A 922746-nucleotide genomic window follows, 5' to 3' on the forward strand; every position below is an offset into this window, starting at 1 on the left:
GTGATGTCGATCAAAGATAAGTCCGGCAGAAAATTTGGCGTAACGGGCATGGATGTGTCATTAAAAGGCCTCACTACGATGATCCAAAATATAAAAATGGGTGAATCGGGGTTTTTAATGCTGATTGAAGATTCGGGAAAAGTGTTGGTTGACGCAAAGCACCCAGAAAACAACTTTAAAGAACTAAGCGACGTGAAAAATGGGCTCTTTAAAGAGTTAAGTAACATGACGCAGGGTGATACCACTGTCGAGATTGATGGTGATGTTTATCTGGCAAATGTGTATACCTCACCAAAATTAAATTGGAAATTTATTGGGTTACTTAAAAAGTCAGAGGTAATGGCAAAAGCGAATACACTCACGCTCGTTATCATCGTGGTGAGTTTAATTCTTATTGGCGTTTTCTCGGCGTTATCCGTTTATATTTCTAAATTAATATCACGTCCCATTGTTGAGGTAACGCAAGGTCTTGAGGATATTTCGCAAGGGGAAGGAGATTTAACAAAACGTTTAAAAATTCGCACGCAAGACGAAACAGGAAAGTTGGCGCATAGTTTTAATCAATTCTTAAATTCGATATCCGCTCTTGTAAAAGAAATAAATGCTTCTTCAGCAAATGTTAGCAATGCATCTGAAGTGAGTTCTCGTTTAGTAACCTCAATGAATTCATCATTAACGTCGCAACAAATGGCACTTGAACAAGCTGCAACCGCTATTAATGAAATGGCAGCTACGGCTAATGAAGTGGCATCGAGCTGTGCGTCAGCAGCGGATTCGGCAAACGCAACTAAGCAATCTGCGATAGAAGGGCAATCATTGATAAATAAAACCGTATCGAGTGTTACAGGGTTATCTGAAACGATTTCGAATACGGAACAAAATATTCGTGCTTTAGATAGTGAGAGTGAGAGTATTACCACAATTTTAGATGTGATCCGCGGCATTGCAGAGCAAACCAACTTACTTGCTTTAAACGCTGCAATTGAAGCAGCCCGAGCCGGTGAACAAGGCCGTGGCTTTTCGGTTGTTGCTGATGAAGTTCGGGCACTTTCACAAAGGACTTCGGAATCGACAGAAGAAATTGCGCAACAACTTGGTAAGCTAAGAAACATGACCCAGTCAATCTCTAAAGAAATGACGCAAAGTCTAGAGATATCATCTCAAACAGTTGATTATTCTCAACAAGCTCAAGCTAGTTTTGATTCGATTACCCATTCTGTTGATATGATAAGTGATATGAATTCTCAAATTGCCACCGCTGCTGAAGAACAACAACATGTAGCAGAAGAGATAAACCGCAATGTTGTGGATATTAAATCAGGCGCGGATGAAATCTCGGACTTAGCAACTGACGCTGATGACAATGCAAATAGCTTATCAAGGCTTTCAGCTGCACTTACCGAGCTAGTGAGAAAATTTAAAACGTAAACTTAACTTTGTGATTGTTGTTTATATTGTACGGGCGTTTTGCCCGTATACTTTTTAAAGGCGGTGTAAAACGCTGATTTAGAATTAAAACCCGCATCCATTGCAATATCGAGTACCGTTTTATTGCTGTTTGTAAGTTCATTCTTGGCGTGCTTTACACGGTAGCCATTTACATAATCAAAAAAGTTAACGTTTAAACGCTCGTTCAATGTTTGAGAAATATAGTTAGGTGAGGTATTGATACTTTTTGCAAGTAACGGCAAGGACAAGGCGGCATTTAAATAGAGCTGCTTTTGCTGCATTGCATTTTCCAATTTGTCTGCAATGTGCTTTAAATTGTCTTCAGTTAATGCCGAAGTTTTATATTTATTCTGCTTCTTTGACAACGCACTAGGTTCATCATCTTTAATAATTTCATCAAATATTTCTTCAAACCCTGGTTTTTGGCGAAGCGACCAAGTCGCTAAAAAGATTACTGCGATCAGTAATAGTAAGCTTGAAAAGGGCGTATACATATCACTTGGGAAGAGTAAATTATTGAGTGTTAGATTGACGGCAAATAACCCCCAAGGAATACCCACTAAAAGTGCCAGCGCTGTAAGCCAACCCATTTCTTTTTGTTCTGTTGTGGCAAAAATGTCTTTTAAATGGGCGCGGTAACGGTTTAAACGAACAATGGTTTTAACCACATAAAATGCCGATTGTACAACCCAGCTTATCACCAATAAAAAGGTGATAATTAACCCCGTATACACACTATATCGTAAGAAGGGGGATACACTTTCAAGCACCACATCATCACCGTCAACCAAAAGTCCGTGTTGAACTCCGCTAGGTAAAACTAATGTAAAAAGTGAAATAAATAGTCCGACTAAAGGCAATGCAAAATGCCATCTTTCGTGTTTGGTTAACGTCCATTTCGATTCTGCTGTAAGGCTTTTAATATAAAACCAAAAGCTTGGGGCAATCGTTAATAACGCGGGCAATGATACGATAAGTTGAGTTTTACGCCACTCTGGTGCGAGCAATTTTAAGCTGGGTTGGCATATCACAATTGCAATGGCAATAAAGCAGCAAGCAAGGGAAGCATAGCCGAAATTTTGCCCTTTCTTAGCAATAAGTAAACTTGCGTTAAAGCCTAATAAGGTCATTGTGGCAATATTAATTGCAAATAAATAGATCTCAGTCGCTTGCAATTTAAATCCTTTTATTTCTTTTTAAACAATGAGTTATTTATTTTCAGTGTTTCTTTTTGGTTCTGCTCAATAGATTAGAACGACATTGCTTTATGCATTTTACATAATCAATTCTAACTTAACTAGCGTATGGCGTAAGGAATAAAAAATGACATACCAAAATGCAATGATTACAGAACAAAATAATTTTAATACGCCTTTTAATTGGACCGGCGTTGGCTTTTTACTCTTTATGATAGGTATTCCTGCAATACCTGCAGTATTTATTGTTGCTTTAGTTGTCATGGGAAGTGGTGTTGAGTCACCACTCAGTGGAATGGTTAATGCGCGCTATTTTGATATGCCGCTAGTGATTATTTGTCATGGCATTTCAGGGATTGTGTTTTTTTTAACAATGCCATTTCAGTTTTCTCCACAGTTAAGGCAAACAAAACCGGGTTATCACAAAGTTAATGGCTACTTTGCTTTTGTTTCTGCATGTGTGATGGCGGCGTCTGGTGTGTGGATGCATCATGTTTTTTCGCCTAATGAATTTGGCGCACGCTATGTCAGTTTGGTGATAGTTGCGATAACGATTTGTATGACGTTTGTTGTTGCTGTGCTTTATGCAATTAAAAAGGATTTTAAACAGCATCAACGCTGGATTTACTTTGCAGCAGCTGCCAGTTTAGCGGTTGTTAGCCCATTATTTTTAGAAATTATTGCGATGCTAATAGGCAATGTAGGAGCTGAACTTATGTATGACTATGGGCGTTTAATCGGCTTGGCTTTGAATTTTCAAATTGCATATTGGTTATTTAAAAAGAACCATAGCTAGCGATTAATTTGTGTACCTTGAGGTATTTCATTTAAGCGAAATGAAGATGTTTAGAGATGAGCACTAATGCGGGAAGAAACATCAACTAAAGCACTTTAGAAAAAAGCCAGTAACACGGTTACTGGCTTTTAAGGCTGAAACTCATAGAACTGATTTTATTACAGCTAGTTTACTACGCTTATATTATTGCACTTATTTTTACTGAGCTTCTTTTTACTGAACGAGGCTAATGATCAGATTAAATGCTGATTCTTTATCGTGAGCGGTCTCGGCATGTAAAATAAGTTGCTCACCTAAAATGAGAGTTTGCTGCTGTACTTGCAGTCGTGCGGTTTCATCTTCAATACCATCTACGTCTGATACATGGGCAAGACCAATGGTGCGGCGCACAAGTTCAGTACCGGCAAAACCAAGTGCGTCTTTAATGATTTGGTTGACAAAATATTCTGCATAGCGTGGTGCCTGAAGCGATAAATCACGGGTATGCTGATTAGCAAGTGAAAGCCAGGTTGCTGTAAATTCGTTGATTACTTGCTGAATCGTCGTCAGTAAGTAGGTTTGCATTTGGCGACGCTTTGGAATTTCACTAATACGGGCATTTTGCGCACAATAATTAAGTAAAAAGTTACCAATAAACGAGCCTAAATCAAAACCAATTGGGCCAAAAAAACCAAATTCTGGATCGATCACCTTAGTCGACTGCGCATCAACAAAAATGCTGCCTGAATGCACATCGCCGTGTAATAAACTCTGCGTCGACGATAAAAATAGTTGCTTTAATTTAGCTACTTTAATGTGCAGTTCGGTGTTTTGCTGCAGCTTCTCTACTTCACTTTTAAGTGGTGTTGGGTAGTTATTGCGATCAGATGTGCGGTACGGATCATCAAAGAATAAGTCTTCAGTAATGGCGCACAGCTCAGGGTTTGTGAACTCACACACCAAGGCTTTCTTTTCTGCAGGTTTTAAGTAAAAGTCTGAGTAAAAGAAGCTAGTGGTTGCCAAGTAGTGTGCAATTTGGCTGCCTAAGTTTGGAAAGGTTGTTGCCTGGTTTAGTTCGCCACGCAAAATTGCCATATGGCCTAAATCTTCCAAAATAGTTAAGGCTAGCTCGGAATTTTTGTGCAGCACTTTTGCTGTGAATGATTCGCACACTGCACCATGCTTTTCAAGTACAGCAGCTTCAATACGCGCTCTATCAAGGGTTAACGGCCACGACTCACCAACACAACGGGCATAGGGCAATGCCTGCTTTAAAATAACGCAGTTACCATTTTCATCTGCAATGCGAAAGACTAAATTGAGGTTGCCATCACCAAACTCATTACAGGTTAATTGAGCATTAGGGGCAAAAAATTCGTTTAACTGTGCAACATAGTTAAGTGCACGCTCATTATCAAAAGCAATATAGTCAGCCATGGTGTTCGCTATTCAAAAATACAGACAATTACGGAATTCTATACTGATGAATGTTTAGATGTCTATACTTCTTTGTGTCTTGGTGTAAAATGAACGCGTTAATAATTTGGAGTTTCTCAGCATGCAAAATTTGCTCGCACGCAGTCTAAAATACCATGGCGGACAGATATTCGTTTTAGATCAGTATCTTTTACCACACCAAGAACATTGGCATGTGTGTAACAGTGTGGTTGAGATGCAAGAATTGATTTTAACGTTAAAAGTGCGAGGTGCACCGTTAATTGGTTTAGCTGCAACCCTGCTAGTAGCCCATTTGGCAGAGCAAGGCCTATCGCAAAGCAAACTTGCTGAAGCCATTAATGACTTAGAGGCAACGCGTCCAACTGCGGTTAATTTAATGCATTGCATGAAGCAAATGCGCCAAGCATTAGCTGAAGACAATTTTGTTGACGCATTAGTAGCAACTGCCGAGCAGCTATTTAATGAAGATATTGCGCTGTGTGAATCAATGGCAAGCCTTGGTGCAGCGCTTGTAAAACCAGGCGATAATATTTTAACTCACTGCAATACGGGCGCATTAGCAACAGCAGGGGTGGGTACTGCACTGGGAGTAATTCACCACGCCCATCAAAAACACGGTGATATTCATGTTTGGGTGGATGAAACACGCCCGTTACTGCAAGGCGGTCGTTTAACAGCATTTGAGCTTGAAAGTTGGCAAATTCCTTACACCCTAATTTGCGACAATATGGCCGCAAGTTTGATGGCTGCGGGTAAAGTCGATAAGATTTTTGTGGGTGCCGATCGCATTGCAGCTAATGGTGATTTTGCCAATAAAGTCGGCACCTATAATTTAGCTGTGCTGGCACATTTTCATAATGTTGAATTTTATGTGGTTGCGCCAATTACAACCCTCGATATTGACTGTGAAAGCGGTCAACATATCCCGATTGAAGAGCGTGCTGAATCTGAAGTAAAAGGTGTCAGTGGTAGCTTTGGTGAGTGCCAATGGGCACCAAACAATGCCAAGGTATTTAACCCTGCCTTTGATGTAACGCCAGCACACCTAGTAACGGGTTGGGTACTTGATACCGGCGTTTACAATTTACAGCAAGTAAAAGATGGCGCGTTAAAACAGCTCTAATAAGCCTTATTAAATATAAGAAGAGCACCATTCAGTGCTCTAATCCAAGATTGGAAACTCATTGGCAATTTTGCTTTCGGTACTTTGTGCTACCCAACCTGCTTCGTTATTGAAAAAACGAATTGCGGTAAATTCAGGATCGCTGCCCATGTCAAACCAATGTTTAGTGTTAGCCGGTACTGAAATTAAATCACCTTGTTGGCAAAGCACTTGATACACTTTGTCGTCTAAATGCAGGCAGAATAAGCCTTGGCCTTTTACAAAAAAGCGTACTTCGTCTTCGCTATGCGTATGCTCAAATAAAAACTTCTGTCTTAATTCAGCCGCCGCTGGATTACTTTTAGCGAGTGAAATAACATCCACCGTTTGGTAGCCGCCGTCCTGTTGCACACGTTTAATATCGGCGTCATAGGCGTTTAAAATATCATCTGAACTGTGGCTTGCGTCAATTTCAAATGCTGCTTGCCAGTTCTCAAATACCACACCTACTTGATTAAGTTGTTGCTGAATTTCAGTAAAGTTTTCGCTCTGTAGCAGCGCGTGGGCTGCATCGTCGTGACGGTAAATAGTGAGTTTGCTCATACAAATAATGCTTCATCAAATTGGTTAAAATCGTCAATTGCTTGGTGTTGGTCGCTTTTTTCTTGGTTATCACGCCATAACTGCAAGGTGTGCATGCCCGCACTTTTAGCGGCATCAAGCTCTTCAACGATGTCGCTTAAAAACAACACCTCAGAGCCTGAAAAGCCAATCTTTTCAAGAATATTGGTATATGAACTTGCGTCTTTTTTACCGCCAACATGGGTATCAAAATAATCGCTGAACAGCGGGCGAATATCACCATAGTCAGAATGTTCAAACAACAAATGTTGTGCTTTTACCGAGCCAGACGAATAAACAAAAAGGCTTATGCCCGCGTCTTTTTGCTGGTTTAAAAAGTCATAGGCATCTGGGTAAATATGGCCTGTGAAATCACCTTGTTGATAACCCGTTTGCCAGATTAGTCCTTGCAGTTGTTTAAGTGGGGTAATCTTTTGATCCGTTGCAATCCAATGTTGCAATGCATCTATGACTTCAGTAAGGCTGGCGTCTGGCTTGGCAATTTCCGCTTTTACTGCATCAATTTGTGCGCTTACCGTGACATCACTTTGGTTTTCTTCAACAAATGCAGCAATATGTTTTGCCGCATAGGGAAATAAAATATCTTTTACAAATGAAATGCGGGTAATTGTGCCTTCAATGTCGGTAATGATGGCTTTAATCATAGTGATGACTCCAACTTAATGCGCTCAAGCTCGCATGCGAATAAAAACTCTAACCCTTCAATGTGGCGACGCGTTTCAGCCACACTGTTGCCCATCGCATATAAACCATGACCGCGAATAAGCACACCGTGGATCACAGGCTCTTGTTCGTGGCGTTTAGCAACGTGCTCTGCCAAGCGGGCAATATCTTGGTCATTATCAAAAATGGCAATAGTAAGCGTACTTTCGTGACTGCTGATGCCGCGTAATGATTTTTGCATTTCATAGCCGTGAATTGCCAAGGTATCACCTTTTATAAAACGCGATAACACAGTGGCGGCAACAGAGTGAGTATGTAATACACATTCAGTGCTTGGCTGAAGTTGGTACAATTTTAAATGAAGTGCCGTTTCGGCAGATGGCTTTCCTTGGCCTTTACAAATAGCACCTTGCTGGTTGAGCTCTAAAAAGTGTTCAGGGGCTAGGTATCCTTTATCATGGCCACTAGCGGTCACAACAAATCCCGTGTCTGTTTTAATTGAAAAATTACCACCCGTTGCTGGTACCCAGCCTTTATCGCTGACCCAACGACCCGCTTCAATCAATGCACTTTTTGCGGCATCATTATACATAATAGGTTACTCGAAAATAAAAATTCAAAACATTTAGACGGCTATACATCCGTTTTCGGCAATGATAGCATCGCTTTTGTTAAAGCACCATCAAGATTAGAGGTATCGTGTGCAAAGTAAATTACCAAATTTAGGCGTCAGTATTTTTTCGCAAATGACCGCATTGGCAAATGAACACCAAGCGCTTAATTTATCGCAAGGTTTTCCAGAGTTTGATACGCCTGAAGCGCTTAAAAACAAACTGAACCTTTACAGTGCACAAGGGTTTAACCAATATTCGCCATCCAGTGGTGTACCCGCATTACAACAACAAATTGCTGATTTGGTATTGCGAAAGTACGCTTTAACTATTTCACCAGAGGCATCGGTAACCGTTACATCAGGTGCAACAGAAGCGCTTTATGTCGCAATTCAGGCACTCGTAAGCCCAGATGATGAAGTGATTGTGTTTGATCCTGCCTATGATTCTTATCAGCCAGCGATTGAACTTGCCGGTGGTAAAGCGGTTCATATCGCGTTAACGGCGCCAAATTACCAAATAGATTGGCAGCAGGTAGCTAACGCAATTACAAATAAAACCAAAGCGATTATTATTAATTCGCCACATAACCCAAGTACTAAAACGCTAAAACAAACAGACATTAATGCTTTAAAGCTACTGCTTGAAGAGCATGATTTGTACCTCATCAGTGATGAAGTGTACGAGCATATTTGCTTTGATGGTGCCACACATTTAAGCGCGCTTGGTGATGACGCACTGTTTGCCCGCAGTTTTGTGGTATCGAGTTTTGGTAAAACCTTCCACTGCACGGGGTGGAAAATGGGTTACTGTGTTGCCCCTGAAAAGCTGATGGTGGAGTTTCGTAAAATTCACCAGTATGTGACATTTTCTAGCTTTACCCCCGCGCAACTGGCATTAGCCGATATGCTTAAAGAGCAGCCAAACCACGTTGACGAATTAAGCACGTTTTATCAGCACAAGCGCGATGTGTTAAGTAATGCATTAGCAAATAGCCGTTTTACACTGTTACCAAGTGAAGGTACCTATTTTTTACTGCTTGATTATTCCACCATCTCAGAATTAGATGATGTGGCATTTTGCGAGTATTTAGTAAAAGAAGTGGGTGTTGCTGCTATTCCTCTTAGCGTGTTTTATGAAAATGCCCCTGGCGATCGTGTGATTCGATTGTGCTTTGCTAAGGAAGACGCCACCCTAATCGCCGCTGCGGAGAAGTTATGTCAGCTATAAATAACAGCTTGAAAGTCGCGTTAGTGCAAAGTGATATTGCATGGCTTGACGTTAATAAAAATTTAAACAACTTGAGCGAACAACTGAGTAATCAAGGTTCGGTTGATTTAATTTTACTGCCCGAAACATTTGCTACAGGCTTTGCCATTAATTTAGATGTGGCTGAACCAAAGCAAGGGCCAATTTTAGATTGGATGTTGGTACAAGCAAAACGCTTAAATGTGGTGGTGGCAGGTTCAGTGTTAGTGAGCCACCAAGGTAAAAAAGCGAACCGCTTTTACTGGTGTTGGCCAACTGGCACGGTGGAATTTTACGATAAACGCCATCTGTTTTGTTTAGGTAACGAAGGCGATTTTGTAAATGCGGGTGTTGAGCGAAAAATCATTACAATAAATGGTTTTAGGCTGTTGCCTCAGGTCTGTTATGACTTACGATTTCCTGTATTTCAACGAAGTCGTAACGACTATGATGTGATGGTCAATGTGGCAAATTGGCCTGCGGCACGTCGTCGCATTTGGGATACCTTATTGCAGGCGAGGGCAATTGAAAATCAATGTTATGTACTTGCTGCAAATCGGGTGGGTGATGATGGCAACGGTGTTGCACATAATGGCGGTACGGCTGCTTATGATTTTACGGGTGAAACGCTCGTTGCCGCTGAAGATAACCAAGCGCAAGTAATCACAGTTGAACTGACTAAATCGGCGTTAAACGTGTTCAAAGAAAAGTTCCCAGCCCATCTAGATGCGGACCAATTTACTCTTGCTAATATTCAATAGGTGAATATTAGCTGGTAACAACTCGCTAGGTAATGTGTGGTTTATTAAACCTAAAAGCTGTTTTAAGCGTAATAACTTTATACCTCTAAACAGCTTAGGTGATAAATGAAATCGTCTCTTGCAACGGGTTTGTTGCTTATAGCAGCAAACGCAAATGCCAACATCAATCTAAACCAACTAGAATGGATGGTTATTAATGACTCGGTAATGGGAGGCGTTTCCAATAGCCGAGTTATTGTTGGTGATAATAACTTAACCTTTACGGGTGATGTATCACTTGCCAACAATGGCGGTTTTGCATCATTTAGAGCGCCCATATCATTTGAAAATACAGGCACAGATACACTTAGTTTTAAGGTGGTGGGTGATGGCAAACAATACCAACTGCGCTTGCGAGTGGATGGTTACCTAGATGGTCCTGCATTTGTGTATCACTTTAATACTGAGGCAGGTAAAGAACATACCTTTAATTTATCTGAGCAAGACTTTGTTTTGATGTTTCGCGGCAGGCAGTTTGCGTCGGACTACCAACTTCGTTTTGATGATGTGCGATCTATCGGTTTTATGATTAGCAATAAACAAGCTGGCGACTTTACGCTTTTCTTACAGCAAATAACTTTATCACAAAAAATATAAATAGTTGTGCGGTTAATTTCTGGTTAAGTTTTCATCTTTTACACTACACACAACTTAAACAAATTGTTACTCCCTTAGATTTGTCAAAGTTAGTTTTCCCGAGTAGTTGTTTTATTGTTTTAAAACACATTTTAGCCCACACGCCTCTGTGGGCTTTTTTTTGGCTAAAAAAAGGCGCTTAATGCGCCTTTGTTTGATTGTAGCTTCACTCGTTATTTAATATCAAAACGATCAAGTTGCATTACTTTAGTCCAGGCTTTAACAAAGTCGTTTACAAAACGTTCTTTTGAATTATCAAAAGCATATACTTCAGCAACAGCACGTAATTCAGATGAAGAACCGAAGATAAGATCAACTGGTGTCGCTGTGTATTTAACAGTGCCCGTTTTACGATCTTTACCTTGATACACATCGCCTGCTTTTTGCCACTTCGTAGACATATCAAGTAAGTTGACAAAAAAGTCATTGCTTAATGTGTCTTTTTTATCTGTAAATACACCATTACTTGAACCGTCAGTATTGGTATTCAGTACACGCATCCCGCCGACTAACACTGTCATTTCAGGCACCGTTAGAGCAAGCTGGTCTGCTTTATCTACCAAGGCATCAGTTGGTGATTTGTAATAACCATTTTCATAGTAGTTTCTAAAACCATCAGCACTTGGTTTGAGTAACGAGAATGAATTTACATCAGTTTGTGCTTGGGTCGCATCACCTCGTCCAGCAACAAATGGTACGCTTACTTTCACCCCTGCATTTTTAGCTGCTTTTTCAATTGCCGCCGCGCCACCAAGCACTATCATATCAGCAAGAGATATTTTGCTACGCCCAAAGGTACGATCATTAAACTCATCTTTTATTTCAGTAAGTTTGGCAATGACTTTTGCAGTTTTCGCTGGGTTATTTACTGCCCATTCTTTTTGTGGCGCCAGTGCGATACGTGCACCATTTGCACCGCCGCGCATATCCGAATCACGATAGCTTGATGCTGACGCCCATGCTGTTGCTACGAGTTCAGATACTGACAGGCCTGAATCTAAAATTTGTGCTTTTAGCTTTTTAACCTCTTTGTCACTGACTAGTTTGTAGTCTGGTTTGTCGATAGGATCTTGCCAAATGTGTGCTTGTTTCGGATATTCGTTACCTAAGTAATTATCAAGTGGCCCCATATCTCGGTGAGTTAATTTAAACCACGCTTTGGCAAATGCAAGACGGTATTCTTCAGGATCTGCTAGGAAACGCTCAGCAATTTTTCGGTATTCTGGGTCAAACTTTAATGCCAAATCTGCCGTCGTCATTACAGGTGGGTTAAACTTCCCCTTAACGTGCGCATCAGGTACTGATTTATGTAACGATTCATCGGTAGGTACCCAAATAATCGCACCTGCGGGGCTGCGTGATTGTTTCCACTCAAAGTTTAGTAAGTTTGATAAGTAAAGTGATGTCCACTTTGTCGGTGCTTGTGTCCATGCACCTTCTAATCCACTGGTGACAGTATCCTCAGAATGGCCTTTCCCGCATTTATTTTTCCAGCCGAAGCCTTGCTCTTCAATGGCCTCTGCACCTGGCTCTTTGCCAACACATTTACTTGCTTTGTGTGCACCATGCATCTTACCGAATGTATGACCACCGGCAATAAGTGCCAGCGTTTCTTCGTCATTCATTGCCATGCGGCCAAAAGATTCACGGATATTTTTAGCTGAACCTAGTGGATCGGGCACACCGCCAGGACCTTCAGGGTTTACATAAATAAGCCCCATATGTACTGCCGCAAGCGGACGTTTTAGTTTGCCATCGCTATCGCGACGATCGCTTGCTAACATTTCTACTTCTGGTCCCCAATAAACCATATCAGGTTCCCAGTCATCATCACGGCCCGCAGCAAAGCCATAAGTTTTGAAGCCCATATTTTCTAGGGCAACGTTACCCGCAAGTACGATTAAGTCACCCCAAGAAATAAGCTCGCCATATTTCTGCTTAACTGGCCAAAGTAAGCGACGGGCTTTATCTAAGTTTCCATTGTCTGGCCAGCTATTTAGTGGGTCAAAACGTTGCTGACCACCACCTGCGCCACCTCGACCATCAAGGGTGCGGTAAGTCCCGGCGGCATGCCACGTCATACGAATAAAAAATGGGCCATAGTTACCCCAATCAGCAGGCCACCATTCTTTTGAGTCAGTAAGTACAAAATCAATGTCTTTTTTTAGCGCTTCCATATCAAGCTGTGTAAACGCTTTTTTATAATTAAAGTCTTCACCTAATGGATTTGAGCGTGCATCGTGGTCGCGAAGTGGCGATAAATCGAGTTGATTTGGCCACCAAAATAGGTTTGATTTTGCTTGGTTTGGCATCACAGTGCCCATACCCGTTGCGCCTTTTGGTTTGCTCATTGTGTCTTTAGCAAATGCAGATGTTGCACTTAAAGACAGTGCTACAACAGCGGCAATAGAAGTGTATTTTAATATCTGAACGGATTTCATTTATGAATTCCCCTTATGATTTATGGGTGTATTTTCGCGGTTAAGTATAGAAGGGAATTTCAATAACTAAATTTGATAATAACTAAGTTGATATTCGTTTTTTTAGATTATTACTTGGCGGGATATGGTCAACATATTTGGCGCAAAAACACTAATCAAAAAAACATATGATCACTATCTGTATTTTTGAACATTAATATAAAGTATTGATCTATATTGCTTTAATTATTATTAAGACGTGTTCTTTTGACATTGCCCAAATTGGTGATGTGGTGATTTCATATAAATTGATTATTATTTAAAAAACGTTCGATTTATAAGAATTATAATGATTTCATTAAAACAGCTTCACTATGCCTTAGCCGTTGAGAAAACGCTCCACTTTAAAAAAGCAGCAGATAACTGCCATGTTTCTCAATCAACCTTAAGCACAGCGGTGCATGAGCTTGAGAAACAGTTGGGCGTTACAATATTTGAACGCAACAACAAACATGTATTTATTACAGACGAAGGGCAGCTAATTCTTGAAAAAGCCAAGCGAATTAAACTCGAAGTAGACGAATTAACACAGTTAGCAAAATCTAATAAAGAACCACTAGCAAGCCCTATGACAATTGGTGTTATCCCAACAATTGGCCCTTTCTTGTTGCCAAAAGTATTGCCAAAAGTGCGCACTGAATACAGCGACTTCAAACTTAAAATTGTGGAAGATCAGTCTCATGTTTTAGTTGAGAAATTGCGCGAAGGGGAGCTTGATGCTGCAATTTTAGCGCTGCCATATGATATAGATGGCTTAATGGCATTTAACTTCTGGCAAGAAGATTTTTATTGGGTGAGTCACAAAGACGAATGTGCACTTAATTTAAGTGAAATTACCACCAATGAGTTTGATCTTGCAAAGTTAATGCTTTTAAAAGAAGGGCATTGTTTAAAAGAGCATGCGCTCGCTGCGTGTAAGTTGGAGAACACGAATCATGAAAATCAATTGGATTCGGCCAGTTTGCATACTTTGATTCAAATGGTTGCCGGTAAACTAGGCACAACACTCGTCCCACAAATGGCACTTGATCAACTCGTGAAAAACGAAGGTGAACTTACAGCAGTGCATTTAAATGAACCTGGTCCGCATCGCAGTATAGCGCTGATTGTAAGACCAAATTATGTAAGAACTAACGATATTGTCTTACTACAAAAGCTGTTTAAAGCTGAGCTAAATGAAAAATGTATTTCAACTTAAGACACAATCTTTAAAAGTTATTTTTAGAATAATGCAGCTGTCTAGCCTACAGTTATTAACTTGTAATCACTTTATGTTCAGTTTTAATTCCATACGATAAGTTTTAGGTAAATGTTTAATCACAAATAATTTTTCCAGCAAAGGAAGAGGAGATGAGCAATGTCATCAAATAAATGCCCATTTGCATCAGGAAGTATTACCCAATCAGGTAAATCAAATACTGATTGGTGGCCAAACACCCTTAATCTCGATATTTTGCATCAACATGACCGCAAAACCAATCCACTTGGCAGTGACTTTAATTATCGAGAAGCACTGAAACAACTTGATTTCGCGCAGCTAAAGTCAGATCTGATAGCGCTTATGACGGATAGCCAGCCATGGTGGCCTGCTGATTGGGGGCATTATGGCGGTTTAATGATCCGCATGACATGGCACGCCGCGGGCAGTTACCGTGTAGCCGATGGTCGCGGTGGTGCAGGTACTGGTAATTTACGTTTTTCTCCGCTTAATTCATGGCCTGATAATACCAACCTAGATAAAGCGCGCCGTTTACTTTGGCCGATTAAGAAGAAATACGGTAACAAGCTAAGCTGGGCAGACTTAATTGCCTATGCAGGTACAATTGCTTATGAGTCGATGGGGTTAAAAACTTATGGCTTTGCGTTTGGTCGTGAAGACATTTGGCATCCAGAAAAAGATACTTACTGGGGTGCTGAGAAAGAATGGCTGGCTCCATCAGAAAATGACAATAGTCGTTATTCCGGTGAGCGCGACCTAGAAAATCCACTAGCCGCAGTTATGATGGGCTTAATTTATGTTAATCCAGAAGGGGTGGATGGTAAGCCAGATCCGCAAAAAACTGCCCATGATGTGCGTGAAACCTTCGCCCGTATGGCAATGAACGATGAAGAAACCGTGGCACTTACTGCAGGTGGCCACACAGTAGGTAAATGTCATGGTAATGGTGATGCAGCGAAACTTGGCCCTGAACCAGAAGCAGCTGATATTAACGAGCAAGGGCTTGGTTGGAATCATCAAGAAGGTAACGGCTTAGGTGCAAATGCAGTTACTAGTGGCCTTGAAGGGGCGTGGACAACCAATCCTACTCAGTGGGATAACGGCTACTTTGAGTTGCTTCTCAACCATGAGTGGGAACTTAAAAGGAGCCCTGCAGGTGCATGGCAATGGGAGCCTGTCGCTATAAAAGAGGAGGATAAGCCACTCGCGGTTGATGGCAACGGCAAACGTAATAACCCGATTATGACCGATGCTGATATGGCGATGAAGGTTGACCCAGAATATCGCAAAATTTCAGAGCGATTCTATAACGACCCTGCTTATTTTTCTGAGGTGTTTGCACGTGCATGGTTTAAATTAACGCACCGTGATATGGGACCAAAAGCGTGTTATATCGGCCCTGATGTACCAAAAGAAGATTTAACATGGCAAGATCCTATTCCAGCTGGCAATACGGCGTATGATGAGCAAGCGGTTAAAGCTGCAATTGCTGCAAGTGGGTTATCGATTGCTGAAATGGTAACAACAGCGTGGGACAGCGCGCGTACTTTCCGTCATTCTGATAAGCGGGGCGGTGCCAATGGTGCACATATTCGCTTGGCGCCAGCAAATAATTGGCAAGGCAATGAGCCTGAAAAGCTTGCGAAGATGCTAAGTGTGTATCAAGCAATATCAGATGAGCATAATCTAAGCGTTGCTGATGTGATTGTGCTTGCGGGTAATGTTGCAATTGAGCAAGCGGCAACTGCAGCAGGGTTTACAGCAAACATAGCCTTTAACAAAGGACGTGGTGATGCATCGCAAGATAGTACTGATGTTGAATCATTTTCTGTACTTGAACCTGTACATGACGGTTTTAGAAATTGGCAGCAGCAAACATTTGCAGCGAGCCCTGAAGAGTTATTGCTAGAACGTGCCCAATTATTAGGGTTAACTGCGCCAGAAATGACCGTGTTAATAGGCGGTTTACGTGTACTAGGCTGTAATTATGGTGACTCTAAAGCAGGTGTTTTCACCGACCGCATTGGGCAACTTACTACGGACTTTTTTGTCAATCTCACAGACATGCGTTATGAGTGGCTGCCAACAGGCGATAATCAATACGTACTGCGTGATAGAGCATCGAAAGAGGATGCTTGGCAAGCTACGCGCGTAGATTTAGTGTTTGGCTCAAATTCAATTTTGCGTGCTTATGCAGAAGTGTATGCGCAAGATGATAATGGTCAGAAGTTTGTTGATGATTTTGTTTCGGCATGGAGCAAAGTGATGAATGCGGATCGCTATGATTTAGCAAGCTAGTATTTCGCCCAATAAAAAAGCCTTTCTATTTAATCGATAGAAAGGCTATTTTAATTGTTTTCTGAATATATAAATTAACTTGTTTGTTTTTGCCATAGGCATATTTCCTTAAGTTTTGTTTAATTCATCTTACTTAAATAATAAGTAACTACCACCTACGGCTACACCTGTTACAATTGCAGCTGTCATACCTGCGGTTACTAAACCAACTACCACAAAAGCTGTTAATGCAGCGGTCATTACAATATCAAATACGTTGTTCATTTTTTATCTCCGATTAGTTTTAAAATTATTTAGTTAACATGTATGTGCCGCCAATTGCTGCACCTGCCATAATAGCCGTTGTCATACCAGCAGTTACAAGGCCTGCTACTACAAATGTTGTTAAACCAGCTGCCATTAAAATCTCGATTGCGTTTGATGTATTCATTGTTCAATTTCCTATTTAAGTTTTAGTAAAGCGTGTTGCTTGAGTTAAATAATAGGCAATTGATATGAGGATTCTTGAGCTTTGTGATGTTTGGCTAATTACGGTGATATTTGGTTTTATTGCGGGATGAAATAATGTTTTATTCAGTGAATGAGCAAGGAAGTTTTTACATGCGCAAGTATTTAAGCAGTTTCCAAAGCCTATGCTGTATGGATTTTAATACGTGTTACTTCACTGCTTTATTTATTAGGTGTTAAGTCATTACAGAATTAACAAATATTGCAGTTAGCATAAACCCCACGCCTACGGCGAAACCAATTAATAATGCTTTTAAAATGGTCGACTTTTTATTTGTTTTTAGTGGCTGATTACTCATTGTGATTTATTTCTCTATTTTGACCATTTAGTTTCGTAAAAAAGGTGGAGACATAAAGTGACTGGTTATTTCGTATCTGTGCCATTTTTGTGCTCATCACGCTCAACAATTTGAGAAAGCTTCTTTTGTTCCCATTTATCACCAAATGGTTCAAATACATAAAATGCGAAACCCGCAATCATGACAGCAAATGACAAAAAAACGGCTACTAAAGAACCAAAATTTTCCCCGTTATTATAGTTAGGTAACATGAAAAATATGAATACGACAGTTAGAAAAGTGCAAAAACCATAGAAATACTTAATCAATTTAACTTTTTCTTTCGCGTTTTTTAATTGCTCATCAGTTACATTTTCTTGTGCAGTTTTTTGGCTTGCTTTTGCCGGCTGAGTCTCTTTATTAATTAACTCTAAAAGCTCAGATACAGTGATTTCGAAAACAGCTGCCAATGACTTTAAGGTTTCGCTCCCTACTTTGTTGCCTCTTTCAACTCTTTGGATCGTTCGAACGTTTAAGCCGCTAAATTGTGCTAATTGTTCTTGTGACCAGTTTCTTTTGAGCCTGAGAGATTTCATAGGCGATCCCTGTTTATAAAAATTGGTTACATACTATACCAAATTGGTGCTGACAGTAATGACATTTACCCGACAGTTACCTGACACGGGTTCAATAGGCGCAATATAATAGTGTGATAGATGGGATTTTGAGAGGTAATCGTTTAAGAAAAAGGGGTATGTCTAATGTTTATTTTTAACAAAAAACCTTTCTATTTAGCTGGATAGAAAGGTTATTTAATTTGCTTTTTGAATTTATAAATTAGCTTGTTTGTTTTTGCCATAGGCATATTTCCTTAAGTTTTGTTTAATTCATCTTACTTAAATAATAAGTAACTACCACCTACAGCAACACCTGTTACAATTGCAGCTGTCATACCTGCGGTTACTAAACCAACTACCACAAAAGCTGTTAATGCAGCGGTCATTACAATATCAAATACGTTGCTCATTTTTTATCTCCGATGCGAATTACGATTATTTAGTTAACATGTATGTGCCGCCAATTGCTGCACCTGCCATAATTGCCGTTGTCATACCAGCAGTTACAAGGCCTGCTACTACAAATGTTGTTAAACCAGCTGCCATTAAAATGTCGATTGCATTTGATGTATTCATTGTTCAATTTCCTATTTAAGTGTGAGTAAATCATCTTGCTTGAGTTAAATAATAGGCAATTGAAATGGGGTTTCCTGTGCTTTGTGGTGTTTGGCGAAACGCGGTGATATTTGGTTTTATTTGGTGATGAATGTTTTTGGAGTTATAAAATGATTACCTTGATTTAAGAGACTTACTCGTTTGAATAAGGTGTTTCATTTAAATCAATAATTGGCAAATTTTAGTTTCAAGTTGAGGTTATAAAGACTTATTTCTTGATTAGCTAACAAAAAGAAAATATTGAACTTTTTTTGTTTGCCTAGTTCCTAGTATGAAAACATGCAAAAGGATAAAACCATGAAAAAAACAATAATGACAATGGCAGTTGCACTGGTGTTAGGTGGTTGCACCGCTACGATAAAAGAATCCCGTTTTATTCAACAAGATGACAAAGTTGAATTCTATACTCAGTCTTTCATCACTGATTTAGATAAACGCACACCTAACCATCAAGTGATTCAAATCAGCATGCAAGCTGATAATGAAGCACTTACACTCAATGGCTTACACCTTGATCACCCCAGTACAAGCAATACCATTTTATATATTCCAGGCAATGGCATGAGTGTCGAGAAAGCAGCTAAAAAAGCACTGATAGAATTGGCTGAATATGGCAGTGATATTGTGATATTTGACCGTCGAGGTTTAGGTGCGAGTGACGGTAAAGCAACGATTGCTAACCTAATAAGTGATGCTAATTTAAGCTTTGATTATGCTAAAAACACACTAAAAGCCGAAAAAGTAATTGTTCATGGTTATTCGTTAGGCAGTTTTGTTGCTGCACAAGTTGCGAAGAATAAGACAATAGATGGTTTGGTGATGCAAGGTTCGGCCACTAATGTCGATGATTGGATTGATGAAGCAATGCCTTGGTATTCAAAAGTATTTGTAAACGTAGACGTTGATGATGCGTTTTATAAGGTTGATAATCGTCAAGTTGTTAGTGAGGACTATAGCGGCCCACTACTTGTCATAGGGGGTGGAAAAGACAAACAAACCCCAGCTGTATTATCGCAAAAGCTTTTTGATGCGAGCAATAGTGAAATTAAACAGTTAGTGATTGCTGAAGAAGCAAATCATGGCCAAATGTTTGATAATAATAAGGTTAAAATGGCCTATAGTGGTTTTATCTCTGCGCTTTAAATCGCTTTTGTATGTCAGAGTTATGTGACTCTGGCATGCTCGCTTTTAATAGAATTCCATCAGTTCATGAACAATACCTGAGGGATCTTTGAAAGCAGAATAACGCCCCCACTTATTTTCATTAGGGGTGGTATGCACAAATTCCACGCCTTGATGTTTAAGCTTTTCAATATCAGAATCTAAATTTTGCACATTAAATATCAATGTTGAATTTGCATTGACCCCATGATCATACTCAACAGCATGATATCCGCCTTCAAACATCAAAATGATATGGTCACCAAACTTAAATTTGATTGCAGTCTCAAGCTCTCGGATATTTCAAGACCAAGTATGTTTTCGTAAAAGTTTTTTGAAATTTTTAGGTCGTTAACGACTAATAATGTTGCCAACTTCACCATTTATAGCGCTCTATTTTTTTAATTGTGTGGTTAGGTTACAGCTTAATAAATTAAGTGAACTTTATATGAACATCTTGATGTTAATTTATTGTTCTGTCGTTTGAAAACAAAAAAGCCTTTCTATTTAATTGGATAGAAAGGCTATTTAGTTTGCTTTTTGAATTTATAAATTAGCTTGTTTGTTTTTGCCATAGGCATATTTCCTAATAGTGCGAATTTATTTAAAAAGTAAGTAACTACCACCTACGGCTACACCTGTTACAATTGCAGCTGTCATACCTGCGGTTACTAAACCAACTACCACAAAAGCTGTTAATGCAGCGGTCATTACAATATCAAATACGTTGCTCATTTTTTATCTCCGATGCGAATTACGATTATTTAGTTAACATGTATGTGCCGCCAATTGCTGCACCCGCCATAATTGCCGTTGTCATACCAGCAGTTACAAGGCCTGCTACTACAAATGTTGTTAAACTAGCTGCCATTAAAATCTCAATTGCGTTTGATGTATTCATTTTCAATTTCCTATTTAATACCAATTCACTTAAGTAGCTGATCATCCTAGCGGACTAAATATCATGCTAACTGCGTTAAAATTTATCAATGTAGAACAACTACATAAGAAAAATTCCGCCTTGTTACCATTTCATTTATCCAGCGCTATCACTGCTCACATACTTAACAGAATTGGTATAAGTTTGAGTAAAGCGTGTTGCTTGAGTTAAATAATAGGCAATTGAGGATAGTATTCTTTTGCTTTGTGATGTTTGGTCAATCTCGGTGATATTTGGTTTTATGGAGTGATGAATGAATTGTGTTATTGACGAAAGGGTGATTTTCAGGTTGTATAAACAAAAAGCCGATGCAGGTGCATCGGCTTTTTAAGCGTTGATTCTGCGGCTTTACTCTTCCACTAGGACTTGTTTACCATCGCTATTTACAACCAGCAAGTAAGACTCGCCAAAGTCACCGGTGCACAAATCAATTGCGCGGCCATTAATGGTTAAATCAAGGGCGCAATTATCGAGAGTTAAAAAGTCAGATACTTTACCGCGCTCAGTGGTCATCACTTGGCTGCCTTTTAATGTCACTGGATACACGCCGTTTGCGAAAATACGCACGTTGAAAGTATTGGCGTTATCGCGCTCTTTTTTCTCAAGCAGGGAAAGGTGTTTCTCCACACCATTTTGCCAAGCAATTACCCAATACTCATCATCGTCACTTAAGTTGGTGTGCATTTTAACTTCATTACTATTACTCATAGCGCCGCGCATACCAATATTAACTTGATTCATTACTGCTGGGTAATCATAGTCGTATTCACTGGAGTAGCCATTCACTTGTATATTACCTGCCACTCGATTTTTACTATCAAATAACCCACTTGAGCCTGTGGTTAAGCTGCGCTTTTGTAAGTGAAAATCAAGGCTATAATCCATGGCATTTACAAATGAAAACTCAGCTTCATGGGTTAATGCATTATCTAAATCATCCGTTATAGAATCACTGCAGCCAACTGTCGCTAAGCTCAATACACTTGCAACAAATACTGCCTTCCCTGCTTTTTTATTCATAATTTGCCTAATCTCAATCTAGCCCAAAAAAACTAGTGCGATAATAACATAGTACTAGTTTAAAAAGCGTGAAGATGGCAATAAACTCGCTACTCTTGTGTAAGAAAGTATTTAAGTTTATTACAGTTCCTTACGTTTATTGGCTAGGCGAAAAGATGCCCTCAATAGAGGGCATAGCATACTTATAGTCAGTCCTTGTTATGCAAAATGCGATAAAGTGCTGGCAAAACAAAAAGTGTTAGCAAGGTGGATGAAATAACCCCGCCAATAACCACAGTCGCAAGCGGTCTTTGCACTTCTGAGCCAATGCCGGTATTTAGTGCCATTGGAATAAAGCCAAGTGAGGCAACAAGGGCGGTGGTAAGTACTGGGCGCAATCGCGTTAGTGCCCCGGTAATAATGGCGTCATTTAAGCCAAGCTTATTTGCTCTTAACTCACGAATAAACGACACCATTACTAAGCCATTTAAAATCGCAATACCAGAGAGGGCAATAAAGCCAACAGCAGCCGAAATTGAAAACGGAATATCACGCAGGAATAGCGCGAAAATACCGCCCGTAAGTGCCAATGGCACACCGCTGAAGATAATCATTGAATCTTTAAATGAGCCAAGGGCGATTAACAACAACGCCACAATAATCGCTAAAGTTAACGGTACAACTAAGGTTAAACGCTTGGTTGCTGATTGCAGTTTTTGGTAAGTACCGCCGTATTCTATCCAGTAACCTGCTGGAATATCTGCATTTTGTTCAATCGCCATTTGCACATCTTTTACAAATCCACCTAAATCGCGGCCACGCACATTGGCTGTTACCACAATGCGGCGTTTGCCATTTTCACGGTTAACCTGATTTGCTGAGTTTACCTTTTCAATGCTTGCTACTTCTGATAGCGGCACATAATCGCCATTGGCTAAGGTAATGGGTAGGTGTTTAAGATTATCGATATCACGGCGTTTATCATCGGGTAAACGCACAACTATATCAAAACGGCGATCGCCTTGATAAAACTTACCAACATCCACGCCACCCATGCTAATGGCAATTTGCTGTTGTAAATCGGCCTTGGTTAAAGCATAACGCGCTAACATCTGATCAATTGGATTGATGGTTAAAATGGGCAAGCCTTTAATTTTTTCAACTTGCACATCGCGAATCCCAGCAACGTTTTCAATTGCACTTTCAATGCGCTTACCAACAATTGCAAGGGTATCAAAATCATCGCCAAAAACCTTAATCGCAAGCTCTGAACGCACACCCGAGAGCAGTTCGTTAAAGCGCATTTGAATCGGTTGCAAAAACTCATAACGATTACCTGGAATGGTTTCAACTAGTTGCTCAAGCTCAGCTACCAGTTGGGTTTTTGGCTTGGCTGGGTTTGGCCATTCAGCACGCGGTTTTAGCATAATAAACACATCCGCAACGCTTGGTGGCATAGGATCGGTGGCCACATCAGGAGTACCAATCTTTGAAAATACACTTAATACTTCGGCTTTTTCAGCAATTTTTTGCTCTAGTAGTTCTTGCATTTTAATCGACTGAGTAAGTGAAGTGCCCGGTATGCGCATGGCATGCATGGCAATATCACCTTCATCTAAATTAGGCACAAATTCACTGCCGAGTTTGGTACTCATAACGCCAGCAAATGCCATTAGCGCAATGGCTACAGCAACAACTAACCAGCGCATTTTTAACACAAAGGTTAAGATTGGCTGATAAAGCGCAGTGCTTGCTTTCATTACGATATTTTCTTTTTCTTGTACCGGCTTTTTAAATAACAGAGCAATGCAAGCAGGTACAAACGTAATTGATAAAACCATGGCACTCACTAGTGCAATTACCACTGTCATTGCCATCGGATGGAACATTTTGCCTTCCACGCCGGTTAGGGCAAAAATCGGTAAATACACTGCGGTAATAATAAACACACCAAACAGGGCAGGGCGGATCACTTCACGGGTGGCATCAAATACCAAGGCCAAACGCTCGTTTAATGGCAAGGGCTGCGCTTTGTTTTGACTATTATGAGCTTGGCTTAAGCGGCGCATACAGTTTTCTACGATAATAATTGCGCCATCAACCAGTAGGCCAAAATCGAGCGCGCCTAAACTCATTAAGTTAGCGCTTACTTTAGTTTGTACCATACCTGTAATGGTCATTAACATGGCAAATGGGATCACCATCGCGGTGATAAGCGCCGCTCTAAAATTACCGAGTAATAAAAACAAAATCACAATGACCAGCAGTGCGCCTTCAAGCAAATTGGTTTTAACGGTATCGAGGGTCTTATTCACCAGTTTTGTGCGATCGTACGCAGGGTTAATCACCACCCCTTGCGGTAAACTTTTACTTATTTCTGTTAAGCGTTCGCCTACCTCTTTTGCCACTTTTTGACTGTTTTCACCAATTAACATAAAGACGGTACTGAGCACCACTTCATGGCCATTTTGTGTTGCAGCACCTGAGCGTAGCTCTTTACCTTCAATCACATCGGCAACATCTTTAATGTGGATCACCGCACCTTGCAAATTAGTGACGGGTACATTTTCAAGCTGGGCTAAATCGCTTAATTGTCCAGGAATACGCACTAGCCACTGCGAACCATCACGTTCAATAAAACCCGCCCCTCGGTTTTGGTTATGGCTGCCAATAGCTTCAATTACATCTTGTTGTGATATGCCAAATGCCAACAGTTTTTCAGGTTTTATGGCGATTTGAATTTCGCGCTCAAAGCCGCCAATGGGGTTTACTTCAACAACGCCCTCTACTTGTACAAGTTGTGGGCGAATGATCCAGTCGTGCACGGTGCGTAAATCGGTTGCGGTGATTGGGCTGCCATCGGGGTTAGTGGCACCTGGCAATGCATCAACCGTAAACATAAATATTTCCCCCAGCCCTGTTGAAATCGGGCCAAGCTCTGGCTCTACGCCAAAAGGCAATTCTGATTTTGCCGAAACCAAACGCTCATTTACTAATTGGCGGGCAAAATAGATATCGGTGTCATCACTGAATATGGCAACCACTTGTGATAAACCATAGCGTGAAATAGAACGTGTGTAACTTAAGTTGGGCACGCCTGCCAGTGCGGTTTCAAGCACGTAAGTAACACGTTGCTCTACTTCCAGCGGGGTATAACCGGGCACTTCGGTATTGATAACGACCTGCACATTGGTAATGTCGGGCACGGCATCGATGGGCAATTTGGTAAACTGCCAAGCCCCCAATGCTGCAACTAAGATTACCATTGCAAGTACTAACTTACTTCGCTCAATCGCGAATTTTAAAATGGACTCTAGCATAAGTAACTACTCACTTTTAGTGGTCGTGCGACGCGCCTGACTTTTCAATGTCAGCTTTTAAGATATAACTGTTGTCGGTGGCGTATTCGCTGCCAACATCAATGCCACTTAACACTTCAACCCACTCACCACTGCTGCGGCCAAGGGTTAACATACGAACCTCAAATTGGTCGCCAAATTTGGCAAATACCACATTAAAATCACGAAACGCATGCAGTGCTTTTTTCTCAATTGCCATCGGTACTGTAAAGCTTTCAAGAGTGATGTCGGCGCTAACAAATTGGCCTACTTGCAGTTGGTTATTGGGGTTGGGAATGAAGACGCGATAGGTTTTTGCTTGATTGCCAGCAACTGAAAATAGGCTGTCTTTAATGGTGGTATTTATTGGCGTATTTAAGCCATTTACATTAACGCTTACTGCTGCGCCTTGGCTGATTTTTGCTGCGTCGTTTGGAAAAACCTGTAGCTCTGCAACAAGCTCAGTCATATCGGTAATTTCTATTAAACTGCGCCCAGCCGTTTGCTCACCAAGTCCCACATTTTGTTTAGTTACAATGCCATTTATTGGGGAAATGACACGGTAGCTTTGTAAGCTGTCGTTACTTTGAATGGTCATTATGTGCTGACCTTTTTTCACCTGCATACCCAAAAGCGCAGTGAGTTTGGTAATTTCACCATCAAAACGCGCACTTATTTGGCGTTTAGCCCCTGCTGGCAGGGCGAGTTTGCCATAAACCGGCAAAGTTTTTGTCAGGGTTTTTGCTTGCACGGTATTGGTGTTAATGCCCAGTTGTTTCGCAATGGGGGCGGCAATTTGCGTTCGTCCTTCAAAATTATCAAAATGCCACTCATAGACTTCACCTTGATACGTGGCGCTTATTTTAACGCTAAATGAGTGAGGTTCGTTAATCGGTGATGTGCCTTTTAAAAAGGTGCCATCTGGTTTAAATGAAATGGTGTCTTTTTTGCCACCTAATCGGCTAAGGATAACGGTAACGTCCACATCAGTGGGCGCTACCGTTTTTTCGTGATCTTTAATAAACACGCGGTATTCGGGTGCTGTTCCTTGTTCAAAGAGTTGCAGTTCCAAAGAGAAGTCACCTGTTTTGAAAAGTCGTCCACCGTTTGGTCCTGTAACTGCATCGCTGTGCTCGCTATCATCTTGCCTGTGGTCGTGGTCGCTTCCGGCAAGCGCATCAAAATTTGGCAAAGTGAGAAATAGGCTCACTAAAAATGCATTTATTAAATTTGATAATTTCATCGCAATCTCACTTAGTTGTTAGGCTAGCGCCAGTTAAGCGCTCAAGTTCAACATTGAGTCGTTGAATATTGGCGTAGGCTTGTATCAGTTCCAATTGGGCTTGTATTAGCTCTTGTTTTACTGCGAACCAATCGGTGTATCGGTAGCGTCCTTGTTGATAGGCAAGCTCGGCTTGTTTACTTGCGGTCTCGAGGGCGGGAAGTGATTCTTTCACAAGTGCATTGGCAATATGGGTATTGTGGGTTAGCTTGTGGTTAAGCAGTAACGCTTGGGTTTGGGCGCGCGCAAGCCAGGCTTTTGCCTCGGCTGCTTGCTGCTGTTTACTGGCGTTAAGCGATGCAATTTTCCCTTCGCTACGAGATGCACCCCCTAACGGAATTGAAACGCCAGCACTTAGTGAAACGTCATTAAGCGCTTGGTCGCGCGTAATGCCCGTATTGATTTGCCAAGCGGGTATGCTCTCAGCTTTTGATAGTGCAATTTCTGATGAGATTACACGCTGTTTTGATGCAAAGAGTGAAAAACGCGGCGTGTTTTTTAATTGTGCTTTGGCATCTTCCAGAGAAAGGGCATTGGGTAATTGGGTTAAATCGCCAGTGACATCAAACTCAGTAGTGCCTTGCCACTGGGCTGCCAACTGTGATTTTGTTGCTTCAATTTCAAAGTAAAGATCTTCAACGACTAATGTTTGCTTTGCTAAATCGGCCTTTGCGCGGTATTTATCAATACTGTTTACGCGGCCTGCTTCTACCCGTTTGGTAATCTCAAAAAGGGCTTTTTGGGCTTGTTTTTCCGCCAGAGTTGCCAGTTTTAATTGGGCTTGCTGCTCTAATAAGGTAATAAACAAATTGGCAGTTTCGGCTGCTAAATCGAGCGCTTTTGCTTCTTTTTCAACAGCATAAATCAGCCCTTGTTGTTTGGCGAGATTCACTCGTGCATCCACTTGCTCACCATCGAGCAACCACGCAATACTCAACCTTGTTTGGCTATTGGAAAAGCCCTGATAATCGCCAGTGCCAAGCGCGTCTTCAACACTTACATCAAGGGTAACAGGGCTTGCAACCCCAGCCTGTTGAATAAGCCCGTGATTTGCTTGTTGCAAATAAATTAGCGGCGTTAAATCAGGATGGTTTTGTATGGTCTTACTGATGGCGGTTTTTAAGCTCACGACTTCGCTTGCGCTAGCGCCCTGTGGTGCGAGTAATAGACTTGCAACGACAAGGTTTAACCCTATCAATAACCGACTGTTAATCGGTTTTCTTGTTGTGACAAATTTTATAAGCATACGCTCACTCCTAAAATTTAGGCTTTATACCGATTGTTAATCGGTTTTTTGAATTTGCAGAAATACCTTTAAAGTCCATGATATTAGTGACTCGTGAAGGTTTCGATAAAGTGGTGGATGCTATCGACTGAGGTCAAGCATAGGAAAAATGCGGCAATTGCGAGCAGCATCATAAGCAAGTGATTAACTGGTTTTAGCGATAATTGCCCAAGTAAGAAGTACACACGTTGCTCTAGCACATCTGCGCCAAAATTAGCCACCATATCAGTGTTTTTAAGGGTAATGCCAGTGGCATTTAGTCTTGCTACTTTTACAAGGGTGCCCGCAATATCAAGCGATGAAGTAGTGTTTGAAATCACGGCGTTGTCTGCATCTTGCTCCATTGCCAAGGTCATATGCAGGACTAAACGCTGTTTAATGTTAGGTATAAAAAACGCCGCGAGCAGAGCAAATAACCACTTTTTAAATGGGTCACGCTTATTTGCATGGGCAAGTTCGTGTTGCATAACTATATGGTATTCAGTCTCGCTAATTTGCTCGCGCATGCCTTTAGTAACAAAGCACTTAGGGCTAATAAAACCTGCAGTAAATGCTGCGGCATCATTTGAATCGATTTCGAACGAGTTGTTATCAAGCTTACGAGAAAGCGCCATTAAGCTTTTAATTTCGTGCTGATGGGCACGCAGCTTTAGCAACCTTGAGCTTATTACATATGCTAAAAAACCAAGTGCGCACGCGGTCACTGCGCCGTGCCAACTGAGCCATGAAAAGCTATCGATATGATGCCAATGACTAATACTTGAGGCACTTTCAAACGGTGACAAGCCATTGGCTGCGTAAACAAAATAGGCGGCGGTCGAAAAGGCGCTAAACCAAGGTAAGGTCGCTAAAAACCACAAGGTGATTTTGCGAGATTTAACCTGTAACTTTAGAAATCGCGTACTTAATAAAGTGACAAACGCAGACACCGCAATGTTATGTAGCACAAAGCACACAACGGCAATGGCTAATAAATTTAACAATAAAGTGAGGGGTTCTGCGCTCATAACTTAGCCTTGTTGCTTAAGTTTTAATTTTTGCTGTTCGATCAGCGATTCTAATTTGTCCAGTTGTTCTACGTTGAACTCTGATGACATCGAACTAAATGCGGCAATTAGGCTGCTACCATCGTCTTCTCCAACAAAATCTGTGGTGACTGATTTTATTAGTTGGCCTATTAACTCGTGGCGCTCAACGCGAGCTTTATAATGAAATGCATGCCCCTCTTTATGACGCGATAACAAACCTTTTTTGTAGAGGCGTTCAAGGGTGCTTTGGTAGGTGTTTAAACTGCCACCACGGGTATTTTCAAAGTGAGCAAAAACGGTTTTTACGTCAGAGCAACCGTGTTGCCAAAGGTAGTGTAAAAGCAACTTTTCTAAATCGCCGAGTTTCATTGTGATCACCTTAAACTAAAAACCGATTAACGATCGGTATAATAGATTTAGTAAAACCGATTTGCAATAGGTTTTTTGCTTTAGGTTGTGATTAGAGAATTAAAAAAGCCTAATAGACGATCTATTAGGCTTTTTTAACAAGGGGTTTATTTGCCCTAAAATTAGGTTTTATCGCACTTATTTTTGTGTGAGTGGCTTAATATAACTGAGCCCTAAGGTATAAAAATAGTAGAACCAGGCTAAAATTCCGGCCATTTTTGCGCTGTCTTCAATGGCATAGCTGTGGTACTTATCTGGTAAGATCATGTCGTAACCTACAGAAAGTGCGAAAAAGAAAAATGCACAGCCAAGTATTAGAAAACGGGTGGTAAAAATAAATTTAAAGTAGCAAGTCAAATAAATCAGAATCGATAAGCCGTACAACATCATAACCATGGCTTCGGATACACCAAGGGATGGAAATACATCTTCGTGCAGTAAAAAGGCATCGTCTAACCCAAGCATTAAACTGATACAAGCTGATGAGATAAAAAAGGTTTTAAGTTTTATCTTTGCTGTGGCGCCACTTAATGCATTGGCAAGAAAAAAACACAGTGCTGCACTTGCAAACCATACAAACAAGCCAAGCTGTGAGTAAAAGCCGTTATAAAAAGGTGCATTGGCAATTGAGTTTGGATCTCGTACAAACTGACTAAGAGGAATACCTGTGAGCGACTTTGCCATAACTACAAAGCCCATTAAGATCACAGTGATAAAGCCAATAATTACGATAGCAGGTAAACTTTGTTTTACCTCCTTGATTAAAAGTGAAATGAACATTAACCGTCCTTTGAATTATTTTTATTAAATCGGGTAGTTGAAAATTTTAATTATTTTGCTCAGTACTATGTGTCCAATCAGTCCAACCAATCGCCTTACCGGGTTTGGCTGGAGTCGGGGCTGGAAATTGCGTACCGTATTCATAATTAATGATATGCGGTTGCCAAGTATCGTCTCCTTCAGCAGGAAAATTGGCTTGTTCGTGAAGCCATGTAAAAGCGCGAAGCAAGGCATTATCAGACCATGCAAAGCTATTGTAACCTGCACGTTTTAGCATGACTGCTTGAGCAAGCGCACCTTGCAGACCTTCGTAAACATAGTTTTCTTTTTCGGGTGGCCAAGCGAAATTGCCGCCACGGCGCTGCTCGTCAGGAAGTACTCCATCAATACTATGACCACGTTTTTTAGAGCCTTTAGGGTTGATGCCTACCGGTTTTTTAGGATTAGCTTGCCACCACTTTGTATCACGGTATTTAAAGTCACTGTAACTGTTTCTATCGCCAAGCCAGCCTTTAAACACAGCTGCAGATGCCGTTAATTCTTCGTGATCTTTGAAATAAATAGCAAGCGCAATTCGACTGGCGCCTGCATGAGTTCCCCAATTATTGGGTCTGTCTTCATGGGTCGATTTTAAGGTGCGGCCACTTAATTCTTTATTCAGAGCTTGGCTTAGCCAAGCATCAAAAAGGCTTTTCTTATCATCAGGTAAGCCGACAAGTTGTGCCGCGATAATATAACTAGAAAGCTCTCTGCCAAACGCTAATGTTGTGCCTGCTTGTTCAGTACCAATTGCCTGCATGCATGCATCGATCACTTGTTCACGATACTTCTCATCTTGCAGGCGAACATAGACTAATGCTTTTGCTAACACATAAACATTCGTCATATCATCTTGATTTGATAAGTTTGGCGATGAAAGAGGTTTATCCGCATTATTTTTAATATTTTGCCACGCTTTACCACTGACGGGGAGCTTGGCAATTTCATCTGGAGAAAGCCAAATATAATCTGGCATCGATACTGCTTTCGATGGGGAAATAAAAAGCATGCAAGACAACACTAATGCTGCCTGAATGATGTGTTTAATTAAGGTACGCATAATGGATTTTTAAAAGCAGTTTCCGGTTTATTGAGTTTAACGCAAAACTGTTTATTGGTTATGTTTTTTTATAGCGAAATCGATCAATCAATTTTTTAATAAATGGCAAACGTTGCTTTAACAATAGTGCGATGACACGTTTGTAATTTTTAGTGCTAATAATGGCAAAAAAATCTTTAATAGAAAGTTGTTTTCCTGAAATATGAAACCGTAAAAACTGAAATGCTTTTTGCTGCTTTGACGACATAAGATGTTGGTGCTTAGCGAAAAAAATATCGAGTGCATCTAAGCGCTTTTGCGAAGAGCTGCTAATGCGATTTAATTCGTGTGCAGTATTTAGTTGGTAAGTCGGCTCTGAAAGCTTTAATCCATCACCAAATTGCTGACATAACCTTAACCATATATCATAGTCTTGAAAAGCAGGTAAATTCTCATCAAATCCTCCGATTGATTTTAATCGTTCGGTTAAAGTGAGTACTTGGTTGCCCGCTTTATTGTAATAAAGCATATCGTCTAAAGTAATTATGCCAGTATCTAACGTGCGTTTAATTGTCCTGTTTCCCTGATTTTCAAGGACAGGGCTTGTTATAAAAGCATAATTCGAATCAAAATTTTCCACTAACTGTGCTATATGATTTGGCAAAAATTTATCATCATCATCAAGCCCTGTAATAAGTTCGCCCCTAGCAGCTTTGATGGCTAAGTTTCTTGAAGCACACGCGCCTTTTGCTGTTTCATTGGTAATGACTTTGATGCCATGTTCTTTTTCATAGCGGCGCAGTACGTCATCTGTATTATCTTTGCTACCGTCGTTTACCACGATGAGTTCAATCGGTTGATAGCTTTGCGCAAGAACTGAATTAATTGCAGTTTCAAGCATTTCAGCCCGATTATGGGTTGGCATATAAACAGTCACTAACATTAATTTTCGCCTTTTTCGCGCTTTAACTTTTTTAATAGCTTTGTGGGAAGTGCAATGTGCTTAGATTTGGCTGCGCGATACAGTAAGGGCAAATACATCATCAAGAAAATTAACCCTGATAGTAATTGAGATAATAAAATAGGCCAATTGAGCGCAGTGAGTTCCATTGAAATCAGGTAACTAATAAGTAACACAGAAAATGGTAACAAACAGCTCAAGGCTTCTTTGACAAATTGTGAAAACGGCAGCTGGTATCTGCTGTAAACAAACCAGCTCAATAATAAGAATAAGGCGACAAATGAGAGGGATGCAGCAAGGGCTACTGAGGTTAAGCTGTTACCCGTATTGAGTGTTATGACAAGCATCAGCACTGCAATTAATACAGCAATAAAAGCAACTAAGGAAGCTTTCGCTTGCCATTGATTAAATACAATAATGCCACGTACTGGGTAACTTAGGGTTAAGAAAAAAGCACCAATTAGTAACCATTGCGCGGGTAAAATTGATTCATTAAATGCAGGTAAAAACCATGTGATAAACACAGGTAAGGCATAACACATCACAGCAATAACAAGTGGCATAAGGTAAGCATTCAAACGAATACCTTTTATCATATACTGTTCTAAAATCGCCTCTTTGGCCGCTTGTTTATTTTCTGCCATCAGTAACTGTTCGGTTACTTCCCGCGAAGACCCCGGAATATTGATCATCACGCCAACTAAAATGCCTGCAATGGCATAAATGCCCAGCGCCTTTGCACCTAAAAATGATGCAACGAGCACTTTATCAATATTGCGCAGTGTTAGGTTAACCAAATCGAGCGCCATAATCGGACTGCCAGTTTTTACTAATGACTTGGCAAGTGGCATATTGGCAGCACTTGGCGTGCTTATTGGGGTTTTTCTCAGTAAGAAACACAGCGCAATAAAGCAGGATAAGCCCAGAGCTAAAAGCGCACCATATAAACCCCAAAACCAAATAAAACTGAGGCCAAAAACAAAGTTTAAGGTATAGCGAATAACGGTTGTTTGACTGACTAACGTAAAGTTATGGTAACCCTTCGCTTCTGCACCATAATGTTCATACAGGGCATTGAGAAAAATAATAATGGCCATCGCATAGAGGCCATATTCCATTTCAGACACGAGTGGTGTGGTTAATGCGTAGCCTGTCATTATGGCTGCAATTACAGTGGTCGCAATTAAAGTAACTACCAGAGTAGTATGTGTATAACGTTTAAGTGAATTGTTATTTTTTTCAGCTAACTCAGCGATTTTAAAGCGCATTGCGGAGCGTGTACCAAGGTGCGCAAAATTGGCATAAAACGGAATTACGTTTAGCAAACTCCAAATACCAAAAAGCTCAGGGCCAAGTAATCCTGGGCGAAAAAATGCAGTGGCAAGCCCAAGCATATGGCGATAAAAATTGCTCGATGTGAATTGAACAATGTTTTTTAACGCCGATTTTTGATGGGCTGTTGGCACCTGATTTTGACTCATTTTATTGTGGCTTTACTAATCTTAAGCCTGAATAAAAAGCACGTGAGCCGGGTTCATCATAATGCCTACGAGAGCACTGACCTAATTGAGAACCCTTATTCCATGCACCGCCGCGTTGTGCGCGATAAACATGGCCGTTCATAAAATGATAGCTATCATCCCCTGCATAAACAGGCTGGTGGCGACGATGTTTGCTGTAACCATCTTTTGTAAATGCATCGAGTGTCCATTCCCACACGCCATCATTCATATTGTTTAAGCCAAGATCTGATTGGTTTTCATCCTTTTGCTGAGAAGGGAAGTATTTGATTTTTTCACCTTGGTTACGACATGCGTATTCCCACTCAGCTTCAGTCGGTAAGCGATAAATTTGACCCGCATTGCGGTTTAATTTACACATAAATAGTTGTGCATCTTTCCACGAAACTTGGTTTACAGCTGACGTTGCACACGTTTCGCCCTGGCAAGGTTGTTTGGACGGATTATAACCCAGGGTATCTTGCCATAGTTGCTGGCTTACTTCGTTTTGTGCAATCCAATACCCACTCAAACAGACCTTATGAAGCGGCTGTTCGCTGCTAGAACATTGCTTGTTCCAAGGTCCACACCCCATTTCATAACAGGCACTACCAACCCACGTAAATTGGGTATTCGTGACCTCATCAAGCCATGATTTAATTTGCTCGTTTTCATTCGGAAACGGTTTTTGGGGCTGCCAGTCATGGGTTGTAAATGTATTAAGATACTGGCCGCTTTTACTGTCCCAAAAGTGCACATTATTACGTTCATCACTGGTCATGATAACGCCATCGTTATTAACGAATGCCACGCTTTTAAGATTGTACTGCGAATTGCTAATATTGAGTAAGCTGCGTTTAGTTCGAAGCTCCCACAATGTAATATCCCCATTTTGATAAATGGCGATCAGTTTTTGTCCATCACTTGAAATATCAAAGTGGTTTATTCTGCGACCTTCAGGGTCATTAAATAATGACTTTTGACCAGTCGATGTTTGCCAGTAATGGATACCGCTTCGGTTACTGGCGCTGATCAGGTAATCATTTTTTTCATCAAAACTTAAATGCGTCACAGTATCGTTATGAATAGGAAAATGCGCCTCCATTTTCTGCGTCACTAGATTCCATAAGGTGATGTTGCCATCGACATCCGCAGATGCGGCATATTTACTGTCGGATGAAAGTGTTACTGCAGAAATGGCAGCTTGATGCTTTCTGAATGTTTTGATTTCTTGGCGTTTAACTAAATCCCACAGGCGAACTTCACCATCTAAACTACCTGAAATTGCCACTTCTGCACTGTCAGAAAAGGCTGCTGCGGTAATCGCAGATAAATGGCCTGTAAAAGACTCAAGTTCACTGGCAGTTGCAACATCCCATAAAGTAAGGCGTTGCGATGTACCACCAGATAATGCGAGCAGTTTATTATTCGAAATTGCAGACGTATAAATTTTGCCTTCCTTCGCTGCCAAAATATTTTGTGGGCATGCCGCTTGCGTATCCCAAATAACGAGTTCACTCCCATTATTCAGTAATAAGGAGTCACCATTTCCTGCTAATGCAACTTTGCTGTGTTTTTCAAAAAACGCGATTGTCGAAGGTTCAATGCTTATTTCTACTCGACGATTTAGGGCTTTGCCTTGCACCGTTGTGTTATCTGCAACCGGGTTCGCTTTACCCTTAGACTGCACTGCACGTATGCGAATTTCATTTTTTAAATGGGGTTGAAGAAATGCTTTCACTGCCAATGCACGTCTTTCGCCCAACTTTAAGTTGTACTCTTTCGAAGCGCGACTATCAGTATGACCGACTAAATCTAATTGGAATTGATACGCTTCAATTTGCTGCAGTTGTGTGATTAGTCGTGTTAATAGTTGCTGATATTCTGGCGTAATTTTGGCTGAATCGGTATCGAAGTATACATTGACTGTAAACGCATCATTTTGCTCAATTAAGCTCGCTACTTTTTGTTGGATATCAACATTAGAAGGCATTGAATAGGCATCATTTGCTGATATTTCATGACAAAAAAGCACGGATGTCATAAGTAAAGCGGGTGAAAGCACCTTGCCAATAGCGCGGTTAAGCTGGCTGCCATTTTTTATTGTGTTAGTCATTTTTGACTGGCTCCCATTTGATGACACGTTTGTTGCGCACAAAATCTAACATTCCTAACAGTACACCGATATTGCCCAGCACAAAATAATGTATTGCATTAAATAGCTTTGTTAGTTTGTTTGGTAGTTTAGTTACAAAAGGTGCGAATAATGCCACGAGATAAAATCCACACTGTAAAATCATACTGATTTTAAAAAGTAAATGAACGGGTATTAACATTAAGTTTGATGCAAACAGTAACAGCAGCGAGACCGGTAGCAAGCGGCGCATTACTTTGTTAATGAACAATCCTGATGCAAAAAAGCCTGACTTAAATGGATTCAATAATGCGGGAAACATGGCGATGCCCGTTAAACTGCGACAGGTGATCCGTCTACGGCGACTGATTTCATGTTTACTATTGCGTGAAGGTGTTTTAATAAATGCTTTTGCTTGGCCTTCAAAAACAAATTGTTTACCTTGGTTAATAACAGCGAGTGCGCTGTAAAGATCGTCAGTGACACCCTCTGCAATTGGGCTATGATGTTCACGTCTTATCGCATAAAGTTTGCCATCGTTTGATGTTAAAAAGCCTAATTTGCTCTCTTGAACCTTTATCCAGCTATCGAGTTTGATGTATTTCTTTTGCGCATCTTTAAGTGCGCCTGTGTCACTTGCAATAGCGCGTTGACCACACACGCCACTGACGTTAGGTTGAGAAAAGTGTTTGGTGAGTTGTGCTATTGCATCGGGCACTAAAATCGCATCGAGATCAGAAAATACTAAAATATCGGCTTGGGTATGCTCTGCTGCTCTGTTTAAAGCTTTTGCTTTACCAATATGTTGCTCATCATAAAGCACGGTCATAGCGTCGAACTTATGGGTGTTTAACAGATCAAGTGTATTATCCGTTGAACCATCAGAGAAAAAGATAAAGTTAATTTTGTCTTTTGCATACGCTAATGCCCGACAGTTATTAATTTTATCTTCGACCAAGCGTTCGCCATTTCGCGCTGCAATTAACATGGTAACCGTTGGCTCTGATGCCGTGCCTTGGTTTTGCACATTTATTTGTCTTGGCGGTGCTTTTTTAAAAAAAAGTAAGCATGGATAAACGGCAAAGACACACAGTAAAGGAAGCAATGCCAGTGCACCAATCAGCAATGCAGCAATAAAAAGGTTATCCATGTTGTTTTTTCTCTACTAGGTCAATTGTGCTGTAACGTAATGCAAGCTGTGAAAGTGCTAAACCGACGAGCATAAACTTGTGATGCGTTTCACTAAAGATAAGCAAGTAAAATAAGGTGGCAAATAAAAAGAGCCGTAATCCAGCAATAAAGTCAGCCTCCTCTATCATGCCTGCTTTTAAATATCGTTGCTTGGCGATGGTAAATGCGCGAAGTGCAGTAAATAGCAACATTAAGAACGTAATTAGTCCTATGATCCCTGTACCTACAAGAATTTCGAGGTAACTATTGTGAGCATAACGGCCAAGCACTTTTCCGCTTTCTTTATCAATTTTTGCGTATTGTGTTTGCGCATAAATTTGATAAAAACTATCTAGCCCATGGCCGAATAGTGGTCGCTCTAAAAACGCATCGGATGCAACTTCTAAATAACTTGCTCGCCTAACAAGCGATGAATCTTCCCAAGAGGTTAGTGATGTTTGTCGTTGCCAGAAAGAGTCTGGCATAACAACGACAAAGGTGGTTAAGCTGATGCTAATCCCAAGTAGAATAAAGCCTATGTATTTAACACGAAAGAAATGGCGAAACTCAAATACAATTAATGCCGATATCACCACAAAAACCAAGAAACCACCTCGGGAAAAAGTGAGGCCAATCCCTAGCACGGCATTAATCAGTAACGCGGCATAAGCTAATTTGGAGATTGCTCGTTTGGCATATAAAAAACCATGCACGATGATTGGCATGCTGGCAATGATCATCAATGATAGGTTGTTAGGATCAATTGTTGCGCCAACATTACGGGTTAAGTTCCCGCCCATATGATCTTCGGTAAATAAACTCAAACCAAATAGGTAGTCTAAGTTGCCTAAAAATGTACTCACAGCGACACTTAAAATGATTAATTTAGGCAGTGTTTTGCGAAAGCCATGCTTGGGCACTAAGGCAAGTACCAATAAAATGTATAACAGGGATGCAATCCAGAGTTTAAAGTCTTTAATCGATGCCGCTAAGTAAGGAGACAACCAGGTTGAAACAATGGCTACTAAGAAAAATAAAGTAAGCCACATAGATACTGGGTTTCTTAAGTCATTAAAGGACTTTTTATGGATGATGCGATCGGCGATAAAAATTAAAAATGTCCCACCTGCCACAATCCATGCAAGGTTTATCTCGACGCCACCAACCATAATCTTACGAAATGCCCCAAATGGGATCATAAAGACTAAAATATACACGCCAATTTGCGGTTGCTTTGACATAATTAAACTGGCGACAACGAGAATACTGGGTACCGCAGCTAACACAAAGTATTTAGTGGTTAACAGTAACACCGTAAGCACTATAAGTGCTGATATTATGAGCAGGCGCGCAAGCCCGATGTTAGCCAGTTGTCTGCTCATATAGTCAGGAAATACTCTTATATAAAAAGTATTTATGTAGTTTTAATTGATTCAATGGGCTGAGCTTGCGCATTGAGATCACATACAAAAACTTGTCAGGATATTCACTGCTGGCATCGCGCTTAATCTTTAATTTAGCTTCACAATGAACAGATTTATGTCTCGCTTTCGACTGAAACATAGGTTTGTATTGGGTAATTAATTCAATTGCTGCAATGTCGTTTGTTATTTCATGCGGCAGCGCAATGTATACATCATCTTCATTAATGTTAATTACCTCACCTTGTAGATCACTGAGGTGTATATTTAGGCTATCAGCATTTCCTTGGTCTGTGTGCTTGTACCAAAGATTAACTTTGGTTCTGTGGCAATTAACTCTGTCTAATACCCGTCTTTCAACAGGGCTTTTGTAAAGCGGTGATAAGTGTTTAACAACTTTTACAGCGACTTTTGGCAATTTGCGAATCAATTTGAAAAGCAAAACGCTCAAGGCATAAGACAATAAGACAATATCAGACTTAACCTCGTGGCTGCGTTTTAAGTAGAAATTATCAATTAATGCACGGGTTTTTTTAGATGCGCTGTGTGGTGTAAACAGCTGAGAGTAACCAATTAACCCTGGCTTTACGGCAAAGCGTTTATCATACCATGGGATTTGTTTACACATTTCATCGTAAACAGTCTGTCGCTCAGGGCGCGGGCCGATAATGTCCATATCGCCTTTAAGTACATTAAATAATTGCGGCAATTCATCTAGGCGAGTTTCACGTAAAAATTTACCTATTGGTGTTTCTAGTTTGAGTGTACTTGTCGATACTAACTCCGCACCGATAATGGCCTCTGCATTTTCTGTTAACGTTCTAAACTTATACATGGTAAAGGTTTTTTTATTTCTACCGAGTCGTTCTCCAGCATAAAATGCAGGGCCGCCATCTTGTAATCTGATGATGATAGGAATAATAAAAAACACAGGAAGGCTCACCAAAAGCAATACTAGCGCTGCTAATTTATTAAATAAGGTGTTAGCAAGTCCTTGCTTGGCAACATATCCACTATCAAAGTGAAAGGGGTGATCTTGTTTCATAAACTGCATACTACCTATTGCTATTTATTTGATGTGCGTTTTAGCTTTTTGGGTAAATTAATGAAAAACCTTATAATGCGTGTTGTGTAAGACGGTTTTGTGGTGACTTCCTTATTACTTAATGCACTAATGGTTGGTAACCCTAAATAACGTTCCGAATCACTGGCACGCTTTATAGAGTCATCAAAATACTCGTTAATAAACGCAACGGTTAATGCAACTAACACTGCAATTACTAAGCCAAAGGGAATGAGTAATCGTTTATTAGGGAATGTTGCACTACTGCTTGCCCAAGCTGGGGTCAGAACGATAATTTGCGTATTTAAACTGGCGCTTTGAATTCGCTCAAACATTAACGATTCTTCTTTTAAGCGATAATAGTTTTCATAGGTTTTTTCTAATAAACGCTTTTCTCGTTCTAACTTTTCAAGTTGCATCTGGTATTGCGCAAGCGCACCATTTCTAACATCAATTTCATCAACCTTGCTTTGTAAGAATCGAATGCTGTCTCTTACTGCCATTAACTCGTTTTCTTGGTGTTCCATTAATGCACGTACTTCGCGCACTAGGGTACGGTATGATTTATCAAGTTCCGCTTTCATGCTTTTAGCACGTTCACTAGAGGCGACGAAATTCCGGCTAATTTTGGTGTATTCTTCAAGCTTGAGATGAACAATATTAGCCATATCACGGATTGCTTGGTTTTCAATATTTGAAAAAAATTGGTAGGTTTTCTTTTCGTGTCCCGGCAGACGGTTGGCATTAAATTGTGCAACCTGATCAACCATATCTAGCTGCTTTCGCAAATATTTTAGTTCAGATGTTAATGCAAGGCGGCTTTTTTCAAGGATCCCTAACTGTAACTGGTAATCTTTTTTAACTGCTAGGTTACTTTCTATTTCTTTCGAGGATTCTGGCGCTTTTATTTTTGTAATCACCATCGCTATTTCAGATGACTTTACATCAATTAAGCTTTGATAAGCCGCTACCGTTTGATCATAGAAATCTTTTGTTTGCTCAGGCTTGTATACGGCATTTCGATAACTTAAATATTGATTTACCAATTCTTTTAAGATTGCCTCACCTTCACTTGGCGAACCCCATATAATGCCTAGCTCAAGCACTTGAGATGAACGTACCACAGTAACAGATAATGCAGATGCTAATTTGCTACTTGTTTTAATCAGTTTTTCTTCGGCGGCTTCGTCTTTCGCTTCATTACCATTTGTCGATAATGGAATATCAAAGACTTGATCATTTTTAGCCAGTGCTAAAATAGTGCGTTTTAATACTTCAACTGAGGCGATGATTTCGGCTTCGGAATTCAAATCTTCACGTGTTATTTCTTGTCTTTTTTCCTGTAACTGTTGAACAATTTCAGGGTTACGTTCAACACGTTTGCCTTTTACGAGCAGAGTTGACTGCGCGGTATACTTTTTGGGTGCAAGCAAGGCCACAGCCAATACAGCGATAAATATCAATGCAATCGTATCAATAATCAAACGCTTATTGGCAAAGACAATAAAGAGTATTTCTCTTAAAAAGTTTTCAGAGTTTTGAGATTCAGTATTCACTCGTAGCTGCCTTTATTAGTCTTCATCGATTGGCGCTCTGCGTAGCTGCCAAGAGAAGTTTAATCCCCAGCCTCTAAACATTAAGACGTCTGCCACTTGCTGTGACAAATACGCGGCATCGGAAAGTGGCGTTGATGGTATATAAACAATATCGTCAGGCATTAGGAAAAATAGACTGCCATTGCCTGCCATTGAAAAAGTTTGTTCCGCATTGACGCGCGTAGCAATCATTTGCTTACCCTTACGCCTGATAACATAAACTTCATCAAGCTGAGCATCACGATTGTGTCCTTTAGCAAGAGCAATCGCTTGGATAACAGAGGTTGGTTTAGTAATGTCATAAGCACCAGGGCTTTCGACTTCACCCATAATATAAATCTTTGAGCCAGCGTGTTTTTCTAAAAACAGGTCAACATGTAAACTGGTGCTGATATTTTGATATTGTTTATTAATGGTGTTTTTAATTTCAGGAATCGACTTTGCTGCTACAAATACGTCCCCAACCATTGGGAAGGTTACATAACCATCCGGGCGGATTGTCACCAAACGACTTAAACCACGTGCAGAGGTGTGTAGATCTTCTTTCATTTCGCGAATTTGCGATAAGTACTCAGGCACACTGACATAAAGAGAAGGGGAGTTTAGTACACCGCGATAGGCTTGTTTTAGTTCTTCTGCAACTTCAGAGGCGGTTTTACCATATACTTTAATAGTACCAATATAAGGCATTGCTATGGTGCCATCAGGTAAGACTTTTTGTGTTTGATCGAGCTCAGCTATGTCTGGAAACTTAACCGATACGGTATCACCTAAAGAGATGCGATAAACAAGTTCTGGCTGCCAAGTTTGTATTTGGAAAAGTACGTCTAAAACATCGCCAGGGGAGAGTTTATATTCGGCTAAGTGTTCAAAATCAGGCGGGCTAAAGGAAAAGCTACTTGATTCAATTGTTGCTTCTTCACCGAGTTTTAGGCCGGTTTTTTCTGAGCTACTGCAACCACTTAAAATAAGTGCAGTGAGCAATAAGGGGAGCATATATGGTTTAACAAAATACATCTATTTATTACTCTTAACCGTAGAAAAATTGCGGAATATAAAATTGCCTGCGATTGAGAATAGTACCGAGCAATTTTCCATTAGAACTGGTGAGCTTGTCTGCGGCTGTTTTAACCACTTGCCATTTGGTCGACTCACACTCAACAACCAATAGGGTTGCATCAAAGATACTGCAAATCATGCTGACCTCGGAAGTACCAAGCACATAAGTTGAATCAACAATAATGTAATCGTAATCAGCTTTTAATTCAGCGATTAGTTTCTCTAGTTTTTGATCTTTGATGATTTGAGAGATGTGTCCTTTAGGGATACCAAGTGGCATGATTTCTAGGTTTTCATTGTCAGTAGAATGACATGCTTGGCTGATTTCTGCGTTGCCATTCAGGCATTCAGACAAGCCCGGCTGAATTGGTAAAGAGAACACATCGTGTAATTTTGGTGATTGTATATTGCTGTCAATCAACAGCACTTTGTAATTATTTTCGAGTGCAAATTTACGCGCTAAACTAATCGCACTCATGGTTTTTCCTTCACCAGATTTGCTGCTGGTCACTAATATAGATTGCACTCGCTCACCATCAGACGCTTCCATCAAGTTACTTTCTAAAAGTTTGAGCTCATTTTTAAATGAATCGGCAAGCGCGATGTAGTTGGATGACATTGTTTTGACCAGCTTATTATTTGATTTTCATACAATCAGTAACAAATGTTACTAAAATAGCAGATTACCGTAAAGCAATTCGTGATATGTTGTAATAGATACCCAATTAATTCATTAGTATTAGTTTTTTGATGGATTATTGTTCAATTATAAACGCATTTGTGACCATGCTACGCCTTGGCTAGCGGGCATGGTAGTATTAGCAATTAACTTTATTTGTTTTCCGGATACTACTCACTATCAGGCGAATTTTATGTTTTTACTTCGGAGTCCTCGCACATGAAAGTGGCTTACCTGATGTCACGTTACCCAAAAATTACCGAAACCTTTATTCTGAATGAAGTCTTGGCGCTTGCTGATACAGGTGTTGAAGTATCGCTCTTTCCTCTGCAAAGAGAAAAAGCCAGCGTGGTGCATCCCAGTGCATTGGCGTTAATGCACAAAGTAACTTTTACGCCTTTTATGTCATTTAGAATTGCGCTCGCGATGCTAAAAGTGCTTTTTACGCAGCCAATCGAGTTTGTTAAAACTTTATTTAATGTCATCCGATTTAATTTTGCATGCCCAAACTTTTTGCTCGGTGCAATCGCTTTTTTCCCTAAGGCGGTTTATTTTTCAACGCTGTTTAAACAACAAGGCATTACGCATATTCATGCGCATTTTGCCAATCATCCGGCCATGGTCGCTTACGTCATTAAGCAACTTTCAGGCATTGGCTATTCGTTTACCGCGCACGGGTCAGATATTCATAAGCGCCAACATATGTTGTCAGAAAAATTTAACGCAGCTAAGTTTGCGGTGATGATCTCTCAGTATAATGAACGATTTTTTTATACACACACTGGCCTTTTACATAATGACAAGCTTCAGATCGTAAGATGTGGTGTTGATACGCAATTATTTACCCCAAAAATACACACTAATAATGATATTACGCAGATTTTATGTGTTGCTTCGTTACGCGAAGTTAAAGGGCATTGTTATTTGATTGAGGCCTGTGCACAGTTAAAAAGTCAAGAGATCCCTTTTCATCTAACGTTGATCGGTGATGGCCCTATGCGCGGCGCACTTGAAGCACAAATTAATCAATTAAACCTGGAAAACGAAGTCACTTTATTAGGTGCACAGCCGCAGCAGAAAATTCTTGAAAGCCTTGCTATCAGCGATGTCTTTACCTTGACAAGCTTTCAAACGGCATCAGGTAACCGAGAAGGGATACCCGTGGTGATTATGGAAGCAATGGCGTGCGGTTTGCCTGTGGTTGCTTCTGATGTAAGTGGCATTCCTGAATTAGTGAATAACGGTAAAACAGGCCTACTGTGTGAGACGCAAAATCCCAAGAGCATCGCCGATAAACTCTCAATCTTATGCAGTGATAGTGAAACACGTCGCACCATGGGTATGGCTGGACGTACTTTTGTCGAACAAGAATTTGATTTAGTGAAAAATGCCTATAAGCTTGCCAAACTTTTCAAACGCTATGCAAAAAATGACTAATCTATATTTTTGTGAATCAGTGATTGATTATAGTTAGTGGATTTATTCAATCCCGACACAGGCCGTGTAGCGTTTTGCGATTTTTACGACCGTGTCTTTTGATTCAACAACTTCATTGTCATTTTTAAAAATACGTTGTTCACACATATTACGCATATTTGAGAAGGTTCTTAAACATTCACGGGGACTTTTGCCGCCGGATAGTTGAAATGATTCATCATTGCAAAATTCTAAGGCAAGCACATTTGAAGCAAGCTTTATTTCGCTTATTTTAACATCGGTTCGTTCTGCTTTTTGTAGCAAATCTTGGTAATTAGTGATGGGCTTTGTGGTGTATTTGGTGTGGTAAAGATAAATGCCACTGAGCACAATGCAGAGCAGTGCAATAAACCTCATAATCATTCCTTTGATATTGATTCTATTATGTTAATTATTTGTTGACGGTGGATTCTACCCTAGCTTTGATCGAAAAATAAACAGTTTTTTTAGCGAATAATAATTAAATAGAAGCTCGCATTGAGAAAAAGGCACTATAAGTTTGGTTGCGGTGCTGATTACAAGGTGATGTGTATCTCTCACGCCACCTTATAATCGCATTGTATTTAATAATTATTTAATGAGGGTCCAGTGCAACTTCGGCATCTTGTTGCGCCTTTTCTAACTTTTCAGCAGCAAAATAATTAAATAGCCAAAGGGCAAGGGCTGTAATAAAGGCTATTGCAGCACATAACAACCAAAAACTCCCAGGCTCATTGGCTTCCACAGCCCACTTGTTATAGCCCCAACCAGAGAGCTTACCTGCAAACAAAAAGCCAATAGCAGAGGCTGTGTAAAGATAGCCTTGATACATTGCTGCTTTATCTTTTGGCATCACTGAGGCCACGTACTCCTGCTGTTTTGGTGAAGCCATCATTTCACCTAGAGAGAAAATCAGCAAAGCGGCAACCGCGAGCGAGCCACTGACAATAGCCCCAGCATTGTTGTTAGCAAGTAGCAGATAACTGCTGGCGATCATCAATGCGCCGGCAATAATGACATAGAAGGTTTTAAAGCGTGCACTTAAAGCTGAAACCAGCACTTGCAATAGTACAATAGAACCAAAGTTAACTGCGGCAATATACTCAGGCTTAAACTGACGATAATCGTTTGCCCATTGTGCCGCTAATGCTGAAATTTCTTCTTGGCTTAAATTATTTAATGACGTTAGGTGCTGTGTTAATACGTCGCTGGGAATGCGTACATTATAATTAGTGAGTTCAAGGTAGGCTTTGTGAAAACTGGCTGATTGGTTGTAATCAAATTGTGTCGCAAGTGCTGTTATGGCTTGTGAAAGCTGCGGCACATTGACATATGAAGCCGCTTCACCAAAGCTGGGATGAAGTAAGTACGCCAGTTGCACTAAATCTGAGCTATCAACATAATCGCGGATAAATAATGGCAAGGTAATAAAAATTTGCATATATACCAACCAGAAACCGCTCAAAATCAAAATAAGTAGCAGAAAGGGTTTATTGCCCATCGCTATTTTACTGGAGTACCACGCTTTCCCAGATTTTGGGGCTAATACATGCCAAATTAAATTAATTACTAACCAGATGCCAATAAAGCTGTAAGCGAATTGCTCTGTAATTAATTTTGTACCGGGTAACATAAACGCAATGAGTATTGGAAAAACAAGTAGCGCAAAACGACCATTGCCCAGTACTTCACGCATTTCTATCAGAATATCTTTAAGTGGTTTGGCGGGCGTGTTTTTACGGATTTCTTCTGTTGGGTCTTTATAAAAGAGGGTGACAGGAATAAAGTTAATGGCAATCCACACTGCGGCCATAATAAACACCATATCCCAGCTTGTATCACGCATAATACCTGCGATCACCGGGCCTAAAAATCCACCCACATTCACCATCATATAAAATACGCCAAAGCCTAAACTGCGATTGCTGTCATTGGTCGCGTGCGAAACGGTGCCGGTGATCAATGGTTTGAAAATACCAGCGCCAATTGCAACACCCATAAAGGCTAAGAAAAATGTACTGTAACTATTGACTTGACCAAGCAAGTAGTAACAAGGCGTCATCATGGCAAATGCGACAAGCAGCATTTTTTTGTAACCATAGCGATCACCTAATGCGCCTGTAAGAGCAGGCAAAAGATAAATACAAAAGGGGACTAGACCTTGTAAAAACCCCCGCTGCTCATCACTGAACCCCATACCACCTTGCAACACTGGGCTAGTCATATACAGTGACGATACGGTAAAAAAGCCATACCAAGCTAATCGTTCAAATATTTCCATGATATTGGCAACATAAAAGCTGCTGCCAAATGGACTTCGCAAACGCGTTTGAGTTGTCATATTTATGCTTCTTTTTATTTTGAATATTGTATGCAATATATCAAAGGTAGCAGTTTTAGCAACAATGACGCGATTATCCGCATGTAAATCTGGGTATTGAGTTTATTTTATTTCTACCCAAATGACGTTAAATGATTAATAAGTAGAATTATATTTCTCAAAAGTGAGCGATTTTTTTTAAAAATCTGTATAACAGAAGCATTGTCCATAAACTGAGTAATTTAAAATGAACTACAAAAACACATTACTTCCACTGTCAATTATTGCAGCAAGTATGCTTTCTTTTTCTACAGCGGCAAATGCGTCAGCAGGTATCGACAACAGTCATCGAAGTGAAGCAAACCAAGCGCGAGACGAGTTTCGTAAACCTTATCAAACGTTGGCCTTCTTTGGCGTAAAACCCACTGATAAAGTTGTTGAAATAATGCCAGGCGGCGGTTGGTATACTGAAGTACTTGCGCCAATGCTTGCCGATCAAGGTCAGCTTGTTGCTGCTCATTACCCAACTACAACAAGCTCTAAATACCGTAAGCGCTCACGTGAAAACTTTGAGAAGAAGTTGAACGATAATAAAAAGGTGTATGGCAATGTGGTCATTGCAGACTTTGACCCGAATGCAGCGGTTGATAGTAAAACCAAAGATGCGGATGTTGTATTAACATTCAGAGGGTTACACGGCCTACAAAATGGCAATCAACTTGCTGCAGCGTTTAGTCAATTTAACCAAATGCTTAAAAAAGGCGGTAAATTAGGTGTTGTACAGCACCAAGCACCAGCAGGGTTTGATCCTGTGGCGACTGCGAAAAAGGGGTATTTACCTAAATCGCATGTGGTTGCTGTTGCCAAAGCGGCAGGTTTTGATTTAGAAGCCGAAGCGTATTTTCACAACAATGCAAAAGATCGCATTATCATTGAAAACGTAGAAGCAGGTGTATGGGCTTTACCTCCTTCTTTAAACGCTAAAGATGATAAAGAGAAGTTTCAAGCGGTGGGTGAATCGAACCGTATGACGTTATTATTTAAAAAGCGTTAATCATGACCCTAAGAGGGCAAGTTAGTCTGGCCCTCTTTTAGAAAATTGCTATAGTTAATATGAAAGTGATTTTTATTTATTTGGCACGGAGTGGTTTATGGAAGAAGCATGCCCACTAACCTTGTTTTCTCGTCGACGCTATCTTTCGTCCCGTGATGTTTACCAAAGCTTTTTAGAAACAATACTTCAGTTATCAGGCAGTCAAATTGGTTATTTACATCTGGTTAATCAGGATGAAATTGCACTTACTGTGTGGTCACAAAAAGTCTTTGAAATGTGCTCAACTGTGCACGCCAATCATTATAAATTATCAGAAGCCGGTATTTGGGCTGACAGTATCAGGCAATTAAAACCTGTTATTCATAATAACTATCAAGATATCGACGAATCACAAAAAAACGGCTTACCAGCAGGGCACTTCCCGGTCATCTCACATGTTAGCTTTCCTATTTTAAAAAAGGCTCAAGTAATTGCCGTGTTAGGTATTGGGAACAGTGATTTGCCATATGAGCAGAGCTTTGTTGAAGAAATTAACGAGAAGATAAATCGCAATTGGCATCTGGTTGAAGAAAAAATCGCATCTACTGAGCAAATAGAAAGTCAGTTACTAGCACGCTATGAATCTATGCCCAAGCAGGAAGTGCTGTTAAAAATGCTTAGCGCGCTTTCTAATGCATTTGAACTACGAGACGAATACACCAGCGAGCATCAACGTAATGTTTCGATAATTGCATCGAAAATAGCACGTACAATGGAACTCCCTGAACGTATTATTGAAGCGGTGACAATTGGTGGCTTGGTGCATGATATTGGAAAAATAGTGGTGCCATCTGAAATTTTAAATAAAGCACGCAAGCTAATGCCTGCGGAAATGGAATTGATAAAATTACACCCTAAAATGGGCGCGGATATTTTCCGCGATATCGATTTGCCTTTTCATTTAACAGAAATGATTGAACAACATCATGAAAGGTTGGATGGTTCTGGTTATCCAAATGGGTTGAAAGGTGAAGATATTTCCCTTGAGGCACGAATAATCGCGGTAGCAGATACATTTGATGCCATGGCATCTGACAGGCCTTATCGCTATTCACCAGGAAGAGAGGCCGCAGTGGCTGAATTAAAGGCGAACCGTAATATTAAATATGACGTGTACGTTGTTGACGCATTTCTTGAACTGTTGGAAACCGATCCCGATTTACAGCCGGGCTTAATGCACGCGTAAGGCTACTAGATAAGACCTTAGTCTAATCTTTCCAGCATATACTAGCCCTAGTAATAGGGCTTAAATCTTTATAGTATCGAATAAAAATAATAATGGGGAATGAACGTGGCGGATCCAATTAAAAGAATCGTTATTGTAGGTGGTGGCACGACAGGATGGATGGCGGCGGCGAGTTTATCGCGTTATGTTCAAGATAAGGATATGACGCTGACGCTAATAGAGTCACCAGATATCAATACGGTAGGGGTGGGCGAAGCAACCATTCCAAATTTTGTCGATTTTAACCGTAATTTAGGCATTAACGATGCTGAATTAATTAAAGCCACACAAGCGACCTTTAAACTTGGGATTGAGTTTGAAGAGTGGTCGCAAAAAGGCGAGCGTTTTTTTCACCCTTTTGCAGCTTATGGCGCACCCATCGAAAATTTGGATTTTCATCAGTATATCAACAAGCTAAATGCAGAAGGCAAACAGCTGGATATTGAAGATTACAGTTTCCCAATTCAGCTTGCCAAAAAAGGTGGATTTGCACAGCCAAACCCCAATCAAAACAATCCGCTGGCGCAATATTCCTATGCTTATCATATTGATGCTGTGTTATACGCCAAGTTTTTAACAGAGTTTTCAGTAAAACGCGGTGTGGACCATATTTTAGCGAATGTCAGTGAGGTTAAACTCAATGCTGAAAATGGCTTTATCCAAGCGCTCACCCTTGATAATGGTAAACACATTGAGGGTGATTTATTTATTGATTGCTCAGGTTTTAAAGGTGTATTAATTGAAGGGGCGATGGGTATTGGCCTTGATGATTTGAGTCATTTGCTACCTTGTGACAGCGCTGTCGCTGTGCAAACGGAGTTGGTGGGTGAACCCACGCCTTATACCCGCGCAATTGCCAAAGAAGCCGGTTGGCAATGGTGTATTCCGCTGCAGCACCGTATGGGTAATGGCTATATTTATTCAAGCAAATTTACATCTGATGAAGAGGCGAAACAAAGCCTGCTAAATAGTGTAAAAGGGCGCACAATTACGGATGTAAAAACCTTTAAGTTTCCACTTGGCAGGCGCAAAGTGAGCTGGCATAAAAACTGTTTTGCCCTTGGTTTAGCTGCTGGCTTTCTAGAGCCGTTGGAGTCTTTAGGGATTTCGTTAATTCAAACCGCGCTTGCTAAACTGATGACTTTCTTTCCTGATATGTCGTTTAATCAAGCAGATATTGACGAGGTAAATCGCCTGCATAATGATGAGTTAGACCGCATTGTTGACTTTTTATTAGTGCACTACAAACTAACACAACGCACCGACACCGCTTTTTGGCGCTATTGCCAAGAAATGCCCATTCCAAAAACACTAGAACATAAAATTGCCATGTATAAAAATCGTGGTCATGTGGTAATGTACGACAATGAATCATTTCAACAAGCCAGCTGGCTTTCAATGTTTTATGGCTTTAATGTTAGCCCATCTCGTTACGATGTACGTTTAGATCACTTTAATTCAAGCGCGATTGCTGAAAGTTTGGCGAAAATGAAAGCGCAAATTACGATGGCAGCGAATAATTGTTTGAGTCATCAGGCATTTATTGATAAACATTGTAAAGCAAATAATGATGTCAAAAATTAATCATGTTAGTACCGTTTACAAAAGACCATATTGAACAACTTACAAGCTGGTTTCCAGATGAAGCCAGTCTTGTTAAGTGGTCAGGTCCTGGGTTTCGTTACCCTTTTACAGAAGACACTTTCTTTCAAGATTTAAACACAGAGAAGCTACCTTCATTTTGCTTGTTTTGCGAACAAGGTAAGTTTGCTGCTTTTGGGCAATTTTACAATCGCCTTGAGCGCATTCACCTTGCGCGCTTGGTAGTGAATCCAGAACTTCGTGGTAAAGGTATCGCAGAGCGTTTAATTTATAGTTTAATCCAAAAGGGTATAGCCCAGTTTAAGTTAAACAGTGCTTCGCTGTTTGTTTTGTCAGATAATTTACCTGCAATAACGGCCTATCAAAAAGCTGGGTTTGAAATTGCAAATTACCCCACTGAAATCCCCTTAGAAAATTGTCGCTATATGATTAAAGCGTTATAAGCTAACGGTGCTTGTACTGTGTTTTACAATAACCTCTTGAGATATCTGGATTTCGCAGTTTCAAATGCTTAGTGTTTCGACCAGTTACGCGCGCTCGCCATAGTCGAAAGCTTGCTGGTTTTAACGTCTGCCTCATTAAACGAATTACGTTTTTTTCAGATAGGCCATACAGAGTTTCAATGGCTTCAAAAGGGGTTCTATCTTCCCATGCCATTTCGATAATTCGAGATTGTTCAGATTCGGTCATGTGTTTTGATATCAATTTAGAAAGATAGTTGTTACGCGTTAACAGCGGGTATTGATCAGTGAAACATATAAATAAGCTGTTGGTATGTGTTTGTGTACTTTGCTTACACGTAAAATTTTAGCGCTTTAATTTATCCTTTTGAGCAAACCTGCTACCCTTCGCACATTCATGATTGAGAGCTAAAAATATGATTAAAGATAACGACATGATTAACACACTCGACGAACTCGAGGCGTTTTTACTATTAGTTGAAAATGGTGGTTTGGGTCTTAAAAATGTTGAAGGTGTTGCACTGGCAACTAATAACAGTAATGGTCGTCCATTTGTTGCAGTATTAGATGATAAACATCAATTACTGCTTGGGCGCTGGGTGTCAGATGAAGTATATGAAAATGGTAAGGATATGGTGCGTTACGGTGTAAAGAAAACCCATTAGTGTGTTATCGATTGCATTGTAAAAACCAAGTTTCGACTTGGTTTTTTTACTCTTTCTCCATGGTTGGCTCGTAAAGAGAAAACCCGTGTTTACCACAATGCTTGGTATGAAACATAGCTACATCTGCTTGTCTTAGTAATTCAGAGGCGCTGCAAATACCCTTGTCGCTTTGAGAGATACCGATACTGACAGAGACATTGTTTTGTTGTTCAGCTGCAATGGGCAACTCAGCCAAAGATTGATTTATATTGTTAGCAATCTGTGCCAATTTAGAATTGGTAATTTGGTCATGCATAATAATGACAAACTCATCTCCGCCAATTCGACACACAGCATCTTGCCCACGCACGGAGTTTTTGATTGAAGAAGCGACCGCTTTTAGAATAGAATCTCCCGCAGAGTGCCCGTATTTGTCGTTAATTTTCTTAAAGTTATCAATATCAATAAAAAGAATACTGAGCGTGGTGTTAAGCCTGTCACACTCTTTTAGCTTTTGATTCAAAAAGTCAAAAGCAAACGTACGGTTATAAAGTCCTGTTAGGTGATCATGATTAGCCTGAAAGCGAATCTCAATTTCTTTATTTTTACGCTCGGTAATATCACGGACTAATAAAATAAAGCGTTCGTGTGTGCTGCGACATGCCCGTGCCTCAAACCATTTTTCACACTCATTAACGGGTAAAAGGTATTCTACGCTGGTGATACCTTCTTTATGCTTAGCTGCGTCTAACGCACTTTTTATCAGTTTTGCCGTTTCTTTGGGTAACACACTGCACATGGATTGCCCTAGAAACTGATTGGGGGGTAGGTAGAGATCGCTTGTATTGCCAGCGCGATATTCTTTAATGATATTATTGGCATCAAGGACAAAAATGAGATCGGGAATGACGCTAAAAATCTCATCAACAGTGATGCTTTTGTAATGCTCTGTATTCACTTAGCATGCTCAAAAAACGTCTATAACTTAAGTTAAGCATAAATTATCTAATTGTTTAGTAACAAAACAAAAAAAGCCAAACAAATGTTTGGCTTTTAGCATTCAGATCAAATTTATTCTGTGACGTCAGATTGAGTCTGCCAAGACCACGGACTTAGCTCAAAAATCTTATCTGAATCGGTGTTTCCATTTTCGCATACGCTATCATGGCCGATAATTCTCACTGGTAGCTTCTCGGCATAGGATGTTTTCACGATATCATATTGATAGTTTGCAACAGGTGACGACAAATCAAGATGCCACGTCAGGGTCTTGCCATCGATAACACAGCTTTCAAATGTTGAATTTTCACTCATTACATCTAAACGAAGGTATAACGATGTATCACCATTATCGCCTGAGCGCATCACTAGTTCACTCACTGTTCCATATACGTCATTTGCAGCGCTAACAGAAGCGGATAATAACGATAGTGAAACAAGTACTAAATTTTTAACTCTCATTTTTATTCCTTTGATGAGATTGTTAAATCATACACTCTAAAATACATTATCTATGTGTTTTAGGTACAAACCTGATCATTATTGTCTAAATAATCAATGAAGTAAAATGGTACAACCAGTTAATTGATACAAAAGATTTCAGATACGTTAAGGGCGTTTAATAGCCACTGACGCAAGTGCTTTTGAAAGTACTTAATTTGTGGCACCATTTGCTTTAACTAATTTATTGCCAGAAGCGTGCTATGAATCTTAATTTTTCTGACTTTTCTCCGACGCAAATTTACCATTTAATGACGCAAACAATTATTCCTCGCCCAATTGCTTGGGTAATGACCGACTCTGGTGAGGGCAATTATAATTTAGCACCATTTTCTTATTTTACGGCGGTTTCAAGTAACCCGCCATTGATGATGTTTTCGGTTGGCAAAAAGCCTTCTGGCGACATCAAAGATACCGTAAAAAATATTATTGAGACGCGTCAATGTGTGATTCATATTGCGTCAGTAGATGATGCTAACTTAGTAACCCAAACTGCTGCGACACTTGCTCACGGTGAATCAGAAGTGGCGATTAATGATATAAAGCTGTGTGATTTTGATGGCTTTTCAATGCCACGTGTTGCAGGTTGTAACATTGCATATGGTTGTGAACTATATGAAATTAAAGAAATGGGTGACGTGCCGCAAACATTGGTATTTGTCGAGATTAAAACCCTATTCATTGGCGATGATGTCGTGACTTTAGATGCCAAAAAACGGATTAAAGTTGACGCTGACAAGGTCAACCCACTTGCACGATTAGGTGGTGGAGAGTATTCGGGCATCACACGTGCGTTTGGTATCGAGCGCCCGCAATAAAAAACGCACAGTGAGCAGCTAATTGCTCACTGTGATGCAAGGTTTAACTGATTAAGTTTTTGCTTAAGTTCAGTATTTTCTTTTTGCAGGTTGCGCATATTCAGCACCAACTTGAGTACGTTTTTTAGCTCAAAATTATCCCAAGGCTTGGTTAGAATTATTGCTGCAATTTCATCACTAATTGCCCGTTGGCAGAGTTCCATATCCGAATAACCAGACAGTAAAACACGACCGATAGTGTCATCGAACGCTTTTACTTGCGACAACAGCTCTACCCCATCAATAACTGGCATTCGAATATCAGAGAGCACTAAATCAATGTTATGTAGTTTTACAAGTTCAAGTGCATTTTCAGGCTCACTGCATTTAGTAATGGTATAGTCTTTTCGCAATAATCGTGCGATTGCGTTAGTAACTTCTGGTTCGTCGTCAACCAGTAAAATATGGACCATTTCTAACTCCTTTTTTATTAATAATAAACTACTTAACTAAACTTGGCATAATGCATTTACCCGCATAATGGCAAGTCGTTTCAAATCAGAGCACAAATGTTTTAGATGACGCTTATGGGGATACTCTTTAAATGCTTTAAATGAAAATGAAATTGCAGTGGTTAAATCATCATTCTCACGGTGCATTTCTCCATAGGATTCAAGCAAGCGCGCATTCGCTTTACGACGTGTGGTCGCTTCAACATTACCCAGTGTGCAAATGCGCTCTGTGATTTCTGCCATGGCATCAATGCGGTTTTGTTTGTTTGCTGTAATGGAGTTCGGGCGCATTAAATAATCCATTGTGATGTCTTCACAAAAACCAATATCACTGATCAGCGCAATACGCAGCCAGCAATCCCAATCGCTAGCACTGCGAAGGCTTGGATCAAAACCGCCTGCGCGTTCAATGATCTCTTTGTTAACCATTACACAGGACGTGCCAATCACGTTGGCAATCAATAGTAAATCCAGTGCATTTTCCAGTTGCTTATAATCAGGGTTATTTGCATCGCGGTGAGTTTTAAATTCTGGCCAATATGAAAAGCAATCAATTATTTCTTGATATTGCGTGTCGACATGTTGGTAGTTGGTAAAAGTCAGGCCACAATTTGGGTTTGCGAGCATATAATCTAACTGTTTGCGAAGCTTGTTCGGGTACCAGTAATCATCTGCATCTAGAAAAGCAATAAACTTACCGTTAGCTTTTTTAATGGCACGATTTCGCGCAGCGATAACGCCCATATTAGCTTGTGAAATAACGCGAACTTGATTGTACTTTTTCTCTGCTTGCTGTAACCATTCAAGCGACCCATCCGTTGAACCATCGTCGATTACAATCAATTCAAAGCGCACATCTTGCTGTTGTAGCACACTATCAACGGCCTTTGGTAAATACTCCAAACAGTTGTAATTGGGCATAACAATTGAAACTTCTTTACACATAGTAAATTCCTCCAGGTTGTGAAGGAACTACGCAAACAGTGTGCCGACAGCAAATGCCGTAAATCACAGCAAAAAAGCAAAATTGCTTTGCAAATTGCAAATTTGCAATTGCAATTCGATAAAAACTCTCCCATTTGGTGATGATTTTTGTCGGCATAAACTTTGCGATAGTGAAGTATCGACCTTGTTAGGAGAGCACCATGAAACACATTGCTATTTATGTCCCGCAGTTCCCGGTACCATCCGAAACGTTTGTGATCACTGAAATAGAGGCGCTGAGAGCGGCTGGTCATAAAGTAAGTGTGTTAACCATGGAGCTACTTAAACACACAAACGAATATGACTTCGATATTTTTGAGCTTAAACGAGAACGTGTTCTTTCCACTCTAAAAGGGCTATTACATGTTCGATTGAAAGGCGTTTTTAATGCTTATAAAGCGGCATCAAGTCAAAAATCGATTCGAAACTTATCGCTACTTTATTTTGGTTTACAGATAAATGCTTTAATTAAGCAGCAGGGCATATCTCATATTCACTGCCATTTTATGCACAGCAGCTTGGCTTATGGTATTGTTGCAGCTAAGTATGCAGAAATCGGTGTTTCAAGTGTTGGGCACGGTCACGATGTATATGTTAACGCCAATGATCTCAATGCTAAATTAGCTTTTTGTGATTTCAATATTGCAGTTTGCCAAGATATGTTCAATCTGCTGAAAAACCTAAAGACCCATGCAATCCATTTAATTCATTGTGGCGTTGATGTAACTAAATTCACCCATCATGACGCACCAAACAACCCGCAGCTAAAACTACTGTTTGTCGGTCGGCTGGTCGATAAAAAGGGCATTGAATTTGCCCTTCAAGCCCTCGCAGACATTACATCAAAACAAAGGCCGCACTTTGATATTGTTGGCAGTGGGCCTAAACGTGATGCATTAGAGCGAATGGTTAGTGAGCTTGGTTTATCCACCTGTGTTCGTTTTTTAGGCCAGCGCAGTTCATCTGAGATTATCCAATTATCAAAACAATACGATGCGTTTATTGCGCCTTTCTGTATTGCTGAAAATGGCGATAAAGATACCGGTCCTGTGGTGTTAAAAGAAGCGATGGCAATGGGTTTACCGACCATCACTACAAATATTATGGGCTGCACTGAAATAGTTGATGAAAGCTGCGGTTATACAGTAGCAAGTAAAGACAGCTCGGCATTAAAGCAGGCCATTTTGTCTTTTTGTCAGTTGTCGGATAAAGAACGCAGCAACATGCGTGTAGCAGCAAGGCGTCGTGTTCAAGCGCATTTTAATGCACAAGCACAAGGTTTGAAGCTTTCTCATTTAATTGAGCAGGTGGCTTATGAAAATTAATGCTCCGGTTATTCATTATGCGTTGGCAATTGCTGTGTTAAAAGGCATTAGTTTGCTGATGTTGCCGATTGTTACGCGGTTTTTATCTCCTGAAAGTTATGGCGAGCTTAACTTCCTGGTCAGTATTGGCGCTATGTTAAGTATTTTCTTGGGTTTTGGTATGGCTGAAATGATGTTTCAATTTACAGCCAAAATAGATTCATCAGAATTGGATGCATTTATTGCTCGCTGTATTAAGTTTATCTTTTTGGTCAGTGGTGTATTTGTAGTGATTGCGCTAGTAGGGGTTGAGTTCTGGCTTAGTATACTTCCGCTACCGATTGACCCGAGTCACTTTATAATCTTAATGCTTAATTTGGCAATGAGTACGATTCAAGCGATTTATCTGACGCGATACCGCGTACTTCAACAATCAAAACACTATATGGCGGTAGCACTGTGTCAGGGCATAGCGCAAGCCACTCTAACATATACACTTTTAGTTATGGGGTTAGGTATTTTAGGTGTTTTAATCAGCGGCTGCGTTACGTCTTTTTGCATCACGTTAAGTTTGGTGATTTATCATCGGAATTTATTATCTACAAAGGGCGCTTTTCTAGCGCGTAAACATATTCGATATGGTGCTTATATTGCACTCTCAGCGCTCTTTCTCTATGGCTTAGGTGGCGCTGAGAACTGGTTTATTGCCAGTTCGTTAGGGCAGTCTCAGTTAGCTTATTACTTTATTGCAACGCAGTTTGTTTTAGCCCTTTCACTGGCATTTGAGCCGTTTCGTTTATGGTGGTATCCAGTGCGCTTTAAGCGGTTTTTTAATAACTCAGAACACGCTGCAAATGGTGCCATTTTGGGTTGCTTTATTATCACACTAATGGCACTGCTAATGATGATATTTGCACCCACTATTATCTCGTTACTTTTACCGCAAAGCTATCATGCTAGTTCTGAATATATTGCAATTCTCAGTATTATCTTGGTGATTAAAACATATTCCGAATTGCTTAATTTGGGCTGTTATCTCGATAAAAAAACATACTACGTGCCAATTATTAATGGTATATGCGCTGTGGTGGCACTGGGAAGTATGGCGTTTGCAATTCCTAAGTGGGGCATTAATGGTGTGTTCACCAGCCTTTTAACAGCACACGTTTTACGGTTAGTAGCTTTTTATTTGGTTAGCCAGCATATCGCGCCTTTGAATTATCAATTAAAACTAGTAATCACTGCCTTTAGCTTATTGCTATTGAAATACTTAGGTGAAGATACTGTGTGGATGAATACCGTGTTATTGCTGGTGGCACTGTTATGCTGCGCTCAGCTGATAATGAGTTACAAATCAGTCCTACTAGGAGACAAACATGCATACTCTTAGTCAACAACACAATGCCTCTACGTCACCATTTAAACTGGCAATAATGGGGTTGTTAGTCAGTATTACAGTTATTGCACTATTCCAAATAGCCGGTCCAGCAGCACCGTTTGCGTTATTATTGCTGCCTTTTGCGTTGTTTTTCACAATCCGTTATAGCGTTATTTTTGTCATTCTGTTTATTCTGTTTAGCTACTTTAGAATTCATGAGGCATTTCCCGTTTTAATGCCGTTAAAGATCCCTAAATTACTCGCTCTAGCTTCTTTATTTGGCATTGTTTGGCATCTTGTTTTAAGTAAAAAGTTGTCGCCTTTTTGGCATCCTGCTCACACAGTATTTATCAGTTTTTTCCTGTGGCTCACTATATGCGTGTTGATGGCGACCAATCGAGGTATGGCTATTGAATATTGGAGTTCCACGCTGAGTAAAGTATTGATTATGGTGTTTGTTATTAGTTGGTGGGTAAATAGTCCACGTGCTTTTGGTATTGCCAGGTTTGGTATTATGTTTAGCGGTGCGCTGATTGCATTTGTGGCGGTTTCCAATAAATTAAATGGTATTGGCCTAGTTGAAGGCACACGGGTGACTATTTCGCGCCACCTCCAGTCGCAAATAGGCGATCCCAATGATCTTTCTTTGGTATTGCTGTTTCCAGTGTCATTTCTTTGCGCAGAACTGTTCAATAAAGAAAGTACTAAGCTCTACCGCATTGGCGCATTTTTAGTCCTTTGCTTAGTGGTGTATGGCATTATTGCGACCCAAAGTCGAGGTGGGCTGTTAGGTGTAATGGCAATTGTGGCCTACTTTCTAGCGCGTACGATTAAAAACCCAGTGGTGTTACTGTCAATTCTTGCTGTTGGGCTTGGCGTGTTGCTTGTCGCTGCTGGGATCAGTGATAGGCAAAGTGGTGGTGCTGCAGAAAGTGGTATTGATGAGTCTGCAATGGGGCGCATTTATGCGTGGCAAGCCGCAATCAATATGGCTCTGTCTAACCCCTTAACAGGCGTTGGGGTAAATAATTTTTATGTTAACTACTTTTTTTACAGCCCTCATTGGGATGGCAAAAACCATGCAGTGCATAGTACGTGGTTTCAGGTGCTCGGTGAGACTGGTTTTGTCGGAATTTCGCTTTTTGCAACGCTAATCGCAACGATTTATCGCACTTTAAAACGCAGTGGTTCATTAGTTAAGTACTGCACAGAGCCTAATCTGTTAGTCAATGTACAGGCCTTAAAGGCTGGATTAATAGGCTTTGTGGTGTCTGGTACTTTCTTAACGCAAGCATTTACATGGCCTATCTATATTGTTTTATCACTTAGCATTGCATTGGAACAAATGCTGCAAATGATCAGTAAGTCTAATGCGGAGGTGACTCATGATAGCTGATGTTAAAAATTGGGTAAAAAGCAGTGATACGGGTTTTGGCAAGCTATGCCGTAATAGTTTTTATGCATGCAAACACATTGAAATGCCTGTGCTGCCGGTTCTGTATAATGTTCTGTTTGTCACTCATAACAGTATCAAAAACGTGTGGCACAAAGCATTACAGTTTTTCTACTTTACGCCCATGTTTAAGAGCCAAGTAACAGGTACTAAAAAGCGTTTAACCTTGCAATGCGGTATGCCCCAGATTTTGGGCGCATTAGAGATAAGCATTGGTAATGACGTCAGGATGTCAGGCATCGCAACGTTTTGTGCTCGATATAACCCTCAGTCTAAAGCGCAACTAGTTATTGGCAATAACGTGGACATAGGCTGGCAAAATGCCTTCTCTGTGGGTACTAAAATTGAACTACATAATGACGTGCGCTTGGCTGGAAAAGTGTTTTTAGCCGGCTTTCCTGGACATCCCCTCAATTGTGCAGAACGTGCTAAAGGAAAACCGGATCTCCCTGAACAGGCGGGTGATATTATTATTAAACAAGGTGCTTGGATTGGAACAGGTGTCACTGTATTAGCTGGTGTGACCATAGGCCAAGGTGCCATTGTAGCTGCAAATGCCGTTGTTACTAAAGATGTCCCTGACTTTAGTTTAGTAGCAGGGAACCCTGCAAAAATAATCAAACAAGTTAGCTAGGAGGCACTATGAGATTTGTCGTGTTCGCTGAGGACTGGGGACGTCACCCCAGCAGCACCCAGCATATTTTTAAAGTGATTGCCGAGCAATATGATGTCACGTGGTTTAACTCAGTTGGTATGCGAAAGCCTAAGTTTAATCTTACGGATATTAAACGGGTGTTTGGTAAGCTAAAACTGATGTTGTCAAAACCTTCGCCGGTTTCAATGGATAAAATACCTGTGGATGCACGGAATCCATTTGTTCTTCCTTGGCATGATAGGCAGTGGGTAAGGGCTTTTAATAAACAACAAATTGCAAAGCAGATTGATTTAACCTCTGCCGAACCCATTGTTTATTGGATCAGTGTGCCAACGGCAATTAATATGATTCAATTACGCCCTCAAGATAGTTTAATTTACTATTGCGGTGACGACTTTTCTAATTTAGCTGGGGTAGACGCTGATTTGATCCAAGAAAGTGAGCGTCGTTTGATTCATCAAGCTCACAATATCTTTGTTGTGAGTAAAGTACTGCTCGATAAAATGCCCAAACATAAAACGCAAATGCTCGAACATGGCGTTGATTATACGCTTTTTAGCGAATTGAAAAAGCGTAATAAGCAGCTTAATCAATTGGATAATATTATCGGATTTTATGGTTCGCTTTCAGAATGGTTGGATGTTGAACTCTTGATTAAACTCGCTAAAGCGCGGCCACAATATAATTTGGTATTAATTGGCAAAGCGGATATCGATATTAGTGCGCTAGTGGCCTTACCTAATGTGACTTATATCGCGCAAATGGCGCATCATCAACTCGCCAGCTTTTCCCAGCATTGGCAAGTTTCGCTCTTACCCTTTTTAGATAATGGCCAAATAAGAGCGTGCAATCCACTGAAGCTAAAAGAGTATTTGGCTGCTGGTAAACCAATTGTATCAAGCTATTTTCCTGCGGTAGAGCGTTACAAAGATACCGTGCTGATTGCTCGTGATGAAGTTGGGTTTATCGCAAGAGTTGATCAAGCCATGGTGATTTCGAAAAACCCATTTTTAGATTGGCGCACTTATTCTCGACAATTAGTGGAAAAACATAGCTGGCAACAAAAAGCAGCGTTTGTGATGGAACAATTAAATTAAAGCGTTGCAAATTGCAACGCTTTTTACTTCTTGAAAATAATTTTACTTTAAATTCAATGCATTAATTCTGGTTCTTAAATTGCACACCCTATGATACTGACTTAACGAAGAGGTGTGAAAAATGCGTACCAGTATTCTAAGTTTACTCTTTCTGTCCTCATGGGCAACTGCAGCTCCGTTCGATACATGTCCTTCAAAAGCGTTTTTAGTGCAAGGTGAGACCGCCACCATTTTTGGTGTTAACTTGGTTTCAGGTTCATATAACCGCTTTGCTGATAATGTAGGCACAAACAAAAAGGTTAATGGTTTTGGCTTTAGTGTGCATGATCGTTATTTGTATGGATGGGATTATAGCCGTCGTGATATTGCCCGGATTGGCAAGGACTATGTATTAGAGCCTTTAGTGACATCTGGGTTTCCTAATATTGATTTCTATGTTGGCGATGTATCGGTACTTCAAAATGCCTATTATGCGTATCGTAAAGGTGCCGACTACGGTTTGTATCGGGTTTCTCTTGACCCTGATAGCAATGACTATCTTGCTGCTACTCGAATCGTGAATGGCTCTAGCTTAAACCTTAATATTTTTGATTTAGCGTTTCACCCAGATCAAAACCTTGCTTACAGTGTTGATAGGAATGGCAACCTTAGAAGCATTGATGTTGAAACAGGAAGCAGTGCTAATTTAGGTTTTACTGGAGTGACTGGTACGTTTGGCGCGGTGTATTTTGATGTTGAAGGCTTTTTATACATTAGCCGCAATAGTGATGGCCATATCTTTCGTGTAGATGTAAATAATCCCTCACTCACTACGTTATTTGCTTATGGTCCAAGTTCGGGTAATAACGATGGTGCACGCTGTGCCACAGCCCCTATTGTCGATGAAAGCGAACCACCGACACTCGATTATGGTGATGCACCAGATAGTTACGCAACTTCGTTAAGTGCCAACGGTGCGCGTCATGGTAAAGGCAGTTTGTATTTTGGCTCAAGTGTTAGTGCTGAATACACACCTAAAACAGTGGATGATGATGACGGTGTGAATTTTCTAACCAGCCTAGAAACAGGGCTGGATACATTACTCTCTTTTTCGCTTTCGGCACCAGGTTATGTCAATGCATGGGTCGATTGGAATGGGAATGGCCAATTTGATGACAATGAGCAAATTATTTCACAGTTTCTAGCGAGTGCAGGTGAAAATCGTATGCTTATAGAGGTACCAATTGATGCATCTGAAGGCAGCACGTGGGCACGTTTTCGTGTATCTAACACCGCTTCGATTTCAGCCATAGGTGGTGTCGACAGTGGTGAAGTTGAAGATATAAATGTCTCTATTGTTGCAAGTGGTGTTGCCGAAACAGCCACTGCATGGCAAACAGCTGCGTTTGAAGATTTGTGGCCACAACAAGGTGATTATGATTTTAATGACGTAGTTGTTAAATACCGCATTTTCAAAAGCCAAGTAGGTAACCAAGTTGTGCGCTTTAAAGTGCAAGGTGAGTTATTGGCTGTAGGCGCAAGTTATCACAATGCATTTGCTGTGCGTTTTGGCAGCATTCGAAGAAATGACGTTAATGAAGCCTTAGTACGTTTAACTATCAACGGAGAACAGGTAAATAAAAACGCCCTTGAATCAGGGCGCAGTGAAGCCATTTTAGTTGCCCTTGATGATACAAAGGTGATTGCGAATGCACGCGCAGGTTGCAAATATTTCAGAACAGAGCCCGGTTGCTTAGATCAAGCACCAGTACCATTTACTGTCACCTTACCTTTAATTAATAGCATTAATGATAGTGTGTCATTATTCGATGAGATAAGTCCTTTCATCTTCGCTGTGAATGGTTTTGATCATGGACCTTTTGTTGATATCAATAATGCAAGAGGTTGGGAAGTGCACTTAAAAAACCATTCACCTACCGAGGCGTTTAATTCAGCTTATTTTGATCAAGGCGATGATATGTCGGGCACAAATGGTAATTTTCAAACTCTCAACGGGCTGCCATGGGCGTTAATTATAGGTACCAGTTGGGATCACCCAACCGAAAGCACCGATATGCTATTAGCGTACCCAGAGTTTAAGAGCTTTGCGGAGAGTGCAGGCAGTACTAATACTACTTGGTTTAACAACGCGATAAGCGGTTACTCAGTTCAGAATTAGGAGAGCGTTATGAAACAGTTAATTTGTTTAGTGTCAGTATCTTTAATTACAGCATGTGGTGGTGGAGGTGGCTCAGAGCAACCCGTTTCTAAAGCGCCAGCTGTTGTCGAGACACCGCCAGCAGACACTCAAGAGCAAGGCGTAGCAGCTCTGAATGTGCCAACTCAGTTTGATTTTAAAACAGATTTCACAGTGACGGTAAATGTCGCTGCCAATCTAGTCAATGAACGGGCGTTTATCAATATTTGTGAGGCAGATGCCGCATTAACGAATGCCGATACATGCTTTGTTAGGTCACCGCTCACAGATAATGGTTTAGAAATGTCGTTTACGTTGCCGCACCAAGGGCAAAAGGTAAAAGCAAGTATTTGGTTCTATGACACTAGTAGGGCCCCTTTAAACTATGAGTGGCAATTTAATAGCAGCCAGTCTGAGCAAGTGTGGCGTATTAATTAAAACCACGTTAAAGATTCATTTTTCTCACCCCAACACAGCGCCGCAAGGCGCTTTTTTTATGTTTTGCAATAGTTGGCTTCAAACTTGCGATATTAGTATGAAAGCCGTGAAAAAAAGATGTTTTTCACATTTTGAAACGACAAAACGCTAAATTGCGTTGCAATTTGCAAATTAGGATGAGAAATGGTTTTTACGATTGCGCAAATTAAAAAGTTAGCCTATCTCGCTTTATACACTATGTATGAGCGCTGGTTGCTTATTGCGTTACCGATGATCATTGTGCCGATTGCAGTAATTGGTATTTCATTAACCAGTGAGAAGCAATACACCAATCACGCGACAATCTTGATTGAAGAATCAGCGTTACTCAATCCATTTTTAGATGAACTTGAGTTTTCATTTGAACTTTCCGCTCGTATGGATGCATTACGTACATTAGTACTTAGTCGCAAAAATCTGACTGAAGTAGTAAAAGAAGTTGGCTTAGTTAAAAACTTAAACGACAAACTTGAAGTCGAAAAAATGCAACAGAAATTAGCCAGTGCCATTTCTATTTCATTAGTAGGTGATGAATTAGTTCGCATCCATTTTAAATGGACAAAACGCGAAGAAATGAAGCCGGTACTTGAAGCATTAGTTGAAAAATTCATTGAACGTTTATTAGCGCCCACCAAAGCATCTCTCGATACATCAGAGACCTTTCTAAAAAATCAATTAGAAGAAATGCGTGTGCAACTGGAAACGGCTGAAGACAAGTTTGCGCGATTTAAACGCGATAATCGAGAGTCGTTACCAGAACTGATGAATTTAAACCAGGATACGCTTGCCCGTTTAGAACAAGAAAAGCAGCAAAAGACTGTTGAGTTAAGTGGTGCAAAAGCCCGTCTTGCGACACTTAAAAAACAATTATCAAAAGCAAACCCTGTAATGGGAAGACTCATTGACAGCATCATGCGCATTGAAGCAGAGATAGCTTTATTACGCACCCGTTACACGGATAAACACAGTAAAGTACAAGCGAAATTAAGAGAGCTTGAAACGTTAAAAATCCGCAAGCAAGAAATCGATGAACAGTCACAACCTTTTGAAGAAGCAGATTTAGATTCGCTTTGGCAAATTGCTAACAGCATGCCACTTGGCTCAAACGAAAAAGACAGTGCATTACTCGTGGCTCAACTTATTACATTCGAAGAAGCTGAGAATCGAGTGGCGCAACTGAATGACGAGCTCGAAATGCTGAATAATCAATTGCAAGTGGTGACGACACACTTATCTAGTTCAAGTGAAATTGATAAGTCATTACGTCAACTACAACGTGACTACCAAGTAAAACAAACACTTTATTCAGAGATGTTAGAGCGCTATGAAATGTCAAAAGTGACAGGTCAGTTAGTGCGCTATGAAGGCCCAGATAAAGTGAAAACCATTGAACGTGCATACAGCCCAACAGCACCAATTAATCAGCCGCTTGTAGTGAGCATTTTACTTGGCATTGTGCTTGGTTTATTTAGCGCAATTGCACTGACATTTGTTGTCATGATCACAGACTTACGTATACGCGATGAAGCGACTATTGAAGCAATAGCCGGACAACGTGTATTAACCAGATTACCAATTTTGAATGATGAGACACGTCATCATCTCGATTCATCGGAGGTGTTATGAATAATATTATGCAACTGATCCAACATCCTTATATTGGGGGATTGGAAAAAATGGCATTTGGTTTATGCAGCAGTCAAATAACAAACGCGAAGATGTTTTTAGTGGCATTAGAAGGGACTAAAAAGGGTGCAATTAAAAGCTGGCCTGATCTTGCTGAGCTTGATCACTTTTATTGCTTAAATAAAACGGGCGGCATCAGTTGGCGAACAGTTAAAAAGCTTGTTGCTTTAATTGACCGTTATCAAATTAAAGTGATTCATAGCCATCATATTGGCCCTATGGTTTACGCAAGCCTAGCAAAGATGCTTCGTCCGAAGCTTAAACATATCCATACACTTCACGATGCTTGGTACTTAACTGACTTTAAATATCGTATGTTTACCAAGGTAATCGATAGCTTTACCCCGATTACAGTCGTGGCAGATGCTAAAGCGGTCGCTGAGGTCGCTAAATCTCAAGCGAGCGTTGTAGCAGAGCACATTGTACATAATGGCATCGATACCGATTATTTCACCCCATCATCGCGCTATTTAGCAAGGCTGAAACTCAGCTTACCTAATAACCGAATTTTAGTTGGTTGCGCTGCACGAGTCGAACAGGGAAAAGGGCACAAAGCCATGTTACGTGCTTTAAAAAGCCTACCTTACAAAGTGCATATGGTGTTTGCAGGTAGCGGTAGCTCGTTAAAAGAAATGCAAACTTATGCAGCAAAATTGGGTGTTTCCGAGCGAGTACACTGGTTAGGTTGTGTTAATGCTATGCCCACTTTTTACTCGGCGATTGATGTATTTTGTTTGTACTCAGAACGAGAAGGTTTGCCTTTATCTATTCTTGAAGCCATGGCTTGTAATCGCCCTGTGGTTGCCAGTGATGTTGGTGGTATTAGCGAAGTGGTCAATGAAAAATACGGCTGTGTACTACCAATTACAGAAGAGCAACTACTAGCACCGAGTATTATTAGTGCGCTTAGGCTCAATTATGGTATGGACATTCGCCATTACGCTCTAAAGCAAGCCACCTTAAAAGTTATGGCTGAACGTTACAACGAAATTTACCAACATGTTTTGGTGTGAGGAGAACATTATGCTTTGGTTTATTACTATTTCAATTATTACTGTGTTTGCTTATCACCACTTCATCTACCCTTTTTTGCTTCAGCTTGTGGCAAAAAAACAACCGGAAAAAGTGGCTTCTCAACGTAAGCTAAGCCACCGGGAAACACCGTCAATTGGGGTGTTTATCGCAGCGTACAATGAAGCCGATTTTATTGAAGAAAAAATGCATAATTTAGCCTCGCAATTGTACCCGAATGACAAAATGGGCATTCACATTGTTGGTGATGGCTGTACTGATAACACCGCAAGTATTGTTAAAAAAGTGAGTGCACACTTGCATGAGCAGTTCATCTATTGCACGTTTGATGAACTTGACGTCAATGCAGGAAAAGTAAATGCGCTTAACCACTTAATTAATCACTATCGCGACGAGTACGACATTATCGTTTTCACCGATGTCAGTGCTCTGCTGAGTGTTGATTGCTTGGAGCAAGTAGCCATGTCGATGCAACACCCAGAAGTAATCGCTGTATCAGGTAATTATCAGCCGAACCCTGATGCGCACCAGAGTTTAGATAAATATTGGCAGTATCAAAATGCAATTCGTTATTTAGAAGGGCAGCTTGGTGCGGTGAACGGTTTTGCTGGTGCTATGTTTGCAATGCGTGCTGAAGCTGTAAAGCCACTTGCATCTGAGACTATTAATGACGATTTCGTACAAATCGTTTCTGCACTTGGTAAATCGAAATGCGCAAGTTTTAATGACGCAATCTCAATTATTGAGTGTGAACCTGATGATCAACAGCAAGACTTTAAACGCAGAGTGCGTATTGGTGCTGGCAATTGGCAACAATTGAGCGCCATATTCAGTGCCTTAAAAGGCTTTAGCAAAGCGCAGTGGTTTAGTTTTGTTTCCAATAAAGTATTGCGCGGTGTTATGCCTATATTGTTGCTTGTTTGTGCGTGTGCATTGATTTTACTTGCTTCATCAGGTGATTTTGTTGCTCAAGGTTTGTTAGCAGGTGCATTTATGGTTCACCTTGTGGGTATTACAAAAGCGATGTTCAAGTGGCGCGTAAATTTGGGATTGATCGATTCAATAAACTACCTTGTGGCCAGTTATGTTGCGGCATTAATTGGTATTTTAACCTTATCTCGTTTTAACAGACCTTGGCGTCGAGTTTCAAAAACCAAGTCTCGTTTTTCAATGATTGCAGTATGTAAGCGCACGCTTGATATTTTAGGCTCTGTGGTTGGTTTAGTGCTATTTAGCCCAATCATGCTGTTAGCTGCTATCGCGATTAAACTCGATTCAAAAGGTGCCGTGATATACAAACAGCTGCGTGTTGGTCGCATCACTGAAAATAAATCAGAACTTATCTATGTGTATAAATTACGTACTATGTGTATGGACGCTGAAAAAGCAACGGGCGCAGTATGGGCGCAAGGCAACGATCCACGTATTACGCGTGTAGGTCGTTTTCTAAGAAAAACACGTATCGATGAGTTACCACAGTTTTGGAACGTATTGCTTGGTGATATGGCATTAATTGGTCCTCGCCCAGAACGTCCAAGCTTCTATAGTAAGTTAGAAAACGAAATTCCTTTTTTCATTCAGCGTACCTATGGCATTAAGCCGGGTATCTCGGGCCTTGCTCAAGTAATGAATGGTTATGATGAGAGCGTTGAAGATGTGCGCAACAAAATTGCATGGGATTACTCTTATGCGTTATCGATGACTCGTTTTTCTACCTGGCTAACAACGGAATTAGACATTGTATTTAAAACAATCAAAGTCGTTATCCTTGGCAAAGGGCAGTAGCATTGCAAAATGCAACAAGCGTTATAAAGTTTGTTGCATTTTGCTAATCATAAATATTTCACTCTTCTAAGTTATTGAATTTTAATGTAACTAAATTTGGCATTGAAATTGGTTGTTTATAGTCATAGTCGCTAATGAGGATTTGATTATGAACAACCTTCTACCAATTAAAGAGCAAAACAACACATTGATTGTTGAGCTACCACATGATTTTTCTGGTTTAAATGTAGATAAGTACCGCGATCATTTTGAATGTTTTGCAGCAACGCAACATGATTCAGTCGTACTTGATTTTGGCAATACAGAATTCATTGATTCGTCAGGCATTGGTGCCATGGTGTTCTTGTTTAAACGCATAGAGCAACGCGGTGTTTCAATGACCCTGCTCGATGTGGCTGGCCAACCTGAAAAGCTAATGAAGCTGCTTCGTGTTGACGCCACAATCCCCTTTGTTAATTCGTCACCTGTTGCTTAACGAGAAGGAAGTGCCGCTATGGATAAGTTATTGCCCCTTGCATGTGTTGTTGGTCTGTGTACCGGCTGCTCAACTTGGCCTGAAGAAGGCCGTGGTGGTTGGGCTGAGATTTATCATCCTGATGCACCTAGTACCACAAATGGGTTTGAAAATGCTGCGCCATTTCAAGTGATGAACGAGTTTGAACATTTATCTCTTAAACTTGATTGGCTTAAAAGTCGCGGCATTAAGCACTGTATGCCGGGTCAACTTTATCAAGCGGAGTTAATGCTAACGCGCATTAATAGAACACTGTCAGCGCAAATGTATGCTGAAGCGCAACTAGACTTGCGCACCTTTTATCATCAATTACATCAGTTAGAAAATCATTTTGAACGGGTAATTAGCACAACACATTGCGGCACGGATACCCAGACGGACGATAGCAAGCTGATTGGTAAACTTGAAACCTTACTTAACAGTGATAATCAGTTTGCATTTGATAGCTTCGAGCTAACACCAAAATACCGTGTAAACCTAGCGCAAAGTGCAGAGCTATTAAAAATGTCACCTGGTACGCAGGTGTTACTTGTTGGTCACACAGATATAAACGGTGACAAAATCAGTAACTTTGAACTTGCTTATAAGCGTGCTGAGAGTGTGAAGAGTTGGTTAACTTTATACGGTGTCAACCCAGAGCAAGTGAATACTTTGGCACAAGGGGCACAAGTACCTTTCTCAAACGAACCTGAAAGCGTGCAAAAGCAACACTCTGATCGCCGTGTTAACGCATATATTTTATCTAGCTCATCTGCAGCCAGTGAACTGACTAAAGTGAAACCACTTACCGAGTGGACGCGCGCTTTAGAAGATAAGGAGTAAATAGTATGAAACAGCTAATTTACCTTACATTATTTCTATTTTTCAACATTGCTACTGCGAACGACAATGATGATGAAGCCATCATTGAAGTAGGGAATAAGGTTTTCTTTAATGTGCCAGGTGAAGTTGATTTTGAGAAAGCATTCGAAGTAGATGACAAAGGCTTTGTTGATTTACCTGAGATTGGCAAACTAAAGCTTGCAGGCAAAACGCCGAAACGTGCAGAAGCGGAAGTTAAAATGAAATTGGCCGGTGTGTACAAAGCATTGGGTAAATTTTACTTAGAAGTTCGCTCTAGAGACTTATTAGTAACGGTGCTTGGTTATGTTAATAATCCATCTCAAGTAAGCGTGCCTGCTAATGGCAATATTCAAATGGTGATTGCAAAGGCTGAAGGGATAAAGCCAGGTGCGCAGCTCAATAAATTGCAAATCCGTCGTGGTGATACAACAACAACATTTGACTACAAAGCTTACCTTGATAGTGGTGATACAAACTTGCTACCGCCACTACGTTCGGGTGACACCGTATTTGTACCTGTGTCTCCTTTGCTTGGTAATGTACAAATCGATTTTGATGCACAAACTTTAGCAAGTGCAGGTGATGCGGACGGGCAGGGACAAGCGGTTACGTTATTTGGTGAATTACATAGCCCGGGCAGTTTTTCATATAAGCCAGATATGACGATTATTGATGCCCTAATGCGCGCTGAAGGGGTAACGCGTTACGCAGATGTGACTAAAATTCGCGTTATTCAAAATAACCAACCCACCATCTTTGATTTAAAGCAGTATCTTGATTCAGGTGACACAGGTTTATTGCCTAAGATTAACGCAGGTACCACCATTTTTGTACCAATTATGGTTGATGATGTGAACACCACGGCTCGAACTGTTTACATCATGGGTGAGGTACAAAAACCAGGTGCTTATGAGGCGAGTAATGGCTTTGGATTCCTTGATATTCTTGCAAATGCGGGTGGTCCTACACGTTTTGCGGAAACACGCCAAATCAAAATTTTAACCCCTGAGGGCAATAACATTCTATTTGACTTATTGGCCTACAGTGAAGGGTATAGCACGGTAGGTATTCCTACCATTGCTGCGGGTGATGTTATTTTTGTGCCTGAAAAAACGGATATTAACGAAAAAAGCTGGCTTAAAGTAGCACCCACTCGTGCGGTGAAAATTATGGGGGCGATTCATCACCCAGGTCGTTATGAGTGGAGCGATGAAATGGACTTTACAGATCTATTTGCTCACGCTGGAGGCCCAACAAAAGGTGCGAACGTCAATGACATTAAGATCATTCGTCAAGGTCAGTTGCTTCAACGCTTTAGTTTAGATGAATACGCAAACAGTGAAGATAACAACTACTCTCTACCTAACATCATCGCTGGTGATACCATTATTGTTGAGGAGTTACCGCATGATCCGAAAGACAATAAATCACAATGGGTACGTCAAGATGCAAAAAGCTCTATTTATGTACTCGGTCAAGTGGGAGCACCTGGACGTTATGCGTTTGATAAATCACTTCACTTTTTAGACATTATTTCTGCTGCGGATGGTCCAACGGATGATGCTGACTTGCGTAATATTCGCATTACACACCGTAATGGCACTCAATCGCGCGTTAGCAAGCTAAACTTGGCATTGTATTTTGAAACAGGTGATGAAACCTTGTTCCCCCGTGTATTACCTGGCGATACTATTTTTGTTCCAGAAAAAAGCAAAGACTGGTTACGTCAGCCAAAAGATCAAGTAGTTCGTATTATGGGAGCGATAAAGCAACCTGGTCGCTACAGCTTTGATGACTCGATGACGTTACTCGATGTATTAGCAGAAGCTGGTGGTCCAACATCGGAAGCCTTGATCAGCAAGATTGTTGTAATCAATCACGGCTGTTGTAAGGAGCAGTCGCGTCGCTTTGATTTAGAAAAATTTATTAAACAGCCTAATTCAGCCAATATTCCACTATTACGTGCCGGTGATACTGTTTACATTCCGGATCAAGGCCAAGACTTTACGCAACGTGCAAAGAGTTCGCTGCTTGATATTTTAACTGTTGTAGCATTGGCGGTGAGTTTATGAAAATTATTCCAAAAAACTATCAAGAACTTGAAGTGATCTTTGAGGCAATAAACAGCGAAAACTCACGGTGTATAGCATTTGCCTCACCAAATGGTTACTCGGGAGCTACGTCACTAGCCATTAGCGTTGCTAAACGGTTAAGTGGTCGGAATGAACGGGTGTTAGTGATTGATTTAAATACGTGTAATCCAATCACTAGCGATGAGTTAACGAGTATACCAAATGCATTAGCAACTTGGTCTTTTGGAGATATTAGTTGTCAGCTTAATGCTCAAATGGTAGAGGATTTCTACTTTTTGAGTATTACTCAGCTAAAAGATTTGGCGTTAGTGCGAGAAAAGGATGTCTTTGGCATGGCAATTTTAATGTTAAAACAAGAGTTTGATTATATTTTGTTTGATATGTCGCCAATTTGTAAGCGTAATCATGCTAATTTTCCTCTGCATTTACTGTTTTCAGTTACTGATTTATTACTACTTGATATTGCCATCGGCAAGACGACGCAAGAAACACTGGATACGGTTGTCAGTGAATTAAAGCAAGCACATTGTAAACGCTACGAAATTGTCGTGAGTCAAATGTATATGCCGCCTCTTGGGGAGAGAATAATCGACAGTATTAACCAACGATTTGCTAAATTACCTAAACTAAAACATCGTTTAATTAAATTGGTAAATAAACAACAGTGGTTGTTTCATGGAGTGTGACTATGAATGTTTTGTTTTACCGTCGTTTTAATCTGATTTGGTCAACCTTACATTCGGTCAGAGAAATTTTATTGACCTTGCTTGCTCGACTCGATGTCGAAAGTGATGAAATTGATAATACTGGGCTAGTTGTTACTGAATATCTGACAAACTTAATCCGCCACAGTGAGGGAGAAGATGAAGCGGTTACATTGGTTATTGGGCGCACTTTAAATAACATCACTATCGAATTAGTGGATCCGACAAGTTATTTCCACCCGACCTTATCACAACAAAATAACACTGATTTAAGTGATGGCGAGTTGCGAGAGGGCGGTATGGGATTGGCCTTGATTGCCCATTACTTTCCGGATTTTAAATACTTTTCAAACGCAGGTAAAAATCATTTTAGCTTTACCTTGGCACTCAAAAAAATTAAAAACCGTATTGTGATCATTGATGATGACAAGGCCAGTTTGCAACTTATTAATGCATATTTAACAAGCGATTACGAATGTCATGCGTTTGATGATGAACATCAGGCGTACCAATACCTTATAGGTCATAATGTTGATTTACTCGTGATTGATATGAATTTAAACGTCATGCTAGCGGATGAGTTTTTATCCAATATCAAACAACTCGAGCACCTTAATAGCATTGGTATTATCGTGATTTCCGGTGATGGTAGCCGTGAAACAATGTTGAAAGCGCATTTGTGTGGTGTTGATGACTATTTAGTCAAACCCGTCAGTAAACAGCAACTTGAATTAGTGTGCGAACGCGTTAAAAGTCGCTGCGATACACGAACATTGCAGCGTAAAGTAAGTGCACAGGAAACACAAATTGCCACTTATGCTTGTGATGAATTGTTGCTTTCAGCATATGGGAATATTGCCTCAGGCGGCGGTGGAGATGTGATTTTGCATCATGCTATGGAAAAAAACACCTTTGTCTTTTTTGCCGATGTAATGGGACATGGCGAGAAGGCGCAACGTGTCGCGCTAGAACTGAGAGGGTTTGTGAAAGGCTTACTGACTTCGCCTTACAATGATTTTACTGCTTTTGTGAACACATTGGCTCGCACCTTAGTGAAACAGGCATTTATGCAACAAACGTTAGTAACCTTTATTGCCTTAGAAATTACTCAGCGCGAAATTAGCTTTATTAATGCAGGCCACCCAATTCCTCTTTGCATGTCCAGCCAACAAGATGCGATTCAAGTTGGTTCAGTACAGCCTTTATTGGGGTTATCATCAAACTATCAATACCACAAAGAACACATCATACTAGATGAGGGAGATAGTTTAGTGATGGCGACCGATGGTTTATTTGAAAATCATGAAAATTGCAATGCATTAACCGAGTTGATAAAAGTAATTAATGCATCCAAAACAACATTAAACTGTGATTCGAGCGCACTTTGGTCTAAATGTTTGCCAAGATTGTCAAAAGAGATTGACGATTCCTCTCTCCTGGTACTTAATTAGGTTAAGGAAAATTATTAAATGTGATCAGGAGGTTGCCTATGCCGAATAAGATCTTAATTGTTGAAGATACCGAGTCACTCGCTCTTTTATATCAGTCTTACCTTATCCCTACAGGCATGCAAACAGAAATTGCCTATACAGGGCAAGAAGCGCTTGATTACCTAGCAAACAACAAACCTGATCTGATCATGCTCGATGTGATGTTACCCGACATGAGCGGGATGGACATCCTTGCACAATTACCAGCCAATGATCGCCCGCGGGTTGTAGTTTTAACAGCACATGCCAGTAAAGAATTAGCTGTTGATGCGATTCGCTATGGTGCCGCAGACTTTATTGAAAAACCTGTAGATGCTGAACGCTTTCGTATTACCGTCAACAATGCATTAAAGCTTAATTCACTCAGTGAAACGGTTGAGAAATATCAATCGCGCTATGAGAATGGTCGCTTTTGTGAGTTGATTGGCAGTTCAGCCCCGATGCAATCGGTCTATCAAATTATTAGTAATGCTGCGAATAGTAAGGCGACCGTATTTATTACCGGTGAGAGCGGAACAGGTAAAGAGCTGTGTGCCCGTGCCATTCATCAATGCAGTGAGCGAAATAAAAAACCGTTTATCGCGATTAATTGTGCTGCCATTCCAAAAGACCTGATTGAAAGTGAAATTTTTGGTCATGTTAAAGGGGCGTTTACAGGGGCTACTAATAACCGCGAAGGTGCTGCGGGTATGGCAAATGGCGGTACCTTGTTTCTAGATGAATTATGCGAAATGGATTTGAACTTACAAAGTAAGTTACTGCGCTTTATTCAAACTGGGTGTTTTCAAAAAGTAGGCAGTGAACAACAGCAACAAGTTGACGTTCGGTTTGTTTGTGCAACGAATCGCGATCCTTGGTTAGAAGTTCAAGCGGGGCGCTTTAGAGAAGATTTATATTACCGTTTGTATGTTATCCCTGTGCAGTTACCGCCGCTTCGTCAGCGTGGTCAAGATGTAATTCAAATTGCTGAGGCGCTATTCTCTCGCATTGCAAGTGAAGAAGGACAAAAATTTGAAGGGCTAAGTGATGATGCTAAGCACCACTTAATGGCATACAGCTGGCCAGGTAATGTGCGTCAATTAGAGAATATGATTCGCAATACGGTGGTGCTTAACAATACCGCATGGATTGAAAAACGCATGTTTCCACCGTTTCCGCAAACTAATACGGCACATGAAGGAACAGTGGCCGCTCAAGTAAGTGCGCCGGCAACACTTTCGACCCCAAGCATAGAAACCACCAATCTATTACGTAGCAGTGATATTGAACCACTATGGATAGTTGAAAAACGTTATATTGAAAAGGCCATTGCTGCCTGTAATGACAATGTGCCAAAAGCCGCAGCGTTATTAGATATCAGCCCGTCGACCATTTATCGCAAAATGAAAACATGGGAGCAAATGGCTGAGCAAGCATATTAACTAAAATACAGCTTACTCAGTTGTGCATATTGTGTTTTACCAGAATAAAATCGGTGTAGCTGGCTGGTGGCATTTTTCACTAAATAATTCCGCTCTTGTTGGCTCATAAAAAGGACGGTTTTTATTTTAGTGACTAATGCTTGGTGTGTTTGATTGTCAGTGATAAGCCCGGTTTGATTGTTACTGATTACTTTTTCAATCGCACCCACTGCATTGGCGATACACAACACTTTATTATCCATTGCTTCAAGTAATACCATGGGTAATCCTTCTTCCCGAGAGCAAATAACCAAGATATCAATATTTTTCCATAGGGTTGAATCTGTTTGGTGGCCATGAAAAATGGTATTTGCTGACGCTGACTTTTTGAGTTCAGAGGCCATCGGGCCATCGCCATAAACATGAAACGCGAGTCTATCTTGATGCTGAAATTGAGTTGCTAGTTTAATAAACCTGTCTGGCGCTTTTTCATAAGATAAACGCCCCACAAAAGCGACATTAAGTTGTTTTTCCGGTGGTTTTTTTAGTGGATTATTGGGCACAATAAAGTTTGCAATAAATTGGCTGTTTTTTACTCTTTCGCTGAGTTGCTCAGCAACAACTAAATTTCTTGATAGCCTGCTTGTAATCTGATCAAGCCAATTGTACACACGCACCCTGCCAGCGCCTTTTTCGCCAGCATGGTATGTGGAAACACAGGTATGGCCTGTAACTTTGCAGGTCAGTCTGCCAATAATGCCCGCTTTGTAGCCATGGGTATGTACTACACAATCTGCATTTTTTTTGAGATAGTGGAAAAGATCCTGTGCTCTGCCGCTTAAACATTGATAAGCACATTGATTTTCTGTCAGTAAATCATAGAGCTGCTGATTACGGTGATCTTGATAGAAAAGCACAGAAACAGGGACATTTTGCGATTTCATTAGTTTCACTAACTCAACAATGTGTGATTCAATGCCACCAAATAGGCTAGAATCTAAAAACAGTACAAGATTTCGCATAATTTATCTCCTCGACAAGGAACGCTATGTTTAATCAAACAACCTTAGAACAACTGGAAGCTGATGTTGGCAAAGAGGTGCTTGCCCAACTCTTTGACGTTTTTAAAAAAGAAGCAACCAAGCTTACAGAGCAACTGATGGCGTGTACCACGCTTGACGAAGAATGCATCCGTCTTAGTCATAGCCTTAAAAGTTGCGCCCGATCGTATGGTGCTGATCAATTGGCGGCGCTTGCCCAAACGTTAGAGTCACTAGCCAAAGAAAATGATTCCAGCTTTTTTAACGAACGCGCGTTATTAGTTGAAATCCACCAAGCTACCATGGCCGCTTTACCAAAACGCTAATGCACCTTGGCGCTCATGGTGGTTGTTTGCTCACTGGTATTAGGTAACCATTGCTCAATAATATGTTTTAGTTGCGATTTATTATGTGTATCGGTTGATTGCTCTTTTTCGATGGCACGTAAGTCCATTGCCTCAAATGCATCGGGTGTCAGGCATACATCAAAAAACTTGTAGCCTAGAATATCCATCGCTTTTGCAAGTTGCTCGTTTGATGCGAGCTGATCAACAACACTGTGTTCAGGGGCTAAATTTTCGATAAAAATACGACAACCCGCTGTGCGACATAATGCATCACGAATGTCGTTAAGTAATAAGGGTGGCATTACACTGGTGAGTAAGCTTCCTGGACCAAGCAAAATTAAATCAGCCTTGTAGATCGCTTCAACTGCTTGCTGATTCGCAATCACTTGTTTAGATAGACTCAGGTCTGCTGGGAAAGTCGAAAGTGCATCCACATTACATTCTCCAAAAATGGTGTCACCTGACGCAGTGGTAGCAATTAAATCTACCGGCGTAGTTGTCATCGGTAAGACAGCGTGTTTAACCCCTAACATGGCACAAAATACGTTGACCGCGTCATTGGCGTTTTGAGTTAGCTGACACAAAGCACTTAATAAAATGTTACCAAAACTATGGCCTTTAAGATCGTTGTTTGATTCAAAGCGCTGTTCGCTCAAAACAGACAGCACATTATCTTGATTTGCCAATGCACTCACGCAACGTCTGATATCGCCGAGTGCGATTTGGCTTTGATCTTGACGTAAGCGGCCAGTACTGCCACCGTTATCAGTGGTAGTGACAATCGCCGTGAGTGAACAGGGCATAGTTTTTAATGCACTTAATACTTGAGAAAGGCCGTGCCCTCCACCGATACAGACTATATTCATAACTTGCCCTCAGCTGGTTTGATACAGTTAATGATTCAATTACTGTACCAAGATAAAAGTGGCTAAAAGGGGGGGGATCACGGATTTAATTTGCATTTTGCAATGCACCTTGCAGGTAGTTTCGCTAAACTTAATTAAAACTTCGTTAAATGTTATTAAAGAGGTGTCATGGAAAGACTAAATGCTTCAGCCATGTTGCAGCTAGTAGAAGATCTGATTAGTAGTAAAAATGCATCAGAACTGCTGGTTAAATTGCAAATAGGGTTAAAGCCTATTGCGATATTTTCGGATATGCTCATTTTAACCCAAGATCAGCAGCAGCTTTGTGCGCTTGCAACGACATATGAGCCTTTATCTGGAGTGTGTCTACTGCAACATGACGCGCTGACCAAACGAGTATTTGATAGCAATGTTTTGGTTGTTAATACACACCAATTACCCCAGGAATGGCAATTACCACAATCGGCTGAGAAAGTGGCACTCGTTGCTAATAACTTTGCTGAGCGTAGAGGCATATACATTTTATTTTTAGCTGATAAGGCAATTGATTCAGCACTGCTTAAAAATAATTTAATCACGTCAATTAGTGTGTTTCGTCAGGCATTTATTCAACTTGATCAACAGCATCAGGCATCACAAATGTTGCTGGATCGCACTTACGCATTAACGCAAAGTCAGCAACGCTTTCAAGCGTATGCCGAGCTCGCTTCCGATTGGTTTTGGGAGACAGATGAAAGCATGTGCTTTACCTATTTCTCTTTTACTGAGCAAAGCAGGCCGAGTAATTTCGCCCACTTTTTACATAAAAGCCCGCTTAACATCCGCAGTGATAATGAAAGCGTACAGTTTAAAAAGTGGGAACACTTTTTACACCTTGTAAGACAGCATCATGATATCTTGGACTTCGAATTCGAAGCAATTGATAACCAAGGTCATACAGTCTGGATTTCAATTAGTGGAAAAGCCAAATATAACGCAGATAGAAGCTTTGCTGGTTACTTAGGTATTGCGAAAGACATTAGTTTTGCTAAACAACGCGAAGCAGACCTTAAATTAGCAAAAGAAAAAGCAGAAAGTGCAAACACCGCAAAATCACATTTTCTCGCTGTGATGTCACATGAAATACGCACGCCAATGAATGCTATTTTAGGTATTTTAGAACTATTAGAAGATACCAAGCCAAACGAGAAACAGCGTGAGCTAATCGATTTTATGCGCGGTAGCGCGCAACTTTTACAAGGTGTGATCAGCGATACTTTAGATTTTGCAAAAATAGAATCGGGCACATTAGCGCTAGAAAACAGCACTATTAACTTACACAAATTGATCAAAAATTTAGTTCAGCAGTTTGAAACTCAGGCGCTCAAAAAAGGCATACATTTTAATGCTATTTTAGGAAATGGTGTACCCGAGCAAATCAACACAGATGGCGTCCGTTTATCCCAAGTTTTGCTTAATTTACTGGGTAATGCGTTTAAATTCACCTTAGAAGGCGAGGTAAATCTCACGGTAAACCGCAGTGATACCGAGTTATTAATCTCGGTAAAAGATACGGGTATCGGCATAGAGCAGGCGCAAATCGACACCTTGTTTGAACCCTTTTCACAACTTCATGATAAACAAATTGGTCGACAGCAAGGTGTTGGCCTTGGCCTGAGTATTACAAAACGTTTGTTGGAGTTAATGAAAGGGAAGATAGAATGCCACAGTGAAATTGGTGTGGGAACTGAGTTTTCTGTGTGTATTCCACTGGAAATTGAAGTAACAACATCAGATAAAGCTGGCGTAGGGGCAAGTACACCAAATACATCAAGTTACCGGATCTTAGTTGCAGAAGATAACCCTGCAAATCAATTTATTATTAAAGCTATTCTAGAAAAGCGGAATCATATTGTTGAGTTAGCTGATAATGGCGAAAAAGCCGTTCAAGCAGTAAAAGAATCGCATTTTGATTTAGTGCTGATGGATATGGTGATGCCGGTGATGGATGGCGTCAATGCCGCGCGTACCATTCGCAACGAACTTGGGGAAATGGCCCCACCGATTATTGCGTTAACGGCAAATGCAGGTCTTGGTGATAAAACTAAATGTTTAAATGCAGGTATGTTGGATGTGCTAACTAAACCACTTAATAGTGCGTTGTTAGACGAAAAAATAAAAGAATTATTTACCACTTAAATATCAATCAACTCTGTTGGTTTTCGTGTGAGCGCAAACTAACAGAGTTGACTGTGAATAACCCATTAGTTGTATCCTAGGATGCAGTCATAATCTTCACGAATACTCGGTTCTGCATACTCATCTTTGATTTGCTGCAGCATACGCTCTTGTTGTTTGAAACTAAAAATTACTTTACGACGGTAATCGATAGAACGATTAAATAGTTCTAAATCAATAAATGGTCTCATTGCTTGAAGCTTTTGATCGATTGAAAATTGTTGTTTGGCATTGTTCATAACACTTCTCCGGTATGTTCTTAAATCTCACTTTTACTAAAGCAAATTATAAACCAGCTGTAATCCTATGAATTATTGAGAAATTTATTTTATAGTGTGACACTTTCTGAAAAATGCATCGCATTATGCAAAAACATTTAGGCAAATTGAGTGTGTTACTTATAATGTGACATGTGCTAGTAGGGAAACATTTGAAAAGCGAGCAGCGCACTGTTAGTGTAGTAAAAGTACATAAAATCAACTGGCTAGAAGTCATACTTCTAAAAGTCACTAAATTATTTGCGTATGCTCTGTAATCTAAGGAATAGATATGAATAGACCTCTCATTTCGTTTATAAGTCTCACTTTTGCGCTTTTCACCACGATCACTTCAACTTTTCTACATGCTTCAGAAAGCACAGCCAGCAACCAGGAGAAAGCGAATTTAGAGAAGTCGCTTTACTGTATGGAGATCCTTGAAAATCGTCCAGATATGGCATCAAAAGAGCGGCTTTCTATACTGCGAAATGAATGCTTTTCAGAGCATTACATTCAACATTCACCTCATATTGAAGATGGACGAGACGCAGTTTTAGCTGTGTTTGCTAAGCGATATAAAAAATACCCAAACTTATCAATGTCAGTTAAGCGTACGGCCGCTGAAGGCGATTTAGTGTGGATGCACTTGCATGTTAAACGTACACCTGACTCTTTGGGCGCAGCTGTAATTCATATTTTCCGTATGGAAGATGGAAAATGGGCGGAACACTGGGGAGTTGGTCAACGGGTACCAAAAGAGTCAAAAAATAAAAATACCATGTTTTAAGCAAAGGTTGCTAAAGCGAAACCGAGAGTTGAAAAACTTATTACCCACTTAAAACATGTTTTCGTTGGTAAAGCATGGGTTATTCAAGGAAGAGAATCATGAGTTATAAATTATTGAGTATGTTAGCGTCGGGCGTCGCCTCGGTGTTGGCGATTTTGCTTATTACTTACCCAAATATCTTATTTTTACTGTTTAGCATAGAACCAGAAAATGGTGCATTTTTTATCGGTCGCCGAGCTGCCATGCTATTTTTAGGAATTGCGATATTAACTTGGGCTACCCGCCATATTGCACATTCAGAGGCTCGCCAAGCGATCTGTTTAAGTATGTGTACTTCAATGTTGGGATTGGCGCTGCTAGGCACTTTTGAGTATCTTCGAGGCGTTGCAGGAATCGGCATTTTACTGGCGGTTTTGACTGAAGTTATTTTTGCAATATTGTATTTTAGAATTTGGTTTCATCACAAAGCTGACTTTTTACCCATTAGCATAAAAAATACCTAAGCAAGGGAGGGCGTCCGCTTGCGTCTTCTCTTAAAGAATGAAAACTAATGAATCTCATGAAAGGAACTGGAATGAATAGCGAACTACAAGGAAAAGTATTAACACGTGGCGAATCAGGTTTAATTGCTGGCGTATGCAGCGGCTTGGCTGATTATTATACGTTAAGAAAAAATGGGTTACGCCTTGCGTTTATCTTCACCAGTCTTTTGTTGGTATTTCCAATCATAATCTATATTGTGCTTTGGATGATTTTACCTAAATACCCGTCAACACAAGCCATGGCGAGGCAGCTAAGACGAGAAGCATTGGCAAAAAAATTATAAGTTGTCTAACTTAGCGTTGATTAGATTGACTCATAAAATGCAATTTTAAATTCAGTGCCCACACCCACTTTGCTGTTCACTTTCACTTTAGCATTGTGCTGTTGCAAAATACTGTAAGAGATAGCCAACCCTAAGCCTGTGCCCTCTCCCGGTGCTTTGGTAGTGAAAAATGGTGTGAAGATATCGGCCAAATGAGAAGGGTCTATTCCGTGCCCTTCATCTTTCACTTTTACAATCACTTTATTGCGATCTTTTTCACTGCTTATCGTGAGGGTGCCACCATCGGGCATCGCGTGTTTCGCATTAACAAATAAATTAATAAACACTTGCTGTAATTTACCCGCGTTACCCAGAATACTTGCATCAGGTATAAGGTTTTTCACAACTTGGTGATGGTATTTAAATTCGTTACTGACAACATTTAACGATTTGTCGATTACTTCATTGAGATCAATGCTATCGAGCTCATCATTGTCCATGCGAGAAAACGTACTTAAATCAGAAACAATGTCTTTTACTCTGACTAACCCCTGTACCGAAGAGGTGAGAATTTCTTCGCTGTCTTGCAATAAAAAATCGCCATCGAGTGTTTGCCATTCATTATGCATCGCATTTACTTTTTCTTGATCGTTTAGCTGATCGTTTTTTAAGGGCGATAAGATACTTGAAAAATCGGTAAAATAATCTCGCATTGTATCAAGGTTGCTCAATACAAAACCGACGGGGTTGTTGATTTCATGTGCAACACCTGCAGCTAATTGACCAAGTGATGCGAGTTTTTCTTGTTGTAAGAGTTGCTGTTGCGTTTGCTCTAACATGCTATTGGTGGTTTCAAGCTCTTTTAACCGATCTTGCAACGATTCTTCGGCGCGTTTGCGCTCAATAGCAACCGAAAGCATGCTCCGAGATGACTCTAAGGTTTGCAGCTTTACAATATTGATATCATCTTGTGATTCGTACAATAAAATGGCAATGCCAATGCTTTTACCAGAAGTAAGTTCAAGATTGTATAAAGGGACAATAACAGAGTAGCTAAAGTATGGATTTGAAGATTTACTGATTTCGGCAAGTTCGAAAATTTGAGACTCATTTTCAGTAGAGACTTGCTGATACAATTTACTGCGAATTAGTTGACTTAATACCACCTTATAGCGTTCTGGCAGCTTTTCAGATTGCTGTTTAGAAGCTTGGCAGTAGTATTGAAATTGGTGAAACGAGAGATCAGCATGAAGTTCGACAAATATATTATGGGCATTACTCATAAAGGTATTTGTACGTTCTAAATAATTAGCAACTATTTTTTGTAAACTAGGCTGACGCCATGTCTCTGCCAGTAAGCCGGTTAAAAATTCCAGCTGGCCTTGCTGAGTTGCAACTTCTTGCTGTGTTTGATGAACCGATTCTTCCTGCTGATACAACTCGCGCGAGTAGTCCTCGAGTTGTTTTTCCGCTTCCTTTCGTGCAAGACGCTCGCGCTGTAAAATACGTTCAAGCGCCGCGACTTTCTCCAAGGCTTCTTTATTGTCCATTAAACGTTACTTCTATTTCGCAGCAATCGGCCCCTTGATGCATGCAGCATTTTTGCGAGAGCGAAACTGTTTCCTTAAAATGTTCAGCTGCCCCCAGAATAAGCCCCTCTGACAAAAAGCACAACTTTCTTGGTGAGCGATAAATCATAACTAATTGTTCATCAATATGGTCGTCATAGTTGAACTCAGGCAGTTGAGCATCTTTATAGAGCTTTTTTACTTCCACATGGATCAGCTCGTCAACCATCATCAAAAACGCCCGCAGTGACGGGGCATCTTGTGCTTCTTGTGGCGCTTGCGGCATTAATAATGGAAATAAAAAAACACCAAATGCGCGAACAAGGTCAGGTATAGGCACTGCTAATTTTTCTGATAAATAGCCAACAATCGCAAACAGCTCACTGTCGTCATATTGCTTGGTTGATGTGTAAATGCCATGAGAGGGTAACGTGGTATTAGTGAGTGCGTCATCCCATACTTGGTAGCCATGCCCTTGCTCAACAAACTCTTGCAAAGCGTTGAAGATCGCTCCTTTCATAATATCTCCGTTTTTCACAAAATCAGGTTGATCTATTTAAAAAATAGTGTCACTTTTTAGTTAAGGCAATGTTTTTATAGTAAATAGCGGATATCGCTTTGTTTGGACATAATCATGACTGATAAGCTTAAAATGATGGTCGTAGATGACGAAGTCGAAGTATTAAATGCGCTTAAAAGGCTATTTAGAAAAGACTTTGAGGTTGTTGCGTTTAGCGAGCCTGAAGCGGCGGCTGCAGCGCTGTCTGAAACAAGCTTTGCGGTTATCGTGTCTGATATGAAAATGCCAAAAATGAGTGGGGCAGAATTATTATCGATAGCCCATGAAACATGCCCTGATACGCCAAGAATTCTGCTTACTGGCTATTCTGATATTGACTCAACTGCGATGGCCATTAACCAGGGCAAAATTAATAATTATATTAATAAGCCATGGAATAATGACGATCTTAAAAATATTGTGTTGCAAGCTGCAGAGCAATTTCAATTAAAGCAATCAGTTCAACGATTAGAAAATGAACTTAAGCTAAAAAATGATTTACTGCGTAAACAAAACCAAGATCTTGAGAGTAAAGTACAAGAACGCACCCAATCGCTGTCGAATCTGAATGAAAAATTAAAATCAGCGAATGATCGCCAACGCAGCTTGTTTTACGATGTCATTGAGATGATAAATTTAATCATTGAAGACACCACTGGCGGCGGTGATGGGCACGTTAAGCGGGTCGCTGGCCATTGCCGCATGCTCGCACTTGAAATGGGCCTTGAAAAAAACCAAGTGACACAAGTGTATCTTGCGGGGCTTATGCATGAAATCGGTAAGGTATCGCTTAGTGACAATTTAGCTAAAAGCATTGAAAACGAACTCACTCGCGCTGAATTAAATGAAAAGCAGTCACATGCTGTTAAAGGCGCTGAAATTTTACAAACCGTGCCGCATTTAAAAGCCATTGGTGTGGCTGTTAAACATCAATATGAACGCTTTGATGGTAGCGGGCTGCCTGATCACCTAATTGGTACCAATATCCCATTGGCTTCACGCATTTTAACTGTGGTTAATGAGTTCGATAAATTGGTACTGGGTCGCATTAGTTCACAAAAGCTTTCGCAATCGCAAGCAATCGATTATTTAAAGAAAGAAAGTAAAACGTTTTTTGACCCCGAGATTGTTGATGCATATGTCACACTTCTTAACAGTGAAATCTCACTCGATCAGCATAATATCGACCTGTGTATTGGGGTCGATAAGCTTGAGCCTGGTATGCACTTAAGTCAAGATTTACTTAATAAACAAGGTGGAGTAGTGCTGACCCAAGGAACCGAAATTACGCCTACAGTCATAGCTAAACTAAAAGCTTATGAAAAAGAGTGGCGCTATATTTTTAATATTTTTGTGCATTAATCCCACAACTCTAGAATCTTGTTTCGAAATATTTTCATTTCTCAACGCTTTCAAAAGCACTTTATCCTGCTTATTTGTTGACCTATCTCTTTAGCTACATTTAAATTTCTTATGGTTAACATTTGGCTAACGCGGTGTGTCAAAATGTGACCAAAAACACACTTGCTTACCTAAAAAGCCCATTTTGCAGCCCATCTTATTTCTTTGAGCGTTAAACTATTTCTCACTTTCTTGCGACTAATTTCTAACTATAGTCAAGCACGTTGTTTGCGAAAAAATAAAATAGGGAACGCAATGAACATTACAACTCGGGCTTTAAAAAATCCGGCGGGGGTGGCGATATTTGTTACCTTGTGCTTGGTACTTGGAATAGTGAGTTTTACCAAACTGCCTATTCAACTCTTTCCAGATATTGAACGACCACAAATTACTATTTTTACAAGTTGGCGCCAAGCATCGCCAGCGGAAATGGAATCTGAAATCCTTGAGCCACAAGAAGATGTATTACAAGGCTTACCAGGGCTCACCAGTTTAAGAACATTTGCCAATTCAGGTTCATCGTTTGTGAATTTAACTTTCACACTCGATACCGATATGGATAAAACCCTGATAGAAGTCATCAGTCGCATGAATCGTGTGCCACCTTTGCCACGTGATGTTAACCCGCCGGTGATAAGCCTAGGTGGGTTTAATGGTGGAGCACCTGCTCTGACATACTTCTTTTTACAAGCTTTACCGGGCAATGAAAAACCAATTGGTGAGTACGCAACGTTTTTTGATGACACCATTCGCCCACGTTTAGAAAGTATTCCAGGCGTAGCACGTGTTCAGTTACAAACCGGTAATTCACGCGAGCAACTACAGATTGAATTTGACGCTTATCGCGCAGCAGAACTTGGCATTAACTTAACGCGAGTCAGCAACTTAATTGGGTCGGCAAATGATGCATCGGGTGGTTATGCTGATATAGGTCGCCGTCGCTATACGTTGCGTTTTGCAGGTCGCTTTGACCCTACTCAGCTAGGTAACTTGGTACTGGAATGGCGTGATGGAAAACCGATTAAACTCAGTGATATTGCAGAAATTAAAGTCACGCGCGACGCCGACAATGGCAGTGCTGTGCAAAATGGTAACCCTGCAATGTCGGTGCGCATTGACCGTGAAAGTGGCGCCAATGTATTAGCAACGCTTGAACGTGTAAAAGCCGAAGTTGATAAGATCCGCAGCCAAGTGCTGGAACCGCAACAATTAACGATGCACCAATCGTTTGACGCATCTGTTTTTATTTATCGTGCGATTAACCTAGTATCGAGCAACTTAGTGTTGGGCATTTTACTTGCCGTTGGCGTGCTTTGGTGGTTCTTACGACAGCGTCGTGCCACTTTAATCGTGGCAATGGCAATTCCAATTTCCATTATGACGACCTTTATTGTACTCAATATTACTGGTCGCTCACTTAACGTTATCTCATTGGCGGGTTTAGCCTTTGCCACAGGCATGGTGCTAGATGCGGCAATTGTAGTGCTTGAGAATATTGTCAGGCTGAAAACTCAAGGCTTGCGCGCTGATAAAGCCGCTGCGAAAGGCACTCAGTTAGTCTCAGGTGCATTAATGGCCTCAACGGCAACTACCATAGCGATTTTTATTCCGGTTATTTTCTTACGCGATGTGGCGGGTCAGTTCTTTGCTGACTTAGCGCTGACCATCGCGATTGCTGTATTTATTTCACTGTTAGTGGCACTCACTATATTACCTGTGGCTGCAAAAATGTGGCTTAAGCAAGCCGTTGAAGAAGATAGGCTTGATGGTCTTTGGCAAAATATCACAGCTAAAATTATGCAGTTGACTAATTCAAGCAAAAAACGTGTAGCAGTGATTGTTACTCTGATGGCGGCACCAGTAGCGTTAACTGTATGGTTATTGCCGCCACTTGATTATTTACCGCCAGTAAAACGCGATGCAGTGGACGCGTTTGTGAGACTTCCAACTGGCTCGAATCAAGAGTTTGTGGAGCGCGAATACATCAAACCTTTAGTCGAACGCCTGCAACCTTATATGGACGGTACCAAACAACCTGCACTTAAAAATTACTATATTTTATCTTTCCCAGGTAATGCCAACCTTGGTGTGCGCGCGAAGGATCAATCACAAGTGAAAGAGCTCGAGCGAGTGATGCGTGAAGAGATCTTAGTTGATCTGCCAGATACACGCGTATTTTCACAGCAAGGCAACTTATTTGGAGGGTTGGGTTCAGGTCGTAGCATTCAAATCCATTTGCAAAGCCGCGATACTCGTGCCATGGCTGATGTAGCCGACAAAGCACGCGATATTTTGCAAGCTCGCTTTGAGGGCAGCAATATCAACATCAACCCAGGGACCCAAGACGCGGAGCCCGAATTACGCCTGTTGCCTAACGACCGACGAATGATGGAAGTGGGCTTTAATCGTCGTGATTTAGCGCAAATTACACGCGCCATGGGCACAGGCCTTTATGTTGGTGAATATTTCGATGGTAATAAACGCCTTGATATGATTTTTAAAGCGGAAGGTTGGCAGAACCCTGAAGAGCTCTCATCAATGCCAATCACAACACCAAGTGGCACGGTTGTTCAACTTGGTGAGTTAGTGGATGTGACACGCACTGTTGGCCCTTCACGCATTCAACGTATTGATCGTCGTCGCACAATTACCGTCAATGTGAATCCTCCGGAAGGAATGTCATTACAACAAGCGATGGCAATTATTGAAAGTGAAATCGAGCCACAAATTAAAGCGCTAATGCCAGCAGATGGTTCAATTAACTATGGTGGCAGCGCTGATAGCTTAAAACAGTCAATTCAAACCATGGGACAGAACTTTTTGCTAGCTCTGGGGTTACTTTTTATTCTGATGGCCGGTCTCTTTAAATCGCTAAAAGATAGCTTGATGGTAACGCTAGCAATTCCACTTGCAACAGTGGGTGGCGTAGTGGCATTACAATTAATGAACCTGATTCAGTTCCAGCCGCTTGATTTGTTAACCATGATTGGTTTCATCATTTTACTTGGTCTCGTTGTTAATAATGCGATTTTGCTGGTCGATCAGACCCGTCAAGGTGAACGCGAAGGCTTAAGCCGTGAAGAGGCCGTTGAGCAAGCGCTTAAGCTACGTTTACGTCCCATCTTTATGAGCACCTTAACCAGTATTTTCGGCATGCTACCGCTGCTTATTATGCCGGGAGAGGGTAGCGTGATTTACCGTGGCCTTGCAGCTGTTATTGTCGGCGGCATGGTGTTCTCAACATTATTTACTTTGGTCTTGCTGCCTGCACTATTAAAACAGTTTTCAACGCGCACAAGTGTTAAACCAACCCCTGTTACTTCTACTCAAACGCAACTGGAAGGGAATTAGTTATGAGATACATTATTTCAACCATTTTATGTAGCTTACTGGCATTTTTAAGCTGTTTTGTAAGTGCCAATGAGCGTCCCGATCCGCTTGTTGCACTCGGTGAAGTCGAGCAGGCAGAAATTGCTGAACAAATGTGGGTGCCAGGTACCGTAGTGAGCCGTTTTGATTCGCGTCTGACTACTGAAGTGTCAGGTGTGGTAAAGCAAATTGCTGAAGTTGGTGAACGCTTCAAAAAAGGCGACACGATTTTGCTTTTGGATGACGCTTTTTTACAGTTAGAAAAGCAGCAAGCCAGTGCCAGTATCAAAAGTTTTAATACGCGCGTGAACTTACTGGAACGTCAGTTAACGCGCATTGAGAAGCTTGGCAAAAATGCCTCTGTTGATGCTTTAGAAGCAAAAGAAGCAGAGCTTATGATGGCAAGACAAGAACTTGAACAAGCAAAAATCACCTTCCAACGCATTGCATTACAGTTAGCAAAAACTCAGCTCGTTGCACCGTTTGATGGCACCATTGTGGAACGTTATAAACAGGTTGGTGAGTTTAGCCAAACTAATGCACCAGCGGTGCGATTAGTTAGCCTTGATGATTTGGAAGTGCGTGCAAATGCGCCACTTACGCATACGCAATTTAACCAAGTAGGGGATGAGGTTTATATCGCTAACAAAGCAGGACGCTTTAGCTCAACAGTGCGTGCACTGGTCCCTGTTGGTGATGAATTAAGCCGTACCATGGAAGTACGTGTTTCGCTTAACGATCGCGCGTTACCGATTGGCAGTGCAGTGCGAGTGAGTCTTGCCAGTAGTGCCAAACACAACGCATTAACTGTGCATCGTGATGCACTTATTTTACGTCAGGATAAAGTGTACGTTAATGTGGTACAGGATGATTTAACGGTAAAACAAGTTACTGTGACCCCAGGTAGTGGCTTTAATGAACTGATTGAAGTGAAAGGGGCGTTATCGTTAGGTGAAAAAGTTGCTATTCGTGGCAGTGAAATGCTGCGTGATGGTGCCAAAGTACGTGTTAAGTCGAAAGAAGATTTAGTTGCATTGCGCTAAACAAAAAAAGCGAGCCTAACTGGCTCGCTTTTACCTAATCAAAATTGATGGGTTAGTATTTACCTCACCATAATCGTCAATGGTGGCGACAGAATCCTCTAATGTCAGCACCGCTAACTTACCGTTTCCTAAGTTTCGAACAAATGCTAAGTCATACCCATAGTTGTGTAAATCATAAATGGCTATTCTTTGTTCATCCGTTAACATATCCATATGTTCATTAAATTTAGGATTGTTTACTCTACGGTCAATCATATTTACTGCTCAAAAATTAACCCTGACTTTTAAATATAGTTCGTATTTATTGCTGGGTAAATTTTAGCCAACAAATAATTGCATATAGGCGTTTGCTGTTTTTACACAAATTGATTAAAGTTTGCCTCTTTTCTTGGCACGAAGATGTGATGTTTTCTTCTCTTTTTCCGTTAGTTGCTTTAGTTTTTCTAGGCTATCTAGCCATTCGCAAAGGTGGTGTAAGCCAAAGTACCATTGCCGAACTAAGTAAGGTGACGTTTAGTTGGTTGTTTCCGCTCTTTTTATTTATCAATATCGCCGAAGCTGATTTATCCGGTTTGCTTTCGTATTCGGTCTTTTTAGCATTTTATGGTGCTGTACTTTTCACATTTTTAATGACTTGTTGGCTCTCACCAAGCTTATTAAAAACGCACAAAGAGAGTGGTGCTGTGTTTGCTCTTGGCAGCACTTATTCCAATACCATTATTGTCGGTTTGCCAATTTTGATAAGTGTGTTGTCGCCAAGCGTTACTGCGCAGGTCTTTTTAATAATCAGTTTTCACAGCGCGATGCTTTTTGCTGCTACCAGCATTTTCGCAAGTGTGGGTAGCAATAATACATTTGACTTTAAATCTTTTCTGGTTGGGCTTTTGAAAAACCCTCTGCTGATTGGTATTTACAGTGGATTAATCATAAATTTTATGGGCATAGCCTTTGCTGAATTTATCAGTAATACATTGCACTTAATCACAAAGCCTGCGTTGACATTGGCATTGTTTATTCTTGGTGCCAACCTTTACCAATATCGCTTATCAGGTAGTTATGGGCACATCATCTCTGCCAGCGTCATTAAATTGCTGTTATTACCATTAATAACATTGCTTTTAGCACACGGGGTCTTTCGCTTGAATAGCGATATTGTGATGATACTCGTTGTTTTAACGGCATGCCCAACAGGTGTGAATGCTTATATTGTTGCCTGCCAACAAAACCAAGGGCAAAGTGTGGTTGCAGGCAGTGTTGTAATGAGTACTTTATTGAGTGCTTTGACCATTCCAGCTTGGTTACTCTTATTAGAATATGGTGTGTTTTTGTAACACATCCTAAACTACCCAAATTTATAATCGGTTGCAGTGGCACTGCTTCTTTTTAAATATCTGTCTTTCGTTCAAACCTGAACATCAGTATCGCCATTCTTAGCATATGCTTTATTTGCCCCATTCATGTTACAACTTTTAGACAACACCCATTGCTCTTGTAGCCTTAGGCAAAAGTCAGCTGATTAGAATTGAAAATATCTTATGACGGCGATCATGCTTCATTGCCGACGACTTGATTAAGGCGGTTTTAATTTAGATGAGGTATTTATGGAGAATTAAACAGCACCATTACCCATGGAATTGATTAGTGTTCTAACTAATGTTATATTTGTTCGAGTACTAACTAATTTTCAAGAGACTTTCACCAGTTAGAGAAGCTGAATACTCTAATGTTAAATATTTATGAACTATTCCCTTCAATATTTTAATTATCATATTGCTATCAATTCTAAAGATGTATGCCATGTTTTACATTGACTAAATTAACCATTAGACAATTAAATTTTTTACACAAATTAACTGCAAGGATTATTAAAGATGACAGCGACGCAATTTGACAGTGAAATGAATCTTACTGGAAATAACATCCGATTTGGCAAACTCAATGACCGAGTTTACATCACTGATGCAACCATTGAGTTGCCAAACGCGTTTCATAAAGAAGTTGAAGACTTTGCTAAAAAAGGCGGCTACAGCAAAATTATTGCAAAAGTTAAAGATGCGCAAGTGCTGCCTTTTTTACAACGTGGCTACCAAATTGAGGCAACGGTACCAGGCTATTTTGGTCTGCAAGATGCAATCTTTATATCTCGCTTTTTTGATGAATCGCGCGCTGAGTGTGATCATAGTGATCTGAGTGATGGCATTATCAATGAAGTTCAAAATGCAGATTTGTGGCAACCTTCTTCATTCTCTCAACCAGTGCTGTTTCGCAAGTGTAACCAAGCAGACGTTCGCGCCCTTTCCAAACTTTATCAATTGGCTTTTTCAAGCTATGGTTCACCAATCGGTGACGAAAACTATATCTCTCGAAGCATTGACAGTGGTGTGGATTATTTTTGTGTTGAATACATGGATGCCATTGTTGCCTGTGTTCGTATCGAGTATGAGAAGGATGCGCCAAACGCAAGACTTTACGATACTGTGGTGTTAAGTCAATTTCGCAATGAAGGGATTGCATCTGCGCTAATTTTTGAAGCGAGCAAATACCTCAAAAGTAATGATGTTGAGTTTATTTATTCGGTTTGTAGAGCATCTTCATTTGCCATCAACAAAGTATTTGCGCGTCTTGACTTTGAGTATGGTGGTCGCTTGATAAACAACAATCTTGTGAATAACAAACTTGTTTCAATGAATGTGTGGTCGCAAAAACTGTAATATCAGATTACCTTGAGGGAGAGGCGACAGATGAAAACAGTTTTTAAAGAACAGTTAGATAATTTAACGCATCAGCAAAACTCACGGTTTTTTACTAGTCAAATAAGCCAACTACTAACAGAACGCGCTAATGCACTCGATAATATTCTGATAGAAATGTGGTGCTCGCATGGCTTAGATAAAAGCAACTGTTCATTAAATGCTGTGGGCGGTTATGGCCGTGCATCGTTACATCCATTCTCAGACATTGATATTGCGATTATTCTACCTTGCAATGACGAGCAAATTCCTGAGACGGCACTGCGCGCATTTATTGCGGGGTTGTGGGATCTCGGACTCGACATCGGCCACTCTGTTAGAACCTTATCACAAGCAAAACACTATGCCGTTGACGATATTACGATAGCGACAAACTTACTTGATATTCGCTGTTTATATGGTAATTGTCAGCACAGTGAACAACTGCGTGCGTTTTTGTATGATAACGAAGTCATATCTGATAAAGCATTTTTCGATGCAAAATTACTTGAACAAAAAACGCGCCACAAAAAAGCCTTAAATACAGCGCTTTATTTAGAACCAAATATAAAAACAAACCCAGGTGGGTTGCGCGATTTTCAGACGATCGTTTGGGTAGCGCGAAAACATCTTAAATTGTCGAATAATGAGTTACTTGTGGAAGGTGAATTACTGCAAGAGGATGAACAATTTGAGTTGATAGAATGTCATGACTTTCTCTGCCGTATTCGTTGGGCACTGCATTGCGTAGCAAAGCGGCCGCAAGAGGTTTTGTTATTTGAGTATCAGGCACAAGTTGCTGAGTTTTTAAAGTTTGGTCGGGGTGATAGTGCCCAACAGGCGATTGAACGTATGATGAGACAATTGTTTCGTGCAATGACGCGCTTACAAGAGCTTAATCAAATCTTATGTGACAATGTACACCGTTGTATTACACATAACAGAGAGAAGAACACGTTAAAAATCAATGAGCAATTTTCATTGGTTGATGGCTTTTTAGAAACAAGTTCATCCAGTGTTTTTATTGATAAATCACAGGTTATCAGTTTATTTAAACTGCTTGCTGAGCATCCAGATGCTCACGGTATTTCGTCAAACACATTACAATTATTGAGAAAAGTAAGGCACCGCTTACTTGGCGAGTTACAGGATTATCAGAGCTGTCGTGAACTATTTATTTCTCTATTTGAGCGACCTAAAACATTAAAAAAAGTATTAGGATTAATGCATCGCTATGGTGTGCTTGAAATGTATGCAACACAATGGGCACAAAGCGAAGGGCGCATGCAGTTTGATATCCATAATGCCTACACCGTAGATGAACATGTTTACAAAACGGTGTCATACATTTCTGATTTTGCGAATCAAAATGACAACCATGAAAGTTACCACCTTGCATATGGTCGGGTGCAAAACAAATTAGCACTATGTATGGCGGCGTTCTGCCACCACTTAGCGGGTTCTCAGGAAAGTGAAAGCCACGCCACAAGTGCCATGCTTGCAAAAGAGTTTGCACGCTTTCACAGTCTGAAAAAGGCATCGGTAGATCTGATAGTGTGGCTAATTGAGAACCAAGATCTATTGATAAATACTAGTCGAACGCTCGACGTATATGACCCTCGTACAATACAGTCATTGAATAAAAAGGTGGGTTCATTAGAGCGTTTAAATGCGCTATACACGCTTACAGTGGCAGATATTATGGCCACTAATGAAGAAGCGTGGAGTGATTGGCAAGCCGCCATGTTAGAGCAATTGTACATAGCATCTCGAGAAGCATTTAAAACCGACGGTAAAAGCATTTTTGAGCAGCGAACTGTGATCCGCGAGAATAAAGCCGAGGCGCAAACACGTTTAGCGAATAGCACTATCTCTGAAGATGAAGTGATGGCATTTTGGGCCACCTTACCCAATAGCTTTTTTACGTTTACCAGTGCCAAAGAACTATCAGAAATAACTGAAAAAGTAGTCTCTACGCACCAATTTCCATTAGTGTTTTTAACCCAAAGTGAACAAATAGGGTGTTCAACTTTAGTGGTTTACACCCCTAATCGGGCAAAACTGTTTGTCGATATTTTTAACACATTAACGCGTGCAAAAGTAAATGTTAAAGATGCTGAATTGCTTGAAACAAAAGATGGCAATGTGCTCGAAATATTCCGTGTACTTGATGTTAATGACGAACAACTGTGCGAACGTTATCGTATTGAGCGCGTTATTCGTCAAATAGAGCAAGTGATCACAAAAGGCTATAAAGAGTGTAAATTGCCTGTAGCGAAGAAGATTAAAAGCTTCGAATCAGAGCCTGTTGTGGAATTTATTCCAACACCAAAACGTGATCGTACCTTGCTTAAAGTGACCACCTTAAATAACCCGACCTATGTCGACAAAATTTGCTCTGTATTTCGCAATCATACGTTGTCGATCCACTCAGCAAAAGTGACCACTTTGGGTGAGAGTTTAGAAAGTGTATTTTTACTTTCAGACAGTAATAATGAAAGCTTGAAAGAAGCGATGCAAAGCAAAGTGTTAGATGCCTTTGGCTATAATCTATCCTAAGATTTTTTTTCCTCGTTTACACTTACACTCATAGGATCAATTTCAAGCATAGGTGCAGCATCTAAATCATTTGCATCCATCATGCTAGCAATACGTTGCATTGAAGAAAGTAATAAGCTCTGTTCCCATTGCTCTAGGCCACAAAAATTTTGAATAAAGTGCTCTTGCAATGGTTGTGGCGCATCAATTAACGAGGCTTTTCCTTTTTCTGTAAGAAATAAACTAACTCGACGTTTGTCTTCTTTGCTGCGCACGCGCTCGATTAAATCGCGCGATTCTAAACGATCTAAAATATTAGTGACGGTAGCCGCACTTAAATTAATTTCTTTGGCAACGGCACCCGCTGTAACGCCTTTAACACGGGCAATTTCTTGCATTATTAATAATTGTGGACCGGTTAAACCCGAAGATTTATTGAGCTGTTTTGAATGTAAATCGATGGCTCGAATGACTTTACGGATAGAGACGAGCAGTTCTTCGTATTTTTCCATTATTAGATCTTAATGAGAGAATATAATCGTTAATTTTCCGAAATAATAACAAAATCTGAGACGCAAAACATTTTAATATTTTGCTCTGCTAACAGTTTTGATTGGAATAGAGCGAAAAGTGGGTATTCATATGATTTTTAGCGCGAATATGACTAACCTGATGGTATAGATATGCCAACTTGTAGGCTTTAGAATGACAAAGAAAAGTTTTAACTTTGAAGATATTGTTCAAATATGTGTGGGGGCATTTGCACTTGCCGTACCAATATCTTTTTCTGAAGAAGCATGGCAACTAGCTGAAACGTTACCACTTACCAATTTATTATTACTACTGTGCTTATCGCTTACTTTTTTAACGCTTTATACCTACCAAAGTGTCTTTCAACGAAATATCAATACGCGTCGTTTTTTGTTTATAACTCGTATAGTCGTTGCCTACTTAATCACATTTTTCATTGTCAGCTTAGTACTATTAAGTATTGATAAACTGCCCTTTGTCAGCGACCCTCTTATAGCCTTAAAGCGAGTTGTGGTGATATCCATGCCTGCGTCTATGGGAGCCATTATTGTTGATGGATTTGACAAAGAATAATCACGCCTGCCAATGAGTGACTTTTAGCGGTGGCCAAGCCCGCTATCAAATTGTTTTTTAACGAGTGTCTGCCATACTCAAGTGTACTTTCATTGTAATTTAAAAGGATGTCACTTGAGCACAATGACTGAGCAGTTTTTGCGTGGTGATTATATGCCCCATGGCCACTGTTATCTTTGGCAACCGCATATTCTATGGACCCATGTTGTTTCCGATTTGCTGATCGCGACGGCTTATTTTTCAATACCTTTTGCGATTATCCTCTTTATGCGAAAACGCCGCGATATTGGCTATCACAAGGTGTTTTTACTGTTTTCGTTGTTTATCTTGTTTTGCGGAATTACCCATTTGTTTGGTATTTGGACAATTTGGCAAGGTGTATATGGTTATCATGGCATTGCAAAAGCTTTAACAGCGGGGATATCAATGGCAACCGCGTTTTATCTTTATAAATTATTGCCTGAACTGTTAAAAGTACCGACCATTTCTCAGTACGAAGGGATTAAGTCAGAGTATGGCAATACTAAACGACAAAATAAAATCCTGACACATTTATTACAAGATCATACCCAAACAAAATGGATGTTAGATGCATTACCGCTAAGTTTTATCTTGGCAAATGAACAGGGCGAAATTGTCTTTACAAACGAACATTTTAAAACTGAGTTTGGTAGTACATGGGATAAGTTAGAGGCACTTCTCACAACCAACAGTCAAGATTTTGAAAAGCTTATACAGACAAACTCGAGCACCCTAGTGTTAAATCAAACATTGAGTTTTATTGGCCATATCACAACTGAGAAAGAAACTAAGAGTGTTGAAGTCAGCTTAACAAAGAAAGAATTTGAAGGTGAGGTTCACCTGTTTGTTACATTAAAAGATTTAAAAGAAGTGGCTTTGTTAAAACAACAACTTGTTGAGTCTAACGCGCGTTTTGAAAGGGCCATAGGTGCCACTAATGATGGTATTTGGGATTGGAATATCGTCACCGGTGAACAAGTATGGTCGCCAAAGTTTTTTGAGCTTATTGGCTTGTCCCATAGTGAAGAAGCAAAGTATGAAACTTGGTTTAACCATATTCATCCAACGCATCAGGAAAAAGTACAACAAGCAGTTGATTTGCATCTTAAAACAGGTACCCATTATGAAGTGGAATACCTCGGTAAAAATAGCCAAGGCGAGTATGGTTGGTTTTTAACACGCGGCAATTCTATATGTGATGAAAACGGTGAACCGATCATGATGTCTGGTTCATTACGTTATATTGATGAGCAAAAGAAATCACAAAATTTATTATTAGAGCGCACTCGATTTTTAGAAGCCTTGTATATGGGGACGAATCACGGCATTTGGGTAGTGGAATACGTTGACGATGACTTTATTTTTACAACCTATAATAATACGGCGCTCAAATGGACAGGAATTACACAGCAACAAATCATTAATAAACGACTCTCCGAGTTATCCTTTTTTAGTGATGAAATAAAACAGCATGTTTTTTCACGTTATTTAACCTGTATCACACAAGATAAGCCACTAGAATACGTTGAATACATTCCATTTGCGGGAGACGCTAAATGGTTTAAAACCTCTCTGTATCCAGTAAAAGGCGATAATGATACGCACTTTTTAATAGGCAGCGCAGTTGATATTACGACCGAGAAAGAAACGCAGCAGCAACTTGCAAAAAATCATAACTTCCTCGAAAGCTTATTAGATAGCTCTGTCTGCGGGTTTTATATTTTCAATTTAGAAACACAGCAAAACGAGCGTATTAACCGAACCTATACAGAATTACTGGGGTATGAGCTAGAAGATTTTGCAAATGATGTTGATCTACTCGAAAAATTCCATCCCGATGATCGGGATAATGTCATTGAGCATATGCAGGTTGTGATGGCGTCCTCAGACAATAGTAAACATTACTTAGAGTATCGGTTTCGGCATAAAAATGGTCATTGGGTGTGGTGTTATTCGGTTGATTCAGTGTTAGAGCGAGATGAAAGTGGCAATCCAAAACGCATGCTGGGTACATTTGTTGATGTTAGTGATAAAAACGAACTATTAAATAAATTAAAATCATCGAATGATTATTTAGAGCAATTTGCGTTTATCGCATCACATGACTTACAAGAACCATTACGAAAAATCTCAGCTTTTAGCGAGTCTTTGTACCATCGACTTCATGGACAATTTGACACGGATCCTGATAGTGAATTTGAGTTAGAACGTCTACAACTTGCAGCTAAACGTTTAAGTAAAATGATTGAAGACTTGCTTAAACTTTCACGTATTAATAGTGATGCATTAAACCTTGATACCGTGGAATTTGGACAAATTTTAGCGCCAGTAATTGACGGCCTAGAGTTAGCGATAGAAAAGGTTAAAGCATCCGTACATTGCGAAAATGAAGAGCAAATTATTACTGTTGATGTTGGACTTTTTTCACAGGTGTTACAGAACCTTATTGGAAATGCAATTAAATTTGCCAAACCCAACACTGCCCCAAAGATACACATTCTTGTTGATCAGCGCGAGATATCAATCGTCATTAAAATAATTGATAATGGTATTGGCCTTGATCAAAGCCATGCGAAACGTATTTTTGAACCATTTAAACGTTTACACACGCGAGAAAAATATGAGGGCAGTGGTATTGGTTTAGCCATAGTTGCGCAAATATTGAAAGTCCATAACGCTCACATTTATTGTGAAAGTGTTGAAAATGAAGGAGCAACCTTTACTATCGAATTACCGAAGGAGCAATAGCTGTGTTGAATTTAATTTTAATTGATGATGACCCTGATGAAGCCTACATCTTGAAAAAAGCATTAAAGCAGGTCGATAAAGACAAAGAATTTACTCACTTTGATGATGGCAATCAGTTTATTGCTTCATTGAATCAGTATCTGGGCTCAAAGAGTTTAATTTTATTAGACTTAAATATGCCTCAAAGTGCAGGCTTTGATGTACTTCAAAAGATCAAAATGAATAAGCAAGCTGCTAATTTACCTGTGGTAATTTATTCTAACTCAAATAGCCCACATGATATCGAAATGTCATACCAAAAAGGGGCGAACTCATACGTGCGAAAGCCACAAGGATTTAATGAAATGGTTGATTTTCTAACTGCACTGTTAGATTACTGGCAAAGGATCAATAAAACATGAGTGAGCAAAAGATGTTTAAATCAAATCACTTGATCTATTTACTCGAAGATGACAGTGATGATGCTTATTTGATACGAAATGCATTAAAGAATGACAAGATAATGAGTCATTCTATTATGACTTTTGATTCCTTAGAAAAATTAGTAAAAGCACTGAGTAACTTTAAACCAGACCTGATTATAATGGATTTAAACGTTACTGACAGTGATGGCTTTAATACCATGTTGACAGTTAAGCATAGTGCCCAATCGGTGCCGATTGTCGTGGTGACAGGTATGGCTGATGAAGCGATGGGAGATAGACTCATTCAACTCGGGGCGCAAGATTATGTGCCAAAATCAGAACTTACCTCATCACTTTTGCAGCGCGTTATTCGGTTTTCAAAAGAACGTCATCATCTGTTGCAAATTTTAGAAAACTCAGCGAATAGAGATGCACTCACCATGCTTTACAGCCGAAAAGCATTGGATTCTAAACTGGATGAGTTAGTAAAGCATGCTGAACGATACGGTGAAAAGTTTGCTGTATTATTTATTGATTTAGATAACTTTAAACCAATCAATGATCAGTTTGGTCATGATGCGGGCGATCAATTATTGCAGCATGTTGCTAATCGCCTGACTTTATTTAGCCGCTCTACCGACTTCGTTGCGCGTTTTGGTGGTGATGAATTTGTAACCTTATTACCGCATGTTAAAACTAGAGACGACGCAGAACAAGCCAGTAAACAACAGCTTAATGCCATTTGTGATGACTTTTATGTGACTGACAGCGATGGTCAAGCTCAACAAGTGCATTTATCAGCAAGTATCGGTTACGCGCTTTATGGGGAAGACGGCGAATGTGGCGTTGAATTGATAAAGGCTGCGGATGCTGCTATGTATCAAAACAAACAAAACCGCTAATACTCCTGTGGTAATTAAAATAACCGCCAAGGTGATGCTCTAGCTTTAAAGCGTCAGTCTTGGCGGTTAGCTGTAAAATTTCAACAAGTACAGTTAATTTGATTAATCGTAAAAATCGAAGTGGTTATTCGCTAGTTGCCTATTGAGCTTCGCTTCATCTTTTAACAATTCAATTCGTTGCCAAGGCGATAAACGTTTTTTGTTTTGCATTGGCGCCGGTTTTCCTGATGTATAGGAAATTTGATATTTCACTTCCAGCTCATCATCATAATCGAAATCAGCTTCGTCAATATCCATCTTTAAACACCTTTTAAACTCATTACTTGGTATTTTTAATACAACAATTAAGGTTATAAACAAACGGCTTTTCAGCCCCTCTTTGGCGACGACTAAAAGCCATTGCTTGCGGTCATCGCGAATAGAAATTTTTGCCACAGTTTTACTGCGTAAAGTGTGGCTGCTTCTTCACTGTTTAACTCGGCTACAAACATTGCTTCTTCTGCGTTTTCAGGAGAAAGTAAGCCATTTTGCAGTGCGAATAAGGTGTCACCATAGGTAATTAATACCTCCGATTCGTTACTGGTAAAGTAGCCGCTTCTTGCTATGCCTAGTGGGAAAATATTATTCGCATTAAAAGGTGATTTACCTCTTCGAATTGCCGTTTCCACTAGTCTTCACCTGATTCTACATATGCTATTAATGCTCTGTAGTTAGCGAATGGTGTGAACCCATCACCTTCTAATTCTGTGTTAACACAGTTGAGTAAGTTTGTTTCGTGCTCACTATCATTATCAATTAGAATACCCTGACAATACTCTAAATAATTAAGCACTATCGACGGAGGCGCTTTTGCAGCTTCTTCGGCTTTAACAATCGTAGGACTTGTCATCACAAGTAAACCAAATACGATTATTTTAATAAGTTTCATGTCCAGTCCTCTGGGTTAGTTTCTGCGCTAAATTTAGGGCCTGATTGAGCAAATGAAAAGCAAATAATTATTGTCGATATAACAAAAAATCTTTAGATTAATAGGGCGTATAAAACTAGGTAAAATCATGGATATTAAGGTTTTTAAAACGTTCATCGCAGTGGCTGAAAATAAACATTTTGGTAAAGCCGCTGAGCAGCTATACATAACGCAGGCAGCCGTGAGCGCACGTATTAAGCAACTCGAAGAGTATTACAATACGCCAATGTTTATCCGCGATAAAAACAATCTAACGTTAACCCCCGCAGGATCGGCATTATTGCCCTTCGCGCATTTAGTAATTGAGCAAATTGACCAATCAAAAACAGTTGTGGGCAGTGCCAGTAAGCAAAAAGAGCTTTTTAATATTGCTGCCACACCGAACGTTTGGGATGCCTTTTTAAGTGGTCACATGAGTGAGATGAACGCCAGACTCAACTCAGTTGTGGTCGGTACCGAAATATCTGTGCGCGAAGCGATTCAACGTAAATTAGATGATAAAAGCTTGAGCATTGCCTTTTTAACGGATCCTATAAAAGACAGTGATTTTACTAATACCTTAATTGGTCATTTTGATATTACCTTGGTTGGCACTGAAGCTGAATTCAGAGATGATGTGAGCAATTACATTTTTGTTGATTGGGGAATCACATTTGCGAAGGAACATACCTCGCAACATAAAGTGCAAGCAATGCACCGAACTTCCACCGCGGTAATCGCGTTTGACCTTATGCTGGCTCACAGTGGGTTTGCATACTTGCCGACCCACTTAGTACAAGGGCACATTGATGAAGGACGACTTTATAATATTGCCAGTTCGATGCAACTGACACGCCCGGTGTATTTAACCCATAAAAAATCAGCGCCGCAGGCGGCGCTGATAGAAGAGATCATAACGTTACTAAGTGTGAAATAATCAATTAGTTGGCATATCAAAGAAATTTCCAGCGTCGAAATAAAACCAATGCAAAGACACCAATACCTGTGAGGATCCCACAAAACAGATAAAAGGCATTAGGATTCTCTACCCCTGGCATGCCGCCAATGTTAATGCCAAATAGACCGGTTAAAAAACCAAGCGGTAAGAAAATCCCCGCAATGATTGATAATAAATAGGTATTGCGATTCATAATCTCACTGTGTAATTGTGAAATGCGATTATTTATGACATCAATTTGCGCAATATAGAAATCAATAGTGTCTACAATGCGTGATAAGGTGTCCAACTGATTCGCCAAATCAACCTCATACTCATGAAAAGTCGTCACTTTGTTTTTACACAATGATGCTAATGCATACACTTGAGGCTTTAAAAAGCGATTTAGACGCAGTAATTTACGATTTTGTACGCTAATTTCGGCAATTTCATTTGAGTTAAAAGAATCATTGTCTTGGGAATCAATAAATTGCTCTATTGGCTCGATAACTGATTCAATTTTGCTGTTGAGCTGATTCAGTATTTCCAACACGAGGTACTCAAGTGTTTCAGGGCCTTTACCCGTTTGCATTTGTGTCGAAACTGCTTCTATTGCGCGCAGCCGTTGTAAGCTACAAGTCACAACGCGCTCTGGTGTATATAACAGACGAACTGTGAGCATATCATCCGGTTCTTTACCTGGGTTAAGGTTGACACCGCGTAGTATTAAAAAGAAGCGATGCTTATCAATTTGTTGAAAACGTGGTCGGGTATCAGTTGCGAGTAATGATTCGATAATTGATTCATCTAAACCAAGTTCTTTAAGCCATTGCTCAAACTCATTAGAGGATCTATCACAGTGTACCCAGTAATTTTGGTTTTGTAATTGCTCGCCAGTTTCGACTTTGGAAGGTGCTGAATTTGCGTTGATCTGCCAACCTTCAATAATAAAATTTTGCTTCATAGTCTGATAACCTTTCTAAAAATTGGCTTGTAAGACGCGCTTACTATTGCCCATAGTGATAGCCATTTTTAATCATCGCCAATGTTACTGAGTCACACATGCTCTACTAAATTAAATTGGCTCAGTGTGTAATGTACATCCTGTTATTACGCCACCGAGCCATTAAAACCTAGGAATTTGACTGCTGATTTACAATGTTCAGCGTGCCATCAAGGTGAATATCACGCTGTGGAAAAGCGATAGTGATATCCGCTGCTTTAAAGGCTTCATCTAATTCAAAGCGTATATTACTTGCTACTAATCGTAAGCCGCCCTCAACCTGCGAATTAATCCAAAAATACACCTCAAATAGCAGAGAGTTGTCGCCAAAATCTTGGAAAAAAACCAGTGGTGCTCTGCCATCTTCATTGAGGGTTTCTGGCTGCGCATTGGCCACTGCTAACATGATTTCTTTGACCTTTTTACAATCGGTACCATAGGCCACTCCAACAGCAACAGTACCGCGCACCAATTTGTCTCTAAGCGTCCAGTTAGTCACCGTATTTTCAAGTAATTTACTGTTTGGAATAAGCATGTGAACACCGTCAACGCGACGAATTCGCGTTGAACGTGTATTGATCTCTTCAACCACACCTTTTACGCCTTCAACTTCGAGAAAGTCGCCTATACGAATAGGCTTTTCGCCCATTAAAATCCAGCCACTGATAAAGTTGTTAATAATATTTTGTGCACCGAAACCGAAACCAATCGCGATAGCACCGGATAAAAATGCAAAGGCGGTAATTGGCACGTTGACCATCGACAACGTCGTCATAAAGATGATAGCTAACGCGATAACATATAAAATTCGCTGTACTAAATGAACAATATTCGGATCTTTGTTCTTTTTAGTTAAACGTTTGCCAATTAATTTAATTAAAAAGTGCGAAAACCACACACTGGCAATTATCCAAAGTGGTACAGCTAATACTTCAATTAATGTGATAACACGTTCATTAAATTTAAATAGTGGGTAATTCAACCAATATTTAAGTTGTTCAAACATTCACGTTTCCTCTGTTATTCGTTTTTTTTTGAGAATATGGCTGCAAAAATGCGTTGTTTCTACTCACAATTTTCAGCCATTGACAGCAAAGGGGTTTTACTTATATTTCGACTTTAAAGTTCCGTTTGCGACGCAACAAAGCCATTTGCCGGATCGATATAAAAATGATCGCCCATTGCTTGTCGTCCTAACAACATAAGATACGTCATATCTGATCGATCTGTTAAAGTGATTTCGATATGCCACTTGTGATTTCCCAAAATAGCGGGTGTTTTAATGACATAACGTTGTTCACTCATACCATTTGATGATTTCACTTTACGAATGTCATGCAAAATAGCCGTACAGCGCACCGTTTTTTCGACATTGTGTATCTCTGGGTGAATGTCAAACGAAACCGCAGGCTTTTTATCAAGCTTTGTGCGCTGAATATTATCCACGTGTAATGATGATGTTTGTGCACCTGTATCAACACGAACCGTCATTTGCGTAATGCCCAAATCGGGTAGGTCAATGTTTTCTACATGACCGATTATGATTCTCTCACTCATAGCAATCCCTCACTGCTTTCAATATGGTTTACCAACTCTTCTTCGACACTACCAATATGTTCTGCAATTTCCTCATCGTCTTCTTTAAAGTAGGCAATGTGGTACATGGCCTCGCCTTCTTGAACTAAAGGAATGTTTTGTTTTCCGATGATCACACCACTTTTATTGGCAAGTACTTCGGTCAGTATCTCACCATATGGACTGCCTATTTCGGCAAGCACTTGGCCTTTTTTAACTTGATCGCCCAAATTAAATAAGTGAGTGACAATACCACTACTGGTGGCCCGTACCCAGCCACTGTTATTTGCAACAAACTGCGTCACGGTTTTCTTACGCGCTCTGCCTTTTGGTGTCATTTTTAAATGACGTAATACATTTACAATACCCTTGATGCCAGCTCGAATCGAAAACTCATCAAAGCGTAGGGCTTCACCAGCCTCATAAAGCAGTACTTTTGTGCCATTATCTACCGCGGCATCGCGCAGAGAGCCGTCGATAATTTCCGAATTTAAGATGACTGGTGCGCCAAATGCATTTGCAAGTGCAAGCGTTTCTTCATCTGCCAACTGTGCGCGGATCTGTGGTAGATTCGAACGGTGAATGGCACCAGTATGTAAATCAATTCCGTAGTCGCAATGGCTTACGATTTCTTTCAAGAAAATATTCGCTACACGTGCTGCTAATGAACCTTTTGCAGAGCCCGGAAAGCTGCGGTTTAAATCGCGTCTATCTGGCATGTAACGGCTTTGGTTTATTACTCCATACACATTCACCATTGGCACTGCGATTAATGTACCTGCGGAAATTTTAAATCCTTTTAGGTTCATCAAACGTCTGATGATTTCAATGCCATTGAGCTCGTCACCATGAACCGCAGCACTGATAAACATGGTTGGGCCCGGTTTTTTACCGCGAATAATATGCACTGGTAAATGCACTTCGGCATCGGTATAGAGTTTTGCCACTGGCAAATCGATTTTTTTCGTTTCGCCAGGCAAAATGGTGTGTTCACCAATAATCAATTTGTCCATCGTTATACGCTAACCTTTTAATTAACCTTGACCTTTGGTCTTATTCGTAGCTGACTTTGATGTTTTTTCAATAAACTCAATCAGTTTACCTGCAACATCAAGCCCTGTAGCACTTTCAATACCTTCAAGGCCGGGTGATGAATTTACTTCCATTACCATTGGACCATTATGTGAGCGAAGTAAATCGACACCACAGAAATTAAGGCCCATTACTTTTGCTGCGTTAACAGCTGTTGCGCGCTCTTCTTTTGTGAGTTTTACAAGTTCAGCACTGCCACCACGATGCAGGTTTGAACGAAACTCGCCCTCTGCACCTTGGCGCTTCATTGCAGCCACAACTTTGCCACCAACAACCAAGCAACGAATGTCTGCACCACCGGCTTCTTTGATGTATTCTTGCACCAAGATGTTTGCTTTTAAGCCCATAAATGCTTCGATGATGCTTTCAGCAGCTTTCGCTGTATCAGCTAATACCACCCCAATACCCTGCGTACCTTCTAGTAATTTAATCACTAATGGCGCACCACCAACATTTTTGATTAAGTCTTTAATGTTGTCTGGTTTACTCGCAAATCCAGTGCGCGGTAAGCCAATACCTTTACGCGATAAAAGTTGTAATGAACGAAGCTTATCGCGAGAACGGCTGATTGCCACTGACTCGTTTACATTAAAGGTGCCCATCATTTCAAACTGTCTTGCAACTGCGGTTCCGTAAAAGGTAACTGATGCACCAATACGTGGAATAATCGCATCGTATTTAGGTAATTCTTTACCATGGTAGCGCACAGCAGGTCGACTGCTGGTGATGTCCATGTAGCAGTGAAGTGTGTCAATAACATCTACTTCATGACCACGTGCAATGCCAGCCTCTTTAAGGCGGCGTGTTGAATATAAGTTTTCGTTTCTAGATAAAATAGCAATTTTCACAATTTGGCTCCCAATCGGTTCTTTATTGCCCATCCATAATTTATGTTTGCAAAGTTAGTTGATAATTTTTAAAAATAAAAACAAAATAAAATATGTTGTTTAATAGAAAAAATTTATCAAACAGGCGCTTTTTGTATGAAAATCGATCTTTTAACCACGTTTTTAGAAGTAAGTCGTACATTACATGTACGGGTTGCAGCGGATAATTTATACCTAACACAAGCTGCCATTAGTAGCCGAATCAAATTGTTGGAAGAAGAGCTTGGCGTCCAACTATTTGACCGTACACAAAAAAGGTTAAAACTTACAGCAGAAGGGCATCGCTTGGTGAAACACGCCAATGAAATGATCTTAATGTGGCAAAAACTTAAGCAAGATGTTGGTGTTGCCCAATCAAATTCATCGCAATTATCGGTGGGTTCAATGATTTCAATTTGGGATATTATCCTCCAAGATTGGCTGCAGAAAATTCACCGAAATCTTGATGATGTGCACTTGTTTACGCATACATTCTCGCCGTTAGAGCTTCGAAAACAAGTAATTAGTCGTTTGATAGACATTGCTTTTTTATTTGAACCACCGTTTGTCGAAGACATTGTTAATGAAAAAGTTGCGACTGTGCCATTACAGCTAGTCTCGACTGAAAAAGGCATTAAACAAGACGAGGTAGATAATATGGTGATGGTTGAATACGGTGAATCGGTTAATAGCCAGATCCTGCGAGATTACAGTGAAACAAATGCGATTCGCCATCATATGAATCAACCTAAAATAGCGATGAATTTTATTCTCGAAGCGGGTGGCTGTGCTTATTTGCCTAAGCAGATATGTTTTGAACCAATGCGCAAAGGCAAGCTGTATCGCGTTGAAGGGGCACCAGAATATAGTCGTGATATTTACGCTATTTATCTCGATAAAAGTAGTAAAAGGCAATTAATAGAAGATGCCTTGTTTCTATTTCCATACATGCGGAAGTAATCGAATTAATAAAAAATATTATTCGATATTGATTTTTTGATAATTTAAATTTATTAACGTAGTTTTTTTGTGTGTTTAATGCGCAATTAAATTTAAATAAGCGCTTCATCAATGTGCTTTTTAATATGCGGATCTCATTATTTTATTCAATAATTAATGAAACTAAGCGTTACTTTAAGCATCATGAATATACAAAAAATTCGTCACATTGGGATCTTTACCGATTCAGACAATGTGACAGCTTGGCTCTCGTGTTCACTTAAATTGACAACGCTATTAGTTGACACTGTATCCATCATTAAAAAAGCGGATCAAGCAGTTTACCTTGCCAAAGAAATTGAAGGAACGAGCTTTGTGATTGTGTAAAGGTGTTTTTATTTATTGCTCTCGTCTAAAGTTACATAGCAAAGATATTTAAAATCAATCACAAATAAATCGAGAGTTTCTGCTATTGGCCGATACGTTTGTGTTCAGTGTAGAGCACTATGATGACAGTTTATTGCTAAATACCGTATTAGTAAGAGGTGTTCTAGCATTACCTATTTATATAAACAGAGGTGTTTAATGTTCTTTAATTGGGTGAACAAAAGTGAGCTTGAAAAATTACAACAAGAAAACCAAAGCTTACAACAAGAAAATTTTAAATTACGCCAAGCCCTTGAGCAAACAGAACAAGAGAAAATAAGTATTTCAGGCGACATTGATAAACTCTCAGCAAGAGAGCAACATCAAGAATCAATGTGTAAATTAACCCTGCAATCGGGTGAGCTGCTCAGTCAAATTAGAGAAAGTTTAGCGGCGTCTTCTACGGAACTCATTGCCCACAGAGATGACTTTAAAGCGTCACAACAATTATTTGATCAAATAAAAGATATGCTTGAGTCAACGATTAGTGCCACTTCTATTATTTCTAATGATTCCCAACAAGCGTCTACCTCTGTCAATGAGCTCAATGAAGTAACCAAAGGTATTAATGAGTTTGTTAACATTATCAAAGGAATATCCGATCAAACTAATTTGCTCGCACTCAACGCAGCTATTGAAGCTGCTCGTGCAGGTGAGCAGGGCCGTGGCTTTGCGGTTGTGGCAGACGAAGTAAGAACACTAGCGCAACGCTCTGCAGAGGCATCTAACGAAATTTCAGTATTAATTGAACAAGTTAATAATCAGATGAAAGACGTGGTTACTAGCATTAGCGGTGTAGGTGAGAAAAGTATAAAAATAAACGACAGTACAGCGAGTATTGATAAAACCGCAAATCGAATCGTTGAATTTTCTCAAAATATGTACACAGTGATTACTAACTCTACTTCAGACGCCTTCTTACAAACCGTTAAAATGGACCATGTTGTGTGGAAAATGGATGTGTACCGGGTGATGTTAGGATTATCCAACAAGTCTCCCGAGGATTTTGCTGATCATACAATGTGTCGATTAGGTAAGTGGTATTATGAGGGTGAAGGAAACAACAAATACACAAGTTTTTCCGCTTTCAAAAAGCTTGAAAAACCACATGCTGAAGTTCATAGAAATGGTTTAGCCGCTTTAAATGCAAATCTTGAAGGCGATAAACAAACTGCTGCACATCATCTTGCACTTATGGAAGCAGCAAGCTTTGAAGTTGTGGAACAATTATCCCAGTTATCACACCAAATAGCCGGTGAAGTCAGCTTATCTAAAAACCATACCGAGTTATTTTAAATGTAATAGCGGATTAAGTTACTTTCTATCTATTAGAGGGTAACTTTTTATTTTTCATTTTTTAGAAAATCAAAATACCAAAACTCTCTCACCTCCTTACTTTTAGTGAATGCAATTGCATGAAATTAATTCACATTCGCATTAATTTAATTCGCTTGTACCTTTTTCAATAGATTCTATACTCATTTGGCTTATATTTTGCGTTAAAAGGATATATGGCGAATATTTAGTGTCAATTCGTGAGATTTGCATCATAAAAGTGCATAAATAGTTTTTTCTGCACTGTCACGAAGCGTAAATATTCCTATGTTTAGATAATCACAGTTATGCGCTAGGCAGTTTGAAGCGTGTTAGTTAAATGGAAAGGAAAGGCACAATGTTAACTAAACGATTTTTTAAGACCAAGCAAGAAGCAGAAGTAACATTTGAATTCGCAGCTGAAGCAGATACGCAAGTATCATTGGCGGGTGAGTTTAACGATTGGCAGCCAGTGTCAATGAAGTACGTTAAAAAGGATCAGGTTTTTCGTACTAAACTGCGCTTACCAATTGAGCAAGATTTTCAATTCAAATACTTAGTTAACGAGCAAGAATGGCAAAATGACCATGCTGCAGATCACTATTTACTAAACGAGTTTGGTACTGATAACTCAGTTGTTTCTACAGCGCGAGTTTAATTTGAGTGAATGCAGTAGAACAGCTCTGCTACCTACAAGGGGTAGCACTCGATTATGTTGATTATTACGGACAGCAAACACGTATCAGTGATGATGTAAGGCAACACATACTCAAAGCGTGTGGTCATGATGTTACTAATCAGCAAGCGATTCGCGAAACAAACTTTCGCCTTGATGCATTGCCTTGGAAAACACTCGTTAATGAGTTTCAAGTAACGTCAACTGAACATGCCTTGCTAAAGGTGCGTGCGCAGAGTTACGAGCCAAACAAACACCTTGAAATTGTTATTTTACAAGGTGGTAATGCGTTTTGCCGTTTGGCAGTCGATCTCTCAGAGAGCATTGAAGTAGGTAACTATGTTATTGATGATGTGCGTTACTCAGAGTATCAGATTGACTTACCGGCACTTGAAGCAAACTACTATCAAGTTGAAGTTGTTTTCACTTCACAAATTTCAAAAGCTCAAAGATCAAATGCGACATTAGCTGTGGCACCACCCAGTTGTTTTTCATTAAATGAAAGTCAAAGACCGTGGGGAATTTCGTGTCAGCTTTATACTTTGCGAGATAAGCGTGAAAGTGGTTTTGGTGATTTTTCATCTTTAAAAGAATTGGTTCAGCGAAGCAGTGAGAAAGGGGCGGATTACATTTTGTTAAACCCCTTGCATAAGCTGTTTGCAAAAGAACCTGAAAGAGCGAGTCCATATAGTCCAAACGACCGTAACCAAATCAACCCGCTTTATATCAGCCCACGTCTGTGTATTGATTACAGCTTGCCTAATGGTGAATACCGCAGTGAGCAGCCATTTATTGACTACAGTGAGGCTACGCAACACAAGTATCAATGCTTTAAGGTAATGTACCTTAATTTTTGTGAGCTTGAGTTAGCCAAAAACACCGACAGGGCTGTTGATTTTGAGCAGTTTGTTGAGTGCCATGCTGACTGGCAAATTTCACAGTATGAGTACTATTTACAGTGGGTTGCTAAGGAGCAATTAGGTTATTGCCAGCGCTACGCAAAATCAAAAGGTATGAAAATAGGGTTAATCCTTGATTTAGCGGTGGGCTGCACCCGTGATGGTGAAGAATATGCTCGCAATCGCTCGCTGTTTGTGCAGCACGCCAACATTGGTGCACCACCCGATCCTTGGGCGCGTGATGGTCAAGATTGGGGTTTAGCGGTGCAAGATCCTGTTAAGTTAAAAGCCTCTCACTACTCACATTTTATTGCCTTAATTCGTGCAAATATGATTGCGGGTGGTTTGCGCATTGATCATGTTATGGGACTACTGCGCTTGTGGTGGTGTATTAGTGTAAATAACAATCCCGAAGGGTGTTATGTCTATTACCCCTTTCAGGAACTGTTGGCTATTTTGTGCCTAGAAAGCCATCTCAATCAATGCTTAGTAATTGGCGAAGATTTGGGGGTTGTACCTGATCAAATTAAACATGATTTAGATGCAGCACACGTCTATGGCAATGATATTTTCTATTTTGAAAAAAACGCTGAAGGACAGTTTTTATCACCCAAAGAGCATCGAAAACATGCCCTTTTGATGGTTGCCAACCACGATGTCGCGCCATTTTATGCATGGTGGCAAAAGCTTGATATAGACACTCGAGCTAAATACCAACTTTACTCAAATGATGCGCAATATGGTTTCGATTTAACGCAACGCGAACATGACAAGCACGCACTGATTAACTGGTTAAAAGAAGCAAATGAAATGCCTGTTAAAAATGATGCAGAGAGTATTTATCGTGCAGTTGTACTCACACTTGCAACCACAAAGGCACAATTTTTATGCCTTCAACTGGATGACTTAAGTGGTGAAACCCTTGCCGTTAATATCCCAGGAACCGACCAAGAATACCCCAACTGGCGACGTCGCTTATCTTGCTCTTTAGCGCACATTTTTGGCCCACTCAGTAGTGAAGAGCAAGCAATCAATGTTGAAAACAGACGTTTTTGGCAGCTATTAAATGCTAGGAGAGATCATGTCAGTAGCTAATTTAGTTTCACTTAGCCAGCTAAATGAAGAACAACAATCCTTAGAAAAAGCGCATTCATTACAACGTGCAGATTTTATTAATGCGTTTAGCTTTTTGGGTAAGCACGTTATTAACCAAGAATTATCGATTGTACGTTGCTTTATACCAGGTGCGAAGAAGGTGTCAGTGTGCGCCAATAAGCAGTTGTTGAAAATGGAGCAACTGCAGCAGACAGGCCTTTTTCAACTGGTCGTTAGTAACAACAAGGTACCAGAGCCAATTCAGCTGGATATTGATTTCGGTGACTGCCAGGTGCAGCGTTTTTTACCCTATAGCTTTGCATCTACCCTCGATGATGATGCTATGTATTTATTTAATCAGGGAACACTTGCCCATGGTTATCGCCATTTTGGCGCGCATGTGATTACTCATCAAGGCATTAAAGGTACCCGTTTTACAGTATGGGCGCCTAATGCGAAGTCTGTTTCAGTAATTGGTGATTTTAATCATTGGGATGCGAGCTGTTACCCAATGCGTTTTCACCCAGCTTCAGGCGTATGGGAAATTTTTATTGCAGAAGATTTGTCGGGCAAACACTACAAATACTCGCTTTTAACCGAGCATAATCAGCGTATTGAAAAAGCAGATCCATTTGCCATGCAAATGCAATTACCGCCTCATACCGCTTCTCAAGTTGCAAGCTTGCCACAAAATCATCAGCCAATAGCACTTATCAATCAATTTAACCAAGCGATCAGCATTTATGAAGTGCACTTAGGGTCTTGGCGTCGCAATGTTGAACAGGGCAATGGATATTTAAATTATACCGAGTTAGCAGAACAGTTAATTCCATACGTGTTAGATCTTGGTTTTACTCATATTCAGTTAATGCCAATTAGCGAATTTCCATTTGATGGCTCTTGGGGATATCAACCTGTGGGCTTATTTGCTCCAACCAGTCGCTTTGGTGATATTAATGCGTTTTCCGAGTTTATTGGCAAAATAAAAGCGGCAGGCATAGGTGTATTAATTGACTGGGTACCGGGACATTTCCCAAATGATCCCCATGGCTTGGCAATGTTTGATGGTACTCACTTATATGAACACGCCGACAAGCGTCAGGGGTATCATCCTGATTGGAATACACATATTTATAATTATGATCGCGCTGAAGTACGCAGCTTTTTGCTGTCAAATGCAACCTATTGGTTAAATGAATTTGGTATTGATGGGCTCCGCGTTGATGCTGTGGCGTCTATGCTTTATCTCGATTACAGCCGTAAAGAGGGCGAGTGGGTACCTAATTGTTTTGGTGGTCGCGAAAATCTCGGGGCGATTAGTTTGCTTCAGCAGATCAATGCCACTGTGTATGGTGAGAATCCAAATATTGTCACCATTGCCGAAGAGTCAACTGCCTGGCCGGGTGTCACCAAACCAACAGACCAATCAGGGCTTGGCTTCGGTTTTAAATGGAATATGGGCTGGATGAACGATAGCCTGGAGTATATTAAAAAAGACCCACTTTATCGTCGTCATCACCACAACGAAATGACCTTTTCGTTAGTATATGCCTTTAGTGAAAATTACATATTACCGCTGTCCCATGACGAAGTCGTTCATGGCAAGGGATCCCTAATTAATAAAATGCCTGGAGATGATTGGCAAAAATTTGCAAATCTACGCGCATTTTATGGCTTTATGTGGGCACATCCAGGCAAAAAGCTGTTGTTTATGGGGGGGGAGTTTGCGCAATACCATGAGTGGGATCACGATTTTAGCTTGGATTGGCATTTACTTGATGAAGCAAAGCATCAAGGTGTTTACACCCTTATTAAATCATTGAATAGCCTCTACAAAGCCTATCCTGCATTTTATGAAATGGATAATAGCGGTGAAGGCTTTCGTTGGATTGATGGTGGCAATGCTGAGCAAAGCGTATTTAGCTTTGTGCGACAAAGTGGCGAACAGTCAAAGGTCATTGCAATATGTAATTTTACCCCTGAAGTACGCACACAGTTTAAATTGGGCGTGCCCAACGCGAAACGCTACAAATTAGTGCTCAATACAGACGATATTCAATTTGGCGGTAGCGGTGTGCCGGTTGAAACAGACATTGCTGTGCTAAATGAAGCAAATCATGGCTTTGAAAACAGCATTTCGCTCACTTTGGCACCATTAGCTACCTATTATTTGGTGGAGAAATAGCCGTGTCAGCGCGCTTTGCTATTCGCCCTGGCAGTACCTCGCCACTTGGTTCAACACCGAGTGAAAATGGTACTAATTTCGCTATTTTTTCAGAGCGTGCCAGTAAAGTTGAATTGTGTCTATTTGATCAAAGTGGTCACAATGAAATTGCGCGCATCCCACTTTATCGCGATGAACAAGGTATTTGGCATATTTTTATACGTGGCGTGGGGCAAGGGCAGCTTTATGGTTATCGGGTTTATGGCAACTACAACCCAAAAAAAGGGGAATACTTTAACCCCAATAAGCTGCTGTTAGATCCGTATGCCAAATCACTGTTTGGCGAGTTTAATTGGGGTAATTCCCACAAATCAGACGACGCTTTTAGACAGCTTGATTCAGCAAGTGATATGCCTAAATGTAAAGTGGTGTCATTACCACACTATGAAGGTATCAAACCCAATATTCCATGGCATAAAACGGTGATTTATGAATGCCATGTTAAAGGCGCTACTCAATTATATAGGTCAATTCCTGAAGAGTTACGGGGTACTTACTTGGGCTTGGCACATCCTAACTTTATTTGGCATTTAAAAAGTTTAGGGGTGACGGCCATTGAGCTATTACCTGTCCATAGCTTTATTAGTGAAGCTTTTTTGCCAGAGCGAGAGCTCAGTAATTATTGGGGATATAACACACTTAACTTCTTCACGCCGCATTTAGCCTATACCCACACTAAGCAAGAACAAGAATTTCAGCAAATGGTGTCAGTGCTTCATGAAGCTGGCATTGAAGTGATTATCGATGTGGTGTTTAACCACACAGCAGAAGGTAATGAACAAGGGCCAACTTTGTCACTACGCGGTATTGATAATCAAGCTTACTACCGCTTGCAGCAAGATAACTTTGCTTATTATGTTAATGATACGGGCTGTGGCAATACCTTGAATATTTCACACCCGAAAAGCTTACAACTGGTAATGGATAGCCTGCGACATTGGGTGCAAGTGTATGGCGTTGATGGCTTTCGCTTTGATTTAGCAAGTATTTTAGGGCGCGATCAAGATGGCTTTAAGAAGCATCACACCTTTTTTCAGACCCTTGCCCAAGATCCAATATTAAAAGGCATTAAATTGATTGCTGAGCCTTGGGACCTTGCCATCGATGGTTATCAACTTGGTAATTACGTAGCGCCTTGGCGCGAGTGGAATGACCAATACCGTGATACTGTGCGCAGCTTCTGGCGGGGTGATATGAGTATGTTGCCTGGCTTTGCTCGCTTTTTTCATGGTTCCAGCCACTTATTTGAGAAAAAAGGACGTTCGGTCACATCAAGCATCAATTTTATCACCGCCCATGATGGTTTCACGCTAGCTGATTTAGTCAGTTACAACAACAAACACAACTTAGCTAACAAAGAAGATAATCGTGACGGGCATGATCACAACCGTTCTTATAATTGGGGTGCGGAAGGGGTTACCGATGATAGCGATATTGCTGCATTGCGTATGCGCGCACAAAAGAATTTCCTACTCACATTGTGTTTATCAAGTGGTGTGCCTATGTTGTCCGCAGGCAGTGAGGTGTCACATTCACAAGGTGGCAACAATAATGCCTATTGCCAAGATAATGAAATTAGCTGGATCAATTGGCAAATTGATAAAAATACGGATATTCAACAACATGCGCTTTATCAGTTCATTAGTCGCGCCTTAAAGTTGCGCAGCGAGTTCTCGTTATACCGGCAAAATCATTTTATTCACGATGATGATCCGCGCTTTAGTGTGACATGGTTAAACGAGCATGGTGCCCTCATGCAAGATAGCGATTGGCATAATGCAGAGGGTCATTGCCTTGGCTATTTAATGGAAGATATCCAAGATGATAAGGCACTTTTACTGTTATTTAATGCGTCCAGCAAAAATGTGATGTTTCAACTGCCTTCGCAAGAAGCGCATCACTGCTGGCGAATTCGCCTTTATACCTTTTCAAATGAGCGCGATGACGAATGCTTAGCTCCGGGCCAAACCCTGCTGCTAAATAGTCACAGTGCTTGGGTTCTTTCCAGCCATATCAAAATGCCTGCTAGCAAGCAGGAAAGTGAAGATGCTTCCCAAACGTTCAATTTAACTAAGCAAGGAGTTTAGTGTGAACAAAAAAACTAATTTAGCGAAAAAGAAAACCCCGATTTCAGCCAGTGTGATTGAAAACTCTGACTTGAGTGAAGACTTATATCGCCACTTTTACTACACATTAGGACGTGACCAAGTCAATAAATCACAACGTTATTTATACCAAGCATTAGCGCTGACTATTCGCGATAGGCTGGTCGCAAAATGCCGCGCGACAAATCAACATCGTGAGACTACGCCGCACAAACAGGTGGCGTATTTATCGCTTGAGTTTTTAATGGGCCGGGCACTTAACAATGCAATATTGAACTTAGATTTAGCACCTCAAGTCACCCAAGCGTTAACGCATTATGGCAGTGAATTAGAGCAAGTTGCCGCTGCTGAACATGATGCAGGGCTTGGCAATGGCGGTTTAGGCCGTTTGGCTGCGTGTTTTTTAGATAGCTGTGCGACGTTAAAATTACCCGTGGTAGGTTATGGGTTGCGCTACGAATATGGCATGTTCAATCAATCGCTCGAACAAGGACGTCAAATAGAGCAGCCCGATCACTGGCTACATGAAGGCCACCCGTGGGAAATCGCCGCACCTGAACAAAGTCAGCGGGTTAAGTTCTTCGGCCATGTGGAAGTGTATAAAGACAAAAATGGCCGTGAACATCGTGTTTGGGTAAATACGCAAGATGTACTTGCTGTACCTTACGATGTGCCTATTCCTGGCTACCGTAATGACGTTGTAAATCGCCTACGCCTTTGGAAAAGCGAAGCAACTGAAGAGTTTGATTTAAGTGAATTTAATGCCGGAAGTTATCCTGAAGCTGTGGCGAAAAAGAACCAGGCTGAACAAATCACCATGGTGCTTTACCCGAACGATGCCAGCGAAAATGGTAAAGAGCTGCGTTTACGTCAGCAATACTTTTTATCAAGCGCAACACTGCAAGATATTATTGCAAAATGGGTTAAACAATACGGTGAAGACTTTCATAACTTCCCGAAATTTCATGTTTTTCAATTAAACGATACACACCCGAGTATTGCCGTTGCTGAGTTGATGCGCATCTTACTTGATGATTATCAGCTAGATTGGGATAAAGCCTGGCAAATTACCTCAAGTACCATGGCGTACACCAATCATACCTTGCTGCCTGAAGCGCTAGAAAAATGGCCTGTTAGGCTATTTGAACGTTTATTACCGCGCTTGTTAGAGATCATTTATGAAATTAATGCCCGTTTTTTACAGCAAGTAGCAACCTGTTGGCCGGGCGATACGCAAAAGCAGCGTGATATGTCACTGATTGAAGAAGGCCCAGAACCTAAAGTGCGCATGGCGTATTTAGCGATTGTTGGTTCTTACTCGGTGAACGGGGTGGCGGCGCTGCATACTGAATTATTAACAAATGGCCTATTTAAAGATTTTTATGCCCTTTGGCCAGAGCGTTTTAACAACAAAACCAATGGTGTGACGCCAAGACGCTGGCTGTCGCACTGCAACCCTAAATTAGCGAATCTCATTAACCAACAGATTGGTGATGAGTGGGTAAGTGACTTCAGTAAGGTGAATGCGTTACGCGCAAAATTTGATAATAAGTCTCTGCATAAACAATGGCAGCAAGTAAAGCTTGATAACAAACAAGCGCTGGTGGATTTAGTGAAGCGTGAAACCGGCGTTGAGTTTGATGCGACTATGCTGTTCGATGTGCAAGTAAAGCGCATTCATGAATATAAACGTCAGTTGCTTAATATTTTGCATGTTATTCATTTATATGAGCGTATTCGAGAAGGGGAACTTGAAGGCTTTACACCACGCTGTGTGCTATTTGGTGGCAAAGCAGCGCCGGGCTATTTTATGGCGAAACTCACTATTCGTTTAATCAATCATGTGGCAGACGCCATTAACAATGACCCTGTCGCGAAACCCTATTTACGGGTTGCTTTTTTACCTAACTACAATGTAACCGCCATGGAAACCATTTGCCCTGCGACCGATCTTTCTGAGCAAATCTCGACCACAGGCAAAGAAGCGTCAGGCACCGGTAATATGAAGTTTATGATGAATGGCGCACTGACTATTGGCACATTGGATGGCGCAAATATTGAAATTTCAGAAGCTGTTGGGCTTGATAACTTTTTCTTGTTTGGTGCTAAAGCAGAACAGCTTACGCAAATTCGTGAGCATTATAATCCAAATGAGATTATTGCTAATTCTCCCAATCTCTCAAGGGTTATGGGGTTATTAGAAAGTGGGCATTTTAACTTATTTGACCCAGACTTATTCCAGCCGCTGATTAATTCTATTCGTGATAATCATGATCAATGGTTAACCGCATATGACTTTGACAGCTATGTGAAAGCACAAGAAGACGCAGCAGCACTTTACCAAGATCAAAGCGCTTGGACTCAAAAAAGCATTTTAAATACGGCCGCATCAGGTATGTTTTCGAGCGACCGCACCATTAGCCAATACAACAATGATATTTGGCAAGTACAGGCAATCGAATTCAACAAGGCACAAGGAGAACGCAATGCCTAATTCCGCAAATCGTTATATTAGTAACCTTACCCGCGATACGTATGCACTTATATTGGCAGGTGGTCGAGGTTCACGTTTAAAAGAACTAACCGATTGGCGTGCCAAGCCTGCGGTGTATTTTGGTGGTAAATTTCGCATCATCGATTTTCCCCTGTCAAACTGCATTAACTCGGGCGTGCGTAAAGTGGGTATTGCGACACAATATAAGTCGCACAGCTTAATTCGCCACGTTAATCGTGCATGGGGTCACTTCAAAAAGGAACTCGGTGATTCAGTGGAGATTTTACCGGCATCACAGCGTTACAGTGACGATTGGTATTGCGGCACTGCCGATGCGGTTTATCAAAATATGGATATTATTCGTCATGACTTACCAAAATATGTGATGATTTTATCAGGCGATCATGTTTATCGTATGGATTATGGTGAGTTGATTGCTAAGCACGTAGAAACGGGCGCAGATATGACAGTATGTTGTTTAGAAGTGCCAGTGGAAGAAGCGGCAGGCGCGTTTGGTGTGATGGCTGTAAACAACGAAAAACGTGTTCAACGATTTGAAGAAAAACCAGCAAACCCTGCGCCATTACCAAATGATCCTACTAAATGTTTAGCGTCGATGGGTAATTACGTATTTAATACTGAGTTTTTGTTTGAACAATTGAAAAAAGACGCGCAAAACAGCTGTTCTGGCCGCGATTTTGGTCACGACATTATCCCATCTATCATTGAAGAGCATAATGTGTATGCGTATCCATTTAGAGATACCCGCCAAGGAGGCACACCGTACTGGCGTGATGTTGGTACGCTAGATTCGTTCTGGGAAGCCAATATGGAGTTAGTGTCACCAACACCTTCACTTGATTTATATGATAGAAATTGGCCAATTTGGACTTACCAAGAACAGTTACCGCCGGCTAAATTTATTTTTGATGACGAAACACGTCGCGGCATGGCAGTGGATTCAACGGTGTCAGGCGGTTGTATTATTTCGGGCTCAACAATCCGTAAATCGCTACTTTTCTCAAATGTGCATGTACATTCGTATTGTACGGTGGAAGAAGCAGTTATTTTACCGGGCGTGGTAATTAACCGAAATTGTGTGATTAAAAAAGCCATTATCGATCGCAGTTGTGTGGTACCAGAAGGGCTAAGCATTGGTGTTGACCACAAACAAGATGAAGCCAATGGCTTTAGAATCTCAAGTGGCGGTGTGGTTCTTGTTACCCGTGACATGATTGCTGCACTAACAAAAAAGTCGCAACAAGTGGATGCTAAAAACACCGAATCACAAAGCCAAGTAGCGATTGCATAAGAGGACACTATGCGAATTTTGATGTTAGCGGCTGAAAATGATTGTATTTCAGGCGCGAAAGTAGGCGGTGTTGCCGATGTAATTCGCGATGTGCCAAAGGCACTTGCAGAACATAATGTTAATGTAGACGTTGTGATCCCCGATTATGGCTATTACCACAGCCATTATCAGGGGGAGTGTGTTGCTGAAGTGAGTTTTTCATTTGCTCACCAGCAGCATAGTGCTTACTTATATAAGCTACATGCTATTTCAAGCGAAAAAGTAGCACAGTATGTAGTGGTTCATCCGCTATTTCAGCAAGCGGGGGAAAGCCGTGTTTATTGTCATGATGAAGATAATCGCCCTTTTGCCAAAGATGCCACTAAGTTTGCGCTCTTTTGTAATGTGATTGCCGAATGTATCCTACAAGGTCATCTCTCGGCTGATATTTTTCATTTGCATGATTGGCATGCTGCCACTTTATCGGTGCTATTAAAATTTGATTCACGCTACCGTGATTTTGCTAATACTAAGCTGGTATACACAGTTCATAATCTTGCGCTACAAGGTACACGACCTTTTAATGGCGATGATTCAAGTTTAGAAGCGTGGTTTCCAAGTCTTAGTTATGACGGCCAACAATTATGCGACCCGCGCTATCCGTTTTGTTATAACCCAATGCGCGCAGCGATTAGTTTGGTTGATAAAGTTCATTTTGTATCAGACAGTTATGCTGAAGAGGTTCTCTATGCCAGCGACCATCAAAATGGCATTTATGGTGGCGAAGGGCTGGAACAGGTACTTGCAGGAAATAGTGACAAATTGGTTGGTATTTTGAACGGGTGTGAATATAGCAATGAGCCAGAGCCTAAAGTCACGCTCGATTGCTTTTTACGCAGCAGTAAATCTTGCCTTAGAAACTGGATGAGTCGTTTTGAGCAATTAAAAACAGTGCATTACCTCGCTAATGAACAGATTACACTTTGGCAAGACAGCCCACAGTTCAAAGGCCCCATTGTGTCGAGTATTGGCCGATTAACCGAGCAAAAAGTACGCTTATTGCTTGAACGTGTTGACGGTGAACTCGTATTAAGCACACTGCTTTTAGCCTTAGAGCAAAAAGGTGGCCGCTTTATCATGCTAGGCAGTGGCGACAGCCACTACGAATTTCAATTAATGCAACTTATGGCAAAACATGGAAATTTCTTGTTTCTCAATGGCTATGGCCAAAGTTTGTCAGACGATCTTTATCTTTTAGGGGATATGTTTTTAATGCCGAGCTCGTTTGAACCTTGTGGCATTAGCCAAATGCTCGCACTAAAAGCAGGCCAACCTTGTATTGTACATGGTGTAGGCGGTTTAAAAGATACAGTTAAGCATAATGAAAATGGGTTTGTATTTGAGGGGGATACTATTAGTGAACAAGTAGTCTCATTGCAAAATGTGTTTAATGATGCGCTTAATTGTTATATGAACGAAAGTAGCCATTGGCAAACTATGATCAATACCGCAAAAGCCAGCCGCTTTAGTTGGCAAAGCAGTATCGAGCAGTATTTATCTAAGCTTTACAACTACTAATGTTATAAATAACAGTTAGTTGCATTGTTTAATTTAAATATAAATGATAGGGTGGCTAATAGGATTTAGTCACCCATTTTTATGTGTGTCTTTCTATTTTAAATAGTAATTAAACGGATTTATTTATGAAGTCAAAAATAGGGTTTCTTGCCCTTTTCCCACTATTTGTAAACGCACAACCAAGTTTAGATAATTTACCAATATCAACCCCATCAGATTTTCTGAAATTAATCAAAGAAGATGGTTTTGGTAACATTGCACTTAATGATGTGCTCTCACATATCAAAAATAAAAAACCTTTTAGACTGAAAAAGCGCTATGGGAAATGTACAGTGGAATCTGATGCAGGGTATGAACCCGAATATGGCGGTTTTGGCGTATCTTGCAGTGATGAAGGAGAATCATTCGATATCACTGAGCAAGCAGTTAAAAACGCATTTGCAGGCTTTAAAAATTTAAAGGTAGGCAAGTTTGGCGAATCTACTTCATTTGACTGGCAAAACTCAAAGTTCAAATGTACGGTATTTGTCGATGACAAACACCGTTTATTTGAATATATGTGTAATTACAGCAAGGATTTGTAGATATGAGACAGTATCAAATCGAGATTTTATTGCTCTTCGTTTCATTAATAGCGTTTAATGCTAACGCAAAAATTTATAAATGGACTGATGAAAAAGGCAACGTACATTTTTCTGATAAACCTACTCATCAAGATGCACAGACAATCACTGTAAACTCTGGACATGGAATAAAATCAAATGCTAAACACTATGACTTTTCAACGAGTAGTTCGTCTAGTTCAGTAAACTGCAATAAAGCCAGTAAAAATGCTCTATCCATATTGAAAAAAATGTCAAAAAAAGGCAGCGAATCGTATGCCAAACTCGCTCACCCCAGTGCGCTGCCTACTTTTATTGCTAAATGTAACAGCGAGTTATCAACGTCAAATCGAAAACGTTGGGAATGTGCTCAAAATGCACGTGGCGTACTTGAGTTAATTGGTACGTGCAAGTTAATGGAAGACTAATCTTTAAAGCTGTTTTCCTTAAAAACAATACAGAAGGGTTAAATATGCGAAAGCAGCTACTTTATATATCCGTTACAACATTATTATTGCTTTCATTGAGTTTAACGGCAAAGCAAATAGCCTTTACCTTTGATGATGCGCCGAGGCAAGCTAACGGCTATTTTGATGGGCCAACCCGCGCGAAAACCCTGATTAAAGAATTACAGGATCACGGTATAAAACAAGCGGCATTTTTCGCAACCACTAGCCATTTAAATGAAGAAGGCAAAACGCGCTTAAAGGCGTACGCCAATGCTGGTCACATTATTGCTAACCACACGCATACACACCCCGATATCAATAAAACGACTTTAGTTGCCTATTTAGAAGAAATTACAACGGCTCATAACCAGATTAAAGATTACCCAAACTTTAAACCTTGGTTTCGCTTCCCCTATTTGCGAGAAGGCGATACTCAACAAAAGCGTGATGGGGTACGCGCTTATTTAGCCAAAAATGGTTATCACAATGCATATATCACACTCAATAATTACGACTGGTACATTGAAAACTTATTACAAGATGCGCTTAAAAGTGGCAAAGAAATCGACTTTGAAAAGCTAAAAGAGTTTTACATTGATGTAATTATACAAGGTGCGCAATACTACGATGAATTAGCAGTAAAATATTTAGGCCACTCGCCAAAACACGTTATTTTATTACATGAAATGGATATTACCGCCATGTTTGTTGGCGACTTAGCCGATGCTTTTCGCCAAAAAGGATGGCAAGTCATTTCGCCAGAAAAAGCCTACCAAGACCCAATTGCCAGTTATCAAACAGAGCGTGTGATGAAATATAACCCAGGACGCATTGGCGAAATCGCAAAAGATAAAGGCCAAACAAAAAGGCTTTGGCACAACACATTAGATGAAACGTATTTAAAAGCGCGCTTTGACAAGGAAGTAGTGAAAAAGTGAGGGAGTAAAAATACGCAATAAATAGTATTTAAAGTGAGAGCCTTGTTAAATGGGTATAATTTTTTAGTAAAAATCTTTGGTTTATTAATACTGTCAACTAGTGATGAGTTAAAATCCGAGCCGCAAAAAAAAATTAAACTTTTAAAATTATTTTTGCATCAAAGCAATGATGTACAGGCAAAAAACCTGCTATGACTAGTTCTGGTTACTATTAATTTTTGAAAATGATATAGAACCCTTTTTAAAGTCGAGCACTGCGTGAGCAGTTTGGCCCCACCAATCACATTCTTTAAAACAATACCCTTCAACTTTAATCGCCTTAGACGAATGCTTGCTGATGCCATTGAGTGGAAAATACCCTTTAGAGGATTCAAGACCTGAATAAAGCAAATGCCATTTTCCACCGAGCTTTACAAAACTATAAGCAAAGTTTTCATACACAGGCTGGTTTTTTGTTTGTACTTGCACAAAGGTAAAAAGCTCAGTTGAAATGCGTGAAACCGAAAACCATGTTTGCATCTCGTTAAGCAATTTCTCAAAGGCCTTTGTGGATGTTAATTTGAGCGGCACAAGTGTCAGGTTAAACTCATTTGCCGTACTAGCATCAAAATTTTGATTTAAATACTCATCAAATTTGGGCAAGTAAGCATTAATCGTTTCTTTTTGCTTTTCAATGAGTTCAAAGTGACCCAAGTCACTTTCGCAGAATGTGGCAGAATCTGACGTTATACTTTTATCAAAAGTTGAAATTGCATTGGGTTGGCAAGTAAATGCATAACTTGGGCTTATAGTGTTAGTTTGCTCATAATAACTATCTGGAGCGGCTATAATTGGGTAAGTTTTAAATCCAGACGCTGAAGAAATAACAAGCTCCGAGAAAGGCAAGCCGACACCATCATTAACAGCCGTGATTTCAAATGCTAAATAAGGTTGGTTTTTAAGTTTTACAATGCGACTTACATGTAAGCCATTACCGTGGTTGTAATAGCGATGATTCCCATAAGTCATTTCGATTTCTGCATCACCCTCTAAATCATTAATTACTGAAAACTGATAAACATGTTTACCATCAAGTGTACTAGCTGAAAAACTGGTGCGGCCAAACTCTTTAAATTTTCTATCTAAGACGGGATCAATGACGTTGATATCAATGCGATAATTATTTTGGTCATTCGCTAATGCACCTGTAGCCGATAAAGCCAATAGCAAAAAATAAAGTAAGATGAATATTCGCATTATGAGATGAGCCTTTATCTGCTTTAATTACATCTTAGAATACGGATATTAAATGTATAGTGTCTAGTTTAGTAAACACTAATAAATTAGCTTGTAAATCTAAGTGGGGTTATCCGTAATAATGTATATAAATCGATCATAAAATCATCATAGAGGTAAATATGAAGACAATGGCATCGTTGACTACAGCGTTAACGTTAATTTTGTCGAGTGTTAATTTAGCTGCCAAGCCGTTGATTCTAAAAAAGCGTGATGCAGCAGGTGCTATATACAGTCAAATTGACTTGTTTTTGCATAAGCAATGTCAACGTGATGTTGCTTCGCAATTTGCATCACACTATAACGGCATTAAAAGTGGATTAAACAGCAGTAACACAAAGAGTGCTGAAGACTATGAGGCTCGAGCAAAAAGAGTACAGGTCATTATAGATTATACTGATAATCACAATTGTACTGTGGATATGCCTTTGCTTCCTACAGGTAATGCTAGTGTAATTTCCGAACCCGGACGTAACATTAAAACCTATGTACTGATGATATATCCTTATTTTTCAATGTAATAAAAATAAGAGACTGCAATATGAAAAAGTGCCTAATTTTATTTGTAATATGTTTGCTTCCGATCATATCACTTGCAAATACACCCGCTAACGCTTTAGAAAATCACCTTAATAAATTAAATACAGCGTGTTTAGCAAAAGTTAAACAATCAGCTAGTAAAAAAGGTGAAGTAATTGATAAGTGCATTACTCAGCTAGATGAACTGCTAGCGACAAAAGTTGCCAAAAACGATATTGTTAATGTGCAAAAAATTTATATGCTTGAATACATTATGCAAGACTATAAAAACGATGCAACCTGTCTTCAATTTCAAAGTTCATTGCACGGTATACATGAGCATTTCACCCTTGAACATCTTGATGCACTGTCAGACCATGCACTTAAATGGTATGACTTACTGTGTGATGAAAATCGCTGGAAGGATGAGTAGAACACTTTGAATGCACTTAAGATATAAAGTTTATTACTTTGCAGACTAAAGCTTTTCGTCTAAAATTTTCGCAATACTCCAAGTCCACTGTAGCGAAATTAGCGATGTATTAATTTTATAATAGCTTGGAGGAATCTATAAAATACAGGAAAGTTTGAAATGAAAAAAACCTTGTTATTATTTTGCATGATGAGCAGTTATGCACAAGCTAATAATTGTCTGAGTGTGATAACCAACTCTAAATTAGTAAATGAAAGGCAAGAAAGTAGAGAGACAATTAGGTCGTTTAAAAATAATTTTTGCCAAGAATATCGAAGAAATGAGTCGAACAATAATACTAGGGCCCTAAACGCGAGTTACAAGCTGTTTTCAGGTTCGATTAATCGCGGCAACTCTTCAACAGATGAGCTCTTTCAGAGGTATTGTAGATCGGAAAGTAGCCAACTCGATGATGAAAGATTGTTCAAAGAACATATTCAAACGATTGCCCCAGCTGCTTACACTGCTTATGAAAGTTGTCTGAGGTTCCAGCAAAATGATCCCGTTGATTTTTCACTTTTTAGAAATATGCCAACAGAATTTGGTATCCAAATTGATTATCAGCCAACAAATATAGGCTCAAAGGCTCAATTTGAAGTAATGCCCTCAAATGGAGTCAACTGTAATTCCGGAACAAACGAACAAGAGGTAACAAATTTCGAATTAACATACACCAACCGTTCGGTTGTTATTAGTTGTTCAAGAAGTGATTCAAATCAACAATCTGAAGTAGGCATTGTCAGAAGAGATCAAAGTGCGTCTATCAATTTAACTTGGCCGAGATACGTTAATGATGGCAATGGCGATTATGTACCGGTACCTGAGTTAGTTAATTTAAATAAAAAAGTTGCTGCCCTCGAAACACAAATCCAAGAGATGAATATTCAGGGTGAAGTAACAGCATTTAAAACTACTACTTGCCCAACGGGATGGGAACTTTTTGAAGAAGCTTATGGTCGCGTTATACGTGGCATTGATCCAACAGGCCAGATTGACGTAGATCGTGCAAACTTAGAGCTAAATGAAAAAGTAGCTTCGCTGCAAGAAGATGCACTACAACAACATGAACATAATACTGGTTCATATGATGCAGGTGGCGGTAATAAGGGTGCATTTCGACGTATGTATAACTATGGTCCTCCAAAACCTACTGAAGGGATTGCTGAGGGGGCAAGGGTATCTAAAACAGAAACACGAATGAAAAATGTAGCTCTTTTATATTGTGTTAAACAATAGGTTTCATTGCGTATTATAGTTAGCACAATATAGCGTAGTAGTACTTAATACGAGAGGCTTTTATTTTTGATAACAAAATTAAAAGCCTCTTTTTGATTTTAGATACGTATTTTATATTTGAAAGTTATTTAGGCTGATGTAGCGATGCTCAATAAGTACACAGTTCCTATAACTAATTTTATAGAGTAAAGTTATTATGAAAAGTTTACCTTTCATCTTACTTATGTTCTTCTCACCCGAAGTATTTGCTTCAGAATTAAAAAAAGGTCAACGCTGGCCTCAGTCAAGCGAGATTAAATCTTCAGGTGAAGCACGGCAAACATTGTCAGGTAGCAGCTTGCGAGATTGTATGAATAAAAGTGCAAATAATTTACCAGTTTTTAAGTTTGAAGAAGGAAATTTTACGGATGTGCAAGCTTCAGAGAAATTATGTGCGGCTATAATGGATTTAAATAAGTTGGTAATGAAAGAGTGGCCTGGTAAAACACTTCGGGTCACAGAAGCTTATGATCAAGATGGTGAACATGCTAAGTTTAGCTTGCATAATGAAGGGCGTGCAGCTGATATGACAGTCAGTGACAGAGACTTAAAAAAGCTTGGGCGCCTTGGGTTCTTGGCCACAAAAGCAGGGTTTTCATGGGTATATTATGAACATAACCATATACATGCTTCAGTAAAACGTTAATGTTTGTTCACTAAATACAAAATATTTATTTTAAACCTCACGAATCTCAGTTTTTGACCGGATTACTCTAATAATTACATTAAAAACTGAGGTTTCGATTATGAAAAAATTTATTCTTTTAGCACTTTTATTCTCACCTTTTGTTTCATCGCACCACTTTCAACACTTACCGGTACCACAATACCAAACCTATACTTGGCATCAGGGGCAAGCACCCGTTTTAATGGGGCATGTTAATATGTGGTATTGCAGCTTAAGTAGTGTAAGCGGCAAGTTTGAAGGGGGCGGTGAGCAGGTGAGTGTCACAATAAATCAAAATGGCTTTTGGCAACTCAGTGGCCGCTCACAGCAAGTGTCAGTTGAAGCACAAGCAATTTGTATTAGAAGGTTTTAAAAATGCACCAGCAATTTGTAAGCAAGGTGACATATTTATTGGCGGTTAGTTTGTTTTGCTTTAATTCAGCAACAGCAAACGCTAACCAAGGTATGCCGGTTATTTGTACCGCTAACACACAATTAACCTTAGAAGCTGTATCAGAACGCTACCTAATCGTACCTGAGCAACAGATTTGTACGTTAAAATTACAGAATTCTCACGCACTTACCCCAAGTAAATTAGAGCTTAGACAAGGGGCGCAGCTTGCCGTTAAAGCAACTGTAAATAGGCACTCGCGCACTGTGGTGAGCCTTGTAACTGATTCAGTCTATTTTGGCAAAGATGCTGCTATTCGTTTAGCTGGCGCTGACGGGGCCAATGGCGTTGATGGTAAGGACTATAGCCATACGCAGGCCAACTACTGTACAGACGGCATCGCTGGTGGGGATGGTAGCAATGGTTCAGACGGAAAAAATGGCTTAAGTGTGTATTTAAACATTAAACTACACGAAAAAAGTGAGATGCCAACCATTACAACTTATGGTGGGCTTGCTGGCAAGGGGGGGCTCGGCGGTTTAGGGCAACGTGGTGGTGGTAAAGCTAACGATGAAGTGATTTTAAAAGCAGCACATTCAATGCAAAAATTATTAGGCAGCTTGGGTCATAAAAAAAGCGTGATTGACCCAAGCAAACTCGCATGTAAATCAAACAACCGTGAAGGACGAAAGGGAATTAAAGGAAACGATGGAAAGCCAGGAAAGCAGGGGCGTTCAGGCAGTGTTTGGGGGCAAATTCAATTATCGAAAACCAGCAAACAAGCTAAGCTGAACCATACTCGGTTTATCAAGTCACAAACCAATTATCATGGTGATGCTGGGCTTTTTTTCATAGTTCACCCTAATAGGGCGGGGGAAAATCCGTCTTATCAAGTAACCAGTTATATTGATTTGGAGATTTATCAGTGATCCACGGGTTAATTTATCAAAGCCCGTGTACTAGTCGGGTTGAGCCGATCATAGTGATGAAAACAGCAGTGCCATTAAAAAATGAGCACAATCAGCACTTAGTTTGCGAGTTTATTGGCCAGGCGAATGAAGAACAAAAGGCTGCTTTAGCAAACGTTGTTGGCTTGCTAAATAAAGAACTCGTTCGTTTTTTCAAACCTACTTCGCCTATTATGTTGCGCTTAAAATGGCACACATTACAAGCGAGTGAGATTAGTGGTCAGAGCGCACAGTTAACACTAGCGCTGGCGATTGTACAATATTTGATTCGTGAATCTTTACTAATTGGTAGCTTTGTCTCATTTGATGAGCAGATTAGTTTAGTTGCATGTACAGGCGAGCTGGATAGTTACGGTAACGTTAAAAAAGTGGATAGCATTATCGGGAAGCTTGAAGCGGCGCTTAACTATAAAAGTGAACGCAAATTATGTCTGTTTATTCCTAAAGAGCAGTTGAAGCTAGTAAATGAAAGCCTTGATACTAAGCTACAAAGGGAAGGTGTCAGCATTACTGGGGTAAGTAGTTTAACGGATTTATTAGATAAAGCGTTTGCACTTAATTCAAAACGCAATAAGCTGCGGGCATGGTTTAATCAAACGATTAACAGACGGGTTGTAAAAGGGTTAGCCTTATGTGGCTTTGTTTTTATAACTTATTTTATTTACGTTTTTATTGCCAATTTACAATACCAAATAAAAGTAGAGCAAGCACAAAAAGCATTGGCTAGTAATGATTTTCGTACTTTGAAAACACATTTAAATTGCTTTGAAAAAAGTTGTATACAAGCTTTGCAGTTACCGCAGGATTTCAAAACAAAATTAAGTGAAGCAGTACCGCAAGCTTTAAGTAATGATAATAGTACTGCAAACTTTTCAGGGGCGAGTCAGGCATATATTTATTTTAACGGTGATGCAATTTCAGTGAATAACGAAATAGCTTATTTAAGTGATAACAACGAAACTCGCCCGTTACTCAATATACCTTTGCCGTGGTCAGACAGAATAATAAAAGGCTCATTATGTGCAAAGCAAAATGCCGATATGAAGTATGCGCAATTGCGATATCTCACCCATGGCGGCTTTATGGTCGAAGTGAGCCCGTTATCGAGCTTAGTGAGTGATAGGCACCCTCTAATTGAGCATATGGCACCTGAAGATAATGCATTTGAGTTTACACGCTACACCAGCGCAAAGTCACATGACTGTCAATCTTGGCTTTTAACAAGCGAAAATGACAGTGGTGAAGTAAAGCTCTCTCTCTATAATGCTAATCAGCCTTCAACTCAGTATCACTATATTGATAATGTATACGGCAACCAGTTAAACGTGCTGGTCTCATCCGTTAATAAGGTTAAACCTTTAAAAATAAGTGCAGGAAACCGTGAACGGATGGCCATTTTCAATAATCAAATTATGTGTCTTATTGATGCTGCTAAAGGCTCTAATATTGTTAAGTTAAATCAGTATGAAATTGAGCAATATGTAAGCTGCTCTGAAAGTAAATACTTTATTGCAAAACTAAACCAACATTTTCATCAGTTTGGTTCGTTAAAGGCGGGTCAATTTAGAGGGAGCATAGCGATTACCATGCAAACTGATTCGCAAAAGGTGTTTTATCCGTTAATTAACTTGACTGGAGGTGAATATGAAAATTGAAATTACAGGTGAACACCTTGAAAAGCTACTGGTTAAACCTCGGACACACCACAACGTATTGAGTGATGAAATCATTGAGATTGCACGGAAAAAAAAATTAAAAACCAAACTATCAAAAGTGGAGTTAGATACTGTTTTTGAAACACCTGCAAATTTTGAGTTTGTATTTCAGCAGTCGCTCACTGTTTCAGCATTAACTCGTAAAGCCGCAGATACCGGTAGTCAGGCGGACTGCCTGATTGTATCTGATGCACATTGTATTATTTACTTAGAGCCAATGGGCGAAGGGGGTAACCGCTTGTTGCTCACGTTTATGCCGATTGATGATTACTTCTTTGGTAAAACAGTTTACGTTTATTATATTGTTAAACCAACATCTCACTCGGCGGAACTAGCAGAGCCTTTAAGTGGCGTGTTGCTTCAATTTGAAGTGAATAGTATGGAGCAAATATGCGAAGAAGTTGAGTTTGTATCTTTTCCTAACTCAATTGCTGAGGGTAACTTTTCTAATATTTTAAACTTCTTTGACTTTGAAGTGCTGTCGAATAATCAGGGTTAACATGAAAACAATTGTTCATTATTTTTCAAAGTTGATGGCGTATCAATTTATCTTACCTCAAGAACGCGCTAACAAGATTAACAACCCTGCTTTTATGAAATCGTTGGTTTTTAAAGAAAAGGTAACGCAAGCAACTAAGCTGTTTGAAAATCAAGTAATAAAAACAGAAAATGAACATGCGCTCAGAGATGAGTTTATTGCAGGTTATGAAACCGCTGCAATGTTTCAATGCAAACAACACGCGCGATTTTCAGAGCTTATTGCTGGTTTTGACAGTTCCAAAACGGGCAAGGCTTTTGTTTATGAAAAACCTCAATGGCAAACAGCGTATGAACATTTAATGAGTGTATATTATTCACTAAACTCAAATGAAAACTTAAAAGTCACAAAACTCAGTGAATACTTAAAAGATGGTCTCGCACCAGAAATTGTTAAATGTATTGAGTTGTTAGTTTATTCATATTGGCAAACAAACCGCTATGGCGTGGTTGATAAAGGTATTGATTTACAGCTGATAGCAAGCAACACATTATTTTATTGTGTGACCTCTTTTTCTCCGCTTAAGCATGATGACCTCTTAACATTTATACGCTGGAAATTTAAAAATAATGTTTTGAGTACGCTTGACGCATATAAAGATACCCTTTCAATTGAACAAAGCAATGAACAGCATCAAGCACTAAAACTTGAAAATAGACTGTTAGAAACCGAAGATTTATATGATGTATGTTCTGGCTTTGTTTCGTTTATTGTTAATGAAAATGGCCTTAAGCTGGATACTGTGTGTGGGGTCGAACAAAAAGATGAGCACAAAGTTCATTTTTATCGCGAAGATGCGCGCTCACTTGTGCATTTAGCTGTTGCCAACTTGATTGCGAAGCTTGAAAATAAAGACAACAAGCTTGCTGAAGAAAAAATAGAGATATTAAAACAGATGCTTTATGGCGACAATTTTGCCAACCGTGAAATCATGGGGGCAACGTCGTTTTCTGAAAACCAAACAAGGCAACGAAGGGAAAAAGTTATGGCTGAACTAAAAGAAGAGGTGCAGTCAATTTTAACTGATTATCCAGAAGATTTTCTCTTATAGTTTTATTTAAAGCACTCTATTTTTAGCCACTTTCCCTCCCAGTCACATTGTTTTACTGCGAGGGGCAATACGTTAGTGTTTAACGATTGCTGCATTCGCGCTTGGCGATACGTTGGCAGTTGTCTTTTGCTGAGCAAAGCTCAACTTTTCCGTTATTATCTTTATTGTGTATCGCAATCTCTTCGTCAATTGTTTCGCCTCCTCCAGAGGTTGCTACGTCATTACCATCATCTAACCAAGTGACAATTCCACCATCTTTACATTGCGCAAAAAAGATTATCTCATTATCAATGGTTGTTAGTTTTTTAACTAAGTATGTGTCTTCGGCAAATAGATTAAAACTGAAGAAAAATGTCGCAAATATTAAAAAGTTGAATTTCATAGAGTGCTCCCGTCGTAATAAGCAAAGATTCGTATTATTAATGTGAATTTAACAATTAAAAAATTATTTAAAAAATAAAAATCAGTTTTTTCTTATAAAAACCACGAATATTAAATTAAGCAGAGATTTTAGAGGTAGCACTTCTAATCAAGAGACTAATATGAACTCTGCACCTCCAAAAAAAATAACACATGTTAAAGATTGGTATTCAGTTATATATTGTGAAAAGGGGAAGTTTCAGCAGTCGTTACTGTTAATTGCCAAACGCTATTTCTCTAATGCGATAGAGGCTGAAATTGCCTGCGACCAAGTAATGAATAGTATTGAGCGTGATAACTTCGCAAAGTTACATACTTACAATCCAAAGTCATGCCCACTAAAGTTTATTTATAGGGTATTTAATAATGCATTATTAGATGTATTTAGAGCAAAGTATGGCCGCTACAATATACCGAAAGCTTTAAAAACGCAGCCTGAATTACACCAACGCATTCATAATGCACTATTCTTCAAAGATACTCGCCGAACTCAGCTGATAGAAGAGTTAATGCTAGAAGGTGTACAACAGTCAGTAATTGAACAAGCTATCAAAGATGTTACCCGCTTACATTTTAACGCTACCTATAATAAAAAGAAGCCTCTTAAGTTGTATCGTGCTGATATGAGTTATAGTGAAGAATTGAGTACCACAGCAAATACTTGCTCTATAAATCATGAAGCTACAGATGAAATACATATGTGGCTACAAACTAACAATATAGATTCGCTTTGTGAAATAAAGCACTTACTAACTGAAATAGACAAAACGGTTTTAGTATATGTCTTGCAGGGTAAATCGGTTTCTGGAGTCGCTCGTAAGCTTGGTGTTTCAAGGTCTAAAGTTGAAACCGCTTTGAAAAATACACTTAGGTTGATGTCTACTTACTTTAAAAAGTTAGAGATAGATTATTCTGAGCTTGATATTGCATTATCTTTTATTACAAGTGTTGAAACTTTATTAGCTCTTGATGCTTTTTCTGGCAATGTGCCATTTAAAAAAGCTGCTTAATATAGAAAGAGGTGATGTCGAATGGTTTATAGTTACCTAGTTAATTTTCTAAATGCATATTCCATTAAAAAGAAAATCGTTCAAATTAATAAAAGAAATTTAGAGTTTGTGGGTCATCAGCCACAGTATCGTAAAAAGGTAAATGCAATATGCTATGAAGCCATTGAAGAGATAACGTTTATTCGTTTGGCCCAGCCGAAGATAGATTACATAAATGAACTCTATGAAACATACCAATATTTATATGATAACTACGTGATGTATGACCCAGAGGGTATTGGTAAAGGGACTTGGAAGGATATCTTATTAATGTTAGAAAAGTATTATTTATAGTTTGCTGTAACTTCTTAAACTTATACCACCTTTGGCCTCGTTAATATTGAGGCCATCTGTTTAAATTATATAAACGCTTTTATTTAATCATCTTTTCGTTGCCTTAAGTATGCAGGGATACTGAAAAGATCGTCTGGGTGTATTTTATCATTTTGTTTGTCCTCTTCATGCTCATCGGTTTCGTAGGTTTGCTCAACGTTAACATTAAAGGATTGGCATTGGTTTATACCTGTTGCAATGACCAGTATTTCAAATGGCGTTGACAAGTTTTCAATCATACTGACGCCACAAATAACAAGTGCCGTTGCAGGTAATTTTTCTCTGACCTGCGAAATAACTTTGTTATACGAGCCAATGCTAATTTCTTGCGAACAACTAATTTGAATGATGGCACCTGAGCTGTTGGTTAGATCAACAGCTTCAACCAATGGGTTATTAATAGCTGTATTCACTGCATTTGTAAGTTCATCTTCCGTATCGGCTTTACCAACCCCTAAGATTGCATCGCCTTGATTATTCATAACATTTGCAAAGTCTTTAAGATCCACATTGATAAGACCATGGTTTGATAACATATCGAGCAATGAGCGAATAAGAGATTGCAGTATTTGATTACTGTGCCTAAAGGCATCAAAAAGTCCGATATCCTCCCCTAAAACTTTGATAAGTTTGTCGTTAGGTAAGTTGATTACTGCGTTAGCTTTACTTTTTAGTGATTCAAGACCTTCCATTGCAATCTTATTTCTTAAAGGCCCTTCTGATTCGAACGGGCTTGTAGCAATAAAAATGCATGGTTTATCAAGCTCCTTATTGATAATTTCAGCTATTACAGGGCTAGCGCCAGTACCTGTTCCACCACCAAGACCTGTTGCACATATAATAATGTCAAAAGGCTCAAGCATATTGGTAATATCGCTCATACTTTCTTCGGCTGCCTTTTTACCGATTTCAGGATCGGCCCCAGCACCAAAACCCTGCGTTAAGGTCGAACCCATAAGTAATTTTTCGTGACTTGCACCATGCTCAAGTACCACTTTATCTGTGTTCATTGTAAATAATGTGACTGAACTAGATTCAATTGCTGGATATATACTATCGATAGTATTGCACCCACAGCCACCAATACCGATTACTGCAACTTTAATAATCACTTCAGGTTCTATTAATTCAAACATAATCACTCTTTAATAATAAATATTGTGAGAATGCGGTGTTTAAAAATCCGCTACATATAACTAAACGGATAAAAGGTGGGAATTTAACGTTTTGATTTCACAATATTACATTTACGAATATTTTCAGTTTTTAATATATTATTTAATGCTTCTGCTGTTCGCTTTGTTGAAATTACAGGCAAAACCACTTGATACCAATCATTGCTTATACGAATTTTGCTTTTAATAGTTTTGAGATCAATGTATTTGCTTTTGTATTTTGTAAGTTCGATACGGTTGATTTTTGTTCTTAAATTTTCAGCCGCTTTAAGGGAACGAAATGAAGCACAGCGCATTGTGAATATCCCAGCTTTTTTAGGTTCTTGCACAGCTACTTCAATTGAGTATTGCTCAAGCTGCTCACTAATGTTCATTGAGTTTATTGCATGCTCTTTGGCTAATTCAGATGAAACTGATGGCTTAGCTTTACTTTTTTTCGGCTGCTCTGCTGGTTTAAGCTGCCCTGAAAAGCTGTATAGAAAGACTAAAATAATAATTGATGCCACAACTATAGCGCTCTCAATTATTTTTATATTGGTCTTTCTTGTCTCAATTTGTTTAGCGGCCGGTTGTATTTTTACAAAGTCTCTAGTCATTTTTTAATCCATATTTTTTTGCTTACTAAACATGACGGATTAATTTAGGTATTTGGCACAAGTGATGATTAATTAAGAGTCTATTTTATCTATTGAGCGCTATTTACATGAAAAATCTTTATAAGGTTACAAGAATGTGTTTGTCTTAAAGGTCTCTCCAATGATATTCGCCTACAGGCAAAATTAAACTTGTGTTTAATTACTCTGGAGACATTGACTGAATATCAGAACTTTGTCTTTGACTAGTTCGATTTCATTACTCTGATTTATTTTACATCTTGGTGGAAAATTTTGCCTAGAATAATGGCAGGCTGGCCTTTTTTAAATCAATTATTTTTTCTATAGCTTGCCGGTTTGATTAACTGCTTTCATTAGACGGTTTTGCTAGCAATTTTGCACAAAAAATTTAAAAAACATTATTAGATGAACTAAGCATATTCATCATGCATCGACAGCTCACAAAGTGATGAATTTTTGATAATTATTTAATTCAAAAGTTAGAATCTGGCTAAAAGCTTTTTTATGTAAAGCAGGAAGAATCGATAGAGCAACTTTTGTGCTAGTTCGAAATAAACATTGGGTAAAATGAGAAGTCCATGAACACTATAAAACAAGAAAATAAACCCCTTGATAAGTCCAAAGATTTTATAGAGTTGGCAAGTTTTACGCTTGCGTTTTTAATACTACTGCTTGCAGATTCATGGCATTCAAATAGTTATTGGTTTAGAACTTGGAATATTTTTATAGGTCCTATATTTCTTATAGCGAATATTCGTATTTTAAAGACTAATTCATCAATCAGTATATGGACTTTGAGTATATGTTATTTGTACTTTATTTACTTTACTGCATTTTATTGTGGTTTGTTTTCTGAGGTATCTTTTTTATTTGCTGCATTAGCTGTTATATCTGCTTATAAACGATTACCCCTACTGAAATATAAATACTATCTACTGTTTTTGATGCCGGCAATCTTGCTTGTTTTTTATTTCTCATGGCAAACCTCTACACGATTATTTGCTTGTCCATACGGGTTAGCTCCAAGCTATTTTTGGCTTACTTGGGTTTGGGATGATTACCAGCTTTTAGTAATTCTTTTACTTATCAAAATATTACTAACTTTATATGTAGTACCTAAAGTAGAAAGTAAATAAACATGGCGTTTTGATTTGAAACTCTAGCTATTTTACTGAGGGTAAATTGTACCAAAATACGAATCGGTTAGCGTTGCTCGGCTCTAATCAAACCGAACTAAACAGCAGAATTTTTGCAAGAAGCTTAAGCATTAGTAACTGAGCAAGGTTACAGCATACAAGAGCAGCCGCATATTTAGGTAACACAGACAGATTACTATATTACTCGAAAGCTAAGCACTTAATAGAAAAGTGGTAGCACTAATAATGTAAAGCGTGGCAATACACCCAAAGTCAGTGCCGATGAAAAAGCAAAAGATATCGCACGTTGTAACCGTTACAAAGAAAGATACGAGCGTTATAAACGCGAAGGGATTTTAGGTTACAACGTTGCGACCGGACAAAAACGCATGATGACAAAGTCAGAAGAGAAATTTTGGCTAAAAAGCACAAAGGAAAACATGGAAATAATGTGTTCGGGTATTTAATAACCCCCGGGAATAGCTACCTTTCATTGTTATAGCCTAATAATGCATAACTAAAAAACCACCTACATTTAGCGTATTAATGCAGGTGGTTATTTTGTATTGGTGGCATGCTGTTGTGTTAGTTTGCAATAAAACACGGTGATTCTGTATCACCACATTTCTTTGTGTTTGCGTTTGTTTACACGCTTATTGCCAGTAAAATCCACTTCATTAAAAAAGCCGATAAAAGTAAATAGCCCCACCCACATTACCCATAAGTAACTCGGTGCAGTCACTAGGTTAATTAGCGTAAGGCCAATTAATAGAGGTAAATGTCTTAAGCTGTATTCAATAAAATGTTTGATTAGGTTATTCATGGTGTCTCTCCTTGATTAGTTGTTATAAATATAGTGGCAGAGAACACGCCCCATAACAGCTAGCAATTGTCATCAATTTACTATGACAATTGTCATAAGTTGACCGTGATTAACAGCCGGAGAGTTGGAATAATTAAGATAAACCGAGAGTAATTGGGCTTTAGCCTTGCCTTAAACGGCAAAGAAAAAAGCCCATAGGTGCAAGTTAAAGTCGCTCTATACGAAAGGTATCCATATTGGGTGTGCAATCCCATTTTGCATTACGTTCATTTGATAGCTTTCGGGCATCCCATTCTAAACCACAAGTTTGTCCACTTGCTTGAGTAACAATTTTTGTTTGGTTGCTGTCTTCAACCAGCCACAAGGTGATTAAATCGCCCGATGAATTTTCATCAAATTTCGCATTGCGCTCGTTCGACGATTTAGACGAATCCCACTCCAAAGCCCCTTTTCCGCCTTGTGCTACAAGGTAACCACTTACTATTAATTTGCTTTCATCGTGTGTTACGTCGGTAACCGTCAAAGCCATCGGATCTGCATTGCCGCTGCAATCCCACTTTGCGTTGCGCTCATTAAAAAAGCGATTATTGTCCCATTCCAGCCCACAGGTTTCACCGTTTACTGTGGTGGTAATTACTACAGGGTAGCTTTGGCCAATATCTAAATGTGAGTGTTTGGTTAAATAGCGGTTTTGCACATTATTAAGCAGCGAATTAAGCTCAGCGCCTTGCCCTTTATTATAAATAGTGCGTACTTCGTCTAATGTGAGTGCACGGCGCCACACTGCAAAATCGTCAAGGTCCGCTTTTAGGTTATAGGTGTAACTGCCTGTGCCGTCTTGGCCAATATTCCAATTAAGTTCTGAGTTGATATCGCCGACATTGCTGATATCACCTGCGATGATATTGAGTTCGCCTGTTGGACTACCAGCATACATGGTGGCCACACCTTTTCGGTCAAATGTGGCAACCAATAGCCACCAACCGTTAAAGGTGTAATCAATTGGATCGATGTCTTGTCTATCCGCACTGGATGACGCGATATTAATGCCAAAATCATCGCCATTGCCTTCGTTTGCCAATAACAAAGTACCGCGGTTTGCACCACTTGCCCAATTTTTATTGCCGACAATTACAGGATCACCTGATTGATCGCCACTTACTCTAAACCAGGTCATTAAGGTGAAATTTGTGTCTTTACCAAAGTCTAATTCGCTCGGTTTACCTAATGTCAAGTATTCTTGGTCGTCATTGAGTTTCATATATTGACCAAACTTACCGCCAGCCTTAAGACTCGGTGTGCCACCTGCTACCTGAGCATGCAGTTGATTACCTGAAACGTCTTGATAGTTGCCATCAAATGGCAAATAGGTCGTGAGGTCTTGCTGTATCCCTTTGTCATTTGCAGGGCGAATATTTTGCCCCTGGACAATGCCATCCATGTTTGCTGGTACTGCTAACCCATGGTGGGCTAAGGTTGTGGGTGCGGCATCGTAATTGTGAGGAATGCCCGCTAAATAACCTTGTTGCACGGTTTTAGAACTTACTAAAAATGGGATAGTGTAGTTATCTGCTGCATGAATACCATGAGATGAACCTCTGCCACCATGATCCGACGTTAATACGATTTGCCAATCTTCATTAGCAAAGTTAGGTCGGTTTTTAATGGCAGTGAGCACACGGCCAATTTGGCTATCAACGTCTTTAATTTCATTTACATAGCCATCATCAGATGCGGTAAAACAACAGGCATGGCCTGCACCGTCTACATCATCTAAAAATAAAAAGAGGGCATCAACATCACTCCCTTGTGGCCAATTCGATGCGCTGAATGTACCACTTATAATGTCGACCGCATTTTGCGTATTGGTTGCATCATCTGCATCAATTTTGATATCGGCAGAGTTAGTGATTTGCATATCCGTACCCCAAGTAACGAGATAGGCGGTGTTGAGTGACGGGTTTGATTGTTCTAGCAGCGTTAAATAATGCGGGTAAGTGGCATAATTACCACCGCCAACATTACTGTTATTGGTTACGCCACTTTTTGTCGCAGTAACACCCGTCATAATGCCAACATGGTTTGGGCCACTGTTTGGTGCGGCATCTGTCATGGTTTGGGCATAATGTGCAAACGCTGTTTTGTAACCGTTTGCCCATGTGCCATTAATTACTTTATCAAGATTGGGCGTGTGCGCATTTTCAATACCATCACCGCGTAAGCCGTCTACTGCAATCAGTAATGAATGGGTACTGGCAAGCGTTGGGGTTGCCAGCCCCAAGGCAGTTAAACATAGCGATGTTTTTAGTATCTGTTTGAGTGTTTGGCACACCGATTGTGTGTTTGTTTTCATTGATTTTCCTGTTAGCTTATTAATAGTTGTTTTGGTCTAGACCAATAAAATATTAAAACTAACATGTGACTGTTCAGTGATTTGTCTGTGACAACGGCATAACGTTTTGGTTAAAAATAAATCAAAATGTCATCATGTCGTTGTGTTGCTTTGTTGCTAAATTTTATGCACGGCGATGATTGCATGAAGGGTTGAGAGGGTCTTTTGAACTACGAAAAAGCGCAAAAATATGCGTATTAAAGCGTCAAATTAAACCAAAAATTACGCAAGATACTAGATAGCTAATTCGATTACTGAAAAACAACAACGAATATTATTTAACTTTTACGATATTTTTATGAAATAAATGCTAAAATTGCTTTTTGTGTATTAATCGTTTGGTAAAACAACAGTTAACTGTTTGATTTATCAAGATTACATATTAATTCAATTTTGCTAAATGCAATTGTAGATAAATGCTTAACCGCTTTTGCTGCACAAAATTGAAACAAAACGATTATAAATTACCGATGAACATGTCGTGCTAACTCTAGCAACTTCTCGGTATGAGCAAAAAGGCGCTACTTAATGACAACATCTCACTCTTTCTTGCGTTTTAGCAAGTTAAATTCAATCACTTTATCTTTGCTTGCAGTTTCAAGCTTTGCCACTGTGGCAAAGGAAGCCAATGAAACGCAAACGGCTAAAAAAGACATCGAAGCGATTACCGTAACTGCAACTAAGCGTTCACAGGTTATTTATGAAGTACCGATCGCAATGAGTGCATTTAGCGGTGACAAACTTGCTGAACAAGGTATTTCTGAAATCACAGATGTGGGTAAGTTTGTACCTAATTTAAGTATTACCGGTTTTTCAGCAGGTCATAACTCGTCAGCTAACCCGTTTATTCGTGGTATTGGTTTACAAGATCACCTGATCACAACAGATCCAGGTGTAAGTGTATACGTTGATGGCGTTTACTTGGGTCGCCAAGTGGGTCAAAACTGGAATTTAGCTAATATTGAACGTATCGAAGTACTTCGTGGCCCGCAAGGTACACTTTATGGTCGTAACTCAATCGGTGGTGCAATTAACATCATAACCAAACAAGCTAGTAGCGAGTCTGTGACTAAGCTTTCTGCTGAAGTTGGTACGCGTGAACGCGTTAAAGGTGATGTGTTTATTAACCGTGGTCTAACAGAGAACTTGGCATTTAACTTTAACGCTGGCTATAACCAACGCGGTGGTTTAGGTGAATTCATTAACTTGCCAGAGGCTAAATACGATGTCGGTGAAAACCGTGAATTCCACGGCCGTGTATCGGTTAAATATGATGCGACGGAAGATTTAAGCTTTATTGTTACTGCTGATGCAAATGATGCAGAGGGTGGCCTGCGTCCTTACACTACTTTAATTGATGAAATGCCAAATGGTGCTTACTACACAGGTATGCGTTTTGGTAGTCCAACACCAACAGGACCATTACGTAACTCTGACGTTGCTGCAGACCCATACGACAATGCTACGGGTTCAATTGAAGTAACCGAAGTAACCAATAAAGCCAGCGGTGTATCACTTACAACAAATTACAATATTTCAAATGAGCTTGGCGCAAAGTTTATTGTTAGTAATCGCTCATCTGAATATAAAGCAGGCCTTGATGATGACAGCACAATTTATGCGCTTGATCATTATCCAGAGCGTGGTGAAGCGGATCAAACCTCAGTTGAATTACAATTAAATGGTTATTTAGGACAGTTTGATTTTGTTTCTGGCTTATATTGGTTTGAAGAAGAGGGCAGTAACCGACAAGGTGACGATTCTAGTTTTAACGGTGGCGCAAACTTACTCGAATTAGACCAAACGACAACGAGTAAAGCGGTATTTGTAAATGTTGGTTACGACATGACAGATGATTTACGTGTGTCAGGTGGTTTACGTTATACCCAAGATGAGAAAGAAGCGATGGCAAACGTGGGAATTGGCCCAACGTATGCAAAAGACGATTGGAGTCAGTTGAGCTACGATTTATCAGCTAACTATACCCTTGAAAATGGCTTAAATGTTTACGGTAGTATTCAAAGTGGTTACCAAGGGGGTCAATTCCCTGCGCGTCCATATTGTCTATTTGGCGATCCAAATTGCTTTGTTGCAACCGATAATATTACCGCGGTTAACTACGAGGTCGGTTTAAAAGGCCAAGTAACTAGCGACTTTAGCATGAGCATTGCGCTATTTAATACAAACTACGACGATTTACCATATCAAGTGAGTACCACATCTGAAGGTGGTTTTGATACGCGTAACTTAGTGGTGTCACAAACGTCACGTGGTATTGAGTGGGAAGGTACGGCATACATTACCGATAACTTTAGTATTCATTCGAGCCTAGGTTATATGGATGTAGACGTTGATGAGCAAGCAGGTGTGAAACCGGTTGCGCCATTGACTCCTGACTTAACAGCATCTATTAGCCCTAACTATGAGTTTGCTCTCTCTGATGGTTCGTTAATCAATACGCGTATTGATTATTCATACCGCAGTGATATGTATGGTGAACCGAGCTCAGATCCAAATCGTCTGACAAAAGTAGAGTCGCGTGGTCTGGTTAACTTTACTGTTGGATACTCGCCAGCGAATGCTAACTGGCGTGTGGACTTATACGGTCGCAATATTTTTGATGAGCGTTATGATGACGCACGTTTAAATACTGGTGATTACGTATTGGTAATTAAGAGTAACGACGCAAGTGAGTTTGGTGTGCGTTATTCAATGACCTTCTAACGGAACAGTTATTTTACTAATAAAAAGGCGCTTATGCGCCTTTTTTGTTTTTTAACTACCTACAGGTTAAACCCAGTAAGGCAATCAGAAAATTGGCTGAAGTTTGTCGTGCAGCTTTTCTATCGTTACATGTGAAATCACCGAAAATAAAAGCAAATTTTAAGTGTGAGACGGTGGCATAAAGTGCCACTTAGTTTGTTTACATTTTATTTACATTGAGTGGCGTATAAAATAATACTGATTAACTTAATAAAATTGCCAAAGCAATCACGCTAACCATTTATCATTGTGTTATTTGATAAATAAAAGGCATGTTTAGGTTAGCACTCAAACCCTTTACTAAGACATTTTAGTGACTAAAACATATTGTTTTAAATGTAGTTTTTTTATCATTCTTTTTTATTATTTTAATTTTTCAGTTACAAATATTTACAATGCATAAACTATTTTTAAATAACTGCCATTTAGATTTTAATAGCTAATTTTTGTATTTAGTAACCTTAATTAAGTATAAATCATACCCAAAACAACAACCTTTTATCGGTACAAATGTTAATAAGATGAAAATGAAAAATTGAACTGTGTATTTTTTGAGCTAGGTTTTTAGCAGTTATTAAAACCAAGCAACAAGGAAACGTCATGTTTAAATATTCAAAAACAATGTTACTAATAGCGTCTGTATGTTCAGCTAATTTTGCTTATGCAGACAGTGAAAAATTAATCCAAGTAAACGCCAGCAAACAAATCCCCAATAAATATATCGTGGTGTTTAAAACTGTTCCAACGAGTTTCGCGAATGTTGGTATAGCAGAACAAACAAGTCAAAATGTAGATAAAGTTCTCGGCAAATATGGGATAAAGGCTAATAAAGTTTTTGGTAACACGTTAAACGGTGCTCAGTATACGCTGTCAAAAGGTCAGCTAAAACAACTATTAAAAGAAGATTTGGTGCAATTTATTGAGCCTGAGCAAATTATTTCTATTGATCCACAAGTAGCGACTAACGCTAATCAATCTAATGCTATTTGGGGTTTAGACCGCATTGATCAACGCGATTTACCGCTTGATAGTAACTACCAGTATAATTTTGATGGCTCAGGTGTAACCGCTTATGTAATCGATACGGGTGTTCGTAATACGCATAACGAATTTGGCAATCGTGCTACAAGTGGTTGGGACTTTGTTGATAATGATTCGGATGCGTCTGACTGTAATGGTCATGGTACGCACGTAGCTGGCACAATTGGTGGCCAACAATACGGTGTTGCAAAAAACGTCAATATTGTTGGGGTTCGCGTGCTAGGGTGTAATGGCTCGGGCAGCACATCAGGTGTTATTGATGGCATTAATTGGGTGAAAAATAATGCCAGTGGCCCATCTGTAGCTAATATGAGTTTAGGTGGTGGTGCATCCACCGCAATTGACCAAGCAGTTGAGGCGGCGGTTGCTTCGGGTGTTAGTTTTGTTGTTGCAGCGGGTAACGATAACAGTAACGCGTGTAACTATTCACCGGCACGTGCTACAACGGCAATCACGGTGGGATCAACAACATCAAGTGATAGCCGTTCAAGCTTCTCTAACTATGGTACCTGTTTAGATATTTATGCGCCTGGTTCAAGCATAAAATCAGCTTGGTATAACTCTGATTCTTCAGAAAATACTATCAGTGGTACATCAATGGCAGCACCGCATGTTGCCGGTGTAGTTGCTCTTTATCTTGATGAAAATAGCAGCTTAACACCAGCTCAAATCGACAGTAAATTATCGGCGGGTGCGAGCAAAAATAAGGTATCTGATGCTAAATCGGGTTCACCTAACGAGTTATTGTTTGCGCTTGAAGGCACGGTTGATCCTGAGCCGCCAACAGTGACTGAGTTAATTAAAGATCAAGCTGTTTCAGCATCAGGTGCTGCAAGCAGTGAAACTAACTACTTTGTTGATGTGCCTGCTGGACAGTCAAGTTTATCAATCTCGCTTTCAGGTGGCCAAGGGGATGCGGACCTTTATGTAAAACAAGGCTCGGCGCCAACCACAGGTAGTTATGATTGTCGTCCTTATAAAAATGGCAATAATGAAAGCTGTGAATTTAATACACCGGCTGCAGGTAAGTACTATGTCATGTTGCAGGGATACTCTGCGTATTCAGGTGCAAGCTTAGTGGCTACCTATAGTGCAGACTCTGGCTGCACGGATTGTTTGGATAACGGCGTGCCGCAAACTGATTTATCGGGCGCGGCAAATAGCCAAGTATTCTTCAAAATAGATGTTCCTGCGAATCAAACACTTACAGTGAGCACCGCTAATGGTAGTGGTGATGTGGATCTGTATGTTAAAAAAGGTTCACAACCAACAACATCTGATTATGAGTGTCGTCCTTATCGTTGGGGCAACAATGAATCTTGTAGTTTAAGCAGTGGTGCAACCGGTGGTACGTATCACATTTTATTAAATGCGTATTCTGCTTACTCAGGTGTAACGCTAACAGCGAGTTATTAAACGCGCATTTTTCCATTCCAGCCAGCTTAATAGCTGGCTTTTTTAATGAATTAACGACTGTAATGGGATCCTCAGCTGCATTAATAAACAAAGATCAGCAAGGCTTTGTTGTTTGATAAAATGCGCCTTAATTTAAGAAGTGCTCATAACCTTTAAACCTATTTGAAAAAAGCTTCGTCTAATAAAGCGACATTAATAACAATAATAATGGAATAAGATGATTATTAAGCGCTTAATTTTAGTATTGCTCTGTGTGTTTGCTTTTTTGGTTAACAATGTGTCGGCCACTGAACACATGCAAAACTTGCAAAATATGTTAACGCCAGCGCAGATGAAAGAAGATATAACTGCATGGCAAGACTTTGTGAATAACACTCACCCTGATTTAAGTATTCGCATTAAAAACCCTGCGGCATTTGACAAGTCTCTCACCGCATTTAAGCAGTCAATTACAAAACCAATGTCAGTGAATGAGTTTTTGTCAAAATTTGCGTTGTTGAATAGCCAATTTAATGATGCACATATGTTGGTTTTTACCCGCAGCCAAAAAGGCCTTGCAAAAGAAGTGATTAATAATGGTGGGCTATTTCCTTTTGAAGTTACGGTTAAAAACGGCAAAGTGTACCTTGCAAGTTTACTTGGAGGGCAACACAGCCCGTTTGCAAAAGCGGAGGTGATTAGCATTAATGAAAAGCCAATTAAGGATATATACACCGATCTTATAGCGCGTATGTACGGGGATACGGTTAAGCACCGCGAACGTTTATTATCTGATAAATTTGCACTGTTTTATTGGCTGTTTGTCAGTAAAGGAGAGCAATTTAAGCTAACGCTTCAAAATGGCAGCATCTCTCAAACGGTTGAAATGCCAGCATCTAAAACATTACCTAAATCGTTTAATGGCAAATCATTTGAGCAAACTTTTAAGTTTGAAGTGTTAGATCAACAACAAGCGCTTTTAATCATTGATGCCTTTTGGTGGCGAGATAAACCGCGTTTTTATCAGTTTACGGAGAACGTTTTTAAACAACTGAAAGAAAAGCAAATTGAGCATCTGATTATTGATATTCGCAATAACGGTGGTGGCGATGACGATATGTGGAAACAAGGCATTGTTAAGTACATTGCAAATAAACCATACCAACATACCAGCAAATATACGAAAAAAATCATTGCTAAATATATGGATGAAGGTGAGACAGAAGGTGATGTTGTCACCAAGGTATTTGATCGTTTTGAGCAGCCTGTAAACGATGAGCCGTTAAAGTTTAGCGGTAAAGTCTCGGTTGTAGTGGGAAGTTATACCTATTCATCGGCTATTTTATTTGCAAACACAATGCAGGATTTTGGTTTTGCTGAAATTGTAGGTGAAGCGTCTGCAGGATATTCATGGCAAACTGGGGGCATTCAATTTTTGACACTGCCAAACTCACAATTAAAAGCCGTAACGCCTCGTTTTTATTTAGTAAGACCAAATGGCAAACAACAAGGATTACCAGTAATTCCTAATAAAGCGTTTCAAGATGATGTGCTAAAGCCACAGCAGTTAATTAACACAATAATGAATGAATTTAACGCGCCAGCTAACTAAATAAAAAAGCCTTTCCGTTGGTGTTTTGGAAAGGCTTATTTTAATAATGTTTTATTCAGGTAAAACTGTTTAAACGTTTGCTTCATAGGCATATCCTAAGGGTTATTTTGTTAGCATATAAAAGCCGCTAATAGCTGCGCCAGTTAGAATTGCACTTGTCATTCCGGCAGTAATTAAACCTGCAATTACAAAGGTGCTAAGTGATGCGACCATTAAAATATCGACTGTGTTTGCATTGTTCATTTGCACATTCTCGCGCGTTAAATCAGTTATTTTGTTAATAAATAAGCGCTGCCAATAGCTGCACCAGTTACGATTGCGGTTGTCATACCTGCGCTTACTAAACCTGCAACGACAAATGTTGTTAAACCAGCAGCCATTAAAATTTCGATTGCGTTTGACGTGTTCATAATCTCTTTCCTATTCAGTGTAATGTGAGTAAAGCGTGTTGCTTGCGTTAAAGAATAGGGGAAGTATGAATCGATTCCTGCCCTTTATGATGTTTGGTCAAATAAGGTGATGTTTGGATAATAATAGGGATAAAACTATTGGCTTAACGGAGATAGTTGTTAAGCCTAATTAATTAATAAGTTGGGAATAAAGAAGGCCAGTATCACTGGCCTTTTTAATCACCGAATCTAATCTCTTAATAGGTGTAAAAAGTGAAGGTGTTTTTCATATTGGTCGATTATATCGTTAATAACAGCTTGCTCTGTCCAGCCCATAATGTCGTAATCTTGTCCGCCCTCGGCTAAATGCACTTCAGCCCGGTAATACGTATTACTTTGTTCATCATTGCTAAAATCGGGTTGGCAATGTTGTTTTTTCTGAACTCTGTAGCAAAAATCGTGTTCATCACCATGTTTTACTGAGAGCGTTAACCCATGCTCGCCTTTTGCGATACTTGCTTCGATATCACTCACATCAAGTTGTTCTTGGATCTTTTTAAACGCAGTTAACACGGTTGATTTTATGAACCTATCGACATTGTCTTTGCCAGGAGTAGAGAGAATATTATCAAGACGCGCTTGCCAATTGTCGTTTTCATTTTGAATCTGTGAAGATGTTGAACTTAATGACAAGCTTACTTGTTTAGCAGACTCAATTCGCAATGCTTTTGCTAGGCCATAACATGCAGCTAGCAGCACAAAGCTAAACGGTAAGGCACTGGCAATGGTCATTGTTTGCAGTGCTTCTAGCCCACCCACCATGGTAAGCGCAGCAGCCAGACTGCCAACACATATCGCCCAAAATAGCCTTTGCCAAACGGGTGTGTTACTACTGCCATTTGAGCTAAGCATATCAATAACCATGGCGCCTGAATCGCATGATGTTACGAAGAAGATCACAATCATAACAATAGACAATGACGTAAGTGCTGTTGACCATGGCAATGATTCAATAAACACAAATAAGCCGACAGCCGCATTGCTATTAACCATTTCCGCAAGACGAGAAAATCCGACTTCAGTTATTTGGTATAGCGCAGAGTTACCAAAAATAGTCATCCAAAGCAGGGTAAACGCGGTTGGTACAAGTAACACACCGATGATAAATTCTCTGATTGTGCGACCCTTAGAAATTTTCGCAATAAAAAGGCCGACAAATGGTGCCCAAGCTAACCACCAACCCCAATAAAAGATTGTCCAACCGCCAATCCAACTCTTTTTTTCATAGGCAAAGAGGTTGAACGTATTCGATACAATATCTGATAAATAACTCCCAATATTTTGAATGTACGCTTGTAGCAAAAAGATAGTTGGCCCAACAATGAAAATCAGTAACATCAGCAAAATTGCCAGGCCCATATTAAGTTCAGATAAGAATTTAATGCCTTTATCTAAACCTGTTGCCACAGAAATAGAAGCAAGCAATGTGATACCGAGCATAATCAATAATTGATTGGACTCATTCACTTCGATACTGAATAAGTAATTTAAGCCGGCATTGACCTGAGATGCACCTAACCCTAAAGATGTTGCCACACCAAAAACAGTGCCGACAACAGCAAAAATATCAACTAAATGACCTGGCCAACCATAGATGCGATCACCAATAATTGGATGCAGTGCTGAGCGCAATGTCAGTGGTAAACCATGGCGGTAGCTAAAATAAGCTAAGATTAACGCTACAATGGCATAAATAGCCCAAGCATGAAGACCCCAGTGGAAGAAGGTCACCTTCATGGCTTCTTTTATTGCCGCAAGGGAGTTTACTTCAGCTGTTGGTGGTGCCAAGTAATGCATCACAGGTTCAGCAACGCCAAAAAACATCAACCCAATCCCCATACCTGCTGCAAATAACATTGATAACCAAGTGGCCATTGAGTAATCGGGCGTTGAGTGATCCGGGCCAAGTTTTATTGCGCCAAACTTAGACACACCCAAATAAATTACAAATCCTAAAATGATTGCGACTGTTAAAACATAAAACCAACTGCCATTGGCTGTAATTTTAGCCTGAATAAAATTAAAGCTATTTGATGCGATTTCGGGTGCAATAAACGCAAAGAGCAGTAATGTGAAGATACTAATTATTGCAGGTATAAAGACGGGCTTATTAATTTTATCATATGATAAATTCATAATAATTATTTCAACTCAAATTATGTTTTCGGGGGCATAAATTCAATTTGTTTGAATTTAATGAATATTATGATGGTTCTAGATTTATTTTAGTTGAAATTTAGTTTGATTTAAAACTGTTTGAGATCAAATTAAAAAGCGTTGCAGTATTATCTTTAAACGTTTGTTTGGCTTATGACACAAAAAAGCCTTTCCGTTGGTGTTTTGGAAAGGCTTATTTTAATAATGTTTTATTGTGGTAAAACTGTGTAAACGTTTGCTTCATAGGCATATCCTAAGGGTTATTTTGTTAGCATATAAATGCCGCCAATAGCTGCGCCAGTAAGAATTGCACTTGTCATTCCGGCAGTAATTAAACCTGCAATTACAAAGGTGCTAAGTGATGCGACTATAAAAATATCGACTGTGTTTGCATTGTTCATTTGCACATTCTCGCGAGTTAAATCAGTTATTTTGTTAATAAATAAGCGCTGCCAATAGCTGCACCAGTTACGATTGCGGTTGTCATACCTGCGCTAACTAAACCTGCAACGACAAATGTTGTTAAACCAGCAGCCATTAAAATTTCGATTGCGTTTGACGTGTTCATAATCTCTTTCCTATTCAGTGTAATGTGAGTAAAGCGTGTTGCTTGCGTTAAAGAATAGGGGAAGTTTGAAGCGATTCCTGCCCTTTATGATGTTTGGTCAAATAAGGTGATGTTTGGAAAATATCGGTGATGAAGCGTTTTGAACAGTTCGATGACATAAACTAATCAGAACGCATCAATACATACTTAAAATATTACTGTGTTCTGATCCGATAATTCATAGATTCTTACAATATTGATAGGGCATTTAAGGTCAAAAGCCATTAAAGTTCAGCACAATTTTAAAGCCCTGTTAAAACTTTTTAACACCTTAATTTTTAAAAACAACTGTTTTAATTAAGAAAATCTGGAAGAACAATGTTTAACAATAATAATAAGTGTGTACTTTCTTCACTGTTGTCAGTGATGGTCTTTTCTGCCCTGTTTGCCCCATTTTTGGTGAGCGCAAAACAACCACTTAATCAATATATTCAAGATGTAATGGCTGAACGCCATATTCCAGGGTTGCAACTGGCTGTAGTAAAAGATAATAAAATAGTTAAGCTAGCAAGTTTTGGTTTTGCTGACTTACAGCATCAAGTCCCCGTAACCGACAAAACACTATTCCCAATCAACTCAATGACAAAAGGCTTTACAGGTGTTGCAATTGTGCAACTGTCAGAGCGTGGTTTATTAGAGTTAAATGATCCCATTGGTAAACATCTACCTGAATTGCCCAAGGCATGGCATCCGCTGACCATTAAACAGTTAATGGCACACACCAGTGGTTTGCCCGAAATCTTAGCCTCAAATAGTACGCTGTCACTGCTTGTACCCAATAACATCGAGGCGTCTTGGCAGGCAGTGCAAAAACGCCCATTTTTATTTAATACTAATGACTACTTTAAATACAACCAAACAGGTTATGTACTGCTTGGCAAATTGATTGATAAATATGCGCCAGAAGGCTTTCCAACATTTATTACAGAGCATCAGCTTACGCCAGTTGATATGACTCAAACGGCAGAAGCAGGCTTTGATAACCTAGAGTTGATGGTGCCTCATCAAGCCAGACAATACATTTACCTTGGGGATGGCACTTACAAGAATTTTTATGGCGAGTTTGATTACTTATTAAGAACAGCAGCTGGCATGAGTTCAACGGCTATGGAGCTGGCAAACTACATGATCGCGTTACAAAGTGGCAAGTTAGTGAAAAACTTAGATACACTTTGGCAACCGCAAACGCTTAATAACGGCCGTACCGAGGGTTTTAATAATAAAGAAAATGGTTATGCAATGGGTTGGCAAGTTGGGCAGCGTAAGTATCACCCAACTGTTAGCGCAAGTGGTGGTAATGCTACAACCATCATTTCATACCCAAAAGATAATGTGTCAATCGTTGTGCTCACTAACTTGCTAGGCGCTTTGCCGATTAGTTTTGTGGACGATATTGCTGCTTTTTATATTCCTGATTTTAACCAAACAGAAAAATTAAAAGCGTATAAGCCAATGGAATATCTCAATGAATTAGCAAAACTAAATAGTTTTAAGGGTTTTCAAAATACCTTTGTGAAAGCAGAGCAAGATACCGGCATTATATTCGACTTAGATATAGTGGCTGAATGGGGCTTTTCTTTATTACAGGCACAAAAAATTGAGTACGCTCTCGAAGTGTTTACCTTTTTAGTATCGCAGAACAAACAAAAATCATGTTTCAATTATGGTTTAGCCAAAGCGCACGACAGTCTGGGTAATTATTCGCAAGCACTCGTGAGCTATCAGGCTGTATTGGCGATTAATCCGAATGCCCAATTAACCAAAAAGCGCATTGCAGAGCTAGAGAAGCAAATGCAGTAATATAAAAATTTAGCTAATTTGGCGAAGGGTGTTTTGCATCCTTGTTAGAACGCAAAAATGCCACGATAAAGCGCCTAAACAGAGTGTTAAGCCGCATTAAATTGTCACTGAGCGCAAATATATAGGCGTTTATGTGTTGATACACGTATGATTAACACGTATTAAATAAGGGGTATTCAATGCGACGTTTAATCTTATTATTTGTCACCACGGTACTTTTAAGTGGCTGTAGTAATTCAAATTGGCGAACAGCCAGTCGCGAACCTGCGGGTATTGCGCCAAATCCTATGCTGGTTAATGAGGCTGTAATTGAATTTTATGGCGCAGACGCCTTTAGTTGGCGTGGCTGGTTTGCGGTGCATACTTGGCTTGCGATAAAACCGGAAAACGCTAACGAATACACTGTGTATGAAGTGGTAGGGTGGCGCGTGAAACGTGGTTTACCTGCATTGACAAAGTACACCACAACAACGCCAGACCGTTACTGGTATGGCGCTAAACCTGAAAAGTTTCTTTCGATAACTGGCGATAAAGCAGCCAAATTAATTCCAGATATTATTGCTGCGGCCGAACGTTATCCTTGGGCCAATGAATATACCTTATTGCCAGGACCCAATAGTAATACGTTTCCTGCTTGGATTGGTTTGCAGGTGAAAGAACTTGAACTTGAAATGCCATTTAGCGCAATTGGCAGTGGCTATGCTGACTCAGATACAGACAATGAGTTAACTGTTGAAAAGAATTAAAAAGTTTGATGGCTTTTAAAAAAGGTTAGCTTTACTTGCTAACCTTTTTTGATTGTTGATTACACGCGCCTTAGGTTATTGACTAAAGTGTTTTATTAGCAGCACTCAGCTTTTGCTCTAAGCGTGTTAACTGCTCGGTAAGTGCAGCTTGAGTGATTTCTAATTGCGCAATAGTACCCCCAATTTCAACTTGTTTTGCATCGCGGCCTTGAGATTGCGCCTTTAATTCATCCAGTTTTGAATTCAGTGTTGCCAGTTTTGTTTTAAGGGTATTTGCTGCTTGTTGTTGTTCTTCTAAGAAAGAAAGCTTTAAAGTGAGCTCTGACTGAGCTTGCGATAGTGCACTAATTTTGTTTGTTGCATCACTCACTGCTTTCGTTTGTTTTGTTTGATTGCTAGCGGTTAGTTCTGAGAGCTTTTTAATTTCAGATTGATTTCGACGCCATGCTGATGCCCACAATTTATCCATTTGTGTCCAAAGCTCATCAGTGCGTTTACTTAATGACGATAGCTTAGCTTTAATCGCACCTGCTGATTCGCCCATTTCTTCACCCGTTGCGGAAAGCGCACTTTCTAGTTCGGCAATACGTTGTTCAGATGCGACTAATTGCGCCTGAGTTTTAAGGTTTTGTTGATGTAAAAAATAACCGCCAGCAGATAATGCCAAAATTGCTGCAAAGCCTAACCATGTCGTTAGGTTGTTTTGCTTTACAGGAGCAGCTTGTTGCAATGAGCTCTGCTCACTTGAAGGTGGTGTACTGTTTGATTGAGAAGAGGACTGTTTAGTATTTTCAACCTGGTTTAAATCGGGCACTTTGCTAAATAATTCAGGTTCAATTCGTTTGTTCACAGTACTTTCCTATTTCTTATTTTGTTACAACGTAAAGCAGCTTACTGTAAAACGTAACAAGATGGAATCAACAATAGGTAAAGTGCCTTAAACAAGTGCTTTTGCGACGTGTTTATCCGTTATTTTTATCAAGAGGTATGAACAAGGTTTGTTATGTTAAAACACGTTTCAGGGGTTACGTGGATTAACTAAGCCAATCTTACTGGCTACACTTCAAAGTATTGAACACCTTGATAACCTGCATTTGTAATATGTACTTCAAGGGGGGCGCCATTTAAAACCTGTTTTTGTAGATCTTTAGCGAATACTTCTAGTTCACGCATTAATTGAGGTGCGACATCACCGCCTTGGTAAACTGGGAACTTGACGAGCCATTTGCCAGTCTCTGTTTGCTTGAGTAAAAATAATTCCCCTGTTTGACCTTGGTAACTGTTTTTATCTAACAGAAATTGATGGATTGTCTGAGCCATTTCGTCATTAACGCTTGTAGTATCATAGACAAACTTAGCGTCACCATGCTGAATGTAATCAAAGTCATTGTTTAACACGATCGTTGTTATCACAAGTGTGATAGTGATCGCTGCAATCATTAAGCCTTTAAGCATTTTTATCTCACATTTATAAAATCAGAAGACATTGTAATAAAAAGCCAACATAAAATGTATTTTTAAGATGAATAGCCGCGCTGGATAAATAAACACTCAAAGCCCCTAACTTGCCAGCATATTATTTGTTAGTTGGCATTATCATTGTAAATCGGTACAGTGTAGTCGATTGTATTCATTAAAAAATGCTGAGAATAATCTGTGCTCAGCACTAATGTTAAGGATGACTTTATGAAACAGCTTCTTTTTACCCTGCCACTATTTTGTTCATTTTCTCTCTTAGCGGGTGACTATGATGCGCAAAAAGCGCACTGTGTCAGTGCAGCATCGATTGTAAAAAACCAAGATTACGATGCGTTTAAACAACTTGTGCCGCTTAAAATTCGGGGCGAAGAGCAGGCTATAAAACGCTTGGTGGACAAACAAAATAAGAAATACACTAAGTCACGTTATGCTGGTATTAGTAATTTCGCCATTAAAGATTATGAGCTAGTGGCAGATCCAAAAAGCCATAAAGTAATGGCTATTAGAAGCAACGTTGAAAAATGGCAAGCAAGCCAAGTTTTAAAAGTAAACTACACATTCGACACTCGAATTGTTAGAACCGATAAAGAGCAATCGGTGGGCGGTTATTGTTTGTTTGCCTTAGTTGATAATGCTTGGTATATGACTAATTTGCTTAAATAAACGATTTTTTTTAAAGGGGAGTGGATTAATAATGACTAGTAAACACTCCCATGATACTCACTGATAGTCACTCATGCTTTTGCTAAAGTTGTGATAATAGTTAATGCTAGTGCGCTCAATTTAACGTAAAATAGCGTCATTCTTTGAGTTTATAAGCGCACAGACTGCGGGCTTATAAATCCACTTCTTTTACTCAGCATGCTTATTGCACACTTGAGTATTTCTTATTTGAAGGCAACCATGAAAAAAACATTCGAATTAACGCATCCTAAAATCAAAATCGCAAGGCGAGTTGATGCGGTAAAGCATGAAGTTAAAAAATACATCAAGCGTGAGCGCAATAAAAAATTACCACAAGGTGCTGATTACTGGGACTTTGATTGTAAATTTGGTAACACGGAAGCAGAAGCCGAAGTCGTACATTTATCACAAATCAATAAGATGATTGATAAAACCCAGCTTGAAAACTTAACCTCATTTTACATTGAAATTCTAGCCAAGCCTGCAGTTCGCCAAGCTAAACCATCGCATGATGATTATGACTTTGAAGATGATTTTGATGACGAGTTGGAAGACGAATAGTCAGACTATTATTAAATAGTGTTAGTCATTGAAAAATAAGAACCGAAGCAACCAGCTTCGGTTTTTTATTGTGTTTTCTCACAGAAAAACAACCTGTTTAGGCTTAACGACGTTTTCGCTTATTTGATTTTTTCTTGTTAGACGAATCTGGCATTGGCTCAAAATTGCCATATTCATCGTCGTCAAACTGATGTTTACTCGCTTTTTTATTGCCCTTTTTGCTCTTAGTGGGTGAGTTATCTTTTGCGCCGCCCCACATTTGTTCTGCTCGTTGCCTGCTTGGCACAAAGCCTGCGACAACGTCACGTGAAAATGTGCGATTAATTAATCGCTCTATGGCGTTTAATTGCTTTACTTCATCGTCACTAAAAAGCGAAATAGCGTGCCCTTTTTTACCCGCGCGACCGGTGCGACCAATGCGGTGCACATAATCTTCAGCCACATAGGGTAGATCAAAATTGATAACACAAGGTAACTGATTAATATCAATACCACGCGCAGCAATATCTGTCGCTACAAGCACATTTATAGTCTCATTTTTAAACTCAGCAAGGGCGATTGTGCGGGCATGCTGTGTGCGATTTGCATGGATAGAATCCGCTGAAATCCCCGCGTTTTTTAAACTGTTAACTAACGCTTCGGCTCCTTGCTTTGTGCGACTAAATACCAGTACTTGAGGCCATTTTTTCTTTTTCAATAAGTGAATGAGTACATCAGTTTTTTGATGTTTATCAACGTGATATAAAGTTTGTTTGATGTTGTCTACCGTACTGTTTGCTGCTTCTACTTCAATCAGTACTGGGTTTATCAACATGGTTTCTGCAAGTGCTTTTATTTGGTTTGTAAAAGTGGCAGAAAACATCAAGGTTTGGCGTTTTGTCGGCAATAAGGCTGAGATTTTTTTGATGTCATCAATAAAGCCTAAGTCCAGCATGCGATCCGCTTCATCGAGTACTAATAGGGTTAGCTGCTCAAAATGCACAGCGCCTTGCTGATATAAATCCATTAATCGCCCTGGCGTTGCAATAAGCACGTCTACACCATTTTCAAGTGCTGTAATTTGTGGCTCTATTCTTACTCCGCCGAACACAGCCAGCGAGCTTACATTTAAGTGCGCTGCATAAGTGTTAATGCTGGTGGCAACTTGAGCTGCTAGTTCGCGTGTTGGCGTGATAATAAGCGCGCGAATATGCTTTGCTTGGGTTACCTGTTGATCGGCTAAGAGCTGTAACACAGGAAGGGAAAAACCGGCGGTTTTTCCCGTACCTGTTTGGGCAATGGCCATCACATCTTTGTGCGCTAAAATAGCAGGTATGGCTTCACGTTGAATGGCTGAGGGGTCTTTATAACCTTGCTCGGTTATAGCCGTTAATAATGCGTTAGTTAAACCTAAATTATTGAAGCTCATGCAAGCTGTTCCTGATAAATAGTGAAAATTAGCTTGCTTAAACAGTGGATGTTGGGGAAATGCTAATTTTGAATGAATTTAGTTTTGCATTGTTAATTTTAACACTTTTAGTTAGAAAGTCGGCGTTTTTATTGCTGCAATTTCCCTTGTTTTATCAATATACAATTATGGGTTTAGTGCATTTCAGCAAACCCATATTATTACTTTTGTCTAACACGCCTCTATTGCTAAGCGTTTTCATTAATTGAAAATTAAGTACCTCATTTTTTACGGCCTGTTTCCAATTCAGTACATTTTGAAGCAATTATTTTAAGTTGGCTCTTGAGTCTAAATTTTGTTCAGGTAACAATCACAAACGGATAATTTAAAAGGAATAATTATAATGAAAAAGCATTTTCAATTCGCCGCAGTCGCGTGCGCGCTTGGCCTTGCATTAGCTGGCTGTTCACAAACAACACAGTCTGATAAGCCAACTGAAGTGGTGCAACAAGCCCAGACCGTTAAACACTATGATGCTGAAACTTTCTTTGATACTACCTCAATAAGGGGCAGTAGCTTTTCACCTAAGGGTGACAAAATTCTGGTAAGCAGTGATGAAAGTGGCATTTACAGCCTCTATGCTGTTGATGTAAAAACTGCTAAGAAAACCCGCCTAACAGATTTTCAAGACAGTACCTATGCGGTGCGTTATTTTCCAAATGACGAGCGCGTGATTTTTACCAAAGACTCTGGCGGTAATGAACGTTTTCATGTGTATATACGCGAAGTAGACGGCAGCGTTAAAGACTTAACGCCAGGAGAAGAAACCCGCGCGCGTTTTGCCGGTTTCACAGAAGATGGTAGTCACTTTTACATCACTAGTAATCAACGCGATGCTAAGTTTATGGACTTGTACCGTGTTGATGCGAAAAGCTATGAAGTAACCCCTGTTTATCAGAATAAAATGGGGTTAGATGTGGGAGCAATTAGCCCAGATGGCCGTTTCATTGCGCTTTCTAAAAATAACTCAAACAAAGATAGCGACGTGTTTATTCTTGATACGATGAAAAAAACACTTAAACCAGAGTTAATTGCAGGCAAAGGTGTTGAAGCCACATTTGGCCCCGAAACCTTTTCGCGAGACAGCAAGGCACTTTATTACTCAACCAACGCAAAAGGCGAATTTGCACAAATTTGGCGCTATGATTTAACCTCGGGTGAACATCGTCTTGCACTCAAAGATGACTGGGATGTTAACTTTATTTACTTCTCTAAATCAGGGCGCTACCAAGTTAGTGGTGTAAATGCTGATGCCAGCACCAAAGTCACTGTGATAGATACACAAACTGGGCAATCGATTGCGATGCCAAGTTTACCTGCAGGTAATTTACGTGGCGTAAATTTCTCGGCAGATGAAAAAACCATGGCGTTTTACCTAAATTCCGATACGTCACCGAATAATTTATTTGTTTGGCAGGTAGGATCATCAAAGGCATCACAACTTACCAACAGTTTAAGTGCTGCAATTGATCAAAATGATCTGGTTGAAAGTACCATAGTGCGTTTTAAAAGCTTTGATGGGCTAGAAATTCCAGGCGTGTTATACAAACCAAAACAAGCAAATAGCAATAATAAAGTGCCAGCACTTGTGTGGGTGCATGGCGGACCAGGTGGACAAAGCCGCACCGGTTATAGCGCTATGCAGCAGCACTTGGTAAACCATGGCTATGCTATTTTTGCGGTGAATAACCGCGGTAGCTCAGGCTACGGCAAAACCTTCTTCCATTTGGATGATAAAAAACATGGCACCGATGACTTGCAAGATATCGTGTACGGTAAAAAACACTTACAAAGTTTAGATTGGGTAGATGGCGATAAAATTGGCATTATGGGCGGCAGTTACGGCGGCTTTATGACCGCGGCAGCACTTGCGTTTGAGCCAGAAGAATTTAAAGTAGGTATTAATATTTTTGGTGTAACTAACTGGGTAAGAACGCTTAATTCTATTCCACCATGGTGGGAGAGCTTTAAAAAAGCGCTTTACGATGAAATGGGCGACCCAGCAACAGATGGAGAGCGTCATCGCGCTATTTCACCATTATTCCACGCTAAAAATATCACTAAACCATTAATGGTAATTCAAGGCGCGAATGACCCTCGTGTACTGCAAGTGGAAAGTGATGAGCTGGTGGCAGCGGTCAAAGCTAATGGTGTGCCGGTAGAATATGTATTATTTGATGATGAAGGCCATGGTTTTACCAAAAAAGAAAACCGCATTGAAGCATCAAATGCTTACCTTAAGTTTTTAAATACCTATTTAAATAACTAATTAACATTTTTAAAATTGTAAAAAGCCGGAGTAATCTCCGGCTTTTTTGTTTATTTCATCAACCCTTTAACGAGTGTTAGTACATCCTCAGGTTCGGCTCTTAGGGTGTAATCTTCTTTTGCAAAAGCAAATTGAATCACGCCATTTTGATCAATGACATAGGTTGCCGGTAAAGGTAATTCATAGCTGTTGTCGCCATTCGCTTTTGGAATATCAAGACCAAGTTGGTGATACACGGGCACTAAACGCTCATCAAGGGTAAATACTAAGCCACAGGCTTTTGCTAAGGTATTTTCCACATCGGAAAGTACAGTGTAGGCAAGCTCATTTTCGTTTTGGGTAGAAAGTGAATTGTCTGGTAACTGTGGTGAAACAGCAACTAACTGTGCGTTATGTGCTGCAAATTCAGCTGAAATTGCATTAAGCGCACGCAGTTCTAAATTACAATAAGGGCACCACCCACCGCGATAAAAGCTCAGCACCAATGGGCCTTTTTCTAGTAACGCGTGTGAACTTACCAAAGTGCCATCGCTATTCGGTAAGATAAATGCTGGCAGCGTATCACCCACTTTTAGAGCATGTTGGCTTAACTGCGCCGCAATTAGTTTATCCGTGGTGATATCCATTAAATCTAAAATATCGTTACTAAGATTAGCTTTCTTTTCAACTTCAAACGCGTCGATTTGGCTTTTCAATGTCATGTGTATTCCGCCATTTTGTTTAAACAATGGGCTCAGTATAGAGTTTTATTTTTTTAGATATACAATAGAAAAACGAAACCTATATTCGAAAAAGTTAAATCAATGCTATGTACAGTTTATGTGATTTAGAAACCTTTATTGCCATAGTTGAAAATCAAGGTGTAGTGGTTGCTGCAAAAGCACAAGGCCTTTCGCCTGCAACGGTCAGTCATCGTTTAAATAAGTTAGAAAAAGCGCTTAATACGGTACTTATCTTTAGGGATAGTCGGCGTATGCGATTGTCGCCTGCAGGAGAGGTATTTTATCAACGCGCGGTGGCGATTTTAGAGGCGTTGTACGATGCAGAACATCAAATTGGTGCCCGAGGATCGGCCATTTCAGGTGTACTAAGAGTGACCATGCCACCGTGGGTTTTCTCAAAATTTGTATTACCTGCACTTGCAGCGTTTGAATCAAACTATCCAGACTTAAAACTGGATTTTATGATCACCGATCAATTTGTGAATGTGGTGGATGATGCGCAAGATGTGGCAATTCGGGTAGGGCAATTGGCCGACTCTAATCTACTGTCGCGTAAGATTGCCCGTAATTCACGTATTTTGTGTGCATCACCCGCTTACTTGGCAAAGCATGGCACACCAAAATCGATAACCGATCTTACTAACCACCATTGGGTCTGTTTGCCGTGGCAACGACAGCTTAAATTCAAAGAAAACGATAGTGTCATTAACCACAATGTGGTTACTCACATAACAATTTCTAACTCAGATAATATGACACAAGCGGCAGTTGCAGGGCTGGGCATAGCAATTAAATCGCGCTTGGCAATTCAGGATGAATTAGCAGCTGGACGACTAGTTGAGATTCTACCAAACACGTTAATGGACGATGATGCGCCGGTATGGTTTTTAAAACCACAAAACAGTTTAGTCACGCGTAAAACCGAGGTGTTTTATGAATTTATGAAGTCGTTATTTTATAACGCTTAGTAGCGTTAACAATTTGGTAGGCTATCAACCTGATTACTGGATTTTCTTAATCCAAAGTTGTTGGCATTTTATTATCATAAACCAAAGATGCATAGTGATTATCTATTTGATTAGTATGTGCTTTAAATGCTATCAACTGTTCGCCTTCTAGTTGGACATTGCTTGGTTGTTTCATATTTAGCGGGTTAACTGCCCGACCATTTTTATGTACTTCATAATGTAAATGACGTGCTGTAGATAACCCCGTGTTACCTAAATAGCCAATTGTTTGGCCTTGGCTTACGCGGCTGCCTTGTTTTATGCCTTTTGCAAACCCTTTTAAGTGCGCATACAAGGTGCGATAGCCATTACCGTGATCAATTAACACACGGTTACCAAAGCTTCTACTGTAACTTGCTTTAAGCACTTTTCCTTTGCCAGCAGCCATAATGGGTGTGCCAATTGGAGCACTGAAATCAATGCCTTTATGTTGACGTGTATATCCCAGCACTGGATGTTTTCGCTTGCCAAAATAAGACGATAATCGCGCGCCATTAAGTGGTGTTTTCATCAAGAAATTTTGTGCTAATTTGCCATCTTTAAAGTAAAAAGCGTTTTGAAACTGATATAGGCTGTATTGCTTAGTTTGGTTTTTAAAATTAATCGCCACAAGTGTTTGCGGTGCTGAAAACTGATTGTATAAATGTGCGTTATGAGTCACTTCAGACACAGTGAAGTTAAGGGTAATCGCATCGCCTTGTCGAATTTCCCTTTGAAAGTCAATGAAGTGAGACATTGCTAAAACAGCACTGTTGATGATGTTATGCGGTATTTTTTCCTGATTAGCCGCGTGATAAAGGCTATGATTGATGGCAAAAGAACGACTCATTTCATGTGTGATTAGTGTTGCTTTGACTACTTCAATTTGCCAAGTCTCATTTAGTAACGTTGCTTCAATAAGCTTGGCGTAATCGATTGCAAATCGCAGTACCTTCTTGTTTTCGGTTTCAATGGCATCAAATTGTGTACCGGGTCTTATTTTTTTAAAATCGTAATGAGGCTTTACCGCTTTTGCTAAGCTAACAATATTTGCCATGTTAAAGCCTGCAGAAGCTAAAACATGGGTCAGGGTTTCACCTTGATTTAGGGAATAAGTAAATTGCTTTTCGTCAGAAACTGCAAATTTTGTTTGGGTATTAGTTTTGCGACTTTGCTGGCTTTTATTCTCCGTAACTTCTTCCTGTAGTTGTTTTTTTGGTAAGTGAACCTTCTTTGTCTCATCTTTACATGCACTTAACACTAACAGCATTAGAAAAATAAAAATGTACGGCATATTAGTACTCATTAAGGTAAGTTAATGGGTCAACGGTTTTGCCATTATGTGCAAGCTCAAAATGCAAGTGGGTACCCGTGACCTTACCTGTATCACCCATTTTACCAATGACATCACCCTGATTAACCCACTGATCTTTATTGACATTAATTTTATCCAAATGTGCATAAAGCGTTTGCCAGCCATTCGCATGCTGGATCACAATCACATTACCGTAAGCATGCGACAGGGACGTGGCGTCAGCAATGATGACCTTACCTGATTTGGCTGCAAGAATTGCACTGCCTTTGGTATCTACTAAGTCTAAACCTTTATGAGGTCGTAAATTGCGTACCTTTGCAATATGGCCATAATGTGAGCTGATATTGACGTTGCTAACAGGAAATCGCCACGCTTCTTGTACATTTTGTAACTGAGCAAATGCTGATTTAGTAAAAAATAGAATAATGCAAAAGGTGACCAACACTCCCATTGCTTTGCCGACTAAAATAGGCGGTTCTTGAATAATCAAATCAAAGCGTCTTTTATAATTATCTAAGCTGAGTGATTGACCATTAAAAGGTGTTGCAAATGGGTTTGATACCGTTTGATGAGAGAGTTTAATGCTCAATAAGAGTGTGCTTGCGTAGTCTTCTTTTAGAAGCTTATTTTGTGCAATTGTTTGTAAATCGCAGCGTTGCTCCATAGCATTAAGGTAGAGGTTGTTTAATTTTTTTATTGCAGGGTTAAACCAACACACTTCAACAATTACTAACCAAAGCCAGGCTTGCCAGTGATCGCGATTATTTATATGGGTTTGTTCATGAGCAAGAATAATATTCTGCTGCGCCTTACTTAAGTGCAAAAAATATTGTGGTAAAACCAGAGTTGGTTTGTTTATTCCAATCACAAAGGGCGATTGATTGCTTGGCATTACAACACACGCTAACTTGCTTTTGTTGTAGGGCATGCCAGTTGAAATCAGCTGTTTTGCTTGAACATACCGTTTGATAACAGCGATTAATCGAAATATGGCAGTTACAGCCAAAAGCGTTAACACGATTGAATCAATGGGGTAGCTATTCTGAGGGCTGGTTTGTTTAGCCACATGGTCAACATAAGTTAAGTGTTGCTGTGCTTTTTCATTTAACCAAGTGAAGTGTGTGTCTGCAGATTGCACCCACTCAATATTGGGTAAAAATATGCCAAGCGACAGCACAAGTGCAGCCCAAAAAATACTTGGGGGCAGGCGATCTTTTAATGCGATTTTATTGAGCGTGAACGCAAGTAAATAGGTAATCAGTACCCAGCCAAGTAAAGTAATTAACAGCATCATAATTATTTTTTTTGTAAGTTATTTAAGTGGGCTTCAAGTTCATTTAATTCGTCATGTTCAAATAATTGGCTGCCTGAAAACATTGCCACTGGTAATGCACCATCAATTTCAAGCACTCGCTTAGAGAAATCTTTTACAAAGGCAGCAAGCGTTGGCACTTTATCAAGTAATGCAGTGTAGATTTTCTTATTGCCTTGCGCCTCCACACTTACATATGCCTTTTGCGCCATACGTTCTAATGTTTTTCTTGTGGAGGAATAGCTCCATCCATATAACGATTCCATCCGCTGATGAATTTCTTTGCCAGTAAGAGGCTGTTGTTGCCAAAGGCACTTTAAAATTTCGAGCTCAGGTGCAGTAAGTTGCAAAACAATTTCCTTTAACAATTACAAATTTTTGTGTGACAGTTGTCGCAATTTAACAGTTAATAAACTGTGACACAAGTCGCAGTTTTGGATTTATTCGAAGAAAGGGCTTATGCGTTTGGTTTAAAAAGGTTTTTTAATTGGTTAAAACAACTAATAGTTAGGTTTATTCACAATGCTAGTTATATTGATAATATTAAAAACATTAAATATCAACATGTTAAGTTTTGGTATGCTGCTTGCTGTTTAGCGATTCGTTAAAGAATAAACAGAATGGACTTTGCACTTATGCACTCATGTATTACACGTCTAACGAAAGCAGCCTTACCTATGGTGGTGGTGCTAATGACAACGGGTTGTATTGGAACGGTTGGTCACCAATATATTAAAACAGACCCTTCAGGTAAGGTGACCGAACTTAAAAAGTATTATGTACAACAGGGAAACGAATTCCTTGTAACAGCGGATTTAACCGGCCCAGTTGTGCTAAGTGACGATACACTGACGATTAAAAAAATGACCGCAGGAAGCAGTATTCGTATTAGCAATACGGAGTCGGAAGAAGTATTAAAAATTACCGAACAAAATGGTAAGGCTACTTACAGCTTGTTACAGCATAAGCGCAGCAGCGAGCCATCAACAAAACAAATCAACATTTACATGCAAAGTTTGTTTAATTTCACGCCATTAGCTGCTGAGGAGCGTATTAGTGCGTTAGTGAAGCACCAAGGTGTTGCTGCAGCGGTGCAACAAGTTGAGCAAGCGCAAAATGATGACACTAAATCGGCTTATATATTGGAGATTAGTAAACTAACACTTGATAAAAATGCACAAAAACGTGTGCTTACAGTGCTTTCATCAATTAGCAGTGACTACAGCCAGAAAGTAGCTGCCTTGGCGTTTGTTGAAACACAAACAACCTTGTCTCAAGATATATGGCTTGCATTGTTTGAGGGATTAGAAAATGTAGCGTCAGACTATGAATTACGTACATTGTTGTCATCTATTGCAGCGAAATTACCAGACGATAATGCTGTTCATAGCGCGTTTTTTGATGCAAGCGAGACCATTGACAGTGATTATGAAAAGTATCGTTTAGTGAGTGAAATCGCCACCCAAGCAACAAGCTTACAGATTAAAGATATGCTAGCCGCAAGCAATGATATTGGCTCCGATTATGAAGCATACCGATTAATGAGTGATATAGCGCAAATAGCAAAATCCAATGACGATATAAATGCCATGCTGGTGTTTATACAGTCAATTGACTCAGATTATGAAATGCAACGTGCGTTTAAAGTCTTGCCTTACAGCTTAATGAGTGAAGCACAAACAGCAAACGCACTGGATATTGCAGGATCAGAAATTGGTTCAGATTATGAACTCGCGAAAGTGTTGGTGTACATTTATCAGCAAACTCCTCACAAAGTAAACCTGGCAACTAATGTTAAACAGGCAATGCAAAGCATTAGTAGTGAAAGCGATAAATTAAAGGTATATGAAGTGCTTTAGCAAACAACCAAGATTTATTGGTATTTATGAAAAAGCCAGTGTTACTACTGGCTTTTTCATAGGCAACGGTTAATCAATATGCATGCTAGCTATCAGTTAAATGCCACTTTGCAAGCAGGATTCTGTAATGTCCAGATTGTTTAATGGTGTCAATCGCTGAGCGAATTGCTTGTTTTGACTCATTAGAGAGCTGCTTATTCGCCGTAATATGAAGTTCGCTGGGAAAGTCGTTTAAACGCAGCTTTTTCTCTATGCGAGTAGGATCAAGGCCAATACTGGTTAATTCATCTTCAAGGTGTAATGTATTCGTTAACACCAAATCAGTGCGATCTTTGTACAGCATTTTCATTAAACTGGCGGGTTCCGGTGCTAGAACAAGATCTTTTTCAAGGGTAAACCCTGCTTTTTCTAAATAACCTTGGCTGAAATAACCCCTAACTGTACTAACTCTTAAGCCCCGTGCACTTTGTAAATTAGTTAATAGAAACTTTTTCTCTTTTTTGCCTACTAAATAAGCATGTGCGGTATAAACTTCCCCTAAAAAGTCATAATTTTCAGCACGGCTAGGTGTTTTTAATAACGACATCATTAAGGTGTTCGCGTCGTTTTGTAATTCTCTAAAAGCGCGCGCTTGAGGCATAATTTCGATGGTGCCATCACAGTTACATTCATTAATTATGGCATTAACAATATCGACTAGAAAACCGTCTGCTTGCCCTTGCTTATTTATAAAATGAAGTGGATATAAATCTTCGGCTGTAAAACGTAGCGTATTAGCCTGCTTTGCTTGACAGTCAAAAAGCAATAGAAACGATAATAGGCAGACAAAGAACAGGTTTTTCATAAAGCGAGCACGCTAAAACAACATACCGTTAACATTGCCTAAATTATGAAAGATTTTCCAGCCGTCTAGCCAGATTTTTTTAAGTTATTTGCAGGGACAGGTTCTAATAAAATGTTTAGGTGAAACAAGTTAAGAATAATGCATTCTGGCCAATGTATTATTGCACAATGCACCATAAATTTTTATGATGACAATAAATAGAAGTCTATATGTCTAAACTGTGATAAATCTTGTCTCCCTTTTTCGCCCCAAACAAAGTAACAAACAACCCGAATGGTTTTTATGCCACAAAAAGAAAGGGCTGTATCATCATCAGCAGTTTCATCGCATTGATGAAAAACAATATCAAATGCTTGTGCTTTTCAGTAAAAGCAACGGCGAAGTTATAACCAAAGACACCATTCTCGATACTATTTGGCAGGGAAAAATAGTAACAGAAGATGCTGTTTATGTGCTGATAAACGGTTTAAGAAAACTATTGAATGATAAAGCGAAAGACCCCAAATTTATCCTTACCGTTTCAGGTAAAGGCTACCGTTGGGTTTATGAAGATCTAGCGTATCAAAAGGCGAGCAACCCTAACTACTCATTCTTGTTTATTGGTGTTTTTGTGCTGCTTATTTTGACTGTGAGTGTGTGGCAACTATCAAATCGCAAGGAGAGCAATTTAACTGAAATACAAAGGGAGCAGTTTTCAAAAGCTCGCTATATCTTAAATAATCAAAGCGAAAATAGTGAACACGCAGTAACGATCTTACGCCAGTTGTTACTTCAAACGCCAAGCTATGAACCTACACATGAGGCATTAATTGATGCCTTATTTAATAAAGCAACTAACCAAGGTTTTTCAGACAAGGTGTTAGTTGATGAGTTAAAGAAACGGTTAGATGCGGCACTTAAAGTGAATCCAGATAATCTGATCTTTAATTATTTCCAAGCAAGGGTCGCTTTTTTAGTTGATTGGCATTTTGATAAAGCAAATAAACATTTTCAAAAAGCACTGCCAAATGTGCAAGCTCATAATCATTACGGCCAATTTTTGTTGGCCATGCGTGACTTTGAAGGTGCGCTTTACCATACCAAACAATATCAATACTTAGACGCAGATGGCTATTCCAGCGAAAGCGCTGCTTGGGTTTATATGATGAGCGCGAACCGCAAACAGGCCATTATTGAATTGGAAAAATTAAAGCCATATTCGGATGATTCATTTTATTATCACGTTTGCTTACAAGCACTTTATGAACAAGTTGGCGAAGAAGATAAATCGTTCTCAGAACTTATTTGGCTTATGCGTGCTGTTGGTTATGATCAAAACGATATTGATGAGATAAGTGATTTTTTCCAACAAAATGGACTAAAAGGGGCTTATTCTTGGCTACTGCTGGTTGATAAAAAACAACTGAATATTGGTCAATATGAAGCGCCTATGTCACTTGCTCGTTATGCAGCTTATATAGGCGAACACACACTTGCCGTTTCGTATTTAAATGCAGCCAAAAAGCAAAAGCAATTGGCAACATTATGGGTTGCAGCTGACCCCAAATTTAAGCCACTTTATCAAAATAGTGCATTTCAAGAGTTTTTAGCATCAATTAACTTGTCATTATAAAACAAAGGTTTAAGAACTTTTAAGAATCTTAAAGATAGAAATAAGGACGCATTTTACGAATTTTCTTACTGTGCTGGTGCAGAAAAAGGGAAAGGTAAGATGCGTATTAAAACGAAAACGTTAGTGTTGCCCGAAAACGTCAACTGGCAGTTCCAACAAAACGCTTACACACACTTAAAAACAGATTATTTTTGTCATCAATATTATGAATTGAGTTACATTTCAAATGGTAAGGGGGTCATCCATTTAGGGCAACATTCAGAAATTGTGACAGATAAGCTCATGTTTCTCAGCCCACCCGGGGTGGCACAAGCAATTAACTTAACAAGCTGTCGTGATTCAGAGCGGTTAGAAGTAAAAAAGCTGCTAATTTCGAGTGAGTTTGCAAAAAAATTACAGGCATTTTCGCCCGAGTTTGCGGTGCTTACAAAACTGTTTTCTGGAAATTTAGCTGGCATGTTATTCGTATTAGACGAAAATGATTGGTGCGTATCTCAGTTTGAAACTATGCAGAGACAGTGTAATGGAAAATCAATACTTTGCTTGTTGGAGATATTGCTAGAGTTATCTCAAAAGCAGTATAAAAAACTTATGGCAAAGGATTTGGATGGTGTAAAAAAGAGAGGGCAGTGTCCGTTAGACAATACTATCCATTATATTATTAATAATTTCGAAAAACCGCTGAGATCTGATGAATTAGCCAAAATGGCACACATGAGTACAAACCATTTTCATCGAAAATTTAAGCAAAAAACGGATTTAACATTAGTCCAAATGCTTAATGAATTACGCCTTGAAAGGGCCTGTAATCTTCTTATTACTAGCCGTTTACCTATCGCCGTAGTCAGTGAGCAGTGTGGGTTTAGCAATGTACCTTACTTTAATCGTCGATTTTTAGAAAAAAAAGGCTGCCAACCAAGACAGTTTAGGATTGCGAACACTCACTAACTATTTATAAGGCGAACAAGGGTTCTGATGAGGTTTAGTCATCAGGCCCTTTAAGAGTAAACTGCAGGTGTTTACGCATATCTTTTAATACTACCCCTTTTTTCACAAGTGCCGCACTTAAACGTTTTTGCCATTTAAGTAAATCTGGCTCTGCAGCAATAAGGTGTTGCTGATCTTCAAATTGGAAGCAAAGTAATAAAGAGCCTGGGAATAAGTGATATTCCACATCAAACCAACATTGCACCATGCCTGGAATTTCAGCGCGAGCTTGCTCTTCTAACTTATCGGCAATTTCGAGTACTAATGCTTGTTGTTTTTGTTGAACCTTGGAGAGCTTTTTCATTATGTGATCCAAATGAGGGTTTGATTTTACAGTGCCTAGTATATCTGTGCAGGCAGGACGTGAAAAATAAAGTTATTCTGTTTGCTTGATTTTCATCCAGGATAGAGTACGAAGTCATTTAGCATGAATTAACTGAAATAGACTGTTAAAAAACTGCTTTCGCGGTTATTCAAAATAACCTGTTTTATATGCTTCAGAAATCTTTTTTTGGATCTCAGCTTCATCTATGCCGAGTTTATTTTTTTTACTAAATCCAAAAAAGGTTTGTTTGTTTCTCATTTCTTCGAGGGCAATAGGCGAAACCTTGAGGTTTGCTGCGTTTATTTCATCGGAGAAAGCGGTGATCATGGCAGGGCTAACCATAATTAAATCAATACGTTGTTTTTGCAGTAAGCTAAAACCAATTCTGACATTCTGTATTTCAATCTTTTGCAGATCGTCGTCATTATCAAAACGATTAAAATAGCGAACACCTCTGGAAACACCGATAATTTTGTCTTTAAAGTCGTAGTACGATGATATTTGCAGTCCGTCTTTAGAGATCACCCTAAGCGCATCTGCGGGTTTAAAAGGAGCAAAAAAAGCAAAGTCTTTTCGTTCAGCTAATGGATTGAGTGCCGCAATAACATCAACTTCACCGCGCTCTAAAAAGACAAGACAGCGAGCAAAGTTGGGGGATTGTAAAAATTTAAGGTCGCGTTCTAATAATGAGGCTAATTTATGTAAAGCTGAAATATGAATGCCCCGTGGGGTGTCGCCCAGTATTTGATATGGGGGATGATCATCAATACACGCTAACAAGTCCTTGTTTTTGGCACACGCAGAGAATGAAAAAAACAATGCTAATAGCAAGAGCATGTTTTTATGCAAGAAACTGTTAGAGCTAAAAATCGTCATTTAATTTACACAAACGTCTTTTAAAGTTTTGAACTGGGTGACAAATGCGCCCATTTCAAGAATCGTTTACTCCACAATAACTTGCAGTGACTTTTTCTCTGATTTTAAAAAAGTAAGTGAGTTACACGTTTTGTGGCTTATCGTTCATTATACGTGCATTTTTAAAGATTTTTAACGATTATTTTACGATATTAAATAATTAGTTATTCGCCAATATCAACTCTGTGACTTCTTTCTTGGAAAATTTACGTAGTGATATTAACAACTTGTCATTGTTAATATCATCGATGCTATCGAGGTTTGAAGGCAGCGTATCCAGGATCGTTAATGACTCTTTAGTTAAATCATAGGCCCAAAGTTCGAAGTCATCGTTAACGCCATAAAGCACATTATTGCTGACAATAAAGCCTAACTGCTCATTAGCTTGACCATTCAAATGAGATAAAGCGACGTACTCTGTGCCACCTGATAACCAAAAACGCTCCATTTTATCAAGGTATATGACTTGCCCTTGCTTTGTTAAAGCTGCCGATAAGGCACCTTCATCATTTATTATTTGGTATGCATTAGTGGCCGGATTGAGTAAGGCTAATTTAATACTGCCATTGATACGAATATTTGCGAGAACCTGATTTTGATCGCTATTCCAACCAAATAAACGGTGAACAGGGTAACTAAAATCAAAGTGTGTCTGGTTGCCATCTAATGATAACTGAGTGAGCTGATCATTGGCATTTACCAGCAATGATTGGCCATCACGAGCCCATTTCACACCATAAATATAGGTATCCATAGGGAATTGGCTTAGTTGATAGTTGTTGTTTTGATTATTTATCCAGATCTGTTCATCGCCTGAACGTTCAGATTTATACGCAATTAAATTGCCTCCTGGCTGAAAGTGACCGTTGTCTTCGGACATAATAGTTTTACCAATTAACCTGTCTTCATTTGAGCCAGTTGAGGCTGAGCTCGCACTGACATTAGGCAGTGTTTTCACAACGATATCACTGTCGTAGTATCCCTTGATCATTAATATACGATTGCCCTCAGGGTTAAATGAAGGTGATCCCATGGGTTCATCCAGTGGAATATTCACCTTAGCAATATCGCCAGCATAAGATAGCGTATAAAACTGTCTGCCAGTGCTAAATACAAGTTGTTCTTTTAAAGGAGAAAATCGTGGGTATATCAGTCGATATTTGGCAATCGATGGTGGTTTGATAACGCGGTTACTAGAGAGCAGGGCGCCATCTTTTGATAATAAATCAATATAATCATGGCCGTCGGCATGAATGGTGATAACTGCAAACAGTCCCAGTGATTCTGAATAATCGTAATACACGATACTGCCGTCGGATACCTCGTACAGTAACTCGCTTTTGTTTTCAGCCACTGAATATTTAATTAACTGCCAACGACTTTGCGTTTTCTGCATCAATGCAATATGAGAGTTACCAAGCCATTTTGGCGTACGAATTTCAGTGTTCCTACACTGCATTAACTCAGTGGGCGTTTGAGGAGACTTTAATGCGGCATCAAAATCGATGGTTAATAACCGATAGCACTTCTTTTGTGTAATCGGTTGGCTACAGTCAACCGATTGAACGAATGAAAGGGTTTTCCCATCCTCAGAAAAACTTTGGCTGCCATATAAATCCAAGTTTTGTGTGAGCTGAAATTCTTGTTGGCCAGCAATGTCTTTCGCCCAAATGTTATTGATGCACTTTTCATCCGAAAAGCGATGAAACACTATGTATTTGCCATCAGGCGAGTAAATGCCTGAGCTTTCCTTATTTTCGGTTGCCGTTAACGCACGCATTTGTTCAATCACGAGGGGGGATTGTTCTTTGCTGGTATCTCCTTTATACCCAATAAATAAAGTGGAGAGCACAATAGCGCAGAATAAGAATGCCATTAACCAAAAAGAAAACGCGGTTTTACTGTGTACCGGTGGCTCTGCCCCTGATGCCTCATTGTCGAACTGTTCGGTTACGTCTTGCTGTTGCACAGGAGTATCAATGATTGGCCGCACTTCGTCTTTTGGGCTAAGGCCTGTCTCTTTTAAACTATCACGTGTATTTGAAACAGTGTTTTGATTTTGCCATTGTACTGAGCACTCAAGGCTATAGCCTTTTTTGGCATGAGTTTTAATATATTGCTGGCCTTTTCCATCATCACCGAGTGCTTTTCGTAATTGTGCGATACTACGTTGCAGTGTATTTGGTGAAACAACGCTGTTTGGCCATACTTTTTCGAGTAACGTATCTTGACTGACAACCTGACCTTGTTGTTCAGCTAAACAAGTTAAGACTGCCAGCGCTTTTGGCGCAAGTGTAATGGTTTGGCCATTATGGGTAATTTGATTTCTCGGTAAGTCGATAAAAAAACCACCAATCCAATATTGCTCTGCCATACACCCTCTAAATACTCAGTTAGCTTCCTCTCGAATGAAGGAAAATTGGTTTAAGCATACCTCTGATTTTTTCCTGAAACAACACTACGAACCAGATAAAAAGCCAGTAAATTCAAGCGTCAGCGAAACGTCAGGCAAAAATCATTTTAACGTCATGTTTTTTATTTTCAGACAGTTATTGTTAAGACAAAAGACATGAAGTAACGACAAAGGATTTACAGATGAAAACGAAAATATTGACGATTTTCTTATTAACCCCGCTGGTTATTTGGCAATTGTGTATGGCTGCATTTGCCGCGGACTTACAAACATTAAAGTACCCAAATGTATCGGTAGCTGCCATAAAAGATAACGCAATGGACAGGCAATATGAGCTATATATCAAACTGCCAGAAGGTTATGAGGCTAACCCAAAGCAACATTATCCGGTTATTTATTTTACTGATGGTCTATGGAATTTAGAGGGATTATCAGCTGCCACAAATTACATATTTCAAGACGTTATTTTGGTTGGTATTTCATGGCAAATCGATATTGATAGTGGATTAAAAGAAGATGTAGGTGAATTTTACAGTCGCTTCCGAGATTATTCATTTAAACCATTAGAAGATGCAAAAAGACAAGAAAAATATCAATTAGGTCAAGCGAGTAAGCACCTTCACTTTATAACAACAGATGTCTTTAATTATGTAGAGCGTCATTTCCGCGCAGACAGTAATAACCGCACTTATTTTGGCTTTTCAATGGGTGGATTATTTGGTGCCTATGCACTTGTAACCAAACCTACGGCATTTAATAACTATATTTTAGGCAGCCCAAGTATTTGGCAAGATGGCGCTGACTTGCTTGCACTCAGAGAAGCCAAAAGTGATGAAAAAGTTGAACAAGTTAATGTGCTTATTTCAGTTGGGGAATTAGAAAAAGAGTTAAAACCTCATTTAAACGAGTTTATTCAAGCGATTAAGCGCTCAGATTATCCCCACATTAAACACATCGAGCATATTGAAATTGCCAATGCAGGCCACAGTGATTCATCGCCAATGCTGAGCGTAAGAAGCATTAATTGGTTAGCAAGTTTACAACAAAAGGAAGCAAAATAATGAATACGGCGTTATTGAAAAGTTGCCTATTAGGTGCAGGTATATTGGTAAGTGCTAATGCGCAAAGCGAAATACACTACCCCACTTTTGAAGGTCCATTAATGGGCCAAAAAGCCCCAGGTAAAATTGCCGAACCATTTGCGCCAGGCGTTATTTCCACAAATAAATGGGAAGTAGAAGGTGTTTTCTCACCTGACATGAATGAGTTTTATTACACCCGTAAAATAGACAAAGTGATTACAGTGGTTGGTTTTCGTAAAAGCAACAATGTGTGGCAGCAATACACGCAATTTAAACGCCGCGGTGAAGTGACCTTTTCGCCTGATGGCAATCGCATGTACATGGCCAATGGTTACAAAGACAGAGACGGTGATGGTTGGTCTGCAAGAAAAAGTCTTGGTCCACAAATCGACAGAAAAGACTGGGGTATCATGCGTTTATCAGCATCATCTAATCAGACTTATGTATTTGATGATTATAAAGGGGGGGATGTTATCCGCATATCCAACCTGGTTAATGGCGTGCGTCAAACGCCTGTAAAAATGCCAAAACACATTAACTCAGGCAAATGGACTGCCCATCCATTTATTGCACCAGATGAAAGTTACCTTATTTGGGATAGTGAGCGCTCAGATGGTTTTGGAGACTCAGATTTATACATTAGCTTTAAACAAAACGATGGTACTTGGGGGAAAGCGATTAATATGGGCGATACTGTCAATTCAGACAAATGGGATGCCTATGCAACGGTGTCATCGGATGGAAAGTATTTAATGTTTAACCGTGGTGTAGGCGAAGACAATAATGATATTTATTGGGTTGATGCCAGTATTATTGAAACGCTACGTGCAAAGCAGTAAATAGCCATCACGCTATAAGTATTGATCTATTGGCGAGTGAACTTTTAGCTTACTCAATATACGAAATGGTGAAAAATACGCCATGCAGATACTGATAAGCAAAACTTACTTTAAATTGGCAGTGAGACCTTGTATGGTCAGCCTCCATTTTTATCTGGAGCTGAATTTATTATGAGCACTGCTTTTTCTCGCCGCTTTCTCTCGTTAATTGATCAAATCACCGAAGGTAACAAAAAGCGCTTTGCTGAAGTCACAGGACGTTCTGCTTCGACTATTTACAGGCTGTGTCGTGGTGGCAGTCGCCCATCACTTGCTTATTTAGAACAATTAAGCGAGCAATTTAGCATTGATTTAAATTGGCTTATAACAGGTCAACGCGCCACCGATGAGGTTGCAAATAACACAAAATCTGAAATGGTCTTAGCGCCAAAGTTTGATGTTGAAGCCAGTGCGGGCTTTGGCCAAGTAGGTGCTGGTGAGGAAATTTCGGATCATTTTGGTTTTTCTAAGCAATGGTTATCATCACAATTAGGTGTGCACTCAGAACAGCTTGCGTTTGTTTCAGTTCGCGGTGATAGCATGCAACCTACTTTGCAACATGGTGACATGATTCTAGTCGATATGTCCCAAAAACAAGCACATAAAGAAGATATTTACCTTGTGCATACAGAAGATGGACTGCTTACTAAACGTGTAAAACCATTTAGTGGTGGCATTAAAGTAATCAGTGATAACCCAGAATATCCGAGCTTTGAAATTACCCATGCGACTGGTGAACAAACACGTATTGTTGGTCGAGTAGTGTGGTTTGGTCGTGATATTTAGTATTAAGACTGAGTAAAAAAAACCGAAGTCATTGACTTCGGTTTTTTTTGAGCTTAGTTTAGTCCACGATTGCGAAGAAGAGCATCGGTTGTCGGCTTTCTGCCTCTAAACCCTTCATATGCTTCAAAGTAATCGAGGGTGTCACCACGGCTATAAATAAAGTGATATAACTTCTCTGCTGTTTCAGGGTCAAAAATATTTTTCTTTTCCAAGAAAGCATCAAACCCATCTGCATCTAAGATTTCAGACCACATGTATGCATAATAGGCCGAAGAGTAACCACCGGCAAAAATATGGCCAAAGTGTGTACTACGGTGACGCATGATGATTTCATCAGGCTTACCGTATTTGCTCAGTACATCGTTTTCAAAAGCACGCACATCTAAGTCTTTTACTTCGGTTAATTGGTGATACGCCATATCAACCAGCGCAGACGCAGTAAACTCAATGGTTGCAAAGCCTTGGTTAAAGGTACTTGCTTGCTTAATTCGTTCAATTAGTGCTTTAGGCATTGATTCATTGGTTTTGTAATGACGCGCAAATTTTTCGAGCATCTCAGGTTGAGCAATAAAGTGCTCATACAGCTGTGCAGGGAATTCAACCCAGTCACGAGGTACGCTAGTACCTGCAAGTGTTGGGTAGGTGACGTTTGATAATAAACCATGAAGCGCATGACCAAATTCGTGGAATAAGGTTACGGCATCAGAGTAGCTCATTAACGTTTTTTCGCCTTCGGCTGGCTTATTTAAGTTCATATTATTGATGATGATTGGCTTCACATCGCCAGCAAGTTTTTGCTGTGTGCGAAATGCACTCATCCACGCACCAGAGCGCTTAGTGGCACGTGCATAATAGTCACCAAAGAACAACCCAATGGCATTGCCTGCTTTGTCTTGCACTTCCCATACGCGAACCACTTCGTTATAAACAGGAATATCTGTACGCTCGATAAACTTGAGGCCAAACAATTGCTGAGCAACATAAAATTTTGCTTCAAGCATGTTTTCAAGTTCAAAGTATTCGGCAATTTCACCTTGGTCTAGGTCAAATTTTGCTTTACGTACTTTTTCGGCGTAGTAGCGCCAATCCCAAGCTGCGAGTTCGTGTTCTACGCCCTCTGCAGCCATTTGCTCTTTAATCCAAGTACGCTCTTGCTCTGCTTTTTTGATAGCCGGTTGCCAAACTTTTAACAATAAGTCCATTGCCGTAGCAGGTGAACTTGCCATGGCATTCGATAGCACATACTCAGAGTGGTTTTTGTAACCTAGTAGTTGAGCGCGTTTAGCACGTAACGACACCATTTCAGCAATAGTGGCTTTATTATCAAATTCATTATCGTTATCGCCACGATTTGCCCAGCCTTTAAAGGCTTTTTCTCTTAGGTCGCGACGACTAGAAAACTGCAAAAATGGTTCTACGCTGGCGCGGTTTAAGGTGATAACGTATTTACCAGGTAAATCTCTTGCTTTTGCAGCTGCAGCAGCTGCATCTCGTTGCGCTTGTGATAAACCGTCAAGATCTGATTCTTCTAGTACCAAAGTAAAGGCACGAGAGTCGTTTAAAGAATTTTGGCCAAATTGCGTTGAAAGTTCAGAAATACGCTCATTTATGGAAGCGAGTTCAGCGCGTTGCTCTTGCGTTAGGTTAGCGCCTGTTCTAACAAAGCTATCATAAAGTCGATTCAATAAGCGTGTTTGCTCAGGGGTTAAGTTTGCAGCATCTCGATTGTTATAAACATGCGCTACACGCTTAAACAAGGCTTCGTTCATGCGAATTTCATTATTATGGCGCGTGAGCATTGGCGACACTTTACGCTGCAGAGCCTGCATTTCATCATTGGACTCTGTGCCTGTTAAATTAAAAAACACACGTGAGACACGCGTTAATGACGCGCCTGCAAGTTCCATTGCAGCGATGGTATTATCAAATGTTGGTGCGTATTCACTTTGTGTAATCGCATCGATTTCTTTTTTATGATCAGCCATGCTTTTTTCAAAAGCCGGTAAAAAGTCAGCTGTTTTTATTTCACTAAAAGGTGGAGAGCCAAATGGTGTGTTCCACTCTTTAAAAAATGGGTTTTGTGTTAGCTGACTTGTGCTCTCTTTCGAAGTGGTTTCACTTACTGCTGTTTGTGTTGTTTTAGGATTCTCTGGTTCTTTGGAACAGCCTGACAGCATAACTGCTGCAGATATTGCCAAAGCCAGATAGGTTTTATGTTGCACAACTTTCCCCTTAAAAGGCTTGTTATTAGATTATTGTCAAAATGATACATTATAACAAAACTGTTTTGGGGGATTTTATCGCAGAAAATATATGACTTATCTTAAATTGAAATAACGAGCACGAATCGATGAAGAGCGGCATATGCGTTTGGTGTAAGGTTTTTGCAATACGCATTTCGCATGATTACTTTTTATAATTCATAGGGTTAATTACTTGTTTTCCAGAATTTTTTGTCTTGCCAGTCGCACGTTGTGCCATAACCGTTCTACATCTACTTGGTTTTTATGGTAGAAGTTGCGATTAAAAGGTAAATACCAAAAAGTACGCTTAATGACGCCCTTGCTACTAATAACATTGTCTTGCTGTTTTAATTCATCGACCCGTGCGAGGCCAATGCGCCTTTCGACTAAATAGCCATCAAGACGATCAATTGCGATTTGGTGAATGCCTAAACTTAAATCATAGTCGATAAGTGAGGCGATGCCGTTTTGGCTTAGAAATTGTTGAAGTACATAACCAGCGGGCGCTTGCAGACCAAACTGTTTGATTTCTTTGTAAAATGCCAGGTTGAACTCACCGTGATTATTAAACAATTTTCCCGCTTGCTCTGCACGGTGAAGAACGGAATCTCTTTTGTATAAAATGACATATTCTACTTCGTTTAAGTAGTGCTGTTCATTTTTGGGGTAAGCGAACTCTATTTCACGCTGCGGGGTTTTTATCATCGCAAATAGTCCATCATATAAGCCATCTTTCACACCTTGTTGGCATCGTTTCCAAGGCAGTGAGGTGAAATAAAGCTCGATACCGGCGTTACTGGCTGCTTGCTCCAAAATATCGATTAATAAGCCAGATGAAGCAGTAGTTTGATTACTGCTTACAATGTAGGGAGGGTAGCTCTGATCTTCATGACAAAAACGCCATGCCTTAGCATGACTATTTAAACTAAACAAAAATAAAAATATAAGAAAGCTGTTTAAATGCATAATACTTCTGTGCCATTGAACAAGCTTAAGTATATGTGATTTGCGCCATAATTCTATTGCAATAACCTAGTTATATTAGGGTATAGAGTAAGTACGATGGAAAACCACAAATTTCTCAGCAGTCCGCTAAATAGTTTTGTTCATAACTTACGCAATTTTGACGGCTTAATGCCTACTCTCTTTAGGAGGTATTTTAGTACTGAACAATTTCTGGGTGTGCTTTCACAATTCGATGAATCGTGCTGTTGAGGGTATCAATAACGTCATCGGGTACGTGTTTATTGCAGGCATAGCCCAAAAAGGAGTTAAGTAAAGGTTTGATCACCTTAAATTGGCTTTGACTCAGGTTGGCGCGTTTAAATTGATAGCGTGCTATCACATCACCATAAGCGATAAGATCTACCCGTTTATGTTCGAGCATTTGTACTAGCTCAAAACCGGTTTTTAAGTAAACAAATTGAAAGCTAGGAATACCATACTCCATCAAGGTTTGATGACCAATATCGTTTTTGACAACGCCAAATCGCAAATTAAAGTCTGTTTTTAGCTGCATTTCATCAATAACCGAATCGGAGCGACCAATTATGGCCACAGTGTTAGGCATTACGGTACCAACAAAGTTAAAGTCTTTTGCCCTTTCGGTGGTGTAGGTCATTGAAAATAAACATGCGTTGGGTTCGTTTTTTAATGTGTAATATGCGCGTGCCCACGGCATAATTGAAATGTCTTGCGTGTCTAGTTGCCATTCTAATTCGGCATACGCTTTTTTAAGAATGTTTAGGGCGATCCCGTTTAGCTCATTTGCTTTTTGGTAATTAAAAGGCGGGTAATCTTCTGTATACCATTTTAGATTTGGGTTTTCAGGTGCAGCATTAACGTGGCAAGTAAAAAGCACCGCGCACATCATAAGCAAAAAAATTGAGGTACGTATTTTTAAAAAAGTATGTAAAGCACCATTAGTTATCAACAAATTAAGCATGCACCTTAATTAATCCCACTAAGTATAATAGTGGCACAAATACACTAAAGTGCGTTGCTTTTTTTAATGCATTACGGACTAAGCGCTGATTTTATATAGCTAATTTATTGCGCTGGTGTCACTAAGAGTAATTCCCCCGATTTTCCATCTGTTAACACAGCAATACTGCCCGAGCGCGTAATAAAAACATCGCGCAATCGGCCTGATATTTCAGGAAAGATAGCGGATTGGCTAAAGTGGTTGTTGGCTAAATCGACAGCATACAATTTTCTATCAACCAATGTGGTGATTAATACCTGTTTTTGTAGTGATGCAAATTCAGTATGGCGCGTGCCGTAGTAAGCCATGCCTGAAGGGGCTATGGAAGGCGTCCAATTTATACTGGGCTGATTCATGCCTTTATATTCGGTGAAGGGGGAGATGCGCGCCTGCGAGTAGTCTTTACCATAAGTGATGACCGGCCAGCCATAGTTCTCACCGGCGCGTAAAAAATTCAATTCATCTCCGCCTGCAGGACCATGTTCATGGCTGACAATACGCTGAGTATCATAATCGTAGACGAGCCCTTGTGGATTACGATGACCTAAAGTGAATACTGCATGGGCTTTGGTATCTTCATGACCTGTAAATGGGTTGTCGCTGGGCACGGTACCATCCAAATTAATGCGCAACATTTTACCTAGTTGGTTTGGAATTATTTGTGCTTGCTCACGGTAGTCAAAGCCATCGCCACTGGATACGAGCAATGTGTTGTCGGGTAATAACAGCATGCGTCCGGCATAGTGTTGTGGGGTGCCTTTGTCAGTTGCAATGTGATAAATAATGCTCGGTTTTGAAAACTTACTGCCATCAAACTTTGCTTTAGCAATTACTAATCGGTTCGCTTTTAATTTGCCTTGTGCATAGCTTAAGTAAATGGTTTTTGATTGCGAATAATCAGGCGCCAAGATAATGTCTAATAATCCACCTTGACCCGCAACATATAGGCCACTTAGATCGAGCTTGGTTCTAGTTTTCCCTTCTTCGTTAACAATCACTACATGACCGTCACGCTCTGTAATAAGCCAGGTTCCGTTAGGCAGTTCTACCATGCTCCACGGGGAATTTAAGCCAGTTGCAATGGTATTGATTTGGTACTTTTCTATTGGCAAAAAAGCTGCATTGGCAAATGTTGTAGTGCTCAACACGCAAAAGGCAAAAAACAGCAAATATTGTTTGCCAATAAAGTCTTTGCTAGTGTGAAGGTAGTTCCTGTTTATAAGTTGCATAAATTTTGAATTTTTTAACACGCTTATTACCTTCATTTTTGATTGCTTGGTTACTCAGTTTTACTTTAGCTAGCTTGTTCCATAGTCAATATGTTGTCAATCAGTTAGTTAATGTAGGGGTTGCTGTGAGCCTTGATGATCGTATGCGGTTAATCTTAGATGATTGGCAAGGATTATTGTTGACTTATGGCGTTATTATTGCTGTCGCGCTTACTTTGGCATTTCTCACAGCAAACTGGCTCAATGGTAAAGTTAAACAATCCAATGAACTTATTTTTACATTGGCAGGTATCGGTGCGTTCGCAATTGTATTAATCATTATTGAGTCAATTATGAATATCAACATTATTGCAGGTGCACGAGGGTGGGGGTTTTATGCGCAGCTTGCCAGTGGCGCTGCTGGTGGTTTTATATTTGCCAAGATTACCAGTCGACTTGGCAACACAAATTCACCAAAAGATGAAGAATCATAAGGCTTCTTCATCTTTTCCAATTTGCTAGTAAAGTTTGTTATCACCTAATGATACTTCAAGCTCATTATTGCCCTTAACAGGCCCACCAATCATTTCATCGTAAGCACTGCTTTGACGTATCACCTGTTTTTTAGCTTTAACTTTTTGAAAAAGCTGCTGAAGTTGCAGTAAATTGTGGTGTTTAATGCGTTCACCTTGTTCATCGGTAATTATGTACTCTTGCCCTTCAACGACTGCACTTACATTGTAAAGTGCTAAGTCGAGGCTATGAAATACAAGCTTTTCCACTTCAAAATATTTTTCTAATTTGCTTAACTTCATTATTTAATCCTTAAAATTCACTACAAATTTTGTACGTGAGATAAATCAAATTGGATTAATGCGTTAAACATCTTAAAAAGGTGATAAATAAACTTAAAGCAAGCGGAGGGGGATTCCGCGTGATTTTTGCAATTTAGAACATTTGAAAATAAGGCTCTATGACACTGATGCCAATAAACAAGTGCTCGGTGTGAGTGCAAAATTCAAAGCAATATTGTCTTACGTATGCAAACTTAATTAACTTAGTGAGCGCCTTACAAAAAAGTTATTGGGTTTGTTTATATCTGTTTATCTCAATACGAATAACACCCTCATCAGAGTTCGAATCAAAATAGAAGGGATGATCTTTAAACTTTTTATCGTTTTTTAACTGTTGTGCGATTTCTCTTGCGGCTTCAATGGGGTCGCTTTCATTTGCAAACACATCAACTTTACACATCGTTTCGCGGCAATCTATTTGCTTCACATCTAAATGAGAAAGGGCTTTATGATAGCTAAGAAAAAAGAACAAATTATCGGAAAAGTCTATCGACCATTGTTCGTCGATATCTTGCTCTGTAAAGCTTTGTTTTGTGTGTGAGAATAACTTACCTTGCTCAATCACATCTGTACTTGTTTCATTAATGTTTGATGTATTATCCGTTTGCTTAAATGCTAAACGTGGTTGCGATTTGGTAGGCAAGTGGGGTGTTATTTGTTTGCGTTCTACAGCGGTTGATGCACTTTTTAAAGACTCAGCTAACTGATTTTCTAGTTGCAGGTTATTGGCTTCTAAATCCGCAATTTTTATATGTAAATAAACAACATAAAGACACACTAAGCTTAAAATTATTATTATTTTTTTCATTTAAATTCCATTTTATTAATTGCTTTAATTCCTTAAGAAGCAAATTAATTTCTACCACAGAGAGCTAGGATATAATATTGATTTGATAGCCGTAGCCAACCCCAAATTTGTTTTTAGTTTTTTAGAGGTTGGAAACCATCCAATAATCTTATAGCGTTATCATAATACGTTAAAAAAACCTTCTATTGCTCGAGAGAACTATTGAACAGTTTTCGCCAAGATGTGGGGCTCGTATCAAATCTTTTATTGAAATGCTTACGAAATATTTGTTCAGAGCTAAATCCCGTTCGTTCTGATATCTCGGTGACAGAAAAGTGCGTGGATTCTAATAATTCTAAGCTTTTGTTAAGCCTAAGATTAATCAACCAAGATGTAAAACTGATCCCATTGGATGATTTAAAGTTTCGACTGAAACTACGAGTGCTCATCATGCAGAAGGCAGCTGCACTTTCTAAAGTGTGATTGTATGTAATGTTTTGCAAAACAAAACTTATCAATGTTGCAATTCGCTCATCCCTCGGCTTTTCTATGGTTGGATTCTCTATATATTGTTTTTGTCCGCCACTCCGTTCTGGAGATGAAACCATTACTCTGGCAATTTTGTTCGCTGTTTTAACCCCGTAGTAGTGCCTTACAATATAAAGGCAGCAATCGATAGCTGCAGCACTTCCTGCAGACGTGATTATGTTATTTTCAGCTAAATATAGGGGGTTAATATCACAAGAGGTTTGAGGAAATTTTGTTTTAAAATCATCTCCGTATTTCCAATGAGTTGTCGCTTTCTTGCCTTTCAGTAGTCCGCTATACGCTAGTGCATATGCTCCTAGGCACAAACCAACGATTAACTTTTTATTATTGTGTGCGTCGACGAGCAGTTTTATCAAATTTGGACTCGGAACCTTTTCAGGTTGCCAGCTAGGAATAATGATTATATCTGCTTGATGAATAATAGAGGGGTCGTTTTCAATATTTATGCCTAACCCATTTGCAGAATTTATTTTTCCATTTGTTTCTGAACAGACACGAACATTAAACAATCTTTTTTCTTCCAGTACAGCGTCTGCAAAAATAGCTATTGGCACTGAAAGGTGGAACAAGCTAATTCCTTCAAAAGCAACAATGACGACTTCTTTCATGTAATTTTGGCCAGATAGTAATGTTTAATGCCATTATAGCCATATCGTATGAAATTTATACCAATATAATGGATGCACTAATTTAATTATTGAAGGGTGAAATATGGAAATCGTTACTAGTTTTAAACTTGTTGATGAAATTTTAGAGCAGTTTCGTGATGTAATTAGCAAAGATTTTGACGGCTATAGAAATCACATAACCAGAATGCTTAATTATTGTCATTTCTTATTGCCAAATATTTCAGAGCAAGACAGTAAGAAAATTCAGATAGCCGCAGTTTTCCATGATATTGCACTGTGGACTCACGACAGAGTGGACTATCTTGTTCCATCGTATCAAGACTGTCATCAGTGGTTAGAAAAGCAAGGTCTTGATGACTGGAAAGAAGAAATTCAAATTATCATTGATATGCACCATTTGATTACTGAATATAAAGGCCCGTACAACGAACTTGCAGAAGTGTTTAGAAAAGCAGATTTGGTTGACTTCTCATTAGGCTTTATAAAAAACGGCGTAGATAAATCCTTTATTAAGGAAGTGAAACGGGCTATTCCTAATGCAAACTTTCACAAGACGTTAATTCGCTTTACTTTCATTCAGTTAGGCCGAAACCCATTGAATCCGTTGCCGATGATGCGAATTAAAAATATTTACAAAAATTAAGCTTTGAATGTCTGCAATTTCACAAATCGGAAGTAACTAACTGAATTTAATTATGTATCCGACAGAATGAGCGAAAAAGAGACCTTCAATTCTTCTTCATTTCGCCTCTTTTCACCCCTAAAATACTCTACTTGCTTCCTGCTCAGCTAAGAGCGCTTCGTTTCATTACAGCCAATTTAACTTTTTTCCATATGCGACCATCAATTGCCGATAACCCGAATGCAATTAGTCCCATTCCTAAAAAATGTATTGCAGTTAACGACTCATTCAAGAAAAGTGAACCAAGCAGTATTGCGGAAATAGGTATAAGCATCGTGACTAGCAATAGGTTTGTAGCTCCGGCTAATTCTAAAATCCTAAAATAAAGCACATAGGCTACAGCGGTAGAGAAAATCGCAAGACAAATAACAGCACCCCATGTATTTGTGTTTATGTCTTGTACATTGACTGGACCATCAATAAACAATGTTACAGGAACTAATATAAATGTTGACGCAGTTACTTGACCTGCTGCAGTTATGATTGGGTTAATTTTCATCGATTTGAATCTTCTACCATATACTCCAGCAAAGGCGTAAGATATTGTTGCTATTACAATTGCAATTTGCGCTAACAACTTACCTTCGCCACCGAATGTAGGTACACCAATCATCACAACCACGCCAGTTAATCCGATTCCTGCACCGATGACTTTTAATATAGAAGGACGCTCATCTGGTAGCATAATGCCCGCGATAATGACAGTAAATATAGGTGTCGCGGCATTGAGAATGGAGGCAATGCCAGAGGCTACTTGAGTTTGTCCCCATGCAATTAGCGCAAATGGAACAACGTTGTTCAATAACCCAATTGCAAAAAATGAAATCCAAACTTTCATTTTTTTTGGCGGACGGTGTCCTACAAGAAATGCTATTCCCCATAAAATGATTGCGGCTATGGCAACTCTAAGAGTAACAATTGTGAATGGAGGTAATTCATTAACCGCTACACCCACAAAAAAGAAGGAACCACCCCACAGTACAGAAAGAATAATGAGCATTGCCCATACTTTAACGCTCATTGTATGGCTGATGGATGTTGTCATAGTTGGTTTAACCCTAAGAGATAATAATTGCTTTCAATACTAACTATCGCTTCAAATTCAAAACATCCGAATATTGCTATTTATTGCAAATTAAAAACTAGAGTAAAAAATAATTCCTTAGCAAGATTCAGATGTTTTCCAAAGGTTTTATATGATTAGATAGTATTCGTCAGGTTAAATGATGAGAAGGGTTATGCCAGATTTATCTGAAAGTAAAATGAGAAAAGCAGTAGCACTAAGAGATAACGCCTTTGATGGGCAGTTTTTTTACGGAGTTGTTACTACTGGGATATTCTGCTTTCCATCATGTTCAACCAAATCACCAAACCATGAAAACTTGAGGTTTTTCTTCAGTAAAGAGTCAGCAATGCAGGCAGGTTTTCGTCCTTGCAAACGTTGTTTTCCCTCAAAGCAAAATGACCGAACAGGTTCAATGATTGAAGTTGTTCGGTACATTGAAAACCACTTCGAAGATAAAATTACGTTAGCTCAATTAGGTACTGTAGCCAACCTCTCATCTTCTCGATTACAACGAGTATTTAAAGAAATGTTCGGTGTCTCGCCAAAGCAATATCAAGATGCTGTGCGTATGAGAAAATTCAAGCGCTCGTTAAAAAGTGGTGAAGGGGTTACAGAAGCTATTTACTCATCTGGTTTTGGTTCAATCAGTCGTATCTATGGTGAGGAAGCCCGGCACATAGGTATGACACCCAAAGCATACAGGGCGGGTGGTGAAGGAGAAGTCATTCATTATGCATGCAGAAAAAGCGCTATCGGTTACATGATAATGGCAGCGACAGAAAAAGGAGTATGTTCAGTACAATTTGGGGAAGATGAAGAAGCACTCGTTGCAATACTATCTAAAGAGTTTCCTAAAGCCCAATTAGTTCATTCTGAAGCACAGAATGCCCCAGAGCTAGATGAATGGATGATTGCATTGGATGCACACATAAGTAGAGATGCACCAAAACCAAATATTCCTCTCGATATTCGGGGAACAGCCTTTCAAATCAAAGTATGGAAATTTCTGCTTAGTATCCGAGAAGGAGACGTAGCAAGCTATGGTGAAGTTGCCTCTCATATTGATAATCCAAAAGCTGTTAGAGCAGTAGGAATGGCATGCGGTAAAAACCCAATAGCAGTACTTATTCCATGTCACCGCGTACTCAGGGGAGATGGCTCCCTAGGCGGTTATCGTTGGGGGTTAGCAAGAAAAAGGACATTATTGGACATCGAAAGACGAAAGAAAAAGATAGAAAACAAAGAAATTTAAGTTAGTAAATCTTTGTAATTTAGTATAAACACAACCATATGTTTTTTCCGCATATGTTTTTTTTTGTTTTATGGAGATCAAGTAAACATGTACTTATTAATTGCAATTAGCTCTATTGGTCAATTGTTTAACGTCTGCTAATGACGCCTTAGCGGAAGTAACCCTCTGAATTTCATTATGTATTCGGCAGTAATGAGCGAATAACGGCCGTTTAAAATTGTAATATCACCATGTAAAATACGAGAACAGAACCCATTTGAGTGTTCTCAGTTTTATGGGTTGCTAATTTCTTTATTTAGCCAATGTTCGAAAAAAGTTAAAAATGCTTTTACCTGCATTGGCAGATATTGCCTGCTGGCATAAATGGCTTGTACGCCGACAACTTCGGTATCACTATGACTAAATCCACGTACATATTCATCTAATAGTAATACTAGCTTGTTGTTAGATAAATCTTTTCTTACGTCAATTAATGACTTAAAAGCAATACCATAACCTTGAACTGCCCAACGTCTGATTACTTCACCGTCTGAACATGATAAGTGCGGCTCTACTTTTATTAACTGTCGTTTGTTATCTATTTCAAAATACCAATCGTTTAATGGTTGGCCTGAGCGCTCTAGGATCAGACAACGGTGCTTGGCTAGCTCTTCTGGATGTCGCGGTAATCCGTTGTGCTTTATATAGTTGGGAGATGCGCATAACACACGTCGATTTTGAGCTAAAGGTTTACTAATAAGATTACTGTCTGGTAAATTGCCGAATCTAAAGGCAATATCTACCCCTTCATCGACGATGTTGATTAAGCCGTCAGATAACATCAAATGAGGAGAAACATCAGAATGGTTACTGGTAAATTCGGCAAGTGCTGGTCGACATATTGTCGGCCAAAATCAGATGTAGCCGAAATTCTTAGGCTTCCTCGCAATGTTTCTTGCGACTCTTGTATCATGTTTTCAGTATTTTCTACTTCTTCAACGACACGTAAACAACCGCTATAAAAACGCTCTCCAGCATAGGTTAACGAGATGCTTCGTGTATTTCGAGTCAGCAACCTTGTGCCGTAACGCTTTTCAATTTGGTTAATGCGTGCCGTCATACTTGCGGGTGAAAGCCCTAATTTTCGTCCTGCTGCCGCTAGTCCTCCCGCTTTTACTACGTGAACGAACAACGCCATATCATCTATTTTTGTCATTATTCTTCAGTTTTTCTGAATAGTGATTTAACTCTACGAGTAATTATCAATTTAGTCAAAACAGTTAAACTGATGTCATCGCTTTAAGGAGGTAGATATGCAATTAAATCACGCATTACTGCTGGTATCTGATTTAGATGAGATGTCGCAGTTTTTAATACAAACACTTGGTTTGAAAGAGGGTCAACGCCCACCGTTTGGTTTTGCTGGTGTTTGGTTGTATGACGAACTCAATGTGCCTTGTATCCACATTGCGGGAAGAAATGACATTAACCCTGAGCAATCTTTTTATTTAGGACATGATGAAAAGCACAGTTCAACACCGAGTTTGCCAACGGTTGATCATTTAGCGTTTAGCTCAAGTGACTACCAAGGACTTAAAGGTCGTTTGTTAACGTATAACGTGCCTTTTGTTGAACGAGAGATACCCGAAGCAAACGAACATCAAGTATTTATCACAGGCCCAGATGGCCTAAAAATCGAAATTTTATTTTCGAGAAACGACATTCATTAGTGAGGTTAAGCATATGAAAAACGCATTATTTAACACAGGCAAACTTGGCAATCTCAATACCAACAATAAAGTCGTGATGGCACCTATGACGCGTTCTCGTACCGCGCAACCGGGTGATATCCCTACTGAGTTAATGGCGGCTTACTATGCGCAACGGGCAAGTGCAGGCTTTATTGTTTCAGAAGCGACTCAAATTTCAGCACAGGGCAAAGGCTACTCCTTTACACCGGGCATTTATACACAAGCGCAAATTGATGGTTGGAAAAAAGTCACCAATGCTGTTCATGATAATGACGGCATTATTTATTCCCAGCTTTGGCATGTTGGTCGAATGTCACACCCTGTGTTTCATCCTGATGGACTACCTGTTGCACCGAGCGCCTTAGCTCCAGATGCGCAAGTGTGGGTAGTGGGTGATGATGGCGTTGGCCGTATGCTTGATTGTCCTGTTCCACGAGCATTATCTACGCACGAAATCAAAGGTATTGTTGAAGACTATCGTCAAGCGGCTGTAAATGCGATTGAAGCAGGATTTGACGGTGTAGAAGTACATGCAGGAAATGGTTATTTAATTGACCAATTTTTACGCGCAACATCTAACAAACGCAACGATGAATATGGCGGTAGTTTAGAAAATCGCATTCGCTTTGCCTTAGAAATTATTAAAGCCATTAGTGATGAAATTGGCGCAGAGCGCACCGCAATAAGATTAGCGCCATTTATTACCCAAAGAGGTATGAATGATCCAGAAGCCATCGATGCCATTTTGTTGTTAGCAAAACACTTTGATGAATTGGGTATGGCCTATATTCACCTTGCCGAAGCAGACTGGGACGACGCGCCTGTTGTAACTGAAGCGTTTCGTCAGCAATTACGTGAAAATTTCTCTGGCGCCATTGTTGTTGCCGGTAACTACACATTAGATAAAGCAGATGAGTTAATTAATAACAATTTAGTTGATTACGTTGCCTTTGGGCGTAAATTTCTAGCAAATCCTGATTTACCTTATCGCTTAGAAAATAACCTACCGCTAAATGACATTTCAGATCCAACCACCTTATTTGGTGGTGATGAACGAGGTTATACCGATTATCCCGTTTATGGTGAGCAAATTTAAGGAGATTACTATGAAAGCCATTGGCCTATATCGGTATTTACCTATAGAAAATGAGCAAGCACTGCAAGATGTAGAAATCGCTAAACCGTCGGTTGCTGGTTACGATTTACTGGTGAAAGTTAACGCTGTTTCGGTGAATCCGGTTGATACTAAAGTACGTGCGCCAAAAAAAAGCTTGAAACATCGTTGGGATGCTGCTGGCACGGTTGAAGCGATTGGCGAGCAAGAGTTATCTCCCATCCGAATTAATGTCGTTTCTCCGGGGTTAACGCAAACAGAAGCATACTCTTCCCTAAGTGAGAAAGCCCGTGAAACATTATTCAGTGATGCAGCTAAAAGATTGCCTGCGCAGTATGTTGCTACAGCGGAAGATCAAGCTACAGGATATTTATTATTGTGAACGAATCCAGCAATAACTGGTGCGGTTATCGATATTGATGGTGGCGCTTTGGTTAATTAATGGTTACTGATTTAATTAAATTCACTATTGAGGTTTATATGAAATTTTTAAAAACAGTTTGGCTAGGCTTGCCACTGGCGATAGCCGCTTTCTCGGCCAGCGCCACAGAACTAAACAACAAAGACACTTTTTGGCCTGACGATGCACAGTTAGTTATTTCAATTTCGATGCAATTTGAAGCGACGGCCCAAGATAAGCAAGATCCGGGGCCATTCCCGGCACAAGAAGCGGGGTTCCCAGATACTATTGCACCTTCATGGTATCAATATGGTATGAATGAGGGGATCCCACGGCTATTAAACTTATGGGATAAACACAATATAAAGGTGACGTCACACATGGTGGGTCGTGCCGTTGAACTTAATCCTGAGCTTGCTAAAGAAGTTGTTCGCAGAGGACATGAAGCTTCAGGTCATGGACAAACGTGGACGCCACAATATTCGATGACACCTGAGGAAGAGCGTGCTTCTTACATTAAAAGCGCCGATATAATAGAAAAAGTGACAGGACAACGTCCTGTGGGATTTAACGCGTTTTGGATGCGTCATTCACCAAACACATTAGCCATTTTGAAAGAGCTTGGCTTTATTTACCACATTGATGATTTATCAAGAGATGAGCCATCTTATACTCCAGTAGGTGATAGCTCAATTGTTGTGGTGCCTTATACGTTTAGAAACAATGATATTGTGCGCTACACAGGTAGCACTGCAATGACAGGAAAAGCTTATTTACAAGAGCTGAAAGATGAATTTGACGTACTTTATAAAGAAGGAACAAAACGCCGTCGGATGATGTCAATTAGTGCACATGACAGGTTAGCTGGTTCACCAGCTCGTGTAAAAGCGTTAGATGATTTCATTGCTTACGCTAAGCAACACAAAGCTGTCAAATTTATGCGTAAAGATGATATCGCTAAATGGGTGTTAAAGAAAAACAATGTACCAATTAATGCCCCTAGAAATTTTAATAATTAGGTGGGAATAAACATCAATTAAGAGGAAAGCTAGCAGTAGTATGGCTCAGGTCTATTCCAATACAAATATTGATTAAGTTTCCTCTTCGTTGATTTTGGTCACTTTAACCTGCTATTTATGCGGATTTTACAAATTACCGCTTATGGCACAAAGCGGAAGTAAGCCTCTGAATTTCATATGTATCTGGCAGTAATGAGCGATCAACGGTCGTTGATAAAACTTTGAGCACCATGCAAAATGCTAGACCAGACCCCGAATTGTTCGAAGCGAAGCAAAATGTCGGTATGACACTGGCTGTTGGTGGGACACCGAGTGCCACGGTCGCAAATGTTCAGGGTGCTGCTGCAGTCGGAGGATGGTTATCGGTCGATTTTAATAATGTGGATATTAACGCCGGTGGATACTGGAGTGCTGAAGGTGGGTCAAAGTTAGGGTTGGCTAATTTCAGTCTAGATTTAGGGATAGAAACTACAATTTTTACCTAACCATCGTATAAAGATGCTTTATCAGGCCCTTATCAACTCTATGGAGCAGGCTACAATCAAAGTTCACTTTCATTCATAAAGGCCGACACTGGGAGAATTAATGGCTACCAGTATACTTGGGATTTTGCCAAACCGAGTAAGTCGTTTATAAATTACAAACATGACTTTAGTGCTGTTTATAGTAGTGGGTACGGTGGTATCTGGGGAGGTAATAACTAATGGAAGTAGTAGATAAATATAAAAATATGTTTATTAACTTTACATATTTACTATTTATTTTGTTATTTTTGTATGGGGTAAGTAAATCTATCCAAGCAAAAATTTATATCAATGAGTTATCTAAATTTAATTCATTGTCTACATATCTAATTCAGGACAATTATTCTAAAACAGGTGTCAGATTTGATACAGGCAAGTTAGGAAAGTTTTATACCTGCTTAAAATCTTATAAGCCGTTAGGCTGGAGTTCACCTAAAGAAGGTGAGGCTTCAACAGTTAAAATACGCATAGACAACTCCTATCTTTTAAGTGCCAGAGTTGCTAGTGATACAGTGTATAGATTTTCACTTTATAAGGTAGATAATGGAAACTCTGTAGAGTGGAGTAGCAACAGTTATGCGGTGAATTGTGATTTGAATTTACTTAATGAATTTAAAGAACATAGTAATACAAGGTTGTTGGAGCAACTAAGTAGTAAAAAGGCCTACAAGGAATTATTTAAGAGTAACCCCGAATTATCATTACCTAAAAATCAAGGGCGGTTAGGTCTTTTTCATTCTTGCTTAATCAAGAATAAACCATGGAATGATAAAACCCCAATTAGTGATGAAGGGATGGTCAAGTTAGATTTATTAGGTTATATCTTACATTTAGGAGTGGTAGGTAATAAAGTTATTAACTTTTCAATAGAACGCTACGGCTTAAAACGTGAGACTTTAGCGTTAAGCAAAACATACAAGGTAGATTGCAACTTGAGCTTACTTGATAGGTAATTAACTCTAGTCGGCTAATCACAAAGGTTAGCTGATGCCTTTGGCAGTGCAATAGGTTTAGAGTTAGCACGAATGACAGTTGTTGGCACAAAGCGGAAGTAACCCTCTGAATTTAATTATGTATCCGGCAGTAATGAGCAAATAGCAGCCGTTCACAATTATGATTTCAAAAGATCATACCTATGTTAACTTTTTATTTCGTTGAATACCTGCAAAGTATGTGTATTTGCACAGGTATAATAGCTAACCAATCAAAAATGTGATTTTACTTCCTATTAAATAGATTTATTAATTCTCGCTTTACCTAGCCCATAAAATTCAACTTATTGATTAATAATTAGATTATTAAAGCTATTTCGTATTTAATAGGACACAACTAAGGGCTCGATAAGACAGGTCTCGCTTTCTTTTCGAAAATTAAATATGTTAGCGCCCTTTAAAATGTAATTTATTAATATTAATCAATTGCTTATTGTCATTTTTTATCAAATTTTAGGTGATGTCTGAAAATTACATATCCGGCATTCTCGATAATAAGCGTTAGAGCTACAGGAAAGTATGAACGAATCTGAGAAGAAAATAGTAGAAAACATAGATAATTTTGATTGTCATGTAACTTCAGTATTTGACCCAAATGGAGTGGAGCCAAACTTCACCTATTCAACCGGTTTAACCAAAACTTTAGGAGTGCCAGAATTAATTGTTGTGGGCTTGTCGCCTGAATTAGGTCATTCAATTGTAAATAATTACAGGGACAGAGTTAAAGCTGGTGAAGTCTTTACTAACAAAGAATTCTATTCAGATTTTTTAGAGGGATTTGATGTAACTTTTGATTCGGTATCAGATGAAAATAAAAAGGAATTCTTGTTAAGCTCAGTTTGGTTCTATGAAGAGGAATTTGAGGCAATTCAGTTAATTTTCCCTACAACTACCGGTGTATGGCCTTGGGACCCTGATGCGACAGAAAGCTTCCAAAAACTGCAACCATCTTTGTCAGGCACCGGAGCTTGGTAGCTCTAACAAGGCCGTTAAACCTAGGACACAAAACAGCAGGCTTGTGCTCCTACGTCGCCAATTTTAGCCTGCTATTTTGTGCCGTTTACGGCAAGCGTTATGCGTCACTTTAAATCTCTGTCTTTACAGTGGTTTTTGCCTCAAGTCTTTTCTTCAAATCAGCTTTTAGGTACAGTGGCGCAATTAAGTTTTAAGTTGGTCTTGGCTTTTCGTTTTTCAATTTAAGCTATGACCAGAATCATCATTCACCAGTCGAGCGCTTCTTTGAATTTTTGGTTTGGTGAGTGTTTTTTAATTTAAGTTTGGCTTATTAGTGCAGGCGCAAGCGCTTTTAAATTTGAGTGTCAACGCATAACAAAGTCGTCAACGCGGACAAAAAACTGTTGGCTGCTACGCTTCGCTTCACATTTTAGCCAACAATTTTTTGCCGGTTACAACGGCGTTATGTGTCATCGAGGGATTGATTTGATTGAAGTAAAAAACTCCTATAAAACCATTGGCATTGATGATATTGATCAAGCGCAAAAAGCTCTTTCTATTAAACTCCCAGAGCAATATGCTGAATTCCTCTTAAAGCACAATGGTGGAACAATATTTCCAGATGGTGTTATGGTTGATGGCAAACATTTTGATTTCGTAGCTTATCTTTACTCTATAAAAAATAAATTAGCGGTTGATGACTTAGTAACAAAATGTAATGAGTTAAAGGGCATGGTTTTAGATCATTATCTCCCATTTGGAGAAAGCCCGGGAGGTGATGTTTTCTGTTTTAGTCTACTCAAACATGAGCTTGGTGCTGTTTACCACTGGGATCATGAAGAGGCTAATTATGAGGGAGAGCCTTGGGAATACAACATGACCAAAGTAGCTGATAGCTTCAGTATGTTTATTGAACAATTATACGATTGTGATGAATAACACAAATCAATTAGGGTCAGAGTCGTTGATACTATTAAAATGATTAACCCTCGTTTCTGTTACAGCTTATGAAGAAACGGAAGTAATTAATTTTGCATCTGGCTGAAAGAAATCAATACCATTACTTTAAAAACTTAGATATTGATAAGTTTTGTAGTTAAGTTTTAATGGCAATTAATTCCATTTAATTGCCTCAACTCTTATTACAAACCTAACTTTGTTAACTCTTCAGCGGTATCAACGAAAATACCCTGAATATCTTTTGCTTCGCGTTCAGTTTGCCCACCATGCTTTAAAAATGCTGAGATAATGGTTTGAGTTTTCTCTTCTTTAGCTCGTTCTAGAAAGTATCTTAATTCTAATTCAGTACCCGCATCTTCATCTATGATAGAAGCGGCAATGATTTCTTTATACATCACAATATCACGAACTTCCCAACTACCAACAATTGACAATAATTGCTCTAGAAAGCCATCCATCTCATTTTTAGGTATATATTGAGTAATGATGTTTAATTGCTCAGCTTGTTGTGCGGTAAAATCTACGCCTGTTAACAGTGCTTGAAGCGCTTTCCCTTTTCCTAGGCGAAGAGCAAATTGCACAGCCCCTTGGCCTCCTGTTGGGATGTTAATATATAGTTCTGGCTGAGCAAAAGCTGAGTTTTCAGTGCCATAAGCAAGATCACAGGCCATTACAAATTCATTACCACCACCTCGGGCAACACCATCAACAACTGCAATTGATAGCTGTTTCATCTTTTTGATGTTTGCAATCATGTGATTGAATTCTATTGATGCGGCTTGTCCTCCTTGAGATCCATTTATAACGTTCAGATCTAAATGCGCAATAAAAAATGCCTCATGAAATGACTTAAATACAACCGCTTTAGTCTCACGGTCATCTTTTAGCGATAACACGAACTGATTTAACTCGTTAATTAAGTCAATAGTTAGAATGTTAACTGGTGGATTGTTAATTATTACGGTAGCAACCCCCGCGTCTTTTGTGATGATCAATTTGCTCATGGCTCTCTCCAATTGATTGGTAATTACGTCACTCGATATTGACTATGTCGAGTGAATGAAACGAATGTAATGTTATTTTTGGTATCCAAAAACAGACAGAAGTGAATTACAATGTTTCCTTATTGGAATCAATTGGTGGGTTTATGGATCTCGCAAGCAGACTTTTACTGTTATTAGAAGTTTCTGAATTAGGCAGTTTTGCAAAAGTGTCGGAATACCGAAATGTCAACAGATCTGCCGTTTCTAAGCAAATAGCAAAGCTTGAGGAAGAGCTTGGAGTTCAGTTACTCAACAGAACCACCCGTTCGCTGTCACTAACAGTTGCAGGGAGCGAAATGGTGGGTCAAGCAAAACAGTTGAGAGATTTACTAACTAACTCTAAACGTTTAGCTGAAAACTATCACAGTGAGCCAAGGGGAGAGCTTAAAATTTCCAGTTCTACACTGTTCGGCCGCCAACATGTTCAAAAAGCCATATTAACGTTTCAAACACTCTACCCAGATATTCGAGTGGAGTTGTTACTTGAAGATAGAATGGTTGATATTGTTGGGGAAGGTTTTGATATCGGTTTTCGTATTGGAGAGCCAAAAGAGTCAAATCTTGTAGCAAAAAAAATTGCTCGAAATCGATTATTGATTGTCGCATCTCCTGACTTTTTACAAAAATATGGTACGCCAACAACAGTGTCGCAATTAGAAAGTTTGCCAGCGGTTGTTTATTCAGCCCAAGGGCTAGTCATTGATAAATTTAAATATACTGAATGTTCAGGCAGTGAAGCTCATTTTCAGTTAACGCCAGCTTATAAAGTCAATGAAGTAGAAATGCTGATTAATACAGCTTTATCAGGAAATATGCTAACAGTAACCACAGCTCAGATGATAGAAAACGAGATACTGGATGGTAAGCTTGTTCCTATAATGACTCATCTAAACTTAACCGACTACGGTACATTTTATGCTGTTTACCCTCACCGAAATGCGCCGATGAAAACTAAATTATTTATACAAACACTTATCGAAGTTATTGGGGAAAAAGTACCAATTTGGGAAACCAGAATTCCGAATTTTGATAAGATGTATAAGCATGATAGTTAAGTTTTTTATGGTGTTTTTCTGCTGCCATTAGGTGAAAGTAGATAATCATACTTTCAATTTCATTGCGCTCGTTTTTTAACATCTTCTAATCAATGCTTTAACCACCTTAAGCGTTTGCGTTTCAATCTTAATCTATTGTTTTAATTCATAATCAGTTAGAGTAATTACTGGGAATGTTTAGTTAAAACAATAGAATGAGCAATAATGTTATTGAAAGGGCAATAGAAACTATTCGCTTAAAGTCACAAGGGGCGTGTGGCGAAATTGATAGCTTTGTAACCATTAATTTTCACCCAGATAGGTTTACTAAAGATAACGTGCCGCTGTTAGTTGCCATAGCTGAAGCTGGTTGCTTAAAATCGCAATTTGAAACAGGTACGAGTAATGGTGGCTTATCAGCTTTTTCAGGTGGAGAGCGTTGGCTTTGGGAGCAGCGTGTATTTGATGGCGCTTACGATAACGCTGCAAATGCATTAAGACCAAAATATGGAGCACTGAATTTTCGTCATTATGAAACGGGGGCATCCCCACGTTTTGGTTCTGCTTATTTTAAGTTAAAACGTCATACACTTACCCGCACGACTTTTTGTTATCCAGACAGCTATTTTGAGCCAAATGATTTTGCTGTCTCAAGCCATCTGCAATCATTAATAGATAAAGCAAACTCAGCAAGTGAAGACTTACTCGATGACTACATCGAGGCGCATATTCATGGTGAGATTTCGTTAAAAAATGACATTGAATGTTTAGTATTAGATCCCATCTACCGCGCTACCGAAATTGAGCTGCAAGCAAATGCATTAGGAGTGCCTGTTGAGTGGCACCAAGGTTTTACACTGAGCATTAAAACGATGCAAAAATACCCAAATTATCGTGGTCAGCAGTTTATTGAACTCGCAAAGCAGCTTGCATTAAACGAAGAAATTAATGCCAAAATTGTTGGCGAAGCTGTGACAAAACTTGGCTATGATGAACAAGACGTTAAAAAAGTGTGGCACTATTTGGCAAGGTTTGGTTACCCACTTTAACGTACTGTATGCAGGCCTCATTATTAATTTCTAATATCTATGTTTTGGTGCTGGTAGCGTTTATTGTTTACCTTTCTTCACAGTCTTATTCGTGTCTTTTTTTAATTATTATTGCCTCCTTTTTTTGCCTGGAAAGTCTAATTTAAATCTTCTCGAACGCCTTATAGTCAGAGGGGTATAACTTGGTTTTGGTTATTTTTAGTTTGTAAATCAATTGCTGAGCAAAGTTGTGAACCTTGTTTTACTTTAGTTTTTACCTATTGACAGCGTTGTCAAAAAGTACCAGTATCCGGTACGTTAATTAATTGTTAACGTTCTAAGGGCAGAAGAATGAAAAAAACAAATTTAGTGTGGGCGCTCCAATTGGCATTGGCAGCACCTTTAGCAGCTAATGCACTCAATGTGCAACCCGATCCACAAAACCCTAATGGTTATGTGTTATTAAAAAGCGAAGTCGCAACAGCGGCACAAAATAAAACCGCAAACCCGATGTATGCCATTTGGTCTAATGCGCTGCGTACCGCCGATAATAGTTTAGTTGAATCTATTGTTCCAAATGGCGCTACCAACCCTGTAAACGTTAAGCGTGCTGAGCGAGTTTTTGGTGAGCTGCAATGGAATTTTCTAACGCAAATGGCTGCGCCAGAATATACCTATACGCGTTTCTTACGTGCAATTGGAAAGTTTCCAGCCTTTTGTGGTGATTATACGGATGGGCGAGATGCCGATGCGATTTGTTTACGTTCAATTGTGACGGCATTTGCACACTTTGCACAAGAAACAGGTGGTCATATTGCTAAAGATAATATTTCCGATAATCCGAACGGGCTAGAGGAGTGGCAACAAGCACTTGTTCATGTAAGGGAAATGGGATGGTCTGAAGGGCAACCAGGGTATACAACAGGATGTGGTCAAAATGATTGGCAGAACCGTCGCTGGCCATGTGCACCTGAACAGGGGTATTTTGGTCGCGGTGCCAAACAACTTTCATATCACTTTAACTATGGTGCATTTTCAGAAGCCATGTTTGATGGTGACGCCACGGTGTTATTAAATAACCCGGCATTAGTAGCCGATTCATGGCTAAACTTAGCGTCTGCAATTTGGTTTTTCTTAACACCGCAAGCGCCAAAACCAGCAATGCTACATGTTATTGACCGTACTTGGTCACCATCGCAACGAGAAAGCTCGGCAGGTATTGGCTATGGTTTTGGTACCACCATCAACATTATTAATGGCGGTATTGAATGTGGCGAGCAAAATAAAAATAAAGGCCAGCCAGTTAACCGTATTCGCTATTGGGAAGGGCTTTCTGCACATTATCAAATCCCCATTGAAATGGATGAAGAGAATACATGCTGGCAGCAAACGCCATATGGCAGTTTGAATTTGGAAGGTGCAAACGATGTACTTTACACTAATTGGGAAGGTGATTGGGCTTACTATGCGGATAGACCAGGAGGTTATGCGTTTGAATGTAAGCTAGTTGCCTATCAAACGGCATATTCTGCACTAGTACCTGGCGATTATGAGAAATGTGTCACTAACTTCTATTTGTCGCATGCAAATTGGCCAGAAGTAAGACTGGTTGATACTTTACCGGATCCGGTAGAGCCACCTGCTACGGGTAATGCGTGGTCGGCAGATAAGGTTTATTTGCAAGGTGATAAAGTGGTGTATGAAAATGCTGAGTATCAAGCAAAGTGGTGGACGCAAGGCGATGTACCCACTGCGGGAGGGCCTTGGCAGTTGCTAACGAACACGCCGCCGCCAACAGAGCCACCAACGGAGCCGCCAGTTGAGCCACCAGTAGAACCCCCAGTTGAATCACCAGTTGCACAATGGCAGCCTGGTGCCGTGTATGTTGCGGGCGATCAAGCTGTATATGAAAACAAAACTTATACAGCAAAATGGTGGAACCAAGGTGAACAACCAAATCAAAGCAATGCTTGGCAATAAACATTAAGCTAAGCGCAATGTTCGAATATTAAAACCGCAAGCTCGCAAGCACGCTAAAAGCGCCCTTGCGAGTTTTTATTGGTGTATTTAACTCGAGCACAAAGCTTAATTACGCTCTGTTAACTCCAATATTACGGTTAGTAGGCAACACCAAACACCCCCCGAAGATCTCAGCGAGCATGCTTGTTTAGTGCATTTAAACCAAGATATTTGGCAGTTTGTAAAGGGACAACAAAGCATGGCTGTGAGAGTAAACGGCCCATTGGTGTGCAATGATGTTACCACCCTTGTTCAAGCCACCATCAACGGCACTGGTATTGCGAGAATACCCTACGATATCGCAAGTCACGTTATTGATAATCGCCAGTTAATACCGATTTTACAAGATTAAATCCATGCCAGTAGTCAACTATGGGCTGTGTATTTATCTCGTAGCTATCAGCAGCCAGTGGTGAGAGCGTTTATCGATTTTGTCGCGGAACGCTGGCAACACGATATTCTACCGCCAATAGAGAGTTAACTTTTTATTGTTAATTAAATCAATTAGTAAACTTACTATTGCGTTATTGTTGTTTTGCTTTCAAGAGTCCCTGTATACCAATTATTGTGTTTTTTTGAATACTTTTGATTTATTGGCAGGTCTATCACTGTAGATTTAATTTTGAAGAGACAGTGTGACATAAATGAAAGTGATATCCAGCAGGTTTTTGGTAGGTGTTTTACTTAGCGTATCAGGCGCGCTTATGGCAATAAGTTCTTTGCTTATTGGGCAAGATGTTAGTTTAAACCGTGTTTTAGATTTTTATTTGCTTGAAGGATTAATCAGTCAAGAGCATGCCAGCTTAATTGCAGCGTTTGCCTTTGCCACCATGGCGATACTGGCTGGATTAAGTATTAAAAGTGATAAGGCGCAAAAATTGCTCGCGATTTGTTTGCTAATTATTAGCGTTACACCCTTGTTTACTTTATTAGATAGCAGCCGATGGATAGCCGAGCTGGGTGGTTTTCCTGCCATCGGTTCGGGCCAAGGTATTATTAAATACTTCGCGTTAATGGCGATCGCCATTCACCTTTTTTATGCACACAATATGACATTACGCCAACAACAATGGGTGCAACTATTCCCCGTTGTTTTAGTGTTGTTATGGATTGGAGGCATGAAGTTTACTGAAATAGAGGCACAAGGCATTGAAGATCTGGTTCGCTCGTCGCCATTAATGAGTTGGATGTATCATCTTTGGTCAGTGCAAACAGCGTCAAACCTGATTGGTATTTACGATTTGATTGCGCTCGGCTTGCTGGTTTTATCAGTATACTTCCAGCGCGTATTGTGGCTTGGTATTTTAATGGCTGGGGCAGTCATGCTTACCACTCAAACATTCCTCTTTACATGGCCTCCAGCGCTATCAAGCGATACAGTGCTTAGCTCAGGCGGGCAGTTTTTGATTAAAGATCTGTGGTTTGTTGCTAACTTGGTGCTGTTTACGTGTTTGGCAATTAAGCAATCAAAACAAGCACAATTGAGAGATTAATAGTCCGCTAAATCCACTCATTTATTTGCGTGTTACTCGCATTACCTGTATCAATTTTGATTCAGGTAATGTGAGCTTCCTTACCTTCATTTATACCTGATAGTTACTGCCATATACGTTATTTTTGAGGTGCAAAAAATAATCGCTTGTTATTTTTTAGACGGTCGGTCTATAATCGATTTATGACAGAGAAAACACCACAACCTCGCAAGCGAGGACGGCCGAAGAAAAGTGAGCGAGCTCACCTCGACACACGAGCTGAATTAATTCAAAGTGGTTTGGCGCACTTTACAGAGTTTGGCTTTGTGGCGTCAGGCATTGATATGATCCTGAAAAAAACAGGCACACCGAAAGGTTCTTTTTATTATTATTTTGACAGTAAAGAGGCGTTTGGTAAGGCAGTAATTGACAATTACGCTCGGTTTTTTGCTAAGCGATTAGATGGCTGTTTGCTTGAACATTCGGTTGACCCAGTAACGCGAATTACTCAGTTTGTCGCGTTATCTAAACAAGGTATGGTCAAGCATCAATTTACGCGTGGTTGCCTTGTTGGTAACTTAGGCCAAGAAGTCGATCTGTTACCTGAAACGTTTCGAGCTTTACTGCTAGCTATTTTTAGCGAATGGCAAGATAAGCTGGCGCTGTGTTTAAAAGAGGCGCAACAGCAAGGGCTTTGCGATAAAAGCAAAGACCCTCATGCCTTAGCTGAATTTTTCTGGGTTGGTTGGGAAGGCGCTGTGAGTCGCGCTAAATTAGCGCAGTCGACCAAACCACTCGATAGTTATTTAAATCACTTTTTAATGTTGCTGAAATAAAATTTTTTGTAATTTAATAGACGACCAGTCTATATTTGGAGGTAATACCGATGAAAGCAGTGCTAATTGAAAAAGATGAACAAGGTTATCGTGCAGCCTTACAAGAACTTGAACCGAGCTTTTTACAAGGTGGTGACGTCGTCGTTGATGTTGCCTACAGCACGTTAAATTACAAAGATGCGCTTGCCATTACAGGTAAAGGCCCGGTTGTAAGGCAGTTTCCGTTGATCCCAGGCATTGATTTAGTGGGCACTGTGGTCGAAAGTGACAGTGAAAAGTTTAAAGCGGGTGATAAGGTATTGCTAAATGGCTTTGGGGTCGGCGAGCAATATCATGGTGGCCTTGCTCAAAGAGCCTGCGTTAAAAGTGATTGGTTAATTCATCTGCCGCCACAAATCACACCCTTTCAAGCGATGGCAATTGGCACAGCTGGATATACGGCGATGCTATGTATTATTGCGCTTGAGAAACAAGGGATTACTCCAGACTCTGGTAAAATCTTAGTAACTGGCGCCAATGGCGGGGTGGGCAGCTTTGCCATTTCATTGTTAGCAAAATTGGGCTATCACGTGGTTGCTTCAACTGGGCGCGTGTCAGAGGCTGATTACCTCATTCAGTTGGGCGCAAAGGATGTTATCGACCGTAATACCTTGTCAGAACCTGGTCGACCATTAGGGAAATCGTTGTGGGCGGGTGCCATTGATTCGGTTGGAAGTCATACGTTAGCAAATGTATGTGCTCAGATGGAGTATGGTGGGTCAGTCGCGGCATGTGGACTGGCACAGGGTATGGATTTTCCGGCAACTGTTGCGCCATTTATTTTACGTGGTGTGAACTTGCTTGGTATTGATAGTGTGATGCGGCCAATTCCAGATCGTGAAGCTGCTTGGCAAAAACTGGCAAAGTTGATTGATGACACCATGTTAAAAGATATTGCAACGACCATTTCACTGTCACAAGTAGTCGAAGTATCAAATGATTTATTGGCGGGTAGGGTGCAAGGTCGAGTTGTCGTTGATCTAGCGCTTTAAAACAGATGGCAAAACGGTTGCCTGAAAAGCATAGGTAACCGTTTTTTATTTATTCTTTTTGAGAAAGCAGCTTTATTGACTAGTTATGGTTTTGGCTCTGTTGTGCGTCAATGTCTTCTTGAAGTGCGGAAATTTGTGCTAATACCCCGACAAACTTTTCTCCAAACTCAGTAATTGTGTATTCCACGCGCGGGGGAATTTCGTTGTATTCAACTTTATCTAAAATGCCAAAATCAACATTACGCTTTAGGCATTGATTAAGCACTTTGGTCGACAGTCCATCGACACTGCGAACCATTTCACCGGGTCGATTAATGCCATTTTCGAGTAAGTGGTAAACGGTTAGCGACCATTTACAGCCAAATATTGTTTCAACCATGCGTGCACTTGTTTGCGGTGCCATTTTTCGTGTAAAAAACTTTTCTTGTGATTTCATAAAGATGTACCAAAAAGTACCTACCTAACCAAATTGTACTTACTATTCAGCTACCTACAGATGCTTTTAATATTACCACGAGTTTAATTATAGGAAGAAGAATATGACAAATTTTAATTATCAGCGTGCTTTGGTTATTGGTGGTTCTAGTGGCATTGGTTTTGAAGCGGCAAAGCAGCTGCTTAAAGCGGGCGTATCGGTTTCGATTATTGGTAATAATGGGAAAAAGCTAGATGACGCGGTAAACGTACTTTCTAACTATGGTGAAGTAAATGGTATTCAATTGAACCTTTATGATGAAGCGGCCGTAACACAATTCATTGAGCGCCTTGAGGGTAATTATGGTTATTTAGTGAATGCAGCTGGGTATTTTAGCCCTAAACCTTTTTTAGCACACTCAATTGCGGATTATGAAAAGTATCACGCCCTGAATAAAGCAACATTTATGCTGACACAAGCGGTTGCTAAGGGCATGATTTCATTAGGTGGAGGCAGCATTGTTAACATTGGTTCGATGTGGGCAAAACAGGCAATTGCCGCAACGCCTTCATCAGCTTATTCTATGGCGAAAGCTGGGCTGCATGCATTAACGCAACACCTAGCAATGGAATTAGCAGCGCACAATATTCGTGTCAATGCAGTTTCACCAGCCGTTGTGAATACACCCATTTATCAGCATTTCATTGAAAAGGATGAGGTTGATACTGTACTTAAAAGCTTTGATGATTTTCACCCGATTGGTCGAGTTGGGTCGCCAAAGGATGTTGCTAATAGCATCACCTTTTTATTGTCAGAACAAGCAAGCTGGGTAACGGGTGCAATTTGGGATGTTGATGGCGGCGTGATAGCAGGTCGAAATTAAGGCATACACGCGCCTAGTGTTAGGCGCTTTGGGGTAATTTAATGATTAATATGAATTTTGCACAAAGGGTTGTGATAAATACATCCGAGCTTGACTGGGTTTCGAGCCCTGCTAATGGCGTACTAAGAAAACCATTAGAACGCGAAGCGAAAGAGTCAGGTCACACGACAAGTGTTGTTCAGTACGGCCCAAATACGGCGTTTGCAACACACCCACACCCCAAAGGCGAAGAGATTTTTGTGTTAGAAGGTGTTTTTTCGGATGAGCATGGTGATTACCCTGCGGGCACTTACTTACGCAACCCACCAGGTAGTTCTCACGCGCCCTTTAGCAAAGACGGTTGTATTATTTTGGTAAAACTCAATCAATTCTCTCCAGGGGATACTGAGTTGGTCAGAATAAATACGCGTGAGGCCAATTGGCTTGCGGGACATGGTGGATTAGAAGTGATGCCGCTTCATGATTTTGAGCATGAACATGTGGCGCTGGTGAAATGGCCTAAAGGTGAGGTTTTCCAACCCCATGCTCATTTTGGTGGGGAGGAAATATTTGTGTTATCGGGAGAATTTATTGATGAACTTGGCAGGTATCCGAAAGGAACTTGGCTAAGAAGTCCACATATGAGCAAACATCATCCTTATGTTGAACAGGAAACCGTAATCCTAGTTAAAACGGGACACCTACCGATTGCCTGAAGTTTTATACTGAAAACAAAACGGTTACCTATAAATACAAAGGTAACCGTTTTTAGTTATGATTTATAAAAGCTATTTACAGCTCACTTGGCCTTTTTATGCGTAAAGTGAGCGCAAATCATTACTGACAGCTTGGCGCATCGTATTCTACTTTTATCGTAGCACCTTCTGCGCCGCCTGTGACTTTCATATATGACCAGTATTCAGTCCCCGCTGCAGTACTAAAACACAACGATGTTTCACCACTTGCAGCTCCTTGGTTATCACTTTCGCTTGGCCAGCCACCATTTTTATAGAACACATTGAGCGTGCCGGTACCATGGCCTGCTGTGATGGTTACTGTATTGTGGCTACTGGCATCTGCGAGACTAAACCACATGGTGCTATTGGCACCTAAACAGGTTGCCTTGCCATTTTCTAAGCGACCTGATGTTACTGGTGACTGTACTGCACATGCGTTGTCTAAAATTGGCGTAACAGGTTCTGAAATTGATACTGTGTAGTCTTCCACTTCACCATCACCAATAGCGCCGCAGGCAGATGTGGCTGCACCATTATATTTCATAATGACACGCATGCGCGTGGTGATGCCACTTGCACTAGCAGGGATTGCTAGATCACTGCTTACTGTGTTTTTGCCAGACAGATTGGCGATGACTTGTTCGGATTGTTCAAACGTACCATTTTGGTTGAAATCAATATAGGCAGTCCAATGCTCAGTGTAATTGCCGCCAGCTGTTAGCGAAACCGAGTTATTGCCGACGCTCAGAGGCATGGAGATACCTGTGAAATCGCCATATCCCTCTTTTGCACTACTGTGCGTTGTGCCTGCTAAGGTGATTGATTCAATCCATTCATAATTGGTATTACCCGATGCATCGCAATAGCCTATATCAGTGATAATTGCAGACGTAGTTGCGCTGGTGGATTCACCTAAATTATCTGTTGCGGTTAGGGTAACTGTGTAGTTGCCAATCTGCGAATAGGTATGGGTAATTGTTTCGCCTGTTTTGGTGGTGCCATCACCTAATTGCCACTCAAAGCGCGTAATTTCTCCATCATCTGAAGAGCCAGTAGCAGAGAAAGTGACAGATTCACCAAGCTGTGCGGTGACTGAATCAGAAATCACTACGATAGGTGCTTTGTTGGTGTCGTTAATTGTTACCCTAGTAGTATCGCTTGCAGTATTGCCGTCGTTATCTGTTACGGTCAGAGTCACGGTGTATTCACCGACTTGCGCATAAGTATGATTTACTGTGTCACCAGTTGCTTGGTTACCGTCTCCTAAATCCCATTGATAGCTGACAATAGTGCCGTCACTGTCACTGGAACCATTACTAATTAGGGTTACACTTTCACCAATTTGTGCGCTGTAGGCACCGTTCGCTTCAGCGATAGGTAAAGTTGCGTTGGTAGCGCGCTCATAATATGCACGTAAGGTTACGCCGCTATAATCCAAGAAGGGATCTATCATCACATTAAGTGTGCCACCGCCAGCTGGCAGCTCGCAATATTCACTGTGTCTGGGTGCGCTAAAAGGACCACAGTCAAAGGTACTGGTTGTTGGTATTGCATCAACACTTACGTACATATCAGGATCGCCCTGATAGCCGCCAGGTAATACTACAACGGTACGAATTGCATCGTCTGGAATGGTAAACTGATATTCCTTAACCGCATCCCCTTTATTCGCTGAGAGGTTCGTTTCTTCTGTTAAAAATATACGTTCGCAGTTATTGCAAAGGGTTGCGTCATCTACTGCAATAACCTGTAAACGTGCATTAGTGTATGCAGTGAACGCATCAACCGTGCTGTGGTAAGTCGCATTAATTGATGGCGCTGACACAGTGACTAACTCTGGTACGCCCGCTGATTTAAATGAAATAAAATCGGCATTCCACTTATCACCATTTTTTGTTGGTGCACTTCCACGAGATACATATAAATCAGGATCTTCTGTGTACCCGTCTAAGTAAAAAGCGACGGCTTCTGTGCCTTGGGGAATGGTCACTTCAAAATTATCTGACTCACCTTTGTTGGCTGACAAGTTGTTAAATGACTCTAGAGTGTTACCTTCTGGTGCAATATCTAAACCACTGCCATCCCAGTAATGGTCTGCGTCAGAGGTGTATTCTTCAAGGCCTGTTGCGATAAGGTTTTCATTACTCCATAGGCTTTTTCGTGCCGGCCCATGCAGTGCAGCTGTCATGCGCTGAACTTGCCCTTTAGTGAACATGGCGTAGTTGTCAGAATAGTGCATGAAGTTTTCGGTATTTGTCTTTTGACCTAAACAGTTAAGAGCATTGTTTTGTAAAATGCTGCTACTCATTTGTGGCGTATCACAGTTGTTGTCGCCGGTTGCGGCACAAAATGCTTCTTGATGCACAGAACACACATCACCATCAAAAGTGTGTGGTAAATTGAGCCAGTGGCCAAATTCGTGGGTTAATACTGAGCGAAAGTTTTCGCCTGTGTTGCTGCCAAGATAATTACCATTATAAACAACACGTGCCAGGCCGTTTTCAGACATCGACAAGCTTGGGTACCAGGCGACACCTGAACTTGTTGTGCCGCCGTCTGCATAGAGATCTTGCTGGATATAAATGTTCATGTATTTGAAATTATCCCACGCATCGGCCGCAATTTGGTCGTCGACACCTGAGCCATTGCCATATCCAGATTTATTTGCGTAGCGAACAATACCGTTTGTTGCATTACCATTTGGATCTTTTTTGGCAAGCACAAACTCAATGTTCAGATTTTCTCTAATTGCTTGGAAAAGCGGGTCGATAGGCCCATCTTGCGTGTTTGTGCCTAAAAAATCTTCATTACTTTTATTGAGCGCATCAATGATTTTTTCTTCGGTTAAACAATTACTGGTTTCATCGGAACAATTATAGGTATCGCCATAAACATGAACCACCACAGGAATATAATAGCGGCCTGGAACGCCATTTCCTGCAGCCACAACCGAAGCGAGGTCTTGATCAACAGCACTTGGGTGTAACTGTTTTAGCTGCGCGAAAGTCACATATTGCTCTTTGTTTAGTTTTTGCAGTGCACGCCAGTCTTGGTGGTTATCGTCGGTGCCACAGATATGGGCAGCTGTTTTTTTATTATCAAATAAGAGTTGTTGTGCTTGTGTTGAAGGCAGTTGAATTGTGCCAGCAAAAGCGGCACTTGTGGGTAAAGTGAGCGCTAACGACAATAACGCCATACATTTATTTTTATTAAACATTTGATTTCCCTTGCACTCTATCTTGAGTACTTATTCGTTGCTTTTAAAGAATGTATTAACCTGAATTCATAAAATCCCTACTGCATTGATTAATCACTATCCAATTGATTTGCGTGTATACAATATACATAAAATGTATCAATTAAAAGGTTGTTTTCAAAATTTTTACATAAAATATACAAAGTAATGAGTTCTATCGTATTAATTTAGCTTGGTCTTAGCGCACATTTTGATGCTGTCTGCTAAATAATTTATGCATGAAAATTGTGCTAGCTGGATATGTCTAAGCAATATGCCTATTTAGTTAATTAAGTTTGTTGCTATCTGGTAAGACCACTTGTAGTCTATAAAGTATGAAATTTTTTTAAGTTGCATAACCCATGGCGAACTTTGTTAAACAAGAAATTAAAATTAGTTGTGAAGATAATTATGTTTTAGCCGCAACGGCTTATTTACCCGATAAGGTAAAAGCGGCGGTTGTTATTGGGCCAGCGACGGGCATAAAACGTCAGTTTTATAATGCGTTTGCAGAATATTTAGCAAGCAATGATTTTGGCGTTTTAACTTACGATAATCGCGGTATTGGGCAATCAATTGATGGCGATATTGCGACGCATACTGCGAGCTTGCAATGTTGGGGGCAATTAGATAAGCCCGCCGCCATCTCCAGTTTAAAGCAGTTATTCCCAAATACTTCATATCATTTAGTGGGCCATAGCGCGGGTGGTCAGCTTATAGGCCTTGCCAAAAATGCGACCGAATTAAGTTCCATATTTAATTTCGCAAGCTCGTCAGGGCAACTGCGTAATATGAAACTGAAAGATCAGTTTAAATCACATTTTTTTATGAATATGTTTATTCCGTTTTCAAACACAGTGTTTGGCTATACAAAATCTCAATGGTTTGGCATGGGAGAGCCATTGCCAAAACAGGTTGCAAAGCAATGGCAAACCTGGTGTAACGGCAGTGGCTATGTAAAAACCGCATTTAATAAAACGGTTTTCACGCACTATTACAATGAGCTCACTATGCCTGCGCTATGGGTAAATGCGGTTGATGACTTTATTGCTACTGATGAAAATGTGCGAGATATGATGTCGGTTTCTCCCAACTTAGCGGCAAAAACACTGACATTGTCGCCTGGTGATCATAATTTAAAAGAAATTGGGCATATGGCTTTTTTTAGTCGACGTGCAAACACATTGTGGCCAATTGCACTTGATTGGTTGAACTCACACTCTTAGCTGTAATTCTTTTGATTCATCCTATTACTACATTTAAGCGTTTCTTATAACGGGTAGGGTAATACTGGCAGAACAAATAAGTTTATTTTCATGTTTAGCAGTGTTATAAAGCAATACATCATTCATCCGGTAGGTAGTTTTTAATAAAAGACGGATGGCTTATTAAACATCAATAGTATGCTGTTACCTTAAAATCATGTGAGAATACGCTTTAGCGACAAAGCGACTCAAACTGGCATTTAGAGATTTTAATGCCAGTTTATCCTTCTGACTTGCTGCTCTTACTAATTTGGCCATTTAGCGAAATATTCTAATAAGTAATCGATTGCAAGGCGTGCTCTTAGTGGCATAAATTGTTTGTTTTGATACACAATCCAACTTGTTGCGCCAGTAATGCAATAGGGGGCTAATATTGGCACTAATTTTTTTTGTTTAATTGACTTAGTGAAGGTGCTGTCTGGCATGTAGGCTATACCTAAACCCTGTTCACATGCATCAAGCACCACATTTGAATTGTTACTTTGCCAATTACCACTGACTTTAATGCTTTGCTTAATCCCATCAATATTAAAGGTCCAGTGGTCACTGTTTGCCAAAATGCAGCGATGACTTTTTAATTGATTCGGGTGATTTGGTGTACCGTACTTGGCCAAATAGTCAGGACTCGCAACAAGCATCATAGAGCGACTAATGAGTTTTCGCGCGATAAGGTTTGAATCATTTAATTCGCCATAACGAATAGCAAAGTCTATGCCGTCTTCAATGAAGTTAACCATGCGACTATTAAAGTCGATATCAATGGAAAGCTCAGGGTGGTCTTTGGCAAACGTCATAAGCGCGGGAGCGACAAAGTTTTCAGCAAAGCCCCCTGCAGCACTGACTCTAAGTGTTCCGTTTAGTTGATACTGCTGCTGAGTAACTTGTTCATTAGCCTGTTGTAAGCCATTTACTAGATATTTGCATTGCTGGTAATAAAACTCACCGTTTTCAGTCAAGCTGATTTGTCGCGTGGTGCGGGCAAGCAATCGGGAGCCTAAGCGTTCTTCTAATCGCGATACTTGTCGGCTAATGTGGCTGGTGGAACAACCTAACTTTTTAGCCGCGGCTGAAAAACCACCGCTTTCGGCAACGGCAACAAATTCAAATATACCTTCAAAACTGTCCATATAACGACTCCATTATAACAACCCGCTTTGTGTTAACGTTTTTTATGATAAAGCACACATTTGCGTTGATTGTTGCTAAATAGCAAAAGAGTTTAACTGATTTAGGTAATTATCATTGAAATAGAAACAATATAAAGTGGTTTTAACTGATTAAAACGCAATAAAGGTATTTATTATGAAAAAAGTACTTATTCCAGTAACAAATCACGCAACCCTGGGTGAAACCGACCAAGCAAATGGCACCTATGCGCCAGAGCTGACGCATGTTGTTCACGTATTAAACGACAACGGAATTGCGTTTGATATTGTATCGATTAGTGGTGGTAAGGCACCGCTTTATGGCACAGATATCGAGGGCGATGATGTGAATAACCAAGTACTTGGTGATGCGTCATTCCAAACGCAGATCAACAATACGGTGCCTGTATCACAAGTTAATATTGATAATTACGATGCAATTTTCTACCCAGGTGGCTTTGGGTTGCTGTCTGATTTAGCGAGCAATGAAGAAGTTGCGAGTATGGCGGCTAAACATTATGAAGCAGGTGGCATTATTGCTGCAGTATGTCACGGTCCTGCGGCATTGTTACCTATCACATTGAGTAACGGTGAACCATTAATTGCGAGCAAACAAGTAACAGCGTTTACCCGTGAAGAAGAGGTCGATTTTGGCACCATCAATGATATTCCGTTCCTACTTGAAGAAGCCTTAACACGTAAAGCCGCGCAATATAGCAAAGTTCAGCCTTGGGGTGAGTTTGTAATTGAAGATGAGCGTGTAATTACTGGGCAAAACCCAGCAAGCGCACATGCTGTTGGTGAGTTTTTGGCAAAGCTATTGGCAGAATAATTGGCTAATACCCTGTTCAACAAGAAGGATTTAATATGAAGCAAAATCGTACAGTAAACCGCCAAATTACTTTAGCGTCGCGCCCCCATGGCGCACCAATACCCGCGAATTTTAATTTAGTAGAAAGCAGCCTACCGATTATTGGTGACAATGAAATGTTGCTTCGTACCATCTATTTATCGCTTGATCCCTATATGCGCGGGCGAATGAATGACGCAAAGTCTTACGCAGATCCCGTGGCGATTAACGAGGTTATGGTAGGCGGCAGTATTTGTCGCGTCGAAGCATCTAATCTCGAGGGATTTGAAAAAGGTGATTTGGTTGTCGCATTTGGTGGTTGGCAAGATTACAGCATTTCAAATGGCGAGGGCGTAATCAAGTTAGATAGCGCAATGGCCAATCCATCTTATGGGTTAGGTGTTCTGGGTATGCCAGGGTTAACCGCGTATATGGGGTTAATGGACATAGGCGCACCAAAGGCTGGAGAAACCCTAGTTGTTGCGGCGGCAACAGGGGCAGTAGGTAGTCTTGTTGGTCAAATTGGTAAGCTGCAAGGCTGCAAAGTGGTTGGTATCGCAGGTAGCAAAGAAAAATGTGATTACGCTGTAAACGAGTTAGGCTTTGATGCCTGTTTAAACCACAATGATGCGGATTTAGTTGAACAACTGGCAACAGTGTGCGATTCGGGTATTGATATTTATTATGAAAATGTAGGCGGAAAAGTGTTTGATGCCGTACTACCTCTTTTAAATAGCAAAGCACGTATTCCATTGTGTGGCTTAATTGCGCAATACAACGCAACGGATTTACCACCTGGCCCAGACCGCCTTGGTTTATTAATGGGCAATTTGCTTGTTAAGCGCATAAAAATGCAAGGCTTTATTGTATTTGATGACTACGGTCATCGCTATGGCGAATTTCAACAAGCCATGGTGCCATGGCTCGTATCAGGGCAAATCAAATATAAAGAAGACAAAGTAGTCGGTCTTGAAAATGCGGTGTCGGCATTTATCGGCTTATTGCAGGGCGAGAACTTTGGCAAATTGGTTGTGCAGGTTGGCCCAGAACACTTGGATACAGAATAAATAGGAGTTGCTTATGATTACAGTACATCATCTCAATCAATCACGCTCAACACGCGTTTTGTGGTTACTTGAAGAACTGGGTATGCCATACCAAATTGAACATCATAAACGTGATGAGACAACGCGATTAGCACCCGCTAGTTTGGGTGAAATTCATCCGCTAAATAAAGCGCCAATCATTGAACACGACGATGTCGTAATTTGCGAATCAAGCGCCATTATGGAGTACATTCTCGATCAAGACGAAACGCAGCGTTTGCGCCCAGAAAAAGGCACAAAAAGTTATTACCAGTATCTTGAATGGTCGCATTTTGCTGAAGGATCGTTAGGTTTGCCGATTATTGCGACCTTGTTAATGCAAATGGAAAAACGTGATGGCACTAACCCTATGGATGGCTATATTGCAAAAGAGATTAACCTAGATTTAGGTTACATTGATGCAGTACTAGCTAAGCAAACCTATTTTGCTGGCAACGAGTTTACCGCTGCGGATATTATGATGACAATCACGTTAGAGTTTGCGGCTAATTTAAACTTGCTTGAAAACCGCGATAACATTACCCGCTATTTAGCAGATGTGCAAAGCCGTGAGGCATACCAAAAAGCGCGTTCATTTGGCTAACGATTATTGATATACAACTACACGCCGTATTTGAACAAATAGCGTGTGTAGTAAGGAATATTTCGCTTGAAATGAAAAGCGCACTGGCAAAGTGCGCTTTATTAGTCAAATGGTGAAGGGGTGTTTGGCTAGTAGCGGGTAGTTTTTACCCTTTCGGCCCTTCATTAAGTTAAACGCTAAATCGTTAAGATAAGATCAATTTAATTTAAGATTTTCTAAACAACACTGAGGCAGGGATATATTGTTGATTTTAGAAAGACGTGTTGTCGCATAGAGTGGCTTTCTGTCGAGGCTTGGTTATTATTAAATTATTTAGAAGATTTTTATAAAAAGCGTAGTTATGTCGTTTGAACAACACGGTACGTATCATCTTTGGTGTGTTGACAGCGTTTTATATGCGGAGCTTTTAGGCACTTGGAATAAAGAGGCTGCACTAAACTTTTCCCGAGACTTTAAAGCGCTTGCAGGTCAGTTTAACGCACCATGGGCACACCTTGTTTATCTTGAAGAATGGGGGCTCTGCACCCCTGATGTGATTGAAGTGATCCAATCTTTAGTTGAATGGTGTATCGAGAATGACTTGCGCCGAGCTGCTCAAATTTATTCTAAATCGGGGTTGAAAGAAGCATTTTTGGGTAGAATGGTTGTAGAAGAATTTGGCAACTTTAAACGCGCTGTATTTGATGACCCGATTAACGCTGCAAATTGGTTAAACCAACAAGGATTTAACGCCTCAACTCATAAACCGCATGAAATGTAATACCCTTAACTTTTATGTCTAACAAAGAACACGCTAAGCATATCATCTAACAATGGCAGCCAATTCTTCCAATTGTGCCCCTCATTATTCTCAAAATAATGCACATCAAAATTGAGTTTTTCGAGCGACTCCTTAAATCGTCTGCCCGCTAAAATATTATCGTTTTTTGTACCGAAACTGATAAACACCCGAGCAGGTTGCGGTTTTGCTTTATTGTAGGATTTTCTGATTACTTTAAGCATTTCTGTGTTGGCTGGTGAAAACATGGCGAGCCCGCCGAAATAATCGTCGATCATTAAACCAAAACACGCCGCATTTAATCCGCCAAATGACACCCCCATAATTACGTTGTCTTCACGCTTTTTTGATGAAGGGTAATCTCGTTGAATTTGAGGTAATAACTCGTTTATAAAAAAAGTGGCATACTTGGGGTTACACATAAACTGTTCATTACGTCGGTTTAGTTGCAAATTATGAGGGTCACGGCTATCGATAAACACACTAATAATTGGCTCAATATTATTGTTACTTATATTTGAAGTTATCACCTTATGTAACTTGCCATTAAAGAGGAATGATTGCCCGTCAACTACATACAGCGTTTTATACTTTTTACTTTGCTCTAAATTTGCTGGAACATGTACTCGATACTGTAAATCGTAACCAAGACTTGGGCTTGAAATTAGTTGATTAGTTGACAGTGTATTGGCGAGAATTACAGGGGAAACAAGTAAAAGAAATAACATAGTAATCTTTAAACAAGACAAAACTTTCATTATTTCTCCAGAGCACTTAAAAACACACAATGCAGTTTTTGATAATATCAAAAATGCCAACTAATTTAGTTTTAGCACAGCAAGGTTCACCATTTCAAAATACAAATGCAACAAGGTTTTTCAATTGTCATTTTATAAGATTGATGACTTAGGTTTTCATTGGTATGCTAATCATGCTGATTTATAACTTTACGTCATTTAAATTGCTAATATTTCCCGCACCCAGCTCAGCCAAACAGTGTTCGCGATGACATGTATGGGTATTGCTCAAAAGTTGAGTTCAAACTGCCTTTTAATTGCGCGTTTAAGCCGTAATTGTTGGTATTCGCTATTTTATTAACATCCTTTATTTTAAAATTATCGCATCGGTTTATAAGGAAAAATGATGATCACAAGTCAGTATGTTGCGAAACACCCAGATGGTAACTACATCGATATCACAATTGAAATTGCATTACCTGAGCCAGATCCTGAGATGGGAGGTGATTCTCGCTGTAAAGTGTCAATTGCGGCACTAGAGATAGAGCAGTACGCCTTTGGTGTCGATGATATTCAAGCATATTGCTTAAGTTCAAAGCTGTTGCAATTAAAGCTGGTTGAAAAGCAAAACCAAGGTTGGCAGTTTTATTTTCCAGGTTATTTAGACCAACCTCTAGACTTTAATCAGGACTTCTTTTAAAAGCGTTTTTTAAGTTTTAGAGCAGCACTTAGGCTGTCCACATGACTTCGAATAACTCTCAAAAGCGATAAATTAGTCAAGTACGCGATAACTGAATATTTCATGTTCTTTCAGCATTATCTGTTGAAATAGCGGCTTTAAATTATTTGAGCTAATGAATGTTTGGTTGATTCATCTAAAAATAATAAAGTTGAATGACTGCAACCAACTTATTACAGATATCAATTTGACTTAAATATTTAGCGCTTGGTAGGTAGTTTAAAAGTTGATTTTTAAGTATCTAAACAAGACTTCATGACTGTTTTTTCTCGTTGATTTTATTTACTATTACAATTCGAGAAGACTGGATAGTTAACCAAGTATGGCCGATAAAAAATGGACACTCAAGAGCATAGCTGCACATTTAGGTGTTTCCAATGCCACTGTTTCAAATGCTTTTAATCGACCGGATCAGCTGTCGAAAGCAAAGCGTGAAGAAATCCTCGCAGCATGCCATGAACTCGGCTACTTTGGGCCAAATAAAGCGGCACGTTCGTTGCGAAAAGGCACGTTTAATATTGTAGCGTTAGTACTTCCTGACAGCGTTGAATACATGGTGTCCGATCCGGTTGCGAGCAGTTTTATGCGCGGTGTTGCCAAAGTGCTTGAACCACAAGGCATTAATTTACTGCTTTTCTCAGGTAATGCTGAAAGCGTCAATGACATTGTCGATTTTGTTGATGGCTTTATTTGCTATGGCCGTCCTCGTAATACCAAATTAATTACCCACCTTGAAGCGCTCAGTAAGTATGTTGTCACGGTCGATTTTGAGTTAGATAACAAAGCCAGTGTTAACATCAATAATCATGAGGCCGCTTACACTGTCGCGAAACAAGCATTTACAGGTTTTGAAACGACAAGTGATAACATTGAAGCAGCGATTTTAGGCCTACGCTTACTTGATACTGAGCTTATCTGTCGTGTTTATGACCATCATTTGCCTGAGCTCAATACCTCGATTGCACATCAACGTCTAGCTGGGTTTCGTGAAGCTATTAATGAGTTAGGTGTCGTTATTGCTGATGATAAAACATGGAACATACCAGAGAGCAGCGAACGTTATGCGCGTATTGCAGCTAAAGAAGCATTAAATACATCGCCTCGCCCAAATGTGTTGTTATGTATGAGTGATTTAATTGCACTTGCCGCAGCGAGAGAAGCCCAAGCGCAGGGCATTAATATTCCTGAAGAGCTCAAAATTGTAGGCTTTGACGGTATTGATGAAGCTGCGTTATTTCAACCAGCCATTACCACCATTCATCAGAACAGTGAGAATAAAGGACAACAAGCGGCTGAGCTATTTATAAATAAGGAAAAGCAGCAAGTTATGCTGCCTTTCAATCTAAAGTTAGGTCAGTCGACCTAACAACTTTGGCGCAACTACATAGATACTATGTAGTCTGCGTTTTAGTTATAAGATTTATATTCAGAGTTCAGTTTACTTAAGTAAATCCGCTATATTGAAACGCTTAATGCCTTTTCCATCAGCAAAGGTCATTTCAAAGTGCTGTGTTTCAAAATCAACCTTCAAACAGGCTGTATGTTGCTGATTTTCCCACTCCATGATTAATAAATTGTCAGCGCCTTGCAACGAGAATGCACCATTAAAAGCTTGGCTTTCATTACGTAATTTAATGAGTTTTGACAGAGCTTTAACCACAGGTTTTTGTAATTGAATATCGACCTTTTCTGGCGTTAAGTAGCTGCGGTTAATATCGCGGCCAACATTGGTGCTCTCAAGTAATGCCATGTCATTATGCAATGCAAGTAAACCTCCATAATAAACTTGTGGTACACCCGGTGAGAAGAACTGAATAGCTCTTGCTGTTAAGTAGTTTAAGTCATTGCGGGCGAGGGCATTATAATAGGTGCAGTTCACTTGATATAAGTCGACATTACTGGCTGCTGCGCCGGTCGCTTGACGACTTTGTGAATTGCTATTTTCATGGATCTGTTCAACTAAGTTGTCGACTTGTGCCGCATTGAGCAAACCCGGTTTTTCACCTTCAGGACCCGCATCAACAATGCCAATACCATCGTGGGTGTCGAGCACAGTCAAGCAGTTACGCGGCGCAATGGTCAGCCAAGACACCAAGGCATCCACATTTTGCGTAAACAAAGTGTGCAAGATGAGTGGTGGCAGCGCAAAGTCGTACACTCGGTCTACTTTCTCTGCAACCGCAATTTGGGTCTGATAATGGCTGTGAATTTCGGCAATGGTTTCCATGCCCATTTCATTGGCTTGTTTTGAGAGTTGTTTAATAAAAGCAAAGGCTTCATCGATCATAAAACAGCTAGTACCTGCACGCTTAATGGCAAAACCTGCGGCATCTAAACGAATGATCTTCACACCATTGTTGGCAAACAAGCTGAGTACTTTATCTAAGTAATTTTTACCCGCTTCTGTTTCAACATTTATATCAATTTGGTTATCGGTAAAGGTCGTCCAGAAATTAACAACTTCGCCTGAAGCCAATGTTTTTGGTGTAAAACAGCTGGTGGGTCGTGGTCTAAAAACAGCGGCGGCTTCTTCGTCTGAGATGCCATTTGGAAACACATCCTGCTCTTTTAAAAACATACTCCAATAATCAGACGCCGTGCCATTTTCAAGCACATCCAAGAATTCAGGAGATTGACCAGAAGCGTGGTTGACGATGAGATCAGCCATTATTTCATAGTCTTCGCCTAGCGCTTTTAAGTCTGGCCAGCTACCTAAGCGACTATCAATTTGTGCATGGTCAATTGGGTCAAAACCCGCATCGCTACCGTCGATAGGGTAGTAAAAAGGCAAAATATGTACGCCAGAGAATAGACCCATCAGCGGCCCGTCAAGCATCTGCTTTAACATTGGTAGGCCACTGCCTGTAAGCCTGTCTGCATAGGTGATCAATTGCACTTGGTTTTTCATAGTCGCACTCAATATCTCAAAGTTGATTCTTAATCGATTAAGTTATATCTTTAATCAGCAATCAAAGATATTCAAGTACTATTTACAATAAAAATTGGCTGAAGCTGGCCTGATACAGGCTAGACTTATTTAAGATCAGCCAGTTATATCAACTGAATTAATCACTTAATAAAGTTGGTATTAACCCTCGAGGTAATCATTATGACAACACACAACTTATCGACGCTTCGCTGGTTGACCTACATGATGTTTTTCATGTTTGCGATGACCTCAGATGCGGTGGGCGTGATTATTCCAGAGCTGATCAGCGAATATAACCTAACCATGACACAAGCCAGTGCTTTTCATTATGCGCCCATGATTTGGATTGCCATTAGTGGTCTGTGCCTAGGTTTTTTAGCAGATAAAATAGGCCATAAACCGACCATAATTATTGGCTTTTTATTATTCTCAATAGCATGTTTTGGCTTTGCTGTCGGCAATACATTTACGTTATTTGTCGGCCTGTTAAGTATGATAGGCCTGGCAATTGGCTTGTTTAAAACTGCGGCGCTTGCCTTACTGGGTGATCTGACGCCATCAAGTAAAGCACATACTAAAACCATGAATACCGTAGAAGGGTTCTTTGCAGTGGGGGCCATCGTCGGCCCTGCCATTGTTAGTTATATGTTGGTTGCTGGCGTCAGTTGGAAGTACCTATATTTACTGGCAGGCGCCATGTGTGTATTGCTATGTTTGGCGACTTTTAAGGTGTCTTTCCCTGCTAAAATAGTTAAGAAAAGCAATGAGCAGGCGAGCTTTAAACAAACGCTTTTAATGTTAAAAGACAAGCATGCCCTCGGTTTTTCTGCTGCCATTGCGCTTTATGTGGCGACTGAAGTCGCGATCTATGTTTGGATGCCTACCTTGCTTAAAACCTACCAAGGTGATTGGACGTTACTGGCGACTTATGCATTGACTATCTTTTTTGTACTGCGTGCCGTGGGTCGATTTATGGCTGTATGGCTGTTGAATTTATTCTCGTGGCAGGGCGTGATGCTTGCACTTAGTAGCGCGATATTCTTATGTTATTTAGCAACTTACCTATTTGGTGTCGATGCGGCTGTGTTTGCATTGCCACTGAGTGGCTTATTTATGTCGATGATTTATCCAACCCTTAACTCAAAAGGGATCTCCTGTTTTGAAAAACATCAACATGGCTCTGTTGCTGGGGTGATTTTATTCTTTACTGCGTTGTCGGCAGCGGTTGCGCCGTTATTGATGGGTATTGTTAGCGATCACTTTGGTCACATCGAGTATGGTTTTGCACTGGCAACTGGCTTTGCTGCCTGCCTGATGCTCGGCATGTTGTATAACTATTTTAAAGATCCAGCTAGAGCGCGTTTAGCTCACGCTTAAGTCACATTTAAACCAAATCCCCTTGTTAAAGTGTTCAACTGCACCAAATCTGCCAATTGGGTGCACCGAGTTGGACACTTTTTTTGTATTTAATAACAAGCACTTAAAAAGTAAGTATGATATTTGAGCACTTTTTTATTGCAAAAGGTGACATTTTTGCTAATTTACTTAATCGATTAAGTAATAAAATCCACATTTGTGGTGCCATACTTTAAATTGACAAAAATGAGGCACATTATGAGAACACATAACCCCACTTGGTTTGCCCTAAGCGCAATTGCATTAGCGGTGAGCAATCAAACATTGGCTGAAGAACAACAAGCAAATACTGCAAAGCCACAAAATGAATTAGAAAAAATAATTGTTACGGGTGTGCCTCAACGACGCACCGTGATGGCATCAAGTGTGTCAGTGAGCAGCATTTCTGCTGAGCAGATCAACGTATCAACACCTAGAACCACTGCTGAAGCGTTTAGAATATTACCGGGTGTGCGCTCTGAGTCGACGGGCGGTGAAGGTAATGCAAACATTGCCGTACGGGGCCTTCCAGTAGCATCGGGTGGAGCTAAGTTTTTACAGCTTCAAGAAGACGGGCTGCCGGTTTTACAGTTTGGTGATATCGCTTTTGGTAATGCGGATATTTTTATGCGGTTAGATAGTACCGTTCAATCTGTTGAGTCTATTCGTGGTGGTTCTGCGTCTACGGCGGCCAGTAATGCACCGGGCGGTATTATAAACTTTATTTCTAAAACAGGTGAAAGTGAGTCGGGCAGTGTATCAACGACCTTTGGTTTAGATTACGACGAATTTCGCACTGACTTTGAATACGGAACATATTTATCAGATTCTGTCCGTTTTCATGTTGGTGGCTTTGTTCGACAAGGTGAAGGGCCAAGAAATACAGGATACACTGGAAATAAAGGTGGACAAATTAAAGCCAACTTAACCAAAGAGTTTGATAACGGTTACGTGCGTTTGTATCTAAAGCATTTAGACGACCGAAGCACCAGTTATTTACCAATGCCAATGCGCTCTAATGGAGACTCACTCGCAACATTTGACTCATTAGAAGACACACCTCACTCTGCATATTTTATTAAAACACAAGGCTTGGGCGCAAATAATGAAATTCGCCAAGGTGATATGCGTGATGGAATGCATCCACAAGTAGACAGTGTTGGCGTGGAAGCAAGTTTTGATTTGGGAAATGACTGGAAAATTGAAAACCGTTTTCGTGTCGCGAATGTAAAAGGCACGTTTAATTCTCCATTCCCTGCTGAAGTTGGAAGTTCAACCAGTATCGCAGCAAGTATTGCTGGAGAAGGTGCGACCCTAAAGTATGCTAACGGCCCGCATGCAGGCTCAGCCTTTAATGATGATACGCTTATGCGCATCCATACATTTGATGTTGAAATGCGTGATTTCGGTTCAATTGTTAATGACACTAAGTTAACGAAAGCATTAAGCGATGATACGTCAGTCACATTTGGTTTTTATGCATCTGAGCAAACCATTGCCATGTCTTGGCTTTGGAATTCTTATCTGATGGAGCTGCAGGGGGATAATGCCGCGTTAGTCGATGTCTTTGCTGCTGACGGCACTGTCTATTCAGAAAATGGTCTGTACGCCTATGGCACTCCGGCATGGGGCAACTGTTGTCAACGTAACTACGACACAGACTATTCAACGCGAGCGCCTTATTTGGCGATATCTTCTCAGTTTGATGATCTTACCCTAGATGCAAGTGTACGTTATGACTCGGGCGAGGCAAAAGGTACCTATGCGGGCGCTGTAGTGTCACAACGCGACATTAATGGTGACGGCGTTATTTCAAAACCAGAAGAGCAAGTGGCTGGCATCGATATCGCAAACCCAAGCGCTGTGAACTATGACTGGAGCTACACCAGTTATTCAATTGGTGCAAATTATCAAATTAATCCATCACAAGCGGTGTTTGGCCGAGTCAGTGAAGGTGCGCGTGCAAATGCAGATAGATTACTGTTTGGTAAAGTAAATGCAGACGGTAGCGTGGCCAAAGAAGACGCCATTGATGAAGTAACCCAATATGAGTTTGGTTTAAAACAACGTTTTGATAACGGCAGTTTATTTGCAACGGCGTTTTATGCTGAAACAGAAGAGCAAAACTTTGAAGCAACTAGCCAAAAGTTCTTTGATCGTCAATACGAAGCAAAAGGCATTGAGCTAGAAGGGGTTTACTTTGTCGGGTCATTCGACTTTAGAGGTAACATGACTTGGACGGATGCTGAAATTGCTAAAGATGCATTAACACCAGAGGTAGTTGGTAATACGCCACGTCGTCAAGCAGACTTTATCTACTCTCTTATGGCACGCTACAACATGGAACAAGGGGCTGTTGGTTTAAGCTTTATTGGCACGACAGATGCGTACGCACAAGATAATAATGACTTAAAGTTCGATGGTTACACTCAGGTAAATGCATTTGCAAGCTATGACATTGCAGAAAACTTGTCGGTTTCACTCAATATTAATAATTTGTTTGATACGGTTGGGCTAACTGAAGCCGAAGAAGGGAGTGTACCTGCAAATGACATTATCCGAGCAAGAAGCATTAATGGTCGAACAAGCTCAGTCACTTTGAATTATCAGTTTTAATGAGAGTGGATATGTCAACACACAGTAAATCACAACTCACTTGTTTTGGCGAAGCATTGATAGACCTTTTACCTCACGATGGTGAAGCTTTGCTTCCCATTGTGGGCGGGGCACCTGCTAATGTTGCAGTGGGATTTGCCAAGTTGGGTGGTAAAAGTGTTTTTTTAGGTGGATTATCGCAAGACCCATTTGGTCATAAAATTGAAAATACACTGCAGCATTATGGTGTTGATACACAATTTTGTGTCAAAGTGAATGACGCTAACACCGCGTTAGCTGTGGTGCAGTTGGATCAATACAAAGAACGTCAATTTAGCTTTTATCGGGATAACACAGCCGATATCAAAGTTGAAATCGATGCCTTCGACAGTGTTTCTTGGCCAGAAAATGGTATCTTCCATTTTTGTTCAAATACCTTAACTGATCCTGATATCTCGCAAGTGCATATGGCACTGTTAAAACGTGCAAAAATGCATAATCAACTGATAAGTTATGATGTTAATTTGCGACTTAACTTATGGTTAGATTTAACCTTACTGCCTGAACGTGTCGAACGCTGTTATTTGCACTGCGATATCATAAAGTTTAGTCAAGAAGAGTTAGATTATTTGTGTCAATTGGGGAATATTTCATGCAAACGCTATTGTGATTGGTTGTTATCACTTGGTGTTAAAGTAATTATTGTATCCAATGGTAAAGAACCTGTTCACGTAATCACGAAAAAATCCGAGTTGTTTGTAGACACACCAGAGATTACCGTAGCGGATACCACTGGAGCGGGGGATAGCTTAATAAGCGGTTTTCTATTCTACCTATCAAATAATGAACTAGATATTTGTACATTGACTGAGAATACTCATGAGCTGAAGCAGGCAATTGAGTTTGCAATAAAATGTGGCGCATATACATGCACTGAAATAGGTGCGATGCCAGCTTTACCAACGCTTGATAAGATTGTGTAACACAGTTTATTTTCCTAGGTCATTATATAATTTATTCATTTGTATAATGACCAAGTTTAGCAAAAAAGATGTCACTCTCTTAAACCTAGATATAGAGTGACCCATCCAAATACTAAAATAGCTATGACATAAGCATATTGATTGCCATAGCAACTAAAAGCCCTGCAAACACTTTTTTAATGGTGGTAACGGGTAAATGATGTGTTGCTTTTGCACCAAGTGGTGCGGTAAACCAAGAAGTACACACAATGCCAATAAGTGCCGGTAAATATACAAAACCTACAAACCCCTGGCTTAATGATAACTGCTGGCTACCCGACGTGATGTAACCCACTGAGCCAAAAAGCGCAATCACAATGCCACAAGCAGATGCACAGCCAATGGCTTTTTTCATATCTACAGAGAAAAACGTAAGCAAAGGGACCAACAACGCACCACCGCCAATGCCGATCATGGCAGATAACCCGCCTGTGAGGGTAGTTAAAATGGTTAACACAGCTTTATTTGGCAGTTGGCGCTGGTGTAACGATTCATTTTTACTCGAAAAAAACATTTTAGCAGCGATTAGCACTACACAAACTGTAAATACAATTCGGACAATTTTATCTGGTAGAAGGGATGCTAAAAAACCGCTTATCAGCGCACCAATTGCCACTCCAGCCATTATCCAAGGGGCAATTTGCCAAGGTACGTTGCCATTTTTATGATGCGCCAGTGCCGATGATGTTGATGTGAATAAAATTGAAGTAAGGGAGGTTGCAATTGCACATACAACAGCTTGTTCAGCGGGCAATACATTAAAATAAAGCAAAATAATACTTAAAATAGGCACAATAACTAAGCCACCGCCGATGCCAAGCAGGCCTGCTAGAAAGCCAACAACACTGCCAAGTAATGCGCAGGCGACCATTAATACGAGTAGTTCGTTCATTTCATTTATCCCTATTTGTCTAACCACCTTCTGCAAAAATAAAGTCATTTAAATTAATGTTTTAGTGGTTTTTTAATTACTTAAATTTACGGCCGAAATCGCACCATCGATTAATGCATAACGTGTCTTGATGTTATTCGTCGCGCAGTATAGCAATATCTTTTAGATGAATTGCGAAACAAACGCATGGAAATTGCTGAATATTACTCATGTTGAAAATGAAAAAAATGCAATAAGGGTGTCTAGATGGCTAGATGTTTAGGTGTTTTCTTTTAGTTGAATTTAATTCATGGTCTAAAAGTCAAAAATTTGCTCGTGAATGGATTAAAAAAATGAATGTTGTTCATGTTTTAAGTGAAATAAAACCGTTTTTTTTCATCTTCGGAACGGCGTATAAATCTCTTCAGCGCTTCTTTAACAAAGAGTATGAGTTTGTAATTTCGGATGTGTATCAGCATGTATACCGAAGGCAAACTTAAAAGCTCTAGACGCAAATACTCAGGACTTTCACACTATAAATGGAAACACATTGCCATGAATAACGATTTTACATTTACCATTAAAAGCCAAGTGCTTGATGAAAATTACAAGCCTTCAAATAGTACGCGTATTACGACAAATTTTGCCAACCTAGCACGTGGTGAAAGTCGTCAACAAAATTTACGCAATGCACTCAAAATGATAAATAGCAACTTTAATGCATTGGCTCACTGGGATAACCCTGAGGCAAACCGTTATGCTGTTGAGCTTGAAATTGTCTCAGTGGACATGGCAATTGCTGGCAGTGACTCTGCGTTCCCATCCATTGAAGTGTTAAAAACGACAGTGATTGATCATCAAACTAATGAACGTATTGAGGGTATTGTTGGTAATAACTTTTCATCGTATGTACGTGATTATGACTTTAGTGTGTTATTGCTTGAACATAATAAAGGACGCGAGCGTTTTAGTATCCCTGAAAAGTTTGGTGAGTTACACGGAAAGTTATTTCAAACATTCATTAAATCAGATACCTACAAAGCACACTTTAAAAAGACGCCAGTGATTTGTTTATCGGTTTCAGATAATAAAGTGTATCAGCGTACGGATAACCAACATCCGGTGTTAGGTTATGAATATGTGCCAAATGAAGCATCGTTAACTGAACAGTATTTCCAAAAAATGGGCTTACAGGTGCGTTACTTTATGCCACCAAATAGTGTTGCACCATTTGCCTTTTATTTCTTTGGAGATTTATTAAATGATTACACCAATTTGGAATTAATCAGCACCATTAGCACCATGGCTGCGTTCCAAAAAATTTATCGCCCAGAAATTTACAATGCAAATGCAGTAGCCGGCAATCGCTACCAACCAAATTTAAAAAACCAAGATCATTCATTAACGCAAGTTGTTTATGACCGTGAAGAACGCAGTCGGTTAGCTATAGAGCAAGGTAAATTTGCAGAAGCGCATTTTATTAAGCCTTACCAAACAGTACTTGAAAAGTGGTCGGCGAATTTCGCTTAAGAAAAGATTAGGACATTATTTAGCATGAAAGTATTACTACCGACGTCTACTGCAGGCAGTTTACCAAAGCCAAGTTGGCTTGCAGAGCCTGAACAACTTTGGTCTCCTTGGAAACTAAGCGAGCAAGCTTTAGTTGATGGCAAACACGATGCGCTGCGCGTGACATTACACGAACAGCAATTAGCTGGGGTGGATATTGTCAGTGACGGCGAGCAAACTCGCCAACACTTTGTTACTACCTTTATTGAACACTTAGCTGGAGTGGATTTTGAAAACCGCAAAACAGTGCGCATTCGCAACCGTTATGATGCCAGCGTGCCAAGCGTGATAGGGCCAGTCTCAAGAAAAGCGCCAGTGTTTGTTGATGACGCTAAATTTTTACGTGCGCAAACAGATAAACCAATAAAATGGGCGCTACCAGGCCCAATGACGATGATAGACACACTATATGATGAACACTATAAAAGTCGCGAAAAATTAGCCTGGGAATTTGCCAAAATTCTTAATCAAGAAGCAAGAGAATTAGAAGCGGCAGGGGTTAATATTATTCAGTTTGATGAACCGGCGTTTAATGTGTTTTTTGACGAAGTGAATGACTGGGGTATCGCATGTTTAGAACGAGCGATTGAAGGCCTAAGCTGTGAAACCGCTGTGCACATTTGTTATGGTTATGGCATAAAAGCCAACACCGATTGGAAAAAAACATTAGGCAGTGAATGGCGCCAATACGAAGAGGTATTTCCCAAGTTACAGCAATCAAATATCGATATTATCTCCCTTGAATGTCATAACTCACGGGTACCGATTGAATTGCTCGCGTTGATCCGCGGCAAAAAAGTGATGGTCGGCGCAATTGATGTGGCTACTAATGAGATTGAAACACCAGAAGAAGTTGCCAACACCCTGCGTGAAGCATTGAAATATATTGACGCTGATAAACTTTATCCATCAACCAATTGTGGATTAGCGCCTTTATCGCGTGAAGTGGCAAGAGGCAAACTGAGTGCATTGGCAGCGGGCGCGGCTATTGTGCGTGCTGAGCTCAATGTCTAGTTAAACACTTATTCAATGTGTGAAAGCGTTGCTTACCATGCTAACGGTTTTATCATTTCTGCCAAGCTAGAGGGTAAACTCGCAATACACTATACTGTCAGTTCGTCGCATTAATGATCGTGCACTAACGTCTTGCTGTATAAACAAAGGATATATTTTAAGGAGTAAGCATGGGCTTGTTTTTAAATAAAATATTTTCTTTTGGTTTTGTGAGTTTGTTGCTCGTTAATGCATCCCAGCTGATGGCTGATGACAATAAACTGAACTGGCACAATGAAGCTGACTTGCCGATTGCGATGCAAGAAATTTATCCTGTAACTTTTAACCAACGCATAGTGGTTGGCGGCGGATTTGTTCCTTCAGATTCGCCTAGTTTTAAAAATGTTGCGCCAACTACAGCCGTTTTTCTGTTAAACCCCGCTAGACAACGATGGCGTCAGCTACCTGAACTGCCAGAAGCTAGGCATCACCTTGGAATGGTAAGTAACCAGCATTATTTGTATGGTATTGGTGGATTTACGGGTAACAAAGATTCAGCATGGCAAATTCAAAACTCGGTTTTTCGCATTGACGGTAATTTGCAGCGATGGCGCAATGGTCCCCAATTACCGATCCCGTTAGCTGAATCAAGTTATGCGAGTATTGGTAAGAATGTTCATGTGATAGGTGGCCGAACGGTATCCAATGAATCGGGCGGTAACATCGATACCAATGCACATTATATTTTGGTGAATAACGCTTATTGGCGAAAAGCGAAACCGGCAAGTATCGTAAGAAACTCGGCTGCAAGCGTAGTTATAGGTAACCAAATTTATGTTATAGGCGGTCGTAGCTACTCTCCAGAATTACAAAATTTAAGTTACGCTGAAGTATATGATGTAAAAACGGATAGTTGGACCCCCATTGCCCCTTTGCCTATTGCAGCTGCAGGGCTATCTGCAACAGTACATAATGGTAAAATTATTGTTGCAGGTGGCGAAGCGTTTACAATGAAATCAGGCAAGCTAATTGGTAGTACCTTTGATTCAGTATGGCAATACGACCCTAATCTTAATCAATGGCAAGAAATTGGTAAAATGCCTACCGCTCGTCATGGTCACGGCAGTGTGACACTCAATGAACAGGTCTATATTATTGGTGGTGCTGCAAAAGCCGGGGCACAGGACACTCTTTCATCAGTAATAAAACTACAAACGCAAGGCAAGCAATAACGTGAGCTTAAAAAGGCGAACAGTTAAATTATCACTGCTTGCCTTTTTGCTAAAGAGCTTAGTGGCTGTGTAGACGTTGCTGCAACCAATAATCAAGACTGACATACCGACCTGCTCCTAAAAAGAACAGGGCTAATAACATAATAAAATAGGTGATCGCGAATTCAACACCATTATTTAGAATGGTGACAGTGCCGTTGCTCGTTAACCATTCGTAATTACCATGCTCTTGCAAAATAGCGATAATCCGTTGCTTTTTTTCTGCAGCGTCGAGCACTTGCTGGTTTGCCAGCCAACTTGAGCTATCAGAAATAGCAAGCCACCCATTTTCAAAATGCACTAAAAATGCAGCCACTAACATTACCAGCATCAAGGGGAGGGCAATTAAGCGTACGCCTAGGCCTAATAATAAAAACACACCTCCAATAATTTCACTACCCAGTGCAAGTACAGTCAGTAATGTTGGCAAAGGCAAATTCAAACTGTGTTCGAACCACAGCACGGTATCATTAAATGCGAGCAACTTGGTCCAGCCAGCTTGCAGAAAAATAGGTGCTAAATAAAGACGAAGTAACAACGAAGCACTCCACTCAAAGCGTGAAGTACTTGGTAGCTTTAACAGGCCAGTATGTAACAAAGATTGCATTACTCATCCCCACTTACTGATAACGCTCCACGTTGTTTTAGATACGCTTTGAAGTCATCACAGCCGCCGATATGTTCGCCCTTAATAAAAATTTGTGGCACTGTTTTACGCTGACTTAACGACACCATTTCAGCAAATGCAGTCGCATTGTGTGTGACATCTATTTCATGGAATTGCCAGTTTAAGGACTTCATTAATGCTTTAGCTGTTTTGCAATAAGGGCAGTAATCTTTCGCATAAATTATAATTTCACTCATTTTGGTATTCCTGTTTGATTAAATTCTGCCAGCAAGTTTAAATAGAAGTTAGCTTTTGAAATATGTTGTATCTTTCTAAAAATATGTCTGAAAATCCTAATATTTATTTAAATGACCCTGATCCGTTAAGTGTTTTATTAAAGCGTTTATCTTTAAATGCAGAGGTATACGTAAACGGTGATTTTTGTGGTACCTGGGCGGTCGATACATCAGGCAGTCGCCGCATTCCCTTTCATTTGATTGGCAGCGGTGAAGCTTGGCTGCATATCGGTGATGAAAAACAAAAATTGCAAACACATGACTTAGTTATTTTTCCCAGAGATCACCAACATATTATTTCAAATAATGCTGTTAAACCGAGCGCTCAATCAGTCAACCTACCTATGACAAATGATGGCGAGACAACCAATATGGTGTGTGGTTTTTTTGAGTTTAAAAATGCGATGATTAATCCACTTTTGGATGCATTACCGGATGTTATCCACCTTCAGGCCAAACATGCAGATGGCAATACTTCCCTTAAGTTGATTGATCTTATGATTTTAGAACTCCAGAACGCACGGGCTGGCTGTTATACCGTTGTTGATCAGTTGGCTTATTTACTCTTTATTGAGGTGCTGCGAGAACAAGTTGCCAGTGACACATTAGACAGCGGGTTATTATTAGCATTATTTGATGCCCGCATCGGTAGAGCCCTTAATGCAATTCACCAAGCACCAGAAACTGCATGGAGTCTAGAACAGCTAGCAGAATTAGCGGCAATGAGTCGTTCAAATTTTGCCGATAAGTTCACTAAATTAGTGGGTACGAGCCCGATTAAGTATTTACTAAGCTGGCGTATGGTGATTGCACGAAAGATGCTTATTACCAGCGATATTAGTATTGCAGAAATTGCTGAAAAAAGTGGTTATGATTCTGAAGCGTCTTTTCGTAAAGCGTTTAAGCAAAATCAAGGCGAAGCGCCGGGCGCTGTTAGAAATAGCGCCCTTGCAGGTTAAAATATGGGACTATAAATGGTCAGGGTTTGTAAGTTCTACACTTGGCCATTGTTGATTTGCTTCAGAAATGTGTTTTGGTACAGCTTCTGCCCAAGCTTTATAAACATCTTGGTTTTTGTTTACAAATAGTTTGCCATCAACTATTTCAAATGCCTTGCCATCAATTTTAAACTTTTTACCAAAGGTCATACCGTAAGCGCAAAAGCCACCGTATTGCGGTGCATACTTTTCAGGGTTTTGATTAAATAAATCACGGTTTTCAGCAGATTTAAAGCGGTAAATTGCATCGTTATACACAGCGGTATAATCTGCATTACCTAATACAGGCTTTCCTTCTGTAAAATAACCAATGACGTCATGACCCGCTAAAATAACACCGTTTTTATCCGTTTCAGTGTCAAAGCCTGCTTCGGCGAATGATGAAAGACCCACAAAGGTGATTGCTAAAATGGTTTTTATTGACTGAGAAAGTGTCATAACAAGTGCTCCAATAGTGTTTTTGTTAGGGCACATGTTACGCACGCTTTCTCAGGCGCTCTATATCCAAAATCTCGAAAACTATGTCGTAAAATCCGAACTTAACTGAAACTGTTGTCGTTATTATTCCTTTGTTTTCGTAATTAAGGCGTCTAACTTAGCTTCCAATCTTAGAATATCTTCTTTTGTGGCAAAGGTTTGTTCCGGCTTACCTTCTTCTTCGTGCATGACTTGCATAGCATCCACAATAATACCAATAAACAAGTTAAGTACGGCAAAGCTGGTAATGATAATAAAGGGCACAAAAAACAACCAAGATTCAGGGAAGAGCTCCATGGTAGGCCTTACAATACCCATTGACCAGCTCTCTAATGTCATAATTTGGAATAGGGTATAGGCTGACGCGCCGATACTACCAAACCACTCTTGCATGTTTGTATCTGGGTGCTGACCAAACAATTTGGTGGCAAGGACTGCTGAAACATAAAAAATAATGCCAAGTACACCAATCACAGAGGCCATGCCCGGTAATGAATGACCCAGTGCGCCAATGACACGTCGCATTTGCGGTACGACAGAGAAAAGTCGCAATACCCTTAGTATTCTGAAAGCTCTGAGTACAGAGAGCGCGCCACTGGTTGGTGCCCAAGAAATCGCAACAATAATAAAATCGAACCAGTTCCAGCCGGACTTAAAAAATTGTGCGCGATAGACAATCAATTTAAGTACCAGCTCAAACGTAAAAATAAGTAAAATTACAAAGTCGATAATTTTTAAAATCTCGGTATTACTTTTGCCAAACTGAGTGGTTTCAAGTCCGAGCGTGAAGGCATTAAAGAGAATAATAGCAACAATAAAATTGTTGAAATATTTTGCTTCAACAATTTTTTTAAGAAAGGTGGTGAGTGCACGCATTGATGTCATTCAGATAAATCTATTAAACGAAGTAGAATGCTACATTTGGGCTTTTTGCTGACTTTTCAAGTTGAAGTTGCGCCAATAATAATGATGGATATTCACTGAGGCGCTTCATTTTTCGTTAAAAGTAAGTTGCGGACTTTTTAATTAGTAGTGTTTTTAATTGAATGGAGTTGAATACTAAGCACACTTAAATGCCGTATCCCATTTTAATTTTTTGATACTGCCCTGATTTTTTTATTTCTTTGATGCAACTATCTAGCTTTGTTAAAAAAGCGTTTTTATCTTTGATGCGATCACTGTTTTTAGAAAGCGCAACAAAATAGTTTTTGGTTTGAATATCAAATTCAACAGCAAGAATGTCTTCTCTCACACCTAAGGTAGTTGATAACCAATAAACGGTATCAACAGTGTTAACAAAGGTATCAATTTTTTCCTCTGCTAAAAGTGAAATTAAACTAACATTTGAAGTGACGCTTCTAACAAAGCCTTTTTCAAATTGCTCTTCAATATATTGATAATAGTCCTTTGAATATTTCAGCCCCTGCAAGTGGCCGATTCTAAGGCCTTTGAAATCTTCGATTGCTTGTATCTCAAAAGGCGCTTTTTTATTTATAAAAGGCTGATAACTGGTTTTGAACAAGGGCTCTTGACCATAAATCAAAAATGACTCACGAGAGGGTTTGTAAGAATAAATATGGAGGTCAATATCTCCCGACTCCATGTATGTTCGCATTCGTTTGATAGGGTGATAAATAAAGCGAGCCTTATAGCCTGTTTGAGGCAGGCACTGTTTTAACACTTCTTTAGCAAAGCCAATCGGTTGATAGCGCTCACCTTTGAAAAAATAAGGCGGCCAATCAGGATCGTTTACAATGATCTCGTTTGCAATTGTTTGATGGCTAAAGAAAATTGCAAAAGAAAGTAAAAACGCAAGGTTACGCATACACACTAAATGAGGGACAAAAGTTATCTTTAATGATAGCTAGCTGTCGAACTTTTTCAATTAGGGGTGACCCATTGACTGCTTAGTGTGGCAAAGAAACCTTCTGCTTTTAACAGGTTTATTGCATTGTTTAGCTTCTCTACAACAGATTTGTCGACTGACTTTTTACTCACCATGATAACAATGTCGTCACTGTAAATTGGCATTGGATGGGCTTCAAACTGATCCCAAAGCTGATACTTTTTGATAAAAGCGTGCATGGTATTTGGGTCAACTAACAATCCATCGAGGTGACCCTTTAAAAAAAGCGAGACATTTTGTTCTAAATCGATTGCTTCAATAATGTTTTCTTTAAAATCATACTGATTGATTAACTTTGCATATTCTTCACCGTAGTAGTAGCCACTTTCTACGCCAAGAATGTAATCGCTATTGATAAGATCTTTCAGTGAATTCATTTTAATAGAGTCACTGTGGCCTTTTTTAACAAATAGGTTCACTGTTTCTTGTCGATAAGGTTCGGTAAAGTAGGCATATTCAGCACGTTCAGCGGTTTTTGATGCCCCCATTGCTAGGTCTACTTTACCTGTTTTAATAAAGTGAAGGTGAGTTTTCCAAGGAATTTCAGCGATACTAAATGACAAGTCTGCGCGTTTCATGATTGCGTTGAATGCATCGATATCGAGTCCAACTAGCTCGCTATGATTGTTATGGTATTGGTAGGGGTACCATAGCTCCCAACCAGCAGACAGTTGTTTTGCTTTGACCGAAAAGGTTAATAAGCATGCTATTACTATTATTATTCTGAGCATGAGATATTCTGTATAGATTTTGTTCTTTACAGTATTAACTAAATTTAGCAAAACACAATAACAATAAGATTAGAACTAAGTTGCTAGAGCAAGTAGCATAGTATTAGCCTGCCTGTCGCATTTGTTTTTTATATTCAGAGGCTGTTTGTCCCATTACCTCTTTAAAGGCTTTACTAAAGGTGACCCGGTTAGCAAAGCCTGACTCAAATGCAATGCGTTCTAACGGCCAATGAAGAGATGTATCTTCAATCAGTGAAGTTGCGTGTTGAATACGATAACCATTAATAAGCTTATAAAAGTTCGTGTTCATACTTTGGTTAATTACTTGCGAGAGGGTATGGGCTTTAATATCGGTTTCATGTGCCAGCATGGTTAAGGTGAGCTTATCATTTAAGAAAAGCTGCTTGCTCTTAATTTGTTGTTCTAAATGTTTAGCTAAATGATTGCTTTGTTCTTCACTTAACGCTGAATGAAAGTATTTTATGTTGCTTGATTCTTCGTTTTGTAAAGTTACGTTCTGCTGTATCAATGCATGTTCTTCTTTATTTAATAACAAGTCAGTTTTTTGTAGCGCGACATAACCAATTGCTAACACAATTAGGGCGACAAATAGCAGCCAAACATCACTTACTAGCGCAAGCGTACCTACTGCAAAAAATTGCTGCGCAATAAACAGACCTACCCACACCAATTCGAGAGCAAAGAGCGACACCACAAGAAATTTAAGTTGTTTTAACACTGCCGCGCTATTATCTGCACGTAAGGTGTTGCACACGTTTTCAAACGTTTTAATGTGCTGCCAACTTAAATATAAATAAATGCTTAAATGTGTTTTGATTGCTAAGAATAAAAACACAAATTTCAGCGGCAAAATTCGTGGTTCTGTTTGCGTAAGCACAAACTGCCACATGTTAATTTTGGCATCGAATGATTGAAATACAGAAGGTGCGTTGTAACACCATAACGAAATGGCGGGGATAAAATGAAGTGCTAACGAAAGTGGCTTTGGCTTTTCTTCACCCACCATTACACTGATATAGACAAACACAAGCGGGCCAATGAGTAGCACTTCTCCTGGCAATAAATCCATTAAATGCGCTAAGTGTGTGTATAAACCTAAGTAAAGAGCACCACCTTCAAATAACTTATAGCAAACGATAAAGCAGACGATTGAAAGCCATTTTGCTGTGTCGGAATTAGCGTTACTCGCTTTTTTCCATAGGCTTATGGCAAGCATGAGTGCATGACTAAATGCAACAAAATAAATTATTCCTAACACTGTTTGAGACATAGTTTTTCCGAAAACGTAAAAGCACGATGTGAAGTTTAAAGGTGCAGTTAACACGTGTGTAAAGTTCAAGCCATTCTTACAGTTTTTTAGCTAACTTTATAGGCTTTAGTTGTCTAAATGGAATCAGCTAACATGATAATAAGAGTAAAAATCAAGCGCGAATTAAACGTAAATCAAGTTAACTTACAAAGTATTTAAGTACGTGTTTATTAGCAAGATAAACCCTTTTTATTCAATTGGTTAGGTTTTATTTTTGTTAATCTCAAATTAGCTTTACACACTAAAATCCTTAATAAGTAAGCTTATTTATCGAATTAACTTTTAAGGATAAATAATGCTTACTTTGTTTAAAATTGGTCGCATTTCACTGTGTACTTTCGTTGTGTTGCTCAATAGCTTTTCTGTAGCTGCAGTTACCAAAATTGACTCAAAATCGTTTTCAAAGCAAAAACACTACCGCCATATTATGTTCCGAGAAACGCCTTATGCATCGTACCGCGGTATTCATCCTATTTCAGATAACGTGTCCGAAACAAATGCGCATTATCAATTTAGCTATGATGAGAAAGGGCGTGTAAACGAAATACGTTATCAGATGGGGGACCACCTCATTAGTGGAAATGAAGTTTGGGATTCATTTATTTGGTTTGCCCCAAAAGTAAGTATTAGCTATCACAAAGATAAAGAAATTCACACCTATTACAATGCACATAATAAGCAGATTGCAGCACATGGCGGTGTGTTTAAAGCGGTTTATGCGCTAGATGAAAATGGTAAGCGTATCGCACTCAGTTTTTTCGATGAATCTGCAAACCCAGTTGAAAGTGCGTGGCAGATTCACCGTTATGAATGGCGTCACCACAATGGCAAAGTATATGAAAAGCGGTTTAATTTAAATAATGAACAACAACCACTGCGCCCAGAGTTTAAGTTTTATGAGGTCGAACTGACTTACGATTCAGACAACAAGCTAACGTTTGTTAAAAACTTAGGCTTGAATGGTTCACCGACGAATAATGATAGCGGCGCTGGTATTGATCGCATTATTTACGATCAGCATGGCAACTTTACCCGCTGGCAAGTATATAGCAAAGATGGCAATCCGGTGGAAGGTAACCGCCCGATGGTGCACATTGGAGAGCACCTCTACGATACATTTGGTAACAAAGTTGGGTTGAGAGGCTTTGATAAGTTTGGTAATCGTAAAGCCTTTAGTTGGGGCGCGTTTGAACATAAAAGTACTTACTACCCGAATGGCAATCAAAAAAGTCATCAAATTTTTGATGAAAAGAGGCAATTAAGTCGCCACTTACTACTGGAATATAATCAAGCGCAATCACATATATCTTGGTTAAAATCGCTCGATGAAAATAACAAATTAACAGCAAGCCCTATGCTAGGAGACGCTGCTGCACTGAAATATGAATACCTAGACGATGGTAGCCGAAGCCCTACTTTGTTTAATAGCGATTTAAGTGAATTTAAAGCGCCAAAAACCAAAACAGGTGAATAATGTTAATAAGGCTCTTACTACTAAACAGTGTTGTATTGCTAACATCTGGTTATGCTAAGGCAAACGAAAATCGCTTTAATGATGGTTTTAACAGCTTAGTTAATGACGTAACGACTCAGCCGTACTTGTCGCCACAACTTGACTTTGCAAATGCGATAGCGGTGCTTAAAAATCAACCGGTAATACCTGAGCATGTACTTAAAAACTGGCAGAAGCAGCTTAAAAGCCTTCAGCCGCAAACGCACTGCGAAAAAATTGCTTATAACAGCTTGGCAAAACAGCTCAAGCTGATAGAAAAGCGAGAAAAGTTAAAAGCAGGACTCAGTCAAAGCAGTCGTTATCAAGGCAGCTTTAGCGACTTACCCAATGGCAAAAAGTGGTATTTACATTGGCTAGATACGTGGCTTATGGACGATATCACTCCCTCACAACTTAAAAACATTGCCAGTGCTGAACTTGAAAATGCGTTTGCAGAATATCAAAAGTTAAAAGCAGAGGGAGCAGACGGTGATACTTATGCAATTCCTGCAACAGAGCATACCCGTATTGTAGACGCATTTCGAAAACGAGAGGAAGTTGCAAAAGCAAGCTTACAGCGTTTATTTGCACTCAGTGACTTTGATTCACCTTTAACCATTGCCGCATCTGGGTTGCCAGAGAGTTTTCCTGCCCCGGGTATTTATGACAATCAAAGGCAAACGTTTTTGTACCATCCTCATGGTGGTGTAATGACGCCTTCGCATTTTGATTGGCTTTATTTACACGAGGGGATCCCTGGGCATCATTTACAATTCAATGTTGCTCAAAAGCAAAGTCTTTGCCCAACAAATGCGTTTGCACCAATTACCTTTGTAACGAGTGAAGGTTGGGCGGCTTATGTTGAAACTCTGGGTAAGGAAATAGGCTTGTATCAAATGAAATCCTCTGAGGCTTACGCATTAAGCTGGCGAGTGTTACGTGCACTTCGGGTATTGATTGATATTGGCATTCATTACGAAAATTGGTCAGATGAAAAAGCACAAACGCTTTGGCAAAAATATTTGCCAGATCAGCCAGAGATCATGGAGCGTGAAATTAAGCGAATTAAAAATTGGCCAACTCAAGTGATTACCTATGTGTACGGCAAATATTTAATTGAAAAGGCCATTCAACCACACACTTACAATCGCACTATTGCGCTAAATCACGTGCTTAAATTAAGTAATCAAATGCCATTGGCACTGTCACATTTAGATGAATTTCTGCCAATAAATCAGAAGAATAATTAAGAGATGACTATGAAAATAAACAAACCAATTTTACTACTTTTAAGTACCCTTAGTGTTTTTGCAACTGATACAAAAAGTTACGCGGCGGAAACGAAAACCACAGTTTTAAATGAGTTACCAAGAGCCACTTTGCTCGGAGTGATGCCAAACCAAAGTGCTGATAGTGAAGGGGTCACGCTCGCACATGTTGCATCAAATAGCACAGCATCACTACTTGGATTAAAGGTGAGTGATGTAATAACCGAAGTAAATGGAGTAAAAACAAATGACTTTCAAATGCTTCTTTCAGCTGTAAGACCGCTTAAATCAGGCGATGATATTCGCATTTCTTTTTTACGCGATAAAAAATCGCTAACGGCGTCGAATAAAATGCAGCCAAGACCATATGAAACAAGCGATTATGCACACGTTGAATACAGCGCCGTAAGTTATGAAGGCAATACACTTCGCAGTATTGTGCATGTGCCAAAACAGTTGAATCCATCACAAAAAGCGCCCGCTATTTTCTTTATTCAGGGCTATACCTGTGACTCCATTGACTATGGCATGCTGCCAAATATCACCACACGACAAATGATCGATCAGTACACTCAAGCAGGTTATGTGGTATACCGTATTGAAAAGCCAGGGATGGGTGACAGTGTTTCAGAAAAGCCCTGCCGGGATATCGATTTTACAACAGAGTCAAAGGCATTTTTGCAGGGCTTAAATGCTTTAAAAACACACACGCAAGTTGATCCAGACAATGTGTTCTTATTTGGTCATTCTTTAGGTGTATTACATGCCCCAATTATTGCTAAACAGTCACCGGTTAAAGGCATTATTGGTTATGGTGGTGTGCTTAAAGGCTGGTATGATTATATGGTCGATATCTATTTAAAGCAGTCAGTTAAGCATTTTAATTTAAGCGAGCAACGGGCACGAGAAAATACCGAACTTGTCACTCCTTTCTTAAACCTGTGGCTTAATACCGATACGCCATGGCAACACATAGTAAATGATGAGCGTGTCAAAAAAGCAACTGCAGCAAACCTACTAGAAATTAACGGCGAATTATCAGTTAACCGTCATTACAGCTTCTTTAGAGATTTAAATCGCTATGACTTTACCAAGTTATGGCAAGAATTAGATACCCCAGTATTAATGATGCATGGCAGTTTGGATATTCAAGCGATTGAGCCATCATGGGCATTTGATATTGCGAAATTAACAAGGAAGGAACAAAGTAAAGGGTTACTCATTGATAAGGCAGAGCATGCATTTATGCGTTTTGATAGTAAAGAAACTTATAGGCAAGCACGTCAGTCTCGTCAATATAACCCAACAGATCCTAAGGAGCTATTTGATCCTCGCATTGGTGAACACACGCTAAGTTGGCTTGCACAATTCAAAGATAGTGCGAAACAAACCTTGTAGCGCATTTTGCAAAAGGGGAGGTTAATCCCCTTTTTGTTTTGTCCAAACACCATTCTCTGTTTTGCCTTGGAATTGGATATTTGTCTCATCAAAGCTAATTGGTAGCTTTTCTTTTAATTGCGTTTGATAGTCTTTGGTTAAATTAACAATGGTTGGCGTTAATAAATAAATTGCGTACACATTGACTAAAGTCATTAAGCCCAATGCCACATCAGCCATACTCCACACTAACTTTAATGATGCGCTGGCGCCCCAAAACACCATCAATAAATAAGCAAGGGTATAAAGTGTACGGCCGATTTTATTATCGAGTTTGAATAAATGCAGGTTACTCTCAGCATAGGCATAATTTGCCACCACAGAAGTAAACGCAAACAAAGTTATTGCTGCGGCAATAAATACCTCGCCTATATCACCCATATGACTGGTCATCGCATTTTGCGTCAGGCTGATACCTTCCATATCGCCACTTATGTGCACATCAGAGAGTAAAATAATCAGTGCAGTACACGTGCAGAGCACTATGGTATCAATAAAAACGCCAAGCATTTGCACATACCCTTGTGCTACAGGGTGATTAGGGTTAGGTGCGGCGCCAGCTGCTGCATGAGGTACACTGCCAGCGCCCGCTTCATTTGAGTATAACCCCCGCTGAATACCGTTTTTGATTGCTGCGCCAAAGGCCCCAGCCCCAGCTTCATTTAAACCAAATGCACTGGTTAAAATATCCCAAAGCATAGCGGGCAGTAAGGAGATATTCATTGCAGTGACAATCAATGCCGTGAGGATAAACGCAATACCTATAAATGGCACAATTCTCTCAGCAAACTTAGCAATGCTCCGCAGCCCACCAACAACAATGATGCCAGCAAGCACTGCGATGACTAGCCCAGAATAATGATTGGGTATTTCAAATGTATTATTAAGTGCCTCAGCAATGGTATTGGCCTGCATTGCACTGAATGAAATGCCGTAACCTAAAAACAAACACAACGCGAATAACACCGCAAGCCAAGGTTTGTTTAAACCCAGTTTTATGTAATAAGCTGGCCCGCCACGGAATTCGCCGTTTTCATCGCGGACTTTATAAAGCTGGCCTAATACACTTTCTGCAAAGCCTGTGGCCATGCCAAGCAATGCAATAACCCACATCCAAAAAACGGCGCCACTACCACCAAGTGAAATTGCGACAGCAACCCCGGCTAAATTACCGGTGCCAACTCTGGCAGAAAGCCCCGTACACAATGCTTGAAACGAACTAATGCCAGACTTGTTGCTCTGCATGCTGGTTTTCATCACCATCAGCATATGTTTGAAATGCCTAAGTTGAATAGCACGCAATTTATAAGAAAACCAAAAGCCAGCAGCCAGCAAAATAACAATAAGCAGTTGCCCTTGGCCCCAAAGAAGATCGTTGATTGGGTTGATAATGTTGCTAAGCATAAAACCGTGTTTTTGAGTAATGATAGGTTCCACACTAGAGCAGTGATTACATTAAAGCAATAAGCAATATTGTTAACCTATAATTCTTGAAATATTGTTAAGTCATATGCTTATAAAGCTTTTTAATAAAAACGCTTACCAAGGTTAAGAGAGTTTAAATCGAGACACTAACTTTGATAAATCGTTTGCGTCGTTGTAAGTCAGGCTAGAGAGGGTCTCGTTTTCTTTTGATACACCCAAACTTGTGCCTGTACTTTCGGATAAGGTTGTTAAGTTTTCACTGATATCATTTGCAACTTGCGATTGCTCTTCGGTAGCCGTAGCGGTTTGAAGTGCAACGTCAGAAACACGCTGGCAGGCTGTCGCAATTTCATCGAGTGCGTTTAGCGTACCCGAGGCGAGCTCAACGGTTGTTTTACTGGCGTCGCTACCGACATTGATTGAAGAAACCGCTTGTTTAACGCCACTATGCAGTGATTCGATGATTTGTTGAATATTTTGGGTAGACTCTTGGGTTCTGCTCGCTAATGTACGCACTTCATCGGCGACCACTGCAAACCCTCGTCCTTGCTCGCCGGCACGTGCAGCTTCAATGGCGGCATTGAGTGCTAAGAGGTTGGTTTGCTCAGCAATACCTCGGATAGTATCCACAACCGAAGCGATTTCATCTGATTTTTCAGATAAGTTGGCAATAACATTGGCTGCATCATCGATGGTAACAGATAAATTTTCAATTTCTTTCACGCTATTGTTGGTAATTTCAATACCTTCTCTCGTGAGGTTATTAACTTGATCTAACTCTGTGGTCGTTAATTGCGCGTTGTTGGCAACATCTTTAATACCATATGATAGTTCATTCACTGCTGTAACAATAACTTCAACACTTTCGGATTGTTGTTGATTGCGAATGGTCACTTGCCCCACACCTTGGTTAAGGGAGTCTACCCCTGTAATCACTTTGCTTGATTGATCTAAAATAGTCCCGATCAGTCCACCAAGGTCCGATACTAGTTGGTCAAAATCATTAGCAACTTGGCCAACTTCATCTTGCCTTTTAGAATTAATTCTTCGAGTGAGATCGCCATCACCACTGTTAAGCTTTTTAATTTGGTTAGAAAGTTCTATTAAGGCATTGGATAGCGCTTTTGGGCCAAGAAACCCAATTACTAAGGTGATAATTATTATTAACGCACTGATGAGCGTAAGTGTGGTTTGTTGACTTTCAACATGCTCGATGGTTTGTTGACTGACAAACGAGCTTTTTTTATCAGCTGCTTCGCCTGCTTTGTCGTAGTACTCTCTTAAATCCTCAAATAAGTTAAGTGCACGCGATTCACTCACACTCTTTGCTTCGGCGTAATTATTATTTTGAATGAGCGTGAAGATGTCATTAGAAGCTGATAGCCAGTTGTTGTAACTTGACTGGAAACCACTAATTGATGAAATGATGTCGGGGTAATCGCGCATCAACTTCTGATAATTGTTCATTCTGTCTAATGCTTGCTGGGCATTTTCGTCAAATGTAGCTTTATATTTGGCAAGATTAGATTGATTGCTTTTGTCGAGTGATAAAAGGTTGGCAACGCGGGCTTGGTATAAATCTCGGTCGGCATTTATCACATTTGAGATTGCTGGGTTGAAAGTGTTTCCGAGCTTAATCAGCGCGTTTTTGGTTTTTGAAATCAGTAATGAATTTAAAATAATAAAAACGACGAAGATAAGCGCAACGCTACAAAATAAACTGGTGTATCTCACGCGAATTGACTGGAAGTTCATATCCGGCACCTTACGATTTTCTTTAACTATAGATGATAAATGCTTTCGTAAAGCTGAAATATGAACTAATTTTTCAGACTGTTAGTTAATCGAAAAAATACAGCAGTTGGATTGGGTTTTACAAAATGTTAAAACCCAACCGTTAAACCCAATACCAAACGCCTTTCGGCTTGCGGTAAATGCGAGTTGTACCAACCTTGACTGCCATTCCAGGCCTTAGTATTGACTGGATCAAAACCAATATCGTTTAATAACGCAGTATTCACCAACGGGTCGTTAGCATCTGCATCCCGCACACCAGGGTGATAATAGGCTTTATCAAATAAGTTGGTAACCCTCACACTAAACTCAACATTAGTTAAACTCGGTAATGAAAATTGCATTGCAAGATCAGTCACACCGTAACCCGAAATATTGTCGATTGGGTTGGATTCAATCGTTTCACGCTTATCAATTAACCGGGTTTTTAAATTAATATTCAGATGTTCATTTGCTTGCCAGTTTAAAATAAACCAGAGTTTACTTTTAGCAATATCACCAATTTGGGCTGTACCTGTGCGTACTTGGTGAGTGAGGTCGATAACGTCTTCATCTAATTCTAAATAATGTGTGGCGTACATATTTATTTGCCACTTACCCCAATCAGAGTAGTCGAAAGACTTAACAAAATGATAATCGATACCTGTTACATTTCGTGCACCAATGTTTTCGCCACCAACAGGTGTTGTTACTATGCTGTCGGTATTTTTTATATGATAAAGCGAAACAAGATGACGATAGTCAGTGCCTTGATATGCAATGCTTGATTCAATGGTGCGAGAGCGTTCAGGGCTTAAGTCTGGATCTGCACCTGAGCCACTCCATGCACCATAAAGGTTTCGAGGTGTGGGTTCATGATATGCCTCGCCATACATAAACTTAACATTCCATTGTTGGTGATTGTAAATGTAGGCACCACGAAACGTTGTTTCTCCGCCATAAATATTATTGTCATCATAGCGAAGACCACCACTTAACATATGGGCTTGTTTAAATTTGTATTCACCTTGCAAATAAAATCCAAAGTCACGCCATATCTCTCGGTTAGAATCATCACTGTAAGCACCAGAGGCTTCAGTTGGTAATGCTGGTAATTGAGCTAATGGAGAGATAGGCCCTGCGGCAGAAAGTACATAGGAGCGCTGAAGATCTTGGTAGTCATATTTAAAACCGGTTAGCAGTCTGATTGCCTCGTCAAACTGATAATCAAAGTCTTGATTAAATGAAAATGCATGGTTCTTTGTCAGCCAGTATTGAAAGTACGTCATTCGCGCTGACTCGTTTGGCGCAAGCAGCGTCCCACCTACTAATTGCGGGACTTCGCTTGTATTCGTTACATTCCATGCTTCAACATCATAACCATCGCCTTTTACCCCGTCGCTTTGGCCATGGAACCGAGTGCGGGATTCAAGTTTATCTGACAAGTGTGTGGTGTACTTGAGCGTAGCGCCGTATTGGTAGATCGGCCACTTTCCAGAAGCTGGTAAGCGATCAGAAGGGTAGGTTGCGCCATACCCATTTTGTTCTAACAAATAAAATGTCGAGAATTCTAAATTGTTGAAGGCAATTAAGGCCTCTAAACCTAATCGTTTCGTTTTAGAGCTAAATTGACTGGTAATGAACGGCGAGTCTTCTATAAATCCGCCCCAAAGGTCATCATTGTAGTGAATATCTTGCAACCAATAATTTGTGTTGTTATCAATTCGGTCGGCAACATCAAAATCCTCATAGTGCAAGCTAAAACGCGTTGAAAATGACTCATTTTGATAGCCATAGCTCATATCGAGATTAATATCACCATCGACACTGCCCCGTGAATTCGCAATAAAAGAAGCCCCTGATTGTTCAGGTTTTTGTGTGATAACGTTAACAACACCCATAAAAGCGTTCGCACCATAAATAACCGAGGCTGGCCCATAAACAACTTCGACACGTTCAACACTGGTTAGTGGAAAGGATGCAATTTGGGTAACTTGATTAAAGTACAAACTATTTATTGTTACGCCATCAACCATCATCAAAAATGGGGTGCCAATGGTATAGCGATAACCACGCATATAATTTGAGAAGAACGAATCGCCATGGGTGTAAATCATTTCCATGCCGGGCAAATCTAAAAAGATCTCGTCTAGGCTTTCGTAGCCACGTTGCTTAATATCATCTTTAGAGACAACGATGACAGTTGCAGGTGCGTCTTTGATGCGTTCACCACGGTTAGATGCTGTGGTAATTTCGACTTGGAATAAGTCATTTAAGCTAAGGTCAAACACATCCTCATACTCAGACGCCCAAAGAAATGGTGTAAAAACTAAGTAAAATAAAGGCGATAAGGTTCGTTTCATAAAGCGTCAATAAGTTAGATTTCAAAACGTTATTGTTATTAAACAAGTGTAGTTCTTTTTTAAATTGATGATCAAATCAAATTACTTGCTAAATAATAGATGAATAACCTGATGAACTAATTGCTCGTTTCAAACGTAATTAATTTAGGGTTTTTAATACGCCACCATTGATTTTTTGTTATACAATAAAATTAACTAAGTAGTGGGAATTGTCTTTGACACATCATCAACTTTTATTGTCCGCTCACCGTCGCTTTAACCAGGTACTCAGTGGATTAGCGCTTAGCGTAGATATCCATCCTTTTTTATCTACCGTTATCTCATCGGTGGAAGAGTTTTTGCCGGGCTCTAAAGTCTCCATTTTGACGCTAAATCGCGAAACAAACACCTTGCATTGTGGCGTTAAAAACAATTTACCTGACTTTTATAATGATGCGATAGAAGGCGTTGAGATCGGCGAAAACGTTGGCAGTTGTGGTGCAGCCGCATATTTGAAAAAAGCGGTCATTGTTGAAAACATTAATACCCATCAGAATTGGCAACCTTATTTGGCCCTTACGCAAAAAGCGGACCTGCATGCCTGTTGGTCTGTGCCTTTTTGTGACGCACACAATAATGTGATGGGGACTTTTGCTATTTATCATCATGAGCCTAAAGCTCCTTCAGAAACAGAGCGCGAAATTGTTAATGTAGCTGCACTGATTACTTCTGTTGCAATGGAAAAACGTGAGCTTGAAGCCAAGCTGAGATACAGTGCAACTCATGACGAGCTAACGGGTCTTTTTAACCGCACATACCTTAATAATATGGGCGATTCGTTTATATCCTTATGCCTGCGCAAAAACCTAAACTGTTCAATTTTGTTTATTGATTTAAACAACTTTAAACATGTAAACGATAAATTTGGTCATGACAACGGTGACACCTTATTAAGCCAAATTGCAGGGGTCATTAAACAACAAACTCGTTCAAGTGACATTGCAGCGCGGTTTGGCGGAGATGAATTTATCATTGTGATGGAAAATACCAATGGCAGAGATGGTGAAACTGTTGCTAAACGTATTCAAAATGCAATTCTTGATTCGGTCTCTAGCGATATTCTTGCTCTTGGGTTTGGAGTCAGTATTGGCGTAGCGATGATTAATAATGAGCAGCAGTCACTAAACAAACTGATAAACATTGCTGATCAGGCAATGTATCATGCGAAGCGAAATCACTTAGGCGTTTATTGTAAGCATTAATTTGCCTAGAGCTTTTGACATAATCCTAACTTCTCTTACCTTCATTCTTTAGAACAATTAAAGAGCTTTGCTCTTTTCAAACAAAGTGTTTGCACGGCTTTTCATTCGATAAATGGACAATTGTGAGCTTTCTCACTATACCTAATTAAGCGTAAAGTAACTCTTAAGCATTGATGAAACTATCTTTTTATGGCACTCGTGGTTCGATTCCAACACCAGGACCTCAAACAGTTAAATATGGTGGAAATACGGCTTGTACTGTGATTAGTCACGATGATGATTTTGTGATTCTTGATTCTGGTACCGGCATTCGCGTTTTTGGTGAAGAATTACTCAAAGATAAGCGTCCAATCAACATACTGCTAACTCACCACCACTGGGATCACATACAAGGCTTTCCATTTTTTCTGCCTATTTATCAAGCAGATCGTGAGATAAATATCTACATCGCTAAAACCGAACCTTGTGACAATAATGCAATTTTAGCGCAAATGGATAAAAGCTATTTCCCAGTCAATTATCGTCAGTTACCGTCAAATATCACACTAAAACCTATTTCTGGGAAATCGTTTAATGTGTCAGGGTTCGCAATAGAGTGTATCCCAATAAATCATCCAAATAATGGCTTGGCTTATTTAATATCTCGTGATCAAAAACGCATTGCTTATGTCACAGATAATGAGCTGTTTCCTGAAGCGCATCAAACCACAGACTATGACCAATGGTTAAACTTGCTTTTGGATGTTGATGTATTAATTCATGATGGCCAATACCTCGACACAGAACTCAGTGAAAAGCATGACTGGGGCCATTCAAGTGTTGAGCAAGCACTATTACTTGCTGAGCAGTGTGGTGCCAAAAAAACCTTTATTTATAGTCATGCACCAGAGCGCACCGACGATGAAATTGATAGCTGTTATGCACGTCTTTCAGAATTAATGCCAAATATGAATTTTGATTTTGCTAAAGAAGGATTGCAGTTTGATCTTTCTCTTTTGAAGGAATTATAAGTATGCCAAGTTTAGATAAGGCAAGGGCGCTTAAACAATTACTTGAATTAAGCTACCGACTTTCAATTGAGCGCGACACAACAAAATTATTAGAAGATATTTTGCTATCAGCAAAATCTCTTTGTTATGCTGATGCAGGTACGATTTATTCTTTGAGTGATAATAAATTACACTTTGAAACGGTAATAAATGACTCTCTCGATTTGTATTTGGGCGGGAGTTCCAATAATGAAATTCCTTTTTCGCCAATAACGCTGTTTAACCCAGATGGCACAGCGAATGAAAATGCCTTAGTCACCCTCGCATCGCACTCTAAACAAACCATTCATATTCCGGATGTATACTCTTGTACTACTTATCCATTAACCCAAGCGAAGAAAGTCGATGAGCAAACAGGTTATCACACCACCACAGTATTAACTGTGCCAATGCTAAATCATGAGGGTGATATCAATGGTGTTATGCAATTGATTAACCCTATGGAAAACGGTGAAGCAAGCCAGTTTGATGAAGTCAAAATTGATTTAGTTGAAGCACTTGCTTCGCTTGCTGCAGTTGCAATGAGTAACCAAGCATTAATCGATAATATGGAACAACTGTTTCGCTCTTTTGCAGAATTAATCGCGCAAGCTATAGATGAAAAATCACCTTATACCGGTGCGCACTGTCGCAGAGTACCTGAACTGACAATGATGTTAGCCCATGCAGTGAATGATGTAGGTCATGGCCCATTTGCTGAATTTGAAATGACAGAGCAAGAAAAATACGCTTTAAATGTGGCTGGCTGGTTGCATGACTGTGGCAAAATAGCCACACCCGAATACATTATGGATAAAGCGACAAAGCTTGAAACAGTATTCGATCGCATCGATCTAATTAATACTCGCTTTGATGTGATTGAAAAAGAATTTGAAATTGCTTATTTGCGCAACGAAATAAGTGAACAAGCCTACCAAGAAAAACTACAAATGTTGGCAAGTGACAGAAGCTTTTTAGCCATAGTGAATATCGGTGGCGAGTTTATGACCGATGAGCAGTGTGAAGAGTTACAGAATATTGCAGACCGTTATGAGTACAATACAGCACTAGGAACAGTTAAATTACTGAATGATGAAGAGCTTAATTGCTTACAAATCCAGCGCGGCACGTTAACGGATGACGAGCGAAAAATAGTGAATAGGCATATTGATATTACAATAAGAATGCTCGAATCTCTTCCATTTCCGAAGCATTTAAGACAAGTGCCAGAATATGCAGGTGGGCATCACGAGCGAATGGATGGGCAAGGATATCCAAAAGGACTTGAAAAGCATCAGATGTCGGTACCTGCAAGAATGATGGCAATTGCGGATATATTTGAAGCACTGACAGCATCTGATAGACCCTACAAAGAAGCGAAAAAACTCAGTGAGTGCATTGATATTATGCTTAAAATGGCAAAATTTGGTCATATTGACCCTGAGATTTTCGCTGTATTCATCGAACAAAATGTCTATTTAGAGTACGCAGAAAAATTTCTAGCTGATTTCCAAAAAGATACAGTGAATAATATTGAAGTCTTGGCGCTTTTAAATGAAAAGCCTCATTGAAGTTCTTGCGTAAAAAGCGAGTAGAAACTAACTTTATTTACAGCGTTTATTAATTAAAAAGCACTTTTATGGCGTCAGCAGAGCAACCGGGACAAATATCAGCTCAAGCATTATTAGCGGAGCGAAAACGCCTAGAAGAAGAGTTTGAGGCTCGTTACACAAAACGTATTACGGTGATGTTTACAGATCTCGTTGGATCGACATCAATTACCGAAACCCATGGTGATATTCTTGCGCGTGAAATGATAAAGCATCATGACGATATTATTCGAGAGCGCATTGAAGCCAATCAAGGTGTACTTGTAAAAACCTTAGGCGATGGCACCATGAGTTATTTTTCAAATACACTTTGTGCTATTGACGCAGCTGTTTCAATTCAAAACGCATTAGTTGAATTCAATAAACAAAAAAAATTGGCCATGCCAATTCAGGTACGGATAGGCATTAACTTCGGCGAAGGTATTGTTGAGGAAGATGACATATATGGCGACGTTGTTAATGTAGCAGCCCGAATAGAATCGCAAGCGCAAGCCGAAGAAATCTATATTTCTGAATCAGCTTATCAAGAGCTCTCTGAAAAGGGAAAATATTACGCTCGTGTAATTAAAAGCACTTACCTCAAAGGTAAAGCGAAACCAGTGCAAGTTATCAAAGTATTTTATAAACAAGAAGAAATTGAAATTGATCGAAAACGAACAATTTTAAGTGACGTAAAAGATAAACTGTCACTTAAGGGAGTGTTTCGAGTTTTTGTTTTTTTTGCAGTGTTGATTGGGCTTGTTTATGCCTACATGACGTTTTCCAATTTATTGGAACAAGAGCCTAATGTGTCTGAGACTCGCAGCAAAAAAACCACGATGGAGTAATTGTTAAAAAGGAAAAGGAGCAGTACTAAGAGGACAGTGTAAACTAGTTTAGGGGATTGTTATGCAATCCAAAACGAAGCAACACTCAAGCTTACCTTTGAAATTAGCACTTGCAGCATTATTAATTTTTATTGGTACACTTGCGACGTCTTACCAAGTAAATGATGTCACCGTTTGGACAGGGTATGGTTTAGTTGTTGGCGCATGGCTCTTCTCTGGACGAAAATACATCAAGGGCGATAAATTTCGCATTTTCATCATTATGCTTTTAAGCTTTGTTAGCTTTCGTTATTTTGCTTGGCGAGCAACAAGCACTTTGGTGTTTACGGGACCTATTGATTTTATTTTTGTAGCTTTACTATTTTTGGCTGAACTGGAAGTGACGTTAGTTCACATTGTCGGTGTGTTTTCAAACATCTTCCCTATGAAACACCGTAAGCCACCTCATCTACCTTTAGATTTAAGCAAGTACCCAACCGTTGATGTTTTTATCCCTACTTATAATGAGCCCGAAGAAGTGGCTGAAATTACAGCTCTTGCATGTTTGGATCTTGATTATCCAAAAGAAAAAATAAGAGTATATATTCTTGATGACGGCGGTACCAAGGCTAAACGAGAAAACCCACAAAGCTCAGCAGATGCTTGGTTTAGGCATAGACGACTCAAACAGTTTGCTAAGAAACATGGTTGCTTTTATATAACGCGTGATGATAACAGCCATGCTAAGTCTGGCAACATAAACCATGCAATGGCGCAAACCAATGGTGAGCTTATTTTATGCTTAGATTGTGATCATGTGCCATCGCGAGAGTTTTTAAAGCATACGGTGGGTTGGTTTTTAAAAGACCCAAAACTCTTTTTAGTACAAACACCACACTTTTTTGTTAACCCTGATCCCCTTGAGCAAAACATGGATACTTTTGCAAAAGTACCCAGTGAAAATGAGATGTTCTTTCGTTCAACATTACCCGGCATGGATTTATGGAATGCAGCATTTTTTTGTGGTTCAGCAGCGGTTTTAAGACGTAAAGCACTTGAAGAGGTCGGTGGGATAGCGGGTGAAACCGTTACTGAAGATGCAGAAACAGCCCTAAAACTCCATGCAAAGGGGTATAACAGTATTTATTACAATAAACCCATGGTTTGCGGCATGACACCTGAGACGATAAGTGACTTTATGTTGCAACGTACACGTTGGTGCCAAGGGATGATCCAAATGGGTATTTTGTTTAATCCTTTCAAGCAAAGTGGTCTCACTTTGGCGCAAAAAGTGTGTTATTCAAGTTTCTATTTATTCTGGTTTTTTGGTTTAGCACGATTGATGTTTTTAATTGCGCCGAGCTTATTTTTAATCTTCGGTATGCAGGTTTACCATGCCAGTGTAGAACAAATAATGATGTATGCGGTGCCGCACGTAATAGGTAGTTTGATAGTGTCTAACATTATGTATGGACGCTACCGATGGCCACTTTTTTCCGAATTATATGAAAGTATTCAATCCATATTCTTAGCGCCTGTTGTATTAGGCGTGATCGCTGAGCCAAGAAAACCGGTTTTTAAAGTAACGCCTAAAGGCAATAAACATGGTGATGATGTCCTTAGCCCATTGGCTAAACCATTTTATTTTATTTGCTTTATCTTGTTACTTTCCTTGCCATTTAGTGTCTACAAATGGGTTGAATATCCGTTAATGCGCGATACCACGCTGGTGTGTTTTATTTGGCTATCTGTCAATATTGTGTTGGTTTTTGCATCGTTTGGTGTGTTTTGGGAGCGTCATCAAGTACGTAACCACCATCGCGCAATGGTGAACCTTGTTACAGGTGTTTCAGTAGATAATAAATCAAAACCGATTCCAGGTGCTATCCACGATATTTCTATTTCAGGCACCGCAATTACCCTAAAAACAGACATTTTATTTCTGCAAGGTCAGAAAATTAAACTACATTTTAAAGATAAAGTAGGCCGTCGTTATCATCTTGATGCTGAAGTTAAACGCGTGCAAGAACGAGCTGGTGAAGTTGTTATCGGATGTCAGTTTGCAAATGTCTCTGAAAACATTGCTGAGCTTGTGCACTTAGTTTATGAAGACAGTAACAAGTGGCAGGAATTTTGGTTCAGACCATTAAAACAGCCGAGCATTGCGCGGATATTATCACTTTTCATCTCTTGCGGTAGAACAGGCACAGTTGAATCTCTGAAAGCTTTTAAGCGATTTGTGCTTTTTAGAATAACTGAGAAAAATAAGGAGCGTTCGGCATGAAATTAATGAAATTTCTGCTGTTATGTTGTTTTGTATTTTCTGTTTGTCTTGATGCGAAAACCCTCAAGATCCCGTTGTCAGAAGTTTATCCTGTTGAAAGCTTAGATCTGCGATGCATCGATGCTAAGTACGAAATGAAGTTGCCGATACCGGCAAGGTGGCAAGTGAACAGTGCAAAATTGTTTTTTAGCTATGTTAATTCCGCATCATTGTTAAAAAAGAATTCACAGCTGGTTGTTAGATTAAATGGTACACCCCTTGCGCAAATGAAGTTAGATCCAAATGCACCCGAAGGGCACGCCGAAATCGATTTACCGAGTTTGTTATTACAGCCGGGCTATAACGATTTAGTGTTTGAAGTTAACCAACACTATGCCACGCAATGTGAGCTGCCATGTGTGCCTGAACTTTGGACAAGATTGAAACTTGATCAAGCTTATATGGAGTTTGATTACACCCTTGCCCCGTTACCAAAGCAACTCTCATTGGTGGCAAATACCTTGTTTGATGAACGGAGTTTCTTAGATAATAATATCAATATTGTGACCGAAGATTATCGCGATGAAAATCTGAGTGTTGCAGGCTCAATCGCTTCAGGGATCGGCGTACGTTTTAACTTCCAACCGACAAATTTTCACGCCCGCAAATCATTAATAGAAAAAATGGATAATATTGTGATTGGTAGTGAGCAATTTATCCGTGATTTCTTATCTCAATATAATTTAAATCCGATTATTGAAACGCCTACTGTCACGATTCTATCGATGATTAAGTCAGAGTTTGATGAACAAGGAAATCAAGAATACATTGAGGATGAGCGATACGCCTTGATACTAATTGCAGGTGATAGTCAAAAAGAAATTCAATTGGCAGCAGAATCATTCGATGTGCTTTCTCTGCCTTTTCCAGATACAAACTCAATGAGGTTACATGAATTTGAATTACCTGACATTCGCATGTATGCCGGTAAAAATACATTAGCGACTGGTGCTGATTATGAGTTCAATAAATTAGATTTTGCGACACACACTTTCAGAGGGTTTTCAGGTTCGCAAAAAACCATAAACTTTCGTTTACCGTCTGATTTTATGATTAAACCAAATCAATACGTAGATTTAAATTTAAACTATGCTTACGGCGCTGGCTCTCGCACAGACTCCTCATTAAATGTGTTACTAAATAAACAATATGTTGCATCAATTCATTTAGATGATCCTCGTGGTGGTTTGATTAGTAATTATCAAATTTCGATGCCTACATATCTTTTCAAAGAAGGTAATAATTCGATTTCTTTTCAGCCGACTATGACCCCATTAGTCACTGAGAACTGTAGCTTTATTCAAACTGAAAATTTATTTTTGACGCTCTTTGATAACTCGTCAATGCGTTTCCCAGAGATGCCACATAAAATTGAAATGCCTAGGCTCGATCTTATGTTTGTAAATGGTTTTCCTTTTACGCGCTGGCCTGATGGCTTTGAGGCGAGGATTGCGTTAACAGAGTTAAATGAAAACACTGTTGCTGCGGCTTATAATATGATGGCTGTGCTTGGTCAAAAAAATGGTTACCCTTTGATCAGTATGGAGGTTACTAATAAGCTAGATGAAAACTATGATGGCGAGCAAATCGTTATAAGTACAATGCGTGCATTACCTAAGCCCTTTGCAGAAAATGCGCCACTCAAAATAGGCGAGAAGTTACGCGTACCTTACCCAATTTATCAAGAATTAGAAGGTGAAACGAATGTCGCGATTTCGACCCAACAAAGCGATATTAGTTTTGATAAAGGGATGATTATGCAGTATCAATCGCCAGGTGTACTAGGGCGCAGTGTTGTATTATTTACTGCAAAAACAACAGAAGCTTTAAGACGATTGACAAGATTTACGACCCAAGGAGCACTGCAAAGTCAGGTGAAAGGTGACCTAGTAATGGTCGACATGTTTGATGAGAAACGCACAAGAGCATTAGAACAGGCCAAATTCTCGGCAGTTTCCGTAACGGTTGGGGATAAGTATATTACTGGTAAAGCGGGAAAAGTGAATGCCGTTGAATCAGTATTCGTGTCAAATCCAAATCTCTACTGGATAGCCATTTTGGTATCGATTTTATTATTTTCTTTATTGTACTACCTATTATTGAAGCGTCGTAGAGCAATGCGTCAAGAAAACGAGAGCTAACAAATCATGAAATGGTTTAGTGTGCTTTTCAGCCTAAGCCTGCTCTTTTTTCATACTGCAGTGATAGCTAAATATACCTTGGTGTTGAGCCAATCTCAGCACCTAAATGAAAGTAGAGAGCGAGCACTTATCGCCAGTGGCATTGTCCCGTTTAGCTGCGAGTTAGTGAATCAATTGGGCACTTATGTTGTGCGATGTGGTAAGCATTCAAAACGTCGTTTTTTCGAGCCATATGTTCAGCAATTGGAGAAGCTTGATATCTACTCAAAAATTGAAGGTTATCAGTCAGTACCAATTCTTTTTAGTTTCGAACCGATTACCTTAGGAGAAGAAACGCAGTTGTTTCTGCAAAAGCTTGCACAGCAAACACTCAATGTAAAAAGCAGTAAATCTGCGCATAAACCAGTGCAATCATTAGACGTGAACTGGGATAAAGAGCAATTTAAGCAAGGGCTGTATTTTATTGATAGGGGCTGGGCGGCATATCGAAAGAAAGAATATAAACTTGCCACAAATCTATTTGCATTGGCAAAACAAATACCGAAACTAGCAAATGCCGCAGATCATGGTCAAGCACTGACATTGCTTGCTATCGGTAAAAAAAATGAAGCGCTCGAAATTTTATGGCCACTATACCAGGCTGGCTTTAATCGAGAGCAAGTACTCCCGAGCATTTTGTCATTAGCAAATGAGTTAGGTCGTACAGATTTGATTGCAGAACTTGTACCTCAATTATCTATTGAAGAGCAGGAACGCTGGCAGTTAATTACACTTGAAGCAAAGCTTAAACAGCGGGTAAAACAAAATAAAGTAACTTTTCAAACCTTAATGAATGACTATGACCCGTTGTTTGAACAATGTTATGGGTTTAATACCTTGCTAAATGCAGTCAAACAGCTTACGAAAATAGTTAAAAAGTTAACCTTAACAGAGCAACTCGCTAAATATTGTGATGAAGGTGAACAACACCTTGCATTAGCGTATTTGAAAAGCAATCTTTTGAAGCAAAAAGCTGATTATTTAGAAACACATCAGAGATTTGAAAAACACAAAAAGCTTCTTCAAGATACCTCCGTTAAACAACATATTAGCCGTATTCAGTTTGACACTTTAATGCACATCGCAAGTATAGAGTCGACACCGCCAGAAAAAAAACTCGAAATTTACCAATTTATGGCAAAACGATGGTCAGGAAATACTGCACTGAAGTTCGCCACTGCATGGCACTATTACAATGCATCATATTTTAATGATGCACTTTCTTTGTTTGACGAAATTTATGAGCGAAGTCCTAATCCTGAAGCGGCAAAAGGCATAGTGCTATCGACATTGGCTCTGGGTGATAATCAAAAAGCACAGCTTTTGGCAAAAAAAATGGGTGATAAAACACTGTATTTGTCAGCCCTAAAAAAAGAACTTTCTACTCACCCCATACCTTCATTAGCGGCATTTGAAATTGCAGATGAAATACTAACGTTAGACTCACAATATGAAGCAGCTTATTCAGCGAGAGCTTGGTATTTTTTTGAGCAAAATAGAATTAGTGAAGCATTGGTTGTTTTTAAAACATGGTTTGAGCTTAACCCTGAAACGGAAGATGCATTACTTGGGCAAGTACTTTGTTTACAACGTTTAAAAGATGAAGCTCAGCTATTGGCATTAATTGATAAATATCCCAAGTATCAGAACAAGATTTATGAAGGATTAGCGCAACATTATTTTGACCAAAGCGAGTTTGTAAAAGCCAATGAATATTTTAGAAAGTTAGCACAAGTCAAATCGTTAAGTACCGAGCAGCAAGCCCTTTATGCATGGTCACTGAGCAAGGTAAAGCATTACGATGAAAGTAATATGATTTTCAAAAGCTTGCTTAGTAAAAACCATGATGAGAATGCATTAAGTGGTTTATTAGTTAATTATCAAGCTGAAGGGAAAACAAGTGAAATTGCTAAATTAAAACAACGTTATGCTTCAGAGCCCAAATATAAGGCTATTTTTGCCCAATTTGGACTCGGTGAAAAGCAATGGCTAAGTTTTGCAGACACCGTTGCTATTGACGATGAAAACGCCGCAAATAGTTTGTTAAACCTTAATAAGCCGGCTATTTGGTATCGTGCTGAAAGTATCAATAAAAAAGGCGACAATGGGAGTAGTAAATTAGAATTACTATCTCAGCAATTGGGTGGCTCGATAAGCTTTAATAAACACCAACTAAATGTGGCAATGCAACACTTTCAACTAGATAGTGGCAGTATTTCTTCGTTGAGTAACTTAGGCAGTAATTATATCGACAAGACGATCAACCTTGTTTCAAGCAGCGATTCAGAAAACTTTTGGCTTGCACAATATCACTACCAAGGTGAGCAAAAATGGACGTTCACGCTGGCTGAAGCACCATCAATAAATGAAATCGATAAAAGCTATCATTGGTTAGTGCAATGGCAGTATTCAGATTACAAAGTTAAGCTTTTTGATAAACCAATATTTGAATCAAAACTTGCGCTGGTAGGTGAAATTGATCCTTATACTGAGCAAGCGTTTGGTAAGGTGCACGATAAAGGACTTGAAGTAACCTTATCGAAAAAGTTAACCACTGCGTGGAATGCCAATTTTCTTGCTAGTTACAGTGAGCTTGAAGGCACGAATGTTATTGATAATTCGCGTATCAATGTGAACATCAGTGCGGCAACAAATACCCAATTTAAACGAAATGAGTTGGTGTACGGTGGTTTTGGTAATTGGCAACAATATCAACATAATAGTAATGCATTTTATTTTGGTCATGGCGGCTATTTTAGCCCTCAATCGTTATCGGTTGTCGGAGCGTTTGGTCGCTACCATCAATACAATCAAATTGATTGGTGGTTTATTGATGCATCACTTTCTTACTTTGATTACTCAACCGATGATATTGCTCAATACCCACTCAGTAATCGCCCAGAATTTATTTTGGGTGAATCAAATAATGGCATGGGTGCGAATTTCTCACTAGAAAAACACTGGTTATTGAGTCAACATGTTGAACTGGGTTTAGGGGCACAATATCAAATAAGTCCAGGCTTTGATTTTTACCGCTTTGGCATAAATTTGCGTTATTTATTTGGCAAACGCCAAAATCTATGGCCACGTCAACATGCTTTAAGCCAAGAGTCTCTTTTTCAATCATATAGTCCTTGGTTAGAATTGAAATAATAGGTTTTGTCTAATAAAAATGAATACATGAATGAAGTGATAATATGCGCCAAACATGAGTTATCTTTGGATGGTAGGGATCTAACTCAATAGATCCCCAAATGATGTTTATTGTCTAAGGCTTTTGATTAAATATTTATACTAACAATATATTCATTAACCTCATCCATAAGCATAAGATTTAAAAGCGGTAATTAAAACGCAATTGTCCATTGCGCTCCTCCCCAGGCATACCGCCTAGGAACATCGCTTTTTCGTAATATACTTTGTCGAATAAATTATTTAACTTAAGTTGTACACCCCAGTTTTCATCATGATAAGCAATACCCGCATCAAACACGGTATAGCTTGGGACATAACCATCAGGAATACCAAACGCGGTAGAGTTTGTACTGCGCTCATCAACATAGATGCCGCCAATACTGAATTCAATCGGGCTTTCGCTTGTAAAAGCATAACTCGAGTGGGTTAACCAAGCTCCCGCTTTTACATATGGTACTCCTTTTTGACGGGTATCATAGGAAGTACGCGTTGGGTCTTTTTTATCACGTGCATCTTGGTAAACCGCATTGATATTTAGTTTCCACTGCTGATTAAAATACGCATTTAAGTCAAGTTCTACACCGTTTGTTTCTTCTTTACCATCAAAGAAGTAACGTGGCACATCGGCTGCTGAAACACCTTCGTCAAAGTCTGGGTTGTTGTAGCGTAAATTAGTGCGGCTAGATTCAAATATTACTAGCGATGCAACCAGTTGATCATCGAGTGCTTTGTAACGCACACCAATATCGTTACTGATTGACTCCGAATCTTCACGGTCACTCTCGTTACCATAAATAGTGCCAAGCATACTATACGCGGTTCTGCCTTTGGCGTGATTTACAAATATCGATAAGTCGTCATTTATAAGGTAAGTAGCCCCTAAGTTATAGGTTATCCCGTCATCTGACGTATCTTGCTCTGGTGTTGGTTCCGCAGCGCTTGCGCGGTAACGCGGGTCGACACCAAAGTGTGCATAGCGCTGTGTGATTTCATTAAACGCTACGCCAATACGCGTAGTTAAACCAAAGTCAAAATACCCTACATGTTGAATACCTAACCCCCAAGCACTGACTTCTTTGTTGTAGTTGGCGGTTTTAAGCGGATCATAATCCTCGAAGCTGCCCGCACCCCAATTAGGTGTACGAATATCAAAAATATATGGCAATTGACCACGATAAATTGTGTTGCCATCTTTGTCTTTAATTACTTTATCAGCGTCATAGATAGAATACTGTTGAAAACGAATGTCACGGTCTTCATAATTCGCATTCACTAATAATTCGTTGTCGATATCACCAATTGAGAAGTCGTAACGTAAGTCAGCAAAATATTGTAAAGATTGTTCATTTGCTGCTACCTTGCGGTACTCTTGGCGTCTTGCGGCAAATGGGAAAAGCTCACCATCAACGACCAATGGTGCGCGCGGATCGGCATTAATAGTGCCGCGACGGTTCCAATACACATAATTATAAGCACCTGTTTGACGGGCAAAACCTGAATCGTAGTCACGATATTGTAATTGCTGATTAAAATAGAGGTTATCGCTAAGGTTAATATTGTGTGTTAGCTTTACACGGAACTCTTCACCTTCATTGTCTTTGGCCATAGGTGAAATGATGCCGTTATGACCGAAGGTATAAGGCGTTAAGCCATCATTGGCAGCAAGTGACTCAGCCAATTGTTGTCTTTGCGCATCGCTTAATTGAATACCAACGCCATTCGGGTCGTTTACTAAATCAGTCCAGCTTACTTCGCCACCACTTTTACCGTCCACCGATTCTGCATTATAAATGCGAATAGGGTGGCCGATTGAGTCAACCGCAATACCATCTTTAATATACGCAGTAGAGAGCATCACATCGTGGCTATCACTCAATACGTATTTGAAGCTAAGGTAGGCCTCGTCGCGGTCGTTATTTAAATCGCGATAACCATCGCTGCGTGCTGATTTAACTAATGCACGGTATGCAAGTTCGTCGGTGATTGCCGCCGTTGAATCAAGCTCAAGTGCGTAGGTGTTCCACTGGCCTAAATCAGCCGTCATGGTGTGAGATGCTTCAAACTCTGGTTTTTTCTCAATGAGATTAATTACACCGCCTGCGCTGCCCATGCCGTATAAACCTGTTGCGGGGCCTTTAAGTACTTCAATTGACTCAACATTGGTCATTGAACGGGTCGGGTTAAAGGTGTTACCAAGGCCTGCGCCACCATACATGCCGTCGTAAGTATAGTTAGCACCTAAGCCTCGGATTACTAGATTGTCGCCAATGCCGTAGTTGTTACCAGCTTGGGTTACACCACTGATGTTTCTGATAGCATCTTGTAAGTTGTCAATTAACTGAGAATTAAGTAATTCACTGTCTACCACAACAACAGCTGCTGGGGTTTCCATAAGCGACATATTCGATTTAGTGGCAAGGCCAGAGTTTAATACCACGTTATTTTGACGACCATAAACGCTGACCACTTCAATATCGTTGTTGTTTTTAGCGATTGTTTGGCTCGTGGCAAAGGTCTTGGTGGATGGTAAAAGTGCTGCACATGACAGTGCAATGAGCGAGAGATTAAACGATTTCATTGTTTGGTTAATTGTATTTGTAATCAATATGCGAATGATAACTGTAATCATTTAATAAATTCAATCGAGCAATGTGTTATTTAACATTAATAAAAGTAACGGTTAACGTTATTAACATGCTATTGCTGTTTATACGGCTTTTATATGAGAGATTTAAAGTAAAAGTTGGCTTTAACTAATCACACTTGGTGAAATATTTTTCTATTAGGTTTAACTTTCAATTTTGAAAGATGTTATTTAAAACTTAAAGCTGCAATCAGTTGCGGCTTTTTTGTAATACCTTAAAGTGAATTGCTTTACTTCCAATAGCGCGAATGCTCACCTGAAAAATAGAGCGAAAATTGGGATAGATGCTGATACAAAAAGTCTTTGGTTGCGGTGACTTTTGCCGCTGTTTTTAAATCAGAATGATACAGCAACCATAAACTCCAAATTGATGGCTTTACTGGTATATCTAGTCGGTAAAGATTTGAATTTTGTTGCGAATCGACTAAACCACAAGGTAATTTTGCAATACCCAAGCCATTTTTAGTCGCGGTAACAAGCGGGCCGAGTTGATCAAATCGCGCGATTACATTGCTACTTGGCAAGTATTTGTTATGCCAATCGGCTTCGAATTCTAGTTCCCACAATAACACGCGGTGCTGTGCGCGTGAGGTACTTAAATAATCATCACTTGCATAGACACCCCAATTTGATGCAAACAGTTTTCTGCCGATTAAATCGTCTTGGCTTGGTGATGGGGTAAATCTAAGTGCAATATCAGCCTCTCTGGCGTGCAAGTCTTTGTGCATTGAGCCAATTAGCAGGTTGGTTTGAATATTAGGATAAAGCGCATTGAACTCGTTAAGTGCGGGTACAACAAAGTCGTTTGCAAGTTCCGGGGTTAAAGCGATGTTTACCTCACCACTTAGCAGCTGATCTTGGCCAAATAGTTTGCGTTCAATATTGCGCTGTTGTTCTTTTAACAGCGCGATATCAGGCAACACCGCTTTGCCGGTTTCGGTGAGCTGGTACCCCTTAGGCACGCGCTCAAATAGCCGCACTTTAAAACGTTTTTCAAATGCTTGAATACGCCTTGCGACCGTTGTGTGGTTTACCTTAAGTTGCTTAGCGGCGCCAGATAAGGTACCGGATTGATAAAGTGCAACTATGTATTGATAATCATCATCCATGTTCATATGTGCATTATTGCACACTAAAAATGCGAAAATCACTAATTTTTTATTACTAAAGTGGCGTAAAGTGAGTGCGGTAATTAATTTAACTTTAGACAGGATGCTAATTATGTATACGCTTTATCATTTTCAAATTTCATGCTCTTCTGCGGTAAAAATGGCTTTAGAGATCATTGGAGTAGAACATAAAACTGTGGTCGTTAACCTATTTGAAGGAGCACAACACAAGACAGACTTTTTAGCCCTTAATCCGTTAGGAAAGTTACCTGTATTAGTTGAAAACGAAAAGGTTTTTACTCAAGGAGAAGCGATTTTAATTTATTTATCGCAAAAGCATAAAAATGCACACTTGATGCCAGATTTGGCAACCTATCAAGGTATGGATGCACTGAAGTGGTTAAACTTTATCGCCAGTAGTTTGCATGGGCATTTCACAAAAATATTTCACCCTGAAAAAATCTCGCATGATCATGACGTGGTAAAACAAAATGCAGAAGAGGAAATCGTTAAACTGTTAAATTTAGTTGAGGATAGATTAACGAACAGCCAATATTTAGCGGGCAATATGCCGTCAATGGCAGATTTATATTTCGCGGTGGTATTGGGGTGGGGGCAAGTACTGAGTTTTGATTTATATGAGCGATATCCGAACTTTGTAAGTTATAAAAAACAGCTGCAAACTAAATTTCCTTTATCCCCTACGTTACAAAGTATTTAACATTAGCGTGCTAGCAGTTGGCTGCTAGCACGCTAATTAATCAACTGCAGCGAGAAGCGTGAGCGCTATATAACATAACAGGCGAGCCATTATTATCGAGTGCTAAAGCTAACCATTGCCCTGTTTGTAAGTCGTTAAGCGTGTCACGTTGATTAATTAACCTTGCAATAATGGACTGTTTTACTTGGATCAAGGTTTCGCCATCGCAAGTTTCTAAATACCAATCAGTGTCTTTATTCAGTAGTTTAACGGCCACCATATTCTGATTTTCGATAGCCTGCGTTTGGTTTGCAAAATACATCGCTAATTGTCTTAATTGCTGTTGAGTGTTTACGTCAAGGGCATCTTTTTGTTTAGCAAGCGTCCATACTAGTGAATTTTCATTATTGTTAATTTCAGCCACTTGCTTGTATTGACTGAAATCGACCTGGGTTAATGAATGCATAGGTTGTTGAGATTGGTGCTTAAATAACACGACTGCAAATAAACTCACAGCAATAATACTCAATGCAAACTGTCCACGTAAAAACCAACTTTTAGGTTGTTGGTTAGATTTAGCATGCTGTATCGACTTAACAAAGTTGTGCTTGTCATGTTGTGAGGTACGCAATTGCGCTTTTCTTTTTTGATACAGTGCTGTTAACTTTTGATCATCGTTACTCATCGGACAATCCTTCTAATAAGGTGCGCAATTGCTTTTTGGCGTATCTTAAACGCGATTTTATTGTTTCAAACTCTTCATTAGTAATCTGGGCAATTTCGCTCACTGAAAACCCTTCTTGCTGTAATATAAATGCTTCACGCAAATAAAAGTTAAGTGAAAGTAGCGCAGCATTAAAATGAGACTGTATATCGCTGTATTCATGTGTTGGATTGTCAGTTGCTTCAAGATGCGTTTCATTTAATTCAGTTAAACGATTGTGCTTTCTAAATTCATCAATCAAAAGCCTTCTTGCGATGGTAAATAGCCAGGCTTTAAATTTATTGTGTGATTGATAGTAATGCCGCTTTTCCATTACTTTGAGCCACGTTTTTTGGGTGATGTCTGCTGCTAAATGTGCATTTGATTGGCTAATTAAAAAGTGCAGCAAATCGTCATAGTGTTGCTCCACTAATTCCTTTAAAAAGCGGGCCTTTCCGGTTTCTTGGTACTGCAACATCAGTTCTTCAGATGTTCGCGTTGGCGTCAGCCAAGTAGTGAGTGTTAACAGCATATTCTAACCACTCCTTTTCCATTTCATCGACAAACTGAATCAGTGCTACTTAGTATCATCACAGTAGCACTTCCACAATTACCCTTGTTCTAAGTTGAATTCAAGTAAAACAGATTGATTATATTGAATCTGTGCTTGGCCATTTTCAATTTTTGGCTTGTATTTCCAACGTTTTAGCGCTTTTAATGCCGCTTTATCAAATACTTTTTTTGGTTCAGCATTAACTACTTCTGCATCAATCACGCGCCCTGTTGGATCAATGTTAAAGCGCAGTTCAACCCAGCCTTCGATGCCATCTCTCGCCGCCACAGGCGGATATTTTGCTGGAATTCTGACGATGGCTTGAGCTTGTCCATCTTGTTTGGTGAAGTCGGTTCCGGCATCCGTGGTTTTTAGCTCAAACTCAATCATGGGTTTGAACGTTGGTGAATCTGTTTTGGTCGTTTCACTAGGTATATGTGTTTGCCTTTGCGGTTTTACTTTCATTGGAGGTGGCGGTGTTAACTTAGGCTTTATTTTAACATCGCTTTCTTGTCTTGCTTGATACAGTGAAATATCAAATTCAGGTTGAGCTTTTGTCTCAACTGAAGTGGGAGATGCAATTAAAAATTGCATGAATGCAAATAGGCTAAATGTAATGCCTATTGCAACTACAAAGATAGCCGGCGCTTTAAGCAGTTTTGGTGTTGTATTAAATGAATCGAGTTGAAGTAGCATAAGCCTTTCCCTTTTTAATGGTTCATCAATAAAACGCAGCAAAAAAGGAAAAGGGGTTAAATAAGTTAAAAAATTTCGGATTGTTAAAGCTGAAGAGTTTTAATTATACAATTCAGATGATTGTTAAATATCGGCGTTCAACTTCTTGCCAGTTAATAACATTAAAAAATGCGTTGATATACTCTGGTCTCCGATTTTGGTATTTCAAATAATACGCATGCTCCCACACATCTAAACCAAGAATTGGTGTTAGATTGTCCATTAGGGGACTGTCTTGGTTTGCAGAACTGGTTACTTTCAATTCACCATTTTGATCTACAACCAGCCATGCCCAGCCGCTGCCAAAGCGCGTAAGTGCTGCTTGCACAAACTCTGTTTGAAATGTTTCAAAAGAGCCAAACGTGTTATTTATCGCATCAGCTAATTTTCCTGTATGTAACAGACCACAGTGCGGTGACATGATTTGCCAAAACAAACTGTGGTTATGATGACCGCCAACATGATCTCTTACAGCATTTTGCAATGGGGTTGGCAAAGTATGAATGTTCTTAAGTAACCACTCATCTGATTCGTTGTTAAATTCAGTATCGGCCAGTGCTTCATTCGCTTTATTAACATAAGTTTGATGATGCAAAGTATGATGAATTTCCATTGTTTTTGCATCAATGTGTGGCTCAAGGGCATCATATTGATAATTTAAAGTAGGGAGTGTAAATGTCATAACGTTTCCTATGAGTTGGTGTGCATTAAATGATTAATGAATGTTGTGATTAATAATCGTGTGTGTATTGATTATGGTGTTGAGTTTTAAAAGTGAAGAGGGCTTATCAGCCAGCTGTTTTGCCAAAATAAAGGCATACTTTTTAAGTTTTGAAAGGTGTCGTAGAGCAGAGTTTTGCAGTTGAAAATCGCTTTTTTGAACGCATGACGTAGCAAAATTAAGCGCTGTTTGATAGCCAATTTCAAGTAATTCACAGGCACTTTCTATTTTATTTTGGGCAAGTTTTGAATCACATAAATTTAAGTAAGAAACAATTAACGCAGGTAGGTATTGGTCAATTATCCATGCTTTTGGCGGGGGTGAATCACAGTGAATAAATCGCTCAATACTCAGAAGTTCATCTAATCCAGCCTGGTAATTTAGTTCGGCTCTTGCGAATTGATTTGAAGCAAATGCGGCATTACCCTCAGAAACGTTTAATTGCCAATACTGCATTGAATAATGAACACACAATCGTAAATCTCTCAAATAAAATGAAAATCATTACCATTACGATTTTGTGTTTTTTCAAGTACTTTTTGTAATTACTTATTTTCAGCTTGTCTTGGAAGCGAAGAGAGCGTTGGTGGCATACCAAAAATAATTGGGATGTAGCGAAAAGTTAAAATGTGATTACTTATCAAGTCTATTAACTTTTAAATGCATCATTTTATTAAATTTAATATTTAAAGCGGGCAGTTTAAACAGCAGAAAGTACATTAAAAAACTGACTTTATTAGCTGTTACAATTTGAGCACTTTTGTCATTAAGTCTTTACCTTCGTTGGCGACATAATCTAAAAATACTTTGGCAATGGGGGATAATTGTTTTGATTTGGCCCAACAAAAAGACCACTTTGATTGAATAGGTAATGATTCAACATCGATCACTTTTACATTGTAACTATCGCCAAACGCAAGCGTATGAGCAGAAAGAATAGATACGCCCATACCGGATAACACTGAGTGAATAATGGCCTCGTTACTGGCTATGGTCATACGCACATTCGGCGTAATGTTTTTGGACTGTAAAAATCGCTCAATAGCGTAACGTGTGCCAGAGCCTTCTTCGCGAATAATGAAATTTTCCTGACAAAATGCTTTAAGCGAAACCTTTTTATGCTTTGTAAGCGGGTGTTCTGAATTTGCAATGGCTACGAGGTCATTTGACATAAACTCTCTGACTTCAAGATCTAACCCTTCCGGCACATAACTAAATACAAAGAAATCATCTACACCTTGCTCATAGCGTTCGATAACTTGTTGGCGATTTGCAACAGTAAATTGAATATCAATCCCAGGATATTGTTTACAAAATGGCCCTAATAAGTGAGGTATGAAGTACTTTGCAGTGGTGGCACAAGAGATGCGAAGCGTGCCTGATTTTAGGCCTCGTAAATTTGATAGATGCATATCAAGGGCTTCGCATTGCTGTAATATTTGTCTGCTGGTTGCAACAGTTGCAAGCCCTGCATCAGTGAACTGTAATTTTCGGCCAACCTGTTGATAAAGGGGTAAACCAATTGCTTCACTCAGTTTTTTCAACTGCATAGAGACTGTTGGCTGAGTTAAAAATAATGACTCTGCAGCCGCTTTTATACTGCCTCCGTCGTAAACGGCTAACAGAATTTCAAGCTGTCTAAATGTGCCTATATGGGCATGTAGTCGAGATGCCATTGTTGACCTTAAATTTCAATGAATAGATAAATATCTAATTTAAACATAGCTAATATCTATTTTTATCTAACTTGAGTGCTGTGTAAACTTTTTAAGTCGCTTAATTTGAAGGATAGGTATGACTATGACCAATCGAAGTTTTGTTTTATCTGTGATTACAAGTGCATTGTTACTGGCATTTTTTGCCCTCAGTAGCATCATAGGGCAACCGCAAATTGCATTCGCAATCGTTGCTGCCATGTTATTAAGCTTTGCCAGTTGGCTAAAGTTTTCTAGTGGCAAAAAACAGAGCGTTAAACATGCCAAACTATCTCATCCTTTTTACAGTGCGGGGCAAAAGTAAATTATGGTAATTGATGCCGTCGTTGCGTTTTTTATTCTCGGTATTGTATGTCAATTGCTGGGCGCCAAAATGGCATTTCCAGAAGGGTTATACAAAACATTAAGTATGTTTTTGATGATTGCCATTGGCTTAAAAGGTGGAATTGCACTGCAGCAGCATGTAGACCCTGCACTTGTTTCAATGTCGATAGCGGTGGTTGCTTTTGGTTTATTACTTCCCTTGGTTGCTTACCCTATTTTGCGCTATTTTGGCCAACTAGACAAAATAAACGCAGGCGCAATAGCCGCCCATTATGGTTCAGTAAGTGTCGCAACTTATGCAGTTGCTGTGGCGTTACTTGAAGCGCAAAACATTGCTTATGAAGCCTATTTCCCATTGTTTGTTGTGCTGTTAGAAATGCCCGCGATTTTGGTTGGTTTAGTGTTGGCAAAGGGGAGTTTTAAAGTTGTAAATGCCCACTTCGTTAAGCAAGAACTTATCGCAAATCAGAGCATATTGCTGATGCTAGGTAGCTTGATCATTGGCTATATTGGTGGGTCAAGTGTCACAAAGCTAGCGCCTTTCTTTATTGAGCTATTCTCCGGTGTGCTTGCACTCTTTTTACTTAAAATGGGACTTATCGCTGGCGAACAACTTTCATCGCTTAAAAAGAACAGTGTGTTTTTAATTAGCTTTGCGATGTTAATGCCACTGTTGGGAGGTCTTGCGGGTACTGGCTTGGGAGTGATGCTTAGCTTAAGTGCTGGTGGTATTGCGCTAATGGCTGTATTGGGGGCAAGTGCTTCTTATATTGCGGTGCCTGCGGCGATGAAACAAAGTTTACCTGAGGCAAATGCAGGTATGTCGATAACAGCTTCGCTTGGGATTACTTTTCCATTCAATGTGTTGATAGGCGTGCCATTCTTTATCGCGCTTGCAGGTTATTTAGCGAGTTAATAAAAAAGCCCCAACAGGGGCTTTTTTATTGATGTAACCTTATGTTAATTACTTAGTCACTTTTTCTCGTTTAGTGATCACAAGCTTAGCTTCAATTCGTCGATTCTGACTATGTGCTTCTTGTGTATTTGCTGTATTGAGTAGTTGGCTTTCACCATAGCCGATAGCAGTCAAACGCGATGCATCGATACCGTATTTATCGACCAAGACTTGTTTGGTTGCTTTTGCCCGTGCTTCAGAAAGGGTTAGATTATATTTGGCATTCCCAGGCGCAGAACTGTGACCTTCAATTTGCGCTGAAACATCGGGGTATTTCTTCATAAAGTCAGCAAAACGGCGTAAGTCTTCGTTCTCAGGGTTGTTAACTTTACTGGAGTTATTATCAAATTTAACTGACAAGGTAATACTTTCTTGCGCCTCTTCAAACAGTGTACAGCCATCAGAGTCTGTTTTATCAGATGAAGGGGTATTTGGACATTTATCCTGACTATCCAATACGCCGTCATTGTCGCTATCCATTGGCATTGCGCAACCGCTGGCATCTACTTTTACGCCTGCGACTGTATTAGGACATTTATCGTTATCATCAAGCACCCCATCGTTATCGCTATCAAGTTTCGGGGCTGGTGCCGGCGCTAAAGCTGTGGCTGTTGTGCTGCTGCCAAATTGATAAAGCAGACCAAATTTACCGCTAAAGTCTTTGTAAGACTCGCCAAAGTCATGATAAGCGGTTAACTCAGTGATGAGTTTCCACTTCTCTGTTAACGCCCAGTGTCTTCCTAACCCTAAATTACCGAGAGTGTATCCTTGATCAAGGGATTCAAATTTTAACCCCGCAAACACATAAGTATCATCTTGAAATGGGAAATACATTGCATCTGCGCCGTAACGACTGCCATCAATCGCTTCTTGGCCTGGGTAAGCTTCTAATTCGATACGCGCATACTCAAGTCGGCCACCCCAAGAAGGTGAAAAACGTTGCCCTAATTCAAGCCCCCAACCCCAGTCAATTCGGTCTTTTGGTAAAGGTTGAAACTTATCTTTATCAGCGTAGTAATATTCAGCAAACCCGCCTAACCACATTTGTTTATCGTTAGCCATTGTGGAAAACGCACATAAGGTAGCAATAAGTGATAGCGCAAACCGTTTCTTTTGCATTTGATTCTCCTTGAATACAAGTCTTAGCTTGTTAATTTTAATTATATCGAACATAAGGTTAGAACACGTTGGCGGTTTTGCCTATATGGGTACAACTAAGTGGGTAAATTAATGTGAAAATAATGCAATTGTGTGCCAACCAGATTGATTTACTGCTTTCAAATATGATTAAACCTGCTTGTTTGGTCTTGCGATCAAACCTTTACAGGTTTTCTGTGCTCTTCTATTTTTAGATTAGAAGGTTCATGCATCTTGTGAACCACTACCTTTACTAATGATGATTAATGCAGCTATCAACGTCTTCTTTATTATTGATGAGTGGTGTCGGGGTATTAATCTCGGCTATTTCGCTGCTTTTCTTATGGTTTGCCAATAGAGATATTCGCGCTGCAGGTTATTGGGCGTTAGCCCCTTGTTGTTTTACATTGAGCATGTTGCTCTTTGCAATTCAGGATGTACTCTCTTTTTCCTTACGTTTCACATTACCTAATTTTCTAGTTCAAGGGGCGTTTTTAATAATAATCGCAGGGCTTTTTTTGGCCTGCGATAAAGCTGTGCCAAAACGATTGATGAGCGTGTATTTTGCAATCTTTGTTACTTTACATAGCTTATTCACTTTTGTATTTCCCATTTATCAATGGCGATTTATCTTGGGTGTAGTGACAGTTACCTTGTCCTCTTGTTGGATAATATGGGTGTTATACCACCATGGAAGAGACAAATATCGCGCATCCAGCTTACTTATCGGTTTGAGCCTTTTCATCATGTTTTACTTCTCTGCAAACAAGCTGTTTTTATTTAATTCTCAAAATGCCAGCAGTTTACAACAAGATAACTCCATTGAATCACAGCTTTTTGTGATTGCTATTTTTGCAAGCCAGCTGCTGCTTAACTTTGCGTTTGCCATTATGATTGGGGAGTATCGAAATCAAAAAAACAAACGCTATCAACAACAGCTGATAGAAACTAATCATCAATTAGAGCAAGCCAAGCAAGCAGCTGAACACCACTCTGAACTCAAGTCTGAGTTTTTAGCAAATATGAGTCATGAAATTCGTACGCCAATCAATGGTGTGATTGGCAGTTTAGAATTAATTAACGATCGTGAATTAACAACCCAGCAAGCACGCTATAAGACCCTAGCTAACAGCAGTGCATATAGCTTGTTGGGAATAATTAACGATATTCTAGATTTTTCCAAGATAGAATCCGGCAAGCTGACGCTCCATTTAGAAGAGTTTGATATTTACCAACTTATTGATAGTGTGGCGAAATCATTTGCAATTGAAGTTACCAATAAAGATCTTGCGTTATTAATTGATACTCAAGATCTCTCTTCTCGTTATATTTACAGCGACCCTATCCGCATTCGTCAAGTCCTCACAAACTTAATAAGTAATGCGATTAAATTCACTGCAAAAGGCCGTGTGCAACTGGTTGTGGCATTAAAGCAGCAGGATAACTCGCATTGGCAGTTAGTAGCAGATGTAATTGATACAGGCATTGGTATTGATGCAACAGCAACCGACAAATTATTTAAATCTTTTAGCCAATGTGACGCTTCCACCACACGTGTTTTTGGTGGCACCGGGCTTGGATTAACCATAGTAAAAAGCTTATGTAAGATGATGCAAGGGGATGCGTTTTTGGTGTCATCTGAAAAAGAAAAAGGGGCTCACTTCCAATTTTTTGTCCATGTGGGTATTAACCAGCAAGCCGGATCAAAACGACCGCAATTTACTTTTAACGAAGTCGTCATTTATTCGGAAAATGACCTGTTGATTGCCAGTATTAGCAATGAGTTTAGAAAATACACCATTTCGGTCACTACTGCTGCATACGATGTTCTTCCTAGCAACAAACAAGCACTTATATTAATTGACTTGAGTAAAATAGAATACGATACAAAGCGCTTTGATAGATACCTTAATTATTGCATTGAGAATAAGCTAACGTTGGGCGTTATTTTGCCACCTAACAGTGAACTTGAAGCATACTTTAGTGATCATGCCGCAGTCTCATTTATTTGGCATTTGCCTGTTACAGCATTTGATGTGATTAAGTTAAGTGAATGGGATAGAGAAAATCAAACCCGCAATAACAAAGACGATCTTTGTGGAATACGAGTACTGATCGCAGAAGATAACCCTGTTAATTTAGTTATTACAGAGCAAATACTCGCTAATTGGCAAGTTGATTTTGTAAGTGCTAAAAATGGGAAAGAAGTGCTCGCAATGCTAGAACAGCATCTTGATGCTCCATTTGATGTGATTTTAATGGACTGTCAGATGCCAGAAATGGATGGGTATGAAACCACCAGAATAATTCGCAATGGCGCTGCTTTTAGCCATTGTAAAACGATTCCTATCATCGCATTAACAGCCAATGCAATGAAAGGTGATGATGAATACTGTTATGAGGTGGGTATGAGTGGCTATGTCAGTAAGCCAATTAATTCTGAAAACCTATTGGCTGAAATAAAACAGGTCATTACAAAAACGCAGTGAGCTGATAATTAACACTTAAACTTTGTTAAAGCACATATTTACCAAAAAACATCTGGTTAAGCCGTTGGGCACAAAAATGAAACCCTTGCCTCAAAAGCCGTTACTCTATGCAACAGTAAAGGAAAACAATAAAGAGAACGAAAAGATGAATCCCAAATGTCCAGAATGTAATCACAGTATTAATTTTTTATATAGTTTTCGTAATATAAATCCTTGGAAGTATTCTTGCCCCCATTGTAAAAAGCGTATTGAAGTTAGTAAAAACTGGAAAAACGCGACAATAGCGGGATTTTTTGTTGGTATATTTGTCGGCATCGGTATTAACGCTATGAACTTTGCTTTTTTGCCCTCGTTTTCGGTCGTTATGTTAATTGCTGTAGTGTTAAGTTGGATGTTATGGCAAAAAGTCACTTTTACGCACCTCGAGCCAAAAAGTTAACAAAATCAGAATTTAGTGCTTTGTTGTATGCAAAGCACTTTTTTATTTAAAAAACTTAGCCTTTTTGAACAGCTTTTAAACGCGCCACTAAATCCGATGGTGAAATAAGTCCTGAAATTGCTTCACCATTTTCCAGCAAGATTGTGGGTGTTGCGGTAAAGCCAAATTGCGCGGCGATATTTTGTTGGGCTTGCAGTTGCTGATTACAGCTTTCAGAAACATCGCCCTTGTATTTGCCTGAATACATTGCACTGTTCATTGCAAATTGCGGATTTTTAGCACATAGCGCTGCAGCTGTTTTGCTAAATGCCTTACTTCCTTTTCCCCCTCTTGGGATCATGACATAGTCAACAGTGATGCCTTGTTGATTAAACTCTTTAATATGTTGGTGCAGTTTTCGACAAAAAGGGCAATCGATATCGGTGAAAATAGTGACGATATGCTTTTGGTTTTTTGCTTTGTAACTCAGTAAAGCCTCTCTAGGCAAAGCGGCTAATAGTGTCACACGCTGATTTTTATATGCTTCTTCTGTGATGTTTAATTTATTTTGGGTATCGATTACTTGCCCAAGGTAAAGGTATTTTCCATCCGGACTTGAAAAGAAACGCTGTTCATCCGTAATAACGAGGTACAAGTCGTTGTTATATGGCTCAACTGTCACTTCGGTTTGTTTGCCAAGTAGACTAAATAGAGCCTGTTTTATTTTGGCAACTTGCTGGTTGTGGTTTGTAAATGGCTGCAATGTTTCAGAATGGACAAATGCAGCTGTTAAGAATAGGGATAACGTAAAAAAGAGTGTTATAAATTTATTTAGTAATGACATAAGTAACTCGGCTTGTTATTAAAAAACCTAACCTACATCACCTTTTGTTCAAACCCATTTAAAACTATCTATAATTAGCTATAAAAAGATATAAATCACTATTTTTCAATAAATTACAATTATATTTTTAATTACGTATAAAGTGGTTTTTCGTGGTAAAACAATGTGTATTCAGGCGTAATACTACTCTTATCTAGCGCTGAAATGGGCTGGGTAAGTTGTTGACAAAGTTGAGATACAGAGGCTTTTGCTTGAGACGCCTCCGTTGGAATGTTTGAGATTAACATCGTGGCTGAATTATCGTTTTCGGTCTGTGCAAGCGCTTTATTCAGCTCGGTATTTTTTGTATTTTCAATAATGGATGCAATCCGTTTGTCCACCACATGCGCACTGCATGTGGCAACTTCGCCTTTGATAAGTTGCTTACCTTTTACGGCAAAACGTAATGCTTCATCTAGTTGATTTGTTTTGAACGCAATACGACTTAACAAGTCTAGTGCTTGAGCGCGATAGTAGCTGGTTTCCGATGCTTTGTTTAATACTGCAAAAGCGAGCGTATTGGCGGTGTTATGTTGCTCTTGTAAATATTTCACCTCTGCTAGTAGCAGTTGCGCATCAATGGAATCGGGGTTTTCATTAAGGCTAAAATTCAGCCATTTCTCTGCTCGGGAATAATCCGCTTCTTGAAATGCAAGCACTGCATTGGAGTAACTGCTCATGGCTGGCATCATTACTTGTTTTTGTTGAGAGTGCTCAGAGTTGAAAAAAATAAGGCTTGAGATGCACGAGACACATAAAAGACTTGCTGCAACAGCAAAAGTTTTGATTCGCTTTTTATCGTTTGCAACCGTTAAGCTAACGTCAGTTTGCCAAATATAACCTGAGTTAGGTTGTGTTCGAATTAAGTTGTGTTCAGGCGAGAGTTTACGCAGTTCACTTATAATTTGAAATAAACGGTAATCTTGTACATCACTACTTTGCCAAAGGGCATGAAATAGTTGTTGTTTAGAAATAAGCCTATTTGGGTGTTGTAAAAAGTAAAGTAGGGCCTGCGCAGTTTTAGGTCTGATCGCTAATTCGTCACCTGCTTGAAATAAATTGAAGGTTTGATCACAAAATGTAAAATCAAGAAACTGATAAATAGCCATAATAATCCCTAACTACAAGACTGCTTTTTATTTAAGGTTATAAAGATAAAATAGGGACAAGGCAATATGTCTTCGCTGTTAATTACGTTTTTGTTATTTGCGACTATGAGATCCTAAAGTCTGCTTTCGCTTTTCTTAGCGCTGATAACCAACAAGTAATGTATTAACTTCGCCACTTTCAATAAGTGGTTTAAGTGCACTATTTAGTTTATTAAGTAATTTTGCGTTACCTTTTTTGACCGCAATTGCGACTGGTGTACCACGGTAATTTGAATGTACTATTTTCACTTTTACATTGTGCTTTTTGGCGAGATACAAGCCCACCGCTTTTGGCATAATTGCCGCATCGGTTTTACCACTTGCTAACATTTGCATGGCTTTTTCTTTGCTCTGTGTTTGAACTAAGCGGAAATGATCTTTAATATGCTTTTCTTGCCAAATGGTTTCAGTAATTGAATGTTTATCACCACTTATTTTTTTGCCATATAAATCTTGCACAACTTCGATGCTTGGTAATTCATCTCTTACGAAAACAGCGGTGTAGCGAAAATAGTAAGGCACAGTGAAATCAAAATACTTTTTGCGAGGTGCTGTGACTTCCATACCTGTAACGCAGTCGATTGAGTTAAACCGCAAACGATTTACCGTATCATCCCAGTGCGCTGCTACTAACTCTAATTGCTGTTGGCTATCAGTTAAAACGCGCTTTAATAGATCGTAATCTAAGCCTGTTGGCTGATTGTTTTCAAGGTATTGAAAAGGAGGGTAACCTGTTGCCATGCCACATGTAATGCGATCGTTACCTTCGGCAAAGGCTTGAGTGCAAAGTGCCGTGGTAACAAATAAAAAGATAAAAAAAGCAACGAAATACTTTGCCATGAATAATAATGCCCTAACAATAATCATCTGCGATAAGTGGTGAAGCAAACACGCTAACGTAATTATACACAGAACTTGCAGGATACCTTGCTATTTAGGCGAAGAATGCGCTTTAGTTGATCATCAACAAAGTTTAAATACTGTTTGAACTGTTAATTTGGCCAAAACTTTAAAAGCATACAAAGGCAAAGCTGTAATAAAACCGACTTTTTTATATTTGTACGCTTTTAATTTGGTGAATTGACTGTCACTCAGAGGCGCGGTTAGATCATCTTGTGATTCTCTGAGCAATTTGTTTTTATTGGATTTGAACAGATGTAGCGGCTTTTGACCGCTACAGCAAAAATAAAGTACCTAGCCCTAAAAAAGCAACAAAACCGACAATATCAGTGACGGTTGTTAAGATTACAGAGCCAGATAGGGCGGGATCTATTTTAAGCTTATCCAATATTACAGGTACAAAAATTCCGGCGGTTGCGGCGGCGATAATGTTAAGCAAAATAGCAAGCCCAATTACCACACCGAGCATGGGATCACCAAACCAAAACACTGCAACAACACCAATCACTAACGCCCAAATAATACCATTAAGCCCGCCAACTTTAAGCTCTTTCGAAAGTAGGGCGCCGACATTGGCAGGTGAAACTTGATTTAATGCTAATCCACGAATAATCAATGTCAGTGTTTGGCTGCCTGCAATGCCGCCCATACTGGCCACAACTGGCATCAAGACCGCGAGGGCAACTACTTGCTGTAAAGTAGCTTCGAACATGCCAATAAATGCGCTGGCGAGAAACGCAGTTAACAAATTAATGCCAAGCCAAACTGCACGGTTTTGTGCGCTTTTTTTTACTGGAGCGAATAAATCTTCATCTTCATCCATACCGGCAGTGGCCATTAGTTGACGCTCGTATTCTTCAAATGATAATTCAGCGGCGGTGGTGACATCTAATCGCCCCAATAATTGCTGATTTTCATCAACAATAGGCAAGGCGCCATAGCCTGAAAGTTGCACTTGCTTGGCTGCAATTAAACAACTTTCTTTATCATTAATCACTGAAATATCATCAAGGGCAATGTCAACAAGTGGCACATGCTCTGGTTGAGTATGTAATAACGCTATTGGCACCGCTTCTGAAAATTGACCAGAACGATTGGTTAGAAAAATTAAATCACAGTGCCTAGGGATATCGCGACGAATTAAACGAAGACCATCTCGTACTTTGGCATTTTGTGGTAACACCAAAAATGCATGTGATGCCCAGTGTCCAATTTCGCCCTCGGTATATTCATTTGCTTGAATAAAGTACGACTTTTGCACCTTATCCATTGCAGCATAAGCCTGTGCCAGCAGCTTTTGAGGTAATGAATCGGCCAGTTCAAGTAGGTCTTCAGCTTCAATATCGACAAATAGCGTATCCCAAAGAGTGGCGTCTGTTGACTCAATGAGTATTTCACGAGGATCACTACGCATTTCAATGAGCACATCTAATTTGCGTTTATCCGCGATGGTTTCCCATAATGCTATCCGCTCTTCAATTGGTAACGATTCGAGCAGCAGGGCGAGTTCTTTCTCATCGGACTGTGCTATTACTGTTGACGCATCATTGATAACAGATTGTGGTGTTGTTTGTTGAATGACTTCTTCAATTAAATTAGGTAATTGTTCCGACATTATTCATTCTCAATGTATTAAGCTTAAAGGAGTGGCTGCGATAGTTGTGCGCATTTAGGCTGCACATTAACCTAAACCTTTAGGTTTGTATAATCTTTCTTGATGCTATTATTGAGCTTAGTGGATGAAGGTAAATAGGCAATTTAAAATGACTTTTTACAGATGCTTCTAAGCGCTACCAAATTTAAATAAATCGATTTATTAGATTTATAAACTCGTGTTAGATATGCTAATCGCCGAACCTCCTAATTAAACTTTCAAGGTTGGATCGCGTATTGAGCCTTTACAAAGAAAAATACTAAAGTATGTATTTAAACCCGTTAGTTTGAAGCAAATACTGTAATTTCTTGAAGGGTTTAAAGGGAGTCACCAGTGCCACAAAATTTCTTAACGCGAGATGCCCTTTCATTACTTAAGCAAAAGAGCATGCTTGTTGCATTATTTGTGTTAGCAGTTAGCGTTGCTGGCTATCTCTATTACTTTTCTATTGCGGATTATCACCGCTTACCAAAGGTTGAATCAGCGATTCAAGCACCATTAAAACAACTTCCTAATTTCTCCCAATACACAGACGTAAAGGCTAAGAAAGACAAATTTTTTGCCATGCTTTATCCAATCTTGGCAAATGAAAACCAGCATGTCCTTGTGCTAAGAAAAGCCATAATTGAACTTGAAACATTAACTGAATTAAATGAACAGCAACTCAAGTGGCTATCAGATGTTGCAACATTTTATAAAGTAGATTCAACTTTGCCCCATGAACAACAGTTCAGCACTTTATTGCGTCGAATCGATATTGTGCCCATTTCGTTGGCATTAACTCAGGCTGCTATCGAGTCGGGTTGGGGTACTTCAAGGTTTGCTCAACAAGCAAACAATTTATTTGGTCAATGGTGTTTCACTAAAGGATGTGGTGTCGTACCTTCAGCGCGAGATAGTGGCAAAGGGCATGAAGTAGCAACATTTCCAACGGTTAATCATGCGGTGCGGGCATATATTCGTAATCTCAATACCCATCCGGCTTATAATCAATTACGTAAAGAGCGAGCAAAAATAAGAACAAATGGTGAAATCATTACAGGTATTGCATTAGCGCCAGCTTTAATTAATTACTCAGAAGAGGGCGCTTTATATGTTAACAAGGTCGTTAAGTTTATAAAACAAAATAAGCTGCAGCGTTTTAACCAGCAGTTTAATCATTCTCCTCTAAGCAAATAGTGCCCTTAAAGTACCTCGGCTTCTAACAAAAAGGTTAGCAATTAGCTAACCTTTCTGGTCTGTATCTTTGTGGAATTCAAGTGTTAATTAATCCGCTTTGATGAAACTTTTAATCGCCTGTAATGTATCGAACGGTTTGTAACCCAGCGACTTTAATTCGTCATTAACACAAAAAAGTACAGCATTATCTTTATTTTCTTCACCGTCTGCCATATCAAGACAGAATTCGTAAGAGTCTTTTACAGTGTCAACGCTAGCCTGTTCTTCGTTAGCAAGCGCAAATGTGCTCGCTGCGAGTGTTAATACCATTAAAAAAGTCTTCATATTTACCCTTTTACAATTTTGAAGTGTGTTTTAACGCCATCAAATTAGGGTGAATTGTCTATTATGTAAAACGATAAATAATTGTCGTAAAGGTAAAATTTATTTTGTTTTTATTTCTTAGTTTTTAATGCAAATTACGAGGTTTAAGTTTTACTACCTGAAATAACTAAGCGAATGAAATAAAAAAGGTTAATCATCAAGATCAACCTTTTATAATAATTGTTATATCTTGTAGTGATTACATTGCTGCGCGGAAAATTTCAGCGATTTCATCGGCAGTTGCTTGTATTGGGTTTGTAAAACCACAGGCGTCTTTCAGCGCATTCTCGGTTAATGTTGGAATATCGTCTGCTCTTGCACCTAACTGTTCAATGCCTGAAGGAATACCCACATCGTTGGCAAGGCTCACTATTGCGTCGATTGCTGCATCAGCACCTTGCTTTTCCGAGAGGTCACTCACATCGATACCCATGGCTTTTGCAACGTCACGTAAACGCCCTGGCACTGCTTTTGCGTTAAAGCGTTGCACATGCGGTAATAAAATAGCGTTACACACCCCGTGAGGTAAATCGTAAAAACCACCTAGTTGATGCGCCATGGCATGAACATATCCCAGGGATGCGTTATTAAATGCCATTCCTGCCATAAACTGGGCATAAGCCATTTGTTCACGCGCCTCAATATTATCACCATGGGTTACGGCTTCTCGTAAGTTTGTTTGAATTAATTCAATTGCTTTAATTGCGACCGCGTCCGTAATGGGTGTGGCAGCAATTGACACATAAGCTTCAATGGCATGCGTGAGCGCATCCATACCGGTTGCAGCCGTAAGAGAAGCAGGCTTTGCAAGCATTAATTCTGGGTCGTTAACAGAGATAAGTGGGGTTGTATGCTTATCGACAATGGCCATTTTTATATGACGTACTTCATCAGTAATGATACAAAAACGAGTCATCTCCGATGCGGTACCTGCTGTGGTGTTAATTGCGATAAGCGGTAACATGGGCTTAGCTGATTGGTCGACCCCTTCGTAATCAGCAATTTGACCACCATTTGTTGCTACCAATGCGATACCTTTTGCACAGTCATGGGGAGAGCCACCACCAAGTGAAATAACAAAGTCGCAGTTTTCACTTTTTAAAATCGCTAATCCATCGTTAACATTACTTACTGTCGGGTTTGGTTGTGTGCCATCAAACACTGCAGTTGCCACATCTCGCTCTGTTAATAGGGATTGTACTTTTTCAACAACACCAATCTGATTGAGAATTTTGTCAGTAACAATGAGGCCCTTTTTAAATCCTTGTGCTTGAATATTATTAGCTGCATCGGCTAAACAGCCGGCGCCCATTAAATTTATCGTTGGAATATAAAATGCGGTAGTCATACTTGATTTGTCCTTATTAAGTGAGAGTGACGTTCCTGCGACTAAAATTGTTACATGTTGCACCGTTAGTCATGTTGATTTAAAACAAATGCAGGTTAGGCAGCAATGTAGACTTTAATCTAATGGCGCTGGTAGGTACGCTGTTAACGCGCTGTGAAGGGCTTATAGACGTGCTGAATATTCGTTATCTTGTTTACTCTTATTGACTACTTGTATCAAAGCAGGCTTTGGAATCATTTAAATGAAGGCATAAAAAACGCGTAATAGCCCATAAGATGTTACTGATCCAATATTGGACTTAATGCTGTTTTTGTGTGTACTTGATAGAAATACACAAAACCAACTAATAGTAGAAATATACCAACGGTAAAAGGCATTAGGGCACTGGAAATAGCCTTATCAAAATTTAAAAAGTCGGGGATACCGGTTTGCCAAAATGTCCATTCAGATGCAATGTGAGTAGCAAGTTGATCGCCGCCAGAACTCAACACAATGATTGCATCCTTGTTGATGGGGTTGATACGAAGCGCACTATTAATAGCTGGCTCGTTTGCGCCATCATGGCCATAAACGAAACTCCCTTGTGATGTCGGTGCGTAAAGCATTACCCCCATCCCCCAAATAGGTGCACCAAGTTTATAACCTAATGGCTGAGTTAAAGTGCGGATGGTTTTATCCGTTTTATTATCGATTTGTTGTAAGGCAAGCACAAACTGGGTTAAATCATACGAGCTTGCTAATAACCCAGTTGCAGCAGGACTCGCGTATTGATAAAAATCAGCTTTTTTCCCCGCGCTATCATAGCTGTTTGCAATGTTTTTTTGCTTGCCAATGAATTGAAAAGTAGCACGTTTCATGTTTAGTGGAGTAAAGACGTTGTCTGCCATAAATGATTCAAAAGGTACACCTGTAATGTTTTCAATGATGTGCTCTGTGATCAAGTAACCGCCACCCGAATATTGCCATTGGCTTGTTGGCGCATAGCCAAGTTTAAGCTGTACGCTGCCATTAGCGCCTTGTGGATTTTGTAATGATTGCAATAAGCTTGGCAATCTCTGTGTTTCCGGGATATCAGCAAAACCTAAACCATCTACTAATCCCGAAGTATGAGAAAGCAATGTGCGCACAGTCACTTTATTATGATCAAAACTGGATGCGGGTAATTGCCACGCAGGCGTTAAGTAATTCGCAATGGGCGCATCTAAATCTATTTCCCCTGTTTTGGCCAGCTGAATGATGCCATAAGCGGTAAATAATTTGCTCATCGAGGCAACAGGGAACAAGGTATTTTGGTTTATCTTATCGATTGATGGCGAGAACTGTTGTGACACAACACGGCCACTTTCAATTACTGTTATCGCCAAATTACCTTTGGCTTCGGTTAACAGTTGCTGCTGTATAGCATTAATAAAGTTTTGTGTATCCCCTTGAGAGGCAAGTGACGTTAACCACCACCCATTGAGCGCGCCATAAAGGCATAAGCAACCCCAAGTCACACTTAATGTAATAAAGCTGATGATTCTTTTAAACACAGACATAACAGATCCTTGTAAGTGTGAGCTGGCTTAATTGGCTTAAATTACTTCAAGCTCTTCTCTTTCTTTGACGAAATAAATAGAGAGTATCAACAGCGCTGCTGGGAATAGGAAAACATTGGTAAACGCAAGCACAACAGTCATTTGTAAAATACACATCAATAGCATTAAAACGCAAAACGCTTTGAGAAGCGGGGGTAATTGTTTATTCACTAAGCTTACAATCGAAAAAACGGCTGCAACTAGAGTGAATATGCCCAAACTACCTAAAGATAAAATCATGGCGGCAAAACTGATATTTTCTGATAGCGAATTATATTGTGTTAACGCTAAATAGATATCAAACACTACGGTTAAATGAAATAGGGTGACCAGGCTTGCCATCATTAGTAATAAAAGACGTGCCGCGTTTGCATTTAAATAACACTTCAAATGTTTACTCAGGCTAATGTAAACGAATACCTCGAGAGCACCTATTAATACAAACAGTAGATCACGCCAGTTTAATGTGAGTAGGTCTTGCTTAAATGCCTCTTCAAACCCGTTAAATGACTGCCCTAAAAAAGTAATCCAGTAAAATGGAAATAGCACTGCCAACAGTGCAGGGGCAGCTGCAGATATGAAATTTTCTCGCGTGCTCATCATGTGTCCTTTCTTAATTTAATCCGACATATTGTCTGGTTCAGTTGATTCGTATTGCAAAATATCACCTGGCTGACAGTTCAGAGCGTGACAAATTGCTTCTAGTGTTGAGAACCGAATGGCTTTTACTTTGCCATTTTTAAGCAAAGACAAATTTGTCATTGAAATTCCGATGTCGCTGGATAACTGCTTCAAAGACATTTTGTTTTTAGCCAGTTCTATATCTAAGTTTATGCGTATAGTCATGGTTTAAAATTAATCAGTTGTTTTATGTTTGTCAAATAAAGTTTTATGATAAACGTAAAATTTTTGATGTTTAACATTGTTTTTTGTGGCGCTAATCAGCAGTGTGGCAGAGGATACATAAACTAAACGACCTCACATGTTTGCTTGCATTAATACTGAATGTTTTGTGTTGTTAGCTTTTAAATTTATCGTTTTTAATTAAACGGTTGCATTTAGTTTTTTGTTGAGAAGCTAATTGATTTTAATTGTGTTGGCGAACAAGTGCGTGTAACTGTGAGTAAGCATGAGGCTAGAAGTGAAATGATTTTAACCAGAAACAGAGTCAATGCACTTAAGAGGTAAGATGCGCTTTAGATAAAGCGCATAGATAATTGGTGCTTTCGCCTAGGGCTTAATCTAAAGCCAAAGGAATAATTTTTCCAGCGTAGATAACGTCATCATACATTTCAAAGATACCATGCCATTGCGGTGTTTCTAAAAGTGCTTGTTGCCACTCAAGTGTCGCGCCAAGTGCTAAAAGTTCTGATGCTGTTTGGCCATACTTTACATTATCTAACGTCCAAGGTTTAAGCGAACTCACAAGTGTGTTGATTGTTTTTGCGTTATTTTGGCCGTTACCTATCTCATCTAATAAGATAATTTCTTTTAGCTTGTTATTCCCTGTTAGCGTGAATTTTTGTGAGCAACCAGTGAGTAGTGAACGTTTATCATTTACATCAATAAGCGACACTAATTTTTCCTTTTGCTGAGTGAGAAATTGATTGAATGAGGCATTATTTTTGTAACAAGGGAGCGGCTTTAATTGATTAATATCTGCAAGTTTGCCTACTTGAACACTTTCAATCTTACTAAATGATGTCTCGTTATCACTGTGCATGGTTTGAAAAGCGACTGTTGGGTATGCCTTCTTTAATGTGTTTTTTTGATTTTCCGTTAAAAGCATTTTGGTCGAAAAAATTGCGTCATTAGCCAGTAATTCGATATCTAGAGTAACCAATTCTAATTGGTTTGCTAACGACATAGGCAAAAGAGAGTGATGGTATTGATAACCCTTAAAAATGTCATTTTCAAAGATAAATAAGTGGTTTCTGCCGATTAATGCGATGAATAGATTATCATTAATTGGCCACTGTAAGCTAAATCGCTCAAGTTTAGCTCGTGCCTCTTCATATGTTGCTCCCAAGGGCACGCCAAATACCGAGTTATGTGTAATTTTACCATCAACATCAATCGGCTTTATCTCTTCAGGAAGTGAAGGGGTAAAAGTATATTCTGTTGTAAATTTAATTGCAGGAAAATCGTTTTTATTAACGATAGCTGTTAACAGCTCAAGTGAATCTTGGGTGATATGATAGGTTTTACCTGTACACCGCTTAACATGTTTTACTGCTACGGTGCCAGTTACTTGTTTAGTTTGACTGTTGTTGATAAACAATACGCTTTGTTCTATTAATCCATTTGGGTAGTCATTAAGCTGTTGGCTAATTATGCGATAGAGCTTTTGTCTTACTTTATTGATTTGGTCATCTTTACTATCGCTGCGCTTGTAATTAACCGTTGCTCTGAACTCTTTTCCGTTGATGGATAAGTTTGGCTCGCATTCACTCATTCTGCTGTAGAGCGTATGTGCGTAACTCGTGTGACATACCAAAACGAGCAAGCTCATTACTATTATTTTCATACTACTTCCCTTTTAAAAATTATTGAGCTGTTAAGCTGTTATAAACCTATCATTAATATTTTTCTTATGGAAATAAATACTTAAAGTGATTAGTCGCGTGCTATACGTGATAAGCGCAGGATATAAAAAAGTTGTAAATAACAATTCGAATTTGACAATAATCGAACAAATCAGCTGCTTTTAACAATGCATGCTTAAAGGCTTTTATTGCAAAACGCCTTTAACATCGATCATAAAACTTAATTCAGAAATTTTTATCTTGACGACAATAATATTTTGATTTTCTTCTTGGCAAAATTTAACTATTTTTCACTTGCGAACGCACTGTTTCCATGGTGCGAACAAAGTTTAATTTTCTAACATGTTGAGATTAAAAATATGGCAGCTGAAATTAGATTAGGTGGTCGAAAATTTTATGACGATGAACACTTTCCTGGTGGCATCGATAGGGCTGGCTTTTTCACTATTCCTGAGGCAAATTTTTTAATTAATTATGGCTATACATTAAACGATTTGTACTGTGGCGAATTAACGCCCACAAATGAAGTGGAGCAGCGCTTTGTTGACAGTGTTATGTCGGATGAAGAGTCTGCAGTTTATGAAGTGCGATTATGGCGCAAATACTTAAAAGCACTTTATAAAGTGAGCCATAGAGCGAGTGCGAACAGTTCTCGCAATGAAATATCTAGGTCGTTTGAGAGTCACGATGAAGCATGAGCAAAATCAAGGTAGTTATCTTGAGAAAAATAAAGTAACGAAAAGACTAAAAAAGGAAAAAGCTAAGGATAAGTTGAACTACAGAGTGAAACGTCGAAAGTTTGATGATGACGATTGGAGTGACGAATAACATACCAACCAACAGTATTTTTATAAGATAACACAATAGGAATTAGTACGCGGTATCGCGTACTAATTCCTCCATGCTTAAACATTACCTAACATGTTCAGTTCCAGCATAATTTAAAGGTAATCGCTGTAGTGTTTTGAGTCACATTAAGCGGTAGAACATCGATACGCCAAAACGAGTGTGCATTATCGCAATATGATGATTTTTCATGTCTTTTACGCTCATTTTTCTTGTACTTAGTTTTCTGTACCGTTAGCTTGAACTATCGGTCACGTTTAAGGCAACTAATCATGAAAATTCAGACGGCATTGTGCTTCATTATAAGTATTTGCAGCTTTCAAGCACTTTCAGCATGGCAATATCCAAATAATGCTCGCTTTGCAATTAGCTTAAGTTTTGACGATGCCAGAAGGTCGCAGGTAGATGTTGGCTTACCTCTGCTTGATAAGCACAAAGTAAAAGGGTCATTTTACATAATGCCTGAACAGATGATTGGCTATGAAAAAGCATGGAAAAATGCAGGAAAAAATGGCCATGAGATAGCAAATCACAGTCAAAGTCACTTATGTACTGGCAATTTTCGTTGGTTACGTAAACAAGACAAAGGCTTGGAGCAGGTGGACCTTAATTTTATTGCTCAAGATATAAAAGCAGCTCAGCAAGACATTATAAATTTAACAAAACAACAGCCAACAGGGTTTGCTTACCCATGCGGCCAAACATTTGTCGGCCGAGGCAAGGCTGTAAAAAGCTATGTGCCTATCGTTGCAAAGCTGTTTGATTATGGACGCACTTGGAATGATGAAACCGCGAATGACCCCTACTATTACGATCCTGCTCAAATTCGCGCTTTTAATATGGATGGCAAAACATTTAATGAGCTAATAGCATTAATAGAACAAGCAAAGTTTGATAATGCTTGGATTGTTTTGGCAGGTCACGAAGTGGGTGAAAAGGGGCTTTACAGTATTGATGTACGTGCGCTAGAGCAGCTTATCCTGTATTTAAAAGACCCATCAAATGGCTTTTGGTTGGCAACCGTTGCAGACGTAAATCGCTATATTCAAGAACGATTAAAACAGTCGCATAGTAATAATCATTAATATACTTAACGTGTGCGGCTTTCTGGAGGTTAACCTACTAGAATCGTCCTTATTGCTGTATATTTAGTTACGTACCCTCTGTTAATTCTTTCAATATTTGGAAGCTTTATGCTGCGTTTTGTTTGCTTATTTTTGATTGTCACTTCATCTTTTACTTGGAGTGCGCAAACAGATGATAGATTAAAAGAGGCGAAAGATTATTTAACGGTTAAACCCTCAGAAAGCTTACATATTCTTCAAGAAATTGCCGCAACATCAGAACTCAACGATAAGCAACAAATCGAGTGGTATATTTTAAATATGCGCGCGTCGTTACCGCTTGGTAAGTTAGATAACTTAATTCAATCCGTAAATAGTGTGTTTAAATACCGCAGCCATCCTTATTTTGCCGAAAATATAACGTCGATTACCAGTGCTTTGGGAATTTGGTTAAGGCGAAATCGTTACCTTATCGATGCAGAACTTAGTTTTAAATGCTCTTATCAAAGCGCCAGCAATGATCGCCTGCGCGTGATTTTAAATAACAGTTTAGCTTTGTTAGCCCGAGAGGTGGGAGACCTTGAACGTGCAAAATCGTTATTTGAGTATTCAGCCAAAATGGCAAAAGCAGATAAAAATTTAAATATGATGGGTATGATAAGTTTTAATCAAGGTCTTATTGCGTTTGATGCCGGGCAGGTTGCTAAAGCAGAAACTTATTTTCGTAAGGCTCTTGAGTATTATCAGGCAATTAACAAAGGTGCTGGTAAAGTTAGGGTTGGCACCTATTTGCTGTTTGCTTTTGTGGTGCAAAAAGAGCTGACAAACTATCAACGATTATATTTGCCCACATATCAACAAAGCCAAGCTTTTCCAAATGAAGCGACTAAAGCCTTATTAGCTTGGGTTAACGCCGGCTACATGCATCAAACGGGCAAATTGATAAACAGCCAAATGCGTGATGAGCTACTTAAACACTTCACTAAAATTAGTGACTATCACGAACAGCTGCTTGTTATAGAACACCTTGCCAAACCACTGGGTATCGCATTAACCGTTAGTGAAAGAAAACCACAGCATGATCGCTTTCAAGCCGAGTGGTTTGAGCTCGTAGAAAAATGTCATTTTACTTAGTTTTTAATAAAACCAGTATGGCGTTTAAACTGCTGAGAAATTGAGTAAATAGTGAGTGTAAAACAACCTTTTTAGAATTTTTGGCTCTTTTATACTCTCAACAAATAAATTACGAAAAATTGCGTTTAATCGCTACAGTTTGACTATATTCAAAGGAGTACAATAATAACGAGTTGCGATACGAATGCGCCATCTTTCTATACAAACTAAATTAATCACATTTATTTCAACCACACTGGCTTTGCTGGTCATCACACTAGTTGCAAGCAGTTGGGTGCAATTGAATAGCAATAATCACACTCAAAGTAATCGCGTTCAATCTGTTTTGCTCAGTGAGATTAACGAAAAGCTTATGAGTAAAACCCAGTATTATGCGACTGAAATCGCAAGCTATATAAATACTGAGTATAAAATCCCACTCACGCTGTCTGGGGGATTGGCAAATACCGCAATGACAAGCCCGTTATCTCGAGAAGGTGTTTATCAATTAAGTTTGGGAGCACTGGCAAGTAATCCAGATATTTCTTCAATATACGCACAATTCGAAGCAAATGGTTATGACCAAAAAGACAGTGAATTTCGCTCTGGGTATACCCATTCAGTACCAGATGCGGGCACGCTTGAAATTTATATTACACGAGAAAGTGATGGTCGCTTAGTACAGCATCAAGTTGAAGATGCTGCTGAAAAATATTTAAGTGAAAAAAATGAATTTGGATTTCGCGAAAGCGAATGGTATTTGTGTGCCAAAGACACAAAGCGGCCATGTATTATGGAACCGTATTTGTATGAGATTGAACCCGGCCAATCAGAATTGATGACCTCGTTAACGGTGCCAATTATCAGTAATAATCAATTTATTGGTATTGTCGGTGCAGATATCAATTTACCAAAGTTTCAATCACTTACTGAAAGCATTTCAAATGGCCTGTATAACGGGCAAGCCAAAGTCACAATTTTAAGTAATATCGGTTTAGTCGTTGGCTCTAGCCACTATAAAAAAATAGCTCGCCCGCTTAGCGAATCGCTCACCAATGGCGATGCAAATAATATAATGAGCATCCGAAAGCGACAAGAACAGATTGAAGTTGGTGATAATTTGGTTTTTGCTATGCCAATTAATATTAGTGCTGCTAATACGACATGGAGTCTTATCGTGGAGTTGCCGAAAAGTGTCGCATTAGCCAATGCGTTTGAACTTGCACAAGAACAAGCCGATGCCTCTGCGAGTGTTGGTCGTTCAATGATATTTATTGGTGTATTGGTATCAATTATAGCGATTGCGGTATCAATTATGATTCTTCGCACCATTGTTAGGCCGATTACTGAAATTAAACAACGCATTGAAAACCTTGCAAGCAGTGAAGGTGATCTCACTGTGAGTCTTGATGTAACGCAACATGAAGAACTAATTTTATTGGCTGCGGGATTTAATCAATTTACTGAAAAGTTACGCAATATGATTGATGGTCTAAAAGATCTTGCGAACGATGCATTTAGTCAATCTTCCAATACCTCTCAGGCAGCGCAAGACATCAAGGCCAAGGTAAATATGCAACATATGGAAATTGATAGTGTTGTGACCGCCATTAATGAACTCAGTGCGACTGCGAGCGAAGTGGCGCGCTCTTCTGAAAGCGCAGCGACCACAACAAATGAGACTAATTTAAAAGTAAAAGAAAGTGAACGGGGTATTGTGGCTGCGTCACAGTCAGTTGAAACGATGACAGATCATGTAAATAGCGCCAAAGAATCAATCGGTGCTGTTTCAGAGCGCAGTAATGATATTACGCACATTCTAGATGTCATTCGTTCCATTGCGGAACAAACAAATTTACTAGCGCTTAATGCGGCAATTGAAGCGGCTCGTGCCGGTGAGCAAGGGCGCGGTTTTGCTGTAGTTGCAGATGAAGTTCGTTCACTTGCATCAAAAACACAAGACTCGACCAATGAAATAAGTCAATTAATTGATAACCTGAAAAATGAAGTTGGCAAATCGGAATCGATTATTGATAAATCAGTTTCTCAAGCGAGTGAAGCCATGGAACATTGTGCTACCGCCGCATCGCAAATGGGTGAGATGGTGAATGAACTTGCTTTGATTTCAAATGAAGTAACGCAAATCGCCACCGCAGCTGAAGAGCAAAGTGCGGTGACTGAAGATTTAAGTGCTAATATGACAGGTATTTCCGATGCTGCTGCAGAGCTTTCAGCACTTGCTGATACCGTAGAGCAAGCCGCGCAGCAACTTACCTATTTAGTTGAGCAAAAACATAAACAATTAGGCCAGCTTAAAACGCAATAAACATCTTCTAAATAGCTTCAACATCGAGTTGGCAATTCGCCCTGACTTGAAGCTATTTAAAATCGACATCCATTTAATATCAAGTTTGGGCCTTTATCCATTTATTTTGCCAAACATCACCGCATATAGCCGTTAAGCACAAAAGTCATTTTAATTTATTTGTCCTGCATAAACTAAAGCCATCAACACAACAGGACAGTAACAATGACAATCACAGAAAACAGCTTATTTGACTTTGAAGTTTCCCATTTAGTGGAAGGTGGTATCGCTTTATTCGCACTAGGTGTGACTTTAGGCACTTTAATCGGCGCTGGCATGACAAGCGCGGTTGTGATTGGCAGTGTGGCTGCATTAGCAACTTACTTAGTGCGTCACAAATAAATCGTTAGAACAACTTAATATCCCAACCATTAAAAACACTTGCCTTCAACCAGCAAGTGTTTTTTTATGCGTCTAAAGCATAAATTAAGGATTGTAACTGAGTAGGTTGAAGCGTGTTAGGACAATACAGAATGTGATGATTTTCGTAACCTAATGCAGCATACAGAGGCAAAGTCGCAATGCCCTTTTGCGTGATTTGGCTCACGTCTGGGGTTTTAATTAAACGAATTACTTGGCGCTCTCCAAATTGCGCAATACTTGGAATGTATGGCCTAAGTTGCTTGATGAGCGTTTCAAGTAACCATTCATTGATATCGCCCCCTAAAATGATTGTTTGACTGTTAAACATCGATTCTATGGTATGAATCGCAATGCGCATCGGCTCTTCAGCTTTATTTACCCAGATTGGTAGTTGTTTATTGTTTTCGTTGAGTGATGCCAGAAAATCATCATGTTTTTGAGTGGTTAAATTAAGTGCGCTTTTCAGTGAATTAAGGGATGCGAAGTCATTTAGGCGACCCAATTCGCCAGTTTCATTATCGGTTTCGGGTGTGACAAAAATATCACCCAATGCGCCAGTTAAGCCATTTTGGCCCAGTAAAATGTTGCGATTATAAACAACAGAAGATTCAATGCGATTACCAATGTGTACATAAACAAAACTATGTAACGTTTGCGCTTCACCAAATAGCATTTGATAGGCAGCGCAAGCGGAAGCTGTACTTTCGAGTGCTACCGGTAGGTTTAAGCTTTTGGCTAATTCGATTTGTGTTTCTTTTGCTGCCTTATGCCCGTCTAAAGCAAAATTGTTGCTATCTTGAACTGCCAGTCCAACACCCAAAATTTTGTTGCTATCGATATTATCAATATTGATAAGGGTATTTACCAGATAAGTGGCTTTTGACACTAATTCGCTGTTTTCGAATAAGGTTGTGAGGCTATTAATACAATCGCCATTCAGTTTAAAAATACCGACAAACAGTTCATTTCCCATAATCCGTATGGCAATTGAAAAGGCGGCTTTTTCATTGAAGCAAAGCATTTTTGAAGGCTTACCTGCCCCCTCAGCTTTTTTAATACCCACTTCCGAAACTAAATCGTGCTCCAATAAGGTTTCAACCATGTTAGTGATGGTTTGTTTCGTTAAGTTGGTATTTCGGGCGATTTCTACACGGGATATTGGGCCTAAAGCAACGATCTGAGAGAGTGCCAATCTTAAATTGAGCGCTTTATTTTGCTTTGCGTTTGATCCTTTCAACTGTAATGACCTGCTTTTATCCCAAAATTCAGAAGTTTAATTGATGATATATTGAGTAATGATGGATGTGCAATTAATAAGTGCTAATTTGCTTAGAATTAATTAGTCAAAACATTTGACATAATGATTCGTATGCATAAATATAACACAATCCATTGTATAAAAAGAATTCAAAAATGAAAGAGCAAGGACAGCAAAAAAGGCAATGTATGCGCCGTTTTAAGAAGATTATCACTTTAACAACGGGAATATATTGTTCTTTAATGGCTACTTGGAGTGCTGCTGAACAAGAAATCGATTGGCAACAAGCGAAACAAGCGTCATCAATTTCAATGACTAATCAGCAAGTTGAATTAATTAAACAAAAGAAATTAACGGCAGCAATGGCATGGCATGGCGCAAGTCCATGGATAAGTGCAGTATCTCGAGGTGCATCAGACACCTTTGAAATGTTAGGCATAAACGTAGTTGCTAGCACTGATGCGCAATTTGACCCTGCAAAACAAGTCGCTGACCTAGAAAATATTACAGCGCTCAAGCCAAATATCCTTTTGTCGCTGAGTGTTGATGGGATAAGTACCAAGCAAAGTTATCAAAAAGCACTCCAGAGTGGTTCTCAACTGATGTTGCTCAGTAATCCTATTCCGGGGTTTGTTCATGGCAAAGATTATGTGGGCATTGTGACTGATGACATGTTTGGTATGGGGAAAGAAGCTGCCATTAGCATTCGAAAAGCGTTTGGCGAAAACGCCAAAATAGGCATGATCTTTCACGATGCACAGTATTTTATCACCAATAATCGCGATGATGCATTTCGCAAAGAAATAGCGAAATCGAAAGGCCTGGATATTGTGATTGAAAAAGGCTTTGTAAAAGAGCACGAAACCAGTGCGATAGCTGCCGCTATGATATTACAACACCCAGAGCTCGATGTGATTTATGTATCATGGGATGCTGCGGCAGAAGGGGTTATTGAAGCGCTGCGCTCATTTGGTAACCGTTATATTAAAGTCGTCACGCATGATCTTGGCGTGAATAACCTGCTTGATATGGCGATGCATGGAAACATGCTTGCGACCATTTCTGATAGACCCTATGTGATTGGGGCAACAATGGCAAAGTTGGGTGCATTAGCCACATTGGGCGAATCGGCTCCCCATTTTACACTGGTGCCTTATGATGCCGTAACGCACGAGAATATCGCTGAAATTTGGCAACATGCGTTTAAAGCGCCATTACCAAAAATGCTTGACCTTGCACTAAAACAATAAGGAAGAAAAATGAGTGCCAGTGACTTAACACTAATTGAAAGAAAATCGCGAGTGATGGAATTTGTAAGTAAATACGCATTTAAACGTGAGTTATTTATTTATTACATTTTTTTAGCTGTACTGCTGTTGTTTGCTGTAGTGCTTCACGATACCGCCTTTTTTAGCTTAACCAATTTTATGAACATCATTCGTCAAACTGCGCCAATAACGGTGATGGCGGTAGGATTGACCTTCGCCTTAGCAGTGGGCCATATTGATTTGTCCATAGGCGCTGTTGTTGCGCTGTCAGCCTTGGTTGGTGCGGTTTTGTTGCAATATACAGGTATTGGATTGGCTGTGTTAGGCGCGCTTTCGGTCGGTTTAGTTGTTGGTTTAGTTAATGGCTATTTAATCGAACGACTACAGGTGTCTTCTCTGTTAATCACACTGGGCACAATGGGCGTAATTACCGGACTTGCTCGTCAATTTACCAATCTTGAGTCGGTGCCAATTATTAATGGTGATTTCACCGGTTTTTTTGGCGCCGGTGAGTTCTTTGGTATTCCTTCATTACTTATATGGACCCTAGTAATTGCAGGCTTTGGTTATGTGGCACTCACTAAATTGGCATTTGGGCGTCACTTATTGGCCGTAGGCGGGAGCCCAAAAGCAGCACTTGCAATGGGTATAAAAGTAACGCGTATTCGAGTGTATGCCTTGGTGATTTCTTCAATGGCTGCAGCCTTGGCAGGTCTATTGTATGCAGGTCGCTTACACGGTGCTCGTTATACACTCGGTGAGGCAGACTTACTCACAGTAATTGCAGCAGTTGCAATTGGTGGCACAAGTTTATTCGGTGGACGTGCATGCATTATTGGTGCAGTACTTGGTTCATGGTTAATGGGGCTGATCAATAACGGGCTTATTCTGTCAGGCTTTTCAACTAATGAACAAATGATTGCCAGAGGGCTGATTTTGATTGTTGCAGTCGCAATCGGTGTTAAGGAGATTAAAAATGGTTAGAACCGCATTAGATCAAGTTGCTTTGGAACTGAAAGGTATTCAAAAAAGCTTTGGCGCCGTGACAGCACTAAAAAACGTGAGTTTTAAAATCAATAAAGGCGAAGTTGTTGGTTTGTTAGGAGATAATGGCGCGGGTAAATCAACGTTAGTACGCTGTATTTCGGGGATTCATGCACCAGACAAAGGCGAAATTCGTGTAAATGATAAACAAGTACAAATTACCAACCCCGAACAAGCAAGGGATGCGGGTATCGAAACAGTTTTCCAAGATCTTGCAATGGTACCGGAGTTCAATATTGCGGATAATCTGTTTCTAAATCGTGAAATAAAGCACAAAAACCCTATTTTACGTGCCTTAGGCTGGCTAGATAAAAAAGCCATGGAAAAGCGTGCCAAAAAAGCCATTAATCGTTTAAACAGTCGGATCCCAAGTTTTCAAGCACAAATCCAATCTCTTTCAGGTGGCCAACGCCAAGCGGTTGCGATTGCACGCGCGGTTAACTGGGGGGCTGATATTGTGATTATGGATGAACCCACAGCAGCACTTGGTGTTGAACAAAGTGCGCAAGTAAACGAGCTCATCAACGTGATCAGTTCACAAGGCGTCGCAGTACTGTTGATCAGCCACAATATGCAACATGTGATTGATACGTGTGACAGAGCAGTGGTGCTCTATCAAGGTGAATCAGTTGCTGATGTGTCGGTATCCGATGTCTCTAAAGAAGATTTGGTGGCGCTTATCACCGGTGCTAAAACTGCGCTGCAAGTGAGCGCCAGTGCGGCATAGCTAAACTCTAAAACTTAGTGTGGCAAAACTCTTAATTGCATTGTGTCACACCTCTACGTTTAACAACTTTAATTTACATTTATGCAAAAGCATAAATGCGGTTTTTTGCGGCCTAAATTTGGAGAAATTATGGCAACTCATACGAAAGTGGCACAGCTCATCAGTACGATGACATTAGCAGAGAAAGTAGGGCAGTTATTTGTTCTGGCGTTTGCAGGACAAGATATCGATTACGCAAAGAAATTGGTGAAAGACTATCATGTCGGTGGCTTTTATATCACCGATGACAACGCTGCCACACCAATGGGGGCAAAAAAGCTAGCCAATGAGTTACAGCATCAAGCCCAATTACGCGCCTGCGATGCGCCGCTATTATTGTGTGTTGATCAAGAAGGCTCGTGGGGAATATTGGCCCGTCATACCGACTTGGGACCGGGTAATTTAGCCTTGGGTAAAGCGGATAATGACAGCTTAACTGAGCAAATGTATCAAGTGTATGCACAGCAAATGCACTCGCTTGGCTACAACACTTTGCTATCACCTTGTTCAGACGTTAATGCAAACCCAAATAATCCAATTATTGGTCTCAGAGCATTTGGTGAAAAGCCTGTGCATGTTGCAAAGCATGTCGCAGCGGCGGTTCGTGGTGCAATACGTGGGGGGAATTTGGCAACAGCAAAGCATTTTCCAGGTCATGGAGACACCCACAATGATTCACATCAATGCTTGCCGAGCGTTGATAAGTCTTTGCAAGAACTGAAAGAGAGCGACTTGGTGCCTTTTCAAGCTGCAATTGATGCAGGCGTGTCCATGATCATGACTAGCCATATTATGTATCCGCAATTGGATGACACCTATCCAGCAACGTTATCTACAAAAATTTTAACCGACTTATTGCAACAGCAAATGGGTTTTAACGGTTTGATTATCACCGACAGTATGAATATGTGGGCAATGCGGAAAAATTATCAACCCGCAGAGGCTGCAGTACTCGCACTTAAAGCTGGGGCACATCTGGTCATGTTAAGCGAAGAGCATTATGAAAATAGTGCGACCGATTATAAAGCGATTCAAAAATTAACGATTAATGGGGTGATTGATAGAGTTAAAAGCGGGGCGCTTGATGAGTCAGTGATTGATGCCAGATTAAGTCATGTGCTGAATTACAAATATAGCCAAATGAATACCTTACCAACGTCAGAACAGTTAGATCACAATCAGATAGCAGAGATTATTGCAGATGCAGTAGCTGGCAGTGTTATTACTCTAAGAAATAAAAAAGGATATTGGCCGCTGATGGAACGTGAATTCACCCTGACATTTGCGGCTGACCCTAGGAAATATGAAAGCCTTGTGAACAGTCGCGGTATTGGCCCAAATGATCCTCGCTCTGCAAAAGACACCATACTCACTGAGTTATCAGAACGAACAAATAGGTTTGAATTATTGTCGTTTGAGCGGTTAAACACCTTACTAAATTCACAAGAGAACCACACTTTGACCAAGCCGTTAGTGATTGTTACTGAAGATTACCCGCTACCTGGAGAAAGCTTTGATGTGGCCGACCAACAACAGTTAGTAAAGCGTGCGCTCGAAAAGTATGGTGATCAAGTTATTGTCGTTGCAATGCGTTCAGATTATGAGTTAGAGCACTATGACGCATTAGCAACCTATGTTTGTTGTTATTCCAGCCGGGTTTGTGCTGCTAAGCATCTCGCAAGCCTCTTATAAAAATTTACGAAAAAAATCATAATTGCTTGACAATTAGTCAAAACAATTGAATAAATAATTAATCAAAACGTTTTACTTAAAATGTGGGTGTTTGCTGACGTCTGGGGGAGAGCGGTGCTTTGGCGGTGTGGGTTCTTTAAATCACATTGAATGATTTGGGTAACATGCAAGCAAATCAAACACATAACAATAACATGCTTATAGATAATAATAAGGATAACAAGATGAAGACGAGCCAACCGATCGCCAACACGTTAAAGGCTAAACGCCTCTCACTGTGTATTGGTGCAGCACTTACTGCGATAAGTTTAAATTTGTCTGCAGAAGAAGCGCAAGCACTCGCAGAAACTGCACAAGCACAAAGTAATGAAGTTGAAACCATTGAAGTACGTGGTATTCGCAGAAGTTTAACGCAGGCGCTTAATACCAAGCGTTTTGCTAATGCAGTGGTTGATTCTATTTCAGCGGAAGACATTGGTAAGTTCCCAGACAAAAATATTGGTGATGCACTGCAACGCATTCCGGGTGTAACGGTTGTTAGAACCTTTGGTGAAGTAAATGGTGTAACAATCCGTGGTACTGCCCCTGAACATAGCATGGTGTTATTAAACGGACAAAATGTAGCGAGTGTGGGCTGGTTTGATTTAGGTGGTATGAACCGCAGCTTTAACTTTGAAATGCTTGCATCGGAGCAAATAGCTGGCATGGATGTGTATAAATCGGTTGAATCAAACCTCAATGAAGGTGCGATGGGGGGGACGGTTAATCTTAAAACGCGTAAACCACTTGATATGGATGCTGGCACTGTATTTGCCTCTGTAGAAGGCATGTATCACAACAATGCAGAAGATTGGTCACCGGCATACTCTGCGTTAGGCAGTTGGAAAAATGAGAGTGAAACATTTGGTGTGTTACTGGCGTATTCAAATGAAGAATCAAAGGTCTATCGCGAAACATTGTCAAACTTTGGGCCAGCGGGTAACGCTACATTTACCGATTCAAATGGTGTAGAACGTAGTTCCTATGGTGCCATGTCCTCTATTTTATTTGACGAAGATCGTGAGCGCGCGAGTTCACAGCTTACACTTCAATATGCGCCAAGCGATAACCTTTCTTTCAATTTAAACTACAACTTATTTGAACTGAAAAACGACCATGTTAACTCCGCGATGTTCGCAATTGTTGGTTTCGGTCAAATGCAGGGCGACTCGGTAGTTGAAAATTCTCAAGGTATTGTCACTGCTGCTACATCGCTAGCATCAGGGGTGGGGCTTGCACCTTTATTTAATAATGCGGTGCTGCGTAAACCAGATATGGAAACGGATGCGTTGAATTTCAGTGTCGAATATGATGCAGATACTTGGTCAGCGGACTTTGTAATAGGCAAGTCAGATGCACGTGGCGAAACGCTACAAACCAGTACTTGGTGGGGTGATATTACCGAAACTGCTAATTCAAGTTTTAGCTTTGATGTTGCCGGTCCGCTTGAGTTAATACCTACTAACCCCGCGTATTTAGACTCTCATAGCAATTTCGATTTGTTTATGGAGTACACCTACATCAACTATATCCGTGAAAACGAAATTGATTATGCTCAGGCTGATTTTACCTTCTTGCTTGAAAGTGACATTATTACTTCAATTCAGGCAGGTATTAAATATCAAGAGCAAGTCTTCGCATCACAAGGTAATTATCAAGACTTAGATCTTGCAGCGGCAATGGCCGACGGTCTCTCCCTTGCAGACTTTAACGGTGGTTTTGTCTCAGGTTTACATTCTGCTGAAGGTCGCGCAGGCAGTATGTCGGCGTTCCCTGTTGCCAGTCGCGGTATTTGGGATTACGCCGAAGCAAATAAACCAAGTGCTATTTCAGTACGTGATGCCTTTTCGATTGAAGAAGACATTACAGCGGCTTACGTAAAAGCGAATTTTGCCGGTGACGGCTTCCGCGGTAATGTTGGTCTACGTATTGTCGATACCGATATTCTTTCGGTAGGTGAAATCAATAATGTGCCAGGCGAAGTTGAGAAATCCTATACTAACTACTTGCCAAGTGTGAATGTGGTAATGGATCTATCGCAAGATCTTATTTTCCGTGTCGCAGCCGGTTCAACGGTTTCACGACCTGATTACGATGATATGAAAGTTGCTGATATTATTTCCGAAAGCTTTCAAACTGCTAATGTGGGTAGCCCTGAACTAAATCCTTACAAGTCTGATCAATATGATATGGGCTTAGAATATTACTTTAATCCTTCATCAATTGTGGGGGCGACCTTCTTCATTAAAAATATTAGCGATTATATTGAACAAACAACAGCACAAGAAGATTACCCTGGTTGTGGTCCTAATTGTTTGGTTACTCGGTCTCGTAATGTGGGCACTGCGGATGTAAGAGGTATTGAGCTACAGTATCAACACGATTTTGGTAACGGGTTTGGTACCCAGTTTAATTACACTTACACAGATAGCGCGCGCACAAACTCAGCGGGTGAGCAAGTACCAATTGAAGAAGTGTCTAAGAATTCATTTAATTTATCAGGCTATTTCGAAAATGATATGTTCAGTGTGCGTTTAGCATATAACTACCGTGATGATTGGGTTCGCCAATATAATGGCAGTAGCTTAGATAGTTTAAATGATGCGTATGACCAGCTAGATGCATCCGTTATCTGGCATGTTACTGAAAATGTTGACCTCTCTTTTGAAGCGGTAAACTTACTTAATGAAGCCCTGGTACTGCGTCAACCAAAAGCAGGCAATATTGTACACAGCGTTGATGAATTTGGTACACGTTACTTTGTTGGTGCAAGTATTCGTTTCTAAATAAATGATGTGAGGCGAAATGCCTCATTTCTTGCACGTTTTTGGCTGTGTTAGCTGTTGTCAGTCAACGCAACACGCCCTTCACCGGTCTAACACAGATGAGCAAATATTAATCGTTGTTGCGATTAGTGTTAGGCTCGTGTTCCCCTAAGGCAAGCCGCCCAGTTTGCCTTATCTCGCATTCCTTGCAGTAGAAAAATCAAAAGCCAATTTGTAAATAGAAAGTTAAAAATAATAAGTAAATTGTATTGACTAAATTTTAACCTGGCGTTAGGGTGAAGAGTATTAAGCCATTGTAAGGCAAGCAGTCGTGTCGTTTTGGTTTAATCAAGAAGATGCAATCGCAACGCATCCTGACAAAAACTTTTACCGATTAAACTCGTGTAACCAAATAAGAAGGACAACCCAATGCATCATGCAAAATTGACCACATGTGCACTTGCGGTACTGCTTAGCTGCAATGCAAATGCCGGTACAGGCATTCAAGATTTCTTAGATTCTTTGCGTAATTTTGAATCAGGTATCAACCCTAATCTGGCTGACTTTTATTTAGAAAACCTCAACAACCCAGTTTACAACTATGCACGAGTAAGTGCGCCAGGTCGCATGATTCGTGACTGTGCAACGGGCAGTATGATCCCAGAGCCAACCACGATAAATGATTTTTTTTCCAAACTGGGCGTTGATGGCTTTTACAATTCGCAAACACCTTATGACCCAGAAATGTTTAAAAGCATGCAATACAACTCGATGAATGCGTGGGGGTTTGTTGGTTATCAACTAGGTGAAGCCGTGTTAATTGATGCTGGTTACTATAGCCCTAAAGTGGTAAATGTGGATGGTGTGGAGTACGACAGCTTTTATGTGTTTGTGGATGATTCCACTTGGGCTGGCTGCAAAACGGAAGCATTGGTTGAGATTGTCGGTTCCGGTGGCAATAAAATTTTGGCAACGGATGTGAATAATTGGCAAGGTACATTTGTTGGTAAGAATGGCGTTAATTCATTCGCAGATTTAATCAAACCTGAAAAACAAGAATTAGTGATCCGCGATGCAATGCACTTTAACTATGGCGTGATGACACAATTATTAGGTGATGCCAATATGACATGGGCAGACGCCCTTGCTAAAAGTTGGCCAGGTGTGGATGACAGCGGCAATCCAATTCAAGTGCAAGCAACGATGTCGGGCTTACTTGCAGCAGCGCATTTACGTGGCGCATGGGGGACTGCACGTTTACTTACCAAAGATGAAATTACCTGCGATGAGCTAGGCACGTGTATCACTAAATACGTGCATAAATTTGGCGGTTACAACACTATTTTTGACACGCCAGCAAATGACACCATAGAAGGGTCAAGTTATGCCGAGACTCTGTCAGCAGGCTGGGGGAGTGACTTAGTAATCCTTGGCGGCGGCTCAGATATATTAGCGTTACACGAAAGTGACAACGCTGTCACGACTGTGCAAGGCTTTACTGTTGGGGATGACTTTATCGTTCTTCGCGATTGGCAAGCTACATCGCCTTTGGATAACTTACAAATAGCTGATACCGCGCAAGGGGCTGAACTCAGCTTTGCTAACCAACGAGTGATCATTGAAGGGATCAGTGCAGCTGATGTTAATGCAAATCCAACAGCGGTGATTGCAGAGTCTAAAATTTATGAAATTGCCTGGTCGGGTAAGCAGGTTGTTAATAACTTTAATCCTAAACTTGATAAAATTCGCGGTACGGCAGGCATTGGCTTCAAACATTTAAAAGCATATGAAACAGACACAGCATTAGTTGTTGGAGTGCAAGCGGCTGATGGGGGCATATATAGTTCGGTAGAACTAAATGGCTTAACCATTGCTGATTTAACTCCAGATATGTTTGATAATGTCACTGGAGGATACGATCGGTTAGGTTTTATCGTACCGCTAACAAGTCAAAATTGGGGTTGGAATAGCGTACTGACCGTAAATAGCTTCGACCCGCTTAAAACTGTGATTAGTATGCCTCTGTTTAATTACAGCTTCTCAATGTTAGTGCTAACACAAGAAGGTGCAGATACTGTCATTACCCTCGATGCAGCTGCTTCGCAAGGCGATCAAAAACGCTTGGTGCTCAAAAATACTGATGTTACATCCTTGAGTGAAGCTAATTTTGCCTTTGTGAATGGCAGCTTTAGCGATGCCATTATTGATATACCGGTTTATTATTCAGTGACTACCTCGGTTGTAGGTCAGGGCGGTGCAATTTCACCTTCACCTGATGCAAATGGAGTGTTAAGCGCCAAAGGAAACAGTGATTTTACCGTTAACTTTGTTGCTGATGCTGGCTACCGAGTTGCAAGTGTTACTGTCGATGGTGTATCAGTTGAAGTTGCCAATGCCTATACATTTGCATCAATCAGTAGCAATCACTCAATTGTTGTGAGCTTTGAACAAGGTGTTTCTTGTCCCGCACCTTGGGATTCGGCAAAAGTGTATACCGGTGGCATGCAGGTGACCTATCAAGGCAAAATCTATGAAGCGAAATGGTGGTCTCAAAATAATTTACCTACCGCAGGCGATCCATGGCGTTTTGTGAGTGATTGCCAATAATGAGTTGAAGGTTTAAAAAGTGATGCATTTGCATCACTTTTTTTGCATGGAATGTAAAGATTAAAAACCAAATACACTGATGTGAATACCCAAGCCATTGTTAAAACCGTTATCTGCAAAATAGTTTGAATAATTTAATTGAATATGAACATCTTGAGTGAGTTGGTATTCGATAAAACCTTTTGCATACATTGAGCTTTCAAAATCGTTTAATTCTTGGCTTTCACATGAGTCGCAACGAAACACTGAGCGCTCAATATTGTTGTAACGATAACCACCCAATATGCCGAAAGATAATCTATCCAAACTGGCTGGAGAGAACTTTAGCCCAGCTTCTGCATACATGCCAAACCCTGAAATAGACGATTCTTTGTTGCTGACTTGACCGGTAAATTCATTTTTTACGGTTTGAACAAAAGGCGCATTATCATCCATATACATGTAATCTAAACCTGTTGCAAATTGAATGTAAGGCAGAGGCTCGCCTTTGTAATAAAGACCAATAGCATGTGCGTTACCTCCTTCAATGAGCGGTCCATCAGTGGCTGTGCGATAATCACTTGCCGTTAGACTTTGATAACTTACACCGATTGAATAATCATAAAAGTTAATGTCACTTTTTGCGTTAGCATTTGCTGCGATTAAACAAAGCGAAATGCTCATAGTGCTAAGTAGTTTCATAATTTTTCTCCTAAAAAGTACTACAGTTGCGCACTAGGTGCACATAGTGTTCGCTGTCACGGTTGCTGTAGAAAATAATGCTGTTTTGATACTGGTACTGATAACTTGCGTTATCGTTACGCGGTGATGGCGTACTGCTCCACACTTCACCAAATGGAATATTCTTAAAGGCAAACGGGTTAAGCGGTGGTTCTTCACAGGCAAGCTCAATATTCTGTTGTAGCTCTTTTATACTCGGAAGACGCCAAGGGTTGGTATTGGCATTGGTATCGTTTAAATCGTTAGCAGCTTCAAAGGCTTGCTGCCAATTTAGCTTTTCTGGCTGACCTTGTTCACAATTATCACCACTAAGGCCGACTACGCATTTCTGCCAAATTAATCCAGTTAATGTATCAAGTACATTACCTTCACTGTCTTGTTTATAACGGTGACTTGGTGCTGTATTAACCTCGATGCTGTTGCAACGTTGTTGCGTGGCAAATAAACGACGATTAGTGGTCAATTGTTCTGCTTCCGTCGGGGCAGAAAATCGATTAATTAACCTATTTTGACCTCGCACTGCGCGAATATGACGGGTAGTCGAACTGACACCGCCAGCAACGCGACCGACACTAAAGTCAACAGCCCAAATACTGCCTTCGTCGTCTACATCTAAGCTGTTTGTCCAGTAAAAGCTGGATTTTGTATGTGGAAAATAATTTACATCGATTGCTGGCGTGAATGTGTTGTAGTTAACCAGTTCTTGCAATTCTATCTTGCTAGGTAAGCGCCAATCGTTAAAGCCGCAAAGTGCTGCTTGGTTTAGTCGCGCTAGGTAACTTTGGCTATCACATTCTCGGTCACATTCCCCCCCATTTGTTGTGGAAAATGCAGGATAATTATCGTCACGGTAACTGTAAGTATGTGAGGCATCTTGTAAATCGCCTGCTCCTGGAAATGTTTTAACTTCCCAAATTAAGCCGCTCACATTATCCATTACACAAGCATGTGGAAGCATATTATTGTCAGAAGTGTTGCCATTCGTATCTAACTTTTTAAAGCTGAAGCCTGCATGACCATCATCATTACTTTGCTCAATATCAGCACCGACATCACAATCTTGTAAAAAGCCGGATTGCCCATTGCAATTAGGAAAGTTTCCTTCAGGATAATCACCAGCTAATAACGAACCAGTGTCGTTAAACTCAATTTGCATTTCATCACAACTGCACTCTCCATCGCACATTGGCAAATCAAAGTTGATCGTGTTGGTCTCTTCCAAAGTGGTATTTGAAGGTGATGAAGCAACCTCATCAACCGCCTCATATTTACATGATGCAAGCAGCAATATGCTTGTAATTAAACAAACGGTTTTAACAATAAGGGCTTTGAAAATACGTGAGGTCATACATGTGCTCCCTCCAAATCATCTAAAGTGCAAGGTGCAAAATTAAAACCATTACAGTCTTTCGTGTCTCATTAAGCTAGCAAGTAACTATCTGCCTGATAGACTTAACTTATTGTTTAATAGTCATATTAAATGCTTTTTTAAAGGTTGTATTAATTCAATTACAACCATGGCGTTGGTAAAGCAGGCTTAACAAAACGGAATAATATTTTGCAATTCGATTTCTACTTATTTGCAAAATGCGAAGCATTATCTGAATGCGATGACAGCTTTGAACTTAAGCTAAAAGCGTAAGTTGTATAGAAGGAGATCTAATAACTACTTGATTTTATGTGTTTTATTGTTGTTTTGTTGAGTGTTCGGGTCGATTGCCTTGCTACTTTGGATTGGTAATTGCGTAGTTGTTTCCTAGCGTGATGCGTTTTCACTGCTTTAAGTGCTATTCCATCACACACCTCAATTACGTTAGCAATCTATTAGGAGCCGTTATGGAATCAGTCGACCCCATGTTAATTGCGTTTCTACCTAAAGACATCCGCAATATGTTTTTCCCATATGCAAGTGTGCAACTTGCTTCACTTGTGCTCAATCTTGTCATTGGATTTGTAATGGCGAGCATTATTGGGGCACATTTTCGAAAATATGCCAGCGCATTTTGTAATCGCCAAGACTTCTCGCGTTTATTCCCATTATTAATGCTCAGTGTGATCTTAATTATTACAGTGGTTAAGGCATCACTCGCATTAGCACTCGGTTTAGTCGGTGCGCTTTCGATAGTGCGGTTTAGAACACCGATAAAAGAACCTGAAGAGCTACTCTACCTATTTTTAAACATTGGTGTCGCGGTGGCGCTTGGTGCAGGTCAAACCCTCGCAGCGGTTGTGGCATGTTTTGTAACCTTACTGTTAATTGCTTGGGTTAAGAAGCGCGATAGCCAAGCAAAACAAGAAAATGGGCTGTTTTTATCGCTCAATCATCAATCAGATACAGGTTATCAAGACACGCAACTTGTATCACAGCTGAAGACATTATTGACCACTCACGCAGATCGCATTGAATTGCGACGGATCGATATTGCAGATAAGCGATTTGATGCCAGTTTTTTTATTTCTGTGAGTGATGAAAAGCAAATTGATGCCTGTATGAATGCGTTATCTAACACATACAGCGGTATAAACATTTCATTATTAGAGCAACACAATATTGCAGGAGTCTAGTTATGCGTTTAGACACAGCAAATCCACCGCAATCGCGCGCAGAGCATCTTAAATTGGTATTAAGCCTGATGCTGCTAGCTGTTTTGTTATTGCCATCCACCGGCGCGGTAAAACGCTTTTTAGTTGATAAAGGCTTTGTAGCAACAAAGCTATCAAGCAAAGAAAAAGCGATGCAGTTGGCTGCAAATGTCATTGCCTCGCCATACAGCTACTTCACTGCAAAAACAGACTTGCCACTTATTAAAGTAGATATTAAGTACCAAGACTGGCTGCAACTTGAAGAAGACAGACGCAGTGCATTTGAGCGTGGCATCATTCCTGAAAATCGTAGCCAAGTGACTGGTTCAGTGTACTTTGGTAAAGAAAAATACGCAGCAAAAGTTCGGCTGCAAGGCGATATGTTGGATCATGTAAATAAAGCCGATCGCTGGTCACTCAAAGTTGAGTTGAAGAAAAAGCAAGCCATGTTTGGTTCACGAAAATTTGCCCTTGTTGCACCCAGTGTGAGGGTAAACCAGGGCCCCAATTTGTTTGCTAAAAGCTTAGCAGTAAGTGGCTTTGATATTATCTCGCCTAAAAATATTCCGGTTAAATTAGTTGTTAATGGTGCCGATTGGGGCGTGATGCTGTTTGAACAAGCTTTTAGCCAAGATTTGTTAGCAGTCAATAATCGCACTGAAGGGCTGATAACGCGGCTTGATTTACTCGCAGAGTCGACAAATAGTAAAGGCGAAGTAACACGCACTTTAAAACCGAGAGTGTTACAACAAAAAACCATTTTAGCTAATCAGGCATTGGCAAATCAGCGGCAAATTGCACTTGCATTACTCGATGACTTTTTAACAGGCAAACGTCCCGCGAGCGATGTATTTGATGCAGCGCGTTTAGGACAGTACCTTGCGATGGTGGACTTATGGGGCGCATGGCATGCATTAACCTGGAATAATTGGCGTTGGTATTACAATCCTCATATTGCCAAGCTTGAGCCTATTCAAAGCGATGTGGCCGTGACACCTGCCGAACATATTTGGTTAATGAAACCGCCAAGTCACCGTTTTGCGTTAAGTAAAGCCATGCTTTCTGATAACCAAGTGAAAGCACATTATTTAGCAGCAAAACAGCAGCTTGTAACTACGCTTGAGTCAAAATTAATTCCTGAGCTTGAACGCTATGACAAGGCATTTATTAAGTCATTGCATCAAGACAGTCCGTTACTCGCGCCTTTTGATTATCACGTTATGAAACAACAGGCGGATTGCTGGCAAAATAATTACCTAAGTACGCAATGTAGCAAAATTGCCGAAGTGAGTAGTGAGCTTCATAAACAAATGGACAACTACCAAGCAAAAGCAAATTGGGATTTGCACAGTCGTTTAAATGAACACAATGGCGAACTTGTATGGCATGTAACTAATAGCGAAGCCGTGCCACTCACTATTAATAGCATTGAAGGAATTACAAAGCGTCAAGAAATTGCACTGCTTGAACAGATTAATGACGAATTACCTGTATCAATAGTACCTGGCGAGACACTCGCATTAAACTTGCCGGCGCGCTTAAGTGCTATTTCGGCGCGTGTTGCTTTGAAGGGTAAAAAGAGTGAAGCCTATTATTTCCAAAAAGAGACTGCGCCGCTTTCGTTTATTCCGCGCGGTGGTATGAAGCCATTTGTAAGTGAACAGTATCGTCACTTTATTGCACAAGAAGGCAATCAATGGCGTTTCAAAGCCGGTGAGTGGGAAATAAATGATTATTTAGTCACACCAGCTAATACTGACGTTATGATCCCTGCAGGCACTACGCTGAAGTTTGCACGTGATGCGGGTCTGATGGTATTTGGCAAATTTAATAGTCAAGGCACGGCAACTGCGCCGGTTGTTATGACCAGGCAACAAAACACGTCGAAATGGTCTGGGCTTAGTGTATTTGCCAATGATGAAAATACGTCACACCAAGTAGACCACCTGCACATTAGCTATGCCAGCAGCCCTAAGTTGGGTTTGTGGAAGCCGCGCGGAGCAATTTATTTTGTTAAGGGTAATGTCAATATGAACACAGTGAAAATCACTGATAACCAATCGGAAGATGGGCTTAACATTATTAACGCGAATGTGAATATTTATGACTTAACCATTAAAAATGCGCTTTCTGACGCCTTTGATTGTGACTTTTGCACTGGCGTATTGGATACCAGTGAATTTACCAATATTGGCTTTCGTTCAGGGGGAGATGGCATTGATGTGAGTGGCTCAACTCTGACAGTGAAACATGCCAAATTTAACTCGGTGCGCGATAAGGCAATTTCAGCAGGTGAACAAAGCCAGTTAATAGTAAGCGATACCCACTTTAATGATGTGAATTTTGGTTTGGTAGCAAAGGACAATTCATTGATTGAAGCACATCATGTGCGGGCATCCAATATTCAACATAAGGCCTTGATGAGCTATTCGAAAAAACGCATTTTTGGCCCTGCAGTAATGCGCGTGACAGATTATGTCTGTACCGACAGCGACTGTAATATTAAACAAACAGCCGAGCTTGGTAGTGAACTACTGGTTAATGGCTTAACCATTCGCACCGAAGCACTGGATGTAAAAAACCTCTACAACACAGTAATGAAATCGGACAAACCAAAATGAATACACAACCTAGAGAATATCGGTTTGAAGTGAAAGTGCCTGTGCCACTTAACCGATTACAAGAAGTGAATATTTGGCTACAGGCACACTCGATGTTATTTCGTAAGCATTATGCGTCTCGTGATATCAATAGCTTGTACTTGGATACGCCATTATTGGCACGTTTTGAGGAAAACTTAAGTGGTATTAGTACCCGCAAAAAAGTGCGTATTCGTTGGTATGGTGATTTAAACAATGCTGAAAAAGCAAAGTTAGAGTTTAAGCATCGGCAAGCGGGCAAAGGGTATAAAGTGATTTATGATACAAAGCTTGATTTTAGTGCCCCAGCGTTTTCTTGGCAGCATGCGCTTAAATCGGCCTATGCACAGCTGCCTGTAGATGCACAATTTTTGTGGGCAACAGAGCATAGCCCGATCATTATTTGTCGCTATCATCGTGCATATTTCATTTCAAATGATGAAAAAATTAGGGCGACCTTTGATTCTGACATTTCATCGTTTGATCAACGATATCGACAACATGCTAATTTGAACAAAGGGGTTCCTCTTGGCGATTATGTTTTGCTAGAACTTAAAACCAATGCAGAGTATGAAGCAGAGCTTAGTAATTTATTGGCAACTTGCCCGCTTAGGCCCTCTCGGCATTCAAAATATGTAAATTGTATCCGCAATTTAATGTGGCAGTAAATTGAGGTAAACCGTTATTTTATAAAGTGTATGTGTCATTAAATCCTTGCAGAATGGTAACTCCGGTAACAACATGGCCTTAATATTGGTGGAAGAGCCGATAAACACATTAATTGCCAATTTTGTCGAAAGTGATGCACCAGCATCGCTTTTTTGTATCTAATGAAAATTGACTGAAATAAATAAAAAGCTGGTGTTACGGCAAGGGCATTTAAACTTTTTCAGCGGGTTGTTATTATTCAACTAGAATAAATGATTCAAATACAATGGATTGATTGAATGTTCCTGTTCTTAAAAAACACCGCTTTTACGATATTAGCTTTGTGCTCTTTCTCACTGTGTGCTTCATCAGTACTTTCGCAGTTTATTGATCCATTAGATGGTAAATTTGATGCATCCAGTTACCTTGCTGAAAATGCATATGGCTTTTTGCCGGTACCAATTATTATTACCGACCCGGCATTAAATGGTGGTTTGGGTGCTGTTGGTATTTTCTTTCATGAATCGCAAGAAGATGCAGAAAAGCGAAAAGAGGCGATGCGCCACTCTGAAAATGCAGCACAACATTTATTACCTCCCAATGTGACCGCGGTTGCAGCCGGTTATACTGGCAATGATTCTTGGTTTTCAGGAGCAGGGCATTTAGGGTTTTTTAATCAGGGAAAAATTCGATACATGGGGGGCGTTGGATATGGTGACATCAATCTTAACTTTTATGGCTTTGGGGATCTCAATTTTAATAAAGCGTTAGAGCTGAATACTCAGGCCTTTGCGGCGATACAAAAACTAAAATTTAAAATACCCGAAAGCAATTTTTATATCGGGTTTAACCAACGCTACATTGATGCCAGTATTTCACCTACGCACCTTCCTGACTTTGGTGCGGTTTTTCCGCCACATTGGGAGAAACCACTTGAAGACTTGTTTCGTTCTTTGCTCACCTCAGAAGTAACAACATCAGGATTAGGTGTTTCATTACAATTTGATAATCGCGACAACTTCTTTTCGCCTCAATCTGGCTACAGTTATACCTTAGATATCACCCGCTTTGATGACGCGATTGGCAGCGACATAGAGTATGATTTATTTGATTTTGAAGGACTTAACTATTTTAAAATTAATGATGACTTTCACCTAGGTTTAAAACTAGCCGCTGAGCATGTTGCCACAAATACCTTGTTACCTCCTTTTGCGATGCCCAGTATGCGTATTCGGGGTGTACCGATTGGGCGATACCAAGGAGAATATGCGGTGGCGACTGAAGCGGAACTTAATTATAACATTGATAATCGTTGGACCCTTTCTGCTTTTTCCGGCATCGGTCGAGTGGCAAACAGTTTTGATGAATTAAAAGAGAGCAACAGTCGGGTTGGCAAGGGAGTAGGCTTTCGCTATTTAATTGCCAGACGCTATGGCTTTAAAATGGGCCTAGACGTCGCGTTTGGACCCGAAGAAACCGTTTGGTATGTGCAGGCAGGTTCGGCATGGTAATGCCAGTGACGTTAGTAATAAAATAAGCGTTTTTATAAGTTTATTCTGTGTGCAAACGTATTAGCTAGCGCATTAAGTCTGTAATAATACTCACATCTTCAATGCCAGCTTCTTTCATGGCCTCTTGTAATGCTTGAATGGCATCATACCGCGCGATTTCCAAAGAATTTAAAAAGCTCTGCTGGCTATCAACGACTGCTTGTTTGGTTTTCTCATCGCTGTATTCTGCGTTCTTGGCTTTTTCAAGCATTTCTTCGGCCATTTCTATTTGCTCAATTATGCGCTCAATGGCTTTGATCATGTCTTTAATGTGTTTTGGCAATGCGTCGCGCTTTTCCGCTTTAGCGTCATCGTTTTTTTTGAGCTTTTGCCAGCTTTCAGGGGAAATTGTCACAGTATTATCGCTAACATCTGTTTGTTCATCATTTTCTTTTGTTGACTGAACTGCTGGCGACGCTGGTGGGTTTTGAATCGCAAAAGGGATGTTGCCAATTTTTGAAATACTCATACTCGTCCTTGGAAATAAGTTATCAATCTGTTATCGGCTAATAAGCCTATTTCTATAGAGAAAATATGTAACTAATTACTTAGACTCAGTTATGTGCGAGCATCAAATAAAACGTAATTTTCACTGGCAAGTTAACAAGTTAGGATTACTATGCAAACACAATGCAATTTCTAAAAGCGTTTTGAGTCTGTTAATCTTGGTACATAAAGACAGCTGAGAACCTGCATAGGATGCGCTGGTGAGAAATGACGTTTAGTTTTTACATAATTTTTTCACTGCAGAGAAAATGAGTGTGACCTCAGCCCAAAGGCTATGGCTATTTATTTTGTTATTTGTATTGGCCCCATATAGGGTGTGAATACTTAACACTCTATGTGGATGAGTATTCAAATAGATAATCCATTGCTTAATTTAACAACCAAGAAAAGTGAATTTGCATATGTCACAACTTACAATTCGCACCATGTTGCCAGAAGAATTAAGCATTGCGGTTAACTGGGCGGCAAAAGAAGGCTGGAACCCTGGTATTAATGACGCCGCGTTGTTTTACCTTGCAGATCCAAACGGTTTTTTTGTTGGCGAAGTCGATGGCGAAATTGTTGCCGTGGGCAGTGCTGTTCGGTACGACTCTCACTATGCATTTTGTGGTTTATACATTGTTTCGCCAGCACATCGTGGCAAGGGGTATGGCCTTGCGCTGACCAAGCATCGCCTAGCTTATTGCGAAGAGCGAAATGTCGGTATTGATGGTGTATTAGAAAATGTCGATATTTATAAACGCATTGGTTATGTGCCTTATTATCAAAATAAACGTTTCCAAAAAATTGCGCAGGCGAGCACAAAAAGCGGTGCTATTACCGAGGTGAGAGAAGAGCATATCCCCGCAATATTGAATTATGATCTTCAATGTTTTGGTGCGCCCAGAGAGGCATTTTTGTCAGCATGGTTAATGCAAGAGTACGGCAGAGCAGTTTGTGTGCTAGAAAACGGACAGGTCACAGGTTATGGCGTTAGGCGAAAGTGTCAACAAGGGTATAAAGTTGGGCCATTATTCGCAGATACCCCAGACATTGCCAGCACTATTTTTAGGGCGTTACAACACGATATTAGTGGTGAAATCATTATTCTTGATGTGCCTGAAAATAATGGAAGCGCAGTTAAACTGGCTGAAGCTGAAAACATGGAGGTGGTATTTGCAACGTCACGCATGTATCAAAAGGGCATGCCAAATGTTGATTCAGACAAAATTTTTGGCATTACTACGTTTGAATTAGGTTAAGTGTTTAGCATTTTATAAACCCAAATTCTGCGTGCAATGTATTAATTATGTGCTGGCATTTTTAGTAAGGCGATACAATAACGTACTCAGCCTTTTGTATGAAAATGTTATCCCCAGAAATAGTGTGTAACTCTGTTTAAAAGTGTTAATTACCATTTATAATCAATAATTTAAATGGGTTCATACTTTCGTCATAAATAACTAAAAATACACGTCTGATTGCTAAATGATATAAGCAATACGCTAATAAAGAAGCAATACCAATTAAACGATATAAGGCTATGAAGGCTCATGTTTTTCGCTTTAGCCTATCTCTATCGTTTAGGGCTAAGTGAATCTCTTTTTCTCAAGACGCTCTTAACTTCTGCCCGCATTATTAATTTAAAGTTTCTTATCAGATTTGAAATAAGCAGATATTTTTTAAGAATAGCTTTCTAGGTTAGTAATGAGCGGATTACGGTTTCTGAGAAAGGCAACGGCAATAATTTATTACATGACCAAGCTCCCATTTTTGCTTATGAACATGGCACATTATGTAAAATTTTAACTGGCTTGATTATCTAATTGAAAAAAGCAATTTACTGATTTAAATAGGGAATTATCTAATAGTAAAGTTACATAACGATCCTAGAATAGCGCGATTAAGTAATGGCTCGATTATCTAAAACCAATTATAAATTGCTAGGGTAAAAAACTACTGTTAATCTGCTGAAAATATTAAATAAAATGACTTATTGGTATGCCAATTTTAGGTTGTGGATAACTTCCTTTAATCGAAATGCGCACTAATAAGCTGTTATATGTACTTAAAGAAATATAAGTAACCGAAACCATGAACTACGCAAATAAATTGTTAACAGGAATAGGTACTTTGCCTTTTATAGTTTGTAGTATCCTGCTGGGTAGCTTTAGTCAAAGTGTTCACGTCTCAGTTATCGCTTTGCTAGCATTTCTTATAAGTACTATTAGCTATCAAAAATTGGTAGTTTCAGCGCCAAAAGTTAAACAAGGTCATAGGTTTACTTTGTTTTTTACGCTTCCTATCATATTTTCGTGTAGTGTAATGTACATATAACAAAGCAAATTAAAAAGTGCGGACAAAAATCAGTTGGCTTTGTTCGTACCTCACAAATTTTAGCCAACTAATTTTTGCCGTTTATTAAGGCGTTAGCTATACAAATCAAGTAAGGCAAGGGATTCAGATGAAATATAAAATAATGCCATTGAGAGCTGATTTTTTGGATAAGGTTCGAATTTCAGGTATTGACGATCAAAATCAGGAAGTAGAAATATCTTACGCTGTTGGTGGAGAGCCTTGTCGCGATGTTCTGCGAGGAGCCAAGCCTGGTGAAAAGCTAATACTAGCTAGCTATTGTCCATTTACTAAATCTGGACCGTATAAAGAATATGGGCCGATTTTCGTTTTGGCTAACCAAGGTGATGAGAGTTTTGATGATACAAAATTGCCATTGCCAACAGGAGTAGACACTGATTATTTAGGTAATATCTTTGTCTTAAAAGCCTATTGTGAAAATGAGCGCATTTTAGATTCGAAATTATCCAATCCAGAGAATGCGAATATGATCCTAAATGAGTATTTTTCTAATGATAAGGTTTCTTTTGTCATCGCTAGGTATGCTGCCTATGGCTGTTATAGCTTTAGAGTTCAGCGAGCAGTATAGCTAACAATTCTTTACCCATTAACCGGGTGTTACGAACGAAATTTGTTGGCACAAAGCGGAAGTAACCCTCTGAATTTAATTATGTATCCGACAGTAATGAGCGAAAAACGGACATTAAATATTTTCTTAGCTAGCAAAAGGTTAGCTAATTTGATAAAAACGTAGCATCAGAAAAGTGAGCAGTTAGGCGGTAGATGTATGCATGATTTGCGCACTTTAAATTGTTATATGCAAAGGATGTTCATGTTCAAGCTGATAGTTTTAAGTTTTCTTCTAGTGGTTTCAATTTTTTCCACTGAGGCTAAGGGGAAATGTGATATTTCGGGTATTTGGAACCACTCATCTAAACCTGCAAAACTTTTTGTCAATTTGAGTAAAGGCGAGATTTCTGTTCTTTCTCATGATAACAATGCTAAAGCAATTGGATTAGTTGTTTTAAAAAGTATTGTGTTAGATTCATCTTCGAATTCTTGGGATGCAAAAATGTATAGTGCAGCTGAAGATTCATTTGTTGATGTTCAAATAAAATCGAAAAGCTGTAATCAATTAAGTGTTAGCTTTAACAACGAAGAAGTTTTAGGGCTATTAAGGTAAGTTTGCATATAACACACTGTTATCAGGGCTACATGGATGTAATATGAAAGTTTTATTTATCTTATCCATTATTTTCTTTTCTACATGCAGCAATGCTGTAGTGAAGAGGCATGATGTTCCAGCTAAAAATTATTTGTTAGCCGAAGCTCCTGAATATCTAATTGATATGCCCCATGAAGGGCATGGAGTGCTAATAAGTCCACAATGGATTTTAACAGTAGCTCATACAATATTTTATGATTACTCAGGAAAAAAAATAAAGGTAGGCTCTAAAAACGTTGAAATTGAAAAAGTTCATATACACCCAGGCTATATTGAAGCAGACAAAACTTTATTTAAAGGCGATGCTGCTCCTTTAATGAATTTCCTTAGGTCTAGAAGTGATATTGCATTAGTTAAGCTTTCAACCCCTGTAAAAGATCTTAAACCAATTGATATTTATTCTAACTCTAATGAATTAGGTCAAGAAATAACCGTATACGGTCGTGGAGCGACAGGGAATGGTAAAACAGGTGAAAATACCGAAACCAAACCCTTACGTGAGCTAAACCATTTTAAAAATATTGTTGAAGCTACTGATGATAAATGGCTTTCTTTTAAGTTTGATGAAGCGCAAAAAGCGTTACCTTTAGAGGGTATTCATGGCTCTGGGGATAGTGGTGGTCCATCAGTTATATTTGATAACGGCACTCCGTACTTGGTAGGTTTATCAAGCTGGCAAATTTGGCAAGGTGACCTTGCCTTATTCAAAGGTGGTTTATATGGTACTACTGCTTATCAAGTTAGGGTTTCAAATTATAGAGACTGGATAGTAAGTGTAGTGGGTAGCTAACAAATCGTTTAATAGGAAAAAACAGTTTGCTTTTGCTCCTTCCTCGCTAATTTTAGCCAAGCATTTATACGCCCATTAGTAGGCGTTGCGAATGACAGTTTCTGGCACAAAGCGGAAGTAACACTCTGAATTTAACTATGTATCCGACAGTAATGAGCGATCAAGAGACGTTCGTCATAATCTGGCTATGTTATCTTCATTCTTCCAAGCGGTCGTTCAGCTAACTCATTCCTGCCCCTTTACGGTTTAAAGTAACTACTCTAACTTGAATTATATTCTCTAAAATTAAGGTGACTTTTAACTAGGAGGTCATCATGAAAACAGAAATAAATTCAAATGCAACAGGAGTAAAACGTCCATTTAAACTGGAAGAAATTTGGCGAATTCGAACTCGTCTCGAAATTAAGAATAATTTGATGCAACTTGCGGCGCTAAATTTAGCGATTGACAGCAAATTGAGGTCTTGTGATTTGCTTTCTCTAAGAGTAAGGGACGTAGCCACTTCTGATCATATATTTGAACGAGTTCAATGGACACAGAAGAAAACTGGTACTGAAGTACAATTTGAAATAACACCTAGAGCGCAACAAACCATTAGCCGCTGGATTCAGTATAAGTCTTTGCAACCAAGTGATTATTTGTTTTTGAGTCTACGCCGCGCAAATCAACCAATCAGTTATTCATATTACAGATCTATCATTAGAAATTGGGCTAATCAACTAGGGCTTGATTCTGATTTATACGGCACTCATTCAATGAGAAGAACTAAAGCTACTTTAGTTTATGCAAGAACTAAGAATATTAGAGTTGTTCAACTACTTCTGGGTCATACAAAAATCGATAACACAATTTGATACCTTGGAATTGAGATTGAAGACGCAATCAAAATATCAAGAGAAACAGATTGTTAGAGGCAATTGAGCAGTAGATAAATACTGCCATTTGCTTTATATAACTCAAGGTATCAACTACATTAATATAAAACAATCTAACTCAATGACTAAGCATGGAAAAAGCCGCTGACTTAAACGTCTCTCTTCGCAAAATAGGCTATAAAGAAGGGGAACTTATATTTCCGCCCACCTTAAGTGAAACAGAGTTACTCTCTTTTTTAAAACTCTCTACCGAACTTGCCGCAGATGAAGTTTTTTGGATGAAATCAGACTCTGAAATTTTCTATGTTAATCATGCTGCTTGTGAAAAATTGGGCTACCAAAGAGAAGAGCTTGTAGGAATGAAAGTTTGGGAGTGGGATCCGCTCTTTCCCAAAGAGGTTTGGCCTACGTTTTGGAAAGAATTAAAAGAAAAAAAACATATTGATTTTGAAACCCAACATCAAAACAAAGAGGGCAAAGTTTTTCCTGTTCGTATTAAAGGTCATTTTATAGAAAGTAATGGCGAAGAAATACTATTCGCATTTGTGTCGGATATATCGGATGTTAAAAAACACGAAAAAGAGCTTCAAGTCAACAGCTCTCAGATGCAAGCCTTGTTAGAACAAGAAAAGAAGAAGTTTGCAGAATTTGTCAACTTGGCTCCAGTAGGCATCGCTATAAACAAAATGGACACTGGAGAATTCGATTACATTAACGATGAATTTAGCCGATTCACGGGTTATAGCATTGATGAACTTAATACTATGGATTATTGGCAGCTAACGCCAAAAAAATATGAAGAGCAAGAATATAAACAATTAGCTGATATGGCGGAAACAGGCGCATATGGGCCGTATCAGAAAGAATATATACACAAGCAAGGCCATACTTATCCTGTATTACTCTCTGGAATAAAAATAACCGATTCAGATGGTAACGATTACATTTGGTCTGTAGTTCAAGATATTTCACAACAACAAGAGACCGAAATTGAATTGCGTGAAGCACGTGAAAAAGCGGACGCAAATGCCTTTAAAATGCAAATAGCCAATGACTCAGCTGGAATTGGTGTTTGGGAATGGAACTTAGAAACGAATGCTCTTATCTGGGATGACTGGATGTATAAGTTGTATGGCATAGAAACTGATTTGTTTTCAGGTGCATATGAAGCGTGGGAGAACAGCGTACACCCTGAGGATATAGAAGAAGCTAAAGCAAAACTTGAAGCTGCCATAGCGGACACAGGCGTTTATGACACAGAGTTTCGTGTTGTTCTACCAAGTGGCGAAATAAGAACAATGAAAGCGAGTGCGGAAGTAATTAAAAACGGCGAAGGCACTCCAATTTCCGTTATTGGTGTCAACTATGATATTTCTGAAAAAGTTAATACGCTAGCCACCTTGGTTGAAGCTAAAAGAGAAGCTGATCGAGCTGCAAAAGCAAAAAGCGATTTTTTAGCTAATATGAGTCATGAGATAAGAACGCCAATGAACGCTATTTTAGGCGGACTTCAGTTACTTAAAAATGCTGAACTTGACCAAGATTTAAGGACAGTATTGGGTAATGCCTCATTTTCTGCACAAAGCTTGTTAACTATCATTAATGACATATTAGATTATTCCAAAATTGAGTCGAACAAACTTGAACTAGAGCACGCTCCATTCTCAATTAACGAAATTCTTGATTCTGTTAAATATGATTTAGACGCACAAGTTAGTAACAAAGGCATAGAATTTTTAGTTTCTGTGGATAACGATTTTGTTGATGGTTGGTTAGGCGACTTAGTCAGAGTCAAACAGATATTGCTAAACTTAGCGTCAAACGCCGTGAAATTTACTGAAAAAGGGAGTGTTGAAATAAAGATAAGCGAAATTACCTACAAGAGTCAGCAAGCTATATGTTTAAACGTTATTGACTCTGGTATCGGCATGAGTGAGGAAGTACAAGAGTGCATATTTGAGCGATTTTCTCAAGCCGACACCTCTACTACACGAAAGTATGGTGGGACTGGCTTAGGTATGTCGATAACCATTAGTTTAATTAAATTAATGGGAGGAGAGCTTAGGTTAGTAAGTGAATTAAACAAAGGAACAGATATTCAGGTAGTGCTGCCTTTAAAACATGAAGTAATGGATAAAAAACAAAAGATAACTAAATCGCTGACTGCTCCAAATCTCTCAGACATCAAAATATTAATAGCAGAAGATAACAAGATAAACCAGGTGCTAATTCAGTCAATTTTAAAACCTACCAACGCAAGTTTAACCATCGTAGAAGATGGTCAACAAGCGGTAGACGCTGTAAAGGAAGATAAGTTTGACTTAGTTTTAATGGACATTCATATGCCAAATATGGATGGTACCGAAGCTCAATTATTGATTAAAGAGCTTAACCCCAAGCTTCCCGTCGTAGCGTTAACAGCCAATGTTATGACAAATGATATAGACAGTTATCTGGTACAAGGTTTTGTAGCTCACGTTGGAAAACCAATAGACATGAATAACTTATATGAGGTCTTAGGTCAGTTTGTTTAATGATATTCACTTTGATTTAAATCTAGTTTTGCCAATTGGCGAGTCTAGTCCAGAATTGATTATGTCCAAAAGCGAGTTGGGTGAACGTCCGCAATTGCAACTAGATTTAAGATATTAAGTTGCTGTTGAACGACCGAGTTTGGCACAATACAGACTATTACCTAGCTAGGTGTGATGCAAAGCGTAACCCACAAAAATTCGGTTTTTTGGGGTTACACTTTATCTATATAAACTCATGCTAGGCTTGATGTAGCATCATATTGTTATTTCGAGAGTTTAGACAATTCAGACTCTAAGTTGTTCTTACGATTAATATAATATTCATACCCGTCTTCACCTTCCTTCGCCAGTTTTAATGAAATATTGACTTGTTCTAACGCTTTTTGAAACTGCTTGTTTTGTTCATAGGCGTAAGCTAACCCGTTATATGCGCTCGGCATCTCTGGATAAAGTGAAATGTTGTACTTAAACACGTCTTCTGCTGTTTTAAAGTCTTTTTTATCGACTAAGCTGTAACCTAATTGTCTCATAGCCCACTCAGGCCCAATGGTTTTTTCGCCACGTTGGAAAGATACACGTGCGTAGTATTCCTTAATCGAGCTTACACCATCTGTGAGCAGGGAGCTTGGCATGGCCAGTGGTAAAAATAGATTATGGTAGGCGTTGAACGTTCCTGCCTTTGACGTTAAACCATGCGGAACCGTGTTAAACGCATCGCTAACAAAAGTAAATCCTTTTCGTGGATTATTCTTCAAAAATACCTCTAAGTCGTCATAAATAGCGCGCATTTCAGCATGTTCAGACCCAATATTCATGTATAAAAAAGAGTCTAACTCTTTTGAGTTGCTTATAAACTCTTTAACGTCTTTAGAAGTTGATTCGTCCCCCCACCAAACCGCTGGACTATAGGCTAAATGAGCTTGAAATAAATGAGGTCGAGATTGAAATGAATGTAAAACCAATAATCCACCAATAGAAGCGCCTGAGAATATGCGAAAGTTGTGTGTACGATACTTTTCTTCAATATGAGGGATGAGCTCTTTCTCAATAAAGTCGAGAAATTTATCACCGCCACCGCCAACACCAACAGGCCCTCTAGGATCATGGTTAACCGTAGGGGTTAAGTCTCTAGCGCGATCCGTATTTTCTATTGCAACAAGAATAACTTCAGGTGCCGCGTTTTGCTGATGGAGTGAATCCAATAACGCAGACTCTACAGGCAAGTTTCCTTTGCCATCTAAGCGAAATAAAACGGGGTAAACTTTATTTGGGTTTGACTGATAGCTTTTAGGAAGTTGCACTACCGCGGTTCTTTCTTCGTTAAGAACCTTCGAATTAATTGTTTCAACTTTATACTGAGATTCATTTGCGAAAGAAGATATTGAAAAAATGAGTAACAACAGGAGCGCAGATACGCGTTTAAAAATAAACATGCAAAGTCCCTTTAACTTAATTAATAATTATAAATTTTTTAGTAGCTTACATGAAAAGTTGTGGTGATGGTATGCATGATTTTGCATTGTACTGTTTGGCTATTTATTTCCTTGCAGGGGCTCTGCTTTGAAGTAAGGGCCAAATTATTAGGTTGTACTTGTAAACAGTATTGTGGCTAAGAAAGTTTCAACCTTGAAGTGTAAAGGAGGGCTCATGGAAATAGCAAATGAGAAGGAGTTTAGTGCAAGGGTGTTCAATGAAAAAGCGCAGTATTTACTGCGCTTTTTAAAAACATAGCAGGTTACATATTGCCAAGTTTTACCATCATTGCGGTATACATTTTTAAATTAAGCGCCATTTGCTCAGGCGTTAAAAACTCATGCTCAGAGTGCCCCGTGTATTTTTTACCTGGCATAGACGGACCAAATGACACCGCGTTATCAAACAATTTGGCATTGGTGCCACCGCCGATTGAAACAAAGCTGGCATTTTTATCGCCTGTGAAATGCTTAAAGATATCCAAAAGTGCTTCTGCGTGCGGTGCATCATCAAGCAGCATGGGTGTACCAATATGAATTTCAATGCTGTCTAACGTCATATTGTTACTCGCTTGCCAATTGCTAAGGGCAGTATCAATTTGTGACTTTAATAGCACCTCTGTTTTGCCAACTGGGCGACGTAAATTAACGGATAATTTAAGGCCATTTTCGCTGCGTTTCAGTAATGTTGGTGCAACGGTCATTGGTCCCATAAACGCATGTCGGTAAGCAATCTCACCAAATTGTGCGCCATATAAATCTAGGCCAATGAGTTGGTTTATAAATTCAATTGCTTGTCCATCACTGTTGTTTTCTAAATCAATGCCTTTAAATACTTCTGCTAAATGTGCAATGGCATTGTGACCTGCTTCTGGTTCTGAAGAGTGTGCCGATTCACCTTTTACACTTATTAAAAATGTATCGTCTTGTGGTGTGATTGTGACATGAACATCTTTAAGAGTACTTATGTTTTGCTTAACTATGTCAAGTATTTGAGCATCAGCATTATGCAGCACAACACTGGCATCTTCAGGTATTTGGCTAACAAATGCACCGCCTTTTAATTCGCTTACATAAACACCTGTTTGTGGTGATGAGCCTGTAAATGTTGGGGCAACTAAACTCCAGCCTTTTTCAGCAACCACCACAGGGTAAGATGCATCAATGGTTACAGCATATTTTGGCTGTTGGTAGGTTTTCATAAAGCGCTTTAGTGGCTCCCAATCGGACTCTTCAGCAAGGTAAACCATCAGTTCAATACGATTATTAAGTGCAACATTATTATCTTTTAGCGTTTTCATGGCATAAAGTGCTGTTGAAATTGCACCTTTGTCATCTTCAGTGCCGCGGGCAATTAATTTGCCTGGCTCTGAGGTTGCATCAAGAAAAAACGGGCTCTGTTGCCATTTTGTGGGATCGGCAGGTTGCACGTCGCCATGGGTTACTATGGTTACTTTCTCTTCTTGATTTCCCATACCAATTAAAACGGTATGTCCAAAGTCTTGGTAGTCAAACCCAAGCTCAGCCGCTTTCATTTTTAATAGTGATTTAAAGCCAATAAAGTCCGGGTTTTCTGTGGTATCAAGGCCTTTCTTATTAATTGTTGGGAATGACACCATATTAGCTAAAGAATGAATTTGTGCGCTTTGATATTCTGATACCGCATAGTCAGCGAGTTTTTCTGTTGATGGGGTCACAGCAGCAAATACATTTGTCGCAAATAACGCTGCGCATGGAAGAAGAGCGAATTTCAATGGAGTACTCCAAAGTTAAACAGTATTAGGTAATTAGCCCAAGTGTAACACTGCTTAAAGCTAAAAAAAGCGTTTTCTGTTAACTGCCACGATGATTTACAAAACTAGTAAAAAGTCGTTGGTAAAGTTCGCTAATATCGGGTTTTTCCTTACTATGTTCATACAAGCACGTATGTACATCAGCAATTGCTCTGTCTGTTTGTTGATGGTGCTCGTAACATAAATTTACTGGTTTAATTAATGTGGGCATATCGGCATTTATTAAAATGCAGGCTTGTGCCAGCACAATTTTACCCCCACCTTTTTTTAGCAATACTCGTTGGGCGGTGCCTACTACTTTTTTACCTTCAATATTGAGGTTGTAATCACCATCGCAATAGCTGCCGGGTGTGGCATGGGTATCAACCTTGATATTAAACTGTTCGAAAAACGAAGACAAAATAGCGCAAAAATCGGTGTAGGCATTTGGAATAGAGTAGGGGGTGTGTTCATCTAAAACATATATGTAAGAGACATTAATCACCCCTTCACATTGAGGCACGGGCGCACCGCCTGTTTTACGTGAGTAAAGTTTCCAGCCAGTTGACGCAAGCTTTGACGCGATCGCTTCGCTTTGTTGCCACTTGTTACCAGAGGGCAAAACTAACGTAGGCTCGTCACTTTGCCAAAGTAACAGGGCTTGGTCTAAATTGCCGCTTTGCAATTGGCTAATCAAGTCATTTTCTTTTTCAAAAATGGCGTCTACTGAAATATGGTCAAAACGCAGTACTTTGGCTTTTATCTTTGTCATTGGCTGTAAACTATTTTTGGCCTAAGCATACCGCAGTTTTTATATTTTGGCAGTAGCCACCTATCTAGTTATATCTATTAACAAAAAGTGTTAAGAGCGTTGAGCGATTAACTTGATTTAGTCAATTAGCTTGACATATATTTGGGGCGTAATTAGGTGACTATTGTTTTTTCTAAAACAATGTTTAAACGGGAATCCAGTTTAAATCTGGAACTGCCCCCGCAACGGTAACTGTGAGCGACAACCACCACTGTCTTCTTGATGGGAAGGTGCTGTCAACGCGATGATCAGGAGTCCGGAGACCGGCCTAGTTCACTCGAGTACTGCGGTGGGCGGTGAGCAACGAGAATATGATCGCGTTTAAACCAATAGTAAACTGATTGGCTAACTCTCTTTTGCCTGTAAAGGCAAGGCATAACCTTTTGTATCTTGTCATACCTACCGTGTGGATTTTGTTCACGGAAATACAATAATGACAGATCGTTCAAACTTATTTACCCCAATTAAAGTACAGCAATTTTCTTTGTTGGTTTATGCCCTGCTAGCATTGCTGATGATTGCCACTCGTCCATACCATTTCGCCTCTGCGCTTCATCTGCCAAGCGCCAGCACAGCGATTTTCTTTATTTTAGGCTTGCTTGCCTCTAAACACCGTACATTTGGTGTATTTGTGGTGTTAAGTGTGTCGATAGATTTAACTAGTAGTTACTACCGTGGTGACTTTGGCGATTGCATTACACGCTCATACCCATTTTTGTTTGTTGGCTATTATGTATTGTGGTGGGCAGGCCATAAGAGTTTGCAGCTAAAACTTGATGAAACAAAACGCGCTGTTGCAACAAAAAGCGTGGTGACGTTATTTAATTTATGGCTTGCCAGTTCAATTGCATTTTTAACCTCAAACGCCAGTTATTATTGGCTCTCGGGCAAATTTAGCAATATGTCATTAAGTACTTATGCAGAGCGTGTCGCACAGTATTACGCACCGTATGTGACAAGCCCATTTGGCTATGTGGTCATTGCTTTAGTGCTTTATCTTGCGTGTTATTACTTAAAGCCGCAAACGAGCATTTTAAAACACCCTATTAAGTAGGCAACACAACTGATACAACACTAAACACTTCAACTGGCATGCTTTTAGCAATTTCAGTCTTATCTTCGCTTTTTGGTATAAAAAAATAAAAAGCGCCTAATAAGAGTGCAACATTGCACTAAAAGGATGCAAAAATGACAGTGTATGAAGTAAATTTTGATGGGTTGGTTGGCCCAACCCATAACTACAGCGGTTTATCGTTTGGTAACGTCGCATCAAAAAATAACGCAAAGCAAATCGCCAACCCAAAAAAGGCTGCGTTACAAGGCCTTGAAAAAATGCTGGCGATGACAAAGCTTGGCTTAAAGCAGGGCATTTTACCGCCGCAGGTTCGCCCAGATACTTACACACTTAGAAAGTTAGGTTTTTCAGGTAGCGATAAAGACATAATTACAAAAGCAGCCAAACACGCGCCGCAGTTTTTAAAAGCCTGTTATTCGGCATCATCAATGTGGTCGGCAAATGCCGCAACGGTATCGAATAGCTTAGATTGTTACGATGGTAAAGTGCACTTTACGCCAGCTAATTTAAGCAATAAGCTGCACCGGGCTATTGAAGCTGAGCAAACAAGCCGTACCTTTAAGGCCATTTTCAAAAATAACCAGTATTTTACCCATCATGAGCCACTACCACATCATCCATTATTGGGCGATGAAGGAGCGGCAAATCATACCCGTTTAGCCAATTCTCATAACGAAAAAGGCTTATCGCTCTTTGTTTATGGTGAAGATGCGTTATCAGATATCAAACCAAGAATTTACCCGGCCAGACAAACCTTAGCTGCCAGCGAAGCCATAGCTCGCGCACATGGATTAAGCGACGCCGATTGCTTATTTGTTCAGCAAAATCCTGATGTGATCGACCAAGGGGTATTTCATAATGATGTAATCGCAATTGGTAACGAAAATGTACTGCTTTATCATGAAATGGCATTTTATCAATCCGCACGCGCGGTTGATGCTATAAACACAAAATACCAAGGTGATAAACCACTGCATTTAATTGAAGTCAGCAGCGATTATGTGAGTGTTGAAGATGCCGTTTCAAGCTACATTTTTAACAGTCAGCTAATTACACTACCAAACGGCACTATGGCCATCGTGGCCCCCACTGAATGCCAAAATAACGATAAAGTGGCGACTTATCTTGCGACCCTTTGCGAGGCGAGTAACCCTATTTCTCAGGTCATTTATTTTGACTTGCAACAAAGCATGAAAAACGGTGGTGGTCCAGCGTGTTTGCGTCTTCGCGTGCCACTCAATGAGTTGGAATTAAGCGCCGTTGCCCCTGAATGTTTAATGGATGAAGTGAAATACCATACCTTAACAGCCTGGGTTGAAAAGCATTATCGAGATGCGATTTCAGAAGATGACTTAGCCGACCCAAGCTTACTTGTAGAAAGCCAAACAGCCCTTGATGAATTAAGCCAAATTTTAAAGCTTGGTTCAATTTACCCATTTCAAATGGACTGAACGTGAGAAGAAACAAAAAGGCGAGGGTGACCTCGCCTTTTTTTTGCACTAAATAGTTGGCATCGACATTACCCGGTATTTCGCATACCGGTAGCAATACCTGCCATGGTGACCATTAACACCTGCTCGCTTTCAGGGTGCTCTGGCTTATTGCGTAAGCGTTTTAATGCCTCAATTTGTAACAAGTGCAGAGGTACTAAATAAGGCTGACGTAATCTAAATGAGCTTAAGTTCCAAGGATCGCTCTCAAGTGTGTGAGCTTGGTTAAGCAAAGTCAGTACAGCTTGCTCATCTTGTTGTAATTGGCTGCGCAGTTGTTCACCTAAACCTTGTAGTTCAGGTTCAACAAGGGCTGCATCATACAGTGCTGATAATTGTGGATCGGACTTTAAATACACCATTTCAGTCAATGAAATACGGGCTTTAAAGTACGGCCAGTTTTCCAGCATTTCGTTCATCAGCGCGGCATTTTCTTGATAAAACGCTTTAATTGCCTGGCCAAGGCCTAACCAACTTGGTAAGACTAAACGGTTTTGGCTCCACGCAAATATCCATGGAATAGCACGCAGCGATTCAATACCGCCATCTGAGCGGCGCTTGCTTGGGCGTGAGCCAAGTGGCAACGATGACAACTCTTGCTCCGGCGTTGCTTGGCGGAAATAGCGCACAAAATTTGGTTCTTCGCGAATATACCCGCGGTAAATTTCACAACTAAGTGAGGCCATGTTGTTCATAAGCTCTCGCCATGATGCGGGTGGTACAGGTTGTGGGTGAATTAAGCTTTCTAGAATCGCACTGGCATACAAGTGCAAACTGCGTACAGCAAGGTTTGGCAAACCAAACTTATAGCGAATAGTTTCACCTTGCTCGGTGACACGTAAGCCGCCATCAAGTGTGCCTGGTGGTTGCGATGCAATTGCATCGTGCGCAGGGCCGCCCCCACGACCAATGGTACCGCCACGGCCGTGGAACAATTTAAGCTCAACCTCAAATTGTTTAAATACTTGCACCAGCGCTTCTTGCGCTTGGTATTGCGCCCATGTGGCCGCTAACACGCCCGCATCTTTTGCCGAATCACTGTAGCCAATCATCACGTACTGCTGTTTGTTACAGCGCGTTAAATATTGCTTTATGTTTAGCAAGTCGCCCATCACTTTTGGTGCGTTGTTTAAATCATCCAGTGTTTCAAACAGCGGTGCAATGGGCATATCCCAACTAAACCCAGTGGCTTTCATCAACAGGTTTACCGCCAGTACATCGCTTACTTTACTCGCCATTGAGATAATATAAATACCCAGCACTTCACGCGGTTGCTTAGCCACCATAGCAAAGGTATCGAGCACTTCTTGGGTATTTTCACTCCAAGTGACACGCGGTAATAATGGGCGCGGATTATTTATTTCGCCGAGTAAAAATTCAACACGGCGTGCTTCATCCCAAGTTGCGTAATCGCCTAAATCGAGTGCGCTTACAATCTCGCCAATGGCTTCATCGTGGCGTTCACTGTGTTGACGAATGTCCAGTTTTACCAGTGAAATACCGAAACATTGCACCTTGCGAATTAAGTCAAGCACTTGTGAATTAGCAACGCGAGTAAGACCGACTGCTAATAAACTGTTGCGGCATGCTTTTAATGGCGTAAGTAAGTCTTCTGAAGATGAAATGGCACCTTTAGTTTTGCCATCACGCAACAGAGCGATTGAGTCTTTAAGTTCGCTAATTAACTGTGTGATCACCGCGCGATACGGGCCAATATTATTAATATCCGCTTCAATTAAATCATCAGTTGCTTTGTGCATCGATAATTCTAAATAAAGAGATTCAAAGTCAGTTAAGTAGAGCTCTGCGGCAATTAATCGCGCTTGTAAAATAGCTTGTTTACTGAGCTTGGCGGTAACAAACGGGTTGCCGTCTCGGTCGCCTGCCATCCAGCTGGCCATGGTAATAGGCACAATATCTTCAGCCAGCGACTCGCCAATCAGGGTTTGAGAAAGCTCATCTAATTCGCGTACAAATTGCGGTACCGCATGCCATAAACTGTCTGTAATGGCGTGTAAGCCCCAACGTGATTCATCAAGTGGTGTTGGGCGCTGCTGCCTAATTTCATTGGTATGCCATGCTTGTTCAATGATTTCTTGCACGCGGCCACTAAGCGGTGCTTCCCCTTTACTGAGTTCATCAGCCACTTCGTTGTATTTATGAATAAAAGTGCGGCGGTTAACTTCGGTTGGGTGCGCTGTTAGCACCAGTTCGATATGCAGCTTTTTAAGCGCTTGTTTAAACGCGTTTGCGTCAATACCGGTTAATTTTTCTGAGAGTGAGTCAAGCGGGTGGGGCAAATCAAGCTCTGCTAAGCCTTGCTCACTGGTGGTGTGTTGTTGCTCTGCCACATTAGCAAGGTTTAAAAACTGGCTAAATGCGCGAGCATGAATTAATAAATCTTGTTCAGTACTATTTGCAAAGATTGTTTGTAGGTCTTCAACCGCATGGTTTTCACCTGCCACAATGCGCTTACCAAGAAGGCGTACTCCTTCAATTTTATCAACCCAACCATCGCCTTTGTCTTCGGCAATTGTTTGACCGAGTACTTCACCTAACGCGCGTACATTATTCGATATGGTTTCTAACATAACTTCCTCATTCCCCAATACAAAGCATCACCACCTGCGTTGTTGTTCTGAGATGCAGGTTGTATTTTATGCATTTATAAGACAAAAATTAGTCTATGCGCGCAATTAAATAAACGCTAATATATATTTGTGTTAAGTTATATAAATAAAAGTCTATATTGCTATGCGATTACCTACAGTAAGACAGTTGCAGCTCTTAAAAGCGCTTGATCAATACAAAAGTATTTCCTTGGTGGCGCAGCAGTTACATGTATCCCAACCCTCAGTGTCGATTCAGTTAAAGCAATTAAGCGAAACGGTGGATATGCCGGCCTATCACCAGCATGGCAAAACCATTGTGCTTACCGATGCAGGAAAAGCCTTGTTAAAGTGCGCCAATGAGGTATTTACCAGTTTTCATAATTTGTCTGTATCGATTGATGAGCTTAAAAGTGTGACATCGGGTTCGCTTAATTTATGTGTGGTCTCAACTGCTAAGTATTTCTTGCCACTGATTTTAGGGGCGTTTTGTAAAAAACACCCAAAGGTAGATATCAATCTAAAAATTGGTAACCGTCAGGAAGTAAAAGAGCGTATAGAAGCCAACGAAGATGATTTTTACTTTTTTAGTCAGTGCCCTGAGCGCCCCGAAATAATTAAAACACCGTTACTCGATAACGAACTGGTGGTAATCGCACCAGCACGGCACGAATTGCACTTACAGCAAGAAGTTAGCCTAAACCGTCTATCGCATTACCCATTTATAATGCGTGAAAAAGGCTCGGGTACACGTAATTTGATTGAACAATTTTGCAAAACCCAACAGTTAACCTTGAATGAAAAAATGACCATCGAAAGTAATGAAGCGATTAAATATGCGGTTGCATCGGGGTTGGGCTTATCTATTTTAAGCCGTCATGCGCTCGATTATGGTGAAGTACCGGGTTTGGTAAAATTAGACGTAACTGGTTTTCCTATTCGTAGCACCTGGTTTTTGGCCAAACGCCAAGACAGAAAGCAAAGCTTACTTGCCAGCGCATTTGAAGCTTTTATGAAAGAACAAGGGGTGGCCATTTTAGAGCGTTCGCAAGTGAGCGCTAAAAGTGCATTATCAAGCTAGAGTTTTAGTGGTTTTATCTGCTACTATCCAGCTCAGACTTAAGAATTAGAAAGAATGGATTTGAGGCAGTAGGTGTCTGAATTTGATAAGGAAGACGCTAACCCATTTAATGGGTTAAGCAAAACTCAAAGTAAGCAATTGCATACTTGGTATTTAAATGAAATAAATAACCAACTAACCACTTTGCTAAAAGGCAGCCAGTCAGGGCAAGTTTTAGAAAAAAAACTCACCCAAGCCCTGACCAAAGCGGCTTCACCTTTGGTTGCTCATACCAAGGAAAACAGTACCCATAATTTTAACTTTAAGATTAAAAATGGCAGTGTGCTGCAAGAGTTAAAAGACACGCGCGATGTATTGCAAAGCGCTCAGCTGCGGATAGCTCAATTGCAAAAACAACAGCTTGAAAAAGGCGAAAATGAACTCGCGTTAGAAGCCGAAGTTAGCCGCTTAAAGGCTGAAAACCGCAACTATCGTAAACGCTTGAGTGATCTTTTACAAAGCGCTGATAGCAAAGGCGGAACATACCTAAAGGTACATTTTGTTGGCCGTATTTTTGTCCATGCGCTGAAGTCGAGTTTTGCAGATTGGCAGCAAACAGATAAAGGTAAGGCGTTCCAAAATAAAGATTTTTACAGCTTATTTCCGCGCGTATTGTACCGCGGCTTATTAAAAGAATTGGAATTATTAATTGGTCAAAGTGATTACTCTCGGATCAATCAAACACTTTCAAGTTATGTATATCAAACCAAAGGCGTACCAGTAGAAAACTGGCCTGATGAAGACCCAATTTATAACACGCGACTCATAAACCAAAAGCAACATGAATTATTGTTTACGCTACGCACTCATCATGATAAGCGTAAAAACTTTGCTAATTACCTTGAGAAAAAACTCGAAAAAACCGGTTTTACCCCAATGCATGGTAAGTTACTGGTTAATCTAATTCAGCATGCTACTGACAAAGACTCTACGTTAAAAGAGAGAACCCTTTCCAAGTAAAAAAATAACTTATCAAGGCGTTTAGGTAAGGACGGTAACTAATATTTTCAGTTACCGTCATGGTGTTGCGGGGGCTTTTAGGTAGTGAGTTATTAAATAGCCCCATGGCAGTACAAGTGGTGTAAGAATTACCCCCATAGCACATGCAAAAACTAACTCTTGAGCGTATTCATCGAGACCATGATTGAGATACATAGGCAAGGCATACACTAAAAGCCAAAACACTTTCCAAATAAGCTCAAGCAACAGTACTGGTAACATTTTAAGTGGGTACTTAATGCCGAGCAGTGAAAGAAGACAAAACCCCATTAAAATGGCATTGATTATGGTGTCTGAATCGGCAAATTGACCTGAGCCAGAAACTACATCAGGCAACGTGGTGACGCCTAAGCCAAACGCTATAAATGCATACATAGCCCTTAACAGGTAAATTCTAACAGTGCTGATTTCATCCATAATTTTAGCTCCCTATTTTTTAACCCAAATTAGGTAAACAAATACCATTATTGCTTTATAAACTAACACTTATCATTATGAGAGTGGCTGTTTTTTCACCACTTTTATTTGTAACAGAAATTTTGAAGTAGAACCATTACAGTTCTTGTGTAACGAGCAAAACAGATTTTGCAACGCGCTAATTTAAATCAAAGTGCGACACGGTAAATATTTAAATTTTGTTTTATGCCATTTGCCACCATAAAATTTGGTAAAGAGCCAACCTGATTGGCGCCAGCGCGAAGTGCAACTTTAATGCTTGCGTGATTTTGCTCAAGGCACCTAAATTCGATAGTTTTAGCTGATGTATGTGCTAACAGGCTGGGTAGGTAATTTATAATTTGACTAATTACCCCATTGCCTTTGGCATTATCGCCAAGCCAATAACCTAATTCAGCAACATGCGTTTGTGGGCAAATAGATTTAACGGCAAATACGCCACACATTTCATTATTGAAGTATATTTTGAACCAGAGAGCTTCATTTAGTCCGCTGTTTACTCGCTCAAAAATATACTGCTCAGCGGAATCAACGCACTGCACATCTTCGACCCAGTATAAATATTGATTAAGGCGCGCACGATTATGGTTTACTAACGCCAAAATATCAGGTGCATCTGATATTTTTAATGAGCTTAACGAGATGTGGGGTGAAACTTTAATTAACATTTGGCGTACCTTATAAAAAAGTATTTTTGTTTATTGCTCAATCACAGCCAGCATGTCTTCACCATCTTCATCCATGCCTATCTCAATAAAGCCAAAGCTTGCGTAGAACTCTTTGGCTACAGGGTTGTTTGGGTTGTAACAAATTTCAATTGTTTTAAGGTTTGGCGTTAATTTAATTTCAGCAAGTGCGAGGTCTAATGCTATGCGCCCAATGCCTTTTTGCTGATGCTTTTGGTCAACCATAAAACGCCATATCGATACTTTTTCTTGATTTTCATACACCCACATAAAAAAGCCAACGACTACTTCATTAAGGTAGATAGCCCTAGTTGCATAACCTTCGTTGAACATTGACTCAACCAGTGACCACATATTACATGCAACATATTCTTCTTGCTCTTTTGTGACATCGAGCTCACATACGGCTTCATAATTAGATTGCGTGACTGGGTGAAGTGATATTTTCAATTTAATTCCCTATTGTGAATAGCCATGAAATAACAAGGCTTTATTTTTGAGCAACATAGATAAGTTTACTGGTATCAAAACCGCGTTCTGCTGCTTGCGTTTCAAACGTATTAATGATCTCAGGTGACACTGTCGGTGTGCGAGCTAATAACCATAAATAATCATTATTCGGGCCAGAAACAAAAGCATAATTGTAATCATTTTCTTCAAGTTCAAAGATTACGTAAGAACCATAAAATGGACCAAAAAAAGAGACTTTTAAATACCCTTCATCGGTACCATTAACAAAATAAGCTTTGCCTTCGGCTTCTTGCCATTGGTTTGTTTCAAGAGAAAAACCACGGTTAATCACTTTAACACCACCATCTTCTTTCAGTGAGTATTCAGCCGTTACTTGATTGAGCCCACGTTCAAATGAATGGTCAAGCCGGGCAATTTCATACCATTTACCAAGGTATTTTTTTAACTCGAAATTAGTAACAGGTTGGACTTGAGTTGGCATACCGAGACAGCCAGTCAGTACTAATACAATGACGATGAATATAAGCTTTTTCATACGTACTTCCCTATAACTCAATAATAAGCGTTAATTACAAAATGCGGTTGTTGAAATAACCACATTTATGATTTGTATGTTTATCTTCTTTTACATGCAACGTGTTGTCCCGCCTTTGTTTTTAACATGAATTTTAAATTTTTAGAAGTAACCACATGGTTCGATGGTTATCAAAATAAGTGAATAGGTTTGTTGTATTTAATGAGGCAATGGTATGTGAATTCGCTGTTTGTCCCAAAATACTTTTAATCCATTTAAGTATGTTTAAGATGAGATAATAATTAAAAAAGGGACAAACCATGTTTAAACATATTTTAAGCTGCTCGCTATTATTATCTGCAGCGCAGGTTTACGCGAACACCTTCACACTAACCAGTAATGACATTGCTAATGGTGAAATGTTATCAACTAAGCATGTTTTTAAGGGATTTGGCTGTGAAGGTGAAAATATATCGCCCCATTTAGCTTGGAGTGGTGCACCTAAAGAAACCAAAGCGTTTGCTGTTTTTGCCTATGATCCGGATGCGCCAACTGGCAGCGGCTGGTGGCATTGGCAGGTTACAGATTTGCCCGCGAGCACTTCTGAACTAGCAACTGGCGCGGGCAGTAGTTCAAGCCCACAACTGCCAGAAGGTGCAGTACAAATTAATAACGACTATGGTGTTAATGGTTTTGGTGGTGCATGTCCGCCGAAAGGGCATGGTATTCACCGTTATCAGTTTACGGTGTTTGCCTTATCAAAGCCGCTTGGTTTAAAGGAAACTACCAAAAGCGCGGTTGCAGGGTATATGGTGAATGCAAATACCCTGGCTAAAGCAACCATTGAGGCGGTGTATAAACGCGATTAACTTAGCTTTGAACTAAAAAGCCAGCATTTAGGTGTTGGCTTTTTTGTTTTGCCGGTAAAAACTAAGACAAGCTTAAAGTAAAAAAAAATTTACGCTGTTTTAGCCGTTTGCTCAGTTGCAAGCTGCTCTGTAATAAACGCAGGGCGCTTCAATTTATCCATAATCAGGTAAAGTAAAAACACCACTACAGCAATGGCGGTACACACTAAAAATAGGGTTCGACCGTCAAACATATCAAGCAGCAAACCACCGCCTATTGGCGCTAAGGCATAGCCTAAATCGTAGAAAGCGGTTGCGCCAAAATATGCACCGCGAAGGTTAGTGGGCGCAATACGATCAACATGCACGCTCATGGTGGGGAATAAAATGGCCTCGGCAAGGCTCATAATTACTACCGCGCCTAGCCATCCTGCAAAAAAGGTAAGAGGATTAAAAGCAAACCAAATTTGCGAGCAGATAAGCAACACCAAGCCAAACCGAATACGCACAAGAATAGGGCGTGATGCTAATAATTTAAGCAATAAAAACTGGCAAGTAATAATCACTATCGCATTAGTGAAAATCATTGATGAAACAAGTTCGAGCAAATTATTTGCGCCCGCACGGGTGAGGTATTGCACCAGTGAACTGTCCATTTGACCATAAATAAAAAAACACAAAATGTTTGCCAAAATTAGGCACTGTAACAGCTTGTCTTGGACTAACACGCTAAAGGTTTGTTTAAAACCCGTTTTTGTTTCAGGTGTTTCGGTGCTGGGCGTACTATCTGGGTTATCTATATCTACTTTTGCGTGCTTTTTATCTTGATGCTTAAATCCCCATGTTAACAACACAAGTAAAAAGGCAAAGGCGTAAACGGTAATAAAAAAGCTGGATTGCTCACCTGTTAAGCCAAGCCAAACACCCAGCATTGGCCCCACCGCGCAGCCAACATTTACTGCAAAATAAAGGGATTGCATGGCAAGTTCACGGGTCGCTTTTTCAGGGATAATATCGCCAATCAACGCTGATGCGAGTGGCCGCCAAAGGGAAGTAGCAATTGAACACAGTGTAATCACAATAGTAAACATGACAATTGTGTCTGCAATGGCGAGTAAACTAAATGAGATAATATAAAGCACACCTGTGGCGTACATCATAGGTTTTCGGCCAAGCTTATCTGAAAGGGTACTGCCAACAAAGCTGACAAATACCGAGATTACCGCAGCGAGTGACAAGACAGAACCGACCTCTGTCGCTGAAAGGGCAAATTTTTTGTAAAGAATAACCGCCAAAAAAGGCCACACCATATAAAAACTGCCGCGCGTTATAAACGAGCCAAAGAGCATAATCCACATTAACGGCGGGAATTGCTTGAGACGAGAAATTGAAATATCACTATTCATTATTTTGTTCTTATTGCTGAGAAAAGTGGCATGCTAAAACCTCAAGCAAGGTTTAGGTCAAGCGGATTTATTTTTGTATTGTGGTTAAATGGTAAAATAAAGATAAATTTTAATTAAATTTTTATCCAATATTCATTCTATAAGCCTTAAAAGCAGTAAACAATATGCTATTAATACCTTGTTGCAATTTCGGCCTATTTTATTTTGCGAAAGTCTTCGTTGAAACGTTAAACTGGACAAAAAAATTACTTAAATCCCATGCGTTACCAGATTAAACATTTTGAATTTGATGCCTCTAGCTTAGTTTTAAGCGAAAACAAAGGGTCTGTGGCTATTCGCCATAATGAAGCACTATTGTTGAAATTGTTTCTAGAAAACCCGAATACAGTACTTAGCAAAGACCAAATATTAACGCATGTTTGGCAAGATAAAGTGGTATCAGAGCAAGCGGTATTTCAAAACATAAGTAATTTACGCAATATTTTTGGTGCAGATGCCATTAAAACCTATGCTAAGCGTGGTTATGTGTGGCAACTCCCGTTTCAAATAGCAACTGAAAACACACTAACTACAGAACATGTAAATAAGTCGTCGAAATCAAAGGGGTTTCGCCCGCTTATATTAGCAGTCAGTGTGATGCTTGCGGCGGTTTTTGTGATTGCGTTGAATATGAAAGCACCACCACAATCAACAATCTCACTGATTGAGTTTGTAAGTCACTCAAATCAATCGCTTAATTTAGCTGACAAGCTTGATTTTGAGGTAACCCCCCTTAACAGCATAAGTAATGCAGAGTTTCACGCCACCCAAATATTAAGCTACAAAACCCTGTCTGAACAGCATCCAATTATTCTTACGGGTGAAATGTCAGATGCAGGCGGTGTTCATTTAATTGATTTCAAATTAGTTGGGCCGCATGGACAGTGGCAGGGACAAGTTATTGCAGAGACTGCGGCGAAAGCGGCAGATAAACTTAATAAGCACTTATTACAAAGTGTTGTTTTGGATTGGGTGAATGTGCCAGCAACACCTGATGTTAAATTGGCGATGTTAACACTCGCTCACCAAAAAAATGCCCAAGACCTTATTATTTTAAATCAACTGGCAAATACCTATTTGCAAAGTAATAAGCTCGACACTGCAATGAGCTTAGCTGATAAGCTTGAACAGTTAGCCAAGCTGCAACAAAATAACGTGCAACAAGGCAATGCGTTATTACTGCAAAGTACAATTTTAACACGTAAAGAACTGGTTGAATTAAGTGCTCACAAGCTCGAAAGAGCAATTGAGCAGTATCAACAAATCAATGACCATAAACGCCTAGCTGATGCGTATAATGCCAAATCTTGGCTAGACCATCTTGATAATGATTACAGCAATGTCAAACAGAGTCTATTAACTTCGGCAGAGCATGCTCTTGCTATCAATGATATAGAGCGCGAGTTACATGCATTAACGTATTTATCGGTGATGGCACATAAGCACAAAAATCAAGGTGACAAGTACCACTATTTACAACTTGCTGAAAGCAAAATGAATGCTTATAAGTTACCGCAGTATCACTATGCGAAAGTACCTTTTCACTATGCCATTTATGCGGATAATCCTGCAGACAAAGAACCACACCTTAAACAAGTGTTAGAATATACAAAACTGACACCTGATCATTGGGTTGCACAGTCTAGTCGCAAACAGTTACTCACTTACTATTTAGATACTGAAAGGCTTAATCTCGCAAAAGCATTAGTTGAGCCACTTAACACGGCTACGCCACAAAACACCTTATTAAAAGCGCGTTTAGCCCTTGCTGAACAAGACTATGAACACTTTGAGAGCCTTGGCAAACAGGCATTTGAACAAGCGCAGCTTGCGGGTAGTTTAGAGTTAAGCTTAGATATTGCGTTATTACTTTGTCATGATCCAAAACAGCAAATAAATCATGACTTTTATTATGATTACATTAACCAAAATGCCACGGCACGATGGTCAAAGCGAAATCAAACCAAATTGCATGCGATTAATCTGATTTAACTGCTATAACACTTATTGGGTGAGCACTGAAAATGCTATTAAGTGAGTATTAAAACAGTTGAGTAGAGGCTAGGGGGTAGAATTAAATATAATGTAAAAATAGCGGGAGAGTGCTGCATCTGACCATGCTAATTAAGCATAGCCAGATATTTTTGAGCTTAGGCTATTAATTTTCTTTAAGCGCAAGCCAATTTAGTTTCCAATGGCTGTCTAATGACTTAATTGTAAGTGTGTGCTTACCTTTTGGTAAGGCCAGGTTATTTTTGGATTGTGTTTTCCATTCATGATAACCCCCTGTTTTACTCACATTGGCCGTTGTGAGTTTGGTATCCCCTAAATAAACTTCGAATCCTTTTGTATCATTTGGTGTGGCGACTCGGTATTCTAATGTGTAATCACCTGCTTTAGCGACGTTGATTTGATAGATCATTGTGGCATCATTTTCAATGCCGTCACGACCAGTAAGATTATGACCGCGCGACTCATCAGAGGTTAATGTCACACTGGCACCGGTAATGGTTTTAGCCCATTCAGCTTCTATTTGCCCAGGCACATTACTCCAACCTGTAGCCGTAGCAATAGGGTCACTATAAGGTCCTTGTAAATGGTTTTTAACAGCAACCACAGTATATTCAACACTATGATCTGAGTCTGAAATCAGGCTATAAGAAGGTGTTTGTATATTGGTTGCAACCAGCTTAAACATGGCATCTTTTACAGCATTTTTATAAACACGATAGCTTGTAACTTCACTATCCTGACTTTTATCCCAGCTTAATTGAACAAGGTTATCTTGCTGAGTTAATTTAACATTTTCTACTTTGTTGGGTAGTTCTGCTATTAGGTCGCGACGTGCCTGCTCATTATTTTGAGCATGGCGAAGTGCTTTTTTAAAACGCTTTGTGGATTTAGAAAGTTTTGGCGCTTTGCCATCTAACGCAATGCGGAACCCGTCAACACCACCGGCAAAATCAACTGGAATTCGGCCTCGGTTTGTAAGCGGCCAATGGTTCCAGTGCCAACTAGCACCGCGAGTTGAACGACGCTCGCAGTTTTCAGCCTGAAAAGGGGCACCCGTTTCTGATGCATTGTCGTAGTTTTCTACGTAACAGTCTGCAACAAATTCTAAGACGTTTGACAACATGTCGTGTAAACCAAATGGGTTAGGTTTGTACATGCCAACGATACTGGCGCGAGCCGCACCGTCTGAACAGGCATTAATACCTGTGCTCCAATTAACATAACTGGTGTTGGTTTGCGTTTGTAAAATGCTTTCTCCGTAGTGATCTGCAGTGTTTTCAAACTTACATACTTCTGTTTTGTTTGGGTCATCGCCAAAATAATACTGTGTTGTTGTACCAGCACGTGCTGCATATTCCCACTCGGCCTCACTTGCTAGGCGATAAGGTTTACCGGTTTCTTTTGCCAGCCAATCCACATAGGCTTTTGCGGCATTCCAATTAATACATACAACAGGTTGGTATTCACTGGTGTTTAACGCATTGGTTTGCCAATTACCTTTACTGGCAGGCTTAAACCAGCCGTCTAACTCGTGGCGACATTCGGTTGGTGCAGGGTAGTTTGTGGCAGCAATAAATTGAGCAAATTCCCTTACCGTTACTTCATATTTGCCTAAACTAAACTCTTTTAAATTGACTTGGTGCACTGGCTGAGTGCTTTCTCGCTCTGTTGAGCCCATTTCAAAGCTCCCGGCAGGGATGGTTACCATAATGGGTTCGATAGGCGTGACATTATTTCCTGCGGTGGCATTAAAACAGATTGGTGTAAACCATAATGCTAAAAACACTTTATTTAATTTCATGGGTGTATTTCCTAAATGATTGTTTTAAACACTCATATAGCATTACGTGATGGTGGAATTCGGTCTTACAAAATAGTTATAACTTCACTGTAATAGAAAAATTATAGGAATTAACACAATAACGGAATATTATTTATTCTTTAATTTTGGTTTAAGCTTTTGATTTTTAGTTGATTTTGTTGTTTTAAGTTTTCTGGTCTTTTAAGTTTGTATACTGTGGTTAAGCCTTTTAAATGCTTGGCGTTTTTATTGAGTTAAAACATATAAATTAGCAATCTTTTTTAAAACTGCATCAAAGCAGCTCGATCATCAAAAATTAATAAAACCAATGTTTATTGGATGTTTGGACGTTAGGTATGTTTTTTGTGCATTTTTATGTTCTTGTTCATTTATTGATCTAGGTTAATCACACCTTTGTTAGATCCAGATAGACTCGTTTCAATTTGGTTATTATTGCGTCATTTGCATGGTGGCGCTATGAAACAGAAGTGAAATGAACTATGGAACCAGCACCGTTAAATGATGTGTATAGCGAGCAAAAAGAGGGAGTAAATTTATTTAAAAAAATAAGGTTAACGACTTATTTTAGTTTAGAAAACAACCCTTTAGTTGAACTAATTTCATCTAATACCCATTCAGCCGATTTTACTCAAAAACGCTCAGAATATATTCGTGGTAGGCTCTGGATAATGTGCATGTTTTTTGCGTTTTCTGTGCCGATATTTTCAATATTCGACTTTATTACGTTCGCTCATCAACATGCTAAAACCCTGCTAATTGCACGTATGACACTCTCAATAAGTTTGTTTTTTATGGCTTATAGGGTTAAGCGTTCCTCTTCAGTTAGCTTAATAAAATACGTTATTGCATTATCATTTCTGCTGCCTTCCATATTTTATCTGACTATTATGAACACCTTTGCATCGCTTGAAAGTGTACCGCACATTTTTACCATGATGCCTTACTTAATCTTGGCGATGATAGGTCTATTTCCGTTAACAGTTCGTGGCGGGTTAATTTTAATAAGCCTTATTTTTGTTCCTTTTATAATGGTACAAATGCAGTTTTTTAACGGTGATTACTGGCAGTTATTTAATGCGCTATGGTTATTTTTACTGTTCGCAGGCATAAGTTTATGGCTGCAGTTAGCACAGCTTTCGATGCTAATGAATTTGTATCGAGAATCCACAATCGATCCTCTAACCAAGTTGATCAATCGCCGAGTATTATTACGAAGAATAGAGCAACTAAAATCACATGCGACCAAATTTAGTGTGGTGATGTTTGATCTTGACCGCTTCAAACGCATTAATGACACTTATGGCCATCTTGCGGGCGATAAGGTTCTGAAAGTTGCATCACATATAATTAAAACAAACTTATCATGCCGCGATATTGTGGCACGTTACGGTGGCGAAGAGTTTGTTGCTGTTTTACCAAGTACCAATTTACACAGTGCAATTCTAAAAGCAGAATTGATTGCTGCGCAGTTAAAAGCACTGCCTATACAAATTAATGACCAAAGTGAAATCACAGTCACCTCAAGTATTGGCGTGACGGCGTATAAACAAGATGAAGAAATTGAAACCTTGTTTAAACGGGTAGACGATCTTCTTTATGATGCAAAAAAACTCGGTCGCGATAGAGTAGTATCGGACATAAAATAAATTGTTTATTTCCGTTTTTGCCTCCTTTTTTAGTTACTAAATAAAAGGATAAATAGTTACAACCTAATAAAACAAAACTATATTGTCATTCGGTTCATCTGGTTATAATTACGATACTGACTGGAAGTAATTGAAAAAAGTACACTATGTATTCAATTAAACAAGGTGAACTCAAGGATATTGCAATAATAGAAGCACAAATTCCGGAGTTTTCATCACCCAAAAAGCTGGTTGATATCAGAGAACGTCTCGCACAATCGCACTTTTTGTTGCTGATTAGCTTTTACCATGACGAACCAATTGGCTACAAGCTCGGTTATGCCTTATCAGATGACATTTTTTATAGTTGGTTAGGTGCAGTGTTACCTGCTCACCGAGGACATGGGCTCGCGCAAAAAATGCTTAATGCACAAGAGGCTTGGGTCAAGCAGCATCATTATCAGCGTATTCAAGTGAAAACTATGAACCGTTTTCGTGCAATGCTAAGTATGTTAATTAAAAACAATTACCACATTATTGATATTGAGAAAGCAATATCGTCATTGGATGTCAAAATTCGTTTTGAAAAAGCACTTGAATATAAGTGATTGGGTCTTGTTATAAAAATTTTGCTAACAATTTACTGCGCAGTGTAAAGGCGTGAACTAGCTTGTGTTTTGATGTTTTATTTCAAACAATAACTGTTAGCTTTAGCTTATTTTTGCTATAACAAAAGAAGGTTTAAATTCAGGTAGTTACTCTTGCACTATACTCTATCGTTATTGCTGTGCTTACTTTTAAATTGCTTAGTCGTTTTTCAAAGTAAGTCGCAAGAATTAACCCTCGCATATGCCTTGGAAAATTATAACTTTCAGAAAATTTTCGATGACTTTTCTGAAAAAACACATGTCCAATTAAAAATTAAAAATTTTAAAAATAACGAACTCAAGTCTGCACTTATTCAAGGTGCTAATATGCGTCAGTTGCCTGATATTGTTATTGTTCCCTCTGACTTTGTTGGACTCTCTGAGTTAGGCTTTTCTACAATTCCCGAAAGCTGGCTCGTCCCCGAGCTATCCACTGAATCATTGCAGAGTGCGAAAGTAGCTGGTGACTATAAAGGTATTCCAATTATTTTTGGTAATCACTTACTGCTTTATTACAACAAGTCGCTAGTGCAAACTCCTGCAACTGATTGGCAAACCTTAATACAGCAAAAGCAGTCTTTACCCGAAAATACGACCCTCATAGGCTGGAATTATTATGAAATGTATTGGTTTATTCCATTTTTGGGAGCATTTGGTGAGTTTCCTTATGTCAATGGTAAGGTAAATCTAAATACTGCAGGTATGAAGCAAGCTCTGTCTTGGTATAAGCAACTGGCGGATGACAAAATTGTCGATAAACTTTGTGATTATGAGTGTAACTTGAACGCGTTTATATCTGAGCAACAAGCTTATACGATTAATGGTTCCTGGGCATTTAACCACTTTAAGGAAAAGCTTGGTGATAATTTAGGCATCGCAATGCTACCACAATACAAAGGCAAGCAGATGAGGCCTTACTTCTCATCTCATGTGATTGCATTCCCAAATCATTCACTTGAATCATCTGCTGAGAAAAAAGCAAAACTAAAAAAATTTGCAGAGTTTTTCCAACAAAAACGTGCACAAGCAGCTATTTGGCACCAATTAAAGTCGTTACCAACGAATAAACAAATCATTGCAGAGTTGACTAATAAAGCAGACCCAAACTTGCAAGTTATCTTTCAACAATTAGCACAATCAGAACCGATGCCGAACGAGCGTAATATGGCAATTATTTGGGAGGCGATGCTAAAAGGCGTGAACCGATATTCTGCGGATATTTTTGACAATCATAAAGCCGCTGAATATATGCAGTACATTACTGAAAGGTCAATGCAAAATGAGCCATAAGAGCTTAGTATCGGAATTCAGAACGAAAATAAGTCTGCTCATTTCGGTGTTGCTAATGGCATGTGTGAGCTTTTTTGGTGTGAGTAACTACCTACAAACGCTTGAATTAGCACAAAATAATGTGATTAGAACTGCTAATTCAATTAGTTTAGATACCAAAAGCGTAATGTCTGAGCTCAGTACGCAATTGACCAGCTACAGCGATAATAAAGTGCTTGCAGAGCTTGTAAACAACATTCTTTATACGCAATATGCGTTTAAATCTTTAAAAAAGATTGTTGATGAGCATGCAGTAATCGATGCTGCATTTATATCTGATGGTTCTGAATTTATTGTAGAAGCGTACCCCGTCGAATCTTTGCGACTCAATCACCAGGACATTGAAAAGCGTACACAAGCTATTTTAAAAAGTGATGGTACTGTCAATAGGGTGCAACAGCTGTTTATAACCGATGCAAGCTACAATCCACTGATGCGTGAACATGGTTATTTTTTCCTTGTAGTACCCCTTAGGGTTTCATATCCGTCATTGTTAGCACCTTACAAAAACACCGCAGCCCTTTTTTTACTGATATCACCGGAACAGCTATTTAATGAAATTCAGTTGACTCAAGAAGATAAAATACTTAGAGCAAAAATTGACGGTATTGATTGGTATACATCCGGAAAACAAGTCGATTTTGATGTGTTGCAAGGCATGTCTGAGATTACACTCAATCAATCAGAGCCTATACAGATTGAATTACTTGAGAAAAAAGCAAACTATACCAAAGATATTTTCTCAGCTGTTTTATTTTCTTCTTTAATTATTGTTGGGCTATTTATTTTACTCTCATTTTACGTGCAACGTTTTACCCGAAAAATTACGCAGCCAATTAAACAGCTGGAAAGTGTTGGTAATATGTTGCAACAAGGCGAGTACCAACAATTCAAGCAAGAATTTGAGTTTACAGAGTTCACTAATTTACAAAACACGCTAAACACAATGGCTGAGCGGGTGATGGAGCAGATAAAACGCCTTGAAAAAGAAAAGCTTAAAGCTGAAAAGTCTGAACAAATTAAATCAATGTTTTTGGCGAATATGAGCCATGAAATCCGAACACCGCTCAATGGTATTTTGGGCACGCTTCAAGTTTTAGCCCGTCACACATTGCCGACAGAGTCAGAGAAATTAATTGGACAAGGGTTACTATCAGCTAAAACGCTGCTTACCATAGTGAACGATATTCTTGATTTTTCAAAAATAGAAGCTGGCAAGTTAGAGATAGAGCAAATGCCTTGTGAATTAGCCAAAATTCTCTACATGGTTGAGTCGGATATGGCGCCGTTAGCACAACAAAAGCATATTGCATTTAAGTTAAATATTTCGCCAGATTTTCAAGATGGGTGGATGACGGATCCTGTTCGCTTTAAACAAGTGGCCTTAAACCTTGTTTCAAATGCAATAAAATTTACCGAGCAAGGGCAGGTGACTGTATCATTGCAACAGTCTGATGAGATTGTTGAATTAACTGTTTGTGATACCGGTATCGGGATGTCAGAAGCATACCTTGTGAATTTATTTAGTCGATTTGAACAAGCCGATAAGTCAACCACACGTAAGTATGGTGGCACAGGACTTGGCATGGCAATTACTAAACAGCTCGTTGAGTTAATGGGCGGGGAAATCTCGGCTTCATCACAACTAGCACAAGGTTCAGAGTTCAACATTAAGTTTAAGTTTGAACGTGCCCAGGGTATTTCCTCTAAGGCACAGCAAACACCAACAACTACCGAGTTGGACTTGCGAGGAAAGACCTTATTGCTTGCAGAAGACAATAAGGTGAATCAAGTTGTTTTCCGTGCAATGCTCGCACCATCAGGTGCTGAACTGCATATTGCTAATGATGGGCTTGAAGCCATTGAAATGGCAACGCGTTTAAAACCGGACATTGTTTTTATGGATATTCAAATGCCAAATATGGATGGCGTTGAAGCGTGCACACGTTTGTTAGCGCAAGGTTTTTCACAACCAATCATAGCGGTCACGGCCAACACCATGACCCAAGAAGTCGCGCATTATTTAGCGATAGGGTTTTATACCCATATCGCCAAACCAATTGAAATCAACGAGCTACACCTTGCTATTGAAAAGTGCTTATCCGCGTAATCGAAGAGTTAAGCCATATTCCTTTCATACCAGATAATGTATTGTTGCCTTAAACTTTTAGTTGGTGTTGTGCATCACTTCATACAGTACTTGCGGCACGCGCAGCAAATCGAGTCGCCTTTCTAAGTCACGAATATCGTGACGAATTTCGCGTTTAATATCTTCGTTAGGCTCAGTTCTGTATTGTTCTTTTAAGTCGTATATTCGGTTTTCAAGCTCATTTATTTCGGCTGCAATATCATACTGCCGTTTGCCTTTATTGTAATTTTTAACAAACGCTTGGCTTAAGCACACACCATTATAAGTTTGTCCTGAGCGTCCTACACGATAGCCATTTTCTGGCGTGCAATATATTTGATTGCCTTTTTCATATCCTGTTTGCCACTTTTCAATATTCACTTTGATATTCACTTCGGCACACGCCTGTGTATAGTCGTTTACCCGATCTCGTTTAGCACCGTTTTGACCGTCACTGTAACCTAGGTTGTACCAATCAGCGGTTTTACACTTTTCTGGTGAAATTGCTGCACATGCGCTAAGTGAAAAGTAAATAACTATCAGCAAAGCAATTTTAAACATTGAATTTAAAGACATAAGATTCATTTTGTTGTGGTAACTGTTTCTAACATAGAAATAATACGATGAATATTAACTGAATAGCAGAGAATATTTTGTCTGTACATATTTTGTAATACATTCTGACTTTCAAAGGGGCAATAAGGGGAGTAGCATAACCTTAGATTGTGTCAGGTTATAATGACCTGAATGTTATTAAAATTTTAATAGTATTCAGCTCTTTATAACTTTTAAAGGGCACAATTATGATTAACACACATCCTAATATCGTTATTGTTGGCGGTGGAGCAGGCGGTCTTGAGCTTGCGAGTAAATTAGGACATGCATTAGGGAAATCACGACGAGCAAATATCACACTGATTGATAAAAACCGCACGCATATATGGAAACCTTTGCTACATGAAGTCGCAACTGGCTCGCTTGACACCAGTTTAGACGGTGTTTCTTACTCTGCCCATGCAGCAAAGCATGGCTTCCAATTTATTTGGGGTGAATTCATCAGCCTCAATTCAAACGATCACACCATAACGCTCAAAGCGCAAAGCGATGAAAGCGGTAAAGTACTATTGCCAGCACGCACATTAAATTACGATAAAGTAATCTTAGCCATTGGCAGTATTAGTAATGACTTCAATACACCTGGCGTTGCAGAACATTGTTATTTTCTAGATTCACAAAAACAAGCTGAACGCTTTCAACATGCGTTACTCAACAGTTTTACCCGTGTTCATCAAAATGCTAGCGAGGAAAACAGTAATAATTCACTCTCAATAGCGATTGTTGGTGGTGGCGCAACAGGGGTTGAGTTAAGTGCAGAACTTATCCATGTATCAGGGTTACTTAAGCACTATGGCTTAAGTGAATTTAAAAGCACACAGTTAATTATTCATTTAATAGAAGCTGGCCCCACCATTTTACCTGCATTACCAAAACGTATTAGTGATGCAGCAAGACGTGAGCTGATTAATTTAGGCATACAAGTTCGTGAGAATACCCGCATTAGCGAAGCAAACGAAAATGGTTTTGTTACCGCAGAGGGCGAAACGATTTCAGCAGACTTGATGTTGTGGGCAGCAGGTGTAAAAGTGGCAGACTTTGTAAAAAACATTGATGAGCTTCAATTTAATCGCAGTAATCAAGTATTGGTTGACCCCTATTTGCGTGCAAAAGGGGTAGAACAAGTGTATGTATTAGGCGATGCCAGTGCGTGTGAGCAAAGTGATGGCGGTTTTGTACCACCACGCGCTCAGGCAGCGCATCAAATGGCGAGCAATCTTGCTCGTAACTTAATAGCGGAGCTCAATGGTAAAGAAAAAGTACCGTTTAAGTATAATGACCATGGTTCACTAGTAAACTTATCACGTTACAGTGCGGTAGGCAGCTTAATGGGTAATCTGACTAAAAACACTATGTTTATTGAAGGAAAATTAGCGCGTTTAATGTATGTATCTTTGTACCGCATGCACCAAAATGCGATACATGGACCACTTAAAACAGCCGCATTGTGGTTATGTGAAAAATTAATGCGCAGCGTAAGGCCAAAAATGAAACTGCATTAATCCAATTAAAAAGTTAGAGGTAATTAAAGGCATTTATCTTTTCTAAAATCATGATTAACAGCGTGCGTATCAGCTGATACACTCGAGCAATAATTAAGATTTTTAAGGTATTTAAATGAATCCAATTATTGCACTGCTCAAGGAAAACAATATTAGTGACGAGCGTATTAATGACATTTTTCAAGTGCTAACAGAAAACCCAATGGCGGCAATGCTAACGATTAGCCAGCTAGGTTTACCACAAGAGCAATTACAACAAGTAATGGGCCAAGTGATGTTAAACCCAGCACTAATAAAAGAAGCGGTAGAAGAGCTAGGACTCGACTTTTCAAAAGTCGAAGATGCTAAAGCACAACTCGACAAACAGTAAATATTGTTTCATGAAAAAGCCTACAATTTTGTAGGCTTTTTTTCGTTTTTAGCCGAATCTTTTTGATAAAAAGTGTTTGCTAATTTAAGTGAACCATTGGTTAAACTGAAACGGTAATCTAGGCGTAAAGCTTCGCAAAGTCTTATTGCTATTTTTTATCTTGCTACGTGTTGCAATATCCATGAGGCCATTTATTTGATTTCCAGTAATAAGTAACCACACTTATATGCAGTAAAAAAATTAATTTAAATCAAAGCAGCTATTTATTGCTCAGGCATACTGGCATAACAAAGGCATCTACTTACCGGTTATTATGAACAAAATTCGCTATTCAATTTTTGCTGATCAAGATTTGTTTGTCGCACAAACTCATGGAAATATTTCATTCGATGATTTGTATCAGCATGTGCTTATTTTGATGGGTGATAAAGAATTTAAAGCGGGTATTAATGCGTTATACGATTTTTCAACAATAACTGACTTTACAGGCGACTTGGCAAAACTTGAAGCGTTAGCTGCGGGGATGTCGAGTGAAGATGTGATTGTTAAAAAGGCTAAAACCGCCATTTTGTTACCCAACGAATTCGCTCCTAATATTCATGGGGTGATGGATCAATATATGGCAATGACAGCAAGCTCACAAATTGATTATCGCATCTTTACACTGGCTGAATTTAAGCAAGCCGCATCCTTTTTAGGTTACGATTCGCTATTTCTTGAAGGGTTACTTAACTTCGCGTTTGAATCATAATTAACATTTTTAGCCAGATACATCAGCTGGATATTTTGCCATGTCTTTTGCAAAGCAGGCTTTAACGTTGGCAAGATCTGTCTCTATTTCACCCGTTAATGTGATGGCATCCATAACAACAAACTCTTTCGTTCGAAAATCAAGCGCCATCGGCACTACGGGGACATTTGCTGCATAAGCAATGTGCAAAAATCCAGTTTTCCATTCAGCCGTGCGCTTTCTTGTGCCCTCAGGTGCGATACCTAAAATTAGTTTTTTTTCTTGCTTAAAAACATCTGCAACTTGTGACACCAATCCATGCTTTGATGAACGCTCAACTGCGATGCCGCCCCACTTGCGTAGCAGCACACCTAAAGGCCAAAAGAAAATGGTGTGTTTACCTAAAAATTTAATTTCAATGCCAAGTGCTAATTTTACCGCAATGGCAATAATAAAATCCCAATTTGAGGTATGTGGTGCAACTGCGGCAACAAATTTAGGGTGATCTGGAAAAGCGCCAGCTACACGCCAGCCAAACAATGATAAAAAATTGCGACCAATAAAGCGGCCTATTTTACTGTGGGTGCGAGGGATAGCGCTTGGAATTTCTTCAGTGTGCATTTGTTTTTGTTCTTTTTACTAAAGCCTGTAACGATTTCATATTTAGAGTTTAAAGTCTAGTTTAATGCTGATACTGCAACTCGGTCACACATTAGTTATTAAATTCGTTTGAAAGCATTTAGTTTAATACACAGGAAATTAGTCATAAAACGCGCATAGCATATATAGTTAATTGTATAACCCGCAAATTTATATTGTTTATGAGTGCTTACGAATTTAAATTTAAAATACTGCCGGAAAAGAACATCGTTGTTACTCAGTCAAGTGGCGCTTTAACTTTGCCGAGTTATTTAAATGAATTTAAACGAATTAGCCTTCAACCCACCTTTAAACGCGACATTAATTACCTACATGATTTGCGCTGTGTTGATAGCATTGAAGGTTCATTATCTGATCATGAAGAGTTTGCAAAATTCGCAGTTTCAATTTCATCCAGCAAGTCCACAAATGTGGTGTTTATCATTAATGACCACGCTATAAAAATTAAGCAATTTATCGAAGGATACGTGTTAATGGCTTCACGCTCAAACCGACACTATTGGATATACCCTGAGAGCCAGCTTAATTTGGCATTAAATAAAGTTGATTTAACAGCGTTTCCGCAGTTTGAAAGTGACACCTAGTAGATCATGTGATTAGCCAGCGAGCCTTAAAGTTGAAAATCACAAATTCACAGGTATTGGGTTTACCTAACTTGGCGTTTGTAGCGTCGAAATAGGGCTTTTAAACTGACGTGTGTCGCGAAAAATGAATTATTTGTTTAAGCGATAAATACCTTATAAAGATAACAACTTAAAGCGTCTTAAATAAAAATATCCCACTATACAGGCTGAATGGAACGCTTTTTACCAATTACATTAAGCAAATAATACACAATCAACACACCAGTTGCTGTGATTAATATTCCAAGAACATCAACCAATCCGTAGTACGAATTAATATTGGGTGTATTTCCTAACGTTACAGCATTAAAAGTCATTAAAAAAATCCCTAGCAACGAGGGCAACTGTAATATGAACGCACTGGTAAAATTAAAAGGGTGTTTGTTACAAAATACTTTGTATGCCATTAAAAAAGCAAAACAAACGCTTAATTTAATAAAGCTATCGTGCAACCCTAACCAAATATATTCAGCGCTGTTAGCAGTTAAATTTGGCTGGGAACTTAAAAAATCATTGATAGGGCTGTAATTCGCCGAAAATAAAAAAACAACTTGTAGTGCTAGCCATAGCAATATACCAAAAATAATCGCAGGTAAGTACTTCATGTGCATCTCCATTGCATGTAATGAATTAGTTTGTATTTAAATAAACGAATATGAATAAAAATTAAATGTTACTTTTATTTAAAAACTTGCGAGTATCGCCAGCATACTTGCTAGCAAGTTATGTAACCCATGAATACACGCAGTTATGCAAAAAGCATGTTTTTTAGAATGCGTTTCCCAAGTTAAAAAAGCAACTGAAAAAATAACAAATGGGATAAAAGTAAATATCCCCCAGATTGGCATGGCAAGCGAATGCAAACAGAACCAAACTAAGGTATTAATAAATACTGCTGCCCAAAAACTAATTGTAAAGCGTTTGATAAGTTTGAAAATTGGAAACATTAGCAGTGTTTCAGCGAGAGGGGAAAATATCACAAAACCCAAAAAATCGATCAATTGCCATGCTTCATCTGATTCTTCTGTATCGTAATAAGACGAAAAATCAAAAAGCTGGGTAACAATTAATGCAACGGTTAATGCGCTAATAAAAGACACTAAAGCAGCTTTTATAATATACACAGCTTTATTTTCAGATTGTGTTAAGAGGGAATTTAATAAAGCGGCATACCATACTTTGATAACTAACATTTAAAATCCATTTCATGTTGCAGTATTGAGTAAATCCATTTAAATAAGGCATAAGCTAATAACTTTCAGGCGTTTTCTCAACATACGAAAACGATTTAATAGATCAATTATCAGTTTTATGGCGATCTAAGAAAGGTTTCACACGTTCCATTAAAAGGAATTGTTTTGATTGTGCTTCCTGCATGCCAATTTGCGCGCCTTTTTGCATCAGAAAAGCAGAATTATCTAAGAATTTTTTGCCGACTGGGGATTGGTAGAATTGTGTTATTTCTCTAATTTCACTGTTGCTAAATATTTGCATATAAAGTGCTTTTAAATCATTAAGCATTTTTTCATGTTCTAAATCTTGTTCAAACCATGAACGAAAAATAGACTTTAACTCTTCTTTTGCATTTTCATCCAACTTATTTTGCATTGTGATTTGATCAACGATTGGCAACATTGCTTCAAAACCACCTGTAAGTTGCTTATCCATAGACATTACTCTGAACATCTCATCTATGGGAGCTTCTTGTGCCATGGTGACAGGTGATGATGCTAAAAGCATCAAAGGCAAAATAAGTTGTTTTATCATGTGCTTTCCTTATTCAATATTTTGATAATTTTTTGAGTATTCGCGAAATAAAATAAAAGAAGCCTGAGCCATAAAAATTAACAAACAACCAAGCATTGAGTTAGTTTTTTAAGTGTTACAGCTGCCTTTAATGACTACAAGGCTAAAAGCAGCTACTGTAACACTAATCATTATTTATTTCGTGTTTTTTCATTAACTTATAAAAGTCTGAACGATTACGCTGGGCAAGCTTTGCAGCTTCCGACACATTACCGCCAGAAAGCGCTAACACTTTTTGAATATAGTCATATTCAAACTGGCGTTTAGCTTCATTTAAACCAATAAATGCATTGTGTGTTTCATTTGAGTCGGGCAGGGCTTTTGCAACCACATCTTCAGTGATGATTTTGCCAGCGCTAATGGCAATACAATGCTCTACAATATTATGAAGTTGGCGCACATTACCAGGCCAATCGTAGCTTAATAAACGGGTAATACTTTGCGGGTTGAATTGTTTGTCATCATTAGTAAGTTTGTGCAGAAAGCGCGTTGCTAAAAGAGGAATATCATCAAGGCGCTCTTTTAAACTCGGTAACGTAATAGACACCACATTAAGGCGATAGTACAAATCTTCACGAAATTGATTATCTTTAACCGCTTGAACAATGTCTTTATGGCTGGCAGAAACCACCCGGATATTAACATCTTGCTCTAACTGACTGCCAACCGGCCTCACTTTCTTTTCTTGTAATACGCGCAGTAATTTTACTTGTAAATCGAGCGGCATATCGCCAATTTCATCTAAAAATAGGGTGCCGCCGTTGGCTGCTTGAACGAGGCCTTGTTTGTCACTTACGGCGCCCGTAAACGCCCCTTTAGTGTGGCCGAACAATTCTGATTCAAGTAGGTGACCTGGCATGGCACCACAATTTATTGCGATAAAGGGGCCGTTCGCTTGCTCACTTGCAAGGTGAATGGCCTTTGCTGCGACTTCTTTACCGCTGCCACTTTGGCCTTGTATGAGAATATTCACTTTGCTGTTAGCAAGCGCTTTAATTTGTTGCACCAGTTGGTGCATTATTTCGCTTTGATAGAGCAATCCATGGAAATTGTTTGGTTCGGCTCCAACCTGTTGCTTTACCTTACCTTTTAGGGTTTTTTCTATCACGTCCAACATCAGTTGGCTATCGATAGGCTTGGTTAGAAAACTAACAAATCCCTGATGCATAGCATCCACGGCATCAGGGATTGACCCATGGGCAGTCATCATAATAACAGGTAAGCCTGTATAAAATTTCTTAATTTCTTGGTTAAGTGCAAAACCATCCATATTGGCCATTTTAAAATCGGTTATGACTAAATCTATGGCTGTTTGCTTGAGTATTGAGAGAGCTTGGTTGCCATTTTCAGCGACTGTAACGTGATAACCATGGCTTTCTAATCGCATGGCTAAGAGCTCGGCAAGCGCAGTGTCATCATCTACAAGTAATAGGCTGGCGGGTAAAGCGTTATTATTCATAATGTTCCTTTACAGAGAGCTTTCCAGCCGCTGCTTTTCAATATCTACAAGTTTTTGTTTTAATTCAATTAATTGCTTTTGTAATTCTAATAGTTGCTGTTCGTGCTTTTGTGCTTTTGAATCGGAATAAAAATTAGTGATTTTTTGCTCACGTAAATTTTTTGTATGCCAAGTTAGCGAAGCATACCAAGTGTTGTAGTCATTGGGCCAATTTGATGTCGTCTCAATTTCACTAATTAGTTTGAGTTGTTTATTAGTCGAGTCAGTAGCACAAAATTCCCTAATAAACCCCTCAAGTTGCTGATTTTCAATATGTGGTTTAGCAGTCTCATTTTCGCAAATACTTAAAAAAGCCAACATGATTTGCGTAATGGGTTGTTGGCTTACTTGTTGTGTTGTTGGTTGCTGTTGAGTTGGCGTTAGGGAACATGCCGATGCAACAGTAATTAAACTTAATAATACTATTCTTTTAATGATCATAATTGTCGCGGAAAAGTGATTAAAATATTTGCGCCTGGATCGTTTTCTAGCCATTTTATATCGCCTTGCAACTGTTTTACACACTCAGAAACAATCGCTAAACCAAGGCCTGAACCGAGCGCATTCTTGCTATGTTTACTTTGATAAAACGGTTGAAATAATAAATGCGCATCGTCGGGCTCAATACCTGCACCGTCATCTATAACATTTAACTCAATGGTATTGTTATTTTGAGTAATGTAAACATTTACGCTGTGGCTTGCATGAATTATTGCATTGCTAATCAATTGGGTCAGTATTAGTTTGCATGGCAAATAAGGCACTGTACTCGATGTATTTATATGCCAGTACACATCTACATGGTGGTGTTCAATGGTATCACTTAAATGACGATTAATTTCTTCTTCTAACGTTGTCAGTTGTGTTAATTGTTGTAAGCTTTCTGGGTGACTGGCCGCACTGTAATTAAGCAGGTCGTCGATCATGCGAGATAATTTCCCCACTGACTGTTCCATTATGGTTAAAATACGGCTTTGCTTCTGGGTGATATCTCCCAATAGCCGGCTGTTTAATAAACTACTGCCTTCATTAATTGACGCGAGAGGGGTTTTTAATTCATGTGTAACATGGCGCAAAAATGTTTCTTTTTGTTGTTGCACACGTTTTAATTCTAATCTTAGCCAGTCCAGCTTTGTGCCAAGCTGTTGTAGCTCATAACTGCCCGTTAAATGAATTGGCGTTTCAAGTTTTCCCCGCCCAACGTCTGATAAAACAGTTTCGACTTGGTTTAATTGGCGGCAAATTCTAAAAATTAAAAACGAACTTATAATCACTAGTATGGGAAGTAAAAATACTAAACCAATTAAAAACTCAGTTTGTAATGCTTTAAATTGGCTGTTTTTTTCAGCCAGTCGATCGTCAAGGTTGCGATCAAAGAGCGCATCAAATTGGTTTAATTGAGAGACTAGTTTGGCAAATTCATCAGCGCTTTCGATGTTATTAATTAGTGTTTGTTGCCATTTTGCAACAAAATCTGTTCCTGCCAGTTTAGATTTTAAAATTTTGATGCGTGTAAGTGTATTTTGCCATTTTTGCTCAATGCTTTTTTGAAGCTGTTCACTTTCTAAAAGCTGATTATTTCTAAGCGCTTTTTCTATGTCACTGACAGCTTCTTTTACAGCATTAAACTCTAACATAAGTTCTTGATTTTCATCATATACCAAGAGGGTTTCTTGCTGATGGTAAGAAATGCTTTGTGCATACCATAAGGTTAACAACACAATGGGTAATACACCTACCAGCATGGCGACAAGTGCTTGTTTTTGTAATGACTGAGAAAAAAATCGTTTCACTAAAAAACCTTAATTAATGTCCACTAAATGAACATGTTGTTAGATTGAAAATGCACTATCAAATTACCTTGTTGCAAAATGGCAACAATTTAAATCTTTGATATTATTGTGTTTTATTTAAAAGGGGGTCAATGTGTTGCTATTTGGCAACAGATTTTTCCATGTTTTTTACTCTTCTTACCAAAATCTTTATATAACTCATTGTTTTTATGGCTATTTAAAAAGTTGGCACCAAAGTTGGAATATGCCTAGTGTCAGTGCGAAAGCATACAACACGAATAAGCTTATCAAATGTATTTTGTTTTAAGCAAAAATTAACTGGTTTCCAATTTAGGGGGAAATACCTATGCAAATTAGAGCAATTGCATATTTAACAGCGGTACTTGGTGTTGCTGCATTTAACACTCAAGCAAGCTCACTTTTTAGCGAATTAGATTCAAACAATGATGGTTACATTTCTGAAGTTGAAGCAGGTGTGAATAGCATGTTGTCAGCAGCATTCGACGCACTAGACGTTAACGAAGACGCAAAATTAAGCAAAGAAGAGTTTACAGCCTTTAAAGGCGAATAAATTTAACAATGGGGAAGTGCGCTACTTTCCAATTAAATACCCAAAACTAAAGATGAAAGGAAATTAAAATGAAAAAATTAGTTATGTCAGCAATGATTGTTGCCAGTTCATTCTCAGTTGTTGCAGCAGATGATTTTGCAACCTTAGATGTTGATAACAGTGGCACGATCACCAAAGAAGAAGCGATGCAAAATGTGTCTCTCGTTCACCAATTCAAAGAGTTAGATAAAAACAGTGATGGTGAATTAAGCAAAGAGGAGTTTGCTAACTTTAAAGCATCTTAAACCAAAAGCTTCCTGGATATCCGTTTTACAGTCGGGCTCGCTTTTACTCCTTGTAATCAGTATGCCGAGTGAGTCCGACTTTTTTGAAATAAAAGAGTTGTAAGTGAAATGAAAAAGGCGTTTGTGCTCGCTATTTCCATCTATATTATGTTATTTGCCTCAGTTAAAGCTGCCGCTGACCACGAATTCGCATGGTTTGATAAAGACAGCAATGGCTCGATAAGTTTGCTCGAGGCTAAATTAAATCATACATTATACGAACAATTTACCAATTTAGACCTTGATAGCAGTGGCGACTTAAGTGCCAGCGAGTTTGCTTATTTCACAGGATAAAAAGAATCAACCCTCCCTAGTGCGGCCTGAACTATTTTTTGTTGGACATGAATATTTTTATGGCTGCACTATTTCTATCTTTGTTTTAAAAATAGTTTTCTTTTGAATGTGTTTAGGTAAGCTGTTGCTTACCCAGTTTTTAGAAGCAAATACTATGACGCCAGCAATTAAAACAGCTGAAAAAGCTAAAATAATGTTTTCTGTTCATCAATACGAACATGACAGCAGTGTAGCTTCATTTGGTTTAGAAGCGAGTGAGAAGCTCGGCATATCTGCGGCATCAGTCTTTAAAACGTTGGTTGCTAGTTTAGACACTGGTGAGTTGGTTGTAGCGATTATCCCCGTTGATAAAAAGCTTAATTTGAAAGCTGTGGCGAAGGCGAGTAAAGCAAAAAAAGCAAAAATGGCTGATCCGCTCGATGTTGAACGCTCAACAGGCTATATACTTGGCGGCGTTAGCCCCCTGGGTCAAAAAAAACGACTTAAAACCTTGCTTGATGACTCAGCTAAAGAACAAGCCACTATTTATGTGAGCGCCGGCCGCCGGGGCTTAGAAATTGAGCTCGCTCCAAGTGATCTAATTACACTCACAAAGGGCCTATTTACATCGCTTAGGGCTGAATAAACGCGCCGCCATTTCCATAATATCCGCTGTTATTTGTCATTGAACTTTCATATTTCCACAGACTTTTTATGTTTAAATAATCTGGACTATACCAGATTGGAATTTTAGAAATGAATGAATACTTGTTATTGACGCCGGGCCCACTTTCAACCAGTGAGGCAGTTAAACAGGCTATGCTAAAGGACTGGTGCACTTGGGATGACGACTATAACATTGAGATTGTGCAGGCGATCCGCGCTAAACTCACTGCACTTGCAAGTAATACTGATGATTTTACGAGTGTTTTAATGCAAGGAAGTGGTACAGCAAGCGTTGAGTCAGCACTTGGCAGTTTAATTAAAAACACCGATAAACTGCTCATTATTAACAATGGTGCTTATGGTAAGCGTATCGCTGAAATTGCTAATTATCTAAATATCAATGCCATAGTACTTAATTTAAATGAAACTCAGCTGCCAAACATGGCAGAGGTTGAAGAGCAGTTACAAGCGCACAGTGATATTACTCATATTGCAATGGTGCACTGCGAAACCACCACGGGCATGCTTAACCCGGTTGCAGAAATGGGCGCGCTTGCTAAAAAGTACCATAAAACCTTTATATTAGATGCTATGAGCAGCTTTGGTGGTATTGAGTTGAATATGGCTGAACTTCACATAGATGTGCTTATCAGCTCTGCCAATAAATGTATTCAAGGTGTACCGGGTTTTGGTTTTGTGATTGTTAAAAAGACAATTATTGAAAAGTGCCAAGGTATTGCACGTTCACTTAGCTTAGATTTGCACGCGCAGTGGAAAACCATGGAAGAGCACAATGGAAAGTGGCGTTTCACCTCACCGACCCATGTAGTAAGAGCTTTCTATCAAGCGCTTTTGGAACTTGAAGAGGAAGGCGGTGTTAAAGCGCGCTATAACCGTTACAAAACAAATCAACAGCGTTTAGTTGATGGTATGCACACACTTGGATTTGAGACCTTGCTAGCGAAAGAGCTGCATTCGCCGATTATCACCTCGTTCTATTCACCAACCAGTAATAAATACAATTTTGCTTTGTTTTACAGTGCATTAAAAGAGCAAGGGTTTGTTATTTATCCAGGGAAAGTATCTGATGCTGATTGTTTTCGTATTGGTAATATTGGCGAGATTTACCCAAATGATATTGAGCGACTACTTAGCGCAATAGAGCGCAGCCGGTTTTGGTTAGAAGCATAAAAAATGCTTCATTAGGTAAAAGGTAATAGCCAAACACTATTACCTTTTGAGTGTTAGCTCACGGTCGTTTGATTGCGTCCTGCTTGCTTTGAGGCATAAAGTGCTTTATCAGCGATATCGATATTGTCATCTAAAGAATTAGCTTCTTGAAATTGAGTTAACCCCACACTAATGGTTAATGGTCCATAAAGTTTATCTTTTGACTGTTCGGTTACCGCTTGACGAATGCGTTCCGCGATTTGAAAGGCAGCGTTACTGTCAGTATTGGTTAAAAAAATAAAAAACTCTTCACCGCCATAACGGCAACTAATGTCGTATTCACGTGTGCAGTGTTGTATTTGCTGTGCCACAAGCTTAATTGCATCATCTCCTTGTTGATGCCCATGTTGATCATTCACTTTTTTAAAGTGATCAATATCTAACATTACCACCGAGCACATTTGCTTATTACGCTTGGCTAATGCCAATTGATTATTAACAAGATTGTAAACAGCTGTGCGATTGTATAAACCGGTAAGCGCGTCTTGTGTTGCTAAGGCTTTATATTTTAATGTGAGGTTGATCAGTTGGCTGGTGAAGATAAACACCGTAAGTACCAAAATAAGTGATGAAAAATATACAAGAGGGTAGTAAAAGTCTGTTTCAAAATATTCGCGGCGACTAATACCACTGGGAAGATTATAGAGCTCATAAAATATCACTATCAGCGATATCCCTAGAAAGATTGCTAACCCTTTATCTGCCTGGTTGGGATTTTCCGCTCTTACTAAGCTTATCAGTGAAATACAAAGACAAAAAGCCGAAAACGACATGGTATAAAAGACATGACTTTCATTAAACATCAGTGCACATGTAAACAGGATAAAAGAAGCAATCAGAAGGCGGCTAAGAATGTGATTACCGCTTTTCTTGCAGATGGTTAGGCCAAAAAGTACAGACGTTATCGTGCCAAATATGTCCTCTAAGTACCAACCTGTATTTATTATTTCAAAAGGGGGCTCATTTAAAAAATAAAAAAACAACAAAGAGCTAATAAAGTAGCCAAAAAGATAGGGGGTTTCTTTGTTGTCTTTCATCACCGAGCGTAAAATAAATAGCGCGAAAATACAGGCGATGATCTCTATAGTGGTACTCACACCCACTGCTTCTTGGTAACTAATGCTCATTCATTCTGCCGCTGTACAATTAATGCTCTGAGTTTAGTAAAAATCCAGCATAGTTAAAATGTTAGCGCTTAGAATTTAAAGAAAAATATAAGAAACCTCAGCCCTACGCGTTAGTTTTTATTGGCCAATCACTATCATTTCAATGGCATCATGCAGCCAGTATTCAATGTTGTAATCGATTAAAATACCACTTGATTCAAAACGCTGACGAATCACTTTTAAACACGGCGCGCCACTATTTTTTTCAAGGCTTTTGGCAACATCATCGGGCAGAACGGTAACACTTATTACGCATTCTTCGTTGTTAATATCCACATGATAATGAGAGGTCATAATCGTGGTGATTGAGCCATTGAGCGGTTGTGATTCTAAATCATCAAAACGGCTGGCATCGCAGTTAATCTGCTCAAACATAATGGGTCGGCCATCAAGACTGCGAACACGCTCGATTTTATATAACGTATCCCCACTAAAGTGCTGGTTAAGCGACACATTTTCTTGTTTCTCGATACTCAATACATGGGTGTTTGGCGTAAAGCCTTGCTCTTGCGCTAGTTGATAAAAATTAACCTTAGTAGCAGGTCGCCACTTAAGTTTATTGGGTGTAACAAACCAGCCACGACGTTTTTGGCTGTAAATTAAGCCTTCAGCTTCGAGGCGGTTTAATGCTTCACGCACAGTAATACGAGTAGAATTAAAGTGTTCTTGCAGTGCGCGCTCAGATGGCAGTTTATCACCAATAGCAAGTTCACCATTGGCGATATGTGTTTGAATATACTTTTGTATTTTTTGATATAGCAACATAGAAAGCGGCTTTTAAAATCTGCAGAAAACGAGGCCTATGCTATTAGGCCTAAGAAATATGTCAAGCGTATGAATCGCACGTTAATTTGTATCTGCTTTTGCAGCAGCACCGGAAAGCTTAGCTAAGTAATTATCGAGTTTAGATGGTGCTACATTGTTATCCTCCGCGCGCTCTTTTCGCCTGATGCCGTTGCGAATGACATAAGCGCCAAGTGTGCGAAAAGGCTCGATGGGAAAACGTTCAAGCTTTTGGTTTACAAGGCCACACTTTTGCCATTCATCGTGCGTATTTAATAGCATAGACGCGAGAATTTGACCGCCTAAATAGGATTGCACCACACCATTACCCGAGTAACCCGCTGCAACCACCACATTTTTATCGGTTTCTTGAAAAAATGGAAAGCCGCTTACACTGCGATCCGATGGGCCTGTCCAAGAACGGTCAATTTCAAAGCCATGATCGCCAAAGAAATAATTAAGTGAGTGTTGTAGCTCAGCTTGATATTGGCTGGGTGCGTTGAATTTATCACTCATCTGATTGGCAAAACTAAAATAGTTACCGCCTTTACCGAGCATTAAACGGCCGTCAATTGTTGTGCGGTAATAATTCACAAAGATACGCGAATCGATAACTGCTGCACCATGGTTAAGGTGAAGTGCTTTTAACCTTTCAGGCATCGGTTTAGTAATCACCATATCGGATGATACCAACACAACATTGCGCGAAAATTGCGGCATTAACTCTGGTAACCAGGCATTGACGGCAAATAATAATTTTTCAGTTTTAAGGGTTTTTATTGACTGGCTTTTATCGCTATAACAAACGTTAATAGTCTCGTTTTGTGGTGCGTTTTCCTTTGTATAGGAAACATAACGGGTAGATTCACTTATCACTATGCCCATTTCAATGGCAACACGGCGTAGTCCGCGAACAAGCTTAGCAGGTTGCACGCTGCCAGCATGAGGTGAAAAGACCGCGTGTTGATTCTGACCTGAGCCAGTGTGTTTAAGCTGCTCTTTATTTACCATTTGCCATTGATTAAGCGAAACCGCGTCAAGGGCATTAAGACAGGGTGCAAGCACACCTTGTTGCGCGGCATTAGACGCGCTGATATAACAGCCATCAACACGTAAATCACAGTCAATATTATGTTCTTTTGCAAATTGGGATATTGCATGAACTGCGTTTTCAGATTGTTGCACTAGCCACTTGGCTTGTGACTCACCAAAGCGTTTTTTCAAACTTAAATACTTGGTTGACCACGTCAGCATGGCGCCGCCATTGCGACCAGAAGCCCCTTGGCCACATAAATCTTTTTCAAGGATCACAATACGCGTTTTTGGCGCGCGTTGTTTTATGGTGATTGCCGTCCAAAGTCCGGTAAATCCGCCACCAATAATTGCAATGTTATAAGGGTTTTCATCAATACTGGCTGAAGAAACAGAAGTTGTTTCTTCAGCCATTGCTTGATCAAACCAAAAGGGTTGATACGTCATTAAGGGCGTTCGCCTCTTGCTAAGCGTGCATTAATTTCAAAAAGAACCGGTTCAATATCGGCTAAGCTATTAATTACGAAATGAGCACCTGCACTTGATAATTGTGCATATGCTTCGCGTGTTAAATTGCTTTGCTCACTTGCTGATAATGCTTGCCACTCTTCTTCACTTTTGCCCACAGCATTGCCCGTCAGTGCCACCCCCACTGTCCACATACCCGCATTCAACCCTTCCAAAATACCTGGAACTGAGTCATCAACTTTTACACAGTGATTGACAGAATTGATTGCCAGTTTGTTAACATTTTCCAATGCCATCCAAGGACCGGGGCGAGAGCCCGCTGTTAACTCGTCACTTGCCACACAGTAATCTGGGCGATAGCCGTGCTCAGCTGCGGCAATTTCAAGTTCGGTCATCACTTCGCGCGGGTAGCCTGAACAGCTGCCGATTTTAACTCCTTTTGCTTGTAAGCGTTGTATCACGGGTAGCACCCCTTCGATAGGTGCTGAACGTTCTGCAACTTTGGCTTTTTGCAGCGGCATAAAGGTTTGGTAAATATGGTCAATTTGCTCGGTGGTCATTGCCGAACCAAACTGTTCGCACCAACGGCGATTAACACTGTCGAGCTTGCCAAGTGATTCGATATGATCCCATTTACCCATGCCCATTGGAATTCGTGCTTCTTCGAGCGTGATGTCAAAATCATAAGCCGATTTAAACGCTTCAACAAAGATGGTAGTGGGTGCAATTGAGCCATAGTCAACAACGGTGCCAGCCCAGTCGAGAATAAGCGCTTCTACTTGTTTCATAAATAATCCTTAATGAGTTGGTGCGAGCGACTTAGCATTAAGTGCTCGTTTAGAGGTGTATTTGTTAGATAAAATTATGCTGAAGTAGCAAAGTGAACTGATGACCAATACGCTTGCAACCGCACAGATCCAGTAACTGGTAGCAATAAAGTAGCTCAGCCATGACAACTCTGGCTCGGAAAAGGTGCGATACAGCAAAATACTGACAGAACCGATATACCCAGCTGAATCAGCTAAATAGAGTAGAAAACCCACATTGGCAACACCGCCTACTGAGGCAATCATGCGGTCGAATAAAAAGCAGTTGTAGGGGATATACGCGATATAAAGCCCAGCGCCAAGTAACACCATCCATGCTTTGGCATCTAAGATGCCTACTTCAAAGCCATAGGTACTCGCACCGAGTAACAATGTGCCAAATAAGATAAAACCATGATTAACTAAAAACGCGGTTTTGTTATTTTTAATCAGTACCATCATGGCAAGGGCAATCAGCACGATAAATGAAATGCGAATGCCTGCGTAAGCAAAAATGGTTGGCTCTTCACCATAACCTAACGCCATCCAGAGTTCTGCTTGAAAATTATCTAAAAAGTCTCGAAAGCCTGTGAAAAGTAAAAAGCTTAAAACGAGCGCTGTAATACCAAACCAATATTGTTTAAAGAAGTTAAACCGTGCTTTGCCATCCATTGGAGTGCGTTTTTGTCTTGCAGCAATATCGCTTTGATCAGGTTTTGGAATGGCGTTTAAACACACAACACTGAGCAGCAATAAGGGTAAAAAGAGTAGGCCAGTTAGGGCAGGCATCCATAGCTCAGAAACACCTAAGTTGTTGGTAATAAAGCGGCCAACGGTTTTCACAACACCGGATGATAAAATAAAGGTGATGCTTAAAATAGCACCGAGGATTTCGGTGGTGCGTCTGCCTTCTAAATAACTAAATACGACCCCCCAAATCATGCCAAGCGATAAGCCATTAAAAAATAGGCAAATAATGTTAAGGCCAATTGGCAATAGTGCAAATAACACCAGCGAGAGCTCTGCGCCTAAGATCATTAAAATTATGGCTTTGGCTCGCTGATTAGAGTGCATTTCGGAAATCACTTTTACGCCGATAAATTTTGCCAGCATGTAACCAAATACTTGGCTTAATACCAGCGCCACTTTAAAGCTTACAAGCCAGTTTTCTTGCTCAAATGCAAGATAGCTTGATGCAGCAAATGGCTTTCGAAATGCGTACATACAAAAATAAGTCATAAAGGCAGCGGAGGCTGCGAATAATACGAACGCGGGGCCTTGTGTCTTTTGTAACCAGTTAGCATTTTTAAACAACATAATACGTCTCGACTGCGTTTGAAAAAGGGTGCAAAGCAGGTGCTTTGCAACCTCGGTACTATCAACAAATCAGTGTTAATTTAGGGCAATTTATTCGGGAACCCATTGTGATAGTGTTTTGTGAACTTAATGTGTAACCAAAGGGGTTAAGTTTGCACTGTGATGCACCCTTACCCCTATTCGCGTTAAAAACGTTCGTTAGAACATTCGTTAGAAACGATAATTAAGGCCGAGCATGCCGCGAATACCGTAATATTCAACTTGCAGTGGACGACCTTGCTGACCTTGGTAATACATTAAGGGTTCGTTCGTTAAGTTATTAAGCTCAAGGTAAACCATGGCATCGTCATTAATTTGATACGAGGTAGTGAAATCAACGCTGGTATAGTCACCGTAGTAACTGTCGCTTTGTTTATCACTGCCGTGCTCTTCAATGTATTCGCCTTTGTGGTTCACAGCTAAACGCGCAGCAAAGAAGGTGTTATCGTAGTAAAGGGTAATGTTAAATAATTCATCGGCTTGGCGAGGGATGCTAACAACGTCATCGCGCTCCGGGATGGTCATTTCTGAATCCATAAAAGTCGCATTTGCCATTACCCCAAAGTTCTCAAGGCTTGGTGCGATAAAGCCAAAATCACGATTAAACGCAAGTTCTAATCCCACTAACGATGCGTTGTCGCCATTTTCTGGGCGAATTAAATTAACGCCTTCACGGCCGTTGTAACTGCCAATGGAACTGCTTTGGAAAATAGGATCTTCAATATCTTTATAGAACACACCAGCTGACACTAAACCAAGGCGGTCAAAGTAATGCTCAAACATGACATCAATGTTGTTTGAATAGGTTGGATCCAGTTCTGGGTTACCTGAAAACAGTTGGTTATCTGCTTCTAGGTAAGTTGCACCTGGCGATAATGAGCCAAAATCCGGACGGGCAAAGGTGCGCGTAAGTGCTAAACGCCAATTGGTCATATCACTCATTTTATAAGTGATATGGAGCGATGGCAGCACAGAGAGATAATCATTCTCGGCTTTACTTTCAACCACTTTGTCTTGATCGGCAAGATAGGTAAAGCCCGATACTTCGGTATCGGTTTTAGTTAAACGCAGGCCACCAAGTATTTCGATTTGTTCATTTGCTTGCCAAGTTGCCATAGCGTAAATACTGGCATGTTGCTCGTTTACATCAAAATTACGGCCAAGGGCGCCACCGTTTGAAATAAGCGCTGATTCACCGGCATCGAGCTTAAATTTATTGCGGTTTTGTGTCCAAAACTGAGCTAACGCATCCGTAGAAGCCACTTGAGAGAACTGGTTTGCGTAATCAATGCTGAGTTCGTTTAAATAGTCATTTCGACCAGGTTGGTCGCTTAACGCAAAGTCAGCAAGGGTAGGCGCATCGCCATAGTTCTCACTATCCCATGCGTAAAATTCATCAGCAAATTCGGCAACGCGCTCTTTATCACGGTACTTCACACCGAATTTAAGTAATAAGCTGTTATCTAGTTGCCAGTCAAAATCACTGCTGAAAACGATTTTGTCTTTTTCATTAACGAATACCTTGTAGAGCTCTACCCATGCAAGCTTGGTATCGCTCGGTGACATTTGAAAGCCATTTGGCAAGTGGTTACTGATGGCATTCCATGGGTCACTGCCGCCGTCCACTTCGTTGTAGGCATAGTTTTTACCTGTGCCACGGTCTTCAAGGCCAACATAGCCAACGTTCTTTTGGTCAAAACGCACAACAAAGTAACTGTTGTCTTCACCATTTGGCATATCGCCGTAGCGGAATTCATTTTCGTAACTCGACAGTGACCAAGAAAGTGTTTTATCAAAACCAAAATAATGTTCACCAGCAAGCTCACCGCCACGCATTTCAGTGATAAGTTCATTGCGAATGTGCTGCACTTCAACGCGGTCTTTGTCAAAACGCATACGATGTTTGTAATGGGTTTCATCGTCGATTAAGGTACCGTACATTGCGCTTGCACTGACTTTACCCTGATCTAAGGTGTACTCTAAAGATCCATTTAAACCGTAGGTTTCGCGTGTGCCCGTGTAGTCTCGAAGCTCTAAACGACGAATACCAATACCATCATTCCCGCGACGAGGTTCAAAGTTATCCGTTGCCCAATCACGTTTCCACGCTGTGGCGTTAATAAGATAACCGAGTTTGTCATCGGCTACACGGTCGCCATATAAAACACTCGCAGAGTAGTTAGTGCCTTCGGCAAGTTCATTTGCACCCAGCGCAACATTGGTATTTAAGGTAAATTCGTCAGGGGCTTTTTTGGTGATGAAATTAACGTTACCACCAATTGCATCACCTTCCATATCCGGTGTGATGGCTTTAGATACTTCAACAAATTCAATAAGTTCATTTGGAAAAAAATCAAATGCGGTAGCGCGGCTGGTGGTTTCTTCTTCAGCGGCTGGTAAGCGATTGCCATTAATTGATGCTGAGCTCCATTGTGATGGTAAACCGCGCACAGCAACAAAGCGCCCTTCACCTTGGTCGCGCTCAATGGAAATACCCGGAATACGCTGTACTGCTTCTGCTGCATTTCGGTCTGGTAATTTGCCAATGCCATCACTGGATATCACATTGATAATATTGCTGGCATTTTTTTGGCTGTTAGCTGCAGCCATTTCGCCACGTTGAATTTGACCAATCGCAACCACTTCTTCAATTTCATTGTTGGTGTTGTTTGCATTGAGGAAAATGGTTTCAAGTACTTTCATTTCATCATCTTTAACAGAAACGCTCAGTAACTTTGTTTGGTAACCCATGTAATTAACTTCCAGTTGATACGTACCTGGTGTTAATTTAGGTAGTTCAAAGCGGCCATTAAAGTCGGTAACGGAACTGTTATTAGTACCAACTACTTTCACCATGGCACCTGGCAGTGTTGCATGTTGATCTTTTACAACGCCTGTCAGTTTTGCTTCTGCGGCAAGAATGTGGGGGCTTGTTATCAGAAGTATACTGGCGGCAATACGCGATATATTTTTCATGTTAAGGCTTCTCAGTTAGTAAAATTATTATGGTCTAGACCAGAAACTGAAAAACAGTCTAACGAGGGTTTTTTACAAATCGGTTACGCTTGTGTGAAAAATAGAAAATCGACTGGGTTTTTTATTTAACCTGAACTTGGGATAAGAAGTTAACTAACAATTTTTAATACATATATTTTTTTATTTTAAGCCTTCTAGCTTGATAATTTTTAACAGTAACAAGTCAAATTTGTGCGTCAATAGCGAGTCTATTGCAAACAAATTTAACGCAGTAATAAGTAGAAGTAACTGCTAGAAAGTAATTTATTACTCCTAGCTCAGGTTATTTAATATATTGATTTTATTGTATATAAAATAAAGCAGTTACAACGAATATAGGTTGTAACTGCTGGTTAGGAATTTTATGAACAGGCCTACAGCAAAGTGAAACAGCAAAAAAGCCTTATTAGATTTGCTATACCAGCAAGCTAGCGGGTCTTGGATTTGCTAGTAAATCGGCAAACACCTGCCAAACAGAGGTCTTATCTTGCATATTGGCATGTTTTTCAATGTAGGCTTTAACGATATCTTGTCCAAGGTTGTAATTAAGCACATAGGCGCGGTTTGCTTTAATAAACCCTAAACGCTGTGTTGCACGCGCTTTACTCACTAAGGTGTATTTAACTAATAACTCGACTGCGTGTTGCTCTGATATTTCGCCATCAAGTAAGCGTTTAGCGACCATGTTGTCAGCATAAGAGAGTTTTTGCATTAGCGCTTGTACTTCATAATAGCGCTCAGCTTGTGAGACATCGAGACCGGCAAGCACGAAGAGCACTTCTTTTTCAAATACCATGCGTTCAGGCTTTGGAAAAACCACTTCAATGCCATAGTTAGCAGAGCCTTCAGCAAGCAGTGACATAGGGGAAAATAATGGGTAAACACAATATTCCATCCAACCTTTTTCGTTTACTAGGTGTTTTTCCATCAATGAGTTAAATACATGGTGGCCGGGATAGCCTTCATGGGCAGCTAAATCGACGGCACGTGAAATATAAATCGGAAAATCGGTATTCATTTGAATCAGGCTAAAGTTATCGCCTTTATACCAGTTATAGCCACTCCAAATTTGGTCTGTTACATACTCCAGCTGAAAATTTTCATTATCAGCAAGGGGAATAAATTGTTTGGTAATCTCACGTGAGCGCACTACTGCGGCTTTAAATACGTCATCGAGTTTGTTTTTGGGGATTTCAAATTGTGCGTTAAATGCCACCATGCGTTCGCTTAAACTACCGTCGCCTGGCACCAAGTTTTCTAGCTCTAGGAGGACGTTATCAAACTCAGATTCTGTTTTGTTTGGTGAAATGGCATCGTATAACGCTAGCGACTCATCATCGAATTTTGGTGCGTTGCCCGAAATTACATTGATAAAGGTTAGTATTGATTCACTTTGCTTGATTAAAAATGTATGTCTGAGTGTTTCGCTTTCACTTGGTGTTATTTTTTTTAAGGTATCTACAAGCTCTGTAACCTGCTGTTGAATAGCTTCAAGCGGCTCTTTGATAGTTGGTTGCCAGTCACTTGGGCCATAGTAAGCGTCAACATAGTGTGGGTGATGAAGGCCAATTGCCAGTACTAGCTTTACGTATTGCTCTGCAAGAGGATTTAATGACATCGCTAACTCATTTTGAACGTTAAAGAGGTTCGCATCTTAACGAATTTTGAAATTGTATACAATTAATAGGGGGGGTAAGCACAACTTAAATTGCTGCAAATATTGCTATTACGCTTATCTCGCACTAAGGTGGCTAAATGACCTATTTTGCACAAGGAATAATCAGTGAAAAATACCCTACTTGTTGCCATCTCAATGCTTTGCAGTTTGCCTGTTACTGCACTTTATGCAGATAACCTAAAACAACCGCCAAAATTAATCGTGCAAATAACCGTTGATGCACTCAGAGGCGATTTACTTAATCGATACCGCCATAACTTTGGCCCTAATGGTTTTAATTACCTCATCAACAATGGGGTTTATTATAAAAATGCACACTATCATCATGGCAATACCGAAACCATTGTTGGGCATGCGTCACTTGCCACCGGTGCGCCGCCTTCGGTGCATGGCATGGTCGGTAATATTTGGTTTGATGATTCGCAATCGCGCATTGTTTATAACATTGAAGATGCAAATTACAATTTGCTTACTCAAGGGGCTGGTGTAAATAAAAAAACCGAAATCGATAGCACACAAGCTGCGGCAAAATCACAAGGACGCTCACCATCGAATATTCGTGTATCAACCTTTTCTGATGAAGTTGTGATGGCAAGTGCGGGTATCGGTAAAGCATTTGCTGTTTCAGTCAAAGATAGAGGCGCGGTTGCGCTTGCTGGCCATTCAGGAAAGGCTTTTTGGTTTGATAAAGCAACAGGCACCTTTGTCACGAGTGATTATTATTATGAGACCTACCCAAACTGGGTGACGGCTTGGAATAAGCAGCAGTTACCCGCCAAATACAGTGGAACAGTGTGGCAGCCTAGCATTAAAAATGACAGTTTCACGCTTAAAGATTTACAGCAAAAAAGTAAGCTTGATTTAGCTGGGTTTGGCAGTCAATTTCCACACCCTTATGGTAAAAAAGAGGACAAATACTTTACCACTAAGCTCACTTTAAGCCCCGCAGGCGATGAGCTCACTGCTGATTTTGCAAAAACACTGCTAGTCAAAGAAGATTTAGGCCAGGATAACATTACAGACTTCTTATCAGTCAGCTTTTCATCGAATGATTATGTGATTCATGTGTTTGGTCCCTCGTCGCAAGAAGCTGAAGATAACCTAGTGAGACTAGATAGTACCTTGGCTGAATTCTTTAAGCAGCTTGATAGCCAGGTTGGATTAGAAAATACCTTAATTGTGCTTTCAGCCGATCATGGTGCACCTGAAAGTGCAGATTATGCGCATAGCTTGGGTATTGATCATGCCAGTTATTTTGCAATTGATACGCTTATTAATGACGATATTAAAGCGACCGTTAAAAAGCGTTTTGGTCTTGCTGATAAAGTATTTCGCACATATGCACATCCTTATGTGTATTTAGATAAAGACTATATTGCTAGTAAAAATGTAAAACTGGCTGATGTACAGACCTTTGTCGCAGAGCTTATACGAAAGCAGCAGGGCGTTTATGCAGCATATGCCGAAACCGATATCTTACGAAATCAAGTAACGCCTTCGCGAATAGCACGTTTGGTATCGAATAATCATTTTGAGGGTCGTTCAGGGGATATTTATATCGTGCTTAATGAGCGTGGTTATGTGAATGATTTTGATGGCTTAACGGTGTCTTCGACCCATGGCTCAGTGTGGCAGCACGATACCCATGTGCCGATTATTTTTGCAGGCTATGGCATAAAGCAACAAGCGATATACCGTGCTGTAACCCCTTATGATATTGCGCCTACATTAGCACTGAGTGCAAATACCACCATACCCAGTGGTGCAACGGGTCAAGGGTTAGTTGAGGTACTACAAAAATAGGCTTCACCTAAAAGGGTGATGGAAGTATTGGAGTCGATGTTTTTACGCAGGTAGGCGGTGTTACCACCGAGCGACATAGTTTGTTGCTTTAATGTATTGATTGCACCTTGCAATAAATCGGGCTCAGGAATAAACCAGTAGCTGATAATGGTACCCTGTGAGCCGATAACATCGCCCAATTTTTCACAATGTTTGCTGAGTTGTTGGTTATCAAAAACAATGGAAACAGAAGGGCCAGTTGGTGCGCTAGCGACGCTGCAACCAGCCAATAAACATATCACCAGCATGCTTAATAAGGTAGAATTTATTTTTATCATGTTTTTGTGTCTTCATCTAAGTGCAAGCTAAACACTATGAAAAATAACATAATAACCGTTTTATGCCTATTTCAGCTTTTATTAAGTAGTCAAGTTTTTGCTGGTAGAGATGTCACTCAACTTCACCTTAAACCTGGCGATAAAAATTGGTCTATTGGCGCTGGGTTGAGGACAGGTACATTTCCTTATATTGGTGAAGACCAATACCAAGATTTCCTACCTTTAATTATATATAACGGGGATCAGTTTTTTATTGATGGCACGCGCACAGGTTTTCATTTGATAAATAATGATGACTGGCTGGTCAGTACCTTTGCTGCATATCGGTTTGCAGGATTTAATGAAGAGAATTCAGAGTTATTGGACGGCATGGAACGTGACGATGCTGTAGATGGCCGAATTGCTGCTAGTTATAAAACGCGTTACGGTAATGTCACCTTAGATATGGGTCATGATATTAGCAATACCCACAAAGGTTGGGATAGCCAGTTACGTTGGTCGAAACGTTTTAATTATTACAATCTGTTAATTAGACCTTGGTTAGGGGTAAGTTACGAAAACCAAGCACTTACGAATTACTATTTTGGTGTGCTCAAGGATGAAGCTGAAATTGATAGGCCAAGTTACACAACAGCCAGTGCATTTGAATGGCAATATGGCTTGGACTTCAGTTATCACTTTGCAAAGCATCATTATGTTGGTCTCAACTTTCAATACTCTGAGCTTGATAAAACAAAAATTAATAGCCCCGTTATTGCCGATAAAGGCCAGTTTGAAACCTTCCTAACTTACCGTTATGAGTTTAACGACTATCAATACGATCAAAGCCACAACAGCAGCTTGTTAAAAGGGTTAACTGAAGGCGAGTGGTATTGGCGCCTTGCACAAGGAAAGTTCACGACAACAAAATTCAATGAGTTGATGCGGTTTAAAAATATGTTTGACCCAGAAGAGAAACACACTGGATTAGCGAGCGTGTTTGTTGGCAAAAAAATAGCTGACAAGTTTCTTGGCTTACCGGTTGAGTCCTATGTCACTTTGGGCTACGCGCGGCATTTTGAAAAAGGATATCAAGCAAATTTTAACGAGTATGTGCTTGGCTTTAAAGCCTATTTTACTGGGTTTCCTTGGTCACATATTGTCAAAACTCGGGTGGGAATTGGCGAGGGGGTATCCTATGCTGGCAGTGTGCCAATTGTAGAGCAAGAAAATGTAGACCGAAAAAACCGTTCGGCATCAAAATTCTTAAATTATCTAGATTGGAGTTGGGATTTTAGTTTAGGTGATGCAATAGGCAACAAGTCACTTAAAGACTGCTTTTTAGGGTGGTCAGTGCATCATCGTTCGGGCATTTTCTCTTCAGCCGATCTGTTTGGTAATGTCAGTGGTGGCAGTAATGTGAATACTATTTATCTGCAATGCCATGGCAATAATGGTTAGCAAGCCAGACAGGCTGTTAACCTTTCCTTTAAAAATAGGTTAACAGATCCGAACGACGTTTTATCACAAACTTTGTGGTTAGTTATACTTTAAATAACGCCACTTGATTTTTCAGTTCACTGGCAAGTTCAGCTAACTCAGTACTGGCACTGCTGGTGCTTGCTGCCTCTTTAGCTGTGTTATCTGATATGTTTGAGATGTTCACCACATTACGGTTAATCTCTTCATTTACACTTGTTTGTTCTTCGGCGGCAGTAGCAATTTGCGCCGCCATATCATTGATCATGGCAACAGCGGACGTAATAAGCGCGAGTGCTTCACCTGCTTGCGTTGCATTGGCAACACTGTTTTCAGCTTGATGCTTACTTTGTTGCATCAGTGCTACGGCATCTTTACTACCACTTTGTAAGCTTTCAATCATTTGTTGAATTTCTTGAATAGAACTCTCGGTGCGAGAAGCTAAAGAGCGTACTTCATCGGCAACAACGGCAAAACCGCGCCCTTGTTCGCCAGCACGTGCAGCCTCAATTGCAGCGTTAAGTGCCAATAAGTTGGTTTGCTCAGCAATGCCACGAATAACATCCAATACACGGCCAATTTCTTGGCTGTCATTTGACAGCTTGTCAATGGAAACGGCAGCGTTATCAATTTGCTCTGCCAGAGTACCAATACTTGAAATGGTTGTTTCAACAACCTGTTGGCCATTTTCTGCTTGATTGTTTGCATCGATTGCACCGGAAGCTGTGTCGGCTGCATTTCGTGACACTTCATTTGCTGTAATGGCCATTTCATTGACCGCAGTGGCAACCATATCGGTTTCTTGTCGCTGTTCGGTAATTAATGTGTTGGTATTTTCACTCGATTGAGCCAATAAACTTGACGCATTATGAACTTGCATGCTGGCATCAACAACCTGTTGTAAGGTTTTATGGAAATTATCTATTAGGGTATCAAAAGCATGGCTCACGGCACCAAGTTCATCCCGTGACACTAGATTTGTGCGTTTGGTGAGATCATTTGTCGATGATATTTCGTTAATTGATTCACGTAATGTAAAGAGAGGGGCAATTATATTATTGGTAATAAGCCAGCTTAGAAATGCGGCGATCGCCGTAACAATCACGGCAAAGTACATGGATGCAGAAACAGACGACTCAATACTTTCGGAAGTACTGTTTTCTATCATGTTTTTCTTGCTGTCAATTAAATCATCGAGTGTTGAGAATTCGTCTCTGGCACTTGCTGCTAAAGGGCTTAAATCCGTCTTATAAGTTTGCCATGCATTTTCAAGCGCTTGTTTTGATGAATCTGCGGATAAAGATTGTACTAATTGTAAGCTTTGATTTAAAAAACGCATTGTTGATGACTTAGACTGTCTAATCATTTGTGCAAGGCGATTATCAATATTTGGGTCTTTCGCTTGGATGGTTTCAAGGGAATCAAATAAGTTTTTAATATTATTAATTCTCTCGCGCATTTTACTCATATTTTGGTGGTAGTTATCACCTAGCATAATGCTACGGTTTAAACGCGACACATAATTAGTATCACGATTGATTTCAAGAGTGGTCACTTCAAGTGCAACTGCAACATCACTGTATTTTTCGAAGTTTGTTTTAATGGTTGTTAGTTTATAAATTTCAAAAGATGCAAAGAAAATCAATGCAAAAAGTAATGTTCCTGACAGAACATTTATTTTGTTCCTTACAGAGATATTTGAAAGCAATTTGCTCATATGCACGGTCCACTGTATTGTTTTAACGGTAATTGTATTGCTATGGTCTTTTGACCTTTAACGTTCTTTTTTGCAGCTCTGTGATAGGCTTTTATACAAGGCGAGGCTTCATTGCGTAGATATTCTATGCCATTCAGCCTCTAAAGACTTTGTGCTCCTGCAAAGTTAGCTTACCTCACACTCCTGTGGGGCAAAAAAGTATAAAAGTCATTCGCGCGATGCTTAGAGGCTCTTTTATGCGCACTTTTCTTAGTGCTGCTCGATACTCGCTTAGATGACTAAGCCACATATTGAGCGCCACGATAAAAGTACGCTAATAAAGAACAAAAAAAGAACTGCAAAGATCACAGACCCTAGTTTAGTCCAATTTATTGTATCGGCATTATTGCTTAACATTTAACAGTATATTTTATAAAAAGTTGATAAATCACAATGAATAAAAAGATTTCCCTCATTTTAGGCAGTGGCGGTGCACGTGGTTTAGCGCATATTGGCGTGATAACCGCGCTTCAAGAAAATAATTTTGAAATTTGCTCTATTTCAGGCTGCTCAATTGGCTCTTTAATTGGCGGTATTTTTGCGGCTGGAAAGTTAGATGAATTTGAAAAGTGGATTTTAACAATTGATAAGTACGATATTGTCTCATTACTTGATCTTAGTTGGGGAAATAATGGCTTAGTTAAAGGCGACAAAATTATTAATACCTTAAAAGCCATGGTTGGAGATACATCAATTGAAGACTTGCCCATAGCCTACACAGCGGTTGCGAGCGATATACTTAATAGTAAAGAAGTGTGGCTAAACTCGGGGCCTCTGTTTGATGCAATCCGTGCATCAATTTCATTGCCTTTGTTTTTCACCCCGGTTGAACGACATAATAAGATTTTAATTGATGGCGGTGTGCTCAATCCGGTGCCTATAGCACCAACCTTTAATGACGATACTGAACTGAAAATTGCTGTCAATTTAGGCAGTGAGCAAGCCACTGCGCCACAGTTAACGGAAGTAGCAAAAGTGCATGATGAAGGCTCCGCGGTATCACGTTTTATTGCCTCCTTAAAATTTGAGAAAGAAGAGAAAGAAACCAATAAATTGGGTGCTTATGAAGTTGCCGACAAAGCATTTGATGCTATGCAATCGCATTTAGCGGCGGCAAAATTAGCGGCGTATCCACCTGATGTCTTGATTGAAATCAGTCGCAATGCTTGTGGCACATTAGAATTTGATAAAGCTGCTGAAATGATTGAGCTTGGTTATAAAACCTGTATTGAATCGCTGAAAAACAACAAACTTATTTAACAAAGTTCATTTACTTAGGATTAAGCGGGTCTAACGTTGCAGGTTTTTTGCTACTAAGCGCGGTCAAGCGTAAACGTAACTGTTTAAATTCATCAACTAATTGGCTATCTGATTTTTCAAAATAGATTGCTTGTTCTAAATTGCTTTGTAGCTGTTTGGCGTTTTGCCACAACAGGTGGTTTTCGCAAAGTGTTGCCTGCCAATGGGCTTGCCATTTGAGATAAAGTAAAAGCGCGTGTTTGTGGTCGTGTGTGAGCGCTTGTTTGCATTGATAGTAAAGATACCATTCTGACGTGGTAAAGCGATGTTTAATCTGACTTAGTAGATTAACAAAGCCTTCTCTGAAAATTAGTAAGCCTACTAAGCAAATACTTATAAATACTATTATTATCCAGGTTTGCTGTGTTGAACGGGACGCTTTTTCAACATTTAATCGGGTTATCTCACTTTTGATTGTTTTAACAGTATCACTGCTTGGTTGATAATAGTTCAGCGAAATACCTGTTAGATTGATGTTACCGTCTTCTAATAATAAAACGCTTTGGCTTTGAGTTACTGTGCTTATAAGTGCGCTACTTCTTGCATCTTGACGATCGTCAACCTTGAGATTTGGTGAGTAAGCTTTAAATTGTGTCGTAGACATTTCACTAAGTAATTCGGGAATGAAGATACCAGAGGTTCCGCTAATGTCTAATGTCACTATACGCTCTAACACGCTCCCTCTTATGAGTGGATCAGGTGCGTTTATTTGTTCGTTCAGCGTAATGTTTTCGGCAATAATTAATGGTGAAAGACTTTTAGCCTTCAGTGGGATAGTGGCACTAAACGTGACAGTTTGCGCTGCAATAGTATGTTTAATTGTGTTTTGATGCTCTCCCATAAAATGAACATCGATAGGCGGGATTGTGATCGTAAACTGTCCATCTTTCATTGGTATAACATTAAATTCTTTGATCACCCCAGACCAAGTTTTACCTTTGATTTGCTTTGAGTAAGCAAAGGCACTTTTTTCGCTATTTAAGCTAATTAAATTAACATCTTCTACTTCGTTAAAATAAAGTGGCTTGGTTAACCATGTCGGTACCAATATAGTGACCTTTATTTGGTTAAGTTGCCCAACATAAACACTTTTATTTGAGACTGTAACTGAGACGTCTGGTGTTTGGGCAATGCAGTTGAAGACACTTAGCAACAGGCAGACAACACATAAGACCCTCATTGCTCTGCTCCTTGTGACTTTGCTAATTCGTTAGCAAATTTTGTTGCAAGAAATTCGGCCATATCCGCATTTACGGTGCGCATCCATTGCTCTTTTGCATCTTGAGACAGTGTGCCGCTAACATGATAATCAACAAAATCTCCCTCAGTTGGATTAGCAAGCGTTGTTGGCTCATCATCAATCGCGATATTTTGTTCCAAATCTTCGTTGCCTGATTGAGCGATTACAATTTCATAGGCATGTTTGGCTATGGCCAAGTTATGCTTCGCTTCGGCCATTTCGGGGCTGAGCTTGAGCACTTGTTGAAAAGCGTCAATGGCAAGTTGATATTGTTTGCCTTTTAAAAGGGCTGTTGCCCGATTATAAAAACCGTCCACAGTGCCTAATGTGGCATAAATTTCGGCGGCTTTTAAATACTGTCCGTTTTCGTAGAGTGCTTTTGCTTGCCAGTTTGCGTCACTGAAGAGAACCACTGCTTTTTCATATTGGTATTGTTTAAACGCAATGGCCCCTTGTTGGTCGGCAGTTAAAAACCAATCTTGCGGTTTTGCAGTAAGCGGTTCACTGAAGGTAAAACTGCACAGGCAAACAACGAGTATCAAATTATTTGTTGATGATATTGCAGAGTGATTAACAGGGGATGTCCAACCTTTTCTGAACCACAATAAAGCGAGCAGCAGCACAACGATGGCCACATGCCATGCCATATCTTGATATTCGGTTGCTTCTTCACGTTCAAAACGCTTGCGTGTTGTGCGTGCAATTTGATTTATTTTAAAAATATCTTGGTTAGTTAAGGTTGCAGTAACGGGTGTAATCATTTCAGGTGTGTTACTTGCAGTAGGCGACAGAGCCGAAATTTCAGGTTCGCCCCGTTGATTAGTTCTTAAACTACCTTGCTCATCAGTGATAACACCACCGTTAATCGTTGCAAATTGCCACCAAATAAAGGGGATTTGCGATTTATTCAGGGCGGCTAACTGCGCCTTGGAAATTGTATCTGCGATCACTAAAATACTACCACCTTCAATGCTTACTTCTTGGTGTGCAAGGGCAACAGCATTGGCTAAATCATCGTTATAAAGGTTTTGATTATTTGGCATAACATTAGGGCTTAACGCATCAATGAATGGCAGAAAAACTTGGCTATCTTTAGTCAGCGGTAGCACACGATGACTACTGTTTGCATAGGCGATTAAACTGTGTTTTGCGGTGCTTCTGAAATTAAGCAGATCACTTAATTTTAATTTGGCATAGCTTAATCGAGTAGGTGAAAAATCGTTCGCACGCATTGATTGGCTCAGTTTTACTAAAATTGCAATCGGTGGACCCTTGTCTAACGATTGTTCAACTGGCCGCCAAGCCGGACCTGCACACGCAATACACAAAAAAACACCGAGTAATAAAGTAAAATCAATCGGTTTGATTTTATTCATAAGTGACTGTTTTGGTGTGAGCGCTGCTTTTAAATGGTGTGCGATGACCTCGTCGGATTGTGACGTTTGATACGCTTTTTTTCTAATAATCAATGCCAACAAGACAATAATAGGCAGTGCCAGTAAAAAATAAGGCCGTATAAAATGAAAGCTTAACAGTGCATCAAACATATGCTTTCCTTATCGTAATCACGCTTTTTAACAAGGCTATTAAATACACTAAAAGGGCAATTGCCAGCGGAATATGGACAATACTTGTCTGTTTTCGTGCTTGTGGTTGTTTACTTTTTACAGCAGCTACTTTATCGATTTCTTGATAAACGTTTTGTAAGGTATCTTGATTCGTCGCGCGATAAAATTCGCCATCAGTAATGTTTGCAATTTCAGCTAAGGTATCAAAATCGACCTTATATTGACCCTCACCGTTTTCATTACCAATGCCTATGGTAAAAATTTTTAATCCATCACTTTTAGCAATATGAGCCGCATTTAAGGGTGACATGCGTGAGCCAGTATCAGCGCCATCGGTTAACAATATCAGTGTTTTTTCTGTTACCTGAGATTCTTCAAATAATTTAAGCGCTAAACCAATTGCATCACCAATCGCAGTATGTGGGCCGGCCATTGCAACACTTGCATCACGCAGCACACGTTCTGCCATTTTCAAATCTTGTGTAAAAGGAACTTGTAGATAGGCACGTGTGCCAAACACAATCAGGCCAATGCGATCATTTTCACGTGCGTTAATAAATTCAGATACCACATTGGTGACAGCATCAAGGCGATTGATTATATCGCCATTGCTACTCTCAAAATCTTGCTCCGCCATTGAGCCTGACAGATCAATTGCGAGCATAATGTCACGCGTTATCACATCTTGGTGTTTAACAGCGCCCAATTTGATTGGGTGCGCAATTGCGATAACACAGCAAAACCAGATGAGTGTCGCAAAGACAAGGTCAACCTTAGGCTTAGCATGGACTTGACTGCCATTTGCTACAGGCGCTTCACTGGCTTTTGCTGCCAGCTCAAAAAAAGGAATGCGATAGGCGAGCGCTTTTTGTTTAAATTCAGGTAGGGCAAAATAAACCAACAAAGGCAGCGGTAATAACAGCAAAAGCCAAGGATGAAGAAGGGTGATCATTGTGTCACCTCGTAATGCGTTAACCAATGAATCGCAGATTGTTTAAGAGCGCTTATTTCTTCTTGGCTGTAACTATAAAAGCTTTTAAATAAACCGGGCTGACCTGCCTGTTGATTTAGAAAGCTAGCCCACTCATCACCAGTTAACGGCGCGATATGTTCGCGAGAAAAATCATAGAGTGCACAGCGCTTTAATATCGTGCTTATATCTATTGCCGTTGCATTATCATCTAATTTATTGATAAGCGAAATTGCTTGAAATCGATGTTGCCTAGCAAGATAAAGCCGTTTTTTTTGCCATTTTCTTATTAGTAGCATTAAACAAAGAATAATAACCAAAAAAAGCCAACCGTATGTCTGCGGTAACCAAGAGACTGGTTCTGGGTCTGTCACCGGCTTAACTAAGTCCATTAGTTGGTAGAGTTCAAGCTTGCTTAAATCTTCCATAACACCTCTAAGTACCTAAAGCAGCTTTTAGTTGTTCAAAAGTATCCTCGCTTGCGCAAAACGGGATAACCGTTAAGTTAGATTCGCTTTGCCAACCTTTAATTTGTTCAACGCGTTTTGTAAATGTACTAATTAGTTCTCGATGGACTTTTTTATTATGCGTATTGAGCTGCATTTGAGATATCCCGTCGCTTACATTAATGCTGACGTTTTTCGGCAAGGTTTGCGTTAGGCTATCAGTAATAAGGCATAAAATAACTGTGTTATGGCGAGCCATTTGTGCCAGATACTGATGTGTTTGATCGTCGACTTCTGAGAAGTCACTGATCACAAAAATTAATTGATCGTGCGACACCAATCTATTTGCCGCTTTAAGAGGCTGGTTTAGGTGCATTGCGGGGTTTTTGTTTATTTGATCTGCATGTAACAGGCAATTGAAGGCACTGATTTGCTTTATAAAATACTCAAGGGAGGCGGGCTGTTTAGAAGGTTTAAAATTTGCCACAGTGTGATCGTTAAATAGCACCCCACCAATACGGTCGCCTTGTGCAAACAAACTATAAGCAATTAAGCTTGCTATTTCGCTGGCAGTAACGGATTTCATGTTATGTACCGAACCAAAAAACATACTGAGTCGCTGATCAACAATCAGGATAGCTGCTTTGTCTTTTTCTTCGGTATAAACTCGAATATGGGGTTTACCTGTTCGTGCTGTTACACGCCAATCAATTGTGCGTATATCATCACCTGCACGATAATCTCGTAGTTCTTCAAAGCTCAAGCCACGTCCGCGAATACGAGAAGCGTGACGACCAGATAATATACTTTTAGCTTGTTGTCGTCCTAAAAAACGAATGCTTTTAGCTTTACCTTGCAACTGCTTTAGATGAGCAAAACTTGTATGGATCCGTGGGTCAAGAGAAGCCATTTAGTGTTCAATACCTTAAGGCAGTGCGACAAGGGAAATAATACGGTCAATAATGTCATCAGCTCTCAGGCCAAGCCCCTGAGCCTGATAGCTCAGCGTAATACGATGTCTTAAAACATCATGGGCAATGGTTCTGATATCTTCAGGCAACACATGTTCACGCCCTTGTAACCAAGCGTATGAACGTGCGCATTTATCAAGTGAAATTGAGGCCCGTGGAGATGCCCCGATGTCAATCCAGCTTGCGAGTTCATCGTCATAACGATTTGGGGTGCGAGTTGCATAAACCAGATCAGCCATATAGCGCGCCATTTCAGGGATCACTTTAATGTTGGCTATCTCTTGACGGGCACTAAAGATGACGTCTTGTGCAATTTTAATAGGTTGAGTGTTATGTTGTTTTTGTGAAGTGTCAGAAAGCATTTGCTCCTCTTGGCGCACTAACTCAATAACTGAAACTTCATCTTCAACCGCTGGATAATCAATCATTACATGCATTAAAAAACGATCCATTTGAGCTTCAGGTAATGGGTATGTGCCTTCTTGTTCAACGGGGTTTTGCGTGGCAAGTACCATAAAAAGAGGCGCCATCTTGTGAGTGGTACCGGCTACCGTGATTTGTTTTTCTTCCATGGCTTCAAGTAGTGCTGATTGTACTTTTGCAGGTGCGCGATTGATTTCATCAGCAAGGACAATATTGGCAAAGAGCGGCCCTTTATCAAACTTAAATTCTCCGCCTGTTGGGGTTTGATAAAACACTTCTGAACCTGTGATATCGGAAGGAAGCAGGTCGGGTGTAAATTGGATTCGACTGAAATGACCATCAATGTGTTTTGACAAGGCTTTGATTGCGCGGGTTTTGGCAAGTCCGGGCAGGCCTTCAATCAATAAGTTACCTGCTGCCAGTAAACCGATTATCAAACGCTCAACCACTTTTTCCTGGCCGATAATATTATTCGAAATAGCCGTTGTTAACTCGTTAATTTGAGTACGCGTTTGCATCTTCAACTCCTTGTCACTTTTGCATAAAACTACTGTGCTATAAATATATTCAATTTGCTACTGTTTTTTAAAACGAGTACGCACATATTCACAGTGACAAAATGCATTTAAATATTTATTACATAGTAATATTTTAACAATTGCGTTACATTGGATTTAGGGGCAGTTTAAATTTTAAATTTCACCTGTGATTACAATAGCTATTTTATGTAGCGGGTTAAGTGGTCGACACTACATGCTAAGGAATGCAGGTTTTTATATGATAACTTGAGGAGAAAGCAGTGTTGCCATTTAAAGCAATTAGTCGGCGTTTAATTATTGGCGCGACAATAGCACTATCATCTATTGGTGTTCAAGCAGCTGAAAAACCAAACTTCCTGGTGATTTGGGGTGATGATATTGGGGTACACAATATCAGCAAATACAATCACGGCATTATGGGTTATCAAACCCCAAACATTGACCGAATTGCAAATGAAGGTGCAATGTTTACTGATTCTTACGCGCAACAATCTTGTACTGCGGGGCGCGCATCTTTTGTATTAGGCCAACATCCTTTTAGAACAGGTTTATTGACGATTGGTATGCCAGGTTCTGATCATGGTATTCCTGACTGGGCACCTACGATTGCCGACCTCTTAAAAGACAAAGGGTATGTCTCTGGTCAATTTGGCAAAAACCACCTTGGTGACCAAGACAAGCATTTGCCCACGGCACATGGCTTCGATGAGTTTTTTGGTAACCTCTACCACTTAAATGCAGAAGAAGAGCCAGAAGGTTATTACTACCCAAAAGATCCTGAGTTTCGTAAAAAGTATGGGCCGCGAGGCGTTTTAAAATCGACTGCTGATGGCAAAATTGAAGACACAGGTCCACTCACTAAAAAACGAATGGAAACCGCAGATGATGAGTTCCTCGCTGCAGGTATAGATTTTATGGAGCGTGCTGTAAAACAGAAAAAGCCGTTCTTTATCTGGATGAATACATCCCGCATGCACGTTTGGACACATTTAAAAGAAGAGTCAGTGGGTGTGACAGGCAAAGGCTTGTATCCAGATGGCATGGTTGAGCATGATAAAGCGGTGGGTGTATTACTCGATAAATTAGATGAGCTAAAAATTGCAGATAATACAGTCGTTGTTTACTCAACAGATAATGGCGCAGAAACGATTTCTTGGCCTGATGGTGGTACAACGCCATTTCATGGTGAAAAAGGCACAACATGGGAAGGCGGATTTCGCATTCCGAAGTTAGTTCGTTGGCCTGGGGTCATCAAACCAAATACCATTTATAACGATATTATTTCCCACGAAGACTGGATGCCAACCTTTTTAGCAGCAGCAGGCGAGCCGAATCTTGTTGAGAAATTAAAGAAAGGTTATCGCGCAAACGGTAAAAAGTGGCAGGTGCACTTAGATGGCTACAACTTCCTACCTTATTTCAAAGGTGAAATGAAAGAAGGTCCTCGTGACTCAATTTACTACTTCGGTGCAACCGGTGAGTTAAACGCGGTGCGTTGGAACGATTGGAAAATTCATTTTGCGACCTTGCAAGGCGGTATTAACACCGCTGTGCGTGAAACACCGGCATGGCCACTCATTATTAACCTTCGCGAGGACCCATATCAAAAAGGGGCACTAGAATCTGAAATGTATCTCAAGTGGTACGCTGAAAATACCATGTGGTTATTCGTGCCAGTTCAACAAAAAGTCATGGGGTTCTTGTCGACCATTCCTGACTATCCTTTCCAGCCGGGCGCGAGTTTAAGTGCAGGTAATATAAGCTATCAAACATTTGCAGTACAGGACGCCATGAAACGTTTGAAAATGCTTGAGGCAATGGCACCGCGTAATTAATTTTGAGTGAGCAGCACCCCCCTGAAGTGCTGCTTTATTTTACAAACATAGGAAATGTTATGAAAAAAATAACAAAACACTTAAAGCAGTGCTTGGTTGCTTTGTCGTTATTGACGATAGCCGTTGCATCTCATGCTGCAGATAAACCCAATATTGTAGTGGTTTGGGGTGATGATATTGGCCAATCGAATATTAGTGCGTATACCCGTGGTTTGGTGGGATATACCACGCCAAATATTGATCGTATCGCCAATGAAGGAATGATTTTTACAGATTATTATGGTGAGCAAAGTTGTACTGCTGGCCGCTCATCTTTTATCACAGGTCAATCTGTGTTTCGTACAGGTTTATCTAAAGTCGGTTTACCAGGTGCTGAGCTTGGCCTTCGTAAAGAAGACCCAACGATTGCAACATTATTAAAATCGAAGGGGTATGCTACTGGGCAATTTGGTAAAAACCACTTAGGTGATCGTGACGAACACTTGCCAACAGCGCATGGTTTTGATGAGTTTTTTGGCAACCTTTATCACCTTAATGCTGAAGAAGAACCAGAAAATGTTGATTACCCAAAAGATCCGGCATTTCGTAAAAAATTTGGTCCACGTGGTGTAATCAAATCTTCAGCTGACGGCAAAATAGAAGATACTGGACCGCTCACTAAAAAACGCATGGAAACAATTGATGACGAAGCAACTGCTGCGGCAATTGACTTTATGCAACGTCAGGTGAAGAAGAAAAAGCCATTCTTTATGTGGTGGAATGCTACGCGAATGCATTTCCGTACGCACATTAAACCAGAAAGTAAAGGTATTTCAGGCCAGAACTTTTATGGTGATGGCATGGTGGAACACGATAACCATGTCGGCCAAATTTTGGATGAAATTGATAAGTTAGGCATCAAAGACAATACCATCGTATTTTATTCGACCGATAATGGTCCTCACTTAAATACATGGCCTGATGCTGCAGCAACGCCATTCCGCGGCGAGAAAAACACAAACTGGGAAGGCGGTTGGCGAGTGCCGGCAATGGTACGTTGGCCGGGTAAAATTAAGCCTGGTTCTGTATCCAATGAAATTATGCATCATATGGATTGGATGCCAACTTTATTAGCTGCTGCAGGCGATTCTAAGGTTAAGAAAGATCTGTTAAAAGGTAAGCGTGTTGGTAGCATGAACTATAAAGTGCACTTAGATGGTTACAATTTCTTACCACACCTTATGGGTAAGCAAAAGGAAGGCCCGCGTAAGGAGATTTTTTATTTTTCAGATGATGGTGATCTAACGGCATTACGTTACGAAGATTGGAAGTTCATATTTATGGAACAAAGAGAGGTTGGCACATTGAATATTTGGGCTGAACCGTTTGTGCCATTACGTGTGCCACGTATTCTTAATTTACGTCGCGATCCATATGAAATTGCGCCAATCACCTCAAATACGTATTATGATTGGATGATAGATAGGGTATATATGTTGGTACCGGTTCAGGCGTATGTTGGCAAATTCCTAGCAACTTTCAAAGAATACCCGCCAAGACAAAAAGCTGCGAGCTTTAGCCTAGATCAGGTGATGGAAAAGTTACAAACGCCAGTTAATAACTAATTATTTCATTGTTTTATAAAAGCCCTCTACGTGTTAGAGGGCTTTTTACGTGTTGTTAAAACAATGTTTGAAATAAGATCATTTATTTCTTTTGAAGATGGTATTTATGTTTTAAACTGTAAATGAAGCACCAGCAGTGAAAGCTCGCGTGTTTCTTTTTATTAATCCGAATGGATTCATGGGGCTAGGATTTAATATTTGTTTCATAAAGTCTTTTCATTTTTACTTATCTTACTCATCACGTGTAGTGTTAATGCTGCAGAATACAGCCGTTATCTTCAAAATTATTCTGTTGAAGATGGTCTATCCCAAAGTTATGTGAACCAAACTGTTCAAGATGATTTAGGCTACTTATGGATAGCAACTGACTATGGCTTAAATCGCTTTGATGGTTATGAGTTCGAGAAAATAACAGGCCCAGATAATGTCTTTGCAAATGATGGCATCATTGGAATACATAAGCTCTCAAACGGCCAGCTGATTATTAGCACTTATTATACGGGAGCGTATTTCTTAGATCCTATTACCCTAGATGCAACACGCTTTTATGATGGCAAATTGATTGAAACAAAAGATGAGCTGCTAAGCGTTGAAGATGCTCTTGAAGAGGGAAACCGACTATGGCTTGCCATTGGTAGGCATTTAGTACTTTATGACAAAGAAAGCAGAAACTTTAGCGTTGTGTTTTCGCTCGGTGATAGCGCTGATCTTATTCGCACCTTATTTCATAAAGATGATTATATCTATTTTGGAACCTCAAAAGGATTGTATGTTTATCACATAGAAACTGGCGGTGCAGGGCTTACCAGTCATAAACCTTCCTCTTTAAAAGATACCCAAGATAATAATAATGTTAAATACCTTGCTTGGGATCACCGATTAGGGCTATTGGTGGGCACGGTTGAAGGGTTATATGCTATTAAGCCAAACGAATTGGTTGTTAAACCTCGTATGTTAATTCCAGACCTTAATATTTGGGGAGTGGTCCGTAACTCAAACGCTTTTTATATTGGATCGGAAAAGGGTTTATATCGTTTTGATCCAATTACCTTCGACTTAAGTTTATTAGCACAGTTTTCTAAGCGTCATCCTTTGGTAAGTAATGACGCGATAAAACACATCTTTCAAGATGATAGTGGTTTGTTATGGTTGGCATCAGAATCAAAAGGGGTGTACTACTGGCACCCCGATTTACAAAAATTTTCTAGTTTTAGTAAGGCATCAGGGGTCGACTTATCCAATTCTGCGGTAAACGATTTTATTGAAATTGAACCGGGTATATTGTGGATTGCGACAGAAAACGGTTTAACAAAGCTGGATACTGAAAGTAAAAGCACGTCACACTTTTTCACTGAGAATGATGTCAAAAATAAATGGGGCAGCCATTTTATTTCAAATATTTTCGACGCTGGTGACGGGAAAATTTGGCTACTACACACCCAAGGCCTAACACTATTTGATACAGTCAATGAAGTGGTTGTGCCTTCAAATTTATCACAAGAAGTCAACGAAGAGTTCAGTCAATTATTCCCTTATGGTATTCATGCCATTGATAATGAAAAGTTTATTTTTGTTAGCCACAAAGGACACTTTTTACTCGACACGCAGAAAAATCAAATTAAGTCATTGTCAAACTTGGACAAACAGTTCGATACCGATTTATCGGTGGGGTTTAAAAAAAGTTTTATTGATGATTCAGGCGTGTTGTTTAGTGTTGGTGGCGAAATTTATCACTACAACTACCAAGAGGATACTTATCACTTAATCCATCAACTCGAAAACTATCAGGTGCATGATTTTAAGTTTGCATCTGACTGGGTACGTGACGCTGACGGTATTATATGGATAGCTTACAATGGCCATGGCATTTTAGCGCTAGACGAAAAATTGCAAGTGCATAAAGAAATTACCTTTGCTGATGGGCTATCTGACAACAGACTTTTTAGTATCACCCAAAGTGGCAACGATGCTATTTGGATTAGTTCGCAAAGTGGTTTAATGAAATACGACAAATCACTTGATACGATAAACGAATATACCCATGAACAAGGCTTAATTAGTGATGAACTTTATAATTCACCGCATAAATTAAAAGATGGACGCATCGCGTTTACTTCGCCTGCGGGTATTGTGCTGTTCAATGCTAACGATCTTGAGAAAAGCGGAAAAGATAAACCTGTAAAGCTACTGGACTTAGAAGTAAAGTCCCGTGAAGAGCGTACTACGATTGCTAATATGGCAAAGCAGACCTTTACTCTAGAGCATGATGATTTTGGATTAAAATTTCATTTTTCCAATTTTGATTTTGCCAATCAAAAACAAATCAAATATCGAGTAGAGCTTGAAGGACCCAGTCCTGTTCTGTATGAAAACTATACCAAGAATAATATTGAATTTACGCGCCTCTTACCCGGCAAATATACCTTTAAAGTTGCTGCTTACTCGCTAAAAACCGGTTTAACTGGTCGAACCGAAAGTTACCAATTTATTGTTAAACACAATCCTTGGACATCACCTTGGGCGATTGGCGGCTATTTATTGATTTTGTTGATTGGTTTTGCTGGCGTGTATTCGAGACGAGTAAAACAACAGCACATATTGCAAAAATTACACGATGATTCCTTGGCTGCAAAAGAACGTGCAAGATTAGCACTTGAAGCCAGTAATAGTGGCGTTTGGGTATACAACACGCAAAACAACCATTTGTATCAAGAGCGCATAACCTCTGACTTGGGCTATGGTAGTGAGGTTGAGAGCAGTTTACATGACCACATGATGTTAATTCATCCTGAAGATAGAAAACGCCTCGATGCGGAGTGGCGCTTATTTTCCACGGGTAAAACAAAACTTTGGGATGTGAGTTATCGCATGCGTGCGAAATCAGGTGACTGGGTTTGGTATCGTGATATGGGTAAACGCTCAAAAGAAAATAATAGCGATGGCAGCCCTGTTTATACCGGTACTTATACCAATATAAACGAAACAAAAAATAAAGCGATGGAAGCGCGATTATACGGTGAAGCCCTTCGTAAAATGAACGAGTGGCTCATTATTCTCGATAGCCAATTTCAACTTGTTGCATCCAATGAAGCGTTTAATAAACGTTTTTCACAAAATGGGCAAGATGCTAATCAGGCAACGCTTTTAGCTTTGTTCGATGAAAATAAGCAAGCTGAGTACCGTGAGCAGTTAGCAAAACTTAAACCAGGACAACACCTTCGTCGTGAAGAAGTTTGGGTATTTGATGATGAGCGCATTGATGTACTGCTATCAATTTCAACCATTGGTGATGAAAGCATTACCAACTACGTGGTGGTTGTAACGGATCTCACCCAACAAAAACAGGTTGAGCAAAAGCTTACTCAAATGGCTAATTTTGACCATTTAACTCAGTTGGCTAATCGAAGTTTAATTAACGATCGTATCGAGCAAGCTGTTTTACATGCAAAAAATAAAGTAGTTGCGGTGCTGTTTATTGACCTTGATCGTTTTAAACAAGTGAATGATTCCCTTGGCCATAGCATCGGCGATAGATTGCTTGTGCAAGTGGCAAATCGTATGACAAAGGTAGTGGGAGAGCAGCACAGTGTAGGCCGTCAAAGTGGTGATGAGTTTATTATTTTATTTGAAGATGTTGTGTCGCCCGAAGAAGTGAGCCAATATGCAAATGAGCTTAATAAACAATTAGAAAAACCTTACACCATTGATGGCAATACCATTAACATTAGTTCGTCTATTGGTATTTCATTTTATCCCTTTGATGCGGAAAGTACCGAAGAGCTTATCCAAAACGCAGATATTGCGATGATCCACGCTAAAAATAGTGGCCGTAACTGTTACCGTTTTTATACTGATCAACTTAATAAAGAAGCACGGAATCGCGTGCTACTTGAAAATGATTTAGTGAATGCCGTAAAACAAAATAAACTTACTAACTTTTATCAACCGATTATTAATACCCAGTCTCAAAAAACGGTGGGTGTTGAACTGCTACTTCGTTGGTTTAACAATGAGGAAATGATCTCTCCAGGAGTGTTTATTCCACTTGCAGAGCAAATAGGGCAAATTGTTAGGATCACGGAACTGGCTCTTGAAAAAGCAACACTAGAATTAAAAGACTGGTTGTTAATTGACAGTAATCGTTATTTATCAATTAATTTGTCAGCATTACATATTGGCCAACCTAATCTTGTAAAAAGTTTTTTGGATATTTTGGCGAGCACAGGTGTTTCGCCAAATCAAATTCGCCTAGAAATCACCGAAGGTATTTTGATTGATGATACAGCCAATGCCCTTGAACAGTTGCAGCGTTTAAAAGATGCAGGTTTTAAACTGTACTTAGATGATTTTGGTACTGGCTATTCATCGCTTACTTATATCAATCAATTCCCAATTGATGTAATCAAGATTGATCAGAGTTTTATTCGTCAAATGCTTTCCAGTAAAACGAATCAGGCAATTGTTCAAACTATTGCTGTGCTTGCTAAAAATCTAGGCACTTACTGTATTGCGGAAGGTGTTGAAGAGCTAACGCAAGTCACCGTATTAAAACGATTAGGTTGTCACAACTTGCAAGGGTTTTACTTTGCCAAGCCTGTGCCGGCAAATATCTTTCTGAGTGAAGACTTTCAATCGACTTTATCGAGAAAAATAAACGCGTGTAAAAACGCATAAAAAAGGGGCTTTTCAGCCCCTTAAACACGAAGGGAGTGTTAATTTAGGGTTTCAGTGATTACGGTATCAATCACATGAATTACACCATTTGTAGTGTAAATATCGGTTGTCACAACGTTTGCGCCTTGCACTTGAAGAGCAACTTGAGGTAGTGATACTTTCCACCAAACATTGTTAACTGCATCACCTTTTGTTTCACCAGGTGCCATATCCTGAGCATAGAAGTATAAAGGGCGACCCATAAATGCGGCTTGCTTGGTACCATCAGCACGTGTAATAACGCTTAAACCTTGAATATTATCAACCATCTCATCATTAACCATTACTGGCGGCCATGCATCTGCACATGCATCAACACACGTACTGCTAGCTTGACCAAGGTCATTATCGAACACATATAGTGTGTAACCTGCTTTGGCAGAACCATTACCCCCGACTAGCATTTGACCTGCAGCATCATAAGCAACTTCATCTGACGCAGAATTAGTTGATTCGGTATAATTAATTAAATCCACTGATACATCATTGTTTGCAAGAGTGTCTACTGCTTTACCATTTGCTGCATACGCAGAAACAGAATCTATCTCAGCAGCCACAACATGTTGCAATAACACATTTGTTAAAGCCGTATTGTCGGCAAGTAATGCTGATAACGCATCGTCTGGGATTTTATCAAACGCAGCATTAGTTGGTGCGAATACCGTGTAAGACTTAGTTTCATCAGCTAGCGCATCGACTAAATTTGCAGCTTGTAGCGCGGTCACTAGGGTTGAAAAGTCAGGATTGGATACGGCAACCTCAACGATGTTCTGAGTCGGTTCGCCTTTCATTGATGGTGGTAAAATGACTTGGTCAACCACATGAATTACGCCATTACTTGCTTCAACATTGGCAGCGGATACTTTAGACGCATTTATGTACAAATCAGATCCTGAAAGTGATAAAGCAGTCATTTGGGTGTTAGCCATAGTCACTTTATTATTTTCACTATTCGCAACAGCTACTGCGCCATCAGACATTACTTTTGCATCAGCAATAACATGATAAAGTAACACATTTTTAAGTGCTTCAGTGTCGGCAAGTAAAGCGTTTAACGTACTTTCTGGGATTTGTGCGAAAGCCGCATCCGTTGGAGCGAAAACGGTGAAAGTTGCTGACTCATCAGCTAGTACATCTGCGAGCCCTGCGGCTGCGGCAGCAATCAGTAGTGTGTTAAATGAACCAGCTTGTGATGCTACTTCAACGATGTTACCAACAGGCTCTGGCACAGTTACGTCACCGACAATAACAGCATCAATTACGTGAATAATCCCGTTAGTCGTGTAAATGTCTTTAGTTACAATTTTAGCACCACCGATCATCAGTGAATCAGTTTCTGAGTTGATTGATACCGGTAATTTTGCGCCCGATACTGTTTCAGCTTCCATACCGTTTAGGGTAAATGCAGTAACCGAGTCAACTTCACCCATCACAACATGTTGCAATAGAATACTGCTTAACACGTCGGTATTAGCAAGTAACGTATTAATGGTTTCTTCACCAAGCATTGCAAAAGCATCGTCAGTTGGTGCAAATACCGTATACATTTTCGACTCATCAGCGAGCACTGCATCTAAATTTGTTGCTTGTAAGGCAGCAACAAGCGTATTAAACGTACCTGCTGCAACAGCGGTCTCAACAATATTTGTCGTTGGCATGCCTTTGTCTGTTGGCGGCATTAGCACAGCATCAATAACGTGAATTATGCCGTTGTCGGCCATAATGTCGGTAGCAGTAACGGTCACTGTGTTTACAAGTAGATTGTCACCACTTAACGACAAACCAACAGAATCGCCATTAACCATTTCAACTTTTGAACCTGCACTTGAAATAGCTGTTGCTGCATCAACTTTGCTGCCGATTACATGGTAGGTTAGGATGTCGGATAAGGTATCAGTATCAGCTAGTAATGCTTCTAATGTGCCCTCGGGTAATAAATCAAATGCGGCATCTGTTGGGGCAAATACCGTGAAGTTGCCATCAGCGTTTGCCAATGTTTCATCTAGGCCAGTCGCTTGAAGCGCGGCAACTAAGGTAGTAAAGCTGCCATTGCTTACTGCAACATCAACAACCGTTGTTGCTGTTGGTTCAGGTATCATTGGCACTTCGACTTTTTCGTTATTGTCATCGTCATTACAGCCTGCTACTAAGAGCATTGATGACACCATAAGTGTAATTTTTAATAAGTTTCTCACCGTTCTATCCTTCTGATATTTAAGTGGCGAGAATTTGTACGCAATAAAAATTTATCTAGATCAAACAATTTTTTAATTACTCTTTAACACCTTATTAAAACCGCATAAATTAACCAATGTACAAAATAGATATGTAATCTTTTTTGTATTATTTCAGTTTGTTACTAAAATTTAATAGGGTTCTCCAGAACGCAAAGTTTTTAATTGCAAGGAACGCGACATGCATAAGAATTTAGTTAAGATTGCGGTTGTAGATGACAGCAAAACCATGCTGCTTACGCTTAAAGCGATGCTCAATGGTCTAGGTTACACCAATGTTGAAACCTTCACCTCTGCGCGCTTGGCTTTTGGGATTGTTGAACGAGATATCAACGCGTTTCATTGTATTTTAACAGACTTAAATATGCCTGAATTTGACGGTATGGCATTTATTCGAAAACTGGGTGAAGTAGGGTATCCTGGTGGTGTGGCAATTGTTTCTGAAATGGACGAGAGAGTGATTGCTTTAGCGGCAGATTTAGCGAAAGCGCACCATGTTAGATTAATAGGCAATCTCTCTAAGCCGGTAAGTATTAAACAAATTGAAATGGTACTAGATAGATTGAGTACGCTTAATGTTGTAAAGCAACATGCGCTGCAGTATTTGTCTGAACAAGAGTTGATTGATGCCATTGAAAACCAGCAAGTAGAGCCTTATTACCAACCCAAAATTAATAGTTTAACCAACCGAGTCGAAAGTTTAGAAATACTGGCACGTATTGTTAAACCTGGCCATATTGATGCCATTTTGCCGCAGCATTTTTTACCCACGGCAGTCTCGTTGGGTATTGAAAATATTATTACTTTTCAATTGGTTGAAAAGGCTGCGAGGCATTACTCAGAACTTAAAGTGCTGTTTGAACACGATTTTAAACTCGCCATCAATTTATCACCTAAACAAATGCAAGATTACTTTTGTGCACAACAGATGGCGACAATCTTATGTGTTAATGGGCTGCAACCAAATCAGTTTATTATTGAAGTAACAGAAGAATACGCCCTAAGAACACCTGAACAACTAGAAACGCTTAATCGTTTACGCATGAATGGTTATGGTGTGGCACTGGATGATTTTGGCACCGGCTTCACAAATCTAAATCAGCTTAGAACATTGCCTTTTACTGAAATTAAAATTGATCGCAGTTTTATTTCAAGCATTCGGGATGATAAGTTTTCACAGGTCATTGTTAAATCCCTAATTGATGTCACTAAAGAGCAAAAAGTTGAGTTAGTAGCTGAAGGGGTTGAAGATATAGAAGATTTAGAATACCTAAAACAAAGTGAAATAGGCATTTTACTGCAGGGCTTTTTCATCTGTCGGCCAAAACCAATTAAAGAAGTGATCCGCTGGTATTCTAAGTGGAAGCAAATGACTGATAAATCTTTTAGCTAATTAACACTTGTCTTTAAATCAAGTTTAAGCCAAAGTAGTAACACTTACCTTAATGGAGTCGACGCTAACATGAACAACTAATTCCCGATAAACACACATTATGTTTTTATTTTCGGGATTAGTGGGCGTTACTTCGTCGATATTCTATCTATACAATTTTCAATGTTTTCTAAACATATTATCTTCGGCTAATAGCGCCATAACGCTTGTCCCATTTACTGTTGTAAAGGGAGGCAGTTATGCCACATATAATTATTTCAAATCTTACCAAGCATCTAGGCAACAAAACGTTATTTAATAATATTAATTTGAGGCTCAAAACCGGTATTTATGGGTTAGTGGGTCGAAATGGTACGGGTAAATCCACTTTTTTACGGGCATTAGTCGACCATGAACTGACCAGTGAAAGCATAAAAGTATCTGGTAAGTGTCAATTTTTTTCACAACTGCTAGCTATCCCTAAGGTCACAGTAGCAGAGTATTTAGGCGTTGATAAACAGCTAAAAGCGTTTGCTCGCATTGAAGCGGGTTCAACAAAGGTATCTGATTTTGAACTGTTGCAAGAACAATGGCATTTACCTCACGAAATTAATCAATTATTAAAAGATTTAGGGTTACCACAAAACCCCTTTATGAGGTGTGTGGATTTAAGTGGTGGACAATTAACTCGCTTAAAGCTGCATGTGTTATTAACTGATGAACAGTCAATTTTACTGCTAGATGAGCCCTCTAATCATTTGGATGCTATGGCAAAGCGATGGCTAATCAATAGGGTGAAAGCGTTTAGGGGAATAGTGCTAATCGCAAGTCATGATCAACCATTACTCGATTGTGCCGATCACATCTTGCATTTTAATAACCACACCATCACACCTTATGCGATGAATTATGAGCGGTTTCAAGATGTGTTTGCACAGCAACAAGCTGCTTTAGCGACAAAAATAGAGAATCAAAAAGCCGAACACAAAAAGGTGCAAAAAGTAGTTCAACAAAGCTTGGAACGCGCAGCACAGCGCGCTGCTAAAGGAAAGAAAATACGTGCCAAAGGCAGCCAACCTAAAATGCTGTTGGACGCCAAAAAAAATGCTGCGGATAAAACTAAAAGCAGACTGGCTGCTATGCAAGACAATCGATTGAAAAACATTAAAGAAACGCTGTCCAATCTTGAGAATCAACAAAGTGTTACAAAGGCACAGCATATTTATCTTAATTCATCAGAATTAAATAAAGATTATACGTTACTAACGGTGAAAGACTGGCAGTGCAAATATGTTAACGGGCCTTGTGTTTCGTTCACAGTAAAGCAGATGAGTCGAATTTGGTTAAAAGGTAGCAACGGCACGGGCAAATCAACATTATTAAATGCACTTAGGGCGTCACGGTCTGATTCACCAAATGTTACCTATAAAAATTGTGAAATTACTTATCTCGATCAGCATTACAGTTGGCTAGATAACTTCAGCTCGAGTTTAGATGCATTAATGACAATCTCAGATAGCTTGAGTCTTCAACAAGCACGAACCTTACTTGCTGGAATTGGTTTTAAAGGCGATACAGTATTTACAAATACATCCTACTTGAGCGGTGGTGAGAGAATGAAGGTGGCAATGTTGTGTACAAGCTATGCCAAAAGCAATGCACTTTTGCTGCTTGATGAACCCGATAACCACTTAGATTTAGATTCAAAAGTCCAACTTGCTAACGCTTTATCACAATATAAAGGTGCCTTTATCCTTGTCAGTCATGATAGTGATTTTGTTAATGCAGTGGATATCAATACGGTTGTGGATATAAATTTAATTGAGCCTATTGTAGTAACTAAATAAAGGTGTAGAGTCAATATTGTGGCTATTACATTCTATTGTCGTTAAGTGATATTTTGGCTGTATTCAGCGCGTTCTTGGCTGTGCTTATTGCAATAGAAATTTTTATTAATATTGTTATGTACCTAAGGGATGACGTAATTCATATCAATTTAGTTATTGCCACTACGTTAATGGCAATCGCTCGTAAGGTTATTTTATTGGACTTTTCAAAATTAGCCCCTGAATACATCTGGATCACGGCAGGTTTAGTGTTAGCATTAGGCTTAACTTACTGGCTAGTTGCAGTGAAAGAAAAGGAAAGGAAAAAAGTGAACTCAGAGCAATGATGACATCCCATTTGGTTAAGGCTTCAATTGAAAGAGGTTTAAATTGCTTAAATTAAGAGACCTTGCTTTGCAGGATAAAGACGCATTGGTCAATTATTTGAATGATGTGTCAGTTACACAGTTTTTATCCAGTAATATTCCGACAACTTACACCCTTGATGATGCTATTTGGTTTATTACAAAAGGCAGCAATAACAATGCAATAGTTAAAGCAATAGAGCATAAAGGCGTAATCTGTGGCGTCATTGGTGTGTATTTAAAAGAAGGTGAATATGCACATTGTGCCGAAATTGGATATTGGTTAGGCAAGCAATTTTGGCAACAGGGCATTGCAACGGACGCGGTTATGTTATTTGTGAAGCAGGTATTTAATAGCACTGAGATTATTCGCATTTATAACCCTGTAACAGAGGCAAATTATGCGTCAATTCGTGTTATGGAAAAAGCGGGCTTTGTTTTGGAAGGGATTTTAAAGCAGTCTGTTAAACATAAAGGACAGTATTTTGACGAACATCTTTATGCCATAACAAAATAGTCAGTAGAAAGTAGGTGATAGCAATTTATCACCTACTTAATTTGGCTATGCTTTGCCGTTTTCAGCAAATTTTAAAAGGGTGTCACCACTCATACGATAACCAATCCATTCATGTTGTGGCTCAGCCCCCAATGACTCATAAAACTCACGTGAAGGTGTATTCCAATCTAAGCAACTCCATTCAAAGCGGCCACAGCCTTTTTCAACAGCTATTTGAGCTAAATGTTGTAACAGCGCGATGCCTGCACCTTTTCCGCGGTGTTCTGGTGATACATATAAATCTTCCAGATAAAGACCAGGTTTGGCAAGCCAAGTCGAATAGTTGTAAAAGAATACTGAAAAACCAATAGCTTGGCCGTCTAATTCACAGATTAAACCATAAACTCCCGAGTGCTCAGCAAACATAGATTGTTTTATTGTTTCAGGCGTTGCGAGTACTTCGTGCTCAGCCTTCTCATATATTGCGAGTTCTTTAATAAAATACAAAATAGTATCAATGTCGTTTAGGGTTGCTGGGCGAATTGTTAAGCTCATTGAAACCTCATCGTTTAAAAGTTTTTGCTAGTTTATGATTAACTCATTAATGAAGCCAGTGCATAATAATCATAAATATATGAAATTTGATCATATCTTATGGATATAAAACAGTTTGATCTTAATTTACTTACTTTATTTCATAAACTTTACATAACGGGCTCGGTTAGCCAAGCCGCAGATGAAATGTGTATCAGTCAGTCTGCATTTAGTCACGCTTTAGCACGTTTAAGAAAAAGTCTGAACGACCCGCTTTTTATTCGTGAAAACAATTATATGAAGCCCACTGAGCGCGCGCATTTATTAGCCCTCTATACTGAGAAAGCGCTACCGCTTATTGAACAAGGTCTCAGCAGTGTTACGCCATTTGAACCGTCAACCAGCGAAAAAACGTTTCGTATTGCTGCAACTGACTTTTCAGAATTTTGTTTACTACCTAAATTAACAAAGCACTTAGCAACCGTTGCACCTAAGGTAAGATTACAAGTCCTACCTGCAAGTCCATTGCCTGTTAAACAACAATTATCTCACGGTGATTTGGATTTTGTACTTGGTTTTCAACATCAAGATAGTGCAATGGAAGGCGTTAGGCACTTAACTTGGTTAAGTGATGAGTATGTAACGTTAGCGTGTAAACATAATACAAAAGTTCAGCATCAAATTACGCTGGAACAGTTTTTAGCACATAAGCATATTTTGATTGCGCCTTGGGGTGAAAATACTGGTGTGGTTGACCATGCACTAGCTAGCTTAGACTTGACTCGTGAAATTGGTTGTCAGCAAGCAAGTGTGTTGGTTGCACCCTATCTATTACCCAACAGCGAATATGTACTCACCATGCCTAAACGCATAGCAAGCTTAGTAGCTGATAAGTTGCAATTACAAGTGCTTAAGCCACCAATTCATATTCCAAACTACCATTTACAATTGTATTGGCATTTATCGAAATCAAATAATGCAGCAATTAACTGGTTTGTTGGTGAAGTTGAAAAGTTATTTCTTGAATCGTGATGGAATAGCAATTCACTTAAGTAGCTGATCATCCAAGCGAACTAAATATTTTGCTAGCAGCGTTAGAATTTATCAATGTTGAGCAACTACATAAGAAAAATTCCGCCTTGTTACCATTTCATTTATCGGTAACAGATTTGGTATTAGCTAAAAATGCCAGTCAGGGTTACTGACTGGCAGATAAATTAAAGGTTAGTTTGAAATTGCGTGTGCGTTAATGCTTCTTCTGATTCCATTTCACCACGATGGTCTTTTGCCAACTTTTCATAAAGTAACGGCAACACTATTAAAGTGAAGAAAGTACCAATCAGCATGCCTGCCACTAAAATAATACCAATGCTATTTCGCGCTTCGGCGCCAGCACCCGTAACTAAAACAAGCGGGAAGTGGCCTAAAACAGTCGCACCTGTTGTCATCAATATCGGGCGTAAACGGGTTGCAGCCGCACCTTTAACCGCATCCAGTTTAGATTTACCTTCAAGCTGTAAGTGATTTGCAAATTCAACAATAAGAATGCCGTTTTTAGCAATGAGGCCAATTAAGGTAATAAGTCCTATTTGGCTGTAGATATTCACTGTTGTCAGCGATAAAAATGGCAACATTAAGGCACCAGCTAGTGCCAATGGTGCACAGCCTAAAAGCACCACAAGCGGATCGCGGAAACTATTAAATTGAATTGTTAGTAAGAAGTAAACCACTATCATTGATACTAACAGTACCCCAACCATGGTATTACCTTCTTTGCGCAGTTGACGTGATTCACCCGCATAATCAATGGAATAATGCTTAGGTAAAACCTCAGCTGCAATTTGCTCAATAGTACTTAATCCCTGCTCTTTGGTAATGTGTGGTAATACCCCAGCTAAAATTCTAAATGAGCTTTGCTGGTTAAATGACCCCAATACACGCGGGCTTGTAAACGTTCGCAAGCTAGCAAATGAAGACACAGGGATCAGTTCGCCACTGCCTGTACGGATTTTCATATCGAGTATATTTTCAGGATTATAACGTTCGTTATCGCCAACAATTGGAATAACACGATACGCTTTACCATCTTTGTTGAAGTAATTCACAAAGTTGTTCGACATTAAAATACTCAGTTGATCATTCACGGACTGCAGGTTAAGGCCTAAATCTGCGATTAACTCTCGGTCAATTTCAAGTTCAGCCTGAGGCAAATCAATTTTTAAATCTGTGTTTACAAATAAGAAGCTACCACTTTCATTGGCTTTGGCGATGATTTTATCAGCGTATTCTTTCATCACTTCAGGCTTATCATTGGCACGTAATACAACTTCTACATCAAACTGTCCTGCTGTAGGCAAGGATGCTGGCAGAATAGGGAACAGGCTTAACCCCGTGACACTGCCGAGTCTACCGTAAAGGTCAAACAGCAAGTTGTGTACTGAGTTTTCACGTTCTTCATAGGGGGCTAGTTCAACACCACCAAACCCCGCTGCGGCAGTAATAATTTGCCAGGTAAACTTACCGCCCTCTGTGGCATTCATTACTTCGGCTGTATCGTTCATTTTGCTAGACGTATAGGCCTGCGATGATTCAGGTGGTGCCTCAACAACTACCTGAATACTGCTTTGGTCTTCGGTTGGTGCCAGTTCTTTTTGAGACAATAAGTAAAATGGGCCAGACAAAATCGAGAAAATGATAGCAACCATGAATATTTGAGGACGCCAGCTAAATAAGGTTTCGAGCGAATTTAAATAAAAGCTCTGTAGTTTATCGAAATAGCTGTTTACTACTTTCGTCAGCTTTCCTTCTTTGCCACCTTCAGCATTGACCCACGCACTCATAATTGGTGATAGGGTTACTGCAACAACACCTGAAATTAATACTGCAATCGCCAAGGTAAACGCGAATTCACGAAACAAAAATCCAGTTAAACCGGTTAAGAATCCAATCGGTGCATACACTGCGGCTAAGGTAAGTGTCATTGCAATAACAGGCACTAATAACTGACGTGAACTGATAAGAGCTGCTTGCCAACGAGGTCGGCCCTCTCGCATATGACGGGCGACGTTTTCAACAACCACAATCGCGTCATCAACAACCAGGCCTACCGATAATACAATCGCTAAAATAGTAAGTAAGTTTAAAGAAAAGCCCATCATATAAATAACGGCAATTGCGCCTAATATTGAAATGGGAATAGTGATAAGCGGCACCATCGCCGTTCTAAAAGAGCCCATCATGGCAAGCACAACAATGCCAACAAGTAACACTGTTTCACCAAGGGTGGTAAAAATCTCTTTGATAGAATCGCGCATATAGAGCGTGCCGTCATAACCAATTTCAATGTGCATACCATTAGGAAGTACATCATTGATTTGATCGAGTTTTGTATAAAGTGCATCGCCAATAACAATTTCATTTGCACCTGGCAAAGCCCACACAGCTAAAAACACCGTATCATGATCATCTAAGCGTGCCGTTACCATGCCCTCAGCTTCGCCAATTTCAATGTTCGCGACAGAGCCTAAACGTAGTTGAATTCCTTCACTTTCTTTGATTACTAAATTTTCAAAGTCTGCCACGCTTTTCAATGATGTATTGGCCATTAAGTCAATGCGTTGGCGATTATTTTCGCTGTAACCTAAGGTTGCAATCGTATTGTTTGCCTGCAGCGCTTGAAATACATCTACGGCACTTACGTTATAAACTGCTAGTTTGTCAGTATCTAACCAAATTCGCATTGCAGGGTCGCGGCCACCTTCAAGCGTTACTTTTTGAACCCCAGGAATATCGCTCATTTGTGGCACAATATTACGGGTTAAATAATCACTGACTTCACTTCGTGGCAGGTCTTGTGATTGTACGTCCAGGTAAAAAACAGCATACGGACTATCAGCACGGACAATTTGAATTGATGGATCTTCCGCGCCAGTGGGTAACTCAAACTTAATTTGATTCAGTTTAGTGGTAAGCTCAGCTAGTGCATCCGTGGTGTTATGATTAAGCTCAAGCCAAGCAGTTACTTTACTGAGGCCTGCGGTTGTAATGGAATCAACGTAATCCACCCCTGGTACTGTAGAGGTGACCCGTTCTATTGGCTCTGTAACATACCCTTTAACAACATCTGCTGAAGCACCGGTGTATACGGTGTTGATGACAAGCGATGCACTTTCAATTTTAGGGTATTGTTGCACCGAGATTTTTTGCGCTGCGTTAATGCCGGCTAATACAATGAGTACAGAAAGCACAATTGCAAGCACCGGTCGGTTAACGAATATATCCATAAAGGATGGTTTGTTTTCGTGTAATGCACTCATTACAAACCTCCAGTGTTTGCGCTATCTTGTGCCGTTTCTGTTGTGTACACCAGTAGATTTTCTTTCAACTTAAAAGCACCTTCACTTGCAATAAATTCACCTGCATTTAAACCACTTAAAATTAATTGTTGATCTTCACTTTTATCACCTAGCACAACTTTAATGGGTTTAGCGCGCCAATTTTGTTGCTCATCTTTTTCAAGCTTATAAACAAAATCACCAAAGTGATTACGCGTTACTGCATTGGTCGGAACCGATACTGCGCTGAGGACTTCAATTGGCACAAATACACTGACGATTTGATTGTGATTTAAATGATTATTGGTATTGTTTAATTCAGCACGGTAACTCTGTTGGCGTGAGTTAATATCGATATTTGGTGCAATCGCAATGATTTGGGCACTCAGTGTTTCCGAGTGGTTTGTTTGTTTTATCAGTGAAATTTCAACAGAATCACCAATATTTAAACGCGGCAATGTCTGTGGCACTGAAAAATCAACCCAAATTTTGTTGTCTAAGCCTACCAAGGTTGCAATCTGACTGTTAGCATCAAGTAGTTGACCCACTTGATATTGATTTAAACCAATGCGGCCTGCAAACGGGGCTTTAATGGTTTTTTTATTGATGATTGACGATAAGTTTGCGACTTCCGCGTTTGCAACACTGACATTCGCATCAGCTTTATCAACTTCGTCTTGGCTAATACGTTTTTGCGCTAATAATTTTTCAACACGCACAAGCGTTGACTCAGCAAGCTTAAGGCGGGCCTTGGCAGCACTCAGATTTGCCTGCTCAATACTGGTATCGAGTTTTATCAATAACTGATCTTTTTCAACAACATCACCGGGTTTGAATCCAATTTGCGTGATGGTACCGGCATATTCGTTGCTAATAGTTAACACACTTGGCGCTTGTAGCTGACCGACAACTTTTACAGTTTTGATATGATCAACCGCTTGCGCATAAGTACTTTTCACACTTGCCGAAGGTTCGGGAAAGGATTCTGCAAAAGCTATCATTGCTTGAATCTGACTAAACTTAGCAAAGCCTAGTCCTGAGACAACAACAAGTATAAGGATAATGGCTGCGAGCCAGCGTTTAATTTTCATACTTTCTCCGTTTGTATTGCATTAACGCAATGTTAATTTCTTTAATTCGTTTTCGATGGTGATAAGTGAGTCATCATCGATGGGTTTCTTCCATGGATAACTATTAAGCAAACGCACTGTGCTTCTAATAATAGGATGATTAAGCGGTAATGGCTCAAGCAATGAATCAGTGCCTTCGACAATTTCTTGTGTTTGTTTAACTCGTTGTACTTGTTCAAAGCCAACAGTAATCGCCCAGCCACTAATGAGTATTTCTTCAATAACCTCGCTTAGGTTAGGCACATTTTGCAATTCGCCTGCATTGATGCCATCAGACAGGGCTAATTTGAAGCCTTGCTCACAGCAGTTACAGGCGTCGATCATTTTTTCTGTCCAGCGACTAGAGGCGCGTTGAATAACTGCTTTATTGGTTGAATAAGATTGCAGCTCGTAATCGAACTCAAAACGTTGCATCGCTTTAGGGGATATTAAACAAACCGCGAGCATTTTTTCTGGCGTAGACAAAGGCAAGCTAAGTACACGTTGGAATACTTTTGATACGTGATCAAATGATTGATAGGCAAGGGCCAGCACAATATCTTCTTTACTTTGCACAAATTTATAAACAGATCCCATTGAAAGACCTGCCAAACGGGCGACCTTAGCCATAGTGAAATCGGTAACCGATGACTCGTTAATACACTGTTCTGCGGCATTTAAAATCATTGTTTCCTGTTCTTGCAGGCTATATTTTGGTGCTGGTGCCATTGCTAAACCTCTTGCTTATTTTCTTTGGTAACGCCATTCGAATGATATTCGAATGGCGTTATTCTAATTCAGCTAAGGTTAATGTCAATGGAAAAATGAACGTTATTCACTCACTTTTATCGTTATTGTGCTAGTTGAAACGCGAGCGAACTGACAAAATAAGTGTTAGGGAAGACGAAGGATTATAAAAATTTGCCACAACTTAAAAGGTGGGTTGTGGCAAGTTAGGTTTAATTTAACGGTAGCGTAACTTGCATGCAAAGCCCGCCATTTTTGCCTTGTTTAGCAACAATATTACCATTGTGTAACTCGACCAGGCTTTTGCATATTGATAAGCCTAAACCTAAGCCACCTGTGGCACGGCTACGTGATTTCTCAACACGATATAAGCGGTCAAAGAGGAGTTCTATGTCCTCAAGTGATACACCTGGCGCTGTGTCATCAATTTGAATAAACAAGCTATTTTGATCGTTTCTGGCTTTGAGCCGAATAAAACCAGGTACATTTGTATAGCGAATAGAATTACTAAACAGATTATGAAACACTTGTTGAATGCGTGTGACATCAATATCAATTTCAACTTCGTCATCAAGTTCAATATCAAGTTTCAGGTCGAGGCCAACTTTTTTAACCAGTACACGATTGTCATTTACTATAGAATCAAGCAAATTTGTCGCTTTTATCTTCAACGTGTTAAGTGTTAACACCATAGAGTCAGCTTGTGACAGCTGGTCAATATCAGTAACAAGATGGCTTAACTGTTCAATTTTGGCTTTTAAGCGATTATGAGCAAGTTCGGTGTCGGGCTCTAAGTTATATTGCAGTGCTTCAATTTGTAATTTTAATACACTAAATGGCGTGCGCAATTCGTGACAAATATCCGAAAGCATTTGGTTTTTGTGATCAATGGCGGCTTCTTTTAGTCGCGTTTGCGCTTGCGCCATCTGTTTTTTCTTAATTTGCGAATATATTAAGAGGCTAAGCAATAAGAATACAATCAACGAAACTGTAATACCGAAGTATTGACGATATTGCATTACTTCGAGGTCACTTTGCTGTTTTTGATTTTCCAGTTCTAACTCTTTTACATTTAATTGTTCTGAGAATTTTGCAAGCTCTGAATCCATTTGATCACGATATGCTTGCATTTTTTGCTCGTACTCTGCTTTATTTGCATCTGCATGCGCAACTTTGTGCTGATAGGCACGAGCATAATTTCCCAGTTCAAAATGTGCTTTAGACAAAATATCATGACGAATACGATTATAAACCACCGAAATATTTTTCTCTGGAATTGCATCGAGCGTATCGATTGCCATTTGGTACTGCTTTGCCCTCAAATATATGCGTGAAAGTGATAAGAGTATTGGATTCACATTCATTGCATTGCCGCTTTCAAGCACTATCTTTGCCGATTGGTTTGCAACAGCGATGGCCCGCTCAGTTTGATTTGCCGCTTCATAAATTTTAGCTTTTTTGAGAAACGCGGTTGCTAACATTTGTTTATTTTGACTGCGTTCTGCAATCGCAATGGACTTATCAATGTAAACGAGTGATAAAGGTGTTTTTCCAACCTGAGAATAAAGGCTTGCAACTTTATCCGCAGAGTAAAATTGATTTTTTAGATCGCCCAGCTTTTCATCTAATTTCAAGACTCTTAGAGCAAATTCCAGTGCTTGGTCTAGATCGCCTAATCGTTCATAAGTTGCAGCAATATTAAATAGGCAACTGGCAAGTAAATCATCATCTGGGTTTTTTTCAATGATTTCTAACGCATCTTTATAATTTTTAAGGGCTGGATTGAATTGGTTTGTTGATTCTAAAATAACGCCTAAGTTTACCAGTAGGCGAGCTTCTTGAAGTTCATTACCTGTTTCTTGTGCAAAAGTGAGCGCTGTGTTGTATGCCTCTTTCGCTTTGTCGAACGAGCCCAAATTACGAAAATAAATACCTTGCTTGGTATACACTTCACTAAGGCGTACACGCACTTGATATTGTTCGGCAAGTGCAATTACTTTGGCTTGTAAATCACTGGCTTGTTGGGTATCACCTTGGCGAAAGGCTTTATCAGCAAGGGCACTTTGCACAACAATTTTTAGTTCAGGGCTAGATTGCCAAAAATCATGTTGTTGAATAAGTCCCACTTGTTGCTCAAACTCGCTATATTGAGCCGTTTTTAGTTGCTTTGACAATATTGCTTCTGTAGCTGAAATAAATGCAGCAATGTCGTTTTGCTGTTGAGCTTGTGTTTGCAAAGTGACAAGTTGCTCGATGGCATTTTGATCGGTTTGTTCTACCTGTTCAATTTGTGCCAACAAGCTGGAGGCACTGGCTGTTGAGAGCCAAGCCAAGCATAAACAATAAAGGGCAATCGCTCTAACTAACTTCATGGTTATTTTGCCGGTTCAATATAGCGATAACCTACACCATATACTGATTCAATAGCTTCGTAATCCAGCCCAAGTAAAGATAACTTTTTTCGCACATTACGAATATGGCTATCGACCGTACGGTCACTGATTTCGCGATAAGAATCATATACTAGCTCAATGATTTGTTCGCGATTATAAATCCGGTTAGGGTGCGATATTAGTAAGTTTAATAAGCTGTACTCAACAAATGTGAGCTTTTGCTGTTGTTCACCGAAACTGATTTTTAGCTGTGCCTCATCAAGCTGCAAGCTTTGAGTACTTGTGGCAGAAACCGGGGTTTCAACTGCTGTAGGTGAGGGGTTTGTAGTCACCCTGCGCAATATTGCTTTAATTCTGAGTACCAGCTCTGGGCCAGAATAGGGCTTACAAACATAGTCATCTACACCAGTTTGTAAACCTATTAAACGGCTGATCTCGTCAGTTTTAGCGGTCACCATTATAATTGGCACATCACTAAATTGGCGAATTTGATTGGTGAGGGTCACGCCATCGACACCGGGTAACATCACATCCATTAAAATGAGATCTGGCATGTTGTTATTAACATAATCCATGACAGTATCACCGGTTTTAAGCCACTTTGTTTGATAGCCAGACGCCTCGATAAAACGAATTAAAATTTCGCCGAGATCTTCGTCATCCTCAATTAATAGAATTGTTTGTTTGAGCATAGGTGTTAAATATATCCGTTAGATTGGCAAATTATACGTGATCTTCGCTTAAAAGCAGAGATTCAATTGCAGCAATTTGGTTTTCAATAGTCGCATCAATCACGCCTACTTGGGTTTCTAGTAAACAGCCCCCAGCATCTACTCGCTGATCTGCAACAACGTCAACATAGCTTGTTTCAGGGAATTGTTTCAAAAGGATTGAAAGCTTTTCTTTTACAGAGTCGACTAAGTTTGGGTTTACACGTAACGTAACTTTGCGCTGATTGGTCACTGTACTTAATGCTTTTTTGGCCATTTCAAGGGTGAGCTCAGTATCATCAAATTCACTGACAAGCTGTGATACGCCCGCCATAATCAGCTCTGCAATTCGTGGTGTTTGAGAAACAAAGTAGTGATGGCATTGCTCCACTGTTTGTAAAAGTAACTTAGCTTGTTGCTGCTTTGCTTGTTCCATACCGTGTGCAAAGCCTAGCGCCTGTTGGTTTTCATATTCACGTTTTGCATTTGCAATAATATCATTGGCTTTTTTCTGAGCAGCTTCGACAACATCTTGTGAGCCTAAGTAATGATTATAATCAACGGCTTTTAGCACTTTAGCGCCACTGACTAATTGCAGCTTATCCGCTTTTATTTCAGTAAATTTGAACATAGTGGGTCTATCTCAATGGCTAATTTACGAATGAGCAAGGTGGTTTTACGGCAAGTTTCTTCACACAGCGCGCTTTGCTTTTCGTTACTTGTAAATTCGGGTGATAAAATAAAACACAGCAAATGAAAATGACTGTCGTCTTCACAAATTTGCTTAAACACTGACAATCCCTTCTCAATGAAATTGGGTAAGTTGCTTGCTGAATTTAACGTGATATCTTCAACCAGCAATGCTTTTGGAAAGTCACTTAACATAAAAGGGATTTTTTGCATCACTATTTGGCATGCGTTACAGCCAATTTGTTGATCAATGGCGTGTTTAATCTGTTTGCTTATCAGCTTTTTTAATGCTTGTTGAAAACATGACAGCCCCAACACACCAATTACTTGTGTGACTAATTCGCGTTCAAGCAATAAAAATTTCGACAACGGCGAGCTGAGCTCAGTATCAAATTTTGCGGGAATGCTTAATTGTTCCGCGATAAATTGATTGGTTTTAATACAGTGATGGTCAATGGGAAAGTCAGCAGGGATCACCTTTTCAATCCATTTTGGGTGCAACCAGCGCAATGGTTGATACAGTTTAGCGATAATCGCGTCGGCATGCTGACTTTCAAGCAGTGCGGCAAAGTGATGTTTTTGATTAACCATTTCGCTGCTGTCGTTCGTAGATTTCTTTCGCAGTGCCACTGAGTTTTTCAAAGCGTAAGCCAATAATTAACAGTACGGCTGCGGCAATTAGCCAAGGACCTAAATCTTTGAACTGTTGAATGATACCAAGACTTACATCGGTACTGGTTTTTGCTATGGGGTTAAAGGTTGCAACACTCGGGAACAATATAACCGCGATATTTTCGTACTTTAATCCGCCTACCGAATTAGCAACCATTTGTTTAATCTGTGGAATATAGGCATCCAGGCTGATATTGCTGGAATGCTTAATAAATACTGAGGCTTTGGCCAGATTGGCGTCTGATTTGGCTTTTTTATTGCCATCTTGTTCTGGTAATACCAAATGAACGCGCGCGGTTAACACACCATCAATATTGGATACCGTGGCTGCTAAGTCTTGCGACACCGCATAATTATATCGCGCTGACTCCTCAGTAGGCGTCGAAATCAGTCCACCTTCAGGAAAGACATCACTTAATGTGGCAAATTTATCGCGCGGATAAGAGTTACGAGAGAGGATTTCAATGGCGTTCGATAATTGGTTTTTATCAACACGCAGCTTAACTGTGCCTTTTTTGTCGGCAATCTTTTCCGCATCTACGCCTTCAACTAACAATAATGCAAGCATCTCGTTTCCCTGCTTTTCATCAAGGCCTGAGTAAAGGTCGACTTTACACCCTGTTAGTAAAAGGCAAGCAAGTAGCACTGATATAAACCTATTCATTAATTACTGCGCCTTGATTAATGCTTCAACATTTTGTGTTGTTTTGGTAACGCCTTTACTTATCAACTCTTGCTGTAATGTCACTTGCATCAGTTCCATTTGTACCTGGAGTAGCTTTTGAGGCGATAAATCAGTTAAGTTACTTAAACTCAGCTCAACGCTGTCAGCACGGGATGACACTTCAGCTTTCATTTCGCCAAGGGCATCTAAAAATTGTGCACTTAAGCCTTCCATCTCAGCCATAGAAGGCGCAGTAGGTAACGTATAATCTTGCTGTCCCTGTAATGCATCCATTGAAACAGCGGTGATTTGGTTAATAGCGTCCATTAATAAGTAACTCCCATACCATCGAGCACTTCTTTAGCAAGTGCATGTGCTTCTGGTTCAAGTGCTTGTGATAACACATCTCGTGCATAGGCTTCAGCATTTACATTAAATCCCCATGTCCAATACACCATGGCCAATAAGGCATGTGGAATCGCAGGGGTTTTATTCTCACACCATTTAGAAAGCGTTTTTGCTGCCTCAGGAAATTGTCCTCGATTAAATAAATTTAATGCGGTGGTGGTGACTGCTACTTGTTCTCCCGATTTCGATAATCGTAATGCTGCAAATATATGTTCGGCTTCACGCGTTAGGCCCGAGTTTGAGCCTAACACACCGATATCTGCCAATAGCTTGATATCTTGAATATTCATTAGCCCATCTTCTGTACTATGGTTGACATGGCATCTTTAATTGATTTTTGTACTGTAGCTACAAGGCTCATAACAACCGAGTATTCATTCACAGAGGCCTGAAAGTTAGCTAACATAGCAGGGTTATTTGGATCGTTTTTTAAGTCAGCTAATGCTGAATCAAGCGTACCTGCGGTGGCATCTGCAACTTCTTGTAATTCCGTTGACACCGTTTTTAAATTACCTTTGTCTGTGTCATAGACTTTATGTTCGATTGCTGACCAAGTTATTGCCATTGTTTTTCTCCTAAATTAGATAGTGCTTATAAGTGTATTTTGTTTCCCTTTTAGGTGGTTTAGCCTAAGGGTTTAAAACTTGTAATTTTGGACTTTTGATTATTTTAATGGCAGCATCAATCGCCTTAATCCAAGCTTGGGTTTCCTTATATTGCTGTGGTGCTAAACCGTTATTGAGATCATTGTTGAAACCGCTTTTAAGCTGCTCTAGGTGATTCTGAAGTAACGTATTCTGTTCTTGGTTTGTAATTTTATCTATAACTGTCATGCGTGCTTACCTTTAAATAGTGCGACTAAAATTAATCATGTAACTTTTGTTTCCGGACTCAAGAAAAACCCCTTCACTGCTAATGGACTTTAAACGTGCACCATTAGGTAAACGGGCACCTTCAAAATAGCGTTCGCCGTTATCAAGCACAATGTAAGGGACTTTTCCAAGATTAACGGTACGAAATCGTAAGCTTAAGTTTGGGCTATCGTCTTGTTTGATAATTGGCGCAGATAGAATTAAGCGCGGGTTATTGCCAAATTTGGTAGCAAATTGTTTTTTTAACTGATCAAATTCACGCATTTGAGAGCCATTTAGTTGACCTACAAGTTCGATGATATCACCGCGATCTTCAACAATAATCTTGTCATTAAAGCTGGAGTTAACTAGCAATTCATTTAGCTGTTCAAGGGCGGGTTTGTCTTCAAGAATCTCAAGATCAAACGCTGTTAACCCCGGTATGTCGCGCTGCAATACCTGCTCGGCGCGACTCCATGCATTTAAATTATTTGAGTCAGTAACAAATACAAGGCTGCCAGCAAGCTCACCTGAACGCATTTCAATGGCATCAAGTTCAAGGTTTTTCAAAATAAACCGTGCAGCAAACTTAATCTCTTCCATGGTACGAATATCACTGGTAAAGCGAATGTTAAGTTTCTCAGCTTGTTTCAATAGTTTTTTACGCTCAAGTTTGCTGTCAACATAACCTGAGAGGCTGATTTTCTGATCGACTTCATCCCAATCGATTATTAGGTGAGGCCGACTGTCTGTTTGAAGCAGATCTTTGGCAATCGATAAATTAAGTTTTTCAGAATCAACTGCTTGACCACTTTCTGCTTTTATATCTAAAAAAAGCAATACTGCAGCTGTAATGGTGCCAAGTACCGCAAGCCAAATCACATTTGACAGGTGCTTGTAGGTTTTATTCATCTTGACGGGCTGTTCAGATTTATTCTGATTTACCGAAGGTTTATCAAATATCGGTAATTTTTTCGGCCAAGGCTCGTTAACTTCGCAAATCATAAACCATAATTCCCCCACGTTGATTGGGGTCAGTGTGGGTAATGCAAGCGTATTGTCATGGAGTACACCTTGCACCTTTACGCCAATAGTTTGTGCAAAAGGCTCACAATACACAGCGTCATCTTGGCAGTTTAGGCTCAGTAAATGCGGGGGAATATCAGCGTCGTTAAGCACTAAATCCATGCTGTCTTCATCACTACCCAAACGCTGAGAATGCGAAAAGTTGATTTCAGCACCCTTGTATGCGGTGTTGAGAATTAGTAACTTCCATTCTTTCACAGCGCACACTCCGGTTCAGTTGCAGTTGACGGGCAGTTATTAAGGGTTACTTGATAACCTTGGTAGCCATCAAGGTCACGGCAACTGCGAATAGCCGTACCGTAATGTTTATTTTGATAGTGATTACGACGTACACGTGCTTCAATTGCAGACTCACAAGGCAAACGGTTAACCAGACTAAAGATATGGCCATTACTGTTGCTCAAGCGCATTAGTTGTTTAATGCGTTTGTTTTCGGGTAGTAACTCATAATCAATTTCATGGGTACCATCCGGAATGGTATGCGTTTCCATCACTTTCGGACTTATCATAAATAAACGCACCATTTGTTGCGAATTACTGGTATTGTTTTGAAAAAGTTTTCCGAGCATCGGAATATCACCAACACCAGGCACTTTACCGACACCTGAACTATTCGACTCCCGTGAATAACCTCCTATTAATAAGCTTGCCCCTTCAGGTACTTGAGCGCGTGTTGTAATTTGGGTGTTCTTGATTGACGGCAGTGAATCAGGGCCGCCATCATCAATACGCGCACCGTCTTGAATATTAACATCAAGGTAAATTTGCCGTGGTACGGCGGTTTGAATAATACGCGGTGTTACCTGTAACAAGGTGCCATAAGTGATTTCTTCAAGCTCTGCAACTCGTTCCCCCTCAACACGGACAAAAAACGATTCATTATTATCAAGCAATGCTTGCAGGCCATTTTCAGTGACAATGGCTGGGCGCGAGGTTACACGTGCTCGGCCTTGTGTTTCGAGTAAGCTCACTGTTGCTAGAAAATCAGCATTCGTTGTCGTCAGTGTTTCAGCATCGCCTGTCCCGGCACCTGGCAAGATTAAGTCAACTAACCCTTCGCCGATTTTAATTTGCTTAGTCGCCCAATCAATGCCAATTTCTGATAATGAGTTCATAGTTAAATCGATGATCACTAAACTAATTTCAAGTTGTTCGCGCGGTGTGTCCAGTTGCTCAATAAGTTGCGCATACATATCGATACGTGAACGATAATCTTGAATGATTACCGCATTCAAACTGGCGTCGGCTTGTATACTTACTTGGGTATGGGCATTGCTGGTTGCTGATTGTTCGCTTGATGTGCCATCGACGTCTTGCATTTGTACATTACCGTTTTGGCCACGACTTTCGCCATTAATCATATTAGCTAATAGCGTTGCGATTCCGGGAATTGTTACACCTTCACCGCGCACTTCAAATTTTCTATCGATGGCGCTGGCATGATTAAGTTTGAAAATGCGGATCACGAGTGGGTCGACAAAGCCGGAATCTGAACTGTCCTGCAATAAAGTTACTGTTTGATTGATCAGCTCGATATAGCGCGGTGGACCAGATACCATAATCATATTGGTATGTTGAATAGTGCGCCATTCGAAGCGCGGGTCCCACAGCTTGAGATCTTGCATTGTTTGCTTGAGTTGATTGGTCGTGAGTAACTCTAAGCGGATCATTTGACTTTGCCTTTCAGCACTGCGGTTAATATGCAGTGTTGCACCATCAAAATACCAAATTAAATCGTATGCACTGGCCAAGTAATCCAAGGCTTTAAGGCTTGAAGCGTAACGTAAATGGCCATTAAACTTTTCATCAATAGTAGACGAGACATTGACACTAATATCGGCGTTTGAAGCAAGTGCGGTCAGTACTTTTCTCAGTAAGTCGCCTTCACCATAATATTCAAAAGGCTGTTTTGTAAGAGCGGCCTTACTCAGCACACCAAATGGCAGCAGAACAAAGCTGATAAACAATAATCTAAGGTAAAATATACGCATGCTGTTGGCTGTGTTGAATTGGTTGAAGTTCGAGTTGTTGAATTTGCGCCACTAATTGACAATGGCTGTTTAACAATTCAAGTAACTGCTCAAAAGAAAGAGATAGCGGTTGAGTTGTTTGTATGGCAAAACGTTCTGATAATTGTGCGATGCTTGACTCGCTTTTTTGCCAGCCGTAAGTCCAACTCATTGCTTGCTTTAGCTGTTGTTCTTGTTCGTAAGCTTGTTCACTGAAGTGATCGATATAGCTATAAAATACTAGTGTATCTTTGAAGCTTTGAATATCGACCAAAATGTCGTCCAGACTCACGCTCGCAAATCCTTGTTCACTTTGGCTAATACCAATGTTTAGCTCAGTAGCAAGCTGCTTTATAAAATCGTTAATTAACATATCTCCTCCACAGTGCTTAGCGTCTCATGGTTACAAAACACAAGTTTGTAGAGGAAGACGTAAAATTTTATATATTGGGTCAGATGAAAGTAGTAGCAAACAATGCGCTACAAAAACCGTTTAAAGATAACAAGGCCTTGTGAGTGCGCCATTTTTATAAATCGGGTTTAAATTTTTTACTTGGCGTCAAATCTGATTGCATACACACATTGCTGCATATTTTTTGCAAAATTATTTGTTAGAGTCCTTTACTAGGCGGATAAAGGAGCAAGAAATGAGCGGTATTTCAACTGATGATGCCTATTGGCAATTTGGTTATCATGCAAATGAAAAAGTAACGACAGACGTATTTGAAGATGGTGAACGTGTCAGCAAAGAGTTATCAATAACTAACTTAAAAGATGCCGATGCCAATATCGACCCATGGGAAGTTTTATCAGCTCTCGATGATGCGGCTGATGTCGTGCAATATCAAATAAATGGCACACTTTATACCAGTGATGAGATCCAAACCTTTATTGATGATGGTAATTTAGATATCACTTCGTCGGGTTATATTACTTTTAATAATACGCAACTTGATACTGACCAAGTGGGTTATGAAGTTCACACACTGCTTATTGAAAAACTACAAGATGAAATTAACGAAATCAATGAGTTAATCATTGATATGCAAAAGCTCGAGAATGTTTTGCTGCTAAATTCTGACATTAAAGACAAAGGTGAAGAAAAGATTGACCTAAATAGTCGCAGTGGTGAATTTTGGGATGATTTGCAAAATGAATTACCTGGCGAGACGAGTTATAACCTAGCGAGGTTTATTGTTGCTTGTGATTATCACTACAGAGAGTGGGCTGAAATAGCCCAAGTGTGGCCTTCTGACAGCGATACCTATTATGATTTTGGTACAGTTGTAATGAGTGTAACGTCAAAAGTTGCTTTTCAAACAAATGACATTACCAATGCCATTGAGGTACTAAACAACAAAGTAAAAGAACGCACCACTCAGGTTGAACAATTAGGTACAGATTTACAAAGTAATACCTCACAGTACAACAGCTTAATGGAAGCGATGTCGAACTATTACAGTACTTACTTCGATGCGGCGAAAAGTCTGCTAACAGGAGGGTAACCATGGCTGATCCTTACTGGCAGTTTGGTGCCTTTGCCAATGCCTCTGTCACAACCACTGTTTTTGAAGAGGGTGAACGTAAAACTGAAACCCTGGATGCTGATGAGTTAAAAGTGGTAGATGAAAATATCGACCCTTGGAGTATTTTGGCATCATTAGGTGAAACCAGTGACGCAGTGCGTTATCAAATTAAAGGGGTGGAATATACTTCAAGTGAAATCGAAACCTTTATTAATGATGGTGATTTATCATTAACCTCTGCAGGGTCTATTGTGTTTAAAGGTGAGACTCTGGAATACGCAGAGGTTGGTTACGAAGTTCACACCCTAATGATTGAGAAACTTCAAGACGACATTGAACAAATTAATGAGCTATTAGAGCAGCTAAATTACATTTCGGCAGCGTTAGGTGAAAGTAGCACTTTTGAAGAGGATGGTGAAATAACCTACAACTGGGCTAATGGTGTCGCAGGGATTGATGAATTCTATAATTTGCTAAAGCAGCAAACCCCTGATTTATCAGATAGTGAAAGGCGCGTATTGCTGAAGGATGCGAATAATAATTACATAGTATGGGAAGATATCAGTGCCAGTACCACAAGTAGTAGCGGTACCTATCGCTTTGGTACGACCACAGTCAATACAACCCAATACTATATGACCTTTCAAGAAAACGATATCTCAAATGCCCTTGAGGCACTGCGAAACACTGTAAAAGAAAAAACCACGCAAACTGAAACATTAAGTACTGACTTTCAGGCGTCAAATGAGCAATACACATCAGTTATAACTGCAATGTCACAGTATGCCGAAGATTTTTACGGCAGCATTAAACAGCTTACTGATTGATGAGTTAGCTTTGCAAATTTGCACATTGTTGCTTTAATAATCGCACAATGTGCAAACTTGCAGTGTTACAATTTGCACAATCTCTGCATATTTCGAAAAATAACATTTTATTCAAATTAAAAACATTAAAATTCAATAGTTTAAAATTAAACAAAAAAGTCACAATTAGGTGACAATTCTCCATATTTATTGATATTTCCCTTCTTATACTGAACACATAAAGTCAAAACGGCAGTAATAAAGGTGTTCATTATGTTTGATCCTGACAAGTTACTACAACAACGCAGATTGCAAGTTGTAACCGCGAATGTGAATGCACGTTTACGTGAAACGCGGCGCTTAGAAGAAGAGCTAGCGCAAAAGCTCGGCATGACATTTGAGCAGTTTAAAGCGCGCTGTAAAAAAGAGCGCGAAAAAGGCAAAACACAGCACAGCGATGTAAAAAAAATGGTGAGTAAAGTACTTAACCAAACAAGTAACCAAGTTACTGCCAACAAACCTAAAAAATTACCACGACATACGCATTACATTTAATTTCTGAGGAGTGTACAAACGATGGCGCAGATCGACCCAAGTTTAGTTAAAAAGGAACAACTTGAAACCTTTATTGGCAAAGGCGGTGTAATGCATGAGCTGGTGGATTTGAGTAAAGATCAAATGGAAAGCTTATATGCCGTTGCATTCAACTTGTATCAAACAAACCGCATGAGCGAGGCAGAGCAAGTATTTAAAATGTTGGTGTTATGTGACCACCTAAATGTGAAGTACCAAATTGGCCTTGGGGCGACACGTCAGGCACAAGGTAAATATGAAGAGGCGGCTGACACATACAGCATGGCGACATTAATTGATGCTGAGGAGCCGAAACTGGCATTTCATTCAGGCGAATGTCATTTAGCGCTAGGTGATTTAGAGCGCGCAGAAGCAGGTTTCACCGGTACGCTTGTGCGTTGTGAAGGACGTGATGAATACAACGAACTTGCAACTAAAGCACAAGGGTTACTATCCATCGTTGAAAAACGGAAAAAGAAACAGGAGCAAACTGATGTCAGTAAATAGCCTAGGAGTTGGCAATACGGCATTTACCCAGATTTTCCAAGAAGGAATGTCTGCGGTAATGAAAAGCTTTAGTGGGATTAATCCATCTGATGCCTCTGGAGTAACCAGTGCATCCAATGAGTCGGGTAACCCGAGCATTGCAGAGCCTGATAGCGACACCACATTAAGTGGCATTGCAACCATGTTTATTGTATTGGGCAAAATCAAAGAGATTAAAGACTCAACCATTGCAGCTAATAAAGCGGAACTTGAACGGGTTCAGGCAGAGCAAGAAGATTTAATGAATGAACAAATCGACAAGCTTAATGAACAGGAAGAAAACCGTTTAGATCAAATCGAAAAAGCAGAAAAAGCACGCAAAAAAGCAAAACAAGCGGGTATTTTTGGCAAGGCATTTGGATTTGTAACTGCGATTGCCACCACTATTGGCGGAATGTGTTCTTTAGCAGCAGGTGTGCTCTCTGGGCAGCCTAATTTAATTGCTGCGGGTGTTGCATTGACTGCTGCTGGCATGTGTGAGGTTGCCGCACAAATATGCTTAGCTCTAGGGGAAGATAAAGCTGCGGAAATATTAAGTTATACCGCAATTGCATTAACCGTTATTGGTGTTGGTTTACTCACCTATGGTGCGGCTTCAGGTGCTGCCGCAGGCGCCGCAGCAGGTAAAGAAGTTGCAAAAGAAGCCACCGAAGTGGCAGTAAAAGAAGGGGTGAAAGCCGCAGCGAAAGAAGCTGCAAGTGAAGCAGCAGAAGAAGTAATTGAGCAAGCTGCTAAGGCTGTAGTGAAAGAAATTTCACAAAATGTCGCCGAAGAGGTAGCAGAAGAAGCCATTGAGCGCGCCGCTAAAAATCTTTGTGAAACCATGATCAAAAAACAAAGTGACGACATGATAAAAGCTGCGATGGGGCGCACAACATGGGCCTCAAGTGCAGCATCTATGGGGGCACAAACGGGCAGTGGCATTATCAGCGCAGAACAAGCGGATATTCAAGAAGCGCTTAACAAAATTAATTTACAAGTACAGTTGTTGGAAAGTGAATTAGTTGAAAACGAAGCACTGGTATCAAAGCTTGAATCTATTTTGCAACGTTTTATCGCCTTCATTCAATCACAGTCCGGTACGGTGGTTGATATTGCGAGTATTTTATCGGATGCAGCAAAAAATGAAATGCAAGCATCGCTTTCTGTGCTTAATAACGCACGTGCATCAATTTAAGGAAAATTATCATGAATGGTTTAGTACTCGATGGTCCACGTATTAATACGATGCAACCACAAGTTGTTTCGGGCGAGAACAATGTGGATAAACCACAGCATAACTGTGGTGTAAATGCCAATGATGCGGCGCAACGTTACGAGCCTTTAAGCTTGGACTGTGAAGTAGTTAAAAATGCAGAAACGCTTGCGTTTGATTTAACCGCTTCGGCAAACAGCGCAACAAAAATGGCACAATTATTTTTGCAATTAGTACAGTCACTGCGTGAAGCGGCCGAAAATCGTGCAGAAGTGATTATTCAACAAATGGAAACGCAAGTTGAAGTTAAGCGTGATTCTGCAGAGACCATTGCCACAGAAGCAAAAGATGCAAAAGACAAAGGTGATGAAGCGGTTCACCAACAGCGTATTGCAGCGGCGATTAACATCGGTGGCGCTGTGTGTGGCGGTTTAGCTGGTGCTGGCGCATCGAAATTTGCTGGTGCACAAGCGGGTGCAGCTGTTTCCTCTTTGGTTACAACGGGATCTGGCGGTAGTGCGGGCTTTGCCAGCGCAGAAGCGGCCAATCAGAATAACAAAGTGACTGAGATCCAAGAAAAATCAAAAGCAGAGCAAACTGAAAACGATGCAACTGCACAACAGGCGGCTGCGTTGCAACAACGTGCGCAAAACTGGGAAGGCACCTTGAACGATATTCAAGCTGCATTATTGAGCCTGGCTAAGGAACTCTTTTCTCAAGAGCCTAATACAGCGCGCAATATGGGTAACAACATCTAAATTATGGGCAGGTTAACACCTGCCTAATTCCACATTTTTTTAATAACGGTGTTTCGGCATCGCGGGTTTTTTCGGCCTAAATTTGAGGGAAGCATTATGCAAACACAATTAGCTACGCTTGAAAATGCGAATTTTTCACAAGCTTTTACTAGTCATTTGGCGTTTGATTATGGAACTGCATTTCGAGTAACTATGCCAGCAGGTACACGCTACTCTGTTGCGTTTACTGCACCACTTACACTTGTGATGGTGGTGACTGGCACGGCCGGTGTAAACAATTTAAGTACCTATGCTCCAAGTAGTTTATTACTTGTGAAAGATGGTTTTTGTCATTTTGAGAACCTTGATAGTGCCCGTGATACCGTTATTTTATGTTTATCACTTGAACAAACCTGGCTTTTAAATTTTAAACAACGTTATCAAGCATTAGTGACAGGCGTTCAGGTGCATGACCAAGATGAAAACTCAGCACCGTTAGCATTTTGTGGTTGTGATTTAACTCGCATGGCGATGACGGGGTTAGATCAATTGTTAAGTGATGCGCAAGTACCCAGCTTAACCTCACTGAAAGTCGAAGAGTTGTTATTACTGCAAATTAATAAGCCACAAGGTGCTCGCTTAGTAAACTTATTGGTTGAAAGTTGTGATCCTGCAACAGAGCGCTTTAGAGCATTTGTAGAAAAGAATTATTTAAAAGACTGGTCTTTAGAGCAGTTTGCTAAAGAAATTGGCATGTCACTTACTGCATTTAAATCGGCATTTAACCAAATTTACCACACATCCCCACGTGCTTGGTTTAATGAGCGTCGTCTTAAATATGCCGCGCATTTATTGCACACCAGTCAGATGCGTGTGATTGATATCGCAATCGAGGCAGGCTTCTCAAGTCAGTCTTACTTTACGCAAGCCTATAAGTCTCGTTTTGGTACAACACCAAAGCAGGCAAGAAAGTAATTCCTATGAAAAAGTTAATTTTCAGCTTAACAATCGCGTCAATGTTGAGTGCATGCAGTGTAACAAAAGAGCAAGTACAGCCTTTACTTAACACTGTGAATATCGGTGTATTAGAAGATACACGCCTTGCTGACTGGCGCTTATTGAGTAAGTCAGAGCAAACACTCGCGGGTAAGGTTATCGAATTACCTTATGACGCACTTTTAGATGAAATGCGTGTTGGCAATCTCGATCTGATTGTGGGCATTCCCGCAACAGGCAACGCCAATCAATTGATGCTTGAACACAGTGTTGTTGTTGATGAACGCGTATTTGATTACTTCGTCCACAGTGAGGATAAAAGGCGCTTGAGCGAGTACGTATTTGAGCGCAATTTTCTTAAGCAAGTTAATCGCTTGGGGTACGTAGCTAAAGGAGAACCTGGGGTAATTAACGAGCTCGTGATGCCTCAGGCGCTGGCCCACCAGTCTTATATTCAGTGTGATTCATTAGCACAGTGTTTTCAATTACTGAGCGAACAAAATATTGATGCAATTTACAGCGATGTAGCCGCACTTGATGCCCTTGGTAGCAACCATGCGTTAGTAACCGTTGGATTTGAAAAGACCGTAGATTTTACGCTTTTAATGAACGACAAAACACTCACATCAGCAGAGCGAAACGAACTAGGTAAACTCTTTTCAACCAATGAAGAAAAACAGACATTTTAAGCCGTGCGACACGGCAATTGAGATAAAAGAATCACAGCGCCGAGCAGAAATTAATGTGCTGTCGGGGTTTACAAAACAAGGGCTCATTGGCCGAAATTTACGCGGCTTTGATATTACAAAGTTTTATCAAGTACATCCTGAACTGCTACATGAATTCACTCGAACAGCGGCGGGAACTGCTTATCGTGAATTTATTATGGCGATTATTGAAAGTGATGTAGTAGCCCTGGCAAAACAGCCAAATGAAAACAGTGATGCGCTAAGCAAAATATTTATTCAGCTCCATCAACAGCTAGCAAATGTGATTAGTCATAACACCTTTATCGGTTGTACACATTTGTTTGATGAATATACAAATTGTTTAACTGCGCTTAATGAAGATGCGGGTAACGCACTCATTATTAAAGCAATTCTAGACGTTTTGTCGTCCATGCTGACAAAACTGTACGAAGCAAAAAAATAACCGTTCATTTAGGTGAACACAACAATGTTATTGAGATGCGATAGGTATTTATCTCTGCATACTCAGCCATAAAAAAGGAAATAACATGACTATAGGCAATAATGATGTGGGGAATGTGGGTCAAACCACTACTCAGACGACTACAAATGTAGAAAACACGCCTGCTACAGTAAGTAATAACGCGACTAACAATCGTCAAGTGACTGATGTAACAAACCAATCCGAAACCCAAGCACAACAAGCAACATCAAATGATAACCGCAATGCATTTCAAAAAATGGTTGATGGTTTCTGTGAAAAGTTTGGAGAATTTTGGAGCAAAGTGGAAACACGATTTGAAAATTCACGTTTATTCCACGGGTTGCAGGGCGTGCGCGAGGCCGCAGTCACGACAAAAGAGATGACTCAGGAAGCGACTGCAAATACGCTAGGTCATGATGAACAGGCAATTCAAGTGCGTGTTGATCGCGATATGCGACTAAATCGACCTGCAGATAAGTTAAGTGCAGAGACGAGCTATACAATATTGAATGCGTACCCTGGAACGAGTCATCATTTAAATGAAAGCTTTTTATTGAAAGAGCTTGATAATAACACCCCATTAGCAAATGTTTTGACTAAACAAATTGCAAAGGAATTTGCGACAGAAAATCTAGAATTTCTGAAATCAATTCAGCAAAACTTTTTAATTGATGCAGATGCACCGCTTTCAAGGCAAAGCCAAAATTTAGATTTTACCTTGGGTAATACGCTAGAGGTTCACAGCAAATTCGTCAGTACAAATTCTGATTTACAAATAAATATCGCTGGTGGCGCACGCAGTGTATTCTCACAAGATATCCAAAATTATCTAGAAGCACTCAAAGATCTGGAACTAGCAACACGCGCACAAACTGAAGATAATCCAGCACGCATTGAAACAGCTCAAATACCTGCGAATCAATTGAATAAAATGACTCCAATTGTACAGCCCGAGCAACTCGCACAACTCGAAGCGGTGGACGTAAAACGCTCCGAAACTTTAGAGCAGAGCGATCCTTTATTTGCGCAAAAGCAAGCAGTTCTTGATTGTAAAGAAAATCTTGATATTTCGTTTAGGGCGGCGGCAAAAGAGGCGACCTATTTACTCAATGCAGCGAATACCAGCATTGTTATTCAGCTGCAAAAAAACATTGAGGGCACGCGTTTTGATCCGCAAGCAAATGCAGCTCCGGCTCCAACTATTGCACCTACTGTTGCCCCGACTATCGCTGCAACTGTTGCTCCGACATTGGCGCCAGCAGGCGCACCAACTGCTGCAAATGATCAAATAACTCATTCAAGCACGTTTAGTCACAGTCATATGACATTAGCGCATATTTCAAAAGTTGCGGATGTGATAGAGCCAACAAATAGCTTGTCGGTAAATGATTTAAGTGTACCACAAAATGACGATCAATTAGCTATTTCAGACGAGACTAATGGCAATGTATCAAATAATCCGATTGGCAGAACACACACCTATGGCAATACCTTAACGGTACCGGGAATGGGCGAAAATTAATCCGCTATAACAAACACGTTAACTGTATTAAACCAGTGGAGCAGTTAAGCTGCTTCACTAAGAGAGAATATCATGAGTAATAAATTCAAAGAATTAGTCACTGAATGTGCAAAGCTTATTGGCTTCGACAAACCTGATGTAAAAGAAGACTTTTATGCACTTTTGATTGATGGCATTCGAGTGTTAATAGAACCCGCTGATGCCACTGAGACGGAAAAAGAAAGTCTTTTTTTCTATGCTCAACTAGAAACGCTGAATGATGATGAGGTTCCGCCAGTAAGCACGTTTATTCTGCAAAAAAATGCCGAATTTAGCGCAACTGGTGGCACGTCGATTGGTGTTTTACCGAATGACAATATCGTGACAATTTATCAATTGTTACCAAGTGAGTTAGACCGTGCAGAATTGGTTATCGCAGAGTTAAATAAGTTTGTCGACATTGCTGAACAAATTAAAAAAGACATCGCCGAAGTTAAATACTTACCGACATCAACAAACCAGCCATTAGATAACACACTGTTATCAGTGTAGCGCGAAGGAGTAATTAATATGAAACAATTCAAATTAATGGTTGAAGAAGCGTGCGCTTTATTAGAAGTCACACCACACGCACTGTCAGATGAAGATTATCAAGTAAATATAGAGCAGTTAGTGTTTCGTATCTCGTTCCATCCGAGTGACGGCACGTTTGGCTTAAAAGCAGCGTTAGCAAAACCGACAAGTGATTTACCTTCATCTGTGTATAACTTAATGCTAAATGCCAATGCCACAGGTGTTCAATTACAAGGGTGTAAAGTGGGCATTGATGCAACAAGCAATCAAATTGTGCTGGTAAAATTATTACCTTCGGTAATTGAAGAGGGTGAACACTTAGCACAAAAGATTTTATCTTTTACACAGGTAGCACTGTTTTGGCAAATGACCTTAACAACCGCGAAAGATGATATGACCGATGAGGTTATGCCATTGCACTCGAGCTTGTTATCGGTTTAATAAGGTAAGTTTAAACGGGGGGATTCTATGGTGCATGATGTTGAAGCAATTCCGCAAACAATTTTAATTATTGGTACGGATCATATCGCTGTAGAACGCCTCCAAACTGGGTTTGCAGAGGTTGGCTGGTTTGTTTTGGTTGAACAAAATTGCCAACGTGCACTCGGCTTAATGGCACATTTAACTGTCTCAGCAGTGTGTATTTTTGATCAAGGTAATGATCTTGAATCAGATGTTGCGTCACTCAAAAGTAAAACACAGGGTATGTTGTTTGTGTTATCAGATAATCTAAATGCAGATCAACGTTTAGCGTTTTATAACCTAGGTGTGAATCATGTATTTGTTCAGCAAGCCCTCGCGCTTGAAGTTAGAACAGTGATTACGACTTTGCAACAGCAACAATTAATGCAATCACTGCCAACTGTTACCCCCATAATGGAAGCGAAAAAGTGGCATTTTTGTTCACAAAGCCGAGTACTCAGTGTCGATGAAAAGGTCATTGGTTCATTGTCATACAGCGAAGCTAAAATATTAAAAATGCTGATTGATAATCGCAATGAAACGTTATCAAGAGAGCGCTTAATGATGGCGTTAGGACGATTTAGACCAAACCCAGAAGATCGCACATTAGATAGACTAATTTGCAATTTACGTAAAAAATTTAAAAAAGTGTGCCCTAACACACAGTTCATTTTATCTCTTTATGGCCATGGCTATGTGTTTACATCGCCAAATACAACGCAAATCTAGTGCGTGGCCAAAACTTAATAAAAACTCGTCTTTTTTCACAAAAATAACCTTGTTAATTAATTTACTCTTATCCTAAGGAGTGAAATATGTCTATAAATGCAGCGCCAATAAACCCAAATCAGTTTAATGCAAAACTGGCGGGAGCAAATGTCGAAACGAAAACAACCAGTCAGTTTCAAAACACATCTGTTGGAGTGATTGGAAACAGTGCGCAAAATCATTTGAATGCGCTAGAAGAATTGACCAAAGCGTTGGGCGATAAAGCATCAGCTCAATTTACGCAAAGTAAAGCCAAAGACATGCGCCAGTCAAATGCTGACCGTGTTGAAAAAATTCAGCAATTAATGGAAATGGCGTTTAAAGTTGAAAAACGCAACCAATTAGATGAATTAGCGGCAGATTTACTTTCAGGTGGCAAAACAGACCATCAAGCGCTTAGACAAAAATTACAAGAATTCAGCGATGATGTAACGGAGCAATACATTGGCTTATTAAGTGTGCGAGAGCAACTTAGTGCTGGCGAGGGCAATGAAGCCATTCTTCAACTTGTTAACCAACAATTAGCTGAACTAGAGCGCAAATACGGTCAAACACTGACATTAGGTGTTAATACCTTTATTCCGACAATTGAAGCTGCCAATGCAGGTTTAGATGAAGGTAGTCAACTACGCCAATTCTATGCAGATTCGGTCATGGATTATCAAGGTACTGCTGCTGCATTTTCGGATTTAATTGAAAAGTATGGTGAGAGTCGTTTTGAGACTGCGGTTGCTTTTATGTTGCAGGCGCTCGCGGCGGATTATGAAGCGCAAGGCAGCAGTATCGATAAGTCGCAGCTTAGTGTGATTATGAAAGATATGAACCGACTGAAAATGCTGGCGGCGATGTTTGATCAGTGTAACGAGGTTGCGCAAAAGCTCGACCAAGCACAAGTCACGCCACGTGGACTAATGCAAAGTGTTATTACCATAAATGATATGCCGTGGGCAGAACAAGCTGACGTGGAAAGAGCACTTAATATAGGTGATTTACCGCTTGGTACACAAATCAACTTGTTTGCTGAGGTACGTAATATTGTGAACAACATTCCACATGATGCGTTTAAAGACCCAGAGCAGCACGGGCAATGTGTATTGGCATTAGAAGCAGCGCGTCATGCGGTGATTGCAATCGAGGAAGCGCTATGACTGACTGGTTAGAGAGCAGCTTAGATGGTTTTTTAGCCAAGCTCGGTTTACCGATGCAGCCTTGGCAGAGTTCTCCTCATTTGTCTTTGCAATTCGATGGAGACATAACCTGTGAAATATCTGTTCTCGATTCGCAATTAATGGTGAGTTTTTTAACACCTATCGTGTTATCGAGTCAGACTCAGGTTCTCGCCTATTTAACCAAGATGAACCCGATCCATTTTCAAAAAGGGCAATTTTTCCGTTATCACTGGTATCAAAACCAAGCCATTGTGCAGCTAAATTTAGCTCACGAAGAGGTTACCGAAATTGCGCTAGAGCAAGCGTTTACCGCCTTACTTAATGAAAGCCAAACGATTAAGGCATTGTAATGAGCACACCAATTGATTTAAAAGTGGGTTTAACCTCCATCAGTCATATACGACATGACGAAGTGCCGACAAAACTACCTGAAAAGTCAGAATTGCCCCAGCTAGGTGAAGCGATTGACTCGCATTTTGATGCGCTTTTTCACGTTTACCAAGGTCAAACGTTAGTCGAAAATACTTGCCGGTTATCCGACGCAACATGTAAAGAAATTGCGCATCTCAATTTATTCAATATGCCTACCGATACCTTGCAATGGTTAGGCGAAATGAAAAAAAGTGGCGATGTAGACACCAAAACAGAGCAAGAAGCTAGAGCGGTGTTAAACGAAATTGCAGAGTTGTCTTTAATTTTGAATATCAGTAGTAAATTGTTGGTGCAATGATGACCGAAACCCCTGTTCAACACAATAAAATAGAGCGGCCACATCGCGAGTATCGTCAATGGCTATTGATGCAAGCGCAGCTGCAACAAGATTATGCCAGCAATGAAAAAGCGGTGTCGTTAATTAATTTGGTTGAGTCGGTTTATGGTGCCGATTTAGAAACAGGTCTGATGCTCTGTCGTGCTTGGGCAGATCTTGGCGAATTAACCTTATTAGAACAACGCGTAGAGCGATTGCTTGCGGACAACCAATTGAACTGTGAACAGCGTGCAGCAATTTATTATTGTTTAAGCTTTTCACGATTCCAAGCGGACGATCTTATTGGTGCACGAAGAGCCCATCAGTTGTACCTATCTTTAGCTTCAAATATAAATCAGGAAAGTGATGAAAAACCTTCTGCTTAAAATGAGTCAACGCAGTGACTTAGCACTTGCAGTGTTACTTGTCGCCATCATTTTTATGATGATTCTACCGCTACCAACTGGCTTGGTTGATGGCTTAATTGCAATGAACCTTTCAATTGCAGTGGTGCTACTGATGATGTCGGTATACATCAAATCACCGCTTGAGTTTACTGCATTTCCAGCCGTGTTGTTGATCACTACACTCTTTCGTTTGGCACTTTCCATTACCACTACCCGCCTTATCCTAATGGATGGAGATGCCGGTGATATCATTACGACATTTGGTAACTTTGTTGTGGGTGGTAATTTAGTGGTCGGTGTGGTTATTTTCTTAATTATTACTATTGTGCAATTTATGGTTATTACCAAAGGGGCTGAGCGTGTCGCTGAGGTAAGTGCACGCTTTTCACTTGATGCCATGCCGGGCAAACAAATGAGTATCGACGGTGATATGCGCGCAGGGGTATTAGACGTTGATGAAGCGCGAGTAAAGCGAAATGCTCTAAGCCGTGAGAGTCAGTTATTTGGCTCAATGGACGGTGCAATGAAGTTTGTAAAAGGCGATGCTGTCGCTGGTTTAATTATTATTTTCGTGAATATATTAGGCGGCATTATCATTGGTATGAGTCAAGCCGCGATGTCGGCAGGCGAAGCCCTTGAGGTGTATTCAATTCTAACCATAGGTGATGGTCTTATTTCGCAAATTCCAGCACTGTTTATTTCAATTACTGCCGGTATTATCGTTACCCGTGTTTCTGCAGGTGATGAAGATGAAGAAGATCAACAAAACTTAGGTGGCGATATTGGCTCACAGGTGACGGCTCAGCCAAAAGCGCTGCTTATCGGCGCAGCACTCTTGACTGGTTTTGCACTTATTCCTGGTTTTCCAACGCTTATTTTCTTAGGTTTTGCTGCGGTGATTGGTGCAGGTGGCTTCTATTTAATAAAGCGTAATCAAGATGCAGTTCAAACAGTTGAGACCTTGCCAGAAGTATTGTCAAAAGGCAGTGGCGCTGCAGCGACAAGTTCTGCTGAAAGTAAAAAAGCAACGGCTAAAAGTAAAGCGCAAGGTGATGATTTTTCGATTACTGTTCCGCTCTTGGTTGATGTATCTGCGAATTTAGAAACAGCCCTTGATGCGACCAATTTAAATGCTGAGCTTGCAGAAGTCAGAAGAGCACTTTACTTAGACATGGGCGTGCCGTTTCCCGGCGTGCATTTGCGTTTTAATGCGGCTATGCCTAAAGATGAATACGCGATTTTGATGCAAGAGCTGCCAGTGGCACGTGGCAAACTTGTACCCAATAAGATATTAGTTTCCGAGCCGGCGCAACAGTTAGATATGCTTGGTATTGCCTATCAACAAGAGCAGGCATTCTTGCCAAATATGCCGAGTTTATGGGTTGATAAAGAGGATTTAGAAGAGGTGATTGCAGGCTCGTTATCGTATTTTTCAATCGATAAAGTGATGACTTTTCACTTAGCCCATGTATTACGTAAATATGCAGAAGAATTTATTGGTATTCAAGAAACCCGTTTTTTACTTGAAAAACTCGAACCACATTACGGCGAATTAGTAAAAGAAGCCCAGCGAGTGGTGCCAATTCATAAAATGAGTGAGGTGATGCAACGGTTAGTGTCAGAAGATATCTCGATTCGAAATCTGCGCGTTATCTTAGAATCTCTGGTCGAATGGGGTCAAAAAGAAAAAGATGTTGTGCAGCTCACTGAGTACATTCGTGCCAGCCAACGCCGCTTTATTTGCTACAAGTATGCTGCTGGGCAGAATGTATTGCCTGCGTTTATGCTCGATCAGCAAATTGAAGAGCAAATTCGCGGTGCCATTAGACAAACGTCAACAGGCTGTTATTTAGCACTTGATCCAAGTACTTCGCAAAAATTTATTGCGAATGCTGTGAGTACTGTGGGTGATCTCAAGAAATATCAACGTAAACCAGTGCTGCTGGTTGCGATGGACATTCGTCGCTATGTGCGCAAGCTACTTGAAAGTGAGCTCTATGAATTACCGGTTGTTTCCTTTCAAGAATTAACCAAAGAAATCAATGTGCAACCGGTTGGTAAAGTTGTCGTGTAATGGTTAAGCGTGGGCAATTGTCCACGCCTTCAATTTCTATTCTTGCCTAAACTATAAAAAAAGCCGCCCTTGGCTAAAATCGTTATTCCTTACGTTTTTACATAATAACGCTAAGCAAAACTAACTAACGATATTCCGTGTCAGAATTCAGTAATACCCTAACCGAGTTAATTAACGAGCAAAAAGACGCTAACGCAAAGCGCATGGCACAGATGAATGCGAATTTATCTGTTGCACGTCCATTGCGCGTAAGGGGATGGGTGTCACAGGTTTCGGGAACCATTATTCGGGCAGTGGTGCCCGGTGTAAAAATAGGTGAATTATGTCGTTTAGTTGATCCTGAAAATAATAGTTTTGTTCTTGCAGAAGTGGTTGGCTTTGATGAACACCAAGCACTCTTGACCCCGATGGGTGACATGATGGGGATCTCAAACAGCACAGAGGTGATCCCAACAGGCAAACCTCACCAAATTAGGGTGGGTGAGCACCTACTCGGTGAAGTGGTTGATGGCCTTGGTCAACCGATGAATAAGGACGAACACGCTGACTCTGAAAAAGGCGCATTAATCAGTGTGTATGCTGATGCACCAAATGCAATGACGCGAAATACCATCGAAAAACCACTCTCTTTGGGTGTTAAAGCCATTGACGGTGTGTTGAGTTGTGGCGAGGGGCAACGTCTCGGAATTTTTGCGGCTGCAGGCGGTGGTAAAAGTACCTTACTTGCCATGCTTATTCGAAATGCTGATGTTGATATCACAGTACTTGCGCTTATTGGTGAACGTGGACGTGAAGTACGCGAGTTTATTGAGCGTGATTTAGGCGAAGAAGGCCGTAAAAAAGCAGTACTTGTTGTAGCTACATCAGATAGACCCGCGATGGAACGGGCAAAAGCAGCCCTTGTTGCTACTTCAATAGCAGAGCATTTTCGTGATCAGGGTAAAAAAGTTCTGCTGTTAATGGATTCTGTAACACGCTATGCGCGGGCGCTTCGCGAAATTGGTCTCGCAGCAGGCGAGCCGCCAACACGTCGTGGTTACCCACCTTCAGTATTTGCAGCATTACCGCAATTAATGGAGCGCGCAGGTCAATCAAATACCAGTTCGATTACGGCGTTATACACAGTTTTGGTTGAAGGTGATGATATGACCGAGCCAGTTGCCGATGAAACGCGCTCAATATTAGATGGCCATATTGTATTGTCTCGAGAGCTTGCTGCTGCGGCACATTATCCGGCAATTGATGTATTACAAAGTGCCAGTCGTGTGATGAATCATTTTGTTAGTTCAGGCCATAAACAGGCGGCACTAAGTTTACGAAATGCGCTTGCTAAATACAAAGAAGTCGAACTGCTTATTCGAATTGGTGAATACCAAAAAGGACAAGACCAAGAAACGGATAAGGCTGTGGAGGTCATTGACCGGGTGAAAGCATTTTTACAACAAGGCACAGAAGAAAACATTCCGTTTGATAAGTCTGCCGAGATGTTACAGGCGTTATTTAAATGATGCTTGAACGCTTACAACAAATAAAACAACGCCAACGAGACAAATCAGAGCAAGCACTGTTGCAAGCTGGTGCAAGGTTGCGTGCGTTAGAAACGGAACTTAAGGGACACATTGAAACGTTAGAAGAGTATATCGTGTGGCGAAAAGATCAAGAAAAAGCCCTCTATCAGCAGGCACATGATGCGTTTTTAACACGTTCTGGCGTTGATAAGTTTCGCCTCAAAATTGCCAACCTTCGCAGCCATGATGCGACCTTGAAAAAAAATATCGCGACGTGTGAACAGCAGATTGAAGCGGCAAAAAACACGGTTCAGGTATGTCAGGCTGGGTTACAAACAGCGAATAAAGCGATGGAAAAGTTTGCTTCTTTAATTGCACTTGAAAACACAAAGCGTGCATTACTGGCCAATCGCAACGAAGAAAACCAACTCGATGAATTTGTGACATCGCGCTTTTCGGGAATGAAATCCATATGAAAATTACGAATGATACGATGCAAAATCGACCTTCTAATGGGGTTGATGTGCCGACAAATCATGGCGCTCAACTAACTGAGCTGGGCAGTCGCTTTAGTCATTTAATGAATGATAAAAAACAGACTAAATACCATCAGATTAATGATGGTTTGGTGCTAAAGCCAAACGAAAATACTCCTGAGAAAACGACAATAAAGCAAGAACAGCGTGTGATATCACACTCCCAACTGGATGAGTTTTTGACATCAGATTATGATGTTCCTAAACAGCAGCAAAACCCGATAATTGCTGCTAAAGGTGTTGATGATAATGTGAGTGCACAAACAAGCGATGTCAATAACCTTACTGCAAGCTATCAAGTCTTTGAATCTTCTTTTTCATGCCATGAGCCAACAGTTGCCTGTTGTGATGGTTTTGAGCACTTAATTATTCCACTGGAACATAAAAAAAACACACACGTTAATACAAAAGTTGGCGATATTGCGCATTCAAATTGCACAGTGCAAGTTCAAACAATAGTTCAGCTGTTAAACCAGAACCCACAAAGCAACATTAAGCTGAGTGATACAGCGTTTACCCCAAAGCAAGTGAATGCTGTCGAAACTATTGAAAAAATTCCAGTTTTTCCAAGTAAAGCGTTTGAACTTGATCCCCATCCAGTTGTATTTGAATTAGCACCAGTCAAAGCAAGTAACACTAGAGAAAACATAAACCAATTTGATGCGAATGTTACTCAAAATACCAAAAAAATAGACAGTATCTCTGAACGATTGAACACAAACAGCTTAAACGAAAAAGAAACTGAATCAGAAATAGAGCTTGTTGACCACCTTTTTGAAAAAACAACAATATTAGGTACTAACTCAGAGAGCTTGGTTCAAAGCAAGCTAAATAAAACAGCTATAGAATGTACTGGACCTTTCGGAGTAAGTTTTATTGAAAAGCAGTCGGCGATTGAAGAGAACGCCCTTAATTTAAGAAAGTTGCCAGCTGAATCTAAGTTTATAACTTCTATAGACAACGAATTTAGACAAAAAGAACCCCTTACGTATCATTCATCATTAATCGAGTATGCTTTAGCAACAATAAATAATGTTAAAAAAGTAATACCAACTGCATCTAAAAGAATCGAAGTAAATGATATACAAAATATTAATAGAGTCCTAGAGGCTGAAAGAGTATCGGTTTTAAATCCTATTGGAATTAGCGATTCTAGAAGTAATTTTGATAGTTCGATGAGAAACGATATCGCGTTTTCTAAAGACGTAAATGATTTATTACATAACAATCAACTAAATATTACCGTCAAAGATGAACGACCTGCGACTATTCACTGGGCTCACGCTTCCCAAAAAGTAATGCCAAGCCTTGAAGGTGCATTAGAAAACTTGAGCGACTCAATAAATGAAGTGGCAAGCTCAGTGTCATTGCAAAGTACACCGCACTCTTTGCCATCGGTTGAGCAAGTTTTTCGAGCCCAGTTAAATTCTATTGACCAATTTCACATTGTAGAAAATTTTAAATCACACTTTGCCCAGATTGACGAAGCAATACTTAAGCAATCTCCATCCTTGTCCATCTCATTAGAAAGTCAATATTTACAAGGTGGTAAAGTACAAATTGACATTGAACAAGGGCGTTTAACAATTCATTTCGATGTTTCGTCATCACACGTTTTGGCGCAGCTTACGCAGTCTTTACCGGATTTAAAACTAGTACTGAATGAACGCTATCCGCAATTTAATACCCAATTTTCAATGAATGACTCTGATCAGCAAAGACAGCATCAGGAAGAGCGAGACGAGCAGACTGAGGGTGAGCAATCATGATGGTTGAAAAATTCGAATTAGCCACGACAGCACCTGAACAAGTTAGGTTTACTAATTTATTACTAAAACAACCGCTAAGACTCGTATCAGAACTGGTAACCTGTCATCAGTTGCATCAAATCTCAAAGCCGCAGGGGGAGCTGGTTAAAATTGAGTGTGCAGTCGGGCAACAGTCATTTAGTCTATTCGCAACCCATGCTGCACTGCAGACATGGCTTGAAAGACAAGGGTATGCATTAAGTATTACCTCCTTACCTTCGGCTTTACTTGAAGCTTTGATTGAAAAACTGCTGTCACCACTTCAAGGCAGTTTCAAACAATTATTCGGTGAATTTGTAGCGATTGCATCGATCTCACTTTCTTCACCTTACAAAGCAGATGAAGAGTCTTTTTGCTGCGAATTTACACTAAGTACACCCGACGATTTAGCCTTAATTATCGCGTTAAAACAACACCAGCTAGCGAGCTTAATTTCACAAAACCCAACATCAGTAAGACAAGGTCTTTCGGCAATCGACCTCAAGCTTAGTGTTAGCATGGGTAAAACAACTTTGCCTCAAACCGACTACTTAGCGCTTGCTTGCGGCGATGTTGTGTTTTTTGACCAATGTTATTTCGACAAAGAGCAGCGTGTTTGTCTTTTGATAGAAAACACACCTGCTTGGCAAGCAAAGCTTAATAACCACACCATCACAATTGAACATTCTTGGAGTAATACCATGAGCGAAGAGCAACTTGCACAACCTAATGCGGTATTTGATTTAAATACTGTTCAAGTTGAATTGGATTTTTCTTTACCATCAAAGACCTTGTCTTTACCGGATGTGCAGAACCTTCAACCAGGTTATGTGTTTGAAAGTGATTGCAACCCCGATTCCCCAATTTTGATAAAAGTGAATAATCAAGTGATTGCCAATGGCGAATTAGTCAAAGTAGGAGAAAAACTGGGTGTACGTATCTTGGATGTAGCTGGAAACTAATATGCTCGGCAATGATTTAGATTACGTTTCGTTAATTATTGCTTTAGGCGCATTAGCCCTTGTGCCCTTTTTAGCAGTGATGGCGACTTCATTTATAAAAATAGTGATTGTATTTTCACTATTAAGAAATGCGCTAGGTGTGCAGCAAACACCACCGAATATGGCACTTTACGGTGTTGCAATGGTGTTGACCTTGTACGTGATGGCTCCTGTGGGTTTTGAAGTAAAAGAGTATATGGATAACAACCCTGAAGTAGTTGAATCGCCAGAACGATTTGGCGAATTAATTGATAATGGGCTTAAGCCGTACTTACAATTTCTTCATAAAAATACCACCGAAACGGAGCGTGATTTTTTTATTAATAAAGCACACGAGCTGTGGCCTGAAAAACATGCTAAAACGTTGAATGAAAACAGTCTTTTAGTACTGATGCCAGCGTTTACAGTCACACAAATCACAGAAGCATTTAAAATAGGCTTTTTGATCTACTTACCGTTTCTTGTAATCGATTTGATTGTGTCAAATATCTTATTGGCAATGGGTATGATGATGGTGTCGCCGATGACAATTTCATTGCCATTTAAATTATTAGTATTTGTGTTACTTGATGGTTGGACACGTCTTACACATGGTTTAATCGCGGGGTATTAATCAGTGAATTTGTCGACAGCGGAACTTATCCAACTAGCGAATGAAGCACTGTATTTAACCTTGATTTTATCATTGCCAACTATTGTTGCCGCATCATTAGTAGGTACCCTAACAAGTTTGGTACAAGCATTAACGCAAATTCAAGAGCAAACCCTATCGTTTGTGCTAAAGCTTATTGCTGTAGTTGTCACTTTGATGATTACAGGCAATTGGATGGGACAAGAGATTAGTACTTTGACCGACAATATCTTTAAAGCGATTGGTGGTTAGCCATGTTAGATGCGGCAGGGCTTGAACAAATCATCAAAACCTATCTGCTCGGTGTACCGCGTTTAACGGTAGCATTTATGATACTACCGGTATTAAGTAAGTCTGTGTTAGGTGGCAGCATGGTACGAAATGGCGCCATGTTGTCGTTTGCACTTTTTATCTACCCAATGACCGCAGACTCATTGCCACCAGATTTATCGTTAGCGGACTACTTTACGATATTAATTAAAGAAATGACGTTAGGGTTGGTGATTGGATATATGGCGGCTGTGCCATTTTGGATTGCCGAAGGCGTTGGCTTTTTTATTGATAACCAACGCGGCGCGGCGATGGCGAGCTCGGTCAACCCTATTATGGGCGAGCAGACTTCACCGCTGGGTATCTTTATGACTCAAATAATGGTCACCATTTTTGTTATTAGCGGCGCGTTTTTATCGCTTATCATTGTTATGGTGCAAAGTTACGCTGTGTGGCCAGTTGGTGTGTTGTTGCCACAGTTTATGACAGGGTTAGACACGTTTATTTTGAGCCAATTAGATTTAGTGATGGAATTGGTTGTTGTGTTGTCTGCACCCGTAATTCTAGCCATGTTTTTATCTGAATTTTCGCTGGCATTAATTAGCCGATTTGCACCCCAACTGAATGTGTTTTTTCTTGCTATGCCAGTGAAAAGTGCGATTGCGCTCTTTGTATTAATTTTATATCTAAAATACTTAGTAGAGCACTTATACGATTTAATCGAAAAAACACCCAGTCAAATCATTGAATTTATGATTAGCTCCTTTTAGGTATCTTAGTGTCTGAAAAAACTGAACAACCCACCCCGAAGAAGCTCAAAGATGCTAAAAAAGATGGTCAGGTTGCGAAAAGCAAAGAAATTGTCTCGCTCGCGATGTTGCTTGCTGTAATGGGCTATTTCTATATTTTTGGTACAGTGTTACTTGAACAGATTATGACACTATTCAGTTTACCAACGCATTTCTATGATCGTGTCGATAATCACACATTTAATCAAACCATTGGCCAAATTTTATTATTGTTTTTATTGCAGACGATGAAAATGCTTGCGCCATTACTGTCAATCGTTTTTCTCACTGGCATCATCAGTAATTTAGTACAAAGTGGCTGGATTATGAGCGCCAAACCAATCAAGCCAGAGCTTAAAAAAATAAGCCCCAAAGAAGGCGCAAAAAAAATATTTAGCTTTAAGAACTTAATGGAGTTCATTAAGTCGCTGATTAAAATTATTGTGCTGAGCTACACCGCCTATTTTATTCTCACCAATGAAATGAAAACGCTGATGGCAATACCTCACTGTGGCGCTGCGTGTGCCTTTACGTTATCAGGCAGCTTAGTATTTAAATTAATTTTGTATTGCTTAGGTGTGTTTATCTTTTTGGCAGCCGCTGACTATTTGCTCGAAATGAAACAGCATAAAAAACAGCTGATGATGAGTCATGATGAAGTTAAACGTGAATATAAAGAGATGGAAGGCAGCCCAGAAATTAAAGGGCGCCGCAAACAGTTGCATCAAGAGTTGATGGAAGAGCAAGTTGAAGCAAGAGTTAAATCTTCCGATGTGATTGTGACTAACCCAACGCGAATAGCTGTAGGCTTAAAATATGATGCAACCGCAGCACCATTACCCTATGTCACGATTAAAGGTGAACTACTCTCGGCAAAGAAAATTCGAACCATTGCTGAAAAACATGGTGTGCCAGTTATCCGCCAAAAATATTTAGCACGTGGTTTGTTTGCAAAGGTTGAAATGGATAACTTTATTACAGAGGAATACATTGAAGCAGTCGCAGACATTATCCGTTTTGTGCGCAGTTTAGATAATAATCATTCTGAAGAAATTGAATCTGATGATATTTATTATTAATGAATTATTTTAATGTGCCTTAAAATCAGGTTGTTACTTGTGTTTTAAGGTGGGTGTCCAAATAAAATTAATTGCACACATTTCTGCATAATTCACCGTATTTTACCCATCATAATAAGTCTTAATTTAGGAAAACAACATTAAGTTAGTTACTTATTAGGAGCGAATATATGCCAGAATTTGGTCTAGGCGGAGCTCAATCCGCTTCACAAACAAATGTGATTAACCCATCACAAGTTAATAGTAATGATGATGCTAATTCTCAGATTAAAAGTGCTGAATTAGGTCACCGTGATGTGCAACAAGTGTCAAATGACCCTGTGTCTGTGAGCTGGCAAGATAAGTTTAGTAATGCCTGCACTTCAATTAAAAACTCGATTGTTGCGACGCTAAGTAATGTGAAAGACGATGTAGCCGAGTGGTGCGATAAAGCCTCTGTAAAATTAGCGGATATTGGCGAAGCAATTAGTGATAAAGCGAATTCAATTTTTAATAGTATTAAAAACATGATTTCAAGTAACAATAATGGTCTTTCCATTGATAGCCATGCCAATCTTGAGGCGGGAGTGTCTATTGTTGTTGATCAGAATGACCAACCGGGTGCAGGTATGGGACCCGGAGCCCCTGTTAATAACATGATGGCAATGGATGATGTGCCAAATCAAATTCAGGCAAATATACAAGCTATGATGAACCAAAGCGGTGAAGATGCAGATGTTAATATTGTGGCAAATGGACCGCAACTTAGCCGAGAAGGCAGTAGCGAAGGCATACCAGATAATATTAATTTAGGCGCTACAGCTGGCTATATTGATGATGTTGTGAATCAAAGTGACTCACCAGTGAACAGACAAATGGCTGTTGACCAAAATATTGCCGAGCAGGCGCAAGCGGCATACGACTTTGAAGGGCAAATGAACACTGGCTTTGAACAACAAGCTGCTGCAATGGCTCTAGAGCAAAATATTGCCGCTAAAGATACTAATTTCGAAGATGTGTTTGGCGAAGCGGGTGAGGGTAAAAGCATTGATGTCGATGCATTAAGACAAGAGGCAATTGCACAGCAAAGTAAAGCGAATGAATCAAAATTTGCTGATAACCTTAAAGCTGATTTGGATGCAATGAATGCAGCATTAGATGATATTGTTGAAGATATGGCCGCTAATAATAACGATCCAATTGAAACCGACGGCAATGACAAAGTAGGTGAATAATAGCTAATTTTTATTGCTGAATGTGAAAGAGCACCCAATAGGGTGCTCTTTTTTATTTAGTGCTATGTTGGAAAACACCGTCCCAATTAGTCGCTGGTGGCTGTGCGAGAAATTGTTCACAACGTTTTGAAAAAAGCGACGTTAAGGTATGTAAACTAGCTTGGTTCATCTTGTCAAAATGTTGTTTTGCTAAACTGAACTCCTTTTGCCAGTATAGTTCGAGCGCGTTTTCAAATTGCTGACAATACGTTTCATCAAAAAGTATAGGTGTATATAGGGTGATTGGCTGCTGTTTGCCCTTTACACGCACCCGATCAATTCGCATAAATTTATGCTCGTTAGCAAGTATTTTAGTGTTTTCATTAACTAAAATTGGCACACCGTAGACTTTTGTTAAGCCTTCAAGTCTTGAGCCCAAATTAACCGTGTCACCCAGAACCGAGTACGCTACTCGAAATTCAGACCCCATATTGCCAACATTCATTTCACCACTAGCAAGTCCAATACCGATGCGGATAAGTGGCCAATTATTACGTTTAAGTTGTTCGTTCAATTCAGGTAATTTATCAAAAATACTCTTTGCTGATGCGACAGCATGATTCGCATGATTTTGATCTTTTATAGGTGCGCCCCAAAAAGCCATAACAGCATCGCCCATGTATTTATCAATGGTACCTTTTGTGTTGTGGATCTCTCGCGTGATAGGGGTTAAAAAAGCATTCATTAATTGGGTTAATTGCGTCGGTGACATGCTTTCTGAAATACTTGTGAAATTTCGTACATCTGCAAAAAAGACGGTCATTTCACGACTATCGCCCGTTAACGACATTTTTGCTTCATCGAGATCAAATTCCTCAACAACTTGGCTTGGAATATATTGGCTAAACACCTTACTGAGCGCGCGTTTATTTTTTTGTTCAATAAAAAAGTTATAGTTAATGTGAAAAAATGCAGTGAGTGCAATGAGTATAAGTAGTGGTGCTAGATTTAAAATAAGATTGAGTGTTTGCCAACAATACAGGTTGATTACCAGTGCCATACAGGTAACACAAAGTAAAAATAAAAATCCAAGCTTTGGTGTTAATACGGGGAAAATAAACGTCATCAGTAAGGCAAAGGTAAGCATCAGTAATAATTCAATAGCGAGGGTGTAATCGGGTTTTGCTTTGACGCGTTGTTCTAAAATTCCAGAGACTGTATTGGCATGCACTTCAACCCCCGCATAGCTTTTGCCAACAGGGGTAGAGCGCAAATCTAGTAACCCCGCGGCGCTGGTACCAACAATGGCTATCTTGTCTTTAAGGCGAGACTTTTCTAACTTTTGTGACATGATATCGGTTGCTGACAAGTAGTTGAAACTACCCATCGGGCCGCGAAAAGGCACATACATTGATGCATTTGGGCTAATTGGAATAATATGGTCATTAATTTGGATGGACTCAAGTAAGTTACCGTGTTCATTTAAATTAAAGTGATAATTGGCATCTATGCTCACAGCAGCCAATTGTAAAGCGAGAGAGGGGTAGAGTTTGCCTTCAAAGGCTTGCAATAACGGCACTTGCCGCAATGTACTTTGGTTGCGGAAATAGTCAAAAAAACCACCAAAATCAGCAGCGGATTGTAATGCTGCTGTATTACCTGTAAAGCTTGTTGCATGATTGATATGTAAAGCCGCTTCGCCTAGTACATCAGTTGAAGCAATAGCCTGTGGGAGCATTCCAACACGTTGGTCACGGTTTTGACTATTTGATTGCTTAAAAACATAACCGAGTATCACATTGCGTACGAAAAGAGACTCGGCAAATTGATTATCAAACTGGTATTGAGTTCGCAACTCGGTTAACTCAAGGTTGGGACTGATGCGTGATATTTGGTCAATCACAGCCAACGCTGAGTTATCTTGCGGCTCAGCAAATACCATATCAAAACCTAAACTTTTAATTTCATAGTGATCAAATAAGATATTTACAAGGTTTGCGATAACATCTCTTCGCCATGGCCACTGACCATGATTAACTAAACTTTTTTCATCGATATCAATAATGACAATGTTATCACTTTTGGTATTGATCATCGTGGTTGTTAATCGTATGTCATAAAGCACATTTTCCAATTTTTCCAATAGCGGATTACGGATGTAACCAAGCTCTGAAAGTGCAATAGCACATAACACCGTTAGGCTAATAAAAGAGCGTATAATTAAGGTTTTAATTGGCGTGCTCAACGATTATTGTTCACTTCTGCTTGATTATTAAAACTGTGTTCTCGCCCAATGGCATAAAGCTTATTATCAAGTGCGCCGACATAAATAATAGCGTTGTCTGAAACAATAGCCGAAGCACCAATCTTACTCGGTAACATCAGTTGCCAGATGACTTCGCCATTCTTATTAAGCGCGTAAATTTGTCCTTCTTGTGTGGTGATTATCAGCTCTTCAAACGGTGCGATTAATGGGCTAAATTGTATCGGATTTCGTGCGTCAAAATGCCAAAGTATCATTTCTTTTTCTAGGTCGTACGCATAGAGACGACCATTAAGTGTGCCAATAAATAAGTTATTTTTTAACACAAGTGGAGCAGATGCTAATTGTGCATCTATTCGCATGATTTGTTCTATTTGATTATTAATGAGGTGATAAATGGCACCGTTTTGGTCGCTTAAGTAATGCATTTGTTGTTTAGCTCTGTGGGGTGCATTGAGTGCCGCGTAAGAAACAAAATACTCTGTTGTTTTCACTGCTTGATTTACGACATTTGATAAAGCAAACACACTACCATTGTCGGTCGTTATAAATAGGTTATCATTTTGATTTAATGCTGTTGAAATGTTTGCTGCTGGCAAATGATGTTGCCAGATAAGCTCACCTGATTGATTTACAGCATAAAGGCTGTTGGTTGTGGTAACAACTATGGTTTTATCAGGTAATTCGATAGGTGACTGTGACACTGTTTCGTCAAGATTAAACTGCCAGAGCAATTCACCATCAGGTTTAATTGCGAGCAACGAATTATTGTTAGTGGTGATATAGATAACATTATTGCTGGCAATTAACGGGCTAAAATCAAGCGATGCTTCACCATTCAAACGCCAATTTAGGGCGCCATCGGGCGATAATGAATAGAGGTAATGGTCTTGGCTCGCAACCAAAATATTGTTTTTTGCATCAATTACAGGCTCGGAGACTATTGGGCCATCAGTTTCATAATACCAACGGACTTCAGCTGCTACTTTGCCAACGCTCGGATCAATGGTTATGACAACAGTATCTTTGGCACTGGCATCTTCGTTGTCGGTAACAGTGAGTTCGAGTTCTATTGTCGACACTACTTCATCAAACGGTGCCGTAAAACTCACTTTTTCTGTGTTGTCATTAATCAGTGTGACATTGGTGCCACTTAATTGTTGCCAACGATAAGCGACAATACTGCCATCAGGATCGGTGCCCGAACCAAGAACGACGACTTCTTGCCCTGAACCTGCAGTAAAGTCATTACCAGCGTTTGCAGTTGGGGATTTATTCACTGAATTAACCACAACCGTGACGAAATCACTGCCTGAATCACCATCATCATCAGTTACCGTTAGTCTAAATTCAAGGCTACTGGTAGTACTGACTTCCGGTGCAATAAAGCTGGCATTTGATGAGTTTGCATTGCTAATTGAGACAGTTGTACCACTGGTTTGCTGCCATAAGTAACTGCTAATTGAACCATCTGAGTCAGTGCCAGTGCCACTCAGTGTAACTTGTGACCCTTCATTAACGTTTTGATCTCTGCCAGCATCGGCTGTCGGTGGAATATTGACCACATTACTTACCGTGATGTTAATGTCATCACTTGCAGAATCACCTTTATCATCTGTTACGGTTAAAGAAAAAGTGAGTACGCTAGTAGATTCAACATCCGGTGCTATAAAACTAGCAGTGGAACTACTTGCATTATTGAGTGTCACATTAGGCCCAGCTGTTTGCTGCCACAGGTAACTCTCAATGGTGCCGTCATTGTCAGTGGCACTGCCAGATAAAGTTACTGTGTTACCTTCATCTACCGTTTGATCACTGCCTGCGTTAACGGTGGGAGGCTCATTTGGAATATCATTCAATGTGATAACAATGTCGTCAGTGCCAGTCGCGCCTTCATTGTCTGTCACAATAAGTGAAAAGCGCAGAATGGCTGTGCTCGTCACTTCAGGCGCGGTAAACGTTGTGGACGCAGCATTTGGATTAGTTAAGGAAACGGTTTCGCCAGCTGTTTGCTGCCACAAGTAACTCTCAATGGTGCCGTCATTGTCATTGGCACTACCAGATAAAGTTACTGTGTTACCTTCATCTACCGTTTGATCACTGCCAGCGTTAACGGTGGGGGGCTCATTTGGAATATCATTTACTGTGATAACAATGTCGTCAGTGCCAGTCGCGCCTTCATTGTCTGTAACGACAAGAGAAAAGCGCAGAATGGCTGTGCTCGTCACTTCAGGCGCGGTAAACGTTGTTGACGCGGCATTTGGGTTGGTTAAGGAAACGGTTTCGCCAGCTGTTTGCTGCCACAGGTAACTTTCAATGGTGCCGTCATTATCAGTGGCGCTACAACTTAAAGTTACTGTGTTACCTTCATCTACCGTTTGATCACTGCCAGCATTAACTGTGGGGGCCTCATTTGGAATATCATTTACTGTGATAACAATGTCGTCAGTGCCAGTCGCGCCTTCATTGTCTGTCACAATAAGTGAAAAGCGCAGAATGGCTGTGCTCGTCACTTGAGGCGCGGTAAACATTGTTGATGCGGCATTTGGGTTGGTTAAGGAAACGGTTTCACCAGCTGTTTGCTGCCAAAAATAACTGACAACGTCACCATCACTGTCTGTGCCGGAACCGGTTAAACTAACGTTATCACCTTCCGTTACTGTTTGATTAGTGCCTGCATTTGCAATAGGTGGCTGGTTCGGTACATTGTTGACGTTAATGATGACATCATCACTTGCTGTGGCACCTTGGTCATCGGTGACTGTTAATTTAAAACTGAGTACTTGGCTTGATGTTACTTCGGGTGCGATAAAGTTCGCTAAAGCGCTATTGGCATTGTTCAATAAAACAGTTGGGCCACTGTTTTGTTGCCATAGGTAGTTTGTAATTACACCATCATTGTCTGAGGCAGTGCCCGAGAGGGTCACGTTGTCTTTTTCATTTACGGTTTGGTCACCTCCAGCGTTCACCAAGGGTAATTGATTAGGTATGTTATTAACAGTAATGGATACTGAATCACTGGATGTTGCGCCTTCGTTATCGGTTACTGTGAGTGTAAAACTGAGTACTTCATCCTCTAAAAGCTGTGGGGCTTCAAATTGTGTATTTGCGGACTGTATGTTTGTTAGTTCAACCTCGGTGCCAGCAGTTTGTTGCCATAAAAAACTGACGATTGTGCCATCATTGTCACTTCCTTCGCCAGATAAGATGACAGCGCTGCCTTCATCCACCGTTTGATCAGCCCCGGCATTGGCTGTTGGACTTTGATTTGGTAGGTTCAGTATCTGAATACTAGTAGTTTGTTTGCTAGTGGCGTTAACGCTGTCAGTCGCTTCAAGCTGCAAGGTTATAGTTTGGTTTTGAGATATGTTTTCAAGAGAAAAGCTCACCGCACTTGTATTGTTGTCGATAAGTTCAACTTGCGGTCCTGCAACTTGCGTCCAGATTAAAGTTAGGGTTTGCTCTTCGGGATCTGTCACATTTGCAACAATGGTTATTTGCTCGCCCTCGCTGCCAGTTGTTTGTTCGTTAATAGAAATTGCTGGCGGGAAGTTTACACTTTGTTGTTCACTCAAACTCTCTTGATCCACCGTGAGTAGCGGGGTGGTTTCGTATGCCGCAAAGTTATTATTGCGAAAGCGATTTATCTCTGCATTCAGGTCGATAGTTTGGCTTAATGATAATAGGACTCCATCATCTGCTGTGACTATTATTTCATTTTGGTTGACTAGGCCGTCTATTTTCCCATCGCTAAAATCACTGATAATGGCTTCAATGGTTAAATAGTTAGCAAATGGAAATCCCATGTCGATGGCTGCATGATTAACCACATTAGCAAAACCGCCGATCACTAAGGCATGCTGCTTAGTGACTTGGCTATCTTCGGTGGCAGGACTAATAACATTGCTAGGAAGATTGGTGAAAGGATTAAAACCAAATGTTTGCTCTGCATTATCAATTATTGCCAGTAAGGTTTCAAAAAAGACATCGCCAAAGGTTTCGCGTTGCGCTTTTAGTGTTAACGAAGAAGTCATTATCGTCATCGCACTAGTTGTTTCCCCAGGCAATAAAATAGAGGTTAGGCCTTGTTGTTCGGTTAATTGAATCGAACGCTTTAAGTTTATGTTTGGTTCTGGATCAGATTCATCGATATAACTGCCACCATAGCTTTTTAACAACAGAGGCTCATTTTGTGGTACTAGATTAAAGGTAAAGTTTCCTCGGTCATCAGTTGTTGTGGTTGCAACAGGTGCGGTACCCGTTATCCCACCTTGTTTATTGATTGCCCATGCTTCGATAACTGCATTATTGAGCGCACCTTTACTGGCTTTACCTGATATCAGTTGCTTCGATATGTTTTGCTCTGTTACCTGCACAGCATCTTCAGAACTATTATCGCCGCAGGCTGCAAGTAAGCACACAAGTGCTGTGCAGAAAAATGATTTTAAATACCAATAAAGCGTCATCGAGAGCTCCAGCTTTTCACATTTTATTTTTGATTAGCAAATACAAGTACACCATTGATCGTTTCAATTGCATTATTGTCGCTTAAACTATAGGTCAAGCCTGCGCCGAGCGGTGCACCATTTGTCTCTATGTTTGGGCTGAATAAGCCAGAAAAAGAACCTCTTCCTTGTGTTTGCCCATTTATTAATACGTCGCTGTAGTTACCACTAAAATAATTAATACCTTGCGCAATTGAACCTGTTCCAGAGGCTTGCCAATTGTTACCATTTATACCCAGTGATAAGCTTGAAAAAACGGTTTGATTGGTGAAATCTGCCGAAAACTCGGCACTCCCTAGAACACCTGTATCTCCTAGGTTATTTGTTGGTTCAGTGTTTCCTATCAACTGATAACTAGCGCTGCCTGTTTGTATCAGTGCAAATTCACCTGAATTGGCAAGGTCATTGGTTAACCAATGCAAGCTTTTTGCTGTTAAGTCGAGCGGGGTGTCGTTAAATTGTGCTTCTTCCCCCTGCCAACGACCCCAGCGAAACCCTGTTATTGGGTCGAATCCAAGGTTTTTATTGGCCGCATTGCCAATGGAGTAATTACCATCGTTAGCTGTAAAGCCAATTAAATTACCACGCTCGTCTAATGTGAGTTGTTGTTCTTGTTGAACTAAGGGTTGTGAGTTATTTGCAAATGAAAAATTGCCAGCGATATTTGATGACGCAAAATTACCATCGTCAATAATAATTTCATTGCCCTCGTCATCAACTACTTTTTTTGAAATGATAATTTCTTCATTATCTATTTGTTGGGGCTCAGAGATATCGCTTGTATCTGAAAAAGGTGTGTTATTTGTTAGCAGTAACGATTTAGGTACATTCAGTGATTTATTTTGGGATGAATTCGATTTACTTGCTTTTTTTATTGGCGCAGTTTGTCCAAATAAACTACGTGGTGGTCCAAGCAGTTTAACGGGTTGTGAATTAAACGTTTTAACAAAACCAGACTCGGAATTGTTGAGTTGTACTTCTCCTGCGTTATTAATTAGCACGATAGCACCGGTTGAAACGCCCGCATATAAACCATTTTCAACAGGTTTTTGTGAATTTGGCAGAGGAAGGCAATCATTATTACAAAGTAAAATACTGTAATCTGTCCCCCGAATGCCAATTGTTGCGACGGCGGTTTTTACTTTATAACCTGTTTTATCATCACCTGCTGCAATTGCACCTGTTATTGTACGAAAACCACCTTTCACTAGGCTAAACGCGCTAGTGGCTTCTTTACTGCTTGTAACTTGTTTATTGTTCGCATTTTTATCGTAAAAATAATCATCCACTATTAGCTGTGAGTTAGGTCTTAGTGAGACTCTTGCGTTATCATTGAATAATATTTGAAGCCTGGACTTATCGCCGGTAGTGAGTATATCCCCGACCATGATGGCATCACCGCGCTTTAACGTTTGTATTGTTTGCCTTTCAACTTGTACATTGCCTACAGCAAAAAGTACTTTGCCGACTTCTGCATTCAGCGAAAACACACTGATTAGTAACGATAAAAAAAACAGTCTTTGTTGAATTTTCATTTATTGCTCCTAATCAAAAGTCCGCTTCAAATTGAAACCAATTTGGGTTTTGTCGTAAGCGTAAATAGCAATGTTAGAACGGTTGTCAATCAGGTCTAGCTGTACGCTCAGTTGCCATTTTGGCGAGGTAAACTCTAACAAGTGGTATGAAGCACTGAGCATATAGCGCTCGTCTTCTCTTTGTTCTCCAAAGAATAAATTGTCATCGTCATAGTCAACCTGAATTGCCAATGCTTGTATTTGCCAAAAAGACCGATCAGATATGCTGTGACGCGAAAATAACTGAAATTGATATTGTTGGTTGGAGTAGGGACTCGTTGTTAAATCCGCGTCATCTTGAAAAGCACCAAGGTTAATTGCGGTTTGATCAAAGTCATTAGCGTAGCGGTAAATTAGCCCGAGTGTCATGCCAATACTATTCGCATCTCTTACCTCTAGAGACTTATGAAAGCGTTTGTTTTGCAGCTGAGCGTTTAAGTTTAAAACTATTTGACTTGATAGATTGTAGTCCGTACCAAGGTCAAAGATACCGCGACGGTGGTTAAATCGACTATCCAACTGAGTATAAAAACCAGTTAGTCGACTATAAACTCTGCCAAAATCAGTAATGCGGTCAATATTGATAGATAAATCTGCACGATTGGCGTCTACAAAGTGCGCATGAGTATTTGAGCGAGTACTAATATTGGCACTTGTGGTCAGTTTCCAGTATGGATCCAGTGGGTAGCTTAAAAAAACGCCGCCAGCTAGAAGGGCGAATGATGAATCAACTTCTACGGTGTCAGTCGCGAGTGTGAAGCCTAAAAAAGATGAATCTGATGTGGCAGCATTGGCATTTGAGTCATACCCTGCGCCTAATGAAACATAGCTACTGAGATAGGGCTGATACGCTCTTCCTGCTATTGATATTGCTTGCAAGTAACGGCTAATTGACATTTGCCATGGATTACTGGGCTCTAATTGTTGTAGCAATTCAAAATGAAACTTTGCACGTTGATAATCGCCAACTTCATAGAGTGCGCAGGCTAACTGAAATCGTGCTGCGTTAAAATTTGGTTGAGTATCAATTGCGCGCTGTAGTACTTGCACTGCAATACTTGATTGTTTGTTATTACGAAGTGCAGTGCCGAGTAGAAAGTCAAATTCGGGATTACCCGCATATTCCAGCTCTTGTGGTAGAAGAATATTAACTGCTTGAGACCAATTGCCGAGTGTCACTAATTCCTTAGCTTTATTGATAATGAGAGGTGTTTCATCGGCTGATAATAGAGCACAGCTGAATAAACAAAATACACCTTTAATTCCTAAAACCAGTCGCTTGCCAGCGTCGTGCATGTTCGCTCCAATTTAGAGTAATTTTTCAGTGGAACAATCAGTTACTGCTTTATCTGAATTTGCTTTTGTAAAGGTAGTACAAACTTTACTTAGACGCCTAGCGTCGATATGTATTTTTTGAAAAAGAGAAATTAATTCAGGTTTAGATGATTCAGAACGTAATCTGGCAAAACACGCATCGATTGAAACCCCTTAGTTTGGTTGAGGTAAATGAAAGTGGTTAGCTTTAAGAATAAAAGTGAGTCTAATTAAAATACTTTTACAGTGTTTTTTATCATCTTTATTGTTGGCTATAAATGAACACTTCTTGCAATTTAAAGGCTAGATGTACAATTATCAATCAAGATTATGAAATTTAACAGCAATATAATCTATATTTATAATGGGTATTTTTACGCTAAATCTTGCTAGGGGTAATAGCGTGTTACAATCGAAGAAAATAGATTTAGGGTGTTGCCTAACTACGCTAAGAAATGTTTCTTACGTTTCAACGAGGCTTTTTGTCTTTAGCGTTAAGACACGACAAACTGTCTGAAACGCACTGGTAATAATAACTATTATCAATGAGTTAGTGCAATGTTAAGTTTTGCAACACTTTAATGACCGATAAGGTTATCAATTAGTATTAATTTGCTAAGTTTTTTATGTTTTTTGAACTCTGCCGCTTCGTGGGCTAGTTTAAATCATGTAAAATAGTTAGTTCATATCTTTTCAAAAACACGTCGAGAGTTTTTTATGAGTTTGTATACAGAATACATGGCGGAAATCCAGACCCGTAAAGCGGAACTTGGATTAAACCCTAAGCCAATTGATAGTGCAGAGCTACTATCTGAAATCATCGCTCAAATCAAAGATACAACAAACGAGCACCGTGAAGATTCATTAAAGTTTTTCATTTACAACACGCTACCAGGTACAACCCCTGCAGCGGGTGTAAAGGCAGCATTCTTAAAAGAAATCATTCTTGGTCAAGAAAACGTTGCTGAAATTTCAGCTGAATTTGCATTTGAACTGCTTTCACACATGAAAGGCGGTCCTTCAATTGCAGTACTACTTGACCTTGCATTAGGCAATGATGAAGCAGTAGCAAAACAAGCTGCAGACGTACTTAAAACACAAGTATTCCTATACGATGCAGATACAACGCGTTTACAAGATGCGTTCAAAGCAGGCAACGCAGTTGCTAAAGAAATCCTTGAAAGCTACGCAAATGCTGAATTCTTCACAAAACTTCCTAACATTCCAGAGAAGATTGAAGTTGTAACTTACATTGCAGGTGAAGGTGATATCTCAACTGACTTACTTTCTCCAGGTAACCAAGCGCACTCGCGTGCTGACCGTGAACTTCACGGCCAATGTATGATTACACCTGAGGCACAGCAAGAAATCGTAGCTCTAAAAGAAAAGCATCCTAACGCGAAAGTGATGCTTATCGCTGAAAAAGGTACTATGGGTGTAGGTTCTTCGCGTATGTCTGGTGTGAATAACGTAGCACTTTGGGCGGGTGAGCAAGCAAGCCCTTACGTTCCTTTTATTAACATCGCACCTGTTGTTGCAGGTACAAACGGTATCGCACCTATCTTCCTTACTACGGTAGACGTAACCGGTGGTATCGGTCTTGACCTTAAAAACTGGGTTAAGAAAGTAGACGCTGATGGTAACACAGTGACTGATGAAAATGGCGACCCAGTACTAGAAGAAGCTTACTCAGTTGCAACGGGTACTTTATTAACGATCGATACACAAGCGAAGAAACTATACAACGGTGACAAAGAGCTTGTAGATGTGTCATCTGCATTCACGCCACAGAAAGTAGAATTTATGCGCGCAGGTGGTTCTTACGCGGTTGTATTCGGTAAGAAACTTCAAACGCTAGCTGCAGAAACGCTAGGCGTAGATGCACCAGCAGTTTACGCTCCTTCAAAAGAGATTTCACACGAAGGCCAAGGTCTTACTGCTGTTGAGAAAATCTTTAACCGTAATGCGGTAGGTGTTCAATCTGAAACGCCACTTCACGCTGGTTCAAACGTACGTGTTAAAGTTAACATCGTAGGTTCGCAAGATACTACTGGTCCTATGACATGTCAGGAACTTGAAGCTATGGCTGCTTCAACGATTTCACCACTTGTAGATGGTGCTTATCAGTCTGGTTGTCACACAGCATCAGTTTGGGATGCAAAAGCGCAAGCAAACATTCCTAAACTAATGGCGTTCATGAACAAGTTTGGCCTTATCACTGCACGTGATCCTAAAGGCATTTACCACTCAATGACTGACGTAATCCACAAAGTATTAAACGATATTACAGTGGACGACCGTGCAATCATCATCGGTGGTGACTCACACACGCGTATGTCTAAAGGTGTAGCATTCGGTGCCGACTCAGGTACTGTAGCACTTGCTTTAGCAACAGGTGAATCGGCAATGCCAATTCCTGATTCAGTTAAAGTAACGTTTAAAGGCAAAATGGCTAAGCACATGGACTTCCGTGACGTGGTACACGCAACGCAAGCACAAATGCTTAAGCAATTTGGCGGTGAGAACGTGTTCCAAGGTCGTATTATCGAAGTTCACATCGGTACATTAATGGCTGACCAAGCGTTTACCTTCACTGACTGGACTGCAGAAATGAAAGCGAAAGCGTCAATCTGTATTTCAAACGACGAAACACTTATCAAGTCAATTGAACTTGCTAAGAGCCGTATCCAGATCATGATCAACAAGGGTATGGAAAACGAAGCGAAGACGCTTCAAGGTCTTATCGACTTAGCTGACGAGCGTATTGCAGGTATTAAGTCTGGTGAGCAACCAGCACTTGCACCTGATGACAACGCTAAGTACTACGCAGAAGTTGTTGTTAACCTTGACGAAATCGTTGAGCCAATGATCGCTGACCCAGACGTAAACAACGATGACGTGTCTAAGCGTTACACGCACGATGTTATTCGTCCAGTTTCTTTCTACGATGGCAAGCCAGTTGACCTTGGTTTCGTTGGTTCGTGTATGGTTCACAAAGGTGACATGCAGATCATCGCGCAAATGCTGCGTAACCTAGAAAAACAAAACGGTTCAATCGAATTTAAAGCGCCACTTGTTGTTGCGCCACCAACATACAACATTGTTGATGAGCTTAAAGCAGAAGGTGATTGGGAAGTACTCGCTAAGTACGCAGGCTTTGAGTTTGACGATGCAAATCCGAAAACAGCTGCACGTACTAAGTACGAAAACATCCTTTACCTAGAACGCCCAGGCTGTAACCTATGTATGGGTAACCAAGAGAAAGCTGAGCCGGGTGACACTGTAATCGCTACATCAACACGTCTTTTCCAAGGCCGTGTTGTAGCAGATACATCAGAGAAGAAAGGTGAATCGCTTCTTGGTTCAACACCATTAGTAGTTCTTTCAACTATTCTTGGTCGCTTCCCAACAATGGCTGAGTACACAGCAGCTGTTGAGGGCATTGATCTAACTGCGTTCACACCACTTGAAGAAGAACTAACGACTAAGTTTGGTTCTGAGCAAGCAGTACCTGTTAAAATGGTTTAATAAACCGATTTAACGAAAAGCGCGGTAAGTTATGCTTACCGCGCTTTTTTATTGCATCTTGTTTAAACTATTAATCTTTTCGATTAACTGTGCTTTATTAAAAGGCTTATAAAGTATGCGATTCTTAATAATCCCACTATCATCTGGTGCATTTAGGTAACCAGAGATAAATAAATAGTTTAAGTTAGGCATTTTTTTTAACGTCATTTCAATAAAGCTAATGCCATCTGTGTCGGGCATTAAAACATCACTAATTACAAGGTCGACCTTGTTTTCTGCCAATATTGTAAGCGCTTCTTTAACACTACTCGCTTCAAATATGCAGGTCGTTTCATTTTCTAAAAATGATTTAACTAGAAAGCGTATATCGTATTCGTCATCAACCACCAAAATATTTTGATAATGTGTCTGCATTACAAGTGGTTGATAATCATCAGTATCTGTTTGTTGGGTTTTGGAGTCTGAAACAACAGGAAAGAAAATAGTAAATGTTGTACCTTGATTCTCTCTTGAAGAAACATCAATCGCACCGCCACTGGCCTTTATAAACCCATAGCATTGTGAGAGACCAAGACCATTACCAAATTCTTTTTTGGTAGTGAAAAATGGGTCAAAAATTTTGTCGATATTTTCTTGGCAAATGCCACAGCCATTATCAGTGAGCGTTAACTGAATAACTGAATCCGTTTTTAATTGATAAAAAGACACTTCGTCTTGACTTAGAGACCGATTTTTCGTTGAAATTGTAAAATAACCAGTTGTTTTGATTGCATGCATTGCATTAATTGCCATGTTTAACAACAAATCTTCAAATAAATGCTCTTCTAATCGGGTTGGTTTCAGGTTGTCGTCAAGTTCAAGAGTAAGTTTTACTTTAGTGGTTAACGCTGTCTCAAGAAGTTTTTCGTTTTTACGAATAAGATCATTAATATTAACAGAGACGGGAAAGCGATTACTGGTTTTAGCAAAGGTTAATAAATTGCTGGTAAGTTTTTGTCCTCGTTCGCAGGCTTTTTCAATTGCTTCCATGCAGCTAAGTGGGTCTTTATTATGGTCTGTTATTAAGTTTGTGTATCCCACAATGATGCTTAAAATATTATTAAAATCATGAGCAACCCCACCTGCAATATTGCCTAATGACTCAAGCTTAAGGCTGCGGTTTAGTAGCTTAGTTTGCTGCTCATGTTCACTCATATCTTGAAAGTTAGCAATGAAGTGCTGCTCACCGCTTTCAGTAAGGGGCATACTCGCTACGGCAATTCGAATAGGGAAGGTATTTCCATTTTTATGCTTTGCGCGAACATCACGGCCTAAGCTATTGTTAATGATTTGCGAATTTCCAGTTTTGATAAACTGTTCAATTTTTGCGGTATGATGCGATACACCGTCGGTCAAAATATCTACACTTTGACCAATTATCTCAGATTCCTTATAGCCGAAAATATTCTCAGCCTCAGGGTTAAATGATAAAATCTTACCTTCTATATCCGTTGTGAAGATGCCTTCTAACATGGATTCAATAATATGCTTTTGCTCTGCTTCGCGCAGTTCGATTAGCTTTTGCTTTTGCTCAAGTTCGGTGATGTCCTCGCCTTTGAAAATGAATCCAATGATCTCCTGATCTTTTGAGAAGTAAGGGATATAGGATGCTTTAAGCGTTTTAGTGGAATTATCTGAAATCGTGATATTTTCGGTAAACGAAACAACATGGCCTTGTAGCGCATAGTCAATGCGGCCTTTTAATTTTTGTTCGAAAAACGTGTCACCTAGAATATCACTAATTGTTTTATCAATAACGTCTGATTTGCTTTTCTTATGCAGATCTAAATAAGCCTGATTTACAGCTTTAAATCGATATTCAAGATCTAAAAATGCAAACATATCACGGGAGTTTTCAACAATGCCTTTGTATTGTTCAAGCTCTTGCATCTTTTGATATTTATCGGATAGGTTAATGATAAAAACAATGAATTCTTGATTGCTTTTATCAAATATTGAACCACCAATTAATATTGGTACTAGATGTCCATCTTTATGCCGATATGCTTTTTCAAAAGGGGTCCAAAATCCTTTCTCATTAGCTTCATCAATGGCATTTAGATCGAGTGGTAAAAATTCCTCGGGTGTTAGATTTTTCCAATCTATTCGGCCTTGCTCAAGGTCTTCTTGTGAGTAACCAATCATGTCGAGCAGAGTTGAATTGGTATCGATAATTTGTCCAGTTGCGGTTGAGTGAATAATGCCGATAAAATTTGATTCTTTCCATCGTTTAAAGCGCTCGGCCTCCGCATCGAGTTTGGAATTAAGTTCGGTTAATTCAGCAATGGTATAATGCAGGAAGTCTTCTGATTTAAATTTTTCTGCGTTTAATCGATTAATTGCCTGATACACTTCAGACACTTCTAAGATATTTGATTTTTCTTTGATTTCGACATTACGTCCGTTAGCAGTTGCTTTTAAAGCGTTAAGAATTGATAAGAATAAGCGTGAAATGTTTTTGCTGAAGTAAATTGATATAAATGCTGAAACAACCAAAGTGCCAATTAACACACTGTAAGCGAGTTGTTTAAATTGTTCGATATTTTGGAATACCTCCACTTTATCAATTTTAACAACCATTCCCCAATCAGTTTCTGGAATATGATGTGATATCGCCAGTACTGGAATGCCTCTGTAATCAACATAATTAGGGAAAAGGCTATTTGTACCATTCATAGCATGGGTGATGGGGATTTCTAAATTACTTTTAGGAATTGTTAACGATAATGCCACCGTTGGATCATGGCGCGTTGGGGTTAAAAAGAATGCATCGCCATTTTTATCCCGCGATGCAAGCACTATTTCGCCGGTATCACCAAGCCCTTGGTAGTCACTTACTATATTTTTCAGGCTTTGGTCGTTAAAGGTTACCGTAATATAACCAATTAATTCGTTTTCAAAATAGATAGGGTCTATCAGTATCAAAAGCTGCAATTCAGCAATAAAATGAAGTTTTACATTAAGTGTATTACTAGTGTGTTTTAAATCGTCAGGTTTAATCAAACTCGCTAACTCACTTTGGCTAGAATAAATTAACGATTTTTTGTTGTTGTAAACAATGATGCCATAAACATTTGGACTAGCGTTGATTGCGTGTTGGCTAATTTCTTGAATGCGTGTAAGCAGTGTTGGCGTTGATTCCGTATTTGCTTTTTTAAGCAGCTTTCTGAATTGGGTTCGACTTTTAATAAGGGCGACGGCGTCATTTTTATTGGCTAACAAACTTTTTATTCGAGCATGATTAATATTTGCAACCGTGTTGAGTTTATTTACTGCATCGTCGAGTAACAGCTGACGTTCAAGACCAATGTATATAAAATTGAAAATAACTAATGGTAAACTGGTTGAAAGTAAGACAACGATTAGAATTAATGTTTTTAATCTCATATTTCTACCAATTAAATAGGTGTTAAAGCCAAAGCTAATGATCAGGCACTACATTGAGTATAGTTAGGAAAAAATTAATTTTTCTGTCCGCTCACTTTTCTTAATGAATCAAAATTTAATAATCTTAGATACCGATGCTCGTTTGAATTTACCTTTGCCTAAAATTAGGCTTTGTAAATCATCCGTTGAAAGCGGTTTTGAAAGTAAATAGCCTTGAATAATACAATTACCCTTATCCCTTAAAAACTCTAACTGTTCTTGCGTTTCGACCCCTTCTACTATCAAATTAAAATGCAGTGACGTTGCAAGATTAAAAGTGGCACTAATAATTGCCTGTGCTTTCTTGTTATCGGCAAGTTGACACACAAAGCTGCGGTCTATTTTTATTTCATCAAAAGGTAAATCGACGAGTTGGCTGATGGAGGAGTAACCTGTACCAAAATCATCAATAGCGAGCTTTACTCCATATAACTTCAATCGAGAGATAGCGTATAAGGCCTCAGATGTCATTTTTATTGCATTACTTTCAGTAATTTCTAACGTTATTTGTTTTGGTAAAACCGTATAATTTTGAAATAAATTGACTAATTTATCTGCGAACGCTTTATCCAAGTTTTGTGCTGAAATATTAAAGGAGCATGACAGATGTGGATTGTGAAGTAACAAGCTGTGAATTGATGTTAAAGCATTATCGATAAAATAAAGCGTGTATTCATCAATACGATTATTTTGTTCAACAGCTGCAATAAAATCAAATGGGCTAATAGCACCAATATTGGGTAAATTGACACGCGTTAAACACTCGATACCAGTGATTTTTTCAGAGTCACTGTCATATTGAGGTTGAAATACAGGGTAAACATACTTGTTACTAAACCATTGTTTTATGTTGTTTTCATGCGAAAGCAGCGTCAAGTCGACAGGCATTTTTGTGTTTTGAATACGAGATTGTTGTTGTAACTGAGAATCCGCTTTAGCAATTAAATCTTTAAGTGCGTTAAATCGAATTGGTTTTGATAATGCACCACAAAATGAAATTTTGAGCAGATTTATGGTTGATTGAACTGAGTTAATTGTGTCTTGGTCGGTACCCGACATCAGCGCAAGGTTACTTTTAAACTCTAAATTTGATAGATCCAAAATAATGTCTAGCGCATCTTTTTCTGGCATATAGATATCAAGAATCAATAAGTCGGTTTCTTTTAATTCTGAAAAATTTATTTTTGAGTGGTCAGTAAAACCGTCAAACTTGAGATTGAGTAAGTCAGCAAACCCAGCAAATAATGCTATGTATTCTTGGTTGTCATCTAATACTACAAGTCGTTGAATGTTCATTTCAAAGTCCTATCAGTGAGAAACCGAGTTGTGTGTTAAAGCTTCGATTGTTTGCAGCAAGTCGTTTAATTTAAACGGCTTTTCCACAAACGCATCAAAGGGGTATTTAGTTTTAATATGGACATCACCTGAAACGAGAACTTTATGAATATGCTCGGGTACGTGACGAGCAACATCGTCCCCCCGTAATTGAGCTAAACGGTAATCTAAAAATAAAATATCAGGGGGGGTATTTTTACAAAACTCGATTGCTTTGAACTCGTCTGTAAACACATTGACCTGATAATTCTGCCCAGAAAAAAAGTGTGTAAAAATATCCGTTAGGTATTGCTCGTCGTCGACATAAACTATGCTAGTCATAGCCTTGCTCCTGATTATAAAGTAATGGCGGGAAAGACACTTCGAAACGTGCCCCACATTCCATATTGTTAACTTTGATGTGTGCGTTATGGTCTTCTAAAATACCTTTTACAACTGACAACCCCAGCCCGGTTCCTTTATTTTCTGACTTAGTGGTCACAAAAGGATCAAATATTCTCAGTAGAAATGATTCATCTATCCCACCGCCAGTATCCTCAATGATCACAAGGGGTGAGTGAGCCTTATCTAATAATTGAACAGTGATTATTTTGGTGAGTGATGTCTCTACGGCATCTATTGCGTTATTGATAAGATTGATAAGTACTTGTTCAAGCTCAATATGCACCCCCCAAACAGAAATATTATCAGCAATTTGGGCTGTCAATTTGGCGTGATATTTTCTTGCTCGTGGTTGGGTAAGAGAAATGGCATCTTTAACCACTTCACTTAAATTAACACGTGTTTTACATGGGATTGTGTCGGTACTAGAAAAGCGTTTTAAATTTTTAACTATATGAGAAATACGGTCACAAGAATCAATAATAGCTGAAAGCTTTTCGTCCGGATTTGGTGATTGGTACAGCAGTATTTCAGCAAAGCCTGAAATAATACCAAGTGGATTGTTGATTTCATGGGCAATGCTCGCGGCAAGCTCACCTAGCGCAGAAAATTTAGCATTTTGAATGCTTTTTCTTCGCTCTTCTTTATGTTTTATTTGTGCAAGTTTGTGCTCATGGATATCTTGAACTGTACCAAAAATAATGCGTTCATCCACGAAAGGCTCCTTTTGTTTGCCAGTGAGGCGAAGCCACTTAGCGGGTTGTTTTTCTCCTGATGTCTGAATTTCTAACTCAAATGGGGAACCTGTTTTTACCGTATCATCTATAGCCTGATGCAGTAGTTTCGAGTGTGATTGTGAAAAGAGTGATAGTCCTTGATTAAGAGATATTGAAATTGGTCCAGCAGATTTTAAATCAAAAATTTTGCTTGTTTCAGCGGTGCAAAACATTTCGTTCGATTGTGTATTTAGCTCCCAGCCCCCCACCTTAGCTACAGTGCCTGTTTCATGGAGTATCTCTAAGTTTTTTTGATTAGCTCGCTGGTATTGAATTTGTTCAGTTATGTCTTGACGTAATGCGATGTAAGATTCGATTTGGTTATCAATATTAAAAAGGGGAATAATGATGCTTTTTACAATGTAGTATTTGCCATTTTTAGCACGATTAGTAATTAACCCTGTCCACACTTTACCAGAAGAGATTGTTTCCCACATTTGTGAGAAGAAAGCACGACTGTGATAACCTGAATTAACAATTTTATGTGTTCGTCCCACTAATTCGTTTTTGTCATAGCCACTAATATCACAAAATTTTTGATTAACTTCAGTGATCACACCTTTAACGTTGGTTTTAGCAAATATAATGTTATCTGAAACGGCTTTGTAGAGTTGTGAATACTGACTAATAGCTAAACGTTCTTTTGTAATGTCTCGTGCTGTAGCAAAAATACTATTTGATTCATGGTCAAATGTTGCTTGCCAACTTAATATTTTAATCTCACCATTACTATCACAGTAACGATTTTCAAAGTTTACTGTATCGACGCCCTTACCGATGTTTTTTAATTCATCAAGGGTTTTATCGATATCGTTAGGATGTATAAAAGAAGTGAAAGGCTCTGAAAGTAATGTTTCTTTTGGGTAACCCAGAGTGTCAATAAAAGCATCATTAATTTGAAGGAAATATCCGTCTAATGATGCGATACACATTAACTCATTTGAGTAATTAAAAAAGCGTTCAAACATTACGCTTCACTCCCAAGCTATACATGAGCAATTTATAAGTGTGTTACAAAACGTCGCGATGTTTTCTACAGACTTACCAGCTAGCCGTAATCAACAGGCAAAATTAAAAATGCATAGAGTATATAGTGCTGAGATTTGTCTATAATTTGTCTGAGATGTTTCTGTAATGTTTCTACGAATAATTTTCATACCTAAGGTTGATAGTGTGTATTCTTTACTACTGATAGAAGACGATGAACAATTAGCTGAAGTGACCAGTGCTTATTTAGAATTAGAAGGTTTTCTTGTTGTTAAAGCACACAATGTAAAAGTAAGTTGGAACCATATAACAAATAGGTCATTTGATTTAATTATTTTAGATTTGGGGTTGCCTGATGAAGATGGGTTAGTGTTACTTAGAAAGCTAAAAGCAAGTGGTACCACTACGCCGATTATTGTCTCTTCTGGCAGAGCCAGTGATGAGGATAGGATTGCTGGACTGGAATTAGGCGCCAATGATTATTTAGTAAAACCTTATACGATTAAAGAGCTATTACTGAGAATAAAACTCTTAGTAGGCATGCATAAACCAAGTAAACGTGAAACAAAACAACTTAAATTAGGCAATTACCTATTAGATTTTGCAAATAAAATTGTTATAGATGAAGCAACGAATGAAGTTAATTTAACACTTCATGAACAGTCAATACTGTTCCTGTTAGCTGAAAACTCACCGCGTATTTATTCAAGGGAAGAGATAATCGATGCGGTTAGCATAAGCGAGGGGCCAAACTCTGTTCGCGCTGTTGATACAACGATTTGTCGCTTACGCAAAAAGTTAGAAAGTAATGCAAAAAAGCCAGCCCATATTAAAACAGTCAATGGGCTTGGCTATAGGGTTTTGCTCACAGCAAGTGTATAAAAAATCAGTTAAATTTGTTTACCAAAATTTAAGTGTCTACGCTGTTGTAATTATTCGTGGTATTTGCGGATGACCGCAACTTTACCATCTTCAATTTCGAGCACTTCCATCATTACATTTGAATACTCAAGCGCTTGATTGTTTTGCGGGTGAATGCCTTTTGCATTCGAGGTGTAGCGAATTGCGACAGCTGAATCATTAAACACGAATATATTGAGCAGCTCTGAGTTATATTCAGTGTGAGCGCCTAAATAAAATGTCATGCCTTTGCGCATTGCCTCTTTACCATCGGGTAAACGTGAATCATCGGTAACATAAGGTAAGTGTGAGTGACCTACATCGTCAGTTAAAAAGGCCAAATAAGCTTCGAGCTCTTTTGTTGTGGCATTGGGGGCTTGAGACGCAACCATTGCATTGTAGTAGTTTGTTGCAAATGCTTTCAGGTTAATTGATTCCGCTTTGGCAAATACGCTAGGTATAGTTAGCAGTGATAATAAAAAAACAATGAATAAACGCATTATAGTTCCTGTTGATTGGGTTAATCCCTAATCTAGCGACTAACTTTTTTATTGCCAAGAAAAATAAAGAGTTAGAATTATTTTGTTACATTAATTGCAAAGTAAAATAACTTACCCAATAGCAAATAATAACAGTAGATGAATGTATAAATGCTCGGATAATGAAAGGAAATTTGCTCACATCCATACTCAATTTATGCGATGCGATAACCACTAAACTCATTACACAAAACCACGGCGTACAAACAAAAAAAACTTCTTTCTTGATAAAACTTACCGCTAAATCATGTAGCAACCCACTGATACTAAACGTGAGAATTAACGCGATTGAGTGTGGCAAAAGCTGTGTTAATGGTTTTTGAATTTTTGTGGCTAAGTAATAGCCCCAGATCGGGTTCCAATAAAGCCAAAATTGTGAAAAATTTTTAGCACCGAGGGCATTTTTGAGCATATTAGTTAATGAGCCAGATGCACCGAGTGGCACACCATTTCGCCGTTTCACATACTGCTTTAAAGACAGTGCCATTAGTAGGATTTTCCTGTGGGCTTTAAAACTTCACGCCATTGATTTGCCCAATTACCCTGAAAGTGGGTTTTAGAGTAGTTTTTTACTTTTTGCATGGTGATCTTCTTTGGCTCGTCTTTTTGATTTAACCATGTTGACACCACCGAATCAAAATTGGATAAATCTTCGTTTAATAAGGGAAAATCCAGATCCTGATAGAGAAAATGCTGGCTTTGAATGTCACATACAATGGGAATGAGCCCTGTACTCATTGCCTCCATAAGTGCAAGTGACTTCCCTTCACGGTTACTGCAACTAATGTAAAAAGCTACATTATTAATCACCTTGTTAAGTTGTTGATGATTCAGAGCACCATAGAATTGAATATTAGGATATTGCTCTTTTAATGCTTTATGTAAGCTGCCATCGCCAACAATATGGAGAGAAGCAAGGTGGGCATGTTTTTGCCAATACTCGCAAAGTACGTCAACACCTTTTGATTTTTCAAGGCGTCCGAAGTAAATCACATCTTTTGATGTTGGGCTTGAGTGTGAGTCCAATGATGACTCGTTTTCAATAATATGAAATGCCTTACTTGCTTGTGCAGAGAATATATCGCTGTTGACTAAAATGACGCGATAACAATAGCTATTAAAAAGCTTATGCAATAAAAATATAAATTTTGCATGCTTTCCCGGTCCATGCAGCACACAGATATCTTTTCTATAAAAAAATCTAAACGCTGAAAGCAGAGAGGCTCTGGTATCATGGAAAATATATTGGTTAGCCGGATTTAATAAAGTGAAAAAGAAACAGATTAATTGCCACACAGATTTATCTTTTAAAGTAATAAAGGGAATAGCAAATTCGCTTTGCATTTTTCTTACATATATTTCGGCGCCACCGAAACTTTTATCACTCCAAAGAACGTTATAAATCATGCTTTAAAAGGTACTCTTTAACTTGCGTTGCATAATCTTGTTCTGTAAAGGATGTGTGCTTTTTTAATTGCTTTTGCCACGACAAATCCTTTTGCAAGGTTAACGATGTTTCATTATTAAATTGATAATCTAGTAATCCTGAACGATATCCCGCTACGGTAGATGCGTTTTGATAAATACAGTCGACAACTTTAAATAAATTTAGGTGCTTAAATTTATCCGTGTTTGAGCGAGGGTGTAATTTTACATAAATTGTGTCGCCTATTAACTGTTGTAACTCAATCAACAGTGTAATTTCTTGTTGTTCAGTTATTCCAAGTGTATGAGTCAGTGGCTCATCGACATAAAAGCAGGGCACAGGAGTCGTGCATATTTTAGTGTCTGTTGTGGCACCAAAGCGGCTTACATCAGGTGAATTACACAAAATGTACTCCACATTATGATTTTCAGTAAAATGCCGTTGCCACTCTTTTTTATAGGCCTCTGTAAAATAGAACAACAATACTTTTGGTTGACGTGTTTTTTTTATCGACTGCCAGCGTGACAATTTTAATCTTCCAATGGAAGAGAGCCAATAAAGTACTTTTTTAAAGTTTTGTTTGTAATAGCTTAATGGAACCTGTTCTCTTCTGGGGTTTTTAGCGTGTTGTAGAATAATAATGGTGTCAGCAGTATTGCTTGCTAATTTAAACGCTTCGATATCGGGTGGACGACGACCCCAAATAAAAACCTGCTTTGCATTGTTAAATTTACACTTGCCTAATATAGATCGTTTGTCTTGGTGATAATAAAACTCACATTGATTGTGTAAAACATGGCGAGCAAAACGCTGTTTCTCCAAGGCATCGATGTTTACAGAAAGCTTCATAGATTGTTTGCCTTGTTTTGTTTAAAGATGCGATTAACCACGCACCAAAGTAACGGATCCGTTAACGGAATTTTGGTTAATAATAGGCAAAAACTTGGTGGGTTTTTTATACAGCAAAAAAGTAAGACAAACACCACTGGAATCGCAAGCAGACCAAAAATCAATACACTCGAAATTAATGGCCCCATATCAAATATCACTAAGTTATTTAATTGTTCTGCAGTTAAACCGAGTATTGGCGTAGTGGCGCTAAATAAAGATATGGCTTGAAAACGTGTTACTTCGTCAAAACCCGTTGTTGCGTAATGACCAACTTTGTATTGTAAGAAAGTGACAACGATATACCCTAAGTAAACTATCGCCGGAGATAAAAGCAGTAACAGCGAAAGCTTTAAGTTAAAGCGAATGGGCGCATAAATGAGTAGGTAAGCCAACATAAGTAAAGCAACTGCAGCAGCTGCAGAAAAACTTAACAATGCAAAAATAAGAATAATGCACTTTTGCAAAAAAAAGTCTTTTGAATTTGCAAGGTGTAACAAGCACACTATCGCGATTAAGTGATACGCATAAGTCGACGGTTCTTGGTAAACACCGGATCCCCTAAAACTAATTAGTTCGAATGCGCCTATCTCATGACGTGATTCGCCATATATTATTTTGGCAATGATGTCATAGCCTAAGAACTGAATACTTAAGATAGACAGAATAAAAAATACGATTAGTAGATAAGCGACAGATAGCCAATGCTTTTCGTGAACATCGAAATCGAATAACAAAAAGCTAATAGATAAAGCACAATATACAATAATCAGGATCTTGACGGGATCGTCTTTATATATAAATGCACAAATAGACAACAGCAACGCGACCGCCAGTGTATTAATAATTTTATACACGTCGTAGGTCTGCGTAGATACTAATGCAAGCAAAAGTGCGAAGGGAAAAAATAGTTTTAACCCTATAAACGGTATTGGTACAGTCGCTAAGCTAATGGATAAGGCATAGAGATAACTAGTCATTACAATGCCTTAATAGAAAATATCTACAACTACCATGAAACAAAGCAATCGCAACTGCGTAAAAAATCAAAGGCGATGTAGATGGGTAAGTTTCGGTAATTGAACCAAAGACGTAATACAAACCTAGGCAACTCACTGCAGAAAGTGCATTAGCTTTTAAAGCTTTGGTATGTAGCCCTTTATAATTGAGAAGAATATTCATTTGACCGAACTTAAGTAACACAGCCTCAAATAACATAAAGACAGTGAAATAAATCAAAAGGTCAGGAATAAAAATATAAGTTGCAAAAGAACCTAAAATAGCAAGCAAAATCAGGAGTTTGAATTGGCTTTGTTTTATCTTGTTGTAATGAAATAGTAACGCCTCATTATCTGTATTATCTAAGTTATGAACACGCAGAAATATAAGCGCACCTAATGTGCCTGAAATAAATGCACTTATTTTGATAAGAATTAAGTAATCGGTCTGCGAGTCGGTACAGAGTTTTACCGCAAGTAAAGTGACCAGCGGGATAAAAAATGTACTTAGCGTATCTAAAATGTAGATTTGTAAATTAGGAACTTGTTTCCAATTATAACTAAATTCATCGGGTGAAATAAAAAAGAACACTACGCAGGCTAAAAATAAACAAATAGCCGCAATATGAAATTTTGCGCTTTGGTAATCATCTACCATGACAAATAAACACACCAGCGACAGTAAACAAAAATTTAATAGGCCATTTTGTAAGAAAAAGCCATTTCGATTACCTTGTCTTATCATATAGCTGCCAATGTTAAACAACATCGCTGCGGTTATCGACACCATTAAAATGATATATGCATGACGATTTACTAACATCATCACTTGAGCTGCAATTAATAAACTGAGCTGAATTAAAAACACATTTTCAAGGTGTTGCCGCTTTACAATAGGGTTGAGATTTTGTTGAAGGTAAACAGGCACACCCAACCGGAAAAATGGCAGTAAAAGAGGCGAATACAGTAAAATATCGAGCAACACATTGCGTACATTTTCATGTTCAACCAAGTCTAAACTTTTTATAAACGCAAACAGAATAACTGCAGGTACCAAACGATAAATAATATCGAGAAGTTTAGAGGCATCAAATCTGCTTGGGTATATCATTGTGAGTACTTTCAAACCCTTATCTCCCCATGCCAAATAGCACAGTTGGGATTGTTTTAAGCATGATTTTTATATCGAACCATAGGCTTTGGTGTTTTATGTAATGCACGTCATATTTGTGCTTCCATATTGCATCGTCAACAGAGGAACCATATTGATAACACACTTGAGCATGACCAGTTATGCCCGGTTTTATGGCATGTCTGAAGCGATAATATGGGATGTGTTGCTCAAGATCTTTGATAAACACTTCACGTTCAGGACGAGGACCCACCATTGACATATCACCATTTAGCACATTGAAAAGCTGAGGTAATTCATCAATGCGTGTGGCTCTGATAAAACGACCCACTCGGGTAATGCGGTTATCATTAGCTTCAGCCCATTGCGGTCCATTTTTTTCTGCATCCGTTCGCATAGAACGAAACTTGTATACGTTATATTCTCGGTTGTACTGTCCTACACGGAGTTGGCGGTAAAGAATAGGGCCTTTACTTTCGAGACGAATGGCAAATGTAGCTAACACAATGATCGGAAATGTGAAGGCGAGCAATAATAAAGCAATCAGCTTATCAATAAATGATTTTAAAAACTGTGACTTTTTGCACCACAGCATTTCGATGGCTTCTTCATTAATAAAATATTGTGTGCTTAGTAAGGAGACTTCCGTGTAACCAAGTTGTTTGTCTAAAAAAGCAGTGAGCTGCTCAACACGGGCGCCATTGGAAGCTGCATGCAATAAAAAGTCTTTTTGCGAAGCACTCAGTTCTTCCATACCATAAAACAAAATTGTTTTACCATTGAAGTTATTAAGCTGAAAATCGTTAAAGATACAATTGAAAGGTAAATTTACAGCGGTTTGTCGAATTTTTTCAATATGCAGCTTTGGGCAATAAATGAAATATGTGTTTCTATGTTTGACCGCTTCTTTTGGTTGATTTTGTATGACCTCATTGGGGTCATTAGTTGTTAATAAGTTTTTTGTTATTGTATCGAATGACATACTACCTACACCACATTACTTAAATAATGACATTCCGTGACGGGTAATAACTCCTGTATGTAATTCCTTTTATTATTTCCTTTAACTGTTACTAAAGTATTAAATTTGTAGGCATGATATTTGAAAAAAAATGTAACTTCCAGTAACTTTTTATTCATTATTTGCAATAATTTGGTTAACAAAAAATAAACATGCAATACTTTGGTATTGGTTTTTTTGTGGTTTATTTTGGAAAATGTGCAGAAAAAAAGTAACAATGTGTATATAAAATTGATTTAGATCAAAAGTGTTGATTTTTTGTTAATCTAGTGTATTTTGATTGGAAATTGCTGGGATGCGTTGAGACAACCAGAGTAAAGTACCGATTACTCGAATTGCAGTAAAGAGTGTTCAATGACCCAAAAATGTTTATTTTCCTTATCACTTGCCTTAGTGTTAATGGTTCCAGCTAAATTAAGTGCCACACAATGGCATCAATCTAAAAATGATCTTTCTGTATCATTAGCCAGTCAGTTTTCATATAACCTTTATTATCAAGATAGTAATCCTGAATCTTCTTTGTCGTCAGCGCTCGAAATGGATTATGACAGAGTGGCGCTATTTGAAGGTTTTGCTATTCAAGTTCCATTTCAATTAAGGCAAAAAACGTATTTTTCTGAGTCGTCGCTAAACCACTTTGATTACAAATTTACGCCAGCATTAAATCTTTTTTTATCAGAACAATCTGACTTAACATTTAAAGCAAATGCCCAACAAGCGCAGAAAATTAAAGGTGAAAAAAACGCGGAATTTTTACCAGAAATAGCGGATTACGTGGAAGAAAAAGATCACTCTGCTGCATTGAGCTTACGTTTAGGACGGGCTCCTGAAAAGCAGTATTTAAACCTTGAGATTGCAACTAATCACTACCAGCAAGAATTTGAAGCATTAGCTTTGTCAAAAACTGAGTCGAAAATAGTGAGTGCTCGTTATGGACATAAAATATCTGAAGACAGTTATGCTTTAGCTGATGGAACCTACAAAGATGAAAAGCGAAATGATTTAACCTCTTCATTGGTTGAATTGGGCTTTGGTTTATATACGCGTTTAGGCGGTTCACATCAGTTTAATATAGTTGTTGGTTACTTTGAGCGCTCGGGCGATGCATCAAGTGATGGCTATTATTGGATGCTCAGTGATAAATGGCGTATATCTGAAGATGTTGAGCTATCATTACTATCAGAGCAACACTCAGAGATCTCACTTTCTCAAAAATCGCTTACTCAATTAACTACCGAGAACGATATTTCGCTGCGATACCAATTAAATAGTGAACACTACTTAAATTTATCACTTTCACAGATTAATCAAAATTTTGATCAATCTAATGATTTCCATAAACGGCTAGTTGCAGCATTTGATTGGCAATGGCGACCTTATGATGGTTTTAATGTGGATACATCGTTGGCATTAGAACGTGTCGATACGAGCTTACTTGATAAACAAGTTAACCAACAAAGCGCGCAAGTTGCATTGGAGTATTTATGGTAGTTTACAAGTTACTATTAGTATTCATTACGTCTTTACTGTTATCTGTTACATCCTATGCAAATGAGCAAATCTATCGCTTTGGTCCAGGTGATACAATTAGAGTATCAGTGTACTTAGAAAGTGACTTGTATTTTGAAGGCCAAATATCTCAACAGGGTAGTATTGACTTCCCATTATTGGGCAGTTTGACGTTAAAAGGTCTGACACAACAAGAAGCAAAGCATTACATTGAGCAGCAATTAAAAGACGGATATTTGGTGTCACCTAATGTATCCGTGAGAATTGTAAGTTACCGACCTTTTTTTATTTATGGTGAAGTTCGTAAACCAGGCAGCTACCCTTATCAGCCCAACATCACCTTAGAACAAGCAATTGTGTTAGCAGGTGGCTTGAAAGATCGGGCATCGCGCGAACAATGGACCATTCAAAGAGGTGAAAAATCCAATATTTTCAAAGCTTCAGCAGACAGTATTGTGCAACCAGGCGATGTAATTAAAGTAGAAAAGAGCTTCTTTTAAATGAATAAGCCAGCTGTTGTTTCGCCAAGTAATGTAGATACAAGTATTAATGTAGGCGACTTACTGGGTCTACTTTGGGTCAAAAAATGGGTCATTATTTTTGTGACTGGCAGTGTATTTTCACTTGGATTGTTATTTATCTCCAAATTACCAGATATTTACCGTGCTTCTACTACCATAATGGTAAAAGGTGAACGGGCTGACAACCCCCTTCAGACACTGGTGAGCGGCCAAATTGGTGTTCAGGAAGAGTTAGATACAACAATAAAACTCATCAAATCCATTCAGTTTGCAAAAGTACTTATTGATAAAATTAAGCAGCAATATGGTAACGGGTTTCAATTTGACAAAGTACTTAACGATGAAAAAGAGTTTATAAAGGTTTTGAGCATTCAACCTGTGCCAAATACGCATATGCTTGAATTGTCATTTGAGCACACCGATGCCAAGTTTGCAGCTTTTGTGGTCAATTTAATTGCTTCGAGCTTTATTGATTATGAATTGTCTTTAATGCAACCGCACGCTGATAAAAGTGATGAGTGGATACGAACCAAGATCCAAGAAGTTAAAGATAAACTTGATGAAGAAGAAAGCAAGTTAAATGACTTTCGCCAAAATAATAATATTGTAGATATTGTGAGTTTTGTCAGTCTAGCAAAACAAGATATATCTCAATTACATGACCAAAAAAGATCGTTAACTTTAGAAGCTGAAAAGTTAGCAAGGGTGATCAAAACATTAGCAAATCATGCAAACACAGATAGTGCTTTGGTTATCTCGCAATGGAGTGATGTAGAAACCCTTAAAATTTTATCAAAACAGCAAGCACAACTTGAAACTGAACTTTCACAAATTAAGCTACGTTATCTTGAAAAACACCCTAAATACAAAGCAAAAATAACTGAGATTGAAGGGACACGGCAGCAACTTGCTTTGGAATTTGAAAAATTATCTGATGGACTAAAACATAAGTTAAGCGAAATAAATCAATCCATTAAAAGCTTAGATTTAAACCGCATTGCGGCAGAGCAGCAATTAGAACAAGCCATATTAAAAAACTTAGAATTCGAAAAAATTAAGCGCAGTGTTTCGGCGACCACACAACTTTTAGAGTCAATCACAGCTAAACAAAAGGAAGTGGAGCTGTTTAAAGATATTCATCATGCAAGCAGTATTATCATTGTTGACCCTGCCATTGAGCCAGAAAAACCGGTTAGACCAAAGCGTGCCATACTTGCGGCTGTAGTTTTATTTATTGGCTTAGCTTTATCTTTACTTGTTATCTTTATTGCTAAGATCCTTGGAAACAGCCATAAAAAATATTACCAATTAGTTCGTGCATACGATTTAGATGTGCTCGGTGAATTACCCATTGTGAGTCGCTTCCGCCGTTATAAACGCGGTCTTATTTTTAGCAATGAAAATGAAGGAGACTACCGATTATTTGAAGAGTGCATCCGTTCCATTCGAACGAGAATGTTACTCAGTGATGGTAGTCAACAAGATAAAATTATTGCAATCAGCTCGCTTGAACCTGGAGAGGGCAAATCTAATTTCGCATTATTACTCGCTAAATCAATCTCTGAAGTGGAAGATGTGATTGTTATTGATGCTGATCTTAGGGAGCATTCAATAACAGTAAAACTGGGTTATGAGCCAAGTCAGCCAGGACTAACTAATTTTTTAGCAAAAACCCATACATTCGAACAATGCGTTATTAAAGATCCAACGCTTAAAGCAGACGTGTTTGCCAGTGGTATTTTACCTAAGAAGCCACAGTTATTTTTATCTATGAGCCGCTTTGAAAACATGCTGAAAGCGTTGAGTAAACAATACGATCGCGTTATTTTAAATTGTCCGCCACTCTTTTTTGCCTCAGATATTATGCTGATCAGTAAGCATGTTAATACCATTAACTTAATCGTAGATGTGCAAAAACACACAGTGACAGAGCTTGAAAATGAATTAGATCAGTTGGTGTACACAAAAAGCAAAGTGAATAGTGTGATTTTCAACAAAATAAAAGTAGAGCACAAAAACTATTATCGCCGTGTCAAAAATCGAAAAATATAACCAGTAAAGGTGTTTAAATATTACTTAAGCAATAATCCCTCTTTAATCGGTTGAAAACGGCTTGCACTGTAAATAAGCGATTGTGCGGTTAATTGCTCAACCCCATAAACCCAAGTTTCTATGCCATGCTTAGCAGCAACTTTTTGTAATAACAAATCAAAATCACCATCGCCCGAAAGTAAACACACTACATCTACATTGGGCGCATGTTCTAATACATCAATGGTTATACCCACATCCCAATCACCTTTAGCTGAGCCATCCGAACGTTGAATAAAAGGTTTTAGTTTTACATCAAAGCCAATGTGTTTAAGTGCTTTTTGAAATTTATGCTGTTGGTCGTCTTGGCGCGCAATTGCATACGCATTTGCTAATATAATTTCACCTTGGTTTGACAATTGTTGCCATAATTCGCGGTAATTAAATTGACGTTGATATGCTTGGCGTGTGGTGTAGTAGATATTTTGAATATCGACAAAAAGGGCTATTTTTTTCAAATTAATTCATCATCGTTTGTTTTGTAAACTATAGCAAGCATCGATTGAGAGTAACAGCAGCGAGAGGCTGTGGTATAATTTTCTTTTTAAAATTTTGAGTAATCACTTTGTCTACAGCTTCTTGTTTTTCCCAAACGGCGTTATCGCCCTCACTATTGGAAAACCTAACCAGTTTAGGTTATACGTCTATGACCGATATTCAGGCACAAACGTTACCGCTTATACTTAACGGAAAAGATGTGATTGGGCAGGGCAAAACAGGCTCGGGTAAAACGGCAGCGTTTTCGCTTGGCTTATTACATAACCTAAATGTAAAACGTTTTCGCGTACAAGCAGTGGTTGTGTGTCCTACTCGTGAACTAGCCGACCAAGTAGCTGTAGAGATACGAAAGCTTGCGCGCGCCATTCATAATATTAAAGTGCTCGCGTTATGTGGTGGTGCACCAATGGGTCCTCAAATAGGCTCGCTTGAACATGGCGCACACATTGTTGTGGGTACGCCTGGGCGAATTGAAGAGCATTTACGAAAAGGGCGTTTAAACCTAAATGAAGTCAATACCTTTGTGCTTGATGAAGCCGATCGAATGCTTGAAATGGGTTTTGAAGAATCACTAAATTGTATCATTGAGCATTTACCAGCAGTTCGTCAAAACTTACTTTTCAGTGCAACTTATCCATTAAAAATTGAGCAGTTAGCAAAGCATGTGATGGTTAACCCCGAAAAAATTGTGGTCGAAGCGACACACGACCATAGCTCAATTAGCCAATATTTTTATGAAGTTGAAAATAACTATGCACGCTTAGATGCGGTAAATCGTTTATTACTTAAGTTTCAGCCAAAATCGGCCGTGGTGTTCTGTAATACAAAAAATGAATGCCAAAGTGTGTGTGATGAATTAAGTCAATTTGGCTTTGATAGCGCAGCTTTGCATGGTGATTTAGAACAAAAAGATCGTGACCGTACATTAGTTCGTTTTGCTAACAAAAGTTTAACTATTTTGGTTGCAACAGACGTTGCTGCGCGTGGAATCGATGTCGACCATGTTGATATGGTGATTAACTATCATATTGCGCACGACCCAGAAGTCCATGTTCATCGCATTGGTCGTACTGGCCGCGCCGGCAATAAGGGCATTGCTTGTTCACTAATGAGTTACAAAGAGTCTCATAAGGTAAATGCACTGGAAGACTATTTAAATATGGAAGCGTTACCTACTGATTTACCAAACGATGACGTATTTACAAATACAATTGAGCGTGCTCCTAATATTACATTGCAAATTGATGGCGGCAAAAAAGCAAAGCTTCGACCGGGTGACATTTTAGGCGCTTTGACAGCAAATTCTGCGATAAGTGGCGATCAGATTGGCAAAATCAAAGTAACTGCGATGACATCCTATGTTGCTGTTACACGCAAAATAGCAAATTTAGCAGTTAAAACCATCAGTGAAGGCAAGATGAAAGGGCGAAACTTTAGAGTTCGCAAAATGACAAAATAAAGTTCAAATACCCGTGTATTAATATATGGCGATAATGATTCGCCATATATTGTAAGGTTTGTGTTTGTGTTTGTGTTTGTGTTTGTGTTTGTAGTCGTTGTCAAAAATATAACGTACCATTTTTCTCAATTTGTTTTCGCCACTCGTTACTTAAGGCATTTGCTTTATCGCGCTCGTTAGCAGTTAATTGATCAAATTGTCTATTTACAAAAAATGAATAACGATTGTAAATTTGATCATCATTGGTAAGTTCAACGATCAGTTTATTCAGTGCATAGGACTTAATATGCCCATTTAAGCCATAGTTTTGTGAATGGTAACTGTTAGATAATTGCTTTAATGCGGAGATGCTGCCATGCTTGGCTGCAGATATTAAAAATGCTTCTTTGTGCGCTAAAAACTTATCTCGACGGGCTATATACTCATTCCTGCTAAGACTTTTGCCTTGCTGTAACTGCATGTAAAACTTCGATGTCATGCGACCAAACTCTTCTTGCGCTGCTACAAGTCCATTCGCTGCAGCTTGCTCTAAATGTATTAAAACGTTATTTAATTCATCTCTATCAAGCCCTTGGCAGTATTCGTATTGGACCGTGATTTGCTCAATAGTACGACTACTATCTTCTAATTGATAAGCGTTTGCTAATTTTTGTTCAAAACGCGCTTCATCTAAAGGAGCATTGAAACAATAAAGTAAATTTTTAGCATAAATATACCGAGCTTCATTATTGCCATTAGCAATTTGGAGTTTAAGTGTCTTCACATGATTTGTAATACCTGTCTCAAATTTCCATTGGGGCTTTTCTATAACCATAAAGCCATTAAATTGCGACATGCTTTGTTCATTATCTGTGTCAGTATTTGGCGGATGGTTTACAGATTCAACTTGCATTGGTGTCTCTGAGTGTTGTTTTACAAGCTGATTGGTTTCATTAATTGATGAAGTGCTAGATTGATTGTCTAGCTGAGGGCTTAACGCAATATACGCAATGATAAGCACACAGGTAGGAATAAGAGTCAAAGCTATTTTTGAAGGCATAAGTAAACTTTTAATTAGAATGAAAAGACAATGAGGGGTTGTGTTAGACCCAACTAAAAAGAGTAACGCTTATTTGTAGTAAATTTAAAATTATAAGCCATGTTTTTTGTTGTAATCGTAAAGGGCATTTCTTACTTTATCAACCAGGGCTTTGTCTGTTTTTAGTCCAAATGCCATACAGCCTTCGGCATCACTTGGCTTTTTAACTTCAAACACTTTCTCTACATCTGACGTAGGTCGTTTAAAATGGCGAAGATTTTCAGCCATTTCCCACTCTGTTTGCAACACTAAATCAACGCGCTCGGCGAAAAATTTACGGGTACCTGCATAAGGGTCGCCAGTCACATCTAAGTTAACACCATTAACGAAACCTTTAGATAACAAATATTCGTGATCGCTTTCACTTTTTTCTATTGACGTTACATAGTTTCGCGCATCATCGATACTTTTGATTTTAATGTCTGTGCGTTTTGATAGTTTGTAAAGATTAACCTTAATTGGACCTATCAGAGGGCAAACCCATTGAAATAGATTTTCTCTTTCTTTGGTTCTAAGAATGGTATAGATCAGCGTGTTTTCATCGTTAGATGTCAGGATCATTGAACGAGCCCAAGGGTAGGAGGTGATAGTGTAATCGATGTTTATACTGTCTAAAATTGCTTTTACGCGTTGTGTTGCAATACCTGAAACTTCACCCTGTTCGTTCGTGTAGTTAAACGGTCGCCACTCTTCAGTAACAACATTTAATTTTGCTACTACCAAGGTTGGTAATAGGGCCATTAAAAATAAAAAACAAAAGCGGTTTAACACAATACGAAACACACTAACTGCAACTCCCTAAGCAATGCGTTTAGGTAGTTTAACTACTTTTCCGCACAAATATATTCAATTTAAGAACAATTTAATCCAATTTGAAACATCAATATATAACGTTGTATTACGTTTTTAAATAAGGAAATACATTCTCAGTTTAAAATATCTGATAATTTTTCAATTTAACTGTAACGATATGTTATGAAGATTAAGAAAGGAAAGGGCAGTTTCGAAAAAGTTTCAATTAATAACTTAGAGGTTAAATTGGCTAACCTATGGTGGGTCAGAATAGCATTAAAAGGGCGTTAGCCCTTATAAAAAACTTAATTCTCGGAGCTGTGCGTCTCTTGTGCCATCTTTTCGCGCTCGGCTTTAGAGATATACTTAGGCTTGTTACTTTTATTAAGCTTCTCGTTTGCTTTTTTGTCTTTTTTCTTGAGCTTTTCGTATATTTTCTTACGACGGTTCATGATGATCTCAATTAATTAAACTTCTGATATTTTAACACAGCAAACTTTAAAACAATGACATTATTTAAAATACATTTTTTTATGTCGTTAGCTTAGCAATCACTTAACATTTAGCTAGATTACTCATTTATAAAACTGAGTTCATACATTAGGGCGAGATGATCACTGCCTTGAAAAGGTAAAGTAGCAAAATTATGTAACGACAGTGAATCACTCACTAAGCAATGGTCGATTGAAATACCCAGAACAGAATAAAGCGTGTTAGGAATTGTTATTGGTGCCCATGAGGCGTAATGGCCTGCAAGTTCATAACAACTTGAGTAGTTAAAAAGTTTGGGGAAGTGAACCGACTGTGGATGAGTATTAAAATCTCCAATGACGATCGTGTGTTCAATATCAGTTTGTTCGACTAATAAGTTGCTGAGATGAAGCAACATCATATTACGTTTATGCCAAAGTGTTCGTGTTCTTGGTGATGGTGGGTGAAGGGCTAATATACGCATTTTTTTGTCTCCCACAGCAATCACCAGTTCAATAATCACGCCACGCACACTGTTTTTAAAAATCGCATGCTTGTGACGGAATAAAATCGGGTATTTAGAAATGATGCCGATACCATCAGGAAAGCCTTCGCGTTCATCTGAGCCATAATCGGAATACGCATCTCGCAGGGCGATAAATTCAGCTCTATTTGTATCGTTCACTTCAAATAGTACGGTTAAATCCGGCTTTTTTGTGGAAAGGGTTTGATAGACATTGCGAATATTCGGATTGTAATAATTTAAATTAAATTGAAAAACACGCATTGTTGGTTGAGAGGGGACATCTGTCGATGACAATAAGGGAAGTTTTAGCCAGGCTATGCCAAGTGTAACGAGCAATAATGTGAGGCCTATTTGGGTTCGATAAAAAATAACTAATAGCGATATACCACAAGCTATTAAAACCAAGTGAGGTGTGACACTGCTGATTAAGTCAGCCCAGAATTGTTCGCGAGCAAGCGAGGAGCTGGTTAAGATAATCATTAGCCAAATGAAGCCAACCAACAATATTGGAGCGAGTTTAATCATTTCACTTTATAAATAAATGTTAGGTTGTTTAAGTATAGATGCTTGGCAGTTTGTTTTATTGCTAAAAGCAATAGAAGTTAGAGAATCACTGTGCTACTCTGCGCGACCTTTTTTTTGCTTTGGAGATTACAATGATTGTTGGGTTTGATTATGGCAGTTCTAATTGCGCGATGGGTGTCATGGCTGAGTCTTCTCCTAAGCTGATACCTTTAGAACAAGGTAAACCTTACTTACCATCAACATTGTATGCGCAGCATAATAGTTTGATTGTGGATTTTGTCGCAAAAAACCTTAAGCACTCACATCATGTTGATGAGTTTTTTAATCAACGTAAAGGCCTGCTAGCGAGTATTCCAGCGATACGCTCAGATTTAGATTTAACGACAAACGAAAGCGGCATTTACATTGGTAAAGAAGCTATCGAAGAATACATTGAATTTCCTGAAGAAGGTTTTTACGTAAAATCACCAAAGTCATTTTTTGGTGCAACAGGGTTGAAACCTGAACAAATCGCTTTTTTTGAAGATATTGCTACTGCCATGATTATGGCGATAAAAAAACGCGCAGAAGCTCATTTAGGCTATGAATTGTTACAAACGGTGATAGGACGACCTGTAAACTTTCAAGCTGTTGGTGGAGAGGAAAGTAACCAACAAGCAGTTTCAATTCTAACAAAAGCGGCAAAAAGAGCAGGTTTCAATGATGTCGAGTTTTTATTTGAACCGCTAGCCGCAGGAATTGATTTTGAAACATCGCTAACTGAAGATAAAAAAGTATTGGTTGTTGATATTGGCGGTGGTACGTCCGATTGTTCATTTGTACAAATGGGGCCGTCGTTTCGCACAAAAGTTGAGCGCACAAGTGACTTTCTATCCCATAGTGGTAAGCGTATTGGAGGTAATGACCTTGATATTGCACTGAGTTTTCATAAGCTTATGCCCTTGCTTGGATTGGGTAGTCAAATGAAATCAGGGTTGCCCATGCCGCATCCACTTTATTGGCAAGCTTGTAAAATTAATGATATTCACTTACAAAGTGAATTCTACAGTGACAAAAACCACCGTGAACTAACTCGTTTATTACGCGACGTAGAGCAACCAGAATTGCTAAACCGTTTACTTAAAATTCAAGAAAATAAACAATCCCATCAAACTGTAAGGCAAGGAGAATTGGCTAAAATAGCATTGTCAGAAAATGCAGAGCACTATGCCGATTTATCATTTATTGAAAAAGACCTTACACAATTAATTAGCAATAATGACTTAGGGGATGCAATTAATGAGAGCCTGAAACAAATGGTGACATTAGCTGAAGATGCAATAACATCAGCGGGTACTCAGCCTGACATCATTTATTTAACAGGCGGAAGTGCGCAATCACCACTATTGAAACTGGCATTACAACAAACACTGGGTGATATTCCAATGTTAAACGGTGATAACTTTGGCAGTGTTACTTCAGGTTTAACAAAGTGGGCTGATAAACTATTTAAACAATAATGTAACTTTAACTATTATGACAACCACGTATAAATTTATATCTGTGGTTGTCATAAGTTATATTATTTGTATATAGTTGACTGTGTTGCTAAAGGAGTTATGCAACAGGTCGATATAAAACTAATCTAAGAATCAAGGATGAATCATGGAAACGTCACTTAATACAAATACCGATCACGCATTGATGCTGCCAAAATCGAACCGCAAGGTAGATTTCGCTATGTTAATGCTGTTAACTATTCTTGTTATTGCTAATGCCTATTTAGCACATCATGCGTCGATAAATCACGCTGCATTTGACGCGCCCAGCAAGCAAATAGCCTTTATTTTGGCAACCACTTTTGGTTTGCCGCTTGTATGCTTTTTGACAAGCCTTTGTTTTTCATCAATGCGCAAACTATCGAGTCAGTTAAAAATGTTTACTCTGACATCGGCTATTGTATTTGTTTCAAATATGCCATTATTAGCACTGATTTTTTAATCATGTTGCATATGCCGCTTGGAAAATCGGCAGCATACCTGTGCACTTAGCGATGTGTGATCACCACACACTCACTGTGTGTGGTTGCTGTTATTGAGACCGCACTAGCCCGAACTAAGGTTCCATCGGTTGCCAAAATAGTCTCTTTATCATCAACCAGCTGCATTTCACCCTGATAGACGTAAACCATTGTTTCATTATTCGTTTGGTAAGTTTCGCCGGTTTTAAGTTTTACAATGTGCATGTGTGTTGAACTATCAAAGGTTAAATCTTGTGATGCTTCGCCACCGTAAATGTGTGTTACACCTAAATTACTGTGAGTGTAATGTTTATAATCTGCAGGTCGGCCTAATTCTTCAGGCAAAGCCCAAATTTGTAATAATCGATTTTGGTTTTTATTTGGATTGATTTCATTATGTGAAAACCCTTCGCCACCTGCGCGCTGAACTTGAGTTTCACCTGCTTTTAAACTTTTACCATGTTCGAGCGACCCTTCATGTGTTACTTCTCCGTCTAACATTACCGTAATAACATCGATTTCCTTATGTGGATGCATTGTTGTCTCTCCCAATGGGTTAAACTTTGCATCGGCTAAATACACAAATTGCCCTAATCCTTCAAAGGTGTTCATTGATTTTCTATTGCCAAATAATCGTGAATCAGTCACTAAACGGTGCTCAATTAAGCCTGCAAATCCACCTAGTGGTAGTGAATCTCGAGTAAGTACTTTCATGGTATTTCCTTGTTATCGGTTTAATCTTTCAATGTGGAAATATTAGGACGTTTTTATTGTTCAATAAATATCGAATATTGATTAAGATAAATCCATAATTAACAACAATGAAAGCGTATGCAAGATCTCAATGATATGATGGTATTTCTAGCAGTCGTGGAAACAGGCAGTTTTACACTTGCTGCGGAACGTTTAGCAATGCCAAAAGCGAATATCAGTAGGAAAGTAACAAAGCTTGAAACCACACTCGGTGTTACGCTACTTGAAAGAACCACAAGAAGACAAAAATTGACCGAAGCAGGCAGGCAATATATCACCCATTGCAAGCGTATTTATGATGAAGCAGAACTTGCAAAATCAGTGGTTGATAACGCACGCAATTCAATTTCAGGTTCAATAAAGCTCGGGTGTTCTGTATCAATTGGCCAAGAAATTCTAAAACCTAGCATTGCTACATTCTTAGCACAGTTTCCAGAGGTGTCGTTGCAACTGAACCTGACAAATCAACGCGTTGATTTGATAGAAGGTGGTTTTGATATGTTAATTCGAATTGGCAAGCTAGAAGATTCAAGCTTGATTGCAAAAAAGCTAGGTTGTGCGACACGAGGGCTATATGCGAGCCCGGAGTATATTGCTGCATTAGCAACGAAACCAAGTCTCGACAATTTGAGTCAGTTAGACTGGCTAGTAATGAGTAATAGTGTAAGTGCACAGGGCATTACGCTTTTTAATGAAGAACAAAAGCGTGCCATTTCATTCGATGCAAAATTAATTGCAGATGATTTTAGTGTGGTTAAGCAAGCAACGATTGACGGGCTTGGTGTTACTGCATTGCCAAATTACATGTGCCAAGATCAATTAGCTGCTGGTGAACTAATAAAAGTGTTACCTAATTGGCAACTTACACCCTCAAATATGTATGCACTTTACGCTAAAAACCGTACTAACTTACCTAAAATCAAAGCGTTATTGGATTTCTTAGATGCTGTATTTAATCAAAAATTAGCATGCTAATGATGTAAAAAGGGAAGCACTTGCTTCCCTTTTGTTACGTTTAAGTAAAGATATTAAACAAATCGGCATTTAACCAAAGGTGAACTAATATACTTGCAGCATACCCAAGCGCAATCACTGGTGCCCATTTTAAATGACCAAAGAAAGTATAATAACCACGTGCTTGACCCATAAGCGCAACACCCGCTGCTGAGCCAATTGATAATAAACTACCGCCTACACCCGCTGTAAGCGTAATCAATAACCATTGACCATGTGATAGTTCAGGTGACATAGCCAGAACAGCAAACATTACAGGAATGTTATCAATTATGGCTGATATTAAGCCCAGTAACACGTTTGCGGTAGTTGCAGACATACCACCATAGAGTGCTTCTGACATTAAGGTTAAGTAACCTAAGAACCCTAAACCACCAACACATACCACAATGCCGTAGAAAAACAGTAAGGTATCCCATTCTGCTCGCGATACTTTTGCAAATACATCAAATGGTACAACGCTGCCCAGTGATTGAAGACGTTTCTGATCACCTTTACTTTCTGCCATCGCTTTTTTGCGAGCCAATGAGCCAGGTAGGGTCATTCTCAGGAAGTAACCAAAGAACTGAAGGTAACCAAGACCCATCATCATGCCAAGTACAGGTGGTAAGTGAAGTAGGCTGTGACACAGTACCGCAGTTGTTACAGTCAGAAGGAATAGACATAAAATGCGAATGGCACCGCGCTTTAGTTCGATATCTTCTTGGGCTGCAGCAGGCTGTTTACGTTCAACAAAGAAACTCATAATCGCTGCTGGTACAATGTAGTTAGCAACAGCCGGTAAGAATAAGGCGAAGAATTCAACAAATTCAACTTTACCCGCTTGCCAAACCATTAAGGTTGTAATATCACCGAACGGACTGAATGCGCCACCGGCATTGGCTGCAACAACAATATTAATACAACATAAGTTAATAAACTTTTTATCACCAGAGGCAACTTTCATTACAACGGCACACATTAAAAGCGCTGTAGTTAAGTTATCGGCGATAGGTGAAATGAAAAATGACAACCAACCAGTGATCCAAAAGAGCGCTGGATAGCTAAAGCCTTTGCGAACCATCCAAGCACGTAATGCATCAAATACACGGCGCTCTTCTAAGGCGTTGATATATGTCATCGCAACTAGGAGGAATAACATAAGCTCGGCAAATTCGAGTAAATTATGCCTAAAAGCAGCTTCGGTAATTGCTGGCAAGTCATTACTGACATAATAACTACCAATTAAAATCCAAATTAAGCCCGCTGCAACTAACACCGGTTTAGATTTGCGCATGTGTAACTTTTCTTCAAGCATTACTAAAGTGTACGCAAGCACAAAAATGGCAATACAAATAAAGCCGATAGTACTTGAAGTTAAGTTAAGCGGTTGACCGAGATCTGTCGATGCAGCCAATAATGAAGAAGGAAACAGCAAGCAGCTGAATAGGAGTAGACATAAATACAACTTGTTATTCATGGGTGTGCCTTGTATTAAAATTGCAGCGTTTGTTAAAAAGCGCGCGAACATTAACACAAAAAATTAACAATTTGCATAAGACAGAAGTCTAAATGGCTAAAATAGCGGCTAATATTGTAAATAGATATCAAAAATGTGCCAAATATTGAGATTTGGTCTAAGGCATAGTGATAAAAGTATGAATTTCGTTGCTACAAAAAAGCCCAGCATTTGCTGGGCTTAATCATTAACATCTAATTTGGTGAAATAAATTTACCAAATACGAACGCGATCTTCAGGCTTAAGATAAAGCGCGTCGCCTTCTTTTACGTCAAATGCTTTGTACCATGCATCATGGTTACGTGGAGCAAGTGCACGGAAACGACCTGGCGCATGCGTACCTGCACGAAGTTGGTTAAGCATGCTTTGCTCTGTGCGTTTTTCTTTCCATACTTGAGCCCATGCTAGGAAGAAGCGTTGATCACCAGTTAAACCATCGATTACTTCTGCTTCTTTGCCATTCAAGCTTAGTTTGTATGCATGGTAAGCCATTGCAAGACCACCAACATCACCAATGTTTTCACCTAAGCTATTACGACCGTTTACAAAGTTATCTGGAATTGGCTCGTATTTGCTGTATTGCTCAGCCAGTTTGTCTGCTTTTGCTTCAAATGCAGCGCGGTCAGCATCTGTCCACCAGTTACGTTGAATGCCGTTCGCATCTGATTTAGAACCTTGATCATCAAAACCATGGCCCATTTCATGGCCAATTACAGCACCGATAGCACCGTAGTTTACTGCAGCATCAGCATTAGGATCGAAAAACGGCGGCTGTAAAATTGCTGCCGGGAAAACAATCTCATTAAATGAACTGTTGTAATACGCATTAACACGCTGTGGCGTCATGCCCCAACGGTTACGATCTGTTTTTTCAAGTTCTTTTGAAGCACTTTCAGCACGGAAGAACTGACGTGTATTTTTAACATTACCCATTAAATCGTCTTTAGCGATTTTAAGGCCGTTAAATTCTTGCCATACATCTGGGTAACCAATTTTAGGGTTAAATGCAGCCAGCTTCGCTTTTGCATTGACTTTGGTTTCTTCACCCATCCAATCTAGACCATCAATACGCTCGCCTAGCGCTGTGCGAAGGTTTTCAACTAGTTCAGCCATTTGCGCTTTTGATGACTCAGGGAAGTAACGTTTTACATATACTTTACCAATCGCAAAGCCAAGCGACTCAGTACCTGACATTTCGCTAATTGCGCGTTTCCAGCGAGGACGAGGTTCCTGTTGTCCACTTAATTCCTTGCCAAAGAACTCAAAGTTATTGGCATAAATTTCTTCTGAAAGTAGGCTCGCGTTGCCACGAATAGCATGGAAGGTTAAATAATCTTTCCAAACATTAATATCTTCGCTGTTTACCAATGAAATCATTGCTTTAATTGGTTCAGGTTGAGACATATTTAGTTGTGGAACTTTATAACCTGTTTGTTCAAAATAAAGATCCCAATTAAAGCCTGGGTATTCTTTGGCTAAATCAGTACGTTTGATTTGGTTAAGCGTTAAATCGCGGTTACGACGTTTTTCACGTGGCCAGTGACCTTCGGCAATTTTAGTCTCAAGCGCTAAAATTGCTTTTGCACGTGCTTCAGTGTCTTCTACACCTGCAAACTTAAGGGTATTAGCAATGTGTGCCACGTATGCATCACGGGTTTTAGCAAATCGCTCACTTTCTTCTAAATAGTATGAACGATCAGGTAATCCTAAACCGCCAGCACCCATCGACATTTCATATTGGTTTGGGTCTAAACGGTTAAACCACATACCGCCCCAGATTGGTGAAGACACGCCAGTTAACCATGCATTACCAAATAACTTTGTTAAATCATCTGTGTTTTTAGCTGCGCTAATATCGTTTAATAGACCTTGAATTGGCGTAATGCCTTTTTTATTGATCGTCTCAACGTCCATATAGGCATTGTAAAAATCAGCAATTAATTGCTCTTCAGCGTTAAGGTCATCACGACTGATGATGTCGTCAATAATTTCTTTAACTTGTTTTTCACTACGTTCTGCAAGCGCTGTGAATGCACCAAAACGTGTTTTATCTGCAGGCATTACGTAATTGTCGTACCATGTACCACTTGCATACATGAAGAAATCATCACCTGGCTTTATTTCAAGGTTACGCGCAGTAAGGTCTACACCAAAACTGCCTAACTCTGCTTGGCCTTTTGGTTCAGCAGCAACGGGTGCGACTGTTTGTTGTTTTTCTACTTTTACAGTGTCTGATTGTTTATCGCCACAACCAGCAAGGAAGGCTGTTGTAAGAGCAACAGCAAGCATTGATTTTTTCATTAAGATTTCCCATAGCTTAAATTTTATATTTTGCGTAAAAACAGCAAAACTTAGCATGTTTTTAACGAAAATGAGCGCAGATAGCAAATAGAACACGTCTAATAACCCGCTCTTTTGTAAATAAATATGTCGTATGTGTCATTATTCCTTTTGAAATTGATTGTTAAGCGTGTCTGTTTCAGTGTGATTAAAGCAAATAACACGATTTCTACCTTGTCCCTTAGCTTGGTAGAGTGCTCTGTCTGCATTGATAATGGCGGGTTTTAAATTGTCTTCAATTTGCGCAATACCAAAGCTGGCCGTGATTTTTAAAGTGTCATGGCAGTGAGCGCAGATGGTGGCTTTCTCAATTTGATTTCTCAGGTTTTCTATTACTTCGAGCGCCATCAAGTCACAATGTTGTGGTAAAGCCATAATAAACTCTTCACCACCTAAGCGTGCAACAATGGCTCCTTTAGGCGTAAATTTTTGTAAAATATCTGAAAATGCAATGAGTACTTCATCACCAACTTGATGGCCATATTGATCATTGAACTGCTTAAAATGGTCAATATCAGCAATTGCAATACACATAGGAAGATTAGTATTTACATCATTAAGTAAGCTTTCAACGGTGTCATCAAAATAGCGGCGATTATAAAGTTGGGTGAGGGGATCGGTATTGGCTTGTACTTGTAACCTAGCTTGTTGTTTTTCAATCTTCTCTAAAACCCGCATTCGATAAGAAATGATAAATGCAAGCATAAAAGACTCGAGCATTATACCAATGCCGACACCATGGCTCGTAATATAGGTATTTGGTAAAAGTCCTTTGTAGTATCCAATCGCCAACACATTAAACGCAAAAAATAATCCATGACCAAATAAAAAATACTTAGCTAATGGGTGGCCTTTTTTATAGATAGAAATACTTACACCAAGCGTCACTAAAATCATAAACGCAGCCAAGGTACTGGCTGGTTTAAGAGCTGCGATAATATTAAATACGCCTAAGATAAAATCTAACACTAACAGGATTAGCACAAATACCAGGAGTTTATGTTCTTTTGGGAAGCGCTGTTTTGTGGCAAAAATGCTCATCATAAAACAAATTAAAAAGCTTGGCATGGCCAATAATGATAAATGTAAGTGCATCATTGACTGGCCATAAATACCAAACAATGTCGCCAATAACCCATAAGATAGCGCAATCCAAACGGTGCCGGACACTAAATAAAGCGCGTAGAATATGTTTTCTTTTTTGCGAGAAGACACAAATAAAATGATGTTATAAAGCATTAATGCTAACAACATGCCTACTATAATTGCGATATCAAAGTTTTCACTGACTAAGGCTTTTTTTGAATTCACGTCATCGTAAAGGGCAAGCGTAAACCATTGATGTGAGTAAACGTCACTTTTTATATAAATGTGATGGGTTGTTAAAGGCGGAAGCAGGATTGGCATGACAGCAGTACCGCCATGCAGTTGGTGGATTGCATCACTGGATGAGAGCATTATTGTATGCTGCTCTACAATCACCTTATTCGCCACTTGATAGAGGGTAAGCTGCTCACTGTGGTAAGCCTCAGGAATATGTAAATACAGGGATTTAGAATAAGGCAAGGTGTTAGAAAGAGAAAACCTAACCCAGGTTGTTTTAGCATTTGTCCCAAGCGAAAGCCGATTAGTGCCAGCAATAAACACCTTGTTTTTAATTGAGGTTAAATCTGCGCTTCGCGATTTATCCACATAGAAATGCACTTTAAAGTCAGTTAATGATAAGGGCATCTCGTCAATAACGATATGTGTGTTTGCAGAGAAACTTAACATTAGTAAAAACAATACCGTCATAAGTATACATAGTATGGACTTTTGACACCGTTATCACATGGCGACAAACAAAAAACTAATACACACTATTACATCACTGCCATTAGAGTGAAATAGTGTCTCCTTCATTTAAAATGATAAATTGCGAGTCTGTTTTTAGCGTTTTTAGCATCTTTAAAAGTCTAAACAGTGGAGAGTGTGAGCTATGGTCGCCCATTTGCCAACTGGCATTGCCATAACCCCATGGAATGGTGACTTTGCATTTGAGATCATTTGCTGCGGCAATCGCATCTTCGGGTCGGGTATGTACATAGCGATACCACGTTTCATGTTGTTCATGAAAATACGAAGCAATCGGTATTAGGCAAATATCAATCTCACCAAACCGGGTATAAATGTCTTTAAAGTGTTGTGAATAGCCAGTATCACCTGCAAAAAAAAGGGTTTTACCCCCTTCTTCAACTAACCAACCACCCCATAGGGTTTCATTGGTATCATCGTAAAGAAATGGCACCCAAATTCGGCTATTAAAATGATGTGCGGGGACGAAGTGCACTGTTGTCTGTTCAACAGAGGTACTTGTAAACCAGTCCATTTCTGTAATTTTGTAATGATTTTGAGAAAAATGAGAGGCAAATCCCATTGGCACTAAATAGCGTGTTTTATTGCCTATTTGAGTGACATCATGTTTATTAAAGTGGTCATAGTGTAAATGTGAATACATTACTGCACTAACAGGTTTCGGTTTATCTAATGTGTAATTTGGCGTTTTACGTTCAAAATCGTGTGTAAGCTTAAAGGCTAGGTTCACCGGCCAATCAAATTGGGTAAAGACAGGGTCTATCAAAAACCGTTGACCCGATGGTGTTTCGATTTCAAAGCTTGCATGACCTAACCAATTAATAACAAAACCAGTCTGCTCAGTCACACTTGGATTAATACCAACAAATTGACAGTTTTCCATGTCGGACTCACAGCGAATTTCATTCGTTGGCGGATAACAGTTGTCTTCACAACTATAGGGGTAGGTTTTTGTGCCAGGATAACGGTTGGTGAAGCGTTCATCTTTTTGCGGTGCGCTGTTGAGGTTATCAGCCTTTATACGGTTAACCTGATTTGTCGCACAGCCACTGATTAAACAGAGCAAAGTAATGAAGACAAAAAGGATTAAATTGCGCATTAATTTAATTAATTTCGATATGTTCAGAATTTTGACGATGGCAGTGTAAGGTGTATATGCGCAACTTGTAAAGGGCAAAGCAAACTAAGGCAGCGACAAGAGAATACGTTATTGCGCTGAGCGTGCCGAAAACCCAACTTAAACTCAATGCAAATCCCAAAATACATTCAGCACGGTAGGCTTTTAAGAAAAACGCTATAAATGGCAGTGCTATTAGTAACAAGCCTGCATAATCTGAAAAATCAAAATAGGTACCACCAGCGATGGTTGCACCAAAATTAAAAGAAAGTACAAAGCCAATTAACGTCAGGGTTGTGGTGTGTGCTCTATTTTGTTTTTGTAGCTGGAAACGTTTTTGAATGGCACATAAACACAAATAAACAAATGCTGGCATTAATAGAACTGGTGTCCACTCAAACAATGTAATGGTAATTGGCTGAGTCGAAAAAGTATAAATTGTTAATGTATGATGATTACCTGAACCATTCAAAAGTGAAAGCTGGAGCAAAGCTGCTAATAGTGTCAAACTCCAAATTAGTTTACTTTTTAACATTTTCAATTCCGTGAAATATTTTTTAACATTCATTCGCAAAATATAGACCAGTTTTAAAACTTCTTATTAACCAGATACTTACGTAAAGTGCGTCAATGTAAGGTGATTTTTTTACTCATATTTTAGTGAAGTAGACGATAGAGTTAGTCTTTTTCACAATAATAAATGATATAATTTAAATCCTTTGCGACCATCAATTTTCACTATGACCTTTTCAGAATTCAAGTTTAGCCAGACCCTTTTAAATACACTCGAAAAGTTAAATTACAAAGAGCCAACCCCCATTCAAGCATTGGCTATTCCTGAAATTTTAAATGGTGAAGATGTCATTGCCCATGCTCAAACAGGCACTGGCAAAACTGCCGCATTTATGTTGCCAATTATTCATTTGATAACACAATTAAACGGGAAAACCGATTCGCACAAAAAAGCGGTTAATGCGCTTGTATTAGTACCCACCAGAGAGCTTGCACAACAAGTGGCTAAAGCCAGTGAGACATATTGCCAACAGAGTAGACTTGATGTTGCATGTCTATTCGGTGGCGCCAATATTGGTCCCCAAGAGAAGCAATTAGCAAAAGGCGTTGACATCGTTGTCGCAACACCAGGTCGGCTGTTAGATCACATCATAAAGGGTAGTGTAGATTTATCAGATTTAACCCACTTAGTATTTGATGAGGCCGACCGAATGCTAGATATGGGATTTATCGGCGAGATAAAACGTATTATGCGCCACGTCCCGCAAAACAGGCAAACATTACTTTTCTCGGCAACAGTCGATGAAACAGTTTTAAAAAATGTCAGCCAATGGTTAAAAGATCCCAAACGCATTGGCGTTGATGCACCTAACACCGCCGCGGCAAAAGTGGAGCAATTATTTTATGCGGTAGACGATGAGCGTAAGCGCGAGTTAATTGCATATACCATTGGCAAAAACAACTGGCATCAAGTACTGGTGTTCACACGTACTAAAAATTATGCCGATGAGTTGGCAAAAGAACTTAATAAGGACGGGCTTACAACACAAGCCATTCATGGTGATAAATCGCAAGGGGCAAGAAATAAGGCGCTTGAGCAGTTTAGAAACGGTGAATTAAGAGTGTTGGTTGCAACAGATGTGGCAGCCAGAGGACTTGATATTCCGACTTTGGATTATGTAATTAATGCTGAGTTGCCTTATGTGGCAGAAGATTATGTACACCGCATTGGACGCACTGGGCGTGCAGGAAAGGCTGGCACAGCAATTTCACTTGTTAGTTTAGATGAAAACTGGTTGCTAGAAGAGATTGAAGTGTTACTTGATGAACGTTTAACACCGCAATGGTTACCAGGTTTTGAACCTGACCTTACACGTGAACCAAAAGACAATCGTAAAAATACTGCTAAATCACGAAAGCAGCGAGACAAAAAGCGTATTTTAGGGCAACGGAACAAAAGACGTCGCAAAAACTAAACCGGATAACACTGTTTCCTTAACATTCACATAGCAACTATACAGAAACTGTTTAAGCGATTAAGGGTGTTTGATGCTAAAACACGCTTAATACAGCTTCTGCAGTGTACTTTTAAGTTATACCACTTCGCTTCTCAACTTACCCCTACATTGGTTTTGCAAAAACCAAAAACAGACAACATTTTTAAAATTAACTTATTCTTTTTAAAAAAATAAACTATTTTGAATTGTGTACCGTAAAAACTTTTTGACTAGTAGCCTAGCCGGGACGCAACATGCTAAAACACTTGCCAATCATCTATAAACTATTATTGATACTTATTATCCCGAGTGCGCTTAGTGGGTATTTAATTTTCCAGCTTTATCACAACAGTGAAGCACAAGTTGCAGCCCAGAAAGACATAAATAAAGTGATCGAACTTACTCAGTTACTCAATAATGTTGCCCACAATTTTGCAGTTGAAAGAGGGCTCAGTGCAGGTTTTATTGGCTCGGGTGGTTCTGGCGGAAACAAAGCACTGCTAGAGCAACGTAGCAAAGCAGACGCTGCTGCAAAAAAATTCTTATCTGCGAAGGGGAAGCTTAATTCACTGGCGTTAAACAAGCATTCGTTAGAAACCATTGTTGCATTAGAGGGGTTGTTTAAACAACGAGACATAATTCGAAAAAAAGTGGATGCGTTAGCGAGTGATTCTGGCTTTTTTAATTATTATTCATCGATTAATGCAAATGCCATTACGCTTACCGAAAAGTTATCAGTTTACATTACAGAACCCAGCTTATCAGCCAAATACAAAGCATCAATTCAATTAATTTGGTTAAAAGAACATCTAGGCCAGGTGCGTGGAGCACTCAATGGTATTTTTGCTAAAGGTGACTATAGCTATGACAAAGGTAAAGTAGTTAATGACTACCTGAATAAAATTACAAGTCGAGAAAAACAATTTAAGCATTATGCAAATAATGATTTTTTAGTGAAATTTGATGCCTTAAAAACTAAAGACGATGTGACAAAAGTGAAGGAAATGACATCGATATTTGCTGATAACTTAGCATTGAGGAATTTAAAAAATTCACTTGTTCTCACTTTAAACAGTGATAAAGCAAATATTCAAATGCTGTCAGAAATAGATAAAGCGCTTGTAAACCTTCAACCACTTTTAGCTGAACACACATTTCAAGAAGTGAGTGAAAAACTTAAGAAGATTAAGCTAAATGACTCCATATCATACTCAGAAAGAAACAGCATTGTCAGCTTATTAGCGTCGGCAATGGTATTGCCCAAAGTGGACAGTAAAACTTGGTTCGCAAATGCCACAGCGGAAATTAAGCTTATTAATGGCTTTATTAAAGAGCTTTCAAATGAAATTGCTAGTAAAGCACAGCAATCGCTAACAGCCTCAACGCAAATGTTAACAGATGCACTTTACGCATCTATCGCACTATTAATCGCAAGCTTCGCAATAGGCACCTTAGTTGCTAGGGCAATTTCGTCCGGCTTAAATAAAATCCAAAACGTGATGAAGCAAGTTCAAGATGAAAATAACTTCAGTTTACGTGTGCCGCTAACACAAAAAGATGAGATTGGTAAAACTGCCAACTACTTAAACACCCTTTTAGATAACTTAAACTCAGCGTTTACTGAAATTGACTCGATGAGCAACGCTCTTGCCAAAGGGCGTTATGAGCAAATAAAAAGTAATGGGGTATATACGGGCGATCTTGCAAACTTGGTTCGTCAAATAGAACAAGCTGGTAGTCAGGTTGCCACGGGGGTTGGTGAAATTAGAGAGGTTATGAGTGCAGTAAAGCAAGGTGACTTTTCACAAAAAATAACTGTAAAACTTGAAGGTGAACTGGGTGAGTTAAAGGAAGATGTTAATAGTACTGTCGCAACATGTAATGGCTCTTTTGCAGCAATTTCCTCAGTAGTCTCTGACCTTGCATCAGGCAAACTTTATAATCAGTACACCAATAATTTAAATGGTGACTTTTACAAAGTGTTAGAGTCAGCGGTAACTTGCCGAGATACACTTGCTAAAATCATAAGTCAAGAAATACTCCCGCTGGTGGATTCTGCGACGCGTGGAGAATTAGATTCAGTTATAAAAGAGCACGATAAACAAGGCTGCTTTTTAACGTTAAGTAAAGGTATTAACAAACTTCAAACGATTAATAATACGGTAATAAATGAAGTCGATAACGTTTTTGCAAATTTAGCTCAAGGCAATCTTCAAGTTAAAATAAACGGAGACTTTGACGGAGCTTATGCACGTTTACAAGCCAATGCTAACAAAACGATCGCGACACTCACCCATATCATTGAAAAAGAAATAAGCTTAATGGTCAAAAACTCTCTGGTAGGCGATTTTTCATCGCGTATTAATGTTGAGAATAAATCAGGGTTTTTTCTTACTTTAAGTGAATCATTAAATTCCCTTGTAGTACTTAATCAAAATGTAATTTCAGAGCTCAATATTGTTGCCGATGGATTATCAAAAGGTGAATTGCACACCCGCGTGAAAGGGGACTATGCAGGCGAATTTAATACATTAAAAACAAACTTAAATGAATCATTATTTCAATTGAAAGAAGTAATCGAAAATGAAGTACAAGACGTTATTAATGAGTTAAAGGCCGGTAACCTCAATAAACGCATTGATAGTGAAAACAAGCAAGGCTGCTTTTTGCAACTTAGCGACGGCATAAATGAAATCATAAATGTTGTGAGCCTGGTACTGAATGATCTCGATACCCTGTTTGATAGCCTAGTTGCAGGCGATTTGACCGCCAGAATTAATTCAGATTATCAAGGTCAGTTTAAACGTTTGAAAGATAATGCAAATAATTCAGTAAGCAAACTGGATTCTTTACTGTCTAATCTTTTGTTGCTGGTTAAGTCAGTATCAAATAGTGTAAATGAAATTGCATTTGCCAATGAGGACTTAAGACAAAGAACGGAATCACAGGCAAGTGCAGTCGAGCAAACAAGTATCAGCGTGCAAAAAGTGAATGAATCCGCACAAATCGCACAATCAAATTTAACGGAAACCGAGCAGCTGATGTTAACGATGCAAAACAATGCTAAAAATGGGCAAGTGATAGCAACAGACGCAAAATCAATTATGCAGGATGTAAGTTCATCTAGTGATCAAATCAAGAACATTATCGGTGTGATTGATGAAATAGCGTTCCAAACGAATTTATTAGCCCTTAATGCAGCAGTAGAGGCCGCAAGAGCAGGCGATCATGGTCGGGGATTTAGCGTTGTGGCAAGTGAGGTAAGGGAACTTGCTCAGCGAAGCGCAAAGTCGGCTAATGAGATAAAGTCACTAATCACTTCAAGTGTTGATCAGGTTGCTCAAGGCAATTTACAGGTAGACCAATCATGTGAAGCACTTGTTGGTATTGCCACTTCAATTATCAACGCAAATGAGAAAATGGCACAAATTGCCGAGGCTAATCACTCTCAAACGGCAAGTTTCAATGAGATTAACGTTGCGGTGAACAATATTGAGCAAAGCACACAACAAAATGCTGCTATGGTAGAACAAATAGCCAGTTCTGCAGCAGCACTCAACGATGAAACCAAGCGTATGGTGGAAGAAGTGAATTACTTTAAAGTAAGTTAATGCAATTCACTTCAAAGTCGCTTTTTGAATGACCTCTTTAAGATCATCTGTTAGGTGCATTTTATTTAATGAAGTAACCTATGGTTTGCCATTGCCCATCAGACAATGCCATTGAGAGTGTTTCAAGACTTTGTGCTTTGTTTTCATACTGTGTATTAAACTGAAACACTTTGTATTTGCCCTCAGGCATTCCAGGCAGTTTATTATGGTCAGTCGCATCTAGAAGACTTCGATTGATCAACTTACCCAAAGGGGTGCGAACTTGCTCTAACGCTGTTTGCCATTGCTTTTCATTTACGAGTCGTTGAAAACGTTCACTTGTTCCTTGCCACGATTCGGCATATTGCCCATTATCCACCAGTGATAGCCAGCGAGTCGCATTTGGTTCAACTTGTGTTTGATTTGCCATCACATTGAATGAAAGTAAGGCAATAAAAACAAAGTATTTCATAGGTTAGAAGTCCTTTAGAGTAATAAAATTTGTAGCAGACAATTCTGTAGTGTCAGTTTCGTTATTTTGTTGTTTGGCTTTTGTACTTTAATTTAGCCTTGGCACCAATTTTATACAAAAGCGGTCGCAATGCGCGTCGTAACTTCGGAAATAGGTATGCTAAGGTGGTGAGTTTGCCACTAAACCAGGGCATTGCAACTTCTTCTTTATCATTGATAGCAAGAGAAACAATAGCATTGGCGACATCAAGTGAAGAACTCATTGGCTGGGAGTAAACAATATCTTCTACATCATCTATTTCGTCCATGATAAACCCAGTATTGATGGGACCAGGCGAAACAACAGCAACTTTAACATTATGACTTGCTAGCTCATCATATAATGCATAGCTAAAGGCTCTTAAGCCAGCTTTCGTGGCAGAATAAACGGCAGCACCCTGTAAAGGCGCTCTGCCCGCAAGCGAGCCAACCATTACGATAGCACCACTGTGTGATTGCTTTAAATAAGGTAAACACAAGCTGCTCAAGGTGAGTGGAGCAGTTAAATTAACTTGGACCATATTTGTTACTTGCGATGGATTTAACCCCTCAAAATCCCCACGATGATGCAGGCCTGCGTTATTTACTAGCACATCTATGGTTCCATAGATTGCAATAACGTCTTTTACCAGTGTTTCTAAACTGCCAAGATCACCAATATCGCAGGTAAATACCTCGGCACGTGCATATTGATTAATTTCTTTTTGTAGTGCTTTAAGCGGTCCTTCATTTCGTGCAACGAGTGCGATGTTAGCGCCAATCTTAGCAAATTGTTTTGCAGTTTCTGCACCAACACCTTTAGAAGCGCCTGTTATTAATACTGTTTTATTTTTATAGTTATTCATTTCAGCTGCCATTCAAGGTACATTAAAGCCTGATTGTCGTTTAATTTATCTTAAAATGTATGGAAACACTAATCGGTCTTGTTGGTTTATTACTCTCGCTGTTTTTTTTAGGCGGAATCGTTGTGGCATGGTACAGCTTTGTTAAGTTACGACATGCGGATGAAAAGATTAAGGAGTTAACTCTTGCTGTGCTCCATCTGAAGGCTTTAGTTCAAAAATTAAGTGACACTAAAATGCCACCCGAGACATTTCAGCAGTCAGTTGAGAAAATTGAAGACACAGACGTAAACCTAAACTCATCAGCTAAACCAATACCTGAAATCACTGTAACCAACACGGAACCACCACTAGCAACAAATCCTCAATCTAACGACATTGCTAAGCAAAAAGGTTATAAAAAAGACAAAAAAACAGTCACGATGGCTGAGCGTTTAGAGTTATTTCTGGCAAATAACGGCTTGCTTTGGCTTGGTGGCGCAATGTTAGCATTAGGCGGTGTTTTCCTTGCGAAGTACTCGATTGAATCAGGCTTAATTTCGATAACGGTACGTTTAATGTTAGGCGGCGTGTTTGCTATTGCATTAGTCATATTCGCAGAATACTTGTATCGCAAACAGCAAGGCAGTCAGGAATATATAACTACCTGCGCGGCGCTTGCTAGTGGTGGTGTAATAACAGGCTTTGCGCTTGTTCTTGTGACATTTAGCCACTATCACTTCATCTCGCCTTTTCTCGCCTTTGCCAGTCTCGGTGTCATTTCATTACTAGCAACAGCGTTAGCCCTACGCTTTGGTCCCTTACTTGCTGTGATTGGAATTATCGGCGCTTATGCAGTGCCAGCTTTAGTCAGCACGGGGAGTAATAACCTATTTGCACTGCTGCTATATGTTAATTTTGTTTCAATATCCGCTATTTGGGTTGTGCATAAAGTTGCAAAACAATGGCTATGGTGGCAAAGCTTTGCGGGACATTTTTTATGGTTAACAGTTAGTGTATTACTGGCAGAACAAGCGGATATTTGGGTGATATTTGTTACGATTCTAATTGGTCTTTATTTATATGTTATTTCGAGTGTTATGGGGTGGCGCTTAACCCGTTTGAATACACAAGCGTTGTCGATAAAAGTATTATTAATGCCAAGAAAAGAACAGCTTGCCATGGAGCTCAGTGTCTTGTTACTGATACTGTTTTATTCACTTCATGGTATAAATATCAGCTTAATTGTTGTTAGTTTACTGCTTACGAGTTTGTGCTTGTACTTACCTGTAAGACACAGTGCATTTGATGCTTGGCCGTTTGTTTCATTACTTTTCAATTTATTCTTATTGGTTAATTACCCAATTTCGTATGCACTTAACGACCCGATGCTTATTTTTTCTGGCATGTTCTTATTTGCTCAGTTGATGGCAGTTGGCTATTTTATCTATGCTGCATTTTTTCAAAAACGATTTTCAAAACGACCAAGCTTTAGTTTGTTGTTAGCAACAGCACCTTTATTGATTTTTGCGTTGTCATACATTATTTCGCCAAATGAAATAAATACAGTGCTTTATTCACTATGGTCTGTTTATTTACTTATTTTAGCCTGTTTCGCATTATGGCAAACAACCAAGCAAAATCATGCTTTAGCCAATGTTACTTTTTGGATTTTAGCAAATACTAATCTAGCCTTGGTTATCACAATGTGGCTAAATGCAAGCATACTCTCATTGGCGATATGTGCTCAGCTTGTGCTCATCGCTTATGCGCAAAAAAGGTTTAAAATTGAGCTTCCCCTTTGGCTAAGCAAAATCGCACTGACGCTTGTCTTGCTTCGCATTACTCTATCTCCTTGGACAGCTCAGTATAGTTCAGAGACGATTTTCACAGTTCACTGGAGCTTGATTGTTTTACCAATAATGACGGCGCTGGTTTATAGCGCTTATAGACTTCATGACAATTTAGCACTTAAAAGGTGGTATGAGGGCGCGTTAATTCACTTGATTGCGTTATTTGTTACTACTGAAACCAGTTATTTATTGGTTGGCCATTATCCAGACTTTACTCAATTAAATTTTGCAGAACTTGCCGTTTTATCAATGAACTGGCTTGTGCTTTCCACAGTCTACTGTTGGCGATTTAAATTAACTGAGCGAACACTATATTTATATGCTGCAACCGCTTTAGCAGCAGCAAGTGCAGTTGCACATTTGGTTATAAATACTCGCTACAATCCGTTTTTAACAACGCAAGAAATAGGGGACTACTTCTTTTTTAATTGGTTAGCAGTGATTTGGGCGGTACCTGCAATTGTCTTGTCAGTAATCTATCACCTGAATATTTTACCGCGAGAAATCGGGCGACAAAAACACAAAGTATTATTACCGCTGATCGGCGGATTTAGCTTCTTATTCGTAAACGGTGTAATACGAGATTTCTTCCAAGAAAATCAAATTTGGTTAGAGCTTGTAACCACTCAGGCAGAAATATATGCCTACTCGGTTGTGTGGTTGATCCTAGCTGGATGCTTTATTATTGTGGGTCAACGAAAAATTAAAGCGGGAATTTATCAAACAGGATTTGCTATCTTGCTGGTAGTGATATTAAAAGCATTTTTATTCGATATGGCGCATTTTGATGGTTTCTACCGTGCAATCTCATTTATCGGTTTAGGACTATCGTTAGTAGGGTTAGGCTGGTTGTTTACCCGTTTTAAGTTAGACAATAAAGAAGGTGTCTCATGATCGTATTGATCATTATTTGTTTTTTTATGTGGCTCTTTATGCTGTGGTTAACCTACTCTAAAAAGCTCAATAGCGTAAACCATTTAATTTTAAAATCTGAGACGAGTCTTCAAGTGCGTGATACACCAATTGCACGACTTATTAAAGGGCTGGCGGTGACGGTTGCAATCGAGGATATTCGATCAATCGAAGCAACCAACACCCATGTTATTCTAAAAACGACGAAAAGTTCTGTAGACTTATTTATCAATCATCGTTTTATTAATGATGTGTTGGATTACTTGAAAACTGAGTTGGACGAGATCGAAGTGAAAGACCTTCGCCCAATTGGTAAATAGCTGGCTAGTTGCTTAAGGCCTGTTTTAATTTGCTACCGGCCTTGAAGCTGACCTTATTTTGACCTGGAATGGTAATTTTTTCACCCGTTTGAGGGTTACGTCCCTGTTTTTCAGGGTGATAACTTAGTGAAAAACTGCCAAACCCTGGTAATTGTACTAGGTCACCTTCAGAAAGAGAGCGTGAAATACCACCGACTAAACTCTCTACAATTTGTTTTGCTTTGGCTTTCGTAATGTTATTACTACTCGCGATTTCGTTTATAAGTTGGGATTTGTTCATAAATAGCGCCCTTAAAAAGCGGCAAAGGCTAATCATCTAATGCCTTTCAGTCAAGTTTCTTTAGTTTGATAGCGCATATACTGGCCAATATATGAATGAGTATATTAATTGATCCATCACTTTTAGCCTTTCGTACAATAGTATTAAATTCATAGAGAAAGTAGTTTGGAGCACATCATGGAATTACTTGTATCAGTATTAGCCTATCAAAAAGCACGTGATGAAGGCAGAAAAGATCCTGTTGAGCAAGATATTGAATGGGCTGAACTCAATTTAAGCTACTTTGAAAGTCATAAATGTGAGTTCGGTTTATGCAGCAACAACGAGAATAAAAGTACCTTAATTGACTAACTCGGTTGAAAAGGATTTCAAGCAAACACATTTATTATTAGAGTCAAATCCACATATTTATTCTATGTATGTGAAACAAAATTTCTTATTTTTTCAATTTTATACCGCTCAAAATCGAATTTAACCGTTTATCATTTTTAGTTTTTCAAAATGTTTCAGGTTGTTATGGTTTGTGTATCAAAACAACTATAACGGGTAACATTATGAAATCAGAAAATGCAATTAGCGCTATAGGCGACACTTTTTTAGCGCCAACAAAAGCATTCAATGGGCTTAAAGAAGCGAAAGGTTGGTCTTGGCTCGCAATTACTTTAATTTTTCTTTTTGGCATCTCTTCTCAAGTTATTTATTTTAACTCAGTCGATCAAACTTTTTTTGTTGAACAACAAATCGCACAAATGGAACAAACAGGAGATTACAATCCTGCTGAGCTTGAACAAGCAGAAGCAATGACAGCCCAACAATTTCCAATGATGTGGATTTTTTCGGCTATCGGCGTGTTGATAGGTGTTCCGACAATATTCTGTATTTTTGCGCTTTATTATTATTTGATAGGCAAACAGGATATGGAATGCCAAATGAACTATGGTGATTGGTTTGGTTTCACAGCTTTTACCAGCTTACCGACTATTTTTGCATCAATAGGTACAATTGCGCTGGTACTAACTGCATCAACGGGTGATATTCCAATCAGTGTACTCACGTTCTCATCGTTAAATCAGTTAGTGTTTGGTTTGGACGCAAGCCATGCGTTTGCTGGCTTATTAGAAAGTCTCAATATCTTTTCAATTTGGACAATCGTCCTAACATATTTTGGATTAAAGTCATGGACAAACTTCAGCAATAACAAAGCTTTATTTTTTGCACTACTGCCAAGCCTTTTAATCTATGGTATTTGGGCAATTATCGCAGCACTTTAATGTGCTGCTACTTATTGAGGGGTGAAAATGAAGAAACTGATTATTGTTATAGTGGCTATCGCAGCATTCGTTGCACTGATTGTCAGTCAACAGATCAAAGGAGATAGTAAAGCGCTCGAAGTGAAAGTCACTGCAGCTGAAAAAGGAAAAATTAAAGATTCAATTTTGGCATCAGGCACACTTGTTTTTAATACTCAAGTGCAACTTCGCTCAGAGGTTACAGGGCGCGTTGAGCGAGTGTTTGTTGAAGAGGGTCAGCGAGTTGAAAAAGGCGATTTGCTTATGCAGCTTGATACCGAAGCATTTGAGGCGGAAGTTGATCGTTATAAAGCCTTAGTAAGGCAAAGTGAAATTGATATTGAACGTGCGCAAACCCGATTAAAAAACCTTGCGTTGCAATTAAAACGCCAAAAAGAATTATTCGATGTTGGCCTTTCTCAACAAGAAGTGTATGACAACATTCGAAACGCTAAAGAACTGGCTGAAATAGATGTTGAAGCCCGCAAAGAGTCTTTAAATCAAGCAAAAGCATCACTTTCAATTGCCCAAGACAGACTGAGTAAAAGTGTTTTTAGAGCAACAATGAGTGGTTTACTTGCATCGGTTGATATTAAAGAGGGCGAAACGGTCATTGCAGGTACAACCAATATTGTAGGGTCAGATCTCATGTTACTTGCTGATCCAAGCAAAATTTTAGCTGAGCTAAAAGTAGATGAAACAGACATTGCGAGTATTAAACTGGATCAAGAAGCTGAAATATTTGCTGCTGCATACCCAAATAAACCATTTATCGGCCGAGTTATTCACATAGGTACGTCTGCTAAACAGTTTGCCGGTTCACAAGGCCGTTCGTTTAAAGTTAAGGTGTTGCTCAATACCGATGAACGCACCTTGTACGCAGGTATGAGTTGTCGTGCAGAAATTGCCACGGCAATTGGCAATGATGCAATTAAATTACCAATTGAAGCTGTTCAAGATAAGGATGGTGGTCATTATGTTTGGTTATTAAATGAAGATTTAACAGTAACAAAACAAACCATTGAATTGGGAGTTTCCTCAGATATTGAGCAAGCGATTGAATCTGGTATCAGTGAACAACAAAAAGTGGTTATAGGCCCGGCGCGTGCAATCAGTAAGTTAAAAGAAGGCGAGAAAGTAAAGCTAAAGGACGACGATAAGGGTGTAAAAGATGTCAGTGATCGCGCTTAGCAATATTCGTAAAGAATATAACATGGGCGAGCAAACTTTTCGGGCACTCGATGATGTCAGCTTAACCATTAATGAAAATGAGTACTTGGCGATAATCGGGCCATCTGGCTCCGGTAAATCAACGTTAATGAATATCATAGGTTGTCTTGATGTTGCGACGAGTGGCGAATACATTTTACAAGGCAAGCCCGTTAAGAAAATGACTGAAACTGAGCTTGCAGGTCAGCGCAATAAAAGTGTTGGCTTTATTTTTCAGAGTTTCAATTTGATACCCCGTGCAAGTGCATTAAGTAATGTTATGCAGCCATTAATTTATCGCTTCATTTCATCCAAAGAACGTCAAAAATTGGCAACTGAAGCACTGCAAAAAGTAGGGCTTGGTGACAAGCTACACCATTTACCTTCGCAACTGTCTGGTGGGCAAAGGCAGCGAGTAGCCATTGCAAGAGCCCTTGTCACTAAGCCTGACATATTATTAGGTGATGAACCCACGGGTAACCTTGATAGTAAAACAACCAATGAAATAATGACGTTATTTGATGAACTGCATCGTGAGGGTCATACCATTATTTTAGTAACCCATGAACAAGAAATTGCAGAACATTGTCACCGTGTAATTCGGTTAGTAGATGGAAATGTAGTCTCTGATACGCGTAATAGTGAGGAGAAAACATATGTTTAAATCACTGCTTGCGATTATTGAAGGTACTAAGGCAGCATTACAAGCAATACGGGCAAATGCGATGCGAAGCGCGCTAACCTGTTTAGGTATAATCATTGGGGTTGCTGCAGTGATAACTGTTGTTGCTGTTATGCAAGGGTTTACTAAACAAATAAACGATCAACTTGCAGATATGGCACCCGATGTAACAACTATCAAGCCCTATACAACGCCACAGCAAGAAATGCTAGGAAAGCGTTCATACTTGACGGTAAATGATTTTGATACCTTGAAAGGAAAAGTCGAAGGTTTTGATACAATTACCGCACAAATGATGGCTTTTCGATTTCAAGGTGCTGTCGAATACAAAGGCGAAAGTCACAACACACGTGTTGTTGGCACTGAATCGAATTATCAAAAGGCCTATCGTATTTACCCAGAATCAGGGCGTTATATTCGTGCACAAGATGATGAAAAGCGTCGTCGGGTCGCATTTATTGGTGAAAGTTTAATTGAGAAATTGAAATTACCTAGCAACCCAGTTGGCGAGTATATTAAATTGGGGGGTGAATGGTTTCGTATAATTGGCGTGGCAGAGAAGCAAGGGAGCTTTTTAGGCTTTGACCAAGATGATTACATCAATATTCCAATCAGTACGATGCAGTTACTAGAGGGAAATCAACGTAAACCGTATTTTCAAATTATGTTCCGTTTGAAGCAAGGTGTTGATGAAGCCAAAACATTAGCACAGATGAAACGAATTCTGCGTCAAAATCATAAGCTTTCTAAAGATGAACATGATGACTTTGAATTTGAAACTGCAGAAAAAGCCCGTGCAAACATTGATAAGTTTACAGGTAGTGCGACAGCTATTACCGCAGGTATTGTCGGTATTAGCTTAATTGTTGGTGGTATTGGCGTGATGAATATCATGTTGGTATCTGTCACTGAGCGCACACGCATTATTGGTACCTTAAAGGCATTGGGTGCAACGCCAGGCTTTATCATGTTGCAATTTCTAGTTGAAGCGGTGGTGCTCAGTTTATTTGGTGGTATTATCGGTTTACTTACCGGGTATGGCGCTGCAGCAGCTATCTCTGCCATTGTGCCAGGCATGCCAGATGCTTACATACCGATGTGGGCGATTCTGTTATCGTTTGGTTTTACCTCTGCAATTGGCGTTATATTTGGTTTGGTACCTGCAATTAAAGCCGCAAGACTCAACCCTATTGATGCGTTAAGATATGAATAGACAGCTGAGTTAACAAGGAGTGCTAAATGTATAAATGGGCATTAATAGTAATATTAAGTGTTTTTGTAATTGGTTGTGATTCGAATGAAGTAGGTGATGTGTCACTTGGCATGTTTACCACCAAAGATGTTAAACTGAACCACTTTAAAGACCCAATTATCACAGGGGTAACCTGTCATGTGGCGTCAATTGAAGCCAACTTGAGTCTTTCAGATCCTAGTGACAGCTCTATTGCGTGTCGGCAAACAGGGCCAATTACTAAGGAGATGATTGCCAAAATAGATATGTCAGATTCAGGTGAAGTTATTTTTAAAAAATCAAAAAGTGTGCTGTTTAAATCGATGAAGATTAGACGCGTTTTTGATAAAGAAAATCAAACCTTAATGTATCTGTCTTATTCAACAAAAGAGACTTCTGGCAGTTTTAAACACAGTTTATCAACGGTGCCACTTTGGGGAACAAAGGCGTTTTCTTTACAAGGTGAAGCAAATTAAGAATTGATTCAGCTCTAAGCTGATACTTTATTATATTAAAAATAGACAGGAGAATTTGATGATTGTTTTAAACCCGACCGGGTGTAATGCATAAATGTTTTCACCCGGTATGAATTACCGGGGTTAAAAGCCCCTTGTTTTATATAAATTTAAGGGCAAAAAATGATAAATATTAACAAACTAAACTCAATTGGTTGGCAACCATATTTTCAACAACAATTGGCAATAGACGAGTGGAGCCAAACAAAACCTGTTCGCGTTATTGAGCAACACAGAAGTCAGTTAATCATTGATGATACAGAACAGTTGTTAACCTTACCGATAACAAATATGACATCACAGTGTGTTGTCGGTGATTGGCTTTTACTAGACGAAAGCGGCCAAGTATTAAGGCTATTGGAACGGAAAAGTGTTTTTTCCAGAAAATCAATTGGTAATAAACGTGATAAGCAATATATAGCAGCAAATGTTGACGTTGCTTTTATCTTATGTTCACTTAATGACGATTTTAATTTGAATCGGATTGAGCGTTACTTAGCACTTGTTAATGAAGCTGAATGTGACGCAGTGATTGTTTTAACGAAAGCCGATCTAGCGAATGACAGCTTGGAAAAACAAGCTTTGGTTCAAGCCTTAGATCCATTATTGAGCGTTGAAGTAATTAATTGTTTTGATGACAATGTGAAAACTCAACTGGCACCATGGCTTAAGGCGCAAACCACGATTGCTGTTTTAGGTTCATCCGGTGTTGGAAAATCAACATTAACAAACACACTGTTAGGTCATCGAGTTCAGAACACAAATGGTATTCGTGAACAGGACAGCAAAGGGCGTCATACGACAACGAGTAGGCATTTACTCAAACTTGACTGTGGCGCTGTTATTATTGATACGCCTGGGATGCGAGAATTGCAGTTAGCTGATGTAAGCGAAGGCATAGAAGCAACTTTTCAAGACATTGAAAATTTGTCTGATAGCTGTAAGTTTACAAATTGCACGCACACCAATGAACCGGGCTGTGCGGTTATCCATGCGATTGAAGTAGGAGATTTAACTGAGCGTCGTTTTTTGAATTATCAAAAATTACGCAGGGAAAATCAATTTAATACCGCCTCTTTACATGAGAGACGGGCGCACGATAAATCGTTAAGTAAATATTACAAGCGGACTCAAAACCAAGCGGTTAAAATAAAACGAATGGATTAAAAATAGGGAGCGAAAGCTCCCTTTTTTAAACTTTGAATCGATTGACTAACTGTTGCAAATTATTCGCTATTGTAACAAGGCCTCTTGCGGTATCTGCGGCCTTTTCAGCTCCAGCTACTGTTTGTACTGCCATTTCATTTACTTGTGTAACACTGTCTGTAATTTGCTGAGTAACCACATTTTGCTCTTCAGAAGCTCCTGCAATTTGCATATTCATATCACGAATAGTACCGACTGATTCTGATATCGAATCAAGTGCTAGATTTGTTTTATCGGCTTTTTCTGTGGTAATACGGGCACTTTCAAGATTTGCATTCATTTGCTCAACTGATGTTTTCGCTTCATTTTGTAATTTATGGATCATTGCTTGAATTTCTTCTGTGCTTTGTTGCGTTCTACTTGCAAGACTACGCACTTCATCAGCTACTACTGCAAAGCCTCTTCCTTGTTCACCAGCTCGAGCGGCTTCAATCGCTGCATTGAGTGCAAGTAAATTGGTTTGATCTGCAATTGCTCTTATCACATCTAAAATTGATCCGACCGACTCGGTTTCACTTTCTAAATTTTTAATCGAATTACTAACTAGTTCGATATTACTCACCAAGCTACTGATTGCGTCACGCGTATTTTCGACGACGTTTTTACCGGTGAGCGTTTGTTGATCAGCATTATTCGCTGAATCTGCAGCGAGTTGCGCACTTTGGGTAATATCGGCAACAGTTGAAGCCATTTCATTCATAGAGTTCACTGCTTGATTTAATTGTTCCATTTGCAGTTCTGCACCTTGCATTGAGCTCTCGGTATTTTGGTCTAGTACGGCTGTTGAATTCGTTAATTCATTTGTGGCAGATTTAAGGTTATCTATGATCAGGCGTAAGGTATTCACCATTTCACTCATTGCTTTATAAATGCCAGATTCATTTCCGTTATTGGTAAATTGCATTGTCAGATCGCCATCAGCAATACGCTTTGCAATTTTCTCCATGTCGATTGGCTCGCCACCAATTGGTTTACGAATGGTAATTGTGATAAACCAACTTAAAAAAGAGCCAACAAGGATAACCAATACTGAAACAACAATGATGGTCGTAGTTGTATTTTGACTTTGAGATTGAACCATTGGTCCTAAGGTGTTTTGATCATTTTTGACAGATAATTTGACTTCTTCTAGTGAAGCAGAAATTTCTGGTCCGACAGTGTTAAGCACATTTTTTATGGTGTTGTTTCGCTCAATTATTACGTTATAGACGTTATTAATACCGTTCACATACAGATTTATCGAGTTTCTCGCCTCATCTAATAAAGCGCGTCGTTGGATTGATTGAATATTATCGTCAAGTTCATTAATTGTTTGTTCTAGCCCTTTAAATTCCTGTATTGCACGTTGATAATCTTGATTAGTATTGGTTACTAGAAATTTTGTTGTATAGAGTCTGCCAAGCAGTAGTTGTTCTTGTACCAATGCAGCAAAATAAGTCACATCGGTATCGCCATCTTCGTAGGCAGAACGAATAATCTGACTAATGTTTTTTCTAATTTTTGCACCATTCTGATCTAACTGCGTTTTAACAATATCATTTCTCTTCTGATACAGGGCTATGACATCTTTGAACCCTTTTTTATACGTTTCAACCTTGTCATAAGACTCTCGAATTAATCTCGCTCGTTGAGGTTGTACTATTTCTTCTTTGGCAAGTTTTAGCTGTTGTTCTAATTGTTCAGCACGTTTATTAAACAGTTCAATGTTTTCATTATTTTCTTCTTTGAGAAATTTCAACGCATTTAGACGCGCTTCAAGCAGTTCAGATTGCACAGCTCCCGCTAAATTACTGTCTCGCGCCAGTTCACGATATTCAACAAAGTTGCTGTATCCGCGGCTTAATCCAAAATATGAAATGGCTGATAGCAGCACCATTAATCCAATCATGGCGCCAAATGAAATAGATAGTTGTTGAACAAGTTTAAGTTTAGTAAACATGGAACCTATCCTTATCTGACGATGTGGTTTTAGGAAATATTTAAGGTAAGTATAGTTACTAAAATTACAAGTATTTAAAAAGTTCAATAATCAGAGCAAGCTCTTTAGGGAAGGTGTTTTTTAAATATTTAAACAGTTATTTTTTTAAAGCGTAATGATTTTTAGGGAGCGGATAAAAAACAACAGACACAAAAAAACGCAGGGGATACCTGCGTTTAGTAATTATATTTTGGCGCTATTGATTAGTGCTCAAAAAGGGCTGAAATTGATTCTTCGTTACTTACGCGACGAATTGTTTCAGCAAGCATATCGGCAAGTGTAAGTACTTTAATCTTGTCAATAGCTTTTAATTCTTCAGTAAGTGGTACAGAGTCAGTTACGATCACTTCATCAATTACTGAGTTTTTGATGTTTTCAGCTGCTGCACCTGATAAAACAGGGTGAGTTGCATAGGCAAATACGCGGCGAGCACCATGTTCTTTTAATGCTTCTGCAGCTTTACATAGTGTACCACCAGTGTCGATCATATCATCTACGATGATACAGTCGCGACCTTCAACGTCACCAATGATGTGCATTACTTGCGATACGTTAGCGCGTGGGCGACGCTTATCGATAATTGCAAGATCTGTATCATCTAAGAGTTTTGCAATGGCACGGGCACGTACTACACCGCCAATATCAGGTGATACAACCACAACATCATCAAAATTCTTCTCTTTCATATCTTCGAGTAGAATTGGGCTACCGAAAACATTGTCAACAGGAACGTCGAAGAAACCTTGAATTTGTTCAGCATGTAAATCAACCGTAAGAACACGGTCAACACCAACACTTGAAAGGAAATCAGCAACTACTTTCGCTGTGATAGGTACACGAGCACTGCGCACGCGTCGATCTTGGCGAGAATAACCGAAATATGGGATTACCGCTGTGATACGGCCAGCTGATGCACGACGAAGTGCGTCAACCATTACGATTAATTCCATTAAGTTGTCATTTGTAGGCGCACAAGTAGATTGTACGATGAAAACGTCAGAACCACGTACGTTTTCGTTGATTTGAACGCTAATTTCACCGTCACTAAAACGACCAACTTCAGCGTCACCAAGATCAATGTATAAGCGTTTTGCAACTTTTTGAGCTAACTCAGGCGTTGCGTTACCAGCGAAGAGCTTCATGTCTGGCACGGTAGGTTTCCTCAGGCACTTTTTTGGGTAACGTTAGTTACCAATAATTAATTTAGTTTAGTACGTAGCTCCGAATGTGCTGGAGATATATTCGTACTTCTTGCTACAAAGCCTTGCCAAGAATCAGGGAGCGAAGTTAATGCTGCTTGGGCAGCTTGTTGAGTTTCAAAACTGACAAAACAACATGCGCCGGTACCTGTCATTCTCGACGGACCGTATTTTAGCAACCAGTTAAGGGTCTTTTCAACCTCAGGATAGCGCTTTTTAACTAACTCTTCGCAGTCATTAGTGTGTTGAACACTTTGCCAATGGCTTGATAATTTGGGTGTATTACGAGGTAAGTCGGGATCATTAAAGATAAGCCCGGTGCTAATATGTACGTTTGGATGCACTACTAAGTACCAGGTTTCAGCAAGTTCAACCGCTTCGAGTTGCTCACCTATTCCATGTGCAATGGCCGCATGACCATTGATAAATACAGGAACATCAGCGCCAAGTTGTACGCCAATATCAGCAAGTTCTTGTAGCGATAAATCTAATTGCCACAGAGCATTAAGCGCAAGTAGGGTTGTCGCAGCATCAGATGAGCCACCACCAACGCCACCACCACTTGGTAGATGTTTTTCAAATGAAATTTCTGCGCCAAACGAAGTATTTGTCGCGAGTTTTAATGCATTTGCGGCTTTAAAAATAAGGTTTTCTTGGTCTGGTAAACCGTCTATCTGGGTTTTTAATGTAATTGCGTTGTCAGATGTGCGCTTAAAATGCAAACGATCGCCATAATCTAAAAACACAAATAAGGTTTCGAGTTCATGGTATCCGTTAGTTAAACGCCCATTAATATGAAGAAATAAATTTAGTTTTGCGGGTGCAATAAGCGAAAGCGTTGTTAAATCTGCCATGAATATACTTTTAATTTAAGTTTAACGGTATTGTGAGTAAGCGTGATTGCGTATGGCAGCCAGTAACCACCATGTTTTTTATAATCGGAATAACGAATTTGCCACAGTTCGCCTTTAGTATCTGTTAGGGAAGCCTGGCTAACGCGATTGCGCTCATCTGCGACATAATCTTGAGTGTTGGGCAAGCCTTTTAACCAATGGGGATCGTCTAAAAACGGTAAGTTCATTCCCGTTAACCAAAAAACTAGCGCTTGTGCATTTTTGCCAGTATGCGTTTCACCGTTAATATCGAGTGTGGTTTGAATTGGCGTTTTTTCTAAAGACAAAACAGATGTACCGACAAAACTTGTCAGATTTAAATTGTCTTTGTTAGGAGAGGTTGACCAAAATAAATTAACGCTTTGTCGTTTTTTTGTTTGAATAACCGCCAGCTTTCCTGTTACTTGCCAGGTATCTTGTTGAAGTAATTGTCTTTGCCAATTTTCTTTTACCGTCGCATTATCGAAATATTGACCTGCACAACCAGATAAAAAGACTAAAAATATGACAAATATCATGCGTAATTGCATCAAATCTTAATTCCTTACTTTTTTTATTGACTTGATTTACGTAAAATTAATCGCTTTAAAACGTGCTAAAACCAAATTGTAGACATAATGACCATAGTTGCTTTAGGCATTAATCATAAAACAGCATCTGTTGAATTAAGAGAACGTGTAGCCTTTTCTCCTGAGCAAATCAACGATGCCCTTAACCAGCTTTGCCATCAAAATGGGGTTAATGAAGCCGTAGTGGTGTCTACCTGTAATCGCACTGAATTGTATTGTATCCTTGAAAATCAACAACCCCAAGTGCTTATTGATTGGCTCGCAGAATTTCACAAAATTAGCGAAGCTGAGTTGTCGCAGCATATTTACCAACATCAAGATTTTTCAGCCATTCAACATTTGATGCGTGTTTCAGTAGGCTTAGACTCATTAGTATTGGGTGAGCCGCAAATTTTAGGGCAAATTAAACAAGCGTATGCCAAAGCAAAGCAAGCTGGGGTTGTAAACGCTTTATTAGAACGTTTATTCCAAAAATGTTTTTCAGTCGCAAAACAAGTGCGCACCGAAACAGATATAGGCTCAAGTGCGGTTTCGGTAGCATATGCAGCAGTTAATCTCGCCAAACATATCTATGGTAATTTAGAGCCGACGAAAGTATTACTGATTGGTGCGGGTGAAACGATTGAGTTAGTGGCACGACACCTTTACCAAAATGGCTGCCAGCATATGACGGTTGCAAACCGTACCTTGTCTCGAGCAGAAAACTTGGCAACCGAGTTTAACGCAAAAGTCGTTCCTTTAGCACGCGTACCAGAAAGCTTGACTGAAGCGGATATAGTGATCAGTTCAACAGCAAGTACCTTACCAATAATTGGTAAAGGTATGGTTGAACAAGCTTTAAAAGCCAGACGCTATAAACCTATGTTGCTAGTCGATATTGCTGTTCCCCGCGATATTGAAAGCCAAGTTGCTGAGCTTGATGATGCTTATTTATATTCTGTTGATGATCTACAAGAAATTGTGAATCAAAACATGGAATCGCGTGAGCGAGCTGCTGCCGAAGCTGAAAACATTATTGTCGATAAAGCCAATGAGTTTGTTACTTGGAGAAATACCCTAGATTCAGTTGATATTATCCGCTCATACCGAGAAAATATTGAACAAATTAAATTAGAGTTAGTACAAAAGGCGCAAGGTCAGTTAAAATCAGGTAAAGAGCCCGAGAAAGTGCTAAATGAACTTGCTAATAAATTAGCAAATCGCATTATACATTCACCCACAAAAGCGATTAAGCAAGCTGCAGAAGAAGACGATATTGCCAAGCTTGCGCAAATCAAAAAAGTGTTAGATTTAGATAATTAATAGGCGTCACGCTTAAATGAAAGAATCCGTTTATAGAAAATTAGAAACGCTTGTTGAGCGTTATGAAGAAGTTCAAGCATTACTGAGTGATCCTGATGTGATTTCAGATCAAGACCGTTTCAGAGCCTTGTCAAAAGAGTATTCTGAGCTTGAAGAAGTAACCAAAGCATTTAATGCATATCGTCAGGCTGAAGATGACGTAGTCACAGCAGAAGAAATGCTGAAAGATAACGACCCTGATATGCGTGAAATGGCGCAAGAAGAATATAAAGAAGCAAAAGCAAATATCGAAAAACTTGAAGATGAGCTTCAAGTATTAATGCTGCCAAAAGACCCACGTGACAATAACAATGTGTTTCTTGAAGTACGTGCTGGTACAGGTGGTGATGAAGCTGCGATCTTTGCCGGTGATTTATTCCGTATGTATAGCCGTTATGCTGAGACGCAAAAATGGAAAGTGGATATCGTTAGCACCAATGAAGGTGAACACGGCGGTTTTAAAGAAGTGATTGCCAATATTTCTGGTGACGGTGTTTACGGAAAACTTAAATTTGAATCAGGTGCGCACCGTGTTCAACGTGTACCTGAAACCGAGTCGCAAGGACGTGTGCATACGTCAGCGTGTACCGTGGCTGTTATGGCCGAAATTCCAGAAGCGGAAGCGATTGAAATCAATCCATCGGATCTGAAAATTGATACATTCCGTGCATCAGGTGCCGGTGGTCAGCACGTTAACAAAACCGATTCAGCGATTCGTATTACTCACTTGCCAACGGGTGTTGTTGTTGAGTGTCAGGATGAACGTTCTCAGCATAAGAATAAAGCGAAGGCACTTAGTGTTCTTGCGTCACGATTACAACAGGCAGAAGATGAAAAACGCATGGCTGCAGAAGCCAGTGAACGTCGAAATCTAGTCGGTAGTGGTGACCGCTCTGAACGTATTCGTACTTATAACTATCCGCAGGGACGTGTAACTGATCACCGTATTAACCTTACGCTTTATAAATTAAACGAAGTGGTTGAAGGTGATTTAGGTGCAATCGTTGACCCGTTAGTTCTTGAGCACCAAGCGGACATGCTTGCAGCAATGGGCGATGAGTAATTATTCGTTATCACAAGCACTTGCGTTTGGCGCAAGTGCTTTAACACCGAGCTCAGAGTCGCCGAAATTAGATGCCGAAGTGCTTTTATTGGCAACCATAAATCGATCACGTACTTACCTCTTTACATGGCCTGAAAAAGAGCTCTCGGATGAGCAGCAAGCTCGGTTTTTATCTTTCATTGAACAACGTAGTCAAGGCAAACCTGTCGCGCACATTACTCAGTATCGAGAATTTTGGAGTCTTAACTTCAAAGTGAGTCCTGCGACTTTAATTCCTCGTCCGGATACAGAAACCCTGGTTGAACTTGCTCTTGATAAAGCTATCAACAAACAAGGTAAACTGCTTGATTTAGGTACAGGCACGGGTGCCATCGCTTTATCACTTGCCAGTGAATTGCCTGATTGGCAAGTAACAGCGGTTGATTATCAATTGGATGCGGTGTTACTTGCTAACGAAAATAAATCTCAGCTAGGTATTACCAATGCGGAAATGTTACAAAGCGATTGGTTTAGTGCGTTAGCGGGTGAAAAGTTTGATTTAATTGTCTCTAACCCGCCTTATATTGACCCACAAGATCCACATTTACAGCAAGGTGATGTTAGGTTTGAACCATTGTCAGCTTTAATCGCTGAAAAAAAAGGCATGGCAGATCTAGAGTTTATAATCACCAAGAGTCGAGAATATTTAAATGAATCTGGCTGGTTATTACTAGAGCATGGTTATGATCAAGGTCAGTTAGTACGTGATTTTTTTGCAAAAATGGCATATAAAGTTATAACAACAGAGAAAGATTTAGGCGGCAATGACCGCGTAACTTTAGCACAATGGGCACCTGAGTAACTTTAAAAGGGTCCTTTGCTTGGACGTAAAAGGGGTATGGATAAATGGCAAGTGATTTTTTATTTTCGGATGAATCAGAGCAAACTCCTGAACAAGAAAATAATAGCGGTACTTGGAAAGTATTAATTGTAGATGATGAACCCGAAGTCCATGCAGTAACTAAGCTTGCACTTAGTGATTTTTCATTTCAAAACAAAAGATTAGAATTTATTAGTGCATTTTCCGGTAAAGAAGCTGAAAAACTAATCTTAGCACACCCAGACGCTGCAATCGTGCTACTCGACGTTGTCATGGAATCAGATGATGCGGGATTAAAAGTAGCGCAATTTATACGGGAAGATGCCAAAAATAATCACGTGCGAATCATTTTACGTACTGGGCAGCCCGGCCAAGCGCCTGAGAGACATGTTATTGTTAATTACGATATTAATGACTACAAATCGAAAACAGAATTAACAGCGCAAAAGTTGTTTACAGTGGTGATGTCGAGTCTACGTTCTTATCGTGATATTTTATCTATCGAACAATCCCGCCAAGGTCTTGAAAAAATTATTACGGCTTCACGGGATATTTTTTCAGCACATTCTATGGACACCTTTATTCACGGTGTGATGCAGCAACTAACCTCTATCTTAGGTTCAGTTGATGAAGCAATGTATGCAACGTCACTGGTTGCAAGTAATCCAAATGACAAAGAGCAAGAGCTGATAGTTTTCGCTGGCCAAGGTGATTTTGAGAAAAGCGAAGGCAAGCCCGTAAAACAGGTATTAACTGAAAAACAATTATTAGCCTGCCAAGAAGCATTAAACAATAAAAGCATTGTTTACGAAGAAGATTACCTGTTTGCATTTTGCTCGAGCCGATTTAATCACAGTTCAATGCTGTATGTGTCAGGTATTCCAAAAGTATTAACGCAAACACATAAAGACCTAATCGAAATATTTTCGCAAAATGTTCAAATAGCCTATGAGAATGTGCAACTGCAATCAGAAGTTGAAGATACTCAACGTGAAATTGTCTATCGTCTAAGTGAAGCTGTAGAACAACGCTCCTCCGAAACTGGTAACCATGTAAAACGTGTTTCATTAATTTGTTATGAACTTGCAAAAGGCTATGGATTAGCTGAAAAAGAATCTGAAATCTTACGCTATGCAGCACCTTTACACGATGTTGGCAAAGTGGGTATTCCAGACACAATTCTTCATAAGCCAAGTAAATTAGATGAGGAAGAATGGCGCGTAATGCAAACGCACGCGATAAAAGGGCACGATATTTTGTCGGGCTCTCGTCGTGATATTATTCAAGCTGGCGCCATTTTAGCACGCGACCATCACGAAAAATGGGATGGCACGGGTTACCCTCGAGGGCTAAAAGAAGAAGAAATCCATATCTATGGGCGTATTGTTGCACTCGCTGATGTGTATGATGCATTAAGACATAAACGCTGTTATAAAGATGCTTGGAGCTTACAACAGGTAGTCACAGAATTGGAAAATCAAAAAGGTAAGCACTTTGAACCAAAACTGGTCGACGTTTTGCTTAATAATATTGATAGCTTTGAACAAATACTTAAAAATTATCCAGAGTAGTAAAAATGGAATATATCGCTTTAAAACATAGTCATATGTTATTGGCACTGGTCAGTGTCGTACTGTTTTACACCCGTGCATTTGCTCGAATTAAACAACTAAAACTTGCAAAGAATAAACTACTTTTTATCGGTAGCCATAGTATAGACACGTTACTATTGATATCTGCTGTAGCGCTCGCCGTGATGCTCGGCTTAAGTCCTCACAATCAACCGTGGTTACTTGAAAAAATACTATTAGTGGTTGCTTATATTGTAGTTGGGATTTTGATGGCTCGACAAAAGAATATAAAAGGCCAAGTTTCTTTACTATTACTTGCAACAACCGTTATTTTTGCCATTTTTTATCTTGCAAGGTTTAAAACCCCCTTTCTTTTTTAAAGGCTGATTCTTCAGCCTTTTCTTTTTTGAATTAGTCTTAATCTAATCAGGTAATATAAAATAGCTTTTCAATTTATTGATACAAAGCAATTGTTTAATATCGATTCATTATCTATTGCTGTTTGAACATTGGTATTCAATGTAAAACACGATAAACTGGCATTAATTTTTAGTTACCATGAGACCGAAGGGTATTGATGTTTGATATCTCTGAGGAAGAATATACTTCTGCTATCGAAGCACCTGTTTTCACATGTTTAAATCACGAATCAACTTGGCTTAATCAAATTGACTTAATAGCATGTAAAGAGAAGCTGTCAGAACTGGTGATGATGGCGGTTAAAACGCAAAAGTCAGAAAATACCACAGAACAAAATTTAAATGCGCTGCTAGACAGTTTTTATAGTGAATGGGCATTTAGCGGTACCAGTCAAAAAGTGCCAATGAGTTTGCTTAATAGTGTGGCATATACGTTAAATTACCGAACAGGTAGCACGATTTCACTTGGCATGATCTTGACTTATGTAATGGAACAGCTTGGTTTTGATGTTGAAATGTTAGTGTTTGAAAATGACATTCAAGTGCTGCTCGAAATAAGCCAAGGTGAAGGATTCTTGATTGATCCCTGCTCAGGCTCACAACGTTGGTACATCAAGCCAGAAAACGATTCAGAAAATAGTTTAGATAATGCCTTTCAGCAACTATTTGAAGAAGATGTTGAGAAGTTATTTTTGGCACACCAAAAATGGGCATTTATAAGTGAAAAACGCTACGGAGAGGCCTTTAAATGTGTTGAAAAATTGATGCATTTAACCGACGGCGATCCTTATGAACTGCGTGACCGTGGTTACTTATTACAAAACTTAAATTGTGATGAATTAGCTAAAAAAGACTTTGAGAAATTTATTGAAGAATGCCCTGATGATCCATCCATTGAGCTTTTACAAAGCCAGATTGAAGAAATGGATAAACATTTGCGCACAATTCATTAATTAATAATAAAAATACAGGAAGCAAAATAATGGACTCTCACACGGTAATGTTCACTAACGACGCTGTCGTCATGGGCATGCTAGCCATTATTCTTGGGTTTGTTTTTTATACATCAAATCTAAAGAATGGTTTTTGGGCAAAGTTTTATAAATATGTACCAGCACTGTTAATGTGTTATTTCTTACCTTCATTGCTTAATACATTCGGCATTGTTGATGGGGAAGGCAATAAAGTTTACAGCGTTGCAAAGTACTATTTATTGCCTGCTTGCCTTGTTTTGCTGACGCTTAGTATCGATTTAAAAGCGGTCGCAGCGCTCGGTCCAAAAGCCATTATTATGTTTTTAACTGGTACCCTTGGGGTTGTTATTGGTGGACCAATTGCACTTTTAGTGGCGGCAACCTTTATGCCTGAATTGCTTGGTGTTAACGGGGCTGGCGAGTTATGGCGCGGTATGGCAGCTCTTGCCGGTAGCTGGATTGGTGGTGGCGCGAATATGGTTGCCATGAAAGAGATCTACCAAGCTAATGGTGATATTTTCACAATTATGGTCACTGTGGATATCGTCGTTGCCAATATTTGGATGGCAGGGTTGTTATATTTAGCGGCACGCCATAAAGAAATTGATAAGCATACTGGCGCAGATACCAGCTCTATCGATAAACTAATCGATACAGTCACTCATTTTGAAAAACAAAACTCACGTAAACCTGAACTTCGCGATTTAATGATTTTAGTTGCGTTTGGTTTTGGTGCTACTGGGTTTGCGCACTTAATTGCAGACATGGCTGTGCCTTTTTTCCAAGCAAATTATCCTGAACTAGAGAAGTTCTCCCTACATTCAAAACTGTTTTGGATTATTTTTGTTGTCACAACAATTGGTCTTAGCCTGTCATTTACTAAAGCCCGCCAATTTGAAGCAGCAGGTGCATCAAAAGTGGGAGGGGCATTTTTATATATTCTCGTTGCCACCATTGGCCTGCATATGGATATTGGTAAAATATTTGAAGCACCAAAATATGTCATCATTGGATTAATCTGGATGGCGATTCATGTGATTCTGTTATTTGTTGTCGCAAAATTAATTAAAGCACCTGTTTTTTATGTCGCAGTTGGCAGTAAAGCAAACATTGGTGGTGCAGCATCAGCACCGGTAGTTGCGTCAGCATTTCATCCGGCCCTAGCACCCGTAGGTGTGTTACTCGCAGTGTTAGGTTATGCTTTAGGTACTTATGCAGCATGGTTCTGTGGGCAAGTATTACAACTCGTCGGAAGTTAAATATTCAGTTAGGAATTTGAATGAATACACAAATTATTAAAGTAGGTAGCTGCGAAGTTGCCAACGACAAGCCATTCGTATTATTTGGCGGAATGAATGTACTAGAATCACGTGATTTAGCGATGCAAATTGCTGAACATTACGTGGAAGTCACGAATAAACTAAAGATTCCGTATGTATTTAAAGCATCATTCGATAAAGCAAATCGCTCTTCAATCAACTCTTACCGAGGCCCAGGCCTTGATGAAGGCTTAAAAATATTTGAAGAGATCAAAAAAACGTTTAATGTGCCAGTCATTACCGATGTTCATGAACCATTCCAAGCTGCACCTGTTGCTGAAGTGGTTGACGTTATTCAGCTACCAGCGTTCCTAGCACGTCAAACCGATTTAGTTGTTGCAATGGCAAAAACGGGTGCGGTAATTAATGTTAAAAAACCACAATTTTTAGCGCCGCATGAGATGCGTCACATCATTAAAAAAATCAATGAAGCGGGTAATCAACACGTTATTTTGTGTGAACGAGGTTCAAGCTTTGGTTATAACAACTTAGTTGTAGATATGCTTGGTATGGATGATATGAAGCATCAAGCTCCCGTTATTTTTGATGCTACACATGCTCTACAACGTCCAGGTGGGCGTGCAGATTCTGCAGATGGTCGTCGTGCACAAGCAGCAGAACTTGCTAGAAGTGGCATGGCACTCGGATTAGCGGGTCTGTTTATTGAAGCTCACCCAGATCCAAATTTTGCAAAGTGCGATGGTCCCTGTGCATTACCTCTAGCAAAACTGGAAGGTTATTTAAGTCAAATGAAAGCCGTTGATGAGCTCGTTAAAAGTTTTGCGCCATTAGATACATCAGCAAGCTAAAAACTTTTGTAAACACCAGCATTATGCTGGTGTTTTTGTATCTTTTAAAAAACTAAATCTAAAATACCCTGACAGATTTAACAACCCAGTCTCCAACCGGTAAATACTGCATTATTTGCATCTTTACTTAAAATTTTCACTGTCCCCGCTTTAGAACCGCTTGAACGTTAATTGCCTTTAAAGTAAAGTTGTAACCGTCTTATTTTTATATGGAAATTCTAAATGTTAAGATCTATCACCCTTTCTATTGTTGCACTTTCTTCTTTAACTCTGGCAGGTTGTGGCTCTACACCACCTATCCAAGCACAAGAAAAAACCATTGCTTACCAAGGGAAAACATACGTTTTTGGTGGACAATACGATACTAAACGAAATGAAGTGCAGCTTACGGTTAATGGCGACCCTGTTATGAAAGGACGCTTTCCTCCATACACACCAACACTTAACTTAAATACTGATTACCAAGATGTAAATGTATCGAGTTATTGTTATTTTAGCTCAGTATTAAATAATCAAGGCGGTGTTTTTGGTGCTGTTGCAGGCGCAATTCAATCATCACAGTCAAAATCTGGCGATAAATGTGAAGTTAAAATTGCAGGTGAAATTGTAGAAAACCTGTATTTCTAACAGAAAGAAAAACAAAGTGTAGCCAATGGCTACACTTTTTAAGATTTAATAATAACGTAACTCGTCCACTTTCCCCCAAAACACCCGATATGAAAACGCTGTGTACGCCAAAATTGTTGGTACCACGATTAGCGCCCCCCACAATAGAAAGTTAAGCGATTCAGGTGCAGCAACAGCCTGCCATATAGTAAGTTGACCCGGAACAATTTCAGGGAAAAAACTAAATGCTAAGCCGAAGAATGAAAGTGAAAATATAAGTAATGCGAAAAAGAATGGCAGGCTTGCACCAACCTTTGGCTGTTTAGCTAAACGCTTTAAAACAAACCAACATAAAATAAAGAAACTTGCACAAATTAAGGGAATTGGGATCAAAATTAATGCATAGGGGAGGGCAAACCATTTCTGATAAATATCTGGAGATAACAGTAAATTAACCAGTGACACTGTAAAAATACCAATAAAGGTGATAATTACGGTAGATTGACACACTGTAATTGCACGTTGTTGAAGTGTCCCCTCTGTTTTCATTACTAGCCAAGCGCTTCCGATAAAGGTGTATGCTGCACTCACCCCGATAGCACTTAATAGCGCAAAGCCATGGGCTTCTAATGTATTAGTAAACCCCATAACATACAAACCGAGCATATAACCTTGTGCTAATGACGCAAGTAATGAACCCGTTTTAAAAACGCTATCCCATCGACGTTTATGCGCGACAATCGCCTTGGCGCGAAAATCAAAAGCAACGCCTCGCATTATTAAGCCAATCAACATCAGGGTACAAGGTATATAAAGGGCTTGCAGTACAATGCTATGTGCAGTAGGAAATGCAATTAATAGTAAACCAATCGCTAGCACTAACCATGTTTCATTTGCATCCCAAAACGGGCCAATTGAGGCAATCATTGTATCAGCTGATTGCTCATCATTGAGCGGTAACAAAATGCCAACACCAAGATCATAACCATCTAATATCGCATACATTAAAGTTGCCAATCCCATCAGCGAAACAAATATGATAGCAAGGGTATGTTGATCAAACATATGCATTCTCTCCGTGTGTTAATGACGATTTAACTGGTTGCTGATTGGGTTCAAACTCTTCGATTTCTACTGCACGACGTGCCATTAAGAATACAGTATGAAGATAAGCTGCAAGTAAAATAACATAAACACTTAAGTACAAAATGAGGCTAAAGCCGACGTTGCCTGGCGCTATCTGAGTAGCAGCATCAGAAACCTTTAATACACCACTGACAAGGTAAGGCTGTCTGCCAATTTCAGTGACATACCAACCTGCGAGTGTTGCCAGCCAACCAGAGAAGGTGAGTAATACAAAACCACGCATTAGCCAAGGCGGTAATTTATTACGTCTTTTAAGTTGATAAAGACCAAACCAAGACGCAGCGATCATCAATAAACCAAGGCCAACCATAATTCGAAAACCAAAGAAAACGGGTTTGACTGGTGGGTGCTCACCAATAAATTCATTGAGCCCTTTTATTTCACCTTCCATTTCGTGGGTCAGTATTAAACTGGCTAGGTTCGGAATACCAATTTCGAAGTGGTTGGTGCGCTGCTCCTCATCTGGAATAGCGAACAAGAGTAAAGGTGCGCCTTTTTCTGTGTGCCAAACACCCTCCATTGCGGCAATTTTTTGTGGTTGATGCTCAAGCGTATTTAAGCCATGTAAATCACCGACAAACGCTTGAAGCGGCGCAAGCACAGCGGCAACGATCAGTGCAACTTTTAGCGTGAGCTTTGGTGCTTGTTTGTCATCACCTTTAAGTAAACGATAACAACTGATACCAATAATTAGAAAGCTTGCTGTTAGACCCGATGCAAGCAGCATATGGGCTAAACGGTATGGAAAACTTGGATTAAAGATAATGGCAAACCAATCTGTCGGGAAAGCAACACCATCACGCATTTCAAACCCAGTGGGTGTTTGCAACCACGAATTAAGACTTAAAATCCAAAATGCAGAAAGCGTGGTGCCGAGTGCGACGATTAAACAGGCAAGTGTATGCACTTTAGGTGGAACACGTTTAATACCAAATAACATAATCCCGAGAAAAGTCGCTTCTAAGAAAAACGCAGTGAGAACTTCATAGCCGAGTAAGGGACCTGCTATATTACCGACTTTTTCCATAAAGCCAGGCCAATTCGTACCAAATTGAAATGACATGGTAATGCCACTTACGACACCTAATGCAAAAGAAAGCGCAAAAATTTTTACCCAAAAACGATAAGCACGCATCCAGACGGGGTTACCCGTCATATCAAATCGGACTTTAAAGAACACTAAAAACCAACACAAGGCGATTGTAATGGTAGGAAATAAAATATGAAAACTAATGTTGGCAGCAAACTGTATGCGTGAAAGCATTAATGTATCCAACATAAAAACCCCCAAATATAAGGCTATACATGCTGTTTAAAAAGAAGCATTAAATAGCACGACATCAAAAAACGTAGATTTACGGTATAAAAAAAGCGGTATGGTTAATTACCATTACCGCTTTTTAAAACTTTATCTTTAAAATCCAGTACTTTAACGACTCCGGAGCCGAGCTTCATTAAAGTCGTTAACTTCTCTGGACTCATACTCTGTAACTCACTTGCCCACACTGTAATTGTTTCGAGTAGGTCATGGATCTCTGCCATTTTATCTTGCGCATAGGCTTCTTCCGCATTGGCAGGTTCATCAATAATAGAAGCGCGCAAGAGAGACAGGGTTGGGTCCATCTCTCTTTTTCTGCGCTCTTCGAAAACTCGGTTGGCTAACTGCCAAATATCGCCTGCAGGCGCATAGTAGTCTTTTCTGTCACCAGGTTTATGAATAACAGACACTAAGCGCCAGGATTGCAATTCTTTAATCGCCATACTGACATTACCACGAGAGATATTAAGTGTTTCGGAGAGATCAACAGCACTCAATGGTTGTTCACTCATCAAGAGTAGGCCCATGATCTGACCGATAGTACGATTAAATCCCCAACGACTGCCCATTTCGCCGCAGTGCATGACAAAACTTTCGATTTTTGGTGTTAGCAACATTCTAAACTTTCAATAATTTCTGAAACTTTAAATAATAGTAAACCTATGCTTGATATAGATCAATCTTTTCTTTTGCTTAAAACTTATAAATATTCGTGAGATCAATAAAAGAATAAAAAACTGTGATTACAATAACGTTTTAGCCAGCGAGTTAATCGAGAGTCACTGTTTTGTATGTAAATAAGAAAAGTGGCATATCAGTGTGGTAGTTTATTTCAGTGATTAAATTGTCATGCTTCATAAAATACTTAGAACAATGATTTTTATACGCTAGCAGCCAAATAAATAACGCCTTACCCTGTTACTTCATTTATAAAAATGATTAACCTCAGCGGCCAACAGTCTTAACAGTAAGTTAAAAAATCGTAAAATAGAGTTTAATTATTTCTCTTAATGCTTCTATACTGTTATTGATAATAAATGTACAAAAAAACAAATGCTTAATAAATTTAACTCTCTCATTGTCGCTGTCTGTTATGGAATTAAACTATCGTTTTTTTTCGCTAGCTTCACCGTTTATGCCAACTACACAATTGGTGTGATTGGCAAAACCAAAAATGACAGCTTTTACATCCAGTCATTTAAAGGGTGTCAAAAACTAGCCGAAACAACACCTGATTTAACGTGTATTTATGATGGTGCTGAGGATTTTCAAGATATTCGAGGGCAGTCGTTAAAAGTTAATCGGTTAATAGATGAGGGAGTAAGTGCATTATTAATTTCAATTACAGACTCGGAATTTTTGACAAATAGTGCGTTAAAAAGAGCGTATGAGAAGAATATTCCGGTTGTCACCTTTGATTCAGATTTATTACCACAACACCATGATTATCGCCTAGCATATGTTGGCACCAATAATTTTGATTTTGGCGTAGCGCTTGGTAATTATGTTAAAAATAATATTACGCATAAAAATACAATTTGTATGCAGTCTGGTCACCCTTCAACACCTAATTTGAACGAGCGAATAAAGGGGGTGCGATTTGCACTGAGTGGTCAAAGCCTGCACCGATTAAAGGGGCAACAAGGGTGGTATGAACATGAGTTGTGTCCGTTATACAGTCTAGGAAAGCGCGGCCTTGCTTTAAGTCAAATGATTGGCAAGATTAAAATGCAGCCGTCTCCCATCTTTGTTGCGGTTGCTGGATTTGCCCAGTTTAATCCGCGTTATATTGACCAAATGGCATTGTTCAAAAATAAAATAAAGAGTGATAAAGCGGTGATTGTTTCTGCTGATACTGAATCCTTGCAGTTAAAAGCACTCAAAAAAGGCCTTTCAACCGTTAATATCGGTCAAAAGCCTTTTGAAATGGGCCAAAAGGGGGCACAGTACCTTTACCAATATTTGCAAAATAAAGAGAAACCTAAACAAGAGTTTACTTATTTAGGTTTTCACTATTGCAATAAAGAGAACGCAGAAAGCTGTACTGTTAATTATTGATATCACGTCTTTATTTTCTAAAGCATAGGAATGATAGAACAGATTAATAATCCGGCCATCAGCCAGTTAAACAGCTTTACTTTTATTGGTGATTCAATAAACCGTTTCATTTGTTTTCCCATTACTAACCAACAGCAGATGGATGGAAAATTGACGAGTATAAAAATTGCAGTAACAGTGAGCACGGCGCTTAATGTTTGATCGCTAGCATAAATAGCGTTAACACTTATTGCCATTGTCCATGCTTTAGGATTGACCCATTGAAACAAACAAGCTTGTTTAAAAGTAAACGGTTGGGCGGAGCACGAGCCTTGGTCACTAATATGATTATTTGCGATTTTGTATGCTAGGTAAGTCAGGTAGATAACACTTAACCATTTTAAAATTTCATAACTCATTGGCAGCAATACAAATAGCTTGCCAACCCCTATACCCACAAGCAAAACCATAATACCAAAGCCAAATGTGACTCCAAATAAATGATTGAGCGAGCGCCTTAATCCAAAATTTAGCCCTGAACTAAGCAACATTAAATTGTTCGGCCCTGGTGTAATTGATGAGACAAAGCAAAATGTAATAAGAGCCATTAGTAGTTCTATATTCATAAATCTATTCTCCAGTTAATAGATCAAAAGAATAATTTACATTTTGCACAATTTGTCGTCTTATATTGTTTATTTAAATTTTTATGTGCAATTAAAATTGGTATGGACAGATATAACGAACAAATATTGTTTGAATTGTCACGTGACAGCAATATCTCAAATATTGAGCTTGCTGAGCGTATTGGGTTATCACCGTCAGCGTGTTTGAGACGTGTGCAAGAATTAGAGCGTAAAAAAATAATAACTGGCTATAAAGCGCATATTGATACCGAACAACTGGGCATTGGATTTAAGGCATTTGTAACAGTAGGTTTGTCAGAACACACTAACGCAGCCCAAATGAAATTTGAACAAGCAATTACATTGTCAAAAGAAGTACTTGAATGCCACAACGTAACTGGTGCGTTTGAGTATATCTTGCGAGTAGAAACAGTGGATTTAAAAAGCTATAAGCAATTTCATACTAACGTTCTGGGTAATATTGAAAAAGTGGCAACAATCACAACGCATGTTGTGATGGCATCGGTTAAGGATTCTTAACTAATACATTATAAGTCTTTGTGTATATCAATTTGTTATGAATCTGACGCGGTACTTACATAAATCTGTAATAACTAAGTCATTGTTAATATTAATTGTTAATAATGTGTAAAAAAATATTGTAAATGTACCTAAATTGGTTATTTTGTGATCGGAGGTCACTCCTCCGATCACAAAATAATATTTAGGAACACACAGTATGAAAATAATTAAAATAATAGCTTATGCGGTGATGTTGTACGCAAGCAATAGCTTATTTGCTAATCAAGGTCTCGCCTTTATTCACGGCACAGGGAATCAAACCGACGCTTACAATGATTATTGGACAGGCGAATTTGTTAACTCAGTTAAACAAGGTTTATCCAACACAAACAATATTACTGTCATTAATTGTGACTTTGATAAATATATGTGGGATACCCGTGCATCGGGCTGTTTAGCAGAACAATTAACCACTTTCATTAACAATAAAAATATTACCCAGCTTACACTCATTACGCATTCAAATGGTGGCAATGTTGTGCGCTGGATTTTGTCAAACCCAACTTGGGATAGCCGTTTTGTAAAAATAATTAATACGGTAACCAAAACCATTGCACTTGCTCCTTCATCAGGCGGAACACCGCTTGCCGATGCGGTCACTACTGGCAATACGTTTGAAACAACACTCGGTTGGATCTTAGGCTATAGCAGTGATGCGGTTAAGCAACAACAAGTTGGCTGGATGGCTCACTATAACCAAAATTGGTTAAATGGCACACCTAATAGACCTGCTTTGAGCTCACAATTTGAGGTAGTTGTAGGCAGTGATGTTGACTCCGCAATTTGGGATGGGGACAGTTACTGTGGCGGTTATCAGTACCAAGTCGCACTCGAAGTGACGCAAAACTGGCTGGACAATTGTTCTGATGGTTTTCTTGAGTGCAGTTCACAATCATTGGCTGGTAGTGTTTGGTTTACAGATAAAAGCCGTACGCGTGGCAGTGAGCCTTTAAGTCATCACCAAAGTCGTCGTAAATGTTTCAATCTTGATGGCCTTCTTCGTAATCGCATTTAAGGAAGTAAAATAATGAAAAATATAACCTTATTAACCTTTGTTTGCGGTTTGACCTTTGCTGCAAATACATTTGCTAATGACATTGTTTTCCAATTTAAGCAAATCCAACCAGAGATTAAAAAACAGCTAGAACAATCTGTTTCGAGTAATGAATATTGGTTAACTGTAACGGGTAAAGAGTTACAAAATGGAATCGACTTACCACTTTCTGCAAGTAACAGTTTTGTACGTGTTGCACCAAAATTGATAGAAAAAAACGCAACGCAAACATATATCGAACCATTGAATGTTAATGCGCTCACACTGCTACCTAAAGATGGCGTGATGACAAAAGGAACCTTCGCAGAACAAGTGTTTGCGCAAAAAGAAATGAATGATGCAGGGTTTTCTGACGGCAGTGTTGCTTTAAAAGTTAAGTCTAATAAAGCGCTCCAAACACTTTTGTTACAGACAAAACAATACTTGCCTGACGATGCGCGTTATTTAGTACATGTAAAAGAAAAGGACAGTCATGCAATTTTGAATGTAAATGCCCCGAATGAGCTATCAAATGAGACGAATGGATTTGAATTAACATCACTGGCTTTTACAGATCAAAACATTAAAGTCACGGGCATTTCAGCAAGGTTGAAAAGCCCAATGCAACGCATAATAGATGTTGGCATAACGAATAATCTGATCTCATTTAATGAACAATTAGCTTATGTTGGTGCTATTAATGGATTGTATGAAATAGAGCTGCAAGTAGAAGGGACCCTTGCCAATTCACCGGTTAAGCGTTCTATTAAAATTCCATTTGTTAATGTTAAACAGACAGCAAAAATAGACGCTAATTATTCGTTTACTGAACTGGCAAATACAATTAATGCATCAGTACCGCTAACGATTAATGAGCCTGGTAAATTTAGCATTCAAGCTACTTTACAAGGCAGCAATGATGGTAAGCACTTTAATGCGATTGCTACAGTAGAAATGGCAAAAATGTTCAACAGTGACGGTAATTTTAACATCCCGTTTAATGTGCAGAGCCGCTACCGGGAATATAGGCTTACCAATGTAGTGCTGAAAGATCACTCACGATTACTTGTTTTAAACACACCAAAAGCACTTTAACTCACCCAATAAATACGCCAATCTCTTTGGCGTATTTTCTTTTTAAAAAATCAACTGATTAATATTACGTTATACTTAATTCAACACTCGAGTTTTAAGGGCAATTCTATGGTGTTAACAGTAAAGCAAAAAATTACATTTGGCTTTGCATCCGTTGGTATCCTGCTTGCTGCAGTTTGCCTGTTTTTCTATTTTTCCCTCACCAATATTGAGCGCGCTTATTTAAATATAAAACAGGAAGCATTGCCCGTTCAGCGAAGTGCAGATGATATCCAATCAATTATCTTAAACTATTCAAAAAACGCCAATGCAATTTATGGCGCATCAAAAATTGCATTAATCGAAAAACTCTCAAATCAAAACGACCAGCTCAAACAAAGCTTGCTATCAAAACTCAGTATAAATCACACAAATAATGCCATTAACTTAGGCACGTTAAACGAGCAAAGTCTATTATTGATTACTGCATCCGAAAACCTCATCAAGAGTAAAAAAACATTAATTGCTGCAAAAAACGAGAATAAAGATTTAATTATGAAGCAGCTAGCGCTAATCAAAGACTCTGCAGACTTACTGTATGATTTAGAATCTATTTCTGGCTTGAACGGACGATTATTAGAGGAGGTGATGGGAACTGTGGTTCGTATCGACGACATGCTATTTAATCTTATCGACTTAACGAATAATTTAAAGCAAACCCTAGACCGAGAAACCCAAGAAAAGCACCAAAATGATACACGATTTTTACTAGCGAATATTAAAGATAACTTTAACTTTCTTTTACAACAATTAAGTACAGTAAATAGTGGTGATTTTAAACAAGCATTCGAAAATAATCTCATTGCTTTCAACGCAAATCTCGATACACCAGGAACCTTATATCTCCAGCAAAAAACGCAGTCGGAAAAAGAGATACAGATTGAAGACAACTTTCACAAAATAGAGTCGCTGTCTGATTCTATTGCAGATTCAATAATGCAAATAAAACAAAGCGCAGGCGATATTGTAAATAGATACCAGCAAATTGCAGACAATAAAATTGCAGATAACAAACTGTTGTTAATCATCATTGCTGTGGTGTTCTTGTTAGTCGCATTTGTTATTGCAACTCTGACCATAAAAGCCATTATTACGCCTTTAAGTCATGTTAATAACACGCTAACACGAGTTGCTAATGGTGATTTCTCTAGGGATGCCAAAAAAATAAATGAAGACGAATTTGGTGAACTCAGTGACAAACTTAACCGTGTTATTCACAATTTAAAAGAGTTAATCAATGATATTTTCGCGCAAGTGGTGATTTTAGAAGAGCGCTTAGAAAATTCCCTAAATAGAAGCAGCACAGTATCATCTAACGCACAAAAGCAAATTGCACGTGCAAAGCACACAACAACACTTGCTGAAGATGTACATCACAGTGCAGATATGGTGAACAAGCAAACCAAACAAAGCAATAATGATATTCTTGACGCCAGTAAGCAAAGTGACGCCGTACTCAGTCTTGCTACCCAAAACAGAGAGCAAATTCAATTACTGGCAGCAAATTTAAATACCTCCGTTAAACTGATGGACGAACTATCAATCCAATCAAGCAACATAGGCAGTATTCTCGATACAATTGTGGCGATTTCTGAGCAAACAAATTTATTGGCGTTAAACGCAGCAATTGAAGCGGCAAGAGCAGGGGAGCAAGGACGAGGGTTTGCTGTTGTTGCCGATGAAGTAAGGCTGCTCGCATCCCGCACTCAAGCGTCCACGAAAGAAATTGCGCAAATGATAACGCGTTTACAAAATGGCACAACCGAAGCACAAAATACCATTAATCAAGGGCAAGAATCAGCGCTAAAATGTACAGAACGAAGCGCTACGCTAACCGCAGCAGTAGACAGCATAGAGCAAAGCTTATCTCGTCTTGCTGATCAAAGTAATCAAATTGATAGCTCTAGCGCCACGCAAATTTCAATGGCACAAGATATTGTTGAGCGTTTACAAGATGTGGAAAAAAGTGCTGAGCATAATAGTAATGAAGTGTCAGCACTCAGTGAAAATATTAGTCAAATTAATGAGCTTGGTCATAAAGTTAGCGAAGCACTCAATCGCTTTAAGCTTTAATTCCTTTTTTATTACAAGTAGGGTTTTAAAAGTTGATGAACATTCACTTTGGCATTAAGCCGTTTGGCTAAAAGGTATAGTCCCGCTATTTTGCGATGAATAAATAATGCATCTACGGGGGGCGTGTGCCACTGGTCCTTTTGCTTGTTGATGCTCATACTTTCGTTTCGCAAACTCGCTGCAATGGTGCAGGTTGCAAAATCATACTCTTGATCTAACCGAAGTGGCTCAGACGCAATACGAAACACATTCAAAATTTTTGTTAAGTATTCACCATCAATTTCAGCTTTGAAAAAACCAATACTACGAGCTGCCTGTTCAATCTGTGTTTTATCTTGCAAATACAACGCTTTGAAAAGAGATAGATAACCAGAAGCAATGTTATCGGATATTTCGCGTGTAGCGCCGAAATCAAGTAAACCAATTTTGTGCGTTTCAACATGGTAAAGATAATTAGCGAAATTCGGGTCAGTTTGCATAAGTTGCAAGTCAAATAATTCAGTAAAAAAGAGGGTAAATAACGCCGTTGCTATTTTATCTCGTCTTGCTTGAGATAAAGTGGCAGCTTCTTCTATCGGCATACCCTCGATAAAACTCATAACGAGAATATTATCATTGCTAAGTGAATGTACTTTTGGAAGCGTAAACTGATTTTGATTGAGTTGATTTTCAAACCTACAAATAAATTGTGCTTCTTTCTCGTAATTAGCCTCGTTAATAAGTTGCTCGGCAGTTTCATTAAGTAAGGTGTCTAAATCAACTTGTTTTGGTATCAGGCCAGAGAGTTTTAATATTCGGCCTAGGTTATCAACATCGCTTTTTATGGCACCTTTAACGCCTGGGTATTGAAGTTTAACAGCCAGTTTTTTTGCGCAATCATCATGGGCAATATGGACCTGACCAATGGAGGCACACGCAAACGGTTTAAGGTTAAAATAAGCAAAGTTATCGACCCAATTTTCTCCCCATTCATCCGTTAGTACTTTTACCAGTTGCTTATGTGGCATTGCATTGGCGTTATCACGTAATTTGGCGAGAATTGAACTTAATTCTGGCGGCAGAAGCTCTCCCGCATCCATAGACAGTAACTGACCTAACTTCATGGCTGCACCACGCATAGAGGCAAGCTCGTTAGTCAGTTTTTGCAGGTTGTTTGGTGTGAGTAATAAGTCCGATAAAACAGGTTTCTTTCCTTTTACAAACTCTTTAGTGCCATGAAAAGCCACATTGGTAGCAACTTTTGCAAATAAGCCTCCCAGTTTACTTGCTCTGCCAAAACGTGAGCTGGGCACTTTTACTTCTTTTTTTTCCATACTGTCTCCACAAGTAATGCAATGACCAATACGTTATGCATATCGTAATGGTTTAAATTAAACGATAGCGACGCAATAAAGATTATTTGCTAAAAAGAACTGAAAAAGAGCCTGTTTTGAGGGGAAAGAATAGAAACATTACAAACTCTGTGCTTTAAAAGTACATGAGTGGTAGAGCTATTCATTCCCCTTAAAAAGCGATAATTACAGATGCTTTTTCAAAAACTCGGTAATTGCCGTTAATGTTTGAATACGGTGCTTTTCATAATTTAAATAATGATTACCATCTTCTAACTCGATGTATTCAACTTGCTTGTCATAATCATTTAACTCATCAAACATGTCACGACTATGAGCCACTGGAACAACTTTATCATCAGTGCCATGAATTAATAAAATTGGTCGGTTAATGACTTTTGCGAAATTGACAGGAGATTGCGATGCTAATTTATCATCGTCAGTGCCAAATTGGGCTTTGATTATCTCTTTATTATCGAAATAACGTGCTTTTGACACAATCATTTCAAGGTCAGTAACGGGGGCGAAGCTGGCCGCGCATTTAAACGTTTCAGGGTGTTTAATTAATGCCATTAATGAGGCATAACCGCCATAACTTGCACCAACCATACAGATGCGATCTTTATCTGCATAGCCCTTTGAGATCATCCATTTTGCTGCATCTTCTAAGTCGTTTTGCATCTCATCTCCCCAACCTTGTAAGGCAGACATTTCAAAATCATACCCATAGCCTGATGACCCTCTAAAGTTTGGCTGTAATACTGCATATCCTTGGTTAGCAAATAACTGACTCCAATAATCAAAACCAGCATAATCACGAGCCATGGGGCCGCCATGTGGCAAAATAATGGTAGGTAAGTTTTGTGTATTTTCGCTATTTGGCAGGGTTAAATAGCCCTCAATGTTTAAACCATCACGGGCTGGGTAAACGATGTTAGTTTTCTGAGCGATAACCTGCTCGGTAATATCTGGGTATCTCTGGGAAAAGATGGATATGTTATTGGCTGCTCTATCACCAAAATAATAGGTGCCTGGATCCATTGTAGAGCGTTTGTAAGCAAGGTATTTCGTTCCATCATCGCTGAAATCAAATACCGTGATTTTATCCTCAGGAAAAGCTGAGTTTAGGGCTTTTTGTAAGTTGGCTCTATCCGTGTCCCAATATTGGCGGCCATTATCTAAGTTTGAGTGTGTAAAGCCAATCACTTCGCCTGTCACATTGGAGTAAAGTAAACTGCCGTCAAAATCATAGTCAGGATCTGAAAACACAAGTTCATGCTTAAGAATATCTTTTGAAATATCCGTTTTATAAAGTGCATCCTTGCCATCTAATAGAGCAGTGAAGTAAATGATATTTGGGTTTTTATCAAATCCAATAATAGACACTCTATCTCGGCTAAATACTTCAAATTTAAATAGCTCTTTTTGCTTATGGCTATTTTTAACAAAGAGCTTATAAGTGACAGTGGTATCATCTACTGCAAAGCCAATTCTAACGTTACCTTGGCGGTCGGTTATCCAGTCTTTGACATTGTCTTTACTGCGCATTAATCGTTTACGTTTTCTAGTATTCACATTTACTTTATAAACGCTAGGACGATTAGGGGTATCAAATGCAGCTGCAACCAAAATATGCTCGTCGTCTTCCGGTAAAAAGTTGATCACATTATCTTGGAACTGGGGATCTAATGTTTCGCGCCCTCGCTTTGGACTGATCAGTCGAACCGGCTTTTGCGTTTTACTTTTTAAATCAAACTTGTAAAGTCGTGTGCTGGTGTATTTAAGAGAGCCTTCTCTACTGGTATAGCTCAAGCCTAGTAGCAAAACATCGTTGTTTGCCCATTCAACCCAATTTAGAATGGTATTTAAATTATCACTTTTGATAACGGGCAAATCTTTTTGTGCAGTGTTATCGAATACTCGTAAAACCAAGGTACCGGCATAATTTTGTAAATAGGCAATTTTATTGCCATCGGGTGATAAGTTTACGTTTTGTACTTGTGGTAATGACGCAAATGACTTTATCGGCAGTGGTTCTGCCTTTATGTTAAGGACAAATAGGAATAGTAAAACAGCAAGCAAACGATTTAGCATGCTACCTCCTTGTATATGCTAATTAAATTTGTGGCTGATTTTAATGGATATTTTTTAAAATTAAAACTGATATCGTAACTGTGCAGAGTAGTTTCTTGGTTCGCCAATAAAGTATCTATGATTACCAAATGCATAATCAGCACGTTCGGCATAGCGTGAATCAAAGAGATTCAAAATAGCCAATGAAAGCGAAATGGCATCGTTTATTTCCCAATAAGTACGTAAATTACTCACGGTATGGCCTGCATATTGCTGAGTATTTTGCGCATCTAGGTAATACCCATCTAAATGGCGTATTTCGAGCTGTGTGTTCACGCTATTCGATACTTGCCAATCGAAGTGCATGTTTGCCATTAACCGAGGTGAGGTATCAATTTCATTGCCTTTTATAGTCGCACCGTTTTGTGGGTTATTTTCATAGGTATGCTTGGCATAACTGGTATTTAATCGCGCTTTTAAAAGCGGGTGTATCTGCCAATTGAGGTCTAGTTCAATACCCCGGTGGCGTGTTTCTAAACCATTTAAATAATGTCTATCAGCATCTTGGTAAATAGCATTTTGCTTTTCTAGGTGGTAGATATTAACTTCTGCAAAAAGATCACCATTCATGTAACGCATGCCTATTTCAAGTTGATTGGCATCTACACTGTTAATATCGATGTTTTGCTGATTGTTTTGTAAACGGTATAACTCAGCCGTGTGGGGGGCTCTAAAGCTATCATCCGCTTTGGTAAAAATAATTAGGTTGTCGTCAATGGCGTAAGAATAGCCCAGACTAAAACTGAAATCGTTAAAGGTAGTACGTTGATCATCAGGTCGTGTATAACGGCAACCGCCAAAGCCACACGCGGTGCCATCCTCTTTTAAATTACCGCTTGCCATGTGGTTTGTGTACTTGTATTGCGTAACATCATAGCGCACGGCGACAAATGCATTTTGATTATCAGCCAATGTCATATCAAGCTGGCTAAACACGGCATAGTTTTGGCCAAAGACACTGTAATCGTAATGCTTGCCCTGTGGTAAAACCGCGCGCAGAAAAGCAGAGTTAGACTCTGTTTCAGCGGTCTGATATTGCAATAAACTACCTTTTGTTAAGTCAATATCACTGCCAATTTTTAAGCTGAGACGATCGTTTATATTACTAAGGCGTTTAATTTGTACACCAAGGCTTTTTTGATCATTCTCTTCAACCGGGGTACCCGGTAAAAAGTGCATTAAAAATTCCATTTGGTTGTATCTAAGATAGGGCGTAATTTCCCATCGAGTATCCTCTAATTCAAGCATATTATTCATACTGTAGCGTAGCGATATGCTGTCACGATAAGCATCTGGAAACGCATTAATTTTGAGTAGGGACTTATCCTTATATGCGTGTTCCCCTTGTTGTAAGTAACCGGCAGTGTCCTGAGCCAAGTTAGTAATTGTAAAGTGATGCATTGATTGCCACCTACCAAGGTTATGTTTAGCACCTACTGATAGTTTTTGTTGTTGATAACCCGAACTTTCTTGAAAACCCCCATCGGAAGTAATGGTGGCAGCGGCACCAAAAGACACATCATGATAGTCTTGGCTAATGCTGCCATTTAAGCGATAGAAGTCGTCACTGCCGATATCTAAACTCGCGCTTGTAGGTTTATCATAAAGGGTATTGGTGAGGTTGATAATGCCGTGAATTGCATTCGAGCCATAGCGGGCAGAGTTGTTACCTTTAACCACTTCAATGTTGTCACTTGCTTCAAAATGGCTATCGAATAATTGGTTCACATTACAAAAGCCAGGCGCGCGAAGACTAATGTTATTTTCTAGTGTTAAAAATTCCGCGCATGATCCTGCCCCTGTTAAAACCGGAGAGCGAACGGATAAAAGCGATTCTTGTCCATTGCCGCGGCTTAACCATACACCCGACGCAAGGCTAAGCAGTTGATTTAAATGCTCTGCATTAACTGATTCAATAGCGTCTTTTGCGATAACGCTAGTGTTACCTATGAGTTTTAAATGGGATTGCTCAGCGCGATTGGCAGTTGTTACTATGGTTTCAATCTCTGAAAGGCTATTGCCTGAGGTAGTGGCATTTGCATTGAAATGTAAAGCGATAACGCTCATTAAAACTGATTTTGTAAACACTTTTCGCACGAAACTAACCTTTAATCGCAACTTGACTGTTAATTTAAACTCTGCCCATTATACTGCATTAAGCAACTAATCGATCTACCGTGAAATAATAATATGTATCAAAAAATTAATAAGTTACCGATATTAGGGGCAGTGATATTTGCTGCTTTGAGCGCACCTGTTCATGCCAAAGTTGAAGACCTGTTTAAATCAACGTGTGCATCGTGCCATGGTGAAACGTTAACGGGTGGCATGGCAGGGTCACTGGTCGATAAAACTTGGCTTTCATCAGGTACAGATCAAGCGCTTACAGATGCAATCAAAAAGGGCATCGCCAGTGCTGGCATGCCGGCATTTGGCAGCGTGCTGACTGATGAAGAAGTACGCACACTGGTTGTTTATATCCGTGAAGCGGGTGCAAAAGCTGCGCAACAACAAACACCAGAATCAGAGTTTGGCAAAGCGTTTAAAACCAAATACCACTCTGTATCAACTCAAGAAGTGTTAACCACTGATGGCATTGTATGGGCTCTTGACTTCTTACCTGACAATAGCTTGCTCTACACACTTCGTGAGGGTGAGCTTTGGCATTTAGATATTAACGGTGTGAAAACGCAAATCAAAGGCATTCCAAAGGTTTGGCATAAACGGCAAGGAGGATTATTGGATGTCTATCCTGATCCAAATTACCAACAAAATGGTTGGATTTACCTGTCATTTAGTCAGCCGGCAGGAAAAAATGATGCAGGTGATGAAGTTGCGTTTACCAAAATAGTGCGTGGTAAAATAAAAGGCGGAAAGTGGCTAGAGCAACAAACTTTATTTGAAGCGGAACCTGAAAACCGACAAAACCGTGGTTGGCACTTTGGCTCACGTTTTGCAATTCAAGGCGACTACTTATTTTTTACCAATGGTGATGAAGGCCGTCAAAATGATGCGCAAGATATCACAACACAAAACGGTAAAATTCATCGAATTTATAAAGATGGGCGTATTCCAAAGGATAACCCTTTCTACAATGAGCCTGGAGCTCAAAAAACGATTTGGACCTACGGTAATCGTAATCCTCAGGGATTAACGCTACATCCTTCAACGGGTCAATTATGGTCGACCGAGCATGGTCCGCGTGGCGGCGATGAATTAAACCTGATTACAAAAGGCGTGAACTATGGTTGGCCAAAAGTCACTTTTGGCATGAATTATAATGGCACACCTATTACGGAGCACACCGAGCTACCGGGTATGCAATCACCTGTACATCACTGGACACCTTCAATCGCAGTTGCTGGCATGAATTTTTACACCGGGGAACAATTCAAAAAATGGCAAGGTGATTTATTCGTAGGCAGTTTAGCTAAGAAACAACTACATCGTTTACGTATCGAAAATAATAAGGTTGTGGAAGATGAAATAATCTTAAAGGGGTTAGGGCGGATCCGAGATGTTGTCACCGCACCAGATGGTAGTATTTATTTAACAATAAATGACCGCAATAAAAATCAAAGTAAGATTATTGCTATCACCAAGTAATTATTCATGAAAAAAGGCACACTATTTTGTGCCTTTTTATTTGAACAGCAGCGAATAAGCATCAAAACTTATATTGCATGTTTTAATTAAGAACCTGATACCAAAGTTGACGAGTTGCTTTTTAATCTCGGGTGGAGTTGTTCTAAATGAAGTGATAGTTTCGAATTAAGTTTTCCATAAATGAAACTGTCAGTATTTCACAATAGGTATTTAAAGTAATTGGACTATGGCATCTATTTTGATATGGCCTAAACATAATAATGATTGAACCTATCTATCAAGTGACACTTAAAAATAACGTAATCGTTGTTTCAATTTCCGGTGATTGGGACATTCAAGCAGATATTGGCTATTTAACTTTGCTGGATGAAACGATATCTCGTGCTCGCCATGCATCTTGGTCAATATATGCCGATTTACGGGGATGGCGGGTGTCTGACGAAGTGATAAACTACAAGCATAACAACACGATACAATTAATGCGTTCAAACCAATGCGCAGAATGTTGGCTGGTAGATAGTCATACACAAGGAAAGCATATTCAGCATCACGTTGAAAATGCAGGTATACCGTTTTATAAGACGACTTCTGAGTTAGCAGCGTTAAACTGGTTAAGAGATAAAGGTTTTAGTTTAGAATAAAGCCTGTCATGTTGTCTTTAGAATGGTAAAAAGGCGCTTTAACAGCGCCTTTATTAGAATTATCGAATTTCTTCCGCTTCTTTTTTAGCTAAATATTCATCGTAAGAACCTTGGAAGTCGATCACTTTGCCGTCTTTAATTTCCCAAATACGGGTTGCAAGAGACGAAACGAATTGACGATCGTGCGATACGAAAAACAAGGTGCCTTGGTATTGCTCAAGGGCAAGGTTTAAAGATTCAATCGATTCCATGTCCATGTGGTTTGTTGGTTCATCCATTAATAAGATGTTTGGCTTATGCATCATTAATTTGCCAAACAACATACGTCCTTGCTCACCACCTGAAATTACTTTAACTGACTTCTTAATGTCATTTTGTGAGAACAATAAGCGACCTAAATAACCACGGACTACTTGCTCATCGTCACCTTCTTGTTGCCATTGCTCCATCCATTGAAATAGATCCATTTCCGCGGCAAAGTCATCAGCGTGATCTTGAGCATAATAACCAATATTCGCATTTTCTGACCATTTAACTTCGCCGTCTTTTGCAGCTAAACGGTTTGCAAGCGTATGAAGAAGGGTTGTTTTACCTACACCATTCTCACCGATGATCGCCACTTTTTCACCCACTTCAACAAGCGCTGATAAATTGCTAAATAGGGTTTCATCGTAACCTTGAGCAAGGTTTTCAAGTTCAAGAGCATTTCTGAATAATTGCTTTGACTGTTCAAAACGAATAAAGGGGTTTTGACGGCTTGAAGCTTTCACTTCTTCTAGTTGAATTTTATCGATTTGTTTCGCGCGTGATGTTGCTTGCTTTGCTTTTGATGCATTGGCAGAGAAACGCGAGACAAATTGTTGAAGTTCGGCTATTTGCGCTTTCTTTTTGGCGTTGTCAGATAATAGACGTTCGCGAGCTTGAGTGGCCGCAAACATATATTCATCGTAGTTACCCGGATAAATGCGTAACTCACCGTAGTCAATATCGGCCATATGGGTACATACTGAGTTTAAAAAGTGGCGGTCGTGCGAAATAATGATCATGGTACAATCACGTTGATTCAAAACATCTTCTAACCACTTAATGGTGTAAATATCGAGGTTGTTTGTTGGTTCATCGAGTAACATGATATCAGGCTCGGCAAAGAGTACTTGTGCAAGTAGCACACGCAGTTTCCATCCTGGTGCAACTTCTGACATCAAACCATAGTGCTGCTCCGTTGGAATACCGACACCTAATAACAGTTCACCGGCTTTTGCTTCTGCTGAATAGCCATCCATTTCTGCGAACTGTGTTTCAAGTTCAGCAACCAACATGCCTTCTTCTTCACTCATCTCGGGTAGTGAATAGATACGATCACGTTCTTTTTTAATATTCCAAAGTTCTTTGTGACCCATAATAACAGTATCAACAACACTGAACTCTTCGTAGGCAAACTGGTCTTGATTTAGTTTAGCAATGCGTTCATTGGGATCATATGAAATATTACCTGCGCTTGGTTCAAGTTCACCACTTAAGATTTTCATGAATGTTGATTTACCACAGCCATTGGCACCAATCAGGCCGTAACGATTTCCATCGCCAAATTTAACCGAGATATTTTCAAAAAGTGGTTTTGCACCAAATTGCATGGTGATGTTGTTAGAACTAAGCATTGTTTTTTATAACCCAATAAAAATTTGCGGCAGTTTACCACCATCTACAAAGACAAAATAGCAATTGACGCGTTTGTTTTAAGAAAAATCCTTTTCAACTTATTTTAGCCGTTTTATGCCTTACTTAATATTTACCCTAACTAAAATAAAGCATAATTTATTTGGCCTCCTATTTGTTTTTCAGCGCTTTTTTAACACTCTCTAACGATAGTTTCAGATTTGGGTAGTGTGTTAATTGTGTTTTGCGGATGGTGGGCAATACAGCAAACTCGTGAAGTTCAGTTGTGACTAATTTCTGCGCTTCTAAAGAAAGTAGAAAATTAACAAATAATTGTGCATTTTGTTCGTTCGGTGCGTTTTTGCTAATCGCCGCAGCAGTTGCTGACACAGGTGTAACGCCAGATTGAGTTTGCAAAAAGTGCATTTCTAAATGGTTCGCTACAGCTCGGTCTAATGGGTTTTTGCTATTTACTAACATGGCGTAATAGTAATGATTCGCCAGTGCATAATTGCATTGCTGTCGGTATAAAAAACGAAGCTGATCGCGATCACCGCCAGAGGGGCGCCTTTTCAATAAACTTTGCGGGTTATCTAGCCAGTTTGTATCTTGTTTTGAACCAATCGCTTTAAGGGACTTTGCCATTTGCTGATTGTAACTATGCGTGAAATCGCGATTACAGAATTGGCCAGCTAAATCACTATTAGCTAATTGCGAATAATTCACTAAGGAGTGATGAGTGTCGGTTTTACGGGTAAATAACGCCCGAATTCGCAATGAGACTGCTACCCAATGCCTTTTGTCATCAATTAATGTTGGGTCAATTTCTGTGTTTGAAATAGCAAGTGGCTGCAAAAGATGTTTATACGATTGCAGTTGACTTAATTCGGACGTTAACAGCACATCAACAGGACTGTTGATCTGTTCATTTGCAAGCTTGCTCAATAAAGCATTTGGCTTGCCATAGACTAAATTAACTTTAACCGCATGCTCTATTTCAAACGATGTGATCAAAGGTGAAATAAGCTCAGCTTTTCTAAAAGAGTACACATTTACAACAGGTTTGGCTAAGACCTGACCACTTAACATTGAAATAATCAGGAAAAGGAAAATAATTCTTCTCATCAATCTAAATAGTAATTATTATCGTTCAATCTATTTTTCCTTAAGTTGTTATATAAGTCCATAGATGAAAACTGACTTTTTATTAGTTTTTAAACATAAATTGTATCTCGCTATCTTTTGTATTTATGTGTTTGTTTGCGTCATTCTGTGTATTTGGTTGTCCGAACAACTTCACCAAAAACAGCATGCACAATGGCAATTTCAATTAGCCAGCTACAGTAAATCAATTTCGAGTAAAGTGGATTATATTGAAAACTTAGTATCGGGCATCGCCAGTCTTTATTCGCAAAGTGAGCAGATTAATCATACTCAACTCAGGCCGCTTATTGATGACCAAATGAATGGTTTGCCATTTGAAACAAGCATTGATTTTTTTTATCGTATTTTATCAACCAATAAAGATTTTATTGCGCGTTATATGCAGCAAGTTGGGGTGTTTGATTTCACAATTATTGATAATGAAACACTGGATACCAATGACATAAACTATGTTTTATTAGCAAGTTACCCTGAATCTGATTTTGGTCACTTGGTAGGCAATACATTACGATTAGATAAACAAAACCAACAGGCATTTATTGTAAAAAAATGGAAAGAGTCCGATTTTTGGAGTGTAATTCTTAACTCATCTGATAGTAAAACAATTTCATTACGATTTAATTTTAATAGCTTTTTTGATTATATTCATGCTGTTGGTGATACGCAAAATCAGCATATCTTAATTAATTTAAATCAACAAAATCTTTATAATTCTGACTGGAAGAATGAGTTTAATCTTGCTCAACAAACACCGTTAGCGGTTAAAAAAATAAAGTTTTTCGATAAACAATTAGATGTTGCGTACTTTGATACATCCAATCATGGTGTAGGGGTTAATTTCAGTTACCAATCTATTAGCTTTTTTATATGCACCTTGGCAATCTTGTTTGGATTAGCATTATTGATGTACCTCACCACCATAAGGCACCAATACACTCAAGTTAATCGAATTGTTAAGGTAAGAACGCACTATTTAAACCGAGCAAAACAAGAATTGATTGATGCTTCTAAACTGAAGGTAGCAGCGCTTGAACATCAATTAAAAGCGGAACAAAAATATAAAACATTGTTTTTAAATAGCTCAGAAGGGTTATTTCGCTGTAACTGTAACGGCAATGTGCTTGATGCTAATCCGGCATTCTATGCGTTCGAAATCTTTGCTCCACAGCAAAATAATATTTGTACTTTGATGACTGACACTCAAAAAGTTCAGTTTTTGTCTTTGGCAAGGGAAGAATTTAAAGAAGAAGTCTTCGTTAAAAGTGTATCTGGAAAACTGTTTTGCTTATTAATGATAGGTCACTGGTTTAATCACCAAAGTGAAGCAATCTTTGAGGGGCGTTTGCTTAATATTACTAATAAAAAGCAACGAGAAGAAAAATTAAAATACCAAGCCGAGCACGATGCATTAACTGACTTATTAAACAGACAAACATTCTTAGAATGCTTATCGCAAGAATTGACTATACACCAAGGCGTGTATTATCTACTCTACTTTGACCTTGATCGATTCAAATTAGTTAATGATGGCTATGGCCATAAAATGGGTGATTTCTTGCTCAAATCATTAGCGCAATTATTGCGAACTCAGTTTAGTGTGTATGGCGAAGTCGCCAGATTAGGAGGAGATGAATTTGCCAGCTATATCTCTGGTAACAAACTGAGTATGCCAATTGACGATATGTTGGCACAGTTTTCTTCTGCCATTGATAAACTCAAAAGTGATAATATTGCCTTTCAGTGCATTACGGTTAGTATCGGTGTTCGAAAAATTGCCGCACCGTGCGAAGTCTGTCCTGAACAATTGCTGCATGAATCTGATATTGCTATGTATCGTGCTAAACAAAATGGGCGGGATCAATATTGCTTTTATAATGATGAACTTGCGTTTGCGACAAAGCGAAAGCGTCAAATTGAAACCTTTTGCAGTAACCAAGGCTATTTAAGTGCCGTTTCATTGGTGTATCAACCAATCTATTGTGTTCAATCAAAGGTTGTTTTGGGTTTCGAGGCATTGCTGCGTGTAGAAAGTGACTCATTAGGGAAAATATCGCCGCTAGAATTTGTCCCTGTGATTGAAGAAATGGGAAAAATTACTGAAGTAGGGCTCTATATTGCCAAATTAGCTGCGAAATTCTGCCATACAATAAATCAAAACGCCCAACAAACCCTGTTCGTAAATGTGAATGTGTCTCCAATACAATTAAAAAATAACCATTTAATAGATTGGTTAATAACACAGCAAGTGGTGGCTAAACATTTACTTAAAATAGAGATTACTGAGTCTGCAATGATGGAAAATCAAGCTGATATGGTGACACCGCTTAAGTCAATAGCTGATGCAGGGTACAGCGTTTTAATCGATGACTTTGGCACAGGTTATAGTTCATTGTCGCGGTTAAAAGCATTACCTATTAATGGTCTAAAAATAGATCGCGCATTTATTAACGATCTCACATCAGATGCAGGACTTCAGATAGTAAAAGCAATTTGTGCCATCGCAAAATCGCTTAACTTAAAAATTGTTGCTGAAGGCGTTGAAAACTTCTCACAAATGCGAAAAATGGAAGAACTTCTCGTTGATAACGTTCAAGGCTATTTGTTTAGTAAACCACTAAATGAGAAAGAGGTAATGGCGTTAGTTAAAAGGCACGCTTTGCGAAATACTGCTTAAAGTAATTAGAAATGCAATATTGCAGGAATTGGTAAAATATCGGATAGGCTAAAAGCTGAGCACTCACTATGGGGTATCTAATTGCTCAGCTTTAAATGTCAGCTCAAATTACAGACTAACTTGATATCAGGGAATCGTATTTTAAAAACGATTTGTACATGGAACATCAAAGCGATTAGTTACTACAGTCTTTAGTGTTTAACATTTTAGCTTGATTATAGGTTTCCCAAGCACCAATCGTGATAAAACAATAACAAAGTAATTCTAATCCTTCTTGGATAATTGTTTTAACCACAAAGGCATCTTGGCTAACAACATCACGCCAAAAGCTGCCTGTACCAAAAATACGACTGAAAATAATTAAAACAACTACGCCGACAATAACTTTACTCATAGCGGGTAATTTAAGTAGGTTGATAAATTCTTGTATAGCCTTTTTGCGCTTTCTAAAAAATAAAAACAGCACAGTGAGCGAAGATATTAAAGCGGGATATAACCAAAAGCCATGGCTTATTTTATCAAACCAAAAATCACATTCACGAATAAATAATGCAGTGAAAAAACCAAACACTAATAAACTACCAGAACCCACATTTCTCACTTTAATCGTTTTAAAAAATAAAATATTAATGCAGATAAGAGCAAGGCCTTGTAGTGTTTCCGTTATTGATAATTCAGGAATGCCTTGCAATAAATAATAATCTAAACGAACGCTAAGATTAACAATAAGGCACATTGAGACGACAACAAGAATATAAACTAAATTCCATTTTATAACAGATTTAGCAGCATGCTGAGACGAAAAAGTTGAGAGGGTATTCACAAAAAGCGTTCCTGCCATAAGTACATTTGGGCAGTGTAGGTTTCGAAATGTTAGAGGTAAATATTTCTTCTGTAATACTTCGTCTAAAAGTGTAAGTGACTGTAAGAAAAGGTTAAACGAACGTTAATAATGTAGCAAACAAAACCTGTTTACTACATTAATCTAACTTTAGCAGTGATTAAGCCAAAGTGCGGCTAAATAGTGATACCGCTTGTTGATACATTAGTAATGCTAAAGCAGGGTCATAGCGTTCACCCTCATCTCGCATAAATGCGTGTTGGGCATTGACTTCTTGCCATTGAAAATTGATACCACTTTGCTGACAAGCTTGATATATTTTTACTCTTCCTTCAACAGGCACGTGTGGGTCCTGTTTACCAAAAATGAAATGAATTTCACCTTTGATGTTATTGATGTTTTCTAGCGAATTATTGCCTTTATTTGCAGGCAGTGTATCGCTGTGAATATCAGTTGGATATAAGCAAAATGCGGAATTTATATTGGGGTTTAATGCTGCACGGTAAGCTAGGTGCCCACCAATGCAAACACCTATTGCCCCAACATTACCATTACAACCTTCGAGGTCTTTAGCAAATTTAATGAGGGCATCGGTATCACTATCATGGGCTTCAAGAGGTTTAGTCCACTTATCGTTATTGCCTTTCTCTTTACCTGCATCATCATAGCCAAGTACGGTACCAATTGGATTAAGCTCATGAAATACTTCAGGTACTAATACATGAAAACCATGGCCAGCTAATATTTTTGCAGAGCGTGCAATGGGCGCGGTTTGTTGAAAAATTTCTGAATAAAAAATTAAGCAAGGGTAATTGCCAGGTTCGATTGGAGAATAACGATAGGTACGCATAGTACCTGTTGCTGTTTCTAAATCATGTTGATGCTGTGAAATAATCATAAGGTTTACTAAAAAATGAAAAAATTGGGTAATTTTAAAATCTATAAAGGGGAATTGCATATGAAATATATTAATATCACGTAGCACGCATTAGCTTTATTGTAGCTAGCATGGTGAAATAATAATTACGATTTTAATCAATACAATCAACGAACAGGCTTTTCGAGTTCGCTAAAGCCATCATAAAGTGTATCGATTTTACTTTGCAGAAGCGTTTGAGCGTCATACAGACCCTGATTATAAAAAGATGCAGCAATTTCTTTTGCAATAAAATCCAGTAAAAAGTCAGCATCGAATTGGCCAAGTTCAATCTCTAGCTCATTTTCAAAATAGTTTTGCAGTTTTTCAATGCACAGCTGCTTATCGTGATCGTTTAGTTTGATTGTCATGTAATGTCGTTGGAAATAGATTCGTTGGCTCTATAGTAATACATTACATAAACTACTTTGCAATGTGGATTTTATTTTTTAACGAATAAACGTCGTATTTCATCGCAAAGTGATGTCTATCAAATTCATTTTAGTTAGAATTAATGAAAATAATTATCATTTAAGAAAGGTGCGCTAACTATGCACATTCAGGGTATTAAAAATACACTTTTATTTAGCCTATTGTTAGCTGTCTTTGCGGTTACAGCAAAAGACGTATCGGTTGATCTTGTTTACCCCAAGCAAAATCAAGAGAATGACCAGCTGATGCTATCAGGCACAATAAAATCAAAACAGCATGCTAATGTCTCGGTTTTAACGCCAGGTGTTATTGAAGCCATTGCCGTTGAAGCAGGGCAGTTTGTTAAACAAGGTGATGTTTTACTGACGTTGAATAATGTCATTGCAAACTCACAAGTAGCGCAAGCGGACGCCGCGTTAAATGCCAGTGATATCACATACCAAGAATCACATCGTCAATATCAAGAGGTAATTGCCCTGTCTGAAAATCAGGTTGTGGCAAAAACACTTATTGCTGAGCGAAAAGCCGCAATGGCAAAAGCGGCTGCTGATAAATCACAAGCAGGTGCAATTCTAGCCGAGAAATTGGAAACGCTTAACAGACATACCTTAACAGCGCCATTTTCAGGTGTGATAACTGAACGATTTGTGGAAGTTGGTGAATGGGTTACACCGCAAACGAGCGTACTTTCTTTGGTATCATCAAACCAATTACGCCTTGAATTAGCGGTTCCTCAGGAATATTTTCCTTATTTTAAATCGGAAAAACTCAAAGTGCGCATTACACCAGATATGCTCAATACTGTTCCTTTTGAGCAAACCATTTCACAGGTGATTAGCGCGAGTAATGAATTAACACGGACCTTTGATGTGTACATTGATATTGATGAAACACATCAGCTAATTTCAGGTACATCTGCACGGGCATCGATTGCTTTACCTCACACTAATCCACAAAAAATATGGTTACCGAGCTCAGCATTGAAACATCATCCGGATGGGGGGTACAGCGTGTTCTCTGTAACAAACAATGTTGCCAAGCGTCATATTGTAGATGTATTGGCGTTTCGAGGTGATGAAGTTGCCGTTTTCGGCGCACCAAAGCAGTTAGCGTATGTAATAAATGGTGTGCAAAATTTGAAAGACAATAACAGTGTTGTCGTGAATTCAGTTTCAGGAAGTGCGCAATGATCGCGGCAGCAGTTACAAGAGGGACATTAGTTACAGTAGCGGTGTTAATCACCAGTATTCTGGGGTTAGTTACCGCACTCAATATACCCGTGCAAATGATCCCCGATTTAGAAGTACGAACGATTACAGTGCAAACAGGTTGGCCGGGTGCGACCCCTCAAGATGTTGAAAAAGAGATAATCATTGAGCAAGAACGTTATTTAAGAGGGCTTGCGAATTTATCTCGGATGACATCCTACAGTGAAATGGGTTCAGCGAGTATTGAACTTGAGTTTCCATTTGGTGTGAATGCGAATGATGCACTAATACGCGTTAATAATGCGCTTAGCCAAGTGCCAGCGTACCCAGAAAATGTTGACCAACCACGTTTATTTTCCAGTTCTTTCTCGGGTAATGCATTTATGTACTTTACCCTTAAACCCGTCGCAGGTAATCCATTACAGTTAGATGTGGATTTACTGCGAGATTTTGCCGAAGATTACGTAAGACCACGTATGGAGAGTGTCGAAGGTGTATCAGAAGTGCGCGTTGGTGGCGGGGCACAACGACAAATTCAAATCAAAGTGGATGAGCACAAATTAGCGCAGCGGGGAATTAGTTTAGCACAATTAAGAAGTGCAATTCGAAGCAGAAACAAAGATACCTCAGCAGGTGATATTGAATCGGGCACAAGCCGTTATTTACTGAGAGTAACAGCGCGATTTGAAAACTTGGATGAATTAGAAAACTTAATTATTGCGCGCAAAAATAAGGCAACAATTTTACTAAAAGACGTTGCAACAGTCACACTCGATCATTTTGAAACCCGAGGTATGTCGTTTTCCGATGGTGAGCGCACATTAAGTTTATCAGTAAGGCGTGAAAGTGGCTCTAATGTACTGGCAATCAAAGATAACATGCTGCCGATTGTCGAAGAGTTAAACCAACAGTTACTCAGCCATAACGGGCTTGAACTTAAATTGATGAGTGATGACGTTAAATATGTGCGTAGTTCATTACAAAATGTGTGGGTGAATTTAGCATTGGGTGCATTACTGGCTACATTAGTGATGTATTTTTTCTTGCGCTCTGGCCGCGCAACACTGGTCGGTGTGATTGGTATACCACTTTGCACGATTGCAGCATTTTTCGCGCTCAGTTTATTTGGCAGAACCATCAACGTAATTTCATTAGCTGGTGTTGCATTTGCCATTGGTATGACAGTAGATAATACCATTGTAGTGTTAGAAGCAATTGTTCAAGCAAAAATGAAAGGGATAAGCAAACGCCAAGCTGCAATAAACGGTGTTAAAGAGGTGTGGCCAGCGGTACTTGCATCCACGGCAACCACAGTGATGGTGTTTGCACCAATTTTATTTGTCGAACAAGAAGCAGGGCAACTTTACTCTGATATCGCCATTGCTATTTCCGGGGCAATTATTGCATCAATGCTGGTAGCCATATTTATTGTGCCTACCGCAATTGCACACATAGACAAAAATAAGCATGAAAATAAGCAGCTGGTGCTATCAAAAAGCTGGTTGAAACCGGCATTTTGGTTAATTCAAACTACCAAGCGCGCGCGAATAAGCATTGTAATATTTGCAGTAGGTATATTAGGCAGTGCACTGGTCTTTATGCCAGCAGCGGAATATTTACCTGAGGGTGAAGAGCCGAAAGCATTCTCTATGATGATAGCGCCACCAAGCTATAACTTAAGTGAAATGCAGAAAATAGGCACCGAACTACGTGCATACTTTGATGGTTATATTAATGCCGATAACAGCGAGTTTCTTGCTGGAAACGATACAATGCCAGCTCTTGAATACTACTCAATGTCGGTCTCAGTGGGACGCATCTGGTTTTTAAGTGCACCTGTCGACCCTGCACATATTAATGCCATGATGGATGCAATTACAGATAAGTTTCGCTCATACCCTAAGATGCGTGCATTTAGCTCTCGTGGTTCGATTATTTCAAGTAACGATGGTGGTACTCGTGCTGTAGCGGTGGATATCGCTGGCAGTAATATTTTTGATTTATATGCTGCCGCAGAGGCTGTTTATGATGAAGCCAATCACGTTTTTGATAAACCTCAAATTAACTCTGATCCACGCTCATTAACCTTAGATCAACCTCTGGTAGAGATTAAACCGCGCTGGCAACGATTGGCAGAGCTCGGTATTAACAATAACGATTTTGGCTATACAATAGCGGCAATGAGTGATGGCGCCTACGTTGATGAGTTTATTCTCAATGACGATAAAATTGATATGTTTTTGTTCAGTGGTGCCGGTAATCGACAAAATATTGATCAACTTGCTAGCTCACCAATAGTAACACCTGATGGGGCAATTTTACCGTTAAATGCGTTAGCTGATTTAAAAAAGTCTAATAATAGCAACTCGATTAGGCGTGTTGATGGCAATCGCACAGTAACTGTCTACATCATCCCTCCGCGCGAGGTGGCGCTTGAAACTGCAGAGCAATTAGTCCGTACTGAGTTACTGCCTACGCTTTGGCAACAAGGTAAAATTGCGCAAGGCATCAAAATCAATATTAGTGGTGCAGCTGATCAGTTAGAGGCAACAAAAGAAGCCCTTTCAAGTAACTTTATTATCGCCTTGGTATTAAGTTATTTATTGTTGGTCGCTATTTTTACACACTGGCGTTACCCGATGTTCATTTTAGCCACTGTACCCTTAGGAATGGCGGGAGGGCTTTTAGGGCTTGTGCTGGTAAATGGTATTAACAGTGGTCTGGCTTCAATAGGTTTCAGTGCTTACCATCAGCCATTCGATATGATAACCATGTTAGGATTTTTAATATTACTTGGCACAGTGGTAAATAATCCCATTCTCATTGTAGATCAAACACGGCGATACATTGTCGATAAAGGGCTAAGTGTAAAAGTGTCGGTTGAAAAAGCACTTGAAAAACGGTTAATGCCAATACTAATGTCAACAGCTACTACCCTGTTTGGTCTAGCCCCATTAGTTTTAATCCCAGGTGAAGGTACTGAGCTTTATCGCGGTGTTGGTGTTATTGTAATGAGTGGTATCTTGGTATCGACCTTACTGACCATTACCTTTTTACCTGCATTGTTGGTCGCCGTAGTAAAAGAAAAATCAGTTAAGTAGTAATGAAGAAGGGCTCATTTTTATGAGCCTTTTTCTTTTAGATATTGTATTCGGTGGCTAAATATTTGGTTTGTTTAGGTTAACAGGGTAAAGTCTTATTACTGATTACTTATCAATTCATTTCATGTCATTAGAGCGTTATATTCCATTTCGAAAATCCGACATAGTCACAATGTGTCAAAGCTTATTTTCACAGCAAGAACAGAGCTCTTTCAGGGAGTTTAGCGACTTATTCGCGAGTATTATTCACTTTGAATATCACAAGCAACTTGACGATTTAAAGGATAATTACGCCCCTTTTGACCCAAATGCTGATACCTATTTAATTAAACACTTAACGGAAGAAGATAAACTAATTTGTCAAAAGCGTTTTGCAACAGCTTTTGCAAACGTTTTGAATGCCGCAAATTATGAAGTTATTACGGATCAAGATCTCAAAGATGCATTAAATGAAGAGTCTTTATTTAAAGTACGTTTAGCGGTGTCATTTGATGATTTTGCTGAGGTCGTTTTTTATCGACGAGGCATGTCAATCAAAGAAGAAATTTTGCGAACTTGGTGGGGGCTTAAAAAGCAAACGATTAGCTTTACAAATTACGATAGGGTAGCGGTGTTTATCCGGTTTAAAGATGAAGCATATTTCAAGAATTGTAACAAAAAACCGCTTGGTTTTGAGCCAGGTTCGACCATTATTAAATTATTTCAAAACGTACCTAAAGCGGATTTAGAAATGTTATTTCCGAATAGTGAAGTAAGAATGCGCCCAATTGATAAATTCATTATCAGTGCCTCAGCTGCTATTGGTGGTGCAGTGGTATTAGTCACTAAGTTAGGTGCTTCTATTGTATTGTTGATCGCTTTGCTTTCTTTTTGGCTTGGGTTACGTGATGAAAATGTCGAATTTACACAACAACATATGTTGAGTCTCGGCATAGGGTTAGGTGTATTTGGTAGTTTTATTTTTAAAGAGTGGAGTAAGTTTAAGAATAGAAAAATCAAATTTATGAAAGCACTATCAGATAACCTTTATTTTAAAAACTTGGATAACAATGCCGGCGTATTTCACACACTCATCGATGCTGCCGAAGAAGAAGATTGTAAAGAAGCGATTATTGCGTACACGTTTTTGTTGAAGCAAAAACAACCTGTCTCGGCAACAGAGCTCGATTTTGCCATTGAGCAATGGTTCGAGAACAGTTACCACTGCAAACTCGATTTCGAAATATCAGATGCATTAGAAAAGCTTGTACGCTTTGATTTAGCAAAGGTAGAACATGGCAAGTATCAAGCTGTAACGTTAAACCAAGCCAAACAAACACTTGATGCACGCTGGGATAATTTTTATCAATACTAGGTGTATTTCTGAACAATTTAATCAGAATTCATTGATATGTCGATTTAATGAAAAATTGGAGTAACTATATGATCGCACACTTAAAGTCATTACTCAGAAAGTTTGATGAAAAAAACACCGAAACAGATTCAATCGATTTCAAAACGGGTTTAGCAGCCTTACTTGTTGAAGTGATGCGAGCGGATGGTCACACTGACAAGCAAGAACTAGACAGTATTGAACAAACATTAATTACCTACTGTGATTTAGATATCACAGCAACCTCTCAATTATTAGATAAAGCGAAACAACTCGTTGAACAAGCGATTGATCTCTATTCTTTTGTAAACGTAGTGAATGCTAATACCAATGATGTGGAACGGATTGAAATAATCGAATTCCTTTGGCAAGTGGCCTACGCTGACGGTAGTTTGGACGGTCAGGAGGATCATATTATCCGAAAAATATCGGGCCTTATGTATGTTACCCATGCAGACTTTATTCAAGCGAAAATAAATGTTCAAGAGAGTCGAATACAATAAATTGACTTTGAGGCGATATTTGCTTAGTACCTTTAATGTGTATTTATGCATCCAATTACTGCTTAATATGGTTACGGCAAATGAACCTATATTTACAAAAAAAGAAGAGGTGACTTTTAGCAATTTATCAACCTTGTCTTTATCACAGCAAAAGACAATCAAACAGTGGATAAATTCAGGCATCAATGCAAGTCAAACTACGTTAGGGTTACCATTCCAAGAAGGGTATCATTTTGATTTAAAACCGCGCTATTTTGCCTCAGAGCCAGTACCATGGGCACGTGTTATTCGCGGAGATATCGATAGTATTGAACTCCACTTTTTTCGCTATGCATCTTTTGCACAATTAAAAAAGGATTGGACACTCTATCACGAACTATCGCATCTTTATCACCCACTATTTGAGTATTCAGATTTTTGGCTTGCTGAAGGATTGGCAACATACTTACAGCAGTTAATTATGTTTCAAAATAGAGTGATTACCCGTGAAGAATTTTATCAGCGAATATCGGCAGGTTTATCGCGCGGCAAACGTAATACTCAGGAAAAAACAGGCAAACTTAATTCTGTAAGTGAAAATATGTGGCAAATAGATGCCTTTCAGCGCGTTTATTGGACTGGGGTCGCTTATTTTATTGAGGTAGAAAACGCCTTGAAAAAACAAAATAAGCCAAACTTAATATCTTTAATTAAGCGTTACCAAGTGTGTTGTCGCCAGAGTCACAAAAATACAGAGACTGGCATCAATTTCGTGAAAGATTTGGATCGACTATCACGCTCAGCAATTTTCTCTTCGCATTACTTTCGTTATCGAAATCGTACAGACTTCCCCGCTATTTCGAGTGCGCAAATCAGGCAACTAATACAACCCAAAACATTGGAAAAGTAGAAAATGCTGAGTCTGGTTTTAAGTTCATTTTGGGTTAATTTTTTACCCGTTATTGTGTTGTTAACACCACCAGCGGGTACTAAATATGAGTTTACAACTAAGCCAAGAAGAATTAACGATGTTATTAAGTGATGCAAAAATTGTTGAGTTTCCGCTCATCGATAAATCGTTTAATGAGGGGAATGTAGATTATGCGTTTGAGAGTATTGTTTCGCGTTACGAGATGCTTAAGGAAAATACAAAAGCGGCGATGTTAAGCAGTATGAAAAAAGGTGATGAAGCCGCGTTAGAACAACAGCTAAATCACCTTTTTCAACTCAATAATGAAATGTTAAGTGAAATAAAAGAAACGTTTTATTTCGCTAATACCTCAGATGATTGAGAGATCATTTGATAGTCAGATTGGTGCACACTTGACAGTAAATGCCATTCGCTGTGAGCTTTTTCAGCGGTAAATGTCACTGTCATAAAGCCTCGTTGGTGAATGTTGGCATAGTCAAGATCATCGATTAACAGCTTAAGTGCTTCAGCAAATTGCAATGCCATAGGCTCTGGTAGCTGTAAATAGTACTCCAAACCCGGTGAACTCACTGAGCTTGCAGCAAACTCATAACCGCATACATTCCCTTTGCCATCTTTAAGCTGGCCACCCCATGCATTGTGCGTATCACCAGCAAGGGTAATAAGGTTTTTACCTAAACTGTGAGCCGTTTGTAAAATCAGTTCACGTTCAACTGGGTAGCCATCCCACGCATCTAAGTTGTAAGGAGCAACTGTCATAACGCGGGCTTTTTCAAGTTCTGTTACAGTTGGATCACCGGCAAGCAATCTACCTTTAATTTGCGCGAGTTCAGTTAGGGTTTGTGCAGTTTGTGTGCTTGGATTTGCTAATTCAGCTAGTAATTCAGCTGGAATATGCATGCGATTCATAAGTACTTGTTGCCCAAGGACTTGCCATTTTGCATTTGAATTCACCATGCCATCTTGTAACCAAATAAGTTGATCTGTGCCGATTAATTTTTGGCTTGGTTCGATTAAGTCGAGAATAAAACGGTTGCTGTCAATTTGGCCTGAAACAGGGTCAATATAATTTGCGTAATCAAGCGGTTTAGCACGGTATTCGTGACGGGTATCAAGCATGTAAAGTGATACCAGATCACCAAATTCAAACTGACGATATAAACTTTCAGTTTGGCCTTTTACGTAAGGACGGATTGGCATCCATTCAAAATAAGCTTGCAGTGCAGCCAGTTTACGTTCTGTGAAATCGCCTTCACCTTCATTGTGGTTCTCTGCGCCTGTTTTAAAGGTATCATTAGCTACTTCATGATCATCCCATACAGCGATAAATGGGCTGTTAGCATGTAATTGTTGTAATGAAGCGTCACTGCGATATAGTGCATAGCGTTTACGATAATCTTCAAGGCTCAAGATTTCTTCTGCGTTATCCGCAGCGAGTTCTCGACCTAATGCCGCAGCGTTCTCAGTCGCATATCCGTCTGCACCATATTCATAAATGTAATCACCTAAATGAAGCACGGCATCAATATCAGTCATTTTGGCAGCTTCGGCATATGCATGGAAATACCCGGCAGGGAAATTAGCGCATGACATAACGGCAAATTTAACACTGCTGACATCGCCTTCTGGTAGTGTTTTAAACTGACCCACAGGTGACGTTTCATCTTCAGTAACAAAGCGGTAATAGTATTTACTGCCCGCATTTAAGCCCGTGAAGTCAATTTTTACTGTGTAATCATTTGATGCTAATGCGACAACGGTTTGTTGAACACGATTAGATTCAAAGCTTTCATCGTCAGCAATTTGTAATGTTAAGTTAACTCCTTGAGGCGAACCTGCTGGTGTTACACGTGTCCAAAGAATGATCGCATCACTTAATGGATCGCCACTAGCGACACCGTGATTGAAGCTAACTGCAAATTCGTTTTCTGCAAGTTTATTATCATCACTATTACAGCCGGTTAATGACATACCAATTGTTGCTGCACCAAGACCATATAGTGATGCTTTTAAGAAGTTTCTGCGTGAGAAATTATGACTCATGAGGGTGACCTTTCGTTTTTTCTTATTATCATACCTACCATATATGACAGAATTGGGTCTGGTCAAACCTCTGTCCTGTTATGTGTTAATGAATGTAACAGTTTAATAGATAAAGCTAATTTAAAACAAAGGATGGTAAACGATTGACCATATAAAAGTATTTAGAGTGAGTAGGGCTAAACTAGCGTTTTAAAAATCAAAACGCTAGTTTTTGATTGTCAAACTGAGTGATTACAAAATAGTAATCACTTTTTCTTTTGCTAAACGTGATTTTGGCAGTGATGCATTGTAGTCTTCACTTGCTTCATGATAACCAATTGCTAATGCCACTTCACAAATGTAGCCATTTAATTCATCGGCAAATAACTCACTGATTAAATCTTTATCTACCCCTTCCATAGGTGTTGAATCGATGCCAAGACGCGCGACTGTATGCATCGCATTGCCAAGCGCAATGTAAGTTTGTGCTTTAGTCCAGTGCGCATTATTACCATCGTCATTGGTGTTTAAATCGACAAAAGCAAATGCGCCAAAGGCTTGATCTTTGTTTTCAGGCTTTGTTCGACCATTTTCAATATCAGTATCAATTACTTTTTCATAATCAGTGCGAGCATACTTAGGGTTGTATGCAAATAATAGAGTATGTGATGCCGTTTTGATGTGAGGTTGATTAAACTGAAACTTATTGGCAAATGTATTATGCATACGTTCTTTCGCTGCATCAGATTCAATGACAATAATCTTCCAAGGCTGTGAATTAATCGATGATGGTGAAAGACGAATTGCTTCTAGGATCACATCAAGGTCTGCTTGTGAAACTTTTTTGTTTGCATCATATCGTTTACTTGTATATCGACGCGTTAAATCAGAAATAATTGGGTGTGTCATTAAATGCTCCTAACAAGATGACGCTGTAAATTTAAAAACAGTTTAACGCTTGATTATTTCATTGAAAACACGGTAATGTTTGAATCATTATCAAAAATTAGTTGTTAATATGTTAGTTGAAGATTTAAAACTCGTTCTCAAAATTGCTGAAGTACAAAGTATTTCAAAAGCCGCAACTTTGTTAGATATGCAAGCTGCTACAGCAAGTGCCGCACTTAAACGAGTAGAAGCAGAGCTTGGGGCTGAATTATTCATTCGTACTACGCGAAGTTTACGACTGTCAAATGCCGGAGAACGTTTCATACCGCAGTGTGAAGAAGCGATTAACCTACTGGTACTTGCAGAACAAAACATTAAGAGTGACAACACAGACATTGAAGGTGAGCTTAGAATTGCACTGTCATCTGATTTAGGCCGTAACGTGGTGATCCCTTGGCTTGATGAACTACTCGAAACACATGCTAACTTGAGTTTAAGAAGTCATATTAGCGACAGTAATATTGATTTTTACCGTGATACTGTCGATTTAGCACTGCGCTATGGAGAGCCAAACGATACCAGTATGTTTGGCTTTAAAATATGTAATGTGCCTCGTATTTTGTGTGCTTCGCCAGATTATTTAAAAACACATGAAGCACCTGTTATGCCAGCTGATCTTGAGCATCACCAAGGGCTTTTTTATCAGTTACAAGAACGTATTAACGATACCTGGGAGTTCTTTGATAATGATCGAATAACTAAAATTAAAATGAAAGGAAGGCGTGCAGCAAATGATGGCGATTTAGTACGACGTTGGTGTTTAAAAAGTAAAGGTCTTGCAGTGAAATCTGCAATTGATATTGCAGAGGATTTACTTGCTGGTAATTTAGTACCATTGATGGCTAATTATCCACATAAAAGCACAGAACTTTGGTTAATATGCCCAAGTCGCCAATCGATAACACCTGCTGTTAGGTTGGTTCGTGATGAATGTCGAAAGCGAGCTAAAATGTTGCTTGAAAGGCTCGAAAAAGCAGGCTTAGTGAAAGCTAATGCCGTTAAATAATATTGGCAAATGCTCACGAAAGAAGCGCGTCCTTTCAGAAAATAGCAACTAAAGTATATAGGTTTTAACACGCAGCTATTAAATAAACAGTGTCAGATTAATATAAGCTATACTCAACGTGGTATTTGTTTAAAGCAGTTCTAAGTATGCATTCATCGTTTGAAAAGCAGTTATTTAAATTAAGCCTGTCGCAATCTGTAGATAGCGGTAATCTAAGTAAAGCATCTGAAGAAATTTTAACCGCTGCGACCACCGCTTTAAATATTACCAGAGCAAGTATATGGTTATTAAAAGATGACCATATATTTTGTGAATTTCTTGTTGAACAAGGACAATCGTTTCCATCACTAGGCATTGAGTTAGCACGAGCACACTTTCCAAGTTATTTTGCGGCTTTGGATTCAGAACAAGCAATTATTGCTGATGATGCCACGCTTCACCCTGCAACTTTTGAATTCACACAAGATTATCTAAAACCTCTCAATATTCGCTCAATGTTAGATTTACCAATTCGACATCTTGGCAAGATGATAGGGGTTATTTGTTGTGAGCATCAAGGTGATAATTTAAAAACTTGGCGTGATGAAGAAGTGACATTTGTGCTTACCTTAGCAGAAGTTTACGGTAGGGCTTATAACGCTAAATTTAAAAGTGATTATCAAGTGGAGCTTAAAACGCTCAATGCCAATCTTGAAAAGGTGGTAGAAGAAAGAACGTTTGAATTAGAACAATCATTAGCTGCATTAAAAGCATCGCAAGAATCATTAATAGAAAGTGAAAAATTTGCAGCCTTTGGTGAACTTATCAAAGGTATATCCCATGAATTAAATACGCCGTTTGGTATTGTCATTACGTCTATTTCTCATGCCCTTGAAGAAATCAAAAAAGGCAAAACCATGCTTAGTTCAGGGCGCTTGACGAAAACAAACTTGGAATGTTTTTTTGAAGAACAAAAGAAAACCTTATCGCTTGCAGAAAATAATATTGCTAAAGCGTCTCGTTTAATTGAAAGTTTTAAACAAGTGTCGATGGTTTCTTTAAGTGATACAGCAAAACCGTTCAATCTGGCTGTATTTTGTAACCAGGTTATCGAAACTGTGCTACCAATAGCGAATGAAAAGGGAGTTCAAGTAGCTTTAAACTACGCAGAAGAATTTGAGATTACATCGCAACAAGGTTTACTCGCTCAAGTAATCATACAATTAGTACAAAACTCGCTGACACATGCGTTTAATAGTGATGATAAGCAAAAATTAATCACCCTTGATATCAGTAGTAAACACTCCGTTATTGAAATAACATTCAAGGACAATGGAAAAGGAATTAATCACAATCTGCATAAAAAAGTGTTTGACCCATTTTTTACTACAACGCGCAGTGATGGTTCAACAGGGTTGGGTTTGTCGCTTGTTTCAAATATTGTGCATCATAAACTGGGGGGAAGAATTGCACTAAAAGAACCTGAAGAGCGGGGCTGTCAGTTTATAATAACTTTACCTTACGCTTAATAAGTAAACGGGATAATTTTACTGTGAGCTATAAGTTAAACAGATGAAAGTTTAATAAAAGAACAAAAATAGAAGGCTTGCAGAAACGCGATTACTGGTTGTTAAATAATTGCCTAAGAACTTTCTATTTTTGTTCTGACTAGCATCTAGTTGAACTCAATACCCTTTGTAATTGAGGTGATGCTTCGATAAAAGTGAAAAGGCTAACTCACTGTATTTTAATCTTTTTGTGCTGCTACTACCGACACCTCAACGAGTAACTCAGGGCGTGCCATTGCGGCCTCAACACAAGCACGTGCTGGTGCATAACCCTCAGGTACCCAGGCATCCCATACTTCATTCATCTCTTTGAAATATTGCATATCTTTAATATAAACAGTTGCACTTAATATATTTTCGCGGCTACTGCCTGCTTCGATAAGCAAAGCGTCGACTTTATCGAGCATCGTTTGTGTTTGTTCTTTGATACCTTTGGTGGCATCTGCACAGACTTGGCCACATAAATAAACGGTTTTGTTGTGGATGACAATGCGACTCATACGTTGATTTGTCTGGATACGTTGAATGCTCATATAAAATTCCTAAACGTTAATTGCAAGGGCAAAACTCTACCAAAACACACCAAGGATTTATATGTAAATCAAAGCATAATCTATAAAACATGGGTGTAGCTTATAACTGATTGATGTATATTGGTGACTTGAAAAAATAAGGTTATATTAATGAAATTAAAATTTATTGTTCTTCTGATCATAACAATGTTAAGTGCTACTGTGTTTGCAAATGACTCAAAACAAATGAGTGAGCAACAACAAGAAAAAGCACTTAAAGAGTTAAATGAACCGCTTTATCGCCCGTTATTAGAGCGATACGTGTTAGACGAGCTTAAATCGCTACGACAAGATCAGCAAAAACTACGTGAAGATACGACAAAACAAATTACGCATACTGAGTTAAGTGCTGCTGACAGAGCACTTGAGTACACAAACGATACCATAAATAACGTAATGTTCATTATTACAGCTACCGCAACTATTTTGATTTTGGTTGGCTGGAATTCATTACGTGATGTAAAAAACAAAGTTGAAAGTATTGTTAATGAACGTGTTAAGTCAATTACTGAGGAATACGAAACACGCTTAGGTGTGCTTGAAAATCAATTAAAAGAACGTTCGGAAGAAATTCTCAATAATCAACGAAAAATCACCATAACAAATGAAGTTCATTCACTATGGATGCGCGCTAATTTAGAAAGTGATGTGAATTCTAAGATTGAGATTTATGACGAAATTTTAAAGCGTAAACCCGATGATGTAGAAGCTATCACTTATAAAGCGGATGCATTACTTGAACAAGGCAAAACCAGTAAAGCGGTGGCATTGTGCAACCAAGCAATTGACGAAGATGCTGATTATGGCTATGCATATTGGCAACGCGCTTGTGCATATGCACAAGAAAATCGTTTGGCAGAGTCTATGGATGATTTGCAAATGGCATTAAAGTTATCGCCTAATCTCAAAAATGAATTAGTTAATGAACTTGCATTTGAAAATCTTCAGGTATTGCCTGCATTCTTAAAACTATTAGAAGATGCAGGCTTTAAATTAAGTGAATAAGCTTCTTTAATTGAGGCTATAGATCATCATTGCGATTGGGCAAATTAAACCCACTAACCATACGCTCGATCGCAATATATGCCAATTTACATAATAACAAATACAATAAAGCACACGTGCAATTAAGTGAATAATCGCTAAGGTTTCGGTGGTGCTGTTTATGGTATTGCTTGCAAATACCACAACCAGCGCAATTGTAAAGATTAATAATGATTCGAAACTATTTTGGTGTGCTGCTAATGCTCGTGCGCCAAAGCCTGTGAGTTTACTTTGCTGTGCACGGGGATGACGATTGTCATAGCCTCCTTGTTTATTCATTGCGATGGCAACAGGCGCTTTTGCTAAATAGGGAAGTAGTGCTGCAATTATTGCGCATAAAATTAACGTATTCATAGTTATTCTTTTATAAAAGTAATGTCGGTTACACCTAACTTTTTAAAATACTCATCTCTGAAATTGCGAATAGCAGCTTTATCTTTTGCGTATAAAGTGACTTGATGCTCCATTTTAGAATAATCTGAAATATCAAACCCTTCTGCTGCTGCAATTGCTTCAAACATAGAATTGTATTTGTCCTGAGCAAAGTTTATTAACTTTTGCTGATGATTAAAGGTGTATTGTATTTTTTTAGCCATAAAAATCTTAGTGAGTTAGTTATTCGAACGTATGCTTACCTGGTAAAAATTAAGAAGCATAAATAGTCGGTATAAGTGGTTTAAAAGCGTCAGTGTTTGCTGAATCGCTCATTTACTATTTTATAAGCATTAAGCGCAGGTTTAAACTCATGATTATACTGTGACACTTTTTCATAATGTGAAATTAAGCGATTAAGGTAACTTTTGGCAATACTAGGTTTAGCATTTAACCAAAGTGAATCACCAACCAGGCTCAATAAGGTTTTACTATTACAAGACACATAAATGGTTTCGTAATAACGATTATTCTCTTCGATCAGCGTTTCAGAAACTAACCCGTATTGTAACCTTGCTAAGGTGGAACGTAGCGTATAGGTATCGTTGACAGGACAAATGATAAAATCCAACGAGATAGTTGGGTATTGATTTGTCAATGCAGTAATAAACTCCGCGGCTAACTCTCCTCCAACTCCGGCGATAATAACCAATTGTTTTCCTACATATTGGCTAATGGGCAGTGTTTTTACGTCTCGTGTATGACATTGCCAATTTGTATATTCCATGACTTGTGTAAGATTTTGTTCAAGCTGATACATGATATGCTCCGCAATATCAACAAAATGAATTGTGCTATTTGGGTAAAAGCCGCACAGAGCTTTACCTAACAAACCATGATCACAACAGGTATCCCAAATATGATGGTAAGGGGTTGAAATTATATTTGCGATGCTTTGTAAGCGATTAGATAAAGGCATGAGAATAAAAGATAACAATTGACCTACGTATTTTAGCAACTTTTAATTTAAAAATCACAATTGTTATGTATATTGTATCCAAAAAAGAAAGGGTACATTTAATGAAACTTGTTATTTTAAGTGGCAGCGGTCGAAAAGAGTCTAATAGTCTTAAGTTAGGGCAGTTTATTCTGGGAAAGTTCCAATCGAGAGCTCTAGAAATAGAGCTTATAGACTTGTGCCAATATGGTTCGTTACTGCATTACTATGAGCCACTTACCAATCAACAACTTCTAACTGAAAAAGAACAATTATTACATAGCTTATATCAATGTGACGGGCTGATTATTATTGCGCCAGAATGGGGTGGCATGTTGCCGCCAATATTACATAATACTCTGTTGCTTACAGCATATGGATCAGCAGGTGGCTTTCCTCTAGCCCACAAACCTGCTTTTGCAATCGGTGTATCAGCGTCTGGTGGCGGACATAACCCAATCAGTTTATTAAAAGGGTATGGTGCGAAGAATCCACACTTAGTTTGGCTACCTTTTCATCTAATTATTAATAATATAGAGGAGTTCTTAGCGGCACTGAATGTTGCTGGCTCAAACCTCACCTCGCGCGATTTACAACTAGTGTCTCGTCTGGAAATTGGCATAGAAGCACTAACACTCTATGCCAAGCAATTATCGCCAATCAGAAATGAATTGGTTACCTTGTCTGAAAAACATCCTTTTGGTCAATGATCTAAATGCGTTTTTACTATGTTGGCGAATGCTTCTGAAAATGGACGACTATGATGAATATTTAAAGCGCTTAAACGGGTGTCTTTTAAAGCGCAATTATGTGGCCTATTGGCGCTTTGGCTTGGCTCATTAATAGGCGTAACACCTGATTTATCAAGGTTTAAAAGACTTGCCGTAAGCGTTGCAATCTGAAATTTTGTGTATGCTTGGTGATCAGAGACATGAAAAATCCCTGTAGTTTCACTGCTAGGCAAATTAGCTAAATCAACTAAGGTTTTGGCAATATCCTCGACATGGGTAGGGTAGCGAACAGCCCAGTTATCGTGCTTGCTAATGGGATTGGTGTGAACTTGTTCTGTAATGGTGGTGATTGCAGATTCACTCAGTGTTTCAACATCGCCATAAAGCACTGGTACACGGATCACAGTATGATTTGCACTGACACTCAATACGCATTGTTCCCCAAGTACTTTTGTTTCACCATAAAAGTTTAAGGGGTTGGGTGTAGATGCTTCAAAGTAGGGCGGCGTTGTGCCATCAAAGACATAGTCGGTACTTATAAAAAATAAACGTGCATTTAAACGTTTTGCCTCAATTGCTAAATGTTCGGTCACAGCAAGATTGAGTGCTTTTGTATGTGCTTTATTGTTTTCACACATATCTGGCTTTCGTTCGGCAGCAGCGTGAATAATGATATCTGGCTCAATCGTGTTCAATAGTTCTGTAACATTGTCTTTATTCGTTAAATCTATTTGTTTGATCGGCGCTTTAGCGCGGCTGAAGCCAGTTCCCGTGACACAAAAATCTTGCTGTGAAAATACACGAAATAATGCCCGTCCTAATAAACCGGTTGCACCTGTGATTAATACCTTTGTCATAACGCCTCAAATGGAAAAAATAAATTAAAATTCATACCCTAAACTCACGACAAATCGGTAGTCATTTTTATTAGGAGTGAACGAACCTGTTGGTTTTGGATTTTCAATACGGTCTAAATAAAATGATAAGTCGAGGTCAAAGTCTGCGATGAGGTCGACTTCAAATCCGGTTTTTAAACGATGAATGTAGCGTCCAGCGTCTTCACTGACGATTTTAACTTGATAATCAGCGTCAAACCCTATGTCCTTAGTGATGTCCCATTTGAGTAAGGTGCCTAAGTTGATCACGGCTGAAGTTTCGTTGTCGTCTTGACCCGTTTCTACTGTGAGGTAATCAGTTGATTGATAGCTAGGACCGGCATTGACTTCCCATGAAAAGTCAGTGGTATCTAATAGTTCATAACCCACACCGATACCAAAGGTATGTCGTTTATCAATGTTACCAAACTGGTCTGCGAAATATTCGTAGTCTGCAACACGAATAAATACTTTAGGAGAGAAAAACCAATCGAAATTTGCGGTTAAGCGTTGATCATCGGTTGTCTCTTCTTTTTTACCTGTTTCTTGTATTACACGTTCGCTAAAATTACTAATAAACGCTGACGAAAAGCGGCTGGTGGATGTTCTCCTTTGCGCTTCGGCACTTATTGTGTAATCAGACTGTTCTGAGTTACCGCGGCGAAAGTTGGTACCAAAATTGACTTCACCATCCCAGTAATCAAGTTCATTACCATCTGCTGAAGCAATTGACAGTAGACTATCAATACTCAAAATGTGTTGATTATCTTCGTCTGTGAGCGTTAATTTGTTATCTTTTATTATTAATTTGCCACTCATGACTGTGCCATCATTTAGGCGGATACTTTGCTCACCTTTTGAGTAGAGTTCAGCAACATCAGAAATGTCAATTGATTGAATACCGAATTCGTCTGAGTCAAATTCCAGTTCTTCTTCATACATTGTAATGATGTCACCTTTTAACCACTCACCAGATGTTGTTTTAACCCAGTCAAATTTAGCATCAATAACAGGGGCTTGGGGTTGCCATATTGGGTACGTTTGAGAATGCAGTGAAAACGAAGAAACGACGGAAGCGGTTAAAACAAATAAGGGTAATATTTTCATCAAAAACATCCTGTTAATCAAATGCACACTGGCATTAAATGTTGTTTTAACCGCAAAAAATGAATTAATTAGTCAGTCGATAAGGGTAATTCCATAAATACACTGAGAGGGTTATCGCGATAGCGTCCGAAACACTCACAGCGTGTAAAGCCAAGACTTTCATATAAGTGAATAGACTCAGTTTGCTTGCTACCTGTTTCAAGTCGAAGCAGCGGTATTTGAGCTTGACCAGCCCAGTACATTAGGTTTTGCATAATACGGCGTGACAACCCTTTTCCTCGATGGGTTGGCTTAACATAAACGCGTTTAATTTCGCCATATAATGTTGATTCGAATTTTTTTACAATAGCACCACAGGCAATAATTCCCTCGTCTGTGAGCAAACCGATGGCGTGGACATTGGGCTGATTTAGTTCATTTAATGGCAAGGATTGATCACTAGCAATGGGGTAAAGTGAATTCATCAAGCGATCGATTTCTGCGAAAAGGCTGATTACGTTTGGATCGTTAGAGTCTAATGAGACTAACTGCATAGTGTCCTCTAAATCTATTTACTGTGCCAGACAGATATTGTGGCAAATAATTAAAAATCAAGTTAATAAAAAATACAAGATTGATTTTCACCATTATTTATTTACTAACAGCGGATATTTTTGTAGGGTCTGCATAAATTGACAGAATGAGTAAAACAAATGCCTAAAGCAAGTGAAATTAAAAAGCATGCCGCGATTGAATATAACGGTCGTGTTATGATTGTACGTGACATTGAACGTTCAGTGCCACAAGGCCGTGCAGGAGGTAGCTTATACCGCATGCGCATGTATGATGTGGTAAACGGCGGAAAAGTTGATGAAACTTTTAAAGCTGAAGAAATGCTTAATTTTGCCGACTTAAACCGTAGACCTGCCGTACTGTCTTATGTAGATGGTGACGAGTATGTATTTATGGATGAAGAAGATTACACACCTTATAACATCAATAAGGAGTCAATTGCCGAGCAATTACTTTACATTGATGAAAATACAAAAGGTCTGTTGGTTGTCGTGGTTGAAGGTAGCCCAGTTTCTATTGATTTACCTTCAAGTGTTGAGCTTGTTATTGAAGACACTTCGCCGTCTATTAAAGGTGCCTCTGCAAGTGCAAGAACGAAACCCGCAACAATGACGACCGGTTTGACTATTCAGGTACCTGAACACATTTCTGCTGGTGACAAAGTTAAAATAAATACAACAGAACAAAAATTTATGGGTCGCGCAGACTAGTTTCAATATTTTGTTAAAGGCTTAGCATTTGCTAGGCCTTTTTTTATGGCTTTAACATACGAAAAAAGATCATAAAAACAATTAACTGTGCTAAATTAGGAACTCAATTATTTATATCATCTAAATTGATTATAAATCGACTGCTTTACCATAATCCTGTCGTTAACTTATTATTAAACAGGCATGTCGATTTACACAAAGGACTACAATGAATATCACAATTGCAGGCACAGGTTATGTTGGCCTATCAAATGCGGTTTTACTTGCACAGCATAATGCAGTCATTGCACTGGATTTAGTGCAAGAAAAAGTTGATTTAATTAATCAAAAAAAATCACCGATTGCGGACCCTGAAATTGAAGAATTCTTAGCAAATAAATCGCTCAATTTAGTTGCAACAACAGATACTAAACATGCATTTGAAAATGCAGATTATGTTATTATTGCCACCCCGACAGATTATGATGAGGTGACAAACAAATTTAATACTTCATCTGTTGAAGCGGTAATTAATGAAGTTAATGCAATCAACCCGTCTGCAATCATGATTATTAAATCCACAGTGCCTGTGGGTTTTACAAAAAGAATTAAACAAAAGTTATGTACCTCCAACATCATTTTCTCGCCAGAGTTTTTGCGTGAGGGCAAAGCGCTTTATGATAATTTACACCCATCACGCATCATTGTTGGTGAAAAATCTGAGCGAGCACAGGTGTTTGCAGAATTACTTGCGAAAGGTGCAATTAAGCAAGACATTGATATTTTGCTAACAGGTTCAACAGAAGCCGAAGCAGTTAAACTCTTTTCTAATACATATCTTGCTATGCGTGTCTCTTATTTCAACGAACTGGATACCTATGCAGAAAGCCATGGACTAGATACGCGCGAAATCATTGAAGGCGTTAGCTTAGATCCACGTATTGGCAATCACTATAACAACCCATCATTTGGTTACGGTGGTTACTGTTTACCTAAAGATACCAAACAATTACGTGCAAACTTTGAAGATGTACCAAATACACTGATCAATTCCATTGTTGAATCAAATACAGTACGTAAAGATCATATCGCTTTTTCTATTATTAATAGACAGCCAAAAATTGTCGGTATTCATCGATTAATTATGAAGACTGGTTCAGATAATTTTAGAGCATCTTCAATCCAAGGCATAATGAAACGTATTAAGGCTAAAGGTATTGAAGTGGTGGTTTATGAACCGGTACTCGAAGAGGATTTATTCTTTAATTCACGAGTTATTCGTGATTTAGATGAATTTAAGCGTATTTCTGATGTGATTGTGTCAAATCGCATGGATGATTGTTTACGAGACGTATCAGAAAAAGTCTATACCCGAGACTTGTTTGGAAACGACTGATAAAACCATGCATCGATAACAGGAAAGAATAGTGAAGTATCTTGTAACTGGAGCCGCTGGCTTTATTGGAAATTTTGTTGCTGAACGTTTATGTCAGTTAGGTCATAAGGTAATTGGTTTAGATAATTTAAATGATTACTATGACCCAAAATTAAAACAAGCCCGTTTAAAACGCTTAGAAGATTTAGCTAATTTTTCCTTTATTAAAATGGATGTGTCAGATAAACAAGCGATAAGTGAGCTGTTTAAACAAGCGCAATTTGACCGAGTAATCCATTTGGCAGCACAAGCAGGCGTTCGCTATTCGATTGACAATCCGATGGCCTATATTGAGTCTAATCTTGTTGGTATGGCAACAATTTTAGAAGGTTGCAGGCATAATAACGTTGCACATTTAGTCTATGCGTCATCAAGTTCTGTGTATGGTATGAATGAAAAAATGCCATTTTCAGAAGATGATGCGGTCGATCACCCTGTTTCATTATACGCTGCCACTAAAAAGTCTAACGAACTAATGGCGCACACCTACAGTCATCTTTATGGTTTACCGACTACTGGACTTCGATTTTTTACTGTTTATGGTCCGTGGGGAAGGCCGGATATGGCGCCTTATCTTTTTACTGACGCTATACTCAACAATCGGGAAATAAAGGTTTTTAACCATGGTGAAATGCTCAGAGATTTTACTTACATTGATGATATTGTCGAAGGGGTGATACGCATTCAAGATGTTATTCCAACAGTTGACCCTTCGCTTGATCGCCACTCCCCAGCTAAAAGCGATGCGCCGTACCGTATTTACAATATTGGTAACAATCAGCCCATTGAGTTGCGTCAATTTATTAAAGCGATTGAGAATGCCTCTGGCCATGAAGCACAGCAAGTATTTTTGCCTATGCAGCCTGGTGATGTACCGGCAACCTATGCAGATACAAGTGCGCTTGAAGAGGAAATAAACTTTAAACCACAAACTACAATTCAAGCTGGTATGAATGCGTTTGTAGACTGGTATAAAGCCTACCACAGTTAACTAAGCTTGCTTACGGTGAATGTTTTTATTTTTAGCTAGCACAAACGACTCAACTTAGTTAGCATTGGCTTTTTTCGATGGATTTATTATGGCTCAGCTTTATTTTTATTACTCTGCGATGAACGCAGGTAAATCAACCACGTTATTGCAATCTGCGTTTAACTATAAAGAGCGCGGTATGGAGCCATTGATCTATACAGCAGCAATTGACACACGATATGGCGAAGGTAAAGTCAGCTCGCGTATTGGTTTGGCAGCAGATGCGTGCTTATTTTCTCCCACAACACCCATATCAGATGAGATCGCAACCAAGCATGCAGTAAATAAAATCGATTGTGTTTTAATTGATGAAGCACAGTTTTTAACAAAAAATCAAGTTGAAGAGCTATGTTTTGTGGTGGATAAACTCAATATTCCAGTACTTTGTTATGGCTTAAGAACCGATTTTCTAGGTGAGTTATTTATTGGTGCACAGTATCTTTTAGCCTGGGCTGATAAATTGATTGAACTTAAAACGGTGTGTCACTGTGGTCGAAAAGCAAATATGGTGCTAAGAACAAATGAACAAGGTGTGCCAATTACGCAAGGCGAGCAAGTAGAAATTGGTGGTAATGAGCGCTATGTATCAGTATGTCGCAAACACTATTTTGATGGTTTAGAGAACCAAGTGGCTGTACCAAACTAAAGCTATTTAAACAAAATAAAGGCTTATTGCGAAGTGGAAATAAGCCTTATTATTTCTTAATTGAACTGCCAACACAGCAAATTCATTACTTTTTGGCCATGGGCTAATGGCACTGTTTGAAAATGGCAGTTATCTAACTTTTTCAATTGCTTTGTTAGCGGTGTTAAATTTTGTTTTTTTGATACTAATGAAGTGAATATTCCAACATTTGATTTGTACTGTTCACTTTCTGAAATCATAGTGAGTAAAAAGCGCAATTCTCCGCCTTCACACCATAACTCAGCTTTTTGCCCTGAAAAATTTAATCCTGCTTTCTTATCTTTATCTAAGTTACGCCATTTACGTTGATTGGCTTGATGTGCTTCATCCAAAGAGCTATGAAATGGCGGGTTGCAACAGGTAATATGATAATAATCATCAGGGTTAATTACCCCTTTAAATATGTGCTTACTATTGCGTTGTAACTTCAGTTTAACTGGTAGTTTATTGAAATTAGCAAGATTTTTAGCCTGTTTGACTGAGTGATTGTCAATGTCTGTTGCGGTCGCTTTCCAACCATAAATTTGATGAGCCAATATTGGATAAATTAATGAAGCACCAGTTCCAATATCGAGAAGATGTGTATTTTTTCCAACTGGCACTTGGCCATTATTGTGCGATGCCAGTAAGTCAGCTAATGCATGAATAAGATCAGCTCTTCCCGGTACGGCCGGACACAGATTAGTATCCGGAATATCCCATACAGCTAACTTATAATCCTCTATTAATAGCGCCTGATTTAATGCTTTTACAGCTTTTGCGTCGCTAAAATCGAGTGTTAATCCACCTTTAACATTACTTACTACAAGCTGTTTAAGTTGTGGATTATTGAGAGACAAACGCTCTAAATCATAACCATTGATATGAAGGTTTCTTGGGTGATGTTTTTTCATCTAATAGTAAAACTCGTGAAAGCAGTTTAAGTGTTATTTTATCACGATGGACTACTTCACTTGCAAAATTTATGGGTTCTTTTTAGTATTTTAGTGGTATGACCAGATGCCAATAAGAATAATTATGATAAAACAAACGTCACATCTCATTCCTTTATCAAATGGTGACAAAGTTCACTTGCGTCAAATTGTGAGCGATCACAATGGGCCTGTTATATTTTTAATGCATGGTGCTGTTGAAAATGGACGAATTTTTTATACTCACTCAAACAAAGGGTTAGCGCCTTTTTTAGCAAATGCAGGTTTCAATTGTTTTGTTGCGGATCTGCGCGGTAGAGGGCAAAGTGAGCCAAAAATATCAAAGCACAGTGGTACAGGTCAGCGCGACTCTATTGTTGAAGAAATTCCTGCTATGTTAGATTTCATCACATCATATACTAATCAAGATGTAAGTTATTTTTGTGCTCACTCATGGGGAGGTGTGCTATTAAACTCCGTGCTTGCACGTTTTCCGAGTTATCGAAAACATTTAAAAGCTTGTGTGTATTTTGCCTCCAAACGAACTATTTATAACAAGCACCCCAGTAAATACCTGCAAGCAAACTTGGTATGGTATGCTGTATCACCTTTATTAATTAAACTCTATGGTTATTTACCTGCTAAGCGTTTTGGTTTTGGCTCGGATGATGAAACTCGCTTGTCGCATAAAGAAGGTGTTCAGTGGGTAAAGCATAATCCGTGGATATGTCCTTTTGATGGCTTTGATTATGGTAAAACGTTAAGCGAAATAGCGCTTCCGCCTACGCTGCATGTTGCGGGCGTAAATGATAAAGCATTAGCACAAAAAATTGATATTGAAGCTTTTATGCGGGAAAGCGGAAAGGGTAAACAAAGTATCAAAATATATGGCAAAAACTATCAGCACAAAATTGATTATGACCATATCAACATACTTACTGCGCCTGAAGCCATTGATGAGACGTTTGCAGATACGCTTGCGTGGCTAAGGCAGTACACTTAATGCGCTATTGTCAACTAAGGTAGGCGATTCAACAACTTTTTACAGAAATCGTTTATGCCTTTTTATCATGTTGTGCGAAACTATGTAGTATGCGCACAATGAAATACTTCCATAAAGCACCTGTTCGGGTGCTGAAAATTAAGCAACAAAGAAGCCGGTTAAAAGTCCGTCGTCAAATGTTGCAGGTTAAACATGCGTTGGCTCAAGAAAAACAAGAAACCATCGATATGCTGCAAACTTACCGACGCTACACACAAGGTAAGGCTACCAAAGACGAATTAAATACAGCAAATAATCAGTTTATCGATTTGTTAAAGGGAGTTGGTCTGGGTATTTTTGCAATTTTACCTTTTGCGCCAATTACCATTCCGCTTATTGTCAAATTAGGGCGCATGGTGGGTGTTGAAGTGTTACCGAGTGCATTTAATAAATCTGAAAATAAGTAAAAATACTTAACGCTATTATCAGACAAATACTTTCATAGTTTGTTATGCTTAGGCATATAATTTACAACAAATGAAGGTGTTAACTATGACACATGCCCTTGTTAACCAATCTGAAGGGATCCCTCTAAGCGTTCTTGCTACTTCTGAATTTGACTCTTGGCTTCAACAACAGTCTGAGGTGACCAAGACCTGGCTCAACTCACTTAGTTTTAAAGGCCAAGGTGTATTACTCATTCCAAATTTTTCAGATGGGAAATTACAAGAAGTTGTATATTTTGTTGAAAACACAAATGCGTTATGGGCGTGCGGTGATCTGTCAAATCAATTACCAGCTGGTACTTATTTAATCACAAATGATGCTGTAAGTAGTAAATTAATCGCAACTAGCTTTGCTTTAGGTTGTTATGATTTTAATGCTTATAAAGAAACGAAACCTCAAACAGTCAAGCTTGCTCTGGCAGATAAAAGTACGTTTGATGAAGTTATTACTTATGTAAAAGGCGTCAATATCGTTCGTGACCTTGTGAATATGCCTGCTGGGGATATGATGCCGCAGCATTTAGCAGAAATCATGGCAGATATGGCTGAAGAATTCTCGGGCTCGTTTTCACAAATTGTGGGGGATGAGCTGCTTGAACAAAACTACCCGACCATTCATGCTGTTGGTCGGGCGAGTGCCAATAAACCGAGATTACTAGATTTACGTTGGGGTGATAAAAACGCACCTAAAGTAACATTAGTTGGCAAGGGGGTTTGTTTTGATTCAGGTGGTCTTGATTTAAAACCAGCGTCAGGCATGCGTTTGATGAAAAAAGACATGGGCGGCGCTGCACATGTACTTGGCTTAGCGCATATGATTATGGCATTTAAATTACCTGTTAATTTACGTGTGATGGTCCCTGCTGTAGAAAATGCTGTATCTGATAACGCATTGCGCCCAGGTGATGTAATTAAAACACGAAAAGGTATAACAGTAGAAATTGACAATACAGATGCTGAAGGGCGCCTAGTACTCTGTGATGCACTGGCAGAAGTAGTAACTGAAAAGCCAGACACCTTGATTGATTTTGCAACGCTTACAGGTGCATGCCGTATTGCTTTAGGCACTGAGCTACCTGGTTTTTTCAGTGATGATAAAGCATTGGTTGCTGGCTTAGAACAGGCTGCTGAGAATGTGCAAGACCCGGTTTGGCATTTGCCGCTTCACAAAGCCTATAAAGACATGCTCAATAGCAGTGTCGCTGATATGACTAACTGTGCATCAGGTCCGTTTGGTGGCGCAATTACAGCTGCGCTTTATCTTCAAGAATTTGTCGATGAAAGTATTTCCTGGGTTCATTTCGATGTTATGGCTTGGAATCTTAGAAAACTACCAGGTCGTCCTGTTGGTGGTGAAGCTTTTGGTGTACGTGCAGTTCTTAAATACCTACAGGACAAGTATCAATAATCTTATTTTGATTCTATATGCTCAAGCAAGGCGTCGAGTGACAACTCTTCGCCTTGTGCTAGTTCTGCAATAAGTAACCTTAAGATATAGGACTTTGATAAGCCTGATTGTTTTGAAAGTTCATCGAGCTGTTTAATATGGTTAGGTGATAGTGTAAATGTAGCGTTTTTGAATTTACGTCCTTTCTTGATCTGCCTTTTCTTGTCACAGGTGGTGGTTTTACCTTTGGCATACAGGTTGGCTTGTTCAATAAACTCTTCGACAGAAATTTTCTGCTTTTTGTTGTTACCTGTGTTCTTTTTTAAATCAATTAAACTCATGACTATGGACCACTTCCATTGCTAGTAATTCATCAACAATGGCTTTAATTTCAAGCGCAGCTTTTCCATCAGGGTCCCGCTCTATGACAGATTCGCCATTTTCTTCACTATCATCATAAATATTGCGGCTAAACGTAACAGCATTAAGAACAGGAATGCCATACGAAGCACATACTTCTTTTGCTTCTAAAATTCGGCTTGCTTGATTGGGTAAAGAAGGGCATTGCGTGATAACAAATGCCGCATTTAGCTTGGGATTAACCATTTTACACGTCGTTAAAATGTCCTCCATATGTGGCACGGTTTTGAGATCTCGGCGCTTGGGTCGGAGGGGAATTAAAGTGTGATCAGCAACCGACATTGCTGCACGCAGTGCTAAGTTATCTTGTCCACCACAATCAACAATTACGTAGTCATAATGATTTTCTAAACTTAACAAATCGTTTCTGATTTTACCGTAAAGTTGCACACAATTAATTGAGGGTAAACTGGGATGTGTATTACGTGTTTGGATCCAGTCAGAAGACGTACGTTGTGGATCACAGTCAACAATCAAAACTGTGTACTGTTGCATGGTCAGGTAAACAGCAATATTTTGTGCTAAACAGCTTTTGCCACTTCCGCCTTTTTCTCCGCCAACAAGTAGAATCATTTTTCACCCCCTTGTTCGACAAATTCCATGGCGATATCAAACCAATCATGAATTTCTGTAACGCGAATTACTTTGGCGTACATAGTATTTGACGAGCCTTGTTTGTCACGAAACGTGACTTTTACCGGTCCGGATGTTTCAATTCTGCGGTCAATATTAACCTTTAAGCCGCCATTTGAAACATCGATACACATCGCTTGACGTTTAACAATTTCATGCTGGTCATTTTCCCATTCTAAGCCAATAAGCTCTTTTTCCATGTCGAGTCGCAATGAACGTCGTTGATCGATATTAGCTGTGTGCTCCTGCATGGTATTACCCTTTAACATTCACAAAATGCAATCCATCACATATGTTTTGGTGCGTACCTTTAAAGCGTAGTGTTAAAAGCAGATTATGCAAATAAAAGCCCGCAGAATTGCAGGCTTTAGAATGGGTTACTGGCAGTGTGCTACTGCATCTTTGATTAAATCGAGTCCCGGTTGATTACATTCGGATAATGAATGTGAAGCAGGATGAATGGGGGTGGTGCGTTCACCCCATTGAATAAAACTTGCCGCCCAAGTTAAGCCAGCACCAAATGCAGCTGAAATAATTCGGCTATTGGCTTTAATCAGACCATCTTCAACTGCTTCACATAATGCGATAGGAATGGTTGCAGCAGATGTATTGCCATACTTGTTTATATTCACCATAACCGCCTCATCAGGCAGGTTCACTTTAGATTGTATCGCTTGAATAATTCTAAGGTTTGCTTGATGCGGTATCAGTATATCAATGTCAGAAATATTGCAGTCAACTTGATTTAACACGTCATCTACTGCTGTCGTCATTCCTTTTACTGCACGCTTAAATATTTCTCTTCCTTCAAATAAAATATCAGAAGGGCCGACGGCTTGGTATTTATCGATATCAGTACCAAAGTTTCGAATATGAAGGATTTCACGATCTTCACTATCACAGCCAGTTTTGGTACCGAGTAGACCTGATTTGTCATCGCTTGCTTCAAGTACCACTGCGCCAGCACCATCACCGAATAACACGGCGCTGTCTCGGCGTTGCCAGTTAACATACCAAGTCATGCGTTCAGCACCTATAACAACGGCTTTTTTAATCATGCCAGCTTGAATTTGTGCTGTCGCATTTTGAAGTGCATATAAAAAGCCAGAACAAGCGGCATTAACATCACACGCTGCTGCGCCAGTTGCACCGATATTTTGTTGCACTTGTGAAGCCGTGTTGGCAACTAGCGTTGTTGGTGTACAGGTAGCAAGTAATACAAGATCAATATCGCTTGCGTCGGTAATACCGGCACACGCAAGTGCATTGAGCGCAGCAACGGATGCTAATTCAGCGGTACTTTGGTGAGATATACGACGTTCTTTAATGCCAGTTCGAGTAGTAATCCATTCATCATTGGTGTCCATGATTTGGCTGAGATCATCATTTGTGAGTGTTACAGGCGGAATGCATTTTCCCCAGCCTGTAATTTTGGCATACTTCATATGCAACCCTTACATTCTTTTCTTTGTGCGTTGCACTGGTTATACCAGATGCAGTGGGATTTGTCTTTGATTAAAAGAGTTACTTATGGCTTTGCTAGCAAAATTTATTAGTGCAGAACCTTCTTTGGCTTATCGTAAGCCAATCAGCCGTTTATTGTTTCTACGAACGGTATCAATAGCGATTCAGTTACTCACTGTTATTGTGATGCATTTTTCAATTGGTACGCATGATTATATCGGTGCGTTACTTTTGATAATTGCCTTTGAAACACTGTTTAACCTATCAAGTATTGTTTATTTTGCCAGGTTAAATGCAACAAATTTTGCGTTAGCGCTACAAATATTGGCAGATATTTCGTTTTTAAGTTTGCTTTTATTTTACAGTGGGGGTGCTACTAATGCATTTGTCTCTTTATTATTGCTACCGTTGATAATTGCAGCTGTTTGTTTACCGCTTTCTTGGTTAGCACTTTGCTCAATGACTGCCGTTGGGTTCTATACCTTGCTGGTTATAAATATGCCAGCCCATGATTTACATCATATGGATATGCAAGAGCACTTTTTAGGCATGTGGATTAATTTCGTACTATCAGCCTTAGTTGTAACGACAACAATTAGTGCACTTGTAAAAGCAAACGCAAATAAAGAAAAACAAATGGCATTGCAACGCGAAGAAACGTTGAGAAGTGAACAGCTGATGGCATTGGGAACCGCTGCTGCTCAAGTAACGCATCACCTTGCAACACCCATTGCTAACTTACAAATGCTCTATGAAGATTTACTAGATGAATTAGGTAACGATAACGCGCTTTTAAAAGAAATGGCGGTTCCTTTATCCCAGTGCAATCAACAACTTTCATACTTTCGAAACTATGCCAGTGAAATAAAAGACAACGCACAGGCGCCGATTTTAGTCTCAACATTACTGAGTGAGTTTCATGATGCGTGTTTATTACATTTCCCAGAACAACATATTGAATTAATCAATGAAAGCGATACAACCACTGAAATATTGACCGATGGCTTATTATTATCGGCTCTAATAAATGTTGTGCAAAATGCCGTAGACGCAAATAAACACGTTAATAAAAACAAAGTTGTAATTAGGGTGTTTGAATTTTCTAATCGACTTAATATTGAAATAACTGATGAAGGCAATGGCTTTGACTTGGAATTATTAGATTCGCTTGGGCATGAAACCATTAAAAGTCAAAAAGGAATGGGAATTGCGCTTTTCTTATCAAATACCACTGTAAATAAATTAGGTGGTGAAATACGCATTGAAAACATCAACAATGCAGGTGCTAAAGTAACAGTAAGGCTACCATTAATATGAATTTATTAATTGTTGAAGACGATTTGGCTTATGGCCAAACGCTATGTCGCAGAATGCGAAAACAAGGATTTACAGTAGAACTTGTTACAGATGCAACTGACGTGCTTGTGGCTGCCAGGCGAATTTTGCCTGAATATATTTTAATGGATATGAAATTAAATAGCCAAACCAGCTTACCTTTGATCAAACCACTCAGGGCATTATTGCCTAATAGTTCGATTGTTTTACTAACCGGTTTTGCGAGTATTGCCACTGCAGTTGAAGCGATACGTTTAGGTGCAACGGACTATTTAGCAAAACCCACAGATACTAATACGATAATTGCTACTTTAACTGGGCAAGTAGGAGAGGTGAGTATTGATGAAAGTCCGTTATCTAGTGAACAATTAGAGTGGGAGCATATCAATCAGGTATTAAAAGCTAATAACGGAAATGTATCAGAAACAGCTCGCCAATTGGGAATGCATCGTCGAACCTTACAACGCAAGTTACAAAAAAAACCACAATTAACAAAGCCGGTGCATTATGGCTAAGCCCAACAAACGTTTGCCAGAACGTGTTGTCGATATTGTTTGTACCAAATGCAAAACGCGATTATTTAAATACCATAAAAATGGAAAAGGCGCGTTGGTTAAGTGTTTTATTGAACGTATTTCAAATAACTACTGCACAGAGCCTTGCGTCTGTCCGAGCTGTGGCCAAGTATTTGCAAGAGAGAACATGATCAGAGGCATTGCAGCTTATAAAATAATTGGTGGCAAAGCAAAAATTGGCTAGCTAAATTATTGGCAAATGACAAGGACAAAAGTGATTGCAGCCTGCATATAATTCATTAAAATAATTGTGACTGAGGGTTCTCCTCAACTACAAGCTGTTTCATGGATTGAAAATCGCCCTCCCCACGGACTGGGCCAGCATATTTGGGCGCATAAGCTTGGAGTTATCACTTGATCTCAATTTTATTCGATATTATCGGTATGACCGGTACATTTCTTGTTGTAGGTGCGTTCTTTTTACTGCAGTTAGGTAAAGTCAAACCTACAGGAATTGCTTATAATCTTATGAATTTATCTGGCGCGATTTTGCTCCTTATAAGTCTTTGTTATAATTTCAATTTAGCGAGTTTTGTAATTGAATTGTTTTGGATTGCTGCATCCTTGATTGGTATTTACAAATACTATACATCACCGGAGAAGGCAGTAAACTAACACCTGATTAAGGAGAGGGAATGTTGTTGTACCGAAGTAATCTGATTGGTTTCTGGGTATTAATAGCAGTCCCTTTTTTATTATCAGCAAAGTCACAAGATGTTTCACCAACAAAACAAGCGCAAAATGAAGCTATTACAAACGATCTTAAAAATGATGTTACCTACGGAGCCTCATTAATAAGAACACGTCTGAATGCACAAATGCAAAACTCAGCACAATGGCTTGATAACTTAGTCGAACAAAAACCATCACAAGAGAATATTGCAAGCGCAAAAGGTTATTTGTCAGTCGGTTTTGCTCCTCGTGCACGTGACTTACTTAATTTTGATAATCAATTTAAAGTCTCTTTAGATTTACCTAATTGGGAAGATAAAATTAGCCTTATTATCGATAATGATGAGGACGAAGAGGACAGGCTACCCTTTCAAAGTATTTCAACAGATCAAAACGATAATCAACTCAATGCTGCATTGAATTGGTATATGGTTCAACGACAACGACTGAATGTTGAACACCGCATTGGTGTTAGCCGCTCTAATTTGTTTGCACAATCACGATTACGGTTTCGTCATACTGTTGGAAACTGGCGTTTTTCATTCACACCAAGCATCGAGTATTATCTTGAAGACGGTATCGGAGCACGTTTCTATACCCGTGCTGATGTTACATTGACCCCAAACCAAATGCTCAATTTTTCATTTAATTCGCGCTATATTGAAAGCGAGCCTTCTAATCGAATATCAATCGGCGTTTTCCATAGTCAAACTTACAACAGTGAACAAGCTGCTGTAATTGGTCTTTGGGCGAATGATAATTTTGATGGCGAAAGGAGCTACTACAGCTCATATCGCTGGCGAACACAGTTTTTTGAAAACTGGTTGTTTTTTGAAGTCGAACCGTTTGTTGAGTTTAGAGAGCGCCATGAATTTGCCGATGAACCTGGACTCGCAATTAGGTTAATTGGTTACTATGGTATTTAGCGCTCTATATGTCTAGTTAGTTTTCTACTGCTAATAATTCAATTTCAAATATAAGCAGTGATGCAGGCGGTATTTTTCCTGCGGAACGTTTACCATAGGCAAGCTGATAAGGAATGTAAGCTTTAACTTTTTCGCCTTCTTTCATTAATTGAAGTACTTCGGTCCAGCCAGGGATAACTTGATTTAACGAAAATGAAAGTGGTTTATTTCGCTCAACAGAAGAATCAAATACGGTTCCGTCTAAAAGTGTTCCGTGGTAGTGACACGTTACTTTTGTGCTTTTAGTGGGGGATTGACCTTCGTCAACTGATACGAGTACTTCATATTGTAAGCCAGAATCTGTTTCAATAATTGCTTCGCGTGTTTTATTTTCTGACAAAAATGTAGTCTGTACTGCGCTGTTTTGTTTAGCTAGTTTGGCATTATTAAGTGTGGATCTAATAATAAGAATAAAGAGTACAAGGATTATACAAAGAAGGAATAGATTTAGCATAGGCGGCCCCTAAAATTAGAGACCATGCCCGTTATCATACTAAAATGCAATTAAATACGGCGTTCATCACCATAATATTTGCCAGCAAGAATCTTTTGATAGAGTACATTGGCTTTTTCCGTCGCTTCTTCAACTTGCGAAGGAGACATTTTACGTTCGTCTAGCTTGCGGCTATGGCTTGCATCTTTATGCCCATTAAATTCAGCAATTGAATTCCAGATAAATGACATTTCTAAACTTTTATCAACACCTTGGCCTTCGAAGTACAAAAGGGCAAGATTAAATTGTGCAGCAGCATAGTTTTGTGCCGCGGCTTTTGTGTACCACTCTTTGGCTTGGAAGAAATCTTGGATAACGCCTGTGCCATTAGCGTACATAACACCTAAATTGAATTGTGCAGGTGCGAGCCCTTTCTTAGCGGATTGTTGATAAAGCGATGCAGCCATTTGCAAATCTTTTTTTACGCCTTTGCCATCTTCATATAAAGTCGCAAGTGCAAACATTGCATCCGCTTCACCTAATTTTGCACCCTGTGAATAAATATCTGCGGCTTTTTTTGGGTCTCTTGCAATGCCATACCCAAATTCATGCATTTGGCCTAAGTGATACATGGCAGGACCATAATTGTTTTCAACTAGATAATTAAAGTGAAAAAATGCAGTTTCAAAGTCACCTTCATTCGCGGCATCTATTCCTTTTTGTAAATCTGCTTTTGTGAAAAACGAAATGAAAACCAAGCTTATTATTAATAATTTTAATGTAAGTTTCATATAAATTTCCTATTTTACGGAATGAAGTTTTGGCCTGTTTGATGGCTCGTTTTCTGGCAGCCAAATATTTGTCCCTGTGGCTGCTATATGATTTAAGTTGTTTCTCAACACTTTTGTACCCACGTTATTTGACGTTTCAGGTTTTGATACTAAATAACCTTGTACACATTGAATACCCATTTTTCTGACTAGATCAAATTGCTCTGCACATTCAACTCCTTCAGCAACGACTTTAAGATTTAACTCTTTGCCAAGTTCACTGATAGATTGCAGTATTTTATTATATTTAGGATTGTCATTGGCTTGATCAATAAATAATTTGTCGATCTTAATCACATCTACGGGTAACTCTGCAAGTGTGCATAATGAGCTGAAACCAGTTCCAAAATCGTCAATGGCAATAGTGATGCCTTGTTCACGGAGTTTTTGTAAACTGTCGATGGTGTCTTTGGAGGCTTCAATAAAACAAGACTCAGTAATCTCAAGCATGAGTGATTTAGGTGGCAACCCAACTTTGGTAATGGTTTCCATAACCCAGTCATGTAAGTTCCGGTGCTTTAATTGTACGCCAGATATATTCACCGAGATACGTACACGTGTCATACCCGCGTTAAACCAGGCTGACATCTGACGACATGCCTCAAATAAAATCCAGTCACCAAGATCAAGGATCAGATTGGATTCTTCTGCAATGGGAATAAACTCTGTCGGTGTAATTGTGCCTTCAACCGGGTGGTGCCATCTCACTAAGCATTCAAAATAATCGATACTGCAGTCATCAACATGCACAATTGGTTGAAATGACAAGGTAAAATTATTACTGCCAAGTGCTAGGCGCATTTCTTCCAATAGGTAGTGATAGCGACGCATTTTACTACCCATCTCAGGCGAGTATACTCGGAATATCCCCCGACCATCAGTTTTGGCTCGGTACATAGCAACATCTGCCATTTGCAAGAGTGCGAATGGGGTTGATGCACTGTCTGGGTAAATCGCTATACCAATACTTGCGCCAATCTTGATAACTTTATTACCTAAGACAAAATCACGCTCGATTTCCTGTAACACATTTTGTGCAACGTTTAATGCAACAGACGGATCAGTTAAGTCGTTAATGAAAATTGAAAACTCGTCGCCGCCTAAACGGGATAAGTTTTGTTCTATGCCGTTAATAGGGTGTTGGGAGGAGAGGTTATGGTTACGCACAATGGTGCGCAAGCGCTCAGCCACTTGAATCAACACCTCGTCACCAAAACTATGGCCAAACGAATCATTAACTTGTTTAAAACCATCAAGGTCTATGAACAGTAAAGCTTGTTTTTTCTCATTCTCTTCGGCATCTAATAATTGTTCTTTAAGGTGGCCCAAATAAGCGTGTCTATCAGCAAGACCTGTCAATTTATCCTGAAAAATGCTTGTTTCGGTGTCTTTTTTATAACGCTCGACCGCATCGCTTAAGGAATTGATAGAGTGGTTTAATCTTGCAAGGTTATTTTCGGTTTCAAATTTTGGTAAATCGAGATTGAATGCACTGAGAAGGTTATCTGTCTTACTGTTAAGGATTGTCACAGCGTGATCAAAACGTTTTTGTTTTCTACTTGTTAAAATTAACGGAATAGTAATGGCAAGTGTTATCAACAAAAGCAATGGAAAATTTGAAAAAAGCAACATTTCTGTCAATAGCTTCCTAATGGGTACTGCAACAACGCGTTCTTCATTCGCTTCTAATTGAATGTATGTCTGATTATTTATACTGACAAAATCAATGTAACTAAACATTGAAGAGAAAAGCTCAGGTTGTTTTACATCAAGACTTGAAGGACTTAGCTCTACCTGCTGAATGGGTGAATCTTGGTGATATGATAATGCAATACCTTGCGTTAAAGACAAAGCTAAAATTAGATACGTGGCTAAAATACACCCTAATGTAACAATTACAACTCGGGAAATGGTTTTCATAATATGCACTTTATAATCCTGCTAAACCTTCGCAAAATTCCATAAGCTGACAAGTACAGTATAGTTTATGAGCAAAGTGTTACCAGTTTTTATTTTTTCGCAATAATCTAGCATATTAATTGAATTAAATCTTTAAAATCATTAACATTTATGGGCATGCTTGGTTAAGCAACATGCCCATGGTGAGAGGTTATTTTGAGCTCTCTTGTTGTGCTTGAAACAGTGCATTTTTAAGCGCATTTGACCAGCTTCGGTAAATTGTGCGTACATCACTCCAATTAAAAACTTGCGTATTTAAGCGCCAATTATCGTGAGCTGCTGCTCGATCAATAGACGTTGCAATTATCTCGTTTGTACCACCATCAACTAATGCTGCTTTCAATACCATTGAACCTGCATTTTGAGTGTAGGTCTTACCATTGATGTTTTGATTTCGTCTCGAAGTTTCGATTGGCGCAGCGAGACGGATATCAGTAATCTCAATGTGTACAACGAGTGTATTTTGGTCAATTGTATCTGAGTATTGCCAGGGTTGCTCATTGTTGAAAACATTTTTAGCCATTGTAATAAATTCAGATTCAAGCTTTCGTAGCCCTTCATCTGGAATGTCATATGTTGCATTGTATCCATCCCACTTTTTATCAATCTTCGGCGCTTTATAATTGTCTGGATGGTCGTTATTAGCAGATATTTTTGCTATGTGCACAGATGTAAATTTATGCCAATCAACCCCAGGTTTGGCAAACGAGAGATCCATCTTAGAGTTTTCTATTTTAACTAAACCCTCAAACATAACATCATTTGGGTTAGTAGAAAGAGAGAGGGGTTGATTGGTACAACCTAGCAACATTGTGCTGAGTGTCAGTGGCAATAAAAAACGCATACTTGTCCTTAGTGAAGTTATTTTACTTCACAAAAGGTAACGAGTTTTAAATATTTGTGTCAAGAGGACATTTGACCTTATTATTGCAAAGCAGCAATCGGTAGTGTTAACTGCCTTTTTAAAAGATTTCATCATTTATATGGCAACACATTCACAGTTTGAATCGGCTATAAAAAAATACACCGAACATAAATCCTTTCTCACGCGTGAAGAAGTCAATGCGCTATCGTCATTATTTGACGATGAAAAAGTCTTCTACGACGTTCTACTTAAATGGGTATCTGACTACGCAATTGCACCTATTTCAAATTTTCTTGTGGCAGCGTTAGCGCTTGAAAGTGGTGATCAGGGCAGATTGTTTTTTGGCGCTAACTTAGAGTTTGAATCTGAAGCACTAAGTTTGGTGGTACATGCAGAGCAAAGTGCAATTCATAATGCACTTATTCATAGTGCATCTAGTATTGAAAAATTAATTATAAATGCATCCCCATGTGGTTATTGCCGACAATTTATTAATGAAATTGAGCACGATAAGCAACCCCAGATAAGTGTTCATGGTGAAGTAAAAACCATTCAAGATTATTTACCAGATGCGTTTGGGCCAAGTGATTTAGACAATAATTCACCGCTATTTTCACGTCCTTTTGACAAATGTTCAGAAATCGATGACTACTTTAAGCAAAGCTATGCTCCTTACTCCGGTAATAGAGCTGCATGCCAAATAACAGAGGTAAATAACAAGACATATTTCGGCGTATATTTGGAAAATGCGGCTTACAGCCCAAGTCTATCGCCACTTCAGGCAGCATTAAACCAAATGCAATTACATAATCGAGAAACTGGCCTAGCAGGTATTGAATCCATTTATATAAGACAAAGCCATGGAAAAAGCAATCAGCAGGGAGTTGCAGTGGCTGTGGCTAATCGACTAGGGGAAGGTATTAAAGTAACATTTGAGGAAGTTTAATACTTCCTCAATTTAAGACGCTTAAATAAGATTTTCTGCTGTTTTCAATACAGCTTGTACGGCAATTTTCTCAACTTTTTGATGATCGATATCCGGAATTTCACTTCGCGTTCTATTCACCAATACACCTGCTACACAAGCTGCTTTTAGACCTAATGCTGAGCACATAGTAAATAGGGTTGCTGATTCCATCTCGTAGTTCATCACGCCGAGCTTTTGCCACTCATCAAAACTGCCTTGGAATGCCTTAGTGACGTAACCAGAATACGTATCATATCGCTCTTGTCCTGGGTAGAATGTGTCAGAAGATGCTGTAATACCGAGATGGTATGTTGCGCCGAGTTCATCACACGCTTTGACCATGGCCTGGGTGGCAAAAAAATCTGCAACGGCAGGGTATTGAATCGGTGCAAAATGTTGACTTGCGCCGTCTAAACGAACTGATGCGTGACTGACAAGTAAATCGCCTTCATTTATACCTGGTTGAATCGCCCCTGTAGTACCCACACGTAAAAAGGTTTGAATACCTAATTGAGCTAATTCCTCAACGGCAATTGATGTACTTGGGCCACCAATACCAGTTGAACAAACAACAACAGGTGTATTTTTCAAAAAGCCTAAATAGACATGATATTCACGTGTCTTTGCGAGTGCTTTTGGTTTTTCAAGAAACTCAGCGATACGTTCAGCACGTGCTGGATCACCTGGGACAATGGCAATTGTAGCGCCTGACAGTTGTTCTCTATCTAAACCTAAATGGAATACTTTTTTCATCCTTTATGCTCTTACTTGGCAAATATTAATAACAGTTTGAATTAACGTGCAAATTTGTAAAGGACAATGGTCCGTAAATTTGCTAGTGTGCAGCAAAATTAAAAATGGGATTGTTATGAAGGCCAAGCAAACTCTGATGGTACAAGGAACCACTTCTGATGCAGGTAAAAGTGTGTTAGTGGCTGCACTTTGCCGTATCTTGTCGAACCATGGTTACCGGGTGGCACCATTTAAACCACAAAATATGGCCCTCAATAGTGCAGTAACAAACGACGGTGGTGAAATTGGTCGGGCGCAAGCGGTTCAAGCTGAAGCCGCAAGAGTTGAAGCAACTGTGGATATGAACCCTGTACTGCTAAAGCCAAACTCAGATATAGGTGCACAGGTTATCGTTCATGGCAAATCAATAGGTAACTCTGATGCTGTGGATTACCATGCCATGAAACCCCAGCTATTGGGCGCTGTCCTTGAATCTCACAAAAGACTAAGTGAGGCGTTTGAGGTTGTGATTGTTGAGGGTGCGGGTTCACCTGCTGAAATTAACTTAAGAGATCGTGATATTGCTAATATGGGATTCGCGGAAGAAGCTGATTGCCCTGTTGTCATTGTTGCTGATATTGATAAAGGTGGCGTATTTGCACATTTAGTTGGTACCTATGAATTATTATCGGAAACAGAAAAGGCAAGAGTAAAAGGGTTTATCATCAATAAATTTCGAGGTGATATTACACTCTTAAAGCCTGGCAATGATTGGCTTGAGCAAAAGCTCGGAGTGCCAGTACTTGCAACAATTCCGTTTATACCAAACCTCTACATTGAGCCAGAAGATGCACTCGATTTTAATCAAATTGTGACGACGCAAAATATATTAAATGTAACAGTTGTGGTGTACCCGAGAATTTCGAATCATACCGATTTTGATGTATTACGTTTACACCCAAATATTAAACTGCATTATGCACGAAGCCCAAATCAAGTAAACGCGTGTGATTTACTGATCCTGCCTGGTTCTAAAAGTGTGATGGCTGATCTTGGTTACCTAATCACTGAAGGTTGGCAAACATATATTAATAGACACCTTCGCTATGGCGGTAAAATTTTTGCTATCTGCGGTGGCATGCAAATGTTAGGTGAAAAACTTTATGATCCTATGTGCATAGAATCACATCAACGAGAAGTTACTGGTCTCGGTCACTTACCAATTCAAACAACACTGATGGCAAACAAAACACTTAACAAAACTAAAGGTGAATGTTTAGAAACGAATACTAAAGTATCTGGATACGAAATACATGCCGGCATAACCGAAGCGTTAGATGAGTGTGAACGTATTTTTAAGTTGGAAAATGGCGATTTTGAAGGGTATCAATCTTCTGATAATCAAATAAAAGCCACTTACTTGCATGGTATTTTTGATAACCCTGAATATTTAACAACTATTTTAACTTGGGCTGGCATAGAAAATATGACAAGCTTTGATTATGAAGCTGAAAAAGACAGGCAAATTGAAAAACTCGCGAATGCTGTGGAATGTGCATTACCAATTGAAAAGATAGAAAACTTACTAAGCTTACCAAGGAATACGGCGAAATAAGATATCGCGAAACATTAACCAGTCACACATAAAACTGTAAAGGGGATACTGAAATGTGGCTGGTTTGTTTTTTTCAAATACAAAGTGACCAATCCAAGCAAAAAGGTAACCGATAATAAGCGCAATTAATACAAAATAAGGCGCACTAATAATAAGGGCATAGAGTAAACATAGAATGCTCAATAATGATCCAACAAAATGAAGTCGTCTACAAACCCGGTTTTGGTGTTGTGACAGGTAAAAAGGATAAAACGTCTTAAGCGAAGTGTATTTCTCGGTCATGTTAATTGAACTTTTATTTTGCACTTAGAGAACAATTTAATTATTGTAGATTTTTAACTCTAAATGAATTTTTTAGCGCATGCAATTAAGACGTTTTCTTTTATTATGTTGTCTCTTTTTAAACCTTTCTTCATATGCATATGAGAGGGCAGCGTCTGAGCAGTTGATGAGTGAAAACCTTGTTTCCTTCATTAGATTTAACGACACTTTACAATCAGAATCAGATATCAATCGCCTATCAGCACTCACCACAGATGATTTTCAGTACTATCAGCCTAGTTTTAATATTCACTTGTCAAAAGAACAGTGGTTGATGGCACTAAAAGAACGATTGTCAGTTAACCAAACTCGCAGTGTAAAAACAGATATTGTTCAAACTGAATTTGCACTCAACGTGGCATTTGTAAGACAAAGCAGTCGATGGGAGCAACAGATAAACGGTAAGTGGTATGCAAGATCGAGTGATAATCTAACGACTTTGTTTGAATTCTCTAACGGCAAAATTAGTGCCGTTAGAGAATATTGGTAATCAATTAATTTGTTTGAAACGTTTTGCCCTTTCTATTCTTTCTTTGATAGCGGGGTGTGAGCTAAGGTAGTGAATTATATTCTGAGTCGATTCAGCGTTATCATCTTCAAAACTCGCCATTGCATCCGCAAAAGCACTCGCTTTAAAGCCTAATTTTTCCATGTTTCTTAATGCAAATTCATCTGCCTCAGTTTCCATATCACGTGAAAAACTTGCTTGGATAACCGCTGAACTGGCACCGACCATTAATTCGCCAACTGTTTCTAAGTCCCCCAACAATAACGCAAAAACAATAGCATTAGTTAAGGATTGCGCGACTAAACGAAGGCTATGCTTGTCCTGAACATGTCCAATTTCATGTAATATAATTGCTGTTAGCATGCTATCAAATGCGGTGTTTGGGTGGGTTTGTGCGTACTTTTCTAATTGCTTGATTAATCCATCAGTCACGATAACCGTACCATCAGGTAAGGCTAATGCGTTTGCTCCAAAATAGTCACTTTCTCGGAAATAAATTTGGTATTTCTGTGTATCCAAATTCAATGTATTTAGCGTGCTAGTAAAAAGCGCATTAATCTGTTCGTTTGTTTCATCGTCCAGCTTTGATGGCGAGAGGAATGTTTCTTCGAGAATGGTAAAAGACTGTTCACCCATATAGACTGCAATGTTATCAGGAAGCCACTCCACACTTTTACTCGCTAGTTTTGGCATTGCGACCATTATGAGCCAATAAACAAGTAGGGGAGCTAGCACAATTGCAGCGAATACAGATGCACGGTTACTTTCAAGTAGGCTTGCAAATGAACCACGTTGTTTTGCCTGCCGCCAGTTTTTATCAAGTGGAATGAATAGGTCACCATTTTCAAACCGTATTTCAGTGGCGATGCCCGGAATTGCATCACTATATTGAACACTTGATTGTGCGTGTGAGCCTTGTTCAACACCCTCTACGATAATATTAATGTGGTGTGCAGTTATCGCTAATTGAGCAATGCGCGATTGCGCATTGCCAGAACGATAAAGTTGTCCTTCAACTATCTGTGACATCAGGTAATCGCGATATCTAAATCAAATATATCAGCAATTTCTTCGCCGACAGCCGATTTATCATCTGTCATATCGTCAATGATCTTGTCAGCATCAGGGTGGAGCTCTACGAAGGTGCCATTCGCTAGGTAGCGTGCTTTTCTAATTTTGGCCCAAGGATAGGCTAAGCCTAATGATAAGCCAATTGCAATGAGGTTGAAAAACACTAAACGGGCATATTGCATTTCACTGATTGTTGACTCGAACTGAACGACATCTTTGATTTCACTGTTAGCAAAGTTGTGTGAACGAATTCGCGATTGATAAATGCCCGTGATTAAACTAAACATACCCACGTATAATAGTGCACTAATTGGTCCTAAAATAAATGCAGCAGCACTTAAACCATTCGGGTCTAAATTCGCTGTATCAGCGGTTGCACCAAATATTGCTGCGCCAATACCAATGACAATTGCGAAGCCAAACATAGCGCCTACTGAAACAGCGAAAACAAGCAGAAAAGCAATGTAGTAGTCGACTGCAGAAAGCTCAGTTTGTAATTGACGATCGCCATAAGTGGTATTGCTAATGATGTATTCATTAATCTTTTTTACGACCCAAGGCATTAACAGGTAAAGGGTAAAGACTGCTAAAACAGGCAGAACAATAAAATATAAAAATGCTTCGCCATAATTACCTTTAAAACCAAAACGCACATTTCGATAGCTGGTCATTTTATTTTGGAATCGCATGCTGCGATTAATCACCCATGGCATCAAAAACATGGCAATCAGCATAATAAATAAGCCGAGAATCGGAACAAATTGCACTGAACCCATATAAATAACAAATAATACAAATGCGATTATCCGACCTATCAAAATCTGCATGGGGTTTGCTAAGTAGCTGAACTGATGTCCTTCAATGCTTGTATTACTATAGAAATAACGGTGGGTACGGACTTTGGCCCAGGCAGAATAAATACCTAGGGTTAAGATTGTAAGCACAATATTAACTATCCAAATTGAAAAAAATTGGCCTGTTTCACCCGAAAATTGAACTTGTGAACGGCGAGTTTGAGACTGTGTGTTTAGTTCCATTAAACCTTTCCTAATTATTATTTTGTTGTAGCTTTGCTATTGTAAATCATTTAGTTACAAAGTTGAACAGAATCCTTTTAGTGACAGACTATGCATTAACTGTGAATAGATTAGCGTTATGTAAGCTCTTAAAGTACAAGCATGATTTGACATTTAAATGTGAAAACTCTATTTAGAAGGCATGTAGATTAATGCTTTACATAATCTATTATAAAAATGTGTTTATTTACAAAATGTTAATTTGAATATTGGTTTGAATGTTCAGTTTAACTTAAGTCCTAACTAGGCTTGTTGCACTGTTTTTACGTAAAGCACTAATATAATTTTTATAATGCATAATTATAATTTAGTTATGTCTGGTTTTAGGAGCCGAAAATGAGCGACACTAAAAAAACATTTATTGAAAAAGTTTCGAACTGTCTTTGTCCACCGGGTAATGGTGTGTTTACTGTAAACACAGCGAAAGAACGTAAAGAAGCATTACATCAATCAATTTATGGTCAAACAGACAACATAGACACATTATGGCGTGACAGCCTCGAGCACATCGAATCAAGCGAATATAAAGCTGTAACCTTAGGCATTAGCTCTGATTGTGGTGGCGGTATTTTACGTGGTGCTAACTGGGGCCCATTGTTCTTAAGAAGCACGTTAATGGAACAACAACCAAACTCAAAAACATTTGATCTTGGTGACGTGCGTGTAATACCACACTTACTTCATGATAAATATCTAAATGATGGCACTATTTCAAATTGCCAAAAGGCACTTTATCAAGATGAGAGCAGTGAATATCATGTTAGCCCGTTATCGATTACTGAAGATGTGTGTGATGACTTTTACGCAAATTTCCCTAACAAGGGTATATTTGGCATAGGTGGCGACCACTCTATCAGCTATCCGCTAACTAAGTCATATTTAAAAGCCAAGCGTGCAGCGGGCAAACGCACTGCGATTATTCACTTTGATGCTCATACAGATTTATTAGTTGAACGTTTAGGCATTGACCTTTGCTTTGGTTCTTGGTGTACACACATTCTGGAGTTTTTACCGGCACCACATCACTTAATTCAATTTGGTATCCGTTCAAGTGGTAAAGATAAAAATCATTGGGAATCAACTTTTGGTGTGAAACAACATTGGGCACATGAAATTAGAGAGCAGGGTGCACAAGCAATTGTGGATGGTGTAATTGCTCAATTAAAAGCAGATAATGTTGATGAGCTTTACGTTAGTTTTGATATCGATGCGTTAGATGCGACATTTGCTGCTGCGACAGGTACACCAGAATATGACGGTATGACACCTGATGAAGCAATGCTTATCTTAAATGCACTTGCAAAAGAATTTCCAATTACTGGTGCTGATATGATGGAAATCGCACCTTTTACTGATGCATCACACTCAGGTAAACAAGCATCGGAGAGCACGTTACGAGAAGGTGCAAAGATTTCAGCGTTATTAATAGACGCAATGAACAGTACGAAGTAAGTACTTTGACCTAATTAGTAAGGCGCCAACTGGCGCCTTTTTTGTTTGATGAGTTTCTAAACCCTTAAACACAGGTTACACTTAAAAACATGAAAGGCCGTCATTTTTATAACAGGCACTAATGTTTAAACGATTTATCGCTATTTTTCTTCTGATTGCTTTTGTGCCCTTTAGCGCATTGGGCAAAATTATTGTGTTCAGTGAAAACTTAACTGGATATCAATACTATAACGAACATGGTGATTTCGTTGGGCCAAATTTCTCGAAGGTTGAAAAAGCATTAAAAAGAGCAAATATTGAATATGAATTAAATGTTTTGCCTTGGTCATTGGCCTACAATGGCGTTATGCGAGAAGCGAATGCCTGTATTTTTTCGCTTGCTCGTTTACCCATGCGTGAGCCTAAATTTCAATGGGTTGCGAAACTAAGTCGTTTTAGCGCTTATTTTTATGCCTTACCTGAAAAACAAATCAAGCTTGATTCAATTAGTGCAGCAAAAAATTACAAAACGGCTGTCATAGAAAATAACTTTAGTCATCATTTTTTGACGCAACATGGTTTTGAGTTAGGAGCTCAATTATTAGTCATTGAAAATGTTGATAAACTTTTTCATATTATGCGGCAACGGAAAAACTTGTTAGATTTGATTGTACTAAACGAAACGCAATATAAATCAAAACGTCAATTAGATGCTACTGCGCCAAAGCTAGCGAAGGTGTTAAAGCTTGGTGAAGATGCAACAAGTTTATATTTTGCGTGCAACTTAGCAATGAGCCAAGATTTGATTGCTAAACTAAAAGCGGGGTTTGAAGATACAAACCCCTAACAACGTAATTGTTAATCAAATAACGCGACGGTTTGTCTGCTCATCGCTATTAATTCTCCTGACTGTGTATAAATATTCGCTTCTTCACAGGCATAGCCATCTCTACTATGGTGTGTAAACGCATCAAAGGCTAACCATGCATCTGCAGCTAAAGGCTTATGAGGTAAAAATTCAATGTACCAAGACATTGAACTTGCTGGTGAAGGTTTTGAAAACATTTGAAGTTGTGCAGGTGGCCATGCATCAGTTAACGCAAGTATATGCGCTGTTGTTACTGAGCTTGGTGTTTCTTTTAAGCGCATCCACCCAGCTAATTCCCCGTCTTTCGATTTTGAAAACGGCATAGCACCTTTTTGAATGTTAAAACTCATATGTTGGAAAAACTGTGGTGTTATCCCTTCAATGTAGGGTATTAAATTGTTCTCATTAACGGGAGACAAAGGGCATGATTGTTTATTTTCAACAATGACATTTGAATCTCGTTTTATCGCAAAGCAAGCAAGTGCGATCACTGCAACTTTTTCGTGTTGTGTTATACGCGCTTCGATTTGAGTTGTATTTTTGCCTTCACGTAAAATAGTTAATGAAATATCAAATGGTGTGTCGGCAATCAGAGGCCCAACAAAATTAGTACTAAGTGATAATATTTCGCGATCACTTGCTATTTTATTTCGCATAGCAGTGTAAAGCATGGCGGCGGATATACCACCAAATGCGGTTCTGCCTTGGCACCAATTAGCTGGGAAAGTTAAATCTGTGTGTGATTTTGAAACGGTGTCTAGTAGTTGGTCAAAATGCATAATGGTTCTTTCGTCTATTATTTCTGCCTTTTTATACCAAACGCATCCTGGTAAGACCAGTTTGTGCGCTAAAAATATGCAATTAAAAAAAAATTTCAAAAATTTAAAAAAAATTTACGTTTTACAGTTGAATTGTTATTTGGCCACCCCTATTAAGTAACCATCTAAACGAATTAATCAATTTTTGATACAGAATTAAAGAAGTAGGAGAGGTTCCATGGGTAAGATTATTGGTATCGACTTAGGCACAACAAACTCATGTGTTGCAGTATTAGACGGTGACAAGCCACGCGTAATTGAAAATGCAGAGGGTGATCGTACAACCCCTTCAATCATTGCATACACAGATGAAGGCGAAACACTTGTAGGTCAGCCTGCTAAGCGTCAAGCGGTAACAAACCCAACTAATACATTATTCGCAATTAAGCGTTTAATTGGTCGTCGTTTTGAAGATAAAGAAGTACAACGTGACATCGACATCATGCCATTCAAAATTGTAAAAGCTGACAATGGCGATGCATGGGTAGAAGCGAAAGGTGAAAAACGCGCTGCACCACAAATTTCAGCTGAAGTTCTTAAGAAAATGAAGAAAACAGCAGAAGATTTCTTAGGTGAAGAAGTAACAGGTGCTGTAATCACTGTTCCTGCTTATTTTAACGATTCTCAACGTCAAGCGACTAAAGACGCAGGCCGTATTGCAGGTCTTGACGTTAAGCGTATTATCAACGAACCAACAGCTGCTGCCCTTGCTTACGGCATGGACAAAAAACAAGGTGACAACGTTGTTGCTGTTTACGACTTAGGTGGTGGTACATTTGATATCTCTATTATCGAAATTGACGAAGTAGAAGGTGAGCACACGTTTGAAGTACTTGCAACAAACGGTGACACACACTTAGGTGGTGAAGATTTCGATAACCGTGTTATTAACTACCTAGTTGAAGAGTTTAACAAAGATCAAGGTATCAATTTAAAAACTGATCCTCTAGCGATGCAGCGTGTTAAAGAAGCTGCTGAAAAAGCGAAAATTGAACTTTCAAGTGCACAACAAACCGAAGTTAACCTGCCATATGTAACGGCTGATGCAACTGGTCCTAAGCACATGAACGTTAAACTAACACGTGCTAAATTAGAGTCACTTGTAGAAGATCTAGTAACACAATCTTTAGAGCCACTTAAAAAGGCACTAGCTGACGCAGATCTTTCTGTTAGCGATGTAAACGATGTCATTCTAGTGGGTGGTCAAACACGTATGCCGCTAGTACAAAAAGCGGTAACGGATTTCTTTGGTAAAGAGCCTCGTAAGGATGTAAACCCAGATGAAGCTGTTGCTATGGGTGCGGCTGTTCAAGGCGGTGTTCTAGCGGGTGACGTGAAAGACGTACTACTACTAGATGTTATTCCTCTTTCGCTAGGTATCGAGACAATGGGTCAGGTTATGACTGCATTAATCGAGAAGAACACAACGATTCCAACGAAGAAATCACAAGTGTTCTCAACTGCTGAAGACAACCAAAGTGCAGTAACAATTCATGTACTTCAAGGTGAGCGTAAGCAATCAAGCGCAAACAAATCACTAGGTCAATTCAACCTAGAAGGCATTCGCCCTGCACAGCGCGGTGTACCACAAATTGAAGTAACGTTTGACGTTGACGCTGATGGTATCTTACATGTATCTGCAAAAGATAAAGACACAGGTAAAGAGCAGAAGATCACAATCCAAGCGTCTTCAGGTCTGAGCGACGATGAAATCGACGCAATGGTACGTGATGCGGAAGCAAACGCAGAAGAAGATAAGAAGTTTGAAGAGCTAGTTCAAGCGCGTAACCAAGGTGACGCTATGGTTCACGGTACACGCAAGCAAATCGAAGAAGCAGGTGATGCATTACCAGCTGACGATAAGGAAGCGATTGAAGCAGCACTTTCAGAGCTTGAAACAGCAGTGAAAGGCGATGACAAAGCTGAGATCGAAGCGAAAACGCAAGCGCTTATCGAAAAGTCACAAAAACTAATGGAAATTGCGCAAGCGAATGCACAAGCGCAACAAGCTGGCGGCGATGCAGGCCAACAGCAACAAGCACAGCAAGATGACGACGTTGTTGACGCTGAGTTTGAAGAAGTAAAAGACGATAAAAAGTAATTTACTTTAACTAGGGCGCGCGGGTTTCGACTCAGACGCGCCCTTAGTGTATCTATTGGTTTAACAAATTTGAGGCTAAAGACCCCGCTGGGGCAATGCAGAAGCAGTTAGCCAACTAACGGGGAAAGCAGTAATTATGTCAAAACGCGATTATTATGAAGTATTAGGCGTTGGGAAAGACGCTAGCGATCGTGATATTAAAAAGGCATACAAACGCCTTGCGATGAAGTATCACCCAGATCGTACCGCTGGCGACAAAGAATTAGAAGCTAAGTTTAAAGAAGTAAAAGAAGCTTACGAAATTCTTGGTGACAGTCAAAAGCGTCAAACGTATGACCAATTTGGACACGCAGCCTTTGAACAAGGTGGTGGCGGTGGTCACGGTGGTTTTGGCGGTGGTGCTGACTTTGGCGATATATTCGGGGACGTATTTGGTGACATTTTTGGCGGTGGAGGCGGCGGCCGTCGTCAATCTCGTCAACAACGTGGTGCTGATTTACGTTACAACCTAGATCTTAGTCTAGAAGAAGCGGTACGCGGTAAAGACGTTGAGATTAAAGTACCTACTTGGGTGTCATGTGAACCGTGTGATGGAACGGGTGCGAAGAAAGGATCTAAACCACAAACTTGTGGTACATGTCATGGCCATGGCCAGGTACAAATGCGCCAAGGATTCTTTGCTGTTCAACAGACGTGTCCTACGTGTAGTGGTACAGGTCAAATAATTTCTGATCCATGTAATAGTTGTCATGGTCAAGGCCGTGTTGAAAAGACGAAAACGTTATCAGTTAAAATCCCAGCAGGCGTTGATACAGGCGACCGTATCCGTTTAGCAGGTGAAGGTGAAGCAGGTCAACATGGCGCGCCAGCCGGCGACTTATACGTACAAGTATCTGTTCGTGAACACCCAATATTTGTGCGTGATGGCAGCAACTTATATTGTGAAGTGCCACTTAGTTTTACAACGGCAGCCCTTGGTGGCGAAATAGAAGTGCCAACGTTAGATGGTCGTGCAAAACTAAAAATTCCTTCTGAATGTCAGACAGATAAAATGTTCCGCATGCGTGGTAAAGGCGTTAAATCGGTTCGTGGTGGCGCGGTTGGTGATTTAATTTGTAAAGTGATTATTGAAACACCAGTTAATCTTAATGAACGACAAAAAGAACTTTTACGTGAATTGGAAGAAAGTATGGGCGGTAATAGCTCTCGTCATCGTCCAAAAGAGCAAGGCTTCTTTGATGGCGTTAAAAAGTTTTTTGATGACCTCACTAAGTAATCGTCTGAATAAAAAAGAGCTCGTATGAGCTCTTTTTTATGATTAATTGAAACTCTTGTAAAAAGAATTTGTTATTGCGCGATTAGATCGCCCACTTCAAATGATGTTTGCCAAGTTTTACGGTACTTGGCCAGTGTTTTGCCACTTTGAATACTAATTTGCGCAGTGTGATTAGTGTGTTTAAAAGTAATACGTTTACTGTCATTTTGCAGTGTTTCACTCGCTTGCCATTGTGAACCTAAGCAGCTAGTAACTTTCTCTACTGCCCAATCGAATGATTCACGACTCTGTGTTTCATCATCATATTGTTCTGCACATTTGTATGCCATTCTATTCGCATTAAAACCGATAATTTGGCAGCTGTTACCCAGTAAATGGTATTTTGGAGTCCAAATATCACTGAAATTATTTTGTACTCGTGTTGCTTTCAATGGTGCAAAACCGTTATCAAAACTATCCACTAACCCTTGGATTTTTTCACAAGGTGTTAAACTATCAACATACGCGCTTTGTTCTGGCGTGAGTGTCGCACCACAACCTGAGATTGATATTAAGCATATTGCCGCAGAGAGTATACGTATCATAAATCCATCCCTAAAAATTTGTTTCAGCATAACGAGAGTGAGCAAAAAAATCCATGGAAAACAGTTCTAAACAGTTATATTTCTATGTAATGGCTTAAAACTAATCACAGATAGATTTAAATCTGGTTAATGTTGAAAAAAACGGGGTTAGTTCAGCAAAAAAGATTATCAACATCTACACTAAATATGTCTTTAAGTTTAAAACGTATTGAACGAAAAACAACGTGTGCTCGTATTAATACGTTGATTTTATAATGTTATAAGTGGGTGCTTGTATGAATTATCCCTGGATTGATAAAGCCAATAAGATTTTTTCAGTGGTGCTTATTGGTCAATTTTTGATAACTTTAGTTGTCGCTTTTTTCACTCAAACCTGGCTTGAAGGGTTTCTGATTGGTTTATTTATTCTAGGTCTACCCCTTTTTCTCATTAATACGGCGCCTTTTGCTAAAGTGACACGTCATGCTGTTGCGATTGCAGTACAGTTATTTGCAGCCCTGCATATACAACAAACGATGGGCCTTACTGAGCTTCATTTCGAAATATTTGTCATGTTGGCATTTCTAAGTTGTTACCGCGATTGGCAAGTAATCTTAACCAGTGTGCTATTTGTTGCTGTGCATCATGTTGTTTTTTATATTGTTCAAATGCAAAGTGCAGGTTTATATATTTTCGAAGATGGGCATCTACATTTCTATGTTTTAGTAATCCATGCATTGTTTGCTGTTACCGAAGGCGCGGTCTTAATGTACGTGGCTAAACATTCTCATAGAGAATCTGTTATTGGACACAATTTGTCATCGTCTGTGAATGAAATTCTGAGTAAAGACGGCAGTTTTAATCTCTCTGCATTTTCTGATGAGCAACACGATGAAAATGATTTCAACAAACTAATGGCCTCATTTACGCGTTTTATAAAGCAAACAAAACAAGTGAGTATCAATGTGCTCGAACGTTCCGAAATGGTCTCAACATTGAGTGACGAAGTTGAAAATGCGATTGATGAAAATGTAAGTCAGATAAATTTAATTGCAACTGCAACCGAACAAATGACAGTGGCAAACGGAAATGTTGCAAATCAAGCTGGTGAAGCAAATGAAAGTGCATCTGATGCATTTACCCGTACTGATAAAACTAAACAAATTATCGATAACTCAACGAGTAATATAGAAAACTTAAAAGGCGACCTGTCTGCCACTTCACAAACTATTGGTGAATTGGCGTCTAAATGCAATCAAATTGAAGAAGTAATGAATGCCATTAAGTCGATTTCAGACCAAACCAACTTACTTGCACTTAATGCTGCAATTGAATCAGCCCGAGCAGGTGAGCATGGCAGAGGTTTTGCGGTTGTTGCTGATGAAGTGAGGCAGTTGGCAATGAAGACTCGTCAAAATGCAGAGCAAATCTCGGAAATTACAGCAGCACTCACCAATGAAGCGTCGTCTTCTGTTGAACAAATGGATAAATGCTTAGTGCGTGCAGAAGATACGGTTGTGCAAGCAAAAGAAGCATCAGAAATGATGATGGGTGTGGTTGAAAATATTGAGAGTATGGTAAATAACATGGCATCAGTTGCCGCTGCAGCGAGTGAGCAGGCTACCGTATCAGTTAGTATCTCTGAATCAACGCAAACATTGTCACAAAATTCTGAAAATTTAAAAGTTAACAGCAATGAATCGAGCTTGCGTTTTCAAGAAATGAAAAATGATATTGAAAACTTAAATAGTGAGTTAGCTAGATTTGAACTTTAAACCTCAATGGATCATTTTATGTATATGGTGCGTGTTAATATCAGTGAGTTTACTGTTTTTATCAGTGTTAAAAATCAATAGGTTCGATAGCAATGGCAGCCTTACTGCTGAGGCAATGGATATTAATTTTGATAAAAAGTTTGTTAAAGCAGTTAGTAGTCAATTAGAACATGTTGCAGGTTCAGTAATCCACTTTGAAGCTAATAACTGTTTTTGCCAAACGGTAGCTAATGAACATGTAAATGCTGTAAAAATATTAGCCTCAGAATTTAATTTAACTAACCACACCGTTAATTTGTCAAAAGATAATGCGTTTAACATACCTTCCGTGCCTGCTGTAGCCGTAATAAATCACCAGGGGTTGTTGACTTATTTAGGGCCATATTCAAGTGGCATGTTTTGTGCTGAGGGAGATGGATTGGTAGAACCGTATTTGATGAATAAAAACCCCGAATACTCAAAGCTCGGGGCAACAATTATTACGGATGCAAAAGGGTGCTACTGCAGTGTTAGCTAAGCTTATTTATGGCGGGCCTTTAACGTGGTAACAACTTCGCTGATATCTAAATTTTGGCGTTGTAATAACACGAGCAGGTGATAAAGCAAATCAGCAGACTCATTAAGTAGTTCTTCATTATCGTTTTTCATCGCTGCGAGAGCGACTTCTACACCTTCTTCGCCAACTTTCTGGCAACTTCTGCTAAGCTCTTTTGCAAACAGGCTGGCAGTATAGCTTTCTTTTGGGTCGTCATGCTTGCGTTGAGCAATCACTTTATTTAGCGTACCAAGAAAGCTTAGATCTGGTGAAGCATCACCAAAACAACTTTGCGTACCAAGATGACAAGTTGGCCCTTTCGGTAGTGCCATAAACAACAAAGAGTCTTGATCACAATCGGTATGAACAGAGACCAATTCTAGGTAATTTTCAGAGCTTTCACCCTTAGTCCATAAACGTTGCTTTGAACGGCTATAAAATGTGACTTTGCCAATTTCAAGGCTCTTCTCAACAGCTTCTGCATTACAAAAACCTTGCATTAATATCTGACCAGTATGCGCATCTTGCACGATTGCGGGCATTAATTCACTTTTACTAAAATCAAGTTGTGAAATGTTGGAAAAATCTATTTTCATAATCTTACTGCTATATCCTGTCTTTTTAGTTCAGTCTTAAGGTCATTAATATCAATTAACCCTTTATGAAAAACTGAAGCAGCTAACGCGCCATCCACATTACTGGTAGTAAATACATCAGCAAAATCTTGTATTTGCCCAGCGCCACCAGAAGCAATAAGTGGAACATCGCAGATTGCACGAATTTTACTAAGTTGAGTGTTGTCATAACCTCTACGCACACCATCTTGATTCATGCAATTAAGCACTATTTCTCCAGCACCTAAATCTTGCACTTGCTTAACCCATTCTTCGGTTTTGTAGCGTGTTTGGCTGGCAGCATTAGGATCGCCGGTGAGCTGATATACTAAGTACTGATCACTTTCCTTGTCATAAAAGCTATCAATACCCACTACTACGCATTGCTTACCAAACTCATCATGTAATTCTTTAATGAGTTCAGGTCTGGCTATTGCTGGGCTATTGATGCTGATTTTGTCAGCACCCATCTCAAGTACTTTTGCTGCATCAGCAACGGATTTTATACCGCCAGCAACGCAAAATGGGATGTTAATATAGCGTGCGATTTGCTCAACCCATGATACATCGAGCAAGCGCTTTTCAACACTGGCTGTGATTTCATAAAAGACTAACTCATCTGCTCCGGCTTTAGAATAAGCATCTGCAAGTTGCAAAATGTCTCCCACAACTTCGTGCTCTTTAAACTTTACACCTTTAACAACTTGGTTATTTTTTACATCAAGACAAGGAATTATGCGTTTTGATAGCATGCTACTGCCTCCTTGGCTGTGAAGGCATTATCAAGAAGTGACTTGCCTAAAATAATGCCAGCAACACCCTGATCTTTAAGTTGTTTGATATCCTCTAGCGAACTAACGCCACCAGATGCTTGCACCTTAATATCGCTGAATTGAGCTAAAATATCACGGTAAAGAGCAAATGAAGGACCTGTCATCGTACCATCTTTACTGATGTCAGTGCATAAGAAGTCTACAACACCAAGTTCTCGGTAAAACGCAATTAAATCAAACAGGTCAAAAGGGGATTTTTCCAACCAACCATGGGTTGCTGGACGCCATGTATCACCATCTTTATTAACATCTAATGCAATTACAAACTTATCCGCGCCAAATTGGTTTATCCAATTTTTGACTTGTTCCCTCTCGGTCACTGCTTTCGAGCCAATCACAACTTGATGTACGCCGGCGTTCAGCCAAGTGGATATGTCGGACTCGCTTCGTATACCGCCGCCGATTTGAAAGGGTATTTTGAGCGCGTTTGATGCTTCTTGAATGAACTGCCATTGCTTTTTGTCCGGGTCTCTTGCGCCTTCCAAATCCACAATGTGAATTCGTTCAGCACCTGAATTTGCATACTCAGTTAATCGTGATTTAAAGTCAAAATCATAAAACTGAGCAGTGTCGTACTTGCCTTGGTATAGTCTAACAATACGATTTTGTAAAATATCTAAAGCGGGAATAATCATCATTGTTCCTATAAAGCTAAAAAGTTCTTAAGCAATCGCTCGCCTACATCAGCAGACTTCTCTGGGTGAAATTGCATACCAATAAAATTATCTTTTGCAATAATGGCTGAAAATTCAGTGCCATAATCACTTGTTGCGACAGTGTATTTATTAGGCACATGGGCGAAGCTATGCACGTAATAGACTTGGTCACTTTCATTAATACCCTCAAAAATGGGGTGGTTTGTTTTGATATTTAACGAATTCCATCCCATGTGAGGCAAGGTTAATTGATTGCTTTCAAGTGCCTTGAGTTGACCTGGAATAATGCTGAGTGTTTCGACAGAACCTTCCTCTGTTTTGTCACACATTAATTGCATACCAAGACATATTCCAAGTAATGGCTTATCAAAGCTCGATATTGCAGCTTGCCAGTCATTGTCGATTAAACGTTGCATTGCGACACTCGCATGCCCAACACCAGGTAAAACTGCACGTTCAAACTCTTTAAGCTTGTTAGGGTCGGTAATTACTTCCACTTGTTCACCGAGGCGTTCAAACGCAAATCTAACCGAGTTTATATTGGCACATCCTGTATTGATTATTGCAATCATAAACACCCCTTAGAGCTAGCAGTGGTTTGCGAGGCATCTTTGGCTATCGCGGTTCGTAACGCACGGGAGAAGGCTTTAAACAGGCCTTCAACCTGGTGGTGACAATTGCCATCAGACACACTTAAAATTAAACTGATATCCGCATTATCTGTCACACTTTTGAAAAAGTGCTCTACCATCTGTACATCTAAATCACCTACTTTTTCACGGCTAAAATTGGAATTTATTACAAAAGACGCACGTCCAGATAGGTCAAGTTGCGCTTCAGCTTTACACTCGTCCATTGGTAGTGCGAAGCCATAGCGGCCGATTTGTGCTTTTGGCCCAAGTGCTTGTTTTAACGCTTGTCCAAAAGCAATACCAACATCTTCAACAAGGTGATGTTCATCAATGTGTAAGTCACCTTTTGCGCGAATATTTAATCCAATATTTGCGTGGGTACGAATTTGATCAAGCATGTGGTCAAAGAAGCCAAGGCCTGTCATTACTTCGCCTTGCTTGCCTGAATCTAAATTAAGTTCAACTGAAATTTGTGTTTCATTGGTATTACGAACTACCAAACCAGTACGGTTTTGAGTAGTAAGCTTTGTTACTATCTCATTCCAATTACTGGTATATAAAATACCTTCACAGCATAGATTTTCTGCAAGACCAATATCTGTTTGTCTGTCACCGATAACGTATGAGTTAGCTAAGTCTACTTTGCCCGATTGCATTAACTCTTTTAACAAACCTGTTTTTGGTTTACGACATGCACAGTTTTCGTCGTCAAAGTGTGGGCAAATTAAAATGTCGTCAAATTTAATGCCTGAGGCGGTAAATACTTGCATCATTTTGTCGTGCGGCGCATCAAAATCTGCTTGCGGAAAGCTATCTGTACCTAGTCCGTCTTGATTTGACACCATCACTAAGCGGTAGCCTGCAGCTTGTAGTTGCAACAAGGCTGGAATAACACCGGGTTCAAACACCAGCTTTTCAAGTGTGTCTAACTGTTTATCAATGGCTGGTTCTTCAACTAAAGTACCGTCGCGGTCAATAAATAAATATGGTTGTTGCATGGTGTTATCCGTTAATTTCTATTAGCCAATTAAATACAACATTAAGCTCTTGCTCTGAGCCAATACTTATACGTAACCAAGTATCTTGGTCATAAAGGGTAAAGGGGCGCATAATCAGGCCATTTTGCATTGCACTATCAATAAACTTCTTGTCGCTGAGTCTTACAGTGACAAAATTGGCGTTACTTGGCAGTATTTCAACAACCTGTTTGCATTGTCGAAGTTGAAGCTCTAATGCTTTACGGTTGTCATTGAGAATTGCGACCTGACGTTTAACGCGCTGAATATTGCATGAACTCAAAGCTTGCTCAGCTATTTGTGCCACAATGCCTGATACAGGGTAGGGTGCCAGTACTTTACGCATAGTGTTGATTAACGATGGGTTACTGAGTACAAAACCCGTTCTTAGTCCTGCTAAGGCAAACGCTTTTGAAAGCGTGCGTAGTACAACTAGATTACCAAACTCATTTACAAATTTAGCTGAAGAGAGCTCATCACAAAATTCAATATAAGCTTCGTCAACGACAACGAGTGCTTTATCGTTAAATGCTGACACTATTGATCTAATGCGGTCCAGACTAATGGTATTCCCTGTCGGGTTATTTGGATTACAAACAAAGACCAGTTTGGCGCCATTTGATTTTTCAACTAACTGTTCTACAGGTGCATTAATTAAATCGGTTTGTGTTAAGTTGTTTAATGCTACATTGCTGCTATCGGCAGTCACTTTATACATACCATAGGTAGGTACAAACTGCGTGATGCTGTCTTTACCGTTTTGGCAAAATGTACGAACCAAGAGTTCAATCCCTTCATCCGCGCCACGTGTCATTAAAATGTTGTCAGATGATACACCTGCATAATCTGCATACGCGTTAATCACGGCTTCTGGTTGTGGATCTGGGTAACGATTGAGTCTGTTCAACGAAATATCATAATCATTAATATATGGGCTTTCATTAGCATTTAGCCATGTAGAGCCAGTAAGTTTTTGACTTTTAGCAGAACTGTATGCTTTTAAAGACTGAATATATTCAGGGGCAAATTTATTACTCATTGCTATTGCTCCTCTAAACGTATTTTTACAGCATTTGCGTGGGCATCTAATCCTTCTGCATCCGCTATAGGTAAAATACTATTAGCAAGCGTTGTTAAACCTTGCTTACTAATAGTTTGTACTGTGTAAGTTCTAAAGAAATCCATTAAGTTGAGCGCAGAATACACTTGGCTGTATCCATATGTTGGTAAAACATGGTTTGTTCCAGATGCATAATCACCTGCAGACTCTGGCGTGTAGTCACCCACAAATAATGAACCAACATTATAAAACTTATCGGTTAACTCACTGGCATTACGTGTTTGTACGATTAAGTGTTCAGGCCCATATTGATTAGATACCTTAATTGCTTGCTCTATACTTTCAACCAAAATAAAAGGTGAATTGGCCAGTGCTTGCTTTGCAATATCGGAACGGCTTAACACTTGAAGTTGAACGTCAATCTCCTGTTTAACCTGGTCTATTAAGGTTTTATCATCAGATAACAGCACTACTTGTGAATCAGCCCCGTGTTCTGCTTGTGATAGCAGGTCTGAAGCTACAAATTTAGGATTTGCACCAGAATCAGCAATCACTAACACCTCAGAAGGACCTGCTGGCATATCAATAGCAAGTCCTGTGCATTGTTGTGCAACCAATTGCTTAGCCATAGTCACAAAGCTATTACCAGGACCAAAAATTTTGTTTACTTTCGGTATAGACTCGGTGCCATAAGCCATTGCTGAAATGACCCCTGCGCCACCTGATTTAACTAACGTAGTTACACCACATAGTTTTGCAGCATATAAAATTGCAGGATTAACGTCTTGCTCACCTTTAACAGGTGTGGCCAGCACAATTGTTTCAGCACCACTTAGCTTAGCAAGTGATCCCTGCATCAATACTGAGGAAGGCAAAGGCGCAGTGCCTCCAGGTACATATATACCAACAGCATTTATCGCTTGGTAACGCAATTCACATACCACACCAGGTTGGGTTTCTATTACCTTAGTCTGTGGTAATTGCGCTGCGTGAAACTTTGTAATATTTGCAAATGCTTGGTCGATTGCCGCTTTTAAGTTATCACTAATCAATTCTCCCGATTGCTCAATCTGAGATTGAGGCACGATTAAAGAATCACAGAAGTTTTTATCAAACTCGCGATTAAACTGCTTAAGCGCGTTATCACCCTCATTTTTTACACTTTCGATTATACGCTGCACATTTGATTGCAGTGTTGAAACGTCTTGTTGCGCTGGACGTGTTAACAGCGCTGCTTGTTGCTCACTACTGAGCGCTGACCAAATTTCCACGACTTACTCCATCATTTTTTCAATTGGCATTACAAGAATGGAACTGGCACCTTTTTCTTTAAGTGCTTCCATTGTTTCCCAAAATAATGTCTCACTTGACACCATGTGTAAGGCAACTAAGTCATCAGTACCAGCAAGAGAGAGCACGGTCGGTTTACCAGTCCCTGGCAGGAGTTCACAAATTTCATCAAGACGTGATTTTGGCGCGTGCAACATGATGTACTTGCTTTCTTTTGCTTGACGTACAGCCTTTAAACGCGGCAGTAAAGTATCAAGCAAAGCTTGTTTTTGTGGGTTATCCATTGCAGGGTTTTGGATTAGACAGGCATTTGATTCAAGGATTGTTTCACCTTGCAATAAACCATTTGCTTCGAGTGTTGCACCTGTTGAAACTAAATCACAAATTGCATCGGCAAGGCCAGCACGAGGAGCAACCTCTACAGAACCGGACAACAATACAGTCGATGCGTTGATACCTTGTGCTTTTAAAAATTGTTTTAATATTTCAGGATAAGTTGTGGCTATTTTTTTTCCTTCAAACCAGCTAAGCGGTTGCTGACCTAATTCTTGGGGCCAAGCCAGTGCAAGACGACAATAACCAAAATCAAGTTTTGCCAGTTTAGTCACATTTGCGTTTAATTTTTGTGCTTGTCGTTCTGCTTGGCTTTCAACCAGCACATTTTCGCCAACAATACCTAGATCACATACGCCATCCATCACTAATCCAGGGATGTCATCATCACGGACACGTAGAACATCAATAGGCATATTAGTCGCATGTGCAATTAAACGTTGCTCGCGCAAATTTAGCTTTACACCGAGCTGTTTAAGTAAGTCCTGACAGTCTTTTGATAAACGACCAGATTTTTGAATTGCAATGCGTAGACGGTTGTTATCACTCATTTTCTCATTCCCAATAATTAATTCTAAAATTCAATAAATTTATTTTGGGCTATAAAAAAGCCCGAGGTTGTCCTCGGGCTTTTTTTAGAAGCTTAGCCAGAGGACACGTTATCGGAATAGCCCTCCAGCGAAATACCTGAAAGCTATTCCGTTATATGATGGTGATGAATAGTGTTCAGAGTATTTAGCATGATTAAAACCTTAATAATTAGTTTAAAGCCAGCATCTTTTGGCTTATGTGCTTATAGGAAAACATCATTTTTTGGTAATTGCAATTCAATTGTGAGTGAAAATTGTGAATAATATATTTCAAAATAAATAAAAGCTTTAAAAACAGTGCTTTGTGTTTTTAATGTTTTTAACAAAATCTTGCTTGTATAGGCCTGTATATACAAGTAAAGCTTGGTATTTTAAGGTTTTAAAGTGCTTTTTGTTGTGTAAAAGCCGAAACCATTCTCTTTGTAACATGGTTAACATAAATGGTTGTTGCTCAGGTATGAATTGGCTATAAACTAAACAAACACAACTTAATAAAAAACTGATTGCTTTAATGAAAAGTCAAAAACGGTCGATAAATAATTAAAAGAAAACAGGAGGCAAATGTGGATATTTTAACGCCTTTTCTGCCTAGGATTAATTTTGTTACCCCGGTAGAAAAATCGACACTATTTGTCGCTGGTGTAAGCGATAATAAGACTACAAAAATTCGTTTAAAGAAAAACGAAACGACACTCTATGATTTAAAGAAACAAAAAGAAGAAATAAAAAAAGAAAACCTTACCCCCGACTCTGATGACGAACATATAGATACATGGGCGTAATACCTTTTTTCATTTATTTACGCCACTTTTCATTTATTAATAGTCCAAAACAATATTCAACGTACTCTATTAAATTCATTGGGAGAATTTAATATGAAGTGTATTTGTGGAAATGAATTAAAAATGTGGCAAGGTTATGGGGAAGTTGGTTTGGGATGTGAATGTGGTGTTTCATTCCTACCGAAAACACACTGGGCAGCTTTAAGTTATAGCAGTAAATTTAGTTGTGCCGAGTTTGATATGCTAATACAAGAGAATACAGGGACATGCACGACTCATGCTTGCCCGCAGTGTTTTAATATTCTTAAACAATACAAAACCAACGATTTATCGTTTAAACATTGTAGTCAATGTTCTGGTATTTTAATGACGGTTAAAGAGGCTATAGGGTATTTTGATTATTTCAAAATTCAAAATAATTCAAATAAACACATATCAATAATCGCAGATTTACCATTATTTAATCTATTTTTCTAAAAGCTTAAAGAACACATCATACTTTGTGTGATATTAAACAAATCGATACAGAATTTAAATTCTGATACAAGTTGAACAACAAACCTAACTGCGTTAGTAATGGTATATAAAATACGGTTGTATATTTCACATTTGCATTAAATGTGAAATATATATAACCATTTATCTTAATACATATTGAACAAGGTAAACTAAATTTATTAACCAGCTTTTTGATATTGAAATTTAGGGTTTAAATTCAACCAAACTAGACCAAAACCAATGATATAGTGTTCTAAATTATGTGATTTTATTTGCTCTCGTAACTTACTTGTCTCATTTTCATTCTCTGAAATTAAACTTAGAGTCTGATCTAACAATCTCATGTTTAATCCTGAGTAATTATATTGGTACATTGGTTTTGTTTGTTTACCAAATTTGGCATTTAATCTAAGTTTACTTGCTAATCCAGGGTATGTAGCAGTGAAGCTAAGTCCTTTATTTAACGGCTGCTGTGTTTTATCCCAAGGCAACTTAGCAAGTTTCGGTGATACATCTTCAATAAATTTTCGATGAAATTTACTATGCAATTTTAAGCCCGCAGGAAGGTTAAGCATTGTGTTAACTACATCATCATTTAAAAAAGGATGCATACGGTTATAGTAGCTATCAAGCAATTGCTGACCTGCTACCACCATCCTCTGGCACCGAGCTGTTAAGTAAAATATGTCTGCTTGCTTAGTAGCAGGCAATCCGGAATTGATTGAATTTTCGAAGACAGACTCTATTCTATTCAAAAGCGTACTTTCAGATATCAATGATGCTAGTATGGGGTGGGTTTGTTTGATTAATTCTTCTTTTATATAACGCTTTATGCGTGGAATTGTCCATGTATTAAGGGCCTTAAAATCAAATAAACTAAACCCAGGCATTCCTCTATCATAGTAAAACGCTCTATATGTTTCAGCACCTGTGCCTGTCACTAAACTTCTACCCATTGTATATATAACTATTTCTTCATCAATGAGGGCATGAGCATGATGAAAGGGTACTTCACCCATACTCGCTTTACTAACACGTTCAATGGTTGAATGTGATAAATTTGTTTTAAAACTAGTTGGATGAAAAAGTGTTAAACCACAGGCATTTGCCAGGGCTTTTGCGTAAGAGACATCTGTACTATTAGCAACACCATAACATAGGGCATCTGGTTTTAAGTTTAGTAAGTCGCATACCGCTAAAATTGCACGCGAATCTAGTCCACCAGAAAGTGATATAAGAGTGTTATTGTCTGCTTTTAGACAGTTTCTAACTGATTCTATTAAGGCTTCTTTCGCATCTTTGTAGCTATGAGAAGAGGTATTAGTTACAAGACGGTTGAATGTCTTTTTAATCGTATGTTTACCGCTATTTACCTCTATACTACATAGTGTGCTGCCAGTAATGTGCGTTGTATTTTCGATAATAGAGCTGGTGTCAAACAATTGTCCTAGTGAGATAATTTCACGCATAGCAGATTTATTGAATTGCAAAGGAGACTCTAAGCTGGTTTGAAGTGCCGTACGTGAACTAGCTAATAGGGTGTGTTTACTATCTTTATATAGTAACACGGGGAAGGAGCCATATTTATCAGCAGCACAGTATATCGATTTGGCTATTTTGTTAATTAAAATCCAGCTTCTGCCACAGTAGGATGTAAAATTGTTTGATAATAAATCTAGAATTATTGTTTTATCTACATGTTTGTAAGAAACATCACCCCAAATTAAAATATCGAACTCAGAATTTGTATAGCGAGTCACTGTTGTTGATAATTTAAAGTCTTCAATATGAATGCTATACCAGTTGTTATTGACCAGTTTATTATTTTGTAGGGTAACACTTAACTGAGACATAGGAATTTCCTCGCTGGTTTATTAACTTTCAAAAGCAAATTGCATTCCTACACTAACAAACTGTTTTAAATGAATTAATTTTAAACGGATACCGCATTTTGCAAAATGCAAAGCATAATAACTCCTTTTTTAAAATGAAAATGTGAATTAAAAGATAGGATAAAGCGTTTATCCAATTAAACAGTTAAAGAATACTATTTTTGCTCTTATCAGGGGCCAATAGGTCAAAACATTAAAATATTAATAATATTTACAACCTTTTTTAAATTGATAACGACTAATGTATAAATCAATGTGAAATTGGGATGTAAATTGTGGAAATCGGATATTTCTTTGCGCAATATGGCATGCTTTTAAGCTTGCTGCTTTCACCTGTAGCTAGCTTATTATTGTGTTATTTAGCGTTTCAATTGCTGCTGAAGCCAGAGCAACAGGCACTTTGAGCGTTTATTTTTTTTAAGATCACTAAATTACCAACTTAATATCACTTTTTTTGATTTTTTTGCTTAAAAAATAGCAAATACGTATTGCCAAGCTAGGAAAAATGCATAACTATAGGGTCTGCAAAGGCAAAATAATAAAGATAGGAATCTATAATGAACAAAGCACAATTAGTTGAAAAAATCGCTGCGGACGCAGAAATTTCTAAAGCAGCAGCAGCTCGCGCATTAGACGCATTCACTGGTGCAGTGTCTACATCATTAAAAGACGGTAACTCAGTTGCGCTAGTTGGTTTCGGTACATTCTCTGTAAAAGCACGTGCAGCACGTACTGGCCGTAACCCACAAACTGGTGAAGAAATTCAAATCGCTGCAGCTAACATCCCAACTTTTAAAGCGGGTAAAGGTCTTAAAGACAGCTGTAACTAATTACTAAAGTTATCATTTTAATAACTTTAAAAAGGAGCTAAAAGCTCCTTTTTTATTTCCTGTGATTTACTTTGGTCGTAATGCTTTATCACCACGACTTAAACCAACAGCTCCAGAACGAACAACTTCAATAACCTCAGTCTCATTTTTTAATGTATCAATAAATGAGGCAAGCTTATCGACAGCACCTACAAGTTGCAGTGTGTAAGTTGTTTTACCCATATCCAAAATAGCTGCACCAAAAATATCAACCACACGCGTAACCGCTGCACGCGTTTTTTCTTCATGCGCCATTACTTTAACTAACAATAACTCACGTTCTATATGGCTCGCATCACTAAGATCGATAACCTTATGCACATCGACAAGTTTATTCACCTGCTTAGTGATTTGTTCAAGAATACGGTCGTTCCCTGTGGTTGTAATTGTAATACGTGATAATGAATCATCATCGGTTGGACCAACAGTCAAACTATCAATGTTATAGGCGCGTTGAGAAAATAGACCAACGATACGAGAAAGGGCACCTGGTTCGTTTTCTAACAAAATACTTAAAATATGACGCATTATGCTTTTACTCCTTTCTTTAACCACATATCGTCTACTGCCCCATGTCGAATTTGCATTGGGTATACATGTTCAGATTCATCAACATTAATATCTATAAATACAAGGCGGTCTTTATGCGCAAAGGCTTCTTTTAGTTTTTCTTCAAGCTCGCTTGGATGGTCTATTCGCACCCCTACATGACCGTAACTCTCTGCTAATTTAACAAAGTCAGGTAATGACTCCATGTAAGAACATGAGTGTCGACCTGAATAAATCATATCTTGCCATTGGCGAACCATACCTAGCGAGCGGTTATTCAAAGACACAATTTTTACCGGTAAACCATATTGCATGCAGGTTGATAATTCTTGAATATTCATTTGAATTGACCCATCACCTGTAACACAAACAGATTCTTTTTCAGGGAAGGCAAGCTTAACACCCATGGCTGCAGGAAATCCAAAACCCATCGTGCCGAGGCCGCCAGAGTTAATCCATTGGCGTGGTTTATCAAAAGGGTAATATTGTGCAGCAAACATTTGATGCTGTCCTACATCTGAACTGATATAGGCATCACCGTTAGTAACCTTATATAAAGCTTGAATAGCAGCTTGTGGTTTGATTTTTTTGTCCTCGCTGTCAAAACTTAAACAACGTTGTTCCCGCCAATTATTGATTTGACGCCACCAATCTTCCTGCGCAGCACGATCGATTTGAATATCACTTTTATTAATAGCAGCTTGTAACTGTTCAAATACGGTTGCTAGATCGCCAACAACTGGAATATGGCAGTGAATCGTTTTCGAGATTGATGTTGGATCGACATCAACTTGAACGATTGTGGCATTCGGACAGAATTTTTTAACATTATTAGTAACACGGTCATCAAAACGGGCACCTAAAGCGAGAATTACATCTGCGTTAGCCATTGCCTTGTTCGCTTCTAGGTTACCGTGCATTCCCAGCATGCCGATAAAGTTAGGGTGTGTACCAGGGATACCGCCTAAACCCATTAATGTATTCGTGCAAGGGGCGTTAAGTTTCTCAACTAAGTTGGTTAATTGTTCAGATGTATCTGATAATACAACGCCGCCACCTGAATAGATGACTAAGCGTTTTGCGTTTAAAATAGCATTAGCTGCTTTTTTAATTTGCTTTGGATGACCTTTAGTATTTGGACTATAAGAGCGCATCGCAATATCGTCTGGCATAATATAATCAAACGAAAGCGCGGGGTTAAGAATGTCTTTTGGTAATTCAACTACTACAGGACCAGGTCTACCTGATGCGGCTAAGTAAAATGCTTTTGCAAGTGTTTCAGGGATCTTTTCAGCGTCACGACAATTAAAACTATGTTTTACTATTGGGCGAGAACACCCCACAATATCGGTTTCTTGGAATGCATCGTCACCAATTAGATTTGTCGGAACTTGGCCTGATAACACAACCATTGGTATTGAGTCCATGTATGCAGTTGCAATGCCGGTAACACAGTTTGTTGCCCCGGGTCCAGATGTTGCCAATACAACACCAACTTCACCTGTAGCACGAGCAAATCCATCGGCCATATGGGTCGCAGCTTGTTCGTGACGCACTAAAATATGATCAAGTTCATTTTCGGCGAACAAGGCATCGTAAATATCCAATACGCTGCCACCGGGGTAACCAAAAATATATTTAACCTTTAATGCTTTTAATGCTTGAACAACCAGTTCAGCACCAGACATTTTATTACTGTCCATCCTCATTCCTCTGTGCAGTAGATAAAAAAAACCCCCGCTTATTGCGGGGGCTTATTAATTTATTATGACAAAAATTACTAATAGCTCCCCGCTGGTGACTTAAGTAAGACCAGGACGAAGACTGTTAGAATTAAGATAATTGTCATTAAAATTGCTCTAAAAAAATATTAACGTATTTGTATTATTTTTGTTAAGTATTGTCAACGGTGAATCAAGCAAAAGACATAAATAATTTAATATTTTCAAAATAAAAATTGAAAATGTCATTTTATATGGTTTGGTTAATTAAAAAGGGAATATTAATGCGTTTATTTAACATTGCATGCAATTTGGGTTGGTTTTGTCTTATTTACGGATGTAAAAATTTATATTTATATAAAATAAAAAAAGGCCCAGATGGGCCTTTTTTTTGAATGGTTATTTGCTTTCTTTTTTAGCTTTTAACTTAGCTGCATGGTCAATTTTATACTCTGGCATTTCTGATTTACCTTCAAGTAAATAGTTATCCATCCAGCGCATTAGACGTAGACTATAATCATACTTTGCAGCCATACGTTTATTACCATGACCTTCACCTGGGTAGTAAATAAGACGAACGTCTTTACCTTGCACCTTCATGTAACGATAGAGCTCCATTGATTGTGCTGGGTGAACACGCGGGTCGTCTTTCCCGTGCATAATAAGTAATGGTGTTTTAGACTGTCCAGCCCAATAAATTGGTGAGCGTTCTAAATACCACTGCCATTTATCCCATGGGTATGAGCGAGCGTGTACCAAGTGCATCTCATTCGAAATATCGGTTGTACCAAACTTAGATAATTGGTTAGTTACACCAACAAACATTACTGAAGTAGCAAAGTGTTCAGTCAGTTTTGTTGCAGCCCATGCAGACGCATAACCACCGTATGAACCACCAGTAATACCTACACGTTTAGTATCAACTAGGCCTTTATCTACAAGGTGTTGTTTAAAGCGAACAAGGTCATTGAACTCTTCCCCTGCGTAGTCATTTTGACCTAGTTTAGAATAATCAACACCTTTACCGGTTGAACCGCGATAGTTAGGGTAAAATACAGCGTAACCGCGGGCAGCTGCAACTTGACCTGGACGTGAGTAGTTAGTTACCCAACCGTCTTTGTCGTGACTTTCAGGGCCACCGTGTACCGACATAATAAGCGGATATTGAGTACCTTCTTGATAGTCTAGAGGGTAAACAAGTACGCCATCTAATCGCGTACCATCTTCCGCGTTAAATGATATCGTTTCTTGTTTTGCTAAACGCTTGTCATTTAGCCAATTATTTGAGTTTGATACGCGAATTTCTTTTTTGCCACGAAGCATAAATGCTTCAGATGGGTGTTTACGTGAGTGACCAGAAAAAGCGACTGTCTTATCAGAATCAGAAATTGATAAACGTCCGGCAATTAATTTACCGCGCTTAAGTTTCGTTTTGTATTTACTCGATCCTGGCTTGATAGTTGCGATAAAGCTTTCTGTATCAATTTGTGCAACAAAGTGAAGGGTATTTGATTTATTTGCCCATTCAAAATCGCTGATATGGCCAGCAAAATTTGGTAACCAGTTTTCAATTTTACCTGTTTCAGTATTAGCTAGGTATAATCGACCTGTCGCAGGATCGTGTTTATCTTCTGCTCCAAGAATAGCAACATATTTGCCATTTGCAGAAAATTCAGCAGCACCTAGTTTTCCTTCAGTAGCAAACGAGGTAACGACTTTATTATTTGTTAGGTCATAGATATGCCAAGTTGACTTCATGTACTTATCATCAATAAGTGCGCTTGGTTGCGTTTTAACAAGCAGCTTTTGAGCATCACTTGACCAGTTTACATCGCTCACATACTGGTCGATTGCTAAGCCATCTAATTTAACGGCGTCTTCGTTTATTGCTAAATCAATAACCATTAATTCAGCTGTTGTTAAACCAAGTTCGTAAGTCTCGGCTTTAAAGCCTAATTTTGCTAACTCTTTATCTGTTTTAGGTTTAGCTGGTTTTGCAATAATAGCGATTTTTTTGTTATCTGGGCTTAAATCATAAGATGAGATTGAAGTACCTTTAAGCGCGATAACTTTTTGCCATTGACCACCATCAACAGGAATACGATAAATTGTTCTAAATTTATCTTCTTTAAATTTAGCTAAAAAATAGACAAATTTACCGTCAGCAGAATACTCAAGACTTGAGATATTAACCTTACCAGTGATAAAAGGGCGTTCATTGCCTTTAGCATTTGTTAAGTAAAGTTCACTGTAATTAAAACCATCTTTTTCAACATAAATTTCACGTGGTACCGAACGGGTAAATGCTACAGAATCACCATCAGGGCTGATAGCTGTTTGTCCAACTGATTGAATTTTGGTTAGGTCTTCGAGCGTAAGTGTCTCATTTGCAAATGTTGCAGTAGCAGCCATGCTTAATGCAACAGTTAAGGCAGATTTTATTAGTTTCATTGTGTCCTCATTTACTGATTGTCAGCGAGAGTAGTCTAAAATGGCAGAGATAAAAGGCAAGAAAATGCGATAAAAAAAGGTGACCTAAGTCACCTTTTACGATTTTATAAAGCTTCGATAACAGCTTGTGTAAAGTCAGTGGTACCGTGGCTACCACCTAAGTCGCGTGTGGTGCGATCACCTGTTTTAATAACATGGGCAATTGCATTACGGATACGTTCAGCTTTATCTGCTTCACCTAAATACTCAAGCATTTGAATAGATGCTAAAATTACAGATGTTGGGTTTGCAAGGTTTTTACCAGCAATATCTGGCGCACTACCGTGTACTGCTTCAAAAATTGCTGCATCTTGACCGATATTTGCGCCTGGCGCCATACCTAAGCCACCAACAAGTCCAGCACATAAATCAGAAAGAATATCACCGAATAGGTTAGTCGTAACCATTACATCAAATTCTTCAGGGTTCATCACTAGCTTCATACAAGTTGCGTCAACAATCATTTCAGCTGATTCAATTTCAGGGTAGCGTTCACCTACTTCTCGTGCAACTTTTAAGAACAGTCCTGATGTTGATTTAAGGATGTTTGCTTTATGAACAGCCGTTACTTTTTTACGGCCTTCACGTTTAGCAAGCTCATACGCAAATGTAACAATTTTCTCAGCACCTTCACGAGTGATTTTTGACATTGCTTCTGCTTCAGAACCATCTTCTGATACTACTTGACCAAGGCCAGAGTACATACCTTGTGTATTTTCACGGATAGTGATGATATCAATATCATCATAACGTGCTTTAGTGCCTTCAAACGACTTAACAGGACGGACGTTTGCGTACAAGTTGAATTTTTTACGTAATGTCACGTTAATTGAAGTAAAGCCTTCACCAACAGGAGTTGTAAGTGGGCCTTTTAAAGTGATTTTATTTCGTTCGATTGCTTCTAACGTTGCTTGAGGTAAAAGTTCACCTGTATTTTCAAGCGCTGTTAGACCAGCATCAACAAATTCATATTCAAAATCGCAACCAACTGCATTTAAGATCTCAAGCGCTGAATCAATGATGCTTGGACCGATACCATCGCCTTTAATAACCGTAATGGTTTGCTTAGACATTAAATTTTCCTTTAACTGAATCTATATACCCGACTGGGTATGGTAGTACGTGAGATTGTTTAGAACGAATATGACATTCGTATTAACTGATTAGTTATTTATGTCATCTCGTATTATTATTCAACGGTCATTTATAGCAATTTTCTCAAAAATAATCCACAAAACACCGATAAATGACGCGATAAGATGTTAGAAAAGGCTATTTACAGGACTAATGTCTAATAAATTGTCTAAATAATTATCTAAATTTTCTATGTTAAGTTGAGTTGTAGCAATATTTAGCTGTTGTTTTAAATGTGCTGGCAGGTCGGTGAGGTGTTGTCCCAAAAATACTGCGTTTATCAAGACTAAATGCAAAAAACACGCACTTTGCATAGGTGATGCATTATTCATATCAAAATCAGCAGTACTAATCTGATAAAATGGATTGGTTTTGATTACATCAGGCATAACCACTTTTTGAAACGTATAAAAGTTTAATAATGTATCTATTTTATTTACACGGGCATTAGGCAAGCGTGTATCCGTTGATAGAATAAGACCATAAGGGTGTAACTTTAAATAAAAAGCAATGTATTTAAGTGCATAATTAATAAGTTTTTGGCAAGGGAAGTGAACATCAATGGTTTTATAATATTCGATAAATTTTACTAAGGTTGTTAGACGGCTCTCAACTGTATACCAGTTCACCTTTCCCATGGCACTCAATCGCTGCATCAATTGTTGGTTTTCTAACAGATCAGGGAGTTGTTCGACTCCCAATAATGCAATTGCATGACGAATATCATTAATGGGTTTATCGCATACGCGATCACTTAAATTCATTACAAGGGCATGTGCATTGGGGTTTTTATTTAATTCATTTAATAATTTGCCCATACTTAGGTCGGTTGCTTTTCTAATAGCGTTTAAATCATTGCGTGAGAAATACTCGTCGACAAAAGGTTTAGATACAACGTTTTTGAGCTCAGGCAATTTTGACCAAGTATTATAAAAAGCTGAATCATGTTTGGAAATGGTTAATCCATTGTCAATTACCGAAAGTGAATTGTTAAGTTCTGTGTGGGTATTATTAACTTGGTCGTAGCATAAAAGTTTTTTATTTGTGATTGAGCCCAGCACCAAATATTTATTGCCTTCAAAATAGAGCGACTCTCCCGGTAAGGGGGTATTGAAAATTGAAGCTAAACGCACTAGTAACGAGTTGTCATAGGCCTGTTTTGTGTTCAGGTAAATATGAGCAAGTGAATTACGTAAACTTAACCCTTTATAATTTTTTGTGGGTGTAATTTGCTTTGCCAGTGAATATGCCAAGTGAATAATGGCATAGTGCTGGGAATAACAAGGGCGCTGTTTGATTGCACTAGTTAGTTGAGTTTGAATTAAAGGCAATTTATTTAAATGAGATTTAAATAATACATAGCTTTGCCTAAAGCGCTGTTGATATGCATTACGCTGGTCAACCGTTAACTTTTTACCATGACTAACGGTATTTAATATGTCTCTGATGGTGATTAGCTGCGAAATAGCAGATTGAATGAGCTTGACCATTGCAATACGGTTTAAGCCAGAAAGTTGAGCGATAAAACAAATAATGAAACTCTGACGCATTAATAAGTTAGACGCATAGTCACGTTGTGCATCATACGCATTAAAATAAGCGAAAGCTAACTGTTGATTTGTATTAAAAATGGATTCAATTTGGGTAGCAGAACTGACAAGTTGCGGGTAAACACGATCCCAATTTTTTTTATCTTTATACAGGTTAAATAACGTTTCAACACTGTTAAGGCAGTTGTTTAGTTGTTCGCTTGGTGTCACTCATACATCCGTCAAATTTAATTTAGTTCACTTTATCATACGCAATTTCTGCGCCAGGTCCCCAAGCAACAAGTTGTTCATTTTTAAAAAACATGCCTGTACATTCATCCTTGGTTGTAATGCCGTCAGAATGTTCATGTTGTGTACGATAGTAGATTATTTGAAAAACATCATCGCCTGAACGTTTCGCAAAAGTAAGGTCTGGGGAACCAAGATTATTAAACACTTGATCTAAAAAGACAGGGTCATCCACTTTAAGCTTACTGAGATAACGTTTATTGAAGGATTCACGATCTTGCCAGAACATGCCTTGCGGGTCATCTTTATAAAAATTGATAACTAAACCAGCTGCAATTGCATAAAGACCCAGTCCTAAGACGATATATTTAAAAATCTTATTATTCATTTTAATTTGGTAAACGTAATGCCTTTAAACTGAAACCAAGGTGAATATCTTGGCGTAAACTAACCAATAGCTTAGCACGAATATATTCTTCTTGGTTGTTATTCAACTTGTTCATTACACGCTTTAACTCATCTGGAGGTGAACTGCACTGAAGAGCAGACTCAACATTGTCATAATGTGTAAGTAAGTTTATGGCACCTTGTTTACCAATGCCAGCAACGCCCGGTATGTCATTGGTCTTATCACCATTCAACGCCCAGTAGTCTATAAGCTGATGATGAGCAACTGAGAACTTATTTTTTACATCAGCGATATCTATATAGGTACTTTTAAAATAATCGTATACCGCAATATGTTGACTTAACAAGGGTAAAAAACCTTTGTCAGTAGAGACAATGGTGCAACTTATCTGACTTTGTGCGGCTTTAGTAGCTAAAGTTGCAATAACGTCATCTGCTTCATCATGCTGAGGTTGATAGACGCTAATACCTAGACTTGAAAAGGCGTTATAGAGTTCTGATAAGCCTTTTGCTAAAGGAGAGGGCATAGGTTTACGTGATTTTTTATATTCGGGATAATAGTGATAACGCCAACTATGATCACCATCGAAAACAACGATTGCGTGTGTTGCTTTGGTTTGGTTTATCAGTTTCCTAGCCGCATTTTGAACACGGAAAAAAGTATTTTTTAACGCTAACTGATCATTCTCACCAGATTGTTGACTATCCACGGCATAAACACGTCGAATTAAGTTTAATGCATCGATCAAAAGTAGGTGAGTTGTCATTGGAAACCTAAACTAACAGTGTGTTATTTATCTAACACAAAAAATGGCGCAATTTAGCGCCATTTTACATTGGTTTAGGAAAAAACTTAAGTCTCTATTTTATAACAAGGTGTATACACAGAGCCTGGTAATTTCATTCTACCTTGGGCAACAAAGGCACTTAGTAAGGTATCCATCTTCAACATTAACGATGTGTCACCTGATAGTGAGAATACGCCATGGCGTTTAATCGCTTTAATTCCTTCGTCTTTTACATTACCAGCTACAATTCCGGAAAAAGCACGTCTTAAATTTGCCGCTAATTGCTCTGTGGGTTGTTTTATTTCGAGGTTTAAATTGGCCATATTTTCATGTGTAGGATAAAAAGGTAGCTGGAACTCGGGCTCAATTTTTAATGACCAATTGAAGTGATACGCGTCACCTCGTTCTTTTCGGTATTCGCGCACTTGCGGCATGCTCTGAGCGAAATATTTACCTACTGCCTCAGGATCATCAATAATGACTTTAAACTTAGATAGCGCTTCCTCACCTAAAGTATCTTTTACAAATTTAACAAGCTCATCAAAATAAGCTCTAGCAGACTCTGGCCCTGTTAAGACAACCGGCAGCACCTGCTTCTGGTTATCAGGGTGAAGTAAAATACCTAAAAGGTATAACAACTCTTCAGCGGTACCAGCGCCACCTGGAAAGATGATTATACCATGTGCAGTTCTAACAAACGCTTCTAAACGCTTTTCAATGTCAGGAAGAATGACTAACTGATTAACAATAGGGTTTGGTGGTTCTGCAGCAATAATACTTGGCTCTGTTAGACCTAAATATCGGTTATCTGTAAAACGTTGTTTAGCATGGCCTATCGTTGCCCCTTTCATAGGACCTTTCATTGCACCTGGGCCACAACCAGTACAAATATTGAAATGTCTTAAACCAAGCTGATAACCAACTTCTTTGGTGTATTTGTATTCAGGCTCTTTGATAGAGTGACCGCCCCAACAGACGATCATATTCGGGTCTTCACTTGGTTTTAACGCTCGAGCATTTCGAAGCATATCAAACACAACATGTGTGATGTGTGAGGCACTTGTCAGGTTAAGTTTGCCATCTTGGTATTTATCTTTAATAAATAAGATGTCGCGTATTACAGCTAACAAATGTTCGTTAATACCATTGATAATTTTGCCATCGACAAAGGCATGTTCAGGTGGGTTAAGTAATTCAACTTTAATGCCGCGCTCACGACAAATAAGATTAATATCGAAGTCTTGATATTTATCATAAATTTCAGAGCTAGAATCTGTATGACTACCTACGTTTAATACTGCTAGTGAGCAATTACGAAATAGACGATAGACTTCACTGGTAGAAGAGCGTTTTAGTGCCTCTACTTCAAGTTGGGAAAGTAAATCTAGTGCTCCAGATGGATTGATCTGTACTTGCATAGGCGTCTCCTTGTACGACTAAAACTATAAAAACAAAGTGCTTATTAATCTTGTATCAATAAGCACTTAATTTAAATATAGTTTTTCTTGGAGACTAAACAAGTTATTTTTTAAGAACGATACGATCGCGACCTGTATTTTTGGCTTCATAAAGCGCTTCATCGGCACGATCAAACGCTTCTTGCATTGAATCAGATTGTTTAATCTGAGTTGCCCCAAACGAAATGGTGATGGTTACTGATTTTTGCTTAAATTTAAATGGAATGGCTTTAATTGAACGCCTTAGTTTCTCAAGTGGTACACTGATTTGTTCTAATTTACTGTGTGGCATAATTAACACAAATTCTTCACCACCAAAGCGTGCGATAAAATCTGTCACTCTGATTGCTTTTTTCAGTGCTTTAGCAACAACTTGTAGTGTTTTATCACCTGCACTGTGACCGTAATTATCATTAATATGTTTAAAGTGATCAATGTCAGCAACAACGATACAGAGATCATGATAGTCACGTTTAAAGGTGTTGTACTCAAGCGCAAAACGTTCATCAAACGCGGCGCGGTTTGGCAATTGGGTTAAGCTATCTTGTAAACTTTTGAAACGTTGTTCGGCAAGACGCTCTTGATAATGTTCTGTTTCTTTCTCGAGTTTATTTACTCGATCACCCATTTCACGCAATGTTTTTACGAGTTCTTCGCGTTCAAGTTGCTCTAACTTTTCTTTGGCAGCTAAATCACAAGTGAGAGATTCCATTTTTTCAGCGATTAACTGCTTTAACGTTGTGATGTTCTGAGCTTCATCAACCTCTTGGCTGATATTGTTCATTTTATCTTGGATCTGCTTATTCAAGTTTTCCATTTGCAAATTAATTTTACTTGAACGCTTAACTGACTCCATTAATGAAGCTTGAAGTAACGACAAGGTTTCGTTGATTGCAAATAAAAACTTTTGTGCGGAAGCACGTTCTTGTGAAATGGTTTCTACAATAATACGAATAATTTCAACACAGCATTCTAGTAAAGCCGAAAGATTGAACTCCGAACTGATTCGTTGCTTAATCGCGTCAATGCGTTGACCACTGTCGCCTTCAAAAGCGAGTTCACTAATTAAATTTTGTAATTCTTGTGCTAATTCTTTTGATTCAATCGAAGTGGAATCACTATTACCGGCTACTTTTTTTTCAAGTACCAAGTGGTATATCTCAACTAACCTAGTGAGCACTGGGATGAATTCAGTAGTAGTTTTGACGCTCTCTAGGTCTGACGTTAATAAGGTGCGTAGATTACGACGTAAGTCATCTGGAAGACCTTGTTTACGCTGTAATTTTTTGCCTGCACTTTCAACGCTTTGGTGCAATGCGCTTAAATTGGACTCAGCGCGAGCAGCTTGTTCTTTAAATAGTTTGGAAATTTCATCCAATAATGGCACTAATTGTTCGTAATCAACGCCTTTTTGAATTGTACTGCGGTACTTAGCCAGACGGTTATCTAATTCAAGATCTAAGCCTTTACAAACAAGTGATAATTTAGCGATAAATTGGGTTAAATAATCTATTTGAACTTTATAAGCGTGTTCGACTTGTTTGCGGCCTTTGATCGCTGAATCTAATTTTGTGCGTAAAATACTAACTTGCTGAGACACCGTGACTTTTACCTATTTCTTTATTGCGCTTAAAGTTTATATTAATGTTTTGCTAATTTCGACCATAATTATTACTTAGTTTAATGATAGTGTGTTTTCTTGTTTTAATCGCTAAAACTGGCACTGTAATTATATAATTGTTACTGTTCGTAAAATTTCCTTCCAGTGTATCAATATGAAAGCATTATTTTCTTCATTAATCTTAGGCGCAATTAGCTTTAGTTCTTCACTCATTGCGGATGTTAAATACCAACTTTCAATCGAAAATGGGGAACATCATCTTGGAAAAGTAACTGCTACTTTCCCCGCAGGGAATGAAAAGTTAAATATTTCACTGCCTTCATGGCGCACAGGCCGTTACGAAATATTAGATATGGCCAATGGCATACGTTTATTTGATGCGAAAGATGCGACAGGTAATCCGCTCAATTGGCAAAAGATTGATTCCAATACATGGCAAATTAATGCCGATCCTTCATCAACAGTAAATATTTCTTATGAAGTCTATGCAAATGAACTTGCTATGCGTTCTCGTCATATTGACGACAGCCATGCTTTTATCGATGCATCTGGCTTTTTTATGTTTGCTGAAGACTATCGTCAAGAAAGTATCGTAGTAGATTTAAATGTACCGAAAGATTGGCGGAGTGTATCCGGACTTGAAACAGGAGAACATCCGCACCAATTTATCGCTGAAAACTATGATGTCTTGGTTGATTCACCGATTGAGACTGGCATTAATAAACTGTTCAAATGGCAAGTTGATGGCCGAGATTATGAATTGGTAATTTGGGGAGAAGGTAATTACGATACTGATCAAATGATTGCTGATTTGAAAAAACTAGTTAAAACAGGCGCTGATATTTGGCATGCATACCCTTACAAGCGCTATGTTTTTATGGTTCACGCTACTAGCGGTGCGCGTGGCGCAACAGAGCATTTAAATTCAACAATAATCCAAAGACAACGTGATTCATTTTTAGAGCGTGATGATTACATCGGATTTATCACGACTGCATCTCATGAATTTGTTCATACGTGGAATGTGAAGGGTTACCGACCTCAAGGTTTAACTCCCTACAATTATATCGGTCATAACTACACTGATTTGTTATGGATTGCTGAGGGGTCTACAAGTTATTTCGATGATTTATTACTCATCCGGGGTGGCATTATAACCCTTAAAGAATATTTTAAAGGCTTATCACGTAATATTAATAAACATTTAGCGCGTCCAGGACGCGAAATTCAATCAGCAAGTGAAACAAGCTTTGATAAATGGATTAACCAAGGCGGCGATCACGATATTAATTACTCAACTAATATCTACAGTGAAGGTGCGCTTATTTCATGGGCACTTGATGCAAAGCTTATTGAAGAAAGTAAAGGGAAGGTGAGTTATCGAGATGTTCATAAGGCACTTTATAAAGACTTCCCATTACCTCAAGGGTTTACAAGTGATGATGTAAAACAAATCTTAAAGGCTGTATCAGGCAAGGATTATGCAAACTGGTGGCAGCAAAATGTAGATTCACCAGCTGAACTCAATTTTGAAGCAATGTTGCAATCTGTTGGTCTGGTTTTTGATTACCCCAAAGGGGTTAAATTTCAACCGCAAGCTGAAATGAGCGGTAATTATAAAAACGGCCAATTGTTTTTAGAAAGAGTGAAACGCAATGGTGCTGCGTGGCATGCGGGCCTCACTCCCGGTGATATCGTTTTTGCAATCAATGGTAAGCGTATCAGTGAATCGTTTGATAACTATATCAAGCGCTTTAAAACAGGTGATACATTAGAAATTAGTTATTTTCGTCGTGATGAAATCCATACGACACAACTGACGTTGAGCAAAAAAGCAAATAAAGCAAAAAGTATCAGCTTAGTGGAAAATCCAACCAGATTACAGAAGCATTTATTTAAAGCTTGGTTGGGAGTTGACTACCCGAGTAGCCTTTAGCAATTTAAGTGGGTGTTTGAACATCACTGGCACCCACTGCTAATTTATTAAAAATTAAGCTTTTTTATTTACTTTTTTCAATTTAAATTCAAAATAAGTATCACATACTCAAGTACACATGAAGGAACGACAGTGTTTAAACAATTCATATTTTTACTTTTAATTTTTTCTTGTTCGCTTTTTGCTAAAGATTACAGCTCACTTTATAACAAACTTGATAAGTCAGTCGTCATAATTTACTCAGACACTCAAGAGGTGAGGGCTGAAGCAAATCAACTTGTAACGAAAACAGCGAGTAGTTTAGGCACTGGAACGCTTATTAACAAAGAAGGGTTAATCTTAACCGCAGCACATGTTGTAAATAGTGCAGATGAGTTAACAGTTAATGTTAAAAACCGTGGTGAGTATAAAGCTAAAGTGATAGCTAGTTTTCAAGCAGCAGATATCGCCTTAATTAAATTAATTACAAACGACAAAGATTTTCCATTTGTTAAATTGGGTGATTCTAATAAAGCAAAAATTGGCAATGAAGTATTTGTAATTGGGACTCCTTATGGGCTAGAACACACGTTAACTGTTGGCCATCTAAGTGGTCGTCGTATCTATAACCATCCAAGTTTTAATGAAATTGAGTTTATTCAAACGGATGCAGCAATTAATCAGGGCAATTCGGGTGGACCGCTTTTTTTATCGAATGGTGAATTAATCGGTGTTGTAAGTTATATACAATCTCAATCTGGTGGTAATGAAGGGCTTGGCTTTGCAGCTAGTACTGAAATGGTTAAAAATATTCTTATCGATCAGCCGATGATCTGGTTTGGTATTGAGTATAGTTTTCTTACTCCGGTAATGGCTGCAGCACTAAATGTTCCGCAACGCGCTGGTTTATTAATTGAAAAAGTAGCAACACAAAGCTTTGCTGAGAAATTAGGGCTTAAAGGTGGTGTGATCCCTGCAGTGATTGATGATTCTCCTGTTATTCTAGGCGGTGATGTGATTTTAGCAATTGGACCTCATATTCTGACTGGCGAGGAACAAAATTATTTGAACATTTTAAACTATACTAAATCACTCAAAGGTGGAGAAAATATAAAATTTACTGTGTTGCGTATGGGTCACGAACTAACACTTGAAGCTGCATTACCAAACGTTAAAATTAAATTACAGTAATATGTAAACACAGAAAAGAAACAGGGAGTACTTTCTTTTCTGTGTATTTATTAATATTATATTATAGGTTTAAAAGGAGTTAACTATGGCAAAATCAGCGGGCAAGGGATCGCTTCATAAAGATCTTATACTTTACTTTTTACTTGTAATTGCAATTGCAGCAATCCCTGTTTTGTATTTTCAATATATTCAATAAACAGTGTCTACTCTAACACTACCATTTGATAAATAAACAATTCTTACATCATCATTTTTTGTCAAACGCATGTTATGGTCATAATCCTGCACGACCATAACACGCTGTTTTTCTTCAGTTAAAATAAGCAGTTCAATAAGTCGTAAGGTTTTCTCTTTATAACGAACTGAGCGATTGTTAGCTATTGATGCACCAATCAATGACCCTAATATGGTTGCCGCAACTTGACCACTGCCGTCACCAAATTGATTTCCAATAACACCTCCGATTAATGCACCACCAAAATGATGCCATCCTGCGGATTTATCTTTAACCAGTTCTGTTTCAGTAATGCTACGAATTGATTCAACTTTACCATAAACTACTTTTTCTACAGGAACAGCTTTATTGCGCTCATAGCTATTAGCCGAAAAACTAGAAATTAGAAAAGAGAAAATAACAGCGGTGATTAATCGATAGTTCATAGCTTTACCAACCTATACGTTTCTTTTCTCTGTTTTTACGGATTTCCGTTTCGTCCGCCCATTCAACTAAACCTGTTTTTAAATCCATTAATCGCATAGTAAACTTGTAATAAACGTCTTGTTTATCTTTATTAAACTTTACAATGCTTGATAAATTGCCGTAGAGCATGTATTCAGCGCCTACATGTTGGCCAAAAGCAATGGCTGAATTAGTGTCAACCAACCCGCCATCTTGTTGATAAGTAAGCTGCTCACGTGCCGCTTCAACCCGTGTCATATCAACAAATCGAACACTACCAGAACGGAGTAACTTTGTTGAAATAGAATCAGTAATTGATTCCGTATCGATATGCTCACTTGTTTTGTTTTTAATTCTTTCAACAAAGAAAATAGGACGTCCATTTTTACTAAACTCAGACATAGCTGGAGAAACTAATAAAGAGTCGGTCATTTCAGCAGCAACTTTTTGTAAGTCAGTTGAACCAAAACCAATATCAACAGTTTCAACTTCAGTAGCATCACCATAAGTGACTACTTCACGATTTGCACAACCTGTTAATGCGAGCATTGTAATTAATGTAGTTGCGAGTAAATGCTTTTTCATAATTGTTACCTTAAAAATTATTGAGAGGTTATGCGTTAAAAACGGTATATAGTTTCATTAACTTCACGTACATAAAGCGTGAATTTTGCGACGTCTTTGGTTGGTGCAATTGCACCTAGATTGACCACTTGATGTCCGTGTAAAGGCAATGACTTCCATGGCTCTTTGCCTTCTTCGATTACAAAACCGTCTTTATCAAACCAATTAAAATGATACTGTAGATTTTGTGTTTTTTTATAACGGCTAGTAATTTCGAGGTTTACATCTAATAAACCGTTTGTTGAACGTGTTAGTACGTTTGAAATGTATAACCTTTCGCCTAATTGTTTATTATCAACCCTTAGGTGCTTTTGCCAATTATCATTTACTGCAATTTGATCACTACCCGTTCCGGATGTGACAGGCTTATTGGCACACCCTTGTATAAAAAGAGCTAACAGTATGAGTGCGATTGAATATTTCATAACTTCACCTATATCGTGTAAACAGAAGTGTTAAATGTTGAGCCAATGGAGACAACTTTTATTAAAACCGACTGTTTGGCTTGGGTACTAAAAGTAATGGGGTGGGTTACACCATTAAATACTAGATTCAGAGTATTTTCACCGTGTGGCAGATAAGTCTTTGCAATTTGATAATTGTCAGCAAGTGTGAGCCATGAACGTGTATCAGCACGTTCACTGGCAAGGTTGTAAAGCGTAGCAATGATATTACCTAAATCGCCACCATTCTTTGCTGCGCGTTGGCGAAATTCTTCTTTCGCAATTAAGCGTGTGATTTGTCTGGCAACTATACCTGGCATGCGATCTTTTAAATCTTTAGCAGCAAGGGACGATAGCCTAACTATTGGTTGCGTGTTTAATTGAGCCTCATCATACTCTAACAATAGAGGAGAATGATTTGCATAATTGTCGTGATAGCTCGGCATTGCAACACTGTAAAAACGCATTTCATCACGAGATGTAAAAATGGGTAAGTCAATTCGTGATTCTACTTTCTGAGGTGCCAAACCTTGTTCGAACACAATGAGTACAGGACTTAACGACCGATTATTATGAGTGGAATCACGGTTAAACTGTTGTTTAAACATACGATATTCATCATTAAATGCTAAATATTTTGCTAACCGTAATACATCGTTTTGTAAATAGATATTGTCTGGAAAGATTTCGATTGCACGTTTGTAATCTATATAAGCAGAGTTATATTCGCCAACGGCTTCATATAAAAAACCTGATAAATAAAAGGTAAATGCATTTTGAAAACCATTTTTCACATTGCCGATAATGCCGTCCATACTTGGATAACTGTTATAAAGATCGTTTAGATCAAGATTTGCATTCTGCACTGCTTTTTCTAAAGTACTCGTATTTGCTTTAAGCGCTTGCTCTTGAGTTAAATTAGCTCTTCTTATTTCAACTAACGCCGCTTCAATGTCGTTCAGTGCAATAAAATTTAAAGCTTGTAAGGTATGCACCATAGTTTGTTCATAATAGGGTACTTGATATTCACGAATATTATCGTTAGTGATAAATGAAGCGGTGGTTTCGAGTCCTTTGCTAACTTCTATATTTGCGGCGAAGTTTTGCGAGTCTATTTGGCTTAGCGCAATCTCAAAATCGTGTTTACTCTGAGTAAAATTTTGATTGAGTTGAGACACACGGCCTTTTTCCAGTTGATTTAGCGTGTAGGAAACATTATTGCTTGAGACTGAAGGTAGTAATGCTGATGCATTTAATACATCGTTTTGTTGTAACGCATTCCTTACCGGTTCAATTTGCTGGTTATAGGTTGTGAATAATTGGCTACCCGAAAAACTACTGCAGGCAGTTAAGCTTGTAATAAAAAAGCAAGTGATAACCAAAGGATTTATAAAACGCAAATGTGACCTAATAAAACAACTTAATTTAATAGTTATATTATGTGTTGAGAGTAGGGGGAATTCACGTTTTTTGTTGTTGAAATTTGTAAGATTCTTATTACAAAAAAGCCATGCAATGCATGGCTTTTATAAGTCAGAAGGCGCTATTAGTTAAATGTAGGAACTGAGCGTTCTTCTCTTCTTGGTTTATTCGATTTCTTTTTAAACGTTTTCATTGAACGATCATCATTAAAACGCTCACGCTTACGAGGTGGACGTTTACCACGATTTTCAGAATCATAACCTGAACTGTGTGATGCACCCTCAACGAGGCTAGGGTTAATTTTATGACGACGAATTGTCACATTCTTTAACTTCTCAAAGCCTTGACCCGGAAGTGACTTTGGTAATTCAACATGACAGTGATTATCGAATAGTTTGATGTTACCGATTTCACGCGAATTAATACGCACTTCATTGGCGATTGCACCTACGATATCACTTGGTTTTACACCTTGTGCGCGTCCAACAGCAAATTTGTAAGTAGCAAAGTCACCAGAATTACGACGCTCGCGTCCGCCTTCACGACCACGACGATCACCTCGGTCATTACGCATACCATCACGACCACGGCGTTCACCACGCTTATCTACCGGATCAGCTTGTGGGAATAATGGTAGTTTTTGTTGCAATTGGTATAACATTGCTGCAGCAAGTTGTTCCGTAGTGATTTCAGTTTCTTCAGTAAACTTCGCTAATACTTCAGCGTATTTCTCAAGATTAGGACTTGCAGCAACACTCACAAGCTTTTCTTTTGTCTTTTCAATACGGTGTTTGCTTAACTGGCTTGCATCAGGCATATCAAATGGTGTGATTTGACCTTCAGTAGCACGTTCTAAACGATTTAATAAACGCATTTCACGGTGTGATGCAAATAAAATCGCTTCACCTTCACGACCAGCACGACCAGTACGACCAATACGGTGAACATATGATTCGCTGTCGAATGGTAAGTCGTAGTTAATAACATGACTGATACGTGGAACATCAAGACCACGTGCTACAACATCCGTAGCAATTAGTATGTGAATACGACCATTTTTAAGTTGGTCTACAATACGCTCACGATCTTGCTGTTGCATGTCACCATTTAAAGCCGCAGCTTTAAAGCCTTTGCTTACTAGGTGTTCGCTTAACGTTAGTGTGTCGTTACGAGTACGAACAAATACAATCATTGCATCATAATCTACAACTTCAGCAATGCGCTCAAGACCAGCTGTTTTACCGATTGCGCCAACACGCCATGCGCGTTGTGTAATGTTTGCTTTTGCTTGTTTTTCAACAGCAATTTTTACATGTACAGGATCAGTTAAGAACTGTGATGTAATTTTTTTAATTGGCGCCGGCATTGTTGCTGAGAAAAACGCCATCTGAGTGTCTTCAGGAACGTGATCAAGGATCCACTCAATATCGTCTAAGAAGCCCATGTTAAGCATTTCATCAGCTTCATCTAGAACACATGCTTTAAGGTTATCTAAATTTAAACGACCTTTCTCAATGTGATCCATCATGCGGCCTGGTGTGCCAACTACAATTTGTGGACCACGTTTTAAATCGCGGTTTTGAATTGTATAAGATTGACCACCATAAACAGTCGCTACATTAATACCACGAATGTTTTTAGCAAAATCTGTAATTGCTTCTGCTACCTGAATAGCAAGCTCACGTGTAGGACATACCACAAGCATTTGTGGTGCATTTATATTTTCATCAATACGAGCAAGCAATGGTAAACCGAATGCAGCTGTTTTACCTGTACCTGTTTGTGCTTCGCCAAGTACATCATTGCCTGCAAGTAACGCCGGAATAGACTGTTGTTGAATCGGTGTAGGCTCTACAAAACCAAGTTCTGTAATCGCGCTAAGGATAGGGGTAGGAAGGGATAGTTCTTCGAATAAAATTTTGTCGTTTGACATCTACTACTCAACTTTTTTGCGGCTTTCGCCTAATTAAGATACACGGAGGTAGAGGCCAAATGTAGAAATATACATGGCAGCATATAGCACCAGTGAGCTGTAGCTCAATAGTTATGTTTGGTCTTTACCTCGTCACACAGTAACGCATTTAAAGCGTTATTTCCGACGCTTGGCTGATAAAGTCCCAAAACACAGCGCTTGCCGGAGACGGTGCACTATACAGTAATTAGAGGACATTGCAAGCTATTTAAGGCTCTCTGATTGTTTATGATACTCTGCCAATCGTATTTTTAACCATTTTTCAGAAGTTACTACTTTATTGTCACATTTTATTTTATAGCTAATACCAGTGAATGAACTTTTGCTGGCAAGGTTTTTTATAAAGGTGTGGCCATTATTTGCAAATCGTGAAGCGTTATTGTATTTCAGTGTGAGATGATCTGCTGCTTTATTTGCTGAGTGCCCGATTCCATTACGTATAAAAGTACAGTTACTGTTTCTAACTTGCTCAATTAAAAAACTGATCTCATCAGGCATTTTAGATGAGCAGTAAAACGATACTAGTAACAAGATTAATAAAAGTAATTTAGTTAGTCTCATAAATCACCTCTGCCATCACAAACATATGGTCGGATAAACCATTGCCGACATTTTCATAGTGTTTAAAACTAAAATGTTCTGAAACCATAATCCAATCGAGTCTTTTATTGCCGAATGTATCTAGTGTTTTAGAATTAGGTTTGTAAAGTTTTAATCGATATTTATCTTGAAGTGTTTTGATTACCGAATCTTGCCATCGCCAGTCTGTATTAAAATCACCCATAATAATAAGCGGTTTTTTATTCTGATTTAAATGTAATTTCAGTTCTTCAATTTGTTTTGAACGGACCGATGCCCTAGAGAAATCAAGATGCAGTGAAACAATGCCTACACTTATATCGGGTTCTAATAGTATTTCGCCATAGCTAAACCCCTTATTCGTTGTTGGAAAACTAGGTTTAAATGTAACCCCACTGCAATTTTTCATAGCGAGGGTCGAAAAAAGCTCTGTTCCGTAAGTTCCCCACCAAGCATTCACATGATTTGTGACTGTGTAAGAATTAAATTGTGAGTGACGCATAATGTGACTAGCATGGTTAAAATTGCCACTCCACCAAGAAGGTGCATCTAACTCTTGTAGCGCGAGAATGTGCGGTTTTTTTAATTGAATAAAAGACGAAATAGCATTGAGATTTTGCTTTATCTCATTTGTTGACGTTGTTAGCTGTGAAAAATTAGTAGCACGACCATGAGCAAGGTTTGCGGTCATAACTTTTATGCTATCCGAGTTAGTTAGGCTTTTTGTGCTGGCTGCAATTTGATTACATCTATTTTCAGCGTGACTAAACATAGGTAAGCAGAAAAAAAATGTAACCAAAGACCATTTATATTTCATATTTCGGCTCATTTATCAAACAAAACAGGTTGTGTTGCTAATGAACTGTTACAAATGTGAGCTTAATGTACACTGAACTAGATTAATTTGTAGACAGTTTGTTTTTGACTAATATTTTCATTGTTTATCTAAATTCAGTGTATATAATTCGCTCAAAATTCATTTAGGAGCTATATTATGCTTAAACTAGTTACAGTACTTTCTCTCACTGCATCATCAGTTGCATTCGCAAGTAACGATGTTGCACCAAATACATTTTACACGTCAGTATGTAATGTAGCCAAAGCAGATGGATTTAAAGCGGCAAAATCATATGCTAAAACACAAGGTGTGTTCATCAGTAAACATTTCTCTGACATTGAGTGTAATGGCATTTCGTTGAAGCAGTTTGCTGATGTTAAAAAAACATCAAAGCAATCTTCGGATAAATTCGATTTAGTTGATGACAGCAGCGCGACACAACTGTGTGCAAAAGCAGCTGATTTAGGAATTAAAGCGGTTTCAAAACGCTCAGCTAAGATTAAAGCGTTAAGATGTAATGGCTTACCAGTTTCAGAGTTTGTTAAACAAGTTCAAACAAAAAGCTAAAAAAAAGGTGTGATAAGAAAGCTTATCACACCTTATTTTTATCCTGCCAAAAACTCTGCTCGTGTATTGGGGTTAGACTTAAATGCACCGCCTAATGCCGTGGTTGCCGTTTCCGATGTGGCATCCATAACACCACGACTTTTAACACAATAATGAACCGCATTGATTGAAACGGCTACATTGTCAGTTTCTAATAATGCTTGTAAAGCAATTAAAACCTGTTGCGTAAGACGTTCTTGTACCTGAGGACGTTGTGCAAAAAAACGTACTATGCGGTTTATTTTTGACAGCCCGATAATCTTTTTATTTGGGATATATGCCACCTTTGCATAGCCATCAATCGTTACAAAATGATGCTCACAGGTGCTTGTTAGCGAAATATTATTCACTTTCACCATTTCATCAACTTTCATCTTATTTTCAATCAATGCAATTTTTGGAAAGTTTTCATAATCAAGGCCAGCAAAAATTTCACGAACATACATTTTTGCTATGCGATGTGGTGTTTCATTTAAGCTATCGTCTTCTAAATCCAAGCCTAAAGTGTCTACAATTTCAGTAAATAACCCTTTGATGCGTTCGTATTTTTGTTCTGGAGAGAATTCTGTAGCCTTTAGAGGCGTTTCTAAACCTGCATCTAATAACGCTTGTTTTACTAATTGTGCTTCAGATGAAATCATCTTAATTCCTATTGTGGCATGTGAATGCCTGTTTCCAATTTAATGAAAGTGTAATACGTATTGCGATATTACTTTGATCATCAGTTGGTGTTTACGACGCTAAATTAGAGGGTTATTTTAGTGAAAATAGGGAATTACTCAATTAGAAAAGTGAATACTATAGATTACTAGGTCGTGTTTGGTGGTAATTTGTACATTTTAAGTCGTGGAAAAGCGATATTTACAACTTATTAATTAATTGCTCCCCTTATACTTATATCTAATTTACATAACCATTTGTTTTAACGTTATAACTAGAATTCAAATAAAAAGTAGGGTAGTTTCATAATATCTGTGAATAAATAGTCAGTGCTTTTACATGAAAATTCTCGCTTTACTCTCTGTGGTAATTCTTTTTGTATTTATTTTGAATCTCTTTGGTCGTTTTTTAGCTAAACGCGCGGATAAAAATAAATAGGATTTTAAAATGGCTTCTTGGTAGAATGAAGTCACTATGAGTAAAGAAGTACATGTTATGGATTTAATTCAATCCCTTTTTAATTACGCTTGGCAAATTGTTGTTTATTTATTTTTGCTATGGCTTGTTTATTATTTCTTTACTAATACAAGCAGAAAAACAAAAGTCTCAGTAACTATTTTATCTGCTCTTGTTATCACACTTGGTATTTCTACCGGTATTCTAGAAGAACAGTTCGAGGATATTGAAGCCGCATCGGAACAACATATAATTCATATCAAGGCAATACAAGAAACATATGATTCTTAATGCTTAAAACTAATAGTTTGTAAAAAAGGTTTTGTAGATAAAAATACAAAACCTTTTTTGTTTATAGCCCAATTTAATTTGATGAGCATATCGAAATATTCAAAATGCCATTTAAATTCCCATAATGTACGATGTGTAAAAAAGGGGAAATGTGAATATTTCCCTTTTTTATTAGTCAGTTATTAGCTTTAATTGAATTGTCATATTGCCAAAAGAATTAAATCAAAATTAGAATATGTAACAATTTCAGTTATTCGTAACGCCCTGTTAATGGGCAAAATTTAGTTGGCTATAATCTTGAGCGGAGCGAAATCAGCCAGCTGAATTTTGGCCACTATTCAACAGCTTGTTATGTTTACTTTTATTAGAAAGTTTCCATTATTACTTCTTGGTCTTTTGACGGGAATTTAATAATGACTGACTCATATTGGCTTTCTAATGTTTCGATTTCAATATAATCGCCAGATTTAAAAATGATTTTGAGTAAATTTGGTGACGATAAACTTACATCAGAAAACTTCTGCCTGCCAAGTGCCCCCCATGGAGCATTACTTGGTGCATCATCCCACTCATACAACGCGCCATTTATATTCGCAAAAACACGCTCATTACAATGAATATTTACATCACAGAATTGAAAGCCAATCCCATAAGAAGAGAGCAAAACTGAATCTACATATAAGTCACTCAGCGCACTTTTTAGTATTTCTACAATTTCGGGACTAAAACGAATCACGGAACTACCTTGTAAACATAACGCCTTACTAATGGGCGCATAAATGCTTGGCTAAAATTGGTGATGCACGAACCAAGCCAAGCTTTATTAGTCCATGCGTTAATGCGTTTGTTAGGCATATTATCGATACAGTATATCTAATGAACCTGTTTTCCAAATCTCTGAGTAATTATTGCCTACCTTTAATTTATCGAAGTGCCTCTTTGACACGTCTAGCTTCAATATTTCACCAGTAGCCGTGTTATCGATATACACATAGTAACTTGTTCCGCCTTTGTTACTTGTATAAGTGTCTAATTCAACAATTTTACCTTCAAGTTTCGTATCTAATTGAGTGCCAAAGGTTGCATTTACATACATAACATAGCCTTGACTCATTAAAATAAATAAGCAGCAAAGCATAAACACCCAAAGGCAGCCTTTTATGTCACCTGCTTGTTTTCGGTACTTTGGAAATGTTGTGAAATAGAGAAAATACGAAACGATCAATACAGGAATTGTTAAATAATCAAATGCGAAAAAGAAAGGCTCATTTAGAATAGTGTCGTACTGCAAAATGGGGATAACCCCTAAAACCATAAAGGTTATAAAAAACCATGATCCATATTTTGTTAAAAAAGCTTCCATGAATACTCTATTTGCCTAACAATTTAATATCGACCCTATGGGTCGTTTTTGTACCGAGCCGCAGGTTCTTTTAATCATTGTCCCAGTTCTATCATAATTACTAACTTGTTGCTACATATATACTTTTAATCATGATAGAAATTATGAATAAGATAAAAACGACCAAATGGGTCGTTTTCCTGAATACTAGAGAAACTTATAGAACTGGATATAAAATCAGTTCTGAGAAAATATTTAAATGGCTATTGTTGGCTAATTACTGATGGGTAGATAATTAAATTAAGAGTGTTATTTCAGCTTTATGTCAACAACTGTGATTGGTGAAGCCCTGATAGAAGGCAGGTAGCTTCGAATAAAATTAAAGGCTTAAAATGCAAACTAAACGTTGTGATTTTAATTGATAAACTTTTTAAAAGCCTTTTAACGAATACTTTGTTTCTAGCACTTCCTTAGTATCTTTTACGTATGCAATGTCTTTAAGCGAGCCTATATAAAGCGGGAAAGGGCCCTCATGTTCGGGTCTTTCAAATGCGATCCTAAATTCATGCTGCCAACTATACTCTTTAAACTTATGAAAAACAGTTAGTTCTTTGTGGTGGTGATTTCTGTCAACATACTCTACGAAACCATTAGTTTTGAACGTTGAATCGATTGCATATACAGATTGGTCATCTTTTACTCGGTTTCTAAGCATTTGAAAAAATGAAACTAATCCTTTCCCTTCGATTATTATTGCTTTATCTCCAAAATTTGCAAAACGACGATCTAAAACAAAACCATCGAATAATATGTCATGAGTTAGAGCAGTCATACAAAAAAGTTTAATTTCATCGACATGATGTGGCCGAACATCAACTTTTCCAATTATCCCATCAATTTTATTACCATTAACAGAAATATGTATTTGATCAGGAAGGAAACTCGCTGACAATCCTTCATATTTGTCACCTCTTAATGCTTCATCACTATCTTCATAAGTTCTGAAATATTTAAGAGTATTCATATAAAGCAAGCCTTCATCCATGACGCTTTTAACATACTTTTCTGGAACAAACTTAATAAGACAACAAAGATTTTCTATAGATGGTTTCATTATTATATGGCTGCAATATATTTTCAGTTACAAAATTAAATACAAAGATATAGGTTTTCTAGAGATCCGACTTTGTAAAAATCTGATGCTCATAAAACTTTGACTTTAATAGATGCTAAATATTATACAAAACAAACATTTCTATTCCCGCTTTATTGTTATTAGAAGAACTTAACATTTAAACTTAATTAATTTTTCGTTCAGAAAAATAACTATTTATAGAAATTACGATAAGTAGAACGCCTATTAACAATTGAATATCAACAACTAATTTAGAATACCACTTTGTTGGATACATATCTCCATATCCAACAGTTGTCATAGTAACTACACTGTAATGAAAACTATCAATTGCTGCAGGAAGAAGTTTTGAATTATCAACAGTGGAAAAAGGAGGATTTTTCACCTTAGAATATATTATGGTCATACCTTTAAAGGGACGATCTGACGTTGGGCTGAATTCATTTGTGTTCATAAAAAAATATATTGAAGAAAAAACCAAAATAACACTAATGTATAAATTAACTATTCCTTTTAAGGAACGCTTAGCAATCGGGTATTTGTATAAACCTATTAAAATAATATAAATAGGGAACAAAATTAGGAGAGCATTAACAATATTAAAAAAGGACGTCAAGGTACTTTCTAGCCAAGTTTTCTCAGTAAATGTATTTAATACCCAACTACTATACCAATCAAAAAAAGGTTGAAAGATAACAATTAAAAATAAAGAAAGAAGCGAAAGAAAAACAGTATTAGAAAAAAATAATCTTAACAAAATGGCTCCGTTATCATATGTACAAACTTTATAATAAAACCTTACAAAATTAATAACCTTGTAAGATGTAAAATTACGATGTTAACTTATTGACTAAAAATCAAATAGATATTGCTTTTGGTTATTATTACATTGAGATAATTTTAAAAAATTGACTTTTTATCGTGATTTTTTAGCCTTAGCACAAACCTCATCCCGTATATTTTTGTCTTTATCATGATTTGTTTGCATGTATCTCAAAATTGCGGTGCTACATGCTTTCTCAAGTTCCTTATTATCCTGACCGGTAGAAAATGAAACCTGTGCTATTACGGGCTTATAATTTAATGATGCATTACAGTACATGTTCTTAGTTTTTGTATAACGCCAACCTTGCTTAGGGTTCATTTCAAGATGCTGGCAAATATCATTGAAGAGAGACTGTGCACTGACGGTACAGCTAGAATAATTAGTAAAATCTTGCTTTTTATTAGCACAAACTGAATCCGATTTTAACTTCCAAAGATGGTATGAATAAGAAATATTATGACCTTGGTATTGAACGGTCTTTGTCTTCATTTCAGCACCGTAAATATCAGTGAAATGATCATGTACTGAATCAGTGTAAAGCTGTAAAAGTGAACTAACCGAAAATATTAATAAATCCATTTAAATGCAAAATAAGTTAGGTAAGCATGCACCTAACTTAAAGTATTCTAACCAGTTTTTCTAGCTAATTTAGCAACAATATCTAAAAGTGCATCTTGGATTTCATCACTGTTTGAGAGTTGTTCTAATTCAGAGATCCTTTTTCTAGCATTTTTAAGTTGTTCAGTTGCTCTATGTGCTGCCCATTTATAATTGTGTACGTAGGTTAAATCACCTGATGTAACTTTGCCGTAAGGAGAGTGCATAACACCATCTTTATCGATAAATGCATCTTGCCAGCCATTTGAATTGGGTAAATATCCCCGATACATAATATCTACAAGAATTTTTACCGTAGGGCATACACGACCAGTTTCAATATAACGCCTTATTTGCCTTGGAGATTTACCAAGCTTTTTAGATGCAAGTTCGTAGTCTAAACCGAATAGTGAGTAGAATTGACTTTGAAAGTCTACCTTAACCATTGTCTAACTCCTTATATTTCAGTGGTTAAGGTCTTGAGTAAATAATCTAACATTTTTGTATACAATCTCAGTCTGTAAACATTTGTAATGTGTATAAGTGCATATGCGGTTAAATTTTTGCTCCCCCCCTATTAGTATTAGGGGGGAGTGCTGATGCATCAGCGTTAAATTAAACATTATTTTGGTTTAGCAAGGGGCGAACGAGCCATATTTATACAAATATAGCGTGTTTTGCCCTTGTTGATTTGATGTACGGGTATTGTTATTCGCATGTTGGTTTTGCATCAGGGACAAGCCCCTAATAACCCCAAAAGAGTTAAACTATGATTCTTCGCTACGCTCAGGCTTCGCTTGGCTCAGAATCATAATTATCTTGTTGTGGAGGTTGGTATCGAACTGGATTACAAAACGCTGTGTATTCAGACTGCCCTTGATAGATTGTTACATTACAAGAACCTCTAAACCTTGTTGTGTAACCCATTTCAAGCAAATCAACATTGTTAAGTGATAATTCGCCATAATCGGGTGTCTCTAATGTAAATATGATATGCCTCGATAATGCTGCACCATCTTGTTTTACAACCACACCTGAAACATACATTTTTGTTGCGTTATAAGGCAGTTCTAGAATATGAATGCTGCTATCACTAGTCTGAACACTAGCATTACTACTAGAAGAACTAGCAGCTTTTTGAGTAGTTTTAACACTATTCGAATTGGTGTTTTGAGATACGGTTTTACCATCATCACCATTGGATAGAAAAACAATTGCAGCAATGACCCAAACGAGTATCGCACCACCCATAATGGCGAGAGGAAGACTTGCGATATTTTTACCGCGTCCCGCTGTAATAGCGCCCGTTGCGGTTGATTTGTAGCATTTGTGGACGTCAAGCGGGACTTTCTTCCAATTTGTTGCGTCACCTTTTGTGATTGTTTTACCGTCGAGCTTTGCTGGGTGGAGGTGGATTCTCGGACGTCGGTAGAAGTAAGGTATCCAGCTGAGTCCTGAGAAGTATTTATGGCAATAGGCTTCTTCTGAGACGTTTCTGATGTACTTGTGAACGCTTGTAATGTCAGGGGTTGCGACGACAATATCCCAGTTGTATTTACGGTGTCGCATGTAGGCTTCTTTGAGGTTTTTAGGGTATATAATGTGGCCATGTTCGTTAAATAACTCCCGTCCTGTATCATCAATATCTGCTGATGAAAGCTGTTCTGGTTTTATGCTGTCTAGCTTTTCTATGTGATAGTCGTACCAATGCGAAGGTAATAGATCTTTAAACGTTGATATGTGTTTATAGACACATTCAATCTCAGGCTTAAATGTGCGCTCAGTTGGGTAAACGTCTTGGACCTCATCAATAAGAATTAATGCACCTACAGGCGCCCAGCAAAACCAATTTCGCCAAAGGTTTAAGCCGTCTTCATTCTGTGATGATAAACGCCATAATTGCGCTGTTTCTGGAAATTCTTCCTGTAGTGCAATTTCAATTTCTTCGAGCGGATAAATACCCTCAATGTTAGTGATTACAAGGCGACCTTTGCGAAGGGCTGGAATGATTTCGAACCATGTAGCGGTGGCTGATTTAAACGAACCAGGGGGGCCATGGAATATTGACGCTGCCATTACATAAACCTCATAACAAAACGAGCAACACCCGCTTGAATAATAAAATTAAGACCATCAAAAAAACGAATATCAATAAGCATTGCTTTAACGTCCTGAGGTAATGACTCAGCCTGTGAAATTATGCGGCTTGCTATGTCGTAGTTTTCTAAAATACGTTCGGCAACAGACCATGAAAGCTTAACCATTTCAATTTTTACAGCTATGTAAGCTATGGTTATATATTCAATGTAATACGAGTACATACGCTGAATAAAGTTAGGTACATCTGATTCAAAATAAGTCCATAAATCAGTAATAAAATCCCCCTGCATTTGCGCAACACCTTGCTCGCCTGTGTAAGTATCGGCTAGTGCGAACAGTGGCAAAAAAAGCATTACAAGTAAGAGTGTTTTAGTCTTCATTCCCATAATAAAATCCCTAAAGCAATGATTGAGCAAACCAATAAAACGATTGGCGCAAGTTGTTTAAAAAGATTCTCAGACAAACGCTGTGCGCCAACTTCTTTTTCGTGTCCTCTCCATGAGATTTTGCGTGATTCATACGTACCAGAAATGCTATTACTGAAATTGAAACGCTCAGTGACATCATTCTGAATCTGCGTATAAACATCAGTTAAAGCTAGTTTTTTAGCCTCAAGCTCAGCAACCAATGTTGCTTTGTCTTCTTCCGTGAAAAAGTCATTTAACCCACCAGTTTTGCGCTCTGCGGTTGCTGTAATTGGTGGCGTATCTTCATCAGTGCTGTCATCATTACCATCACCAGTATCGCTACCTGTACCGTCACCCGATCCAATGCCGTCTAGCTTTTCTGATATTTGCTCTAACAGTGAATTTTGAATAGTCGAATTTAAAGACGAGTTATAGGAACTGTCTTTTATACTTGATAAATATTCATTGCTGTTTTGTGTTTCAGCAGTGTTTTGCTCTAAACGCTCAGCTACGGCCACATTACCGTCATTAATATTTTTGTTAATTACATCAAGGTTGTCATTTGCTTGATTAAGGGCGTCTAGTTCAGTTGTTTGGTCAGTATTGTCTGTATCCTCACCATCTGGCAGTGGGTCGGGGTCTGTTGTTTTATCGGGGTCAGGTGAGTCATTTGATTTCGATTTTTCACACGCTGAAATTTCTTGTGATGCGTATTGAAGAGGTAATGTATAACCACCTGTTTCGTCTGTTTCAATGTGGCATTGTGTGCCGTTTGGGTTATTAAAGCAGTGCTTAGTAAAGCCGTCTTCAGTACCAAATACCTGTATATCATCAGGGCTAGGTTCAGGGCATTCGCTGTACGGGTCACCGACGTCTGCTTGGTCATAACACCAACTAGGTTGGGTTAATAGTTCATTATCAAGTGCTATCGGTCCTTTAGTCGCTGGTGATGTTTCTGTGGGTGGACACACCTTTATTAATTCGGATTTAGAGAGATTCATTCTCAAGATAAAATCATAATATTTTGTCTTAAAGTGATAGATCCAGTCTTCTGGTGTGCTTGGGTTTTTGTAACGCTTACCAATAACACAATAGTAAACGCCAGCACCATCCGAGCCAACGTCATTGCTAGAGCAACTTAATTCACTGACAATTTCATCGAAAATCCATTCCGCCCCAAAAGGGTCATCGTTATAGTCTCTAAAAACGTCTTGAGCGAGGTTTGAACATTCAGCAGGTGTTTTATCTACATCAGAACCTAAACCTTCACCATTCTTTATTTCGTATATACATTTATAAAGCGGCCTTTCTTCTAGTTTTGCTCGTACAACCTCATATTTTTTTAATTTTAAGTGTTCAACAACATAATCATTATAATCACTTGCAAACAATGGGCTGGATAAAATGGATAGAATTAATAAAAGCTTACGCATAAATCACCGATAAAAAAGGCGGGAAAACCCGCCAGTTAAGAAGTTCTAATAGCTGAACTAAATCCCTCAAAGGCGCAGTAATAAACTGCGACAGAGAGAAAAATAGACGTAAACATTAGCCTTTCTTCATTGCGCTAATAATCATCCAGAAGCCGAAACCAAGAACAGCAAATCCGAAAATAGCTAGGTAAAGCGTTGTTAAGTTGGCATCTGTTTGAGTGCTTGCTTCAGTGATTTTTGTTGTTAAATCCTGAGCCTGTGCAGATGCAGCCGCTAGACCTGATGCAATTACCAAACCTGCTTTTGCTGCTTTAGTTTTTGCGTGTTTCATGAATTTTTTCATAGTGATATTTCCTTACGTTTAATATTTACCCATGGCACGGACAACACGTCCTAAACCATGGAAAGAGATGAAAGCAACAGCTAGTGATGATGAAACAAAACCAAATATTGCTAAATCAAAAGCGAATAGCTCAGTAAGCAAATTCGCTAATCCTTGTACACCTAAATTTAGGTATTCTTCCTGCGTAACGATTACAAAATCACAGGTTGTATTACTGGCCTGTAATGTACCGTCTTGTAAAATCGTTACGCATTGCATAATTAGTCCTTAGCTAACGTAATATCTGTAACAATGTTACGTGCTGGGTTTTCTGGGTCAGGTGATAGAATTAAATCAACATCACAAACACCATGTTGAACAGACAGTTTTTGAACTTTGTTAAATAGTTCAGTGTTGTGCTGCATGTTTACTGACTTCTTATCAAAGCCACATTTATCGATGTTATGGTCACCAGCGTGATAGCTGCTCGCTGGTACAATGTAATCAATAGATGCAATTGAATATGGTTTTGGTGTACCAGATTTTGTGCTGATACCGTTGCCTAAAGTGGCACCTAATAAAACAACTTTTAATGACATGGGATGTTCTCCGATTGGTTAAAATTCGGTGGCATAACGAGTGTTTGCCTTAACTTGGTTGGCATATCATCAATCGCCAATCCTTTGGTTAACTGTTTAACTATTTCGCTATCTGATAGCTGTAAAATCTGTTTCATGTAGTTAACGCACTTACCATATGCAAGCTTGTGATATTTAAATAAGCGTTGCTCAGTGGCGTCATGTTGTGCGCGAATATCAATTAGTTTTGAATCTTGTTTTTTACGTTTAGTGGTTTGGATAACTAGACGTTTTTCGGAAATAAAGGCTAGGGCAGGATAGGCCGCAGCGAATACAGCATCAGTATTGATAAGTGCATCAAGTGGAATAGTGCGGTCAGTTGCGCGTAGCTCTAATTCAGCACGAACCCAATTTGGTTGGTTAGTTGATTCCATTTGGCGGCCTTTTTCATAGGCTCTAAACATCTTGCCGTTAGAACGTGAACCCACATAAAGCGTAGAACCAGCATTAGGCACTAAGTCATATTTCTTTTGCCAGCCGTGTTTTTTCTTGAAATCAGCTTGTTGTTCTTTTGATAGCGATACGTATGTACCACCGCAAATATATGACCAGTTAGGCATTTGATTAGTTAAAGCAAAATGACCCATTTCATATTGCTTTAAGTATTCATCAACACCGATTTCACCCTCATAGTCATCATAAGCAATATCAAGACGCGTGATTTTTGCGTGTGGCATACGTTTAAGTAATTTGTGCAATAGGTTTAAATCTAAACCTTTACAACCAGTACCCGAAAAAGAAACCATACAGCCAGCATTATTAGCACCCCATGCAACTAATCCGCTATTTACCCCGTGGCGGTAAAGTGTTGCTGAATGGTCATAAGTAAACATTCCGCCTTGGTTTTGGCGAATAGTCCACGGTTGTTCGTCAGGGTTCATTCGGTCTGAATCTTTAGCAACTACAGTATTTAGTAGCGTTAAGAAATGTTGTAATTCACCTTGAATAAGGTTTTCTAATACCTTGTATTTCTGTGTTTTTTTGACGACAACTTTGCATAAGGCCATTTTTTGGTCATAAGGCATGTTGTTTGAATAACGCGTGTTGTTATCAAATAAATCGTTATAGGCTTTTTCTGATTCCTCAGTAAAAAAGCGGTCAGTTGTGCGTTTAGTTTCATTCACTAAATCAAAGTCGTCTGTACCATCTTCACTAAAGATTTCAGAGCAAATTAAAGCGTTGTAAGCTTCGCGATAATGCTTATATTCACCCGTAGAAACATGCCACTTAGCCATTGTTTTAAGGCGTTGAATTTCAGCAGGGCAAAAAGTAACTGTTAGGTAATCGACCTTAGTTACGTTCTGATATTGTGGTTTAGGCGCTAGTTTCATTAGTCAAACGCCCCCGACATCAATAATTCTTCACGGTTGTTTTCGTCAACTTCTACTAGCTCGAATTCGGCACCACGTTGGTAATCAATTATCCAAGCCAGCATTTCAGACTTTGAATAAAAAGATAAATACGTATCTAGGCCGCTAAACATAAGGCCGTATTCATCTTGGTTAGGGATTTCTTGCCAGTAGAAAATCACTAGTTAGCAACCTTTGCGGCTTTAAGAGCAAATGCCGTTGCTCCTAATGATGTTTTTACAATTGAAATATCGCGTTTTTGTAGATTTGATTTGAAGTTGATTAGCTGGTAACAGATAGCGTGTAAATCAGCTATTTCGAGATCCATTTGTTGAAGGATGCCGTTTTCAACAACACCAGTTTGAATAGAACGGATATATGCTTTTTCTCTAATCTCGTTATTAATGATTGCAGTTAGAACTTTTAAAGTTTTATCTGAAAGCATAATTATTTCCTTATCAAATCCGTCTTAAAATGACTATATGTCAAATTTGATATTTAGCGTAATGTAAATTTTGACATGTGTCAATATGTCAAATGTGATATTTTTCAAAATGTCATTTTTGAGATTTTGTATTTATAATAGATTTATAAAGGAGGTACTTATGGCTTTTAGTAGCGAACTTATTGATAAGTATAAAAAATTTAAAGACTACACTCAGGATAAACAAGTGCTGTCTGATGTTGAAAGTTTACATCAGGGTAACTTGTCTAAAATTAGAAAAGGTGAAAGACACCTGACAGCCAACCAAGTGATATACATTGCTGAAGCGATGGAAATTGATGTTAAAGAGGCTTTATTGCAATTGGCATTAGAAAAATCGAAGTCAAAAGAAGAATCTGCAGTATGGACAGATGTTATAAAAAAGATTAGTGCTGCTTGTGCGATTGTGGGTCTATGTTTAGGGCTTGCAGCAGAACCAGAAAGTAAGGAGACTTTCGCTTAACCTTGATAACCCATAATGTACGTTATGTTAAATTGGATGTTTAACAGTTTAATACCATGAATTGTACAAACTATCCTATTTATATAATCCGTTTTCTTGTTATCTACACTCAAATTATTTTGAGCAAACAAATACATACTCATGATAATATCGATGAATAAAATAAAAATGATCATAAACAGATGTTGCTTCAACCCTTCGAAATTCTTCCTGTAAATTTAGTTCAGATTGCATTTTTAACACTTACAACTATTGGCGCAGTTTTAACCTGGCACTCAAAATCATATAAAAGTTTAGCTTACTTTTTCATATATCAAGCGATCCTGATGTCGTTAAACTTTCTTGAAGAAACTCGATTGATTCGTGTATCTTTTTTAATTACACCAGCGCTGACTTTGATTGTAGGACCATTAATATATAATTTTGTGCGTTCTATTGTTCATGATGAAGAAATAACGCATTTAAACAAGTTACTTCATTTGAGTCCTGTGATTCTAGCTCTACCGTTTACTGGGTTCACGCAAACAATCATTGCGTTTGGTTCTATTAGCCAAATTATTTACCTAGGATTCTCATTTAAAGTTTTACATCGTTATCATTCAGTGCTGCAATCAGCCAGTGCAGATGCTGAGTCAATGGAACTTACCTGGCTACGCAAAGCATTATTCATTTTTGCAATAATTGTGGTAACCGATTTGATTCGATTGAACCTTCAAACCAATATTAATCTGTCAATTGATTTTAAGATGGCTTGGTATTTTACAAACACACTCATACTATTTGGTATTTCATTATTTCTTCTTTTTAAGGTGATTAACCAACCACGGTTATTTACAGAAATGATTTCGTACGAAACATTGCTTAAAAAGTCAGGTCCATATAAACCCGCCGATGAGTTACCAACAGCGCAAGGTATTTTTAAAAGCGTGGATGAATTAATAAAACAGCAAGCATTGTATAAACAACAAAGATTAACCATAACCGATATTTCGAACAAAACCGGCTTAAACATTAAAGACTTATCCTGGGCAATTAATTTAGTTTCTGGAAAAAATTTTTCCGAGTACATCAACTCATTGCGAATTGAATATTTAAAGCGTCAAATAGCGTTAAATACTAATGGTAATTTGAAGCTGTTAGACCTTGCACTTGAATCAGGTTTTGGTTCGAAATCTACTTTTAATAATGTGTTTAAACGTGAAGTTGGTATGACACCGAGTGAATTCGTAAAAATACAGCAAAATCGTTAGTTTAAACGTATAACATTAGAATTTGAAACGTCCAGAATCCTGATTTTGGACGATTACACCCTTGTTCAGACTTATATTCGTTTTAGTATTTTAACTAGTTTAAGGTAAAACGAATCAATATGTATGGGTCAAAATTATTAATAGCTGTTCAATGTATAGTTGTGTGTTTGAGTCTTTCGAGTGCAAATATCAATGCGCACGATCGCTCCTCTAAAATGACTAATCAATCAATTGGCCATTTATTCTCAGAAAAGCAAGTTTCATCTCCGTCAGAATACTTCTTAAATCGTAACAAAGCTCTTAATTTAATCCGCACTAAAAACTGGCAAGAAGCAAATGTGATATTGATGTCTTTAACTGATCAATATCCAGATGACGGTGATACATGGTATTTGCTTGGCCTTAGTTATTTCAAAACTGAACAATGGCAAAATGCAGTGGATGCTTACAAAAAAACACTCGCTATTGGCACTGTATTATCTGGCATTCCTGATGGATCAGCTCCCAGTAATGATATTATGATTAAAATTGCACAATCCTATGCTGAACTCAATCGACCAACGCAAGCAATTAATTGGATAAACAAAGCGCTTGATGCACGTTATGATGGAAAACATTTACTGGCTAAAGACGAGCACTTCAACAAAATCCACCATTTAAACGAGTTTAAAAAAGCGATTGGCACTTTTTTACCTAATAACATGACGCGAGACCAATCTTGGCAGTATGATTTAAACTATCTCATGTCAGAAATTAAACGTCTTCACGTTAATCCATTCCATAATGTTTCAAAACAGCATTTTGAGCGAATGGTTACAAACATTAAAAATGATATACCTAAACTCAATGACAAAGAAATCATATTCAGATTTATGGAGTTAGTTGCTTTATTAGGCAATGGTCATAATTTCATTATTCCCACTTTTAATGAGAAAGGATCCTTTAATCAACTACCTGTTCAATTTTATAAATTCAGTGATGGAATATTTATTGTAAATGCAGACAACGAATATAAGTCTCTTATAGGGCATAAATTAATTGAAATTGCAGGTATGCCAATTGAAGATGCTTTAACTAAAGTAAACCGTGTGAATGCACGTGATAATGAAATGCAACATTTATGGTTAGGCCCGCACTATTTAGCATTACCTGAAGTGTTGAAGGGGTTAGGTATCGTACGTAACTCCTCAGAAGTTACGTTATTATTAGAAAATAGTGACGGAAAAAGAATTACAATAACACCAACAATCAGGGCTATGACGTTTAATGGTTTTCCAAAACTGCCTGCTCTTAAAGGTCACGACTTAGTACATAATCTAAAAGTAGATAAGCAATATTGGTTTACCCATTTATCACACTATTCATCTGTCTACATGCAATATAACTATGTACACAATGACCCTACTCTTTCATTTAAGGCATTTAATAAGGTACTTCGTAAGGAAATTTCAAAAAAAGGTGTAGAACACTTGATAATCGATCTACGTCATAATGCCGGTGGAGATGGCAGTAAATATCCACCATTACTCAAAACTATTGCACAATTTGAAGCATTAAAACCACAAGGTAAAGTATTTGTGATCATTGGAAGAAATACATTTTCTGCAGCCCATAACCTTTTAGTTGATATAGAACGCATTTCAAATGCCATTATTGTTGGTGAACCAAGTGGCTCGAGACCAAATGCGCTCAGTGAGGCAGGATGGTTTAAATTACCTTATAGTAAAACCCTTGGTATTGTCTCTTCGCAATATCATCAAGCATCAAAAGCGGAAGACCATCGGATTTGGATTGCACCTCATGTTCCTGTGAGCCTTTCATCTGGGCAATATTTCTCAGGGATTGACCCAGCACTAGAGGCAATTTTTACAATCATAAATCAATAGATATAAAACAATAATATAAACGCTTAATAAAAAGAAAAAGCCATTACATTTCTGTAATGGCTTTTAAATTTATTAATCTGTGATAATGCGCAGCATTCTACGAAGTGGTTCTGCAGCACCCCAAAGTAGTTGATCACCGACTGTAAAGGCACTGATATATTCAGGGCCCATCGATAATTTACGAATTCGACCAACAGGAATTGATAACGTACCTGTCACATTAACAGGTGTTAACTCTTTAGAGGTAATTTCGCGTTCGTTCGGAACAACTTTAACCCACTCATTATGTGACGCTAAAGTTGATTCAATTTCTTCAACAGAAATGTCTTTTTTAAGTTTGATGGTCATTGCTTGTGAGTGACAACGCATTGCCCCAATACGCACACATAACCCATCTACAGGGATAGGTTGCTTATTGCTGCCAAGAATTTTGTTGGCTTCAACTTCTGCTTTCCATTCTTCTTTACTTTGACCTGATGGCATAGGCACATCAATCCAAGGAATTAAACTGCCCGCTAATGGCACACCAAATTGGTCGGTGGGCAATGAATCTGATTTAATTTTTTCAGAAACCAACTTATCAACTTCTAAAATAGCCGAAGCAGGATCGAGTTTATCAGCAACTTCACTATAAATTTCACCCATTTGTGCAATAAGTTCTTTCATATTACGCGCGCCTGCACCTGATGCCGCTTGATATGTCATTGGGCTCACCCATTCAATCAAGTCTTGCTCAAACAGACCGCCAAGCGCTAATAACATCAGTGATACAGTACAATTACCGCCAACAAATGTTTTAACGCCCTGCTCTAACCCTTGCTTAATTACATCGAGGTTCACAGGGTCAAGTACAATAATACTGTCATCAGCCATACGAAGTGCAGAGGCAGCATCAATCCAGTAGCCATCCCAGCCTGTTTCACGTAAACCAGGGTACACTGCTTTAGTATAATCGCCGCCTTGGCAAGTTAAGATAATATCCATTTTTGCAAGTTCGTTAACGTCACTTGCATCAAGAAGTGGTTTTGCATCGCCTGCAAAATCAGGACCAAGCTGACCGGTTTGAGAGGTGGTAAAAAAGGTCGCATCAATTTTCTTAAAATCACCTTCTTGTTGCATGCGCTCCATTAATACAGAGCCAACCATACCACGCCAACCGACTAAACCAACTTTTAACATAATTCTAATTCCTAAATAAAATGTAATAACTTTTGATGCGTGAGAGTTATTAATGTACTGCGAGAAAGCAGAAATTCGAATCTATCATTTAGACTTCTAGAAATCTACCGTTGTACCGTGAATGTTTAAAAAATAACAAAAAAAAGCCCAACAGATGTTGAGCTTTTTGACTAGGTATAAAAATACGCTAGGTTTAGTTGAAAGTCACTGTTTTAGAGTGCGGCTGTTAAAACTCATATGAGAAGTCTAAACTAATTTCAGTTGGCATTTCTTTTTGACGAATTAACACGTCGTTTTGCTCAACTTCAAAGTCTTGACCTAACACATTCTTAACTTTAAACGTAATTGTCGAATTAAAGTTTGGATAGTAACTATATACAATATCTAATGAGTTAATTGGTTGCTCATAAGCATCGTCAAAGTTATTAACACCTGCCGCTAATATACGGTCGCCAAATACGTTATAAATCACAGACGCTTGATGATTACCATTATGTGAATCATAGTTAAGCTGCAAGTTTGCTACGTATTTAGAATGACCTGTCATACGACGTTCTAAATTTGTTAAATCACCACGTTGACTCTCAAGAATGGATACTTCCGAGTCACTCACTGTGATGTTACCTGATGTGAAGAACGCACCACCTAACATATCGGCGTGTAGTTCTGTCATCCACTCAGCTTCAATACCATAAACAACTGCGTTGTCAGCATTGTCAAATTGCAGTGTGAAACGACCATCACTTTCAGTTAATAGTGCTTCAATTGGGCTATCGATATCTTTATAGAATGCACCAATTGAGTAGTTATCACCGCTTTCAAGGTAGAACTCAACACGTGCATCAAAGTTATCTAGGTAACTTGATTCAAGATATGGATTACCTAAAGTACGGTAATCTGTCAGCGGATCTTGATACTGTACTGGTGTAAGTTCACGTAAATCAGGGCGTACAACTGTGTTACCATAACCAAAGCGAACTTGGTATGTATCTTGACTATAGGTCATTGATAATGAACCAAAATAGTCATTTTCTAATACAGTTGCTTGTTCGATTGCTTCACTGCTTAGCTTATCTGCAAGCAATGATGGGTCGAACGCACTGCGTGAAAACGCTAAAGCTACTTGACGGAAGTCTTCGTAACGCACACCACCACTTAAACGCCAATTATTATTAATGGTGTAATCAAATGCACCAAAATAAGCATCAATCATCTGTGCTGCAAGGTAATCGTCAGCTGTTGGTTCTTGGAAAAGAATTTCAACATCTGTGTTATCAACCATGCTATCGTTACTAAAGTAACTGCCAATATTTAATGCTTCATCTTCACTTTGCGCTAACTCAAGTTGTTGTGTTTGAGCAAAACGGTAGTTGAAGAAATCGGTACGGTAATCACGCGTTTTTTCGATAAAGTAACCACCACCAGAGAGTTCTAAATCAGACCCTGCAAAGTAGAATACTTTATTAACATTAAGACCCCAGTTTTCAACTTGGTCTTCCATGTCGACAAAACGATAAAGGTAAGGATTACCGCCGAGTGAACCGTTATAGAAGGTGCGTTGATATTGACCATTTTGGTATTCATCGCGCACGGTTATTTCAAGTTCACCTGGGATCTCAGTGGTTGCTGTTGAATCTGTATAGTGCCAATCAACACCCACACCATCTAACAGACTCCACGTTAAATTATGTTGTCCACGTAATTGAAGGATATCAAGCTGTCGCTCTTCAAATGACGTAGTATGGCTTCGCTGAACTTGGCCATCTGCAATACTTAATGACTTCGAAGGCTCTTGATAGATTGCAACAGAAGCTTCATCTTCAGTATCACGAAGTTGCATATATGTTGCTGTTAAATCATGTCCATCTAACTTGTAACCTAAGTTAAACGACGTATTTAACTTGATATTATTCTTAGTCGACTGTTTGTTATTTTTAGCGGAGTAACATGCGAATGTATTGGTTGAACAATCGCCAGTAGCTGCTGCATCAACCGCAGACAGTACTGCTGAAAACTCTTCAGAGTTTGACCATTCATTGTCATAAGCAACACTGGCTAAAAAGCCAAGTGAACCGCCAAAGCCAAATAAGTCATCAAAACGGTCGCCATAAACAGCTTTTACACCAAAATCAGGATTCAAACTTTCTTCAGTTAGACCATAATCACGTGGCAATGCTTTGATTAAATCTTTATTCAGCGCAATCGCTGCGTCTTGACCGATATCACTGCCTAATGCTTTTGATTCCACATCACGAATATTGCGAATTGAAATATCAGAAAGGCCGTTTACATAGCGATTAAGTGCTGCACGTACTGTACCTGGCATTGCACGTGAACCATCATCAGTACCTAACCAATCATCACTACCACCTTCATAGGTATAGCCTTTGTCATTGGTATCTTTGTAGCTTGCACCAATATCCACTTTAAATACACGTTCATTAGGAATACTTTTAGTACGAATATTCACATCACCACCACCAAATGCTGCTGGCATATTTGGTGAATACGCTTTTTGTACTGAGAGTGATTCAATGATACTTGATGGGAAAATATCAAGCGGAATTACACTACGTGTTAAATCTGGACTTGGCACCGAAGCACCATTCAAACGAACACTTGAATAACGTTCACCAAGGCCACGTACATAAATAAATTTGTCGTTAACTAAGCTCAGACCTGTTACACGACGAAGTGCAGAAGCTGCATCTGAATCACCGGTACGTGAGATCTGCTCAGCACCCATGATGTCGGCAACGAAAGCTTGGTTTTTACGCTCTTCAATTACTGCGCTCGCGCTACCTTTTAAACGGCTTGCAGTCGCAACAACTTCTTCGATTTCTTGTTGTACTTGTGCTTGTTCATTATCATCTGCAAGTGAGGAAAATGACGAAAACGCACAAAGCACTGAAAGCGTAACTAAATTAGCTTTAAATTGCTTTTTTGGTTTCATAGTTAAATCCTCTAAACCGATAGTACATATAAATTGGTGTGGCAGTTGCCACACCATAACTGAATACTTGGCTTAGATTATTGACCAGCGCGTGCTAATGAAGCTTTAACAAACTCAGCCCAGTCACCTGTTGCACCTTCTTGGATTGCACCAACGTAACCTGCATTATCAAAGAATGAGTTAACTTCGCTCATATCTTTAGCAACCGTTGTTACTGCATTACCATCTTTATCCATCATTGCTGATTTAGTAGAAACGCCATCTGCTGCAAAGATGTTATCGAAGCTTACGAAGCCAATGTTTTGATTATTGCTACCTGCAGCGAACCATGCAGCCATATCAAAACCAGCTAAGTCACCTTCTAGTGCTGTGTTAACTTCTTCAAATTGAAGACCACATGCAAAGATTGCGCTTTCGAACTTGATGTCACCATTTTTAGCATTTGCATGAACACCTGCTGCGCCAGACTTATCTTTCTCATTGTATAAGTCTAAACATGCAGCGCCTGACTCAGTTGAAGAGTTAGCGAATAGGATGTTAGCCATGTGTGCTTTACCCCACTCTTTCATCTCCATACCCGCGCCAGTACGACGACCTTCTGCACCTTCTGAACCTGTACCAATTACAGTCGCATTTGCAATAATTGGGCTTGAAACTGTTGTTACTAGGCCTTGACCGTCAGCTGAAAGTGGATCTTTCTTCGCGCCATCTGTTTCGAAACCGTGGTTACCATATTGTTTTGAGTGAACAAGGATGTATTGACCCATACCTTTCCAACCCTCATCCCAGTCAACACCGTCATCACCCGTTTCAGTTACAACAATGTGCTTAATGTTTACAGAACCACCAAATAATTCGATACCATCATCAAAACCGTTGTGAACGTGAACATAATCAATTGTTGTACCTGAACCAACAGCATTTAGCGTTAGACCGTTTAGTTCATCACCTTCAACACCGTAACCTGCATACTTAATAACAATATGCTTTAAGATACCGCTGTTATCTTGTGGGTCGTTACCACCGTAGTATGAAACAATACCTTCAGCAGTGTGGTTACATAGGTCTTGTGATGCTGAATCAGCAGAACAACGGATTGAATGACCACGACCATTTACCTGAATACCACCCCAGTCACCGATTTGAGCAGTTGTTGCATCGTCACCATCTACTTCTGCAATTGAAGTGAAAACGATTGGTTTATCAACTTCACCGATTGCTTCAATGTTTGCACCACGTGCAATACGGATAAAGCTTTCAGGCTTTGTAAACGCAATGGTAGCGCCTGCTTCAATTGAAAGCGTAGGGCCATTATCATCGATTGTAGCGCCTGTTGACGTATCGACATCTTTACCGATGAATAATGCACCTTCAAATACGTGCGCACCGCCATTTTCAAGACGAGGAATAACGAAAGAGCTTGTGATATCTTTTGCGTTACTTGCGAAAGCTTGGCTATAAACACAGTTTACGCCTTCTGCTTCGCCTGTGAACTCAGCACCGTCTAGTGTGTAAGTTGCACATGAAATTTCTTCTACTGGTGTACCTGTGCTTGGGTTTGTTACAGAGTTGTCTACGCTGTTATCAATTGTTGTTGGTGTAATATTGATATCGCCACCGCCACAACCTGCAAGTGTTAATGCTGACGCAACCATGCTCACTTTAAATAAACCAGAAAGTTTCATTGTTTTCTCCGTTGATAGTTTTAAGCTTTTTCGCTTTTGTGTGCTTATGCACTAATTTAGAATTGCGTATACGTTAGAGGGTTTATGTGTCAAATGGGTTACACTTAATTAACGTGTCGATGACAGTTTCTTGTCAGATTTTTTAAAATAGTGAGTTTGAAGCTGTTGAATGGCTATTTTCGGAAGTTGCTGATTTACAATGAAATAAGGGACCATATAGGTCCCTTAGAGGTTGATTACAAATTTTATTTTATAAAACTATTACAGATACGCCTTGCTTAATGTGTCTTTATCAAGTTTTTCACGTTTCACATATTGCAACCATTGTTGAGCCAGTCGTTCTGCTTTTTTAAATTTCTTTGCTTGTTCAAAGGCTAATATAGACGCATCAAAGTTTTCTAAATTATATTGCGCCATACCAAGCGCAATATACGCATTAGATTCTTGCTTCAATCCACCTTTATCTAGGGCTTCACGTGCTGAATCAGCAGCTTCATCAAACAGTTCTAAATTAAGATAAACTTCTGCTAAGCGGCGATCATACTCACCATTTTCTGTTTGTTTTGCCGCAGCAATAAAATATGGCACTGCTTTTTTATCTTCTCGTGCTTGCATATAGGCTTCTGCTACAAAAATAAGGTTTTTCGCAGATTTCTCAATGTTGCCTTGCTCAAAACCTAGCTCCATTGCATTTGCTGCTTTGTATGCCAGACCCGAATACATATAGATTTGCGCAAGGTTTTTGAGTTTTGTACCGTCATTCAAAAAACCGCGTTGTTTTGCTGTTTCGATTAATGCAAGTTGTTTATTATCTTGACCAATTTCGCCATACATACCCGCTAGTTGCACCCAATATTCTGGCTTATCGAAACGTAGCACCATCTCTTCAAGCACGCGTACTACGTCTTTTGGTTTGTTTAATGAATAGTAAGAAGCACGCAGTAATACATACCAGTTTTCTTTAACATCTTTATTTTCAGCATCATGTAAATTAATTGCCGTATTAATAAATTGAACTGCACTTTTATAATCTTTGACCTGGTAACTCGCGTTTGCTTTTAATTCGTAATAATTTGCTTGAGGTGGTTTCGTATTGAGCGATTCCCACTGATTTAAATAACTAATTACTTGGTCAAACTGACCTTCCGCCATGGCAAGTTGTGCCAACGAGAATATGGTATTTAATTTTAAGCTTTCTGGGATTGGGTCTTGTTTTACGACGTTTTCAAAAGCAGCCATAGCGTCGCTAACACGATTTTCATTGTAATAAATAAAACCGTAAAAGTTATACATCATGGCTATTTCATAGCTGTTCATACTTGACGATTTTTTCTTAACGATATCAAGCGCTTCAATACCCGCTGCAACATCTCCATCATCAGCAAGTTTTTGGGCACGTGCCAATTGTGTGTACACTTTATTACGAAGTGCAGGTACACGCTTTGTTTTCACTTCTTCAGCCTGAACAGAAGCAAATTCGGTATTCAAAATTGCATCGCTTAGTGGTGCGCCAAATACACAGCTCACTAACGCAATACTAATTAAATTTCTTTTCAACATTGTAATTCAACCTAACTCTATTTATTTATACACACTTAACAGCGGTTAAAGTTCAGGTTTAAGGCAATGAAATCTTTCATTGCCTTAAACGATTAGCCATTAATTTGGAACGTAATCTTGTTTTGTACACCGGCTACTTCTACTGCTTCACCATTTACAACACGTGGTTTGTATTTAAACTTAAGTGCCGCATCCATGGCTGCACGGTTAAATATCTCTTCTGGTTCTGCCTGTATTACCCGAGGAGCAGACACAGTACCTGACTTAGTTACTGTAAATTCAACAATCACATAACCTTCAATACCACGGCTTAATGCTCGACGTGGATAAACGGGTGATACCTTAACAATTGGAAGGTATTCACCATCTCCAGAATCAAGTGCTAGGCCCGCTGCTAAATCAACATTGGTATCTACATTCGCAGAAAAATCAAAGTTACTAGCTGTTTGTGTTGTATCAGAACTACTCGCCTGTGGTGCCATTGGTGGTGGTGGCTCTTTTGGCTTCGGTGGCTTTTGCGGCTTACGTTCTTTCTTTTGTACCGACTCTTCCTGTTTGAGCCTTACAAAGTCTAAAACGTTACCTTGAACCGGTTCACTTGCCACACCATCACCACTTTGTATTAGCGCTTGCATGCCAAAAAATAACAATGCAGTAACTAAAATTGCGATTAAAGTGGAAATAAAATAACGCATGTCTACGCTTCCTGAGCCGCAATTGATACGTCAAATACACCTGCAGAACGCGCTGCATCCATCACCTTAATTAGGGTGTCAGTAGTGGCTTTTTTATCTGCCTGGATTACAACGCTACCCTGAGGATTTTCAGCATGTAAACGTTCAATGTTTGCTTGTACAGCACGAACATCTACTTGGCGTTTATTGATCCAAATTTCCCCTTTGTCAGAAATCGCAACTAAGATGTTGGCACGTTCTTTTTTAACTGCTGTTGCCGCTTCAGGACGGTTCACATCAATGCCTGCTTCTTTAACAAAAGTGGCTGTTACAATGAAGAAAATAAGCATGATAAATACAACATCCAACATTGGGGTCATATTGATCTCTTCGTTTTCTTCTTCTTGAAATACATTTGCTAATGGTGCTCTCATAACTAGCTCCTAAATTCTTAAAATTGGTGTTAGTGGTCTAAGACCAATTTATCGTCAAGCAACGCAACTTCACGCTTTGCTTTACGTTGTAAATACGTTGCGGCAAATACACCCGAAAGTGCACCAACCATACCCGCCATTGTTGGGATAGTTGCTTTAGATACACCCGATGCCATTGAGCGTGCACTGCCTGTACCTGTGATTGCCATTACATTAAATACCTCAATCATGCCGGTGACTGTGCCTAATAATCCAAGTAATGGACATAGAGCAACCAACATATTAATCATGGGTAAATTGTGATTAAGCTTTAAGCTAATACGCGAAATATTTGCTTGTTTAATTTGCTCCGCTTCCCAACTATTGCGTTCTTCGCGAGCAAACCAATTTGAAATTACTGATTGTTTATTCGAACGATATGTTGTGAAAACATATAAAAAACGTTCAATTACCAGTAACCACATAGCGCAAATTAGGATTCCGATCACCAGCAGCACAGAACCGCCGGTGTCTAGAAAATCACGTATCGCGTTGATGAAGTCCGCAAAGATAACCATCTTACTGCGCACCTTTCTCACTGCGCTCAGCAATAATGCCTGCGCTTTGCTCTTGTAAAATTACCAATAGGTTTTTAGAGCGAGTATTAAGCAGTGTGTAAATAAATACCGTAGGGATTGCAACAACAAGGCCTAACACTGTGGTTACAAGCGCTGTTGAAATACCGCCAGCCATTAGCTTCGGGTCACCAGTACCGAATAACGTAATTGCTTGGAAGGTATTAATCATACCGGTAACCGTACCAAGTAGACCTAATAACGGTGCTACAACTGAGATGATCTTAATTAGAGTTAGGTTACGTGTAATACGCGGCATTTCACGTAAAATGGCTTCAGAAAGTTTTAGCTCTAATGTGTCATAGGTCACATCAGGATACTGATCTTTTACTTTCATAACACGACCAAGCGGGTTGTCATCAGACGCCACATCAGTTTTAAGTTGACGCTTGATTTTACCGCCCATAATCATCAGTGATACAAAACGCTCTAACGCAATCAGTAAACCAACTAAACCAATAGCCAGAATGACATAACCTACCGCACCACCTTGGTGAACTTGCTCTTCAGTGCTTGGCGCCTGAACAAGTAAACCAAGAATTGAACCACCCGTTGGGTCCAGAGCAAAATCTACAAATCCAGAATTCGCAGATTGTAAATCCGCAGCGCTTGACTGAAAACGCGCAGCTGGTTGACGAGTTAATTCTGATAACGTGTTAGTAGTCGCGTTGTAATTTAAATATTTACCATCAGAAATTAAGTTAAATGAACCAACACGAACGACTTCTTTATTGACTTTTTCGCCGCCTGCAACGATAACGTCACGGTTAAAGCGAGATACTTTACCTTGTTCAGTCATTTCGCGTTGTAATTCGAACCACACTTTTTCAATATCTTCGATTGACGCGAGTTTTGAGCTCGAACCCATTTTTTGCGCGAGCTCACTTAAAAAAGCACCACGACCAGGTAATTCTGCTGAAACGTTCGACGTAATAAATTTGCTTTGTGTATCACCAGCAACTTGTTGTAATACACCGAACAATTCTTTTAATGAACCCATTCGTTTGTTTAGCGTTTCGCTCATGTTAGCTAATTTAATTTCATTTTCTTCGAATTGCGTTTCAAAGCGTGTTGAATCATTAATTAAGCCATCACGTGCATTAATTCGAGCACGTAGTAACGCTGCTTGTTGATTGTTTGCTTTTACAAACTCAGCTTCACGTTGTTGGTTTTCTTGTGATTGTTGGTAGTTACCTTGTTCTAACGTTTTAAGTAGTGAATCAAGATTTACAGGTTCTGCAGCAAAAGCATTTATTGTTAATAGTGTACTTGCAGCAACAACTGATTTTACAAATTTCTTTAATAACATAATGGCCTCGAATTAAACTGCTTTAACTGGCAGGGTTAGCATGTCTGGTGCAAGTTGCTTTTTAGCAATGCGAATCGCTTTATTGATTTGCGAGATATTGCTATCAGGAAGACGTTCAAAGTTACTCGCCTCGGTATTCCAAATACCTGCTTTTTTGCCATCTTTTGTTAAATAAATTAAATCGAGTCGACCAATGCGAAGAAAATCTACTTCACGTTCTTGACCATCAACATCGATAAGACCAGTGTAAGATTCAATAGTACGACCGTAATCAACTTCAATTTGATAAGCTTCAAGTACGCGACGGAATTTTTCACTAGATGCAACATCGGCACGGTCCATTAACTCTTTTAACGATGCTAAACGGTTAGCACGTTCCTTTGGAAGGAATGGCACATCTAAAGCTACAAACTGCTCAAGTGAAGTAATCATTTTTAACATTAACGGGGTAATTTGACGTTCAATAACAGATACCTGATCGATTGAAACGTTAATGTTTTCCATTTCTAACAGCTGATTAGCGATTTGTTTTTCTAATTGCTTGTTATAAATCGTTAAACCGTCAATTTCTTTATTAACTGTTTTAAATTGCTGCAAACGTCCTTGCATCGTGTCGGCAATTTTATCAATTTTAGTTTGTGATTTTTGTGCTGACTGATTAATTTTGCTAGCACTGTCAATCACAGGCTTAAGCTGTTCATTAGCGACCGCAGTTAGTGAACAACCCACTAAAGCAGTAACTAAAACCTTTCGACTAAACTTAGTTGTAAACATTTTATGTAACCCTATTAAATGATTGCGCATAGTCTAGAGATGCAAAATGACACAAGGGTTTCATAAACGTTTCATTTACATTACATAACAATAAAAATGAAACTTTAAGTTGATTAATGTTTATTTTTCAACGCATTAGATGCTAAAAATATTTTGGTTAAGATGATTTTTTAACCGAATTGTAACCACAGCTTTTCAATGACATGACAAAATGGTATTGCTGTTGTCATAATTGAAACGTATTGTTTCACTGTGCTAAAAAGTAAATTGAAGATAGAAGGTGTTATAGTTGCTACCGCCTTTAATCCTGCCAAACTGTTGTGCGGATTCAAAAATAGAAGAACGGTGGTGAATGCTGTAACCTAACCAGGTATTTTGTAATTTCGGTGAATTAAAGACATCACCTAAATTAATGTCTAACGAAAAATCTAAATAGTTCATCAATTCACTTGGACGATACCCTTTTCTTTCCATTTCGGAGCGTTCAATGTAGGTCACATTAGATACATAACTGAGACCTTCTGCGACACCAAAGCGAATTTTCCATGGAAGTGGCAACGTGTAATAGGCTTTAATCGCTACAACGTACTCTTGAATATTGGACTGTACTTCTGACTGCCAATGCCATGCGACACCTGGAGTGAGATAAATATCTAAAGGTAAGCCAAATAAATCATCTGTTAATGGATGACCATAAAATAACGAGGTTAATTGATTATTATAGGGATCTTTTACACTATCCCCCCGAAGAATGTCACCTATGTTGGAAGGTGTGGCAAATCCGTGGGCAACACGCCAATAGGCTTTATTATCAATGAGCTTGGGCACTTTATGTTTGTTATTAAAAAACGCAAAGCCCAAAAATAGTTCGTGGGAATAAGAATCATCAACTGCAAATGCGTGTTTAACATTGTTATCTAACGCGGTAATCGACGCAGAACCAAGCAAATACAAATTACTTACTAGGTGATAACGGCCTTCAGCTTTAACGGTTAAATCAGCACCAGCACCAATTCTTTCATTAGTAAGGTCATTAAGCGCATAATAATGACTATTAAATGATGCACTTTTATAACGTAAAGTCGTTGATAGATTTACATCCCAATCATTTTTATTGTAATTATACAAATAACCAAAATTAAGATAAGGGTTGCCCTCTAAGTCAGTCATCAATTCGCTAACCAGGTACTGCGAATTATCGAAGTTAAATTTGTATTGACCGCCAAAATCGAAGGTATCACCTTGTACTTGATTCTGATATTCAAAGGGAATATCAAAAAAACGCATGCGTGTGATCGCATTAAAATGATGATTACTTTGTGAGTGTAAATAAGCCCCCGCTTCTAATCCCTTAATATAGAAATGTTCATTTTTAAAAAACATCATAGGAACAAAGCTGCTGACTGTATCACCTTGTGTTGCAAATGGGATACTAGCGTGTCTTACCGTTGCACCGATGCCCCACTCTTTTTCTTTTTCAGCAGCATTCACACTAAAAGTTAAAACAGTTATGAGCGAGAAAGCAGATAAATTAAACCCATTAATGAATTGCATTGTTTCCTTCCTGCTGCGTTTGCTATTGGTGACTAATTTTTGTTTTTGTTAAACGAGACTTTATTATTGTTATCTCTATTTTCAAGCAAAAACTCGCGTGAGTAATCTGTGTTACTTGCTTTTGCTAATCTATCATATAGCACAACATTAACAGTGGCTGCTAAATTCATGCAACCTTTGGTCGGTATGTAAACTACGTCGTCACAATATTTCAGTACGTCTTTTCTAATAGAACCATCTTCAGGTCCAAGTACATATATGGCGTTATCAGGGTGAGTAAAATGTGGCAACGGCGTAGCACCATCGATTAACTCAACGGCAATTATTTTAGTATCGGACTTAACAAGTGTATTGATGTCAGTGAGTGCTGTAAGCGGAATTTCTTCCACTCGTTGCTTTGTATCAGTAGCAAATTTTTGTGCGTGACCATAACGATTACCAGTATAATGCACTTTCTCAACACCATAACACCCTGCGGCACGCATCACGCCACCAACATTTGTAGCACTCTTAGGGTTAATTAGAACAATCTCAGTGCGTGACATCAATCATGATCCTCTTTTGGCCAATCAGCGATATAATCTTCAAATAATTCCATATCAATTTGATTATCTTTCATCACGCGACCTTTAACACTAATTCCCATACGATGCATAACTGCTTTACTACCGTTATTTAATAGTGGGTGCCATGAAGCAAGGCCTCTGCCCTCATGTAATCGACGGTAACTGCAACTTGGTGGCATAAAGAAAATATCGTCAATATTATCTTTTGTTAATTTCACACAACTAGGTACGAGTGTTGTTCGTTGTTCATACTCAGTACAAAAGCATTTCTTGGTATCAAGATATCGACAGACAATAGCGGTATAAATTATTTCTTCACCCTCTCTGAGTACATCAGTACTCTCAAAGGTTTCATCTTGCTCGTCGCTGTCAATAAAGGTATGTAAGCAGCATTTGCCACAACCGTCACAAATTGCTTCCCACTCATCTTGGTTCATCTCAGCTAATGATTTTTTAAGCCAAAATTTATCTTCTAACATACTTGCCCCTAATTTCAAGGCCGATATTTTATGCTAGTTAATTGAGAAAAGCGAAATTATTAATGATAAGTAGCGGTGCCTTTTGTTAATTGACACCGCTATAAATAAGGTAAATTAAATTTTAGGATAACCAATTCGGTCAGATAAATAACCAACTGATGTGGCAAAGTAGTAAGAGCGGTTCCAATGCATTAACGCTTTATAATTGTCGTAAGCTAAATACATTCTACCGTTAATGTCATCTGGCATAACAAGTGCAGCGGTTATATCAACCTGTGGTAAATCTGAACCGTCGGTACGTCGAAGGCCAAGTGCTTGCCATGAAGCTAAATCACGTTCTGACTTTGACCAGTTATCTAGCCATTGTTTGCGTGTGCGTGTACCACGCTGCAAAATGTGCTGATTATTAAACTCTTGCGGAAGAACCACTTGGCGACCCCAAGTTAAATTATCATTCCAACCGGCTTTTTTTAAATAATTGGCAATTGATGCAAAGGCATCGTATTTATTTTGCCAAATGTCCTTTTTACCATCTCCATCGTAATCAACAGCGTATGCGTTAAACGATGTTGGCATAAACTGGGTTTGTCCCATTGCGCCAGCCCAAGAACCTTTAAAATGTTCAAGGCTTATATGCCCCTCTTCTAAAATGGTTAATGCGGCCCAAAGCTGACGCTTATACATGTCTTCGCGACGGCCATCATAAGCAAGTGTCACAACCGATGAGATTACAGGTGTTGAGCCTTGAATTTTACCAAAATTACTTTCAAGCCCCCACAGTGCCACGATAAAACGGGCTTGAACACCGTATTGCTCAGCAATTTTCTCGAGCACATCTTTATTTTCTTTATAAAGTTTACGCGCTCGGTCTATTTTCCATTTTGGTACGCGTTTAGGAAGGTACGTTTCGAGGGTTTCTTTTACTTCAGGCTGGTTTTTATCCGCTTTGATTACTTTCTTTTTAAATTTGATAGTAGCAAAGGCATCTTCAACAATTGATTTTTTATATCCCTTTTCAATTGCTTCAGCTTTTAAATCTGCAACATACTGATTAAATTTTGCTTGCTCTTCATCTGCAAAGGTAGAGACCGAAATAATACTTGCTGTGATTAGGGCGAGTTTTTTTAACACTATTGAGAAACTCCATTTTGTTTTTTAAATTCATCTAATAAATTTTCTTGCTTAGGAGGTAACTGAAGGTAAAACCCTTTTTCAGAAAGTTCTTGTTTTACTTTATCAAGATCAGCAACGCCTAATTTTTCTCGCTTGTCTAAATTTATTAGCATTACAAAAGTTGGTTGACCAAATGTTGCCATTAAAGGTTCCGGAACTTTTGAAAAATCATCTCTTTTTTCGACAAAAAGATAGGTATCAGCCTTTTTTTTACTTTTATATACTGCACTAAGCATTCAATCACCTTTTACTGCTTGCGAAACACTGCTTCACACTATACCATGGCATTAATTAAAAGTGAGATAAATTGCGCTCAAAGCAGCGAAATAAGCGAAAATAGATCACTAATTTTTATAATAATAATTGAGATTATGTCGGAACAAATTTTTGAATTAAAAGGGAACCTTTTTACTCTGTCTGTACTGCACTTATTTAAGAACGATATAGACGGCCTGTTAAGTCAATTGGATGAAAAAATTGCCCAAGTTCCCAAGTTTTTCTTTGGGGCCCCTATTGTAATCAATCTTCAGTCAGTTCCAAATGAACATGTTGATTTTGCAAAACTAAAGCAATCATTAATTGATTTACAATTAAACCCTGTCGGTATTTGTAATGGCACAGAAGAGCAAAATACTGCCGCTAAACTTCATAAGCTATCAATTTTAAGTTACAGCAAAGACCAAGCACCCAAAACAAAAGCACAAGCAGCTAACACATCCATTGTGGAAAAAGAGGTTTTTGTGCCAGCACAAATTATTAACGGTAATGTGCGTGGTGGTCAGCAGGTTTATGCAAAAAATCGTGATTTAATCATTACAGGCTCAGTAAGTCCTGGTGCTGAAGTTATTGCAGATGGCAATATCCATGTTTACGGTACACTAAGAGGCCGTGCAATTGCCGGTGCAAAAGGACAAGAATCTGTTATTTTCTGTCAAAAACTTAATGCCGAACTCGTTTCAATTAATGGTAATTATTGGTTAAGCGACTCACTACAAGGCGATTCTTGGGGCAATGCTGCTTGTATATCGTTAGAAAATGAATCATTAAAAATTTCAGCTTTGGTTTAAAGGATAAATTTCATGGCAAAAGTTATTGTTGTCACATCTGGTAAAGGCGGTGTGGGGAAAACTACATCTAGTGCTGCAATCGGTACTGGACTTGCCTTAAAGGGCTATAAAACCGTTATCATTGATTTTGATATTGGCTTGCGTAATCTCGATTTAATTATGGGTTGTGAACGCCGTGTAGTTTATGATTTCGTTAATGTAATCAACAACGAAGCAAATTTAAATCAAGCGCTTATTAAAGATAAACGTGTTGAAAAACTATTTATTTTACCTGCTTCTCAAACGCGTGATAAAGATGCGTTAACGAAAGAAGGTGTTGAAATCGTTCTGAATGAACTCAAAAAAGATTTCGACTTCATCATTTGCGACTCACCAGCAGGCATCGAAGCAGGTGCAATGATGGCACTTTATTTTGCAGACGAAGCAATCGTAACAACCAATCCTGAAGTTTCGTCGGTGCGCGATTCAGATCGTATTTTAGGTATTTTACAAAGCAAGTCTAAACGTGCTGAAGAAGGTCTTGAAAACGTAAGAGAACATTTATTACTTACGCGTTACAACCCTGAGCGAGTTGCATCCGGTGAAATGTTATCTGTGGAAGATGTGCAAGACATTCTTGCTATCGATCTGCTTGGCGTGATCCCTGAATCAAAAGCAGTATTAAATGCGTCTAACTCGGGTCAACCAGTGATACTCGATTCGGATTCTGATGCAGGAAAAGCGTATTCGGATGCAATTGATCGTTTACTTGGCGAGAAAGTTGATTTCCGCTTTTTGGAAGCTGAAAAGAAAGGCCTACTGAAACGGATATTTGGAGGTTAATGTGTCATTACTTGATTATTTTCGCTCACAAAAGAAAACCACCGCTAGTTTAGCGAAAGAACGTTTGCAGATCATTGTTGCACATGAACGTTCTAGCCGTGGTACACCTGATTACTTACCACAATTAAAACAAGATATTTTAGATGTGATCCGTAAGTATGTGGATATTCATCAAGACCAAGTTCAAGTTCAGCTCGAACAAAATGAAGATGATTTAGCTGTGCTTGAATTAAACGTCACATTACCTGATGAGAAATAAATAAAAAGCCTGCATTTGCAGGCTTTTTACTTTTAGTTGAACCATTGAGATAATTCATTTTTTACCAAATCTTTACGCCAAGAGGACATTAAGTCTGGTTTTAAATAACCCACAGTTTCACTCTTTTCTTTCCATTTCCAACTAATTAATTGATTCATTTGTTTTTTACTGGCAAGTACGTCAAGTGGAATATCATTTTTCTTGGCAACCGACTCAAGTTGGGCGCGCATTTCTTTCAATGATTTTTTATAGCCACTAAAATCAATTAAACGTTTAATTTTAGATGGGTAATCCTCTTCTCTTTTTTCAAGTGCAACTTTTACCAAGTGAATAAGCGTTTTGCCATAACGATTAATTAGTCCTTGGTCGCCTTCACAGACACGCTTTAACGCGCCAAAATGGGTAGGTTGTTGTTTTGCTATTTCAAATAAAATTGATTCTTTTACTATAAAATTAAGTGCCAAATTTTTCTCGCGAGCACGATTTAAGCGCCAAGATGCAAGTTGTTGCAACACGCATAATTGTTTTGGGTTAAGTTGCCATGCATTTTTGATATCGAGGTAGGCTAACTCAAGTGGTGTATCAAAAGCACGTTTTTGTGCAATCAATTCACTCTCACTGATTACAATCTCTTGCTTTTTCGAACATAGTTTTTCAATAATTAATTGGTAGCAGGGCATTAGATAATGAACATCGGCTGCAGCATAATCTAACTGCGCTTTCGTTAATGGTCTTTGCAACCAATTCGTACGCGATTCACTTTTATCTATTTGTTCATCAAGTAACATTTCAACCATGTTGGCAAAGCCAACGCAATTACGTTCTCCTAATAGACTTAACGCAAATTGTGTATCAAACAAAGGTTTTGGAATGCAATTACCATGGCGAGAAAAAACTTCTAAGTCTTCTGACGGTGAATGTAATACTTTAATAATTTGTGTATTTTCCATTAAGTCCCAAAAAGAAGATAAGTCTAAGTCTGCAGTTGGGTCAATTAAACAAATGGACTCGCCATCATAAACTTGTAATAACGCTAGTTCTGGATATAAGGTACGACGGCGCATGAATTCGGTATCAACTGCTAGAATAGGTTTCGTAGAGTAACGAGTTATAGCTGAATCAAGATCTTTTTGTTCTGTTATTAATGCGTATTGCACTGTTTTTCCTCATAAAAAAACCGGCTAATGCCGGTTTTTATTAATTTGGGTTAAACCCATTAACTTGCTTCTTTAAGTGCTCGTCTTAATATTTTACCTACATTCGTTTTTGGTAAATCCTCACGGAATTCAACAAACTTTGGCACTTTGTAATTGGTCAAGTTTTCACGACAATGCTGTATTATATCTTTTTCTGTCAATGTTTGGTCTTTTTTAACAACAAAAATCTTAACTTGTTCACCGCTTACATCATGAGGTACACCAACTGCAGCAACTTCAAGTACACCATCGTGCATTGCTACAACTTCTTCTACTTCATTCGGGAAAACATTAAAGCCAGAAACAATAATCATGTCTTTCTTACGATCAACGATGTAGAAGAAACCTTCTTCATCGTATTTCGCTACATCACCTGTCGCAAACCAACCGTCTTTTAAACAATCAGCTGTCGCATCAGGACGGTTGTAATAACCCTTCATTACTTGCGGGCCTTTCACCCACAATTCACCTGATTCACCAAGTTCAGCTTCTGTGCCATCTTCTTTAACAATTTTCAGTTCAGTACTCGGTGCGGGTAAACCAATTGAACCATTAAAACCGTCTAGGTCATATGGGCTCACAGTAACTAGTGGCGCACACTCAGTTAAGCCATAGCCTTCAACTAAACGAGAATCTGTTACTGTCTGCCACTTTTCGGCAACAGGACGTTGAACTGCCATACCACCGCCAAGCGAAATTTTAAGCGATGAAAAATCAAGCTCTGAGAAACCAGGTGAATTAAGCAATCCGTTAAATAGCGTATTCACGCCGGTCATTACAGTAAATTTTTTGCCTTTAAGCTCTTTAATGAAACCCTGCATATCACGTGGGTTTGTGATAAGTAAGTTATGGCCACCATATTTCATAAAGGTTAAGCAGTTAGCAGTTAATGCGAAGATATGGTATAGCGGTAACGCCGTAACAACCATTTCTTGACCCTTTTTAAGTAATGGGTCTAAGCAACCTGTAACTTGTTCCAAATTCGCAACCATGTTGCCATGAGTTAACATTGCGCCTTTAGAAACACCTGTTGTACCACCGGTATATTGTAAAAATGCGAGACAATCTTGTGTCAGTTCAGGACGTGTATACTGTGCAACATCACCCTGTTTCATTACTTCAGAGAAATCAATCACATTCGGTAATGTATAACCAGGTACCATTTTCTTAAGATGCTTAACAACAAAATTCACTAAGTGTTTTTTAACGCCACCTAGCATGTCACCAATTTCAGTTACAACAATATTTTTAACATTAGTTTGTGGCAGCGCTTCTTCTAATGTACGCGCAAAGTTCGCAAGAATAATAATTGTTGTTGTTTCAGAATCATTCAACTGATGCTCTAGTTCTCGTGTAGTGTAAAGCGGGTTTACATTTACAACTGTTGCGCCTGCGCGCAATGTACCGAGGATAGCGATCGGTGTTTGTAGCAAATTCGGCATCATAACAGCAACTTTGTCGCCCTTTTTAATGCCCAGTTGATTTTGTAAGTATGAAGCAAATCGTTTCGTTGCATCATCCATCTGCTGATATGTGAAAACTTTGCCCATGTTTTCAAAGGCTGGAAGCTGTGAATAATCTTGAAAGCTTTTTTCAAATAGTTCAAGCAGGGAGTCATAGTGCTGTGGATCTATTTCAGCAGGAACTCCCGCTGGGTAACGCTTCAACCAAATCTTTTCCACGATAGGCTCCTATAATTTATATTTATTGTTTGTGTTCAACTTAAACCTTAATTCATGTAAGGCGAATTAACAATTGAGTAAATACTCTAAAACGCTAATATTCACATATTTATTCACGTTATACAAACTTTTAAACAGTCTCGTTTACGTAAACGTCAATTATATTAGCAATGTGAGCGCTGTGCTCTAGATGACAATGGTGCCCGCCTAGTACTTCAACGCTTGTCAGGTTACCGAAATACTTCCCATATTTTTCAATACCTTGACTCACAAGTTTATACCCTTTATTGGCGTAAATTACGAGCATTGGTGTTGTAATGCGTTTACACATTTCAATGCATTGTGTTTCAGAAAATCTAAAGCCTGAGTGATGTTTTAACTTTGGATCTAAGTGTAATTTATAACCATTTGCGCATGGTGACACATTTCTTTTCATTAAAAGTGCTGCTATTTCATTGGAAAAATCACTCACAGCCATACGTGCCTGTACAACTTGCTCAAAATCTTTAAAAACACGCATGTTTTTTTCTTCAGTGCGATTCAAAATGGCGCGTTTTAATTGGGTTGTCACATCTGTTTCATTCGTTGTAACACACGCAATACCTTCGACTGCAACAACAGCCTTAACATGTTCAGGAAAACAAGCTGCAAATAGGTTTGCTACCATCGCCCCCATTGAGTGCCCAAGCAGTATTACTTGTTCATTGGGGGCTATTAACTGTTTTAAACGATAAACATCGTCAACATAATCGATAAAGTAATAATGCGCTTGTTGATTACGCCAATCTGATTTTCCATGACCAGGAAAGTCGAGTGCATACCAATCAAAATGTGACAGTTCAGACATTATCGGTAAAAAGGAGTTACTATTATCTTGCCAGCCATGAAGGGCAATCACTTTTACCGATTGGTTAGTAATTCTCTGACACGCTAGTTGCATACCATTAATTTCATAAACTGTTTCGAACTGTTGTTTTTGCACTTAAATTCACCGATAAAAATGTTATTTAACGAATAAATACGTTATGTTTGTCGCCAAAATAACATAGAACACAAGCACACATGAAAAAATCTTTAATTGCAGCCTCAGTGTTTTTATCAACCTCTGCAGTTGCGAATATTGACGCCCCAAAAAATATCATTTACATGATTGGTGACGGAATGGGGCCAGCGTATACCACTGCATATCGTTATTACATGGATAACCCAAACACCAAAACTGTAGAACCAACAATTTTTGATGAACTTTTTGTCGGTTTAGCTCGCACCAGCCCCGACGATGATACAGTAGTGACTGACAGCGCAGCTGGTGCTACTGCACTTTCGACAGCAACAAAAAGTTATAATGGTGCGATTGCAGTTGACCCGCAAAAAGCACCACTTACAACCATGCTACAAATAGCAAAATCAAAAGGTTTTACAACGGCGCTTGTAGCAACGTCTCAAATCAACCATGCAACACCTGCGAGTTTTGCAGCACATAATGAATACCGTCGAAATTACAATGAAATTGCTGATGATTACATTGATGTTAAAGTGAATGGGCAATTGGCTGTTGATTTACTGCTTGGAGGTGGCTATCAGTATTTCATTCGCGAAGATAGAAATTTAATTAATGAGTTTAAAGAGGCTGGCTATGTTTATCAGGATGATTTTGACAAATTAAAATCGATTGAGACATTACCTGCTATTGGGTTATTTAAAGAAACCGCATTTGCTTATGCAATTGACCAATACCCAAATCGACTTAGCGAAATGACAGAAAAGACACTTTCTTTACTGGATAAAAACAAAGATAAGGGCTTCTTTGTTATGCTTGAAGGCTCGCAAATTGACTGGTGTGGTCATGCAAATGATATTGCGTGTGCGATGGCAGAAATGAAAGATTTCGCTAATGCAATTGAAAAAGCCAAATTCTATGTAGACAACAACCCTGAAACATTATTAGTGGTCACGGCAGATCATAGTACCGGCGGGCTTACACTTGGTGCCAACGGTCATTATTCTTGGCACACTGATGTAATTAAAGGTGTTAAAGCAAGTGTTTCAAAAATTGCTAAAGCTCTTATTAACACAAATAACGTGAGTGAAACTTGGCAGGCTAAAACGGCGATCTCTTTAAATAAAGCTGAAGTATCAACCTTGGTCGATAAGGTTGAAGATGCAAAACGTGATAAGTCTGAAGAAGAAACTAAAAAAGAAAACCTTGTAGCGCATATTAATCAATTGATAAACGATAAATCTAACACAGGGTGGACAACTTCTGGTCATACTGCGATTGATGTTCCAATACTTGCTTATGGTAGCGGTTCAGAAGCTTTTAAAGGTCACTTTGATAATACTGAAATAGCTAGTAAGTTAATCAACTATATTAAGAAATAAAAAAGGGGCATTATTTGCCCCTTTTTTATTCTCTTCCCGGTAGTTTTTTCCAGGTTACAGTATCACGTACATACACAGGTTGTGCGTCTTGCGCTTGAACCGTATTGTTTTTAGTAAGCTCTTTTTCTGCTATTTTTGCCATATATTTGGCATTAGGTAAGGTAATGTTATCCGCTATAGTATGCTTTTCATTTGTGAACTGCGTTTTATAGGTTTGACAACCTGTCCCAACTATAACCGCTTTCACTTCTGGTAATGTCACCTCTTCAGGCTTGAGCACTCGTTCTTCGCTTGTAAACTCAGCTAAGTTATCTTCACCACGCTTGAATTCTGCGTAATAAATTTCGCCCATACGGGCATCAATGGTTGATATAACATACTCGGCATCACTGGTATCAAACGCTTGTTGCGCCATAATTTGTAAATTTGAAATGCCAATAACTGGTAAATTAGCCGAATAAGCTAAACCTTGGGTAACAGAAACCCCTACTCGAACACCAGTAAAGCTGCCAGGCCCACGACCAAAAGCAATTGCGTCAAGCGCATTTAATGAAAGTGACGCTTTTTGTAACGCTGAGTCAATTAACGGTAACATTTTTTGACTATGTTGTTGAGGACACACTTCAAAATGTGCATTATCTAAATCATTACTTAACGCGACCGATAGTGCTTCAGTAGCGGCATCTAATAAAAGTATTTTTGTCATAAGTTATTTAATTGCTTCTAAAAATTTTGATGCTTGTGCTAAATCTCGAGTGCGCATCATTTTAGGTAAACTGGCTAAAAATATTCTACCATATTCACGTGTAACAAGGCGATTATCACAAATAACTAACACACCTTTGTCTTTTTTATCGCGTATTAAACGACCAACACCTTGTTTTAATGCGATAACTGCGCTTGGTAATTGTAACGAATAGAAAGGGTCTTGCCCTTGTCCACTATGCGATTTCATTTTAGCTTGAAGTAATGGGTCATCCGGTGCTGCAAATGGCAATTTATCGATAATCACACAAGATAAAGCATCTCCCCGCACATCAACCCCCTCCCAGAAAGAAGCAGTACCAAGTAAAACAGAGTTACCATGCATAACAAACTTCTCAAGTAATATGCGTTTTGAAGCCTGCCCCTGGACGAGAAGTGGGTATTCAACACTGTGTGATAAGCCGTCTGCAACCAGGTTTAACATACGGTAACTGGTGAATAAGATAAAGCAGCGCCCTTTCGCTGCTTTGATCATTTGCTTAGCAATACTGACGATTGAGAATCCCATTTCTGATTTGCTAGGCTCTGGAAGATAACGAGGTATGCACAACATAGCTTGATTTTCATAATCAAAGGGGCTGTCATAAACTTCCATAATATCTGTGTTGAGACCCAGATCCTTAGCAAAATGAGTCAAGTCACCATTTACAGCTAATGTTGCAGAAGTAAAAATCCAACTGGAAGTCGCATTATCAACCAATGCTCTAAAACGTTCCGACACATTCAAAGGCGTGATACTAAAAGTTAAATGACGTTTGGTGGTTTCAAACCAAAAACTGAAGCCGGGTTTTTGCGCTTCATACATGGTTTCTAATTGCCCTTTCAAGCTTGCAGTGCGTTCGAAAAGTTTTTCTATTTTTTCACTGCGTTCTAAACACAATTTGAGCACTTGATAAAGGAAGCTGATATCATTTATTACACGCTCAATAGCTCGATAAACGTTTGCTTGTTTAATCATTTGTTGCCAATCGCCACGTTGACTCTCGTTTGGAAATTGTAAACGCAGATCCCATACCGCGGTTTCCAATTTATCAAGTGTTTTTCCGAGTTGAATCATGTCGAATAACTCTGAACGGTAGACAAGACGAATATCCCTCACAAGCTCAATGACCATTCGCGTGCTTACTCGGCTTGCAAAATATTCAGAGGCGATATTAGGTAATTGATGGGCCTCATCAAAAATATAACAATTTACATTGGGAATAATCTCACCAAAGCCTGACTCTTTCACCACAGCGTCTGCTAGGAATAGATGATGATTTACCACCACTAAATCAGATTCAATGGCATTTATACGCGCTTTTCTGACAAAACAATCCTGGAAGGCAGGACAGTCCTTGCCTAGGCAATTGTCTGATGTTGACGTAACGTAAGGAAGCACTTTTGCGTCTTCTTCTATACCACTGCAATCAGCCATATCCCCTGAACGGGTTTCACCAGAAAATTTAGCGACCATCGCCAATTGATGCATGACATCCGGATCATCAACGGGTACATGAGTAACATGTTGGTTTAATCGCTCAATACATAAATAATTAGACCGCCCTTTTAATAAGGCTATCTTCTTACCTTTGCCAAGTATTTTTTTGAGAGCCGGCAAATCTCTGTGAAAAAGTTGTTCTTGCAAAGCTTTTGAACCGGTCGATACCATTACTTTTTTGTCTGAAAGTAAGGCCGGTACTAAATAAGCAAAGGTTTTACCTGTGCCAGTTCCAGCTTCAACAATTGCTTGTTTATCCTGTTTAATGGCGTTTGCAACGGATTTTGCCATATCAATTTGAGGTTTTCGTGGTGAATAACCATTGATTGCCAACGCAAAAGGACCAGATTGACCAAACAAGGAATCGATATTGTTCATTAACAAGCTACAGAATTTGTGATGGCTGGCAGTTTATCGAGATTAGATAAGTACAACAAGTGTGAATTAACACAATGTAAATGAAGCATAATGTGATTATGCTTCAATAAATTTATTTAAGACTTATATTAAATTAGTGTGTGTCTGAAACTAGGGTGTAAGCAAAAATAAGTGTCGCGATAATGACTGAAATATAATACCAAAACATGGGGGACTCCACTTGTTAAAGATGTTTTGATTTTATTTAATATTGCATGAATAGTGGCTTAACTAATCAATTTGCCACTGAAAGCGTTTTAAATTGACCTTTTCATTTTTAAATTCAACACCCTCTTCTTGTAGCCGTAATTTTTGTTCAAGGTATTTGTCACTCTTTTGCGGAAAGCTAATTTTACCTTGTGAATTAATTACTCTAAACCAGGGAATCTGACTGTTATTAGGCAAATTTTTTAATGTAGTACCAACAAATCGTGCATATCCTCTTAAACTCGCCATCTCTGCAACATTGCCATAAGTAGTGACCTTACCATAGGGAATAGAAGCGATAATCAAAAAGATTGCTTCACGTTTTTCTTCATTTGTCATGATATAACCCTTTTAGACCTTGCCAGATTGCGGTTGCTACAGGTCCATAAAAACTACTATTACTGCGAAATGCCCTAAGCTCCGAACGAAATTGGTCTTCACCATCAATTAGGTCTATTTGTACTAATTCACCTGATGCAAGTTCATCACTACAAAAATGTTTTGCCGCTAACCCCCACCCTACGCCTTGTAATAACATTGAACGTAACGTTGCCAATTCTTCAACCATGACCACTTGCGAACCTTTTGCGAACGATAATTTATCATCATCAAAAGGTAACTCACTGGGTTTTAAAGTTAAACTGGGTATTTGGTCTAATTCACTGCTTAACAGAGCTGATTTTTTATTGGGCAAAATTTTTGGTGAAGCAACTAAAATGACTTCTATCGGCTTTAGTTCAATACTTTGAAAATCCCCTGATGCATGGAATATATCAAACCAAGGGCCGATACCTATATCCACTTCTCCCTTTGCAAGTTTTTCGATGGCCTTAAAGCGTGATCCACCAAGAATTTCAAATTGAGTTGATGGGAATTGTTGAATGATTTTACCAAGCAATTGATTTATTCGCGCATCGCCACCAAGTTGTTCATAAGCAATGCAAATTTTGGGTTCATAGCCTAGTGCTAATGTTGAACTTATTTTACTGAGCTCATCACAACTGGTTAGTACTCGTTTTGCTTGCTTATAAAATCGTTCACCTGCTTGTGTTAATTTTAATCGATACCCAGTGCGGTCAATTAATGTAAAGCCAACCTCTTCTTCTAATTTTTGCATTGCCATAGTGAGTGCAGGTTGCGTTTTATGACATTTCTCAGCAGCCTGTTTTAAACTCGTAGAGGTAACAATCGCATCCAAAATAGTTAACTGGGTTATCTTCATAAATTATACTTATAAAGTTGGAAATATTTAATAAATATTATTTTATAAGACAATTGGTTATTGTGGCTACTGTTAACTTACGATTACTTATGGATAAATAATGCGATCATTTTTGTTACTGTTACCCGCCCTATTGCTTACTGCATGCAAAGAACCACAAATAACACAGGTTGATTCTGAGCTTTCTAGGCCAGTTAAATTATTCTCTGTATCTGATGCTGAAAGCTCTAATATTCGACGTTTTCCAGCAAAAGTAGAAGCTAATCAAGGTTCGTATTTATCTTTCCGTGTCAATGGCGAATTAATGGCACTGCCAACGTTAGCAGGTCAGTCTGTAAAGAAAGGCCAGATATTAGCAAAACTTGACCCGGAAGATTTTAAATTGCAACTGAGCGATCGTGAAGCACGCTTCAAACTTGCAAAGAATCAATTAGAAAGAACAGAAACGCTTAAAACCAAAGGTATTGCATCTCAATCTGAGTTAGACCAAGCAAGTGCCAATATGCAAGTTGCTTTATCGGCATTAGAAAAAGCACAAACAGATTTGGAATATACGGTTCTTAGAGCACCTTTTTCTGGCACTGTGAGTAAGGTGTTTATCAAAAATTATGAAAGTGTCGTTGCGAAACAAAACATAATGCGTATAGAAACACGCGATTTAATGGATGTAAGTATACAAATTCCAGAAAAGTTAGTGGCTCGCGTAGACAAAAATACTCACTATAAACCCAGTGTTGTATTTGATAGTTATCCAAATAAATCATATCAATTAACACTCAAAGAATGGGATACACAAGCAGATCCACTCACTTTGAGTTATCGCGTGGTTTTTACCCTTCCACTTCCAACAGACTTTAACTTGTTAGCTGGGATGACAGGAAATGTGTTAATTGATTTGAACAAAGTTTATCAGCGCAATGAACGCATCTTTACAATACCCACAACAGCAATTTTCAGTGATTCAAGTAAGCATTCTTTTGTTTGGCGCTATAAAGATGGTGCCCTTGAAAAAGTAAAAGTAACACTGGGAGAAATTCACAAAAGCGGAATTGAAATTAACGAGGGGCTCAATCCTGGCGATCAAATTGTCAGTGCAGGTGTTCACAATTTAACAGCGACCAGTCGTGTTCGTCCATGGACTAAAGAACGAGGCCTGTAAATGAACATTGCACAATTATCAATTGAAAAACGAACCATCAGTTGGTTATTTACACTTATTTTGTTATTTGGTGGTTTTTTTGCCTATCAAAATTTAGGGCGTCTTGAAGATCCTGAATTCACGCTTAAAAAAGCGATGATTGTTACCAGTTATCCTGGTGCATCGCCTGAACAAGTGGAACAAGAAGTAACTTATCCAATTGAAAATGTGATTCAACAGTTGCCGTATGTTGATTATGTAACATCTATCTCATCCCCTGGCTTATCTCAAATTTCGGTTGAAATGAAAAGCACTTACCGTAAAGAAGCATTGAGACAAATTTGGGATGAGTTACGACGCAAAATCAATGATTTGTCACCTACATTACCCGCTGGCGTTTACCCATCAAAAGTGATGGATGACTTTGGTGATGTCTATGGTGTGCTTTATGCTATCAGCGGCGATGACTACAGTTACGAAGAATTAGAAAACTATGTCGATTATTTAAGACGTGAATTGGTGTTAGTTGAAGGCGTTGGTAAGGTCACTGTAGCTGGTGAACAAAAACCACAAGTGATTGTTGAAATCTCAAGCCATAAACTCGCACAGTTAGGCATGTCAGCCAATGTAATTTATCAATTATTACAAAATCAAAATACCGTATCCAATGCAGGTAAAGTTACCCTTGAGGGTGAGTCAATTCGACTCCACCCGACTGGTGAATTTAAAGATGTCAGTGAGTTAGAAGATTTATTGATTTCAAAGCCCGGCGCCAAGGAAATTATTTACTTGGGTGATGTGGCAACAGTCAAACGCGAGTATCCGGAGATCCCAAATAACCCGACACATTATGCAGGGAAACGAACTTTATTATTGGGTGTATCGTTTGCTTCAGGTGTTAATGTCGTTGATATTGGGGATAAACTTAAACAACATTTGGTTTCACTTGAATATCAAAGACCATATGGCATAGAGATTAATACACTTTATAACCAACCAAAAGAAGTTGAAAAGTCAGTAGATGATTTTATCACATCGCTTATTCAAGCTGTGTCAATTGTAATTGGTGTATTACTTCTTTTTATGGGATTTCGCAGTGGTCTACTGATAGGCGCAGTCTTATTAATTACCGTTTTTGGTACCTTTATTTTTATGCTTATGCAGCAGATCGATTTGCAAAGGATCTCGTTAGGTGCCTTGATAATTGCCTTAGGTATGCTAGTTGACAATGCGATTGTAATCACTGAGGGAATTTTAGTCGGACTAAAAAAAGGTTATAGCAAAGTAAAAGCGGCAACTGTGATTATTGAGCAAACAAAATGGCCTTTACTTGGTGCGACCATCATTGCAATTACCGCATTTGCCCCTATAGGACTGAGCTCAGATGCAACAGGTGAATTTGCTGGAAGCCTATTTTATGTATTACTTATTTCGCTTTTGTTAAGTTGGATTACTGCTATTACCGTAACGCCATTTTTAGCGAGCCTATTGTTCAAGCAAAGTAAAAACGATACGAATACGAATAATGACGTAAACGCGGACGAACTTTATAAAGGTCGATTCTTTGTATTATACAGTAAGCTGCTAAAAACCGTTTTAGTATGGCCAAAGGTCACCTTAAGCATTATGTTCATGTCTTTATTAGGTGCGTTAGTACTATTTGGAAATGTTAAACAATCATTTTTTCCCCCTTCTAATACTCCCATATTCTACTTAGATTACTGGCGTTACCAAGGCTCTGATATTCGTGCAACCGAACAAGATATTACTAAGCTTGAGCAGTACTTGCTTTCTAAACCTGAAGTAGTTGCAGTTACAAGCACGATAGGACAAGGCGCGCCGCGTTTTATGTTGACATATGCACCGGAAAAAATTCACCCAGCATATGGCCAGTTAATTATACGAACCACAAATTTGGAATCGCTTAATTCGTTACTTTCGGAAATTAGAACCTATGCATCTGAAAATTTAACCAATGCGTTTATTAAACTAAAACGTATGGAAATTGGTCCTTCTACAGATGCAAAAATAGAAGCGCGATTTCAAGGTTCTGACCCAGAAACATTACGATTGCTAGCCAATCAGGCTATTGCAATTTTAAAACAAGACGGCGCAGCTCATAATATTAGGCATGACTGGCGTGAATTGACCAAGGTCATTCGACCACAATTTAATGAGCAAAAAGCAAGACGATTAGGTATTAGTAAATCTGATCTTGATAACTTATTACTTACCACTTTAAGTGGACGAAAGGTGGGCCTATACCGAGAAGGCACACGAATGTTGCCTATTATTGCACGCTCACCTGCATCTGAACGTCTGAACGTTGATTCACTGTATGACTTGCAAATTTTTAGTCCTACACTCGGCGTGTATCTACCGATTGAACAGATTGTTGATGGTTTTAATACGGAATGGGAAAATAATCTCATATTACGCCGAGATCGAAAACGAACAATTACCGTAATGGCAGATCCAGATATCCTTGGTGAAGAAACTGCGGCTAATTTACTAAAACGCGTAAAACCACTTATTGATGAAATCCCCCTGCCCCAAGGCTATCAATTAGAATGGGGTGGTGAATTTGAATCTGCATCAAAAGCGCAAAAAGCTATTTTTGGCTCATTACCTATGGGTTATCTTGTGATGTTTATTATTACCGTGTTGTTATTTAATTCAATAAAAAAATCATTGATCATATGGGCAACAGTGCCGCTTGCCATTATTGGAGTAACCTGTGGTTTATATATAATGAATAGCCCATTTAGCTTTATGGCATTACTCGGCCTATTAAGTTTATCAGGTATGTTAATTAAAAATGGCATCGTTCTTATGGATCAAATTGAATTAGAACTATCGCAAAATAAAGACGCGTATGATGCTGTTTTTCATTCTGCACTGAGTCGATTAAGGCCTGTTTCCATGGCTGCTATCACAACAATTTTAGGCATGATCCCCCTACTATTTGATGTGTTTTTTGAATCCATGGCTGTTACTATCATGTTTGGACTAGGATTTGCCACAGTGCTCACATTGTTAGTCATTCCTGCTTTATACAGCATCGTTTTTAAAGTGAAGTCTGCTTAAACGCGACTTATTAGGTATACTGTTACAACCAACTCTTTGTTCAGTATACCTATGTTAAAAAAACCTTTTTCTGTATTGGTTGTAATTCAAAATACTCGCAATGAGTTTTTGTTAATTCAACGAGCCGATGATGCTGCATTTTGGCAATCTGTCACAGGGTGTATCGAAGATAATGAAACCCCGCTTCAATGTGCTTACCGAGAAGTGTTTGAAGAAACTGGTATTAACTGTGAGGACTTGGGTTATACAATTGTTGACTTAGACATAACGAATTATTACGACATTCGTAAAGATTGGCGCCATCGTTATGAATCAGGAAGTATCACTAACACGGAGTATGTATTTTACCTAAAGGTAGAGACAGACACTGCAATTACTCTAGACCCAAATGAACATACCGATTTTGTATGGCTCGACTTTAAAACTGCCTATACACGTTTTTACTCTAAAACAAATAAAGAAGCAGCAGAATTAATCTTTAAAAATCAAAACTGTAAACTTTAATAACCACTTTTGTTATTTCATAATAATTAGATACACATAAAAGGTACAAATATAATTGCGTTAGCCGATTTATATCGTAGACTTTAGCAAATATTTGCCATTATTCAGTTGGAATAATGTGCATGATTAATGGACAAGAACTAGGGATAGCTATGACTTCTTTACCTTTATCTTTTCGCCAACGCTTTGCCAATATTAACCTATCTAAAAAATTAACCCTTTCATTTTTAGTTGTCGCAGTTATTCCGTTGTTAATTGTATTTCTTCTTGCGTACTATAACTCATCCAACGCAATAAAAGAGCAAGTTTACAACCAGCTATCAGCGATTAGTAGTATCAAACAAAGCGCATTAAAGCGTTATTTCAAACAAGTGGAATTCAAACTCATCACCACTGCATTAAGTCCAACTACACAAGCGGCAGCAGATCAATTTATATCTGCTTATGAAGATGTTAATACTGATAACTATTCACGGAATGCGTTAGAACAATACTATCAAAATGTGTTCTTTGAGGAATTTAAAAAGCAAAATCCTGAAGTTAATATATTAGAAATTAATTTTAACACATTAGATAAACGTACAGTTGCACTGCAAACACGCTATATAACCGAAAACACACATCCGTTAGGTAATAAGCAGCTTCTCAATAGTAGTGCTGTGAATGATAGTTATGACAAAGCGCATAGCTTATACCATGAGTACTTTGCTAATTTGACTCAGTACTACGACTTCTATGACCTCTTTATTGTGGATAATAATTCAGGTGAAATTGTTTATTCTGTATATAAAGAACTTGATTTTGCAACCTCATTACTCAGTGGTCCCTATAAAAATAGCAACCTTGCTGATGTATTTAATAAAGCATTGGACTTAACAGAAAAAGGCGCAATAGCGTTTACAGATTACCAACAATATTACCCTTCATATAACGCCCCAGCGAGTTTTGTTGCTATGCAAATAAACAGCGAAGCGACGCTTATTTTTCAATTGTCTATTGATGCATTAAATACCATTATGAGCGAACGAGATGGGCTTGGTGAAAGTGGAGAAACTTACTTGGTAGGACAAGATCAACTCATGCGTTCAGACTCTTACCTAGACCCTACCAACCATTCTGTTATTAATTCATTCAAATTTCCTGAAAAAGGAAAGGTAAATACTATTGCTAGCCAACAGGCATTAAAGGGTAATAGTGGGCAAAAAATTATTGATGATTACAACGGCAACCCGGTTCTTTCTTCTTATCAACCTCTTACTATTTTTGACGTGAATTGGGCTTTAATCGCTGAAATTGATGAAAGTGAAGCCTTTGCTGCGGTTGATAAACTCGCGTTGTTATTATCGATTGTTTTGATTATCGTGATTGCCACAATTGCAATATTAGCCCCTAAATTTGCAAATTACTTATCATCACCTATCAAACGATTGTCTCTTCTTATTAAAAATGTAGAACAAACCGGTGATTTTTCAGTACGCTCTCAAAATATAAATAAAGACGAAATTGGTGAAACCGCGCTTGCATTTAATAATTTGCTTGCAAGTTTACAAACATCTATCGCAGACACTAACAACGTAATGCAACAACTCGCCAAGGGTAATTTTAAAACGCGTATTAATACTGAATGTAAAGGTGAACTTGATTTACTGAAACGTGCAACAAACGACAGCGCTGAGGCACTCGATAATGCAATGTGTGAATTAAATACCGTTGTGGATGCGATGTCCCAAGGCATTTTTGATAAACACATTACCTCATCAATGTCAGGCGATTTAGATACATTAAAAATTAATATTAACTCCACTCTCTCTAATCTTGATATTGCGATAAACGATATAGTCTGTGTTATGCAATCAATGGCTGAAGGCGACTTTACGCAGCATGTTAACGTTGAGTGTAATGGCAAGCTTGAGCTACTAAAATCAGGTATCAACCAGTCTGTAACAAGTATAAACAATGCAATTTCGACTATTGATAATACAATGGCTGAACTCAGTGCCGGTAATTTAGAAACCCAAATTGAAGAAAAACTTGATGGTCAGTTAGGGTCACTTAAAAATAACATCAATCACACGATTTCAAATATATCCACCGTTATTAATGAAATTTCTTTTGTTATGGCCTCCGTTAGTGAAGGTAACTTTAATTCTCAGGTAGAAAGTGAAATGACAGGCCAATTTAATCGTTTAAAAAATGATGTTAATAACAGTATTCAATCTGTTAATCTGGCCATTATAAACATTAGTAAAGTAATGACTGGCATTAGCCAAGGCAATTACAATCAATCTATTGATTCCGAGATGAAAGGTCAGCTCAACGAGTTAAAACATCATATAAATTCATCGGTAGAAAGCGTAAATGAAGTTATCGCCTCCTTAAGCATTGTTGCAGGAGCGATGAATAAAGGTGATTTTACGCAATTTATAGAACTCGATTTTAAAGGTGATTTAGCGCAGTTAAAGCATGATATAAACGAAGCAATTTCATCAACCTCGAGTGCAATCAAACAAGTATCTGAGAGCTTAGAGGCACTCGCTAAAGGCGACTTGACTAAACAGATGCATGGTAACTACGCAGGCATATTCAACCAACTTCAATTAAACATCAATCAAACAACAAGGCAGTTAATTGATGTAATCAGTAAAATACAATCTTCGGCTGAAGAAGTTAAGCAGTGTGCTAAAGAGATATCACTAAGTAATACAGAAATAAGTGAACGCACAGAGGAGCAAGCTGCAAGCCTTGAACAAGCAAGTGCGAGTACTAAAACCATGCTTGAAGAAGTTTATGGTGTGGTAGAGCAATCAAAAAATGCAGTGCAACAAAGTACTTGCGCCACTCAAACTGCAAAACAAGGTAAAATACTCTCAGAGCAAACACGAGACTCCATCGAAGATGTTGAGAAGTCGAGTAAGAGTATTAATGAAATCGTCGAAGTTATTGATGGTTTGGCGTTTCAAACCAATCTACTTGCTCTCAATGCTGCAGTTGAAGCAGCAAGAGCAGGTGAAAACGGACGAGGCTTTGCAGTGGTTGCAAACGAAGTAAGAGAACTTGCAAGCAGAAGTGCTAAATCAGCAAAACAAATTCGCGATATCATTTCTGATAGTAATGATAAAGTACAACTTGGCAGTGAACTTGCTGTGTCTTCTGGGGAAAAACTCAATCAAATTGTTGAAAGGGTTGAGGAAGTTAATCAAAGTATACATCATATTAGTGATAGCTCAGAGAATCAAAGTAATAGCTTAAAAGAAGTCGATGTAGTTGTGCAGCGGTTGGCTACAATCGTGCAACAAAATTCAGCCATTACGGAAGAAACTATGGCTGCAGCGAATTTAATGGCTGACAGAGCTTCGAATATGAATAATTTATTGGCCTATTTCACGACTGAACAAACAGATACACGTCTTGAAACCAAGCGAGGCGAACTGCTATTAGAGAGTCAATACGCCTAATCTTTATGCCGGAAACAAAGTGTTATCGGTTAAACTTTGTTTCTAAAATGACCGAAGACGTTGTTCGTTCAACACCTTCTAAATTACCGATTAAATCTAAGGTATGGCTTAATTGCTCGAGAGACTCCTCTTCAACAATCGCAATTAAGTCATATTCGCCACTAATTGCATAGAGTTGTGTAATCGCCGTAAAACGTTTTAATTCAACATTGGTTTGTGTTGTTAGCTTTTGTTTTACTTTAATCGAAACATGTGCACTTACCCTATTTTGCAGATAAGCCTCACTCAATTTCACTGAATATCCTGTTATTACACCCGAGCTTTCCAATCGAGCTAATCGATTTTGTATGGTTGAACGGCTTAAAGCGAGCTTCCGAGAGAGGTCTGAAACGCTTAACCTTGCATTTTCTTTTAGCGCATTTATTAAGCTTTTATCTGCATCAGTGAGCATAATGATAATTGGATTGGTTATTTTGATAAATTTTAACGCCAATTTGGTTAATTTTAAACTACAAAATGGCACCAATTAACCCAATAATGGATAAATAATTAAATTCAGAAACTAACGAATCAGTTTAAGGAAACAGTAATGGCAGTAAATCGCGCTTTATTTGATGATGTAATGGTTCCAAACTATGCACCTTCTTCAGTAATTCCAGTTAAAGGTGAAGGTTCACGTGTATGGGATCAAGAGAATAATGAATTTATTGATTTCGCCGGTGGTATCGCGGTTAATTGTTTAGGCCACTGTCACCCTGCTCTAGTGAATGCACTTAAAGAACAAGCTGATAAACTTTGGCATCTTTCAAATGTTTGGACAAACGAACCAGCGTTACGTTTGGCTGATAAATTAGTGTCGTCTACATTTGCAGATAAAGTTTATTTTGCAAACTCTGGGGCAGAATCAAACGAAGCAGCATTAAAATTAGCTCGTCGTTTTGCATTAGATAAATTCGGCGCTGAAAAATCTAAAATTATTGCATTCAATAAAGGTTTCCACGGTCGTACATTCTTTACTGTTACAGTGGGTGGTCAAGCAGCGTATTCAGACGGTTTTGGTCCAAAACCTGGCGATATCGTACACTGCGATTACAATGATTTAGAATCATTTGCTGCTTTAATTGATGATAATACATGTGCGGTAATGCTTGAGCCATTACAAGGTGAAGGTGGTATTATTTCGCCAACACCTGAATTTATTCAAGGCGTACGTGAGCTTTGTGATAAACACAATGCACTATTAATATTTGATGAAGTACAAACGGGTGTTGGCCGCACTGGTACGCTATACGCTTATCAAGGTTTAGGCGTAACGCCTGACATTTTAACCACAGCTAAAGCACTTGGTGGTGGTTTCCCAATCGGCGCAATGATCACAACAACAGAAATCGCCAAGCACTTAGTTATTGGTACACACGGTTCAACTTATGGTGGTAACCCATTAGCATGTGCCGTAGCTGAAGCTGCATTTGATACTGTAAACCAAACAGATGTACTTGAAGGTGTAACTGCAAAAGAAGCGTTATTCCGTGAAGGGCTAGAAGCTATTAACGCAAAGTATGATGTTTTCAGTGAAGTACGCGGTAAAGGTTTATTACTCGGTGCTGTGCTAAACGAAAAATATAAAGGTCGCGCACGTGATTTCTTAAATGCATCAAGTGCAAATGGCTTAATGGCATTAGTTGCAGGTGCTGATGTTGTTCGTTTCACGCCTTCATTAGTTATACCAAATGAAGACATTGCTGAAGGCCTTGCTCGTTTTGAGAAAGCCGTAGCGGCAGTTGTAAACGGTTAAGAACCTAGTTGGTTATGTTAGTATTAAGACCAATTAAAACAGATGACTTTGCTGCTTTGAAAGAAGTAGCAAAGGCTTCTGGCCATGGCTTTACTTCATTGCCTGTTTGCGACGATTTACTCGAACGTAAAATTGCACGCGCGGTAGATAGCTTCAACAAACAAGTAGAGTCACCACAAGATGAAGGTTACCTATTTGTTTTAGAAGATACCCAAAGCAAAGAAATTGTTGGTACCACTGCAATTGAAGCGGCAGTAGGCTTAGACGTGCCACTTTACCATTACCATATGGGTAAAACAGTGCATCACTCTAGCACATTAGGCGTTTACAATACGGTTGATATTCTAAGTATGTGTAACGACTATACAGGTGCTACTGAAATATGTACCTTATTCTTAAAAGAATCTCATCGTAGTGGCTTAGCAGGACGCTTTCTTTCCCGAATTCGTTTTTTGTTTATGGCACAACATCAACAACGTTTTTCAAACCGTGTTATCGCTGAAATGCGAGGTGTCTCAGATTCTCATGGCCATTCGCCATTTTGGCAGTGGTTACAAGAACACTTTTTTACAATCGACTTCCCAACAGCCGACCATTTAATTGGCACAGGTAACAAGGTCTTTATCTCTGAGTTGATGCCTAAATACCCAATCTACGCTAATTTACTGAGCGAGGATGCACAAAAGGTTATTGGTAAAGTGCACGATAAAACAAAACCTGCACTTAGATTGTTAGAAAAGGAAGGATTTGAATTCCGCGGTTATGTTGACCTTTTTGATGCCGGGCCAACCGTTGAAGCGCAACTCGATAACATTAAAAGCGTTAGAGACAGTCGCTTACTTACAGTAGAGATTGGTGACCAACAAAGTGTTGACACTTTTGCAATTTCAAACTTAGAAGTAAATGAATTCAAGGCAGTATTCAGTTGTAATATTGCGATTAATGAAAGCTCAGATACGGCAATTATTTCACAAGAGATTGCCACTGCAATCGGTGTATCCGCTGGGCAGTCAATTAGAGTTTTAAAATTAAGTTAGGTCGTGCTTAAACCTACTTTAATCAACTAATTAGATGGCAAAAAATACTGCTATCACTTTAAAGGTAACATTATGCACAACAATGTAGACACATTATTCGACCATTTATGGAATAGTTACTTAGAGGTAACCCCATCAGCTGTAAAAATCCATAAATTACTTGGTGACACACAGCAAAGTGATGTAATTAATGACCATATTGCGTTAAGAACATTTAACATTGAGAAAGTTGGTCTAGAAAAATTAGCGCAACACTTTTTGGCTGTTGGTTACACAGAATGTGGTGAGTACCACTTCGAAGCTAAAAAACTATATGCAAAACACTTTGAACACAGCGATCCAACAAAGCCAAAGGTATTTATTTCTGAATTACTTGTTGAAAAGTTTTCACCGGAATTACAAAAAACAATTCACGAGCTTGTAGAACAAATTGATGATGCCGCAGTAACAGCAGAAAACTTCTTATACTCAGGTACACATTGGCAAATTGATTCGGATACTTACCAGCAATTACTTGCTGAGTCAGAATACGCTGCGTGGACAGCAGCATGGGGTTACCGTGCAAATCACTTTACAGTTAGCATTAATCATTTAGCTAACTTTGATACTATTGAAGCAGTAAACACAACATTAAAAGAAGCTGGTTTTGAATTAAACAGCTCTGGCGGTGAAATTAAAGGTTCACCAGAAGTATTGCTTGAGCAATCATCAACACTTGCGGATAAAGCTGAAGTGACATTCAGCGACGGTGTTAAAGCTATTCCTAGTTGTTTCTATGAATTTGCATTGCGTTATCTTAAGCCAGATGGCGAAATCTATACAGGTTTTGTTGCAGCATCGGCAGACAAGATATTTGAAAGTACCAACGCGCGTTAATTTAATTAACAAGCACAATAAAAAACGAGCACTTTGCTCGTTTTTTTATTTCAACATAACTATACTTGATTTAGCAGTAATTAATTGAAGCCTGTTTTCTATGTTTTTGAAAAATAATGAAAGATACAATTGCTAAATGAAATATACCTTCTTATTGCTGTTTTTTATATCCACCCAATTAAGCGCTAAAATCAAAAAAGTGGATATCTACACTTATCATGATATGCCACCTTATGTAATTAATTTACAAAAAGAAACAGGCCTTTATTTTGATTTTGTAAAACTATTAAATCAAATGAACTCAGGTTATTCGTTTAACTTAATCTTCATTCCTCGTAAACGCTTAGATTACCGATTAGCACAAAATAAACTAGATGGCATTGTCATTGGTGTTAACCCAAAATGGTTTAAAGATGCTAATCAAACACGCTACTTCTGGTCCGCTTCTATCATGCAAGATAAGGATGTATTTGTTAGTTTAAGCGCTAAACCTGTTAAGGTTTCAAAATTTAGCGACTTGACAGATTTACGTGTTGGTGGGATCCGTGGCTTTCGCTATATAGGTATTGATGAGTTAGTAGCACAACACAAACTGAACCGTGTTGATACGCAGACTGAAACTCAACTATTTGATATGTTGACAAAAGAACGTGTTGATACGGCTATTTTGAGTATCTATACATTTTATTATCTGAGTAAGAACAGGGCATCTGATTACTATATCGCTGAGCAGCAACACGATAACTTTTCACGCCACTTTATGTTGCCAAAACAGAATAATGAAGCGCTCTACACTAGTTTAAATCGCATGATTGAAAGTGAAGACTTCATGAAAAACTGGAATAAAATGTTACTTAGCTATACTATGCCAATTCGCTAACTTGTATATTTTCTTTTCATGTCCAAAACCACGCTAATTTTTATTTTATTATTCATTGTAAGTTGCTGTGGTTTATTACTTTTGATTGACGCGCCAATGCTTCAATATTCTCATGAATTTTTATGGCATGTCCCTTACCGTTCTTTTTTTATTATGCTGATATTGGTTTTGATATCCTCGATTGGCAAAATACTCGCCGGACAAAGCTTATTTGAACAAGGTATCGCAAATTTAGGCTTATATGGCGCACTTTCTTGGTTTCCTGTGTCACTTATTTTTTCGGGTAATGTTAGAAATATCTTCAGCGCAAGTAGCCTGGTTACCTATGATACTTGGCTTATTTTTAGTTTCATTCCAATAATGTGCACCTTGCTCCTTGGCTGTTTAGCGTTAATAAAATACTTATTTAACAATTAGGTATTATTTTGAAGTGCCAATTCATATATCACCATGTTATGTAAGCCACCTAGTATTGAATTACTTTCTAAATTACTCAGCTTTAAACGATAACTATAAAAACAGTGGCTTGTATTAATCGCGCCAAAATTACCAAGTAATTTAAGTGTATTATTAAAATACCAGTTACCGTAAACGCCTAATGAAGCCGCGCACGAACGGTAATTATCTAGCATCGGAAAATGTCTTGACCACACTGATGTATAAAGTTCACTGATAATTAATGAGTATGGCGAAACTGTATTATTCGTATTTTCCATAGTCTCAAGCGTGTTAAGCATCAAATTCCTGCGTTGCCAATGGAGTTTTGACGCTGGCTCCGGTGGGTGCATAACTGTTAATTTTACTGTCTGATCTTTTACAAATAGTTTCAGTTCTATTATATCGCCTCTTTCATCTAAAAACGTATTGCGTCTTTTCGATTGAATTGCAAATTTTGTAATGATGGCAATATTACTTGCTAATCCCTCTTTTTGTCGTAAGCCATAACTAAACTTACCTTTACTCAAATCCTTAAGATAAGATTTATGAAGATCGTTTACATTAAATAGCACAATAATGTCTTTGTCTAACTGAGTCAGTAAGTCATAAATAGGGGGTAATGATTGAGAGATTTCAGTGTCGAACGTATATTGTACAATTGAGAATTTCCGTACGTCAGAGCGAGTTTTTATTTGTTCTTTTTGTTCAGATAAAAAATCAAAATTTACATAGCCACTAAAATTTGCGGAGATAACTAACCCATTAATCACTAATAGTGTGAGCATTAACGAGCGGTTCCACATACCTAAAGCAATGCTTAATAAAACCGAAAACAATGCTAATTGAACTTGCAAATTGGTGATCAGATCTAATTGATAAATATTTTTGAATACATCAACACGTGGTGTTAATTGACCTAAAAACATCACGAAGATAATAAAAACGATCAGTGTCCGCACAGTTCAATCTCATGAACAAATAATGTGAAAGTTTAGTCCACACTGTGCTTAAATGCTTAATTTTTATCTACTCTTATGTGCTGAGGTAACTGAATTGGAAATGCTAGGTGGGTTAATAAAACCCACCTTGAAGGTTATTTGCGTTTTAATGTGAGTGTACCCGAAATACGCTTTCTACTATCAGAACTTTGCGTCTTTGCAGGTGTTGATTGACGTGGCTGTCGCTTTTTAGCTGACGATTTATCATCACTCTTTTTATGACCAGATCTTTTATTTTCATCTATTGAACGTTCTTGTGTTTTACTTGAATGTTCGATAGAGGAGTTGATTTGTGCCATTTCATCATCAGTTAAAAAGCGCCATTGACCAACGGGTAAATCATTTAACGACACATTCATAATTCTAACGCGTTTCAGTTTGGTAACTTCATAACCTAAATATTCACACATTCTACGGATCTGACGGTTTAGCCCTTGAGTAAGAATAATGTTAAATCGTTTTTTCCCGAGCTGTTTTACTTTACATGGCTTTGTTACTGTATCAAGTATCGGAATGCCAGCACCCATTTTTTTTATAAAATGTTGGTCAATCTCTTTGTCGACGGTAACGATATATTCTTTCTCATGATTATTACCGGCTCGCAAAATTTTATTAACTATGTCACCTTCATTGGTAAGAAATATAAGCCCTTCAGATGGTCTATCTAAGCGCCCTATTGGAAATATGCGGTCTTTGTAGTTAACAGCAGAAACAATATTACTTTTAATCTTTTTTTCTGTAGTACAGGTGATACCCACAGGCTTGTTGTATGCTATGTAGACACGTTTAGGCTTCGCTTTCAACGTTTTGCCATTCACGATAACGTCATCTTTATCTGAAACCTTTAATCCCATCTCAGCAACATGACCGTTTACAGTGACTTTGCCTTGTGCAATTAATGTATCTGCTTCTCTTCGAGAACAGATACCTGTTTCACTTATGTATTTATTTAAACGCTTTAATTCACTCATAACTTTAAGCTTTAAATTATTTGCGCGTATTGTAAAACAGCTAATACAAAAAGGCTTGCCTTTTCTCGGTATGCTCTACCATGCTAGAATTATTCTTTTAAAAGATTCTGTTTTCTATGCTTTTTCAACCCAACTGGCGAATTTTAACCATTGGTGATGGTGATTTAACCTTTTCCTTTTCATTAAAGAAGCACCACCAAATAGAAACCCTTTGTGCAAGTGTTCTTGATTCAAAAGAAACGCTGACGAATAAATATAAAATCAATGGTATTGAAGGGTTAAACAGCTTAGGAGGTGAAATCTTTTTCGAACTCGATATCACCAATAACCAAACCTGGCCTGATAAACTAGCAGGTGCGTTTGATCTTGTGATCTTTCAATTTCCGCTGGTACCAGCTGCAAAAAACAGTGAGCATTTTACCAATGCTCCCAGTCAGAACATTGTTAACCGTGCCTTATTGCGTGACTATTTAATTGCCTGTTTTAATTATTTTCTTGATAAAGATGGCCTTCGATTAAGTTATATCACTTCGAAAGAAGTTAAGCCTTACCTTCATTGGCAAATTGAAACGGATTTAACAGTCAATACCAATATTATACATTTGGGTAAGCAAGAATTTGATTATTCACTTTTTCCAGATTATCAGATTAGAAACGTAGACAGAGATAAAAAAGTAAAAGATACGGCAGGCTTTATCTATGCTTATTCTGATAAATCACAGCCATCTGAATTATCATCGGTTTTTGAACCATTTAAGTTTACACAACAAAATTACTGTCCTTTATGTCGTGTAGGCCCATTTAGTGCAAGTGAGGATCAACAACGTCACTTAACAAGCAAAAAGCACATTAAACTATCTCAATATCAAACAGAATGGTTTGATTATCTATCGATTAATCGGTAATTCTCAAGGTCATACCATTGCCCGTTAACCGCAAGCTTCTTGGTTATATCCCCTTGATATGGTATGTTGCGGGCATTTTTACACAAACACAAAGTATTCATGTCATCGATTGAAGTGAACTCTCACGAAAACCAAAATAAAGGGCTATTTAATCGCTTCTTAGCCACAGTAGAATTTCTTGGTAATTTATTACCTCATCCAATCACGCTTTTTGCTATGTTCTGTGTCGCTATTGTTATCTTTAGTGGTATTGCAGACTGGATGGGCGTAAGTGCAATTGATCCTCGTCCAGAAGGCGCAAAAGGCCGAGCTCCAGACGGCGTTATCGAAGTTGTCTCTCTTATGAGTGCAGAGGGATTACAACGCATTGTAACTGGCTTAGTGACTAATTTTACTGGTTTTGCACCGCTTGGTACTGTGCTTGTAGCATTACTTGGTGTAAGTGTTGCTGAACATTCTGGCATGTTATCCGCGGCAATGCGTGGCATGGTAATGGGTGCACCTAAACGTCTTGTTACGTTTATGGTTGTGTTTGCAGCGATACTATCCAATACGGCTTCTGAACTTGGTTACGTTGTGCTTATCCCCCTTGCTGCTATGATTTTCCATAGCCTAGGCCGTCACCCTCTTGCAGGTCTTGCTGCTGCCTTTGCGGGTGTATCCGGTGGTTACAGCGCAAACTTACTGCTAGGTACAATAGATCCATTACTTGCAGGTATTACAACACCTGCTGCTCAAATGATTGACCCAACCTATGAAGTCGGCCCTGAAGCTAATTATTATTTTATGGCAGTATCAGTAATTTTAATTGCTTTTGTTGGTACATGGGTTACTGAAAAAATTGTTGAGCCTCGTTTAGGTAAATACAATAACGATGAAGCAAGTATTGATTTAGCAGATAATAAAATTGACCATTTATCTGATGTTGAACGTAAAGGCTTACGCTACGCAGGACTGGCATTTTTAGCTACATGTGCAGTGTTAGCAACCACAATTGTGCCTGAAAATGGTATTTTACGTCACCCTGAAACGGGCTTAGTTGCTGGTTCGCCCTTCTTAAAAGGTATCGTTGTCTTCATCTTTGTTACGTTTGCAATCCCAGGCTTTGTTTATGGCCGAGTTGTAGGTTCAATGAAGAATGACAGAGATATTATCGATGCGATGTCTAAAAGCATGAGCTCGATGGGTATGTATATTGTACTGGTATTCTTCGCAGCTCAGTTCGTGGCATTCTTTAAATGGACTAATTTAGGGACTATTTTAGCTGTAAAAGGTGCTGCTATGTTAACAGCGCTTAACTTAACAGGACCTGAAGTATTTGTTTTGTTTATTTTTATGTGTGCAGTGGTCAACTTAAGCTTAGGTTCTTCATCAGCACAATGGGCAATTACAGCACCTATTTTTGTACCGATGTTAATGCTTATCGGTTACGCACCAGAGACTATTCAAGCGGCCTACCGTATCGGTGATTCTGTAACAAACTTGATTACGCCAATGATGAGCTATTTTGGTTTAATATTGGCTGTTGCGACCAAATATAAGAAAGATATGGGTATTGGTACTTTGGTTGCTACCATGTTGCCATATTCAATGTTCTTCTTTGTTGGCTGGGTGTGTTTGTTCTATTTATGGGTATTTGTCTTAGGTATGCCAGTTGGCCCTAATTCACCAATTTACTATACGCCATAGTAGATTCCTTAATAAAAACAAAAAAGGAGCAATAAATGCTCCTTTTTATTTGGTTTTAATCTTGAGTTAACATCAAAGAATTAATTTGCTCTTATTTCTTAAATGCTTTCCTAATTTTTTGGCGATTTTGCATTTTCGCTTCTGCGCCATATTGTGTAGCTCTATTTGAACGAATGCGCTTTTGAAGCGAGGTCTTTTTACCGATCTTTTTAATCAAACTATCACGGTTACTCACTTCAAAACCAGGATAATAAATACGCTTAACTTTATCGCGAATTAAGTCCTCAATTTGTGCAAGTATATGCTCTTCTTCACGACTCACGAGTGAAATTGCAAACCCTTTTTGCCCTGCTCTTCCTGTTCGACCAATTCGGTGAACATAATCTTCTGCAAGATAAGGCAAGTCAAAATTGATTACACGTGGCAAACCAGCGATATCCAGGCCACGCGCTGCAACCTCAGTACCGACAAGAATGGTCGTTTTACCTTCTTTAAACTCGCGTAATGCACGTCGCCTATTTCCTTGACTCTTATCTCCGTGGATAACACCAACAGTCACACCGTATTGTGTTAATTCGTCGACAATCAGTTGAACGTCTTCTTTCATGTTTACGAAAACAAGTACTTGCTTCCAACCTTTTCTACAAATCAGTTCTGATAACAGTTCTAACTTACGCTCATTTGATACCGGGTAAGCAACATGTGTAATGGTGGATGCCGTTTCATTATCACGGCTTACTTGTACAATTTTAGGATGTACTAATGTTTTGGTTGCAAATTGTTTAACAGCAGATGGGTAGGTTGCTGAAAATAATAACGTTTGTTTTTGTTTAGCACATTGTTCCAAAATTGTCTCAATGTCAGATCTAAAACCCATGTCGAGCATACGATCAGCTTCATCAAGTACAACATGGCAGGCATTATTAAGTGCTAAATTACCTTTGCGAAGATGCTCAATGAGTCGACCTGGCGTAGCAACTAGTATGTCGCAACCTTTTTGAATACGGTTGATTTGTTTATCGTGTTCAACACCACCAAAAATAGCGACAGATTTAACATTGTTAAAAGCACAATACTGTTTAATGTTGTGGTCAATTTGATCGACTAGTTCTCGTGTTGGCGCTAGGATAACTGCACGTATTGTTTTTCCATCAGCATTGTTATCCAATAGTTTTTGAATAATCGGTAATGCGAAAGCAGCTGTTTTACCTGTGCCTGTTTGTGCACTTGCAAGCACATCGTGACCACGACGAACATGCGGAATTGCCATTTTTTGAACTGGCGTGAGTGTTTCATAACCCATTTTATCCAGTGCTGATAATATTGAATCAGCAAAGCTAAAGGATTTGAAGTTCATAATTTTGAAAACCTATTAAGGGAGTTAGTTACATTATATCAAGGATAGCGTTGTGCGGAAACGCAATAAAAAAGCGACCCTTTAGATCGCTTTTACTTAAAGGGATGTCTAAGGAGTGATAATAAAGTCGTTCTGACTTAATTTTGTTAATTTATCGCCTACTAATTTGCCTTCAAAATGACTCATTAAGTCTAGTCCTAATTCGATTTGCGTATCGGTAAGAGGCACATAAGGCAGGCGAAAAACCGGCTTAACAGCTCCTGTAAGTGAGAGCGCAGTATTGATTGCAATTGGGTTTGGCTCGCAAAACAACCAAGAAATTAATTGTTGACAATCATTATTTAACTGCGAATTCTCGCTATCCATCAACTCTCGAAAAACTGAAGGTATTAAATTTGATGTGACAGAAATTACACCGTGTGCATTTGCTATGTGACGCGCATCATGAGCTTCATCATCATTACCTGACCAACATGCGATGCCCTTATTCTCATAATAAGCAATTCGCTCATTGCCAGCACATTCTTTTACACCAATAAAGTTCGCATTATCAGCCAAGCGCTCAATAATATCAGGTGTAAGATCTTGCCCTGTACGGCCAGGTACGTTGTAAATAAAAGCTGGACCTATCTCGAGTACTTTCTCAAAATGTGCAATGACACCTTGCGTTGACGAACGCCCATAATAAGGGTTGATTTGCAGTGCCGCATCCATACCTGTTGCGAAACCATATTCGGTCGCTTTGATTGCTTCTTTGGAATTGTTGCTTCCTGTATTGCCCACTATCAATAATCGATCTTTAAACTGGTTAACACTATGAGCAATTAGCATTAAGTGTTCTTCCCAATTCATTAATTGACCTTCACCAGTTGTACCACCAACAATGATACCATCTACGCCAGAAGCAATTTGTGTTTCAACTAACTTATCAAATGTCACTAAATCAATTTCACCATTGGCAAGATAAGGTGTTTTGATGGCCGTGATTAAACTAGCTTTTTTAATTGAAGCAACGTTCGTCATATATTCTTTTCATTGTTAAAATTTCTAATATTTTAACCATAATCAGTGAGGATGGTAAGTGGCTTTCTGTTCTTAAAGAAAAATTCTTGTTATTTTTTTTTATTAAGATATATTAACTGTATATTTATACAGTTAATAATGATTATGGTTATTTCTGAGTACTTCGAAAATTATTTTTATTCATTAAAGCAATTGGCATCACACACTTTTGTTAAAGAGCAGCAACTGTGTGATTGGATAGAACTTTGTATTTTACCCAATGCGGCATACCATTTAAAAAACCAAGTTCAATCCAGCTCTTTTTTTGGTATTACCGATTTTAGTGAAGAAAAGGAATATTTTGCTCGTGGTTACACTAAATGGATTGAGTTAATTAAACCCTATTCAGAGCTTAGTTCAGCACAAGCATATTCAATTTTTTACCAGCAATATGCCAAATGCGTGAACGACTTATCACTGAAAGGCTTAGAGTTTAGCAGTGATTATTTTGAAGATTTAGAAGATCGCATTCAAGATCATTGGCAACTGTTTTTATCTGGAAAGTATGGTGTGATCACAGCTAACGGTTTTATACATGAAATTGTAGCGCTTGAAAGTGTTGATTATCTTGCCAAAAACACTGAGTTAACTGAAGAACAAATGACTAAGTGTGTACGACTACTAGAGCGTTGTTTGAGTTATCCTCCTAGTCAATTAAATTGTATTTCACAAGCACATAAATTATTAAAAAGTATGAGCAATTCACAGTAGCGTTACAAAGGTGTAACGCTACTGATTTGTTAGAACCTAAGCAGACAATTCACACCTAAAGAGTTTGTATTCACCCCTGCAATTTTGGTGTTTTCAAAATCAATAGTGAGTGCCATCGATTTACTTATACCAAAACCAACCCCTAGCCCAGTTTTTAATGATGCACCTTGTTCATCTTTTTTATTTAAGTTGTATGAGTCATTTTCTTCGATTAAGTAACTAAATGAATTATCCCAACCTTGAACACCAACCACACCTTTTACAAAAAATGTATTTGAAAATGGATAGGTTGCAACAAGCATTAAATCTGCACCTAAGGTTTTAAACGCACCTGTATGTAACTTTGTTGTGATGTATTTTCCATCAGCATTTTTTGTCTTTTCACTTACTGAAAAGTCAGCCTTACCAAATTTTGTAATACCACCTTCTATCGCTAAGTAACGATTAAGTTGGTAACCAGCGAATAACCTTAACCCCGGTGATTGTAATGTTTCAGTTAATGTCAATGGAGCAAGTTCTGCGCTTGAAATATCAGGGGTAAAATTTAAATCAGAATACTTATGGTATTTTGCATTTACACCGTAATAAGCAAACTGATTTTTATCCTTTGCTTGAGTGTTTAAAGAAAATAAAGCAATTAAAGGTATCACAAATAATGAGGCGCTTTTCATTGGTATCCTTGTAATGAAGTTTAAATAAGTAGGGCTGATAATGCCCTTTATTAAAGCGCCGCTATAATGGATTTAAAATAAACAGTAATCAAGGTAAATTACATTTACTAACAATTAGTTACCAAATAGTAACTGCCAGAAGCTCGGTTCATGGATTTCGTGATATTGTTTCCTGAGCTGATCAATTTTTACCAATTCTTCTTGAGCAAGGGATAAATCATTAGCATTCTTTTGAATTTCTTTTACTAACGTTAACACTTTATCAATGCCTTTTGTCGATTCTGCTTGTTTGCGTTTAAAACCAATCTCTTTTGATTTTATTAACGCATTCTCAATTTCTTGTAAATGAATTAATAAATCTTCTGTATTTTGCGCCTTACGTGCCTGTTTATAACTAAACGCCATCTCCTTCATAACCAGAGCTAACTCACTTTCTTGCGAATCAACACCGTTTACAAAAATCAATAAAATGAATGGAAATAGAAATCTCATAATTAACCTCGTAATAAAAACCGCGGTATTTTATCAAGAACACAAAAAAAGCCAATCACATGGATTGGCTTTGCAAGTACGTTAGGATTCTGTTAGCTAACTTTCTTTAATGTTGCTTGCTCTGGTTTTAATAAATTCATATCAAAATCAAATTCATCAACACGAATTGCTAATTCACGTTTTACATTGTAATCAACAAGCTTTTTATATTCGTCCGCGTTGATAATGTTTGCAATAAGTGCATTATCAAGGGTTTCAGCAAAACGTACGCCCGCTTTAATTTCCTTTTTACGCAACGACTTTTTAATTTTCGACAGCATTTCTAGACATTCAAGTTTCGCCAGGTAAGCCTGTTGGTTTATATCATGACCATCACCGTTTGAAGCATGTACTAAGTGCGTTAATTGCTTCTTAAAGCTTGTATTCAACTGACACTGGTGTGCTAGTTCACGCACTAAGTCATCATCGATACGCATTGATTTCTCAGAGTATGTTACTGTAATTAGACGCATAAACTTACGCGTTGCACCTGAAGGGAAATTCGCTAAGAAATCAGAAATCGCTTTTTCAGCTTGTGCAATTGCCCAACGAGTTGCGTAATGGAAGTATGGTGCAGCTTGAGCTCTGTCTTCATTCGATACTTTCTGTTCGTAGTAACGGATTGAAGCCATCGCTGCGTATAAATAGCTCATTACGTCGCCTAAACGAGCAGAAAGTAGTTCCGCCTGCTTAAGTTTGCCACCTAATACTAACAATGAGAAGTCAGCATACACAGCAAGCTTTGCAGATAATTTATTAACTGCTTTTTCATACTGACGTACTTCTGCAAGTTGTGATTTGGCACCCGCAGTGAAAGGTAATAAGCCTTTGGTAAATGCACTTAAGCTGTTACCAACACTGTAACCAATTGTTTTCGATAGTAGTCCACGGAAAGTAGCATCTGCATTTTTGTCAGTACTATGTATCGATTCAACCATGCTTTGAAGGTGTGGGTGACAACGCATTACACCCTGACCAAAAATCATTAGGTTACGTGTTAAGATATTTGCACCTTCCACCGTTATAGCAACAGGTTGACCTAGGTAACCCTGCGCTAATGTGTTTTGTGGACCACACTGAATCGCCTTACCCGCTTGGATATCCATTGCTGAATTAAGTACGTCACGGCCAAGTTCTGTCATGTGGTACTTGGCAATAGCTGTTACTACTGATGGTTTCAAGCCAAGACCTAAGCCTTCAGTTGTTAAAACACGCATCGCTTCTTGAAGGTAAGTCTTACCTGCGATATCTGCCAGTTTTTCTTGGATGCCTTCAAATAAACCAATGCTCAGGCCAAATTGCTCACGTACAGCTGCATATTCAGAGGCTGACTTAAGTGCAACATGTGCTGTTGAACAGCCTAAAGCTGGTAGTGAAATACCACGACCTGCACCAAGACAGCTCACTAGCATCTGCCAACCACGACCAATATTTTTCTGACCGCCAATGATGAATTCCATTGGTACAAACACGTTTTGACCACGGGTAGTACCATTGTAGAATTTTATGCCCATTGGGTTGTGGCGATTACCAAGTTCAACACCTGGGTGATCTTTTGGAATTAGTGCACATGTGATACCTAAATCTTCTGTATCACCAAGCAAGCCATTTGGATCTTTCACTTTCACAGCAAGACCAAGCACAGTTGCAATTGGCGCAAGTGTGATGTAACGCTTGTCCCAAGTTAATTCTAAACCTAGTACTTGCTTGCCTTGGTATTCACCCATGGTCACAATCCCTTGGTCAGGAATACCACCCGCATCAGAACCCGCTTCAGGGCTCGTAAGCGCAAAACATGGAATATCTTGACCGATAGCAAGTTTTGGTAGGTATTGTTGGCGCTGTTCTTCGGTTCCGTAGTGCATTAATAACTCACCTGGACCAAGTGAGTTTGGTACCATAACGGTAACCGCTACAGCTGTGCTTTTCGTTGCAATTGTCGCCACGATAGTTGAATTAGCATAAGGACTGAATTCTAGTCCGCCATATTGTTTTGGAATAATAAGCGAGAAGAAGCGATTAGACTTCAAAAACTCTAAAATATTGTCAGGTAGATGGTTTGAGCTTTGGATCTCAGTTTCGTCTACCATATCAAGAAGCTGAGCAACTGGACCATCCAAAAATGCTTGCTCATCTTGACTTAATTTAGCTTCAGGTACTGCACGAAGTGCATCAAAGTCAGGTTTACCCTGATAAATTGAACCTTCCAACCATACATCGCCAGCATCAAGTGCTTCTTGCTCTGTAATTGAAATGCTTGGTAATACTTTTTTTAAACTTGTTCTTAAACTCATGGCTACTCATCCGACCAGATAACTTTTCATACATTACGTCATAAAATTTCCTTTAGATCAATTACTCTACCCAAAAAAATTAATATTTTTATTACATATTGAACTTATCTAGTTGATATATTTAGATTTTAAATTATATACACTTGTACGCTGAAAGTGTGATTTGAACCGAGATTGAGTGTTATTTAAGCCTACTAAAAGTGAGTTATACTGTGTTTAATGAATTATTGATTGATGTTTCGCATTAAAAAAGGGCCTTTTCGGCCCCTTTTTATGGTGATTCGTGTTTCATTTGAGATTGAATATAGTTAGGAAGTCCAATCAAATTGATTAAATTTAAATGTTGCTCCAACCAATAGATATGATCCATTTCTGTATCGTCAAGTAACGTTTCTAATATTTCTCGCGTTACGTAATCTTTTTCATCTTCACAAACAGAGATAATTTCGATCAAACTTTTTTGCACAACGTGTTCTGCAGCTAAATCATTTTCTAGCATTTCCTTAACATTACTCCCAACATTAATAGGCTGGCGGGATGCAGTATCAGGTGTTCCTTCAAGGAATAAAATTCGTTCTATCAACTTATTCGCATGCTCTAACTCTTCTTCGTATTCATGAGATAGCTGATGATGAAGTTTTTCAATACCCATATCTTCATAGATTTTGCTATGTGCAAGATATTGATCCATCGACGTTAACTCAAGCGTGAGCTGTCTATTAAGTAGATCAATAATTTTCTGATTACCTTTCATGACCTAATCCTCAATTTGGCTTTGTAGATAATTTTCAATGCCAATATTACCAATTAGCGACAACTGCGTTTCTAACCAATCAATATACTCTTCTTCATATTCAAGTATTTCTTCAAGCAATTCACGGCTAACGAAGTCTTGCTTTTCTTCGCACAAAGCAATTGATTGCTTTAAAAGTGGAACTTGATCCATTTGAATAGCAAGATCACATTCGAGCATTTCTTTTGAGTGCTCGCCAATACGCAGACGTTCTAGGTGTTGTAAATTAGGTAAGCCTTCGAGGAATAAAATACGCTCAATCAAATCATCTGCTTGCTTCATATCCTTTATGGATTTTTTGTAAGCTTTTTCATTGAGTTCTTCCAGCCCCCAGTTTTTAAACATACGTGCATGAAGAAAGAATTGGTTAATAGAGGTTAGCTCATGTGTGAGTACCTGATTTAACGCTGCCAGTACTTCTTTATTTCCTTTCATTACAATTACTCAATACTTTACTTGTGTAGATTAACTTTAGCTAATTTAAGGATATAAACAAGCACCTACAAAGACTGTTTTTATATTAAAAATTCAATAACCTAGACAAATTGTTTAAGCAAGTTTAAAGATAATTGAAAATCATTATTAATTGTTTTATGAACAAAAAAACACCAACCTGTACTAGACTGAAATTAAGTAGGTTGTTCGAGGGTGTTAGTAATGAAAAATTCATCGAAGCAATTACTTATCGTAACAATTACATTCATTACTTTTAGTGCATTAGTTCTAAATGTCATGATAAACGAATATTCTGGCTGGACAGAAAAATTAGCTTGTTATGACAAATGTAAAACATTGGGTTTTGAACAATGTGTCTTCAAAAGGGCCGTAAATAAAACACTGCCGAATAAATGCAATGCATTTCAAAATAGCGATGTAATTGTACTGGTATTAAATTAACTGCTCTTCGAGATCAGTGAATAAGTTTTCAAGTTCGGCCTTGTTATAAACAGAACTCGCTGCACAACTAAATGCTAATGACAAGCCAAGCAGTTTTTCTCTGTTCATAGAAATACCTTCTAGCTTTTGTTTTAACAAATGAGTTTCTTTATTATCGAAGCCTGGACATAAGCAAACAAATTGGCCTGCTTGCCAATAGGCAACTAATTGTTCGCCGGTTAAATGCTTTGAAATATGATACAAAATTTCAATCATTACATGTTCTAAAACAGTTTGGCCAAGTTTTGACCTTATTATCTCAAGGCCTTCAATGTCTACGAGCAACACACCTACTGGATACTCTTTCTTCGCATTAATTTGATTAAGAATTCGCTGAACAGCTCTTCGATTTGGTAGATTAGTCATTGGGTCAATCATAGAAAGCTCCTCTGCATAAAGCGAAAACGCTCGAGTATCTTGCCAACGACGATAAGAGAATATTGAAAACCCAACAGCAAGCACGCAAAGCGTAGGTATTATTTCAGCAATTCCATTTATACCTACTTCGTGACTGATGGTGTGTAACCAATCAATAACATTAAAAACCAAAAATAAAATGTAGCTAGCTGCAAATAACAATACTAATGAGACTAAATCCCAAAACATACGCTTGCGAATCTGCTGTTTGATTTGATCAATCATAACCGCTCTCTAACTAGTAATAATTAAAAGAGAAATACTATGGATATTACTGTCGCAGTTAACAATCTATTTAAGCGAACTTACTTTAGGTACCACAATAAGTCCGATAAGCTTTATCAAATCCGTGATTTGCTAACAAATGAGTACTTTCATCATCATGCAATGCTGCAAAGTATTGTTCAATATAGTTAGATGCTTGTAAGGGTTCTGCTACACATAAATCGAGTAATTTTTCGATTGTAACATTATAAAAATGTTGCTTGGGATTAACATGACACATCCTGTCGACTAAGTCTAGATTGATCTGTTTTTGCCAATAATTAAACCAGTCTGATGAGTTTATTTTCAAATTTTCATCTTTGCGAATAAAGCTATTTGTTAGGTCTGTGAAAGTCGCTCTATAATCAAGTCCCTCGTCCGACATAAATTTAAGCAATGATGTAATTATATCTTTTGATGTTTTATCCGCAGAATTTATTGCAAGTTTTTCTGACATCAATGCATGATAATGTTGTTCATATAAGACAGGGAATTTATTTAGGGCTTTCGTTAGAAGTGCTATTGCCTGCTCTTCTCTAACATCCACGAGAGGTATTAAGCTTTCAGCGAGACGTGCTAAATTCCAATGCATTATGCCAGGTTGGTTTTGGAAAGCGTATCGCCCTTGCCTATCAATCGAACTGAACACCTGTGTTGGTTGATATGCGCCCATAAATGCACAAGGCCCAAAATCGATTGCTTCACCTGATAAAAGAATATTATCGGTATTCATTACTCCATGTATAAAGCCGTGGGCCATCCAACTTGCTACCAATTTGCTTAGTTGTTCCGAAACTATTTCGAATAAAGCCAAGTAAGGGTTATTACTATTGTTTAATTCGGGATAAAGTTGATTAATTGTAAAATCAGCGAGTGACTTTAGAACATGTGTGTCTTGATGCATTGCAGCAAATTGAAAACTACCAATTCGGATGTGACTTTTGGCCACACGGCATACAAGGCCAACTTGTTCTGGTTCATTTCGCATAATGGATTCATTACCACAAAGCACATATAAACTGCGACATGTCGATATATTAAGAGTATTTAAATATTCACTAACAATATATTCTCTTAGCGCAGACTTTAACGTCGATTTACCATCACCCCCACGTGAATAACGCGTTTTACCACTCCCTTTTAGTTGAAGGTCAACATCATTCCCTTTCTTTGAAACAACTTGACCAAGCAAATGAGCCCGACCATCACCTAATTGCGGCACTAAATTACCAAACTGGTGCCCTGCATAGCCTAGTGCGAATGGTGTGCTAGTCTCTACTATTTTATTACCACTCAGAAAATTAACATCTCTATGCTCAAACTCTTTGGGTAAAATTAATTGTTTAGATAAATTATGGTTAAAAACGACAAGTTCAGGTTCAACGACTTGCTCTGGGCAAATTGATTGAAATAAGGCATCAGGTAGTTCACTATACTGTTGTTTGAACGACATATATTTCCAAAAATAATAAATTGTAAAATGGAAGCTCTCTGCAATGATTAAGCCGTTAATAGATACATTTTGCCAGCTACCATATCAAATTGACTACGCTCAAAACCAATTTAAAACAGCGCATTATCTGCATTTACGTTGTTTAAGTGCAGATCAGCATTACGATTTATGTCAAGTTTTACGTTATTTGCATACTGTTGGTTTAAAAAATAACAATAGTTTTAATCGCTATCGTAATGAAGTTGAAAAATTATTACTTTGGCTTTGGTATCAAAAGTCGCAAACTTTAACATATATTAATGAAGCTGTATTAAAAGAGTACATGGTGTTCATTCAGTGTCCACCAACTGAGTGGTGCTCTCAAAGCCGCGTTTCGCGATTTATCGACACGGATGATATTCGGACTTATAACCCGCTCTGGCGTCCATTTACTCAAAGTTCACACAGCTATGAATCACGTGCATCTGTGTTTACAGTATTAAACCATTTTTGTAATTATCTAATTGATAAAAAAATAATTAATACAAATCCTGTCAAATTATTACGAAAAACCGATCCTATTTTAACGAGTAAAATAAAACCTCAAACCAAGCCTGAAACGCCATCATCTAAAAAACTATTGGCCGCCTTTTCACAATGGCATGACGATATTCATCGTATGCGTGATTTAATGTTGTTTTACTTTGTGAGATACAAACACATCCAACTACAAGCATTTACATTGCAAAATGACGGTTTTATACCTCTCTATTGCCATCTCAACATTGCAGAAAAGGTTTTCTACTATTATCACCAAGGACAATTAAAACCAGTTCACCTGTGCCCGTTTGGTTACAAAATTGCGATGCAGTATGTAAATTTAAGAGGCAATATTCAAAACCATGTAGCCCCCTTGCTTCATAAAAAACGTGGTGATGGTGCTTATGAAGTAAGACAATTACGAAGAATGCTTAAATCAATAGAGAGTGAGCTAAACACTTATGCATAGTGAATATATCCTAATTATCGTTATTACTTCTTCTTTGATTATTTATTCATTATTTGCAAGACAATTTCATAATTTTAGAATATCTGGCCCCATGTTTATGTTGGCAAGTGGGTTGGTGTATTCGTATTATTCTTATGTTCCAGATCAACTCAATATTCAACTAGCGCCATTTAAGATTTTCATAGAGCTCACCTTAGCACTTATTTTATTCACTGATGCTGCTAAAACAAAACTAGCCGTATTAAAAACGAGTTATCACTATGCACTATTATTACTCCTGTTAGCACTTCCATTCACCTTTATATTTGGCACAGCGTTAGGCACCTGGTTATTTCCTGAGTTATCCATTATTTTTGTTGCATTATTGGCAATTATTTCAACCCCTACAGATGCGGCGCTTAGTAGCAGCTTTATAGATAATGACGCTATTCCTGAAAAAACACGTGAAGCAGTTAATGTAGAAAGTGGATTAAATGATGGCTTAGCTGTTCCAATTTTCCTATTACTTCTAACAACAGCGCTAAATCAACAAGAACCTAGTTTTTATGAAACGCTAGCCGTTACTATAAGAGAAATTGGTATCGCTATCGTAATTGCATTAATAGCCACACCCTTATTTTTTAAATTAGCCATTTATTCAGAAAGTCACCGTTTATACAATCTTGATAGTGAAGCCTTTATTTGTGTTGCAATAGCTGTGGTTATTTATCTCATAACACAATATTTCGGTGGCAGTGGTTTTTTTGCAGCATTTATCGCAGGCCTGTTGTTCGATATAAAATTTAAGAATGCATTTAAACCACAACGAGTTAATAACGCACATGCACTGGCTAATACCTGTGCATTAATTATTTGGTTTATCTTTGCTCATTTTGCATATTTTTATTTACACAGTGGTGTGTCTTTAAATGCCATATTGTTTGCTCTGCTGGCGCTGACAATAATGAGAATGATACCTGTCATTTTATCCTTTATGTTCACAAAGCTTGCGTTTAAACAACGTTTTTTGTTGGCTTGGTATGGCCCAAGAGGTTTAGCTTCCGTCGTTTTTACACTTATTTTGATACAAACCCTTAAAGATGTTCCTAAGGTTGTAATTGACAGTGCAATTTTAACAATAATTTTAAGTGTTATTTTTCATGGTATTAGCGCGAAATCAAATCAAAACAACTCTTAGGTTAAATTTTTGTTAACATTCATTTACAGGATCAATGTTAAAATAGTGTGAATTCAAGTTACACACTGTTACATTTTGGGTTCCTAAAGCGACAACAACCTGGGAACTATTATGACAAGTAAATCATTAAAAATTTGCTCTATCGCAGCAGTAGCACTTGCTGTTAATACAGCAATTGCAAGTGATTCAGAAGGCTTACTGAAAGCAAATTTAGCTGACAACCGTGCAGCAGTGAAATCGCCATTACCAAAACGTTACATTGTAAAATACAAAGAACAATCTTCATTCATGAACTTTGCTAACACTACTAGCATTGAATCAGTAACAAAAGATCGATTAACTCAAATGGGTGTTCGTAATGCGAAATTCAACCCAGCAATTAACGCGAACATTGCACAATTAAGCGACGCTCAATTAAAACAACTACAAAATGATCCAATGGTAGATTATGTTGAAGAAGATTTACCACGTCGCTTAATGGCTCAAACACAGCCATATGGTATTGCAATGGTGCAAGCTGACCAAGTAAATGATTCTGTAGCTTCAGCGGCTAACAATGGTAAAAAAATCTGTGTTATCGATTCTGGTTTAGACCTACCGCACGAAGACATGGGTACTAACGGTGGCACTGTTACTGGTACTAATAACAGTGGTACAGGTAACTGGTATCAAGAAGGTGGTCCACACGGTACTCACGTAGCAGGTACAATTGCAGCTATTGATAATGGTGTTGGTGTACGAGGTGTAATCGGTTCTGATCCTTCTTTACACATTATCAAAGTATTCAACGCAAGTGGTTGGGGCTACTCATCTGATCTTGTATCAGCAATGAATGAGTGTAAAAACGCAGGCAGTGATGTAATTAACATGAGCTTAGGTGGTTCAGGTTCGAGCACAAGTGAGCGTAATGGTATTCAAGCAATTGCAGATGCGGGTGTATTACTCATTGCAGCTGCAGGTAACGATGGTAACCCATCTAACACAACTGATATTGAAAGCTTCCCAGCATCTTACGACTCAGTAATGTCTGTTGCAGCTATTGATAGCAGTAAAGCACTGGCTGATTTCTCACAAAAGAACAGCCAAGTTGAAATTGCAGCTCCTGGTGTTGATGTTTACTCAACTTACCCAGAAGGCACAGGTCAAGTCGTTTCTTTATCTGTTGGCAGCAGCGCTTACAGCGTTAACGCAATGGAAAACACAGGTTCAGTAACAGCGCCTTTATATAATTTTGCAACAGGTGAATCTATTGATTCAGGTGCAAACGGTAAAGTGTGCCTAATTCAACGTGGTAACATTTCTTTCCACGATAAAGTTAAAAACTGTCAAGACAGTGGTGGTGTAGGTGCAGTAATTTATAACAATGCTGCGGGTAGCTTCGGTGGTACTTTAGGCGATACAAACCAAACGTCAATTCCTGCTGTGACTGCTACAGATGCTGATGGTGCAACTATGCTTTCGCAAACTGGTTTATCAACAACTATTGATATTGGCACTGGTAACTACGGCATGATGAGTGGTACTTCAATGGCATCTCCACACGTTGCTGGTGTTGCTGCTCTTGTGTGGAGTCACCACCCAAGCTGTACAGCTCAAGAAATCCGTACTGCGCTTAATACAACTGCAGAGGATCTTGGTGCTGCCGGCCGCGATGTCAAATTCGGTTACGGTTTAGTTCAAGCGAAAGACGCAATTGATCACTTACAAGCAAATGGTTGTTCTGGTGACGGTGGTACAACACCTCCAACGCCTGGTGATAATGTATTAATTAATGGTCAAACAGTTTCAGGTATTGCTGCAAATACAAATGAAGAAGTACTTTACACGTTTGAAGTACCAGCTGGTGCAACTGACGTAAAAGTTGTTATGAGCGGTGGTTCAGGTGATGCAGACCTTTACACGCAATTTAATGCACAACCAACTGACAGCAATTATGAATGTCGTCCATATGCAAATGGTAACAACGAAACATGTAACCTAACGCAATCTGGCGGTACTTACTATGTTCGTGTTAAAGCATACAGCAGCTTTGCTAATGTAAGCCTAACAGCATCTTATACCGAAGGTAATGATGGTGGTGGTAACGGTGAAATCACACCTATCGATGACACAGTAAATAATATTTCTGTTTCTCGTCGTAGCTGGCAGCGTTACACGCTTGATTTAGCAGCAGGTTATAGCGATTTAAATATCACTATGTCAGGTGGTTCAGGTGATGCTGATATGTATGTAACATTTGGCTCTCAATCAACTACAAGCAGCTATGATTGTCGCCCTTACGAGACAGGTAACAATGAAAACTGTTCGTTCAGTGCGCCTCAAGCTGGTACTTGGTATATCGATATCTATGGTTACCGTGCAGCAAGTGGTGTAACTTTAAATGTAAAAGCTAATCCATAAGCTTTTGAGTGAGGAAAGTGGTTAACCACTTTCCTCTTCTTTTTTAATAAACTTCTTTATACCCTTCTACCGCGATACATTGATTGCTACTACACATCGCTTGCGGTTTCACCAAATGTTGGCAAATTCCCATTGTACCTTCTAACGCATGTTTGCTTTTTTCAAGACGAATAATTTCTTGTGAAGATTTTTCTACCGCTTTTCGATCTGATGTTTTAGAAGATAAAACAGCATAACCACTAGCACCGCCACACGGGTTTGACCCCGTGGATATCACATAACATTGACTAGAATCATCACAGGATACATCAGTAAGCGCCTGAGATATTGATTGTTTAAGGGTATCCATGGTTTCGTTGTTAACATCTGGAATTGTAGTTTGTTTATTTTCAACAACCCCTTCTTTTACTTTTTCTGTTAAGTGTGTATTAGATTCAGGTTGAGTTTCTGGTTGTTGTTTTTGTTCCGTTTCGCCACACGCAGATAAAAACAATAGCGTTGCTAAACTGATTATTTTTTTCATAGCTAAATTCTCCATTTTTAAGCACGATGTTCTTTCAGGAAATCATGCCAATCTTCTAATAGACTGATAAAATCATCTAAGCCACATTCACACAAATCTGTTGCTGTATCAACACTTAACATCTCTTGGTCAAAACGATCAGACTCATACTCGCTAATTGCATGAAGATTAGTTTTTATTGCCACTTCCCCATTACAGATAGAAAGCACCATTTCTTTGCCATTGATCTGAAAATCATGATGATATGTTTGGCTTTGTTGCTTGATATTGGTTATTAACTGGCTTATGTCATTACTGGTTAATGGCGTTTCTTCAACTAGCCAACGAGCAATATTAGTATGCTCATCAGAGATTTGTAAGCGAAATCCATCAATAGGATCTCTAATAAATTGGTATTCCATGGGTTATTCACATTTACAAATAATGTGTGAATTGTACTGTGTAAACCTAATTACAGCGACCATTGAATTTATTTAGCACCAATTATGCTACCTAACCTTTTTGACATTACTTAACGCCACTGCTTCGATTACTAACCAGCATTAATCAGTATGATGTGTTCTTTTACATCAGAAATAGATAACAAGTAGTAAAACCAATAAACATAATGCCATGTGGTAACACTACATGGGGCCAAAATAAAGCAGTGTAAAATTGTTTTCTACCAAGAACATTGTATTCTTTTGACCAAGAGGTACAAATTTGCAAACAGTCTATTTCTTGTTGTGTACCATTTAAATAGTCTTCTATTTCTCTTATTCGCTTGTAATTTGCGTTTTGAAATGTCTTCCAATACGCTTCAATTAACCAAAATAATAATGCTGCCATAGCTGCGTATAGAAAAACGTTTATTGTCTTACTAAAAGCGCCTGAACTCAGTACTGCTATTGCTAGAGATACGCTCCATGCCTTAATGGTCAATGACTTCGCATCAAAACTCTCAACCAAGGTTTGCAAGTGAAAGTATTCCTTTTCTAATAAGTTTACTTTTTGTTGTTCCATTATTTACTCCCTAAAAACACGCATTATCTTGATAAGTATGGTGCCACTTGTCTACTAAATTATATGTTTCGTCTTGAATCAGCTGTTTAGATGACATATCTCAGTTATGGTGGTTTAAATACCCAATGGCCTGAGGCAAAGATGTTTAATTATTTAAAACCCTTAGTTTTATTATCTGCTTGCGTACTTTATGCTACCCCGAGTGTTGCTGAAACTTTTCAAGCAAAAGACATATTCGATCTAGAATATGCATCTTCCCCCACTATTTCACCCAATGGCGAACATATCGTGTTTGTGCGAAATAGTAATAATGTTATGCGTGATGCAACAGATAAAAGCTTGTGGTTAATAAACACCAAGTCGGGAGCGCTAACGCCATTATTTTCCGATAACAACCAATATTCTTCCCCTGTCTGGTCACCATCAGGGGATCGCATTGCATTTATCAGTAATTTATCTGGAAAATCACAAATACATGTTCATTACTTAAAGCAAAATCGCACAGCAATGGTCAGTCAACTACAATCTAGTATTTCAAATCTGACCTGGTCACCTGATGGAAACTGGCTTTCTTTTAGTAAAAAAGTCCATGAAAAGCCAAGCGTAATAGCAAAAATGCCAAAAGCACCTAAAGGTGCCAATTGGGCAAAACCCGCGATCGTTATCGATACCGCCTATTATCAGGCTGATGGAAAAGGTCTAATTAAACCTGGATATAATCAATTATTTATTCTGCCCTCTGAAGGTGGTACAGCACAACAAATTACATCAGGAAACTATCACCATAAAGGGAAGCTAACCTGGACAAAAGACAGTAAATCAATCGTATTTTCTGCTAATAGACTTACGGATTGGGAATATAAAACGTTAGAGGGCGATTTATTTAAAATTGATATAGCCACTAAAAAATTAACCCAATTAACTCAATCACCAGGTAGAGAGTTCAGTCCCCAATTTTCTGAAAATGGTGAAAAGCTGGTTTATTTACACAGTTCAAATGAGCTCAACCCTTACCGTAATAACAAATTACACATTATGGAATGGCAATCTAAGCAAACGAAAGCGATTAAACCTGACTTTGATCGTTCAGTTGTATCGCCAATGTGGATTGATAAAAACACACTCGCAATAAGCTATGATGATTTTGGCAAACGAAAGATTGCGTCTATTTCTACCAGCGGGAAGCTAAAAGACTTAACCGACAGTGTTTCTGGTACTACCTTAGGGCGACCTTATATTAGTGGAGAATTCTCTGCTAATTATCGAGGTGATATTGTATTTACCTATGGTAATGCCAATCAACCTGCTGATGTAGCAACTGTGTCTTTAAAAGGTAAAACGCGCCAATTTACATCGCTTAATCACGATTTACTCAATCACCGTACTCTGGGCAAGGTACATGAAATAAACTACACCTCTTCTTTTGATGGTGAAGCAATACAAGGCTGGTACATTACTCCGCCCAATTTTGACCCTAAGAAAAAATACCCTTTAATACTCGAAATTCACGGTGGTCCTCACCTAGCCTATGGCCCACATTTTTCTGCTGAATTACAACGTTACGCTGCACAAGGTTATGTTGTATTTTATGATAATCATCGCGGTAGCAGTTCCTATGGTGAGCGATTCGCCATGTTATTAAAGTATAAATATTCGTCAAAAGAAGACTTTGCCGACCATAATTCAGGAGTCGATGCAATGATTGAAAAAGGGTTTATTGATAAAGACCAACTGTTTATTGCAGGTGGCTCTGCTGGAGGCATCGCAACTGCATATGCAATTGGGCTTACTGATCGCTTCGCTGCAGCAGTTGTTGTAAAACCTGTGATAAATTGGCTTAGTAAAGTATTAACCGCTGACAGCGGTTTACGTCAAATACCCACTCAATTCCCGGGCATGCCTTGGGAACATGTCGAACATTATTGGCAACGTTCTCCCCTGTCGTTAGTTGGCAATGTTACTACACCAACCATGTTAATTACCGGCGAAAAAGACTTACGCACTCCAATGGCGGAAACAGAGCAATATTATCAAGCGCTAAAACTTAGAAAAGTTGATTCTGTGCTGATAAAAATTCCTGACGCGTATCATGGTATTGCAGGTAAACCGTCACGTATGATCAGTAAAATCGAACACACTTTGGCATGGTTCGATAAATACAATAACTAACCCATTTTCCCAACCATTTTAAGCCAGTTTCGACTGGCTTTTTTTATGCTTAAACACTTTAAAACAACTTTATACACAAAAATTGCATTATTTAGATTATTTACCCTTGATTTATAATGTTTATAGCTTCACCATGCGACAATCATCAACGAATATAAATAATCATGAATATAGACTACCAGTTACTCTCACCGCAGCTGCGCCGAACTCAGCCTCTTGAAAAAGATATTGAACTAGGATTTGGTCAGCTAAGAACGGATCATATCTTCTTAATGGATTTTCAAAATGGTGAATGGGTTCACCCGCGCATCGTGCCATATCAAAATTTACAACTAGCACCAGGGGCTATGGCACTGCATTATGGTCAGTCTATTTTTGAAGGTGCAAAAGCATTTTTGCACCAAGATAACGAGATTTATACATTTAGATTAGATAAAAACTGTGAACGTTTAAATCAATCTGCTGAAATCTTATCAATGCCTCAGCTTCCTGTTGAAATGCAATTAAACGCCATTAATGCATTGCTTGATGTTGAGCGCCTTTGGATTCCAACAACTCTTGGTGCATCCATGTACATTCGCCCGTTTATGTTTGCGACAGATGATAGTTTATCTGTCAGACCGAGTAGCTCCTATACCTTTGCAGTGATGCTAAGCCCAAGTGGTGCTTATTACGCAAAAGGGATGGATAAATCGTTAAAGTTATTGATAACACAAAAATATCACCGCGCGGTGAGTGGTGGAACTGGTGCTGCCAAAGCCGCTGGTAATTATGCCGCTTCACTGCGTGCACAACAGTATGCTAGCTCTGTTGGAGCTGATCAGGTGCTATATCTTGATGCCACCAATGCGTATCTTGAAGAAGTTGGCGCAATGAATCATTTTCACATCACCCGTACAGGTGAACTTGTAATACCTGAATTTACTGACACTATTTTAAAATCAATTACATCACAATCGATACTATCGTTGAGCAATGAACTGCAAACCGTGTGTGGTTTAACACCAGTTCAGCGAAAGATTTCAATTTCATCATTTTTAAATGATATTCAAAATGGTGACATTATCGAAGCCGGTGGGTTCGGTACTGCGGCTGTTACTGCATCCGTTGGTCACTATATTTTGGATAATGGTGAACATTACACAGTTGGTACAGGTGAAATTGGTAGTAAAACAAAGCTATTGAATCAATATTACAGCGATTTGCAACAAGGCCGACAAAACGCACCAGCTAATTGGCTAATGCCTGTTAAACGCATCAATTAGCCCCCCTTACTTTCAAAAATGAAGTTGCTTTTATGAGCAACTTCAAATTAATTCATAAAATTCATATTAATTTCAGTATTCTAGCTATAATTATTGGTTAATAAACTTTGCTGGTAAGGGTGTTTTTTACTACACTTATCATCAGTTTGTAATATTTTTGTCACATTCAGGGACGAATCATGAAATCAATAAAAGCTAAACTAATGACTGGTGTTATCTGTGGCTTACTTTCGATGCTTATTGGCGCAATAGTATCTGTTTTAATTTTGCGCGAATTAACCAAAGATTTTGATAATGTAATTCATCAAGAACTGGATGCACGAGAGCACGTTAATTTAGTTTTAGCTAACTTTAAAACTCAGGTGCAAGAATGGAAGAACATTCTTATTCGAGGTCATGATGCTGAACAATACGACAAGTATTTAAAACGTTTTACAGACCGAGAAAATGATGTACAGCAATATCTGCAACAATTGCAAACTCGTCGATACCTACCATCGAGTTTAATTTCACAAATAGCAACTCTTGAACAACAACACCAAAAATTAGGCAGACTTTATAGGGATGGGCTGATTGCCTTTCGCACATCAGACTTTAATACCCAAAAAGGCGATTTCGCCGTAAAAGGAATCGACCGCCCTGTAGTAAGTGCTTTAAATACATTGAGTGCTCAAATTAACGAAATAGCTAAAAATGAAACCCAACGATTATCTTCCAAAAAAGACAAATTGATCCGTAACACCTTTATTGGTTTAACAATCATTACCATTATCACCATCATATTGCTGACTCGTTTTATACAGTTATTAATTACTAGACCGATAAACAGAGCAGCTTCTATCGCAGGTGAAATAGCAAAAGGTAACTTAGATAATCAAATTAATGGTCATCAACGTGATGAAATCGGCTTGTTGTTAACTGCTCTTGATAGCATGCAAGCTAATTTAAATAACGCTAATAACAAGTTAAACGCACAAATAGCAGAACAACAGCGTTTAGCGAAAATAAATGGCCGAATTAAACAAGCACTCGATAATGTGGCTACCCCTGTATTACTTTGCGATGTTAACAATCAGGTAATTTACGCGAATCGACAGTGCTACCAACTATTTAATAACCACTCAAACAATATTAAATCTTCTCAGCCACAATTTGACGCTAATAACTTACTGAATTCATCTAGTAATGTTTTATTTGATAACCAACCAAATTACCAAACCTTGTTATTAGCACCTGAACAACAAATAGAGATTGAATTAAACTACCAAAATACGACATTTTCACTGATTGCAGGACCTGTATCTAATGACACTGGTGAAAAAATCGGCATTGTCTATGAGTTTGTTGATTTATCAGAACAACGACTTGCTGAGCAACAAGTTGATAGCATAATTACCGCAGCTGTATCAGGAGAGCTCGAGACACGAATTGATTGTGATAAGTTCAGTGGTTTTATGCTGACTTTAGGAAGTGGCATTAATCAAATGCTTGACGCCATAGTAAAACCAATCAATCAAACACAAAACTATTTAACATTAATTGCTAACGGCCAAGTACCGAAGCAAATCGAAGGAGATTACCAAGGAGACTTCCTAGTAATAAAGCAAAGTCTTGAAAAATCGTGTCACGCTATCAATCGGTTAATCATAGATACAAATGATATCGTTAAAAGTGCAAGCATGGGCGAGTTATCAAAACGTGCTGATGCAAATGCACATAATGGCGATTATCAAAAAATAATCAGTGGTATAAATGAAACACTTGATGCGATTGTCACACCAATAAATCAAACGTCACAGTATTTAAATCAAATTGCCAGCGGCAAAATTCCAAACCATATTAGTGATGATTACCAAGGCGACTTCCTACAAGTTAAAGAAAGTTTACAAACCAGCTGTCGTGCAATAGAGCGCTTAATAACTGATACCAATGTATTAGTAGAAGCTGCATCTAATGGACAACTTGACCAACGAGCTGATGGCGAGCATCACCAAGGAGATTTTGCCAAAATTATTATTGGTTTTAATGACACCTTAGATGCTATTACCCAGCCATTGCAAGAATGTAAAGAAGTAATGCAAGCGCTTGCCATCGGTGATTTATCAAAAACAGTTAATGGGCAATACAGTGGTGAGTTCGACGACTTAAAGCAAGCGGTTAACATTAGCGTTGATAACCTTTCTGCTCTTGTAAAACAAATAAGCTCAACAGCATCCCATATCACAGGTTCAGCTGATGAAATTAAACTGGGTATTAATGATTTAAGCAGTCGAACTGAATCGCAAGCTGCATCGATTGAAGAAACGACAGCGTCAATGAATGAAATCACCGAAACAGTGCGTCGAAACTCCGAAAATGCGCAGGTCGCTAATATGCTTGCCACAAATGCTGATGAGCAAGCGCAAGAAGGCGGTCGATTAGTTGGTGATACCGTTAATGCAATGAAAGAGATAAGCACGAGTTCTTCACAAATATCCAGCATCATTGAAGTTATCAATGAGATTGCATTTCAAACAAATTTATTGGCACTTAATGCTGCAGTAGAAGCAGCACGCGCGGGAGAAAAAGGTAAAGGCTTCGCTGTAGTCGCCGCTGAAGTGCGTTCACTCGCTCAACGCAGTGCAAATGCATCAAAAGACATTGCAAGTTTACTCAATGACAGCGCAGTTAAAGTAGACCATGGAATGAAGTTAGTGTCTCAATCTGGTGAAACACTCGCAGCTATTGTGTCTGGTATTAAAGAGCTGTCACAAAATATGGCTAAGATTGCCGATGCAAGTGCGGAGCAAGCAAGCGGGATCAATCAAATTAATACGGCAATTAAACAAATGGATTCCATTATTCAACAAAATAATGGATTAGTAGAGCGTGCTAATGCATCAAGTAATCATATGGCTGAGCAAGCAAACGAGCTTAAGTTCTTGATGGCTAAATTTTCACACTAATTACTCTGTTTCATTAAAAAGGGTCAGTGATTACTGACCCTATTTTGTTTACCCAATTCCCCCTTGCGTTAATTTAAGCGGATTGAGTAAGATTAATAACTCATCCCGTGAAAGGTCCGTTTCTTCAAGGGCAACATCCAGCACAGGACGTTTTTCTTTGTATGATTTTTTAGCGATTTCTGCAGCTTTTAAATAACCAATCACGGGATTCAATGCCGTCACTAATATTGGGTTTTTATCCAGTGATAAATTGATATGTGCTTCATTCACCTTAAACGTTGCAATTGCTTTGTCAGCTAAGTGGTAGCAAGTATTTGTTAATAAATGAATACTTTGCAGAATATTATGAGCAATCACGGGTAACATTACATTAAGTTCAAAGTTACCTGACTGCCCGGCTACTGTAATAGTTGCGTCATTACCTATCACTTGGGCACCTACCATTGCTGCCGCTTCTGGGATCACAGGGTTTACTTTACCCGGCATAATTGACGATCCAGGTTGTAAGGCTTGTAATTCTATTTCGGATAAACCTGAAAGTGGGCCAGAGTTCATCCAACGTAAATCATTCGATATCTTTATAATCGCAATTGCTAGCGTCTTTAGTTGTCCTGACAAAGCAACAATGGCATCTTGTGAACATATTGTAGAAAAAATTATCACTGCGAGTGAAACTAATGCCAACTGAACTGCTTAAATTAAGAGCGAACTTAGCTGCGAATTTAGGATCAGCATTAATTCCTGTTCCCACAGCTGTACCACCTTGAGCTAAGGGTTTTACACGCTCCAGAGCATTATTAATCCCACTAATAGCACATTCAATTTGGCTCTTCCAACTATCGAGCGTCTGAGCAAAAGTGATAGGCATTGCATCCATCAAGTGTGTGCGCCCTGTTTTACAAATATGCCCTATTTCTTGGTTTTTTTGGTTAAGGGTCTTTATTAAATGGTTTGCAGCAGGTAATAAATGGTAATAAACGCCTATACAGCTACTCACCTGAATTGTAGTAGGTATAACATCATTTGAACTCTGCCCCATATTAACGTGATCATTAGGATGAACAGGCACATTTAAACTGTTTGATGCCATAGTCGCAATCACTTCATTCATATTCATATTTGAACTGGTGCCCGAACCAGTTTGAAATACATCCACCGGAAATTGATCATCAAATTCTCCTGTCAGTATAGAGTCACAGGCCTTAACAATTGCATCACTAATATTACTAGGTAAATGACCCAATTCATTATTGGTAACTGCTGCAGAAGACTTAACATAAGCTAAAGCCTGGATAAACCAAGCAGGCATAGTGATACCACTGATCGCAAAATTATCAACTGCCCGTTGCGTTTGAGCTTGGTATAATGCATTTACAGGTACTTTTAGTTCACCCATACTGTCTTTTTCAATTCTAAAATCAGTCATATTCATTTCTCTGAACTTAAATATTCAAAACTTATGGTCCGCATCTCAGTCTCTAATTTGTAATAACGATTAAGTGTTCCATGGGTTGTTTTATAAAATCGTTTCAGTGCAAGCAAAGGTTTATGTAAAAAATCTAAACACATGCGTCTGATAAAGATGTTAATTAACGGGTCACTAATTGCATTGAGTAAATCGAAAAATACTCGCCTTAGAAAAAGCTCATGTAATATGATGTTCTGAGTTTGTTCATAACGTTTTACGATATCAAACCCACTTTCAACTAGATTTGTTAAAACATGATAGGCTTTAGCACCTGAACAGTGGTATAGCTTATTCAAATTTTGAGAATACTGAGTATGTAGATCACAAACATTTATTTCTATTAATGATAATTATTATCAATAATAGAAATTTAATACAACACCCTCGCAAATGCAAATAGTTATCACTACAGTTTGTTCTCTTTAGTTTGATACATTAGATTATCTGCTTGTTGTAATACATCTTCTAATTGGCTGTCTTCACTAAATAGTGCAAAACCAATACTTGCAGATACTGAAAAGTTATTTGAATCAATGGTGATTACTTTCATTAGATGATTTTTTATACGTTCAATAACTTCTTTTGTGTATTTCTCTGCAGCTAATTGGTCTTCATTTAAAAACTCAAGAAGTACAACAAACTCATCGCCCCCTAAACGTGCCACAAAATCGATTTGGCGTAAGTCTGATTGTAGTCTTCTAGCAATAATTTTCAGGGTTTTGTCACCAATATCATGACCATAAGTATCATTAATCGGCTTGAAATTGTCTAAATCAATAAACAACAATGCGGAATATTTAGTTTTTTCTTTATGAGATTTAAACTGCTTAAAGTGCTCATTTAAATGTCGTCTATTTGGTAACAAGGTGAGCGCATCTGTCAGTGAAAGGTATGTGACTTTGTTTTCAAGTTCTTTTTGCTCTGTAATATCAGTTGAAATCCCCAACAAACAAATCACTTGTTCATTTTCATAAATAGGGGTTTTCACTTCGATGAAGTACTTTGTATTATTAAATTTATCGTGGGTAGTGATTTCTTCTTTACTGCTTTTACCTGCCAATACAGCGTTATCTATTTTCCTTAATTGCTCTACAGTTTTTACTTTAAAAAAATCATAATCGGTTTTACCTGCTACCTCCTGTTCACTTAAACCAAATAGATCTCGGGTAATTTTATTAGCATAAATATAATGTAAATTTATATCTTTGATGTAGACGTAACAAGGTACTGCATCCAATGCAAGTTTAAGTTGTTCTATCGTTTTGTCTTTTGTTTGATTCGACATACTTCTTCTCGTAGTGACAGAGACTTAATCTGCTAAGCATCATAAGTATAGTCAACTGATTAAATTCCTTTTCGCACATATTAGAATAGTTAGCTTTATAAATTAAATTGTTATTACAATTCTGGGGATTAACGAATTAATTTATGACAATTGTCATGCTTATTTACTGACAAAGGTCTCTAACAAGCTATTTCTTTTTAAATCACACTGTATTTGTACCGAATAACTCGGTCAGTCATTAAAGATAAAAGGAAATGGATATGTATTTATTTACTAAAAAGCTCAGTGTGTTACTTATTTCAGCAACGGCATTCACATCTAATTATGTGTTAGCAGCTCAAGACAACGTCGATCAAATCGAACGTGCATCACAACAAAATGATATAGATTCTCTTTTACAGCTAAAACAAACATCGCAGGGGTTTGATAAAGCACTTGCCAGTTACCGTCTAGCCATTGCAAAAAACATAACTGGCGACACTTCTGAAGCTTTGACGTTATTGGATGAGGCTCAGTCACTATTAACAACAGAGACTAACAGTGCTGATCAAAGTGAAACAAACGCTTTGTTAGCTCAAGTTTATGGCTATCGAATTTCTATAAAGCCAGTGTCAGGTTTTTACTACGGAATTAAATCAACTAACGCACTCAATACTGCATTTGAAATTAATCAAGACAATCCGCGCGCGCACTTAATTAAGGGCATTGCAGCCTATAATACACCTGTATTATTTGGTGGCAGTAAACAGCAGGCTTTAAGCGCGCTGAATAACGCCATTCAACATTATCAAATAGACGAAAACGTCGATTATCAATGGGGACAGGCAGAAGCATTTGTTTGGCGAGGCCTCACTCACTTAGCTCTTAATGATACCCAAAGTGCCCTTGCTGATTGGCATACATCTCTACAACTTGCTCCTGATTATGCATGGCCGGCAATGTTGATTAATAGTAATCAAAATTAACTAAATAGATCTTAAGTAACCATTAATTAACATTCTGGGTAGTTTTCTACCCAGTAAACAGGAGGCTATAAAATGAAATCGTTAGAACAATATCGCGAAGAATTTAAACAGAAAAAGATGCTCGCAATGCCTATTGCAGGCTGCGCAGTGTGGTTCACATTAGGAATACTTGGTCTGTTCATTGAAACACAGTACTTGGGGCTAATTACCTTTATTGGGACAGGCATGATCTTTTACATCGGTATTGGTGTTTCGAAGATTACCAATGAAAAATTATTGGTAAAAAAGTCTGAGCGCAATCCATTTGATAATTTGTTCCTAAGTACTGTCATTATGGCGTTAATGGGTTACGCGCTAGTTATCCCTATGGCGCAATTAGATTATACGACCATACCTCTCAGTGTTGGTGTCATATCCGGATTAATGTGGCTACCACTGTCATGGACATTACAACATCCAGTAGGCTTTATACATACCGTTGTACGTACTATTTCTCTTGTTATTTTATGGTATTTATTTCCTGAGCATAGATTTGTTGTACTCCCTTTTGCTATTGTAGTTATCTATTTAATTAGTATTTATCAATTATATATACGTTGGCAAAGACATCAGCATTCTAATTCAACAACGGTAAACGTGGGTTAAGATGGATAACTTTAAACAAAGCCTGGCTGTCGAAGGGAAATCATACTGGGTATGGGGGCCTTTGGCTTTCTCTAGCTTTTATTTTTTACCTTTAATATTCAGTTTTCAGCACTTTACACCAATCACTCTTTTTGTGATGGTGGTAATTTACCTCGCTTTTATCTATTGCTATGTCAAAGCAGTGAATGCTAAAGGGGAAGATGCCCTTGTACCTGTTTTTTCAATTGTGTGTTTAGCAACGTTTGGCGCTTACATTACCCCTGGTACGCAAGCATTATTTGGTTTTGCATGTTATTTTTGTGGCTTTAACTTTCGAAGGAATAAAGGGTTACAAGGCCTAACTGGGGTTTTACTTGGCATAGCTTTATCAGCCTATTTATTTAACTTAATCGACCTCTACTATATTGTACCTGCATTAATTACCAGTATTGGTCTTTATTTTATGGGCCGTGCAGAGCGTCGCGAAAGGCAGCATCAATTAACTGAAGCAAAAAGCCAACAGCAAATTGAACACCTTGCCATGATTGCTGAACGTGAACGAATTGCACGTGATCTCCACGACCTTGCAGGTCATAGTTTATCGTCAATTGCATTAAAAGCCGAACTGGCTGAAAAATTAATTGAAAGTGATCAAATTCAAAAAGCACAAAATGAGATACAACAGGTTGCAAGTCTAAGCCGTGAACTGCTTTCTGATATCCGCCAAGCAGTCACCAACATGAAGCAATTTCAGCTCAATGAGCAGCTAGCCATAATTGAAAAGGATTTAACTCAAAATGGCTTTAAGGTCTCTATCAATAATCATTTAGATAATCCATCACAGGCTATTCAGAATGCACTGTCGCTTATTGTTACTGAGGCAAGCACTAATATTTTACGCCATAGCAATGGCAATACTGTAACAATCAATATTGACGAAAAAAACGTATCCGTTTGTGATAATGGTAGTGTAAAAACATTTACCAGCGGTAATGGACTTAATGGCATCAAACAACGCATTGAAGCGCTTGGCGGTGAAATATTTGTTAGCAATAAAAATGGTTTTAATTTAGCCATTACTTTTAAAACGGATTTAACATGATAAATGTACTTGTAGTCGAAGATCAGCAAATGGTGAGAGAAGCAATCAGCACACTCATTGGTTTAGACCCATTTATTAATGTCGTAGGACAAGCTGAAGACGGTAACTCTGCGATCTCATTTTTAGAAAATCATGCTATTGATATTGTGCTGTCAGATATTGAAATGCCAAACATGACTGGCATAGAGCTAGCTGAAGCAATGCAAAAAAGTAATACCAATTTGAAAATGATGATTATGACGACATTTTCAAAAGCAGGTTATATTAAACGCGCTTTAAATGCAGGTGTGTATGCGTTTATTTTGAAAGAAGCCCCTTCAGAACAGCTTGTTAATGCAATTAAATCAGTGAACCTTGGCAAAAAGGTCATTGATCCCGAACTTGCTTTGCTTGCACTATCTGATACTGACCCACTTAATGATAAAGAGCGAAAAGCCCTTAAACTTGCTGGAGATGGACTGAAAACCCATGATATTGCAGCAAAACTATATTTATCTGAGGGTACTGTTCGAAATTATTTATCTGAGGCCATCAGCAAACTTAACGCTGTTAATCGTGTCGATGCTGCGCGCATTGCACAACAAAAAGGCTGGTTATAGTACCAGCCTTGGTTGTCGTTAACTTTTATTGTTCATCAGGGTCAAAACCAAACTCACCACTGATATTGTGAGGATAGCCACAGATCGCACGTGACGTCGCCATGCCTGCCATAACCGCAGCTTCAACACAGCCAGCATTTACACCCGTTTTGATCCAATCGCCAGTAATATAAAAATTATTAAATACCGTACCATCTGTAGGTAAGCGATAATCACTTGAATCAACGACAGACATAACATACCGCTCACTTGGATCCACATTTGCTCGCCAATATTGGCTATTAAAACGTGATTCGTTTGAGCCATTGGTTGGATCCATCAGTGCTTGCCAATCAAATTCACCTTGTTTAGCTATATCTGGCCAAAGTGGGTGCATCTGCTGTTTTAATTTGAAAATACTGTTTTCCTTGACCCTATCATTGCATTGCTGTTGAAAGTTGGTCTGGCTACTATCTGGGTAGTCTTGTTGTGTAAATGCACTACAAAAATAGGCTACATTTTTTGGTTCAATGCCTTCATGCCAATCCTCTTTATTGATTAACTGGTCCATTGATGCCCAGGTATCAAAAGGTTCACTAAAGCCACTTAATATCGGCTGTTCACCACTGCTAGGGCTATACGCCCAGCCTGTTTCATCCAGTGTTTTATCTAACCACAACTGAAATGCTTGGGTTGCTGCTGCTTTAACTTTTTCAGCCGTTTGTGCCAAAGAACTGTCTTTTAACAATAATTTTTCACATAAGTGAGGCAGGCTAGCAACTGAAATACCATATATGACTTTATCAAAATCGACACCACGCTTAAGCACTAATTGGGGCAGTGAGTGGCCAAAATGATTTTGATAAACCTCAGGCCAATTACTATAAAAGCTCTCTAAGTTAATATCGTTCTGTTTTAATAAGCCTGCTTGTTGGTCATCAATTTGCTCATAAAGGGGGAATGATGGCCAACATGGTAGGCCTTTTACATCTACTAAAGGGTGATAAGTATCTGCTTTTAACCTCACCTGCTCTGTAAGTGTAATTTGGTCAATAAAACTATTGGCTCCACTATCATCACTTGGTGTAAGGTCGGCAACTTGATGGAAATAGTTAAACTTTACACCGCGCTTTATGAGTAATTCGTAAATTGGGCTAAAAATAGTGTCACCCATACCTGCTTGCATTTTCCACATAACACCACCGTGATAACACAGTGATAATCTCAGCATTGCTAGAGCTGCGACACCAGCTTCAACATTCGGTTTACTAAAGTCACCGTTCTCATAAGCAAATACTAAATCATAAAAACCACGAACAGGTGCTGAGTCCACAGAAAACTGTTCATTTGCACCATGTTTCAATAACCACGCTCTAAAGTCCAAGTTATTAATGGCACCAAAACCGCGTTCAAACACCTTATCTTCAATTAACCCTTCCATCATCGCGAGCGCTAAATCAGCGCAGATATATAATCGTCGTATTTCACTATTGTCTTCGAGTAAATCTGCAAACTCTTCATTTAGCCAACGTTTAAAACGTCTAACAAGCCACTGAATTGCAGATGGGTGTTTGTGATTCGATAAGTTTTTATCGTTTACCCGTTTGTCAAAGAAATAGCTTAATTCGCTGAGTGTGACTTTAATATGTTTTGAAAAGTGTTCAAGAGAGTGTTCTGCATCGTCTTTAAATTCATGCCACTCCTCTTTAATATCATCAACCTTTTCTTTAACTTCATCAATGAAATGGCCAAATAAACCCTGTTCTTCTTCTGTTTCTGGAATGTGAATATCACGCTTTTTATTGAGAGAGTCAGCTTTATCTTCTAACTCACTAATGAATTTTTTTAACCAAAAATACAACAGCCGTGCAATTTCCCAAAAGTGTAAATCTAAGGTGCCATCTGCTGGATTACCTGGAATTTCTGGAAAATCAACAGGCCAAGTTTGCCATTCGTTATTAATAAGCTCTTGTAAAACAACGTAACTATGGGGTTTGAACGCCTCTTGCCATGTGGCTAGTGGCATACTGTCCGGACGTGCTAATTTATCATAGACAGATTGGATTGTTTTGAAAGAGTTAACATAAGCGCCAAACCACACATGTAACCCATGTTCCTCTATGCGCTGACCAAGATAAGGGTTTCTGCCACTTGCACCTTTCCCACCAATGCGCCAACCTTGCTGATAAACGGTGATATCATATTTATCTTGCCAGTTATCATCATCGGTTAAATACACAGCAGCAGTCATTGCTGATACACCACCGCCTAAAATCACAATTTTTTCTTTCGCCATGTTAAAGTCCTTTTGTGCTTATAATTTCAAATGCTTTTTCTTGATCAAAATCCATAACGACATTAAATGGTAAAAGTGCACGATGAACTCCGGGTTCAATGCCAAACATTTCAGCCAAGGGAAAGGTATCTAATTGATAAACAGTTACGTCAAATTCGTGTTTGTAAATTTTAGCACTATGCACTTTTTCGATAATGGAGGGTGAATGCACTACCCCTTGATACACTGCTTTAGTGCCATCGCCGTTAGGTAATTGTTTAAATAAAATTTGATCCATCTGAGGATTAACAAAGCCATCAAGTAACTGTTTAATCGCGTTTAAATCTAGATCAAAGAAATCAGTATCAGACTTTAGAATTTCAAATGCTTCTTTTACTAATTCAACAAAATCAGCAACAGGGTGTTCATCCCCTTGCTCGACTAAATTAACTTCCAATAGTTTATGTTTAGCCATTTTTGTATTGGGCGAAAATGGCTGAAAAGCATCAATTGATAGCTCAAAGTAGTTCGGTAATTCGCCCTGTTCAGGCATTTTATAATCACACAAATACTTGTTATACCCCCATGTCTCACGTCCATTGATTAATGCATAAATATTGTTAACGGTAATAAACGCAGGGTACCAATAAATGTGATCTACCTTTTCTTTTCCGCGTTTTGTCACCATTTTGGCGATCGGTAACCAAAATATAATATCGGTTTCTTGCATCCAACCTTGCTGCCTAAACTCTGGTACTTTAGAAGCAATATTTTCGATATCGGTAAAAGTAAGCAAGGTATAGGCACTCAGTGCTTTAAAATGAAACTCATCCGATTTAACAACATTCAATGTTTTGTCGATATATGCTTGGATTTTTGAAATGCAGCCTTTGACAAAAAAACCATATTGATTAGCATTAAGCATTCTGCATGGTGGCTGTGCAATTACATTGCCAGGAAACTGAACAAAATTTGGTAGGTGTGTATCGTGTGCCATTATCTTCCCTCTCGTGCACCCAAAGGTAGGTTACTAAAATAACTTATTGATACCAGTATAATTAAGTTATCGCGAGAAGCACTAATGAAGAATTATGAAATTATAAATAACGTTAAGTTATTCAATAATCTTAATCCGCGCTGCAATACTTGTTGCAAGCATCTTATACCCTTGCTCGTTTAAATGTACGCGATCAGATTTCATCGAGGAGTTTGAGAGTAAATCACTGAGCGTGTCTTCAATCAAAACAACATCATGTTCAGTTGCGAGCTCTTGATAAAGTGACATAGGCGATAAGCGTAAACCAAAGTCTGGCACAGCAACTAAAATAACCGCAATTCCTTTTGCCTTTGCAGCTAGAATCATTTGTGACAAGTTATCCGCAAGTTTAGATTTGCTTTTTCTTTGCAGCACATCGTTACCGCCATAACAAATAATGACCACGTCCGGTAGGTGTTCATTTAGCACTAAATTAATACGAGCCAGTCCCTGCTGACTCGTTTGCCCAGAAATACCACTATTAACTACTTTAACACCAAGTATGGACTCTAACTGAGATGGGTAACTATGTGGATCTGAAACCCCAACACCATGAGTTAAACTGTCTCCAAAAGCCACAACTACGGAATCGCGCCCGATGATGACGCTTTCCTTGCTGCCACAGCCAAACAAACTTAAACATATTAAAATCAAGAAAGTGATATGCTTTAGTTTATTTAACAGCTTCATACTAAATGTCTCAAAAATATGCGCTTAGTGTGAATCACAAAGCGCAATGTTTTACAAAAGTGCGTTTAATAATTGAATTGGATGCTTTGGTTTTTGTCCATTGTTAAAGCGCTTTACTTGCGAACGGCATGAAAAACCAGTGGCAACAAGCTGTTCAATTGGCGTGTTATCGACAATTTCTTGCCAACTCATCTCATATAAAGCACGTGATTTTCCAAGGTTCTGTGTTTCATGACCGTACGTACCCGCCATGCCACAACAACCTGTTGCTTTTGCTTTAAGTGTTAAACCAAAACTTTCAAACACGTTTTGCCATACCTTACTGGCATTTGGCATTGCCGTTGTTTCAGTACAATGATTGAGCAGTACAAAAGGTGCTTTGGCCGTTAATTGCGAAGTGCTTATTTGATTATGCTCAAACCACTCATGGGCTAGCAGTACATGGAAATCACCCCGTGACTCACCCAGTACTTGTTGATATTCATCGCGATAACACATTACTAACGAAGCATCTAAACCAACCATTGGTATTTCAAGCTCTGAGACTTGATTTAAAAATGCCGCACTGTTTTTAGCTGTTTTTGCAAACTCAGTTAAAAACCCTTTTACGTGCTGCGGTTTACCATTGGGTTTAAACGGCAGTAATACCGGCTTTTTACCTATTTTAACAAGTAATTGACAGAAATCCTCAACCAATTCAGCTTCATAAAAACTAGTGAATGGGTCTTGCACAATCAATACTGTGTTTTGCTTTTCGTTTTCATTCAGTGCTTTTAAGTGGTTTAAATTAAATGGATACTGCTTAGACACTCGATTAATGATTGCATTGTCACTTAATTGAGGAGAATCAACATACCCAATCTTATTTTTAAGTATCTGTTCAACGAACCCTAATTTTAGAATTGGGTTAACAATAAAGTGAATTTTGCTCAGTAATGGCGCTTGAGATTCAATGTTAGCAACTAAATAATCTTTAACTGGACGTTTATAGCGTGCATGATAAAGATTTAAAAAACGCGCTCTAAAAGTAGGAACATCGACCTTTATCGGGCAAGCAGTTGTACAGGCTTTACATGCTAAACATTCATCCATAGACTCTTTCACTTCATGGGAGAAATCATAAGCGCCCTTTTCTTTTTGTTTAGCGAAAAGACGTTTTTCCCACCAAGACTTAGATTCACCTTTCGCAATTGCCTTTTCACTCTCAAGTAAGTCTACATCTTTGTCACTTTGTAAGCGCAGCCATTCACGCATTAAACTTGCACGCCCTTTCGGTGAGTAACGTCTATCTTTAGTGACCTTATAAGAAGGACACATTGCTGAATGGCTGTCATAGTTGTAACAAAGACCATTACCATTACAGCCCATGGCATTATCAAAACTGTCTTTAACAGCAACAGGGATTTGTTTATCAAAATAAGCACGTTTAGTGTCATCAACACTCACCAGTTGCTCATTAGAGTCAAGTGGTGTACAAATTTTTCCGGGGTTTAAACGGTTAAGCGGATCAAAAACAGACTTTATTTTTCTAAGTTCAGTAAACAGTGTCTCACCGAAAAACTCAGGTCCATATTCACTACGATAACCTTTGCCATGCTCCCCCCACATTAGACCACCGTATTTTGCAGTAAGCTTTACCACTTCATCTGAAATGTGTCGCAGTAGTTTTTCTTGTGCTGGGTCACACATATCAAGTGCAGGCCTTACATGTAATACACCTGCATCTACGTGACCAAACATACCGTAATTTAGATTGTTACTATCAAGTAACTGTCTAAATTCAGCAATAAAATCAGCTAACGCCTCTGGCGGTACTGCTGTATCTTCTGCAAAAGCGAGCGGCTTTTCACGCCCTTTTACATTACCTAAAAGCCCCACTGCTTTCTTACGCATGGCATAAATTTTAAGAATATCAGCCTTTGAATGGGTAACTTGATAACCAATTATGCCAGCTTCATTGTTAGCCATTAACGCATCAAGTTTAGCTAGCAGGCCATTTACCTTTTCATCAATATCTTCTTGTGCGGTTGCATTAAACTCAACCATGTTAAGCCCTTGCATATCCTTGCCTGGCACATCTTCAATTAAGCTTGATACTGAGTGCCAAATAATGTCTTCACGGGCAAGGTTTAGCACTCGGCTATCAACTGTTTCAACTGATGTCGCATTAGCAGCAACTAAAAACGGCGAGTTACGTAGTGCAGAATCAAAGCTATCGTATTTAATGTTTATAAGCGTTTTAAATTCAGCAATTGGAGTTATATTTAATTTCGCTTCACACACAACACCAAGCGACCCTTCAGAGCCGGTAATAATGCGACTTGCATCGAGTGTTGTTAATTCATCATCTAGAATATTTTCTAAGTCGTAGCCAGTTAAGAAACGGTTAAGACGCGGAAATTTTGCTTTAATTTCACTGCGAAGGTCGACTCCTGTCGCAAGCAATTGTTTATAGATAGCACCGATTGTACTTTCTTGTGCTGCAAAGTTTTTTGCAGTTTCAATACTCACAGGCAAGGTATCGAGTTCTGTGCCATCGACCAGCATGGTTTTCAAGCCAAGTACATGGTCAGATGTTTTGCCATAAACAAGCGAGCCTTGGCCAGATGCATCGGTATTAATCATACCGCCAACTGTTGCACGATTACTGGTGGATAAATCAGGTGCAAAAAAGAAGCCATATGGGCGAAGAAAATCGTTCAGTTGATCTTTAATCACACCCGTTTGAACACGAACCCACTTTTCTTCAACATTTATTTCTAAAATTTCACGCATGTGTCGCGATAGATCAATCACCATACTGTGTGTTAATGATTGTCCATTGGTACCTGTGCCACCGCCCCTTGGGGTAAACTTGATTTGTTTAAACTTAGGCTGATTTGCTAGCTTGAAAATAAGCTGGATATCATTATTCGTTTTAGGGAATAAAATACCTTGAGGCATTGCTTGATAAATACTGTTATCAGTAGCTGTAACAATACGCGTTGCATAACTTACATCAATCTCTCCTGAGTAAGCCGTATTTCTCAATTCTGTTAAAAATGCTTTAGCTTCTGGCGACAGTGTATCTTTGTGATCTATTACTTCAATCATTACTTGCTCGGTGACGGGAACAGGGTTAACGCCATTATATCAAAGAAATACGGCGAGTTTTGCTTCATATTTACAGTTTGTAACATCATTTATTCGCATGCTAAACCTAATTTTTTATACTATGAATAAATATCGTGTTACTTGTTAAAAAACACTCTGGAGATACGATTATGAAAAAAGTACTAAATCATACGCTAGCGGTGTTGTTTTTAGCACTTGGTTTACTGTTTATGATAGTGCCTGGACCCTCACTCATATTTTTTATTGCGGGTTTGTTTTTGCTTGCGTTTTATTACCCATGGGCACGACGTTATCTTGCTCATTGCCAAATAGCGTTAAAAAAGTCGTGCACATTTTTAGATAAGAAACTCGCAAAGCGCTAGTTAAGCGCTTGCTTTGAATCGCTCTAATAACTCTGCATAACACGTGAATACATAGTCTGCTTGATTCGCGTAATTAGGAATTTCCTTCTCACAAAATAGTGCACTCAGTGCCCCCGCATTTTTTGCAATATTAATATCATGTAAGTAGTCCCCAATATAAAGAATATCTCTTGGATCTATTTGCCATTTACTTGATAAATTCAAAATAGCGGTTGGGTCAGGCTTTGCTGGCGCATCATCTCGGGTAATGATGGTTTCAATTGCGATTGCATTATTGGTAATTTTAATATCACTGGGTTCTTTACTGTTACGTGTCACTATCGCAAGCGGTAAGTTACATTGATTTAAATAATCGATAAATTCTTTAGCTCCACTAATCCAAGCGGCACTGTGCGCGTCTTTTAGCTCTAGATCGCGAATTACTTGGTTCGCAATTATTTGCTGTTCGTTTGATAACGATTCAACAAATGCAAGAATATCCTCTTCTAGCGGGCATCCTATCGCCTCACGCATGGTTTTAAAACATAAGTCACAGCTAACAAGTGTACCGTCTAAATCAAAAATAATGCCTTTAATATGGTTCATATATATTTCTTAAAGTTTTTTACCTTATACATTCTAACAGCAAATAAAGTTCACTCCTGTTTTATATAAACTCATATGATAATAATTATCGTTTACTCTTGATTGAAACAATGTAACATTATAATATTGATATATTATCACATATCATTTGGAGAAATAATGAAACCTGGCATTCACCCAGATTATGAAAAAGTGGTTTTCCACGATACCGCTGCAGATACTTATTTTCTAGTTGGTTCAACAATCAAAACAGAACGCACCATTGATTATCAAGGTAGAACATACCCTTATGTTGCAATAGATGTATCGAGTGCATCACACCCTTTTTATACTGGTAAACAACGTGTTGCTCAATCTGATGGCCGCATTGCCAAATTCAACAAACGTTTTGGTAAGTTAGGGAGCAAATAATGCAAGTCTTAAGTTCTTTAAAAAGCGCTAAGAAACGCCACCCAGATTGCCAAATCGTAAAGCGTCGCGGTCGAATGTTTGTAATATGTAAGTCAAACCCACGCTTTAAGGCAGTACAAGGTAAAGGTAAAAAGAAGAAATAAATGAAAAAAAGGCGCATTAAGCGCCTTTTGTTTTGTCAGCTTTATACTGATGACATATCAGTTAAAGGAACTGTCTACGAAATTTATGCGTGTTTTTCACCAAGATATAACCAGGTTTCAAGCACTGTATCAGGGTTTAGTGATACCGAATCAATACCTTGCTCTACTAACCACGCTGCAAAATCTTCATGATCTGATGGACCTTGCCCACAAATACCGACATATTTGCCTTTCGCTTTAGCGGTTTGGATCGCCATTTCTAATAGTTTTTTGATTGCAGGATTACGTTCATCAAATAAATGTGCGATTAAGCCTGAATCACGGTCAAGACCTAGCGTTAACTGAGTTAAGTCATTAGAACCGATTGAGAAACCATCGAAATACTCTAAGAATTCATCTGCTAATAATGCATTTGATGGCAGTTCACACATCATAATTACTTTAAGTCCATTTTCTCCGCGTTTTAAGCCATGCTCTTCAAGTAATTCGATTACACGAGCTGCTTCTTCAAGTGTTCGAACAAATGGGATCATGATCTCTACATTGTTTAAGCCCATATCGTTACGAACGCGCTTAATTGCTTCACACTCTAGAGCAAAACAATCACGGAAATCTTCAGAGATGTAGCGAGATGCACCACGGAAACCAATCATTGGGTTTTCCTCATCAGGTTCATACTGCTCACCACCAACAAGATTAGCGTATTCGTTAGATTTAAAATCAGACATACGCACAATCACACGCTCTGGTGCAAAAGCAGCTCCTAGGGTTGAAATACCTTCAACAAGTTTGCTGATGTAGAATTCAACCGGCGTTTCATAACCCGCCATCATAAAATCAATTTCAGATTTCACATCATCAGATTGCGCATCATAATTAATCAATGCTTTCGGATGAACACCAATCATGCGGTTAATAATAAACTCAAGACGAGCTAAACCGATTCCAGCATGCGGTAAGCGAGCAAAATCAAATGCTCTGTCTGGATTACCCACATTCATCATGATTTTCATCGGTAGTTCAGGCATTTCATCAACACGTGATGTTAAAACTTCGTAATCAAGAAGACCTTGATAAATGTAACCGGTATCCCCTTCGGCGCACGATACGGTTACTTCTGCGTTATTTTCAATTGTGTCGGTAGCATTACCACAGCCAACCACTGCTGGAATACCTAATTCACGTGCAATAATTGCTGCGTGACATGTACGACCACCACGATTTGTAACAATCGCTGCAGCGCGCTTCATAATAGGTTCCCAATCAGGATCTGTCATGTCGGTTACAAGCACATCGCCTTGCTGCACTTTATCCATTTCATCAATCGAGTTAAGAACACGTACAACACCTTTACCAATTTTATGGCCAATAGCACGGCCTTCACATAATACGCTTGAAGAACCATTAAGCTGGAAACGCTCCATAACATTAGCGTCTTCATTTGAACGCACTGTCTCTGGGCGTGCTTGTACTATGTACAATTTACCGTCATTACCGTCTTTAGCCCATTCGATATCCATTGGACGACCGTAATGTTTTTCAATGATCACCGCTTGTTTTGCAAGCTCCATCACCTCTTCATCAGTGATTGAAAACTTGTTTGAACGCGCCTCTTCAATATCAACAACTTCAACTTGTTTGCCATGAGATTCATCGCTTGAATAAATCATCTCAACCGCTTTTGAACCTAGTGTACGGCGCACAACAGCGGGACGATTTGCTGCAAGTGTTGGCTTGTGAACATAAAATTCATCAGGGTTTACTGCACCCTGAACAACCATTTCACCGAGGCCATAGCTTGACGTAATGAATACTACATCTTCAAACCCTGATTCGGTATCGATGCTGAACATAACACCTGAAGAAGCTTTATCAGAGCGCACCATGCGTTGAATACCAGCAGACAGGGCAACACCACGGTGATCATAGCCTTGGTGTACACGATATGAGATTGCACGGTCATTAAATAGGGACGCGAATACGTGCTTAATTGCAACCATTACAGCATCAATACCACGCACATTTAAAAACGTTTCTTGTTGACCAGCAAACGACGCATCAGGCATGTCTTCTGCCGTTGCAGAAGAACGAACAGCAAACGAGACATCTTGATTAGCATCACCATGTAATTGTGTGTACGCTTCACGAATTGCAGTGTCTAAGTTACTTTGGAATGGTGTATCGATGATCCATTGACGAATCTCAGCACCTACACGTGCTAATTCATTAACATCGTCTACATCGAGTTTATCAAGCACATCATGGATTTTGTTATTAAGACCAGACTGATCAAGAAATTCATTAAACGCTTCAGAGGTTGTTGCAAAGCCGCCAGGGACAGTTACACCTGCGTTTGCAAGATTAGAAATCATTTCACCAAGAGATGCGTTTTTACCACCAACTCGTGGTACATCGCTCATACCAAGTTCTTGATACCAAAGTATATATTGCACGGAAATTCTCCATAAGCAAAGGTTGTGAGAGAGTGTTATCTAATCCTAGTTTAGATAACAACAAGTTGCTAAATGAGAACGCCAATTACACCTGCGAAAATTTTGAACGGGTAGCAGAAATCAACAATTCTATTCAACAAGCTAATACCAGTTTACAGAGTTGAATAAGCGAGGTAAAGCAGGGAAACCCCAGAAAATCAAGGACAAATACCCTAATTTTAAAATGTATTAAGCGTAAATTCGCTATTTATGAATTTTTATGCTGGTGACACCGGTGCCATTTAGAAAATAAGCATAAAGCAATTCATTTTATTTTTTTTGAATATGATAGAAGATTTTTATAAAAGCGAATCGATTCAGTTTTTAGTTTCTTAATTGAAACTTGTAACAAAATATTGATTAAATTATGATTCCAAATGAAATGGATTTTAAGGCTAAGGAATAGCCTATTGGTTTACCTCCCCCTGTAGTTGAAATCTCATTGCAAAAGTTAATTAAAACAAGGAATGCAAATGAAACGCTCCCCTGGACAAAAGCGCAAATTAATTGTGCAAGGCATCAGCCTATTCGTATTTTTAATCATCACATACTTTGCCAGTCAATATTATGGAAAAATACATAATGACTCATTAGCTTGGACAAAAAACAGTTATTCAGTGCTAGGCACAGTGATAGGTTTAAACAGCGAAGAAGAAGAATACCGTAATCGTAAAGGTCGAAAACGTACTGAAACTTTATACTACTTACAATACCGTGTTGAAATTGACGGGGAATCATATGAAGAATTCAGTGAAATTACACACTCTTTATATAACTCGTTAGCAGTTGAAGACTCTGTAGATGTAATCGTTTCACAAAGTGGTGACTACTTTGACCTTAAAGCGAATGTTGATGAAGCTAAGGCCAGTAACAATCTTTTAGGTTACGCTGTTAAAGTAGGTATTTTTACAGCGCCCGCATGCCTTTTCTTATATTACATTTTGTCTATTATTTTTGTTAGAGAAGCAGCCAACGCCTTACCTGAAGGGTTTTACAACAACAACTCTTGGTTAGACATTGATGACTTTTATCTAATTTGGCTTGCAGATAATCAACTCATCTCTGTCAAATTTGATAAAAACGAAGTGAGTAAAGTGCAAAATGCCTATCAAAAACAAAGCACGTTAGATGAAATAATCTCTTTAATTAAAAAGCCCAAGGTAATTACAATACCACTTGATGAAATAACAGAAGTCACAAGTAAACATAACAGCGATGTACTCTCAATTAGTGTCGGTGATGCTGATCACAGTATTGAGTTTTTAAACCAAGCGGTTAAACATCATGCTTTAGACCAAATAAAGACTTTGTTACCGCAGCATCTTATCCATACTACTAACAAAAAATCACGTTTTATGGCGGTATTACCCTGGTTAGTCGTAGCAGGTATTTGCGCGGGAATTATGTTCTTTCTTGGCAAATCGATTTTAAGCACGTTACTTGCTTTATTTGTTATTGTGAAAGTGTTGCCTAAGCTTATTGCGCGTCTCATTTCGCCAACCGTTGTACAAACATGGCAAGTTCCTGAAGTAAGCTCTTAACTCTTTTTTAATTAGCTAAAAGCCTACTTGGCTTTTAGCTAAATCAAATTAGTGCATAAATTACTGCGCTTTTTATTGAGCTAGAAAGCGATATTTGTTTTGATAGATTATCTCTCACAACACTAAGGTTTTTATGCGCAGCGCATTTTATATATCTGATGGTACAGCAATTACCAGTGAAGTATTTGGTCATGCCACACTGTCATTATTTCCGGTAGAATTTAAACACATCACCATTCCATTTGTTGAAACCGAACAAAAAGCCTATGAAGTAAAACTTCAAATTGATAAAGCATTTAAACAAAGCGGCGAAAAACCACTCGTGTTTTTCACATTTGTTGAACCTCAACTTAGCGATATTATTTTATCATCCGAGGGTCAGTGCTTTGACTTTCTGACTGCATACAGTGGCCAAGTTAAAAATACCATTGGCGTTGAGCCCGTACCACGTACACATCGAACGCACTCTATTCATGAAAAGAGCTATGATTTTCGGATTGACGCGGTTAACTATGCACTTGCAAATGATGACGGCAGTAATTTAAAGGATTACGACGTAGCTGACATAATATTAGTTGGTGTAAGTCGCAGCGGTAAAACACCCACCAGCTTATATTTGGCACTACAGTATGGAATTAAAGCGGCAAATTACCCCTTAACCGAAGATGATTTAGATATGATGCGTTTACCGAACGCGTTACAAAATCATAAAAAGAAATTATTTGGTTTAACCATAAATCCTGAACGTTTAGCAGCTATTCGCAACGAACGTATGGCAAATAGTAAATACGCTTCTTTAAGGCAATGTCGCCTCGAAGTTAGAGAAGCAGAGATGCTGTATAAAAAACATAAGATTCCACACCTTAGCTCTACTCACTTTTCTGTCGAAGAAATTTCAGCGAAAATTTTAGCTGAAACGGGTCTCGAACGACGTAAATATTAAAATAAACCAAAACGACCTGTTACTTGTGTTCAGGTCGTTTTATCTCTCAAGATAAAACTAATTTATTTATTAATCGTATAATTCCATCTTATTGTTGTGACATTTTTAATAAATCTATGCCATATTTTAGACAGGAGTCAGTTATGTAAGGATTTATAGAACCTAATTTTGGTACCTTATGCGATTCATTGTTTTCTGCTTTCACGCATTGTTAGTTATATGCAACACGAGCTACGCGAATGTCATTGATATCTATATTCGTGACGACGTTTATGAAGATTACACAACCTTTGTTAATAACCGTGACGTATTACAAATCACCGACTTCTCAGGTCAGGCAATCAGACGTGATGTCGTCGATATGATCATCGCGCAACAAGCGCTTTCTCTTGGTGGCTTTGACTATCGGTTTAATTATATCCCAGGCAAAGTGAACTTCCGAAACACCAGAATGCTCGAAACCGGGAAACTGTTAATTAGTTTTGATTCTTACTGGCTTTCGGATGCCCATGCGCAAGCGCGCCATTTATATATCAGCAAGCCGTTAATACGACGTGGCGAATACATCGCTGGGATTTACACGCAATCAGGGCGTGAAAACACAATCAAAATCAACAGTATTGTTGATTTCAAGAAATATACTGCTGTCTCTACACCCAAATGGCGAACCGATTGGCAAACACTTTCCGCGTTACCTTTAAAAGAATTGGTAATTGAGCATGAATGGATAAGCATGGCGCGTATGGTTAATTCTGGTTGGGTCGATTTTATGTTAATGCCCTTTCATTCAACCCCCGATAGACGATTCAAACTGGATAAAATTGACCTTGTTCCGTTACCTAACATAGCGGTTGAATTAAAAGATAGCAGGCATTTTGTTATTAGCCGAAACCACCCTCTCGGCAAGAAAGCTTACTTAGCAATTGAAAAAGGGCTTACGCAACTTCGCAATCGAAATGCAATTACGCGAGCTTATACGCAAGCCGGCTTTTTTATCGATAAATCAAGCTATACCATTATTAATGGAGAAAACACGAGCCCTAATAAGTAACATCCTTAAGCCAAAATCATTTTAAAAACGGTTTTAATTTTAATTACTTCGATGTTTAAAACTAAAAGACTTTTCTTTGATTAATTTCCCACTTTTATCAGTAGGGGTTGTGTAAAAATTAACATCAAGTTGGTTTTTAACATTATCAATTTCAATGTGTGCGAAGCCCCAAGTAAATGCTTTATTCCAAATAAGTTCATATTCTTGGTATTGCTTTTCTTGGTATTCTGCCAAGCCACGATGAATACCTCGCATTTTAGACGCAGCGCCACTGATAATCAGTGGTAATGGTGGTTTGTTCGAATTACTCACACGAGAGCAATCATCACTCAATAATTCAAGGTCGTGTTCATGTCCTGCAATATAAGCATCTGCATATTGACAGAGCTCAGGCAAAATCATGCGTCTTAGCACGTGTGCTTCATCATATTTTGTCCCACCGATAGACCATAACACATGGTGCCCATAGACGATTTTCCATTTGGCCGTTGATTGTTTTAAACCATTTGCCAGCCAAGCGAGTTGTTTATGATCTTCACCGTTTAACGGGACTTCATGGTTTTCAATTTCTTCAATTTTAGCAACGCCAGAAGCCAGTGCAGTTGCCAAACCTTGCTCACTACCATCTTTTGCTAATGGGATTTCGTAATAATGCTGCCCGGATAAAAGCATGTTTGTATCAAGCACGAAAAACTCTACATCATTCCCAGGTTCACCTTGTTTGTAACTGTAATACCCCTGTTTATCCATATGGAAATTGGGTTGATTTGCCATCCACGCTGTTTGTAACGCCACGCCTTTGCGAGATGTTTTCCAGTCATGATTACCCAGTGCAGAGTAAACGACCATATTTGGTACTTGTTTAAATAACGGTTGTAGAGGTGCAAGAATTAAATCATTCATTCGTTTTTGATCATCCTTGCCATCGTTTGCGTCAGCGCCATCAGGATAAATGTTATCTCCTAACTGGATTCCAAAATCACAGATAACCGATTTACATAATGTCGCCATTGCTTGTCCAACACTTGCAGCGCCAGTATCTTCTGTAGCAATTGTAGTGCCTGGGTAAATATAAATAGGCGCATGTCCAAAGTCAGACATTGGACGATGTTCTTCTTGCCAGTCCGCCTTTTCAGCGGCAATAAATTCCGTTTTTGTTTTTGGTTTATCTATATGCTTTTGTTTTGGGTAATCAGGATGATAGCCGCCGTCACCAAATGCCAAGAAAGATATTTTGTCGTCAGCAAAACACGGTGTTAGTGCGGCAGAAAGTACTAAATTTAATAGAATATACTTTGTTTTCATATAATAAAGCCGCTGAGACACCTCAGCGGCACCTCTTTATAGTGATGTAAATGTAAAACCTAACTCGAAAGAGCGACCATACGTTTCATATTGCAAGCTATGCTTTGAATTACCATGATATAAATAGAATGGTTCATCAGTGATATTAATTGCATTGAAATAAACTTGTGTTTGCTGGTTAATGTAATATTTTGCACTGAAGTCAAGTTGTGCATGTGCATCTTCGTATACCGCAGCATCACCTAGCTCATACTGATAAGATTCACTTTTATAACTGCCACTGATACGCGCACTCAAGTTTGCCGTTTCATAGCCAAACATCAAATTGGCAACAGTGTCTGATTGATTCGGCAATTTATCATCTGCATCAATAAATGTGCCGTTGGCTGAGAACATCAAACCGTTTTTGAAGTTTTTGGTCCAAGCTAGTTCAACCCCTGTTAATGTGGCTGAACCACCATTAATAGGCTGGATCACTTGCTCGAATCCTTGCCATGCAGGCATATCCTGTACTTCAGCAATAACAATATAATTCTTAATATCTTTAAAGAATAACCCTGCAGACATAACACCAATGTTGCCAGGGTAGTATTCAATCGAGGCATCTAGATTCATTGATTCATAAGGTTTGAGATCTGGGTTACCCACCTCGGCCTTTCGCTCGGTTGTAACCGCCCCCTCGTCATCAACGATTTCTGTTTCGATTAGTTGATAAGCCGCGCTATCGCCAAAAGTTGGACGAGCAATTGTATTGGTATAGGCAAAGCGTGTAATTAGCTTATCTGAAAAGTCATATTTTACATTAAGACTCGGCAAAAAGTGGTTATAGTCTTTATTCACATGCCAAGGGTTAATTTCCACATTTTCATTGTCGTTCACGTCATCAACAATCAGTTCAACACGATTGCCTTCTGTCTTAAAGGCTGTATCTTCGTAACGAACACCTGCAACAATGTGCCATTGTTCAATATCCAAAGTAACCATTGCATACGCAGCAAGAATGTCTTCATCACTACGGTAAGTTTGGCCAAAATTGTTAATATCAGTATCGATTTGATTAATATCGAAACCAGCTTTGTTTAGCTTAACAAAACGTGCCAATGCCTGTTGCGAAAGTCCCGGACCAAAGGCCCCTAAACTGTATTCAGGTGCATTAGTTTCAAATTCACTCGCAAATACATCGCCAAAGCCGCCATCATAAACCACAGAATTCACATCATTGGTTTTTTCACGCATTTGATATTTAGTACCGAATTTCAATTCACCATTATTATTTCGCCACACAAAGTCTTTACTGATATCGACTTTGAAGCTGGTAGAAATGTCTTCTGATAAGTTGTTTTCATTAACAATTTCATCCAATTCAAAATTAGACAGATCATGTGCAGCACTTTCATGTGCGAGATCAGGTGCATCCCAGGTGCTACGATATCCAAGTAATAAGCCTTCTGATTTAAAATCAGCATCTATACGATCAGGCTCTTTTTCATTTGACTTTGAGTAACCTAAATCATACTCAACATACCAATCATTCAATTGATTATTACCGCCTAACACCATTGATAAAATTTGCTGTTGTTCAAATCGACTCTTAGTGTCTCTATCCATATCAGCATTTAGAAAGGTTGCCGATGACTGAGTAATGCTATCTTGCAATACTTGCCCTTTATCAAACTTGTATTCATTACGCAGTCTGAATTCATCGTCTGAAAATTCGCTCCAAAGCGTGCGAAAATAATATTCTGAATTATCATTGGTTCGGTAGTCTAAATTTAATGCAGCCCCCAATCTTTCTCGTGTGATCAAATAGTGTCGCTGTTCAATTTCTTCTGCGCCGAAAAAGTCTATATCGTCACCGGTTTCGTGACTTTCAACACTGATTTCGCCCCAACCACCATCTACTTCTGAATTGTGGGAGCCAAATTTACGTTCAAACCAGCTAAATGCAGTAGCAAGACCTAACTCGCTTCCATTATCAAATTCATACACATCGGTATAACTTGCAGATACTTTTGGACTACTTTCACTCACTTTTTCATTGTAAGAGCCTTGAAATGTTGCACTATAACTTTTTCCTTCTCTGTCAAAAGCACTTAAGCTTTTAACATCAATTGAACCGCCAACTGCACTGGCATCCATATCTGGTGTAACGGTTTTACTGACTTCTAAACTTTGCACAAGCTCACTAGGGATGACATCCATGGCAACGCTTCGAACACCCGCCTCAGGGGATGGCACATTTGCACCGTTTATGGTCACATTATTAAGGTTAGGATCGATGCCTCGAATGCCAACAAAACGCCCTTCACCTTGGTCACGTTGAATAAACATACCCGGTAGACGCTGCAAGGCTTCAGCAGCATTTTGGTCGGGTAATTGGCCAATAGAATCACTGCTTACAATTGACTTAATACTCAATGCATTTTTCTGGCGATTAATTGCGCCCGCTTGTCCCGCTCGCGTACCCACAACAATCATGTCTTCGAGACTATGATGGGCAGAAGCCAGTTTAATATGCTGTTCTAAATCATCATTAATAGAAAGTTGCAGTGTTTGCGGTTTAGCACCTACATAAGAAACAATTAATGTATATTCGCCTGCTGGCACATCTTTAAACGAATAACTACCATCACGCGATGACACGACATGTTTATTTAATTCTTTAAGCTCAACTTTGGCACCTTCAAAGTAAACTTTCTGATTACTATCACTAATACGACCAGACAAAGTATTTGCTATTGTTTGTTGAGATATACAAGCGGCAAAGACTGCTAACGCGAGATGACTGCGTTTAAACAATGACGGTTTTTTGGTTTCCATTTTTTATTCTCTTTCAGGGGTTAAGATTTAAGTGTCGACTTTTTTTATGTCTCGCTACGTTGTCGACAGCGCTACCCTACAAGTCATATATTAAAAAAATATTTCATGGATATTAGTTAGTTAGCAGCTTCTTACTGTTTTTAAGCAAATAGTGAGCTGTTTGAGCTGTTTTAACCCCACCGTGTGCCAATGGAGATTAAAAGAAAGGACTTTTTTTGATGTTTTGTCATAAAAGTAACTGGATTAGTGAGCTATTTTAACCCTTTGAATGTGTGCGCAAATCATCAACAATAAGTAAAAAAACGTATTTTTATTATGAAATCCAATATTTTTAGACTGCATAGCAAGCTACTCTCGCTATTTGTTTTTTGTTTTTTCCTCATTTTTTTTGCAGTTATTCATACAAGTAATGTTAAAGAGTTACACAGCGTTAAGTGGCTTGATGTAATAGGCGAAGGTGGAATCGCGCTGATCACACTTAGCTGGTTATTGGTTACGTTACACACCCGGCCAAAGGGTAAACTCACTACGTTATTATTTGTCGGCATTATGATGGTGCACATATCAATGTTTCTCGACTTATTAGATGAGTTTTATCGCTATCAAGATAGTCATCAATGGATGTCACGTTTTGAAGCAATTCCTGCTGTACTTGGACTTATTCTAATGAGTTTGGCGCTTTTTCATTGGCATCGTGAACAACAAATCATTAATAATCGTTTGATTAAAAGTGAACGTTTCTACCGTGAACACAGCTTCTATGATTTTGTTACTGGGCTTTATTCAGCGAGCTATATGAAGATGCAAATACAATCTGAGCTCAATCACTTAAATAATGAAAACACCCCATTTTGCGTCAGTCTAATCGATATAAAATCGTTTGAACCTTACCTCAGACAACATGGTGTCACAGCTGCAAATACGTTACTTAGTGATATTGGCAGTTTAATCCAAGTTAATATTCGCAAGTCGGATTTAGTATGTCGCTATGCTGGAGATCTGTATATCGTTTTAATGCCCAATACGCAGTTATCTCAAAGTAAATTAATTAACCAACATGTAGTTAAAATGATTCAACAACATGTGCTGTATTTAAGTTCAATCTCAAGTTATAGCGATGTTCATCATACAACAATTCAAGCTACACAAGGAGATGATGTAGAGCGTCTTTTACAACGCTTAAATGCGTTGTTACAACAGGAAAAAAAGGCTGCTTGATGGCACATCAGCTTACTTTTTTTGAGAGCCATCATAAGGTAATTCCGTGTATTGGCGTGCTTGTTCCCCTTGTATCAATGGCGCAAATACAAGGTATGTCAGCCAGTAAAATCCTGAATGGTACAGGCTTAACATACGACGACCTGTTAAATCATGATTTAACGGTTAGCTTTGATCAAATAGAAACCTGTTTTGAAAACATTTTTTCACAGCTACCTTACAATGAAATTAGTTTTCAAGTCGGTAAACAGTATTTTTATCAAAATCATACACCGATTAAAACGGCGCTTTTAAATGCGCGTAACTTAAACCAAGCGATCCGCATAATTTCACGATTTAGCCTTATCTTTTTTCCCTTTACCAAATTTGACAAGTTTATTGTGGGAAAGAAAACACACTTTGTTGTTAGCCATGGTGTAAAACAAAGCTCAGAACACTGTGAACGGTTTTTTACTGAAGTCATGCTCAGTATGTTAAGTACTTTTTTCAATTGGCGATTTCCAGAAATCACCATCACTATCGAATTACCCTTTAATCAGCCAAAGCATTTTGAACAATACTTTGCTTATATTAAACACCCAGTAACATTTTCAAAGCCGCTGTTTCTAATTTCACTTGATTCAGATTCATTGAATATTGAACAAGCTAGTGCGTGCAATTTATTGCGCCATCAAGCAATGCAAAGTTTGCAAGCTTATAGCAAACAATCATGTTTGCTCAGTCAACTTGCCAAACTAATCCAAAATGATCCTACAACGACATTAGAGTTAGCGGCTCACTATTTTTCATTGAGCCCAGCAACGTTAAAAAGAAAGCTTAGACTTCACAATACCAATTTTAAATATGAAAAAGACCTTGCATTAAAGCATCTCACTGTATTTGATCTAATGCATAACGCAGCTTCTAACCAAGCCCTTTCCGATAAGCTGGCAATTAGTGATTTAACCAATTTTCGTAGAATGTTTAAACGCTGGACGGGAAAAACGCCAAACGAACTTCGTTTGGCGAAATAACCTAGGGTACTTAACTTAGCGGAAATTCGACATAATTGCTGGAAGCCCAGGTAATAAACCTACCAGCGCCATTACACCGGTTAAAACAACAAACATAATCAATGGAATAATCCAGCGATTCATTGATGTTAGTTCCTTGCTGCGTTCTTTACAGCCGATTAATCCTAAGTTGTCTAATAACATGGTCAGTGACCAGCCAAATGCTGGATTCACAAGCGCTGAAGAAAATACAACGATTGCTGCTGACTGCGTTGTCTTACCCTCTCGCGTCATTTCCATGCCTGCTTCTAAAAGCGGAATAAATACACCAACAATCAAAGCAACACACAGAACTGGCTGCCAAATTGCTAAATCCATCGGGTAACCCCAAAGACCCGCAATAATACAAAATAAAGCGGTTAAGATTGCGCCCGCTGGAATTGGCCTTTTTGCAATTGCAGCCGGTACAATATACGTACCCCATGAAGACGTAAAATTCGCCCCCCCCATTAAAGAGCCAAACGTTTGCCTAACAGAGGCACTTAGCATGGTGTCATCAATGTTCATTTGTACCTTTTCAGTACGTGTTGGGTAACTAATTTTCTGAAATACTTGATGCCCTAAGAAATCAGGTGACCACATCGCAACAGCGAGTACGGCAAAAGGTAATACCACAATAAAGCTCTCTAATGTCGGTAAGCCAAGCATCCAGCCAGTATTTTCTCCCCACCAATACATTGGATCCATATTGGGTAAACCGGGGCCTGTTTTAAATTCAAATGGCGCACCTAATAAAAACGCTAATCCGCCGCCTAATAAACAACTGAGCGGAACGGCAAGCCAGCGCTTTTTAAAATGCTCTAACAAAGCGTAAAGCAGAATTGTGGTAAAGATGATTATGAAGGCTATATGTTCCATATTGATCCCTTCAGCCCATGAAAACAGTTTTTTGACTTGTGAGGTGGTGCCAATAAATCCTAAGTAAAGTAATAAACCGCCACACACACCACGACTGGTCAACCCAGCCAATATGCTGCCACCTTTGCTAATCGCCAGTAATAAGCCGAATGCTCCTATCAATAAACCAAATGCCATAGGGTGACCACCTGCTGCAACCACAATAGGAATAAGTGGAATTAACGGTCCATGGGTTCCTGCTAAATTGGCAGTAGGTAGTAAAAATCCTGAAAACAATAAAATGAAAATTGATACTATTAACAATTCATATCGAACATTTTCTAGTATAAAGCTGTCACTTAAACCAAGCGGTCCTGCAAAGGTCGCTGCTATTGCGCCAACCATAACCACTTTTCCGATCGTGCCAGCCATTGCGGGAATGGTATCTTCTAGCTCGAAACGGTAATCGCGAAAAGGTAAATTAGCTCGCCAACGTTTTGGCTGCATAATTTGTAGTTCATGCTCAAGATAGTCATCTCGGCTATTAAATTCTGAGCTGGGTTTATGAAGGGATTCATAACTATTAGATGTTATGTCATCTTTGTTGGGATTTGCTGTTGTCATTACATCTCCTACTTCGGATGTTAAATTGGTAATGCCAACAGGGTAACTTAGACGCTCAATGTTGAGACTAAGCAATAAGTCGAGTAGTAATTTGTAAATTAAGTCGTGTTGCCTGGTTTTTATACTCTTCTATTTTGATTAAAACGCTATCCCTTTATTTTTAAGGCCTGACTTTGAATATTACTTACTTATCAAATTATTTTGAAGCCTTTAGCTTTTAGTCTAACATCACATCAAAAATACAAAAAAGGCCAACAAGTAATGAGCTTGCTGACCTTTTTTCAGAAAACAAATCGTTAGACACTTTTCGCTAGTTGCTTAATGCAGCTAAGCGCTTTATCAATTTGTTCATCAGTTACATAGGGTGCAGGTCCAAGTCTTAGTTGATCACCGCGACTATCTGTTTGAATGCCATGTTCGGCAAGCATCATCACCCACTTAGCAGCTTGTTTAGTTGTGAGTGATAAAAAACCAGCATTATCATTTATTGTATGACTTGGTAGTGATAACACATTATCGGATAAATCCATGCATTCAATCCCTTGCCACAAACGTGATATTTGTCCTTTGTTTACACTAGAAAGCACTTCTGCTGTTAAATTTTGCTCTTTAAAAAAATCAAACACGGAAGCTGCGCGATAATGACTCGCTGGATCGTATGTAGAGCCAGCGAAGGCTGCTTGTCCTTTACCGTAACCAACTTCACCCGGTGCTTGATCTAAGCTTTCAAATTCTGCAAACCAGCCAGTAATAATTGGGCTGCCATTATAATCACAAGGAATGCGCATAAAACAATTACCCTCTCCTGCTTGGCAGTATTTGTAACCACCACCGACAATAAAGGCACTGTCTAACCGCCAATCATAAAGATTAAATGGAATCACATTAAGGGCATGATAAGCATCAACAAGGCACGGGATGGCTAATTTTTTTGCAGCCTCGGCAACATCACCCACAGCACGAAAGATTCGACTAGATGAAAAAAATACTGCTGAGACAAGTACTGCATCGGTATTTTCATCAAGTGCATCAATAATTCTATCTGATAAGGTATCTGCTGGATGTGTATCGATAACGTTTATTTCAATATTGAGTGCTTTTAGTCTATCTAACTGCCTGCGCATTGAATGAAATTCGCCATTGGTTGTCACTATTTTTATTGGCGTATGTTTTTTTGTTTTAAAACAGTTTAAGTCTGATAAAAAACGCAGTATCAATTCATGAGTTGATTGGCCAAGGGCTATTTGTCCATGTGGTTCACCCATTAAACCACGATAAAAATTCCGGACTTGCTCCGCTTTTTCAAATGCCGCCCCCCACTTATCATCAATGTGTTTTGCAGCGTCTTTAAAACAGGCTAATAAACCATCTTTGGCAACATTTGGCCATGCTTGGTGCGAATGTCCTGATAATAAAATCCGGTTTTTAACATCAAATTCTGAATAAAAAGGGTGTAATTGTTCTGCTTGCATTTTGGCCCCACTTACAGCTTGGTTCTGAGTTCAAAAAGTTCAGGGAAAAAGCTAATATCAAGCGCTTTTTTCAAAAACGCAACGCCAGACGAACCACCTGTACCCGTTTTATTACCAATAATACGCTGCACTGTGTACATGTGTTTAAAACGCCATTGCTGAAAACTGTCTTCTATATCCACTAATTTCTCAGCGAGTTCATATAACTCAAAGTATTTATCCGCATCTTTATATACTTCGAGCCATGCGTTCAGTACTGACTCATTTTTTTCATATGGCTGGCTTTTATCGCGCTGCAAATGACCTTCATCAATGTTTAGCCCTTGCTTTGCAAGAATAGATAAAGTCACATCGTATAAGCTAGGCGCATTTAAAATGGCTGAAAGCTCACTGTGAATTACCGGATCGCTTTCATGCACTTTTAATAATTCATTGTTTTTGTTACCTAGTAAGAATTCCAATTTACGGTAACCATATGACTGAAAACCAGATGAATGCCCTAACGCATCTCTGAACTTTAAGTAATCTACGGGTGTTAATGTAGAAAGAATATTCCACGATTGGGTCAGTTGATTAAAAATTTGTTTTACGCGTGAAATAACTTTGAAGGCATGACCAAAATCACCATTTTTCAAGTTTTCTATTGCAGCACTCAGCTCATGACCTGCAAGTTTTAACCAAAGCTCACTAGATTGATGGATAATGATAAATAACATTTCATCATGTTGATCTGACAGTGGCTTTTGTGCTGTTAACACTTGCGATAATTGTAAGTAATCGCCATAAGACATGTCGTCTTTAAAATCGGTATGTATCTCTTTTTCTAATTCACGGTAGTTATGATGAGGGCAAGTCATTAGTAGCTCCAAACTTTATTGTTAGTGTAGCGCGTTGCGAAGTGCACGCCACTTTATATAACCCAAGGTAATAACTTAGATAGTAATGTATTTAAACACGATTTTTAGTGTCTGTCAGCGCAACCGAAATTTTGTCCAATTGCGCTTTGTAAGAATTAAATGACGCCTATGTAAAGCTGATAAGCGATTAGCCTGTTATAACTAATCAGACCTTTTATCCCCTGAATTTACTGGACAATACAGAAGTAAAGCGCTAGTATTCATATCGCTTAAAACATAGATCAATCCCTATTACTGCGTTATTCCTTGTTTACTCCTTTTTAAAGTTGTACATAGAAGCTAGATGCGATATTAGCTGAAATATAAATTAAGCCCGACGGTGATATTCACCACAATTTACACTTTTATTTAAGGTTAAAAATTATGTCTAATAAAGTAGATGGCGTAGTAAAATGGTTTGACGAGTCAAAAGGTTTTGGCTTCATTTCACAAAATGATGGCGGTAAAGACGTATTTGTACATTTCCGTGCAATCCAGTCAGAAGGCTTCAAAACACTTGCTGAAGGTCAAGCTGTTTCTTTCGAAGTTGAAGAAGGTCAAAAAGGTCTTCAAGCTGCGAACGTTGTAGTACTTTAATTAGTTACTATAAAAGAAAAGCGAGTTATTAAACTCGCTTTTTTTGTGCCTGTCATTTAATAAAAACGGCTAACCAAAGCGTTTCATTACTAGCGTCTGTTTCAATTACTTTATGTTTGCAGTGCGCTGGAATAGTAAGATGATCACCCACATCGAGTCTGATTGTTTGTCCATTTTCAAATATCAGCACACCGTAGCCTTTTAACACACATACCCACTCAGTTTCACTCTGATCATACCAACCGTGTTCTGGCGATGATTGACCAAAACTAACTATCCGCTCTACCTTAGTGTTACCGCTATTTAGCAAATCTGTAAACTGCTCTTGAGTTCGATCTTTTGTAATATCAGCAAAGAGGTTATCTTTTTTAAGCATAATTAAACCGAAATATCCTTAAGGACCTGTTTCGCTAATGCACGTAAATCATCTGCTTCAGGGTGAGTATATCCATAGGTACGCAATCCATAAATACTCATCACCAAAGAACGCGCTCTGCATTTTGCATCGCGTTCACCAGAGATTTCACCTTGCTTTTGTGCTAATGCTATAACGGCTTCAAGACCTGATTGCCAACGATTAAGTTGTTCGCTGACTAACTTCTGGACATCGTTATCTTGTTCTGCAAGTTCATTTAACGCTTTTTGTAACAAACAAGAAGCCTCCGGCTCACAGCTAATACATTGTTCAACAATATAATTAAGGTAATCTATTAAACCCGCTAATGGCGAAGCCGCCTTGTCAAAAAATGCACTGAAACACGCACTACTGTCTTTGTTATATTGCTCTATTGCAGCGAGTAATAACCCTTTTTTATTATCAAAAGCACAGTAAATTGAACCCGGGTGCAGTCCGGTAGCTGATTTTAAATCTTGCATACTCGTTTTGTTAAAGCCTTTATGCATAAAGGCTTTCATAGCAGCTCTTAATACAAACTCACGGTCAAATTCAGCGCTTCTCATCAGGTACCTCATAAAAATGAGTATTGAATATAACCTAAATTGAATATTTGTTCAAAATAGAACTTGAACGTTTGTTCAAAAATAGTTAACTTGAATAAGCATTCAAATTAACCCAAAGAGTTTATGATGACTAAATCACTTTTTGAAAACGTGTCACTAAATAGTGATATAACCCTAAGTAATCGTATTTTAATGGCACCATTAACACGCTGCATGGCGGATGATGACCTTGTTCCCACACAACAAATGGCGGACTACTATGCAAAACGAGCGGATGCTGGACTAATTATTTCAGAAGCAACCATTATTCGTGCGGATGGCCAAGGCTACCCCAATACACCGGGAATTTTTACAGCAGAACAGATCCAAGGTTGGCAGCGTGTTACACATGCTGTTCATAACAAGGGTGGTAAGATATTTCTGCAACTTTGGCATACAGGACGTGTTGCGCACCCGCATTTTTATAATGGCGATACTGTGCTCGCACCTAGCGCATTAAAGGTTGAAGGCACTGTGCCACGCATGCGCGAACTTGAATACATTACACCAACACCACTATCTGTTTGCCAAATAGAACAATTAGTAAAAGACTATGCTCAGGCAGCCAGCAATGCAATTGATGCAGGATTTGATGGTGTTGAAATCCATGGTGCCAATGGCTATTTGATAGACCAGTTTTTACACTACGACAGCAACCATCGAGATGATGAATATGGAGGCAACCCTGAGAATATGTCTCGCTTTGCACTCTCTGTTTTGGATGCAGTTAGTGAACGTATTGGCGCCAATCGTACAGCCTTACGCATTTCACCCGGCGCATATTTTAATGTGTTACCTGATGCGCGCGATAGAAAAGTTTTTGATTATTTGTTATCTGAGTTATCTGATAGACATTTAGCTTATTTGCATATTGGTGTATTTGATGATTCGCTTGAGTTTGACTACCTTGATGGCCGTGTTTCTGATTACGTTCGCAAAAACTATCCGCATACATTAGTAGGTGTAGGTGGATTTAGCGCTGACACAGGGCTAGCAGCCATTAACCAAAATCGTTTTGATTTACTCGCCATTGGTCGTCCATTTATCGCGAATCCGGATTACATTTCGAAAGTACAACAAGGTGATGAACTCGTAAGCTATAACGATGACATGCTAAAAGAATTAATATAATCGTATTTAAAAAAGGCCTGAAGTACAGGCCTTTGTATTTTTAAAAATGATTTGAAATAAAATTCGAGCTTGTTGGGTCTTGTCTGTAACATTAATAATCGGAACTTTAAAATGCGCTATTTTTTAACATGCTTTTTATTTCTTTTTTCAACCCTAATCTTAGCTAAACCAATTGCTGAATCCAGTGATTCTGTTTCCCCTTTACTTAACGGGCAATATTTACCAAAAGTCAATGTAACGAAGATTAACGGTTCGCAAGAATCGCTTTCATCTTACCTAGACAATCAAAAAACAATTCTATTTTTCTATAGAGGTGGATGGTGTCCATTTTGTAACACACAAATGGGTCAGTTAAAGAAAATTGAGCCAACATTAAAAACGTTAGGCTATAAATTGGTGGGTATTTCTACTGATGCACCTGAAGATCTTCAGAAAAGTATTGATAAAATGGCGTTACAATATGACCTTCTTTCAGATTATAACAGCGAGCTTAGCCAGGCATTTGGACTTGCTTTTTTCACTGATGAAGCCACAACAAAACGTTATCTAAAACGTTTAAAGTTGACTAATCCACTTAAAAAAAATAAGGCTGGTGAACAACGCTTAGTTTTGCCTGTGCCTGCTATCTACCTTATTGATGAAAAGGGGTTAGTGCAATTTAGTTATGTAAACCCTAATTTTAAAGTGCGATTACATGAACAAGTACTGTTAAAAGCGGCTGAAACTTATCAATAGAATTTTTATTCATCATCTTAATTAAAGGTTAACTATACTTATTGGCAAATTGAATTGTTCTAAGCGAATGGAATTGTGAATGGCCCAAAGCCAAACAAATGCGAATAATACTGCATGCGATTTGCCAATCTTACCTACCATACTCGTTGAATTAATGAGTATTCCACTGGATGATAATGATTACTTCACCAAGATTGAAAAGCTTGCGGAACGTGATCCACCACTGGCACTTAAAATAATTCAACTAAGCAATACCGCAAAACACGCAAGTGTTAAACCCATTCGCAGTATTAAAGACGCGATTGTCAGGATGGGCAGTAAAGAAGTGTTTAACTTAATTAATTTAGTTGCACTCACAAAAGTATTTGTCCCAACCAGTCATTTTGAAAAGCAACTTTGGCGTCATGCACTTATATCCGCAGAGTTACTTAAAACTACTTATGATGTCCTTTTAAGAAGTGTAATAACGGCAGATATGGCTTACTTGGTGGGACTATTACATGATATTGAAGTAACACTAAATCATAAACAATATGAAAAACACCTCAACAACGAAACAGATTTATCGTGGTATTTACCCCAACCTTATAAAAAACATCCTGTCGCTTACCTGTTACGAAAACACGCATTTAATGGTGCAAAAGTCTGCAAATTTTGGCAAATACCAAGCCCTATCCCAGAGATTATTTACTTTCATCATCATGATGAATTACCTGAAAAATTCAAACAATTTATACCCTTAGTTGAAACAATACGTCGCGTGCAGTTTTGCGACTTAGTCACAGCATCTTATTGCCAAGCAAATGAACTCGTGATTGAACAGATTCAATCTTATATTTGTAAAAACGAGATTCTTTTAAGTTGGCAAGCACAATATACCGACTTTGATAAATTACTAGCGCAATTACCTGAAGCAATTACCATAGCAGATCAGAAATATAAACTGCTTTCGATATAAGTGCTGAAACTCCCGTCCCTTTTTTAATCTTGCCGACAGGTTAACTAGTTGAGTTTACAGCTAGATATTTTGGCCTACACTTTAAAAAACACTCTTAAAATCATTCCTTATGAAATTAAAATCAGCGTTTATCAGTTCACAAGTAGCCGTTTTAGTCAGTTTTTTAGTTGTTTTAGCTTCAGGCATTTTAATTTACAGTAATGTTAGCTCTGACTATCAAGTCACACAAAACCTTAATGGTTACAAACAAATACTAAACGATACTTTAAATTTACAACACGAATTCACTTTAGACCGTGATGAACAAATGGAGGAATGGGCGACTGAACAATTTGCCGATTTTTCGCAACAACATTTCGAACTAAGTCAATTAGTTAAAGGCAATGAAATCGTCACGCGTTTACTCATTCAGATCCAAGAATCAATACGTCATTTTGAACAAAATCTACGCCTTCAAATCGCTATTCAAAAGAAACTTGGTTTTGATGAAGACCAGGGGATCAGAGGCGAGTTTCGAAAGTCCATTCATGCAATTCAAGACGTAAGCCAAGAGATTAATGATAAGCAATTAGAAGTCATGATTTTAGAATTAAGAAGACGGGAAAAAGATTATCTCTTACGCTGGAAAACGAAATACCTAGAATTACATAAAGACAATATGATTCAGCTTAAAGTCTACTTAAAAAGCATTAATCATCCATCAAAAACAAAATTACTCGGTCATTTAAAAGAATACGGTATTAATTTCACGCAATACACTGCTTACTTAGAACAAATGGGCTACTCCTCTTCCCAAGGACTTGCCGGTAAAAATAAACTATTAGCTCAGGTTATTAACGAACGTTTCACCAACCTATCTCTGTATTTAAATAAGCAATCAGTCGATAACAGTAAACAAACTTTATTAATTACTTTTAGCATTACTTTTTTACTGCTTTTTTTCAGCCTAGCCGCTTCATTCTTTATTAATAAACGTATTAGTTATGGTTTATTTAAGCTCAATAGCTTCATTAAAGAGGTATGTCAGTCTGATGATTTCTCGATGCGAACGCAATTACGCGGCGATGATGAAGTTACTGATTTAGCAACAAATATCGATACCTTACTCAAGCATATTGAGGAGTTGATAAATCGATTAAACTTAGCTCAGAAACGCTTAATTGAAGATGCAAAGATGGCAAGCCTTGGCTCCATGGTCAAAGGGTTTGCACATGAATTAAATACGCCTCTAGGAATAGCAATAACCAGTGAATCACATTTACGAGAGCAAGTAACACATTTAAAAGAAGCATTTACACAAGGTAAACTACAAAAAAATACCCTTCAGCAGATGTTAGGTGATGCAGAAAACTGCTTGGCCTTAATGGAGTCAAACTTAAATCGGTCTGCAAGCCTGATTAATAGTTTTAAACAAGTTGCTTCCCATCAAGAATATGATGAATTAGTTGAATTTAATGTTGAGCGTTTTTTAACGAATTTATTTGATAGTTTAAAACACGAACTCGACAAATATGATGTTAACTTCACGATTGAAGCGACAAAAGGCTTGGTCGTTAAAAGCTATTTGGGTGCTTTCAATCAAATATTTACAATTTTAATCATTAATAGTTTGCGCCATGGTACTAAACCCGACAGCAAGCTAAACATTGAAATTGTAGCAAGAATGGTCAGTGGCAGTCTGCACTTTCGGTATATTGATGACGGTCGTGGGGTAAAAGAAGAATTAATCGATAAAGTATTTGAACCCTTTGTTACGACAAAACGTGCAAAAGGTGGCACAGGTCTTGGTTTAAGTATTGTATATAACTTAGTTACTCAACGACTTAACGGTGAAATTGAGTTTCAAAGTATTGAAGGCGATGGCGTTTGTATTTATTTACATTTTGATGAAATTGACTACAGCCTTAAATTTGAAGAATGATCTCTTTATTTTGAAGAAAATAAGCGCATAACGCGTTATGATAATTAGCAGCATTTATTATCAATAACTTTAAATATATGGAACAAGCGCTTAGTCAATTTATAAGTTTATTGAAACAACGTGATTTGGAAAAACTTGAGAGTTTTTTTCAAGCGCAAGCTGAAACAATGCAAACTAATTTATTGCTGTTTTTAGCATTACAAAGTCGTAAAAATGACGATAGTGCTGAATATTTTCAATTACTTTGTACCAAATTGTGCGCTGATAATACGATGCCTTCAGCGTTGATTTCACACATTAAAAACATTGAGTTAATCTCTTTTTTTACCCCTTTATTGCAATCCCAGAATAATTTTGCACTTCAAGACACAAAAGAACGCAATGTATTACATTATCTGTTTGTAGCAAGAGGTGAAAAGAATTGTGTGCCCTTTAACTATTTACGCTCGTTATTGTTGTTTGAACGTAATTTATTTTTACCAAAAGCATTAACTCAAACCGAATCAAATAACCTCACACCTATTGAAAGTTACCTCCATTTAAATATTCAAGGCATAGTATTACCCGATCACGAGCTTACCGCATTTATGGCATTAATAGAGATAGAACAATCTCAACGGACTGTTAACAGTAATAACTTAAAAGTTGCTGTTTACCGTTTCAAAAAACAAGCAGCTGATTTTGAGCTAAGTCAGCAATATCTGACACAAAAATCACTTTTGCTTGCAAGCTATTATGGCGTGTCTATTAATGAGGTTAATGCAATGGCCTCAAATTAATTGCTTTGTATTTAGAGATTTAAAGCAAATATGTTAAGTTTCACTGATTACATTTTTATAAATAAAACTAACGATTAATTTCTGTGTATTCTGGTTCTTCTAGTTAATTGGCTGTACACACTCACCGTTTTCTTCTCAAGGATTGAAAAATTATTATGTTAAAGTGCTTTTTAAACAACCAAGTAAAAATTTATCAAGTCATTACTTTTGTCGCTTGCATGCAAAATTTTTCAATTTCTGCGACTGAAAGTTTTGAAGCTAAAAAAGCATGGCGTGAATTAGAAACAATCTTAGTAACCCAATATGCATATCTTGATAAACATGAAAATGCCAGTGCATTACTAAAGGAGTTTGAAGCTTTAGCACTGAATACGTCTAACGAAAAAGCCTTTAGAGACGTTAGCCAACAGTTAGCTCGTAATTTCCTTGACCCCCATCTCAATTTGGGTCCTTATGATCAAGATGATTACAGCGTGTTCCCAACAGGTTCTGATATTCGTGCCGTTTATCAAAATGATACGTTTATTGTTGAAGATATAAAATCAGGCTCAGCCGCTCAGAACGCAAACATTGCTATTGGTTCAGAGATCAAAAAAATTAACAATCGTAAGATTAAAACATTACTTGCTGCTTTCTTTGCACAACCCTTCAATCAACTCAATACTCAAGAAATCGAATATGGCCTTAATGTGCTACTTGGCGGTAATCGTAAACAAGAGAGAACTATCACTTTTGCCCATAAAGGCCAACTTAAAGAGATTCGTCTGGCTGCAAGTTATGATGCAATTAATACATTAAAACAAGGCCCGACTTTAAGTTATGATAATTTCGATGGTATCGGCTACATACGTTTTCATAATTCATTAGGAGACAACCGAACTGCACAAACCTTTGTCAAAGCAATTACCGCATTACAGCCTACTCGCGCTCTAATAATTGATTTAAGAAATACACCAAGTGGCGGCAATACTGGGGTTGCTGAACCAATTTTAGGACACTTTGTAAAAACCAAAACTCCCTATCAAAAATTCAGAGTACAAACCAAAACTACACCTTATTCGCAAGCAGTACTTCAAACTGCATACATAACACCTTCAAAACCACACTATGCCAAGCCTTTTGTTGTACTAGCAGGACGTTGGACCGGCAGTATGGGTGAAGGCATGACAATAGGTCTCGATGCTATTGGTGCAAAAGCGATAATTGGAGCCCCATTAGCTGACTTGTTAGGCGGCATCAAAACAGTTAAATTACTCCAAAGCAAAAGCTGGTTAGAGCTGCCATTTGAGCGCCTTTATCATGTTGATAAGACCTTTCGAGAAGATTTCATTCCAGACACATTGGTAATCCCCACAGACACAGGAAAAGATGGCCAAGACCCAGCATTAAGTGAGGCGATAAACTACCTCAAATCATTAACTGCTTTCTAGATGGGTTTTTAGTAAAAAATGAAAATGACTTTGATAATAAAGCGAAATTGGCTTGCTTATAATTTGTTAATTTTCTCAGATACAAAATACTCGCTTAAAAGCCGTCTAAGCACTCTTAGTTAGGGCTTTAAATGCCAAGTTGTTACTCGCAAAAAAGCCCTTTTGAACTAAACTCTATAGACCTCTATTACAGGAGTTTAGTATGTTAGAACGCAGAGTTAAACAGCCGAAATTTAATGAGCACCAAAGCCAATTAACTCCGTTACAAAAAGTAGCCGTAATGGATCTTTTCAGTTACGGCTATGATTTAGCTTTTGTAAGAGCTGAACATGCAGAGAAACTTGCAGTACTCATGCTCGATGGCAATATTGCAATCGTTCATGAAGATGGCGAAGTTGAATCTGCAAACAATCTACCCGTGCGTTAGCAATGTTGGCATTTGTGTGCTTCGATTTGTAGCACGCTCTCTTTAACTAAAAACTCATTTAGTAAACATGTTTCAACTGCTAACTGACATAATTCATGATGCATTTCTTTAGTACAACTTGGTTTAAGTACAATGTGTGCGCCAACAATTGCTTTATTCCCCTGTTTATCAACGGTCACATTATGCACACTGCTAATATGTTCTAGCTGAGAAAGGCGTGATTCAATTTTAGTGGCGTCAGGTAAGGCATTATCAGAATCAATTAATCCTTCAATGCACTTTTTAATCACTCGAAAACCCGTGATTAGAACAAAACCCGCAATAAAAATACTTGAGAAAATATCAATATCTACCCACCCGGTGAAGTAAATTACAATGCCGGCAAAAAAGGTCAGTACGGTAGATAAAAGATCTAAGAAGCTGTGTAAGAAGACAGCATATACATTCACACTTTCTTTACGACCCTGATAAAGAATATACGCTGAAGCAGCATGGAATAAGAAACCTACCCCAGAAACAGCTGTCATTAAAAATGTATCGACTTCATGACTATGATTTTCATGATTTAAAAGTTTGCTGGTACTGGCAAAGATAATTGTTGCAGCTATTGCCAAATAAAAAAGGCCGTTCAATAAACCACCAATAAGTTCTGCCTTTTTGTATCCTGTGTTGTAATTTTTAGCCAAATGAATCGCGATGCTCGACGCTATTAAGGCAACAACAAGGGAACTATTATGGACAAAGAGGTGGCCGGCATCAGCCAGTACAGCCATAGAATTAGCATAAAATGATGCGATAAATTGAATCACCATAAATGTGCTAGTAATCGCAAGCGCTAATAACAAGCGGCGTCTTGCTGTTTTGTGAGTGGTGATGTCTGTCATGAAGGGAAAAACACAAGAAATTAAAATGTTATACCGTTTCAATTATACAGTCTAGTTTCGACAAAATCACTTTAATCACTTCTAAATAGTAAAATAAAGTGATAAATTTTGCATATTGCATACAATAAAGAGAGTTTAACCATGACAATAGGCGTCGGTGGCAGCACAATAGACCAAGCTTTAGCCAAGCTTGAAAATATGACGAGTAATGTAACCCCAATTTCAAACGATGAACTTAAAACGCGTTTACAAAAAGCACAAGATTTAATGCAACAACACGGCATTGCAGCAATGTATATCGATGCTGGTACAAATTTAACCTACTTTACAGGGTTAAAGTGGTATAAAAGTGAGCGTTTAGTTGGCGCAATTTTACCTGCAGATGGCGAACTCTGTTACATAGCCCCTCACTTTGAACAAGGCTCTCTCAATGATTATATGAAAATCCCGGGGGAGTTTTATGGTTGGCATGAACACCAAAGTCCTTACCAACTTCTTGGTGATGTTTTAACTAAACTCAATATCACAGAAGGTAAATTCGCAGTTGACCCAAGTGCTGGGTTCTTTTTAGTGGATGGCATAATTAAAGCGAATCAAGATTTACAGATTGTTAATGCTGACGTTATAACAGCTCCCTGTCGAGAATGTAAGTCTCCAGCTGAAATTGCATTAATGCAAACTGCAAAAAACATGACATTAGAAGTTCACAAAGCGGCTGCCAGTATTCTAAAACCTGGTATCACAACAAAAGAAGTAGAAGCATTTATTAACCAAGCACATAAAAAAGTGGGCGCATCAGGTTCTTCTTTTTGTATTGTGTTGTTTGGTTTAGCTACTTCTTTCCCACATGGTGTTAAAGACCCACAAGTACTTAAAGAAAATGACTGGGTATTAATTGATACGGGGTGTATTGTTGAAGGATACCATTCTGATATCACTAGAACCTATGCTTTTGGCGAGGCAACACAAGCCCAACGAGATGCGTGGCAAGTAGAAAAAGAGGCGCAAATTGCGGCATTTAACGCGGCAAAAATTGGCGCACCATGTGAAGTAACTGACGCTGCAGCCCGTGTTGTTTTAGAAGCCGCTGGCTTTGGTCCAGAATATCAATTACCTGGTTTACCTCATCGAACGGGTCATGGTTGTGGTATGGATATTCACGAATCACCTTACTTAGTTAAAGGTGACACAACCCCGCTTGCTAAAGGCATGGTGTTCAGCAACGAACCGATGTTAGTGATACCTGGCCAATTTGGTGTAAGACTTGAAGATCATTTTTATATGGACTCTGATGGGCCGAAATGGTTTACCGAACCGTCTCATAGTATCGACGACCCATTTGCCCTAGCAGTAGATTAAGTTATTAAAAAAGCCGCAAATTTGCGGCTTTTTTACGATTGTAAACCTTGGTACAAATTTTGGTGTTCACTTCGATGTAAGTTAAATAAAAACTTACGAAGTCGGTCACGCCCTCTTTGAACTTTGGCAATTTTTGCAGCAACTAAATCACGCTCAACACGAACAGTCTCAAACTCTAAAGCCACTTCCTCATCATTAGGTAGGTTAATGCTAAGTGACTTTTCATTTAAGATGCGTTTAAGGCTTCGTCTATCGCTCACGCGAAAGGCAATTCCGGTACTTGATAGCGATAATAAATCGTGGTTTTTACCTTTTTGATCTTTTAGCGCAACGTCAGCAAATTCACCACCACGCCAACTTCTTTCACCATTTTGAATATCGACAATTTCTGGGGTCCCTAACAAGGGTTTAAATTCACCATCTTCAATCGTCATTTCAAGTGGAAACCACAACTGATAGTGGCTAATTTCAGCTAGCAAGGTTAATTTAGATTGCTCAAAAACTTGGTACAAACTAGAAGGAATATCTGATTTAACACTCAGCGCATGACCAGTTTGCAATGTATCGTCTGGCAGTGGTTTATCCGCAAACATACCGGAAAAAAACTCGAGTTCTTCTTGTGATAATTCCATTGCAAATGCCTTATTCGATTTTTACAAGCCATGATCTATTGTTATTTTTTTACAGGAACTACAGGCTTAATGAATCAAATGTCCCCAAAAAGTATTACAAACTTTACCTAAAATCTTGACTTAACTCAATGTTTGCACTTCATTTTTGTGCATTTAACCAACAAAATTAACGTTTTTTTGTCATATTTATTTGACAGTTCCTGAAACAATAGCTATTGGAACACCCAATTTTTGAATTTCACCTCAGTATTTTGTTATTAGTCGTTAATCAATTAACTTTTAAACTTAAATCATGTAAACAAGCCCAAAATCTATATTTGAAGGACATATCATGAAAAAGTCTTTAATCACCCTTGCACTATCAGCTACCATTGCCATGCCTGTTGCAGCAGAACAATTTACTTTCTCTGCCAACAAAACATCTGACGCAGATACCCTAGTGGTATTCAAACACCAAAAACAAAGTAACGACACATTTACAAACTACCCATTCTCTGCTCAACTCGCTGAGGCCATTGAAGCAAATGAATTTACAGGGAAATTTGCGAGCAAACTTGAAGTTTTAGCGCCGCAAAACAGCATCTATAAACGCGTTATCGTAATTGGATTAGGTGAAGATGAGTCGCTTGAGCAAGCTGAATTAACCAAGCTTGGTGGTCAACTTTCTGGCATGTTAGAAAAGAAATACATTGAGAACATTACCGTTGATGCGCCATCATTTGACAGCAACGATGTTGCTCTGCTCGCTCACGGAATTAGCCTTCGCGCTTACCGCTTTGATAAATATCAAAAAGAAAAGCGTGACGAAAAATCTTACACCTTCATTACTAAGCAAACAAAAGAAGCACAAACGCACTATCAGCACTATGCAAATATTGAAAAAGGGGTATTTTTAGCCCGCGATCTAACTTCTGAAGTTGCAACAGAAATGACGCCTGTCGATTTTGCTAATGAAGCTAAGAAATTGAAGAAACTTGGTGTAAAAGTGTCAATTTTAACGCCTAAAGAAATGAAAAAACTGGGTATGGGTGCACTAGAAGCGGTAGGTCGTGGCAGTAGTCAAGGCTCACGATTAGTTATTGCCCATTATAAAGGCAGTGATGACGCGCCAATCGCCCTTGTTGGTAAAGGCATTACGTTTGATTCTGGTGGTTACAGCATCAAAACAGGTTCTTCAATTGCTCGTATGAAATCGGATATGGCTGGCGCTGCAGCTGCACTTGGTACCGTCAAAGCACTTGCCCTAAACGAAGCAAAGGTCAATGTTGTTGCAGTAATGGGCATGGCGGCCAACATGGTATCTGAAACCTCGGTTGCACCTGGCGATGTTGTTCGTACAGCTGCAGGTCACTCTGTTGAAATTTTAAACACTGATGCAGAAGGTCGATTAGTGCTATCTGATGCACTTTGGTATGCCCGAACTGAATACACACCAAAAGTAATGGTGGACATCGCTACTTTAACGGGTTCTAAGGTTCGCGCTGTTGGAAATCGTTATGCCGCTGTTTTTTCTGATGATGATGCACTGGTTGAGTCATTAACAGTTGCTGGTAAACAAGTTAATGAAAATCTATGGCGATTACCACTTGGTTATAAGGACATGTTAAAGAGCCCTATTGCTGATTTTGCCAATATTGGCTCAGGTGGTCCAGGCGCAACAACAGCTGCAACATTCTTACAACAATTCGTCGGTGACACTAAGTGGGCACACATTGATATTGCAGGCAATGCATTAGCTTCTAAAAACAAAGATGAAGTACCTAAAGGTGGCACGGGTTACAGCGTGCGTTTATTAACGCAGTGGATTGAAAACCAATCTAACTAATCGCTCGTCAAAAATTTAAATAAGCAAAGTGGGGATTTCTCACTTTGTTTATTTTGAACCATAATCAGTAAAGCAATTTCTCTCTGTATGAGCTTTATTCTGTGGTTGTAATTCATGTCTTAATTTGGTTTTTAACACTCACTTTTTCGTTCTCGGCTTATTACATTGGCATATTTGATAGAGCCATGGCTGAAGAAACTCTTTGGCTTACTGTATCTATCTCGGTGATGTTGTACTGCTTTCGTCACTACCAAGACAAATTATTACTGTTCGGGTTTTCCCTATATATTTTCGGTCAATTATTCGATGTTCTCGATGGTGTTTCTTTTTTTGCAAACAACCTATTCATCCGTTTTGATACAGGATTCAAAAATCTCGGCTTTATAGTAATTTGTGTATCACTATTTAAACGTGTTTATGAGAAACGAAATTTAATCGCCAGACTAAGCGCAGAAATCGAAAATAGAGTTGCTCTGCAAAGCCAATTAGAATTTGCAGCAATGCACGATGAACTAACAAAAGTTCAAAACCGTAAAGCACTATTTAAAAGGTTAAACACTAATGCTGGTAAATGTGCTGCAATTTTGTATCTTGATTTAGATAAATTTAAACAAGCAAATGATCAGTTTGGCCATGCCACTGGAGACAAAATTCTTGTTGAATTTTCTACCACATTATCCGAACGATTTGGTCATAACAATATTTACCGTCTTGGAGGAGATGAATTTTTAGTGTTACTCGAAAATATGTTATCTCCAAGTGAAGTACACAATGTTGAGCAGGAACTTTCGTTAGACTTAGCTAAATTTAACGTAGGCGTCAGCATTGGCTACAGCGAAATGACAAAAGATAAATCGCCAGATCACGTTATTAATCTGGCAGATATGGCGATGTATCAATGCAAATCAGACAAAAAACGGCTTGCTAGAGTTGCCACGCGTAGCTAAATTTAGTGAAAAATGTACGTTCATTAGCTTTTAAGTGCTGCTCGTCATCTTCAGCATACCCGTTACCTGAGTAGCCTAAATAAAATAACGTTTGTGCATTTATCTTGTAAGAATAAATAAGCTGAGTTGCAAAATCACGCTCTTTGCTAATTGGGTTGATCACCGCTAATGGCGATTCGCCGAACTTACCAACCTCATACTGGACAACTAATCTCAACATACTTTGCATGTTAAATTTCATGTTAACCCTAAAGTCCGTTAAGTTAACTCGAAACGAGAGTGCATCATCTAATTTCATCTCACTATACGTGTGCTCTAATTTGAATTGCAGATGGTCATTGTAATCCCACGACATTCCCGGATTGAAATAAAGTGAATCGCCCAGTTCTGCATTTCTAAAATCAATTCGTTCACCAACACGGCCATAGAAAGTGAACTTTAAATCACCATAGGGTTTGCCTGAAAACCATAAACTGCCCCACTTTTCATCGTAATAACGTGAGATATATTTTGCTTCGCGGGATAAAAAACCGATTTCGGTATTGATGTTGTATACAGCTTCAAGTCCAGCGTATATTTCCACTTCTCGTTCAAGGCGATCACCATCTTGTTGATATGTGATATCAAAATCACCGTTCAACCAATAATCAGTTATGGCAGCACCTTTTGGCATATACCATTGATATCCTGCACCGATTAGGCTCTTGTTGTAACCTGCTTTAGTAATGAAACCAAGATCGCTGCGAAAATCTTTATCGACTTGTTTATAAGATGCAACCAGATCATAAGCTTTGGTATCGCGTTCATATTTTACAGAAAGTGCATGGCCGGTTTGCTGTTTATCTAAAGCAAAATCTGAGACTAATTCATCGGTATTTTCGGTGTCGGAGTATGCAACTTGATAACTAATTTGATCTTGTTCAGATAAATAAGTCGCGCCATCAAACGAAGCTAGGTTGTTATAATAATTTTTACTTCGTCGGCTGGTAACCAACACGCCTAAATTATCGCGTGTTCCATAATCAAGCTGATAGCTGGCAATCGCAGCCTGAGCATCTTCTTTAATTACTGCGAAGTCAGAACCTTGATCGCCTGGCAGAATCACCGCGCTTTGTTGATCATCTGCGTACAGCACACCATAGGTGTGATCACCCGATTTACCAGTGATTTTAGCCCCGACATCAGGATCGGCAATATTTCGGGTATGAACAAAATTAAATAGCTCGGTTTCAAACGTATCGGCACCATCAAGAAAAAACGGACGTTTTTCTGCGTAAAACAGCGCAAAAGTAGTGTTTACATCTAATTGGCCCGCATCGGCTTCCACTTGCGAAAAATCAGGATTAATCGTCGCATTTAACACCGCATCCGATGTTATGCCATAGCGAATATCTAAGCCCAGTTCAATATCATCATCTTGTTTTTGCCAATCGTCGTTTTGGTCTCTCACATCGTTTCTCGATGCTGTTAAAGTTGGAGTTAACTGTAAATTCTTGCTAGGTTTTGCATTTTTAAGACCTGTAATCTTGTCAAACTGGCAGAAGCTGCATTTAATATCATAATCAAACTTTACATTAGAATATTGGTAACGCACTTCTCGCGGCACATTACGGTAAAGTGATAAACCCCACGTTTGATTGCCTTGCGTTAATGGAAATCTGAAAGCAGTAAACGGAATCACCATTTCAACTGTATAACCTTCATCAGTTATATGCGTTTTAGCGTCCCAAATTGCATCCCAAGAGGGATCTTCTTGCCAAGAACCATAATCGGTCATACGTGCATCTGCTTGTGCACCAAGTGCATTAACATAAAACTGATAGCCAGTACGTTCGTCATTAAAGGTGTCTATCATTATTATGACGTTATCGTCATTCCATAAATCATCACGGTCTCGAATAGATGCGCGAATGTCTTGAGGATTATCATCGTATGCCTTAAACGCAACGTATAAATTTTCGCCATCTTCATATAGCCATGCATGGGTTTTTAGTTTGGCTGCAATGCCTTCTACAGGTTCAACTTCCCATGCTAAATCAATAAACGTTGCTTGCTGCCAATGAGGCTCATCTAAGATACCATCGAGTAAAATTGGTTTTTGAATATGTTTAAGTGAGTAATCTTGTTGAGCATAAAGAGAAGCGCTTAACAGCATCGCTATTGCTGCAAAAATCCACGACAAAAGTTTCACAGTGCGTCCTTAGCAAACTTTAAAATTTTGTTAATTTTCTGGTTAACAATTTTAATGCTAAACACGCGATAATGTAAACTCATAATTTTTAATGATTTTTACATTTGTTGCTATAAATAATTTAGATGCATTTGAACGAATTTTCTTGAACTTATAAGGACGAGTGCTTACAGTATTGCCTGTCATTTGGAGCAAATAGAAAAAAGCATGGAACGTACTATCACGAAAGGATTACATCACGTATTTTTGATAATCTTGATCTGTTTCTCTGCCATGGTCACCGCCCTTACCGATGACTTTCTTAGTGAAAAAATTAATGAAATAAAAAAGCTGTCTGAGCTATCCCAACAAATTGATGCTTTTTATCTGTTAAAACAAAACCATAACTTATCAGATGAACAACAAGCCCGTGTCTTACATTTAATAGCTGCAAACTTGGCAAAATCAGGCCAATTAAATGAAGCACTCACACCTCTTAATCAAGCATTAGCTTTAACCAAAAACGACGCAAAAAAAGCAGATATTCACCGATTGATGGGACTTATTTATTTTTATATTGATATCCCCGAAGCAGCCATAAAATACTATAGCCAGTCTTTAATCTATCAACTGTCGCAAAATGAACAGGTAAAAGCAGCTAATCTTGAAAACAATATTGCACTCGCCTACGAAAAAATGAACCAGTACGCCAGAGCACTTGATTACTACCAGCAAGCACAGCCTCGTTACGAAGAGTTTGGTACAGAACAAGATGTGTTAGATATTAAACTTAATCGTGCAGGATTACTTTCTAAATTGGGCCATAATTTTGAAGCCATTTCACTTTATCAGACGTTAATTAACGACCACAGTGACGTGCTTGATGATAACTCTTTAATTCTTGCACACAGTAATCTGGCGGTCGCATTAAACGCAGTAGGTCAACATAAAGAAGCCGTTTCACATCTTAATTCAGCGAAACAATTGCTTCTAAATCAAGACGACAATTATCAACTCGCCTCTGTAGAATTAAACCTCGCTGATAGTCATATTTGGCTGAGTAATTATCATCAAGCCCGTGTGCATATCGTGGAAGCCGCCAATATAAGCGCCCCGCTCAATAACCCAACATTAAATTTTAGTATTGCTTATCACCGCTCTCGTGTTGCTGTTGTTTTGAATGAGCCTGATATAGCGTTAACCCAAATCAATAAAGCGATTGATATTGCAAAACGTTTTAATAACAAACATCAATTACAAAAGGCCTATTCCCAAGCACTTATTATCTATGGCGCTAATAATTTAATTGAAAAAGCATATGCGCTGCGTGAACAACAATACCTGTTAAATAATGAAATCAAACAACAACGTATGAAAGAGTTGTTGGCGAAAGAACAAGCCAAAGATGAACGAACTGATTTACAAGATCGTGTATCACAATTGGAAAAACAAAAACAAATTCAAGACCTAGCAATAGAGAAATCAAAACAACAGAGGATCTTCTTTATTGTTGCGGGGCTTTTGACCGTTTTATTAATTGTTGCAGCACAGCGTCGAGCTCATGAACGAAAAGCCAAAAAGCAACTTGAGGTAATTGTTGATAAGCGCACTGCAGAACTACAGCAAACCAGTGAAGATTTAAGACAAGCAAGTTTAGTTAAGTCAAAATTCCTTGCCAATATGAGCCATGAAATTCGTACACCACTCACGGCAATTATTGGCCATTCTGAGGCCATGAGTAATAGTCATTACGATATGCGCAGCTTTAATAAAGACCTTGGCATCATTAATAATAATGGCAAACATTTACTTGATTTAATAAATGATATTTTAGACATAAGCCGAATTGAAGAAAACAAGCTAGAACTCGATATCAGTACGTTTAACCTTAATTGTTTAATCGATGAAGTGAGTGCCATGTTTAGTACCTTGGCCCATAAAAAAAATATTGAGTTTCAAATTATTAATAGTTTGGATGATGACTTTGCAATACAAGCAGACCAATTTCGCTTAAAACAAATTTTATTAAACTTGTGCTCTAATGCAGTTAAATTTACCGACACAGGCAGCGTTACCCTATCCGTGCGTGAAACCTTTACAGGTGTACGATTTAATGTCATCGATACCGGTATAGGCATGGAAGAAAAACAGTTAGAAGAAATTTTCGATAGCTTTACTCAAGGTGACAGTAGTATAACACGCCGTTTTGGTGGTTCAGGATTAGGGCTTTGTTTATCTGAGCAATTAGCGAATTTAATGAGTGGTTCCATTTCTGTTACCAGTGAAGTGAATAAAGGCAGTGAATTTACGCTTCATTTAAATGTCGAGAAAAGTAAACTGTCAAAACCTACAAATAGATTAAAGCGCGATGATAAGGCTATTTTTGAGGGGAATGTGTTAATCGCGGAAGATCATGAAGATAACCGAGAACTAATTGCTCGCTTACTCAGTCATTTAGGTCTTAATGTAAGTGCCGTTGCAAATGGTAAAGAAGCAGTTGAAGCATGTAAGAATGGACGCTTTGACTTGGTATTATTAGATATTCAAATGCCAATTCTCGATGGCATCGGTGCATTAAAACAGCTTAAATTATCCGGTTTTAAACAACCTATAGTAGCTATCACCGCGAATACCATGCAGCATGAAGTGGCAAGCTACTTAGAACAAGGCTTTGCTGATCACATTAAAAAACCCATTGAACAAGATAATTTCATCTCTACGTTGAAGAAATACGTGAGCTATGACAGTAAAACGCGAAGTCACAAAGCTGTAAATTTTGCTACAACAATTGATAATAGTGATTTAGCAGCTAACTTTATTGCCGGTTTAGCCGATGAAAAGGCCGCATTAAAGTCGCTCTACATGGCGCAAAATTGGGATGAGCTACAAAACGCGCTTCATAAATTACGTGGTGCCGCTGCCATGTTTAACTATCACTCTATTGAAGAAGCTGCTGACTATTTTGAAAAAGCGCTAAAATATAATGATAAAGACGCATACCCTGAAGCATTTGAGGGTATAGACTTTGCTCTGTCTTCACAAGATGAGTAAAAGCGCTCGATTAAACAATTAAACGCTTCAAGTTAAGTCAATAACTAATTCAACCTCGATTAAACACACTAAGAAGTTTATATTTCAGCAAGCTCTTAGCTAATTTTAGTATTTAGTTCGAGACAACAATTCGAGTATTTCTGAAACAACCATATCAGGCTCGTCATTTTGTGGATAATGATAGCTTTTATCTGTTAAAACTATTTTTCCTTGCGGAAATTTATTCACCCAATCTGTGTGAAGTTGCCCCCATAGTTTACGACCTTCATCTGTAAAAAATAACAACGACGGATTTTCGAACTTTTTAATAGATGCGATTACTGTGACTGGAATATTAGGTATTTGTGGGTAATCGGGTAATGGACGTTTTGACCAAAAATCAAGATATTGATTTGACATACCGTTAGCAAGATCATCCAGTTTGACCTGTGCGATTTGTTTTTCAGCCAAGGCTAAATCAATTTTGCGCATAATATCTACATCATGCTCTGATGCGGGTTCAATCAGCATCAGAGCTGATACTTTATCAGGGTACGTTGCTGAAAACCTTCTAGCAATGTACGCTCCATACGAATGCGCGACATAAATAATGGGTTGTTTAATATTTAATGCTTCAAGAACTAAGGCCGCTTCTTGCGCATATTGCTCAGACGAGTAATTTTTGATAAGCGGCGAAGAACCTCCATTACCAATTCGAGAGTAGCGAATTACTTTTGTTTTTTGAGCAATTTTTTCAAAGATTGGATCCCAATCAGATAATCCAGCTGCACCACCCGCTTCTAGAAATACAAGGTGTTTCCCTTTACCCTTAATTTCATATTCAACATCAAAATCCTTCACTTTGACATAGCTTATATCTGCAGACGCATTAAAAGTGAGTGAAGCAATTATAATCATTAATCGCGTTATCATTTGATTTCCTTATACAGTGTAACTAGGTAAAAAAGCGTCAATTCAAGCTCTTTTATCAAAATGAAAATACTAAAAACAGCTTTTCAATATTAATTTTGTTTGAGCTTTAGCACATAACGTTGACACCCTTAAACAATAGTAAGGGTGTAAGCTTGCTTATTACACTTTAAAGCGTGAAATTAAAGCTGAAAGTTCACCTGCCAGTTCACTTAATTGTTTTAACTGTGCTTTATCTTCTATTGCTATTGCATGGAATTGACGAGACAAATCGGCAATTTCAACAGCGGACTCATTAATATGCTGAACCACGCTGTTTTGTTCCTCAGTGGCTGTTGCTATTTGTTGGTTCATATCTTTTACATCAGTGATACACGAATCAATTAGGGCAAGCGTATTTGATGATTCAATCGAGCTATTACTGACGGATTTTGTTGTTTCATAGCCATTCGCCATTGCCCCTAAAACCACTTCAGTTGATTTTTGGAACTGTTCAATCTGACTTCGGATCTGTTGTGTTGACCCTTGTGTTTTACTTGCAAGCGTTCTAACTTCATCCGCGACCACAGCAAAGCCTCTTCCCTGTTCGCCTGCTCGAGCAGCTTCGATTGCTGCATTGAGTGCAAGTAGGTTTGTCTGTTCAGAAATTGCATTAATCACATCAACAATTGAATTAATCGACTCAGCCTGCTCTGCCAAACGTTGAATATCTTGGTGTGCATTTTCAATTACTAAAGTCAACGCTTTCATTTCACTGGCATTAGTATCTATTTGCTGAATACTGTGTTTGGTATTTGCTACCGCTTCTTCACTCGATTTTGCAGTATCTAATGCTAAGTTGGAAACTTCCGCTACGGTTGTTCCCATTTGGGTAATAGCTGAAGCAACTTGTTCGCTTAAGCCATCTTGTTGGTATGAAAGATTGGTGACACTTTCAAATGACTCAACCAAGGTTGTAATATCTGTAACCAATTTAGCTTCAATCTGCTTAAGATTTGAAATCATTGCTTGGTTATTTTCAATCACCGCGTTAAATCCTTTCGCTAGTGTACCTAACTCATCATTGCGAGTGTCATCTAAGCGAATAGTTAAATCACCATCTTGTTTACCCATGGCAAATAACTTATCTGAAATAGCCGCAATATTGTGAGAAATTTTATTTGCTTGTAACACCATAGCTACAATAAAAGCAAAGGCTATCACAATACTGACAGCCACAGTTTTTAGCAGCGCACTCGTAACTTGCTCGGTTGTTTCGGAACTAGGTAACACGGCAACTAACTTTAAACCTGTGCCTTCAAGTTCCTGAGAAGCAACATAATGCTCCACACCATCTAGCTCATTTTTCTCAATAATCGCTTGATAACCATTTGCTGATTTACTGATTAACGATGACAAGTTTTGATATTTTTTAATACTTGAAAACTCGCTGCCAACTAAACGCTCATCTGGGTGAGCGGCGATGCTATTGTCGGACTTAACTAAAAAAACATAGCCCGCTTTGCCAATTTTATTATTTTTAATAATCTCAGTAATTCGGCTAATATCGTATCCAAGGCCTGTTAATCCGAAGGTTTTGCCCTGTGATTCCACTTTCACGTTAACATAGGCAATTAACTTATTGGTTTCTTGGTGAATGGCAACAGCTAACTGTTGTTTGATTGGCTTTTGCATAAAGCTATAAAACCAAGCATCACGGGCATCGCTGCGCGACATGGTTTTTAAAATGCCGTCATTTTGATAATATTTGCCTGTAATATTAGAAACCCAAAACACGACCGCAGCATCATTTTTCGCTTTAATATGCTGAAAATAGCGTTGTATTTCTGGCCACTGAGATGCGCTTTCGCCATCAAATGCCCATTGCGTTAAATAGCTATTTTGTTCCATCGCATGAGCCAGTGCCAGCGGCGTATTTAGCTCCGCACGAATGCTCGCTTCTACTTTACCAAGTAATGCAGGTAAATAAGCTTTATCATTAAATTTTTCAAAAACTTGATTAAACTGAACACTGGTGAACAAAGTTGAAAGTAAAGTACTTAAAACTAATGCACAAGTGATGGTTAAGATTAGCGCGTTTCGAATACTGATATTTAGACGTGTTTTCATACTACTTATTATTATTTTACGAGTTTTGCTCTATCAAAATGTGATAGGTCACATAATTGCGGATAGTAATATAATTGGTACAAAATTTCGAGGGAAAAGATAGGTTTAAACTAACTGATTATGAATAAACCTATGCAATTTTTAATAGAAAATTATTATATTTTTACACTTTAAACTGAGAAATTAGCGAATTTAATTCTGTTGCCAGATTGTTTAACCGTTGCAATTGTTGCTGATCTGCGATCGCAATATCGTTAAATTCTTTCGATAAATCGGCAATTTGTACAGCCGATTCATTAATATGTTGCACAACAACATTTTGTTGTTCAGTGGCTGTGGCAATTTGCTGGTTCATGTCCTTTACCGCGGTGATGCTTGCATCAATAGTAGAAAGTACTTGTGCCGAATTTGTTGATGCCTCACTGACTTTGGCTGTTGTCTCGTTACCTTGCGCAATGGCGTTGAGAACAATCTCTGTAGAACGTTGTAATTTATCGATTTGCCCACGGATCTCTTGTGTTGAACTTTGCGTCTTACTTGCTAACGTTCTTACTTCATCTGCAACAACGGCAAAACCTCTTCCTTGTTCTCCTGCTCTTGCAGCTTCAATTGCAGCATTGAGTGCCAGTAAATTTGTTTGCTCTGAAATTGCATTAATCACATCGACAATTGAGTTTATTGATTCTGCTTGTCCTGCTAAGTCTTGTATATGTTGATAGGCATGCCCCATAACATCGGTCAGTTGGTTCATTGCATCTGAACTTTCATTCATATGGGCAATACTTTGTTGCGTATTGTTAACGGCTTGTTCACTGGTATTAGCGGTATCTAATGCTAAATTTGATACCTCTGAAACCGTAGTGCCCATTTGTGTAATTGCCGAAGCGACTTGTTCACTCAATGCATCCTGATTGGATGACAAACTAGTTACTTGATCAAATGAATCAACCAATGATTGAATATCTTGACCCATTTGCAATTCAATGGTTTTTAATTTGCTCACCATAGATTGATTATTGGCAATTACAGCATTAAACCCGCGTGCTAGCTCACCTAGTTCATCTTGTCGTGATTCATCTAAGCGCAAGGTGAGATCGCCCCCTTGATTTCCCATATCTAGCAGTTTTTTGCTAATACTTGAAATACTTTTTGCTACACGATTGGCAATCCACACCATAATGACGATAAACGCAGCAGCAATCACACAGTTTACGGCGATTGTTTTGACCATTGCAGATGAAATCTTGTTACTCATTTCGCTTGTTGGCATAACTGCGACTAATTGCCAGCCAATATTTTCGAGTGCCAAACTAGCAACAAATGATTCATCACCATCAAGTGGTAATTTAGTTAATTGGGGTGTAGTACTGTTTTCAGTACGGGCTAAAAATTCGCTAATGGTCTGATATTTTTTAACTGACTGATAACTTTTACCTACCAACGATTGATCAGGGTGAGCTGCAATATCACCATCCGATTTCAATAAAAATACGTAACCGGTTTTGCCAATTTTATTTTGACTCACAATTTCAATAATTTTACTAATATCATAGCCAAGACCAGTTAGCCCCATGTCGTTGCCGTTATGGTTAACTTTAACGTTGATAAAAGCGGTTAAACGTTTTGATTTTTGGTCTACATCAACCGCTATTTGTTGGCGCTGTGATGAAGACATAAAATTAAAAAACCATTGGTCGCGTGCAGCTGATGCCGACATTGTTTTTAAAATGCCATCATTTTGATAATACTTTAAACTTTGCTTAGACACCCAAAACACAACCGCAGCATCATTCTTATTTTTAATATTATTAAAATACTGCTGAATATTCGGCCATTCTTTTTCGCTCTCTCCGTTGATAGCCCATTGTCGAAGAAAATCGTTTTGTTCTAATCCACGGGAAAGCGCAATAGGTACATTTAATTCTGCGCGAATACTTGCTTCTACTTTTCCAAGTAAAGCGGGAAAATATTCATTTTCATTAAACTCATCAAACACAGTATTAAATTGAGCACCACTAAATAGCGTTGTGAAGAATGTGGTGAGAATAAGTGCAAGGGTTATCGTTGCGATTAGTGCATTGCGAATACTGATATCTGAAAGTTTCATAACACATCATTTTGATAAACGTTATAAAAATAATAGACCAAAATAACGCGAATAGAATGACCAAATAATATTTGCATTACTCTTGGCTCACTTCGGTTGAAGCCACTGTACTTTAAATGTACAGTGGCCTATTTCTTTAATCGTTACTTAATAAAGTTTTCTTAAGCCACTCTTCTTGCTCCCATAGCACATGTAAAATACTCTCACGTGCGCGGTAGCCATGACCTTCGTATGGTAGGATCACCAACCTTGCCTCTTTACCAAGCCCTTTCAATGCGTTGTACATCCGCTCTGATTGCATTGGGTAAGTGCCTGAATTAGGGTCTTGCTTGCCATGGATCATTAACATCGGTTCATTTATTTTTTCAGCGTGGAAAAAGGGGGACATTGCGCTGTAGACATCTTGACCTTGCCAAAAATCCCGCTCTTCACCTTGAAATCCAAATGGCGTTAACGTGCGATTATAAGCCCCACTTCGGGCGATTCCCGTTTTAAATAGATCGCTGTGCGCAAGCAGGTTAGCAACCATAAATGCGCCATAGGAATGACCTGCAATAGCAATTCGTGACTTATCTGCAATTCCTTTCTCAACTAATGCATTCACCGCAGCCTCAGCGCTACTTACCAATTGCTTTCTAAATGTATCGTTTGGTTCCTTACCATCAATGCCAACTATCGGCATAGTAGGATCATCAAAAACCGCAATGCCATTTGCTAAATAAGGCATTGGGCCCCAATATCCGATATAGGTAAACTCATAGGGAGAATCGCGCACTTGAGATGCAACCGATTTATCTTTGTATTCGAGAGGGTAAGCCCACATCAACACTGGCAATTTACTACCATTGTAATTTGCAGGTAAATAAAGCGTACCACTTAAAGTCACCCCATCGTCACGTTTATAGCTTATTTTCTCTTTTTTAATGTCTTTAAATTGCGGGTAAGGATGCAAAAAGTCGGTGAATTTGTTCAATTTGTTGTGTTTGACATCACGTAAATAAAAATTTGGTTGTTCCGTTTTTGATTCGCGTAATGTCACTAATTTTTCGCCACTGTCATCAAGCACTGCTTTTACGCGTTCATAATACGGTGCCTCACTTTGCCAAATCCGTGTTGACGATCCCGTTTTAATATCAAACCGGTCTAAAAATGGAATATTGCCTTTATCAGATGCACCAATACCTGTAAGCATCATATAACGTTCGCCAACTACTTTAATTGTTCGCGTACCAAATTTATTTGTGACCAAAACAAAATCCCCAGGATCGCTATAGGCATCATTGTATGAACGTTCATTAAATAGCACTCTAGGTCCATCTGGGTTTTTAGGATTAATAATTTGCATGCGTACTTGTCTGTCACTGAAACGCCAATCACTTAAAATAGCAACCTTGTCATTTGCCCATTGAATACCTGCAAAACGTCGCTCAACTTTGGCAAATAACTTTGCATCACTTTTAAATGGTGCCTTCCAGGTAAAGAGATGATCATGAATTGGTACGTCTTCTTTCATAGAACCACCATCTTGAGCCTCCACCCAAACTAAAGTTGCAGGTTTATCCGCTCGCCAAGATATTCTCCGTTTGCCTGTCCTTACACTATCAAAGCCTTGTGCTATATCCTCCGCTAATTTTTGGTTTGCCACATGTGTTACCACCTCACCTGAGATTGACAAAACTTGCCACTTGCTTGCAAAACGTGAGTAAGGCACTAAATACGAAAAGGGTGTTGTAATCTCACCAACTAAAATGTATTCGCTGTTTGGTGATGGTTTAAACGATTTAATAATGCTTGGTATTGTTAACAGTGTTACTTTACCTTCAAGCGATACCCTAGCAAGCTGACCTAAGCCATAAAATTCAAATAATGCTTTATCAAGCGGTGTTTGTAATAAGTTTTGATAGGTGCGAACAGGCGCTTTTTGTCCACTTGTCTCTGAAATAACCGGTGTAATGGGTGCAGTTTTAGCACTGGGAGCTTGTTTACTGATGTTTACAGCAAGGTTAACAAGTAAACCATCACTATTAGGTAACCAGCGATAAGGCTTTGACGTAATCACTGCATTAAGTGCAATATCACTTCTTGTTAGCTGTTGTGTTGCAACATTGAACAAATATAAATATGACTGTGCTGTTTGCTCAATTATAAATGCAATATGTTCGCTATCTGGAGACCACGAAGGTGAAAGAATTCGCCCGTCTGCTAGCCCCTTTACAGAAACAGTTTTGCCAGATGTTAAATGTTTAATTTCGATAGACAGGTATTTTGACCTAGGGCGCGAACGACTGAAGTTTTTAGCATTGAGCGTAATACCTGCAAGTTTTAATTCAGCTTTACTCAGGTCTTTAAGACTTGCGATACGTTGACGTTCAAAAAAAGCCATCCACTGATTGTTGGGTGATAAACGAGATGAGGGAGCAAGCTTTGCATCAACTACATCGGCAATTGCTTTACTTGGGACCTGATAACCATCTTGGGTGTTCGCACTCACACGAGCCAGCATAACTAATAGCAGCAGTACTGGCCATTTAGAGAATTTCATTATCATTCCTTGTTATATTTGATACCAATTCACTTAACTAGCGATTCATCAAAGCAAACTGGGTTAGTTTTTTTAATGTAGCGCAATGCAAAAGAAAAAATGCCGCCTTCTTACAATTTAATTATCAAGCGCTAACCCTGAACACATATTTAAAGAATTGGTATAACTATCAACATCCAAGTGTACGTTTATCACTCTTTAATTGACTGTATTTAATTCAATTACTTACTCTTAATTGTGACAGTATTTAAATATTCATTTCAACTCAAGCAATTGCGCCTAGAATACGATAAAATTCCTTTGTTTTTATCAGATTGGAAATTCAGTGAAAGTTCTTGTAATTGGTTATGTTTGGCCTGAACCTAAATCATCTGCCGCAGGCAGTCATATATTGTCAATTATGCACGCTTTTCGTAATCAGGGTTGGCAAGTCGAATTTGCATCAGCAGCACAAAAAACACAACATATGTTTGATTTAGAAAGTGGCGGTTTTTCAAGTGCAGAAATCACACTAAATTGTGATAGTTTCAATGACTACATTCAACAACTTAATCCAGACATTGTGATGTTTGACCGTTTTATGATTGAAGAGCAATTTGGCTGGCGGGTTGACGCTTTTTGTCCTAATGCATTAAAAATTCTTGATACTGAGGATTTACAAAGTGTTCGTAATGCGCGCCATTTAGCGCATAAAGCAAATAGAAAAATCCAAGCTGAAGACTGGTCAAGTGATCTCGCTAAACGTGAGATTGCCGCAATTTTAAGATGTGATCTTTCATTGATCATTTCAGATTTTGAAATGCAATTATTGATAAAGCAATACAAGTTAGATGAAGCGTTATTGCACCACCTGCCCTTTATGCTAGAACCAAATAAATTAGAAACTAATCCAGATTACCAATCGCGCCAACATTTCGTCACAATCGGCAATTTTAGGCATGCGCCAAATTGGGATAGCGTTCTTTACTTACAACAATTATGGCCCCATATTCGTAAACGCTTACCACAAGCAGAATTACATATTTATGGCTCTTACCCGCCACCTAAAGCAACAGCATTGACTAACCCTAAACAAGGCTTTTTAGTAAAAGGCTGGTGTGATGATGCGTATAAGGTTATAAAAAGTGCCAGAGTATTATTAAGCCCTTTACGTTTTGGAGCAGGCATAAAAGGCAAGTTTTTAGATGCAATGGCCTGTGAAACACCGTCTTTAACTACAGATATTGGCATTGAAGGTATGTTCAACGAAGCGCATTGGCCCGGTTTGGTCGCCAACTCTGACGAGTCTATAATTAGCTCTGCCGTTGAACTCTATCAGAATGAATCTTTGTGGCATGAAAAGTCATCACTTTGCCACCCATCGATTAAGGCAAAGTTTGACCAATCGACACTGTCCAGTGAATTGTTAGCGCGGATTGAGCTTATTCAATCCCAATTATCACAACACAGGTTGAACAATTTTATCGGTGCCATGCTTAAACACCATAGCCACGCGAGTACCAAATATATGTCACAATGGATTACAGAGAAAAATAAAAAGAATTAAACACTATTTGCTCTAACTTAAATTGAAAGCGGTTAGTTTTTGTACCGTATTTACAAACTGTAACAATTATCATTTCATTACAGTTTTATTACAATGTAACATCATGCCACTTTCGTGACGTCTTTAATTTGGACACAAAACTGCATGATTTTAAAACAAAAACTATTGCTTTCATTTATAACCTTAGCACTATTGCCTATTGTCATTATTACAATAATTGCAATTTCTATTTCAAATAGCGCGCTTGAAAAACAAGCTTTTAATCAATTAACGTCAATAAAAAATATCAAAGCTACTGAAATTCAGAATTATTTTGAACAAAGTCAAGCCGACTTATCGTTAATAGCCTCGTCTTGGACAAACTTTGGAGAGGTAACCAATGCTCAACTTGCTGCCACCAAACACGCTTATTTCGAGCGTTTTATCACTACAAATCAATATTACGATTTATTTTTAATTAACTTAAACGGTGACATTTTTTATACGGTAACAAAAGAGGCCGATTACAAGACAAATTTACTAAACGGGCCATATAAAGAATCTGGTTTAGGTAAGTTATTTTCTCAAACACTTGTCCAACCACAATTTAACATCGTTGATTTCGAACCTTACGCCCCAAGTAATAACGATCCAGCCGCATTTATAGCACAACCTCTAATTCAAAATGGAGAAGTGAAAGGCGTTATTGCACTACAACTCTCAATCAAGAAAATTAATAAATTAATGCAACAACGCGATGGCATGGGTGAAACAGGCGAATCATATATTGTGGGTTCAGATAAACGACTTCGTTCAGATTCGTTTCTTGATCCTATCGGCCGTTCAGTACAAGCAAGCTTTGCAGGCACCATTGAACAAAATGGCGTTGATACATTAGCTGTGCAACAAGGACTTATGGGCATAAGTAGCACGCAAATAATACAAGATTACAATGACAACGCTGTCCTATCTGCTTTTATGCCGATTAATTTTGCCAATTTGAACTGGGTGTTGATCAGCGAAATTGATGTTGCTGAGGCATTTGCTGCAACAGATAGAATGAAGTCATCAATTTTAATAGTGTCTTTGTTAACATTAATTGTTGTCTGTATTTCTGCGTTAAAGATCACCCGTTCTATTTTATTACCCATAGGTGGCGAACCGAAAACAATGCATCAACTTGCAATGCGTATAGCGGATGGCGATCTAACGTATGATTTTAGAGACAATGACAATGCCCAAGGTCTCTTTAAATCAATGAAACAAATGAATCAGAGTCTATTGCGCGTTATTTCAAGTATTATCTCATCCAGCTCACAACTGTCTCACACTGTTGAGCAAACTAGTGCAACAAGCTTACAAGCTAAAGCAAGTCTTGCAGAGCAACACCTGAATATTGAAACCGTTTCTTCCTCAATGCACGAAATGGCGATGACAATTGAAGAAGTGGCCAACAATGCCAAAGACTCATCAGAACAAACACAACTTGCCAAGATAAAAAGTACACAAGCAAATGATGATATTAATGCGGCACTTGTCGCTACTGAGGAACTAAAAGCAGCGTTAGCGAGTGCCAATCATGTAATTAAACAAGTTGAAAAGAAAAGTTTAGGTATTAACTCTGTACTTGAAGTAATTCAAGGCATTACAGAGCAAACAAACTTGTTAGCACTTAATGCCGCAATTGAAGCTGCACGTGCTGGTGAACAAGGTCGCGGATTTGCAGTAGTTGCAGATGAAGTAAGACAGCTTGCATTTAAAACCCAGCAGTCTACCGCAAATATTGAAACCATGATTAAAGAACTGCAAAGTGATACACAATCTGCCGTTACCACTATTGAGCAAAGCAGTGAACATGCAAATACCACACTAAATAAAGCAAAGAGTTGTGAACAAACAATGTTAACTGTGCTTAATGATATGGAGTTAATTACCCTTAACTCAGAAACAATAGCAACCGCAGCTTCGCAACAAAGCATTGCCGCGGAGGAAATAAATCAAAGTATTATCGCAATCAATAATGCTGCCCTTGAAAACGCAACAGGTGCTGAACAAATAGCGACTGCAAGCGAGGAATTAAAAGCACTCACGCAAAGCCTAAATAGGTTGAGCGCACAATTTAAACTTGCTTAAGTTACATTGACACAATAAAGCGGCGAGAGCGGCTTTATTGTGTCAATGCGCTTAATGTAAACACCGTTTCTCTAGGGTTAGCTCCGATTCGGCAATTGTACTCTCTGCAGTTGGTATATACTGTTTTTTTATTGTTTTGATTTCGCCATTTTGCTTCATATGATCTATGGCGTGTTGTAACTTGCTTGTCATTGATGGTGGTAACGCATTATTGAGTGCTAAGTAATTGCCTAATAACCTTTCATCTTTAATTAAATAAACAGGTTTAACTTCGTTAGTTTGTAGTCGTTTATTATCGATATGGAATTGTATTGTGTTTGCTGAGGCAATAAACAAATCCAATTTACCACGTTTAAACGCCAGAATTTCGCCAAATTTTTCGGAGTAATTGATATAATGCTTATTTTCCTCCAGCCCCCAACTTTGCAAAATATCTTCGTAAACATCGCCTTTATGTAAACCCACTGTAAACTTTTTAAGCTGTTGCTGATCAAAAATATGGATATCATCTCGCGTAGCCAGTTTATAGAAACAAGCGGGACTGGATACTAATGGGCCAACCCATTGAAAGTGAACTTCACGTTCAGGTAGACGCGATGTTGATATTAGTCCCGCAAAACGCTTGCCTTGCGCAGAGGCCATTGCTCTTTGCCACGGGTATAATTTAAATTCACAACGTAAATTGGCGATTTCGCAAGCTCGTTTAACGATGTCATGGTTGATACCAACAATGCGATCTTCTTCCAGATAATTGTAAGGCGGAAACTGTTCGGTAAAAATGGTAATAATTGGTGTGCCATCCGCTTTTGAGCTGAATGGAAAGTAACAAAGCAACATTAATAACCAAACCCTGTATCTTAAATTCAAAGAAAATCCTTATAAATGGTGTGCTTATTTTTGAGTATAATAAATTTATTCAATTTTTTTATATTTAACATAAACAAAACTAGACAAAACGTAAATAAAACTTAAAATTTGCGAGTCATTCCCATTAATAGATTTTCACATTGAACACTGCTAGTTTTACGCAAAAACGCCGCTTTATTGTAAAGCTTGGAAAAATGCTTCATAAGTTCGGTACCCCCTCTTACCGATTAGAAGCACACCTCGAAAATTTGGCCACGTTTTTTGGCTTAAAAGCGTCGTTTATCATCACGCCAACTGCATTAACCTTTGTTATTTGGACTGAAGGCCATGAAGATGAATACACCCACGCTGCACGTGTTTCACCCGGTGAACTTGATTTAGGTGCGCTAGCACATACCGATGAATTGGTTGATAAGCTCACTGATTACACAATTACGTTAGAGCAAGCTGACATAGCACTCGATAAAATTGCTAATATGCCTAACCCTTATAATCGACTTGCAACAGGTGGTGCTTTTGCAATGTCTGGTGGTGCATTTGCTATGTTAATGGGCACCAGTTGGAATGACGTTCTGTGGTCCACGCTTCTGAGTACTGTTGTTTACTTATTTGTGCTGTGGGCAGAAAAATCACGTCGCGTGTCGCATATGCTTGAGCCTGTTGTTGCGGTCGTAGCCGCGGTACTTGCTTGTGCAATCAGTGCTTATATTGATCCTGGCATTAATATTCGCATGGTTGTGCTCTCGGCAATAATTGTTTTTATACCAGGGCTTGCTTTGACTTTAGGTCTTGCTGAACTTTCCGCTCGTCATTTAGTTTCTGGTACAGCGCGTGTTATGGACGCGCTTATGTTGTTGTTTAAACTCTACTTTGGTGCTTTTTTGGGTATTGCTGTTGGATTTGCGCTATTTGGACAAGCAGACTTTATTGCGCCAGAACCAATACCTAAATGGACAGCTTGGCTTGCAATTGCAATATTATGTATGAGCTTAATTATCATCTTTCGTACTAAAGCTAAACATGCGTTATGGTCGGTTATTGCTGGTTTCGTTGCTTATGCGGCAAGTATTTTAGGAGCAATGTACTTAGACTACGCTCTAGGTACATTTATAGGTGCTTTTGCAGTTGGTGTTTACAGTAATTTCTTCACGCGTGCTGCCAATGCCCCTGCCTGTATTGTTGCCATGCAAGGACTCATTGTCTTGGTACCAGGTAGTAAAACGTATATTGGTTTAAATTCATTAATATCCGGACAAGAATTTGTAGCCAGTACCGGAATTGGCCAACAGACCTTTTTAATATTCATGTCTTTAGTTGCCGGGTTAATCTTTGCAAATGTTGCTTTGCCCCCAAAGAAAAGTCTCTAGCACTTTTAAAATGTATACAGGCGATATCATATCGCTTTGTATACACCCGCTCATTCTGAATTAAAATACCGCACATCACACGCTGCTTATATATTATCGGTGGCGTTGCATATTAGCGTTTTAGCCTGCACACAGTAAAATCTTACTAAACAGTCTTTATATTTAAATAAAGAATCTAAAAAACCCAATTTTGTAGCACTTAGCCCTACCACCTTTAATAAGAATTACTTTATAGCCTCTAAGAATCAATAGCTTGTTAATTTGCAAAACTGTGATTACAACTGAAAAACAAAACTATGGCTGACATGTAAACTTTAACGATTAATTTTTTATGCAAGATGAATGTTACTAGAGCATATTTTACATATTAAAACTTTGCCAAAGGGCTTTAATCAATAAATAATATTAATTTGTTCCAATTATTTATAAATATTTATTATTTAATATCAAATATTTAACTACCAATCTTCACTTATTCATAACTATTCATCCTAAATCAATACCATTCACAACTAATCATGTAGCTATAGCATCACTCAAATGGTTTCGCTTTTTAATTTATGACACCACGTTAATTAGCGAGAACATTTGAGTACTTCATAAGGGAAAATAACAAATAAAAACGTAATACATAGCAAGGGGAAACAATGGCTTTATCTAACAAATCGAAATTAAGTTTGGCAATTAGCAATGCATTAATTGTGGCAAGTATGTCGAGCTCTTTGGCTTATGCATCACAAGAAAACAATACAGCACAACAAAGCGATGTTGAAGTAATTCAGGTGAGAGGAATCCGAGGTAGCTTAGTTAAATCATTAAATACAAAACGCTTCTCAGGTTCAGTTGTTGATGCAATATCGGCAGAAGATATCGGTAAATTTCCCGATCAAAATGTCGCTGAATCACTACAACGTATCACAGGTGTGTCAATTTCTCGTAATTTTGGTGAAGGCGAACGTGTCAGTATTCGTGGTACATCTGAAAGCCAAAATAGAACATTATTAAATGGTCAAGCGGTTGGGTCTGTTGATTGGTGGACAAACTCCCCTGCTAGTCGTGGTTTTAACTACACTATGTTACCGTCAGAAATTGTCTCTGGCTTAGAAGTGTATAAATCACCTGAAGCAGATATTGATGAAGGTTCAATTGGTGGTACTGTTATCGTCAGAACCCGTAAACCTCTTGACTTAGAGGCCAATAAAATCGCAGGAAGCGTTTTGGCCCAACACAGCGAAGTATCGGGTAAAACTGACCCACAACTCAGTGGTATGTATTCGTGGAAAAACGACAAAGAAACAGTTGGAGCATTAGTTTCTGTTGTTCGCCAGCAACGCAACTTACGCCGCGACGGTATTGAATCTTGGAGTTGGACACACCGTGATATTGAAATGGAAGACGGTACTATTCATGAGAATGTGTATAGTTCAGGTGGTGGTGGCTCAGCCATGTTTTCACAAGAGCGTATCAGAACGGGTTTTAACGCGTCACTACAATTTCGTCCATCAGATGCATTAGATATTACCTTTAACGCGCTTAATTCTACACTTGAAGCAAATAACGAAAACCAAAACTTTCTCTGGTTACCAGGGTATGGCGGTTCTAAATACCAAGATGTGACGATTATCGACCACGACAAAGTTGGTAAAATGCTTATTGCCGGTACATTAGGCTTATCTCCTGACGGAAGTAATATTCTTGATGAGACAAAAGTACGTAATTCTGAACTAAAGACACAATCGTACGATCTCAAGGCAGATCATCAAGGGGAACTTTGGCAAACATCTGTTCATCTTGGTTATACCAAAGGTTCAGGGGGTTCACACGCTGACCGAAGTGTTGGTTGGGGTGGCAACGTTGTTCATTCTTACGATGCCTCAAGTACACAAGATATTAAAACCAGCTACGCTAATGATCCTGCTGATGGTAGCAAATGGGCACTAGATTTCCTCCGTTATGATCAAAACAATGCCAAAGACGATGAACACTATTTACAACTTGATTTTTCAAGACCAGTGGATGTTGCTGTATTCAGTAATATTAAATTCGGTGCTAAATATCGTGACCACAGCCGTTACAATGAAAAAAGACAAACTGCTACTCGTACTGATCTGAATTGGTCTTTGGCTGATTATTCTCTTACTATGCCATCTGATTATTTATCTGGCTTAGGCTCTTCCGGTACCCTTAAAAACTATGCAATTACTGACTCCAATAAAGTAAGACGCGAAGGTGACGCGCTTGGTTGGGATTACAACTTATTAAAAGCCAGTACTTTTGAAGTAAACGAAAAAATAGTTGCAAGTTATATTAAAGCAGATATTGATGCCGATAGTTTGCGCGGTAATTTAGGTCTACGTTTAGTGCAAACCAACCAAGATACAGGTGCGTATGTCGGTGAAAATTGGCAAACACAATCAAAAGATTATTTTGATGTGCTACCCAGTTTAAACCTTGCGATTGATTTAGATGATGATGTAATTATGCGCTTAGCCGCTGCCCGAGTCATGTCTCGTCCAGATTATAACTCTATGACGCCATCAACATCTTATAATTTAGAAACCAAAACGGGCACAGGCGGCAACCCAGATATCGACCCTTACCGTGCTAACCAATTTGATGTCAGCGTTGAATGGTATTTTGATGAGGCAAGCTTATTTTCTGCTGCAGTGTTTCATAAAGATATTCAATCTTTCTTAGATTCGCAGCTAACTTTAGAAACCCATGAAGGAACGGATATCCTGGTTAACCGCCCTGTAAATGGACGAAGCGGTACTATCCAAGGACTTGAACTTGCTGTTCAGCATGATATTTATCAAGGGCTTGGTGTTATGGCTAACTACACTTACGTAGATGGAGAGGCAAAAGGACCTGACGGTGAAGACATTACTATTCCAGGTAACTCTAAACATACAATCAACCTAAGTGCTTACTATGAGAATGAACATGTTAATGGTCGTATTTCTTATAACTATCGAACAGGTTATGACACTGGTTTAGGTTGGCCAGGTTATGTTGATGATTATGGTCAAATAGATGCCAATATTAACTACAATCTGACAGAAAATATCACCCTTGTTTTAGAAGCGATTAACTTGACCGACGAACACACTTTTAGTTACCAAGAAAAAGGTGTAGAACATGCTTTAACAGGTGTTTACGCTGATGGTAGACGTTATGTCGCAGGTGTCCGTTTCAATTTTTAATTCTGAAAAAGAGTAAAGGTGCACTTTCGAGTGCATAACGCTAACACAGGACTGCCCCCTATTGTCTTGCTCTTCTATTTCAGAAACCCAAACAGCGAGTTTTTACTCGCTGTTTTTCTTTCAGAAACTAATTTAATTCAATATGTTATTTAATAAAATTTTCAGATTAAAATAATTAAATACCAATTTAATTTCTTAGCTAGTTTGCGTATTCTTGTTATATTAATGGTTTCCGATAACTCGAATCGTAAACTTAGTATTACTTCTATTGGTTTTATTTTTGACGCGCATTATACCTTTTTTTCTACTCTCTCTATTGTTGCTGACGCATGGTACGCTTCGTGCTGACCTATTAACGGCGTCTATCAATTATACCAACGGGGAATTTAAAAAGGCTTACAGCGAATTTTATAAACTAGCAGAACTGGGCAATAGCGATGCAATGTTCAATATTGCCGTTATGCATTTACAAGGACGTGGTCTGCCAAAAGACTTGGCGAAAGCCTATGCTTGGTTTTCAATTGCCAGTGATTTCGGCATTGCAGATGCAAAAAGTGCGGCAATGCAAATTGAGGCACAAGTAACCGATAAAGACCCTTTGTATTTTGCCTACAAAACATTGTCAAACGAGCATAATTATCAAGCTTATTTAAACAAATTAGCGCCCCAATTTAATAGTAGTTATATCCCAGAAACACAGCCCCAAAAAACATTTAATATTGAACCAAAATACCCAGAACATGCTGCTGAACGAGGAATTGAAGGTTGGGTTTGGGCTGAATACGATATAGATACAATCGGTGCCGTAAAAAATATCCAAATCATTGATAGTTACCCTGAAAAAACTTTCGATACGGCATTGTTACAAGCACTGAAACGCTGGCGATATCAAACTTCTGAGGTGCTACCAATAAAACGACGCAGTGTGCTTTATCATTTTACAACCTTTAAAGGAAAACGTTATCAACAAGGTTTTGCTCGGCAACAACGTGCTTATCAAAAACATATTGCTGAGGTTATCGAACAAGCTGAAAGTGGCAATGCGTTATGGCAATACCGTATCGGGCATTGGCTATCAACCGACACCAATAACGCATCTAAACTTTTGAAATATCACTGGACCGATACAAATGCCGCGCAACAACTAATGTTGTCATCAGCAAAGAACGGTTTTCCTCATGCCCAATATCGTATCGCGACTCAATTATTGTTAGGTGATAAAACACAACAAGATCGAGAAAAAGGCTTAAATTGGCTGCTTAAGAGCGCACAAAGTGGCTTTGTACACGCACAATATCGTTTGGGCATTGAGTTTTTGGTTCAACACTCCGTACATTACGATCGTGCAAAAGCAAAACGATGGCTAACACAATCCTCTGAACAAGGTCATCTACTCGCAAAACTATCGCTTGGTAGTTTAGCAATTGATGCTAAGCAATTTTCTGTCGCAGTTGCTTACATTAATGAAGTTTTAGAACACGACAGCCGAAGTGTCGAAGCTAACTATCTCAATGCATTGATTATGCTCAGTAAGAATAAAACCAAAGAGGCAAAAAAGTGGTTGAATATCGCCATTAGCGAAGGCGAAGCACAACAAGTTGATGTGAGCGAATATAAACAGTTACTAATAGAGATTAACTAGTATTTTATCGCTAACCATTGATTTTATCCGCCAAACGGTTATTTCTTCTCTAGTATTACTAAATCAGACTGGAGATTATTTACCTGATTTACCACGACTTGTTTACCCACTGAATCACTCGTTATAGTTAGAGGCAGTGTTGTATGAAAAGCATTAACTGCAAGGGCAGTCATTTCACTATATTCACCAGTATCAAAACGATAATCGTATAATGTAACCGTTTTGCCTTTCTTAACTGCAAAATAGATTCCTGATTGATAAATACTTGGCGTAAAAAGCTTAGTTGAAGGCATAACATTATCAATAAGCAGCGGATCATAAATTCGCTCGGATAAATATTTTCCAATTGATTCTGCATAATTACGATAGCCATTCGTTAAAACTGAGCGATATTCTTTGTTGGCAAGCATAAATTCTATGTCGCGTGTTTGCGCGTTGGGTTCTGCAATACCCATAGACAAATTGTAAAACCAATTCTGCGATGTTTTTTCACCCTCTTTGACATAGAAAATACCCAAATTGTTAGGATGCCAGTGCAGTTTATCAAATTTGCCTGTTGCAATTGTAACACTGTGTTTAGTTACCAAATTTACGAGAACGAGCTTCTTATCAAGAAAACCAATTATCAAAAAGTTGCCATTAGGTGAAAAGCTCATAATATCTGGTAAGGCCTGTTCAGAGAATGAAGTAACGTATTGCACATTGATATTATTGAAGTGTCTTAGCCAAATCTGCTGTTGATTAGTGGGTTTATCAATTGTTAAATACGCGTATTTGCTGCCATCAGCGGAAACAGTCGGCAAAAGCGCATCTGTCATTGATGAACTAAGTGGTTTTAATAAATCGCTATTTACCTTAAATAAACCAATTTCTGCATTTGCCGCACTTACAGTCACTGCTTGTGTTTTTGGGTTAACACTCATGTCATAAATCTTACCCAGAGGAAGTGTTAATTCCCCTAGACGTTCATTGGTTTTATATTGAATTAGTTTCGATGCGCCTACCCATAAATCCTCGTTTGCAGAGGCGATATGAGTCATATTTGGTTCTTGAATAGACAGCGCTGTCTTATCTTGTCCAAATAAATCATGTTGATATATCACGTTCTCATTGCGTGAAAGGGTATAAAGTGATTGTTTGTTTATTGTGAAATCATCAACATTATCAATAAGTTTTTTGCCATCCTCTAAGGCGCGAGGAAAGGGTTCAAAGCTTACATCATAGCGAAATAATTGGTTGTTGAACTGGGCAATAATGACATTATGCTGAGGCCAGCTAAGTGCTACATTAATCAAACTACTTGGACAGTTGGCTAATTTACTATCTAATGACAAGCGCCAGGTTTCAATAGCGCTCGCAGTTGAAACAACACGAATATTGCATTGCAATGCATCTGAACGAATATAGGCAAGCCACTTTTGATCGGGCGAGAATACACCAGCTTGTTCTGAATAGTTTGCATTTTTAAGGATATGTGAGGTTTGCTGTTTTAAATCCATAACAGCAAGATCCGAATGTGACTGATTGATAGGCGTGTAATTAAACACCATAAACGCGCCATCGCTTGAAAACGACATACCTTGCTCAATCCCAGCGCGTTGTGTAAGCAGGCGTGACTTGTAACGAGAACTCAACGGGGCATTGGTATTGATTTTGGCAATAAAATAGTGAGTCACAACGCCTAGAAGTAAGCAAAGCGCCGCCAAATAAAACGCATTTTTGGAGTTGATAGGTTTATCATCAATAACATTTTCAGATATTGGGGCTATCAGCTGATAACCAATGCGAGGAACTGTTCGAATAATCCCCTGTTCTTTACGGTCATCGCCTATTGTCTTTCTTAACTCTGTTACTAACTTACTAAGGGAATTATCGCTCACAATCACATTCGGCCAGATTGAATCGAGCAATTCATCTCGTGAGACAGCCCTACCCTGATAGCTAATTAATACCTCAAGTAACTTAAGTTGCTTACTTTCAATTTTGCACCAAACGCCTTTACGTTTAACTCGCATAGCAACAAAATCAACAACAATTTTGTCTATTTTAATTAATGAGTTAGGTAACGATATGTGAGGCAAAATTAGTCTGGCCTTATAGCGTGTAAATCAGTATTATGATTTTGCATTTTAAGCGTTTATAAACACACAAGTAAATATTCAGAAGCGATATTCTTCCAACGTTTAAAATGCTAGGGGGGCAAATGCGACATCAAACACATAACACAAAAAATCAACTACGTAATGTAACTAGTAAACATAAACCAATGCTGGTTTGCATCATTTTTTGCTCTTCAAACTTGCTAGCATCAAATACCCAAACTATTGACCTTGATACCATCGAAATTAGAGGTATTCACAAAAGCTTAGTCACCTCCCTTGCTGATAAAAAGGAACATCAATCAATCTCAGATGTTCTCAGTGCACAAGAAATTGGTAAGTTTCCTGATAAAAACGTGGCGGAAGCATTACAGCGAGTTACTGGCATATCCTTAACCCGTGTTATGGGTGAAGGCGAACGGGTCGGTGTTCGTGGTACAACACCTGGACAAAATCGTACGTTTTTAAATGGTCAAAATATTGCTTCTGCAGATTGGTGGATTTCATCTTTGCCTAATCGTGGTTTTAACTACACCATGTTACCGGCTGAACTTGTTAATAAATTAGAAGTGTTTAAAACACCACAAGCACAACAAGATGAAGGCTCCCTTGGCGGAGCAATAAATATTAAAACCCACCGGCCATTAACTACCGAGACACAGTTTATTACCACAATCCAAGGACAGTACAGCGATTTATCTGACGAAATGGATCCACAATTATCCGTTTTCTATAACCATATCAACCCAGACAAAGATTTTGGTGTATTGTTTACCCTCACTAGGCATCAGCGCACATTAAGAAGAGATGGACTGGAGTCTTGGGGATGGCATTCAGCAAACTTTGATGTACTTGATAATGGCGATTTATTTTATAGCCACAATGACAGCGCTGACATTAAAAGCATTTGGACTCCTGGTGGAGGTGGCTCCGCTATTTTTCAACAAAAGCGCCTGCGTACCAGCGCCACAATGGCGATAGATTATCAACCCAGTAATGCTTGGCAATTTGAACTCGATTTACTCTATTCAGAGCTGGATGCAGATAATAGCAATCAAAACTTTTTATGGTTACCCACCAACGTCTTTGCGCGCGGTGGCGTTATTACCGATTACCAAATAGACGACAATACACTTACTTATGCAAATTACAGCCAAGTAAGCGCTGATGATCAGCTTCCATTTAGTACATCAATGGAAGCAATTTGGCGTCAATCTAATATTCAAACTAATAGTATTAACCTTAAAGCTGATCACACCATTCATTTTTGGCAAAATAGCTACCAATTTGGTTTTACCCGTGGCAGTGGTGGTACTCAGGATGATAATACATCTCAATGGTCAGCCAATTCAGCATTCAGTGTTGATACGCGAACAAAGCGCGATATTCAAACACATTACCAAGTTGACCCTTTATCTGCGCGTGATTGGCTAATAAGTGAAGTACGAAATGATTCACAACATTCTGTTGATCAAGAGTGGTACTTACAAGCTGACTTTACCAAAGCCTTGATTCACACGATAATCGATAGCATCGATTTTGGTGCAAAGTACCGAAACCATAAAAGGGATTTTATTAGGAATCGTTCTAATAATGGTGGGTATAACGATATAAATGGTGTACTTAATTGGATATTAGCTGATTTCGACGCTCCCTTCCCTGATGATTACTTAAGTGGAATTGGATCGGATAAGACCTTAAAGGCCTATGCATTTGCCGATACCGCAACACTTGCTAATGAATATAAACACTACCCTTTTAAACAACAGATTGAACAAGCAAGTCGCTTTGACATTCAAGAACAAACAACAGCAGTTTATGGTAAACTTAATCTTGTCAGTGAATTATTCACGTCCAATGTCGGCGTGAGAATTGTAAACACGCAACAAGATGCAGGTGCCTACCAACAAGTTAGTTCATCTAGCGCTGCGCAACCCAATTATGTTTGGCAACAACAAAGTAAACACTACACTGACTTGCTACCTAGCTTTAATTTAAATTTTGATTTATCAGAAGATGTGTTAATGCGTTTTGGTGCAGCAAAAGTAATGGCTCGCGCTGAATATCATCATTTAATGCCTTCAACAAATTACAATGTTACCCAAGCGCAAGGCCAAGGTGGTAATCCGTCACTCGATCCTTACCGTGCATCACAATATGATTTGTCATTAGAATGGTACTTCTCTGATTTGGGTCTACTTTCCATTGCCACCTTTGCCAAAGATGTAAAATCGTTTATCGAGTTTAATCGCCAACTAGAAACCCATGAAGGGGTTTTGATGACCATTGATCGACCCATAAACGGTGCAGGCGGTCATTTATGGGGTCTTGAAGTCAGCTATCAGCAAGAGTTTTTTCAAGGACTTGGGGTTATTACCAATTATACCTATGTTAACGGGGACAGAGACGGCGAGCACACTCAATCCGATATACCAGGCACATCGGAACACACTATTAATGTAACGGGGTATTATGAAAATGACTGGTTCAGTGCGCGGTTATCTCATAATTACCGAACAAAGTTCGCAACAGGTATTGGTACTGAAATGGCCGATGATTTCTCTCAAATAGATGCAACGTTTAGCTACTATGTGACACCTAATATTTCATTAAACCTTGAAGGTTTAAATCTGACAGATGAAATAACTTACCTTTACGAGGGTTCGCATTACTCACCCAAAGCTATTTATCGTAATGGACGTCGGATATATTTGGGAGTGCGATTTGTTTACTAAATGTTATCGATTGTTAACAGGGTTATTAAATGTAACCCATTGTAATAGTGTGTAAAGTTCATTATATAGTCATTTTTCCCGTGACATACTGACTCATGATATTTCTATCATTCACGGAAAAAAGAATAATGACACTTTTAAAAAAATCCTCGGTTTTATTGTTAACAACTTTGCTTGCGGCTTGCAGTGACAGTGATGAATCATCCGGTACAGGTTATGTACAAATGTACAACGCCAGTAGCAATAGCCCAAATGTCTACTTAGAAATCGACGATGTAATTCGCACTGGTGCAGGTTTCGGGCAAGTTACTACACGACATAATTACAATAACGATGACTATGAGCTTAACTACCTCTATATTAACGATAATGACGACTACATCTCGTTATTAGAAGACAATGACACCCTGTCGATAAAAAGTGATGTTAAACATTTAAAAGTGCTTGCAGGCGATTATAACGAACCGCAAATCAAACAGTTTGAAATTGCCGAGTTTGATGTAGACGATAAATTTCAACTCGCTGCTATCAATACTGTATCGGACGACAAAGAATACGATATATATCTAGCAAAAGATGATTATGACTTTGTAGATGCAGAATTAATTAGCACAACCAATTACCTCGCGTTACCTGAATTGAATGAGTTAACAGAAGATAACTACACGTTTTATGTGACTTTAAAAGACGATAGTAATGTAATTTTTCAATCAAATATGGTCGATTTTGATGACGAGCAGACATACATCGTTATGATCAGACCAAGTTTTTCAGCACAACCTGGTGGCATTACTCTCGATATTGTGTCTGATGCCTCAAGTGTCACCTCTCTTACCCATGTCGATGCAAAATCACAAATCCGTTTTTATAACGCGATTGATGAATACAGTAATGTGAGTTTTAACGCATCTAGCACCAAAGATGAAATCACCACAGAGCTTGTCAATAATGATGTTGCTACGGACTACCACAGTGTCAACGCCGGAACCTTTATGTTATCCATGCTCGATAGTTCAAATAACTTAATTGTCAGTAATTACGTAGAAGCCGTGAATAAGAACGTGTCTTTATTGAGTATATTTTATCAACACAGCGCGGGTTACCCGGCAATGATTTCAGTAGCAGAAAATTTAACGCCGAATGAAGTATCGCATCAAGTACAAGTTGTTAACCTCATAGATACTTCCCCTTTCGATACTGAATTGAATGAAATTGATATTTATTTCACGGAAGGAACTGAAACCATTGAAGATACAACCAGTTATATCAAAAGTATTGACGCCTTTGAAACCAAGTCAGTCTACCTTGATTCACAAAGCTATGATGTCACAATTACATACCAAGCCAATAATCAAACCATTAGTATTTTGCAATTGGCGGATATGGATTTTTCTGAGAAAGGAAATTACATCTTGATTCTTGAAGAAGATGAAAAGCAAACTGACGGCTACAAAGTTACCTTGCTCAATACCTTAGCACAATAAGACATAAGTGACTTAGGTGATTGACCTAAGTCACGCTTCGCTGATTGCGCCTAACACCTTCTCAAAACGGCGCAATGACCAAAATGCAGGAACAGGATAATCGGGGTGTGCTTCAAGTTGTGCAGCAAGTGCCAAATCCTTGATATCGGATGTTCTAATTTCAGATAACCTTGATGGTATATTTGCACTCTGCTTTAGTTTTTGTATCTGCTCAATAACCCTAGCAGCCTTTCTTTGACTGTTATCTTGCAGGTTCGACAGTTCACAATAATCAGCTATTTCAGCAAGTTTATGTTCAACTACATCACCAAATTCAAGTAGTACAACATCTAATAGCACCGCGTTTGCAAGGCCGTGGGCAACATGATATTTGGCACCTAACTGGTGTGCAATAGCATGTACATAACCTACTGAAGTTCTGGTAAACGCTTCTCCGGCAAAAAATGATGCATTGAGTAAATTAGCTCTTATTGCCACATCATGTGGTGTTTGCAAAACAAGCGGTAAATTATCAAAAATTAACTTACAGGCCTTTAGCGATTGTGTATTCGTAAATTGAGTCCCGTTAATACCTATGTATGCTTCAATAGCATGTGTCAGTGCATCCATCGCTGTTGTCGCTGTGATAGAAGCAGGTAACCCCTTAGTGAGTTCTGGCATTAGCAATGCAAATTTCGGCGCTAAGCAATAATCGGCAATCGCAAATTTCTCATTGCCTTGTCTATTTGAAGCAACTGCAGCAACGGTTGTTTCAGAGCCGGTTCCAGCTGTAGTTGGTACTGCGGTCAAACTGGGTAATCTTCGCAATACTTTAAATAATCCTTTTAATTTTGGTAAAGGCACTTTCGGTTTGGCGATGCGCACTCCGATTAACTTAGCGGCATCAATTACAGAACCACCACCAATGGCAACTATTCCCTGGCAATGATTTGCTAAATATGCCAAATATCCTTGTTCTATCTCATTGATATCAGGGTCAGGCAAAATTTCTGAAAAGACGGTTGTTTTAATACCATTATCATTCAGTAAATCAATCAGTGCTTTGGGCACGCCGAGTTTAAGTAATGCATCATCCGTAACAATGAGTAGGTGCTGAATATTTTGCGCTTTTAATTGATTAAGCCAGATAGCGAATTCGTCAGAATGAAAACATTGTGGGCGAGGAATAGGATAAACCAATAACGCCATGCGTAGTGCGAAGTGATATGCTCGATAGCTCAATGCCTGTAAAGGGCTCACTGTATTTTCCATAACCTACTGTGCCTTAACAATTTTAGAGTAAATATCCTAGCACAATTTCTTGCTATACAATCAAGGATATAAGAAAATTAATGTGTATCGAGATTTAATAAGCGGCTTCATGGAAATACAACTCGCGTGCCACCACTGCGATCAATTAGTCAGCATCCCTGAGTTAAAGCATGGGGAGCATGCCTATTGTCCAAATTGCCACACCTTGTTAAGTCGCACCATTGATTATCGAAATCAAAAAGTAGTCGCTTTGAGTATTAGCTCGCTGATTCTATTGTTTAGTGCACTGCTTTACCCATTTATTTCGTTTAGCAACCAAGGCCTTAGTCAAACCATTAGCTTATTAGACGCTGCTAAAATACTGTTTTATCAAGATAATTTTTTCGTCGCTGCGCTAATCGATGCCACCATAATTGGTCTGCCCTTTATCTTACTTGCCTTGTTTATTCCCTTACACGCTGGTGCACTTAGATTACTGCCAAAAAAAGTGTCTCGTTTTTGCCTTAAAACCATCTTTTATTTAAAGCCTTGGGTAATGTCTGAGATTTTTTTGATTGGTGTGCTTATTAGCATGATTAAAATCATGGCAATGGCTGAAATTACCTTTGGTTTGAGTTTTTGGGCGTTTTCAGGTTTTGTTATTTGTTATTCGCTTACCCTCTACTATTTTGATAGCAATGCACTATGGCAACAAATTGCAGATCAAGATAAAGTAATTATTAATGATGCTTTGATACAACGGGCAAAAGAGCAGAATCTTTCAGCATGTCATGTATGCCAATTACTTACCAGTGACCCAATTTGCCCGCGTTGTAAAACAAAAACCAATATTCGTAATTCCGGACATATTCAGTGGGTGTTAGCTTTTAGCTTTACGTCACTGATTTGTTATATACCTGCAAATTTTTTTCCAATTATGCATACCTGGGTGTTTTCAATTGATGAACCTTCCACGATTTTGCAAGGCGTTTTCACCCTCTGGCAAATCGGTTCATACCCCATTGCAATTATCATTTTTATTGCCAGCATTTGTATTCCTGTCGGTAAGCTGATAATTCTTTTTTGGCTATGTTACTTGGTATCAATAAAACACCCTATAAGCCGACAACAGGCCAGCAAAGCTTATCTCTTAATCGAACTTATTGGAAAATGGTCGATGATCGATGTGTTTGTTGTTGTTATTTTAGTTTCACTAGTACAATTAGGTATTTTAATGTCGATAACCATTGGTGTCGGCGCTATTTTTTTCGCGATAATGGTGATTACGTCAATGATCGCCGCTCAATTATTTGATCCGCGCCTAATTTGGGATAAAAAGAGGCCTTCTGAATGAACCACGCTGCAGCGATAAGTAAAAAGCGTAAACTCTCACCTATCTGGATTATTCCATTGATTGCCATTTTCGTGGCATGTTGGATGTTTTATCAATATCACAAAAGCCAAGGCACCAGTATCTATATCACTATGCCTAACGCAGAGGGTGTTATCCCAGGCAAAACAGAAATAAAAGTACGCTCAGTTAAGATGGGCGTAATTGCGCAAGTTCGCTTAGCCGAAGATCAAACTACGGTCGTCGCACGTGCAGTGATTGACAAAGATTACGAGCATTTACTTAACGAAGATGCCAAAATTTGGATTGTTAAAACCCGTATTGATGAAACGGGTATTTCCGGCTTAAGTACCTTATTATCTGGTGTTTATTTTGAGTTCTTACCCGGTAAAAGTGATACAGAATCGCGCCAATTTACCCTACTAGAAACACCGCCTCAAATCCCTGACAATATAAAAGGCCAGCGATACCTACTCACCAGTAAAAACACGAATGTAATAGATGTTGGCACAACGATTTTCTATAACGGTTATAACGTAGGCCAAGTCGAAAGCGCCAAATTTGATTGGCAACAACAAATTATGCGCTATGGCATCTTTATCCGCTCACCTTATGAAAACCTTGTCACTAAAAACGTTATTTTCTGGATTAATTCAGCAATCGAAGTTGATCTCTCAGCAGATGGTATTAATTTTAAAACCAGTTCATTGGCTAAAATGCTTAAAGGCGGTATTTCTTTTGCTATACCAGAAGGTGAAAAGCCAGATGCGTTAGCTAAACAACAGCACACTTTCCGACTCAGCAGCGATTACAAAAAAGCGCTCGAGCATCGCTATGATGAATACGACTATTATGTCATCCCGTTTGAGCAGTCTATTCGAGGATTAACTCCAGGCGCACCAGTTGAATATCGCGGCATCCGCATTGGCACCGTAGAGGAAGCCCCTGCAATGTTAGTTGTCGGTGATCGTCCTGCTTATTTTTCAACAGAAAACACAGCAGTACCTGTGAAAGTTAAAATTGAATATAAACGTATCTTCCACGATGCGGACATTGCGAAAGAATTCTGGCAAGGCAATATTGATAGTTGGATAGAAAAAGGCCTAAGGGCATCGCTTAAAACGGGTAATTTGCTTACTGGATCTGTGTATATTGATTTTGACTTATACCAAGATGTAGAACCATTTAAACCGACTAAACTTGCAGGGTTAAAGGTTTTCCCAAGTACATCCAGTGGCTTTAGTGTAATGGCCAACCAAGTATCTGAATTATTGGCTAAATTTAATAATTTGGATATGCAAACGCCACTTAATAGCTTCAATCAAACGATGACTGAATACAATAGCTTTGCAGTTGAGTTACGAGAACTACTGAACCGTAAAGATACCCAAATATTACCGCAAGAGTTTAATGAAACACTGGCACAAGTTGAAAAATCAATGGCAACATTTGACGAAACCATGCTGCAATTCGAAAAAACCATGTCTGATTACGAAAAAGGGTCAGCTATTTACCATGAACTAAATAGTACGCTTAGTCAGTTACAGCAATTAGCCGAACAACTTCAGCCTTTGACCAAAGGCCTCAATGAGCAGCCCAATATGTTTATATTTGATAAAGACTTACAAAATGACCCTACTCCAAGGAAACAATAACATGTTACGTTTATTACTTGTTTCACTTTTCTCATTAACCACTATTGCATGCAGTAGTAATGTTACGCCCATCAGTTACTATCAACTCGATGGTGGCGATTTTGCTGCAAATAAGCTTGGCAAAGAAGCCCGTGCCAACCTAATTGTGAGTAACCCTAAATTAATAGGTCATTTAGCTAATCGCGGTATTGCCGTTGAAGTAACACCGTTACAAATTCAAAGTGCAAATAGCCATCTTTGGAGCAGTGTGCCCAGCGAATTACTGTTGCAAGCGAGTGTGGTCAGTTTAGATAATTCCTTGCAGGATATTAGAGTAATACCGTTACAGTTAGAGTCTGCTATTAATGCCGATTTACCGACCTATCGTGTCGATTACTATCTAAATAAATTTCAAGCAACAGAAACGGGCGAAGGGATTATTGCCGGTGTTGTCACTGTGTTTAAGTTGGAGCATACCATTGCTAACATTGTGTATAGTCAAGGGTTTACACAGCAGATTGAATTAGAAGCAGATGGTTATCCTGCATTGGTACAAGCATTAAACACAGCCTGGCTTAAAACTAACCAAGCTGTTGCCAATGAAATTAAAGTGCTAATCGATAAAGGTTAGAGGCCCCCTCATAGCCAGCCATAGAGAATTGCTTCTCAAATTTAAAGCCAAGTTTCTCAAGCACATTAATGGATGCTTGGTTACTTGGCGAAGTTATCGCGTTCAAATACGAAAAGCGTCCCAACTCACGAGCAAAGTTGATACTCATTTTCGCAGCAGCGGCGACGTAACCTTGTTTAGTATAGTTATCAAGTAGTGAATAACCTAAATCGGGCACTTCGAAGTCCGGACGAGAAACCAAACCACACACGCCCACATAACAATTCAAATCTAAATCTTTTATACCCCAGAGCCCATAACCAACATCTTTGTAAGGGGCGATATATTTTTCTTTTAAGTGAGCGAGCGCGGTATCTAAATCAATTACCCCTTTATCGCCAATATTTTCTTTAAAGCTAGGTTGAGTCACTAAATTAAATATAAAATCTGCATCAGATTCGGTTAATTCGCATAATTCAATATTTTTCACAACATTCCTTATCAAATAAAATTGTATACATTGTGCAATTTATACTTTTAACAATAATAATCAACCTTTATTCACAAAGTCTTTAGCACTGTGTCGCTCATGGACTTGTTCACTTTCATCGCCCCAACTACGGTTGACCATTCTTCCGCGTTTTACTGCAGGTCTTACAAAAATGCGTTCTGCCCAAGCTGATAAATTACGATACTCATCCACTGCTAAAAATTCAGCGGCATTATAAAGATCACCTCTTACCAACACACCATACCAAGGCCAAATTGCTATATCAGCGATGGTGTATTCGTCGCCACAGATATAATCATTTTCTGCTAAATGTTTATCGAGTAAATCTAATTGACGTTTCACTTCCATGGTAAAACGATTGATTGGGTATTCTAATGGCTCCGGTGCATAAGCATAAAAATGGCCAAAACCACCGCCTAATGCCGGGCCACTTCCCATTTGCCAAAATAACCAAGACAAGCATTTTGCTTTTAAATGTGGTTCAGTTGGCAAAAAACAGTTAAATTTTTCAGCTAAATATAACAGGATCGCACCGGATTCAAATACAGGCGTTGGTGGTGAAGTCGACCTATCAAGCAGTGCTGGAATTTTCGAGTTTGGATTAATCTCTACAAAACCTGAGCTAAATTGTTCACCTTCCATTATATCGATTAAAAACGCATCGTATTCAGCCTCTTTGATGCCTTTCTCTAGTAACTCTTCAAGTAAAATGGTGACTTTAACACCATTAGGTGTTGCTAGAGAATATAACTGAAGTGGGTGTTCCCCTTCTGGTAGCTGCTTTTCATGGGTAGCACCTGAAATAGGACGGTTAATATTAGCAAATTTGCCGCCATTTCCAGGTTGCCATTGCCATACTTTTGGTGGTTGATAGGCGTTATCTTTCATCGCTCCCCCTAAATAATTTGAAGATATAAAATACCAAAGCTGCTGATTAGAATACTTAAGAAAGTTAACCCCATACCTGACACTCTATAAATCAACTTTTCGTGTTCCATACTCACACCAAACGCATGAAGCAGACGGCCTATTAATAAGGCCATTGCGAGTAAATGGATAAGCCAATCAAAGGCGCCTAAATATTCAAAAAAAGCAATTAAGATGAGTGCGATAGGCACATATTCTTGAAAATTACCGTGCGCACGCACTTTCTTTTGTAATAATTTATCGCCCCCATCACCGAGAGCAACAAGTACTTTTTTACGACGAGATACTGTGGCCAAACTAAGGTAAACGTAAAGTAGCCCTAGTAAGGCCGCATAAAATGGTAAAATAGAAATCACAGGTTAAGCCTCTTATTTTTTTATACTTAACCTGACATATAATTAACTAGATAGCTAGTTTTAAGCTAAATAACGCTTGCGTTTATTCTCTTTTAGCTTTTCTAGATCGACGAGTACTAAACCATCAATGCTGTTGTTAAAATCAGGATCGACACCAAAACATAAGAATGTCACCCCACCCGGTTCACACAGTTCGGTATATTGCTTATATAGTGTCGGGATCGATACCCCTAAATTAGCTAATGAACTTTTAAGTTGTTTAAAATCGGTTTTATAATCTGTGGCATTTAAAAACGCTTTTGCTGGGTCATAGAACCTATAAGGAATATTTGCCGTTGCCAATTTTTCTTTACTGCCGAAATAGTTCTGATAAAAGGCGACCATTTCATCTTTTGCATCTTTTGGCATTGTGCCACTCATGCTAACAGGGCCAAATAAATAACGGATTTCTGGATGGTGTTTTAAATATGCCCCAATACCAAACCATAAATAGTCTAAACTACGCTTGCCCCAATATTTTGGTTGAACAAAACTTCTGCCCAGCTCTAAACCTTGCGAAAAATAATCTGCCATAGATGCTTCATAATTAACTAACGTGGCTGAATAAAGACCTGATGACGTTTTATTTGTCGTCAACTTATCAGCGCGACCGAAACGGTATGCACCAACAATTTCTAATTCTTCTTTATCCCATAAAATTAAATGGTGGTAATCAGAGTCGTATTTATCAACATCACGCTTTCGATTTGTGCCCTCGCCTACGGCACGAAAGGAAATTTCACGTAGTCGGCCAATTTCACGCATAATCGTGCAGCTTTGTGAGTGCTCATAGAGGTAAATCATTTTACCGTCATGGGTTTCACCTAATAATTGACATTTGTTCTTAATCAAGCGGCTAAGATTTGCTTTGTTTTCAGGTAAGGCAATGCCATTTTCTGTATCAAAATAGCCCTTTTTTCCTTCTCCAATAGCGTAAACATGCTTTTTAAAGCGCTTTACTTGCTGCTCACTGGTTTCATTTGAATGCTCAAATGAGCTCAAAGGGATCAATGCGCCAATACGAATTGGAAAATTACGTTTGCGTTGCTTAAACATCTCTTGAATAAGCAAAAATGAGGCAAGTGGCTTATACAGCATTGAGACACTGTAGAACATTGGTGAATTTTTTGCTTCGATATGTACAGGTAAAATTGGGGATTTATAAGCTTTTGCAATTTTTAAAAAGCCTTTTTGCCAAAAAGTATCCCTTACACCTTGTGGGCGTAACCTTGACACTTCTCCTGCAGGGAAAATTAGTAATACACCTTCATTAGATAGGTGCTGCTTCATACTATTTACTGTAATTTTGCTAGTTGTCCCTTTGATATTATCAACCGGCACTAACAGTTCTTGTAACGGAGACAAACTATAAAGTAATTGATTTGCCATCACTTTAATATCTGAACGTACTTCACTAATCAACTTGATAAGCGCTAATGCATCTAACGAACCAATAGGATGATTTGCAATGATTACCAAACGTCCTGATGCAGGTATATGAAGGCGCTCACTATCCCTTACTGAATAGCTAATATCAAAATAATCAAGCACCTGTTCAACAAAGTCCAGTCCTGAAAGATGAGGATAGTCTCTTTCAAATTGCTGAAATTCGTCCTCATGCATTAAGTTTTTGAGTAGTTTACTACTTGATTTATATAGTAAAGGGCTGGTTGTTAGTTGTGGAAATTGTTTTTCTATTACTTGTTCAACTTGAATCATAAAATTGACCATCACGCTGTTTTAGCCAAGCTTATGAATCAAATATGACGCTATTATTGATAAAATATTGAACAATTATGACGTAAAAAAAGGCGAGTAATCACTCGCCTTGTTTTCAAATCATTCTTTATTTCTGATAATCAAGTTGTTCTTCTGCTTTACTAAAATCAGTAATAACGGTTTGATTGTTTAGTTTGCCAAATGCTTTATCTTTAAATTTGGTACCACGCATTTGGATGTTTAAACGCGCTGCTTTATCATTCAACACAGTTTGATTATAGAAGTCTTTAACATCATCAAGCGTCACTTTTTCAACTTCTTTAATTAGTTCAGCCTTTGAATCAAACGCAAAGTTTTCTTCATACCAATCTGATAAATACGGGCTTAATTCATCCCCTAGGTTTTTAGGTTGCTCATTGAGCTTAATCAATACTGCATTTTTTAATTGCGCAAATGTATCTTCGCTAATAGCATCAAGTTCTTTTTTATACTCGAGCTTGTATTCATCAAAACGCGCTTGCATTTCACCCGGACCTTTTACTGGCGTTTGAATGTACATACCAAAACCAATGTAATCGTCTAGCGCTGTGCTAAAACCACCTACTGCATAGGCAAGCTGTTCTTCAGTACGTAATTTATCAAATACTTTATTGCTGAAGTGACCTTGTAAAATAAGTCCTTGAGCTTCTTGTTTCTTACCTTTTACTGGGTGCATGTGCATATCGACAAGGGCAACATCCGCCACATCAATATCACGTTGTACTGTGAAAACTTGTCCCGGTTTCGGTAACCATGATTTTGCACGCGTATAGTGTGTTGTGATTGCATCTTTTGGTAACGCTTTTTCTAGACTAGAAACAACCGTTTTAACATCATTTGCATCATAGTTACCAAACATGAATACTCTAACTTGATTATGCGTTAGTACCTTATCCATCACTCGGTTTAAATCAGCCATTGATAATGATGTAGCACGCTCGATTAATGCATTGTCTTCATAGTTGCCTTGACTCGTCGCTTTATAAAATGCATCAAATGCTTGACTGTAAGGGAAGTTTTTACTCTTATTGGCCACACCACGTAAGAAACGATCTTTTGCTTGATTGAATTCAAGCTCAGTTGGTGTAATGCGTAGCTCGTTCATGCCTGCAACAATCAATTCACTTTGTTTATCGGTGAAACCATTGACTGTGAATATCACACCATTTGAATCCGATAGGCTCATTGACATTCCACCCACGCTTGCTTCTGTGTTGAGTGCAACAACTTTTTTGCTGTATAAATCTTGCCAAATCGCTAACACAATCGATGTGTCAATGTCGCTAAGCGTATCGGGGTTATTTATATAGACCTTTAACATCCCTTTTGGCTGATGCGAAAAGTTTTTGCTAGCGAACTGCCATACTTTAATATGATTTGTATCATGAACAAGTTGTGGCTTTGCTTTGATTTCATCACTTGCCGCTTTTAACTCAAAGCTTTCTGGCAATAAACGGTTCACAGCAGGTAAATTCATAGCAACTGATGCAGGTTGACGCCAAGTCGCAATTTCGTCTTTTGAGATATCCGCAATGCGATAGTTGCCATCATAAAAATGTAAGGTACTGTCCGTTTCTTCTTGCTGACTTACATACCATATTTTTAATTTTTCAGGCGTAAGTTGTGCCAGTACATCATTAATTGCGCTTTCATCAAATTGACCGTAGTAGTAAGGCGCATTGATAACATGATTGGTTGGATACACTTGCATTGCACCTGCAAGGTTCGATACATAACCAAATTCATCACCTTTTTCTAAGAATTTAAATTGGTTATTCAGTGATGTTCTAATTTCGTCAAAATACTTTTTGTCCACCCCTTGATCACGAATTAAATCAATGTACTGCATGATAATTGCGACAATCTCATCACGGTGTTTCATGCCATCATCAGTGAGTGTTACGTCAATAGAGAAAGTACCGTAGTTGCCATAATGTGCAGGAGAAGCATTCGCGCTTAATCCAGAAATCCACCCTTTCTCGCGAAGTAATGTTGCTGGGGTGCCCGGCATTTCAGAGTAAATAAGGTATGATAAGAAACGATTCGGTTTAAGCGCAAAATCAGCGTTGTTATTCTCAATAGTAAAATCGAGGGTAAGTTGCTTTACATCTTTGTTTGGTTTGTAGAATACTTTTTTTCCGCCAACCTTACTAAAGTCAACTTGTGCAGTAACACTTGGCTTTTCAATGTTTTTATTTTTTATATCTGAAAAGTATTTATTGGCGAGCGTTTCCATCTCAGAAATTGGCTTGTTACTTAATAAGGCTACTTTCATAATATTCGATGAATAGTACTTATCAAAAAACGCAACGGTCTCTTGGTGTAAGTTGCTGCCCTCTTTATCGCCCAATGTTTCAAGGTTACCAATTAAGAATCGGTTAGCAGGATGCTCACCCATCATTTTACGAGCGAGTTTAAATTGACCGAAAAAATCAAGCTCGCGGCGCATTGACCACTCTGCATTAACGGCATTTTTTTCTTTTTCGGTGTACTCAGGATACAGTTTAGGTGCCTTAAAAAAGTCTGAAAACCTATCCAGTCCCTCTTCAAACGCGCCATTGTTTACTTTAAACATGTAATTGGTGATATCTAACCAAGTATAGGCGTTATGTGCACCACCGTTTTTAGTCATAAATTCAGAATATTCATTGGTATCAGGGAATCGTTCAGTACCAAGAAACAGCATATGTTCTAGATAATGAGCCATACCTTGTTGGGTCATTGGGTCATGTAATAAACCAACACCTACACTCAATGCGGCTGCAGATTTATCAACACTCGGATCAGAGACTAAAACAACCTCAATTTCATTATTAAGCTTAAGCGTTTTATATTCACGCGTATCATTTGGACTGACTACAAGCGAGTCTGCAAAAAGATTAGATGAATTTGATGACCCAGAGGTTTGATTATTTGCGTTGCAACCGACCAATACAGCCAGTGCTAATGCACTTAATGTAAGCGCTTTTTTCATAGTGGTTCCCTATTAACTGATATAAAAAACGCTCTGATCCTTTACAAAACAGAGCGTTCTTTCATATCACCACTATAAAAAAGTAGTAATTAAATGCAATAGTTAGCGTTTATAATTTGTAACAATTTGTCAAAAATTAAGTGATTAACAAAGAGTGACTACTTGGCTGTTGTTTTGCGTCTGAAAACCATCAAGCCAGCTAATAAAGACAGTAGTGCACCAAAACTACCGCCTGAATCTGTCGAGATAAGAGGTGGTTGAACAGGCTCTTTAATCAGTGTGTTTTCTTTTGGCGACAACCCACTTGCCGTATTGCTGTTACTATCAATAATAGCCACATGGTCAATTGTGATTAGTTTCTGAGAATCAAGAGTTAGATTACCACTTTTCAAATCAGCACATTGTTCATCTGTGGTATCTACTAGCGGGTACTCATTACATGCAAATTCAGACATTTTATCGACAACTTCCATACCATTACCAATAACCTGACCAAATACTGTGAATCCGCCATTTTGCAAATCTAGATCACCGCTGTTGTCACTTAAATTAATAAACCATTGGTTAGTCGCACTGTTTGGCTGATAGGGAAGTTTCGCCATCGCAATCGTACCACGTACATTCGAGTAAACAGGCTCATTGATAACACTGCCATAATTTTCAATTGCTTCAAACGTTGCCCCATCGTAGGTATAACCCCCACCTTGTAATACAAAATCAGTGACTAGGCGATGAAACACCACGCCATTGTAATCTTCGTTATTTACATATGTTAGAAAGTTCTCAACAGTTTTAGGCGTTGTTTCATCAAACAAGTTGATTTGAAAGTTACCTTGTGTGGTTTGTACTTCAACAATGGTTGCGTGAGCTGAACCAACAGATAGACCCGCAGCTAATAAAGCCATTTTTAGCTTGTTCATAATTTCCCGTGAATATTTTGTTAATTTTTATCGAGCAAAATCTTACCCATAAATAACCCGATTGGCTACGTCATCTGGCTTTATAATTACAATTGATAACACTCTTTCTATGTGTAATCTTTCCCTAAAGTGTTGTAACACAGTACACACCGGACATTTGTCCGCCCAATACATTGTTAGGCTAGGTAAAATAACTCTGTTTTTAGCTAAAAAATGATTCTAACAATGAACTACATGCGTGTTTTGATTGCTCTTACTTTCGGTGTATTAACTGCATCGCCAACGATTTTAAACGCTGAAGAGCAAAAGCTGACCATACTTCATACTAACGACAACCATGGCCGTTTTTGGCGAAATGAAGACGGTGAATACGGTATGGCAGCACGTAAAACCCTGATTGATCGTTTGCGCGCAGAGGCTAAAGATAAAAACCATCATGTATTATTACTTTCTGGCGGCGATATAAATACAGGCGTTCCAGAATCAGACTTACAATATGCTGAACCCGATTTTAAGGGCATGAGTTTACTTGGTTACGATGCCATGGCTATCGGTAATCACGAATTTGACAATCCCCTTGATGTGCTCGACAAACAAATTGCTTGGTCAAACTTCCCATTACTTTCGGCCAATATTTTTCACAAATCAACTGGTGAGCATGCTTACACCCCTTACCATATATTTAAACGCGGTGAGCTTAAAATAGCTGTGATTGGCTTGACCACCGTTGATACTGCGAAAATTGCTAATCCTGAATATATTGGTGGTTTTGAATTTAGAGAGCCTGTTCGCGCTGCCAAACCTTTGTTAGAGAAACTTGAAACTAAATATCAACCGGACATTACAATCGCTGTCACTCACATGGGTCATTACGTAGATGCTAAACATGGCATTAATGCACCAGGTGATGTCACACTGGCTCGCAATTTACCTCATAATGCACTTGATGTGATTATTGGAGGCCACTCGCAAGAACCTATCTGTATGGAAGGTGAAAACGTCGCAAACATATCATTTCAACCAGGCGATAAATGCCAACCGGATCAACAAAATGGTACTTGGATTATGCAAGCCCATGAGTGGGGAAAGTATGTTGGTAAAGCAGAGTTTGTGCTTAAAAATAACAAATTAACCTTACTTGATTATCAGCTTATTCCTGTAAACATGTACCGTGAAGATATGGTTGACGGAAAAAAAGTGAAATCATTGGCCGGTGAACGAATCGTCGAAGATAAACAAATGCTCGCTTTCCTTGCGCCTTATCAAGAAAAAGGTTCAGCTAAAATCTCACAACCTATTGGTCAGTTAATTGGCAATCTAGAAGGTTCAAGAGATAAAGTTCGTTTTGTACAAACAAACTTAGGCCGTTTAATTGCCAAAGCACAAAGTGAGAGTGTTGGTGCTGATTTCGGTATTATTAGCGGCGGTGGTATTCGTAATTCAATTAAAGAAGGTAACGTAAGTTACAAAGACATTTTGCAGGTTCACCCTTTTAAAAATCGTATTACCTACCTATCGCTTCAAGGACAGGAGTTAATTGATTATATAAAAACTGCTGCTAATTTTCCGCCAGATTCAGGTGCTTACTGCCAGTTTTATGGCATAGAATTTCAAAATACAAGTGAACAATTTACTATCAAATCGATTGCTGGCAAGCCGTTTGACTTTAACAAACGCTACCGTTTCACGTTAAACAGCTACAATGCAGCTGGTGGTGATGGCTACCCAAATATGACCAAACACCCGCATTTTGTTGCAACTGATACAGTGGATGCTGAGGTATTAAAAAACTATTTCTTAAAACACTCCCCTGTTAATGCAAACACCCTTTAAATAATTAGAGAATTCAGTTTATAACACACTAAGCTGAATTCTCTTTTTCTGATTTATTTACCTATCACTTCAACAAATTCAGCATCAATATTCTTAAGACCGTAATGATGTAGTTTAGAACGCGATCCTTCCCCATGTGCCTTAGGCGGGAAAAACATTTCCTTTAATGGCAAATCATCCAGTAATATCTCATCCAGTGCCGCGCGGATCTCACTTAATGTTTTTTCTAAACTGTTTGAGAAGTTGGGACGTTTACGAATTGTATGTCCAAGCTCAGTCAGTCGATAAAAGTACTTATTCGACAAAACAACCAGTTCTTCGGGTAAATCCTTATTTTGATTAAGTAAAACATCTGGATGCAGCACGCAATATTCAATCAGTGCAGTAAAAAAACATAATGGTTTATTAGCAAGTGGCACACTCGCATGTGTTCGGCTGTTGATCAATAGCTTTTTCTCTAAATCAATGACTAAACGCGCGCGTTCTTCATTATCTTGTTCAACCGTTACAATCTGTTTTGCCGATTTTAATTTATAGCGATAAGCAATTAAAAAGCAAAAGCCGAGTGAAGTCAGTAAAGCCGCTAACGAAAAATAATCCCAAAAGGAAACCCTTTTGACTGAATAAACAAAAGTGATGGTTTTATTCGGGGTTTGAAAAGAGTGCGAAATTAATTGGCGAGAGCTTTGCCATTCATAATCATCAGATTGAATAGCTAACAGTTTGGGCGCAAGTGGCAAATGCGTCATCTTTTCATTGAAGGTATTGATGTATTGTTTAATCGCAAGTGCATTGCCAGCACTACTTTTAGTAATATCTGGCAAAGGTAAACGTATTAAATCTTTAGCAATTCGATTTTCAATTAATACGCTTAAATCTTGCTTTGCTTTATTTATACTGAACAACTTGCTCACACCATAGGTGGTTTGTAACACAACAAAAACAAAACAGGCCAATAGAATTATTTTATTTCGACTAACATTCAACATAACTTTCTACATCTTTAAAATATGGGGACGTTTGTGCTTTGGCATGGCGATGAATTATGCCGTTAATTGCGCATGCTAATTCGGTATTTTGCGTTTCCATTTTAAAATACCAGCGGCTACCACTTACATTGTTACTAATAGGTGTTATGTAATTTTCTAAAAAGCGATTCATATCATCTTGTTTCCAATAGGAAGCAATTAAGTCAACTTTCCCTTCAGCCAAAAGATCCCTTAGTGCACTGTGCGAACTGGCTTGAATAATATTTAAATTTTCAACGTTAATACTTAATTGTTTGAACAGTGTTCTCGGTAAAATGTAGCCCGAACGGCTACTTGGGTAGTCTAATAAACCAATTCGTTTATCAATAAAATACTCTTTTTCAAGTCGTGGTTTTTCATTTAAAGAAATAAAAAACGCTGTGTAATCCGGGTATGAGAGCAGTGTTTTGTAGTTAAAAGTATGTTCACTTTTAAACGCTAACATTAAATTTTCTTTGGTCATTATTAAATCAGCATTGCCACGACCAATAAATTCAAGGGCATCACTCATATCATAGCCCCAATTCAACATCACCTGCCCGAACTGTTTTGTAATTACCGGGTTATTACAGAAGTAAGGAATAAGTTGCGTTGCTAATTGTTCGGTAGGTACATAAATATGAAATACATTTTCATTTTCCGATAACTTAGCATCACATTGCTTGTTGACTTCGATAAATAAAGCAAGTTGCTCTTGATCACTTCTAAATTGGCTTGCACCAAGCACAGCAAAAAGAACAATTAATATACAAAAAAAGGCTGTTATTACCGCTTTTGAAAACAAAAAGTTATATTTCATTTTTATTGTTATGAAGAAGAGCCAAACTAAGTTTACATTTCATCACGTATATTTACTTAATGCAATAGGTAATTTTATTTGATAAACATAACCCCTTGTTTTATAAGTTTTGTTAACAAGTAATTATGAATCCCAATGAGTCCTTTCTATTTTTGCAAAACTCAGGACAATTAGCCTTGTTGATAACAACCATACACAATTAAAAAGATGATTAAGCAGATAAGTTCTTTGTTTATTGTTGCTCTAACTTTAACCACATTTAATGTGACTGCTTGGAGCCAAAACGGACACCGAATTATTGGTAAGATTGCCGAGAACCATTTAACGATCGAAACACGTCGTGCTATCTACCCTTTATTGCAAGGAGATAAACTTGCAGAGGTCACGACTTGGGCGGATGAAATGCGCTCAAACCCTGCTGACTTTTGGAAATATGATTCTCGAAAATGGCACTACATCAACATTTCTTCTGCAGATGAGTTTAAACCTGCTAAATACCGCATTACGCACAATAAAGGCGAAGTCACCGACATTTATTCAGGTATTTTAAAATCAATCGCCGTTCTTGAAAGTCCAAATACATCCCTTGAAAAGAAACAGTTTTACTTTCGATTTTTAACCCACCTTGTTGGCGATATTCACCAACCAATGCATGCAGGCCGAAGTGAAGATTGGGGTGGTAATAAAATTAAAGTTACATTTTTTGGTAAAGAAACTAACTTACACTCACTTTGGGATAAAGGATTGGTTGAAAGTGAAAACCTTTCCTACACTGAATTTGTTGAATTTATTGATACCAAAGACCCAAGAATAATTTCTCGCTACTTAGCATCAGAACCAAAGGATTGGGTACTCGAATCATTTCACATTGCCGAAGAGTTATATGACATTGGTAATGGCGAATTCAAATACCACTATGTTTATGAACAGATGCCTGTTGTCAAAGAGCGTCTGCTTCAAGGTGGCATTAGATTAGCTGGTTTATTAAATAAAATTTTTGATAAATCTGCAGAAGTTCAAGTTAATGCAATTGGTTACCTTGAACAAAATAATAAGTAATAAAATACAAAACTAACTTTCAAACTTAGTTACACGGGAAACTACTAATGAAAACGCAACTACGCAAAAAAGTATTGCCTCTTGCAATTGCTGCATGTTTAGGCTCTACAGCTGCTTATGCTAACGATACTGCATCATCTGTACGCGGTACAATCGTTGGTCCTAACGGCAACCCTGCTGCTGGTACTGAAATTACCATTATTCACGTACCTTCAGGTTCTGTTAAAAAAGCAACTGTAAATGAGTCAGGTCTTTTCAGTGCTAAAGGCCTACGTGTAGGTGGTCCTTACCAAATCATTGTTGATTCAAAAGAATTTGAAGACACTATGGTTGAAGATGTATACCTAACTCTTGGTAAAGAATACCCAGTAAGTGTTCAGCTTCAGTCTAAGTCAGATATGGAACAGATCGTAGTGACTGGTCGTCCTATCAGCTCTTTCTCTGGTGGTACAGGTCCTGCTGCAAACTTCAGCCTTCGTGACCTTGAAAACCAACCAGCGATTAACCGTGACCTAAAAGACATTGTTCAAGCGGATCCACGTATTTATATCGATGACAGCCGTGGTGACGGTGCGATTCAGTGTGGTGGTGGTAACCCACGTTTTAACAGCTTAACGCTTGATGGCGTTCGCATGAACGATAACTTTGGTCTTAACAGCAATGGTTACCCAACTGTTCGTGCACCGTTCTCATACGATGCAATCGACCAAGTAGCTGTAGAACTTGCGCCATTTGACGTAAACTACGGTGGCTTTACATCATGTAACTTCAATGCAGTAACTAAGTCAGGTACTAACGAAGTTCACGGTAAAGTTTTCTTCGATTACACTAACGATTCAATGCAAGGTGATTCAATCGAAGGTGAAGACATCGATACTGGTAACTACTCAGAAAAGCGTTATGGCTTCTCAGTTGGTGCACCAATCATTAAAGATGAACTTTTTGTATTCGTAGCTTATGAAGAATTGGAAGGTGCTGAGTTATTTGAATACCCTCGCCTTGGTACAAGCGACGATGACGATGTAACGCCATCAGATCTTGACCGTGTTCGTCAAATCGCACAAGACGTTTATGGCTATGACGCAGGTTCTACACCAGCAAGCATGCCAGTTGATGACCAGAAACTACTTGTAAAATTAGACTGGAACATCAATGATGATCACCGTGCAAGTGTTGTTTACAACTACAATGATGGTTTCCGTTTAAGCCAGTCTGATGATTGGGCTGTTACACTTGATAGCCACTTCTATGAGCGTGGTGTTGAGTTCCAATCAATCGTAGGTTCTGTATACTCAGATTGGACTGACAACTTCTCAACTGAAATGCGCATTGGTAAATCTGATGTAGATATGCGTCAGCGTTCTCTAGATGCAGCTAGCGGTTTTGGTGAAGTTCAAATTCGTAACGGTGGCCAAACAATTTTCTTAGGCCCAGATGATTCTCGTCAATCAAATGACCTAGATTACGACACAACAACGTTCAAACTAGCTGGTACATACTACCTAGACGAACACGTAATCACAGGTGGTTACGAGTATGAAAATGTTAACGTATTTAACTTATTCATGCAGCACACGCAAGGTGAATTCCGTTTCGATTCAATTGATGACTTTGAAGCTGGCCTAGCGGCACGTGTTTACTACAACAACTCAGCAGGTACAAACAACCCGAATGATGCAGCTGCAGAATTTGGTTTTGCACAGCATACTTTCTACCTACAAGACGAGTATAACTTCTTAGATTATGATCTAAGTGTTACTTTCGGTCTTCGTTATGACATGTACACAAGTAGCGACAAGCCTCGCGAAAACGCGTTATTCACTGAGCTATATGGCTTCAATAACACGAAGAACATGGATGACATTGACTTACTACAACCACGTTTTGGCTTCAACTGGCAAGCAGCTGATAATATTGAAGTACGTGGTGGTATCGGTCTTTACTCTGGTGGTAACCCGAACGTTTGGGTATCTAACTCATACTCTAATGACGGTGTTGTAAACATCGCAACACAAGAGCGTGGCGTTGACCTATTCAATACACCGATGGTTAACGGTGGTGCACCAATCTTTGAAGTGCCTCAAAACCAATATGATCAAGTTGCTAATTCAACAGGTGGTTCAGGCTCTGTAAACGCAATTGACCACAACTTTGAAATTCCTTCTGAGTGGAAATTCGCACTTGGTGGTACTTACTTCACTGAAGATAACTACATCATCACTGCTGACTTACTTCACACTCAGAAGCAAGACAGTGCAATTATTCGTGATTTAGCACTTACTAAGACTGGCGAAACTACATTTGATGGTCGTCCAATTTACACAAGCACACCGCTTACGGATAGCGAAGGTAATACAGTTCGTCGCTTTAACGAATACTTACTTACTAACGTAGATGGCGATGACGGTGAATCAACAGTACTATCTTTCGCACTTTCGAAAGAGTATGACAATGGTCTAGACTTCACTGTTTCATATGCTTACACGCAATCTGAAGATGTTAACCCAATGACATCATCAGTAGCGGGTTCTAACTTCGGTAACTTAGCAGTAACGGATCCGAATGATCCAAGCCTTGCTACATCAAACTATGAAGTACCTCACCGTTTCACATTCAAGTTAGGTTACAAGCATGAGTTCTTTGATGGTTACCTAACGCGCTTCAACCTATTCGGTCAAGCAAGTGAAGGTCGTCCATACAGCTACACGTACAACCGTAGCGACCGTGAGTTCGGCGATAATAACTGGAATGGTTCACGTCAGTTAATGTATATCCCGTTAGAAAACGATCCTAACGTTGTATACGACATGAGCGCTGAAGAAATTGCTGATATGAACGCATGGATCGAAAAAGAAGGTCTTACGCGTGGTGCAACTGTTGGTCGTAACGACTTCAATGCAGACTGGTACGTTAAATTTGACGTTAAGATTTCACAAGAAATCCCAGGCTTCATGGACGGTCACAAAGGTAATGTATTCTTCACGATTAAGAACGTAGGCAACTTACTTAACGATGACTGGGGTGTACTTAAAGAAGGTGCATTCGTAGGTAACCGTATGGTTGACATGTCTTACGACAGCGATAATGACCAGTACATCTATGAAGGCTTCAGCAAAAATGCTGCACAGCAAGATGTTCAGAACTCTGGTTCACTATGGCAAATGCGTGTAGGTGTTAACTACCGTTTCTAATCTAAATATTTAGATAACCCTTGATAGTTAAAGCCTCGCACATGCGAGGCTTTTTTTCTTTATTAAACCATTTGCTCACTTGAAGCCAAGATAAACGTTTTTTAGCCGTTACTTTTACCGATTACTTCTTTAAATTTTTAAAGCGAATATAGCTAACTTCAAAAATTACTTGCGATCTAATTTATCGAGAATACGAAATAACGTTTCTTTGTCGTTATGATTTAACACTTCAAATAATGCATTCTGCCAACTGTTAGCATCTTCTGATAACTCTTGATACAAGGTTTGGCCTTTATCAGACAATCCCAGCACGGTGGCACGTTTGTCCTCTGCTGATTGTTTACCATACACAATGTCTCTTTCTAAAAGTTGTTTTACTGCTCTTGAAGCCGTCGATTTATCAAGCCCTGCTCGTTCACAAATTGTTTTCGCCGTTAGGTGTCGTTCAGCAGCTAAATGAGCAATAACACGCCATTGTGGAATTGTGAGCTGATATTTATCTGCATATACGCCTGCAAATCTGGCGCTCAATTGTTCACTTAGGGTTGCTAAGCGATAAGGGAGGAAAGCATTCAGTTCAATCATGGTTTAAACACATTTTTAGTTGTAAGTTTGCCGATAACTAGATTTGTTTTCAACTTAATTATAATTCAATAACTTACATTAGTTTACAAAGTAAATTCAGCTCGTCTGGCTTTACTTTTTTGGTTGCAATAGTATGCGCGTTCTTAAACTCACATAAAAGGAATAATCATGATTAGAGTTTTATTAACAAGTGTGCTTGTGATTTTTTTAAGCGGTTGTGTTAGTGCTATCAACATCGACCAACAAACACCTAAAGCGAACTATGTTGAAACTGAAAAAGTACTGATTTCTATTATTGATCAACGTAAAAAAGTTAAAGAAGGAAAAGATAAAACCTTTATTGGTGTTGCTCATTCTACCTTTGGTATTCCCGTCGATTGGCATGTAAAACACTTACTTGCTACAGAAAAAGAAGACAAAAATCGTAATCTGGGCCAATGGCTAACGCATCGAATCGTTGCCGGTTTAAATAATAAAGGTTGGCAAGCTGAAGCGGTTGAACTTGAGCCAAGCGCAACAGAAGCGGAAATTAAAAATGCATTAAATGCAGCTGGTGCAACAACCTTAATTCAACTCACCCTTGATGAATGGTATTTCAGCATCAATTTAAATTGGGTAAGTGCGTTTAATTTTGATACTGATACGGTTGTTGATATTTATCACTTAACTGACGGGAATGTACTTTCAAAACGATTTAAAGAGCGTGATGTTATTGAAGAATCCGCTTCTGAATCACCACAAAATAATGTGTTAAAGGCGTATCGAGAACAGTTGCAACAGATTTTTAATGATGTGGAAGTGAAGCGTGCACTAACAAAATCATAGTATAAATAATTCTTCAAAATTAAAAAAAGCGAGAATGTTCTCGCTTTTTTTGTTGTGAATCGCACTTGCATTTACTCTCACGTGAGACTATATTGATTAAAAATCACAACAGGAGTGAGCAATGAATTTCCCAGAGTTTGATTATTTAACTGGTTTTGGCAACGAGTTTGAAAGCGAAGCCCTTGAGGGTGCCTTACCAATTGGCCAATTTTCACCACAAAAAGTTAAATACGATTTGTATGCAGAGCAGTACAACACAACAGCCTTCACAGCGCCACGTGCTGATAACCGCCGAAACTGGTTTTACCGTATCCGCCCTTCTGTTGTGCAAGGTGATTATCACGCATTAGACAATGGGCTACTCAGAACAGCACCTATTACCGAAGTACCAACCCCACCAACCATGTTGCGCTGGAACCCGATTGCTATTCCAAGTGAAAAAACTGACTTTATTGACGGCTTAATCACCATGGCAGCAAATGGTAGTGCTAATGGCCAAACGGGTATTGGCATTCACGTTTATGTAGCAAATACTTCTATGGATGGGCGTTATTTTTATAATGCCGATGGTGAATTACTTTTTGTACCCCAGCAAGGTGCACTTGTACTTCATACGGAATGCGGAAAGCTTGCAATCAAACCAGGTGAAATTGCGGTTATTCCTCGTGGCATTAAGTTTTCCGTTGAATTACTAGATGACGCTGCTCGCGGTTATATATGTGAAAACTATGGTCATCCTTATATTTTGCCTGAGCGTGGTCCTGTAGGCGCTAATGGTTATACCAATGAGCGTGATTTTCAATATCCGGTCGCCGCATTCGAAGATAAAGAAGGTGACTTTGAACTTGTTGCAAAATTCAATGGTAACTTGTTCCGTTGTGATATTGGTCATTCTCCGCTTGATGTCGTTGCTTGGACAGGTAATAGCGCACCATACAAATATGATTTATCGCGCTTTAATGTCATGAATACAGTGAGTTTTGACCACCCAGACCCATCTATTTTCACTGTTCTAACATCGCCTTCAGGTACTGCAGGTGTCGCAAATGTGGATTTTGTTATCTTCCCGCCACGCTGGATGGTTGCAGAAAACACCTTTAGACCCCCCTACTACCATCGTAATATTATGAGTGAGTTTATGGGCTTAATTGAAGGTGTTTATGATGCAAAAGAGCACGGATTTGTGCCAGGCGGTATGAGTTTACACAATTGTATGTCGCCACATGGCCCTGAGGCAGATGTATTTGAGAAAGCTTCAAATGCTGAACTTGAACCGCAACGTTATGAAAATACACTCGCATTTATGTTTGAATCACGTTACGTTATTTCTCCAACTAAATATGCGCTTGAAGGTGAAGAACGCCAGCAAAATTATTTAGATTGTTGGAAAGGCATTAAAAAATACTTCAATCAATAATTGCTGGTTTGATTTTATAAATTGGTATTAAAAGAACGGGAAGCCGTTCTTTTTTATGCGTGCTTAAAGGAATTAATATTATGAAACTTTATACTTATTTTCGTTCATCTGCGGCATATCGTGTACGCATTGCGTTAAATTTAAAGAGCATTAACCATGAGATGGTGCCTGTAAACTTGTTGAAAAGTGAGCAGCAAAGTGCTGATTATTTAACAGTAAACCCGCAAGGTCTGTTACCTGCACTCGAGACTGAACATGGCAAACTAGGACAATCTTTAGCTATTTTGGAGTACCTCGATGAGCTTTATCCAGAGATGCCTTTATTGCCAAGCGATCCATGGCAAAAAGCGCAAGTGCGCAGTTTTGCTTATGCTATTGCCTGTGATATTCACCCTATTGATAACCTGCGTGTTTTAAAATACTTATCAGGTGAATTAAATGTCACGGACGAGCAAAAAACAGATTGGTATTTACACTGGATCCGTATCGGTTTTGAAAAGCTAGAATCGCAAATAGGTGATACAGATTTTTGTTGTGGTGATAAACCTAGCCTAGCTGACATATGTTTAATACCTCAAGTTTTTAATGCATTAAGGTTCAAACTCGACATGAGTGCGTTTCCAAAAATAAATGCAATCTATACCCGTTGTAATCAAATTAAAGCATTTAGTGACGCTGCACCAGAAAACCAACTAGATGCTAATTAGTTGTTTACTTTGGGGCTGATTGTTCGCCAATTACTCACATCATCATTAATAAAGCCTGCCTGACGGTAGGCTTTTTCAATTAACCCTCTCTGTCGCAAGATTTTTAATCCTCGCTGCAGGGCTTCAAATGTTTCTTTTCCTAACGGGTGATTTTTAGATACAACAAAATGCCTGCTGTCCTCTAATGCGACTTTAACATTAGGGATCGCGACTATCTTGTAATCTGGACCAATGTACGAAAAGTTTTTTTGTTTTTTAAATGGCGCTAACATGCCATCGACCCAGCCGCGACTGACCATTTTTGCCATCACTATCCAATCGGATTCATGTATTAACTTTTTAGGCATTAGTGCCTGCAAGGTGATCCAGTCAACATGCCAATCTTTACTTGATACCATTGACAAATCATTGATTGAAAATGTGTTATTTGAAAATCGTTTTAAATTTGATTCAGCAGTAAAAATCCCTGCAAAATACTCACCTTTGGCAATCACCGGTTCACTAATATACAAGTTATCTTGATATTGTTCGGTTGCACTTAACCACAAAGAATCAAAAGACAATAGCAATAGCCCCTCATTTAACAACTTTAAATTCCGAGCATCATAATTGCCGTAGATAAAATTAAATTTGATATCAGCGCCCCCTAAAAGTAAAGCTTGTTGCACAAGTATAAATTCAACCACATCACGCTGCGCATTCTTTCCTGAATAATCTGTTATTTCTAAAATTGGTTGTTTATCAATAATCTCTTTTGCATAAAAATAAATATCCGTTTCAACAGTGATATCAACAACTTTAGCGTTAATATGTAAAGAGATGCAGATTATTAAAGTATAAAAATAGCGAGTAACCATAATTAACTTATTTTGCTGTTTTCTAGCTTAAGCCTAGATTTGAATTTTCATTTTCACAAATCATGGTTTTCGTCGTTTAAACTACACTCAGATTAAGTGTATATACTTAAACCATCTTTGTGTTTTACTGTGTCATACAAAAGATATGTAATCCGTTTTTAGGAATTGTCGCATGAAATTAATTAACGTTTTTGCTCTTGGCTTACCACTTTACCTAGTAGCTAACTTTGCAGGTGCCAATGAGAGCAAAGCCAAAGTTTGGATAAATGGTGATTCGCTGCAGCAAGTATGTTGGTATCAAGATAAAAAGTATTCTGAAGGTGCCATTATTGAAGTTGCTAAACTGACATTGATGTGTACGCGTAAAGATAAAAACCAGCCCAATGGACAACTCGGCTGGTTAAAGCTAGACGATAAGGGCAACATTATTTACCCCACTCAAAAATCTAAAATATCAATAAAGTAAATTTTAAGAGCTGCAAAATTAGATGTATAAATTTATAGCGTTTTGAAATTTATTGATATTTTTGAATACTAATACCTTAAACGCCCTTCATAATGACTAGTTAATCTATTATTGCTATACGTTGTTATGCTGATTGAAAATGCACCTGCACTTCGCTTAATTACACGATTTATTAAATGATAGACGGTACCTGCACGACTGATTGACCAAACACTAAGGTGTGTTGATGAAAGCTGTTCTAGCCATACATCACCTGCTGAATTGTTCTGATCAAATCTTAAATAACCCTGATCAGCATATACGGTTAAGCTTGACAGTTTTTGAGTAAATTCATCATTATCTTGAGCCTGTGTACGTGCCCTAAGTACTAAAGGTGTATCATTAGTAAATGACATTTCAAGTTGGTGCGATTTATATTCCTTACGCGCTTTTTGTATCTCTTCACCAATACAATAATAACCACTACTTTTACCAGTCCAAGAGCGTGCCAGCTCTTTAAAAAGTCTATTAAGACTGGCTTCTTGGCTTCGTGTTAACTTATTGTTTGCCGGCTTTTCAATAAAAGACGCACTGGCTGGAACAGGCTCAAGACATTGCTGTGCATAAGACATACAAGAAATGAGGGAAAACGCTAACATCATAACTAATCGCATAGTATTATCCTTATGATTTTAATTGCCTTAATTGGCTTTCAAACTATTTATACAACTAATGAATATTGAAACAAAGTGGTTACAGGACTTTCTGATTTTAAGTGAAACGCGCAATTTTACAACAGCAGCACAGCTTCGCTTTGTAACTCAGCCTGCTTTTAGTCGACGAATTCAATCACTTGAGAAAAGTCTCGGCTGTCAACTTATCGATAGAAGAAGTTCACCATTAACATTGACTGAGCAAGGTGAAGAATTTAAATCGACGGCCCAATCAGTGCTTCATTTGCTAAATACTTCGGCAGAAAAACTGCGTGCAACCAGCTATGCACAAGCCCTCAAGATAGCAGCAACACACACACTTGCTTTAGGGGTATTTCCGAAAATTCTTAAAACATTAAAGCGACAATTACCCCATATTAGCGCGCAATTACAAATTGCCGATGCGGATGATTGTACAAAGCTTCTTAAAAGTAATAATTGTGATTATTTGCTTGCATTTCATGATCACGAATTACTTGGCAAAGGCTACGAACGATTTGAATTGCAAAATATTAAATTACTTCCCGTTGCTTTAACAAACGCAGTAACACAGTGGGCTCACAAAACGAAAATCCCCTATCTTGCTTATCAATCGTCAATTTTCTTAGGCAGAACAGTTGAACAGGCAATTAATGAAGAAACGAAAGAAAAACTCGACAAAGTAGCTAGTTCATCTATGGCTGACAGCTTAAAAACTATGGTTTTACAAGGTTTAGGCTTTGCGTGGTTACCTGAATACTCAATTGAAACAGAATTAAATAACGGCAAGCTCACTCTGCTTGATAATTTTCATACAATCGACAACCTAAGTATATGTTTGTACCGACTACCATCCAATGATCATACTCAGTCAGTCTACTGGCAAGGGATCACACAAGCGCTCGATAACGACTAAGCTGATTAAACTTGTGCTATGCATTTTTTGCATAGCCATTCCAGTTTTTCGGCATTAGCCATCTTTCATTATCTCGAGTAATCTGCCACCACTCTCACTCAGTAGTACAAGTAAAGACAAATGCGTATTGAAAATGACTCTCTTGGTACAATGGCGATAGAAGATAATATTTTATATGGAATTCAAACATCTAGAGCCATAGATAATTTCCCAATTTGTAATAGCATACTCAATCAATATCCCTCTTTGATACAAGGGTTAGCGTATGTGAAAGCAGCATGTGCGCAAGCTAATAACCAGTTGGGAATTTTAGAAAGTCACAAAGCTGATGCAATCTATGCATCATGTATAGATTTAATTAATGGTAATCATCATTGTGCATTTGCAATAAGCATGATCCAAGGAGGGGCTGGTACTTCCACGAATATGAATGCGAATGAAGTAATCGCTAATTTAGCCCTATTAAAGTTAGGTCACAGACCAGGGCAGTATCATTACCTTCATCCAATCAACGATGTAAACCTGTCACAATCGACTAATGATGCCTATCCAACTGCTATCAGATTGGGTCTTTTAATTGAGCAACCGAAGTTACTTGCATCATTAACCAAGCTAGTCGCCTCTTTTAAAGAAAAGGCAAAAGAGTTTTCTGATATTCATAAAGTCGCAAGAACACAATTACAAGATGCAGTGCCAATGACACTTGGCCAAGAGTTCGGCGGATTCGCAGCAACTCTAGAAGATGAATTAAAACTCATTGAGCAGTTCAGTAAGTTATTTCACAAAATCAACCTGGGTGGCACTGCAGTAGGTACGGGTATAAATACCGAGTCGAACTATGCAGAATTAGCCATAGAATCACTGTCACAGTTAACCAACATTCCTTTTGAACAGACACATAATTTGATAGCGGCTAGTTCAGATATGGGTGATTTTGTAACGTATTCATCTGCACTCAAACGCCTCGGCATCAAACTATCAAAGATTGCGAATGATCTTAGATTACTGAGCATGGGGCCACGTGCAGGTATTAGCGAAATTAATTTACCAGCAAAACAACCAGGTAGTTCGATTATGCCAGGTAAGGTAAACCCTGTAATTCCAGAAGTAGTGAGCCAAGTGGCATATCAAGTAGCTGGCTTTGACTCTGCAATTTGTATGGCAGCTGAAGCAGGTCAATTACAACTTAATGCAATGGAGCCACTTATTGCTTTTAATTTGTTCCAGTCACTTGCGTTATTAACCAACACCTGTGAAGTATTTAACAAACATTGTATTTCTGGCATAACAGCAAACCAAGCGCGCTGCAAAGAGTTGTTTGATAACAGTCTAGCAATGGTTACAGCGCTTAATCCTTTTATAGGATATGAAGCTGCATCACGCATTGCAAAAGACGCCATTGCAACAGGCCTATCAGTAAAGCATTTAGTATTAAAACAGGGACTACTTAGTGAGCAAACTCTTGACGATGTCCTAACACCTGAAAAACTTACACAGCCTGCGTAGGCTAATCTATTCGGTCTAAGATGACTGCCCCATCCCCTTCTTCATTAAGGTGGTCATCTTGATTGTAGAGATGACATCGCTCAAGCGACAAACAGCCACAGCCTATACATGACGTCAGCGAGTCTCTTAATTTTTCAATATACAAAATTTGTTGCGTTAATCGTTTCTGCCATGCCGTCGCTATGTGTTCCCAGTCATGTGTATTTGGTGTGCGTTCATCAGGCAGTTGGGATAAAATAGCTTTTATTTCACTCAGACTTACGCCTATTTTTTGGCCGGCTTTTATAAGTGCAATCCGTCTCAACACATCAGACTTATAACGTCTTTGGTTACCTGCATTTCGCCAGCTTCTTATCAAACCTTTTGTTTCGTAAAAATGGAGTGTACTTACCTTTACTGCTGCACGCTTAGCGACAACGCCGACAGATAAATGTGCTTCTTTCATTTATTACCCTTTTGCTGAATTTACAATTTTATTCTTTGGTAGTTATCCGTGTTTAAATTTGCACTTACGAATTTTTGTTCTACTACTAATACTAAGGGACTGGTTAAAGTGCTTTACTTCACACAAATAGCATATTCTTATAGTACTTTGAGCAATTATTTACGCTATTTAATAATCAATAACATACCATTAAATAATAAAAAGCAGTCCCTATTTAGTAGCCAATAGTTATAAATTTTTTATATAAATAAGTTTATCGCATATAAAACCACTAACTAGTTCTAAATTCATTAATAAAAGGCGCTACTGGTGTTGATCTTTTCTGGACAAAATTGCTATTGTTAGATCATGCCGTAGTTATGATTTCGATAAAGTGAGAGTCTCAGACTTGAATTTATAATAATACTTTATCACTAACGGCAAATGGTTAAGTCCCCAAAACTATGTATGCTCTACAAGGATAGAGAAATGACAACGAATTACGCAAAAGTAAAAGAACTGTGCGATCAGTTAGTGCAAAACGGCGAAGCTGTTTCCGTTGAAGTTATTTTGCAAGAATGTGAAGGCAGCACAGCAACTATTCTTGCGCATTATCAACGCTGGCGCAGTGAGTCTCAAGATACTCGCCAAGCTGCTGCAGACACTGGTACTCTAAGCGAAGAGTATTTAGCTGCGTTTCACCGCGAGATTAAACGTTTCTCCAATACCATTAATCGTGATTTTGAAGTTCAACTTGAACGTGCCATTGAGGCTGAAAAGTTTGCTATTTTAAGCCTTCAAAAAACAGAACAGATTACAACTGAACTCTCTGAGAAAGTAACACTTCTTGAAACGCGTCTTGAGGAAGAAACGGCTCAATTCAAACAAACGATTGCAGAAGTTGAAGACAACGCTGATGTTGAAATAGCGTCATTAAAAGAGCATCACGAAAAGCAAATTCAAGAATTAACTGAATCAAAAAATCAAACAATTGAAGACATGCGCATTGCCAATGAAAATACCATTGAGCAATTAAAAACTAATAGTGCAGCGACAATTGCTGAACTAAAAGAATCGAATGAGCGCACAATTGAAGAGCTGAAACAAACCGGTGAAGCCAAAGTTACTGAGCTAACTGAGACTGTGGCTACACAGGTTCAGACCTTAGAAGCTGCCTTGCAAGAAAAAGACTCTCAGATAGAAAACTTATTACAAGAAAAAAATTCAACGTTATCGCAGCTTTCTCAATTAGAACAAACTGCAAATACGCATGCAGCTAAAGCTGAACAACATACCTCTGAAGTGGAAGACTTACGCAAAGCAAAAGAAGCAATGCAAGCACAACTTAAGCAAGCAGAGCAGAACCTCGAACTTCTGAAGAAGCAAAATCTTGAGTTATCACAACATAGCCAAGATCAACAGTCAGTCGTTAAAGGTGCAAAAGCGCAAATTGAAGAAATGCAGACTCAGTTAGTTGAAGCACAAAAGGTAGCAGCTGGTTTTGAATCTGAGAAAGAGAATCTACTTAAACAAATGGATTTTGTTAAGAATAATTCAACGGCTACAATTCAACGTCTGACGCAAAATTCTGACCAAAATTTATCTAAGATAAGATTGTTAGAAGAAAAGCTTTCAAGTGAGCAGAACAATGCATGGCGTTATGAGAATGAAAATGAAAAGCTGCAAGAACAGCTTGAATTCATCAAACAAAACTCAGCAACCACTGTAGAACGCTTAACAAGAAGTGCAGAAAAAGCGATGGCTCGTGTACGCGAATTAGAACGTGAAGTTGATGATACAAAGCTCGAACTTGAACAAGTACGGGCAAGTAACAATGTAGTGCCGCTTCAAGATCAAGCTTAGAAAACATCATAAAAAAGGGCCTTCAGGCCCTTTTTTATTGCATTTAAACAATCATCCGCTAAATTTATATATAAATAAACGCTATTTATCAATAATTTGAAAATATATACCGCACGACAAGCAGTACTAAACAGCAAAAAAAGACTGGTTGCTTATGAGCTTTTATTTCGTAACAGCAGAGCCAATTCATTTCCCGAAATAGACCCAGTTATTGCAACTTCAAAACTTATCGCAGACAGCCAATTTATTATCGGATTGAGGCGACTTACGTCGGGAAAAAAAGCCCTAATAAAATTCCATCATCAAGGAATTCTTCAAAAGCAACCAGAGCTTCTACCCAATACAGACTTCATAGTTGAGGTGATGACAGACTTTATACCGAACCCTGAGGTATATGAAGCCTGTAGAAACTTATTTCATAAAAACTATACCCTTGCATTAGATCCATTTACACCTCATTTTGATTGGCAACCATATTGTAATTTATGCCGTCTGGTAAAATTCGATATTAGTCGAACGCCATTGAACTCTGTGATTGCTGACATTCACAAACTAAAACAACTTAAAAATATTAAATTAATGGCGACTAAAATCGAGACTCATGAGGATTTTGAGCTAGCTAAAGAGTTAGGCTTTGATTATTTTCAGGGTTATTTTTTATGTAAGCCCCAACTAATTGAGCAACCCGATATGGTCAGCCATGCGCAAACAGTCGTGCTACTTTACACTGAGCTTGTAAAAGAGGAGCTCAATTATGATCGTATAGCAAACCTTGTCGAGCAAGACCCGGCGCTTTGTTATAAATTGATGCGTTTTATCAATTCTGGACTATTTCCATTACGTGAAGAGATAAACTCAATCAAGCAAGGTCTTATCTATCTTGGAGATCAAAATGCTAAACGTTTTTTAAACCTTGTGGTGACCGCACACTTTGCAAAAGACAAACCCCATGAACTTATCCGCATGTCGACAATACGCGCCAAGTTTTGTGATGTAATCGCCCAAAAAGTAGCTCCTAGCCTTAAAAGTAAATCGTTTTTAGTAGGTTTATTCTCACTATTAGATGCGATATTTGACCGTTCAATGGAAGTAATTTTAAAGCAGCTGCCCCTTGGTAAAGACATTACTGATGCGTTGATTGGTGAAGAAAACATAAACCGAAATATCCTTGAACTTGTATTAAGCTATGAATCTGGTAGTTGGCAAAAAATAGAATCGCAGTGCAATAAATTAAAAATAGATCAAGCAGATTTACCTGCTTTTTATTACGAAGCAATTAAGTGGAGTGATATTCTTTATAATTGCACGCAAGATCCACTTTAGAAACAAAACTTAACAAACGAAACATTGGGTTTTAATTTATAGCTCTTCCCTCTATTTTTATGTACTTTTAACAATCTACACAATAGCTTTAAATCCTTTTTGTTTTAATAACTCGTGTAAGGTTACTCACTTTGTAATAAGCATAAAAAAGCCCAGAAAACTGGGCTTTTGCGTTGTTATATAACTTATATAATTAGAATAAGTAACTTAATTTAACGTAGTAGAAACCACCGTTATAATCATATGGACCACTTTCGTAGTATTGTGCACCTAGCACACCATAAGAAGCTGCTGGTAACTTTTGAGCCTCTTGGTCAAAAATGTTATTGGCACCAATTGCACCTTTAAAGCTCTCTGTGAAGAAATAACTAACTTCAGCGTCAAAAGTGAATGCTGAATCAGCAATTTCGTTCCAACAACCGTCTAAGCAATCATCATCAGCGTGAACAGCAAAGTATTCGCCGAAGTAATTTGCTCTCACAAACATGCTAACATCATCCCAATTTTGTGTAATTGTAAATGTCGCGCGATGCTGTGGCATACCTTCTTCTAAACGTTTTACTTTACCATCACTCGTGGTAGCTGGATTAAATGAATCAACGTTTGTTTCATTCCAGTTGTAAGCAAGTGCAAATTTAGTTGCACCGTTGAAAAGATCTGCTGAATAGTTTGCAACTACATCTAAACCTTTGGTTGTGGTATCAAAATCATTTGCAAAATACGTTACTGCTGAAATAAGCTCAGGGTTTTGTACACCTAATTCACGTAATTCAGCATAATCTGATTCAAGCACATCGATCTGACTTGACTGTGCAATACGGTCAGTAACTTCAATATTGTAATAATCTACGGTTAAGAAGAAATCTTCATACTCGTAAACCGTACCAAGTGCATAACTTGTAGATTCTTCAGGCGTCAGTTCTTTACCACCATAAAATGCTGATAATGGATCAGTTGGTGGCGCTAAGAAACTTTGAATTAGCTCACCATTTACAAGCGATGTTGCAGTGTTCACTACATTCGCTTGACCAACTGTTGGAGCTCTAAAACCAGTACTTGTTGAACCACGGATCTGCCAATCATCTGAAATAGCATATTGCAATGTTAACTTGTAGTTAGCTGTGTCACCGAAGGTGTTGTAGTCTTCGTAACGAAGTGCTGCACCAACTAGGAAGTCTTCTGTTAAGTATGCCTCAGCATCTAAATATGCTGCCCAGTTACGGCGAGTGTTGGTACCTTGTGACTCCGGACCAAAACCTTTAAAACCATGCGAACCAATGTTAAAGCCTTGATCTGCGTACGGGCCTGCTTTCCAAGAAGCTTCTTCACCTGACACAATTTCAAATGACTCTTCACGGAATTCAAAACCACCAGCTAAGTTAAGCGGATCATCCAAACCAACTTCAACTGATTTTACTAGGTCAAAGTTAAACGTTTTTTCAAGCTGGATGTACTTACCTGTATCAAAGTTAACAGGTGTCTCTAAACCCAGTGATGGGTTTAATGTGTTGTATAGGTAAAAATCAGATGCATTGCGACCAACAGAGCCGCTTAGGTCAAAATATACTTCATCTAACCAACCACCACTGAACTCACCTTCTACACCCATTGTTAATGAAGTATCAACAATTGTACCTGCAAATTGAGGTGTATAACCACCAGGGAAGATCATGTTCATTGAGAAACAGTTAGGGTCGGCAACCATATCTTTGTATGCTTGCGTTTCAAGTACGTTTGGAACATTTGCAGGAACCACTGCACACGTTCTTGCGCCACCATTTGCTTGGCCAACATCACCAACTAATAGTGTTTCACCACCATCAATTGAGTAAACATTGCCACGGTTGTGCGGGTTACGATAATAGAAACCACCAATTGCATCACGCTCAGAGTAGTTACCAAACATGTAAAATTGTTTATCGTTACCTAAATCAAGACCGACATTACCAAAAATAGTTAGGTCATCATTGATTTCAGGGTTACCCCAGATTTGTGCAGGGTTTTGAATATAGCTATTACCTGCTGCAGCCAAGCCAGCTGCATCAGGGCGCTGAACTGAGCGACTTGTCGCGTCAGCGTTTTTTAAAGCGAATGATAAGTTTGCAAAGCCATCATCAGTAAACGGTAAACCAACATTACCTTCGATGGTTGTTGTATCACCATCGCCTTCGTAATATTCACCGTATTTAACTGCGATGCTGCCGCCTTCTGAGGCGTCTTTAAGCACAAAGTTCATTACACCAGCAATCGCGTCAGAACCGTATTGAGCTGCAGCACCATCACGAAGTACTTCAACTTGTTTTAATGCAATACTTGGAATAACAGAAACATCTGGACCTTGAGCACCATCGTTAACACCACCGCCCTGGAAAGCAATTACGGATGCACGGTGTCTGCGCTTACCATTAACAAGTACTAATGTACTGTCAGATGACAAACCTCGAAGGTTAACTGGACGAATAAGTGTAGCGGCATCACTGATTGGTTGTTGGCGAACATTAAATGACGGAACTTGGCTAACCAGAAGTTCTAACATATCTGAAGAACCATGTTTCTCAAGGTCATCACCGCCAATAATATCAATTGGTACTGGTGAATCACCGATAGAACGAGGTGCCGAACGTGTACCGACTACAGCGATTTTTTCAACGTCTTTTTTTGCTTCAGCGGGAGATGTTTCCTCCGCTGCTACAGAATAAGACATTGCTGAGGCAAGAGTTGATGAGCAGGCGAGTATAACTGCCTTGCGTAGCGCGTTAATTTTCATAATTTCCCTAGCATTTTTATCGTTAATTATTGTGAACATGTTTTAACATGCCGTTTACAATTAATAGACTAAATTAGGAAATTATCAAGTAAAAAGTCGATTATTTAATTCTATGTGTTGTTTTTTTAAGCAGAAATTACTTTTTTAAACAATTCTCCCTCGCATTGCCTTGGTTTTACTGTGTTTTTTCTTACTATCTAATCGCTTTATTTGTGAACTTTTTGTCGGTTTGGTTGCCCGCCTTTTCTTTTGGATAACCATTGCAGATTTAATCAATGATTTTAACCGTTCAAGTGCTTCTTGTTTATTTTGTTCTTGTGTTCTAAATGATTGAGATTTAATAACGATAACACCGTCATTCGTTATTCGATTATCGCTTAATGCAAGTAGTCTGTCTTTGTATATTTGGGGCAATGCACTGCGTTTTATATCAAAACGTAAATGAATGGCAGAAGACACTTTGTTAACATTCTGCCCGCCGCTACCTTGGGCCCGAATAGCAGTTAATTCTAATTCCCAATCTGAAATAGTGACAGTATTCGAAATTTGTAACATATTTTTGTCTCATGCAAACTTTCAGTATGTAAGTATATCAAATCGCTCAAATGAATTGATAACTTTAAGATTCGTGTCTACTAACTAACAGGTATGAGATTCATTTTCTAACTTACACAACACTTATTGACTAAAGCAACGACCATTTTGCATAAGAGTTTTTACTACTGAATTGGTAAGTTAAAACTTATTTAGGTGCAGAGATACATACTAAACGTGTAGGAATATTAAATAACCTGCAAAACACATTAAATTTAGAAAGATTGAAATATGTAAACGTTTTTTAAAGGGTTGTTTAAGTGTTTTATGGCGAAATAAGCGTTGCCCTACTAAGGCACCTGGCCAGCCCCCCAAAAGACTATAAATATGGAGAGTACTTTCCGGGACACGTAGTTTATTGTACTTTGCTTTGTATTTATCCACACCAAATGCAACAAACGTCAAAATGCTTAGTGCAGTATAAAACACAATCTCTACACCCGTTATTTTGTTAAAGATAGCCATTATAATCAGGGCTATAGCAAATAATACAACCGACACTATTGGGATATCCAAGATATAATACATTGCCAATATAGCATTTAACTCTGTTTTTAAAAAAAGTAAAACATTTTACGTTACGCTAATTGTTTTCAAACTGAACAATTCTTGGTTTTGATAAGAATAGATCTCCGCTCACAAAGTGGTTAATTTTTAAACCTCCCCTGCCGATAAGAAGTTACGTATCCTTGTAAGGTGGTTTTGTTATGAAAATTGACAGCTCAGCGGTAACACTTGAAAATCATCATGTTAGTGAATTTGTAAAAAAACGCATTGAAACACCAATAGCCTCCACGGCTGAGGGTCAAATAAACGAGGTACAAGACCAACACGCCACTCTTGAAATGAAAGACAATGCCAAGGTGATGATCCTTAAACTGTTAGTTCAAAAACTGGCAGGAAAAGATATTGAATGGTTTAACAGTAATGACATTGAACACATGCATTCAACTACAAAAACGTTACCAACCACTCAAAATGACTCTGAACAGCAAGGTCCTATCAAAGTAATTGTTGAAGAGCTTCACCATGAACACCAAGCCAACTCGCTCAAAATGTCAGGAAAGCTCACAACGGTTGCAGGTCGTGACATTAGTTTTGAATTTAAGCTCAACTTTGAACAAAACTATACTGAGTACCAGCGTTCAATTGAAACTATCAATATGAAAGATCCACTGGTAATCAGTTTTACTAACAAGCCTGTTGCACTTGGGGAAAGTTCATATCAATTCGATATAGATGCAGATGGTAACAAAGACACAATAACTCAGCTAGAAAAAGGTTATGGTTACCTCGCTTTTGATCGCAATAACAATGGCAAAATTGATGACGGACAAGAATTATTTGGTGCTTTGAGCGGCAATGGCTTTGCGGAGCTTTCGCAATATGATGAAGATGGTAACGGTTTTATTGATGAGAATGACGTAATTTTTGATTCGTTAAAAGTATGGATTAAAAATAACCAAAAAGATAAGTTAATTTCTTTAAACGAGGCGAATATAGGCGCTATTGCAACACAAAGTGTTAATTCCCCCTTAAATATCCGGAATGGTAATGGCGAATTGAAAGGGGCAATTCGAGAATCTAGTTTTTATCTTAACAATGATGGTAACGTAGGTCTTATTCAACAAATTGATTTTGTAGTTTAATTAAAGCAGTAAATGAACGTAATAAAAATACATGTCAACCTGTTATAACAAGTATCCGTAGTTTGCATTTATTTATTCTATCAGTGACATAAACACTTACATTCTATACACATTTGCACGTATTTATTTTTGTATGCTGCATTTATGATCACAAAATCAATAGCATCATAATGCAACAAGCAAATCATCACCCTTTTTTGGTTAACTCCCCTTGGCGTGCCATCGTTAATTCCAGCTCGTTATTGATGCCCGCAATTTTTATGTTATTGCTCTTTGACGTGCTTGAATCAAGCCTTATCGCAACGCACAATGATAATAGCTTGTCACTATTTGGGTATTTTCTACCGCTTGTTATCTCCATGAATGCCGTTGCGATTTCCATTGCAGTCCGTTCAAATATGATTTTGGTAAAAGAACAGCACCATCAAAAATCATTTATTCCGACGCTTTTCATTTTTACATTTTGTGTCACGAGCGTTTTACTACTTCTAATGTATTTTTTCAAAGACAGCTACAGCGAACTAGTCAATCTAAATAACTGGCTATTACAATTTAACCAAGCTGAATTAGCACATTATCAAAGTGAAATAGCACTCTTTTACGAATATAAAATTGCCTCATTTTTACCGCTCGTATTGGTTTGGCAAAGTAGTAGCATGATGCGTGCATTGGGTTGGTGTCATTTCTCTGCTATGTATTTACTCGCTTGGATGACAAGCAAAACTTTACTGTTGTTATTAGTTATAAATAGCCAAAGCCTCACTTTGATTTCAGACCTTGCACAACTTCATTTTGTTGTTGATAGCTGCTTTGCTCTTCTCGCAATGGCTATTTTTATCGTTTACAAACGTATAGATTTTAAGGTTATTTGTCTCAAAACTTTATTCAGCGACAAACGGATTTCATTACTGCTAACTTTACAACAACTTGCTCCTGCCCTTTCAGTATTTATTCTTACCATTTTTATGAGCCGTATCGGCACAGAATATATAGGTGCATTTGCCATTGTTTTCCGCTTAGAGATGTTATTTTTGGCCTTACCCATGGTATTTACAGCATCCGTACCTGCGCTTGTTGGCATTAACTATTGGGCAAAACAGATCACGCGTTGCAAACAGATAATCAGCCATGTACTAATTTCGCTACTATTGGTTCAAAGCTTAATTAGTATTTTATTATTGATATTTAAAAGTGATGTTTTATTCTTTTTATGTCCAGATTGTGAGCAAAAAAGAGTCATTTTAAACTATCTCAACTATGTGCCTCTTACCTACTTCTTTTTAGCTGTCGCACTTTTAGCACCCTCTTGTCTAAATGCAATTGGTTGTGTGCAAGAGGCAAGTAAAGTAATTCTTATCCATCGCTTAGTGAGTGTACCGTTATTAGGTTTAGGGGGAGTTTATTTTGCCGGCAGCCAAGGGCTTTTTATCGGTTTAAGTTTAGCGCATGCTTTTATTGGTCTATACGTACTTTACAGATATAAAAAACAAGTAAATATCAGGTTGAGAGAACAAAATCAAAGTAACAATACCGCTATCAAACAAGGCCCAGCGATAAATTAAAACGCCTTAAATAAGGCGCTTTTTCTCTTCTTTAAATTGGCCGTTCAATTCATCTATCAAGGCCAGCAATGCCGTTTGATCATCGTCATTCAATGCCAATTTAGTTTGTAGCCTTGAATCAAACGGGCTTTCAGCAACACTCGCTAAATGCATTAAATACGCATCTGTATGCTGGATCATAGTCATTATTTTACCTTGAATATTAAAAATACAAAGCGCTAAATCATTGGACGCAAGTAATTCTAATTGTTTTACAGCTAAACTTATTTTCAAGCGATCATTCGCCACAATTTGACGTTTATCACTTATAAGTTGAAGCAATTGCTTTTTTAATTGTGCTTCTTTTTTAGGGTTGTTTAATTCCACCACCGCATTAATGTCTTCTAAGAAGGCTTTTGACGCATTATCAAGTTCATCAGCTATAACTGATTTATGGCGGTAGATCATTTCACCTAAAATACTCTGAAATGCAATAAGCTGCGTTGCTGTCATCTCAAATAATTTCAAATGTGCTTCATTTACCGCTTTCGTTTGATAAGAAGAAGATCGTGAAACGCGTTCTTTATAAAAAATTATAGCGATGAGTATAATTAAGGTACACAGAACAAGTTGCGGATTATTTTCAATTAATAAGAGGATTTCTGACATAGTGTTATTTGTTCTATTTTTATAATTTAGTCTAGCTATCGAACACTTGCATACCAAACACAAGTATAACAATTTTAATTTTGGTGAGTTTAGCTACTGACACTCGCTGACAAAACTACAGCGTATTATGTTTAAAAACAACAAGGAAAGTAAGATGATTACCATATATGAATTCCCACCGGCTTTTGGACTCACTAATGCAAGTCCATTTGCACTTAAACTCGAAGCGTATTGCAAACTAGCTAACATCGACTACCAAGTAAAATATCGCATTGACTCTGAAAAAAATGCCAAAAAAGAAGTTCCCTGTTGCCATTATTGACAAAGAATTGATAGCCGACTCCAATATTATCCTAGCGACCCTTGAGAAAAATGCCAAGCACGATGCAGATCTTACTAAAGAACAACATGCAATTGGCTATCTAATTAAAGAATTAGTAGAAGAGAAATTATACTGGTGCTTAGTCTATAGTCGCTGGGTAGATGATGATTTTTGGCCTTTAACTAAGCAAGAACTATTTTCAAAAATGCCCGCACTGTTAAAATTATTTGTTCCAAATTTGGTGCGAAAGAACCTTATTAAAAGTATTTATGCTCAAGGGTTAGGCCGCCATCATAAAACATAAGTCTATGACTTTGCCATAGAAGCAATTGAGCACTTGGCTTCTATTTTAGGTGATAAAACTTATTTTGTTACCGAGCGCATGACACAGTATGACGCAGCCGCTTACGCAACACTCACTAATTTATTGAATGGCAAGCTAAATACACCAATAAAAACAGCGATTGAAAATAAGCCAAATATTGTTGCCTATATCAATCGCTGCCATAACGCGTGTGGTGTTTAATTAGAAGTTAGCTTCGCTTGTATTGCCTGAGGTTACTGTAATAAATGTACTTTGACCTTCAGGCGATGGGATCACTAATCCATCGAATTGAATGTTGTCATCCACCAGATCATCACAGCGTAATGCCACCATGTAGTCACCCGCAGATACAAAACCAAACTCAAAGGTGCCCTCAGTTGTAACAACGGTCGATGCAAGTGGCGCAGTCGCAGTTGGCACTTCCCCTTCAAACGCTTCATCTTCACTATCAAACAAATCCCCAAACTCAGTAGAATCACCCGGATACATATACACAGTGCATGTACCTAAGTTTAGATTTTCAGACGAAACAGTACCCGCAATAGTACCTGAGCTACCAACAACTTTTACGCCGTGCGGTTTTAAGATAAAGCCGTTTTGTGCTGGGTTATTGCCACGTTGCACAAGAGACGTTCTTAAATCAAATTCAATAGTATAAGCAGGTGTATCACCCACTTGCTGTAGACTTGCATCCACTGCAAATTCACCAAGGCGTAAACGCGAGCTAGGTATTTTAATTGCGTATAACGTGGCATCATTATCAAGTTCAACATAAGAGCCTGCGTCGATTATCACAAGTTCTAATTGATAGCTCCCTTCGTCAAGCACAATACCCGCTAACTCATCAATGATTTTCTTTTGATCCGCCCCTTGATAATCAAGTAAGTTTGTTACAACTGAGGTTGCTGTAGAACCATCCTCCATTGCAAACTCTTCCACTAAAATTTCTTCGCTTGAATCGCCAGCGTCATTAAGTTTAATAATTTTAACTGTATCAATTTCAAGTACCACAGCGATTGCATCGTCGACTGGTGCATCACTTACCCCCAAAGAAAATTTAGCTTGCTCAACACCTGTTACAGGTGGCACAACACCATCATTATCATTGGAAGAAGAACCGCCTCCACACGCAGCTATTAATGCGGTTAACAAAATAATTAAATAGATTTTCATGATTGCCCCAACTTTTCTCTATTACCAACATTATAGTAGTAGAGAGAGCCAGATTTGATACGTCATTATGATGATATTTATTCTTATTTTGTAATTAATCAAAGCTAACAACCTGTATTTTACTCATGAATGCGATTAATTTATTTTTTAGATTGAATTAAACAGTATAATTCATTGGATTGATTGCTTAGTAAAAGACATACTTATCCCAATTCAACAAAAACCAAATTAAGGGCGTAATATGTTAAACGATATTTCTGGACAGACTGTACCAAAAGTGACCTTGCCTATTTTTGCAAACAATCAATGGCAAACACTCACTTCAGATGACCTTTTTAAAGGTAAAACCGTAGTTGTATTTTCACTACCGGGGGCATTTACACCTACATGCTCTTCAACTCATTTGCCGCGTTTTAATGAACTAGCCAATACATTTAAAGCGAATGGTGTTGACGATATTTTATGTGTATCCGTAAATGATAGTTTTGTCATGGCGGCTTGGGCTAAAGAACAAGAAGCTGAACACATTAGACTTATTCCTGACGGTACGGGCAAATTTACCCATGGCATGGGCATGTTAGTAGATAAAAGCGATATCGGTTTTGGTAAACGTAGCTGGCGTTATTCTATGCTAGTGAAGGACGGTATTATTGAAAAAATGTTTATCGAGCCAGAGGTTGAAGGTGACCCGTTTGAAGTATCCGATGCAGATACAATGTTAGATTATATTAATCCTAATGCTGTGAAACCAAAACCAGTGTCGTTGTTTACTAAACCAAACTGCCCGTACTGCCAAAATGCGAAGCGCCTTTTAGATAAGCATGGTTACAACTATGAAGAAATTGTAATTGGCAAAGATGCATCACACACCAGCTTAAAAGCAATGTCTGGTCGTGATACTGTGCCGCAAGTGTTTATTGGTGGTAAACACATTGGTGGTTCAGATGATTTAGAGACTTACTTTCAATCACTGTAAAAAGAATAAAGCCTGCATATGCAGGCTTTATTTATACCACTTTTATTAACTATTTTGTCACTTTAGCGAGTTAAACGCCTCATTAACCGCGTTATAAAATTCTCATGTAGAGCAACTACACGTTAAATTTTTCGCCTTGTTTATGAACCATTTTTCTGTCGCAATAAGTAACCTGTTAATTAATGCAATTGATATCAAAAACGGAACTCAAGATTAAGATTGGCACCGGTTTCATTATTGCTTCGGTTAAACCAGTCCGCTTTATGATGTACAAGTTCGCCAGTTAACACTAACCAAGTTAAAAATTCATACTCTAAGGCTAAACTTGCACCATAAGCTTTACCTTTATCCGTAAAGTGTGAACCAACACACGTTCTATCATAACCACAGCCCGGGTTTATTTGTTCATTGTTTACATCATCGTAGCTCTCAGTGAGGTAATATTTCCCATCAATATCGCCATCTTGGTAAAATACGCTACCATACATTAGGGTCTGCCTATTAAAACGATAACCCGCAATCAGTGATAAGTCATAACTTTTTTGTTCCAGTGACCAATTATTATAAGCACGCGTCGTATGTTCCTTGCGTTTTGAAAGAATATAACCAGCACTAGTCGCAAGCGAGAAGTTACCACTTTGCTTTTCTTCCTCAGGTGCACCGAGCCATTGGTACTTTAAACTAAGTTGCTGCTCACCATTATCAACATAGCGGGCTTCAAACCCATGACTTAAGGTCATTGCGGCGGAAAAGCGAAGCGCTGAATCCCTATCTGCTTTTTTAGTGTTGTTAATTGATATTTCATTGGAGGTATCAGTGCCTACTGCCAACTTAAAATTAAACGGCTGGCTATGAACTTCTGGGCTGTTAAAACGAGCCATTCGCGGTTTAACTTCAGGGGTAGATTCACACCCTACAAGGGCTACAGTTGCTAAAATTAGCGTAACTAAACTCAACGTTTTCAAAAGAAAATCCTTTTTATTATATATAGTTGAGATAGTACGAGATTCTTCGTTACTCTGACAAGAGCCGATTGTAAATAAACGTAATATAAAAAAGCCAGCAATCGCTGGCTTTCGTTATTTTTCTTTTTGTTTGTTACTTGGTTGTATTTTCTCTTCTTTTTGTTCTCTTACGATAGTCATCGTTTGCTCTATTTTTGGATCGGGAAGCACCATATGAACAAGTGCACCAAAGACAACTGCGCTTGTTTTCCGGCGCTTAGCCCAGCCAATCATTTTCCAGCAAAGTAACATCAAAAAAAGCCACAGCAAAACCAAAACAAACAAGGTAATTGCTTGTACCATATTAATCCTTATTTTTACTTATGAACTTCAAATAAATAGAACAGAATTAAATCTTGCTATGTGATTTGTTGAATAAGTAACTTTCTCTCATTAGAAAATTAATCATCGGTGACTGATAAAATCCACCTGAAGAGAGACATGATAAACACTCATTAATGTTATTAAATGGCTTAGGTCGTAAAAATACCTGAATAACAATGTCACTTCTAACACGCTTAACGTGTTGTTGTGTAATTGAAATAGCATGCTCAGAAACAACCAGCACACGCGCCAAATTAAACGGTAGCAGTGCGATTACAACAAGCAAAATTAAGAGTGATTTTTTTAGCACAGTTACCTCCGACCTTACATAAGTAGTTGTGTCATTGGTCAATATTTCAAGCGTGAGGCATTATGAAAAAATTAAATAATCAACAAATAGATGTCTTTGTTTTGTTTTTTTAATGCTAGTTTAATGAAAAAGAACTTAAGGTAGCACCATGGATTTGAGTATTTTGACGCTTTATTTCGTCTCAGTTTTCATTTTAACAGCGTCACCTGGGCCAAGCGCCCTTTTATGTATGACCAAGGCAGTTAATTCTGGCCAAAGCGCCGCTACTTATGCTGCGATGGGTAGTTTATGTGCTATTACGCTAATTCTCAGCGCTTCTTTCATGGGGTTAGGCGTGTTAATTGCCACTTCGGAACTTGCTTTTAATGTAATCAAGTGGCTTGGTGCAGGTTATTTAGTTTATCTCGGGATAAAAGCATTACTTTCTGACGGTGAAACTTTGGCACTGAGTCAAAGTCAAAAGTGTGAAAAGCGTAATCGCTTTAGTCATTTTCTTAATGGGTTTATTGTTGGAGCGAGCAATCCAAAAGCTATTATATTTTTTACCGCCCTCTTCCCTCAGTTTATTAATCCTGATGGCTCTCTTCTAAATCAATATGTTATATTTACCAGTACATTTGTAGTGCTGGAACTGAGTTGGTTAATGGCTTATGTCTTCCTTGGGATTAAATCTTCACAATGGCTATTCACAAAAGCACGATTAACTCTGTTTAATCGACTTTCAGGTTCAGTGTTTATTGGTGCGGGCTCACTTTTAACATTATCTAATCGCAGTTGAACTAAAATTCTAAAAATTAAGTATTGTTAAACGAGTAAAAGTAAGTTTGATAAATGTACCCTTTGAGCAAGCTAAACTGACAAAATTTATTTTTGAAGCAGATTGTTTATGCATATAAAGCAGCCACTAAAAGTTATTGTTATCTATTTATGTATCCTTTTTGCGGTGCAACTGCTAAATACACTCTCCAATGGCTTAGTCTCAAATTTTGGTATTTACCCCCGTACCACTCAGGGGTTAATTGGTATTCCTTTTGCGCCGTTTATTCACCATAGCTGGCAACATTTCTTTTCAAATGCTGCACCTTTAGCTGTTCTTGCTTTTATCGTTTTGCAACACGGTACAAAGCGATTTGTTTTAGTGTATTGTTTCATTACGTTTCTTGCAGGCAGCGCCGTGTGGATGTTTGCAAGCGAAGGGGTCCATGCAGGTGCGAGTACCTTAGTGTTTGGTCTGATCGGCTATATTATCAGCAATGCTATTTTCAGTCGTAATATCTTTAATGTGATTTTGGCGGGAATTATCTGTTTTTTGTACGCCAGCGTTATTTATTCGCTCACCCAATTTATACCTGGAGTGAGTTGGAGTAGTCATTTTTTTGGGTTTATTTCAGGTGTACTCGCTGGCAAAGTGTTTTTAACTAAAATACAAAAAGCCAAAGCACATTACTGAACCCACTCTGTTTTTTTACTCTCACCTCCACCCGTTTTGGCCCACCGCAAAACCACCACCAAGCCATTGATTTTAATGAATAAAAAATAATTTCAAAAATAGATTGCAGCGGACCTAAAGTTGCTTAATAATTGCGCGCTTTTTAACGTATTTCACATTAAAAAGCATATGCTCATCTTTAGTTTGGAGAACACTATGAGTGACTTGTTGGGTATAAGCATTTTAATCATTCTTGGCGCTTTATTTGCGATGTCTGAAATAGCAATCGCTGCTGCGCGAAAAATTAAACTTCGTGTTATCGCTGATGAAGGCAATCAAAATGCCCAAGCCGTACTCGATCTTCAAGAAAAGCCCGGTAGCTTTTTTGCCATGATCCAAATTGCGTTAAATGCCATTGCCATTTTGGGTGGCATTATTGGTGAGCAAACGCTCAGCCCATATATGTCTCAAATAGTTAGTTTTGTTTACACCGGGGAATTAGCTGAACAAATCAGTTTTTTACTGTCGTTTTTAGTGATTACATCACTGTTCATCTTATTTGCCGATTTGTTGCCAAAACGTATTGCCATGATCATGCCAGAAACAGTGGCAATAAAAGTTGTTAAACTAATGAATTGGTTAACGTTTTCTTTAACGCCTTTTGTGCTGTTTTTTAATGGTATCAGCAATGTCGTGCTTCGACTTTTTAAAATGCCGACCGAACGAGAAGAAGTTGTCACCACTGAAGATATTGTTGCAGTTATGGAAGCAGGTGCTCAAGACGGGTCTTTGCAACAACAAGAATACCATTTAATTGGCAATCTATTTGAACTTGAAGGTAGAACACTGCCAACGGTAATGACGACCCGTGATTCAATCGTTTATTTCAATATGAATGATGACAGTGAAACCATTAGTAATAAGATTTTAGAAAATCCACACCATCAGTTTCTTGTGTGTGATGGACAGTTAGACAACTTACTTGGCACAATCGAATCAAAAACAATTTTGCATCAATTATTGAATGGTGGAAAAGCCGAACTCAGTTTACAAGCGTTGAACAAAGATTTGTTGTATTTGCCTGAAACATTGACGCTTTCAGACGCATTAAATGCATTTAAATCGGCTTCCACACAGTTTGCTGTCGTAGTGAATGAATATGCGCTTGTTGTAGGCGTAATCACACTAAAAGACTTAATGAACTGCTTTATGGGTGATTTGGTACCTTATAATGACGATCAACAAATTGTTAAGCGAGATGAAAATTCTTGGTTAGTCGATGGTGCAACACCAATAGTCGATATAAAAAAACTACTTGAAATTGATGAGTTTCCCGACGAAAGTTATTACGAGACTATAGCAGGATTTATTATTTATAAAATGAAACGCATGCCCAAGTGTGCCGATTACGTGTTCCATGCAGAATTTAAATTTGAAGCTGTTGATATAGACGGTATTCGGGTGGACCAATTATTAATTACGCGACTTGAAACGAATGAGTTATCAACGACACTTGATAATCAGCTGATTAGCTAATAATGAGACGAAGAAACATTGGAATTATTAACATTTTTTGATGTAAGCCCTTTTGCATGGTCCAAAATCGCGGCCGCAATTTGTTGCGGCTTTATTGTTGGCTTGGAGAGACAGTTACGTGGGAAACCCGTTGGAATTCGCACTTCTGCCCTAATAGTGCTTGGCACTTATATGTTCATTGCAGCATCTAATTCATTAAATAATGATGTGACAGATACATCTCGTATAATCGGACAAATTGTCACGGGGGTGGGGTTTTTAGGCGCGGGCGTCATGCTTGCAAAGGACGGTATCGTAGTCGGTGTGACTTCTGCAGCAACGATTTGGGTACTTGCCGCTATAGGTGTAGCGATTGATATTGCTGGTGAGCTTAGCGCAATCAAATTAAGCGTATTGGTTGTCGGTATTTTATATGGTGTTGATGTATTAGAAGACTACTTCACCTCACTTACACAGGGCGTACATACAAAATTTCATGACTGGAAAAAACGTAAAAAGTAACCTGTTACTTTTTACGTTTTTAATATTTGTTTACTTAGCTTGCGCCATGTAATCAAGGGTAAAATGGGTCAATGCTTTTGTCCCTAATTTAAACGATGATTCATCTGCGTAAAAGTATGGCGAGTGATTGCTCGGTGCATCTTTAGGGTCAATTCCTTTTGGTGTGCCTCCTAAAAAGACAAATAGCCCCGGAACTTCCATTGCATAAAACGAGAAATCTTCCGCCCCAGTAATCTTAGGCATTTCAATTAAGTTCCCTTTGCCCGTCACTTTTTCAAGAGCCGGTAGCATTTTTTTAGTCAGCTTAGGGTCATTAACAGTAACCGGATACCCTTCGTAAATCGTCACGTGTGCAGTATTGCCAGACGACATCGCAATATGCTCTGCCGTGGTTTTAATCTTTTCAAAAATTTGTTGACGGTTGTCCATATCAAAATTACGAATTGTGCCTACCATTTCCACTTCTTCTGGAATGATGTTGTTACGAACTCCACCGGCTATTTTACCAAATGACACAATTGCAGGTTCTTTAGTAATATTAATTTGGCGACTGACAATATGGTTTACCCCTGTCACGATTTGCGCCGCGGCAGCAATTGGATCTGCGCCTGCCCATGGCGTTGAACCATGAGTTTGCTCCCCTCTAACGGTAATCTCAAAGCGATCCGCACTGGCCATTGCCGGACCACTGCGATAACCAATTTGGCCAACATTTAATTTTGAAGTGATATGTAAACCAAAGGCCACATCTGGTTTGTATTTTTTAAAAATACCTTCTTTAAGCATCAATTCAGCACCACCCTCTTCACCTTGTGGTGCGCCTTCTTCAGCAGGTTGAAAAACAAACATCACATTACCAGCTAGCTCACTTTTCATGTTTGCCAAAACTTCTGCAGCCCCCATTAACATAGCAACATGGGTATCATGGCCACATGCATGCATTATGCCTACATCAACACCGCGATAATTAGTCGTTTTTGTCGACTTAAAAGGCACATCTGTTTTTTCGGTTACGGGTAATGCATCCATATCTGCTCGTAACATAACGGTTGGCCCTGGTTTAGCACCTTTTAATAATCCCACTACGCCGGTATAAGCGATACCTGTTTCGACTTCCATGCCCAATGATTTTAAGTGTGCTGCCACAATGCCAGCCGTGCGTGTTTCTCTGTTACCAAGTTCGGGGTTTTGGTGGAAATCACGTCGCCACTCAATCACTTTTGGTTCAGTTTGTTTAAAGAGTGAATTGAGGTCACTTGATGCATATGTACCCAATGAAAAACTCGATAATACGAGGGCAAGCAGTGTTTTATTCATGCATAAATTCCTGTCGTTTTTATTATTAGTTCACAACAACAATACCATCAAAAGCGTGCTAAGCAATTAACATAAAGTCCAAAGTCAATATAAGGTCAAACCATCGCGAAAATAGTACTGAATAGATATTCATATTCTCTGAATTGAACACCCACGCAGTGTGATAAAGTGTAATAACTTTCTCATATTTTTTTCCGATAAATGTTTTATTTCCGTACCTATTTCGCGTAAAATCGCGAAAAAATTTCCACTAATTATAAGCTGTTAGCAATTTGGAGCCCCTATGAAACTAAATGCTGTTCGTACACTTGTGTGTGCAGCCCTTGCTACCTCTGGATTTTCTGCACATTCGAAGTGCCATAGTCCTATGTATGGTATTGCAAGTGATGCTGGTCAAGGTGTTATTCACACACTAGATGAATACACAGGTCAAAGCCTGTCGAACTCAATCGCTTTATACGATTCTGCTGCGATTGCATTAGATACAGACAATCAGCGTTTATATTATGTTTCAGTGCCTCAAACTAATGGCGTAAGTTACTTAGCTTACTACGATATTAATGCAGGTTCTCATCATCAAGTTGGTAAAACAAAGTTTACCTACCGCCTTGTGAGTGACCCTGATCAAAACCTATTGTGGGCTGCACATGACGATACACTTTTCACTATCGATCCAAACACTGGTTATGCGTCAATTTACGGTGAATTAACCGGCTTTCGTAATGAACAAGATAAGAACTGGGGTGATTTAACCTTCATCGGTGACACCTTATATTTAGTGAGCAAAAACAGTATTTATCGTGTCGATACAGATGCATTAACCGTTGAAATTGTTAATAAGCACAATTTGGCTTTAGCGACTGGGGCAGCTAAAAACCATGTTGGTGAATTAATTGTTTCTCGCCAAGACAACTTAGGTGGCTCTGAATTTTTTGCTTATGATATGGGTAAATCATCGCTCAGCTATTTATCGACAAGCAGTCATCGTTTTACTGACTTAGCTGCCGCAAACTGTGGCACAGGTGACTCTGGTTCATCGGGTGGTGAAGATAGCTATTACAAAATCAGTGCAGTATACAGCTTAGATAAAAGCCCAGAAGAAGGTGATGAAGCGCATCTGCGTGTTAAATTCAACAAAGACCTAGATGAAGAAAAGGATCTTAATCTAAAACTTAGTAGCGGCACTGCACAAAAAGGACAAGATTTTGATACAACAGCATTTGTTTCGTTTAATCGTGGTGAAAGCTATCCATACGTCATTGATCTTGCTAGCCCTCAAAAAATAAGCGTCCCACCTGGTGGCCGCCATATTGATATTTTGATTGGCCTAAATAATGATGGCAAAGATGAAAATACCGAATATTTCACACTTGAAGCATGGCACCGAGAGACGCTTTCAGACCGCTTAACACTTAATCAAGATATTCTAGACCCTTCAAGTAATCAGGGTGATTTGCGTGTAAATGCTGTTTACTCACGTCATACTGATGATTTAGTAGAAGAAGGCCGTACCATTAAGTACCGCTTGAAATTCAATAAAGAGTTAGTATTACCAACACCTCTAACCCTTGAAATTGAAGGCTCATCTGCAACTAAAGGTGATGATTTTTCAACGCTTGCAAAAGTCTCTTTTGACCGCGGCGAAACATTCGTAGAAAACGTTGACCTAGCAACACGTAAACAAATCTTAGTGCCACCTGGTGGGCGATATGTCGACATTCAATTTGAATCCTATGAAGACGATTTAGAAGAAGGATTTGAAGCCTTAAAACTTCATGCTTGGCACCGAGCTGACCAATCTGACCATGAATTTGAAATTGTGCGTCTGCATGATGAAGATGCAGACCTCGACCTTGCAAAAGATGCGGTGCATTCTGTATTCGCCTTAGACAGTAACGTTGAAGAAGGCGAATTTGTTACTTTCAGAGTTAAATTTAATCAAGCATTAACAGAAGATACAAAATTACGCCTACGATTAAATGAAGGTGCTGCTGAAGCATCTAAAGATTACAACCCACTTGCAGAAATATCGCTTGATGGTGGCATTACATGGCCAATGGAATATGATTTGTCGTCTAAGCAGCGACCTCGCATTCCTGAAGGTACTGAGTATGTCGATGTTCGAGTACATACTTGGCGTGATGATGAAGCTGAAAGTACTGAAGACTTTAATTTAGCAGCGTATCTAATTAGTGGTGGCAAGGATACACAAACTGCAACCGTTACTATCAGCGATCGCAGCGAAAACTCTGGTGATTTCCCTGAGGTTGCTAGTATTACTGCAACACCATTTAAAGTAACAGAAGGCAATGCCGCACTATTTAACGTGTGTTTAGATGGTACCACCAGCCAAACACAAGATTACTACCTAGAAATAAACCCAGATACTGCAACGATTGCAGATATTGATACCACTGCGTTTGTTAGTTTTGATCAAGGGGTATCTTTCACCAACGAAATAAACTTAGCGAGCGCTGCAACGGTTGCTGTTCCACAAGGTTTAACTTGCTTTGATGTGAAGGTAAATACCCTAAAAGACTCAGTCGATGAACAAAGCGAAGCGTTAATTCTCGCCGCGTGGGGCAAAGATGATGGCATCGACCGTAAAACGCAAACGCTTATTATTGATAATCAAGCTGGCAACCAAGCACCGAAAATTTCTGGTATTTTCCTTGATAGTAAACAGGTAAAAGAAGGTGAAAGCCAAACCTTTACTGTGTTGTTAGCTGAAGCAACTTCTGCTGTAGTTAAATACTCACTTGCACTGAAAGACATTGAAGCAACACAAGATAAAGACTATGCCTCTTTACTTGAGTACACCACTGATAATGGTACTACCTGGACGCAAGTAACCCTAGTTGATGATCTTGAAATTTCAATTCCTGAGGGAATTAACCAGTTCCAAGTTAAGGTGACAACATTAACCGACCAGGAAGTAGAACAGACCGAAAGTTATCAATTCACTGTCGCAGATACATCAACGATTGCTGAAATTCTTGATAACCCTGATTCAATTCCGGCGCGTTTAGAAAGCAATAATGCCCGTGAATACGAAGTAACAGAGGGTAATTATGCCGTCTTCGAATTAGCTCTGGATAAGCAAATTCCAAGTGCTCAAAATGTCTTTATTGCGCTTGAAACACAAGACGCAACAGCTGCGACAGACTTTGCCACGCAAGCTGAGTACTCTTTTGATGATGGTGCATTCTGGCAACCGATTGATTTAACATCTGAAGCTTCATTCTTACTTGCTGAAAATACACAAGATTTCTTAGTGCGCGTATCGGTTCTTAAAGATCAGGAAGCGAATGAAGAAATTGAAATGCTTACCTTGAATGCTTGGACTGAAGATACACAGAGCGATCTAATAGCAGCACCTGTATTACTGATTGATGCAACGCCTGTAAAAGCCGTTATCGATTTCATTAGTGTTGATAAAAACCCAATTATGGAAGGTGAAGAGGTCATCTTCAATATCATGTTTGACCGCAAATTAGCACAATCTCAGTCATTGCGTTTTAATGTTGCAGGTTTAGGGGACACTACAAATGCTGACTTTTTAAACTATGGTCAGGTGTCTTTAGATAATGGCACCACATGGCAAGATATGTCATTGATTGATAATACTTCCGTAAACGTGCTGTCAGAAAGCCTGAATGTCTTAGTAAAAGTAACGTCAATGGTGGATGACGCGATTGAAGAAAACGAAGCATTTGAGTTAAGCGCATGGTTTGAAGACAGTGATAAAGTTACTAAATCTGTTGCAGTATCAGACGGCACAGCTCCAAAGCCACAGGTAATGTCTGTTATTGCTATGCCAGATCCTGTATCAGAAGGCGCTTCAACTACCTTCGAAATTAGTCTGGATAGCAAAGTTGAACGAGAAATTACTTACCCGTTCCAACTACAAGACGGTAATGCCATTGCACAAGATGATTATGATACAACGGTAGAAATTAGCTTTGATCTTGGCCAAAGTTGGCAAACACTGCTGCTTGCCACTACACAAAATGTTACCGTACCAGAAAATACAGACACAATTTTTGTTAAAGTTGCCACACTGCCTAATGATGAATTTGAGCAGAGTGAAAGTTTTGCATTAGTGGTTGATCAGGTTGTTGGCAATGTGTTCATTAACGATGATGACAATGCTGAGCCAATTGCTAACCCAGATGAATTAACCATTGCCGAGGATGAATTCGCTGAATCGATTGCTGTGCTTGCAAACGATGAAGATCCAAATTTCGACCCGCTCACTATTTTAGACGTGCCAAAGGCGCTTCATGGTGTTGTTACTGTAAATGATGACAATAGCATCAACTATCAACCTAAGCCTGACTACTATGGCAAAGATATTATTATTTACAGCATTAGCGATGGTCGCGGTGGTGTTGCTAGTAGCCAAGTAACCGTTGAAATAACACCTGTTAATGACGAGCCTCGTCAAACTGACCGTAGCTTAACCACCAAAGAAGATGTCGCCATCAAGCACATCAATTTATTACAAGGTATTACTGATCCCGAAGGCGAAGCTTTAACGATTGTGGGCCTACCTATTGCGACAAATGGTCAGTTAATTGATGAAGGTAACGGTCAGTTTACCTACAAACCTAATGAAAACTATTTCGGTGACGATGAAATCGTATTTGTCGTTACTGATGGTGAAAAAGAGTTAAATGCCAAAATCTCTGTCACGGTGACGCCGGTTAATGACTTACCAACAGCTGAGGTTGCGTCTTTGACTGTTACAGAAGATGCAAAAAATGAGATTATTGATACATCACCTTACACCAATGATGTAGATGGCGACACACTAACAGTCACATCTGCACAGGCAGACCATGGTGACGTAACAGTCAACCCAGACGGTACTTTAAGCTATTCGCCAAATGCTAACTATGCTGGTAATGACCAAATTAGTTACACGGTGGTTGATGGTAATGGCGGCTCTGTAACAGGCAAAATTAATGTGCTGATTACAGGTGAAACCGATGCCCCTAATGCAAATAATGATGAAGCGCAAACAGACGAAGACACTAAAATCGATGTTATCGATGTGCTGTCAAACGATACCGACCCAGACAATGATAAGTTAACTGTGACACAGGCAACTGCTGATAACGGTATTGTTACAATAAGTGCTACAGGCACATTAAGTTATCAACCAAATGATAACTACTTCGGTAAAGACACCATCCATTACACCGTAACTGATGGCGAATTCACTGACAGTGCTGTGGTTGTGGTAACAGTCAATGCTGTTAATGACGACCCTACTACCACTGAAAAAGCCATTGTCGTTGACGAAGACTCAAAAAATAACGTTGTCGATTTAACGCAACATATTTTTGATGTGGATGACGATCCGGCTAAAGCGGTTTCTGCAACCGCTATTAATGGTAAAGTAGAAGTTAAATCAGACGGCAGTCTGCGCTACACGCCAAATGAAAACTTCTATGGTGAAGATACTATTACTTACCAGGTAGAAGATGGTAACGGCGGTCAAGCACAAGGTGTCGTTAAGGTAACTGTAAATCCATTAGATGATGCGCCTATTGCACGTGGCGATAACGTCTCCATCAATGAAGACGAATCATTAATAGGCTTTGATGCACTACAAAATGACGAAGACCCAGATGGTCAAGTAATTACGTTAGTTTCCGCAACCGCATCAAAAGGTCAAGTAACCTTGAATGGTAATTTAATTAATTATCAACCAGATGCTGATTTTTATGGTGAAGTAAGCATTGAGTACACCATCACCGATGGTGAAAAACAAGCAACGGCTTATGTCACAGTAGATGTTCAACCAGTTAATGATGCGCCGACTATACAACCTGCTTCAACAGCGGTTGACGAAAACTCGCAAAACAATGCTATCAATGTGCTTGATAAAATCACCGATAAAGATGGCGATAATGCAAAACCAATCTCTGCAACAACCAACGATGGTAGTGTGTCAGTTGATGGCAATGGCATCGTTTACTTTACGCCGAACAAAGATTTCGTCGGGACTGCAAAAATTGATGTAACGGTTTCAGATGGTAACGGTGGTACTGCCATAGGTTACATAACGGTTGTTGTTAATTCAGTAAACCAGCCTCCTGTTGCAGTTGACGATGGCATTCAGGTATTCCAAGACACACCTCTTTATAATATCGATGTGTTGTGGAACGACTCTGATTTGAACGGTGATGATTTAACGCTGGTATCAGCTGTGGCACAAAATGGTTCTGTTGATATTGATAACAATCAAAACCTAACTTACACACCAAATGCAGGTTTCTATGGCCAAGATTGGATCACATATACAATCAAAGATCCTGAAGGGTTAACAGACAGTGCGTTGGTTGATGTTCGTGTTAAACAAAACAACTTGCCTGTTGCTAACAATGACAGTACCACTATTGATCAAGATACAACACTGTCTCGCTTTAATGTATTAGCGAATGACACTGACCTAGATGCAGATGCACTTACGGTTTCTCGTGCAGTGACAAGTGTGGGTGAAGTAACCGTTAACAGTGATAACACAGTAACATTTACGCCACCAACCGGTTGGATTGGTAAAGCAACTATCACTTACACCATCACCGATGGCAAAACTAATGGTACAGCCCAAGCTGTTCTAGAAGTAACTGTTTTATCAACCAATACTGCTCCAATTGCAAATGTTGATTCAGCAACAGTAACTCAGGGTGAAACACTAAGTGCAATCAATGTATTAGGTAATGATAATGACCCTGATGGTGACACTTTAACAGTGATGTCTGTTAACCCAAGCCATGGTACTGCAACAATTAATGCGAATGGTACAGTGCGTTATCAAGCACCAGCCAATTATGAAGGGCTTGTGGTTGTGACCTATGGCATCAGCGATGGAAATGGCGGTACTGCCACAAGCCAAGTAAACATTACCGTTAATAAAGCATTAGCTCAATGTATTACTGAGTCGGGCAATGGCCTAACTTTCGCCGCTGGTACTAGCATTGCCTTTGCCCATAAGCGCAGTGCTGATTATGCACAAGGTTATAAGGTGTTATCGAACGGTTCTGCTATCACAAACTGGCAATACCCAGCAAACACTAGTAGCTGGGTTGAGCGAGCCACACTTTCAGGTGGTAGCACATTCTCGATTACTTATAAGTTTAAAGAAAATAACCGAACTTGGAAGTATGGCAATTGTAAAACAACCATTGGTGCTAATCACACAGGTTACATCGATTGCGATGACACAGGTGGTGACGGTGATTACAACGATACCCAACTACGCTTTAGAATCACCAACGCGTCGGGTATTTGTGAATAATCAATAACACAAAAAGCCTGCATTCGCAGGCTTTTTTCTTCTCCTTGCATATTTCCTATTCCATATTGGGTTAATAGTTTGTAAACTCAACACATCTGACCAGTTGAGAAAGCGATTATGCAAACACGCATTACCCAATTATTCGGCATTGAAAAACCCATTGTGCTTCCAGGAATGAGCTGGATTTCCACACCTGAACTCGTAGCAGCTGTATGTAATGCCGGCGGTTTAGGCATTTTAGCCTCTGGTCCACTTAGCCAACAACAAACGCGTGACGCTATTGCTAAAATCCGCTCACTTACAGATAAACCTTTTGGTATTGGCATTACGCTAATGATGCCTGGTGCAAAGCAAAACGCTAAAATTGCACTCGAACTTGAAGTGCCCGTTATCAACTTCTCACTAGGAAAAGGTGATTGGCTAGTTGACGGTGCAAAAAAATATGGTGGTAAAGTCATCGCAACTGTTGTGACCGAAAAGCATGCGCTCGCGGCACAAAAATCAGGGGTAGATGCCCTACTTGTCACAGGCCATGAAGCCGCTGCCCATGGCGGTGAAGTTACCTCGTTGTGTTTAGTGCCGAATATTGTCGATATTGTTGATATTCCAGTGATTGCTGCCGGAGGCTTTGCGGATAGCCGCGGTTTAGTCGCGGCCCTTGCACTCGGTGCTGATGCAGTTGCAATGGGGTCTCGCTTTGCTACTAGCAGTGAAAGCCCTGTTCATCAAAACGTGAAAGATGCTGTGGTAGAAAAACGCGTTGCGGATACTATTTATTCGAAGAATTTTGATGGTTTATATGCACGCGTAATGAAAACGCCTGCGGCTGAGAAAGCTACTAAAAAACCGATGAATTTCTTTATGGCCACAATCAAATCGTTTAAGGCCGCAAAAATGGTTGATATGCCACTTTGGAAGTTGCTGGTGGGCTTAGTAGCCCAATTTGATAAAATAAAAATGCTGTCATTATTTGGTGCTGCTACGGAAAAACTAGAGGCCGCCACCATTAAAGGTGATTTAGCCCATGGTGTGCAATTTATTGGGCAATCACAAGGTGTTATTCATCAAGTACAATCGGTACAACAAATTGTTGATGATGTTGTTTTAGGTGCTGAAGCGCAAATTCAACAACTCGCAAACAAACAAATTTAACTTCCCCCTAAATAAGTTAAGTAAAACAAAAGCCCCGATATTCTCGGGGCTTTTTATTTAAGCTTAATTAACGCTTAGTTTGCGTCAGTGCGATACTTCTCAAACCACGCAACAATATTGCCTACTTTTTGGACCAGGTTACTTGGTCTTGCCGCAATACCATGACTTGCTTTCGGAATACGCACCATGGCTGATTCAACTTTGCGTAATTGCAACGCTTGGTAATATTGCTCAGTTTCACTCATAGGAGTGCGCACATCTTCTTCACCAGTCAATAACATAGTAGGTGTTGATACATTTCCCACCAGTGATAATGGTGATCGTGCCCATAAATGCTCAACATGATCCCAAGGCATGCCCGGCATCCAATATTTTGTAAAATAAGAATAGCCATCTGCCGTCAAGGCAAAGCTCAGCCAATTTATTACTGGCTTAGCGACAACAGCAGCTTTAAAGCGATCTGTTTTACCTACTATCCATGCCGTTAACACGCCACCACCAGAGCCGCCTGTTACAAATAAATTAGTATTATCAACATACGGTTTTGCCACCATGCCATCTACTACATCCATTAAGTCGTTATAGTCTTGTGATGGGTAATTATGGTGAATTAAATTGGCAAATTCTTCACCATAAGATGTGCTTCCGCGCGGGTTAGCCCATACAACCACATAGCCTTTTGCGGCCATCAGTTGCACTTCGGTACTAAAGTTAGGACCATAAGCCGTATGAGGACCGCCATGGATTTCTAGAATGAGTGGATACTTTTTCGATGGGTCAAAGTTAGGCGGTAAAGCATACCACGCTTGAATATCACGATTATCTACTGAGGATTTAACCGTTAGTTCTTTAACTTTTGCAGTTGTTTTATGCGCCAACAAGTCTTCATTCAGCATCGTTATTTTTCGTACTTTGCCTTTTTTGACAATGGCAAGATCCGCCGGACGCTCACTGTTTGCATGTGTATAAACTAATTCATCATTATCAATCACAGCAAACTGACCCGAAGTATATGGACGTCCTAAAGATTGCCCACCCAGTTTTGCTATTTTTTCTTTGATTTTACCCTTTAAACTTACGTAGCCTAGGTATTTCTGACCAAAGTCATCATAACTAAAATAAAGACCGCGCCCCTTTTTATCCCATTTGGGCGAATTGATTGGTCTATCAAGCGATGCAGTTAAGTTAGTGACTTTACTGCCATCTAAATTCATCACATAAATGTCGTTATTTTGGCTCGATAGTTTCTTATCATCAAAACGTAAATACGCAATGTTTTTACCATTTGGCGATAGGACCGGTGCAGCATCAGGCCCCGGTCGGTTAGTTAGGTTCGACGTTTCGCCGCTTTCAATATCAATCTGGTAGATATCAGATTCGCGGGGACGATCTTGCCAATCTTTATTGCGGTCACCACTAATAAACAAGGCTTTACTATCTTGACGCCAAGTAATTTGGCCCCCATGATGGAAATCACCGCTACTTACTTGTCGTGGCGTGCCGCCTTCTGCTGGTACAACATAGATATGACGAAAACCACTTTTCAGAAACCCGCGACCGTCGCTACGGTAACTCATTTGGTCGATATATTTAGCGGTACCTGCCCAATTCGCACCTTTTGGTTTTTTAGGCATATCTTTAAAGATACTATTAGTTGCTTGTGGTTTAAACATTGAAAAAGCGAGCCACTTGCCATCTGGTGACCAGCTAATATTACTTACACCCTCAGCAACATTTGTTACGCGCGCTGTTTGCTCATTACTAAGCCAACGCACATAAAGTTGGTTATCACCCTCTTTATTAGACAGATAAGCAAGTTGTTGCCCATTTGGCGAAAAGCGCGCCATACGATACTGTGCTTTGCCAGAAAGCAGCGGCATATGGCTATTATTACTAAGGTTATATTGCCATAAATTAGTGCGTGTACTGTCGCTCATAATATCCATGGCACGACGCTCATAGATTATCAACTCGCCATCAGGACTTACTTGCGGCGCCGCAGCATATTCAATGTTAAACACATCTTCGTACTGCCACACATCACTTTCTTGTGCCATCACACCTGAGGTTGCAACTGATAACAATCCAGCGAGCAATGTTATTTTAAATCTGTTACCCATGATCAATTTCCATTTTTCATTATTTAATAGCCAATGTAGCAAGCCTCTTATTTTTTGCAATTCACCTAAGACAAATCACAGATAACCAAGTTAAATGTCATGCTTACATTTAACATCATGTTATTAAAATAGATTTATGCTAAAATTAAGGTGTTTCTAACGACTAAAAGGAGTATTGAATATCGACCGAGAAGTCAAACTCAGCCAAGATGAAAGTTTGTCTATCAAACTTAGTTATCTTCTATTACCCAAAGAATCACAACGCCTTGATTTATATTTTTCCTTACCCGTAGAGATGGGAATTAACGCCAGCACACTGAGCGAAGAAGATTATTTCCATGCCCATGTAAAAAGTCATAGTGCGTATTACTCTAAGCAATTACACCTTCCCCTTGTTCGAAGTCGTTTTATTAGCCAATCAAAAGGGGAAAAAGCCGATTATCGCTTAAACCTAAACCTCTATTCTTATCAAATTAGATTGGCATTAGAGGCCGATATAAAACAAACAATACAACTCAAAGAAGCTGATGAGTTTTACCCTGCAGCCATTGAATTAGTTGAACAAGCGCAAGTTTTACTGAAAAAGCTTCGCCGCTATACACCGCCTGATAAAAAACTTAAGTCCTATTTTGAAAATGCAGATAACTATTTAAGTTGGCACACCGAACAAATGTTTTTAAAACTTTTATCCAAAGGCCCAAAAAATAGTGACTACTCGAAAGCGAGAGAAATCTTGCGAGCATTTTGCCGTGGGGAAAACCAATATCGCAGTGAACAAGAATATAATTCGGTACTGACCTTAGACGATCCAAATCGTATTACGAATAAAATGCGATTATTGCAAAGGCTTACAGAATATGGCGTGGTATTTAGTAAAGAAACAAAAAACTTAAATTTAAACCTGCAACGATTAGTTCGCGGCACTGTTACTGCGGTAATTATGGCATTTGTCATGTTTTTAGTGCTCAATGCGCGTTCAAACTTTCAAGAAATAACCGTCGCTTTGATCGCATTTTTAGGCGTACTTTATGGCTTACGTGAAATTTTTAAAGATGATTTAACGCGGATTATTTGGCGAAAAATAAAACAAGGCAGACCAAAATGGCGACATATTTTCCGCAGTAGCTTTGATAATAAAACCATTCATACACAAACGGTTTGGTTAGAACATATCCGTCGGAAGTCGTTGCCAGAAGCGGTATCTAACCTTTTTAAAAAACGCCGACAGCAAAATAAACAAGCAGCCCATTTAATTCATTATCGCTGTGATAGTAAGGTGATCGCGAAAGAGTTTTTACCCGGTTATGAAGAAATTCAGCAACAAGTTTATTTTAACTTGACGCCCTTTGTACGTTATTTAAAAAAAGGCGCAGGTAAATTATACAGCTTGGAAGGTAATAAAGTATCAGGTCAATCTGTTGAGAGGCGATACCAAATAAACTTGGTGGTTACTTACAGTGCCAATAGCTCTCATACTGCAACACGCTATAAAATCACGTTAAATCGTTCCGCCATTGTTAGTATTGAAGAAATGCCTGACTAGCCATAAAGTTTTTCAATAGGTGTGCGCATAATAACGTTATGCGCTTTTTTCCCCTGAGAAAATCACTAGTTGAAATTAAATTGGTAGTTAACCCTCAGGTTTCTGCCTTTACCTGGTACTGCTCCATTCCATACTCTTGGGTCAAAAATTGCGTACTCTTTGTCTAAAAGATTTTCCGCTGATAGAGAGACGCTATGCTTTCCGAATTCGCGTTCCATCTTAAAATTGACCAAACTATAACTCGCTTGAAAAAATTGCGTTTCTTCCGAAAGTGCCTCATCAATCTTATCTCGCCAAATAGTGTTCAAATAGAGTGTGGCAAAGGAGGTGGGATAACGAAGCGATAAATTTGCAAAACGCTTAAAGCTTGCATTTATCGGGTCATCAAAAAGTTGCGTGTAATTAACTAACACATTCAACTTACTAAATGCCTTGCTGGCTGAGAACTCCACACCTGTAATATTTTCATTTACTGTATTATCAAAGGTAAAAAAACTGTTCCCCTCAATTGGCACTAGATTAATAAAATCCCTCAATTGATTGTGAAATATCACAGTTTCAAGGGACAAATTAGTATCCGTGTATAGCCAAACAAGCTCACTGGTTTTCACGTACTCAGAAGTTAAATCGGGGTTTCCTTTGGTCACGCTATCACTTGAATACAATTCATTATTTACAGGAGTTCTAAATGACTCGCCATATTGCAGTTTAAAACTGTGATGGTTGATTGGCTTCCAAATAGCTGAAAACCGTGGCGACAATTTACTATCTATCCCCTGAATATCATCATATCGCGCACCGATAAAGAGTAACCACTTTTCATCTAATTGCCATTTAAGTTGACTGAATACGCCATAAAAATCATGAGACGCTCGAAGTGCTGCAAACTCCGGGATATTATCCAGACGTACTAAACTGCCTAAATAATTACTGTCATCAGGAATTATTAATTCACTTTGATAATCATAATAGTTAGTTGTTACACCGGCTTGATATTGGCTCGCATGACGATATTCAATACCAGAATTAAACTGTTTGCTGTCATCTAAAATATAGCGATGAGCTAATTTAAGTTTGCTCCACTGTGTACGCCAATTAGGCCCTGTTAGAAAATCTTCACTCACAATACCAAGCTCTTTAGGCAGCACCATGCCTGATGAATCTATCTGAAAATTGGCATAACTAATTAAACCATCAAAGGTGTTTTTTTCATCTTGCCATAGCATATGACTTAGGGTTGCACTCATTGACTGACTCTTATGCACGTTGTCTTTGCTGTAACCTCCAAGGTTTATAAATTCATCTAATTGGTTCTCAATTAAATGCAAAGTTAATTTAGTATTCTCATAAGTGACTTGGGCATTTAAAAATAGATGCTTGAGTGGATCATTTACTTCTTCAACGGCTTCGTTGTAAGACTCACCATTCGCTTGTTGTAATGATAAGTTTGCGTTAAACGCGATATCATTTTTCTTGAGGTGATAGCTTGCATTCAATGCCTGATAGCCATTCTCACCCAATGACAATGCCAATTCTTGATGTTGCTTTTTAGTAATAAAATTAACCACTCCTAAAAAGGCATTACTACCATAAAGTGCAGAACCCGGGCCCCTAATTATTTCCACTCGTTCGAGTACAGATGCGGCAATAAAAGGGGTATAGACTGTAGCTTTACCAAATGAAGTTTCATTAAGACGGACACCATCAAGGAGAATTAATAAGTAGCCATTGTCGAGTCGAACGCCTCGCGCGTGTTCTTTTGGAACAGCACCCACCCAGTCACCACGCGCCATTTGCATGCCAGGCACATAATTGAGCACATCAAACGCATTTATAACACCGAGTGAGGCGAGTTTTTGCTCATCAAATACCGTGATTGTCGACGGCGCTGTTGCTTTCGTTTCAGATGTATTACTTGCTATGGTTACTTCTAATTGACTGAGTTGTGCAATATCTAGTGAGAATAGATCAGGTTGTGAACTGTTACTTGTTGCAAAGCAACGTGAAGTGACAGCCAAGAGCAAAACACAACATAAGCAATAATAAAACAGTTTTGGCATTATTATTAGTGTATAGTTATCGGCAAAAGCATAATTTAAGAATAGTAAAAAGTACTGTAACAGCAAGTGGTTAAAATTTAATTTATGATCGAACAAACGTTAAGACAGATACCCAATCTCTCACTATTTCAACGCGTCACCTGCCAAGTACTTATTCAGCTAAAATCTGAATTTCCAACGCCTTGCGATATTTCTTGCACGCAACTAGCGCAGCAAATGATCCATGAATTACAGCTGAAAAATTCGCTACCGATTGACCTCGCAATTGAAATCAGCGCAGTTATTTCATGGCTGGAAAAGGCCGAATTAATTTGGGTTGGTGGGCATGAATTAAATGATTTTTTTGATGTAACACTCTCTAAATATGCCCTTTCACTGCTTATTGGTGAACACAATGGGATCAGTTTAGCTGAGCAATTATCCAGTGCTAATTCTGATGACGAACAACTGTTTGTAATTCAAAAATTACTTCAATAGAAGCTATTAATGGGGTATTAATCCTTATCTAACTAAAAGTTAATACCCCAAACTCTGTATTCCATTATATCTCTTTTATACCTTTTATAGCCTCCCGCCAATTTAACACATTAGCCTTATCAACTATTGCATTGTGCTTTAGCTGGTTCCTTGCGTCTTTATTACAGTCTGTAACATTGTAAAAGTCTGTCGCCCTAAAAACAGAGCCTCAATTTAGTTTCACTTGAAATAATATGACAACAAATAAAAATAAATTAAAAACTCAAAATTTCATTATTTATTTCAATTATTTCAATCACATAATAAAAACATAAAGTGTTTGATTTAATTTTAAATCAAATGCTTTGAAGTTGTCACATTGAAAATTTAGTTCGAACTCATTACAATTTATTTTTATTGAACGATCAATTAATAAAAATATGCCTAAAGTTGGATACGAACCCATACGTCGTCAACAGCTGATTGACGCGACATTAAACTCAGTTGCAGAGCTCGGATTAAAAGCGACAACCATTAATACCATTAGTAAACGTGCTGGATTGTCCTCGGGCATTATCAGTCACTACTTTGGCAGTAAGAATGGGTTAATTGAAGCGACCGTGCGCTACTTGCTCACCAGTTTAAAATCCAGCCTAATCTCAAAAATCGACAATAATGTAAGTCAGCAGCAACGCCTAATGTTAATCGTCGAAGCAAATTTCTCCGTTGTACAAAAGCAGGCTCATGTCACCAAAACCTGGCTGAGTTTTTGGGCAGAATCAATGCATGACGAACAATTACACCGCTTGCAAACGGTTAACGCAAAGCGTTTGTACAGCAATTTACTTTATTCGTTCAAAACGTTATTGCCATATGAACAAGCATTACAAGCTGCAACCCTCAGCGCAGCGATGATCGACGGCCTTTGGTTACGTGCCGTATTAACCAAAGCAAACGAAGCCGAATTTAGCAATGCAGAATTGCTTGCTAAAAACTACGTTAACTCTCTTATTCCCGTGTGTCAGGATTAATTATGTCTCTTCCTAAATTGCTCAATTTTATTCATGGCGAACTGCTTGAAAACAAATCAGGTCAGTCGTTTGATGTTATCAATCCCGCTACAAACGAGGTTATTTACCAAACTGAAATCGCAGACGATTTTATTAAAGAGCAAGCCATTGAAAGTGCCAAACAGGGTTTTGCAACTTGGTCAGCATTGAGCGCTGTTGAACGCAGCCGAATTTTATTAAAAGCAGTTGCCCTGTTACGTGAGCGCAACGACGATTTGGCAAAAATTGAAGTACTGGATACAGGTAAGCCAATTCAAGAAGCCGATTGTGTGGATATTGAAACGGGTGCCGATGTGATTGAATATTTTGCAGGCCTTGCACCAACACAACTAGGTTCGCAGCAAACGGTTGGTAATGACTTCTTTTACACGCGAAAAGAACCTTTAGGCATTTGCGCGGGTATTGGCGCGTGGAACTATCCACTGCAAATTGCCTGCTGGAAATCGGGCCCAGCACTTGCAGCAGGTAACGTTTTACTTTTCAAACCATCTGAAGAAACTCCTCGCGGTGCGGTTGAACTTGCCAAAATATTTATTGAAGCTGGCATGCCAGCAGGTGTATTCAATGTGGTACACGGCGCAGGCGATGTCGGTCAATGGTTAACAACACACTCAGATATTGAAAAAGTCTCGTTCACTGGCGAAGTCGGCACAGGCCAAAAAGTGATGCAAAGTGCAGCCAGTAACTTAAAAGAAGTGACCATGGAACTGGGCGGTAAATCGCCGCTAATCGTGTTCGATGATGCCGAAATCAGCGAAGCGGTAAGCGCTGCAATGCTTGGTAACTTTTATACCCAAGGTGAAGTGTGTACAAACTGTACCCGTGTTTATGTTCAAAGAAATGTTTATGATGAGTTTATCGAAGAGTTAAAAAAACGAACCGAGAATAACATTGTAATGGGCGACCCACTCGATCCAAATGTTAATTTAGGCGCGCTAATTTCGAAAAAACATTTAGCCTTAGTTTTAAACTACATCGAGCTTGGTAAAGAGCAAGGTGCCACAGTTTTAACTGGGGGTTATCAGGCAACGCCAGATTCTGCACCTAACGGTAACTTCGTTGCGCCGACTATTTTTGTTGATTGCAATGACGACATGACCATAGTCAAAGAAGAAATTTTTGGCCCAGTAATGTGTGTACTGCCATTTGACGATGAAGACGACGTGATTAAACGCGCAAATAACACAGAACTTGGTTTAGCCGCTGGCGTCTTTAGTCAAAACATCAAACGCGCTCACCGTGTGATTCATCAATTAAATGCCGGTATTTGTTGGATAAATAGCTATGGCAATTCGCCTGCTGAAATGCCCGTAGGCGGATACAAGCGCTCAGGCATCGGCCGTGAAAACGGTGTTGAAACACTAAATAGCTACACCCAAACCAAATCAATTTATGTTGGCATGAGCCAAATTGAAAGCCCATTTTAGCGAGTAATTTTATGCAGTACGATTATATTATTGTCGGCGCAGGCTCAGCTGGGTGTGTGCTCGCCAACCGGTTGTCTGAAAATCCTGATCACTCGGTACTTTTATTGGAAACCGGTGGTTCGGATAAAAGTATTTTTATTCAAATGCCAACGGCGTTATCAATTCCAATGAATGGTGATAAATACGCATGGCAATTTCATACTGAAAAAGAGCCTTACCTTAATAATCGCAGTATGCACTGCCCGCGCGGCAAGGTATTAGGCGGTTCTTCGTCAATTAATGGCATGGTGTACGTACGTGGTCATGCAAAAGATTTTGACGAATGGGCCGAACACGGCGCCGAAAATTGGGATTACCAAGCGTGTTTACCTTACTTTAAAAAAGCCGAAAGCTGGTATTTAGGTGAAGATAATTATCGCGGCGGCAATGGTGAACTTGGCGTTAATAACGGAAATGAAATGGCTAACCCTTTGTACCGCGCGTTTATAGAAGCGGGTAAACAAGCAGGGTATGACCATACTCACGACTACAACGGTGAAAACCAAGAAGGTTTTGGCCCAATGCATATGACCGTTAAAAACGGCATTCGCTGTTCGGCAAGTCGTGCTTATTTAGATCCAATAAAGCACCGCAAGAATTTAACCATAGTAACCAATGCACTGGTAACTAAAGTACGTTTGGAAGGCAAAAAAGCAACGGGTGTGAACTACACCATTAAAGGGAAAGCGCATCGTGCTATCGCTGATAAAGAGGTTATTTTAAGCGCCGGTCCGATTGGCTCACCCCATATTTTGCAATTATCGGGCATTGGACCACGCGACGTGCTTGAACAAGCCGGCGTAAAAGTGCAGCACGAGTTACCAGGTGTCGGTCAAAACTTACAAGATCATCTAGAGTTTTATTTTCAGTACAAATGTAAAAAGCCAATTACGTTAAATGGCAAGTTAGGGCTGATTTCAAAAGGTTTAATTGGCGCACAATGGTTGTTTGCAAAATCAGGTCTTGGAGTTACTAACCACTTTGAATCCTGTGCGTTTATTCGCTCAAAAGCGTGCGTTGAATGGCCTGATATTCAATATCATTTTTTACCTGCCGCGATTCGTTACGATGGTAAATCGGCATTTGATGGCCATGGTTTTCAGGTACATGTGGGCCATAATAAACCGAAAAGCCGTGGTGCAGTGACAATTCAATCCTCTGATCCGAGTATTGCTCCAAAGATTCAGTTTAATTACTTGCAGCACCCCGACGATATTGAAGGGTTCCGCGCTTGCGTGCGTTTAACTCGCGAGATTATCGCACAGCCTGCGTTTGATGATTACCGCGACGGTGAAATTCAACCTGGCGAACAAATTCAAACTGATGAAGAAATTGATGCCTTTGTGCGTGATGCCGTTGAAAGTGCTTATCACCCAAGTTGCTCATGCAAAATGGGTGAAGACCATATGGCGGTAGTAAATTCAAATACGCAAGTGCGTGGAATAAGCAATTTACGCGTGGTGGACTCTTCTATTTTCCCAACCATACCGAATGGCAATTTAAATGCGCCAACCATTATGGTTGCAGAAAAAGCGGCTGACATCATTTTGGCAAAGCCAGCGCTTAATTCAACTACACCGCCTGTTGGCATAAAGCCAAATTGGCAGCAGCAACAGCGCTAAAAATTGGTAGTAGCGATGAAAGCATCACAACTTTCATCGTTATTTTCAACAAATAGCAACTCGCTATTAATTATCTATGACAACAATAAATAGGAAAACTATGGACTATTTTTACTTATACTGGGAGGGTGACAATGACCTTATGGCTTAGTGCTGGCATTTTGTTCACCTTACTTTCAATCGCCTTTATTTTATATAAATGGGGCAATATGCAAGTAGTGGGTGTCACTCCTGTTAAAACATTTACCTTTATTGCAATTCTGTTTACATCTGGCCTCGACGTTGGCCTGATCATGTTCCCGCTAACCGAGTTTGCCGGTTATGCAGACATAAAAGCAAGCCCAGAATATGGCTTCACAAACCCGCTTGCGATTGAGTTTGGTTTTTGGGGATTCTTGATTTGGGGTTTCTACTTTTTGACCTGTTTTTATTTCTGTGTAATTGAGCCCAAAGTGAAATTTTTCGAGATTCCACTGGTAAAATTGGTTAACAACGTGGTGATTATCGGCACATGTGCGTTTACTGCCTTTTTGTTACTGAGCAACTTGCCTTGGTACCTACCTGCGGTGGGTGATGGTGAATCAATTGTGCCAACATTTTACTTAATTGTATTTGCTGCAATTTGTTTTGCCACTTATTCAAGTACCAGTATTCGTTATGTACGCTTTTTAAGTATTACAACAACCTGGGTCTTTATCGCGTTAATCGTTGCTATGTGGGCAGGTGCTTTTATATTTGGCGACAGTGAAATAAGTGCATACACAAAGAACCTGGCATTAATTGGCGACTATTTCACCAACATGCACCATTTTGTATTGCCGCTTAACGATTACCATGAATTCTATTTATTCTGGTGGTTTGCGTGGAGCATTATGATAGGTCAATTCACCTCTCGTTTTGTTGGTGGACTTAAAACCTACCAAGTACTCGCAGCGATGTTAATTTTCCCGTCAATTCCAATTGCTGCGTGGTTTGCCGTGCTGTATCACTACCACGATGCAGGTATTGCAACCGATGGTCTGGTGAACTTTGCCATGGTATTTGTCGGTATTGTGTTTGTGATTAATTCACTGGATTCATTGATCCGCTTATACACAGATAACCTTAACCTAACCGTCGCCCGTTTAGGTAAGCGCAATTATCTGCTACTAAATATTATTGCACTTTCACTTTTAACACTATTATTTAAACTGAACTTTCTACAAATCCAATGGGTTGGTGCCATTGTTATTGCGATTTTCTTTGCTGGTTTTGGTTTTATTTTGGTTAATAAGTTCAAAACAGTTAAGACTATTCATAGTTCACCAAAAGAAAACGCAATTGATTTTAATAAAATAGAGACAATAAGCTAATCATATGAAAAATATAATTAAATTATCATTAATCCCGGTTGCAGTAATGACAAGCGTGGCGCATGCCGATTGGAGTACAACAGTAACAGGCGCCTCTGACTACACCTTCAACGGTGTTAGTCAAACCATGAACGACCCTGCGCTACAGGTTAGTCTCGACAAATCATTTGAGAATGGCTTTTATGCAGGTAGTTGGGCATCAAATGTAGATTTTGGTGACGACACTAACATTGAATGGGATTTTTACGCTGGTCACTATATCAGCCTAAACGATGCGTTAAGCCTTGATTATGGTATCGCGTATTACACCTACCACGGCGCGAGTTATTCAGATGAGGGAAACTACCCTGAAGCTTACGCAAAATTTGGCTATTCATCTGCCCTTGGTAATACCGAGTTTAATTTCTGGTATAGCTGGGATTACTTTGGCACAGGTGCAGGCCATACCATTGCGATGCTAGCGCATTCTTATGAAATCGCGCCAAATCATACGCTGCGCGCAAGTTTTGATGTGTCAAACTCGCTTGATGGCGATAAATGGTTATGGGATGGCGATAACTCTTCATACCATCATTATCGTCTGGCTTATCAAACAAGCTTTAAAGGGTTTAACCTAGAACTTGCGGCAGAAAACACCAACCTTGATTGGGACACCGCAGATGAGCGCTTAGTGTTCTCTGTTTCAAGAACATTTTCGCTGTAACCAACGATACTTAAAGACATAAAATAAAAAAAGGCGCACGTTGCGCCTTTTTTACCTGAATTAGGTTAACCGAGTTCTGCCAAACGGGTAATTAACTCATTGAGTGCAGCAACACTAAAACCACGATCATAAAAATACGCCACCTTGCCTTGGCGATTTAATAATACAACACGTGCATTATTTGGCTTTTCATTGCCGGTAAAAGCCTGAATACGCTCACCATCCTCATAAATTGTAATTACCCCACCCCATAACTCTTTGGGAATGCCGCGGCGCATACCTTCATCAATTTGGGTACTAAACATACGCGGAAACATACCTGCAATAGTGGGCAATTCAAAAGCAACCACATTCACTTCTTTCATATCAAGACCAATCAACCAACGGTCAATATCAAATTGCGAATCTTGTTTATAGCCAATTAAGTATACGCTCGGCTTACCACTAACATGCGCTGGTAGGCTAACTGTTTGTTTTTCTAAACTAGTGCCTGTCACACTAGGAAAAGCCTGTCCCTCGATATTTTGATTTGGATACTGAGTAGCACAGCCAGACAAGGTAAAAATAAGTAATAAGTTAAGGATTGCTTTCATAAAAGTCTCAAATTGATTTTGTTAATTCTTAGCAGAGTTCGAAACAGCTTTATACATCAAAAAAAGTAAGCGCATTATTAGTCCACTTCTTTAACAAGGGACTCTAATTTGCTCATAAATACATCTTTTAATTTGCTGTGTTCATAATCGAGGTGATAGGTATTATGAAAACCGAAGCGCAGTAATACACCATTTCCTTTCAAATAAATGGTGTAGCCGTCGATGTCAGAAAATGCGGTAATTCCTTGATAGAGTTTACCGTCTTCAAAGTCTTCGCCTTTTTGATAGATAAGGTCGAACACTTTTAATAATAGCTTGGCGTCTAGCTCGTTCTTCATAATTAAGTATTCCCTGATTTCTCATATCGATACTTAATTATAGTGAGCAAGCACGCGTTTAGATCAGTTAGCGGAACGTATCAAGATAAAGAGCTTCAACTTTGTCTCGTGCCCACTGAGTGCGACGTAAAAATTTAAGCGACGATTTAATGGAAGGTTCATTGGCAAAGCAATTTATTTTAATCTCGCGGTAAAGACCATCCCAACCATACTCTTCAACCAATTGTGTCAAAATTTTCTCTAAGGTTAAGCCATGAAGCGGATTGTTTGGTTGGTTTTGCATTTTGTTGCCTTAATCGGGTTATTGCTCTATCTACAAAGATAAACAGCACATAAAAAAAGCCCAACCTGGGCTTTTTCAAATTATGTTAAACATTTATAGTTTAACTAAATCACCTTTTAATGTCACACCGGCCATTACAAAACCTGCGCCACATTCAAATTCAGTTTCACTGACAAACTCACGTTTTTTATAGTATGAACTGATGTTCATTACCGCATTCATACCTTCTCGGCGAGCACGATCTTGTAATGCCTTTAAAGCACTTAGCATTACCCATTGACATGCTTCTTTATCGCTTTTGTTGAACGCATTGGTTTTTTTGTTAGTTTGCACTTCGCCGTAAGTTGACTTTACTTCGCCCGCTTTCTGCTTGCCAAAAAATAGTTTAATATTTGAATCAAGCGCCTGCTCAGCTTTCGCTGTGTTTAGTAGCTCTTCAACTGAATAACGACCAATATCATCACGGGCGATTGAAGCTGATGAGGCTAAAACCAACGTCATACCAAGTATTAATTTTTTCATTTTTTCTCCCTATTATTTAAATGAATAAAACTTCCATGCAAAACCTAACCCGAACGCGACATTATCGTGTTCTCGCATCAGCGGGCTATGTTGATTTGCGCTATTTGAATAATTGTAATAACGAACGAATCCACCAGCCCATAGCCAGTTATTATCGTAAGTTAAGCCTACACTAAAAATTGAGGCAAGGTAGCCTGCTTTTGCATCATATTGTTGGCGTTCTAAGGTTTGAAACTGCTCAGCTACCTGATAAAAGTAATTGTTATAGGCATGAGAGCCAAAACGTGAACTGACTCTTGCAGTTAATTTTACATCATGCTTTTTTGTGCGATACAACTGTTTACCCGTTTCAACAATGACGCCGTAAACACTACCAATATCATCAAAATTGAAATTATCGACGGCATACGCTTTACGAATGAAGGGGGAAACATAAAAGTAATCATCAGAAAGCGGGTTACCATAACTAAAATATTCATAACTTGGCCCTATTTCTCCTACCCAGCCAAGATCATCCATGCCCTCACGTGCACGATTTTCATTACTTGCTACCGCAATCGCCCCGCCAGCACTCAGGCTTAAATAGTGTTTCGGTGCAATTTTTAAAAAAGAAGCAAACTCATTGCGTTCAACCTTGTAATGGGGCTTTTTGATATGAATATACGGTAGCGGTACAAAGTAGTTTTCATTTTGCTGCGCACCTAAATAATGCGGAATCGAAGAATAAAAACCACCAATACCTAGAGTCACTTCATCTGCAAAACTGATGGGTGACAGAAAGAAAAGAAGTAAGGCAATCCATTGCTTGAACATTATTAAGACCAGCGTTTAAAAATTAAAGAGGTATTAATACCACCAAAGGCAAAGTTATTACTCATAATATAATCAGTACTAATTTCACGGCCATTAACATCAAGGTAATCTAGTGGAGCACAGTCTGGATCAACACTGTCTAAGTTAGCAGTACCGCTAAACCAATTATCATACATCATATGAATACTGGCCCACGCTTCAATTGCGCCACAGGCACCTAACGTATGTCCAAGGTAACTTTTCAGTGAACTAATAGGCACCTCACCTAATGCGTTAAATGTTGCATGCGACTCTGCTATATCACCTCGGTCAGTGGATGTGCCATGAGCATTTACATAACCAATTTTCGATTTATCAATACCAGCTTCTGTGATTGCTTGTTCAATCGCCACTTGCATGGTTTCGCTGGTCGGTTGGGTTACATGTTGTCCATCTGAATTACAGCCAAATCCGACTATCTCAGCAATAATATTGGCACCTCGCGCCTTAGCATGTTCCAATTCTTCTAAAATGAACGTGCACGCACCTTCCCCTATAACGAGTCCATCTCTGTCTTTGTCAAATGGACGCGGCGTTTGCTTTGGCGTATCGTTTTTACAGCTGGTTGCATACAAGGTATCAAACACCGCTGCTTCAGTGACACAAAGCTCTTCTGCACCACCCGCCACCATTAATTTTTGGCGGCCAAATTTAATTGCTTCGAATGCGTAGCCAATGCCTTGCGAGCCGGAAGTACAAGCTGAACTGGTGGTAATCACCCGGCCTTTTAAACCAAAAAACACACCGACGTTAACCGGGGCAGTATGCGCCATCATTTGGATATAACTCGTTGCTGTCACACCTGTCATTTCACCCGTTTCCATCATGCGACCAAACGGGATAAGCGGTGCCGTAGAACCAATAGATGAACCAAAAGCAATGCCCGTATCACCATTTGTAAGTGATGGGTGCTCTAATAAACCAGCTTGCTCTAGGGCAAGTTCAGTAGTGCGCGTTGCCATAAGCGAAACACGCCCCATTGAACGAATTTTCTTTCGTGAATAATGGTTTGGTTTTTCAAAGTGTTTAACTGGCGCCGCAAGGTTGGTATTTAAACCATTGATAAATTCCCAATCGGGCATTGTCTCAACTGCATTAACACCTGTTTTAAGCGCCGCTTTGAATGTTTGCCAATCATCACCTAGCGCAGTGATTGCCGACATACCGGTAACAACAACACGTTTCACTAAACTAACCCACCATTAACTGAAATTACTTGGCGAGTAATGTATGCCGCATCATCTGACATTAAAAATGACACAGTACCTGCCACTTCCTTTGGCTCTGCCATACGGCGCATTGGCACCATTTTAAGAATTTCATCAACAGGTAAATCATCTACCATATCCGTTGCCACTAACCCTGGTGCTACACAATTTACAGTAATTTTGCGTTTAGCTAACTCTAGGGCAAGTGCTTTGGTAGCACCAATAAGGCCTGCTTTTGCTGCGCTATAGTTAACTTGTCCACGATTACCGGCAATACCAGATACTGACGCCATAGTGATGATACGCCCGCCTTTACGTGTTTGCACCATCGGCATTACTAACGGTTGCACCACATTGTAAAATCCATCTAAACCGGTCTCAATTACCTGATCCCATTCTTCGCCGGTCATCGCAGGGAACGCCGTATCTCGTGTCACGCCTGCGTTACATACAACGCCATAATAAGCACCATGTTGTTCAACATCGGCAAGCAAGCTACTTTTTGCTTTTTCACGATCACACACATCAAATTGACAAACCGTTACATGGCGACCAAGTGCCTCTATTTGTGCCTTTACTTCAAGTGCAGCATCTATCCCATTGCGACAATGCAATGTAATATCAAAGCCATCTTCGGCTAACCTTAATGCAATGGCTTTACCGATTCCACGACTTGAGCCAGTAACTAAAACACGTTTTGTCATTGTTGTTCCTTTAAAAACTGCACAGGGTCTTCTGGCTGAAAGACATTAATTTTTGCCTCAGCAAACACCGTTTCACCCTCAAAAATGCGACATTCAAATACACTTAAGCCTGAGTCTTCTTGAAATAGCTTTTTTACCGATACTGATAAGATCTGGCCTAACTTAAATTCAGGTGAATACGTTTTATATTTGCGAGAACCAATTAGAAAGCCAATTTTGACAGGCAAATTATCGTCCAGTGCCAGCGCACCTGCGTATGCTGCGATGGATTGTGCCATATATTCAGTGCCAATGTAACTTGCAACTGTTTGAGTTTGCTCATTATAAAATGCAGATTCAGGCGTAATATCGACTTCACAAATAGCCGAATCTTGGTCATAACTTACCAAGCGCGATAATAAGATCATTGGGTCGGTATGAGGTAATACCGCCTCAATCGAATACTGTGTCATGTTGTGCTATTTTCCAAAAATTAGCGATACGTTATTGCCACCAAACGCAAACGAATTAGATAAACAGCGCGCTATTTTACCAGAAGTTTGCTTAGCTGTGAGTTTAATTGGTGCAAGTTTTTCATCTAATTCGGCAATCGGGTAATTCTCAGGCACACTATGTTTGTGGTTTAACTCACTGAGTAATAACCAACAAATGGCAGCTTCAAGTGCGCCGGCAGCACCAAGCGTATGCCCAGTGATTCCTTTAGTGGAGCTCACTTCACAATCAAAGCCAAGTGTATGAATTGCTTTTGCTTCCATTTCATCATTCTTCACCGTACCTGTGCCATGTGCATTGATGTAATCAATGTCCTTTGCCTCTAGGCCTGCATCACTAAGTGCCATTGACATACTTGCTATTGCACCACGACCTGTTGGCTCTGGCGCAGAGACATGATACGCATCGGAGCTTTCACCTGCTCCTAGCAGCTTTACAGCTGAATGCCCTTTTATGCTTTCTTTTGTCATAACAAAAAGCGCTGCCGCTTCACCAATATTGATCCCATCGCGGCTGGCATGAAATGGCTTGCAGTAATCAGCAGCTGTTGATTCAAGCGCCTTAAAACCATTCAGTGTCATTTCGCACAAACTATCTACACCACCACACAAGACAATGTCAGCAATTCCACTCTCTATAAGGCCTTTCGCACTAACAAATGCCTTACCACTTGAGCTACACGCGGTAGAAATGGTATAACACGGTCCTTTCGCACCCGTTAAGTGCGCTAAGTATTCACTGGGGGCATGTAATTCTTGCTGACTGTATTCAAACTGCGCAGGGTATTGTCCTGTTTGTGAAAATGTTTTGTAAGCACGTTCACCTTCACTGATGGCGCTTGTACTCGTACCTAGGACAATGGCAATACGTTCATTGGCAATAGATTTAGCCAATTGCTGAAATGTCGATGCTATTTGTTGATAGGCTGATAACAATAATTGATTATTGCGTGTATTAAAGTATTTCTCTGAAATTTCTGGTAATTCAGCATTAACAGCACCTACAAAAAAAACTGTGCCATCATTCCCTGCTTTAGCAAATTGTGACATCACCTCTTGCTGTGACAGATGCTCATCACCTAATGCTGTCATCACACTCTGTTTACTATTTCCTAGGCTACAGATCAGCCCTAAATCGTTTAATGCTACAGCCATGATTAATTAATCTCTTCAATAGTAATTGTGTAGTGACGACGCAAATGTGTAAGGGTGGTTTTATTATCTGCAAATGAAATTACCATCAGATGGCCCTTTTCATCAGCGACAACGCGCCTAGTCTCTTCATCCCTTAAAACAGCTCCCTCTAAACCGTTTTTAATGGATTTAATGGGCCAACTGGCAAGTTGCATATCGGCCAACATATGACTTGGGTATAGGTTTAAGCCTGGAATATGCTTCTCGAGGGTATAACTGCCGTCTTTAAATAGCGACATCGAAAAAACACTCATGCCTTGCACTGTTAGCGCAGCAATATTTAACTGTTCACCCTGTAATTCACTTTGCAATAATAAGGATTGCTGCTTATTTTCACGTGTTATGGTAATTAGCTGCAAGGGTGATTGAATTGGCCAATTACTCGGCACAGCTTGTAATTGGTAGCTTACAGACTCATCGAGTAAAACACGCTGAGGTGAGTGTACACTGCTACAACCAACAACAAGGGCCATACAAATGGCCATTAAACTTATTGATACGCTTTGCATAACTTCGCTAACACGTCTAAACGGCGCTCACTTTGCGCAACATATGGGTTGCTAGTATCCCATGCATAGCCCGCTAAAATCGAGCTAACCATTTTTCTGATCTGTGCATCCTGATCTTTGTGGAAAATAACATCTTGAAAGCGGCCATCATACCAAGCAGTTACAAATGTTTTAAAACAATCAACTCCTTGCTTAAGTGGTTTTGCATAATCATTTTCAAGGTCAACGGTTTTGCCGTCTAATAAATCGTTAAGAACAGGCGCAATTAACGTAGCAGACCGAAGGGCAATCGTAACGCCACTTGAAAATACCGGATCTAAAAACTCGCCCGCATTACCCAAAAGTGCAAAACGTTCACCATGTAAGCGCGTAACATCAGCGGAATAACCTTTAATTTGTCTTACCGGAGCAATGGTTTTAGCATTTTTAAGCAAACGTGACAGATTAGGAACTTGATTAATGTAATCAAATAAAATGGCCTCATGCTCTCGTTCAGGGCTTATTACCTTATTTGGCTCAATGACCACTCCCACACTTGCGGTGCCATCAGAAAATGGGATCAACCAATACCATATATCTGAATAATCTGGATGTACGGTGATTAAAATCTTGTCGCGATCAAAGTGTTGATCGTCAATATTGTCTTCAACATGCGTAAAATAAGAGCTGCGTACAGGAAATTTTGACGGTTTTTCTAAATCGAGTAATCGCGGTAACACGCGCCCAAAACCGCTAGCATCTAAAACGAATTTTGCCTCAACAGTGTATGTTTCACCAGCCTCATCAACCACCACTAAACGCATAAAATCTGGATGTTCTGCTACTTCAATTACTGTATGTTGGTAGCGAATGGTAACGCCTTGTTCGGCTGCACCATCGGCAAGCAACTTATCAAAATCAGCACGTTTTACCTGATATGTCGTACCTGGTCCGCTGGTAAATTTGTCGGTGAAGTCAAAGAAGGTATGCTCACCTGATTTTTCAAATGCAGCGCCATTTTTAAATTGAAAACCAAGTGCATGGGCATTTTCATCTAAACGCTCAGCTAAACCTGCTTCGGCTAAATAAGCCATACACTGAGGCAATAAACTTTCCCCGATTGAGAAACGTGGAAACGTATCACGCTCAAGTACAACAACTTGTTTTCCTTGTTTATTTAAAAGACTACTTGCAAGGGCACCGGAAGGACCTGCGCCAATTACAATTACGTCAACTTTTTCAACCTTCATTTCCTTTCCTTGACAATACAGGGAGCTAAAACATACAGACTTATCAACCCTATCACTAAGGTTAAACCAAAACTAAATACGGCTGGTGTTTTACTAAATATTAAAATGCCAAACACCAAACATGATGAACACAATGATAAACTGATTGCTTGTAAGTTACTTTGACATAAGCCCTTACTGCGATAAAAAATCAAATAATCGATTGCGAGCGCTAGAATTAAAATTGTCGCAAGGTAATTAAATAAATTCACCGAAGTTTGTAGCCAACTTGAGAGTAATAAAGCACACACAGTGACCGTGCAAATAATCACACCGGTGAACAATGCGGTGGCCAAATCAAATCGTAATGCCATCACAATCATTGCAACTAACACACTCAAAACCATCAGTCCCATTACTGTCGTTCGATAATGGCCTAATGCATCAGAAATTTCTTGGCGTTTATCTATTAAGTTTAAAAAACGTGAATGGGATGAGAGTAACTGTGCAAGCGTCTGTTCCGATAATAAATCTGTGCTAAACCATAATACGCTCGCATCATCAGTTTGCGTAATCTGATGCACTTGCAACAATGGCGAAAGCACTGAGCGCTCAAATGCACTGACAGTTAAAGGTGAATATTCGCGAAGGCCAACATTAATACCTAATGTGTCACTGACTTCTGTGTAATGCCCTGCTGTGACTTTATTCGTGAGTGTTTTATAAGTCGCCTGCTGTTGCGCTAGGGATGGCAGATAGTTAGCTAAGCTGTTTACTTGAATTGTTTCGTCCGTGTCTTTTAGCCAAGCAATGACGGCTTCTTGTTTTTCTAACGCATCTTGTATTGAGCTGCCAACTATTAAAAAGTGATGCTTATTACTTTGGCCAAATAATGTTAGATTTAGCGCTTCATTACGTTGTAGTTCGTCACTTGAACTACTTAATAATGCAACGTCATCTTGATGAGTAATCGGTTTGACAACAAAGCCAACGCTGAGAACGAATACCGCTGAGGCAAGTATTTGAAGCTTGAAACGATTAATGAAAACAAGGCTATTTTGCCAAATAATACGCGGTATTGTCACGTTTAACACAAGGTATTTTTGACAATACAGCGCAAAGATAAGTGCACCTAATAAGCCAAAAATCATAAACACAGCGACTTGTTGTAATAATACCATTGGCGCAAAACTATAAAGCGCATATCCTGCCGCGGTTGTCATGAAGCCAAGTATTAAACTACTGGTAATGGACTCTTTATCAGCGCAAAGCACATGAAATAAATAATCAATTGCTACGCCTATTAAGGTGATCGAAAAAACCAAACCAATCAACTCAACACTCTCAAATGTGATGACAAGTGCCGTAATTCCCCACAAACAAGCATTAAAAATGGTGGCAAACATTAAGCCTATTACAGTTAAGTTGCGAAAAAATAAAACAACCAACAATGCCACTGAAACAAGACTGAATAAACCAAAGGTAGAGATTTCATGCTCAGCTTGCTCTGCATTTTCACTGCCATGAAACGCAAAGCCTGAATAATAGATTGGGCTGTTATATTCAGTTTCTATCTTTTCAATTTCACTTTTGATGCTTTGCGTTAGTTGGATACTTTGCGAAAAGTCCGCTGCATTTAGATTTTGCACAAAACGTACAAAATAAAACGATGATTGTTTGTCAGTCTCTAAGCTTTGTAAAAAGGGAGCTGGATTTAAAGTCGTTTTATATATGCCATCTTCTTGTTGCAATGCACCCGTTTTCGCAACACCGTTAAGAAAACTTGCTAGCGCTAAAGTAGGATCCTTCTCAAGAGAGTTTGCGCTTAATGTGCTATCAGGTTTGGTCAGCTCAGCCAAGGTATAATTTAAGAGTCCATTTGGTTGAGATAAGTGGCTCGGGTAGTTACTCGCCATCAAACTTCCCGGATAATTTGTATAAAAGTTTACAACATCACTCAATGCAATATCTGGTGGCGCAACATACGATAATAATGGATTGGCTTTTAGTACATTTGTAAGCGCCACAATGGCAGATTTATTGTCGCTACTAAAAACAAGCTGGTCTGAAGAACGTTGTTGTAGCGTGTTTTTTGCATTTTGTAGAATCGGTGAATCAATTTCAGCACGGTTTGGCACTACCGCTAAAATATCACTGCTAAAATCAGTATAGCCTTGCGCTAGGCGCAAACCAGTAGTTACTAGACAAGCCACTGCAATTAACACAAATGCCAATGCATAGCTATAACGAAGTGTATTGTGATTAGCGTGTCGGACCATAACTTAATTTTATCTCAGTGATATGCCCTGCGGTTTCACGCAAAATAATGTCTGAAACGGTACCCTTCCCGCACAAAGTAACGCTGCTAAACACTTGGTTTAACGGTGCTTTGGCTGTTAAATCAATGCAACTATCATCACCACTTTGAACCATTAAAAAGTCTGACAGTAATTCAGGGTCTTGCAGTAGTAACGCTTTAAGTAGTGGTATATATCGATCTGCATTATTTAGTTTACTGATATTACCAAGGTGGTCTTCGCTATGAACGCCGCTTTTGTCCATCCTTATGGTCGATATAACAGGTACAGTTTGTTGCCATTTAAAACCAGTTGCATTGGCACTAAACACACCTTTAGAGACTATTTTATTTTTAAGTATTTTAATTTTCTTGTGCTGCTCAAATTCACCTGATACTTCCGATTGTTTTACCAAAGAAAGCCTTTCAAATGCATCTGCCATGGCATTTTCTGCCAGAACCGGCAATGTTATAAAACTTACAAGAAGAAGTAATAGATTACGCATTAATTACCTTTGCTAGTTTTTCGATAAGTGCAGGTGGACTAACATACTGCATCTCACCATCACTAATGCTTACCGCGACTTGAATAGAATAACCTTTCGTCAACTTTGCCCCGGTGTCTTTACACGTGATGATATAATCAATTTTCAAGCGGTTTTCATATTCTTTCAAATAGGCTGACACCACTATTGTTTGACGAAAACGCGCTGGTTTTATGTATTTACAGCGCATATCAATGATCGGCCACATAAAACCCGACTCAGCCATCTCATCATAATCGTAATCAAACTCACGCAACAGTGCGCATCGTGCAACTTCAAAATAACGTGCATAATTGCCATGCCACACCACCTGCATTGGATCGCAATCATGAAATGGCACATCAATCTCAACGTGTTTTGTCAAAATCGCATTACGATTATTCATATAATTTCCACTTTTGCTGTTGGATCGCATCAACAGTGTCACGTAAGGTGCGCTCTAGCGGGCGATCTTCATCAAGATTTGGAAAATAGCCTGTGATATCGTGATACATTTCCAATAAACCATGAGCCAAGCTATCGAGCGCTAGCTCATCACGTTCTTGACGAATGCGCAACGCTTGAATCGCTGCAAGCAGTGTACTCGCAAGTACTTGCTCTGTGAGTTGGATAACACGCAGTGCATCACGTGCTGCTATGGTACCCATACTGACTTTATCTTGATTATGACATTCTGTAGAGCGTGAAAATACACTCGCAGGCATGGTAAGTTTTAATGCTTCTGCAGTATAGGCTGATGCACCAATTTGCACGGCTTTAAATCCATGGTTGATATATTGACGCTGAGGATCACCGTTTGACAAATTACTGGGCAACCCATTGTTAAATTTACTATCAACTAGTGATGCAATTTGACGGTCTGCTAAATCAGCCAAGTTGGCAACCGCCGTTTTAAGGGTATCCATCGCCATTGCGATATGCCCACCATAAAAATGCCCACCATGCAGAACATGCTCACCAATGCCATCGATTATGGGATTATCGTTAGCTGAATTAAGTTCATTTTCGATTAATTGTCTTAACCAAGGCAGTGTATCGGCCAACACACCAATAATATGCGGTGCACAACGGATTGAATATCGATCTTGTAAGCGGTCTGCATTACGCGGATGAGTGTGATAATTCAAATCATCACGGATCCATGCCGCAACTTGTTGCTGACCAGCATGGGGTTTTACTGAGAATAAAATATCGTCAAAATGATGAGAGTTACCCATCAAGCCTAAACTGCTCAGTGATGTTAAGCGCGTAGCAAGTTTCACAAGGTACTCTGCGCGACTAAACGCCAAACATGCAAGCGCAGTCATAACAGCTGTACCATTCATAATTGCAAGGCCCTCTTTAGGCCTTAACGTAAGCGGCGATAAGTTAAGTGATTTCATCACTTCACCACTATTTGCCACTTCCCCTTTAAAATACACATCACGTTCACCTACTAAGGCACCCGCAACGTATGAAAGTGGGGTTAAATCGCCACTTGCTCCCACTGAGCCTTCTTGCGGAATGACAGGTACCACATCATGATTTAAATATTCTTTTAAGAGCGACAACATGTCCCAGCTAACACCTGAGTAACCTTGGGCAAGCGAGTTTAAGCGTGTTGCAAGAATTGCACGGCCTTGTTCTTTTGAGAAAACATCCCCTAAACCACATCCGTGAAAGCGCGTTAAGTGAAGTGGCAGTTCATTAACCAATGGCAGAGGTACTGCACGTGTTACTGAATCACCATAACCTGTAGTAACACCATAAATAACACCATCTTCTGCAAGCAGCTTATCTAAAAAAGCAACACCTGCGTCAATGCGCTGAGTAAAGTCAGTATCATTCGACAGCGTCGCATCAGAATGTCCTTTTGCTATCGCAACAATATCCTCTATTGAAAGCGGTCCTTGGCCAAACACAAGTGACCTTTTTTGCTGTTGATTAATCACTTCTTACTCCGAGTTAATCGCGACTGACGTGGTGGTCGTCAGTCCAAAAATCATAAAAATTAAACCATTGGTAAGGGTACTGACAGGCAAAATACCCCAACCTATCAGAAAAATGTTGAATGGTTGTTTGGAGATCCTGCTGTCTGGTTTTGCGGTTAAATTTCAACTTATCTGAAACTTTTTCAAAGATTACCTGATAGCGATTTTCCGTTTTTAAACAAAATAAATAATACACTGGGCACTCAAGCAAACTGGCTAAAATAAACGGTCCCTGTGAAAACGGTGCTGGTTTTCCTAAGAATTGACAATAGTTTACCCTGCCCGCAACCGACGAGCTAGTGCGATCGCCTACAATAACAATCACTTCCCCTTGTTCGATTTTTTGTTTTAACAAAATAGCCAAGGTAGGGCTCATATCACTAACTTGGATTAAGTTAACTTGGGCATCAGCATTAATTTGTTGTAGCACTTTATTAAACTCAACCGCATGATGTGTAAATACCAAGACATTAATTGTGACGGCATAGCGACCCTGGCTCAGGGCTCGGCACACTTCAAGGTTACCTAAATGGGAACCAATAAAAATGGCACCTTGTTTGTTTTGCTGCAATTTGGCAAATTCTTGCTGGTTTTGATATTCGATCGCATCAATGGGAATACGTCCAAGCCACGCATCAATTTTATCAAAAGCGGAGTCTGCAAATTTGCAAAAGTGCGCTAACCCCTGCCAAAACCCGGCACGAACTGGTTGTTGTTTGAACTTTTCAACTTGCTTTAGAAAGCGGATACTGGCATTACGTTGTGCTTTTCCCGTGCAATAGAAGTAAAAAACCACTGGAAACAACATCAGCCAGAGTACTCTGCGCCCTACTATTCGGTAAAATCCAAGCAACACACGCATACCAAGCAAGGTGCCGCGCTCTTGTATTGTTGACCAGTGTTTAGCCACTGAACTTTCTCCACAGAAGTTTTGGTATGCGCGGCAACATGCCGAAGAATAAGCGCGTATGCATCCAACTGATCAATACATTGTCTTCAAGGGCTCGAAAGTGCGAACTTCCCCCTTCAGGATAAATGACTTTGGTAGGCATAAATATACTTTTGACACCTCGCCAATACAGTCGCACCATAATTTCAATATCGAAATCCATGCGCTTACCCAAACGTTTTTCACGTAACAGTTTCGCAGTTATTGCCACCGGGTAGCAGCGAAAACCGCACATCGAATCTTTCACGCTGAACGAAAGTGTTTCTATCCAAACCCAAAAGTGCGTAATGTACCGACTGTATAAACGAACTTTAGGCACGGATTCATCGTATACAGGACGGCCGCTTATCAAACTATTAGGATGTGTTTTACCTAGCTTAATCAAGGTTTTGATATCATTTAAATCGTGTTGGCCATCCGCGTCTACTTGTATAGCATGGGTAAAGCCGAGTTTATCGGCTGTAAGTAAACCTGTTTGTACCGCGCCGCCTTTACCTTGATTATGTTGATGCTCAATCAAGGTAAGAGATTCAAATTTCGCCGCACAGTAACGCATTACTTCTGATGCCTCGCCGGAGGAACCATCATTTACCATAATAATTGGCAGCGATAGCGCACTCAACTCGGTTAAAACCGCTTCAATAACAGCTACATGGTTGTAGTTTGGAATAACAATACAGGCGCGCATAACAATTAACTTGGCAAGACAATACGGCCTGATGAATGCTGACCATGATCTGAGTGGAAACTAAAGGTGAATTTGTTATCGGCTTTTTTCGTGAGCGTTAGTTCTATTAAAGAATTGGCTAAAATGACCACCTGAAATTTTAATACTTCTACATTTTCGACATGTTGGGAGCTTAATGAAAAATGCTGATGCGCAAACTTAACCGCCCAATCTAATTGCACTACTCCAGCTAAAATTGGCGCTTCAGGGAAATGGCCCTCAAAGTAATCAAGCGCACCATCAACCCACAAGGTCAATTTTACACTATTCTCTTGCTTGTCAATTGCTCTTACTTCAGGCAATGACTCTTTCAGCTTAGTCAAACAACTTCTCCAATTCAGCAAAAACTAATTTGCCTTGACTGTTTACGGGTAAAGACGCTAAGTAGCGGAATTTCCTTGGCATACATATCGCTTCAAAACGACCCGACAACAGGCGTTTCAAATGTTTATTAAGTGCTAGTTTACCGTGTTTATTCAATTCACTAAAGCCATAGTCGGTTAATGACGCCACTAAACCTAATTGCTGACGTTTACCTTTAGTGAGCACAATTACTTTGCAAGCCTGGATGGTTTTATCGGCGCACAATGTGCGTTCTAATGCATCAAGATTGACGCGTTTTTCTTCCAGCTTAATCGTTCGGTCTAGGCGCCCCAACAACATAAATTGACCATTTTCCAGCAGTTCAACCATGTCTTGGGTAATAAACACGTCCTCATCAAAATAAGGTGAACAAACAGCAAGTTGCTGTTCTTGTGTTGTCACTGTGATGCCATCAAAACACTGCCAAGCAGTCTTTGCCGATTGCGTTACCTGTCGATAAGCAATCCCACCGGTTTCGGTACTGCCGTAAATTTGTGTTGCAGCAATGCCTAATTGTTCAAAAAGTCTTATTGCACTGATATCAGACAACGGGCCACCCGATGAAAACAAGCCAATAATCTTGTCTTTACATTCCATCAAGACATTGTCGCGAATCAGACGGTCAATAAACGCTGGGCTAGAAATGATCACAGCGTTCTTTTCTAAAACAAGTGATTGTAATTGCTCCGGAAATTCGACAAACGTAAATTCAATTGTGTGACCAGAAAACAAGGGCCACAACAATTTAAACAACAAACCATAGATATGCTGATGCGAAACTGTTGCTACAATTTGGCATGGCTGTTCAAAGCAAAACGTGTGATCAAGGTTAGCTACTTCCGCATTGATATGGCGCCAGTTTTTTTCAATTGGTTTACCGTAACCTGTTGAGCCTGATGTATAAAATGTTAGCTTGCCTGACTGTGGTAATGTTAATGCGCTGATACAATGATCGGCATCAAGGTTTGTATCAACAGCAGCTAACATCTCGGCATTAAGCTGCTTTGCCCCTTTATAACTATCAACAAAAACATAATCAGCATTGAGGCTTGCTGTTTCTATATTCTCAGTTTGTCCATTCGCAGGAAAAATAATATCAAATCCAGCATGAGCCGCAGCCAACAAGCGAATTAAGAATACCTCACTCGATGTATGGTAAAGCACTAAGGTTTTGCCACCAAAAGTCCTTTTATGCTGCTTAAGTGCAACACAAAGTGTCTTTACTCGAGATGATAGGAATTGCTGTTGTTCGGAAAGTGAATGAGTGCTTGGCATAAAAATTAAGACTGCAGTCCGTGGCGCTTTTTAGCAAAGTGACGAACAATTAATTCACCCGTCATAAGTAACCCCATAAAAATATATGCGATTAGGCCGTTATAAAGTGTCCAAAGCGCTAAATCGTCGCTTAAAATAGTGTACATCGAAATAACGATGTTAATACTAAAAAAAGCACACCATACTTTTGTCACATTACGGGTGTAATTGACTACATGAAGGGGTAATGTCACCTGCTCATTGTCTTTTGCTTTACGTTTTTCTTCTAACAAAGCAAAACTTTCAATCACACTTGGCCCTTTAAAAAGTGAATAGGCAAAGGTCATCAGCATGGTTGTAGAAATTAATACAGGATAAAACAGAGTAATTTTGCTGTTATTCAAAAACCAAGCAAGTAACACACACCCAGTTCCAAGTATTGTTGCAGGCAATAACCACGGCATTGTCTTACTGGCCGACTTACTAAATAAGTAACGGCCAATAATTGCAACTAACAGCAAAGGCGCAATACTGGTCAAACTAAAATGCTGCAACCCAAAATAAATAAGTACTGGGTATGCTAGCAATAAGCCGATGAACAGAGTATTCAGTATTGCTTTTGTCATGCTACTATTCGGTAACGAGTTTGCTAACTTCGTTTACCACATCTTCTACTGTGCGTACTTGTTTAAACGCTTCTGGATCGATTTTCTTACCCGTGATTTCGCGTAATTTTACTACTAAATCAACCGCATCAATGCTATCTAGATCAAGGTCTTGATATAGGTTTGCTTCTAAAGCAACATCATCCTGATCAATTTCAAATTCTTCCACCAAGATATCAGTTAAAACTGCGAAGATTTCTTGTTGTGTTTTCATAACCTACCCGCTGTTATGCGTTTTGTTCAATAAAGGCAGCTAATGCATCAACTGACGCAAAATGCTGTTTTGTTTCTTCTGAGTTTGCATCGATTTTAATATCAAACTCTTTTTTAATCGCCAGACCCAGTTCTAGCGCATCAATGCTATCTAAACCTAACCCATCGATAAAAAGGGGTTCACTGTCTTCAATATCATCGATTGTAATGTCTTCTAAATCTAATGATTCAATAATGAGTTTTTTGATTCTTATTTTTAAATCACTCATAAGTATCCAATTCTCCTTGAAAAAATGCCTGCATTTCGCGAGTAAAGCTACGCGCTTGTTGCGTCAACTTTGCCGTATCAACGACCGGAAGTTGCAGTTGTTGTCTGGTCATTGCTAGATCAAATTTCGCTTGTGTCGGCGCAACTTCATACCACATTTCAGATTTTGTTAACGTTGAAGGTGATACATGAATTAATACTGACACAATCTCAGCGCGACATCGCAATGCAATGTTTGCAGCACCGCGTTTAAATTTGAGTGCTTGTCCCGGTGTTGTGCGTGTCCCCTCAGGGAATACGATTACGTTATTGCCACTGGCAAGTGACGCTGCGCAATCAGTTAATAACCCATCAGGACAATCATTACTGATATAACCGGTGGATTTTATCACACCTCGCATAAATGGGTTACTAAATAAATGGGCTTTTACAACACAATCAGCGTTTGGAATAAGGGATATTAACACCACAACGTCAATTAAAGTTGGGTGGTTTGCCAGCACCAGTTTGCCATGTAAATTTGCAAATTGTTTTTTATCAGCAATGGTGAACTTAAATATGCCTAGCATGCCCATTAAGCCAACAAAAAATTTAAACAATAAATGTACGGTAAAGCGTGCTGCTTTCCTGCGTTTTTGTTTATCGCGATAAAGTAAAAATTGAATTGGCAAGACAAATAAGGGAACAAGCAAGCCGCCCAATCCAAATACCGAAAAGCAAAATCCTGTTGCTAATATACGCCAAAACCGTCCTAGCTTTGTTAACAATGTTTAACTCCGTCTATTGTTATTTGCCAACTAGTTTGCGCGCCAAGTACTACACTATCACCGGCGTCTTTGGTCGCAAGGAACTCAACAAATTGTTTTGCTTGTAGCGGTGTTTTATTACTATCCGATGAGCATGATAAATTCAGAGAAATCCCCGTTTCAGCATTTTTAGACACAATAAAAGCACACGCCAGATCAACACTGTCTTGATGATCAAATTGGGCATATTCTTTAGTAAGTGGTTGATCGCAATATACAACCAGCACCTGCTCTGTGTCGGCCTTATTGAGTTGCACATACGCTTCAATCAAGGCCATTAACAAGGTATTTTCACCCGCCGCAATGCTGTTCATCGGTTGTTGATTTTTAGTAAGAATCGAATAGAGACCCACCACGGCATTATGAACCGACAAGCCAAAAGACGTTGGACTAACCACTTCTCCTTCAGCCAAATCTTTTAAAATACTGGAAGTACGATGAAAGTCGCCATGTTGAGAAGCATAGACAACTGGCAGAGATTTTCCGTCATATGCCTTTGCACTATTAGCAGCAACAAATAATGCCATTTTTGCATAATGGCTTAAACGGCGGCGCTGCATGGCAGGCACCCAGTCTAACTGTGGACTTTTGCTAGCAGAGTCTAACATTTCAATTTTAGAATCGGTTAGCTGTGCATCATCCTTAGCTTTACACCAATAATTGAAATGAGAGAGCACCATTTTCATGAGCGTGCGTCCATGTTATGTGAAAATGAGGCGAAACTATAAAAAAACTGTGTAAAAGAAGCAATGCAAAAACGTAAGAAACTGTAATTTGCACCAATATCCGCATACTTTTAATTCAATTTAGCGCTTTTAACCGCACGTTAAAGCATTTTTTGGCATGAATCCAAGTGGGTCGAGTCTTACATTTTGTCCACTTATTCAAAAATATACCTGTAGAGACAGCTACTTGCATGAGCTAGTGACCCAGACGTATTTACATACACAAGGTTGGTATTCACAGCATTATCACAAAAATAGGGCAGACCAAGGTCGAATTTTGCTCAAACAAAAATTAACCTACCTTTAGTAAGGTCTCTCACAAAAACAGTTAGGAGCCTGAAATGACGGGCAATTATCACGCATCTTATGACGCATTTAAGCAGGATCCGCAGGCATTCTGGTTAAATCAGAGCAAACGCATTCCTTGGTTTAAATCGCCTAGTAACGCATATCAGCAAGACAACAATGGTCGCTATCATTGGTTTGCCGGTGGCGAACTCAATACCTGCTATCTTGCGCTCGATCAGCACATTGAGAACGGTTTCGCAAACGAAACAGCACTGATATACGATTCACCTGTTACTCATACTAGCCAAACTTTTTCCTATTTAGAGCTTCATGAAAAAGTTGCACGCTTTGCTGGTGTACTTGCAGATTTGGGTATCGAGAAAGGTGATCGTGTTGTCATTTATATGCCAATGATCCCTGAAGCAGTCGTGGGTATGCTCGCCTGTGCTAGGCTCGGCGCAATTCACTCTGTGGTTTTTGGTGGTTTTGCAGCTCATGAATTAGCCGTCAGAATCGATGATGCAAAGCCAAAAGTAATTTTGAGTGCATCATGTGGCATTGAAATAGAACGTGTCATTCCCTACAAGCCGATGCTTGATGAGGCCATTGAGTTAGCATCTCATAAAGTACAAAACAGTATAATCTTACAAAGAGAGCAATCGCTTGCAACAATGAACTCGCCACGCGATCTTGATTGGCATCTTATTGAAAAAGAAGCAACGCCTGTTGCACCTACTCCAGTAAAAGCAGAAGACCCTTTGTACATACTTTACACCTCAGGTACCACAGGCACACCCAAAGGCGTAGTACGCGAAAATGGCGGTCACGCTGTTGCCATGCACTATAGTATGGAAACTGTTTATGGTATGAAGCCAGGAGATGTTTTTTTGGCTGCATCAGACATTGGTTGGGTTGTTGGTCATTCTTATATCGTTTATGCACCACTTATTTATCGCTGCGCTACTGTTTTGTATGAAGGAAAACCAATCCGCACGCCCGATGCGAGTGCATTCTGGCGCGTTGTTGAGCAATACAAAGTCAATGCGTTATTCACCGCGCCAACGGCATTTCGTGCGATTAAAAAAGAAGATCCTGAAGCCATGGGCTTTAAGCAGTATGATACACGTAGTCTAAAACGCCTATTCTTAGCCGGTGAACGTCTGGATCCACCAACTTACCATTGGTTGTGCGATAAAACCCATCTACCCGTACTAGATCATTGGTGGCAAACGGAAACTGGCTGGGCGATTGCCTGTAATCCAATAGGCATCGAACAATTACCAACAAAAGTGGGCAGTGCTGGGGTCGCAACTCCAGGCTTTGATGTGCAAATTTTGGATATGGACGGTAACCAATGTGAAGCGAATGAAAGTGGTGCTGTGGTCATAAAGTTACCCTTACCACCGGGCTGTTTACCGAGTATTTGGCAAAATGACGAACGATATGCGTCAGGTTATTTAAGTCAATATGATGGGTACTATTTAACTGGTGACGGTGGTTATCTCGACGATGATGGCAACTTATTTATCATGGGCCGCACCGATGACGTAATCAATGTCGCCGGACACCGTCTCTCAACAGGGGAAATGGAAGAAATTGTTGCAGCGCACCCTGCGGTGGCTGAATGTGCGGTATTTGGTGTTAACGATCAGCTAAAAGGACAAATTCCAATGGCGATGATTGTGCTAAAAGATGGGCAAGAAATAGCACAAAGCGATATTGAGCACCAACTCATCAATACGATTCGAGGAAAAATTGGCGCGATTGCATGTCTTAAAAATATCGTCTGTGTTGAGCGTTTACCAAAAACACGCTCAGGTAAAATTCTACGTAAGAACCTTCGACAATTGGTGGATGGTGAAACGCTGAGTATTCCTTCGACGATTGATGATCCCAGCATTTTCAATGAAATTCAAAGCTTATTGCCATAGAAGCAACGCTGTATATGTGTAACCTTACACATATACAGCTTTTTCTAATCTAAAATTCACCTCTAATCATTGATTTATCAGGCATTGAACGGATAAAAGTTTGCACTACATCTTGCATTAATAACGACTATAGTTGAATAATGTACCGACTTTAGTCTCAAAATAGTGTGCCATGCCCTTAGTTGTCTATTTTTTGTTGTTTTTACCTTTTTGCTTAGCTGCTAATACCCAGTTTGACAAAATTTTTGAAGACCACACCGCAGTGATGCTATTAATTGATCCAATGTCTGGTGATATTGTCAAAGCAAACGATGCGGCTGCAAATTTTTATGGCTACCCCCTAGACGCACTAGAAAATAAATCCATTCAAGAAATTAATCTTTTCACTAAAGAGCAAGTTGCCGAAGAACGTAAAAACGCCAAATTACAAAAGCGCAATTACTTTATCTTTCGCCATCAAATTGCGAGCGGTGAGGTTAAAACTGTCGAAGTTTATTCCGTACCTTTAGAGTATGCAGGCCGCACTTTGTTATTTTCAATCATTCAAGACATCTCTGAGCAACGCCAATACCAAAGTGATATCTGGCAATATCAAGAAAATCTTGAAGAAATGGTTGATGAGCAGCTTTCAACCATTAACGCAAAAAACAACAAAATTCATGCGATTTATTTAACTGGTATTACAACGCTTGTGACTGTTGCACTGTTTTTGGTGTATTTGTTACGCATTACACGAAATGCTGAAAAGCGCAGTTTTGAGCTAAGTCAGATTGTTGAGCAAAGCCCCTCTGCCATCATCACAACTGACCACAACGGTAATATCCTGTATCAAAATAATCACAGTATGCGCACGCTGTTTGCCAACATTAGCAAAAATAAAAATGTGTTTGCTGTGTTAGAAACGCTTGTGAACGACCAAACACGCTTAAATAATGCAATTAAACAACGTCAACCTTGGGTGTACGATTTGTCAGTCAATCAAGGTCACACGTTTTTGCGTGTTCACCTTTACCCAATTAACAGTAAGCAAAGTAGTAAAAGTGGTTATGTATTCATCCTTGACGATATTACAAAACAAAAACAAGATGAAAAGCAATTAAGGCTTACTTCAACCGTATTCCAAACTGCCACTGAAGCAGTGATGATTTGTGATAAGCATTACAAAATACAAGCGGTCAACGAAGCATTTACCAAAATCACAGGATTTGACAGCCACGAAGTGCTCAATCAAACACCCGAAATTTTAAGCGCTGGGCTTAAAAATGAATCGATTTATAAAAATATTCAACATCAGCTCGATGAAAATAATCAATGGCAGGGCGAAATTTCGAATCGTCGTAAGAGTGGTGAAATTTACTATGAATGGCTTTCAATAACAGCGCTAAGAGACAATAGCGGAGAGATTGACGCTTTTGTTGCATTATTTAGCGATATTACCAAACGAAAAAAAGCCGAAAGTAAGATTTACCAACAAGCTAACTATGATTCACTCACTGGGCTTGCCAACCGGAATTTATTTTTAGATAGGTTTGAGCAAGCGCTCAATAAAGCCGAACGTGACCATAGTTACGTCACCTTGTTATTTATCGACTTAGATGGTTTTAAACATGTAAATGATACGCTTGGTCATTCTCAAGGCGACTTATTACTGAAGCAAACCGCACAACGACTGTCGGCAACGTTGCGCAAATCTGACACCATCACACGCCTCGGTGGTGATGAATTTGCTGTACTAATTTCCACTGAAAAGTGTGATTTTAATATTCGTAAAGTCGCAGGCAAGATTCAAACCGCCATTGCACGTCCTTTTGAGCTTGAAAATGCCCAAGGGTTTGTGTCTGCCAGTATTGGCATCACCAGTTATCCAAATGATGGAAAAGATGTTGAAACACTAATGCGTAAAGCTGACAGTGCTATGTATAAAGCCAAAGCGAATGGTAAAAATAACTTTCAGTTTTTTACCGCAGAAATGGATGAAAAAGCACTTAAACGCCGCGCACTTGAAAGTGAACTGCGTCTCGCGATTGAAAAGCAGCAATTTATTGTCCATTACCAAGCTATTTTTGATACAGAAAAGAACCATATTTATGCATCAGAAGCCCTCGTGCGCTGGCAACATCCTGAAAAAGGGCTGTTATCCCCCTTCCATTTTATTGAGTTAGCAGAAGAGCTTGGGCTTATCGCTGACATTGGAGAGTTTGTTCTAAACACAGCATGTGACTGCGCAGCGAGTTGGCACAAATCATTTGATAATGCGCCAAGTATCAGTGTGAATATTTCAAGTATGCAATTTCAGCGTGATGGCTTTTTAGAAAGTATCGAAAATGCGCTAAACAAAAGTGGGCTGCCAGCTGAAAAATTGATATTGGAAATTACTGAAAGCGTCTTTATTGAAAATGACCAAAAAACCATAACACAACTCACTAAACTCGCAGACAGTGGTATTAAAATCGCCATTGATGACTTTGGCACTGGCTATTCATCTCTCAGCTATTTGAAGAAATTTCCAGTCAACAAGTTGAAAATTGATCGCAGTTTTATCAGTGATATCGAACATAATCATGAAAACCAAGCGCTCACAAAAGCGATTATTGCAATGGGCCAAAGTTTAAAATTAGAGGTCATAGCTGAAGGTGTTGAAACACGCGATCAAATGCAGTGGCTGAAAGATTCTGAGTGTGCATTAATTCAAGGTTATTGGTTTGCCAAACCAAGTGATCACGAAGATTTTAAAACATTGTTATTCAAACACAATTTAAGACGCTAACGTTATGCTTGTAGAAGGTGGTTTTCTGCAAGCGGCAATGTAATCGTAAACTCGCTGCCAGACTCATTTGAAGTAACACTTAAATTACCTTTGTGTTCATCACATATAATGCGATAACAAATAGCTAAACCCAGGCCCGTTCCCTCGCCGATTGGTTTAGTGGTGTAAAAGGGTGTAAAAATATCTTTTAAGTCTGCTTGGGGTATACCACACCCTGTATCCCGAATGCTGATTACGATATTTTGTTCTTTGACCATCGACGCGATAAATATTTCACCATCGCCATCAAACGACTGTTTTGCATTTATAATCAAGTTCATAAACACTTGATTAAGCTTACTCATATTTACTGTGGTTTCTGGCAGTGGATTAAGAGTCAAATGCACCTTACACGTATCTTTTAATTCATTTCTTAGAATATTGAGCGTCGACTCAATGCCTTTGTTAATATCGCTTAGCTCGTGAACATCTGAATCCCCACGCGAGAAGCGCTTTAAATCCAGCATTATTTGTTTCGCAGAGTTTAGTCCATTCACAGTTTCCGATGTCAACTCAGTCAAATCATCTAAAATATATGTAAGCTCATCATCAAATACGCGGCTTTTAATTTCATTTGATACTGAAGGGTCATTTTTTAATGCAGTAAATCGCGAGATGACGTCAGGTAAGTAATCCTGCTTTATGGTGTTGATATTGCTTATTGCAAAGCCAAGAGGCGTATTAATTTCATGGGCAATGCCCGCTGATAGCACACCCAATGCCGCCATTTTTTCAGATTCAATCATCACGCTTTGATTATGAGCTAATTGCGCCAAGCTTTCTTGTAACTCGCGATTACTTCGCTCTAACCGTAATTGAGTTTGTTGTAGTTCCAAACGATACTGTGCAGAGGCAATGCGTGGCGCTGCGATATTGGCAATAACTTGCAATAATGCCATTTCAAATTCTGAATAGTCACCTACTTTGTCTGACTCTGAGTCAATAACGGCTATCGTGCACCCTTCATAAATCACAGGCACTGCAAGTTCAGATAATCCCTCAAACTGGTCATTTATGTAACGGCTATCAACACGCGTATCAGAGACAGTTTCTGCAATGCCAGTTTCAGCGACGGTGCCCACAATGCCCTTGCCAATTGGAATTTCAATGCGCTCAAAAATCTCACGATCTTTTGGGTTTTTAATACCATACGCCGCCATTTGCACCAATTTATCTTCGTTGCGAAGATAAATAACACAATCCTCAAATGACATAATTTCGCCAACGCCCTGCGCAATCGACCACAGCAAATCATCGAGTTCAGCCTGATTCAACATGGCAAGTGCAAACGCATTTATTTTATCTACACCATAAAACATAATGCACGCCCCTCAGTGTTCATAACTACTAGTATAGTGCAAAGAACGTAACACCTTTAATTGCAAAACATCAAAGGTGAAGACAAAAGCTAGGATTCACGGGTTAAACTCGGCTGAGTTAATGGGTTGTCATCATTGCGGATAAGTTTCTTTTTAAACTCGCGTTTAAGTAATAAATGACTTACCGCTGCTTGAATAAACACTGTGGCGATAGAGCAATACCAAATTTGTTCAATGTAAAAATCGTCTTGGTAGACTAAATAGATAACGGAGATTGCAAACAAAGATAAGCGAGTGAAAGTGCTAAGCAGCGCAGGCCATGTATTACCTAAAGCCTGAAACATCCCTGAAATTGCAAACACATAACCAGCAGGCACAAAATTAACACCAACAAAACTTAAAAAGGTTGCCGCTATTAAAATGACTTGTTGGCTTTCACTAAATCCAGAGACAAAAAAGCTCGGTACCCATAAACATAACAGCATTAATAAAGCCATTAAGCCACAGGTAAGTAATGCGGTTGTGGTAAAGGTTTTATAGACTCGGTCAATTTTACCCGCAGCATAATTTTGACCCGCAATAGCTGGTGCTGCAAAGGCAATAGCCATAACGGGTAAAAACAGTGATTGCATAATTCTAGAGCCTAAGCCAAAACCTGCTTGTGCTTCGGCCGACACGCGGCTTAATGCCCAATAAATTATCGACATATAAAGAAAGGTTAAGAAAAATTCGCCACCTGATGGCAAGCCGATATTTAAGATTTTTCTGACTGTTTTAATGTTTAACGAGAACGACAACCAATCAACACGTAAATATTGCTCCTGTCGATTGAAATAGCGGATTAACAGTACAAATGACAACGCCATTGACACACTACTCGCTAATCCTGCACCAGCAACACCCAGTTCAATGCCGTGTCCCCATCCGGTGATCATGATGGGTGATAAAATAATGTTGGCAATAACCCCAATAATGGATAGTGTCATGACGGGTTTTACCACCCCCGTGCCACGTAGCGCTGCACTTAGCGCAGTAAACACAAACTGCATTAATAGTGATGGTAAAAAGTAATAAAAGTAATTTTTAGCTAATGTTTGTGTTGTCACATCGGCTGCCATAAAACTAAAAAAGTAGTCTGCAAACAGATATCCAAACACAGTGAAAAGCAAGGTTGCCCAACTGGCAAGCGCCAGGGCCTGATTACAAAGATGGTTTGCCTCATCATGGTCTTTTCTGCCAACGGCATGAGACACTAACGTTGCACAACCAATATTGAGTACTTGTGTTAACGCCATGACAAAAAAGAACACACTGCCAGCGCTACTCACTGCTGCAATTGCTTCAGAGCCAAGGCGTCCAACAAAATATAAATCGACTAAAAAGTACAGTGTCTGAATAAATAAACCAATCGCAATTGGCACTGCCATGGCAATAATATGTTTGGAAATATTCCCTTTAGTGAGGTCTTGCATAAATTTAGCTAAATTCCATTTTGTCTTTGAAAGGTACTGTTAACGTGCTTTGGCAAGTGCTTTATCTAATTCATCAGCAAACGCTTTTTTATCCGCATTTGAAAGTGCACTCGGGCCACCTGTTTCCACCCCACTGGCACGTAAAGTATCAAAAAAGTCACGCATATTTAAACGCGATTTAATATTACTAGCAGTTAGCAGTTCACCGCGAGGAGTTAAGGCAATTGCTTGTTTAGTAATAACTTCATCAGCAAGTGGGATATCTTGCGTAATCACTAAATCACCAGGGGCAACACGTTGTGCAATCACGTTATCCGCCACATCAAAGCCTTTTTCAACCTGTAAACGTTTTATAAATTGCGAAGGAGGAATGCGAAAACTATGATTCGCAATAAAGGTCGTCATGATTTGCGTGCGTTCAGCAGCGCGAAACAAAATTTCTTTAATCACAACCGGACAGGCATCAGCGTCTACCCAAATATTCATAAATTACCTATAACCACATTTTTTGCCAGATTATACGGGAACAAATAGGTTAAAAGCGAATGAATCAATGCTTTAATCTAACGTTCGTAAAATCAAGGGTAAAGGTTGTGCCCTGCTTATCAGATGTAACACTAATGGTAATTGCTAACCGATCACACAGGCGTTTTACAATGGCAAGCCCAAAACCAAGCCCTTGGCTGCTTTCGCTTTTTACGCCTTGTTCAAATACGGTATCAATAATTTGGTTATCAATCCCCTTGCCAGAATCACATAAAGTCAAACACCCTTGGTCATAACTAATAGCAATCATGCCACCATGTGTATGGTGAAATGCATTGCTAATTAAATTACTGAGTACCATTTTTAATGCATCTTGATTGCTGATAATTGTGGTATCAGGGGTCACATTGATAGCAAGTTCAATCGCTTTATTTTCAATTAATTTATGATGAACCAAAATAGCTTGCTCTATTAGCGGTAGCAGTTTTATGTCACTCAATTCATAGTCTTGCTCTCGTGCCATTGCTAATAAGCCAGACACCGACTGCTGCATATCACGTTGTGCATTCTCAATTCGGGATACCAATACCTGCTGTTCGTCGCTAAGAGGTGTTTCTTTTAATAACGCAAGCGCACCAACACTAATCGCGATTGGCGTACGTAACTCGTGTGAGGCATCTCGGGTAAAGTTTTGTTCACGTTCAATAAATTTTTGTACTCGTGTAAAAGCATTATCAAGTGCCTTGGCAAACACCCCTACTTCATCTTGTTTAAACTGTGAGGAAAAGCCAACTGGCATCTGATCCGATTGCGTGTTCGAAATAAGTTCATTTAATGTTTTTATTGGCTTAGTGATGCGTTTAGCTAAAAACCATGCAACTAAGATCACAATGAGTAATATAAAAGTGACAAAGAATAATGAAAAACTCAGCATGCCCCCTTTATTTTTCCTCACAATCAGTTGCTCGCTCACTTCAGCAACCAAATAGCCCTTAGTTAAAGCCACGATATGATAGTGCTTGTCCCCCTCTCCAGGAAATTCAGTACGATTTGGTTCATCAAGTAAGATGTTATAAATGACTTTCGGCAAAGCTTCTTTTGACTCTACATAATTAACAAAAGGGTAATGCGTCAAAATAGCTTGGTTTGTTGCCAACTGCTGCTCAACTTGCTCGCGCTCACCGTTTAGAATAAAGCGAAAGAAGCCATCTTCGACTTCATAAGAAAAAATAAACCCTAAACCAATAAAGAGTGTACTGACAAATAAAGCAATGCTGATAAACGACGTAATAATGCGCGTTCGAATTAATGTAAACACAATCTCAATCTCTTAAAAGGTTAAACTAAAGCCAACACCATGAATGGTTTTAATGATTGCTTGCTCGAAGGGTTTATCAAGCACTTTTCGAAGTTGATAAAAATGCGAGCGTAATGCATCTGAATCGGTTGGTTCATCTCCCCAAATTTTGTCGCACAACTCAGAACGCGAGACAGCCCTTGGATAGGCTTCCATCAAAATACGTAAGATTGCGAACCCTATCGGCTGAAGATGAATTTCAGTGCCTGCACGAATCACCTGTTTGCTGGCAAAATCTAACACCAGCTCAGTGTCGTCACGACCTAATTTGAGTTGTTTACTTTTGGCACTCACTTGTTGACGCTGAGTTATCGCTAAGCAGCGAACATAGAGCTCTTCGAGTTCAAATGGTTTTGTTAAATAATCATCCGCTCCTTGCTCAAATCCCATTACCTTATCGCTTAACGTGTCACGTGCCGTTAGCATAATAATCGGAATATGACGTTCTGCTTGAGCGCGTATTGCTTGACACACAACCAGACCATCCTTTTTTGGTAGTGCGATATCCAAGATAATACAGTCGTAAAAGTGTGAAAGTGCTAACGTAATTCCTTGTTCACCATCGTAAGCAAAATCCATAATAGCTTCTCGGTTGCTAAAGTAGCTGGCAATATTATTGGCAATTGCCACATTATCTTCCACCAGAAGTACTTTAAGCTGTTGTTCTTTCATTTTAAATGTTCCTTTTACGCTTAATCTACAACGCTAGCATTTAAAGGTAATTAACGTAAGGGGTTAACGTGATGAATAGCCACATAAGTGCACTCATTGCACTATTAAGTGCGATGAGTGCCAGTGTAAATTGTTTCACAAACATTAGCTTTCTCATTAAAGCGACTGAACGTCTGTCAGCAATGTTGCGATTTCCGGATTCTCTGGAAACTTCTTTTGTGCAGCTGATAGATGATTTTTAGCAGTGTTGAAATCATTGTCTGCCAGCAGGGTTTTCGCAATTGCTAGTTCAATAGCAGGATGGTTGACATCGCTGCTTGTAACCTTAAGTAACGTCAGCGCGGCTTCTCGTTCCATCTGGCTTTGCGCGTGCTTACCTAAATAGACGCCAAGCATCGCAAGTAGCATACTATCGTAGTCTTGTTTACTTGCGTTATAAGTAGCTAGTGCAGCGGTTTTATCAGCGACAAATTGCTCTGCTAGTTTAATGGTACGATCATCTTTAAACTCGATACTTTTCTCAAGAGTTAGACCCAACTTTTTGGCCACAGCAATTGCAGTATCAGTGGTAGAAAAAGGGTTTTGTCCCGTTAATAAATTGCCATCAAAACTTACTTGATTAAACATTAAGCTATCTTGTTGATATAAAGCGCCTTGCTCGCTTAATTTATCGGCTAGAGAAAAAGGCATTTGCCATTTTTTAGTAAACGCGCTCTCCTCTAAATTGGTAAAGCCAGATACACGCTTGCCCGCTAGCAAGTACTCACCACTACTTAATTTAACATCCAATAATGCAGCAGGCCCATGACACACAGCGCCAATAACGCCATCATTTTCATACACTTGTTTTATTATTTGTTTCACTGAATTGTCTGTTGCTAAATCAAACATCGGGCCTTTTCCGCCAACCACATAAACAGCATCGAAGTCTTGATGATTCAACGTAGCGAGTTTTTGCGTATTTTCTAATTGCGCTACAGCGCTTTTATCGTCTAAAAATTTGGCATTGTACTGTTTCGCTTTGTTGTATTTATCTGCCAATACTTTGCCCCCTTTTGGCGAAGCAAATGTTACTTTTGCACCTGCAGCTTTAAAAACCAAATACGACTTACTCATTTCATCAAATTCGTAACCTGGTTTTATCAATTCTCCCTGCGCATCAGTTTCGCCATAACTGCTTAAGACCATTAAAATATGCTTTTGCTCATCCGCCATTAAATTAAGTGAAGAAAGGCCGAGTAAACTTGCTAGTAAAGTGTGTTTAATTGGGTTTGTCATAACATGCTCCTTTTGATTGTTGAGTGCAATCTAACAAGGGGCATGTGAAGAAAGTGTGAAGTGAAAAGTGACGCTTTAAAAATTAGCTATTTTTTCTAACCGAAGTCATAAACTGTTCAACCTTGAGCGTAATGAATTCATCGACCGCTTCTTCAATCGATTCAACAGTGAAATTATGTAACTCAAGCACACGATCTGCTTGGTTTTCACTTATCAACTTGTCATTCAGTAAAAATTCCCACTCCGGTAACGACTTGTCATAACGCGGGATAACATTCAGTGCAACAAAAGGATAACTAAAATCAACCTTGTTTATCAGGCGGCAAAAGTCTTCAACATAATCGGCACCCGTCGGACCTAAGCAACCAGGTTCTAAACGAAAACGAATCATTAATTTTATATTAGACATATACCACCCTTTATTTATTAACAGCTGCAAAACACTGTTCAATTCAAACTATGTGATCGTTCTTAACATTTCGCAAGTGAATGTTTAGTAAATTATTGATAAATCAATTTTAGCGGCTTTGCCATTAAGTAGTAACTAAACAATTTTTTGTCACTTGAACACCAAGATAAGATAGCTTAGTGTATATTTTTTAACTAAACGGGAACACTCATGGAAGATTTTATCGCACAACTCGACCTAAACCAGTACCTACCAACTGCACTTGACTGGGTAACCAACCTAATATTAGCTCTGGCAATTCTAATCGTTGGTGTTTGGCTTGCTGGCAAAGTGAATAAAGCCATCATCAACATTGCCAATAAACACGCCCAACTTGATGACACACTGTTTAAGTTTTTCGGCAGTGTTGCGAAATACACCATTTTAGCCTTTGTGGGTATTGCCGTACTAAATCGCTTTGGTGTGCAAACGGCTTCTATCATTGCATTACTTGGTGCAGCGGGTTTAGCAGTAGGTTTAGCCCTACAAGGTACATTGTCCAATTTAGCTGCGGGTGTAATGTTACTTATCTTCCGTCCTTATAAAGTGGATGACTTTATCGAAACCGGCGATCAATTTGGTAAGGTGGCAGAAATAGATATGTTCACCACTATTTTACATACCTTTGATAATCAACGTATTATCATTCCAAATAGCGATATTTGGGGCAGCAAAATTATCAATCATTCTCACCATGCTATACGTGGTGTAGATATGCGATTTGGTATTGCCTATGACGAAAACATTGATGCAGCCCGCAAGGTAATAGAGGGCGTATTAAGCGCACACCCTCATGTATTGAATGAGCCAAGCCCTTTTGTTGAGGTAGAAACACTCAACAATAGTTCTGTGGATTTTTTAGTGCGTCCATTTTGTCAGGGTGAGCACTATTTCGATATTTTATACTCAGTACCAGAGCAAATTAAAAAAGCCCTTGATGAGGCCAATATTGAAATCCCATTCCCTCACCGCAAAGTAATCTTAGTTAATGAAAGCAAATAACTAAGCAATCAGGTGGTGTTTCTTCACTAAACTAAACACCACTCTTTTAGCCTAAAAGGATAGCAATGAATCTAAACCAAGTTACCTTACCCGTCACAGATATGAACCAAGCTGTGACTTTTTATCAAACGCTCGGTTTTGAACTTATCGTCGACACACCACATTATGCACGTTTTGCCTGTCCCATGGGCGGTTCAACATTTTCATTATCACTAGAAGGTCAAACCATAAATGGTGCCATAATTTATTTTGAGCACCCAGATCTCGATAACTGGGTTGAGCAACTGATTGCAAAAGGTATTTCGTTTATAACACTGCCAACAGATCAACGATACCTTTGGCGAGAGGCCGTGTTAGCGGATCCTTCTGGTAATAAAATCAAGCTCTATTGGGCTGGGGAAAATCGATTAAACCCGCCTTGGCGCGTTCAAAATTAATTATTTCATTTAATGATCATTAGTAAAGGAAGTATATGCAACTAGCTCAACTTAATATCGCACTGCCCAAATACCCCCTTGATGCCGCTGAAATGAAAGACTTTGTTGATAATTTAGACTCTGTCAATGCATTGGCTGAGCAAACGGATGGGTTTATATGGCGATTGCAAGATGACTCAGGTGATGCCACCAGTATTCAAGCATTCGAAAACCCCAATATGCTCGTTAATATGTCTGTTTGGCAAACAGTTGATAGCTTAAAAAACTTTATGTTTCGCACCCATCATCGCGATTTTATGCGCCGTAAAAATGAATGGTTCGAGAAACTTAATGAAGATAACTATGTGCTTTGGTGGTTAGAAGATGGTCATATTCCGACTGTAGCAGAAGGTATTGCACGGTTAACACACCTTCGTAATGAAGGTGATTCGCCTTATGCCTTCAGTTTCAAAACAAACTTTACGCCTCTGGATCTCAAAACTGAACTAAGTCATTCAGTTCAACCACAATAATATCTGCTGTGCTCAAAGGGATAACAACCCAGCCGTTATCCCAAATTCATTTTTACATTAAGCCAATTTTTAACTGGGATAAGCCATGCATCGTTAGGTCTGTAAAATGCGCCATGAGAAAGCCCAGTATTAATCCCAACTTCCTCAAATGAAGTTAACGACATACTTTTGGCTTTTAATTTCACGCACGACTTTGCACCATCACTTTTCTCGTAAATCGATAACACATGACCATACACTTGAATATTTGCATGTTTAGACGAAATAAGTCGCCCACACCCGGCAAGTAATACTGTGTTAACCCCAACATCCGCAAGGTAGTTAGATGTCAGCCCAGTAATAAATGCACCTCTAGAAAAACCAACAACAGTGATGTGTGATGGCTTTACGCCATGTTTAACAAGCGTTCGAATGTTTTCGCTTAACGCCTTGGCATACACAAATGGGTCAGTATTCTTTTTTCGGTGCGTTGCAATCAGGGTATAACTAGGGTTTGCTAGGGCCTTTTTTATATTTGGAAAATCGTACAGTCCCCAACGATGTTTCGTCTCTACCGGCCTAGGGTTATCGCCTTCAACAATATAGCCATGAGAATAAAACACAAATTTGTCAGCAGCGCTGTAATTTTCTGGTATGTGAGAAAGCACTTCCTTTGCCATCAGACTGGCAGATACCATCAAACTTAAAATACAGGCAATCCTTTTCAAAAAAGTGGGGAGTTTTAACATCGCTTTCAATTACTTTGTAAATAAATGAATTTTAAGCGTTAATTAGAAGCTTGTATATCGATAACCTAGTTGCGATTGATCATTTGATCACACTTTCCTCTTTCTTGCCTAGCTGAATGAAGGTAGAAGCGAGCGCAGGATTCATTAGCTTTTGCTCGATATTGGCTTGAAGTGCTAGGCACACATCAATTACCGCGATATTAGAACACTTAAACAGAACAAAAATAGAAAAATTAATCTCAACACGCCCTAAGCACATTTATTTACCACAACTCGAGTTAATAAATTGTTAATCCAATTGAATTCTGTATCATAGTTTTGAACGCAAACAACAACTTAAATGGAAGCCCAATGATAAAAACAATACTGAAGTGGCTAATGCTGAGTATAGTAATACTGGCATTTTTAGCAGGCGCATTTGTCGCTCACGAGTGGTATGCCAAAAAACCGCTGCGATTCAAATCGTACGTAGATCGTACTATGGTAAAAATGGCGTTTGATAGCCCTGAAACGCTTACATCTCTCGGTTTTTTAGAGAGTTTAGGGTTTACTAGTCACAATGCAGAGCTTGATGATGCAAGCCTTGCAAAAGACGATGAATTGTTCGCCTTATTACCCGAAATTAGACAAGGTGTGCTGCAATATGACGATAACGATCTCGATAAATCAGATCGTATGTCAAAAGAGATCGCGCTCTATTTACTTGATTTTGGCGTTGAAGCCAGCGAGTTCCGTTACCATAGTTACCCTGTAAACCAATTATTTGGCATTCAAAATGGCTTTCCTAGCTTTATGGATGCACAGCATCAGGTAAATTCTCTCGAAGATGCCAATAACTACATTAGTCGTTTATCACAAGTGAAACGCAAATTTTCACAAAGTTTAGAAGGACTCAAAATACGCGAAGAAAAGAACATTATTCCACCTCGTTTTGTTATCGACCGCGTATTAGACGAAATGACCACGTTTGTCGACACACCGATTAATGAAAATATCCTATACACCTCGCTACAAGCTAAAATGAACAAAGCGCAAGAGCAGGCGAAAAGTTCGGGGGATTCAGTGTTTGATGCCCAAACTCAAGCACAAATCCTCGCAGATGTGGAAGTGGCAATGACCGAATCCGTGCACCCTGCGTATCAGCTTTTTATTGATTATTTTACAGCACTACGCGACAAAGCGACGACCGACGACGGCTTTTGGAAGTTGCCAAATGGTGATAAAGCTTACGCTAGCTCACTTAAATTTTTCACCACCACCAACTACACTGCAGACTTTATTCACCAAACCGGCCTTGAAGAAGTAGCACGTATTCAAGGTGAAATTCTTGCAATTTTAACCAGTGAAGGTTTTGATACAAGCCTTGGTTTTAGTAATGCTATCGAGGCGTTAAAAGCCGATGAGCGTTTTTATTACCCGGATACCGATGAAGGTCGCGAACAGATATTAGCTGATTACCAAACTATCTTAGACGAAATTGATAAAGGACTGGACGGCGCATTTAATATTCGACCTAAAGCAGGCATGAAAGTACGCCGTATTCCAGAATTTAAAGAGAAAACCGCACCGGGAGCTTATTATCAGCAGCCCGCCATCGATGGTTCTCGACCAGGCTTATTTTTTGCTAACTTATACGACATAAAAGCAACCCCTAAGTACTCAATGCGCACACTCGCCTATCACGAAGGTATTCCAGGTCATCATTTCCAAATTGCCATTGGCATGGAAGCAGAAGGCTTACCACTTTTTAGACGTATGTCGCCATTTACTGCTTACACCGAAGGTTGGGCGCTTTACGCTGAGCAAGTTGCATGGGAGCTAGGCTTTCAAAACGATCCTTACGATAATATTGGCCGCTTACAAGCTGAACTGTTCAGAGCCGTTCGTTTAGTGGTAGACACAGGTATTCACCATAAACGCTGGACCCGTGAACAAGCCATTGACTATATGCTTAAAAATACTGGCATGGCTGAATCAGATGTCACATCTGAAATTGAACGTTATATTGTGATGCCAGGTCAGGCAACCGCATACAAAGTTGGTATGATGAAAATTTTAGAAATTCGCGAAAATGCAAAAGCAGCACTTGGTGATAAGTTTGATCTTGCTGAGTTCCATGATGTAGTGCTGAAAAATGGCGCAGTGCCATTGGACATTTTAGCGCGCATTGTTGATGACTACGTTAGCAGTAAACAATAATCTACAAGCCAACAATACAAAAAAGAGCAGTTAATCCTGCTCTTTTTTTATTTAACAATGTGAATACTTGCTAACGCTGGGATTGTGCATTGAAATAGTCGGTTGTACCATGTGCTTCGATGGCTTCTGTCAAAGCTAATAACGCCACATTATACACGCTGTCGCGAAGTGATATGCCTTTGTCAGTATAAATATCCCACGCATTTTCAAATGCGCTTTCCAGCTTTTGATGCAGCTTTTCTTCAACTTTATCAAGTGACCACTGTTCACCTTGTCGGTTTTGCAACCACTCAAAATAGCTTACGATAACACCGCCCGAGTTGGCTAAAATGTCGGGTACAATAGTGACATTATTTTCCTGCAAGAGACTATCAGCATCACTTTCAACCGGGCCATTAGCAATTTCTACAATGTATTTTGCTTTGACGTCATTTGCATTATCTTTTGTGATTACCCCATCAAGGGCTGCAGGGATCAAAATATCCACACCCATGGTGATCAAATCTTCATTGCTAATATGATCAAAATCTAAGGTTTCGCACACAGATTGGTTACAGTACACCGCAGTTAATTTTTTACTGCGCTGTTTTTCTTGATAAATACTGGCAACATCCAATCCCTGTTCACGGTAGATGCCGCCTTGCGAATCACTAATTGCAACGATATTAAATCCCGCTTGCTGCAGTAATTTTGCACAGTGATACCCACCATTACCAAAACCCTGAATCGCAACGGTTAATTCACTTGGCTTTAACCCTAACTTGCTAACTAACATCTGAGTGCAAATAAAGGCCCCTCGCCCTGTAGCACTTTCACGGCCTAAACTGCCACCCAATGAAATCGGTTTTCCCGTAATCACTGCGGGTGCTTTACTGCGCGTGATTTTTTCATATTCATCCATCATCCAACCCATAATGCGTGCGTTGGTGTAAACATCAGGGGCTGGAATATCAGTATCTGGACCAATAAAGTCTGCCATTGCGCGCACATAGGCTCGCGATAAACGCTCTAATTCCATAGGGGATAATTTTTTAGGGTTTACAGTCACCCCACCTTTGCCACCGCCCAACGGTAAACCGACCACCGCACATTTAAGCGTCATCCAAAAGGCTAACGCTTCAACCTCATCTTGATTAACGTCTTGATGAAAACGGATCCCCCCTTTGCAGGGACCTAAAATATCATTGTAGCGACAACGGTACCCTTTAAAGTATGCAAGTCTGCCGCTGTCTAATCGTACTGGTAAATTAGTTGCCAGAGTTGCATGAGGGTGACTTAATGCTTCGATAACTTGGCTGGATGTATTCGCTTGTTTGCCAATACGATGCAAACGCTCAATGGCACTTGCGAGAACTGAGTTACTCATACCTACTCCTTAGTATTTTCTTATAATTAAAGGTAATTTTTATAGAAATTCAAATTCTTAGTATTAAAAGCTGTGCCAACACAACGCTAACCTGTGTAGATTCAAAACAGCTTATAAAACACTGCAAATCAGTTAGAAATTGATACTGTATTGAGACTGTTTTGGATTAACTAAGATGAAAACAAGCAAAATGGTTGGTATTAAGGTGCTTTAAACACGTAATAAATCATAAAGGTAAAAGGAGTGTGGAAGATTTGAAAAGGTGGGGATACATTCGCCCTTTCAATCATCAAAGGATTTGAAAGGGCGTTGTAATTGTCAGTATGTTTAGAAAATTAAGAGGCAGTTTGTTTACGCGACTTAGCCACCACCTTTTCAACACTCTTGCCTGTTACTGCCCAAATAAGTAACCCCGACCATGCAATAAAGGAGAATCCAGCAGGCACACACGCTGCAGCGATTATTTTTACATGTTTTCGGTTTAGGAAAAATGCAAGTAATGCAGGCAAAAACCACAAAAATAGCGTAACGAGCGCCACACCTAAAATAAATACAGGGTTTGCATTAGCAAATAATTCTTCAAAAAAAGTAAGCGTTTCCATAGGTCAATTTCCAGTTCATTAAGTAAGTAACATGGCTAGACTAATTTATTCAAAACATGGAAAGCACGTTAAGTGTTAAGCGGTTATATCGAATGATTGACGGTAAGAGGGTAAAAAGAGCCTTGTAGTAAAGGGTTACTACCCGTTTGTTTTATCTAATCGTTATTATTCAAGGCGTATGTTAAACAGGTTACGCGTAACATCGAGGTTAGGTTTTTAACACTGCCATGACGCGCTATAACCTCTTGATACAAGGTGGCAATAAATTCTGGCACAGTAACATTTTCAGCATCGGCAATGTGCGCCAATATTTGCCACATCTTATTTTCAAGCGAAATGCTCGTCACCTGACCTTGCAAGCGTATCGACCTTTTGGTGCTGTCGTAAGACGATTGCGGTTCTTGAGCATATAATTCACACATAAGGGTTTCCGTTTATGGCTAAAATGATTCACAGCATGATCCGCGTAGTAAACGAATCAAAGTCACTGCAATTTTACCAAACTATTCTTAACTTAACAGAAAAACGCCGCATCACATTTGATAGCTTTTGTTTAATTTATCTCGGTAATGATGAATCTGATTTTGAACTTGAATTAACAGTAAACTTTGATACCAAATGCGCTTACGAGCATGGCAATGGCTACGGCCATCTTGCGGTGAGCGCCGAAAATATTGAACGTATTCACCAAAAAGCGTGCAATCTTGGTTATCAGCCAAAAGACATCAAATCATTTTACAATGGCGATGAGTTGGTTGCTAAATTCTTCTTTATCAACGACCCCGATGGCTACGCCATCGAAGTCATTGAACGTTCCGACACCTTTAGCTAAGCGTCGCTAGTTTGTATTTTGCGCGGCATTGTCATCTGCTAACTTTTCTTCTTTAGAAAGAATAATAAAGCCACGCGTTACGGGAATAGCAATTTGTGAAATTAACGCTGTTCCCCATAACATATTGCCCACCAAAGCCGGTACATAAGGCACGACAAAAAAAGTAATAACGGCTAACGCAATACCAAATAACCTAATTGCTGGCGTGGCAAATCGATGAGCAATGCGCGTTTCAATAGTCGATTGGATCCACATTAAACACACTAAATAAAGCGCTAATCCCGCGCAGCCAACTGCCGCATATTTTAAAGGAAAAGGTTGCCAAAAACCGACTTTAACCTCACCAGCCAATGCAACCCCCACCATCACCGCAGCAAGCATTAAAAATAAATGGGCTATCCACCAGCTAACCAGAGTCCATTTTTTTGTGTCTTTCGGTTTACCATTACCGACAAAATCAAAATAAATCCAACACAGAACAAAAACAGCAAAGCCGCCAAACACAAAGTTAACAAAAATTTCAGGGCTCACTTTATACACGCCTTTTTCTGACAAGGTGATAACGAGCTTAAAAAAGCCCTCGCCCACCACAATCAACAGCAATAACGCAAAGCGCTCAGCCATATGCCCTAATCGTGGCACAAAACGGCTGCATTCTAACACCCCAACTTTTGGCAACATGTAAAGCAATTGAATGCTAATAATGCCTAAAGCAAACACCACAAAGTTAATCGGCTTAGGCAAAAAGGCGCTTATTGCGAATACCACAGCCAGTAAAAAGAAGTTGCGACTAACTTTGCTAGCCAATACCGTTTCTTCAACCCCTAACTGGTTGGTGCGGTAAAATAAATAAGCCGTAATAAATCGATTAAAGGCATAAGCGAGTGCAAAATAAGCCCAGCCTTTATCGAGAATGTGTGGTATGGATGCTGCCATCACCATTGCACTGACAATTTGGATTGACATTAATAAGCGATGTTTAACATCAGTACTGACGTAAAGTGAATTAAAGACACTCGAATCAGCCCAAGCAAACCATATGGCAATAAATATACCTGCAAATACCGCAAAACCACTTAGTGTAAGGTGATCACTTAAGAAATTACCTAACAAAAATACAATCACAACATGAATAAGATCATAAAATAGTTCTATCCAATGAACATGATCGTGAGATTTTTCTACGTCCATATGATGTTGTGGCGCACGCCACATCGGATGTCTGTCTAACGGCATAATATGACTCTGTCATTGCTTGTGTAACTTTTAGCATAAGAGATTTTTTAAGGCTGATAAACCCCATTCTTCTTAACGTATTGTTTAGATTACTGACTATCGTTTAGTGCTAACACGCTTCATTAAGCCGTAAAGCTCGCCTTGTAAGGTATTCACGTCCCTATTTTATGTAATTCCATCACCTATTTAGGAAAAAGATTCCTAAATAGAATAAATATCAAACATTAATGCGAATTATTAGCATTTGGTATTTCAATACTGTTTTATTTTCTATAGAATGCCCGCACTTTTTCTGGGATTATTAGGTTTAGTATGAAGTTAAATCACATTACCAAAGCAATTACACTGTCACTTTTATCACTTTCAGCAGCCGCTGTAGCAGATGAAAAAAAATTAGAAGTTATTGAAGTAAAAGGCACTTACTTTAACGATTACAAAGTAGATGATGCCTCTGGCGCAATGCGTGGTAACACATCACTACTTGAAACAGCACAGTCTGTTACTGTTATCCCAGAAACCATTATTTACGAGCAACTTGCAACCACATTAGGTGAAGTATTAATTAATGATGCCAGCCTTTCACCCGGCTCAAAACAACGTAACCGTGAAGTATTTAATTCACGCGGTTTTGCCCTTAGTTCATCAAATGGTTATTTACGTGATGGCCATCAACACTGGTCGCACTACCAGCAGCCAATTGAAACACTATCACGTGTAGAGGTCATTAAAGGCCCTTCAAGTGTGCTTTACGGCCAGTCGGCACCGGGTGGATTAGTTAACATGGTTACGAAAAAGCCTACGTCATCATCGCTGTTAGATATCAGCGCAGACGCGGATCAAAATGGCTCTACACGTTTTATGTTAGATGCTGGCGGTAACTTAATTGAAAACCTAAATTACCGTGGTGTGTTAGTAAAACAAGATGTGGTTTATGACCGTGAATACGCAAATGGCGAAAACCGTGAACGCGATCGCTTTTTAGGTTACCTCGCCGTTGATTACGCGGTTACTGACGACCTCATAGTTAATGTGTATTACGACCAAACAGACGACAAAGCAGGCCTTGATACCGGTGCTTGGTTAAACAGTAACGGTGATGTAATTGGCGATAAAGAGTATATCTATGACTTTTCATGGGCATTTACCGATATTCGCGTTAACAACCTCGGTACAAAAATCGATTATCACCTAAACAATGACTGGCAAATGACGTTTGGTTACAACGAGCAAACATTTGAGCGTCAACGTTTTGAGTCTGCACCACGCAAACCTTCTGATTACGCAGTTGGTGATAGCTATGAATCACGCCCATACGACCGCTTTGATGACTGGCAATTTAAAACCATGTATTTCGATGTGAAAGGTGAATTTAACACAGGTAGCATCCGCCATAACCTGCTTGTGGGCGCTAACAGCTTAGATTACTACTACGGTCAGCTACGCGTAAAAGCAGCAAGTGTTGATTACACGCCAGGAAACACAGAACCAACGCGTCCAGATATTTCATACAAAACGGATGATACGCTATACACCAGCGAGTACGATTTCTACGGTATTTACTTACAAGACTTAATAACCTTTAACGATACTTGGCAAGTATCGCTAGGTGGCCGTTTTGATAAGCAAAACAAAGAAGGTGCTGACAACGAATCATTTGTTCCTAAAGTAGGTGTGCTTTATCACCCAGTAAGCGATGCCACTGTATATGTAAGCTATGCCGAAGGCTTTGAGCCACAAAGCAGCGAAACATTAAATGATGAAACCGATAAAAACCACGGCATGAAGCTTGATGCAGTGACATCCGAGCAATTAGAACTTGGTTTAAAATGGCAAGTGTCTGATCGCTTAATGATTGATACTGCGGTGTTTGATATAGAAAAAAGCGGCGTATTAGTACGTGAAACACTGATTGACGACCCTAATTTTGAAACCATCACAACCCAAGCTGGTTTACAACGTCACAAAGGCTTTGAAGCATCAGCACAAGGTGCTGTTACAGATACGCTTTTCGTCATGGCATCAACCATGTACCTAGATGCACAATACGAGCGTGACAGTAACTATGAAGGCAAAACACCTGTGGATGCGCCAAAATGGTCAGCGTCGCTTTGGTCGCGTTACGAGATGACCGAAAAATTAGCACTTAATGCGGGTTTAATCTACCAAGGCGAGCGCTTCGCGGATGCTGATAATACGATCACTAAGGATGCATACTACCGCATTGACCTTGGTGCGACATTCAGCACACTAATTGGCGGACAAGATACCGATTTTCGTTTCAATATCGAAAATGCATTGGATGAAGATTATCTTGCTGGCGGCGGTGTAAATAATGTCACCATTGGTGATGCACGCACTGCTCGTTTTGAAGTTCGCGTATCACTTTAATAACTAATGTTAACGCATTAACCGTCAATTAATGCATAAATAAGGCGAGCAACCTCAAGGGTGGCTCGCTTTTATCGTTACAATGAGCAATCAATTATGAGTATAAGAAAAGCCTTTTTTTGGCTTCACCTAATTATTGGCTGTATAGCCGCCCTGTTTATTTTTTTAATGTCGGCAACCGGTGCCCTATTAACCTATGAACGTCAAATTATTCATTATGCTGAGAAAAGCGACTACCCAGTAGCGCCAACTAGTAATGCAAAAACGCTTTCGCTGGATCAATTAATCCCCATTGCAAATAGTTTTTCCCATAAAAAGCCACTCAGTATCGCCATTCGAAATGAGCAAAATGCCTTTGTGCAAGTAAAAGAAGGCCGCAAAACCCTTGCCTACTTAAACCCTTATACAGGTGAAAAAATGGATGAGCCAGGGCTTGCCACCAAAACCTTTATGCGCAAATTACGTGCCTTTCACCGCTGGCTCACACTCGATGGCAGCTTCAGCGAAACAGGTCGTTGGGTTAATGGCATCGCCAATGTGATTTTCTTTGTATTGGTACTTTCGGGGCTTTATTTATGGTTGCCAAAACGCTTTAATAAACGCGCCTTTAAACAAAAGCTTACCTTTGGCAAGTCTTACCCAAACACTAATGCCCGCGACTACCAATGGCATAATGTGTACGGCATTTATCTTGCGCCTGTACTGGCAGTAGTGATTGCAACGGCGTTCTTTTTCTCATTTAAATGGCCGGGTAATACGTTAAAAGAGGTGGTATCGACTCAGGCAAAAATAGAAAAGCTTACAGCAACACCCTTAACCCAAGGCACAGCTCAATCGCTTGAAGTGTTATTTAAAAACGCCATAAACCAAACGCCAGATTGGCAACGTGCCCAATTTAGCTTACCAAAAACAACAATGGATAAACTGGCGTTTAGCCTTGATACGGGTACAGGTGGCGAGCCACAAAAACGTTTAACGGTAACGGTTGATACACAAACAGGCGCTATATTACAAATAATCACCTTTGATGATTTATCAACCTACCGAAAAGCACGCAGTTACATTCGCTTTTTACACACAGGCGAAGCGTACGGCATTATCGGCCAAACCATCGCAGGCCTTGCCTCGCTACTTGCATGTTTACTCGTTTATACCGGCATTATGCTTTCATGGCGTCGCTGGCAAAACTACCGCTTACGAAAAGCAAAATTAGCAGTAGAAACTGCTTAATATCATCAAACTAAAAAAGGCTAACGCGAGTTAGCCTTTTATGTTTTACTCACATCCCTCATCAAATCAACTTTACATTGCCCACATCAAAAACTATTGGTAACCTACGGAAATTATTAAATAAAAAACTTATTAGTCTGAACATTTATGGATGCGGATAACTTCCTTAAATCGAAATGCGCACTAATAAGCTGTTATATATTTCAGGAGACTAGGTGTTCAATTTTATAATAGGAGCTATTTTGGGCACATTTATCTCCTTTGTGTTATTTGTAATTATTTTGGTTTCAAACTTTAACTTTGATGGATCTCTGATTACCAATATTGTCATTGCATCTGCGACTGTTGTAGCAACAGCAATTCACTTTGATTCCATTAGAAAACAAAGACGAGATCGCGTTTGGGAAATAAATAAAGATATGCTCCTTAGTTTTGCTCATTCACTTTCTTTAGTTATACAGGCTTCTGAATACCATGCGGAAGAAGTATACAATCGTAATAGAGAAATTAACGAACCGCCAAAAAACCGAGAGCCTGAGAAGGACGTTTATAAGAATTTTTATCATATTCAAGAACAGGTTTTAAATGTATATGGAACGCTAATGGATAAAGAGTTAATAGGTAATATTCAATCTTCAAAAGAAAGTAATGAATATATTCATGAAGCATTGGATCATGATGCTATAGATATAGAAGACGCCTACGATAAATCCATTGAGGAATATAAGAAACTACAAAATAGTTTAAATACTTTTATAACTCAGTTGTCTGGCATAAAAAATATATAACAAGTTACTCAAAAGGACGTAAAACGCTTGGCTTGCGCTCCTCGTCGCTAATTTTAGCCAAGCATTTTACGCCCATTAGTAAGGCGTTATAAGCCCAAATAGAATCAGCGTATATTATTAAATAATATTGTTCATATCTATTTCGCAGCCTGAAATTTTCATTTCTTTTGCAAGTTTGAACTTCCATGCACCAGCAGCATCAAGAGTCTCGTAAACAACGCCACTGATATCATTTGGCTTTTCAAGATCTCCTTTAACTATTGCCGTTACGTTTTCTCTACCTAACTTACCAATAAAATACCCATGCTCAAAAACTACATTTTGACGCGATCTAGGAGATAGCGCTGTTACTCCAGCCTTAGCTCCTACATCACAAGGGGTATATAAAACTATGGCAAAGCATACTTCATCTGCATATTTCTCAATTTTCTCAATTATCGTTTTACTTGAGCTAGCTTGTTCATGCAATATTATTGGGACAAGCCCAACTTGACTTACAAATCGAGCCAATTGCTCTTTTGCTAAGTCATCATGACCATGAACAATAAATACCTTGTTTTTATCGTTCGTTGTTTTGCTAAAGGCTGGTACTTTTTGTTGGGCTGGTTGAGTAAAATGTTGCTTCACAGGTGCAGTATTCGCAGGTATGTTTTGTTGCACGGGCGGAAAAACCCCAACAGCTGATGGGCTATTAACTGGCACACTTTGTTGCGCAGGTTGGAAGGAGCCTGAGCTAAATGGTTGGCTAACAACATGTGGTGCTATTGTTCCGTGAGAGCCTTCTAGTCTGGCAGCTATTTGTAAACAATGAATTTTTAATTCTTGATTTCTATTTTTGTGGTGAGGGTAAAGCAACCTTTTTTCATCATCGTCTTCAATAATGTCTCTAATTAATTTGCCAACTAATTGATTAGGCTCTAAGTCCCAAATAGCACGCATTCTATTTGCTTTGGAACCAGAACCTATTTCATACTTATTTGAATAAAGCTCTAAATCAACGGATTCAGCAACAAATTGCGCCAGTGAATTATTAGAAAAATCTAAAAAATAACCACCACCCATTTCAAAATAAGTTTCTAGTTTTCTGCGTTCTTTAGTGGTTAAATCTGACATTTGTGTCCTTTATCAATTAAATCAAATGGCTAGCTTGTTTCGTTGGTTTATATTAACCTTGCAAAGGGCTTATAACAAGCAACTAAAGCGGGACTGCTAAAGCTTGGCTCGGTTCCGCTTTGCTACACAGTTTAGCCAAGCATTATCAGCCCCTTAGTGTGGGCGTTAGGCTTCTTGGAGGTAATTTTTGAAAGAAGTTGTAGAGTCTACATTCTTTAACGATGAATATTTAGCGAGCATAGCTATATGCTTGTTGGGAGAGATTGAATCAGCTAGGGAGGGGCAAAGGTTTCAGAAGATCATACCTTCAATGGCTTTTTCTTGCTTCGCATTAGAATCTAAACTCAATTCCTGTGGAAAAACTATCTTTAAAGGGGCTGAATTAAAAAAGTTTATGAATAGCCAATTACAGGGAAAAGCTGATTGGTTACTTTCTCGAATCGAAGCAGATACAACAAACCCTGACGTTGCAAAAAATCGTGAAACAATCACTGAAATGATTTCATTTCGTAACGCAGTCACGCACTCTAAACCAATTGATTTCCAAGAAGAGAGAGAACTAATCGGTTTAGAAAAAATTAACCCTAAATTTTTGGTTCCTAGGCGAAGCGATACGGATTTTATGAAAACTTACTCTGCTGAAAAAGCAAATGATTTTTATGATGCGTTGACAAATTTCAAACTTATTTGGCTACATTATTCAGGTATCTACTTTGAAAAGAACGGAATCGAGCCGGATTATCATATTTCTAGAGCAAGGGTAGTTCCGAAGTAAACCTAACAAACAATCAATGGGGTCAGAGTCGTTGATCTTATTTGCCAGTGACGTTTTGGAGCGCACATTGAATTTTAGTGTTAACTCGAAGTTGTTAATCAGTGCTGGGATCATTGCCTCAGCTTCCGCTATTTGGCATCTGCTTTGTATTGTTGGTGGCCCTAGTTGGTTTGCATTTGCTCGCGCACCGCAATCGATTGTCGATTCAGCAGTGCAAGGTACTTTACTTGCACCTATTGGTACTATAATTGTTGCCGTTTTAATGTTTGCTTGTTCTGCTTTTGCTTTTTCTGCGGTAGGCATAATTCGTAAACTGCCTTTACTACGCCCAGCGTTAATTACCATTGCAATTCTTTGTTCGTTGCGTGGTTTAATTGCCATTCCAACATTTGTAACTCCAGCGGGATTGGATAGCTGGCAAATTGTAGCGAGCACTATTTGGTTTTATGTTGGTATTTGTTTTATAGCTGGTAGTATAGAGCATTATAGGTTCGGTAAATCAAGCACATAACGAACGTATTAACGCTTGGCTGTCGCGTTTTTCGCTAAGCTTAATCCGCCCCATTTTAGACGCTATATTTTAAGGAGAAAATAATGAACCCTGCAATTAAAGGATTAGGAGAAACGGTACTTAGAGTACGCGATCTTGAAAGCATGAAAAAATTCTATGCCAACATAATTGGGCTTGAATTAATTAAAGAATTTCCTAAGGTCGCATTTTTTAAAATTGCAGATGGCTTTGCAGGCCATACACAAGTAATTGGCTTATTTGCCGAAGAATTGCCTCGAGCATTTGTAAATGACAACATTTCTACTATTGAACCCGCTTGTTCTAGTCTGCATCATTTTGCATTAGAAATCTCATCAGAAGATTATTTAACCGAGAAGACACGGTTGGAAAACGCTGGTTGCGAAGTAATAACCGCTGAACATTCATGGTGTCAATGGCGTTCTATTTATGTAAAAGATCCCGAAAATAATGTTGTAGAGTTAGTCTGTTATGACGTGTCAGTAGTGTAAGAGTATAAAAACTGACTCAATTGCAAAAAAGCGATTTAATAGATGGTTGAAGGAAAAAACGAATAACATAATTAATTTTTTCCTTGCTAGCTTTTTGTTTAAACCAAGTTGCTATTGCTATAACGTGTCACAAACTAATGATAAGAATAAACAAGGTTTTATGCTTGTATTGTCATCTTTTTAAGGATTCAACGTATTTATGTCGCCCACTTTTTTATTGAGTCCAACATTTTATGGGCAATATCTGAGGCGATTACATGTCTATTTTTGGTAAGTTATTTCGCTGGGAGCGGGGACGACAAAACACCGGTTACGATAAAATGTTATTGTGTGGTGCTATATGGCCAATACGGTTTGATACTTACCTCATTAAGTTCCCCGAAGGCAGTGAAATACCACCGCACACAGATAATGTCACGTCGGGTAAGCACTTTCGTTTAAATATAGTGTTAAAGCATGCCAAGGTAGGCGGAGAGTTTATTTGTTCAAACCCGATTTTTGAGACCAAACGCATCAAATTATTTCGCCCCGATACCTGTGAGCATCAAGTGTCTAAGATAGTAACAGGAAACCGCTACATACTGAGCATTGGCTGGATTAAAGGCTCTTAGCAGCTCTATTTCCACTAGCCTGCACTTAACGGCATATTCTCAATCACTTCGCATATAAATTGTTACACCTGAATTAAAACCTTAACTGTATATACAAACAGTATTTATGTTATGGTTTTAGACAATAATAATCCGACTCAAGGTAGAACTATGTTAAAGGACTTAGAACCCAACGCTCCAACAGACTTTGATTTCATTATTGGTGACTGGCAGGTAAAACACCGTCGTTTAAAACAAATTTTAAATAACTGTCAACAGTGGTATGAATTTGACGGGCAGTCTTCAACAGTCAAAACCCTTGGTGGCTTTGGTAACATTGAAGACAACCATCTTCATTTACCAGATACATCAATTAGGGCTAAAGCCATTCGCTCATTTAACCAAAGCACTGGTGAGTGGTCGATTTGGTGGCTTGATGGACGCAACCCGCATCATTTAGATAAGCCCGTTATTGGTAGGTTTGAAAATGGTATTGGCCACTTTTATACAGATGATACCTACAACGACATGCCAATTAAGGTTCGATTTATATGGAATTCAACCAATCCTAACGCACCAACGTGGGAACAAGCCTTTTCCTCTGATGATGGTGATACTTGGGAGATTAATTGGCAAATGGAATTCACACCAGCTTAGTAATAAATTACGCAAACCAACATTAATTAAGGCGTTTTTATGTTATAGCTGCTTCGGATACACTATTATTCGACGACTATTTTGGCGCAATTTATAAAGGAGAGGTAAATGCCACATTGCGTAATTGAGCATTCAGATAAAGTTGATGGCAATATGTTAATTGAAGCTGTTCATAAAGGGGCGTTAACGTCTGAATTATTTGAACCGACAGGCAGCGATATTAAAGTCAGAGCAACGGCATTTTCAAACTACAAAACAGGTGTTGTTGACCTTAAATTTGTGCATGTCACGCTTAAAATTTTATCCGGTCGCACAAGCGAACAAAAAGAAATGCTATCTAATACCGTATTAGATAAATTAAGCGACCTGTCACTTACAAACTGCTCTATCTCAGTGGAAGTGCAGGATATTGACCGTGCCAGCTATGCAAAAGTAATTGTATAACTCTTGTCACTTATTAAGCGAAACTGATGATGCTATGCCGATAAAGCTAAGCTCCAACAGTTTCGCTAAATTTGAAAAATTTCCCACTTATTACCTTCCCCACTTTCTTACCATTTTTTATTTCCGATTAAAAAAGAGAGCGAAAAGAACACCTAAAATGTAAGTAAACATTAATATTAACAGTGGGTTAAATATTAAGTTACAACCCTCGTCTAGGCTTAAATTGATGGAAGAATAACAATCAATGAGGAGTCAATCATGACCAAACAAAACCCCCATACGCAAAACGCAGAAGTTGATATGAACCCTATGCTGGATATTGTATTTATCCTGCTTATCTTTTTTATTGTCACCACCAGCTTTAATCGGCCAACTGCGCTTGATTTAAATCGCGTAAAAGAAAACAAACCTAGCCTTAGTCAAACTGTTACACCGCAATTTCAAATCACTAACGATAATCAGATATTGCTCAATAATAAGGTCATTGACGCGCAATCAATTGCTATAAATTTGGCCCGACTAGATGCTAATGGCGAGATTACAGCCATTTCAGTAGCTGCAGATAAAGAAAGCACACATAACACCTTAGTGCATTTGTTAAATGAAATAAAAGGCTACACCTCAGCGCCAGTATCACTTGGTAATTTACGATAAAACAAAAAAGGCTAACCATTGGTTAGCCTTTTTACAATCCTGTTGATATAGATTTCAACTCACGTAATTAGATTTAAAAATACTTCACCCACGCCCATTGTGTTGTTTTCTTAAAGTTTGAAAATAGTTGTGTGGGTTTATACAACAGAGCACCAAGTACAATTGAGATTAGCCATACTTGCCATACGTCATCAACACCGAAATAAACGCCCTTGTTAGTGCCAAATACTGCGACCAAAATTATATACATTACCAGCAACACATATAAGTGCAGTAAATAGAAAAACATGGGTGCAGAGCCAAAATAACGAAGCCATGTAAGCGCATGTACATCATACTTTTCAAGCATTGCGAGCACACAAAATGCCATGCCAAGCGTCAATAAAATAAAATCTAACGACGGCGGGTATTTAGTAAAGTTAATAAAGGATTGTAGTGAAAGTAGCCAATCAGATGAATACACCCAAGGTACTGGCTCACCATATACATTTAAGCCTCTTAGCAAAATTAACAGGGCAAAACATATTACTGTAAGCTTGAATAAAATTGATACACGCTCTGCTGCTTGTTTAGTTTCTGCAAATAAGGGCCCAAGTGCATAGCCTAAACAAATTACACCAACCCAAGGCAATGTTGGGTAAGATACTTTCACTTTAAAGCTTTCACTCATGTATAAGTATCCGCGATCATGCAGCACTGTCCATATTGAATAACCAAACTCATCGGGCGTAAATTCAATAAAATCAAGCGCGTTATGACCTGCAACAATAATTACACCAAGCAAACCAATTACTTTATGAGGCAATGCGGTTAATACCGCTAAACTTATCATACATAGCCCTATCGCCCAGATAACTTGCAGATAGAGCGCGTGATAACTGCCAAACCATGAAAAATTTACCAGTGTAATTTCAAGTAATATGAGAAAAGCCCCGCGTTTGAACAAAAACGAGCGCACATCTCTGGGCGCTTGGTTTATCGGGTTTGCATAAAGCCAAGCACTTAACCCAGTTAAAAATACAAAAATGGGAGCACAAAAATGGGCTAAAAAGCGTGTAAAAAAAAGCGCAGTGCTGGTTTCATCTAAGTTCATCGGATCAGCAACTTGATGATGTAAAAACACCCGTTCTCGCACATGGTCAACCAGCATTAATAAGATTACGATGCCACGTAAAATATCAATGGATGGCACGCGATTTTTTAAGTGTTGTAGGTGGTTTGTCATAATGGGGGATCGCCTAAAGCAAAAACAGTCTGAACAACATTATTCAGACTGTATCTATTTAACTAATCAATTAATCGCAAATTAAAATTGGTATTTTAAGCTCGCACTGTAATTGATTGGAGAGCCCGGCATAGTCCAAAGTTTGTGGTATGAGTTTTCAAAATACGCTTCGTTGAAAACATTATTTACATCTAACTTAAGCGTAAGTTGCGTGCTCAAATCAATGGCAGCGGACACATTCACAAGGGTATATGCAGGTAAAATGTAGTCAGGATCAGTCGTCTCACCTAAACGGTCGCCCACATAATTAACTGTCGCACCCACATAGCTGTCTTTACCCATTATCTGCGTGAAATGCCTTAACGATACATGCCCAACATGCTCAGCAATATTGATTAAACGTGAGCCTTTTGGAATGGGCACCCCCCAGTCAGAGTTAATCACATCATTTGCAGTTTTTGCATCGGTATATGCATATGCCAGCTCTAAATTGGTATTGTTCGTGAGTTCAGTAATTAAATTAAATTCAATACCTTGGCTTTCAACTTCACCTAACGTTGCTGATAACCCAGTATCTGGCTCTGCCGTTAGCATATTGGTTTTTTCAGCAGTAAATACGGCAATATTGCCCGAAAAGCGATTTGCAACATTGTGCCATTTTGCACCAACTTCTAATGATTTGGTTTCTTCCGGCTCGAATGCGTTCCTATCTGAATCGAGTCCTGGGTTAGGTCTAAATCCTTCAGCATAATTGGTAAATACATTCACATTTTCATTAATATCGTAAATGTAACCAAGGCGAGGTGAAAACTCAGTTTGATTGCGCGTTTGCACTGAGTCACTGCGTTTATTTAAAATTTCTTGGTCTAATTTATCAACTCGCACACCAAGTAATAACTTTGACTTTTCTGTTAAAGCCATTAGGTTCTGTGCGTACAGGCCAAGTCCTTTTTGCTCTTCTGCAGTTAGCGTTTTAGCCAATGGTTCTGGCTGAGGCTGTGTATAGTCAGGGTTGTTTGGATTAATTGAGTAAGTAGTATCACCTGAGCCCCACGCTGTGCGCCACACTTTATAATCTGTATCCAACTCAAAGTTATAGTAATCCATACCCACTAGCAGGTTATGTTTAATAGTTCCCGTTGCCAGTTCACCACTTAGTTCAAAACGTGCATTCATATCAAGCGCTTGATAATCGCGCTCACGGCGCTGGCGAGATAAGGTATTTGGGTCGGTATACACTAACTGGCGACCGCTAGATAACTCAGTATCAGACGATAACCCTTTAAACGACGAGTCACGATACGCGAAGCCTGAAAGTAAGTGCCAATTGTCATTAAGTTTATGATTAAGGACAAATTGATGACCTAACGCAGCGACTTTATGCGCACCATCACGAATATCACCATAAAAATCTTCGGCTTCAATTTCATCAAAATTATTGTTAAGAACATAAACGCCACGATCGAGTGGTTTTTTCTGATCTAGAATCTCCATTTCATAGCTTAATTTTGTGTTTTCTGACACATGCCATAATACCGAAGGCGATAAATGCAGACTTTCTAAAGTCACATGATCACGATGCGTGTCAGAATCTTCATAAGCACCATTAATGCGAAATGCACTCTCTTCATTGAAGCCATTGGTGTAATCAAATTCAATTTGCTTTTTATTAAAATTGCCTAAAGTGCCTTGTACATAGCCTTGCTTTTCAAATTGTGGCTTTTTGGTCACAATATTCACAGTGCCACCAGGCTCACCTTGACCATATAGTGCAGAGCCTGGCCCTTTCATTACTTCAATTGCTTGAATATTCGCCGTACTTCTATTGCCGTTATAACCACGAGAATTGAAGCCATTTACAAGGTAACCTGTTGGGTTATTTTCATCGCCTGAAAAACCCCTAATAGCAAAGCTATCAAACATACCACCTGAATTATTTTGTCGCACAATGCTAGGTGATAAGGACAATGCATCAATAAATCGAGTAATGCCCTCATTCTCAATTACATCAGCATTAATTTGATCAACTGCTTGTGGCATTTGAAATAAAGGTACATTACCTCGGTAAGGCTGCCAAAACTGCGTTATTTCGATGTGTTCAATATCGTTATTATTTGAAGTGTTTGGTGTATTAAGGTCTTGTGCAAATGCACTGTTAGAAGCAATAACCAGGGTAAATAAAAACTGCTTTTTCATGTAAAACTCTGAGCAAAGGGATTAATTTTATGTGATAGTATAACATTGCAAACAGCAGCGCTATGCTATTATTGAAAAAGCCACAACAAAGTTATTTTTTTGGTTAAATAACATCCAAATCATTTAATTATGTGCAAAGTTCAGCCTTGGTTAGCCAATTTAAACTTGGCCACAAATGAGAGGTAAAAAGAATCTTCCGTTATTGCCTTAAAGGTGGTTGTGGAAACGCTCAGCTAGCAACATAAAAAATGCAGCGTAATGTTTCGACGACATCGCTGCTGAAATGCCACCAGCTATGAGGTGAGAAAGCTTTGGTATATCAACAAAAAAGGCTAACCCATGGGTTAGCCTTAATGCTTGTAAAACCTTTGTTAGCTTGGAATAAACACTTTAACCACTAACCCCGATTGTCCATCACCACGGTTATGTAAACTCAGTTGCCCGTGATGCGCTTCGGCAATTTCGCGGCATAACGCAAGCCCTAAGCCACTGCCGCTTGCTTTGGTAGAATAAAACGGCACTAAGGCATTGGCCATTACGGTTTCGCTCATTCCGCGCCCTGCATCACTGACACTAATTAAGGTTCCTGCTTGCGTACCTGACTGTTTCGCTTCTATTCGTATTGTGATATCACGTAACTGAGAGTCAGATTCATGTGCATTTTTGAGTAAATTAATCAGCAACTGCGACAGTTGAATTTTATCTGCATAACAGGGAGTTTTTGGTAACTGCCCTTCAAGTTGAAATGACCATTCTTGGGCGACGCTTTCAAGTAACGCTTGCCACGCTACTTTTTCAAATTTAGGTTGAGGTAACTTGGCAAATTTACCATAACCCTGCACAAACTCGTTTAAGTGACTGATGCGCTCTTGCATTGTCGAAAAAACACGACCAAGCCTAGGCTCTTCAAGGTTTTGTGACAATAACTGGCCACTATGCAGCAACGACGACATAGGGCCAAGTGAGTTATTTAATTCATGGCTTATAATACGAATTACTTTTTTCCAAACAGCGACTTCTTGTCGGCTTAACTCGCGGGTTAATTGCTTAAAAATGTATAAGTGATGCAGGTGATTGTTAAGTAAGAACTGGCCGGTAGAAAGGTGCCACGTTTGCACTTCATCTGAGTCGTGTTTTAAATGAAATAAGCCATCACGCCCCGATTCCATTGCTTGTTTAATTTGCGCATGCGCCGTTTGGTAAAGGGCGTCACGTGTTAGCCCTTCAAGTCTTAAGTCACTGGCAAATAAACGGTTTGCACTTAAATTGCTAAACACAACATGATCTGTACTATCAATTAACACCAATGCCTGCGGTGACGATTGCAGTACTTTATCTAGCATCAATTCCCGTTGATAGATCCACTGCTTTTCTTGCCTAAGTTGCTCCGCTGTTTGGTTATAAATTTGGCATAAATGACCTAGTTCATCCTGTGCGCTATAGGCAAGTAAGCTTGAAAATTCACCGTCTTTAAAATTAAGTAAACCTGTCTCTAACGCTTGTATGCCTGAGTTAACCGATTGCGTCAATAACCCACTAACAATCCAGCCAACTGGCAGTGCAATGATTAACACCACAATGGTTTGCGTGCTTGTTGCATTTAGCAATAACAAAACGGGTATTAATACCAATGCAATACTCATTACAACGGCCAGTTGTAATTTAGTGCGGGTTGTGAGCCTTGAAAGGTATTTTTTCATAGTGATTAATAATCTATATCGAATTTTTGCAGGCGGCGATAAAGTGCTTGGCGAGACAAACCAAAATGACGCGCAACCTTAGCAATAACGCCCTGATATTCACGCATTGCATCTTCAATCTCAGCTTTATTGGGTTCTTTATTCTCTTTTACCTGTGCTTTAGCTTGGCTCTCCAATAAGCCAAAGTCGTTAAACACTAACGGGCCATTGGGGTTTAACACCGCGGCACGTTTACAGGCGTTTTCTAGTTCGCGCACATTGCCAGGCCATGAATAATCAAGTAGTGCTTGCTCTGTTGCAATGCCGATTTCACGCGCTGGCAAAAAGTGTTTAATCAGCGGCACGATATCATCTTTACGTTCGCAAAGCGGCGGTAAGCGCAGTTCAATAACATTAAGACGATAATACAAGTCTTCGCGAAAACGCCCCGCTTTTATATCAGACAGTAAATCCGCATTGGTTGCTGAAATCACCCGTACTTGCACTTTTTGCGTTGCCACTGAGCCTAAGCGTTCAAATTCGCCACTTTGTAACACACGCAACAGTTTCATTTGCCCTGAGGGGGGTAAATTACCAATTTCATCTAAAAATAAGGTGCCGCCGTCTGCCGCTTCAAACCGCCCTATTCGGTGTTTATTTGCGCCTGTGTACGCACCTGCTTCTGCGCCAAATAATTCTGCTTCAATCAAGTCGCTTGGCAACGCCCCTGCGTTAACTTTGACAAATGGCTGTGCGGCTAAATTGGAATTCAGTTGAATAATCTCTGCAATGCGCTCTTTACCACTGCCATTTGGGCCGGTAATTAATACCGATACATCGGATTTGGCCAGTTGTAATGCCATGTCTACCACTCGCTCCATGGCGGTGCTGGCAAAAATAAGGCCTGCTAGATTGGCATCTTGATGATGTGATTCGCGCTCATCTTGCTGGCGTGTAAAGGTGGCGTTATCTTGTTTGGCTTTACCAAGTTCGATGAGGTTAGCAACACTGGTTAAAAGCTTGCTATCATCCCACGGTTTAGCAATGTAATCTGCAGCGCCTGCTTTCACTAATTCAATGGCGGTTTCAAGCTCAGTCCATGCGGTAATTAAAATAATGGGTAAGTGCGGATTAAGTGCTCTTAGCGCATAAAATAAAGTACGCCCTTCCTCGCCTGAGGTGGTGTCGGCGGTAAAGTTCATATCTTGAATTGCCAAACTAATACGTTGATAACGTACAATTTGCTCGGCTTCAAAAGGCGTTGACGCGGTGACCACATCGTAACCATGGATCTCTAAAATAAGTGACAATGCTTCAAGTACAGCGGGGTTATCATCAATGACGAGAATTTTATCCATTTGTTTTTCTTTTTATAATTCATGCTACACCAACGTTTGCCAGTGTAGCATGAACTTTTAAGTAAGCGTTAAATCGTTCGGGTTGCAATACTTGGTGCAATATTCGCAGCACGCTTTGCAGGCCCAATCACGGCAAGCAAACTCATTGCAAACACCGCTACTGCGGTTACTGCTACATACCAATAAGATAGCGCTGGTACAGAATAGTGCGCCATTAACTGCTGCCCTAAAAATACCGCGCCACACACCCCAAGAACTAAACCAGCAATACAGATCAAACTGTTTTCAACCACAAAGTATTTGATAATGGCAGACTTACGGGCACCTAAAGCACGGCGAGTTCCAATTTGTTTCGTGCGCTTATTAATATTAAACAGCGTTAAACCAAAGATACCAAGGGCTGTTACCAGCACTAATACGCTAATTAAAATCACTAACATGCGCATCATTAGTAAGTCTTCCGCAACATAATCTGCTTTTTTCTTATCAAGCCCAGTTAAATCTTGAATAACACGCTTGGCGTAACTTTCATGCATTAGGTCTTCAATTTGCGTCATCACTTCAGCGCGACGACCGCTTTCAGTGCGAACTAAAAATTGGTGTAACTTGCTTGGGTCCAGCATTGGGATAATCACAGATTTATCTTTACGCTCTTCCAGTTTCAGCCAAGGTCCCTTCATCATGCCAATAATACCTACTATGGTCAGGGGTTTATCGCCTGTATAAATGGTTTTACCTAGGCCATCACCGTCTGGGTACAGTTCATCCATTAACGCCTTAGTTGCCAGTGCAACATTTGGGTACTTTGTAAAGTCTCGGTTTATTACCACTTCTTCTTGGGTAAAATTGCGACCAGCGATAAGGTTAACACCTAAGGTATTGAGACCATGTTCATCGGTTTCAAAATAACTGGCGTTCACTGACTTGGATTTTTCAGGCACAGGTTTTAGCCTAAAACTCGTTGATGAGCCGCCACCCGAGAGCGGAATTGCACTAATTTGCACGGCATCCACCACACCCGGTAATTGACGGATGCGATCTTCATCAAGTTCAATTTGTTGAATTAAGTCAACGTCGGTACCAAAAGTCATCACATTGAATTTAAATATGTTTTCTTCTTCATAACCGGTTGGTTGATTTAAATAATTAATGCGATCGTTAATAATAAATGCCGCATTACTGACAATTGCAGTGGTAATTGCAATTTGAATTAACAGTAGCAACGCCCCCACTTTTGAACGTAGTAGCGCATTGATTATTGGTTTAATTTCTAACATGATGCGCTCCTTATTGGGTTTTTAAATAGGTTGACGGTGTCGTTCTACACACCAACCACGCTGGGTAAATACCTGCAAGAATACAGGCTGAAATAGCAATAATGGGTGCCGTCATAAGCATGCTAATGTCCATATTTGCGAGGCTTTCGTAGTAGCTATAGCTTTGGCGAATACCCAGTAAGCCTAATTGCGCAACCAAAATACCAAGCACACCACCAAACAAACCCAACATGCCAACTTCAACAATGTGTTGATAGAACACTTGGCGTTTACTTGCCCCAAGTGCACGGCGCACACCCACTTCAGGTGCACGGCGTAAAAACTTCGCCAATAACAAACCCAAAATATTTGCAAGGCATACAGCCAAAAACATAAAGCTTAGCGCTACCATAATTTTGTTGTCTTCGTTAACGACTTGGCGGTAAATAATCCACTCATTCACATCGCGCAGTTTGAACTCTGGTTGCTCACGGGTAAAGCGACCAAGCTTTTTCTGATCCAGAATATAATTTGTGATGTAGTCAGAATACGCCTGCTTTTCGCTGTCATTATTCAGCTGAACCCAAAACTGTAACCATACTTTTTCTGATTCCAACTTATCGTTAAACACTTTTACAGGCTCATGCTTCCAGCCATTGGTGTTACCCCAGGTATTAAGTTCATGTGCTTTAATCAAACTAAACGGAATAAAAATTTGTTCAGGGTCGTTAAATGCACCATTGTTTGGGTCATAATATTTTACGTGTAACTGCCAATCTTGAATCACCCCAACAACTCGCATACTTAAGTCATCAAGATACAATGTTTGGCCTACACCATTATCTGTACCAAACAGCTTTTTACTCATTGTTTCTGAGATAACCACGACCGGCGCCGCATTTTGCTCTTGCTCAAGGCTCCAAACACCGCCATGCAAAAACGTTAAATTAAACATCTCAAAGGCGTCACGTGATGTAACCCGTGCAGTTTCTAAAAAAGGCTTTATTTTGTCAGAGTTTAAATGCACCGAAAAACCTGTTTTCATTAGTGCTGCACGTTTATATGGCAAATCAGCGTTCAATAGATGGTCGGTATCTTTATAAGTTAACTGATACGGAATACTGTCAGGTGAAAACCAGGTTTCGCCTTCATCCATGCTTTGTAATTGCACTGCAAACAGTTGACTGCTTTTGTTTGGGATGGGATCCATCGACATCATGTGGTAAACCGACAAACTGGTCATGGTAACCCCAATACCAATGGCGATTGCCATTACCATCAGTACACTTACCAGTGGCGTGCGCTTAAAGCTTCGCCAACTTAAATCAATATAATGGCTAAACATGGTTACGCTCCCACAGCCACATTTGGCTTACCCTGATACAAGGTAAAATCAGCAAGTTGACCATCAACCACTTGGATATTGCGCGGTGCACGTCGCGCCAGTTCCGCATCGTGTGTCACCATCACAATGGTGGCGCCATCACGGTTAATTTGTTCTAGTAGCTCCATCACCTGACGTGCCATTAAACTGTCTAAATTACCTGTTGGTTCGTCGGCAAGTAAAAAGCGTGGTTCGCCAGCCAGTGCGCGCGCAATGGCAACACGCTGTTGCTGACCACCAGAGAGTTGTTGCGGTAAGTGCTTAGCACGGCTTGCAAGACCAACCTGCTCTAAGCATTGTTCAATACGACGCTTACGTTCAGCCGCTTTAATGCCTCGATAACGCAGTGGCACTTCAACATTTTCATATAAATTAAGGTCTGGAATTAAGTTAAAACCCTGAAAGATAAAACCAATCTTTTGGTTACGTAAATCGGCACGTTGGTTATCGTTAAGCTTGCCGACATCAATGCCATCCAGTAAGTATTCACCACTTGAGAACGGCTCTAACATTCCCGCAATATTTAAAAAGGTTGTTTTACCTGAGCCCGATGGCCCAGTAACCGCTATAAATTCGCCTTCTTCTACGTTTAAATTAAAGTCTCTAAGCGCATGCGTTTGTACCATTTCTGTTTGATACACCTTGCTAATATTATTCATTTTTAACATGTTGTTTTCCTTTTTATCCTGTTGTCTTGATGCACCGCTTAGCGCAGTAAAATTGCATCTGCATTTTTAAATGTGTCGTAATTTGAAATGATGATTTGATCGCCTGTCTTGAGACCTGCCAGAATTTCTACGCTGTTGATGCTGGTAACACCGGTATTAATTTCAACGCGCTCAGCCACGTCTTCATTTACTTTGTAAGCCACATAACCCCCCGCATTTAGAAAGCTGCCACGTTTTACCATCAGCACATCATCACGGTTTTCAAGTAAGATGCGGCCAGATAAACGCTGATTTTGACGAATGTTACTAATATCGTTTTTGGCAAAACGTACACGCGTGGTCACTTCTCGGTTGTTAACCTCCGGCGAAATCGCAGACAGCGTGCCTTTAATTTGCTCAGAGCCAATTTTAAGTTCGACCTCCATGCCAATGCCTAAGTCATTTGCATAACTTTCAGGTACTTGCAACTCAGCTTCAAACGCAGACAAATCAACTAAGGTAAGCAGTGCTTGGTTCTTATTTACCAGCGCTTTTGGCTGCACCAGTAAGTTACCCACAATGCCTGATACACTGGCTTTTACACTGAGATTACTTACCTGACGCATCAATTCATCGACAACTAATTGCTGACGCACCACCTGACTTTTCGCAGATTGCAGCTCAAACGCCAAAGTGTCTTTTGCAAGGGCAACTTCTTGCTCTGCATGTTTAAAGGTAAGTTGTGCTTTAGCAAGATCATCGACTGCTTTTTCTAAATCAATTTGGCTAATTAAGCGCTTTTCAATCGAAATTTTAGCGCGGCGATTTTCTCTTTCAGCGGCGTTAAGTTCAACTTGTGCTAAATCTAAGGTTTTTGCCAGCGCTAGCGCTTGACGACGAGCATCGAGCTCGCTTCTGGCAAGCTCGCCTTGTAACCTAGCAAGCTCAGATTCTTGTTGTTTCAGGTTGTTATTAAGCTCTGGGCTTTCAACTTCAGCAATCACTTGACCTTTTTCCACCGTATCGCCGGCTTTAACATTCAAGGTTACAAAACCTTGCTCTGGGCTATACGCTTTTGGTGCATTGGCTGCGACAATTTTGCCGGTTGCGGATATGTCGCGCACCAAGTCACCTTTGATGACTGTGGCTATTTTTAATTGTGCTTTATTAACCGACACGGTGGCAGTATCAGAGTTGATCATTGCAAACCCTGTCCATGTAATAACTGCAAGTACGCCTGTTAGTAGTAATGCTGGTTTTACAAAATTCGGTTTTTGTTTAACAACCTGATCTTGTGCGCTGGTATCTCTGATCATCTTACTTCCTTAAATACGATGGTTGTGTTCAAAAACACGGATCAATAACGACGCCGCTAACATCAGCATCGGTACAATAAAAAAACTGGACACTAAAACCATTGTTTTATTCCTTAATAGTGAACTACCTAGAATAAATACCAGTTGTGTGCCAATTTTATAAAACCAATACTTTCAAAGAGTTAAGGTTTTAGTAGGAAATAACAGCCTGTCCGCGGACATAAAAAGTGTCCGCAGCGGACACTTTTTAAATTGTTTGAAGCGAGTATGAAATAACGCCCTTACGTTATTTCAAAACCTATTGAGCAGAGAAGATAAACTCTTGGTTAAACTTATTATTCGCATTCATCACAGCCAACACCATAAATACGAAACAGTTTAAATAGGGTTATTTTACATATCATTGAGTGAAATTAGGCCCTACGCACATATTAGATGCCAAGCTTTAGAAGCGGCATCACACTGTTTTTATCATCTGACCACATCGCTAAATTTTGGCGATTGCTTGGCTTGATAATCTTATCAGCCGTAACAGCTAACTTTGCCATTAATGTTGTGTTTTTAGTGAGTACAACCCACTTAGAGGCGAATTCAGTGGCACTATTAGTTTGATAATCAAAAACCATTAGCGGTTTGTTTAACCTGTTTGCATGTGCAGTTATCACAGGCATCAAATCAATGTGGTTGTTGGAAATATGTAAAATTAGCGCCCCTTTCTCTGAAAGCCTTTGCCAATAAAGATTAAACGCCTCATGAGTTAGCAAGTGTGTTGGAATAACATCACTGGTGAATGCATCGATGACAATGGCATTTCGTAATGGCAGTTCCGTTTTTGCTTCCTTTGCTAACAATAAGCGGCCATCGCCAAGTTCAATATTAAGCGTTGCTTGGCTATTTTGCAGATACGAAAAGTGTTGTGTCGCCATCCGATAAACAGCAGGGTTTATCTCATAAAACGTAATGGTGTCATTGTCGCCCACAAGCTTAGCCATAGCCCCAACACCAAGACCAATCACACCTATGTTTAAAGGCTCAATCTGTTTTATTGCTTTGAGTGTTTCAGCCACACCTGTCGAGGCATGATAATAGTCTTTACTGCCCGCTAAATTACGTCCAAGCAATTCACTACCATGTACGGTTGTGCCATCGACTAGTCGGCGCTCCGCAAGATGGCCTGTTTTAATATCTTTTACTGCAACGTACCCATAAAAGTTTCGCGCTGTGTCGATATTAAACTGGTTAAATAGACTATTTAACCAAATAAAGCTCATTACAATCGAAAGCGAACAAGTCGATAATGCTAAGCTTTTTACACTGAACTGATAGTGTTTTATTAATGGCGTTATAAACAACAAAAACGTCAAAATTAATGCGATTGGGTATTCCCATAATTGCGTAAATAGATTTGGAGCCACAAGGCTTGCGAAGATACTGCCTAAGGCACCTCCAAATGCAATGCACATGTAAAATTCTGTCATTCTTAATTTTTCTGGCGCACTTTGTCGTAAACGAGCGTGACAAAAGCCACAACAAATAATCAGAATTAAGTTATACATCACTAACTGGGCTAATGTATTGAGCTGTCCGCCAACAAAATACATCATTTGTCCTGCAATCATTGCAAACAGCATAGCTGCCAACCAATACATATTTGCGGTGTTAGTTCGCAATGTAAAACAGAAAATATATGTCACTAGATACAAAACCAGGGGCATTAACCAAATGAGCGGCATCGGCGGGATATTAGTACTGATCATTTGTGTGGTAGCCACTAAACACATAGAGCTGGCAGCTGAAAGTGCAACCCAATAAACCGTTTTAGCATTTAATTTGACCTGATACCTGACGAAATGACTGCCAGCGGTGCCTGTTTGTTTTAGCTGTTTGTGTAACGAAAATAACAATGCAGCAAACCCACAGGCTAGCAACATCAATGTAATAAGCCACAGCTGTTTTTGCTGAGATAGGGCAAAATTAGCCTCAATCAACAATGGGTAAGTTAATAGCGCAAGCAGCGAACCACTATTAGAAAACGAATACCAAGAATATGGCACTGCCTTATTATAAACCTCACTATACCAGCGCTGAAGTAATACACTGGTTGCACTTAACAGAACAAACACGAGCCCTATCTGCACTATCAAATTAGCAATTACCAACAGAGCAGGTGATAAAAAGCTAGCATCGATACCGGCATTAAAATTAAACGTAATTAACAGTGCAACAAACAATAAACTCATGTGCGTTATCGCTTGTTTATTAAAAGGTAAGCGTGCGAGCAAATGGGCATAAATATAACCCAGTAATAATGCACTTTGAAAAAAGCATAAACTAGCAGACCAAATTGAAGCACCACCACCAAACAAGGGTAACAATGCTTTGGTTTGCATAGGTTGAACTTGAAATAATAAAAATGCACTGAAAAAAATAATTAAAATGAATAAAATACGAGTCATTGCTTTGTTGTGTAATTTAAACGTGCAACAACGGTGTCATTTTTTTCTTTTTAGGCGCAATGGGGTTACCCTATAGTTTACCTTAAGAAAACCTTAAGCATTGAATAATAATAATTTTTTGGAGTTACTTTGAGTAAGTTTGAGATTGGCGAATTTGCTGTCGATGTTACCCGCTGTCAAATAGTATCACGGGAAGAATGCACAACCATCGAACCAAAAGTCATGGATGTTCTCAAAATACTTTATGAAAATAAGGGTGAAGTGGTTAGTCAAGAAACCATTTTTAACGCGGTTTGGCCACGCGCAACTTTTAGCCCAAGTTCCGTGCAAAGAAGTATCGCTATTCTTAGAAAAGCTTTAAAAGAAGATGCCAAAAATCCAAGGTTTATTATTACGCATCCAAAACGTGGTTACAGCCTTAGCTTACCAACACCAATCACTAACCAAAGTAAAACGCCCCGATCACATTGGCACCTTTTCACCTTTGCTTTGATAACATTGATTGTCGCGGGTGTTGGTTTGTTAAGCACACACTCAACCTCTGTGCAAACTGAGTTCAACTTGCTAAGACCGATTAATTCACTCGAAAGTAATGAATTTAGCTTTGTACTTTCGCCCTCTGGTGAGCACATTGCGTTTATTCGTGAAATTGACAATAAGCAAAGTATTTGGCTTAAAAACTTAGCAACAGGCGAAGAAGTTGTATTGCTTCAAGACCAGGTGTATACGCAACTTGGCTGGCACCCACTTGGCAATGCCCTTGCATTTGTAACCAATCAAGAAAACACCCAACAACTTGGCTATGTGACATTCGACCCAATCACCCTAGCACCGTTAGAACGCACTCAAGTGATGTCCTTTACCGAGCACCGCGTTTCAAGCCACAACCTCGCTTGGGCAGATAACCATAAAATTTACTTTGTTGAGCGACATCTTAAAAATAATGACACCCAACTAAGTACCATTGATTTAACCACTAAACAAAAACAGGTTATTTATTCAAGCCAAGGGCAAGATTGGCTGTTAGTCCATGCTTTATCACCTGATCAAAACACCATAGCGCTCGGATTTGAGGCTGGACAAAACAACTATCGCATTGACTTAATCAACCTAACGACCAATCAAGTATCAACGCTTGCAACCATTGATGATGGTTTAAGTGGGCTTAGTTGGCATCCCAATGGCGAGCACTTACTGCTTAGTAAACGCCATCAATTGCTTACCGTTTCTTTAGCTGGTGAGATCAATCACATTGCATTTAACAATTTTAAAATCGTAAGAGACGCTCAGTACAATAAACTTGGTGATGAAATACTGCTAGAACAAGTCGCAGTTGATGTGGATATTATTGCTGCAAAGCGTGATGCGTTGAATACCTTTGAGACCTTAGTGAACACGTCATCTATTGATTTTTTACCAGTCTACTCGCCCGCTGGTGATAAGTTTGTGTTTGAGTCTCACCGGTTTGGCCAAAAGCAATTGTTTTTGTACTTCAACAACCAACAAACCCTGTTATTTGATAATCCAAATAACCATGAGTTATTTGGTGTGGTATGGAACAAGCAAGGAGACAAAATTTTCACCGCGAGCAAAGACACCGTATTTCGCATTGACATCAATACGCGCAACGTTGAAACCATTACTAATCCGCACCATTCATTTTATTTACGAGACGTGTTTAGTGACAACACACAACTACTTGTTTCTTACCGAGACAACAGTGGCACCACCCATCACCCTGCGATATTTAACTTAGAAACAGGTAGCTTAACGCCATTCCAAGCTGATGGTAAGAAGTTAAGTTGTTCGGCATTAAGTCTCGATCAGCATGACAGAATCTACTTCTCAAATGGGCAAACGGTTTACAGGGTGAACAATGGTGAGTTTGATGCGCTTTGGCAATCGGCTAGCAAGGACATCATTGGCTTGACAGTAAATAAAGACACCCTTCATGTTACCCATGAATCAAACGGAGAATATCACCTCAGTGAGCACAACATTCTCACCGAGAAAACCAGCCGTGTAAAAATTGGCGACAATAAAGGGAAAATGTTGATAAACGCGTCACCTCATTACGAAACATTTTTATATTTAACCGAGCCAAAACGTAAGAAGTCACTGGTTCGTTTGTTATAAAGCTAAGCCACCTGTTACTAACTGGCTAACCACTTTTTAAACTCGCTAGTACGTGTTTTGCTGGTGATCAGAGGCTCGTTAATATGATTAAGATTTACTGCGAGCGTTTCTTTGCCATAGTTTTCAAATGAAGTTACAAAGTGAATATTCACAATATCACTACGATTCAGTCTGAAAAAGTGCTCGGGGTTAAGCTCGGCTTCAAGCTCGGTCATTGAATTGCCAGACAATAAGTGATGATTGCCTGCATTATCGTATGCCGAAAGTACACCAGAGGCAGCGCGAATACATACCACATCTTCTACATTTAAAATGCTTACGGCATTGGCGTGTTTTAGTAAAAAACGCGATTTATAGCGCTTTGTACTTTGATTTTGGATTAGCTGCTTGGTTTGAGTTAAATTTGCTTTTAACGACTCATAATTTGTCATTGCGCTTGTAAAGCGCTTATAGGTAAAGGGCTTTAATAAATACGCGATACCTTGGTTATCGAAAGCCTGGGTCCAAAACGCGTTATACGAGGTCGTAAAAATAACAGGGCAAGGTAAATCAATTTCTTCAAAGGCGTTAAATACTTGGCCATCGAGCAATTCAATGTCAGAAAAAATCAGGTCAACTTCAGGTTCAGTTTGAAAAAACGCAATGACATCGGCAACCTTGTCGCATATTTTTAGCACATTAGCATTGGCATCAAAGCGCGTGACGTAATTAACCAGTTTTTCCGCCGCCAGCGGCTCGTCTTCAATAATGACAATATTCATGCTACTTAAACTCCAAGAGGCAATGTGAGTGAAAAACAACCGTTTCTTTCATCTACTAAAATTGATTGGTTAAAAATGGCTTGGCACTGGGCATTTAAATGCGTCAAACCGATTTTGCTCGAGTGTGCTTTAAATTCTTTTAAGCGAAGCGGGTTTGTAATTACGATGCAATCACTTTGGATATCTATCGTGATCTCAAGCGGGTTATCGCTACTCGCTGCATTATGTTTTACCACATTTTCAATGGCAAGTTGCAGTGCGCACGGAATAATTTCTGCTGTATTTCTCCCCTCGCCTTGTGTCACATTGAGCGTGTAAGCACCATTAAAGCGCGTATTGATAAGTGCCATATAATGGTTAGCAAACGCCAATTCATGGCTAAGTGGCACTAAATTTTTTGATTTATGTTCAAGAATATAACGATAAATATCACTGAACTGGGCTAAATATTCTTCTGCCTCATCGGGATCTTTCACAATTAAGGCCGACAATACATTTAAGTTATTAAATAAAAAATGTGGGTCGATATGTTGTTGCAGGGTTTTTACTTGGCTATCGAGTAACGCTTTTTCTTTTTTAGCCAATATTAACTGCTGCCCTTGTAACCGAGTAACCAACTCAAAAGCCAGCGAATACGCGCCTATTAAAGCATGTAATAACGCGTTCATGCCAAGCGTTGCAATCATATGCATCGTATCGATTTTTTGAATACCAATAACAGTTTCAAGCGCTAAAACAAGGGCTGTAACTAAGCTACTAAACACTAAGTTGCTGGCAAAAAACACCTTAGCAATATGCATGGTTATTGAGCTATTACCTTGTTTGATAACATGGTAAATCTTGAGGGTTAACCATTGCGCAATCACGCACTGTAAAAAAATCCAAAAAGGGGCATCTAAATGAATATTAAGATTTTGCCCTTTGGGTGTTGTTAATAGTGCTGCATAAAGCACTATTAACAACGAAAATACAAATAGAACCAGATAGTTAATTGCCTTTGGCACGCGCGTATTCCTATTTTTATTATTCGGCTGTTTCTGGAAGACGCATAATAACCTTTCCATTGGCATCTAAAAACTCTAGTTTGGCTTCACCGTCTTTGGTAACCACCATTTGAATGCGTTTTTTGCCATCCGCATCATTTAATTGCAGGCGAGAATCACCATTTAGCGTACCGTAAAATGCGCGGCGTGCACCAAGCAATTTATTATCAACTAAGTATTTTTCAATCTCATTCATGGTTTTTGTATCACCCGCTTTTTGCGCCTCAATAAAGCGGTTGGTCATGTCAAAGTCCATCGAGGTGTTTGGTCTATCCATCACGGTTAAGCCTGTGATCATGTAATCATCCATTTCGATGTGTTGCATCATTAAAGTTTGATCTTGGTTGTAACGGTCAAATGACATGTGCAAACCGTGATTTACTTTGTCATTTACCTTTTCGCCGCGAAACACAAAGCCACCGTTTTCTGTGCCTTCATCGTTATAGAAGATCATACCTGGGCGCGGTGAATTGTGTTTAAACACTTCTTTACCTTGCTTAATGGCACCTGGCGATTTATCTGAGTTAGCGAGTACCATGCGGTTATAGCCATTTTTTTCTACAATGTTTAAGCGCTCGACACTAATTTCTTCAAATTCAGCTACCGATGGCTTGGCAAGACCAACATAGCCCGCGAGTGACACTAAGCCAATGGTAAGTGCTGCGTTAATGCGTTTTTGTACAGTCAGTTGTTTTTCTACGTTGTTGTTATTCATTTTGTTATCTCTTTGCTAGTCGTTATGAGCTGATAGGGTCTAGACTAACCACAAAAACTTCGCGTTTTAATGTAAAAACAACCAGTGGGGGAAAAATAAGAATTAACAGGGGGAAAAATCAAATAAATGATTTTCCCACCCATAAATACTGAAAATAACGATGAATAAAGAAAGATTGAGGGTTAAAACATGTTAATTAATATAAATAATCAAGAATTCACAGTTTAAAATATGCTTTTTTGCTAGTTGTTGCATCGGTTTATACACATCTGCGGGGCGGGGTCCTAAATGCGTTTCTTTTTCTTGCTTAACTAGCTTAAATGTTTGATTTATTGTTCTAAAATCAACTGATAGTTGATTATTCTCAAACAACCACTGACCATTCAGAGTATCTATTTTATCACTGCCATCGCCAATTAGCTCGTACTCTAAAACCGCTTCGCCATCTTTGTTAAGCGCGAGTGTGCCGTCAGCCACATCGCAATACTGTGTGCGTAAATAAGGTGGCAGGTCAACTTGCCTCTCGGTACCTGGTTTTCGTATGTACAGACCTAAATGGGCTTTTGAATAATAATGATTGCCTTCACTAAAGCGAAATTCTCGCGATGTTTTATGGCCGTTAGCAACAAGCCATTTATCAAGGTTCGCAATAACCTCTGGCTGATTAAACGAAGGGTTTAAGGCAAGCGATGCATTGGGAAAATTAGAAGGAATTGATATGCTGCTTAGCACTACATCTATTTTTTCATCAACCAATTGCTCACTCAGACTATTTTTAAGTGCTTCTATTTCGCTGTTCGAATACCCTTTTGTCACTAAATGCAGTTGTGTATTGGCACATGCAGTTAACAATAATAAAGATAAAAGTACTAAATATTTCATATACATCCTTTTAATTACAAATGTAATCTTTAAATTTATAATTACATATGTAATCTTATTATTCAAACCTTTTATTGAGCGCAAAATCACTCACTAGCGATACGATTGGATGTTCGTCAATAGTACTATTTATGTTGCGTCTTAATATACGCGTTAGGTGCCACGCCAAAATAATGCTTAAACGCAGTATTGAATGCCGAAACCGATTCAAATCCAAGTTGATGTGCAATATCTTGCTGACGATACCCTGCTTCCAGTAACTCTACAGCTTTAAATGCTTTAAGCTTTTGCTTCCACTGTGAAAAGCCCATGTTCATTTGCTTATTGAACAAACGACTCAGGGTACGGCTTGAAGCACCTACTTTTTCACCCCATTGTTCAATGGTTAGTTTGTTTCCAGGATTGGCCAAAAGCTCGCTGATAATTGGCATTAAACGCGCATCTTCACTTAGCGGCATCACAAAATTGGTTTCTTTAGCAAGCTCAATACGGTCAATAAACACATCGATAAAACGCTGAGTTTTATCATCTAACAGATAGTCATCTTGCCACGTGCAGATCTCTAAAATAAGGGCACGGAGTACACTGTCTACTTCAATTGATTTCGCAACATTGCCTAACCGTTTTGTGTATTTTTCATCGATATAAACACTGCGAAATTTTCCGCCATAACGACAAAAACTTTCATGATCTAGTTTAGGTGGTAGCCAAAGTGCCTGTTGCGGTGGAATGATAAATTTTCCCTCTGGCGTGAGAATTGTGAGTACCCCATTACTGGTATACGCTAACTGCCCCCACGTATGTTGGTGCGTTTTTACATGCTCCCAAGGCGGCATATTGGTCGCTCTTGGTAATACAGGCCTGCCAAGCGTTTTCTTTTTAAATCGTGATGGAGTTGATCGCCATTGGTTCATTAATGAACATTTTCACTTTGTCTGATTGAGTAAATAGAATGTCATATATTCGATAACATGACAAAGCCTATCTGTTTTACAATTTTTGCGTTCTTACTCAACCCCGACAGGAGCGTCACTTTGCTTAACGTTATTAAATCATATAAGCCCAGCCCATTTAGTTTTTTAGCTATTGCCGGTGCAGTAATGGCATTTACCTTTTCCGCATGGAATGCACTGTTAAACAACTTTGCGATTGAAGCAGCAAACTTTAATGGCGCCAACATTGGTATGTTGCAATCACTTCGCGAAATACCAGGCTTTCTCGCCTTTACGGCTGTCTTTGTTTTATTAGTACTAAAAGAGCAAACATTTGCTCTTATTTCCCTTTCGTTACTGGTTATAGGGGTAGCATTGACAGGGCTTTTCCCTACTGTTTACGGTTTGTACGCAACCACTGTGCTAATGTCGGTTGGTTTTCACTATTATGAAACGATTAATCAATCACTTAGCTTGCAATGGTTTAGTAAAGACGAAGCGCCTGAAAAGCTTGGAAAACTTCTGTCTATCAAGTCGATTGCATCGCTGTGTGCATTTGCCATTATTTGGTTCTTTTTCTCTTTTTTAGCCACCTCATATCAGTTTGTGTATTTATTTGTTGGCGGTATTGGCTTACTTGCCACTGTGTGGTTGTGGTTATCTCACCCTTCATTTCAACAACACACCTCGCAGCATAAAAAGCTGATTTTTAGAAAAGAGTATACCCTCTTCTACTTACTGACATTTTTCTCAGGTGCACGTCGTCAAATCTTTATGGTGTTTGCTGGATTCTTAATGGTCGAAAAGTTTGGTTATGGCGTTGCTGAAATCTCAGCGTTATATATGCTCAACCACTTAATTAATATTTTTATTGCACCTAAAATTGGCAAAATGATCGGTAAAATCGGTGAACAGCGCGCATTATCAATCGAATATATAGGATTAATTTTTGTATTTATTGGTTATGCTATTGTCGAAAGTGCAACCGGCGCTGCTGTGTTATATGTGATTGATCACATCTTCTTTGCAATGGCAATTGCTATAAAAACCTATTTCCAGAAAATCGCTCGACCTGAAGATATTGCCGCAACAGCTGGAGTAAGTTTCACTATCAACCATATAGCTGCAGTCATTATTCCTGCCAGCTTTGGCTTAGTGTGGCTTTACGATAATTCATTAGTATTTTATTTTGGTGCTGTGCTTGCGTTTTGTTCACTGGTATTAAGTCAGTTTATTAACCCACATTTGGCAAAACAGCGTTTAGCAAATAACCCCGCTTAACTAAAAGGGCTATTTAGTAGCCCTACTCATGCTTCTATGCCAGCTCAGCCTTTATTGCAATAAACGCATCAACAACCTAGTCGGAAGCGTTCAAATTATAATCAACACAAACTTTAGTATTAGAAATAGTAGCTAATGTATCAATTTGTAAACAGCAGGCATATTTGTCCTTTTAAACTGGTCTGAACACTATTATATTGCGCAAAAATTAATCACCCTGGATTTTATTATGACAACGTTAAAATCGATTATTCTTGCGGTAATTTGCTTAAGTGCAAATGGTGTTTTAGCAAAAACCACATTAACTAAACAAAATAACAGCCAGGGTTGGGCTTATGTAAATTATGTAGTGGATGCATCAGGAAATATCACCAGTATTGATATATTAGATCAGTCTGAGTTTAGTGATGTATCAAAAAACCTAACAAAAAAAATTGAGAAACAACTACGTAAACAACCACCAAAAAATCTAAGCAATACGGTGTTTATCTCAGCAAATAATTCAGCAAACACTCGTGCAAGCAAATCATTTTATAACGCCTATGGGCAAATTGAACAAAGTATTACATCAAGCTCTTTAACACAGCTTAAAACAGCAATTGCTAACCAGTTAAAGCCGCTAGCGAAAACAGACGCAGAGCAAGCGCTCTATTACTGGATTAAGAGCCGCGCTTTTTACAAACACCGCGCATGGACAGATTATGACGTTGCGATGATGGGCGTATTTAATACCGCTCAAAACTTACCCACAGAGCTTTCAGTAGCGGCATTAAAAAGTGCAATTAATTGGTTTAATCGTGATCAGAATTACCAAATGGCAAGTTTTGCATTAAATAAACTAGAAACTATTTTAAAGCAAAATGCGATTAATATTGATGAACTCCATGAGCAGTACGTTAACGACATTCAAAACGGTATTGTTTCAAATAAAACTCAGGCGGCACAAAAGCAAATTGCCAGTGATGCGCCGTTTTTTAGAAAGGTGTTTTTATCAAATGGTGAAATTACCGTAAACACAGGTAACGTCTCGAATGCGCAGCTTCGTTGCGACGACAAAGTAGAAGACTTGAGCACCGCTAATAACACTATCGCCTTTTCTACTAAAGGTTTAAAAAACTGCCATGTACTCGTTAAAACCAATAGCGCTGCAAATGTAACGCTCGTACAAACAGGTAATATCAACTTAATTTAACGCAGTTTCAATAGCCCTAACACACGTTGGGGCTTTGAATTAGACATCATTCATCATGATTATGAGAACATGCGAGCTGTTTACACAAACGATAATTTTGAACATGCCCAATAATGACAAAAAGCGAGCCTATCAAGGTTAACCCTTTTTCAAATAGTTCGCCAAAATCGTGGCCAAATAATACTGCGGCGATTAAGAGAAATAACCCGCTCACCCCCCAAGTTAAAACTCGCCATACTTTATGTTGTCTACAGCCCATAAATAATGCACTACAACTGGTTAATAACACTGCCACAATCAGCATTTGATGAAATGCTTCGTCAGCAAGCGTTTGTAAACCAATTGAAGGGATTAGCACAATACCAATTGGCAGTAATAAGCAGTGCACGATACACAATGAAGAAATACTAATGGCTAATTTATCTAGACGTTGTTGCACGAAAAGGTTCTCATTACAAATAATGAGATAATATAACATCTCCATTAGTGTTATCAATAAGGATTATGGATCCTGCCCTAAAAGTGCAACAGCACACTTACACAAAGCAACAGTTTCTCACAAAGCCTCACTAACACTTACAGAAAACATCCCTTGCGCATTTTATAGTCTGTTTGCTGTTACTTTTTATCAAGGAATATAGAATGAAACACACGCTATCTTTAATCACATTTGCACTGTTAGTTACTGGTTGCGGCGGCTCGTCAAAAAAAGACGATGATGTTGTTGTAGTGACCCCTCCTTCAGCATTAATGCAACAAGCAGAACAAGATCGTATTAGCAATAATGCGGGCGCAATCTCAGTTGCCATTTACCACAAAGGCGAGGTTGTATTTGCTGATGCGGTTGGCAATAAGCAGCCAAATAGTACCGAAAAAGTGGATAAAAATACGCTTTTTCAAATTGGCTCTACCACCAAAGTCCTTACCAGCATTGCCACACTTCAACTTGTTGAACAAAATCGTTTAGGGCTAGACGATAAACTTGTTGATCACCTGCACAATATAAACTTTCCTATTGAACACACAGATTTTTGGCAAGCAATTGAGCTTGAATGGTTAATGACTCACAAGGGTGCATTTGAAGATGACTATGAAGGTATTAGCTCAGATTCAGATTTAATTTCGTTTATGCGCGATGAATACACCATTGATAATGGTGTGCTTAACCAACCTGGTCTTTTCTACAACTACTCAAACCCTAACTATTCATATTTAGGTGCCGTTATCGCGTTAGAAAGTGGGCTTGATTATGCAAGCTATGTTGAGCAAGAAGTGCTTACCCCTCTCGCTATGACACGTTCAACTTTTTCAAATGAAAAAGTAAAAGCCGATGGTAATTTTGCGCTTAGTATTAATGACGCTAATGATCAAATTAAAAAGCATACCAGTATTGATGAATTACTTAGCTCAGAAGTAGTATTACCTGCAGGTGGCAATACCTGGTCAACACCAACAGAGATGCTTAATTTGGCAAAGCTCTTACTTCAAGGTAATGAAAATGTGCTTACACAGGCATCCTCACAAACACTTAGCGGCAAACACGTATTAATACCCAATCCGCTGCCTGTTCATTATGGCTATGGCATGTTTGTCAGCGATGGTTTTATGTATGACAACAAATGGTATCCAATTAGGCATTTTGAACACGGCGGTAATGCGAATGCCTACACCAGCTTGTTTTATGTATTCCCAGATCATGACCTTGCCATTTCAGTACTCAGCAGCGGTGAGTCAGATAATTTATCAGGTACATTGATTGCAGCGTTAAAACATGTAAATGTGCTGCCAGAAGCAGAGCCGTTTGAATTACCAGCCGTTAACACTGAGCTATTTGATAAATTCGCTGGTGAATACACCATTTATGGTTTGGATTTAACCATTTCAAATGTTTCGGGCAAACTACAGGTATCGATGCCAGCACTTGACGCACAAGGGGTAAGTTACAGCGAAACACTTACGCCCATCTCTGCCAATATGTTTGCGTTAACACTAAATAATCAACAGTTAGCCTTTAACTTTGTCTCTACCAATGACGGGCAAAGCTATGACTACTTTGTTAGTCGACAAGCCGTTGCAACACGAAAATCGATTAGCACCCGTGTTGAGCTAAGTTCACATAATAAGATACAGATAAGCAAACTGCTTAATAACAACTAATAAGCATTAAGCATCAGCCGTGACTCTCTCGGCTGATGCTTACAAAACTAAAACTTAAGAACTACGCTCAATTAAGCTAACAGGTACTTGTTTTAAACTTTCAGGCTTATCGCCTTTTAAAATTTCGCACACCGCTTTGGCAATATCGTCAGCGTCAATTTTTACTGTACTAAGTGGCACACTCATTAGTTTTGAGTCGTCTAAATCATCAAAACCAATCACGCCAATATCATGTCCCGGTTTAATACTTTGCTCAGCTAAATATTCCATCACACCATAAGCCACAATATCGTTAAAGCACATCACCGATTCAATTGAAGGTACTTTTTCTAAGCACATCGACATCGCCAATCGTCCGCCTTGGCGGTTAGTCGCACTATTAAACACCCAAGAGCTTACATCTTTGTGTTCATTAATAGCGTTGTTAAAACCTAATAATCGTTGATGATAATCCGAAATCGCATCATCACCTCCAATAAACGCAATTTGCTTATGGCCGCGTTTTATTAGTGCTTTAGTGGCGGTGTAAACCCCCTTTTCATTGTCAGGAAGTACGCAAGGTATGGTGCTGCCGCTTACTTGACGCATAATACTCACCACTTGGGTTTGCATAGTTTGCAGCTCTTCAAGCCACTGTGCTTCAGTATTGGGTGCAGGACAAATAATAAAGGCTTTAACGCGATATTCTTTTAACTTGGCAACAATTTGTGTTTGCGTTTCGACATCTTCACTGGTGTTAACCAGCGTTGCCATTAGACCTAGTTGACGCACATGCTTTTCAAGCGCCACCGCCAATTTTGCCGAATAGGGGTTGGTTAAATCGTTTATAACAATGGCCACTAAGTCAGATGATTTACTGCGCATGGCAGCAGCATCTCGGTTATACACATAACCGGTTTCTTCAATCGCCTTTAGTACTTTGTCTTTTGCTTTCGCACTTGCTTTTTCACTGCCGCGTAAAACTAACGATACAGTTGATTTAGACACCCCAGCAACGCGGGCAACATCATGAACTGTAACGGATTTTTTATCCTGTTGAGGGGACGCTTTTAGTGATTTATTTAATGAGGAGGTGTGATTTACCACTCAGCTTACCAGCTATAAATTTGGTTATTATGGCTTGTATTCTAACAAACTGATCAGTATATTCAAATTAAAATTGGAACGTTCCATTTTTGTTTTATTTCGGCATGAGGCACACAATGAAAACAATAAGCCAGCACTGGCAACGTACAAAAAACACCGCTTTTTCCCTGTTTGCAAGCGGTGCAATGATGCTGACAATCCCTGTTGTATCAGCAAATACCCAATATGTAGATCCCTTTATTGGCACGGGTGGTGACGGCCATACGTTTCCAGGTGCGGTTGTGCCATTTGGTATGGTGCAGTTAAGTCCTGATACCGATTCGGTGTTTCGCGGTATCGACCCGCAGCCCGAAATTTATAAACGCTGTGCAGGTTATCACTATGATGACACCACCATTGTTGGCTTCTCTCACACTCATTTTAGTGGCACAGGGCATTCTGATTTAGGTGATTTACTGATGATGCCTATTACGGGAGAGGTCAAATTAGACGCGGGCACGGCCAAAAATCCCGATTCAGGATACCGCTCGCGCTTTAGCCATCAAAACGAAAGTGCCAAACCTGGCTATTACCAAGTATTGCTTGAAGACTACAAGATTAATGCCGAACTAACCGCCACCACCCGTGTTGGCATGCATAAATACACCTTTAAAGAACACGACAAAGGCAGCGTACTGCTCGATTTAACCCATGGCATTTATAACTTTAAAAACAAAGTGATTTGGAGTGATGTACGCGTTATCAACGACCGCACTATATTGGCGTACCGTGCAACTAACGGCTGGGCGAACAATCGTCAAATGTACTTTGCCATCGAGTTTTCAAAGCCTTTTAAAGACATTGAACTGATTAATCTCGATAACAGCCGTTATCGCTGTAATGGGTGTTTAAGTGAAGGCAGTGGTAAAAAGCCATCAACCATTGTTAATTACAAAATTCCGGAAGCCGCAGGTAAAGCTCTAAAAGTCGTGGCTGATTTTGATAATTTAAAAGGCAACCCGCTATTGGTTAAGG

At 39.1% G+C, this 922746-nt stretch carries 825 protein-coding genes, 2 pseudogenes and 1 riboswitch (2 of these 828 cut by a window edge); of the genes and pseudogenes, 404 read left to right on the forward strand and 423 right to left on the reverse strand.

What is annotated here, in order from left to right:
• Positions 1-1428, forward strand: partial view of a methyl-accepting chemotaxis protein gene (locus OM33_RS15815; protein ID WP_040134970.1) — the 3' portion only. 534 nt of this gene lie to the left of the window's left edge; 1428 of the gene's 1962 nt are visible here — the last part of the coding sequence; the start codon falls outside the window, past its left edge; it ends in the stop codon at positions 1426-1428.
• A 2-nt stretch (positions 1429-1430) separates the two neighbouring features.
• Here OM33_RS15815 and OM33_RS15820 read toward each other — a convergent pair whose 3' ends face one another.
• Complete coding sequence (locus OM33_RS15820; RefSeq protein ID WP_040134972.1) at positions 1431-2624, reverse strand: helix-turn-helix domain-containing protein; 1194 nt, start codon at positions 2622-2624, stop codon at positions 1431-1433.
• A 148-nt stretch (positions 2625-2772) separates the two neighbouring features.
• Between OM33_RS15820 and OM33_RS15825 the strand changes: the two genes are divergently transcribed.
• Positions 2773-3441: a DUF2306 domain-containing protein gene (locus tag OM33_RS15825; protein WP_040134974.1), complete on the forward strand. Its 669-nt coding sequence runs from the start codon at positions 2773-2775 to the stop codon at positions 3439-3441.
• 213 nt (positions 3442-3654) lie between these two features.
• Here OM33_RS15825 and mtnK read toward each other — a convergent pair whose 3' ends face one another.
• Complete coding sequence (mtnK, locus tag OM33_RS15830; RefSeq protein ID WP_040134975.1) at positions 3655-4857, reverse strand: S-methyl-5-thioribose kinase; 1203 nt, start codon at positions 4855-4857, stop codon at positions 3655-3657.
• 121 nt (positions 4858-4978) lie between these two features.
• On the opposite strand from mtnK, the gene mtnA reads away from it, so the two are divergent.
• Positions 4979-6001, forward strand: a complete 1023-nt coding sequence (gene mtnA, locus OM33_RS15835) for an S-methyl-5-thioribose-1-phosphate isomerase (RefSeq protein WP_040134977.1) — start codon at positions 4979-4981, stop codon at positions 5999-6001.
• Between the two features lie 39 nt (positions 6002-6040).
• Here the strand turns inward: mtnA and OM33_RS15840 are convergent, their stop codons facing one another.
• From OM33_RS15840 to OM33_RS15850, 3 genes are read right to left on the reverse strand one after another with little or no spacing between them, the layout of a single operon-like run.
• Positions 6041-6583 (reverse strand): 1,2-dihydroxy-3-keto-5-methylthiopentene dioxygenase, encoded by a 543-nt coding sequence (locus OM33_RS15840; RefSeq protein ID WP_040134979.1) that lies wholly within the window; start codon positions 6581-6583, stop codon positions 6041-6043.
• Positions 6580-7266 (reverse strand): acireductone synthase, encoded by a 687-nt coding sequence (mtnC, locus tag OM33_RS15845; RefSeq protein ID WP_040134980.1) that lies wholly within the window; start codon positions 7264-7266, stop codon positions 6580-6582. The genes OM33_RS15840 and mtnC overlap by 4 nt, the downstream gene beginning before the upstream one ends.
• The gene (locus OM33_RS15850; RefSeq protein WP_040134982.1) at positions 7263-7877 is read right to left on the reverse strand and encodes a methylthioribulose 1-phosphate dehydratase; all 615 of its coding nucleotides are present in this window, start codon (positions 7875-7877) and stop codon (positions 7263-7265) included. The genes mtnC and OM33_RS15850 overlap by 4 nt, the downstream gene beginning before the upstream one ends.
• Positions 7878-8031: 154 nt before the next feature.
• On the opposite strand from OM33_RS15850, the gene OM33_RS15855 reads away from it, so the two are divergent.
• The 3 genes from OM33_RS15855 to OM33_RS15865 all read left to right on the forward strand — a co-directional run bounded on the left by OM33_RS15855 (position 8032) and on the right by OM33_RS15865 (position 10541).
• Entirely contained in the window at positions 8032-9126 is a 1095-nt protein-coding gene (locus tag OM33_RS15855) for a methionine aminotransferase (protein ID WP_052141272.1), read from the forward strand.
• Positions 9114-9905 carry an amidohydrolase gene (locus OM33_RS15860; RefSeq protein WP_040134985.1) on the forward strand — a complete coding sequence of 264 codons (792 nt, stop codon included), beginning with the start codon at positions 9114-9116 and terminating at the stop codon, positions 9903-9905. The genes OM33_RS15855 and OM33_RS15860 overlap by 13 nt, the downstream gene beginning before the upstream one ends.
• 105 nt (positions 9906-10010) lie before the next feature.
• Complete coding sequence (locus OM33_RS15865; RefSeq protein WP_040134987.1) at positions 10011-10541, forward strand: CIA30 family protein; 531 nt, start codon at positions 10011-10013, stop codon at positions 10539-10541.
• Positions 10542-10753: 212 nt separating this feature from the next.
• On the opposite strand, the gene katG (OM33_RS15870) is transcribed toward OM33_RS15865, so the two are convergent.
• Complete coding sequence (katG, locus tag OM33_RS15870; RefSeq protein WP_040134989.1) at positions 10754-13021, reverse strand: catalase/peroxidase HPI; 2268 nt, start codon at positions 13019-13021, stop codon at positions 10754-10756.
• Positions 13022-13349: 328 nt separating this feature from the next.
• Between katG (OM33_RS15870) and OM33_RS15875 the strand changes: the two genes are divergently transcribed.
• Entirely contained in the window at positions 13350-14258 is a 909-nt protein-coding gene (locus OM33_RS15875) for a hydrogen peroxide-inducible genes activator (protein WP_040134991.1), read from the forward strand.
• A 159-nt stretch (positions 14259-14417) separates the two neighbouring features.
• Positions 14418-16577, forward strand: a complete 2160-nt coding sequence (gene katG / locus OM33_RS15880) for a catalase/peroxidase HPI (protein ID WP_040134994.1) — start codon at positions 14418-14420, stop codon at positions 16575-16577.
• A 129-nt stretch (positions 16578-16706) separates the two neighbouring features.
• Here katG (OM33_RS15880) and OM33_RS22935 read toward each other — a convergent pair whose 3' ends face one another.
• The 5 genes from OM33_RS22935 to OM33_RS22595 all read right to left on the reverse strand — a co-directional run bounded on the left by OM33_RS22935 (position 16707) and on the right by OM33_RS22595 (position 18555).
• Positions 16707-16841, reverse strand: a complete 135-nt coding sequence (locus OM33_RS22935; protein ID WP_267884436.1) for a hypothetical protein — start codon at positions 16839-16841, stop codon at positions 16707-16709.
• A gap of 25 nt (positions 16842-16866) precedes the next feature.
• Positions 16867-17007: a hypothetical protein gene (locus OM33_RS22590; RefSeq protein WP_157813533.1), complete on the reverse strand. Its 141-nt coding sequence runs from the start codon at positions 17005-17007 to the stop codon at positions 16867-16869.
• Positions 17008-17448: 441 nt separating this feature from the next.
• The gene (locus tag OM33_RS15885) at positions 17449-17958 is read right to left on the reverse strand and encodes an XRE family transcriptional regulator (RefSeq protein ID WP_040134996.1); all 510 of its coding nucleotides are present in this window, start codon (positions 17956-17958) and stop codon (positions 17449-17451) included.
• Positions 17959-18254: 296 nt separating this feature from the next.
• Positions 18255-18389, reverse strand: a complete 135-nt coding sequence (locus tag OM33_RS22940) for a hypothetical protein (RefSeq protein ID WP_267884437.1) — start codon at positions 18387-18389, stop codon at positions 18255-18257.
• 25 nt (positions 18390-18414) lie between these two features.
• Positions 18415-18555: a hypothetical protein gene (locus OM33_RS22595; RefSeq protein WP_157813532.1), complete on the reverse strand. Its 141-nt coding sequence runs from the start codon at positions 18553-18555 to the stop codon at positions 18415-18417.
• Between the two features lie 336 nt (positions 18556-18891).
• Here OM33_RS22595 and OM33_RS15890 point away from each other — a divergent pair, with 336 nt between their 5' ends.
• Positions 18892-19737 carry an alpha/beta hydrolase gene (locus OM33_RS15890; RefSeq protein WP_040134998.1) on the forward strand — a complete coding sequence of 282 codons (846 nt, stop codon included), beginning with the start codon at positions 18892-18894 and terminating at the stop codon, positions 19735-19737.
• 45 nt (positions 19738-19782) lie between these two features.
• Here the strand turns inward: OM33_RS15890 and OM33_RS22795 are convergent, their stop codons facing one another.
• The 21 genes from OM33_RS22795 to OM33_RS15980 all read right to left on the reverse strand — a co-directional run bounded on the left by OM33_RS22795 (position 19783) and on the right by OM33_RS15980 (position 42414).
• Entirely contained in the window at positions 19783-20001 is a 219-nt protein-coding gene (locus tag OM33_RS22795) for a VOC family protein (RefSeq protein WP_234402770.1), read from the reverse strand.
• Positions 20001-20138 (reverse strand): VOC family protein, encoded by a 138-nt coding sequence (locus OM33_RS22995; RefSeq protein WP_324607056.1) that lies wholly within the window; start codon positions 20136-20138, stop codon positions 20001-20003. The genes OM33_RS22795 and OM33_RS22995 overlap by 1 nt, the downstream gene beginning before the upstream one ends.
• 217 nt (positions 20139-20355) lie before the next feature.
• Positions 20356-20490: a hypothetical protein gene (locus OM33_RS22945; protein ID WP_267884437.1), complete on the reverse strand. Its 135-nt coding sequence runs from the start codon at positions 20488-20490 to the stop codon at positions 20356-20358.
• Between the two features lie 25 nt (positions 20491-20515).
• Positions 20516-20656, reverse strand: a complete 141-nt coding sequence (locus tag OM33_RS22600; RefSeq protein WP_199922601.1) for a hypothetical protein — start codon at positions 20654-20656, stop codon at positions 20516-20518.
• A gap of 387 nt (positions 20657-21043) precedes the next feature.
• Complete coding sequence (locus OM33_RS15900; RefSeq protein WP_040135000.1) at positions 21044-21715, reverse strand: hypothetical protein; 672 nt, start codon at positions 21713-21715, stop codon at positions 21044-21046.
• A gap of 188 nt (positions 21716-21903) precedes the next feature.
• The gene (locus OM33_RS15905; protein WP_040135002.1) at positions 21904-25014 is read right to left on the reverse strand and encodes an efflux RND transporter permease subunit; all 3111 of its coding nucleotides are present in this window, start codon (positions 25012-25014) and stop codon (positions 21904-21906) included.
• Between the two features lie 16 nt (positions 25015-25030).
• The gene (locus tag OM33_RS15910; RefSeq protein WP_040135004.1) at positions 25031-26275 is read right to left on the reverse strand and encodes an efflux RND transporter periplasmic adaptor subunit; all 1245 of its coding nucleotides are present in this window, start codon (positions 26273-26275) and stop codon (positions 25031-25033) included.
• 7 nt (positions 26276-26282) lie between these two features.
• Positions 26283-27560, reverse strand: a complete 1278-nt coding sequence (locus OM33_RS15915) for a TolC family protein (RefSeq protein WP_040135006.1) — start codon at positions 27558-27560, stop codon at positions 26283-26285.
• Between the two features lie 83 nt (positions 27561-27643).
• Positions 27644-28606 carry a M56 family metallopeptidase gene (locus OM33_RS15920; protein WP_040135008.1) on the reverse strand — a complete coding sequence of 321 codons (963 nt, stop codon included), beginning with the start codon at positions 28604-28606 and terminating at the stop codon, positions 27644-27646.
• Positions 28607-28609: 3 nt separating this feature from the next.
• Positions 28610-28996, reverse strand: coding sequence for a BlaI/MecI/CopY family transcriptional regulator (locus OM33_RS15925; protein ID WP_010558239.1), 387 nt, complete (start codon positions 28994-28996; stop codon positions 28610-28612).
• Between the two features lie 177 nt (positions 28997-29173).
• The gene (locus OM33_RS15930) at positions 29174-29815 is read right to left on the reverse strand and encodes a hypothetical protein (protein WP_052141092.1); all 642 of its coding nucleotides are present in this window, start codon (positions 29813-29815) and stop codon (positions 29174-29176) included.
• 46 nt (positions 29816-29861) lie between these two features.
• Positions 29862-30914: an alginate lyase family protein gene (locus OM33_RS15935; protein ID WP_199922602.1), complete on the reverse strand. Its 1053-nt coding sequence runs from the start codon at positions 30912-30914 to the stop codon at positions 29862-29864.
• Positions 30915-30972: 58 nt separating this feature from the next.
• A complete protein-coding gene (locus tag OM33_RS15940; RefSeq protein ID WP_040135010.1) occupies positions 30973-31836 on the reverse strand; it encodes a glycosyltransferase in 864 nt (287 codons plus the stop codon).
• Complete coding sequence (locus OM33_RS15945) at positions 31836-33335, reverse strand: lipopolysaccharide biosynthesis protein (protein ID WP_040135012.1); 1500 nt, start codon at positions 33333-33335, stop codon at positions 31836-31838. The genes OM33_RS15940 and OM33_RS15945 overlap by 1 nt, the downstream gene beginning before the upstream one ends.
• Before the next feature lies 1 nt (position 33336).
• Positions 33337-35469 (reverse strand): SUMF1/EgtB/PvdO family nonheme iron enzyme, encoded by a 2133-nt coding sequence (locus OM33_RS15950; RefSeq protein ID WP_040135013.1) that lies wholly within the window; start codon positions 35467-35469, stop codon positions 33337-33339.
• The gene (locus OM33_RS15955; protein WP_040135014.1) at positions 35462-36637 is read right to left on the reverse strand and encodes a glycosyltransferase; all 1176 of its coding nucleotides are present in this window, start codon (positions 36635-36637) and stop codon (positions 35462-35464) included. The genes OM33_RS15950 and OM33_RS15955 overlap by 8 nt, the downstream gene beginning before the upstream one ends.
• Positions 36630-38039 carry an O-antigen ligase family protein gene (locus OM33_RS15960; RefSeq protein WP_040135015.1) on the reverse strand — a complete coding sequence of 470 codons (1410 nt, stop codon included), beginning with the start codon at positions 38037-38039 and terminating at the stop codon, positions 36630-36632. Before OM33_RS15960 ends, OM33_RS15955 begins: the two co-directional genes overlap by 8 nt.
• 4 nt (positions 38040-38043) lie before the next feature.
• Complete coding sequence (locus OM33_RS22115; protein ID WP_199922603.1) at positions 38044-39123, reverse strand: sugar transferase; 1080 nt, start codon at positions 39121-39123, stop codon at positions 38044-38046.
• A 20-nt stretch (positions 39124-39143) separates the two neighbouring features.
• Positions 39144-40697 (reverse strand): GumC family protein, encoded by a 1554-nt coding sequence (locus tag OM33_RS15970; RefSeq protein ID WP_040135016.1) that lies wholly within the window; start codon positions 40695-40697, stop codon positions 39144-39146.
• A gap of 15 nt (positions 40698-40712) precedes the next feature.
• Positions 40713-41753, reverse strand: a complete 1041-nt coding sequence (locus OM33_RS15975; RefSeq protein ID WP_052141094.1) for a polysaccharide biosynthesis/export family protein — start codon at positions 41751-41753, stop codon at positions 40713-40715.
• A gap of 13 nt (positions 41754-41766) precedes the next feature.
• Complete coding sequence (locus OM33_RS15980; protein ID WP_040135017.1) at positions 41767-42414, reverse strand: CpsD/CapB family tyrosine-protein kinase; 648 nt, start codon at positions 42412-42414, stop codon at positions 41767-41769.
• A gap of 279 nt (positions 42415-42693) precedes the next feature.
• Here OM33_RS15980 and OM33_RS15985 point away from each other — a divergent pair, with 279 nt between their 5' ends.
• Positions 42694-43911, forward strand: a complete 1218-nt coding sequence (locus OM33_RS15985; protein WP_040135018.1) for a glycosyltransferase — start codon at positions 42694-42696, stop codon at positions 43909-43911.
• A 42-nt stretch (positions 43912-43953) separates the two neighbouring features.
• Here OM33_RS15985 and OM33_RS15990 read toward each other — a convergent pair whose 3' ends face one another.
• Both OM33_RS15990 and OM33_RS15995 read right to left on the reverse strand, forming a co-directional pair.
• A complete protein-coding gene (locus tag OM33_RS15990) occupies positions 43954-44307 on the reverse strand; it encodes a hypothetical protein (protein ID WP_040135020.1) in 354 nt (117 codons plus the stop codon).
• Positions 44308-44524: 217 nt separating this feature from the next.
• A complete protein-coding gene (locus tag OM33_RS15995; RefSeq protein WP_040135022.1) occupies positions 44525-46270 on the reverse strand; it encodes an MFS transporter in 1746 nt (581 codons plus the stop codon).
• A 226-nt stretch (positions 46271-46496) separates the two neighbouring features.
• On the opposite strand from OM33_RS15995, the gene OM33_RS16000 reads away from it, so the two are divergent.
• From OM33_RS16000 to OM33_RS16015, 4 genes are all read left to right on the forward strand, one after another.
• Positions 46497-47303: a class I SAM-dependent methyltransferase gene (locus OM33_RS16000; protein ID WP_040135024.1), complete on the forward strand. Its 807-nt coding sequence runs from the start codon at positions 46497-46499 to the stop codon at positions 47301-47303.
• A 97-nt stretch (positions 47304-47400) separates the two neighbouring features.
• Positions 47401-48528, forward strand: coding sequence for an HD domain-containing phosphohydrolase (locus tag OM33_RS16005; protein WP_052141095.1), 1128 nt, complete (start codon positions 47401-47403; stop codon positions 48526-48528).
• 105 nt (positions 48529-48633) lie between these two features.
• Positions 48634-50151 carry a tryptophan halogenase family protein gene (locus tag OM33_RS16010; protein WP_081991169.1) on the forward strand — a complete coding sequence of 506 codons (1518 nt, stop codon included), beginning with the start codon at positions 48634-48636 and terminating at the stop codon, positions 50149-50151.
• 2 nt (positions 50152-50153) lie between these two features.
• A complete protein-coding gene (locus tag OM33_RS16015; RefSeq protein WP_040135028.1) occupies positions 50154-50612 on the forward strand; it encodes a GNAT family N-acetyltransferase in 459 nt (152 codons plus the stop codon).
• Position 50613: 1 nt separating this feature from the next.
• Here OM33_RS16015 and OM33_RS16020 read toward each other — a convergent pair whose 3' ends face one another.
• A complete protein-coding gene (locus tag OM33_RS16020; RefSeq protein WP_040135030.1) occupies positions 50614-50859 on the reverse strand; it encodes a TIGR03643 family protein in 246 nt (81 codons plus the stop codon).
• A gap of 187 nt (positions 50860-51046) precedes the next feature.
• On the opposite strand from OM33_RS16020, the gene OM33_RS16025 reads away from it, so the two are divergent.
• Positions 51047-51295, forward strand: coding sequence for a hypothetical protein (locus OM33_RS16025; RefSeq protein WP_040135031.1), 249 nt, complete (start codon positions 51047-51049; stop codon positions 51293-51295).
• Positions 51296-51341: 46 nt separating this feature from the next.
• On the opposite strand, the gene OM33_RS16030 is transcribed toward OM33_RS16025, so the two are convergent.
• Complete coding sequence (locus OM33_RS16030) at positions 51342-52232, reverse strand: diguanylate cyclase (protein ID WP_040135033.1); 891 nt, start codon at positions 52230-52232, stop codon at positions 51342-51344.
• Positions 52233-52345: 113 nt separating this feature from the next.
• The gene (locus tag OM33_RS16035; protein ID WP_040135035.1) at positions 52346-52735 is read right to left on the reverse strand and encodes a hypothetical protein; all 390 of its coding nucleotides are present in this window, start codon (positions 52733-52735) and stop codon (positions 52346-52348) included.
• Positions 52736-52977: 242 nt separating this feature from the next.
• On the opposite strand from OM33_RS16035, the gene OM33_RS16040 reads away from it, so the two are divergent.
• Entirely contained in the window at positions 52978-53592 is a 615-nt protein-coding gene (locus tag OM33_RS16040; RefSeq protein ID WP_040135037.1) for a flavin reductase family protein, read from the forward strand.
• 26 nt (positions 53593-53618) lie between these two features.
• On the opposite strand, the gene OM33_RS16045 is transcribed toward OM33_RS16040, so the two are convergent.
• Positions 53619-54044: a response regulator gene (locus OM33_RS16045; protein WP_040135039.1), complete on the reverse strand. Its 426-nt coding sequence runs from the start codon at positions 54042-54044 to the stop codon at positions 53619-53621.
• A 36-nt stretch (positions 54045-54080) separates the two neighbouring features.
• Positions 54081-55028 (reverse strand): glycosyltransferase family 2 protein, encoded by a 948-nt coding sequence (locus OM33_RS16050; RefSeq protein WP_040135041.1) that lies wholly within the window; start codon positions 55026-55028, stop codon positions 54081-54083.
• A 200-nt stretch (positions 55029-55228) separates the two neighbouring features.
• Between OM33_RS16050 and OM33_RS16055 the strand changes: the two genes are divergently transcribed.
• The 16 genes from OM33_RS16055 (at position 55229) to OM33_RS16130 (ending at position 75175) form a co-directional block, all read left to right on the forward strand.
• Positions 55229-56392, forward strand: coding sequence for a glycosyltransferase (locus OM33_RS16055; RefSeq protein WP_040135043.1), 1164 nt, complete (start codon positions 55229-55231; stop codon positions 56390-56392).
• The gene (locus OM33_RS16060; RefSeq protein ID WP_040135045.1) at positions 56382-57761 is read left to right on the forward strand and encodes a lipopolysaccharide biosynthesis protein; all 1380 of its coding nucleotides are present in this window, start codon (positions 56382-56384) and stop codon (positions 57759-57761) included. Before OM33_RS16055 ends, OM33_RS16060 begins: the two co-directional genes overlap by 11 nt.
• Positions 57748-59145 (forward strand): oligosaccharide repeat unit polymerase, encoded by a 1398-nt coding sequence (locus OM33_RS16065; RefSeq protein WP_040135046.1) that lies wholly within the window; start codon positions 57748-57750, stop codon positions 59143-59145. Before OM33_RS16060 ends, OM33_RS16065 begins: the two co-directional genes overlap by 14 nt.
• Complete coding sequence (locus tag OM33_RS16070; RefSeq protein ID WP_040135048.1) at positions 59135-59836, forward strand: acyltransferase; 702 nt, start codon at positions 59135-59137, stop codon at positions 59834-59836. Before OM33_RS16065 ends, OM33_RS16070 begins: the two co-directional genes overlap by 11 nt.
• Before the next feature lie 8 nt (positions 59837-59844).
• Positions 59845-60954, forward strand: coding sequence for a glycosyltransferase (locus OM33_RS16075; protein WP_040135050.1), 1110 nt, complete (start codon positions 59845-59847; stop codon positions 60952-60954).
• A 121-nt stretch (positions 60955-61075) separates the two neighbouring features.
• The gene (locus OM33_RS16080; RefSeq protein WP_040135052.1) at positions 61076-63112 is read left to right on the forward strand and encodes an LruC domain-containing protein; all 2037 of its coding nucleotides are present in this window, start codon (positions 61076-61078) and stop codon (positions 63110-63112) included.
• Between the two features lie 9 nt (positions 63113-63121).
• Complete coding sequence (locus OM33_RS16085; protein WP_040135053.1) at positions 63122-63568, forward strand: hypothetical protein; 447 nt, start codon at positions 63122-63124, stop codon at positions 63566-63568.
• 183 nt (positions 63569-63751) lie between these two features.
• Entirely contained in the window at positions 63752-65233 is a 1482-nt protein-coding gene (locus OM33_RS16090) for a GumC family protein (protein WP_040135054.1), read from the forward strand.
• Positions 65230-66306 (forward strand): glycosyltransferase, encoded by a 1077-nt coding sequence (locus tag OM33_RS16095; RefSeq protein WP_040135056.1) that lies wholly within the window; start codon positions 65230-65232, stop codon positions 66304-66306. Before OM33_RS16090 ends, OM33_RS16095 begins: the two co-directional genes overlap by 4 nt.
• A gap of 10 nt (positions 66307-66316) precedes the next feature.
• Positions 66317-68110 (forward strand): sugar transferase, encoded by a 1794-nt coding sequence (locus OM33_RS16100; protein ID WP_040135058.1) that lies wholly within the window; start codon positions 66317-66319, stop codon positions 68108-68110.
• A 148-nt stretch (positions 68111-68258) separates the two neighbouring features.
• Entirely contained in the window at positions 68259-68585 is a 327-nt protein-coding gene (locus tag OM33_RS16105) for an STAS domain-containing protein (protein ID WP_040135060.1), read from the forward strand.
• A gap of 18 nt (positions 68586-68603) precedes the next feature.
• Positions 68604-69446, forward strand: a complete 843-nt coding sequence (locus tag OM33_RS16110) for an OmpA family protein (RefSeq protein WP_052141096.1) — start codon at positions 68604-68606, stop codon at positions 69444-69446.
• 5 nt (positions 69447-69451) lie between these two features.
• Entirely contained in the window at positions 69452-71539 is a 2088-nt protein-coding gene (locus OM33_RS16115; protein WP_040135062.1) for an SLBB domain-containing protein, read from the forward strand.
• On the forward strand, positions 71536-72246 hold the full coding sequence (locus tag OM33_RS16120; RefSeq protein WP_040135064.1) for a P-loop NTPase family protein: 711 nt from the start codon (positions 71536-71538) through the stop codon (positions 72244-72246). The genes OM33_RS16115 and OM33_RS16120 overlap by 4 nt, the downstream gene beginning before the upstream one ends.
• Before the next feature lie 2 nt (positions 72247-72248).
• On the forward strand, positions 72249-73715 hold the full coding sequence (locus OM33_RS16125) for a SpoIIE family protein phosphatase (RefSeq protein ID WP_040135066.1): 1467 nt from the start codon (positions 72249-72251) through the stop codon (positions 73713-73715).
• 38 nt (positions 73716-73753) lie between these two features.
• Positions 73754-75175 carry a sigma-54-dependent transcriptional regulator gene (locus OM33_RS16130; RefSeq protein WP_040135068.1) on the forward strand — a complete coding sequence of 474 codons (1422 nt, stop codon included), beginning with the start codon at positions 73754-73756 and terminating at the stop codon, positions 75173-75175.
• Here the strand turns inward: OM33_RS16130 and OM33_RS16135 are convergent.
• On the reverse strand, positions 75172-76176 hold the full coding sequence (locus OM33_RS16135; protein ID WP_040135070.1) for a glycosyltransferase family 4 protein: 1005 nt from the start codon (positions 76174-76176) through the stop codon (positions 75172-75174). The two genes, OM33_RS16130 and OM33_RS16135, sit on opposite strands and share 4 nt — an antisense overlap.
• Before the next feature lie 26 nt (positions 76177-76202).
• Between OM33_RS16135 and OM33_RS16140 the strand changes: the two genes are divergently transcribed.
• A complete protein-coding gene (locus tag OM33_RS16140) occupies positions 76203-76520 on the forward strand; it encodes an Hpt domain-containing protein (RefSeq protein ID WP_052141097.1) in 318 nt (105 codons plus the stop codon).
• Here the strand turns inward: OM33_RS16140 and OM33_RS16145 are convergent.
• Positions 76517-77407 (reverse strand): gluconeogenesis factor YvcK family protein, encoded by an 891-nt coding sequence (locus tag OM33_RS16145; RefSeq protein WP_040135072.1) that lies wholly within the window; start codon positions 77405-77407, stop codon positions 76517-76519. The two genes, OM33_RS16140 and OM33_RS16145, sit on opposite strands and share 4 nt — an antisense overlap.
• A gap of 168 nt (positions 77408-77575) precedes the next feature.
• Between OM33_RS16145 and OM33_RS16150 the strand changes: the two genes are divergently transcribed.
• On the forward strand, positions 77576-79585 hold the full coding sequence (locus OM33_RS16150; protein WP_052141098.1) for an ATP-binding protein: 2010 nt from the start codon (positions 77576-77578) through the stop codon (positions 79583-79585).
• A 65-nt stretch (positions 79586-79650) separates the two neighbouring features.
• Here the strand turns inward: OM33_RS16150 and OM33_RS16155 are convergent, their stop codons facing one another.
• Entirely contained in the window at positions 79651-79863 is a 213-nt protein-coding gene (locus tag OM33_RS16155; protein ID WP_040135073.1) for a hypothetical protein, read from the reverse strand.
• A gap of 310 nt (positions 79864-80173) precedes the next feature.
• Here OM33_RS16155 and OM33_RS16160 point away from each other — a divergent pair, with 310 nt between their 5' ends.
• The 3 genes from OM33_RS16160 to OM33_RS16170 all read left to right on the forward strand — a co-directional run bounded on the left by OM33_RS16160 (position 80174) and on the right by OM33_RS16170 (position 81494).
• On the forward strand, positions 80174-80668 hold the full coding sequence (locus tag OM33_RS16160; protein WP_081991172.1) for a nuclear transport factor 2 family protein: 495 nt from the start codon (positions 80174-80176) through the stop codon (positions 80666-80668).
• 98 nt (positions 80669-80766) lie between these two features.
• Complete coding sequence (locus OM33_RS16165; protein WP_040135075.1) at positions 80767-81171, forward strand: hypothetical protein; 405 nt, start codon at positions 80767-80769, stop codon at positions 81169-81171.
• Positions 81172-81242: 71 nt separating this feature from the next.
• On the forward strand, positions 81243-81494 hold the full coding sequence (locus OM33_RS16170; protein WP_040135078.1) for a PspC domain-containing protein: 252 nt from the start codon (positions 81243-81245) through the stop codon (positions 81492-81494).
• Between the two features lie 20 nt (positions 81495-81514).
• Here OM33_RS16170 and OM33_RS22120 read toward each other — a convergent pair whose 3' ends face one another.
• Positions 81515-83023: an ATP-binding protein gene (locus OM33_RS22120; protein WP_052141100.1), complete on the reverse strand. Its 1509-nt coding sequence runs from the start codon at positions 83021-83023 to the stop codon at positions 81515-81517.
• A complete protein-coding gene (locus OM33_RS16180) occupies positions 83013-83561 on the reverse strand; it encodes a heme NO-binding domain-containing protein (RefSeq protein ID WP_040135080.1) in 549 nt (182 codons plus the stop codon). Before OM33_RS16180 ends, OM33_RS22120 begins: the two co-directional genes overlap by 11 nt.
• Before the next feature lie 114 nt (positions 83562-83675).
• Between OM33_RS16180 and OM33_RS16185 the strand changes: the two genes are divergently transcribed.
• From OM33_RS16185 to OM33_RS16195, 3 genes are all read left to right on the forward strand, one after another.
• Positions 83676-84962, forward strand: coding sequence for an HD domain-containing phosphohydrolase (locus OM33_RS16185; RefSeq protein WP_040135082.1), 1287 nt, complete (start codon positions 83676-83678; stop codon positions 84960-84962).
• Positions 84963-85256: 294 nt separating this feature from the next.
• A complete protein-coding gene (locus OM33_RS16190) occupies positions 85257-88352 on the forward strand; it encodes an efflux RND transporter permease subunit (RefSeq protein ID WP_040135083.1) in 3096 nt (1031 codons plus the stop codon).
• Positions 88353-88354: 2 nt separating this feature from the next.
• Positions 88355-89413 (forward strand): efflux RND transporter periplasmic adaptor subunit, encoded by a 1059-nt coding sequence (locus tag OM33_RS16195; RefSeq protein ID WP_040135085.1) that lies wholly within the window; start codon positions 88355-88357, stop codon positions 89411-89413.
• Positions 89414-89443: 30 nt separating this feature from the next.
• Here OM33_RS16195 and OM33_RS16200 read toward each other — a convergent pair whose 3' ends face one another.
• On the reverse strand, positions 89444-89668 hold the full coding sequence (locus tag OM33_RS16200) for a hypothetical protein (protein WP_040135087.1): 225 nt from the start codon (positions 89666-89668) through the stop codon (positions 89444-89446).
• A 149-nt stretch (positions 89669-89817) separates the two neighbouring features.
• On the opposite strand from OM33_RS16200, the gene OM33_RS16205 reads away from it, so the two are divergent.
• From OM33_RS16205 to glnD, 3 genes are all read left to right on the forward strand, one after another.
• Complete coding sequence (locus OM33_RS16205) at positions 89818-90744, forward strand: AEC family transporter (protein WP_040136864.1); 927 nt, start codon at positions 89818-89820, stop codon at positions 90742-90744.
• 540 nt (positions 90745-91284) lie between these two features.
• A complete protein-coding gene (gene ablB, locus OM33_RS16210) occupies positions 91285-92124 on the forward strand; it encodes a putative beta-lysine N-acetyltransferase (protein WP_040135089.1) in 840 nt (279 codons plus the stop codon).
• Between the two features lie 30 nt (positions 92125-92154).
• A complete protein-coding gene (gene glnD / locus OM33_RS16215) occupies positions 92155-94701 on the forward strand; it encodes a [protein-PII] uridylyltransferase (protein WP_040135091.1) in 2547 nt (848 codons plus the stop codon).
• Here the strand turns inward: glnD and OM33_RS16220 are convergent.
• Positions 94698-95192 carry a MarR family winged helix-turn-helix transcriptional regulator gene (locus OM33_RS16220; protein WP_040135093.1) on the reverse strand — a complete coding sequence of 165 codons (495 nt, stop codon included), beginning with the start codon at positions 95190-95192 and terminating at the stop codon, positions 94698-94700. The genes glnD and OM33_RS16220 overlap by 4 nt on opposite strands.
• A 193-nt stretch (positions 95193-95385) precedes the next feature.
• On the opposite strand from OM33_RS16220, the gene OM33_RS16225 reads away from it, so the two are divergent.
• The 4 genes from OM33_RS16225 to OM33_RS16240 all read left to right on the forward strand — a co-directional run bounded on the left by OM33_RS16225 (position 95386) and on the right by OM33_RS16240 (position 99859).
• Positions 95386-95784: a DUF2391 family protein gene (locus OM33_RS16225; protein ID WP_040135095.1), complete on the forward strand. Its 399-nt coding sequence runs from the start codon at positions 95386-95388 to the stop codon at positions 95782-95784.
• Between the two features lie 123 nt (positions 95785-95907).
• Entirely contained in the window at positions 95908-98553 is a 2646-nt protein-coding gene (locus tag OM33_RS16230; protein ID WP_040135097.1) for a PAS domain-containing sensor histidine kinase, read from the forward strand.
• A 2-nt stretch (positions 98554-98555) separates the two neighbouring features.
• Complete coding sequence (locus tag OM33_RS16235) at positions 98556-98954, forward strand: response regulator (RefSeq protein WP_040135099.1); 399 nt, start codon at positions 98556-98558, stop codon at positions 98952-98954.
• A complete protein-coding gene (locus OM33_RS16240; protein ID WP_052141102.1) occupies positions 98951-99859 on the forward strand; it encodes a two-component system response regulator in 909 nt (302 codons plus the stop codon). The genes OM33_RS16235 and OM33_RS16240 overlap by 4 nt, the downstream gene beginning before the upstream one ends.
• Before the next feature lie 102 nt (positions 99860-99961).
• Here the strand turns inward: OM33_RS16240 and OM33_RS22605 are convergent, their stop codons facing one another.
• Genes OM33_RS22605 through OM33_RS16255 form a run of 3 tightly spaced genes read right to left on the reverse strand, consistent with a single transcriptional unit; the run spans position 99962 to position 100787 of the window.
• A complete protein-coding gene (locus OM33_RS22605; protein ID WP_199922606.1) occupies positions 99962-100294 on the reverse strand; it encodes a hypothetical protein in 333 nt (110 codons plus the stop codon).
• The gene (gene maoP, locus OM33_RS16250; RefSeq protein ID WP_052141103.1) at positions 100249-100527 is read right to left on the reverse strand and encodes a DUF413 domain-containing protein; all 279 of its coding nucleotides are present in this window, start codon (positions 100525-100527) and stop codon (positions 100249-100251) included. The genes OM33_RS22605 and maoP (OM33_RS16250) overlap by 46 nt, the downstream gene beginning before the upstream one ends.
• Positions 100527-100787 carry a hypothetical protein gene (locus OM33_RS16255; protein WP_040135103.1) on the reverse strand — a complete coding sequence of 87 codons (261 nt, stop codon included), beginning with the start codon at positions 100785-100787 and terminating at the stop codon, positions 100527-100529. The genes maoP (OM33_RS16250) and OM33_RS16255 overlap by 1 nt, the downstream gene beginning before the upstream one ends.
• Before the next feature lie 127 nt (positions 100788-100914).
• Between OM33_RS16255 and OM33_RS16260 the strand changes: the two genes are divergently transcribed.
• A complete protein-coding gene (locus OM33_RS16260) occupies positions 100915-101742 on the forward strand; it encodes a LysR family transcriptional regulator (RefSeq protein ID WP_052141104.1) in 828 nt (275 codons plus the stop codon).
• Between the two features lie 16 nt (positions 101743-101758).
• Here the strand turns inward: OM33_RS16260 and OM33_RS16265 are convergent, their stop codons facing one another.
• From OM33_RS16265 to rimK, 5 genes are all read right to left on the reverse strand, one after another.
• Positions 101759-102706 carry a zinc transporter ZntB gene (locus tag OM33_RS16265; RefSeq protein WP_040135105.1) on the reverse strand — a complete coding sequence of 316 codons (948 nt, stop codon included), beginning with the start codon at positions 102704-102706 and terminating at the stop codon, positions 101759-101761.
• Between the two features lie 169 nt (positions 102707-102875).
• Positions 102876-103751, reverse strand: coding sequence for a mechanosensitive ion channel family protein (locus OM33_RS16270; protein ID WP_040135107.1), 876 nt, complete (start codon positions 103749-103751; stop codon positions 102876-102878).
• Positions 103752-103864: 113 nt separating this feature from the next.
• Positions 103865-104302 carry an ATP-dependent zinc protease family protein gene (locus OM33_RS16275; RefSeq protein WP_040135108.1) on the reverse strand — a complete coding sequence of 146 codons (438 nt, stop codon included), beginning with the start codon at positions 104300-104302 and terminating at the stop codon, positions 103865-103867.
• Complete coding sequence (locus OM33_RS16280; protein WP_040135110.1) at positions 104299-105333, reverse strand: succinylglutamate desuccinylase/aspartoacylase family protein; 1035 nt, start codon at positions 105331-105333, stop codon at positions 104299-104301. The genes OM33_RS16275 and OM33_RS16280 overlap by 4 nt, the downstream gene beginning before the upstream one ends.
• A gap of 21 nt (positions 105334-105354) precedes the next feature.
• Positions 105355-106260, reverse strand: a complete 906-nt coding sequence (rimK, locus tag OM33_RS16285) for a 30S ribosomal protein S6--L-glutamate ligase (protein ID WP_040136871.1) — start codon at positions 106258-106260, stop codon at positions 105355-105357.
• A 135-nt stretch (positions 106261-106395) separates the two neighbouring features.
• Here rimK and OM33_RS16290 point away from each other — a divergent pair, with 135 nt between their 5' ends.
• The 14 genes and pseudogenes from OM33_RS16290 to OM33_RS16350 all read left to right on the forward strand — a co-directional run bounded on the left by OM33_RS16290 (position 106396) and on the right by OM33_RS16350 (position 123308).
• Positions 106396-107238 carry a LysR family transcriptional regulator gene (locus OM33_RS16290; protein ID WP_040135112.1) on the forward strand — a complete coding sequence of 281 codons (843 nt, stop codon included), beginning with the start codon at positions 106396-106398 and terminating at the stop codon, positions 107236-107238.
• A 183-nt stretch (positions 107239-107421) separates the two neighbouring features.
• Positions 107422-107604, forward strand: a complete 183-nt coding sequence (locus OM33_RS16295; RefSeq protein WP_040135113.1) for a hypothetical protein — start codon at positions 107422-107424, stop codon at positions 107602-107604.
• 507 nt (positions 107605-108111) lie between these two features.
• Positions 108112-108483, forward strand: a pseudogene (locus OM33_RS23070) (methyl-accepting chemotaxis protein); the annotation flags it as partial.
• Positions 108484-108576: 93 nt separating this feature from the next.
• Positions 108577-108939, forward strand: a complete 363-nt coding sequence (locus OM33_RS23075) for a CZB domain-containing protein (protein WP_407681063.1) — start codon at positions 108577-108579, stop codon at positions 108937-108939.
• A gap of 376 nt (positions 108940-109315) precedes the next feature.
• Positions 109316-109615, forward strand: coding sequence for an isoamylase early set domain-containing protein (locus OM33_RS16305; protein WP_040135115.1), 300 nt, complete (start codon positions 109316-109318; stop codon positions 109613-109615).
• A 5-nt stretch (positions 109616-109620) separates the two neighbouring features.
• Positions 109621-111627 (forward strand): 4-alpha-glucanotransferase, encoded by a 2007-nt coding sequence (gene malQ / locus OM33_RS16310; RefSeq protein ID WP_052141106.1) that lies wholly within the window; start codon positions 109621-109623, stop codon positions 111625-111627.
• Complete coding sequence (glgB, locus tag OM33_RS16315) at positions 111614-113812, forward strand: 1,4-alpha-glucan branching protein GlgB (protein WP_052141107.1); 2199 nt, start codon at positions 111614-111616, stop codon at positions 113810-113812. Before malQ ends, glgB begins: the two co-directional genes overlap by 14 nt.
• A 2-nt stretch (positions 113813-113814) precedes the next feature.
• On the forward strand, positions 113815-115938 hold the full coding sequence (gene glgX / locus OM33_RS16320; protein ID WP_040135119.1) for a glycogen debranching protein GlgX: 2124 nt from the start codon (positions 113815-113817) through the stop codon (positions 115936-115938).
• Between the two features lies 1 nt (position 115939).
• Entirely contained in the window at positions 115940-118450 is a 2511-nt protein-coding gene (locus OM33_RS16325) for a glycogen/starch/alpha-glucan phosphorylase (protein ID WP_040135120.1), read from the forward strand.
• Positions 118443-119762 (forward strand): glucose-1-phosphate adenylyltransferase, encoded by a 1320-nt coding sequence (gene glgC, locus OM33_RS16330; protein WP_040135123.1) that lies wholly within the window; start codon positions 118443-118445, stop codon positions 119760-119762. The genes OM33_RS16325 and glgC overlap by 8 nt, the downstream gene beginning before the upstream one ends.
• Before the next feature lie 9 nt (positions 119763-119771).
• A complete protein-coding gene (locus OM33_RS16335; RefSeq protein WP_040135124.1) occupies positions 119772-121319 on the forward strand; it encodes a glycogen synthase in 1548 nt (515 codons plus the stop codon).
• A 125-nt stretch (positions 121320-121444) separates the two neighbouring features.
• On the forward strand, positions 121445-121903 hold the full coding sequence (locus OM33_RS16340; protein WP_040135126.1) for a hypothetical protein: 459 nt from the start codon (positions 121445-121447) through the stop codon (positions 121901-121903).
• Positions 121904-121905: 2 nt separating this feature from the next.
• Entirely contained in the window at positions 121906-122349 is a 444-nt protein-coding gene (locus tag OM33_RS16345) for a DUF4124 domain-containing protein (protein ID WP_040135128.1), read from the forward strand.
• Between the two features lie 44 nt (positions 122350-122393).
• Positions 122394-123308 (forward strand): polysaccharide deacetylase family protein, encoded by a 915-nt coding sequence (locus tag OM33_RS16350; RefSeq protein ID WP_040135131.1) that lies wholly within the window; start codon positions 122394-122396, stop codon positions 123306-123308.
• 195 nt (positions 123309-123503) lie between these two features.
• Here OM33_RS16350 and OM33_RS16355 read toward each other — a convergent pair whose 3' ends face one another.
• On the reverse strand, positions 123504-124544 hold the full coding sequence (locus OM33_RS16355) for a hypothetical protein (protein ID WP_040135133.1): 1041 nt from the start codon (positions 124542-124544) through the stop codon (positions 123504-123506).
• A gap of 161 nt (positions 124545-124705) precedes the next feature.
• Here OM33_RS16355 and OM33_RS16360 point away from each other — a divergent pair, with 161 nt between their 5' ends.
• The 9 genes from OM33_RS16360 to OM33_RS16400 all read left to right on the forward strand — a co-directional run bounded on the left by OM33_RS16360 (position 124706) and on the right by OM33_RS16400 (position 132179).
• The gene (locus OM33_RS16360) at positions 124706-125104 is read left to right on the forward strand and encodes a hypothetical protein (RefSeq protein WP_040135134.1); all 399 of its coding nucleotides are present in this window, start codon (positions 124706-124708) and stop codon (positions 125102-125104) included.
• Positions 125105-125124: 20 nt separating this feature from the next.
• Complete coding sequence (locus OM33_RS16365; protein WP_040135136.1) at positions 125125-125535, forward strand: hypothetical protein; 411 nt, start codon at positions 125125-125127, stop codon at positions 125533-125535.
• A 159-nt stretch (positions 125536-125694) separates the two neighbouring features.
• Positions 125695-126810 carry a hypothetical protein gene (locus OM33_RS16370; protein WP_040135138.1) on the forward strand — a complete coding sequence of 372 codons (1116 nt, stop codon included), beginning with the start codon at positions 125695-125697 and terminating at the stop codon, positions 126808-126810.
• Between the two features lie 196 nt (positions 126811-127006).
• Positions 127007-127495: a hypothetical protein gene (locus OM33_RS16375; RefSeq protein ID WP_040135141.1), complete on the forward strand. Its 489-nt coding sequence runs from the start codon at positions 127007-127009 to the stop codon at positions 127493-127495.
• Between the two features lie 100 nt (positions 127496-127595).
• Positions 127596-127889, forward strand: a complete 294-nt coding sequence (locus tag OM33_RS16380) for a hypothetical protein (protein WP_040135143.1) — start codon at positions 127596-127598, stop codon at positions 127887-127889.
• Positions 127890-127891: 2 nt separating this feature from the next.
• Positions 127892-128836, forward strand: a complete 945-nt coding sequence (locus OM33_RS16385) for a hypothetical protein (RefSeq protein ID WP_040135145.1) — start codon at positions 127892-127894, stop codon at positions 128834-128836.
• A complete protein-coding gene (locus OM33_RS16390) occupies positions 128833-130530 on the forward strand; it encodes a hypothetical protein (RefSeq protein ID WP_199922607.1) in 1698 nt (565 codons plus the stop codon). Before OM33_RS16385 ends, OM33_RS16390 begins: the two co-directional genes overlap by 4 nt.
• The gene (locus OM33_RS16395; RefSeq protein WP_040135150.1) at positions 130520-131089 is read left to right on the forward strand and encodes a hypothetical protein; all 570 of its coding nucleotides are present in this window, start codon (positions 130520-130522) and stop codon (positions 131087-131089) included. Before OM33_RS16390 ends, OM33_RS16395 begins: the two co-directional genes overlap by 11 nt.
• A 1-nt stretch (position 131090) precedes the next feature.
• Positions 131091-132179 carry a hypothetical protein gene (locus tag OM33_RS16400; protein WP_040135152.1) on the forward strand — a complete coding sequence of 363 codons (1089 nt, stop codon included), beginning with the start codon at positions 131091-131093 and terminating at the stop codon, positions 132177-132179.
• Positions 132180-132258: 79 nt separating this feature from the next.
• On the opposite strand, the gene OM33_RS16405 is transcribed toward OM33_RS16400, so the two are convergent.
• Positions 132259-132561, reverse strand: coding sequence for a hypothetical protein (locus OM33_RS16405; protein WP_040135154.1), 303 nt, complete (start codon positions 132559-132561; stop codon positions 132259-132261).
• A 160-nt stretch (positions 132562-132721) separates the two neighbouring features.
• On the opposite strand from OM33_RS16405, the gene OM33_RS16410 reads away from it, so the two are divergent.
• A complete protein-coding gene (locus OM33_RS16410; protein WP_040135156.1) occupies positions 132722-133609 on the forward strand; it encodes a hypothetical protein in 888 nt (295 codons plus the stop codon).
• A gap of 21 nt (positions 133610-133630) precedes the next feature.
• A complete protein-coding gene (locus OM33_RS16415; protein ID WP_040135158.1) occupies positions 133631-133942 on the forward strand; it encodes a hypothetical protein in 312 nt (103 codons plus the stop codon).
• 83 nt (positions 133943-134025) lie between these two features.
• On the opposite strand, the gene OM33_RS16420 is transcribed toward OM33_RS16415, so the two are convergent.
• Positions 134026-135117 carry a cell division protein FtsZ gene (locus tag OM33_RS16420; RefSeq protein ID WP_040135160.1) on the reverse strand — a complete coding sequence of 364 codons (1092 nt, stop codon included), beginning with the start codon at positions 135115-135117 and terminating at the stop codon, positions 134026-134028.
• Positions 135118-135200: 83 nt separating this feature from the next.
• The gene (locus tag OM33_RS16425; RefSeq protein ID WP_040135162.1) at positions 135201-135752 is read right to left on the reverse strand and encodes an SPOR domain-containing protein; all 552 of its coding nucleotides are present in this window, start codon (positions 135750-135752) and stop codon (positions 135201-135203) included.
• Between the two features lie 596 nt (positions 135753-136348).
• Between OM33_RS16425 and OM33_RS16430 the strand changes: the two genes are divergently transcribed.
• Complete coding sequence (locus OM33_RS16430; RefSeq protein ID WP_040135164.1) at positions 136349-136906, forward strand: hypothetical protein; 558 nt, start codon at positions 136349-136351, stop codon at positions 136904-136906.
• 616 nt (positions 136907-137522) lie between these two features.
• On the opposite strand, the gene OM33_RS16435 is transcribed toward OM33_RS16430, so the two are convergent.
• Entirely contained in the window at positions 137523-137729 is a 207-nt protein-coding gene (locus OM33_RS16435) for a hypothetical protein (protein ID WP_040135166.1), read from the reverse strand.
• A 205-nt stretch (positions 137730-137934) separates the two neighbouring features.
• The gene (locus tag OM33_RS16440; RefSeq protein WP_040135168.1) at positions 137935-140082 is read right to left on the reverse strand and encodes an alkaline phosphatase family protein; all 2148 of its coding nucleotides are present in this window, start codon (positions 140080-140082) and stop codon (positions 137935-137937) included.
• 567 nt (positions 140083-140649) lie between these two features.
• Here OM33_RS16440 and OM33_RS16445 point away from each other — a divergent pair.
• The 3 genes from OM33_RS16445 to OM33_RS16455 all read left to right on the forward strand — a co-directional run bounded on the left by OM33_RS16445 (position 140650) and on the right by OM33_RS16455 (position 146932).
• On the forward strand, positions 140650-142845 hold the full coding sequence (locus OM33_RS16445) for a TonB-dependent receptor (protein WP_040135170.1): 2196 nt from the start codon (positions 140650-140652) through the stop codon (positions 142843-142845).
• A gap of 660 nt (positions 142846-143505) precedes the next feature.
• The gene (locus OM33_RS16450) at positions 143506-145341 is read left to right on the forward strand and encodes a S8 family peptidase (RefSeq protein ID WP_407681064.1); all 1836 of its coding nucleotides are present in this window, start codon (positions 143506-143508) and stop codon (positions 145339-145341) included.
• Between the two features lie 217 nt (positions 145342-145558).
• On the forward strand, positions 145559-146932 hold the full coding sequence (locus tag OM33_RS16455; RefSeq protein WP_040135173.1) for a S41 family peptidase: 1374 nt from the start codon (positions 145559-145561) through the stop codon (positions 146930-146932).
• A gap of 102 nt (positions 146933-147034) precedes the next feature.
• Here OM33_RS16455 and OM33_RS22610 read toward each other — a convergent pair whose 3' ends face one another.
• The 5 genes from OM33_RS22610 to OM33_RS22625 form a co-directional block, all read right to left on the reverse strand.
• Positions 147035-147175, reverse strand: a complete 141-nt coding sequence (locus tag OM33_RS22610) for a hypothetical protein (protein WP_199922608.1) — start codon at positions 147173-147175, stop codon at positions 147035-147037.
• Positions 147176-147201: 26 nt separating this feature from the next.
• Positions 147202-147342 (reverse strand): hypothetical protein, encoded by a 141-nt coding sequence (locus OM33_RS22615; protein WP_199922609.1) that lies wholly within the window; start codon positions 147340-147342, stop codon positions 147202-147204.
• A gap of 228 nt (positions 147343-147570) precedes the next feature.
• Entirely contained in the window at positions 147571-149517 is a 1947-nt protein-coding gene (locus OM33_RS16460) for a BCCT family transporter (protein WP_040135175.1), read from the reverse strand.
• Between the two features lie 281 nt (positions 149518-149798).
• Positions 149799-149939, reverse strand: coding sequence for a hypothetical protein (locus OM33_RS22620; protein ID WP_199922610.1), 141 nt, complete (start codon positions 149937-149939; stop codon positions 149799-149801).
• Positions 149940-149965: 26 nt separating this feature from the next.
• Positions 149966-150106 (reverse strand): hypothetical protein, encoded by a 141-nt coding sequence (locus OM33_RS22625; protein ID WP_199922609.1) that lies wholly within the window; start codon positions 150104-150106, stop codon positions 149966-149968.
• 357 nt (positions 150107-150463) lie between these two features.
• Between OM33_RS22625 and OM33_RS16465 the strand changes: the two genes are divergently transcribed.
• Positions 150464-151945, forward strand: coding sequence for a serine hydrolase (locus OM33_RS16465; RefSeq protein ID WP_040135177.1), 1482 nt, complete (start codon positions 150464-150466; stop codon positions 151943-151945).
• Positions 151946-152124: 179 nt separating this feature from the next.
• Complete coding sequence (locus OM33_RS16470; RefSeq protein ID WP_040135179.1) at positions 152125-152691, forward strand: DUF3750 domain-containing protein; 567 nt, start codon at positions 152125-152127, stop codon at positions 152689-152691.
• An 82-nt stretch (positions 152692-152773) separates the two neighbouring features.
• Here the strand turns inward: OM33_RS16470 and OM33_RS16475 are convergent, their stop codons facing one another.
• Positions 152774-153541, reverse strand: a complete 768-nt coding sequence (locus OM33_RS16475) for a hypothetical protein (RefSeq protein WP_040135181.1) — start codon at positions 153539-153541, stop codon at positions 152774-152776.
• Positions 153542-153747: 206 nt separating this feature from the next.
• Positions 153748-154146: a hypothetical protein gene (locus OM33_RS16480; protein WP_040135182.1), complete on the reverse strand. Its 399-nt coding sequence runs from the start codon at positions 154144-154146 to the stop codon at positions 153748-153750.
• A 231-nt stretch (positions 154147-154377) separates the two neighbouring features.
• On the opposite strand from OM33_RS16480, the gene OM33_RS16485 reads away from it, so the two are divergent.
• Both OM33_RS16485 and OM33_RS16490 read left to right on the forward strand, forming a co-directional pair.
• Positions 154378-154833 (forward strand): hypothetical protein, encoded by a 456-nt coding sequence (locus tag OM33_RS16485; protein ID WP_040135187.1) that lies wholly within the window; start codon positions 154378-154380, stop codon positions 154831-154833.
• Between the two features lie 240 nt (positions 154834-155073).
• Entirely contained in the window at positions 155074-155415 is a 342-nt protein-coding gene (locus OM33_RS16490) for a DUF6172 family protein (protein WP_040135189.1), read from the forward strand.
• Between the two features lie 103 nt (positions 155416-155518).
• Here OM33_RS16490 and OM33_RS16495 read toward each other — a convergent pair whose 3' ends face one another.
• Positions 155519-156823 carry a DEAD/DEAH box helicase gene (locus OM33_RS16495; protein WP_040135191.1) on the reverse strand — a complete coding sequence of 435 codons (1305 nt, stop codon included), beginning with the start codon at positions 156821-156823 and terminating at the stop codon, positions 155519-155521.
• A gap of 382 nt (positions 156824-157205) precedes the next feature.
• Between OM33_RS16495 and OM33_RS16500 the strand changes: the two genes are divergently transcribed.
• Positions 157206-159131, forward strand: a complete 1926-nt coding sequence (locus tag OM33_RS16500) for a S9 family peptidase (RefSeq protein ID WP_040135192.1) — start codon at positions 157206-157208, stop codon at positions 159129-159131.
• Between the two features lie 50 nt (positions 159132-159181).
• On the opposite strand, the gene OM33_RS16505 is transcribed toward OM33_RS16500, so the two are convergent.
• Positions 159182-159832, reverse strand: coding sequence for a peroxiredoxin-like family protein (locus tag OM33_RS16505; protein ID WP_040135194.1), 651 nt, complete (start codon positions 159830-159832; stop codon positions 159182-159184).
• A 107-nt stretch (positions 159833-159939) separates the two neighbouring features.
• Between OM33_RS16505 and OM33_RS16510 the strand changes: the two genes are divergently transcribed.
• The gene (locus OM33_RS16510) at positions 159940-160821 is read left to right on the forward strand and encodes a LysR family transcriptional regulator (RefSeq protein ID WP_040135196.1); all 882 of its coding nucleotides are present in this window, start codon (positions 159940-159942) and stop codon (positions 160819-160821) included.
• 46 nt (positions 160822-160867) lie between these two features.
• Here OM33_RS16510 and OM33_RS16515 read toward each other — a convergent pair whose 3' ends face one another.
• From OM33_RS16515 to OM33_RS16525, 3 genes are read right to left on the reverse strand one after another with little or no spacing between them, the layout of a single operon-like run.
• Entirely contained in the window at positions 160868-162133 is a 1266-nt protein-coding gene (locus OM33_RS16515) for a M23 family metallopeptidase (RefSeq protein ID WP_234402771.1), read from the reverse strand.
• Between the two features lies 1 nt (position 162134).
• Positions 162135-163448 (reverse strand): M23/M56 family metallopeptidase, encoded by a 1314-nt coding sequence (locus tag OM33_RS22125; RefSeq protein ID WP_052141109.1) that lies wholly within the window; start codon positions 163446-163448, stop codon positions 162135-162137.
• A gap of 2 nt (positions 163449-163450) precedes the next feature.
• Positions 163451-163816, reverse strand: a complete 366-nt coding sequence (locus OM33_RS16525; protein ID WP_040135198.1) for a BlaI/MecI/CopY family transcriptional regulator — start codon at positions 163814-163816, stop codon at positions 163451-163453.
• A 270-nt stretch (positions 163817-164086) separates the two neighbouring features.
• Here OM33_RS16525 and OM33_RS16535 point away from each other — a divergent pair, with 270 nt between their 5' ends.
• Positions 164087-165325 carry a hypothetical protein gene (locus tag OM33_RS16535; RefSeq protein WP_040135201.1) on the forward strand — a complete coding sequence of 413 codons (1239 nt, stop codon included), beginning with the start codon at positions 164087-164089 and terminating at the stop codon, positions 165323-165325.
• An 85-nt stretch (positions 165326-165410) separates the two neighbouring features.
• Here the strand turns inward: OM33_RS16535 and OM33_RS16540 are convergent, their stop codons facing one another.
• The gene (locus tag OM33_RS16540) at positions 165411-166169 is read right to left on the reverse strand and encodes a substrate-binding periplasmic protein (RefSeq protein ID WP_040135202.1); all 759 of its coding nucleotides are present in this window, start codon (positions 166167-166169) and stop codon (positions 165411-165413) included.
• Positions 166170-166389: 220 nt separating this feature from the next.
• Here OM33_RS16540 and OM33_RS16545 point away from each other — a divergent pair, with 220 nt between their 5' ends.
• A complete protein-coding gene (locus OM33_RS16545; protein ID WP_199922611.1) occupies positions 166390-167781 on the forward strand; it encodes a winged helix-turn-helix domain-containing protein in 1392 nt (463 codons plus the stop codon).
• Between the two features lie 99 nt (positions 167782-167880).
• Positions 167881-168729 carry a helix-turn-helix domain-containing protein gene (locus OM33_RS22130; protein WP_052141110.1) on the forward strand — a complete coding sequence of 283 codons (849 nt, stop codon included), beginning with the start codon at positions 167881-167883 and terminating at the stop codon, positions 168727-168729.
• 34 nt (positions 168730-168763) lie between these two features.
• Here the strand turns inward: OM33_RS22130 and OM33_RS16555 are convergent, their stop codons facing one another.
• The 3 genes from OM33_RS16555 to OM33_RS16565 form a co-directional block, all read right to left on the reverse strand.
• On the reverse strand, positions 168764-169072 hold the full coding sequence (locus OM33_RS16555) for a hypothetical protein (RefSeq protein WP_040135206.1): 309 nt from the start codon (positions 169070-169072) through the stop codon (positions 168764-168766).
• A 165-nt stretch (positions 169073-169237) separates the two neighbouring features.
• Complete coding sequence (locus OM33_RS16560; protein WP_040135207.1) at positions 169238-169930, reverse strand: substrate-binding periplasmic protein; 693 nt, start codon at positions 169928-169930, stop codon at positions 169238-169240.
• Between the two features lie 238 nt (positions 169931-170168).
• Positions 170169-172382, reverse strand: coding sequence for a winged helix-turn-helix domain-containing protein (locus OM33_RS16565; RefSeq protein WP_040135209.1), 2214 nt, complete (start codon positions 172380-172382; stop codon positions 170169-170171).
• Positions 172383-172603: 221 nt separating this feature from the next.
• On the opposite strand from OM33_RS16565, the gene OM33_RS16570 reads away from it, so the two are divergent.
• From OM33_RS16570 to OM33_RS16580, 3 genes are all read left to right on the forward strand, one after another.
• Positions 172604-173482: an alpha/beta hydrolase gene (locus OM33_RS16570; protein WP_040135210.1), complete on the forward strand. Its 879-nt coding sequence runs from the start codon at positions 172604-172606 to the stop codon at positions 173480-173482.
• On the forward strand, positions 173482-174342 hold the full coding sequence (locus OM33_RS16575) for a TolB-like translocation protein (RefSeq protein ID WP_040135212.1): 861 nt from the start codon (positions 173482-173484) through the stop codon (positions 174340-174342). The genes OM33_RS16570 and OM33_RS16575 overlap by 1 nt, the downstream gene beginning before the upstream one ends.
• A gap of 171 nt (positions 174343-174513) precedes the next feature.
• Positions 174514-175167 carry an XRE family transcriptional regulator gene (locus OM33_RS16580; RefSeq protein ID WP_040136881.1) on the forward strand — a complete coding sequence of 218 codons (654 nt, stop codon included), beginning with the start codon at positions 174514-174516 and terminating at the stop codon, positions 175165-175167.
• A gap of 53 nt (positions 175168-175220) precedes the next feature.
• Here the strand turns inward: OM33_RS16580 and OM33_RS16585 are convergent, their stop codons facing one another.
• The 4 genes from OM33_RS16585 to OM33_RS16600 all read right to left on the reverse strand — a co-directional run bounded on the left by OM33_RS16585 (position 175221) and on the right by OM33_RS16600 (position 180644).
• Positions 175221-177389, reverse strand: a complete 2169-nt coding sequence (locus tag OM33_RS16585; protein ID WP_040135214.1) for a M3 family metallopeptidase — start codon at positions 177387-177389, stop codon at positions 175221-175223.
• Positions 177390-177599: 210 nt separating this feature from the next.
• Positions 177600-178376 carry a transporter substrate-binding domain-containing protein gene (locus tag OM33_RS16590; RefSeq protein ID WP_040135215.1) on the reverse strand — a complete coding sequence of 259 codons (777 nt, stop codon included), beginning with the start codon at positions 178374-178376 and terminating at the stop codon, positions 177600-177602.
• Between the two features lie 193 nt (positions 178377-178569).
• Positions 178570-179271, reverse strand: a complete 702-nt coding sequence (locus OM33_RS16595) for a substrate-binding periplasmic protein (protein ID WP_199922612.1) — start codon at positions 179269-179271, stop codon at positions 178570-178572.
• Positions 179272-179459: 188 nt separating this feature from the next.
• Positions 179460-180644, reverse strand: a complete 1185-nt coding sequence (locus OM33_RS16600; protein WP_040135217.1) for a PQQ-dependent sugar dehydrogenase — start codon at positions 180642-180644, stop codon at positions 179460-179462.
• On the opposite strand from OM33_RS16600, the gene OM33_RS16605 reads away from it, so the two are divergent.
• Positions 180629-181096 (forward strand): hypothetical protein, encoded by a 468-nt coding sequence (locus OM33_RS16605; RefSeq protein ID WP_040135219.1) that lies wholly within the window; start codon positions 180629-180631, stop codon positions 181094-181096. The genes OM33_RS16600 and OM33_RS16605 overlap by 16 nt on opposite strands.
• Positions 181097-181120: 24 nt before the next feature.
• Here the strand turns inward: OM33_RS16605 and OM33_RS16610 are convergent, their stop codons facing one another.
• The 3 genes from OM33_RS16610 to OM33_RS16620 form a co-directional block, all read right to left on the reverse strand.
• Positions 181121-181417, reverse strand: a complete 297-nt coding sequence (locus OM33_RS16610; RefSeq protein WP_040135221.1) for a DUF6482 family protein — start codon at positions 181415-181417, stop codon at positions 181121-181123.
• 265 nt (positions 181418-181682) lie between these two features.
• A complete protein-coding gene (locus tag OM33_RS16615) occupies positions 181683-182264 on the reverse strand; it encodes a hypothetical protein (protein WP_040135223.1) in 582 nt (193 codons plus the stop codon).
• A 182-nt stretch (positions 182265-182446) separates the two neighbouring features.
• Positions 182447-183400, reverse strand: coding sequence for a GlxA family transcriptional regulator (locus tag OM33_RS16620; protein ID WP_040135225.1), 954 nt, complete (start codon positions 183398-183400; stop codon positions 182447-182449).
• A 103-nt stretch (positions 183401-183503) separates the two neighbouring features.
• On the opposite strand from OM33_RS16620, the gene OM33_RS16625 reads away from it, so the two are divergent.
• Entirely contained in the window at positions 183504-184064 is a 561-nt protein-coding gene (locus OM33_RS16625; RefSeq protein WP_040135226.1) for an HD domain-containing protein, read from the forward strand.
• A gap of 142 nt (positions 184065-184206) precedes the next feature.
• Here the strand turns inward: OM33_RS16625 and OM33_RS16630 are convergent, their stop codons facing one another.
• Positions 184207-185148, reverse strand: a complete 942-nt coding sequence (locus OM33_RS16630) for a DMT family transporter (RefSeq protein WP_040135228.1) — start codon at positions 185146-185148, stop codon at positions 184207-184209.
• A gap of 193 nt (positions 185149-185341) precedes the next feature.
• Between OM33_RS16630 and OM33_RS16635 the strand changes: the two genes are divergently transcribed.
• The gene (locus OM33_RS16635) at positions 185342-186421 is read left to right on the forward strand and encodes a bifunctional transcriptional activator/DNA repair enzyme AdaA (RefSeq protein ID WP_040136883.1); all 1080 of its coding nucleotides are present in this window, start codon (positions 185342-185344) and stop codon (positions 186419-186421) included.
• 272 nt (positions 186422-186693) lie between these two features.
• Here OM33_RS16635 and OM33_RS22810 read toward each other — a convergent pair whose 3' ends face one another.
• Positions 186694-187242: a substrate binding domain-containing protein gene (locus OM33_RS22810; RefSeq protein ID WP_234402793.1), complete on the reverse strand. Its 549-nt coding sequence runs from the start codon at positions 187240-187242 to the stop codon at positions 186694-186696.
• Complete coding sequence (locus tag OM33_RS22815; RefSeq protein WP_234402772.1) at positions 187242-187598, reverse strand: LysR family transcriptional regulator; 357 nt, start codon at positions 187596-187598, stop codon at positions 187242-187244. Before OM33_RS22815 ends, OM33_RS22810 begins: the two co-directional genes overlap by 1 nt.
• A 115-nt stretch (positions 187599-187713) precedes the next feature.
• Between OM33_RS22815 and OM33_RS16645 the strand changes: the two genes are divergently transcribed.
• The 8 genes from OM33_RS16645 to OM33_RS16680 all read left to right on the forward strand — a co-directional run bounded on the left by OM33_RS16645 (position 187714) and on the right by OM33_RS16680 (position 194093).
• Complete coding sequence (locus OM33_RS16645) at positions 187714-188130, forward strand: VOC family protein (RefSeq protein WP_040135230.1); 417 nt, start codon at positions 187714-187716, stop codon at positions 188128-188130.
• A 13-nt stretch (positions 188131-188143) separates the two neighbouring features.
• Positions 188144-189247 carry an alkene reductase gene (locus tag OM33_RS16650; protein WP_040135231.1) on the forward strand — a complete coding sequence of 368 codons (1104 nt, stop codon included), beginning with the start codon at positions 188144-188146 and terminating at the stop codon, positions 189245-189247.
• A 10-nt stretch (positions 189248-189257) separates the two neighbouring features.
• Positions 189258-189647: a hypothetical protein gene (locus OM33_RS22630; protein ID WP_040135233.1), complete on the forward strand. Its 390-nt coding sequence runs from the start codon at positions 189258-189260 to the stop codon at positions 189645-189647.
• 98 nt (positions 189648-189745) lie between these two features.
• Positions 189746-190684 carry a polysaccharide deacetylase family protein gene (locus tag OM33_RS16660; protein WP_040136884.1) on the forward strand — a complete coding sequence of 313 codons (939 nt, stop codon included), beginning with the start codon at positions 189746-189748 and terminating at the stop codon, positions 190682-190684.
• A 230-nt stretch (positions 190685-190914) separates the two neighbouring features.
• Positions 190915-191169 carry a hypothetical protein gene (locus OM33_RS16665; protein WP_040135235.1) on the forward strand — a complete coding sequence of 85 codons (255 nt, stop codon included), beginning with the start codon at positions 190915-190917 and terminating at the stop codon, positions 191167-191169.
• Positions 191170-191387: 218 nt separating this feature from the next.
• Positions 191388-192161, forward strand: coding sequence for a hypothetical protein (locus tag OM33_RS16670; RefSeq protein ID WP_040135237.1), 774 nt, complete (start codon positions 191388-191390; stop codon positions 192159-192161).
• 558 nt (positions 192162-192719) lie between these two features.
• On the forward strand, positions 192720-193175 hold the full coding sequence (locus OM33_RS16675; RefSeq protein WP_040135239.1) for a DUF4262 domain-containing protein: 456 nt from the start codon (positions 192720-192722) through the stop codon (positions 193173-193175).
• Positions 193176-193640: 465 nt separating this feature from the next.
• Positions 193641-194093, forward strand: a complete 453-nt coding sequence (locus OM33_RS16680; protein WP_199922614.1) for an SMI1/KNR4 family protein — start codon at positions 193641-193643, stop codon at positions 194091-194093.
• Between the two features lie 203 nt (positions 194094-194296).
• Here the strand turns inward: OM33_RS16680 and OM33_RS16685 are convergent, their stop codons facing one another.
• Complete coding sequence (locus OM33_RS16685) at positions 194297-195118, reverse strand: enoyl-CoA hydratase/isomerase family protein (RefSeq protein WP_040135243.1); 822 nt, start codon at positions 195116-195118, stop codon at positions 194297-194299.
• A gap of 143 nt (positions 195119-195261) precedes the next feature.
• Between OM33_RS16685 and OM33_RS16690 the strand changes: the two genes are divergently transcribed.
• The 7 genes from OM33_RS16690 to acuI all read left to right on the forward strand — a co-directional run bounded on the left by OM33_RS16690 (position 195262) and on the right by acuI (position 202577).
• On the forward strand, positions 195262-196212 hold the full coding sequence (locus OM33_RS16690; RefSeq protein ID WP_040135245.1) for a LysR family transcriptional regulator: 951 nt from the start codon (positions 195262-195264) through the stop codon (positions 196210-196212).
• Between the two features lie 194 nt (positions 196213-196406).
• Complete coding sequence (locus tag OM33_RS16695; protein WP_040135247.1) at positions 196407-197240, forward strand: DUF3626 domain-containing protein; 834 nt, start codon at positions 196407-196409, stop codon at positions 197238-197240.
• Between the two features lie 330 nt (positions 197241-197570).
• Entirely contained in the window at positions 197571-199199 is a 1629-nt protein-coding gene (locus tag OM33_RS16700; protein WP_040135249.1) for a chitinase, read from the forward strand.
• Positions 199200-199329: 130 nt separating this feature from the next.
• Entirely contained in the window at positions 199330-199590 is a 261-nt protein-coding gene (locus OM33_RS22395) for a LysR substrate-binding domain-containing protein (RefSeq protein ID WP_081991179.1), read from the forward strand.
• A gap of 352 nt (positions 199591-199942) precedes the next feature.
• Positions 199943-200731: a DUF417 family protein gene (locus OM33_RS16710; protein ID WP_234402774.1), complete on the forward strand. Its 789-nt coding sequence runs from the start codon at positions 199943-199945 to the stop codon at positions 200729-200731.
• A gap of 182 nt (positions 200732-200913) precedes the next feature.
• Positions 200914-201546 carry an acrylate utilization transcriptional regulator AcuR gene (gene acuR, locus OM33_RS16715; protein WP_040135252.1) on the forward strand — a complete coding sequence of 211 codons (633 nt, stop codon included), beginning with the start codon at positions 200914-200916 and terminating at the stop codon, positions 201544-201546.
• Positions 201547-201596: 50 nt separating this feature from the next.
• The gene (gene acuI / locus OM33_RS16720; protein ID WP_040135254.1) at positions 201597-202577 is read left to right on the forward strand and encodes an acrylyl-CoA reductase (NADPH); all 981 of its coding nucleotides are present in this window, start codon (positions 201597-201599) and stop codon (positions 202575-202577) included.
• A gap of 79 nt (positions 202578-202656) precedes the next feature.
• Here the strand turns inward: acuI and OM33_RS16725 are convergent, their stop codons facing one another.
• On the reverse strand, positions 202657-203013 hold the full coding sequence (locus OM33_RS16725; RefSeq protein ID WP_040135255.1) for a winged helix-turn-helix transcriptional regulator: 357 nt from the start codon (positions 203011-203013) through the stop codon (positions 202657-202659).
• Positions 203014-203116: 103 nt separating this feature from the next.
• Here OM33_RS16725 and OM33_RS16730 point away from each other — a divergent pair, with 103 nt between their 5' ends.
• Together OM33_RS16730 and OM33_RS16735 are read left to right on the forward strand one after the other, a co-directional pair.
• Complete coding sequence (locus OM33_RS16730; protein WP_040135258.1) at positions 203117-203875, forward strand: SDR family NAD(P)-dependent oxidoreductase; 759 nt, start codon at positions 203117-203119, stop codon at positions 203873-203875.
• A gap of 41 nt (positions 203876-203916) precedes the next feature.
• Positions 203917-204570, forward strand: a complete 654-nt coding sequence (locus OM33_RS16735) for a cupin domain-containing protein (protein ID WP_040135259.1) — start codon at positions 203917-203919, stop codon at positions 204568-204570.
• Positions 204571-204691: 121 nt separating this feature from the next.
• Here OM33_RS16735 and OM33_RS16740 read toward each other — a convergent pair whose 3' ends face one another.
• Positions 204692-207808, reverse strand: coding sequence for a M43 family zinc metalloprotease (locus OM33_RS16740; RefSeq protein WP_052141112.1), 3117 nt, complete (start codon positions 207806-207808; stop codon positions 204692-204694).
• 380 nt (positions 207809-208188) lie between these two features.
• On the opposite strand from OM33_RS16740, the gene OM33_RS16745 reads away from it, so the two are divergent.
• Complete coding sequence (locus OM33_RS16745; RefSeq protein WP_040135261.1) at positions 208189-209052, forward strand: alpha/beta hydrolase family protein; 864 nt, start codon at positions 208189-208191, stop codon at positions 209050-209052.
• A 284-nt stretch (positions 209053-209336) separates the two neighbouring features.
• Here the strand turns inward: OM33_RS16745 and OM33_RS16750 are convergent, their stop codons facing one another.
• Positions 209337-210218 (reverse strand): LysR family transcriptional regulator, encoded by an 882-nt coding sequence (locus OM33_RS16750; RefSeq protein ID WP_040135263.1) that lies wholly within the window; start codon positions 210216-210218, stop codon positions 209337-209339.
• 175 nt (positions 210219-210393) lie between these two features.
• Between OM33_RS16750 and OM33_RS16755 the strand changes: the two genes are divergently transcribed.
• The 4 genes from OM33_RS16755 to OM33_RS16770 all read left to right on the forward strand — a co-directional run bounded on the left by OM33_RS16755 (position 210394) and on the right by OM33_RS16770 (position 213535).
• Complete coding sequence (locus tag OM33_RS16755; RefSeq protein ID WP_040135264.1) at positions 210394-211068, forward strand: type 1 glutamine amidotransferase domain-containing protein; 675 nt, start codon at positions 210394-210396, stop codon at positions 211066-211068.
• Between the two features lie 35 nt (positions 211069-211103).
• Positions 211104-212153: an NADP-dependent oxidoreductase gene (locus OM33_RS16760; protein WP_040135266.1), complete on the forward strand. Its 1050-nt coding sequence runs from the start codon at positions 211104-211106 to the stop codon at positions 212151-212153.
• A gap of 13 nt (positions 212154-212166) precedes the next feature.
• On the forward strand, positions 212167-212775 hold the full coding sequence (locus tag OM33_RS16765; protein WP_040135268.1) for a glutathione S-transferase family protein: 609 nt from the start codon (positions 212167-212169) through the stop codon (positions 212773-212775).
• 340 nt (positions 212776-213115) lie between these two features.
• A complete protein-coding gene (locus tag OM33_RS16770) occupies positions 213116-213535 on the forward strand; it encodes a hypothetical protein (RefSeq protein ID WP_040135270.1) in 420 nt (139 codons plus the stop codon).
• Positions 213536-213540: 5 nt separating this feature from the next.
• Here OM33_RS16770 and OM33_RS16775 read toward each other — a convergent pair whose 3' ends face one another.
• Entirely contained in the window at positions 213541-214281 is a 741-nt protein-coding gene (locus tag OM33_RS16775) for an alpha/beta hydrolase (RefSeq protein ID WP_040135271.1), read from the reverse strand.
• A gap of 412 nt (positions 214282-214693) precedes the next feature.
• Between OM33_RS16775 and OM33_RS16780 the strand changes: the two genes are divergently transcribed.
• Both OM33_RS16780 and OM33_RS16785 read left to right on the forward strand, forming a co-directional pair.
• Positions 214694-214990: a hypothetical protein gene (locus tag OM33_RS16780; RefSeq protein WP_199922615.1), complete on the forward strand. Its 297-nt coding sequence runs from the start codon at positions 214694-214696 to the stop codon at positions 214988-214990.
• A 361-nt stretch (positions 214991-215351) separates the two neighbouring features.
• Complete coding sequence (locus OM33_RS16785) at positions 215352-216395, forward strand: LacI family DNA-binding transcriptional regulator (RefSeq protein ID WP_040135275.1); 1044 nt, start codon at positions 215352-215354, stop codon at positions 216393-216395.
• Between the two features lie 72 nt (positions 216396-216467).
• Here the strand turns inward: OM33_RS16785 and gtfA are convergent, their stop codons facing one another.
• Complete coding sequence (gene gtfA / locus OM33_RS16790; RefSeq protein WP_052141113.1) at positions 216468-217937, reverse strand: sucrose phosphorylase; 1470 nt, start codon at positions 217935-217937, stop codon at positions 216468-216470.
• 201 nt (positions 217938-218138) lie between these two features.
• On the opposite strand from gtfA, the gene OM33_RS16795 reads away from it, so the two are divergent.
• The 3 genes from OM33_RS16795 to OM33_RS16805 all read left to right on the forward strand — a co-directional run bounded on the left by OM33_RS16795 (position 218139) and on the right by OM33_RS16805 (position 222931).
• Positions 218139-219335 (forward strand): MFS transporter, encoded by a 1197-nt coding sequence (locus tag OM33_RS16795; RefSeq protein WP_040135276.1) that lies wholly within the window; start codon positions 218139-218141, stop codon positions 219333-219335.
• A 237-nt stretch (positions 219336-219572) separates the two neighbouring features.
• Positions 219573-221969, forward strand: coding sequence for a TonB-dependent receptor domain-containing protein (locus tag OM33_RS16800; RefSeq protein ID WP_040135278.1), 2397 nt, complete (start codon positions 219573-219575; stop codon positions 221967-221969).
• 11 nt (positions 221970-221980) lie between these two features.
• The gene (locus OM33_RS16805) at positions 221981-222931 is read left to right on the forward strand and encodes a carbohydrate kinase family protein (RefSeq protein ID WP_040135280.1); all 951 of its coding nucleotides are present in this window, start codon (positions 221981-221983) and stop codon (positions 222929-222931) included.
• A gap of 121 nt (positions 222932-223052) precedes the next feature.
• Here OM33_RS16805 and OM33_RS16810 read toward each other — a convergent pair whose 3' ends face one another.
• Positions 223053-223862 (reverse strand): sulfite exporter TauE/SafE family protein, encoded by an 810-nt coding sequence (locus OM33_RS16810; protein ID WP_040135282.1) that lies wholly within the window; start codon positions 223860-223862, stop codon positions 223053-223055.
• A gap of 534 nt (positions 223863-224396) precedes the next feature.
• On the opposite strand from OM33_RS16810, the gene OM33_RS16820 reads away from it, so the two are divergent.
• From OM33_RS16820 to OM33_RS16830, 3 genes are all read left to right on the forward strand, one after another.
• Entirely contained in the window at positions 224397-225371 is a 975-nt protein-coding gene (locus OM33_RS16820; protein ID WP_040136888.1) for a DUF1852 domain-containing protein, read from the forward strand.
• Positions 225372-225395: 24 nt separating this feature from the next.
• Positions 225396-226424 carry a methionine synthase gene (locus OM33_RS16825; protein ID WP_040135285.1) on the forward strand — a complete coding sequence of 343 codons (1029 nt, stop codon included), beginning with the start codon at positions 225396-225398 and terminating at the stop codon, positions 226422-226424.
• 170 nt (positions 226425-226594) lie between these two features.
• Positions 226595-227635 carry a Kelch repeat-containing protein gene (locus OM33_RS16830; protein ID WP_040135287.1) on the forward strand — a complete coding sequence of 347 codons (1041 nt, stop codon included), beginning with the start codon at positions 226595-226597 and terminating at the stop codon, positions 227633-227635.
• A 58-nt stretch (positions 227636-227693) separates the two neighbouring features.
• Here the strand turns inward: OM33_RS16830 and OM33_RS16835 are convergent, their stop codons facing one another.
• Both OM33_RS16835 and grxC read right to left on the reverse strand, forming a co-directional pair.
• On the reverse strand, positions 227694-228281 hold the full coding sequence (locus OM33_RS16835) for an HvfX family Cu-binding RiPP maturation protein (RefSeq protein ID WP_040135289.1): 588 nt from the start codon (positions 228279-228281) through the stop codon (positions 227694-227696).
• A complete protein-coding gene (grxC, locus tag OM33_RS16840) occupies positions 228281-228538 on the reverse strand; it encodes a glutaredoxin 3 (protein ID WP_040135291.1) in 258 nt (85 codons plus the stop codon). The genes OM33_RS16835 and grxC overlap by 1 nt, the downstream gene beginning before the upstream one ends.
• A 62-nt stretch (positions 228539-228600) precedes the next feature.
• Between grxC and OM33_RS16845 the strand changes: the two genes are divergently transcribed.
• Complete coding sequence (locus tag OM33_RS16845; RefSeq protein WP_052141114.1) at positions 228601-229536, forward strand: AraC family transcriptional regulator; 936 nt, start codon at positions 228601-228603, stop codon at positions 229534-229536.
• Between the two features lie 9 nt (positions 229537-229545).
• Here the strand turns inward: OM33_RS16845 and OM33_RS16850 are convergent, their stop codons facing one another.
• From OM33_RS16850 to OM33_RS16870, 5 genes are all read right to left on the reverse strand, one after another.
• The gene (locus OM33_RS16850) at positions 229546-230013 is read right to left on the reverse strand and encodes a YHS domain-containing (seleno)protein (protein ID WP_040136892.1); all 468 of its coding nucleotides are present in this window, start codon (positions 230011-230013) and stop codon (positions 229546-229548) included.
• A 123-nt stretch (positions 230014-230136) separates the two neighbouring features.
• Complete coding sequence (locus tag OM33_RS16855; RefSeq protein WP_040135292.1) at positions 230137-230937, reverse strand: ion transporter; 801 nt, start codon at positions 230935-230937, stop codon at positions 230137-230139.
• 184 nt (positions 230938-231121) lie between these two features.
• On the reverse strand, positions 231122-231877 hold the full coding sequence (locus OM33_RS16860; RefSeq protein ID WP_040135294.1) for a substrate-binding periplasmic protein: 756 nt from the start codon (positions 231875-231877) through the stop codon (positions 231122-231124).
• Positions 231878-231933: 56 nt separating this feature from the next.
• Positions 231934-232689, reverse strand: a complete 756-nt coding sequence (locus OM33_RS16865) for a substrate-binding periplasmic protein (protein ID WP_040135296.1) — start codon at positions 232687-232689, stop codon at positions 231934-231936.
• 103 nt (positions 232690-232792) lie between these two features.
• Complete coding sequence (locus OM33_RS16870) at positions 232793-233980, reverse strand: helix-turn-helix domain-containing protein (RefSeq protein WP_040135298.1); 1188 nt, start codon at positions 233978-233980, stop codon at positions 232793-232795.
• Positions 233981-234314: 334 nt separating this feature from the next.
• Here OM33_RS16870 and OM33_RS16875 point away from each other — a divergent pair, with 334 nt between their 5' ends.
• The 3 genes from OM33_RS16875 to OM33_RS16885 are packed head-to-tail and all read left to right on the forward strand — an operon-like array spanning position 234315 to position 238177.
• Positions 234315-235493, forward strand: coding sequence for a hypothetical protein (locus tag OM33_RS16875; protein ID WP_040135299.1), 1179 nt, complete (start codon positions 234315-234317; stop codon positions 235491-235493).
• Complete coding sequence (locus OM33_RS16880; RefSeq protein ID WP_040135301.1) at positions 235493-236761, forward strand: DUF885 family protein; 1269 nt, start codon at positions 235493-235495, stop codon at positions 236759-236761. The genes OM33_RS16875 and OM33_RS16880 overlap by 1 nt, the downstream gene beginning before the upstream one ends.
• A 9-nt stretch (positions 236762-236770) precedes the next feature.
• Positions 236771-238177 (forward strand): PDZ domain-containing protein, encoded by a 1407-nt coding sequence (locus OM33_RS16885; protein ID WP_040135303.1) that lies wholly within the window; start codon positions 236771-236773, stop codon positions 238175-238177.
• Positions 238178-238198: 21 nt separating this feature from the next.
• On the opposite strand, the gene OM33_RS16890 is transcribed toward OM33_RS16885, so the two are convergent.
• From OM33_RS16890 to OM33_RS16900, 3 genes are all read right to left on the reverse strand, one after another.
• Positions 238199-239620: an alanine/glycine:cation symporter family protein gene (locus tag OM33_RS16890; protein ID WP_040136893.1), complete on the reverse strand. Its 1422-nt coding sequence runs from the start codon at positions 239618-239620 to the stop codon at positions 238199-238201.
• 144 nt (positions 239621-239764) lie between these two features.
• Positions 239765-241396, reverse strand: coding sequence for a methyl-accepting chemotaxis protein (locus OM33_RS16895; RefSeq protein ID WP_040135304.1), 1632 nt, complete (start codon positions 241394-241396; stop codon positions 239765-239767).
• A gap of 128 nt (positions 241397-241524) precedes the next feature.
• A complete protein-coding gene (locus tag OM33_RS16900) occupies positions 241525-243777 on the reverse strand; it encodes a TonB-dependent receptor plug domain-containing protein (RefSeq protein WP_040135305.1) in 2253 nt (750 codons plus the stop codon).
• 215 nt (positions 243778-243992) lie between these two features.
• Here OM33_RS16900 and OM33_RS16905 point away from each other — a divergent pair, with 215 nt between their 5' ends.
• The 7 genes from OM33_RS16905 to OM33_RS16935 all read left to right on the forward strand — a co-directional run bounded on the left by OM33_RS16905 (position 243993) and on the right by OM33_RS16935 (position 256118).
• Entirely contained in the window at positions 243993-245018 is a 1026-nt protein-coding gene (locus tag OM33_RS16905; RefSeq protein ID WP_040135307.1) for a sensor domain-containing diguanylate cyclase, read from the forward strand.
• A 173-nt stretch (positions 245019-245191) separates the two neighbouring features.
• Positions 245192-246028, forward strand: coding sequence for an MBL fold metallo-hydrolase (locus tag OM33_RS16910; protein WP_040135309.1), 837 nt, complete (start codon positions 245192-245194; stop codon positions 246026-246028).
• 2 nt (positions 246029-246030) lie between these two features.
• Positions 246031-247617, forward strand: coding sequence for an HD family phosphohydrolase (locus OM33_RS16915; RefSeq protein ID WP_040135310.1), 1587 nt, complete (start codon positions 246031-246033; stop codon positions 247615-247617).
• Positions 247618-247685: 68 nt separating this feature from the next.
• Positions 247686-248483: an adenylate/guanylate cyclase domain-containing protein gene (locus OM33_RS16920; protein WP_040135313.1), complete on the forward strand. Its 798-nt coding sequence runs from the start codon at positions 247686-247688 to the stop codon at positions 248481-248483.
• A 61-nt stretch (positions 248484-248544) separates the two neighbouring features.
• Positions 248545-250746, forward strand: a complete 2202-nt coding sequence (gene bcsA, locus OM33_RS16925; protein ID WP_052141115.1) for a UDP-forming cellulose synthase catalytic subunit — start codon at positions 248545-248547, stop codon at positions 250744-250746.
• Positions 250743-252926 carry a cellulose biosynthesis cyclic di-GMP-binding regulatory protein BcsB gene (locus tag OM33_RS16930; protein WP_040135315.1) on the forward strand — a complete coding sequence of 728 codons (2184 nt, stop codon included), beginning with the start codon at positions 250743-250745 and terminating at the stop codon, positions 252924-252926. The genes bcsA and OM33_RS16930 overlap by 4 nt, the downstream gene beginning before the upstream one ends.
• 6 nt (positions 252927-252932) lie before the next feature.
• Complete coding sequence (locus OM33_RS16935) at positions 252933-256118, forward strand: cellulose synthase subunit BcsC-related outer membrane protein (RefSeq protein ID WP_040135317.1); 3186 nt, start codon at positions 252933-252935, stop codon at positions 256116-256118.
• 181 nt (positions 256119-256299) lie between these two features.
• On the opposite strand, the gene OM33_RS16940 is transcribed toward OM33_RS16935, so the two are convergent.
• Complete coding sequence (locus tag OM33_RS16940; protein WP_040135319.1) at positions 256300-258738, reverse strand: TonB-dependent receptor; 2439 nt, start codon at positions 258736-258738, stop codon at positions 256300-256302.
• 296 nt (positions 258739-259034) lie between these two features.
• A complete protein-coding gene (locus tag OM33_RS16945) occupies positions 259035-259955 on the reverse strand; it encodes a LysR family transcriptional regulator (RefSeq protein WP_199922616.1) in 921 nt (306 codons plus the stop codon).
• 70 nt (positions 259956-260025) lie between these two features.
• Here OM33_RS16945 and OM33_RS16950 point away from each other — a divergent pair, with 70 nt between their 5' ends.
• Positions 260026-260634: a glutathione S-transferase family protein gene (locus OM33_RS16950; protein ID WP_199922617.1), complete on the forward strand. Its 609-nt coding sequence runs from the start codon at positions 260026-260028 to the stop codon at positions 260632-260634.
• Positions 260635-260674: 40 nt separating this feature from the next.
• On the opposite strand, the gene OM33_RS16955 is transcribed toward OM33_RS16950, so the two are convergent.
• From OM33_RS16955 to OM33_RS16980, 6 genes are all read right to left on the reverse strand, one after another.
• On the reverse strand, positions 260675-261298 hold the full coding sequence (locus OM33_RS16955) for a hypothetical protein (RefSeq protein ID WP_040135324.1): 624 nt from the start codon (positions 261296-261298) through the stop codon (positions 260675-260677).
• A complete protein-coding gene (locus tag OM33_RS16960) occupies positions 261291-261848 on the reverse strand; it encodes a sigma-70 family RNA polymerase sigma factor (RefSeq protein WP_234402775.1) in 558 nt (185 codons plus the stop codon). Before OM33_RS16960 ends, OM33_RS16955 begins: the two co-directional genes overlap by 8 nt.
• 78 nt (positions 261849-261926) lie before the next feature.
• Complete coding sequence (locus OM33_RS16965; protein ID WP_052141116.1) at positions 261927-262565, reverse strand: energy transducer TonB; 639 nt, start codon at positions 262563-262565, stop codon at positions 261927-261929.
• A gap of 112 nt (positions 262566-262677) precedes the next feature.
• Positions 262678-263286 carry a superoxide dismutase gene (locus OM33_RS16970; RefSeq protein WP_040135326.1) on the reverse strand — a complete coding sequence of 203 codons (609 nt, stop codon included), beginning with the start codon at positions 263284-263286 and terminating at the stop codon, positions 262678-262680.
• Positions 263287-263319: 33 nt separating this feature from the next.
• Positions 263320-263781: a hypothetical protein gene (locus tag OM33_RS16975; RefSeq protein WP_040135328.1), complete on the reverse strand. Its 462-nt coding sequence runs from the start codon at positions 263779-263781 to the stop codon at positions 263320-263322.
• 287 nt (positions 263782-264068) lie between these two features.
• On the reverse strand, positions 264069-265001 hold the full coding sequence (locus OM33_RS16980; RefSeq protein ID WP_040135330.1) for a LysR family transcriptional regulator: 933 nt from the start codon (positions 264999-265001) through the stop codon (positions 264069-264071).
• A 124-nt stretch (positions 265002-265125) separates the two neighbouring features.
• On the opposite strand from OM33_RS16980, the gene OM33_RS16985 reads away from it, so the two are divergent.
• On the forward strand, positions 265126-265344 hold the full coding sequence (locus OM33_RS16985) for a hypothetical protein (RefSeq protein WP_040135332.1): 219 nt from the start codon (positions 265126-265128) through the stop codon (positions 265342-265344).
• A gap of 3 nt (positions 265345-265347) precedes the next feature.
• On the forward strand, positions 265348-266280 hold the full coding sequence (locus OM33_RS16990) for a sodium-dependent bicarbonate transport family permease (protein WP_040135334.1): 933 nt from the start codon (positions 265348-265350) through the stop codon (positions 266278-266280).
• 48 nt (positions 266281-266328) lie between these two features.
• On the opposite strand, the gene OM33_RS23005 is transcribed toward OM33_RS16990, so the two are convergent.
• Positions 266329-267438 (reverse strand): OmpA family protein, encoded by a 1110-nt coding sequence (locus OM33_RS23005; RefSeq protein ID WP_040135336.1) that lies wholly within the window; start codon positions 267436-267438, stop codon positions 266329-266331.
• Between the two features lie 284 nt (positions 267439-267722).
• Between OM33_RS23005 and OM33_RS17000 the strand changes: the two genes are divergently transcribed.
• Positions 267723-269945 (forward strand): response regulator, encoded by a 2223-nt coding sequence (locus OM33_RS17000; RefSeq protein WP_081991191.1) that lies wholly within the window; start codon positions 267723-267725, stop codon positions 269943-269945.
• Between the two features lie 76 nt (positions 269946-270021).
• On the forward strand, positions 270022-270384 hold the full coding sequence (locus OM33_RS17005) for a flagellar biosynthetic protein FliQ (protein ID WP_040135339.1): 363 nt from the start codon (positions 270022-270024) through the stop codon (positions 270382-270384).
• Between the two features lie 55 nt (positions 270385-270439).
• Here OM33_RS17005 and OM33_RS22135 read toward each other — a convergent pair whose 3' ends face one another.
• The 4 genes from OM33_RS22135 to OM33_RS17025 form a co-directional block, all read right to left on the reverse strand.
• On the reverse strand, positions 270440-271207 hold the full coding sequence (locus OM33_RS22135) for a DsbC family protein (protein WP_052141117.1): 768 nt from the start codon (positions 271205-271207) through the stop codon (positions 270440-270442).
• A 131-nt stretch (positions 271208-271338) separates the two neighbouring features.
• Positions 271339-272355 (reverse strand): winged helix-turn-helix domain-containing protein, encoded by a 1017-nt coding sequence (locus OM33_RS17015; RefSeq protein ID WP_040135341.1) that lies wholly within the window; start codon positions 272353-272355, stop codon positions 271339-271341.
• A gap of 135 nt (positions 272356-272490) precedes the next feature.
• Positions 272491-273234 (reverse strand): transporter substrate-binding domain-containing protein, encoded by a 744-nt coding sequence (locus OM33_RS17020; protein ID WP_199922619.1) that lies wholly within the window; start codon positions 273232-273234, stop codon positions 272491-272493.
• A gap of 334 nt (positions 273235-273568) precedes the next feature.
• Positions 273569-274909: a magnesium transporter gene (locus tag OM33_RS17025; RefSeq protein WP_040135344.1), complete on the reverse strand. Its 1341-nt coding sequence runs from the start codon at positions 274907-274909 to the stop codon at positions 273569-273571.
• Between the two features lie 372 nt (positions 274910-275281).
• On the opposite strand from OM33_RS17025, the gene OM33_RS17030 reads away from it, so the two are divergent.
• Entirely contained in the window at positions 275282-276127 is an 846-nt protein-coding gene (locus tag OM33_RS17030) for a glucosaminidase domain-containing protein (protein WP_052141118.1), read from the forward strand.
• Positions 276128-276214: 87 nt separating this feature from the next.
• On the opposite strand, the gene OM33_RS17035 is transcribed toward OM33_RS17030, so the two are convergent.
• The 6 genes from OM33_RS17035 to OM33_RS17060 all read right to left on the reverse strand — a co-directional run bounded on the left by OM33_RS17035 (position 276215) and on the right by OM33_RS17060 (position 281942).
• Positions 276215-276451, reverse strand: a complete 237-nt coding sequence (locus tag OM33_RS17035; protein ID WP_040135346.1) for a hypothetical protein — start codon at positions 276449-276451, stop codon at positions 276215-276217.
• Positions 276452-276689: 238 nt separating this feature from the next.
• Positions 276690-277838, reverse strand: coding sequence for an L-threonine dehydrogenase (gene yiaY, locus OM33_RS17040; protein ID WP_040135348.1), 1149 nt, complete (start codon positions 277836-277838; stop codon positions 276690-276692).
• A 278-nt stretch (positions 277839-278116) separates the two neighbouring features.
• Positions 278117-279376, reverse strand: coding sequence for a serine hydrolase domain-containing protein (locus OM33_RS17045; protein ID WP_052141119.1), 1260 nt, complete (start codon positions 279374-279376; stop codon positions 278117-278119).
• Positions 279377-279412: 36 nt separating this feature from the next.
• Entirely contained in the window at positions 279413-280018 is a 606-nt protein-coding gene (locus OM33_RS17050; protein WP_040135349.1) for a hypothetical protein, read from the reverse strand.
• 15 nt (positions 280019-280033) lie between these two features.
• The gene (locus OM33_RS17055; protein ID WP_040135351.1) at positions 280034-280261 is read right to left on the reverse strand and encodes a helix-turn-helix domain-containing protein; all 228 of its coding nucleotides are present in this window, start codon (positions 280259-280261) and stop codon (positions 280034-280036) included.
• A 391-nt stretch (positions 280262-280652) separates the two neighbouring features.
• Positions 280653-281942, reverse strand: coding sequence for a hypothetical protein (locus tag OM33_RS17060; RefSeq protein ID WP_040135353.1), 1290 nt, complete (start codon positions 281940-281942; stop codon positions 280653-280655).
• A gap of 378 nt (positions 281943-282320) precedes the next feature.
• Between OM33_RS17060 and maoP (OM33_RS17065) the strand changes: the two genes are divergently transcribed.
• The 6 genes from maoP (OM33_RS17065) to OM33_RS22640 all read left to right on the forward strand — a co-directional run bounded on the left by maoP (OM33_RS17065) (position 282321) and on the right by OM33_RS22640 (position 287691).
• On the forward strand, positions 282321-282659 hold the full coding sequence (gene maoP, locus OM33_RS17065; RefSeq protein ID WP_052141120.1) for a DUF413 domain-containing protein: 339 nt from the start codon (positions 282321-282323) through the stop codon (positions 282657-282659).
• Positions 282649-282789 (forward strand): hypothetical protein, encoded by a 141-nt coding sequence (locus tag OM33_RS22635; protein ID WP_199922620.1) that lies wholly within the window; start codon positions 282649-282651, stop codon positions 282787-282789. Before maoP (OM33_RS17065) ends, OM33_RS22635 begins: the two co-directional genes overlap by 11 nt.
• Positions 282790-283079: 290 nt before the next feature.
• The gene (locus tag OM33_RS17070) at positions 283080-283892 is read left to right on the forward strand and encodes a polysaccharide deacetylase family protein (protein WP_040135356.1); all 813 of its coding nucleotides are present in this window, start codon (positions 283080-283082) and stop codon (positions 283890-283892) included.
• 108 nt (positions 283893-284000) lie between these two features.
• Positions 284001-285005 (forward strand): tetratricopeptide repeat protein, encoded by a 1005-nt coding sequence (locus tag OM33_RS17075; protein WP_040135358.1) that lies wholly within the window; start codon positions 284001-284003, stop codon positions 285003-285005.
• A gap of 184 nt (positions 285006-285189) precedes the next feature.
• Entirely contained in the window at positions 285190-287310 is a 2121-nt protein-coding gene (locus OM33_RS17080) for a methyl-accepting chemotaxis protein (protein WP_040135360.1), read from the forward strand.
• 204 nt (positions 287311-287514) lie between these two features.
• Positions 287515-287691, forward strand: coding sequence for a hypothetical protein (locus OM33_RS22640; protein ID WP_199922621.1), 177 nt, complete (start codon positions 287515-287517; stop codon positions 287689-287691).
• Between the two features lie 64 nt (positions 287692-287755).
• Here OM33_RS22640 and OM33_RS17085 read toward each other — a convergent pair whose 3' ends face one another.
• Positions 287756-288949: an ROK family transcriptional regulator gene (locus tag OM33_RS17085; protein ID WP_040135362.1), complete on the reverse strand. Its 1194-nt coding sequence runs from the start codon at positions 288947-288949 to the stop codon at positions 287756-287758.
• Between the two features lie 176 nt (positions 288950-289125).
• Here OM33_RS17085 and OM33_RS17090 point away from each other — a divergent pair, with 176 nt between their 5' ends.
• The 6 genes from OM33_RS17090 to OM33_RS23010 all read left to right on the forward strand — a co-directional run bounded on the left by OM33_RS17090 (position 289126) and on the right by OM33_RS23010 (position 299151).
• Positions 289126-290220: a substrate-binding domain-containing protein gene (locus OM33_RS17090; protein WP_040135363.1), complete on the forward strand. Its 1095-nt coding sequence runs from the start codon at positions 289126-289128 to the stop codon at positions 290218-290220.
• A 9-nt stretch (positions 290221-290229) separates the two neighbouring features.
• Positions 290230-291222, forward strand: coding sequence for an ABC transporter permease (locus tag OM33_RS17095; protein WP_040135366.1), 993 nt, complete (start codon positions 290230-290232; stop codon positions 291220-291222).
• The gene (locus tag OM33_RS17100; RefSeq protein ID WP_040135367.1) at positions 291215-292009 is read left to right on the forward strand and encodes an ATP-binding cassette domain-containing protein; all 795 of its coding nucleotides are present in this window, start codon (positions 291215-291217) and stop codon (positions 292007-292009) included. The genes OM33_RS17095 and OM33_RS17100 overlap by 8 nt, the downstream gene beginning before the upstream one ends.
• Before the next feature lie 129 nt (positions 292010-292138).
• Entirely contained in the window at positions 292139-293740 is a 1602-nt protein-coding gene (locus OM33_RS17105; protein WP_040135369.1) for a glycoside hydrolase family 3 protein, read from the forward strand.
• A gap of 224 nt (positions 293741-293964) precedes the next feature.
• Entirely contained in the window at positions 293965-296565 is a 2601-nt protein-coding gene (locus tag OM33_RS17110) for a TonB-dependent receptor (RefSeq protein WP_040136909.1), read from the forward strand.
• A gap of 408 nt (positions 296566-296973) precedes the next feature.
• On the forward strand, positions 296974-299151 hold the full coding sequence (locus tag OM33_RS23010) for a carbohydrate-binding protein (RefSeq protein ID WP_040135371.1): 2178 nt from the start codon (positions 296974-296976) through the stop codon (positions 299149-299151).
• A gap of 60 nt (positions 299152-299211) precedes the next feature.
• On the opposite strand, the gene OM33_RS17120 is transcribed toward OM33_RS23010, so the two are convergent.
• Together OM33_RS17120 and OM33_RS17125 are read right to left on the reverse strand one after the other, a co-directional pair.
• Complete coding sequence (locus tag OM33_RS17120) at positions 299212-299832, reverse strand: hypothetical protein (RefSeq protein WP_040135372.1); 621 nt, start codon at positions 299830-299832, stop codon at positions 299212-299214.
• A gap of 10 nt (positions 299833-299842) precedes the next feature.
• Positions 299843-301219 (reverse strand): Lcl C-terminal domain-containing protein, encoded by a 1377-nt coding sequence (locus tag OM33_RS17125; RefSeq protein ID WP_040135374.1) that lies wholly within the window; start codon positions 301217-301219, stop codon positions 299843-299845.
• A gap of 488 nt (positions 301220-301707) precedes the next feature.
• On the opposite strand from OM33_RS17125, the gene OM33_RS17130 reads away from it, so the two are divergent.
• The 4 genes from OM33_RS17130 to OM33_RS17145 all read left to right on the forward strand — a co-directional run bounded on the left by OM33_RS17130 (position 301708) and on the right by OM33_RS17145 (position 307252).
• Complete coding sequence (locus OM33_RS17130; RefSeq protein WP_040135376.1) at positions 301708-302436, forward strand: DUF4956 domain-containing protein; 729 nt, start codon at positions 301708-301710, stop codon at positions 302434-302436.
• Positions 302437-302438: 2 nt separating this feature from the next.
• Entirely contained in the window at positions 302439-305075 is a 2637-nt protein-coding gene (locus tag OM33_RS17135; protein ID WP_040135377.1) for a CotH family protein, read from the forward strand.
• A complete protein-coding gene (locus OM33_RS17140; protein WP_040135379.1) occupies positions 305072-305761 on the forward strand; it encodes a polyphosphate polymerase domain-containing protein in 690 nt (229 codons plus the stop codon). The genes OM33_RS17135 and OM33_RS17140 overlap by 4 nt, the downstream gene beginning before the upstream one ends.
• A gap of 279 nt (positions 305762-306040) precedes the next feature.
• Positions 306041-307252, forward strand: a complete 1212-nt coding sequence (locus OM33_RS17145) for a BamA/TamA family outer membrane protein (RefSeq protein WP_040135381.1) — start codon at positions 306041-306043, stop codon at positions 307250-307252.
• Between the two features lie 64 nt (positions 307253-307316).
• On the opposite strand, the gene OM33_RS17150 is transcribed toward OM33_RS17145, so the two are convergent.
• Complete coding sequence (locus tag OM33_RS17150) at positions 307317-307760, reverse strand: hypothetical protein (RefSeq protein WP_040135383.1); 444 nt, start codon at positions 307758-307760, stop codon at positions 307317-307319.
• 439 nt (positions 307761-308199) lie between these two features.
• On the opposite strand from OM33_RS17150, the gene OM33_RS17155 reads away from it, so the two are divergent.
• From OM33_RS17155 to OM33_RS17180, 6 genes are all read left to right on the forward strand, one after another.
• Positions 308200-309039, forward strand: coding sequence for a GNAT family N-acetyltransferase (locus tag OM33_RS17155; RefSeq protein ID WP_040135385.1), 840 nt, complete (start codon positions 308200-308202; stop codon positions 309037-309039).
• Between the two features lie 1202 nt (positions 309040-310241).
• Positions 310242-310721, forward strand: coding sequence for a DUF1203 domain-containing protein (locus OM33_RS17160; RefSeq protein WP_040135387.1), 480 nt, complete (start codon positions 310242-310244; stop codon positions 310719-310721).
• Between the two features lie 243 nt (positions 310722-310964).
• Entirely contained in the window at positions 310965-311315 is a 351-nt protein-coding gene (locus OM33_RS17165) for a hypothetical protein (RefSeq protein ID WP_199922622.1), read from the forward strand.
• Between the two features lie 43 nt (positions 311316-311358).
• Complete coding sequence (locus OM33_RS17170) at positions 311359-312147, forward strand: S1 family peptidase (protein ID WP_040135391.1); 789 nt, start codon at positions 311359-311361, stop codon at positions 312145-312147.
• Positions 312148-312461: 314 nt separating this feature from the next.
• Positions 312462-313001: a tyrosine-type recombinase/integrase gene (locus OM33_RS17175; protein WP_052141121.1), complete on the forward strand. Its 540-nt coding sequence runs from the start codon at positions 312462-312464 to the stop codon at positions 312999-313001.
• Between the two features lie 152 nt (positions 313002-313153).
• On the forward strand, positions 313154-315556 hold the full coding sequence (locus OM33_RS17180) for a PAS domain S-box protein (protein ID WP_052141122.1): 2403 nt from the start codon (positions 313154-313156) through the stop codon (positions 315554-315556).
• 263 nt (positions 315557-315819) lie between these two features.
• Here the strand turns inward: OM33_RS17180 and OM33_RS17185 are convergent, their stop codons facing one another.
• The 3 genes from OM33_RS17185 to OM33_RS17195 form a co-directional block, all read right to left on the reverse strand.
• Positions 315820-316989, reverse strand: coding sequence for an alpha/beta hydrolase-fold protein (locus OM33_RS17185; RefSeq protein ID WP_040135393.1), 1170 nt, complete (start codon positions 316987-316989; stop codon positions 315820-315822).
• A gap of 302 nt (positions 316990-317291) precedes the next feature.
• The gene (locus OM33_RS17190; RefSeq protein WP_040135395.1) at positions 317292-318782 is read right to left on the reverse strand and encodes a dipeptidase; all 1491 of its coding nucleotides are present in this window, start codon (positions 318780-318782) and stop codon (positions 317292-317294) included.
• Positions 318783-318861: 79 nt separating this feature from the next.
• On the reverse strand, positions 318862-319572 hold the full coding sequence (locus tag OM33_RS17195; protein WP_040135397.1) for a lipoate--protein ligase family protein: 711 nt from the start codon (positions 319570-319572) through the stop codon (positions 318862-318864).
• 137 nt (positions 319573-319709) lie between these two features.
• Positions 319710-319897: riboswitch (cobalamin riboswitch) on the forward strand.
• 147 nt (positions 319898-320044) lie between these two features.
• Here OM33_RS17195 and OM33_RS22140 point away from each other — a divergent pair.
• Together OM33_RS22140 and astB are read left to right on the forward strand one after the other, a co-directional pair.
• Positions 320045-320665, forward strand: a complete 621-nt coding sequence (locus OM33_RS22140; RefSeq protein ID WP_052141123.1) for a hypothetical protein — start codon at positions 320045-320047, stop codon at positions 320663-320665.
• A gap of 134 nt (positions 320666-320799) precedes the next feature.
• On the forward strand, positions 320800-322137 hold the full coding sequence (gene astB, locus OM33_RS17205; protein ID WP_040135399.1) for an N-succinylarginine dihydrolase: 1338 nt from the start codon (positions 320800-320802) through the stop codon (positions 322135-322137).
• Between the two features lie 68 nt (positions 322138-322205).
• Here astB and ppc read toward each other — a convergent pair whose 3' ends face one another.
• Positions 322206-324767 (reverse strand): phosphoenolpyruvate carboxylase, encoded by a 2562-nt coding sequence (ppc, locus tag OM33_RS17210; RefSeq protein ID WP_040135401.1) that lies wholly within the window; start codon positions 324765-324767, stop codon positions 322206-322208.
• Positions 324768-324930: 163 nt separating this feature from the next.
• Between ppc and OM33_RS17215 the strand changes: the two genes are divergently transcribed.
• The gene (locus OM33_RS17215) at positions 324931-325866 is read left to right on the forward strand and encodes a LysR family transcriptional regulator (RefSeq protein ID WP_040135403.1); all 936 of its coding nucleotides are present in this window, start codon (positions 324931-324933) and stop codon (positions 325864-325866) included.
• Between the two features lie 72 nt (positions 325867-325938).
• On the forward strand, positions 325939-326865 hold the full coding sequence (locus OM33_RS17220) for a hypothetical protein (protein WP_040135405.1): 927 nt from the start codon (positions 325939-325941) through the stop codon (positions 326863-326865).
• A gap of 57 nt (positions 326866-326922) precedes the next feature.
• On the opposite strand, the gene OM33_RS17225 is transcribed toward OM33_RS17220, so the two are convergent.
• From OM33_RS17225 to OM33_RS17240, 4 genes are all read right to left on the reverse strand, one after another.
• Positions 326923-327321, reverse strand: a complete 399-nt coding sequence (locus OM33_RS17225; RefSeq protein ID WP_040135407.1) for a hypothetical protein — start codon at positions 327319-327321, stop codon at positions 326923-326925.
• Between the two features lie 188 nt (positions 327322-327509).
• Positions 327510-328028: a GNAT family N-acetyltransferase gene (locus OM33_RS17230; protein WP_040135409.1), complete on the reverse strand. Its 519-nt coding sequence runs from the start codon at positions 328026-328028 to the stop codon at positions 327510-327512.
• Positions 328029-328058: 30 nt separating this feature from the next.
• Positions 328059-328496 carry a GNAT family N-acetyltransferase gene (locus tag OM33_RS17235; protein WP_040135411.1) on the reverse strand — a complete coding sequence of 146 codons (438 nt, stop codon included), beginning with the start codon at positions 328494-328496 and terminating at the stop codon, positions 328059-328061.
• A 40-nt stretch (positions 328497-328536) separates the two neighbouring features.
• A complete protein-coding gene (locus OM33_RS17240; RefSeq protein WP_040135413.1) occupies positions 328537-329052 on the reverse strand; it encodes a lipocalin family protein in 516 nt (171 codons plus the stop codon).
• Positions 329053-329351: 299 nt separating this feature from the next.
• Between OM33_RS17240 and OM33_RS17245 the strand changes: the two genes are divergently transcribed.
• Positions 329352-329900: a YbhB/YbcL family Raf kinase inhibitor-like protein gene (locus tag OM33_RS17245; RefSeq protein WP_040135414.1), complete on the forward strand. Its 549-nt coding sequence runs from the start codon at positions 329352-329354 to the stop codon at positions 329898-329900.
• An 89-nt stretch (positions 329901-329989) separates the two neighbouring features.
• Here OM33_RS17245 and OM33_RS17250 read toward each other — a convergent pair whose 3' ends face one another.
• Positions 329990-331285 carry an MDR family MFS transporter gene (locus OM33_RS17250; RefSeq protein ID WP_040135416.1) on the reverse strand — a complete coding sequence of 432 codons (1296 nt, stop codon included), beginning with the start codon at positions 331283-331285 and terminating at the stop codon, positions 329990-329992.
• Between the two features lie 258 nt (positions 331286-331543).
• Here OM33_RS17250 and OM33_RS17255 point away from each other — a divergent pair, with 258 nt between their 5' ends.
• The gene (locus tag OM33_RS17255) at positions 331544-333316 is read left to right on the forward strand and encodes a winged helix-turn-helix domain-containing protein (RefSeq protein ID WP_040135418.1); all 1773 of its coding nucleotides are present in this window, start codon (positions 331544-331546) and stop codon (positions 333314-333316) included.
• A gap of 166 nt (positions 333317-333482) precedes the next feature.
• On the opposite strand, the gene OM33_RS17260 is transcribed toward OM33_RS17255, so the two are convergent.
• Entirely contained in the window at positions 333483-335138 is a 1656-nt protein-coding gene (locus OM33_RS17260; protein WP_040135420.1) for an SUMF1/EgtB/PvdO family nonheme iron enzyme, read from the reverse strand.
• Between the two features lie 500 nt (positions 335139-335638).
• On the opposite strand from OM33_RS17260, the gene OM33_RS17265 reads away from it, so the two are divergent.
• From OM33_RS17265 to OM33_RS22145, 4 genes are all read left to right on the forward strand, one after another.
• Positions 335639-336805, forward strand: a complete 1167-nt coding sequence (locus tag OM33_RS17265; protein WP_040135422.1) for a GGDEF domain-containing protein — start codon at positions 335639-335641, stop codon at positions 336803-336805.
• Between the two features lie 146 nt (positions 336806-336951).
• Positions 336952-337392, forward strand: coding sequence for a GNAT family N-acetyltransferase (locus OM33_RS17270; RefSeq protein WP_040135424.1), 441 nt, complete (start codon positions 336952-336954; stop codon positions 337390-337392).
• A 246-nt stretch (positions 337393-337638) separates the two neighbouring features.
• Positions 337639-338721 (forward strand): sugar ABC transporter substrate-binding protein, encoded by a 1083-nt coding sequence (locus OM33_RS17275; protein ID WP_234402776.1) that lies wholly within the window; start codon positions 337639-337641, stop codon positions 338719-338721.
• On the forward strand, positions 338711-340870 hold the full coding sequence (locus tag OM33_RS22145; protein ID WP_081991195.1) for an ATP-binding protein: 2160 nt from the start codon (positions 338711-338713) through the stop codon (positions 340868-340870). Before OM33_RS17275 ends, OM33_RS22145 begins: the two co-directional genes overlap by 11 nt.
• A gap of 57 nt (positions 340871-340927) precedes the next feature.
• On the opposite strand, the gene OM33_RS17285 is transcribed toward OM33_RS22145, so the two are convergent.
• Positions 340928-341464: a DUF2799 domain-containing protein gene (locus OM33_RS17285; RefSeq protein WP_052141126.1), complete on the reverse strand. Its 537-nt coding sequence runs from the start codon at positions 341462-341464 to the stop codon at positions 340928-340930.
• 227 nt (positions 341465-341691) lie between these two features.
• On the opposite strand from OM33_RS17285, the gene OM33_RS17290 reads away from it, so the two are divergent.
• The 3 genes from OM33_RS17290 (at position 341692) to OM33_RS17300 (ending at position 344126) form a co-directional block, all read left to right on the forward strand.
• The gene (locus OM33_RS17290; RefSeq protein ID WP_040135427.1) at positions 341692-343005 is read left to right on the forward strand and encodes an NAD(P)/FAD-dependent oxidoreductase; all 1314 of its coding nucleotides are present in this window, start codon (positions 341692-341694) and stop codon (positions 343003-343005) included.
• 115 nt (positions 343006-343120) lie between these two features.
• A complete protein-coding gene (locus OM33_RS17295) occupies positions 343121-343375 on the forward strand; it encodes a DUF2999 family protein (RefSeq protein ID WP_040135429.1) in 255 nt (84 codons plus the stop codon).
• Positions 343376-343688: 313 nt separating this feature from the next.
• Positions 343689-344126 carry a hypothetical protein gene (locus OM33_RS17300; protein WP_040135431.1) on the forward strand — a complete coding sequence of 146 codons (438 nt, stop codon included), beginning with the start codon at positions 343689-343691 and terminating at the stop codon, positions 344124-344126.
• A gap of 9 nt (positions 344127-344135) precedes the next feature.
• Here OM33_RS17300 and OM33_RS17305 read toward each other — a convergent pair whose 3' ends face one another.
• On the reverse strand, positions 344136-344726 hold the full coding sequence (locus OM33_RS17305; RefSeq protein WP_040135433.1) for a 1-acyl-sn-glycerol-3-phosphate acyltransferase: 591 nt from the start codon (positions 344724-344726) through the stop codon (positions 344136-344138).
• A gap of 200 nt (positions 344727-344926) precedes the next feature.
• Between OM33_RS17305 and OM33_RS17310 the strand changes: the two genes are divergently transcribed.
• A complete protein-coding gene (locus OM33_RS17310; protein ID WP_040135435.1) occupies positions 344927-345349 on the forward strand; it encodes a hypothetical protein in 423 nt (140 codons plus the stop codon).
• Between the two features lie 197 nt (positions 345350-345546).
• Here OM33_RS17310 and OM33_RS17315 read toward each other — a convergent pair whose 3' ends face one another.
• From OM33_RS17315 to OM33_RS17340, 6 genes are all read right to left on the reverse strand, one after another.
• Positions 345547-345993 carry a hypothetical protein gene (locus tag OM33_RS17315; protein WP_040135437.1) on the reverse strand — a complete coding sequence of 149 codons (447 nt, stop codon included), beginning with the start codon at positions 345991-345993 and terminating at the stop codon, positions 345547-345549.
• Between the two features lie 78 nt (positions 345994-346071).
• Positions 346072-346581 (reverse strand): hypothetical protein, encoded by a 510-nt coding sequence (locus OM33_RS22150; protein ID WP_052141128.1) that lies wholly within the window; start codon positions 346579-346581, stop codon positions 346072-346074.
• Between the two features lie 103 nt (positions 346582-346684).
• Positions 346685-347155 carry a DUF2059 domain-containing protein gene (locus tag OM33_RS17325; protein WP_052141130.1) on the reverse strand — a complete coding sequence of 157 codons (471 nt, stop codon included), beginning with the start codon at positions 347153-347155 and terminating at the stop codon, positions 346685-346687.
• A gap of 163 nt (positions 347156-347318) precedes the next feature.
• A complete protein-coding gene (locus tag OM33_RS17330) occupies positions 347319-348653 on the reverse strand; it encodes a sigma 54-interacting transcriptional regulator (RefSeq protein ID WP_040135439.1) in 1335 nt (444 codons plus the stop codon).
• Positions 348654-348662: 9 nt separating this feature from the next.
• The gene (locus OM33_RS17335; protein WP_052141133.1) at positions 348663-349133 is read right to left on the reverse strand and encodes a hypothetical protein; all 471 of its coding nucleotides are present in this window, start codon (positions 349131-349133) and stop codon (positions 348663-348665) included.
• Positions 349130-350485: a sensor histidine kinase gene (locus OM33_RS17340; RefSeq protein WP_040135440.1), complete on the reverse strand. Its 1356-nt coding sequence runs from the start codon at positions 350483-350485 to the stop codon at positions 349130-349132. Before OM33_RS17340 ends, OM33_RS17335 begins: the two co-directional genes overlap by 4 nt.
• 346 nt (positions 350486-350831) lie before the next feature.
• Here OM33_RS17340 and OM33_RS17345 point away from each other — a divergent pair, with 346 nt between their 5' ends.
• The 5 genes from OM33_RS17345 (at position 350832) to phnW (ending at position 353509) form a co-directional block, all read left to right on the forward strand.
• The gene (locus tag OM33_RS17345) at positions 350832-351056 is read left to right on the forward strand and encodes an EF-hand domain-containing protein (RefSeq protein ID WP_040135442.1); all 225 of its coding nucleotides are present in this window, start codon (positions 350832-350834) and stop codon (positions 351054-351056) included.
• A gap of 68 nt (positions 351057-351124) precedes the next feature.
• Positions 351125-351340 carry an EF-hand domain-containing protein gene (locus OM33_RS17350; RefSeq protein WP_040135444.1) on the forward strand — a complete coding sequence of 72 codons (216 nt, stop codon included), beginning with the start codon at positions 351125-351127 and terminating at the stop codon, positions 351338-351340.
• 108 nt (positions 351341-351448) lie between these two features.
• The gene (locus OM33_RS17355) at positions 351449-351673 is read left to right on the forward strand and encodes a hypothetical protein (protein ID WP_040135446.1); all 225 of its coding nucleotides are present in this window, start codon (positions 351449-351451) and stop codon (positions 351671-351673) included.
• A 154-nt stretch (positions 351674-351827) separates the two neighbouring features.
• A complete protein-coding gene (gene ybaK / locus OM33_RS17360; RefSeq protein ID WP_040136923.1) occupies positions 351828-352298 on the forward strand; it encodes a Cys-tRNA(Pro) deacylase in 471 nt (156 codons plus the stop codon).
• Positions 352299-352408: 110 nt separating this feature from the next.
• On the forward strand, positions 352409-353509 hold the full coding sequence (gene phnW, locus OM33_RS17365; RefSeq protein ID WP_040135448.1) for a 2-aminoethylphosphonate--pyruvate transaminase: 1101 nt from the start codon (positions 352409-352411) through the stop codon (positions 353507-353509).
• Positions 353510-353562: 53 nt separating this feature from the next.
• On the opposite strand, the gene OM33_RS22155 is transcribed toward phnW, so the two are convergent.
• The 7 genes from OM33_RS22155 to OM33_RS17400 form a co-directional block, all read right to left on the reverse strand.
• Positions 353563-354675, reverse strand: coding sequence for a GGDEF domain-containing protein (locus OM33_RS22155; RefSeq protein WP_052141135.1), 1113 nt, complete (start codon positions 354673-354675; stop codon positions 353563-353565).
• A gap of 117 nt (positions 354676-354792) precedes the next feature.
• Complete coding sequence (locus tag OM33_RS17375; protein WP_040135451.1) at positions 354793-355479, reverse strand: UTRA domain-containing protein; 687 nt, start codon at positions 355477-355479, stop codon at positions 354793-354795.
• Between the two features lie 81 nt (positions 355480-355560).
• A complete protein-coding gene (locus tag OM33_RS17380; RefSeq protein WP_040135452.1) occupies positions 355561-356976 on the reverse strand; it encodes an FAD-dependent oxidoreductase in 1416 nt (471 codons plus the stop codon).
• Complete coding sequence (gene phnX / locus OM33_RS17385; protein WP_040135454.1) at positions 356976-357785, reverse strand: phosphonoacetaldehyde hydrolase; 810 nt, start codon at positions 357783-357785, stop codon at positions 356976-356978. The genes OM33_RS17380 and phnX overlap by 1 nt, the downstream gene beginning before the upstream one ends.
• A gap of 9 nt (positions 357786-357794) precedes the next feature.
• Positions 357795-359120 carry a DUF5690 family protein gene (locus OM33_RS17390; RefSeq protein ID WP_040135456.1) on the reverse strand — a complete coding sequence of 442 codons (1326 nt, stop codon included), beginning with the start codon at positions 359118-359120 and terminating at the stop codon, positions 357795-357797.
• A gap of 210 nt (positions 359121-359330) precedes the next feature.
• Positions 359331-362135 (reverse strand): TonB-dependent receptor, encoded by a 2805-nt coding sequence (locus tag OM33_RS17395; RefSeq protein WP_040135458.1) that lies wholly within the window; start codon positions 362133-362135, stop codon positions 359331-359333.
• Positions 362136-362589: 454 nt separating this feature from the next.
• Positions 362590-363792: a hypothetical protein gene (locus tag OM33_RS17400; RefSeq protein WP_040135460.1), complete on the reverse strand. Its 1203-nt coding sequence runs from the start codon at positions 363790-363792 to the stop codon at positions 362590-362592.
• A 165-nt stretch (positions 363793-363957) separates the two neighbouring features.
• Between OM33_RS17400 and OM33_RS17405 the strand changes: the two genes are divergently transcribed.
• Positions 363958-365655, forward strand: a complete 1698-nt coding sequence (locus OM33_RS17405; RefSeq protein ID WP_234402777.1) for an alkaline phosphatase family protein — start codon at positions 363958-363960, stop codon at positions 365653-365655.
• Here OM33_RS17405 and OM33_RS17410 read toward each other — a convergent pair.
• Complete coding sequence (locus OM33_RS17410) at positions 365625-365972, reverse strand: DUF4156 domain-containing protein (protein ID WP_052141137.1); 348 nt, start codon at positions 365970-365972, stop codon at positions 365625-365627. The two genes, OM33_RS17405 and OM33_RS17410, sit on opposite strands and share 31 nt — an antisense overlap.
• 36 nt (positions 365973-366008) lie before the next feature.
• On the opposite strand from OM33_RS17410, the gene OM33_RS17415 reads away from it, so the two are divergent.
• The gene (locus tag OM33_RS17415) at positions 366009-367412 is read left to right on the forward strand and encodes a MipA/OmpV family protein (protein WP_040135463.1); all 1404 of its coding nucleotides are present in this window, start codon (positions 366009-366011) and stop codon (positions 367410-367412) included.
• Positions 367413-367494: 82 nt separating this feature from the next.
• Here OM33_RS17415 and OM33_RS17420 read toward each other — a convergent pair whose 3' ends face one another.
• Positions 367495-369147, reverse strand: a complete 1653-nt coding sequence (locus OM33_RS17420; RefSeq protein ID WP_040135466.1) for a methyl-accepting chemotaxis protein — start codon at positions 369145-369147, stop codon at positions 367495-367497.
• Between the two features lie 432 nt (positions 369148-369579).
• On the opposite strand from OM33_RS17420, the gene OM33_RS17425 reads away from it, so the two are divergent.
• A complete protein-coding gene (locus tag OM33_RS17425) occupies positions 369580-370446 on the forward strand; it encodes a patatin-like phospholipase family protein (protein WP_040135468.1) in 867 nt (288 codons plus the stop codon).
• Positions 370447-370456: 10 nt separating this feature from the next.
• On the opposite strand, the gene OM33_RS17430 is transcribed toward OM33_RS17425, so the two are convergent.
• The 6 genes from OM33_RS17430 to OM33_RS17455 are packed head-to-tail and all read right to left on the reverse strand — an operon-like array spanning position 370457 to position 376621.
• On the reverse strand, positions 370457-371665 hold the full coding sequence (locus OM33_RS17430; RefSeq protein ID WP_040135470.1) for a BatD family protein: 1209 nt from the start codon (positions 371663-371665) through the stop codon (positions 370457-370459).
• Positions 371662-373272, reverse strand: coding sequence for a vWA domain-containing protein (locus tag OM33_RS17435; RefSeq protein ID WP_040135472.1), 1611 nt, complete (start codon positions 373270-373272; stop codon positions 371662-371664). Before OM33_RS17435 ends, OM33_RS17430 begins: the two co-directional genes overlap by 4 nt.
• The gene (locus OM33_RS17440; RefSeq protein WP_040135474.1) at positions 373265-374245 is read right to left on the reverse strand and encodes a VWA domain-containing protein; all 981 of its coding nucleotides are present in this window, start codon (positions 374243-374245) and stop codon (positions 373265-373267) included. The genes OM33_RS17435 and OM33_RS17440 overlap by 8 nt, the downstream gene beginning before the upstream one ends.
• A complete protein-coding gene (locus OM33_RS17445) occupies positions 374242-374691 on the reverse strand; it encodes a DUF4381 domain-containing protein (protein WP_040135476.1) in 450 nt (149 codons plus the stop codon). The genes OM33_RS17440 and OM33_RS17445 overlap by 4 nt, the downstream gene beginning before the upstream one ends.
• Positions 374692-374698: 7 nt before the next feature.
• Positions 374699-375619: a DUF58 domain-containing protein gene (locus OM33_RS17450; protein ID WP_040135478.1), complete on the reverse strand. Its 921-nt coding sequence runs from the start codon at positions 375617-375619 to the stop codon at positions 374699-374701.
• A 15-nt stretch (positions 375620-375634) separates the two neighbouring features.
• On the reverse strand, positions 375635-376621 hold the full coding sequence (locus OM33_RS17455) for an AAA family ATPase (RefSeq protein ID WP_040135480.1): 987 nt from the start codon (positions 376619-376621) through the stop codon (positions 375635-375637).
• A 281-nt stretch (positions 376622-376902) separates the two neighbouring features.
• Between OM33_RS17455 and OM33_RS17460 the strand changes: the two genes are divergently transcribed.
• The 3 genes from OM33_RS17460 (at position 376903) to OM33_RS17470 (ending at position 384755) form a co-directional block, all read left to right on the forward strand.
• Positions 376903-378477, forward strand: coding sequence for an arylsulfatase (locus tag OM33_RS17460; protein WP_081991200.1), 1575 nt, complete (start codon positions 376903-376905; stop codon positions 378475-378477).
• Between the two features lie 59 nt (positions 378478-378536).
• Positions 378537-380081, forward strand: coding sequence for an arylsulfatase (locus OM33_RS17465; protein ID WP_040135482.1), 1545 nt, complete (start codon positions 378537-378539; stop codon positions 380079-380081).
• Positions 380082-380279: 198 nt separating this feature from the next.
• Positions 380280-384755, forward strand: a complete 4476-nt coding sequence (locus OM33_RS17470; RefSeq protein WP_040135484.1) for an EAL domain-containing protein — start codon at positions 380280-380282, stop codon at positions 384753-384755.
• A 38-nt stretch (positions 384756-384793) separates the two neighbouring features.
• On the opposite strand, the gene OM33_RS17475 is transcribed toward OM33_RS17470, so the two are convergent.
• Entirely contained in the window at positions 384794-386989 is a 2196-nt protein-coding gene (locus OM33_RS17475) for a fasciclin domain-containing protein (protein ID WP_199922623.1), read from the reverse strand.
• A 220-nt stretch (positions 386990-387209) separates the two neighbouring features.
• Here OM33_RS17475 and OM33_RS17480 point away from each other — a divergent pair, with 220 nt between their 5' ends.
• From OM33_RS17480 to OM33_RS17495, 4 genes are all read left to right on the forward strand, one after another.
• Positions 387210-388421, forward strand: a complete 1212-nt coding sequence (locus OM33_RS17480) for an EAL domain-containing response regulator (protein ID WP_040135486.1) — start codon at positions 387210-387212, stop codon at positions 388419-388421.
• Between the two features lie 239 nt (positions 388422-388660).
• On the forward strand, positions 388661-390247 hold the full coding sequence (locus OM33_RS17485; protein ID WP_052141138.1) for an ATP-binding cassette domain-containing protein: 1587 nt from the start codon (positions 388661-388663) through the stop codon (positions 390245-390247).
• Between the two features lie 35 nt (positions 390248-390282).
• On the forward strand, positions 390283-390573 hold the full coding sequence (locus OM33_RS17490; RefSeq protein ID WP_407681055.1) for a phosphate-starvation-inducible PsiE family protein: 291 nt from the start codon (positions 390283-390285) through the stop codon (positions 390571-390573).
• Between the two features lie 43 nt (positions 390574-390616).
• A complete protein-coding gene (locus OM33_RS17495; protein WP_040135488.1) occupies positions 390617-391108 on the forward strand; it encodes a GNAT family N-acetyltransferase in 492 nt (163 codons plus the stop codon).
• Positions 391109-391153: 45 nt separating this feature from the next.
• On the opposite strand, the gene OM33_RS17500 is transcribed toward OM33_RS17495, so the two are convergent.
• A complete protein-coding gene (locus tag OM33_RS17500; RefSeq protein WP_040135490.1) occupies positions 391154-391642 on the reverse strand; it encodes a GNAT family N-acetyltransferase in 489 nt (162 codons plus the stop codon).
• Positions 391643-391741: 99 nt separating this feature from the next.
• Here OM33_RS17500 and OM33_RS17505 point away from each other — a divergent pair, with 99 nt between their 5' ends.
• Entirely contained in the window at positions 391742-392653 is a 912-nt protein-coding gene (locus OM33_RS17505; protein ID WP_040135492.1) for a LysR family transcriptional regulator, read from the forward strand.
• A 185-nt stretch (positions 392654-392838) separates the two neighbouring features.
• Here the strand turns inward: OM33_RS17505 and OM33_RS17510 are convergent, their stop codons facing one another.
• The 15 genes from OM33_RS17510 to OM33_RS17580 form a co-directional block, all read right to left on the reverse strand.
• Positions 392839-395937: an efflux RND transporter permease subunit gene (locus OM33_RS17510; RefSeq protein WP_040135494.1), complete on the reverse strand. Its 3099-nt coding sequence runs from the start codon at positions 395935-395937 to the stop codon at positions 392839-392841.
• Positions 395937-397046, reverse strand: coding sequence for an efflux RND transporter periplasmic adaptor subunit (locus OM33_RS17515; protein ID WP_040135496.1), 1110 nt, complete (start codon positions 397044-397046; stop codon positions 395937-395939). The genes OM33_RS17510 and OM33_RS17515 overlap by 1 nt, the downstream gene beginning before the upstream one ends.
• Positions 397047-397067: 21 nt before the next feature.
• Positions 397068-397793, reverse strand: a complete 726-nt coding sequence (locus OM33_RS17520; protein WP_040135498.1) for a TetR/AcrR family transcriptional regulator — start codon at positions 397791-397793, stop codon at positions 397068-397070.
• Between the two features lie 230 nt (positions 397794-398023).
• A complete protein-coding gene (locus OM33_RS22160; protein ID WP_052141139.1) occupies positions 398024-400183 on the reverse strand; it encodes a tetratricopeptide repeat protein in 2160 nt (719 codons plus the stop codon).
• Positions 400184-400185: 2 nt separating this feature from the next.
• Positions 400186-400896, reverse strand: coding sequence for a response regulator (locus OM33_RS17530; protein ID WP_040135500.1), 711 nt, complete (start codon positions 400894-400896; stop codon positions 400186-400188).
• A gap of 31 nt (positions 400897-400927) precedes the next feature.
• Positions 400928-401545, reverse strand: a complete 618-nt coding sequence (locus tag OM33_RS17535) for an HrpE/YscL family type III secretion apparatus protein (RefSeq protein ID WP_040135502.1) — start codon at positions 401543-401545, stop codon at positions 400928-400930.
• Entirely contained in the window at positions 401524-402195 is a 672-nt protein-coding gene (locus OM33_RS17540; protein ID WP_040135504.1) for a SctK family type III secretion system sorting platform protein, read from the reverse strand. The genes OM33_RS17535 and OM33_RS17540 overlap by 22 nt, the downstream gene beginning before the upstream one ends.
• Positions 402188-402940 carry a type III secretion system inner membrane ring lipoprotein SctJ gene (gene sctJ, locus OM33_RS17545; protein WP_040135505.1) on the reverse strand — a complete coding sequence of 251 codons (753 nt, stop codon included), beginning with the start codon at positions 402938-402940 and terminating at the stop codon, positions 402188-402190. The genes OM33_RS17540 and sctJ overlap by 8 nt, the downstream gene beginning before the upstream one ends.
• Before the next feature lie 3 nt (positions 402941-402943).
• Positions 402944-403267 carry a type III secretion system inner rod subunit SctI gene (gene sctI / locus OM33_RS17550; RefSeq protein WP_052141141.1) on the reverse strand — a complete coding sequence of 108 codons (324 nt, stop codon included), beginning with the start codon at positions 403265-403267 and terminating at the stop codon, positions 402944-402946.
• Positions 403267-403638, reverse strand: coding sequence for a hypothetical protein (locus OM33_RS17555; protein WP_040135507.1), 372 nt, complete (start codon positions 403636-403638; stop codon positions 403267-403269). Before OM33_RS17555 ends, sctI begins: the two co-directional genes overlap by 1 nt.
• Entirely contained in the window at positions 403638-403913 is a 276-nt protein-coding gene (sctF, locus tag OM33_RS17560) for a type III secretion system needle filament subunit SctF (RefSeq protein WP_040135509.1), read from the reverse strand. Before sctF ends, OM33_RS17555 begins: the two co-directional genes overlap by 1 nt.
• A gap of 64 nt (positions 403914-403977) precedes the next feature.
• Complete coding sequence (locus OM33_RS17565; protein WP_040135511.1) at positions 403978-404181, reverse strand: EscE/YscE/SsaE family type III secretion system needle protein co-chaperone; 204 nt, start codon at positions 404179-404181, stop codon at positions 403978-403980.
• Between the two features lie 12 nt (positions 404182-404193).
• Complete coding sequence (gene sctD / locus OM33_RS17570) at positions 404194-405483, reverse strand: type III secretion system inner membrane ring subunit SctD (protein WP_040135512.1); 1290 nt, start codon at positions 405481-405483, stop codon at positions 404194-404196.
• The gene (gene sctC / locus OM33_RS17575) at positions 405480-407276 is read right to left on the reverse strand and encodes a type III secretion system outer membrane ring subunit SctC (RefSeq protein WP_040135514.1); all 1797 of its coding nucleotides are present in this window, start codon (positions 407274-407276) and stop codon (positions 405480-405482) included. Before sctC ends, sctD begins: the two co-directional genes overlap by 4 nt.
• On the reverse strand, positions 407257-407667 hold the full coding sequence (locus OM33_RS17580) for a type III secretion system chaperone family protein (protein WP_040135517.1): 411 nt from the start codon (positions 407665-407667) through the stop codon (positions 407257-407259). Before OM33_RS17580 ends, sctC begins: the two co-directional genes overlap by 20 nt.
• 274 nt (positions 407668-407941) lie before the next feature.
• Between OM33_RS17580 and OM33_RS17585 the strand changes: the two genes are divergently transcribed.
• The 27 genes from OM33_RS17585 to OM33_RS17715 all read left to right on the forward strand — a co-directional run bounded on the left by OM33_RS17585 (position 407942) and on the right by OM33_RS17715 (position 431362).
• Positions 407942-408799 (forward strand): hypothetical protein, encoded by an 858-nt coding sequence (locus OM33_RS17585; RefSeq protein WP_040135519.1) that lies wholly within the window; start codon positions 407942-407944, stop codon positions 408797-408799.
• Between the two features lie 2 nt (positions 408800-408801).
• Positions 408802-409647 carry a hypothetical protein gene (locus OM33_RS17590; protein WP_040135521.1) on the forward strand — a complete coding sequence of 282 codons (846 nt, stop codon included), beginning with the start codon at positions 408802-408804 and terminating at the stop codon, positions 409645-409647.
• Positions 409648-409899: 252 nt separating this feature from the next.
• Positions 409900-410181 carry a hypothetical protein gene (locus tag OM33_RS17595; protein ID WP_040135523.1) on the forward strand — a complete coding sequence of 94 codons (282 nt, stop codon included), beginning with the start codon at positions 409900-409902 and terminating at the stop codon, positions 410179-410181.
• A 21-nt stretch (positions 410182-410202) separates the two neighbouring features.
• Entirely contained in the window at positions 410203-410706 is a 504-nt protein-coding gene (locus OM33_RS22165) for a SycD/LcrH family type III secretion system chaperone (protein WP_052141143.1), read from the forward strand.
• Positions 410693-411922, forward strand: coding sequence for a type III secretion system translocon subunit SctE (gene sctE / locus OM33_RS17605; RefSeq protein WP_040135526.1), 1230 nt, complete (start codon positions 410693-410695; stop codon positions 411920-411922). Before OM33_RS22165 ends, sctE begins: the two co-directional genes overlap by 14 nt.
• An 11-nt stretch (positions 411923-411933) precedes the next feature.
• Positions 411934-412698, forward strand: a complete 765-nt coding sequence (locus OM33_RS17610) for a hypothetical protein (RefSeq protein WP_040135528.1) — start codon at positions 411934-411936, stop codon at positions 412696-412698.
• A gap of 96 nt (positions 412699-412794) precedes the next feature.
• The gene (locus tag OM33_RS17615) at positions 412795-413652 is read left to right on the forward strand and encodes a helix-turn-helix transcriptional regulator (RefSeq protein ID WP_052141145.1); all 858 of its coding nucleotides are present in this window, start codon (positions 412795-412797) and stop codon (positions 413650-413652) included.
• A gap of 5 nt (positions 413653-413657) precedes the next feature.
• Positions 413658-414362, forward strand: a complete 705-nt coding sequence (locus OM33_RS17620; protein ID WP_040135530.1) for a hypothetical protein — start codon at positions 413658-413660, stop codon at positions 414360-414362.
• Positions 414340-414825 (forward strand): hypothetical protein, encoded by a 486-nt coding sequence (locus OM33_RS17625; RefSeq protein ID WP_040135532.1) that lies wholly within the window; start codon positions 414340-414342, stop codon positions 414823-414825. The genes OM33_RS17620 and OM33_RS17625 overlap by 23 nt, the downstream gene beginning before the upstream one ends.
• An 85-nt stretch (positions 414826-414910) precedes the next feature.
• Positions 414911-416368, forward strand: a complete 1458-nt coding sequence (locus OM33_RS17630; protein WP_040135533.1) for a regulator of G-protein signaling domain-containing protein — start codon at positions 414911-414913, stop codon at positions 416366-416368.
• A 72-nt stretch (positions 416369-416440) separates the two neighbouring features.
• Positions 416441-416899: a type III secretion system chaperone gene (locus OM33_RS17635; RefSeq protein WP_040135535.1), complete on the forward strand. Its 459-nt coding sequence runs from the start codon at positions 416441-416443 to the stop codon at positions 416897-416899.
• 18 nt (positions 416900-416917) lie between these two features.
• Complete coding sequence (locus OM33_RS17640; protein WP_040135537.1) at positions 416918-417361, forward strand: type III secretion system chaperone; 444 nt, start codon at positions 416918-416920, stop codon at positions 417359-417361.
• A gap of 27 nt (positions 417362-417388) precedes the next feature.
• Positions 417389-418111, forward strand: coding sequence for a winged helix-turn-helix domain-containing protein (locus tag OM33_RS17645; RefSeq protein ID WP_040135539.1), 723 nt, complete (start codon positions 417389-417391; stop codon positions 418109-418111).
• Positions 418112-418197: 86 nt separating this feature from the next.
• On the forward strand, positions 418198-419298 hold the full coding sequence (gene sctW / locus OM33_RS17650; RefSeq protein WP_040135541.1) for a type III secretion system gatekeeper subunit SctW: 1101 nt from the start codon (positions 418198-418200) through the stop codon (positions 419296-419298).
• Positions 419295-419669, forward strand: coding sequence for a hypothetical protein (locus tag OM33_RS17655; RefSeq protein ID WP_040135543.1), 375 nt, complete (start codon positions 419295-419297; stop codon positions 419667-419669). Before sctW ends, OM33_RS17655 begins: the two co-directional genes overlap by 4 nt.
• A complete protein-coding gene (sctX, locus tag OM33_RS17660) occupies positions 419669-420049 on the forward strand; it encodes a type III secretion apparatus assembly protein SctX (RefSeq protein ID WP_040135544.1) in 381 nt (126 codons plus the stop codon). Before OM33_RS17655 ends, sctX begins: the two co-directional genes overlap by 1 nt.
• The gene (locus OM33_RS17665; RefSeq protein ID WP_148665296.1) at positions 420046-420453 is read left to right on the forward strand and encodes a hypothetical protein; all 408 of its coding nucleotides are present in this window, start codon (positions 420046-420048) and stop codon (positions 420451-420453) included. Before sctX ends, OM33_RS17665 begins: the two co-directional genes overlap by 4 nt.
• Positions 420434-422548 (forward strand): type III secretion system export apparatus subunit SctV, encoded by a 2115-nt coding sequence (gene sctV / locus OM33_RS17670; RefSeq protein WP_199922624.1) that lies wholly within the window; start codon positions 420434-420436, stop codon positions 422546-422548. Before OM33_RS17665 ends, sctV begins: the two co-directional genes overlap by 20 nt.
• Positions 422549-422685: 137 nt before the next feature.
• Positions 422686-424056 (forward strand): type III secretion system ATPase SctN, encoded by a 1371-nt coding sequence (sctN, locus tag OM33_RS17675; protein WP_324607057.1) that lies wholly within the window; start codon positions 422686-422688, stop codon positions 424054-424056.
• The gene (gene sctO, locus OM33_RS17680) at positions 424053-424532 is read left to right on the forward strand and encodes a type III secretion system stalk subunit SctO (protein WP_040135549.1); all 480 of its coding nucleotides are present in this window, start codon (positions 424053-424055) and stop codon (positions 424530-424532) included. The genes sctN and sctO overlap by 4 nt, the downstream gene beginning before the upstream one ends.
• A gap of 104 nt (positions 424533-424636) precedes the next feature.
• Positions 424637-426361 (forward strand): hypothetical protein, encoded by a 1725-nt coding sequence (locus OM33_RS17685; RefSeq protein WP_199922625.1) that lies wholly within the window; start codon positions 424637-424639, stop codon positions 426359-426361.
• Positions 426358-427341: a type III secretion system cytoplasmic ring protein SctQ gene (gene sctQ / locus OM33_RS17690; protein WP_040135553.1), complete on the forward strand. Its 984-nt coding sequence runs from the start codon at positions 426358-426360 to the stop codon at positions 427339-427341. Before OM33_RS17685 ends, sctQ begins: the two co-directional genes overlap by 4 nt.
• A gap of 1 nt (position 427342) precedes the next feature.
• The gene (sctR, locus tag OM33_RS17695) at positions 427343-427993 is read left to right on the forward strand and encodes a type III secretion system export apparatus subunit SctR (protein ID WP_010558990.1); all 651 of its coding nucleotides are present in this window, start codon (positions 427343-427345) and stop codon (positions 427991-427993) included.
• Positions 427994-427996: 3 nt separating this feature from the next.
• Positions 427997-428263, forward strand: a complete 267-nt coding sequence (gene sctS / locus OM33_RS17700; protein ID WP_010558991.1) for a type III secretion system export apparatus subunit SctS — start codon at positions 427997-427999, stop codon at positions 428261-428263.
• Between the two features lie 2 nt (positions 428264-428265).
• A complete protein-coding gene (gene sctT, locus OM33_RS17705) occupies positions 428266-429051 on the forward strand; it encodes a type III secretion system export apparatus subunit SctT (RefSeq protein ID WP_040135555.1) in 786 nt (261 codons plus the stop codon).
• Between the two features lie 8 nt (positions 429052-429059).
• Complete coding sequence (sctU, locus tag OM33_RS17710; RefSeq protein WP_040135557.1) at positions 429060-430148, forward strand: type III secretion system export apparatus subunit SctU; 1089 nt, start codon at positions 429060-429062, stop codon at positions 430146-430148.
• Positions 430149-430318: 170 nt separating this feature from the next.
• A complete protein-coding gene (locus OM33_RS17715) occupies positions 430319-431362 on the forward strand; it encodes a hypothetical protein (protein ID WP_040135559.1) in 1044 nt (347 codons plus the stop codon).
• A 52-nt stretch (positions 431363-431414) separates the two neighbouring features.
• Here OM33_RS17715 and OM33_RS17720 read toward each other — a convergent pair whose 3' ends face one another.
• Genes OM33_RS17720 through OM33_RS17735 form a run of 4 tightly spaced genes read right to left on the reverse strand, consistent with a single transcriptional unit; the run spans position 431415 to position 440979 of the window.
• Positions 431415-433586 carry a CHASE2 domain-containing protein gene (locus OM33_RS17720; RefSeq protein ID WP_052141147.1) on the reverse strand — a complete coding sequence of 724 codons (2172 nt, stop codon included), beginning with the start codon at positions 433584-433586 and terminating at the stop codon, positions 431415-431417.
• Positions 433583-438070 carry a PKD domain-containing protein gene (locus OM33_RS22170; RefSeq protein ID WP_052141148.1) on the reverse strand — a complete coding sequence of 1496 codons (4488 nt, stop codon included), beginning with the start codon at positions 438068-438070 and terminating at the stop codon, positions 433583-433585. Before OM33_RS22170 ends, OM33_RS17720 begins: the two co-directional genes overlap by 4 nt.
• Positions 438071-438093: 23 nt before the next feature.
• Entirely contained in the window at positions 438094-439644 is a 1551-nt protein-coding gene (locus tag OM33_RS17730) for a FecR family protein (RefSeq protein ID WP_040135561.1), read from the reverse strand.
• Positions 439645-439653: 9 nt separating this feature from the next.
• Entirely contained in the window at positions 439654-440979 is a 1326-nt protein-coding gene (locus OM33_RS17735; protein WP_040135563.1) for a surface lipoprotein assembly modifier, read from the reverse strand.
• Positions 440980-441714: 735 nt separating this feature from the next.
• Here OM33_RS17735 and OM33_RS17740 point away from each other — a divergent pair.
• Positions 441715-444525: a bifunctional aconitate hydratase 2/2-methylisocitrate dehydratase gene (locus tag OM33_RS17740; protein WP_081991209.1), complete on the forward strand. Its 2811-nt coding sequence runs from the start codon at positions 441715-441717 to the stop codon at positions 444523-444525.
• A gap of 48 nt (positions 444526-444573) precedes the next feature.
• Here OM33_RS17740 and OM33_RS17745 read toward each other — a convergent pair whose 3' ends face one another.
• The 4 genes from OM33_RS17745 to OM33_RS17760 form a co-directional block, all read right to left on the reverse strand.
• Positions 444574-447951: a PAS domain S-box protein gene (locus OM33_RS17745; protein ID WP_040135567.1), complete on the reverse strand. Its 3378-nt coding sequence runs from the start codon at positions 447949-447951 to the stop codon at positions 444574-444576.
• 108 nt (positions 447952-448059) lie between these two features.
• Complete coding sequence (locus OM33_RS17750) at positions 448060-449286, reverse strand: EAL domain-containing response regulator (protein ID WP_040135568.1); 1227 nt, start codon at positions 449284-449286, stop codon at positions 448060-448062.
• 12 nt (positions 449287-449298) lie between these two features.
• Positions 449299-449646 carry a response regulator gene (locus tag OM33_RS17755; RefSeq protein ID WP_040135570.1) on the reverse strand — a complete coding sequence of 116 codons (348 nt, stop codon included), beginning with the start codon at positions 449644-449646 and terminating at the stop codon, positions 449299-449301.
• Positions 449639-451450 carry a PAS domain-containing sensor histidine kinase gene (locus tag OM33_RS17760; RefSeq protein ID WP_040135572.1) on the reverse strand — a complete coding sequence of 604 codons (1812 nt, stop codon included), beginning with the start codon at positions 451448-451450 and terminating at the stop codon, positions 449639-449641. The genes OM33_RS17755 and OM33_RS17760 overlap by 8 nt, the downstream gene beginning before the upstream one ends.
• A gap of 205 nt (positions 451451-451655) precedes the next feature.
• Here OM33_RS17760 and OM33_RS17765 point away from each other — a divergent pair, with 205 nt between their 5' ends.
• The gene (locus tag OM33_RS17765; protein WP_040135574.1) at positions 451656-452351 is read left to right on the forward strand and encodes a response regulator transcription factor; all 696 of its coding nucleotides are present in this window, start codon (positions 451656-451658) and stop codon (positions 452349-452351) included.
• 50 nt (positions 452352-452401) lie between these two features.
• On the opposite strand, the gene OM33_RS17770 is transcribed toward OM33_RS17765, so the two are convergent.
• The 7 genes from OM33_RS17770 to OM33_RS17800 all read right to left on the reverse strand — a co-directional run bounded on the left by OM33_RS17770 (position 452402) and on the right by OM33_RS17800 (position 458334).
• A complete protein-coding gene (locus OM33_RS17770; RefSeq protein WP_040135576.1) occupies positions 452402-452869 on the reverse strand; it encodes a nuclear transport factor 2 family protein in 468 nt (155 codons plus the stop codon).
• A gap of 85 nt (positions 452870-452954) precedes the next feature.
• Entirely contained in the window at positions 452955-453395 is a 441-nt protein-coding gene (locus tag OM33_RS17775) for an acyltransferase (RefSeq protein ID WP_040135577.1), read from the reverse strand.
• Positions 453395-454315 carry a glycosyltransferase gene (locus OM33_RS17780; RefSeq protein ID WP_040135579.1) on the reverse strand — a complete coding sequence of 307 codons (921 nt, stop codon included), beginning with the start codon at positions 454313-454315 and terminating at the stop codon, positions 453395-453397. The genes OM33_RS17775 and OM33_RS17780 overlap by 1 nt, the downstream gene beginning before the upstream one ends.
• On the reverse strand, positions 454305-455183 hold the full coding sequence (locus OM33_RS17785) for a polysialyltransferase family glycosyltransferase (RefSeq protein ID WP_040135580.1): 879 nt from the start codon (positions 455181-455183) through the stop codon (positions 454305-454307). The genes OM33_RS17780 and OM33_RS17785 overlap by 11 nt, the downstream gene beginning before the upstream one ends.
• Positions 455180-456202 carry a hypothetical protein gene (locus tag OM33_RS17790; RefSeq protein ID WP_040135582.1) on the reverse strand — a complete coding sequence of 341 codons (1023 nt, stop codon included), beginning with the start codon at positions 456200-456202 and terminating at the stop codon, positions 455180-455182. The genes OM33_RS17785 and OM33_RS17790 overlap by 4 nt, the downstream gene beginning before the upstream one ends.
• Complete coding sequence (locus OM33_RS17795) at positions 456195-457346, reverse strand: hypothetical protein (protein ID WP_199922626.1); 1152 nt, start codon at positions 457344-457346, stop codon at positions 456195-456197. Before OM33_RS17795 ends, OM33_RS17790 begins: the two co-directional genes overlap by 8 nt.
• Positions 457347-457350: 4 nt before the next feature.
• Complete coding sequence (locus OM33_RS17800; protein WP_040135587.1) at positions 457351-458334, reverse strand: exopolysaccharide biosynthesis polyprenyl glycosylphosphotransferase; 984 nt, start codon at positions 458332-458334, stop codon at positions 457351-457353.
• A 393-nt stretch (positions 458335-458727) separates the two neighbouring features.
• Between OM33_RS17800 and OM33_RS17805 the strand changes: the two genes are divergently transcribed.
• The 3 genes from OM33_RS17805 to OM33_RS17815 are packed head-to-tail and all read left to right on the forward strand — an operon-like array spanning position 458728 to position 462455.
• Complete coding sequence (locus OM33_RS17805; protein ID WP_040135588.1) at positions 458728-459864, forward strand: hypothetical protein; 1137 nt, start codon at positions 458728-458730, stop codon at positions 459862-459864.
• Entirely contained in the window at positions 459858-460382 is a 525-nt protein-coding gene (locus OM33_RS17810) for a polysaccharide biosynthesis/export family protein (protein WP_040135590.1), read from the forward strand. The genes OM33_RS17805 and OM33_RS17810 overlap by 7 nt, the downstream gene beginning before the upstream one ends.
• A complete protein-coding gene (locus tag OM33_RS17815; protein WP_040135592.1) occupies positions 460383-462455 on the forward strand; it encodes a GumC family protein in 2073 nt (690 codons plus the stop codon).
• 20 nt (positions 462456-462475) lie between these two features.
• Here OM33_RS17815 and OM33_RS17820 read toward each other — a convergent pair whose 3' ends face one another.
• Complete coding sequence (locus OM33_RS17820; protein ID WP_040135594.1) at positions 462476-462952, reverse strand: NYN domain-containing protein; 477 nt, start codon at positions 462950-462952, stop codon at positions 462476-462478.
• A 101-nt stretch (positions 462953-463053) separates the two neighbouring features.
• Here OM33_RS17820 and dbpA point away from each other — a divergent pair, with 101 nt between their 5' ends.
• Positions 463054-464451 carry an ATP-dependent RNA helicase DbpA gene (gene dbpA / locus OM33_RS17825; RefSeq protein ID WP_199922634.1) on the forward strand — a complete coding sequence of 466 codons (1398 nt, stop codon included), beginning with the start codon at positions 463054-463056 and terminating at the stop codon, positions 464449-464451.
• 100 nt (positions 464452-464551) lie between these two features.
• On the opposite strand, the gene OM33_RS17830 is transcribed toward dbpA, so the two are convergent.
• The 4 genes from OM33_RS17830 to OM33_RS17840 form a co-directional block, all read right to left on the reverse strand.
• Positions 464552-465490: a hypothetical protein gene (locus OM33_RS17830; protein ID WP_040135597.1), complete on the reverse strand. Its 939-nt coding sequence runs from the start codon at positions 465488-465490 to the stop codon at positions 464552-464554.
• Positions 465491-465580: 90 nt separating this feature from the next.
• On the reverse strand, positions 465581-466312 hold the full coding sequence (locus tag OM33_RS17835; RefSeq protein WP_234402779.1) for a substrate-binding periplasmic protein: 732 nt from the start codon (positions 466310-466312) through the stop codon (positions 465581-465583).
• Positions 466313-466626: 314 nt separating this feature from the next.
• Positions 466627-466773 carry a DUF2986 domain-containing protein gene (locus tag OM33_RS22400; RefSeq protein WP_081991212.1) on the reverse strand — a complete coding sequence of 49 codons (147 nt, stop codon included), beginning with the start codon at positions 466771-466773 and terminating at the stop codon, positions 466627-466629.
• A gap of 119 nt (positions 466774-466892) precedes the next feature.
• Positions 466893-467843 carry an endonuclease/exonuclease/phosphatase family protein gene (locus tag OM33_RS17840; protein ID WP_040135599.1) on the reverse strand — a complete coding sequence of 317 codons (951 nt, stop codon included), beginning with the start codon at positions 467841-467843 and terminating at the stop codon, positions 466893-466895.
• A gap of 131 nt (positions 467844-467974) precedes the next feature.
• Here OM33_RS17840 and yegD point away from each other — a divergent pair, with 131 nt between their 5' ends.
• Together yegD and OM33_RS17850 are read left to right on the forward strand one after the other, a co-directional pair.
• On the forward strand, positions 467975-469342 hold the full coding sequence (gene yegD, locus OM33_RS17845) for a molecular chaperone (RefSeq protein WP_040135601.1): 1368 nt from the start codon (positions 467975-467977) through the stop codon (positions 469340-469342).
• A 145-nt stretch (positions 469343-469487) separates the two neighbouring features.
• Entirely contained in the window at positions 469488-469823 is a 336-nt protein-coding gene (locus OM33_RS17850) for a hypothetical protein (protein WP_040135603.1), read from the forward strand.
• A 46-nt stretch (positions 469824-469869) separates the two neighbouring features.
• Here OM33_RS17850 and OM33_RS17855 read toward each other — a convergent pair whose 3' ends face one another.
• A complete protein-coding gene (locus OM33_RS17855; RefSeq protein WP_040135605.1) occupies positions 469870-470556 on the reverse strand; it encodes a pirin family protein in 687 nt (228 codons plus the stop codon).
• Positions 470557-470673: 117 nt separating this feature from the next.
• Here OM33_RS17855 and OM33_RS17860 point away from each other — a divergent pair, with 117 nt between their 5' ends.
• Positions 470674-471570: a LysR family transcriptional regulator gene (locus tag OM33_RS17860; protein ID WP_040135607.1), complete on the forward strand. Its 897-nt coding sequence runs from the start codon at positions 470674-470676 to the stop codon at positions 471568-471570.
• A 40-nt stretch (positions 471571-471610) separates the two neighbouring features.
• On the opposite strand, the gene nhaD is transcribed toward OM33_RS17860, so the two are convergent.
• From nhaD to OM33_RS17885, 5 genes are all read right to left on the reverse strand, one after another.
• Positions 471611-473068 carry a sodium:proton antiporter NhaD gene (gene nhaD, locus OM33_RS17865; protein ID WP_040136952.1) on the reverse strand — a complete coding sequence of 486 codons (1458 nt, stop codon included), beginning with the start codon at positions 473066-473068 and terminating at the stop codon, positions 471611-471613.
• A 252-nt stretch (positions 473069-473320) separates the two neighbouring features.
• Positions 473321-475408: a M13 family metallopeptidase gene (locus OM33_RS17870; RefSeq protein WP_040136953.1), complete on the reverse strand. Its 2088-nt coding sequence runs from the start codon at positions 475406-475408 to the stop codon at positions 473321-473323.
• A 141-nt stretch (positions 475409-475549) separates the two neighbouring features.
• Positions 475550-477241: a GGDEF domain-containing protein gene (locus OM33_RS17875; protein ID WP_052141150.1), complete on the reverse strand. Its 1692-nt coding sequence runs from the start codon at positions 477239-477241 to the stop codon at positions 475550-475552.
• An 82-nt stretch (positions 477242-477323) separates the two neighbouring features.
• A complete protein-coding gene (locus OM33_RS17880; protein WP_040135608.1) occupies positions 477324-478400 on the reverse strand; it encodes an MBL fold metallo-hydrolase in 1077 nt (358 codons plus the stop codon).
• 4 nt (positions 478401-478404) lie between these two features.
• On the reverse strand, positions 478405-478953 hold the full coding sequence (locus OM33_RS17885) for a hypothetical protein (RefSeq protein WP_040135610.1): 549 nt from the start codon (positions 478951-478953) through the stop codon (positions 478405-478407).
• Positions 478954-479149: 196 nt separating this feature from the next.
• Between OM33_RS17885 and OM33_RS17890 the strand changes: the two genes are divergently transcribed.
• Together OM33_RS17890 and OM33_RS17895 are read left to right on the forward strand one after the other, a co-directional pair.
• Positions 479150-480406, forward strand: coding sequence for a DEAD/DEAH box helicase (locus tag OM33_RS17890; protein WP_407681056.1), 1257 nt, complete (start codon positions 479150-479152; stop codon positions 480404-480406).
• Positions 480407-480681: 275 nt separating this feature from the next.
• Positions 480682-484038, forward strand: a complete 3357-nt coding sequence (locus OM33_RS17895) for a methyl-accepting chemotaxis protein (protein ID WP_040135613.1) — start codon at positions 480682-480684, stop codon at positions 484036-484038.
• A gap of 61 nt (positions 484039-484099) precedes the next feature.
• Here OM33_RS17895 and OM33_RS17900 read toward each other — a convergent pair whose 3' ends face one another.
• Positions 484100-484489 carry a DUF4019 domain-containing protein gene (locus tag OM33_RS17900; RefSeq protein WP_040135615.1) on the reverse strand — a complete coding sequence of 130 codons (390 nt, stop codon included), beginning with the start codon at positions 484487-484489 and terminating at the stop codon, positions 484100-484102.
• 61 nt (positions 484490-484550) lie between these two features.
• Complete coding sequence (locus tag OM33_RS17905; RefSeq protein ID WP_234402780.1) at positions 484551-485372, reverse strand: SDR family NAD(P)-dependent oxidoreductase; 822 nt, start codon at positions 485370-485372, stop codon at positions 484551-484553.
• A 59-nt stretch (positions 485373-485431) separates the two neighbouring features.
• Between OM33_RS17905 and OM33_RS17910 the strand changes: the two genes are divergently transcribed.
• Positions 485432-488095, forward strand: coding sequence for a DUF2339 domain-containing protein (locus tag OM33_RS17910; RefSeq protein WP_052141154.1), 2664 nt, complete (start codon positions 485432-485434; stop codon positions 488093-488095).
• The gene (locus OM33_RS17915; RefSeq protein WP_040135618.1) at positions 488092-488433 is read left to right on the forward strand and encodes a hypothetical protein; all 342 of its coding nucleotides are present in this window, start codon (positions 488092-488094) and stop codon (positions 488431-488433) included. Before OM33_RS17910 ends, OM33_RS17915 begins: the two co-directional genes overlap by 4 nt.
• A 4-nt stretch (positions 488434-488437) precedes the next feature.
• Here OM33_RS17915 and OM33_RS17920 read toward each other — a convergent pair whose 3' ends face one another.
• Positions 488438-488713 carry an HU family DNA-binding protein gene (locus tag OM33_RS17920; protein WP_040135620.1) on the reverse strand — a complete coding sequence of 92 codons (276 nt, stop codon included), beginning with the start codon at positions 488711-488713 and terminating at the stop codon, positions 488438-488440.
• A gap of 177 nt (positions 488714-488890) precedes the next feature.
• On the opposite strand from OM33_RS17920, the gene OM33_RS22645 reads away from it, so the two are divergent.
• From OM33_RS22645 to rsgA, 7 genes are all read left to right on the forward strand, one after another.
• Positions 488891-489064, forward strand: a complete 174-nt coding sequence (locus OM33_RS22645) for a hypothetical protein (RefSeq protein ID WP_199922627.1) — start codon at positions 488891-488893, stop codon at positions 489062-489064.
• A 203-nt stretch (positions 489065-489267) separates the two neighbouring features.
• On the forward strand, positions 489268-489984 hold the full coding sequence (locus OM33_RS17925; RefSeq protein WP_040135622.1) for a YIP1 family protein: 717 nt from the start codon (positions 489268-489270) through the stop codon (positions 489982-489984).
• 27 nt (positions 489985-490011) lie between these two features.
• The gene (locus tag OM33_RS17930; RefSeq protein WP_040135624.1) at positions 490012-491193 is read left to right on the forward strand and encodes an efflux RND transporter periplasmic adaptor subunit; all 1182 of its coding nucleotides are present in this window, start codon (positions 490012-490014) and stop codon (positions 491191-491193) included.
• Positions 491174-491875 (forward strand): ABC transporter ATP-binding protein, encoded by a 702-nt coding sequence (locus OM33_RS17935; RefSeq protein ID WP_040135626.1) that lies wholly within the window; start codon positions 491174-491176, stop codon positions 491873-491875. The genes OM33_RS17930 and OM33_RS17935 overlap by 20 nt, the downstream gene beginning before the upstream one ends.
• Positions 491868-493106, forward strand: coding sequence for an ABC transporter permease (locus OM33_RS17940; protein ID WP_040135627.1), 1239 nt, complete (start codon positions 491868-491870; stop codon positions 493104-493106). Before OM33_RS17935 ends, OM33_RS17940 begins: the two co-directional genes overlap by 8 nt.
• Before the next feature lie 26 nt (positions 493107-493132).
• On the forward strand, positions 493133-493600 hold the full coding sequence (locus tag OM33_RS17945) for a CreA family protein (protein ID WP_040135629.1): 468 nt from the start codon (positions 493133-493135) through the stop codon (positions 493598-493600).
• Between the two features lie 162 nt (positions 493601-493762).
• Entirely contained in the window at positions 493763-494806 is a 1044-nt protein-coding gene (gene rsgA / locus OM33_RS17950; RefSeq protein WP_040135631.1) for a ribosome small subunit-dependent GTPase A, read from the forward strand.
• A 25-nt stretch (positions 494807-494831) separates the two neighbouring features.
• On the opposite strand, the gene OM33_RS17955 is transcribed toward rsgA, so the two are convergent.
• From OM33_RS17955 to lolB, 4 genes are all read right to left on the reverse strand, one after another.
• Positions 494832-496784, reverse strand: coding sequence for a HAMP domain-containing methyl-accepting chemotaxis protein (locus tag OM33_RS17955; RefSeq protein WP_040135633.1), 1953 nt, complete (start codon positions 496782-496784; stop codon positions 494832-494834).
• A gap of 242 nt (positions 496785-497026) precedes the next feature.
• The gene (locus tag OM33_RS17960; RefSeq protein ID WP_040135635.1) at positions 497027-497974 is read right to left on the reverse strand and encodes a ribose-phosphate pyrophosphokinase; all 948 of its coding nucleotides are present in this window, start codon (positions 497972-497974) and stop codon (positions 497027-497029) included.
• Between the two features lie 47 nt (positions 497975-498021).
• A complete protein-coding gene (gene ispE, locus OM33_RS17965; RefSeq protein ID WP_040135636.1) occupies positions 498022-498876 on the reverse strand; it encodes a 4-(cytidine 5'-diphospho)-2-C-methyl-D-erythritol kinase in 855 nt (284 codons plus the stop codon).
• Positions 498864-499445 carry a lipoprotein insertase outer membrane protein LolB gene (lolB, locus tag OM33_RS17970; RefSeq protein WP_040135638.1) on the reverse strand — a complete coding sequence of 194 codons (582 nt, stop codon included), beginning with the start codon at positions 499443-499445 and terminating at the stop codon, positions 498864-498866. The genes ispE and lolB overlap by 13 nt, the downstream gene beginning before the upstream one ends.
• 87 nt (positions 499446-499532) lie before the next feature.
• Between lolB and hemA the strand changes: the two genes are divergently transcribed.
• The 9 genes from hemA (at position 499533) to OM33_RS18015 (ending at position 508466) form a co-directional block, all read left to right on the forward strand.
• Positions 499533-500786 (forward strand): glutamyl-tRNA reductase, encoded by a 1254-nt coding sequence (gene hemA, locus OM33_RS17975; RefSeq protein WP_040135639.1) that lies wholly within the window; start codon positions 499533-499535, stop codon positions 500784-500786.
• 16 nt (positions 500787-500802) lie between these two features.
• Positions 500803-501888: a peptide chain release factor 1 gene (gene prfA, locus OM33_RS17980; RefSeq protein WP_040135641.1), complete on the forward strand. Its 1086-nt coding sequence runs from the start codon at positions 500803-500805 to the stop codon at positions 501886-501888.
• Positions 501881-502729: a peptide chain release factor N(5)-glutamine methyltransferase gene (gene prmC, locus OM33_RS17985; protein ID WP_040135643.1), complete on the forward strand. Its 849-nt coding sequence runs from the start codon at positions 501881-501883 to the stop codon at positions 502727-502729. The genes prfA and prmC overlap by 8 nt, the downstream gene beginning before the upstream one ends.
• Positions 502730-502773: 44 nt before the next feature.
• The gene (locus OM33_RS17990) at positions 502774-504318 is read left to right on the forward strand and encodes a DUF3369 domain-containing protein (protein WP_040135645.1); all 1545 of its coding nucleotides are present in this window, start codon (positions 502774-502776) and stop codon (positions 504316-504318) included.
• A 5-nt stretch (positions 504319-504323) separates the two neighbouring features.
• Entirely contained in the window at positions 504324-504698 is a 375-nt protein-coding gene (locus tag OM33_RS17995) for a SirB2 family protein (protein WP_040135647.1), read from the forward strand.
• 197 nt (positions 504699-504895) lie between these two features.
• Positions 504896-505690, forward strand: coding sequence for a tetratricopeptide repeat protein (locus OM33_RS18000; protein WP_040135649.1), 795 nt, complete (start codon positions 504896-504898; stop codon positions 505688-505690).
• Positions 505691-505719: 29 nt separating this feature from the next.
• Complete coding sequence (locus OM33_RS18005) at positions 505720-506970, forward strand: DUF819 family protein (RefSeq protein ID WP_040135651.1); 1251 nt, start codon at positions 505720-505722, stop codon at positions 506968-506970.
• Between the two features lie 20 nt (positions 506971-506990).
• Complete coding sequence (kdsA, locus tag OM33_RS18010; protein ID WP_040135653.1) at positions 506991-507839, forward strand: 3-deoxy-8-phosphooctulonate synthase; 849 nt, start codon at positions 506991-506993, stop codon at positions 507837-507839.
• A gap of 222 nt (positions 507840-508061) precedes the next feature.
• Positions 508062-508466, forward strand: coding sequence for a hypothetical protein (locus OM33_RS18015; protein WP_040135655.1), 405 nt, complete (start codon positions 508062-508064; stop codon positions 508464-508466).
• A 45-nt stretch (positions 508467-508511) separates the two neighbouring features.
• On the opposite strand, the gene cydB is transcribed toward OM33_RS18015, so the two are convergent.
• The 3 genes from cydB to OM33_RS18030 all read right to left on the reverse strand — a co-directional run bounded on the left by cydB (position 508512) and on the right by OM33_RS18030 (position 511526).
• The gene (gene cydB, locus OM33_RS18020; protein WP_040135657.1) at positions 508512-509510 is read right to left on the reverse strand and encodes a cytochrome d ubiquinol oxidase subunit II; all 999 of its coding nucleotides are present in this window, start codon (positions 509508-509510) and stop codon (positions 508512-508514) included.
• A complete protein-coding gene (locus OM33_RS18025; RefSeq protein WP_040135659.1) occupies positions 509503-510870 on the reverse strand; it encodes a cytochrome ubiquinol oxidase subunit I in 1368 nt (455 codons plus the stop codon). Before OM33_RS18025 ends, cydB begins: the two co-directional genes overlap by 8 nt.
• A gap of 101 nt (positions 510871-510971) precedes the next feature.
• On the reverse strand, positions 510972-511526 hold the full coding sequence (locus tag OM33_RS18030) for a GbsR/MarR family transcriptional regulator (protein WP_040135660.1): 555 nt from the start codon (positions 511524-511526) through the stop codon (positions 510972-510974).
• A 436-nt stretch (positions 511527-511962) separates the two neighbouring features.
• On the opposite strand from OM33_RS18030, the gene OM33_RS18035 reads away from it, so the two are divergent.
• Complete coding sequence (locus OM33_RS18035; RefSeq protein ID WP_040135662.1) at positions 511963-512967, forward strand: substrate-binding domain-containing protein; 1005 nt, start codon at positions 511963-511965, stop codon at positions 512965-512967.
• A gap of 17 nt (positions 512968-512984) precedes the next feature.
• On the opposite strand, the gene OM33_RS18040 is transcribed toward OM33_RS18035, so the two are convergent.
• Complete coding sequence (locus tag OM33_RS18040) at positions 512985-513572, reverse strand: LysE family translocator (RefSeq protein WP_040135663.1); 588 nt, start codon at positions 513570-513572, stop codon at positions 512985-512987.
• A gap of 102 nt (positions 513573-513674) precedes the next feature.
• Here OM33_RS18040 and OM33_RS18045 point away from each other — a divergent pair, with 102 nt between their 5' ends.
• From OM33_RS18045 to OM33_RS18060, 4 genes are all read left to right on the forward strand, one after another.
• Complete coding sequence (locus tag OM33_RS18045) at positions 513675-514112, forward strand: Lrp/AsnC family transcriptional regulator (RefSeq protein WP_040135665.1); 438 nt, start codon at positions 513675-513677, stop codon at positions 514110-514112.
• Positions 514113-514311: 199 nt separating this feature from the next.
• The gene (locus tag OM33_RS18050; RefSeq protein WP_040135667.1) at positions 514312-515169 is read left to right on the forward strand and encodes a hypothetical protein; all 858 of its coding nucleotides are present in this window, start codon (positions 514312-514314) and stop codon (positions 515167-515169) included.
• Positions 515170-515181: 12 nt separating this feature from the next.
• The gene (locus tag OM33_RS18055) at positions 515182-516282 is read left to right on the forward strand and encodes a DUF4785 domain-containing protein (protein ID WP_040135669.1); all 1101 of its coding nucleotides are present in this window, start codon (positions 515182-515184) and stop codon (positions 516280-516282) included.
• A 108-nt stretch (positions 516283-516390) separates the two neighbouring features.
• Positions 516391-518394 (forward strand): methyl-accepting chemotaxis protein, encoded by a 2004-nt coding sequence (locus OM33_RS18060; protein WP_040135671.1) that lies wholly within the window; start codon positions 516391-516393, stop codon positions 518392-518394.
• 11 nt (positions 518395-518405) lie between these two features.
• Here the strand turns inward: OM33_RS18060 and OM33_RS18065 are convergent, their stop codons facing one another.
• The 3 genes from OM33_RS18065 to OM33_RS18075 all read right to left on the reverse strand — a co-directional run bounded on the left by OM33_RS18065 (position 518406) and on the right by OM33_RS18075 (position 523925).
• Positions 518406-519707, reverse strand: coding sequence for an ABC1 kinase family protein (locus OM33_RS18065; protein ID WP_040135673.1), 1302 nt, complete (start codon positions 519705-519707; stop codon positions 518406-518408).
• A gap of 204 nt (positions 519708-519911) precedes the next feature.
• Positions 519912-521819, reverse strand: coding sequence for an alpha/beta hydrolase family protein (locus OM33_RS18070; RefSeq protein WP_040135675.1), 1908 nt, complete (start codon positions 521817-521819; stop codon positions 519912-519914).
• A gap of 60 nt (positions 521820-521879) precedes the next feature.
• Positions 521880-523925 carry a TonB-dependent receptor gene (locus tag OM33_RS18075; protein WP_234402781.1) on the reverse strand — a complete coding sequence of 682 codons (2046 nt, stop codon included), beginning with the start codon at positions 523923-523925 and terminating at the stop codon, positions 521880-521882.
• 123 nt (positions 523926-524048) lie between these two features.
• Here OM33_RS18075 and OM33_RS18080 point away from each other — a divergent pair, with 123 nt between their 5' ends.
• On the forward strand, positions 524049-525464 hold the full coding sequence (locus OM33_RS18080; RefSeq protein ID WP_040135679.1) for a PQQ-dependent sugar dehydrogenase: 1416 nt from the start codon (positions 524049-524051) through the stop codon (positions 525462-525464).
• Positions 525465-525724: 260 nt separating this feature from the next.
• Complete coding sequence (locus OM33_RS18085; RefSeq protein WP_040135680.1) at positions 525725-526105, forward strand: hypothetical protein; 381 nt, start codon at positions 525725-525727, stop codon at positions 526103-526105.
• A 59-nt stretch (positions 526106-526164) separates the two neighbouring features.
• Here OM33_RS18085 and OM33_RS18090 read toward each other — a convergent pair whose 3' ends face one another.
• Positions 526165-527763 carry an ABC-F family ATPase gene (locus tag OM33_RS18090; protein ID WP_040135682.1) on the reverse strand — a complete coding sequence of 533 codons (1599 nt, stop codon included), beginning with the start codon at positions 527761-527763 and terminating at the stop codon, positions 526165-526167.
• Positions 527764-527932: 169 nt separating this feature from the next.
• A complete protein-coding gene (locus OM33_RS18095) occupies positions 527933-528850 on the reverse strand; it encodes a substrate-binding domain-containing protein (RefSeq protein WP_052141156.1) in 918 nt (305 codons plus the stop codon).
• Between the two features lie 100 nt (positions 528851-528950).
• On the opposite strand from OM33_RS18095, the gene OM33_RS18100 reads away from it, so the two are divergent.
• The gene (locus OM33_RS18100; RefSeq protein WP_040135686.1) at positions 528951-531599 is read left to right on the forward strand and encodes a sensor domain-containing protein; all 2649 of its coding nucleotides are present in this window, start codon (positions 528951-528953) and stop codon (positions 531597-531599) included.
• A 175-nt stretch (positions 531600-531774) separates the two neighbouring features.
• Here OM33_RS18100 and OM33_RS18105 read toward each other — a convergent pair whose 3' ends face one another.
• The 3 genes from OM33_RS18105 to OM33_RS18115 all read right to left on the reverse strand — a co-directional run bounded on the left by OM33_RS18105 (position 531775) and on the right by OM33_RS18115 (position 533727).
• Entirely contained in the window at positions 531775-532422 is a 648-nt protein-coding gene (locus OM33_RS18105) for a hypothetical protein (protein ID WP_199922629.1), read from the reverse strand.
• A 178-nt stretch (positions 532423-532600) separates the two neighbouring features.
• Complete coding sequence (locus OM33_RS18110; protein WP_040136961.1) at positions 532601-533338, reverse strand: dienelactone hydrolase family protein; 738 nt, start codon at positions 533336-533338, stop codon at positions 532601-532603.
• Positions 533339-533484: 146 nt separating this feature from the next.
• Entirely contained in the window at positions 533485-533727 is a 243-nt protein-coding gene (locus tag OM33_RS18115; RefSeq protein ID WP_040135687.1) for a DUF2164 domain-containing protein, read from the reverse strand.
• 180 nt (positions 533728-533907) lie between these two features.
• Here OM33_RS18115 and OM33_RS18120 point away from each other — a divergent pair, with 180 nt between their 5' ends.
• The 6 genes from OM33_RS18120 (at position 533908) to OM33_RS18145 (ending at position 541243) form a co-directional block, all read left to right on the forward strand.
• Positions 533908-534978, forward strand: a complete 1071-nt coding sequence (locus OM33_RS18120; RefSeq protein ID WP_040135688.1) for an efflux RND transporter periplasmic adaptor subunit — start codon at positions 533908-533910, stop codon at positions 534976-534978.
• Positions 534975-538097, forward strand: coding sequence for an efflux RND transporter permease subunit (locus tag OM33_RS18125; protein ID WP_040135690.1), 3123 nt, complete (start codon positions 534975-534977; stop codon positions 538095-538097). The genes OM33_RS18120 and OM33_RS18125 overlap by 4 nt, the downstream gene beginning before the upstream one ends.
• A 124-nt stretch (positions 538098-538221) precedes the next feature.
• Positions 538222-539451, forward strand: coding sequence for a TMEM143 family protein (locus OM33_RS18130; RefSeq protein ID WP_040135692.1), 1230 nt, complete (start codon positions 538222-538224; stop codon positions 539449-539451).
• A gap of 68 nt (positions 539452-539519) precedes the next feature.
• The gene (locus tag OM33_RS18135; protein ID WP_040135694.1) at positions 539520-539972 is read left to right on the forward strand and encodes a tellurite resistance TerB family protein; all 453 of its coding nucleotides are present in this window, start codon (positions 539520-539522) and stop codon (positions 539970-539972) included.
• 19 nt (positions 539973-539991) lie between these two features.
• Positions 539992-540861 (forward strand): M61 family metallopeptidase, encoded by an 870-nt coding sequence (locus tag OM33_RS18140; RefSeq protein ID WP_234402782.1) that lies wholly within the window; start codon positions 539992-539994, stop codon positions 540859-540861.
• A gap of 85 nt (positions 540862-540946) precedes the next feature.
• The gene (locus OM33_RS18145) at positions 540947-541243 is read left to right on the forward strand and encodes a hypothetical protein (RefSeq protein ID WP_040135696.1); all 297 of its coding nucleotides are present in this window, start codon (positions 540947-540949) and stop codon (positions 541241-541243) included.
• On the opposite strand, the gene OM33_RS18150 is transcribed toward OM33_RS18145, so the two are convergent.
• Together OM33_RS18150 and OM33_RS18155 are read right to left on the reverse strand one after the other, a co-directional pair.
• Positions 541216-542925, reverse strand: a complete 1710-nt coding sequence (locus tag OM33_RS18150) for an alkaline phosphatase D family protein (protein WP_040135697.1) — start codon at positions 542923-542925, stop codon at positions 541216-541218. The two genes, OM33_RS18145 and OM33_RS18150, sit on opposite strands and share 28 nt — an antisense overlap.
• Before the next feature lie 231 nt (positions 542926-543156).
• Positions 543157-543813 carry a nitroreductase family protein gene (locus OM33_RS18155; RefSeq protein WP_040135699.1) on the reverse strand — a complete coding sequence of 219 codons (657 nt, stop codon included), beginning with the start codon at positions 543811-543813 and terminating at the stop codon, positions 543157-543159.
• 109 nt (positions 543814-543922) lie between these two features.
• Here OM33_RS18155 and OM33_RS18160 point away from each other — a divergent pair, with 109 nt between their 5' ends.
• A complete protein-coding gene (locus OM33_RS18160; RefSeq protein WP_040135701.1) occupies positions 543923-544858 on the forward strand; it encodes a LysR family transcriptional regulator in 936 nt (311 codons plus the stop codon).
• Between the two features lie 146 nt (positions 544859-545004).
• Positions 545005-546366, forward strand: a complete 1362-nt coding sequence (locus OM33_RS18165) for a sensor histidine kinase (protein ID WP_040135703.1) — start codon at positions 545005-545007, stop codon at positions 546364-546366.
• Between the two features lie 218 nt (positions 546367-546584).
• Here OM33_RS18165 and OM33_RS18170 read toward each other — a convergent pair whose 3' ends face one another.
• Positions 546585-546938: a RidA family protein gene (locus OM33_RS18170; protein ID WP_040135705.1), complete on the reverse strand. Its 354-nt coding sequence runs from the start codon at positions 546936-546938 to the stop codon at positions 546585-546587.
• A 150-nt stretch (positions 546939-547088) separates the two neighbouring features.
• Here OM33_RS18170 and OM33_RS18175 point away from each other — a divergent pair, with 150 nt between their 5' ends.
• Positions 547089-547982: a TPR end-of-group domain-containing protein gene (locus OM33_RS18175; RefSeq protein ID WP_040135707.1), complete on the forward strand. Its 894-nt coding sequence runs from the start codon at positions 547089-547091 to the stop codon at positions 547980-547982.
• A gap of 6 nt (positions 547983-547988) precedes the next feature.
• On the opposite strand, the gene OM33_RS18180 is transcribed toward OM33_RS18175, so the two are convergent.
• The 3 genes from OM33_RS18180 to OM33_RS18190 all read right to left on the reverse strand — a co-directional run bounded on the left by OM33_RS18180 (position 547989) and on the right by OM33_RS18190 (position 549372).
• Complete coding sequence (locus OM33_RS18180) at positions 547989-548375, reverse strand: MAPEG family protein (protein WP_040135709.1); 387 nt, start codon at positions 548373-548375, stop codon at positions 547989-547991.
• A 2-nt stretch (positions 548376-548377) separates the two neighbouring features.
• Positions 548378-548617 carry a DUF2960 family protein gene (locus OM33_RS18185; protein WP_040135710.1) on the reverse strand — a complete coding sequence of 80 codons (240 nt, stop codon included), beginning with the start codon at positions 548615-548617 and terminating at the stop codon, positions 548378-548380.
• A gap of 89 nt (positions 548618-548706) precedes the next feature.
• Positions 548707-549372, reverse strand: a complete 666-nt coding sequence (locus OM33_RS18190) for a tRNA (adenine(22)-N(1))-methyltransferase (RefSeq protein WP_040135712.1) — start codon at positions 549370-549372, stop codon at positions 548707-548709.
• Positions 549373-549473: 101 nt separating this feature from the next.
• Between OM33_RS18190 and OM33_RS18195 the strand changes: the two genes are divergently transcribed.
• Entirely contained in the window at positions 549474-550100 is a 627-nt protein-coding gene (locus OM33_RS18195) for an NAD(P)H-dependent oxidoreductase (protein ID WP_040135714.1), read from the forward strand.
• Here OM33_RS18195 and OM33_RS18200 read toward each other — a convergent pair.
• From OM33_RS18200 to OM33_RS18210, 3 genes are all read right to left on the reverse strand, one after another.
• Complete coding sequence (locus OM33_RS18200; RefSeq protein WP_040135716.1) at positions 550094-550978, reverse strand: dTDP-4-dehydrorhamnose reductase family protein; 885 nt, start codon at positions 550976-550978, stop codon at positions 550094-550096. The genes OM33_RS18195 and OM33_RS18200 overlap by 7 nt on opposite strands.
• Before the next feature lie 24 nt (positions 550979-551002).
• Positions 551003-552103, reverse strand: a complete 1101-nt coding sequence (locus tag OM33_RS18205) for a DUF481 domain-containing protein (protein ID WP_052141160.1) — start codon at positions 552101-552103, stop codon at positions 551003-551005.
• A 68-nt stretch (positions 552104-552171) separates the two neighbouring features.
• Complete coding sequence (locus tag OM33_RS18210; protein WP_040135720.1) at positions 552172-552636, reverse strand: GNAT family N-acetyltransferase; 465 nt, start codon at positions 552634-552636, stop codon at positions 552172-552174.
• Between the two features lie 159 nt (positions 552637-552795).
• Here OM33_RS18210 and efpL point away from each other — a divergent pair, with 159 nt between their 5' ends.
• From efpL to OM33_RS18230, 4 genes are all read left to right on the forward strand, one after another.
• The gene (efpL, locus tag OM33_RS18215; protein WP_040135722.1) at positions 552796-553365 is read left to right on the forward strand and encodes an elongation factor P-like protein EfpL; all 570 of its coding nucleotides are present in this window, start codon (positions 552796-552798) and stop codon (positions 553363-553365) included.
• 208 nt (positions 553366-553573) lie between these two features.
• A complete protein-coding gene (locus tag OM33_RS18220) occupies positions 553574-554740 on the forward strand; it encodes a nucleotide sugar dehydrogenase (protein ID WP_040135724.1) in 1167 nt (388 codons plus the stop codon).
• 31 nt (positions 554741-554771) lie between these two features.
• Positions 554772-555770, forward strand: a complete 999-nt coding sequence (locus tag OM33_RS18225; RefSeq protein ID WP_040135726.1) for an NAD-dependent epimerase — start codon at positions 554772-554774, stop codon at positions 555768-555770.
• A gap of 88 nt (positions 555771-555858) precedes the next feature.
• Positions 555859-556455 carry a thymidine kinase gene (locus OM33_RS18230; protein ID WP_040135728.1) on the forward strand — a complete coding sequence of 199 codons (597 nt, stop codon included), beginning with the start codon at positions 555859-555861 and terminating at the stop codon, positions 556453-556455.
• Positions 556456-556511: 56 nt separating this feature from the next.
• On the opposite strand, the gene rlmF is transcribed toward OM33_RS18230, so the two are convergent.
• Positions 556512-557387, reverse strand: coding sequence for a 23S rRNA (adenine(1618)-N(6))-methyltransferase RlmF (rlmF, locus tag OM33_RS18235; protein ID WP_040135730.1), 876 nt, complete (start codon positions 557385-557387; stop codon positions 556512-556514).
• 124 nt (positions 557388-557511) lie between these two features.
• Between rlmF and OM33_RS18240 the strand changes: the two genes are divergently transcribed.
• The 3 genes from OM33_RS18240 (at position 557512) to OM33_RS18250 (ending at position 560301) form a co-directional block, all read left to right on the forward strand.
• Positions 557512-558408 carry an alpha/beta fold hydrolase gene (locus OM33_RS18240; RefSeq protein ID WP_040135733.1) on the forward strand — a complete coding sequence of 299 codons (897 nt, stop codon included), beginning with the start codon at positions 557512-557514 and terminating at the stop codon, positions 558406-558408.
• Between the two features lie 98 nt (positions 558409-558506).
• A complete protein-coding gene (locus tag OM33_RS18245) occupies positions 558507-558854 on the forward strand; it encodes a hypothetical protein (RefSeq protein WP_081991266.1) in 348 nt (115 codons plus the stop codon).
• An 85-nt stretch (positions 558855-558939) separates the two neighbouring features.
• On the forward strand, positions 558940-560301 hold the full coding sequence (locus OM33_RS18250; protein ID WP_040135737.1) for a leucyl aminopeptidase family protein: 1362 nt from the start codon (positions 558940-558942) through the stop codon (positions 560299-560301).
• Between the two features lie 2 nt (positions 560302-560303).
• On the opposite strand, the gene OM33_RS18255 is transcribed toward OM33_RS18250, so the two are convergent.
• The 4 genes from OM33_RS18255 to OM33_RS18270 form a co-directional block, all read right to left on the reverse strand.
• Complete coding sequence (locus OM33_RS18255; RefSeq protein ID WP_052141162.1) at positions 560304-560621, reverse strand: ribbon-helix-helix domain-containing protein; 318 nt, start codon at positions 560619-560621, stop codon at positions 560304-560306.
• Positions 560608-561273 carry an AAA family ATPase gene (locus tag OM33_RS18260; protein WP_040135739.1) on the reverse strand — a complete coding sequence of 222 codons (666 nt, stop codon included), beginning with the start codon at positions 561271-561273 and terminating at the stop codon, positions 560608-560610. Before OM33_RS18260 ends, OM33_RS18255 begins: the two co-directional genes overlap by 14 nt.
• Positions 561270-561584, reverse strand: a complete 315-nt coding sequence (locus OM33_RS18265) for a PilZ domain-containing protein (RefSeq protein ID WP_040135740.1) — start codon at positions 561582-561584, stop codon at positions 561270-561272. The genes OM33_RS18260 and OM33_RS18265 overlap by 4 nt, the downstream gene beginning before the upstream one ends.
• A 126-nt stretch (positions 561585-561710) precedes the next feature.
• On the reverse strand, positions 561711-562778 hold the full coding sequence (locus tag OM33_RS18270; protein ID WP_040135742.1) for a ketoacyl-ACP synthase III: 1068 nt from the start codon (positions 562776-562778) through the stop codon (positions 561711-561713).
• An 85-nt stretch (positions 562779-562863) separates the two neighbouring features.
• Between OM33_RS18270 and OM33_RS18275 the strand changes: the two genes are divergently transcribed.
• The 5 genes from OM33_RS18275 (at position 562864) to OM33_RS18295 (ending at position 566305) form a co-directional block, all read left to right on the forward strand.
• A complete protein-coding gene (locus OM33_RS18275; protein WP_052141163.1) occupies positions 562864-564114 on the forward strand; it encodes a sensor histidine kinase in 1251 nt (416 codons plus the stop codon).
• The gene (locus OM33_RS18280) at positions 564111-564647 is read left to right on the forward strand and encodes a response regulator transcription factor (protein ID WP_040135744.1); all 537 of its coding nucleotides are present in this window, start codon (positions 564111-564113) and stop codon (positions 564645-564647) included. Before OM33_RS18275 ends, OM33_RS18280 begins: the two co-directional genes overlap by 4 nt.
• Complete coding sequence (locus tag OM33_RS18285; RefSeq protein WP_040135746.1) at positions 564640-564891, forward strand: hypothetical protein; 252 nt, start codon at positions 564640-564642, stop codon at positions 564889-564891. Before OM33_RS18280 ends, OM33_RS18285 begins: the two co-directional genes overlap by 8 nt.
• A 170-nt stretch (positions 564892-565061) precedes the next feature.
• Positions 565062-565322 carry a CBU_0592 family membrane protein gene (locus OM33_RS18290; RefSeq protein ID WP_040135748.1) on the forward strand — a complete coding sequence of 87 codons (261 nt, stop codon included), beginning with the start codon at positions 565062-565064 and terminating at the stop codon, positions 565320-565322.
• Positions 565323-565342: 20 nt separating this feature from the next.
• Positions 565343-566305, forward strand: coding sequence for a hypothetical protein (locus OM33_RS18295; RefSeq protein ID WP_052141164.1), 963 nt, complete (start codon positions 565343-565345; stop codon positions 566303-566305).
• A 16-nt stretch (positions 566306-566321) separates the two neighbouring features.
• On the opposite strand, the gene OM33_RS18300 is transcribed toward OM33_RS18295, so the two are convergent.
• The 4 genes from OM33_RS18300 to OM33_RS18315 form a co-directional block, all read right to left on the reverse strand.
• A complete protein-coding gene (locus OM33_RS18300) occupies positions 566322-566798 on the reverse strand; it encodes an FKBP-type peptidyl-prolyl cis-trans isomerase (RefSeq protein ID WP_040135750.1) in 477 nt (158 codons plus the stop codon).
• A gap of 50 nt (positions 566799-566848) precedes the next feature.
• The gene (locus OM33_RS18305; protein ID WP_040135752.1) at positions 566849-567568 is read right to left on the reverse strand and encodes a tetratricopeptide repeat protein; all 720 of its coding nucleotides are present in this window, start codon (positions 567566-567568) and stop codon (positions 566849-566851) included.
• A 9-nt stretch (positions 567569-567577) separates the two neighbouring features.
• Complete coding sequence (locus OM33_RS18310) at positions 567578-569527, reverse strand: putative bifunctional diguanylate cyclase/phosphodiesterase (RefSeq protein WP_052141166.1); 1950 nt, start codon at positions 569525-569527, stop codon at positions 567578-567580.
• Between the two features lie 190 nt (positions 569528-569717).
• Positions 569718-570410 (reverse strand): DUF3313 family protein, encoded by a 693-nt coding sequence (locus OM33_RS18315; protein ID WP_040135753.1) that lies wholly within the window; start codon positions 570408-570410, stop codon positions 569718-569720.
• Between the two features lie 139 nt (positions 570411-570549).
• Between OM33_RS18315 and cdd the strand changes: the two genes are divergently transcribed.
• Positions 570550-571377: a cytidine deaminase gene (gene cdd, locus OM33_RS18320; protein WP_199922631.1), complete on the forward strand. Its 828-nt coding sequence runs from the start codon at positions 570550-570552 to the stop codon at positions 571375-571377.
• A 21-nt stretch (positions 571378-571398) separates the two neighbouring features.
• On the opposite strand, the gene udp is transcribed toward cdd, so the two are convergent.
• On the reverse strand, positions 571399-572151 hold the full coding sequence (udp, locus tag OM33_RS18325) for a uridine phosphorylase (protein ID WP_040135755.1): 753 nt from the start codon (positions 572149-572151) through the stop codon (positions 571399-571401).
• 115 nt (positions 572152-572266) lie between these two features.
• On the opposite strand from udp, the gene OM33_RS18330 reads away from it, so the two are divergent.
• Complete coding sequence (locus OM33_RS18330; protein WP_040135757.1) at positions 572267-573745, forward strand: cobyric acid synthase; 1479 nt, start codon at positions 572267-572269, stop codon at positions 573743-573745.
• Here OM33_RS18330 and OM33_RS18335 read toward each other — a convergent pair.
• Complete coding sequence (locus tag OM33_RS18335) at positions 573722-574027, reverse strand: DUF962 domain-containing protein (protein ID WP_040136975.1); 306 nt, start codon at positions 574025-574027, stop codon at positions 573722-573724. The genes OM33_RS18330 and OM33_RS18335 overlap by 24 nt on opposite strands.
• A 166-nt stretch (positions 574028-574193) precedes the next feature.
• Between OM33_RS18335 and OM33_RS18340 the strand changes: the two genes are divergently transcribed.
• Entirely contained in the window at positions 574194-574556 is a 363-nt protein-coding gene (locus OM33_RS18340; RefSeq protein ID WP_040135759.1) for a DUF4440 domain-containing protein, read from the forward strand.
• Here OM33_RS18340 and OM33_RS18345 read toward each other — a convergent pair whose 3' ends face one another.
• Both OM33_RS18345 and OM33_RS18350 read right to left on the reverse strand, forming a co-directional pair.
• Positions 574557-575603, reverse strand: coding sequence for a M48 family metallopeptidase (locus tag OM33_RS18345; RefSeq protein ID WP_052141172.1), 1047 nt, complete (start codon positions 575601-575603; stop codon positions 574557-574559).
• The gene (locus OM33_RS18350; RefSeq protein ID WP_040135761.1) at positions 575603-576682 is read right to left on the reverse strand and encodes a YjgN family protein; all 1080 of its coding nucleotides are present in this window, start codon (positions 576680-576682) and stop codon (positions 575603-575605) included. Before OM33_RS18350 ends, OM33_RS18345 begins: the two co-directional genes overlap by 1 nt.
• Positions 576683-577057: 375 nt before the next feature.
• On the opposite strand from OM33_RS18350, the gene OM33_RS18355 reads away from it, so the two are divergent.
• Both OM33_RS18355 and OM33_RS18360 read left to right on the forward strand, forming a co-directional pair.
• A complete protein-coding gene (locus OM33_RS18355) occupies positions 577058-578173 on the forward strand; it encodes an arginase family protein (RefSeq protein WP_040135763.1) in 1116 nt (371 codons plus the stop codon).
• Between the two features lie 121 nt (positions 578174-578294).
• Positions 578295-578999, forward strand: a complete 705-nt coding sequence (locus tag OM33_RS18360; protein ID WP_040135765.1) for a hypothetical protein — start codon at positions 578295-578297, stop codon at positions 578997-578999.
• Between the two features lie 11 nt (positions 579000-579010).
• Here the strand turns inward: OM33_RS18360 and OM33_RS18365 are convergent, their stop codons facing one another.
• Positions 579011-579799 (reverse strand): acyl-CoA thioesterase, encoded by a 789-nt coding sequence (locus OM33_RS18365; protein ID WP_040135767.1) that lies wholly within the window; start codon positions 579797-579799, stop codon positions 579011-579013.
• A gap of 217 nt (positions 579800-580016) precedes the next feature.
• Between OM33_RS18365 and dnaK the strand changes: the two genes are divergently transcribed.
• Complete coding sequence (gene dnaK, locus OM33_RS18370) at positions 580017-581939, forward strand: molecular chaperone DnaK (RefSeq protein WP_040135768.1); 1923 nt, start codon at positions 580017-580019, stop codon at positions 581937-581939.
• Positions 581940-582075: 136 nt separating this feature from the next.
• The gene (dnaJ, locus tag OM33_RS18375; protein WP_040135770.1) at positions 582076-583215 is read left to right on the forward strand and encodes a molecular chaperone DnaJ; all 1140 of its coding nucleotides are present in this window, start codon (positions 582076-582078) and stop codon (positions 583213-583215) included.
• Positions 583216-583286: 71 nt separating this feature from the next.
• Here dnaJ and OM33_RS18380 read toward each other — a convergent pair whose 3' ends face one another.
• The gene (locus OM33_RS18380) at positions 583287-583799 is read right to left on the reverse strand and encodes a hypothetical protein (RefSeq protein ID WP_040135773.1); all 513 of its coding nucleotides are present in this window, start codon (positions 583797-583799) and stop codon (positions 583287-583289) included.
• A 275-nt stretch (positions 583800-584074) separates the two neighbouring features.
• Here OM33_RS18380 and OM33_RS18385 point away from each other — a divergent pair, with 275 nt between their 5' ends.
• Positions 584075-585553 carry a methyl-accepting chemotaxis protein gene (locus OM33_RS18385; RefSeq protein WP_040135775.1) on the forward strand — a complete coding sequence of 493 codons (1479 nt, stop codon included), beginning with the start codon at positions 584075-584077 and terminating at the stop codon, positions 585551-585553.
• A gap of 43 nt (positions 585554-585596) precedes the next feature.
• A complete protein-coding gene (locus OM33_RS22175; RefSeq protein WP_052141173.1) occupies positions 585597-586070 on the forward strand; it encodes a DUF6436 domain-containing protein in 474 nt (157 codons plus the stop codon).
• Between the two features lie 2 nt (positions 586071-586072).
• Here the strand turns inward: OM33_RS22175 and hisIE are convergent, their stop codons facing one another.
• From hisIE to hisG, 8 genes are read right to left on the reverse strand one after another with little or no spacing between them, the layout of a single operon-like run.
• Positions 586073-586684 (reverse strand): bifunctional phosphoribosyl-AMP cyclohydrolase/phosphoribosyl-ATP diphosphatase HisIE, encoded by a 612-nt coding sequence (hisIE, locus tag OM33_RS18395; protein ID WP_040135777.1) that lies wholly within the window; start codon positions 586682-586684, stop codon positions 586073-586075.
• Entirely contained in the window at positions 586681-587454 is a 774-nt protein-coding gene (hisF, locus tag OM33_RS18400) for an imidazole glycerol phosphate synthase subunit HisF (RefSeq protein WP_040135779.1), read from the reverse strand. Before hisF ends, hisIE begins: the two co-directional genes overlap by 4 nt.
• Positions 587436-588170 carry a 1-(5-phosphoribosyl)-5-[(5-phosphoribosylamino)methylideneamino]imidazole-4-carboxamide isomerase gene (hisA, locus tag OM33_RS18405; protein WP_040135781.1) on the reverse strand — a complete coding sequence of 245 codons (735 nt, stop codon included), beginning with the start codon at positions 588168-588170 and terminating at the stop codon, positions 587436-587438. Before hisA ends, hisF begins: the two co-directional genes overlap by 19 nt.
• A gap of 8 nt (positions 588171-588178) precedes the next feature.
• Positions 588179-588763, reverse strand: coding sequence for an imidazole glycerol phosphate synthase subunit HisH (gene hisH / locus OM33_RS18410; protein WP_040135783.1), 585 nt, complete (start codon positions 588761-588763; stop codon positions 588179-588181).
• Entirely contained in the window at positions 588760-589821 is a 1062-nt protein-coding gene (hisB, locus tag OM33_RS18415) for a bifunctional histidinol-phosphatase/imidazoleglycerol-phosphate dehydratase HisB (protein WP_040135785.1), read from the reverse strand. Before hisB ends, hisH begins: the two co-directional genes overlap by 4 nt.
• 4 nt (positions 589822-589825) lie before the next feature.
• Positions 589826-590878: a histidinol-phosphate transaminase gene (hisC, locus tag OM33_RS18420; protein ID WP_040135786.1), complete on the reverse strand. Its 1053-nt coding sequence runs from the start codon at positions 590876-590878 to the stop codon at positions 589826-589828.
• 2 nt (positions 590879-590880) lie between these two features.
• Positions 590881-592170, reverse strand: a complete 1290-nt coding sequence (gene hisD, locus OM33_RS18425) for a histidinol dehydrogenase (RefSeq protein WP_040135788.1) — start codon at positions 592168-592170, stop codon at positions 590881-590883.
• Positions 592171-592173: 3 nt separating this feature from the next.
• Positions 592174-593073 (reverse strand): ATP phosphoribosyltransferase, encoded by a 900-nt coding sequence (gene hisG, locus OM33_RS18430; RefSeq protein ID WP_040135790.1) that lies wholly within the window; start codon positions 593071-593073, stop codon positions 592174-592176.
• A gap of 602 nt (positions 593074-593675) precedes the next feature.
• On the opposite strand from hisG, the gene OM33_RS18435 reads away from it, so the two are divergent.
• Both OM33_RS18435 and OM33_RS18440 read left to right on the forward strand, forming a co-directional pair.
• Positions 593676-593894: a hypothetical protein gene (locus OM33_RS18435; RefSeq protein WP_040135792.1), complete on the forward strand. Its 219-nt coding sequence runs from the start codon at positions 593676-593678 to the stop codon at positions 593892-593894.
• Positions 593895-593987: 93 nt separating this feature from the next.
• Positions 593988-594371 (forward strand): zf-TFIIB domain-containing protein, encoded by a 384-nt coding sequence (locus OM33_RS18440; protein ID WP_040135794.1) that lies wholly within the window; start codon positions 593988-593990, stop codon positions 594369-594371.
• Between the two features lie 200 nt (positions 594372-594571).
• On the opposite strand, the gene OM33_RS18445 is transcribed toward OM33_RS18440, so the two are convergent.
• A complete protein-coding gene (locus OM33_RS18445; RefSeq protein WP_040135795.1) occupies positions 594572-596245 on the reverse strand; it encodes an asparagine synthase-related protein in 1674 nt (557 codons plus the stop codon).
• 596 nt (positions 596246-596841) lie between these two features.
• Between OM33_RS18445 and OM33_RS18450 the strand changes: the two genes are divergently transcribed.
• Positions 596842-597114: an HU family DNA-binding protein gene (locus OM33_RS18450; RefSeq protein WP_040135797.1), complete on the forward strand. Its 273-nt coding sequence runs from the start codon at positions 596842-596844 to the stop codon at positions 597112-597114.
• A gap of 66 nt (positions 597115-597180) precedes the next feature.
• Here the strand turns inward: OM33_RS18450 and ilvN are convergent, their stop codons facing one another.
• The 9 genes from ilvN to OM33_RS18495 all read right to left on the reverse strand — a co-directional run bounded on the left by ilvN (position 597181) and on the right by OM33_RS18495 (position 609078).
• Positions 597181-597681: an acetolactate synthase small subunit gene (gene ilvN / locus OM33_RS18455; RefSeq protein ID WP_040135799.1), complete on the reverse strand. Its 501-nt coding sequence runs from the start codon at positions 597679-597681 to the stop codon at positions 597181-597183.
• A complete protein-coding gene (locus tag OM33_RS18460) occupies positions 597681-599405 on the reverse strand; it encodes an acetolactate synthase 3 large subunit (protein ID WP_040135801.1) in 1725 nt (574 codons plus the stop codon). The genes ilvN and OM33_RS18460 overlap by 1 nt, the downstream gene beginning before the upstream one ends.
• A gap of 417 nt (positions 599406-599822) precedes the next feature.
• Positions 599823-601835 carry a S9 family peptidase gene (locus tag OM33_RS18465; RefSeq protein WP_407681057.1) on the reverse strand — a complete coding sequence of 671 codons (2013 nt, stop codon included), beginning with the start codon at positions 601833-601835 and terminating at the stop codon, positions 599823-599825.
• Between the two features lie 143 nt (positions 601836-601978).
• Positions 601979-602986: an isocitrate dehydrogenase gene (locus OM33_RS18470; protein ID WP_040135804.1), complete on the reverse strand. Its 1008-nt coding sequence runs from the start codon at positions 602984-602986 to the stop codon at positions 601979-601981.
• Positions 602987-603175: 189 nt separating this feature from the next.
• Positions 603176-604807 carry a hypothetical protein gene (locus OM33_RS18475; protein WP_040135806.1) on the reverse strand — a complete coding sequence of 544 codons (1632 nt, stop codon included), beginning with the start codon at positions 604805-604807 and terminating at the stop codon, positions 603176-603178.
• Positions 604808-604829: 22 nt separating this feature from the next.
• Complete coding sequence (locus OM33_RS18480) at positions 604830-605213, reverse strand: DUF3192 domain-containing protein (RefSeq protein ID WP_040135808.1); 384 nt, start codon at positions 605211-605213, stop codon at positions 604830-604832.
• A 1-nt stretch (position 605214) separates the two neighbouring features.
• Positions 605215-606000: a flap endonuclease Xni gene (gene xni / locus OM33_RS18485; RefSeq protein WP_040135810.1), complete on the reverse strand. Its 786-nt coding sequence runs from the start codon at positions 605998-606000 to the stop codon at positions 605215-605217.
• 86 nt (positions 606001-606086) lie between these two features.
• Entirely contained in the window at positions 606087-607439 is a 1353-nt protein-coding gene (ppnN, locus tag OM33_RS18490) for a nucleotide 5'-monophosphate nucleosidase PpnN (RefSeq protein WP_040135811.1), read from the reverse strand.
• 103 nt (positions 607440-607542) lie between these two features.
• A complete protein-coding gene (locus OM33_RS18495) occupies positions 607543-609078 on the reverse strand; it encodes a GGDEF domain-containing protein (RefSeq protein ID WP_040135813.1) in 1536 nt (511 codons plus the stop codon).
• Positions 609079-609253: 175 nt separating this feature from the next.
• On the opposite strand from OM33_RS18495, the gene OM33_RS18500 reads away from it, so the two are divergent.
• Positions 609254-611035 carry a M61 family metallopeptidase gene (locus OM33_RS18500; protein ID WP_040135815.1) on the forward strand — a complete coding sequence of 594 codons (1782 nt, stop codon included), beginning with the start codon at positions 609254-609256 and terminating at the stop codon, positions 611033-611035.
• 132 nt (positions 611036-611167) lie between these two features.
• On the forward strand, positions 611168-612205 hold the full coding sequence (locus tag OM33_RS18505) for a S1C family serine protease (RefSeq protein ID WP_040135817.1): 1038 nt from the start codon (positions 611168-611170) through the stop codon (positions 612203-612205).
• 189 nt (positions 612206-612394) lie between these two features.
• On the opposite strand, the gene OM33_RS18510 is transcribed toward OM33_RS18505, so the two are convergent.
• The 7 genes from OM33_RS18510 to OM33_RS18540 all read right to left on the reverse strand — a co-directional run bounded on the left by OM33_RS18510 (position 612395) and on the right by OM33_RS18540 (position 618741).
• The gene (locus OM33_RS18510) at positions 612395-612865 is read right to left on the reverse strand and encodes an outer membrane lipoprotein (protein WP_040135819.1); all 471 of its coding nucleotides are present in this window, start codon (positions 612863-612865) and stop codon (positions 612395-612397) included.
• Between the two features lie 4 nt (positions 612866-612869).
• Positions 612870-613469 (reverse strand): penicillin-binding protein activator LpoB, encoded by a 600-nt coding sequence (lpoB, locus tag OM33_RS18515; protein ID WP_040135821.1) that lies wholly within the window; start codon positions 613467-613469, stop codon positions 612870-612872.
• A 35-nt stretch (positions 613470-613504) separates the two neighbouring features.
• Positions 613505-613933, reverse strand: a complete 429-nt coding sequence (locus tag OM33_RS18520) for a YcfL family protein (protein ID WP_040135823.1) — start codon at positions 613931-613933, stop codon at positions 613505-613507.
• A gap of 8 nt (positions 613934-613941) precedes the next feature.
• Positions 613942-615351: a COG3014 family protein gene (locus OM33_RS18525; RefSeq protein WP_040135825.1), complete on the reverse strand. Its 1410-nt coding sequence runs from the start codon at positions 615349-615351 to the stop codon at positions 613942-613944.
• Between the two features lie 146 nt (positions 615352-615497).
• A complete protein-coding gene (locus OM33_RS18530; RefSeq protein ID WP_040135826.1) occupies positions 615498-617306 on the reverse strand; it encodes a DEAD/DEAH box helicase in 1809 nt (602 codons plus the stop codon).
• A gap of 243 nt (positions 617307-617549) precedes the next feature.
• The gene (locus OM33_RS18535; RefSeq protein WP_040135828.1) at positions 617550-617906 is read right to left on the reverse strand and encodes a DUF5329 family protein; all 357 of its coding nucleotides are present in this window, start codon (positions 617904-617906) and stop codon (positions 617550-617552) included.
• A complete protein-coding gene (locus tag OM33_RS18540; RefSeq protein ID WP_040135830.1) occupies positions 617893-618741 on the reverse strand; it encodes an endonuclease/exonuclease/phosphatase family protein in 849 nt (282 codons plus the stop codon). The genes OM33_RS18535 and OM33_RS18540 overlap by 14 nt, the downstream gene beginning before the upstream one ends.
• A gap of 177 nt (positions 618742-618918) precedes the next feature.
• On the opposite strand from OM33_RS18540, the gene OM33_RS18545 reads away from it, so the two are divergent.
• Positions 618919-619329: a hypothetical protein gene (locus OM33_RS18545; protein ID WP_040135832.1), complete on the forward strand. Its 411-nt coding sequence runs from the start codon at positions 618919-618921 to the stop codon at positions 619327-619329.
• A 38-nt stretch (positions 619330-619367) separates the two neighbouring features.
• On the opposite strand, the gene folE is transcribed toward OM33_RS18545, so the two are convergent.
• Entirely contained in the window at positions 619368-620009 is a 642-nt protein-coding gene (gene folE, locus OM33_RS18550) for a GTP cyclohydrolase I FolE (RefSeq protein ID WP_040135834.1), read from the reverse strand.
• 493 nt (positions 620010-620502) lie between these two features.
• Here folE and OM33_RS18555 point away from each other — a divergent pair, with 493 nt between their 5' ends.
• Entirely contained in the window at positions 620503-620775 is a 273-nt protein-coding gene (locus OM33_RS18555) for a hypothetical protein (RefSeq protein ID WP_040135836.1), read from the forward strand.
• Positions 620776-621139: 364 nt separating this feature from the next.
• Here the strand turns inward: OM33_RS18555 and OM33_RS18560 are convergent, their stop codons facing one another.
• From OM33_RS18560 to OM33_RS18630, 15 genes are all read right to left on the reverse strand, one after another.
• Positions 621140-621511: a hypothetical protein gene (locus OM33_RS18560; RefSeq protein WP_040135838.1), complete on the reverse strand. Its 372-nt coding sequence runs from the start codon at positions 621509-621511 to the stop codon at positions 621140-621142.
• A 120-nt stretch (positions 621512-621631) separates the two neighbouring features.
• On the reverse strand, positions 621632-622138 hold the full coding sequence (locus OM33_RS18565; protein WP_040135840.1) for a hypothetical protein: 507 nt from the start codon (positions 622136-622138) through the stop codon (positions 621632-621634).
• Positions 622139-622547: 409 nt separating this feature from the next.
• Complete coding sequence (locus tag OM33_RS18570; RefSeq protein ID WP_040135842.1) at positions 622548-623231, reverse strand: hypothetical protein; 684 nt, start codon at positions 623229-623231, stop codon at positions 622548-622550.
• 184 nt (positions 623232-623415) lie between these two features.
• Positions 623416-624009: a potassium channel family protein gene (locus OM33_RS18575; protein WP_040135844.1), complete on the reverse strand. Its 594-nt coding sequence runs from the start codon at positions 624007-624009 to the stop codon at positions 623416-623418.
• 159 nt (positions 624010-624168) lie between these two features.
• Positions 624169-624657: a hypothetical protein gene (locus OM33_RS18580; protein WP_040135846.1), complete on the reverse strand. Its 489-nt coding sequence runs from the start codon at positions 624655-624657 to the stop codon at positions 624169-624171.
• 47 nt (positions 624658-624704) lie between these two features.
• On the reverse strand, positions 624705-625121 hold the full coding sequence (locus OM33_RS18585; RefSeq protein WP_040135848.1) for a helix-turn-helix domain-containing protein: 417 nt from the start codon (positions 625119-625121) through the stop codon (positions 624705-624707).
• Between the two features lie 340 nt (positions 625122-625461).
• The gene (locus OM33_RS18590; RefSeq protein ID WP_040135849.1) at positions 625462-626751 is read right to left on the reverse strand and encodes a zonular occludens toxin domain-containing protein; all 1290 of its coding nucleotides are present in this window, start codon (positions 626749-626751) and stop codon (positions 625462-625464) included.
• Entirely contained in the window at positions 626751-627161 is a 411-nt protein-coding gene (locus OM33_RS18595; RefSeq protein ID WP_052141175.1) for a DUF2523 family protein, read from the reverse strand. Before OM33_RS18595 ends, OM33_RS18590 begins: the two co-directional genes overlap by 1 nt.
• Positions 627152-628615 carry a hypothetical protein gene (locus OM33_RS18600; protein ID WP_040135851.1) on the reverse strand — a complete coding sequence of 488 codons (1464 nt, stop codon included), beginning with the start codon at positions 628613-628615 and terminating at the stop codon, positions 627152-627154. The genes OM33_RS18595 and OM33_RS18600 overlap by 10 nt, the downstream gene beginning before the upstream one ends.
• A gap of 115 nt (positions 628616-628730) precedes the next feature.
• Complete coding sequence (locus OM33_RS18605) at positions 628731-628958, reverse strand: hypothetical protein (RefSeq protein WP_040135853.1); 228 nt, start codon at positions 628956-628958, stop codon at positions 628731-628733.
• 18 nt (positions 628959-628976) lie between these two features.
• Complete coding sequence (locus OM33_RS18610; protein WP_040135856.1) at positions 628977-629216, reverse strand: hypothetical protein; 240 nt, start codon at positions 629214-629216, stop codon at positions 628977-628979.
• Positions 629217-629218: 2 nt separating this feature from the next.
• On the reverse strand, positions 629219-629536 hold the full coding sequence (locus OM33_RS18615) for a hypothetical protein (RefSeq protein ID WP_040135859.1): 318 nt from the start codon (positions 629534-629536) through the stop codon (positions 629219-629221).
• The gene (locus OM33_RS18620; RefSeq protein ID WP_052141177.1) at positions 629527-630906 is read right to left on the reverse strand and encodes a replication initiation factor domain-containing protein; all 1380 of its coding nucleotides are present in this window, start codon (positions 630904-630906) and stop codon (positions 629527-629529) included. The genes OM33_RS18615 and OM33_RS18620 overlap by 10 nt, the downstream gene beginning before the upstream one ends.
• Positions 630906-631106: a hypothetical protein gene (locus OM33_RS18625; protein ID WP_040135861.1), complete on the reverse strand. Its 201-nt coding sequence runs from the start codon at positions 631104-631106 to the stop codon at positions 630906-630908. The genes OM33_RS18620 and OM33_RS18625 overlap by 1 nt, the downstream gene beginning before the upstream one ends.
• On the reverse strand, positions 631106-631369 hold the full coding sequence (locus tag OM33_RS18630; protein WP_040135862.1) for a hypothetical protein: 264 nt from the start codon (positions 631367-631369) through the stop codon (positions 631106-631108). The genes OM33_RS18625 and OM33_RS18630 overlap by 1 nt, the downstream gene beginning before the upstream one ends.
• A gap of 160 nt (positions 631370-631529) precedes the next feature.
• Here OM33_RS18630 and OM33_RS18635 point away from each other — a divergent pair, with 160 nt between their 5' ends.
• The 3 genes from OM33_RS18635 (at position 631530) to OM33_RS18650 (ending at position 635007) form a co-directional block, all read left to right on the forward strand.
• Positions 631530-631871: a hypothetical protein gene (locus tag OM33_RS18635; RefSeq protein ID WP_040135864.1), complete on the forward strand. Its 342-nt coding sequence runs from the start codon at positions 631530-631532 to the stop codon at positions 631869-631871.
• A 326-nt stretch (positions 631872-632197) separates the two neighbouring features.
• Positions 632198-633121: a helix-turn-helix domain-containing protein gene (locus OM33_RS18645; protein WP_040136984.1), complete on the forward strand. Its 924-nt coding sequence runs from the start codon at positions 632198-632200 to the stop codon at positions 633119-633121.
• 215 nt (positions 633122-633336) lie between these two features.
• Positions 633337-635007: a tetratricopeptide repeat protein gene (locus OM33_RS18650; RefSeq protein WP_199922548.1), complete on the forward strand. Its 1671-nt coding sequence runs from the start codon at positions 633337-633339 to the stop codon at positions 635005-635007.
• A 72-nt stretch (positions 635008-635079) separates the two neighbouring features.
• On the opposite strand, the gene asd is transcribed toward OM33_RS18650, so the two are convergent.
• From asd to OM33_RS18720, 14 genes are all read right to left on the reverse strand, one after another.
• Positions 635080-636186, reverse strand: a complete 1107-nt coding sequence (asd, locus tag OM33_RS18655; RefSeq protein ID WP_040135867.1) for an aspartate-semialdehyde dehydrogenase — start codon at positions 636184-636186, stop codon at positions 635080-635082.
• A gap of 226 nt (positions 636187-636412) precedes the next feature.
• Positions 636413-639139, reverse strand: coding sequence for a TonB-dependent receptor plug domain-containing protein (locus tag OM33_RS18660; protein WP_040135868.1), 2727 nt, complete (start codon positions 639137-639139; stop codon positions 636413-636415).
• Between the two features lie 77 nt (positions 639140-639216).
• Entirely contained in the window at positions 639217-640824 is a 1608-nt protein-coding gene (locus OM33_RS18665) for a hypothetical protein (protein WP_040135870.1), read from the reverse strand.
• A gap of 261 nt (positions 640825-641085) precedes the next feature.
• A complete protein-coding gene (locus OM33_RS18670) occupies positions 641086-642384 on the reverse strand; it encodes a tetratricopeptide repeat protein (RefSeq protein WP_199922549.1) in 1299 nt (432 codons plus the stop codon).
• Positions 642385-642476: 92 nt separating this feature from the next.
• Complete coding sequence (locus OM33_RS18675) at positions 642477-643079, reverse strand: energy transducer TonB (protein WP_040135874.1); 603 nt, start codon at positions 643077-643079, stop codon at positions 642477-642479.
• A gap of 2 nt (positions 643080-643081) precedes the next feature.
• Positions 643082-643492 (reverse strand): ExbD/TolR family protein, encoded by a 411-nt coding sequence (locus OM33_RS18680; RefSeq protein WP_040135876.1) that lies wholly within the window; start codon positions 643490-643492, stop codon positions 643082-643084.
• A 29-nt stretch (positions 643493-643521) separates the two neighbouring features.
• Positions 643522-644049, reverse strand: coding sequence for a MotA/TolQ/ExbB proton channel family protein (locus tag OM33_RS18685; RefSeq protein WP_040135878.1), 528 nt, complete (start codon positions 644047-644049; stop codon positions 643522-643524).
• Between the two features lies 1 nt (position 644050).
• Positions 644051-645415 carry a MotA/TolQ/ExbB proton channel family protein gene (locus tag OM33_RS18690; protein WP_040135880.1) on the reverse strand — a complete coding sequence of 455 codons (1365 nt, stop codon included), beginning with the start codon at positions 645413-645415 and terminating at the stop codon, positions 644051-644053.
• Between the two features lie 12 nt (positions 645416-645427).
• Positions 645428-646189, reverse strand: a complete 762-nt coding sequence (locus OM33_RS18695) for a DUF3450 domain-containing protein (protein WP_040135882.1) — start codon at positions 646187-646189, stop codon at positions 645428-645430.
• A gap of 255 nt (positions 646190-646444) precedes the next feature.
• On the reverse strand, positions 646445-647743 hold the full coding sequence (locus OM33_RS18700) for a MipA/OmpV family protein (RefSeq protein WP_040135884.1): 1299 nt from the start codon (positions 647741-647743) through the stop codon (positions 646445-646447).
• A 32-nt stretch (positions 647744-647775) separates the two neighbouring features.
• The gene (locus tag OM33_RS18705) at positions 647776-648288 is read right to left on the reverse strand and encodes an RNA methyltransferase (protein WP_040135886.1); all 513 of its coding nucleotides are present in this window, start codon (positions 648286-648288) and stop codon (positions 647776-647778) included.
• Positions 648288-648788 carry a YcgN family cysteine cluster protein gene (locus OM33_RS18710; RefSeq protein WP_040135888.1) on the reverse strand — a complete coding sequence of 167 codons (501 nt, stop codon included), beginning with the start codon at positions 648786-648788 and terminating at the stop codon, positions 648288-648290. Before OM33_RS18710 ends, OM33_RS18705 begins: the two co-directional genes overlap by 1 nt.
• A 114-nt stretch (positions 648789-648902) precedes the next feature.
• Positions 648903-649886: a lytic murein transglycosylase gene (locus tag OM33_RS18715; protein ID WP_407681058.1), complete on the reverse strand. Its 984-nt coding sequence runs from the start codon at positions 649884-649886 to the stop codon at positions 648903-648905.
• 32 nt (positions 649887-649918) lie between these two features.
• Entirely contained in the window at positions 649919-650197 is a 279-nt protein-coding gene (locus OM33_RS18720) for a YcgL domain-containing protein (protein ID WP_040135893.1), read from the reverse strand.
• Between the two features lie 135 nt (positions 650198-650332).
• On the opposite strand from OM33_RS18720, the gene minC reads away from it, so the two are divergent.
• Genes minC through minE form a run of 3 tightly spaced genes read left to right on the forward strand, consistent with a single transcriptional unit; the run spans position 650333 to position 652109 of the window.
• The gene (gene minC, locus OM33_RS18725; protein WP_040136988.1) at positions 650333-651028 is read left to right on the forward strand and encodes a septum site-determining protein MinC; all 696 of its coding nucleotides are present in this window, start codon (positions 650333-650335) and stop codon (positions 651026-651028) included.
• 12 nt (positions 651029-651040) lie between these two features.
• Positions 651041-651850: a septum site-determining protein MinD gene (gene minD, locus OM33_RS18730; RefSeq protein WP_040135895.1), complete on the forward strand. Its 810-nt coding sequence runs from the start codon at positions 651041-651043 to the stop codon at positions 651848-651850.
• A 1-nt stretch (position 651851) separates the two neighbouring features.
• Positions 651852-652109: a cell division topological specificity factor MinE gene (minE, locus tag OM33_RS18735; RefSeq protein ID WP_040135896.1), complete on the forward strand. Its 258-nt coding sequence runs from the start codon at positions 651852-651854 to the stop codon at positions 652107-652109.
• 32 nt (positions 652110-652141) lie between these two features.
• Here minE and rnd read toward each other — a convergent pair whose 3' ends face one another.
• The 3 genes from rnd to OM33_RS18750 all read right to left on the reverse strand — a co-directional run bounded on the left by rnd (position 652142) and on the right by OM33_RS18750 (position 655969).
• Positions 652142-653266 carry a ribonuclease D gene (rnd, locus tag OM33_RS18740; protein ID WP_040135898.1) on the reverse strand — a complete coding sequence of 375 codons (1125 nt, stop codon included), beginning with the start codon at positions 653264-653266 and terminating at the stop codon, positions 652142-652144.
• 59 nt (positions 653267-653325) lie between these two features.
• Positions 653326-654987 carry a long-chain-fatty-acid--CoA ligase FadD gene (gene fadD / locus OM33_RS18745; protein ID WP_040135900.1) on the reverse strand — a complete coding sequence of 554 codons (1662 nt, stop codon included), beginning with the start codon at positions 654985-654987 and terminating at the stop codon, positions 653326-653328.
• Between the two features lie 130 nt (positions 654988-655117).
• Entirely contained in the window at positions 655118-655969 is an 852-nt protein-coding gene (locus tag OM33_RS18750) for an alpha/beta fold hydrolase (RefSeq protein WP_052141180.1), read from the reverse strand.
• Between the two features lie 80 nt (positions 655970-656049).
• Here OM33_RS18750 and OM33_RS18755 point away from each other — a divergent pair, with 80 nt between their 5' ends.
• Positions 656050-657369 carry an alkaline phosphatase gene (locus OM33_RS18755; protein ID WP_040135901.1) on the forward strand — a complete coding sequence of 440 codons (1320 nt, stop codon included), beginning with the start codon at positions 656050-656052 and terminating at the stop codon, positions 657367-657369.
• A gap of 25 nt (positions 657370-657394) precedes the next feature.
• Here the strand turns inward: OM33_RS18755 and tsaB are convergent, their stop codons facing one another.
• The 4 genes from tsaB to OM33_RS18775 form a co-directional block, all read right to left on the reverse strand.
• A complete protein-coding gene (gene tsaB / locus OM33_RS18760) occupies positions 657395-658075 on the reverse strand; it encodes a tRNA (adenosine(37)-N6)-threonylcarbamoyltransferase complex dimerization subunit type 1 TsaB (protein ID WP_040135903.1) in 681 nt (226 codons plus the stop codon).
• 3 nt (positions 658076-658078) lie between these two features.
• Entirely contained in the window at positions 658079-659992 is a 1914-nt protein-coding gene (locus OM33_RS18765; protein WP_040135905.1) for an ATP-dependent DNA helicase, read from the reverse strand.
• Between the two features lie 270 nt (positions 659993-660262).
• A complete protein-coding gene (locus OM33_RS18770) occupies positions 660263-660577 on the reverse strand; it encodes an MGMT family protein (RefSeq protein WP_040135907.1) in 315 nt (104 codons plus the stop codon).
• Positions 660567-661460: a LysR family transcriptional regulator gene (locus OM33_RS18775; RefSeq protein ID WP_040135909.1), complete on the reverse strand. Its 894-nt coding sequence runs from the start codon at positions 661458-661460 to the stop codon at positions 660567-660569. Before OM33_RS18775 ends, OM33_RS18770 begins: the two co-directional genes overlap by 11 nt.
• Positions 661461-661560: 100 nt before the next feature.
• Between OM33_RS18775 and OM33_RS18780 the strand changes: the two genes are divergently transcribed.
• From OM33_RS18780 to OM33_RS18795, 4 genes are all read left to right on the forward strand, one after another.
• Positions 661561-662619 (forward strand): efflux RND transporter periplasmic adaptor subunit, encoded by a 1059-nt coding sequence (locus OM33_RS18780; RefSeq protein ID WP_040135911.1) that lies wholly within the window; start codon positions 661561-661563, stop codon positions 662617-662619.
• Entirely contained in the window at positions 662620-665685 is a 3066-nt protein-coding gene (locus OM33_RS18785; RefSeq protein WP_040135913.1) for an efflux RND transporter permease subunit, read from the forward strand. It abuts the gene before it with no gap.
• Between the two features lie 51 nt (positions 665686-665736).
• Positions 665737-666189: a dihydroneopterin triphosphate diphosphatase gene (gene nudB, locus OM33_RS18790; RefSeq protein ID WP_040135914.1), complete on the forward strand. Its 453-nt coding sequence runs from the start codon at positions 665737-665739 to the stop codon at positions 666187-666189.
• Between the two features lie 152 nt (positions 666190-666341).
• The gene (locus OM33_RS18795) at positions 666342-669644 is read left to right on the forward strand and encodes a methyl-accepting chemotaxis protein (protein ID WP_040135915.1); all 3303 of its coding nucleotides are present in this window, start codon (positions 666342-666344) and stop codon (positions 669642-669644) included.
• Positions 669645-669666: 22 nt separating this feature from the next.
• Here the strand turns inward: OM33_RS18795 and OM33_RS18800 are convergent, their stop codons facing one another.
• On the reverse strand, positions 669667-670095 hold the full coding sequence (locus OM33_RS18800) for an Lrp/AsnC family transcriptional regulator (RefSeq protein ID WP_040136991.1): 429 nt from the start codon (positions 670093-670095) through the stop codon (positions 669667-669669).
• 138 nt (positions 670096-670233) lie between these two features.
• Here OM33_RS18800 and OM33_RS18805 point away from each other — a divergent pair, with 138 nt between their 5' ends.
• From OM33_RS18805 to OM33_RS18820, 4 genes are all read left to right on the forward strand, one after another.
• Complete coding sequence (locus OM33_RS18805; protein WP_040135916.1) at positions 670234-671439, forward strand: aspartate aminotransferase family protein; 1206 nt, start codon at positions 670234-670236, stop codon at positions 671437-671439.
• Positions 671440-671453: 14 nt separating this feature from the next.
• Positions 671454-672476: an arginine N-succinyltransferase gene (gene astA, locus OM33_RS18810; RefSeq protein ID WP_040135917.1), complete on the forward strand. Its 1023-nt coding sequence runs from the start codon at positions 671454-671456 to the stop codon at positions 672474-672476.
• A gap of 72 nt (positions 672477-672548) precedes the next feature.
• On the forward strand, positions 672549-673352 hold the full coding sequence (locus OM33_RS18815; RefSeq protein WP_040135918.1) for a DUF1338 domain-containing protein: 804 nt from the start codon (positions 672549-672551) through the stop codon (positions 673350-673352).
• Between the two features lie 136 nt (positions 673353-673488).
• Positions 673489-674232, forward strand: a complete 744-nt coding sequence (locus OM33_RS18820) for a substrate-binding periplasmic protein (protein WP_040135919.1) — start codon at positions 673489-673491, stop codon at positions 674230-674232.
• A 413-nt stretch (positions 674233-674645) separates the two neighbouring features.
• Here the strand turns inward: OM33_RS18820 and OM33_RS18830 are convergent, their stop codons facing one another.
• Positions 674646-675629 carry a hypothetical protein gene (locus tag OM33_RS18830; protein WP_199922550.1) on the reverse strand — a complete coding sequence of 328 codons (984 nt, stop codon included), beginning with the start codon at positions 675627-675629 and terminating at the stop codon, positions 674646-674648.
• Between the two features lie 134 nt (positions 675630-675763).
• Positions 675764-676639 carry a 23S rRNA pseudouridine(2604) synthase RluF gene (gene rluF, locus OM33_RS18835; RefSeq protein ID WP_040135922.1) on the reverse strand — a complete coding sequence of 292 codons (876 nt, stop codon included), beginning with the start codon at positions 676637-676639 and terminating at the stop codon, positions 675764-675766.
• A gap of 116 nt (positions 676640-676755) precedes the next feature.
• On the opposite strand from rluF, the gene OM33_RS18840 reads away from it, so the two are divergent.
• Together OM33_RS18840 and OM33_RS18845 are read left to right on the forward strand one after the other, a co-directional pair.
• The gene (locus OM33_RS18840) at positions 676756-677544 is read left to right on the forward strand and encodes a class I SAM-dependent methyltransferase (RefSeq protein WP_040135923.1); all 789 of its coding nucleotides are present in this window, start codon (positions 676756-676758) and stop codon (positions 677542-677544) included.
• Positions 677545-677643: 99 nt separating this feature from the next.
• A complete protein-coding gene (locus tag OM33_RS18845; RefSeq protein WP_040135924.1) occupies positions 677644-679233 on the forward strand; it encodes an AbgT family transporter in 1590 nt (529 codons plus the stop codon).
• A 91-nt stretch (positions 679234-679324) separates the two neighbouring features.
• On the opposite strand, the gene OM33_RS18850 is transcribed toward OM33_RS18845, so the two are convergent.
• On the reverse strand, positions 679325-680590 hold the full coding sequence (locus tag OM33_RS18850) for a DEAD/DEAH box helicase (RefSeq protein ID WP_040135925.1): 1266 nt from the start codon (positions 680588-680590) through the stop codon (positions 679325-679327).
• 108 nt (positions 680591-680698) lie between these two features.
• Positions 680699-681613 (reverse strand): 4-hydroxy-tetrahydrodipicolinate synthase, encoded by a 915-nt coding sequence (gene dapA / locus OM33_RS18855; protein WP_040135926.1) that lies wholly within the window; start codon positions 681611-681613, stop codon positions 680699-680701.
• Positions 681614-681751: 138 nt separating this feature from the next.
• Between dapA and OM33_RS18860 the strand changes: the two genes are divergently transcribed.
• A complete protein-coding gene (locus OM33_RS18860; RefSeq protein WP_040135927.1) occupies positions 681752-682363 on the forward strand; it encodes a DUF6058 family natural product biosynthesis protein in 612 nt (203 codons plus the stop codon).
• Between the two features lie 29 nt (positions 682364-682392).
• On the opposite strand, the gene OM33_RS18865 is transcribed toward OM33_RS18860, so the two are convergent.
• The 5 genes from OM33_RS18865 to bfr (OM33_RS18885) all read right to left on the reverse strand — a co-directional run bounded on the left by OM33_RS18865 (position 682393) and on the right by bfr (OM33_RS18885) (position 687087).
• Entirely contained in the window at positions 682393-683034 is a 642-nt protein-coding gene (locus OM33_RS18865) for an outer membrane beta-barrel protein (RefSeq protein WP_040135928.1), read from the reverse strand.
• Between the two features lie 114 nt (positions 683035-683148).
• Complete coding sequence (locus tag OM33_RS18870) at positions 683149-683526, reverse strand: cytochrome b562 (protein WP_052141181.1); 378 nt, start codon at positions 683524-683526, stop codon at positions 683149-683151.
• A 92-nt stretch (positions 683527-683618) separates the two neighbouring features.
• A complete protein-coding gene (locus OM33_RS18875) occupies positions 683619-685859 on the reverse strand; it encodes an acyl-CoA dehydrogenase (RefSeq protein ID WP_040135930.1) in 2241 nt (746 codons plus the stop codon).
• A gap of 271 nt (positions 685860-686130) precedes the next feature.
• A complete protein-coding gene (gene bfr, locus OM33_RS18880; protein WP_040135931.1) occupies positions 686131-686613 on the reverse strand; it encodes a bacterioferritin in 483 nt (160 codons plus the stop codon).
• Positions 686614-686616: 3 nt separating this feature from the next.
• Positions 686617-687087, reverse strand: a complete 471-nt coding sequence (gene bfr, locus OM33_RS18885; RefSeq protein ID WP_040135932.1) for a bacterioferritin — start codon at positions 687085-687087, stop codon at positions 686617-686619.
• 222 nt (positions 687088-687309) lie between these two features.
• Here bfr (OM33_RS18885) and OM33_RS18890 point away from each other — a divergent pair, with 222 nt between their 5' ends.
• Positions 687310-687549, forward strand: a complete 240-nt coding sequence (locus OM33_RS18890) for a hypothetical protein (protein ID WP_040135933.1) — start codon at positions 687310-687312, stop codon at positions 687547-687549.
• Here OM33_RS18890 and OM33_RS18895 read toward each other — a convergent pair.
• Positions 687541-688230, reverse strand: coding sequence for a diguanylate cyclase domain-containing protein (locus OM33_RS18895; protein WP_040135934.1), 690 nt, complete (start codon positions 688228-688230; stop codon positions 687541-687543). The genes OM33_RS18890 and OM33_RS18895 overlap by 9 nt on opposite strands.
• An 85-nt stretch (positions 688231-688315) precedes the next feature.
• Positions 688316-689722, reverse strand: coding sequence for a protein adenylyltransferase SelO family protein (locus OM33_RS18900; RefSeq protein WP_040135935.1), 1407 nt, complete (start codon positions 689720-689722; stop codon positions 688316-688318).
• A 43-nt stretch (positions 689723-689765) separates the two neighbouring features.
• Between OM33_RS18900 and OM33_RS18905 the strand changes: the two genes are divergently transcribed.
• The 3 genes from OM33_RS18905 (at position 689766) to OM33_RS18915 (ending at position 694287) form a co-directional block, all read left to right on the forward strand.
• Complete coding sequence (locus OM33_RS18905; RefSeq protein WP_040135936.1) at positions 689766-690710, forward strand: hypothetical protein; 945 nt, start codon at positions 689766-689768, stop codon at positions 690708-690710.
• Positions 690703-691887 carry a cation:proton antiporter domain-containing protein gene (locus OM33_RS18910; RefSeq protein WP_040135937.1) on the forward strand — a complete coding sequence of 395 codons (1185 nt, stop codon included), beginning with the start codon at positions 690703-690705 and terminating at the stop codon, positions 691885-691887. The genes OM33_RS18905 and OM33_RS18910 overlap by 8 nt, the downstream gene beginning before the upstream one ends.
• A 111-nt stretch (positions 691888-691998) precedes the next feature.
• On the forward strand, positions 691999-694287 hold the full coding sequence (locus OM33_RS18915; protein ID WP_040135938.1) for a S8 family serine peptidase: 2289 nt from the start codon (positions 691999-692001) through the stop codon (positions 694285-694287).
• A gap of 43 nt (positions 694288-694330) precedes the next feature.
• Here OM33_RS18915 and OM33_RS22180 read toward each other — a convergent pair whose 3' ends face one another.
• The 3 genes from OM33_RS22180 to OM33_RS18930 form a co-directional block, all read right to left on the reverse strand.
• Positions 694331-694810 (reverse strand): hypothetical protein, encoded by a 480-nt coding sequence (locus tag OM33_RS22180; RefSeq protein ID WP_199922551.1) that lies wholly within the window; start codon positions 694808-694810, stop codon positions 694331-694333.
• A gap of 17 nt (positions 694811-694827) precedes the next feature.
• Complete coding sequence (locus OM33_RS22185; protein ID WP_052141184.1) at positions 694828-695211, reverse strand: YacL family protein; 384 nt, start codon at positions 695209-695211, stop codon at positions 694828-694830.
• Positions 695212-695374: 163 nt separating this feature from the next.
• A complete protein-coding gene (locus OM33_RS18930) occupies positions 695375-695812 on the reverse strand; it encodes a hypothetical protein (protein WP_040135939.1) in 438 nt (145 codons plus the stop codon).
• Positions 695813-695953: 141 nt separating this feature from the next.
• Here OM33_RS18930 and OM33_RS18935 point away from each other — a divergent pair, with 141 nt between their 5' ends.
• From OM33_RS18935 to OM33_RS18945, 3 genes are all read left to right on the forward strand, one after another.
• Positions 695954-697981, forward strand: a complete 2028-nt coding sequence (locus OM33_RS18935; protein WP_040136994.1) for a S9 family peptidase — start codon at positions 695954-695956, stop codon at positions 697979-697981.
• A gap of 164 nt (positions 697982-698145) precedes the next feature.
• A complete protein-coding gene (locus tag OM33_RS18940; RefSeq protein ID WP_040135940.1) occupies positions 698146-699246 on the forward strand; it encodes a branched-chain amino acid aminotransferase in 1101 nt (366 codons plus the stop codon).
• Positions 699247-699425: 179 nt separating this feature from the next.
• Positions 699426-702191 (forward strand): methyl-accepting chemotaxis protein, encoded by a 2766-nt coding sequence (locus tag OM33_RS18945; protein ID WP_040135941.1) that lies wholly within the window; start codon positions 699426-699428, stop codon positions 702189-702191.
• 48 nt (positions 702192-702239) lie between these two features.
• Here the strand turns inward: OM33_RS18945 and OM33_RS18950 are convergent.
• Together OM33_RS18950 and OM33_RS18955 are read right to left on the reverse strand one after the other, a co-directional pair.
• Positions 702240-703617: pseudogene (locus tag OM33_RS18950) on the reverse strand (class II fumarate hydratase).
• 448 nt (positions 703618-704065) lie between these two features.
• On the reverse strand, positions 704066-704944 hold the full coding sequence (locus OM33_RS18955) for a diguanylate cyclase domain-containing protein (protein ID WP_052141185.1): 879 nt from the start codon (positions 704942-704944) through the stop codon (positions 704066-704068).
• A gap of 260 nt (positions 704945-705204) precedes the next feature.
• On the opposite strand from OM33_RS18955, the gene OM33_RS18960 reads away from it, so the two are divergent.
• The 4 genes from OM33_RS18960 (at position 705205) to OM33_RS18975 (ending at position 708234) form a co-directional block, all read left to right on the forward strand.
• Positions 705205-705909, forward strand: coding sequence for a tetratricopeptide repeat protein (locus OM33_RS18960; protein WP_040135942.1), 705 nt, complete (start codon positions 705205-705207; stop codon positions 705907-705909).
• 72 nt (positions 705910-705981) lie between these two features.
• A complete protein-coding gene (locus OM33_RS18965; protein WP_040135943.1) occupies positions 705982-706554 on the forward strand; it encodes a DUF7010 family protein in 573 nt (190 codons plus the stop codon).
• 1 nt (position 706555) lies between these two features.
• On the forward strand, positions 706556-707635 hold the full coding sequence (locus OM33_RS18970; protein WP_040135944.1) for a sensor histidine kinase: 1080 nt from the start codon (positions 706556-706558) through the stop codon (positions 707633-707635).
• Positions 707632-708234 carry a response regulator transcription factor gene (locus OM33_RS18975; RefSeq protein WP_040135945.1) on the forward strand — a complete coding sequence of 201 codons (603 nt, stop codon included), beginning with the start codon at positions 707632-707634 and terminating at the stop codon, positions 708232-708234. The genes OM33_RS18970 and OM33_RS18975 overlap by 4 nt, the downstream gene beginning before the upstream one ends.
• A gap of 25 nt (positions 708235-708259) precedes the next feature.
• Here the strand turns inward: OM33_RS18975 and OM33_RS18980 are convergent, their stop codons facing one another.
• From OM33_RS18980 to ydiJ, 4 genes are all read right to left on the reverse strand, one after another.
• On the reverse strand, positions 708260-710509 hold the full coding sequence (locus OM33_RS18980) for an NAD(P)-binding protein (RefSeq protein WP_040135946.1): 2250 nt from the start codon (positions 710507-710509) through the stop codon (positions 708260-708262).
• Position 710510: 1 nt separating this feature from the next.
• Positions 710511-711485, reverse strand: a complete 975-nt coding sequence (locus tag OM33_RS18985; protein ID WP_040135947.1) for an acetoacetate decarboxylase family protein — start codon at positions 711483-711485, stop codon at positions 710511-710513.
• A gap of 117 nt (positions 711486-711602) precedes the next feature.
• A complete protein-coding gene (locus OM33_RS18990; RefSeq protein ID WP_040135948.1) occupies positions 711603-712214 on the reverse strand; it encodes a GDSL-type esterase/lipase family protein in 612 nt (203 codons plus the stop codon).
• Between the two features lie 51 nt (positions 712215-712265).
• Positions 712266-715307, reverse strand: a complete 3042-nt coding sequence (ydiJ, locus tag OM33_RS18995) for a D-2-hydroxyglutarate dehydrogenase YdiJ (protein WP_040135949.1) — start codon at positions 715305-715307, stop codon at positions 712266-712268.
• 170 nt (positions 715308-715477) lie between these two features.
• Between ydiJ and OM33_RS19000 the strand changes: the two genes are divergently transcribed.
• Entirely contained in the window at positions 715478-715690 is a 213-nt protein-coding gene (locus tag OM33_RS19000) for a PGPGW domain-containing protein (RefSeq protein ID WP_040135950.1), read from the forward strand.
• On the opposite strand, the gene OM33_RS19005 is transcribed toward OM33_RS19000, so the two are convergent.
• On the reverse strand, positions 715691-716275 hold the full coding sequence (locus OM33_RS19005; RefSeq protein WP_040135951.1) for an HAD family hydrolase: 585 nt from the start codon (positions 716273-716275) through the stop codon (positions 715691-715693). It abuts the gene before it with no gap.
• Between the two features lie 159 nt (positions 716276-716434).
• Between OM33_RS19005 and OM33_RS19010 the strand changes: the two genes are divergently transcribed.
• Complete coding sequence (locus tag OM33_RS19010; protein ID WP_040135952.1) at positions 716435-716686, forward strand: type B 50S ribosomal protein L31; 252 nt, start codon at positions 716435-716437, stop codon at positions 716684-716686.
• A complete protein-coding gene (gene ykgO, locus OM33_RS19015) occupies positions 716686-716829 on the forward strand; it encodes a type B 50S ribosomal protein L36 (RefSeq protein WP_040135953.1) in 144 nt (47 codons plus the stop codon). The genes OM33_RS19010 and ykgO overlap by 1 nt, the downstream gene beginning before the upstream one ends.
• 83 nt (positions 716830-716912) lie before the next feature.
• Here the strand turns inward: ykgO and ppsA are convergent, their stop codons facing one another.
• Entirely contained in the window at positions 716913-719282 is a 2370-nt protein-coding gene (ppsA, locus tag OM33_RS19020; RefSeq protein ID WP_040135954.1) for a phosphoenolpyruvate synthase, read from the reverse strand.
• A gap of 512 nt (positions 719283-719794) precedes the next feature.
• On the opposite strand from ppsA, the gene OM33_RS19025 reads away from it, so the two are divergent.
• The 3 genes from OM33_RS19025 (at position 719795) to OM33_RS19035 (ending at position 722856) form a co-directional block, all read left to right on the forward strand.
• Positions 719795-720862, forward strand: a complete 1068-nt coding sequence (locus tag OM33_RS19025; RefSeq protein WP_040135955.1) for a hypothetical protein — start codon at positions 719795-719797, stop codon at positions 720860-720862.
• Between the two features lie 133 nt (positions 720863-720995).
• Positions 720996-721805 carry a posphoenolpyruvate synthetase regulatory kinase/phosphorylase PpsR gene (gene ppsR / locus OM33_RS19030; protein ID WP_040135956.1) on the forward strand — a complete coding sequence of 270 codons (810 nt, stop codon included), beginning with the start codon at positions 720996-720998 and terminating at the stop codon, positions 721803-721805.
• Positions 721806-721983: 178 nt separating this feature from the next.
• Positions 721984-722856 (forward strand): hypothetical protein, encoded by an 873-nt coding sequence (locus OM33_RS19035; protein ID WP_040135957.1) that lies wholly within the window; start codon positions 721984-721986, stop codon positions 722854-722856.
• Positions 722857-722895: 39 nt separating this feature from the next.
• Here the strand turns inward: OM33_RS19035 and OM33_RS19040 are convergent, their stop codons facing one another.
• Both OM33_RS19040 and OM33_RS19045 read right to left on the reverse strand, forming a co-directional pair.
• Positions 722896-724161, reverse strand: a complete 1266-nt coding sequence (locus tag OM33_RS19040) for a metallophosphoesterase (protein ID WP_040135958.1) — start codon at positions 724159-724161, stop codon at positions 722896-722898.
• 36 nt (positions 724162-724197) lie between these two features.
• Positions 724198-726981: a TonB-dependent receptor gene (locus tag OM33_RS19045; protein ID WP_040135959.1), complete on the reverse strand. Its 2784-nt coding sequence runs from the start codon at positions 726979-726981 to the stop codon at positions 724198-724200.
• A gap of 315 nt (positions 726982-727296) precedes the next feature.
• Between OM33_RS19045 and OM33_RS19050 the strand changes: the two genes are divergently transcribed.
• Together OM33_RS19050 and OM33_RS19055 are read left to right on the forward strand one after the other, a co-directional pair.
• Positions 727297-728199, forward strand: coding sequence for a GGDEF domain-containing protein (locus OM33_RS19050; protein WP_040135960.1), 903 nt, complete (start codon positions 727297-727299; stop codon positions 728197-728199).
• Positions 728199-729212 (forward strand): AraC family transcriptional regulator, encoded by a 1014-nt coding sequence (locus tag OM33_RS19055; RefSeq protein WP_040135961.1) that lies wholly within the window; start codon positions 728199-728201, stop codon positions 729210-729212. Before OM33_RS19050 ends, OM33_RS19055 begins: the two co-directional genes overlap by 1 nt.
• Before the next feature lie 15 nt (positions 729213-729227).
• Here the strand turns inward: OM33_RS19055 and OM33_RS19060 are convergent, their stop codons facing one another.
• From OM33_RS19060 to kynA, 3 genes are all read right to left on the reverse strand, one after another.
• Positions 729228-730712 carry a DUF3360 family protein gene (locus tag OM33_RS19060; RefSeq protein WP_040135962.1) on the reverse strand — a complete coding sequence of 495 codons (1485 nt, stop codon included), beginning with the start codon at positions 730710-730712 and terminating at the stop codon, positions 729228-729230.
• Positions 730713-731008: 296 nt separating this feature from the next.
• Positions 731009-732184 carry a kynureninase gene (locus OM33_RS19065; protein ID WP_040135963.1) on the reverse strand — a complete coding sequence of 392 codons (1176 nt, stop codon included), beginning with the start codon at positions 732182-732184 and terminating at the stop codon, positions 731009-731011.
• Positions 732185-732195: 11 nt separating this feature from the next.
• A complete protein-coding gene (kynA, locus tag OM33_RS19070; protein ID WP_040135964.1) occupies positions 732196-733041 on the reverse strand; it encodes a tryptophan 2,3-dioxygenase in 846 nt (281 codons plus the stop codon).
• Between the two features lie 423 nt (positions 733042-733464).
• On the opposite strand from kynA, the gene cspE reads away from it, so the two are divergent.
• The gene (gene cspE / locus OM33_RS19075) at positions 733465-733677 is read left to right on the forward strand and encodes a transcription antiterminator/RNA stability regulator CspE (RefSeq protein ID WP_040135965.1); all 213 of its coding nucleotides are present in this window, start codon (positions 733465-733467) and stop codon (positions 733675-733677) included.
• A 52-nt stretch (positions 733678-733729) separates the two neighbouring features.
• On the opposite strand, the gene OM33_RS19080 is transcribed toward cspE, so the two are convergent.
• A complete protein-coding gene (locus tag OM33_RS19080) occupies positions 733730-734053 on the reverse strand; it encodes a cupin domain-containing protein (protein WP_040135966.1) in 324 nt (107 codons plus the stop codon).
• A 2-nt stretch (positions 734054-734055) separates the two neighbouring features.
• Positions 734056-734637 (reverse strand): TetR/AcrR family transcriptional regulator, encoded by a 582-nt coding sequence (locus tag OM33_RS19085; RefSeq protein ID WP_040135967.1) that lies wholly within the window; start codon positions 734635-734637, stop codon positions 734056-734058.
• 126 nt (positions 734638-734763) lie between these two features.
• On the opposite strand from OM33_RS19085, the gene OM33_RS19090 reads away from it, so the two are divergent.
• The 7 genes from OM33_RS19090 to OM33_RS19120 all read left to right on the forward strand — a co-directional run bounded on the left by OM33_RS19090 (position 734764) and on the right by OM33_RS19120 (position 742057).
• On the forward strand, positions 734764-735807 hold the full coding sequence (locus tag OM33_RS19090) for an alkene reductase (RefSeq protein ID WP_040135968.1): 1044 nt from the start codon (positions 734764-734766) through the stop codon (positions 735805-735807).
• 111 nt (positions 735808-735918) lie between these two features.
• Entirely contained in the window at positions 735919-736542 is a 624-nt protein-coding gene (locus tag OM33_RS19095; RefSeq protein WP_040135969.1) for a peroxiredoxin-like family protein, read from the forward strand.
• Between the two features lie 79 nt (positions 736543-736621).
• Entirely contained in the window at positions 736622-737500 is an 879-nt protein-coding gene (locus tag OM33_RS19100; protein WP_040135970.1) for an HDOD domain-containing protein, read from the forward strand.
• 109 nt (positions 737501-737609) lie between these two features.
• Positions 737610-739421 carry a sensor histidine kinase gene (locus tag OM33_RS22190; protein WP_052141186.1) on the forward strand — a complete coding sequence of 604 codons (1812 nt, stop codon included), beginning with the start codon at positions 737610-737612 and terminating at the stop codon, positions 739419-739421.
• A 77-nt stretch (positions 739422-739498) separates the two neighbouring features.
• Positions 739499-740200, forward strand: coding sequence for a hypothetical protein (locus OM33_RS19110; protein WP_040135971.1), 702 nt, complete (start codon positions 739499-739501; stop codon positions 740198-740200).
• 218 nt (positions 740201-740418) lie between these two features.
• Positions 740419-741630 carry a S41 family peptidase gene (locus tag OM33_RS19115; RefSeq protein WP_199922552.1) on the forward strand — a complete coding sequence of 404 codons (1212 nt, stop codon included), beginning with the start codon at positions 740419-740421 and terminating at the stop codon, positions 741628-741630.
• Between the two features lie 202 nt (positions 741631-741832).
• A complete protein-coding gene (locus tag OM33_RS19120) occupies positions 741833-742057 on the forward strand; it encodes a hypothetical protein (protein WP_040135973.1) in 225 nt (74 codons plus the stop codon).
• On the opposite strand, the gene OM33_RS19125 is transcribed toward OM33_RS19120, so the two are convergent.
• A complete protein-coding gene (locus tag OM33_RS19125) occupies positions 742054-742941 on the reverse strand; it encodes a cation diffusion facilitator family transporter (RefSeq protein WP_040135974.1) in 888 nt (295 codons plus the stop codon). The genes OM33_RS19120 and OM33_RS19125 overlap by 4 nt on opposite strands.
• A 141-nt stretch (positions 742942-743082) precedes the next feature.
• On the opposite strand from OM33_RS19125, the gene OM33_RS19130 reads away from it, so the two are divergent.
• Positions 743083-744300: a M24 family metallopeptidase gene (locus OM33_RS19130; protein ID WP_040135975.1), complete on the forward strand. Its 1218-nt coding sequence runs from the start codon at positions 743083-743085 to the stop codon at positions 744298-744300.
• Positions 744301-744332: 32 nt separating this feature from the next.
• Here the strand turns inward: OM33_RS19130 and OM33_RS19135 are convergent, their stop codons facing one another.
• Positions 744333-744932, reverse strand: a complete 600-nt coding sequence (locus tag OM33_RS19135; RefSeq protein ID WP_040135976.1) for a hypothetical protein — start codon at positions 744930-744932, stop codon at positions 744333-744335.
• 331 nt (positions 744933-745263) lie between these two features.
• On the opposite strand from OM33_RS19135, the gene OM33_RS19140 reads away from it, so the two are divergent.
• Both OM33_RS19140 and OM33_RS19145 read left to right on the forward strand, forming a co-directional pair.
• On the forward strand, positions 745264-746757 hold the full coding sequence (locus OM33_RS19140; protein WP_040135977.1) for a leucyl aminopeptidase: 1494 nt from the start codon (positions 745264-745266) through the stop codon (positions 746755-746757).
• A gap of 185 nt (positions 746758-746942) precedes the next feature.
• On the forward strand, positions 746943-747704 hold the full coding sequence (locus tag OM33_RS19145; RefSeq protein WP_040135978.1) for a GGDEF domain-containing protein: 762 nt from the start codon (positions 746943-746945) through the stop codon (positions 747702-747704).
• On the opposite strand, the gene OM33_RS19150 is transcribed toward OM33_RS19145, so the two are convergent.
• A complete protein-coding gene (locus OM33_RS19150) occupies positions 747682-749895 on the reverse strand; it encodes a DUF5916 domain-containing protein (protein ID WP_040135979.1) in 2214 nt (737 codons plus the stop codon). The two genes, OM33_RS19145 and OM33_RS19150, sit on opposite strands and share 23 nt — an antisense overlap.
• Before the next feature lie 207 nt (positions 749896-750102).
• On the opposite strand from OM33_RS19150, the gene OM33_RS19155 reads away from it, so the two are divergent.
• The gene (locus OM33_RS19155; protein ID WP_040135980.1) at positions 750103-752925 is read left to right on the forward strand and encodes a tetratricopeptide repeat-containing hybrid sensor histidine kinase/response regulator; all 2823 of its coding nucleotides are present in this window, start codon (positions 750103-750105) and stop codon (positions 752923-752925) included.
• A gap of 105 nt (positions 752926-753030) precedes the next feature.
• Here OM33_RS19155 and OM33_RS19160 read toward each other — a convergent pair whose 3' ends face one another.
• The 4 genes from OM33_RS19160 to OM33_RS19175 form a co-directional block, all read right to left on the reverse strand.
• On the reverse strand, positions 753031-753837 hold the full coding sequence (locus tag OM33_RS19160) for an alpha/beta fold hydrolase (protein ID WP_040135981.1): 807 nt from the start codon (positions 753835-753837) through the stop codon (positions 753031-753033).
• A gap of 159 nt (positions 753838-753996) precedes the next feature.
• Positions 753997-755943: a methyl-accepting chemotaxis protein gene (locus OM33_RS19165; RefSeq protein ID WP_040135982.1), complete on the reverse strand. Its 1947-nt coding sequence runs from the start codon at positions 755941-755943 to the stop codon at positions 753997-753999.
• Between the two features lie 163 nt (positions 755944-756106).
• Positions 756107-758050 (reverse strand): methyl-accepting chemotaxis protein, encoded by a 1944-nt coding sequence (locus OM33_RS19170; protein WP_040135983.1) that lies wholly within the window; start codon positions 758048-758050, stop codon positions 756107-756109.
• Between the two features lie 136 nt (positions 758051-758186).
• Positions 758187-760553, reverse strand: coding sequence for an alpha/beta hydrolase family protein (locus tag OM33_RS19175; protein ID WP_407681059.1), 2367 nt, complete (start codon positions 760551-760553; stop codon positions 758187-758189).
• Positions 760554-760917: 364 nt separating this feature from the next.
• On the opposite strand from OM33_RS19175, the gene OM33_RS19180 reads away from it, so the two are divergent.
• Together OM33_RS19180 and OM33_RS19185 are read left to right on the forward strand one after the other, a co-directional pair.
• Entirely contained in the window at positions 760918-762138 is a 1221-nt protein-coding gene (locus OM33_RS19180; RefSeq protein WP_040135985.1) for a glycosyltransferase, read from the forward strand.
• A 144-nt stretch (positions 762139-762282) separates the two neighbouring features.
• Positions 762283-764250 carry a methyl-accepting chemotaxis protein gene (locus tag OM33_RS19185; protein ID WP_040135986.1) on the forward strand — a complete coding sequence of 656 codons (1968 nt, stop codon included), beginning with the start codon at positions 762283-762285 and terminating at the stop codon, positions 764248-764250.
• Positions 764251-764301: 51 nt separating this feature from the next.
• Here the strand turns inward: OM33_RS19185 and OM33_RS19190 are convergent, their stop codons facing one another.
• Positions 764302-765087, reverse strand: coding sequence for a substrate-binding periplasmic protein (locus tag OM33_RS19190; RefSeq protein ID WP_040135987.1), 786 nt, complete (start codon positions 765085-765087; stop codon positions 764302-764304).
• Between the two features lie 170 nt (positions 765088-765257).
• Here OM33_RS19190 and OM33_RS19195 point away from each other — a divergent pair, with 170 nt between their 5' ends.
• From OM33_RS19195 to OM33_RS19205, 3 genes are all read left to right on the forward strand, one after another.
• A complete protein-coding gene (locus OM33_RS19195; protein WP_040135988.1) occupies positions 765258-766484 on the forward strand; it encodes a threonine/serine exporter family protein in 1227 nt (408 codons plus the stop codon).
• Positions 766485-767131: 647 nt separating this feature from the next.
• A complete protein-coding gene (locus OM33_RS19200; protein WP_040135989.1) occupies positions 767132-769687 on the forward strand; it encodes a TonB-dependent receptor in 2556 nt (851 codons plus the stop codon).
• Positions 769688-769967: 280 nt separating this feature from the next.
• Entirely contained in the window at positions 769968-771329 is a 1362-nt protein-coding gene (locus OM33_RS19205; RefSeq protein WP_052141187.1) for a TonB family protein, read from the forward strand.
• A 38-nt stretch (positions 771330-771367) separates the two neighbouring features.
• On the opposite strand, the gene OM33_RS19210 is transcribed toward OM33_RS19205, so the two are convergent.
• The gene (locus tag OM33_RS19210; RefSeq protein WP_040135990.1) at positions 771368-773410 is read right to left on the reverse strand and encodes a winged helix-turn-helix domain-containing protein; all 2043 of its coding nucleotides are present in this window, start codon (positions 773408-773410) and stop codon (positions 771368-771370) included.
• Between the two features lie 122 nt (positions 773411-773532).
• Here OM33_RS19210 and OM33_RS19215 point away from each other — a divergent pair, with 122 nt between their 5' ends.
• Together OM33_RS19215 and OM33_RS19220 are read left to right on the forward strand one after the other, a co-directional pair.
• Complete coding sequence (locus OM33_RS19215; protein WP_040135991.1) at positions 773533-776163, forward strand: TonB-dependent receptor; 2631 nt, start codon at positions 773533-773535, stop codon at positions 776161-776163.
• A 128-nt stretch (positions 776164-776291) separates the two neighbouring features.
• Positions 776292-777647, forward strand: coding sequence for a hypothetical protein (locus tag OM33_RS19220; protein WP_040135992.1), 1356 nt, complete (start codon positions 776292-776294; stop codon positions 777645-777647).
• Positions 777648-777677: 30 nt separating this feature from the next.
• Here OM33_RS19220 and OM33_RS19225 read toward each other — a convergent pair whose 3' ends face one another.
• Positions 777678-778898, reverse strand: a complete 1221-nt coding sequence (locus OM33_RS19225) for an iron-containing alcohol dehydrogenase (RefSeq protein ID WP_052141188.1) — start codon at positions 778896-778898, stop codon at positions 777678-777680.
• 109 nt (positions 778899-779007) lie between these two features.
• Between OM33_RS19225 and OM33_RS19230 the strand changes: the two genes are divergently transcribed.
• Genes OM33_RS19230 through OM33_RS19240 form a run of 3 tightly spaced genes read left to right on the forward strand, consistent with a single transcriptional unit; the run spans position 779008 to position 782493 of the window.
• Positions 779008-780231, forward strand: coding sequence for a paraquat-inducible protein A (locus OM33_RS19230; protein WP_081991220.1), 1224 nt, complete (start codon positions 779008-779010; stop codon positions 780229-780231).
• Positions 780228-781883: an intermembrane transport protein PqiB gene (gene pqiB, locus OM33_RS19235; protein ID WP_040135993.1), complete on the forward strand. Its 1656-nt coding sequence runs from the start codon at positions 780228-780230 to the stop codon at positions 781881-781883. The genes OM33_RS19230 and pqiB overlap by 4 nt, the downstream gene beginning before the upstream one ends.
• Position 781884: 1 nt before the next feature.
• A complete protein-coding gene (locus tag OM33_RS19240; RefSeq protein ID WP_040135994.1) occupies positions 781885-782493 on the forward strand; it encodes a PqiC family protein in 609 nt (202 codons plus the stop codon).
• Here the strand turns inward: OM33_RS19240 and OM33_RS19245 are convergent.
• The 6 genes from OM33_RS19245 to OM33_RS19270 all read right to left on the reverse strand — a co-directional run bounded on the left by OM33_RS19245 (position 782468) and on the right by OM33_RS19270 (position 789957).
• Complete coding sequence (locus tag OM33_RS19245; protein WP_052141189.1) at positions 782468-782962, reverse strand: GNAT family N-acetyltransferase; 495 nt, start codon at positions 782960-782962, stop codon at positions 782468-782470. The two genes, OM33_RS19240 and OM33_RS19245, sit on opposite strands and share 26 nt — an antisense overlap.
• A 60-nt stretch (positions 782963-783022) precedes the next feature.
• The gene (gene yghU / locus OM33_RS19250) at positions 783023-783871 is read right to left on the reverse strand and encodes a glutathione-dependent disulfide-bond oxidoreductase (protein ID WP_040135996.1); all 849 of its coding nucleotides are present in this window, start codon (positions 783869-783871) and stop codon (positions 783023-783025) included.
• A gap of 8 nt (positions 783872-783879) precedes the next feature.
• Positions 783880-784266 carry an MAPEG family protein gene (locus OM33_RS19255; RefSeq protein ID WP_199922554.1) on the reverse strand — a complete coding sequence of 129 codons (387 nt, stop codon included), beginning with the start codon at positions 784264-784266 and terminating at the stop codon, positions 783880-783882.
• Between the two features lie 60 nt (positions 784267-784326).
• On the reverse strand, positions 784327-786024 hold the full coding sequence (locus OM33_RS19260; RefSeq protein ID WP_040137001.1) for a lysophospholipid acyltransferase family protein: 1698 nt from the start codon (positions 786022-786024) through the stop codon (positions 784327-784329).
• A gap of 127 nt (positions 786025-786151) precedes the next feature.
• Positions 786152-789037: an insulinase family protein gene (locus OM33_RS19265; protein WP_040135997.1), complete on the reverse strand. Its 2886-nt coding sequence runs from the start codon at positions 789035-789037 to the stop codon at positions 786152-786154.
• 158 nt (positions 789038-789195) lie between these two features.
• Positions 789196-789957 carry a peptidylprolyl isomerase gene (locus OM33_RS19270; protein ID WP_040135998.1) on the reverse strand — a complete coding sequence of 254 codons (762 nt, stop codon included), beginning with the start codon at positions 789955-789957 and terminating at the stop codon, positions 789196-789198.
• A 234-nt stretch (positions 789958-790191) separates the two neighbouring features.
• Between OM33_RS19270 and ushA the strand changes: the two genes are divergently transcribed.
• On the forward strand, positions 790192-791790 hold the full coding sequence (gene ushA / locus OM33_RS19275) for a bifunctional UDP-sugar hydrolase/5'-nucleotidase UshA (RefSeq protein ID WP_040137002.1): 1599 nt from the start codon (positions 790192-790194) through the stop codon (positions 791788-791790).
• Positions 791791-791843: 53 nt separating this feature from the next.
• Here ushA and OM33_RS19280 read toward each other — a convergent pair whose 3' ends face one another.
• Both OM33_RS19280 and OM33_RS19285 read right to left on the reverse strand, forming a co-directional pair.
• A complete protein-coding gene (locus OM33_RS19280; RefSeq protein ID WP_040135999.1) occupies positions 791844-792779 on the reverse strand; it encodes a hypothetical protein in 936 nt (311 codons plus the stop codon).
• Entirely contained in the window at positions 792766-793617 is an 852-nt protein-coding gene (locus OM33_RS19285; RefSeq protein WP_040136001.1) for a hypothetical protein, read from the reverse strand. Before OM33_RS19285 ends, OM33_RS19280 begins: the two co-directional genes overlap by 14 nt.
• A 207-nt stretch (positions 793618-793824) precedes the next feature.
• Here OM33_RS19285 and OM33_RS19290 point away from each other — a divergent pair, with 207 nt between their 5' ends.
• Together OM33_RS19290 and OM33_RS19295 are read left to right on the forward strand one after the other, a co-directional pair.
• Positions 793825-794676 (forward strand): S1/P1 nuclease, encoded by an 852-nt coding sequence (locus tag OM33_RS19290; protein WP_040136002.1) that lies wholly within the window; start codon positions 793825-793827, stop codon positions 794674-794676.
• 47 nt (positions 794677-794723) lie between these two features.
• Entirely contained in the window at positions 794724-797867 is a 3144-nt protein-coding gene (locus tag OM33_RS19295; protein WP_040136003.1) for a TonB-dependent receptor, read from the forward strand.
• A gap of 165 nt (positions 797868-798032) precedes the next feature.
• Here the strand turns inward: OM33_RS19295 and OM33_RS19300 are convergent, their stop codons facing one another.
• Positions 798033-798452: a MarR family winged helix-turn-helix transcriptional regulator gene (locus OM33_RS19300; RefSeq protein ID WP_040136004.1), complete on the reverse strand. Its 420-nt coding sequence runs from the start codon at positions 798450-798452 to the stop codon at positions 798033-798035.
• A 168-nt stretch (positions 798453-798620) separates the two neighbouring features.
• On the opposite strand from OM33_RS19300, the gene OM33_RS19305 reads away from it, so the two are divergent.
• The 3 genes from OM33_RS19305 (at position 798621) to maiA (ending at position 801401) form a co-directional block, all read left to right on the forward strand.
• Positions 798621-799277: a hypothetical protein gene (locus tag OM33_RS19305; protein ID WP_040136005.1), complete on the forward strand. Its 657-nt coding sequence runs from the start codon at positions 798621-798623 to the stop codon at positions 799275-799277.
• A 121-nt stretch (positions 799278-799398) separates the two neighbouring features.
• The gene (gene hmgA, locus OM33_RS19310; protein WP_040136006.1) at positions 799399-800694 is read left to right on the forward strand and encodes a homogentisate 1,2-dioxygenase; all 1296 of its coding nucleotides are present in this window, start codon (positions 799399-799401) and stop codon (positions 800692-800694) included.
• Between the two features lie 80 nt (positions 800695-800774).
• A complete protein-coding gene (gene maiA / locus OM33_RS19315; RefSeq protein ID WP_040136007.1) occupies positions 800775-801401 on the forward strand; it encodes a maleylacetoacetate isomerase in 627 nt (208 codons plus the stop codon).
• On the opposite strand, the gene OM33_RS19320 is transcribed toward maiA, so the two are convergent.
• Positions 801398-802258, reverse strand: coding sequence for a hypothetical protein (locus OM33_RS19320; RefSeq protein WP_040136008.1), 861 nt, complete (start codon positions 802256-802258; stop codon positions 801398-801400). The two genes, maiA and OM33_RS19320, sit on opposite strands and share 4 nt — an antisense overlap.
• Before the next feature lie 172 nt (positions 802259-802430).
• On the opposite strand from OM33_RS19320, the gene OM33_RS19325 reads away from it, so the two are divergent.
• Positions 802431-802724 (forward strand): DUF1496 domain-containing protein, encoded by a 294-nt coding sequence (locus OM33_RS19325; protein ID WP_040136009.1) that lies wholly within the window; start codon positions 802431-802433, stop codon positions 802722-802724.
• Between the two features lie 68 nt (positions 802725-802792).
• Here the strand turns inward: OM33_RS19325 and OM33_RS19330 are convergent, their stop codons facing one another.
• A complete protein-coding gene (locus OM33_RS19330; RefSeq protein ID WP_040136011.1) occupies positions 802793-803377 on the reverse strand; it encodes a hypothetical protein in 585 nt (194 codons plus the stop codon).
• Between the two features lie 58 nt (positions 803378-803435).
• Here OM33_RS19330 and OM33_RS19335 point away from each other — a divergent pair, with 58 nt between their 5' ends.
• Positions 803436-804311 (forward strand): LysR substrate-binding domain-containing protein, encoded by an 876-nt coding sequence (locus OM33_RS19335; protein ID WP_052141190.1) that lies wholly within the window; start codon positions 803436-803438, stop codon positions 804309-804311.
• Positions 804312-804431: 120 nt separating this feature from the next.
• A complete protein-coding gene (locus OM33_RS19340) occupies positions 804432-805817 on the forward strand; it encodes an aspartate ammonia-lyase (protein WP_040136013.1) in 1386 nt (461 codons plus the stop codon).
• Position 805818: 1 nt separating this feature from the next.
• Here the strand turns inward: OM33_RS19340 and soxR are convergent, their stop codons facing one another.
• Positions 805819-806262: a redox-sensitive transcriptional activator SoxR gene (soxR, locus tag OM33_RS19345; RefSeq protein ID WP_040136015.1), complete on the reverse strand. Its 444-nt coding sequence runs from the start codon at positions 806260-806262 to the stop codon at positions 805819-805821.
• Positions 806263-806730: 468 nt separating this feature from the next.
• On the opposite strand from soxR, the gene OM33_RS19350 reads away from it, so the two are divergent.
• On the forward strand, positions 806731-808104 hold the full coding sequence (locus tag OM33_RS19350; RefSeq protein WP_040136017.1) for a coiled-coil domain-containing protein: 1374 nt from the start codon (positions 806731-806733) through the stop codon (positions 808102-808104).
• 96 nt (positions 808105-808200) lie between these two features.
• On the forward strand, positions 808201-809427 hold the full coding sequence (locus tag OM33_RS19355; RefSeq protein WP_040136019.1) for an EAL and HDOD domain-containing protein: 1227 nt from the start codon (positions 808201-808203) through the stop codon (positions 809425-809427).
• A 193-nt stretch (positions 809428-809620) separates the two neighbouring features.
• On the opposite strand, the gene OM33_RS19360 is transcribed toward OM33_RS19355, so the two are convergent.
• The 3 genes from OM33_RS19360 to OM33_RS19370 form a co-directional block, all read right to left on the reverse strand.
• Positions 809621-812194, reverse strand: a complete 2574-nt coding sequence (locus tag OM33_RS19360) for a TonB-dependent receptor plug domain-containing protein (protein WP_199922555.1) — start codon at positions 812192-812194, stop codon at positions 809621-809623.
• Positions 812195-812338: 144 nt separating this feature from the next.
• The gene (gene arfB / locus OM33_RS19365) at positions 812339-812749 is read right to left on the reverse strand and encodes an alternative ribosome rescue aminoacyl-tRNA hydrolase ArfB (RefSeq protein WP_040136022.1); all 411 of its coding nucleotides are present in this window, start codon (positions 812747-812749) and stop codon (positions 812339-812341) included.
• A 210-nt stretch (positions 812750-812959) separates the two neighbouring features.
• On the reverse strand, positions 812960-813289 hold the full coding sequence (locus tag OM33_RS19370; RefSeq protein ID WP_234402742.1) for a DUF1294 domain-containing protein: 330 nt from the start codon (positions 813287-813289) through the stop codon (positions 812960-812962).
• Positions 813290-813495: 206 nt separating this feature from the next.
• Here OM33_RS19370 and OM33_RS19375 point away from each other — a divergent pair, with 206 nt between their 5' ends.
• Complete coding sequence (locus OM33_RS19375) at positions 813496-814437, forward strand: hypothetical protein (RefSeq protein WP_040136024.1); 942 nt, start codon at positions 813496-813498, stop codon at positions 814435-814437.
• 170 nt (positions 814438-814607) lie between these two features.
• Positions 814608-815999 (forward strand): MATE family efflux transporter, encoded by a 1392-nt coding sequence (locus tag OM33_RS19380; RefSeq protein ID WP_040136026.1) that lies wholly within the window; start codon positions 814608-814610, stop codon positions 815997-815999.
• Positions 816000-816005: 6 nt separating this feature from the next.
• On the opposite strand, the gene OM33_RS19385 is transcribed toward OM33_RS19380, so the two are convergent.
• Positions 816006-816647, reverse strand: a complete 642-nt coding sequence (locus tag OM33_RS19385) for a hypothetical protein (RefSeq protein WP_040136028.1) — start codon at positions 816645-816647, stop codon at positions 816006-816008.
• Positions 816648-816801: 154 nt separating this feature from the next.
• Here OM33_RS19385 and OM33_RS22650 point away from each other — a divergent pair, with 154 nt between their 5' ends.
• Genes OM33_RS22650 through OM33_RS22200 form a run of 3 tightly spaced genes read left to right on the forward strand, consistent with a single transcriptional unit; the run spans position 816802 to position 817495 of the window.
• A complete protein-coding gene (locus OM33_RS22650; protein WP_199922556.1) occupies positions 816802-816969 on the forward strand; it encodes a thioredoxin domain-containing protein in 168 nt (55 codons plus the stop codon).
• Positions 816935-817273, forward strand: a complete 339-nt coding sequence (locus OM33_RS22195; protein WP_052141193.1) for a Tom37 metaxin N-terminal-like domain-containing protein — start codon at positions 816935-816937, stop codon at positions 817271-817273. Before OM33_RS22650 ends, OM33_RS22195 begins: the two co-directional genes overlap by 35 nt.
• A gap of 24 nt (positions 817274-817297) precedes the next feature.
• Positions 817298-817495 carry a glutathione S-transferase C-terminal domain-containing protein gene (locus OM33_RS22200; protein WP_407681060.1) on the forward strand — a complete coding sequence of 66 codons (198 nt, stop codon included), beginning with the start codon at positions 817298-817300 and terminating at the stop codon, positions 817493-817495.
• On the opposite strand, the gene OM33_RS19395 is transcribed toward OM33_RS22200, so the two are convergent.
• Positions 817496-818467 (reverse strand): DUF4382 domain-containing protein, encoded by a 972-nt coding sequence (locus tag OM33_RS19395; protein ID WP_040136030.1) that lies wholly within the window; start codon positions 818465-818467, stop codon positions 817496-817498.
• A gap of 241 nt (positions 818468-818708) precedes the next feature.
• On the opposite strand from OM33_RS19395, the gene OM33_RS19400 reads away from it, so the two are divergent.
• Positions 818709-819443 (forward strand): glutathione peroxidase, encoded by a 735-nt coding sequence (locus OM33_RS19400; RefSeq protein WP_040136032.1) that lies wholly within the window; start codon positions 818709-818711, stop codon positions 819441-819443.
• Positions 819444-819637: 194 nt separating this feature from the next.
• Here OM33_RS19400 and OM33_RS19405 read toward each other — a convergent pair whose 3' ends face one another.
• The 3 genes from OM33_RS19405 to OM33_RS19415 all read right to left on the reverse strand — a co-directional run bounded on the left by OM33_RS19405 (position 819638) and on the right by OM33_RS19415 (position 821081).
• Entirely contained in the window at positions 819638-820408 is a 771-nt protein-coding gene (locus tag OM33_RS19405; protein WP_040136034.1) for a hypothetical protein, read from the reverse strand.
• Positions 820409-820522: 114 nt separating this feature from the next.
• Positions 820523-820750: a hypothetical protein gene (locus tag OM33_RS19410; RefSeq protein WP_040136036.1), complete on the reverse strand. Its 228-nt coding sequence runs from the start codon at positions 820748-820750 to the stop codon at positions 820523-820525.
• A gap of 46 nt (positions 820751-820796) precedes the next feature.
• Positions 820797-821081, reverse strand: a complete 285-nt coding sequence (locus OM33_RS19415) for a hypothetical protein (RefSeq protein WP_040136038.1) — start codon at positions 821079-821081, stop codon at positions 820797-820799.
• Positions 821082-821229: 148 nt separating this feature from the next.
• On the opposite strand from OM33_RS19415, the gene OM33_RS19420 reads away from it, so the two are divergent.
• From OM33_RS19420 to OM33_RS19435, 4 genes are all read left to right on the forward strand, one after another.
• Positions 821230-821859 (forward strand): LysE family translocator, encoded by a 630-nt coding sequence (locus OM33_RS19420; protein ID WP_040136040.1) that lies wholly within the window; start codon positions 821230-821232, stop codon positions 821857-821859.
• 108 nt (positions 821860-821967) lie between these two features.
• A complete protein-coding gene (locus OM33_RS19425) occupies positions 821968-822531 on the forward strand; it encodes a rhomboid family intramembrane serine protease (RefSeq protein WP_040136041.1) in 564 nt (187 codons plus the stop codon).
• Positions 822532-822726: 195 nt separating this feature from the next.
• On the forward strand, positions 822727-824046 hold the full coding sequence (locus OM33_RS19430) for a hemolysin family protein (RefSeq protein ID WP_040136044.1): 1320 nt from the start codon (positions 822727-822729) through the stop codon (positions 824044-824046).
• Between the two features lie 18 nt (positions 824047-824064).
• Positions 824065-824547 (forward strand): MgtC/SapB family protein, encoded by a 483-nt coding sequence (locus tag OM33_RS19435; RefSeq protein ID WP_040136045.1) that lies wholly within the window; start codon positions 824065-824067, stop codon positions 824545-824547.
• 30 nt (positions 824548-824577) lie between these two features.
• Here OM33_RS19435 and OM33_RS19440 read toward each other — a convergent pair whose 3' ends face one another.
• Positions 824578-825864 carry a M20 family metallopeptidase gene (locus tag OM33_RS19440; protein ID WP_040136047.1) on the reverse strand — a complete coding sequence of 429 codons (1287 nt, stop codon included), beginning with the start codon at positions 825862-825864 and terminating at the stop codon, positions 824578-824580.
• A 283-nt stretch (positions 825865-826147) separates the two neighbouring features.
• Here OM33_RS19440 and OM33_RS19445 point away from each other — a divergent pair, with 283 nt between their 5' ends.
• Together OM33_RS19445 and OM33_RS19450 are read left to right on the forward strand one after the other, a co-directional pair.
• Positions 826148-833173: an Ig-like domain-containing protein gene (locus tag OM33_RS19445; protein ID WP_040136050.1), complete on the forward strand. Its 7026-nt coding sequence runs from the start codon at positions 826148-826150 to the stop codon at positions 833171-833173.
• 117 nt (positions 833174-833290) lie between these two features.
• A complete protein-coding gene (locus tag OM33_RS19450) occupies positions 833291-834325 on the forward strand; it encodes an NAD(P)H-dependent flavin oxidoreductase (protein ID WP_040136052.1) in 1035 nt (344 codons plus the stop codon).
• A 74-nt stretch (positions 834326-834399) separates the two neighbouring features.
• On the opposite strand, the gene OM33_RS19455 is transcribed toward OM33_RS19450, so the two are convergent.
• Positions 834400-836445, reverse strand: coding sequence for a S9 family peptidase (locus OM33_RS19455; protein ID WP_040136054.1), 2046 nt, complete (start codon positions 836443-836445; stop codon positions 834400-834402).
• Between the two features lie 175 nt (positions 836446-836620).
• On the opposite strand from OM33_RS19455, the gene OM33_RS19460 reads away from it, so the two are divergent.
• Positions 836621-837988, forward strand: a complete 1368-nt coding sequence (locus OM33_RS19460; RefSeq protein ID WP_234402743.1) for a hypothetical protein — start codon at positions 836621-836623, stop codon at positions 837986-837988.
• A gap of 65 nt (positions 837989-838053) precedes the next feature.
• Here OM33_RS19460 and OM33_RS19465 read toward each other — a convergent pair whose 3' ends face one another.
• Positions 838054-840006 (reverse strand): TonB-dependent receptor plug domain-containing protein, encoded by a 1953-nt coding sequence (locus OM33_RS19465; protein WP_199922557.1) that lies wholly within the window; start codon positions 840004-840006, stop codon positions 838054-838056.
• 126 nt (positions 840007-840132) lie between these two features.
• Between OM33_RS19465 and OM33_RS19470 the strand changes: the two genes are divergently transcribed.
• The 6 genes from OM33_RS19470 (at position 840133) to OM33_RS19495 (ending at position 846717) form a co-directional block, all read left to right on the forward strand.
• Positions 840133-840525, forward strand: a complete 393-nt coding sequence (locus tag OM33_RS19470; protein WP_040136055.1) for a hypothetical protein — start codon at positions 840133-840135, stop codon at positions 840523-840525.
• Positions 840526-840944: 419 nt separating this feature from the next.
• Complete coding sequence (gene betI / locus OM33_RS19475) at positions 840945-841535, forward strand: transcriptional regulator BetI (RefSeq protein WP_040136057.1); 591 nt, start codon at positions 840945-840947, stop codon at positions 841533-841535.
• Positions 841536-841537: 2 nt separating this feature from the next.
• Positions 841538-843001, forward strand: coding sequence for a betaine-aldehyde dehydrogenase (betB, locus tag OM33_RS19480; protein ID WP_040136059.1), 1464 nt, complete (start codon positions 841538-841540; stop codon positions 842999-843001).
• Positions 843002-843012: 11 nt separating this feature from the next.
• The gene (betA, locus tag OM33_RS19485) at positions 843013-844662 is read left to right on the forward strand and encodes a choline dehydrogenase (RefSeq protein ID WP_040136061.1); all 1650 of its coding nucleotides are present in this window, start codon (positions 843013-843015) and stop codon (positions 844660-844662) included.
• A 134-nt stretch (positions 844663-844796) separates the two neighbouring features.
• The gene (locus OM33_RS19490; protein ID WP_040136063.1) at positions 844797-846014 is read left to right on the forward strand and encodes a choline transporter; all 1218 of its coding nucleotides are present in this window, start codon (positions 844797-844799) and stop codon (positions 846012-846014) included.
• 4 nt (positions 846015-846018) lie between these two features.
• Positions 846019-846717 (forward strand): TorF family putative porin, encoded by a 699-nt coding sequence (locus OM33_RS19495; protein WP_040136065.1) that lies wholly within the window; start codon positions 846019-846021, stop codon positions 846715-846717.
• A gap of 65 nt (positions 846718-846782) precedes the next feature.
• On the opposite strand, the gene OM33_RS19500 is transcribed toward OM33_RS19495, so the two are convergent.
• The 24 genes from OM33_RS19500 to OM33_RS19615 form a co-directional block, all read right to left on the reverse strand.
• Positions 846783-847310: a hypothetical protein gene (locus OM33_RS19500; RefSeq protein WP_040136067.1), complete on the reverse strand. Its 528-nt coding sequence runs from the start codon at positions 847308-847310 to the stop codon at positions 846783-846785.
• Positions 847311-847387: 77 nt separating this feature from the next.
• Positions 847388-847648: a DUF3081 family protein gene (locus OM33_RS19505; RefSeq protein ID WP_040136068.1), complete on the reverse strand. Its 261-nt coding sequence runs from the start codon at positions 847646-847648 to the stop codon at positions 847388-847390.
• Positions 847649-847715: 67 nt separating this feature from the next.
• A complete protein-coding gene (locus OM33_RS19510; RefSeq protein ID WP_040136070.1) occupies positions 847716-847931 on the reverse strand; it encodes a VF530 family protein in 216 nt (71 codons plus the stop codon).
• 93 nt (positions 847932-848024) lie between these two features.
• The gene (locus OM33_RS19515; RefSeq protein ID WP_040136072.1) at positions 848025-848453 is read right to left on the reverse strand and encodes a hypothetical protein; all 429 of its coding nucleotides are present in this window, start codon (positions 848451-848453) and stop codon (positions 848025-848027) included.
• Between the two features lie 12 nt (positions 848454-848465).
• The gene (locus tag OM33_RS19520) at positions 848466-849266 is read right to left on the reverse strand and encodes a MipA/OmpV family protein (protein WP_040136074.1); all 801 of its coding nucleotides are present in this window, start codon (positions 849264-849266) and stop codon (positions 848466-848468) included.
• 2 nt (positions 849267-849268) lie between these two features.
• Complete coding sequence (locus tag OM33_RS19525) at positions 849269-850492, reverse strand: beta-ketoacyl-ACP synthase (protein ID WP_040136075.1); 1224 nt, start codon at positions 850490-850492, stop codon at positions 849269-849271.
• On the reverse strand, positions 850492-851217 hold the full coding sequence (gene fabG / locus OM33_RS19530) for a 3-oxoacyl-ACP reductase FabG (RefSeq protein WP_040136077.1): 726 nt from the start codon (positions 851215-851217) through the stop codon (positions 850492-850494). The genes OM33_RS19525 and fabG overlap by 1 nt, the downstream gene beginning before the upstream one ends.
• Positions 851214-851669: an ApeP family dehydratase gene (locus OM33_RS19535; RefSeq protein WP_040136079.1), complete on the reverse strand. Its 456-nt coding sequence runs from the start codon at positions 851667-851669 to the stop codon at positions 851214-851216. The genes fabG and OM33_RS19535 overlap by 4 nt, the downstream gene beginning before the upstream one ends.
• Before the next feature lie 6 nt (positions 851670-851675).
• Entirely contained in the window at positions 851676-852863 is a 1188-nt protein-coding gene (locus OM33_RS19540; RefSeq protein ID WP_040136081.1) for a beta-ketoacyl-ACP synthase, read from the reverse strand.
• Between the two features lie 2 nt (positions 852864-852865).
• A complete protein-coding gene (locus OM33_RS19545; protein ID WP_040136083.1) occupies positions 852866-853411 on the reverse strand; it encodes a DUF3261 domain-containing protein in 546 nt (181 codons plus the stop codon).
• Positions 853393-854640: an NAD(P)/FAD-dependent oxidoreductase gene (locus OM33_RS19550; protein WP_040136086.1), complete on the reverse strand. Its 1248-nt coding sequence runs from the start codon at positions 854638-854640 to the stop codon at positions 853393-853395. The genes OM33_RS19545 and OM33_RS19550 overlap by 19 nt, the downstream gene beginning before the upstream one ends.
• Positions 854637-856898, reverse strand: coding sequence for an MMPL family transporter (locus tag OM33_RS19555; protein WP_040136088.1), 2262 nt, complete (start codon positions 856896-856898; stop codon positions 854637-854639). The genes OM33_RS19550 and OM33_RS19555 overlap by 4 nt, the downstream gene beginning before the upstream one ends.
• The gene (locus OM33_RS19560) at positions 856882-857421 is read right to left on the reverse strand and encodes an outer membrane lipoprotein carrier protein LolA (RefSeq protein ID WP_040136090.1); all 540 of its coding nucleotides are present in this window, start codon (positions 857419-857421) and stop codon (positions 856882-856884) included. Before OM33_RS19560 ends, OM33_RS19555 begins: the two co-directional genes overlap by 17 nt.
• Positions 857414-857845 carry an acyl-CoA thioesterase gene (locus tag OM33_RS19565; RefSeq protein WP_040136091.1) on the reverse strand — a complete coding sequence of 144 codons (432 nt, stop codon included), beginning with the start codon at positions 857843-857845 and terminating at the stop codon, positions 857414-857416. Before OM33_RS19565 ends, OM33_RS19560 begins: the two co-directional genes overlap by 8 nt.
• The gene (locus OM33_RS19570; RefSeq protein WP_040136093.1) at positions 857838-859391 is read right to left on the reverse strand and encodes an HAL/PAL/TAL family ammonia-lyase; all 1554 of its coding nucleotides are present in this window, start codon (positions 859389-859391) and stop codon (positions 857838-857840) included. The genes OM33_RS19565 and OM33_RS19570 overlap by 8 nt, the downstream gene beginning before the upstream one ends.
• A 13-nt stretch (positions 859392-859404) precedes the next feature.
• A complete protein-coding gene (locus OM33_RS19575; RefSeq protein WP_052141279.1) occupies positions 859405-860292 on the reverse strand; it encodes an LpxL/LpxP family acyltransferase in 888 nt (295 codons plus the stop codon).
• A gap of 40 nt (positions 860293-860332) precedes the next feature.
• Positions 860333-861067 carry a glycosyltransferase family 2 protein gene (locus tag OM33_RS19580; RefSeq protein WP_040136097.1) on the reverse strand — a complete coding sequence of 245 codons (735 nt, stop codon included), beginning with the start codon at positions 861065-861067 and terminating at the stop codon, positions 860333-860335.
• 5 nt (positions 861068-861072) lie between these two features.
• Positions 861073-861429 (reverse strand): ApeI family dehydratase, encoded by a 357-nt coding sequence (locus OM33_RS19585; RefSeq protein ID WP_040136099.1) that lies wholly within the window; start codon positions 861427-861429, stop codon positions 861073-861075.
• On the reverse strand, positions 861422-862744 hold the full coding sequence (locus OM33_RS19590) for an AMP-binding protein (protein ID WP_052141196.1): 1323 nt from the start codon (positions 862742-862744) through the stop codon (positions 861422-861424). The genes OM33_RS19585 and OM33_RS19590 overlap by 8 nt, the downstream gene beginning before the upstream one ends.
• A gap of 5 nt (positions 862745-862749) precedes the next feature.
• Entirely contained in the window at positions 862750-863349 is a 600-nt protein-coding gene (locus OM33_RS19595; protein WP_040136101.1) for a COG4648 family protein, read from the reverse strand.
• 4 nt (positions 863350-863353) lie between these two features.
• A complete protein-coding gene (locus tag OM33_RS19600; RefSeq protein ID WP_040136103.1) occupies positions 863354-863602 on the reverse strand; it encodes an acyl carrier protein in 249 nt (82 codons plus the stop codon).
• Positions 863603-863615: 13 nt separating this feature from the next.
• On the reverse strand, positions 863616-863870 hold the full coding sequence (locus OM33_RS19605) for a phosphopantetheine-binding protein (RefSeq protein ID WP_040136106.1): 255 nt from the start codon (positions 863868-863870) through the stop codon (positions 863616-863618).
• Positions 863863-864636, reverse strand: a complete 774-nt coding sequence (locus tag OM33_RS19610) for a lysophospholipid acyltransferase family protein (protein WP_040136108.1) — start codon at positions 864634-864636, stop codon at positions 863863-863865. Before OM33_RS19610 ends, OM33_RS19605 begins: the two co-directional genes overlap by 8 nt.
• Positions 864630-865361, reverse strand: a complete 732-nt coding sequence (locus tag OM33_RS19615; protein WP_052141197.1) for a beta-ketoacyl synthase chain length factor — start codon at positions 865359-865361, stop codon at positions 864630-864632. Before OM33_RS19615 ends, OM33_RS19610 begins: the two co-directional genes overlap by 7 nt.
• Positions 865362-865741: 380 nt before the next feature.
• Between OM33_RS19615 and OM33_RS19620 the strand changes: the two genes are divergently transcribed.
• Complete coding sequence (locus OM33_RS19620) at positions 865742-867619, forward strand: AMP-binding protein (RefSeq protein WP_040136110.1); 1878 nt, start codon at positions 865742-865744, stop codon at positions 867617-867619.
• Between the two features lie 172 nt (positions 867620-867791).
• Complete coding sequence (locus tag OM33_RS19625) at positions 867792-870386, forward strand: sensor domain-containing protein (RefSeq protein ID WP_040136112.1); 2595 nt, start codon at positions 867792-867794, stop codon at positions 870384-870386.
• A gap of 2 nt (positions 870387-870388) precedes the next feature.
• On the opposite strand, the gene OM33_RS19630 is transcribed toward OM33_RS19625, so the two are convergent.
• The 7 genes from OM33_RS19630 to OM33_RS19660 form a co-directional block, all read right to left on the reverse strand.
• Entirely contained in the window at positions 870389-871744 is a 1356-nt protein-coding gene (locus tag OM33_RS19630; RefSeq protein WP_052141198.1) for a sensor histidine kinase, read from the reverse strand.
• An 89-nt stretch (positions 871745-871833) separates the two neighbouring features.
• Positions 871834-873216 (reverse strand): MATE family efflux transporter, encoded by a 1383-nt coding sequence (locus OM33_RS19635; protein ID WP_052141199.1) that lies wholly within the window; start codon positions 873214-873216, stop codon positions 871834-871836.
• A 39-nt stretch (positions 873217-873255) separates the two neighbouring features.
• A complete protein-coding gene (locus OM33_RS19640) occupies positions 873256-873702 on the reverse strand; it encodes a YaiI/YqxD family protein (protein ID WP_040136114.1) in 447 nt (148 codons plus the stop codon).
• Positions 873703-873766: 64 nt separating this feature from the next.
• Positions 873767-875020: a sensor histidine kinase gene (locus OM33_RS19645; protein ID WP_052141200.1), complete on the reverse strand. Its 1254-nt coding sequence runs from the start codon at positions 875018-875020 to the stop codon at positions 873767-873769.
• 12 nt (positions 875021-875032) lie between these two features.
• Entirely contained in the window at positions 875033-875731 is a 699-nt protein-coding gene (locus tag OM33_RS19650; protein WP_040136119.1) for a response regulator transcription factor, read from the reverse strand.
• Between the two features lie 156 nt (positions 875732-875887).
• On the reverse strand, positions 875888-877009 hold the full coding sequence (locus OM33_RS19655; protein ID WP_040136120.1) for a type 1 glutamine amidotransferase domain-containing protein: 1122 nt from the start codon (positions 877007-877009) through the stop codon (positions 875888-875890).
• Between the two features lie 82 nt (positions 877010-877091).
• Positions 877092-877418 carry a hypothetical protein gene (locus OM33_RS19660; RefSeq protein ID WP_040136123.1) on the reverse strand — a complete coding sequence of 109 codons (327 nt, stop codon included), beginning with the start codon at positions 877416-877418 and terminating at the stop codon, positions 877092-877094.
• Positions 877419-877628: 210 nt separating this feature from the next.
• Here OM33_RS19660 and OM33_RS19665 point away from each other — a divergent pair, with 210 nt between their 5' ends.
• From OM33_RS19665 to OM33_RS19675, 3 genes are all read left to right on the forward strand, one after another.
• Complete coding sequence (locus tag OM33_RS19665; RefSeq protein ID WP_040136125.1) at positions 877629-878459, forward strand: mechanosensitive ion channel family protein; 831 nt, start codon at positions 877629-877631, stop codon at positions 878457-878459.
• A 65-nt stretch (positions 878460-878524) separates the two neighbouring features.
• Positions 878525-878896, forward strand: coding sequence for a VOC family protein (locus OM33_RS19670; RefSeq protein WP_040136127.1), 372 nt, complete (start codon positions 878525-878527; stop codon positions 878894-878896).
• 35 nt (positions 878897-878931) lie between these two features.
• A complete protein-coding gene (locus OM33_RS19675; RefSeq protein WP_040136128.1) occupies positions 878932-879408 on the forward strand; it encodes a DUF3291 domain-containing protein in 477 nt (158 codons plus the stop codon).
• 35 nt (positions 879409-879443) lie between these two features.
• Here the strand turns inward: OM33_RS19675 and OM33_RS19680 are convergent, their stop codons facing one another.
• A complete protein-coding gene (locus OM33_RS19680; protein WP_199922558.1) occupies positions 879444-880055 on the reverse strand; it encodes an alpha/beta hydrolase in 612 nt (203 codons plus the stop codon).
• A 432-nt stretch (positions 880056-880487) separates the two neighbouring features.
• On the opposite strand from OM33_RS19680, the gene OM33_RS19690 reads away from it, so the two are divergent.
• Positions 880488-882335: a DUF885 domain-containing protein gene (locus tag OM33_RS19690; RefSeq protein WP_199922559.1), complete on the forward strand. Its 1848-nt coding sequence runs from the start codon at positions 880488-880490 to the stop codon at positions 882333-882335.
• Positions 882336-882405: 70 nt separating this feature from the next.
• On the opposite strand, the gene OM33_RS19695 is transcribed toward OM33_RS19690, so the two are convergent.
• The 3 genes from OM33_RS19695 to OM33_RS19705 all read right to left on the reverse strand — a co-directional run bounded on the left by OM33_RS19695 (position 882406) and on the right by OM33_RS19705 (position 884725).
• The gene (locus OM33_RS19695) at positions 882406-883701 is read right to left on the reverse strand and encodes a Glu/Leu/Phe/Val family dehydrogenase (protein ID WP_040136133.1); all 1296 of its coding nucleotides are present in this window, start codon (positions 883699-883701) and stop codon (positions 882406-882408) included.
• Between the two features lie 335 nt (positions 883702-884036).
• A complete protein-coding gene (locus tag OM33_RS19700; protein ID WP_040136135.1) occupies positions 884037-884303 on the reverse strand; it encodes a superinfection immunity protein in 267 nt (88 codons plus the stop codon).
• A gap of 155 nt (positions 884304-884458) precedes the next feature.
• Positions 884459-884725 carry a ribbon-helix-helix domain-containing protein gene (locus OM33_RS19705; RefSeq protein WP_040136138.1) on the reverse strand — a complete coding sequence of 89 codons (267 nt, stop codon included), beginning with the start codon at positions 884723-884725 and terminating at the stop codon, positions 884459-884461.
• A gap of 14 nt (positions 884726-884739) precedes the next feature.
• Here OM33_RS19705 and OM33_RS19710 point away from each other — a divergent pair, with 14 nt between their 5' ends.
• Positions 884740-885135 carry a VOC family protein gene (locus OM33_RS19710; protein ID WP_040136141.1) on the forward strand — a complete coding sequence of 132 codons (396 nt, stop codon included), beginning with the start codon at positions 884740-884742 and terminating at the stop codon, positions 885133-885135.
• Between the two features lie 6 nt (positions 885136-885141).
• Here OM33_RS19710 and OM33_RS19715 read toward each other — a convergent pair whose 3' ends face one another.
• Positions 885142-886371, reverse strand: coding sequence for a low temperature requirement protein A (locus tag OM33_RS19715; protein ID WP_052141202.1), 1230 nt, complete (start codon positions 886369-886371; stop codon positions 885142-885144).
• A gap of 312 nt (positions 886372-886683) precedes the next feature.
• Here OM33_RS19715 and OM33_RS19720 point away from each other — a divergent pair, with 312 nt between their 5' ends.
• The 3 genes from OM33_RS19720 to OM33_RS19730 all read left to right on the forward strand — a co-directional run bounded on the left by OM33_RS19720 (position 886684) and on the right by OM33_RS19730 (position 890777).
• The gene (locus tag OM33_RS19720) at positions 886684-888759 is read left to right on the forward strand and encodes a TonB-dependent receptor (protein WP_040136143.1); all 2076 of its coding nucleotides are present in this window, start codon (positions 886684-886686) and stop codon (positions 888757-888759) included.
• A gap of 96 nt (positions 888760-888855) precedes the next feature.
• Entirely contained in the window at positions 888856-889989 is a 1134-nt protein-coding gene (locus tag OM33_RS19725) for a PepSY-associated TM helix domain-containing protein (protein WP_040137015.1), read from the forward strand.
• Between the two features lie 215 nt (positions 889990-890204).
• The gene (locus OM33_RS19730; protein WP_040136145.1) at positions 890205-890777 is read left to right on the forward strand and encodes a hypothetical protein; all 573 of its coding nucleotides are present in this window, start codon (positions 890205-890207) and stop codon (positions 890775-890777) included.
• Positions 890778-890894: 117 nt separating this feature from the next.
• On the opposite strand, the gene OM33_RS19735 is transcribed toward OM33_RS19730, so the two are convergent.
• Entirely contained in the window at positions 890895-891890 is a 996-nt protein-coding gene (locus OM33_RS19735; RefSeq protein ID WP_040136147.1) for a TIR domain-containing protein, read from the reverse strand.
• A 187-nt stretch (positions 891891-892077) separates the two neighbouring features.
• Between OM33_RS19735 and OM33_RS19740 the strand changes: the two genes are divergently transcribed.
• From OM33_RS19740 to OM33_RS19770, 7 genes are all read left to right on the forward strand, one after another.
• Positions 892078-892665 carry a hypothetical protein gene (locus OM33_RS19740; protein ID WP_199922560.1) on the forward strand — a complete coding sequence of 196 codons (588 nt, stop codon included), beginning with the start codon at positions 892078-892080 and terminating at the stop codon, positions 892663-892665.
• Positions 892666-892732: 67 nt separating this feature from the next.
• A complete protein-coding gene (locus OM33_RS19745) occupies positions 892733-893176 on the forward strand; it encodes a hypothetical protein (RefSeq protein ID WP_199922561.1) in 444 nt (147 codons plus the stop codon).
• 83 nt (positions 893177-893259) lie between these two features.
• Positions 893260-893685 (forward strand): VOC family protein, encoded by a 426-nt coding sequence (locus OM33_RS19750; protein WP_052141204.1) that lies wholly within the window; start codon positions 893260-893262, stop codon positions 893683-893685.
• 257 nt (positions 893686-893942) lie between these two features.
• Entirely contained in the window at positions 893943-894296 is a 354-nt protein-coding gene (locus OM33_RS19755; RefSeq protein WP_040136151.1) for a 2OG-Fe(II) oxygenase family protein, read from the forward strand.
• Positions 894297-894446: 150 nt separating this feature from the next.
• Entirely contained in the window at positions 894447-894932 is a 486-nt protein-coding gene (locus OM33_RS19760) for a hypothetical protein (protein ID WP_040136153.1), read from the forward strand.
• Positions 894933-895040: 108 nt separating this feature from the next.
• Positions 895041-895376, forward strand: a complete 336-nt coding sequence (locus OM33_RS19765) for a 5-carboxymethyl-2-hydroxymuconate Delta-isomerase (RefSeq protein ID WP_040136155.1) — start codon at positions 895041-895043, stop codon at positions 895374-895376.
• 258 nt (positions 895377-895634) lie between these two features.
• A complete protein-coding gene (locus OM33_RS19770) occupies positions 895635-896030 on the forward strand; it encodes an ExbD/TolR family protein (RefSeq protein WP_040136157.1) in 396 nt (131 codons plus the stop codon).
• A 73-nt stretch (positions 896031-896103) separates the two neighbouring features.
• On the opposite strand, the gene OM33_RS19775 is transcribed toward OM33_RS19770, so the two are convergent.
• The 9 genes from OM33_RS19775 to OM33_RS19815 form a co-directional block, all read right to left on the reverse strand.
• Complete coding sequence (locus OM33_RS19775) at positions 896104-897255, reverse strand: DUF1624 domain-containing protein (protein WP_040136158.1); 1152 nt, start codon at positions 897253-897255, stop codon at positions 896104-896106.
• Between the two features lie 81 nt (positions 897256-897336).
• Positions 897337-899451: a TonB-dependent siderophore receptor gene (locus tag OM33_RS19780; RefSeq protein ID WP_040136160.1), complete on the reverse strand. Its 2115-nt coding sequence runs from the start codon at positions 899449-899451 to the stop codon at positions 897337-897339.
• 371 nt (positions 899452-899822) lie between these two features.
• Entirely contained in the window at positions 899823-901151 is a 1329-nt protein-coding gene (locus OM33_RS19785; protein ID WP_040136162.1) for a sensor histidine kinase, read from the reverse strand.
• A 5-nt stretch (positions 901152-901156) separates the two neighbouring features.
• Complete coding sequence (locus OM33_RS19790; protein WP_040136164.1) at positions 901157-902488, reverse strand: sigma-54-dependent transcriptional regulator; 1332 nt, start codon at positions 902486-902488, stop codon at positions 901157-901159.
• Positions 902489-902556: 68 nt separating this feature from the next.
• Positions 902557-903765, reverse strand: a complete 1209-nt coding sequence (locus OM33_RS19795) for an ABC transporter permease (RefSeq protein ID WP_040136166.1) — start codon at positions 903763-903765, stop codon at positions 902557-902559.
• A 10-nt stretch (positions 903766-903775) separates the two neighbouring features.
• Positions 903776-905089 carry an ABC transporter permease gene (locus OM33_RS19800; protein WP_040136168.1) on the reverse strand — a complete coding sequence of 438 codons (1314 nt, stop codon included), beginning with the start codon at positions 905087-905089 and terminating at the stop codon, positions 903776-903778.
• Between the two features lie 2 nt (positions 905090-905091).
• Positions 905092-905796, reverse strand: a complete 705-nt coding sequence (locus tag OM33_RS19805; RefSeq protein ID WP_040136169.1) for an ABC transporter ATP-binding protein — start codon at positions 905794-905796, stop codon at positions 905092-905094.
• 38 nt (positions 905797-905834) lie between these two features.
• The gene (locus OM33_RS19810) at positions 905835-907091 is read right to left on the reverse strand and encodes an efflux RND transporter periplasmic adaptor subunit (RefSeq protein ID WP_040136171.1); all 1257 of its coding nucleotides are present in this window, start codon (positions 907089-907091) and stop codon (positions 905835-905837) included.
• A 431-nt stretch (positions 907092-907522) separates the two neighbouring features.
• Positions 907523-909481, reverse strand: coding sequence for a spermidine synthase (locus OM33_RS19815; protein WP_234402744.1), 1959 nt, complete (start codon positions 909479-909481; stop codon positions 907523-907525).
• Positions 909482-909676: 195 nt separating this feature from the next.
• On the opposite strand from OM33_RS19815, the gene OM33_RS19820 reads away from it, so the two are divergent.
• A complete protein-coding gene (locus OM33_RS19820; protein ID WP_040136175.1) occupies positions 909677-911683 on the forward strand; it encodes a winged helix-turn-helix domain-containing protein in 2007 nt (668 codons plus the stop codon).
• Between the two features lie 17 nt (positions 911684-911700).
• On the opposite strand, the gene OM33_RS19825 is transcribed toward OM33_RS19820, so the two are convergent.
• The 5 genes from OM33_RS19825 to OM33_RS19845 all read right to left on the reverse strand — a co-directional run bounded on the left by OM33_RS19825 (position 911701) and on the right by OM33_RS19845 (position 915998).
• Complete coding sequence (locus tag OM33_RS19825; RefSeq protein WP_040136177.1) at positions 911701-912444, reverse strand: LytR/AlgR family response regulator transcription factor; 744 nt, start codon at positions 912442-912444, stop codon at positions 911701-911703.
• 5 nt (positions 912445-912449) lie between these two features.
• Positions 912450-913448, reverse strand: a complete 999-nt coding sequence (locus OM33_RS19830; RefSeq protein WP_040136179.1) for a sensor histidine kinase — start codon at positions 913446-913448, stop codon at positions 912450-912452.
• 19 nt (positions 913449-913467) lie between these two features.
• Positions 913468-914202, reverse strand: a complete 735-nt coding sequence (locus OM33_RS19835) for a hypothetical protein (RefSeq protein ID WP_040136181.1) — start codon at positions 914200-914202, stop codon at positions 913468-913470.
• A 192-nt stretch (positions 914203-914394) separates the two neighbouring features.
• Positions 914395-915084 carry a hypothetical protein gene (locus tag OM33_RS19840; RefSeq protein ID WP_040136183.1) on the reverse strand — a complete coding sequence of 230 codons (690 nt, stop codon included), beginning with the start codon at positions 915082-915084 and terminating at the stop codon, positions 914395-914397.
• 125 nt (positions 915085-915209) lie between these two features.
• Entirely contained in the window at positions 915210-915998 is a 789-nt protein-coding gene (locus OM33_RS19845) for an AraC family transcriptional regulator (protein ID WP_040136185.1), read from the reverse strand.
• A gap of 120 nt (positions 915999-916118) precedes the next feature.
• Here OM33_RS19845 and OM33_RS19850 point away from each other — a divergent pair, with 120 nt between their 5' ends.
• On the forward strand, positions 916119-917297 hold the full coding sequence (locus OM33_RS19850; RefSeq protein ID WP_040136187.1) for an MFS transporter: 1179 nt from the start codon (positions 916119-916121) through the stop codon (positions 917295-917297).
• 229 nt (positions 917298-917526) lie between these two features.
• Positions 917527-918489: a hypothetical protein gene (locus OM33_RS19855; protein ID WP_040136189.1), complete on the forward strand. Its 963-nt coding sequence runs from the start codon at positions 917527-917529 to the stop codon at positions 918487-918489.
• A 46-nt stretch (positions 918490-918535) separates the two neighbouring features.
• On the opposite strand, the gene OM33_RS19860 is transcribed toward OM33_RS19855, so the two are convergent.
• A complete protein-coding gene (locus OM33_RS19860) occupies positions 918536-918928 on the reverse strand; it encodes a MerC domain-containing protein (protein ID WP_040137021.1) in 393 nt (130 codons plus the stop codon).
• Between the two features lie 203 nt (positions 918929-919131).
• Between OM33_RS19860 and OM33_RS19865 the strand changes: the two genes are divergently transcribed.
• Positions 919132-920646: a serine hydrolase domain-containing protein gene (locus OM33_RS19865; RefSeq protein WP_052141205.1), complete on the forward strand. Its 1515-nt coding sequence runs from the start codon at positions 919132-919134 to the stop codon at positions 920644-920646.
• A gap of 54 nt (positions 920647-920700) precedes the next feature.
• Here OM33_RS19865 and OM33_RS19870 read toward each other — a convergent pair whose 3' ends face one another.
• Positions 920701-921732: a LacI family DNA-binding transcriptional regulator gene (locus tag OM33_RS19870; RefSeq protein ID WP_040136191.1), complete on the reverse strand. Its 1032-nt coding sequence runs from the start codon at positions 921730-921732 to the stop codon at positions 920701-920703.
• 185 nt (positions 921733-921917) lie between these two features.
• Here OM33_RS19870 and OM33_RS19875 point away from each other — a divergent pair, with 185 nt between their 5' ends.
• On the forward strand, positions 921918-922746 hold the beginning of the coding sequence (locus tag OM33_RS19875) for a GH92 family glycosyl hydrolase (protein ID WP_052141280.1). It continues 1505 nt past the right edge of the window; 829 of the gene's 2334 nt are visible here — the first part of the coding sequence; it begins with the start codon at positions 921918-921920; its stop codon lies off the right edge, out of view.

Source organism: Pseudoalteromonas piratica, assembly GCF_000788395.1.
Lineage (GTDB): Bacteria > Pseudomonadota > Gammaproteobacteria > Enterobacterales > Alteromonadaceae > Pseudoalteromonas > Pseudoalteromonas piratica.

Coding starts and splice junctions, on each gene's coding strand:
- betB (WP_040136059.1), top strand. CDS start 841,538: ATGTCTCTTCCTAAATTGCTCAATTTTATTCATGGCGAACTGCTTGAA.
- lolB (WP_040135638.1), bottom strand. CDS start 499,445: ATGCAATTACGCATGATATTTGTCATATTTTTAGTCTTTTTATCTGGT.
- OM33_RS17005 (WP_040135339.1), top strand. CDS start 270,022: ATGAAACCCTTGCCTCAAAAGCCGTTACTCTATGCAACAGTAAAGGAA.
- OM33_RS18555 (WP_040135836.1), top strand. CDS start 620,503: ATGAGTAAAGAAGTACATGTTATGGATTTAATTCAATCCCTTTTTAAT.
- OM33_RS18355 (WP_040135763.1), top strand. CDS start 577,058: ATGAGCGACACTAAAAAAACATTTATTGAAAAAGTTTCGAACTGTCTT.
- OM33_RS19325 (WP_040136009.1), top strand. CDS start 802,431: ATGAAATTAATTAACGTTTTTGCTCTTGGCTTACCACTTTACCTAGTA.
- OM33_RS18570 (WP_040135842.1), bottom strand. CDS start 623,231: ATGAAACCATCTATAGAAAATCTTTGTTGTCTTATTAAGTTTGTTCCA.
- OM33_RS18915 (WP_040135938.1), top strand. CDS start 691,999: ATGACAAGTAAATCATTAAAAATTTGCTCTATCGCAGCAGTAGCACTT.
- acuI (WP_040135254.1), top strand. CDS start 201,597: ATGAAAGCAGTGCTAATTGAAAAAGATGAACAAGGTTATCGTGCAGCC.
- OM33_RS16025 (WP_040135031.1), top strand. CDS start 51,047: ATGATTAAAGATAACGACATGATTAACACACTCGACGAACTCGAGGCG.
- OM33_RS17000 (WP_081991191.1), top strand. CDS start 267,723: ATGCAGCTATCAACGTCTTCTTTATTATTGATGAGTGGTGTCGGGGTA.
- OM33_RS16570 (WP_040135210.1), top strand. CDS start 172,604: ATGAAAACGAAAATATTGACGATTTTCTTATTAACCCCGCTGGTTATT.
- OM33_RS18840 (WP_040135923.1), top strand. CDS start 676,756: ATGCTTTTTCAACCCAACTGGCGAATTTTAACCATTGGTGATGGTGAT.
- OM33_RS17230 (WP_040135409.1), bottom strand. CDS start 328,028: ATGTTAATTAAAGTTTCACCCCACATCTCGTTAAGCTCATTAAAAATA.
- OM33_RS17225 (WP_040135407.1), bottom strand. CDS start 327,321: ATGGATGAAATCAGCACTGTTAGAATTTACCTGTTAAGGGCTATGTAT.
- OM33_RS15860 (WP_040134985.1), top strand. CDS start 9,114: ATGTCAGCTATAAATAACAGCTTGAAAGTCGCGTTAGTGCAAAGTGAT.
- OM33_RS19430 (WP_040136044.1), top strand. CDS start 822,727: ATGAGTGACTTGTTGGGTATAAGCATTTTAATCATTCTTGGCGCTTTA.
- OM33_RS16770 (WP_040135270.1), top strand. CDS start 213,116: ATGTCGTTTGAACAACACGGTACGTATCATCTTTGGTGTGTTGACAGC.
- bfr (WP_040135932.1), bottom strand. CDS start 687,087: ATGAAAGGAAATAAAGAAGTACTGGCAGCGTTAAATCAGGTACTCACA.
- OM33_RS22130 (WP_052141110.1), top strand. CDS start 167,881: ATGCGTATTAAAACGAAAACGTTAGTGTTGCCCGAAAACGTCAACTGG.
- OM33_RS17245 (WP_040135414.1), top strand. CDS start 329,352: ATGTTTAAACATATTTTAAGCTGCTCGCTATTATTATCTGCAGCGCAG.
- OM33_RS16340 (WP_040135126.1), top strand. CDS start 121,445: ATGAAGTCAAAAATAGGGTTTCTTGCCCTTTTCCCACTATTTGTAAAC.
- OM33_RS17125 (WP_040135374.1), bottom strand. CDS start 301,219: ATGACCTCACGTATTTTCAAAGCCCTTATTGTTAAAACCGTTTGTTTA.
- OM33_RS18240 (WP_040135733.1), top strand. CDS start 557,512: ATGATAAAACAAACGTCACATCTCATTCCTTTATCAAATGGTGACAAA.
- OM33_RS17770 (WP_040135576.1), bottom strand. CDS start 452,869: ATGCGTTTATTCATTGTTTTTTTATTATCACTGCTAACTATACCTAGC.
- OM33_RS22165 (WP_052141143.1), top strand. CDS start 410,203: ATGGCGCAGATCGACCCAAGTTTAGTTAAAAAGGAACAACTTGAAACC.
- hisH (WP_040135783.1), bottom strand. CDS start 588,763: ATGATTGCAATAATCAATACAGGATGTGCCAATATAAACTCGGTTAGA.
- dnaJ (WP_040135770.1), top strand. CDS start 582,076: ATGTCAAAACGCGATTATTATGAAGTATTAGGCGTTGGGAAAGACGCT.
- OM33_RS22995 (WP_324607056.1), bottom strand. CDS start 20,138: ATGGTGAAGTTGGCAACATTATTAGTCGTTAACGACCTAAAAATTTCA.
- OM33_RS19575 (WP_052141279.1), bottom strand. CDS start 860,292: ATGCGTGTGTTGCTTGGATTTTACCGAATAGTAGGGCGCAGAGTACTC.
- OM33_RS22180 (WP_199922551.1), bottom strand. CDS start 694,810: ATGAAAAAAATAATCAGTTTAGCAACGCTATTGTTTTTATCTGCGTGT.
- OM33_RS15885 (WP_040134996.1), bottom strand. CDS start 17,958: ATGAAATCTCTCAGGCTCAAAAGAAACTGGTCACAAGAACAATTAGCA.
- OM33_RS17050 (WP_040135349.1), bottom strand. CDS start 280,018: ATGATGAGCACGCGAGAAAATTTCATATCTGCAGCTGCCCCTGCACTG.
- OM33_RS16275 (WP_040135108.1), bottom strand. CDS start 104,302: ATGAGTGAGAGAATCATAATCGGTCATGTAGAAAACATTGACCTACCC.
- OM33_RS16420 (WP_040135160.1), bottom strand. CDS start 135,117: ATGTTTGAATTAATAGAACCTGAAGTGATTATTAAAGTTGCAGTAATC.
- udp (WP_040135755.1), bottom strand. CDS start 572,151: ATGAAAAAAGTATTCCATTTAGGTTTAGATAGAGAACAACTGTCAGGC.
- OM33_RS15915 (WP_040135006.1), bottom strand. CDS start 27,560: ATGCTTATAAAATTTGTCACAACAAGAAAACCGATTAACAGTCGGTTA.
- OM33_RS19425 (WP_040136041.1), top strand. CDS start 821,968: ATGCATATAAAGCAGCCACTAAAAGTTATTGTTATCTATTTATGTATC.
- OM33_RS16665 (WP_040135235.1), top strand. CDS start 190,915: ATGCAAAATGCTAGACCAGACCCCGAATTGTTCGAAGCGAAGCAAAAT.
- OM33_RS18465 (WP_407681057.1), bottom strand. CDS start 601,835: ATGGCTGCTACTGCAACATTTGCAAATGAGACACTTACGCTCGAAGAC.
- OM33_RS17625 (WP_040135532.1), top strand. CDS start 414,340: ATGAAGAAAAACAGACATTTTAAGCCGTGCGACACGGCAATTGAGATA.
- OM33_RS16950 (WP_199922617.1), top strand. CDS start 260,026: ATGTATACGCTTTATCATTTTCAAATTTCATGCTCTTCTGCGGTAAAA.
- OM33_RS15930 (WP_052141092.1), bottom strand. CDS start 29,815: ATGTTCATTTCACTTTTAATCAAGGAGGTAAAACAAAGTTTACCTGCT.
- OM33_RS18945 (WP_040135941.1), top strand. CDS start 699,426: ATGAAATCAATAAAAGCTAAACTAATGACTGGTGTTATCTGTGGCTTA.
- OM33_RS16080 (WP_040135052.1), top strand. CDS start 61,076: ATGCGTACCAGTATTCTAAGTTTACTCTTTCTGTCCTCATGGGCAACT.
- OM33_RS16000 (WP_040135024.1), top strand. CDS start 46,497: ATGAACTACAAAAACACATTACTTCCACTGTCAATTATTGCAGCAAGT.
- OM33_RS18680 (WP_040135876.1), bottom strand. CDS start 643,492: ATGAGAGCACCATTAGCAAATGTATTTCAAGAAGAAGAAAACGAAGAG.
- OM33_RS16055 (WP_040135043.1), top strand. CDS start 55,229: ATGAAACACATTGCTATTTATGTCCCGCAGTTCCCGGTACCATCCGAA.
- bfr (WP_040135931.1), bottom strand. CDS start 686,613: ATGAAAGGTAATCAGAAAATTATTGATCTACTTAATAGACAGCTCACG.
- OM33_RS17310 (WP_040135435.1), top strand. CDS start 344,927: ATGAGTGCTTACGAATTTAAATTTAAAATACTGCCGGAAAAGAACATC.
- OM33_RS19560 (WP_040136090.1), bottom strand. CDS start 857,421: ATGCGTAATCTATTACTTCTTCTTGTAAGTTTTATAACATTGCCGGTT.
- OM33_RS17615 (WP_052141145.1), top strand. CDS start 412,795: ATGCAAACACAATTAGCTACGCTTGAAAATGCGAATTTTTCACAAGCT.
- OM33_RS18785 (WP_040135913.1), top strand. CDS start 662,620: ATGAACATTGCACAATTATCAATTGAAAAACGAACCATCAGTTGGTTA.
- OM33_RS18090 (WP_040135682.1), bottom strand. CDS start 527,763: ATGCTTAGTTCTAACAACATCACCATGCAATTTGGTGCAAAACCACTT.
- OM33_RS18170 (WP_040135705.1), bottom strand. CDS start 546,938: ATGAGCATTCAACGTATCCAGACAAATCAACGTATGAGTCGCATTGTC.
- xni (WP_040135810.1), bottom strand. CDS start 606,000: ATGACAACTCACCTACTTTTGATCGATGCATTAAACTTAATTCGACGT.
- OM33_RS18540 (WP_040135830.1), bottom strand. CDS start 618,741: ATGAAATATAAATGGTCTTTGGTTACATTTTTTTTCTGCTTACCTATG.
- nhaD (WP_040136952.1), bottom strand. CDS start 473,068: ATGAATAACAAGTTGTATTTATGTCTACTCCTATTCAGCTGCTTGCTG.
- sctJ (WP_040135505.1), bottom strand. CDS start 402,940: ATGAATAGGTTTATATCAGTGCTACTTGCTTGCCTTTTACTAACAGGG.
- OM33_RS18245 (WP_081991266.1), top strand. CDS start 558,507: ATGAAATACTTCCATAAAGCACCTGTTCGGGTGCTGAAAATTAAGCAA.
- OM33_RS17315 (WP_040135437.1), bottom strand. CDS start 345,993: ATGAAGTACTTACCTGCGATTATTTTTGGTATATTGCTATGGCTAGCA.
- OM33_RS17240 (WP_040135413.1), bottom strand. CDS start 329,052: ATGAAAAAGCTTATATTCATCGTCATTGTATTAGTACTGACTGGCTGT.
- sctF (WP_040135509.1), bottom strand. CDS start 403,913: ATGGCAATAACTTGGTCAGCAATCGAACATAAAGTCTATGACACAGAC.
- phnX (WP_040135454.1), bottom strand. CDS start 357,785: ATGAAACAAGTAGAAGCGCTTATTCTCGACTGGGCTGGCACCGTTGTT.
- OM33_RS16005 (WP_052141095.1), top strand. CDS start 47,401: ATGGAAGAAGCATGCCCACTAACCTTGTTTTCTCGTCGACGCTATCTT.
- ppc (WP_040135401.1), bottom strand. CDS start 324,767: ATGTTAGAAACCATATCGAATAATGTACGCGCGTTAGGTGAAGTACTC.
- OM33_RS16760 (WP_040135266.1), top strand. CDS start 211,104: ATGAAGCAAAATCGTACAGTAAACCGCCAAATTACTTTAGCGTCGCGC.
- OM33_RS16970 (WP_040135326.1), bottom strand. CDS start 263,286: ATGACATTTACACTCCCTACTTTAAATTATCAATATGATGCCCTTGAG.
- OM33_RS19595 (WP_040136101.1), bottom strand. CDS start 863,349: ATGACAAAAGCAATACTGAATACTCTGTTCATCGGCTTATTGCTAGCA.
- OM33_RS18670 (WP_199922549.1), bottom strand. CDS start 642,384: ATGTTGAAAAGAAATTTAATTAGTATTGCGTTAGTGAGCTGTGTATTT.
- OM33_RS17785 (WP_040135580.1), bottom strand. CDS start 455,183: ATGAAGCTTTCTGTAAACATCGATGCCTTGGAGAAACAGCGTTTTGCT.
- OM33_RS18705 (WP_040135886.1), bottom strand. CDS start 648,288: ATGTCACGCACTGAGATTGTTCTAATTAACCCTAAGAGTGCTACAAAT.
- OM33_RS18380 (WP_040135773.1), bottom strand. CDS start 583,799: ATGATACGTATACTCTCTGCGGCAATATGCTTAATATCAATCTCAGGT.
- OM33_RS18890 (WP_040135933.1), top strand. CDS start 687,310: ATGAAAAATTCATCGAAGCAATTACTTATCGTAACAATTACATTCATT.
- OM33_RS16070 (WP_040135048.1), top strand. CDS start 59,135: ATGATAGCTGATGTTAAAAATTGGGTAAAAAGCAGTGATACGGGTTTT.
- OM33_RS16200 (WP_040135087.1), bottom strand. CDS start 89,668: ATGATTGACCGTAGAGTAAACAATCCTAAATTTAATGAACATATGGAT.
- OM33_RS16065 (WP_040135046.1), top strand. CDS start 57,748: ATGCATACTCTTAGTCAACAACACAATGCCTCTACGTCACCATTTAAA.
- OM33_RS18345 (WP_052141172.1), bottom strand. CDS start 575,603: ATGTCACAGATAGTTGAAGGACAACTTTATCGTTCTGGCAATGCGCAA.
- OM33_RS18590 (WP_040135849.1), bottom strand. CDS start 626,751: ATGGCAGCGTCAATATTCCATGGCCCCCCTGGTTCGTTTAAATCAGCC.
- OM33_RS17565 (WP_040135511.1), bottom strand. CDS start 404,181: ATGACAGTTATAGATAAAATTACAAACCAAGAACAGAATACGTTACTT.
- OM33_RS19290 (WP_040136002.1), top strand. CDS start 793,825: ATGATTAAGCAGATAAGTTCTTTGTTTATTGTTGCTCTAACTTTAACC.
- OM33_RS16890 (WP_040136893.1), bottom strand. CDS start 239,620: ATGCTTAGCAACATTATCAACCCAATCAACGATCTTCTTTGGGGCCAA.
- OM33_RS17485 (WP_052141138.1), top strand. CDS start 388,661: ATGCCACATATAATTATTTCAAATCTTACCAAGCATCTAGGCAACAAA.
- OM33_RS15910 (WP_040135004.1), bottom strand. CDS start 26,275: ATGAAATTATCAAATTTAATAAATGCATTTTTAGTGAGCCTATTTCTC.
- OM33_RS19095 (WP_040135969.1), top strand. CDS start 735,919: ATGCGCTATTTTTTAACATGCTTTTTATTTCTTTTTTCAACCCTAATC.
- sctQ (WP_040135553.1), top strand. CDS start 426,358: ATGATGGTTGAAAAATTCGAATTAGCCACGACAGCACCTGAACAAGTT.
- OM33_RS22650 (WP_199922556.1), top strand. CDS start 816,802: ATGATTACCATATATGAATTCCCACCGGCTTTTGGACTCACTAATGCA.
- OM33_RS22625 (WP_199922609.1), bottom strand. CDS start 150,106: ATGAACACGTCAAACGCAATCGAAATTTTAATGGCTGCTGGTTTAACA.
- OM33_RS19455 (WP_040136054.1), bottom strand. CDS start 836,445: ATGGGTAACAGATTTAAAATAACATTGCTCGCTGGATTGTTATCAGTT.
- OM33_RS19695 (WP_040136133.1), bottom strand. CDS start 883,701: ATGAGTAACTCAGTTCTCGCAAGTGCCATTGAGCGTTTGCATCGTATT.
- tsaB (WP_040135903.1), bottom strand. CDS start 658,075: ATGACAAAAATACTTTTATTAGATGCCGCTACTGAAGCACTATCGGTC.
- rsgA (WP_040135631.1), top strand. CDS start 493,763: ATGATAAATATTAACAAACTAAACTCAATTGGTTGGCAACCATATTTT.
- OM33_RS22810 (WP_234402793.1), bottom strand. CDS start 187,242: ATGTTATCTGACGGCTTAATCAACATCGTCGATGAAGGGGTAGATATT.
- OM33_RS19050 (WP_040135960.1), top strand. CDS start 727,297: ATGAAATCCAATATTTTTAGACTGCATAGCAAGCTACTCTCGCTATTT.
- OM33_RS19785 (WP_040136162.1), bottom strand. CDS start 901,151: ATGAAAAAATACCTTTCAAGGCTCACAACCCGCACTAAATTACAACTG.
- OM33_RS17855 (WP_040135605.1), bottom strand. CDS start 470,556: ATGAAAGTACTTACTCGAGATTCACTACCACTAGGTGGATTTGCAGGC.
- OM33_RS16955 (WP_040135324.1), bottom strand. CDS start 261,298: ATGAGTAACGATGATCAAAAGTTAACAGCACTGTATCAAAAAAGAAAA.
- OM33_RS16155 (WP_040135073.1), bottom strand. CDS start 79,863: ATGAACAATGCCAAACAACAATTTTCAATCGATCAAAAGCTTCAAGCA.
- OM33_RS17945 (WP_040135629.1), top strand. CDS start 493,133: ATGTATAAATGGGCATTAATAGTAATATTAAGTGTTTTTGTAATTGGT.
- OM33_RS19010 (WP_040135952.1), top strand. CDS start 716,435: ATGAAACCTGGCATTCACCCAGATTATGAAAAAGTGGTTTTCCACGAT.
- OM33_RS16405 (WP_040135154.1), bottom strand. CDS start 132,561: ATGAAATTCAACTTTTTAATATTTGCGACATTTTTCTTCAGTTTTAAT.
- OM33_RS19755 (WP_040136151.1), top strand. CDS start 893,943: ATGTCTATTTTTGGTAAGTTATTTCGCTGGGAGCGGGGACGACAAAAC.
- OM33_RS18800 (WP_040136991.1), bottom strand. CDS start 670,095: ATGCTCACTGATGCAGATAAAAGCTTAATAAATGCGCTAAAAGAAAAT.
- OM33_RS17920 (WP_040135620.1), bottom strand. CDS start 488,713: ATGAACAAATCCCAACTTATAAACGAAATCGCGAGTAGTAATAACATT.
- OM33_RS19665 (WP_040136125.1), top strand. CDS start 877,629: ATGGAAGATTTTATCGCACAACTCGACCTAAACCAGTACCTACCAACT.
- OM33_RS17430 (WP_040135470.1), bottom strand. CDS start 371,665: ATGAGGGTCTTATGTGTTGTCTGCCTGTTGCTAAGTGTCTTCAACTGC.
- phnW (WP_040135448.1), top strand. CDS start 352,409: ATGAATGAATACTTGTTATTGACGCCGGGCCCACTTTCAACCAGTGAG.
- hemA (WP_040135639.1), top strand. CDS start 499,533: ATGACCATAGTTGCTTTAGGCATTAATCATAAAACAGCATCTGTTGAA.
- OM33_RS15825 (WP_040134974.1), top strand. CDS start 2,773: ATGACATACCAAAATGCAATGATTACAGAACAAAATAATTTTAATACG.
- OM33_RS16960 (WP_234402775.1), bottom strand. CDS start 261,848: ATGCTGTTAACACTCACTACTTGGCTGACGCCAACGCGAACATCTGAA.
- OM33_RS16170 (WP_040135078.1), top strand. CDS start 81,243: ATGAATAGCGAACTACAAGGAAAAGTATTAACACGTGGCGAATCAGGT.
- OM33_RS17160 (WP_040135387.1), top strand. CDS start 310,242: ATGAAATATAAAATAATGCCATTGAGAGCTGATTTTTTGGATAAGGTT.
- OM33_RS18895 (WP_040135934.1), bottom strand. CDS start 688,230: ATGATTGATCAAATCAAACAGCAGATTCGCAAGCGTATGTTTTGGGAT.
- sctC (WP_040135514.1), bottom strand. CDS start 407,276: ATGCGTATATTTTACCTTAGATTATTGTTTATCAGCTTTGTTCTGCTG.
- OM33_RS18155 (WP_040135699.1), bottom strand. CDS start 543,813: ATGACACACCCAATTATTTCTGATTTAACGCGTCGATATACAAGTAAA.
- OM33_RS16645 (WP_040135230.1), top strand. CDS start 187,714: ATGCAATTAAATCACGCATTACTGCTGGTATCTGATTTAGATGAGATG.
- hisF (WP_040135779.1), bottom strand. CDS start 587,454: ATGCTATCAAAACGCATAATTCCTTGTCTTGATGTAAAAAATAACCAA.
- maoP (WP_052141120.1), top strand. CDS start 282,321: ATGGCAGCTGAAATTAGATTAGGTGGTCGAAAATTTTATGACGATGAA.
- OM33_RS16775 (WP_040135271.1), bottom strand. CDS start 214,281: ATGTTATTTCTTTTACTTGTTTCCCCTGTAATTCTCGCCAATACACTG.
- OM33_RS16980 (WP_040135330.1), bottom strand. CDS start 265,001: ATGGCATCTCGACTACATGCCCATATAGGCACATTTAGACAGCTTGAA.
- cydB (WP_040135657.1), bottom strand. CDS start 509,510: ATGTTTGATCAACATACCCTTGCTATCATATTTGTTTCGCTGATGGGA.
- OM33_RS17755 (WP_040135570.1), bottom strand. CDS start 449,646: ATGACTAGCATAGTTTATGTCGACGACGAGCAATACCTAACGGATATT.
- OM33_RS15900 (WP_040135000.1), bottom strand. CDS start 21,715: ATGAATAAAAAAGCAGGGAAGGCAGTATTTGTTGCAAGTGTATTGAGC.
- OM33_RS16620 (WP_040135225.1), bottom strand. CDS start 183,400: ATGAAAGAAGTCGTCATTGTTGCTTTTGAAGGAATTAGCTTGTTCCAC.
- OM33_RS22125 (WP_052141109.1), bottom strand. CDS start 163,448: ATGATGCTGTTAATTACTTTACTTGGCTGGGTACTGATTACCTATTTA.
- OM33_RS19340 (WP_040136013.1), top strand. CDS start 804,432: ATGCGTATTGAAAATGACTCTCTTGGTACAATGGCGATAGAAGATAAT.
- OM33_RS15985 (WP_040135018.1), top strand. CDS start 42,694: ATGAAAGTGGCTTACCTGATGTCACGTTACCCAAAAATTACCGAAACC.
- OM33_RS17640 (WP_040135537.1), top strand. CDS start 416,918: ATGAAACAATTCAAATTAATGGTTGAAGAAGCGTGCGCTTTATTAGAA.
- sctE (WP_040135526.1), top strand. CDS start 410,693: ATGTCAGTAAATAGCCTAGGAGTTGGCAATACGGCATTTACCCAGATT.
- OM33_RS16035 (WP_040135035.1), bottom strand. CDS start 52,735: ATGAGAGTTAAAAATTTAGTACTTGTTTCACTATCGTTATTATCCGCT.
- OM33_RS19285 (WP_040136001.1), bottom strand. CDS start 793,617: ATGAAATATAACTTTTTGTTTTCAAAAGCGGTAATAACAGCCTTTTTT.
- hmgA (WP_040136006.1), top strand. CDS start 799,399: ATGAATTTCCCAGAGTTTGATTATTTAACTGGTTTTGGCAACGAGTTT.
- OM33_RS19420 (WP_040136040.1), top strand. CDS start 821,230: ATGGATTTGAGTATTTTGACGCTTTATTTCGTCTCAGTTTTCATTTTA.
- dnaK (WP_040135768.1), top strand. CDS start 580,017: ATGGGTAAGATTATTGGTATCGACTTAGGCACAACAAACTCATGTGTT.
- OM33_RS19510 (WP_040136070.1), bottom strand. CDS start 847,931: ATGCAAAACCAACCAAACAATCCGCTTCATGGCTTAACCTTAGAGAAA.
- pqiB (WP_040135993.1), top strand. CDS start 780,228: ATGAACCACGCTGCAGCGATAAGTAAAAAGCGTAAACTCTCACCTATC.
- OM33_RS18445 (WP_040135795.1), bottom strand. CDS start 596,245: ATGTCTCAGTTAAGTGTTACCCTACAAAATAATAAACTGGTCAATAAC.
- OM33_RS16990 (WP_040135334.1), top strand. CDS start 265,348: ATGGTAATTGATGCCGTCGTTGCGTTTTTTATTCTCGGTATTGTATGT.
- OM33_RS16115 (WP_040135062.1), top strand. CDS start 69,452: ATGAAACAGCTAATTTACCTTACATTATTTCTATTTTTCAACATTGCT.
- OM33_RS16820 (WP_040136888.1), top strand. CDS start 224,397: ATGAATAACGATTTTACATTTACCATTAAAAGCCAAGTGCTTGATGAA.
- OM33_RS18360 (WP_040135765.1), top strand. CDS start 578,295: ATGTTTAAACGATTTATCGCTATTTTTCTTCTGATTGCTTTTGTGCCC.
- OM33_RS19765 (WP_040136155.1), top strand. CDS start 895,041: ATGCCACATTGCGTAATTGAGCATTCAGATAAAGTTGATGGCAATATG.
- OM33_RS17285 (WP_052141126.1), bottom strand. CDS start 341,464: ATGTCTTTAAATTCAATGTTTAAAATTGCTTTGCTGATAGTTATTTAC.
- OM33_RS16145 (WP_040135072.1), bottom strand. CDS start 77,407: ATGAATATAGTCTGTATCGGTGGAGGGCACGGCCTTTCTCAAGTATTA.
- OM33_RS16750 (WP_040135263.1), bottom strand. CDS start 210,218: ATGGACAGTTTTGAAGGTATATTTGAATTTGTTGCCGTTGCCGAAAGC.
- OM33_RS19735 (WP_040136147.1), bottom strand. CDS start 891,890: ATGTCAGATTTAACCACTAAAGAACGCAGAAAACTAGAAACTTATTTT.
- OM33_RS16965 (WP_052141116.1), bottom strand. CDS start 262,565: ATGCTACTTCAACTCGATTCATTTAATACAACACCAAAACTGCTTAAA.
- OM33_RS19780 (WP_040136160.1), bottom strand. CDS start 899,451: ATGAAAAAGCAGTTTTTATTTACCCTGGTTATTGCTTCTAACAGTGCA.
- OM33_RS19240 (WP_040135994.1), top strand. CDS start 781,885: ATGTTACGTTTATTACTTGTTTCACTTTTCTCATTAACCACTATTGCA.
- OM33_RS22135 (WP_052141117.1), bottom strand. CDS start 271,207: ATGTCATTACTAAATAAATTTATAACACTCTTTTTTACGTTATCCCTA.
- OM33_RS18600 (WP_040135851.1), bottom strand. CDS start 628,615: ATGCGTAAGCTTTTATTAATTCTATCCATTTTATCCAGCCCATTGTTT.
- OM33_RS19230 (WP_081991220.1), top strand. CDS start 779,008: ATGGAAATACAACTCGCGTGCCACCACTGCGATCAATTAGTCAGCATC.
- OM33_RS16100 (WP_040135058.1), top strand. CDS start 66,317: ATGCTTTGGTTTATTACTATTTCAATTATTACTGTGTTTGCTTATCAC.
- OM33_RS16190 (WP_040135083.1), top strand. CDS start 85,257: ATGAACATTACAACTCGGGCTTTAAAAAATCCGGCGGGGGTGGCGATA.
- OM33_RS18940 (WP_040135940.1), top strand. CDS start 698,146: ATGAATATAGACTACCAGTTACTCTCACCGCAGCTGCGCCGAACTCAG.
- astA (WP_040135917.1), top strand. CDS start 671,454: ATGTTAGTATTAAGACCAATTAAAACAGATGACTTTGCTGCTTTGAAA.
- OM33_RS16445 (WP_040135170.1), top strand. CDS start 140,650: ATGACAACATCTCACTCTTTCTTGCGTTTTAGCAAGTTAAATTCAATC.
- OM33_RS19770 (WP_040136157.1), top strand. CDS start 895,635: ATGACCAAACAAAACCCCCATACGCAAAACGCAGAAGTTGATATGAAC.
- OM33_RS19295 (WP_040136003.1), top strand. CDS start 794,724: ATGAAAACGCAACTACGCAAAAAAGTATTGCCTCTTGCAATTGCTGCA.
- OM33_RS17740 (WP_081991209.1), top strand. CDS start 441,715: ATGAGTTTGTATACAGAATACATGGCGGAAATCCAGACCCGTAAAGCG.
- OM33_RS16515 (WP_234402771.1), bottom strand. CDS start 162,133: ATGCCGTACATTTTTATTTTTCTAATGCTGTTAGTGTTAAGTGCATGT.
- OM33_RS16975 (WP_040135328.1), bottom strand. CDS start 263,781: ATGCAGTATTGGCAATTAAACGTTTCTGAGGGTAATGCCGCATTTGCT.
- OM33_RS19535 (WP_040136079.1), bottom strand. CDS start 851,669: ATGACACAGTATTCGATTGAGGCGGTATTACCTCATACCGACCCAATG.
- OM33_RS16085 (WP_040135053.1), top strand. CDS start 63,122: ATGAAACAGTTAATTTGTTTAGTGTCAGTATCTTTAATTACAGCATGT.
- OM33_RS18255 (WP_052141162.1), bottom strand. CDS start 560,621: ATGAGTTTAATTGATTTAAAAAAGAACACAGGTAACAACAAAAAGCAG.
- OM33_RS19670 (WP_040136127.1), top strand. CDS start 878,525: ATGAATCTAAACCAAGTTACCTTACCCGTCACAGATATGAACCAAGCT.
- OM33_RS16220 (WP_040135093.1), bottom strand. CDS start 95,192: ATGGAAAAATACGAAGAACTGCTCGTCTCTATCCGTAAAGTCATTCGA.
- OM33_RS18125 (WP_040135690.1), top strand. CDS start 534,975: ATGATCGCGGCAGCAGTTACAAGAGGGACATTAGTTACAGTAGCGGTG.
- OM33_RS16290 (WP_040135112.1), top strand. CDS start 106,396: ATGAAAATCGATCTTTTAACCACGTTTTTAGAAGTAAGTCGTACATTA.
- OM33_RS16560 (WP_040135207.1), bottom strand. CDS start 169,930: ATGCTCTTGCTATTAGCATTGTTTTTTTCATTCTCTGCGTGTGCCAAA.
- OM33_RS15875 (WP_040134991.1), top strand. CDS start 13,350: ATGATTTCATTAAAACAGCTTCACTATGCCTTAGCCGTTGAGAAAACG.
- OM33_RS18635 (WP_040135864.1), top strand. CDS start 631,530: ATGGCTTTTAGTAGCGAACTTATTGATAAGTATAAAAAATTTAAAGAC.
- maiA (WP_040136007.1), top strand. CDS start 800,775: ATGAAACTTTATACTTATTTTCGTTCATCTGCGGCATATCGTGTACGC.
- OM33_RS17610 (WP_040135528.1), top strand. CDS start 411,934: ATGAATGGTTTAGTACTCGATGGTCCACGTATTAATACGATGCAACCA.
- OM33_RS17535 (WP_040135502.1), bottom strand. CDS start 401,545: ATGTTCAAATTTACTGAAATAAAAGCGGATAAGCTGCAATTAGTCAGT.
- ablB (WP_040135089.1), top strand. CDS start 91,285: ATGACAGCGACGCAATTTGACAGTGAAATGAATCTTACTGGAAATAAC.
- OM33_RS18850 (WP_040135925.1), bottom strand. CDS start 680,590: ATGAACTTCAAATCCTTTAGCTTTGCTGATTCAATATTATCAGCACTG.
- OM33_RS17875 (WP_052141150.1), bottom strand. CDS start 477,241: ATGACGGTATTGTTTTTACTAATGTTAAGTTTCTCTGCAAACACACAT.
- OM33_RS16785 (WP_040135275.1), top strand. CDS start 215,352: ATGGCCGATAAAAAATGGACACTCAAGAGCATAGCTGCACATTTAGGT.
- OM33_RS16735 (WP_040135259.1), top strand. CDS start 203,917: ATGATTAATATGAATTTTGCACAAAGGGTTGTGATAAATACATCCGAG.
- OM33_RS19380 (WP_040136026.1), top strand. CDS start 814,608: ATGCAACAAGCAAATCATCACCCTTTTTTGGTTAACTCCCCTTGGCGT.
- OM33_RS19090 (WP_040135968.1), top strand. CDS start 734,764: ATGACTAAATCACTTTTTGAAAACGTGTCACTAAATAGTGATATAACC.
- OM33_RS22935 (WP_267884436.1), bottom strand. CDS start 16,841: ATGAACAACGTATTTGATATTGTAATGACCGCTGCATTAACAGCTTTT.
- OM33_RS16385 (WP_040135145.1), top strand. CDS start 127,892: ATGCACCAGCAATTTGTAAGCAAGGTGACATATTTATTGGCGGTTAGT.
- OM33_RS16230 (WP_040135097.1), top strand. CDS start 95,908: ATGACTGAGCAGTTTTTGCGTGGTGATTATATGCCCCATGGCCACTGT.
- OM33_RS15960 (WP_040135015.1), bottom strand. CDS start 38,039: ATGAGCAGACAACTGGCTAACATCGGGCTTGCGCGCCTGCTCATAATA.
- OM33_RS18165 (WP_040135703.1), top strand. CDS start 545,005: ATGCATTCATCGTTTGAAAAGCAGTTATTTAAATTAAGCCTGTCGCAA.
- OM33_RS16500 (WP_040135192.1), top strand. CDS start 157,206: ATGAAAAAGCATTTTCAATTCGCCGCAGTCGCGTGCGCGCTTGGCCTT.
- OM33_RS17735 (WP_040135563.1), bottom strand. CDS start 440,979: ATGCACGACGCTGGCAAGCGACTGGTTTTAGGAATTAAAGGTGTATTT.
- OM33_RS22400 (WP_081991212.1), bottom strand. CDS start 466,773: ATGAACCGTCGTAAGAAAATATACGAAAAGCTCAAGAAAAAAGACAAA.
- OM33_RS19410 (WP_040136036.1), bottom strand. CDS start 820,750: ATGGTACAAGCAATTACCTTGTTTGTTTTGGTTTTGCTGTGGCTTTTT.
- OM33_RS18955 (WP_052141185.1), bottom strand. CDS start 704,944: ATGTCGAATCAAACAAAAGACAAAACGATAGAACAACTTAAACTTGCA.
- OM33_RS19750 (WP_052141204.1), top strand. CDS start 893,260: ATGAACCCTGCAATTAAAGGATTAGGAGAAACGGTACTTAGAGTACGC.
- OM33_RS22945 (WP_267884437.1), bottom strand. CDS start 20,490: ATGAGCAACGTATTTGATATTGTAATGACCGCTGCATTAACAGCTTTT.
- OM33_RS19630 (WP_052141198.1), bottom strand. CDS start 871,744: ATGTTTTATGGTGTAGATAAAATAAATGCGTTTGCACTTGCCATGTTG.
- hisA (WP_040135781.1), bottom strand. CDS start 588,170: ATGATTATTCCCGCTTTAGATATTTTACAAAATCGTATTGTTAGACTA.
- OM33_RS19145 (WP_040135978.1), top strand. CDS start 746,943: ATGGCTGAAGAAACTCTTTGGCTTACTGTATCTATCTCGGTGATGTTG.
- OM33_RS15890 (WP_040134998.1), top strand. CDS start 18,892: ATGAAAAAAACAATAATGACAATGGCAGTTGCACTGGTGTTAGGTGGT.
- OM33_RS15905 (WP_040135002.1), bottom strand. CDS start 25,014: ATGCTAGAGTCCATTTTAAAATTCGCGATTGAGCGAAGTAAGTTAGTA.
- OM33_RS19845 (WP_040136185.1), bottom strand. CDS start 915,998: ATGAACCAATGGCGATCAACTCCATCACGATTTAAAAAGAAAACGCTT.
- lpoB (WP_040135821.1), bottom strand. CDS start 613,469: ATGAAAAAGCATTTACTCGCAACTACATTAATTACAATGCTCGCATTA.
- OM33_RS16095 (WP_040135056.1), top strand. CDS start 65,230: ATGAATAATATTATGCAACTGATCCAACATCCTTATATTGGGGGATTG.
- OM33_RS16180 (WP_040135080.1), bottom strand. CDS start 83,561: ATGAAAGGAGCGATCTTCAACGCTTTGCAAGAGTTTGTTGAGCAAGGG.
- OM33_RS19155 (WP_040135980.1), top strand. CDS start 750,103: ATGGAACGTACTATCACGAAAGGATTACATCACGTATTTTTGATAATC.
- OM33_RS19550 (WP_040136086.1), bottom strand. CDS start 854,640: ATGAAGGTTGAAAAAGTTGACGTAATTGTAATTGGCGCAGGTCCTTCC.
- OM33_RS17165 (WP_199922622.1), top strand. CDS start 310,965: ATGTTCAAGCTGATAGTTTTAAGTTTTCTTCTAGTGGTTTCAATTTTT.
- OM33_RS19305 (WP_040136005.1), top strand. CDS start 798,621: ATGATTAGAGTTTTATTAACAAGTGTGCTTGTGATTTTTTTAAGCGGT.
- OM33_RS18905 (WP_040135936.1), top strand. CDS start 689,766: ATGATTAAGCCGTTAATAGATACATTTTGCCAGCTACCATATCAAATT.
- OM33_RS17290 (WP_040135427.1), top strand. CDS start 341,692: ATGATTAACACACATCCTAATATCGTTATTGTTGGCGGTGGAGCAGGC.
- OM33_RS16485 (WP_040135187.1), top strand. CDS start 154,378: ATGAAACAGCTTCTTTTTACCCTGCCACTATTTTGTTCATTTTCTCTC.
- OM33_RS16900 (WP_040135305.1), bottom strand. CDS start 243,777: ATGAAACGAACCTTATCGCCTTTATTTTACTTAGTTTTTACACCATTT.
- gtfA (WP_052141113.1), bottom strand. CDS start 217,937: ATGAAAAACCAAGTGCAATTGATCACCTATGCAGACAGGCTTACAGGC.
- OM33_RS18175 (WP_040135707.1), top strand. CDS start 547,089: ATGAAATTAAAATTTATTGTTCTTCTGATCATAACAATGTTAAGTGCT.
- OM33_RS16240 (WP_052141102.1), top strand. CDS start 98,951: ATGAGTGAGCAAAAGATGTTTAAATCAAATCACTTGATCTATTTACTC.
- OM33_RS16435 (WP_040135166.1), bottom strand. CDS start 137,729: ATGAATAACCTAATCAAACATTTTATTGAATACAGCTTAAGACATTTA.
- OM33_RS16395 (WP_040135150.1), top strand. CDS start 130,520: ATGAAAATTGAAATTACAGGTGAACACCTTGAAAAGCTACTGGTTAAA.
- OM33_RS16930 (WP_040135315.1), top strand. CDS start 250,743: ATGAAATTAATGAAATTTCTGCTGTTATGTTGTTTTGTATTTTCTGTT.
- OM33_RS17215 (WP_040135403.1), top strand. CDS start 324,931: ATGCGATTACCTACAGTAAGACAGTTGCAGCTCTTAAAAGCGCTTGAT.
- OM33_RS19270 (WP_040135998.1), bottom strand. CDS start 789,957: ATGAACAAGCTAAAAATGGCTTTATTAGCTGCGGGTCTATCTGTTGGT.
- OM33_RS22120 (WP_052141100.1), bottom strand. CDS start 83,023: ATGGACAATAAAGAAGCCTTGGAGAAAGTCGCGGCGCTTGAACGTATT.
- OM33_RS17715 (WP_040135559.1), top strand. CDS start 430,319: ATGCCAGAATTTGGTCTAGGCGGAGCTCAATCCGCTTCACAAACAAAT.
- OM33_RS17910 (WP_052141154.1), top strand. CDS start 485,432: ATGGAAACACTAATCGGTCTTGTTGGTTTATTACTCTCGCTGTTTTTT.
- OM33_RS18185 (WP_040135710.1), bottom strand. CDS start 548,617: ATGGCTAAAAAAATACAATACACCTTTAATCATCAGCAAAAGTTAATA.
- OM33_RS19135 (WP_040135976.1), bottom strand. CDS start 744,932: ATGGAATTATCACAAGAAGAACTCGAGTTTTTTTCCGGTATGTTTGCG.
- OM33_RS18650 (WP_199922548.1), top strand. CDS start 633,337: ATGACTAATCAATCAATTGGCCATTTATTCTCAGAAAAGCAAGTTTCA.
- OM33_RS18685 (WP_040135878.1), bottom strand. CDS start 644,049: ATGGTTATCTTTGCGGACTTCATCAACGCGATACGTGATTTTCTAGAC.
- yegD (WP_040135601.1), top strand. CDS start 467,975: ATGATTGTTGGGTTTGATTATGGCAGTTCTAATTGCGCGATGGGTGTC.
- OM33_RS16845 (WP_052141114.1), top strand. CDS start 228,601: ATGTTGTATCTTTCTAAAAATATGTCTGAAAATCCTAATATTTATTTA.
- OM33_RS19320 (WP_040136008.1), bottom strand. CDS start 802,258: ATGGTTACTCGCTATTTTTATACTTTAATAATCTGCATCTCTTTACAT.
- OM33_RS17870 (WP_040136953.1), bottom strand. CDS start 475,408: ATGAAAAAATCAATGCTTGCTGTTGCTCTTACAACAGCCTTCCTTGCT.
- OM33_RS19555 (WP_040136088.1), bottom strand. CDS start 856,898: ATGGTCCGACACGCTAATCACAATACACTTCGTTATAGCTATGCATTG.
- OM33_RS16295 (WP_040135113.1), top strand. CDS start 107,422: ATGAATATACAAAAAATTCGTCACATTGGGATCTTTACCGATTCAGAC.
- OM33_RS17055 (WP_040135351.1), bottom strand. CDS start 280,261: ATGACTATACGCATAAACTTAGATATAGAACTGGCTAAAAACAAAATG.
- OM33_RS18795 (WP_040135915.1), top strand. CDS start 666,342: ATGACTTCTTTACCTTTATCTTTTCGCCAACGCTTTGCCAATATTAAC.
- OM33_RS18365 (WP_040135767.1), bottom strand. CDS start 579,799: ATGCATTTTGACCAACTACTAGACACCGTTTCAAAATCACACACAGAT.
- OM33_RS19085 (WP_040135967.1), bottom strand. CDS start 734,637: ATGAGAAGCGCTGAATTTGACCGTGAGTTTGTATTAAGAGCTGCTATG.
- yghU (WP_040135996.1), bottom strand. CDS start 783,871: ATGAAAGATAACGCCTATCAACCACCAAAAGTATGGCAATGGCAACCT.
- OM33_RS17335 (WP_052141133.1), bottom strand. CDS start 349,133: ATGATCATTAAAAGAATAGTATTATTAAGTTTAATTACTGTTGCATCG.
- sctT (WP_040135555.1), top strand. CDS start 428,266: ATGTTAGATGCGGCAGGGCTTGAACAAATCATCAAAACCTATCTGCTC.
- OM33_RS17140 (WP_040135379.1), top strand. CDS start 305,072: ATGAATACACAACCTAGAGAATATCGGTTTGAAGTGAAAGTGCCTGTG.
- OM33_RS16430 (WP_040135164.1), top strand. CDS start 136,349: ATGAACACTATAAAACAAGAAAATAAACCCCTTGATAAGTCCAAAGAT.
- OM33_RS19300 (WP_040136004.1), bottom strand. CDS start 798,452: ATGATTGAACTGAATGCTTTCCTCCCTTATCGCTTAGCAACCCTAAGT.
- OM33_RS23005 (WP_040135336.1), bottom strand. CDS start 267,438: ATGCAAAAGAAACGGTTTGCGCTATCACTTATTGCTACCTTATGTGCG.
- OM33_RS18350 (WP_040135761.1), bottom strand. CDS start 576,682: ATGGAACTAAACACACAGTCTCAAACTCGCCGTTCACAAGTTCAATTT.
- OM33_RS16410 (WP_040135156.1), top strand. CDS start 132,722: ATGAACTCTGCACCTCCAAAAAAAATAACACATGTTAAAGATTGGTAT.
- hisG (WP_040135790.1), bottom strand. CDS start 593,073: ATGAGTGATAACAACCGTCTACGCATTGCAATTCAAAAATCTGGTCGT.
- OM33_RS18260 (WP_040135739.1), bottom strand. CDS start 561,273: ATGATTCTACTTGTTGGCGGAGAAAAAGGCGGAAGTGGCAAAAGCTGT.
- OM33_RS23010 (WP_040135371.1), top strand. CDS start 296,974: ATGCATCATGCAAAATTGACCACATGTGCACTTGCGGTACTGCTTAGC.
- OM33_RS19335 (WP_052141190.1), top strand. CDS start 803,436: ATGAATATTGAAACAAAGTGGTTACAGGACTTTCTGATTTTAAGTGAA.
- OM33_RS16140 (WP_052141097.1), top strand. CDS start 76,203: ATGTTTAATCAAACAACCTTAGAACAACTGGAAGCTGATGTTGGCAAA.
- OM33_RS18080 (WP_040135679.1), top strand. CDS start 524,049: ATGTATCAAAAAATTAATAAGTTACCGATATTAGGGGCAGTGATATTT.
- OM33_RS16280 (WP_040135110.1), bottom strand. CDS start 105,333: ATGGACAAATTGATTATTGGTGAACACACCATTTTGCCTGGCGAAACG.
- OM33_RS18645 (WP_040136984.1), top strand. CDS start 632,198: ATGTCGTTAAACTTTCTTGAAGAAACTCGATTGATTCGTGTATCTTTT.
- OM33_RS18130 (WP_040135692.1), top strand. CDS start 538,222: ATGTCATTAGAGCGTTATATTCCATTTCGAAAATCCGACATAGTCACA.
- ispE (WP_040135636.1), bottom strand. CDS start 498,876: ATGGCAGATTTAACAACGCTTTCGCTTATTGCACCCGCAAAACTAAAT.
- OM33_RS16830 (WP_040135287.1), top strand. CDS start 226,595: ATGGGCTTGTTTTTAAATAAAATATTTTCTTTTGGTTTTGTGAGTTTG.
- OM33_RS22590 (WP_157813533.1), bottom strand. CDS start 17,007: ATGAATACATCAAACGCAATCGAGATTTTAATGGCAGCTGGTTTAACA.
- minD (WP_040135895.1), top strand. CDS start 651,041: ATGGCAAAAGTTATTGTTGTCACATCTGGTAAAGGCGGTGTGGGGAAA.
- OM33_RS16850 (WP_040136892.1), bottom strand. CDS start 230,013: ATGACACTTTCTCAGTCAATAAAAACCATTTTAGCAATCACCTTTGTG.
- OM33_RS19160 (WP_040135981.1), bottom strand. CDS start 753,837: ATGATAACGCGATTAATGATTATAATTGCTTCACTCACTTTTAATGCG.
- OM33_RS18120 (WP_040135688.1), top strand. CDS start 533,908: ATGCACATTCAGGGTATTAAAAATACACTTTTATTTAGCCTATTGTTA.
- OM33_RS16780 (WP_199922615.1), top strand. CDS start 214,694: ATGATGATCACAAGTCAGTATGTTGCGAAACACCCAGATGGTAACTAC.
- katG (WP_040134989.1), bottom strand. CDS start 13,021: ATGAAATCCGTTCAGATATTAAAATACACTTCTATTGCCGCTGTTGTA.
- OM33_RS18610 (WP_040135856.1), bottom strand. CDS start 629,216: ATGCAATGCGTAACGATTTTACAAGACGGTACATTACAGGCCAGTAAT.
- OM33_RS17555 (WP_040135507.1), bottom strand. CDS start 403,638: ATGAATATTCAAGATATCAAGCTATTGGCAGATATCGGTGTGTTAGGC.
- OM33_RS16355 (WP_040135133.1), bottom strand. CDS start 124,544: ATGCGAATATTCATCTTACTTTATTTTTTGCTATTGGCTTTATCGGCT.
- OM33_RS18805 (WP_040135916.1), top strand. CDS start 670,234: ATGGCAGTAAATCGCGCTTTATTTGATGATGTAATGGTTCCAAACTAT.
- OM33_RS19330 (WP_040136011.1), bottom strand. CDS start 803,377: ATGCGATTAGTTATGATGTTAGCGTTTTCCCTCATTTCTTGTATGTCT.
- OM33_RS19605 (WP_040136106.1), bottom strand. CDS start 863,870: ATGAGTGATTTAAAAATAAGAATCAAAAAACTCATTATTGAATCATTA.
- efpL (WP_040135722.1), top strand. CDS start 552,796: ATGCCTAAAGCAAGTGAAATTAAAAAGCATGCCGCGATTGAATATAAC.
- OM33_RS18935 (WP_040136994.1), top strand. CDS start 695,954: ATGTTTAATTATTTAAAACCCTTAGTTTTATTATCTGCTTGCGTACTT.
- OM33_RS16740 (WP_052141112.1), bottom strand. CDS start 207,808: ATGTTTAATAAAAATAAATGTATGGCGTTATTGTCGTTAGCGCTCACT.
- OM33_RS19505 (WP_040136068.1), bottom strand. CDS start 847,648: ATGAAGAACGAGCTAGACGCCAAGCTATTATTAAAAGTGTTCGACCTT.
- OM33_RS19395 (WP_040136030.1), bottom strand. CDS start 818,467: ATGAAAATCTATTTAATTATTTTGTTAACCGCATTAATAGCTGCGTGT.
- OM33_RS19175 (WP_407681059.1), bottom strand. CDS start 760,553: ATGCTGGCTCGTGTGAGTGCGAACACCCAAGATGGTTATCAGGTCCCA.
- OM33_RS19600 (WP_040136103.1), bottom strand. CDS start 863,602: ATGAAAACACAACAAGAAATCTTCGCAGTTTTAACTGATATCTTGGTG.
- OM33_RS17015 (WP_040135341.1), bottom strand. CDS start 272,355: ATGGCTATTTATCAGTTTCTTGATTTTACATTTTGTGATCAAACCTTC.
- OM33_RS16700 (WP_040135249.1), top strand. CDS start 197,571: ATGAAAAAAACAAATTTAGTGTGGGCGCTCCAATTGGCATTGGCAGCA.
- OM33_RS18900 (WP_040135935.1), bottom strand. CDS start 689,722: ATGTCGTTCAAACAACAGTATAGTGAACTACCTGATGCCTTATTTCAA.
- nudB (WP_040135914.1), top strand. CDS start 665,737: ATGTTAAAAAAACCTTTTTCTGTATTGGTTGTAATTCAAAATACTCGC.
- OM33_RS18975 (WP_040135945.1), top strand. CDS start 707,632: ATGATAAATGTACTTGTAGTCGAAGATCAGCAAATGGTGAGAGAAGCA.
- OM33_RS17630 (WP_040135533.1), top strand. CDS start 414,911: ATGACTATAGGCAATAATGATGTGGGGAATGTGGGTCAAACCACTACT.
- betI (WP_040136057.1), top strand. CDS start 840,945: ATGCCTAAAGTTGGATACGAACCCATACGTCGTCAACAGCTGATTGAC.
- OM33_RS17505 (WP_040135492.1), top strand. CDS start 391,742: ATGGATATAAAACAGTTTGATCTTAATTTACTTACTTTATTTCATAAA.
- OM33_RS16985 (WP_040135332.1), top strand. CDS start 265,126: ATGACCAATCGAAGTTTTGTTTTATCTGTGATTACAAGTGCATTGTTA.
- OM33_RS16795 (WP_040135276.1), top strand. CDS start 218,139: ATGACAACACACAACTTATCGACGCTTCGCTGGTTGACCTACATGATG.
- OM33_RS15995 (WP_040135022.1), bottom strand. CDS start 46,270: ATGACAACTCAAACGCGTTTGCGAAGTCCATTTGGCAGCAGCTTTTAT.
- OM33_RS22645 (WP_199922627.1), top strand. CDS start 488,891: ATGGAATTACTTGTATCAGTATTAGCCTATCAAAAAGCACGTGATGAA.
- OM33_RS19810 (WP_040136171.1), bottom strand. CDS start 907,091: ATGATCAGAGATACCAGCGCACAAGATCAGGTTGTTAAACAAAAACCG.
- OM33_RS19100 (WP_040135970.1), top strand. CDS start 736,622: ATGGCCCAAAGCCAAACAAATGCGAATAATACTGCATGCGATTTGCCA.
- OM33_RS16870 (WP_040135298.1), bottom strand. CDS start 233,980: ATGTCTCAAACAGTGTTAGGAATAATTTATTTTGTTGCATTTAGTCAT.
- OM33_RS22170 (WP_052141148.1), bottom strand. CDS start 438,070: ATGACGCTTTATTGGTATTTAAAATCATTTTTCTGCACAGCACTTGTG.
- OM33_RS17380 (WP_040135452.1), bottom strand. CDS start 356,976: ATGACGTATCAACCCTTTTGGTTTGATCAAGCAATGGCTGAAGAAACA.
- OM33_RS17925 (WP_040135622.1), top strand. CDS start 489,268: ATGAAATCAGAAAATGCAATTAGCGCTATAGGCGACACTTTTTTAGCG.
- OM33_RS19720 (WP_040136143.1), top strand. CDS start 886,684: ATGAAGTTAAATCACATTACCAAAGCAATTACACTGTCACTTTTATCA.
- betA (WP_040136061.1), top strand. CDS start 843,013: ATGCAGTACGATTATATTATTGTCGGCGCAGGCTCAGCTGGGTGTGTG.
- OM33_RS18675 (WP_040135874.1), bottom strand. CDS start 643,079: ATGCGTTATTTTATTTCCACTTTAATCGCAATTTTAGTTACTGCATTG.
- OM33_RS16465 (WP_040135177.1), top strand. CDS start 150,464: ATGTTTAACAATAATAATAAGTGTGTACTTTCTTCACTGTTGTCAGTG.
- OM33_RS16470 (WP_040135179.1), top strand. CDS start 152,125: ATGCGACGTTTAATCTTATTATTTGTCACCACGGTACTTTTAAGTGGC.
- OM33_RS19520 (WP_040136074.1), bottom strand. CDS start 849,266: ATGTTCAAGCAATGGATTGCCTTACTTCTTTTCTTTCTGTCACCCATC.
- OM33_RS17940 (WP_040135627.1), top strand. CDS start 491,868: ATGTTTAAATCACTGCTTGCGATTATTGAAGGTACTAAGGCAGCATTA.
- OM33_RS17060 (WP_040135353.1), bottom strand. CDS start 281,942: ATGAAAATAATAGTAATGAGCTTGCTCGTTTTGGTATGTCACACGAGT.
- OM33_RS19080 (WP_040135966.1), bottom strand. CDS start 734,053: ATGCTTAAAAAAGATAACCTCTTTGCTGATATTACAAAAGATCGAACT.
- OM33_RS17665 (WP_148665296.1), top strand. CDS start 420,046: ATGATGACCGAAACCCCTGTTCAACACAATAAAATAGAGCGGCCACAT.
- OM33_RS16400 (WP_040135152.1), top strand. CDS start 131,091: ATGAAAACAATTGTTCATTATTTTTCAAAGTTGATGGCGTATCAATTT.
- dapA (WP_040135926.1), bottom strand. CDS start 681,613: ATGACGAACGTTGCTTCAATTAAAAAAGCTAGTTTAATCACGGCCATC.
- OM33_RS18145 (WP_040135696.1), top strand. CDS start 540,947: ATGAGTTTACAACTAAGCCAAGAAGAATTAACGATGTTATTAAGTGAT.
- OM33_RS18780 (WP_040135911.1), top strand. CDS start 661,561: ATGCGATCATTTTTGTTACTGTTACCCGCCCTATTGCTTACTGCATGC.
- OM33_RS19110 (WP_040135971.1), top strand. CDS start 739,499: ATGGAACAAGCGCTTAGTCAATTTATAAGTTTATTGAAACAACGTGAT.
- OM33_RS17345 (WP_040135442.1), top strand. CDS start 350,832: ATGCAAATTAGAGCAATTGCATATTTAACAGCGGTACTTGGTGTTGCT.
- OM33_RS16130 (WP_040135068.1), top strand. CDS start 73,754: ATGCCGAATAAGATCTTAATTGTTGAAGATACCGAGTCACTCGCTCTT.
- OM33_RS18050 (WP_040135667.1), top strand. CDS start 514,312: ATGAAAATAATTAAAATAATAGCTTATGCGGTGATGTTGTACGCAAGC.
- OM33_RS18195 (WP_040135714.1), top strand. CDS start 549,474: ATGAAACTTGTTATTTTAAGTGGCAGCGGTCGAAAAGAGTCTAATAGT.
- folE (WP_040135834.1), bottom strand. CDS start 620,009: ATGATTTCATCTGAAGCACAATTAGTAAAACAAGCGTTATTAGATGCA.
- OM33_RS16495 (WP_040135191.1), bottom strand. CDS start 156,823: ATGAGCTTCAATAATTTAGGTTTAACTAACGCATTATTAACGGCTATA.
- OM33_RS18040 (WP_040135663.1), bottom strand. CDS start 513,572: ATGAATATAGAACTACTAATGGCTCTTATTACATTTTGCTTTGTCTCA.
- OM33_RS18565 (WP_040135840.1), bottom strand. CDS start 622,138: ATGGAAGCTTTTTTAACAAAATATGGATCATGGTTTTTTATAACCTTT.
- fabG (WP_040136077.1), bottom strand. CDS start 851,217: ATGACAAAACGTGTTTTAGTTACTGGCTCAAGTCGTGGAATCGGTAAA.
- OM33_RS19215 (WP_040135991.1), top strand. CDS start 773,533: ATGCGACATCAAACACATAACACAAAAAATCAACTACGTAATGTAACT.
- ydiJ (WP_040135949.1), bottom strand. CDS start 715,307: ATGATTGAAGTAATAGATCACAAAGATACACTGTCGCCAGAAGCTAAA.
- OM33_RS17930 (WP_040135624.1), top strand. CDS start 490,012: ATGAAGAAACTGATTATTGTTATAGTGGCTATCGCAGCATTCGTTGCA.
- OM33_RS17180 (WP_052141122.1), top strand. CDS start 313,154: ATGGAAAAAGCCGCTGACTTAAACGTCTCTCTTCGCAAAATAGGCTAT.
- OM33_RS16160 (WP_081991172.1), top strand. CDS start 80,174: ATGAATAGACCTCTCATTTCGTTTATAAGTCTCACTTTTGCGCTTTTC.
- OM33_RS19500 (WP_040136067.1), bottom strand. CDS start 847,310: ATGAAAGCAATCCTTAACTTATTACTTATTTTTACCTTGTCTGGCTGT.
- OM33_RS16805 (WP_040135280.1), top strand. CDS start 221,981: ATGTCAACACACAGTAAATCACAACTCACTTGTTTTGGCGAAGCATTG.
- OM33_RS18160 (WP_040135701.1), top strand. CDS start 543,923: ATGTTAGTTGAAGATTTAAAACTCGTTCTCAAAATTGCTGAAGTACAA.
- OM33_RS19655 (WP_040136120.1), bottom strand. CDS start 877,009: ATGACAAACCCAATTAAACACACTTTACTAGCAAGTTTACTCGGCCTT.
- sctV (WP_199922624.1), top strand. CDS start 420,434: ATGAAAAACCTTCTGCTTAAAATGAGTCAACGCAGTGACTTAGCACTT.
- OM33_RS18960 (WP_040135942.1), top strand. CDS start 705,205: ATGTATTTATTTACTAAAAAGCTCAGTGTGTTACTTATTTCAGCAACG.
- OM33_RS16730 (WP_040135258.1), top strand. CDS start 203,117: ATGACAAATTTTAATTATCAGCGTGCTTTGGTTATTGGTGGTTCTAGT.
- OM33_RS17330 (WP_040135439.1), bottom strand. CDS start 348,653: ATGAATAATAACGCTTTACCCGCCAGCCTATTACTTGTAGATGATGAC.
- OM33_RS16765 (WP_040135268.1), top strand. CDS start 212,167: ATGATTACAGTACATCATCTCAATCAATCACGCTCAACACGCGTTTTG.
- OM33_RS16305 (WP_040135115.1), top strand. CDS start 109,316: ATGTTAACTAAACGATTTTTTAAGACCAAGCAAGAAGCAGAAGTAACA.
- hisB (WP_040135785.1), bottom strand. CDS start 589,821: ATGCAACAACCATATTTATTTATTGACCGCGACGGTACTTTAGTTGAA.
- OM33_RS16610 (WP_040135221.1), bottom strand. CDS start 181,417: ATGAAGTTAAGCAAATTAGAAAAATATTTTGAAGTGGAAAAGCTTGTA.
- OM33_RS19800 (WP_040136168.1), bottom strand. CDS start 905,089: ATGTTTAGCCATTATATTGATTTAAGTTGGCGAAGCTTTAAGCGCACG.
- OM33_RS16825 (WP_040135285.1), top strand. CDS start 225,396: ATGAAAGTATTACTACCGACGTCTACTGCAGGCAGTTTACCAAAGCCA.
- OM33_RS17900 (WP_040135615.1), bottom strand. CDS start 484,489: ATGAAATACTTTGTTTTTATTGCCTTACTTTCATTCAATGTGATGGCA.
- OM33_RS16880 (WP_040135301.1), top strand. CDS start 235,493: ATGTTAATAAGGCTCTTACTACTAAACAGTGTTGTATTGCTAACATCT.
- OM33_RS19375 (WP_040136024.1), top strand. CDS start 813,496: ATGAAAATTGACAGCTCAGCGGTAACACTTGAAAATCATCATGTTAGT.
- mtnA (WP_040134977.1), top strand. CDS start 4,979: ATGCAAAATTTGCTCGCACGCAGTCTAAAATACCATGGCGGACAGATA.
- OM33_RS18480 (WP_040135808.1), bottom strand. CDS start 605,213: ATGAATAATAAGATTTTTAAATATATCGTCTTAGGACTGGGTCTTTAT.
- OM33_RS19170 (WP_040135983.1), bottom strand. CDS start 758,050: ATGAAACTTTCAGATATCAGTATTCGCAATGCACTAATCGCAACGATA.
- OM33_RS16120 (WP_040135064.1), top strand. CDS start 71,536: ATGAAAATTATTCCAAAAAACTATCAAGAACTTGAAGTGATCTTTGAG.
- OM33_RS19825 (WP_040136177.1), bottom strand. CDS start 912,444: ATGAATATTGTCATTATTGAAGACGAGCCGCTGGCGGCGGAAAAACTG.
- OM33_RS17270 (WP_040135424.1), top strand. CDS start 336,952: ATGTATTCAATTAAACAAGGTGAACTCAAGGATATTGCAATAATAGAA.
- OM33_RS19495 (WP_040136065.1), top strand. CDS start 846,019: ATGAAAAATATAATTAAATTATCATTAATCCCGGTTGCAGTAATGACA.
- OM33_RS16940 (WP_040135319.1), bottom strand. CDS start 258,738: ATGAAATCGTTTAATCTCTCGCTCATTGCACTGTCATGTGCAGCACTT.
- OM33_RS16615 (WP_040135223.1), bottom strand. CDS start 182,264: ATGAAAAAAATAATAATAATTTTAAGCTTAGTGTGTCTTTATGTTGTT.
- OM33_RS17145 (WP_040135381.1), top strand. CDS start 306,041: ATGTTCCTGTTCTTAAAAAACACCGCTTTTACGATATTAGCTTTGTGC.
- OM33_RS16755 (WP_040135264.1), top strand. CDS start 210,394: ATGAAAAAAGTACTTATTCCAGTAACAAATCACGCAACCCTGGGTGAA.
- OM33_RS19840 (WP_040136183.1), bottom strand. CDS start 915,084: ATGAAATATTTAGTACTTTTATCTTTATTATTGTTAACTGCATGTGCC.
- OM33_RS19125 (WP_040135974.1), bottom strand. CDS start 742,941: ATGACAGACATCACCACTCACAAAACAGCAAGACGCCGCTTGTTATTA.
- kdsA (WP_040135653.1), top strand. CDS start 506,991: ATGAATACACAAATTATTAAAGTAGGTAGCTGCGAAGTTGCCAACGAC.
- OM33_RS22635 (WP_199922620.1), top strand. CDS start 282,649: ATGAAGCATGAGCAAAATCAAGGTAGTTATCTTGAGAAAAATAAAGTA.
- OM33_RS23075 (WP_407681063.1), top strand. CDS start 108,577: ATGGACCATGTTGTGTGGAAAATGGATGTGTACCGGGTGATGTTAGGA.
- OM33_RS17110 (WP_040136909.1), top strand. CDS start 293,965: ATGAAGACGAGCCAACCGATCGCCAACACGTTAAAGGCTAAACGCCTC.
- OM33_RS22640 (WP_199922621.1), top strand. CDS start 287,515: ATGACAATCACAGAAAACAGCTTATTTGACTTTGAAGTTTCCCATTTA.
- OM33_RS18135 (WP_040135694.1), top strand. CDS start 539,520: ATGATCGCACACTTAAAGTCATTACTCAGAAAGTTTGATGAAAAAAAC.
- OM33_RS22140 (WP_052141123.1), top strand. CDS start 320,045: ATGACAGATCGTTCAAACTTATTTACCCCAATTAAAGTACAGCAATTT.
- bcsA (WP_052141115.1), top strand. CDS start 248,545: ATGCAATCCAAAACGAAGCAACACTCAAGCTTACCTTTGAAATTAGCA.
- OM33_RS19055 (WP_040135961.1), top strand. CDS start 728,199: ATGGCACATCAGCTTACTTTTTTTGAGAGCCATCATAAGGTAATTCCG.
- OM33_RS17150 (WP_040135383.1), bottom strand. CDS start 307,760: ATGAGTATTTCAAAAATTGGCAACATCCCTTTTGCGATTCAAAACCCA.
- OM33_RS15865 (WP_040134987.1), top strand. CDS start 10,011: ATGAAATCGTCTCTTGCAACGGGTTTGTTGCTTATAGCAGCAAACGCA.
- OM33_RS22150 (WP_052141128.1), bottom strand. CDS start 346,581: ATGTTAGTTATCAAAGTATGGTATGCCGCTTTATTAAATTCCCTCTTA.
- OM33_RS17105 (WP_040135369.1), top strand. CDS start 292,139: ATGGCAACTCATACGAAAGTGGCACAGCTCATCAGTACGATGACATTA.
- OM33_RS17580 (WP_040135517.1), bottom strand. CDS start 407,667: ATGTTAATTAACGATTTTATAAAGCAGCTTGCTACTGAGCTAAACATT.
- mtnK (WP_040134975.1), bottom strand. CDS start 4,857: ATGGCTGACTATATTGCTTTTGATAATGAGCGTGCACTTAACTATGTT.
- OM33_RS18000 (WP_040135649.1), top strand. CDS start 504,896: ATGTTTGATATCTCTGAGGAAGAATATACTTCTGCTATCGAAGCACCT.
- OM33_RS16490 (WP_040135189.1), top strand. CDS start 155,074: ATGAAAAAAACATTCGAATTAACGCATCCTAAAATCAAAATCGCAAGG.
- OM33_RS22600 (WP_199922601.1), bottom strand. CDS start 20,656: ATGAATACATCAAACGCAATTGAGATTTTAATGGCAGCTAGTTTAACA.
- OM33_RS18280 (WP_040135744.1), top strand. CDS start 564,111: ATGAATTTATTAATTGTTGAAGACGATTTGGCTTATGGCCAAACGCTA.
- OM33_RS19065 (WP_040135963.1), bottom strand. CDS start 732,184: ATGCAAGCAGAACAATTACACCCTTTTTATTCAGAATTTGATGTTAAA.
- OM33_RS18755 (WP_040135901.1), top strand. CDS start 656,050: ATGAAAAAATCTTTAATTGCAGCCTCAGTGTTTTTATCAACCTCTGCA.
- OM33_RS19650 (WP_040136119.1), bottom strand. CDS start 875,731: ATGAAAGAACAACAGCTTAAAGTACTTCTGGTGGAAGATAATGTGGCA.
- OM33_RS16260 (WP_052141104.1), top strand. CDS start 100,915: ATGGATATTAAGGTTTTTAAAACGTTCATCGCAGTGGCTGAAAATAAA.
- OM33_RS19540 (WP_040136081.1), bottom strand. CDS start 852,863: ATGGCTGTAGCATTAAACGATTTAGGGCTGATCTGTAGCCTAGGAAAT.
- OM33_RS16455 (WP_040135173.1), top strand. CDS start 145,559: ATGATTATTAAGCGCTTAATTTTAGTATTGCTCTGTGTGTTTGCTTTT.
- OM33_RS18580 (WP_040135846.1), bottom strand. CDS start 624,657: ATGGATTTATTAATATTTTCGGTTAGTTCACTTTTACAGCTTTACACT.
- OM33_RS17045 (WP_052141119.1), bottom strand. CDS start 279,376: ATGTCTGTGTTTAAAAGAATCATCAGCTTTATTACATTAAGTGTGACT.
- OM33_RS16835 (WP_040135289.1), bottom strand. CDS start 228,281: ATGCAATCTTTGTTACATACTGGCCTGTTAAAGCTACCAAGTACTTCA.
- OM33_RS18865 (WP_040135928.1), bottom strand. CDS start 683,034: ATGAAAAGCGCCTCATTATTTGTGATACCTTTAATTGCTTTATTTTCT.
- OM33_RS19565 (WP_040136091.1), bottom strand. CDS start 857,845: ATGAATAATCGTAATGCGATTTTGACAAAACACGTTGAGATTGATGTG.
- kynA (WP_040135964.1), bottom strand. CDS start 733,041: ATGACTTGCCCTCATCATAACTACCGTGAATTAGAAAAAGAGATACAT.
- OM33_RS19805 (WP_040136169.1), bottom strand. CDS start 905,796: ATGTTAAAAATGAATAATATTAGCAAGGTGTATCAAACAGAAATGGTA.
- rlmF (WP_040135730.1), bottom strand. CDS start 557,387: ATGAAAAAACATCACCCAAGAAACCTTCATATCAATGGTTATGATTTA.
- OM33_RS19260 (WP_040137001.1), bottom strand. CDS start 786,024: ATGATTCAAGTTGAACAAGTAATAGAAAAACAATTTCCACAACTAACA.
- OM33_RS17440 (WP_040135474.1), bottom strand. CDS start 374,245: ATGATCACCCTTCTTCATCCTTGGCTTTTGCTGTTATTACCGCTGCCT.
- OM33_RS16535 (WP_040135201.1), top strand. CDS start 164,087: ATGGACTTTGCACTTATGCACTCATGTATTACACGTCTAACGAAAGCA.
- OM33_RS18015 (WP_040135655.1), top strand. CDS start 508,062: ATGTTAAGATCTATCACCCTTTCTATTGTTGCACTTTCTTCTTTAACT.
- OM33_RS17830 (WP_040135597.1), bottom strand. CDS start 465,490: ATGCCTTCAAAAATAGCTTTGACTCTTATTCCTACCTGTGTGCTTATC.
- OM33_RS17520 (WP_040135498.1), bottom strand. CDS start 397,793: ATGGCACCAGCACCAAAATATAGCCTGCAAGAACAGGAAACAATGATT.
- OM33_RS17400 (WP_040135460.1), bottom strand. CDS start 363,792: ATGTCATTAAATCCTCTTGCAGAGCAATACGTAAAGCTAGTACTGGCA.
- OM33_RS19115 (WP_199922552.1), top strand. CDS start 740,419: ATGCAAAATTTTTCAATTTCTGCGACTGAAAGTTTTGAAGCTAAAAAA.
- OM33_RS16360 (WP_040135134.1), top strand. CDS start 124,706: ATGAAGACAATGGCATCGTTGACTACAGCGTTAACGTTAATTTTGTCG.
- OM33_RS18065 (WP_040135673.1), bottom strand. CDS start 519,707: ATGGAAAAAAAAGAAGTAAAAGTGCCCAGCTCACGTTTTGGCAGAGCA.
- OM33_RS18310 (WP_052141166.1), bottom strand. CDS start 569,527: ATGAAAACCATTTCCCGAGTTGTAATTGTTACATTAGGGTGTATTTTA.
- OM33_RS15990 (WP_040135020.1), bottom strand. CDS start 44,307: ATGAGGTTTATTGCACTGCTCTGCATTGTGCTCAGTGGCATTTATCTT.
- OM33_RS16565 (WP_040135209.1), bottom strand. CDS start 172,382: ATGGCAGAGCAATATTGGATTGGTGGTTTTTTTATCGACTTACCGAGA.
- OM33_RS15945 (WP_040135012.1), bottom strand. CDS start 33,335: ATGAGTCAAAATCAGGTGCCAACAGCCCATCAAAAATCGGCGTTAAAA.
- OM33_RS22815 (WP_234402772.1), bottom strand. CDS start 187,598: ATGGCGTTGTTCGTTCACGTAGTAAAAGCGGGAGGACTAGCGGCAGCA.
- OM33_RS18770 (WP_040135907.1), bottom strand. CDS start 660,577: ATGACAAATGAAGAAAAACGTGAAGCAATCTTTTTGATTATCGCTTCT.
- OM33_RS16910 (WP_040135309.1), top strand. CDS start 245,192: ATGAAACTATCTTTTTATGGCACTCGTGGTTCGATTCCAACACCAGGA.
- OM33_RS17780 (WP_040135579.1), bottom strand. CDS start 454,315: ATGATTTATAACGTTCTTTGGAGTGATAAAAGTTTCGGTGGCGCCGAA.
- OM33_RS15920 (WP_040135008.1), bottom strand. CDS start 28,606: ATGAGCGCAGAACCCCTCACTTTATTGTTAAATTTATTAGCCATTGCC.
- ybaK (WP_040136923.1), top strand. CDS start 351,828: ATGACGCCAGCAATTAAAACAGCTGAAAAAGCTAAAATAATGTTTTCT.
- OM33_RS18295 (WP_052141164.1), top strand. CDS start 565,343: ATGTTGTTGTACCGAAGTAATCTGATTGGTTTCTGGGTATTAATAGCA.
- OM33_RS18620 (WP_052141177.1), bottom strand. CDS start 630,906: ATGAAACTAGCGCCTAAACCACAATATCAGAACGTAACTAAGGTCGAT.
- OM33_RS19675 (WP_040136128.1), top strand. CDS start 878,932: ATGCAACTAGCTCAACTTAATATCGCACTGCCCAAATACCCCCTTGAT.
- OM33_RS17425 (WP_040135468.1), top strand. CDS start 369,580: ATGAATAAAAAGATTTCCCTCATTTTAGGCAGTGGCGGTGCACGTGGT.
- OM33_RS16370 (WP_040135138.1), top strand. CDS start 125,695: ATGAAAAAAACCTTGTTATTATTTTGCATGATGAGCAGTTATGCACAA.
- OM33_RS16725 (WP_040135255.1), bottom strand. CDS start 203,013: ATGAAATCACAAGAAAAGTTTTTTACACGAAAAATGGCACCGCAAACA.
- OM33_RS19760 (WP_040136153.1), top strand. CDS start 894,447: ATGTTAAAGGACTTAGAACCCAACGCTCCAACAGACTTTGATTTCATT.
- OM33_RS16630 (WP_040135228.1), bottom strand. CDS start 185,148: ATGACAACATCCATCAGCCATACAATGAGCGTTAAAGTATGGGCAATG.
- OM33_RS18695 (WP_040135882.1), bottom strand. CDS start 646,189: ATGTTTACAACTAAGTTTAGTCGAAAGGTTTTAGTTACTGCTTTAGTG.
- OM33_RS18470 (WP_040135804.1), bottom strand. CDS start 602,986: ATGTCTAAGCAAACCATTACGGTTATTAAAGGCGATGGTATCGGTCCA.
- OM33_RS18180 (WP_040135709.1), bottom strand. CDS start 548,375: ATGAATACGTTAATTTTATGCGCAATAATTGCAGCACTACTTCCCTAT.
- OM33_RS17035 (WP_040135346.1), bottom strand. CDS start 276,451: ATGAAGACTTTTTTAATGGTATTAACACTCGCAGCGAGCACATTTGCG.
- OM33_RS17355 (WP_040135446.1), top strand. CDS start 351,449: ATGAAAAAGGCGTTTGTGCTCGCTATTTCCATCTATATTATGTTATTT.
- OM33_RS16670 (WP_040135237.1), top strand. CDS start 191,388: ATGGAAGTAGTAGATAAATATAAAAATATGTTTATTAACTTTACATAT.
- OM33_RS19515 (WP_040136072.1), bottom strand. CDS start 848,453: ATGAAAAAATTAATACTTGGTATGACGTTGGTTTTAGCCTCATCAGCT.
- cdd (WP_199922631.1), top strand. CDS start 570,550: ATGGCAACACATTCACAGTTTGAATCGGCTATAAAAAAATACACCGAA.
- OM33_RS18110 (WP_040136961.1), bottom strand. CDS start 533,338: ATGATTATTTCACAGCATCAACATGATTTAGAAACAGCAACAGGTACT.
- OM33_RS16895 (WP_040135304.1), bottom strand. CDS start 241,396: ATGAACTTCCAGTCAATTCGCGTGAGATACACCAGTTTATTTTGTAGC.
- OM33_RS17195 (WP_040135397.1), bottom strand. CDS start 319,572: ATGACAAAGATAAAAGCCAAAGTACTGCGTTTTGACCATATTTCAGTA.
- OM33_RS18690 (WP_040135880.1), bottom strand. CDS start 645,415: ATGTTATTAAAGAAATTTGTAAAATCAGTTGTTGCTGCAAGTACACTA.
- OM33_RS18035 (WP_040135662.1), top strand. CDS start 511,963: ATGCTTAATAAATTTAACTCTCTCATTGTCGCTGTCTGTTATGGAATT.
- OM33_RS18660 (WP_040135868.1), bottom strand. CDS start 639,139: ATGAAACCAAAAAAGCAATTTAAAGCTAATTTAGTTACGCTTTCAGTG.
- OM33_RS16885 (WP_040135303.1), top strand. CDS start 236,771: ATGAAAATAAACAAACCAATTTTACTACTTTTAAGTACCCTTAGTGTT.
- OM33_RS18085 (WP_040135680.1), top strand. CDS start 525,725: ATGATTGAACCTATCTATCAAGTGACACTTAAAAATAACGTAATCGTT.
- OM33_RS18875 (WP_040135930.1), bottom strand. CDS start 685,859: ATGAGTTTAAGAACAAGTTTAAAAAAAGTATTACCAAGCATTTCAATT.
- OM33_RS16350 (WP_040135131.1), top strand. CDS start 122,394: ATGCGAAAGCAGCTACTTTATATATCCGTTACAACATTATTATTGCTT.
- OM33_RS22620 (WP_199922610.1), bottom strand. CDS start 149,939: ATGAACAATGCAAACACAGTCGATATTTTTATAGTCGCATCACTTAGC.
- OM33_RS16195 (WP_040135085.1), top strand. CDS start 88,355: ATGAGATACATTATTTCAACCATTTTATGTAGCTTACTGGCATTTTTA.
- ykgO (WP_040135953.1), top strand. CDS start 716,686: ATGCAAGTCTTAAGTTCTTTAAAAAGCGCTAAGAAACGCCACCCAGAT.
- OM33_RS18150 (WP_040135697.1), bottom strand. CDS start 542,925: ATGAGTCATAATTTCTCACGCAGAAACTTCTTAAAAGCATCACTATAT.
- OM33_RS18930 (WP_040135939.1), bottom strand. CDS start 695,812: ATGGAACAACAAAAAGTAAACTTATTAGAAAAGGAATACTTTCACTTG.
- OM33_RS18460 (WP_040135801.1), bottom strand. CDS start 599,405: ATGGACAGTAATAAAATGTCTGGTGCTGAACTGGTTGTTCAAGCATTA.
- OM33_RS18990 (WP_040135948.1), bottom strand. CDS start 712,214: ATGAAGCTGTTAAATAAACTAAAGCATATCACTTTCTTGATTTTAATA.
- OM33_RS18030 (WP_040135660.1), bottom strand. CDS start 511,526: ATGTTGCTAACACCAAAAATCGAAAGTTTTGTCATGCACTGCGGCGAA.
- ppnN (WP_040135811.1), bottom strand. CDS start 607,439: ATGCAAGTACAGATCAATCCATCTGGAGCACTAGATTTACTTTCCCAA.
- OM33_RS19005 (WP_040135951.1), bottom strand. CDS start 716,275: ATGAACCATATTAAAGGCATTATTTTTGATTTAGACGGTACACTTGTT.
- asd (WP_040135867.1), bottom strand. CDS start 636,186: ATGTTAAAAGTTGGTTTAGTCGGTTGGCGTGGTATGGTTGGCTCTGTA.
- OM33_RS16365 (WP_040135136.1), top strand. CDS start 125,125: ATGAAAAAGTGCCTAATTTTATTTGTAATATGTTTGCTTCCGATCATA.
- OM33_RS17445 (WP_040135476.1), bottom strand. CDS start 374,691: ATGGAAGATTTAAGCAAGCTTGAACTCTACCAACTAATGGACTTAGTT.
- OM33_RS16110 (WP_052141096.1), top strand. CDS start 68,604: ATGGATAAGTTATTGCCCCTTGCATGTGTTGTTGGTCTGTGTACCGGC.
- OM33_RS15935 (WP_199922602.1), bottom strand. CDS start 30,914: ATGCGTACCTTAATTAAACACATCATTCAGGCAGCATTAGTGTTGTCT.
- OM33_RS17100 (WP_040135367.1), top strand. CDS start 291,215: ATGGTTAGAACCGCATTAGATCAAGTTGCTTTGGAACTGAAAGGTATT.
- OM33_RS16480 (WP_040135182.1), bottom strand. CDS start 154,146: ATGCTTAAAGGCTTAATGATTGCAGCGATCACTATCACACTTGTGATA.
- OM33_RS17635 (WP_040135535.1), top strand. CDS start 416,441: ATGAGTAATAAATTCAAAGAATTAGTCACTGAATGTGCAAAGCTTATT.
- OM33_RS17775 (WP_040135577.1), bottom strand. CDS start 453,395: ATGGCACTGTCTTTAAAGCAGTATGTGAAACGGCGAAATGGTGTGCCA.
- sctW (WP_040135541.1), top strand. CDS start 418,198: ATGTCTATAAATGCAGCGCCAATAAACCCAAATCAGTTTAATGCAAAA.
- OM33_RS19640 (WP_040136114.1), bottom strand. CDS start 873,702: ATGAATATTTGGGTAGACGCTGATGCCTGTCCGGTTGTGATTAAAGAA.
- OM33_RS15980 (WP_040135017.1), bottom strand. CDS start 42,414: ATGTCATCCAACTACATCGCGCTTGCCGATTCATTTAAAAATGAGCTC.
- OM33_RS16425 (WP_040135162.1), bottom strand. CDS start 135,752: ATGACTAGAGACTTTGTAAAAATACAACCGGCCGCTAAACAAATTGAG.
- OM33_RS16040 (WP_040135037.1), top strand. CDS start 52,978: ATGAATCTTAATTTTTCTGACTTTTCTCCGACGCAAATTTACCATTTA.
- OM33_RS17800 (WP_040135587.1), bottom strand. CDS start 458,334: ATGTCATTCGATACAATAACAAAAAACTTATTAACAACTAATGACCCC.
- OM33_RS18055 (WP_040135669.1), top strand. CDS start 515,182: ATGAAAAATATAACCTTATTAACCTTTGTTTGCGGTTTGACCTTTGCT.
- OM33_RS17390 (WP_040135456.1), bottom strand. CDS start 359,120: ATGTTGTTTAAAAATGCTAACTGGTTACAAAAGACACAAGGCCCCGCG.
- OM33_RS17080 (WP_040135360.1), top strand. CDS start 285,190: ATGCGCCATCTTTCTATACAAACTAAATTAATCACATTTATTTCAACC.
- OM33_RS16540 (WP_040135202.1), bottom strand. CDS start 166,169: ATGAAAAACCTGTTCTTTGTCTGCCTATTATCGTTTCTATTGCTTTTT.
- OM33_RS16075 (WP_040135050.1), top strand. CDS start 59,845: ATGAGATTTGTCGTGTTCGCTGAGGACTGGGGACGTCACCCCAGCAGC.
- OM33_RS17530 (WP_040135500.1), bottom strand. CDS start 400,896: ATGCTCAAACAAACAATTCTATTAATTGAGGATGACGAAGATCTCGGC.
- OM33_RS16060 (WP_040135045.1), top strand. CDS start 56,382: ATGAAAATTAATGCTCCGGTTATTCATTATGCGTTGGCAATTGCTGTG.
- katG (WP_040134994.1), top strand. CDS start 14,418: ATGTCATCAAATAAATGCCCATTTGCATCAGGAAGTATTACCCAATCA.
- OM33_RS16225 (WP_040135095.1), top strand. CDS start 95,386: ATGACAAAGAAAAGTTTTAACTTTGAAGATATTGTTCAAATATGTGTG.
- OM33_RS18710 (WP_040135888.1), bottom strand. CDS start 648,788: ATGTTAGAAGATAAATTTTGGCTTAAAAAATCATTAGCTGAGATGAAC.
- OM33_RS17025 (WP_040135344.1), bottom strand. CDS start 274,909: ATGTCGGAACAATTACCTAATTTAATTGAAGAAGTCATTCAACAAACA.
- OM33_RS22595 (WP_157813532.1), bottom strand. CDS start 18,555: ATGAATACATCAAATGCAATCGACATTTTAATGGCAGCTGGTTTAACA.
- OM33_RS18500 (WP_040135815.1), top strand. CDS start 609,254: ATGAAAGCATTATTTTCTTCATTAATCTTAGGCGCAATTAGCTTTAGT.
- OM33_RS17880 (WP_040135608.1), bottom strand. CDS start 478,400: ATGCGCAATTTAATCCTTTTTGTCTTCATTACTTTGCTCTGTTTAATC.
- OM33_RS18045 (WP_040135665.1), top strand. CDS start 513,675: ATGGACAGATATAACGAACAAATATTGTTTGAATTGTCACGTGACAGC.
- OM33_RS18510 (WP_040135819.1), bottom strand. CDS start 612,865: ATGAACTATCGATTAATCACCGCTGTTATTTTCTCTTTTCTAATTTCT.
- OM33_RS16265 (WP_040135105.1), bottom strand. CDS start 102,706: ATGAAGCAAAATTTTATTATTGAAGGTTGGCAGATCAACGCAAATTCA.
- OM33_RS17255 (WP_040135418.1), top strand. CDS start 331,544: ATGCGTTACCAGATTAAACATTTTGAATTTGATGCCTCTAGCTTAGTT.
- OM33_RS18815 (WP_040135918.1), top strand. CDS start 672,549: ATGCACAACAATGTAGACACATTATTCGACCATTTATGGAATAGTTAC.
- OM33_RS16860 (WP_040135294.1), bottom strand. CDS start 231,877: ATGCGTAACCTTGCGTTTTTACTTTCTTTTGCAATTTTCTTTAGCCAT.
- OM33_RS16685 (WP_040135243.1), bottom strand. CDS start 195,118: ATGAGCAAATTGATCATCACAAAAGACGCGGGGGTTGCTACCGTAATA.
- OM33_RS18210 (WP_040135720.1), bottom strand. CDS start 552,636: ATGCAGTTAGTCTCATTAGACTCTAACGATCCAAACGTAATCAGCCTT.
- OM33_RS17500 (WP_040135490.1), bottom strand. CDS start 391,642: ATGAGCTTAACAATTCGCCCAGCAACCCTAAACGACATTGATACTATT.
- OM33_RS18190 (WP_040135712.1), bottom strand. CDS start 549,372: ATGCCTTTATCTAATCGCTTACAAAGCATCGCAAATATAATTTCAACC.
- OM33_RS18315 (WP_040135753.1), bottom strand. CDS start 570,410: ATGCGTTTTTTATTGCCACTGACACTCAGCACAATGTTGCTAGGTTGT.
- OM33_RS19265 (WP_040135997.1), bottom strand. CDS start 789,037: ATGAAAAAAGCGCTTACATTAAGTGCATTAGCACTGGCTGTATTGGTC.
- OM33_RS22630 (WP_040135233.1), top strand. CDS start 189,258: ATGAAAGCCATTGGCCTATATCGGTATTTACCTATAGAAAATGAGCAA.
- OM33_RS19045 (WP_040135959.1), bottom strand. CDS start 726,981: ATGGAAACCAAAAAACCGTCATTGTTTAAACGCAGTCATCTCGCGTTA.
- OM33_RS18860 (WP_040135927.1), top strand. CDS start 681,752: ATGATTATGGTTATTTCTGAGTACTTCGAAAATTATTTTTATTCATTA.
- OM33_RS17585 (WP_040135519.1), top strand. CDS start 407,942: ATGAGCGGTATTTCAACTGATGATGCCTATTGGCAATTTGGTTATCAT.
- OM33_RS17420 (WP_040135466.1), bottom strand. CDS start 369,147: ATGAGCAAATTGCTTTCAAATATCTCTGTAAGGAACAAAATAAATGTT.
- OM33_RS16625 (WP_040135226.1), top strand. CDS start 183,504: ATGGAAATCGTTACTAGTTTTAAACTTGTTGATGAAATTTTAGAGCAG.
- mtnC (WP_040134980.1), bottom strand. CDS start 7,266: ATGATTAAAGCCATCATTACCGACATTGAAGGCACAATTACCCGCATT.
- OM33_RS16650 (WP_040135231.1), top strand. CDS start 188,144: ATGAAAAACGCATTATTTAACACAGGCAAACTTGGCAATCTCAATACC.
- OM33_RS18005 (WP_040135651.1), top strand. CDS start 505,720: ATGGACTCTCACACGGTAATGTTCACTAACGACGCTGTCGTCATGGGC.
- prmC (WP_040135643.1), top strand. CDS start 501,881: ATGAGTAATTATTCGTTATCACAAGCACTTGCGTTTGGCGCAAGTGCT.
- OM33_RS16185 (WP_040135082.1), top strand. CDS start 83,676: ATGACTGATAAGCTTAAAATGATGGTCGTAGATGACGAAGTCGAAGTA.
- OM33_RS18060 (WP_040135671.1), top strand. CDS start 516,391: ATGGTGTTAACAGTAAAGCAAAAAATTACATTTGGCTTTGCATCCGTT.
- ushA (WP_040137002.1), top strand. CDS start 790,192: ATGCGTGTTTTGATTGCTCTTACTTTCGGTGTATTAACTGCATCGCCA.
- OM33_RS17540 (WP_040135504.1), bottom strand. CDS start 402,195: ATGGTTAATCAAAAACATCACTTTGCCGCACTGCTTGAAAGTCAGCAT.
- arfB (WP_040136022.1), bottom strand. CDS start 812,749: ATGTTACAAATTTCGAATACTGTCACTATTTCAGATTGGGAATTAGAA.
- OM33_RS17120 (WP_040135372.1), bottom strand. CDS start 299,832: ATGAAACTACTTAGCACTATGAGCATTTCGCTTTGTTTAATCGCAGCA.
- OM33_RS16205 (WP_040136864.1), top strand. CDS start 89,818: ATGTTTTCTTCTCTTTTTCCGTTAGTTGCTTTAGTTTTTCTAGGCTAT.
- OM33_RS19620 (WP_040136110.1), top strand. CDS start 865,742: ATGACGGGCAATTATCACGCATCTTATGACGCATTTAAGCAGGATCCG.
- OM33_RS16375 (WP_040135141.1), top strand. CDS start 127,007: ATGAAAAGTTTACCTTTCATCTTACTTATGTTCTTCTCACCCGAAGTA.
- OM33_RS18985 (WP_040135947.1), bottom strand. CDS start 711,485: ATGGCACACGATACACACCTACCAAATTTTGTTCAGTTTCCTGGCAAT.
- OM33_RS18545 (WP_040135832.1), top strand. CDS start 618,919: ATGCTTAAACTAGTTACAGTACTTTCTCTCACTGCATCATCAGTTGCA.
- OM33_RS19120 (WP_040135973.1), top strand. CDS start 741,833: ATGTTAGAACGCAGAGTTAAACAGCCGAAATTTAATGAGCACCAAAGC.
- OM33_RS16335 (WP_040135124.1), top strand. CDS start 119,772: ATGCGAATTTTGATGTTAGCGGCTGAAAATGATTGTATTTCAGGCGCG.
- yiaY (WP_040135348.1), bottom strand. CDS start 277,838: ATGACTACCGCATTTTATATTCCAACGATAAATTTAATGGGCGCCGGC.
- OM33_RS16450 (WP_407681064.1), top strand. CDS start 143,506: ATGTTACTAATAGCGTCTGTATGTTCAGCTAATTTTGCTTATGCAGAC.
- OM33_RS17325 (WP_052141130.1), bottom strand. CDS start 347,155: ATGATAAAACAACTTATTTTGCCTTTGATGCTTTTAGCATCATCACCT.
- OM33_RS22615 (WP_199922609.1), bottom strand. CDS start 147,342: ATGAACACGTCAAACGCAATCGAAATTTTAATGGCTGCTGGTTTAACA.
- OM33_RS19865 (WP_052141205.1), top strand. CDS start 919,132: ATGAAACACACGCTATCTTTAATCACATTTGCACTGTTAGTTACTGGT.
- OM33_RS18305 (WP_040135752.1), bottom strand. CDS start 567,568: ATGAAACTTACATTAAAATTATTAATAATAAGCTTGGTTTTCATTTCG.
- OM33_RS19450 (WP_040136052.1), top strand. CDS start 833,291: ATGCAAACACGCATTACCCAATTATTCGGCATTGAAAAACCCATTGTG.
- OM33_RS17480 (WP_040135486.1), top strand. CDS start 387,210: ATGCATAAGAATTTAGTTAAGATTGCGGTTGTAGATGACAGCAAAACC.
- OM33_RS17995 (WP_040135647.1), top strand. CDS start 504,324: ATGGAATATATCGCTTTAAAACATAGTCATATGTTATTGGCACTGGTC.
- OM33_RS19790 (WP_040136164.1), bottom strand. CDS start 902,488: ATGGATAAAATTCTCGTCATTGATGATAACCCCGCTGTACTTGAAGCA.
- OM33_RS22795 (WP_234402770.1), bottom strand. CDS start 20,001: ATGTTTGAAGGCGGATATCATGCTGTTGAGTATGATCATGGGGTCAAT.
- OM33_RS16855 (WP_040135292.1), bottom strand. CDS start 230,937: ATGACATCAATGCGTGCACTCACCACCTTTCTTAAAAAAATTGTTGAA.
- glnD (WP_040135091.1), top strand. CDS start 92,155: ATGAAAACAGTTTTTAAAGAACAGTTAGATAATTTAACGCATCAGCAA.
- hisC (WP_040135786.1), bottom strand. CDS start 590,878: ATGAGTAATAAATTTGCCCCTGAATATATTCAGTCTTTAAAAGCATAC.
- OM33_RS17465 (WP_040135482.1), top strand. CDS start 378,537: ATGAAAAAAATAACAAAACACTTAAAGCAGTGCTTGGTTGCTTTGTCG.
- OM33_RS16255 (WP_040135103.1), bottom strand. CDS start 100,787: ATGAAACTTATTAAAATAATCGTATTTGGTTTACTTGTGATGACAAGT.
- OM33_RS19625 (WP_040136112.1), top strand. CDS start 867,792: ATGCCCTTAGTTGTCTATTTTTTGTTGTTTTTACCTTTTTGCTTAGCT.
- OM33_RS19040 (WP_040135958.1), bottom strand. CDS start 724,161: ATGAAAACAAAGTATATTCTATTAAATTTAGTACTTTCTGCCGCACTA.
- OM33_RS17260 (WP_040135420.1), bottom strand. CDS start 335,138: ATGAAATTAAATAAAGTGTTTTTAGCATTATGGTTTACACCAATCTGT.
- OM33_RS17935 (WP_040135626.1), top strand. CDS start 491,174: ATGTCAGTGATCGCGCTTAGCAATATTCGTAAAGAATATAACATGGGC.
- OM33_RS16660 (WP_040136884.1), top strand. CDS start 189,746: ATGAAATTTTTAAAAACAGTTTGGCTAGGCTTGCCACTGGCGATAGCC.
- OM33_RS17095 (WP_040135366.1), top strand. CDS start 290,230: ATGAGTGCCAGTGACTTAACACTAATTGAAAGAAAATCGCGAGTGATG.
- OM33_RS17895 (WP_040135613.1), top strand. CDS start 480,682: ATGCTAAAACACTTGCCAATCATCTATAAACTATTATTGATACTTATT.
- OM33_RS17730 (WP_040135561.1), bottom strand. CDS start 439,644: ATGAAAATTCAACAAAGACTGTTTTTTTTATCGTTACTAATCAGTGTG.
- OM33_RS17620 (WP_040135530.1), top strand. CDS start 413,658: ATGAAAAAGTTAATTTTCAGCTTAACAATCGCGTCAATGTTGAGTGCA.
- OM33_RS18980 (WP_040135946.1), bottom strand. CDS start 710,509: ATGGCGAAAGAAAAAATTGTGATTTTAGGCGGTGGTGTATCAGCAATG.
- OM33_RS19710 (WP_040136141.1), top strand. CDS start 884,740: ATGGCTAAAATGATTCACAGCATGATCCGCGTAGTAAACGAATCAAAG.
- OM33_RS17955 (WP_040135633.1), bottom strand. CDS start 496,784: ATGTTTACTAAACTTAAACTTGTTCAACAACTATCTATTTCATTTGGC.
- OM33_RS17155 (WP_040135385.1), top strand. CDS start 308,200: ATGTCACAACTTACAATTCGCACCATGTTGCCAGAAGAATTAAGCATT.
- OM33_RS18665 (WP_040135870.1), bottom strand. CDS start 640,824: ATGAAACTTTCTGGTTTATTTAAAGTGAGCATGGTTGCGTCAGCATTA.
- OM33_RS16380 (WP_040135143.1), top strand. CDS start 127,596: ATGAAAAAATTTATTCTTTTAGCACTTTTATTCTCACCTTTTGTTTCA.
- OM33_RS22940 (WP_267884437.1), bottom strand. CDS start 18,389: ATGAGCAACGTATTTGATATTGTAATGACCGCTGCATTAACAGCTTTT.
- OM33_RS22145 (WP_081991195.1), top strand. CDS start 338,711: ATGAGCCATAAGAGCTTAGTATCGGAATTCAGAACGAAAATAAGTCTG.
- grxC (WP_040135291.1), bottom strand. CDS start 228,538: ATGAGTGAAATTATAATTTATGCGAAAGATTACTGCCCTTATTGCAAA.
- OM33_RS19140 (WP_040135977.1), top strand. CDS start 745,264: ATGAAAAAGTCTTTAATCACCCTTGCACTATCAGCTACCATTGCCATG.
- OM33_RS17070 (WP_040135356.1), top strand. CDS start 283,080: ATGAAAATTCAGACGGCATTGTGCTTCATTATAAGTATTTGCAGCTTT.
- OM33_RS16045 (WP_040135039.1), bottom strand. CDS start 54,044: ATGGTCCATATTTTACTGGTTGACGACGAACCAGAAGTTACTAACGCA.
- OM33_RS19470 (WP_040136055.1), top strand. CDS start 840,133: ATGATCGAACAAACGTTAAGACAGATACCCAATCTCTCACTATTTCAA.
- OM33_RS19690 (WP_199922559.1), top strand. CDS start 880,488: ATGATAAAAACAATACTGAAGTGGCTAATGCTGAGTATAGTAATACTG.
- OM33_RS16345 (WP_040135128.1), top strand. CDS start 121,906: ATGAGACAGTATCAAATCGAGATTTTATTGCTCTTCGTTTCATTAATA.
- OM33_RS18115 (WP_040135687.1), bottom strand. CDS start 533,727: ATGACAATCAAACTAAACGATCACGATAAGCAGCTGTGCATTGAAAAA.
- OM33_RS16270 (WP_040135107.1), bottom strand. CDS start 103,751: ATGTTTGAACAACTTAAATATTGGTTGAATTACCCACTATTTAAATTT.
- OM33_RS19440 (WP_040136047.1), bottom strand. CDS start 825,864: ATGAATAAAACACTGCTTGCCCTCGTATTATCGAGTTTTTCATTGGGT.
- OM33_RS19400 (WP_040136032.1), top strand. CDS start 818,709: ATGTTAAACGATATTTCTGGACAGACTGTACCAAAAGTGACCTTGCCT.
- OM33_RS19855 (WP_040136189.1), top strand. CDS start 917,527: ATGACAACGTTAAAATCGATTATTCTTGCGGTAATTTGCTTAAGTGCA.
- OM33_RS18250 (WP_040135737.1), top strand. CDS start 558,940: ATGACACATGCCCTTGTTAACCAATCTGAAGGGATCCCTCTAAGCGTT.
- OM33_RS19635 (WP_052141199.1), bottom strand. CDS start 873,216: ATGCAAGACCTCACTAAAGGGAATATTTCCAAACATATTATTGCCATG.
- OM33_RS18335 (WP_040136975.1), bottom strand. CDS start 574,027: ATGACCGAGAAATACACTTCGCTTAAGACGTTTTATCCTTTTTACCTG.
- OM33_RS15855 (WP_052141272.1), top strand. CDS start 8,032: ATGACCGCATTGGCAAATGAACACCAAGCGCTTAATTTATCGCAAGGT.
- OM33_RS17655 (WP_040135543.1), top strand. CDS start 419,295: ATGACTGACTGGTTAGAGAGCAGCTTAGATGGTTTTTTAGCCAAGCTC.
- OM33_RS22610 (WP_199922608.1), bottom strand. CDS start 147,175: ATGAACAATGCAAACACAGTCGATATTTTAATGGTCGCATCACTTAGC.
- OM33_RS17850 (WP_040135603.1), top strand. CDS start 469,488: ATGGAAACGTCACTTAATACAAATACCGATCACGCATTGATGCTGCCA.
- OM33_RS17305 (WP_040135433.1), bottom strand. CDS start 344,726: ATGCACACTGAAGAAATTCCAAGCGCTATCCCTCGCACCCACAGTAAA.
- OM33_RS17990 (WP_040135645.1), top strand. CDS start 502,774: ATGGCAAGTGATTTTTTATTTTCGGATGAATCAGAGCAAACTCCTGAA.
- OM33_RS19130 (WP_040135975.1), top strand. CDS start 743,083: ATGACAATAGGCGTCGGTGGCAGCACAATAGACCAAGCTTTAGCCAAG.
- OM33_RS19615 (WP_052141197.1), bottom strand. CDS start 865,361: ATGAAAATGGTGCTCTCTCATTTCAATTATTGGTGTAAAGCTAAGGAT.
- OM33_RS16875 (WP_040135299.1), top strand. CDS start 234,315: ATGCTTACTTTGTTTAAAATTGGTCGCATTTCACTGTGTACTTTCGTT.
- OM33_RS19590 (WP_052141196.1), bottom strand. CDS start 862,744: ATGCCAAGCACTCATTCACTTTCCGAACAACAGCAATTCCTATCATCT.
- OM33_RS19545 (WP_040136083.1), bottom strand. CDS start 853,411: ATGCAAAGCGTATCAATAAGTTTAATGGCCATTTGTATGGCCCTTGTT.
- OM33_RS16935 (WP_040135317.1), top strand. CDS start 252,933: ATGAAATGGTTTAGTGTGCTTTTCAGCCTAAGCCTGCTCTTTTTTCAT.
- OM33_RS19350 (WP_040136017.1), top strand. CDS start 806,731: ATGACAACGAATTACGCAAAAGTAAAAGAACTGTGCGATCAGTTAGTG.
- OM33_RS18820 (WP_040135919.1), top strand. CDS start 673,489: ATGAAATATACCTTCTTATTGCTGTTTTTTATATCCACCCAATTAAGC.
- OM33_RS18530 (WP_040135826.1), bottom strand. CDS start 617,306: ATGTCAAACGACAAAATTTTATTCGAAGAACTATCCCTTCCTACCCCT.
- OM33_RS18450 (WP_040135797.1), top strand. CDS start 596,842: ATGAACAAAGCACAATTAGTTGAAAAAATCGCTGCGGACGCAGAAATT.
- OM33_RS18075 (WP_234402781.1), bottom strand. CDS start 523,925: ATGAGCGTTATCGCTTTACATTTCAATGCAAATGCCACTACCTCAGGC.
- OM33_RS19715 (WP_052141202.1), bottom strand. CDS start 886,371: ATGCCGTTAGACAGACATCCGATGTGGCGTGCGCCACAACATCATATG.
- OM33_RS17415 (WP_040135463.1), top strand. CDS start 366,009: ATGAAAAATAACATAATAACCGTTTTATGCCTATTTCAGCTTTTATTA.
- OM33_RS16690 (WP_040135245.1), top strand. CDS start 195,262: ATGGATCTCGCAAGCAGACTTTTACTGTTATTAGAAGTTTCTGAATTA.
- OM33_RS18535 (WP_040135828.1), bottom strand. CDS start 617,906: ATGAGACTAACTAAATTACTTTTATTAATCTTGTTACTAGTATCGTTT.
- OM33_RS18100 (WP_040135686.1), top strand. CDS start 528,951: ATGAAAACTGACTTTTTATTAGTTTTTAAACATAAATTGTATCTCGCT.
- OM33_RS17185 (WP_040135393.1), bottom strand. CDS start 316,989: ATGTTTATTTTTAAACGCGTATCTGCGCTCCTGTTGTTACTCATTTTT.
- OM33_RS15940 (WP_040135010.1), bottom strand. CDS start 31,836: ATGTTAGTGACTGTTTATATGCCAACCCATAATCGGGCTGAAATGCTT.
- OM33_RS16915 (WP_040135310.1), top strand. CDS start 246,031: ATGCCAAGTTTAGATAAGGCAAGGGCGCTTAAACAATTACTTGAATTA.
- OM33_RS18775 (WP_040135909.1), bottom strand. CDS start 661,460: ATGAAGATAACCCAGTTAACTATTTTGGATGCGATTGTTACCTCTACG.
- OM33_RS18385 (WP_040135775.1), top strand. CDS start 584,075: ATGAATTATCCCTGGATTGATAAAGCCAATAAGATTTTTTCAGTGGTG.
- OM33_RS22115 (WP_199922603.1), bottom strand. CDS start 39,123: ATGAAACAAGATCACCCCTTTCACTTTGATAGTGGATATGTTGCCAAG.
- cspE (WP_040135965.1), top strand. CDS start 733,465: ATGTCTAATAAAGTAGATGGCGTAGTAAAATGGTTTGACGAGTCAAAA.
- OM33_RS17265 (WP_040135422.1), top strand. CDS start 335,639: ATGGAACCAGCACCGTTAAATGATGTGTATAGCGAGCAAAAAGAGGGA.
- OM33_RS19660 (WP_040136123.1), bottom strand. CDS start 877,418: ATGTCTAATATAAAATTAATGATTCGTTTTCGTTTAGAACCTGGTTGC.
- OM33_RS19815 (WP_234402744.1), bottom strand. CDS start 909,481: ATGCAAACCAAAGCATTGTTACCCTTGTTTGGTGGTGGTGCTTCAATT.
- OM33_RS16800 (WP_040135278.1), top strand. CDS start 219,573: ATGAGAACACATAACCCCACTTGGTTTGCCCTAAGCGCAATTGCATTA.
- sctI (WP_052141141.1), bottom strand. CDS start 403,267: ATGGACGCTATTAACCAAATCACCGCTGTTTCAATGGATGCATTACAG.
- OM33_RS17450 (WP_040135478.1), bottom strand. CDS start 375,619: ATGGCTTCTCTTGACCCACGGATCCATACAAGTTTTGCTCATCTAAAG.
- sctX (WP_040135544.1), top strand. CDS start 419,669: ATGAGCACACCAATTGATTTAAAAGTGGGTTTAACCTCCATCAGTCAT.
- OM33_RS16810 (WP_040135282.1), bottom strand. CDS start 223,862: ATGAACGAACTACTCGTATTAATGGTCGCCTGCGCATTACTTGGCAGT.
- OM33_RS18765 (WP_040135905.1), bottom strand. CDS start 659,992: ATGAACAATATCGATTCCTTGTTTGGTCAATCTGGTCCTTTTGCGTTG.
- OM33_RS18330 (WP_040135757.1), top strand. CDS start 572,267: ATGAAGGCCAAGCAAACTCTGATGGTACAAGGAACCACTTCTGATGCA.
- OM33_RS17750 (WP_040135568.1), bottom strand. CDS start 449,286: ATGAACATTCAACGACTTGTAGTATTAGATGACAACCAAGAATACATA.
- OM33_RS15950 (WP_040135013.1), bottom strand. CDS start 35,469: ATGACTAACACAATAAAAAATGGCAGCCAGCTTAACCGCGCTATTGGC.
- minC (WP_040136988.1), top strand. CDS start 650,333: ATGTCGGAACAAATTTTTGAATTAAAAGGGAACCTTTTTACTCTGTCT.
- OM33_RS17790 (WP_040135582.1), bottom strand. CDS start 456,202: ATGACTAGTTATCTCTATGCCTTATCCATTAGCTTAGCGACTGTACCA.
- OM33_RS18220 (WP_040135724.1), top strand. CDS start 553,574: ATGAATATCACAATTGCAGGCACAGGTTATGTTGGCCTATCAAATGCG.
- OM33_RS17885 (WP_040135610.1), bottom strand. CDS start 478,953: ATGTTAAAAAGTAAACTAATTTGGAGTTTGACACTATTAGCAGCTTTG.
- OM33_RS16675 (WP_040135239.1), top strand. CDS start 192,720: ATGAACGAATCTGAGAAGAAAATAGTAGAAAACATAGATAATTTTGAT.
- OM33_RS19025 (WP_040135955.1), top strand. CDS start 719,795: ATGAAACGCTCCCCTGGACAAAAGCGCAAATTAATTGTGCAAGGCATC.
- OM33_RS17515 (WP_040135496.1), bottom strand. CDS start 397,046: ATGAAAATTAAACGCTGGCTCGCAGCCATTATCCTTATACTTGTTGTT.
- OM33_RS17170 (WP_040135391.1), top strand. CDS start 311,359: ATGAAAGTTTTATTTATCTTATCCATTATTTTCTTTTCTACATGCAGC.
- OM33_RS19220 (WP_040135992.1), top strand. CDS start 776,292: ATGACACTTTTAAAAAAATCCTCGGTTTTATTGTTAACAACTTTGCTT.
- OM33_RS17350 (WP_040135444.1), top strand. CDS start 351,125: ATGAAAAAATTAGTTATGTCAGCAATGATTGTTGCCAGTTCATTCTCA.
- OM33_RS18285 (WP_040135746.1), top strand. CDS start 564,640: ATGGCTAAGCCCAACAAACGTTTGCCAGAACGTGTTGTCGATATTGTT.
- OM33_RS19280 (WP_040135999.1), bottom strand. CDS start 792,779: ATGTTGAATGTTAGTCGAAATAAAATAATTCTATTGGCCTGTTTTGTT.
- OM33_RS19200 (WP_040135989.1), top strand. CDS start 767,132: ATGGCTTTATCTAACAAATCGAAATTAAGTTTGGCAATTAGCAATGCA.
- astB (WP_040135399.1), top strand. CDS start 320,800: ATGACAGTGTATGAAGTAAATTTTGATGGGTTGGTTGGCCCAACCCAT.
- OM33_RS19190 (WP_040135987.1), bottom strand. CDS start 765,087: ATGTTGCTTTGTTACTTTCCATTCAGCTCAAAAGCGGATGGCACACCA.
- OM33_RS16015 (WP_040135028.1), top strand. CDS start 50,154: ATGTTAGTACCGTTTACAAAAGACCATATTGAACAACTTACAAGCTGG.
- OM33_RS19580 (WP_040136097.1), bottom strand. CDS start 861,067: ATGCGCGCCTGTATTGTTATTCCAAACTACAACCATGTAGCTGTTATT.
- OM33_RS18615 (WP_040135859.1), bottom strand. CDS start 629,536: ATGTCATTAAAAGTTGTTTTATTAGGTGCCACTTTAGGCAACGGTATC.
- ppsR (WP_040135956.1), top strand. CDS start 720,996: ATGCGCAGCGCATTTTATATATCTGATGGTACAGCAATTACCAGTGAA.
- OM33_RS18585 (WP_040135848.1), bottom strand. CDS start 625,121: ATGGTTAAGGTAGACTTTCAAAGTCAATTCTACTCACTATTCGGTTTA.
- OM33_RS17130 (WP_040135376.1), top strand. CDS start 301,708: ATGGAATCAGTCGACCCCATGTTAATTGCGTTTCTACCTAAAGACATC.
- OM33_RS18520 (WP_040135823.1), bottom strand. CDS start 613,933: ATGAAATATTCAATCGCACTCATACTGTTAGCTCTTTTTATACAAGGG.
- prfA (WP_040135641.1), top strand. CDS start 500,803: ATGAAAGAATCCGTTTATAGAAAATTAGAAACGCTTGTTGAGCGTTAT.
- OM33_RS19000 (WP_040135950.1), top strand. CDS start 715,478: ATGAAAAAAGTACTAAATCATACGCTAGCGGTGTTGTTTTTAGCACTT.
- glgB (WP_052141107.1), top strand. CDS start 111,614: ATGTCAGTAGCTAATTTAGTTTCACTTAGCCAGCTAAATGAAGAACAA.
- OM33_RS22195 (WP_052141193.1), top strand. CDS start 816,935: ATGCCAAAAAAGAAGTTCCCTGTTGCCATTATTGACAAAGAATTGATA.
- OM33_RS19490 (WP_040136063.1), top strand. CDS start 844,797: ATGACCTTATGGCTTAGTGCTGGCATTTTGTTCACCTTACTTTCAATC.
- OM33_RS17915 (WP_040135618.1), top strand. CDS start 488,092: ATGATCGTATTGATCATTATTTGTTTTTTTATGTGGCTCTTTATGCTG.
- OM33_RS17685 (WP_199922625.1), top strand. CDS start 424,637: ATGAATGATAAAAAACAGACTAAATACCATCAGATTAATGATGGTTTG.
- OM33_RS16590 (WP_040135215.1), bottom strand. CDS start 178,376: ATGCATTTAAACAGCTTTCTTATATTTTTATTTTTGTTTAGTTTAAAT.
- OM33_RS18265 (WP_040135740.1), bottom strand. CDS start 561,584: ATGCAGGAGCACACAGCTAATATCGATCAACGACGTTCATTGCGACTC.
- OM33_RS18605 (WP_040135853.1), bottom strand. CDS start 628,958: ATGAAAAAATTCATGAAACACGCAAAAACTAAAGCAGCAAAAGCAGGT.
- OM33_RS19700 (WP_040136135.1), bottom strand. CDS start 884,303: ATGGAAACGCTTACTTTTTTTGAAGAATTATTTGCTAATGCAAACCCT.
- OM33_RS16090 (WP_040135054.1), top strand. CDS start 63,752: ATGGTTTTTACGATTGCGCAAATTAAAAAGTTAGCCTATCTCGCTTTA.
- OM33_RS17745 (WP_040135567.1), bottom strand. CDS start 447,951: ATGAGATTAAAAACATTAATTCTAATCGTTGTCTTACTTTCAACCAGT.
- OM33_RS19795 (WP_040136166.1), bottom strand. CDS start 903,765: ATGTTAGAAATTAAACCAATAATCAATGCGCTACTACGTTCAAAAGTG.
- hisIE (WP_040135777.1), bottom strand. CDS start 586,684: ATGAAAATAGATTTTTCCAACATTTCACAACTTGATTTTAGTAAAAGT.
- glgC (WP_040135123.1), top strand. CDS start 118,443: ATGCCTAATTCCGCAAATCGTTATATTAGTAACCTTACCCGCGATACG.
- OM33_RS17760 (WP_040135572.1), bottom strand. CDS start 451,450: ATGTTTGAACGCTTTTTTAATTACTCAAATGAGTTAATGTGTATCGCA.
- OM33_RS18340 (WP_040135759.1), top strand. CDS start 574,194: ATGAGTGAAAACCTTGTTTCCTTCATTAGATTTAACGACACTTTACAA.
- OM33_RS16635 (WP_040136883.1), top strand. CDS start 185,342: ATGCCAGATTTATCTGAAAGTAAAATGAGAAAAGCAGTAGCACTAAGA.
- OM33_RS19165 (WP_040135982.1), bottom strand. CDS start 755,943: ATGAAAACACGTCTAAATATCAGTATTCGAAACGCGCTAATCTTAACC.
- OM33_RS18965 (WP_040135943.1), top strand. CDS start 705,982: ATGAAATCGTTAGAACAATATCGCGAAGAATTTAAACAGAAAAAGATG.
- OM33_RS22190 (WP_052141186.1), top strand. CDS start 737,610: ATGAAATTAAAATCAGCGTTTATCAGTTCACAAGTAGCCGTTTTAGTC.
- OM33_RS17455 (WP_040135480.1), bottom strand. CDS start 376,621: ATGCAAACGCGTACTCAAATTAACGAGTTAACAACGGCTATTTCGAAT.
- OM33_RS15850 (WP_040134982.1), bottom strand. CDS start 7,877: ATGTATAATGATGCCGCAAAAAGTGCATTGATTGAAGCGGGTCGTTGG.
- OM33_RS17860 (WP_040135607.1), top strand. CDS start 470,674: ATGCAAGATCTCAATGATATGATGGTATTTCTAGCAGTCGTGGAAACA.
- OM33_RS16050 (WP_040135041.1), bottom strand. CDS start 55,028: ATGTGTAAAGAAGTTTCAATTGTTATGCCCAATTACAACTGTTTGGAG.
- OM33_RS16695 (WP_040135247.1), top strand. CDS start 196,407: ATGAGCAATAATGTTATTGAAAGGGCAATAGAAACTATTCGCTTAAAG.
- OM33_RS16710 (WP_234402774.1), top strand. CDS start 199,943: ATGGCAATAAGTTCTTTGCTTATTGGGCAAGATGTTAGTTTAAACCGT.
- OM33_RS17410 (WP_052141137.1), bottom strand. CDS start 365,972: ATGATAAAAATAAATTCTACCTTATTAAGCATGCTGGTGATATGTTTA.
- OM33_RS17375 (WP_040135451.1), bottom strand. CDS start 355,479: ATGTTGCTATATCAAAAAATACAAAAGTATATTCAAACACATATCGCC.
- sctR (WP_010558990.1), top strand. CDS start 427,343: ATGCTCGGCAATGATTTAGATTACGTTTCGTTAATTATTGCTTTAGGC.
- OM33_RS16580 (WP_040136881.1), top strand. CDS start 174,514: ATGAGCACTGCTTTTTCTCGCCGCTTTCTCTCGTTAATTGATCAAATC.
- OM33_RS17810 (WP_040135590.1), top strand. CDS start 459,858: ATGGTAGTTTACAAGTTACTATTAGTATTCATTACGTCTTTACTGTTA.
- OM33_RS17905 (WP_234402780.1), bottom strand. CDS start 485,372: ATGAATAACTATAAAAATAAAACAGTATTAATAACAGGCGCTTCTAAA.
- OM33_RS17595 (WP_040135523.1), top strand. CDS start 409,900: ATGTTTGATCCTGACAAGTTACTACAACAACGCAGATTGCAAGTTGTA.
- OM33_RS18910 (WP_040135937.1), top strand. CDS start 690,703: ATGCATAGTGAATATATCCTAATTATCGTTATTACTTCTTCTTTGATT.
- OM33_RS17295 (WP_040135429.1), top strand. CDS start 343,121: ATGAATCCAATTATTGCACTGCTCAAGGAAAACAATATTAGTGACGAG.
- OM33_RS19360 (WP_199922555.1), bottom strand. CDS start 812,194: ATGAAAATTAACGCGCTACGCAAGGCAGTTATACTCGCCTGCTCATCA.
- OM33_RS19060 (WP_040135962.1), bottom strand. CDS start 730,712: ATGACAACAGCAAATCCCAACAAAGATGACATAACATCTAATAGTTAT.
- OM33_RS18440 (WP_040135794.1), top strand. CDS start 593,988: ATGAAGTGTATTTGTGGAAATGAATTAAAAATGTGGCAAGGTTATGGG.
- OM33_RS18095 (WP_052141156.1), bottom strand. CDS start 528,850: ATGTTAAGTGGTCAGGTCTTAGCCAAACCTGTTGTAAATGTGTACTCT.
- OM33_RS16020 (WP_040135030.1), bottom strand. CDS start 50,859: ATGACCGAATCTGAACAATCTCGAATTATCGAAATGGCATGGGAAGAT.
- OM33_RS18200 (WP_040135716.1), bottom strand. CDS start 550,978: ATGACAAAGGTATTAATCACAGGTGCAACCGGTTTATTAGGACGGGCA.
- OM33_RS19775 (WP_040136158.1), bottom strand. CDS start 897,255: ATGACAAACCACCTACAACACTTAAAAAATCGCGTGCCATCCATTGAT.
- OM33_RS18970 (WP_040135944.1), top strand. CDS start 706,556: ATGGATAACTTTAAACAAAGCCTGGCTGTCGAAGGGAAATCATACTGG.
- OM33_RS16745 (WP_040135261.1), top strand. CDS start 208,189: ATGGCGAACTTTGTTAAACAAGAAATTAAAATTAGTTGTGAAGATAAT.
- OM33_RS17840 (WP_040135599.1), bottom strand. CDS start 467,843: ATGATTAAACTCGCTCCAATATTGTTGGTTGGCTTCATTTGGCTAATG.
- OM33_RS19725 (WP_040137015.1), top strand. CDS start 888,856: ATGAGTATAAGAAAAGCCTTTTTTTGGCTTCACCTAATTATTGGCTGT.
- OM33_RS15955 (WP_040135014.1), bottom strand. CDS start 36,637: ATGGATAACCTTTTTATTGCTGCATTGCTGATTGGTGCACTGGCATTG.
- OM33_RS18870 (WP_052141181.1), bottom strand. CDS start 683,526: ATGAGATTTCTATTTCCATTCATTTTATTGATTTTTGTAAACGGTGTT.
- OM33_RS17395 (WP_040135458.1), bottom strand. CDS start 362,135: ATGAAAAATATATCGCGTATTGCCGCCAGTATACTTCTGATAACAAGC.
- OM33_RS19835 (WP_040136181.1), bottom strand. CDS start 914,202: ATGAATAACAACAACGTAGAAAAACAACTGACTGTACAAAAACGCATT.
- ilvN (WP_040135799.1), bottom strand. CDS start 597,681: ATGCGTCATATTTTAAGTATTTTGTTAGAAAACGAACCAGGTGCCCTT.
- OM33_RS16150 (WP_052141098.1), top strand. CDS start 77,576: ATGGAAAGACTAAATGCTTCAGCCATGTTGCAGCTAGTAGAAGATCTG.
- OM33_RS16440 (WP_040135168.1), bottom strand. CDS start 140,082: ATGAAAACAAACACACAATCGGTGTGCCAAACACTCAAACAGATACTA.
- OM33_RS19445 (WP_040136050.1), top strand. CDS start 826,148: ATGAAACTAAATGCTGTTCGTACACTTGTGTGTGCAGCCCTTGCTACC.
- OM33_RS19385 (WP_040136028.1), bottom strand. CDS start 816,647: ATGTCAGAAATCCTCTTATTAATTGAAAATAATCCGCAACTTGTTCTG.
- OM33_RS17250 (WP_040135416.1), bottom strand. CDS start 331,285: ATGAATAGTGATATTTCAATTTCTCGTCTCAAGCAATTCCCGCCGTTA.
- soxR (WP_040136015.1), bottom strand. CDS start 806,262: ATGAAAGAAGCACATTTATCTGTCGGCGTTGTCGCTAAGCGTGCAGCA.
- OM33_RS18700 (WP_040135884.1), bottom strand. CDS start 647,743: ATGCAATTCATTAATGGGTTTAATTTATCTGCTTTCTCGCTCATAACT.
- acuR (WP_040135252.1), top strand. CDS start 200,914: ATGACAGAGAAAACACCACAACCTCGCAAGCGAGGACGGCCGAAGAAA.
- OM33_RS17815 (WP_040135592.1), top strand. CDS start 460,383: ATGAATAAGCCAGCTGTTGTTTCGCCAAGTAATGTAGATACAAGTATT.
- OM33_RS17435 (WP_040135472.1), bottom strand. CDS start 373,272: ATGTTTGATGCACTGTTAAGCTTTCATTTTATACGGCCTTATTTTTTA.
- OM33_RS18595 (WP_052141175.1), bottom strand. CDS start 627,161: ATGGGAATGAAGACTAAAACACTCTTACTTGTAATGCTTTTTTTGCCA.
- OM33_RS16865 (WP_040135296.1), bottom strand. CDS start 232,689: ATGCTCAGAATAATAATAGTAATAGCATGCTTATTAACCTTTTCGGTC.
- OM33_RS16920 (WP_040135313.1), top strand. CDS start 247,686: ATGGCGTCAGCAGAGCAACCGGGACAAATATCAGCTCAAGCATTATTA.
- OM33_RS19035 (WP_040135957.1), top strand. CDS start 721,984: ATGCGATTCATTGTTTTCTGCTTTCACGCATTGTTAGTTATATGCAAC.
- OM33_RS18230 (WP_040135728.1), top strand. CDS start 555,859: ATGGCTCAGCTTTATTTTTATTACTCTGCGATGAACGCAGGTAAATCA.
- OM33_RS17645 (WP_040135539.1), top strand. CDS start 417,389: ATGGTGCATGATGTTGAAGCAATTCCGCAAACAATTTTAATTATTGGT.
- sctO (WP_040135549.1), top strand. CDS start 424,053: ATGATGCTTGAACGCTTACAACAAATAAAACAACGCCAACGAGACAAA.
- OM33_RS15975 (WP_052141094.1), bottom strand. CDS start 41,753: ATGTATTTTGTTAAACCATATATGCTCCCCTTATTGCTCACTGCACTT.
- OM33_RS16135 (WP_040135070.1), bottom strand. CDS start 76,176: ATGCGAAATCTTGTACTGTTTTTAGATTCTAGCCTATTTGGTGGCATT.
- rluF (WP_040135922.1), bottom strand. CDS start 676,639: ATGAGTGAATTAAAGCGTTTAAATAAATACATAAGTGAAACAGGTATC.
- OM33_RS15840 (WP_040134979.1), bottom strand. CDS start 6,583: ATGAGCAAACTCACTATTTACCGTCACGACGATGCAGCCCACGCGCTG.
- OM33_RS17590 (WP_040135521.1), top strand. CDS start 408,802: ATGGCTGATCCTTACTGGCAGTTTGGTGCCTTTGCCAATGCCTCTGTC.
- OM33_RS16105 (WP_040135060.1), top strand. CDS start 68,259: ATGAACAACCTTCTACCAATTAAAGAGCAAAACAACACATTGATTGTT.
- OM33_RS17075 (WP_040135358.1), top strand. CDS start 284,001: ATGCTGCGTTTTGTTTGCTTATTTTTGATTGTCACTTCATCTTTTACT.
- OM33_RS17805 (WP_040135588.1), top strand. CDS start 458,728: ATGACCCAAAAATGTTTATTTTCCTTATCACTTGCCTTAGTGTTAATG.
- OM33_RS16505 (WP_040135194.1), bottom strand. CDS start 159,832: ATGACATTGAAAAGCCAAATCGACGCGTTTGAAGTTGAAAAGAAAGCT.
- OM33_RS22155 (WP_052141135.1), bottom strand. CDS start 354,675: ATGAGCATTAGTTACCAAGAAGCAGTGGGTGTGAGTACCACTATAGAG.
- OM33_RS16415 (WP_040135158.1), top strand. CDS start 133,631: ATGGTTTATAGTTACCTAGTTAATTTTCTAAATGCATATTCCATTAAA.
- OM33_RS16165 (WP_040135075.1), top strand. CDS start 80,767: ATGAGTTATAAATTATTGAGTATGTTAGCGTCGGGCGTCGCCTCGGTG.
- OM33_RS19225 (WP_052141188.1), bottom strand. CDS start 778,898: ATGGAAAATACAGTGAGCCCTTTACAGGCATTGAGCTATCGAGCATAT.
- OM33_RS16510 (WP_040135196.1), top strand. CDS start 159,940: ATGTACAGTTTATGTGATTTAGAAACCTTTATTGCCATAGTTGAAAAT.
- OM33_RS17090 (WP_040135363.1), top strand. CDS start 289,126: ATGAAAGAGCAAGGACAGCAAAAAAGGCAATGTATGCGCCGTTTTAAG.
- OM33_RS18025 (WP_040135659.1), bottom strand. CDS start 510,870: ATGTTGGATACATTAATGCTTTCACGCATACAGTTTGCTGCCAACATT.
- OM33_RS15925 (WP_010558239.1), bottom strand. CDS start 28,996: ATGAAACTCGGCGATTTAGAAAAGTTGCTTTTACACTACCTTTGGCAA.
- OM33_RS19185 (WP_040135986.1), top strand. CDS start 762,283: ATGATTTTAAAACAAAAACTATTGCTTTCATTTATAACCTTAGCACTA.
- OM33_RS17300 (WP_040135431.1), top strand. CDS start 343,689: ATGAACAAAATTCGCTATTCAATTTTTGCTGATCAAGATTTGTTTGTC.
- OM33_RS18270 (WP_040135742.1), bottom strand. CDS start 562,778: ATGAAGTATGCCAAAATTACAGGCTGGGGAAAATGCATTCCGCCTGTA.
- OM33_RS17020 (WP_199922619.1), bottom strand. CDS start 273,234: ATGGCAAAGTATTTCGTTGCTTTTTTTATCTTTTTATTTGTTACCACG.
- OM33_RS18630 (WP_040135862.1), bottom strand. CDS start 631,369: ATGCTTTCAGATAAAACTTTAAAAGTTCTAACTGCAATCATTAATAAC.
- OM33_RS18205 (WP_052141160.1), bottom strand. CDS start 552,103: ATGAAAATATTACCCTTATTTGTTTTAACCGCTTCCGTCGTTTCTTCG.
- OM33_RS18300 (WP_040135750.1), bottom strand. CDS start 566,798: ATGCTAAATCTATTCCTTCTTTGTATAATCCTTGTACTCTTTATTCTT.
- OM33_RS16460 (WP_040135175.1), bottom strand. CDS start 149,517: ATGAATTTATCATATGATAAAATTAATAAGCCCGTCTTTATACCTGCA.
- OM33_RS17135 (WP_040135377.1), top strand. CDS start 302,439: ATGCGTTTAGACACAGCAAATCCACCGCAATCGCGCGCAGAGCATCTT.
- OM33_RS22160 (WP_052141139.1), bottom strand. CDS start 400,183: ATGAAGTTAGTTAGAGCGATTGCCCTTTATTGTTTATGCTTGGCTTGG.
- OM33_RS18720 (WP_040135893.1), bottom strand. CDS start 650,197: ATGCTTAGTGCAGTATATAAAAGTAAAAAAAAGGCTGATACCTATCTT.
- OM33_RS19705 (WP_040136138.1), bottom strand. CDS start 884,725: ATGTGTGAATTATATGCTCAAGAACCGCAATCGTCTTACGACAGCACC.
- OM33_RS18275 (WP_052141163.1), top strand. CDS start 562,864: ATGGCTTTGCTAGCAAAATTTATTAGTGCAGAACCTTCTTTGGCTTAT.
- OM33_RS16555 (WP_040135206.1), bottom strand. CDS start 169,072: ATGAAAAAGCTCTCCAAGGTTCAACAAAAACAACAAGCATTAGTACTC.
- OM33_RS17510 (WP_040135494.1), bottom strand. CDS start 395,937: ATGAGTGCATTACACGAAAACAAACCATCCTTTATGGATATATTCGTT.
- OM33_RS17175 (WP_052141121.1), top strand. CDS start 312,462: ATGAAAACAGAAATAAATTCAAATGCAACAGGAGTAAAACGTCCATTT.
- OM33_RS22185 (WP_052141184.1), bottom strand. CDS start 695,211: ATGGAATACCAATTTATTAGAGATCCTATTGATGGATTTCGCTTACAA.
- OM33_RS16125 (WP_040135066.1), top strand. CDS start 72,249: ATGAATGTTTTGTTTTACCGTCGTTTTAATCTGATTTGGTCAACCTTA.
- OM33_RS18845 (WP_040135924.1), top strand. CDS start 677,644: ATGTCATCGATTGAAGTGAACTCTCACGAAAACCAAAATAAAGGGCTA.
- OM33_RS16575 (WP_040135212.1), top strand. CDS start 173,482: ATGAATACGGCGTTATTGAAAAGTTGCCTATTAGGTGCAGGTATATTG.
- OM33_RS18070 (WP_040135675.1), bottom strand. CDS start 521,819: ATGCTAAATCGTTTGCTTGCTGTTTTACTATTCCTATTTGTCCTTAAC.